The sequence below is a fragment of the Micromonospora coxensis genome, from assembly GCF_900090295.1.
Classification (GTDB): domain Bacteria; phylum Actinomycetota; class Actinomycetes; order Mycobacteriales; family Micromonosporaceae; genus Micromonospora; species Micromonospora coxensis.
In genome coordinates, this window is sequence record NZ_LT607753.1 from 4,991,832 (window position 1) to 5,897,396 (window position 905,565).

The 905,565-nt window shown below is 74.0% G+C and carries 807 protein-coding genes, 7 tRNA genes, 3 rRNA genes, 11 pseudogenes and 3 riboswitches (2 of these 831 running past the window's edge); of the genes and pseudogenes, 502 read left to right on the forward strand and 326 right to left on the reverse strand.

Annotated elements, in window-relative coordinates; all coding sequences use genetic code 11:
* A protein-coding gene (locus tag GA0070614_RS22825; RefSeq protein ID WP_231933361.1) for a S8 family serine peptidase crosses the window boundary here: on the reverse strand, nt 1-761 show its beginning. 2,815 nt of this gene lie to the left of the window's left edge; only the first 761 of its 3,576 coding nucleotides appear in the window; it begins with the start codon at nt 759-761; the stop codon falls past the left edge of the window.
* Nucleotides 762-974: 213 nt separating this feature from the next.
* Between GA0070614_RS22825 and GA0070614_RS22830 the strand changes: the two genes are divergently transcribed.
* On the forward strand, nt 975-2,054 hold the full coding sequence (locus GA0070614_RS22830) for an amidohydrolase family protein (protein WP_088977884.1): 1,080 nt from the start codon (nt 975-977) through the stop codon (nt 2,052-2,054).
* Between the two features lie 328 nt (nt 2,055-2,382).
* Here GA0070614_RS22830 and GA0070614_RS22835 read toward each other — a convergent pair whose 3' ends face one another.
* A complete protein-coding gene (locus tag GA0070614_RS22835; RefSeq protein ID WP_088977885.1) occupies nt 2,383-2,985 on the reverse strand; it encodes a TetR family transcriptional regulator in 603 nt (200 codons plus the stop codon).
* A gap of 268 nt (nt 2,986-3,253) precedes the next feature.
* Between GA0070614_RS22835 and proS the strand changes: the two genes are divergently transcribed.
* From proS to GA0070614_RS22895, 12 genes are all read left to right on the forward strand, one after another.
* Nucleotides 3,254-4,660, forward strand: a complete 1,407-nt coding sequence (proS, locus tag GA0070614_RS22840) for a proline--tRNA ligase (RefSeq protein ID WP_088977886.1) — start codon at nt 3,254-3,256, stop codon at nt 4,658-4,660.
* Between the two features lie 49 nt (nt 4,661-4,709).
* The gene (locus GA0070614_RS22845; protein WP_088979598.1) at nt 4,710-5,330 is read left to right on the forward strand and encodes a DUF402 domain-containing protein; all 621 of its coding nucleotides are present in this window, start codon (nt 4,710-4,712) and stop codon (nt 5,328-5,330) included.
* Between the two features lie 242 nt (nt 5,331-5,572).
* Nucleotides 5,573-6,028 (forward strand): 30S ribosomal protein S16, encoded by a 456-nt coding sequence (rpsP, locus tag GA0070614_RS22850; RefSeq protein WP_088977887.1) that lies wholly within the window; start codon nt 5,573-5,575, stop codon nt 6,026-6,028.
* On the forward strand, nt 6,003-6,263 hold the full coding sequence (locus GA0070614_RS22855; protein WP_088970263.1) for an RNA-binding protein: 261 nt from the start codon (nt 6,003-6,005) through the stop codon (nt 6,261-6,263). The genes rpsP and GA0070614_RS22855 overlap by 26 nt, the downstream gene beginning before the upstream one ends.
* Nucleotides 6,264-6,265: 2 nt before the next feature.
* Nucleotides 6,266-6,817, forward strand: a complete 552-nt coding sequence (gene rimM, locus GA0070614_RS22860) for a ribosome maturation factor RimM (RefSeq protein WP_172892615.1) — start codon at nt 6,266-6,268, stop codon at nt 6,815-6,817.
* Nucleotides 6,818-6,832: 15 nt separating this feature from the next.
* Nucleotides 6,833-7,621, forward strand: a complete 789-nt coding sequence (gene trmD / locus GA0070614_RS22865) for a tRNA (guanosine(37)-N1)-methyltransferase TrmD (protein ID WP_088977889.1) — start codon at nt 6,833-6,835, stop codon at nt 7,619-7,621.
* 143 nt (nt 7,622-7,764) lie between these two features.
* Nucleotides 7,765-8,124, forward strand: a complete 360-nt coding sequence (gene rplS / locus GA0070614_RS22870) for a 50S ribosomal protein L19 (protein ID WP_088977890.1) — start codon at nt 7,765-7,767, stop codon at nt 8,122-8,124.
* 189 nt (nt 8,125-8,313) lie between these two features.
* Nucleotides 8,314-9,198 carry a signal peptidase I gene (lepB, locus tag GA0070614_RS22875; protein WP_157745069.1) on the forward strand — a complete coding sequence of 295 codons (885 nt, stop codon included), beginning with the start codon at nt 8,314-8,316 and terminating at the stop codon, nt 9,196-9,198.
* Nucleotides 9,195-9,827: a signal peptidase I gene (gene lepB / locus GA0070614_RS22880; protein ID WP_088977891.1), complete on the forward strand. Its 633-nt coding sequence runs from the start codon at nt 9,195-9,197 to the stop codon at nt 9,825-9,827. The genes lepB (GA0070614_RS22875) and lepB (GA0070614_RS22880) overlap by 4 nt, the downstream gene beginning before the upstream one ends.
* Nucleotides 9,828-9,886: 59 nt before the next feature.
* On the forward strand, nt 9,887-10,381 hold the full coding sequence (locus tag GA0070614_RS22885; RefSeq protein WP_088977892.1) for an NUDIX hydrolase: 495 nt from the start codon (nt 9,887-9,889) through the stop codon (nt 10,379-10,381).
* Nucleotides 10,375-11,187 carry a ribonuclease HII gene (locus GA0070614_RS22890; protein WP_088977893.1) on the forward strand — a complete coding sequence of 271 codons (813 nt, stop codon included), beginning with the start codon at nt 10,375-10,377 and terminating at the stop codon, nt 11,185-11,187. Before GA0070614_RS22885 ends, GA0070614_RS22890 begins: the two co-directional genes overlap by 7 nt.
* Nucleotides 11,184-11,507: a DUF2469 domain-containing protein gene (locus GA0070614_RS22895; protein ID WP_007075222.1), complete on the forward strand. Its 324-nt coding sequence runs from the start codon at nt 11,184-11,186 to the stop codon at nt 11,505-11,507. The genes GA0070614_RS22890 and GA0070614_RS22895 overlap by 4 nt, the downstream gene beginning before the upstream one ends.
* A gap of 53 nt (nt 11,508-11,560) precedes the next feature.
* Here GA0070614_RS22895 and GA0070614_RS22900 read toward each other — a convergent pair whose 3' ends face one another.
* Entirely contained in the window at nt 11,561-12,667 is a 1,107-nt protein-coding gene (locus GA0070614_RS22900; RefSeq protein WP_088977894.1) for a sulfite oxidase, read from the reverse strand.
* Nucleotides 12,668-12,868: 201 nt separating this feature from the next.
* On the opposite strand from GA0070614_RS22900, the gene GA0070614_RS22905 reads away from it, so the two are divergent.
* The gene (locus tag GA0070614_RS22905; RefSeq protein WP_408630703.1) at nt 12,869-13,786 is read left to right on the forward strand and encodes a murein hydrolase activator EnvC family protein; all 918 of its coding nucleotides are present in this window, start codon (nt 12,869-12,871) and stop codon (nt 13,784-13,786) included.
* Here GA0070614_RS22905 and GA0070614_RS22910 read toward each other — a convergent pair.
* Nucleotides 13,700-14,881 carry an aminotransferase class V-fold PLP-dependent enzyme gene (locus GA0070614_RS22910; RefSeq protein ID WP_088977895.1) on the reverse strand — a complete coding sequence of 394 codons (1,182 nt, stop codon included), beginning with the start codon at nt 14,879-14,881 and terminating at the stop codon, nt 13,700-13,702. The two genes, GA0070614_RS22905 and GA0070614_RS22910, sit on opposite strands and share 87 nt — an antisense overlap.
* Before the next feature lie 54 nt (nt 14,882-14,935).
* Nucleotides 14,936-16,183: a tyrosine-type recombinase/integrase gene (locus GA0070614_RS22915; protein WP_088977896.1), complete on the reverse strand. Its 1,248-nt coding sequence runs from the start codon at nt 16,181-16,183 to the stop codon at nt 14,936-14,938.
* Between the two features lie 316 nt (nt 16,184-16,499).
* Between GA0070614_RS22915 and GA0070614_RS22920 the strand changes: the two genes are divergently transcribed.
* Nucleotides 16,500-16,835, forward strand: a complete 336-nt coding sequence (locus tag GA0070614_RS22920; RefSeq protein WP_088977897.1) for a hypothetical protein — start codon at nt 16,500-16,502, stop codon at nt 16,833-16,835.
* Between the two features lie 163 nt (nt 16,836-16,998).
* Here GA0070614_RS22920 and GA0070614_RS22925 read toward each other — a convergent pair.
* Nucleotides 16,999-17,532: pseudogene (locus GA0070614_RS22925) on the reverse strand (DNA-processing protein DprA); the annotation flags it as partial.
* Nucleotides 17,533-17,707: 175 nt separating this feature from the next.
* Here GA0070614_RS22925 and GA0070614_RS22930 point away from each other — a divergent pair.
* The gene (locus GA0070614_RS22930) at nt 17,708-18,286 is read left to right on the forward strand and encodes a class I SAM-dependent methyltransferase (RefSeq protein ID WP_225946204.1); all 579 of its coding nucleotides are present in this window, start codon (nt 17,708-17,710) and stop codon (nt 18,284-18,286) included.
* A gap of 133 nt (nt 18,287-18,419) precedes the next feature.
* On the opposite strand, the gene GA0070614_RS22935 is transcribed toward GA0070614_RS22930, so the two are convergent.
* The 6 genes and pseudogenes from GA0070614_RS22935 to GA0070614_RS31455 form a co-directional block, all read right to left on the reverse strand.
* On the reverse strand, nt 18,420-20,810 hold the full coding sequence (locus GA0070614_RS22935) for a tyrosine-type recombinase/integrase (RefSeq protein WP_088977898.1): 2,391 nt from the start codon (nt 20,808-20,810) through the stop codon (nt 18,420-18,422).
* Complete coding sequence (locus GA0070614_RS22940) at nt 20,807-22,057, reverse strand: tyrosine-type recombinase/integrase (RefSeq protein ID WP_197701349.1); 1,251 nt, start codon at nt 22,055-22,057, stop codon at nt 20,807-20,809. Before GA0070614_RS22940 ends, GA0070614_RS22935 begins: the two co-directional genes overlap by 4 nt.
* Before the next feature lie 102 nt (nt 22,058-22,159).
* A pseudogene (locus GA0070614_RS22945) lies at nt 22,160-22,876 on the reverse strand (DNA-processing protein DprA); the annotation flags it as partial.
* Nucleotides 22,873-24,393, reverse strand: coding sequence for a YifB family Mg chelatase-like AAA ATPase (locus GA0070614_RS22950; RefSeq protein WP_088977901.1), 1,521 nt, complete (start codon nt 24,391-24,393; stop codon nt 22,873-22,875). The pseudogene GA0070614_RS22945 and the gene GA0070614_RS22950, both read right to left, overlap by 4 nt.
* A 199-nt stretch (nt 24,394-24,592) precedes the next feature.
* The gene (locus GA0070614_RS22960) at nt 24,593-24,952 is read right to left on the reverse strand and encodes a YraN family protein (protein WP_088977903.1); all 360 of its coding nucleotides are present in this window, start codon (nt 24,950-24,952) and stop codon (nt 24,593-24,595) included.
* Between the two features lie 105 nt (nt 24,953-25,057).
* Nucleotides 25,058-25,189 (reverse strand): hypothetical protein, encoded by a 132-nt coding sequence (locus GA0070614_RS31455; protein ID WP_269459452.1) that lies wholly within the window; start codon nt 25,187-25,189, stop codon nt 25,058-25,060.
* A 19-nt stretch (nt 25,190-25,208) separates the two neighbouring features.
* Here GA0070614_RS31455 and GA0070614_RS22965 point away from each other — a divergent pair, with 19 nt between their 5' ends.
* From GA0070614_RS22965 to GA0070614_RS23005, 9 genes and pseudogenes are all read left to right on the forward strand, one after another.
* Nucleotides 25,209-25,691 carry a diadenosine tetraphosphate hydrolase gene (locus GA0070614_RS22965; RefSeq protein ID WP_088979600.1) on the forward strand — a complete coding sequence of 161 codons (483 nt, stop codon included), beginning with the start codon at nt 25,209-25,211 and terminating at the stop codon, nt 25,689-25,691.
* Between the two features lie 27 nt (nt 25,692-25,718).
* Nucleotides 25,719-26,721: pseudogene (locus GA0070614_RS22970) on the forward strand (hypothetical protein).
* Nucleotides 26,722-26,976: 255 nt separating this feature from the next.
* A complete protein-coding gene (gene rpsB / locus GA0070614_RS22975; RefSeq protein WP_088977905.1) occupies nt 26,977-27,834 on the forward strand; it encodes a 30S ribosomal protein S2 in 858 nt (285 codons plus the stop codon).
* Between the two features lie 139 nt (nt 27,835-27,973).
* Nucleotides 27,974-28,801 (forward strand): translation elongation factor Ts, encoded by an 828-nt coding sequence (gene tsf, locus GA0070614_RS22980; protein WP_088977906.1) that lies wholly within the window; start codon nt 27,974-27,976, stop codon nt 28,799-28,801.
* A gap of 164 nt (nt 28,802-28,965) precedes the next feature.
* On the forward strand, nt 28,966-29,733 hold the full coding sequence (gene pyrH / locus GA0070614_RS22985) for a UMP kinase (RefSeq protein WP_088977907.1): 768 nt from the start codon (nt 28,966-28,968) through the stop codon (nt 29,731-29,733).
* Between the two features lie 81 nt (nt 29,734-29,814).
* Complete coding sequence (gene frr / locus GA0070614_RS22990; protein ID WP_088977908.1) at nt 29,815-30,372, forward strand: ribosome recycling factor; 558 nt, start codon at nt 29,815-29,817, stop codon at nt 30,370-30,372.
* Nucleotides 30,373-30,980: 608 nt separating this feature from the next.
* Nucleotides 30,981-32,231: a phosphatidate cytidylyltransferase gene (locus tag GA0070614_RS22995; RefSeq protein WP_088977909.1), complete on the forward strand. Its 1,251-nt coding sequence runs from the start codon at nt 30,981-30,983 to the stop codon at nt 32,229-32,231.
* Between the two features lie 104 nt (nt 32,232-32,335).
* On the forward strand, nt 32,336-33,487 hold the full coding sequence (rlmN, locus tag GA0070614_RS23000) for a 23S rRNA (adenine(2503)-C(2))-methyltransferase RlmN (RefSeq protein WP_088977910.1): 1,152 nt from the start codon (nt 32,336-32,338) through the stop codon (nt 33,485-33,487).
* Nucleotides 33,488-33,509: 22 nt separating this feature from the next.
* Complete coding sequence (locus GA0070614_RS23005; RefSeq protein ID WP_088977911.1) at nt 33,510-34,613, forward strand: DivIVA domain-containing protein; 1,104 nt, start codon at nt 33,510-33,512, stop codon at nt 34,611-34,613.
* A gap of 67 nt (nt 34,614-34,680) precedes the next feature.
* Here GA0070614_RS23005 and GA0070614_RS23010 read toward each other — a convergent pair whose 3' ends face one another.
* The gene (locus GA0070614_RS23010; RefSeq protein WP_088977912.1) at nt 34,681-34,902 is read right to left on the reverse strand and encodes a DUF2631 domain-containing protein; all 222 of its coding nucleotides are present in this window, start codon (nt 34,900-34,902) and stop codon (nt 34,681-34,683) included.
* A 237-nt stretch (nt 34,903-35,139) separates the two neighbouring features.
* Between GA0070614_RS23010 and GA0070614_RS23015 the strand changes: the two genes are divergently transcribed.
* A complete protein-coding gene (locus tag GA0070614_RS23015; RefSeq protein WP_088977913.1) occupies nt 35,140-36,720 on the forward strand; it encodes a Rieske 2Fe-2S domain-containing protein in 1,581 nt (526 codons plus the stop codon).
* Between the two features lie 154 nt (nt 36,721-36,874).
* On the forward strand, nt 36,875-37,495 hold the full coding sequence (locus GA0070614_RS23020) for a TMEM175 family protein (RefSeq protein ID WP_172892617.1): 621 nt from the start codon (nt 36,875-36,877) through the stop codon (nt 37,493-37,495).
* 215 nt (nt 37,496-37,710) lie between these two features.
* Here GA0070614_RS23020 and GA0070614_RS23025 read toward each other — a convergent pair whose 3' ends face one another.
* Both GA0070614_RS23025 and GA0070614_RS23030 read right to left on the reverse strand, forming a co-directional pair.
* Nucleotides 37,711-39,312 carry a phytoene desaturase family protein gene (locus GA0070614_RS23025; RefSeq protein WP_088977915.1) on the reverse strand — a complete coding sequence of 534 codons (1,602 nt, stop codon included), beginning with the start codon at nt 39,310-39,312 and terminating at the stop codon, nt 37,711-37,713.
* Between the two features lie 11 nt (nt 39,313-39,323).
* Nucleotides 39,324-40,061 carry a TetR/AcrR family transcriptional regulator gene (locus tag GA0070614_RS23030; protein WP_172892487.1) on the reverse strand — a complete coding sequence of 246 codons (738 nt, stop codon included), beginning with the start codon at nt 40,059-40,061 and terminating at the stop codon, nt 39,324-39,326.
* A gap of 269 nt (nt 40,062-40,330) precedes the next feature.
* On the opposite strand from GA0070614_RS23030, the gene GA0070614_RS23035 reads away from it, so the two are divergent.
* The gene (locus tag GA0070614_RS23035) at nt 40,331-42,514 is read left to right on the forward strand and encodes an MMPL family transporter (RefSeq protein WP_088977917.1); all 2,184 of its coding nucleotides are present in this window, start codon (nt 40,331-40,333) and stop codon (nt 42,512-42,514) included.
* A 69-nt stretch (nt 42,515-42,583) separates the two neighbouring features.
* Nucleotides 42,584-43,747: an alkaline phosphatase PhoX gene (locus GA0070614_RS23040; protein WP_088977918.1), complete on the forward strand. Its 1,164-nt coding sequence runs from the start codon at nt 42,584-42,586 to the stop codon at nt 43,745-43,747.
* A gap of 158 nt (nt 43,748-43,905) precedes the next feature.
* Here GA0070614_RS23040 and GA0070614_RS23045 read toward each other — a convergent pair.
* Nucleotides 43,906-44,739: pseudogene (locus GA0070614_RS23045) on the reverse strand (YhjD/YihY/BrkB family envelope integrity protein); the annotation flags it as partial.
* 51 nt (nt 44,740-44,790) lie between these two features.
* On the opposite strand from GA0070614_RS23045, the gene GA0070614_RS23050 reads away from it, so the two are divergent.
* The 13 genes from GA0070614_RS23050 (at nt 44,791) to GA0070614_RS23110 (ending at nt 61,145) form a co-directional block, all read left to right on the forward strand.
* Nucleotides 44,791-45,336: a GNAT family N-acetyltransferase gene (locus tag GA0070614_RS23050; RefSeq protein WP_088977920.1), complete on the forward strand. Its 546-nt coding sequence runs from the start codon at nt 44,791-44,793 to the stop codon at nt 45,334-45,336.
* A gap of 47 nt (nt 45,337-45,383) precedes the next feature.
* Nucleotides 45,384-45,722: a GNAT family N-acetyltransferase gene (locus GA0070614_RS23055; RefSeq protein ID WP_088977921.1), complete on the forward strand. Its 339-nt coding sequence runs from the start codon at nt 45,384-45,386 to the stop codon at nt 45,720-45,722.
* A gap of 18 nt (nt 45,723-45,740) precedes the next feature.
* Nucleotides 45,741-46,121, forward strand: coding sequence for a hypothetical protein (locus tag GA0070614_RS23060; RefSeq protein WP_088977922.1), 381 nt, complete (start codon nt 45,741-45,743; stop codon nt 46,119-46,121).
* Between the two features lie 281 nt (nt 46,122-46,402).
* Nucleotides 46,403-47,044, forward strand: coding sequence for a Uma2 family endonuclease (locus GA0070614_RS23065; protein WP_088977923.1), 642 nt, complete (start codon nt 46,403-46,405; stop codon nt 47,042-47,044).
* Between the two features lie 43 nt (nt 47,045-47,087).
* Entirely contained in the window at nt 47,088-48,299 is a 1,212-nt protein-coding gene (gene dxr / locus GA0070614_RS23070) for a 1-deoxy-D-xylulose-5-phosphate reductoisomerase (protein WP_088977924.1), read from the forward strand.
* Entirely contained in the window at nt 48,299-49,540 is a 1,242-nt protein-coding gene (locus tag GA0070614_RS23075; protein WP_088977925.1) for a M50 family metallopeptidase, read from the forward strand. The genes dxr and GA0070614_RS23075 overlap by 1 nt, the downstream gene beginning before the upstream one ends.
* 9 nt (nt 49,541-49,549) lie before the next feature.
* A complete protein-coding gene (gene ispG / locus GA0070614_RS23080) occupies nt 49,550-50,722 on the forward strand; it encodes a flavodoxin-dependent (E)-4-hydroxy-3-methylbut-2-enyl-diphosphate synthase (protein ID WP_088977926.1) in 1,173 nt (390 codons plus the stop codon).
* 191 nt (nt 50,723-50,913) lie between these two features.
* Entirely contained in the window at nt 50,914-52,137 is a 1,224-nt protein-coding gene (locus GA0070614_RS23085) for an MFS transporter (RefSeq protein ID WP_088979601.1), read from the forward strand.
* 47 nt (nt 52,138-52,184) lie between these two features.
* A complete protein-coding gene (locus GA0070614_RS23090; RefSeq protein ID WP_088977927.1) occupies nt 52,185-53,024 on the forward strand; it encodes a GNAT family N-acetyltransferase in 840 nt (279 codons plus the stop codon).
* 492 nt (nt 53,025-53,516) lie between these two features.
* Nucleotides 53,517-54,656, forward strand: coding sequence for an ABC transporter ATP-binding protein (locus GA0070614_RS31240; RefSeq protein ID WP_231933364.1), 1,140 nt, complete (start codon nt 53,517-53,519; stop codon nt 54,654-54,656).
* Nucleotides 54,653-56,845: a YhgE/Pip domain-containing protein gene (locus GA0070614_RS23100; RefSeq protein ID WP_088977928.1), complete on the forward strand. Its 2,193-nt coding sequence runs from the start codon at nt 54,653-54,655 to the stop codon at nt 56,843-56,845. Before GA0070614_RS31240 ends, GA0070614_RS23100 begins: the two co-directional genes overlap by 4 nt.
* A gap of 92 nt (nt 56,846-56,937) precedes the next feature.
* A complete protein-coding gene (locus GA0070614_RS23105; protein ID WP_088977929.1) occupies nt 56,938-57,531 on the forward strand; it encodes a TetR/AcrR family transcriptional regulator in 594 nt (197 codons plus the stop codon).
* A 107-nt stretch (nt 57,532-57,638) separates the two neighbouring features.
* Complete coding sequence (locus tag GA0070614_RS23110; protein ID WP_088977930.1) at nt 57,639-61,145, forward strand: ATP-binding cassette domain-containing protein; 3,507 nt, start codon at nt 57,639-57,641, stop codon at nt 61,143-61,145.
* Between the two features lie 88 nt (nt 61,146-61,233).
* Here GA0070614_RS23110 and GA0070614_RS23115 read toward each other — a convergent pair whose 3' ends face one another.
* The 4 genes from GA0070614_RS23115 to GA0070614_RS23130 form a co-directional block, all read right to left on the reverse strand.
* On the reverse strand, nt 61,234-62,301 hold the full coding sequence (locus tag GA0070614_RS23115; RefSeq protein WP_088977931.1) for an NADH:flavin oxidoreductase/NADH oxidase: 1,068 nt from the start codon (nt 62,299-62,301) through the stop codon (nt 61,234-61,236).
* A 101-nt stretch (nt 62,302-62,402) separates the two neighbouring features.
* Nucleotides 62,403-63,701: a dicarboxylate/amino acid:cation symporter gene (locus GA0070614_RS23120; protein WP_172892618.1), complete on the reverse strand. Its 1,299-nt coding sequence runs from the start codon at nt 63,699-63,701 to the stop codon at nt 62,403-62,405.
* Between the two features lie 239 nt (nt 63,702-63,940).
* Nucleotides 63,941-64,633 carry a DUF998 domain-containing protein gene (locus GA0070614_RS23125; RefSeq protein ID WP_088977933.1) on the reverse strand — a complete coding sequence of 231 codons (693 nt, stop codon included), beginning with the start codon at nt 64,631-64,633 and terminating at the stop codon, nt 63,941-63,943.
* Nucleotides 64,626-65,591 (reverse strand): glutathione S-transferase family protein, encoded by a 966-nt coding sequence (locus GA0070614_RS23130; RefSeq protein WP_088977934.1) that lies wholly within the window; start codon nt 65,589-65,591, stop codon nt 64,626-64,628. Before GA0070614_RS23130 ends, GA0070614_RS23125 begins: the two co-directional genes overlap by 8 nt.
* 108 nt (nt 65,592-65,699) lie before the next feature.
* Here GA0070614_RS23130 and pcaF point away from each other — a divergent pair, with 108 nt between their 5' ends.
* Nucleotides 65,700-66,905 carry a 3-oxoadipyl-CoA thiolase gene (pcaF, locus tag GA0070614_RS23135; protein WP_088977935.1) on the forward strand — a complete coding sequence of 402 codons (1,206 nt, stop codon included), beginning with the start codon at nt 65,700-65,702 and terminating at the stop codon, nt 66,903-66,905.
* 78 nt (nt 66,906-66,983) lie between these two features.
* Here pcaF and GA0070614_RS23140 read toward each other — a convergent pair whose 3' ends face one another.
* Complete coding sequence (locus GA0070614_RS23140) at nt 66,984-67,535, reverse strand: tetratricopeptide repeat protein (protein ID WP_197701350.1); 552 nt, start codon at nt 67,533-67,535, stop codon at nt 66,984-66,986.
* A gap of 233 nt (nt 67,536-67,768) precedes the next feature.
* On the opposite strand from GA0070614_RS23140, the gene GA0070614_RS23145 reads away from it, so the two are divergent.
* From GA0070614_RS23145 to GA0070614_RS23155, 3 genes are all read left to right on the forward strand, one after another.
* The gene (locus tag GA0070614_RS23145; RefSeq protein ID WP_088977937.1) at nt 67,769-68,584 is read left to right on the forward strand and encodes an SAM-dependent methyltransferase; all 816 of its coding nucleotides are present in this window, start codon (nt 67,769-67,771) and stop codon (nt 68,582-68,584) included.
* A gap of 6 nt (nt 68,585-68,590) precedes the next feature.
* On the forward strand, nt 68,591-70,750 hold the full coding sequence (locus tag GA0070614_RS23150) for a putative bifunctional diguanylate cyclase/phosphodiesterase (protein WP_088977938.1): 2,160 nt from the start codon (nt 68,591-68,593) through the stop codon (nt 70,748-70,750).
* Between the two features lie 73 nt (nt 70,751-70,823).
* Entirely contained in the window at nt 70,824-71,324 is a 501-nt protein-coding gene (locus tag GA0070614_RS23155; RefSeq protein ID WP_088977939.1) for a DUF456 domain-containing protein, read from the forward strand.
* 29 nt (nt 71,325-71,353) lie between these two features.
* Here the strand turns inward: GA0070614_RS23155 and GA0070614_RS23160 are convergent, their stop codons facing one another.
* Nucleotides 71,354-72,334 (reverse strand): helix-turn-helix transcriptional regulator, encoded by a 981-nt coding sequence (locus GA0070614_RS23160; protein ID WP_088977940.1) that lies wholly within the window; start codon nt 72,332-72,334, stop codon nt 71,354-71,356.
* 119 nt (nt 72,335-72,453) lie between these two features.
* On the opposite strand from GA0070614_RS23160, the gene GA0070614_RS23165 reads away from it, so the two are divergent.
* Together GA0070614_RS23165 and GA0070614_RS23170 are read left to right on the forward strand one after the other, a co-directional pair.
* Entirely contained in the window at nt 72,454-72,849 is a 396-nt protein-coding gene (locus tag GA0070614_RS23165; RefSeq protein ID WP_088977941.1) for a RidA family protein, read from the forward strand.
* 116 nt (nt 72,850-72,965) lie between these two features.
* Nucleotides 72,966-73,712, forward strand: coding sequence for an MBL fold metallo-hydrolase (locus tag GA0070614_RS23170; RefSeq protein ID WP_088977942.1), 747 nt, complete (start codon nt 72,966-72,968; stop codon nt 73,710-73,712).
* 230 nt (nt 73,713-73,942) lie between these two features.
* On the opposite strand, the gene GA0070614_RS23175 is transcribed toward GA0070614_RS23170, so the two are convergent.
* Nucleotides 73,943-75,175, reverse strand: coding sequence for a PQQ-dependent sugar dehydrogenase (locus tag GA0070614_RS23175; RefSeq protein ID WP_088977943.1), 1,233 nt, complete (start codon nt 75,173-75,175; stop codon nt 73,943-73,945).
* A gap of 91 nt (nt 75,176-75,266) precedes the next feature.
* Between GA0070614_RS23175 and GA0070614_RS23180 the strand changes: the two genes are divergently transcribed.
* The 3 genes from GA0070614_RS23180 to GA0070614_RS23190 are packed head-to-tail and all read left to right on the forward strand — an operon-like array spanning nt 75,267 to nt 78,752.
* Nucleotides 75,267-76,631 carry a glutamine synthetase family protein gene (locus tag GA0070614_RS23180; RefSeq protein WP_088977944.1) on the forward strand — a complete coding sequence of 455 codons (1,365 nt, stop codon included), beginning with the start codon at nt 75,267-75,269 and terminating at the stop codon, nt 76,629-76,631.
* Nucleotides 76,612-77,979 (forward strand): aldehyde dehydrogenase family protein, encoded by a 1,368-nt coding sequence (locus GA0070614_RS23185; RefSeq protein ID WP_172892489.1) that lies wholly within the window; start codon nt 76,612-76,614, stop codon nt 77,977-77,979. Before GA0070614_RS23180 ends, GA0070614_RS23185 begins: the two co-directional genes overlap by 20 nt.
* Before the next feature lie 5 nt (nt 77,980-77,984).
* Entirely contained in the window at nt 77,985-78,752 is a 768-nt protein-coding gene (locus GA0070614_RS23190) for a 3-oxoacyl-ACP reductase (RefSeq protein ID WP_088979602.1), read from the forward strand.
* A gap of 5 nt (nt 78,753-78,757) precedes the next feature.
* Here the strand turns inward: GA0070614_RS23190 and GA0070614_RS23195 are convergent, their stop codons facing one another.
* Entirely contained in the window at nt 78,758-79,207 is a 450-nt protein-coding gene (locus GA0070614_RS23195) for a hypothetical protein (protein WP_088977946.1), read from the reverse strand.
* A gap of 277 nt (nt 79,208-79,484) precedes the next feature.
* Here GA0070614_RS23195 and GA0070614_RS23200 point away from each other — a divergent pair, with 277 nt between their 5' ends.
* Together GA0070614_RS23200 and GA0070614_RS23205 are read left to right on the forward strand one after the other, a co-directional pair.
* Entirely contained in the window at nt 79,485-80,033 is a 549-nt protein-coding gene (locus GA0070614_RS23200; RefSeq protein WP_088977947.1) for a pyridoxamine 5'-phosphate oxidase family protein, read from the forward strand.
* 180 nt (nt 80,034-80,213) lie between these two features.
* Nucleotides 80,214-83,873: a SpoIIE family protein phosphatase gene (locus tag GA0070614_RS23205; protein ID WP_088977948.1), complete on the forward strand. Its 3,660-nt coding sequence runs from the start codon at nt 80,214-80,216 to the stop codon at nt 83,871-83,873.
* A 52-nt stretch (nt 83,874-83,925) separates the two neighbouring features.
* On the opposite strand, the gene GA0070614_RS23210 is transcribed toward GA0070614_RS23205, so the two are convergent.
* On the reverse strand, nt 83,926-84,240 hold the full coding sequence (locus tag GA0070614_RS23210; RefSeq protein WP_172892490.1) for an STAS domain-containing protein: 315 nt from the start codon (nt 84,238-84,240) through the stop codon (nt 83,926-83,928).
* Between the two features lie 95 nt (nt 84,241-84,335).
* Between GA0070614_RS23210 and map the strand changes: the two genes are divergently transcribed.
* Nucleotides 84,336-85,193, forward strand: coding sequence for a type I methionyl aminopeptidase (gene map, locus GA0070614_RS23215; protein WP_088977950.1), 858 nt, complete (start codon nt 84,336-84,338; stop codon nt 85,191-85,193).
* On the forward strand, nt 85,190-85,906 hold the full coding sequence (locus tag GA0070614_RS23220; protein ID WP_088977951.1) for a VIT1/CCC1 transporter family protein: 717 nt from the start codon (nt 85,190-85,192) through the stop codon (nt 85,904-85,906). Before map ends, GA0070614_RS23220 begins: the two co-directional genes overlap by 4 nt.
* Before the next feature lie 131 nt (nt 85,907-86,037).
* On the opposite strand, the gene GA0070614_RS23225 is transcribed toward GA0070614_RS23220, so the two are convergent.
* From GA0070614_RS23225 to GA0070614_RS23255, 7 genes are all read right to left on the reverse strand, one after another.
* Entirely contained in the window at nt 86,038-86,775 is a 738-nt protein-coding gene (locus GA0070614_RS23225; RefSeq protein ID WP_088977952.1) for a hypothetical protein, read from the reverse strand.
* A 528-nt stretch (nt 86,776-87,303) separates the two neighbouring features.
* Nucleotides 87,304-87,783 (reverse strand): nitroreductase/quinone reductase family protein, encoded by a 480-nt coding sequence (locus GA0070614_RS23230; RefSeq protein WP_088977953.1) that lies wholly within the window; start codon nt 87,781-87,783, stop codon nt 87,304-87,306.
* A gap of 97 nt (nt 87,784-87,880) precedes the next feature.
* Nucleotides 87,881-90,628 carry an ABC transporter permease gene (locus tag GA0070614_RS23235; RefSeq protein ID WP_088977954.1) on the reverse strand — a complete coding sequence of 916 codons (2,748 nt, stop codon included), beginning with the start codon at nt 90,626-90,628 and terminating at the stop codon, nt 87,881-87,883.
* A complete protein-coding gene (locus tag GA0070614_RS23240) occupies nt 90,625-91,359 on the reverse strand; it encodes an ABC transporter ATP-binding protein (protein WP_088977955.1) in 735 nt (244 codons plus the stop codon). Before GA0070614_RS23240 ends, GA0070614_RS23235 begins: the two co-directional genes overlap by 4 nt.
* A complete protein-coding gene (locus GA0070614_RS23245) occupies nt 91,356-91,940 on the reverse strand; it encodes a PadR family transcriptional regulator (RefSeq protein ID WP_088977956.1) in 585 nt (194 codons plus the stop codon). Before GA0070614_RS23245 ends, GA0070614_RS23240 begins: the two co-directional genes overlap by 4 nt.
* Nucleotides 91,941-91,998: 58 nt before the next feature.
* Nucleotides 91,999-92,448 (reverse strand): ferritin-like domain-containing protein, encoded by a 450-nt coding sequence (locus GA0070614_RS23250; protein ID WP_088977957.1) that lies wholly within the window; start codon nt 92,446-92,448, stop codon nt 91,999-92,001.
* Entirely contained in the window at nt 92,445-92,888 is a 444-nt protein-coding gene (locus GA0070614_RS23255) for a hypothetical protein (RefSeq protein ID WP_172892620.1), read from the reverse strand. Before GA0070614_RS23255 ends, GA0070614_RS23250 begins: the two co-directional genes overlap by 4 nt.
* A 229-nt stretch (nt 92,889-93,117) precedes the next feature.
* On the opposite strand from GA0070614_RS23255, the gene rimP reads away from it, so the two are divergent.
* The 11 genes from rimP (at nt 93,118) to GA0070614_RS23310 (ending at nt 103,755) form a co-directional block, all read left to right on the forward strand.
* Complete coding sequence (gene rimP / locus GA0070614_RS23260) at nt 93,118-93,816, forward strand: ribosome maturation factor RimP (RefSeq protein WP_088979604.1); 699 nt, start codon at nt 93,118-93,120, stop codon at nt 93,814-93,816.
* Entirely contained in the window at nt 93,813-94,856 is a 1,044-nt protein-coding gene (gene nusA / locus GA0070614_RS23265; protein ID WP_088977958.1) for a transcription termination factor NusA, read from the forward strand. Before rimP ends, nusA begins: the two co-directional genes overlap by 4 nt.
* Before the next feature lie 16 nt (nt 94,857-94,872).
* Nucleotides 94,873-95,205, forward strand: coding sequence for a YlxR family protein (locus GA0070614_RS23270; protein WP_088977959.1), 333 nt, complete (start codon nt 94,873-94,875; stop codon nt 95,203-95,205).
* 93 nt (nt 95,206-95,298) lie between these two features.
* Nucleotides 95,299-98,295 carry a translation initiation factor IF-2 gene (gene infB / locus GA0070614_RS23275; RefSeq protein ID WP_088977960.1) on the forward strand — a complete coding sequence of 999 codons (2,997 nt, stop codon included), beginning with the start codon at nt 95,299-95,301 and terminating at the stop codon, nt 98,293-98,295.
* 88 nt (nt 98,296-98,383) lie between these two features.
* Nucleotides 98,384-98,677 carry a DUF503 domain-containing protein gene (locus tag GA0070614_RS23280; RefSeq protein ID WP_088977961.1) on the forward strand — a complete coding sequence of 98 codons (294 nt, stop codon included), beginning with the start codon at nt 98,384-98,386 and terminating at the stop codon, nt 98,675-98,677.
* A gap of 277 nt (nt 98,678-98,954) precedes the next feature.
* Nucleotides 98,955-99,428 carry a 30S ribosome-binding factor RbfA gene (gene rbfA / locus GA0070614_RS23285; RefSeq protein WP_088977962.1) on the forward strand — a complete coding sequence of 158 codons (474 nt, stop codon included), beginning with the start codon at nt 98,955-98,957 and terminating at the stop codon, nt 99,426-99,428.
* Nucleotides 99,425-100,486: a DHH family phosphoesterase gene (locus GA0070614_RS23290; protein ID WP_408630704.1), complete on the forward strand. Its 1,062-nt coding sequence runs from the start codon at nt 99,425-99,427 to the stop codon at nt 100,484-100,486. The genes rbfA and GA0070614_RS23290 overlap by 4 nt, the downstream gene beginning before the upstream one ends.
* 56 nt (nt 100,487-100,542) lie before the next feature.
* Entirely contained in the window at nt 100,543-100,950 is a 408-nt protein-coding gene (locus GA0070614_RS23295; RefSeq protein WP_088977963.1) for a hypothetical protein, read from the forward strand.
* Nucleotides 100,950-101,159, forward strand: a complete 210-nt coding sequence (locus tag GA0070614_RS23300) for a DUF6186 family protein (protein WP_172892621.1) — start codon at nt 100,950-100,952, stop codon at nt 101,157-101,159. Before GA0070614_RS23295 ends, GA0070614_RS23300 begins: the two co-directional genes overlap by 1 nt.
* Nucleotides 101,160-101,836: 677 nt before the next feature.
* The gene (locus GA0070614_RS23305; RefSeq protein ID WP_231933365.1) at nt 101,837-102,349 is read left to right on the forward strand and encodes an AAA family ATPase; all 513 of its coding nucleotides are present in this window, start codon (nt 101,837-101,839) and stop codon (nt 102,347-102,349) included.
* 89 nt (nt 102,350-102,438) lie between these two features.
* On the forward strand, nt 102,439-103,755 hold the full coding sequence (locus GA0070614_RS23310) for an MATE family efflux transporter (protein ID WP_088977965.1): 1,317 nt from the start codon (nt 102,439-102,441) through the stop codon (nt 103,753-103,755).
* Nucleotides 103,756-103,796: 41 nt separating this feature from the next.
* Here GA0070614_RS23310 and GA0070614_RS23315 read toward each other — a convergent pair whose 3' ends face one another.
* Together GA0070614_RS23315 and GA0070614_RS23320 are read right to left on the reverse strand one after the other, a co-directional pair.
* Nucleotides 103,797-104,075, reverse strand: a complete 279-nt coding sequence (locus GA0070614_RS23315; protein ID WP_088977966.1) for a hypothetical protein — start codon at nt 104,073-104,075, stop codon at nt 103,797-103,799.
* 116 nt (nt 104,076-104,191) lie between these two features.
* Nucleotides 104,192-104,488: a hypothetical protein gene (locus tag GA0070614_RS23320; protein ID WP_231933366.1), complete on the reverse strand. Its 297-nt coding sequence runs from the start codon at nt 104,486-104,488 to the stop codon at nt 104,192-104,194.
* A gap of 84 nt (nt 104,489-104,572) precedes the next feature.
* Between GA0070614_RS23320 and truB the strand changes: the two genes are divergently transcribed.
* From truB to GA0070614_RS23355, 7 genes are all read left to right on the forward strand, one after another.
* On the forward strand, nt 104,573-105,457 hold the full coding sequence (gene truB, locus GA0070614_RS23325) for a tRNA pseudouridine(55) synthase TruB (RefSeq protein WP_088977968.1): 885 nt from the start codon (nt 104,573-104,575) through the stop codon (nt 105,455-105,457).
* A gap of 49 nt (nt 105,458-105,506) precedes the next feature.
* Nucleotides 105,507-106,433 carry a bifunctional riboflavin kinase/FAD synthetase gene (locus tag GA0070614_RS23330; protein WP_088977969.1) on the forward strand — a complete coding sequence of 309 codons (927 nt, stop codon included), beginning with the start codon at nt 105,507-105,509 and terminating at the stop codon, nt 106,431-106,433.
* 195 nt (nt 106,434-106,628) lie between these two features.
* A complete protein-coding gene (gene rpsO / locus GA0070614_RS23335) occupies nt 106,629-106,898 on the forward strand; it encodes a 30S ribosomal protein S15 (protein ID WP_043962418.1) in 270 nt (89 codons plus the stop codon).
* A gap of 220 nt (nt 106,899-107,118) precedes the next feature.
* On the forward strand, nt 107,119-109,503 hold the full coding sequence (locus GA0070614_RS23340) for a polyribonucleotide nucleotidyltransferase (RefSeq protein WP_088977970.1): 2,385 nt from the start codon (nt 107,119-107,121) through the stop codon (nt 109,501-109,503).
* Between the two features lie 138 nt (nt 109,504-109,641).
* Entirely contained in the window at nt 109,642-111,012 is a 1,371-nt protein-coding gene (locus GA0070614_RS23345; RefSeq protein WP_088977971.1) for a M16 family metallopeptidase, read from the forward strand.
* A 156-nt stretch (nt 111,013-111,168) separates the two neighbouring features.
* Nucleotides 111,169-111,942: a 4-hydroxy-tetrahydrodipicolinate reductase gene (dapB, locus tag GA0070614_RS23350; RefSeq protein ID WP_088977972.1), complete on the forward strand. Its 774-nt coding sequence runs from the start codon at nt 111,169-111,171 to the stop codon at nt 111,940-111,942.
* Nucleotides 111,943-112,067: 125 nt separating this feature from the next.
* Nucleotides 112,068-112,541 (forward strand): GNAT family N-acetyltransferase, encoded by a 474-nt coding sequence (locus GA0070614_RS23355; protein WP_088977973.1) that lies wholly within the window; start codon nt 112,068-112,070, stop codon nt 112,539-112,541.
* 15 nt (nt 112,542-112,556) lie between these two features.
* Here GA0070614_RS23355 and GA0070614_RS23360 read toward each other — a convergent pair whose 3' ends face one another.
* From GA0070614_RS23360 to GA0070614_RS23375, 4 genes are all read right to left on the reverse strand, one after another.
* Nucleotides 112,557-112,937 (reverse strand): VOC family protein, encoded by a 381-nt coding sequence (locus GA0070614_RS23360; protein WP_088977974.1) that lies wholly within the window; start codon nt 112,935-112,937, stop codon nt 112,557-112,559.
* Nucleotides 112,938-112,972: 35 nt separating this feature from the next.
* Nucleotides 112,973-114,547: an MFS transporter gene (locus GA0070614_RS23365; protein WP_088977975.1), complete on the reverse strand. Its 1,575-nt coding sequence runs from the start codon at nt 114,545-114,547 to the stop codon at nt 112,973-112,975.
* A gap of 99 nt (nt 114,548-114,646) precedes the next feature.
* Complete coding sequence (locus tag GA0070614_RS23370; RefSeq protein WP_088977976.1) at nt 114,647-115,606, reverse strand: sigma-70 family RNA polymerase sigma factor; 960 nt, start codon at nt 115,604-115,606, stop codon at nt 114,647-114,649.
* Between the two features lie 60 nt (nt 115,607-115,666).
* Entirely contained in the window at nt 115,667-116,248 is a 582-nt protein-coding gene (locus GA0070614_RS23375; RefSeq protein ID WP_088977977.1) for a GNAT family N-acetyltransferase, read from the reverse strand.
* Nucleotides 116,249-116,283: 35 nt separating this feature from the next.
* Here GA0070614_RS23375 and GA0070614_RS23380 point away from each other — a divergent pair, with 35 nt between their 5' ends.
* On the forward strand, nt 116,284-117,594 hold the full coding sequence (locus GA0070614_RS23380; RefSeq protein ID WP_088979607.1) for a glycosyltransferase 87 family protein: 1,311 nt from the start codon (nt 116,284-116,286) through the stop codon (nt 117,592-117,594).
* Here GA0070614_RS23380 and GA0070614_RS23385 read toward each other — a convergent pair.
* Nucleotides 117,493-118,044, reverse strand: a complete 552-nt coding sequence (locus GA0070614_RS23385; RefSeq protein WP_088977978.1) for a GNAT family N-acetyltransferase — start codon at nt 118,042-118,044, stop codon at nt 117,493-117,495. The genes GA0070614_RS23380 and GA0070614_RS23385 overlap by 102 nt on opposite strands.
* Nucleotides 118,045-118,173: 129 nt before the next feature.
* Between GA0070614_RS23385 and GA0070614_RS23390 the strand changes: the two genes are divergently transcribed.
* The 6 genes from GA0070614_RS23390 (at nt 118,174) to GA0070614_RS23415 (ending at nt 125,387) form a co-directional block, all read left to right on the forward strand.
* Nucleotides 118,174-119,403 carry a winged helix-turn-helix domain-containing protein gene (locus GA0070614_RS23390; protein ID WP_088977979.1) on the forward strand — a complete coding sequence of 410 codons (1,230 nt, stop codon included), beginning with the start codon at nt 118,174-118,176 and terminating at the stop codon, nt 119,401-119,403.
* A gap of 58 nt (nt 119,404-119,461) precedes the next feature.
* The gene (locus GA0070614_RS23395) at nt 119,462-120,025 is read left to right on the forward strand and encodes a DUF2752 domain-containing protein (RefSeq protein WP_088977980.1); all 564 of its coding nucleotides are present in this window, start codon (nt 119,462-119,464) and stop codon (nt 120,023-120,025) included.
* 146 nt (nt 120,026-120,171) lie between these two features.
* Nucleotides 120,172-120,915 carry an FAD-dependent thymidylate synthase gene (gene thyX / locus GA0070614_RS23400; protein ID WP_088979608.1) on the forward strand — a complete coding sequence of 248 codons (744 nt, stop codon included), beginning with the start codon at nt 120,172-120,174 and terminating at the stop codon, nt 120,913-120,915.
* Between the two features lie 46 nt (nt 120,916-120,961).
* Entirely contained in the window at nt 120,962-121,885 is a 924-nt protein-coding gene (dapA, locus tag GA0070614_RS23405) for a 4-hydroxy-tetrahydrodipicolinate synthase (protein WP_088979609.1), read from the forward strand.
* A 52-nt stretch (nt 121,886-121,937) separates the two neighbouring features.
* Complete coding sequence (locus GA0070614_RS23410) at nt 121,938-123,626, forward strand: ribonuclease J (protein WP_088977981.1); 1,689 nt, start codon at nt 121,938-121,940, stop codon at nt 123,624-123,626.
* A gap of 180 nt (nt 123,627-123,806) precedes the next feature.
* Nucleotides 123,807-125,387 carry a S1 family peptidase gene (locus tag GA0070614_RS23415; RefSeq protein ID WP_088977982.1) on the forward strand — a complete coding sequence of 527 codons (1,581 nt, stop codon included), beginning with the start codon at nt 123,807-123,809 and terminating at the stop codon, nt 125,385-125,387.
* Nucleotides 125,388-125,526: 139 nt separating this feature from the next.
* Here GA0070614_RS23415 and GA0070614_RS23420 read toward each other — a convergent pair whose 3' ends face one another.
* Together GA0070614_RS23420 and GA0070614_RS23425 are read right to left on the reverse strand one after the other, a co-directional pair.
* Nucleotides 125,527-127,134 carry a type III secretion system chaperone family protein gene (locus tag GA0070614_RS23420; RefSeq protein WP_408630705.1) on the reverse strand — a complete coding sequence of 536 codons (1,608 nt, stop codon included), beginning with the start codon at nt 127,132-127,134 and terminating at the stop codon, nt 125,527-125,529.
* Nucleotides 127,131-127,607, reverse strand: coding sequence for a type III secretion system chaperone family protein (locus GA0070614_RS23425; RefSeq protein WP_088977983.1), 477 nt, complete (start codon nt 127,605-127,607; stop codon nt 127,131-127,133). The genes GA0070614_RS23420 and GA0070614_RS23425 overlap by 4 nt, the downstream gene beginning before the upstream one ends.
* A 114-nt stretch (nt 127,608-127,721) precedes the next feature.
* Here GA0070614_RS23425 and GA0070614_RS23430 point away from each other — a divergent pair, with 114 nt between their 5' ends.
* Entirely contained in the window at nt 127,722-130,175 is a 2,454-nt protein-coding gene (locus GA0070614_RS23430; RefSeq protein ID WP_088977984.1) for an FtsK/SpoIIIE family DNA translocase, read from the forward strand.
* Nucleotides 130,176-130,258: 83 nt separating this feature from the next.
* Here the strand turns inward: GA0070614_RS23430 and GA0070614_RS23435 are convergent, their stop codons facing one another.
* Nucleotides 130,259-130,501 carry a hypothetical protein gene (locus GA0070614_RS23435; protein ID WP_088977985.1) on the reverse strand — a complete coding sequence of 81 codons (243 nt, stop codon included), beginning with the start codon at nt 130,499-130,501 and terminating at the stop codon, nt 130,259-130,261.
* Nucleotides 130,502-130,603: 102 nt separating this feature from the next.
* Nucleotides 130,604-130,918: a quaternary ammonium compound efflux SMR transporter SugE gene (gene sugE / locus GA0070614_RS23440; protein WP_088979611.1), complete on the reverse strand. Its 315-nt coding sequence runs from the start codon at nt 130,916-130,918 to the stop codon at nt 130,604-130,606.
* A gap of 59 nt (nt 130,919-130,977) precedes the next feature.
* Nucleotides 130,978-131,040, reverse strand: a riboswitch (guanidine-III (ykkC-III) riboswitch).
* A 92-nt stretch (nt 131,041-131,132) separates the two neighbouring features.
* On the opposite strand from sugE, the gene GA0070614_RS23445 reads away from it, so the two are divergent.
* The 7 genes from GA0070614_RS23445 to pspM all read left to right on the forward strand — a co-directional run bounded on the left by GA0070614_RS23445 (nt 131,133) and on the right by pspM (nt 137,484).
* The gene (locus tag GA0070614_RS23445) at nt 131,133-132,056 is read left to right on the forward strand and encodes an ornithine cyclodeaminase family protein (protein WP_088977986.1); all 924 of its coding nucleotides are present in this window, start codon (nt 131,133-131,135) and stop codon (nt 132,054-132,056) included.
* 145 nt (nt 132,057-132,201) lie between these two features.
* Complete coding sequence (rimO, locus tag GA0070614_RS23450; protein ID WP_088977987.1) at nt 132,202-133,704, forward strand: 30S ribosomal protein S12 methylthiotransferase RimO; 1,503 nt, start codon at nt 132,202-132,204, stop codon at nt 133,702-133,704.
* Between the two features lie 77 nt (nt 133,705-133,781).
* Nucleotides 133,782-134,399, forward strand: a complete 618-nt coding sequence (gene pgsA, locus GA0070614_RS23455; protein ID WP_088977988.1) for a CDP-diacylglycerol--glycerol-3-phosphate 3-phosphatidyltransferase — start codon at nt 133,782-133,784, stop codon at nt 134,397-134,399.
* Nucleotides 134,400-134,433: 34 nt separating this feature from the next.
* On the forward strand, nt 134,434-134,997 hold the full coding sequence (locus tag GA0070614_RS23460; RefSeq protein ID WP_088977989.1) for a CinA family protein: 564 nt from the start codon (nt 134,434-134,436) through the stop codon (nt 134,995-134,997).
* A gap of 163 nt (nt 134,998-135,160) precedes the next feature.
* Nucleotides 135,161-135,604 carry a helix-turn-helix domain-containing protein gene (locus GA0070614_RS23465; protein WP_088977990.1) on the forward strand — a complete coding sequence of 148 codons (444 nt, stop codon included), beginning with the start codon at nt 135,161-135,163 and terminating at the stop codon, nt 135,602-135,604.
* A gap of 194 nt (nt 135,605-135,798) precedes the next feature.
* Nucleotides 135,799-136,674 carry a PspA/IM30 family protein gene (locus GA0070614_RS23470; protein ID WP_088977991.1) on the forward strand — a complete coding sequence of 292 codons (876 nt, stop codon included), beginning with the start codon at nt 135,799-135,801 and terminating at the stop codon, nt 136,672-136,674.
* A 24-nt stretch (nt 136,675-136,698) separates the two neighbouring features.
* Entirely contained in the window at nt 136,699-137,484 is a 786-nt protein-coding gene (gene pspM, locus GA0070614_RS23475) for a phage shock envelope stress response protein PspM (protein ID WP_088977992.1), read from the forward strand.
* Nucleotides 137,485-137,488: 4 nt separating this feature from the next.
* Here pspM and GA0070614_RS23480 read toward each other — a convergent pair whose 3' ends face one another.
* Both GA0070614_RS23480 and GA0070614_RS23485 read right to left on the reverse strand, forming a co-directional pair.
* On the reverse strand, nt 137,489-141,181 hold the full coding sequence (locus tag GA0070614_RS23480; RefSeq protein WP_408630706.1) for a hypothetical protein: 3,693 nt from the start codon (nt 141,179-141,181) through the stop codon (nt 137,489-137,491).
* 90 nt (nt 141,182-141,271) lie between these two features.
* Nucleotides 141,272-142,075: a zinc finger domain-containing protein gene (locus tag GA0070614_RS23485; RefSeq protein ID WP_088977994.1), complete on the reverse strand. Its 804-nt coding sequence runs from the start codon at nt 142,073-142,075 to the stop codon at nt 141,272-141,274.
* A gap of 109 nt (nt 142,076-142,184) precedes the next feature.
* On the opposite strand from GA0070614_RS23485, the gene GA0070614_RS23490 reads away from it, so the two are divergent.
* Nucleotides 142,185-143,453, forward strand: coding sequence for a hypothetical protein (locus tag GA0070614_RS23490; RefSeq protein ID WP_088977995.1), 1,269 nt, complete (start codon nt 142,185-142,187; stop codon nt 143,451-143,453).
* 139 nt (nt 143,454-143,592) lie between these two features.
* Here the strand turns inward: GA0070614_RS23490 and GA0070614_RS23495 are convergent, their stop codons facing one another.
* Together GA0070614_RS23495 and GA0070614_RS23500 are read right to left on the reverse strand one after the other, a co-directional pair.
* Nucleotides 143,593-143,835: a CPCC family cysteine-rich protein gene (locus GA0070614_RS23495; RefSeq protein WP_197701351.1), complete on the reverse strand. Its 243-nt coding sequence runs from the start codon at nt 143,833-143,835 to the stop codon at nt 143,593-143,595.
* Nucleotides 143,836-143,921: 86 nt separating this feature from the next.
* On the reverse strand, nt 143,922-144,713 hold the full coding sequence (locus tag GA0070614_RS23500; RefSeq protein WP_088977997.1) for an SAM hydrolase/SAM-dependent halogenase family protein: 792 nt from the start codon (nt 144,711-144,713) through the stop codon (nt 143,922-143,924).
* A gap of 100 nt (nt 144,714-144,813) precedes the next feature.
* Here GA0070614_RS23500 and GA0070614_RS23505 point away from each other — a divergent pair, with 100 nt between their 5' ends.
* A complete protein-coding gene (locus tag GA0070614_RS23505; RefSeq protein WP_088977998.1) occupies nt 144,814-145,359 on the forward strand; it encodes a hypothetical protein in 546 nt (181 codons plus the stop codon).
* A gap of 80 nt (nt 145,360-145,439) precedes the next feature.
* On the opposite strand, the gene GA0070614_RS23510 is transcribed toward GA0070614_RS23505, so the two are convergent.
* Nucleotides 145,440-150,233: an Lhr family helicase gene (locus GA0070614_RS23510; protein ID WP_231933368.1), complete on the reverse strand. Its 4,794-nt coding sequence runs from the start codon at nt 150,231-150,233 to the stop codon at nt 145,440-145,442.
* Between the two features lie 179 nt (nt 150,234-150,412).
* Between GA0070614_RS23510 and GA0070614_RS23515 the strand changes: the two genes are divergently transcribed.
* The 10 genes from GA0070614_RS23515 (at nt 150,413) to GA0070614_RS23560 (ending at nt 160,637) form a co-directional block, all read left to right on the forward strand.
* The gene (locus GA0070614_RS23515) at nt 150,413-150,790 is read left to right on the forward strand and encodes a hypothetical protein (protein WP_088977999.1); all 378 of its coding nucleotides are present in this window, start codon (nt 150,413-150,415) and stop codon (nt 150,788-150,790) included.
* A 165-nt stretch (nt 150,791-150,955) separates the two neighbouring features.
* On the forward strand, nt 150,956-153,787 hold the full coding sequence (locus GA0070614_RS23520) for a Na+/H+ antiporter subunit A (protein ID WP_088978000.1): 2,832 nt from the start codon (nt 150,956-150,958) through the stop codon (nt 153,785-153,787).
* Nucleotides 153,784-154,266, forward strand: a complete 483-nt coding sequence (locus GA0070614_RS23525; protein WP_088978001.1) for a Na(+)/H(+) antiporter subunit C — start codon at nt 153,784-153,786, stop codon at nt 154,264-154,266. The genes GA0070614_RS23520 and GA0070614_RS23525 overlap by 4 nt, the downstream gene beginning before the upstream one ends.
* A complete protein-coding gene (locus tag GA0070614_RS23530; RefSeq protein ID WP_088978002.1) occupies nt 154,263-155,768 on the forward strand; it encodes a Na+/H+ antiporter subunit D in 1,506 nt (501 codons plus the stop codon). Before GA0070614_RS23525 ends, GA0070614_RS23530 begins: the two co-directional genes overlap by 4 nt.
* Nucleotides 155,765-156,361 (forward strand): Na+/H+ antiporter subunit E, encoded by a 597-nt coding sequence (locus GA0070614_RS23535; RefSeq protein WP_088978003.1) that lies wholly within the window; start codon nt 155,765-155,767, stop codon nt 156,359-156,361. Before GA0070614_RS23530 ends, GA0070614_RS23535 begins: the two co-directional genes overlap by 4 nt.
* Nucleotides 156,358-156,621, forward strand: coding sequence for a monovalent cation/H+ antiporter complex subunit F (locus GA0070614_RS23540; protein WP_088978004.1), 264 nt, complete (start codon nt 156,358-156,360; stop codon nt 156,619-156,621). Before GA0070614_RS23535 ends, GA0070614_RS23540 begins: the two co-directional genes overlap by 4 nt.
* On the forward strand, nt 156,618-156,959 hold the full coding sequence (gene mnhG, locus GA0070614_RS23545) for a monovalent cation/H(+) antiporter subunit G (protein WP_088978005.1): 342 nt from the start codon (nt 156,618-156,620) through the stop codon (nt 156,957-156,959). The genes GA0070614_RS23540 and mnhG overlap by 4 nt, the downstream gene beginning before the upstream one ends.
* 160 nt (nt 156,960-157,119) lie before the next feature.
* Nucleotides 157,120-158,475 carry a hemolysin family protein gene (locus tag GA0070614_RS23550; protein ID WP_088978006.1) on the forward strand — a complete coding sequence of 452 codons (1,356 nt, stop codon included), beginning with the start codon at nt 157,120-157,122 and terminating at the stop codon, nt 158,473-158,475.
* Nucleotides 158,472-159,536, forward strand: a complete 1,065-nt coding sequence (locus GA0070614_RS23555; protein WP_088978007.1) for a hemolysin family protein — start codon at nt 158,472-158,474, stop codon at nt 159,534-159,536. The genes GA0070614_RS23550 and GA0070614_RS23555 overlap by 4 nt, the downstream gene beginning before the upstream one ends.
* A 171-nt stretch (nt 159,537-159,707) precedes the next feature.
* On the forward strand, nt 159,708-160,637 hold the full coding sequence (locus tag GA0070614_RS23560; protein WP_088978008.1) for a sporulation protein: 930 nt from the start codon (nt 159,708-159,710) through the stop codon (nt 160,635-160,637).
* Between the two features lie 201 nt (nt 160,638-160,838).
* Here the strand turns inward: GA0070614_RS23560 and leuE are convergent, their stop codons facing one another.
* Both leuE and GA0070614_RS23570 read right to left on the reverse strand, forming a co-directional pair.
* Nucleotides 160,839-161,504, reverse strand: a complete 666-nt coding sequence (leuE, locus tag GA0070614_RS23565) for a leucine efflux protein LeuE (RefSeq protein ID WP_088978009.1) — start codon at nt 161,502-161,504, stop codon at nt 160,839-160,841.
* Between the two features lie 2 nt (nt 161,505-161,506).
* Nucleotides 161,507-162,751 carry a bifunctional pyridoxamine 5'-phosphate oxidase family protein/GNAT family N-acetyltransferase gene (locus GA0070614_RS23570; protein ID WP_088978010.1) on the reverse strand — a complete coding sequence of 415 codons (1,245 nt, stop codon included), beginning with the start codon at nt 162,749-162,751 and terminating at the stop codon, nt 161,507-161,509.
* 38 nt (nt 162,752-162,789) lie between these two features.
* Between GA0070614_RS23570 and GA0070614_RS23575 the strand changes: the two genes are divergently transcribed.
* Both GA0070614_RS23575 and GA0070614_RS23580 read left to right on the forward strand, forming a co-directional pair.
* Nucleotides 162,790-164,130, forward strand: coding sequence for an aminotransferase class I/II-fold pyridoxal phosphate-dependent enzyme (locus tag GA0070614_RS23575; RefSeq protein ID WP_088978011.1), 1,341 nt, complete (start codon nt 162,790-162,792; stop codon nt 164,128-164,130).
* A gap of 107 nt (nt 164,131-164,237) precedes the next feature.
* Nucleotides 164,238-164,939, forward strand: coding sequence for a UdgX family uracil-DNA binding protein (locus GA0070614_RS23580; protein ID WP_088978012.1), 702 nt, complete (start codon nt 164,238-164,240; stop codon nt 164,937-164,939).
* Between the two features lie 29 nt (nt 164,940-164,968).
* Here GA0070614_RS23580 and GA0070614_RS23585 read toward each other — a convergent pair whose 3' ends face one another.
* On the reverse strand, nt 164,969-165,325 hold the full coding sequence (locus GA0070614_RS23585; RefSeq protein WP_088978013.1) for a nuclear transport factor 2 family protein: 357 nt from the start codon (nt 165,323-165,325) through the stop codon (nt 164,969-164,971).
* Nucleotides 165,326-165,544: 219 nt separating this feature from the next.
* On the opposite strand from GA0070614_RS23585, the gene GA0070614_RS23590 reads away from it, so the two are divergent.
* The 7 genes from GA0070614_RS23590 to rny all read left to right on the forward strand — a co-directional run bounded on the left by GA0070614_RS23590 (nt 165,545) and on the right by rny (nt 173,435).
* Nucleotides 165,545-166,297, forward strand: coding sequence for a GNAT family N-acetyltransferase (locus tag GA0070614_RS23590; RefSeq protein WP_088978014.1), 753 nt, complete (start codon nt 165,545-165,547; stop codon nt 166,295-166,297).
* A 357-nt stretch (nt 166,298-166,654) separates the two neighbouring features.
* On the forward strand, nt 166,655-167,962 hold the full coding sequence (locus GA0070614_RS23595; RefSeq protein ID WP_088978015.1) for an MFS transporter: 1,308 nt from the start codon (nt 166,655-166,657) through the stop codon (nt 167,960-167,962).
* A gap of 4 nt (nt 167,963-167,966) precedes the next feature.
* Nucleotides 167,967-168,167 carry a DUF3046 domain-containing protein gene (locus tag GA0070614_RS23600; RefSeq protein ID WP_088978016.1) on the forward strand — a complete coding sequence of 67 codons (201 nt, stop codon included), beginning with the start codon at nt 167,967-167,969 and terminating at the stop codon, nt 168,165-168,167.
* A gap of 185 nt (nt 168,168-168,352) precedes the next feature.
* Nucleotides 168,353-169,399 carry a recombinase RecA gene (gene recA / locus GA0070614_RS23605; protein ID WP_088978017.1) on the forward strand — a complete coding sequence of 349 codons (1,047 nt, stop codon included), beginning with the start codon at nt 168,353-168,355 and terminating at the stop codon, nt 169,397-169,399.
* Between the two features lie 14 nt (nt 169,400-169,413).
* Nucleotides 169,414-170,112 carry a regulatory protein RecX gene (locus tag GA0070614_RS23610; RefSeq protein WP_088978018.1) on the forward strand — a complete coding sequence of 233 codons (699 nt, stop codon included), beginning with the start codon at nt 169,414-169,416 and terminating at the stop codon, nt 170,110-170,112.
* A 194-nt stretch (nt 170,113-170,306) separates the two neighbouring features.
* A complete protein-coding gene (locus GA0070614_RS23615) occupies nt 170,307-171,011 on the forward strand; it encodes a 3-keto-5-aminohexanoate cleavage protein (RefSeq protein ID WP_088978019.1) in 705 nt (234 codons plus the stop codon).
* Between the two features lie 657 nt (nt 171,012-171,668).
* Nucleotides 171,669-173,435: a ribonuclease Y gene (rny, locus tag GA0070614_RS23620; RefSeq protein ID WP_088978020.1), complete on the forward strand. Its 1,767-nt coding sequence runs from the start codon at nt 171,669-171,671 to the stop codon at nt 173,433-173,435.
* A 51-nt stretch (nt 173,436-173,486) separates the two neighbouring features.
* Here the strand turns inward: rny and GA0070614_RS23625 are convergent, their stop codons facing one another.
* From GA0070614_RS23625 to GA0070614_RS23640, 4 genes are read right to left on the reverse strand one after another with little or no spacing between them, the layout of a single operon-like run.
* Nucleotides 173,487-174,455 carry an amino acid ABC transporter permease gene (locus GA0070614_RS23625; protein WP_088978021.1) on the reverse strand — a complete coding sequence of 323 codons (969 nt, stop codon included), beginning with the start codon at nt 174,453-174,455 and terminating at the stop codon, nt 173,487-173,489.
* The gene (locus tag GA0070614_RS23630; RefSeq protein WP_088978022.1) at nt 174,452-175,159 is read right to left on the reverse strand and encodes an amino acid ABC transporter permease; all 708 of its coding nucleotides are present in this window, start codon (nt 175,157-175,159) and stop codon (nt 174,452-174,454) included. The genes GA0070614_RS23625 and GA0070614_RS23630 overlap by 4 nt, the downstream gene beginning before the upstream one ends.
* 39 nt (nt 175,160-175,198) lie before the next feature.
* The gene (locus GA0070614_RS23635) at nt 175,199-176,074 is read right to left on the reverse strand and encodes a glutamate ABC transporter substrate-binding protein (RefSeq protein WP_088978023.1); all 876 of its coding nucleotides are present in this window, start codon (nt 176,072-176,074) and stop codon (nt 175,199-175,201) included.
* Nucleotides 176,075-176,131: 57 nt separating this feature from the next.
* Nucleotides 176,132-176,887 carry an amino acid ABC transporter ATP-binding protein gene (locus tag GA0070614_RS23640; RefSeq protein WP_088978024.1) on the reverse strand — a complete coding sequence of 252 codons (756 nt, stop codon included), beginning with the start codon at nt 176,885-176,887 and terminating at the stop codon, nt 176,132-176,134.
* Nucleotides 176,888-177,085: 198 nt separating this feature from the next.
* On the opposite strand from GA0070614_RS23640, the gene selD reads away from it, so the two are divergent.
* Both selD and GA0070614_RS23650 read left to right on the forward strand, forming a co-directional pair.
* Nucleotides 177,086-178,075, forward strand: coding sequence for a selenide, water dikinase SelD (selD, locus tag GA0070614_RS23645; RefSeq protein ID WP_088978025.1), 990 nt, complete (start codon nt 177,086-177,088; stop codon nt 178,073-178,075).
* A 283-nt stretch (nt 178,076-178,358) separates the two neighbouring features.
* Entirely contained in the window at nt 178,359-178,838 is a 480-nt protein-coding gene (locus GA0070614_RS23650) for a hypothetical protein (RefSeq protein WP_088978026.1), read from the forward strand.
* Nucleotides 178,839-178,911: 73 nt separating this feature from the next.
* Here GA0070614_RS23650 and GA0070614_RS23655 read toward each other — a convergent pair whose 3' ends face one another.
* Nucleotides 178,912-179,172, reverse strand: coding sequence for a DUF2277 family protein (locus GA0070614_RS23655; protein WP_231933369.1), 261 nt, complete (start codon nt 179,170-179,172; stop codon nt 178,912-178,914).
* A gap of 20 nt (nt 179,173-179,192) precedes the next feature.
* Here GA0070614_RS23655 and miaB point away from each other — a divergent pair, with 20 nt between their 5' ends.
* Nucleotides 179,193-180,692: a tRNA (N6-isopentenyl adenosine(37)-C2)-methylthiotransferase MiaB gene (gene miaB / locus GA0070614_RS23660; RefSeq protein ID WP_088979614.1), complete on the forward strand. Its 1,500-nt coding sequence runs from the start codon at nt 179,193-179,195 to the stop codon at nt 180,690-180,692.
* Nucleotides 180,693-181,002: 310 nt separating this feature from the next.
* On the opposite strand, the gene GA0070614_RS23665 is transcribed toward miaB, so the two are convergent.
* Entirely contained in the window at nt 181,003-182,640 is a 1,638-nt protein-coding gene (locus GA0070614_RS23665) for a cellulase family glycosylhydrolase (RefSeq protein WP_088978027.1), read from the reverse strand.
* Nucleotides 182,641-183,211: 571 nt separating this feature from the next.
* Nucleotides 183,212-184,420 (reverse strand): DUF349 domain-containing protein, encoded by a 1,209-nt coding sequence (locus GA0070614_RS23670; RefSeq protein ID WP_088978028.1) that lies wholly within the window; start codon nt 184,418-184,420, stop codon nt 183,212-183,214.
* 213 nt (nt 184,421-184,633) lie between these two features.
* Here GA0070614_RS23670 and GA0070614_RS23675 point away from each other — a divergent pair, with 213 nt between their 5' ends.
* The 4 genes from GA0070614_RS23675 to dapF all read left to right on the forward strand — a co-directional run bounded on the left by GA0070614_RS23675 (nt 184,634) and on the right by dapF (nt 187,694).
* A complete protein-coding gene (locus tag GA0070614_RS23675; protein ID WP_231933370.1) occupies nt 184,634-185,122 on the forward strand; it encodes a hypothetical protein in 489 nt (162 codons plus the stop codon).
* Between the two features lie 91 nt (nt 185,123-185,213).
* Entirely contained in the window at nt 185,214-185,933 is a 720-nt protein-coding gene (locus GA0070614_RS30315; protein WP_157745070.1) for a class III extradiol ring-cleavage dioxygenase family protein, read from the forward strand.
* The gene (gene miaA, locus GA0070614_RS23680; RefSeq protein WP_408630784.1) at nt 185,918-186,841 is read left to right on the forward strand and encodes a tRNA (adenosine(37)-N6)-dimethylallyltransferase MiaA; all 924 of its coding nucleotides are present in this window, start codon (nt 185,918-185,920) and stop codon (nt 186,839-186,841) included. Before GA0070614_RS30315 ends, miaA begins: the two co-directional genes overlap by 16 nt.
* Nucleotides 186,842-186,848: 7 nt before the next feature.
* The gene (dapF, locus tag GA0070614_RS23685) at nt 186,849-187,694 is read left to right on the forward strand and encodes a diaminopimelate epimerase (RefSeq protein ID WP_088978029.1); all 846 of its coding nucleotides are present in this window, start codon (nt 186,849-186,851) and stop codon (nt 187,692-187,694) included.
* A gap of 170 nt (nt 187,695-187,864) precedes the next feature.
* Here the strand turns inward: dapF and GA0070614_RS23690 are convergent, their stop codons facing one another.
* Nucleotides 187,865-189,337, reverse strand: coding sequence for an NAD-dependent malic enzyme (locus GA0070614_RS23690; protein WP_088978030.1), 1,473 nt, complete (start codon nt 189,335-189,337; stop codon nt 187,865-187,867).
* 175 nt (nt 189,338-189,512) lie between these two features.
* On the opposite strand from GA0070614_RS23690, the gene hflX reads away from it, so the two are divergent.
* Nucleotides 189,513-190,964: a GTPase HflX gene (gene hflX / locus GA0070614_RS23695; RefSeq protein ID WP_088978031.1), complete on the forward strand. Its 1,452-nt coding sequence runs from the start codon at nt 189,513-189,515 to the stop codon at nt 190,962-190,964.
* Nucleotides 190,965-191,013: 49 nt separating this feature from the next.
* On the forward strand, nt 191,014-192,831 hold the full coding sequence (locus GA0070614_RS23700; protein ID WP_088978032.1) for a hypothetical protein: 1,818 nt from the start codon (nt 191,014-191,016) through the stop codon (nt 192,829-192,831).
* A gap of 119 nt (nt 192,832-192,950) precedes the next feature.
* Here GA0070614_RS23700 and lexA read toward each other — a convergent pair whose 3' ends face one another.
* A complete protein-coding gene (gene lexA / locus GA0070614_RS23705; RefSeq protein WP_088978033.1) occupies nt 192,951-193,733 on the reverse strand; it encodes a transcriptional repressor LexA in 783 nt (260 codons plus the stop codon).
* Nucleotides 193,734-194,313: 580 nt separating this feature from the next.
* Here lexA and nrdR point away from each other — a divergent pair.
* The 10 genes from nrdR (at nt 194,314) to GA0070614_RS23760 (ending at nt 215,934) form a co-directional block, all read left to right on the forward strand.
* Entirely contained in the window at nt 194,314-194,805 is a 492-nt protein-coding gene (nrdR, locus tag GA0070614_RS23710; RefSeq protein ID WP_088978034.1) for a transcriptional regulator NrdR, read from the forward strand.
* Between the two features lie 66 nt (nt 194,806-194,871).
* Nucleotides 194,872-197,769 carry a vitamin B12-dependent ribonucleotide reductase gene (locus GA0070614_RS23715; RefSeq protein ID WP_088978035.1) on the forward strand — a complete coding sequence of 966 codons (2,898 nt, stop codon included), beginning with the start codon at nt 194,872-194,874 and terminating at the stop codon, nt 197,767-197,769.
* 131 nt (nt 197,770-197,900) lie between these two features.
* The gene (locus GA0070614_RS23720; RefSeq protein WP_088978036.1) at nt 197,901-198,836 is read left to right on the forward strand and encodes a DUF2332 domain-containing protein; all 936 of its coding nucleotides are present in this window, start codon (nt 197,901-197,903) and stop codon (nt 198,834-198,836) included.
* A 212-nt stretch (nt 198,837-199,048) separates the two neighbouring features.
* A complete protein-coding gene (locus GA0070614_RS23730; protein WP_231933371.1) occupies nt 199,049-200,683 on the forward strand; it encodes an alpha/beta fold hydrolase in 1,635 nt (544 codons plus the stop codon).
* A 114-nt stretch (nt 200,684-200,797) separates the two neighbouring features.
* A complete protein-coding gene (locus GA0070614_RS23735; protein ID WP_088978037.1) occupies nt 200,798-201,787 on the forward strand; it encodes an asparaginase in 990 nt (329 codons plus the stop codon).
* A gap of 81 nt (nt 201,788-201,868) precedes the next feature.
* Nucleotides 201,869-202,111: a DUF5522 domain-containing protein gene (locus GA0070614_RS23740; protein WP_088979618.1), complete on the forward strand. Its 243-nt coding sequence runs from the start codon at nt 201,869-201,871 to the stop codon at nt 202,109-202,111.
* A gap of 117 nt (nt 202,112-202,228) precedes the next feature.
* Nucleotides 202,229-203,521: an MFS transporter gene (locus GA0070614_RS23745; RefSeq protein WP_157745071.1), complete on the forward strand. Its 1,293-nt coding sequence runs from the start codon at nt 202,229-202,231 to the stop codon at nt 203,519-203,521.
* Between the two features lie 136 nt (nt 203,522-203,657).
* Nucleotides 203,658-207,260: a LamG domain-containing protein gene (locus GA0070614_RS23750; protein WP_088978039.1), complete on the forward strand. Its 3,603-nt coding sequence runs from the start codon at nt 203,658-203,660 to the stop codon at nt 207,258-207,260.
* A 643-nt stretch (nt 207,261-207,903) separates the two neighbouring features.
* Nucleotides 207,904-214,257 carry a polymorphic toxin-type HINT domain-containing protein gene (locus GA0070614_RS23755; RefSeq protein WP_157745073.1) on the forward strand — a complete coding sequence of 2,118 codons (6,354 nt, stop codon included), beginning with the start codon at nt 207,904-207,906 and terminating at the stop codon, nt 214,255-214,257.
* Nucleotides 214,258-215,388: 1,131 nt separating this feature from the next.
* The gene (locus GA0070614_RS23760) at nt 215,389-215,934 is read left to right on the forward strand and encodes a hypothetical protein (RefSeq protein ID WP_088978041.1); all 546 of its coding nucleotides are present in this window, start codon (nt 215,389-215,391) and stop codon (nt 215,932-215,934) included.
* Nucleotides 215,935-216,005: 71 nt separating this feature from the next.
* Here the strand turns inward: GA0070614_RS23760 and GA0070614_RS23765 are convergent, their stop codons facing one another.
* On the reverse strand, nt 216,006-216,695 hold the full coding sequence (locus GA0070614_RS23765) for a metal-dependent transcriptional regulator (RefSeq protein WP_408630707.1): 690 nt from the start codon (nt 216,693-216,695) through the stop codon (nt 216,006-216,008).
* 160 nt (nt 216,696-216,855) lie between these two features.
* Between GA0070614_RS23765 and GA0070614_RS23770 the strand changes: the two genes are divergently transcribed.
* The 3 genes from GA0070614_RS23770 to GA0070614_RS23780 are packed head-to-tail and all read left to right on the forward strand — an operon-like array spanning nt 216,856 to nt 221,529.
* Nucleotides 216,856-217,713, forward strand: a complete 858-nt coding sequence (locus GA0070614_RS23770; RefSeq protein ID WP_088978043.1) for a sulfurtransferase — start codon at nt 216,856-216,858, stop codon at nt 217,711-217,713.
* Between the two features lie 49 nt (nt 217,714-217,762).
* Entirely contained in the window at nt 217,763-218,944 is a 1,182-nt protein-coding gene (locus GA0070614_RS23775; RefSeq protein ID WP_088978044.1) for an acetoin utilization protein AcuC, read from the forward strand.
* A complete protein-coding gene (locus tag GA0070614_RS23780; RefSeq protein WP_172892623.1) occupies nt 218,941-221,529 on the forward strand; it encodes a bifunctional acetate--CoA ligase family protein/GNAT family N-acetyltransferase in 2,589 nt (862 codons plus the stop codon). The genes GA0070614_RS23775 and GA0070614_RS23780 overlap by 4 nt, the downstream gene beginning before the upstream one ends.
* Nucleotides 221,530-221,646: 117 nt before the next feature.
* Here the strand turns inward: GA0070614_RS23780 and GA0070614_RS23785 are convergent, their stop codons facing one another.
* A complete protein-coding gene (locus GA0070614_RS23785; protein ID WP_088978046.1) occupies nt 221,647-222,054 on the reverse strand; it encodes a VOC family protein in 408 nt (135 codons plus the stop codon).
* 93 nt (nt 222,055-222,147) lie between these two features.
* Complete coding sequence (gene sigB / locus GA0070614_RS23790) at nt 222,148-223,164, reverse strand: RNA polymerase sigma factor SigB (protein ID WP_408630708.1); 1,017 nt, start codon at nt 223,162-223,164, stop codon at nt 222,148-222,150.
* A gap of 213 nt (nt 223,165-223,377) precedes the next feature.
* Between sigB and GA0070614_RS23795 the strand changes: the two genes are divergently transcribed.
* Nucleotides 223,378-224,166 (forward strand): sporulation protein, encoded by a 789-nt coding sequence (locus tag GA0070614_RS23795; RefSeq protein ID WP_088979620.1) that lies wholly within the window; start codon nt 223,378-223,380, stop codon nt 224,164-224,166.
* 146 nt (nt 224,167-224,312) lie between these two features.
* Here the strand turns inward: GA0070614_RS23795 and dtd are convergent, their stop codons facing one another.
* Together dtd and GA0070614_RS23805 are read right to left on the reverse strand one after the other, a co-directional pair.
* Nucleotides 224,313-224,735 carry a D-aminoacyl-tRNA deacylase gene (dtd, locus tag GA0070614_RS23800; protein WP_088978047.1) on the reverse strand — a complete coding sequence of 141 codons (423 nt, stop codon included), beginning with the start codon at nt 224,733-224,735 and terminating at the stop codon, nt 224,313-224,315.
* Between the two features lie 163 nt (nt 224,736-224,898).
* Nucleotides 224,899-226,383, reverse strand: coding sequence for a DUF7782 domain-containing protein (locus tag GA0070614_RS23805; RefSeq protein ID WP_172892491.1), 1,485 nt, complete (start codon nt 226,381-226,383; stop codon nt 224,899-224,901).
* A 188-nt stretch (nt 226,384-226,571) separates the two neighbouring features.
* Here GA0070614_RS23805 and GA0070614_RS23810 point away from each other — a divergent pair, with 188 nt between their 5' ends.
* On the forward strand, nt 226,572-227,795 hold the full coding sequence (locus tag GA0070614_RS23810; RefSeq protein WP_088978049.1) for a S8 family peptidase: 1,224 nt from the start codon (nt 226,572-226,574) through the stop codon (nt 227,793-227,795).
* 150 nt (nt 227,796-227,945) lie between these two features.
* On the opposite strand, the gene GA0070614_RS23815 is transcribed toward GA0070614_RS23810, so the two are convergent.
* The 4 genes from GA0070614_RS23815 to GA0070614_RS31245 are packed head-to-tail and all read right to left on the reverse strand — an operon-like array spanning nt 227,946 to nt 232,450.
* Nucleotides 227,946-229,022 (reverse strand): ABC transporter ATP-binding protein, encoded by a 1,077-nt coding sequence (locus tag GA0070614_RS23815; protein WP_088978050.1) that lies wholly within the window; start codon nt 229,020-229,022, stop codon nt 227,946-227,948.
* Entirely contained in the window at nt 229,019-230,620 is a 1,602-nt protein-coding gene (locus GA0070614_RS23820) for an ABC transporter permease (protein WP_088978051.1), read from the reverse strand. Before GA0070614_RS23820 ends, GA0070614_RS23815 begins: the two co-directional genes overlap by 4 nt.
* A 1-nt stretch (nt 230,621) precedes the next feature.
* Nucleotides 230,622-231,680 (reverse strand): iron ABC transporter substrate-binding protein, encoded by a 1,059-nt coding sequence (locus tag GA0070614_RS23825; protein WP_088978052.1) that lies wholly within the window; start codon nt 231,678-231,680, stop codon nt 230,622-230,624.
* A 50-nt stretch (nt 231,681-231,730) separates the two neighbouring features.
* Nucleotides 231,731-232,450, reverse strand: coding sequence for a DUF5753 domain-containing protein (locus GA0070614_RS31245; RefSeq protein ID WP_331715116.1), 720 nt, complete (start codon nt 232,448-232,450; stop codon nt 231,731-231,733).
* A gap of 536 nt (nt 232,451-232,986) precedes the next feature.
* Here GA0070614_RS31245 and GA0070614_RS23835 point away from each other — a divergent pair.
* Nucleotides 232,987-233,571: an HhH-GPD-type base excision DNA repair protein gene (locus tag GA0070614_RS23835; protein WP_088978054.1), complete on the forward strand. Its 585-nt coding sequence runs from the start codon at nt 232,987-232,989 to the stop codon at nt 233,569-233,571.
* 55 nt (nt 233,572-233,626) lie between these two features.
* Entirely contained in the window at nt 233,627-234,823 is a 1,197-nt protein-coding gene (locus tag GA0070614_RS23840) for a low temperature requirement protein A (RefSeq protein ID WP_088978055.1), read from the forward strand.
* Between the two features lie 33 nt (nt 234,824-234,856).
* Here the strand turns inward: GA0070614_RS23840 and GA0070614_RS23845 are convergent, their stop codons facing one another.
* Nucleotides 234,857-235,162 (reverse strand): hypothetical protein, encoded by a 306-nt coding sequence (locus GA0070614_RS23845; RefSeq protein ID WP_088978056.1) that lies wholly within the window; start codon nt 235,160-235,162, stop codon nt 234,857-234,859.
* On the reverse strand, nt 235,152-235,463 hold the full coding sequence (locus GA0070614_RS23850) for a hypothetical protein (protein WP_231933372.1): 312 nt from the start codon (nt 235,461-235,463) through the stop codon (nt 235,152-235,154). The genes GA0070614_RS23845 and GA0070614_RS23850 overlap by 11 nt, the downstream gene beginning before the upstream one ends.
* A 104-nt stretch (nt 235,464-235,567) precedes the next feature.
* On the opposite strand from GA0070614_RS23850, the gene GA0070614_RS23855 reads away from it, so the two are divergent.
* Nucleotides 235,568-235,924 carry a DUF3099 domain-containing protein gene (locus GA0070614_RS23855; RefSeq protein WP_088978058.1) on the forward strand — a complete coding sequence of 119 codons (357 nt, stop codon included), beginning with the start codon at nt 235,568-235,570 and terminating at the stop codon, nt 235,922-235,924.
* A gap of 44 nt (nt 235,925-235,968) precedes the next feature.
* Here GA0070614_RS23855 and GA0070614_RS23860 read toward each other — a convergent pair whose 3' ends face one another.
* Entirely contained in the window at nt 235,969-236,868 is a 900-nt protein-coding gene (locus tag GA0070614_RS23860; protein ID WP_088978059.1) for a carbohydrate kinase family protein, read from the reverse strand.
* A complete protein-coding gene (locus GA0070614_RS23865) occupies nt 236,865-237,794 on the reverse strand; it encodes a pseudouridine-5'-phosphate glycosidase (protein ID WP_088978060.1) in 930 nt (309 codons plus the stop codon). Before GA0070614_RS23865 ends, GA0070614_RS23860 begins: the two co-directional genes overlap by 4 nt.
* 88 nt (nt 237,795-237,882) lie before the next feature.
* Here GA0070614_RS23865 and GA0070614_RS23870 point away from each other — a divergent pair, with 88 nt between their 5' ends.
* From GA0070614_RS23870 to GA0070614_RS23880, 3 genes are all read left to right on the forward strand, one after another.
* A complete protein-coding gene (locus tag GA0070614_RS23870; protein WP_088978061.1) occupies nt 237,883-238,101 on the forward strand; it encodes a DUF3039 domain-containing protein in 219 nt (72 codons plus the stop codon).
* A 40-nt stretch (nt 238,102-238,141) separates the two neighbouring features.
* Nucleotides 238,142-238,792 carry a trimeric intracellular cation channel family protein gene (locus GA0070614_RS23875; RefSeq protein WP_088978062.1) on the forward strand — a complete coding sequence of 217 codons (651 nt, stop codon included), beginning with the start codon at nt 238,142-238,144 and terminating at the stop codon, nt 238,790-238,792.
* A 293-nt stretch (nt 238,793-239,085) separates the two neighbouring features.
* The gene (locus GA0070614_RS23880; protein ID WP_088978063.1) at nt 239,086-240,819 is read left to right on the forward strand and encodes a DEAD/DEAH box helicase; all 1,734 of its coding nucleotides are present in this window, start codon (nt 239,086-239,088) and stop codon (nt 240,817-240,819) included.
* A 111-nt stretch (nt 240,820-240,930) separates the two neighbouring features.
* Here the strand turns inward: GA0070614_RS23880 and GA0070614_RS23885 are convergent, their stop codons facing one another.
* Together GA0070614_RS23885 and GA0070614_RS23890 are read right to left on the reverse strand one after the other, a co-directional pair.
* Complete coding sequence (locus tag GA0070614_RS23885; RefSeq protein ID WP_088964796.1) at nt 240,931-241,164, reverse strand: DUF7455 domain-containing protein; 234 nt, start codon at nt 241,162-241,164, stop codon at nt 240,931-240,933.
* Between the two features lie 247 nt (nt 241,165-241,411).
* Nucleotides 241,412-243,016 carry an RNA polymerase sigma factor gene (locus GA0070614_RS23890; protein ID WP_088978064.1) on the reverse strand — a complete coding sequence of 535 codons (1,605 nt, stop codon included), beginning with the start codon at nt 243,014-243,016 and terminating at the stop codon, nt 241,412-241,414.
* Between the two features lie 286 nt (nt 243,017-243,302).
* On the opposite strand from GA0070614_RS23890, the gene GA0070614_RS23895 reads away from it, so the two are divergent.
* Nucleotides 243,303-244,121 carry an inositol monophosphatase family protein gene (locus GA0070614_RS23895; RefSeq protein WP_088978065.1) on the forward strand — a complete coding sequence of 273 codons (819 nt, stop codon included), beginning with the start codon at nt 243,303-243,305 and terminating at the stop codon, nt 244,119-244,121.
* A 356-nt stretch (nt 244,122-244,477) separates the two neighbouring features.
* Here GA0070614_RS23895 and GA0070614_RS23900 read toward each other — a convergent pair whose 3' ends face one another.
* Nucleotides 244,478-244,993, reverse strand: a complete 516-nt coding sequence (locus GA0070614_RS23900; RefSeq protein ID WP_172892624.1) for a LytR C-terminal domain-containing protein — start codon at nt 244,991-244,993, stop codon at nt 244,478-244,480.
* A 433-nt stretch (nt 244,994-245,426) separates the two neighbouring features.
* On the opposite strand from GA0070614_RS23900, the gene GA0070614_RS23905 reads away from it, so the two are divergent.
* Both GA0070614_RS23905 and GA0070614_RS23910 read left to right on the forward strand, forming a co-directional pair.
* Nucleotides 245,427-245,723, forward strand: coding sequence for a DUF4193 domain-containing protein (locus tag GA0070614_RS23905; protein ID WP_088978067.1), 297 nt, complete (start codon nt 245,427-245,429; stop codon nt 245,721-245,723).
* A gap of 246 nt (nt 245,724-245,969) precedes the next feature.
* Nucleotides 245,970-246,815: a hypothetical protein gene (locus GA0070614_RS23910; RefSeq protein ID WP_231933373.1), complete on the forward strand. Its 846-nt coding sequence runs from the start codon at nt 245,970-245,972 to the stop codon at nt 246,813-246,815.
* Between the two features lie 4 nt (nt 246,816-246,819).
* Here the strand turns inward: GA0070614_RS23910 and GA0070614_RS23915 are convergent, their stop codons facing one another.
* Nucleotides 246,820-247,314, reverse strand: a complete 495-nt coding sequence (locus GA0070614_RS23915; protein ID WP_088979622.1) for a DUF3093 domain-containing protein — start codon at nt 247,312-247,314, stop codon at nt 246,820-246,822.
* A gap of 90 nt (nt 247,315-247,404) precedes the next feature.
* Here GA0070614_RS23915 and dut point away from each other — a divergent pair, with 90 nt between their 5' ends.
* The 4 genes from dut (at nt 247,405) to GA0070614_RS23935 (ending at nt 249,895) form a co-directional block, all read left to right on the forward strand.
* Nucleotides 247,405-247,938 carry a dUTP diphosphatase gene (dut, locus tag GA0070614_RS23920; protein WP_088978068.1) on the forward strand — a complete coding sequence of 178 codons (534 nt, stop codon included), beginning with the start codon at nt 247,405-247,407 and terminating at the stop codon, nt 247,936-247,938.
* A 25-nt stretch (nt 247,939-247,963) separates the two neighbouring features.
* The gene (locus GA0070614_RS23925; RefSeq protein ID WP_088978069.1) at nt 247,964-248,638 is read left to right on the forward strand and encodes a DUF3710 domain-containing protein; all 675 of its coding nucleotides are present in this window, start codon (nt 247,964-247,966) and stop codon (nt 248,636-248,638) included.
* Nucleotides 248,639-248,834: 196 nt separating this feature from the next.
* A complete protein-coding gene (locus tag GA0070614_RS23930) occupies nt 248,835-249,215 on the forward strand; it encodes an OB-fold nucleic acid binding domain-containing protein (RefSeq protein ID WP_088978070.1) in 381 nt (126 codons plus the stop codon).
* On the forward strand, nt 249,212-249,895 hold the full coding sequence (locus GA0070614_RS23935; RefSeq protein ID WP_088978071.1) for a DUF3159 domain-containing protein: 684 nt from the start codon (nt 249,212-249,214) through the stop codon (nt 249,893-249,895). Before GA0070614_RS23930 ends, GA0070614_RS23935 begins: the two co-directional genes overlap by 4 nt.
* Nucleotides 249,896-249,955: 60 nt before the next feature.
* Here the strand turns inward: GA0070614_RS23935 and GA0070614_RS23940 are convergent, their stop codons facing one another.
* Together GA0070614_RS23940 and GA0070614_RS23945 are read right to left on the reverse strand one after the other, a co-directional pair.
* Nucleotides 249,956-250,645, reverse strand: a complete 690-nt coding sequence (locus GA0070614_RS23940; RefSeq protein ID WP_088978072.1) for a potassium channel family protein — start codon at nt 250,643-250,645, stop codon at nt 249,956-249,958.
* Nucleotides 250,646-250,648: 3 nt separating this feature from the next.
* Complete coding sequence (locus tag GA0070614_RS23945) at nt 250,649-251,314, reverse strand: potassium channel family protein (RefSeq protein WP_088978073.1); 666 nt, start codon at nt 251,312-251,314, stop codon at nt 250,649-250,651.
* A gap of 162 nt (nt 251,315-251,476) precedes the next feature.
* Between GA0070614_RS23945 and GA0070614_RS23950 the strand changes: the two genes are divergently transcribed.
* The 4 genes from GA0070614_RS23950 to dxs all read left to right on the forward strand — a co-directional run bounded on the left by GA0070614_RS23950 (nt 251,477) and on the right by dxs (nt 258,034).
* Nucleotides 251,477-253,549 (forward strand): APC family permease, encoded by a 2,073-nt coding sequence (locus GA0070614_RS23950; RefSeq protein WP_088978074.1) that lies wholly within the window; start codon nt 251,477-251,479, stop codon nt 253,547-253,549.
* Between the two features lie 71 nt (nt 253,550-253,620).
* Complete coding sequence (locus GA0070614_RS23955; protein ID WP_088979623.1) at nt 253,621-254,838, forward strand: class I SAM-dependent RNA methyltransferase; 1,218 nt, start codon at nt 253,621-253,623, stop codon at nt 254,836-254,838.
* A 14-nt stretch (nt 254,839-254,852) separates the two neighbouring features.
* Entirely contained in the window at nt 254,853-256,073 is a 1,221-nt protein-coding gene (locus GA0070614_RS23960) for an anhydro-N-acetylmuramic acid kinase (protein ID WP_088978075.1), read from the forward strand.
* An 11-nt stretch (nt 256,074-256,084) separates the two neighbouring features.
* Entirely contained in the window at nt 256,085-258,034 is a 1,950-nt protein-coding gene (dxs, locus tag GA0070614_RS23965) for a 1-deoxy-D-xylulose-5-phosphate synthase (protein ID WP_088978076.1), read from the forward strand.
* A 986-nt stretch (nt 258,035-259,020) separates the two neighbouring features.
* Here dxs and GA0070614_RS23970 read toward each other — a convergent pair.
* The gene (locus tag GA0070614_RS23970; RefSeq protein WP_088979624.1) at nt 259,021-260,214 is read right to left on the reverse strand and encodes a hypothetical protein; all 1,194 of its coding nucleotides are present in this window, start codon (nt 260,212-260,214) and stop codon (nt 259,021-259,023) included.
* Between the two features lie 474 nt (nt 260,215-260,688).
* Here GA0070614_RS23970 and GA0070614_RS23975 point away from each other — a divergent pair, with 474 nt between their 5' ends.
* Entirely contained in the window at nt 260,689-262,584 is a 1,896-nt protein-coding gene (locus GA0070614_RS23975) for a glycosyltransferase family protein (RefSeq protein WP_408630709.1), read from the forward strand.
* A 104-nt stretch (nt 262,585-262,688) separates the two neighbouring features.
* On the opposite strand, the gene GA0070614_RS23980 is transcribed toward GA0070614_RS23975, so the two are convergent.
* On the reverse strand, nt 262,689-264,545 hold the full coding sequence (locus GA0070614_RS23980; protein ID WP_172892494.1) for a DUF6541 family protein: 1,857 nt from the start codon (nt 264,543-264,545) through the stop codon (nt 262,689-262,691).
* Nucleotides 264,546-264,658: 113 nt separating this feature from the next.
* Between GA0070614_RS23980 and GA0070614_RS23985 the strand changes: the two genes are divergently transcribed.
* On the forward strand, nt 264,659-265,951 hold the full coding sequence (locus tag GA0070614_RS23985; protein WP_172892495.1) for an outer membrane protein assembly factor BamB family protein: 1,293 nt from the start codon (nt 264,659-264,661) through the stop codon (nt 265,949-265,951).
* Here the strand turns inward: GA0070614_RS23985 and GA0070614_RS31460 are convergent, their stop codons facing one another.
* Nucleotides 265,952-267,244: a peptidase C39 family protein gene (locus GA0070614_RS31460; protein WP_088978079.1), complete on the reverse strand. Its 1,293-nt coding sequence runs from the start codon at nt 267,242-267,244 to the stop codon at nt 265,952-265,954.
* 132 nt (nt 267,245-267,376) lie between these two features.
* On the opposite strand from GA0070614_RS31460, the gene GA0070614_RS23995 reads away from it, so the two are divergent.
* The 3 genes from GA0070614_RS23995 (at nt 267,377) to GA0070614_RS24005 (ending at nt 269,747) form a co-directional block, all read left to right on the forward strand.
* A complete protein-coding gene (locus GA0070614_RS23995) occupies nt 267,377-268,045 on the forward strand; it encodes a response regulator transcription factor (RefSeq protein WP_088978080.1) in 669 nt (222 codons plus the stop codon).
* 2 nt (nt 268,046-268,047) lie between these two features.
* Nucleotides 268,048-269,190 (forward strand): sensor histidine kinase, encoded by a 1,143-nt coding sequence (locus GA0070614_RS24000; protein ID WP_088979626.1) that lies wholly within the window; start codon nt 268,048-268,050, stop codon nt 269,188-269,190.
* 170 nt (nt 269,191-269,360) lie between these two features.
* Nucleotides 269,361-269,747 carry a VOC family protein gene (locus tag GA0070614_RS24005; protein WP_088978081.1) on the forward strand — a complete coding sequence of 129 codons (387 nt, stop codon included), beginning with the start codon at nt 269,361-269,363 and terminating at the stop codon, nt 269,745-269,747.
* Between the two features lie 51 nt (nt 269,748-269,798).
* On the opposite strand, the gene GA0070614_RS24010 is transcribed toward GA0070614_RS24005, so the two are convergent.
* From GA0070614_RS24010 to GA0070614_RS24035, 6 genes are all read right to left on the reverse strand, one after another.
* Entirely contained in the window at nt 269,799-270,560 is a 762-nt protein-coding gene (locus GA0070614_RS24010) for a flagellar basal body-associated FliL family protein (RefSeq protein ID WP_088978082.1), read from the reverse strand.
* Between the two features lie 169 nt (nt 270,561-270,729).
* Complete coding sequence (locus GA0070614_RS24015; protein ID WP_088979627.1) at nt 270,730-271,542, reverse strand: DUF5336 domain-containing protein; 813 nt, start codon at nt 271,540-271,542, stop codon at nt 270,730-270,732.
* 442 nt (nt 271,543-271,984) lie between these two features.
* Nucleotides 271,985-274,054: a 3-hydroxyacyl-CoA dehydrogenase NAD-binding domain-containing protein gene (locus tag GA0070614_RS24020; RefSeq protein ID WP_088978083.1), complete on the reverse strand. Its 2,070-nt coding sequence runs from the start codon at nt 274,052-274,054 to the stop codon at nt 271,985-271,987.
* Nucleotides 274,051-275,244, reverse strand: coding sequence for a thiolase family protein (locus GA0070614_RS24025; RefSeq protein WP_088978084.1), 1,194 nt, complete (start codon nt 275,242-275,244; stop codon nt 274,051-274,053). The genes GA0070614_RS24020 and GA0070614_RS24025 overlap by 4 nt, the downstream gene beginning before the upstream one ends.
* Nucleotides 275,245-275,496: 252 nt before the next feature.
* Nucleotides 275,497-276,810 carry a ribonuclease D gene (locus tag GA0070614_RS24030; RefSeq protein ID WP_088978085.1) on the reverse strand — a complete coding sequence of 438 codons (1,314 nt, stop codon included), beginning with the start codon at nt 276,808-276,810 and terminating at the stop codon, nt 275,497-275,499.
* A gap of 128 nt (nt 276,811-276,938) precedes the next feature.
* Entirely contained in the window at nt 276,939-277,511 is a 573-nt protein-coding gene (locus GA0070614_RS24035) for a DUF3000 domain-containing protein (RefSeq protein ID WP_088978086.1), read from the reverse strand.
* 208 nt (nt 277,512-277,719) lie between these two features.
* On the opposite strand from GA0070614_RS24035, the gene hemE reads away from it, so the two are divergent.
* The 6 genes from hemE to GA0070614_RS24065 all read left to right on the forward strand — a co-directional run bounded on the left by hemE (nt 277,720) and on the right by GA0070614_RS24065 (nt 285,444).
* Nucleotides 277,720-278,811, forward strand: a complete 1,092-nt coding sequence (hemE, locus tag GA0070614_RS24040; RefSeq protein ID WP_088978087.1) for a uroporphyrinogen decarboxylase — start codon at nt 277,720-277,722, stop codon at nt 278,809-278,811.
* Between the two features lie 11 nt (nt 278,812-278,822).
* On the forward strand, nt 278,823-280,259 hold the full coding sequence (gene hemG / locus GA0070614_RS24045; RefSeq protein ID WP_088978088.1) for a protoporphyrinogen oxidase: 1,437 nt from the start codon (nt 278,823-278,825) through the stop codon (nt 280,257-280,259).
* A complete protein-coding gene (gene hemQ, locus GA0070614_RS24050; protein ID WP_088978089.1) occupies nt 280,256-280,957 on the forward strand; it encodes a hydrogen peroxide-dependent heme synthase in 702 nt (233 codons plus the stop codon). The genes hemG and hemQ overlap by 4 nt, the downstream gene beginning before the upstream one ends.
* A gap of 216 nt (nt 280,958-281,173) precedes the next feature.
* Nucleotides 281,174-281,500: a CU044_2847 family protein gene (locus GA0070614_RS24055; protein WP_197701352.1), complete on the forward strand. Its 327-nt coding sequence runs from the start codon at nt 281,174-281,176 to the stop codon at nt 281,498-281,500.
* Nucleotides 281,501-281,524: 24 nt separating this feature from the next.
* Nucleotides 281,525-284,074 carry a trypsin-like peptidase domain-containing protein gene (locus GA0070614_RS24060; protein WP_088978090.1) on the forward strand — a complete coding sequence of 850 codons (2,550 nt, stop codon included), beginning with the start codon at nt 281,525-281,527 and terminating at the stop codon, nt 284,072-284,074.
* Entirely contained in the window at nt 284,071-285,444 is a 1,374-nt protein-coding gene (locus tag GA0070614_RS24065) for an extracellular solute-binding protein (protein ID WP_157745074.1), read from the forward strand. Before GA0070614_RS24060 ends, GA0070614_RS24065 begins: the two co-directional genes overlap by 4 nt.
* Nucleotides 285,445-285,469: 25 nt before the next feature.
* Here GA0070614_RS24065 and GA0070614_RS24070 read toward each other — a convergent pair whose 3' ends face one another.
* The 4 genes from GA0070614_RS24070 to GA0070614_RS24085 all read right to left on the reverse strand — a co-directional run bounded on the left by GA0070614_RS24070 (nt 285,470) and on the right by GA0070614_RS24085 (nt 287,915).
* Entirely contained in the window at nt 285,470-285,913 is a 444-nt protein-coding gene (locus tag GA0070614_RS24070) for a GNAT family N-acetyltransferase (protein ID WP_088978092.1), read from the reverse strand.
* 9 nt (nt 285,914-285,922) lie between these two features.
* Nucleotides 285,923-286,819 (reverse strand): cytochrome c biogenesis CcdA family protein, encoded by an 897-nt coding sequence (locus GA0070614_RS24075; protein WP_088978093.1) that lies wholly within the window; start codon nt 286,817-286,819, stop codon nt 285,923-285,925.
* 1 nt (nt 286,820) lies between these two features.
* Nucleotides 286,821-287,417, reverse strand: coding sequence for a redoxin domain-containing protein (locus tag GA0070614_RS24080; RefSeq protein WP_088978094.1), 597 nt, complete (start codon nt 287,415-287,417; stop codon nt 286,821-286,823).
* Nucleotides 287,418-287,657: 240 nt separating this feature from the next.
* On the reverse strand, nt 287,658-287,915 hold the full coding sequence (locus GA0070614_RS24085) for a Prokaryotic metallothionein (RefSeq protein ID WP_088978095.1): 258 nt from the start codon (nt 287,913-287,915) through the stop codon (nt 287,658-287,660).
* A gap of 154 nt (nt 287,916-288,069) precedes the next feature.
* Between GA0070614_RS24085 and GA0070614_RS24090 the strand changes: the two genes are divergently transcribed.
* Entirely contained in the window at nt 288,070-288,345 is a 276-nt protein-coding gene (locus GA0070614_RS24090) for an isoamylase early set domain-containing protein (RefSeq protein ID WP_088979629.1), read from the forward strand.
* A 16-nt stretch (nt 288,346-288,361) separates the two neighbouring features.
* Here GA0070614_RS24090 and msrB read toward each other — a convergent pair whose 3' ends face one another.
* Nucleotides 288,362-288,772 (reverse strand): peptide-methionine (R)-S-oxide reductase MsrB, encoded by a 411-nt coding sequence (gene msrB, locus GA0070614_RS24095; RefSeq protein WP_088978096.1) that lies wholly within the window; start codon nt 288,770-288,772, stop codon nt 288,362-288,364.
* Between the two features lie 47 nt (nt 288,773-288,819).
* Here msrB and ligD point away from each other — a divergent pair, with 47 nt between their 5' ends.
* Entirely contained in the window at nt 288,820-289,848 is a 1,029-nt protein-coding gene (gene ligD / locus GA0070614_RS24100; protein ID WP_088978097.1) for a non-homologous end-joining DNA ligase, read from the forward strand.
* A gap of 55 nt (nt 289,849-289,903) precedes the next feature.
* On the opposite strand, the gene GA0070614_RS24105 is transcribed toward ligD, so the two are convergent.
* A complete protein-coding gene (locus GA0070614_RS24105) occupies nt 289,904-290,197 on the reverse strand; it encodes a hypothetical protein (RefSeq protein ID WP_088979630.1) in 294 nt (97 codons plus the stop codon).
* A 41-nt stretch (nt 290,198-290,238) separates the two neighbouring features.
* Here GA0070614_RS24105 and GA0070614_RS24110 point away from each other — a divergent pair, with 41 nt between their 5' ends.
* The 5 genes from GA0070614_RS24110 (at nt 290,239) to GA0070614_RS24130 (ending at nt 298,396) form a co-directional block, all read left to right on the forward strand.
* On the forward strand, nt 290,239-290,640 hold the full coding sequence (locus GA0070614_RS24110; protein ID WP_088978098.1) for a hypothetical protein: 402 nt from the start codon (nt 290,239-290,241) through the stop codon (nt 290,638-290,640).
* Between the two features lie 89 nt (nt 290,641-290,729).
* Nucleotides 290,730-293,930 (forward strand): FtsX-like permease family protein, encoded by a 3,201-nt coding sequence (locus tag GA0070614_RS24115; protein WP_088978099.1) that lies wholly within the window; start codon nt 290,730-290,732, stop codon nt 293,928-293,930.
* Complete coding sequence (locus GA0070614_RS24120; protein WP_088978100.1) at nt 293,927-296,680, forward strand: FtsX-like permease family protein; 2,754 nt, start codon at nt 293,927-293,929, stop codon at nt 296,678-296,680. The genes GA0070614_RS24115 and GA0070614_RS24120 overlap by 4 nt, the downstream gene beginning before the upstream one ends.
* A gap of 1 nt (nt 296,681) precedes the next feature.
* Entirely contained in the window at nt 296,682-297,680 is a 999-nt protein-coding gene (locus tag GA0070614_RS24125) for an ABC transporter ATP-binding protein (protein WP_088978101.1), read from the forward strand.
* Nucleotides 297,677-298,396: an ABC transporter ATP-binding protein gene (locus GA0070614_RS24130; RefSeq protein ID WP_088978102.1), complete on the forward strand. Its 720-nt coding sequence runs from the start codon at nt 297,677-297,679 to the stop codon at nt 298,394-298,396. The genes GA0070614_RS24125 and GA0070614_RS24130 overlap by 4 nt, the downstream gene beginning before the upstream one ends.
* A gap of 6 nt (nt 298,397-298,402) precedes the next feature.
* Here GA0070614_RS24130 and GA0070614_RS24135 read toward each other — a convergent pair whose 3' ends face one another.
* Nucleotides 298,403-298,855, reverse strand: coding sequence for a GNAT family N-acetyltransferase (locus tag GA0070614_RS24135; RefSeq protein WP_088978103.1), 453 nt, complete (start codon nt 298,853-298,855; stop codon nt 298,403-298,405).
* A gap of 73 nt (nt 298,856-298,928) precedes the next feature.
* On the opposite strand from GA0070614_RS24135, the gene GA0070614_RS24140 reads away from it, so the two are divergent.
* Entirely contained in the window at nt 298,929-299,621 is a 693-nt protein-coding gene (locus GA0070614_RS24140; protein WP_088978104.1) for a potassium channel family protein, read from the forward strand.
* Here the strand turns inward: GA0070614_RS24140 and GA0070614_RS24145 are convergent.
* Nucleotides 299,548-301,104: an alpha/beta hydrolase gene (locus GA0070614_RS24145; protein WP_231933749.1), complete on the reverse strand. Its 1,557-nt coding sequence runs from the start codon at nt 301,102-301,104 to the stop codon at nt 299,548-299,550. The genes GA0070614_RS24140 and GA0070614_RS24145 overlap by 74 nt on opposite strands.
* Before the next feature lie 54 nt (nt 301,105-301,158).
* The gene (locus GA0070614_RS24150) at nt 301,159-302,274 is read right to left on the reverse strand and encodes an ATP-dependent DNA ligase (RefSeq protein ID WP_088978106.1); all 1,116 of its coding nucleotides are present in this window, start codon (nt 302,272-302,274) and stop codon (nt 301,159-301,161) included.
* A gap of 136 nt (nt 302,275-302,410) precedes the next feature.
* Between GA0070614_RS24150 and GA0070614_RS24155 the strand changes: the two genes are divergently transcribed.
* Nucleotides 302,411-302,620, forward strand: a complete 210-nt coding sequence (locus GA0070614_RS24155) for a hypothetical protein (protein WP_088978107.1) — start codon at nt 302,411-302,413, stop codon at nt 302,618-302,620.
* A 161-nt stretch (nt 302,621-302,781) separates the two neighbouring features.
* Here GA0070614_RS24155 and GA0070614_RS24160 read toward each other — a convergent pair whose 3' ends face one another.
* On the reverse strand, nt 302,782-304,011 hold the full coding sequence (locus GA0070614_RS24160; RefSeq protein ID WP_088978108.1) for a trypsin-like serine peptidase: 1,230 nt from the start codon (nt 304,009-304,011) through the stop codon (nt 302,782-302,784).
* Nucleotides 304,012-304,196: 185 nt separating this feature from the next.
* Between GA0070614_RS24160 and GA0070614_RS24165 the strand changes: the two genes are divergently transcribed.
* On the forward strand, nt 304,197-304,700 hold the full coding sequence (locus GA0070614_RS24165; protein ID WP_088978109.1) for a DUF1990 family protein: 504 nt from the start codon (nt 304,197-304,199) through the stop codon (nt 304,698-304,700).
* A 108-nt stretch (nt 304,701-304,808) separates the two neighbouring features.
* On the opposite strand, the gene GA0070614_RS24170 is transcribed toward GA0070614_RS24165, so the two are convergent.
* The gene (locus tag GA0070614_RS24170) at nt 304,809-305,729 is read right to left on the reverse strand and encodes a DNA-3-methyladenine glycosylase family protein (protein WP_088979631.1); all 921 of its coding nucleotides are present in this window, start codon (nt 305,727-305,729) and stop codon (nt 304,809-304,811) included.
* Between the two features lie 27 nt (nt 305,730-305,756).
* Between GA0070614_RS24170 and GA0070614_RS31465 the strand changes: the two genes are divergently transcribed.
* Complete coding sequence (locus GA0070614_RS31465) at nt 305,757-305,882, forward strand: hypothetical protein (protein ID WP_269459454.1); 126 nt, start codon at nt 305,757-305,759, stop codon at nt 305,880-305,882.
* A gap of 201 nt (nt 305,883-306,083) precedes the next feature.
* On the opposite strand, the gene GA0070614_RS24175 is transcribed toward GA0070614_RS31465, so the two are convergent.
* The 9 genes and pseudogenes from GA0070614_RS24175 to GA0070614_RS24215 all read right to left on the reverse strand — a co-directional run bounded on the left by GA0070614_RS24175 (nt 306,084) and on the right by GA0070614_RS24215 (nt 316,934).
* Nucleotides 306,084-306,731, reverse strand: coding sequence for a COG4315 family predicted lipoprotein (locus GA0070614_RS24175; protein ID WP_088978110.1), 648 nt, complete (start codon nt 306,729-306,731; stop codon nt 306,084-306,086).
* A 206-nt stretch (nt 306,732-306,937) separates the two neighbouring features.
* Nucleotides 306,938-307,723 carry an anti-sigma factor family protein gene (locus GA0070614_RS24180; protein WP_088978111.1) on the reverse strand — a complete coding sequence of 262 codons (786 nt, stop codon included), beginning with the start codon at nt 307,721-307,723 and terminating at the stop codon, nt 306,938-306,940.
* Complete coding sequence (locus GA0070614_RS24185) at nt 307,720-308,418, reverse strand: sigma-70 family RNA polymerase sigma factor (protein WP_088978112.1); 699 nt, start codon at nt 308,416-308,418, stop codon at nt 307,720-307,722. The genes GA0070614_RS24180 and GA0070614_RS24185 overlap by 4 nt, the downstream gene beginning before the upstream one ends.
* 80 nt (nt 308,419-308,498) lie before the next feature.
* Complete coding sequence (locus GA0070614_RS24190) at nt 308,499-309,356, reverse strand: spermidine synthase (protein WP_088978113.1); 858 nt, start codon at nt 309,354-309,356, stop codon at nt 308,499-308,501.
* Nucleotides 309,356-310,324 (reverse strand): hypothetical protein, encoded by a 969-nt coding sequence (locus GA0070614_RS24195; protein WP_088979632.1) that lies wholly within the window; start codon nt 310,322-310,324, stop codon nt 309,356-309,358. The genes GA0070614_RS24190 and GA0070614_RS24195 overlap by 1 nt, the downstream gene beginning before the upstream one ends.
* A gap of 151 nt (nt 310,325-310,475) precedes the next feature.
* Complete coding sequence (locus GA0070614_RS24200; RefSeq protein ID WP_088978114.1) at nt 310,476-312,950, reverse strand: AAA family ATPase; 2,475 nt, start codon at nt 312,948-312,950, stop codon at nt 310,476-310,478.
* Nucleotides 312,950-314,098, reverse strand: coding sequence for an exonuclease SbcCD subunit D (locus GA0070614_RS24205; protein ID WP_088978115.1), 1,149 nt, complete (start codon nt 314,096-314,098; stop codon nt 312,950-312,952). Before GA0070614_RS24205 ends, GA0070614_RS24200 begins: the two co-directional genes overlap by 1 nt.
* Nucleotides 314,099-314,110: 12 nt before the next feature.
* Nucleotides 314,111-315,852: pseudogene (locus GA0070614_RS24210) on the reverse strand (ATP-binding protein).
* A gap of 296 nt (nt 315,853-316,148) precedes the next feature.
* Nucleotides 316,149-316,934 (reverse strand): pyrimidine reductase family protein, encoded by a 786-nt coding sequence (locus GA0070614_RS24215; RefSeq protein ID WP_088978116.1) that lies wholly within the window; start codon nt 316,932-316,934, stop codon nt 316,149-316,151.
* Nucleotides 316,935-317,084: 150 nt separating this feature from the next.
* Between GA0070614_RS24215 and GA0070614_RS24220 the strand changes: the two genes are divergently transcribed.
* From GA0070614_RS24220 to GA0070614_RS24245, 6 genes are all read left to right on the forward strand, one after another.
* Nucleotides 317,085-317,630, forward strand: a complete 546-nt coding sequence (locus GA0070614_RS24220) for a plasmid pRiA4b ORF-3 family protein (protein WP_088978117.1) — start codon at nt 317,085-317,087, stop codon at nt 317,628-317,630.
* Nucleotides 317,631-317,867: 237 nt separating this feature from the next.
* Nucleotides 317,868-319,160, forward strand: a complete 1,293-nt coding sequence (locus tag GA0070614_RS24225; RefSeq protein ID WP_088978118.1) for an ABC transporter substrate-binding protein — start codon at nt 317,868-317,870, stop codon at nt 319,158-319,160.
* A gap of 113 nt (nt 319,161-319,273) precedes the next feature.
* Complete coding sequence (locus GA0070614_RS24230; protein WP_088978119.1) at nt 319,274-320,242, forward strand: carbohydrate ABC transporter permease; 969 nt, start codon at nt 319,274-319,276, stop codon at nt 320,240-320,242.
* Nucleotides 320,243-320,252: 10 nt separating this feature from the next.
* Entirely contained in the window at nt 320,253-321,095 is an 843-nt protein-coding gene (locus GA0070614_RS24235) for a carbohydrate ABC transporter permease (protein ID WP_088978120.1), read from the forward strand.
* A complete protein-coding gene (locus GA0070614_RS24240) occupies nt 321,092-322,525 on the forward strand; it encodes a GH1 family beta-glucosidase (protein WP_088978121.1) in 1,434 nt (477 codons plus the stop codon). Before GA0070614_RS24235 ends, GA0070614_RS24240 begins: the two co-directional genes overlap by 4 nt.
* An 89-nt stretch (nt 322,526-322,614) precedes the next feature.
* Complete coding sequence (locus GA0070614_RS24245; RefSeq protein ID WP_088978122.1) at nt 322,615-323,661, forward strand: LacI family DNA-binding transcriptional regulator; 1,047 nt, start codon at nt 322,615-322,617, stop codon at nt 323,659-323,661.
* Nucleotides 323,662-323,757: 96 nt separating this feature from the next.
* On the opposite strand, the gene GA0070614_RS24250 is transcribed toward GA0070614_RS24245, so the two are convergent.
* Nucleotides 323,758-324,903, reverse strand: a complete 1,146-nt coding sequence (locus GA0070614_RS24250) for a phosphotransferase family protein (RefSeq protein WP_088978123.1) — start codon at nt 324,901-324,903, stop codon at nt 323,758-323,760.
* A gap of 149 nt (nt 324,904-325,052) precedes the next feature.
* Between GA0070614_RS24250 and GA0070614_RS24255 the strand changes: the two genes are divergently transcribed.
* Together GA0070614_RS24255 and GA0070614_RS24260 are read left to right on the forward strand one after the other, a co-directional pair.
* Nucleotides 325,053-325,754: an ACT domain-containing protein gene (locus tag GA0070614_RS24255; protein ID WP_088978124.1), complete on the forward strand. Its 702-nt coding sequence runs from the start codon at nt 325,053-325,055 to the stop codon at nt 325,752-325,754.
* An 88-nt stretch (nt 325,755-325,842) separates the two neighbouring features.
* Complete coding sequence (locus tag GA0070614_RS24260; protein ID WP_088978125.1) at nt 325,843-326,946, forward strand: GNAT family N-acetyltransferase; 1,104 nt, start codon at nt 325,843-325,845, stop codon at nt 326,944-326,946.
* A 178-nt stretch (nt 326,947-327,124) separates the two neighbouring features.
* Here GA0070614_RS24260 and GA0070614_RS24265 read toward each other — a convergent pair whose 3' ends face one another.
* The 3 genes from GA0070614_RS24265 to GA0070614_RS24275 form a co-directional block, all read right to left on the reverse strand.
* Nucleotides 327,125-327,529: a VOC family protein gene (locus tag GA0070614_RS24265; protein ID WP_088978126.1), complete on the reverse strand. Its 405-nt coding sequence runs from the start codon at nt 327,527-327,529 to the stop codon at nt 327,125-327,127.
* 24 nt (nt 327,530-327,553) lie between these two features.
* Entirely contained in the window at nt 327,554-329,119 is a 1,566-nt protein-coding gene (locus GA0070614_RS24270) for an aldehyde dehydrogenase family protein (protein ID WP_088978127.1), read from the reverse strand.
* Between the two features lie 354 nt (nt 329,120-329,473).
* Nucleotides 329,474-330,235 carry an LPXTG cell wall anchor domain-containing protein gene (locus GA0070614_RS24275; protein ID WP_088978128.1) on the reverse strand — a complete coding sequence of 254 codons (762 nt, stop codon included), beginning with the start codon at nt 330,233-330,235 and terminating at the stop codon, nt 329,474-329,476.
* A gap of 361 nt (nt 330,236-330,596) precedes the next feature.
* Here GA0070614_RS24275 and GA0070614_RS24280 point away from each other — a divergent pair, with 361 nt between their 5' ends.
* Nucleotides 330,597-333,491 carry a glycoside hydrolase family 9 protein gene (locus GA0070614_RS24280; RefSeq protein ID WP_088978129.1) on the forward strand — a complete coding sequence of 965 codons (2,895 nt, stop codon included), beginning with the start codon at nt 330,597-330,599 and terminating at the stop codon, nt 333,489-333,491.
* Between the two features lie 55 nt (nt 333,492-333,546).
* Here GA0070614_RS24280 and GA0070614_RS24285 read toward each other — a convergent pair whose 3' ends face one another.
* The gene (locus GA0070614_RS24285) at nt 333,547-334,503 is read right to left on the reverse strand and encodes a DUF559 domain-containing protein (RefSeq protein WP_231933376.1); all 957 of its coding nucleotides are present in this window, start codon (nt 334,501-334,503) and stop codon (nt 333,547-333,549) included.
* Between the two features lie 121 nt (nt 334,504-334,624).
* Between GA0070614_RS24285 and GA0070614_RS24290 the strand changes: the two genes are divergently transcribed.
* Nucleotides 334,625-335,146, forward strand: a complete 522-nt coding sequence (locus GA0070614_RS24290) for a DUF488 domain-containing protein (RefSeq protein WP_088978130.1) — start codon at nt 334,625-334,627, stop codon at nt 335,144-335,146.
* A 165-nt stretch (nt 335,147-335,311) separates the two neighbouring features.
* Here GA0070614_RS24290 and GA0070614_RS24295 read toward each other — a convergent pair whose 3' ends face one another.
* Genes GA0070614_RS24295 through bioB form a run of 3 tightly spaced genes read right to left on the reverse strand, consistent with a single transcriptional unit; the run spans nt 335,312 to nt 337,038 of the window.
* Entirely contained in the window at nt 335,312-335,818 is a 507-nt protein-coding gene (locus GA0070614_RS24295) for a GNAT family N-acetyltransferase (RefSeq protein ID WP_088978131.1), read from the reverse strand.
* Between the two features lie 4 nt (nt 335,819-335,822).
* On the reverse strand, nt 335,823-336,035 hold the full coding sequence (gene bsaP / locus GA0070614_RS24300) for a biotin synthase auxiliary protein BsaP (RefSeq protein WP_088978132.1): 213 nt from the start codon (nt 336,033-336,035) through the stop codon (nt 335,823-335,825).
* A gap of 7 nt (nt 336,036-336,042) precedes the next feature.
* On the reverse strand, nt 336,043-337,038 hold the full coding sequence (gene bioB, locus GA0070614_RS24305) for a biotin synthase BioB (protein ID WP_088978133.1): 996 nt from the start codon (nt 337,036-337,038) through the stop codon (nt 336,043-336,045).
* A gap of 195 nt (nt 337,039-337,233) precedes the next feature.
* Here bioB and GA0070614_RS24310 point away from each other — a divergent pair, with 195 nt between their 5' ends.
* From GA0070614_RS24310 to GA0070614_RS24325, 4 genes are read left to right on the forward strand one after another with little or no spacing between them, the layout of a single operon-like run.
* Nucleotides 337,234-338,370 (forward strand): 8-amino-7-oxononanoate synthase, encoded by a 1,137-nt coding sequence (locus GA0070614_RS24310; protein WP_088979634.1) that lies wholly within the window; start codon nt 337,234-337,236, stop codon nt 338,368-338,370.
* Nucleotides 338,371-338,422: 52 nt separating this feature from the next.
* Nucleotides 338,423-339,127 carry a dethiobiotin synthase gene (bioD, locus tag GA0070614_RS24315; protein ID WP_088979635.1) on the forward strand — a complete coding sequence of 235 codons (705 nt, stop codon included), beginning with the start codon at nt 338,423-338,425 and terminating at the stop codon, nt 339,125-339,127.
* Nucleotides 339,128-339,181: 54 nt separating this feature from the next.
* Nucleotides 339,182-340,840: a sensor histidine kinase gene (locus GA0070614_RS24320; RefSeq protein ID WP_231933377.1), complete on the forward strand. Its 1,659-nt coding sequence runs from the start codon at nt 339,182-339,184 to the stop codon at nt 340,838-340,840.
* A gap of 47 nt (nt 340,841-340,887) precedes the next feature.
* Nucleotides 340,888-341,502 (forward strand): response regulator, encoded by a 615-nt coding sequence (locus GA0070614_RS24325; RefSeq protein ID WP_088979636.1) that lies wholly within the window; start codon nt 340,888-340,890, stop codon nt 341,500-341,502.
* Here the strand turns inward: GA0070614_RS24325 and GA0070614_RS24330 are convergent.
* Complete coding sequence (locus GA0070614_RS24330) at nt 341,471-342,661, reverse strand: cytochrome P450 (RefSeq protein ID WP_088978135.1); 1,191 nt, start codon at nt 342,659-342,661, stop codon at nt 341,471-341,473. The two genes, GA0070614_RS24325 and GA0070614_RS24330, sit on opposite strands and share 32 nt — an antisense overlap.
* A 9-nt stretch (nt 342,662-342,670) precedes the next feature.
* Complete coding sequence (locus tag GA0070614_RS24335) at nt 342,671-343,339, reverse strand: class I SAM-dependent methyltransferase (RefSeq protein ID WP_088978136.1); 669 nt, start codon at nt 343,337-343,339, stop codon at nt 342,671-342,673.
* Nucleotides 343,340-343,518: 179 nt separating this feature from the next.
* On the opposite strand from GA0070614_RS24335, the gene GA0070614_RS24340 reads away from it, so the two are divergent.
* Entirely contained in the window at nt 343,519-344,346 is an 828-nt protein-coding gene (locus tag GA0070614_RS24340) for a hypothetical protein (RefSeq protein WP_231933378.1), read from the forward strand.
* A gap of 46 nt (nt 344,347-344,392) precedes the next feature.
* Here the strand turns inward: GA0070614_RS24340 and GA0070614_RS24345 are convergent, their stop codons facing one another.
* Complete coding sequence (locus tag GA0070614_RS24345; RefSeq protein WP_088978137.1) at nt 344,393-347,329, reverse strand: M36 family metallopeptidase; 2,937 nt, start codon at nt 347,327-347,329, stop codon at nt 344,393-344,395.
* Between the two features lie 223 nt (nt 347,330-347,552).
* On the opposite strand from GA0070614_RS24345, the gene GA0070614_RS24350 reads away from it, so the two are divergent.
* The gene (locus GA0070614_RS24350) at nt 347,553-348,725 is read left to right on the forward strand and encodes an alkane 1-monooxygenase (protein WP_088978138.1); all 1,173 of its coding nucleotides are present in this window, start codon (nt 347,553-347,555) and stop codon (nt 348,723-348,725) included.
* A gap of 33 nt (nt 348,726-348,758) precedes the next feature.
* Here the strand turns inward: GA0070614_RS24350 and GA0070614_RS24355 are convergent, their stop codons facing one another.
* Together GA0070614_RS24355 and GA0070614_RS24360 are read right to left on the reverse strand one after the other, a co-directional pair.
* Nucleotides 348,759-349,340, reverse strand: a complete 582-nt coding sequence (locus GA0070614_RS24355; RefSeq protein WP_088978139.1) for a TIGR03086 family metal-binding protein — start codon at nt 349,338-349,340, stop codon at nt 348,759-348,761.
* A gap of 136 nt (nt 349,341-349,476) precedes the next feature.
* Nucleotides 349,477-350,079, reverse strand: a complete 603-nt coding sequence (locus GA0070614_RS24360) for a TetR/AcrR family transcriptional regulator (RefSeq protein ID WP_088978140.1) — start codon at nt 350,077-350,079, stop codon at nt 349,477-349,479.
* Nucleotides 350,080-350,501: 422 nt separating this feature from the next.
* On the opposite strand from GA0070614_RS24360, the gene GA0070614_RS24365 reads away from it, so the two are divergent.
* The 3 genes from GA0070614_RS24365 (at nt 350,502) to GA0070614_RS24375 (ending at nt 350,766) form a co-directional block, all read left to right on the forward strand.
* Nucleotides 350,502-350,574, forward strand: a tRNA-Gly gene (locus GA0070614_RS24365).
* A gap of 34 nt (nt 350,575-350,608) precedes the next feature.
* Nucleotides 350,609-350,679, forward strand: a tRNA-Cys gene (locus GA0070614_RS24370).
* A 12-nt stretch (nt 350,680-350,691) separates the two neighbouring features.
* A tRNA-Val gene (locus tag GA0070614_RS24375) sits at nt 350,692-350,766 on the forward strand.
* A gap of 49 nt (nt 350,767-350,815) precedes the next feature.
* Here GA0070614_RS24375 and GA0070614_RS24380 read toward each other — a convergent pair.
* From GA0070614_RS24380 to GA0070614_RS24390, 3 genes are all read right to left on the reverse strand, one after another.
* Nucleotides 350,816-354,223, reverse strand: a complete 3,408-nt coding sequence (locus tag GA0070614_RS24380) for a M48 family metalloprotease (RefSeq protein WP_088978141.1) — start codon at nt 354,221-354,223, stop codon at nt 350,816-350,818.
* A gap of 2 nt (nt 354,224-354,225) precedes the next feature.
* A complete protein-coding gene (locus GA0070614_RS24385) occupies nt 354,226-354,882 on the reverse strand; it encodes a hypothetical protein (RefSeq protein WP_157745075.1) in 657 nt (218 codons plus the stop codon).
* Nucleotides 354,883-355,047: 165 nt separating this feature from the next.
* The gene (locus GA0070614_RS24390; protein WP_088978143.1) at nt 355,048-355,287 is read right to left on the reverse strand and encodes a DUF6458 family protein; all 240 of its coding nucleotides are present in this window, start codon (nt 355,285-355,287) and stop codon (nt 355,048-355,050) included.
* A gap of 162 nt (nt 355,288-355,449) precedes the next feature.
* Between GA0070614_RS24390 and GA0070614_RS24395 the strand changes: the two genes are divergently transcribed.
* Nucleotides 355,450-355,522, forward strand: a tRNA-Gly gene (locus GA0070614_RS24395).
* A 9-nt stretch (nt 355,523-355,531) separates the two neighbouring features.
* Nucleotides 355,532-355,606 (forward strand) — tRNA-Val (locus GA0070614_RS24400).
* Between the two features lie 52 nt (nt 355,607-355,658).
* On the opposite strand, the gene GA0070614_RS24405 is transcribed toward GA0070614_RS24400, so the two are convergent.
* Both GA0070614_RS24405 and GA0070614_RS24410 read right to left on the reverse strand, forming a co-directional pair.
* A complete protein-coding gene (locus GA0070614_RS24405) occupies nt 355,659-358,322 on the reverse strand; it encodes an MXAN_6230/SCO0854 family RING domain-containing protein (RefSeq protein WP_088978144.1) in 2,664 nt (887 codons plus the stop codon).
* Between the two features lie 262 nt (nt 358,323-358,584).
* A complete protein-coding gene (locus GA0070614_RS24410) occupies nt 358,585-359,181 on the reverse strand; it encodes a hypothetical protein (protein ID WP_088974259.1) in 597 nt (198 codons plus the stop codon).
* An 820-nt stretch (nt 359,182-360,001) separates the two neighbouring features.
* On the opposite strand from GA0070614_RS24410, the gene GA0070614_RS24415 reads away from it, so the two are divergent.
* Nucleotides 360,002-361,006: an NAD-dependent epimerase/dehydratase family protein gene (locus GA0070614_RS24415; RefSeq protein ID WP_088978145.1), complete on the forward strand. Its 1,005-nt coding sequence runs from the start codon at nt 360,002-360,004 to the stop codon at nt 361,004-361,006.
* Between the two features lie 116 nt (nt 361,007-361,122).
* Here GA0070614_RS24415 and GA0070614_RS24420 read toward each other — a convergent pair whose 3' ends face one another.
* The gene (locus tag GA0070614_RS24420; RefSeq protein ID WP_088978146.1) at nt 361,123-362,124 is read right to left on the reverse strand and encodes an Acg family FMN-binding oxidoreductase; all 1,002 of its coding nucleotides are present in this window, start codon (nt 362,122-362,124) and stop codon (nt 361,123-361,125) included.
* A gap of 187 nt (nt 362,125-362,311) precedes the next feature.
* Between GA0070614_RS24420 and GA0070614_RS24425 the strand changes: the two genes are divergently transcribed.
* The gene (locus tag GA0070614_RS24425) at nt 362,312-362,950 is read left to right on the forward strand and encodes a response regulator (RefSeq protein WP_088978147.1); all 639 of its coding nucleotides are present in this window, start codon (nt 362,312-362,314) and stop codon (nt 362,948-362,950) included.
* A gap of 59 nt (nt 362,951-363,009) precedes the next feature.
* Here GA0070614_RS24425 and GA0070614_RS24430 read toward each other — a convergent pair whose 3' ends face one another.
* A complete protein-coding gene (locus GA0070614_RS24430) occupies nt 363,010-364,680 on the reverse strand; it encodes a sensor histidine kinase (RefSeq protein ID WP_172892625.1) in 1,671 nt (556 codons plus the stop codon).
* Nucleotides 364,681-364,772: 92 nt separating this feature from the next.
* Nucleotides 364,773-365,783, reverse strand: a complete 1,011-nt coding sequence (locus GA0070614_RS24435) for an Acg family FMN-binding oxidoreductase (protein WP_088978149.1) — start codon at nt 365,781-365,783, stop codon at nt 364,773-364,775.
* 189 nt (nt 365,784-365,972) lie between these two features.
* Here GA0070614_RS24435 and GA0070614_RS24440 point away from each other — a divergent pair, with 189 nt between their 5' ends.
* A complete protein-coding gene (locus GA0070614_RS24440) occupies nt 365,973-368,327 on the forward strand; it encodes a heavy metal translocating P-type ATPase (protein ID WP_088978150.1) in 2,355 nt (784 codons plus the stop codon).
* A 48-nt stretch (nt 368,328-368,375) separates the two neighbouring features.
* Here the strand turns inward: GA0070614_RS24440 and GA0070614_RS24445 are convergent, their stop codons facing one another.
* The 6 genes from GA0070614_RS24445 to GA0070614_RS24470 all read right to left on the reverse strand — a co-directional run bounded on the left by GA0070614_RS24445 (nt 368,376) and on the right by GA0070614_RS24470 (nt 375,347).
* Nucleotides 368,376-369,236 (reverse strand): universal stress protein, encoded by an 861-nt coding sequence (locus GA0070614_RS24445; protein WP_088979638.1) that lies wholly within the window; start codon nt 369,234-369,236, stop codon nt 368,376-368,378.
* 31 nt (nt 369,237-369,267) lie between these two features.
* Nucleotides 369,268-371,670 (reverse strand): phosphoketolase family protein, encoded by a 2,403-nt coding sequence (locus tag GA0070614_RS24450; RefSeq protein WP_088978151.1) that lies wholly within the window; start codon nt 371,668-371,670, stop codon nt 369,268-369,270.
* Between the two features lie 126 nt (nt 371,671-371,796).
* Nucleotides 371,797-372,627 carry a universal stress protein gene (locus GA0070614_RS24455; protein ID WP_088978152.1) on the reverse strand — a complete coding sequence of 277 codons (831 nt, stop codon included), beginning with the start codon at nt 372,625-372,627 and terminating at the stop codon, nt 371,797-371,799.
* A gap of 150 nt (nt 372,628-372,777) precedes the next feature.
* On the reverse strand, nt 372,778-373,605 hold the full coding sequence (locus tag GA0070614_RS24460; RefSeq protein ID WP_088978153.1) for an oxidoreductase: 828 nt from the start codon (nt 373,603-373,605) through the stop codon (nt 372,778-372,780).
* Nucleotides 373,602-374,165: a TetR/AcrR family transcriptional regulator gene (locus GA0070614_RS24465; RefSeq protein ID WP_088978154.1), complete on the reverse strand. Its 564-nt coding sequence runs from the start codon at nt 374,163-374,165 to the stop codon at nt 373,602-373,604. The genes GA0070614_RS24460 and GA0070614_RS24465 overlap by 4 nt, the downstream gene beginning before the upstream one ends.
* A 396-nt stretch (nt 374,166-374,561) precedes the next feature.
* Nucleotides 374,562-375,347: a PP2C family protein-serine/threonine phosphatase gene (locus GA0070614_RS24470; RefSeq protein ID WP_088978155.1), complete on the reverse strand. Its 786-nt coding sequence runs from the start codon at nt 375,345-375,347 to the stop codon at nt 374,562-374,564.
* Nucleotides 375,348-375,583: 236 nt separating this feature from the next.
* On the opposite strand from GA0070614_RS24470, the gene GA0070614_RS24475 reads away from it, so the two are divergent.
* The 10 genes and pseudogenes from GA0070614_RS24475 (at nt 375,584) to GA0070614_RS24515 (ending at nt 383,695) form a co-directional block, all read left to right on the forward strand.
* Complete coding sequence (locus tag GA0070614_RS24475) at nt 375,584-375,820, forward strand: HTH domain-containing protein (protein WP_088978156.1); 237 nt, start codon at nt 375,584-375,586, stop codon at nt 375,818-375,820.
* A pseudogene (locus GA0070614_RS31760) lies at nt 375,820-376,002 on the forward strand (Clp protease N-terminal domain-containing protein); the annotation flags it as partial. The gene GA0070614_RS24475 and the pseudogene GA0070614_RS31760, both read left to right, overlap by 1 nt.
* A 192-nt stretch (nt 376,003-376,194) precedes the next feature.
* A pseudogene (locus GA0070614_RS31765) lies at nt 376,195-376,371 on the forward strand (Clp protease N-terminal domain-containing protein); the annotation flags it as partial.
* A 195-nt stretch (nt 376,372-376,566) separates the two neighbouring features.
* Nucleotides 376,567-377,574, forward strand: a complete 1,008-nt coding sequence (locus tag GA0070614_RS24485) for a diacylglycerol/lipid kinase family protein (RefSeq protein ID WP_088978158.1) — start codon at nt 376,567-376,569, stop codon at nt 377,572-377,574.
* On the forward strand, nt 377,567-378,568 hold the full coding sequence (locus tag GA0070614_RS24490; protein ID WP_088978159.1) for a YihY/virulence factor BrkB family protein: 1,002 nt from the start codon (nt 377,567-377,569) through the stop codon (nt 378,566-378,568). Before GA0070614_RS24485 ends, GA0070614_RS24490 begins: the two co-directional genes overlap by 8 nt.
* 77 nt (nt 378,569-378,645) lie before the next feature.
* Nucleotides 378,646-380,136, forward strand: a complete 1,491-nt coding sequence (locus tag GA0070614_RS24495) for a phosphatase PAP2 family protein (RefSeq protein ID WP_088978160.1) — start codon at nt 378,646-378,648, stop codon at nt 380,134-380,136.
* 10 nt (nt 380,137-380,146) lie between these two features.
* Nucleotides 380,147-380,950, forward strand: a complete 804-nt coding sequence (locus tag GA0070614_RS24500) for an endonuclease/exonuclease/phosphatase family protein (RefSeq protein WP_088978161.1) — start codon at nt 380,147-380,149, stop codon at nt 380,948-380,950.
* 223 nt (nt 380,951-381,173) lie between these two features.
* Nucleotides 381,174-382,040, forward strand: a complete 867-nt coding sequence (locus tag GA0070614_RS24505; protein ID WP_088978162.1) for a hypothetical protein — start codon at nt 381,174-381,176, stop codon at nt 382,038-382,040.
* 36 nt (nt 382,041-382,076) lie between these two features.
* Complete coding sequence (locus tag GA0070614_RS24510) at nt 382,077-382,601, forward strand: SigE family RNA polymerase sigma factor (RefSeq protein WP_088978163.1); 525 nt, start codon at nt 382,077-382,079, stop codon at nt 382,599-382,601.
* Complete coding sequence (locus GA0070614_RS24515) at nt 382,598-383,695, forward strand: hypothetical protein (RefSeq protein ID WP_088978164.1); 1,098 nt, start codon at nt 382,598-382,600, stop codon at nt 383,693-383,695. Before GA0070614_RS24510 ends, GA0070614_RS24515 begins: the two co-directional genes overlap by 4 nt.
* 142 nt (nt 383,696-383,837) lie before the next feature.
* Here GA0070614_RS24515 and GA0070614_RS24520 read toward each other — a convergent pair whose 3' ends face one another.
* Together GA0070614_RS24520 and GA0070614_RS24525 are read right to left on the reverse strand one after the other, a co-directional pair.
* The gene (locus GA0070614_RS24520) at nt 383,838-384,698 is read right to left on the reverse strand and encodes an alpha/beta fold hydrolase (RefSeq protein WP_088978165.1); all 861 of its coding nucleotides are present in this window, start codon (nt 384,696-384,698) and stop codon (nt 383,838-383,840) included.
* On the reverse strand, nt 384,695-385,657 hold the full coding sequence (locus GA0070614_RS24525) for a TIGR03557 family F420-dependent LLM class oxidoreductase (protein WP_088978166.1): 963 nt from the start codon (nt 385,655-385,657) through the stop codon (nt 384,695-384,697). Before GA0070614_RS24525 ends, GA0070614_RS24520 begins: the two co-directional genes overlap by 4 nt.
* Before the next feature lie 413 nt (nt 385,658-386,070).
* On the opposite strand from GA0070614_RS24525, the gene GA0070614_RS24530 reads away from it, so the two are divergent.
* Together GA0070614_RS24530 and GA0070614_RS24535 are read left to right on the forward strand one after the other, a co-directional pair.
* On the forward strand, nt 386,071-387,444 hold the full coding sequence (locus GA0070614_RS24530; protein WP_088978167.1) for a cellulase family glycosylhydrolase: 1,374 nt from the start codon (nt 386,071-386,073) through the stop codon (nt 387,442-387,444).
* A 162-nt stretch (nt 387,445-387,606) separates the two neighbouring features.
* Complete coding sequence (locus tag GA0070614_RS24535; RefSeq protein ID WP_157745076.1) at nt 387,607-389,448, forward strand: FG-GAP and VCBS repeat-containing protein; 1,842 nt, start codon at nt 387,607-387,609, stop codon at nt 389,446-389,448.
* 67 nt (nt 389,449-389,515) lie between these two features.
* Here GA0070614_RS24535 and GA0070614_RS24540 read toward each other — a convergent pair whose 3' ends face one another.
* The 4 genes from GA0070614_RS24540 to GA0070614_RS24555 are packed head-to-tail and all read right to left on the reverse strand — an operon-like array spanning nt 389,516 to nt 395,010.
* Nucleotides 389,516-391,789 carry an alpha-galactosidase gene (locus tag GA0070614_RS24540; RefSeq protein WP_088978169.1) on the reverse strand — a complete coding sequence of 758 codons (2,274 nt, stop codon included), beginning with the start codon at nt 391,787-391,789 and terminating at the stop codon, nt 389,516-389,518.
* Nucleotides 391,786-392,697: a carbohydrate ABC transporter permease gene (locus tag GA0070614_RS24545; RefSeq protein ID WP_088978170.1), complete on the reverse strand. Its 912-nt coding sequence runs from the start codon at nt 392,695-392,697 to the stop codon at nt 391,786-391,788. Before GA0070614_RS24545 ends, GA0070614_RS24540 begins: the two co-directional genes overlap by 4 nt.
* Entirely contained in the window at nt 392,694-393,656 is a 963-nt protein-coding gene (locus GA0070614_RS24550; protein ID WP_088978171.1) for a carbohydrate ABC transporter permease, read from the reverse strand. Before GA0070614_RS24550 ends, GA0070614_RS24545 begins: the two co-directional genes overlap by 4 nt.
* 22 nt (nt 393,657-393,678) lie before the next feature.
* Complete coding sequence (locus GA0070614_RS24555; RefSeq protein WP_088978172.1) at nt 393,679-395,010, reverse strand: ABC transporter substrate-binding protein; 1,332 nt, start codon at nt 395,008-395,010, stop codon at nt 393,679-393,681.
* 282 nt (nt 395,011-395,292) lie between these two features.
* Between GA0070614_RS24555 and GA0070614_RS24560 the strand changes: the two genes are divergently transcribed.
* From GA0070614_RS24560 to GA0070614_RS24570, 3 genes are all read left to right on the forward strand, one after another.
* Entirely contained in the window at nt 395,293-397,344 is a 2,052-nt protein-coding gene (locus tag GA0070614_RS24560) for a beta-galactosidase (RefSeq protein ID WP_088978173.1), read from the forward strand.
* A 40-nt stretch (nt 397,345-397,384) separates the two neighbouring features.
* Entirely contained in the window at nt 397,385-398,161 is a 777-nt protein-coding gene (locus tag GA0070614_RS24565; protein ID WP_088978174.1) for a DeoR/GlpR family DNA-binding transcription regulator, read from the forward strand.
* Nucleotides 398,162-398,270: 109 nt separating this feature from the next.
* A complete protein-coding gene (locus tag GA0070614_RS24570; protein WP_088978175.1) occupies nt 398,271-399,230 on the forward strand; it encodes a sporulation protein in 960 nt (319 codons plus the stop codon).
* Between the two features lie 64 nt (nt 399,231-399,294).
* Here GA0070614_RS24570 and GA0070614_RS24575 read toward each other — a convergent pair whose 3' ends face one another.
* Nucleotides 399,295-399,675: a hypothetical protein gene (locus GA0070614_RS24575; RefSeq protein WP_088978176.1), complete on the reverse strand. Its 381-nt coding sequence runs from the start codon at nt 399,673-399,675 to the stop codon at nt 399,295-399,297.
* A 367-nt stretch (nt 399,676-400,042) separates the two neighbouring features.
* Here GA0070614_RS24575 and GA0070614_RS24580 point away from each other — a divergent pair, with 367 nt between their 5' ends.
* Nucleotides 400,043-400,450: a hypothetical protein gene (locus tag GA0070614_RS24580; RefSeq protein WP_088979639.1), complete on the forward strand. Its 408-nt coding sequence runs from the start codon at nt 400,043-400,045 to the stop codon at nt 400,448-400,450.
* A 175-nt stretch (nt 400,451-400,625) separates the two neighbouring features.
* Here the strand turns inward: GA0070614_RS24580 and GA0070614_RS24585 are convergent, their stop codons facing one another.
* The 3 genes from GA0070614_RS24585 to GA0070614_RS24595 all read right to left on the reverse strand — a co-directional run bounded on the left by GA0070614_RS24585 (nt 400,626) and on the right by GA0070614_RS24595 (nt 405,111).
* Entirely contained in the window at nt 400,626-402,848 is a 2,223-nt protein-coding gene (locus tag GA0070614_RS24585) for a HelD family protein (protein WP_172892626.1), read from the reverse strand.
* Between the two features lie 232 nt (nt 402,849-403,080).
* Nucleotides 403,081-404,592, reverse strand: a complete 1,512-nt coding sequence (locus GA0070614_RS24590; RefSeq protein ID WP_088978178.1) for a tetratricopeptide repeat protein — start codon at nt 404,590-404,592, stop codon at nt 403,081-403,083.
* 60 nt (nt 404,593-404,652) lie between these two features.
* Nucleotides 404,653-405,111 (reverse strand): MarR family winged helix-turn-helix transcriptional regulator, encoded by a 459-nt coding sequence (locus GA0070614_RS24595; protein WP_088979640.1) that lies wholly within the window; start codon nt 405,109-405,111, stop codon nt 404,653-404,655.
* 50 nt (nt 405,112-405,161) lie between these two features.
* Here GA0070614_RS24595 and GA0070614_RS24600 point away from each other — a divergent pair, with 50 nt between their 5' ends.
* Both GA0070614_RS24600 and GA0070614_RS24605 read left to right on the forward strand, forming a co-directional pair.
* Nucleotides 405,162-405,683 (forward strand): VOC family protein, encoded by a 522-nt coding sequence (locus GA0070614_RS24600; protein ID WP_088978179.1) that lies wholly within the window; start codon nt 405,162-405,164, stop codon nt 405,681-405,683.
* Between the two features lie 24 nt (nt 405,684-405,707).
* Nucleotides 405,708-406,604, forward strand: a complete 897-nt coding sequence (locus GA0070614_RS24605) for a hypothetical protein (protein WP_088978180.1) — start codon at nt 405,708-405,710, stop codon at nt 406,602-406,604.
* On the opposite strand, the gene GA0070614_RS24610 is transcribed toward GA0070614_RS24605, so the two are convergent.
* The 5 genes from GA0070614_RS24610 to GA0070614_RS24630 all read right to left on the reverse strand — a co-directional run bounded on the left by GA0070614_RS24610 (nt 406,573) and on the right by GA0070614_RS24630 (nt 409,577).
* Nucleotides 406,573-407,091, reverse strand: a complete 519-nt coding sequence (locus GA0070614_RS24610; protein ID WP_088978181.1) for a potassium channel family protein — start codon at nt 407,089-407,091, stop codon at nt 406,573-406,575. The genes GA0070614_RS24605 and GA0070614_RS24610 overlap by 32 nt on opposite strands.
* A gap of 153 nt (nt 407,092-407,244) precedes the next feature.
* Nucleotides 407,245-407,424 carry a DUF4236 domain-containing protein gene (locus GA0070614_RS24615; protein WP_088978182.1) on the reverse strand — a complete coding sequence of 60 codons (180 nt, stop codon included), beginning with the start codon at nt 407,422-407,424 and terminating at the stop codon, nt 407,245-407,247.
* Nucleotides 407,425-407,711: 287 nt separating this feature from the next.
* A complete protein-coding gene (locus tag GA0070614_RS24620) occupies nt 407,712-408,218 on the reverse strand; it encodes a GNAT family N-acetyltransferase (RefSeq protein ID WP_088978183.1) in 507 nt (168 codons plus the stop codon).
* Nucleotides 408,218-408,673 (reverse strand): RrF2 family transcriptional regulator, encoded by a 456-nt coding sequence (locus tag GA0070614_RS24625; RefSeq protein ID WP_088978184.1) that lies wholly within the window; start codon nt 408,671-408,673, stop codon nt 408,218-408,220. The genes GA0070614_RS24620 and GA0070614_RS24625 overlap by 1 nt, the downstream gene beginning before the upstream one ends.
* A gap of 7 nt (nt 408,674-408,680) precedes the next feature.
* On the reverse strand, nt 408,681-409,577 hold the full coding sequence (locus tag GA0070614_RS24630) for a helix-turn-helix transcriptional regulator (protein WP_088978185.1): 897 nt from the start codon (nt 409,575-409,577) through the stop codon (nt 408,681-408,683).
* A gap of 136 nt (nt 409,578-409,713) precedes the next feature.
* Here GA0070614_RS24630 and GA0070614_RS24635 point away from each other — a divergent pair, with 136 nt between their 5' ends.
* Nucleotides 409,714-410,490, forward strand: coding sequence for an SDR family oxidoreductase (locus tag GA0070614_RS24635; RefSeq protein ID WP_088978186.1), 777 nt, complete (start codon nt 409,714-409,716; stop codon nt 410,488-410,490).
* A 94-nt stretch (nt 410,491-410,584) separates the two neighbouring features.
* Here the strand turns inward: GA0070614_RS24635 and GA0070614_RS24640 are convergent, their stop codons facing one another.
* A complete protein-coding gene (locus tag GA0070614_RS24640; RefSeq protein WP_007457244.1) occupies nt 410,585-411,016 on the reverse strand; it encodes an SsgA family sporulation/cell division regulator in 432 nt (143 codons plus the stop codon).
* Between the two features lie 294 nt (nt 411,017-411,310).
* Between GA0070614_RS24640 and GA0070614_RS24645 the strand changes: the two genes are divergently transcribed.
* The gene (locus tag GA0070614_RS24645; protein WP_231933380.1) at nt 411,311-411,925 is read left to right on the forward strand and encodes a TIGR02611 family protein; all 615 of its coding nucleotides are present in this window, start codon (nt 411,311-411,313) and stop codon (nt 411,923-411,925) included.
* 85 nt (nt 411,926-412,010) lie between these two features.
* Nucleotides 412,011-412,082: transfer RNA gene (locus GA0070614_RS24650), tRNA-Val, on the forward strand.
* 196 nt (nt 412,083-412,278) lie between these two features.
* Here GA0070614_RS24650 and GA0070614_RS24655 read toward each other — a convergent pair.
* Nucleotides 412,279-412,722, reverse strand: coding sequence for a hypothetical protein (locus GA0070614_RS24655; protein WP_088978188.1), 444 nt, complete (start codon nt 412,720-412,722; stop codon nt 412,279-412,281).
* A gap of 344 nt (nt 412,723-413,066) precedes the next feature.
* Here GA0070614_RS24655 and GA0070614_RS24660 point away from each other — a divergent pair, with 344 nt between their 5' ends.
* Together GA0070614_RS24660 and GA0070614_RS30320 are read left to right on the forward strand one after the other, a co-directional pair.
* Complete coding sequence (locus GA0070614_RS24660; RefSeq protein WP_197701353.1) at nt 413,067-414,575, forward strand: peptide deformylase; 1,509 nt, start codon at nt 413,067-413,069, stop codon at nt 414,573-414,575.
* A 903-nt stretch (nt 414,576-415,478) separates the two neighbouring features.
* The gene (locus GA0070614_RS30320) at nt 415,479-416,270 is read left to right on the forward strand and encodes a hypothetical protein (RefSeq protein WP_157745077.1); all 792 of its coding nucleotides are present in this window, start codon (nt 415,479-415,481) and stop codon (nt 416,268-416,270) included.
* 34 nt (nt 416,271-416,304) lie between these two features.
* On the opposite strand, the gene GA0070614_RS30325 is transcribed toward GA0070614_RS30320, so the two are convergent.
* Nucleotides 416,305-416,994: a hypothetical protein gene (locus GA0070614_RS30325; RefSeq protein ID WP_157745078.1), complete on the reverse strand. Its 690-nt coding sequence runs from the start codon at nt 416,992-416,994 to the stop codon at nt 416,305-416,307.
* A 1,302-nt stretch (nt 416,995-418,296) separates the two neighbouring features.
* On the opposite strand from GA0070614_RS30325, the gene GA0070614_RS24665 reads away from it, so the two are divergent.
* Nucleotides 418,297-420,969, forward strand: a complete 2,673-nt coding sequence (locus GA0070614_RS24665) for a tetratricopeptide repeat protein (protein ID WP_157745079.1) — start codon at nt 418,297-418,299, stop codon at nt 420,967-420,969.
* A 1,013-nt stretch (nt 420,970-421,982) separates the two neighbouring features.
* Here GA0070614_RS24665 and GA0070614_RS24670 read toward each other — a convergent pair.
* Together GA0070614_RS24670 and GA0070614_RS24675 are read right to left on the reverse strand one after the other, a co-directional pair.
* On the reverse strand, nt 421,983-422,564 hold the full coding sequence (locus tag GA0070614_RS24670) for an HD domain-containing protein (protein ID WP_088978190.1): 582 nt from the start codon (nt 422,562-422,564) through the stop codon (nt 421,983-421,985).
* On the reverse strand, nt 422,561-423,688 hold the full coding sequence (locus GA0070614_RS24675) for a helix-turn-helix domain-containing protein (protein WP_088978191.1): 1,128 nt from the start codon (nt 423,686-423,688) through the stop codon (nt 422,561-422,563). The genes GA0070614_RS24670 and GA0070614_RS24675 overlap by 4 nt, the downstream gene beginning before the upstream one ends.
* Before the next feature lie 405 nt (nt 423,689-424,093).
* On the opposite strand from GA0070614_RS24675, the gene GA0070614_RS30640 reads away from it, so the two are divergent.
* Genes GA0070614_RS30640 through GA0070614_RS30645 form a run of 3 tightly spaced genes read left to right on the forward strand, consistent with a single transcriptional unit; the run spans nt 424,094 to nt 424,658 of the window.
* On the forward strand, nt 424,094-424,273 hold the full coding sequence (locus GA0070614_RS30640; RefSeq protein ID WP_172892496.1) for a hypothetical protein: 180 nt from the start codon (nt 424,094-424,096) through the stop codon (nt 424,271-424,273).
* Complete coding sequence (locus GA0070614_RS24685) at nt 424,270-424,488, forward strand: hypothetical protein (protein WP_088978192.1); 219 nt, start codon at nt 424,270-424,272, stop codon at nt 424,486-424,488. The genes GA0070614_RS30640 and GA0070614_RS24685 overlap by 4 nt, the downstream gene beginning before the upstream one ends.
* The gene (locus GA0070614_RS30645) at nt 424,485-424,658 is read left to right on the forward strand and encodes a hypothetical protein (protein WP_165435871.1); all 174 of its coding nucleotides are present in this window, start codon (nt 424,485-424,487) and stop codon (nt 424,656-424,658) included. The genes GA0070614_RS24685 and GA0070614_RS30645 overlap by 4 nt, the downstream gene beginning before the upstream one ends.
* Nucleotides 424,659-425,208: 550 nt before the next feature.
* On the opposite strand, the gene GA0070614_RS24690 is transcribed toward GA0070614_RS30645, so the two are convergent.
* Both GA0070614_RS24690 and GA0070614_RS24695 read right to left on the reverse strand, forming a co-directional pair.
* Entirely contained in the window at nt 425,209-425,790 is a 582-nt protein-coding gene (locus GA0070614_RS24690; RefSeq protein WP_088978193.1) for a maleylpyruvate isomerase N-terminal domain-containing protein, read from the reverse strand.
* On the reverse strand, nt 425,787-426,674 hold the full coding sequence (locus GA0070614_RS24695) for an NAD(P)-dependent oxidoreductase (RefSeq protein ID WP_088978194.1): 888 nt from the start codon (nt 426,672-426,674) through the stop codon (nt 425,787-425,789). The genes GA0070614_RS24690 and GA0070614_RS24695 overlap by 4 nt, the downstream gene beginning before the upstream one ends.
* Before the next feature lie 189 nt (nt 426,675-426,863).
* On the opposite strand from GA0070614_RS24695, the gene GA0070614_RS24700 reads away from it, so the two are divergent.
* Nucleotides 426,864-427,820, forward strand: coding sequence for a helix-turn-helix domain-containing protein (locus GA0070614_RS24700; protein ID WP_456299218.1), 957 nt, complete (start codon nt 426,864-426,866; stop codon nt 427,818-427,820).
* A gap of 156 nt (nt 427,821-427,976) precedes the next feature.
* On the opposite strand, the gene GA0070614_RS24705 is transcribed toward GA0070614_RS24700, so the two are convergent.
* Nucleotides 427,977-428,219, reverse strand: coding sequence for a hypothetical protein (locus GA0070614_RS24705; protein WP_088978196.1), 243 nt, complete (start codon nt 428,217-428,219; stop codon nt 427,977-427,979).
* A 238-nt stretch (nt 428,220-428,457) separates the two neighbouring features.
* Here GA0070614_RS24705 and GA0070614_RS24710 point away from each other — a divergent pair, with 238 nt between their 5' ends.
* Together GA0070614_RS24710 and GA0070614_RS24715 are read left to right on the forward strand one after the other, a co-directional pair.
* Entirely contained in the window at nt 428,458-429,492 is a 1,035-nt protein-coding gene (locus GA0070614_RS24710) for a questin oxidase family protein (protein WP_088978197.1), read from the forward strand.
* Between the two features lie 122 nt (nt 429,493-429,614).
* A complete protein-coding gene (locus GA0070614_RS24715) occupies nt 429,615-430,247 on the forward strand; it encodes a hypothetical protein (protein ID WP_088978198.1) in 633 nt (210 codons plus the stop codon).
* Nucleotides 430,248-430,271: 24 nt separating this feature from the next.
* On the opposite strand, the gene GA0070614_RS24720 is transcribed toward GA0070614_RS24715, so the two are convergent.
* Entirely contained in the window at nt 430,272-430,643 is a 372-nt protein-coding gene (locus GA0070614_RS24720) for a YciI family protein (RefSeq protein ID WP_088978199.1), read from the reverse strand.
* A 603-nt stretch (nt 430,644-431,246) separates the two neighbouring features.
* Between GA0070614_RS24720 and GA0070614_RS30330 the strand changes: the two genes are divergently transcribed.
* Nucleotides 431,247-431,373: transfer RNA gene (locus GA0070614_RS30330), tRNA-OTHER, on the forward strand.
* Nucleotides 431,374-431,437: 64 nt separating this feature from the next.
* Here GA0070614_RS30330 and GA0070614_RS24725 read toward each other — a convergent pair.
* The 5 genes from GA0070614_RS24725 to GA0070614_RS24745 all read right to left on the reverse strand — a co-directional run bounded on the left by GA0070614_RS24725 (nt 431,438) and on the right by GA0070614_RS24745 (nt 435,594).
* Nucleotides 431,438-432,352, reverse strand: coding sequence for an RNA polymerase sigma-70 factor (locus GA0070614_RS24725; RefSeq protein WP_088979642.1), 915 nt, complete (start codon nt 432,350-432,352; stop codon nt 431,438-431,440).
* Entirely contained in the window at nt 432,349-433,509 is a 1,161-nt protein-coding gene (locus GA0070614_RS24730) for an NAD(P)/FAD-dependent oxidoreductase (protein ID WP_088978200.1), read from the reverse strand. The genes GA0070614_RS24725 and GA0070614_RS24730 overlap by 4 nt, the downstream gene beginning before the upstream one ends.
* 99 nt (nt 433,510-433,608) lie before the next feature.
* Nucleotides 433,609-434,013, reverse strand: coding sequence for an MmcQ/YjbR family DNA-binding protein (locus tag GA0070614_RS24735; protein WP_088978201.1), 405 nt, complete (start codon nt 434,011-434,013; stop codon nt 433,609-433,611).
* Nucleotides 434,014-434,264: 251 nt separating this feature from the next.
* The gene (locus tag GA0070614_RS24740; protein WP_088978202.1) at nt 434,265-434,693 is read right to left on the reverse strand and encodes a hypothetical protein; all 429 of its coding nucleotides are present in this window, start codon (nt 434,691-434,693) and stop codon (nt 434,265-434,267) included.
* 148 nt (nt 434,694-434,841) lie between these two features.
* Nucleotides 434,842-435,594 (reverse strand): GAF and ANTAR domain-containing protein, encoded by a 753-nt coding sequence (locus GA0070614_RS24745; protein WP_172892497.1) that lies wholly within the window; start codon nt 435,592-435,594, stop codon nt 434,842-434,844.
* A gap of 251 nt (nt 435,595-435,845) precedes the next feature.
* On the opposite strand from GA0070614_RS24745, the gene GA0070614_RS24750 reads away from it, so the two are divergent.
* From GA0070614_RS24750 to GA0070614_RS24775, 6 genes are all read left to right on the forward strand, one after another.
* Entirely contained in the window at nt 435,846-436,208 is a 363-nt protein-coding gene (locus GA0070614_RS24750; RefSeq protein WP_088978204.1) for an STAS domain-containing protein, read from the forward strand.
* A gap of 455 nt (nt 436,209-436,663) precedes the next feature.
* The gene (locus GA0070614_RS24755) at nt 436,664-437,101 is read left to right on the forward strand and encodes a YbaB/EbfC family nucleoid-associated protein (RefSeq protein ID WP_088978205.1); all 438 of its coding nucleotides are present in this window, start codon (nt 436,664-436,666) and stop codon (nt 437,099-437,101) included.
* A gap of 5 nt (nt 437,102-437,106) precedes the next feature.
* The gene (locus tag GA0070614_RS24760) at nt 437,107-437,427 is read left to right on the forward strand and encodes a hypothetical protein (RefSeq protein WP_088978206.1); all 321 of its coding nucleotides are present in this window, start codon (nt 437,107-437,109) and stop codon (nt 437,425-437,427) included.
* Entirely contained in the window at nt 437,424-438,125 is a 702-nt protein-coding gene (locus GA0070614_RS24765) for a WXG100 family type VII secretion target (RefSeq protein ID WP_088978207.1), read from the forward strand. Before GA0070614_RS24760 ends, GA0070614_RS24765 begins: the two co-directional genes overlap by 4 nt.
* 7 nt (nt 438,126-438,132) lie before the next feature.
* Nucleotides 438,133-438,888, forward strand: coding sequence for an EndoU domain-containing protein (locus GA0070614_RS24770; protein WP_088978208.1), 756 nt, complete (start codon nt 438,133-438,135; stop codon nt 438,886-438,888).
* Nucleotides 438,889-438,893: 5 nt separating this feature from the next.
* A complete protein-coding gene (locus GA0070614_RS24775; protein ID WP_088979643.1) occupies nt 438,894-439,487 on the forward strand; it encodes a hypothetical protein in 594 nt (197 codons plus the stop codon).
* 43 nt (nt 439,488-439,530) lie between these two features.
* On the opposite strand, the gene GA0070614_RS24780 is transcribed toward GA0070614_RS24775, so the two are convergent.
* Nucleotides 439,531-439,932 carry a hypothetical protein gene (locus GA0070614_RS24780; RefSeq protein ID WP_231933382.1) on the reverse strand — a complete coding sequence of 134 codons (402 nt, stop codon included), beginning with the start codon at nt 439,930-439,932 and terminating at the stop codon, nt 439,531-439,533.
* 37 nt (nt 439,933-439,969) lie between these two features.
* Nucleotides 439,970-440,926 carry a helix-turn-helix transcriptional regulator gene (locus GA0070614_RS24785; RefSeq protein WP_172892498.1) on the reverse strand — a complete coding sequence of 319 codons (957 nt, stop codon included), beginning with the start codon at nt 440,924-440,926 and terminating at the stop codon, nt 439,970-439,972.
* 99 nt (nt 440,927-441,025) lie between these two features.
* On the opposite strand from GA0070614_RS24785, the gene GA0070614_RS24790 reads away from it, so the two are divergent.
* Genes GA0070614_RS24790 through GA0070614_RS24800 form a run of 3 tightly spaced genes read left to right on the forward strand, consistent with a single transcriptional unit; the run spans nt 441,026 to nt 442,689 of the window.
* Nucleotides 441,026-441,757, forward strand: a complete 732-nt coding sequence (locus tag GA0070614_RS24790) for a VOC family protein (protein WP_088978210.1) — start codon at nt 441,026-441,028, stop codon at nt 441,755-441,757.
* A 54-nt stretch (nt 441,758-441,811) separates the two neighbouring features.
* Entirely contained in the window at nt 441,812-442,414 is a 603-nt protein-coding gene (locus GA0070614_RS24795) for a GNAT family N-acetyltransferase (RefSeq protein ID WP_088978211.1), read from the forward strand.
* Between the two features lie 41 nt (nt 442,415-442,455).
* On the forward strand, nt 442,456-442,689 hold the full coding sequence (locus GA0070614_RS24800; RefSeq protein ID WP_157745080.1) for a hypothetical protein: 234 nt from the start codon (nt 442,456-442,458) through the stop codon (nt 442,687-442,689).
* Nucleotides 442,690-442,712: 23 nt separating this feature from the next.
* Here GA0070614_RS24800 and GA0070614_RS24805 read toward each other — a convergent pair whose 3' ends face one another.
* Both GA0070614_RS24805 and GA0070614_RS24810 read right to left on the reverse strand, forming a co-directional pair.
* The gene (locus tag GA0070614_RS24805) at nt 442,713-443,105 is read right to left on the reverse strand and encodes an MmcQ/YjbR family DNA-binding protein (RefSeq protein ID WP_088978213.1); all 393 of its coding nucleotides are present in this window, start codon (nt 443,103-443,105) and stop codon (nt 442,713-442,715) included.
* A 56-nt stretch (nt 443,106-443,161) separates the two neighbouring features.
* Nucleotides 443,162-443,677: a 2'-5' RNA ligase family protein gene (locus tag GA0070614_RS24810; RefSeq protein ID WP_088978214.1), complete on the reverse strand. Its 516-nt coding sequence runs from the start codon at nt 443,675-443,677 to the stop codon at nt 443,162-443,164.
* An 80-nt stretch (nt 443,678-443,757) separates the two neighbouring features.
* On the opposite strand from GA0070614_RS24810, the gene GA0070614_RS24815 reads away from it, so the two are divergent.
* Entirely contained in the window at nt 443,758-444,267 is a 510-nt protein-coding gene (locus GA0070614_RS24815; protein WP_088978215.1) for a mycothiol transferase, read from the forward strand.
* Here the strand turns inward: GA0070614_RS24815 and GA0070614_RS24820 are convergent.
* The gene (locus GA0070614_RS24820) at nt 444,237-445,223 is read right to left on the reverse strand and encodes a glycoside hydrolase family 88 protein (protein ID WP_088978216.1); all 987 of its coding nucleotides are present in this window, start codon (nt 445,221-445,223) and stop codon (nt 444,237-444,239) included. The genes GA0070614_RS24815 and GA0070614_RS24820 overlap by 31 nt on opposite strands.
* Nucleotides 445,224-445,312: 89 nt before the next feature.
* The gene (locus GA0070614_RS24825) at nt 445,313-446,029 is read right to left on the reverse strand and encodes a Pr6Pr family membrane protein (protein WP_172892499.1); all 717 of its coding nucleotides are present in this window, start codon (nt 446,027-446,029) and stop codon (nt 445,313-445,315) included.
* A gap of 397 nt (nt 446,030-446,426) precedes the next feature.
* Between GA0070614_RS24825 and GA0070614_RS24830 the strand changes: the two genes are divergently transcribed.
* Complete coding sequence (locus GA0070614_RS24830; RefSeq protein ID WP_088978217.1) at nt 446,427-447,113, forward strand: molybdopterin-dependent oxidoreductase; 687 nt, start codon at nt 446,427-446,429, stop codon at nt 447,111-447,113.
* Nucleotides 447,114-447,206: 93 nt separating this feature from the next.
* Here GA0070614_RS24830 and GA0070614_RS24835 read toward each other — a convergent pair whose 3' ends face one another.
* Nucleotides 447,207-448,007, reverse strand: coding sequence for a hypothetical protein (locus tag GA0070614_RS24835; RefSeq protein WP_157745081.1), 801 nt, complete (start codon nt 448,005-448,007; stop codon nt 447,207-447,209).
* Between the two features lie 184 nt (nt 448,008-448,191).
* A complete protein-coding gene (locus tag GA0070614_RS24840; protein WP_088978219.1) occupies nt 448,192-448,698 on the reverse strand; it encodes a DinB family protein in 507 nt (168 codons plus the stop codon).
* 108 nt (nt 448,699-448,806) lie between these two features.
* Here GA0070614_RS24840 and GA0070614_RS24845 point away from each other — a divergent pair, with 108 nt between their 5' ends.
* Nucleotides 448,807-449,703 carry a DUF72 domain-containing protein gene (locus GA0070614_RS24845; RefSeq protein ID WP_088978220.1) on the forward strand — a complete coding sequence of 299 codons (897 nt, stop codon included), beginning with the start codon at nt 448,807-448,809 and terminating at the stop codon, nt 449,701-449,703.
* Nucleotides 449,704-449,765: 62 nt separating this feature from the next.
* Complete coding sequence (locus GA0070614_RS24850; RefSeq protein ID WP_088978221.1) at nt 449,766-449,942, forward strand: GTPase activator; 177 nt, start codon at nt 449,766-449,768, stop codon at nt 449,940-449,942.
* 135 nt (nt 449,943-450,077) lie between these two features.
* Here GA0070614_RS24850 and GA0070614_RS24855 read toward each other — a convergent pair whose 3' ends face one another.
* From GA0070614_RS24855 to GA0070614_RS24865, 3 genes are all read right to left on the reverse strand, one after another.
* The gene (locus GA0070614_RS24855; protein WP_088978222.1) at nt 450,078-450,872 is read right to left on the reverse strand and encodes an SGNH/GDSL hydrolase family protein; all 795 of its coding nucleotides are present in this window, start codon (nt 450,870-450,872) and stop codon (nt 450,078-450,080) included.
* Nucleotides 450,873-451,503: 631 nt separating this feature from the next.
* The gene (locus tag GA0070614_RS24860) at nt 451,504-451,893 is read right to left on the reverse strand and encodes a hypothetical protein (protein ID WP_088978223.1); all 390 of its coding nucleotides are present in this window, start codon (nt 451,891-451,893) and stop codon (nt 451,504-451,506) included.
* A gap of 104 nt (nt 451,894-451,997) precedes the next feature.
* A complete protein-coding gene (locus GA0070614_RS24865) occupies nt 451,998-452,624 on the reverse strand; it encodes a hypothetical protein (protein ID WP_088978224.1) in 627 nt (208 codons plus the stop codon).
* A 179-nt stretch (nt 452,625-452,803) separates the two neighbouring features.
* Between GA0070614_RS24865 and GA0070614_RS30335 the strand changes: the two genes are divergently transcribed.
* Both GA0070614_RS30335 and GA0070614_RS24870 read left to right on the forward strand, forming a co-directional pair.
* A complete protein-coding gene (locus tag GA0070614_RS30335; protein WP_157745082.1) occupies nt 452,804-452,974 on the forward strand; it encodes a hypothetical protein in 171 nt (56 codons plus the stop codon).
* A 103-nt stretch (nt 452,975-453,077) separates the two neighbouring features.
* The gene (locus GA0070614_RS24870; protein WP_088978225.1) at nt 453,078-454,862 is read left to right on the forward strand and encodes a SpoIIE family protein phosphatase; all 1,785 of its coding nucleotides are present in this window, start codon (nt 453,078-453,080) and stop codon (nt 454,860-454,862) included.
* A 24-nt stretch (nt 454,863-454,886) separates the two neighbouring features.
* Here GA0070614_RS24870 and GA0070614_RS24875 read toward each other — a convergent pair whose 3' ends face one another.
* The 11 genes from GA0070614_RS24875 to GA0070614_RS24925 form a co-directional block, all read right to left on the reverse strand.
* The gene (locus tag GA0070614_RS24875; RefSeq protein WP_088978226.1) at nt 454,887-455,750 is read right to left on the reverse strand and encodes an alpha/beta hydrolase family protein; all 864 of its coding nucleotides are present in this window, start codon (nt 455,748-455,750) and stop codon (nt 454,887-454,889) included.
* 21 nt (nt 455,751-455,771) lie between these two features.
* Nucleotides 455,772-456,728, reverse strand: coding sequence for a glycosyltransferase family 9 protein (locus tag GA0070614_RS24880; RefSeq protein ID WP_088978227.1), 957 nt, complete (start codon nt 456,726-456,728; stop codon nt 455,772-455,774).
* Nucleotides 456,725-457,420, reverse strand: coding sequence for an SDR family oxidoreductase (locus tag GA0070614_RS24885; protein WP_088978228.1), 696 nt, complete (start codon nt 457,418-457,420; stop codon nt 456,725-456,727). Before GA0070614_RS24885 ends, GA0070614_RS24880 begins: the two co-directional genes overlap by 4 nt.
* Nucleotides 457,417-458,832 carry a PfkB family carbohydrate kinase gene (locus GA0070614_RS24890; protein WP_088979644.1) on the reverse strand — a complete coding sequence of 472 codons (1,416 nt, stop codon included), beginning with the start codon at nt 458,830-458,832 and terminating at the stop codon, nt 457,417-457,419. Before GA0070614_RS24890 ends, GA0070614_RS24885 begins: the two co-directional genes overlap by 4 nt.
* Nucleotides 458,829-459,647, reverse strand: a complete 819-nt coding sequence (locus GA0070614_RS24895; RefSeq protein WP_088978229.1) for a D-sedoheptulose-7-phosphate isomerase — start codon at nt 459,645-459,647, stop codon at nt 458,829-458,831. The genes GA0070614_RS24890 and GA0070614_RS24895 overlap by 4 nt, the downstream gene beginning before the upstream one ends.
* Complete coding sequence (locus tag GA0070614_RS24900; protein ID WP_088978230.1) at nt 459,647-460,864, reverse strand: glycosyltransferase; 1,218 nt, start codon at nt 460,862-460,864, stop codon at nt 459,647-459,649. Before GA0070614_RS24900 ends, GA0070614_RS24895 begins: the two co-directional genes overlap by 1 nt.
* Nucleotides 460,849-461,823, reverse strand: a complete 975-nt coding sequence (locus GA0070614_RS24905) for a glycosyltransferase (RefSeq protein ID WP_088978231.1) — start codon at nt 461,821-461,823, stop codon at nt 460,849-460,851. The genes GA0070614_RS24900 and GA0070614_RS24905 overlap by 16 nt, the downstream gene beginning before the upstream one ends.
* Before the next feature lie 9 nt (nt 461,824-461,832).
* A complete protein-coding gene (locus GA0070614_RS24910; RefSeq protein ID WP_231933383.1) occupies nt 461,833-463,401 on the reverse strand; it encodes an HAD-IIIA family hydrolase in 1,569 nt (522 codons plus the stop codon).
* A 35-nt stretch (nt 463,402-463,436) separates the two neighbouring features.
* Nucleotides 463,437-464,459, reverse strand: coding sequence for a glycosyltransferase family 2 protein (locus tag GA0070614_RS24915; RefSeq protein ID WP_088978233.1), 1,023 nt, complete (start codon nt 464,457-464,459; stop codon nt 463,437-463,439).
* Nucleotides 464,456-466,108 carry a carbamoyltransferase family protein gene (locus GA0070614_RS24920; protein ID WP_088978234.1) on the reverse strand — a complete coding sequence of 551 codons (1,653 nt, stop codon included), beginning with the start codon at nt 466,106-466,108 and terminating at the stop codon, nt 464,456-464,458. Before GA0070614_RS24920 ends, GA0070614_RS24915 begins: the two co-directional genes overlap by 4 nt.
* A gap of 102 nt (nt 466,109-466,210) precedes the next feature.
* Entirely contained in the window at nt 466,211-467,431 is a 1,221-nt protein-coding gene (locus GA0070614_RS24925) for a globin domain-containing protein (RefSeq protein WP_088978235.1), read from the reverse strand.
* Nucleotides 467,432-467,577: 146 nt separating this feature from the next.
* On the opposite strand from GA0070614_RS24925, the gene GA0070614_RS24930 reads away from it, so the two are divergent.
* Nucleotides 467,578-468,006 (forward strand): RrF2 family transcriptional regulator, encoded by a 429-nt coding sequence (locus tag GA0070614_RS24930; RefSeq protein WP_088978236.1) that lies wholly within the window; start codon nt 467,578-467,580, stop codon nt 468,004-468,006.
* An 80-nt stretch (nt 468,007-468,086) separates the two neighbouring features.
* On the opposite strand, the gene GA0070614_RS24935 is transcribed toward GA0070614_RS24930, so the two are convergent.
* Nucleotides 468,087-469,343 carry an SGNH/GDSL hydrolase family protein gene (locus tag GA0070614_RS24935; RefSeq protein ID WP_088979645.1) on the reverse strand — a complete coding sequence of 419 codons (1,257 nt, stop codon included), beginning with the start codon at nt 469,341-469,343 and terminating at the stop codon, nt 468,087-468,089.
* A gap of 407 nt (nt 469,344-469,750) precedes the next feature.
* Here GA0070614_RS24935 and GA0070614_RS24940 point away from each other — a divergent pair, with 407 nt between their 5' ends.
* The gene (locus GA0070614_RS24940; protein ID WP_088978237.1) at nt 469,751-471,808 is read left to right on the forward strand and encodes a DNA gyrase/topoisomerase IV subunit B; all 2,058 of its coding nucleotides are present in this window, start codon (nt 469,751-469,753) and stop codon (nt 471,806-471,808) included.
* A 38-nt stretch (nt 471,809-471,846) separates the two neighbouring features.
* A complete protein-coding gene (locus tag GA0070614_RS24945) occupies nt 471,847-474,336 on the forward strand; it encodes a DNA gyrase/topoisomerase IV subunit A (RefSeq protein ID WP_088978238.1) in 2,490 nt (829 codons plus the stop codon).
* A gap of 215 nt (nt 474,337-474,551) precedes the next feature.
* Here GA0070614_RS24945 and GA0070614_RS24950 read toward each other — a convergent pair whose 3' ends face one another.
* The 8 genes from GA0070614_RS24950 to pseB all read right to left on the reverse strand — a co-directional run bounded on the left by GA0070614_RS24950 (nt 474,552) and on the right by pseB (nt 483,351).
* Nucleotides 474,552-475,889, reverse strand: a complete 1,338-nt coding sequence (locus tag GA0070614_RS24950) for a uracil-xanthine permease family protein (RefSeq protein ID WP_088978239.1) — start codon at nt 475,887-475,889, stop codon at nt 474,552-474,554.
* Nucleotides 475,890-475,965: 76 nt separating this feature from the next.
* Complete coding sequence (locus GA0070614_RS24955; RefSeq protein ID WP_088978240.1) at nt 475,966-476,601, reverse strand: alpha-ketoglutarate-dependent dioxygenase AlkB; 636 nt, start codon at nt 476,599-476,601, stop codon at nt 475,966-475,968.
* 12 nt (nt 476,602-476,613) lie between these two features.
* Nucleotides 476,614-477,720, reverse strand: a complete 1,107-nt coding sequence (locus GA0070614_RS24960) for a PseG/SpsG family protein (protein ID WP_088979646.1) — start codon at nt 477,718-477,720, stop codon at nt 476,614-476,616.
* Entirely contained in the window at nt 477,717-478,439 is a 723-nt protein-coding gene (locus tag GA0070614_RS24965; protein WP_088978241.1) for a cytidylyltransferase domain-containing protein, read from the reverse strand. Before GA0070614_RS24965 ends, GA0070614_RS24960 begins: the two co-directional genes overlap by 4 nt.
* 95 nt (nt 478,440-478,534) lie before the next feature.
* Nucleotides 478,535-480,325, reverse strand: coding sequence for a hypothetical protein (locus GA0070614_RS24970; protein WP_088979647.1), 1,791 nt, complete (start codon nt 480,323-480,325; stop codon nt 478,535-478,537).
* A gap of 34 nt (nt 480,326-480,359) precedes the next feature.
* Entirely contained in the window at nt 480,360-481,202 is an 843-nt protein-coding gene (locus tag GA0070614_RS24975; protein ID WP_088978242.1) for a hypothetical protein, read from the reverse strand.
* A gap of 11 nt (nt 481,203-481,213) precedes the next feature.
* A complete protein-coding gene (locus tag GA0070614_RS24980) occupies nt 481,214-482,371 on the reverse strand; it encodes a DegT/DnrJ/EryC1/StrS family aminotransferase (RefSeq protein ID WP_088978243.1) in 1,158 nt (385 codons plus the stop codon).
* The gene (gene pseB, locus GA0070614_RS24985; RefSeq protein ID WP_088978244.1) at nt 482,368-483,351 is read right to left on the reverse strand and encodes a UDP-N-acetylglucosamine 4,6-dehydratase (inverting); all 984 of its coding nucleotides are present in this window, start codon (nt 483,349-483,351) and stop codon (nt 482,368-482,370) included. Before pseB ends, GA0070614_RS24980 begins: the two co-directional genes overlap by 4 nt.
* A 571-nt stretch (nt 483,352-483,922) precedes the next feature.
* On the opposite strand from pseB, the gene GA0070614_RS24990 reads away from it, so the two are divergent.
* Entirely contained in the window at nt 483,923-485,653 is a 1,731-nt protein-coding gene (locus GA0070614_RS24990) for a glycosyltransferase family 39 protein (protein WP_088978245.1), read from the forward strand.
* Nucleotides 485,654-485,924: 271 nt separating this feature from the next.
* Here the strand turns inward: GA0070614_RS24990 and GA0070614_RS24995 are convergent, their stop codons facing one another.
* The gene (locus tag GA0070614_RS24995; RefSeq protein ID WP_088978246.1) at nt 485,925-486,434 is read right to left on the reverse strand and encodes a GNAT family N-acetyltransferase; all 510 of its coding nucleotides are present in this window, start codon (nt 486,432-486,434) and stop codon (nt 485,925-485,927) included.
* 89 nt (nt 486,435-486,523) lie between these two features.
* Here GA0070614_RS24995 and GA0070614_RS25000 point away from each other — a divergent pair, with 89 nt between their 5' ends.
* From GA0070614_RS25000 to GA0070614_RS31265, 4 genes are read left to right on the forward strand one after another with little or no spacing between them, the layout of a single operon-like run.
* Nucleotides 486,524-486,775, forward strand: a complete 252-nt coding sequence (locus GA0070614_RS25000) for an acyl carrier protein (protein ID WP_088978247.1) — start codon at nt 486,524-486,526, stop codon at nt 486,773-486,775.
* Nucleotides 486,772-488,028: an AMP-binding protein gene (locus GA0070614_RS25005; RefSeq protein ID WP_088978248.1), complete on the forward strand. Its 1,257-nt coding sequence runs from the start codon at nt 486,772-486,774 to the stop codon at nt 488,026-488,028. Before GA0070614_RS25000 ends, GA0070614_RS25005 begins: the two co-directional genes overlap by 4 nt.
* Entirely contained in the window at nt 488,021-488,767 is a 747-nt protein-coding gene (locus tag GA0070614_RS25010; RefSeq protein WP_088978249.1) for an SDR family NAD(P)-dependent oxidoreductase, read from the forward strand. Before GA0070614_RS25005 ends, GA0070614_RS25010 begins: the two co-directional genes overlap by 8 nt.
* The gene (locus GA0070614_RS31265; RefSeq protein ID WP_231933384.1) at nt 488,751-489,347 is read left to right on the forward strand and encodes a hypothetical protein; all 597 of its coding nucleotides are present in this window, start codon (nt 488,751-488,753) and stop codon (nt 489,345-489,347) included. Before GA0070614_RS25010 ends, GA0070614_RS31265 begins: the two co-directional genes overlap by 17 nt.
* A gap of 43 nt (nt 489,348-489,390) precedes the next feature.
* On the opposite strand, the gene pseI is transcribed toward GA0070614_RS31265, so the two are convergent.
* Complete coding sequence (gene pseI, locus GA0070614_RS25020) at nt 489,391-490,443, reverse strand: pseudaminic acid synthase (RefSeq protein WP_088978250.1); 1,053 nt, start codon at nt 490,441-490,443, stop codon at nt 489,391-489,393.
* A gap of 124 nt (nt 490,444-490,567) precedes the next feature.
* The gene (locus GA0070614_RS25025) at nt 490,568-491,689 is read right to left on the reverse strand and encodes a glycosyltransferase family 2 protein (protein ID WP_088979649.1); all 1,122 of its coding nucleotides are present in this window, start codon (nt 491,687-491,689) and stop codon (nt 490,568-490,570) included.
* Nucleotides 491,690-491,951: 262 nt separating this feature from the next.
* On the opposite strand from GA0070614_RS25025, the gene GA0070614_RS25030 reads away from it, so the two are divergent.
* The 5 genes from GA0070614_RS25030 (at nt 491,952) to GA0070614_RS25050 (ending at nt 497,403) form a co-directional block, all read left to right on the forward strand.
* Entirely contained in the window at nt 491,952-492,710 is a 759-nt protein-coding gene (locus tag GA0070614_RS25030) for a S1 family peptidase (protein ID WP_088978251.1), read from the forward strand.
* A 173-nt stretch (nt 492,711-492,883) separates the two neighbouring features.
* Nucleotides 492,884-494,266 (forward strand): acyltransferase family protein, encoded by a 1,383-nt coding sequence (locus GA0070614_RS25035; protein ID WP_231933385.1) that lies wholly within the window; start codon nt 492,884-492,886, stop codon nt 494,264-494,266.
* 281 nt (nt 494,267-494,547) lie between these two features.
* Nucleotides 494,548-495,009: a hypothetical protein gene (locus GA0070614_RS25040; RefSeq protein ID WP_088978252.1), complete on the forward strand. Its 462-nt coding sequence runs from the start codon at nt 494,548-494,550 to the stop codon at nt 495,007-495,009.
* 126 nt (nt 495,010-495,135) lie between these two features.
* Nucleotides 495,136-495,903, forward strand: a complete 768-nt coding sequence (locus tag GA0070614_RS31470; RefSeq protein WP_088978253.1) for a hypothetical protein — start codon at nt 495,136-495,138, stop codon at nt 495,901-495,903.
* 307 nt (nt 495,904-496,210) lie between these two features.
* Nucleotides 496,211-496,352, forward strand: a riboswitch (cyclic di-AMP (ydaO/yuaA leader).
* Nucleotides 496,353-496,569: 217 nt separating this feature from the next.
* The gene (locus tag GA0070614_RS25050) at nt 496,570-497,403 is read left to right on the forward strand and encodes a C39 family peptidase (RefSeq protein WP_088979651.1); all 834 of its coding nucleotides are present in this window, start codon (nt 496,570-496,572) and stop codon (nt 497,401-497,403) included.
* Between the two features lie 68 nt (nt 497,404-497,471).
* On the opposite strand, the gene GA0070614_RS25055 is transcribed toward GA0070614_RS25050, so the two are convergent.
* Nucleotides 497,472-498,476: a hypothetical protein gene (locus tag GA0070614_RS25055; RefSeq protein ID WP_088978254.1), complete on the reverse strand. Its 1,005-nt coding sequence runs from the start codon at nt 498,474-498,476 to the stop codon at nt 497,472-497,474.
* 195 nt (nt 498,477-498,671) lie between these two features.
* Here GA0070614_RS25055 and GA0070614_RS25060 point away from each other — a divergent pair, with 195 nt between their 5' ends.
* Together GA0070614_RS25060 and GA0070614_RS25065 are read left to right on the forward strand one after the other, a co-directional pair.
* Nucleotides 498,672-499,421, forward strand: coding sequence for an alpha/beta fold hydrolase (locus GA0070614_RS25060; RefSeq protein WP_088978255.1), 750 nt, complete (start codon nt 498,672-498,674; stop codon nt 499,419-499,421).
* Nucleotides 499,422-499,429: 8 nt separating this feature from the next.
* Entirely contained in the window at nt 499,430-500,275 is an 846-nt protein-coding gene (locus GA0070614_RS25065) for an arginase family protein (RefSeq protein ID WP_088978256.1), read from the forward strand.
* 29 nt (nt 500,276-500,304) lie between these two features.
* On the opposite strand, the gene GA0070614_RS25070 is transcribed toward GA0070614_RS25065, so the two are convergent.
* The 4 genes from GA0070614_RS25070 to GA0070614_RS25085 all read right to left on the reverse strand — a co-directional run bounded on the left by GA0070614_RS25070 (nt 500,305) and on the right by GA0070614_RS25085 (nt 505,419).
* Nucleotides 500,305-502,017, reverse strand: a complete 1,713-nt coding sequence (locus GA0070614_RS25070; RefSeq protein WP_088978257.1) for a CDP-glycerol glycerophosphotransferase family protein — start codon at nt 502,015-502,017, stop codon at nt 500,305-500,307.
* 26 nt (nt 502,018-502,043) lie between these two features.
* Nucleotides 502,044-503,552, reverse strand: a complete 1,509-nt coding sequence (locus tag GA0070614_RS25075; protein WP_088978258.1) for a bifunctional cytidylyltransferase/SDR family oxidoreductase — start codon at nt 503,550-503,552, stop codon at nt 502,044-502,046.
* Nucleotides 503,553-503,696: 144 nt separating this feature from the next.
* Nucleotides 503,697-504,497, reverse strand: coding sequence for an ABC transporter ATP-binding protein (locus GA0070614_RS25080; protein WP_088979652.1), 801 nt, complete (start codon nt 504,495-504,497; stop codon nt 503,697-503,699).
* 28 nt (nt 504,498-504,525) lie between these two features.
* Nucleotides 504,526-505,419, reverse strand: coding sequence for an ABC transporter permease (locus tag GA0070614_RS25085; protein WP_088978259.1), 894 nt, complete (start codon nt 505,417-505,419; stop codon nt 504,526-504,528).
* Between the two features lie 177 nt (nt 505,420-505,596).
* On the opposite strand from GA0070614_RS25085, the gene GA0070614_RS25090 reads away from it, so the two are divergent.
* The 3 genes from GA0070614_RS25090 to GA0070614_RS25100 all read left to right on the forward strand — a co-directional run bounded on the left by GA0070614_RS25090 (nt 505,597) and on the right by GA0070614_RS25100 (nt 510,713).
* Entirely contained in the window at nt 505,597-506,235 is a 639-nt protein-coding gene (locus tag GA0070614_RS25090) for a TetR/AcrR family transcriptional regulator (RefSeq protein ID WP_172892501.1), read from the forward strand.
* A gap of 146 nt (nt 506,236-506,381) precedes the next feature.
* Nucleotides 506,382-508,547: a DUF6077 domain-containing protein gene (locus GA0070614_RS25095; protein ID WP_088978260.1), complete on the forward strand. Its 2,166-nt coding sequence runs from the start codon at nt 506,382-506,384 to the stop codon at nt 508,545-508,547.
* Nucleotides 508,548-508,949: 402 nt separating this feature from the next.
* Nucleotides 508,950-510,713, forward strand: a complete 1,764-nt coding sequence (locus tag GA0070614_RS25100; RefSeq protein WP_088978261.1) for a CDP-glycerol glycerophosphotransferase family protein — start codon at nt 508,950-508,952, stop codon at nt 510,711-510,713.
* A gap of 64 nt (nt 510,714-510,777) precedes the next feature.
* Here GA0070614_RS25100 and GA0070614_RS25105 read toward each other — a convergent pair whose 3' ends face one another.
* Nucleotides 510,778-511,116 (reverse strand): DUF952 domain-containing protein, encoded by a 339-nt coding sequence (locus GA0070614_RS25105; RefSeq protein WP_088978262.1) that lies wholly within the window; start codon nt 511,114-511,116, stop codon nt 510,778-510,780.
* A gap of 146 nt (nt 511,117-511,262) precedes the next feature.
* On the opposite strand from GA0070614_RS25105, the gene GA0070614_RS25110 reads away from it, so the two are divergent.
* Both GA0070614_RS25110 and GA0070614_RS25115 read left to right on the forward strand, forming a co-directional pair.
* A complete protein-coding gene (locus GA0070614_RS25110; RefSeq protein ID WP_088978263.1) occupies nt 511,263-511,919 on the forward strand; it encodes a response regulator transcription factor in 657 nt (218 codons plus the stop codon).
* 10 nt (nt 511,920-511,929) lie between these two features.
* Nucleotides 511,930-513,333: pseudogene (locus tag GA0070614_RS25115) on the forward strand (sensor histidine kinase); the annotation flags it as partial.
* Between the two features lie 124 nt (nt 513,334-513,457).
* On the opposite strand, the gene GA0070614_RS25120 reads toward GA0070614_RS25115, so the two are convergent.
* The 4 genes from GA0070614_RS25120 to GA0070614_RS25135 form a co-directional block, all read right to left on the reverse strand.
* The gene (locus GA0070614_RS25120) at nt 513,458-514,420 is read right to left on the reverse strand and encodes a TAXI family TRAP transporter solute-binding subunit (RefSeq protein WP_408630710.1); all 963 of its coding nucleotides are present in this window, start codon (nt 514,418-514,420) and stop codon (nt 513,458-513,460) included.
* A 71-nt stretch (nt 514,421-514,491) separates the two neighbouring features.
* Nucleotides 514,492-515,151 (reverse strand): hypothetical protein, encoded by a 660-nt coding sequence (locus tag GA0070614_RS25125; protein WP_088978265.1) that lies wholly within the window; start codon nt 515,149-515,151, stop codon nt 514,492-514,494.
* A 99-nt stretch (nt 515,152-515,250) separates the two neighbouring features.
* On the reverse strand, nt 515,251-516,048 hold the full coding sequence (gene yaaA, locus GA0070614_RS25130; protein ID WP_088978266.1) for a peroxide stress protein YaaA: 798 nt from the start codon (nt 516,046-516,048) through the stop codon (nt 515,251-515,253).
* Between the two features lie 22 nt (nt 516,049-516,070).
* On the reverse strand, nt 516,071-517,678 hold the full coding sequence (locus GA0070614_RS25135; protein WP_088978267.1) for an ArnT family glycosyltransferase: 1,608 nt from the start codon (nt 517,676-517,678) through the stop codon (nt 516,071-516,073).
* Nucleotides 517,679-517,794: 116 nt separating this feature from the next.
* On the opposite strand from GA0070614_RS25135, the gene GA0070614_RS25140 reads away from it, so the two are divergent.
* Nucleotides 517,795-518,835: an App1 family protein gene (locus tag GA0070614_RS25140; protein ID WP_088978268.1), complete on the forward strand. Its 1,041-nt coding sequence runs from the start codon at nt 517,795-517,797 to the stop codon at nt 518,833-518,835.
* 34 nt (nt 518,836-518,869) lie between these two features.
* Here GA0070614_RS25140 and GA0070614_RS30800 read toward each other — a convergent pair whose 3' ends face one another.
* The 3 genes from GA0070614_RS30800 to GA0070614_RS25155 form a co-directional block, all read right to left on the reverse strand.
* Nucleotides 518,870-520,468, reverse strand: coding sequence for a hypothetical protein (locus GA0070614_RS30800; protein ID WP_157745084.1), 1,599 nt, complete (start codon nt 520,466-520,468; stop codon nt 518,870-518,872).
* A gap of 693 nt (nt 520,469-521,161) precedes the next feature.
* Nucleotides 521,162-523,264: a 1,4-alpha-glucan branching protein GlgB gene (gene glgB, locus GA0070614_RS25150; RefSeq protein ID WP_088978270.1), complete on the reverse strand. Its 2,103-nt coding sequence runs from the start codon at nt 523,262-523,264 to the stop codon at nt 521,162-521,164.
* The gene (locus GA0070614_RS25155; RefSeq protein ID WP_088978271.1) at nt 523,252-525,345 is read right to left on the reverse strand and encodes an alpha-1,4-glucan--maltose-1-phosphate maltosyltransferase; all 2,094 of its coding nucleotides are present in this window, start codon (nt 525,343-525,345) and stop codon (nt 523,252-523,254) included. The genes glgB and GA0070614_RS25155 overlap by 13 nt, the downstream gene beginning before the upstream one ends.
* Nucleotides 525,346-525,514: 169 nt before the next feature.
* Here GA0070614_RS25155 and GA0070614_RS25160 point away from each other — a divergent pair, with 169 nt between their 5' ends.
* The 3 genes from GA0070614_RS25160 to GA0070614_RS25170 are packed head-to-tail and all read left to right on the forward strand — an operon-like array spanning nt 525,515 to nt 526,715.
* Entirely contained in the window at nt 525,515-525,862 is a 348-nt protein-coding gene (locus tag GA0070614_RS25160; RefSeq protein ID WP_088978272.1) for an ArsR/SmtB family transcription factor, read from the forward strand.
* Complete coding sequence (locus tag GA0070614_RS25165) at nt 525,859-526,323, forward strand: SRPBCC family protein (protein WP_088978273.1); 465 nt, start codon at nt 525,859-525,861, stop codon at nt 526,321-526,323. Before GA0070614_RS25160 ends, GA0070614_RS25165 begins: the two co-directional genes overlap by 4 nt.
* Nucleotides 526,320-526,715: a nuclear transport factor 2 family protein gene (locus GA0070614_RS25170; protein ID WP_088978274.1), complete on the forward strand. Its 396-nt coding sequence runs from the start codon at nt 526,320-526,322 to the stop codon at nt 526,713-526,715. The genes GA0070614_RS25165 and GA0070614_RS25170 overlap by 4 nt, the downstream gene beginning before the upstream one ends.
* Nucleotides 526,716-526,761: 46 nt before the next feature.
* Here GA0070614_RS25170 and glgA read toward each other — a convergent pair whose 3' ends face one another.
* Nucleotides 526,762-527,970, reverse strand: a complete 1,209-nt coding sequence (gene glgA / locus GA0070614_RS25175; protein ID WP_088978275.1) for a glycogen synthase — start codon at nt 527,968-527,970, stop codon at nt 526,762-526,764.
* Nucleotides 527,971-528,066: 96 nt separating this feature from the next.
* Between glgA and glgC the strand changes: the two genes are divergently transcribed.
* Nucleotides 528,067-529,299, forward strand: coding sequence for a glucose-1-phosphate adenylyltransferase (gene glgC / locus GA0070614_RS25180; protein ID WP_088978276.1), 1,233 nt, complete (start codon nt 528,067-528,069; stop codon nt 529,297-529,299).
* Nucleotides 529,300-529,341: 42 nt separating this feature from the next.
* Nucleotides 529,342-530,985 (forward strand): phosphoglucomutase (alpha-D-glucose-1,6-bisphosphate-dependent), encoded by a 1,644-nt coding sequence (gene pgm / locus GA0070614_RS25185; RefSeq protein WP_088978277.1) that lies wholly within the window; start codon nt 529,342-529,344, stop codon nt 530,983-530,985.
* Nucleotides 530,986-531,005: 20 nt separating this feature from the next.
* Here pgm and GA0070614_RS25190 read toward each other — a convergent pair whose 3' ends face one another.
* Together GA0070614_RS25190 and GA0070614_RS25195 are read right to left on the reverse strand one after the other, a co-directional pair.
* On the reverse strand, nt 531,006-531,935 hold the full coding sequence (locus tag GA0070614_RS25190) for an NAD(+)/NADH kinase (RefSeq protein WP_088978278.1): 930 nt from the start codon (nt 531,933-531,935) through the stop codon (nt 531,006-531,008).
* An 89-nt stretch (nt 531,936-532,024) separates the two neighbouring features.
* Nucleotides 532,025-535,128: pseudogene (locus GA0070614_RS25195) on the reverse strand (M14 family zinc carboxypeptidase).
* A gap of 330 nt (nt 535,129-535,458) precedes the next feature.
* Here GA0070614_RS25195 and GA0070614_RS25200 point away from each other — a divergent pair.
* From GA0070614_RS25200 to GA0070614_RS25210, 3 genes are read left to right on the forward strand one after another with little or no spacing between them, the layout of a single operon-like run.
* Nucleotides 535,459-536,676 carry a glycosyltransferase family 4 protein gene (locus tag GA0070614_RS25200; protein WP_088978279.1) on the forward strand — a complete coding sequence of 406 codons (1,218 nt, stop codon included), beginning with the start codon at nt 535,459-535,461 and terminating at the stop codon, nt 536,674-536,676.
* Nucleotides 536,673-538,082 (forward strand): lipopolysaccharide biosynthesis protein, encoded by a 1,410-nt coding sequence (locus GA0070614_RS25205; protein WP_088978280.1) that lies wholly within the window; start codon nt 536,673-536,675, stop codon nt 538,080-538,082. The genes GA0070614_RS25200 and GA0070614_RS25205 overlap by 4 nt, the downstream gene beginning before the upstream one ends.
* Nucleotides 538,079-539,587, forward strand: a complete 1,509-nt coding sequence (locus GA0070614_RS25210; RefSeq protein ID WP_157745085.1) for a hypothetical protein — start codon at nt 538,079-538,081, stop codon at nt 539,585-539,587. Before GA0070614_RS25205 ends, GA0070614_RS25210 begins: the two co-directional genes overlap by 4 nt.
* Nucleotides 539,588-539,657: 70 nt before the next feature.
* Here GA0070614_RS25210 and GA0070614_RS25215 read toward each other — a convergent pair whose 3' ends face one another.
* A complete protein-coding gene (locus GA0070614_RS25215; protein ID WP_088978282.1) occupies nt 539,658-540,488 on the reverse strand; it encodes an FkbM family methyltransferase in 831 nt (276 codons plus the stop codon).
* Nucleotides 540,489-540,871: 383 nt separating this feature from the next.
* Here GA0070614_RS25215 and GA0070614_RS25220 point away from each other — a divergent pair, with 383 nt between their 5' ends.
* The 4 genes from GA0070614_RS25220 to GA0070614_RS25235 all read left to right on the forward strand — a co-directional run bounded on the left by GA0070614_RS25220 (nt 540,872) and on the right by GA0070614_RS25235 (nt 545,030).
* Nucleotides 540,872-541,996: a glycosyltransferase gene (locus GA0070614_RS25220; RefSeq protein ID WP_172892503.1), complete on the forward strand. Its 1,125-nt coding sequence runs from the start codon at nt 540,872-540,874 to the stop codon at nt 541,994-541,996.
* A 32-nt stretch (nt 541,997-542,028) separates the two neighbouring features.
* Nucleotides 542,029-542,796: a sugar transferase gene (locus GA0070614_RS25225; protein ID WP_088978284.1), complete on the forward strand. Its 768-nt coding sequence runs from the start codon at nt 542,029-542,031 to the stop codon at nt 542,794-542,796.
* On the forward strand, nt 542,793-543,707 hold the full coding sequence (locus tag GA0070614_RS25230) for an NAD-dependent epimerase/dehydratase family protein (protein ID WP_088978285.1): 915 nt from the start codon (nt 542,793-542,795) through the stop codon (nt 543,705-543,707). Before GA0070614_RS25225 ends, GA0070614_RS25230 begins: the two co-directional genes overlap by 4 nt.
* A 330-nt stretch (nt 543,708-544,037) precedes the next feature.
* A complete protein-coding gene (locus tag GA0070614_RS25235) occupies nt 544,038-545,030 on the forward strand; it encodes a DUF389 domain-containing protein (RefSeq protein WP_088978286.1) in 993 nt (330 codons plus the stop codon).
* Here the strand turns inward: GA0070614_RS25235 and GA0070614_RS25240 are convergent.
* Both GA0070614_RS25240 and GA0070614_RS25245 read right to left on the reverse strand, forming a co-directional pair.
* Complete coding sequence (locus GA0070614_RS25240) at nt 544,990-545,424, reverse strand: hypothetical protein (RefSeq protein ID WP_088978287.1); 435 nt, start codon at nt 545,422-545,424, stop codon at nt 544,990-544,992. The genes GA0070614_RS25235 and GA0070614_RS25240 overlap by 41 nt on opposite strands.
* Nucleotides 545,425-545,590: 166 nt before the next feature.
* Nucleotides 545,591-548,089 (reverse strand): Tex family protein, encoded by a 2,499-nt coding sequence (locus GA0070614_RS25245; protein WP_172892504.1) that lies wholly within the window; start codon nt 548,087-548,089, stop codon nt 545,591-545,593.
* A 200-nt stretch (nt 548,090-548,289) separates the two neighbouring features.
* Between GA0070614_RS25245 and GA0070614_RS25250 the strand changes: the two genes are divergently transcribed.
* Nucleotides 548,290-549,801 (forward strand): deoxyguanosinetriphosphate triphosphohydrolase family protein, encoded by a 1,512-nt coding sequence (locus GA0070614_RS25250; protein WP_088979656.1) that lies wholly within the window; start codon nt 548,290-548,292, stop codon nt 549,799-549,801.
* A gap of 72 nt (nt 549,802-549,873) precedes the next feature.
* On the opposite strand, the gene GA0070614_RS25255 is transcribed toward GA0070614_RS25250, so the two are convergent.
* The 7 genes from GA0070614_RS25255 to GA0070614_RS25285 all read right to left on the reverse strand — a co-directional run bounded on the left by GA0070614_RS25255 (nt 549,874) and on the right by GA0070614_RS25285 (nt 558,526).
* Entirely contained in the window at nt 549,874-550,683 is an 810-nt protein-coding gene (locus GA0070614_RS25255) for a hypothetical protein (protein WP_157745086.1), read from the reverse strand.
* 151 nt (nt 550,684-550,834) lie between these two features.
* Nucleotides 550,835-551,992, reverse strand: coding sequence for an MBL fold metallo-hydrolase (locus GA0070614_RS25260; protein ID WP_088978289.1), 1,158 nt, complete (start codon nt 551,990-551,992; stop codon nt 550,835-550,837).
* Nucleotides 551,993-552,209: 217 nt separating this feature from the next.
* Nucleotides 552,210-553,154 (reverse strand): SDR family NAD(P)-dependent oxidoreductase, encoded by a 945-nt coding sequence (locus tag GA0070614_RS25265; RefSeq protein WP_088978290.1) that lies wholly within the window; start codon nt 553,152-553,154, stop codon nt 552,210-552,212.
* The gene (locus GA0070614_RS25270) at nt 553,151-554,335 is read right to left on the reverse strand and encodes a zinc-dependent alcohol dehydrogenase (RefSeq protein WP_088978291.1); all 1,185 of its coding nucleotides are present in this window, start codon (nt 554,333-554,335) and stop codon (nt 553,151-553,153) included. Before GA0070614_RS25270 ends, GA0070614_RS25265 begins: the two co-directional genes overlap by 4 nt.
* A 761-nt stretch (nt 554,336-555,096) precedes the next feature.
* The gene (locus GA0070614_RS25275; protein WP_088978292.1) at nt 555,097-555,858 is read right to left on the reverse strand and encodes a succinate dehydrogenase/fumarate reductase iron-sulfur subunit; all 762 of its coding nucleotides are present in this window, start codon (nt 555,856-555,858) and stop codon (nt 555,097-555,099) included.
* Nucleotides 555,855-557,792: a fumarate reductase/succinate dehydrogenase flavoprotein subunit gene (locus GA0070614_RS25280; RefSeq protein ID WP_088978293.1), complete on the reverse strand. Its 1,938-nt coding sequence runs from the start codon at nt 557,790-557,792 to the stop codon at nt 555,855-555,857. Before GA0070614_RS25280 ends, GA0070614_RS25275 begins: the two co-directional genes overlap by 4 nt.
* A 2-nt stretch (nt 557,793-557,794) precedes the next feature.
* The gene (locus tag GA0070614_RS25285) at nt 557,795-558,526 is read right to left on the reverse strand and encodes a succinate dehydrogenase cytochrome b subunit (RefSeq protein WP_088978294.1); all 732 of its coding nucleotides are present in this window, start codon (nt 558,524-558,526) and stop codon (nt 557,795-557,797) included.
* Nucleotides 558,527-558,561: 35 nt separating this feature from the next.
* On the opposite strand from GA0070614_RS25285, the gene GA0070614_RS25290 reads away from it, so the two are divergent.
* Entirely contained in the window at nt 558,562-559,491 is a 930-nt protein-coding gene (locus GA0070614_RS25290; protein WP_088978295.1) for a LysR family transcriptional regulator, read from the forward strand.
* Nucleotides 559,492-559,552: 61 nt separating this feature from the next.
* Entirely contained in the window at nt 559,553-560,914 is a 1,362-nt protein-coding gene (locus GA0070614_RS25295; protein ID WP_088978296.1) for an FAD-dependent oxidoreductase, read from the forward strand.
* A 61-nt stretch (nt 560,915-560,975) separates the two neighbouring features.
* Here the strand turns inward: GA0070614_RS25295 and hrpA are convergent, their stop codons facing one another.
* Nucleotides 560,976-565,037 (reverse strand): ATP-dependent RNA helicase HrpA, encoded by a 4,062-nt coding sequence (gene hrpA, locus GA0070614_RS25300; protein ID WP_088978297.1) that lies wholly within the window; start codon nt 565,035-565,037, stop codon nt 560,976-560,978.
* A 208-nt stretch (nt 565,038-565,245) separates the two neighbouring features.
* Here hrpA and GA0070614_RS25305 point away from each other — a divergent pair, with 208 nt between their 5' ends.
* A complete protein-coding gene (locus GA0070614_RS25305; RefSeq protein ID WP_088978298.1) occupies nt 565,246-565,719 on the forward strand; it encodes a cytidine deaminase family protein in 474 nt (157 codons plus the stop codon).
* Between the two features lie 73 nt (nt 565,720-565,792).
* Here the strand turns inward: GA0070614_RS25305 and GA0070614_RS25310 are convergent, their stop codons facing one another.
* Nucleotides 565,793-566,152, reverse strand: a complete 360-nt coding sequence (locus GA0070614_RS25310) for a YciI family protein (RefSeq protein ID WP_088978299.1) — start codon at nt 566,150-566,152, stop codon at nt 565,793-565,795.
* 221 nt (nt 566,153-566,373) lie between these two features.
* Between GA0070614_RS25310 and GA0070614_RS25315 the strand changes: the two genes are divergently transcribed.
* From GA0070614_RS25315 to GA0070614_RS25330, 4 genes are all read left to right on the forward strand, one after another.
* Nucleotides 566,374-567,414 (forward strand): FecCD family ABC transporter permease, encoded by a 1,041-nt coding sequence (locus GA0070614_RS25315; RefSeq protein WP_088978300.1) that lies wholly within the window; start codon nt 566,374-566,376, stop codon nt 567,412-567,414.
* A gap of 230 nt (nt 567,415-567,644) precedes the next feature.
* Nucleotides 567,645-568,697, forward strand: a complete 1,053-nt coding sequence (locus GA0070614_RS25320; RefSeq protein WP_231933386.1) for a FecCD family ABC transporter permease — start codon at nt 567,645-567,647, stop codon at nt 568,695-568,697.
* A 26-nt stretch (nt 568,698-568,723) separates the two neighbouring features.
* Nucleotides 568,724-569,638 carry an ABC transporter ATP-binding protein gene (locus GA0070614_RS25325; RefSeq protein ID WP_088978301.1) on the forward strand — a complete coding sequence of 305 codons (915 nt, stop codon included), beginning with the start codon at nt 568,724-568,726 and terminating at the stop codon, nt 569,636-569,638.
* The gene (locus GA0070614_RS25330; protein WP_088978302.1) at nt 569,638-570,582 is read left to right on the forward strand and encodes an ABC transporter substrate-binding protein; all 945 of its coding nucleotides are present in this window, start codon (nt 569,638-569,640) and stop codon (nt 570,580-570,582) included. Before GA0070614_RS25325 ends, GA0070614_RS25330 begins: the two co-directional genes overlap by 1 nt.
* A 134-nt stretch (nt 570,583-570,716) precedes the next feature.
* Here GA0070614_RS25330 and GA0070614_RS25335 read toward each other — a convergent pair whose 3' ends face one another.
* The 3 genes from GA0070614_RS25335 to GA0070614_RS25345 all read right to left on the reverse strand — a co-directional run bounded on the left by GA0070614_RS25335 (nt 570,717) and on the right by GA0070614_RS25345 (nt 574,485).
* On the reverse strand, nt 570,717-571,619 hold the full coding sequence (locus tag GA0070614_RS25335) for an endonuclease domain-containing protein (protein WP_157745087.1): 903 nt from the start codon (nt 571,617-571,619) through the stop codon (nt 570,717-570,719).
* A 245-nt stretch (nt 571,620-571,864) separates the two neighbouring features.
* The gene (locus tag GA0070614_RS25340) at nt 571,865-572,422 is read right to left on the reverse strand and encodes a GNAT family N-acetyltransferase (RefSeq protein WP_088978304.1); all 558 of its coding nucleotides are present in this window, start codon (nt 572,420-572,422) and stop codon (nt 571,865-571,867) included.
* A complete protein-coding gene (locus GA0070614_RS25345; RefSeq protein WP_088979658.1) occupies nt 572,419-574,485 on the reverse strand; it encodes a penicillin acylase family protein in 2,067 nt (688 codons plus the stop codon). Before GA0070614_RS25345 ends, GA0070614_RS25340 begins: the two co-directional genes overlap by 4 nt.
* Nucleotides 574,486-574,584: 99 nt before the next feature.
* Between GA0070614_RS25345 and GA0070614_RS25350 the strand changes: the two genes are divergently transcribed.
* The 7 genes from GA0070614_RS25350 (at nt 574,585) to GA0070614_RS25380 (ending at nt 583,395) form a co-directional block, all read left to right on the forward strand.
* Entirely contained in the window at nt 574,585-575,295 is a 711-nt protein-coding gene (locus GA0070614_RS25350; protein ID WP_088978305.1) for a siderophore-interacting protein, read from the forward strand.
* Nucleotides 575,292-576,536, forward strand: coding sequence for an MFS transporter (locus GA0070614_RS25355; protein ID WP_088978306.1), 1,245 nt, complete (start codon nt 575,292-575,294; stop codon nt 576,534-576,536). The genes GA0070614_RS25350 and GA0070614_RS25355 overlap by 4 nt, the downstream gene beginning before the upstream one ends.
* Before the next feature lie 139 nt (nt 576,537-576,675).
* Nucleotides 576,676-578,235: a pyridoxal phosphate-dependent decarboxylase family protein gene (locus GA0070614_RS25360; RefSeq protein WP_088978307.1), complete on the forward strand. Its 1,560-nt coding sequence runs from the start codon at nt 576,676-576,678 to the stop codon at nt 578,233-578,235.
* A gap of 18 nt (nt 578,236-578,253) precedes the next feature.
* Nucleotides 578,254-579,546, forward strand: coding sequence for a lysine N(6)-hydroxylase/L-ornithine N(5)-oxygenase family protein (locus tag GA0070614_RS25365; protein WP_088978308.1), 1,293 nt, complete (start codon nt 578,254-578,256; stop codon nt 579,544-579,546).
* A complete protein-coding gene (locus GA0070614_RS25370; RefSeq protein ID WP_088978309.1) occupies nt 579,543-580,118 on the forward strand; it encodes a GNAT family N-acetyltransferase in 576 nt (191 codons plus the stop codon). The genes GA0070614_RS25365 and GA0070614_RS25370 overlap by 4 nt, the downstream gene beginning before the upstream one ends.
* Nucleotides 580,115-581,899: an IucA/IucC family protein gene (locus GA0070614_RS25375; protein ID WP_088978310.1), complete on the forward strand. Its 1,785-nt coding sequence runs from the start codon at nt 580,115-580,117 to the stop codon at nt 581,897-581,899. The genes GA0070614_RS25370 and GA0070614_RS25375 overlap by 4 nt, the downstream gene beginning before the upstream one ends.
* Entirely contained in the window at nt 581,896-583,395 is a 1,500-nt protein-coding gene (locus GA0070614_RS25380) for an MFS transporter (protein WP_088978311.1), read from the forward strand. Before GA0070614_RS25375 ends, GA0070614_RS25380 begins: the two co-directional genes overlap by 4 nt.
* Before the next feature lie 173 nt (nt 583,396-583,568).
* On the opposite strand, the gene GA0070614_RS25385 is transcribed toward GA0070614_RS25380, so the two are convergent.
* The 3 genes from GA0070614_RS25385 to trmB all read right to left on the reverse strand — a co-directional run bounded on the left by GA0070614_RS25385 (nt 583,569) and on the right by trmB (nt 587,681).
* Nucleotides 583,569-584,216 carry a hypothetical protein gene (locus GA0070614_RS25385; protein WP_088979659.1) on the reverse strand — a complete coding sequence of 216 codons (648 nt, stop codon included), beginning with the start codon at nt 584,214-584,216 and terminating at the stop codon, nt 583,569-583,571.
* Between the two features lie 119 nt (nt 584,217-584,335).
* Nucleotides 584,336-586,840, reverse strand: coding sequence for a DEAD/DEAH box helicase (locus GA0070614_RS25390; protein WP_088978312.1), 2,505 nt, complete (start codon nt 586,838-586,840; stop codon nt 584,336-584,338).
* Between the two features lie 127 nt (nt 586,841-586,967).
* Nucleotides 586,968-587,681, reverse strand: coding sequence for a tRNA (guanosine(46)-N7)-methyltransferase TrmB (gene trmB, locus GA0070614_RS25395; RefSeq protein ID WP_088978313.1), 714 nt, complete (start codon nt 587,679-587,681; stop codon nt 586,968-586,970).
* A gap of 133 nt (nt 587,682-587,814) precedes the next feature.
* Between trmB and GA0070614_RS25400 the strand changes: the two genes are divergently transcribed.
* Together GA0070614_RS25400 and GA0070614_RS25405 are read left to right on the forward strand one after the other, a co-directional pair.
* Nucleotides 587,815-588,420, forward strand: a complete 606-nt coding sequence (locus GA0070614_RS25400; protein WP_088978314.1) for a hypothetical protein — start codon at nt 587,815-587,817, stop codon at nt 588,418-588,420.
* Between the two features lie 5 nt (nt 588,421-588,425).
* Nucleotides 588,426-589,112: a class F sortase gene (locus GA0070614_RS25405; protein WP_088978315.1), complete on the forward strand. Its 687-nt coding sequence runs from the start codon at nt 588,426-588,428 to the stop codon at nt 589,110-589,112.
* A 194-nt stretch (nt 589,113-589,306) separates the two neighbouring features.
* Here GA0070614_RS25405 and GA0070614_RS25410 read toward each other — a convergent pair whose 3' ends face one another.
* The 3 genes from GA0070614_RS25410 to GA0070614_RS25420 all read right to left on the reverse strand — a co-directional run bounded on the left by GA0070614_RS25410 (nt 589,307) and on the right by GA0070614_RS25420 (nt 592,503).
* Nucleotides 589,307-589,618 carry an antibiotic biosynthesis monooxygenase family protein gene (locus GA0070614_RS25410; protein WP_088978316.1) on the reverse strand — a complete coding sequence of 104 codons (312 nt, stop codon included), beginning with the start codon at nt 589,616-589,618 and terminating at the stop codon, nt 589,307-589,309.
* Between the two features lie 38 nt (nt 589,619-589,656).
* Nucleotides 589,657-590,454: an exodeoxyribonuclease III gene (locus GA0070614_RS25415; protein WP_088979660.1), complete on the reverse strand. Its 798-nt coding sequence runs from the start codon at nt 590,452-590,454 to the stop codon at nt 589,657-589,659.
* A gap of 1,128 nt (nt 590,455-591,582) precedes the next feature.
* On the reverse strand, nt 591,583-592,503 hold the full coding sequence (locus tag GA0070614_RS25420; RefSeq protein WP_088978317.1) for a proteasome assembly chaperone family protein: 921 nt from the start codon (nt 592,501-592,503) through the stop codon (nt 591,583-591,585).
* Between the two features lie 422 nt (nt 592,504-592,925).
* Here GA0070614_RS25420 and GA0070614_RS25425 point away from each other — a divergent pair, with 422 nt between their 5' ends.
* The 3 genes from GA0070614_RS25425 (at nt 592,926) to GA0070614_RS25435 (ending at nt 594,848) form a co-directional block, all read left to right on the forward strand.
* Nucleotides 592,926-593,810: a peptidase M23 gene (locus tag GA0070614_RS25425; protein WP_088978318.1), complete on the forward strand. Its 885-nt coding sequence runs from the start codon at nt 592,926-592,928 to the stop codon at nt 593,808-593,810.
* Between the two features lie 73 nt (nt 593,811-593,883).
* Nucleotides 593,884-594,033 (forward strand): hypothetical protein, encoded by a 150-nt coding sequence (locus GA0070614_RS30655; protein ID WP_172892505.1) that lies wholly within the window; start codon nt 593,884-593,886, stop codon nt 594,031-594,033.
* 35 nt (nt 594,034-594,068) lie between these two features.
* Nucleotides 594,069-594,848 (forward strand): EcsC family protein, encoded by a 780-nt coding sequence (locus GA0070614_RS25435; RefSeq protein ID WP_231933387.1) that lies wholly within the window; start codon nt 594,069-594,071, stop codon nt 594,846-594,848.
* Between the two features lie 194 nt (nt 594,849-595,042).
* On the opposite strand, the gene GA0070614_RS25440 is transcribed toward GA0070614_RS25435, so the two are convergent.
* Together GA0070614_RS25440 and GA0070614_RS25445 are read right to left on the reverse strand one after the other, a co-directional pair.
* On the reverse strand, nt 595,043-595,894 hold the full coding sequence (locus GA0070614_RS25440) for a GDSL-type esterase/lipase family protein (RefSeq protein WP_088978320.1): 852 nt from the start codon (nt 595,892-595,894) through the stop codon (nt 595,043-595,045).
* Nucleotides 595,895-596,013: 119 nt separating this feature from the next.
* The gene (locus tag GA0070614_RS25445) at nt 596,014-596,634 is read right to left on the reverse strand and encodes an antibiotic biosynthesis monooxygenase (protein ID WP_088979662.1); all 621 of its coding nucleotides are present in this window, start codon (nt 596,632-596,634) and stop codon (nt 596,014-596,016) included.
* Nucleotides 596,635-596,927: 293 nt separating this feature from the next.
* Here GA0070614_RS25445 and GA0070614_RS25450 point away from each other — a divergent pair, with 293 nt between their 5' ends.
* From GA0070614_RS25450 to GA0070614_RS25470, 5 genes are read left to right on the forward strand one after another with little or no spacing between them, the layout of a single operon-like run.
* A complete protein-coding gene (locus GA0070614_RS25450) occupies nt 596,928-597,191 on the forward strand; it encodes a DUF6343 family protein (protein WP_088978321.1) in 264 nt (87 codons plus the stop codon).
* Between the two features lie 12 nt (nt 597,192-597,203).
* Nucleotides 597,204-598,616, forward strand: coding sequence for an NADP-dependent succinic semialdehyde dehydrogenase (locus GA0070614_RS25455; protein ID WP_088978322.1), 1,413 nt, complete (start codon nt 597,204-597,206; stop codon nt 598,614-598,616).
* Nucleotides 598,617-598,654: 38 nt separating this feature from the next.
* Nucleotides 598,655-599,617, forward strand: coding sequence for a TIGR03885 family FMN-dependent LLM class oxidoreductase (locus GA0070614_RS25460; RefSeq protein ID WP_088978323.1), 963 nt, complete (start codon nt 598,655-598,657; stop codon nt 599,615-599,617).
* Nucleotides 599,618-599,654: 37 nt separating this feature from the next.
* A complete protein-coding gene (locus tag GA0070614_RS25465; RefSeq protein WP_088978324.1) occupies nt 599,655-601,235 on the forward strand; it encodes a Na+/H+ antiporter in 1,581 nt (526 codons plus the stop codon).
* Nucleotides 601,232-601,489 carry a UBP-type zinc finger domain-containing protein gene (locus GA0070614_RS25470; RefSeq protein ID WP_088978325.1) on the forward strand — a complete coding sequence of 86 codons (258 nt, stop codon included), beginning with the start codon at nt 601,232-601,234 and terminating at the stop codon, nt 601,487-601,489. The genes GA0070614_RS25465 and GA0070614_RS25470 overlap by 4 nt, the downstream gene beginning before the upstream one ends.
* Nucleotides 601,490-601,493: 4 nt before the next feature.
* Here GA0070614_RS25470 and GA0070614_RS25475 read toward each other — a convergent pair whose 3' ends face one another.
* Nucleotides 601,494-602,027, reverse strand: coding sequence for a GNAT family N-acetyltransferase (locus GA0070614_RS25475; protein ID WP_088978326.1), 534 nt, complete (start codon nt 602,025-602,027; stop codon nt 601,494-601,496).
* Between the two features lie 224 nt (nt 602,028-602,251).
* Here GA0070614_RS25475 and GA0070614_RS31275 point away from each other — a divergent pair.
* The 4 genes and pseudogenes from GA0070614_RS31275 to GA0070614_RS30340 all read left to right on the forward strand — a co-directional run.
* A pseudogene (locus GA0070614_RS31275) lies at nt 602,252-602,659 on the forward strand (snapalysin family zinc-dependent metalloprotease); the annotation flags it as partial.
* Nucleotides 602,660-602,677: 18 nt separating this feature from the next.
* Nucleotides 602,678-603,370 carry a S1 family peptidase gene (locus tag GA0070614_RS31280; RefSeq protein ID WP_231933759.1) on the forward strand — a complete coding sequence of 231 codons (693 nt, stop codon included), beginning with the start codon at nt 602,678-602,680 and terminating at the stop codon, nt 603,368-603,370.
* 154 nt (nt 603,371-603,524) lie between these two features.
* On the forward strand, nt 603,525-604,034 hold the full coding sequence (locus tag GA0070614_RS25485) for a GNAT family N-acetyltransferase (protein WP_231933388.1): 510 nt from the start codon (nt 603,525-603,527) through the stop codon (nt 604,032-604,034).
* 54 nt (nt 604,035-604,088) lie between these two features.
* The gene (locus GA0070614_RS30340; protein WP_157745088.1) at nt 604,089-604,328 is read left to right on the forward strand and encodes a hypothetical protein; all 240 of its coding nucleotides are present in this window, start codon (nt 604,089-604,091) and stop codon (nt 604,326-604,328) included.
* A gap of 168 nt (nt 604,329-604,496) precedes the next feature.
* Here GA0070614_RS30340 and GA0070614_RS25490 read toward each other — a convergent pair whose 3' ends face one another.
* Both GA0070614_RS25490 and GA0070614_RS25495 read right to left on the reverse strand, forming a co-directional pair.
* Entirely contained in the window at nt 604,497-604,685 is a 189-nt protein-coding gene (locus GA0070614_RS25490) for a DUF397 domain-containing protein (protein ID WP_088978328.1), read from the reverse strand.
* On the reverse strand, nt 604,682-605,407 hold the full coding sequence (locus tag GA0070614_RS25495) for a Scr1 family TA system antitoxin-like transcriptional regulator (protein WP_408630785.1): 726 nt from the start codon (nt 605,405-605,407) through the stop codon (nt 604,682-604,684). The genes GA0070614_RS25490 and GA0070614_RS25495 overlap by 4 nt, the downstream gene beginning before the upstream one ends.
* A gap of 200 nt (nt 605,408-605,607) precedes the next feature.
* Here GA0070614_RS25495 and GA0070614_RS30345 point away from each other — a divergent pair, with 200 nt between their 5' ends.
* The 3 genes from GA0070614_RS30345 to GA0070614_RS25505 all read left to right on the forward strand — a co-directional run bounded on the left by GA0070614_RS30345 (nt 605,608) and on the right by GA0070614_RS25505 (nt 606,547).
* A complete protein-coding gene (locus GA0070614_RS30345; protein WP_157745089.1) occupies nt 605,608-605,826 on the forward strand; it encodes a hypothetical protein in 219 nt (72 codons plus the stop codon).
* 26 nt (nt 605,827-605,852) lie between these two features.
* Nucleotides 605,853-606,074, forward strand: a complete 222-nt coding sequence (locus GA0070614_RS25500) for a flavin reductase (protein ID WP_088978330.1) — start codon at nt 605,853-605,855, stop codon at nt 606,072-606,074.
* A 170-nt stretch (nt 606,075-606,244) separates the two neighbouring features.
* Complete coding sequence (locus GA0070614_RS25505; RefSeq protein ID WP_088978331.1) at nt 606,245-606,547, forward strand: hypothetical protein; 303 nt, start codon at nt 606,245-606,247, stop codon at nt 606,545-606,547.
* A 111-nt stretch (nt 606,548-606,658) separates the two neighbouring features.
* On the opposite strand, the gene GA0070614_RS25510 is transcribed toward GA0070614_RS25505, so the two are convergent.
* Entirely contained in the window at nt 606,659-609,256 is a 2,598-nt protein-coding gene (locus GA0070614_RS25510; RefSeq protein WP_088979664.1) for a glycoside hydrolase family 9 protein, read from the reverse strand.
* A 249-nt stretch (nt 609,257-609,505) separates the two neighbouring features.
* On the opposite strand from GA0070614_RS25510, the gene GA0070614_RS25515 reads away from it, so the two are divergent.
* Nucleotides 609,506-610,231 carry a PP2C family protein-serine/threonine phosphatase gene (locus GA0070614_RS25515; RefSeq protein ID WP_088978332.1) on the forward strand — a complete coding sequence of 242 codons (726 nt, stop codon included), beginning with the start codon at nt 609,506-609,508 and terminating at the stop codon, nt 610,229-610,231.
* A 7-nt stretch (nt 610,232-610,238) separates the two neighbouring features.
* Here the strand turns inward: GA0070614_RS25515 and GA0070614_RS25520 are convergent, their stop codons facing one another.
* From GA0070614_RS25520 to GA0070614_RS25530, 3 genes are read right to left on the reverse strand one after another with little or no spacing between them, the layout of a single operon-like run.
* On the reverse strand, nt 610,239-612,893 hold the full coding sequence (locus GA0070614_RS25520) for an ATP-dependent RNA helicase (protein ID WP_088979665.1): 2,655 nt from the start codon (nt 612,891-612,893) through the stop codon (nt 610,239-610,241).
* A 25-nt stretch (nt 612,894-612,918) separates the two neighbouring features.
* Complete coding sequence (locus GA0070614_RS25525) at nt 612,919-613,119, reverse strand: DUF397 domain-containing protein (RefSeq protein ID WP_088978333.1); 201 nt, start codon at nt 613,117-613,119, stop codon at nt 612,919-612,921.
* A gap of 42 nt (nt 613,120-613,161) precedes the next feature.
* Entirely contained in the window at nt 613,162-614,004 is an 843-nt protein-coding gene (locus tag GA0070614_RS25530) for a helix-turn-helix domain-containing protein (protein ID WP_088978334.1), read from the reverse strand.
* A 143-nt stretch (nt 614,005-614,147) separates the two neighbouring features.
* On the opposite strand from GA0070614_RS25530, the gene GA0070614_RS25535 reads away from it, so the two are divergent.
* The 4 genes from GA0070614_RS25535 (at nt 614,148) to GA0070614_RS25550 (ending at nt 617,791) form a co-directional block, all read left to right on the forward strand.
* Nucleotides 614,148-614,774: a GOLPH3/VPS74 family protein gene (locus GA0070614_RS25535; protein ID WP_088978335.1), complete on the forward strand. Its 627-nt coding sequence runs from the start codon at nt 614,148-614,150 to the stop codon at nt 614,772-614,774.
* A gap of 52 nt (nt 614,775-614,826) precedes the next feature.
* Nucleotides 614,827-616,350, forward strand: a complete 1,524-nt coding sequence (locus GA0070614_RS25540; RefSeq protein WP_088978336.1) for an APC family permease — start codon at nt 614,827-614,829, stop codon at nt 616,348-616,350.
* A complete protein-coding gene (locus GA0070614_RS25545; RefSeq protein WP_088978337.1) occupies nt 616,347-616,940 on the forward strand; it encodes a GNAT family N-acetyltransferase in 594 nt (197 codons plus the stop codon). The genes GA0070614_RS25540 and GA0070614_RS25545 overlap by 4 nt, the downstream gene beginning before the upstream one ends.
* 119 nt (nt 616,941-617,059) lie before the next feature.
* Nucleotides 617,060-617,791: a class I SAM-dependent methyltransferase gene (locus GA0070614_RS25550; RefSeq protein WP_088978338.1), complete on the forward strand. Its 732-nt coding sequence runs from the start codon at nt 617,060-617,062 to the stop codon at nt 617,789-617,791.
* Nucleotides 617,792-617,888: 97 nt separating this feature from the next.
* Here GA0070614_RS25550 and GA0070614_RS25555 read toward each other — a convergent pair whose 3' ends face one another.
* Nucleotides 617,889-618,713 carry a SigB/SigF/SigG family RNA polymerase sigma factor gene (locus GA0070614_RS25555; protein ID WP_088978339.1) on the reverse strand — a complete coding sequence of 275 codons (825 nt, stop codon included), beginning with the start codon at nt 618,711-618,713 and terminating at the stop codon, nt 617,889-617,891.
* A gap of 380 nt (nt 618,714-619,093) precedes the next feature.
* Here GA0070614_RS25555 and GA0070614_RS25560 point away from each other — a divergent pair, with 380 nt between their 5' ends.
* Complete coding sequence (locus GA0070614_RS25560) at nt 619,094-619,849, forward strand: acetoacetate decarboxylase family protein (RefSeq protein ID WP_088978340.1); 756 nt, start codon at nt 619,094-619,096, stop codon at nt 619,847-619,849.
* Here the strand turns inward: GA0070614_RS25560 and GA0070614_RS25565 are convergent.
* Nucleotides 619,798-621,387 (reverse strand): phospholipase D family protein, encoded by a 1,590-nt coding sequence (locus GA0070614_RS25565; protein ID WP_088978341.1) that lies wholly within the window; start codon nt 621,385-621,387, stop codon nt 619,798-619,800. The two genes, GA0070614_RS25560 and GA0070614_RS25565, sit on opposite strands and share 52 nt — an antisense overlap.
* 137 nt (nt 621,388-621,524) lie before the next feature.
* On the opposite strand from GA0070614_RS25565, the gene GA0070614_RS31475 reads away from it, so the two are divergent.
* The gene (locus GA0070614_RS31475; RefSeq protein WP_269459458.1) at nt 621,525-621,653 is read left to right on the forward strand and encodes a hypothetical protein; all 129 of its coding nucleotides are present in this window, start codon (nt 621,525-621,527) and stop codon (nt 621,651-621,653) included.
* 66 nt (nt 621,654-621,719) lie between these two features.
* On the opposite strand, the gene GA0070614_RS25570 is transcribed toward GA0070614_RS31475, so the two are convergent.
* Together GA0070614_RS25570 and GA0070614_RS25575 are read right to left on the reverse strand one after the other, a co-directional pair.
* Nucleotides 621,720-622,706, reverse strand: coding sequence for a pirin family protein (locus GA0070614_RS25570; RefSeq protein WP_088978342.1), 987 nt, complete (start codon nt 622,704-622,706; stop codon nt 621,720-621,722).
* 10 nt (nt 622,707-622,716) lie between these two features.
* Nucleotides 622,717-623,196, reverse strand: coding sequence for a MarR family winged helix-turn-helix transcriptional regulator (locus tag GA0070614_RS25575; RefSeq protein ID WP_088978343.1), 480 nt, complete (start codon nt 623,194-623,196; stop codon nt 622,717-622,719).
* Nucleotides 623,197-623,356: 160 nt separating this feature from the next.
* On the opposite strand from GA0070614_RS25575, the gene GA0070614_RS25580 reads away from it, so the two are divergent.
* The gene (locus GA0070614_RS25580) at nt 623,357-623,890 is read left to right on the forward strand and encodes a GNAT family N-acetyltransferase (protein WP_088979666.1); all 534 of its coding nucleotides are present in this window, start codon (nt 623,357-623,359) and stop codon (nt 623,888-623,890) included.
* Nucleotides 623,891-624,000: 110 nt separating this feature from the next.
* On the opposite strand, the gene GA0070614_RS25585 is transcribed toward GA0070614_RS25580, so the two are convergent.
* Entirely contained in the window at nt 624,001-624,588 is a 588-nt protein-coding gene (locus tag GA0070614_RS25585) for a general stress protein (RefSeq protein WP_088978344.1), read from the reverse strand.
* Nucleotides 624,589-624,686: 98 nt separating this feature from the next.
* Between GA0070614_RS25585 and GA0070614_RS25590 the strand changes: the two genes are divergently transcribed.
* Nucleotides 624,687-626,534 carry a glycoside hydrolase family 15 protein gene (locus tag GA0070614_RS25590; protein ID WP_088978345.1) on the forward strand — a complete coding sequence of 616 codons (1,848 nt, stop codon included), beginning with the start codon at nt 624,687-624,689 and terminating at the stop codon, nt 626,532-626,534.
* Nucleotides 626,531-627,310: an SDR family oxidoreductase gene (locus tag GA0070614_RS25595; RefSeq protein WP_088978346.1), complete on the forward strand. Its 780-nt coding sequence runs from the start codon at nt 626,531-626,533 to the stop codon at nt 627,308-627,310. The genes GA0070614_RS25590 and GA0070614_RS25595 overlap by 4 nt, the downstream gene beginning before the upstream one ends.
* Before the next feature lie 87 nt (nt 627,311-627,397).
* On the opposite strand, the gene GA0070614_RS25600 is transcribed toward GA0070614_RS25595, so the two are convergent.
* Nucleotides 627,398-628,792 (reverse strand): glycoside hydrolase family 6 protein, encoded by a 1,395-nt coding sequence (locus GA0070614_RS25600; RefSeq protein ID WP_088978347.1) that lies wholly within the window; start codon nt 628,790-628,792, stop codon nt 627,398-627,400.
* A 132-nt stretch (nt 628,793-628,924) separates the two neighbouring features.
* On the opposite strand from GA0070614_RS25600, the gene GA0070614_RS25605 reads away from it, so the two are divergent.
* Entirely contained in the window at nt 628,925-629,431 is a 507-nt protein-coding gene (locus tag GA0070614_RS25605; protein WP_088978348.1) for a metallophosphoesterase family protein, read from the forward strand.
* Nucleotides 629,432-629,440: 9 nt separating this feature from the next.
* On the opposite strand, the gene GA0070614_RS25610 is transcribed toward GA0070614_RS25605, so the two are convergent.
* The gene (locus GA0070614_RS25610) at nt 629,441-629,656 is read right to left on the reverse strand and encodes a DUF3072 domain-containing protein (RefSeq protein WP_088979667.1); all 216 of its coding nucleotides are present in this window, start codon (nt 629,654-629,656) and stop codon (nt 629,441-629,443) included.
* A 96-nt stretch (nt 629,657-629,752) separates the two neighbouring features.
* Here GA0070614_RS25610 and GA0070614_RS25615 point away from each other — a divergent pair, with 96 nt between their 5' ends.
* Entirely contained in the window at nt 629,753-630,694 is a 942-nt protein-coding gene (locus GA0070614_RS25615) for an NAD(P)/FAD-dependent oxidoreductase (protein WP_172892629.1), read from the forward strand.
* A 79-nt stretch (nt 630,695-630,773) separates the two neighbouring features.
* Here GA0070614_RS25615 and GA0070614_RS25620 read toward each other — a convergent pair whose 3' ends face one another.
* The 3 genes from GA0070614_RS25620 to GA0070614_RS25630 form a co-directional block, all read right to left on the reverse strand.
* A complete protein-coding gene (locus tag GA0070614_RS25620; RefSeq protein WP_088978350.1) occupies nt 630,774-632,060 on the reverse strand; it encodes a cation:proton antiporter in 1,287 nt (428 codons plus the stop codon).
* Nucleotides 632,061-632,130: 70 nt separating this feature from the next.
* Nucleotides 632,131-632,844, reverse strand: coding sequence for an HAD family hydrolase (locus GA0070614_RS25625; protein WP_088978351.1), 714 nt, complete (start codon nt 632,842-632,844; stop codon nt 632,131-632,133).
* Nucleotides 632,845-632,887: 43 nt separating this feature from the next.
* The gene (locus GA0070614_RS25630) at nt 632,888-635,014 is read right to left on the reverse strand and encodes a SpoIIE family protein phosphatase (protein WP_088978352.1); all 2,127 of its coding nucleotides are present in this window, start codon (nt 635,012-635,014) and stop codon (nt 632,888-632,890) included.
* Between the two features lie 201 nt (nt 635,015-635,215).
* Between GA0070614_RS25630 and GA0070614_RS25635 the strand changes: the two genes are divergently transcribed.
* A complete protein-coding gene (locus tag GA0070614_RS25635; protein WP_088978353.1) occupies nt 635,216-636,082 on the forward strand; it encodes a mechanosensitive ion channel family protein in 867 nt (288 codons plus the stop codon).
* 64 nt (nt 636,083-636,146) lie between these two features.
* Here GA0070614_RS25635 and GA0070614_RS25640 read toward each other — a convergent pair whose 3' ends face one another.
* A complete protein-coding gene (locus GA0070614_RS25640) occupies nt 636,147-636,515 on the reverse strand; it encodes a DUF6401 family natural product biosynthesis protein (protein ID WP_088978354.1) in 369 nt (122 codons plus the stop codon).
* Between the two features lie 165 nt (nt 636,516-636,680).
* Between GA0070614_RS25640 and GA0070614_RS25645 the strand changes: the two genes are divergently transcribed.
* On the forward strand, nt 636,681-637,130 hold the full coding sequence (locus GA0070614_RS25645) for a hypothetical protein (protein ID WP_088978355.1): 450 nt from the start codon (nt 636,681-636,683) through the stop codon (nt 637,128-637,130).
* Nucleotides 637,131-637,145: 15 nt separating this feature from the next.
* Here GA0070614_RS25645 and GA0070614_RS25650 read toward each other — a convergent pair whose 3' ends face one another.
* Nucleotides 637,146-637,355, reverse strand: a complete 210-nt coding sequence (locus GA0070614_RS25650; RefSeq protein WP_088978356.1) for a hypothetical protein — start codon at nt 637,353-637,355, stop codon at nt 637,146-637,148.
* A 162-nt stretch (nt 637,356-637,517) separates the two neighbouring features.
* On the opposite strand from GA0070614_RS25650, the gene GA0070614_RS25655 reads away from it, so the two are divergent.
* A complete protein-coding gene (locus GA0070614_RS25655) occupies nt 637,518-638,798 on the forward strand; it encodes an MFS transporter (protein WP_088978357.1) in 1,281 nt (426 codons plus the stop codon).
* Nucleotides 638,799-638,903: 105 nt separating this feature from the next.
* Here the strand turns inward: GA0070614_RS25655 and GA0070614_RS25660 are convergent, their stop codons facing one another.
* From GA0070614_RS25660 to GA0070614_RS25680, 5 genes are all read right to left on the reverse strand, one after another.
* Nucleotides 638,904-639,542 carry an HAD family hydrolase gene (locus tag GA0070614_RS25660; RefSeq protein ID WP_269459459.1) on the reverse strand — a complete coding sequence of 213 codons (639 nt, stop codon included), beginning with the start codon at nt 639,540-639,542 and terminating at the stop codon, nt 638,904-638,906.
* A 69-nt stretch (nt 639,543-639,611) separates the two neighbouring features.
* The gene (locus tag GA0070614_RS25665) at nt 639,612-639,875 is read right to left on the reverse strand and encodes a hypothetical protein (protein WP_088979668.1); all 264 of its coding nucleotides are present in this window, start codon (nt 639,873-639,875) and stop codon (nt 639,612-639,614) included.
* Between the two features lie 106 nt (nt 639,876-639,981).
* Entirely contained in the window at nt 639,982-640,443 is a 462-nt protein-coding gene (locus GA0070614_RS25670; RefSeq protein WP_088978359.1) for an SRPBCC family protein, read from the reverse strand.
* A gap of 55 nt (nt 640,444-640,498) precedes the next feature.
* Nucleotides 640,499-640,915 (reverse strand): DUF2795 domain-containing protein, encoded by a 417-nt coding sequence (locus GA0070614_RS25675; RefSeq protein WP_088978360.1) that lies wholly within the window; start codon nt 640,913-640,915, stop codon nt 640,499-640,501.
* A 54-nt stretch (nt 640,916-640,969) separates the two neighbouring features.
* Nucleotides 640,970-641,941 carry a YihY/virulence factor BrkB family protein gene (locus GA0070614_RS25680; RefSeq protein WP_088978361.1) on the reverse strand — a complete coding sequence of 324 codons (972 nt, stop codon included), beginning with the start codon at nt 641,939-641,941 and terminating at the stop codon, nt 640,970-640,972.
* 135 nt (nt 641,942-642,076) lie between these two features.
* Between GA0070614_RS25680 and GA0070614_RS25685 the strand changes: the two genes are divergently transcribed.
* A complete protein-coding gene (locus tag GA0070614_RS25685) occupies nt 642,077-642,496 on the forward strand; it encodes a ChaB family protein (protein WP_088978362.1) in 420 nt (139 codons plus the stop codon).
* A gap of 56 nt (nt 642,497-642,552) precedes the next feature.
* Here the strand turns inward: GA0070614_RS25685 and GA0070614_RS25690 are convergent, their stop codons facing one another.
* Nucleotides 642,553-643,986 carry an aldehyde dehydrogenase family protein gene (locus tag GA0070614_RS25690; protein WP_088978363.1) on the reverse strand — a complete coding sequence of 478 codons (1,434 nt, stop codon included), beginning with the start codon at nt 643,984-643,986 and terminating at the stop codon, nt 642,553-642,555.
* 72 nt (nt 643,987-644,058) lie between these two features.
* On the opposite strand from GA0070614_RS25690, the gene GA0070614_RS25695 reads away from it, so the two are divergent.
* The gene (locus tag GA0070614_RS25695) at nt 644,059-645,663 is read left to right on the forward strand and encodes a phytoene desaturase family protein (protein ID WP_088978364.1); all 1,605 of its coding nucleotides are present in this window, start codon (nt 644,059-644,061) and stop codon (nt 645,661-645,663) included.
* A gap of 43 nt (nt 645,664-645,706) precedes the next feature.
* On the opposite strand, the gene GA0070614_RS25700 is transcribed toward GA0070614_RS25695, so the two are convergent.
* Both GA0070614_RS25700 and GA0070614_RS25705 read right to left on the reverse strand, forming a co-directional pair.
* Nucleotides 645,707-646,474, reverse strand: a complete 768-nt coding sequence (locus tag GA0070614_RS25700; protein WP_088978365.1) for a polyprenol monophosphomannose synthase — start codon at nt 646,472-646,474, stop codon at nt 645,707-645,709.
* 115 nt (nt 646,475-646,589) lie between these two features.
* Complete coding sequence (locus tag GA0070614_RS25705; protein ID WP_088978366.1) at nt 646,590-647,051, reverse strand: SRPBCC family protein; 462 nt, start codon at nt 647,049-647,051, stop codon at nt 646,590-646,592.
* Nucleotides 647,052-647,234: 183 nt separating this feature from the next.
* Between GA0070614_RS25705 and GA0070614_RS25710 the strand changes: the two genes are divergently transcribed.
* The 8 genes from GA0070614_RS25710 to GA0070614_RS25745 are packed head-to-tail and all read left to right on the forward strand — an operon-like array spanning nt 647,235 to nt 655,941.
* Complete coding sequence (locus GA0070614_RS25710) at nt 647,235-648,953, forward strand: HAD-IIIA family hydrolase (protein ID WP_408630711.1); 1,719 nt, start codon at nt 647,235-647,237, stop codon at nt 648,951-648,953.
* Nucleotides 648,950-649,924, forward strand: a complete 975-nt coding sequence (locus tag GA0070614_RS25715) for a glycosyltransferase (RefSeq protein WP_088978367.1) — start codon at nt 648,950-648,952, stop codon at nt 649,922-649,924. Before GA0070614_RS25710 ends, GA0070614_RS25715 begins: the two co-directional genes overlap by 4 nt.
* Nucleotides 649,909-651,126: a glycosyltransferase gene (locus tag GA0070614_RS25720; protein WP_088978368.1), complete on the forward strand. Its 1,218-nt coding sequence runs from the start codon at nt 649,909-649,911 to the stop codon at nt 651,124-651,126. The genes GA0070614_RS25715 and GA0070614_RS25720 overlap by 16 nt, the downstream gene beginning before the upstream one ends.
* Complete coding sequence (locus GA0070614_RS25725) at nt 651,126-651,851, forward strand: D-sedoheptulose-7-phosphate isomerase (protein WP_088978369.1); 726 nt, start codon at nt 651,126-651,128, stop codon at nt 651,849-651,851. Before GA0070614_RS25720 ends, GA0070614_RS25725 begins: the two co-directional genes overlap by 1 nt.
* Complete coding sequence (locus GA0070614_RS25730) at nt 651,848-653,338, forward strand: PfkB family carbohydrate kinase (protein WP_408630712.1); 1,491 nt, start codon at nt 651,848-651,850, stop codon at nt 653,336-653,338. The genes GA0070614_RS25725 and GA0070614_RS25730 overlap by 4 nt, the downstream gene beginning before the upstream one ends.
* Nucleotides 653,335-654,036 (forward strand): SDR family oxidoreductase, encoded by a 702-nt coding sequence (locus GA0070614_RS25735; RefSeq protein WP_088978370.1) that lies wholly within the window; start codon nt 653,335-653,337, stop codon nt 654,034-654,036. Before GA0070614_RS25730 ends, GA0070614_RS25735 begins: the two co-directional genes overlap by 4 nt.
* Nucleotides 654,033-654,974, forward strand: a complete 942-nt coding sequence (locus GA0070614_RS25740; RefSeq protein ID WP_088978371.1) for a glycosyltransferase family 9 protein — start codon at nt 654,033-654,035, stop codon at nt 654,972-654,974. The genes GA0070614_RS25735 and GA0070614_RS25740 overlap by 4 nt, the downstream gene beginning before the upstream one ends.
* Entirely contained in the window at nt 654,958-655,941 is a 984-nt protein-coding gene (locus tag GA0070614_RS25745) for a DNA topoisomerase IB (RefSeq protein WP_088978372.1), read from the forward strand. The genes GA0070614_RS25740 and GA0070614_RS25745 overlap by 17 nt, the downstream gene beginning before the upstream one ends.
* A gap of 184 nt (nt 655,942-656,125) precedes the next feature.
* On the opposite strand, the gene GA0070614_RS25750 is transcribed toward GA0070614_RS25745, so the two are convergent.
* The 3 genes from GA0070614_RS25750 to GA0070614_RS25760 all read right to left on the reverse strand — a co-directional run bounded on the left by GA0070614_RS25750 (nt 656,126) and on the right by GA0070614_RS25760 (nt 659,474).
* On the reverse strand, nt 656,126-657,145 hold the full coding sequence (locus tag GA0070614_RS25750) for an AraC-like ligand-binding domain-containing protein (protein ID WP_088978373.1): 1,020 nt from the start codon (nt 657,143-657,145) through the stop codon (nt 656,126-656,128).
* A gap of 132 nt (nt 657,146-657,277) precedes the next feature.
* Nucleotides 657,278-657,781: a hypothetical protein gene (locus tag GA0070614_RS25755; RefSeq protein ID WP_088978374.1), complete on the reverse strand. Its 504-nt coding sequence runs from the start codon at nt 657,779-657,781 to the stop codon at nt 657,278-657,280.
* Between the two features lie 61 nt (nt 657,782-657,842).
* Nucleotides 657,843-659,474 carry a RecQ family ATP-dependent DNA helicase gene (locus GA0070614_RS25760; protein WP_088978375.1) on the reverse strand — a complete coding sequence of 544 codons (1,632 nt, stop codon included), beginning with the start codon at nt 659,472-659,474 and terminating at the stop codon, nt 657,843-657,845.
* 112 nt (nt 659,475-659,586) lie between these two features.
* Between GA0070614_RS25760 and GA0070614_RS25765 the strand changes: the two genes are divergently transcribed.
* Nucleotides 659,587-660,426: a class I SAM-dependent methyltransferase gene (locus GA0070614_RS25765; RefSeq protein WP_088978376.1), complete on the forward strand. Its 840-nt coding sequence runs from the start codon at nt 659,587-659,589 to the stop codon at nt 660,424-660,426.
* 264 nt (nt 660,427-660,690) lie between these two features.
* Nucleotides 660,691-661,323 (forward strand): TetR/AcrR family transcriptional regulator, encoded by a 633-nt coding sequence (locus tag GA0070614_RS25770; RefSeq protein ID WP_172892506.1) that lies wholly within the window; start codon nt 660,691-660,693, stop codon nt 661,321-661,323.
* 81 nt (nt 661,324-661,404) lie between these two features.
* On the opposite strand, the gene GA0070614_RS25775 is transcribed toward GA0070614_RS25770, so the two are convergent.
* Nucleotides 661,405-662,355 carry a TIGR03557 family F420-dependent LLM class oxidoreductase gene (locus tag GA0070614_RS25775; protein ID WP_088978378.1) on the reverse strand — a complete coding sequence of 317 codons (951 nt, stop codon included), beginning with the start codon at nt 662,353-662,355 and terminating at the stop codon, nt 661,405-661,407.
* 77 nt (nt 662,356-662,432) lie between these two features.
* Nucleotides 662,433-662,558, reverse strand: a complete 126-nt coding sequence (locus tag GA0070614_RS31480; RefSeq protein WP_269459460.1) for a hypothetical protein — start codon at nt 662,556-662,558, stop codon at nt 662,433-662,435.
* 140 nt (nt 662,559-662,698) lie between these two features.
* On the opposite strand from GA0070614_RS31480, the gene GA0070614_RS25780 reads away from it, so the two are divergent.
* Nucleotides 662,699-664,186: a glycoside hydrolase family 3 protein gene (locus GA0070614_RS25780; protein ID WP_088978379.1), complete on the forward strand. Its 1,488-nt coding sequence runs from the start codon at nt 662,699-662,701 to the stop codon at nt 664,184-664,186.
* 100 nt (nt 664,187-664,286) lie between these two features.
* On the opposite strand, the gene GA0070614_RS25785 is transcribed toward GA0070614_RS25780, so the two are convergent.
* Together GA0070614_RS25785 and GA0070614_RS25790 are read right to left on the reverse strand one after the other, a co-directional pair.
* Nucleotides 664,287-664,574 carry a GNAT family N-acetyltransferase gene (locus GA0070614_RS25785; protein ID WP_088978380.1) on the reverse strand — a complete coding sequence of 96 codons (288 nt, stop codon included), beginning with the start codon at nt 664,572-664,574 and terminating at the stop codon, nt 664,287-664,289.
* Nucleotides 664,571-665,797 carry a cysteine desulfurase-like protein gene (locus tag GA0070614_RS25790; RefSeq protein WP_088978381.1) on the reverse strand — a complete coding sequence of 409 codons (1,227 nt, stop codon included), beginning with the start codon at nt 665,795-665,797 and terminating at the stop codon, nt 664,571-664,573. Before GA0070614_RS25790 ends, GA0070614_RS25785 begins: the two co-directional genes overlap by 4 nt.
* An 86-nt stretch (nt 665,798-665,883) precedes the next feature.
* On the opposite strand from GA0070614_RS25790, the gene GA0070614_RS25795 reads away from it, so the two are divergent.
* The 7 genes and pseudogenes from GA0070614_RS25795 to GA0070614_RS25825 all read left to right on the forward strand — a co-directional run bounded on the left by GA0070614_RS25795 (nt 665,884) and on the right by GA0070614_RS25825 (nt 670,175).
* Nucleotides 665,884-666,249, forward strand: a complete 366-nt coding sequence (locus tag GA0070614_RS25795) for a hypothetical protein (RefSeq protein ID WP_088979671.1) — start codon at nt 665,884-665,886, stop codon at nt 666,247-666,249.
* Nucleotides 666,250-666,309: 60 nt separating this feature from the next.
* Nucleotides 666,310-667,131 carry a DUF1206 domain-containing protein gene (locus tag GA0070614_RS25800; RefSeq protein WP_088978382.1) on the forward strand — a complete coding sequence of 274 codons (822 nt, stop codon included), beginning with the start codon at nt 666,310-666,312 and terminating at the stop codon, nt 667,129-667,131.
* A gap of 78 nt (nt 667,132-667,209) precedes the next feature.
* Nucleotides 667,210-668,400 (forward strand): annotated as a pseudogene (locus GA0070614_RS25805) (mechanosensitive ion channel family protein); the annotation flags it as partial.
* 246 nt (nt 668,401-668,646) lie between these two features.
* Nucleotides 668,647-669,081: a phage holin family protein gene (locus tag GA0070614_RS25810; RefSeq protein ID WP_088978384.1), complete on the forward strand. Its 435-nt coding sequence runs from the start codon at nt 668,647-668,649 to the stop codon at nt 669,079-669,081.
* A complete protein-coding gene (locus tag GA0070614_RS25815) occupies nt 669,078-669,413 on the forward strand; it encodes a DUF3618 domain-containing protein (RefSeq protein WP_088978385.1) in 336 nt (111 codons plus the stop codon). The genes GA0070614_RS25810 and GA0070614_RS25815 overlap by 4 nt, the downstream gene beginning before the upstream one ends.
* On the forward strand, nt 669,410-669,682 hold the full coding sequence (locus tag GA0070614_RS25820; RefSeq protein WP_088978386.1) for a DUF4235 domain-containing protein: 273 nt from the start codon (nt 669,410-669,412) through the stop codon (nt 669,680-669,682). The genes GA0070614_RS25815 and GA0070614_RS25820 overlap by 4 nt, the downstream gene beginning before the upstream one ends.
* 289 nt (nt 669,683-669,971) lie before the next feature.
* Nucleotides 669,972-670,175 (forward strand): cold-shock protein, encoded by a 204-nt coding sequence (locus GA0070614_RS25825; RefSeq protein WP_007075740.1) that lies wholly within the window; start codon nt 669,972-669,974, stop codon nt 670,173-670,175.
* A gap of 224 nt (nt 670,176-670,399) precedes the next feature.
* Here the strand turns inward: GA0070614_RS25825 and GA0070614_RS25830 are convergent, their stop codons facing one another.
* Both GA0070614_RS25830 and GA0070614_RS25835 read right to left on the reverse strand, forming a co-directional pair.
* Nucleotides 670,400-670,594 (reverse strand): hypothetical protein, encoded by a 195-nt coding sequence (locus tag GA0070614_RS25830; RefSeq protein WP_088978387.1) that lies wholly within the window; start codon nt 670,592-670,594, stop codon nt 670,400-670,402.
* A gap of 181 nt (nt 670,595-670,775) precedes the next feature.
* Nucleotides 670,776-671,759, reverse strand: coding sequence for an aldo/keto reductase (locus GA0070614_RS25835; RefSeq protein WP_088978388.1), 984 nt, complete (start codon nt 671,757-671,759; stop codon nt 670,776-670,778).
* An 89-nt stretch (nt 671,760-671,848) separates the two neighbouring features.
* Here GA0070614_RS25835 and GA0070614_RS25840 point away from each other — a divergent pair, with 89 nt between their 5' ends.
* Together GA0070614_RS25840 and GA0070614_RS25845 are read left to right on the forward strand one after the other, a co-directional pair.
* Nucleotides 671,849-672,643, forward strand: coding sequence for a trans-aconitate 2-methyltransferase (locus GA0070614_RS25840; RefSeq protein WP_088978389.1), 795 nt, complete (start codon nt 671,849-671,851; stop codon nt 672,641-672,643).
* A complete protein-coding gene (locus GA0070614_RS25845; protein WP_088978390.1) occupies nt 672,640-673,665 on the forward strand; it encodes an adenosine deaminase in 1,026 nt (341 codons plus the stop codon). The genes GA0070614_RS25840 and GA0070614_RS25845 overlap by 4 nt, the downstream gene beginning before the upstream one ends.
* Here the strand turns inward: GA0070614_RS25845 and GA0070614_RS25850 are convergent.
* The 3 genes from GA0070614_RS25850 to GA0070614_RS25860 all read right to left on the reverse strand — a co-directional run bounded on the left by GA0070614_RS25850 (nt 673,622) and on the right by GA0070614_RS25860 (nt 676,395).
* The gene (locus tag GA0070614_RS25850; RefSeq protein ID WP_157745090.1) at nt 673,622-673,909 is read right to left on the reverse strand and encodes a hypothetical protein; all 288 of its coding nucleotides are present in this window, start codon (nt 673,907-673,909) and stop codon (nt 673,622-673,624) included. The genes GA0070614_RS25845 and GA0070614_RS25850 overlap by 44 nt on opposite strands.
* Nucleotides 673,910-674,281: 372 nt before the next feature.
* A complete protein-coding gene (locus GA0070614_RS25855) occupies nt 674,282-675,676 on the reverse strand; it encodes a HAMP domain-containing sensor histidine kinase (protein ID WP_088978392.1) in 1,395 nt (464 codons plus the stop codon).
* 29 nt (nt 675,677-675,705) lie between these two features.
* Nucleotides 675,706-676,395, reverse strand: coding sequence for a response regulator transcription factor (locus tag GA0070614_RS25860; protein ID WP_088978393.1), 690 nt, complete (start codon nt 676,393-676,395; stop codon nt 675,706-675,708).
* Nucleotides 676,396-676,468: 73 nt separating this feature from the next.
* On the opposite strand from GA0070614_RS25860, the gene GA0070614_RS25865 reads away from it, so the two are divergent.
* The gene (locus tag GA0070614_RS25865) at nt 676,469-677,389 is read left to right on the forward strand and encodes an ADP-ribosylglycohydrolase family protein (RefSeq protein ID WP_088978394.1); all 921 of its coding nucleotides are present in this window, start codon (nt 676,469-676,471) and stop codon (nt 677,387-677,389) included.
* A gap of 2 nt (nt 677,390-677,391) precedes the next feature.
* Here GA0070614_RS25865 and GA0070614_RS25870 read toward each other — a convergent pair whose 3' ends face one another.
* Nucleotides 677,392-678,213, reverse strand: a complete 822-nt coding sequence (locus GA0070614_RS25870; RefSeq protein WP_088978395.1) for a DUF1775 domain-containing protein — start codon at nt 678,211-678,213, stop codon at nt 677,392-677,394.
* 203 nt (nt 678,214-678,416) lie between these two features.
* On the opposite strand from GA0070614_RS25870, the gene thrS reads away from it, so the two are divergent.
* The 4 genes from thrS to GA0070614_RS25895 all read left to right on the forward strand — a co-directional run bounded on the left by thrS (nt 678,417) and on the right by GA0070614_RS25895 (nt 683,270).
* Complete coding sequence (gene thrS, locus GA0070614_RS25875) at nt 678,417-680,432, forward strand: threonine--tRNA ligase (RefSeq protein WP_088978396.1); 2,016 nt, start codon at nt 678,417-678,419, stop codon at nt 680,430-680,432.
* Nucleotides 680,433-680,764: 332 nt separating this feature from the next.
* Complete coding sequence (locus GA0070614_RS25885) at nt 680,765-681,322, forward strand: HIT family protein (protein ID WP_408630713.1); 558 nt, start codon at nt 680,765-680,767, stop codon at nt 681,320-681,322.
* 143 nt (nt 681,323-681,465) lie between these two features.
* Nucleotides 681,466-682,098: a CG0192-related protein gene (locus GA0070614_RS25890; protein ID WP_088979673.1), complete on the forward strand. Its 633-nt coding sequence runs from the start codon at nt 681,466-681,468 to the stop codon at nt 682,096-682,098.
* A 170-nt stretch (nt 682,099-682,268) separates the two neighbouring features.
* Nucleotides 682,269-683,270 (forward strand): aldo/keto reductase, encoded by a 1,002-nt coding sequence (locus GA0070614_RS25895; protein ID WP_088979674.1) that lies wholly within the window; start codon nt 682,269-682,271, stop codon nt 683,268-683,270.
* 249 nt (nt 683,271-683,519) lie between these two features.
* Here GA0070614_RS25895 and GA0070614_RS25900 read toward each other — a convergent pair whose 3' ends face one another.
* The gene (locus GA0070614_RS25900) at nt 683,520-685,682 is read right to left on the reverse strand and encodes an elongation factor G-like protein EF-G2 (RefSeq protein ID WP_088978398.1); all 2,163 of its coding nucleotides are present in this window, start codon (nt 685,680-685,682) and stop codon (nt 683,520-683,522) included.
* 254 nt (nt 685,683-685,936) lie between these two features.
* On the opposite strand from GA0070614_RS25900, the gene pgsA (GA0070614_RS25905) reads away from it, so the two are divergent.
* The 6 genes from pgsA (GA0070614_RS25905) (at nt 685,937) to pdxT (ending at nt 691,090) form a co-directional block, all read left to right on the forward strand.
* Nucleotides 685,937-686,557 (forward strand): phosphatidylinositol phosphate synthase, encoded by a 621-nt coding sequence (gene pgsA, locus GA0070614_RS25905; RefSeq protein WP_088978399.1) that lies wholly within the window; start codon nt 685,937-685,939, stop codon nt 686,555-686,557.
* On the forward strand, nt 686,554-687,504 hold the full coding sequence (locus tag GA0070614_RS25910; protein ID WP_088978400.1) for a phosphatidylinositol mannoside acyltransferase: 951 nt from the start codon (nt 686,554-686,556) through the stop codon (nt 687,502-687,504). Before pgsA (GA0070614_RS25905) ends, GA0070614_RS25910 begins: the two co-directional genes overlap by 4 nt.
* Before the next feature lie 13 nt (nt 687,505-687,517).
* Entirely contained in the window at nt 687,518-688,687 is a 1,170-nt protein-coding gene (locus tag GA0070614_RS25915) for a glycosyltransferase family 4 protein (RefSeq protein ID WP_088978401.1), read from the forward strand.
* Nucleotides 688,688-688,695: 8 nt separating this feature from the next.
* A complete protein-coding gene (locus GA0070614_RS25920) occupies nt 688,696-689,199 on the forward strand; it encodes a hypothetical protein (RefSeq protein WP_088979675.1) in 504 nt (167 codons plus the stop codon).
* 182 nt (nt 689,200-689,381) lie between these two features.
* Entirely contained in the window at nt 689,382-690,299 is a 918-nt protein-coding gene (gene pdxS / locus GA0070614_RS25925) for a pyridoxal 5'-phosphate synthase lyase subunit PdxS (protein WP_088978402.1), read from the forward strand.
* A 185-nt stretch (nt 690,300-690,484) separates the two neighbouring features.
* On the forward strand, nt 690,485-691,090 hold the full coding sequence (gene pdxT / locus GA0070614_RS25930; RefSeq protein ID WP_088978403.1) for a pyridoxal 5'-phosphate synthase glutaminase subunit PdxT: 606 nt from the start codon (nt 690,485-690,487) through the stop codon (nt 691,088-691,090).
* 189 nt (nt 691,091-691,279) lie between these two features.
* Here the strand turns inward: pdxT and GA0070614_RS25935 are convergent, their stop codons facing one another.
* On the reverse strand, nt 691,280-692,131 hold the full coding sequence (locus GA0070614_RS25935; protein WP_231933765.1) for a helix-turn-helix transcriptional regulator: 852 nt from the start codon (nt 692,129-692,131) through the stop codon (nt 691,280-691,282).
* A 104-nt stretch (nt 692,132-692,235) separates the two neighbouring features.
* On the opposite strand from GA0070614_RS25935, the gene GA0070614_RS25940 reads away from it, so the two are divergent.
* The 3 genes from GA0070614_RS25940 (at nt 692,236) to GA0070614_RS25950 (ending at nt 694,543) form a co-directional block, all read left to right on the forward strand.
* Nucleotides 692,236-692,877: an NADPH-dependent FMN reductase gene (locus GA0070614_RS25940; protein WP_088978405.1), complete on the forward strand. Its 642-nt coding sequence runs from the start codon at nt 692,236-692,238 to the stop codon at nt 692,875-692,877.
* Nucleotides 692,878-693,167: 290 nt separating this feature from the next.
* A complete protein-coding gene (locus GA0070614_RS25945; RefSeq protein ID WP_088978406.1) occupies nt 693,168-693,917 on the forward strand; it encodes a YebC/PmpR family DNA-binding transcriptional regulator in 750 nt (249 codons plus the stop codon).
* A gap of 8 nt (nt 693,918-693,925) precedes the next feature.
* Nucleotides 693,926-694,543 carry a DUF402 domain-containing protein gene (locus GA0070614_RS25950; RefSeq protein ID WP_088978407.1) on the forward strand — a complete coding sequence of 206 codons (618 nt, stop codon included), beginning with the start codon at nt 693,926-693,928 and terminating at the stop codon, nt 694,541-694,543.
* 51 nt (nt 694,544-694,594) lie between these two features.
* Here GA0070614_RS25950 and GA0070614_RS25955 read toward each other — a convergent pair whose 3' ends face one another.
* The 3 genes from GA0070614_RS25955 to GA0070614_RS25965 all read right to left on the reverse strand — a co-directional run bounded on the left by GA0070614_RS25955 (nt 694,595) and on the right by GA0070614_RS25965 (nt 696,705).
* A complete protein-coding gene (locus GA0070614_RS25955; RefSeq protein ID WP_088978408.1) occupies nt 694,595-695,542 on the reverse strand; it encodes a permease prefix domain 1-containing protein in 948 nt (315 codons plus the stop codon).
* Nucleotides 695,539-695,880 carry a PadR family transcriptional regulator gene (locus tag GA0070614_RS25960; RefSeq protein WP_088978409.1) on the reverse strand — a complete coding sequence of 114 codons (342 nt, stop codon included), beginning with the start codon at nt 695,878-695,880 and terminating at the stop codon, nt 695,539-695,541. The genes GA0070614_RS25955 and GA0070614_RS25960 overlap by 4 nt, the downstream gene beginning before the upstream one ends.
* Before the next feature lie 132 nt (nt 695,881-696,012).
* Nucleotides 696,013-696,705, reverse strand: coding sequence for a hypothetical protein (locus GA0070614_RS25965; RefSeq protein WP_088978410.1), 693 nt, complete (start codon nt 696,703-696,705; stop codon nt 696,013-696,015).
* A gap of 180 nt (nt 696,706-696,885) precedes the next feature.
* On the opposite strand from GA0070614_RS25965, the gene GA0070614_RS25970 reads away from it, so the two are divergent.
* The gene (locus tag GA0070614_RS25970; protein ID WP_088978411.1) at nt 696,886-698,244 is read left to right on the forward strand and encodes a serine/threonine-protein kinase; all 1,359 of its coding nucleotides are present in this window, start codon (nt 696,886-696,888) and stop codon (nt 698,242-698,244) included.
* A 43-nt stretch (nt 698,245-698,287) separates the two neighbouring features.
* Here the strand turns inward: GA0070614_RS25970 and GA0070614_RS25975 are convergent, their stop codons facing one another.
* Entirely contained in the window at nt 698,288-698,824 is a 537-nt protein-coding gene (locus GA0070614_RS25975; protein WP_088978412.1) for a hypothetical protein, read from the reverse strand.
* Nucleotides 698,817-699,356 (reverse strand): RNA polymerase sigma factor, encoded by a 540-nt coding sequence (locus tag GA0070614_RS25980; RefSeq protein WP_088978413.1) that lies wholly within the window; start codon nt 699,354-699,356, stop codon nt 698,817-698,819. Before GA0070614_RS25980 ends, GA0070614_RS25975 begins: the two co-directional genes overlap by 8 nt.
* A 362-nt stretch (nt 699,357-699,718) precedes the next feature.
* Between GA0070614_RS25980 and dnaE the strand changes: the two genes are divergently transcribed.
* The 8 genes from dnaE (at nt 699,719) to GA0070614_RS26020 (ending at nt 710,075) form a co-directional block, all read left to right on the forward strand.
* Nucleotides 699,719-703,252, forward strand: a complete 3,534-nt coding sequence (gene dnaE / locus GA0070614_RS25985; protein ID WP_088978414.1) for a DNA polymerase III subunit alpha — start codon at nt 699,719-699,721, stop codon at nt 703,250-703,252.
* A 71-nt stretch (nt 703,253-703,323) separates the two neighbouring features.
* Nucleotides 703,324-704,361 carry an aminotransferase class V-fold PLP-dependent enzyme gene (locus GA0070614_RS25990; RefSeq protein WP_088978415.1) on the forward strand — a complete coding sequence of 346 codons (1,038 nt, stop codon included), beginning with the start codon at nt 703,324-703,326 and terminating at the stop codon, nt 704,359-704,361.
* Nucleotides 704,362-704,706: 345 nt separating this feature from the next.
* Nucleotides 704,707-705,468 carry an ABC transporter ATP-binding protein gene (locus GA0070614_RS25995; RefSeq protein WP_088979676.1) on the forward strand — a complete coding sequence of 254 codons (762 nt, stop codon included), beginning with the start codon at nt 704,707-704,709 and terminating at the stop codon, nt 705,466-705,468.
* Nucleotides 705,455-706,147 (forward strand): ABC transporter ATP-binding protein, encoded by a 693-nt coding sequence (locus GA0070614_RS26000; protein WP_088978416.1) that lies wholly within the window; start codon nt 705,455-705,457, stop codon nt 706,145-706,147. The genes GA0070614_RS25995 and GA0070614_RS26000 overlap by 14 nt, the downstream gene beginning before the upstream one ends.
* Nucleotides 706,148-706,194: 47 nt before the next feature.
* The gene (locus tag GA0070614_RS26005) at nt 706,195-707,445 is read left to right on the forward strand and encodes an ABC transporter substrate-binding protein (RefSeq protein ID WP_088978417.1); all 1,251 of its coding nucleotides are present in this window, start codon (nt 706,195-706,197) and stop codon (nt 707,443-707,445) included.
* Between the two features lie 37 nt (nt 707,446-707,482).
* On the forward strand, nt 707,483-708,364 hold the full coding sequence (locus GA0070614_RS26010) for a branched-chain amino acid ABC transporter permease (protein ID WP_088978418.1): 882 nt from the start codon (nt 707,483-707,485) through the stop codon (nt 708,362-708,364).
* Nucleotides 708,361-709,377, forward strand: coding sequence for a branched-chain amino acid ABC transporter permease (locus GA0070614_RS26015; RefSeq protein WP_088978419.1), 1,017 nt, complete (start codon nt 708,361-708,363; stop codon nt 709,375-709,377). Before GA0070614_RS26010 ends, GA0070614_RS26015 begins: the two co-directional genes overlap by 4 nt.
* A gap of 77 nt (nt 709,378-709,454) precedes the next feature.
* Entirely contained in the window at nt 709,455-710,075 is a 621-nt protein-coding gene (locus GA0070614_RS26020) for a transcriptional regulator (protein WP_231933390.1), read from the forward strand.
* Nucleotides 710,076-710,146: 71 nt separating this feature from the next.
* Here GA0070614_RS26020 and GA0070614_RS26025 read toward each other — a convergent pair whose 3' ends face one another.
* Nucleotides 710,147-710,740 carry a hypothetical protein gene (locus GA0070614_RS26025; protein ID WP_088978421.1) on the reverse strand — a complete coding sequence of 198 codons (594 nt, stop codon included), beginning with the start codon at nt 710,738-710,740 and terminating at the stop codon, nt 710,147-710,149.
* Between the two features lie 804 nt (nt 710,741-711,544).
* Between GA0070614_RS26025 and GA0070614_RS26030 the strand changes: the two genes are divergently transcribed.
* Nucleotides 711,545-713,110, forward strand: coding sequence for an MFS transporter (locus GA0070614_RS26030; protein WP_088978422.1), 1,566 nt, complete (start codon nt 711,545-711,547; stop codon nt 713,108-713,110).
* 11 nt (nt 713,111-713,121) lie between these two features.
* Nucleotides 713,122-713,730, forward strand: coding sequence for a TetR/AcrR family transcriptional regulator (locus GA0070614_RS26035; protein ID WP_088978423.1), 609 nt, complete (start codon nt 713,122-713,124; stop codon nt 713,728-713,730).
* Nucleotides 713,731-713,733: 3 nt separating this feature from the next.
* Here GA0070614_RS26035 and GA0070614_RS26040 read toward each other — a convergent pair whose 3' ends face one another.
* Nucleotides 713,734-715,650 (reverse strand): helix-turn-helix domain-containing protein, encoded by a 1,917-nt coding sequence (locus tag GA0070614_RS26040; protein WP_088978424.1) that lies wholly within the window; start codon nt 715,648-715,650, stop codon nt 713,734-713,736.
* A gap of 14 nt (nt 715,651-715,664) precedes the next feature.
* Complete coding sequence (locus tag GA0070614_RS26045) at nt 715,665-716,447, reverse strand: 3-hydroxybutyrate dehydrogenase (protein WP_088978425.1); 783 nt, start codon at nt 716,445-716,447, stop codon at nt 715,665-715,667.
* Between the two features lie 264 nt (nt 716,448-716,711).
* Here GA0070614_RS26045 and ruvC point away from each other — a divergent pair, with 264 nt between their 5' ends.
* The 8 genes from ruvC to GA0070614_RS26085 all read left to right on the forward strand — a co-directional run bounded on the left by ruvC (nt 716,712) and on the right by GA0070614_RS26085 (nt 726,141).
* The gene (ruvC, locus tag GA0070614_RS26050) at nt 716,712-717,239 is read left to right on the forward strand and encodes a crossover junction endodeoxyribonuclease RuvC (protein ID WP_088978426.1); all 528 of its coding nucleotides are present in this window, start codon (nt 716,712-716,714) and stop codon (nt 717,237-717,239) included.
* Entirely contained in the window at nt 717,236-717,838 is a 603-nt protein-coding gene (gene ruvA, locus GA0070614_RS26055) for a Holliday junction branch migration protein RuvA (RefSeq protein ID WP_088978427.1), read from the forward strand. Before ruvC ends, ruvA begins: the two co-directional genes overlap by 4 nt.
* 58 nt (nt 717,839-717,896) lie before the next feature.
* Nucleotides 717,897-718,961 (forward strand): Holliday junction branch migration DNA helicase RuvB, encoded by a 1,065-nt coding sequence (gene ruvB / locus GA0070614_RS26060; protein ID WP_088979677.1) that lies wholly within the window; start codon nt 717,897-717,899, stop codon nt 718,959-718,961.
* A gap of 118 nt (nt 718,962-719,079) precedes the next feature.
* Nucleotides 719,080-719,445: a preprotein translocase subunit YajC gene (yajC, locus tag GA0070614_RS26065; protein WP_088978428.1), complete on the forward strand. Its 366-nt coding sequence runs from the start codon at nt 719,080-719,082 to the stop codon at nt 719,443-719,445.
* Nucleotides 719,446-719,675: 230 nt separating this feature from the next.
* Nucleotides 719,676-721,589, forward strand: coding sequence for a protein translocase subunit SecD (gene secD, locus GA0070614_RS26070; protein WP_172892508.1), 1,914 nt, complete (start codon nt 719,676-719,678; stop codon nt 721,587-721,589).
* Nucleotide 721,590: 1 nt separating this feature from the next.
* Nucleotides 721,591-722,787, forward strand: coding sequence for a protein translocase subunit SecF (gene secF, locus GA0070614_RS26075; RefSeq protein ID WP_088978430.1), 1,197 nt, complete (start codon nt 721,591-721,593; stop codon nt 722,785-722,787).
* 99 nt (nt 722,788-722,886) lie between these two features.
* A complete protein-coding gene (locus tag GA0070614_RS26080; RefSeq protein ID WP_088978431.1) occupies nt 722,887-723,453 on the forward strand; it encodes an adenine phosphoribosyltransferase in 567 nt (188 codons plus the stop codon).
* Nucleotides 723,454-723,678: 225 nt separating this feature from the next.
* Nucleotides 723,679-726,141 (forward strand): RelA/SpoT family protein, encoded by a 2,463-nt coding sequence (locus tag GA0070614_RS26085; RefSeq protein WP_088978432.1) that lies wholly within the window; start codon nt 723,679-723,681, stop codon nt 726,139-726,141.
* A 73-nt stretch (nt 726,142-726,214) separates the two neighbouring features.
* Here the strand turns inward: GA0070614_RS26085 and GA0070614_RS26090 are convergent, their stop codons facing one another.
* Nucleotides 726,215-727,054 (reverse strand): peptidylprolyl isomerase, encoded by an 840-nt coding sequence (locus tag GA0070614_RS26090; protein WP_088978433.1) that lies wholly within the window; start codon nt 727,052-727,054, stop codon nt 726,215-726,217.
* Between the two features lie 58 nt (nt 727,055-727,112).
* On the reverse strand, nt 727,113-728,000 hold the full coding sequence (locus GA0070614_RS26095; protein WP_088978434.1) for a peptidylprolyl isomerase: 888 nt from the start codon (nt 727,998-728,000) through the stop codon (nt 727,113-727,115).
* Nucleotides 728,001-728,259: 259 nt separating this feature from the next.
* On the opposite strand from GA0070614_RS26095, the gene GA0070614_RS26100 reads away from it, so the two are divergent.
* The 15 genes from GA0070614_RS26100 (at nt 728,260) to GA0070614_RS26165 (ending at nt 745,009) form a co-directional block, all read left to right on the forward strand.
* A complete protein-coding gene (locus GA0070614_RS26100) occupies nt 728,260-728,973 on the forward strand; it encodes an MBL fold metallo-hydrolase (protein WP_088978435.1) in 714 nt (237 codons plus the stop codon).
* A gap of 84 nt (nt 728,974-729,057) precedes the next feature.
* The gene (gene hisS / locus GA0070614_RS26105; RefSeq protein ID WP_088978436.1) at nt 729,058-730,380 is read left to right on the forward strand and encodes a histidine--tRNA ligase; all 1,323 of its coding nucleotides are present in this window, start codon (nt 729,058-729,060) and stop codon (nt 730,378-730,380) included.
* Nucleotides 730,381-730,608: 228 nt separating this feature from the next.
* Complete coding sequence (locus GA0070614_RS26110; protein WP_157745091.1) at nt 730,609-731,700, forward strand: sensor histidine kinase; 1,092 nt, start codon at nt 730,609-730,611, stop codon at nt 731,698-731,700.
* A complete protein-coding gene (locus tag GA0070614_RS26115; protein ID WP_269459461.1) occupies nt 731,688-732,326 on the forward strand; it encodes a response regulator in 639 nt (212 codons plus the stop codon). Before GA0070614_RS26110 ends, GA0070614_RS26115 begins: the two co-directional genes overlap by 13 nt.
* Nucleotides 732,327-733,049: 723 nt before the next feature.
* Nucleotides 733,050-734,372 (forward strand): aspartate aminotransferase family protein, encoded by a 1,323-nt coding sequence (locus GA0070614_RS31285; RefSeq protein ID WP_231933766.1) that lies wholly within the window; start codon nt 733,050-733,052, stop codon nt 734,370-734,372.
* Nucleotides 734,369-735,409: an NAD-dependent epimerase/dehydratase family protein gene (locus tag GA0070614_RS31290; RefSeq protein ID WP_408630714.1), complete on the forward strand. Its 1,041-nt coding sequence runs from the start codon at nt 734,369-734,371 to the stop codon at nt 735,407-735,409. Before GA0070614_RS31285 ends, GA0070614_RS31290 begins: the two co-directional genes overlap by 4 nt.
* Before the next feature lie 18 nt (nt 735,410-735,427).
* Nucleotides 735,428-736,411: a UbiA prenyltransferase family protein gene (locus tag GA0070614_RS26125; RefSeq protein WP_088978438.1), complete on the forward strand. Its 984-nt coding sequence runs from the start codon at nt 735,428-735,430 to the stop codon at nt 736,409-736,411.
* 24 nt (nt 736,412-736,435) lie between these two features.
* Nucleotides 736,436-737,464, forward strand: coding sequence for a glycosyltransferase family 2 protein (locus tag GA0070614_RS26130; RefSeq protein WP_088978439.1), 1,029 nt, complete (start codon nt 736,436-736,438; stop codon nt 737,462-737,464).
* Nucleotides 737,461-738,861 carry an endonuclease/exonuclease/phosphatase family protein gene (locus GA0070614_RS30350; protein ID WP_157745092.1) on the forward strand — a complete coding sequence of 467 codons (1,401 nt, stop codon included), beginning with the start codon at nt 737,461-737,463 and terminating at the stop codon, nt 738,859-738,861. Before GA0070614_RS26130 ends, GA0070614_RS30350 begins: the two co-directional genes overlap by 4 nt.
* The gene (locus GA0070614_RS26140; protein WP_088978441.1) at nt 738,858-739,886 is read left to right on the forward strand and encodes a glycosyltransferase family 2 protein; all 1,029 of its coding nucleotides are present in this window, start codon (nt 738,858-738,860) and stop codon (nt 739,884-739,886) included. Before GA0070614_RS30350 ends, GA0070614_RS26140 begins: the two co-directional genes overlap by 4 nt.
* Before the next feature lie 3 nt (nt 739,887-739,889).
* Nucleotides 739,890-740,900, forward strand: coding sequence for a glycosyltransferase family A protein (locus GA0070614_RS26145; RefSeq protein WP_088978442.1), 1,011 nt, complete (start codon nt 739,890-739,892; stop codon nt 740,898-740,900).
* On the forward strand, nt 740,897-742,006 hold the full coding sequence (locus GA0070614_RS26150; protein WP_088978443.1) for an endonuclease/exonuclease/phosphatase family protein: 1,110 nt from the start codon (nt 740,897-740,899) through the stop codon (nt 742,004-742,006). Before GA0070614_RS26145 ends, GA0070614_RS26150 begins: the two co-directional genes overlap by 4 nt.
* Nucleotides 742,003-742,974 carry a lysylphosphatidylglycerol synthase domain-containing protein gene (locus GA0070614_RS26155; protein WP_157745093.1) on the forward strand — a complete coding sequence of 324 codons (972 nt, stop codon included), beginning with the start codon at nt 742,003-742,005 and terminating at the stop codon, nt 742,972-742,974. Before GA0070614_RS26150 ends, GA0070614_RS26155 begins: the two co-directional genes overlap by 4 nt.
* The gene (locus GA0070614_RS26160) at nt 742,971-743,993 is read left to right on the forward strand and encodes a class I SAM-dependent methyltransferase (RefSeq protein ID WP_088978444.1); all 1,023 of its coding nucleotides are present in this window, start codon (nt 742,971-742,973) and stop codon (nt 743,991-743,993) included. Before GA0070614_RS26155 ends, GA0070614_RS26160 begins: the two co-directional genes overlap by 4 nt.
* Nucleotides 743,994-744,070: 77 nt before the next feature.
* On the forward strand, nt 744,071-745,009 hold the full coding sequence (locus GA0070614_RS26165; protein ID WP_088979681.1) for an acyl-ACP desaturase: 939 nt from the start codon (nt 744,071-744,073) through the stop codon (nt 745,007-745,009).
* A 265-nt stretch (nt 745,010-745,274) separates the two neighbouring features.
* Here GA0070614_RS26165 and GA0070614_RS26170 read toward each other — a convergent pair whose 3' ends face one another.
* Nucleotides 745,275-745,790, reverse strand: coding sequence for a PaaI family thioesterase (locus tag GA0070614_RS26170; RefSeq protein ID WP_088978445.1), 516 nt, complete (start codon nt 745,788-745,790; stop codon nt 745,275-745,277).
* A 56-nt stretch (nt 745,791-745,846) separates the two neighbouring features.
* Here GA0070614_RS26170 and GA0070614_RS26175 point away from each other — a divergent pair, with 56 nt between their 5' ends.
* Nucleotides 745,847-746,326: a winged helix-turn-helix transcriptional regulator gene (locus GA0070614_RS26175; RefSeq protein WP_088978446.1), complete on the forward strand. Its 480-nt coding sequence runs from the start codon at nt 745,847-745,849 to the stop codon at nt 746,324-746,326.
* A 76-nt stretch (nt 746,327-746,402) separates the two neighbouring features.
* Here the strand turns inward: GA0070614_RS26175 and GA0070614_RS26180 are convergent, their stop codons facing one another.
* Nucleotides 746,403-747,233, reverse strand: coding sequence for a GDSL-type esterase/lipase family protein (locus tag GA0070614_RS26180; protein ID WP_088978447.1), 831 nt, complete (start codon nt 747,231-747,233; stop codon nt 746,403-746,405).
* 247 nt (nt 747,234-747,480) lie between these two features.
* On the opposite strand from GA0070614_RS26180, the gene GA0070614_RS26185 reads away from it, so the two are divergent.
* Complete coding sequence (locus tag GA0070614_RS26185) at nt 747,481-748,539, forward strand: S1 family peptidase (RefSeq protein ID WP_088978448.1); 1,059 nt, start codon at nt 747,481-747,483, stop codon at nt 748,537-748,539.
* 184 nt (nt 748,540-748,723) lie between these two features.
* Here GA0070614_RS26185 and GA0070614_RS26190 read toward each other — a convergent pair whose 3' ends face one another.
* The gene (locus GA0070614_RS26190; protein WP_088978449.1) at nt 748,724-749,329 is read right to left on the reverse strand and encodes a DUF998 domain-containing protein; all 606 of its coding nucleotides are present in this window, start codon (nt 749,327-749,329) and stop codon (nt 748,724-748,726) included.
* 160 nt (nt 749,330-749,489) lie between these two features.
* Here GA0070614_RS26190 and aspS point away from each other — a divergent pair, with 160 nt between their 5' ends.
* The 4 genes from aspS (at nt 749,490) to GA0070614_RS26210 (ending at nt 754,366) form a co-directional block, all read left to right on the forward strand.
* Entirely contained in the window at nt 749,490-751,295 is a 1,806-nt protein-coding gene (gene aspS / locus GA0070614_RS26195) for an aspartate--tRNA ligase (RefSeq protein WP_088978450.1), read from the forward strand.
* 116 nt (nt 751,296-751,411) lie between these two features.
* Nucleotides 751,412-752,260 carry an SDR family oxidoreductase gene (locus tag GA0070614_RS26200; protein WP_088979682.1) on the forward strand — a complete coding sequence of 283 codons (849 nt, stop codon included), beginning with the start codon at nt 751,412-751,414 and terminating at the stop codon, nt 752,258-752,260.
* 40 nt (nt 752,261-752,300) lie between these two features.
* Complete coding sequence (locus GA0070614_RS26205; protein ID WP_088978451.1) at nt 752,301-752,894, forward strand: winged helix-turn-helix domain-containing protein; 594 nt, start codon at nt 752,301-752,303, stop codon at nt 752,892-752,894.
* Nucleotides 752,891-754,366, forward strand: a complete 1,476-nt coding sequence (locus GA0070614_RS26210; protein WP_088978452.1) for an MFS transporter — start codon at nt 752,891-752,893, stop codon at nt 754,364-754,366. The genes GA0070614_RS26205 and GA0070614_RS26210 overlap by 4 nt, the downstream gene beginning before the upstream one ends.
* Before the next feature lie 26 nt (nt 754,367-754,392).
* Here GA0070614_RS26210 and GA0070614_RS26215 read toward each other — a convergent pair whose 3' ends face one another.
* Nucleotides 754,393-755,133: a GNAT family N-acetyltransferase gene (locus GA0070614_RS26215; protein ID WP_088978453.1), complete on the reverse strand. Its 741-nt coding sequence runs from the start codon at nt 755,131-755,133 to the stop codon at nt 754,393-754,395.
* A 117-nt stretch (nt 755,134-755,250) separates the two neighbouring features.
* Between GA0070614_RS26215 and GA0070614_RS26220 the strand changes: the two genes are divergently transcribed.
* From GA0070614_RS26220 to GA0070614_RS26330, 22 genes are all read left to right on the forward strand, one after another.
* Nucleotides 755,251-755,463, forward strand: coding sequence for a hypothetical protein (locus GA0070614_RS26220; RefSeq protein WP_088978454.1), 213 nt, complete (start codon nt 755,251-755,253; stop codon nt 755,461-755,463).
* A gap of 75 nt (nt 755,464-755,538) precedes the next feature.
* The gene (locus tag GA0070614_RS26225) at nt 755,539-757,041 is read left to right on the forward strand and encodes a replication-associated recombination protein A (protein ID WP_088978455.1); all 1,503 of its coding nucleotides are present in this window, start codon (nt 755,539-755,541) and stop codon (nt 757,039-757,041) included.
* Between the two features lie 2,531 nt (nt 757,042-759,572).
* Nucleotides 759,573-760,229, forward strand: a complete 657-nt coding sequence (locus GA0070614_RS26235) for a hypothetical protein (RefSeq protein WP_088979683.1) — start codon at nt 759,573-759,575, stop codon at nt 760,227-760,229.
* Nucleotides 760,230-760,381: 152 nt separating this feature from the next.
* Nucleotides 760,382-760,843, forward strand: coding sequence for a DUF948 domain-containing protein (locus tag GA0070614_RS26240; protein WP_088979684.1), 462 nt, complete (start codon nt 760,382-760,384; stop codon nt 760,841-760,843).
* 25 nt (nt 760,844-760,868) lie between these two features.
* Nucleotides 760,869-761,174, forward strand: coding sequence for a hypothetical protein (locus tag GA0070614_RS26245; protein ID WP_088978457.1), 306 nt, complete (start codon nt 760,869-760,871; stop codon nt 761,172-761,174).
* Nucleotides 761,171-763,849: an alanine--tRNA ligase gene (gene alaS, locus GA0070614_RS26250; RefSeq protein WP_088978458.1), complete on the forward strand. Its 2,679-nt coding sequence runs from the start codon at nt 761,171-761,173 to the stop codon at nt 763,847-763,849. The genes GA0070614_RS26245 and alaS overlap by 4 nt, the downstream gene beginning before the upstream one ends.
* A 72-nt stretch (nt 763,850-763,921) precedes the next feature.
* Nucleotides 763,922-764,383: a Holliday junction resolvase RuvX gene (gene ruvX, locus GA0070614_RS26255; RefSeq protein WP_088978459.1), complete on the forward strand. Its 462-nt coding sequence runs from the start codon at nt 763,922-763,924 to the stop codon at nt 764,381-764,383.
* A complete protein-coding gene (mltG, locus tag GA0070614_RS26260; protein ID WP_088978460.1) occupies nt 764,380-765,576 on the forward strand; it encodes an endolytic transglycosylase MltG in 1,197 nt (398 codons plus the stop codon). The genes ruvX and mltG overlap by 4 nt, the downstream gene beginning before the upstream one ends.
* 108 nt (nt 765,577-765,684) lie before the next feature.
* Nucleotides 765,685-766,527, forward strand: coding sequence for a shikimate dehydrogenase (locus GA0070614_RS26265; protein WP_088978461.1), 843 nt, complete (start codon nt 765,685-765,687; stop codon nt 766,525-766,527).
* A gap of 91 nt (nt 766,528-766,618) precedes the next feature.
* Nucleotides 766,619-768,133, forward strand: coding sequence for a glycoside hydrolase family 16 protein (locus tag GA0070614_RS26270; RefSeq protein ID WP_157745094.1), 1,515 nt, complete (start codon nt 766,619-766,621; stop codon nt 768,131-768,133).
* Between the two features lie 72 nt (nt 768,134-768,205).
* Nucleotides 768,206-769,450 carry a hypothetical protein gene (locus GA0070614_RS26275; RefSeq protein ID WP_088978463.1) on the forward strand — a complete coding sequence of 415 codons (1,245 nt, stop codon included), beginning with the start codon at nt 768,206-768,208 and terminating at the stop codon, nt 769,448-769,450.
* A gap of 330 nt (nt 769,451-769,780) precedes the next feature.
* On the forward strand, nt 769,781-770,608 hold the full coding sequence (locus GA0070614_RS26280; RefSeq protein WP_088978464.1) for a phosphatase PAP2 family protein: 828 nt from the start codon (nt 769,781-769,783) through the stop codon (nt 770,606-770,608).
* A 77-nt stretch (nt 770,609-770,685) separates the two neighbouring features.
* On the forward strand, nt 770,686-771,627 hold the full coding sequence (locus GA0070614_RS26285) for a glycosyltransferase (protein ID WP_088978465.1): 942 nt from the start codon (nt 770,686-770,688) through the stop codon (nt 771,625-771,627).
* A 218-nt stretch (nt 771,628-771,845) separates the two neighbouring features.
* Nucleotides 771,846-773,831, forward strand: a complete 1,986-nt coding sequence (locus GA0070614_RS26290) for a delta-60 repeat domain-containing protein (RefSeq protein WP_331715094.1) — start codon at nt 771,846-771,848, stop codon at nt 773,829-773,831.
* A gap of 127 nt (nt 773,832-773,958) precedes the next feature.
* Complete coding sequence (locus GA0070614_RS26295; protein WP_088978467.1) at nt 773,959-775,623, forward strand: Wzz/FepE/Etk N-terminal domain-containing protein; 1,665 nt, start codon at nt 773,959-773,961, stop codon at nt 775,621-775,623.
* On the forward strand, nt 775,616-776,563 hold the full coding sequence (locus tag GA0070614_RS26300) for a glycosyltransferase family 2 protein (RefSeq protein ID WP_088978468.1): 948 nt from the start codon (nt 775,616-775,618) through the stop codon (nt 776,561-776,563). Before GA0070614_RS26295 ends, GA0070614_RS26300 begins: the two co-directional genes overlap by 8 nt.
* Before the next feature lie 115 nt (nt 776,564-776,678).
* On the forward strand, nt 776,679-778,100 hold the full coding sequence (locus tag GA0070614_RS26305) for an O-antigen ligase family protein (protein WP_088978469.1): 1,422 nt from the start codon (nt 776,679-776,681) through the stop codon (nt 778,098-778,100).
* The gene (locus tag GA0070614_RS26310) at nt 778,097-779,644 is read left to right on the forward strand and encodes a lipopolysaccharide biosynthesis protein (RefSeq protein WP_157745095.1); all 1,548 of its coding nucleotides are present in this window, start codon (nt 778,097-778,099) and stop codon (nt 779,642-779,644) included. The genes GA0070614_RS26305 and GA0070614_RS26310 overlap by 4 nt, the downstream gene beginning before the upstream one ends.
* A gap of 13 nt (nt 779,645-779,657) precedes the next feature.
* Entirely contained in the window at nt 779,658-780,551 is an 894-nt protein-coding gene (locus tag GA0070614_RS26315) for a sulfotransferase domain-containing protein (RefSeq protein ID WP_088978470.1), read from the forward strand.
* A 167-nt stretch (nt 780,552-780,718) separates the two neighbouring features.
* Nucleotides 780,719-781,261, forward strand: a complete 543-nt coding sequence (locus tag GA0070614_RS26320) for a class I SAM-dependent methyltransferase (protein WP_331715118.1) — start codon at nt 780,719-780,721, stop codon at nt 781,259-781,261.
* A 99-nt stretch (nt 781,262-781,360) separates the two neighbouring features.
* A complete protein-coding gene (gene aroC / locus GA0070614_RS26325) occupies nt 781,361-782,539 on the forward strand; it encodes a chorismate synthase (protein WP_088978471.1) in 1,179 nt (392 codons plus the stop codon).
* An 85-nt stretch (nt 782,540-782,624) separates the two neighbouring features.
* Nucleotides 782,625-783,131 (forward strand): shikimate kinase, encoded by a 507-nt coding sequence (locus GA0070614_RS26330; RefSeq protein ID WP_088978472.1) that lies wholly within the window; start codon nt 782,625-782,627, stop codon nt 783,129-783,131.
* A gap of 132 nt (nt 783,132-783,263) precedes the next feature.
* On the opposite strand, the gene GA0070614_RS26335 is transcribed toward GA0070614_RS26330, so the two are convergent.
* The gene (locus GA0070614_RS26335) at nt 783,264-783,992 is read right to left on the reverse strand and encodes an alpha/beta fold hydrolase (RefSeq protein ID WP_088979686.1); all 729 of its coding nucleotides are present in this window, start codon (nt 783,990-783,992) and stop codon (nt 783,264-783,266) included.
* Between the two features lie 81 nt (nt 783,993-784,073).
* Between GA0070614_RS26335 and GA0070614_RS26340 the strand changes: the two genes are divergently transcribed.
* Complete coding sequence (locus GA0070614_RS26340; protein ID WP_088978473.1) at nt 784,074-785,039, forward strand: helix-turn-helix transcriptional regulator; 966 nt, start codon at nt 784,074-784,076, stop codon at nt 785,037-785,039.
* A 176-nt stretch (nt 785,040-785,215) separates the two neighbouring features.
* Here GA0070614_RS26340 and GA0070614_RS26345 read toward each other — a convergent pair whose 3' ends face one another.
* Together GA0070614_RS26345 and GA0070614_RS26350 are read right to left on the reverse strand one after the other, a co-directional pair.
* Nucleotides 785,216-785,974 (reverse strand): cytochrome c oxidase assembly protein, encoded by a 759-nt coding sequence (locus tag GA0070614_RS26345; protein ID WP_088978474.1) that lies wholly within the window; start codon nt 785,972-785,974, stop codon nt 785,216-785,218.
* Nucleotides 785,971-786,492 carry a DUF2243 domain-containing protein gene (locus GA0070614_RS26350; RefSeq protein ID WP_088978475.1) on the reverse strand — a complete coding sequence of 174 codons (522 nt, stop codon included), beginning with the start codon at nt 786,490-786,492 and terminating at the stop codon, nt 785,971-785,973. The genes GA0070614_RS26345 and GA0070614_RS26350 overlap by 4 nt, the downstream gene beginning before the upstream one ends.
* Nucleotides 786,493-786,665: 173 nt before the next feature.
* On the opposite strand from GA0070614_RS26350, the gene aroB reads away from it, so the two are divergent.
* From aroB to nusB, 4 genes are all read left to right on the forward strand, one after another.
* Complete coding sequence (gene aroB / locus GA0070614_RS26355; protein ID WP_088978476.1) at nt 786,666-787,742, forward strand: 3-dehydroquinate synthase; 1,077 nt, start codon at nt 786,666-786,668, stop codon at nt 787,740-787,742.
* Entirely contained in the window at nt 787,739-788,179 is a 441-nt protein-coding gene (gene aroQ / locus GA0070614_RS26360) for a type II 3-dehydroquinate dehydratase (RefSeq protein ID WP_088978477.1), read from the forward strand. Before aroB ends, aroQ begins: the two co-directional genes overlap by 4 nt.
* A 160-nt stretch (nt 788,180-788,339) precedes the next feature.
* Complete coding sequence (gene efp, locus GA0070614_RS26365; RefSeq protein ID WP_088970950.1) at nt 788,340-788,897, forward strand: elongation factor P; 558 nt, start codon at nt 788,340-788,342, stop codon at nt 788,895-788,897.
* A gap of 23 nt (nt 788,898-788,920) precedes the next feature.
* On the forward strand, nt 788,921-789,331 hold the full coding sequence (nusB, locus tag GA0070614_RS26370) for a transcription antitermination factor NusB (protein WP_170839547.1): 411 nt from the start codon (nt 788,921-788,923) through the stop codon (nt 789,329-789,331).
* A 110-nt stretch (nt 789,332-789,441) separates the two neighbouring features.
* Here nusB and bldD read toward each other — a convergent pair whose 3' ends face one another.
* Entirely contained in the window at nt 789,442-789,930 is a 489-nt protein-coding gene (gene bldD / locus GA0070614_RS26375) for a transcriptional regulator BldD (protein ID WP_013285505.1), read from the reverse strand.
* 291 nt (nt 789,931-790,221) lie between these two features.
* Here bldD and pyrR point away from each other — a divergent pair, with 291 nt between their 5' ends.
* From pyrR to GA0070614_RS26475, 20 genes are all read left to right on the forward strand, one after another.
* Entirely contained in the window at nt 790,222-790,803 is a 582-nt protein-coding gene (pyrR, locus tag GA0070614_RS26380; protein ID WP_088978479.1) for a bifunctional pyr operon transcriptional regulator/uracil phosphoribosyltransferase PyrR, read from the forward strand.
* Nucleotides 790,800-791,726 (forward strand): aspartate carbamoyltransferase catalytic subunit, encoded by a 927-nt coding sequence (locus tag GA0070614_RS26385; protein ID WP_088978480.1) that lies wholly within the window; start codon nt 790,800-790,802, stop codon nt 791,724-791,726. Before pyrR ends, GA0070614_RS26385 begins: the two co-directional genes overlap by 4 nt.
* Nucleotides 791,723-793,000: a dihydroorotase gene (locus tag GA0070614_RS26390; RefSeq protein WP_088978481.1), complete on the forward strand. Its 1,278-nt coding sequence runs from the start codon at nt 791,723-791,725 to the stop codon at nt 792,998-793,000. The genes GA0070614_RS26385 and GA0070614_RS26390 overlap by 4 nt, the downstream gene beginning before the upstream one ends.
* Nucleotides 793,001-793,061: 61 nt before the next feature.
* On the forward strand, nt 793,062-794,204 hold the full coding sequence (gene carA / locus GA0070614_RS26395) for a glutamine-hydrolyzing carbamoyl-phosphate synthase small subunit (protein WP_172892631.1): 1,143 nt from the start codon (nt 793,062-793,064) through the stop codon (nt 794,202-794,204).
* Nucleotides 794,197-797,568 (forward strand): carbamoyl-phosphate synthase large subunit, encoded by a 3,372-nt coding sequence (carB, locus tag GA0070614_RS26400; RefSeq protein ID WP_088978483.1) that lies wholly within the window; start codon nt 794,197-794,199, stop codon nt 797,566-797,568. The genes carA and carB overlap by 8 nt, the downstream gene beginning before the upstream one ends.
* A gap of 124 nt (nt 797,569-797,692) precedes the next feature.
* A complete protein-coding gene (locus tag GA0070614_RS26405) occupies nt 797,693-798,724 on the forward strand; it encodes a quinone-dependent dihydroorotate dehydrogenase (RefSeq protein WP_088978484.1) in 1,032 nt (343 codons plus the stop codon).
* Between the two features lie 49 nt (nt 798,725-798,773).
* Nucleotides 798,774-800,048: an adenosylmethionine--8-amino-7-oxononanoate transaminase gene (locus GA0070614_RS26410; protein WP_088978485.1), complete on the forward strand. Its 1,275-nt coding sequence runs from the start codon at nt 798,774-798,776 to the stop codon at nt 800,046-800,048.
* 314 nt (nt 800,049-800,362) lie between these two features.
* Nucleotides 800,363-801,196 (forward strand): orotidine-5'-phosphate decarboxylase, encoded by an 834-nt coding sequence (gene pyrF, locus GA0070614_RS26415; RefSeq protein WP_088978486.1) that lies wholly within the window; start codon nt 800,363-800,365, stop codon nt 801,194-801,196.
* 170 nt (nt 801,197-801,366) lie between these two features.
* Nucleotides 801,367-801,684 carry an integration host factor, actinobacterial type gene (gene mihF, locus GA0070614_RS26420; RefSeq protein ID WP_088962722.1) on the forward strand — a complete coding sequence of 106 codons (318 nt, stop codon included), beginning with the start codon at nt 801,367-801,369 and terminating at the stop codon, nt 801,682-801,684.
* Between the two features lie 26 nt (nt 801,685-801,710).
* A complete protein-coding gene (locus GA0070614_RS26425) occupies nt 801,711-802,244 on the forward strand; it encodes a nucleoside/nucleotide kinase family protein (RefSeq protein ID WP_088978487.1) in 534 nt (177 codons plus the stop codon).
* A gap of 50 nt (nt 802,245-802,294) precedes the next feature.
* Complete coding sequence (rpoZ, locus tag GA0070614_RS26430; protein WP_088978488.1) at nt 802,295-802,558, forward strand: DNA-directed RNA polymerase subunit omega; 264 nt, start codon at nt 802,295-802,297, stop codon at nt 802,556-802,558.
* 15 nt (nt 802,559-802,573) lie between these two features.
* A complete protein-coding gene (gene coaBC / locus GA0070614_RS26435; RefSeq protein WP_088978489.1) occupies nt 802,574-803,782 on the forward strand; it encodes a bifunctional phosphopantothenoylcysteine decarboxylase/phosphopantothenate--cysteine ligase CoaBC in 1,209 nt (402 codons plus the stop codon).
* A 98-nt stretch (nt 803,783-803,880) separates the two neighbouring features.
* Nucleotides 803,881-805,071: a methionine adenosyltransferase gene (gene metK, locus GA0070614_RS26440; protein ID WP_088978490.1), complete on the forward strand. Its 1,191-nt coding sequence runs from the start codon at nt 803,881-803,883 to the stop codon at nt 805,069-805,071.
* A 59-nt stretch (nt 805,072-805,130) separates the two neighbouring features.
* Entirely contained in the window at nt 805,131-807,266 is a 2,136-nt protein-coding gene (locus GA0070614_RS26445; protein ID WP_088978491.1) for a primosomal protein N', read from the forward strand.
* 225 nt (nt 807,267-807,491) lie between these two features.
* Nucleotides 807,492-808,475 (forward strand): AAA family ATPase, encoded by a 984-nt coding sequence (locus GA0070614_RS26450; RefSeq protein WP_088978492.1) that lies wholly within the window; start codon nt 807,492-807,494, stop codon nt 808,473-808,475.
* A 76-nt stretch (nt 808,476-808,551) separates the two neighbouring features.
* On the forward strand, nt 808,552-809,823 hold the full coding sequence (locus tag GA0070614_RS26455) for a cytochrome P450 (protein WP_088978493.1): 1,272 nt from the start codon (nt 808,552-808,554) through the stop codon (nt 809,821-809,823).
* Between the two features lie 43 nt (nt 809,824-809,866).
* The gene (gene def, locus GA0070614_RS26460) at nt 809,867-810,427 is read left to right on the forward strand and encodes a peptide deformylase (RefSeq protein ID WP_088978494.1); all 561 of its coding nucleotides are present in this window, start codon (nt 809,867-809,869) and stop codon (nt 810,425-810,427) included.
* A gap of 5 nt (nt 810,428-810,432) precedes the next feature.
* Nucleotides 810,433-811,359, forward strand: a complete 927-nt coding sequence (gene fmt, locus GA0070614_RS26465; protein ID WP_088978495.1) for a methionyl-tRNA formyltransferase — start codon at nt 810,433-810,435, stop codon at nt 811,357-811,359.
* Complete coding sequence (locus GA0070614_RS26470) at nt 811,356-812,930, forward strand: transcription antitermination factor NusB (protein WP_231933391.1); 1,575 nt, start codon at nt 811,356-811,358, stop codon at nt 812,928-812,930. Before fmt ends, GA0070614_RS26470 begins: the two co-directional genes overlap by 4 nt.
* A 103-nt stretch (nt 812,931-813,033) precedes the next feature.
* Nucleotides 813,034-814,428 carry a helix-turn-helix domain-containing protein gene (locus GA0070614_RS26475; protein ID WP_088978496.1) on the forward strand — a complete coding sequence of 465 codons (1,395 nt, stop codon included), beginning with the start codon at nt 813,034-813,036 and terminating at the stop codon, nt 814,426-814,428.
* Between the two features lie 193 nt (nt 814,429-814,621).
* Here the strand turns inward: GA0070614_RS26475 and GA0070614_RS26480 are convergent, their stop codons facing one another.
* On the reverse strand, nt 814,622-815,512 hold the full coding sequence (locus GA0070614_RS26480) for a septum formation family protein (RefSeq protein ID WP_088978497.1): 891 nt from the start codon (nt 815,510-815,512) through the stop codon (nt 814,622-814,624).
* A 68-nt stretch (nt 815,513-815,580) separates the two neighbouring features.
* Nucleotides 815,581-816,465 (reverse strand): septum formation family protein, encoded by an 885-nt coding sequence (locus GA0070614_RS26485; RefSeq protein WP_088978498.1) that lies wholly within the window; start codon nt 816,463-816,465, stop codon nt 815,581-815,583.
* 259 nt (nt 816,466-816,724) lie between these two features.
* Between GA0070614_RS26485 and rpe the strand changes: the two genes are divergently transcribed.
* The 7 genes from rpe (at nt 816,725) to ribH (ending at nt 822,887) form a co-directional block, all read left to right on the forward strand.
* Entirely contained in the window at nt 816,725-817,405 is a 681-nt protein-coding gene (gene rpe / locus GA0070614_RS26490; protein WP_088978499.1) for a ribulose-phosphate 3-epimerase, read from the forward strand.
* A 1-nt stretch (nt 817,406) separates the two neighbouring features.
* Nucleotides 817,407-818,366 carry a response regulator gene (locus tag GA0070614_RS26495; protein ID WP_088978500.1) on the forward strand — a complete coding sequence of 320 codons (960 nt, stop codon included), beginning with the start codon at nt 817,407-817,409 and terminating at the stop codon, nt 818,364-818,366.
* A gap of 62 nt (nt 818,367-818,428) precedes the next feature.
* Nucleotides 818,429-818,602: riboswitch (FMN riboswitch) on the forward strand.
* Between the two features lie 150 nt (nt 818,603-818,752).
* Complete coding sequence (ribD, locus tag GA0070614_RS26500; protein ID WP_088978501.1) at nt 818,753-819,814, forward strand: bifunctional diaminohydroxyphosphoribosylaminopyrimidine deaminase/5-amino-6-(5-phosphoribosylamino)uracil reductase RibD; 1,062 nt, start codon at nt 818,753-818,755, stop codon at nt 819,812-819,814.
* Nucleotide 819,815: 1 nt separating this feature from the next.
* The gene (locus GA0070614_RS26505; RefSeq protein WP_088978502.1) at nt 819,816-820,427 is read left to right on the forward strand and encodes a riboflavin synthase; all 612 of its coding nucleotides are present in this window, start codon (nt 819,816-819,818) and stop codon (nt 820,425-820,427) included.
* Nucleotides 820,427-821,122 (forward strand): nicotinamide riboside transporter PnuC, encoded by a 696-nt coding sequence (gene pnuC, locus GA0070614_RS26510; protein ID WP_088978503.1) that lies wholly within the window; start codon nt 820,427-820,429, stop codon nt 821,120-821,122. Before GA0070614_RS26505 ends, pnuC begins: the two co-directional genes overlap by 1 nt.
* Complete coding sequence (locus GA0070614_RS26515; RefSeq protein WP_088978504.1) at nt 821,119-822,387, forward strand: bifunctional 3,4-dihydroxy-2-butanone-4-phosphate synthase/GTP cyclohydrolase II; 1,269 nt, start codon at nt 821,119-821,121, stop codon at nt 822,385-822,387. Before pnuC ends, GA0070614_RS26515 begins: the two co-directional genes overlap by 4 nt.
* Nucleotides 822,388-822,389: 2 nt before the next feature.
* Nucleotides 822,390-822,887, forward strand: coding sequence for a 6,7-dimethyl-8-ribityllumazine synthase (ribH, locus tag GA0070614_RS26520; RefSeq protein WP_088978505.1), 498 nt, complete (start codon nt 822,390-822,392; stop codon nt 822,885-822,887).
* Nucleotides 822,888-823,006: 119 nt separating this feature from the next.
* Here ribH and GA0070614_RS26525 read toward each other — a convergent pair whose 3' ends face one another.
* Genes GA0070614_RS26525 through GA0070614_RS26535 form a run of 3 tightly spaced genes read right to left on the reverse strand, consistent with a single transcriptional unit; the run spans nt 823,007 to nt 825,469 of the window.
* Nucleotides 823,007-823,750, reverse strand: coding sequence for an amino acid ABC transporter ATP-binding protein (locus GA0070614_RS26525; protein WP_088978506.1), 744 nt, complete (start codon nt 823,748-823,750; stop codon nt 823,007-823,009).
* Nucleotide 823,751: 1 nt separating this feature from the next.
* Nucleotides 823,752-824,597: an amino acid ABC transporter permease gene (locus GA0070614_RS26530; protein WP_088978507.1), complete on the reverse strand. Its 846-nt coding sequence runs from the start codon at nt 824,595-824,597 to the stop codon at nt 823,752-823,754.
* Complete coding sequence (locus GA0070614_RS26535) at nt 824,594-825,469, reverse strand: ABC transporter substrate-binding protein (protein WP_088978508.1); 876 nt, start codon at nt 825,467-825,469, stop codon at nt 824,594-824,596. Before GA0070614_RS26535 ends, GA0070614_RS26530 begins: the two co-directional genes overlap by 4 nt.
* Nucleotides 825,470-825,683: 214 nt before the next feature.
* Here GA0070614_RS26535 and GA0070614_RS26540 point away from each other — a divergent pair, with 214 nt between their 5' ends.
* From GA0070614_RS26540 to GA0070614_RS26585, 10 genes are all read left to right on the forward strand, one after another.
* On the forward strand, nt 825,684-825,947 hold the full coding sequence (locus GA0070614_RS26540) for a phosphoribosyl-ATP diphosphatase (RefSeq protein ID WP_088978509.1): 264 nt from the start codon (nt 825,684-825,686) through the stop codon (nt 825,945-825,947).
* Nucleotides 825,948-825,992: 45 nt separating this feature from the next.
* Nucleotides 825,993-826,838, forward strand: coding sequence for an ATP phosphoribosyltransferase (hisG, locus tag GA0070614_RS26545; protein WP_088978510.1), 846 nt, complete (start codon nt 825,993-825,995; stop codon nt 826,836-826,838).
* A 214-nt stretch (nt 826,839-827,052) separates the two neighbouring features.
* Nucleotides 827,053-827,526, forward strand: a complete 474-nt coding sequence (locus tag GA0070614_RS26550; protein ID WP_088978511.1) for a PH domain-containing protein — start codon at nt 827,053-827,055, stop codon at nt 827,524-827,526.
* Between the two features lie 423 nt (nt 827,527-827,949).
* Nucleotides 827,950-828,600 (forward strand): translation initiation factor IF-3, encoded by a 651-nt coding sequence (infC, locus tag GA0070614_RS26555; protein WP_088978512.1) that lies wholly within the window; start codon nt 827,950-827,952, stop codon nt 828,598-828,600.
* Nucleotides 828,601-828,619: 19 nt separating this feature from the next.
* On the forward strand, nt 828,620-828,814 hold the full coding sequence (rpmI, locus tag GA0070614_RS26560; RefSeq protein ID WP_026267805.1) for a 50S ribosomal protein L35: 195 nt from the start codon (nt 828,620-828,622) through the stop codon (nt 828,812-828,814).
* A gap of 32 nt (nt 828,815-828,846) precedes the next feature.
* Nucleotides 828,847-829,239, forward strand: a complete 393-nt coding sequence (gene rplT, locus GA0070614_RS26565) for a 50S ribosomal protein L20 (protein ID WP_030335718.1) — start codon at nt 828,847-828,849, stop codon at nt 829,237-829,239.
* A gap of 29 nt (nt 829,240-829,268) precedes the next feature.
* Entirely contained in the window at nt 829,269-830,108 is an 840-nt protein-coding gene (locus tag GA0070614_RS26570) for a TrmH family RNA methyltransferase (protein WP_088978513.1), read from the forward strand.
* A 215-nt stretch (nt 830,109-830,323) separates the two neighbouring features.
* Complete coding sequence (gene pheS, locus GA0070614_RS26575; RefSeq protein ID WP_088978514.1) at nt 830,324-831,424, forward strand: phenylalanine--tRNA ligase subunit alpha; 1,101 nt, start codon at nt 830,324-830,326, stop codon at nt 831,422-831,424.
* A 41-nt stretch (nt 831,425-831,465) separates the two neighbouring features.
* Nucleotides 831,466-834,012 carry a phenylalanine--tRNA ligase subunit beta gene (pheT, locus tag GA0070614_RS26580; RefSeq protein WP_088978515.1) on the forward strand — a complete coding sequence of 849 codons (2,547 nt, stop codon included), beginning with the start codon at nt 831,466-831,468 and terminating at the stop codon, nt 834,010-834,012.
* A gap of 3 nt (nt 834,013-834,015) precedes the next feature.
* Entirely contained in the window at nt 834,016-834,483 is a 468-nt protein-coding gene (locus tag GA0070614_RS26585; protein WP_231933392.1) for a S26 family signal peptidase, read from the forward strand.
* A gap of 49 nt (nt 834,484-834,532) precedes the next feature.
* Here the strand turns inward: GA0070614_RS26585 and GA0070614_RS26590 are convergent, their stop codons facing one another.
* Nucleotides 834,533-834,748 (reverse strand): hypothetical protein, encoded by a 216-nt coding sequence (locus GA0070614_RS26590; RefSeq protein ID WP_088978516.1) that lies wholly within the window; start codon nt 834,746-834,748, stop codon nt 834,533-834,535.
* A 144-nt stretch (nt 834,749-834,892) separates the two neighbouring features.
* Between GA0070614_RS26590 and GA0070614_RS26595 the strand changes: the two genes are divergently transcribed.
* From GA0070614_RS26595 to GA0070614_RS26605, 3 genes are read left to right on the forward strand one after another with little or no spacing between them, the layout of a single operon-like run.
* A complete protein-coding gene (locus GA0070614_RS26595) occupies nt 834,893-835,447 on the forward strand; it encodes a MauE/DoxX family redox-associated membrane protein (protein ID WP_172892509.1) in 555 nt (184 codons plus the stop codon).
* A gap of 27 nt (nt 835,448-835,474) precedes the next feature.
* On the forward strand, nt 835,475-836,014 hold the full coding sequence (locus GA0070614_RS26600; RefSeq protein ID WP_088978518.1) for a TlpA family protein disulfide reductase: 540 nt from the start codon (nt 835,475-835,477) through the stop codon (nt 836,012-836,014).
* The gene (locus GA0070614_RS26605) at nt 836,011-837,855 is read left to right on the forward strand and encodes an ABC transporter ATP-binding protein (RefSeq protein WP_088978519.1); all 1,845 of its coding nucleotides are present in this window, start codon (nt 836,011-836,013) and stop codon (nt 837,853-837,855) included. Before GA0070614_RS26600 ends, GA0070614_RS26605 begins: the two co-directional genes overlap by 4 nt.
* 43 nt (nt 837,856-837,898) lie before the next feature.
* Here the strand turns inward: GA0070614_RS26605 and GA0070614_RS26610 are convergent, their stop codons facing one another.
* Nucleotides 837,899-839,728 carry an AfsR/SARP family transcriptional regulator gene (locus GA0070614_RS26610; RefSeq protein WP_172892510.1) on the reverse strand — a complete coding sequence of 610 codons (1,830 nt, stop codon included), beginning with the start codon at nt 839,726-839,728 and terminating at the stop codon, nt 837,899-837,901.
* Nucleotides 839,729-839,907: 179 nt separating this feature from the next.
* Complete coding sequence (locus GA0070614_RS26615) at nt 839,908-840,792, reverse strand: Crp/Fnr family transcriptional regulator (protein WP_088978521.1); 885 nt, start codon at nt 840,790-840,792, stop codon at nt 839,908-839,910.
* Nucleotides 840,793-840,868: 76 nt separating this feature from the next.
* Here GA0070614_RS26615 and GA0070614_RS26620 point away from each other — a divergent pair, with 76 nt between their 5' ends.
* From GA0070614_RS26620 to GA0070614_RS26630, 3 genes are read left to right on the forward strand one after another with little or no spacing between them, the layout of a single operon-like run.
* Nucleotides 840,869-841,792: a hypothetical protein gene (locus GA0070614_RS26620; RefSeq protein ID WP_231933393.1), complete on the forward strand. Its 924-nt coding sequence runs from the start codon at nt 840,869-840,871 to the stop codon at nt 841,790-841,792.
* Nucleotides 841,789-844,077 carry a hypothetical protein gene (locus GA0070614_RS26625; protein ID WP_157745096.1) on the forward strand — a complete coding sequence of 763 codons (2,289 nt, stop codon included), beginning with the start codon at nt 841,789-841,791 and terminating at the stop codon, nt 844,075-844,077. The genes GA0070614_RS26620 and GA0070614_RS26625 overlap by 4 nt, the downstream gene beginning before the upstream one ends.
* Nucleotides 844,074-844,901: a hypothetical protein gene (locus tag GA0070614_RS26630; protein WP_088978523.1), complete on the forward strand. Its 828-nt coding sequence runs from the start codon at nt 844,074-844,076 to the stop codon at nt 844,899-844,901. Before GA0070614_RS26625 ends, GA0070614_RS26630 begins: the two co-directional genes overlap by 4 nt.
* A 164-nt stretch (nt 844,902-845,065) precedes the next feature.
* Here the strand turns inward: GA0070614_RS26630 and GA0070614_RS26635 are convergent, their stop codons facing one another.
* On the reverse strand, nt 845,066-846,862 hold the full coding sequence (locus GA0070614_RS26635) for a glycoside hydrolase family 64 protein (RefSeq protein WP_231933394.1): 1,797 nt from the start codon (nt 846,860-846,862) through the stop codon (nt 845,066-845,068).
* 307 nt (nt 846,863-847,169) lie between these two features.
* Between GA0070614_RS26635 and argC the strand changes: the two genes are divergently transcribed.
* The 8 genes from argC to argH are packed head-to-tail and all read left to right on the forward strand — an operon-like array spanning nt 847,170 to nt 855,576.
* Nucleotides 847,170-848,171 (forward strand): N-acetyl-gamma-glutamyl-phosphate reductase, encoded by a 1,002-nt coding sequence (gene argC, locus GA0070614_RS26640; RefSeq protein WP_088978524.1) that lies wholly within the window; start codon nt 847,170-847,172, stop codon nt 848,169-848,171.
* Nucleotides 848,168-849,340 carry a bifunctional glutamate N-acetyltransferase/amino-acid acetyltransferase ArgJ gene (argJ, locus tag GA0070614_RS26645; RefSeq protein ID WP_088978525.1) on the forward strand — a complete coding sequence of 391 codons (1,173 nt, stop codon included), beginning with the start codon at nt 848,168-848,170 and terminating at the stop codon, nt 849,338-849,340. The genes argC and argJ overlap by 4 nt, the downstream gene beginning before the upstream one ends.
* 28 nt (nt 849,341-849,368) lie before the next feature.
* Nucleotides 849,369-850,256: an acetylglutamate kinase gene (argB, locus tag GA0070614_RS26650; protein WP_088978526.1), complete on the forward strand. Its 888-nt coding sequence runs from the start codon at nt 849,369-849,371 to the stop codon at nt 850,254-850,256.
* Entirely contained in the window at nt 850,253-851,458 is a 1,206-nt protein-coding gene (locus GA0070614_RS26655) for an acetylornithine transaminase (RefSeq protein WP_088978527.1), read from the forward strand. Before argB ends, GA0070614_RS26655 begins: the two co-directional genes overlap by 4 nt.
* Nucleotides 851,455-852,384 (forward strand): ornithine carbamoyltransferase, encoded by a 930-nt coding sequence (argF, locus tag GA0070614_RS26660; protein ID WP_088978528.1) that lies wholly within the window; start codon nt 851,455-851,457, stop codon nt 852,382-852,384. The genes GA0070614_RS26655 and argF overlap by 4 nt, the downstream gene beginning before the upstream one ends.
* Nucleotides 852,381-852,896: an arginine repressor gene (locus tag GA0070614_RS26665; RefSeq protein WP_088978529.1), complete on the forward strand. Its 516-nt coding sequence runs from the start codon at nt 852,381-852,383 to the stop codon at nt 852,894-852,896. Before argF ends, GA0070614_RS26665 begins: the two co-directional genes overlap by 4 nt.
* Nucleotides 852,893-854,098: an argininosuccinate synthase gene (locus tag GA0070614_RS26670; protein WP_088978530.1), complete on the forward strand. Its 1,206-nt coding sequence runs from the start codon at nt 852,893-852,895 to the stop codon at nt 854,096-854,098. Before GA0070614_RS26665 ends, GA0070614_RS26670 begins: the two co-directional genes overlap by 4 nt.
* 14 nt (nt 854,099-854,112) lie before the next feature.
* Nucleotides 854,113-855,576, forward strand: coding sequence for an argininosuccinate lyase (gene argH, locus GA0070614_RS26675; RefSeq protein ID WP_088978531.1), 1,464 nt, complete (start codon nt 854,113-854,115; stop codon nt 855,574-855,576).
* A 54-nt stretch (nt 855,577-855,630) separates the two neighbouring features.
* On the opposite strand, the gene GA0070614_RS26680 is transcribed toward argH, so the two are convergent.
* From GA0070614_RS26680 to GA0070614_RS26705, 5 genes are all read right to left on the reverse strand, one after another.
* Nucleotides 855,631-857,829, reverse strand: coding sequence for an MMPL family transporter (locus GA0070614_RS26680; protein ID WP_088978532.1), 2,199 nt, complete (start codon nt 857,827-857,829; stop codon nt 855,631-855,633).
* A 110-nt stretch (nt 857,830-857,939) separates the two neighbouring features.
* On the reverse strand, nt 857,940-858,209 hold the full coding sequence (locus GA0070614_RS26685) for a hypothetical protein (protein WP_088978533.1): 270 nt from the start codon (nt 858,207-858,209) through the stop codon (nt 857,940-857,942).
* Nucleotides 858,196-858,555 (reverse strand): ArsR/SmtB family transcription factor, encoded by a 360-nt coding sequence (locus tag GA0070614_RS26690; protein ID WP_088978534.1) that lies wholly within the window; start codon nt 858,553-858,555, stop codon nt 858,196-858,198. Before GA0070614_RS26690 ends, GA0070614_RS26685 begins: the two co-directional genes overlap by 14 nt.
* An 89-nt stretch (nt 858,556-858,644) precedes the next feature.
* Nucleotides 858,645-858,995, reverse strand: coding sequence for an MmcQ/YjbR family DNA-binding protein (locus tag GA0070614_RS26695; RefSeq protein WP_088978535.1), 351 nt, complete (start codon nt 858,993-858,995; stop codon nt 858,645-858,647).
* Nucleotides 858,996-859,454: 459 nt separating this feature from the next.
* Nucleotides 859,455-861,974 (reverse strand): AMP-binding protein, encoded by a 2,520-nt coding sequence (locus tag GA0070614_RS26705; protein WP_088978536.1) that lies wholly within the window; start codon nt 861,972-861,974, stop codon nt 859,455-859,457.
* A 292-nt stretch (nt 861,975-862,266) separates the two neighbouring features.
* On the opposite strand from GA0070614_RS26705, the gene GA0070614_RS26710 reads away from it, so the two are divergent.
* From GA0070614_RS26710 to GA0070614_RS26735, 7 genes are all read left to right on the forward strand, one after another.
* On the forward strand, nt 862,267-862,677 hold the full coding sequence (locus tag GA0070614_RS26710) for a DUF2975 domain-containing protein (RefSeq protein WP_231933395.1): 411 nt from the start codon (nt 862,267-862,269) through the stop codon (nt 862,675-862,677).
* Nucleotides 862,677-862,883, forward strand: a complete 207-nt coding sequence (locus tag GA0070614_RS26715; RefSeq protein WP_026874506.1) for a helix-turn-helix domain-containing protein — start codon at nt 862,677-862,679, stop codon at nt 862,881-862,883. The genes GA0070614_RS26710 and GA0070614_RS26715 overlap by 1 nt, the downstream gene beginning before the upstream one ends.
* A 55-nt stretch (nt 862,884-862,938) precedes the next feature.
* Nucleotides 862,939-863,103, forward strand: a complete 165-nt coding sequence (locus tag GA0070614_RS30660) for a hypothetical protein (RefSeq protein WP_172892511.1) — start codon at nt 862,939-862,941, stop codon at nt 863,101-863,103.
* A gap of 474 nt (nt 863,104-863,577) precedes the next feature.
* Entirely contained in the window at nt 863,578-864,288 is a 711-nt protein-coding gene (locus GA0070614_RS26720) for a VOC family protein (protein WP_088978538.1), read from the forward strand.
* Between the two features lie 103 nt (nt 864,289-864,391).
* Nucleotides 864,392-865,003, forward strand: coding sequence for a DNA-3-methyladenine glycosylase (locus tag GA0070614_RS26725; RefSeq protein WP_088978539.1), 612 nt, complete (start codon nt 864,392-864,394; stop codon nt 865,001-865,003).
* A gap of 70 nt (nt 865,004-865,073) precedes the next feature.
* A complete protein-coding gene (locus GA0070614_RS26730) occupies nt 865,074-866,177 on the forward strand; it encodes an LLM class flavin-dependent oxidoreductase (RefSeq protein ID WP_088978540.1) in 1,104 nt (367 codons plus the stop codon).
* Complete coding sequence (locus GA0070614_RS26735; protein ID WP_088978541.1) at nt 866,174-866,797, forward strand: FMN reductase; 624 nt, start codon at nt 866,174-866,176, stop codon at nt 866,795-866,797. Before GA0070614_RS26730 ends, GA0070614_RS26735 begins: the two co-directional genes overlap by 4 nt.
* Before the next feature lie 3 nt (nt 866,798-866,800).
* Here the strand turns inward: GA0070614_RS26735 and GA0070614_RS26740 are convergent, their stop codons facing one another.
* The 3 genes from GA0070614_RS26740 to GA0070614_RS26750 all read right to left on the reverse strand — a co-directional run bounded on the left by GA0070614_RS26740 (nt 866,801) and on the right by GA0070614_RS26750 (nt 871,625).
* Complete coding sequence (locus tag GA0070614_RS26740; RefSeq protein ID WP_172892512.1) at nt 866,801-867,679, reverse strand: universal stress protein; 879 nt, start codon at nt 867,677-867,679, stop codon at nt 866,801-866,803.
* Between the two features lie 197 nt (nt 867,680-867,876).
* A complete protein-coding gene (locus GA0070614_RS26745; RefSeq protein ID WP_088978543.1) occupies nt 867,877-868,773 on the reverse strand; it encodes a universal stress protein in 897 nt (298 codons plus the stop codon).
* Nucleotides 868,774-869,006: 233 nt separating this feature from the next.
* The gene (locus GA0070614_RS26750; protein WP_088978544.1) at nt 869,007-871,625 is read right to left on the reverse strand and encodes a cation-translocating P-type ATPase; all 2,619 of its coding nucleotides are present in this window, start codon (nt 871,623-871,625) and stop codon (nt 869,007-869,009) included.
* Nucleotides 871,626-871,803: 178 nt separating this feature from the next.
* Between GA0070614_RS26750 and GA0070614_RS26755 the strand changes: the two genes are divergently transcribed.
* Both GA0070614_RS26755 and GA0070614_RS26760 read left to right on the forward strand, forming a co-directional pair.
* The gene (locus GA0070614_RS26755; RefSeq protein WP_088978545.1) at nt 871,804-872,220 is read left to right on the forward strand and encodes an Hsp20/alpha crystallin family protein; all 417 of its coding nucleotides are present in this window, start codon (nt 871,804-871,806) and stop codon (nt 872,218-872,220) included.
* A 59-nt stretch (nt 872,221-872,279) separates the two neighbouring features.
* A complete protein-coding gene (locus GA0070614_RS26760) occupies nt 872,280-872,750 on the forward strand; it encodes a cyclic nucleotide-binding domain-containing protein (RefSeq protein ID WP_088978546.1) in 471 nt (156 codons plus the stop codon).
* Here GA0070614_RS26760 and GA0070614_RS26765 read toward each other — a convergent pair.
* From GA0070614_RS26765 to ppdK, 6 genes are all read right to left on the reverse strand, one after another.
* Complete coding sequence (locus tag GA0070614_RS26765) at nt 872,726-873,040, reverse strand: hypothetical protein (RefSeq protein WP_088978547.1); 315 nt, start codon at nt 873,038-873,040, stop codon at nt 872,726-872,728. The genes GA0070614_RS26760 and GA0070614_RS26765 overlap by 25 nt on opposite strands.
* Before the next feature lie 76 nt (nt 873,041-873,116).
* The gene (pflA, locus tag GA0070614_RS26770) at nt 873,117-873,929 is read right to left on the reverse strand and encodes a pyruvate formate-lyase-activating protein (protein ID WP_088979691.1); all 813 of its coding nucleotides are present in this window, start codon (nt 873,927-873,929) and stop codon (nt 873,117-873,119) included.
* A 59-nt stretch (nt 873,930-873,988) separates the two neighbouring features.
* A complete protein-coding gene (gene pflB, locus GA0070614_RS26775; RefSeq protein ID WP_088978548.1) occupies nt 873,989-876,232 on the reverse strand; it encodes a formate C-acetyltransferase in 2,244 nt (747 codons plus the stop codon).
* Nucleotides 876,233-876,303: 71 nt separating this feature from the next.
* Nucleotides 876,304-877,314, reverse strand: coding sequence for a zinc-dependent alcohol dehydrogenase (locus GA0070614_RS26780; RefSeq protein WP_088978549.1), 1,011 nt, complete (start codon nt 877,312-877,314; stop codon nt 876,304-876,306).
* Nucleotides 877,315-877,833: 519 nt separating this feature from the next.
* Nucleotides 877,834-878,292, reverse strand: coding sequence for a hypothetical protein (locus tag GA0070614_RS26785; protein ID WP_088978550.1), 459 nt, complete (start codon nt 878,290-878,292; stop codon nt 877,834-877,836).
* A 12-nt stretch (nt 878,293-878,304) separates the two neighbouring features.
* Nucleotides 878,305-880,965: a pyruvate, phosphate dikinase gene (ppdK, locus tag GA0070614_RS26790; RefSeq protein ID WP_088978551.1), complete on the reverse strand. Its 2,661-nt coding sequence runs from the start codon at nt 880,963-880,965 to the stop codon at nt 878,305-878,307.
* Between the two features lie 142 nt (nt 880,966-881,107).
* On the opposite strand from ppdK, the gene GA0070614_RS26795 reads away from it, so the two are divergent.
* The 3 genes from GA0070614_RS26795 (at nt 881,108) to GA0070614_RS26805 (ending at nt 883,710) form a co-directional block, all read left to right on the forward strand.
* A complete protein-coding gene (locus tag GA0070614_RS26795) occupies nt 881,108-881,611 on the forward strand; it encodes a GNAT family N-acetyltransferase (protein WP_088978552.1) in 504 nt (167 codons plus the stop codon).
* Between the two features lie 10 nt (nt 881,612-881,621).
* Nucleotides 881,622-882,254: a hypothetical protein gene (locus tag GA0070614_RS26800; RefSeq protein ID WP_088978553.1), complete on the forward strand. Its 633-nt coding sequence runs from the start codon at nt 881,622-881,624 to the stop codon at nt 882,252-882,254.
* Between the two features lie 133 nt (nt 882,255-882,387).
* The gene (locus GA0070614_RS26805) at nt 882,388-883,710 is read left to right on the forward strand and encodes a hemolysin family protein (RefSeq protein ID WP_088978554.1); all 1,323 of its coding nucleotides are present in this window, start codon (nt 882,388-882,390) and stop codon (nt 883,708-883,710) included.
* A 185-nt stretch (nt 883,711-883,895) separates the two neighbouring features.
* Here GA0070614_RS26805 and GA0070614_RS26810 read toward each other — a convergent pair whose 3' ends face one another.
* The 4 genes from GA0070614_RS26810 to GA0070614_RS26825 all read right to left on the reverse strand — a co-directional run bounded on the left by GA0070614_RS26810 (nt 883,896) and on the right by GA0070614_RS26825 (nt 886,472).
* On the reverse strand, nt 883,896-884,225 hold the full coding sequence (locus GA0070614_RS26810) for a hypothetical protein (RefSeq protein ID WP_088978555.1): 330 nt from the start codon (nt 884,223-884,225) through the stop codon (nt 883,896-883,898).
* On the reverse strand, nt 884,212-884,592 hold the full coding sequence (locus tag GA0070614_RS26815; RefSeq protein ID WP_088978556.1) for a hypothetical protein: 381 nt from the start codon (nt 884,590-884,592) through the stop codon (nt 884,212-884,214). Before GA0070614_RS26815 ends, GA0070614_RS26810 begins: the two co-directional genes overlap by 14 nt.
* On the reverse strand, nt 884,589-885,815 hold the full coding sequence (locus GA0070614_RS26820; RefSeq protein WP_088978557.1) for an NRAMP family divalent metal transporter: 1,227 nt from the start codon (nt 885,813-885,815) through the stop codon (nt 884,589-884,591). Before GA0070614_RS26820 ends, GA0070614_RS26815 begins: the two co-directional genes overlap by 4 nt.
* A gap of 273 nt (nt 885,816-886,088) precedes the next feature.
* Nucleotides 886,089-886,472, reverse strand: coding sequence for a PaaI family thioesterase (locus GA0070614_RS26825; RefSeq protein WP_170839542.1), 384 nt, complete (start codon nt 886,470-886,472; stop codon nt 886,089-886,091).
* A gap of 106 nt (nt 886,473-886,578) precedes the next feature.
* Here GA0070614_RS26825 and tyrS point away from each other — a divergent pair, with 106 nt between their 5' ends.
* The 4 genes from tyrS to rrf all read left to right on the forward strand — a co-directional run bounded on the left by tyrS (nt 886,579) and on the right by rrf (nt 893,696).
* Nucleotides 886,579-887,862: a tyrosine--tRNA ligase gene (gene tyrS / locus GA0070614_RS26830; protein ID WP_088979692.1), complete on the forward strand. Its 1,284-nt coding sequence runs from the start codon at nt 886,579-886,581 to the stop codon at nt 887,860-887,862.
* Between the two features lie 644 nt (nt 887,863-888,506).
* A 16S ribosomal RNA gene (locus GA0070614_RS26835) occupies nt 888,507-890,023 on the forward strand.
* 370 nt (nt 890,024-890,393) lie between these two features.
* Nucleotides 890,394-893,505 (forward strand): 23S ribosomal RNA (locus GA0070614_RS26840).
* 74 nt (nt 893,506-893,579) lie between these two features.
* Nucleotides 893,580-893,696, forward strand: a 5S ribosomal RNA gene (gene rrf, locus GA0070614_RS26845).
* Together the 16S, 23S and 5S rRNA genes form the textbook arrangement of a ribosomal RNA operon.
* A 90-nt stretch (nt 893,697-893,786) precedes the next feature.
* Here rrf and GA0070614_RS31295 read toward each other — a convergent pair.
* Nucleotides 893,787-895,514, reverse strand: coding sequence for a hypothetical protein (locus GA0070614_RS31295; protein ID WP_231933396.1), 1,728 nt, complete (start codon nt 895,512-895,514; stop codon nt 893,787-893,789).
* Nucleotides 895,515-895,517: 3 nt separating this feature from the next.
* Between GA0070614_RS31295 and GA0070614_RS31300 the strand changes: the two genes are divergently transcribed.
* Entirely contained in the window at nt 895,518-896,462 is a 945-nt protein-coding gene (locus GA0070614_RS31300; protein ID WP_231933397.1) for a tetratricopeptide repeat protein, read from the forward strand.
* Entirely contained in the window at nt 896,459-897,478 is a 1,020-nt protein-coding gene (locus tag GA0070614_RS26855; protein ID WP_088978559.1) for an HAD-IIA family hydrolase, read from the forward strand. The genes GA0070614_RS31300 and GA0070614_RS26855 overlap by 4 nt, the downstream gene beginning before the upstream one ends.
* A gap of 4 nt (nt 897,479-897,482) precedes the next feature.
* On the opposite strand, the gene GA0070614_RS26860 is transcribed toward GA0070614_RS26855, so the two are convergent.
* Nucleotides 897,483-897,818, reverse strand: coding sequence for an SCP2 sterol-binding domain-containing protein (locus tag GA0070614_RS26860; RefSeq protein WP_088978560.1), 336 nt, complete (start codon nt 897,816-897,818; stop codon nt 897,483-897,485).
* Nucleotides 897,819-897,930: 112 nt separating this feature from the next.
* Here GA0070614_RS26860 and GA0070614_RS26865 point away from each other — a divergent pair, with 112 nt between their 5' ends.
* The 8 genes from GA0070614_RS26865 to GA0070614_RS26900 all read left to right on the forward strand — a co-directional run.
* Nucleotides 897,931-898,545 carry a phasin family protein gene (locus tag GA0070614_RS26865; protein WP_088978561.1) on the forward strand — a complete coding sequence of 205 codons (615 nt, stop codon included), beginning with the start codon at nt 897,931-897,933 and terminating at the stop codon, nt 898,543-898,545.
* Nucleotides 898,546-898,567: 22 nt separating this feature from the next.
* Nucleotides 898,568-898,828, forward strand: a complete 261-nt coding sequence (locus GA0070614_RS26870; protein ID WP_088978562.1) for a hypothetical protein — start codon at nt 898,568-898,570, stop codon at nt 898,826-898,828.
* A 19-nt stretch (nt 898,829-898,847) separates the two neighbouring features.
* The gene (locus GA0070614_RS26875; protein WP_088978563.1) at nt 898,848-899,708 is read left to right on the forward strand and encodes a TlyA family RNA methyltransferase; all 861 of its coding nucleotides are present in this window, start codon (nt 898,848-898,850) and stop codon (nt 899,706-899,708) included.
* 97 nt (nt 899,709-899,805) lie between these two features.
* Nucleotides 899,806-900,690 (forward strand): NAD kinase, encoded by an 885-nt coding sequence (locus tag GA0070614_RS26880; protein ID WP_088978564.1) that lies wholly within the window; start codon nt 899,806-899,808, stop codon nt 900,688-900,690.
* Between the two features lie 93 nt (nt 900,691-900,783).
* Nucleotides 900,784-902,541, forward strand: coding sequence for a DNA repair protein RecN (gene recN, locus GA0070614_RS26885; RefSeq protein ID WP_088978565.1), 1,758 nt, complete (start codon nt 900,784-900,786; stop codon nt 902,539-902,541).
* Between the two features lie 119 nt (nt 902,542-902,660).
* Complete coding sequence (gene steA / locus GA0070614_RS26890; protein ID WP_088979693.1) at nt 902,661-903,839, forward strand: putative cytokinetic ring protein SteA; 1,179 nt, start codon at nt 902,661-902,663, stop codon at nt 903,837-903,839.
* A 27-nt stretch (nt 903,840-903,866) separates the two neighbouring features.
* Nucleotides 903,867-904,805 (forward strand): copper transporter, encoded by a 939-nt coding sequence (locus GA0070614_RS26895; protein WP_088978566.1) that lies wholly within the window; start codon nt 903,867-903,869, stop codon nt 904,803-904,805.
* Between the two features lie 58 nt (nt 904,806-904,863).
* Nucleotides 904,864-905,565: the 5' portion of a hypothetical protein gene (locus GA0070614_RS26900; RefSeq protein WP_088978567.1), read on the forward strand. Its footprint extends 165 nt past the window's final position; 702 of the gene's 867 nt are visible here — the first part of the coding sequence; its start codon is at nt 904,864-904,866; the stop codon falls past the right edge of the window.

Here is a 905,565-nt window from a genome sequence, read left to right on the forward strand (position 1 = left end):
CCGACCATGGTGCCCATGGTGTGGGTGCCGTGGTCGTTGTTGTCGCAGGGCGCGGCGGTGCCGCAGACCCCGGCCGGGTCGTACCAGTGGTAGTTGTGGTCGTAGCTGCCGTCGGCCTGGCGGCCCCGGTAGCTCGCGGCGACCGCCGGGTGGGTGTAGTTGACCCCGCTGTCGATGTTGGCGACGACGATGCCCTCGCCCCGGACGCCCAGCTCGTTCCAGACCCGGGGGGCGTTGATCCGGTCGATGTTCCACTCGACCCCGTCGAGGTCCGGGACGGCCTGGCCGGGCAGCGGCTCGGGGATGTCCACCGGGTCGTCGGCGAGGATCTCGGCGACCTCGGGGCGTACCGCGATGTCGGCCAGCAGCGCCGCGTCCCCGGTGACCTGGACGGTGTTGGCGAGCCAGAACGGGGTGAAGTCGGCCTTCTTGCCGGCGAGCAGGGCGCGCAGCCCGGCCTGGCTGCGCTCGGCGTGGGCGGTCTTGGCCCTGAGCACGTAGGCGGCCTTGTCCGCCTTGCCGCGCAGCTTCGCCGCCCCGGCCAGGTCGGCCCGGCTGTCCAGGAAGACCCAGAAGGTGGTCTTGCCGTCCTTGCCGATCCGCTCGCGGACCTTCGGTTCGGCCTTGGCGGCGACCGCCGTGGCCCGGGCCGCCGCCGCGGTGTCGTCGGGGGCGGCGGAGGCTGGCCCGGCGGCGCCGAGCGGGAGGGCGAGGCCGACCGCGAGGCCGATCGTCGCCGTACGCCATCGTCGTGATGTCACTCTGGACGCTCCTTCGGTGAGGCGAGGGTGCGAAGAAGCCGGGATGAGCGGCTTCCCCGCATCCTGCGACCGAAGGATCCCTTCATCAAGACGTGCTTAAATAAATAAATCTGTCAATCAGGCGTTCCGGTGATCCGTGACGACTCGACCACGCAGCGTCGTTTCCGGTAGTGGGCCACGCGCGCCACCCGCCCATCCGGTAGGACTGTGCACATGGCTCTGCATGTGCGCGGTGTGCTCCTGCCGGACGACGAGGTCCGGGATCTCTGGCTGGTCGGCGACCGGGTCACCTTCGAACCGGTGCCCGGCGCGGAGACGGTCGTCGACGGCGGCTTCGTGCTGCCCGGCCTGATCGACGCGCACTGCCACATCGGCATCGCCCGCGGTGGCGCGCCGGTGACCTCGCACGACCAGGCCCGCGAACTGGCCCGCACCGACGTCGGCGCGGGCGTGCTCGCCATCCGCGACGCCGGCTCGCCGTACCCGTACCCCGAACTCGACGACGAACCGGACCTGCCGCGACTGGCCCGCGCCGGCCGCCACATCGCCCCGCCCAAGCGCTACCTGCGCGACATCGGCGTGGAGGTCGGCGCGGCCGAGGTGGCCGCGACGGTCGCCGCGCAGGCCGCGGCCGGCAACGGCTGGGTCAAGCTGGTCGGCGACTGGATCGACCGGGGCGTCGGCGACCTGGCCCCCGCCTGGGACGCCGACACCATGACCGCGGCCGTCGCCGCCGCGCACGCCGCCGGGGCGCGCGCCGCGGTGCACACCTTCAGCGAGTCGGCGGTGGAGATCATGGTGCGCGCCGGGGTGGACTCGGTCGAGCACGGCACCGGCCTGAGCCTCGACCTGATCGACCTGATGGCCCGGCAGGGCACCGCGCTGGTCCCTACGATGATCAACATCCGGACCTTCGGCGGCATCGCCGACCAGGCCCGCGCCAAGTTCCCCGGGTACGCCGACCACATGATCGCCCTGCGTGACCGCTTCCCCGAGGTGGTCCGGGCCGCGCACGAGGCGGGAGTGCCGATCTACGTGGGCACCGACGCCGGCGGCGGCATCGACCACGGCCTCGCCGCCGAGGAGATGCTGCTCCTGCACGAGCAGGCCGGCATGCCCGCGGTGGACGTGCTGGCCGCCGCGTCGTGGCGGGGACGCGAGTGGCTCGGCTTCCCCGGCCTGGTCGAGGGCGGCCTCGCCGACCTCACCGTCTACCCCGAGGACCCGCGCGCCGACCTGCGCGTCGTCCGCACCCCCTCGCGCATCGTCCTCCGCGGCCGCGTCCTGCGCTGACCCCCCACCACCACCCGCGTCCCTCGCGCCCGCGCCCCCGCGCCCGCGCCCCCCCGCGCCCGCGCCCCCCGCGCCCGCGCCCCCCGCGCTCGCGCCCGCCGCGCCGGGGTCCCTCGCGCTCGCGTTCCTCGCGCCGGGGTCCCTCGCGTCGGCGTTCCTCGCGCCCGCCCCCGCTGGGTCCCCGTGCCCGCGTTCCTCGCTCGCGTCCCCGCGTCCGCGTTCCTCGCGCGCGCACTTTCAGAATGAGTGGCTATTCCGCGTCGAATAGGCACTCATTCTCTGAAAGTGCGCGGATCCCGGGCGTGGGCGGGGGCGGGCGGGGCGCGGGTCAGGGGGTGGGGTGGGTGGCGGAGAGGAAGAGGTGCACGGCCAGGTCGGCGAGGGCCTCGGCGGTGTCGTCGACCGGGGCCTGCGGCAGCACGATGTGGCTGACCACCAGCCGGACGACCGTGTCGGCGGCGAACGTCAGCGCTGCCGGGTCGGCGTCGGGCAGGTGCCGGCCCGCCCAGTCCAGCAGCGCGCGGGTCGACTCGGTGAGCACCAGCTCGGCGCGGGTGGTCAGGTAGGGCAGCAACTCGTCCGAGCCACCCCGGGCGCTGGTGAGGATCGCCTTGACCAGCGGGTTGTCCGCCGCCGAGGCGAGCGTGTGCCGGATCGCGGCGTACGCGGCGGCGCGCACGTCGTCGCCGTGCGCGTCGAGCGCCCGGCGCACCTCGGCGACGAACCGGTCCACCTCGCGCCGGGCCAGCGCCTCGGCCAGCCCGGCCTTGCTGCCGAACTCGTTGTAGACGGTCTGCCGGCTCACCCCGGCCGCGGCGGCCACGCCGCCCATCCGTACCGCGTCCCAGCCGGCGGCCACGGTCCGGGCACGGGCCGCGTCCACGATCGCGTCGCGCGACCGCTGCCGCGCGGAGTCCCTCGGCTCACCCATGGTGGTCGAAGTCTACGGTCGCCCGTCGCCCGTCGCCCGTCGCCCGTCGCCCGTCGCCCTGCGCCCGTCGCCCGTCGCCCTGCGCCCTGCGCCCGTCGCCCTGCGCCCGTCGCCCGTCGCCCCGCGCCCGTCACCCGTCGCCCGACGCCCCGGTGCAGGTCCCACCGGGGCGACGGACCGGCGGCGGGTGGAATCCGTCGGTGACCGGACACGGCGGCGGGCCGCCCGGGCGCGGCGACGGCCGAAGCGCCGCATAGGATGTGCGGTCATGGCACGCGTGCTCACTCCCCGTGCGGAGGACTTCCCCCGCTGGTACCAGGACCTGATCGCCAAGGCGAAGCTGGCCGACAACGGCCCGGTCCGCGGGACCATGGTCATCCGACCGGCCGGCTACGCCATCTGGGAGCGGATGCAGGCCGAGATGGACGCCCGGATCAAGGCGGCCGGCGCGGAGAACGCGTACTTCCCGCTCTTCATCCCGGAGAGCTACCTCAAGCGGGAGGCCGAGCACGTCGAGGGCTTCTCGCCGGAGCTGGCCGTGGTCACCCACGGTGGCGGCAAGCAGCTCGCCGAGCCGGTGGTGGTGCGCCCCACCAGCGAGACCGTCATCGGCGAGTTCATGGCCAAGTGGATCGACTCGTACCGGGACCTGCCGCTGCTGCTCAACCAGTGGGCCAACGTGGTCCGCTGGGAGCTGCGCCCGCGGATCTTCCTGCGCACCAGCGAGTTCCTCTGGCAGGAGGGGCACACCGCGCACGCCACCCGGGAGGACGCCCGCGCCTACGCGCGGCGGATCCTGCACGAGGCGTACGAGGACCTGATGGTCAACGTGCTCGGCATCCCGGTGGTGGTCGGCCTGAAGACCGCCCGCGAGCGCTTCGCCGGCGCGACCGCCACCTACACCTGCGAAGGCATGATGGGCGACGGCAAGGCGCTGCAGCTCGGCACCAGCCACGAGCTGGGGCAGAACTTCGCCAAGGCGTTCGACATCAGCTACTCCTCCGCCGAGGGCGGCCGGGAGCACGCCTGGACCACCTCCTGGGGCACCTCGACCCGGATGCTCGGCGGCCTGATCATGTGCCACGGTGACGACAACGGCCTGCGGGTGCCGCCGAAGCTGGCGCCGATCCAGGCGTACGTGATGGTCGTCAAGGACGGCGAGGGCGTCGGCGAGGCGGCGGCCAAGCTGCGCGACGCGCTGCGCGACGCCGGCGTCCGGGTCGCGCTCGACGACCGCACCGACACCCCGTTCGGCCGCCGGGCCGTCGACGCCGAGCTGCGCGGCTATCCGGTACGCGTCGAGGTCGGCCCCCGCGACCTGGCCGCCGGCAACGCGGTCGTGGTCCGGCGTACGGACGGCTCGAAGTCCCCGACCCCGGTGGCGGACGTGGTCGGCGCGGTGCTCGCGGCGCTGGAGGCCGACCAGCGGGCGCTGCACGACCAGGCCCTGGCCCACCGCGAGTCGCGCACCGTCGAGGTCGCCACGCTGGCCGAGGCGATCGAGGCGGCGGCCACCGGCTGGGCGCGGGTGCCGTGGTCGGCGGTCGGCGTGGCCGGCGAGGCCGAGGCGAACGGGCAGGGCGTGACCGTGCGCTGCCTGCTGCGCGCCGACGGTTCGGTGCCGGACTCCGAGGACGAGCCGGACCTGGTCGCCATCCTGGCCCGCGCCTACTGAGGTGCGCCCGGACACCGCCGCCGACCGGTTCGCGCCGGGCCGGCTGATCATGCACCGGAACGTGCGGCGCGGCCGGATCGGCTGGGTCCGGCCGGGCCGGGTGGTCAGCGACGACGAGCGTGGCCTGCTGCTCTGGGTGGCCCGGGACAGCCCGGTGGCGCACGAGGTCACCGAGGCGGGCCTCGGCATGCGGGCGATGCCCTTCGCCGAGTGGATCACCTCGTCCTACCGCCTGGCGCAGGGCCGGTGGAGCGGCCCGCCGCTGCTGAAGTTCCTCCCCGCCGGGGCCGCCCACTCGGTCTGGTGGTTCCGCGACGCCGAGGGCCGGTTCGTCAACTGGTACGTCAACCTGGAGGAGCCCAGCGTCCGGTGGGACGACGGCCCGGTCGCCGGGGTGGACATGGTCGACCAGGACCTCGACGTGGTGGTCCACCCCGACCTGAGCTGGGAGTGGAAGGACGAGGACGAGTTCGCCGAGCGGATCGCCTTCCCCGAGCACTACTGGGTGACCGACGAGGCGGCGGTACGCGCCGAGGGGGAGCGGGTGATCGCGCTGGCCGAGAAGGGCGCCTTCCCGTTCGACGGCACCTGGTGCGACTTCACCCCGCCGGCGGACTGGGACGTGCCGGACGGGCTGCCGCCCGGCTGGGACCGGCCGCCGGTGCGCTGAGGGGTGTTCCCCGTCACGGCGGCGCCGGTCCCGGGCGTGGTGTCCGGGTCCGGTGTGAGCGACCGGCGACGGATCTGGCAGAATGGGGCGCTGGTATCCGGCGCGCGTCCGGCGCCCTCTAACCCGGGCGCGTCGCCAGTCCACCGAGCAGTCTCCGGCCCAAACCCCACTGTGCCGGTCGGCGCTCACCCGTGCACACCGCCCGTCCGGGCCGGTGAGATCGCAACAGGAGCGAAACAACTGTGGCCGTAAAGATCCGGCTCCTGCGGATGGGTAAGATCCGCAACCCGCAGTACCGCATCGTCATCGCCGACTCGCGTACCAAGCGTGACGGTCGTGCGATCGAGTTCGTCGGCGTGTACCAGCCGAAGGAAGACCCTTCGGTGATCGAGGTCAAGTCGGACCGGGTCCAGTACTGGCTCTCCGTCGGCGCGCAGCCGAGCGAGGCCGTGCAGCGTCTGCTGGAGCTGACCGGTGACTGGCAGAAGTTCAAGGGCCTGCCGGCCCCGCCGCCGCTGAAGGTCGCCCCGGAGCGGGCCGACCGCAAGGCGGCGTACGAGGCCGAGGCGAAGGCCGCCGCCGGCCTGGCCGAGGCTCCGGCCGCCAAGCCGGCCAAGAAGGCCGCCAAGGCCGAGGCCCCCGCCGAGGCTCCGGCCGAGGCTCCGGCCGCTACTGCCGACGCCGGTGAGCAGGCCTGACGTGGCACTGCGTCCCGCGCTGGAGCACCTGGTCAAGGGCATCGTCGACCACCCGGACGACGTGCGCGTCCGCATGGTCGACTCCCGTCGGGGCAAGCGGCTGGAAGTCCGCGTGCACCCCGAGGACCTCGGCACCGTGATCGGGCGGTCCGGCCGGACCGCCAAGGCGCTGCGCCAGGTGATCGGCTCCATCGGTGGACGCGGGGTACGCGTCGACATCGTCGACTCGTACTGATGCTGCTCATCGTCGGCAGGGTCGGCAAACCGCACGGCATCCGCGGTGAGGTCACCGTGGAGGTGCGGACCGACGAGCCCGAAGCGCGGTTCGCCCCGGGCATGGTGCTGCGCACCGTGCCCGGGGCCACCCCCGCCGCCCCGGCGTCCGGTCCGGGTGAACAGTTCCAGGTCCCGGCCGAGCTGGTGATCGAGTTCGCCCGCTTCCACCAGGGTCGGATGCTGGTCGCCTTCGAGGGCGTGTACGACCGTGACGTCGCCGAGGCGCTGCGCGGCACCCTGCTCGGGGTGGACAGCGCCGACGTCGCCCCGCCGGAGGACCCGGAGGAGTGGAACGACCACCAGCTGGTCGGTCTCGCCGTGGTCACCCGGGACGGCGAGCGGCTCGGCGAGGTGGCCCGGATCGACCACGCCCCCGCCTCGGATCTGCTCGTCCTGCGTCGTCCCGAGGGGCGCGACGCGCTCATCCCGTTCGTCAAGGCGATCGTCCCCGAGGTCGACGTCGCCGGCGGTCGCGTCGTGGTCGACCTGCCGGCCGGTCTGCTCGACCTCTAGACCGAAAGCCACCGCATGCGCGTCGACGTCGTGTCGATCTTCCCGGAGTACTTCGCCCCGCTGGACCTGTCGCTGATCGGCAAGGCCCGGGCGAACGGGACGCTCCGGCTGGCCGTACACGATCTGCGGACCTGGACCCACGACGTGCACCGCACGGTCGACGACACGCCCTACGGCGGCGGGCCGGGCATGGTGATGCGTCCGGAGCCCTGGGGTGAGGCCCTGGACGCCCTGGCCCCGGACGAACTCAGCCCGGACGGGCACACCCTGCCCCGGCTGCTGGTGCCCTCCCCGGCCGGCGTCCCGTTCACCCAGGCGATGGCGCACGAGCTGGCCGCCGAGTCGCACCTGCTCTTCGCCTGCGGCCGGTACGAGGGCATCGACCAGCGGGTGCTCGACCACGCCGCGCAGCGGATGCGGGTGACCGAGGTCTCCCTCGGCGACTACGTGCTCTTCGGCGGTGAGGTGGCGGTGCTGGTGATCCTGGAGGCGGTCACCCGGCTGCTGCCCGGGGTGCTCGGCAACGCCGGCTCGCTGGACGAGGAGTCGCACGCCCACGGGCTGCTGGAAGCGCCGATGTACACCAAGCCGGCGACCTGGCGCGGGCTGGAGGTGCCGGAGGTGCTCCGCTCCGGCGACCACGGCCGGATCGCCCGGTGGCGGCGGGACGAGGCGCTGACCCGCACGGCGGACCGGCGGCCCGACATGATCGCCGCGCTGCCCCAGGAGGGCCTGGACAAACGGGACGTCGCGACGTTGGACCGGGCCGGATTTCAACTGCCGCCGGGGGATGTGGCAAAGTAGGGGGGTTGCCGCATCCGCCCGCGCCGTGGGCGGCTGCGAGGACCCTCGACCGGGGTCGGCGTCGCCGGCTGCCGTCCGGGGGTCAGAATCACCCATCCGCGCATCGAGTGACGGTGCGCCGTGAGCCTCACGAGGACACAGCGATGAACATCCTGGACGCTCTTGACGCCCAGTCGAAGCGGGTCGACCTCCCCGACTTCCGTGCCGGTGACACCGTGAAGGTGCACGCGCGGGTCGTCGAGGGCAACCGGTCCCGTGTCCAGATCTTCCAGGGCGTCGTCATCCGCCGCCAGGGTGACGGTCTACGCGAGACCTTCTCGGTCCGCAAGGTCAGCTTCGGCGTGGGTGTGGAGCGGACCTACCCGCTCAACAGCCCGGCCATCGACCGGATCGAGATCGTGACCCGCGGTGACGTCCGTCGCGCCAAGCTCTACTACCTGCGTGAGCTGCGCGGCAAGAAGGCCAAGATCAAGGAGCTGCGCGAGAAGCAGCCGGCCAGCTGACTCCCGCTCGCCGCGCCGCCTGAACTGCGCACATGTCGTATCGACCGGATCGCATTACCCTGGTCGTACGGGCGCAGGAGGGCAACGACGCCGCGACGGTGGTCACGGCATGCGAATGTCCACTACCGCCCGTGGGGCCTCGACGAGGCCCCCGGGCGGTAGTGTCGTTTCTGCGGACCGGGGAGTGGCGTGGTGCAGGTGCTTGACTCGGACGGCACGGTCGATCCCTGGCGTCGGCGCACCCGGCGCACCCGCCGGCAGATGCCGCTCTGGCAGGAACTGCCGCTGCTGCTGGTCGTGGCGTTCTGCCTGGCCGTGCTGATCCGCACCTTCCTGCTCCAGGCCTTCTTCATCCCGTCGGGCTCCATGGAGGACACCCTCCTCATCGGCGACCGGGTGCTGGTCAACAAGGTCGTCTACGACGTCCGTGACCCGGTGCGCGGCGAGGTGGTCGTGTTCCGCGGCACCGACCGGTGGGTGGCGCAGGAGACGCCCGGCCCGCCACCGGGCTTCGCCGGCAAGCTCGGCCGTACCCTGGGCGACCTGGTCGGGGTCAGCCGCCCCGGCGAGAAGGACTTCATCAAGCGGGTCATCGGCGTCCCGGGCGACCGGGTGAAGTGCTGCGACGACCAGGGGCGGGTGCTGGTCAACGGCATCCCGCTCGACGAGCCGTACGTGATCCGCAACTCGCCGCTGGACGTGCCGCCCAACCCGCGCGAGTGCCGGTCGCGGCGCTTCGAGGAGGTCGTGGTCCCACCCGGCCAGATCTTCGTGATGGGCGACCACCGGCTGGTCTCCCAGGACGCCCGCTGCCAGGGCCCGGTGCCCATCGACAACGTGGTGGGTCGGGCGTTCATGGTGGTCTGGCCGTCGCAACGGTGGACGTCGCTGCCGGTGCCGTCGACCTTCGACACGATCTCCCGCCCGGCGGCGGCGCCGGCCGACCCGCCGGCGCCGGTCGAGCCGACCCCGGTGGGCGGTGTCGCCCTCGTCCTCCCGATGACGGGGCTGATGTCTGTTCTCGCGCGTTCCGGACGATCCCTCGGTGCCCGGCGACGTAGGCTCCACCCGTGATTGACGAGCAGACCGACAAGCCCCGCAGCTCCTTCTGGAAGGAGCTGCCCATCCTGCTGGGTGTCGCGATCCTGGTGGCGGTGCTGGTCCGCGCCTTCGTGCTGCAGACCTTCTTCATCCCCTCACCGTCGATGGAGAACACCCTCCAGATCGACGATCGGGTGCTGGTCAACAAGCTGGTCTACGACTTCCGCTCGCCCGAGCGCGGCGAGGTGGTGGTCTTCAAGGCGCCGACCACGTGGAGCGGCAACGCCGACGGTGAGGACTTCATCAAGCGGGTCATCGGCGTCGGCGGCGACCACGTGGTCTGCTGCGACGCCGGCAAGCTCGTGATCAACGGCAAGCAGCTCGACGAGCCGTACATCTACTCCGTCGACGGGGAGCAGGACAAGCCCGCCGACCAGGAGTTCGACATCCGGGTCCCGCAGGGGCGGCTCTGGGTGATGGGCGACCACCGCTCCGCCTCCGGCGACTCGCTGGAGCACTGGCAGCAGTCCGGCCAGGACATCACCGAGGCGACCATCCCCGAGGAGCAGGTGGTCGGCCGTGCGTTCACGGTGTTCTGGCCGGTGAGCCGGGCCACCTGGCTGAGCGTGCCGAAGCCGTTCGAGGCGATCCCGAACCCGTAGCGGTCACGAGCCCACCCCGGGCGTGGCCGACGGTCCCCGGTGTCTGGCAGGCTGGGCCCGTGACCGTCTACACCCCTCGTCGCGCGGCCCGGGTGCTGCTCGTCGACGCGGGCGGCCGGACGCTGCTCTTCAGCGGCCGGGACCCGGCCCGCCCCGACCACCGGTACTGGTTCACCCCCGGCGGCGGGCTCGAGGAGGGGGAGAGCCCGGCCGAGGGGGCGGCCCGCGAGCTGGCCGAGGAGACCGGGCTGCGGCTCGACCCGGCCGAACTGGGCGACCCGGTCGGGTCGGAGACGGTCGAGTTCCCCTTCGACGGGGTCTGGTTCCGCCAGGAGCAGGAGTTCTTCCTGGTCCGGGTGGCGTCCTGGGAGGTGGACACGGCGGGCTTCGACGCGATCGAGCGGGCCAGCGTCTTCGACCACCGGTGGTGGACGGCCGACGAGCTGCTCGCCACCGACGAGCGGTACTACCCGGCCGACCTGCCCGCGCTGCTGACCCGGGCCCTCGCCGCGGCGCCGTCCGCCGACGCCCTGCGCGGAGGTGCGCCGTGCTGACGCCCCCGCGCACCGTGGTACGCCGCGACGGCGGGCTCTACGCGCTGGAGCGGGCCCTGCAACGGCGCGGCTTCCGGCACGTCGCCGGGGCCGACGAGGCCGGCCGGGGCGCGTGCGCCGGTCCGCTGGTCGCCGCCGCCGCGATCCTGCCCGAGGGGCGGCGGGGCGAGATCGAGGGGCTGGCCGACTCCAAGCTGCTCACCGCGGCGAGCAGGGAGCGGGTCTACGACGAGGTCGTCGCCCGGGCGCTGGCGTACGCGGTGGTGGTCATCCCGGCCGAGGAGGTCGACGCGCGGGGCCTGCACGTGTGCAACCTGGCCGCCATGCGCCGGGCGCTCGCCTCGCTGGCCACCCGCCCGGAGTACGTGCTGACCGACGGCTTCGGGGTGGACGGCCTGGACGTCCCGGGCCTCGCGGTGTGGAAGGGCGACCGGGTGGCGGCGTGCGTGGCGGCGGCCAGCGTGCTCGCCAAGGTCACCCGGGACCGGATCATGGTGGAGCTGGACGGGCGGTACCCGGGCTACGGCTTCGCCGAGCACAAGGGGTACATCACGGCGGAGCACACCGAGGCGCTGCGCGGGCTCGGTCCGTGCGTCGAGCACCGCTTCTCGTACGTCAACGTGGCCGCCGTCTCCGGCCGGGACGGGGCCCCGCCCCGCGCCCGGCGGCCGGTCGGCCGGCCCGCACCCGAGCCGATGGAGCGCTCGGGGGCGTCAGGGGGTACCGTCGGCGTGGCGTTGGGCGAGCAGCCTCGGCCTCTCGCGCCGGTGGGGGAAGATGTGGTCATGGAAGGCGGAGTGCGATGAGCGCGGAAGATCTCGAGAAGTACGAGACCGAGATGGAGCTGCAGCTCTACCGGGAGTACCGCGACATTGTCCGCCAGTTCTCCTACGTGGTGGAGACGGAGCGCCGTTTCTACCTCGCCAACCAGGTGGACCTGCACGTGCGCAACTCCGACGGCGAGGTCTACTTCGAGGTCGAGATGCACGACGCCTGGGTGTGGGACATGTACCGCCCTGCCCGATTCGTCAAGAATGTCCGGGTAATGACGTTCAAGGACGTCAACGTCGAGGAGCTGGAGAAGCCCGACATCTCCCTCCCCGCCGACTCCGGCTTCGGCGGCTGACCCTCGCCCCACCCGCGCCACCGGCGTCCCCCACCCGCCGGTGACCGGCCCGGTCACTCCGCGACGACCGCGACCTCCACCCGCTGCACCAGGTTGTTGGCGAAGCCACCCCGGTTCCACGGCTGCTCGACCGGCTGGACCCGCCCCGACGCGTCGGCGGCCCGCGCCCCCAGGACGTACCGGCCCGGCTCGGGCGACCAGTCGAACCGCCAGCGCCGCCACGACCAGTCGCCGCCGGAGGCAGGGTCCAGGATGGCCGGTGCCCAGTTCGCCCCGCCGTCGGTGGTCACCTCCACCGAGGTGACCGGCGCGTGCCCGGACCAGGCCCGACCGTCCACGGTGCACGGTCCGGGGCGCAGCACCCGGGTACGCGACATGAAGTCCGGGAAACCCGGCGGGCGGACCAGCGCCCGGGGCTCGATCCGGGTCACCGGCTCGCCCGGGTCGTCGGCGTCGCGGCGCAGCCGGTAGGCCACCGCGTTCTGGTAACCGGTGAACTCCTCGGTCGACACGGTGATGCCGCGCAGCCACTTCACGTGCGCCATGCCGTACCAGCCGGGCACGATCAGCCGCAGTGGCGCGCCGTGCTGCGGCAGCAGCGGAGCGCCGTTCATCTCGTACGCCAGCAGCACCTCCTCGCGCAGCGCGTCGGCGACCGGCAGGGCGCGCTGGTAGTCCTGCTCGACACCGCGCTCGACGCCGTGGTCCGCGCCGGTGAAGACCACGTCCACCGCCTCCTTGGCGATGCCGGCCTCGCGCAGCAGCGGCGCCAGTGGGGTGCCCGTCCACTCCGCGTTGCCGACCGCCTCCACCAGCCAGGGCTGGCTCACCGGACGCGGGTGCAGCAGCGCCCGCCCGTTGCCCGCGCACTCCAACGTCACCCGGTGGGTCACCCTCGGCCGCTCCCGCAGCGCCGCCAGGTCGAGGGTGAGCGGACGCGCGACGGCGCCGTCCACGGTCAGCGTGTGCGCCACCGGGTCGACGTCCGGGATGTCGTAGTGGATGAGCAGGTAGTGCAGGCCGGCCGGGGTCACGTCGTAGCGCAGCGCCTCCAGCGGGATGCCGTGGTTGCGCGCCGCGAGCTGGAGTTCCTCGGCGCTGATCGCCTCGTCCGGGTCGGCCACCCGGGAGGGGTGGCTCACCTCGCCCACCGTGGTCATGACGGCCTCCCGGTCCTGCCCTCGACACCCGCGTCCAGCAGCCTAGTCCGTCACCGGCGCCCCGACCCGCCTCCGGTGACCGTCATCCGGTGCCCATAGCAGGTCGACGGCCGCCCTGGGGGTCGTCCACAGGCGCTGTCGTCGTCCACAGCGGACGGCTTGTCCGTGTCGGGGACGCGCGCTCGCCGGCATGCTGACGGCATGCGACGACAGCTGTGGCGGACGACGGTGTGGTGGGCGTCCCTGCTGGTCCTCGGGACGATCGGCACCCCGGCCCTGGCCGGCGGCGAAGCGCCCGTGGCGACGACCCAGACGGCGGCCCGGGCCGCCGGGGCAGCGACACCCGGGGTCGCGTCGGCCGTCAGCCTGCCCGGGGTCACGGCCACGACCGGGTCACCGGCCGGCGCGGGGCTCCCGCAGTTCCGGTGGCCGCTCGACGGCACACCCCGCCCGGTGCGGCGCTTCGACCCGCCGCCGCAGCCGTGGCTGCCCGGCCACCGCGGGGTGGACCTGGCCGCCGCTCCCGGGGCCACCGTGCGCGCCGCCGGTCCCGGCACGGTGCTCTTCGCCGGGATGGTCGCCGGCCGGCCGGTGGTCACCGTGGGCCACGCGGCCGGCCTGCGCACCACCTACGAGCCGGTCCGTCCCGACGTACGCCCCGGCGACCGGGTCCCGGCTGGCGCGCCGCTGGGCGTGCTGCTGAGCGGGCATCCGGCCTGCCCGGCGGCGGGCTGCCTGCACTGGGGGCTGCGGCGCGGCCCGGAGTACCTCGACCCACTGGCGCTGCTGGGGCTCGGCCGGGTCCGGCTGCTGCCGGTCGCCCACGGCTCCGCCACGCCCTCGCCGGCCGGTCCCGGCACCGGTGGCCTCGTCGCGCCGGTGCCCATCCTCACCCCGTCGTCCGGTGGCCCCGGCGTCGGTGGGCCCGCCGCGCCCGCCCCACCCACGGTCAGCCCGGACCCGTGGGCCGGCGTCGCCCAGCGACGCGTGGGGTCGGCCTGCCGGTGCGGGCACCGAGGTGAGCGCGCCGGATCAGCCCCGGTCGAGCAGCCCCGGCAGTCGGACCGCCAGCCGCTCGTACTCGTCGGGGGAGTTGTAGACCTGTCCGCAGAGCCGTAGCCAGCCCCGACCGTTCCAGCCGGCCACCGACACCTCGGCGGCGAGCCGTTCGGCGATGCGGGCCCGCAGGTCGCGGGCGGCGTCGAGGGTGGTGGCGACCCCCGGCGGCAGCGGGACGAGCCGCATGGCGACCGCCGGCCCGCCCGGGTCCGGCAGATCGGCCGGCGCGACCCCGAGCGCCTCCCCGAGCACCCGCTGCCCGTACGCGGCCAGCTCGGCGTTGTGCGCGCGGACCCGGTCGAGCCCGAGACTGCGCAGGGTGAACAGCCCGGCCGGCGCGCTCAGCCAACTCGTGTAGTCGAGGGTGCCCTGCCACTCCACGTTGCCCGGGAAGCCGGCGCCCTGCTCCCAGGAGACCACCAGCGGCTCGATCCGCTCCCGCCACGGCGGCGCGACCACCAGCACGGCGGTGCCCCGGGGGGCGTACCCCCACTTGTGCAGGTTGCCCACCCAGAAGTCGGCGCCGACGGCGGTCACGTCGACCGGCAGCATGCCGGGCGCGTGGGCCCCGTCCACCAGCACCGGCACGCCCCGCTCCCGGGCCACGCCGACGATGGCCGCGACCGGGAAGAGCCGCGCGGTGGGCGAGGTGAGCTGGTCGACCACGAGCAGCCGGGTCCGGCCGGGCCGCAGGCCGTCCCGCACGATCTGCACGATCTCCTCGTCGGTCGCGGCCAGCGGTACCCGCAACGCCCGGGTGACCGCCCCGGTGCGGTGGCACTCGCGGGCGATGGAGAAGTCGACCGCGCCGTACCCGTGGTCGGTGGTGAGCACCTCGTCGCCGGGGCGCAGACCGATCGACTGGAGCACCACCGCCGCGCCGGTGGTGGCGTTGCCGATCAGCGCGGTGCCGTCCGGGTCGGCGCCGAGGAAGGCGGCCAGGTGTCGCCGGGTGTGCGTGATCCGGTCGACCAGCCCCTGGGTGAAGAAGCGCAGCGGGTTGGCCTCCATCTCGTCGCGGAGCCGCTGCTGGGTGCGCTGCACGTTCACCGGCACCGCGCCGAACGCGCCGTGGTTGAGGTAGCTGACCGCCGGGTCGAGCGAGAAGAGCAGTCGGGCCCCGGGGATCGGCTCGGGCGGCCGGGCGACGGTCACCCCGTGATCGTATCCGCCGACGGATCAACCCTCATCGGTTCACGGGGCTCGGTGTCAGGCGCGGGGGTGGGCCTGGCGGTACGCCGCCCGCAGCCGTTCCACCGAGACATGGGTGTAGATCTGGGTGCTGCCCAGCGACGAGTGCCCCAGCAGCTCCTGTACGGCCCGCAGGTCCGCCCCGCCCTCCAGCAGATGCGTCGCCGCCGAGTGGCGCAGCCCGTGCGGGCTGACCCGGGGCAGCCCGAGGTCGTCGACGTAGCCCCGGACGATACGGCGCGCGGTGGTCGGGTTCAGCCGCCCGCCCTTCGCGCCGAGCAGCAGCGCGCCGCCGGAGTCCGATCCCGCCAGGGCGGGCCGGCCATGGCGCAGCCAGTCGTCGATCGCCCGCTGCGCCGGCACCCCGTACGGCACGGACCGCTCCCGGCCGCCCTTGCCGAGGACGCGCACCACCCGCCGGCCGTGGTCGACGTCGGCGACGTCCAACCCGCACGCCTCGCCGACCCGTACCCCGGTGCCGTAGAGCAGTTCGAGCAGGACCCGGTCGCGCAGCCGTACCGCCTCGTCGGTGCCGTCCACAGGCGACGGACCGGGCTCGTCGCCCGGTGCCGGGCTGTTGGGCGGCACCGACGGCGGGACGGCTGTGGTGGACGACGTCGGTGTCCCCTCGGCCGCTGCGGCTCGGGTCTCGGCCGTGGTGGCTCGGGCGCCGGCCGTGGCGGCTCGGGCGCCCGCAGCTCGGCCTGGGGCGTCCGTCGCTGCGGCCTGGGCGCCCGCAGCTCGGCCTGGGGCCTCCGCCGCTGGAGCCTGGGCCTCCGCTGCCGGGGCCAGGGACTCGACCGCAGGGGCCGAGGCCCCCGCCGCGGGTCTCACCGCTCGGGTCGGAGCCTCGACCAGGGCGGCGGCCTGGTCGGCGCGGAGCACGGTGGGCAGCTCCCGGTGCGCCCGGGGACTGGCCAGCGCGGCGGCCACGTCCGTGGCGAACAGGCCGTTGCGGTGCGCCCAGGCGCTGAAGGTGCGGGCCGCCGCCGCTCGGCGGGCCAGCGACGTCCGGGCCGCCCCCATGGTGCGCTGCTTCGCCAGCCAGCTCCGGACGACCGACAGGTCGACCTCGGCCGGCCCGGCGCACCCCGACCGTACGGCGTGGTCGAGGAGCGAGACGACGTCGGCGACGTACGCCCGGACGGTGTGCGCGGAACGACTGCGTACCCGGGCCAGGTGGTCGGCGAAGTCGTCCACCGCCTCCCGCATCGCCGGTGGCAGTGCCGCGTGCCGGGCACGGGTGTCCCGTCCGCCGGCCGTCATCGCCCGCCCCACGGCCTCGGTGACCGGACGGTCGGGCCGCGCCCCGGCGTGTGACTCCCGCCTCGCATCCGCTCAGCCTAGGCGCGCCGGCCCGCCCCGGCAGGACACCGGGCCCGGGGCGTCGGGGAACCGGGTGGGTGGGGACCCCGCCCGCGTCGGCAGCCGGCGTGGGGGCACCGGCCGCCACGGCGTCCTGTCGTACGGGATCGACCCTGGCCTGGGCCGGCGCGGGCGGGGAGACTGGGGGCAGGGACGGTGATCTCGCTCCGGCGTCGCGATGCTGGAGCGTGCCGTCGACGGGAGGAGGGGGACTCTCATGGGCCTGGACGTCGTCCTCTACCGGTTGGTGCGCGGCCACGGTCGCCGGCCGTCCCCGGTCGCGGCGCAGGTGGTGGCAGACCCCGACGACCTCCTGCTCGACCTGGTGAAGCGGGGCCGGGGCGGTGGACGCACCCCCACCCTGGACCGGATCGACCCGCTCGGTGAACTGGTGGTCGGCGCGGACCGGGCCGCAGACCTGCTCGCCGAGCTGGGCGGCCTGGTCGAGGTGGCCCGCAACCCGGCCGAGGTCGCCCAGCTCAGCCGGGTGGCGGCGCTGGTGCGGCGGTGCGCACACGAGCGCGACCTGGAGATCCGCTTCGAGGCGGACTGAGCCGAAGCTGGCCTGGCCGCCTCGCCGCCTCGCCGCCTCGCCGCCTCGCCGCCTTGCGGCCTAGCCGCCTCGCCGCAACCGACCGGGCTACGGTTGCCGTCCCGCAGCCCCGCCGCAACCGACCGGCTTCGGCCCGCCCGGTGGGCGGCCGTCCGGCCGGGCCTCATCCCGGCGCTCCGCCCGGCGGAGCGGCCGGGGCGGCGGCCGGCTTCGCGGGCGGTGTCAGGGCGTACCCGCCGTCCCGGCGGATCACCATCGCCAACTCCTCCAGCAGGCTGAGCTTGCGCATCGCCGTACGCAGGTCCACCCCGGCGCGGGCGGCGAGCGCGTCGACGCCGAGCACTCCACGCCGGGGCAGTGACTCCAGCACCAGCGTGGCCTCGTCGTCGAGCAGGTCGGCCGGGCGGTCGGGGCCGCGTGCCGGTGGCGCCAGGTCGTAGCCGATCCGGCCCACCTCCTCCAACACGTGCGCCACCCCGGTCACCAACCGTGCCGACGAGTGCTCCCGCAGCAACTCGTGCGCGCCGACCGACATCGCCGAGGTCACCGGTCCCGGCACGATCATGGCGGGGCGGCCCATCGCGAGCGCCCGGTTCAGCGTCTGCGTCGCGCCGCTGCGGGCTGCCGCCTCGACCAGCACCGTGCCCCGGGTGGCAGCGGCGATGACCCGGTTGCGGATCAGGAACCTTTTCCGAACCACTAAGATCATCGATTGATGGGACCCGGGATGACGGAGAGTTATTGCTCGCGGTTCGGGTTCTAGGCTTTGTCAGTGCTGATGTTCCGCTCGCCGGGGGGGTGCCTGGGGACCAGACGCCTGACGCTAGAGTCTCGCCGTGGTGAACCAGTCGGTCCGTGACGCCTACTCATACATGTCTGAGCAATACATCGCCTTGTTCAAGGGTGACTCGCAGGCTGACGTGGACGACGCGGCCCTCGTCCGGGACCACCTGGTCGGCTTGGACGGTAGGGTGCTCGATCTCGGGTGCGGCCCCGGGCACTGGAGCGCCTACCTGCATTCGTTCGGCGCCGACGTGACCGGCGTGGACCTGGTCCCTGAGTTCATCGACCATGCGCAGACGAACTTTCCGGGGCCGGAGTTCAGGCTCGGATCGATGACCGACCTGAACCTTCCCGACCACTCGGTGGCGGGCATCCTCTCCTGGTATTCGACCATCCACCTGCCGCCGCCAGAGCTGGACGGTGTACTTACCGAGTTCCGCCGGATGTTAGCTCCCTCCGGGAAGCTGGTGATCGGCTTCTTCGACAGTGCCGACGGCGTAGCCGCGTTCGACCACAAGGTTCACACGGCATACCGCTGGCCCGTAGATACGTTCTCCGCCCGCCTGGCAAAAGCCGGTTTCACCGAGGTTCAGCGCTTGAGGAAACAGATTCCGGACCGTCCGGACCGCATGTGTGCGGCCATCGCAGCGACAGCCGCTGCGTCATAGTGATCACCTCACCGCTGGACCAGCCCTTCCGGCAACGTACTGGCCTTGATAGATCGATCAACTGACGGTTCAAGGGAAGCCACCTCCGCAGTGAGGCGCCAAACGGTCCGGCGTCCGGCTGAGCAAGGGCGGCTCATCGGCCGCGGATTACTGGAAGGCCCAGGTCCACCGTCGTTGCGGGGGTCGCCCGGCGGTCGAGGTTAGCCAGCTTGCCGCGGGCTGCCTCCAGCGACACCTGCAGGCCTTGGACCTCGCCGAGCCATCCGTTGGCCTGTGCCTCGTCGAGGCGCTCCTGCAGGTTGGTGGCAATCTCTTCGAGGCGGGGTCGCTGCGCTGGGTCGACGCGCAGCATGGGGCAGCGGATGCAGGCGTGCTCGTGGTTGCAGGGGGTTCCGTAGGGCCGGCCGCAGGTGCCGAGTTCGAGCTTGCGCAGCAGGAAGTGTTCCTGGAACTCCTCCCACTCGGCGTCGGTGGGCTCGCGGTACTCGGTCGTGGGGCGCATGGCCCGCCGCTCGGCGAGGAATGCGCGGTAGGCCTGGACGAGGTCGTCCTGGAAGACCGCGAGGTAGGCCTGCGTGGTGTTGAGGTTTTCGTGACCAAGTAGACGTGCGGCGATGTGGACGGGCAGGCCGCCGGAGACCGCCTCGGTGGCGAAGATGCGCCGGAAGTCGTGCGGTGTGTAGCGCAGCGGCTTGCCTGCGGCGTCGGTGAGGCCGGCCAGCTTGAGAATGTCAGCGAGATGGTTCTGGACCAACTTCTGGCTGATCACCTCGCGGCGCCAGCCGAGGATGTGCTGAAACAGGTGCGGCAGCATCGGGCCGGTCGTGCGCTCGTGCGGGTCGTAGCGGGCGACCAGCGGGATCTGGCCTGTCTCCGGGTCGCGAATCCGCTTGATGATCGTGGCAAGGACACTGGCGAGTTCCGGGCTGACCAGCAGTAGCCGCTCGCTGTTGGACTTCGAGGGGACGATCTGCAGCAGCGGGACGATCTCGTTGGTGTCGCGCAGCTTGTAGGACGTCAACGCCAGATGGGTGATCTCCAGCAACTCTTCGAGTCGGACGCCGGTGTGCCGCAGCGTCTCAACGATCGACCAGCCCCAGAACGCGGAGTTCTCGATGATCGTGAGGTTGAGCAGGTCGCCGGTCTCGAGGTGGACGGCCCAGATGTGTTCCGGGCCGCGCTGCCGGTGGCTGCGATGCGTGGCGGTCTTGGGTGCGCTGCGCTGATAGCTCACACCGTCGTGAATGAACGTCTCACCGAGCGCGGTGCCCTTCGCCGCCTCCAGAATCGCCTGGTGGTGGGCGCGGTTGCGTTCGGCTGCATGGATCAGCAGCGGCAACTGTGGAAGGCGCTCCCGGACGCGCTGGTGCATAGCCGCTGTGGCCTTTTTGCGCGCCTTGCCTTGCCCGTCGGTGTCAGCCTTGCGGACCGGGCTGGGTGCGGCGAACGGCGCCCAAGACGGGTCCTCCAGAGCCCACTCCTGGATGTCGAGGTAGAACGCCCGAACTCGAACCAGCAACCCCAGCCTGTCGCGGCGCTCTCGTCCCGGATAGCGAGGGTCGGTGACGAACTTGGTGCGCTCCTTCCAGGCTGGGGCGATGTCCGGTGGCAGGTTGATCGAGTCGGCATCAGGATGATGCTGTTCGATGTCATGCCAGAAGGCGCCGACCAGGTGCCCGACAAGCCCTCTGAAGGAGCCGTAGTCCATTGCCGGTCGCCGTTCTTCGCAGTAGCGGACCAGCAGATCACGGACCGGTTTGCATCGCAGCTCGAACGCGTCGACCAGCTCGGCGGTCGGTCGCTGCCCGACACGGATAGCAGCGCGCAGCGTCTTGTCTTCCTTGATGATCCCGACGCCGCGCGCCAGCTCCCAGGCGGCGTGCAGGCCGGGCAGTTGACGGCCGATGGCGCGAACACTCCATGCTCGGGCCACGAAGAAGTCCTCGGGTTCGAGCTGTTCGAGGTCCTTGCCGGTGTGCAAGACGATCTTGGTCAGCGCGACAAGCGGCTGGTTCTCCTGTCGTCCGATCATGCCGAGCCTCGTCGCTTCGGCGGCTGCCCGCGCGAACAGGTCCGGGCTGACGGTCTGCCGCAGTTGGTCGAACAGGGCGTATGCCTTGTAGCGGTGTAGGAAGGCGTAGCTGGGCCGCAGGACTCTCAGCAGGAGCAGGCCTCGCATTCCGCACTGCAACTGCTCGTCGGAAGCCGCATCGGTGGCATCCCTGGCCTCGGCGACCTGCTCGCGCCAAGACCGGTCATGGACGTCCGCGGCGAGCCACCGCGCTTGCCAGCCGTCTCCCGGGAAGGTCTGCAGCCACTCCAGGATCAGGCGAGCACCTCGCAGCCAGGTGAGGCGCTCGTGGCCGCCGGCAGGCCATGACGGTAGCCGCGGCAGCGCGTCGAGGACCACGTTGATGTCGCGCCGGTCTAGCCGGCCCAGGGGGTGTTCTTGTGGGACCAGGTTGTCGGCAACGGTCAGCTGCCGCCAACGCGGTGGCCTCTTGGCCAGGGCGGTGAGCGTCATTGCAGGCCCCCTGCTCCGAACAGAACCGACATGTCGCCGGGGTCGTAGCCGGGCCCGATGGCAGGCTGCGGCGGCCCGGCGGCCCGGCGTTCCTGCTCGGCGTGGTGTTGCCTTACGCGCTTGATCACCTCGTCCTGGTCGTCTTCCAGATAGATCTGGGTGGTGGTCAGGTGGGCATGACCCAGCAGGGTCTGAACGTCGCGCAGCGATAGGTTCTCGTCGCGGGCCATGCGCAGGGCACACGTGTGTCGCAGGTCGTGCATCGACCAGTTTGCGCCCAGCAGCTTGTTAGCGCGAAGCAGAACGGCTCTCAGTGCGTCGTACTCCAGGGGGACACGTTGCAGTCGGCCCTCGACTCGTTGGCGCCGCAATGTCCACCACAGCGGCTGCTCAGGGCGCAGCCGGCGTAGTTCCACCAGGTAGAGGCGCAACCAGACGAAGGCCTCAGGACTGGCCGGCAACCACTGTTCCGCGCCGGAGCCCTTACGTGCCACCCGAATGAGCTGGTCACCCCAGTCGACGTCGCAGACTCGCACACCGAGAAGCTCGTTAGCGCGGGCCGCGGTGCTGACCGCCAGGGTGAGGATGGCACGGTCGCGGTGCGAGTCCATCGCCTTGAACAGGTCGAGCCAGGCGTCGTCGGGCATGGCCCGGGGCTTGCGCTTGGGGACCTTGGGGTTGTAGCGCAGCCGCCCCTCCGGCCGGAACGGTTCGAGGGGGTTATGGTGTGCGTTCGGCCTGCTCCCGCGCCGGTCACGAGGGACCGGATTGCGCAGCGGACCTTGCCCTTCCTCGATCCAATATTCATAGAAGGCGCGCAGCACCGCGTTGGAGTGTCGGACAGTTCGGGGCTTGTACTGGTCGCTCTGGTACTCCTTGCGAGTGATCGGGTTGACCGTACCGGCCGTGGATGCTGAGGCCTTGCGGCGCTTCGCGACGGGCTTCTCAGTGTGCTGCAGCCACAGCACGAGGTCCTTGGTCTCGGTCGACGTAGCCCGCTCCCACGGCACGTCAACGGCCCGCAGGAACCGCCACCACCGCAGCAACGTATAGGCGTAGCTGCGCACCGAGCCGGGACGGTTGCCGCGGGCAACGAAGTCACGCAGGAACCGGTGGATCGGCTCGACGGGCTCGCCGGCGTCGTCATACACGGTGAACGGCACCGGCGCGACGGCTGGCCCGACCCGCCCCCACTCGGGCAACTTGATGGCCGCGATGTCCCGTTCCGGGCGTTCCGGTAGATCCACGCGGGTTGCCTCCCCAGGCCAAAGATGGGTATCTCTGGGTAAGCAACTTCGGGATCATGTCAATGGATACGCTGCGTATACCGAAAGAGTGGGGCAGAACTACAGCAGGGTAGTCCGGTCAACACATCGTGGCCGCAGCGGATCGGCCCCGGGCATCCACTCGCTCACCAGCAGACCGGTGTCGGCGATCCGGTCGAACAGCGCCGCGTTGCCCATCGGATAGGGGCGGTCGACCCCGCAGGCGAGCACGGCGACCGTCACCCCACCGGCGGTCAACGCGCCCCGGTGCGCCGCCGCGTCGATGCCGAACGCGCCGCCGGAGACCACCGCCCAGTCCCGCTCGGCCAGCCCGTACCCGATCTCGGTGGCGACGTGCACGCCGTACCCGGTGGCGGCTCGCGCGCCGACCACCGCGACGGAGCGGTCCAGCGTCTCGCCGAGCGGCCAGCCGCCGCGTACCCAGAAGCAGAGCGGCGGGGCGGTCTCCAGGTCGACCCGCCGGCTGGCCCCGGGAAGGACCAGTCGACTCAGGTCGTCGAGCCGGGCCGGCCACTCGTCGTCCTCCGGGGTCAGCAGCCGGGCGCCCACCCGCTCGGTACGGGCGAGCGCCTCCACGGCGGCCGACCGCGCGTCGCCCGCCCCGCTGCGGGCGGCCACCACGTCGCGCAGCCGCCGCTCCGGAGCACCGCCGTCGAGCAGCAGGTCCAGCGTGGCCACCGGGCCGAGCTGCTGCACCAGCCGGTACACCGACCAGGTGCCCGGCTCGGTGAGCCAGGTCAGCGCCACTCGGGCCAGCCGGCGCTCGTCTCGGGTGCTCATGTCCCTTCCCCCGTCCTGAGTTGGATGGCCTCCAGCACGTCCTCGCGCCCCGGCCGGTCCCGGCCGTCCAGGTCGGCGATCGTCCAGGCCAGGCGGATGATCCGGTCGAAGCCGCGGGCGGAGATCGCGCCGGAGTCGAGCCGGCCGCGCAGTTCTGCGGTGTCGCGCACCGGCAGCCGCCAGGGCGGCCGGCGCAGGTGCGGGCCGGGGATCTCGGCGTTGAGCTTGCGGCCGACCGGGGCCCACCGGGCGGCCGCCGCCCGCCGGGCGAGCGAGACCCGGGCCGCGACGCCGGCCGACGACTCGCCCGCCCGGGCCGCCTCCATCAGCTCCGCCGCCCGCACCGGCAGCAGCTTCACCTGTACGTCGATCCGGTCCAGCAGCGGCCCGGAGAGCCGCCCGAGGTAGCGCCGCCGGGCCAGCGGGCTGCACTCGCAGTACGCGTCACCGGCGGGCTTGGCGCACGGGCACGGGTTGGCCGCCAGCACCAGCTGGGTCCGGGCCGGGTACTCCGTCCCGCCCCCGCTGCGGGCGAGTTGGATGCGGCCGTGCTCCAGGGGCTGGCGCAGCGCCTCGAGCGCGCCCTTGCTGAACTCGGGGGCCTCGTCGAGGAAGAGCACGCCCCGGTGGGCCAGCGACACCGCGCCCGGTCGGGCCAGCCCCGACCCGCCACCGACCAGCGACGGCACCGTCGCGGTGTGGTGCGGTGCCTGGAACGGCGGGCGGCGCAGCAGGCGCCCGCCCGGCGGGAGCAGCCCGGCGATCGAGTGCAGCGCGGTGACCTCCAGCGCCGCGTCGTCGTCCAGCTCGGGCAGGATCGACGGCAGTCGCTCGGCCAGCATGGTCTTGCCCGCGCCGGGCGGCCCCAGCAGCGCCAGGTGGTGCCCGCCGGCGGCGGCCACCTCCAGCGCCCGCCGGCCCAGCCCCTGCCCGGCCACGTCGGCCAGGTCCGGCCCGTCCGGGTCGGGTGCCGGCGGGTCGGCGGGCGGGTCCAGCAGCGGGCTGCCGTCTCTGACGTACGCGACCAGGCGGTGCAGTGTGTCCACCGCGCGTACCCGGATGCCCGGGATGACCGCCGCCTCGGCGGCGTTGCCCACCGGGACGACGATCCGGTCCCGCCCGGCCCGTGCCGCCGCCGCGACCATCGGCAGCACCCCGCGCACCGGCCGGACGGCCCCGTCCAGGCCCAGCTCGCCGAGGATCACCACGCCGTCGAGCGGGGCGAGGGGAAGCTCTCCGGAGCCGCCGAGCACGGCGGTCGCGATGGCCAGGTCGAACGCGGAGCCGTACTTGGGCATGGTCGCGGGCAGCAGGTTGAGGGTGATCCGCCGGTTGGGCCAGCGCTGCCCGGAGTTGACGATCGCCGCCCGTACCCGGTCCCGCGCCTCGTGCAGGGCGGTGTCGGGCAGCCCGGAGATGACCACCGCCGGCAGGCCGGGCGCCAGGTCGGCCTCCACCTCGACGAGGTGGCCGGTGACGCCGACCAGCCCGACGCAGAGCACCTTCGCGTAGCTCACCGGGCCACCCCGGACCCGCTCCGGCCCTCGCCCAGCCCCACCGCCCCGGACCCGGTCCAGCCCGTGGACCACCCCGCCATCCCGGACCGGGCCCGGCCCGTTACGCGCGCCGCCACCCCGGACCAGGTTCGGCCCGTGAACCGCCCCGCCACCCCGTCGGCGCGACGGCCCGTCGCCCGGCGGATCACCGCCCCGCCCATCAGAACGCGCCCTTGAGATGCTCGACCAGCGCGGGGCCCGCCGCGGGCAGCCGAACGGCCAGCACGTCGAAGCGGACCTCGTCGGCGTCGACCCCGGATTCGGCCAGCCACCGGGCGGCGAGACCCCGAAGCCGCCGGGCCTTGCGCGGCACGACCGCCTCCGCCGGGGTGCCGTAGTCGCCGGTGCGCCGGGTCTTCACCTCGCAGAAGGCGAGCACCGCACCGTCCCAGGCGATGATGTCGATCTCGCCGTCCGGGCAGCGCCAGTTGCGGGCGACCGGACGCAGCCCCGCCCCGATGAGGTGGCGCAGGGCGCACCGCTCGCCGTACGCGCCGACCGCCTGGTTCCGCTTCGTCATGGCGTCGAGGGTGCGGTGGCGGAGACGGACGGCGCCGCGACGATCGTGCCGGCTGTGGACGGCGGGGCGGCCTGTGGACAGCAACCCGATCATGCCCTCGGTGTGCTACGCGTACCGTCCCCCGGAGGTGCCGGCGTGCGGCCTGCCGCAGGTCGGCCAGGACTGCGGCACGCGGTGGTTGACGTCGAAGCTGACGAGCGCGCCGCGCCCGCCGTGGGTCGGCCGGGAATCCGGCACGCGCTCTAGCCTGGCCGGCATGACGGGCGACTGGCGGGACGACCGGGTCGGGGCGGCGCTGCGTGGCGAGAACCCGACCGTGCTGCGGCGCCTCACCGCCGGGTTCGCGGTGCTCGGCGACGTCCAGTTCCTGCCCGGCTACTGCGTCCTGATCAGCGACGATCCGGCCGCCGACCGGCTGGCCGACCTGCCCCGGGAGCGCCGGCTGGCCTTCCTCGCCGACCTGGATCTGCTGGGCGAGGCGGTCCACCGGGTCTGCGCGCGCCGCGACCCGGCCTTCCGCCGGGTCAACTACGAGATCCTCGGCAACCTCGACGCCTTCCTGCACGCCCACGTGCGCCCCCGCTACGACTGGGAGCCGGCCGAGCTGCGCCGGGGCCCGGCCACCGCGTACCCGGTCGAGGTGTGGCGCGACCCGGCGCACGCGCTCGGGCCCCGCCACCGGGAGCTGCGCGCCCTGCTCACCGCCGAGCTGGACGCGCTGACGGCCGATCACCACTGACCGGGCGGACGAGGGCGCAGGGGGCGAATGGCGGCACGGGGGACGGTCGCATACCGTGCCGGACGTGGACGCACGACGGAGCTACCCCGAAGACCAGGAGTCGCGCTGGTACCCCGCCGGCCGCGAACGCGGGTACGACGAGCAGGACTGGCGTGGCGGCGGCGAGGCACGCCCGCGCGACGAGCAGTTCCGTACCCCGGACCAGCGCGTCGCCGAGGAGGGTCGCTACGCCGACGCCGGCCGTTACGACGGGACCGGACGCTTCGGCGCCGTCGACCCGTTCGGTGACGGCCGCCCCGAGTCGGACGGATACCGCCCGACCCGCGCACGGCGGGCCGAACGGGACGACCCGGAGGTCTCCGGCGAGCTGCCCGGGGATCGCCCCGGCCGCCGCGCCGCCCGGGAGGCCGGGCCGGACCCGCTCTCCACGAGTGGCGCCGGCCCGCTGACCGCGGACCGGCTCGCCACGACGGGAGCGGGGCCGCTGACCGGTGGCGCGTCGGAGCACGCCGATCGGCTCGCCACCACCGGGGCCGGCCCGCTCGCCGGTGGCCCCGCCGACCGGCCCGCCCCGCTGGCCGGGTACCCGATCATCGGGGCGAACCGGCCCGGTGAGCCGGCGAACCCGCTGGAGATGCCGACCGGCCCGATGCCCCCGGTGCTGCCCCGGCCGGACGTGACGGCGGGCCCGGACGGCGCGTACCGGCCGGCGGGCGCGCCCTCCGACGGCGTCTACCGGACCCGGCGCCCGGCGCTGGCGGCGCTGCTCGGCCTGCTGGTCCTGGTCTTCGAACTCCCGGCGCTGCGGGTGCTGCTGCACGGCCTGACCGGCGATCCGGTCTCCACGTCGCACGTGGTCGTGGGCACGTTCCTGGTCGTCGGGCTGCCGATCTTCGCCGGCGGCCTGTACGGGCTGCGCACCGGCGGACTGGCGATGGCCGACGGCGCGCGGGGCTGGCTGCGCCCGCCGACCGCCTACCTGACCGTCGGGCTGGCCCTCTTCCTCGCCGCCGCCCTGGCGGCCGGCTGACCCGCCGCGCTGACCCCGCCGGCTGACCCGCCGGGCGGGTTCGCGCACCCGGCGGCCCGGCGGCGGGACAGGGGCGTACACTGGTCGACTGGCGACCGCCTCGCGCGGTCGACCTCGCGCGCCCTCTCCACGGTTCCGTGGGGCGACGGCCTCCCTGGTCCCGATCGTTCGGGCCCACCATGGCCGGCGACCGGGCGCCAGGACGCCCGGCCGCCGGCCGGGCGGGACAACCAGGGACCAAGGGAGTACCCCACCATGGCCGTCGTGACCATGCGCCAGCTGCTGGAGAGCGGTGTCCACTTCGGGCACCAGACCCGGCGCTGGAACCCGAAGATGAAGCGCTTCATCTTCACCGAGCGCAACGGTATCTACATCATCGACCTGCGCCAGACCCTCGACTACATCGAGAAGGCGTACGACTTCGTGCGCAACACGGTGGCCGAGGGCGGCAGCATCCTCTTCGTCGGCACCAAGAAGCAGGCCCAGGAGGCCATCGCCGAGCAGGCGACCCGGGTCGGCCAGCCGTACGTCAACCACCGCTGGCTCGGCGGCATGCTGACCAACTTCCAGACGGTGTACAAGCGGCTGCAGCGCATGAAGGAGCTGGAGGCCCTGGGTGACCTGAGCGGCACCGCCGCCGGTTACACCAAGAAGGAGACCCTGCAGCTGTTCCGCGAGAAGACCAAGCTCACCAAGACCCTTGGTGGCCTGCGGGACATGCAGAAGCTCCCGGCCGCGATCTGGGTGGTCGACACCAAGAAGGAGCACATCGCCGTCGACGAGGCCCGCAAGCTGGGCATCCCGGTGATCGCCGTGCTCGACACCAACTGCGACCCGGACGAGGTCGACTTCCCGATCCCGGGCAACGACGACGCGATCCGCTCGGCCGAGCTGCTGACCAAGGTCGTCGCCGCCGCCGTCGCCGATGGTCTGATCGCCCGCTCCGGTCGCCGCCGTGGCGGCGACGAGAAGCCCGAGGCGGGTCAGGTCGGCGCCGACGAGCCGCTGGCCGAGTGGGAGCGCGAGCTGCTCGAGGAGCCGAAGAAGGCCGACGAGCAGCCGGCGGCCGAGCAGCAGCCGGCCGAGCAGCCGGCGACCGCCGCCGCGGAGTGATCGCACCGTCGCTTCCCCGCCGTCCGTTTTCGCGGACGGCGGGGAGCGGCGGGTACGCCGGACACATCCGGCCCGGATCCGGGTAACCGGCACCCAGACCATCCCACCGCAGTTCCGACACGACACCGAAGAGAGAGTCATGTCCAACTTCACCGCCGCGGACGTCAAGAAGCTCCGCGACCTCACCGGCGCCGGCATGATGGACTGCAAGAAGGCGCTGACCGAGGCCGAGGGCGACTTCGACAAGGCCGTCGAGATCCTGCGCGTCAAGGGCGCCAAGGACGTCGGCAAGCGGGCCGGCCGCACCGCCGCCAACGGTCTCGTCGCGCACTCCGGCCAGGCGCTGCTCGAGCTCAACTGCGAGACGGACTTCGTCGCCAAGAACGACGCCTTCATCGCGCTGGCCCAGCAGCTGGTCGAGCACGGCGAGCGCAGCGGCGTGAGCAACGCCGAGGAGCTGCTCGCCTCCGAGCTGGACGGCCGGACGGTCGCCGACCTGATCCAGGAGCAGTCGGCCAAGATCGGTGAGAAGCTGGTGCTCAACCGCTTCGCCAAGCTCGAGGGCAGCACCGCCGTCTACCTGCACCGCAAGAGCCAGGACCTGCCCCCGGCGGTCGGCGTGCTGGTGCAGTACAGCGGCAAGACCGACGAGGCCGGCGACGCCGACGCCCGCGCGGTCGCGATGCAGATCGCCGCGATGCGGCCGAAGTACCTCACCCGGGACGAGGTGCCGGCCGAGGTCGTCGAGTCCGAGCGGCGCATCGCCGAGCAGACCGCCCGCGAGGAGAACAAGCCCGAGGCGGCGCTGCCGAAGATCGTCGAGGGTCGGGTCAACGCCTTCTTCAAGGACTACGTCCTGGTCGAGCAGGCGTCGGTCGCCGACAACAAGAAGACCGTGAAGCAGGTGCTGGCCGAGGCCGGCATCGAGGTGACCCGCTTCCTGCGGTTCGAGGTCGGCCAGGCCTGATCCGCCGGCACGGGCGCATGCCGCGCCCGTGGGCAGGGAAACGTCGACGAGGAGGCCGCCGGTGTACGTGACAGGCACCGCGGCCTCCTCGTCACATAGGGTCGGCAACGGCAGTCGAGCGGTACGCGGCGCGCGGGACGTGCGCCCGGGGAAGGGCGGGGCGGATGACGCAGGTTGTGAGTGACCGGAGCCTGGAGGCTGACGACCCGACGGCGCCGCCGCCCGGGCGGGCCCGCCGGGTGGTGCTGAAGCTCTCCGGTGAGGTCTTCGGCGGCGGCGCGATCGGCGTCGACCCGGACGTCGTACAGGCCATCGCCCGGCAGATCGCCACCGTCGTCCGGCGCGGGGTGCAGGTCTCCGTCGTGGTCGGCGGCGGCAACTTCTTCCGCGGCGCCGAACTGCAGAAGCGCGGCATGGACCGGGCCCGGGCCGACTACATGGGCATGCTCGGCACCGTGATGAACTGCCTCGCCCTGCAGGACTTCCTGGAGAAGGAGGGCATCGAGACGCGCGTGCAGAGCGCGATCACGATGGCCCAGGTCGCGGAGCCGTACATCCCGCTGCGCGCCATCCGGCACCTGGAGAAGGGCCGCGTGGTCATCTTCGGGGCGGGCGCCGGCATGCCGTACTTCTCCACCGACACGGTCGCCGCGCAGCGGGCGCTGGAGATCCGCGCCGACGTGGTGCTGATGAGCAAGAACGGGGTGGACGGCGTCTACACCGCCGATCCCCGGGTCGACCCGACCGCCAGCAAGTTCGACTCGATCACCTTCTCCGAGGTGCTGCGCCGCAACCTCCGGGTGGCCGACGCCGCCGCGTTCAGCCTCTGCATGGAGAACGGGCTGCCGATGCTGGTCTTCGGCGCACAGGGCGACGACACGATCATCCGCGCGGTCGGCGGCGACAAGATCGGTACGCTGATCACCGCCTGAACGGCCCCCGCCACCGCGGCGGTCCTCCGACAGACAGCAGCATCAGCCCACGACGAGCAACAGAAGGAGGCGAGGAGACCGGTGATCGACGACACCCTCCTCGAGGCCGAGGAGAAGATGGAGCGTGCCATCGAGCACGCCAAGGAGGAGTTCGGCGCCATCCGCACCGGTCGCGCCAACGCCGCCATGTTCTCCAAGGTCATCATCGACTACTACGGCAGCCCGACCCCGCTGCCGCAGATGGCGTCCATCGGTGTGCCCGAGCCGCGGATGGTCATCATCAAGCCGTACGACAACTCGCAGATCAACGCCATGGAGAAGGCGATCCGCGACTCCGACCTCGGCGTGAACCCGAACAACGAGGGCAACCAGCTGCGCATCCTGCTCCCGCAGATGACCGAGGAGCGCCGCCGCGAGATGATCAAGGTGGCCCGGCACAAGGGCGAGGAGGCCAAGGTGGCCGTCCGCAACGTCCGCCGCAAGGGCAAGGAGGAGCTGGACCGCCTCGTCAAGGACGGGGAGGTCGGCGAGGACGAGGGCCGTCGCGCCGAGAAGGAGCTCGACGACCTGACCCAGCGCTACGTCGCCACCGTCGACGAGCTCGTCAAGCACAAGGAAGCCGAGCTGCTCGAGGTCTGAGCGACCGGCTCCGCGGCACCGGCGTCCCGCCCCCTCGGGCGGTGGGACGCCGGTGCCGCTGTCGTCGGGCCCCGGACGTCACCCGTCCGTCCCGCGCCCGGCGACACCGACGTACGGGATGGCGGCGCGGTGCGGCAGTGCTCGCCGCGGCCCGGCTCACCTGCGCGGCCCGGCTCGCCCGCGCGGCCCGGCTCGCCCGCGCGGCCCGGCTCGCCCGCGCGACCAGGCTCGCCCGCGCGACCAGGCTCGCCTGCGCGGCCCGGCCCCGGGGCCGGGCGCCCCCGGGGCCGGGCGCCCCCGGGGCCGGGCGCCCCCGGGGCCGGGCGCCCCCGGGGCCGGGCGCCCCCGGGGCCGGGCGCCCCCGGGGCCGGGCGCCCCCGGGGCCGGGCTCACCCGCGCGGCCCGGGCGAGGTCCCGGCGGCCCTCGTCCGCCCTGCCGGGGCGGGGAGTGCAGTAGGCTCGGCACGATTCCCGGGCCACCACGCGGTGAACGACGGGAATCGACCGGTCGAAGGGCCGGGCAATCGGACGGAACAGTCGCGCGTGTAGGGGATGGCCTTGGTCTTGCGTCATGTGGTGGAACTCGTACCGTCGCCGTTCGGTGCGTGATGTCCCACCTCGACCCCTACGGCGGCGCCGAGCCTCGCGGCTGGGACCGGCCGGAGCGCCCCGCCGCGCTGCCCTGGCCCGAGCGTGACGTCGAGCCGTGGAACCGACAGGCCGGCCCCGAGCTGCACGCCGGCCCGCAGGCCCCGCCGCGTCCGCACGCGCACCGTCCCGACGAGCCCGTCGGCGACCCGTACCCCCTGCCCGGCGAGGGTCCCGGTGGGCCCCGCGGCCCCGGCCGTGCCCCCGGCCGCCCGCCGGTCGACGACGACGCGCCCACCTCGCAGCTCGCCCCCGTGCGCGACGACGACGCGCCCACCTCGCAGATCCCGGTGGTGCGCGCCGAGGCCGACGACGAGCCGCAGCGGCCGTCCGGCCGGCAACGCGGCCGGCGTCGGGCCAGCGCGCAGCGGCCGCCGACGCAGCAGCGGGCGCCCGGCCGGGCCGGCCGGAACCTGCCGGCCGCGATCGGGGTCGGCGTCGCGCTCGGCGCGCTGATCCTCGTACCCCTCTTCTTCTACCTCCAGGCGTTCCTGGTCGTGCTGGCCGCCGCGGTCGCCGTGGGCATCTGGGAGATGGCCCGCGCGGTACGGCGCAGCGGCGCCCATCCGCCGGTGGTGCCGCTGATCGCCGGTGGCGTGCTGACGGTCGGGCTGGCCTGGTTCGCCGGGCCGGACGCGCTCAGTCTCGGCCTGCTGGTCACGGTGCTCGGCACGATGATCTGGCGGCTCGGCGACGGTCCGGCCGGCTTCCAGCGCGACCTCACGGCCGCCACCCTGATCGCGGTCTACGTGCCGTTCCTCGCCGGGTTCGCGGCGCTGCTCGCGGCGGCCCCCGACGACGGGCACCTGCGGGTGCTGGTGACCCTGGTCGCGGTGGTGCTCTCCGACACCGGCGGGTACGCCGCCGGGGTGTCCTTCGGCAAGCACCCGATGGCCCCGTCGATCAGCCCGAAGAAGTCCTGGGAGGGGTTCGCCGGCTCGGTCGCCGCGGCGGCGGCCGGCAGCGCCCTGCTGATCTGGCTGCTCCTGGACGTCGCGCCGTGGTGGGGCGCGCTGTTCGGGATCGCGGTCTCCGGCGCGGCGGTCCTCGGCGACCTGGCCGAGTCCATGATCAAGCGTGACCTGGGCGTGAAGGACATGAGCAATCTCCTGCCCGGGCACGGCGGCCTGATGGACCGGCTGGACTCGATCCTCTTCGCCGTTCCCACCGCCTACCTGCTGCTGGCGGTCTTCGTGCCGGTGGTGGGCTGAGGCATGAATCACGCCCGGTCGCCCGTCCGCCCCGCTCGGCCAGGGCGGAATCGGCACCTCCGGACGGCGGCGTCGGCCGAACGGCGTGACAGACTGGACGCGCCATGACGAGCCTGCCTGTGATCCCCGTAGACCCCGACGCCCCCGGGCGGCGGCCCGCGATGCCTCCCCGCCACCTCGCCGACCTGGACCTGTCCGGGCGGCAGGCGCTGGTGACCGAACTGGGCGAGCCGGCGTTCCGCGCCAAGCAGGTCTCCCACCACTACTTCGGTCGGCTGGTGCGCGACCCGGAGCAGATGACCGACCTGCCGGCGACCACCCGGGAGCGGATCGCCGGGTCGCTGCTGCCCACCCTGCTCAACCCGGTACGCGAACTGGCCTGCGACGACGGGGCCACCCGCAAGGCGCTCTGGCGGCTGCACGACGGCTCGCTGGTGGAGAGCGTGCTGATGGGCTACCCGGACCGGGTGACCGTCTGCATCTCCAGCCAGGCCGGCTGCGGCATGGCGTGCCCGTTCTGCGCGACCGGCCAGGCCGGGCTGACCCGTAACCTCTCCACCGCCGAGATCGTCGACCAGGCCGTCTACCTGGCCGGCGTCGCCGCCTCCGGCAAGGTGGCGGGGTCGCCGCCGCGGCTGTCGCACGTCGTCTTCATGGGCATGGGCGAGCCGCTGGCTAACTACTCGCGGGTGGTCGCGGCGATCCGCCGGCTGGTCGCGCCGGCCCCGGAGGGGCTCGGCCTGTCCCAGCGGCACATCACCGTTTCCACGGTCGGGCTGGTCCCGGCCATCCGCCGACTGGCCAGCGAAGACCTCTCAGTGACCCTTGCGCTGTCGCTGCATGCGCCCGATGATGATCTGCGCGACGAACTCGTGCCGGTCAACCAGCGCTGGAAGGTAGCCGAAGTGCTGGACTCAGCGTGGGACTACGCGGCCCGGACAGGGCGCCGCGTGTCGATCGAGTACGCGATGATCAAGGACGTGAACGACCAGCCGTGGCGGGCGGACCTGCTCGGGCGGCTGCTGGCCGGCAAGTTGGCCCACGTGAACCTCATCCCGCTCAACCCGACACCCGGCAGCCGGTGGGACGCGAGCCCGAAGCCGGTCGAGCGGGAGTTCGTCCGACGGTTGCGCGAGGCCGGGGTGTCCACGACGGTGCGGGACACCCGGGGGCGCGAGATCGACGGCGCGTGCGGGCAGTTGGCGGCGGCCGAGGACAGCAACACCGACGCGCCGCGCGGGCGTGACCGGGCGTAGCGGTACGAGACCAGGAGACATAGTGGCGAGTCAGGGTCAGCGTTTCCGGCGTAAGGCGCTCCGCCGGGGCTACAAGGTCGACGAGGTGGACGCCTTCCTGGACCGGGTCGAGGCGACACTCGCCGGCCAGCCGGTCGGCGCGCCCGTGGCCTCCCAGGAGGTCCACGACGTCGTCTTCCGGGTCCGCTTCAACGGCTACGACGAGTGGCAGGTCGACCTGCACCTCGACCGGGTCGAGCGGCAGCTGGCCGAGCTGGAGGAGCGCGGTGGCCTGGCCGGCGGGCGCAGCGGTGACCTGCGCGCCTCCGCCGACCGCCTCGGCCCGCCGATGCGCGACGACCACCGGGGGCTCTCGCCCGTCCCGCAGCCGCTGCCGCCGCGCGGGATGCCGGCGCAGCCGGGCCCGCCGGACCGCTACGGCAACCGGTACGACGAGCCGACCGGCGCCTTCGCCGGCGGGTACGACGCCCCCCGGGGCGGCTACGACGCGCCGCGCGGCCCGGGTGGGCCCGGCGCGGGTGGCCCGATGGGCCCGGGCGGGCAGCTGGGCCACGGCGGTCCGCCGCAGCGTGGCCTGCCCGCCGGGCCGGGCCGGTACGGCCAGGAGGAGCCGGGTCGCTACGCCCCGGAGGAGCCGGGCCGCTACGGCCAGGACGAGCCGGGCCGGTTCGACGGTTTCGAGGCCGGCCGGCACGGCCGGGCCGACATGACCGCCGAGATCCGGATGCCGGAGCGCGACCTGCGCGACATGCGGGGCCCCGGTCCGGCCGGCCCGCCGCCCATGCCGCCGCAGGGGCACGGCGGCCCACCGCCGATGGCCGGCCCGCCCATGGGTGGCCCGCCGATGGTGGGGCCGCCGATGGCCGGCCCGCCCGGCAGCGACCTCTACCGGGTGGACCAGATCCGGCGCAGCTTCCAGGTGCGTCGCTTCGGCAGCGGGTACGACCCGGACCAGGTCGACCGCTTCTTCGAGACGCTGCTCGGCGGCATGCAGGGCCGCAACCCGATGCCGGTGAACCCGCGTGACCTGGACACCCTGCGGTTCGGGCTGGTCCAGGGCGGCTACTTCGAGGCCGAGGTCGACGCCGCCCTCAAGGACGTGCAGGACATCCTGCTCGGCCGCTGACCGACGCGACGAGGGCCCGCTCCCCGATGGGGGCGGGCCCTCGTGTCGTCCGGCGCGGTGGCGCGGTTCAGGACCGCAGGCCGTTGCGGCGCAGCACCGCGTCGCCGACGACGATCGCCAGCAGCAGCACGGCGAGGCCGACCAGCCAGATGTCCTCGACCCTGCCCTCGTGGTTGCCGCAGAGCATCGCCAGCAGCGCCAGCGCGGAGAGCACCGCGCCGATCCGTCCGGACTTGCGGTGCCCGGGCTTGTGCTGATCTGGCGCGGTTACCGGCTCGCTTCCTGCCACTGTCGGTCCTTCCCTCGCGATCGGATCTCCGAGTAGTCTGGCACGCCCCCTGCCGGGCCCGGTGCGGGGTCCGGCCCGACCGGGGCACGCGAACGGGGGACACGCCCCCGCGACCCGGGCCGTTGGACCCCTTCCGGTCCGGGCGGGTCGGCTCTACCGGCGTCGCGGGACGGCGAGGACACTGCCTCCGGTAGCGTCGGGACGTACACCTTGATTGTCGTTTTGAGGGGGACTGCGGTGCGAGTGACCGGTACGGGACATGCCAGCATGCGGATCGACACGGCCGCGGGCAGCATCCTGTGCGACCCGTGGGTCAATCCCGCCTACTTCGCCTCCTGGTTCCCCTTCCCCGACAACTCCCTGCTCGACTGGGAGACGCTGGGCCAGGTCGACTACCTGTACGTCTCGCACCTGCACCGGGACCACTTCGACGCGAAGCACCTGCGGGACTTCGTGTCGAAGGACGCCACCGTGCTGCTGCCCGAGTTCCCCACCTCCGAGATGGAGGACGAGCTGCGGGAGTTGGGCTTCACGAAGTTTCTCAAGGCGCCGAACGAGCAGGTCGTGGAGCTGCCCGGCGGCCTGAAGATCATGATCCAGGCGTTGACCAGCCCGACCGACGGCCCGATCGGCGACTCCTCGCTCTGGGTGGAGTACGACGGCGTCCGGCTGCTCAACCAGAACGACGCCCGCCCGACCGACCTGAGCGTCTTCGCCGAGCTGGGCCACGTGCACGCGCACATGCTCCAGTTCTCCGGGGCGATCTGGTACCCGATGGTCTACGAGCTGCCGCAGGCGGCGAAGACCGCGTTCGGCAAGCAGAAGCGGGAGCGGCAGTTCGACCGCACCTGGCGCTACATCGACGACCTGAAGGCCGACCACGTCTTCCCGATCGCCGGTCCGCCCTGCTTCCTCGACGACGCGCTGTGGCAGTTCAACGACATCCACGGCGACGAGGGCAACATCTTCCCCGACCAGTCCGTCTTCCTCGCCGAGTACGCCAAGGTCGGCGGCACCAACGGCATCGTGCTGCTGCCGGGCAGCGTCACCGAGGTCACCACCGAGGGCGCGACGACCACCCACCCGGTGCCGGTGGAGGAGTTCTTCGCGAACAAGGCCGCCCACCTCGAGGAGATGCGGGAGCGCAAGCGGCCGGTCATCGAGGCGGAGAAGGCGTCCTGGCGGCACCCCGAGGTGGACGTGCTCGGCGAGATGAAGCGCCGCATCGAGCCGCTGCTCGACGAGTCGATCTACCTGGCCAAGGGGGTTGGCGGCCCGGTCCGCTTCGACCTCGTCGGCTACGACGGGGAGAGCGTCGAGTCGATCGTGGTGGACTTCCCCGGCAAGGAGGTCCGCCCGTACGCCGACGAGAAGGTGCGCTACCGGTTCCGTACCGAGCGGGCGCTGATCGAGCACCTGCTGCACATCGGCGAGGTGGACTGGGTCAACTCGCTCTTCCTCTCCTGCCGTTTCTCGGCCGCCCGGATCGGCCAGTACAACGAGTTCGTCTACGCCTTCTTCAAGTGCCTCTCCACCGAGCGGCTCCAGTACGCCGAGGGCTGGTACGACGAGCACGAGCGCACCAGCGACGCCGAGGACATCACCCTCGGCGACTGGGTGGTGCAGCGCCGCTGCCCGCACCTGAAGGCCGACCTGACCCGCTTCGGCATCGTCGACGGTGACCAGCTCACCTGCCAGCTGCACGGCTGGAAGTTCGACCTGCCCAGCGGGCGCTGCCTGACCAGCGTGGGGCACAAGGTCCGGGCGCACCGCGCCGACGCGAACACCCCGGCCCCGGCCGGCGAGGCGGTCAGCTAGGGCTCGTCCCGGCGCGGGCGGGCCGGGGACGTCCCCGCAAGCCCCGGTTCCGCCTGCACCGACGCCCCCGGCGCGCGACGATCCCCTCATGGGGGCGGCCGGGGGCGGGACGGGGACCGACGATCCGGGGTACCGGTTCGGTCGGCGCAGCGAGATGGCCCGGGACGCCTCGCGGGTGGAGGCGTTCAGCGACGCGGTGATCGCCATCGTGCTCACCCTGATGGCGGTGGAGCTGCTCCAGTTCACCCCGGAGCGGGAGGCCGACGGACTGGCTGCCGCGCTCGGTCACGAGTGGCCCGCCTACCTGGCGTACGTGATCACCTTCGCGATCGTCGGTCAGGTCTGGCTCACCCACCACAACATGTGGCGGTACGTGGTCCGGGTCGACCAGCTGCTGCTCGTGTTGAACCTGACGCTGCTGATGTTCGTGGCGGCGATCCCGGTCACCGCGAACCTGCTCGCCGACAACCTGCGCGGCTCGGTGGCCGACCAGCGGCTGACCGCCGGCCTGTACGTCGGCACGGTGCTGGGCGAGGCCCTCTTCTTCAACCTGAGCTGGTGGTGGGCGCGCCGCCGCTGCCTGCTGCACCCCGGTCTCGACCCCCGCCTGGCGAAGGCGGTGGCCCGACGGTTCCTGCTCGGTCCGCTGCTCTACCTGGTCGCCTTCGCCATCGTCCTCGTCGACCCGGTTCTCAGCCTGCTGGCCTACCTGCTACTGGTGGCCCCCTACCTCATCCGGGGCCCGGGCGACCTCCCCCCGTCCCACCCCACCTGACCACGCCCCCCACGCCCCACGCCCCGCGCCCGCCCCACGCCCCGCGCCCGCGCCGCGCGCCGCGCCCGCCCCGCGCCCTGACCGTCCGTGGGGCGCTCTTTCAGAGAAAGAGTGGCTATCCCTCGCGGAATAGCCACTCTTTCCGTGAAAGTGCGCGGATGCCGGAGCGTGCGGGCGGGGGAGGGGTGGGTGGGAGGGAGGGAGGGTGGGAGGGGTCAGCGGGCGAGGTCGGTGAGGATGCGGTGGGCGGCGTTGTGGCCGGCGGCGCCGATGACGCTGCCGGCGGGGTGGCAGCCGGCGCTGCCGGCGTACACGCCGTCGACGCCGGTGGCGTACGGCATCCGGTCGGTGAACGAGACGGTGTTGTCGACGTGGTGGATGTGCCCGCCGGTGATGCCGAAGTGCGCCTCGATCCCGGGCGGAGCCAGCGGCACCGCGTCGGCGATCAGGTCGCCGGTGCCGGGGGCGTACCGCTCGCAGATGTCGACCAGCCGGCTGACGTAGCCGGGCAGCGCCTCGTCCCAGGTGGTGCCGGCCAGCTCGTAGGGGACCGACTGGACGAAGAGCGCCGACGAGTGGTGCCCGGCGTCGTCGGACAGCGACGGGTCGACGGTGGTGTGCAGGTACCACTCGATGGTCGGCTCGTCGGGCAGCCGGCCGGCCTGCACGTCCGCCCACATCGCGCGCAGCGCCGCCATCGGCGACGCGCCGCCGTCGTCGACCAGCGACGCGGAGCCGGGCAGCAGGTGGATGGTGGAGCCGAACGGGCTGGGCGCGCCCTCGGGCAGGCAGGAGAAGCGGGGCAGCCCGGTCAGCGCCAGGTTGAGCTTGAGGGTGGTGCCGGGGCGGCGGACCGCGGCCATCCGCTCGCCGAGCGGCGCCGGCAGCGCGCCGTCGGGCAACAGCTCCATCAACCGGTACGGGTCACAGGCGCCGAGCACCACGGAGGCGGCGACGGACCGCCCGTCGGCGAGCACCACCCCGGAGGCCGCCCCGCCGTCGAGGGTGATTGCGGTGACCGGCGTACCGGTGCGGATGCGGGCCCCGGCGGCGCGGGCGGCCTCGGCGAAGGTCCGGGACACGGTGCCCATGCCGCCCTCGGCGATCATCCAGGTGCCGCCGGCCCCGGGGAGCCGGCACATGTTGTGTACCAGGAAGTTGTGCCCGGTGCCCGGGTCGTCCGGGCCGGCGTTGAGCCCGGAGAGGCCGTCGGTGACGGCGTACATGCTGACCAGCAGTTCGGAGCGGAAGTCGAACCGGGCCAGGTAATCGGCGACCGAGCCGCGGACCAGGTCGACGAAGACCTGCCGCAGGGCGGGCCGGACGTACCGTTCGGCGGTCTCCTCCACCGGCAGCGGCTCGGCCAGCCAGGCGGGGGCCAGGTCGTCGCGGAGCTGGGCCAGCTCGGCCTGGAGCGCGTCGTCGGCGGCCACGTCGGCGGGGGAGAAGAACTCGGCGAGCTGCCGGCGGGTGGCCGCGGTGTCGCTGCCGAACAGCAGGTACGGCGAGCCGAGCCCGCCCGGGGTGGGCAGGAAGTAGTGCGGGTCGCGGCGCAGCACCGGGATGCGCACGTCGAGCGTGGCGAGCAGCTCCGGCGGCATCAGCCCGAGCAGGTACGAGCCGGTGGAGTGGCGCAGCCCGGGCACCTTGGGGAACGGGTTCTCGGTGCGGGTGGCCCCGCCGATCACGTCGGCGGCCTCCAGCACCAGCACGTCCAGCCCGGCGCGGGCCAGCAGGATCGCCGAGACCAGCCCGTTGTGCCCGGACCCGACGACCACGACGTCGGCGCGGGCCGGCAGCTCACTCGCTTCGCTCATGCCCGGGCAGCCTAGTGCCGGGCGGCCCCCGGCGTCAGGCCGTCACCGGCATCGTCGGGGCGCAACTGGGTGAGCAGGGCGACCAGTTCGGTCTCGAAGAGCGCCTCGGGTTCGTCGACCGCCCAGGAGAGGTGGCCGAAGACCTCCATCGCGACCAGGCCGTAGAGCCGGGTCCAGGCGGAGAGGAAGGCGTACGCGACCTCGATCGGCAGTTCGCCGTGCTTGACGGCGAGCGGGGTGAGGTGCCCGTCGAGCAGGCGTCGCAGGTCGGCGGCGGGCGGGCCGGGCAGTCGGCTGCCCCGGGTCAGCTCGACGAACGGGCCGAGGAAGACCGCGCCGAAGCGGGCCCCGGGGTGGTCGGGGTCGACGCAGCTGTCGGTGAACTCGGCCAGCCCCGGCACCGGGTTGCCGAAGATCAGTGTGAACTCGGCGGGGTGGCCGACCGCCCAGCGGCGCATCGCCCGGCACATCTGGGCGAGCTGCTCCGTCGGCTCCGGCCCGGCGGCGTCGCGGGCCGCCTCGATGTGCTGGCGCAGCTCGTCGTACAGGTCGCCGGCGAGGCCCCCGACCAGCGCCTCCAGGCTCGGGAAGTAGCGGTAGATGGCGGGGGCGGTCATGCCCATGTCGCGGGCGATGGCGCGCAGTGAGACGGCCTCGATCCCACCGGTCACCAGCAGCCGACGCGCTCCCTCCTTGATCTCGGAGAGGGTCGCCGTCCGCAGCCGCTCCCGCCGGGTCGGCGCGCTCATGCCGGCCCCTCCCTGCGGTCGGGACCGGCATGAGGCCGGACCGCGCCGAGCCGGCCGATTCGCTCGCTGCGCCAGCTCATGCCGCTCCCTCCCTGCGGTCGGGACCGGCATGAGGCCGATGCGCGCTGAGCAGGCCGATTCGCTCGCTGCGTTCGCTCATGCGTCAACTCCCTTGACTGGAGCGAACGCCGTTGCGATAGTTAACGGCGTTCACCTCAATGATCCGTGCTTACAGCCTACGACCTTAACGGTCGACGAGGGGAGATGCGATGTTCGCCTGGTGGGGTCGGGTGGTGGTGCGCGCCCGGTGGGCCGTGCTGGCCGCCGCGGCGGTGCTCATGGCGGTCGGCGCCACCTGGGGCGCCGGGGTGTTCGGGGAGCTGACCGGCGGCGGCTTCGACGATCCGGCCAGCGAGTCGAGCCGGGCCGCCGAGCGGGCCACCGCCGAACTCGGCCGGCAGGGCGCCGACGTGATCGTGCTCTGGTCGAGCGACACCGCCACGGTGGACCAGCCGGCCTTCCGGGACCCGGTCGCCGGGACCGTCACCACGCTGCGCCAGCGCTCCGAGGTCGCCACCGTGACCACCTGGTACGACACCTCCGCGCCCGCGCTGGTCGCCACCGACCGCAAGGCCACGTACGCGGTGGTCAAGCTCGCCGGCGCCGACGAGGACACCCGGATCGCGCAGTACGAGCGGCTGCGCCCGGCCCTCGACGCGCCCGGCCTGCGGACCGAGATCGGCGGCACGGTCGCCTTCCAGTACGAGGCGAACACCCGGACCACCGAGGACATCACCCGCGCCGAACTGCTCTCCATGCCGGTGCTGCTGGTGCTGCTGGTGCTCATCTTCGGTGGGCTGGTCGCGGCCACCACCCCGCTGGTCATCGGCGGCCTGGCCGTCCTCGGCGCGTTCGTCGCGGTACGCCTGCTCAATCTGGTCACCGACGTGTCGATCTTCGCGATCAACGTGATCACCCTGATCGGCCTCGGCCTGGCCGTCGACTACGCCCTCTTCGTGGTCAGCCGGTTCCGCGAGGAGCTGGCCGCCGGCCGCTCCACCGCCGAGGCGGTCCGCCGCACCATGCTCACCGCCGGCCGCACCGTGCTCGTCTCCGGGCTCACCGTCGCGCTCGCCATGGCCAGCCTGCTGATCTTCCCGCAGGCGTTCCTGCGCTCCATGGGTCTCGGCGGGATGGCCGCCGTCCTGATCGCCATGCTGGCGGCGCTGACCGTGCTGCCGGCCCTGCTGGCGGTGCTCGGCCACCGCATCGACGCGGTGCGCGTACCCCTGCCGTGGCGGCGGGGGACGCGGCGCGGGCGGCCGGCGGAGGCTGCCGGCGGCGGCGCCTGGGCCCGGATCGCGCGCAGCGTGATGCGCCGTCCGGTGCCCTACCTGATCGGGGTCGCGGTGCTGCTGGTGGTCCTGGCGACGCCGTTCACCCGGATCACCTTCGGCGGCTTCGACGAGCGGGTGCTGCCCGCCGACGCCGCGCCCCGGGTGGTCTCCGAGCGGATCGCCGAGGAGTTCCCCGGCGGCTCGGTCGCCCCCATCGACGTGCTGGTCTCCGGCGTGCCGGCCGAGGCGGTCCGCCCCTTCACCGAGCGGGTGTCGACGGTGGCCGGGGTGACCGCGGTCCAGGTCGCGGCGAGCCGGGGTGAGACGACCCTGCTCTCGGTGACCTACCGCGGCGAACCGACCGGCGACATCGCCCAGGACGTGGTCCGCGAGCTGCGCGACCTGCCTGCCCCGACCGGGGCCGAGGTGCTGGTGGGCGGACGCTCCGCCGCCGACCGGGACCTGCTGGACAGCCTCACCGACCGGCTGCCCTGGATGGCGCTGCTGATGGCCGGGGCGACCCTGCTGCTGCTCTTCCTCGCCTTCGGCTCGGTGGTGCTGCCGCTCAAGGCGGTGCTGATGAACCTGCTGTCCATCGGCGCGTCCTTCGGCGTGGTGGTCTGGATCTTCCAGGACGGCCACCTGTCCGACCTGCTCGGCTTCACCCCCACCGGGTTCATCGACCCGAGCAACCCGATCCTCATGCTCGCCATGCTCTTCGGGCTGGCCACCGACTACGAGGTGTTCCTGCTCTCCCGGGTCCGCGAGGAGTGGGACCGCACCGGCGACAACACCGCCTCGGTCGCCCTCGGCCTGCAACGCACCGGCCGGATCATCACCGCCGCCGCGCTGCTGCTGATCGTCGTGGTGGCCGGCTTCACCACCGGCGGGATGTCCTACATCAAGCTGATCGGGGTCGGCATGATCGTCGCGATCGTGGTCGACGCGACCCTGGTGCGGGCGCTGCTCGTCCCGGCCACCATGCGGCTGCTGGGCCGCTGGAACTGGTGGGCGCCCGGCCCGCTGGCCCGGGTCTACCGCCGCTACGGCATCCGGGAGACCGACGAGCCCGCGCCGGCCGTCCCGGAGACCCGTCACCCCGCGTTCACCGGATAGTGGCTTCCGTCGATGTCCCGTCGGCTCTACCGTCGACGGGACATCGACCATCTTCCGGGAGGACCCCCGATGGACCGTCGTACCGTCCTGCGCGCCACCGTGGTCGGCGCCGCCGCCTTCTCCGGCAGCCTCTGGGCCGGCGCCGCCCTCGCCGCCCCCGCCCAGCCCGGCCCCGGCCCGTACGGCGACCTGCTCCCCGCCGACGGCAACGGCATCCAGTTGCCCGCCGGGTTCACCAGCCGGGTGATCGCCCGCTCCGGGCAGCGCGTCCCCGGCACCTCCTACCTGTGGCACTGGGCGCCCGACGGGGGCGCCTGCTTCCCGGCCGGCACCGGCTGGATCTACGTGTCGAACTCGGAGATCCCGCTGGCCGGTGGCGCGTCGGCGGTGCGCTTCCACGCCGACGGGTCGATCGCGGCGGCGTACCGGATCCTCGGCGGCACCAACGTCAACTGCGCCGGCGGGGCCACCCCGTGGGGCACCTGGCTGTCCTGCGAGGAGGTCCCGCTCGGGCGGGTCTTCGAGACCTGGCCGGACGGCAGCCGCGCCGCCGAGGAGCGGACCAGGATGGGCCGGTTCACCCACGAGGCGGCGGCCTGCGACCCGGACCGCAAGGTGGTCTACCTGACCGAGGACGAGGACGACGGCTGCTTCTACCGCTTCGTCCCGGACACCTGGGGCGACCTGCGCAGCGGCCGGGTGCAGGTGCTCTGCGCCCCGGCCGACCAGGTCACCGGCCCGGTCACCTGGCGCGACGTGCCCGACCGGGACGGCTTCCCGATCCCCACCCGGCACCAGGTCGGCGCGGCGAAGCACTTCGACGGCGGGGAGGGCTGCTGGTACGACCGGGGCACCTGCTGGTTCACCACCAAGGGCGACAACCGGGTCTGGGCGTACGACGCGGTCGGCCAACGGCTCGACCTGGCGTACGACGACTCGCTGGTGCCGGCCGGGGCGGCCCCGCTGACCGGGGTGGACAACATCACCGGCACCGCCGGCGGCGACCTCTACGTGGCCGAGGACGGCGGCAACATGGAGATCAACATGATCACGCCGGCCGGCGTGGTGACCCCGTTCCTGCGCCTGCTCGGGCACGGCTCCTCGGAGATCACCGGCCCGGCGTTCACCCCCGACGGCAGCCGGCTCTACTTCTCCTCCCAGCGCGGCACCAGCGGCAGCGCCACCGGCAGCGGCGGCGTCACCTACGAGGTGACCGGCCCGTTCCGGCGCTGACCGTCCGGTCCGGCGATCCCGTCGCCGGGCTCGCCGCCGTCGCTGCCGCCGGGCTCGCCGCTCTCATCGCCGCCGCTGTCGCCGGGCTCGTCGTCGCCGCCGGGCTCGTCGCCGTCGCTGTCGCCGGGCTCGTCGCCGTCGTCGTCGCTGCCGCCGGGCGCGGCGGCGCGGCGGGCGCGCCAGCGGGACAGCGCCAGGGTGGCGGAGTAGCCGGCCAGCACGATCACGTGGAACAGGTAGAGCCAGAGCAGCACCGCCACCCCGCCACCGATCGCGTCGAACCCGCCGAAGGGCACCCCCAGGTCCAGCGGCAGCGAGGCGAAGAGCACGAAGCCGTGCAGGAAGCCGGAGAGGTTCGCCGCCGTGAACGAGCCCACCGCCAGCGTCGACAGCCAGTCCGGCGAGGCCGGCCCGACCACCCGGAACACCCACATCAGCACCGGGGTGAGCACCAGCCACACCCCCAGGAACGACAGCACCACGCCGAGCGCGCCGATCCAGCCGCCCTGGCGCACCAGCCGGGTGGTGGTGGGCAACGCGATCAGGATCGACAGCAGCAGGGCCGGGGCCGGCGCGAGCAGCGGGAGCAGCAGCAGTCGGCCCCGCCAGCCCACCAGCGACTCGTCCGGGTTGGGCGGGGTGGCCACCGACACGAACGCCCGGCGCAGCCCCTCGCCGTAGAGGGACGCCGGCAGCAACGACGCCAACGCCAGCAGCGGGGTCAACTCCACCCCGGCCGCGACCAGCGCGTCCACCGCCCGTGGCGCGCCGATCGCGTCCGGCAGCGTCTGCACCGCGTACGACGTCAGTCGGCGCACCCGGTCGCCGCCGGCCAGCAGCGCGGTCAGCCAGATCGCCAGCAGCGCGACGGGCACCACGGCGATCGCCCCGTAGAACGTGATCGCGGCGGCGTGCAGCGAGAGGTCCCGGCCGCGTACCGGCCGGAACGCGGCGCTGGTGATCCGCTTCGTCCGCTGCCATGCGTCACCCATCGCGACCTTCTTCCCCGTGCGACGGCCGGGCACGCATTACGATCGCCGGCCATGACGGTGCTCACCACCGAGCGGCTGATCCTGCGGGACTGGACCGACTCCCCGGCGGACCTGGACCGGATCTTCGCCATCTACTCCTCCGACGAGGTGACCCGCCTGCTGTTCGCGCCCGGCCTGCCGCTGACCGAACCCGGACAGGCCCGCGAACGGCTCGGCATCTGGCGGGACCGGCACGCCCACCAGGCCGGCCGGTACGGCACCTGGGCGATCGAGGTACGCGACAGCGGGCTCGTCGCCGGCACCCTGCTCCTCAAGCCGCTGCCCGGCCGGGACGGGGTGACCGCCACCGCCGACATCGAGGTCGGCTGGCACCTGCACCCCGACTCGTGGGGTCACGGGTACGCCACCGAGGCCGCCCGCGCCGTGCTGGCCCGCGAGTTCGCCGCCGGCGCCCCCGAGGTGTACGCGGTGGTCTCGCCCGGCAACCAGGCGTCGATGGCGGTGGCCCGGCGGCTCGGCATGACCCACGTCGGGCAGCGCACCGACTGGTACGGCGGCGAGGTGCTGGAGACCTTCGTCCGCCGCGCGGACGACTGACCCGCCGCCGTTGCCGTTGCCGTTGCCGTTGCCGAGGAGAGTTGGTCATGTCGCCGCACGCCGTCGAGGTCCTCGTCGAGGGCCGGGACGTCCACTTCCGGGTCGCGCACGGCACCCTCACCCTCCGGCCGACCATGGCCGGTCACCAGCTGAGCGACGCGCTGGTCGACGAAGGGCACCGCCGGCAGGGCCGGGGCGGCGCGCTCGTGGCGGCCGCCTGCCGGTGGGCCGACGACAACCGCGCGGTCCTGCTGTGCACCACACCTACCGGACCGACGCAGCGGCTGCTGCGCCGACACGGGTTCTTCGAGGACCGGGGCATCTGGTGGCGGTATCCCGCACCACCGGACCCGGCCTCCTCACCCGAGCTGCCGCCGCCGTTCTGAGCCCACGGGGAGACGACGATGAGCCACGACCCGGACCCGTGGCACCCGCCGAGCCGGCCGGACCCGGCGGCCGGGACGCTCGGCGGGCACGGACAGCGGGTCGACAGCCCGCCCATCCGCGACGACCAGTTCACGATCACCCTCCGCGTCACCGCCGACCGGCAGGTGTGGCAGGTACGCGTCGCGGACGGCCACCGGGTGCAGTGCCTGGCGGTGGAGCACCACGACACCGAGGCGGTGCTGGTGGAGCGGATCCTCGACGCCGTACGGCACGGCAAGCTGGAGCTGGCCGGCATCCGGCACCTGGTCGCCGCCGACGACCCGTGGGCGGACCCCGTCCCGTCCGCCGTCGACAGCATCCGGGCCTTCGTCACCCCCGTCATCGCCACCGCAGAGTGAGCCCTCCCCACGAGGCCGTGCGCACGGGAGAGTCGCCGTCGGTGGAACAGCACGGCTGGCTCCGGACCCGGGTGACGCCCATGGTGTTCCACCGACGAACGGTGGTCGGTGGGGGAGGTGGGCGGCTGGCGCGTCCGGGGCGTTCGCCGCTGACGATGTACCCGCCTGGGGGGCGGGTCCGCGCTCGGCGTCGACGCACAGGCGGTGCGACGTGCTCCTGGGCGGGGCTGCGCGACTAGGCTGGTCGGCAGCGCGATGTTCCGCTGAGGGGGTGAGCCCGGATGGCCCAGGCCGCTTTCGCGCCCGAGCCGGCGCAGCCGACCGAACCGTCGTTCGACGTGCTGCGCTGGCACGACGAGCCGTGGACCGCCCAGCTCGCCCTCGACCTGTTGCCGGAGACCAACGGTCCCAAGGTCGAGGTCCTGAGCGGAAGCGTGATCGTGACACCACATGCCGGAATCGACCACCAGTCGGTCGAGCGTGAACTGCCCTATCTCCTGCACCGAGCGGCGCGCCGAGCGGGTCTCTGGGTGTATCCGGAGATCAACCTGATCTCCGGCAAGGACCTCTTCATTCCGGACATCGCCGTGCTGCGGGTCTCCGGCGGTGGACGAGCGGCGATCGACATCCGGCAGGCGGTTCTGCTGGGCGAGATCGTCTCGCCCGGCAACCGGCGCAAGGACGTGATCGACCGTCCGCGTGAGTACGCCGCCGCCGGCGTCCCGTTCTTCCTCCGGGTGGACCTGCGCAACCGCGTGCCCACCATCGCCCTCTACGAGCTGACCGACGGCGAGCACCGGCCCGTGTCGGCGGCCGCCGCCGGGAGCACGTTCGTCATGCGGGAGCCGTTCGAGTTCTCGATCGATCCGGCCGACCTGCTCGACGAGGAAGCGCCGCCGGAGGACCCGGACACCGAGGGCTGAGGCTCCCAGCGGGCCCACAGCGACGGCGGGGCAGAATGGCCCGGTGACAACTCGCCGCGACCTCGTCCTGCTCGGCTCCACCGGCTCGATCGGCACCCAGGCCATCGACATCGTGCAGCGCAACCCGGACCGGTTCCGGGTGGTGGCGCTCGGCGCCGGTGGCGGCAACGTCGCGCTGCTCGCCGCGCAGGCCCTGGAGCTGGGCGTCGAGGTGGTCGGGGTGGCGAAGGCGACCGCCGCGCAGGACCTCCAGCTCGCCTTCTACGCCGAGGCGAGCCGGCGCGGCTGGGCCACCGGGGACTTCAAGCTGCCGAAGATCGTCGCCGGTCCGGACGCGATGACCGAGCTGGCGCAGTGGCCCTGTGACGTCGTCCTCAACGGGGTGGTGGGATCGCTCGGGCTCGCGCCGACGCTGGCCGCGCTGCGCGCCGGTCGTACCCTCGCCCTGGCGAACAAGGAGTCGCTGGTGGCCGGCGGCCCGCTGGTGAAGGCCGCGGTGACGCGGCCGGGGCAGATCGTGCCGGTCGACTCGGAGCACTCGGCGCTGGCGCAGTGCCTGCGCGGCGGCACCCGCGGCGAGGTGCGCCGGCTGGTGGTCACCGCCAGCGGCGGGCCGTTCCGGGGCCGGCGGCGCGACGAGTTGACCCGGGTCACGCCGGAGCAGGCGCTGGCCCACCCCACCTGGAACATGGGCCCGGTGGTCACGATCAACTCGGCCACCATGGTCAACAAGGCGTTGGAGGTGATCGAGGCGCACGAACTCTTCGACATCCCCTACGCCGACATCACGGTGATGGTGCACCCGCAGTCGGTGATCCACTCGATGGTCGAGTTCACCGACGGCTCCACCCTCGCCCAGGCCAGTCCGCCGGACATGCGGCTGCCGATCGCGCTCGGCCTCGGCTGGCCCGACCGGGTGCCGGACGCCGCGTCGGCCGTCGACTGGACCACGGCGCACACCTGGGAGTTCGCGCCGCTGGACGACGAGGCGTTCCCGGCGGTGGCGCTGGCCAAGGCCGCCGGCGAGACCGGCCGCTGCCGTCCGGCGATCTACAACGCCGCCAACGAGGAGTGCGTCGCGGCGTTCGTCGCCGGCCGGCTGCCCTTCCTCGGCATCGTCGACACCCTCCGACGGGTGCTGGACGAGGCACCCGATTTCGACGAACCAGGTACCGTCGAGGACGTGCTCGCGGCCGAGTCGTGGGCCCGCGCACACGCGCAGGAGATCATCTCGGGATCGGGGAAGGAAGCCTGATGCTGTATCTGCTCGGGGTGGTGGTGATCGCCCTGGCAATCCTCATCTCGGTGAGCCTGCACGAGGCCGGTCACATGCTGACCGCCAAGGCGTTCGGGATGAAGGTCACCCGGTACTTCGTCGGCTTCGGCCCGACCATCTTCTCGTTCCGGCGCGGCGAGACCGAGTACGGCCTGAAGGCCATCCCGCTCGGCGGCTTCTGCAAGATCGTCGGCATGACGCCGCAGGACGACGACGTCGAGCCGGGCGACGAGCACCGCGCCATGTGGCGCTACCCGGTCTGGAAGCGGACGATCGTGATGTCCGCCGGCTCGGTCGTGCACTTCGCACTGGCCGCGATCGCGATCTGGCTCGCCGCGATGTTCATGGGCATGCCGAACAAGGACATTCCGAACCCGCTGCCGGCGCACGTCAAGGTCGTCGACTGCATCCTGCCCGACGGCGCGCAGCGCGAGTGCGCCCCGGGTGACCCGGCAAGCCCCGCCAAGCAGGCCGGCCTGCGCGACGACGACAAGATCCTCGCGGTGAACGGTGTCCCGGTCGCGGACTACGCCGCGCTGACCAAGACGGCCCGGGAGCTGCCCCCGGGACAGCCGGCCACCATCCGGTACGAGCGCGACGGCGTGACCGGCGAACTGCAGGTCACCCCGGCCGCCGTGCAGCGCAAGCCGCTGGACGACCCGGACGGGCCCGCGAAGACCGTCTCCGTGGTCGGTGTGGTCGGCCCGTCGCTGCCGCCGGGCGTCCCGGCCAACGTCACGTACGGCCCGGTCGAGGCGATCCCGGCCACCGCCGGCTACACCAAGGACCTGGCCGTCGGCACGTACGAGGCGATGAAGCGGATCCCGGAGAAGGTGCCCGCCCTCTGGGAGGCGATCACCGGTGGCGAGCGGGACAAGGACACCCCGATCAGCGTGGTCGGCGCCAGCCGGCTCGGCGGCGAGGCGTTGGAGAACGGCGTCTGGCAGATGCTGGTCCTGCTGTTCATCTCGCTGAACTTCTTCGTCGGGGTGTTCAACCTGCTGCCGCTGCTGCCCCTGGACGGCGGTCACATCGCGATCGCCTGGTTCGAACGGGCCCGCTCCTGGCTGTACGGTCTGATCGGCCGCCGGGACCCGGGCCGGGTCGACTACATGAAGCTCATGCCCGTCACGTACGTGGTGATCCTGGTCGGTGGCGCCTTCACGCTGCTCACCGCCACCGCGGACATCATCAACCCGATCACGCTCTTCTCAAGGTGAGTGCCTGAAGTGACCGCTGTCAGTCTCGGTATGCCCGCCGTGCCGCCCCCGCCGCTCGCCCCGCGCCGGGCCAGCCGCCAGATCATGGTCGGCTCGGTGCCGGTCGGTGGGGGTGCGCCGGTCTCGGTGCAGTCGATGACCACCACCCTCACCTCCGACGTCAACGCCACCCTCCAGCAGATCGCCGAGCTGACCGCGTCCGGCTGCCAGATCGTCCGGGTCGCCGTGCCGAGCCAGGACGACGTGGAGGCGCTGCCGGCGATCGCGAAGAAGTCGCAGATCCCGGTGATCGCCGACATCCACTTCCAGCCGAAGTACGTCTTCGCCGCGATCGACGCGGGCTGCGCCGCGGTACGCGTCAACCCGGGCAACATCCGGCAGTTCGACGACAAGGTCAAGGAGATCGCCAAGGCGGCCGGTGACGCGGGCGTGCCGATCCGGATCGGCGTCAACGCCGGTTCGCTGGACAAGCGCCTGCTCGCCAAGTACGGCAAGGCCACCGCCGAGGCGCTGGTCGAGTCGGCGCTCTGGGAGTGCTCGCTCTTCGAGGAGCACGGCTTCCGCGACATCAAGATCTCCGTCAAGCACAACGACCCGGTGGTCATGATCCGGGCGTACCGGCAGCTCGCCGAGCAGTGCGACTACCCGCTGCACCTGGGCGTGACCGAGGCCGGTCCGGCGTTCCAGGGCACCATCAAGTCGGCGGTCGCCTTCGGCGCGCTGCTGGCCGAGGGGATCGGCGACACGATCCGGGTCTCGCTGTCGGCCCCGCCGGTGGAGGAGATCAAGGTCGGCAACCAGATCCTGGAGTCGCTGGGCCTGCGGGAGCGGGGTCTGGAGATCGTCTCCTGCCCGTCCTGCGGCCGGGCCCAGGTGGACGTCTACAAGCTCGCCGAGGAGGTCACCGCCGGCCTGGAGGGGCTGCCGGTGCCGCTGCGGGTGGCCGTGATGGGCTGCGTGGTGAACGGTCCGGGCGAGGCCCGCGAGGCCGACCTCGGGGTGGCGTCCGGCAACGGCAAGGGCCAGATCTTCGTCAAGGGCCAGGTCATCAAGACCGTGCCCGAGGCGCAGATCGTGGAGACGCTGATCGAGGAGGCGCTCCGCCTCGCCGACGAGATGGGCGCCGAGATCCCCGAGGAGTTGCGCGACCTCGTCCCCGGCGCCACCGTCACCGTCCACTGACCCACCCACCCACCCGCCCCCACCCACCCCGCGCCCCGGGGCGCGCGGCGGCTCGGAGCGCGCACTTTCAGAGAAAGAGTGGCTATTCCGCAAGGAATAGCCACTCTTTCTCTGTTTTTGCGGGCGTGGGGGGAGTGGTGTGGGCTGGGGCGGGGCAGCAAACCGTACGTACGTCTTGTTAGGGTGTGGGGGTGTTACTGCTTCCTGAACCGGGGCCGGCCCGGACGCTCGCCCTGTCCACCCTGGTCAACACCGTCGGGCGGGGCACCTGGCTGACCGTCAGCGCGCTCTTCCTGACCCGCTCGGTCGGGCTGACGGTGGCCCAGGTCGGCCTCGGCCTCACCGTCACCGCGCTGGTCGCCCTGGTGGCCAGCACACCGATGGGCTACCTCGCCGACCGGCACGGCCCGCGCGGCATGCAGATCGGCGCGCTGTTCGCCTCTGCCGCGTGCACCGCCGCCCTGGTGGCCGTCCGGTCGTTCGCCACCTTCCTGGTGGTCGGGGTGCTGATGGCGGTCGCCGACGCCGCCACCCGGGGCGCCCGGGGCGCGCTCATCGCCGGGGCCGTCCCCGCCGACCAACGGGTACGCACCCGGGCGTACCTGCGGGCGGTCACCAACGTGGGGATCTCCGTCGGCGCCGTGGTCGCCGGGGTCGGGCTCGCGGCCGACACCCGGGCCGGGTACGTCGCGCTGATCCTGCTCGACTGCGCCACGTACCTGCTCGCGGCGGCGATCCTGTTCCGGCTGACGCCGCTGCCGCCGGTGCCGGCTCCCACCCACGGGCCGCGGCTGGTCGCGCTGCGGGACCGCCCGTTCCTCGCCTTCACCGTCCTCGACGGGCTGATGTCGATGCACTTCGGGCTGCTCAACATCGCCCTGCCGCTCTGGATCGCCGAGCACACCACCGCGCCACGCTGGATCGTCTCGGCCTGCATGCTGGTCAACACGGTGATCGTGGTGCTCTTCCAGGTCCGCGCCTCGCGTGGCACCGAGGAACTGGCCGGGGCCGGACGGGCCGCCCGGCGGGCCGGTGTGGTGATCGCGGTCGCCTGCGCGCTCTTCGCCGCCAGCGGGGACGTGTCCACTCCGGCGGCGGTGGCGCTGCTGCTGGCCGGGTCGCTGGTGCACGTCCTGGGCGAGCTGTGGCACGCCGCGGCCGGGTGGGGGATCTCGTTCGGTCTCGCCCCGGCTCACGCGCAGGGCCAGTACCAAGGGGCGTACGGAATGGGCATGCAGCTCGGCGGGATGATCGCGCCGGTGGTGGTCACCAGCCTCGCGGTCGGCTGGGGGGTGCCGGGCTGGCTCCTGCTGGGCGGACTGTTCCTGCTGCTGGGAGCACTGGTGCCCCCGGTCGTCCGGTGGGCCGCCCGGAGCCGCCCGGTCGACGCCGCGCCGGAGCCCGCCGCCGTCTGACCCGGTCGGCCCGCGCGCCCCCGCTCCCATCTGGCAGGCTGGTAACCGTGCTGACGGTGCCGGTACGCCAACTGGGGGAGTCGGAGCGCCGGGCGGTCGAGCGGCTGCTCGACCTCGATCCGATCGCGGGCGCGCAGGTCGCCGAGCGGGTCGCCGCCCGGGGCCTGGCGTGGTGGCGTGCCGAGGGGCGGGTGCTCGGCTACGGGCCCCGGCGCAGTCTGGAGTCGATCTGTTGGCTGGGCGGCAACCTCACCCCGGTGCTCGCCTCCGAGCCGGCCGTCGCCGCCTTCGCCGAGCAGCTCGCCACCGAGGAGCGGATCTGCTCCTCGATCGTCGGGCGGGCCGACGCGGTGCTCGGTCTCTGGGACCGGCTCTCCGCGTACTGGGGGCCGGCCCGGGACGTCCGTCCGAACCAGCCGCTGCTGGCCACCGACACGCTGCCCCAGGTGCCGGCCGACCCCGAGGTGCGCCGGGTGCGCGCCGGTGAGGTCGACCGGCTCTTCCCGGCGGCCGTCGCCATGTACACCGAGGAGGTCGGCGTCTCGCCGCTGGCCGAGGACGGCGGGCGGGCCTACCGCCGTCGGGTCACCGACCTGGTCCGCTCCGGCCGGGCGTACGCCCGGGTGGTGGACGGCGCGGTGGTCTTCAAGGCCGAGCTGGCGGTGGTGACCCGGCGCACCGCCCAGGTCCAGGGGGTCTGGGTGGCCCCCGAATGGCGAGGGCGGGGGATCGCCACGGCGGCGATGGCCGCGGTGGTGCGCGACGCCCTGCTCCGGGTCGCCCCGACCGTGAGCCTCTACGTCAACGACTTCAACCTGCCCGCCCGCCGGGTCTACGAGCGCTGCGGCTTCCGCCCGGTCGGCACCCTGGCCACCGTGCTCTTCTGACCCCGGGTCCCGTCCCGACGAGCCGTGCGCCAGCGCCGGCGCTGAACGCGGCAGGACGTGGCCCGTCTGCCCGCGTGGCTCCTCTGCCCGCGCGGCCCGTCTGCCCGCATGGCTCCTCTGCCCGCGCGGCCCGTCTACCCGCGTGGCCCGTCTGCCCGCGCGGCACGTCTGCCCGCGTGGCCCGTCTGCCCGCGTGGCCCGTCTGCTCGGCGCGGCCGGAGCAGCGGGGGTGGGGCGCGCGGCGCGAGGTGCGTGCGCGGCCCGACGCGCCTGCTCGCCATGGGCGACTCGGCTGCCTGCACGGCATGGCTGGCCTGCCCGGAATGCGGTGACTCGCCTGCCCGCACGGCCTGCATCGCCTACCCGCACGGCGTGGATCGCCTGCGCGGCATGGCCTGGATCACCCGTGTCCGGGGCTGCGAACCGGACGCTCGGCGCTATGCTGGACATGTTTTTGTACTGACCAGTCAGTTCAACGGCGGCGGGATGTGGATGAAGATCGTCGAGGCGCACGGGCTGGGTCTGCGTACCCGCCGGGGTTGGGTGTTCCGGGACGTCGACCTGACCGTCGAGGCGGGTGAGCTGCACGCGGTCACCGGGCCGCCCGGCAGCGGCCGAACCTCCCTGCTGCTCGCCCTCGCCGGTCGCTTCCCGCACAACGCCGGCACCCTGCGCACCCACGGCCCGGCCGCGCTCGGGCAGGTCGCCGGGGTGCACGAGCCGGATCCCGCGCTCACCGTCGCCGAGCACATCCAGGAGCGCCTGCTGCTGCTCGGGCCGGTGCCGCGCCGACGCCGGCGGCTGGTGCCCGTCGCCGCGGTGCGCGCCCGTCGCGCCTACCGGCGGGACGCCCTGGCCACCGCCCTGTCCGGGGCGGGGTTCACCGGCGACGTGCCGTTGGACCCGGACGTGCCCGGCCGTGACCTGACCCCGGTGCAGCGGCAGGTCCTCGGCCTGGTGCTGGCCACCCTGAGCGGGCCGAGCCTGATCGTCGCCGACGACGTCGACGCCGGCTCGGACGCCCCCGAGCGGGCCTGGCTCTGGGCGGCGCTGACCCGCCTCGCCGACCAGGGGTACGCCGTCGTCGCCAGCGCCCGCGCCGTCGAGCCGGGGACGCGGGCGCACGTGCACCGCCTCGGCGACCCCAGCCTGCCGGCCCGCCCCGACCTGACCCTCCCGCCGCCGCCCGCCACCGCCCCGGCGCCCCGGGCCGCGCCGCCGGTCGATCAGCCGAGCCGATCCACCGCTCTGGACGACCCACCCGCCGACCCCGCGGAGACCGAGACCGGCCCGTCCGCCGGACCGGCGAAAACCGAGATCGAACCGCCCGCCGCTCCGGCGCGCACCGAGACTGGCCCGTTTGTCGGTCCAGCGGTAACCGAGACCGGGCCGTCCGCCGCCCCGGCGGGAGCCGAGACCGGCCGGCCCGCCGGTGCGACGGCGATCGAGACCGGTCGGCCCGCCGCCCCGACGGTAGCCGAGACCGACCGGCCCGCCGGTCCGGCGGCGACCGAAACCGCCGACACAGCCGAGACCGCCGCCGGGACCGCCGGTACCGCCCGGACTGCCGCCGGTACCGCCCGGACTGCCGCCGGTACTGCCCAGACCACCGACACCGAGGTGATCCGATGAGCGTCTTCCGCCTCGCCCGGTTCGAGCTGCGCCGGATGACCCGGGGCCGGCTGCCCCGCGCCGCGCTGGCCGTGCTCACCGTCATCCCGCTGCTCTACGGCGCGCTCTACCTCTACGCGTTCTGGGACCCGTACGGGCACATGGACCGGATCCCGGTGGCGCTGGTCAACGCCGACCGGCCCGCCACCACCGGCGACGGCGAGGTGGTGCACGCCGGGCAGGACCTCACCGAGGAACTGCTCGACCGGAAGGTCTTCGGCTGGACGGTGACCGACGCCGAGGACGCCACCGCCGGCCTGCGTGCCGGCCGCTACCACCTGGTCTTCTCCATCCCGGCGGACTTCTCGGCCACCCTCGTGGCCGCCCCCGAGCCGGACCAGCCGGCCCGGCGCGGCGAACTGCGGGTGGTCAACGACGACGCCACCAACTACCTGTCCGGCCTGCTCGCCCGCTCGGCGTTCAGCGAGATCCGGGCCGCCGCCGCGCAGAGCACCGCCGCCGGTTACTTCGACCGGATGCTGGTCGGCTTCAGCGACATGAAGGCCGAGACCGGCCGGGCCGCCGACGGGGCCGGGCAGCTCGCCGACGGGCTGACCACGTCGCAGGACGGCGCCGACAAGCTCGCCGAGGGCCTCGACGACGCCGAGGCCGGCGCCGGGCGGCTGGCCGGCGGGCTGCGCCAGAGCGCCCAGGGCGCCGACAAGCTCGCCGAGGGCGTCGGCCGGCTGCGCACCGGGGCGACCCAGTTGGCCGACGGCAGCGCCCGGGTCGCCACCCAGACCAGGGCCGCCGCCGACCGGGTGAACGCCGCCGTCGGCACGGTCGACTCCGTCACCGGCCGGGTCGAACCGGTCCTGCGGGAGAACGCCGAGACCATCGCGAAGGCGGCCACCACCGTCGCCGAGGGGGCGGACGCGCTGGCGAAGGGGATCGACGCGCTGCCCCGGCAGGCCGACGACGCCCTCGCCCAGGCCCGCACCGTGCGCGCCCGGCTCGACGCGCTCGTCGCGGAGCACCCCGAGCTGGCCGACGACCCGAACATCGTGGCGGCCCGGGCGGCCGCCACCCGGCTCGTCGCCACCGCCGAGGACATGGTCGCCACCCTCGACCGGCTCGACCTGGCCACGCTGAAGAAGGACCTGCGGCAGGTCGCCGCCAGCGCGCGGAAGGTGGCCGCCACCGCGCCGCGCCTCGCCGACGACGTCGCCGGCGTACGCGGCAAGGTGCACCAGCTCGCCGACGGCCTCGGCCAGCTCGCGGACGCCACCGACAAGGTCGCCAAGGGCAACGCCGAGCTGCGTGACGGCCTCGGCGGGGCCGCCACCGGGGCCGGCGAGCTGCGCGGCGGGCTGGTCAAGCTCTCCACCGGCGCGCGCCAGCTCGACGGCGGCCTGACCCAGCTCGGCGGCGGCAGCGACAGCCTGGCCGCCGGGCTGACCACGTTGGAGGGCGGCGCCGGCCGGCTCGCCGACGGGCTGCTCGCCGGGGAGCGGAAGATCCCCGGGTACGACGACGCGGCCGGCCGCGCCGACGTCCTCGGCGACCCGGTCTCGCTGGACCGGCGCAGCGAGCACGCCGCCGCCTCGTACGGGGTCGGCTTCGCCCCGTACTTCCTCGGGCTGGCGCTCTGGGTCGGCGCGATGATCACGTACCTGCTGCTGCGGCCGGTCAACCGGCGGCACGTGATGTCCGACGCGCCCGCCTGGCGGGTGGCGCTCGCCGGCTGGCTGCCCGCCGCGGCCATCGGGCTGGCCCAGGCCGGGGTGCTCTTCACCGTGGTCACCGTGGTGCTCGACCTCGGCCCGGCCCACCCGGGCGCCACCCTCGGGCTGCTGGCGCTGACCTCGCTCGCGTTCACCGCGATCATGCAGTGGCTCGGCGCCGCGCTCGGCCCGGCCGGCCGGCTGGCCTCGCTCGCCCTGCTGATGCTCCAGCTCACCTCCTCCGGCGGCACCTATCCGGTCGAGACCTCGCCCGGGTTCTTCCGGGCGATCCACCCCTACCTGCCGATGACGTACGTGGTGCAGGGGCTGCGGCACACGGTCAACGGCGGGTCCACCACGACCGTGGTCACCGCGGCGGTGCTCCTCGCCGCGTTCGGTGCGGCGGCGCTGCTGCTCACCGTCGGGGCGGCCCGCCGCGCCCGCCGGCTGACCCCGGCCCGCCTGCACCCCGAACTGACCATGTGAGGATGCTGATGGGCCCGACGGCGGTACGACGACAGGCGGCCCCCGGCCCGCGCCGGTCCCCGGCGGGCCGGCCGGGCGGACGGGGAGGGCCTGTGACGGACGGACGGTCCCGGCGACGGGAGGACACCCGCCAGCGCCTCTTCGTGGCGGCGGTGGAACTCATCGCCGAGCAGGGCTTCTCGGCCACCACCGTGGACGACATCGCGGCCCGCGCCGGGGTGGCCAAGGGCACGGTCTACTACAACTTCGAGTCCAAGACCGTCCTCTTCGAGGAGTTGCTGCGCCACGGCATCGGGCTGCTCACCGCCGACTTCCGTACGGCGGTGGCGGGGCTGCCGCCCCGCGAGGCGCTCGCCGCGCTGGTCCGGGCCGAACTGGAGTACATCCAGCGCTACCGGGCCTTCGCCCAGCTGCTGCTGTCGGAGATGTGGCGGACCAACCGGGAGTGGCAGCAGACGCTGCGGCTGCTGCGCGGCGAGGCGATCGAGGTGATCGCGCAGACCGTGCGCGCCGGGGTGGACAGCGGCGACCTCCCCGCCGACCTGGACGTGCGGACCGCCTCCTCGGCGCTCTTCGGCGTCGGGCTGGTGGTGGCCGTGGACTGGCTGGTGTTCCAGCCCGACCGGCCGATCTCCGACGTCGAGGAGTCGCTGCTCGGCATCGTCCGGCGAGTCGCCCGCACCTGAGCCGGCGGTCCTCTGCCCGGGGCGTAAATGCGTTGAACCGTGGTGGCCGGACGGCCAGGCTGGGGTCACCGCCTTTTCACCACCCCGAGTCCGGAGGGACCGAAACCGTGCGCCTGCTCCGTGATCTCTGGGCCACCGCGCCGCGCCGAATGGCCGCCGTGGTGCTGCTGGTCGTCCTCGGCGCCGCCGGGCAGGCCGCCGGCGCCGCGCTGGCCGGCCCCGTCCTGGTGCAACGCTCGTCCGGCTGGTTCGTCGGGCTGGCCGTCGCGCTGGTCGCCGCCGTCGTCAGCGAGCTGGTGATCGGCCTGGTCATGGCCCGGCTGACCGCCGACTGGTCGGCCGACGTACGCCGCCGGCTCTGCCGGGTCGCGCTCGGGCAGGACCTGCCCACCCTGGAGACCACCCCGGTCGGCGAGCTGCTCGACCGCATCGACAACGACGTCTACCAGGTCGCCTCCGAGGTGCGGGGCACCGGCGTCCGGCTGGTGCAGGGCCTGGCCGTCTGCCTGCTCGCCACGGTGACCGCCCTCGTCGTCTGGTGGCCGGCCGGTGTCGCCATGGTGCTGCTGACGGCGCTGCTCGTCGTGGCGCTGCGCCGCCCCACCGCGCGCATCGGCCCGGCCCGGATGGCCGAGGAGGAGGCCTGGTCGGACCTCGCCGCCGTGATGGAGGAGGCGGTGCACGGCCAGGACGACGTCCGGACCAGCCTGGCCCGGCCGTACGTGCTGCGGCTCTACGCCCGGCGGGCCGCCGAGGTGCTCGCCCGGGCCCGGCAGGTGTTCCGGATGACGGCCTGGGTCACCGCCATCGCCGGTGGCGCCGTCCGGGTGGGCATCGTCGCCGTGGTGCTCGGCGGGGCGTGGGCGCTGACCACCGGCCGGGTCGACGGCAGCCGGCTCACCGCCATCTGGCTGCTCGCCATCGCCTTCGGGGCCACCAGCGAGCACCTCGCCCGCTGGGTGCCGCAGGTGCAGTACGCGCTCGGCGCGTGGGCCCGGGTGCAGCTGCTCGCCGGCTCCCGGCAGGAGCCCGAGGGCGGGGCCGCCCCGGTCGACGGCGACCTGACCGTGCGTGGGCTCACCTTCCGCTACCCGGCGACCGAGGACGCCGAACGCGGGCCGGCGCTGCGCGACGTCCGGCTCACCTTCGCCCGGGGCCGGTCGTACGCGCTGGTCGGGCGGACCGGGTCGGGCAAGTCGACGCTGGCGAAGGTGCTCACCCGCGCGGTGGACGTGCCCCGTGGCACGGTCTACCTCGGCGACACCGACCTGGTCGACCTCGACGTCGAGCAGCTGCGCCGGTGGATCGCCGTGGTGCCGCAGCGCACCGAGATCCTCGCCGGGACGCTGGCCGAGAACGTCGCGCTGTTCGACCCGGACCTGGTCGACGACGCCGGCCGGGCGCTGGAGGAGCTGGGGCTGGCCGGCTGGATCGCCGAGCTGCCCGACGGGCTGCACACCCGGCTGGGTGACGGTGGGCACGTGCTCTCCGCCGGCCAGGAGCAGCTCGTGGCGTTCGCCCGGATCCTGGTGCGCGACCCCCGCGTGGTGATCCTCGACGAGGCGACCGCCCGGCTCGACCCGGTCACCGAGCACCGGGTGCGCCGGGCCACCGAGCGGCTGCTCACCGACCGGATCGGCATCGTCATCGCGCACCGGCTCTCCTCGGTGCGGCGGTGCGACGAGGTGGTGGTGATGGCCGACGGCAGGGTGCGGGAGGCCGGCCCGCTGCGCGAGTCGGCCCACTTCGCCGAGCTGCTGGCCACCAGCCACGCCGGCGCGTACGCCGCCAGGGGGGCGAGCCGGGGCGGGGTGGACCTGCTGCCGGCCCCCGGCGGGGAGTGGGACACCGAGCCGGAGAGCGCCGGGTCACAGAGCGCCGCGACGGCGCCGCCGCCGGTGGCCGTACCCCGGGCGGACCCGCCGCCGCTGCCACCGCAACCGCCCGCGCGGACCATGCGGGAGATCCTGCGTCTGGGTATGAACGACCCGCGCTACGGCCTGGTGTCGGTCGGCCTGTTCTGCGTCGGGCTGCTGCTCGGCCTGGACGGCGCGGTGCTGCCCTGGCTCTGGGCGGACGTCGTCGACGGCGGCAGCCCGTGGCTGCCGGCGCTGGGCATCAGCGCGGCCCTGCTTGTGGTGCTGCCGGTGCCCTTCCTCACCAGCGCGTGGTTCCCGCAGTGGTGGGTGCGGCAGATGCTGCGGATCAGCCTGCGCCTGGTGCACGGGCAGACCGGGCCGCGCCGGGTCAGCGGGCACACCCCGGCCGAGGTCGTCGCCCAGGGCGGCGACACCGAGCGGGTGGTGGAGCTGGCCGACAACCTGGTCGACCAGTTCATCGCGCTGACGCTGCTGATCAGCATGACCGTGGTGACCGGCAGCATCGTGCCGGGCCTGTTCTTCGTCGGCACGATGATCGTCTCCGGGCTGACCGCGACCCTCTTCGGGCCGCGCCTGGAACGCTCCGCCCGGGGCACGGTGAAGGCGCGGGCCGCGTTCGCCACCGCCCTGGTGTCGTCGCTGTCGGCCGCGCGGACGGTCAAGCTGGCCGGCGCCACCGGTCCGGTGCTGGCCCACCTCGCCCGGCTGGACACCGTGCGCAGCGACCGGCAGCGCCGGGAGATCGCCATGCAGGTGTGGGCGCGGTCCACACCGGCCATGGCCAGCGGACTGCTGCCGATCGGCGCGTGGGCGCTCTACCTGTCCGGTGGACTGTCGGCGGGGGGCGTGCTGGTGGCCGTCTCCACCCTCGGGGCGGCCCGCTGGTTCGCCTGGACGACGGCGTCGCTGGTGTCGCACTACCCGTCGGCCCGGGTGTGGACCCGGCGGACCGTGTCGATGTGCGGGGTCGCGGCGTACTCGGCGCCGGTGCCCGGGGTGGACATCGTGGCGGGCACCGCGCCCGCGCCCGAACCGCCCGCCCGCCGGCCGTTGCGGCGGCTGGAGCTGGCCGGCTTCGGCGCGCTGCACACCGACGGGACGCTCGCCGTGCGCGACGTCGACCTGACCGTCGAGCGGGGGCAGCTCGTGCTGGTCGTCGGGCCGGTCGGCTCCGGCAAGTCGTCGCTGCTGCGGGCGCTCGCCGGGATCGTGCACCACACCGGCGAGCTGCGCTGGAACGGTGACCCGGTCACCGAGCCGGAGCTGTTCCTGCGCCCGCAGCAGGTGGGCTACGTGGGGCAGCTGCCCCGGGTGCTCTCCGGCACGGTCGCCGAGAACATCGCCCTGGGCCACGACGTGGACGCGGCCGGCGCGGTCACCACCGCCCAGCTCGACCACGACCTGGCCGCGGCCGGGGGCGGGCTCGGCCTGCTCATCGGCCACAAGGGGACCCGGCTCTCCGGCGGGCAGTTGCAGCGGCTGGCGCTGGCCCGGGCGCTCGCGCCCCGTACCGAGCTGCTGGTGGCCGACGACGTGTCGTCCGCGCTGGACGTCACCACGGAGCTGGCGCTCTGGGCGGCGCTGCGCGAGCACGGGGTGACCGTGGTGGGCTCGACGTCCAAGCGGGCCGCGCTGGTCCGCGCCGACCACGTGGTGGTGCTGCGCGACGGCCAGGTGGCCGCCCAGGGCCCCTGGCGCGACCTGGAACCCCGCTGGTCCCACCTGGCGGGTTGACCCCGCCCGGCTGCTCGACCGTTCGCGGCGTGTCGCGGTGTCCCGGCACGGTGACACCGCGACACGTCGCAAACGGAGTGGAGCCCGGTCAGGAGGCGCGGGCGTACTGGTCGGGCCAGTGGGGTACGGCGCCCAGCTTGGCGGCGGCGCGGCGGGGCCAGTACGGGTCGCGGAGCAGTTCCCGGCCGAGGAGCACCAGGTCCGCGTCGCCGCCGGCCACGATCTGCTCGGCCTGCTCCGGCTCGACGATGAGGCCCACCGCGCCGGTCGGCACGCCCGCCTCGCGTCGGATCCGGGCCGCCAGGGGCACCTGGTAGCCGGGGCCGACCGGGATCGTCGCCCCGGCGGAGGCGCCGCCGGAGGAGGCGTCGATCAGGTCCACCCCGGCGGCGGCCAGCTCGCCGGCGAGCACCACGCTGTCCTCGACGGTCCAGCCGCCGTCGACCCAGTCGGTGGCCGAGATCCGGGTCAGCACCGGCACCTGCTCGCCGACGGCGGCCCGGACGGCGCGAGCCACCTCCAGGGTGAGGCGCATCCGCGCCGGCCGGTCGCCGCCGTAGCCGTCGGTGCGGTGGTTGGTCAGCGGGGAGAGGAACTCGTGCAGCAGGTAGCCGTGCGCGGCGTGGATCTCCACCACGCGGAAGCCGGCCTCCACCGCCCGGGCGGCGGCGACGGCGAACGCCTCGACCACCGCGGCGATCCCGGCCTCGTCCAGCGCGGCCGGGCGTCGGTGGTCGGGCAGGAACGGTTCGGCGCCGGGGCCGACCGGGGTCCAGCCGCCCTCGGCGTCCGGCACGCCGCCGCGCCGCGCGGCCCACGGCCGGTACGTCGACGCCTTGACGCCCGCGTGCGCGAGCTGCACGCCCGGCACCGCCCCCTGGGCGGCGACGAACGCGGTGACCGGACGCCAGGCGTCGACGTGCGCGCCCGACCAGAGCCCGGTGTCCTGCGGGCTGATCCGTCCCTCGGGGACGACCGCGGTGGCCTCGGTGAGGACCAGGCCGACCCCGCCCACGGCCCGGGAGCCGAGGTGGACGTGGTGCCAGTCGGTGGGCAGCCCGTCGGGCCCGGCGCTGTACTGGCACATCGGGGCGAGGGCGACCCGGTTGGGCAGGGTGACCGCGCGCAGGGCGAGCGGGGTGAACAGGGCACTCATGGGGTGATCCTCCGGTACGTCGGCCGGCTCGGGTCGGTCGGGGCGCGGGACGCCTCCGGGCGCGTCCCCGGTCGGGGGAGACGCACCCGCAGGGGCGGAACTCAGGCGGGCGCCGGGACCGGCTGGTCCTGCCGGACCGGCCGGTCGGCCTCGTCGGCGTCGGTCAGCTCGCGGCTGCCGGCGCTGTCGTACGCGGCCCGGTCGAGGGTGCCCTCGCGGGCGGCGACGATCGTCGGGACGAGGGCCTGCCCGGCCACGTTCGTGGCGGTGCGGACCATGTCCAGGATCGGGTCGATCGCCAGCAGCAGGCCCGCACCGGCCAGCGGCAGGCCCAGCGTGCTCAGGGTCAGGGTGAGCATCACGATCGCGCCGGTCAGGCCGGCGGTGGCGGCCGAGCCGACCACCGAGACGAAGGCGATCAGCAGGTAGTCGGTGACGCCCAGGTCCACCCCGAAGACCTGCGCGACGAAGATCGCCGCCAGGGCCGGGTAGACGGCCGCGCAGCCGTCCATCTTCGTGGTCGCGCCGAACGGCACGGCGAACGCGGCGTACTCGCGGGGGACGCCGAGGCGCTCCACGGAACGCTGGGTCACCGGCATGGTGCCCACCGAGGAGCGGGAGACGAAGGCCAGTTCGATGGCGGGCCAGGCGCCGGCGAAGAAGCGCAGCGGGTTGAGCCGGCCGGCGGCCACCAGCAGCAGCGGGTAGACGACGAAGAGCACGATCGCGCAGCCGACGTAGACGGCGGTGGTGAACTTCGCCAGCGGGGCCAGCAGGTCCCAGCCGTACGAGGCGACGGCGTTGCCGATCAGGCCGAGGGTGCCGATCGGGGCGAGCCGGATCACCCACCACAGCGCCTTCTGCACGATCGCCAGCAGCGACCGGTTGAGCGTCACGAACGGCTCGGCGGCCTCGCCGACCAGCAGCGCGGCGGCGCCGACCACCAGGGCGAGGAAGACGATCTGGAGCACGTTGCCCTCGACGAACGCGCCGACCGGGTTGGTCGGCACGATGCCGGTGAGGAAGTCGGTCCAGGAGCCGGCCTTCTTGGGCGCGGTCGCGGCGGCGGTGTCCAGCGAGACGCCGCGGCCCGGGTCGGTGAGCAGGCCGACGCCGATGCCGACGCTCACCGCGATCAGCGCGGTGACGCCGAACCAGAGCAGCGTCCTCAGCGCCAGCCGGGCGGCGTTGGCCACGCCGCGCAGGCTGACCACGCTGACCACGATGGCGGTGAAGACCAGCGGCGGGACGGCCAGCTTGAGCAGCTGGACGAAGAGGCCGCCGACGGTGTCGAGGGTGGTGGCGAGCCAGCTCAGGTCGTTGGCGCGGGCGAGGAAGCCGAGCGCCACGCCGAGGACGAGGCCGAGCAGGATCTGCACGGAGAAGGGGATCTTGCGCAGGGCGGAAGGCATGTGGGGTCCAGGGTCTGTCAGCGGGCGGAACGGGGCAGCGGTCAGGAGAGCGGCTGCGCCGGACAGATGCCGCTGGCCTGCCGTCGGAGGTCGACGTACAGGCGCACGGTGAGGTGCCAGACGTTGGTCATCGCCTGCCGACGCTACTCCCGGCCCGTCGCCAGGTGGAAGGAGTGATCGGCGTGAGGCTCCTTACGTCGACCGTTCGCGACCCGTCGGCCCGTCCGTCACGTCGGCCCGTCCGTCACGTCGGCCCGTCCGTCACGTCGGCCCGTCCCGCGCGCGTCGGTCCGGCGGGCCAGCCCGAGGACCGAGGCCGTCGCCAGCCCCCAGCCGACCCCGGCCGCCAGCAGCACCCGCTCCAGGCCGCCCACCAGGCTGCCCCGCCCCACCGTCACCAGCCCCACCGCGACCGCGCCGGCCAGCGGCAGGGCCACCGCCGCGCCGCAGCGCGCCACCCGGCGCAGGCCCGGCCCGGCGGACGGGGAACAGGAGATCACCAGCATCGCCAGCACCGTCGCCCCCATCGCCGCGATGCTCGCGCCGCCGTGCACCAGGTCCGCCACGGTCGGCGTCTCGAACGGCGGCAGCGGGCAGCCGTCGCTGCACGTCACCGCCCCCGACAGCGCCGTGCACACCGCGCCGGCGGCGAGCAGCCCGGCCGCCGTCCGCAACGCCGCCGGCAGCGCCACGGCGAGCAGCAGCAGCGCCGCGGCCAGGGCGAAGACCCCGATCCGGTACGTCGGGGCGTACGCGCTGCCGGCGATGCCCGCCTCGCTGACGTACCCGGTCAACCCCGGGCCGGGACCGGCGACCACGGCGACCGTCACCGCGACCGTGCCGGCCAGCACGCAGCCGGCGGCGGCCGACGCGGCGGCGGCCCGGGCGGGCGTCGTGCCGGCGCGGTCGGGCTCAGCCACGTCCGTGCGGCGTGGTCCAGCCGGACAGGTCCGGGCCCAGCGGCACGATCCGGGTCGGGTTGATCGCCTCGTGCGTGCCGTAGTAGTGCCGCTTGATGTGGTCGAAGTCCACCGTCTCACCGAAGCCGGGGGTCTGGAACAGGTCCCGGGCGTACGCCCACAGCACCGGCATCTCGGTCAGCTTCTGCCGGTTGCACTTGAAGTGCCCGTGGTACGCCACGTCGAAGCGGACCAGGGTGGTGAACAGCCGCACGTCCGCCTCGGTGAGGTGCTCGCCCAGCAGGTAACGCTGCCCGGCCAACCGCTGCGACAGCGCGTCCAGCCGCGCGAACAGCGCCGTGTACGCCTCGTCGTACGCCGCCTGGGAGGTGGCGAAGCCGCACCGGTAGACCCCGTTGTTCACGTCGCGGTGGATCTCGGCCATCAGCGCGTCCAGCTCCGGGCGCAGCGCGACCGGGTACAGGTCCGGCGCGTCCGGGGCGTGGAACCGCCGCCACTCGGTGGACAGGTCCAGGGTGAGCTGCGGGTAGTCGTTGGTCACCACCCGCCCGGTCACGGTGTCCACCAGCGCCGGCACGGTCACCCGGCCGGTGTAGTCCGGGTCGGTGGCCAGGTACGCCTCGGAGAGGAAGCCGATGCCGAGCACCGGGTCGAAGCCGTCCGGGTCGAGGGCGAACCGCCAGCCCCGCTCGTCGCGGATCGGGTCGACCGTGCCCAGCGAGATCACCTCCTGCAACCCGAGCAGGTCGCGCACGATCCGCGCCCGGTGCGCCCACGGGCACGCCCGGCACCAGATCAGCCGGTACCGGCCGGCCTCCAGCGGCCAGCGGCCCTGCGCGTCCGGGCCACCGCCCTCCGGCGAGGTGGAGTGCGGGGTGACCCGACCGGTGAAGCGGTTGGGCTGGCGGACGAACTCGCCACCGCCGGCGGTCTCTGCGCTGAACTGGGGCCGGGCCATGCCGCCAACCTATCCGGTCGTCCCGTGGATATCCTGGCGCCGGGCGTCCCCGTGACCCGGACGACGCCGCCACCTCCAGCCCCTTCCCACCCCCGAAGGACAGCGCCGATGACCGTGGCATACCTCGTGGCCGGAGTCCGCACCCCGATCGGCCGGTACGCCGGCGCCCTCGCCGGGGTACGCCCCGACGACCTCGCCGCGCACGTGATCCGGGAACTGGTCGCCCGCCACCCGTCCGTGGACTGGGCCCGCGTCGACGACGTCGTCCTCGGCTGCGCCAACCAGGCCGGGGAGGACAACCGCAACGTGGCCCGGATGGCGGCCCTGCTGGCCGGCCTCCCCGAGGAGGTCCCCGGCAGCACGGTCAACCGGCTCTGCGGCTCCGGCCTGGACGCCCTCGCCAGCGCCGCGCGCGCGGTGGGCGCCGGCGAGGCGGAGCTGATGGTGGCCGGTGGCGTGGAGAGCATGAGCCGGGCGCCGTTCGTGCTGCCGAAGGCCACGTCCGCCTTCTCCCGCGCCGCCGAGGTGTACGACACCACCATCGGCTGGCGGCTGGTCAACCCGCTGATGGAGCAGGGGTGGGGCATCGACTCGATGCCCGAGACGGCCGAGAACGTGGCCGCCGAGTTCGGCGTCGACCGGGCCGCCCAGGACGAGTTCGCCCTGCGCTCCCAGCAGCGGGCCGCCAAGGCGCAGGCCGACGGCCGGCTCGCCGAGGAGATCGTACCGGTGACCGTGCCCGCCGGCCGCCGCGAGACGAAGCTGGTCGAGGTCGACGAGCACCCCCGGGAGACCTCGCTGGAGAAGCTGGCCGCCCTGCCCACCCCGTTCCGCGCGGGCGGGACGGTCACCGCGGGCAACTCCTCCGGCGTCAACGACGGCGCGGTCGCGCTGCTGGTCGCCTCCGAGGCGGCGGTGTCCCGGTACGGGCTCACCCCGCTCGCCCGGATCAGCGGCGCGGCGGCGGCCGGCGTGCCGCCCCGGATCATGGGGATCGGGCCGGTGCCGGCCACTCGCAAGCTGCTCGACCGGCTCGGTGTCGCCCTCGGCGACGTCGACGTGGTCGAGCTGAACGAGGCGTTCGCCGCGCAGGGCATCGCCGTGCTGCGCGAACTGGGCCTGCCGGAGGACGCCGAGCACGTCAACCCCAACGGCGGCGCCATCGCCCTCGGCCACCCGCTCGGCGCCAGCGGCGCCCGGCTGGCGCTCACCGCCGCTCTGGAGCTGCGCCGTCGGGGTGGCCGGCGGGCGCTGGCCACCATGTGCGTCGGCGTCGGGCAGGGCATCTCGCTGATGCTGGAGTCCGCCGGCTGAGGTCGCCGAACCGGGCGCGCGGGTGACCGGCCGACGGCTGAGCCGCCCGCGCGGCCCGGGTGTCGCCGGCCCGCCCGCTCAGGTGGGCCGGCGGGCCAGGTGGCGGTGGCCCCGCGCCGCCCCTTCCGCCAGGAGGAAGGTGTCCTCGACGGTGGCGATGCGCTCCCGCTCGGCGTCCAGCTCCGCGTCGCGCCCCTCGACCACCAGCAACTGCCCGAGCGTCCGGTACGCGTTCGTCCGGTCGCCGGGATCGGCGGGGTCGTCGATGGCCTCGCGCACCACCCGGATCGCCTCATCGATGCGCCGCTGCTCGTACAGCAGCCGGCCCAGGTGGCGGCGGACGTGCCTCTCACCCGCCGCCACCGCCTCCCGGTAGACCTCGATCGCCTCGTCGACGCGCCCGTGCCGGGCCAGCAGCCGACCCAGCGGCGCCAGCGGCCCGCCGGCCGCCCGGTGGACGGCGACCGCCTCGTCGAGCCGTCCGTGCTCGGCCAGCACGTCGGCCAGTCGCATCGTCCGGTAGTGCTCGTCCACACCGCGCGCCGCGCGCAGCAGGGCGACGGCCTCGTCCGGCCGGCCCTGCGCGACGAGCCGATCGACGCGCTCGTCGTCGAAGGCCACGTATTGCATGGCGCAGACCATAGGGCACGGCGGCGAGCCGTCCGCACCGCCGACGGCGGCGGGGAGCCGGTCGATGTCCGCGCGGGGGTGCAAAGTGGATCTCCCATACCGTGGCGGACGCGCATAGAGTGGGCAGCACCACACGATCCGCGGGTCGGCCGGTGTCGCGTCCGCGTGCCGGCGCGCGTCCGGGCACACCGCTGCCCTCCCGCACCGCGGCGACGAAAACTGGGGCGAGGCAGATGCAGATGCCGGACGGACTTCCCGCCGAGATCGACCTGAGCCGGCCGAGCGCGGCCCGGGTCTACGACTACTTCCTCGGCGGCGCGCACAACTTCGAGATCGACCGGCAGTTGGCCGAGCAGATCGCGAGCATGACGCCGAACCTGGCCGCCACCATGCGCGCCGGCCGGGAGTTCCTGCGCCGGGCCGTACGGGTGCTGCTCGACGCCGGCATCGACCAGTTCCTCGACATCGGCTCGGGCATCCCCACCGTCGGCAACGTGCACGAGGTGGCCCAGGCGGCCAACCCCGAGGCGCGGATCGTCTACGTCGACATCGACCCGGTGGCGGTGGCGCACAGCCGGGAACTGCTCGCCGGCAACGAGCGGGCCACCGCGATCCGGGCCGACCTGCGCGAACCGAAGCTGATCCTGGAGCTGGCCCGCTCCAGCGGCCTGATCGACTTCGACCGGCCGGTCGGCATCCTGCTCGCCGGGGTGGTCCACTTCATCCCCGACGTCGACCGCCCGGGCGACATCCTGGCCGCCCTGCGGGCCGCCGCCGTGCCCGGCAGCTTCCTGGTGGTCTCCCACTCCACCTTCGAGGACCAGCCGCAGGAGATGCTCGACGCGCAGCGGCTCTCGGCGCGTACCGACACCGAGATCACGCTCCGCTCGCGGGCCGAGATCACCGGCTTCTTCGGTGACTGGACGCTGCTGGAGCCGGGCGTGGTGCACATGCCGCTGTGGCGGCCGGACTCGCCCGCCGACGTGGACGAGCGCCCCGAGCGGTTCGGGGCGTTCGGCGGCGTCGCCCGGTACGACCACGCCGGCTGAGCCGACATGTCCGCCGTCCCGGATCCCGGCGGGGGCGACTTCAGCCGGCCGGGCGCCCAGGGTTACGCCGCCGAGTGGGCCCGGGCGGCACGCCGGCTCGGTTTCGTGCCGCTGAGCGCGGACGAGACCGAGCGGCTGCTGCTCGTGCACACCGTACGGCTGGCCCGGGCCCTGCTGGCCGAGGAGTTCTCCGCCGCCCCGGCGGAGGACGTGGGCCGGGCCCTGGTCGAGGCGCACCTCACCGAGCCGCGGATGCTGGACTGGTCGCTGCGCGCCCTCGGCGACCGGTTCCTGGCCCGGGTGCTGCCGGCCCGGGCCGACCTGCCCGACGCCGCCGCCCGGGTGGCGGCGATGCAGGGGGCGCTGGCCGCCGGTTTCGCCCGGGCCCTGCGCGACCGGACGTTCACCCAGCAGGAGCGGATCGCCCGCTCGGCCTGGCAGGCCCGCGACGCCGTGGAGCGGGCGTTGCGCGACAGCGAGGCCCGGTTCCGGGCGGTCTTCACCGGCGCGGCCATCGGGATCGGCATCGCCGGCATCGACGGGCGGATCATCGACGTCAACCAGTCCTTCGCCGACATGCTCGGCTACTCCATCGAGGAGCTGCGGCAGACCAACGTGGCGTCGCTGTTCCACGCCGACGACGCCGCCGGCATGTGGGAGCTGTACCAGGAACTGATCGAGGGCAAGCACGACAGCGCCCGGGTGGAGAAGCGCTACTACCGCAAGGACGGCAGCGTCGTCTGGACCGACCTGGCCGTCTCGCTGATCCGGCACGACGACGGCCGGCCCCGGTTCACCGTCGCGATGATCGAGGACATCACCGAGCGGTACGAACTCCAGCAGCGGCTGCGCTTCCAGGCGTTGCACGACCCGCTGACCGGCCTGCCCAACCGCACGCTCTTCTTCGAGACGCTGGGTCGGTTGTTCCACGAGGCCGGCCCCGACCAGCGGATCGGGGTCTGCTTCCTCGACCTGGACGGCTTCAAGGCGGTCAACGACAGCCTCGGGCACGACCTGGGGGACCGGCTGCTGGTCACCATCGCCCGCCGGCTGGCCGACTGCGTCGCCGGGCAGGGCCACCTGGTCGCCCGGATGGGCGGCGACGAGTTCGTCATCCTGGTCGACTCGGCGGAGGGGATCGACGACGCCGTCGGGGTGGCCGAGCTGGCCCTGGCGGCCGTCTCCGCGCCGGTGCTCATCGGTGAACAGCAGCTCGCCGTCTCGGCCAGCGTCGGCGTGGTGGACTGCCCGGCGGCGGAGACCAGCCCCTCCGAGCTGATGAAGGCCGCCGACACCACCCTCTACTGGGCCAAGGCGGAGGGCCGCGGCCGCTGGGCGGTGTACGACCCGGAGCGCAGCGCCGCCGACATCGCCCGCTCGGCGCTCGCCGCCGGCCTGCCGGCCGCCCTGGACCGGGGCGAGTTCGTGCTGCACTACCAGCCCATCGTCGCGCTGCTCGACGGGCGGATGCAGGCCGTGGAGGCGCTGGTCCGCTGGCGGCACCCCGAACTCGGCCTGGTCGGCCCGGACCGGTTCATCGGGCTGGCCGAGGAGACCGGGCTGATCGTCCGGCTCGGCGAGTGGGTGCTCGGCCAGGCCTGCCGGGACGCCCGCGCCTGGCACCGGGAGTTCCCCGAGCAGCGGCTGGTGGTCAGCGTGAACCTGGCCGCCCGGCAGGCCGACGACCCGGCCATCGTGGACACCGTGGCGGACGTGCTGCGGCGGACCGGTCTCCCCGCCGAGCTGCTGCAACTGGAGCTGACCGAGAGCGCGGTGATGGGCACCGCCGGGGAGCCGCTGCGCTCGCTGCACCGGCTGGCCGACCTCGGCGTACGGCTGGCCATCGACGACTTCGGCACCGGGTACTCGAACCTGGCGTACCTGCGCCGGCTGCCGATCCACTGCCTGAAGCTGGCCGGGCCGTTCGTGGAGGGGATCCGGACCGACGGCGACGACACCGCCGACCACCGCGACGAGCGGATCGTCGACGCGCTGGTGCGGCTGGCGCACGCGCTGGAGCTGTGGGTCACCGCCGAGGCGGTGGAGACCGGCGCGCAGGCCGAGCGGCTGCGGTCGCTGCGCTGCGACACCGGCCAGGGACGCTGGTTCGGCCCACCCGTGCCGGCCGAGCAGATCACCGCCCGGCTGCGCGGCGGGGCGGCGTGACCGGGGTACGGTTCGCGCTGGGCGGGCGACGGACGGCGTACCCCCGCGGCGCGCGACGGGCGGAGGTGGCCGGGTGGACCTGACGGACTCGCAGGCCGTGGTGTCGGTGGTGGCGGCCCTGGCGATCCTGGCCGGGCTGGCCGGGGTGGTGGTGCCCGGCCTGCCGGCGCTGCCGCTGTGCTGGGGCGGGGTGCTGATCTGGGCGGTCTTCGGCGACGCCGGACCCGGCCGCTGGGCGGTGCTGGCGGCGGCGACCGTGGTGGTGGCCGGCGGCACCGTGGTCAAGTACGCCTGGCCGGGGCGGAACCTGAAGCGCACCGGGGTGCCGACGTCGTCGCTGCTCGCCGGTGGGCTGCTGGGGCTGGTCGGGTTCTTCGTGATCCCGGTGGTCGGCCTGGTGCTCGGCTTCGTCGGCGGGGTGTGGGGCGCCGAGCGGCTGCGGCTGGGCAGCAACCAGCTCGCCTGGCCGGCGACCGTGCAGGCGCTCAAGGCCGCCGGCCTGTCCATGCTGGTCGAGCTGCTGGCCGGCCTGGTCGTCGCCGCGCTCTGGGTGGCCGGGCTGCTGTTCGCCTGACCCCTGCCGCCGCCCGCCACCGTCGGTGGCTAGTGCTCCGACGTCACGTCGTAGCGGGCGGCGATCGCGGCGGCGCGGTCGTGCAGGGCGGTGCGCAACCACTGCGGGGTCAGGGCTTCCGCGTTCGTGGCGAGCTGCCACAGCGCCCACTCGGCATGTCGTGGATCCTGGAAGGTCACCTCCAGCCGTAGCCAGCCGTCGGCGTCGGGTTCTTCGGCGTGGACGGCCACCGCGGTGGCCACCAGGTCCTCCCGCCGTGCCGGGTGCACCCGTACCACCACGGTGACCAGGTCGCCGCCGGTCCGGAACCGTGTGCTGCGTTCCTGCCAGGCCCGGTCCAGGTCGACCCGGTCCGGTCGCTGCGCGGGTTCGGCGAGTTCGTCGGCGGCCAGGATCCGGGACAGCCGGTAGGTGCGGTCCGCGCCGGACCTGGTGGCCAGCAGGTAGCCCTGCTCGCGTACGGTGACCAGGCCGATCGGGTCCACCGTGCGCCACCTCGGGGGCTGGCCCGCCGCCGCGTAGTGGATGCGCAGCCTGTGTCCGGCGAACACCGCGCGCCGAACCTCGGCGACGATGCTGTCGGGAACCTCGTCCGTGACCAGCCGGCGTGACAGCAGGTCGGTCTCCGGGTCGATGAGCAGCCGTTGGGTCGCGCCGGTCGCGGTGTCCCGATAGCTCTCGGGGAGCGCGTCGACCACCTTGAGCATGGCCGAGGCGAGCGCCGAGCCGAGACCGAACACCTGCGCGCCGCGCCGCGATCCGGCGACCAGCAGGGCGAGCGCCTCGTCGTGGTTCAGTCCGGTGAGCTCGGTCTGGAAACCGGGCAACAACGCGAAGCCGCCGTGCCGGCCGCGTTCGGCGTACACCGGGACGCCGGCCGCGGACAGCGCCTCGATGTCGCGCAGCACGGTGCGGGTGGACACCTCCAGTTCGCGGGCCAACGTGGCCGCGGACAACCGACCGCGCTGGCGCAGCAACAGCACCAGCGAGACCAACCGGTCGGCCCGCATGCGAGAACTATGCCAGCCGATACACGACACAGGGTGTCGTGTATCGGCTGAGAGGCTCACCGGCGCGTGGGTGCGCGTCCGGCGTGCCCACACCCTCGACGATTGGAGTGGACGTGGCAATGGAGCGATCGGCGGTCAACCCGTGGACGTGGTCGGTGGAGTTGGGCTACAACCAGGGTGAGGTCGTCTCCGGGCACACCCGGACGCTGTACTGCGCCGGACAGACCGCGATGGGCGGCGACGGCAAGCCCCGGCATGCCGGTGACATGGCGGCGCAGGTGGCGTTGAGCCTCGACAACCTGGAGGCCGTGCTCGACGAGGCCGGCATGTCCCTCGCGAACCTCGTCCGGCTCACCGTCTACACCACCGACGTCGACCGGCTCTTCGAGCACTACGGCGTGCTGGCGTCGAGGCTGGGCGCGGCCGGGGTGGCCCCGGCCACCACGATGCTCGGGGTGACCCGGCTGGCGATCCCCACCCTGATGGTCGAACTCGAGGGGACCGCCGTCGCGTGATGCGGCCCCGCCGCCCCCTGCTCGGCGCGCCGGCGGCGACGTCCGCGGAGCCGACTGCCCGGGTGCGGAACCCGGCGCGGCTGCGGCGCGCGTTCGCGCGGCACTAGGGTCGGCCCATGCGGATCACCGTCCTGGGTGGACTCGGTGCGTGGCCCACCGCCGGGCAGGGGTGCGGCGGCTTCCTCGTGGAGCACGACGGCTTCCGCCTGCTGGTCGACCCCGGTTACGCGACGCTCCCGCCGCTGCTGTCCCGGCTGCCCGCCGCCGCGGTCGACGCGGCCTACGTCAGTCACGGCCATCCCGACCACTGCGCCGACCTGCAACCACTGCTGCGCGCCCGGATCCTGGCCGACCGCTCGGGCCCGGCCCTGCCGGTGCACGCGCCGGCCGGCAGCCTCGACCGGCTGCTCGCGATCGACGAGCCGGGCCTGCTCGACGGCGCGTACCTGCTGCGCGAGTTCACCCCCGGGGACCGGTTCGCGCTGGGCCCGTTCACGGTGCGCACCTGGGCGCTGCCGCACTGGGTGGCGAACGCCGGGGCCCGGTTCGAGACCGGTGGGGCGACGCTCGCCTACACCGGGGACACCGGCGCCAGCCCGGACCTGGTGGACCTGGCCCGCGACGCCGACCTGCTGATCGCCGACGCCACCTACGTCGACGCGATCCCGGAACGGCACGCCGGCAACCTGTCCAGCGCCGCCGAGGTCGGCCGGTACGCCGCCGTGGCGTCCGTCCGGCGGGTGCTGCTGACCCACCTGTGGCCCGGCACCGAGGCGTCGTCGGCCGTCGCGGCGGCCCGCCGGGCGTACGACGGTCGGGTCGAGGTGGCGGAGCCGGGCCTGGTCGTCGACTGCCCGTCCTGACCCGGGGGCGGCACGGCGGAGGAGGCGGCGGCGAGGGGCGTCCGTCGGGCACGGCGGGTCGCCGTACGTGAGAGAGAGGTGGACGCCCCGCGCCGCCGCGCGGACCGGACGTTGCCGAGCGCCCGGTCCTCAGTCCCGTCGCGATCGGGCCTGGTCACAGGCTCAAGCATGCGGTCGGGGCGGGTCCGGCGGCAACGCGATTTCGGTCCGTGCCCGGTGGGGCGCGCCGGTCACGGCCGGGTGGGGCGGGTGGCCGGCGTCGGCTGCCCCGCGCCGGTGAAGCGGAGGATCCGGTCGTCGTCGGGCGCCGGGGTGCCGCGACCGTCGCGGTTGCTGGTGGCCACCCAGAGTGCGCCGTCCGGGGCCCGCTCGACGGTCCGCAGACGGCCGTAGCGTCCCAGCAGTTCGGCGACGGGGGTGCCGGGCCGGCCGGCGGCGTCGAGCGGCACGGCCCACAGCCGCGCGCCGCGCAGGGCCGCGACGAAGAGGGTGCCGCCGGCGATGGTGGCACCGCTCGGTGACGCCTCCGCCGGGCGCCACACGAGCACCGGGTCGCGGAACCGGGGATCGCCGCCGGGACCCTCGACGACCGGCCAGCCGTAGTTGCCGCCCGGGACGATCAGGTTCACCTCGTCCCAGGTGCTCTGGCCGAACTCGGTGGCGAACAGCCGCCCCCACCCGTCCCAGGCGAGACCCTGCACGTTGCGGTGGCCGGAGCTGTAGACCGGCGACCCGGGGAACGGGTTGTCCGCCGGCACGGCGCCGTCCGGCCGGATCCGCAGGATCTTGCCGTTGCGGCTGGCCGGATCCTGCGCGGCGGCGGGCACACCCACGTCGCCGATGCCGGCGTAGAGCATCCCGTCGGGGCCGAACGCGATCCGGCCACCGGCGTGGAAGGCCGCCCGGGGCACGCCGCTGAGGACGACCTGCGCCGCGTGCGGCGCGTGCAGCGGGAAGCGGACGATCCGGATGTCGGCGGCGGTGGTGAAGCAGACGTAGACCAGCCGGTCCCGGCGGAACGTGGGGGAGACGGCCAGGCCGAGCAGCCCCGCCTCCCCGCCGGCGACCACTCCGGCGATCCGGGCGACCTGCCGTGGCGGTCGGCCCGGCCGGACCCGCAGCACCGTGCCCCGGTCGCGCTGGGCGACCAGCGCGCTGCCGTCGGGGAGGAAGCCGAGCCCCCAGGGGGCCGCCAGGCCGGTGGCGACGACCTGTGGCCGGGTGAAGTCGAACCCGGCGGCGGCCGGCGGCCCGACCGGCGGCGGCTGCCCGACGTCGGCGGCCGGCGGCGCGAGCGGCGTGGTCGCCGGTGGCGCGAGCGGTGCGGCGGCCGGCTGCCCGACCAGTGTGGTCGCCGGTGGCGCGAGCGGTCGGCCCCGGGGCTGCTCACCCGCCACCGCCTCGGCGGTGCCCGGCAGGAGGGCGAGAACGGTGACGACGACCGGGACGACACGACGACGCATCTGGACTCCTCCGCTGCGGTTGCCGCCGCCCCCGGCGGGGCATTGACGGTGATCCGGTTTGCCAGTAGACCTTGGTGATGGAGACCCGCTGATGAGCAGAACGCCGTTGACGCTGGAACAGTTGCGGGTCGCCGTCGCCGAGGGCGAGATCGACACCGTGGTGCTCGCCCTGGTCGACATGCAGGGCCGCCTGCAGGGCAAGCGGTTCCACGCCCCCTACTTCCTCGACCAGGTGGTCGCGCACGGCAGCGAGGGCTGCAACTACCTGCTCGCCGTCGACGTGGACATGAACACCGTCGACGGGTACGCGATGTCGAGCTGGGAACGCGGGTACGGCGACTTCGCGATGCGCCCCGACCTGACCACCCTGCGCCGGGTGCCCTGGCAGCCGGGGACGGCCCTGCTCCTGGCCGACCTGGAGTGGCTGGACGAATCCGGGCCGGTGGTCGCCTCGCCCCGGCAGATCCTGCGCCGGCAGCTCGACCGGCTGGCCGCCCACGGGCTGACCGCGTACGCCGGCACGGAGCTGGAGTTCGTCCTCTACCGCGACTCGTACGAGGACGCCTGGCGGCGCGGCTACCGCGATCTCACCCCGGCCAACCAGTACAACGTCGACTACTCGCTGCTCGGCACGGCCCGGGTGGAGCCGCTGCTGCGCCGCATCCGCACCGAGATGGCCGGCGCCGGGCTCACCCCGGAGAGCGCCAAGGGGGAGTGCAACCTCGGCCAGCACGAGATCGCCTTCCGCTACGACGCGGCGGTCACCTGCGCCGACCACCACGTCATCTACAAGAACGGGGCCAAGGAGATCGCCGCCCAGGAGGGCATGTCGATCACCTTCATGGCCAAGCCGAACGCCCGCGAGGGCAACTCCTGCCACATCCACTTCTCGCTGCGGGACGCCTCCGGGTCCTCGGCGATGCTCGGCGACGGGCCAGCGCACCTGTCGGTCACCGGGCAGCGGGTGCTCGCCGGGCTGCTGGACACGATGCGCGAGCTGAGCCTCTTCTTCGCCCCGAACGTCAACTCCTACAAGCGCTACCAGCCCGGCTCGTTCGCCCCGACGGCGCTGCGCTGGGGCGTGGACAACCGCACCTGCGCGCTGCGGGTGGTCGGGCACGGACAGGGCATGCGGGTGGAGAACCGGGTGCCCGGGGCGGACGTCAACCCGTACCTGGCGATCGCCGCGCTGGTGGCGGGCGCGGTGCACGGCATCGAGCGGGAGCTGGAGCTGGGCCCGGAGTGCACCGGCAACGCGTACGACGACGCGTCGGCGCAGCGGGTGCCGGGCACCCTGCGCGACGCCCTCACCCTCTGGGAGGGCTCCGCCGTGGCCCGCGACGCCTTCGGTGACGAGGTGGTCGCCCACTACGCCAACCAGGCGCGGGTCGAGCTGGCCGCCTTCGACGCCGCCGTGACGGACTGGGAGCTGATCCGTGGCTTCGAACGTCTCTGAGGTGGTCGACCCGTCGACCGGCACGGTCGTCGCCCAGGTGCCGGCGAGCAGCGAGGCCGACACCGACGCCGCGATCGCGCGGGCCGCCGCCGCGTACGAGTCGTGGCGGGCCGTCGCGCCGGGGGACCGGGCGCGACTGCTGCGGCGGTTCGCCGCCGTGGTGGACGCCCACGTCGAGGAGCTGGCCCGGCTGGAGGTGCGCAACGCCGGACACACCATCGGCAACGCCCGCTGGGAGGCGGGCAACGTCCGCGACGTGCTCGACTACTACGCGGGCGCCCCCGAGCGGCTGACCGGCCGGCAGATCCCCGTCCCCGGTGGCCTGGACGTCACCTTCCACGAGCCGCTCGGCGTGGTCGGGGTGATCGTGCCGTGGAACTTCCCGATGCCCATCGCCGGCTGGGGGTTCGCCCCGGCCCTCGCCGCCGGCAACACGGTGGTCCTCAAGCCCGCCGAGCTGACCCCGCTGACCGCGCTGCGCCTGGCCGAGCTGGCGCGGGAGGCGGGCCTGCCGGAAGGCGTGTTCACCGTGCTGCCCGGCCGGGGCGACGTGGTGGGGGAGCGGTTCGTCACCCATCCCGCCGTACGCAAGGTCTGCTTCACCGGCTCCACCGAGGTCGGCACCCGGATCATGGCCGGCTGCGCGGCGCAGGTGAAGCGGGTCACCCTGGAGCTGGGCGGCAAGTCCGCCAACCTGGTCTTCGCCGACGCCGACCTGGAGCGGGCGGCGGCCACCGCGCCGTCCGCCGTCTTCGACAACGCCGGCCAGGACTGCTGCGCCCGCTCCCGGATCCTGGTCCAGCGCCCGGTGTACGACCGCTTCCTGGAACTGCTCGAACCGGCGGTGCGCGGCTTCCGGGTGGAGGACCCGGCCGCCGAGAGCGCCGAGATGGGCCCGCTGATCTCCGCCGCCCACCGGGACCGGGTCGCCGGGTACGTCGACGGCGCGCGGGTCGCGTTCACCGGCGCCCGCCCCGACGGCCCCGGCTTCTGGCACGCCCCGACGGTGCTGCTCGCCGACTCGCCGGCGGACCGGCACTGGCGTGAGGAGATCTTCGGCCCGGTGGTGTCGGTGCTGCCGTTCGACGACGAGGCCGACGCGATCCGGCTGGCCAACGACACCGAGTACGGGCTCTCCGGCTCGATCTGGACCCGGGACGTCGGCCGGGCGGTGCGGGTGGCCCGGGCGGTCGAGTCGGGCAACCTCAGCGTCAACTCGCACTCCTCGGTGCGCTACTGGACGCCCTTCGGCGGCATGAAGCGTTCCGGACTCGGCCGCGAGCTGGGCCCGGACGCCCTGCACGCCTTCACCGACGTCAAGAACGTCTTCATCGGCACCGAGGAGTGAGCGTCATGCAGGGTCGTCTGACGGACCGGGTCGCCGTGGTGACCGGGGCGGGCAGCGGGATCGGGCTGGCCACCGTGCGGCGCTTCGCCGCCGAGGGGGCGCGGGTGGTCTGCGTCGACATCGACGCCGAGGCCGGCGAGCGGGCCGCCGCGGAGGTCGGCGGCGACTTCGTCGCCTGCGACGTGGCGGACGAGACCTCCGTGCGCGACCTCTTCGACGGGGTGGTCGAGCGGCACGGCCGGGTCGACGTGTCGTTCCACAACGCCGGCATCTCCCCGCCGGAGGACGACTCCATCCTGGAGACCGGCCTGGACGCCTGGGAGCGGGTGCTGCGGGTCAACACCACGAGCGTCTACCTCTGCTGCAAGCACGTCATCCCGCACATGCGCCGGCAGGGGAAGGGCTCGATCGTCAACACCGCGTCGTTCGTGGCGCTGATGGGCGCGGCGACGTCGCAGATCGCGTACACGGCGAGCAAGGGCGGGGTGCTGGCGATGACCCGGGAGCTGGGCGTGCAGTTCGCCCGGGAGGGGATCCGGGTCAACGCGCTCTGTCCCGGCCCGGTCGCCACCCCGCTGCTGCTGGAGCTCTTCGCCGCCGACCCGGAGCGGGCGGCCCGCCGGCTGGTGCACGTGCCGATGGGGCGGTTCGGGGAGCCGGCGGAGATCGCCGCCGCGGTGGCCTTCCTGGCCAGCGACGACTCGTCCTTCATGACCGCCGCGCAGTTCGTGGTGGACGGCGGCATCACCGGCGCGTACGTCACCCCGCTGTGAGTCGCTCAGCCCTTCGGGAAGACCCGCTGGGTGGTGGTCCAGCAGGCAAAGCCGACGGGTTGGCGACCCGTCTTCTCCTCGACCACCCGGTCGTCCGCGACGATCCGGCAGGTGGCGGTGGCGCCGTCGACGGGTTGGACGTACAGCCAGAGCTGGCCGTCGCCGGGCTGGAGGGTCACCTCCGTGCTCCAGGGGGCGGCGACTCCGTCGGTGAGGGTGCCGCCCAGGGTGTGGGTGCGATGGTCGTCGTTCGGTGTCCTCCAGCTGACGGCCTGCACCCGGCCGGAGTCGGCGGTCACCTCCAGGCGCACCCGCCGCGCCGGCGTTGCCGCGTCGTCGTCGGCGGTGGCGCGCAGGGCCAGCCAGGCGCCGCCGCCCGCGAGGACGAGAGCGACCACGAGGGTCGGGAGCAGCCAGCGCCGGCGGCGGGTTCGGGTGTCGTCGACAACGATCACGGCGGCAGCGTAGGGCAGCGCGCCGCGTCCGTCCGCCCCGTGCGGCGGGTACGGCGGTGCCGGTGACGCTGGTGGCCGTGCGGCGCCGGGCGGACGCGTCGGAGGCGGGGGTGGCCCGGCGCCGTCCGGGTGGGTCGAGGACCGGGACGGCGTCTCCCGCCTGAGTGCGCGGCGGCACCCGGGGTGGGCCGGAGTCGGGCCGCCCCGTCCCCACCGCTTGTCCCGCCTGACGGAAAGGGGTGTCCCACTCTTCGGTGTTCGGTGCGAGGATCCGGACATGAAGGTCCATCCCCAGATCGACGATCGGCTGCGCGAGTGGATCGAGGAGCAGCCGGTCTTCTTCGTGGCCTCCGCCCCCTCCGGGCCGCACGGGCACGTCAACGTCTCGCCCCGGGGCATGCGGGGCACCTTCGCCGTCCTCGGCCCGCTGCGGGTCGCCTGGCTGGACTACCACGGCAGCGGCGCGGAGACCATCGCCCACCTGCGGGACAACGGCCGGGTCACGGTGATGTTCTGCGCCTTCACCGGCCCGCCCACGGTGGTCCGCCTGCACGGGCGGGGAGTCGCCACGCCGCTCACCGACCCCGGCTTCCGGCCCCTGCTCGCCCACTTCCCCGACCCGCCGGACCTGCACGGGGTCCGCGCGGTGATCACCGTCGAGGTCGAGCGGGTCAGCGACTCCTGTGGCTACTCGGTGCCGCTGATGGACTACCGCGGTGACCGCGACCTGCTGCTGCGGTGGGGCGCCCGCAAGACCGACGAGGACCTGGCCGAGTACCGCGCCCGCAAGAACGCCACCAGCATCGACGGCCTGCCCGCTTTCTGACCGATCCCCCGGCACGCCCCTCCCGACGAGCGTCGACGCGCCGGTGACGGCAGGATGAGACGCAGGTAACCAGCGATCGCCGCGGGGCATGCGTTACGTTGCTGGTCCGTCTGGGTAGAAGGCGGGGCGCGGCCGGCATGACGCCAGGCGTCACGGGGCACGGCCGGAGCGGGAGGGTACATGAGCGCGGCCCAGGTGGGCGAGGAGGGACGGTTCCACGCGCGTCCCGCCGACGGGACGCTCCCCGCGCAGCTCGCCGAGGCCTTCGCGGCCGGTGGCGAGATGGGACGTCGGCTGGGCGCGTACGACTGGTCCCGCACCCCGCTCGGCACCCCCGACACCTGGCCGCCGGCGCTCTGCCACGCGGTCAGCATGATGCTCGCCTCCCGCGCCCAGATCGCGATGTTCTGGGGCCCGGACCACCGGGCCTTCTACAACGACGCCTACCGGCCGACCATCGGCACCAAGCACCCGGCCGTCATCGGCCAGCCGGCCAGCCGGCACTGGGTGGAGACCTGGGACGTGCTCGGGCCGGTCCTCGACGACGTGCTGCGTACCGGTGAGCCGTACCACGGCACGGACCACCCGTTCCTGATCGACCGGCACGGCTTCGTCGAGCAGGTCTACTTCGACGTCTCCTACGACCCGATCCGCGGCACCGACGGCAGCGTCCAGGGCATCTTCTGCTTCGTCAACGAGACCACCGGCCGGGTGCTCGGCGAGCGGCGGCTGCGGGCGCTGGCCGACCTCGGTTCCCGCCTCGGCGAGGCGCGCAGCGTGGCGGAGGTCGCCCGCCTCGCCGCCGAGGTGCTCGACGGGTACCGCTCCGACGTCCCGTTCGCCCGGGTCCGCCTCTACGACGACCAGGGCTGCCTCGCCCTCGCGGGGACCGGTGGCGACACGCCGGACGGCGTCCCCACCGACGCGCCGCCCGTGCTCGCCCGGGTCGCCGCGGGCGGCGTCCCCGCCGAGGTCGACGTGGCCGAGCTGCCCGGCGTGGTGCCGCCGGAGGCCGCCGACCGGGCCCTGGTGCTGCCGCTGACCGCCACCAACGAGCCGGCCGGGGTGCTCGTCGTCGGCGTCTCCCGCCGGCTGCACCTCAACGAGGAGTACCGCACCTTCTTCGACCTGGTCACCGCCCAGATCTCCCAGGCCCTGGGCCAGCAGCGGGCGTACGAGCAGGAGCGGGCCCGCGCCGCCGAGCTGGCCGCCCTCGACCGGGCCAAGACGAACTTCTTCGCCAACGTCAGCCACGAGTTCCGCACCCCGCTGACGCTGGTCCTCGGGCCGCTGGAGGACCTGCTCGCCGATCCGGCGCTGCCACCGGCGTACACCGAGCGGCTGACCGTCATGCACCGCAACGCGCTGCGCCTGCTCAAGCTGGTCAACACGGTGCTCGACTTCTCCCGCCTGGAGTCCGGCCGGCTGGCCGCCCACTTCGAGCCCACCGACCTGGCCGACTACACCTCCCGGCTGAGCAGCACCTTCCGCTCCGCCACGGCCCGCGCCGGCCTGCGCCTGGTGGTCGACTGCCCGCCGCTGCCCGCGCCGGTCTTCGTGGACCGGGACATGTGGGAGAAGATCGTCCTCAACCTGGTCTCCAACGCGCTGAAGTTCACCTTCGACGGCGAGATCCGGGTCCGGGTGCACGTCGTCGCGGGCGCGGCCCGGCTGGAGGTCAGCGACACCGGCGTCGGCATCGTCGCCGACGAGCTGCCGCACGTCTTCGAGCGGTTCCACCGGGTGCCCGGGGTCCGGTCGCGTACCCACGAGGGCACCGGCATCGGCCTCGCGCTGGTGCGCGAGCTGGTCGAGATGCACGGTGGCAAGGTCGAGGTCAGCAGCCGGGTGGACGAGGGCAGCACCTTCGCGGTGACCCTGCCGTTCGGCTCGGCGCACCTGCCCGCCGACCGGGTGGCCAGCGGCAGCCCGGCGCCGCTCGCCGAGCCCCAGCAGGCCGCCCTGTACGTCGCGGAGACCGCGATCTGGTCCGACGACCGCAACGCCCTGGTTCCGGCGCCGGTGGCGGAGGAGCCGGCCGGCGCCGGCCGCATCCTGCTCGCCGACGACAACGCCGACCTGCGCGAGCACGTCACCCGGCTGCTCGGCCCGTCGTACGAGGTGGTCGCGGTGCCCGACGGCGTGGCGGCCCTGGAACAGGCCGTCGACGGCACCTTCGATCTGGTGCTGACCGACGTGATGATGCCCCGGCTGGACGGCTTCGGGCTGGTCACCGCGCTGCGGGCGAACCCGCGTACCCGGCACGTGCCGATCGTGCTGCTCTCCGCCCGGGCCGGCTCCGCCGAGGCGGTCGCCGGGCTGTCGGTCGGCGCCGACGACTACCTCACCAAGCCGTTCTCCGGTCAGGAGCTGATCGCCCGGGTCCGGGCCAACGTCGAGCTGGGCCAGCTGCGCGGGCAGATCATCCGCCGGCTGCGGGCGCTGGCCGACGCCGCGGTGGCGATCAACACCGCCCGCTCCACCGCCGACGTGGTCCAGGTCGCCGCGCGGCACGCGCTCAGCCTCGCCGAGGCGGCCCGGGTGCTGGTCACCACCAGCGGCGCACGGTACGAGGCCGACGCCGGCGGGACGACGCCGCAGGAGCCGTCGGACGTGCTGGCGCTGACCGGCACCGCCGGCACGCAGCTCGGCGAGCTGCGGGTGTGGCGCACCGACGGCGACGGACCCGAGCGGGCGGCGCTGACCCAGCTGGCCCGCCTGGTCGGGGTACGCCTGGAGAACGCCCAGCTCTACGAGGCCGAGCACCACATCGCCACCACCCTGCAGCACAGCCTGCTGCCGACCACCCTGCCGCAGCTCCCCGGCGCGGTGGTGGCCAGCCGCTACCTGCCCGGCAGCGCCGACGTGGAGGTCGGCGGCGACTGGTACGACGTGATCGGGGTCGGCGACGACGAGGTCGTGCTGGTCATCGGCGACGTGGTCGGCAAGGGCGTCCGCGCCGCGGCGGCGATGGGCCAGCTGCGCAACGGGCTGCGGGCGTACCTGCTGGAGGGCTACGACCCCGGGCAGTCACTGACCCGGCTCAACCGGCTGGTCGGCTCCACCGAGCGGCAGTCCTTCGCCACCGTGGTCTGCCTCTCGTACTGCCCCCGCACCGGCCTCCTGCGGTACGCCAGCGCCGGCCATCCGTCCCCGCTGTTGATCCGAGGAGACGACGTGGCGTTCCTGCACGATCGGGCACTCGGTCCACCCATCGGCGCGATCGCCGGCACCAGCTACCGGACGGTCGAGGGCGACCTCACCCCCGGCGACCGGCTGCTGCTGTACACCGACGGGCTGATCGAGGACCGGCACGCGGGCATCGACGCCGCCCTGCTCCAGCTGCGCCAGGACGCCTCGGTGTCGGGCGAGCACGTCGCCGACCTGGTCGACGCGGTGGTGGAGCGGGTCGCCGGGCGCAACCGGCACGACGACGTGGCGGTGCTGGCGCTGGAGGCGGCCGAACTGCACCGGTTCGCGCTCCGGCTGCCGGCCGACCCGACCCGGCTCAGCGTGCTGCGCAAGCGGCTGGAGAACTTCCTCCTCGCCCACCGGGTCGGCGAGAACGACCTCTTCGACCTCACCGTGGCCGTCTCCGAGGCCGCCGCCAACGCCATCGAGCATCCGGTGGACCCGCGTGAGGAGACGATCCACGTCGAGGTGGGCATCGACGGCCGGACGGTGACGGCGACCGTGCGCGACAGCGGGCGGTGGCGGGAGTCGACCGGGTCCGGCTTCCGCGGCCGGGGCCTGTCGCTGATCGAGGCGTTGGGGGAGTTGTCGGTGACCCGTACCCCGGACGGGACGGAAGTGACGCTGCGCCGGCGGTTGCAGGACTGAGCCCGCCCGGCGCGGACGCGACGCCCCGCCGCCCACGGTGACGGGGGGCCGGTCAGTCCCGGTGCAGCCAGCCCTGCTCGCCCAGGCCGGAGATCTCCAGCACCCGGACGACCTGGCGGGAGGGGAGCACGGTGAGCCGGTCGGGGAGCCGGTCGGCGAGCCGGACCACCGCGTGGATGGCGGCCGAGTCGAAGAAGGTGACCCCGCGCAGGTCGAGGGTGACCCGCTCGGCGGGCTCGCGGAGGGCGGTCTGGAGCATCGTGTCGGCGGTGGCCATGTCGACCTCGCCGGTCACCACCACGCGGAGGTGCTCTCCGTCGAGCTCCGCGCTCGCGGAGAACACGGGAGGTGCGCCCCCTTGATCCACGCAGCAACTTTGGCACAGCACGGTTGCCACGGCAACAACCTCGGCGGGCGGGTGCGTGGCGGGAGTCACCGTGGGCGCGGCGATAGGCTGTGGCCATGAACGTCCGTGCGCCGCTGACCCCCGGCACGCTGTCCCCGTGGCGAGCGGTGCCCGCCCACATCGCCCGACCGGAGTACGTGGGCAAGAAGCGCCCGCAGGAGTGGCGCGGCTCGCACGTGCAGACGCCGGAGACCATCGAGAAGATGCGGATCGCCGGCCGGCTCGCCGCCCGGGCGACCCGGCTCGCGGGCGAGCACTGCAAGCCGGGCGTGACCACCGACGAGATCGACCGGGTGGTGCACGAGTTCCTCTGCGACCACGGGGCGTACCCCTCGACGCTGGGCTACAAGGGCTTCCCGAAGTCCTGCTGCACCAGCCTCAACGAGGTCATCTGCCACGGCATCCCGGACAGCACGGTCCTGCGGGACGGCGACATCATCAACGTCGACGTCACCGCGTACATCGGTGGGGTGCACGGGGACACCGACGCGACCTTCTGCGTGGGCGAGGTGAGCGAGGAGGCCCGGCTGCTGGTCGAGCGGACCCACGAGGCGATGATGCGCGGCATCAAGGCCGTCGCCCCGGGCCGCCAGATCAACGTGGTCGGCCGGGTCATCGAGTCGTACGCCAAGCGGTTCGGCTACGGCGTGGTCCGCGACTTCACCGGCCACGGCATCGGCGAGGCGTTCCACAGCGGCCTCTACGTGCCGCACTACGACAGCCCGCGCCCCACCGACGTGATGGAGCCCGGGATGACCTTCACCATCGAGCCGATGATCACCCTCGGCACCCACCAGTACGACATGTGGGACGACGGCTGGACGGTGGTCACCAAGGACCGGAAGTGGACGGCGCAGTTCGAGCACACGATCGTCGTGACCGACGACGGCCACGAGATCCTGACCCTGCCGTGACCGAGACCCCTGCCGCGCTGCGCGAGGCACACCACGCGGACGTCTCCGGCGGCTGGCTGCGGCCGGCCGTCTTCGGCGCGATGGACGGCCTGGTCACCAACATCGCCCTGATCGCGGGCGTCGGCGGTGGCGGCGTCTCGCCCCGCAGCATCGTTCTCACCGGCACCGCCGGCCTGGTCGCCGGGGCCATCTCGATGGGGCTGGGGGAGTACACCAGCGTCCGCTCCGCCAACGAGCAGGTCGCCGCCGAGGTGGCCAAGGAGCGCCGCGAGCTGGAACGGCACCCCGAGGCGGAGGCCCGCGAGCTGGCCGACGCGTGGGTCGCCCGCGGCCTGCCCCGTGACCTGGCCATGCAGGTGGCGAACGAGATCCGGCGCAACCCGGAGGAGGCGCTGCGGATGCACGTCCGGGAGGAGTTGGGCATCGACCCCGACGAGCAGCCCAGCCCGTGGGCGGCGGCGATCTCGTCGTTCCTCTTCTTCTCGGTGGGCGCCCTGATCCCGCTGCTGACCTACCTGCTCGGCTCCACCGACCTCTGGCTGGCGCTCGGCGTCGGCGGGGTGGGGCTCTTCGCCGCCGGGGCGGTCGTCGCCCGGTTCACCAGCCGCCCCTGGTGGTCCGGCGGCCTGCGCCAACTCCTGCTCGGCGCCCTCGCCGCCGCCGCCACCTACGGCATCGGCGCCCTGATCGGCGTCCAAGGCGGCCTCGGCTGACCCCCTCCCCGTCCCCACCCCCACCCCCACCCGAGCACACGCGCTCTTTCAGAGAAAGAGTGGCTATTCCGCGTCGAATAGCCACTCTTTCTCTGAAAGTGCGGGCGGGTGGGTTCGGGGGTGTGGGGGTGTCAGGGGGTGAGGAGGTCGTCGACGGTGCCGTCGACGGGGCGACCCCGGGCGGCCAGTTCGTCGGCCTGTCGGCCCAGCACCGTCCCCACCTCGGTCATGTCCGCCCCGGCCAGCCCGGTACGCCGGACCGCGTCGCCCGGATCCCGGAAGTAGGTGCGGGTGAGCAGCCCGGTCACCGTGGCCGCCGCCAGCCGGGCCTCGCCGAGCATCAGCAGCGCCTGGTCGGTCTCGTACCACTCGGCGAGCCGCGCCGCGCGGGCGTGCGCCGCCCAGCCCCGGTACCACGCCTGCCGGGCCGCCGCGGTGAACTCGGCCGGGCGGGCCCGGGCGAGCCGCCCGAGGTGCTCGTCGCGCAGGGTGCGCAGCCAGCCGGTCGGGTCGTACAGGGCGGTGGTGGTGACGTACCGGTCGGCGGTCAGCGGCCAGAGCGGGGTCAACGTCCGCGCCTGCCGCAGGTACTCCTGCGCGCCGGCCACGGTCAGGTCGACCAGCACCCCGTCCACCCGCCGGGTCGACGGCTCCGGCCCCGCGCCCGCCCGGTAGGTCGCCAGCAGCAGGCCCACCTCGGCGTTCCCACCCCCGTCGTCGTCGCCGTGCGCGAGCGGCCCGTGCACCGCCACCACGAGGATGTCCGCCGGGAACCGCCGCCGGGCCGCCTCGGCCACCCGCTCGGCGACCCGCCACCGCCGGTCGTCCAGGTGCGGGTCGGTGCCCAGCCCGGCGCCGCTGCCGTCCACGGACGTCACCTCCGTCCCACGCCGGGTCCCACGCCTGGCCGGCGGCGCTCGACCCGCCACGTCGGCGGGCGGCGGCCGTGACCCGGAGCCGACCGGTCCGGGCCGGTCGGGCACCGTCCCCACCCTAGCCAGACCGGCGTCGCCCGCCCGCTACGCCGCGCCCGTCCGCCGATGCGCGGCGCTCGCCCACAGGCCCGCCACGCTCGCCACGCCGCACCTGCCTCCGGGTCCGCCGCGTCCGGTCTGCCGGTCCGCCGTGCCCGGGGACGCCGTGTCCGGTCCGCTGGGACGCCGTGTCCGGTCCGCTGGGAGGCCGCGTCGGGTCCGCTGGGAGGCCGCGTCGGGTCCGCTGGGACGCCCCGTCCGGTCCGCCGGGACGCCGTGTCCGGTGCCGGGACGCCGTGCCCGATTCGCCGGGACGTCGTTGCTTGCCTGCCGGCATGCCGCGCCCGTCCGCCGATGCGCGGCCCCTGCACGGTCCGCCGGCATGCGGCCCGTGCAGGGTCCGTCGGCGCGAGCGGCGCGCGGTCAGGCGGTCGGCCGGTCGGCCGGGACCAGTCGGAAGATGCGGATCTCCCGATCACCGGCCCGCTCGACGTACGTCTGGTACGCCGGCCACTCGGTCACCAGCAGCCGCCAGAGCCGGTCGCGTTCCGCGCCGGTGGCGACCTCGGCGCGGACGGGGAGGCGGCGCCCCTTCACGTCCACCTCGGCGGCGGGGTCGGCCAGCAGGTTCATCGCCCAGCCGGGCTGGTGCCGCTGCCCCCAGTTCGACCCGATCACCACGTACGCGTCGCCGTCCGGCACGAACAGCAGCGGGTTGCTGCGGGGCAGGCCCGAGCGGCGGCCGGTGGTGGTGAGGACCAGGGACGGGACCAGCCCGAGCGCGACCACCCGGCCCCGGGTGAGCCGCCCGACCAGCCGGTCGGCGGGGACGAGCAGGCGCATGGTGGCGCCGAACCAGCGGTGGTGGCCGAGGCGGCGGGTGAGGGATCCCAGAACGGACACGTTGACAGTCTGCCAATTCGACGGCCCGTGCGGCACCCCTCCGGGCGGCCCCCGACGGCGCGCGGCCCCCGACGGCGCGCGGCCCCCGACGGCGCGGTCAGTCCAGCCGGCGTTCCACGGCCAGCCGGGACCGGGTGAACAGGCCCGCGCCGAGCATCGCCACCAGTGGCACGAACACCAGCACGCCCAGGGTCAGCCAGGGCACCACGAGCGGGTACGGCGCCTGGACCGGCCAGGAGTCGGCGTACTGCCGGTTGACGGAGGTCAGGATCACCACCGTCGAGCCGAGGCCGGCCAGGATGCCCAGCACCGAGCCGAGTCCGGCGATCACCCCGGCCTGACAGAGCGAGAGCACCCGGCGCATCCGGGGACTGGCCCCCACGGCGGCCAGGGTGGACAGGTCCCGACGGCCCTCCGCGGCGGCGAGCCCGGTGGCGACCCCGGCGGCCCCCAGGGTGATGATCCCGGCGCCGGCGGCCAGCAGCAACAGCAGTGGGCGCTGGCCGGAATCGGTCGGACCGGTGTCCACCTCGACCCAGAACGAGCCCAGTGGGCGCAGGTCGGCGGTGAGCCGCCGCTGCTGCGACGCCGTCGGCACGGCGTGGGTCTCGACGGCGTACCCCAACGGCTCGACGGCCAGGCCGAGCCGGGTGGCGGCGGGGGTGGAGAGCACCAGCCGGTCCACCGGCAGGCCACCGCGCAGCACGTACCCGGGTAGCGCGACGGTGGTCGTGGCCGGCGGTTCGGGGCCCTCGCCGACCCGGCTCATCGCCACCGTCACCGTGCCGTCGCGGACCCGGCGCGGGTCGGTCACCACCGCGCCGCCGGCCCGCAGCACGGCGCTCGCCCGGGCCACCTCCTCCGGCGGCGCGTCGGTGAGCGCGGGCAGGACGGACCCGTCGTCCACCAGGACCGGCAGGGAGACGCCGGTGGGTTCCGGCATCGAGCGGCAGCGCGGGTCGGCCTGCGCCCGTCGGCGGACCTCGGCCGTCCGGAGCGCCTCGACCTCGAACGGGCAGACCTGTTCGGGCGGCAGCACCGCGTGGACCGTGCACTGCTCGTCCCGGTGCGGCCGGGCGCAGACCGGCACGTCGATCCGGGCGACCGAGTCGGCCGCCAGCACGCCGCGGACCCGGTCGGCGACCGACGGCAGCGCCGGCAGGTCATCCGCCTCGGCCGAGCCGGCCCGGTACAGCACCACGTGGCCGGGCGGCACGCCGGGCTGCCAGGCCGCCCGGCTCCGGGCGTCGTCGCTGGCCACCCAGACGCCGACGGCCACGCTGCCGGCGACCGCCGCCATCACCGCCGAGATCGCCGGGGCGGCGGAGGAGCGGTTGCGGCTGGCGTCACGCAGCGCGATCCGGGGCGCCAATGGCAGCAGCCGTCCCGTCCGGGCCAGCAGGCCGACCAGGGTGGGCGTGGTGAAGACCAGGCCCAGCTCACCGAGGACCAGCCCGGTGAGGATCACGAGCGGCGTGCCGCGATGCGCGCCCAGGGCGGCGGTCGCGGTGCCCAGGACGGTCAGCGTCACGCCGAGGACCAGCCAGCGCCGGCGGTGCGGCGGCACCGTCCGTCGCCCGGCCAGCCCGGCCACCACGTCCTGCCGGGCGGCCGTCCAGGCGGGGGCGAGCGCGGCCAGCACCCCGGCCAGCACCGCGACCGCCGCGATCGTCGCCAGCGCCGCCGGGAAGACCCGGTACCCGCCGAACCGGGCCTGCATGACGTACTCCTCGACCAGCGGCCGGGCGGCGAGGGCCAGGGCGACACCGAGCAGCACGCCGAGGGCCGCCCCGACGCCGCCCAGCACCACTCCGTCGGCGAGCACGATCCGGCGCAGGTGCACCGCGTCGCCGCCGGCGACCGCGACCAGCGCGAGGTCGCGGCGTCGCCGCCGTACGCCGACCGCGAAGGCCGGCCCGACCAGGAGCACCACCTCCAGCAGGCCGAGCCCGCCGACCAGCAGCGCGCTGCCCGTCCCCTCGGCGTCGGAGACCAGGGCGCCGGGGAGGTGGCCCTCCGGGACCGCCGTCGCGCCGGGCACCGGGGTACGCGCGGAGACGGTGATCCCCCGCGCGTTGAGCCGGGCCGCCAGCGCGGCGTCCACCGGGCCGGGCAGGTCCACCAGCCAGCTCCCGTCGTAGGCGCCGGCCGGTGGCGCGGGGGTCGCGCCGGGGGGCAGCGCGGCGGTCGCGCCCAGGTCGTCCGGGAACTCCACCATCCCGACCACGCGGTACGCCCGTGACCCGTCGGCCAGGGTGACCACCCCGCCCAGGTCGACGTCGAGTTCGCGCAGCGCCGCCGCGCTGACGGCGATCTCGTCCGGCCGGTCCGGTGTGCGGCCGGCGCGTAGCCGGGCCGTGCTGCCCGCGACGGGGTCGGTGAGGTCCAGCGCCCGGCCGGTGAGCGCGACGAGCCCGTCGCCGACGCGCACCTCGAAGGGGATCCACCAGCGCACCGGGGCGATCCGGCTGCCGGGCGGTAGCAGGGCGGTGATTTCCCCGGCCGTCACCGGGCGGGTCCGGGGCCGCTCCTCGCCGCCGGCCGGGTACACGCCCTCGCCCCAGGCGTCCTGCACGACCGGGGTCTCCGAGATCCAGCGCAGCTCCACGTCGGCGGCGCCGATGCGCTGGTCGAGCCGTTCCGCCCGGGTGAGGGTGGACATGTCGTAGGTGGCCGCGACGAAGCTCAGGGCCAGCACCGGCAGGGCGATCATCGCCAGCACCAGGGCGGTGCGTCGGCGTGCCCGGCGCGCCTCCCGTCGGGCGATGCGCAGCGCGGCCCGCCAGGAGCCGACCGCCTCGGCGATCCGTCCGGTGCGCCGGACCCCGGCCGGGTGCGGCCTCACCTGCCGCTGCCGGAGAGCAGCTGCTCGACGCCGGGCAGCGGCGCGGTCGAGTCGACCATGACCCCGTCGCGGAGGAAGACCACCCGGTCGGCCCAGCCGGCGTGCCGTGCCTCGTGGGTGACCAGCACCCCGGCCGCGCCCGCGTCGACCCGGCGGCGCAGCAGGTGCAGCACCGCCTCGCCGGTCTGCGAGTCCAGCGCCCCGGTCGGCTCGTCGGCCAGCACCAGCCGCCGCTCGCCGACCAGCGCGCGGGCGATCGCCACCCGTTGCTGCTGGCCGCCGGACATCTGGTCGGGGAAGCGCTCGCCCAGCCCGGTCAGGCCGACCTCCGCCAGGGCGGCGAGCGCCGCCCGACGGGCCGGGCGCACGCCCACCCCGTCGAGTTCGAGGGGGAGGGCCACGTTCTCCGCGGCGGTGAGGCTGGCCAGCAGGTTGAGGTCCTGGAAGACGTAGCCGATCCGCCGGCGGCGCAGCCGGGCGAGGCCGCGGTGGTCGAGCGTGCCCAGCGGCTGCCCCTCGACCACCACCTCGCCGGCGGTGGGACTGTCCAGCCCGCCGGCCAGGGTGAGCAGGGTGGACTTGCCGGAGCCCGAGGGACCCATCACGGCGACCAGCTCGCCGGCCCGGACGGTGAGGCTGACCCCGCGCAGCGCGTGCACGGCGGCCTCGCCGCTGCCGTGGGTGCGGTGGACGTCCCGCAGGTCGAGCACCGGGACGTCGGACCCGCTCACCGGCGGGCCTCCTCGTCGGCCCGGTCCACCGCCCCCGGGTGGACGGCGCGGCCGGGTGGCACGGCGGGACGGTAGCGGACCAGGCTCGTCTCGCAGTGGTCCAGCCAGCGGATCTCCGCCTCGGCCTGGAACACCATCGCGTCCAGCACCAGCCGCCAGGGCAGGTCCTCCGGCTTGTCGCTGGCGTACTTCAGCCGGGTCAGCTCCTGCAGGGTGCGCATGGTCGCGCTGCGCTGGGTCTGCACCACCGCCCGGACGTCGACGCCGGGCGTGGTCAGCGCCAGGGCCAACTTGATCGACAGCTCGTCGCGGGGACGGTCGGCGCGGCTGATCGGGGTGGCGAACCACAGCGCCAGGTCCGCCCGCCCGGCGTCGGTGATCTCGTACGGCCGCTGCCCGCCCTCGTTCTCGGGCAGCGGACGGACCAGCCCGTCGCGTTCGAGCCGGTTGAGGGTGGTGTAGACCTGCCCGATGTTCAGCGGCCAGGTCGAGCCGGTCGACTCCTCGAACGCGGCGCGCAGCTGGTAGCCGTACATCTGGCCACGCTCGAGCAGGGCGAGCAGGCCGTGGCGGATGGACATGGCAACGGAGTATGCATACCCCGTATGCGGACCGCAACCGCAGGGGCGTCCGCGCCGCTCAGGCCGGCCGGCCGGGGAAGGCCACGGTGACCGGGGCGACACCCGCCGTCCGCCGCCACCGGGCGGCCCGGACCGCACAGTCGGTCAACGCGTTCAACGCGCGGGTACGGTCCGCGCCGGTGGTCACCGGCAGCACCGCCCGCCAGTACGCGGCCGTGCGCTCCTCGATCTCGACCGCCAGCCGCAGCGCGGCGGCCCGGTCGCCGACCGGGAAGGGCAGCGCGTAGCCGGCCTTGTCCGCCGGGACCCGACCGCCGCCGGTGGTGAGCTGGAGCACCAGCGCGTCCCGGCGGGCGCGGTGGGCCGCCTCGGCCGCGCGGGCGTCGCGCCGGGCGGCGTCGGTCAGCCGTACCCCGATCGGGCCGTAGGCGAAGATCGCCGCGTACTCGGCGGCCAGCGCGTCGGCGAGCGCCTGGCCGGCGTCGGCCGGCGCCTGTCGTCGGGTCACTTCAGCGCCTCCAGGTGGGTGGCCCGGGCGGCGGTGATCGAGCCGAGCAGGGCGGCCCGCTCGCCGGGCGCCTCCGCGCACGCCTGCGCGGCGGCCTTGCGGCCCCGCTGCTCCGCCTCCCGGAGCCCGGCCAGCAGCCCGTCGCGGTCCCCGCCCGACGGCTGCGGCCCGGGCGACCCGGTCGGGGCCGGCCGGCCGATCAGCCGGTGGATCTCGTCGGCGTGCGCCGCGTGCGCGTCGGCGATCGGGGTGAGCCGGTCGGCCAGCCCCGGGTCGGCGGCGATCGCGGCCCGGTGCCGGGCGGCCAGCTCACGGGCCTCGGCGGCGAGCGGCTCCAGCGGATCGGGCGGCGGCGGGGGCTCGTCGCCGTCGAAAAGATCACAGCCGGTCAGCGGCGCGGTCGCGCCCCCTGCCGCCAGCAGCGCCCCGGTACGCAGCAGGGCGCGCCGGGTTCGTCCCGGTCCACCGTCGTTCGCGGTCCATCTGCCCGTCGCCACCGGACAAGTCAACACCATCGGCGCGGTCAGGTGGGTGACCGCCGTCGGTGCGCCGCTCGGTCCACCACCCCGGTGGCGCGTTACGCTCTGCGCAGCCACCGGCGCGACCGCCCCGGTGGCGTGCCGGCGTGGCGGCCGTCCGACCGCCGCCGAACAGCAGAAGGGTGCGCAGATGACGCAGCGTGGCCGTGCCACCAGGCCGACGGGACCGGCGGGGCGGACCCGTCGCACCGACGGCTCCCGGGGCGGGGACCGCGCGGGCGCACCCCGGACGGACCTCGCCGCGCGGCGCGCCCGGCTGCGCGAGGTCATCGAGCCCGTGGTCACCCGGGAGGGGTACGACCTGGAGGACCTGTCGGTCTCCCGGGCCGGCCGCCGGCACGTGGTCCGCGTGATCGTGGACGCCGACGGCGGGATCAACCTGGACGCCGTCGCGGACGTCTCCCGCGCGGTGTCGGCGGCGCTGGACGCGGCCGAGGAGGCCGGCGGCGACATCGTGGCGGGGGAGTACCAGCTCGAGGTCAGCTCACCCGGCGTGGACCGGCCGCTCACCCTGCCCCGGCACTGGCGACGCAACGTCGGCCGGCTGGTCAAGGTAACCGTGCGGGGTACGGCGGCGCCGGAGCAGCCCGCCGGGGACCGTCAGGTCACCGGCCGGGTGGTGGCGGCCGACGGCGAACGGGTGGCGCTGGAGACCGACTCCGGCCGCACCGAGCACACGTACGACGAGCTGGGCCCCGGCCGGGTGCAGGTCGAGTTCAACCGCCTCGACGAGATCGACGAGGCGGACGAGTTCGACGGCGCCGACGAGGACGGCGAGGACATCGACGACATCGACGACGAAGATGATGTGGAGGACGAGGAGAGGTGAACATCGACCTCGCGGCGCTGCGCGCACTCGAGCGCGAGCGGGAGATCCCGTTCGACACGATCCTCGCGGCGATCGAGACCGCGCTGCTGACCGCCTACCGGCACACCGAGGGCGCCGAATCGCACGCCCGGGTGGAGATCGACCGTAAGAACGGGGCCGCCCTGGTCTACGCCCAGGAGCTGGACGAGGACGGCACCGTGGTGCGGGAGTGGGACGACACCCCGCACGACTTCGGCCGGATCGCCGCGATGACCGCCAAGCAGGTGATCCTGCAGCGGCTGCGGGAGGCCACCGACGAGGTGCACTTCGGCGAGTACGTCGGTCGCGACGGTGACCTGGTCACCGGGGTGGTGCAGGCGCACGAGACCCGCCGGGAGAAGGGCATCATCAGCGTCGACCTGGGCAAGCTGGAGGGCGTCCTGCCCCAGTCCGAGCAGGTCCCGGGTGAGAACCCCCAGCACGGCGAGCGGATCCGCTGCGTGGTGGTGCACGTGGCCAAGGGGATGCGTGGCCCGCAGGTGACGCTGTCCCGCTCACACCCCGCCCTGGTGAAGAAGCTCTTCGCGCTGGAGGTGCCGGAGATCGCCGACGGCACCGTCGAGATCGCCGCGATCGCGCGTGAGGCGGGTCACCGTACGAAGATCGCGGTCCGCTCCACCGCCCAGGGCGTGAACGCCAAGGGCGCCTGCATCGGGCCGATGGGCCAGCGGGTGCGCGCGGTGATGAGCGAGCTGCACGGTGAGAAGATCGACATCATCGACTGGTCGGACGACCCGGCGACCTTCGTCGGCAACGCGTTGTCGCCGGCCAAGGCCCTGCGCGTCGAGGTGGTCGACCTGGCCACCCGGACCGCCCGGGTGACCGTCCCGGACTTCCAGCTCTCGCTCGCGATCGGGCGGGAGGGGCAGAATGCCCGGCTTGCTGCCCGACTGACCGGTTGGCGGATCGACATCCGCTCCGACGCCGAGCAGGCCGGGGCGGGCGGCCGGGGCGGAGCCGATCACGTCCCGGAGCCGGGCGGCGCGATCTCGGCAAGCTAGGGGTAGACTTCTTCCAGTGGTACGACGCGCGCAGCCGGAGCGCACCTGTGTGGGTTGCCGGCGACGTGCGCCGGCCAGCGAATTGCTGCGGATCGTCGCGGTCGGCGACGGGGCTGATCTCAGTCTCCGGCCCGATCCGGCTCGCAGGCTGCCGGGTCGGGGAGCGAACATGCACCCGGATCCGGCCTGCTTCGCGCAGGCGGTGCGGCGTCGCGCCTTCGGGCGTGCGCTGCGCCTCACCGGGGTCCCTGACCACGGCGCCGTCGCGGAGTACATCGATGCGCCAACCACTACGTCCGGTCAACCCGACCGGGCGAGGGTCGCTAGCAGGGTAGGACGACCGACATGAGCACACGATGAAGTCCCTGAAATGACCAGGCTTCAAGTGCACGAGTGAGGTCGCTGCGGGTGCTGCCCGCACGACCTCGGAGTGAGGAGTGCAGTGGCAGGTAAGGCCCGCGTACACGAGCTGGCAAAAGAGCTCGGGGTCGAAAGCAAGACCGTTCTCGCCAAACTCAAGGAGATGGGCGAGTTCGTGAAGTCCGCGTCCAGCACCGTCGAGGCGCCCGTCGCCCGACGGCTGCGTGGCGCATTCGTCGCGTCCGCCGGCACCTCGGCGCCGTCCGCCCCTCCGGCGGCCGCCCCGAGCCCGGCACCGACCCCGACGCCGTCCCCGGCCCCGGGCGCCCCCCGGGTCTCGGCCAAGCCGATGCCGCCCCGGCGGCCGGCCGCGCCGACCCCCGGGCCGAAGCCCAAGGGCCCGGTTCCCGGCCCGCCGCAGCCGGTGACCCCGGTCGCCAAGCCGGCGAGCGCACACGACATCGAGGTGGCGGCCGCCGAGGCGCGCGCCGCCGCGCTGAAGGCTGAGCAGGAGGCCGCGGTCAAGGCCGCGCAGGCCGCCCGCCAGCAGCAGCGGGAGAACGTCCGGCGCGAGCCCCCGACCGAGGGTGGCCCGCGTCCCGGCCCGCGTCCGGGTCCGGGCGCGATGCCGCCCCGCCCGGGTTCCCCGGCCGCCGGTCGTCCCGGCGCACCGGCCCCGGGCCCGAACGCCCGTCCGGGTGGTCGTCCGCCGGCGCGCGGCGCCGGCAACAACCCGTTCGGCATCCAGGGCGGCCAGCAGCAGCGGCCCCCGGCCGCCGGCGGTCCCCGTCCCAGCCCGGCGGGCATGCCGCCGCGGCCCAGCCCGGCCTCCATGCCGCCGCGGCCCAGCCCGGCCTCGATGCCGAGCCAGCGGCCCACCACGGGTCGCCCCGGCGGCCCCGGTGGCGGTCGTGGTGGACCCGGTGGCGGCGCCGGTCGTCCCGGCGGCGGTGGCGGTGGCTTCCGCGGCGGTCCCGGTGGCGGCGGCGGTGGCGGTGGCTTCCGCGGCGGTCCCGGTGGCGGTGCCGGTGGCGGTGGCTACCGTGGCGGCCCCGGTGGCGGCGGCGGTGCTCCGGGCGGCGGGTTCCGTCCGGGCGCTCCGGCCGGTGGCGGTGGTCGTCCCGGTGGTGGCGGTCGTGGCCGTGGCGGCGGCGCCGCGGGTGCCTTCGGGCGTCCGGGTGGTCGGCCGACCCGTGGCCGCAAGTCCAAGAAGCAGCGCAGACAGGAGTTCGACAACCTGTCGGCTCCGACCATGAGCTCGGGTGCTCCCCGGGGTCAGGGTCAGGTCGTCCGGTTGTCCCGTGGCGCCTCGCTGTCGGACTTCGCCGACAAGATCAACGCCAACCCGGGTTCGCTGGTCCAGGAGATGTTCAACCTGGGCGAGATGGTCACCGCGACCCAGTCCTGCTCCGACGAGACCCTGCTGCTGCTGGGTGAGCACCTCGGCTTCGACGTGCAGATCGTCAGCCCGGAGGACGAGGACCGCGAGCTGCTCGCGCAGTTCAACATCGACCTCGACGCCGAGGTCGCGGAGGACCGCCTGGTCAGCCGTGCGCCGGTGGTGACCGTCATGGGTCACGTCGACCACGGTAAGACCAAGCTGCTCGACGCGATCCGCAAGGCGAACGTGGTGGCCGGCGAGGCCGGTGGCATCACCCAGCACATCGGTGCCTACCAGGTCCACGTGCCGCACGAGGGCGAGGACCGCGCGGTGACCTTCATCGACACCCCGGGTCACGAGGCGTTCACCGCCATGCGTGCCCGTGGTGCCCAGGTGACGGACATCGTGGTGCTGGTGGTCGCGGCCGACGACGGCGTCATGCCGCAGACGATCGAGGCGTTGAACCACGCCAAGGCGGCCGAGGTGCCGATCGTGGTGGCGGTCAACAAGGTCGACAAGCCGGAGGCCAACCCGGACAAGGTCCGCCAGCAGCTGACCGAGTACGGCCTGGTTGCCGAGGAGTACGGCGGCGACACCATGTTCGTCAACGTGGCGGCGAAGCCGGGCATCGGCATCGACGACCTGCTCGAGGCGGTCCTGCTCACCGCCGACGCGTCGCTGGAGCTCACCGCTCCGATCGACGGGCCGGCGCAGGGTGTGGCCATCGAGGCGCACCTGGACAAGGGCCGTGGTGCGGTGGCGACCGTGCTGGTGCAGAAGGGCACCCTGCGGGCCGGCGACTCGATCGTCGCCGGTGGGGCGCACGGCCGGGTCCGGGCGATGCTCGACGAGAACGGCAACCAGGTCGCCGAGGCCGGTCCGGCCCGTCCGGTCCTGGTGCTCGGTCTGACCGCGGTGCCGGGTGCGGGTGACACCTTCCTGGCCGCCGCGGACGACCGCACGGTGCGCCAGATCGCCGAGCAGCGGCAGGCACGGCGGCGGGCGGCGGCATTCGCCAACTCCCGTGGCCGGGCGACTCTCGAGACGCTCATGGAGCAGCTCAAGGAGGGCGAGAAGACCTCGCTCAACCTGGTGCTCAAGGGCGACGTCTCCGGTTCGGTGGAGGCCCTCGAGGACGCGCTGTTCAACCTCGACATCCCGGAGGAGGTCCAGCTTCGGATCATCCACCGGGGCGTGGGTGCGATCACCGAGAGCGACGTCATGCTCGCGAGCGCCTCGTCCGAGGCGGTCACGATCATCGGCTTCAACGTGCGGGCCGCCAACAAGGTCCGCGAGATCGCCGACCGCGAGGGCGTGGAGATCCGGTACTACACCGTCATCTACCAGGCCATCGAGGAGATCGACGCCGCGCTCAAGGGTCTGCTCAAGCCGGAGTACGAGGAGGTCGAGCTGGGCAGCGCGGAGATCCGCGACGTCTTCCGCTCGTCCAAGGTCGGCAACATCTCCGGCTGTATCGTCCGGTCCGGCATCATCCGCCGCAACGCCAAGGCGCGGCTGCTGCGGGACGGCTCGGTCGTGGCGGACAACCTCACGATCAGCTCCCTCAAGCGGTTCAAGGACGACGCGACGGAGGTCCGCGAGGGCTTCGAGTGTGGTCTGACGCTGGGCGGTTACAACAACGTCCAGGTCGGCGACATCATCGAGACCTTCGAGATGCGGGAGAAGCCGCGCGCCTGATCCGGTGCTGACACAGTGATCAAGGGGTTTACGCCGTTCGGCGTAAACCCCTTGATCGTGTCTGGGGGCGACCGTAATGTCCGGGGCGATGTTCACCGGAACCGCAGTCTTCGACCTGCTGCTGCCGGGCGACAGCAGGTCGCTCAAGGCCAAGAGATCGTACGTACGGCCGATCGTGGCGGCGTTGCGCCGCTTCGAGGTGTCGGCTGCCGAGGTGGGAGCGCTCGACCTGCACGGTCGGGCCCAGATCGGGGTGGCCGTGGTGGCCGCCGAGGCGTCGCACGTGCGCGAGGTGCTGGACTCCTGCGAGCGCCTGGTGGCCGGCCGCCCCGAGGCCGAGCTGCTGTCGGTGCGCCGCCGCCTGCACGGCGAGGACGACTGACCCCGCCGTCCCGCCGCTCCGCTCCTCACACCGCCCGCCCCCACGTCGGTGATCAAGAAGTTCGCGTACGGGACACGCCGTGCGGCGTACCCGAACTTCTTGATCATCGCAAGGGGGCGGGTCGGGGTGGGTGGGTGCGCGGGTGGCCGCCGCCCCGGGCGGCGGCGCGCGACCGCACCGGGCGCGCGGGTAGTGTTCGAGGTGTTGGGCGGTCGGGCCCGGCGGTGCCCGGCGCCGTCGTGCCGGCCGGGAGCAGGATGCCCTGGAGGTGGGGGAGATGACGGATCCGGCCAAGGTTCGCCGGCACGCGGAGCGCATCCGTGAACTGGTCGCGTCGGTGGTGCGGAGCCAGATCAAGGACCCCCGGCTCGGGATGATCACCATCACCGACGCCCGGATCACCGCCGACCTGCGCGACGCCACGGTCTTCTACACCGTGCTCGGCGACGCGGCGGCCCAGGCCAGCACCGCCGCCGCGCTGGAGAGCGCCAAGGGCATGCTGCGCAGCACCGTCGGCAAGGCGCTCGGGCTGCGGCACTCGCCGACCCTGACCTTCGTCCTCGACGACGTGCAGGACCAGGTCAAGCACATCGACGACCTGCTCGCCCAGGCCCGCCACGCCGACGCCGAGGTGCAGCGGCTCGCCGCCAACGCCCGGTACGCCGGTGAGGCCCAGCCGTACCGGGTCGACGAGGACGACGACGAGGTCGACGACGACGAGGACACCCGGCCCGCCACGGACCGGCGGTGACCGCCCCGGGCGCGGCCGGCGGGCTGCTCCCCGCGGCGACGTCCACCGGCCCGACCGAGGACGACTGGGCCGCCGCGGTCGCGGCGGTACGCCGGTTGCCGGCCGACGCCCGGGTGCTGCTGATCTGTCACGTCAACCCCGACGGCGACGCGCTGGGCAGCATGCTCGGCTTCGCGCTCGGGCTGCGCCGGTTGGGCGTACGACGGCTCCAGGCGACCTTCCCCGGCCCGCCGGAGGTGCCCGAGCCGCTCCGCTGGCTGCCCGGCCTCGCCGACCTGCTGGTGCCGGCGGTCGACGCGTACCCCGATCCGGACCTGGTGGTGTGCTTCGACGCGGCGAGCGAGTCGCGCCTGGGTGAGCTGGTGGACCGGCTCGACACCGCAGGCGAGGCGCTGGTGCTGGACCATCACGCCTCGAACACCGGGTTCGGGCGCATCCATCTGGTGGACCCGCGGGCCGCGGCCACCTCGGTCGTCGCCGAGGAACTGCTGGCCCGACTCGACGTGCCGTTGGACGCGGACACCGCCACCTGCCTCTACGTCGCGCTGACCACCGACACCGGGTCGTTCCGCTTCGAGGCGACCACCCCCGCCGTGCACCAGCTCGCCGCCCGGCTGCTGGCCACCGGCATCCGGCCGGGCGACATCTCCCGGCGGGTCTTCGACACCCGGCCGTTCGGGGCGGTGCGGCTCTTCGGCGAGGCGCTGGGCCGGGCCCGTATCGACCCTGCGGCCGCCGCCGGGCACGGGCTGGTCTGGACGTACGCGACCCTGGACGATCTGGCCCGACACGAGCAGCAGCCGTACGTGCTGGAGTCCCTGATCGACTCCGTCCGGTGCACCGCCGAGGCCGACGTGGCCTGTGTGCTCAAGCAGGTCGGCCTCGACGAGTGGGCGGTCTCCATGCGGAGCAAGGGCGCGGTAGACGTCAGCCGGGTGGCGATCGCGCTGGGCGGCGGCGGTCACCGGTTCGCCGCCGGGTTCACCGGGCGCGGGAGCGCGGAGGAGGTGCTCGGCCGGATCCGGGCCGAGCTGGACGGCGCGCTGACCGGTTCCTGATCTCCGGCGGGGGTGTCGGCCTTTCCGTGCCGGGTGAGCGCGGGCAGAATCGGAGGATGGAGCAGCCCCACGACCTCACCGTCGAGGCGCCCCGCGCCTGGGACCGTCCGGTGGTCACCGTGCCGGTGCTGGCCTGCCTCTCCCTGGTCGGCGGGCAACTGCCCTCCTTCTCGACGCAGGCCAACCTGTGGACCCTGGGCACCGGTGGCGCGTTGATCTGGCTGGGGCTCGGCAACCGGGTGCCCCGGCGCCCCGCCCCGGCCCGGCTCGGCCGGGGCGCCGTCTGGTGGGTGCTGCCGGTGGCCGTCTTCGGGGTGCTGGAGGGCGCGACGTTCGTGCTGTCGGCCGGCGACGAGTTCCCCACCTTCTCCCGGCTGGCCGACCCGTTCCTGGAGGACGAGCTGGTGCGCTCTGCCGCCTGGTTCGGCTGGCTGGCCGCCTTCTGGGGACTGGTGCGGCGATGATGCGGGCGGTCGCCATCGTCGGTTTCCTGGCCGCGCTGCTGCTGCTGGCCGTGCTGGAGGTGCTGGCCCGCCGTCCGGGTTCCCGGGTGCCGTCGCTCGCCGACATCTGCGCCTACGTCATGCGGTACGAGGTCGGCCCGGTGCCGGTGGGGCGGATCGGCGTCTTCGGTTTCTGGTGGTGGCTGGGCTGGCACTTCCTGGCCCGCTGACCGGTCCCGCCCCGCCGTCCCGCCCGTCCACGCTCGCCTGACCGACCCGGCCCACGGCGGACGGGGATCCCTGCGCCGTCGTCACGCGTCGTCGCGGTCGTCGCTGCCGGCGGGTGCCGTCGTGTCCGGCCGATACCGATCACACGCAGGTAAATCCGTGCTGTCCAGATGACGGGAACAGTGGGCAGCATGTGGAAAGTGAACGTTAATTTGGGAGCGGGCCGGCGCTTCGCGGCGCTGGTCATGGGCGGTGGGGCCACACCCGGCGCCGCCTCCCCCCAGGGTCGATCGACCCGGGCTCACGCTGCCAGGCGAGCCGCTCCGGTGACCCCGGACCGCTGCCCGGCGCTCAGCAGGACCGCCCGTAGGGCCGTCGCCGTGACGGCCCGCACCCTGGAAGGGACACTCCCATGGCCGGCAAGCCCAAGACCGAGACCACCGACGAGGCGCGCGAGCAGATGCGGCGCGCCCTGCAGACCTCGATGGACACCCGTCAGTGACCCTGGCCGACCGGCGGTGACGCCGCCGACGTCCGCGTCGACGACGTCACCGCCCCTCGTCCGGCCCGCCTTCGCCCGGCCCGCCCTCGTCCGGCGCGGCAGGTCGGCCTGACGACAGTCGCCCCCGGCGGGCCTCGCCCGGTGCGCCGGAGCCGTCCCCGGCAGTACCGTCGGCCGGTGCGCAGGATCCTGATCGTCGGCAACTCCGGAGCCGGCAAGAGCACGCTCGCGCGATCCGTCGCCCGCCGGCTCGACCTCCCGTTGATCCACCTCGACCGGCACTACTGGCGACCCGGCTGGACCGCTGCCCACCCCGCGGACTTCCGCGCCGAGGTGGCCGCGCTGGCCGCCCGCGAGCGCTGGGTGATGGACGGCAACTACGCCGGCACCCTCGACCTCCGACTGCCCAGGGCCGACCTGCTCGTCCTGGTCGACCCGCCCTGGCCGCTCTGCCTCGCCCGGGTCGTCCGTCGCCGTGCCGACCCCCGTGCCGCCGGTCGCCCCGACCTCCCGGACGGCTGCCCCGAGCGGCTCGACCTGGACTTCATCCGCTACGTCTCGCAGTATCCCCGGCGGTCCCGTCCCCGGGTCCTCGCGGCGGTCTCCGCGCACGCCCCGGCACTGCCGGTGGTACGACTGCGCAGCCGGCGGCAGGTCGGCCGCTGGCTCGAATCCCTGCCCGTCGCCTGACCCCGGCCCCGCCCGCCCTCCGGGGCCGCTGACTGTAAGCATCGGCCGTGCTTGCGGGCCTTACTGCGGGTGTGCCAGGATCGGCGGCGATGAGTCAGTCCGCCACCGCCATGGCGCCCCCGCGCCGGATCGCCGCCCTCGCCCTGCCCGCCCTGGTGGTGCTCGCCGCCGAACCGCTCTACGTGCTGGTCGACACCGCCGTGATCGGGCACCTCGGCCGGGTGCCGCTGGCCGCGCTCGCGGTGGGCGGCACCGTCATGACCCTGACCGCGTGGCTCGGCACCGTGCTGGCGTACGGGATAACCGGACGGGCGGCCCGGCGCTTCGGCTCCGGCGACCGGGCGGCGGCGGTGGCCGAGGGGGTCCAGGCGTCCTGGCTCGCCCTCGCGGTCGGCGTGCTGGTGGCGCTCGGCATGCAGGTCGGCGGTGGGGCGCTGGCGCGTACCCTCGCCGGTGGTGGGGACGACGTGGCCGGCGCGGCCGCGCAGTGGCTGCGGATCGCGGCCCTCGGCGCCCCCGGCCTGCTGGTCGCCGCCGCCGGCAACGGCTGGCTGCGCGGCATCCAGGACACCCGCCGCCCGCTGCTCTTCGTGCTCGCGCCGAACCTGCTCTCCGCGCTGCTCTGCCCGCTGCTGGTCTACCCGGCCGGGCTCGGCCTGGTCGGCTCGGCGGTGGCCAACGCGGTCGCCCAGACCATCTCCGGCGGGCTGTTCGCCGCGGCGCTGGTCCGCGAGCGGGTGTCGCTGCGGCCCCGGCCCCGGCTGATCCGCCAGCAACTGGTGCTCAGCCGCGACCTGCTGGTCCGGGGCCTGGCGTTCCAGGCGAGTTTCCTCTCCGCCACCGCCGTGGCGGCCCGGTTCGGGGCCGCCGCCGTCGGCGCGCACCAGATCGCGCTGCAACTGTGGTTCTTCACCGCCCTGGTCCTCGACGCCCTCGCCATCGCCGCCCAGGCGCTGATCGGCGCCGCGCTCGGCGCCGGCGACGCCGCCGGGGCGCGTGCCCTGGCCCGCCGCTTCGCGCTGCTCGGCGGCGTCTGCGGTGTCGGCTTCGCCGTGCTGATCGCCGCCGGCGCCGGCGTGGTGCCGTCGGTGTTCAGCTCCGACCCACAGGTACGGGAGCAGGCGATGGTCGCCTGGCCCTGGTTCGTGGCGATGCAGCCCCTCGCGGGAGTGGTGTTCGCCCTCGACGGCGTGCTGATCGGCGCAGGGGACGTGCGCTACCTGCGCAACCTGACCATCGTGGCCGCGCTCGGCGGCTTCCTGCCGGCGATCTGGCTCGCCTACGGGCTGGACCTCGGGCTCGGTGGCATCTGGGCCGGGCTCACCCTGTTCGTGGTGCTCCGGCTGGCCGCCCTGTTGCTGCGGCTGCGCTCCGGCGGGTGGGCGGTGGTCGGCGCGGTCCGCTGACACTCGGTGTCGACGTGGCGGCGGCCGGCGGCGGCGTCGCCTCAGCGGATCTGCCGGACCACGTCGGCGCCGACGACGATCACCAGCACGACCAGGAGCAGGGCGACCGCCGCGAGGAACGCGACGACGAGCTTGCCTCGGTGCCGCGCCCAGGTCAGCCGTCGGTGCTCCGCACCGGTCAGCTCCTGCTCCGTCCCGGTCGCGCCCATCCAGGACGGCAGCCGGACCGGCTCGTCGGCAGCGGCGACACGGAGCCGGTCGGGGGTGTCGGTGGGGACGGCCGGGGCGTCGGCGGGAGTGGGGCTCGTGTCGTCGGTCATCGGACGCTTCCTGACGAGGGGTGTGGCGCTCGATCGTCGCATCGCCGACTCCGCCGCGCTGTCCCGTTCTCCGGGCCTGCCGCCGTCCGTCCCGCCGTTCGTGACGTCACAACAGCTCAGAGGGTCCCCTCGCGCATCCGGCCGAACAGGTACATCGCCCCCGCGATCAGGACCGTCGCCGTCGCCGCCACGAACGCGAACGACACGAGCGCGGACAGCACCGGGTGCCGCTCGCTGAACCGCCGGTGCGCCTGCCACCGCCACACCGTCCGCCGCAGCTCCCGCAGCCCCGGAGTGCGGTCGACCAGGTCCGAGGCCAGCCGGCCCGGGGTGCGGCGCGGCGGCTCCGGGTTGCGCATCCACTCGGGCAGGTCGACCCGGGCGCGGTGCTCGTGGGACGGCGGGTTGGTCACGCGGACTCCTGGGTCGAAGAGGGACGCGCGCATTGTGCCGTGCGGTGGCGGCCGCCGCGACCCCGTCTGGCAGGCTTGGCGGTCGTGAGCACTGACGGTCTGATCGTGGTGGACAAGCCCGGCGGCATGACGTCGCACGACGTGGTGGCGCGCATCCGTCGGCTGGCGAGGACCCGGCGGGTGGGGCACGGCGGCACCCTCGACCCGATGGCCACCGGGGTGCTGGTGATCGGGGTGGGCCGGGCGACGCGGCTGCTCACGTACGTCATCGGCGCCGGCAAGAGCTACACGGCCACGGTCCGGCTCGGGCAGGCCACGGTCACCGACGACGCCGAGGGCGACGTGATCGCCACCACCCCGGCCGGGCAGCTCACCGACGAGGCGGTCTCCCGGGCGTTCGTCGCGCTGCGGGGCGAGATCGACCAGGTGCCCAGCGCGGTCAGCGCCATCAAGGTCGACGGGCAGCGGGCGTACAAGCGGGTGCGCGAGGGGGAGAGCGTGGAGCTGCCCGCCCGTCGGGTCACCGTCTCCCGCCTCGACGTGCGCGCCGTCCGCCGGGACACCCCCGACGTGGTCGACGTCGACATCGAGGTGACCTGCTCGTCCGGGACGTACATCCGGGCCATCGCCCGCGACGCCGGCCTGGCCCTCGGGGTGGGTGGGCACCTCACCGCGCTGCGCCGCACCGCGGTCGGGAACTTCACCCTGGCCGAGGCCGCCACCCTCGACGAGCTGGAACAGCGCGCGCCCGACGTGGTCAACCTGCCGCTCGACGCCGCCGCCGACCGGTACTTCCCGCGTCGGGACGCCGGCGCCGACGAGGCGAAGGTGCTCTCCCACGGCGGGCCCCTCGACGCGGTCGGCATCGCCGGGCCGTACGCCGTGTTCGGTCCCGACGGGGGCGTGATCGCTATCGTCAGCGAGCGGGACGGCCGGGCCCGCGCGGAGATCGTGCTCGCCCCGGCCTGACAGCCACGGGTGGTCGCCGGCCGGTCGTCGGCCGGCGGGGAGGAGAGACATGCAGCGGTGGCGGGGCTACGACGCGGTGCCCGGTGGGTGGGGGCGTTCGGTCGTCACCATCGGCGTCTTCGACGGCGTGCACAAGGGGCACCAGGCGACCATCGGGCACGCCGTCGCCCGGGCCCGGGAGCTGGGCGTACGGTCGGTGGTGGTCACCTTCGACCCGCACCCCGCCGAGGTGGTGCGTCCCGGCTCGCACCCCGCGGTGCTGACCGAGCCCGCCCGCAAGGCCGAGCTGATCGAGACGCTCGGCGTCGACGCGCTCTGTGTGGTGCCGTTCACCCCGGAGTTCTCCCGGCTGCCCGCCGAGGCGTTCGTGCACGACATCCTGGTCGAGCACCTGCACGCCACGCTGGTCGTGGTCGGGGACAACTTCCGCTTCGGGCACCGGGCGGCCGGCGACGTGGCCCTGCTGGAGCGGCTGGGCCGGGCCTTCGGCTTCGCCGTGGAGGGGGCGCCGCTGGTCGCCGAGGCGGGGACCGTCTTCTCCTCGACGTACATCCGCGCCTGCGTCGCGGCGGGTGACGTGGCCGCCGCGGCCGCGGCCCTCGGCCGCCCGCACCGGGTCGAGGGGGTGGTGGTCCGCGGCGACCAGCGCGGACGTGAGCTGGGTTACCCCACCGCCAACCTGCTGACCCACCGGTACACCGCGGTCCCCGCCGACGGCGTGTACGCCGCCCGGCTGATCCGCCGCGGCCACCCGCCGCTGGCGGCGGCCGTGTCGGTCGGCACCAACCCGACCTTCTCCGGCCGGGAGCGCCGGGTCGAGGCGTACGCGCTGGACTTCTCCGGCGACCTGTACGGCGAGCGACTCGCCCTGGACTTCGTCGCCCACCTGCGCGAACAGCGCAGGTACGACGCGATCGAGCCGCTGCTGGCGCAGATCGCCGAGGACGTCGAGCGGACCCGCCGGGTGCTCGGCTGAGCGCGCTCCCACGACCGCCGCGCCGCCCTTGACCGGGTACGCCCGCCGTGGGCTGGTAGTCTGGCGGGGACGTCGGCTGACCGACGTGGGGCCTCGCGTGCCTGCACGACGCCGCGGGTGCGAGGAACCGGTCCGTCTCCCGGTCCCCGACCGGTCCGACGGACATCATCGAACAACCCACGAAACAGGGAGAACATGGCGCTCGACCAGGAAGCCAAGGCCAAGATCCGCGCGGAGTACGCGACCGCCGAGGGCGACACCGGTTCGCCGGAGGTGCAGGTCGCGGTCCTCACCAAGCGGATCGCCGAGCTGACCGAGCACCTGAAGGTGCACAAGCACGACCACCACAGCCGCCGTGGGCTGCTGCTGCTGGTCGGCCGTCGCCGTCGGCTGCTCAACTACGTCCAGAAGAAGGACATCAACCGCTACCGGTCGCTCATCGAGCGGCTCGGCCTGCGCCGATGACGTGACGGGGGAGTGGCCTGCGGCCGCTCCCCCGTTCCGGTATGAAGAAGAAAAGGGCCGCGCGACCACCCGACAGGGAGCCGGTCAGCGTACCGGTCTCCGGTAGTGGCCCCCGGGCACCCCGGCATCACGCCGGCCACCCGGGCGCTTCGATCGAAGACCGGCCGTCTGAGCAGCTCCCGTTGTCGTGGGCCCACGACGCGAAGGAGCACCACAGCACATGACCGAGACCAACCTCGGCACCGAATCCCGCACCGCCGTGATCGACAACGGGTCCTTCGGCACCCGCGAGATCACGTTCTCCACCGGCCGGCTGGCCCGCCAGGCCGCCGGCTCCGTCGTCGCCCAGCTCGGCGAGACGGTCGTCCTCTCCGCCACCACCGCCGGTAAGCACCCGAAGGAGCAGTTCGACTTCTTCCCGCTCACCGTTGACGTCGAGGAGCGGATGTACGCCGCGGGCCGCATCCCCGGCTCGTTCTTCCGCCGCGAGGGTCGTCCCAGCGAGGACGCCATCCTCACCTGCCGGCTGATCGACCGGCCGCTGCGCCCGTCGTTCGTCAAGGGCCTGCGCAACGAGGTCCAGGTCGTCGAGACCATCCTCGCGCTCGACCCGCAGCACCCGTACGACGTCGTGGCGATCAACGCCGCCTCGATGTCGACCAAGCTCTCCGGCCTGCCGTTCTCCGGCCCGATCGGGGCCACCCGGATGGCGCACGTCGACGGCCAGTGGATCGCCTTCCCGACCCACGAGGAGCTGGCCCGGGCCACCTTCGACATGGTCGTGGCCGGCCGCGCGCTGCCGGACGGCGACGTCGCGATCATGATGGTCGAGGCCGAGGCCACCGAGCACACCGTCAAGCTGGTCGCCGACGGCGCCCCGGCCCCGACGGAGGAGGTCGTCGCCAGCGGCCTGGAGGCCGCCAAGCCGGCCATCCGTGAGCTGTGCCGGGCGCAGAGCGAGCTGGCCGAGGTGGCCGCCAAGCCGGTCGCCGAGTTCCCGGTCTTCCTGGACTACCAGGACGACGCGTACGACGCGGTGGCCGAGCTGGCCCGCGCCGACGTCGCCGAGGCCCTCAAGATCGCCGGCAAGGCGGACCGTGAGGAGGCCCTGGACCGGGTCAAGGCCAAGGTCGCCGAGGAGCTCGGTGGCCGCTTCGAGGGCCGGGAGAAGGAGCTCAGCGCCGCCTTCCGCTCGCTGACCAAGTCCGAGGTCCGCAACCGGGTGCTGCGCGAGCAGGTCCGCATCGACGGCCGCGGCCCGCGGGACATCCGTCCGCTGAGCGCCGAGGTCGGCGTGCTGCCGCGGGTGCACGGCTCGGCGCTGTTCGAGCGGGGCGAGACCCAGATCCTGGGCGTCACCACGCTGAACATGCTGCGCATGGAGCAGTCGCTGGACACCCTCTCCCCGGAGAAGTCCAAGCGGTACATGCACAACTACAACTTCCCGCCGTACTCGACCGGTGAGACCGGCCGGGTCGGCTCGCCGAAGCGGCGCGAGATCGGCCACGGCGCGCTCGCCGAGCGGGCCCTGATCCCGGTGCTGCCGGCGCGCGAGGAGTTCCCGTACGCCATCCGGCAGGTCTCCGAGGCGCTCGGCTCCAACGGCTCCACCTCGATGGGCTCGGTCTGCGCCTCGACGCTGGGCCTGCTCTCGGCCGGTGTGCCGCTGAAGGCGCCGGTCGCCGGCATCGCCATGGGCCTCATCTCCGACGAGGTCGAGGGCAAGACCGAGTACGTGACGCTGACCGACATCCTCGGCGCCGAGGACGCGTTCGGCGACATGGACTTCAAGGTCGCCGGCACCCGGGAGTTCGTCACCGCCCTGCAGCTCGACACCAAGCTCGACGGCATCCCGTCGGACGTGCTGGCCGCCGCGCTCCAGCAGGCGCACGAGGCCCGGCAGACCATCCTCGACGTGATGCAGTCGGCGATCGAGGGTCCGGCCACCATGTCGGACTACGCGCCGCGGGTCACCACCGTCAAGATCCCGGTCGACAAGATCGGCATGGTGATCGGCCCGAAGGGCCAGACCATCAACGCCATCCAGGACGAGACCGGCGCCGAGATCTCCATCGAGGACGACGGCACGATCTACGTCGGCGCGACCAACGGCCCGTCGGCCCAGGCCGCGGTCGACCGGATCAACGCGATCGCCAACCCGACCCTGCCGAAGGTCGGCGACAAGTTCCTCGGCACGGTGGTCAAGACCGCCGCGTTCGGTGCCTTCATCTCGCTGCTGCCCGGCCGTGACGGCCTGCTGCACATCTCCAAGGTGGGCGACGGCAAGCGGGTCGAGAAGGTCGAGGACTTCCTCAACGTCGGCGACAAGGTCGAGGTGGAGATCGCGGACGTCGACGCCCGCGGCAAGATCTACCTGGACAAGGTCCGCCCGGAGGGCGCCGAGGCGCCGGCCGCCGGCGAGGCCGCCGGTGGCGAGCGTCCGGCCGGCCGTGACCGTGGCGGCGACCGGGGTCCGCGTGACCGGGGCGAGCGCGGCGGCGACCGGGGTGCCCGGTCCCCGGAGCGTGGCGAGCGCAGCCAGGGTGGCGGCGAGGGTGGCGAGGGCGGCGAGCAGCGCCCGCGTCGCCGGACCCGGCACAGCTGATCGGTGACCGGCCGGGTGACGACGTGGTCGTCACCCGGCCGGTTCGTATCCCCGTACCACTTCATCCCCTCGTCGTATGGAGAGCAGGTCTTCGTGAGTCGGGCCCGGCGTTCGTCCTTTCCCACGGCTCGACGGGGGGTGGGACCGTCCGGCCCCGTCCGGCACGCCGCCGAGGCGCAGCCTGCCAGGTCCGGCGCGCCCGCCCGGGCGGTCACCCGTACGCTCAGTGACGATCCGCTCGGCGGCACGGTGCGCCGTACCGTGCTGCCCAGCGGGTTGCGCGTGCTGACCGAGGCGATCCCGGCGATGCGCAGCGTCTCGTTCGGCATCTGGGTGGCGGTCGGCTCCCGCGACGAGACCGGCCCGCAGGCGGGCGCCGCGCACTTCCTGGAGCACCTGCTCTTCAAGGGCACGCACAAGCGCAGCGCGCTGGAGATCTCCTCCGAGATCGAGGCGGTGGGCGGCGAGACCAACGCCTTCACCACCAAGGAATACACCTGCTACTACGCCCGCGTGCTGGACGAGGACCTGCCGCTGGCCATCGACGTCATGTGCGATCTGGTCGCCGACTCGGTGCTGGAGGCCGCCGACGTGGAGACCGAGCGCGGCGTCATCCTCGAAGAGATCGCCATGCACGACGACGAGCCCGGCGACGAGGTGCACGACCTCTTCGCCCGCGCCGTCTACGGCGACCACCCCCTCGGCCGGCTGATCTCCGGCACCGAGGAGACGGTCACCCCGATGACCCGGCGGCAGATCCAGAGCTTCTACCGCCGCCGCTACACCGCGCCGCAGATCGTCGTCGCGGCCGCCGGCAACCTCGACCACGCCGCCGTGGTCAAGCTGGTCCGCCAGGCCCTGCGCGGCACCCCGCTGGACACCGACCCGGCCGCGCCGGCCGCGCACCGTCCGGCCACCCCGACGGTACGCACGAAGCCGGCCACCACCCTGGTCGAGCCGAAGGAGACCGAGCAGGCGCACGTCATCCTGGGCTGCCCCGGCATCGACCGCACCGACGACCGGCGCTTCGCCCTCGGTGTGCTCAACAACGTCCTCGGCGGCGGCATGTCCAGCCGGCTGTTCCAGGAGATCCGCGAGCAGCGCGGCCTGGCCTACTCGGTCTACTCCTACGCCAGCCAGTACGCCGACAGCGGCCTGTTCGCCGTCTACGCCGGCTGCGCGCCGGGCAAGGTGGACGAGGTGCTGAGCCTGACCCGCGCGGAGCTGGCCCGGGTGGCCGCCGACGGGATCACCGAGGCGGAGCTGGCCCGGGGCAAGGGGATGAGCAAGGGCTCGTTCGTGCTCGGGCTGGAGGACACCGGCTCGCGGATGAGCCGGCTGGCCAAGGGCGAGCTGCTCTACGGCGACCTGATGCCGGTGGACGAACTGCTCGCCCGGGTCGACGCGGTCACCCTCGACGACGTCAACGCCCTCGCCGCCGAGCTGCTCAGCCGGCCGATGTCCCTCGCGGTGGTCGGCCCGTTCGGCGAGCGGGACTTCGCCGCCTGACCCCGACCGCCTTGCCCCCGGTCACCGGCTGCGGCGAGTCGCGGGGTCCGGATCCCGTGACACCGCGACTCGCCGCATTCCGTGTCTCACCGGGACGGTGGGACGGTGGGCGGTCCCGGCGGATGAGGGCGTCCCGATTGGGATAGGTTGTGCCCCGTGACTGACGAGCAGGAGAAGGGCCTGGACGAGCCGATCCGGGTCGGCGTGCTGGGTGCCCGGGGCCGGATGGGCGTCGAGGTGTGCAAGGCGGTCGACGCGGCCGGGGACATGGACCTGGTGGCGATGGTCGACCAGGGCGACTGGCTGTTCAACGCCTCCGATGCCGGTGCCGAGGTGGTCGTCGACTTCACCACGCCGGACGTCGTCATGGACAACCTGCACTGGTGCATCGACCAGGGCATCAGCGCGGTGGTCGGGACGACCGGCTTCACCGAGCAGCGGATCGAGCGGGTGCGCGGCTGGCTGGAGCGCAAGCCCGGCGTCGGCGTGGTGATCGCCCCCAACTTCGGCATCGGCGCGGTGCTGATGATGCAGTTCGCCGCGAAGGCCGCCCGGCACTTCGAGAGCGTCGAGATCATCGAGCAGCACCACCCGCGCAAGCTGGACGCCCCCAGCGGCACCGCCACCCACACGGCCCGCCGCATCGCCGCCGCCCGCGCCGCCGCCGGCCTCGGGCCCGTCCCGGACGCGACCGCGGACGAGGTGCCGGGCGCGCGGGGCGCCGACATCGACGGGGTACGCGTGCACGCCGTCCGCGCCGCCGGCCTGGTCGCCCACCAGGAGGTGCTCTTCGGCACCACCGGCGAGACGCTGACCATCCGGCACGACTCGCTCGACCGGTCCTCGTTCATGCCCGGCGTGCTGCTGGCCGTGCGCGCGGTACGGCACCGGCCGGGCCTCACCATCGGCATCGACGAACTGCTGGACTAGCCGCCGCTCGCCCGGTTCGCACTGGCCGGGCCGCACTCCGGCCGGTGGGGGCCGCCGGTGTGGTCGGTGTCGCAAGCGGCGGAAGTGGTCGCCGTGGGGCGGGGTCGGGAGCCTAGGCTCGTCTGGTGATCGATTCTGGGCTGCGCGACCGGGCCGGCCGACACGTCACCCTGCGGCCGGTGGACGACGACAACTGGCGCGCCGTCGCCGACGTCGCCCCCCGCGACGACCAGCGGACCCACGTGCCCGCCCTGGCGGCCCGCTACCTGGTGCTGACCATGCGCTCCGACGTGTGGACCTCGCTCGCGGTGTACGCCGACGAGACGGTGGTCGGCCACGTCATGTGGGGCGTGGACGACGACGACTCGCGCTGGATCGGCGGCATGGTGATCGACGCGGGCGAGCAGGACCGGGGCGTCGGCCGGGCGGCCGTGCGTACCCTCACCGACTGGCTCGCCGCGCAGGACGGCGGCCACCCGGTCCGGCTGTCGTACCACCCGGACAACGTGCCGGCCGCCGCCCTGTACCGCTCGATCGGCTTCGCCCCCACCGGGGCGGTGGAGGACGACGAGGTGGTCGCCGAACTGCGCCGCGACTGACCGGTCCGGCCGCGGTCAGTCCTGGGCGAGCACCGACAGGACGTTGCCGGCGGGGTCGGTGAACCAGGCGATGTCCGGGCCGTTGCCGCGCATGATCCCCTTGTCGTCCTGCGGCATCCCCTCGTAGCGGGTGAACCGCACCCCCCGCGCGGTCAGCTCGTCCACCGCCCGTTCGACGTCCTCGACCGGGAAGTTGAGCACGGTGTACGTCGCCGGCACGTGGTCGGCCTTCGGATAGACCAGCACCGGCCGGTCACCGGCGAGGTGCAGGGTCAGCATTCCGCCCATCGCGTCGTCCCGCGACACCCGCAGGCCGAGCGTCTCGGCGTAGAACTGCTGCGCGCGGTCGGTGTCGTCCACCGAGAACCCGCTGAACGCCTTCGTGTCCCTGAACATCCGTTTCTCCTCGTGTCGTACGTCGTCGGACAGGGTCAGTGCGGGACGGCCGCGGTCGGTTGCGGCTCGCCGGTCGGTGCCGCGTCGGCCGGCGCGTACGGCGGCACGGACCGGAAGGCGACCACGGCGACCACGCCCAGCCCGCCCACCAGGACCGCCGCGGCCGTGGCGGTCAGGATCAACCCGTCGGTGTACGCGGCCCGGGCCGCGTCGAGCAGCGCGGCGCCGCCGGGCAGCCCACCGGCGACCTCGACCGCCCGGGCCAGCCCGTCGCGGGCCCGCCCGGTCGCCTCGGCGGTCAGGCCGGCGGGGAGGGTGCGGTCCAGTTCGCCCCGGTAGACGGCGGCGCTCAGGCTGCCCAGGGTGGCCACCCCCAGCGCGATGCCGAACTCCCCGAAGGTCTCCGACGTCGACGCGGCCGAGCCGGCCCGCTCGGGCGGGACGGACCCGACGATCAGGTCGGTGATCAGGGCGGACGGCAGGGCCATCCCGGCCGAGGCGAGGACCAGGGCGACCAGCACGACCAGTTGCGCGCCGGGGTCGTCCGCCCCGTTGAGCAGCAGGAAACCGGCGGCGGTCACCAGCTGCCCGACGGCCATCACGTGACCGGGCCGGAACCGGCGGGCCAGCAGCGGGGCGAGCATGGTGGCCCCGATCATCACCACCGCCTGCGGTACGAGCAGCAGCCCGGCGCGCAGCGGGGAGAGCCCCTCGACCAGTTGCAGCCACTGGTTGACCAGCAGGAAGATCCCGCCCATCACCATCCCGTTGAGCAGGAAGATGAGCAGCGCGACGGTGAAGGAACGGGTGGCGAAGAGGCGGACGTCCAGCAGCGGGTCGGCCAGCCGGCGCTGCCGCCGGACGAAGAGCGCGCCGACGAGCGCGCCGCCCACGATGGCCAGGGCGGGCAGCGGGCGGCCGCCGTGCCGGGCCAGCTCCTTGAGGCCGTAGATCACCGGCAGGATCGCGCCCAGCGACAGCGCGACGCTGACCGGGTCGAGCCGGCCCGGCTGCGGGGCGCGGTACTCCGGGAGCAGGATCGGCGCGACGACCAGCAGCAGCACCATCACCGGCACGCCCAGCAGGAAGGCCGAGCCCCACCAGAAGTGCGCCAGCAGCACCCCGCCGATCACCGGTCCGACCGCCATGCCGCCCATGAAGCACGACATCCACACGCCGATCGCCATCGCCCGCTGGGCCGGCACCCGGAACATGTTGCTGATCAGCGCGAGGGTGGAGGGCATCAGGGTGGCCCCGGCGACGCCGAGCAGCGCCCGGGCGAGGATCAGCGTCTCGGGGTTCGGCGCGTACGCGGCGGCCACCGAGACCACGGCGAAGGCGGTGGCCCCGATCAGGAGCAGTCGTCGCCGGCCCACCCGGTCGCCGAGGGTGCCCATGGTGACCAGGAACCCGGCGATGAGGAAGCCGTAGGAGTCGGTGATCCAGAGCTGCTGGGTGCTGTCCGCGCCGAGCTCGGTGCTCAGCCGCGGCAGGGCCAGGTAGAGCACGCTGAGGTCGAGGGCGAGCAGCAGGGTGGGCAGCGCCAGCACGGCGAGCCCGATCCACTCCCGTCGCCCGGCGCCGGCGCGCGGCATGGTCTGGGCGGTCATCTCACTCCTCAACGACGTCTACCGGGGTGGACGACACGGGGAGCCCGAAATCATCGGCGTCGGCGCGGCGGGAATCCGCTTCGGTGGCGGCGGGGCCGATCAGGCGGCGAGCCGGGCCGGCAGGCCGAACAGGGGGAAGAGCCGGGGTTCGAGGAAGTGGACGAACCCGGTGATCCGCCCGTCGGCGATCGTCAGCACCTGGACGGAGAACGCCCGGTGCCCGCCGGCCGGGTCGGGCCGGTACTGCGCCAGCGCCGGGCCGCCGTTGGCCGTCACCTCCACCAGCCGGGAGCCCCGGCAGCCGGCCCCGGGCCCGCGCAGCCACCGGCCGATGTCGGCCGCGCCGCGCAGCCACATCGCGTACGGCGGCATGCTGTGCACGGCGTCCTCGTGCAGCAGGCCCACCAGGGCGTCGATGTCGTAGCGCTCGAAGACCCGCACGTAGCGGTCGAGCAGGTCGAGGTGCGCGCGGTCCAGCGCCGGGGCCGGTGCGGTGGCGTCCCGCCCGCCCATGGTGGCCCGGGCCCGTTGCAGCGCGCTGTTGACCGCCGCGACGGTGGTGTCGAGCAGCGCGGCGATCTCGCCGGCGTGCCAGCCCAGCACGTCGCGCAGGATCAGCACCGCCCGCTGCCGGGGCGGCAGGTGTTGCAGCGCGGCGACGAAGGCCAGCCGGACCGACTCGCGGGCCACCGCCACCTCGGCCGGATCACCGGGGGTGGGCAGCACGGCGGTGTCCGGAGCGGGCTCCAGCCACTGACCGGCCGGCACGCCGAGCGTCGCGGCCACCGGGGCGGACGGGTCACCGAGGTCCGTCGGCAGGGGCCGCCGCTCCCGCCCGCGCAGCGCGTCCAGGCAGACGTTCGTGGCGATCCGGTAGAGCCAGGTGCGCACGCTGGCCCGCCCGTCGAACCGGTCCAGCCCGCGCCAGGCCCGCAGCATGGTCTCCTGCACCGCGTCCTCGGCGTCGAAGATGGAGCCGAGCATCCGGTACGCGTAGCCGGTCAACTCGACGCGGAACTGCTCCAGGTCGGTGGCCGTGCTCGCCGTGGCCGTGGTCATGGGGCCACCGTAGGCCCCACCTGTGACACCGCGCACCGAGCGACGCGCGTTCCGGCGTCCTCAGTCGGTGGTGACCGGCTCGGTCGGGACCGCGACGTGCAGCCGCAGCTGGGGGACCAGCATGTCGTCGACGTCCAGCGCGCGGGCCGCGCCGTCCGGCTCCCAGCCGGTGCTGGTGAGGAACTTCCGGATCGCCTCGTCGCCGTCGAACGCCCAGGCCACGGCCCGGGAGAAGCCGTCGGCGCGCCAGTGCTCCACCAGCGCCGAGAGCAGCCGGCTGCCGTGCCCGCGCCGGCCCCAGCGCGGCTCGACCAGCAGGTCGGTCACCGCCACCACGCCCTCGCCCAGGGACTCGGCCGGCTCCTGCGGCGCGAGCGCCTCGGCGTCCGCCGGACCGGAGGCGGCGAACCCCACCAGATAGGATTGCTCGGCCTGTTCGACGGCGACCAGCACCCGGTGCGCGCCCGAGGGCGGCTCCTGCACCGCCGCGCTCCACCGCCGGGCCAGGTACGCCTCGTCCAGGTTGTCGAGCACGTGCCGGGGCAGGATGCGGCGATAGGCGACCCGCCAGGTCGCGAGCTGGATTCGTGCGATCTCGCCGGCGTCCTCGGGACGCGCCGGGCGGACGTACCCCAGAGCCATGGGACGCAAGCCTACGCAGGGCGGGGGAGATGACGGTGGCGCAGGGTGCCAGGAGGACGGCCGCCCAGGTCGTCGGGGTGGTCGTGCTCGCCGTCGCGGTGGCCGCCTTCCTCTCCGTGGCCGCCGTGCGGCACGGCTTCTTCGACCTGAAGGTCTACTACGGCGCGCTGGACTTCTGGGTCCACGACGACGGCGAGATCTACGACTACCTCAAGCCCGGCACCCAGTACGGCTTCACCTACCCGCCGTTCGCGGCGCTGGTCATGCTGCCGATGGCGTACCTGCCGTGGCCGGCGGCGATCACCGTGAGCGTGGCCGCCAGCGTGGTGGTCAGCACGGTGCTGATCTGGTGGCTGCTCGACCCGGTCTCCCGCCGGGCCGGCTGGACCCGCTGGTTCGCCCTGGCGGTGGCGCTCTGCCTGGCCGCCGCCTACGAGCCGATGCGCGAGACGGTGAACTTCGGCCAGGTCAACATGCTGCTGCTCTTCCTGGTCGCGGTGGACCTGCTGCGGCTGCTGCCGGCGGGCAACCGGTGGGCCGGGGTGGGTATCGGCCTGGCCACCGCGATCAAGCTGACCCCGGGCGTCTTCATCGTCTACCTGCTGGTCACCCGGCGGTGGCGGGCCGCGTTCACCTCGATGGCCGCCGCCGCGCTGGCCACCCTGGTCGCCGCCGCGCTCTTCCCGGACGCCTCGCGCGAGTTCTGGACCTCGGCGCTGTGGAACACCGGCCGGGTCGGCGAGCTGGCCTTCGTCTCCAACCAGTCGCTGCGCGGCGTGGTGGCCCGGCTGGACCCTGAGCACCCGAGCACCCTGGCCTGGCTGGTGCTGGTCCTGGCCACCCTGGCCCTCTGGGCGTGGCGCTGCCGGGCGGCGGCGGCCGTCGGCGACCACGCCACCGGGCTGGCGCTGACCGGCGCCCTGATGTGCCTGGTCAGCCCGGTGACCTGGGTGCACCACCTGGTCTGGCTGATCCCCGGGCTGATCCTGCTGGTCGACAACGCCGTGGCCGCGCCGGCGGGCAGCCGGCGGCGCCGCGCGCTGGCCGGGTTCGCGGTGGTCGCGTACGGGCTGCTGTGCAGCCGGATCGTGTGGGCCTGGGAGAAGGACTTCACCGGCCTCGACGGCTTCCTGGGCAGCAACACCTACGTCTGGATCAGCCTGGCGCTGCTGGTGCTGCTGCCGATCCGGCGTACCGCCTCGCCGGCCGGGCACCCGGGCGCCGGGCCGGCCGGGCCGGCCGGGTCAGCCGTCGAGCCGGCCGACGTACCGGACCTCGTCGAGGTGCACCGGGGGACGCCCGCCGGCGAGCGGCACCGGGTAGGTGGAGCGCTGCCCGTCGGCTGACAGGCCGGCCCGCTCGTAGAAGCGGCGGGCCCGCGCGTTGTCCTCCAGCACCCAGAGCCGGTACTCCCGCCAGCCCCGGGCCGCCAGGCCGTCGCGGGCGGCGGCGAGCAGGGCCCGCGCGGTGCCGTCGCCCCAGTGCGCCGGCTCCACGTACATCGCCAGCATCTCGCCGTACGCCGGGTCCAGGTCGTCGCGGTCCTGCTCGTTGCGGTACGGCCCGAACGTGGTGAACCCCGCCGGCACCCCGTCGACCTCGGCCAGCAGGGTGGTGAACGGGTGCTCCGGGTCGGCCGTGCCGAGGTCCCGCCGGCGCTGCGCCCACGCCAGCGGGTTGAGTCGGCGCAGCACCTCGTCCGGCATGATGCCGGCGTAGCCGGCCTGCCAGCCGTGGATGTGCACCCGGGCGATCGCCTCGGCGTCCTCCGGCTCCTCGCGGCGGATGGTCAGCATGTGTCCGTTGTATGCCCCGATGGGGGGCCGGTCCAGTGTCCGCTCCGTACGACGTCCTCAGCTCGGCGCGTCCGACGCCGCGCGGCGGCCCGGAGCCGTCCGTCGTACCCGTCGTCTAGGGTCCCGACGATGGCCGCACCGGAATCGCTCTCCCTCGCCCAGGCCCGGCGGGTGGCGCTCGCCGCCCAGGGCTTCGCCGACCCGGCGCCCGCCGGCGTGCCCACCCGGCGGCACCTGCGCCGGGTGCTGGACCGGGTCGGCCTGATCCAGATGGACTCGGTGAACGTCCTCCAGCGGGCGCACTACCTGCCCCTCTACAGCCGGCTCGGGCCCTATCCGACGGCCCTGCTGGACACCGCCGCCTACCGCCGCCCCCGCGAGCTGTTCGAGTACTGGGGCCACGAGGCGTCGCTGGTGCCGGTCGGGCTGCACGCGGCGCTGCGCTGGCGGATGGCCCGGGCCCGCACCCACGCCTGGGGCGGCATGCGGCGGATCGCCGAGGAACAGCCGGAGCTGGTCGCCTGGGTACGCGACGAGGTGGCCGCCCGGGGGCCGCTCACCGCCGCCGAGATCGAGCACGACGCGCCCCGGGAGACCGGCAACTGGGGCTGGAACTGGTCGGCGGTCAAGCGGGCGCTGGAGTTCCTCTTCTGGGCCGGCGAGGTGGCCGCCGCCGAGCGGACCACCTCCTTCGCCCGCCGCTACGACCTGCCCGAGCGGGTGCTGCCGGCGGCGGCTCTGGCCGCGCCCACGCCCACCGACGCCGAGGCGTACCGCACGTTGGTGTCGGTGGCCGCCCGCTGCCTCGGGGTGGCCGCCGAGGCGGAGCTGCGCGACTACTTCCGGCTGCCGCTGGCCGGGGCCCGGCAGGCGATCGCCGAGCTGGTCGAGGCGGGGGAGCTGCGGCCGGTCGCCGTGCAGGGCTGGCGGCAGCCGGCCTGGCTGCACGCCGCCGCGCGGCTGCCCCGGCGGGTCCGGGTCGCCACCCTGGTCAGCCCCTTCGACCCGCTGGTCTGGGAGCGGGCCCGCACCGAGCGGCTCTTCGACTTCACCTACCGGATCGAGATCTACGTGCCCGCCCCGCAGCGGGTGCACGGCTACTACGTGCTGCCGTTCCTGCACGGCGAGCGGTTCGCCGCGCGGGTCGACCTCAAGGCCGACCGCCGGGCCGGGGTGCTGCTGGTGCCGGCGGCCTGGCGGGAGCCGGGCGTGGACGAGGGGGAGACGGCTGTCGCGCTCGCCGCCGAGCTGCACCGGCTCGCCGGCTGGCTCGGCCTCGACGCGGTGGCCCCGCCGGCCGCCGGGGACCTCGCCGCCCCGCTGGCCGCCGCGCTGAAGGGCGTGGCCGGTGTACCGTGAGCGCGTGACGAGCGTGGACGGGCCGGCCGGGGCGGGCCGGCAGGCGCAGGATGCCGACATGTCACCGCTTCCCGGTGGCACCCCCGCGGGCGGGCCGACGACCGCCGAGGCCGCTCCGGGCCCCGGGCCGGCCGAGGCGCCCTGGCCGCCACCGGGGGCGTACCCCCAGGTCGAGCCGGACCGGCTCACCCGGTTCGTGCTGCGGGTGCACGAGCGGGCCCCCCGCTGGGCGGTGCCGCTGGCCGCCCTCGGCTGCGTCGGCATGGGCGTGGCGTACGCGCTGGTCAGCGACCCGACCCGGAGCGCGCCGGATGCCGCCCCGAGCTGCCTGCTCAAGCTCACCACCGGGCTGGACTGCCCGGGCTGCGGTGGCACCCGCGCCCTCTGGTACGTGCTGCACGCCGACCTGCCGGCCGCCGCCCGGCACCACTTCGTCTTCGTCTTCGCGCTGCCCTTCCTGGCGTACCTCTTCGTCGCCTGGGCGGGTAAGCAGGCGTTCGGCTGGCGTCTGCCCGAGCTGCGGATCAGCTCCCCGGTGATCGCCGGGTTCCTCGCCGTCTGGTTCGCCTTCTCGGTGGCCCGCAACCTGCCCTGGGCACCCTTCACGTCGCTCTACGTCTGACCTGGTGCCGCTGCGAGATCTTGGACACGTGCCGGCCCCGGGCGACGGCAACTGTCCACGATTCGCAGCTCCTGCACCCTTTCCGCCCCGCGAGCCCAAGTTTCGCGGCAGGCACCGTGGCCACTACAGTCCCAGGAATGCCGGAGATGGTGCAGCCCCAGGTCAAGCTGATCGCGTGGACCCAGTTCCAGGCCCCGGACGACGTGCCGTGGCAGACCGACGCCGAGGGCGGCCAGGCCCTGGCGGAGTTCGCCGGCCGGGCCTGCTACCAGAGCTGGAAGAAGCCGAACCCGGCGACCGCCACCAACGCCGGCTACCTGGCGCACATCCTGGAGGTCGGGCACCTGTCGGTGCTGGAGCACGGCTCGGTGAGCTTCTACTTCACCGGAGTCTCCCGCTCCTTCACCCACGAGCTGATCCGGCACCGGCACTTCTCGTACTCGCAGCTCTCCCAGCGCTACGTCCCCGAGCGGGACGCGGCCATGGTCGAGCCCGCCGTGATCGCCGAGGACCCGGAGCTGCACAAGAAGTTCGTCGAGGCCGCCGAGGCCAGCGTCCGGGCGTACACCGAGCTGCTGGAGGGGCTGGAGCAGCGCTTCACCGACGAGCCCAACCCGACGCTGCGGCGCAAGCAGGCCCGGCAGGCGGCCCGGGCGGTGCTGCCCAACGCCACCGAGACCCGGATCGTGGTCACCGGCAACTACCGCGCCTGGCGGCACTTCATCGCCATGCGCGCCACCGAGCACGCCGACGTGGAGATCCGCGAGCTGGCGGTGGAGTGCCTGCGCCAGCTCCAGCAGGTCGCCCCGAACGTCTTCACCGACTTCGTGATCTCCACCCTGCCCGACGGCACCGAGGTGGCGAGCAGCCCGCACGCCGAGTGGTCCTGAGCCCTTCCCCACCGGCCCTCCGGTGGTCGTCCGCTAGGTTGTGAACATGACGCACGACCACCCTGCCGCCCCCGACCGGGGCGTGTCGCGCCCGTTCGGCCGACTGATCACGGCCATGGTGACCCCGTTCGCCGCCGACGGGTCCCTCGACCTCGACGGCGCGGTACGCCTCGCCGCCCACCTCGTCGACGAGCAGGGCAACGACGCGCTGGTGCTCAACGGCACCACCGGCGAGTCGCCGACCACCACGGACGCGGAGAAGGAGGCCCTGATCCGGGCCGTCGCGGAGGCGGTCGGCGACCGGGCCAGGATCCTCGCCGGGGTGGGCACCAACGACACCCGGCACACCATCGAGCTGGCCGTGTCGGCCGAGAAGGCCGGCGCGCACGGCCTGCTGGTGGTCACCCCGTACTACAACAAGCCGCCGCAGAGCGGCCTGCTGCGCCACTTCACCGCGGTCGCCGACGCCACCGGCCTGCCGGTCATGCTCTACGACATCCCGCACCGGGCCGGCACGGAGATCGCCACCGAGACCCTGGTGCGGCTCGCCGAGCACGGCCGGATCGTCGCGGTGAAGGACGCCAAGGGCGACCTGACCGCGACCAGTTGGGTGACCAGCCGCAGCGGCCTGGCCTTCTACAGCGGCGAGGACTCGCTCACCCTGCCCGCCCTGGCGGTGGGCTCGGTCGGCGTGGTCGGCACCTCGACGCACTTCACCGGCGTGGGCACCAAGCAGCTGATCGAGGCGTACGAGGCGGGCGACCACGCCACCGCGCTGGCCCTGCACCGGCGGCTGCTGCCGCTGTACACCGGCATCTTCCGTACCCAGGGCGTGATCCTGGTGAAGGCGGGCCTGGCGGCCAAGGGCCTGCCGGCCGGACCGGTACGCCCGCCGCTGGTGGAGGCCACCGCCGACGAGATCGCCCAGCTGCGCGCCGACTGCGCCGCGGCGGGCGTGGACCTTCCCTGATGACCGCACGACACGACGGACGCCCGACGGCGTCGCAGAATGAGGTGGACGCGTGACCGAGGCGCACTTCGAGGGTGAGCTGCCCCCGCCGCTGCCGGAGGGCGGCCTGCGGATCATCCCGCTCGGCGGGCTCGGCGCCATCGGTCGGAACATGACCGTCTTCGAGTACGACGGCAAGCTGCTCGTCGTCGACTGCGGGGTGCTCTTCCCCGACGTCGAGCAGCCCGGCGTGGACCTGATCCTGCCCGACTTCGGCCCGATCCTGGACCGGCTGGGCGACGTGCAGGCGATCGTGCTCACCCACGGCCACGAGGACCACATCGGCGCGGTGCCGTACCTGCTCGCCCACAAGCCCGACATCCCGCTGGTCGGATCCCAGTTCACCCTGGCGCTGGTCGAGGCGAAGCTGGCCGAGCGGCGGATCCAGCCGTACACGCTGACCGTGCGGGAGGGCGGCCGGGAGCGGCTCGGCCCGTTCGAGTGCGAGTTCTTCGCGGTGAACCACTCGATCCCGGACGCCCTCGCGGTGGCCATCCGCACCCCGGCCGGCCTGGTGCTGCACACCGGCGACTTCAAGATGGACCAGCTCCCGCTGGACGGCCGGATCACCGACCTGGCCGGTTTCGCCCGGCTCGGCGCCGAGGGCGTGGACCTGCTGCTGTCGGACTCCACCAACGCGGAGATCCCCGGCTTCGTCACCCCGGAGCGGGAGATCGGGCCGGTCCTCGACTCGATCTTCGCGAAGGCCAAGGGGCGGATCATCGTCGCCTCGTTCGCCTCGCACGTGCACCGGGTGCAGCAGGTCTTCGACTCGGCGATCGAGCACGGCCGCAAGGTGGCGCTGATCGGCCGGTCGATGGTCCGCAACATGGGCATCGCCCGCGACCTCGGCCTGCTCAACATCCCGCCCGGCCTGGTCGTCGGGCTGGAGGAGGCCACCACCCTGCCGCCCGAGCAGATCGTGCTGATGTCCACCGGCTCGCAGGGCGAGCCGATGAGCGCCCTGGGCCGGATGGCCAGCGGCGACCACCGGCACATCACCATCGCGCCCGGCGACACCGTGGTGCTGGCCAGCTCGCTGGTGCCCGGCAACGAGACCTCCGTCTACCGGGTGATCAACCGGCTGGCCCGGGCCGGCGCGGTGGTCGTGCACAAGGACGTGGCCAAGGTGCACGTCTCCGGCCACGCCCCCGCCGGTGAGCTGCTCTACCTGCTCAACGTGGTCCGCCCGAGCAACCTGATGCCGGTGCACGGCGAGTGGCGGCACCTGCGCGCCCACGCCCGGCTCGGCATCGAGTCCGGCGTCGCGCCGGACCGGGTGGTGCTCTGCGAGGACGGCGACGTGGTCGACCTGGTCGAGGGGCGCGCCAGCCTGGTCGGGCACGTGAAGAGCCGCTACGTCTACGTCGACGGCCTCGCCGTCGGTGACGTCAGCGAGTCGCTGCTCACCGAGCGGCGCATCCTCGGCGACGGCGGCTTCATCGCCACCACCGTGGTGGTCGACTCGGTCACCGGCAAGGTGGTCGGCGGGCCGACCGTCTCGGCGAAGGGCTTCTCCGAGGACCCGGAGGCGTTCAACCCGGTGGTCCCGCTGGTCACCGAGGCGCTCAACCGGGCCGCCGCGGACGGCATCACCGACCCGCACCAGCTCCAGCAGATCGTCCGGCGCACCGTCGGGCGCTGGGTCAACGACGCGTACCGCCGGCGTCCGATGATCGTCCCCACGGTCGTCGAGGTCTGATCCCACCGGCTCCGCGACGCCGGTCCGCCGTCCTCGGTGGACCGGCGTCGTCGTGTCCGTTACGTGATCACTCGGACACGCTGCGCTGAAAAGTCCGGTTCGGGTTCAACCGATCGGTCATCGTCTCCGTACTCCGTTCCGGCAGGCGCACCCAGGTGCCGGCCGGGAGGAGCATGGCGGATGGACCGCAGACGGATGACAGCCATCGGCGTCGTGGTGGCGGCGGCGGGATTGACGGCGGCAGTGACCCTGCCGTCGTTCGCCGGCGAGAACGCCACCCCGACGGCCGGCGGACCGGCCGGGACGAAGGCCACCGGCGGGGTGGCCCCCGAGGTGGTGGACGCGATGAGCCGTGACCTGCGGCTCAGCCGTGAGCAGGCGGTGCGGCGGCTGACCGCCGAGCGGCAGGCCACCGGTACCCTCGGCCGGCTCCGCGCGCAGCTCGGCGCGGACTACGCCGGCGCCTGGCTGAGCGCCGACGGCGCGACGCTGACCGTGGCGGTGGCCGACCCGGCCGAGGCGGCGAAGGTCGAGGCGGCCGGCGCGGTGCCGAAGCAGGTGCAGCGCGGCGTCAGCGAGCTGGACGCGGTGAAGAGCCGCCTCGACTCCGCCGGCCGACAGGCCACCCCGGACATCGCCGGCTGGTACGTCGACGTGGCCACCAACTCGGTGGTGGTGCTCGCCCGGCCCGGCGCGGAGGAGGCCGGCCGCCGCTTCGCCGCGGCGTCCGGGGCCCCGGCCGGGGCGGTCCGGGTCACCACGTCCCGGGAGCAGCCGCGCCCGCTGTTCGACGTGCGCGGCGGCGACGCCTACTTCATCAACGACGCCGGCCGTTGCTCGGTCGGCTTCTCGGTGGTCGGCGGGTTCGTGACCGCCGGGCACTGCGGCCGGCAGGGCGACCGCACCACCGGCGCCAACCGGGTCGCCCAGGGCACCTTCGCCGCGTCCTCGTTCCCCGGCGACGACTGGGCGTTCGTGCGGACCAACGACCAGTGGACCCCGCAGGGCGTGGTGAACGACTTCAACGGCGGTGTCGTGCCGGTCAACGGCGCCACCGAGGCCCCGGTCGGCGCGTCCATCTGCCGCTCCGGCTCCACCACGGGCGCCCGCTGCGGCGTGATCCAGGCCAAGAACGCCACCGTCAACTACCCGGAGGGGACGGTCACCGGGCTGACCCGGACCAACGTCTGCGCCGAGCCCGGTGACTCGGGCGGCGCGTGGCTCTCCGGCGACCAGGCGCAGGGTGTCACCTCCGGCGGGTCGGGCGACTGCACCGTCGGCGGCGTGACCTTCTTCCAGCCGGTCAACGAGATCCTCCAGCGCAACAACCTGACCCTGGTCACCGCGAACGGCCAGTCCGCCCCGGCCGACCCGCCGGCCGGCGGCGACGCCACCGCCCCGCCGGCCACCACCGCCCCGACCGCACCGCCGGCCGGCGGCGGCGCGGAGACCTCGGTCTGCACCGGTGACGCCAGCCGGACCGGGACCATCTCCGCCGGCCGCTCCCAGGCCCAGCCGGACGGTCGCTGGTACGTGACCCAGGCCGGCGCGCAGCGCGCCTGCCTGGACGCCCCCGACGGCGCCCAGCTGGTGCTGGAACTCCAGCGCTGGACCGGCGTCGGCTTCCGCACCGTGGCCCGCGCCACCACCGTCGACGGCATCGCCCGGCTGGAGTCCGACGGCGCCGCCGGGGCGTACCGCTATCGGGTCATTGCCCAGAGCGGCTCCGGCGAGTACACCCTGGCGTTCTCCGCGAACTGAACCGGCGGACCCGCGGACCGCGGCCCCCCGACCACCACCGCCCGGTGGCCGGGGGGCCGCTCCGCGTCCGGAGGTCACCGCGGCAGCAGCGGGTTTCCGCCGCTGTCGTCCGGCGGGTTCCGACCCCACCGTCGGCCGGTCAGGGCAGGGCGGCGACCGCCTCGGCGTACGCGACGCCGGTGGCGACCGTCGCGTCGACCAGCACGCCGAGCTGCACCGGGGCCACCCCGTGCTCCAGGTCGGTGGTCACGTCACCGGCCAGCACCAGCTCGCCACCGCCCAGGTCGTGCACGTACGCCTTGGGCAGCAACCGGTCGTGGTTCCAGGCGTTGCAGAAGGCGTACGCCTCGCTCAGCCGCGCCGCCGGCAACCGGCGGGCCGCCACCACCCGGGCGTGCAGGATCTCCCCCCGCGTGCCCACCTGCCGGAACTGGATCACCGCCTCGTTCCAGCGGCCGACCACCACGCCACCGGCGTCCACCGCGTAGACGTCGCCCCGGCGGTCCAGCACCGAGGTGATCATGGTCAGGCTCAGCGGGGCCGGCTCGTCGGCCGCCGGCACGAAGGGCGGGTCGTCGTCGGCCGCCGGCTCGCCGTCGTCGTCGGGCAGCGGCACCGGCGGGCCGACCGGCCGCTCGGCCAGCCAGGAGGCGATCCGGCCGGACTGGTGCCCGGTGCCGTTGCGGGCGTCGAAGCTGCCGGCCAGCCCGGTGGCCAGGGTCAGCAGGTCGGTGCCGAGGGTGTCCACGTCCACCTCGGCGGCCGGACGGCTGCCGTGCGCCGATCGGTGGATCCGCCGCCCGCCCAGCCCCGCCTCGGCGGCCAGGACGCACACCAGCGCCCCGGCGGCGGCGAACTCCATCGCGGCGAGGTCGTCGTACGGGTGGTCCAGCCGGGGCAGCTGCTCGGCGAGCACGTCCAGGCCCCGCTCGGGATGCCCGGCCAGGGCGCAGAAGCGCAGGTGCGCGGCGAGGTACCCGAAGGCCGCCCACTCCCGCCGGTGCCGCCGGTACGCCCGCACGTGCGCCTGCCCGGCCCGCTCCGCCTCCCCGGCGCGCAACCAGGGCAGCAGCCCCACCGCGAGGGCCCGCTCCGGCTGGTCGGTGCAGTCCACCGCGCCGTCGAGGACCGGACGCAGCGTCTCCCGCGCCGCCGCGTCGTCGCCCCACCCGGCGAGCAGTTCCGCCCGGCGGGCCGGCAGGCAGCCGGGGCAGCCGGCCGCCGGGTCGGGCTCGGCGGCGGCCCAGGCGTCGTGCCAGCGGCGGGCGGCCGGCTCGTCGCCGAGGTGGTCGGCGAGCCGGCACCGCAGCTGGGCGACCAGCCCGCTGCTCTCGCCGGCCCGGCGGGCCAGGTCGTCGAGGAGGGCGCGGGCGGTGTCCAGGCCCACCCGCGGGGTGCCGATCGCCGCCTCCACCGCGTGCCGCTGGTGCCGGCGCAGCAGCTCCGCGTCGCCGGGCCGCTCCGCCAGCAACTCCGGGCAGCGGTCGACGGTGGCGAGGCAGCGGCGCACCGGCTCGGCCAGCCGCCACCGTTCCCCGTGCAGCAGGTACGCCTCGACCAGCGCGAGCCGGGCGTCCAGTGCGGACCGCGCGTCGCCGAGCGCGTCGGCCCGGGCGGCGATCCGCTCCAGCTCGGCGAAGCGGGCCTCGCCGTCGGGCAGGTCCCGCGCGTCGGCCAGCGCCGCCGCCAACTCCGGCGCCGGGGCGCCCCGCAGCCGGCGGTCGGCGTCCCCGGCGTGGCCGGTCACCGGGTCGTCCCGCCGGGGAGCCGGCCGACGGCGGCGGCGAGCTGGCAGCCGGTGGAGATGCCGCAGTCGATGAGCTGGTCGAGCTGGTGCGGGGTGACGCCGCGCTCCAGGTCGGTGATGACCTCGCCGCAGACCCGGGCCACCCCCTCGTCGTCGACGTGCACGAACGCCTTCGGCCAGAGGCGGTCGTGGTTCCAGGAGTTGCAGAAGGCGTAGAGCGCGGGGACGTACTCGATGCCGAAGGCCGGGGCCGCCATGGTGCGGACCTGGAGCAGCTCCCCGGCCTCGCCGGGACGCAGGAACCAGATCAGGTTGTCGTCCCAGCGGCCCACCAGGTCGCCGTCGTCGTCGGTCGAGTAGGCGTAGCCCCGGTTGCCCAGCACGGCGGCGACCAGATCGCGGGTCAACGGCCGCAGGGCCTGCGGGTGTCCGGCCAGGGGGTCCGAACCGTCCTCGAAAGCAGGCGACGCCATCGGGCATCCCTTCCTGAGGCGAATAACACGTCTGCGGGCGCGGTCCGTGCTGCGACACACGGACACGACCCGGAAAAGCGGCGATCTCCCGGGTGACGCCGTTACGGTGACTCTATGGCGGGCCGTACCTCTCAGGCGAGCCGGCGACGCGGCGCGTCGCCGCGCGGGACCACGAACAGCCGTGCCCGCCAGCCGGCGAAGAAGGCCGCGAAGGCCGCGCCCCGGCGGCGGACCACGACCCGGCCGACCCCGGCGGCGTACGTCGGGCGGGCGATCGGTGCACTGTGGATGGGTCTGGCGCACGGCGTCGGCTGGGCGGTGCGCGGCGCCGGCCGGCAGGTCGCCTCCGCCGGTGACCTGGACCCGGAGCACCGCCGGGACGGGGCGGGACTGCTGCTGTTCGGGCTGGCCATCCTCAGCGGAGTGGGGATCTGGTTCTCCGGGGCCGGTCCGCTCGGCGCGCGGCTCGCCGACACGGTGCGTCTCTTCCTCGGCGCGATCGCGATCGTGGTGCCCGTGCTGCTGATGATCGGCGCCTGGCGGTTGATGCGTACCCCGCCGGACCCGGAGCACCGCGGCCGGGGCCTGGTCGGCTGGGGTTCGATGCTCGTCGCCACCGCCGCCATGCTGCACATCGGACAGGACCCGGTCGACCCGGTGCAGCGCGACTACGCGGGCGGCCTGATCGGTGCCGGGATCGGTGACCTGCTGGAGGCGGCGGTCACCGCCTGGGTGGCCGTGCCGCTGCTGATCCTGCTGCTCGTCTTCGGTCTGCTGGTGGTCACCGCCACCCCGATCAACAAGATCCCCGAGCGGCTCGGCCTGCTCGCCGGCACGCTGGTCGCGCCGCCGCCCACCGGCGAGACCGAGGCGCCGGTCGAGAAGCCGGCCCGCCGGCCGCGCAAGAAGGCCGTGCCGCCGCCGCTGGACCCGGACGACCTGGACGACGATCCCGACGCGGTGGACCTCCAGGAGACCCTGGTGCTGCCCCGCAGGCCACCGGCGAAGGTGCCCGCCAGCCGCAAGCCGGTCGAACCGCCGGAGCACTCGCCGCCGCCGACGCGGGCCGAGCAGCTCGCGCTCACCGCGATGGACGGGGACTACACCCTCCCGCCGGCCAACATGCTCAGCGGTGGCGCTGCGCCGAAGACCCGCAGCCGGGCCAACGACGAGGTGATCGCCGCGCTGACCGGCGTCTTCGACCAGTTCGGGGTGGACGCGGAGGTCACCGGCTTCACCCGGGGCCCGACCGTCACCCGGTACGAGGTCGAGCTGGGCCCGGGCGTCAAGGTCGAGCGGATCACCCAACTCTCCCGCAACATCGCGTACGCGGTGAAGTCGCCGGACGTGCGCATCCTCAGCCCGATCCCGGGCAAGAGCGCGGTCGGCGTGGAGATCCCGAACACCGACCCGGAGAACGTCGCCCTCGGTGACGTGCTGCGCTCGCGGGCCGCCACCAGCGACCACCACCCGATGGTGGTGGCGCTCGGCAAGGACATCGAGGGCGGCTACGTGGTGGCCAACCTCGCGAAGATGCCGCACATCCTGATCGCCGGCGCGACCGGCGCGGGCAAGTCCTCCTGCCTGAACTCGCTGCTGGTGTCGATCCTGACCCGGGCCACCCCGGACGAGGTGCGGCTGCTGCTGATCGACCCGAAGCGGGTCGAGATGACCGGCTACGAGGGGATCCCGCACCTGGTCACACCGATCGTGACCAACGCGAAGAAGGCGGCCGACTCGCTGGAGTGGGTCGTGCGCGAGATGGACATGCGCTACGACGACCTCGCCGCCAACGGGGTCCGGCACATCGACGACTTCAACCGCAAGGTGCGCAGCGGCGAGATCAAGGCCCCGCCGGGCAGCGAGCGGGAGATGCGTCCGTACCCCTACCTGCTGGTGATCGTCGACGAGCTGGCCGACCTGATGATGGTGGCCCCGCGCGACGTGGAGGACTCCGTCGTCCGGATCACCCAGCTGGCCCGCGCCGCCGGCATCCACCTGGTGCTGGCCACCCAGCGTCCCTCGGTCGACGTGGTCACCGGCCTGATCAAGGCGAACGTGCCGTCCCGGCTCGCCTTCGCCACCTCGTCGCTGGCCGACTCGCGGGTCATCCTCGACCAGCCGGGCGCGGAGAAGCTGCTCGGCCGGGGCGACGGCCTCTTCCTGCCGATGGGCGCGTCGAAGCCGATCCGGATCCAGGGCGCGTGGGTGACCGAGCGCGAGATCGCCGACGTGGTCAAGTTCTGCAAGGACCAGCGGGAGCCGGAGTTCCGCCCCGACGTGCTGGCCCCGGCGCAGGACAGCAAGAAGAAGATCGACGAGGACATCGGCGACGACCTGGACCTGCTGGTGCAGGCGGTGGAGCTGGTGGTCACCTCGCAGTTCGGCTCGACCTCGATGCTCCAGCGCAAGCTGCGGGTCGGTTTCGCCAAGGCGGGCCGGCTGATGGACCTGATGGAGACCCGGGGTGTGGTCGGCCCCTCCGAGGGCTCCAAGGCCCGTGACGTGCTGGTCAAGCCGGACGAGTTGGAGGAGGTCCTGGTCGGCCTGCGCGGCGACGAGGGCTGACCACACCACCGCACCGGTCGCGGCGCGGGCGCGACGAGGCCCGCCGGATTCCGGCGGGCCTCGTGCGGTGGTGGTCCGGGACGTCAGTTGAGCAGGGCGGCGACCAGCGCGACACCGATGATCGCGCCGACCACGCTCGCGGCCGCGGCGTACCAGCCGAGCGGCTTGTCGCCCAGCACCGCGCCGACGATGCCGAGCACCAGGCCGGCGATACCGAAGATCACCGGCGCCACGAAGATCGCGACGACGGCGAAGACGAAGGCCAGGATCGTGCAGATCCGGGCGGCGTTGCTGCGCGGGCGGGCGGTCGCGTGCATGTCGGCCATGACGTCCTCCGTGATGAGAGCCTTCAGTCCTGTGGTCGGGCGGTGCTTACCCACTCCGGCCTCGAAGTACGCATCCGGGCGGATAGGGCGCAGCGGCCGGGGTCAGTGGAAGAGCTTCAGCCCGACCACACCCGCGACCACCAGCAGCAGGCAGAGGATCCGGGGCAGGCTGGCCGACTCGCCCAGCGCGACCATCCCGACCAGGGCGGTGCCGACCGCGCCGATGCCGACCCAGACCGCGTAGCCGGTGCCGACCGGGATGTCGCGCAGCGCGTACGCCAGGCCGGCCATGCTCGCCACCAGCGTCACCACGAAGACGATCGAGGGGAGCGGGCGACTGAAACCGGCGCTGCGGTCGAGGGAGACCGCCCACGCGGTCTCCAGCAGTCCGGAGAGCACCAGCACGATCCAGGCCACGGCGATCACCTCGTCGCAAACGGGCCCCGGGCCACCAGGGAGCCGGGACGAGTCGGGTTCGCGGGGCGTCTTGTCCTGACCGGGTACGCCCACCACTCGTCCGGGGTGGCCACGGCCACCGGAGCCGACGCTAACACCGGCGGGACGGCCCCGGGGGTGATCTCTCCCACCAACGGTTGAGTTCACGTCAACTTCAGGTTGCATCCTGAACCGCATGACGTTGCTTGTCTCCGACCGGGAGGTCGCCGCCACGCTGGACGCCGCCACCACCGTGGCGGCGATGCGGGACGCCCTGCTGGCCGCCCACGCCGGACGGCTCGTCGCCCCGCCCCGGGCGTCCGCCCCGCTGGGCGGCGGCCGGATGGTGCTCACCGCCGGCCACCTCACCGGCGAGTGGTACGGCTTCCGCTCGTACGACACCTTCGGGCTGCCGGAATCCGCGCAACTGGTGGTGCTGCACGACGCCCGTACCGGCGCGGTGCGGGCGGTGGCGGTCGGCGAGGAGCTGGGCTCGCGGCGTACCGGTGGGCTGGGCGGGGTGGCCGTCGACGCGCTCGCCCGCCCCGACGCGGCCACCCTCGGCGTGGTCGGCTCCGGCCGGCAGGCGTGGACGCAGGTCTGGGCAACCGCGGCGGTGCGCCCGCTGCGCGAGGTGACCGTGCACAGCCGCTCGGCGGCCCGCCGAACCGCGTTCGCCGCCCGGGTCCGCGTCGAGCTGGGCGTGCCGGCCCGCGCCGTCGACACCGCCCGGGAGGCCGTCACCGACCGGGACGTCGTGGTGCTCGCCACCACCAGCGTCACGCCGGTGATCGACGCCGCCGACCTCGCCCCCGGCACCCACGTGAGCACCGTCGGCTTCAAGCAGACCGACCGGCACGAGTTCGGCACCGACCTGCTCGACGTCGCCGACGTGCTGGTCACCGACTCCCCGGCCCAGGCGGGCGCGTACTCCCCGCCGATGCTGGCCGCCGTCGAGCCGTACGCGGGGCGGCTGCGCGACCTGGGCGCGGTGCTCGCCGGATCCGTCGCCGGCCGGACCGGCGCGGACCAGATCTCGGTCTTCTGCTCCACCGGCCTGGCCGGGACGGAGGTCTTCCTCCTCGACCGGCTGGTCCTGCTCGGCGCGGCGGCCGTCTGACCGCGGACCCGCGCCGGCCCGCCCTCTCGGCTGCCCCGGCCCCGAAGCGGGCCCGGCCGGCGTGGGGAGCGGGCGGGGGGATGTGAGCCGCCCGATGGGGCGGCCCGCCGTTGCCGGGTCCCGCCGGAGCGCCCGGTACCCTCGGATGGTGTCTGCCACCTCCCCCACGCATGCCGCCGACGGCCGCCGCGTCGCCCTGCTGACCCTGGGCTGCGCCCGTAACGAGGTCGACTCGGAGGAGTTGGCCGCCCGGCTGCACGCCGACGGCTGGCAGGTCACCACGGACGGCGAGGGCGCCGACGTGGTGGTCGTCAACACCTGCGGCTTCGTGGAGAAGGCCAAGCAGGACTCGATCCAGACCCTGCTCGCCGCCGCCGACACCGGCGCCAAGGTGGTCGCGGCCGGCTGCATGGCCGAGCGGTACGGCCGTGAGCTGGCCGACAGCCTGCCGGAGGCGCAGGCCGTGCTGAGCTTCGACGACTACCCGGACATCGCCGCCCGGCTGGACGCGGTCGTCGCCGGTGAGGCGATCGACGCGCACGTCCCGCGCGACCGGCGCGAGCTGCTGCCGCTCACCCCGGTCAAGCGGCGGGAGTCGGCCGTCTCGCTGCCCGGCCACGGCACGCCCGTGCGGGGCACGGTGGAGACCGACGAGCACACCCCCGCCCACCTGCGGCCGGTGCTGCGCCGCCGGCTCGACACCGGCCCGGTCGCCTCGCTGAAGCTGGCCAGCGGCTGCGACCGGCGCTGCGCGTTCTGCGCCATCCCCGCCTTCCGCGGCGCCTTCGTCTCGCGTACCCCGGACGAGTTGCTCGCCGAGGCGGAGTGGCTGGCCAAGACCGGTGTACGGGAGCTGGTGCTGGTCAGCGAGAACTCCACCTCGTACGGCAAGGACCTGGGGGACCCGCGCGCCCTGGAGAAGCTGCTGCCGCAGCTGGCCGCGATCGACGGCATCGTCCGGGTGCGGGCCAGCTACCTCCAGCCCGCCGAGACCCGGCCCGGCCTGGTCGAGGCGATCGCCACCACGCCGGGGGTGGCCGCCTACTTCGACCTGTCGTTCCAGCACTCCAGCGAGCCGGTGCTGCGCCGGATGCGCCGTTTCGGCTCCACCGACCGGTTCCTTGAGCTGCTGGCCGGTGCCCGCGCCCTGGCCCCCGAGGCCGGCGCGCGGAGCAACTTCATCGTCGGCTTCCCCGGCGAGACCCGGGCCGACTACGAGGAGTTGGTCCGCTTCCTGACCGAGGCGCGGCTCGACGCCATCGGGGTCTTCGACTACAGCGACGAGGACGGCACCGAGGCCGCCGGACTGTCCGGCAAGGTGTCCACCGCCACGATCAAGCGCCGCTACGACAGGCTCGCCGCGCTCGCCGACGAGCTCTGCTCGCAGCGGGCCGAGGAGCGGCTCGGCTCCCGGGTCGAGGTGCTCGTCGACTCGATCACCGACAACGTCGTCGAGGGTCGGGCCGCCCACCAGGCCCCCGAGGTCGACGGCTCCACCACGCTGGTGGCCCCCGAGGGCGCCGGCGTCGACCTCGCCGCGCTGCGCCCCGGCGACCTGGTCCGGGCCACGGTGACCGCGACCGAGGGTGTCGACCTGGTGGCCGTACCGGATGAGATGATCTCGGCGGCGCCCGGCGCGGAACGGTGACGGCGGGCCCGGAGGGAGCGGGGGAGCCACGTGGTGCGGTGCCAGGTACGCCACGGCGGCCGGAGCGGGGTGCGGCGGTGACCGGGGCGACGGAGTCCGCGCCGGTGGTCGCCCGGGTGCCGGTGCTCAACGCGGCGAACGGGTTGACCCTGCTGCGGTTGCTGCTGGTGCCGGTCTTCGCCGGGTCGGTGGTCGCCTCGGGGATGAGCCATGCCGGCTGGCGTACCGCCGCCTGCCTGATCTTCGTGGTCGCCTCGGTGACCGACCTGGTCGACGGCTGGATCGCCCGCCGCTTCGGCCTGGTCACCTCGGTCGGCAAGGTGGCCGACCCGATCGCGGACAAGGCGCTCACCGGCGCGGCGCTGCTGCTGCTCTCCTGGTACGACCGGCTGCCCTGGTGGGTGACCGCGGTGATCCTCGCCCGCGAGCTGGGCATCACCGCGCTGCGCTTCTGGGTGATCCGGCACGGGGTGATCGCGGCCAGTCGCGGGGGCAAGGCCAAGACCGCGCTGCAGATCCTGGCGATCACCTGGTACCTGTGGCCGATGCCGGCCGCCCTGGCCGTGGTCGGTCCGTGGATCATGGCCGCCGCCGTGCTGGTCACCGTGGTGACCGGCTTCGACTACGTCGCCCAGGCGCTGCGCCTGCGTCGCCCGACCGGTCGACCGGACGGGCCCGATCCGTCGACCGGATGAGTAGGTGACGGGACAGGGGGAAGGGACAGCTGCCATGGCGACGGATGCGAATCACGAGCGACCCGCGGGGAGCCCGGCGGCGGGTGTGGTGCACCGGCTGCACGAGCGGCGCGAGACCCTGGCCACCGTCGAGTCCCTGACCGGTGGGCTGCTCTCCGCCGCGATCGTCGAGATCGCCGGGGTGAGCGGCATCTACCGGGGCGGCCTGGTCACCTACGCCACCGAACTGAAGTCGCAGCTGGCCGGCGTACCGGAGGAGCTGCTGGCCGAGCGCGGGCCGGTCGACCCGGACGTGGCCGTCGCCCTCGCCGAGGGCGGGCGGCGGCGCTGCGGGGCCGACTGGGGGCTGGCCACCACCGGCGTGGCCGGGCCGGAGCCGCAGGACGGCAAGCCGGTCGGGCTGGTCTACGTCGCGGCGGCCGGGCCGACCGGGGCGGTCGTCCGCCGGCTCGACCTCGACGGCGGCCGTGACCACATCCGCGCGGCCGCGGTGATCGAGGCGTTACGGCTGCTCACCGAGCAGATCCAGGACGCCGGGGACGCCGCCGGGCCGGCCGCCGGGGACGACGGCACGCGCACCCCGGCCGGCCGGCGGTGAGCCGCGTGATCGGATTTGACCGCCGGGGTGGGATGTCGCCGGGCCGGTCAACGGGTACGGTTGCGGGAAGGCTCCGGCGCGCGACGTCGGCGTCGGCGCGGGACACCGCGCGCGGCGCGGGCGAACGCCCGGACGAGAGGTGTTCCCGTCAGGGGGAGGTGCGATGGTCCTGCTCCGCCGCGTGATCGGCGACGCACTGCGGGCGCGCCGGCAGGGTCAGCACCGCACCCTGCGCGAGGTCTCCACCGCCGCCAACGTCAGCCTCGGCTACCTGTCCGAGATCGAGCGCGGCCAGAAGGAGCCCTCCAGCGAGCTGCTGGCCGCGATCTGCGACGCGCTCGGCGCCCGCCTGTCCGAGCTGCTGCGTGAGGTGAGCGACACCGTCGCCCTCGCCGAGCAGATGCCGGGCGTGCTCGTGCCGGTGCAGGACGAGCCGGCGTCCGTGCCGGCCGCCGCCCCGGTGCGCAAGGCCACCAACCGGGGTGTCCGGCAGGTCACCTCGGACGGCAAGGTCGCCGTGCAGGTCCGCCAGGACTCGCCGCTCAAGGCCACCCTGCGCAGCACCCGGGTCCGTCCCTCGGACCGGGACGTGGTCTGCGCCGCCTGACGGCTGTTCGCGTCGCGTGGCCGGGTCCGTCCCCGCCGCGTAGGGTTGATCGTGGGCCGCGTGGCGCTCTCCCGCGGTACGGATGCCCCGCTGGCACCCGGCTGCGACGATGGGGACACGCCGCGCGGCCGGCGGGTCGGCCCCGTCCGGCACCGGCCGAGGCGCAGCGACGCTACTGAGGGGATACCGCGGAGATGGCGAACCCGTTCGTCAAGGGCTGGCACTACCTGATGGCGCTCTTCGGGGCCAAGATCGACGAGCACGCCGATCCGAAGGTGCAGATCCAGCAGGCCGTCGAGGAGGCGCAGCGCCAGCACCAGGCGCTGGTCCAGCAGGCCGCCGCGGTGATCGGCAACCAGCGGCAGCTGGAGATGAAGCTCTCCCGGCAGATGTCCGAGGTCGAGCGCCTCCAGGCCAACGCCCGCCAGGCGCTCGTCCTCGCCGACCAGGCCCGGGCCCGGGGGGACGAGGCCGAGGCCGGCCGCTACGAGCAGTCCGCCCAGGTGCTCGCCACCCAGCTGGTCTCCGCCGAGCAGGCCACCGAGGACCTGAAGACCCTGCACGACCAGGCGCTCGGCGCCGCCGCCCAGGCCCGGCGCGCGGTGGAGAACAACTCGATGATCCTCCAGCAGAAGCTGGCCGAGCGCACCAAGCTGCTCAGCCAGCTGGAGCAGGCCAAGATGCAGGAGAGCGTGGCCCGCTCGCTGGAGTCGATGTCGGCGATCACCGCCGGCGGCAACGTGCCCACCCTGGACGAGGTGCGCGACCGCATCGAGCGGCGCTACGCCACCGCGATGGGCCGGGCCGAACTGGCCGGCAACTCCGTCGAGGGACGGATGCTGGAGATCCAGAAGTCGACGCTGGACGCCGCCGGCTCCTCCCGGCTGGAGCAGATCCGCTCCAGCATGGCCGGCGAGCAGCTCTCCGGCCAGCAGGACCGTCCGGGCGTGCAGCAGCAGGCGAAGCCGGCCGAGCCGGTGGCCGACCCGGCCGCCGCCGCCCGGCTCGACGAGATCCGGGCCAGCATGGGCCGCGAACGCGGCACGGGTGACACCAGCGCCGCCGGCTGAGCGGCGGCTCACGAGGAGGTAGCGGTGGCGGACGAGCGAGCGCGACACTTCCGTCGGCTGCGCCGGCTGCGGCGCTCCGCCCGACGGTGGAGCGTCCTGGCCGGTGGGCTCGGTGGCGCGGCCGCCGTGCTGACCCCGTACGCCGGGATCGGGCTGCCCGACGCGGCCTGGGCCGCCGGCGCGGGCGGCGCGGTGGCGCTGGCCGCCTGGCGCTGGGTCGACCTGCGGGCCCTCGCGGCCCGTCCCGTCCCACCCGCCCTCGACCCGGCCGAGGCCGCCGCCCGGTCCCGGGCCCGGCTCGTCGCCGCCGTCGAGCGGCTCCCCGTCGGTCCCGGCGTGCTCGCCGAGGCCCGGCGGCTGCGCTCCCGGCTCGCGCTGCGCGGCACCGCCGCCGCGGCGCCGTGGGCCCGGCTGGACCGGGCCGCGCTGACCCTCGCCGGCATGACGCCCCGGCTCACCGGGCTGGCCGAGCCGGCCGTCCTGGAGGCCGCCGCGGCCGACCGCTCCCTGCGGGACCTCGCCGGGCGGGTGGCGAGCGTCGACCGCGCCCTGCGGGTCGCCCCGCCGGAGGCCCGGCCCCGGCTGGTCGAGGCGCGGCGGGACCTGGTCGGCCAGTTGGAGAGCGGGGTGGCCGCGTACGAGGCGCTGGTGGCGGCGGCGGCCGGGTACGTCGCCGAGGACGCCCGCCCGAGCACCGAGCACCCGGCCGCCTCCCGGCTGACCGAGGCGACCGACCTGCTGCACGGGGTGGCCTCGGCCTTGGCCGAGCTGCGCGCCGCCGGCGACCCGATGCGCGCCCCCACCCGCTGAGGGCTCACGGCGGGGTGGTCACCGACACCGGTCCGGTCCAGGGCGAGCCGCCCACCACGTTGAACGACCGGATCCGGTAGTGGTACCTCACGCCCCGGGCCAGCCCGGTGTTGGTGAAGCCCCGGCCGGTGACGGTGAAGGTGGCGACCTGCCGGGTGAAGGCCGGGTCGACGGCCCGCTGCACGGTGAAGCCCGCCCCCGGCCCGTTCGGGGTGCTCGACGCCCAGCTCAGCACCACCGTGGCGGTGTCCGGTGCCGGGACGGTCACGGTGGCGGCCACCCGGGTCGGGGTGCCGGGCACGGGTGGGGTGGTCACCGTCGCCACCGTCGACCACGGTGACGCCGCGCCCAGGTACGTCGTGCGCACCCGGTAGTAGTACGTGGTGTCCGGGGCGACCGCCGCGTCGAGGTGGTTCTCCGCCACCCCGATCGCGGTGGTGCCCGGGCCGCTGGTGAAGGTCGGGTTGGTGGCCCGCTGCACGTCGATCCCGGTGGCGAAGGAGCGGTTGGTCCAGCGCAGCGCGATCCGCAGCGGCGCGGCCGGCGGCACCGCCGCGGACACCCCGCTCGGCGCGGCCAGCCCCACCGACGCGGGGACGCTGTTCGACCAGGCCGAGCAGCTCGCCGCGTTCTCGGCGCGGATCCGGTAGTGGTACGTGACGCCGGGGGTGACCGTGGCGTCGGTGTACCGGGTGGCGGTGGCGGCCACGGTCAACGTGGTGAGCCCCTGGGTGAAGGCCGCGTCGGTGGCGCGTTGCAGCAGGTGGCTGGTCGCCGGCGGGCGGCTGCCGTTGCCGGTCCAGGCCAGCGCGATCGCCGGTAGCGCGGTCGCCGAGCCGGGCGCCGGGGTGGCGGTCAACCCGGTCGGTGCCTTGGGGGAGACCCGCAGCACCAGCGGCCGGCTCATGCCCAGGTCGCGCAGGCCGGCGGCGGCGCTGGACCAGCGGTACTCCCAGCCCAGGTTGACCAGTTGGTTCACCACCGTGGCGGGGCGCCCGTCCAGCGGGCTGACCGGGGTGGAGCCGACCCGCGTGCCGGCCGGCCGGGTGGGGTCGAGGAGCCGGAGGCTGTCGCCGATCTTGAACGGCAGCGGGGGCACCACCGGCCGCAGCGCCACCACCACGTCCTCGCCCGGGTTCACCCGGACGGTCTCCTTCCAGCCCATCTCGCCGGGGCCGGGACGGCGCACCGTGCCGTCCCGGCCGACCCGGTTGACCACCTGCACGTCGCAGCCGCCGACGTGCACGGCGTGGGTCTGCCGGCCGGTGCCGCTGATCCGCCACAGCTGGGTGCCGTCGGTCGTCGGGCCGGACGCGACGGCCGGGTCGGCGGCGACGACCACCTCGGTCGCCGGGTCGGCGGGGCCGAGCGGCAGCGCGGTCGCGCCGAGCGGGCCGGCGTACGGGTGGACGACACCGAGCCGGCCGGCCTGTCGTCCGTGCCCCGGCTCGAAGACGGGCCCGACGGTCTTCACCTCGATCGGCAGGGTCACCGGGGTGGTCGCCCCGGCCGGGGTGAAGCTCACCGTGGTGGCGTGCGCCGACACCACCGTGCGCCGGGCGGTCCGGGTGCCGAAGGCGGCGTCGTACTCGGGCTGCGGCACGATCGGCGGCCGCTGGCCGGCCGCGTACGCCCCGGGCAGGCGGGCGGTGAGCCGGTCCAGGTCGTACCGGGCGGCCGGGGCGCCGGTGACCCGGAACTGGAGCAGGGTGCGGGTGTTCGGGCCGTACCCGGGCCGGGTGCCGGGAGGCCCGCCCTCCGCCGTCCGGTCCGGGGCGTCGGTGTGCTGGTCGTAGCGGGCGTCGAAGCAGGGCAGCGGGGCCGGGGCGTCGTTGTAGAGGATCAGGGTGGTGCCGGGCGCGACGGTGGAGAAGTCGACCACCACGTCGGCCCGTTCGCCGGGGGCCAGCAGCAGCGCGTGGGTGTCCACGTTGAGCACGGTCGGGTCGCGCCGGTCGTACCGGTAGCCGATCGGGCGGTTCGGCACCACCACCGGCGCGGGCAGCAGCCCGCACTCGTTGCCGATCTGCACCATGCGGGGTCCGCCGGCCCGGGGGTCGGGCACCCCGCCGTCGCGGCCGTCGACGGGCCAGTCCGCCGGCCGTCCGGGGGCGCGCACCGCCTCCACCATCGGCACCTCGCCGGCCCCCGCGTCGGCCAGCGAGCCGTCGGGTCGCCACATCGGCGCGTCCGAGCGGGCCCGGTAGAGGGCGAGGTTGAGGCTGCGGTCGGCGCAGGCGTTGAGGATCCGGAACCGGTACGCCTTCGGCGCCACCGTCAGGTACGGGTAGGCGACGCCGTTGACCAGCGGGGTGTCCCCGTACGCCTCGCCGACCGCGCTCGGGTGCGGCACCCCGGGCGCCTGCGGCGGCTCCTCCGGCGCGGCGACCGGATCGTGGTGCGGGTTGGGCACGGTGCCCGTCGCGACCCCGTCGCCACCGTCGCCCGTCCACGGGCCGTAGTCCCAGCGGCCGGTCGGGTTGCGCCCCGACTCCCGGTACGGGTCCTGCCGGGGCTGGTAGACGTGCGGGTGCCACAGGTCGCCCCGGGCGCCCCACCGGTCCCGGTCCCAGGTCGGGTCCTGGGCGGCGAGCTGGGCGTCGTCGGGGACGAAGGTCTTGTCCTGGATCACCAGTGGGAGCTGGTCGGCGGGGAGCACCCCGTCGGCCACCAGCCGGTCCTCGGCCGGGTCGCTGAGCAGGTAGAGCGCGAGCTGCCCGGAGTAGACGGTCAGCCGGGACAGGCCGAGGGTGTTGTCGTGCAGCCACATCAGCCGGCCGCTCTGCTCGTTCGGGAAGTGCAGTGTGGTGGCCCCGGCCCCGGGGTGCGGCATGTCCGGCACGTGGACCAGCCCCGGCCCGGTCGGGTACGGGGTGATCTCGGCCGCCGGGGTCACCCACTGCCACGGGTTCCCGGCGCTGATCCAACCGGTCTGCGCCCCGGCCAGGTGCGGCACGGCCCGGTTCTGCGGGTACGGGGCCGGGCCGTCGAGCGGCCCGGTGCCGGCCCCGTCGAGGCTGGGGTCGACGGGCAGGAAGAGGTCGCCGGCCCGGCCGGTGGGGAGCTGGTTGATGAACTTGATCCGTACCGGCCGGCCCCGCCGCGCGAGGATCATCGGGCCCAGGTGGTACGGCCGCTCCGGCGGGGCGACGGTGTTGTGCCCGTCCGGGTCGGTGCCGAGGTTGAGCTGGCGGTAGCCGCGCAGCCGGGTGGTGGGCAGGTCACGGTGCAGCCGTTGGCGGTACTCGCGCAGCCCGATCTCGTAGTAGTCGCAGCCCGGGTAGGTGATGGTGTCCGGGGTGGCGACGGGCAGGTGCGCGCCCAGCCCGTTGCGGCCGGCCACGCCGGGCAGCGGCAGCGCGTCGACGAACTTGCGGATGCCGGTGCCCGGCACCACCCGCCCGTCGGCGTCGAGCACCGGCAGCGGGCTGTACGCGAAGTTCGGCACCGTGCCGAAGCGGCGGGGTACGGCGGCGGGGTCCAGGCTGGCCGGGGCGTCCTGCTGCGCGGCGGCGCGGGCGGCGGGCACGGTCGGTGTGTGCGGCGCGACGGTCCGGACGGCGCGGCCGGCCCAGCCCGGCCGGAACATGCGGAACAGGGCCATGGCTCTCCCCCGGGATCGGGGCGGGCACGTCCGCCACCCCGGCGTGGTGGCCGTGTCCGCCGCTGACGGTCGGTGAGCGGTCCACCGCAGCATGCGACGCCGGGGGCAGGGGAGGGAAGTACCTGTTCGTCCGTGTCTCGGCGGTAACTTGCCGATTCGTGGAAGTTCCACGGTCCGGTGGGGTCAGGGTCGGCCGGGCTGGCAGCGGGGGCACCAGTAGGTGACCCGTTCGCCCAGCTCCTCCTTGCGGATGGCGGTGCCGCAGCGCCGGCAGGGCTGCGCCCGACGGCCGTACACGTAACTGGTCGATCCCCGGTGCAGCGAGCCGGTGGTGCTCTGCGTCCAGCGGCCCCGGTTGGCGGCGAGCAGCTTCTGCGCCAGGGTCACCGTGCCGGCCAGGTCGGGCACCGCGCCGACCGGCGTCCACGGGGACAGTCCCCGCAGGAAGAGCACCTCGCACTTGTAGAGGTTGCCCACCCCGGCCAGGTTGCGCTGGTCCAGCAGGGCCTCGCCGATGGTGGCGTCCGGGTGCGCGGCGAGCCGGCGGACCGCCTCGGCCGGGTCCCAGTCGTCGCCGAGCAGGTCCGGGCCGAGGTACCCGACCAGCGTCTCCTCCTGCGCCGTGGGCAGCAGGGCCAGCTCGTGCAGGTGGTAGCCGACGGCGACCGCGTCGGCGGCGCGCAGCACCACCCGGATCAGGTGCGCGGGCCGGGCGGTCCACCGCTCGCCCGGGGCGTACGCCCGCCAGACGCCGTCCATCCGCAGGTGCGAGTGCAGCGTCCAGTGCGGGTCCCCGGCATGGTCCGCCGGCGCGGCGAGCCGCAGCAGCAGGTGCTTGCCCCGGCTGGCGGACTCGCGGACCGTCCACCCGGTCAGGTCGGTGGCGGCGAGCTGCGGCACCCGGAAGTCGCTGCCGGTGAGCCGGGCCCCGGCCAGCGCGCGGTGCAGGACGCGGGCGGTGTTCCAGACGGTGTCGCCTTCGGGCACCCCGCCATTCTCCCTCGGCCGAGCGGAATTCGCATGTGTCGCTATTTGTACCTCTATTCCCTCGGAAGGGGCGACGAACGCACTATCAGTGGGTTCTGAGGAGAATGACATGACCCGTACCCGTCGTACCCGATCGGTGGTCCTCGCCGGCTTCCTGGGCGCCGCCCTCGTCGTCAGCCTCGTCCCCGCCGCCGCGCCCGCCGCGCCGCGCGCCGTTCCCGCCGCCCGGCCCGCGACCACCACGGCGGCCCCGGCCGCCGAACGGTGGTCCGTCGACCTCGCCGTCACCGGCGGCGACGACGTCAACGTCCGCTGGCGTGACGGCCGGCTCCGGCTCGCCGACAGCCGGCCCGCCGGCCGCCACCGCGCCGCCGCGGGTGGTCCGGTCGCCGAGGGGACGCTGCTCACCCCGGCGCGCACCCTCGACCGTCCGGCGACCCGGGTCCGGGCCGCGCTCACCGCCCAGGTCGCCCGGGGCGGCACGGCGCAGGTCCAGGTGCGCGGCTGGCGGGCCACCGGCTGGACCGAGTGGCGCGACGCCGCCGCCGGCGCGTTCTTCGACCGGCCGGTCACCCGGGTCCAGGCCCGCGTGCTGCTCACCGCCCGCGACGCGCGGGCCACCACCGTGGTACGCGCCCTCGCGCTCACCGCCGACCGCGCCGGGACCCGGATCGCGCCGCTGGCGACCGTGCCGCTCAGCTACCGGGTCTACGCCACCCGGATCGGCCTGGTCGGCGAGCAGACCGCCAACGGCCACATCGTCCAGCCCCGGGACCACTTCGTGGCACTGCCCAGCCGGCGCGGGCTCGCCCCGCTCAACACCGGCGACTACTCCGTCCGGGTCTGCACCACCGGCGGCGCCCGCTGCGAGTACGCCCCGGTGTGGGACGTCGGGCCGTGGAACACCCGCGACGACTACTGGAACCCCAGCTCGGTACGGGAGAACTGGAAGGACCTGCCGCAGGGGCGCCCCGAGGCCCAGGCCGCCCACCAGTACGGCTACCACGGCGGGCGGGACCAGTTCGGCCGGGTGGTGCTCAACCCGGCCGGTGTGGACCTGGCCGACGGCACGTTCTGGGACGGGTTGCGGCTGACCGACAACGCCTGGGTCGACGTGACGTACCTGTGGACGGCCGGTGGGCTGCGCGGCATGGTCGGGTCCGGCCCGCTCAACGTCCGCGCCGGCGCCGGCACCGGCTACGCCGTGCGCGGGCTCGCCGCCACGTACGCGCACGTGCCGATCCAGTGCTACGTGATCGGGCAGACCGTCAGCGGGCCGTACCGGACCACCAACCGGTGGAACCGGCTCGCCGCCGGCCAGTACGTCAGCCACGCCTACATCTCCGCCGTCTACGGCGGCACCGTCCCACCCTGCTGACCCCACCCGGTCCCGCCCGCCCCGCCGCCCGCCCGCTGTCGATCACGACGTCGACGGCGATGTGGATCTCCATCGCTGCCGCCGGCCTCACGATCGACGGGCGGGGGGTGGGCGGGGCCGGGCCCGGTGCGGGGTGGGGTCAGGGACGCTCGTCCGGGTGGGGCGGGCGGACCATGTCCTGGTAGCGGGGGTGGCTGGCGCCGTACACGGCGAAGTTCAGCCGGGCGTGGGTGAGGCTGAGGTCGCCGTTCGGGCCGCCGCGCACCTCGTCGGCGTCGGCGTCACCCTGGCCGTCGTCGGTCCAGAAGCAGACCGGGCAGGTGCCGCCACCGGTCCGGGACGCGCAGCACGGACAGGCGACGGGAACCCAGAGCTCACCCACCGGAGCAGCATTCCACATCGGATCATGTGGCGGCAGGGGCCGCGGCGACCGTCCACGTACCGGTCGTGGTCACCCGGGCGGTGCGCTCAGCCGTCCGCGCCGGTCACCCGGACGAGGTCGCCCGGGGCGACGCCGAGCAGGTCCGCCGCGCGCCCGCCGTTCACCGCCACCGCCAGCAGGCCGGCGGAGTCCACCAGCACCACCAGCGCGCCGTCGGGCGCGTCACCGAAGGTGCGCCCCCGCAGCGCGGGGTGGCCCGCGACGCGCGGCCGGGCGGGCAACGCGTCGTGCAGGTCGGCCCCGGCGGCGAGCTGGACGTTGCCGAAGTGGTCGACGGTGAGCACCTCGGCCACGAACCCGCCGGGCTCGGTGCGGACGACCGGCTCCGGCAGGCGTACCAGGGTCGCCGGGTCGACGGCCGGGCCCGCCTCGGCCGGCGACGCGCCCAGGGCGAGCCGGGCGGCCACCGGCGCGAAGACGTCCCGGCCGTGGAAGGTGCGCGACACCTGCGGGGCCAGCCAGGCCGGATTGGCCAGCTCCACCGACGCGGTCACCCCGCCCAGCGCCGTGGCGGCCGGCAGCAGCAGGCCGTTGTCCGGCCCGACCAGCATCCCGCCCGGGGTGACCAGGGCGACGCCGCGCCGTGCCGTGCCGACACCGGGGTCGACCACGCCGACGTGCACCCCGTACGGCAGGGACGGCACGGTCTGGGCGAGCACCGCCGCGCCCCGACGGACGTCGGCCGGCGGCACCAGATGGGTCACGTCGATCACCCGTACCGCCGGGGCCAGTCGGGCGATCACCCCGTGACAGGCGGCCACGAAACCGTCGGCGAGACCGTAGTCGGTGGTCAGCGAGATCCAGGCGGTCGGGGTCATGCCCCGAGGCTAGCCGGGGCACCCGTCGCGCCTTCCGGTGAACGCCGTCGGCCCGACCGGACGGTGACGGGCCGCCCCGCCGGTGCGGCAGACTGCCGGGGTGACGAAACGTGCTCGTGTCCTGCCGATCGCCGCGACGCTCCTCATCGCCCTCGGGCTCTCCGCCTGCAGCGACGACCCCGAACCCGGTGACCCGTCGTGGGCCGACGGCTCCCCGAGGCCCGCCTCCGCCGAGGCCGCCCCGCCGGAGGCGCCGCAGGAGGCCCCGCCGAGCGGCACGCCGCCCCGGACCCCGTCGGAGAGCCCCTCGACCCCGCCCTTCACCATGCCGACCAAGGCATCCGGCGCCCCCGGCGCCCGCAAGGTGGTCGACGCCTTCTCCGCCGCCGGACTGAAGGTGGCCAACGCGCGCAACCGGACGGTCGACTGTGGACCGGACGGCGCCGGCATCGGCTGTGCGGAGCTGCTGGTCACCGACGCCGTCAAGGTGTACGTCTTCCCCACCGAGGCCAACGCCATCAACCAGACCGACGTCTGGGGCGCCGACGCGTACCGCAAGGGCGCGGTGGTGCTCAGCTACCTCGGCACGAAGACGGCCGAGGCGGAGCGCAAGCGCTACAACGACGTCCTCGCCCGGCTCGGCTGAGCGTCGCCGTCCCGCGCCGGTCCGCCGCCCGACGGCTTCCTCGCCGGCGTCTGCGCGCCCGTCGCGCCATGCCCGGCGGGTCAGCCGCGCAGCCGCAGTCCACGCGGGGTGGCCCGGAAGCCGGCGGCGGTGAGCGCGTCACGCAGCGGCGACGCCTGCACCGCCTCGCCGTCGGCGCGTTCCACCGACATCGCCCCGAGCGCCCCGGAGTGCACCGCGTCGGCCAGCGCCTTGCCGGCGGCGGCGAGCGTGTCGGTGTCGTCGGTGAAGGAGAGGATGGTCCGCCCGCCCCGCTCCACGTAGAGCACCAGGTCGCCGCCGACCAGCACCACCAGCGCGCCGGCCTTGCGTCCGGCCCGGTGCCCGGTCGCCGGCGCGGCCCCGTCGCCGGAGTCGACCACCCGCTCCGGCCAGGGCAGCGCCGCCCCGTACGGGTTGGCCGGGTCGGTCGCGGCGAGCACCAGGGTCGGGCCGCCCCGCCCCCGTGCCCCGTCGGCGGGGTCGGCGAGCGCGCGGATCCGGTCCACCGCCCCGGGCACCGCGAACTGGGCCGCGCCCAGCCCTTCGACGAAGTAGCCGCGCCGGGCCGCGCCCCGCTCCTCCAGCGCGGAGAGCACCGGGTAGACCGCGGCGAACCCGCCGGTCACCTGCTCCGCCAGTACCGCGCCCCGGGTCACCACCCCGTGCCGTTCCAGCAGCAGGTCGGCCAGGGCGGCGGCCCGGCGGGTCGGGTCGAGGTCCCGGTCGGGCAGCCGGGACCACCGGCCGGCGACGGTGGGCGGGCCGGTGCGGCTGGGCAGCGCGACCCGGCCGGGACGGCGGTACCGGGTGCGCGGGGCGGCCGGCCGGGACCGGTGCGACCCGCCCGCGCCGAGCACCGCCCGCAGCGGGGCGAGCGTGTCGTTGGTGAGGTGACCGGCCCAGACCAGATCCCACACGACGGCGGTCAGCGCGGCGTCGTCGGTGGCGCCCACCCGGTCGGAGAGCGCGCGGAAGAACAGCGCCTGCCCGTCGGCGAGCGCGTCGAGCACCGCCTGGTGCAGCGGGGTGAGGCTCACCGCCTCGTCCGGCGGGGGCAGCAGCAGCGGCGCGGCGTCCGCGTACGCCAGGGTGACCCAGCCGTCCCCGCCGGAGATCGCCCCGGCGCCGGCCCAGAGCACCTCGCCGCTGGCGCACAGCTCGTCGAGCTGGGCGGGGGAGTAGTCGGCGACCCGGGCGGGCAGGACGAGGCGTTCCAGCGCGGACGCCGGCACCGCCACCCCCTGCACCTGCTCGACGGCGGCGGCGAGCGCCTCCACGCCCCGGGCCGACGAGCCGACCTGCTGCCAGCGGGGCAGGAACGCCGCCAGGGCCCGGGGCGGGACCGGCTCGATCTCCCGGCGCAGCGCGGCCAGGCTGCGCCGGCGCAGCAGCCGCAGCACCTCGGCGTCGCACCACTGGGTGCCGACGGTGTCCGGGGCGAACTCGCCGGAGACGACCCGCCCGGTGGCGGCGAGCCGGCGCAGCGCCTGCTCCACCACGAAGACGCCGAGGCCGAAGCGGGCGGCGCAGGTCGTCGCGGCGAACGGGCCGTGGGTGCGGGCGTACCGGGCGACCAGGTCGCCGAGCGGGTCGGCCACCGGCGCCAGGTACGCCTCGGCGACCCCGACCGGCAGCGCCACGCCGAGCGCGTCGCGCAGCCGGGCGGCGTCCTCGACGCCGACCCAGCGCTCCTCGCCGGCGATGCGGACCCGCAGCACCCGCCGGGCCGCCGCCAGCTCGGTCAGCCAGCCGACCGGCACCCCCCGCTCGGCCAGCTCCGCCTCGGAGAGGTCGCCGACCACCCGGAGCAGCTCGACCACGTCCTCGGCGTCACGGGGGCGGCGCTGCTCGGTGCGCCAGCGCAACTGCCGTTCGGTCTCGGTGAGCACCACCGGGTCGAGCAGCTCGCGCAGGTCCACCCGGCCGAGCAGCTCGCCGAGCAGGGCCGAGTCCAGCGCCAGGGCGGCGGCCCGCCGCTCCGCCAGCGGGGCGTCGCCCTCGTAGAGGAACGCGCCGACGTACCCGAAGAGCAGCGAGCGGGCGAACGGTGAGGGCCGGTCGGTCTCCACCTCGACCAGGCGCACCTTGCGGGCGGCGAGGTCACGCATCAGGCCGGCCAGGGCCGGCTGGTCGAAGACGTCCTGCAGGCACTCCCGGGCGGCCTCCAGGGTGACCGGGAAGTCGGCGTACTCGCGGGCGACGTCGAGCAGTTGGGCGGCGCGCTGGCGCTGCTGCCACAGCGGCTGGCGGCGACGCGGATCGCGGCGGGGCAGCAGCAGCGACCGGGCCGCGCACTCGCGGAACCGGGACGCGAACAGCGCGGAGGTGCCGACCGACTCCTCCACGAGCTGGGCGATCTCGTCCGGCTCGAAGACCACCACGTCCGCGCCGGGCGGGGTGTCGGCGGTGTCGGGCAGCCGGACCACGATCCCGTCGTCGGCGGGCATCACCTGGGCGTCCACCCCGTACCGTTCGGCGAGCCGGCGGCCGATGGCCAGCGCCCACGGCCCGTTGACCCGGGCGCCGAGGACGCTGTGCACAGCGAGCCGCCAGTCGCCCAGCTCGTCACGGAACCGTTCCACCACCACGGTCCGGTCGTCGGGCAGGGACCGGGTGGCGGCCCGCTGCTCCCGCAGGTACGCCATCAGGTTGCCGGCCGCCCAGTCGTCCAGCCCGCCGGCGCGCAGCGCGGCGACCGCCTCGTCGTCGCCCTGGCGCAGCAGGGCGCGGACCCGGGCGCCGATGGCCCGGCCCAGCTCGACCGGGCGGCCGAGCTGGTCGCCCTTCCAGAACGGCATCCGGGCGGCCTGGCCGGGGGCGGGGGAGACCAGCACCCGGTCGGGGGTGATCTCCTCGATCCGCCAGGAGGAGGAGCCGAGCAGGAACACGTCGCCGACGCGGGACTCGTAGACCATCTCCTCGTCCAGCTCGCCGACCCGGGCGGCGCGCTGCGCGCCGGCCAGGAAGACCCCGAAGAGCCCCCGGTCCGGGATGGTGCCGCCGCTGGTGACGGCGAGGCGCTGGGCGCCGGGCCGGCCGGTGAGCACGTCGGTGGCGCGGTCCCAGACCAGCCGGGGCCGCAGTTCGGCGAAGGCGGTCGACGGGTAGCGCCCGGAGAGCATGTCGAGCACGGCGTGCAGCGCCGAGTCGGGCAGCTCGGCGAAGGGCGCCGCCCGGCGGACCAGCACCGCGAGGTCACCGACGCGCCACGGCTCCAGGGCCACCATCGCCACGACCTGCTGCGCCAGCACGTCGAGCGGGTTGCGGGGGTAGTGCAGCTCCTCGATGGCGCCGGTGGCCATCCGCTCGGCGACGACCGTGCAGGAGAGCAGGTCGCCCCGATGCTTGGGGAAGACCACGCCCCGCGACACCGCGCCGACCTGGTGCCCGGCCCGGCCGACGCGTTGCAGGCCGGCGGCGACGCTGGGCGGCGCCTCGATCTGCACCACCAGGTCGACCGCGCCCATGTCGATGCCGAGCTCCAGGCTGGAGGTGGCCACCACGGCGGGGAGCTGGCCGGACTTGAGCGCCTCCTCGATGTGCTTGCGCTCCTCCCGGGAGACGCTGCCGTGGTGCGCGCGGGCGATCACCGGGCTCGCGCCGGCCGCCGCGCCGGACTGCGCCATCACCGCGGCCGGCGGCCGGTCCACCCGTACCGGCCCGACCGGCCCACCCCACGCGTCCGCCCCGCGGGCCGGGCCGTCCGCCCTGTCCGCCGGGCCGTCCGCCAGGTCCCCGCCACCGTCCGCCCCGTCGGCCGGCCCGTCCGCCGGGCCGCCGTCGCCGGCCGCCGGCTCACCGTCCGGCGCCGACCCGTCGGATACGCCCACCGGCCGGCCGCCCCGGGCGGTGAGCCCGGTCGGGGGCGGGCCGCCGGGCCCGCCCACGGCGGTGGTGGCCGGCTCCTCGGCGGCCAGCTCGTTGAGGCGGGCGCAGAGCCGCTCGGCGCTGCGCCGCGAGTTGGTGAAGACGATGGTCGACCGGTGCGCCCGGATCAACGCGAAGACCCGCTCCTCGACGGCCGGCCAGATCGAGGCACGGCGCGGGCCCGGACCGCCGAGGTCGTCCTCGGGTGGCTCCTGCTCGTCGAGGCGGGTCATGTCCTCCACCGGGACCTGGACGCTCACCTCGATGGTCTTCGGGGTGGCCGGCTGCACCACGTCGACCGGGCGGGCCCCGCCGAGGAACCGGGCGCAGGCGTCGATCGGCCGGACCGTGGCGGAGAGCCCGATCCGCTGGGCGGGCCGCTCCAGCAGCTCGTCGAGGCGTTCCAGGGAGAGCGCCAGGTGGGCGCCGCGTTTGGTGCCGGCGACCGCGTGCACCTCGTCGACGATCACCGTCTCGACGCCGCGCAGGGAGTCCCGGGCGGCGGAGGTGAGCAGCAGGAACAGCGATTCCGGCGTGGTGATGAGGATGTCCGGCGGGGTCCGGGCGAAGGCACGGCGCTCGTCGGCGGGGGTGTCGCCGGTGCGCATGCCGACGGTGATCTCCGGCGGTGCGACGCCCAGCCGGCCGGCGGCCTGCCGGATCCCGGCCAGCGGGGCGCGCAGGTTGCGCTCGACGTCCACGGCGAGCGCCTTGAGCGGGCTGACGTAGAGCACCCGGCAGCGCTGCCGCGCCTCGGCCGGGGGCGGTTCCTTGGCCAGCCGGTCCATTGACCAGAGGAAGGCGGCGAGGGTCTTGCCGGAGCCGGTCGGGGCGACGACCAGCGCGTTGCGCCCGGCGGCCACCGAACGCCAGGCGCCGGCCTGGGCGGCGGTGGGCGCGGCGAAGGCGGCGCGGAACCACTCCCGGGTCGCCGGCCCGAAGTCGGCCAGCACCGCGTGCTGCGCGCCGTCCACCTGCTCCGTCACGACTCCATCCTGCCCCGCCGGTGTGACATCCACTCCGGCCCGGACGCTGTTCTGTCCGGCTGCGGCTCTTACGTCGCGGATCAGGCGCTTGAGGTGTTAAGTCTTACTTAACTGCTTGCTTGTGGCCCGCAACATAAAGTAACTTCACCCGCAACGCAGCGTCGGGTGGAGGGGGCCGGATGACCGTCGAGGAGCACGGCTTCGCGCCCGGCACCGACGTGCTCATCCGCAAGGTCGACAGTCATCTCGCCGCGGTCCGGGGCAGCCTGCGCGGCCCCGAGTGGGAACTCGCCGAACGCCTCGCCGCCTCGCTGCGCGAGCTGGTCGTCTCCACCGCCCAGGCCAGCGCCGCCGACCGGGCCCAGGTGCGCGCCGCCGTGCACTACTTCGTGCTGCGCCGGGAGAGCCGGGGCAACCTGCTCTCGGTGCGCTCCCTCGCCGCCGCCCAGCGGGTGGTCAACAAGGTGGCCCGGCAGCTCGACCGGCCGGATCTGCTGGTCGAGGTCCGACGCGAGCGTGAGCCCGCCGTCCCGGCCGGCGACATCGCCCTGCGCTGACGCCCCGAGCCCCGCCGGCCGGCCCCCCCGCCGAGCGACCGACCACCTCGTCGGGCCGGGCGATTTCCGGCAAAACCGCCCGTGGGGCGGCGATCTGGCGTGTGATCGGTGCTGGCCGGGACAAACCGACCCGGCGCGCGCCGCCAGCCCGACCGGGGAGGACGCGTGCTCGTACTGCTGCTCCTCCACCTGGTGGCGGCGCTCGCCGCGCCGCTGCTCGTCCGCCGGTGGGGACCGCGTGCCTGCTACCCGCTGGCGCTCGCCCCGGCCGCCGCCGTCGGCTGGGCGCTGGCCCGTACGCCCACCGTGCACGACGGCGGCGCGGTCGTCGAGACGTACGCCTGGATCAGCCAGCTCCACCTCGACGTGGCCCTGCGGATGACGACCCTGTCCTGGCTGATGACCCTGCTGGTCGGCGGCGTCGGCGCCCTGGTGCTGGTCTACTGCGGCCGGTACTTCGCGCGCGACGCGGTCGGGCTGACCCGCTTCGTCGCGGTGCTGGTCGCCTTCGCCGGGGCGATGCTCGGCCTGGTCCTTGCCGACGACCTGCTGCTGCTCTACGTCTTCTGGGAGCTGACCACGGTCTTCTCCTACCTGTTGATCGGGCACAGCACCGAGCGGCGGTCCAGCCGGTGGGCCGCCGCCCAGGCGCTGACCGTCACCACTCTCGGCGGGCTGGCCATGCTCGTCGGGTTCCTCATCCTCGGGGACCACGCCGGCAGCTACCGCTGGTCGGTGATCGCCGGGGCGCCGCTGCCCGGCGGCGCCGCCCTCGGCGTCGCGGTGGCGCTGATCCTCACCGGGGCGCTGGCCAAGTCGGCGATCGTGCCGTTCAACGCCTGGCTGCCGGTGGCGATGGCCGCGCCCACCCCGGTCAGCGCGTACCTGCACGCGGCCGCCATGGTCAAGGCCGGCGTCTACCTGATCGGGCTGCTCGCCCCGGTGCTCGCCGACGCCGGCCCGTGGCGGCCGGTGGTGCTCACCCTCGGCGTGGTCACCATGATCGCCGGCGGCTGGGCCGCGCTGCGCCAGTGCGACCTGAAGCTGCTGCTGGCGTACGGCACGGTCAGCCAGCTCGGTCTGCTGGCGGTGGTGCTCGGCGCCGGCACCGCCGACGCCGCGCTCGCCGGGGTCGCGATGCTGCTGGCGCACGCCCTGTTCAAGGCGGCGCTCTTCCTCGTCGTCGGCATCATCGACCACGACGTCGGCACCCGTGACCTGCGGGAACTCAGCGGACTCGGCCGGCGCGCGCCGGTGCTCGCCGGGGTCGCCACGCTGGCCGCGGCGTCCATGGCCGGGGTCCCGCCGCTGCTCGGCTTCGTCGCCAAGGAGGCGGTCCTCGCCGCGCTCACCGAGCGGCCGCTGCTGCTCGCCGGGCTGGTGGCGGGGACCGCGCTCACCGTCGCGTACAGCGTCCGGTTCCTCTGGGGCGCCTTCGGCACCCGGCCGGGCGCCCCGCCCACCGAGGCGGCCCCGGTGCCGGTGGCGATGCTGGCGCCGCCGGCGCTGCTCGCCCTCGCCGGGCTGGTCGCCGGGCCCGCCGCCACCGGGCTGGACGGGCTGCTGCGCCCGTACGCCGGACTCTTCGGCGAGCCGCACGAGAAGCTGGCCCTCTGGCACGGCCTCACCCCGGCGCTCGGCCTGTCGGCGCTGGCGCTGGCCGGCGGGGTGGCGCTGCACGCGGTGCGCGGCCCGCTCGCCCCGGCGCTGGCCCGGCTCCGCTCGCCGGTCGGCGGCAACCAGGGGTACGAGTGGGTCACTGACCGCTTCGACCGGCTGGCCATCGAGGTCACCGGCGCGACCCAGCGCGGTTCCCTGCCGCAGTACCTGGGTACCGTGCTGCTCGCGCTGGTGCTGGTGCCCGGCGGCACGCTGCTGGCCACCCGGCCCTGGGCGGAGCGGGTCGCCCTGTGGGACAGCCCGGTGCAGCTGATGGTGACCCTGGTGATCTCCATCGCCGCGCTGTTCGCGGTGGCCGCCCGCCGCCGGCTCACCGCGATGCTGCTGGTCGGGGTGACCGGCTACGGCACCGCCATGCTCTTCGTGCTGCACGGCGCGCCCGACCTGGCGCTGACCCAGTTCCTGGTGGAGACCGCCACCATCGCGGTCTTCGTGCTGGTGCTGCGCCGCCTGCCGGAGCGGTTCTCCGCCCGTCCGCTGCGCCGCAGCCGCTGGACCCGGCGACTGATCGGCCTCGCCGTCGGAGTGGTGCTCGCCGGGCTCGCCCTGACCGCCGCCACCGCCCGCACCGCCGAACCGATCTCCGTGGCCTTCCCCGACCTCGCGGTCCTGCAGGGGTACGGCCGCAACGTGGTCAACGTGACACTCGTCGACCTGCGGGCCTGGGACACCATGGGCGAGATCTCGGTGCTGGTGGTGGCCGCCACCGGGGTGGCCAGCCTGATCTTCGAGCGGTCCCGCACCGGGCCCCGGCCCCGCCGCCGGGAGCCGTCCGAGCCGCACCGCGACCGGCGCACGGTCTGGCTGCGCGGTGGCCCCACCCTCCACGAGTGGCATCGCTCGATCGTCTTCGAGGTGGTCACCCGGCTGGTGTTCCACACCCTCGTGCTCTTCTCGCTCTTCCTGCTCTTCTCCGGCCACAACGCCCCGGGCGGCGGCTTCTCCGGCGGTCTGGTCGCGAGCCTGGCCCTGGCCCTGCGCTACCTCGCCGGCGGCCGGTACGAGCTCGCCGAGAGCGCCCCGGTCGGGGCCGGGCCGGTGCTCGGCGCCGGACTGGCGATCTCCGTCGGCAGCGGCGTGGTGGGACTGCTCGCCACCGGCACGGTGCTGGAGAGCACCAAGGTCGACCTGCCGCTGCCCGGGCTCGGCGGGCCCTACCTGGTGACCTCGCTCTTCTTCGACGTCGGCGTCTACCTCGTCGTGGTCGGGCTGATGCTGGACATCCTGCGCAGCCTCGGCGCCGAGGTGGACCGGCACATCGAGGCGGCCGGCAGGTCCGAGCGCGGCCTGGTCGTCCGGGACGGGGAGTCGACGTGAACAGCGGCGGCACGGGGCCGACCATCGTGCTGGTGCTCGCCGTGGGCGTGCTCGCCGGCACCGGGGTGACGCTGCTGCTGGAGCGGAGCCTGACCCGGATCCTGCTCGGCGTCATCCTGCTCGGCAACGGCGTGAACCTGCTCATCCTGCTCGGCGGCCGGTCCGGCGGCGCCCCCGTGGTGGGCGCCGGCCCGCCCGGTGACTTCAGCGACCCGCTGCCCCAGGCGATGATCCTCACCGCCATCGTGATCACCTTCGGGCTGACCGCCTTCCTGGCCGCCGTGGCGTACCGCAGCTGGTACCTCAGCGGCGACGACGAGGTGCAGGACGACCTGGAGGACCGGCAGATCGTCCGGCTCGCCGAGCGCAACGAGATCGCCAGCCGCGACCTCGGCGGCGAGGGGTCGGGCGAGGACCCGGAGCAGGTCGACCCCGGGCCGGCCCACCGCCGGCTGCGCCGATCCGGGGGCGAGCAGTGACCGCCCTCGTCCCGCTGCCGGTGGTGGTGCCGCTGCTCGGGGCGGCCCTCACCCTGATCCTGGCGCCCTGGCCCCGGGCGCAGCGGACGGTCAGCGTGGTGGCGCTCGCCGCCAACCTGCTCGTCGCGTCGCTGCTGCTGGTCGAGGCGTACCGGAACGGCCCGGTGGTGGTGCAGGTGGGTGGCTGGCCGGCGCCGGTGGGGATCGTGCTCATCGCTGACCAGTTGGCCGCGCTGATGCTGGTGGTCTCCTCGGCGGTGACCCTGTGCGTGCTGCTCTACTCCATCGGGCAGGGCCGCAGCGAGACCAGCGAGTCGGCGCCGGTGAGCATCTTCCACCCGACCTACCTGGTGCTGACCGCCGGCATCACCAACGCCTTCCTCGCGGGTGACCTGTTCAACCTCTTCGTCGGCTTCGAGATGCTGCTCGCCGCGAGCTTCGTGCTGATCACGCTGGGCGGGACCGAGACCCGGATCCGCACCGGCTCGACGTACGTCGTGGTCAGCGTCCTGTCCTCGCTGATCTTCCTGGCCGCGACGGGCCTGGTGTACGCGGCCACCGGCACCCTCAACATGGCGCAGCTCGCCGCCCGGCTCGACGCGCTGCCCGACGGCGTACGGCTGGGGTTGCAACTGACGCTGCTGCTCGCCTTCGGGATCAAGGCGGCGGTCTTCCCGCTCTCCGCCTGGTTGCCGGACAGCTACCCGACCGCGCCGGCCCCGGTGACCGCCGTCTTCGCCGGCCTGCTCACCAAGGTCGGCGTGTACGCCATCATCCGCACCGAGACGCTGCTCTTCCCCGGCGGGGACGTCTCCGGGCTGCTCATGGTGGTCGCCGGGCTGACCATGGTGATCGGTGTGCTGGGCGCGGTGGCCCAGTCGGACCTGAAGCGGCTCTTCTCGTTCACCCTGGTCAGCCACATCGGTTACATGATCTTCGGGGTGGCGCTGAGCACCGCCGCCGCGCTCTCCGGCGCGATCTTCTACGTGGTGCACCACATCACCGTCCAGACCACCCTCTTCCTGGTCGCCGGTCTGGTCGAGGAGCGGGCCGGCAGCACCGACCTGCGTCGGCTCGGCGGTCTGGCGCGGATCACCCCGCTGCTGGCGGTGCTCTTCTTCGTCCCCGCGATGAACCTCGCCGGCATCCCGCCCTTCTCCGGCTTCCTCGGCAAGCTGGGCCTGCTCCAGGCCGGCGTGGCCGTCGGCGGCCCGCTGCCCTGGGTGCTGGTGGCCGCCGGCACCCTGACCAGCCTGCTCACCCTCTACGCGGCGTCGCGGGTGTGGAACATCGCCTTCTGGCGGGCGCCCCGGCTGGCCACCGCCGAACCGGTGGTGCGGCTGCCGCAGCTCATGGTCGGGGCCACCGTCGCCCTGGTGGCGCTCGGACTGGTGCTCACCCTCGCCGCCGGTCCGCTCTTCCGCGTCACCGCCGACGCCGCGGCCGACCTGCGGCTGCGCACCCCGTACGTGGAGGCCGTCCTGCCGGGCGGCGCGCGGTGACCCCGCCCCCGCCGCCCGGCCGGTTCGGCCGCTGGCGGGACCAGGCGATCGCGCTGGGCTGGCTGATCGCCGTGTGGAACCTGCTCTGGGGCGAGGTCACCTGGGCCAACCTGGTGGGCGGGACGCTGGTCGGCGCGGCGGTGCTGCTCTTCTTCCCGCTCCCGCCGGTCTCCTTCGGCGGCCGGCTGCGGCCCAGGGCGCTGCTGGTCCTGGCCGGCACGTTCGTCGTCGAACTGGTCAGCGCCAGCGTCCACGTCGCCGCGATCGCGGTCCGCCCCGGCTACCGGCCCCGGGGCGCGATCATCGGGGTACGGCTGCGGGTGCGCAGCGACCTCAACCTGGCGCTCACCGCCGAACTGCTCTCCCTGGTCCCCGGCACCCTGATCGTCGAGGTGGACCGCGACGCCGGGGTGCTCTACGTGCACGTGCTCGACGTGCGGGGGCCGCAGGACCTGACCGGCAGCCGCGACCGGGTCCTCGCCGTCGAGCAGCGTGTCGTCCGGGCGATCGGCTCCGACGCGGAGCTGCGCCAGCTCTGCACCGATCCCGCCGCCCCCTCCACCGATCCCGCCGACCGGAGGTCCGAGACATGACCGTCGTCCTCGCCGTCGTGCTGACCGTGCTGCTGTCGGTCACCGCGCTGCTGGCCCTGGCCCGGATCTACCGGGGCCCGTCCCTGCTCGACCGGGTGATCGCCGCCGACCTGCTGCTCGCCACCATGCTCGGCGCGGTGGGCGCCGAGGCGGCCGTCAACCGGCACGCCACCACACTGCCCGTGCTGGTGGTGCTCGCCATGCTCGGCTTCGTCGGCTCGGTGGCGCTGGTCCGCTTCGCCGTCCGGGAGGAGGCGTGAGCGCGGGCGCCGTCCTCGACTGGCTCGGCGCGGCGGCCCTGGTGGCGGGCGCCCTGCTCAGCCTCGCCGCCGGCATCGGGGTGCTGCGCTTCCCGGACGTGCTGGACCGGATGCACGCGGCCACCAAACCGCAGGTGCTCGGCGTGCTGCTGCTGCTGGTCGGGCTGGCGTTGCGGCTGCGTACCCCGACCGACCTGGGCATGATCCTGCTGGTGGGGATCTTCCAGCTGGCCACCGCGCCGGTCGCCGCGCAGATGATCGGCCGGGCCGCCTACCGGTCCGGCCGGGTCGACCGGGACCTGCTCGACGTCGACGAGCTGGCGGACCGGGGCAGATAGGGGACGAGCAGCGCCATTGTCCCCACCTTCAGCGGGCCTTCAGCGACCGCCGATAGAATTGCCGCATGATCGACTCCTCTGCCCAGGAGGGCAGCAGTAGCCAGCCGGGTCGTGCCCGGCATCCCTTCGGCCCGACGACCCCGGGAGCCCTGAGCGACCCGTGTTGATCGTCGTCGGTCTCGTACTCATCATCGTCCTCACCGCCGCCACCGGGTACTTCGTGGCGCAGGAGTTCGGCTACGTCGCGGTGGACCGCGGCAAGCTCAAGCAACGCGCCGACGACGGTGACCCGGCGTCCGCCCGGGCGCTGGAGGTCACCGCCCGGCTCTCCTTCATGCTCTCCGGCGCCCAGCTCGGCATCACCGTCACCGCCCTGCTCGTCGGTTACGTCGCCGAGCCGTACCTGGGCGCCGGGCTGGCCGAGCTGCTCGGCGGCGCCGGGGTCTCCACGACGGTCAGCCTGCCGCTCTCGGTCGCGCTGGCCCTGACCATCGCCACCGTGGTGCAGATGGTCCTCGGTGAGCTGGCCCCGAAGAACCTGGCCATCGCCCGCGCCGAGGGCCTGGCCCGGGCGCTGAGCCGCTCCACCCTGATCTACCTGAAGGTCGCCGGCCCGCTGATCACGCTGTTCGACCGGGCCGCGGTGCGACTGCTGCGCCGGATCGGCATCGAGCCGATCGAGGAGCTGCCCAGCGGCGCCACCCCGGAGGACCTGGAACAGATCATCGCCGAGTCCCGCGAGGAGGGGCACCTCGACGCCGAGATGTCCGACCTGCTCGACCGGGGGCTCGACTTCCGGGAGCTGACCGCCGGGGAGGCCATGGTCCCCCGGGTCCACGTGCACACCGTACGGGCCCACGAGCCGGTCAGCCGGATCGTCGAGCTGCTCGACACCGGTCACTCCCGGTTCCCGGTGCGCGGCGCCGAGGGGGTGGACGACCTGGTCGGTGTGGTCGGCATCGCCGACGTGCTGGGCGTACCCCCGGCGCGGCGGGGCAGCACCCCGGTCAGCGCGGTGGCCGTACCCCCGTTGCTGGTGCCGGAGACCCTGCCGCTGCCGACGGTGCTGGACCGGCTGCGGTCCGGACACCGGCAGCTCGCCTGCGTGGTCGACGAGTACGGCGGCTTCGCCGGCGTGATCACGCTGGAGGACCTCGCCGAGGAGCTGGTCGGCCCGATCCGCGACGAGGACGACCCGCCGGAGCGGTCGCCCGCGCGGCAGGCCGACGGCTCCTGGATCGTGCCGGCCCGCTGGCGGATCGACGAGGTGGCCGACAGCACCGGCATCGCGCTGCCCGAGGCCCCCGAGTACGACACCCTCTCCGGCCTGGTGATGCGTGAGCTGGGACGGGTGCCCGAGGTCGGTGACCGGCTGGAGATCACCCTGCCCGCCGACGGCGAGGAGCCGGCCGAACGGCCGAAGGCCCTCGTCGAGGTGCTCGCGGTGGACCGGCACGTCGCCGACTCGGTCCGGCTGCGGATGGCCGGCGGCACGGGGACGGAGGAGGCCCGATGAGCCCCACCGTCGCCCTGCTGGTCTCCGTGCTGCTGCTCGCGCTCAACGGCTTCTTCGTGGCCGCCGAGTTCGCGCTGGTGGCCGCGAAGCGCTACCGGCTGGAGCAGTCCGCCGCCGGCGGTGGCCGGGCTGCCCGCGCCGCCCTGGACGGGGTCCGCGAGCTGTCGCTGATGCTGGCCGGCGCCCAGCTCGGCATCACCCTGTGCACCCTGGGCCTCGGCGCCCTGGCCGAACCGGCGATCGAGCACCTGCTCAGCCCGCTGCTGCACGCGGTCGGGCTGCCGGACGCGGCCAGCCACGTGATCGCCCTGGTCCTCGCCCTCGGCTTGGTGACCTTCCTGCACCTGGTGGTCGGCGAGATGGCCCCGAAGTCGTGGGCGATCACCGACGCCGAGCGGTCGGCGCTGCTGCTGGCCCTGCCGTTCCGGGCCTTCGCCCGGATCGCCCGCCCGGTGCTGTCGGCGCTCAACGCGCTGGCGAACGCGATGCTGCGGCTGGTCGGCGTGCAGCAGCAGGACCAGCTCGCCCAGGTGCACGGCCCGGACGAGCTGCGCATCCTGCTGGAACAGTCCCGTGAGCACGGCATGCTCGGCGCCGAGCAGCACCAGCTGCTGACCAGCATGCTGGAGTTGCAGGGCACCACCGTCGCCGACGTGATGGAGCCCTTCGACCGGATCGTCACGGTCCGCCGGGACGACTCCGCCGAGCGCATCGAGCAGGTCAGCCGCGACAGCGGCCGGTCCCGGCTCGCCGTGCTCGACCCGTCCGGCGAGGTCTGCGGCCTGGTCCACGTACGGGAGGCGGTGCGGGCCGTCACCACCGGCCGGCCGGCGACCGCGGGTGAGCTGATGACCCGCGCGTTCACCCTGCCGGCGGCCTCGTCGGTCACCGAGGCGGTGGCCGCGATGCGGGCCGACCAGGCCCAGTTGGCGCTGGTCCGCAACGGCGGCGGCCCGACCCGGCCGATCGGGTTCGTGGCGCTGGAGGACCTGCTGGAAGAGGTCATCGGCGAGTTCGACGACGAAACCGACCCGGTGCCGCGCGGGCGGCGCATGCGCTGACCCGCCCCCGTCCCTGTCCCCGACCGGCCGCCGGATCCCCGTGATCCGGCGGCCGGTCCGTGTCCCGGGGTCGGTCGGCGTCCCGGGGTCGGGCGGCGGGTCGATCCGGTGGCGTGCCCGGCCGGAGAGCGGGAAGACGGCCCCGTGCGGTGACGACGGGGGAGCGGCGCGATGCGGTTGACCGGGGTGGCGCGGGAGTCCGGGTGGAGCGGGCTGTCGGTGAGCACCACCCTGACCAACCCGAGCACCCGGCCCGGACTGCGCCTGCCCGGGCGGGTGACGCTCACCGCAGGTCGGGACGACGTGCCCGTCCGGCGCATCCGGCTCGGGCTGGTGGCCACCGCCGAACCGGAGGATCCGGACGCCGCTCGTCGACTGGTGCAGTACCACCAGCTGTCGATCGCCGGCCGGTTCGTGGTGCCGGCCGGGCGGCGGCGGGCGGTCGACTTCGCGCTGCCGCTGCCGTGGGAGACCCCGGTGACGGTCCTCGGCGGGGTGCCGCTGATGAGCCTGCGCACGGGACTGCGTACCGAGGTCTCCGTCGACCTGGACCGGGACGTGGGCGCGATGGTGCCGGTCCTCGTCCACCCGCTCCCCCTGCAGCAGCACATCCTGGCCGCGTTGGACACGCTCGGCTTCATGCTGCGGCAGGCGGGCCTGGTGCAGGGCCGGCTGCCCGGGGTCGAGCAGGCCCTGCCGCTGCACCAACGCCTCGGGTACTGGGTGGCGCCCCTCTACGCGGGTCCCCTCACCGAGCTGGAACTGATCTTCGTGGCCAACTCGGCCGGCCTGGAGGTGCTGCTCTGGCTGGACCGCCGGCTCTCCCTGACCGGGATCAGCCACCAGAGCATCAGCCGGTTCCGAATCTGGCACGCCGACGCGGAGCGACGGGACTGGGTCGCCACCGTGGACGGCTGGCTACGGGCGGCCATCAACCGGCACGCGGCGGCGGCCGCCCACTCCGACTGGTCCGCCCGGGTCACCGAGTCCGCGCACGTCAGCCGCCCACCGGATCAGCCGGTCGCCCCCGGCTACGGGCTGGGTGGCACCGCCGGCGGCCCGGGCATCGGCGGCGGTGGCGGTGGCGGTGACGGCACCTGACGCCGGACGCGCCGCCACCGGCTCACAGGGCTGCCCGGCCGGGCCGCCCTGACCGGCCCGGCGCCCACCGTCGCACCGTGGGCGTGGGCAGTGACCGGCCCGCGCGGCCTTCCGCCGAGTGGTGGTCGGAGGCTCCCCTGCCCGGCCTGTGGTCGTGCCCGGCCTGTGGTCGTGACCGGCCTGTGGTCGTGAGCGGCCGGGTCAGACCGAGGCGGTGGCGAGCTTGAGGCCGAAGCCGAGGAAGAGCACCCCCACCCCGGTGGTGGCGCCCGCGGCCAGCCGCCGCCGACGCCGGAACTGGGCGGCGAGGAAGGTGCCCGCGAAGATCAGCATGGTCAGGTAGAGCGCGCTGGTCACCTGGGCGATCAGCCCGAGCAGCAGGAACGACAGCGCCGGCCAGGCGTAGCCCGGGTCGACGAACTGGATGAAGAACGAGATGAAGAAGAGGATCGCCTTCGGGTTGAGCAGGCTGATCACCAGCGCCTTGCGGAACGGGCTGCGCATCGCCGCCGGCTCCGCCGCGTCGATCAGGCGGGGCGCCGTCGGGTCGTTGCGGTCGCGCCAGCGCCGCCAGGCGCCGCGCAGCATCGTCAACCCGACGTAGCCGAGGTACGCCGCGCCCGCGTACTTGATCACCAGGAAGAGCGGCGGGTACGCCTTGAGCAGCGACGCCACCCCGGCGGCGGAGAGGAACATCAGCACCCCGTCGCCGACGAACACCCCGCCGGCGGCGCGGTAACCGGCCCCCACCCCCCGCTTCGCGGCGGTGGAGAGCACGAAGAGCGAATTGGGACCCGGCAGCAGGATGATCGCCACGGTCCCCAGCACGTACGTCCAGATGTCGGTGATGCCCAGCACGCCCGCCATCCTCACCCCACCGGTGCCGTGCGGTGAAGTCGTTCCCGCAGCGCGACCTGTGCGTTCGGCCACTCGTCGACGGTCATCGCGTACTGCACGGTGTCCCGCCAGGAGCCGTCGGGGCGCTGCCGGTGCATCCGCAGCACGCCCTCCCGGGTCGCACCGAGCCGCGCGATAGCCGCCTGCGAGCGGGTGTTGCGGATGTCGGTGTGCCAGGCCACCCGGACCGCGCCCAGCTCGTCGAAGGCGCGGGTGAGCAGCAGCAGCTTGGCCTCGGTGTTGATCCCGCTTCGCCACCACGGCCGGCCCAGCCAGGTGTGCCCGATGGCCACCGACCGCCGTTCCGGGTCGACGTCGTAGTAGGAGGTGGTGCCGACCACCGCTCCGGTGCGCGCGCAGCGCTGCACCCACGGCACCCGCTCGCCGCGCTGCCCGGCGGCGAGCGCGGCGGCGACGATCGCCCGCATGTCGGCCGGGGTCACCGGCTGCGGGTGGCCCAGGTGCGCCCAGACCTCCGGCTGCGCGGTGGCGGTGAAGAGCTCGTCGGCGTGCGCCAGGTCCAGCGGCTCCAGCAGCACGTGCGTGCCGCGCAGGGTGGCCGCCTCCCGCCACGGCGAGCCGGCGGTCCGCAGGTACGCCGGCACCGGCGCGGTCACCCCCGCGTCCGGCTCGGGCAGCCCGGCGGTCAGCCGCAGCGGCACCACCCCGGCCCAGTACGGCAGCGCGTAGTCGCCCGACTCGTCGCGGACACCGCCGCTGCGGGAGCGCACCGACACCTCGTGCAGTGGCAGCGCCAGCACGGCCGTCTCGGCCAGCTCCCGGCGGCTCGGCGGCCGGCTGTCGGCGCTGCGACCCGCGCCCACCTTCTCGACCAGGGCGGTCAGCATCTCGCGCTTCTCGGCCTCGTCGCCGACCAGGCGGGCGACGCCGTGCGCCACCACGGAGCGGTAGTTGGCGCTGTGGTGGAACTGCGAGCGGCCGTAGACCAGCCCGTCGAGCAGCGTGACGGTGACACAGATCCGCAGCCCGGCGTCGCCCCGGGCGGCCAGCAGCGGCCGGCTGCCGGTGGAGCCGTGCAGGTAGAGGGTGTCGCCGATGCGTACGTGCAGGGTGGGCAGCAGTCGGGGCTCGCCGTCGACGGTGAACCCCAGCACGCAGTGGTACGCCTCGTCGAGCACCGCGTGCGCCGCCGCCCGGTCGTAGCTCATCCGGTCCCGGGAGCGGCTGGCGGTCGTCCGCGCGGTCGGGGCGTACATGTGACATCCCACCTTCGTGCTAGTACAATCCTGGAACTGTGGCAGTACGTTATCAGATCACCGGCGGCAGCTCCGCCGCCATCTCGGCCAGCGTGGAAACCGGCATCCGCACCGGTGCGCTGGCGGCCGGCAGCGCGCTGCCCGCCGTCCGGGCGCTCGCCGCCGAGCTGGCGGTCAGCCCGGCCACCGTCGCGAAGGCGTACCAGGAACTGCGCCGGCGGGGCCTGGTGGTCACCGCCGGCCGGCACGGCACCCGGGTCCGGCCCCGCCCGCCGGTCGCCACCCGCCGTGCCGCGTTGCGCCCCGCGCCCGCCCCCGGCGCCCGCGACCTCTCCCAGGGCCAGCCGGATCCCCGGCTGCTGCCCCCGCTCGGCCCGCACCTGGCCGCGCTCGCCGCCGAGATCGGCCCACCCGTCGGGTACGCGTCGACCGCCGTGCTCCCCGAGCTGGCCGAGGCGGCCCGCGCTCGCCTCGTGGCCGACGGGGTGCCGGCGGAGGAGATCACCGTCACCGGGGGAGCGTTGGACGGCATCGAGCGGCTGCTCGCCGCGCACCTGAGTCCCGGTGACGCGGTGGCGGTGGAGGACCCGGGCTGGGCCAACCTGCTCGACCTGGTCGCCGCGGCGGGGCTGCGCCCGATCGGCGTACCGGTGGACTCCGCCGGCCCCACCGTGGCCGGCGTGCGCGACGCCCTGGCCCTCGGCGCGCGGGCCCTGGTGGTGACCAGCCGCGCGCAGAACCCGACCGGCGCCGCCGTCGGCGCCGACCGCGCCGCCACGCTGCGTGACCTGCTCGCCGGCCGTCCCGACCTGCTGCTGATCGAGGACGACCACGCCGCCGAACTGGCCCACCTGCCGCTGCACCCCCTCGCCGGGGCGACCCCGGCGTGGGCCTTCGTCCGGTCGGTGAGCAAACCCTTCGGGCCCGACCTGCGGCTGGCCGTGCTGACCGGCGACGAGACGACGGTGGCCCGGGTCGCCGGCCGGGCCCGGGTCGGCGCCGGCTGGGTCTCCACCGTGCTGCAACGTCTCGTGCTGTCGCTCTGGCGTGACCCGGCCACCGCCGGGCTGGTCCGCCGGGCGGGGCAGGAGTACGAGCGGCGTCGCGGCGACCTGCTCGCCGCCCTCGCCGCCCGGGGGCTGACCGCCTACGGCCGTAGCGGCATCAACGTCTGGCTCCCGGTGCCGGACGAGACCGTCGCGGTGACCGCGCTGCGGGACGCCGGCTGGTCGGTGGCCCCGGGCGCGCTGTTCCGGATCGGGGCCGAGCCGGGCATCCGGATCACCGTCAGCTCCCTCGACGACGCCGAGGTCGGGCCCCTGGCCGACGCGGTCGCGGCCGCGCTGCGCCCCACCGGCCCGGGCGGCTTCAGCGCCTGAGCGCCGCAGCGCGGGCGGACGGCGGGCGCGGGTGGCGGCGAAGGCCGCTCCGCCACGCCGGGCGGGTGCACCGCGTGACCGCCGCGGCGCGGGGTAGAACAGTCGGCATGGCCGAGCAGACCGACGCCCCCGGTGCCCAGCAGTTCATCCCGCCACAGGCCGACACCCTGGACCAGTTGCGCGCCGCCGCCGCCGGCTGCCAGGGCTGCGAGCTGTACCGGGACGCCTCGCAGACGGTCTTCGGCCGGGGCGACGAGAGCGCCCGGGTGGTCTTCGTCGGCGAGCAGCCCGGCGACATGGAGGACCAGAAGGGGCTGCCCTTCGTCGGCCCCGCCGGACGGCTGCTGCGCAAGGCGGTCGACGACGCCGGCATCGACCCGGGGCACATCTACCTGACCAACGCGGTCAAGCACTTCCGCTTCGAGCTGCGCGGCAGGCGGCGCATCCACCAGACCCCGGACCGGGTGCACATCACCGCCTGCCGGCCGTGGCTGGTGGCCGAGTTCTCCCGCCTGCGCCCGGAGCTGGTGGTGGTGCTCGGCGCGACCGCCGCGAAGGCGTTGCTCGGCCCGTCGTTCCGGGTCACCCGGCAGCGCGGCGAACTGCTGCCGTGGCCCGCGTCCGCGCAGCGCCCCGAGGACTTCACCCGGGTGCCGGTGGACAGCGCCGGGAAGGTCGCCGACGCGCCCGCCGCGCGGCTGCTGGCCACCATCCACCCGTCCGCCGTGCTGCGCGCCGACGACCAGGACGCGGCGTACGAGGGACTGGTCGCCGACCTCACCGTCGCCGCCCGGGCGCTGGCGGCCTGAAGCCGCGCCGTCCCCGCCCCGCCAGGGCCTCAGCCGGATCGGGTGATCTTGCCGTAGACGTCCTTGGCGACGATCCGGCCGTCCCGGACCCGGTAGACGTCCAGGCCGCGCAGCACCGTCCCGTCCCCGGCCGGCGCCCAGGCCCATTCGCAGACCACCCGATCGCCGTCCGCCCACACCGGACCGAGCAGCGGCCCCTCGTCGGGACCGAGCTGGTCGGCGAACGCGGCGGTCACCGCCGCCCGCCCCCGGACGGTGGCGGCCGGCCCGTCCCACGCGTTCGGGCAGTAGGACACGTCCTCGGCCAGGCACGCCGACACCGTGGCCAGGTCACCCCGCTCCCAGGCGTCGTTGAACCGCTCCACCACCGCACGGGCCTGCGTCACGCGGGAACGGTAGCGCCGAGGTCCGCTTCCCCGCTCCCCCTTTCCGCTCCATGCTGGACGGCCGGCCCTCACGCGGGCCTCGGGCCGGACACGCTGCGCCGCCCGGGCGTCCGCCGACCGCACACCGGACGGCCCCCCGACGGTGCCCGGCGGCGGACCAGCCCGGGGACGCCGTATTGGACCTGCGTCGGGGGCGGCGGGCCGCCTAGCGTGGCCGGCATGGGTACCGCTCCGATCACCGCCCGGTCCGACGGGGCCGTCGACGACCTGCACCTGGCCACCCGCAACGCCGCCGCGCTCTGGACCGCGCTCGCCGAGGCCCGGGGACACGCCCTGAGCCGGCTGCCCGGTCTGCTCGCCGTCCACGGTGACGACCGCGCCGGCCTGCGGGTCCTGCTGCTGACCTCCGCGCCGTCGGCATCCGACGTGGCGGCGCTGACCGACCTGGTACGGCGGCGGCTGCCGGGCCGGGTCGTCGTCGAGGACCCGTTCGGCGGCGTGGACCTCACCGGGGCCGGCCTCACCCGACGATCCCTGCCGATCATGATCCGCCGGCCGGCGCCGGTCCCGCCGCCCGCCCTGGAGGTCACGCTCGCCACGACCCCGGCGCAGCTCGCCGTCGCCGAGGGCCTGGTGGTGCACGGCTTCCCGCTGGAGCCGTGGCAGCCGCACCGGCCGGGCGAGGCGTTCCCGCCCGCGCTGCTCGACCGGCCACGGGTCCGCTTCCTGGTCGCCCACCGGGGCGGGACGCCGGCCGGCGCCTGCCTGACCGTGGCCGACGACGGCGCCGGGGTCTACTGGATGACCACGCTGCCCGCGCACCGTTCCCGGGGCGTCGGCCGGGCGCTGCTGCACGCGGCGCTGACGCACCTCGGCGACCGGCCGGTGACGCTGACCGCCGCCCGGGCCGGCCGGCCGCTCTACGACTCGCTCGGGTTCGTCCCCGTCACCGACGCCATCTGGTGGAGCTGAGCGGCCGCCGCGCCACCGCTCCGCCAGGTTGCGTGCCGCCGCCCGCCAGGTCGCGTGCCACGGCTCCGCCGGGTCGTGTGCCGCGGCTCCGCCAGGTCGCGTGCCACGGCAGGGCAGGTCGCGTGCCGCCGCGGGCCGGTGACCTGCGTGCTGCCGCACGGGCACGTCACGCGCCGGCGCGGGCCGTACCGTCGCACGGGCCCGGCGCGGGCCGGCGACGGGTGTGCCACGTGGCCCGGTGCGGGTGCGCCCCGCCCTGGCCGGGGCGGATGCGGCTCGGGGGAGAACACCCGTGCGCCGCCGCGGCCGGGTGCGCAAGGATGGGGCAGCCCGTCACCCCTTACCCAGGAGCATCCGATGGCCACCGACCTGACCGCGCCGGCGTTCACCCGGTCGGACGTCGCCCCGATCCAGCGGCGCACGCTGCGGCTGCTCTTCGGGACCCAGATCATCGGCGGCATCGGCGTCACCATCGGGCTGTCCGTCGGGGCGCTGCTCGCCGCCCGGGTCGCCGGGACGGCGGTGGCCGGGCTCGCGCAGAGCGCCGGGGTGGTCGGCGCGGCGTTGCTCGCGATCCCGGTCACCCGGGTGATGACCGGGCACGGCCGCCGGCCGGGGCTGGTGCTGGCGTACCTCGTCGGCGCGGTCGGCGGAGTGCTGGTGGTGCTCGCCGCGGTCACCGGCTGGGTGCCCCTGCTCTTCCTCGGCATGCTGCTCTTCGGCGGCGGCACCGCCGCCAACCTCCAGGCCCGCTACACCGCGGTGGATCTCGCCGAGCCGGCCCGGCGCGCCCGCCAGTTGTCGCTGATCGTCTGGGCCACCACCATCGGCGCGGTGGCCGCGCCGAACTTCGCCGCGCTCGCCGACCGCGTCACCCACGGCTGGGGGCTCCCAGCGCTGTCCGGGCCGTTCGCGTTCAGCGCGGCGGCCTTCGTGCTGGCGGCGGTCGTCCTGTTGGTGCTGCTGCGGCCCGACCCGCTGCTCACCGCGCGCCGGCTCGCGCCGGCCGGGTCGGTGGCCACCGGGTCCCCGGCGACCGCCGGGCCGCGTGCGGCCGGCATGCGCGCGGCCTGGCGGGTGGTCGCCGCCCGTCCGGCCGCCCGGCTCGGCATCGCCGCCGTCGCGGTCGGCCACCTGGTGATGGTCGCGGTGATGACGATGACCCCGGTACGCCTCGGCGAGTCGCACGCCGACGTGGACGTGCTGCGCGTGGTCGGCATCGTGCTGAGCCTGCACATCGCCGGCATGTACGCGCTCTCCCCGGTGGTGGGCTGGCTCACCGACCGGGTCGGCCGGCGCGCGGTGATCCTCGGCGGGGTGGGCACCCTGCTGGCCGCCTGCGCGGTCGCCGGGACGGCCGGGCACCACACGCCGCTGCTCTCGGTCGGCCTGGTCCTGCTCGGGCTGGGCTGGTCGGGCACCATGGTCGCCGGCTCGACCCTGCTGTCGGAGTCGGTGCCGACCGGGGTCCGGCCGAGCGTGCAGGGGTTGTCGGACCTGACCATGGGACTGGCCGGGGCCGGTGCGGCGGCGGCCAGCGGGTTTGTCGTGCGGTTGGCCGGTTATCCGACGCTCACCCTGCTGGCCGCGATCGCGGTGGTGCCCCTGGTGGCGCTAGCGTTGCGTCCGGCGCCGCCGTCCGGGGCGTCCGACGAGGAGGACTGATCACGTGCGGCTGACCGACTTCTGGACCCGGCTGGAGGAGGCCTTCGGGCCGGGTTACGCGGCCAGCATCGCCAGCGACCAGGTGCTCTCCGAGTTGGGTGGGCGGACCATCACGCAGGCGCTCGCCGAGGGTGAGCAGACGCACGTGGTGTGGCGGGCGGTCGTCGCCGCCTATCCCGACCGGGTTCCCGCCCGGCTACGCTGAGCAGCCCTTTCGTCACTTCCGCGTGTCGCTTGCCGAGTCGTACACCTGTTCGGCTATTGTCCACAGCGGGGCGCTCGTCCACAGCTCACGGCCGGTCGGCTGGTTTTCTGTCGGACCCAGCGCCTAGCGTGTCCCGCGTGACGCGAAGCTCAGGAAAGACGCCGGCGAAGGCAGGGGTGGCAAACATGGCCGCAGGGCCCGACCGGGAGAAGGCACTCGACCTTGCTCTCGCTCAGATCGACAAGCAGTTCGGCAAGGGTTCGGTGATGCGGCTGGGGGAGCGGCCGGTCATCCAGACCTCGGTGATCCCCACCGGCTCGATCGCGCTCGACGTGGCGCTCGGCGTGGGCGGTCTGCCCCGGGGCCGGGTCGTCGAGATCTACGGTCCCGAGTCCAGCGGTAAGACCACGGTCGCCCTGCACGCGGTGGCCAACGCCCAGCGGGCCGGCGGCATCGCCGCCTTCGTCGACGCCGAGCACGCGCTCGACCCGGAGTACGCGAAGGCCCTCGGCGTCGACACGGACGCCCTGCTGGTCTCCCAGCCGGACACCGGCGAGCAGGCGCTGGAGATCGCCGACATGCTGGTCCGCTCCGGCGCGATCGACATCATCGTGATCGACTCGGTGGCCGCGCTGGTGCCGCGCGCCGAGATCGAGGGCGAGATGGGCGACAGCCACGTGGGCCTCCAGGCCCGGCTGATGAGCCAGGCGCTGCGGAAGATCACCGGTGTGCTCAACAACACCGGCACCACGGCGATCTTCATCAACCAGCTCCGCGAGAAGATCGGCGTGATGTTCGGCAGCCCGGAGACCACCACCGGTGGTCGGGCGCTGAAGTTCTACGCCTCGGTCCGGCTCGACGTGCGCCGCATCGAGAGCCTCAAGGACGGCACCGACGTGGTCGGTAACCGCACCCGGGTCAAGGTCGTGAAGAACAAGGTCGCCGCGCCGTTCAAGCAGGCCGAGTTCGACATCATGTACGGCAAGGGCATCTCCCGCGAAGGCTCGCTGATCGACGTCGGCGTCGAGCAGGCGATCATCCGCAAGTCCGGCGCCTGGTACACCTACGACGGCGACCAGCTCGGCCAGGGCAAGGAGAAGGCCCGGGAGTTCCTCAAGGAGAACCCGGACGTGGCCGCCGAGATCGAGAAGAAGATCCTGGAGAAGCTCGGCGTCGGGGTCGGCGCGGGCGACGCCGCCGGTGGCCCGGAGCTGCCGCCGGTCGACTTCTGACCGGTCGCTGAGTCGTGGCAGGACGACGCGCTCGCACGGGGCGCGGCTGGGACGCCAGTCCGCCCCGTGCGGGTGACGCCACCAGCCCGCCCCGCCCTCGCCGAGGTCGCCGGTCGCGGGCCGACGACACCGATCCGGAGGCACCCGCCGCCCCGCCGCGCGACGAGGCCGAGGAGGCCCGGGAGATCTGCCTGCGGCAGCTCGCGGTGCGTCCCCGTACCCGGGCGGAGCTGGCCGGGGCGCTGGCCAGGCGAGGCATCTCCGACGAGGTGTCGGCCCAGGTGCTCGACCGGTACGACGAGGTCGGCATCATCGACGACGCCGCCTTCGCCCGCGCCTGGGTCTCCAGCCGTCACGCCGGTCGTGGGCTGGCCCGACGCGCCCTCGCCAACGAGCTGCGCCAGCGTGGCGTGGACGGTGAGGTGGCGAGCGAGGCCCTCGGCGAGTTGGACGAGGAGACCGAGGCGGAGACCGCCCGCGCGCTGGTGGAGCGGAAGCTGCGGACGGCCCGGGGTGAGCCCGACGCGGTCTTCCGCCGGCTGGTCGGCATGCTGGCCCGCAAGGGCTACCCGCCGGGGGTGGCGATCCGTGCGGTGAAGGACGCCCTGGCCGCCCAGAGCGCCGAGGCGGCCGAGTTCGCCGACCAGATCGACGCGGACGCCCTCGCCGAGGCCGAGGGTGAACTCGACCGGGACACCCGCCCCCTCGACTGACGCGGTACCGCGACGACGCCCTGAGGAAGCGGCCCGACGACCCAGGCGGGTGCCGCGACGTCCAGAGTGGCTACGGCGATGACCGGGCAGGTTGGTACGACGACCACCCCTTTGCGGTACCGAACCGCCATGTCTGGTGCCAACGGCACCGGACCGGGCCGGCCCCGGTCTGCCGCAGCGGTGATGATGGTGCGGTGTTGAAGGCGTGTCTCAACGGTGGCCGGCGTCGTGACGTCCATCCCGCCGTACCGGTCAGCCCCGCCGAACTCGCCGCCGCCGCGGCGCGCTGTGCCGACCTCGGGGTCACCGCCGTGCACGTGCACCCGCGCGACGCCACCGGTGCCGAGTCGCTGACCGCGTCGGCGGTCGCCGGGGCGGTGACCGCCCTGCGGGCCGTCCGGCCGAGGCTGGCCGTCGGGGTGACCACGGGCGCCTGGGTCGAGCCCGATCCGGCGGCCCGGGTCGCCGCCGTCCGCGCCTGGACGGTGCTGCCCGACTTCGCCTCGGTGAACGTGCACGAGCCGGGGGCCGAGCAGGTCGCCACCGTCCTGCACGAGCGGGGCGTCATGGTGGAGGCGGGTGTCTGGGCCCCCGGGGACGTGCCCGCGTACCGGCGGTGGCGGGTGCCGGCCGGGCGGATCCTCGTCGAGTGCACCCCGGACGACCCGGCCGAGGCGCTGGTCGACGCGGCCGCGATGCTCACCCTGCTCACCCCGGCCGACCCGCCGCTACTGCTGCACGGTGAGGGCGCCGCCACCTGGCCGGTGCTCGCCGAGGCGGTCCGCCGTGGCCTGGACACCCGGATCGGCCTGGAGGACACCCTCCACCTGCCGGACGGGACACCGGCGCCCGACAACGCCGCCCTGGTGCTGGCCGCGCGCGCCCTCGGCGCCGCCTGACCCCGGAGCCGCCTGACCTCAGGGCCGCCTCACCCCGGCGCCGCGCGCCCTCGGGGCCGCCTGCCCTCGGGGCCGCCTGACCCCGGGGCCGCGCCCTCGCGGCCGCCTGCCCCCGGGGCTGCCTGACCCGGACGCGGCCGACGGACGGCGAGGTTTGTCCCCTGGTGTCCGGCCTGACATCACCATCGGGTGACGGCTCAACTTCTCTCCGTTCGGGGGGTTTGATCATGAGTCCTTGACCGAACGGCCGTCCGCGACCTAGCCTCGCCATACAGGCTCACAGTGCCCGACCAGCGCAGGCTAAGCGCACAACATAGATCGCGTAACAGAACAGCATCACTTTGGCCAGCTCCACCGGCCTGTGACGGCGACTCCGGACGGCCGGTCCGGAGTGGTCCGACAACTGCAACCGGCTGTCGACGGTGCCGCCGGCACCGCCGACGGAGAGCTGTACCCACGGCCAGCCGCTCGGTCGGGCGTCCAGGGCCGCGGCGGTTCGTGCCCGAGGCACGGTTCGCCGCGGCGTCGACGTTCAGGGGAGGCGGCCATGGCGGGGCGGCACAGGGACCACGGGTCCCGAGGGGGTGTCGGCGGGCGCGGACCAGCCGGCGAAGCGCGACGCCCCCGTTCCGCGGTGCGGTGCGACGGGGCGCGGTCATGAGTGCCGTCGAGGTGGTGCTGCTCGTCGCGGTGGTGCTCCTCTCCGTGATCGTCGTCGGCGCCGTCCTGTTCGGGGTGCGGGTGGTGCGGCAGCTCGGCGCGGCGCCCCGGCCGGAGGATCCGGCGTTCATCGCCGAGAAGGACCGCCAGGAGCAGTCCCTGGCCGCGCTGCGCACCGCGGCCGACGAGGCCAACAGCACCATCGACGTGGCGAAGTCCGCCGCGGCGGCGGCCCGCGCCGAGGCGGCTGCCGCGAAGGCCGAGGCGAAGGCGGCCCGGGCCGAGGCCAGGCGGGTGCTCGACGACGCCCGGGCCGAGGCCGACACCATCCTGGAGCGGGCCCACAAGCAGGCCGAGGTGGACGCCGAGCAGTTGCGCACCACCGCCCGGCGCAGCGGCGAGCGGGAGGTCGCGGTCCTCGCCGCCACCACCCGTGAGCAGGCCGCCGAGGTGGAGCGCCGGGCGGCCCGGATGGACGAGCGCGAGCGGTTGCACACCGAGGAGGTGGAGCGCCTCGCCGAACGGGAGCGGCAGCTCACCGCGGCCAGCGCCGCCCTGGCCGAACGCGAGGGCGCCCTGGTCGAGCGGGAGGCCGCGCTGGCCGCCGCCGAGGAGCAGCGCCGCCGCGAGCTGGAGCGGATCGCCGGGCTGACCGCCGAGTCCGCCCGCGCCGAGCTGATCGAGGTGATCGAGACGCAGGCCAAGCGGGAGGCCGCGCTGCTGGTCCGGGACATCGAGTCGGACGCCCGGAACACCGCCGAGCAGCGGGCCCGGCACATCGTGGTGGACGCGATCCAACGGGTGGCCAGCGAGCAGACCGCGGAGAGCGTGGTCAGCGTCCTGCACCTGCCCGGGGACGAGATGAAGGGGCGGATCATCGGCCGGGAGGGGCGCAACATCCGCGCCTTCGAGTCGGTGACCGGGGTCAACCTGATCATCGACGACACCCCCGAGGCGGTGCTGCTCTCCTGCTTCGACCCGGTACGCCGGGAGGTCGGCCGGCTCACCCTGGAGAAGCTGGTCCTCGACGGCCGGATCCACCCGCACCGGATCGAGGAGGTGCACGAGCTGGCCCGGCAGGAGGTGGAGGAGCTCTGCCACCGGGCGGCCGAGGACGCCCTGGTCGAGGTCGGCATCACCGAGATCCACCCCGAGCTGGTCACCCTGCTCGGCCGGCTGCGCTACCGCACCTCGTACGGGCAGAACGTGCTCAAGCACCTGGTGGAGACCGCGCACATCGCCGGCATCATGGCCGCCGAGCTGCGGCTGGACGTGCCGACCATCAAGCGCTGCGCGTTCCTGCACGACATCGGCAAGGCGCTCACCCACGAGGTGGAGGGCAGCCACGCCATCATCGGTGCGGACCTGGCCCGCAAGTACGGCGAGAACGAGGACGTGGTGCACGCCATCGAGGCGCACCACAACGAGGTGCCGCCGCAGACCATCGAGGCGGTGCTCACCCAGGCCTCCGACGCCTGCTCGGGCGGGCGGCCGGGGGCCCGGCGGGAGAGCCTGGAGGCGTACGTCAAGCGGCTGGAGCGGATCGAGGAGATCGCGGCCGGCAAGCTCGGCGTGGAGAAGGTCTTCGCCATGCAGGCGGGCCGGGAGATCCGGGTGATGGTCAAGCCGGACGACGTCGACGACATCGGCGCGGCGGTGCTCGCGCGGGACGTGGCGAAGCAGATCGAGGAGGAGCTGACCTACCCCGGCCAGATCCGGGTGACCGTGGTCCGGGAGTCCCGGGTCACCGAGATCGCCCGCTGACGGACACGACGAAGGGCCGGCCGCGATGGCCGGCCCTTCGTCGTACGAGGATCAGACGCCGTGGCCGGTGGACTCGGACTGGGAGGCCAGCGCGGCGGGTGGGGTCTGGGCCGGGACGCCGGTCGACTTGCGGCCCTGGGAGAGCCGGCGCTGCACGTACTGCGCCAGCTTGGACAGCGAGTAGTTCACCACGATGAACAGCACGCCGATCACCACGTACACCTGGATCGGGTTGCCGAGCACGCCGATGATCTGCTTGCCGATGTTCAGGGTCTCCTCGTAGCTGATGATGAAGCCCAGCGAGGTGTCCTTGAGCACCACGACGAGCTGGCTGATCAGCGCCGGGAGCATGATCCGGAAGGCCTGCGGCAGCAGGATCATCCGGGTGGTCTGCATCGGCGAGAGGCCGATCGCGGCGGCGGCCTCCGCCTGTCCGCCGGGCAGCCCCTCCATGCCGGAGCGCAGGATCTCGGCGATGACCACCGCGTTGTAGATGGTCAGGCCGATGACCAGGTACCAGAGGGTGTCGAAGGTGATGCCGAACTCGGGGAAGCCGCGGGCCACGAAGAAGATCGTGATGACCACCGGCAGGCCCCGGAACACCTCGACGCAGACCCGGGTGACCGCGGACAGCGTCAGGCTCAGCCCGCGCAGCAGGTACGCCACCGGCGTGGCGAGCCCGGTGAACCGTCGCTGGGTCAGGCTCTTGAGCTGGATCCGCAGCACGGCGAGCAGGGTGCCGACGACCAGGGACGCGACGATGGCCAGCGCCGCCGCGATCAGGGTGTTCTTCAGGCCGATGCCGATCCGGTCCCAGACCAGCGGGAAGTTCTCGTTGGCGGGGTCGACCAGCGGCCCCCACAGCTCCATCGAGAACTGGCCCTTGTCGTCCAGCGGTCGGTAGATCAGGAAGTACGCCCCGACGGCCAGCACCACCGTGGCGACGATGCTGCTGATCAGGGTGATCCGCCGCTGGCGGGGGCCGGGGACGTCGTAGAGGACGCTGGTCTGCTGACTCATCGGGCCACCGCCTGTCGCTTCTCCAGCCGGTCCAGCAGGGCGCCGAGCGGCACGGTCATGATCAGGTAGCCGATCGAGATGCCGATGGCGACCGGGATGAAGGCGTAGCCCTCGGCTCCGGTGAGCTGGTCGGCCGTGGCCGACAGGTCCCCGACGACGCCGAAAAAGCCGATCAGCGCGGAGTTCTTGATCATCGCGATGATGACCGAGCCGAGCGGGACCACCGACGCCTTCCAGGACTGCGGCAGCACCACGTACCGCAGGTTCTGGCCGAAGGTGAGGCCGAGCGACCGGGCGGCCTCGGCCTGCCCGGCCGGCACCGCGTTCACGCCGGAGCGCAGCGCCTCGCAGACGAACGCCGCGGTGTAGAGCACCAGGGCGATCAGCGCGAACCGGAAGTACGGCAGGTCCGTGTCGAGCCGGCTGAAGATCGCGTCCAGCCCGGGGACGCGCAGGAAGTCGGCGTTGGAGCCGAGCGCCGGCAGGCCGAACGCGGCGAAGAACATCACCACCGTCAGCGGCATGTTCCGGAAGACGTTCACGTAGCCGGTGCCGAGCGCGCGCAGCGGCGGCACCGGAGAGATGCGCAGCACCGCCACGACGGCGCCCAGGATCAGGGCGCCGATCGCGGCGAGCACGCAGATCTGGAGGGTGAGCCAGAAGCCACCCGCAAAGACGTCGAACTTGTCGATGAGCACGTTCACGGGTCGGTGTTCCTCCCCACCCTCCAGATCAGCGGTCGGTCAGTAGCGGTTGACGGTCGGAGCGGCGCCCAGCTCCGCGCCGAACTTGCCGGCGGTGTCGTCCCACGCCTTCTTCCAGCTGCCGTCGGCGAACGCCTTCTCCAGCGTGTCGTTGATGAAGGTGCGGAAGGCCGCGTCCTCCTTCTTGACCCCGATGCCGTACGGCTCCTTGGTGAAGTTGTCGCCGGCCAGCTTGAAGGACGCCTCGTCCTTGGCGATGTAGCCGAGCAGGATCACGTTGTCCGTGGTGACCGCGTCCACCTGGCCGCCCTTGAGGGCGTCGCGGCACTTGTCGTACGTGTCGAAGAGGACCACCTGGGTGGCGACGTCCTTGACGTACTTCTTGATCTCCTCGGCCGGGGTCGAGCCGGTCACCGAGCAGACCTTCTTGGTGCCGTCCTTGAACGAGTCCGGACCGGTGATCGTGGTGTCGTCCTTCTTGACCAGGATGTTCTGGCCGGCCTCGTAGTACGGGCCCGCGAAGGCGATGCGCTCCTTGCGCTTGTCGTTGATCGTGTAGGTCGCCGCGACCAGGTCGACGGTGCCGTTGACGATGACGTCCTCACGGACCTTCGACGGCGTCTCGACGTACTCGATCTTGTCCTCGGGGATGCCGAGCTCCTTGACGATGATCTTCGCGATCTCGACGTCGAAGCCCTCGGGCTTACCCGACAGGCCCTTCTGGCCGAAGCCCGGCTGGTCGAACTTGGTGCCGACCTTGATCTTCTGGGCCTTGTTGAGCTTCTCCATGGTGCTGCCGGCCGGGAAGGACTTGCTGCCGGCGCCGGTGCCCTCTTCGGCGTCGCCACCGCAGGCGGCCAGGCCGAGCGCCAGGGTCGCCGCTGCGGCGACCGCCGCCACGCGCTTGAAACGCATACTCATCTCCTTCTTGGACGGAACCCACCGGGGGACGGCGCGGTCCACTACGGACGCCTAGTGCGTGAGGATCTTGGAAAGGAAGTCCCGGGCCCGCTCGCTGCGCGGGTTGGCGAAGAACTCCGCCGGCGGGGCGTCCTCGACGAGCTGCCCGTCGGCCATGAAGATGACCCGGTTGGCGGCGTGCCGGGCGAAGCCCATCTCGTGGGTCACCACGACCATGGTCATGCCGTCGCGCGCCAGCGAGGTCATCACGTCGAGCACCTCGCCGACCATCTCCGGGTCCAGCGCGCTGGTCGGCTCGTCGAAGAGCATCGCCTTGGGCTGCATGGCCAGCGCGCGGGCGATCGCGGCCCGCTGCTGCTGGCCGCCGGAGAGCTGGGCCGGGTACTTGTCGGCCTGGTTGGCGATGCCGACCCGGTCGAGCAGGGCCAGGCCGCGCTCGCGGGCGACGGACGCCTTCTCCTTGCGGACCTTCACCGGGCCGAGGGTGACGTTCTCCAGGATGGTCTTGTGCGCGAAGAGGTTGAACGACTGGAAGACCATCCCGACCTCGCTGCGCAGCTTCGCCAGCGCCTTGCCCTCGGCCGGCAGTGGCTGCCCGTCGAAGGTGATGGTCCCGGAGTTGATCGGCTCCAGCCGGTTGATCGTCCGGCACAGCGTCGACTTGCCGGAGCCGGAGGGCCCGATCACCACGACGACCTCACCCTTGCCGACGGAGAGTGACACGTCGTCGAGCACGTGCAGGGGGCCGAACCACTTGTTGACCCCGTCCAGCACGATGAGCGGTTCGCCCGTCGCCACGTCGTCCACCGTCCCTGTCGTCGTCCCGGAAAGCGGGGTCGGTCGACCCCCGGTTTGGGCAACTGTAGGCGGGGTGACGTGGCGGAACGCAACTCAGATGGTCACGGAGCGGTAACACCGGGGCGCGCCGTCCCGGGGCGTCCGAATTCCGCCATTCGGCGGCGCGCTCCGGTGGCGGGCGGCACGTCCGACGGAGATCATGTGGGGATGACCGAGCGGCTCCGCCTGACCGATTACGCCCGGGGTGGCGGCTGCGCCTGCAAGATCCCTCCCGGCGAGCTGGAGACGATGGTCGCCGGGCTCGCCCCGGCCGTCGGCGCCGCCGAGCTGCTGGTCGGGCTGGAGCACGGCGACGACGCGGCCGTGGTCCGGCTGGACGAGCGCACCGGTCTGGTCAGCACCGCCGACTTCTTCACCCCGGTCGTCGACGACCCGTACGACTGGGGCCGGATCGCCGCGGCCAACGCGCTCTCCGACGTGTACGCCATGGGCGGCACCCCGCTGGTCGCGCTCAACCTGCTCTGCTGGCCGCGCGAGGTGCTCCCGCTGGAGTTGGCGCGGGAGGTGCTGCGCGGCGGTCAGGACGTCGCCCGGGAGGCCGGCTGCCACCTGGCCGGTGGGCACAGCGTCGACGACGACGGCCCGAAGTACGGCCTCGCCGTCACCGGCGTGGTCCGCCCGGACGAGCTGATCACCCTGGACGCGGGCCGGGCCGGCCTGCCGCTGTCGCTGACCAAGCCGCTCGGCGTCGGCGTGCTCAACACCCGCCACAAGCGCACCGGCGAGCGGTTCGACGCGGCGGTCGCCACGATGACCACGCTGAACCGGGACGCGGCCCGCGCGGCGGTCGCCGCCGGGGTGCGCTGCGGCACCGACGTGACCGGCTTCGGGCTGCTCGGGCACGCCGCGAAGCTGGCCCGGGCGAGCCGGCTGACGGTCGCTATCGACATCGCCCGGGTGCCGTACCTGCCGGGGGCGCGCGAGGCGGTCCGGGACGGGTACGTCAGCGGCGGCACCCGCCGCAACCTGGACTGGGTGTCCCCGTGGACCGACGCCGGCCCGGCCGACGAGGCGGAGCGGCTGCTGCTGGCCGACGCCCAGACCTCCGGCGGGCTGCTGGTGGCCGCGGAGGTGCCGGGCGGCACCGTGATCGGCGAGCTGCTGCCCCGGGGCGAGCACCTGGTCGTGCTGCGCTGACCGTCGCCGCCGGGCCCCGCCGAGTCGCCGGTGCGGCACCCGGTGCACGAGGCCCGCCGGTGAGGTGACCGGTGCGCCACGCGCGGGCGGGGGTCCGCCGGAGTGGGCACCATACCCGATAAACTGTCACCTTCCCGCTACTCGGAGCAATGGCGCTCCAGGAAATTTTGCCCGGAATGGTCACAGACCGGTAACTTGCCCCCGGCTGAGGTCATATGCACCCCACCATCGTCTGTAAGGCCCGATCCGGAGGCCGGTGGGACGAACGCAGCGAGGAGGCGGCGTGACCGAGCTGTGGAACTGGAGAATCGACCGGGCGGCACCCGTGGAGGTGTACCCGGCGCTGGCCGAGGCGCTCGGCCGGGTGGTGATGCCCCTCGCCATCGCCGACCCGGCGCGGCTGCCCACGTACGCGGTGGTCTGCGACGTGTGGGAGGCGCCGGGGGAGTTCGGCACGGTGGTGGACTGCTACGGGGTGCCGGAGTCGCTGAACGAGCAGCGCGCGATCGCGGCGCTGGCCCGGCTGCTCGACCGCAACTGCCTGATGGCCGACGACACCCTCGACGCGGGCCGGCACCTGCTGGTCGCGCCGGACGGCACGATCCGCCCGGTGCACTTCGACGTGACCGAGACCGACGACGGCGAGGTGCTGACCGGCCGGCGGCTCTGCACGCTGACCCACCCCGGCTGCCGGGGCTGGTCCCGCTGCCACCGGTCGAGGTGGGCCCCCGACTCGGTCAACCCGGCCCTCGCCGCCGCCTGACCCGGGCCGCCCCTGACCCGGCGTCGGCCCTGACCCGGGGTCGGCCCGGAGGCGGGCCGCCGAACCCCGACGGTCAGCGGGTGGCGGCGGGGCGGGAGCCCCGGACCTGCAACTGCTCCAGCAGGGTGGCGGTGGCGGCGGCCACGGCGCGTACCGCGGCGTCGAAGGCCTCGGCGTTGTGGGCGGCAGGGGCGCGGAACCCGGAGATCTTCCGGACGTACTGCAACGCCGCCGCCTCGACGTCGGCCTGGGTCACCTGCGGCACGTACGGTTCGCGCAGGGTCTTGATGCTCCGGCACATGGGCTGCTCCTCGTTCGGGGGATCCCGGTCCATCCGGATACGCTGTGCACGTCATGACTACCGCAGCCGAGCGCAGCCCGCGCACCTATCAGGTGCGCACCTACGGCTGCCAGATGAACGTGCACGACTCCGAGCGCATCTCCGGCCTGCTGGAGCAGGCAGGTTACGTCCGCGCCGGCGAGGTCGACGACAACCCGGACGTGGTGGTGTTCAACACCTGCGCCGTCCGGGAGAACGCCGACAACCGGCTCTACGGCAACCTCGGTCATCTGCGCCCCGTGAAGGACAAGCACCCCGGGATGCAGATCGCCGTGGGCGGCTGCCTGGCCCAGAAGGACCGCGGCGACATCGTCCGCAAGGCCCCCTGGGTGGACGTGGTCTTCGGCACGCACAACATCGGCTCACTGCCGGTGCTGCTGGAGCGGGCCCGGCACAACGCCGCCGCCGAGGTGGAGATCCTGGAGTCCCTCGACGTCTTCCCCTCCACGCTGCCGACCCGGCGCGAGTCCACGTACGCCGGCTGGGTGTCGATCTCGGTCGGCTGCAACAACACCTGCACGTTCTGCATCGTGCCCTCCCTGCGCGGCAAGGAGAAGGACCGCCGCCCCGGCGACATCCTCTCCGAGGTGCGCGCCCTGGTCGACGAGGGCGTGCTGGAGGTGACCCTGCTCGGGCAGAACGTCAACTCCTACGGCGTCGAGTTCGGCGACCGGTACGCCTTCGGCAAGCTGCTGCGTGCCTGCGGCGACATCGACGGGCTGGAGCGGGTCCGGTTCACCAGCCCGCACCCGAAGGACTTCACCGACGACGTGATCGCCGCGATGGCCGAGACGCCGAACGTCTGCCACTCGCTGCACATGCCGTTGCAGTCCGGCTCCGACGACGTGCTCAAGGCGATGCGCCGGTCGTACCGGTCGGAGCGCTACCTGGGGATCATCGAGAAGGTCCGGGCGGCGATGCCGGACGCGGCGATCACCACCGACATCATCGTCGGCTTCCCCGGCGAGACCGAGGCCGACTTCCAGCGCACCCTGGACGTGGTGCGCGAGGCCCGGTTCTCCTCGGCGTTCACCTTCCAGTACTCCAAGCGCCCCGGCACCCCGGCCGCCACCATGGACGGCCAACTCCCCAAGCAGGTCGTGCAGGAGCGCTACGAGCGGCTGATCGCCTGCGTGGAGGAGATCACCTGGGCGGAGAACAAGCGCCTGGTGGGGGAGACCGTCGAGGTGCTGGTCGCCGTCGGCGAGGGACGCAAGGACGAGCGCACCGGCCGGATGTCCGGCCGGGCCCGCGACGGCCGCCTGGTGCACTTCGACGCGGGCAGCCTGGTCGGGCAGATCCGCCCCGGCGACATCGTGCACACCACGGTCACCTACGCCGCGCCGCACCACCTCAACGCCGACGGCGAGCCGCTGTCGCACCGGCGTACCCGGGCCGGTGACGCGGCCGAGGCGGGGCGCTCCCCGCGTACCCCCGGGGTGCTGCTCGGGCTGCCCACGGTCGGTGCGCCGGCCGCGACGCCCGCGCCGACGACCGGCTGCGCCGCCCACTGACGCGAGGTCGGGGCTCGCCACGCCGGCGGGCCCCGACCGCTTCCTCCCCCGGACGCTCAGACCGAGATCCGGCCCGCGCGTGGAGGCCACGCCGTAGCCGCCGTTGTTGCGGTAGTAGTTGTTGAACACGTGCACCGGGTTGCCGAAGCGGACCGTCGAACCAGTTGTGGTGGTCGATCCAGATGTTGGTCGCCGACTCCTGCACGTTGATCGCGTCGTCGTTCCAGTTCCGCACCCCGTTCCCACCTGGACAGAGATCGGCGGCCGCCACCCTCCTGGTGACGGCCGCCGATCACGGAGACGGTGGTGCTCAGCAGGCGACGCCGCCCAGCTTCACCGAGCCCGGCGCGGACGCCGCGCCGTTGGCGGTGAAGCCGATCGTCACCGACGCGCCCGCCGCGAGCGACGGCGACCAGGTCGGCGCGGCGGCCGTCACCGTCGTGCCGGACTGGGTCACCGTGGCGTTCCAGCCGCTGGCCAGCGTCACCCCCGACGGCCAGGACCAGGTCACCGACCACGGGTTCACCGCCGCCGTGCCGGTGTTCTTCACGGTCAGCTCACCCTGGAAGCCGCCCTGCCACGCGTTGACCTGCTTGTAGGTCGCCGTGCAGGCGCCCGCCGGCGGCGGCGTGGTCGGGCTGCCGGTCGGCGTCGCGGTCGGGCTGCCGGTCGGGCTGCCGGTCGGGCTCGCGGTGGGCGAGCCGGTGCCGCCACCCACCGGTGGGATCAGGTACGGCTGGAGGATCGCCTGCTTCGCGGTGTTGATGGTGGTCCAGTCGTCCAGCGCGATGCCGCCGGTGTCACCCGAGTTCGGGTTCCACGACCAGTAGGTGAAGGACATCCCGTTGACCCCGGTGCCGGTGTAGGCCATCAGGTTCTCCAGCCAGACCTTGTCCCGCGGATCCTGCAACGTGGTGCCGAACTCGCCCATCATGATCGGCGCGATGTTCTGCTTGTGCAGGTAACCCCAGTACTTGTCCCAGATCGCCGGCATGTTCGCCGGGTAGTCCGGGGCCTTGAACCAGGACTGCTCGTAGACGCTGGTGGCGTACTCGTGCGGCGAGTAGACCAGCCGGTTCGCCACGTTCAGCCGGACCGGGAAGTCCTTGGCCTTCGACAGGTTGCCGCCCCACCAGCCGCAGTCCTCGTCGTTGCTGGGGTCGTTGTCCCAGACGTTCGACAGGCCGCCGCTGGGGCAGCTCACCCCCTCCACGAAGATCAGCCAGTTGGGCTGCACCCCGAGGATCGCGTTGCCGGCCCGCTCGGCGGCCAGCCGCCAGTCGCGGGCGGTGTCCCCGCAGCCCCAGCAGGCCCCGGTCGCCGCCGGGTTGGTGCCCTCGGCGTGCGGCTCGTTGTGCAGGTCCGCGCCGATCACCGTGGGGTTGCCCGCGTACCGCTGGGCGAGCATCTTCCAGTCGTTGATCCAGGTCGCCTCGGAGACCGTCGAGGTGTACCAGAGCGGCGACTGCCCGGCCGAGGTGGGCCGGTGCCGGTCCAGGATGACCCGCATCCCCTTGCTGCCGGCGTAGTCGATGACCTTGTCGAGGATCTGCAACGGGGAGAGCCCGACCAGATCCGGGTTGACGAAGTCGTTGATCCCGCTGGCCGTCGCCCCCGGCTTCAGCGCGTCGTTCGAGTACGGGATCCGCAGGGTGTTGTAGCCGAGGCCGGCCATCTTGTCGAGCTGGCCGCGCCACGGGTTGTTCGACCAGAGACCGTGGAAGGTCTTGTTGTCGGTCTCCATGCCGAACCAGTTGATGCCGGTCAGGCGTACCGTCGCGCCGGTGCTGTCGACGATCTTGTTGCCGTTGGTGCGCAGGTAGCCGGTGCCGGTGCCGCCGACGGCGGCGGCAGCCGGTGAGGTGCTGACGGCGGCGGCGACGAGCACGCCGGCCGCGGCGGTGGCGAGCGCGGTCAGCGCGCCACCGAGGGCGGTGGGTCGGTGCATCAGGGCTCCACTTCGGATGCCCGCGCCGCGCGAGCGCCGCGGGCGGAAGGACCAAGGGAGACGGCCCGCTCGTCATCGGGTACGCGGACGAGCGTCAACGGGCCGTGTCACGTGGACGGCCACTCGCGGACAGTGCCGGCGACCTCCGACGGCGCCCCGCGCCGCCGGTGCCCTCGCGCCGGTGATCGACCTGACTCTGCGCCCATTCTGATCAGCGCACCTCGATGCGTCAACCGGCCCGACCAGCCTCGACCCAGGACGACGCTTTCCTGCCCACGCGGCCCGGCACCGCACCGCTCGCCTCACGCGGCCCGGCACCGCACCGCTCGCCGCCCCCGCCCACCCGTGCTCCCCGCTCCGCCGCCCCGCGCCCGTGCTCCTCCGCGCCGCCGCCCCTCACGGTGAGCGCCGCGCACTTTCAGAGAATGAGTGCCTATTCCACGTCGAATAGGCACTCGTTCTCTGAAAGTGCACGCGCGAGGGGGGTGGGGGGCGGGGTGCGGGGGTGGGGTGGGGGAAGGGGCGAGCCCTCGGTCCCGGGTGGGGCCGAGGGCTCGCGGGAGTGGTCGGGTCAGCCGGCCTGCTCGGCCAGCTGGAGGAACTGCCGCTTGGAGGCGAGGGCCTGCTCGGCCTCCTTGATCCGGCGGGCGTCCCCGGCGGCCTGGGCGCGGGCCAGCCGCTCCTCCGCCTCGGCGACCTGCGCCCGCATCTGGGCGAGCAGCGGGTTGTCCTGCGGGGTGGTGCGCCGCCAGGCCGAGTCCATGACCTCGCGGACCTTGTCGTCGACGGCGCGCAGCCGCCGCTCCAGCCCGGCGGCGGCCTCGCGCGGCACCCGGCCGGCCTCGTGCCACTGCGCCTGGATCTCCCGCAGCTTGGCCTGCGCGCCCTTCGGGTCACCCTCGACGTCGAGCGCCTCGGCCTCGGCGAGCAGCGCCTGCTTGCGCTCCAGGTTGGCCCGCTGCTCGTTGTCCCGGGCGGAGAAGACCTCACTGCGCCGGCTGAAGAACGCGTCCTGCGCGGCGCGGAACCGTTCCCAGAGCTTCTGCTCGGCCTCCTTGGAGGCGCGCGGGGCGGCCTTCCACTGGTTCATCAGGTCCTTGAGCTGGTTGGCGGTGGCCGCCCACTCGGTGGAGTCCTTCAGCTTCTCCGCCTCGGCGACCAGCTCCTCCTTGACCGTCTGCGCCTGCTTGCGCTGCTGGTCGAGGGAGGCGAAGTGGGCGCCCCGGCGGCGGGTGAAGCCGTCCCGGGCGGCGGCGAACCGCTTCCACAGCTCACCGTCGATCTTCTTGTCGACCCCGCGGATGGTCTTCCACTCGTCGAGGATCTCCTTGAGCCGGTCCCCGGCGGTCTTCCAGCCGGTCGACTCGGCGGCGAGCTTCTCCGCCTCCTCGACCAGGGCGGTCTTGCGGGCGAGCGCCTCGACCCGGGCCGCGTCCTTGGCGGCGCGTGCCTCGCCGGCCTTCTCCTCGGCGACGGCGGCGAGCTTGTCCAGCCGCGCGGCCAGCGCGTCGATGTCGCCGACGACGTGCGCCTCGGCCAGTGAGGCGCGGATCCGGCGGATCGTGGTCAGCGAGTGGCCGGCGTCCGCCGCGCCCGAGTTGAGCCGGGCCTCGGTGAGGTCCACCTCGGTCACCAGGTCGGCGAAGCGCCGGGCGAAGTGGGCCAGCCCTTCCTCCGGGGCTCCCGCCTGCCAGGATCCGACCACCCGCTCGCCCTCGGCGGTCTTGACGTACACGGTGCCGTCCGCGTCCACCCGTCCGAAGGCAGTCCAGTCGCTCATGTGCCCATCCTCGTTCTCCCGGCGTCGACGGGACAGCCCCCTCGATCGCCGCCACGGCGCAGCCAAGTTGCTCTCGGCATTGTCACAGGTCCGACCCCGTCCGCGTCGAGCGCCTGTCTCTGACCGTGACCATACGGTGTCCTAGCACCCACAGACAGGCTTCCTGGGGGGAGTGTCGCAATCGGACGTACGATGTACGGTACAACGTACGAGGTGCCGGACGCACGGATCCGGCCCGCCGAGGAGGAGCAGATGACGCAGTCCCGCAGCCGGATGACGCCCCCGGTCGACGAGGGGTTCGTGCCCGACGCGGCCGACCTGGCCGCGCTCGACGAGTGGTTCCGCCGGTACGACGCGCTCGCCGAGGCGGGCGACGTGGCCGGCACCGCCGAGCTGGCGATGTTCCCGCTCAACACGGTCACCGACGACGCGGCCGGGGAGGGCTCCGCCCGCCAGCTCGACCGCGCGGCGTACCTGGAGATGATGGGCGGAGTGCTCGGTGGCGGGGGCGACCTGCGGATGGAGTCGCGGCGGACGCCGTACTTCCTCACCCGCAGCCTCGCCGTCGTCCTCACCGAGGCCGAGTTCACCGTCGACGGCGAGCGGCAGCGGGTGCGCTACGCCGACCTGCTGGTCAAGGTCGACGGCCAGTGGCGGTTCCAGACCATGGTGCAGGGCGGCTGGGGCGGCCAGGCGGGCTGACCATCGGCGGCGACCCGGCGACCCGGCGCCCCGCCGGCCCGGACCGCCGGGCCAGGGGCGCCGGGCGCCACCGGGCCGATACGGTTGCCGGGTGCCCCTGGTCGCCGCCGCCGTCTGCCCCCACCCGCCGCTGATCGTCCCCGAGCTGGCCGGCGCCGCCGCGCCGGAGCTGGACGACCTGCGTACCGCCTGCGACGCCGCCGTCGCCGGGCTCCTGGACTCGGGCGCCCGCCGGATCGTGGTGGTCGGTGACGGGCCGGCGACCCGCTCCTACGGCCTGCCCTTCCACGGTTCGCTCGCCCCGTGGGGGGCCGACGTCGAGGTCTGTCTCGGCAGCCCGCGCCCGGACCGGCCGGACCTGCTGCCGCTGAGCCTGACCATCGGGGCGTGGCTGCTGCGCCGCAGCCCGACCGGGCCGTCCTCGGTGGCCCGGATGCACGCCCTGGCCGCCGACGCCGACCCGGCCGACTGCGCCGCGCTGGGCGGCGGCTTCCGCGCCGACGTCGACTGGGGGCTGCTGGTGATGGGCGACGGGTCGGCCTGTCGCGGCCCGAAGTCGCCCGGCTACGACGACCCGCGCGCCGAGGCGTACGACGACGGGGTCGCCCGGGCCCTGGCCGACGCGGACGCCGCGGCCCTGCTCGACCTGGACCCGGCGCTCTCGGCGGAGCTGAAGGCCGCCGGGCGGGCGCCCTGGCAGGTGCTGGCCGGCGCGGCCCGCGCGGCGGGCGGCGAGTGGCGCGGCGAGCTGCGCCACTACTCGGCCCCCTACGGCGTTGCCTACTTCGTGGCGTCCTGGGAGCGGGTGTGAGCGGCACCGTCGTGGCCGTGGTCGGGCCGACCGCGGCCGGGAAGTCGGCGCTGAGCATCGCCCTCGCGCACGCCCTCGACGGCGAGGTGGTCAACGCCGACTCGATGCAGCTCTACCGGGGCATGGACATCGGCACGGCGAAGCTGACCCCGGCCGAGCGGGAGGGCGTGCCGCACCACCTGCTCGACATCTGGGAGGTGACCGAGCCGGCCAGCGTCGCCGAGTACCAGAAGCTGGCCCGCGCCGCGGTCGACGACATCCTGGCCCGGGGCAAGGTGCCGCTGCTGGTCGGCGGCTCGGGGCTCTACGTGCGGGCGGTGCTGGAGCAGTTCGAGTTCCCCGGCACCGACCCGGCGGTGCGGGAGCGGCTGGAGGGGGAGTTGGCGGCCGTCGGCCCCGCCCCGCTGTACGAGCGGCTGCGCGAGGCCGACCCGGCCGCGGCGGCGAGCATCCTGCCCGGCAACGGCCGGCGGATCGTGCGGGCCCTGGAGGTGATCGAGCTGACCGGCGCGCCGTTCACCGCCTCCCTGCCGCAGCCCACGCCGTACTACCCGGCGGTGCAGCTCGGCGTCGACCTGGACACCGCGCTGCTGGACGAGCGGATCGCGCTGCGGGTGGACCGGATGTGGACCGACGGGCTGGTCGACGAGACGCGGGCGCTGCTCGGGCGCGGCCTGGCCGAGGGACGTACCGCCAGCCGGGCGCTCGGCTACCAGCAGGTGCTGCGCTTCCTCGCCGGCGAGACGACCGAGGCCGAGGCGCACGACGAGACGGTCCGGGCCACCCGCCGGTTCGTCCGCCGGCAGCGCTCCTGGTTCCGCCGCGACCCGCGCGTCCACTGGCTGGACTCGGCCGCGCCGTCGTTCACCGACACTGCCCTGCGAACGGTGGCCGCGCATCGGGGATGATGGGGGCGTGGAGTTCACCAAGGGCCACGGCACCGGCAACGACTTCGTCATCCTGCCCGACCCGGACGGCACGCTGGACCTGACGCCGGGGCTGGTCGCCGCGATCTGCGACCGGCGGCGCGGCGTCGGCGGCGACGGCGTGCTGCGCGTCGTCCGGGCCGGTAAGCATCCCGAGGGCGCCGGCCTGGCCGGCGAGGCCGAGTGGTTCATGGACTACTGGAACTCCGACGGCTCGTTCGCCGAGATGTGCGGCAACGGGGCCCGGGTCTTCGTCCGCTACCTGCTGGAGACCGGGCTGGCCACGCCGTCCGGCGCGGCGCTGCCGGTGGCCACCCGGGCCGGCGTCGTGCGCGCGCGGGTCGGGGCCGACGCCATCGCCGTCGAGATGCGCCGCCCCCGGGTGTACGACGCGTCGACCGCGACCCTGGGCGGGCTGACCCTGCCCGGCGCGGCGGTGGACGTCGGCAACCCGCACCTGGTCTGCGCGCTCCCCGCCGGGCTGGACCTGGCCGGCCTCGACCTCACCCGCGCGCCCGAGTTCGATCCGACGGTCTTCCCGGCCGGGGTGAACGTCGAGTTCACCGCCCCGGGCGAGCCGGTCGCCGGCGCCGACGGGCACGTGCTCATGCGGGTGTACGAGCGCGGCTCCGCCGAGACGCTCTCCTGCGGCACCGGGGCGTGCGCGGTCGGCGCGGTGGCGCTGCGCGACGCCGGCCTCGACACCGGCACCGTGGCGGTGGACGTCCCCGGTGGCCGCCTCACCGTCACCGTGACCGACGACTCCTGCTGGCTCTCGGGCCCGGCCGTCCTGGTAGCCACCGGCGAACTGGTCCCGGCGGCGCTGCACCCCTGAACTCCGGCCCCGGCCACCCGGCCGGACCGCCCGCCCCGGTCGCCCGCTGTGCGGTGATCAAGAAGTTTGCGTCCCTCCCGCCGCCGATCGCGTCCCCAAACCTCTTGATCACCGGAGCGAGGCCGCGGTGCGGCGGGCGGTGCAGGCGGGGAGGGGGCGCGGTGGGGCGGTCAGGGGGTGGCGGAGGCGTTGGCGGCGATCTCGGGGAGGTCGGCAGGGCCCGGGTCGGCCGCGGGGGGCGGGGTGGACGCCGGGTTCTGGGCCGCCGCGCGGACGGCCGCCGCGACCGCCGGGGCGACCCGGGAGTCGAAGACGCTCGGCACGATCACCGTCGGATTGATCTTGTCCTCGCCGACCACGTCCGCGATCGCCCGGGCGGCGGCGATCGCCATCTCCTCGGTGAACTCCTCGGCGTGCGCGTCCAGCATGCCCCGGAACACGCCGGGGAAGGCGAGCACGTTGTTGATCTGGTTCGGCTGGTCCGAGCGGCCGGTGGCGACCACGGCGGCGTGCTTGCGCGCCTCCCGGGGGTCGACCTCCGGGTCGGGGTTGGCCAGCGCGAAGACGATCGCGTCCTTGGCCATGGTGGCGATGTCGTCACCGGTGAGCAGGTTCGGCGCGCTCACCCCGATGAAGACGTCCGCGTCCCGGACCGCCCCGGGCAGGTCACCGGAGTAGTTGTCCCTGTTGGTGTTCTCCGCCAGCCACTGCCAGGCCGGGTTGAGCCCGCTCTGGCCGCGGTGCAGGGCGCCCTGCCGGTCGTACGCGATGATGTCGCCCACGCCCTGGCGCAGCAGCAGCTTCATGATCGCGGTGCCGGCCGCGCCGGCCCCGGAGACCACCACCCGGACGTCGGCGAGCTGCTTGCCCACGACGCGCAGCGCGTTGGTCAGCGCGGCGAGCACGCAGATCGCGGTGCCGTGCTGGTCGTCGTGGAAGACCGGGATGTCCAGCGCCTCGCGCAGCCGGGCCTCGATCTCGAAGCAGCGCGGCGCGGCGATGTCCTCCAGGTTGATCCCGCCGTACGCGGGGGCGATCGCCTTGACGATCTGCACGATCTCGTCGGTGTCCTGGGTGTCCAGGACCACCGGCCAGGCGTCCACCCCGCCGAAGCGCTTGAACAGCGCCGCCTTGCCCTCCATCACCGGCAGCGACGCCGCCGGCCCGAGGTTGCCCAGGCCCAGCACCGCCGAGCCGTCGCTGACCACGGCGACGGTGTTGCGCTTGATGGTCAGCCGCCGGGCGTCCGCCGGGTTCTCCGCGATCGCCATGCAGACCCGGGCCACCCCGGGGGTGTACGCCCGCGACAGCTCGTCCCGGGTGCGCAGGGACACCTTCGAGTGCACCTCGATCTTGCCGCCGAGGTGCAGCAGGAAGGTGCGGTCGGAGACCTTGCGCACGTCCACCCCGTCGAGCGCGGTCAGCGCGTCGACCACCTGGTCGGCGTGGCCGGTGTCGGCGGTGTCACAGGTGAGGTCGACGATCACGTGGGTCGGGTCGGAGTCGACCACGTCCAGCGCGGTGACGATCGCGCCGGCCTCGCCGACGGAGGTGGTCAACCGGCCGATGGAGGAGGCGTCCGCGGGCACCGCGATCCGGATCGTGATCGAGAATCCGGCACTCGGAAGTCGGGTGATGGCCACGCGGTTCCCTCCGTCGACGCTGAGCGGCTCGCCAGCATTTCTACTCGCCCACCCGGGCCGACGGGCAGCCGGCCCCGTATTTGCGGGGGTCCGTCACGGGCATATAGCGGGTGCGCCGGGCGTTGGCACATGTCAGGATTGCTTCCTACGTGACCAAACGGACAGGAGACTCAGTTTGCGAGACCAGGAGACCTACGTCCCCTTCGAGGACGACGAGCTCGACACCACCACCGGTGAGTTCGAGCTGTCGGAGCGGCAGGCGCTACGGCGGGTCCCCGGCCTCTCCACCGAGCTCACCGACATCACCGAGGTCGAGTACCGCCAGCTGCGGCTGGAGCGGGTCGTCCTGGTCGGTGTCTGGACCGAGGGCACCCAGGACGACGCCGACAACTCCCTCACCGAGCTGGCGGCGCTGGCCGAGACGGCCGGCTCGCAGGTGCTCGAAGGGCTGATCCAGCGTCGCAACCGGCCCGACCCGGCCACCTACATCGGCCGGGGCAAGGTCGACGACCTCGGTGCGGTGGTCCTGCACACCGGCGCCGACACGGTGATCTGCGACGGTGAGCTGTCCCCGTCGCAGCTGCGGAACCTGGAGCAGCGCACCAAGGTCAAGGTGGTCGACCGCACCGCGCTGATCCTCGACATCTTCGCCCAGCACGCCAAGAGCAAGGAAGGTAAGGCGCAGGTCGAGCTGGCCCAGCTCGAGTACCTGCTGCCGCGCCTGCGCGGTTGGGGTGAGACGCTGTCCCGGCAGACCGGTGGTTCCGGTCGAGGCGGCGGCGCCGGCGGCGGCGTGGGCCTGCGCGGTCCCGGTGAGACCAAGCTGGAGACCGACCGGCGCCGGATCCGCACCCGGATCTCCCGGCTGCGCCGCGAGATCAAGGGCATGAAGACGGTACGCCAGACCAAGCGCGCCCGTCGCTCCCGCAACGCCGTCCCGGCGGTGGCGATCGCCGGTTACACCAACGCCGGCAAGTCGAGCCTGCTCAACCGGCTGACCGGGGCGGGTGTGCTGGTCGAGAACGCGCTCTTCGCCACCCTGGACCCGACCACCCGCAAGGCCACCACCTCCGACGGCCGGCTCTACACCCTGTCCGACACCGTCGGCTTCGTCCGGCACCTGCCGCACCAGATCGTCGAGGCGTTCCGCTCGACGCTGGAGGAGGTCGCCGAGTCCGACCTGGTGGTGCACGTGGTGGACGGCACCCACCCCGATCCGGAGGAGCAGGTCCGCGCGGTCCGCGAGGTCCTCTCCGAGGTCGGCGCCGACCGGCTGCCGGAGCTGCTGGTGGTCAACAAGACCGACGCCACCGACGAGGAGACGCTGCTGCGGCTCAAGCGGCTCTGGCCGGAGGCGGTCTTCGTCTCCGCGCACAGCGGGCGCGGGATCGACGGGCTGCGTCAGGCCATCGAGGAGCGGCTGCCCCGCCCGGCGGTGGAGATCCGCGTGGTGCTCCCGTACGACCGGGGCGACCTGGTCGCCCGGGTGCACCGGCAGGGTGAGGTGCTTAGCACCTCCCACCTGCCCGAGGGCACCCTGCTGCACGTACGCGTCGGTGAGGCGCTCGCCGCCGAGCTGGCCCCGTACGCGGCGGCGGCGGAGCATGCGGTCGCCGGGGCGCGATAGCGCTCCCGGCGTCATCCGGACGCAACACGAGGCATGCGACACTGGCGCAATGCGCCGCGCTGTTTCCTCGGCCACGGTTGCCCTCAGCCTGCTGGGGGCGATCGTGGCGTGTCCCGGTGCCGCCACGGCGGCGCAGGCCGCCCCCGCGCCCAAGAAGCGTTGCACCGTCGAGGACCCGCGGCTGGACGAGTTGTCCGGGCTGGTCGCCACGAAGACCGGCTACATCGTGATCAACGACGGCTCGTTGCAGGAGAACCGCAAGCGGGTCTTCTACCTCGACAGCAAGTGCAAGATCGACAAGGAGCCGGTCCGCTACTCGGGGGCCGGCCCTTTCGACACCGAGGACCTCGCCCTCTCACCGGACGGCAAGACCCTCTGGATCGCCGACATCGGTGACAACCCGGGCAAGGAGCGGCGCAGCCGGATCGCGGTCTGGACCATGCCGGTCGGCGGCGGCAAGCAGCCGGTGCTGCACCGGTTGACGTACCCGGAGCAGAAGCCGCACGACGCCGAGGCGCTGCTCGTCGGCGCCGACAACCTGCCCCTGGTGATCACCAAGGTGCCCAGCGGCAAGGCGGAGATCTACACCCCGACCGCGAAGCTGAAGAGCGGCGGCGACACCGAGCCGGTGCCGATGAAGAAGGTCGGCGAGATCGCGCTGCCGGAGACCAACACCGACAACCCGCTGAACATCTTCGGCCGGGTGGCGATCACCGGCGCGGCCCGGTCGCCCGACGGCACGAAGGTGGTGGTGCGCACCTACGCCGACGCCTTCGAGTACGACGTCACCGGTGACGACCTCGTCGGGGCGCTGACCACCGGCAAGCCCCGGGTGACCCCGCTGGCCGACCCGTTCGGCGAGGCCATCGCGTACAGCCCGGACGGCAAGACCTTCCTCACCGTCTCCGACGCCGGGGAACTGGCCGCCGACGACCCGATCGACATCCTGGCGTACACGCCGTCGACCTCCGGGGCGGAGGCGTTGGCCGGGGCCGGCGACGCAGAGAAGCCGGCGGCGGAGAAGTCCTGGTTCGACACGCTCAGCCTGGACCAGATCACGTACCTGATCGCCGCGGTCGGTGTGCTCGGCGCGCTCCTGGTCGGCGCGGGCATCGTCGGGATCCTGCGGGCCCGCCGCCGGCCCGCCCCGGCCGACACCGGACGCGACGCCGACGATCCGGAGCGCGACGACCCGTTCTCGTCCGGCGCGATCGACCGGGGCGACGACGGCGCCGGCGGCGCGCGGGGCGGTGTCTACGGCGGTGCGCCCGCCGCCGGTGTCTACGGCGCCCCACCGGCAGCCGGTGGGCCCGTCCGCGCGCCGGCCGGTGGCGGTGTCTACGGCGGCGGCGCCCGTCCCGGTGGCCCGGCTCCCGGCGGCGCGCGACCCGCGGCGGCCGGCGCGCCCGGCGGCGGCGCCCCGGGTGGCCGTCCCGGTGGCGGCGTGTACGGCGGCGCCCGTCCGGCCGGTGGTGGCGTCTACGGCGGCGCGGCGGGTGGCCCGCCTCCGGGCGGTGGTGCTCCGCGTGGTGGCGCTCCGGCCGGTCCGCCCGGTCCGCCCGGTGCCGGCCCGCGTGGTGGCGTCCCGGCCGGTCCGCCCGGCGCCGCCCCGCGTGGTGGCGTCCCGGCCGGTCCGCCCGGCGCCGGCCCGCGTGGTGGTGGCCCCGCCGGTCCGCGCGGTGGCGCGCCGAACGGGGCCGCGCCCCGGGGCGGTGGCGTGTACGGCGGGGGTGGCCGGGCCGAGCCGCCGCGCCGTGAGCCCGGCCCGCGCGATCCCCGAGCCGCCCAACGCCGCGACGAGGGGTACGACGACCGGCACGGCTACGGCCAGCCGCCCGGCCGGGAGCACCGGGGCGAGCGGTACTAGGGCGTGTGTCGGAGTCCTCGGCCGGCCAGGGACTTCGACGCACGCCTGGCCCTGCGGGCACGGACACGACGACGGGGTGGTCGCTTCGGCAGCGGCCACCCCGTCGTGTCGGGTACGGGTCAGATCCGGCGCAGCACCGCGACGACCCGCCCCATGATGGTGGCGTCGTCGCCGGGGATCGGGTCGAAGGCCGGGTTCTGCGGCATCAGCCAGACGTGCCCGTCGCGCCGGCGGTACGTCTTGACCGTCGCCTCGCCGTCGAGCATGGCGGCCACGATGTCGCCGGCCTCGGCGGTCGGCTGCTGGCGGACCACCACCCAGTCGCCGTCGCAGATCGCCGCGTCGAGCATCGAGTCGCCCTTGACCTGGAGCATGAAGACCTCGCCCTCACCCACCAGCTCGCGGGGGAGCGGGAAGACGTCCTCCACCGCCTGCTCGGCGAGGATCGGCCCACCGGCGGCGATCCGGCCCAGCATCGGCACGTACGCCGGGGTGGGGCGCTGCGAGCGGCTCAGCTCGTCGTCGGCGTCGCTGGGGGCACGGACGTCCACCGCGCGCGGCCGGTTGGGGTCGCGGCGCAGGAAGCCCTTCTTCTCCAGCTCCTTGAGCTGGTAGGCGACGCTGGACGGGGAGACCAGGCCGACGGCCTCGCCGATCTCGCGCACGCTCGGCGGGTAGCCCTGGCGCTCGACCCAACTGCGGATGAACTCCAGGATCCGCCGCTGACGGGCGGTCAGGTCGACGGTGGCCGGGTCGGGGAAGCTGCTGACCACCGGGGTGACCGGGCGCACCGCCGGCTGCGCGGCGCGGCTGCGCGTGGTGCGGGGACGCCGAGTGGCCGGCGGACCCGCCTCGGCGATCGGCTGCGGGTTCTTCTGCCGGCTGGCCCGGTCCTCGGTCACGTCCGTCCTCCCTGGTCGGCGCTGGGTGCCTTGGCGGCTCGTGGTGCGTGCGGGGGTGTCGCGGGTCCGGGCCCGACGTCGTGCGACGCGCCCGGTCGTTCATGACCGTATAGGTGAGATCGGTCATTTTCAAACATCTGTACGACCTGCCGTCGGCGTGTCGGTGCGGAAATCCTGGAAACTCGAACGCGCGTTCTGATAAATGGTACGTCCTCGTCGAACTCGTGTTCGACCGGTAGGCCCTTTCGGCTCCGCCGTCCGTTTTCCGGGTCCGGACCGGACGGGCGGTAACCTCCGGCGCGCCCCGGCGGTTGGGTCTGTCGGCGGCGCGGCGGAGTGATCATCGAGGTGACGCGCCGGACACGCCGCCCAACTTGACCGCGCTCGGTCGGCCGCCTACGGTCAACCCCTAGATGTAGTAGTCACATGGGCGTAAGTCGCCTACAGGTTGGGTTCGACTACCGACCGCACTCCCGTACCGTCGACGACGGCGACGGTCACCGAAGGTGGCCCCGCCGGGTCGACGCGTGCCCGGAGGCGGGCGGCCCGGACCCGTGGTCGATCAAAGGAGGTCAGGCGAATGCGGTGTCCGTACTGCCGACACGCCGACTCCCGGGTGGTCGACTCCCGCGAGGCCGACGACGGTCAGCTGATCCGCCGCCGCCGGTCCTGCCCGGAGTGCGGTAAGCGGTTCACCACCGTCGAGGAGGCGGTGCTGGCCGTGGTCAAGCGCAGCGGGGTGACCGAGCCGTTCAGCCGGACGAAGATCGTCGGCGGGGTGCGCAAGGCGTGCCAGGGCCGGCCGGTCGACGAGGACTCGATCGCGCTGCTCGCGCAGAAGGTCGAGGAGACGGTGCGGGCCAAGGGGGCGGCCGAGATCCCGAGCCACGAGGTGGGGCTGGCGATCCTGGGCCCGCTGCGGGACCTGGACGAGGTCGCCTACCTCCGCTTCGCCAGCGTCTACCGGTCCTTCGACTCGCTCGCCGACTTCGAGCGCGAGATCGAGACGCTGCGGGCCGCCGCGCGGGCCCGGGCGGCCGACGCGGTCGAGGCCGCCGGCCGTACCAGTTGATTTTTTCTGATTTCTGACAAGTGACGACGCGCGGCGGGTGACCGCGCAGACGAGGGGGCGGATGAGATGGCGGGGGACGGCGTGACAACGAGCCGGTCGCGGGCGGCCAGGAACGGCGCGGCGGTGACGGGGTTGAAGGTGCAGCGGGTCTGGACGACCGAGGGCGTGCACCCGTACGACGAGGTGGCGTGGGAGCGCCGCGACGTCGTGATGACGAACTGGCGGGACGGCTCGATCAACTTCGAGCAGCGCGGGGTCGAGTTCCCCGAGTCCTGGAGCGTCAACGCGGCGAACATCGTGACCACCAAGTACTTCCGGGGCGCGGTGGGGACCCCGCAGCGGGAGTGGTCGCTCAAGCAGCTCATCGACCGGGTGGTCAGCACCTACCGCAAGGCCGGTGAGGAGCACGGCTACTTCGCCTCCCCGGCGGACGCGGAGGTCTTCGCCCACGAGCTGACCTGGATGCTGCTGCACCAGGTGTTCAGCTTCAACTCGCCGGTCTGGTTCAACGTCGGCACGCCGTCGCCGCAGCAGGTCAGCGCCTGCTTCATCCTGGCGGTCGACGACTCGATGGACTCCATCCTGGACTGGTACAAGGAGGAGGGGCGGATCTTCCAGGGCGGCTCCGGCGCCGGGGTCAACCTCTCCCGCATCCGCTCCTCGAAGGAACTGCTCTCCTCCGGCGGCACCGCCTCCGGCCCGGTCAGCTTCATGCGCGGCGCGGACGCCTCCGCCGGCACCATCAAGTCCGGTGGCGCCACCCGGCGGGCGGCCAAGATGGTCATCCTCGACGTGGACCACCCGGACATCGAGGAGTTCGTGGCGACCAAGGCGCGCGAGGAGGACAAGATCCGCGCGCTGCGGGACGCCGGCTTCGACATGGACCTGGGCGGCGCGGACATCGTCAGCGTGCAGTACCAGAACGCCAACAACTCGGTGCGGGTCTCCGACGAGTTCATGACGGCGGTGGAGAACGGCGGCGGCTTCGACCTGCGCGGCCGGCTCGACGGGCAGACCATCGAGACGATCGACGCCAAGAACCTGTTCCGCACCATCGCCCAGGCCGCCTGGGAGTGCGCCGACCCGGGCCTGCAGTACGACGACACCATCAACGACTGGCACACCTGCCCGGAGACCGGGCGGATCACCGCGTCGAACCCGTGCTCGGAGTACCTGCACCTGGACAACTCCTCGTGCAACCTGGCCTCGCTGAACCTGATGAAGTTCCTCCGCGCCGACGGCGGCTTCGAGGTGGAGAAGTTCGTCAAGTCGGTCGAGTTCGTCATCACCGCGATGGACATCTCGATCTGCTTCGCCGACTTCCCGACCGAGAAGATCGGCGAGACCACCCGCGCCTACCGGCAGCTCGGCATCGGGTACGCCAACCTGGGCGCGCTGCTGATGGCCTCCGGCCTGCCGTACGACTCGGAGCAGGGCCGCTCGGTCGCCGCGGCGATCACCTCGCTGATGACCGGCACCGCGTACCGCCGCTCGGCCGAGCTGGCCGGCATCGTCGGCGCGTACGAGGGCTACGCCCGCAACGCCGAGCCGCACAAGCGGGTCATGCGCAAGCACGCCGCCGCCAACGACGCGATCAAGCCGGCCGGCACCGTCGCCACCGCCATCCAGCGGGAGGCGACCAAGCAGTGGACCGAGGGCAACAAGGTCGGTGACAAGCACGGCTGGCGCAACTCGCAGGCCAGCGTGCTCGCCCCGACCGGCACCATCGGCCTGATGATGGACTGCGACACCACCGGCGTCGAGCCGGACCTGGCGCTGGTCAAGTTCAAGAAGCTGGTCGGCGGCGGCTCGATGCAGATCGTCAACCAGACCGTGCCGCGCGCCCTGCGCAGCCTCGGCTACCCCGAGGAGCAGGTCGAGGCGATCGTCGAGCACATCGCCGACCACGGCCACGTGGTGGACGCCCCCGGCCTGAAGCCCGAGCACTACCCGGTCTTCGACTGCGCCATGGGCGAGCGGTCCATCGCCCCGATGGGTCACGTGCGGATGATGGCGGCGGTGCAGCCGTTCATCTCCGGCGCCATCTCCAAGACGGTCAACATGCCGGAGCAGGCCACCGTCGAGGACGTCGAGAAGATCTACTTCGAGGGCTGGAAGCTCGGCCTCAAGGCGCTGGCGATCTACCGGGACAACTGCAAGGTCGGCCAGCCGCTCTCGGTCGCCAAGCCGAACAAGGCCGCCACCTCCGTCGAGGCCCCGGCCGAGGCGGAGAAGGTGGTCGAGAAGGTCGTCGAGTACCGCCCGGTGCGCAAGCGGCTGCCGAAGAAGCGCCCGTCGCAGACGGTCAGCTTCTCCGTCGGCGGCGCCGAGGGTTACCTCACCGCCTCGTCCTACCCGGACGACGGCCTCGGCGAGGTCTTCCTCAAGATGTCGAAGCAGGGCTCCACCCTGGCCGGCGTGATGGACGCCTTCTCGGTGGCCATCTCCATCGGCCTGCAGTACGGCGTCCCGCTGGAGACGTACGTCAGCAAGTTCACCAACATGCGCTTCGAGCCGGCCGGCATGACCGACGACCCGGACGTGCGGATGGCGGCCTCGGTGATGGACTACATCTTCCGTCGCCTGGCGCTGGACTTCCTGCCGTACGAGCGTCGCGCCGAGCTGGGCATCTTCACCGCCAAGGAGCGGGCCGCCCAGCTGCGGGCCGAGGCCGAGGCGGAGGCCGGCACGGTCAGCGGTGCGGACCTCACCGCGATGGCCTCCTCGGCCCCGGTCGAGACCCCGGAGCCGAAGACCGGCCCGGTCGCCCAGCCGGCCCAGGAGGTCGCCGACGTCGCCGCCGTCAAGCCGGCGCCGGCCGTGGGCTCCTCCACCGAGCTGCTGGAGGCCGTGATCGGCAAGGCCGCCGACGCGCCGCTCTGCTTCACCTGCGGCACGAAGATGCGCCCCGCCGGCAGCTGCTACGTCTGCGAGGGCTGCGGCTCGACCAGCGGCTGCAGCTGACGTACGACGACAAGGCGCCCCGCACCCGTCCGGTGCGGGGCGCCTCGCTGTCCGCCTGCTCCCGACCACGCCCGCCGTGAGGTGCGTGACAGAGCGGACCCGCTCGGCTCGCGCACTGCCAGCATCAGGAGATGACGACCTCAGCCGCGTACGCGGACTTCGCCGCCCGGGAGGCCCACGGCGTGTCCCCGACGTACGAGCGGCTCGCCCTGGCCGTGTCCCGGGACGACGCGCTGCTCGCTCTGCTCGACACGCTGCCACCGGCGAAACGGCAGCCCAACCTGCTGTTCGGTGTCGTCCGGCTGCTCGGCGGGCCGGTCCACGACCCGGCCGCGTTCCGGGACTTCACGGAGTCGAACTGGCCGGCGGTCGCCGCCGGCTGCCGTTCCCGGGCCACCCAGACGAACGAGGCCGGCCGGTGCGCGGTCCTGCTGCCGGTGCTCGCCGCGCTGCCGCAGCCGCTGGCACTGCTGGAGGTGGGCGCGTCCGCCGGCCTGAACCTCTACCCCGACCGGTACGCCTACCGGTACGGCGAGCACCGGCTCGGCGCGGGCGGGCCGGTGCTCGACTGCGACCTCACCGGTACCGCCCCACCGGCCCGCCGGCCCGAGGTGGTGTGGCGGGCGGGCCTCGACCTGAACCCCCTCGACGTGACGGACCCCGCCGACGTCAGGTGGCTGGACGCGCTCATCTGGCCCGAGCACGCCCGGCGCCGCGAACGGCTGCGCGCCGCCGCGGCCGTCGCCGCCGCCGACCCGCCGTCACTGGTCCGCGGTGACCTGGTGGACGACCTCCCGGCGCTGGCCGCCCAGGCCCCACCCGACGCGACGCTGGTGGTGTTCCACACCTCCGTGCTGTACCAGGTGCCGCAACCGCGGCGGGAGGCGTTCGCGCAGGTGGTGCGGGGACTGCCCGGACACTGGGTCGCGAACGAGGCCCCGCAGGTGCTGCGCTACGAGGGGCTGCCCGAGCCGCCGGACGCCGCGCTGCGCAACGTGCTCGCGCTGGACGGCAGGCCGCTGGCCTGGACCTGGCCGCACGGTCAGGCGGCCACCTGGTTCGCGTGACGCCCCCGCGTCAGCCGGAGCCCGCCGCCCGCCCGGCCGCCCCGTGGCCCGGCCGTGCCGTCGTCTGGCCGCCTGGCCGCCCCGCCGTCCCGTCGGGCTGACGGGTGCGCGCCGGCCCGCCTCGTCGCCGCTCTCCGTCACCGCCTCGGGGCAGCGGGTGAGATCGATCTTCACTAGGCTGACGGTCCAGACGACTCCCCGGTGAGGTGTCCATGGCGAAGCCGTCCCGTCGTGCCCTGCTGCTCCTCGCGGCGCTCATCCCGGCCGGCTGGGGTCTGGTCGTCGGCTGGTGGACACCGCGCGGCCCCGGCGGCAACCTCGACGCCGTCGTCTCGGTCCTGGCCAGCCTCGCCGTCGGGCTGCTCGCCGGCCGGCTGGGCCGGTCCCGTTGGGCGATGCTGGCCGCGCCGGTGCTCTTCGCGCTCGCCGTGGAACTGGCTCGGATTCCGCTGCGCGGGCCGACCGTGGACGCCCCGCACCTGAGCGGCTTCGGCGTCGCCGCCCTGGTGCTCGGCCGAGGGCTGCACGGCCTGTTCACCCTGCTGCCGCTGCTGGTCGGGGCCGCGTACGGCGCGGGGCTGGCCCGCCGTGCCACCCGGCGGGCAGCCGCCGTGCCGCCGGTGACGGGCGCGGCGGGCGACGGCCGACAGACGCCCGAGCCGGCGACGGGCGCAGCGGACGGCAGTCGGCACACGCCCGAGCCGGCGACGTCGACCGGTGACGCCCGTGCGGCCACCGACGTGCGGACCGGTGGGCCCGCTGTCGGCGGCGCGCCAATGCGTCGCCGTCCCGGGTGGACCTGGGCGGGCCGGGTGGTGGTGGGCCTGCTCGCCGCCGTCGTCGCCCTGGTCACCGTCGCGGCGGCGGTGCCGGCGCGCACCGCCCCCGTCCCGGGCGGGATCGCCGAGCTGACCAGCGTCCGCAGCGGCGATCGCGAACTCGGGCTGACGTTGCGCGGCGCCGACCGGAACGCCCCGGTGCTGCTCTTCCTGCCCGGCGGGCCCGGCTCCTCGGAGGTCGGCTCGGTCCGCCGGCACCTCGTCGGCCTGGAACGGCACGTCGTCCTGGCCACCCTGGACCGGCGCGGCGGGGCGAGGTCCTGGGCCGCCTTCGCGCCGTCGTCGTCGTTCACCCTGGACAGCGAGGTCGCCGACGTGATCGCGGTGGTGGAGCACCTGCGGCAGCGGTTCCGGCAGGACCGGGTGTACCTGATGGGCCACTCCGGCGGCTCGCTGGTCGGGGTGACCGCCGTGCAGCGCCGCCCCGAGCTGTTCCACGCGTACGTCGGGGTCGGGCAGGCCGTCGACCTGCGGGCGGCCGACATCAGCCAGTACGCCGACACCGTCGCCTGGGCCCGCCGCACCGGCCGTGCCGACCTGGCGGACCAGCTCACCCGCCTGGGTCCGCCGCCGTACCCGGACCTGTACACCTACGAGCCGCTGCTGGCCAACGAGGCCGGGGCGTTCGACTTCGACCGCACCGGCAACGCCGAGGGCCGCGACGGGGTGGCGGAGAACCTGGACGTGCCGGAGTACACCCTGCTGGAGAAGGCGCACGCGCTCAGCGGCAACCTCGACGGCTGGGACGTGCTCTACCCGCAGCTCCAGCAACTCGACCTGCGCCGGGATGTGCGCCGGCTCGACGTGCCGGTGTACCTCGTGGACGGGGCCCACGAGGTGCCCGGCCGGCTCGCCCTGACCCGCGAGTGGTACGCAAGGCTGGAGGCGCCCCGCAAGGAGCACGTCGTCCTCGACGGGGCCGGGCACCGATCCCTGTTCCAGCGGCCCGGCCCCGTCACCGACCTGCTGACCCGGATGCTCACCGAGACCCGCGGCCCCGGCGTCTGACCGCGCCGGCGGCGGTGACCGTCGCCGCCGGCGGCGAGTCGGGCCGGATCACCGCAGGCGATCACGGTTCGACGGGACGGCGGTGGCCGGATCGTCTCGCGTAGGGTCGCCGGCGTGAGCATCGCCCTCTTCACCCTCGGCGGGACCATCGCGATGGCCGGGGTCGGCCCGGGGGAGCGGCCGGTGGTCACCCGGCTGACCGGGGCGGACCTGCTCGCCGCCGTACCCGGGCTCGACAGCGTCGGCGAGGAGCTGGACGTGCGCGACGCGCTCGCCGTACCCAGCGCCGACCTGACGTACCGGCGGCTGCTGGATGTGGTCGACGCCGCGTCGCAGGCGGTGGCCGGCGGCGCGACCGGCGTCGTCGTCACCCAGGGCACCGACACCCTGGAGGAGACCGCGTACCTGGCCGACCTGGTCTGGCCGCACGCCGCGCCGCTGGTCGTCACCGGCGCCATGCGCAACGCCACCCTGGCCGGGGCCGACGGCCCGGCCAACCTGCTCGCGGCGGTCCGGGTCGCCGCGTCCGCCGAGGCCCGCGACCTGGGGGTGCTGGTCGTCGCCAACGACGAGATCCACGCCGCCCGCTGGGTCCGCAAGACCCACAGCACCAGTACGGCCACCTTCGCCTCCCCGAACGCCGGGCCGCTCGGCCACGTCGCGGAGGGACGGGTACGCCTGCTCACCCGGCCGCCCCGGCACGCGCCGCTGCCGCCGGTGGATCCGGCGCGGCTGGACGCCACCCGGGTCGCCCTGCACACCGTCACCCTCGACGACGACGGCTGGCTGCTCGACGGGCTGGCCGACCGCCGGCACGGCCTGGTCGTCGCCGGGTACGGGGTGGGGCACGTGCCGTCCGCGCTCGCCCCGGTGCTCGGCGCGCTCACCGATCGGATGCCGGTGGTGCTGACCTCCCGCACCGGCGCCGGCCCGGTGCTGCGGCACACCTACGGCGCGGTCGGCTCGGAGACCGACCTGCAACGGCGGGGCCTGGTCAACGGCGGGCTGCTCGACCCGTACAAGGCGGTGGTGCTGCTGCGGACGCTGCTCGCCGCCGGCGCGGGACGCGACGAGGTGGCCGCCGCCTTTGCCCGGCACGGCTGACCGGCGGCGACGCCCACCGGGACGGTGGAGCGCCCGCCCGGCGACCGGGCCAGCGCGGCCGGCTCCGTAGACTCGCCGCCGATGAGTGGCGAGCGACGACCCCTGGCGGACCGGCCGTTGACCGAGCCGCACCCGTCGCGGCTGCCGCCCGAGCACCCCGACCGGGCGCGGATCCTCGCCGCGCACGCCGCCGCGCTGGCCGCCGGGGAGGCCGGCTACCTCGACCCGTCCACCGGGCTCTTCGTGCTCAGCGCCGCCTTCCTCGCCCGCCGGGGCACCTGCTGCGGCCGGGGCTGCCGGCACTGCCCGTACGTCGACGACTGACGGGCGGGGTCGGTTAACCGGGTGACCGACCGGGGCCTGTCCACCTAGGTTGGCGCTGCCGGGCCGTCGGCCCGGTGACGGTCGTGGCGGCCGTCCGACCGGCGGCAGGTGGCGTCCGTGACCGAGCAACTCGCCTCCCCACCGCCCGCGGCGCGCGTGCCGTTGTGGCGGCACCGGGACTTCGCCCTCTTCTGGGGCGGCCAGACGGCCGGTGAACTCGGCATCCGCGTCAGCGGGGTGGCGCTGCCACTGATCGCCGCCGACACCCTCGGCGCCGGTGTCCTCCAGGTCTCCCTGCTGACTTCCCTGGCCTGGCTGCCGTACCTGCTCCTCTCGCTGCCCGCGGGGCTGCTCGTCGACCGGGTAAATCCGCGGCGGCTGATGGTCGGGTGCGACCTGGGGCGGGCCGCGCTGATGCTCGCGGTGCCGGTGGCCGCCCTGCTCGGCCACCTCACCCTGCCCCTCCTGTACGCCGTGGTCGGGCTATCCGGGGCGCTGACCGTGCTGTTCACCGTGGCGTACAAGACCGTCCTGCCGCGCCTGGTGGCGCCGGAGCAGCTGGTGGCGGGCAACGCCCGGCTCTCCGTCAGCCAGGACGCCGCCCAGCTCGTGGGACCGACCGTCGGCGGGGCGCTGACCGGGCTGGTCGGCGGGGCCCGGACCGTCGTCGGCACCGCGCTCACCTTCGTGGTCAGCGCGGTGACGCTGCTGCTCGTCCGGCTGCCGGCGCAGGCGGAGCCCGCCGCGTCGGCGCGCGTCCCGGCGCGGGCCGCGCTGACCGAGGGGCTGGGATTCGTCCGGCGGCACCCGATCCTGCTGCGGATCCTGGCCTGCGTCACCACGTCCAACTTCTTCGCCGTCGCCACGCAGTCGCTGGAGGTCGTCTACCTCGTCCGCGAGCTGGACGCCTCCCCGGCGGTGGTCGGTGCGGTGTTCTCCCTCGGCGCGGTCGGGGGACTGGTCACCGGCGCGCTCGCCGACCGGATCTCCCGCCGGATCGGCTCGGCCCGGGTGATCTGGGTGGCGATGGCCGTACCCGGTCCGCTCTACCTGCTCGTCCCGCTGGCCCGGCCTGGCTGGGGGCTGCTGCTCTACGCCGTCGGCCTCGCCGCGTTCTCCGCCAACGCGGTGCTGTTCAACATCGCCATCCTGTCGTACCGGCAGCGGGTGACCCCGCCGGAGCTGCTCGGCCGGGTCACCGCCGCGTTTCTGTGGATCTGCTTCGGGGCGGTCCCGCTGGGCGCGCTGTTCGGCGGCACGCTGGGCAGCGGGTGGGGGCTGCGGCCGGCGCTGGTGGTCTGCGCGCTGGGGACGTGGAGCGCCGCGCTCTGGGTGGTGTGCTCTCCACTGCGGAGGATGCGCGACCTCCCGATCGATGACCAGGCAGGGACGAGAAGCTGGGAGCGGTGACCTACCGCAATACACGACGCGCGTTTGTCCGGATCGATGCCTGTACGTGCTGACAGTTTGTACACGAGCCTTTACGCAGCGACCTGTCGATCTCTACAGTTCCCTGGCTGTCCATGGACGAACACGGGGGACCGTCATGACTGTGTCGTGGAGACGTCATGCCTTCATCTGGCTGACGTCGATCAGTGCTGTCGTCTCCGGCACCGGATTCGTGGCCGAGGTGCCCGCCGCCAGTGCCGCCCCAGGACCGTCCGAGCAGGCTGCCTGCGTCACCGAGGCGCCGGACGAGGCGGCGGCGGCCAGGCTTGCCGCGCGGTGCGGCCGTGCCGTCGAGGTGCTCAGCGAGCGCACCGAGTACGCGCAGGTCACCGTCGGCCCGGACGGTGTCCGGAAGTTGGTGGCCTCCGTCGCACCGCAGCGGGTACGCCGCGCCAACGGCACGTGGGCTGCCATCGATCCGAGCCTGCGGCCCAAGGACGGCAGGCTGGTCCCCGCCGCGTCCCTCGCCGACGTGTCGTTCTCCACGGGCGGCACCGGGCCACTGGTCACCTGGCGGGAAGCCGGCTCCAGCTTCACCCTCGAATGGCCGCTGGGTCCGCTGCCGGCGCCCCGGGTGGACGGCGCCACCGCGGTGTACCCGTCCGTCCTCAAGGACGTCAACCTGCACGTGACCGCGACTGCTGAGGGCTATACCCACGTGGTGGAGGTGCTCACCCCGGAGGCGGCGGCGCAGCCGGCGATCCGCGCGCTCCGCTTCCGCACCGGTGGGGACATGAAGGTCACCCGGGACGCGACCGGAACCGTGCGGCTCGCCACTGCCGGCGGCGTGCCGGTGGCCAACTCCGCGCCGGCCAGGATGTGGGACTCGTCCACGGACCCGTCCCGGGCCGGCGAGGTGCTGGCCTCGGCAGAGGCACGCGGCCTCGCCGTCCCGGCCGGCGAGCGGGCCACTGCCGAGGAGGCGGCGGTCACCTCCCGCAGCGCCCGCGTCGGTGTGGCGCTCTCCGGAGCGGAGCTCACCATCACGCCCGATGCGAAGTTGATGGCCGATCCCGGCCTCACATACCCGATCTTCATCGACCCGGAGTTCGAGAAGCAGCGGTCGAAGTGGGCGTACGCGACCAGCAACGGGGAGAACAACGACACCACTGTGGCCCGGGTCGGGCGGCAGCCGTACCCCGAGGGTGGGAACGGGGAGCGGTACCACTCCTTCTACGACTTCCCGATCAGTGGGCTCAAGGGCAAGCAGATCCTCGGCAGCACGGTGCGGATCACCCTCGACCACTCGTGGTCCTGCACGCCGACCTGGGTCCACGCGTACCGGACGAGCGCCATCACGGTGGCCAGTGGCGGCCGGATGGGCTGGACCACTCGCCCACTGCCGTCGAACCACCTGGACGCATGGGAGGGCAGCGCCAACGAGGCGGGCGGCTGCGGCAGTGTCCAACCCGACGTCGATGCCGAGTTCGCCAGCGAGGCGTTCCGCAACGACCTTCAGTACGCGGTCAACAAGGCGTGGCCCACCTACACCGTTGGCCTGTGTGCCTGCAACGACGCCGGGGAGGGGGAGGACCTCGAGAGCCGATGGAAGAAGTTCTACACCGACAAGGCGTGGATCGAGGTCACGTACAACTCGAAGCCGAGCGTGCCGACCAAACTCACCACGTCCGACCAGGCGTGCGGGGCGACGATCGGCACCGCGTCCCCGGTGTTCGAGGCCTTCTACGGGGACGCGGACGGCACCGGGGACAGCCTGACCGGCTACTTCGAGTACATGTTCATCGGTTACAGCGGCGTCGGTACCAAGACCGGGCAGACCAAGCCGGGCAACAGCTTCGGCGACTCCGGCATCGTCAGTCTGGGGAGCCTGGCCGAGGGCAGAACCTACCAGTGGCGGGTCCAGACCCGGGACAAGGCCGGCTCCTACTCCGACTGGTCCGGTTGGTGCAGCTTCACCGTCGACCTGGACAAGCCGCTGCCGCCGGCCGTCAGCTCCACCGACTACCCGGCCGACGGAGTCGCCCACGGCGGCCCAGGTATCGCGGGTACGTTCACCTTCGCCCCCAGGTCCACGGACGTGGCCAAGCACGTCTACGGATGGAGCGGTCAGGCCGGTCCCCTCACCACCATCGTCGCGGGTTCCCGGAATACGGTGACGTTGACGCCGCCGCGGTTCGGATTCAACGTGCTCGAGGTCTACAGCATCGACGGCGCCAACAAGCAGAGTGACACCACCCGCTACAAGTTCCTGGTCGAGGCGCCGTCTGCGCCGATCGCCCACTGGCCGCTCGACAGGGTCGACTCCCATGACCTCAAGGAGGCGTCCGGCGGGCCCAGCCTCACTGTGAACGGCACCGAGGCATGGGCCGAGAACAGCCGGATCTACGGTGACGCCACGCCCTCCTTCAACCTGGACACTCATCTGGCCGCGAACGTGCCGTTGGACACGGCGAAGTCTTTCGGTGTAGCGGTGTGGGTCAATCTCGGTGATGCCACCCGTGAAGACCCCGAGCCGGTTCTGTCGCCGGGAAACTGGACGGCCGTGAGCAAGTTCGGCACGAAGGTGAGTGGGTTCTATCTCGGCTACCGTCTGTCCAACGGGCCCCGATGGAGCTTCATGATGCCGGGGGCTGACGCCGCAAGCAGCGTCAATACTTTTGTCGCGGTGGAGTCACCGATCACCTTGACCACAAAGGACGTGGGCAAGTGGGCACATCTCGCCGCCTCCTATGATGCGGCGACCCGCGAAATGGTCCTCTACGTGAACGGGAAGCGCGTCGCCTCCGGCGTCCGTCCAGCCGCCGGTTGGAATGCCGGCGGTCCGGTGGTCATCAGTGGGGCACAGTGGTCGGAGAACCCGACGGATCCGACTCAGATCGCGGACCACTGGCTCGGTCATATCACCGACGTCCGACTCTGGAACCGGGCGCTCACCCAGGACGACCTGACCGGCACCGACGTGAACCCGGAAATGGGGACCGAGGCGGTTCCCGGCATCATCCAGCCGATCCAGGTGGCGAACTGGGACTTCAGCGGTGGGCTCGATTCCGCCTGCGGCTCGGCGGCGAGTTACGACTACTGGGGGCGCTCCCTCGACCTCTACGGCTGCACCGATCCCTACTCGGAGAGCCAGACCGTCGGGTACACCGGTGACGGCTACGACGACAGTGAGGCGCTGTGGTTCAACACTGCCCAGCCGGATGGCTGGGGCGGCACGTCGACCAGAACCGGGTACGCCGCCACCACCGATCCGGTGGTCAACACCGGGCAGTCGTTGACGGTCTCCGCCGCCGTCCGCGTCCGTGAACTCAACGGACAGGAGCAGGTCTTCGTCCGACAAGGCGCAGGCAACGCCCAGGAGGGGGCCGTCAAGCTGTACATGGAACAGAACGGCAACCTGAGGTTCGCGGTGCTCACCCCTGACGGTGCGGGTGGCGTGAGTTGGGCGGCGGCCGTGTCGGACAGCCCCGTGACCGCAGCTACCGTTCAGGCGAAGGAATGGGTCCACCTCACCGGTGTATTCGACGTCGGAACAGGCGAGGTGCGCCTGTACGTCGACGGTCGACCCCAAGCCGCTCGAGGCGTCGGCGCCGTCGGCAAGGCATCGTCTCACCCACTGTTCGTCGGAAGCGTCTCCGGCGTGAACAGCTTCCTCCTGGGCGACATCGACCAGATCAAGGTCTACGCCGGCGCGATGAACGATCGCGAAGCGGCGGCCCTCTACCGCGATTCTCGGTGAGCGGACGGGCTCACGCGCCCTGAGGCCGCGTGAGCCGATTCGCCTCTTCCTTCCATCATCCCGCCCACCCCCTCGACGGCGGAGGTTGTCGATGTCCGTAGGTATGCCGCCGGTCTCTCCGACCCGGCACGATCCGCGATCCCGATTCTGGCTCCCCGGCAGCCGCCTGCGACTCGGCCTGTCAGCCGCGTTGACACCTGTCGTACTGGCGTCCCTGCTGGCCGCCACGCCGCAACCGGCCAAGGCCGCCGACCCGACCCACCTGACGCTCAGCCAACCGAAGGCCGTGACGACCAAGGACGTGCTGGCGAAGCCCCGACCGGCTGACATGTCGCAGGGCGCGGACAGCGTCACCGCCACGACGCTGAGTTGGCCCGCCGCCGGCACGGCGGAGGCGTCCGTCCCGGCGGAGATCGCGCGGAGGGCGGCCGCCGCCAAGGCGCCCGCGACGAGCACCAGGGTCGGCAAGCTTCCCGTGTGGGTCGGTCCAGCGGACGGTGCCGGAGCTCGGGTTGCCGCCTCCACCGCTCCCGTGGGGCGAGCCAAGGTCGAGGTGCTCGACCGGGCGAAGGTGGCACCGGGTTGGCGCAACGGGCTCGTCCTCCGAGTCGCACGCGCCGATGGTGTGGCGCGCGGTGGGCGGATGAGTGTCGGTGTCGGCTACGCGGGCTTCGAGTCGGCGTTCGGTGCGGACTGGTCGACCCGTCTGCGCCTGGTCGCGCTGCCGGAGTGCGCGCTCACCACGCCGGACCTGCCCCAGTGCAGCGGCCGTCCGCTGCCCTCGCACAACGATCCTGCCTCGAAGCGGGTCTCGGCGGAGATCGACGTACAGCCCGGTGCCACCGGTGCCAAGGCGCTGTCGGCGGGCGGAGCCACGCTGGTCGCCCTCACGGCCGCCCCCTCCGGCTCGGCCGGCGACTACTCCGCGACCCCACTCCAGGCGTCCTCCAGCTGGACCGCGGGCGGATCGAGCGGTGACTTCTCCTGGTCGTATCCCATCCGGGTTCCCCAGGCCACCGGGCCGGCGCCGAAGGTGAGCCTCGCCTACTCGTCGAGTGCCGTCGACGGACGCAGCGACGCCTCGAACAACCAGCCCTCGTGGGTCGGCGAAGGCTTCGAATACCACCCGGGTTTCATCGAGCGGCGGTACGTGCCGTGCTTCGACGACACCGCGAACGGCGCGACCAACAACGACCAGATCGGTGACCAGTGCTGGGGCACCGACAACGCCGTCCTGTCGCTCAACGGCCGTTCGACCGAGTTGGTCAAGGACGGGACCACCGGTGAGTGGCGGCCGAAGAGCGACGACGCGTCCAAGGTCGAGAAGCTGACCGGCGGCTCGAACGGCGACGACAACGGTGAGTACTGGAAGGTCACCACCGCCGACGGCACCCAGTACTTCTTCGGCCGCGACGACCTGCCGGGGCAGACCAGCGACACGGCCTCCACCGACACCGTCCGGGTCTACGGCAACCACCAGGACGAGCCCTGCTACAACGCCTCCTTCGCCTCGGCCCACTGCAACCAGGCGTGGCGGTGGAACCTCGACTACGTCGTCGACACCCACGGCGGCACGATGTCGTTCTGGTACAGCCAGGAGACCAACAAGTACGCGGCCAACGTCACCGACAGCAACGAGGTTTCCTACGTCCGGGCGTCGAACCTGACCCGGATCGACTACGGCACCTGGGACCGGGGGGACACCGACCGGTCCGTGACCCCGACGGCACAGGTATTCTTCACCACCTCGGACCGGTGCAAGTCGGACTGCGCCACGCACGACGAGGCCCACTGGCCCGACACGCCGTGGGACCAGGAGTGCACCGGCACGACCTGCGAGGGCAAGTACTCACCGACCTTCTGGTCGACGCGCCGGCTCACGGCGATCACGACGAAGGTCGCCGGAGTCGCCGGTGACGTGGAGAGGTGGAGCCTCGACCACAACTTCCCCAAGAACGGCGACGGTTCGCGGGACGGCATGTGGCTGGAGTCGATCCGGCACACCGGCTACATCGGCGAGAGGGTGGACCTGCCGGAGGTCAACTTCGACTGGGTGCAGCGCCCCAACCGGGTCGACAAGACCGACGACGGCAAGCCTCCGATGCACTGGATGCGGCTGAACACGATCTGGACCGAGACCGGCGGAAGGATCGTGGTCGAGTACTCCGACCCGGAATGCGACACCGACGGGCCGATGCCGGCCTCTCCGGAGACCAACACCCTCCGCTGCTACCCGGTGCTGACGGAGAACCCCTTCACCAAGGCCATCGAGACCGACTACTTCCACAAGTACGTGGTGAAGCAGGTCTTCGAGTCCGACTGGACCGGTGGCGGGACCGACGTCATCACCGCCTACGAGTACCTCGACGGCGCCGCCTGGCACCACGCCGACGACGACGGCATGACCAAGGACAAGTTCCGCACCTGGTCGGACTACCGGGGCTACGGTCGAATCAGGGTCCGGAAGGGCACCGACGGTCAGGAAACCCTGTCCGAGACCCGCTACTACCGCGGCATGCACGGCGACAAGGCCGCGCCCAGCGGGGGCACCCGTACCGTCACCCTGCGCGGGGTGGACCTGAACGGGGACGGTGACGTGGTCGACGTGGCCGACGCCGGCCAGGTCAACGACCACGACGCGCTGGCCGGGCAGGTGCGGGAGCAGATCACCTACAACGGTGTCGACACCGACATCGTGTCGCGCTCCGTCAACCAGGGCTGGCAGTCGCCGCACACCGCGATGCGGGACATGGGGACCACCACCACGTACGCCCGCTACACCGGCGTGGACACGTCCTGGAACGCGGTGAAGCTGGACGCCGGTCGCGGATGGCGGGTCGTCAAGAGTTCCAGCACCTTCGACTCGTACGGCATGGAGACCACCTCCACCGGCCTGGGTGACGTCGCGGCCGGCGGTGACGAGAAGTGCATCCGCACCACCTACGCCCGCAACACCGGGCTGAACATCCTGTCCACGGCAGTGCGGGTGGAGACCTTCGCCCTGCCGTGCGGCACAGCGCCGAAGACCACAGATGACGTCATCAGCGACGTGCGGACCTCGTACGACGGTGAGGCGTACGGCGTCGCGCCCACGGAGGGCGACCCCACCAGGGTGGAGACCCTGAAGGGGTGGTCGGAGTCCGGGGGCACCGACTGGCTGACGACCGGGACGACTGTCTACGACGACCACGGCCGGGTCGTCGAGTCCACCGACGTCCGTAACAACAAGACCATCACGACGTACACCCCGACGGTGGGCGGTCCGGTCACGAAGGTGGAGACCACCAACCACCTGAGTTGGAAATCGACCCAGGAGATGGACCCGGCCTGGGGGCTGCCGAAGCGCACGGTCGATGCCAACGGCAAGATCACCGATCTGCGGTACGACGGCCTCGGCCGGCTGCGGAAGGTGTGGCTGCCGAACCGCTCGATCGGGCTGGATCCCGCCAACCCGACGAGCACCCCCTCCACCGAGTACACGTACACGCTGCGCCACAGCGGCGGCGTCAACGCGGTCACGACGCGGTCCTTGAGCGCCGAGGGCAGCTACCTCACCAGCTACGCGCTCTACGACGGGTTGCTCCGACCCCGGCAGACCCAGGTGTCGGCAGCGTCCGGCGGCGGAACCGTGTTCAGCGAGTCGGTGTACGACGCCGCCGGGCGGGTCGCCTACGCCAACGCCAGTCACCGTGACCCCAACGTCGCGCCCGGCACGACACTCAGGTCGATCGCGGCGTGGGAAGCGAACATCCAGACGGTCAACCACTACGACCGGACTGGCCGGGTGACCGCGAGCATCCAGACCACCAGCGGCCAGGAGAAGTGGCGAACCACCACGGCCTACGGCGGTGACCGGGTGTACGTCACCCCGCCGGAGGGCGGCACCGCGACCACCTCGATCAGCGACGCCCGCGGCAACACCGTGGAGGTCCGTCAGCACGCCGGCCGCACCATCACCGGCCCCTACGACGCCAGCACGTACACCTACAACCGCAAGAACCAGTTGACCTCCGTCAAGGATCCTGCCGGTAACCAGTGGTCCTACGAGTACGACATCCGGGGCCGGCAGCGGATTGCCGTCGATCCCGACAAGGGCAGCACGGAGTCCAAGTACGCCGACAACGGTGACCTCGAATTCACGGTGGACGGTCGCCAGCAGAAGCTGGTCTACCACTACGACAGCCTGGGCCGTAAGGACGCGGTCTACCAGGGGTCGATTGCTACGGCGAACCTACGGGCCAGTTGGACGTACGACCCGACGGGCGCGAAGGGGATGCCCGCCTCCAGCAGCCGGTGGACCGACAACGGCACCACCGAGTACAAGGTGCGGGTCCGGGGCTACAGCCCGCTCTACCGGTCCTTGGGCGAGGACTTCGTCATTCCGGCCACCGAGACAGGGCTGAGCGGCACCTACAGCTTCACCCGGAGCTACAAGGCCGACGGCGTCTCGCTCGGCTCCGCGACGTACCCGAGCACCGGCGGTCTCGGCGCCGAGCAGCTCACCTTCACCTACGACTCGACGACCGGCCTGGCGGAGCAGGTCAAGACCAACTGGCCCAACGCAGGGCAGTACGTCACCGACACCAGCTACAACGCGTTCGGTCAGGTCGGTCTGGTCCAGTACCAGCAGACGGCACAGAACTTCCTCGAGCGCGCCTGGAACTACGAGGACACCACGGGCCGGCTGGCGAATGCCGTGACGAGCCGGCAGATCGCCCCGCAGATGGTGGCAGACGTCAACTACACGTACGACCCCGCCGGCAACATCCTCCGAATCGCGGACACTCCGGCGGGCGGCACCGTCGACGTACAGTGCTTCGGCCACGACTACGCCAGGCGTCTCACCCAGGCATGGACGCCGACGTCGGGGAACTGCGGCCCGGCGCCGACGGTGACGGACCTCGGTGGCCCGGCACCCTACTGGCACTCCTGGGCCTTCGAGCCGGTCGGCAAGTCGTCCGGTAACCGGGTCACGGAGACCAAGCACGGCACGGCGAACACCGAATCCACCTACAAGTACCCGAACCTCGGCAGCGCCCAGCCGCACGGCGTCCAGCAGGTGATCACCACCGGAAACGGCGCGGGCACCCGCAACTACCAGTACGACGCCGCGGGCAACATGACGTGCCGTCCGACGGCGACCGCGGTGAACAACACCTGCCCCGGCGGCACAGGCAGCCAGACCCTGACCTGGGACAGCGAGAACAAGCTCGTCGGCCTCACCGACGGCGGCAAGACCCACTCCTACCTGTACGACCCCGAGGGCAACCGCCTCATCGCGCGGGATCCCACCGGCAAGACGCTGTACCTGCCCGGAATGGAGATCCGGTACACGAGCAACGGCGGCTCCAAGGCGGCGACCCGGTACTACAGCCACCTCGGCCAGTTGATCGGCATGCGGATGCCGGGGACCGGGATCACCTGGCTGGTCACCGACCACCAGGGCACCCAGGAACTGAGCATCGCCTCCGGCAACCAGGCGATCACCCAGCGGCGGCAGACCCCGTACGGCGGCTCCCGCAGCACGCCCCCGCCGGCCTGGCCCAACCAGCTCGGCTTCGTCGGCGGCACGATCGACGGCGGTGCCGACGTCACGGGCCTGACCAACATCGGTGCCCGGCCGTACGACTCCGCGATCGGCAAGTTCATCGCGGTCGACCCGATCATGGACATGGCCGACCCGGAGCAGTGGAACGGCTACGCGTACGCGGGCAACTCCCCGATCACGAGCAGCGATCCGACCGGGTTGATCGAGGAAGACTGCGCGATCCACGACTGCGACTATCGCCCAGGGGATGAAGAGGGAAACAAAGACGCCAAGAAGAACAACAGTTGTTGGCCGGCGTCCTGCGGCGGAAACGGCGAGGAGAGCTCCGACGACCCTAGAACCTGGACGGGCAAGCACAAGGACGACGGCCGCCCGATGCCGGGCCCCGGCCATCTGACCCTTGAGCAGGATGCGCAGTTCCGATACTACACTCACACGACGAATCTCGATATTTTTCAGCGCGAGGTCGTCGAGGACGAGGTTTTCTGTTACAACAACTCGGAAGTGTGCGCTGCCCTAGCGAAGGCCAAGGTCAAGCAGTCACGCAAGGCCCTTTTGGATCTGCTCGGGGTCACCGATTTTCAGGAGTGCACGAAGGGCAAGGCAACGGGATGTATCTGGACGGCCGTTGGCCTGATTCCCGCTGGCAAACTAGTAGGACCGGTTGGGAAATCCCTCCTTCGGAAGGGTATTAAGACCGCGTGTAGCTTCAGCGGTGACACCGAGGTCCTGATGGCTGACGGCAGTACCACGCCAATGAGTCAGATTAATGCGGGTGACGAGGTGTTAGCCACCGACCCCGCGACTGGTGAATCAGGGCGCCGGAAGGTTACAAAGCTGTGGGTGCACGAGGACCAACTCTACGTGCTGGAAACCGAAAGTGGCGAGGTGGCCACCACGGAGGATCATCCGTTCTGGAATGAGTCCGACCTGGCCTGGCAGGGTGCTGAGACCCTCGATCCTGGCGACTTGCTGCGTACGCCCACCGGCGTGACCGCCGTCATCTCCTTCGATATTGAAGCTGCCACGGTTGCTGCGGCATACAACCTCACCGTCGATGACCTCCACACGTACTATGTGATGGTCGGAAACACGCCGGTTCTGGTACACAATGCTAACGATTGCTCGATCTCCGGCTCTGCCGGTGGGCAGAAGTTGGCTGACCAACTCCGTGCGGCATCGGCGAAGTCGATGTTCACGCCGGGTGGAGGCCTTACGCGCCAAGCTATTGATGAATCCCAACTGATTATTCGTGGCAGTGACCTGGGCAACCAGCAGTTGCGGGCTCACCTGACCCGCGATGGCAGCGATATTGCGGACTGGGGTAAATACACGACGAGGACGCATCAGAGCTCCTACGGGGACTTTCAGGTCCATTACTACTATAATTCGAGAACTGGAAATGTTGCCTACGACTACGACTACAAAGTTGTGATGAACGCGAGGTAGGGATGAGAGTGAAGTATGCGGCCCGATGGCTGGAGGGTGTGTCCCGGCAAGGGGTTGCAGCTCTTTCCGAGGGGCGTGAGTATGTGGTCCTTGAGATCTCGTCGCTTGCCGATCGGCCCTCTTACTTTCGAATTGAGGCTGTTAGTGGTGAGCCGCCGGCGCTATTCGATGTACGCCTCTTTAAAATTGCCTCGCCAATAATTCCCCCAAACTGGACGGGCTCGCTTGACGATTCCGGGCTGCTGACGATCGGGCCAAAAGCGTGGAGAGAGCGCGACTTTTGGGAGGCATATCTAGGGCGACAGGAGTGGGCGGTTGCTGCATACGAGAGGGAGCTCAAGGTGATACTGTCGGCCGGAATGGAATGAGGTCGTGAGGATCGGTCGCTTGGTCGCATCTGGCGTAACACTTCCTGCGCTGCCTGAGCGGTCTTGGTTACCGAGGTGGCCGTGAGGCCTGCGGTTGGTAGTCGTTATCTCGGCTACCGTCACGATCTCCGCCGGAGATCGATAATGCGTGGTAATCGCTGTGTCTCTCTGTCTCGCAATCGTGGCGGGCAAGTTAGCTGCGCGACAACTGACACCGACTCTCATTGCGCTAAAATATCGGCATTGTCAGGCGTTGTGGGCGGTGGCGAATATGCCGATGCCTGAGGCGGGAGCCCCTACTCGGAATTCTGTTGCGGGCTACGGAGACGACATCAATGCGGGCGTAGTCGGGAGCACCATGATCGCGGCCACTCTGGCGCCTGCTTGCCCTTAAGGGAAGTGGGTGGCGCAGTGATAGAGGTAATGGGCGACCGAATAGGACACGAGGTCGGTTTGCGGTGCGATGTGCTCGACGTAGGGAGACGGTTGGTTGGATGATCCGGCCCTACTTTCACGGGTGAGTACAGGTGTAGCTGCTGCCGCTGGACAGCGGCGGCGAGCTGGTCTCTGGTTTTCGTACGCCGTTGGTCGACGTCGGCCCTCGCTTGGCTGTACTCCTCAGAGAGCGTTCTGCTCTGAGGCTTGGCCGGTACGCCGCCACGATTCTCGGTGGTCATGGCGTCTTCCATAAGACCTGATACACCCCGTACGGTGTCCGACGGACAACCGGCGGGCGCGCTCGCCGACGATCGCGGAGGTTCCCGTGCGTGTGCGGATTTGGCTGGGCGCCGCAGCAACCCTGCTGACCGCCGGCTGCGCCGGTGATCCCGCGCCGGTGGCCGTACCACCCGTGGAGCCGGTGACCGTCGAGGTGGCCGCCGCCTCCTCCGGCGGGGCGTGCACAATCCTCGACTTCGGCGTGATCGAGGAGCACACCGGCGTCCGCTTCGACGTGGCGGCGGCGAGCGACCGCAAGGACACCCGCACCTGCGTGGTCCGCGCCGAGGGCGCCACCCTGCCCGAGCTGACCCTGACCGTCACCGACACCTCGATCGACGTGGCGACCTTCACCGCCGACGTGCAGCCGGAGGGCGCGGCGAAGGTGTCGAAGCTGGGCCGGGCCGCCTACCGCCGGACGGTGGCGAAGACGGCCAAGCAGGGGCCGGCCGCCGAGGTGGGCTGGCTCGTCGAGGGTCGGCTGGCCACCCTGCGCTGGACGTGTGAGCGCGGCGCGGCGAAGGCCGACGCCGAGGAGTTGACCGGCAAGCTGGTCGACCTGGCCAGGAAGCTCGACACCCGGGCCGGGTGAGGCCCGGCGGTCGGTCACGCCGGGAGGCGGCCGGCTGCACCGGGCGAGCGTGACGGCCGAGCCGCCACCCGTCAGTGCGCGGCGACGAAGACCCGGGACGCGACCTCGCGGGGCAGCCGGATCCGCTCACCGGAGCGGTCGATCGACACCCCGTCCCGCTCCTGGGCGACGGTGACCGTGGCGCCCGGGTCGATGCCGGCGGCGTGCAGCTGGCGCAGCACGTCCGAGTCGGTCTGCACGCTCTCGCAGATCCGCTGGACCACGACCTGGCCGGAGAGGCCGGGGAAAGCGAGGTTGCGTTCGGCCTCGACGGTGTCGGCGGCTGCGGGCTCGGGCGAGCCCAGCTCCTCCAGCCCCGGGATCGGGTTGCCGTACGGCGAGCGGGTCGGCCGGTTGAGCAGGTCGTAGACCCGCTTCTCGACGGCGTCGCTCATCACGTGCTCCCAGCGGCAGGCCTCCTCGTGGGCCTCCTCGTAGGGCATCCCGATGACGTTGACCAGCAGCAGCTCGGCGAGGCGGTGCTTGCGCATCACGGAGACGGCGCTGCTGCGGCCCAGCGGGGTCAGCGCCAGGTGCCGGTCGCCCTCGACGGTGAGCAGGCCGTCGCGCTCCATCCGGGCGACGGTCTGGCTGACGGTGGGCCCGCTCTGCCGCAGCCGCTCGGCGATCCGCGCGCGCAGCGGCGGCACACCCTCCTCCTCCAGTTCGAGGATGGTGCGAAGGTACATCTCGGTCGTGTCGACAAGATCATGTCGGGCCATCGTTACCACCTCTCCTCGGAGGTGACTACGCCCTCAATCGTGTCGATCAGATCGTGTTCCACGTCAGCGGCCCTCCGGTGCACGATGCTACCCCGGCCGTCCGACGGACCGTCGGTGCCGAACCGCGAGGTCGCTGCCCGGATGGTGTTGACTGGACGCCATGTCCGGAACCGAGACGCCGCTGATCGAGTCCGGACAGCTCGCCGCCGAGCTGTCCGGGCCCGAGCCGCCCACCCTGCTCGACGTACGCTGGCGGCTCGCCGGCCCGCCCGGGCGTGACGACTACGCCGCCGGCCACCTGCCCGGCGCGGTCTTCGTCGACCTGGACACCGCGCTCTGCGGCCCGCCCGGCGCCGCTGGCCGGCACCCGCTGCCCGACCCGGCCGCACTGCAGGCCGCGCTGCGGGCCGCCGGCGTGCGCGCCGGTCACCCCGTCGTCGTGTACGACGGCGGCGACGGCATGGCCGCCGCCCGCGCCTGGTGGACCCTGCGCTGGGCCGGCCACCGGCAGGTACGCCTGCTGCACGGCGGCTGGCCGGCCTGGCTCGCCGCCGGGCTGCCTACCTCCACCGAGGTGCCGACCCCGGCCCCGGGCGACGTGGCCGTCCGCCCCGGTGCCCTGCCGGTGCTGGACACCGCCGCCGCGGCGGCTCTGGCGGCGGCCGACGAGGGGGTGCTGCTGGACGTGCGGGCCGCGCCCCGCTACCGGGGTGAGATGGAGCCGATCGACCCGGTCGCCGGGCACGTGCCCGGCGCGGTGAACCTCCCCGCGCCGCAGTACGTCACCGACGGTCGTTTCCCGTCCGCCGAGGCGCTGCGCGAGCGGTTCGCCGCCGTCGGGGTGACCGGGGACGCCCCGGTCGGGGCGTACTGCGGGTCGGGGGTGACCGCCGCGCAGGCGGTGCTCGCCCTGCACCTGGCCGGCCGGCCGGACGCCGCGCTCTACGTCGGCTCGTGGAGTGAGTGGGTGGCCGACCCGTCCCGTCCGGTGGCGACGGGGGAGACGCCACGGCCGTGAGCCCGCGCGTGCCGTCGGCGGCCGACGGCGCTCGTGCGACGATGACCTCATGTCGGACGACACGGTGGTGGTGTGGGACGAGTCCCTGCTCGCCTACGACATGGGCGAGCACCCGCTGGATCCGGTCCGGGTCGAGCTGACCGTCGCGCTCGCCCGCGAGCTGGGCGTGCTCGACCGGCCGGGGGTCCGGCTGGTCCGGCCCGAGCCGGCCGCCGACGCGCTGCTCACCCGGGTGCACCTGCCCGACTACCTGGACGCGGTCCGGGTCGCCCCGCACGACCCGCTCTTCGCCGGGTACGGGCTGGGCACCTCGGACAACCCGGTCTTCGCCGGGATGCACGAGTCCAGCGCCTTGATCACCGGGGCCAGCGTGGCCGCCGCCGAGGCGGTCTGGCGGGGCGAGGCCCGTCGCGCGGTCAACGTCGCCGGTGGGCTGCACCACGCCATGCCCGACCGGGCCGCCGGGTTTTGCGTCTACAACGACCCGGCCGTGGCCATCGCCCGGCTGCTCGACCTCGGCGCGGAGCGGGTCGCGTACGTGGACGTGGACGTGCACCACGGCGACGGCGTGCAGGAGATCTTCTACCACGACCCCCGGGTGCTCACGGTCAGCGTGCACGAGACCCCGCTGGCGCTCTTCCCCGGCACCGGGTTCCCCGACGAGACCGGCGGCCCCGGCGCGGAGGGCACCGCGGTCAACCTGCCCCTGCCGCCCGGGGTGAGCGACGCCGGCTGGCAGCGCGCCTTCCACGCGGTCGTGCCCTCGGTGCTGCGGGCGTTCCGGCCGCAGATCCTCGTCACCCAGTGCGGCGCCGACGGGCACCGCCTCGACCCGCTGGCCGACCTGCACCTGTCCGTGGACGGGCAGCGCGCCACCTACCTGGCGCTGCGGGCGCTGGCCGACGAACTCTGCGAGGGCCGGTGGGTGGCCACCGGCGGCGGCGGGTACGCCCTGGCCGAGGTGGTGCCCCGGGCCTGGACGCACCTGCTCGCGGTGGCCACCGGCGCGCCGATCGAGCCGGCCACGCTGACTCCGCCGAGCTGGCGCGAGCTGGCCGCCCGGCGGCTGCCCGGCAGCCGGATCCCGCTGCGGATGACCGACGACGTCGACCCGTCGTACGAGCCGTGGCAGCCCACCGGCGAGCCGAACTCGGTGGACCGGGCCGTCGCGGCCACCCGCAAGGCGGTCTTCCCGCTGCTCGGGCTCGATCCGCACGACCCGCGCGACTGAGCGGTGACCTGGGAGGAGACCGACCGGTGACCACCACCGTGGACCAGCCGGTGGACGTGCTGCTCAGCGACGGGACGACCGTCCAGCTGCGCCCGATCCGCCCGGACGACGCCCCGGAGATCGTGGCGATGCACTCGCGCTTCTCCGAGCGCACCCGCTACCTGCGGTACTTCTCGCCGTACCCGCGCATCCCGGAGCGGGACCTGCAACGGTTCGTCAACGTCGACCACCGCGACCGGGAGGCGTTCGTGGTGCTCGCCGGTGGCCGGATCGTCGCCGTCGGCCGGTACGAGCGGCTCGGCCCGCAGGCGCCGGAGGCGGAGGTCGCGTTCGTCGTCGAGGACGCCTACCAGGGCCGGGGGATCGGCTCGGTGCTGCTGGAGCACCTGGCCGCCGCCGCCAGCCGCTACGGCATCGTCCACTTCGTCGCCGAGGTGCTGCCCGCCAACGGTGCGATGCTGCGGGTCTTCGCCGACTTCGGCTACCAGGTGCAGCGCCAGTACGCCGACGGCGTGGTGCACCTGACCTTCCCGATCGCCCCCACCGAGGCGACCCTGGAGGTGCAGCGCGGCCGGGAGCACCGCACCGAGGCGCGGTCGATCGCCCGGCTGCTCGCCCCGCGCGGCATCGCCGTCTACGGGGCCAGCGCCACCGGGCAGGGGGTGGGCGCGGCCGTCCTCGGTCACCTGCGCGACGGTGGCTACACCGGCGCGATCGTCCCGGTGCACCCGAGCGCGACCACCGTGGCCGGGCTGCCCGCGTACCCCTCGGCGGCCGACGCCGGGCACGAGATCGACCTGGCGGTCGTCGCGGTGTCCCCGGAGGCGGCGCCCACGGTGGTCGCCGACGCGGCCGCCGCCGGGGTGCACGGCCTGGTGGTCATCTCCGCCGGCTTCGCCGAGGCCGGCGCCGAGGGCGCGGCGGCGCAGCGGGCGCTGGTGCGGGCCGCGCACGCCGCCGGCATGCGGGTCGTCGGCCCGAACTGCCTGGGCGTGGCGAACACCGACGAGAAGGTACGCCTCAACGCCACCCTCGCCCCGGCCCTGCCCGCGCCCGGCCGGGTCGGCCTGTTCAGCCAGTCCGGCGTGTTCGGGGTGGCGCTGCTCGCCGAGGCGCACCGGCGTGGGCTGGGGCTGTCCAGCTTCGTCTCCGCCGGCAACCGGGCCGACGTCTCCGGCAACGACCTGTTGCAGTACTGGCAGGACGACCCGGGCACCGACGTGATCCTGCTCTACCTGGAGACCTTCGGCAATCCGCGCAAGTTCGCCCGGCTGGCCCGGCGGATCGGCCGGGACAAGCCGGTGGTGGCGCTCGCCTCGCTGGCCCGCCCGGTCGGGCTGGGCGACGGGCCGGCGCTGGACGAGGCCGCGGTGAGCGCGCTCTTCGCCCAGTCCGGGGTGATCCGGGTGGACACGGTCGCCGAGTTGCTCGACGTCGGCGTGCTCCTGGCCCACCAGCCGCTGCCCGCCGGCCCCCGGGTCGCCGTGGTGGGCAACTCCTCGGCGCTGACCGGGCTCGCCGCCACCGCCTGCGCCGCCCAGGGGCTGGTCCTCGCCGACGGGTACCCGCGCGACGTCGGCCCGCACGCCGGGGCGGCCGAGTTCACCACGGCGCTGGCCGAGTCGGCCGCCGACGAGGGCGTCGACGCCCTGGTCGCCGTATTCGCCCCGCCGTTGCCGGGGCAGCTCACCGCCGAGGAGGCGGACTTCACCGCCGCGCTGCCGGCCGCGCTCGCCGCCGGCAAGCCCACCGTGGCGACGTTCCTCGCCGGCCGGGTGCCGGCCGGGGTGCCGGCGTACCCGAGTGTCGAGGAGGCGGTCCGGGCGCTGGGCCGGGTCACCTCGTACGCCGGCTGGCTGCGCCGGGATCCGGGGACGCCGCCCGAGCTGTCCCGGGTGGACCCGGACGCCGGGCAGGCCGCGCTGCGCGCCGACCCGTCCGACCCGGCCGGGCTGCTCGCCGCGTACGGGATCGACCTGGTCGGGTCGGCCCCGGCGATGACGGCCGACGAGGCGGTCGCGGCGGCGGGGCGGCTGGGCTGGCCGGTCGCGCTCAAGGCCGCCGCCCCCGGCCTGCGGCACCGCCTCGACCTCGGCGCGGTCCGTCTCGACCTGGCCGACGAGGCCGCGCTGCGACGCGCGTACGCCGAGATGGCCCCGGTGTTCGGCCCGGAGGTGCTGGTCCAGCCGATGGTCCCGCCCGGGGTGGCCTGCGTGGTCGAGCTGATGGAGGATCCGGCGTTCGGTCCGGTGGTCGGCTTCGGTCTCGGCGGTGTGGCCACCGAGCTGCTCGGCGACCGGGCCTGGCGGGCGGTGCCGCTGACCGACCGGGACGCCGCCGAGCTGGTCGACGAGCCGCGGGCCGCGCCGCTGCTGCGCGGGCACCGGGGTGCTGCCCCGGTCGACCGGGCCGCCCTGGCCGACCTGCTGCTGCGGGTGGGGCGGCTCGCCGACGAGCAGCCCCGGGTGCGCTCGCTGACCCTCAACCCGGTGCTGGCCCGGCCGGACGGCATCTCGGTGCTGCACGCCACCGTCCGGGTCGGTACGGCCGGCGCCCGCCCGGACACCGGCCCCCGCCGACTCTGAGCCGCCCGGCCTGGTCGACGGTCCCTGCCCGCTGCCGACTCTGCGCGCTCCGCCCGGTCGACGGAACCCGGCCGCCGTCACCGTCCGGGGCGGCGGCGGCCGGGTGGCGGCGCGGGATCAGGCGCGGTCGGAGATCTGCTGCACGGACCAGGAGTTGCCGTCCGGGTCGTCGAAGAAGAGGAAGCCGACGTTGTCCAGCGGGTGCGGCGTCGGGCGGGGGTTGTCCCCCATCTTCGTGATCTCGCTGACCTCGACCCCCCGCTCGACCAGCTCCGCGCGGGCCTCCTCCAGGTCGGGCACGACCAGTTGGATGCCCTTGAGCGAGCCGGGCTCCATCGTCGGCAGCGGCCCGTTGCCGATCACGATGGAGCAGCCCGACCCGGGGGGTGTGAGCTGCACTATCCGCCCGTCGTCGCCCATCTTGGTGTCGTGGTCGACGGCGAAGCCGAGCCGCTCGGCGTAGAACTCCTTGGCCCGGTCCACGTCGGAGACCGGCACCACCACCACTTCCAGTGTCCAGTTCATACGTCCGACCCTGCCCGATCCGTACGCCGTTGCGAAGCCGGCACACCGTGAAGGCCCCGGCGAACCGCCGGGGCCTTCCGTTCCGGGGTGGGGTCAGCAGGCGTACGCCTCCAGCCGCTGCGCCCGCTCCGGGGCGCGCAGCTTCAGCAGGGTCACCTTCTCGATCTGCCGGATCCGCTCCCGGGACAGGCCGAACTCCCGGCCCACCTCGTCCAGGGTGCGCTGCCGGCCGTCGTCCAGGCCGAACCGGAGCCGGATCACGGCCTGCTCCCGCTGGGAGAGGGTGGCCAGCACGATCCGCACCTCGTTGCGCAGCTCGCCGTCGGCGGCGGCGTCGGCCGGCTCCGCGTTCGGGTCCACGGCGGCGACGAAGTCGCCGAGCGCGCTCTCGCCGTCCTCGCCGACGGCCTGGTCCAGGCTGACCGGCTCCCGGTCGTACGAGATCAGCTCGATCACCTGGAACTCGGGGATCTCCAGCGCCCGCGCCACCTCGGCGACGGTGGGCTCCCGGCCCAGCGTGACCGACAGCTCGCGGCGTACCCGGACCATCCGGTTGACCTGCTCGACCATGTGCACCGGGATCCGGATGGTGCGGGCCTGGTCGGCCATGGCGCGGGTGATCGCCTGGCGGATCCACCAGGTGGCGTACGTGGAGAACTTGTAGCCCTTGGCGTAGTCGAACTTCTCCACCGCGCGGATGAGGCCCAGGTTGCCCTCCTGGATCAGGTCCAGGAACGCCATCCCGCGTCCGGTGTAGCGCTTGGCGATGCTCACCACCAGCCGCAGGTTCGCCTCCAGCAGGTGGTCCTTGGCGGCGCGGCCCTGCGCGACGATCAGCTCCAGGTCGGCCCGCAGCTCCGAGGAGACCGGGGTGCACGTGGAGAGCTTCTCCTCGGCGAACAGCCCCGCCTCGATCCGCTTGGCCAGCTCCACCTCCTGCGCCGCGGTGAGCAGCTTGGTGCGGCCGATGCCGTTGAGGTACGCCCGGACCAGGTCCGTGGAGACGCCGCGCTCGTCGGTGGCGTCGAGGTCGGTGAGGGACTCCGTGCCGAGGCCGGCGTCGATGGTGGCGGCCGGGCGCGTCTGGTGTTCGATCATCTGCAGGGCCATCTCAGTCTCTCCCCGTGTCCGCTTCTGTGCCGCGTCACCGGCCCAGTGGTGCCGGTGATGAACAGCTCTCCAACCGGGGCGTGAAACGGGAGTGAGGCGATCGGGGACCCGACAGCGTTACGTCAGGGTGTCCTGCGTCACGTCTGTTGCCGGGGGCGGTTACCGTGCCAGCGGTCGGCCATCGGGGCCGGCGACGAAGCGATGGAGGACGTGGTGGTCTTCAAGCGGCTCATGCAGGCGATGGGTGTCGGTGGCCCCTCCGTGGAGACGGTGCTGGCCAACCCGCACTGCCGGCCGGGCGGCCAGCTGGAGGGGCGGATCCAGGTGGCCGGCGGCGACCACGGCGTCGACATCTCCTACGTGGCGCTCGGCCTGGTCACCCGGGTCGAGGTGGAGGGCGCCGACTCCGAGTACAACACCACCCAGGAGTTCGCCCGGCAGCAGGTGACCGGCCCGTTCCGGCTGGAGGCGGGGCAGCGCTACGACGTCCCGTTCCGCTTCCCGGTGCCCTGGGAGACCCCACTGACCGACCTGTACGGCCAGCGCCTGCACGGCATGACGATGGGGCTGCGCACCGAGCTGGAGGTGGCCCGGTCGGTCGACTCCGGTGACCTGGACGCGGTGTCGGTGCACCCGCTGCCGGCGCAGGAGCGGCTGCTGGAGGCGTTGCTGCGGCTGGGCTTCCGGTTCGCCCGCGCCGACGTCGAGCGGGGGCACATCTACGGCGTACGGCAGAGCCTGCCGTTCTACCAGGAGATCGAGTTCTTCCCCGCCCCGCAGTACGCCCGCGCGATCAACCAGCTGGAGCTGACCTTCGTCACCGAGCCGCGGCAGACCCAGGTGGTGCTGGAGATCGACAAGCGGGGCGGTGTCCTCGCCGAGGGCCGCGACGCCTTCGGCCGCTTCACCGTCGACCACGCCACCGTGGACACCATCGACTGGGCCGCCCAGCTCGACGCCTGGATCCGCCAGTCAGTCCAACGCCGCGGCCTCTTCTTCTAACCCCCACCCCGCCCCCCGGGTCCGCCCCGGCGCACCTCGTTGATCATGAAGTTATTGCCGCGACACGCCGGAGCGGCGGGCAACAACTTCATGATCGACAGGGGTCGGGTCTGGTTGGGTCGGGGGAGGGGGCGGGAGGGGGAGGGTTAGAGGTCGAGGAGGATGGTGCGGGGGCCGACGTTGACGCTCTCGACGAGCATGTGGGCGCGGAAGCGGCCGGTCTCGACCTTCGCGCCGCGCTCGCGCAGCGCCTCGACGACGGCGGTCACCAGGGGCTCGGCCAGCTCGGCCGGGGCGGCGGCGGTCCAGGTCGGACGTCTGCCCTTGCGGGCGTCGCCGTAGAGGGTGAACTGGCTGACCACCAGCACCGGGGCGCCGGTGTCGGCGGCGCTGCGCTCCTCGTCCAGGATCCGCAGCTCGTGGATCTTGCGGGCCATGGTCTGCGCCACCTGCGGGGTGTCCGCGTGGGTCACCCCGAGCAGCACCAGCAGGCCGTCGGCGATCTCGCCGACCACCTCGCCGTCGACCGTCACGCTGGCCCGGCTCACCGTCTGCACCACCGCCCGCATCAGCGGATCCCCCTTCGACCGCCCGACGCCACCGTCACCGTCGCCGCCCGGACCTCGGGCCCGTCGGGCAGGGCCACCGGAGCCGCCCGCGTCACCGACGCCACCGTCACCGTCGCCGTCCGGACCTCGGGCCCGTCGGGCAGGGCCACCGGAGCCGCCCGCGTCACGGCGTCACCGGTTCGATGATGCCGCGCTCCACGAGGTGCGCCACGATCGGGCCGGCGGCCTCGGCCAGCTCCTCCGGGGCGACGTCGTGGGCGGCGGCCAGCAGGGCGAGCTGGTCGCGCAGCGGCAGCCGGCCGTCCGCCCCGCCGACCAGGGCCAGCACCAGCGGGTCGACCTCCTCGGTCCAGCGCAGCCCGTGCGGCATCGCGAGGACCTGCCGGTCCACCGCCCAGCCCTCGTCGCCCATGGTGGCCTCCTGCCGGAGCTGGAGCCCGTCGGCGGCCCGGTAGCGCTCGGCGAGCAGCGCGTCGGTGTCGCGTACCCGCAGGAAGTCCTGGCGGTCGAACCAGGCGGCGATCCGCTCGCCCATCGGCGGCTCCACCCGCTGGCGCAGGTCCTCCACCCGGACCACCGGGTCGTCGTGGCCGGCTCGGCGCAGCGAGACGATGCCGAAGCCGATCGCCTCCACCTTGTGCGCGTCGAACCAGTCCAGCCAGGCGGCCATCCGCTGCGGGTCGGCGGCCTCGCCCACGTCGGTGAGCCAGAGGTTGACGTACGCCATCGGGTCGGCCACCTCGCGCTGGATCACCCACGCGTCCAGCCCGGTGCCGGCGAACCAGCCGGCCACCCGCTCGTCCCACTCCTCGCCGGCCACGTGCACCCAGTTCGCCAGGTACTGCATGGTGCCGCCCTCGGTGAGCAGGTCCGGCGCGGCGGCGGCCAGCTCGGCGCCGATCGCGTCCCCGACCCGGCCCGAGTCGCGGTAGACGTGCGTGGTGGTGCCGGGGCCGACCACGAACGGCGGGTTGCTCACCACCAGGTCGAAGCGGCGTCCGGCGACCGGGGCGACCATGTCGCCGCGCAGCAGCTCCCAGTCCTGGCCGTTGAGGGCGGCGGTGGTGGCGGCGAAGCGCAGCGCCCGCTCGGAGACGTCGGTCGCGGTGACGGCCTCGGCGTGGGTGGCCAGGTGCAGGGCCTGTACGCCGGAGCCGGTGCCCAGGTCCAGCGCGGTGCGCACCGGCCGGCGCACGGTGGCCCCGATCAGCGTCTGGGTGGCCCCGCCGATGCCGAGCACGTGCTCGGCGTGCAGTGGTCGGCCCGGCCTGGCACTGGCCGGCACGTCGGCGAGTACCCACCAGTCGTCCCCGTACGGCTCCAGGTCGACCCCGGCGCGCAGGCCGTCGCCGTGCCGCTCGACCAGCCCGCCGGCGAGCGCCTCCTCGATCGCCAGGGGAGCGAGGGCGGCGGCCACCGTCGCCTCGGACTCGGTCTGGTCGCAGATGAACACCCGGATCAGGGTGGCGAGCGGGTCGCGGTCCTCGGTGGCGCGCAGCGCGGCCCGGAAGTCGTTGCGGGCCACCCCGCCGGTGGCCTGCGGGCCGAGCCGGCCGGCGATGCCGTTGGAGGTGAAGCCGGCCCGGTCCAGCGCGGTCCGCAGCGCCTCGACGCCGGCCGGGGAGAGCAGCATGTCGTGTCGTTCCACGGGGTCATCCTGCCCTCCCGTGGTCCCTCGTCGACCGTCACCCGCGACATCCATACCGCTACCTTGATTGATAGACTGGTATCTCTTTCATGTTCCTCGATGCGTGACTAGCATCTGCTCCAACATCCGTCGATGGGCGTCCCGGCGGTCATCAGCCCGCCCGGACGCACCGGATAGGGAGTCAGACGATGTCAGCTGTGCCCGTTGCCCGGCGCCGCGTGATCCGCGCGTTCGCCGTGACGGCCGCCGCGACGGCCCTCGCCGCCGCCGCCTCCACCCCTGCCCTCGCCGCCCCCACCGGCCAGATCCGCTACGCCGGCGCGGCGGACGCGATCAGCGGCAGCTACCTGGTCGTGCTCAAGAGCGACGCGGTCGGGGCCGCCAACAGCCTCGCCGCCCGCACGGCCGTGCCGGACCGCGCCACCGGCCTGGTCAAGCGGTACGGCGGCAGCGTCGGCGACGTGTACGACGCCGCGCTGACCGGCTTCAGCGCCAAGATGAGCGTCGGTCAGGCCCGCCGGCTCGCCGCCGACCCGTCGGTCGCGTACGTCGAGCAGGACCGGGTGGTGACCGCCCAGGCCACCCAGTCGAACCCGCCGTCCTGGGGGCTGGACCGCATCGACCAGCGCAGCCTGCCGCTGAGCCGCAGCTACACGTACCCGAACACGGCCTCGAACGTGCGGGCGTACATCATCGACACCGGCATCCGGACCACGCACACCGACTTCGGCGGCCGGGCGAGCTGGGGCACCAACACCGTCGACAGCAACAACACCGACTGCAACGGCCACGGCACCCACGTCGCCGGCACCGTCGGCGGCACCCGGTACGGCGTGGCCAAGGGCGTGCGCCTGGTCGCGGTCAAGGTGCTCAACTGCTCCGGCAGCGGCAGCACCACCGGCGTGGTCAACGGCATCAACTGGGTGACCCGCAACGCGGTCAGGCCGGCGGTGGCCAACATGAGCCTCGGCGGCGGCGCCAGCACCTCGATCGACAGCGCGGTGAACAGCTCCATCAGCGCCGGGATCAGCTACGTCGTCGCGGCCGGCAACTCCAACGCCAACGCGTGCAGCTACTCCCCGGCCCGGGTCGCCGCGGCGATCACCGTCGGCTCCACCACCAGCACCGACGCCCGCTCGTCCTTCTCGAACTACGGCTCCTGCGTGGACATCTTCGCCCCCGGATCGAGCATCGTGTCGGCGTACCGGACCAGTGACACCGCCACCAGCACGCTGAGCGGCACCTCGATGGCCTCGCCGCACGTGGCCGGCGCCGCCGCCCTCGTGCTCTCGGCCAACCCGTCGTACAGCCCGGCGCAGGTGGCCAGCTCGCTGACCACCAACGCCACCACCGGCAAGGTGACCAGCCCCGGCTCGGGCTCGCCGAACCGGCTGCTCTTCGTCGTGAACTGACGACCGCACCGACGCGGCCCGGTGGACCCCACCCCTGTCCACCGGGCCGCGTCCCGTCGTGTGCCGGCGACCGACCCGGATTGCGGCGTGTCGCGGTGTCCCGAGCCCGGGACACCGCGACACGCCGCAACCGGAGTGGAGCCGGGTCGGTCAGCCGACCGGGAGGGCCGGCGCGTCCACCGGGGCGGGGCTGGGCGGGGCCGGCCAGGCCCGGGCCCGGCCCTCGACGTGCACCGCCACCTCGGCGCCCACCGGGGCCGGGTCGGCGCAGTCCCAGGTCCGGGCGGTGACCCGGGTGCCGTCGGCCAGCCGCAGGGCGATCAGCGCGTCGTGGCCGTGGAAGTCGTGGCGCAGCACCGTCGCGGTCACCGCCGCCTCCGCCGTCACCGGGGTGAGGCGCAACTGCTCGGGACGGACCAGGACGGTCACCGGCCCGTCCGCCGTGGCCCCCGCGATCGGCAGGAGGCCCAGCGGGGTACGGGCGGCGCCGTCGGTGGCTACCGCCGGCAGCAGCACCGCGTCGCCGACGAACCCGGCGACCCACTGGTCGGCCGGCTCCCGGTAGAGGACGGTGGGGGAGCCGCTCTGCACGACCCGACCCGAGCGGAGCACCACCACCCGGTCGGCCACCGACAGGGCCTCGCCCTGGTCGTGGGTGACCAGCACGGCGGTCGCCCCGTCGGCCCGCAGCGCCTCGCGGATGTCGTGCCGCAGCCCGGCCCGCAGCCCCGCGTCGAGCGCGCTGAACGGCTCGTCGAGCAGCACCAGCGACGGCCGTGGGGCGAGCGCCCGGGCCACCGCGACCCGCTGCTGCTGGCCGCCGGAGAGCTGGTGCGGCATCCGGTCGCCGTACCCGGCCAGCCCGACCAGGGCCAGCACCTCGTCCACCCGGTCACCGTGCCGGGCCGCGCGGTCCAGGCCGTACGCGACGTTGGCGGCCACCGTCAGGTGCGGGAAGAGCGCACCCTCCTGGGGCACCACGGCGATCCGGCGGCGGTGCGCCGGCAGGTGCCGGCCCGGGCCGGCCACCAGGTCCCCGTGCACCCGGATGGTGCCGGCGTCCAGCCGCTCGAAGCCGGCCAGGCAGCGCAGCAGGGTGGTCTTGCCGCAGCCGGACGGGCCCAGCACGGCGGTCAGCGCGCCGGCCGGGACGGTGAGGTCCACCCCGTCCAGCGCGGTCACCGGGCCGTACCGCTTGACCACCCCGGTCAGTACGACCTCGCTCATCGGTCCTCCTTGTCGAGCAGGCCGCCGCGGGCGACCAGCCACCAGGTGGGCAGCGCCGAGATGGCCACCAGCAGCGCCGCGTACGGGGCGGCGGCCGCGTACGCCCCGACGGAGGTGGCCGTCCACAGCTCGGTGGCGAGCGTGTCCGTGCCGGTCGGGCGCAGCAGCAGGGTGGCCGGGAGTTCCTTCATGCCGGTGAGGAAGACCAGCGCCGCGCCGGCCCCGATGCCGGGCAGGGTCAGCGGCAGGGTGACCGTGCGCAGCACGGCCAGCGGCCCCCGGCCCAGCGATCGGGCCACCTCCTCCAGGCCGGGCGGGGCCTGGGCGGCGGCGCCGGCGACCGAGCCCACCGCCAGCGGCAGGAAGAGGGCGGCGTAGGCGAGCGCCAGCAGCCACGACGTCTGGTACAGCGGGCGGGCCACGGTGATGCCGAAGAAGATCAGCGACAGCCCGATCACCACGCCGGGCAGCGCGTGGGCCAGGTAGGCGAGCCGGTCCAGCACGGTGGCGACCGGGCCGGGGGCGCGGGCGGTGAGCAGCCCCAGCGGCAGGGCCAGCAGCATGGTCAGGGCCGCTCCGGCCAGCGAGATCCACAGCGAGTTGCCGGCGGCGGTGGCGACCTCGGTCAGCGCCCCCGGGCGGGACACGCCGCTGACCAGCCGGCGGGCCAGGCTCACCGCCGGCACGCCGAGCGCCAGCGCGGCGACCGCGACCAGCGCCGCGAGGGCCGGCCAGCGGGCCGCGCCGAGCCGCAGCCGGGTGGCCGGGCGACGGGCGCCGCCGAGTCGGGCGTACCGGGCGCCGCGTCGGCGGGTGGCCGTCTCGCCGGCCAGCAGCAGCACGGTCAGCGCCACCAGCACGCAGGAGAGCACCAGCGCGCCGGTGCGGTCGAAGCCCAGGTCGAAGGCGACGAAGATGGCCCGGGTGAAGGTGTCCGCCCGCAGGATCGACACCGCGCCGAAGTCGGCCAGCACGTAGAGCGCGACCAGCAGCGCCCCGGCGGCGGTCGCCGGGCGGATCTGGCGCAGCGTGACGTCGGTGAAGGTGCGCCAGTCGCCCCGGCCGAGCGAGCGGGAGACCTCCTCCTGCGCCGGGTCCGCGCCGCGCAGGGCGGCCGCGACGGGCAGGAAGACGTACGGGTAGGAGCAGAGGGTCAGCACCAGCGCCGCCGGCCAGAACCCCTCCAGGCGGTCGACGGTGGAGACCCAGGCGAAGGCGGCGATGTAGGTGGGCACGGCCAGCGGCAGCGCGGCGAGCACCGCGAAGAACCGCCGGCCGGGCAGGTCGGTGCGGGTGACCAGCCAGGCGGTGCCCACCCCGAGCACCACGCAGGCGGTGGTGACCACGGCGGCCAGCCCGAGGCTGCGGGCCGCGAGCAGCCCGACCCGCTCGGTCCACAGTTCCGCGCCGATCCGCGTGGCGCCGGCCTCGGCGGTGCGTACCGCGAGGTAGACCAGCGGGACCAGGGCCACGGCGACCGCGGCGGTCGAGGCCACCAGCAGCGCCGGGCGCGGGGCGAGCCGCCGCCACCGCCCGGGTACGCCGAAACGGGCCGGCCCGGGTCGGGCCGGCCCCGCGTCGGGGGTGGTGACGGTCATGTCAGGGGACGAGCCCGGAGTCCTTGATCAGGGTGATCGTGGCATCCAGGGTGTCCAGGTCGTTGAGGTCGATGTCGGGGCTGTCCAGGTCGGCCAGCGGCGGCACGCCGGCCGGGGCGGCGACGCCGCTCACCACCGGGTACTCGAACGTCTGCTCGGCGAAGTACTTCTGCGACTCCGGGTTGAGCAGGAAGTCGATGAAGGCCCGGGTGTCCGGGTCCTCGGCGGAGCGCTTGAGCACGCCCACGCCCGCGACGTTGACCAGCGCACCGGTGTCGCCGCCGGGGAAGAAATGCAGCTTCGCCTTGAGACCGTCCGGCGTGGTGCCCTTCTCCTTGGCGATCTCGCCGACGTAGTAGTGGTTGACCAGGCCGACCGGGATGGTGCCCTTGTCGACGTCCTCGACGATCTTGACGTTGTTGTCGCGGATCTGCGGCTCGTTGGCCTTCAGGCCGGCGAGGAAGTCCTTGGCCTTCTGGTCGCCGTGCTGCACCCGGATCGCGGTGACGAACGCCTGGAACGAGGCGTTGGTCGGGGCGATGCCGACCTTGCCCTTCCACTTCGGGTCGGTCAGCTCGAAGACCGACTTCGGCAGCTCGGCGGCGGGCACCTGGTCGACGTTGTAGGCCAGCGTCCGGGAGCGGGCGCTGACGCCGACCCACTGGCCGTTGCGCGCCCGGTACGCCTGCGGCACCTTCTCCAGGTCGGCGGCGGGCAGCGGGGCGAACAGGTCGCGCTTGGCGACCGCGCCGAGGGCTCCGGCGTCCTGGGCGAAGAAGGCGTCGGCGGGCGACTTGTCGCCCTCCTCGAGCAGCTGCGCCGCGAGCTGGGCGGTGGTGGCGTACCGGGTCTTGACGGTGATGCCGGTCTGCTGGGTGAACCTGTCCAGCAGCGGCTTGACCAGGTTCTCGTTGCGGCCGCTGTACACCGTGATGGTCTTGTCGCCGGGCTTGCCCGGGTCCCCGGCGTCGTCCTCGCCGGAGCCGCAGGCGACCAGGCCGAACGAGAGCAGGCCGGCGGCGGTGAGGGCCGCGAGAGACCTGCGGGCGGGGACGGGCACGACGTACTCCTTCGCTCGGTCGACGGGCGGCCCCGTCGACGCTCACGAAGTTAGCACAGCCTAACCTCAGACTCGATCGGCCCTGGTGGCAGGTGGGGCGGCCCACACGGCCCCTGCGGTCCGCGTTGCCGGCCGCCCGCGACCGGTGGGGCGGCTGGCACTGGCCCGCGGTGCGGGTTGCCGGCTGCCTGCGACGGGCGGGGCGGCTGGCACTGGCCCGCGGTGCGGGTTGCCGGCTGCCTGCGACGGGCGGGGCGGCCGGCACCGGCCCTGCGATGCGGGTTGCCGGCCGCTTGCGAGTGATCCGGGGGTGGCGGCTGCCGCCGTAGCCGGGCAAAATCTGCCGAAGGGCAGGAAGCAGCCCGAATAGGATGATCTGGGCCGGCCCTCCCGCCTCCGAGGCACATCCCGGCGTCGGTCGGCACCACGTGCACCTGGATGTGCTCTCGCTGGGCCAGCTCCGCGAGGTGGTCGAGTTGCTCCGCCATGAGGCCCGGCTGGTCGAGCACCGGCCGGCGGAGCACCGTCTCGTCCACGACGGCGATGAGTTGGGGCGGCTGCTCGCGGTGCAGCACGGCCTGTCGCTCCAACCTGGCCGTGACGAGCCGGTCGACCTCCTCCGTCGTGAACCGGCCGCCGGCGAGGGTGGCCCGGGCGTACCCGGGGTGGTCGTCCGTCCGGGGCGTCCGGAGCGGGCGGGCGTCCGGGCGGGGGCGTCCGGGCGGGCGGCCGTCCGGGGCGAGCGGGCGCCTGGGCAGGCGGGCGTCCAGGGCGGGCGGGTGCCTGGGGCGACGTCCGGGCGAGGGCCGGGCCCTGCCGCCGGGAGCAGTGGGAGGGGCCTGCGGCCACTACAGACTTGAGCACATGGATGAATCGCCCGCCGTGATTCATCCATGTGCTCAAGTCTGTAGCGTCTCGAACCCCTACCCGCTGCCGGCTGCACACCGCCGTGCGGTGCCGGGCCGGGCTGTGCCGGGCCGGGCTGTTTCGGGCTGGGTCGCGCTGGGCTGGGCTGGCCGCGCCGGGCTGGGGGCCGCGCCGGGCTGGGGGCCGCGCCGGGCCGGGGGCCGCGCCGGGCCGGGCCGGGCCGGGCCCGGCTGGGCTGGGCAGGGTCGCGCCGGGCTTTGGGCCGCGCCGGGCTATGCCGCGCCGGGCTGGCTGGGCCGGGCTGGGCTGGGTCGCGCCGGGCCGGGGCCGCGCCGAGCTGGGTCGCGCCGGGCCGGGGCCGACCGGGGCACCGGCGGTGGCAGCTCGTCACCGCGTGTCGGGCGGCTACCCGGGCAGCCGCGCGGACCGGTGCGGAAACATGACTGCCATGGCACTCTCGCTTCCGATCGACCCCGCGGCCAACGACCTGCTCAACCGCAACCCCCTGGCCCTGCTGACCGGGATGCTGCTGGACCAGCAGATCCCGATGGAGAAGGCGTTCTCCTCCCCGTACGTGCTCAGCGAGCGCCTCGGCCACGACCCGGACGCCCACGAGCTGGCCGGGTACGACCCGGAGGCGCTGGTGCAGATCTTCGCCCGGCCGCCCGCGCTGCACCGCTTCCCGAAGGCGATGGCCGCCCGGGTGCAGGAGATGTGCCGGGCGCTGGTCGACCGGTACGACGGCGACGTCACGCGGCTCTGGTCGGACGTCGCCGACGGCCGGGAGCTGCTGCGCCGGGTCGGTGAGCTGCCCGGGTTCGGCCGGCAGAAGGCGCAGATCTTCGTCGCCCTGCTCGGCAAGCGCTACGACGTGCGTCCGGCCGGCTGGCGGGAGGCGGCCGGCGGCTACGGCGAGGAGGGTGCCCACCGGTCGGTGGCCGACATCACCGACGCGGAGTCGCTGCGCCGGGTTCGCGAGTTCAAGCAGGCGGCCAAGGCGGAGGCGAAGGCCGCCAAGGGCTGACGCAACCGCTCGCGTGCCCCGCTCGTTGAGAACCCGACGGTGGGGGCGGTGGACGATGGCGCACGGGCGGGGCGAGGCGCTGCTGCGCGGCGGGATGAGTTCGGCCCGGGCCACCTTCCTGGAGCTCTTCTTCGACCTGGTCTTCGTCTTCGCCCTGACCCGGATCAGCAAGCGGCTGATCGACGACGTGACGGCCGGCGGCCCGGACGTGCTCCGGCAGGTCGCGCAGACCGTGATCCTCTTCCTCGCGCTGTGGATCGTCTGGTCACTGACCGCCTGGGTGACCAGCCGGTACGAGCCGGACAACAGCGCCATCCAGTTCGTGGTGGTGGCCTCCATGTTCGGCAGCATGGTGATGGCCGTCGCGACACCGCGCGCGTTCGCCGAGCGGGCGGTGCCGTTCGCGCTGGCGTACCTCGCCGTGCAGGTCGGTCGTCCGCTCTTCCTCACCCTGGCCCTGCGCGGACATCCGCGCCGGACGGTCACCGGACGGATCCTGATCTGGTCCGCGGTCGGGGCGGTGCCCTGGCTGATCGGCGCGCTGGTGCCGTCGGCCCGGGCGGTGCTCTGGACCCTCGCCCTGGCCTGGGACTACGCCGGGCTGGCGCTGGGTTGGCCGATCCCCGGGCGCGGATCGGTGCGGGCCTCGGGCTGGGTGGTGATGGGCGAGCACCTGGTCGAGCGGTACCAGCAGTTCTTCCTGATCGCGCTCGGGGAGACCGTCCTGGTGATCGGGATGACGTTCAGCGGCGCGGCCTTCTCGGCGGCCCACGCCTCGGCCTTCACCCTGTCGTTCCTGATCACGGCACTGCTCTGGTGGATCTACTTCCACCGGGCCGGGCACGTGCTCGCGGCGGCGATCAGGGCGGCCCGCTCCCCAGGGCTGCTCGGGGAGTCGGCGAGCTGGACCCACCTGGTCATCGTGGCCGGCGTGCTGCTCACCGGAGTCGGGTACGAGCTGGTCATCGTCGACCCCTACGAGCGGACCGCCCTGTCCTGGGCGCTGTTCGTCCTCGGCGGGCCGGCGCTCTTCCTGGCCGCCCGGGCCCGCTTCGAGTACGAGATCTTCGGGCGGGTGTCCCGCAACCGGGTGGTCGGGGTGGTGCTGCTGCTCGGGCTCGTCCCGGTGGTGCTGCGCCTGCCGTCGATCGGCACGCTGGCACTGAGCGCCGTGGTGCTGGCCGGGATCGCCGTCGCCGACGCCGCGCGGGCCCACGGGCGTCCGCTGGAGCAGCCGGCATCGCCGCTGTAGTCAGCGGGGCCGGCGGGGCGGGCCCGGCGGCGGTCAGGCGGCGGTGGGACGGGAGAGCGAGGCCAGGGCGCGCCGCACGTCGGCCAGGGAGACGGTGGCCGAGTCGTCCAGGTCGGCCAGGCCGGCCTCGATCCACTGCCGCATCAGCGTGGTCACGCCGATGCCCCGGGCCTCGGCCGCCGCTCGCACCCGCTCGTACGTCTCCACGGGCAGGCGTACCGACCTACTGACCATCGGCACGTCGGTGTCGGGGGTGGGCAGCTCCACCGGCTGGCTCTCGTCGATCAGCTCGGCGAGCGCCTCGCCGTGGAACCGCTTGGTCGCCTCGTCACGGTTCATCGTGACCGCCTCCTCGTCGGCGATCCCTCCGCACGGCCTCGTCGTAGCGCTTGGCCTCGACGTCGCTCAGTTCGCGGGCGGAGAGGATGTCCCAGTCGTTGTCGGTGCCGTCGGCCTCGGCGAGCAGCACGGCCAGTCGTCGGCCGCGGCGGGTGGCCGCGTAGACGACCATCACGTCGTCGCCCAGGTGCCGGATCACCCGGCGGGTGCTGTGCAGGGCCTCCCAGACTTCCCCGGGCGCGACGTCGTAGACCCGCAGGTTGGCCAACGCCTCGTCGGTGAAGCTGTACCGGCTGCCCACGGGCGGAGCGTACCACGGGCGTAACACGCATGCGATCGCGTCGATTGTCGCTGATCACGGCAGGGGAGTGACAGGATGGGGCGTACCCCTCGAGGAGGTCCGTGGTGAAGCGTCAGGCGTACCAGCCGATCCTGATCACCGACGCCGCACGCAGTCAGGACGATCAACTCACCAGTCGGCAGAAGCGGTACGTGCTGATGATGGGCGTCCGGGTGGCCTGCGTGATCGCCGGCGCGATCCTGGTCGGCGTGAAGGCCCCACTGCTCTGGCTCTGGCTGCCCCTGGTCGGTCTGGGCATGATCCTCATCCCCTGGCTGGCCGTGCTGCTGGCCAACGACCGCCCGCCGAAGGAGCAGCACCGGCTCGCCGGGAAGTTCCAGCCCCGCCGCCGGGACGACACCCCGCCGATGAGCCTGGCCGCCGAGGAACGGCCGCACAAGGTCATCGACGCCGAACCGTGACCGGTGGCCGGACGCGCCCCGCCGCGCCCGGACACCCGTGACGGTCAGCCCGCCGGCCGGGCCCCGACCGTCGACACCGCCAGCGCGCCGAGGTCGCCGGCGCGCGTCAGTGCCGCCCTCGGGGTCGCCCCGTCGAGCCAGGCGGCCAGTAGGCCCGCCGCGAACGCGTCCCCGGCGCCGGTGACGTCGACCACCGCCACCCGCCGCGACGGCGCGACGCTCACCGTCGCGCTCCGGTCGAACCAGACCGCGCCGGCGCCACCCCGCTTCACCACCACCCGCCGCGCCGAGGCCGACAGCACCCGCGCCTGCGCCCCCGGGTCCAGCCCGCCGGCCAGCACGCCGGCCTCGTCCGCGTTGACCAGCAGCAGGTCGACGTCGCGGACCCAGGACAGGAACGCCGCCGCGCCGACCCGCCGCAGCGGCGCCGCGGAGGCCGCGTCGACGCTGGTGGTGAGCCCACGCTCGCGCGCCACGGCCAGCGCGGCCAGCCCGGCCGGTCGCGACGCGGCGTCCAGCAGGCAGTACGCGGACAGGTGCAGGTGGGCGGCGTCGGGCGCCGCCGCCAGGGCCCGCTCGACGTGCCCGGCGGTCAACCGCAGGTTCGCGCCCCGCTCGGTGACCATCGTGCGCTCGTCGCCGGTGGCCAGCACGATCACCGTGCCGGTGGTCGCGCCCGGATGCACCTCGATCGCGCAGTCCACCCCGACCCGCTCCAGCTCGGCCACCCGGTCCCGGCCGGCGCCGTCGTCGCCGACCGCGCCCACCAGCGTCACCGGCACCGCCAGCGCGGCCAGCCAGGCCGCGGTGTTCGCCGCCTGGCCGCCCCCGCTGACCTGGATGGTCGCCGGGGTGTCCGAGCCGGTGGCGAGCGGGCCGGCCAGCACCGCCACCACGTCGGTGATCAGGTCACCGACCACCACCACCCGGGCGGGGCGGGTCATGCCGCGCGTCGGCGGGCCGCCGCGGCGACGGCGATCCGGGCGGCCAGGTCGGCGTTGCGCAGGATGATCCGCACGTTGACCGCCAGGCTGGCGCCCTCGGTGGCCGAGTGGAAGTGGGCCAGCAGGAACGGGGTCACCGCCTTGCCGGTCACCCCGTCGCGCTCCAGCAGGGCCAGGCCCTCGGCGAGGGTGCGGTCGTGCAGCGCCGGGTCGAGCTGCTCGTCGACCGGCAGGGGGTTGGCCACGATCAGTCCGCCGTCGTGCACGCACTGCTGCTCCCGGGCGACGAGCACGTCCGCCACCTGCTCCGGGGAATCGACCGACCAGTCCAGGTCGAAGCCGGCGTCGGTGAGGTAGAAGCCGGGGAAACGCCGGGTCCGGTAGCCGACGACGCCGACCCCGAGGGTCTCCAGCCGCTCCAGGGTGGCCCCGACGTCGAGGATCGACTTGACCCCGGCGCAGACCACCGTGATCGGCGTCCGGGCCAGGGTGACCAGGTCGGCCGACTCGTCGAAGCTCTGCGCCGCCTCCCGGTGCACCCCGCCGAGCCCACCGGTGGCGAACACCCCGATCCCCGTCGCCGCGGCCACCGCGCTGGTCGCGGCCACCGTGGTGGCGCCGTCCGCGCCGGTCGCGGCGGCCACCGCGAGATCGCGTACGGACAGCTTGCTCACCCCGTCGGTGGTGGCGAGCCGGGTCAGCTCGGCGTCGTCGAGGCCGACGACGAGTTCGCCGCGGACCATGCCGATGGTGGCCGGGACCGCCCCGGCGGCGCGGACGGCGTGCTCGATCTCACGGGCCACGCGCAGGTTGTCCGGTCGAGGCAGACCGTGCGAGACGATGGTGCTCTCCAGGGCGACGACGGGGTGACCGTCGCGCAGGGCGTCGGCGACCTCGGCGCCGAGACGGGTGTGAAAGTTGGTCACCTCGGTTACCGTACGGGCCGCCGCCGGGTGGGGCTGAGGTGGACCCGGCCCCTGCGACCTGCCAAACTGGAAAGTTGGAGGTGTAGACGTGAGCACACAGATTCTTGAGCGTCCCGAGCTGAAGGACGCCGACACCGGTCCCGAGATGTTCCACTACGTCCGTAAGGAGAAGATCGCCGAAAGTGCCGTCATGGGCACCTACGTCGTGGCGCTCTGTGGCGAGACGTTCCCGGTGACCAAGGCGGCCAAGCCCGGCTCTCCGGTCTGCCCGAAGTGCAAGGAGATCTACGACTCGTACGCCGAGTGATCCTCCGACGGCCGCTCCGGCGCCCACGTAACCTTCGGCGGTGACCACCTCCACCGCCCTGCTCTTCGCCGACCTCACCGGAGTGGCCGTCTTCGCCGCCTCCGGGGCCTCCGCGGCGGTGGCCAAGCGCCTCGACCTCTTCGGAGTCGTCTTCGTCGGCTTCGTCGCCGCCCTCGGCGGAGGGATCTTCCGGGACCTGGCCATCGACGAGGTGCCCCCGCTGGCCTTCGCCGACTGGCGGTACGCCACCACCGCCGCGGTCACCGCCGCCGCCGTGTTCTGGCTGCACCCCCAGTTCGCCCGGCTCCGGACCACGGTGCTCGTGCTGGACGCCGCCGGACTGGCCCTGTTCACCGTCACCGGCACGCTCAAGGCCCTCGACGCGCAGGTGCCGGCCGTCGGCGCCTGCGTCATCGGCATGCTCACCGCGATCGGCGGCGGGCTCGGCCGGGACCTGCTCACCGCCGAGATCCCGGTGGTGCTGCGCCGGGAGATCTACGCGGTCGCCGCCCTCGTCGGGGCGATCGCCGTGGCGCTGCTGGACTCGCTGGGGCGCGCCGACACCCTCTGGCTGACCGCGGCGGCGGTGCTGGTCTTCGTCCTCCGGCTGGTGGCCCTGCGGCGACGCTGGTCCGCGCCGATCGCGACGCTGCGCCCCCCGAAGACCGGCGTCCGAGGCCCCCAACCCTGACCCCCCACGTCCCCGCCCGCCCCGCCCCCCGATCTGCCCGCGATTTGCGGCGTGTCGCGGTGTCGCTGGCGTCGGATGCCGCGACGCGCCGCAAACGGCGTCGGCCTGAGGGTGCCGGCGGTGGGCGGGGGTGGCGGATGTGACCAGCGTGGCGTCGAGTGGGGAGACGGGCCGCCGCTGGTTATGCTGAGTCGGCCTTCGCGGCACCCGATGCGCGAGGGCCTTTTCATGGGCGGCGGTACCCGTGGCCCTCGGCCGGGGCCCGCCGTCGTGCGGTCGGAGAGGAGCTACGCGTGGCACCCCGGTTGCCGGCGCTCGAGTCGTTCCCACCCCTGCGTGCCTGGCAACGCAAGGCGATGGTGGAGTACCTGCGCCGCCGGACCGAGGACTTCACCGCGGTCGCCACCCCCGGCGCGGGCAAGACCACCTTCGCCCTGCGGATCGCCGCCGAACTGCTCGTCGACGGCACCGTCGAGGCGGTCACCGTGGTCGCCCCGACCGAGCACCTGAAGACCCAGTGGGCCGAGGCCGCGGCCCGGGTCGGCATCCACCTCGACTCCGCGTTCCGCAACGCCGACGTGCACTCCTCCACCGACTTCCACGGCGCGGTCGTCACGTACGCCCAGGTCGGCATGGCCCCGCACGTGCACAAACGGCGCACCCTGACCCGGCGCACCCTGGTCATCCTCGACGAGATCCACCACGCCGGCGACTCCCGTACCTGGGGCGACGGCGTCAAGGCGGCCTTCGAGCCCGCGGTACGCCGGCTGATGCTCACCGGCACCCCGTTCCGCTCCGACGACAACCCCATCCCGTTCGTGGAGTACGAGCGCGGCGGCGACGGGCTGCTGCGCTCGCGCGCCGACTCGGTCTACGGCTACTCCGACGCGCTGCGCGACGGCGTCGTGCGGCCGGTGCTCTTCCTGGCGTACTCGGGGGAGACCCGGTGGCGCACCAACGCTGGCGACGAACTGGCCGCGCGACTGGGCGAGCCGATGACCCAGGACCTCGTCGCGCAGGCCTGGCGCACCGCCCTCGACCCGGCCGGGGACTGGATGCCGCAGGTGCTGCGGGCCGCCGACGCCCGGCTCACCGTGCTGCGCAACGCCGGCATGCCCGACGCGGGCGGCCTGGTGATCGCCAGCGACCAGCAGAACGCCCGCTCGTACGCCAAGCTGATCGAGCAGGTCACCGGGGAGAAGGCCGCGGTGGTGCTCTCCGACGACGTGGGCGCCTCCGCCCGGATCGCGACGTTCGCGGCGTCCGAGCAGCGGTGGCTGGTCGCCGTCCGGATGGTCTCCGAGGGCGTCGACATCCCCCGGCTCGCCGTCGGCGTGTACGCCACCAGCGCCAGCACCCCGCTCTACTTCGCCCAGGCGATCGGACGCTTCGTGCGGGCCCGCCGCCCCGGGGAGACCGCCTCGGTCTTCCTGCCCAGCGTGCCGCACCTGCTCGGGCTGGCCAGCGAGATGGAGGCCGCCCGGGACCACGTGCTGGGCAAGCCCAAGGACCGGGAGGGCTTCGACGACGACCTGCTGGAGCGCGCCCAGCGCGACGAGCAGGCCAGCGGTGAGCTGGAGAAGCGGTTCACCGCCCTCTCCGCGACCGCCGAGCTGGATCAGGTGATCTTCGACGGGGCGTCGTTCGGCACCGCCGCCCAGGCGGGAACCCCGGAGGAGGAGGAGTACCTGGGCCTGCCCGGGCTGCTCACCGCCGACCAGGTCTCGATGCTGCTCACCAAGCGGCAGGCCGAACAGCTCGCCGCCCAGCGCCGCCGGACCGCCACCCGGGCCGCTGAGCCGGCCGCTGAGGCGTCCGCCCCGCCGGCCGCGCCGATGAGTGCCGCCCAGCGTCGGGTGGCGCTGCGTCGCCAACTCAACGCCCTGGTGGCCGCCCGCCACCACCGGACCGGCCAGCCGCACGGCAAGATCCACGCCGAGCTGCGCCGGCTCTGCGGTGGCCCGCCCAGCGCCCAGGCGACCATCGAGCAGCTCGAAGAGCGCATCGCGACCGTGCAGACCCTCTGACCGGTTCGCCCTTCGCCGTCGGCGCGGGGCGCGGGGGATGCGAAAAGCCGACCGGAGGTGCCCTTTCGGGTCACCTCCGGTCGGCTATGTCGTCGCCCTGCGGTTGCGGATTCAGTTCGCCATCAGATCGGCGCCACGCCAGCTGAACTCCGGGTCCGTCGCGTACTTCACGGTGATCTTCACGAGATCCTCCGCGTACTTGTTCGCGTGGTGCCCACAGAACACCAGCTCGCTCCCACCCGCCAGAGTGATCCGGAGCTTGCCGGCAGCATTGCAGCGGTCGCACCGTTCATCGGCGGCTGGGGGAGCCACCGTCTCGGGCGGCGGCGTGAGGGTCGGGGTCATCGCCTTCCTCCTCTGGTCGTCACCGATGAACACTCTCTTCGGTCGTTGCTCACCCATCGTGCAACACCCTTGCCGGGCCCTGCCTTCCCTGTGTGCCCGCGGGCGACCGAGGTCACACATGACGGGAAGACAGTGTGCCGTGTGCCAAGGGTGCCACGTCAACGATCACAAACGGGCAACCGACCGATCACCTTTGAGTGTTCTACGGCTGGTGATCAAACCGACACGGTTGGTTGACGTGATGGGGTCAGTCCAGGTAATCCCGGAGCACCTGCGAGCGGGACGGGTGCCGCAGCTTGGACATCGTCTTGGACTCGATCTGCCGGATCCGCTCCCGGGTCACCCCGTACACCTGGCCGATCTCGTCCAGGGTGCGCGGCTGGCCGTCGGTCAGGCCGAAGCGCAGGCGTACCACGCCCGCCTCACGCTCGGAGAGCGTCTGCAGCACCTGCTGGAGCTGGTCCTGCAGCAGCGAGAACGAGACGGCGTCGACCGCGACCACGGCCTCCGAGTCCTCGATGAAGTCACCGAGCTGGCTGTCACCCTCGTCACCGATGGTCTGGTCCAGCGAGATGGGCTCCCGGGCGTACTGCTGGATCTCCAGCACCTTCTCCGGTGTGATGTCCATCTCCTTCGCCAGCTCCTCCGGGGTGGGCTCGCGGCCCAGGTCCTGGAGCAGCTCACGCTGGATCCGGCCCAGCTTGTTGATCACTTCGACCATGTGCACCGGGATCCGGATGGTGCGGGCCTGGTCGGCCATGGCGCGGGTGATCGCCTGGCGGATCCACCAGGTGGCGTACGTGGAGAACTTGTAGCCCTTGGTGTAGTCGAACTTCTCGACCGCGCGGATCAGACCGAGGTTGCCCTCCTGGATCAGGTCCAGGAACGCCATGCCACGGCCGGTGTAGCGCTTGGCCAGCGAGACGACCAGCCGGAGGTTCGCCTCCAGTAGGTGGTTCTTGGCGCGCTCGCCGTCGCGGGAGATCCAGCCCAGGTCCCGCTGCATCTCGCGGGTGAGCTTCTCCTCGCCCTCCTCGGCCGCCCGCAGCCGCTCGGCGGCGTAGAGCCCGGCCTCGATCCGCTTGGCCAGCTCCACCTCCTGCTCCGCGTTGAGCAGCGGAACCTTGCCGATCTGCTTCAGGTACGCCCGGACGGAGTCGGCCGACGCGGTCAGCTCGGCGTCGCGACGCGCCTGCTTGAGCGCCTCGGACTCCTCGTCGTCCCACTCGAAGTCGTTGTCGCTGGCCGACGCGGCGGCGTCGGTCGCGGCGGCCTGGGCCAGCTCGGCCGGCTCCTCGACCACGACGTCCTCGATCTCGGCCGCGAGCTCCTCGGGGTCGATCTCGCCCTCGGCGCCCTCGCCCTTGGCCTTGCCGGCGGCCTTGGTGGCGCCGGCGGCGGCCACGGTCGCCTTGGTGGCGCGGGTGGACTTGGTCGCCTTCGCGGCCGGCGCGGCGGCCTTGGCGGCCACCCCGGCGGTGGTGGCGGCCTTGCGGGCCGTCGCCTTGCGCGGGGCGGGAGCCGGGGCCTCGTCGGCGGCGGGCGCCTGCTTCGGGGCGGGCGCGGCGGCCTTCTTGGTGGTCTTGGCGGTGGTGGCCCGGGAGGCGGGGGTGGCGGACCGGGCCGCGGCGACCCGGCGACGGGTGCTGGCCGAACCGTCCACGACCACGGTCACTCCCGCCTCGGAGAGCGCCCGCAGGATCTTCTTGGCCTGGGCCGGGGTCACCTCGGCGGACTCGACGGTGCGCGCGAGCTGGGCCGACGTCAACTGGCCGCCGGCGCTCTGCGCGTGGGCGATCAGGGTGTCGGTGAGCGAGCGAACGTCGGCGCCGGTCTGGCGGGGTTCTGTCACGAATGACCTTCCGGAGGCGAAGAGCGAGCACGGCCGGGTCGTCCGGCGCAGCGTGGGGCACCGTGCCGGGCGATGTCGTTGAGAGACCCCCGTGTCCCGGGCCGGCCGGTGGCTGGCGGTCCGTGGCGCGTGGGCAGGGTGAATTGTAACGCCGTCTGCGGCGATCATCCTGCGGCGCACGGCGTACCGGCGGTGGGACCGCCGATTGGGCGCAGTTGTGGACTTTGTAAGGATGATAACCACGCGTGCGGCGGGACGTCCCGATCGTGCGGGAAGGGGACGAATCATGACTCGTTCGGTGCCGCCGCCGGCGGAGCTGTTGGAGATCGCTGTCGAGGTCGCCCGGGACGCGGCCGCCACCGCGTACCGGATGCGCGCCGAGGGGGTGTCGGTCGCCGCGACCAAGAGCACCGTCACCGACGTGGTGACCGCCGCCGACCGGGCGGTGGAACGGCAGGTCCTCGACGCCCTGGCCAAGCAGCGCCCGGACGACGCGGTGCTCGGGGAGGAGTACGGCGCGGCGGAGGCCGCCGCCGCGCCGAGCGGGGTCCGCTGGGTCGTCGACCCGATCGACGGCACCGTGAACTACCTCTACGCGATCCCGTACTGCGCCGTCTCGCTCGCCGCCGAGGTCGACGGCGAGGTGGTCGCCGGGGTGGTCCGCAACATCTTCACCGGCGAGGAGTGGACCGCCACCGCCGGCGGCGGCGCCTGGCGGGACGGTCGGCGGCTGCGCTGCTCCACCGAGACCGACCCGGGGCAGGCGCTGGTCGCCACCGGCTTCGGCTACGACCCCGGACGCCGCTCGCACCAGGCCCGGGTGGTCGCCGAGCTGATTCCGCACGTTCGCGACATCCGCCGGCTCGGCGCCGCCGCGCTGGACCTCTGCCTCGCCGCCGAGGGACGGGTGGACGCGTACTACGAGAAGGGACTGGCCGCCTGGGACCTGGCCGCCGGCGGGCTGGTCGCCGCCGAGGCCGGGTTGCGGGTCACCGGGCTGCGCGGCCGGCCGCCCGGGCCGGACCTGGTGATCGCCGCGCCGCCGGCACTGTTCCAGCCCCTGCACGACCGCCTCGCCGACCTGGACGCCTCCGGCGGCCCCTGAACCGCCACGGATGCCTCTCCGTCCGCCCGGCGGGCTCCGGCCGGGCCGCGTATCCGTGCGGCGGGGCTCCGGCCGGGCGGCGGATCGAGGCGGCGGGCTCCGGCCGGGCCGCGGATCGAGGCGGCGGGCTCCGGCCCGGCCGCGCCGTGTCCGCCGCGCGGACACGCCGCCGGGCCCGGCGTGCGGGTGGTGGGCGGACCCGTCGACCGGCCCGCGAGGCACCCGCACCGTGATCCGCCGCCTGCTGCCCGACGTCGAGGACGACGGCCCGGTGCGCGCCCGGTGACGACAGGACGGCGGCGTCCGGCACGGGGACGCCGCCGTCGCGGCCTGTGGCGGGTGGCCCCGCCGGGTGGTTACTTGTCGACCGGCATCGGGCAGGTACCGGGCGGCGCCTCCGGCGAGCCCAGGTCGCCGAGGGACTGGTTGACCTCGGTGGTGGTGGCGAGCTGCTGGAATCCGCTGCCGAGCACCACGTCGACCGTGTCGTCCTTGCGCGTGGCGTCGTACTTGGTGTCGGCGTTGTTCAGGAAGTAGGCGCGCAGCAGGTGCGCGGAGCCGACGCCCTTCGGGCCGAAGCGCAGGACGGCGACGCCGTCGACGTCCTTCGGGGCGTTGCCCACCTTCTTCACCTGGAACTTGCGGTTCTTGAAGTCGTCCGCGACCGCGCCGGCCCGGCCGATCTCCTCCGAGGCGTTGAAGACGTTGATCTTGACGTCCTTGGGCTCGCGCAGGGTCACGTCGGCCCGCGGCCAGTCCTCGGGGCAGCCGCCGGCCAGCCCGGCCTCGCCCTGGCTGTCCTTCACGACGGCGACGACCACGAAGACCAGGGCGACGACCGCCAGCAGACCGACGACAACGAGTGCTCGCACTCGCGCAAAGCTCATCAGGGCGCTCCCCGGACAGTGGTGGGTGGCGGCGGCCGCCGGCGGTCGGACCGCCCCGCCGGCCGTCGAGTACGCCGCTGAGGTTAACGGTTGTCCGACCGTGGCGTGGAAACAGTCCGACATGCCGGCGCGCCATCCGGGAAGCGGGTAGTACTACCCCTATCTTCGTGTCGCCTGAGTCACATTGGGAACAACTCGGGGTGCGGGGGCGTACATCTCAGCCGCGAGGGCGGTATACATGCCTCGCCCGGAGGGGGGTAAGGTTCCGCGCTCGCCGGGGGAGTCCCCTGGCGGCTCCGGCCCGAACGGCCGTCGGGTCGGGTGACCGACACAAATGGTGGCCGGCCATGGGAACCGAAACAGCGTCGCCCGGCGTTACAACCGGCAGCGACAATATCGATATGGGAGAGTGAAACCGATGGCCACCGACTACGACGCCCCGCGTCGCGACGAGGTCGACCTCGGCGAGGACAGCCTGGAAGAGCTCAAGGCCCGGCGGGTCGACTCACAGTCGGGCGCCGTGGACGTCGACGAGGCCGAGGTGGCCGAGAGCTTCGAGCTGCCCGGTGCCGACCTCGCCGACGAGGAGCTGACCGTCAAGGTCCTGCCGATGCAGGAGGACGAGTTCCGTTGCGGCCGCTGCTTCCTGGTCCACCACCGCAGCCAGCTGGCGGTCGAGCGCAACGGCGACCTGATCTGCCGCGAGTGCGTCTGACCCCGACCGCGTACACCGGCGGCGGCCTCCTCGACGGGGCCGCCGCTGTCCGAGCTGCCGTGCGCCGGCGGCGGGGAGCTGCTTGACTCGTAACGGGCGGGCAGCACGCCGGCGGAGCCTCGGGAGGTCGGACGGATGAGTGAGCGGACGGGTCGGTCCGGCATGGACGGTGCCTCCGGTGGCGACGCGCGTCCGGACGGCCCCGGCGCCGCCGGGGACCCGGGTGCCGTCCGACCGGACGACGCAATGACGTCCGCCGCCGCACGACCGGACACCGACGCCCGCCGGGACGCGGGTGCCATCCCGGGCGCCGGTGGGGACCGGACCGGCACGACGGACCCGGCCCGCGACGAGCTGGGCGCGACGGTGGCAGCGCTCACCGCCGACGACATCGAGCCGGCCCGCCGCCGCCAACTGCTCACCCGGCTGGTCGCCCAGGCCCGGACGCGAGGGCTGGCCGACCTGTTCAAGCCGAAGGCCGCGCTGCGCTGGATGACCGACACGATCGCCGACGTCGCGCCGCACGTGCCGATCCGGGACCTGGCGACGCTGCGCGCCCACTTCCCCGGACTCGACGACGAGGCCGTCGCGGAGCGGCTGGTCCGCAACGCCGCCCGGGTCACCGCCGGGGTCGGCGCGGCGGGCGGGGGAGTCGCCGCGGTCGAGTGGACGGTCACCCCGACCCTGCTCTCCGCCCCCGTGCTGCTGGCCGCCGAGACGGTCGCGGTGGTGGCCGTCGAGCTGAAGCTGATCGGCGAGCTGCACGAGGTGTACGGCGCGCCGCTGCCCGCCGGTGGCACCCAGCGCACGGTCGCCCTGGTGCAGTCGTGGGCCAGCCAGCGGGGGATCAACCCGATGATGCCCGGGGTGGGGGTCGGCGCCGTCCTCGGCACCGCCGCCCGCAAGGAGCTGCGGGACACCCTGCTCAAGCGGTTCGGGCGCAACCTGACCACGCTCGGCCCGTTCCTCACCGGCGCCGCCGTCGCCAGCTACCTCAACCGGCGGGCCACCCGGGCCCTCGGCGACCAGCTCCGCACCGACCTGCGCAAGCAGCGCCGGGCGCTGCCCGGCGGGCGTACCGCGCTGCCCTGACGGCTCAGCCGGCGTCCCGCGCGGCCAGGATCGCCCCGGCCAGCTCGACCGGGTGCCGGGTGCTCACCACCCAGAACGGGGTCGGATCGGCCGGGTCGTCCAGCACCACCTGCACCGCGCCGGAGACCCAGGGCCGCTGCACCACGAAGGCGAGCGGGTCGGATCCGACGCCGAGCACCTCACGCCGTCCGGCCGCGTCCAGCGGGATCGCGTCGGCCACGTACCGCACCGGCAGGCGGGCGTCGTCGACCCGCAGCTCGCCGTCGCGCACCTCGACCCGGACCCGGCCCAGCCACCACAGCCCGGCGGCGGTCGCCGGGGGCAGCAGCACGAAGGGCAGCCAGGCCCGGACGCCGGACGCGCCCATCCACACCTCGACCGCGAGCAGCGTGGCCAGGGCCAGGCCGGCCAGCCAGAACCACCACGGCAGCCCGAGCCGCTCGGAGTGCTGCCCGGCCGCCGCGGTGCGCGGCGGCGGTGACGACGCAGAAGACGACAGGCTCACTCCTGCCAGGGTACGGCGCACGACGGCCCTCCGACCCGGCAGGATGGCAGGGTCACCCCGCGAAACGGACGGAAGAGGGGAACCGTGACCCACGTCGTGCCCGTGCCCGTACGGCAGCTCGACCCGGAGCTGCCACTGCCCGCGTACGCCCATCCCGGCGACGCCGGCGCCGACCTGGTGGCCGCCGCGGACGTCGAGCTCCCGCCCGGCGGCCGGGCCCTGGTCCCCACCGGAGTGGCGCTGGCGCTGCCGGAGGGGTACGTCGGCCTGGTCCACCCGCGCTCCGGTCTGGCCGCCAGACTCGGTGTGACGGTGCTCAACGCGCCCGGTACGGTCGACGCCGGCTACCGGGGTGAGATCCTGGTCAACCTGATCAACCATGATCGGGTCACACCGGCGAAGATCTCCCGTGGCGATCGCATCGCGCAGCTCGTTGTGCAGCGGGTGGAGCGGGTCGATTTCCAGCCGGTGGCCGAGCTGCCCGGGTCCCGGCGTGGCGCCGGCGGGCACGGCTCGACCGGCGGGCACGCCGGTCTGGTGCCGCCACCCGGTGGCCCGGCCGGACGGCCGGAACTCGCCGGCCGGGCGGGCGGGCGGACGGAAGAGGTGGCAGGGTGAGTGCGAACAGCGGAGGGTGGGCGAAGTGATCTTCAGCCGTAAGCGGGCCGATGCCGGGCGGCACGCCCGCGACGAGCGGGCCGCCGAGGTCCTCGACTCGTACGACGCCGAGGGGACGACGGCGGGCACGTCGCGCGGCCCCTACGACATCTCGGAGGCGCCGGACGACGTGCAGCGGCTCGATCTGGGCAGCCTGCACATCCCGGCGGTGCCGGGTGTCGAGGTGCGGGTGCAGGCCGACCCGCAGGGCGTCATCCAGCAGGTCGTGCTGGTGCACGGGGAGAACGCGCTCCAGCTCGGGGTGTTCGCCGCGCCGCGCTCGGAGGGCATCTGGGACGAGGTGCGCGAGGAGATCCGCCAGTCGCTCTTCGCCGACGGCGCCGCCGCCCAGGAGGTCCAGGGCGAGTACGGCCCCGAGCTGCACGCCCGGGTGCGTACCCCGGACGGCCTGACCGACCTGCGCTTCGTCGGCGTGGACGGGCCGCGCTGGATGGTCCGCGGCGTCTACCAGGGCGCCGCCGCCACCGACCCGGCCGCCGCGGGTCCGCTCGCGGTGTGCCTGGAGGGGCTGGTGGTCGACCGCGGGCATGAGGCGAAGCCGGTGCGCGAGCCGCTGCCGCTGCGGCTGCCCCGCGAGGTCGCCGAACAGGAGCAGGCCGCCGCGAACGGCGCGCCGGCGCCCGCCCCGCGCGAGGCCTGACCAGCCGCACGATCGTCACCGGGCCCGGCGTCGTCCACCGACGTCGGGCCCGGACGCGTTCCGGCCCGCCCCTGCGCGCCGGACGCCCGACCCGCCGACGGGCCGAACCGGCGTACGCTGGCGGGACGGTCCCGGCATCCCGGGCCGGACAGCGCCGGGGCGTCCCGGCCGGTGTGGAGAGGGTGACGCGGAGGTCATGTCGACCGACGAGGGCCGAGGGTCGCTCCGGCGGATCCTGCGCCGGCTCACCGCGAGCGAGGCCGAGATCGAGGCGCAGGAACTCCAACGGGAGAGCGCCGAGTCCGGCGGCACGCCGGCCCGGCAGTGCTGCCGGGGTGAGGTGGTGTCGGTCGCCGGGCGGCTGCGCACCGTGGTCTACACCCCACGGACCAACCTGCCCACGCTGGAGGCGGACCTCTACGACGGCAGCGACGTGGTGACCCTGGTCTGGCTGGGGCGGCGGCACATCGCCGGAATCGAACCCGGCCGGCACCTGACCGCCCGGGGCCGGATGGCCGTCCGCGACGACCGCAAGGTCATCTACAACCCGTACTACGAGCTGGAGTCGCCGAAGTGACGACCGGACAGCATCCCGGCGCCGAGCCGCGCACCGACGCGATGGAGGACGAGCGGCTGCCCAGCATCGCCGAGCAGATGGCCGACCAGCTCGGCGGCTGGCGGGGGCTGGTCGAGTCCAGCATCCCCGTGGTCGTCTTCGTGCTCGCCAACATCATCGGGGAGCTGCGCCCGGCGGTGATCGCCTCGGTGGCGGTGGCGGTGGCGATCGCCGTCGTCCGGCTGGCCCAGCGCCGCCCGATCCGGCACGCGGTCAACGGGCTCTTCGGCGTCGCCGTCGGCGCCGCCATCGCCTGGCGCACCGGCGACGAGCGGGACTTCTACCTCCCCGGCATCCTCTACGGCATCGCGTACGGGGTGGCGCTGCTGGTCTCGGCGGCGATCCGGCAGCCGATCGTCGGCTGGATCTGGTCGGTGCTGGTCGCCAAGGGGCGCTCGGAGTGGCGCGACGATCCGGTGCTGGTCCGCACCTTCACCCGGCTCACCGTGCTCTGGGGCGTGGTCTGGCTGGCCAAGGTGGGCGTGCAGGCCGGGCTCTACCTGGCCCACCAGGACACCGCGCTGGGCGTGGCCCGGCTGGCGCTGGGCTACCCGCCGTACGCGCTGCTGCTGCTGATCACGGTGTGGACCGTCCGCCGGGTGACCCGGCAGACCGCGCCGCAGCCGCTGCCCGGCGCCTGAGCCGGCCGGACGCCGGCGGCGCCTCCGGCGAGGGGGCGGAACCCCACCGGGCGCGCCGGCTCACCTGCTGTTGCGGGTCCGCTCGACGCTGTCCGGCCCGAGGATGACCGCGCGGACGTCGTCCTCCACCTCGGCGGTGCACACGAAGATCAGCTCGTCGCCGGCCTCGATCGGGTCGTCCGGGCTGGGCACCAGCACCCGCTTGCCGCGCAGGATCGCCACCAGGGCCGCGTCCCGGGGGATCGGCACGGCGTGGATCGGCTGCCCGACGTAGGGCGCGGTCGGCGGCAGGGTGATCTCGACCAGGTTCGCCTCACCCTGGCGGAAGGTCATCAGCCGGACCAGGTCGCCGACGGTGACCGCCTCCTCGACCAGGGCGGCCATCACCCGTGGCTTGCTGACCGCCACGTCGACGCCCCACTGCTCGGTGAAGAGCCACTCGTTCTCCGCGCGGTTGACCCGGGCGACCACCCGGGGCACCGCGAACTCGGTCTTGGCCAGCAGCGACACCACCAGGTTGACCTTGTCGTCGCCGGTGGCCGCGACCACCACGTCGCAGCCGGCGACGTCGGCCTCCTCCAGGCTGGCCAGCTCGCAGGCGTCGGCCAGCACCCAGTCGGCGGCGGGCACCCGGTCCGGGCGGAGCATCCGGGGCTGGCGCTCGATCAGCATCACCTGGTGGCCGTTCTCGATCAGTTCCTGGGCGATCGAGCGGCCCACGTTGCCGGCGCCGGCGATGGCGATCCGCATGACTCAGTGCCCTCCTTCGGGCGGCGTCGCGGCCACCGCGGTGACCGAGGCGGCGATGTCGTCGGTGACCAGCATGTACAGCTGGTCGCCCTCCTGCACGACGGTGGACCCGTTGGGCAGGGTGCCGATGCCGAAGCGGGTGAGGTACGCCACCCGCGCCCCGGCCGCCGCCTCCAACTGGCGCAGCGGTCGCCCCACCCAGTCCTTGTGCACCGGCACCTCGATGATCGAGACGGTGCTGGTCGGGTCGCGGAAGATCTCCACGTTGCCCTCGGGGACGAGGTGCCGCACCATCCGGTCGGCCGTCCAGCGCACGGTGGCCACGGTGGGGATGCCCAGCCGCTCGTAGACCTGCGCGCGACGCTGGTCGTAGATCCGTGCCGCCACCCGGGAGACGCCGAACGTCTCACGGGCCAGCCGGGCGGAGATGATGTTGGAGTTGTCGCCGCTGGAGACGGCGGCGAAGGCGTCCGCCCGCTCGATGCCGGCCTGGCGCAGCACCTCGCCGTCGAAGCCGGCCCCGGTCACGGTGATGCCGGCGAAGTCGGGGCCGAGGCGGCGGAACGCGTCGGCGTCCTGGTCGATCACCGCCACCGAGTGCCCCCGGGACTCCAGGCTGTGCGCGAGGGTCGAGCCGACCCGACCACAGCCCATGATCACGACATGCACGGTGTCCCTCCCTGGTGCCGCCCGTCGACGGCGGGCGGCGTCGATTGCGAGCCTGCCACGTCCGGCGCGCCGGCGGGGGATCGAACGGTACCGCGCGGACCCCGGTCGCTGTGATCAGGCACCCCCGGCCCCTCGACCGTGATGGTCGTACCCTTAGCGCTTGTGGCCAGTCCCACCTCGCTGCTGAAGCGACTCCTCGTCGGTCGACCGTTCCGGTCCGACCGGCTGCGGCACACCCTCCTGCCCAAGCGCATCGCCCTGCCGGTGTTCGCCTCCGACGCCCTCTCCAGCGTCGCGTACGCGCCCGACGAGATCCTGCTGACGCTCTCCATCGCCGGGGCGTCGGCGTACCTCTTCTCCCCGTGGATCGCGCTCGCGGTCGTCGTGGTGATGCTCACCGTGGTGGCCAGCTACCGGCAGAACGTGCACGCGTACCCCTCCGGCGGTGGCGACTACGAGGTGGCCACGGTCAACCTGGGTCCCCGGGCCGGGCTGGCGGTGGGCAGCGCGCTGCTCGTCGACTACGTGCTGACCGTCGCGGTGTCGGTCTCCTCCGGGGTGGCGAACCTGGGCTCGGTGGTGCCCTTCGTGGCCACCCACAAGGTGCTCATCGCGGTGATCGCGGTGAGCTTGCTGACCGCGATGAACCTGCGCGGGCTGCGCGAGTCCGGCACCGCCTTCGCGATCCCCACCTACGGCTTCATCATCGTCATGGGCGGGATGATCCTCACCGGGCTGATCCGGGTCCTCGTGCTCGGCCACGACCTGCGCGCCCCGAGCGCCGGGCTGGAGATCCAGGCCGAGCACAGCGTGACCGGCCTGGCGCTGGTCTTCCTGCTGCTGCGCACCTTCTCCTCCGGCTGCGCCGCGCTCACCGGCGTGGAGGCCATCTCCAACGGCGTGCCCGCGTTCAAGGCGCCCAAGAGCCGCAACGCGGCGACCACCCTGCTGCTGCTCGGCACCATCTCGGTGAGCATGCTGGTCGGCATCATCTGGCTGTCCCGGCTGACCGGCCTGCAGTTCGTCGAGGACCCCGGGCTGCAGATCGTCTCCGGCCCCGAGGGGTACGTGCAGAAGACCGTCACCACCCAGCTCGGCGAGACCGTCTTCGGCTCCGGCTCGCTGCTGCTGTTCGTGGTGGCCGGGGCGACCGCGCTGATCCTCTTCCTGGCCGCGAACACCGCGTTCAACGGCTTCCCGGTGCTCGGCTCGATCCTGGCCCAGGACCGCTACCTGCCCCGCCAGCTGCACACCCGGGGCGACCGGCTGGCCTTTTCCAACGGCATCGTCTTCCTCGCCGTCTTCGCGATCGTGCTGATCGTCGGCTTCCAGGCCGAGGTCACCAAGCTCATCCAGCTCTACATCGTCGGGGTGTTCGTCTCCTTCACGCTCTCCCAGGCCGGCATGATCCGGCACTGGAACCGGCACCTGCGCACCGAGCGCAACCACGAGGCGCGGCGGCGGATGATGCGCTCCCGGGCGATCAACACGTTCGGCATGGCGATGACCGGCGCGGTGCTCGTCGTCGTGCTGGTCACCAAGTTCCTGCTCGGCGCGTGGATCGCGATCGCCGCGATGGCGGTGATCTACCTGCTCATGCTGGCCATCCGGCGGCACTACGACCGGGTCGCCGAGGAGCTGGAGCCGACCGAGATGCGCGGCGTGCTGCCCGCCCGCAACCACGCGATCGTGCTGGTCAGCAAGCTGCACCAGCCGACCCTGCGGGCCATCGCGTACGCCCGGGCCACCCGGCCGGACACGCTGACCGCGGTCACCGTCAACGTCGACGACAAGGACACCCGCCAGCTCCAGGAGGAGTGGGAGCGGCGTGAGCTGCCGGTCCCGCTGACCGTGGTCGACTCGCCGTACCGGGAGATCACCCGGCCGATCCTCAACTTCGTCGCCAACACCCGGCGCGAGTCGCCGCGCGACGTGGTCACCGTCTTCATCCCCGAGTACGTCGTCGGACACTGGTGGGAGAACCTGTTGCACAACCAGAGCGCGCTGCGGCTCAAGGGACGACTGCTCTTCGAGCCCGGCGTCATGGTCACCAGCGTCCCGTGGCAGCTCGCCTCCACCGCCAACAAGAACCTCGACCGGCTGGACGAGACGCTGAGCCGTACCCCGGCCCGGGGTCCCCGGGTGGCGCCGCGCAGCACCCTGCCGCCGAGCGTCCCGCCGGTGACCTCCGCCCCGCCCGGCGAGAGCGGCCCGAGCGCCGGGGACCGCCCGTGACCGCCGGACGCGACGCGGACCGTCCCGGAGCCGGCGGCGCGGCGACGACGGCCGAGCAGGAGCGGCGGACGCTGGAGGAGGCCGAGCGGGTCGAGCTGACCGTCGGCGCGGTCGCCCCCGGCGGGCACTGCGTGGCCCGGGTCGACGGGCAGGTGGTCTTCGTCCGGCACGCGCTGCCCGGTGAGCGGGTGCGCGCCGAGGTCACCGAGCTGCACAAGGGCTTCGCCCGCGCCGACGCCGTGGAGATCCTCCAGGCGTCCCCGGACCGGGTCGAGCCGCCCTGCCCGTACGCGAAGCCGGGCCGCTGCGGTGGCTGCGACCTGCAACACGTCGCCCCCGCCGCCCAGCTCGCCTGGAAGACCGACGTGGTGCGCGAGCAGCTCGTCCGCCTCGGCCGGCTCACCGACGCCGAGGTGGACGCGCTCGGCATGAGCGTCGAGGCGCTGCCCGGCGGGCCGCTCGGCTGGCGCTCCCGGGTCCGCTACGCGGTCGACGCCGCCGGCCGGGCCGGGCTGCTCAAGCACCGCTCGCACGAGGTCGTCCCGATCGACCGCTGCCTGATCGCCCACCCGGCCATCCAGGAACTGCCGGTGCTCACCGGCTCGGGCGCGCGCTGGCCGGACGCCGAGGCGGTGGAGACCGTCGCCAGCACCGGCGGGGACGTCAGCGTCGCCACCGTCACCGACGGGGTGGCCACCCCGGTCAGCGGGCCGCAGAGCGTCCGCGAGGTCGCCGCCGGCCGGGACTGGGAGCTGCCCGCCGCCGGCTTCTGGCAGGTCCACCCCGCCGCCGCCGACACCCTGGTGACGGCCGTCCTCGATCTGCTCGACCCCCGTGCCGGCGAGTCGGCCTGGGACCTCTACGGCGGGGCCGGGCTGTTCGCCGCCGCGCTCGCCGGACGGGTCGGCCCGGACGCCCGGGTCACCCTGGTCGAGTCGTCCGCGCAGGGCGTGGCCGCCGCCCGGGAGAACCTGGCCGACCTGCCCCGGGTGGAGGTGGTCGCGGCCCGGGTGGAGACCGCGCTGGCCCGCCGCCGGATCACCGGCCCGGTCGACCTGGTGGTGCTCGACCCGCCCCGCTCGGGCGCGGGCGCGGCGGTGGTGCGGGACGTGGTGGCCGCCGGGCCGCGCGCCGTGGCGTACGTGGCCTGCGACCCGGCCGCCTTCGCCCGCGACGTGCGCACCTTCGCCGCGGCGGGCTGGCGGCTCACCGCGCTGCGCGGGTACGACCTGTTTCCGATGACCCAGCACGTCGAGCTGGTCGGGCTGTTCCGGCCACCGTCGGACTGACCTAGCCTGGCCCGATGAAGATCGTCGGGTTGATGTCCGGGACGTCGTACGACGGGGTGGACGTGGTCGCCGCCGAGTTCACCGCCGACGGGGACACCCTGCGGATGCGTCCGCTGGGGCACCGGGAGCGCAGCTACGACGACGCCCTGCGCGAGCGGATCGGGGCGCTGTTGCCCCCGGCGGCCACCACGATCGAGGCGGTCTGCCGGCTGGACAACGCCCTCGGCGAGGTCTTCGCCGACGCCGCCGCGCTCGGCGTCGACCTGGCCGGTGGGCGGGTCGACCTGGTCGTCTCGCCCGGGCAGACGGTCTTCCACTGGGTCGAGTCGGGTGTCGTGAAGGGCACCCTCCAGCTGGGCGCGCCGGCCCGGGTGGCCGCCCGGGTGGGCGTACCGGTGCTGTCGGACCTGCGCTCGGCGGACGTCGCCGCCGGCGGGCAGGGCGCGCCGCTGGTCCCCGCCTTCGACGCGCTGCTGCTCGACCCGGCCGCCGGGCCGCGGGCCGCGCTCAACCTGGGCGGCATCGCCAACCTCACCGTGGTCGCGCCGGGCGCGCCCGTGCTCGGGTACGACGTGGGCCCGGCCAACGCGCTGCTGGACGCGGCGGCCCGGCGCTTCCTCGGCCGCCCCTGCGACGTCGACGGGGCCCGGGCGGCGGCCGGCCGGGTGCACCCCGGGCTGCTGGAGTCGCTGCTCGCCGAGGCGTACTACGCCGCGCCGGCGCCCAAGTCGACCGGGAAGGAGCTGTTCCACGCCGGCTACCTCGACGACCGGCTGGCCGCCCTGGGCGAGCCGGTGGCCCCGGACGACGTGCTGGCCACGCTCACCGAGCTGACCGCCCGGACGGTGGCCGCCGAGTGCGACCGGCACCGGGTGACCGAGGTGGTCGCCGCGGGCGGCGGGGTGCGCAATCCCACCCTGCTGGGCCGGCTGGCCGCGCTCGGGCGGGACCGGTGGCGGCTGCGGGTCACCGACGAGCTGGGCGTGCCGGCCCAGGCCAAGGAGGCGTACGCGTTCGCCCTGCTCGGCTGGCTCTCCTGGCACGGGCTGCCCGGAGCGGTCCCGTCGGTGACCGGCGCCCGGCACGCCGCCGTGCTGGGCTCGTGGACCCCGGCCGGTCCGCCGTACGGGGCGACCCCGGCGACGCCGCCGCGCCGGCTGCTCGTCGAGAGCGGAATCCTGGGAGCAGCCTGTGATGATCCACGGCCGAGCTGCGGAGTGTCGGGGGGCCGATAGACTCTTCCGTCATGAGTGTTGAAGAGGGCACGGCCAACCACGGTCGGCTGCTGGGTGCGGTGCGCGGTCCGCAGGACGTGAAGCGGATGACCACCGAGCAGCTGGACATCCTCGCCGCCGAGATCCGTGACTTCCTGATCGCCAAGGTCTCCCGCACCGGTGGGCACGTCGGCCCCAACCTCGGTGTGGTGGAGCTGACCCTGGCGATGCACCGGGTCTTCGACTCTCCCCGGGACCGGCTCCTGTTCGACACCGGCCACCAGGCGTACGTGCACAAGATCCTCACCGGCCGGCAGGACGGCTTCGACAAGCTCCGCCAGCGCGGTGGCCTCTCCGGCTACCCCAGCCAGGCCGAGAGCGAGCACGACCTGATCGAGAACTCGCACGCCTCCACCGCCCTGTCGTACGCCGACGGGCTGGCCAAGGCGTACGCGCTGCGCGGCGAGCAGCGCAGCGTGGTCGCCGTGGTCGGCGACGGCGCGCTGACCGGCGGCATGTGCTGGGAGGCGCTGAACAACATCGCCACCGCCGGCAACCCGCTGGTCATCGTGGTCAACGACAACGGCCGGTCGTACTCGCCGACCATCGGCGGGCTCGCCGACCACCTCTCCTCGCTGCGGCTGAACCCCGGCTACGAGAAGGTCCTCGACACCGTCAAGGACGCCCTCGGCAACACGCCGTTCGTCGGCAAGCCGATGTACGAGGTGCTGCACGCGGTCAAGAAGGGCATCAAGGACGCGGTCGCCCCGCAGGCGATGTTCGAGGACCTCGGCATCAAGTACGTCGGCCCGGTCGACGGGCACGACATCGCCGCTGTCGAGTCGTCGCTGCGGGCCGCGAAGAACTTCGGCGGCCCGGTGATCGTGCACGCGGTCACCCGCAAGGGCTACGGCTACCGCCCGGCCGAGGAGGACGAGGCGGACTGCCTGCACGGCCCGGGCGCCTTCGACGTCGAGACCGGCAAGCTGCTCGCCGCCCCATCGGTGAAGTGGACCCAGGTCTTCGCCGACGAGCTGGTCGCCATCGCCGACGAGCGGCCCGACGTGGTGGGCATCACCGCCGCGATGGCCGAGCCCACCGGCATCGCCACCCTGGCCCGCAAGCACCCCGACCGGGTGTACGACGTCGGCATCGCCGAGCAGCACGCCGCCACCTCCGCCGCCGGCCTGGCCATGGGCGGCCTGCACCCGGTGGTGGCGGTGTACGCCACCTTCCTCAACCGGGCCTTCGACCAGGTCCTGCTGGACGTGGCGATGCACAAGCTGCCGGTCACCTTCGTGCTCGACCGCGCCGGCATCACCGGCCCGGACGGGCCGAGCCACTACGGCATCTGGGACATGTCCGTCTTCGGCGTGGTGCCCGGGCTGCGGATCGCCGCGCCCCGCGACGCCGGCAGCCTCCGCGAGGAGCTGCGCGAGGCGGTGGCGGTCGACGACGGCCCGACGATCGTCCGCTTCCCGACCGGCACCGTCGCCGCCGACCTGCCGGCCGTGCGCCGGGTCGGCACCGTGGACGTGCTGGCCGAGTCGGCGCGTACCGATGTGCTGCTGGTCGCGGTCGGCTCCTTCGGCCATCTCGGCATGGAGGTCGCCGCCCGCCTCGCCGAGCAGGGCTACGGCGTGACCGTGGTCGACCCGCGCTGGGTCCGCCCGGTCCCGGCCGAACTGGTCGAGCTGGCCACCGCGCACCGGCTCGTGGTCACCGTCGAGGACGGCGTCCGGGTCGGCGGCGTCGGCGACGCGCTCGCCCAGGCGATGCGGGACGCCGACGTGCGGGTCCCGCTGCGCGACCTCGGCGTGCCCGCCGACTGGCACCCGCACGGCACCCGGGCGCAGATCCTGGCCGACCTGCGGCTCACCGCGCAGGACGTGGCCCGCGACGTCACCGGCTGGATCTCCGGCCTGGACGCCGAGCCGGTCGAGCCGGTCCGCCTGCCCGCCCGCGACGCCAGCCCCAACTGAGCACGGTCGCCGGTCCACGCACCGGCGATGCCCCATGCGTGACGACCCACCCCGACGGGCGGTCCTGGTGCCTCCAGGGCCGCCCGTCGGTCGTGACCGGCCCACCGGTCAAGGGCCGGGTCTGCCGCAGGTGCGGTGGTCGCGGGCGGTGCTGGCCCGCTGTCCTGGGCCTGGCGTGAGCACCTGTCCGTCAGCGGGTTCGTCGCCGTGCCGGCGACATCCGTGCGGGCGACATCCGTGCCGGCGACACCCGTGCCGGCGACACCCGTGCCGGGCATCGACTCCCGGCCGGCCGGTACTGGCTTCCGGCCGGCCGGTACTGGCTCCTGGTTGGCGGGCAATGGCTCCTGGTTGGCGGGCACTGGCTCCTGGTTGGCGGGCACTGGCTCCCGGCCGGCGGGCATCGGGTCCCGGCCGGCGGGCATCGGCTCCCGGCCGGCGGGCACCGGGTCCCGGCCGGCGGGTGCCGGAGGTGCCCCGCGCGGACTCCGGCCGGACGGCGGCGCCTCACCGCTGCCCTCGAAGTCCCTCTGCGCCCGACGTGTGCCTGCTCCGGCCGCTACAGACTTGAGTACAAAAATGAATCGCGCGATGAGTACGAGGATGACTCGCCGTGGGTCCGGACGGGCAGCTTCCGGCTGTGAGTCACATCTGTACTCAAGTCTGTAGCGTCCCCGGAGGTGTGTTTCGCCGCCGAACTCCGCAACCTGCCGCGCCGGGGAAACGTCGCGCCCCGCCGCTACCGAGGATGAGCCACGCCGCCCGTCCCGCCCGAGCCGCCGCGCCGCCCGTCCCGCCGCGCCGCCCGTCCCGCCGTGCCGCCCGTCCCGCCGCGCCGAGCCGCCGCGCCGAGCCGCCCCGCCGCGCCGAGCCGCCCGTCCCGCCGCTCATCCCGCCGGTGTCGTCCGCGCCGCCCCGCCCCGCCGCCCCGTCCGCGCCGGGGTGCCCTGCCCTTGCCCCCAGAAGGAGCCGGTAGGGCAGGCTGGTCAGCGGCCGCCGACGGAGCGGTAGTAGGTCTTCTCGGCGGTGGCCAGGCTGAAGGTCTGCTTCGCCTCCGGCATCGGCACCACCACCAGGCCGGGGCGGTCCACCAGCCGGGGCGTGCCGGGCGGCACCGACAGGGCCGAGTCCCGGTTGCCCCGCCAGGTCAGCACCACCAGCGGCTGCCCCGGCACCGGCAGCACGTACGTCTGCAGCGGGTTGGCGCGGTCGGCGGGGGAGACCACCGGCGCGCCGTCGCCGGCCGGGCGGTAGACCACGGCGGTCACCGTGCCGGCGGCCGTCTCCCAGCTGAGCTGCTCCAGGTCGCCCGGGTCGCCGCCACCCAGCGCCATCTCGCCGATGCCCCGCACGGCCACCTTCTCCACCGGCCAGGACTCGGGCACCGACGCGGGCGCGTCCCGGTCGCCGATCCGGCGTGGGATGCTGCCGAACGGCCCCTGCTCACCGGCGAGGACGCAGGTGTCCAACCCGTCCAGGGCCCGCCGGCCGGAGCCGGTCTCGTCCCGGACCAGCGGGTAGCGCGGGTCGGTGGTGGCGGTGCCCAGGTCGAGCAGCCGGTCGGCGGCCCGGCCACGCGGCAGCGACTCGGTGGCGCGCAGTGTCGCCGTCACCGGCACCGCCGCGCACCGCGGCACCGGCACCCGGCCGGTCAGTCCGTCGGTGACCATCAGCGCCCGGCCGTCCGGGCCGAGCAGCCGCTCCACCCGCCCGGAGACCAGGTACCGGCGGCCGTCGGCCAACTGCACCGGGAGCACGTCGGCATAGGCGAGATAACCGGGGTCGGTGTACTCGGTGGCCCGGTCGACCGTGTACCGGCCGTCCGTGCCGCTGAGCTGGAGCAGCCAGGACGCCGCCTCGCCGGGCACGTCGGCGGCGACCAGGGCCAGCCGGGCGTCGTCCACCTCGCCGGACCAGAGGATGCCGGAGGAGGGCAGGTGGGCCCGGTCGTCGATCGGGGACCGCCAGGCGCGTACCGCCTCGGTCACCGCCTCGGTGGCGGCGGCGTCACCGGCGAGCGAGCCGCGCGGCGGCCACACCCGCAGCGTGCCGTCCAGGCTGTCGTAGCCGACCCGCAGCTCCCGGGCCTGGCGCTCGGCGACCGGACCGCAGGCGGTCACGGCCAGCGCCAGGGTGAGCAGTGCGGTGACCGTCGTGCCGCGGCGGCGGACTGAAGCCACCTGTACGCCCCCGATCGCCTCGCCGATGTCGGAAGCCCACATGGTACGCAACGGCCGGCGGCCGGTCGGCGCTGGTCTGCCCTGCCGGGCTCCGGCCACAAGGGACTCCCGCGTGGATTTCGTCTGATTTTTCGGCTCCGGTAGACTCCGCCGACTGTGACGTCTGTCGAGCCCCGTGGCGCATCCGCACCGGACCCCGACGCCTCCGGCGGCCCCGGCCGCGGCGCGACGGCCACTGCCACCGCACCGCCCCCACCGGCGACGGACGCCCCCGGTCCGAGCCCCGTCGGCCGCACCCCGGCCGGCGACGCCGCAGGTCCCGCGCCCTCCGCCGCCCCCGGCCGCGCACCCGCCGCAGGTCCCGCGCCCTCCGCCGCCCCCGGCCGCGTACCCACCGCAGGTCCCGCGCCCTCCGCCGCCGCCCCCGGCCGCGCACCCGCCGCCGGCCCTGCGCCGCCGGCCGGGGCGGCACCCGTGCAGGCGCCTCCCGGGCCCACCCGCCCCGGGACGGAGCCGACGACCGACGCGCCGGCCGGTGGCGGCCGGACGGTGGTCGTACCCGGGAAGGGACCGGCGGGAGCGGAGCGGGACGGCGCGACGGCGGCCGGGCGGTCCCGGCGCTGGCGCTGGACGGCCCGGCGCAAGGACCTCGCGGTCTACGCGGTGTTCCTGCTGGCCGCGTTCTGGGTGACCAGCCAGATCTGGGTGGACCCGGCCGGTCGGGTCGCCTCGCTCTACAGCAGCGACCCGGCGCAGGTGCAGTTCTTCCTCGCCCACTCGGTGCGGGTGGTGCTGCACGGGGACTTCCCGTTCTACACCGACCAGTTCAACTACCCCGACGGCGTCAATCTGATGGCCAACACGGCGGTGCTGGCGCTGGGCATCCCGATGGTGCCGATCACCCTGCTCTTCGGGCCGGCCGTCTCCTTCGTGGTGCTGGTCACCCTCGGCCTGGCCGGCACCGCCGCGACCTGGTACCACGTGTTCTCGCGACACCTCGTGCGCCGCCGGCTGGCCGCCGCGGTCGGCGCCTGGTTCTGCGGGTTCTCACCGGCGATGCTGTCGCACGCCAACTGGCACCCCAACATCATCTCCCAGTGGCTGCTGCCGTTCATCGTCTGGCGGGTCATGGTGCTGACCCGGTCGGCCCGCCCGGTGCGCGACGGCGTGCTGCTCGCCCTGCTGGTCACCGCGCAGGCGTTCATCAACGAGGAGATCCTGCTCTTCACCGCGCTGGCCTGCGGCGTCTTCCTCATCGCGATGGTGGCGCAGCGGCGGGCGCTCTGGTCGGCGGCCTGGCGTCCGCTGGCGATCGGGCTGCCGGTCTGCACGCTGGTCGCCGGCTCGCTGCTGGCGTACCCGCTCTACATCCAGTTCGCCGGGCCGATGGCTTACCACGGGCTCAGCGACGCGGTCCGCGACTACGGCAACGACATCGCCGCCTTCTTCGCCCCCGGCTCGCCCACCTTCGGCGGCCACGAGCGGGCCAACGTCAACCTGGCGCCGAACTACTCCGAGGAGAACGCCTTCTTCGGTTGGAGCCTGTCGCTGCTCGCCGTCGGCATCGTGATCTGGCTGCGCCGGGAGGTGCTGGTCCGGGCGCTCGCCGCCACCGGGCTCTTCTTCGCGGTGCTCTCCCTCGGCGAGCGGGTGTCGTGGTGGGACCGGGAACTCGTCACCGGCCCCTGGGACCTGCTGGTCCGGCTGCCGCTGCTCGACGCGGTGGTGCCGACCCGGTTCGCCATGATCACCAGCGTGGTGATCGGGATGCTGCTGGCGCTCGCCGTCCAGCGGGCCTGGACGCTGCGCGGCCCCGAGTGGCGGCACGCGAAGACGGTGACGGTCGCCGCGCTGGTCCTCGCCCTGCTGCCGATCGTGCCGATGCCGCTGAAGGTGACCACCCGCCCGCCGGTGCCGGACTTCATCACCGCCGGCCGCTGGCGGGAGTACGTCGGCCCCGGGCAGACCCTGGTGCCGGTGCCCGTGCCGAGCATGGGCAACACCCACGGCATGCGTTGGGCCGCCTCCACCAACCTCGACTTCAAGATCCCCGGTGGCTACTTCCTCGCCCCGCGCAACGGCAACACCGGCGACCCGGGACGCTTCGGCGGCCGGCCCAGCGGGATCGGGGAACTGCTCGACGAGGTCGCCACCACCGGCCGCACCCCGAAGCTCAACGACCGGCAACGCCGCCGCAGCCTGGACGAACTGCGGCACTGGAACGCCGCGGTGCTGGTCCTGCCGCTGCGTCAGCACAACGCCGAGCCGCTGCGGCGCACCGTCGAGCAGCTCGTCGGGCCGGCCCGCAAGGACCGGGACGTGTGGGTGTGGGACGTCCGGCCGCTCTCGGCCCGGACCACCGCTTCCTGACGCCCTGACGCCCTGACGCCCTGACGCCCTGACGCCCTGACGCCCTCCCGGGCCCGGGGCAGCGCCGGGCCGGCCGGTGAGCGCGCCGGCCCGGCGGGGCGGGCTCAGCCGACCAGCGGGCGCACGTCCCACAGCCACACGTCGTCGACCCGCTGCGCCGGCCCGAGCAGCCCGGTCATCAGGTCGCGCAGCACCGCCTCGCGCGGGTGGGCGCCGAGCACCACCACCGACGCCTTCCAGAACCGCAGGTCCGCCACCGCCTGGCGGCGGTTCTCCTCGGTCAGCGCCGGGACCGCGCCGGCGTCCATGGTGGCGTAGATCAGGGTGCTGGTCGGCCGGTTCGGTGCGCCGAAGACGCCCTCACCGTTCTCGTTCGGGCCGATGAAGTAGCCCCCCGGTACGGGGAACTCGTGCCCGGTCAGCGCGCTCCAGCGCAGCGTGGGCAGGCCGTGCACGTTGCTCGGGATCGGCACCGGCACCAGCGTGCGCCCCTGCGGCACGTACGGCCGCCAGCCGCCGGCGGTGATGAAGCGCGGCGGCGGGTCCACGTGCTGCGCCGGCAGCGGGCGCGGGAAGAGCGGCAGCACGGCGAGCGCGACCGCCGCGTACCCGACCGGCCGGACCCAGCGGCGGCGGACCGGCGCCCCGGCGTCGCCGGCCGGGGCGGCGTCGTCGCCCGGGGCGCGCGGGGCCGGGGCCGGGCGGCGGCCGTGCCGCGCCGCCGCGTCCCAGGCCAGCGCGAGCAGGACGCCGACCGCCGCGGTCACCACCAGGGCGAGCCGGGTCGGCATCATCATCTCCACCAGCGGCACGTCGTCCGGGATGTACGCCCACGGGCCGTCGACGGTGGTCTCCACGCCGTCGAAGCGCACCTTCGGGCCGATCGACGCGACGGTGAAGACCACCACCAGCACGCCGGCGATCCGGGCGGCCAGCGACCGCCGCCACAGCAGCACCAGGGCGGCGAGCGCCACCAGCACCAGCGGCCAGCCGAACCAGGTGTTCTGCTCGGTCAGGCCGATGGTCTTCTCCACCGCCTCGTCACCGGCGACCGTGTCCCGGGCGAAGGTGACGAAGGCCATCAGGTCCTCGCCCCAGTTGTGGAAGACACCGCCCTGCAGGCCGCGGTAGGACTGCGGGCCGTTGAACTGCCACCAGATCGGGTACGCGGTCAGCGCCAGGGCGATCCCGCCGCCGAGGCCGAGCGCGGCCAGGAAGCCGCCGGCCCGCTCCCGCGCCGCGCGCGGTCGCTGCGCCACGTACGCCAGCACGATGACCAGGCAGGCCAGCGCGGTGAGCAGCAGCATCTCCTCGTTGATGAAGATCTGGTACGCCACCAGCAGCCCCAGCACCACCCCGTCACGCCGCCACCGGCCGGGCCGGCCCAGGCGCAGCACCCGCGCCACGATCACCGGCAGCAGGAAGTTGGAGACGAAGTTGGGCTGCCCGTTGGCGTGGTGCACGATGCCCGGGGCGAAGCCGAGGAACGCGCCGCCGACGAACGCCGCCGCCCGCGAGCGCACCAGGTGCCGGGAGAGCATCCAGTACGACGTGGCCGCGGTCGCGGCGAGCGCGCCGCCCAGGTAGAGCGCGTACGTCACCTGGGGTCCGAAGAGGAGGGTGATCGGGGCCAGCGGGATGGTCATGCCCAGCAGCGAGGTGTTGGCCATCATGTTCACCCCGTCCGGGGCGTTCTGCCGGGTGCTGAACAGCGGGTTCTCCAGGTGACGCACCGAGTACGCGCCGTGGGAGAAGAGCCACTCGAACCAGCTGTGGTCGGTCGGCAGGTGCGAGGAGACCCGGTGCTGCACGTCCACCCAGTAGTTCAGGCACACGAGAACGCCGAGCAGCACATAGGCTCCGATGGCCAGGACGTCGGCCCGGCGAGGCCGCCGACGCGGCCACCGTGTCGGGTCGGCCGCCGAGGGCGCGACCGCGTCCGTCGCGGACGTCGGGTTCAACGAGGGATCTACCACCGGCACAGCCACGACGGGCCATCGTACAGGCGGTGACGGGTCGTCCCCGCCGGCCGGTGGGGCGACGGCGTGGGGCACGGAGGCGGGGAGGGCTGGGCGTGGCACTCATCGACCTGGGCGACGTGCGCGAGGAGCCGGTGACCGACCCGGGTGAGCGCCCGCCCCGCGCCGTCGGGCGGCCGGCCCGGATCGTCGCGGTGCTGGTGACCGCGTTGCTGACGCTGGCCGGGGCCGCGCCACCGGACCGGCCGGCCTTCTTCACCGTGCCGGCCACCCCCACCACGGCGGCCTTCGTCCACGGTGACCGGCTCTTCGTCGTCGCGCCGGCCGAGCAGTCGGCGGAACGGACGGGGGAGCTGACCGCGTACGCGGTGCCGGCGCGGGGGCGCGGCACGCTCACCCCGCTGTGGCGGGCGTCCCTGCCGCTGCCGCTCGGCGGCGCCTCCGCGTCGGCGTTCGTCGTCGGCGACGTGGTGCTGGTCACCGCCGACGTGGCCGCGGAGGGGGCGGCCCGCAGCCACGCCTTCGACGCGGCCACCGGCCGGCCGCGCTGGAACCTGCCGGGCAGCCCCGCCAGCACCGGCGACCCGCTGCTGCTCTACACCGGCGGGCAGGGGCCGGACGCGGTCAGCGCCGTCGACCCCGCCACCGGCCGGGTCCGCTGGTCGGTGCCGACGCTGCCGGACGCCACCAGCTTCCGCTTCCGCCCCGACGGCCTCGACCGGATCGTGCTCAGCCCCTCCACCGGCCCGGTGGAGGTCTGGGACGCCCGCAGCGGGCAGCGGCTGGTCAGCCGGGACCTGCGCCCCGACGGGCTGTCCGTCTGGCAACGCGCCCAGCCGGTCGGCGACCTGCTGCTCGTGGTCCGGCACCACGCGGCGCTGGTCACCGCGTACGGGCTGGGTGAGCTGGACCGGCGCTGGGAGGTCCGACTCGGCCTGGTCGGGTACTTCGAGCCCTGCGGCGCGCTGATCTGCGCGCACGGCCAGACCGGCGGGATCACCGCGCTGGACCCGGCGACCGGCGCGACCCGGTGGCGGGTCGACCGGTGGGCCGGGGTGCTGACCGAGCAGGGCGGCCGGCTGCTGGTCAGCGGGCCGGGCAGCGGCAGCCAGGAGTCCTTCGCGATCCTCGACGCGGCGACCGGCCGGCTCGTCGCCGACCTCGGCACCTGGGACCTGATCGGCTGGGATCCCGTCGACGGCCGGCTGACCGCCGTGCGTCCGGCCGGCACCGGGCGGCTGGTGCTCGGTGAACTCGACGTCGCCGGGGCCCGGGCCCACCGCCGCGACCTGCTCACCGGTGTCACCGGCAACTGCCGGACCGGGCGGACGGTGCTGCTGTGCCGGATGACCGGCGGCGAGTACGGCGTGTGGCGGCTCGCCCGCTGATCACCAGTTGGCCTGCGCGGGCGGCGGCGGCAGCGCCACCGACGCCGGGTGGATCACGTACGCGGCCCCGCCGCTGCCGCCCTGCCAGGCGGCCTCGAACCGGCGCCGGTCGACCGTCCGGCGCACCGACTCGTCGTCCGGGGCGTACGGGTCGTTGAGCACCGGGTCGCCGGCGTCGGTGAAGCCGACCAGCACCATCAGGTGCCCCCGGGTGTCGTAGTCCAGCCCGGGCACCTGGCCGGCCCGGAACGCGGCGGAGAGCACCAGCGGGATCCCGGCGGCCACGAACGCCTCCGCCTCGGCCAGCGAGCGCAGCCGGGTGACGAACGCTTCCACCCCGTGCAGTCCGGCGTACGCGGTGTTGAAGGACCAGTTGCCGCACCCCTGGTACGCGTCGTCGTAGCAGTGCCGGGCGGCGTGCACCACGACGGGCCGGGGGCCGGGCGGGTCGACCCAGGCGTAGCGCTGCGGTGGCGGCCCGGCGCCCCACCAGGCGAGCACCATGGAGGTGCAGGTGGGGCTGCACCAGGAGTCCCCACCGCCGCCCCAGCGCGTCTCGTCGCCGGTGTGCCGGCGCTGGGAGAAGCGCGGCACGTCCAGCACCCTGCCCCGGGCCCCCGCGCCGGCCCACCCCGCCACCGACCCGGCTCCGCCGCCGCCCGCCGACCCTGCCTGCCCTGCCGGCAGGCCGGCCGCCGGGCCGTCCGTCGGGCCGGCGGTGAGGCTGTCCGTCACACCGCCTGTCACATCGCCTGTCGCACCGCCCCCCGGCCCGGCTGTCGGGCCGGGGGGCGGCGCGCCGGTGGCGACCGCGCCGATGGTGTGCAGCGTGGGGCCGGCGGACGCGCCGCGCGGGCGCAGCAGGGTCACCCGGACCTGCCAGCCGGTCACCGTGGCCGCGTCCACCACCAGGGTGTCGGTGTCGACGTGGGCGTCGGGGTCCCGCTGGCCCGGCACCGAGCAGCGGTGGGCCGGCTCCTCGCCCTCGGCCCACCGGGCCAGGCGGTACCAGCCGGTGCCGGGGGCGTCGTCGTGCCAGCCGCGCACCTCCACCTCGATCCAGCAGCCCGGCGGCGTCCGCGCGGTCCAGGACGGCACGATCTCGCGTACGCCGAAGCCGGCGGAGACCGGGGGAGAGGTCCAGCTGCCGGACTCGTGCGGGCCGTCCGGGTCGGGTGGTCGCGGGTCGGCCAGCGCCAAGCCGTGCGCGGTGGCCCGCACCCCGTCGGCGGTGCCCGGGCACGCCCCGGTGGTCAGCCGGAATCCCCGGTAGAAGACGTCCCGCCCCGTCATGGCCCCTCCGGTCCTCGACGATCGACGACGGCAGCATCGCGTACCCGGGCGGCGCCGGCAACGGCGGCGGTCCGTGACGGGTGGTTTGGCGGCCGGCGCTAGGTTGTCGGACAGGTCGGCGAGGAGGTCGGGATGCGGGTGCTGGTGGTCGAGGACGAGCGGAACCTCGCCGACGCGATCGCGCGCGGGTTGCGTAAGCGCGGCATGGCGGTCGACGTGGCGTACGACGGCGACGCCGGCCACGAGGCGGCCTTCGTCACCCGGTACGACGTGGTGGTGCTGGACCGGGACCTGCCCGGCATGCACGGCGACCAGATCTGCGCCGAGCTGGCCGCCTCCGGCACGCTGACCCGGGTGCTGATGCTGACCGCCAGCGACAGCGTGGCCGACCGGGTGCAGGGTCTGGGGCTCGGCGCCGACGACTACCTGCCCAAGCCGTTCGCCTTCGACGAGCTGGTCGCCCGGGTGCAGGCGCTGGGCCGGCGGGCCACCCCGGCCGCGCCGCCGGTGCTGGAGGTCGCCGACGTGGTGATCGACCCGGCCCGTCGGGTGGTCACCCGGGCCGGCGTGCCGGTCGACCTGACCAACAAGGAGTTCGGGGTCCTCTGCGAGCTGGTCAAGGCGCGGGGCGCGGTGGTCTCCAGCGAGGAGCTGCTGGAGCGGGTCTGGGACGCCAACACCGACCCGTTCACCACCATCGTCCGGGTGACCGTGATGACCCTGCGCAAGAAGCTCGGCGACCCGCAGCTGATCGAGACGGTGGTCGGCGCCGGCTACCGCACGGCGGAGGTGGTGGCGTGAGCGTGCGTCCCACGTTGCGGTTGCGGCTGACCCTGCTGAACGGGGTGCTGCTGGTCGGCGCGGGCGCGATCCTGATGGTGCTGGCCTGGCTGCTGGTCCGTGACGCGTTGCGCCCCAGCGACGAGCTGCGCCCGGGCACCACGGTGCTGCTGGCCGACGGCCGGTCCCTCGACGCCGCCGTGTGGCAGCGTCAACTGGTCGACGCCGCCTCGCAGGAGCTGCTGGTCAAGGGGTTGATCGCGCTGCTGGCGATCAGCGTGGTCGGGGTCGCCGGGGCGTACCTGGTGGCCGGGCGGGCGCTGCGTCCGCTGCACCAGGTCACCGCCACCGCCCGCCGGCTCGGCGAGGCCACCCTCGACCAGCGGATCGGCTGGTCCGGGGCGGACGACGAGGTCGCCGAGCTGGCCCGCACCTTCGACGCGATGCTGGACCGGATCACCGCCGCCTTCGAGGCGCAGAAACGCTTCGTGGCCAACGCCTCGCACGAGCTGCGTACCCCGCTGGCGGTGATGCGGACCGAGATCGACGTGACGCTCAGCGACGGCGAGGCGGACACCGCCGAGTACCGCCGGATGGCCACCGTGGTCCGCGACGCCTCCGAGCGGGCCAACGGCCTGGTCGACGCGCTGCTGGTGCTGGCCCGCAGCGAGGCCCAGGCCGGGCGCGGGCTGGCCCGCCGTACCGAGTGCGACCTGGCCACCGGGACGGCCAACGCGCTGTCGGCGATGTCCCGGGAGGTGGAGCGGATCGGGCTGCGGGTGCAGACCTCGCTCAAACCGGCCCCGGTGGTCGGCGACCCGGGCCTGCTCGACCGGCTGGCCGGCAACCTGATCGAGAACGCGGTGCGTTACAACCACCTGCACGGCCGGCTCTGGGTGCGTACCGGCACCGACGGGCGGACGTCCTGGCTGGTGGTCCGCAACACCGGGTTCGAGGTGGACCAGGCCGACGTGCCGGGGCTGTTCGAGCCGTTCCGGCGCGGTGGCCGGGAGCGGACCGGCGCGCGCGGCTCCGGGCTGGGGCTCTCCATCGTCCGGGCGGTCTGCGACGCGCACGGTGGCAACGTGCAGGTCTCCGCCCAGCGCGGCGGGGGTCTGGAGGTGACCGTCACGCTGCCGGCGGCGGACACCGGCGCCGCGACGTGAGCGGACCTCTTGTGCGGTGGACCGAAGGCTGACATGATCATCGGAGTCAGCCCGACGGGTGAGAGGAGGTGCGGTCCCATGTCCACCATGTCGATCACCGCGCCCCGCCCGGTCCGCCGCTGACATCCCACGCACGCGGGGCGCTTCCATCCATCTGCGGAGGAACCACCGTGAGTGCACGGATCCACAACATCGGCATCGACTGCCGCGACACGTACGCCCTGGCCGGCTTCTGGGCCCAGGTCTTCGAGTGCCCCCGCCAGCCGGACGACTTCCCGGGGGACCCGGAGGCGATGCTGCTGCCGCCGGGCGGGCCGGAGGTGCTCTTCCTGGCCGTGCCGGAGGGCAAGACGGTGAAGAACCGCCTGCACCTGGACCTCGAACCCGCCGACCGGAGCCGGGACGAGGAGGTCGAGCGGCTGCTCGGCATCGGCGCCGTCCTGGTGGCCGACCAGCGCCGGGCCGACGGCACCGGCTGGGTGGTGCTGGCCGACCCGGAGGGCAACGAGTTCTGCGTGCTGCGCAGCGCCGCCGAGCGGGCGGCCACCACCGGCTGACGGACGGGGCCGGCGTCCAGGTGGACGCCGGCCCCGGTCACGCCGTACGGGTCAGTTCTTCTGCTCGATCGCCGCGCGCATGGCGGGCAGCTCGGCCGCCGCCTCCTGGCCGCTCTTGAAGTAGACGATGATCATGCCGAGGCTGCCCTTGTCGCTCCACACGCAGACGCCCAGCGGCACGTTCGCGGCCTCGGCGTCGCCGCACTTGGCCACCCCGCCGAGCGGGCCGGCGTCGACGGTCTTCATCTGTGCGATCTTCACCTCGCTCTGGCCCGCGCCGGCGATGGTGTCCTCGAGGGTCTTCTCCGGGTCCGCGTTCAGGCCGGAGGCCGCCGCGATCATGACCAGGTCCTTCTTGGCGGGCGTGCCGTAGAACGCGCCGGCGGTGCTGGTCGCGTCCGGAAGGGACTTGTTCAGCTGCGCCTCGAGCTCCTTGGCACCCTCGGTGAGCGCCGGGTCGGTGGACTTGGCCCGGCCGGCGAGGGTGTCCGGCGCGACGACTCGGGTGTTGATGGCCTCGACACCCTCCTTGACCTCGTCCTTCACGGCGAAGAACGCGATCGCGGCGCCGCCCAGGCAGAGCACCAGCACCACGGCGAGCGAGATCAGCACGATCTTGCCGACGTTGGACTTCTTCTTCTGCGGCGCGCCGCTGGGGTCGCCGAACGGCTGGCCGGGCTGCGCCGGGAACACCGTCGGCTGCGACGGGGCCGGGTAACCACCCGGCTGCTCCTGCTGCGGCGGCGGGTACGAGCCGTGGGGCGCGCCGTTGTCCGGCTGCGAGGGATAGGGATTGGCCGGCGGCTGGGACATCAGGTCAGCTCCAGATCATCAGGTGAGGACGGGTGATCTTAGGCCGGGCCACCGCCCGCCCGCTGTCCCGTCCGACTCCGGGTCGGGCCGGCCCAGGAGCTGTTCCGACCCGGTGGCCGTGGTCGTCCACAGGGGACGCCACGGCCACCGTGACCTGCGGATCCTGCCGTCAGGACCGCTTCTCGACCTGGCCCCGGATGGTGGCGAACTCGGCCTTGGCCTTGGACGCGGAGGAGAAGAACATCACGATCATGCCGACGCTGCCCTCGTCGGCCCAGACGCAGACGCCGAGCGCGATGCCGGAGCTCTTGCCGTCGCCGCACTTGGCCACCCCGCCCAGCGGCCCGGGGTTGATCGAGGCGACCTTGCGCACCGACAGGGAGGTGGAGAGGCTCTTGATCGCGTCGTCGAGTTCCTTCTCCGGCAGCAGGACCGGGCCGGAGACGCCGGAGATCATCACCATGTTCCGCTTGGCGGCGCTGCCGTAGAAGGCGCCCACCGCGCCGGTCTCGTTGGTGACGTCGCTCTTCATGTCCCGGACCATCTCGTCGGCGATCCGGCGCAGCTGCGGCTCGGTGTTCTTCGCCCGGCCGGCGAGGGTCGTCGGGGTGACCAGACGGATCTCCGGGGCCGGTTCCGGTTCCACCTCCTCCTCGGACTCCGACGGGGTCGGCTCCGGCGCGGCGCCGGTCGTGGCGCCCAGCGACGGCGACGGGGTGGGGGTCGGCTTCTCGTCGTCGCCGGAGAGGGCCACGTACGCCAGCCCGCCCCCGCCGAAGCAGAGCACCAGCAGCCCGACCAGGGCCAGCGAGAGGATCAGCCCCAGCCCGGACTTCTTCGGCGGCGGGGCGGGCGGCAGCCCGTACGCCGGGGCGCCGGCGAAGCCGTCCGGCGGCACCGCCGGGTACCCGGCCGGCTGCGCGCCCGGGTAGCCGACCGGCGACCCCGGCGGCTGGACGCCCGCCTGCCCAGGCTGGTACATCGGGTACGGCGCGGTGGGCTGCGGGGCGGGCGGGTACCCGTACGCCTGGGTGGGCTCGTGGTGGCCGCCCTGCTGCGGGACCTGCGGCCACGCCTGCGCCGGCGGTTGGGCGCCCGGATGGCTGCCCGGCGGCCAGTCGCCGGGCGGCGGGGGCGGGAACGATCCGGGCTCCGGCTGCGTGGACCAGGGGTCGACCGGCGGTGTGGACATGATCAGCTCCAGGCGAAGATGAGAACGCGTGATGGTAGCGAGCCGCGGGCCGGCTCCGCTGCCCCGCACCGAGTCTGCCCCGCTGCCGCAAGCCGGCGCTCCGTGGCGGTCACCGCCTCGGCCAGCTCCACGACGGCCCGGTGCCGGTGGCCGACCGTCGGGAAAGACGACCGCGGTGGCCGGCGACCCCGGCAGGGGACGCCGACCACCGCGGTCGCGGGGGAGCGGAGGATCAGCCGCGCAGGCTGGCGAGGCCGCGCGGCAGGAACCGCTGGCCGGTGACCTGCTCGGAGGTGCCGGTCCGGTCCAGGTACGGCGTCACGCCGCCCAGGTGGAACGGCCAGCCGGCGCCGAGGATCATGCACAGGTCGATGTCCTGCGCCTCGGCGACGACGCCCTCGTCGAGCATGAGCCGGATCTCCTGCGCCAGCGCGTCGAGCGCGTTCTGGCGCACCTGCTCCTCGGTGAGCGGCTGGTCGCCGACCACGAGCAGCTTGGCGACCTCGTCGTTGATCTGGTCGTCGACCACGATCGGCTGGCCCGAGTCGGCGATCCGCTTGAGGTTCTCGCTGACGTCGAACCGGTCCGGGAAGGCCGCGTGCAGGGTGCCGCCCACGTGGTACGCCACGGCCGGGCCGACCAGCTGGAGCAGGGCGAGCGGCCGCATCGGCAGGCCCAGCGGGTCCAGCGCGCGGTTCGCCACCTCCAGCGGGGTGCCCTGGTCGACGGCCGCGAAGACCGTGCCGAGGAAGCGGGTGAGCAGCCGGTTGACCACGAACGCCGGGGCGTCCTTCACCAGCACGCTCGACTTCTTCAGCTGCTTGCCGACCGCGAACGCGGTGGCCAGCGTGGCGTCGTCGGTCCGCTCGCCGCGGACGATCTCCAGCAGCGGCAGCACGGCGACCGGGTTGAAGAAGTGGAAGCCGACGACCCGCTCCGGGTGCTCCAGCTCCTCGGCCATCGCGGTGATCGACAGGCTGGAGGTGTTGGTGGCGAGCACCGCCTCCGGCTTGACGATCTTCTCCAGCTCGGCCCAGACCTGCTTCTTGACGTTCAGGTCCTCGAAGACGGCCTCGATGACGAAGTCGGCGTCGGCGAAGACGCCCTTGTCGACCGAGCCGCTGACCAGGCCGTACAGCTTGGCGGCGGTGCCCTTGTCCATCCGGCCCTTGCTGACGGCCTTCTCGATCTGGGCGTGCACGTAGCCGACGCCCTTGTCGACGCGGGCCTGGTCCAGGTCGGTCATCACGACCGGCACCTGCAGGCGGCGGGCGAAGAGCAGGGCGAGCTGGCTGGCCATCAGGCCGGCGCCGACGATGCCCACCTTGGTGACCGGGCGGGCCAGGCCCTTGTCCGGCGCGCCGGCCGGCCGCTTGGCCCGCCGCTGCACCAGGTCGAAGGCGTACAGGCCGCTGCGCAGCTCCTCGGAGAAGACCAGGTCGGCCAGGGCCTCGTCCTCGGCGGCGGTGCCGGTGGCGAAGTCGGCGTCCTTCGCCGTCTCCAGCAGGTCCAGCGCCTTGTACGCGGCCGGGACCGCGCCGTGCAGCCGCTGGTCGAGGGTCTGCCGGGCGAAGTAGAGCACGCCCGCCCACATGTCCTTGTCGACCTCGGGACGGGTCACGGTGACCTCGCCCCGGACCACGCCGGCGGCCCACTCCAGGGACCGCTCCAGGAAGTCCGCCGGCTCCAGCAGCACGTCCGCGATGCCCATCTCGGCGGCCTGCTTCGGCTTGAGCATCTTGTTCTGCATCAGCGGGTTCTGGATGATCACCTGGGTCGCCGCCGGGATGCCGATCAGGTTCGGCAGCAGCTGGGTGCCGCCCCAGCCGGGGACCAGGCCCAGGGAGACCTCGGGCAGCGCGAGCGCCGCCGCGCCGGCCGACAGCGTCCGGTAGTGGCAGTGCAGCGCCAGCTCCAGGCCGCCACCCATGGCCGCGCCGTTGACGAACGCGAAGGTCGGCACCTCGCTGTCCTTCAGGCGGGCGAAGACCCGGTGGCCCAGCCGCCCGACCTCCAGCGCCTGGTCCCGGTCGGCGAGCTGCGGCAGGCTGGTGATGTCCGCGCCGACGCAGAAGATGTACGGCTTGCCGGTGACCGCGATGAACGCCGGGTTCGCCGCCAGCGCGGCGGTGATCGCCTCGTCCAGGCTGGTCAGGCCGCCCGGGCCGAAGCTGTTCGGCTTGGTGTGGTCGAAGCCGTTGTCGAGCGTGATCAGGGCGGCCGGACGGTCCAGCCCCGGTACGTTCACCTGGCGCAGCAGCGCCTTGGTGACGACCTCGTTCGGTGCGGCGAGCGCGCTCACTTGTTGCCCTCCCAGTGCGGGTTCTCCCAGATCACGGTGCCGCCCATGCCGATGCCGATGCACATGGCGGTGAGGCCGTAGCGGACCTCGGGGTGCTCGGCGAACTGCCGGGCGAGCTGGGTCATCAGCCGCACGCCCGAGGAGGCCAGCGGGTGGCCGATGGCGATCGCGCCGCCCCACGGGTTGACCCGCGGGTCGTCGTCGGCGATGCCGAAGTGGTCGAGGAAGGCGAGCACCTGCACGGCGAAGGCCTCGTTCAGCTCGAACAGGCCGATGTCGTCGATGGTCAGCCCGGCGATGCGCAGCGCCTTCTCGGTCGACGGGATCGGGCCGACGCCCATCACCTCGGGCTCGACGCCGACGAAGCCGTACGACACCAGCCGCATGGCGATCGGGAGGCCCAGCTCGCGGGCGGTCTCCTCGGCGGCGAGCAGGCTGGCGGTGGCGCCGTCGTTCAGGCCGGCCGCGTTGCCCGCGGTGACCCGGCCGTGCGGGCGGAACGGGGTCTTGAGGGTGGCGAGCTTCTCCAGGGAGGTCTCCCGGGGCGCCTCGTCCACGGTCGCCAGGCCCCAGCCGGCCTCCGGGTCGCGGATCGCGACCGGCACCAGGTCGCCCTGGAGCTTGCCGTTGGCGTACGCCTTGGCGGTCTTCTGCTGGGAGGCGAGCGCGAACGCGTCGGTGCGCTCCTTGGTGATCTGCGGGACCCGGTCGTGCAGGTTCTCCGCGGTGGCCCCCATCACCAGGGCGGACGGGTCGACCAGCTTCTCCGCGATGATCCGCGGGTTGGGGTCGACGCCCTCGCCCATCGGGTGCCGGCCCATGTGCTCGACACCGCCGGCGATGGCGATGTCGTACGCCCCCATGGCGATGCCGCCGGCGACGGTGGTGACGGCGGTCATCGCGCCGGCGCACATCCGGTCGATGGCGAAGCCGGGCACGGTCTTGGGCAGGCCGGACAGCAGGGCGGCGGTGCGGCCGATGGTGAGGCCCTGGTCGCCGATCTGGGTCGTCGCCGCGATGGCGACCTCCTCCACCCGCTCCGGCGGCAGCTGCGGGTTACGGCGCAGCAGCTCGCGGATGCAGCGGATCACCAGGTCGTCGGCGCGGGTGTTGGCGTACATGCCACCCGCCTTGCCGAACGGGGTGCGGACGCCGTCGACGAAGACGACATCCCTAACTTCACGGGGCACTTGGAGCCTCCTCTTCGACCATGATTCGCCCTGCGCGCCGCCGGGCGGCGCTACGGACCGAACGAAGGTCGGCCGGCGCTGGCGTTTCCCCGGATGCTACTCGTCAGTAACCAACCCCGACACCACCCCCCGTGTGGCCCACCCCACACTCTCGCCTCCCGCCCTGACCCCTCGCTGTCGATCACGAAGTTCGCGTCCACGGCACGGCGTGTCGCGGACGCGAACTTCGTGATCGAGCGGGTATGGGCGGGGTCAGGGAGTGGGGGTGGGGAGGGCCTCGGTGAGGGCGGCCACGAGCAGGTGCAGCTGCCACTCGCGGGCGCCGAAGCCGCGCAGCACCTCGGCGACGGTCTCCTCGGTGATCTCGTCCGGGGGTTGCCAGGCCAGCCGACGGATCGAGTCGGGGGCGATCAGGTTCTCCGGCGGGAGGTCGTGCTCACCCGCAACCCGGACCACGATCTCCCGGCAGCGGGCCAGCCGGCCGGCCGCCACCGGATCGCGCTCCGCCCAGCGGTGCGGCGGGGGCGGCCCCTCCACCGCCGGCGCCACCGGCAGGGCGTCCTCCGGCAGCTGACGGGCGTCGTCCAGCGCCGCGAGCCAGGTACGGGCCAGCCGGCGCACCGAGCGGCCACCGAACCCGGGCAGGGTGAGCAGGGTCTTCTCGTCCTTGGGGTCCAGTTCGGCCGCGGCGACGATCGCCGAGTCGGGCAGCACCCGCCCCGGGGCGGCGTCCCGCCGGGCGGCGATCTGGTCCCGGGCGTACCAGAGGGAGCGGACCCGGGCCTGCGCCCGCGCCCCGCGTACCCGGTGGATGCCGGAGGTGCGTCGCCACGGCTCCGCGCGCGCCCGCGGCGGCCGTGCCCCGTTGCGGACCAGCGCGGCGAACTCCTCGGCCGCCCACTCCGACTTGCCCTGGCGGGTCAGCTCCTCGTCCAGCGCGTCGCGGAGGTCGACCAGCATCTCCACGTCGAGGGCGGCGTAGGTCAGCCAGGACTCCGGCAGCGGCCGGCTCGACCAGTCCGCCGCCGAGTGGTGCTTCTCCAGGGTGTAGCCGAGCAGTTGCTCGGTGAGGGCCGCCAGCCCGACCCGCTCGAAGCCGGCCAGCCGGGCGGCCAGCTCGGTGTCGAAGAGCCGGCGCGGGCGCAGCCCCACCTCGGCCAGGCAGGCGAGGTCCTGGCTGGCGGCGTGCAGCACCCACTCCGCCCCGCCGATCGCCTCGTCGAGCACGGTCAGGTCGGGCAGCGGCAGCGGGTCGATCAACGCGGTTCCCGCGCCCTCCCGGCGTAGCTGCACCAGGTAGGCGCGTTGGCTGTAGCGGTAGCCGGAGGCACGCTCGGCGTCCAGGGCCACCGGGCCGGTGCCCGCGGCGAAGCGGGCCACGATCTCGTCGAGTTCCGCCGGGGTCGCCACCGGCTGGGGGGTGCCGTCACGCGGCGCGGTGAGCGGGACGGGGCCACCGTCGGGCTGGTCGGTCCCCGCGTCCTCCGGCTCCGGCACGGCCGAGGGCGAGGCTTCTCCCGTACGGCTTTCGGCGGCCCGACGGCGCAGGGGTGGTTCGTCGGTCACCTGACAACCCTAGTGCGCCGCGCCATCGGGTGTGCGCAGCCGGTCCGACGTGTGTCGGTGAGGTGTCCGGCGGATGGCCGGACGGCGCGGGACGACCGGGTCGACACCACGCGACCGGGCGCGGCGGATCAGGCGGCGCCGGCCGGCCGGCGCTCGGAGAGCGCGGTCACCCCGGGCGGCGGCAGCCCCGCCGTCGAGGCGAGCAGCGCGCACCAGGCCTCCAGGTGGGGGGCCAGGTCGTCGCCGAGCGGCGTCCAGGACGCCCGGATCTCGATGTCCCCGGCGGCGGGCGGGCCGGCCAGCTCGCCGAACTTCGTCGACAGGGTCTGGGTGATCGTCCCCCCCGCCGCGCGGTACCGGGCGTCGTGCGCCTCCAGGGCGTCGACCAGCCAGGTCCAACCCACCCCGGGCAGCAGCGGGTCGGCGGCGAGGTCGACCTCCAGTTCGGCGGTGACGTAGGTGACCAGCCGCAGGGTGCCCCGCCACGCCTCGTGCCCGGCCGGGTCGTGCAGCAGGATCAGTCGTCCGGTGGCCACCTCGTCGTCGTCGCGCAGCACGGTGGCCGAGAGGGCGAAGGCGTACGGGGCGAGCCGCTGCGGCGCGCCGACCTCCTCCAGGACGATCTCGGCCCGGGGAGTCACCGACCGCAGCCCGGCGACCGCGCGGACGAAGGTCTCCGGGAGCGCGATCGGGGGGGCCATGTCGGCAGCCTATGCCGCGTGCGGGCCGCCTGCCCGGACGGCACGCCGAAGGTGGGCGCGGTCCCACCCCGCCCGGCGCGCCGGGACGCCCCCACGGCGGGGGCGCCGCCGCGCCCGCCGCGCCAGGGCCGTACGGCCCTGCGGACGAGGGTCACAAAAGGCGGCGCTGCCCGCTGCCGCCACCCGCCCGCGTGGCACGATTGCCGCGATGAGCACCGACACCACGGGCACTGCCGCCCGAGACGGAGAGCCCCGCCGCGGCGGGCCGGCCGACTCAGCCTTCGTCCGGGCCTGCCGCCGCGAGCCGGGCCCGCACACCCCGGTCTGGTTCATGCGCCAGGCCGGCCGCTCGCTCCCCGAGTACCGGGAGATCCGGGCCAACGTGGGGATGCTGGACTCCTGCCGCCGCCCCGAACTGGTCGCCGAGATCACCCTCCAGCCGGTGCGCCGGCACGGGGTCGACGCCGCGATCCTGTTCAGCGACATCGTGGTGCCGGTCGCCGCGGCCGGCGTCGACCTGGACATCGTGGCCGGCACCGGCCCGGTGGTGGCCGAGCCGGTGCGTACCCGCGAGGACGTCGAGCGGATCCGCCCGATCACCCGCGACGACGTGTCCTACGTGGACGAGGCGGTGCGGCTGCTCGTCGCCGAGCTGGGCGACACCCCGCTGATCGGCTTCGCCGGCGCCCCGTTCACCCTGGCCAGCTACCTGGTCGAGGGTGGGCCGTCGCGCACCCACGCCAAGACCAAGGCGCTGATGTACGGCCAGCCGGAGCTGTGGCACGCGCTCTGCGCCCGCCTGGCCGAGGTGACGCTGGCCTTCCTGAAGGTGCAGGTCGACGCCGGGGTCTCCGCGGTGCAGCTCTTCGACTCGTGGGCCGGCGCGCTCTCCGAGGCCGACTACCGGCGCTACGTGCTGCCGCACTCGGCGGCGGTGCTGGCCGGGCTGGCCGACGCGGGCGTGCCGCGGATCCACTTCGGGGTGGGCACCGGCGAACTGCTCACCGCGATGGGCGAGGCCGGCGCCGACGTGGTCGGCGTGGACTGGCGCACCCCGCTGGACCAGGCCACCCGCCGGATCGGCCCGGACCGGGCGGTGCAGGGCAACCTCGACCCGTGCGTGCTGCTCGCCCCCTGGCCGGTGGTGGAGACCGAGGTGCGACGGATCGTGGAGCAGGGCCGCGCCGCGCCCGGCCACGTGTTCAACCTCGGTCACGGCGTCCTGCCGGAGACCGATCCCGACGTGCTGACCCGGGTGGTCGCGCTGGTGCACGAGGTGTCCGCGCGACCGACCGACTAGGGAGGACGACGATGCGGCAGCCCTGGCGGATCGCGGTGATCGGAGGCGGGATCACCGGGCTGGCCGCCGCCGTCCGGTTGCGCGACCGCGCCCCCGCCGGCACCGAGATCACCGTGTACGAGCGCTCCGGCGCGCTCGGCGGGAAGCTGCGCACCGGCGAGCTGGCCGGCTCGACGGTCGAGCTGGGCGCCGAGTCGTTCCTGATGCGCGACCCGGCCACCGGGGGCGACTCCGCCGCGGTGGCCCTGGTCCGCCGGCTCGGACTGGCCGACGAGCTCGTCCACCCGAGCGTCGGGCAGGCCGCGCTGGTGGTCGACGCCGGGCTGCGCCCGATCCCCGGCGGCACGCTGATGGGCGTACCCGGTGACCTGGCGAAGGTGGCCGAGGTCGCCGACCCGGGGGCGGCGGCCGACCACGACGGCGGCCGCCCGCTGCTCGGCCCCGACGAGGACGTCAGCGTCGGCGCGCTGGTCCGGCCCAGGTTCGGCGACCAGGTGGTGGACCGCCTGGTCGACCCGCTGCTGGGCGGCGTCTACGCCGGTCGCGCCGACGACCTGTCGCTGGTGACGACCATGCCCGCGCTGGCCCGCGCGGCGCGCGCCGAACACACCCTGACCGCGGCGGTACGGGCGGCGCAGGCCGCCTCGGCCCGGACCGCGCAGGCCGCCGCGACGCCCGGCCCGCCCCGGCCGATCTTCGGCACCCTGGCCGGCGGGATGAGCCGGCTGGTGGAGGCGGCGGCGACGGCCAGCGGCGCGAAGATCCGGCTGGACGCGACGGTGCGCGACCTCACCCGCACCCCGGACGGTTGGCGGCTGACCGTCGGCCCGACCCGGGACCCGGAGCACGTCGAGGCGGACGCGGTCGTGCTCACCGTGCCGGCCCGCCCCGCCGCCCGGCTGCTCGCCGGCGTCGCCGGCGAGGTCGCCGCCACGGTCGGCGCCCTGGACTACGCCAGCGTCGCGCTGGTCACCCTCGCCCTGCCCCGACCGGAGCTGCCGGCGCTCTCCGGCTTCCTGGTGCCGGCCACCGAAGGGCTGCTGATCAAGGCGTCGACCTTCTTCACCACCAAGTGGGGGCACCTGGCCCGGCCGGACGGTGTCGCCCTGGTCCGCGCCTCCGTCGGCCGGTACGGCGACGAGGCGCAGCTCCAGCTCACCGACGAGGACCTGCTGGCCACCGTGCACCGGGAGCTGTCGCAGGTGCTCGGGGTGGCGCTGCCCGCGCCGCTGGCCGGTCACGTGCAGCGCTGGGGCGGGGCGCTGCCCCAGTACACCCCGGGTCACCTCGACCGACTCGCCGCCGCCCGGGCGGCGCTGCGCACGGCCCACCCGACGCTGGTCCTGGCCGGCGCCGGTCACGACGGGGTCGGCATCCCGGTCTGCGTCCGCTCCGGCGAGACGGCGGCCGGGGAGATCATCGAAGCACTGGGAGGATCGGGTCAATGACCGAGCAGACCAACGCGGCCCGGCTCAAGGAGCTCAACGCCAGCATCCGCTACACCATGTGGTCGGTGTTCCGGGCCACCAGCCCGCTGCCGTCGCTGCGGGAGAACGTCACCGGCGAGGTCGAGTCCCTCTTCGAGGAGCTGGCCGGCAAGGACGTGGTGGTCCGTGGCCTGTACGACGTGGCCGGCCTGCGCGCCGACGCCGACCTGATGGTCTGGTGGCACTCCGCCTCCAGCGACGCGCTGCAGGACGCGTACCTGCGGCTGCGGCGGACCACGCTGGGGCGGGCGTTGACCCCGGTCTGGTCGCAGATGGCGCTGCACCGGCCGGCCGAGTTCAACAAGAGCCACATCCCGGCGTTCCTGGCCGGTGAGGAGGCCCGCCCCTACCTCTGCGTCTACCCGTTCGTCCGCTCGTACGAGTGGTACCTGCTGCCGGACGCCGAGCGGCGCGAGCTGCTCGCCGAGCACGGCCGGATGGCCCGTGGCTACCCGGACGTGCGGGCCAACACGGTCGCCTCGTTCGCCCTCGGCGACTACGAGTGGATGCTCGCCTTCGAGGCCGACGAGCTGCACCGGATCGTCGACCTGATGCGGGACCTGCGCGCCTCCGGTGCCCGCCGGCACGTGCGCGAGGAGATCCCGTTCTACACCGGCCGGCGTCGCTCGGTCGCCGACATCGTCAACTGCCTGGTCTGACCGGCGTGCCCGGTGGCCTGCCGCACGGCGGGAGGCCACCGGCGCCCCGACCGCGCCGACGACCGGTCGGGCGAGGGCGAGGGCAAGCCTTCTGTCGGATGTCGGACGGAGGGTTGTCCTGATCGTCCGCGGGACGGCCCGGCATGAGCGCCGACGGTAACGTGACAGATCCATCGCGGTAACTGTTCGTGCCGTCGGATCCGTCGGGAGGCCAGGTTGTCCCAGCTCGTCGAGTTCCCGTTGGAGGGCGGTGGCGCCATCCGGGTGGAGGTCTCCGACGAGGAGGGCGTGACCCCGGTCGGCCGCGCCGGGGACGCGGTGACCCGCGCGCACGAGACCTGGGAGTCGGTCCTGGACCGGCTCCGCCCGCTGACCGCCGGCGTCCTGCGCACCGTGCGCGACGCCGCCGAACCGCCGGACCGGGTCTGCGTGGAGTTCGGCGTGAAGCTCACCGCCAAGGCCGGGCTCGTCGTCGCCAGCGGCACCTCCGAGGCCAACCTCAAGGTGCAGCTCGAATGGAACCGGCCCGGCGACACCGCCTGAGCCGGCGGCGCCGGGCGACGACTCATGCACGCAGCGAGAGGGCAGCCGGTGCCCGACGACGCCCAGCTCGCGGTGGCCGCCGTGCTGGACGACGCCGGGGTCGTCCACGGCGCGGCCTTCCTGATCGACTCCACCCGGCTGCTGACCTGCGCCCACGTGGTGCAGGCGGCGCTCGGCCCGGATCACCCGACGCCCGGCGGGACCGGCCTCACCCTGGTGACGCTGGCCTTCCCACTGGTCGCGCCCGACCGGCACGTGGCCGCGGTGGTGCTCCCGCAGCACTGGCAGCCGGCCGGCCCGGACGGCTCGGGCGACGTCGCCGTCCTGCAACTGCTCGGGCCGGCGCCCGCCGACGCCCGGCCGGTCCGGCTCGCCCGCCCCGGCCAGGCCGGCACCCGCGACCGGGTCTGCCGCGTCTTCGGCTTCCCCCGGTCCCTGGCCGAGGGACGGTGGTTCGAGGGACGGGTCGTCGGGCCGGTCGGCGGTGGCTGGATCCAGCTCGCCAACCGCACCGACGCCGGATACCGGATCGAGCCGGGCTTCTCCGGGGCGCCGGTGTGGGACAGCCGGATGCGGTGCGTCATCGGCATGGTCGTCGCGGTCGACAAGTGGCTCCGGCCGCAGCTGGACTACCCGGCCGCCTTCATGATTCCGATCCGCCGGCTGCCGGTGCCCGACCAGTTCGGCCGGCCCCGGGTGCTGGCCCGCTGGCGGCAGCCGCTCAGCCGGTGGCGTACCGACCCGTCGACGCGCCGGCGGGAACCGCGACGCCGGGTCGCGGCCGTGCTGGCCGCCCTGCTGGTGGCCGCCCTCGTCGTCGCGCCCGAGCCGCTCACCGGCTGCGCGGCCCCGGTGGAGCTGCGGGTGGCGGCCACGCCGGACGACCTGACCACCTACGAGTCGGTGGCCGCCGCGTACGAGTCGTGGGCCACCGCCCGGGCCGGCGGCTGCCGCCCGACGAACGTCTTCGTCTATCCCGCCGCCGCCTCGGACGTGGCGCAGGGGCTCAGGCTCGGCTGGTCGGCGGCCCCCGGTCGGCCGGCCACCGACCGGGACCCGGGGACGCCGGGCTGGTACCCGGCCGACGTCGGGCCGCGCCCGGACGTCTGGTTCCCCGGGGCGGAGCTGCCGGCGGCGCAGGTGCTGAGCCTGACCACGGTGCGCGAGTACCGGGTCGTCGCCCGCTCCCCGCTGGTCCTCGCGGTGCCCCGGGGCCGGGTGGAGTCCGGGCGCGACGACCCGGACCGGCAACGCGCGCTCTCCTGGCCGGAGCTGTTCGCCAAGGCCAGCCGCGCGCCGAGGGAGGAGCCGTTGCCCACCGACTCGGGTCGGCGGGTGGCCGGCACCGGGTGGCAGGTGGTCCGCCCCGACCCCACGGTGTCGCCGGAGGCCCGGATGGTCGACGTGGCGCTCTACGACGGCGCGCCCGACGCGACCCGGATCCGGCAGCTGGAGCGCCGGCTGGCGGCGGCCCAGGACGCACACGGGTTCCCGCTCGGGAGCCTGGCCGCCGTGCTGTGCCGGCAGCGGCAGCTCGCCCTGGACCCGGCCGCGCCGCCGCTGCCCGCGCTGGTCACCACCGAGCAGGCCCTGGTCCAGTTCAACCTCGGCGAGCGGCTCGGCGCCGGCTGCGTGGAGCGGGGCCGCCCGGCCTGGGACCGGTCGCTGCTGGCGTTCTACCCGGAGGTCACCCCGGGAGCCGAGCACCGGATGGTCCTGCTGGACTGGCCGGCCCCGGTGCAGAGCGCCACCGCCCGGGTCGCGGCGGAGGACTTCCTGCGCTGGCTGACCGGGTCCGGCCGGGACGCGCTGCTGGCCCGGGGCTTCCGGGTGCCGGACCTCGACCGGGCCGGCCCGGTGCTCAGCGAGATCAACGGGGTGCTGCCCGGCTGGCTGCTGGACAACCCCCAGTGGCAGCTCACCGACGCCGGTGACCCGATGGCCCTCGCCGCCGCCGACCGGCGGTACCAGGAGGCCCGCCGACCGGCCCGGGTGCTGCTGGCGCTGGACACCTCCGGGTCGATGCTGGCGGAGGCGGGCCGGGGCACCCGCTTCGACGTCGCCGTGGACGGCGTCGCCGGCTCGCTCGACCAGCTCGGCGGCCGGGACGAGGTCGGCGTGTGGGCGTTCTCGACGGCGCACCGGGGGTCGGTGGCCCGGCTGCGGGAGGTGGGCCGGGCCGACCCGGCGCGGGACGCCGCCCTGCTCGACCGGCTCCGTCGTACCGTGCCGGCGGGGGACACCCCGCTGTACCGGGCCATCGACGCGGCGGTCCGGGAGGTGCGCCGGCGCGGTGACCCGCGTGACGAGCACCTCCGGGCCGTGGTGGTGCTCACCGACGGCCGGGACACCGCCAGCGGGGAGCTGACGCCGCAGCTCGACGGCGACCCACCGGTACGCCTCTACGTGATCGCCGTCGGCGAGGCGAGCTGCGACGACCGGCTCCGGGGCCGCACCCTCCGGCAGACCACCCTGGCCACCGGCGGCGCATGCGTGCCGGCGGCGGCCGGGACGGTGGACCGCGCCCTCGCCGGGCTCTTCCGTCAACTGTGGGAGAAGGGAGCCGAGCAGTGACCGATCCGGGACCGACCGGCCCGCCCGTCGTCCGTCCCCGCCGGTGGCGGGTCCCGTCCGGGTTCCTGCTCGGGGTGGCCCTCGGCACGGCCGTCGGCGTCGTCGCCACCGTCGGCTGGTACGCGGCGACCGGCGAGCAGCCGTTGGAGCGCGGGCAACTGGTGATCCTCAGCGGCAAGGACACCAGCCCCGGCAGCCAGCGCGACGAGCTGGTCAAGCTCTGGAACGAGCTGCACCCGGAGAGCCCGGCCCGGATCCGACCGGCGCCGGTCACCACCGACCAGCAGCACAGCGAGATGGCCGCCGTCGCCCAGGCACAGGCCACCGACCCGGGGCAGGACCCGGAGAACGACGTCGACATCTACAACCTGGACGTGACCTTCACGGCGGAGTTCGCGGCCGCCGGGTACCTGCGTCCCATCGACGAGTCGCGGCTCGGCGCGGGCCATCTCGACGCGTTCGTCCCGCCGGCGCTCGACGGCTGCCGGTACCAGGGCTCGCTCTGGGCGCTGCCGTTCAACACCGACGCCGGCCTGCTCTTCTACCGCTCCGACCTGCTCGGCGCGGCCGGGCCGGGCGCGGCGCACCCGCGCTTCGACTGGGACGCCGTCATCGACCGTGGCCGCGTCCTCGCCGGGCCGGGCCGGGGCGGTCAGCCGGCGATGGCCGGCTACGTCGGGCAGTTCGGGCCGTACGAGGGGCTGACCGTCAACGGCATGGAGCTGATCTGGTCCGCCGGGGTGGACCGGCTGGTCGACGAGACGCAGAACCGGGTCGTCTTCCAGCGGGAGCGGTGGGAGCGGCGGCTGCGTGACGTCGCCGCGGCCCGGCCGGCCGGGCTGCTCGTGGGCGACGCCTTCGCCGTCCCCGGCGACGAGGGCCGCAGCCTGCGGGACTTCCGGGAGGGCCGGGCCCTGTTCATGCGCAACTGGCCGCTCAACTACCGGTCGCTGACCGCACCGGACGCGGCCCCGGCCGCCCCGGTGCCGTTCGAGGTCACCCTGCTGCCCGGCCCGTCGGCGCTGGGCGGGCAGAATCTGGCGGTCGCCAAGCACACCCGTCAGCCGAGGGCGGCCCAGGCGCTGATCGAGTTCCTGACCAGGAAGGAGGCGCAGCGCAAGCTCTTCGCGCTGGGCGGCTTCGCGCCGACCCGGGCCGACGTCTACGCCGACCCCCAGTTGCGCGAGCAGTTCCCGTACCTGCCGCTGCTGGCCGACGCGGTGGGCCAGGCCCGGATCCGGCCCCGGGTGCCGCACTACTTCCAGTTCAGCCGGGTGTTCCGGGAGGGTGTCCGGCGGGCCCTGGAAGGCGACGGGAGCCTGCCGGAGAACTTCGAGGCGCAACTCAACCAGGCGTTGCAGGGCGGTTGAGCGTCCGGTTCACCGCGTGGCGCGGTCAGCCGTCCCGGCGCATCGGCAGGTGCGGGATGCCGTCCTCGACGTACTCGGGGCCGGTGACGGTGAAGCCGTGCCGGGCGTAGAAGTCGGCCAGGTAGGACTGCGCCTCCAGCACGCAGGGCCGGTCGCCCACCAGCCGCAGCGCCTCGGTCATCAGCCGGCCGGCGTGGCCGGCGCCGCGCGCCGAGGGCGCCACCACGACCCGGCCGATGCGCGCCACGCCGCCCGGGTCGGCCAGGATCCGCAGGTACGCCACCGGGACGCCACCGGACTCCAGCCACAGGTGCCGGGTGCCGGGCTCGACGTCGCGGCCGTCCAGCTCCGGGTACGGGCACGCCTGCTCCACGACGAACACGTCGATGCGGAGCCGGAGCAGGTCGTGCAGGGTGCGGGCGTCCAGTTCGGCGAAGGTGGCGACGTGGAGGGCGACGGTCTGCGGCACCCTGCGATGTTAGGCCGCGTCCACCCGCTCGGGTGTCGGGGCCGGGTCGGCACCCCGGCGCCGGCGGCGTACCAGCGTGCTGCCGGCGGCCACCGCGAGCAGGGCGACGGCGACGGCCGCCACCACCCACGGGCCGACACCGTCCAGCCAGCCGCTGACCGCGGCCTGCACCCGGCCGGCGGCGTCGATCACCGGGTCGTCGGCGGATCCGCCGGAGAAGACCCGGATCTCGTACCGGCCGTACCAGGCGACGTACGCCCCGGTCAGCACGAGCAGCAGCCCGGCGATCCGCCCGAGCAGCGGGGCGGCCCGGCGGGTGCGGCGGACCAGCGACTCCCGGGCCAGCGCCACGGCCAGGGCGGCCGCCCCGACCACCAGCCCCATGCCCAGGGCGTAGGTCACGAACAGGCCGATGCCGGCGGCCGGGCTGCCGGCCCGGAAGCCGGCCACCACCACCGCCAGGAACGGGCCGATCGTGCAGCCGAGCGAGGCGACCGCGTAGGCCGCGCCGAACAGCGCCATCGAGGTGAACCGCAGCCGGACCGCCGGCCCGGCGGCCACCTTCGGCGTGATCGTGGGCAACTCCCGGCCGGCGAGCAGCCACCCGCCGGCGGCCACCAGCGCCAGGCCGATCAGCACCGACACCCAGGGCAGCCGGCTCGCGACGGCGTCGGCGGCCGGCCCGGCGAGCAGCCCGAAGAGGCCGAACACGGCGACGAACCCGACGGTCATCGCGCCGGTGAGGGCGAGCGCCCGGCCCACCGGTCGCAGCGGCCCGCGGTCGGCCGCCGGGCCGTCGCCGAGGACCAGCACCGACAGGTACGCGGGCAGCAGCGCGAAGCCGCACGGGTTCACCGCGGCGAGCAGGCCGGCGCCGAGGGCGAGTCCGTAGGACGCCTCCGGCATGTCAGGTCAGCTCCGCGATCCGGCGGCGCAGCTCGTCCTGGGCCAGCGGCCCGGAGTGGACGACCTTCCCGGTCGAGTCGAGCAGGACGTACTGCTCCTGGCCGGTGATCCCGAACCGGCGCCACACCGCGCCGTCGTCGTCGGCGAGGTGGGGGAACCCGGCGATGCCGGTGTCCTTGGCGAAGCGGCGCATCGCCTCGGCGCCGCTGCCCAGCCCCGCCACACCGAGCACGGTGACCCGGGCGGCGTTGTCCCGCTGCACGGCGGCCACGTCGTCGGCGACCCCCCGGCAGCGGGTGCACCACGCCGCCCAGAACCACAGCACCGCCGGCCTGCCGGCGAGGCTGCTCCCGGCGAAGGGCCGGTCGTCGATGGTGCGCGCGGTGAAGTCCAGGGTGGCCGGTGTGGCCGGGCGGGCGGCGTCGCCGGAGGCGCCCGGCGTGACGCTCACCGGGGCGGCGGCGGTCGTGCCCGGCGTGGCGGTGGCGGTGTCCGGCGTGGCGGCGGGGGTGGCCGGCTCGGCGCCGCCGCAGGCGGTGAGGCCCAGGACGGCCACGGTCAGGACGGTCGGGAGGATTCGGCGGGTGACGGCGGGCATGTCCGGATGCTAGCCGGCACGGTGGCCGTCGAGCCCTTACCGCTCGCTTACGCCCGCGTCCGTTCCCTCGCGCCCGGCATCGGCCCGTTGCGGTCGGCGCCCGTGCGGTGCGGTCCCCGCCTGCGGGCCGCCGTCCGTGCCCGCCTGCGGGTCGTTCGGTCCGCGCCCGCCTGCGGGCCGCCGTCCGTCTCCCCCTGCGCCCGCCCGTCATACCCCGGCGACGGTGTTCCCCGGTGGTGGTCAGGCCGGGCGGGCGCCGACCGCGTCGCGGATCTCCGCGCCCTGGGTCTCCTCGTGGCGGGCGCAGTGCGCACAGCAGAAGAACCGGCCGGCGACCTCCACCCCGTGACCGAGGATCTTGACGTCGCAGTGTTCGCAGATCGGCGCCAGCTTGTGCGCCGCGCACTCGAAGCAGTCGAAGGTGTGCACGTCGCCGCTGACCGTACGCACCTCGAACGCCATCCAGTAGTCGTTGCCGCAGACCTCGCAGGTAGCCACCCTCGAAACCCCCAAATCAGGACATGTGCCTCCAGGGTGCGCCAGGTTCGGGCGGCCGGGGGCGAAATGCCGTGAGTCGATCGGGTCGGGCGGCGTTTCGCCCCCGGCGCGTCGTGCGTTGGTCCCGGTGTACGCCTCGACCCCGGAGGACCTCGTGATCAAGCGGAACAAGCTCTTCGGCAACCAGACCCGGGTCACCTTCTGCCTGCCCCGGGACACCCCGCCCGGCACCGTCAGCGTGGTCGGCAGCTTCAACGACTGGGAGCCCGGCCGGCACGAGCTCGTCGCCCGCCGCGACGGCACCCGGACGGTGACCGTCCGGCTCGCCCCGGGCCGCCACCGGTTCCGCTACCTGGCCACCGGCGGCGTCTGGCTCGACGACGACTCGGCCGACCAGGTCGACGACAAGGGCAGCCTGCTGGTGCTCTGACCGCACCCGGGCCGGGTCAGCCCTGCTTCGGCTCCAGCCGGATCGACAGCGAGTTCACGCAGTGCCGGGTGTCCTTCGGGGTGAAGCCCTCGCCCTCGAAGACGTGCCCCAGGTGGCTGTCGCAGCGCGCGCAGCGGATCTCGACACGCGTCATGCCGAGGGTGTGGTCGGGGATCTCCTTGACCGCGCCCGGGACGGCGTCGTCGAAGCTCGGCCAGCCGCAGTGCGAGTCGAACTTGTCGTCGCTGCGGAACAGCTCCGCCCCGCACGCCCGGCAGTGGTAGACGCCGGGGGTCTTGGTGTCCACGTACTCGCCGGTCCACGGCCGCTCGGTGCCGGCCTCCCGCAGCACCCGGAACTCCTCGGGGGTCAGCCGGACCCGCCACTCGTCCTCGGTGCGGGGCAGTTCGTTCTCGTCGAGACTCACCCGTCAACGGTACGCCGGACGTCGGAGGTGTCGCATAGGGTCGCGGGATGGGTGGCACCACGAAGGCGACGGTGACCGAGATCGAGGTGGCCGGGCACACCGTCCGGCTCAGCAGCCCGGACCGGCTCATCTTCCCGCAGCGCGGCTTCACCAAGGCCGACGTCTTCCACTACTACCTGGCGGTGGGCGACGGCATCGTGCGCGCCCTGCGCGACCGTCCCACCACGCTCCAGCGCTTCCCCGAGGGCGTGGAGGGGGAGGCGTTCTACCAGAAGCGGGTGCCCACCCGGGGCGTGCCGCCGTGGGTGCGTACCGCGCGGATCAGCTTCCCCAGCGGGCGCAGCGCCGACGAGCTGTGCCCCGCCGACCTCGCCCACGTCGCCTGGGCCGCCCAGATGGGCACCATCGTGTTCCACCCGTGGCCGGTGCGCGCCGCCGACGTCGACCGCCCCGACGAGCTGCGCATCGACCTCGACCCGCAGCCCGGCACCGACTTCGCCGACGCGGTGGCCGCCGCCGGTGAGGTCCGGGCGCTGCTGGCCGAGCTGGGCGCGGTCGGCTGGCCGAAGACCTCCGGCGGTCGGGGTGTGCACGTCTACCTGCGTATCCCGCCGCGCTGGACGTTCACCGAGGTGCGCCGGGCCACCATCGCGCTGGCCCGCGAGCTGGAACGCCGTCGCCCCGACCTGATCACCACCGCCTGGTGGAAGGAGGAGCGCGGGGCCCGGGTCTTCGTCGACTACAACCAGATGGCCCGGGACCGGACGATCGCCTGCGCGTACTCGCTGCGCGCCAACGCCCGGGCCACCGTCTCCACCCCGGTCGAGTGGGACGAGCTGCCCGACGTCGACCCGGACGACTTCGACCTGCGTACCGTGCCGGCGCGGCTGGCCGAGCGGGGTGACCCGCACGCCGGAATCGACGACACCCCGTACGACATCACCACGCTGCTGGAGTGGGCCGACCGGGACGCCACCGGCGGGCAGGGCGATCTGCCGTACCCGCCGGACCACCCGAAGATGCCGGGCGAGCCGAAGCGGGTCCAGCCCTCCCGGGACCGCGACCGCCCGCGCTGACCGGCCCAACGAACCCGGCCCGGCGGACCCCATCGGCCGGCCCACCGGCGTCGGCTCAGCGGCCCTCGGCCATCGCCTCCACCGCCTCCTTGGCGGTCCTGAGGTCCGCACCGGTCGCCTCCCGGTACGCCTTGATCGCCTGGATCTTCTCGCCCCGGGCCAGGTGCGCGCGGACCCCCGGCAGGGCGGGCCCCGGGTCCACCACGCCGAGATGCCGCATCACCAGGTCGAGGCGGCGTTCGATCTCGGCCAGCCGCAGGGCGGTGGCGTCCCGGCGACCGGGCCGGGCCGTCTGCGCGAGGAGCAGCGTCAGCGCGAGCACGAGCAGGATGGCGAGGGTGGATTCCATCAGCCGATCGAAGCAGACCGGTGCCAGGCACACTTGCCCGCATGACCGACCCGAGTGTGATCCGGCGGCTGATCGGCGTCTACCACGCCGACGGCGGCCTGCGCGGCGAGCTGGCCTACGTCGTCGGCAAGGTGCGCGGGACCGCCTCCTGCGCGCTGTGCGACATCACCCACGGCGCGTTCGGCCGCCGTCGCCAGTGGCGCGACCTCCTGCCCGAGCTGGGCGTCCCGGTCGAGCTGGTGCACCTCAACGAGCGCTCCGCACCGGTCCGGGCGGCCAGCGAGGGGCGTACCCCGTGCGTGCTGGCGGTGACCGACGGCGGGCACCTGCCCCTGCTCGGTCCGGACGAGCTGACCGGCCTCGACGGCGACGTGGCCCGGTTCGCCGAGGCGCTGCGCGCGGCGGCCGGGCGGGCCGGCCTGCGGTGGGAGAGCGCCGACTGATAACGATCACGTAAAGGGCGCGAACCTTTTCCGGCCCCACCCGCTCTGTCTGGTCGTCGGCCCGACGGGGGCGGAGGGGGAGGCGTCGGATGATGCTGGTGTGGAGGCGGGCCCGCGAGGCGCGGGGTCTGCTGCTGGCGGCGGCGGCCGCGGCGTTGGTCGCGGTCGCCCTGGTCACCGGGCTCTCCGACTACAGCCGCCGCGCGGTCGACGCCGGCCAGCGGGCCATGCTCGCCGCCGCGCCGGCCGCCGAACGCAGCCTGCTGATCAGTGGCTCCGGCGGCCGGGACGCGGCCGAGGCCGCCGCCCGCGACCGGACGGTGCGGGACCGGTTCGCCCACGGCCTGGGCGGCGCGTCGGTCACCGTGTCCGCCGCCCGGCACGGCACCGGTCGGGAACTCACCGGTGACCTCGGCGGCGCGCGGGTCGACGACGACCCGGTCTTCGCCGACCTGGCCACCCTCGACGACCTGCCCGCCCGCGCCGACCTCGTCACCGGGGCCTGGCCCACCGCCGGGGCGCCGCAGACCCAGGTCGCCGTGCCGGAGCGGGTGGCGGGCGCGCTGCGGCTGACCGCCGGCAGCCGGGTGCCGATGACCGACCGCAGCACCGGCCGGGCCGCCGACGTGGTGGTCGCCGGGGTGTTCCGCCCCCGCGACCCGGCCGCCGCCTACTGGCAGCTCGCGCCGGGGGCGGTCGGCACCGCCGAGAGCGACGGCGGCTCGTACGGGCCGTTCGTCCTCGACCCGGCGGACTTCGTCCGCACCTTCCCCGGCTCCACCTCGATCTCCTGGGTGGTCGAGCCGGACCTCGCCGGCGTCGCGCCGAGCCGGCTGCCCGACGTCGGGCAGGCGGTGGCCGTCGCCCTGCGCGACGTGCCGGAGGAGGCGGGCCTCGGCTCGTCGGCGCAGAGCGTCAGCGGGCTGGACCGGCTGATCGACCGGCTCGGCCGGGCCGACCTGGTGGGGCGCTCGGCGCTGCTCACCCCGCTGCTGCTGATCGTGGTGCTCGGCGGGTACGCGCTGGTGCTCGTCGCCGCGCTGCTCAACGAGGACCGCCGGGGCCAGACCGCGCTGCTGCGGGCCCGGGGGGCCGCGCGCGGCCAGCTCGCCGGGCTGGCCGTCCGGGAGGCGACCCTGGTGGTGCTGCCGGCGGCGCTGCTCGCGCCCCCGCTGGCCGGGCTGGTGCTGCGCCGCGTCGGCGGCGCGGACGGGCTGACCGACCTGCGGCTGGGCGGCGGTGGCGCCGGCGCCGTCTGGACGGTGGCGCTCGCCGCGGCGGTCGGCTGCCTGCTCGCCATGGTGCTGCCGGCGCTGCGCCGGGCCGGCAGCTACGTCGCCGACATGGCCGCCCGCTCCCGCCCCACCCGGGCCGCCACCGTGCAGCGCGCCGGCGCGGACCTGGCCCTGGTGCTGCTCGCCCTGCTCGCCTGGACGCAGCTGCGGCAGTACTCGTCGCCGCTGGCCGGCGCGGGCGGGCGGCTCGGCATCGACCCGCTGCTCGCCGTCGCCCCGACCCTGGGGGTCCTGGCCGGGGCGGTGCTGGCGCTGCGGCTGCTGCCGCCGGTCACCCGGGTCGCCGAGCGGTTCGTCGACCGCCGGCCGTGGACGGCCACCATGCTCGGCATGTGGCAGGCCGGCCGCCGCCCGCACGCCGGACCGGTGCTGCTGCTCGCCCTCGCCGTCGGCGCCAGCACCCTGGCCTGGACGCTGGTCAGCACCTGGGAGCGGTCGCAGACCGACCAGGCCGACCACCGCGTCGGCGCCGACCTGCGGGTGGTCGAACGCGGTGGCGCCGCCCCGGTGGACCGCGCCGCCTCTCTGGCCGGCACGCCGGGGGTACGGCAGGTGCTGCCGGGCTGGCGCGACGAGATCCGGCTGGGCCGCACCAGCCTGCCGACCACGGTGCTGGCCCTGGACACGGCCGCCGCCGGTGACGTGGCCCGGATCGCCGACCGGCTGGGCGACCGGCCGCCGCGCGAGCTGCTCGACCGGATGGCGCGCGAGCGCGACGAGGCCGCCGGGGTCGCGCTGCCGGCCGACGCGCGGCGGCTCACCGGCACCGTCCGCACCCCGGTACGCGAGCCGGTCGTGCCGCAGTCCATCGAGGTGACGGTGCTGCTCACCCGCGCCGACGGGCTGGCCCTGCGGCTGCCGCTGGCCACCACGAACTCCGCCGACGACCGGGCCGCGCCGTTCGCCCTCGACCTGCCCGCCGGGCCGCCGTGGCGGGTGGCCGGCTTCCAGGCCGACGCCGGTGACGCCGCCGCCCGCGGGTACGGCCTCCAGGTCGACGGCCTGCGCGTCGAGGACGCCGCCGGGACCGCCCGAGCGGTGGAGCTGACCGGCGACTGGTCCCTGGTGGACGCCCTGCGCGACAAGCCGGTCCGGACGACCGGGGTCTCCGCGGCCGGGGTGGACGTGGACTACCCGGTCGTGCTGACCGAGGGCGGACGCTTCGCCAGCCAGCCGACGATCCGTTACGCGGTCGTCCCGGCCGGCGAGAGCGCCCCGGTGCCGGCGCTGGTCACCCCGCAGGTGCTGGCCGCCCTCGACGCCCGCCCCGGCGACGTGGTGCCGCTCGCCCTGTCCGGCGCGTCGGTGCCGGTGCGGGTGGTCGGCGAGCTGAGCGCGGTGCCGGGCGCCGGGGACACCGGGGGAGCGATGCTGATCGACCTGCCCGCCGCGACCCAGTGGCTGGTCCGGCAGCGGGCCACCGTCCGGCCGGTGCCGGAGTGGTGGCTGCGCGTCGACCCGGGTGGGCACGCCGCCGCCGCGGCGGCGCTGCGGGACCTGCCCGACGTGACCGTCCTCGACCGGCGGGAGGCCGCCGAGGCGGCGGCCGGTGACCCGTACTGGCGGGGGGCCCGGACCGGGCTGCTCGCCGCCGCGCTCGGGTCGGTGCTGCTCGCCCTGGTCGGTCTCGCCGTGGACGTCTGGGCCACCGGGCGACGCCGGATGGCCGAGCTGGCGGTGCTGCACACCCTGGGCGCCGGGCCCCCCGTGCTGGCCCGGGCGCTGCTCGCCGAACAGACCTTCCTGGCCGGCATCGGCGTGACCGTCGGCCTGCTGGTCGGCGCGGGCGTCGGCGCCACCATGGCCCCGCTGGTGATCCTCACCCCCGGCGCGGGGCGGCCCGTGCCGGAGGCCGCGTTCACCGTGCCGTGGACGCCGATCGGCCTCACCGCGCTGGGGCTGCTGGTGGCCGCCCTCGCCTTCAGCGCGGTGCTCACCACCGGCCTGCGGCAGCGCGTCGCGGCGGTCCAGCTCCGGATCGGGGGAGAACGATGAGCGTCCTGGCGGTGGCGCGCAGGGTCCGCGCGTACGGGGGCCACTTCCTGCTGCTGATGGTGCTGACGCTGGTGACGGCGGTGCTGGTCACCGGGGTGCCCCGGCTGGCCGAGCGGCTGGCCGGCCAGGGACTGCGCGAGCAGCTGGCCGAGGTGCCGGGCCAGGGGCGGGACCTGCTCTACCGGCGGACGCCGGAGATCCAGCCGCCCGGCACCGCGGGCTGGACCGCCGCGCACCGGGGCCCGCTCGACGACCTGGCCGCCGGCATGCCCCCGGTGGTGCGCGACGTGATCGGCGAGCGGTGGTACGCGGCCGACACCGGCTTCGCCCGGCTGAAGGGCCCGGAACTCACCCGCGACAAGGGCCTGTTCGACCTGGCCCTGCGCACCACGACCGGGCTGGCGGAGGCGGCCACCCTGGTCGAGGGGCGCTGGGCGGGGCAGGGGACCCGCCGGGAGGCGGCGGTGGAGATCGCGCTCGCCGAGCCGGTGGCCCGCGCCCTCGGCGTCCGCGCCGGCAGCCGGCTGCGGGCGGCCCTGTACCGGCCGGACGGCAGCGAGTACGGCGCCGCCCCCGTGGTGGTGGTCGGTGTGTTCCGTCCCCGCGACCCGGCCGACGGCGTCTGGGACGGGTTGCCGTCCGCGCTGCGGCTGACCCCGCCGGTCGGTGACGGGCAGCCGTTCCAGCTCGTCGGGCTGACCGACGCGGTCGGCCTGGACGACCGGGCGGCGGACGGCTGGGCCGCCGGGGTCAGCTACCGGTACCGGGTCGACCCCGACCGGCTCGCCCCGGGGCGGCTCGACGCGCTGATCGCCGGCCTGTCCCAGGTGGACCGCGAGCGACCGGCCGAGCTGCACTTCTCCCAGGGCGTCGACATCCCGCTGCGGCAGTACGCGGACGCGCTCGCCGCCGCCCGGACCCTGCTCACCGTCATCGCCACCGGGGTGCTCGCCACCCTCGCCGGGCTGACCGCGCTGGCGGCCGGGCTGGCGGTGCGCCGCCGCCGCGACGAGTACGTCCTGCTGCGCGCCCGGGGCGGTTCGGCGTTCGGGGTGGTGCGGCGGGGCCTGGCCGAGTCGGCACTGGTGGTGCCGGCCGCCGCCGGGGTGGGCTGGCTGCTCGGTGGTCTCCTCCCGACCGACCCGCTGGCCGGCGGCACGCCCGGCGCGGCGCTCCGGCTGGCCCTGGCCGCCGCGCTGCTGGCCACCGTGGCGCTGCCGGTGGCGGTGCTGGCCGCCCAGCGCGGCGGCGTGGGCGGGCGTCGCGACCTGCTCCGGCTGCGGGGCGGGGCGGGCCGGCTGACCGTCGAGGTCACCCTGGTCGGGCTGGCCGCGCTCGCCGCGTTCCTGCTGCGCCGGCGGGGCCTGACGCTCGGCGGACAGGTGGATCCGCTGCTGGTGTCGGTGCCGGTGCTGCTGGCGGTCGCCGCCGCGCTGCTGGCGCTGCGCGCGTACCCGTGGCCGTTGCGGCTGGCCAGCCGGCTGGCCGCCCGGGCGCGCGGGGCGGTGGCCTTCCTCGGCACCGCCCGCGCCGGCCGGGCCGGGGTGGCCGCGCCGTTGGTGGTGGTGGTGCTGGCGATCGCGACGGCGGCGTTCTGCGGGGTGGTGGCCGTCGGCATCTCCGACGGCCGGGACCGGGCGGTCACCCGGACGGTGCCGGCCGACGCGCTGGTCGCCGGTGACCGGTTCGCCCCGGACACCGCGGCGGCGCTGGCCGGGCTGCCCGGGGTCCGGGCGGTCACCCCGGTGCTCGCCCAGCCGGGCCAGCGGCTGTACGCCGACGCCGACGGCCGCCCCGCCGGGGCGGGGGAGGCGTACGTGCTGCTGGTGGAGCCGGCCGGCTTCGCGGACGTGGCCCGCCGGTCGGGGCTCGACGTGGCGGTGCCGGGGACGCTGCGCGGCGACCGGGCGAGTGCGCTGCCGGCGCTGGTGTCGCCGGACTTCGCCGCCGCGCTGGCCGAGGCGGAACTCGCCGACCGGGCCGGCCGGCGTCCCGGCTGGGTCGACGTGCAGGGCAACAAGCTGCCGTTCCGCCTCGCCGGCACGACCGCACGGTTCCCGCTGGTGCCGGCGGAGATCACCCGGTTCGTGGTGCTGCCCTGGCCGGACCTGCCCGCCGACGGGCCGTACCCGCTCGCCCCGACCGGTTTCCTGCTCGCCGCCGGTGACCGCCCGGTCGACCCGGCCGCCCTGGCCCGGGTCGCCGAGGAGGGCCAGACCCGCTACCAGACCGACGGGACGGTGACCGGCGGCAAGCGCCCGCTGCCGCCGCGGGTGACGACGTGGGCGGCGGAGCGGGAACGGCTCGGCGGCAGCGGCGTCAACGGGCTGCTCGTCTTCGGCTTCGCCGTGGGCGCGGCCGGAGGCGCCCTGCTCGGGCTGCTCGCCCTGGCGTTCGCCGTGCTGGCCGGGGCCCGGGGCCGCGGTCAGGTGCTGTCCCGGCTGCGCACCATGGGGCTGTCCCGCCGGCAGTGGCAGGGCCTGCTGCTGATCGAGCTGGCCCCGCTGGTGGTGGTCTCGGTGCTGACCGGGGCGGTGGTCGGCGCCCTGCTGCCGGTGCTGCTCAATCCGGTGCTGGGGCTGTCCGCGTTCACCGGCGGGGTGCCGGTGACCGTCCGCTTCGAACCCGGCCTGGTCGCCGGGGTGCTCGGGCTGGCCGTGCTGGCCCTGGCCTTCGCCGTCGCGGTGGAGGCCGTGAACAACCGTCGGCTGCGCCTCGGCGAGGTGCTCCGGCTCGGAGAGGAGAGCTGAGATGACCGCTACCGCCGAGAGCACCGCCGTACCGGACCTGGCCGAGTTGCAGCGGCGGGCCGCGCACCGCGCGGCCGAGCGGGCCGGCGGGCGGGACCGCCTGCGCGGGCACATCGTCTGCGACGGGCTGGTCCGCATCTTCAAGACCGAGGGCGTCGAGGTGGTCGCCCTGCAGGGGCTGGACCTGGTCATCGACCGGGGTGAGCTGGTGGCGATCGTCGGCGCGTCCGGCTCGGGCAAGTCGACGCTGCTCAACATCCTCTCCGGGCTGGACACCCCGACCGCCGGGATCGCCCGGGTCGCCGACTACGACCTGCTCGCGCTGTCGAACCGGCGGCGGTTGAGCTACCGGCGGGACGTGGTCGGCTTCGTCTGGCAGCAGACCGGCCGGAACCTGCTGCCGTACCTGACCGCGCGGGAGAACGTCGAGCTGCCGATGCGGCTGGCCGGGCGTTCCGGGGGCCGACGGGCCCGGCGGGCGCGGGCGCAGGAGCTGCTGGAGCTGGTGGGCGTCGGCCACTGCGCCGACCGCCGGCCGGGCCAGCTCAGCGGCGGCGAGCAGCAGCGCTGCGCGGTCGCCGTGGCGGTGGCGAACGACCCGGAGGTGCTCTTCGCCGACGAGCCGACCGGCGAGCTGGACGAGGCCACCGGCGCGGAGGTCTTCGCGGCGCTGCGCACCATCAACGCCGAGCTGGGCGTGACGATCGTGGTGGTCACCCACGACCAGGCCGTGGCCACCCAGGTCCGCCGGACCGTCGCGATCCGCGACGGCCGGACCTCCTCCGAGGTACGCCGCACGGCACGGGTCACCGCCGACGGCAGCACCGAGCTGGTCAGCGAGGAGTACGCCGTGCTGGACCGCTCCGGCCGGATGCAGCTGCCGGCGCCCTTCGTGGACGCCCTGTCGCTGCGTGACCGGGTCCGCCTGAACCTCGAACCGGACCACGTCCAGGTCCGTCCCGGCGACGTGGCCGCCGGCACCGAACGGAGTGACGCATGAGCGAGCAGGTTTCCACCCTCGGGGTCGGCGACGCGGTCGCCGACGAGGTCGTCCGGGTCGAGGGGGTGAGCCGGACCTTCGGCCGGGGAGCACACGCCGTGCACGCCGTGCGGGACGTCTCGTTCCGGGCCGGGCGGAGCGAGCTGGTGGCGGTGCGGGGCCGCTCGGGCGCCGGCAAGACCACCCTGCTCAACCTGGTCGGCGGGCTGGACCGGCCGGACAGCGGCCGGGTGCACGTGGCCGGGCACGACGTGACCGCCGCCGGGGAGGCGGAGCTGCTGCGGCTGCGCCGGGGCACGGTCGGGTTCGTGTTCCAGACCTTCGGGCTGGTGCCGATCCTCTCCGCGGCGGAGAACGTGGGGGTGCCGCTGCGGCTGGCCCGGGTGCCGGCGGCGCAGCGGGAGGAGCGGGTGGCGGTGCTGCTGGAGTTGGTGGGGCTGGGTGGGCACGCGGCGCAGCGGCCGTACGAGCTGTCCGGTGGGCAGCAGCAGCGGGTGGCGGTGGCCCGGGCGCTGGCCAACGAGCCGGACCTGCTGATCGCCGACGAGCCGACCGGCCAGCTCGACTCGGAGACCGGCCGGTCGATCATGGACCTGCTGCGCGCCGTGGTGCACGCCCGGGGGATGACCGCGCTGGTCGCCACGCACGATCCCGCCCTGATCGAGCTGGCCGACCGCACCCTCACCCTGCGCGACGGCCACCTCGTCGACGACTGACGTCCGTCAGAGCGGGAGCTTCATGCCCTCGTGGCTGGCGACGAAGCCCAGGGTGCGGTAGAAGCGGTGGGCGTCGTCACGGGACTTGTCGGTGGTGAGCTGCACGAGCGCGCAGCCCCGCTGCCGGGCCTGGTCGATCGCCCACCGCATCATCAGCCGGCCCAGCCCCTGCCCGCGCAGGTCGGAGCGGACCCGCACCGACTCGATCAGGGCCCGCTCGGCGCCGTGCCGGCCCAGCCCCGGGATGTAGGTGAGCTGCATGCAGCCGACCACCTCGCCGCCCCGGTCGGCGACGACCTGCTGGTTGCGCGGGTCGGCGGTGATGTCGGCGAACGCCCGCTCGTACGCCTCGTCCACCTCGGCGACGTCCCGGGCCTTGCCGAGCACATCGTCGGCGAGCAGGGCGACGAGGGTGGGCAGGTCCGCCCGGACCGCCTCCCGGAAGATCACGTCGGTCATGGCCGCAGCCTGCCACAACGACACCGACCGATGTGCGCGCCGGGGTTGCCCGCAGCGGGCAGCATGGTGCGGCATGGAGCTCCTGCTGTTGCCGTTCCGCTGGGTCTACCGCGGGTTGGTCTGGTTCGCGAACTCGCCGGGCACCCTGATCGCCTCGTACCTGCTGATGATCGTGGTGGCGGGCGTGATCTACGGCCAGGTGGAGAACCGCAGCGCCGCCGACGCGGTCTGGTGGGCGGTGGTCACCGCGTCCACCGTCGGCTACGGCGACATCTCCCCGACCACCTGGCAGGGGCGTACCCTCGCCGCGCTGCTCATCTCCACCATGGTGCTGCTGGTCATCCCCCTGATCACCGCGCACTTCGCCAGCCGGCTCATCGTCGACGACGACGCGTTCGAGCACGACGAGCAGGAGGAGCTCAAGCGCGACGTGCGCCGGATGCGGGCGCTGCTGGAGGAGTTGGCCGCCCGGCAGGGCATCGAGCTGCCGAACTCGAACCGCTGCGGCCCGCCGAGCCGATCAGGCCGGTCTGGGAGCGGTCCAGGAGGCGGCGCCCACCGCAGTGGTGACCCTCGTCAACCCCGCTCCAGCCCGGTCCGCAGCGCCCACCACCGGCGGACGCTCTGCGGTGCGAGCGATCCGCACCGCGCCCGTCGGGCACCGGTCCGCCGGCCCGGCCATCCTGCCCCGGTCAGCGGGCCGGGCAACGCAGCCCTTCCCGGGGCACCGTCAGCGAGATCAGGTACGCGTCCACCGCGTCGGTGACGCAGGCCGTCTGCGGGTAGGCGGTGTGCCCCTCGCCCTCCCAGGTCAGCACCCGGCCCACCCCCAGCATGGCGGCCAGCTTCGCGGTCTGCTCGTACGGGGTGGCCGGGTCGCCGGTGGTGCCGACCACCACGATCGGCGGGGCGCCCTCGGCCCGGCCGGTCGGGTACGGGTCCCGCCCGCCCGGCCACTCCACGCAGCCGAGCATCCCCACCGCCAGGGACGGGCCGAAGAGCGGGTACCTGTCCCGCCACTGCGACTGGAGTTCCCGGATCCGGGCGATGCTCGGCTTCTCCGTCTCGTCGGCGCAGTTGACGGCGAGGTTGGCGTCGAACAGGTTGGAGTAGTTGCCCGCCTCGTCCCGGCCCGCGTACGCGTCGGCCAGGTCGAACACCCCGCTCGGGTCGCCGCCCTCCAGCTCGTCCACCGCCCGGGCCAGCTCCTCCCAGCCCGACTCGGTGTACAGCGACGAGATGACCGCGTAGAAGACCCAGCCCGAGGTGGCCTCCCGCCCGTCGGCGGCACGTACCGGGGAGACCCGCGCCTTGTCGATCGCCGTGGTCACCGCGGCCCGGGCGTCCGGGGCGATCGGGCAGCGCCCGGCGTTGGCCGCGCACCACCGGGTGAAGTTGCCGAACGCCCGCTCGAAGCCCTTGGCCTGGCTCTCCGAGCCGGCGATCAGCTGCTGGCGCGGGTCGACCGCACCGTCGAGCACCATGGCCCGCACGTTGCGCGGGTAGAGCTGGGCGTACGTGGCGCCGAGCAGGGTGCCGTAGGAGTAGCCGAGGTAGGTCAGCTTCTCGTCGCCCACCGCCGCGCGCACCGCGTCCACGTCCCGGGCGGCCTGCTCCGTGCCGTAGAGGGGGAGCTGGTCGCCGTACTTGTCGCCGCAGCCGCGCCCGACCCGCTGGTTGAGCGTGCGGTAGGCGTCGAACGACTCCTGGCTGCGCGGGTCGGGGTCGGCACCGAAACTGGCGTCCAGGTCGGCGTCGGAGATGCACTTGACCGGGCTGGACCGGGACACCCCGCGCGGGTCGAAACCGACGATGTCGAAGCGGTCGGTGATCGACGCCGGCAACCCGCCGAAGGCCTGGCCGAAGGAGAGGTAGACCGCGGTGTCCACCCCGGACCCGCCCGGCCCGCCGGGGTTGATCACCAGCGAGCCGATCCGGTCCCGCTGCTTCGACGAGCGGGCCCGCAGCAACGCGATCTCGAAGGTCTCCCCGGCGCCCGGCCCGGCGGTCGCCCCGGCCCCGGCGCCCCAGTTGCGCGGCACGGCGATCTTCGCGCAGTCGTACCGCATGCCGGGCGCGCCGCGACCGACCAGCTCCTCCGCGACCTCCGGGCAGGCCCGCCAGGTCGGCGCGGTGCCCGGCGCCGCCGCCTTCTCGGCGCTGCCCGGCACGAACGCCGGCAGCGTGCAGCCGGCGGCGAGCAGCGCGCCCGAGACGAGTCCGGCCAGGGTGAGCCGGACCCGGCGGATCCGGTGGGATGTGCGGGTCACCAGCGAGCCTCCGTGATCGTTTTCCGGCCCAGGCTACGCCGGACCGGTCGCCGCCGGCTCGACGGTCGCCGCCGGGTCACCCCGCAGCACCTGGTCCACGTCGAAGCGGACCGGACGGTCGAGCTGGTCGTAGCGGCAGGACCGGGGATCACGGTCGGGCCGCCAGCGGACGAACCGGGCGGTGTGCCGGAACCGGTCGCCCTCCATCGCGTCGTACGCCACCTCGACCACCAGTTCGGGACGCAGCGGCTCCCACTCCAGGTTCTTGGTGCCCGTCCACCGGCTCACCCCGCCGGGGATGCGCTGGCCGCGCTCGTGGTCGCCGTGCACCCACGGGTGGTCGCCGTCGACGTCCCGGTAGGGGGCCAGCTCCTCCAGCAGCTCCTGGCGGCGGGCCATGGTGAACGACGCGCTCACCCCCACGTGGTGCAGCACCCCGTCGTCGTCGTGGAGGCCGAGCAGCAGGGAGCCGACCACCGGCCCCGACTTGTGCCACCGGAAGCCGGCCACCACCACGTCGGCGGTGCGGGCGTGCTTGACCTTGGACATCAGCCGCTTGCCCGGCTCGTACGGCAGGTCGGCCGGCTTGACGATCAACCCGTCCAGCCCGGCGCCCTCGAACACCTCGAACCAGCGGCGGGCCGTCTCGGGATCGGTGGTGACCTGGGTGACGTGCACCGGCGGACGAACCCCGGCCAGCGCCGCCGCCAACCGGGCCCGACGCTGCGGATAGGGCGCGCCGGTCAGCAGCTCGTCGTCGAGGGCGAGCAGGTCGAAGGCGACGAAGTCGGCGGGGGTCGTCTCGGCGAGCAGCTTCACCCGGGAGGCGGCCGGGTGGATGCGCTGGGCGAGCAGTTCGAAGTCGAGCCGGGGCTGCCCGCCCGGGCCGTCCCGGCGGATCACGATCAGCTCGCCGTCGACCGCGCAGCGCGCGGGCAACTGCCGGCGGGCCTGCTCGACCACCTCGGGGAAGTAGCGGGTCATCGACTTGCCGCCCCGGCTGGCCAGCTCGACCTCGTCGCCGTCGCGGAACACGATGCACCGGAAGCCGTCCCACTTCGGCTCGTACGTCAGGCCGGGATCGGTGGGCAACCGGGCCACGCTCTTCGCCAGCATCGGTTCGACCGGCGGATTGATCGGCAGGTCCACGGCGACCAGTCAACCAGACGGCACCGACAGTCGTGAGGCAGATCACCGTCGGCAGTGGTACGGCGTGTCCGGGGTCGGTCCCGTTCGTCCCTGCCGTACGGATGGTGTCCGCGCAGCTCGGAGCTAGCGTCGCCGGGTGAGGTTGGTGTGCTGCTGCTGCGGGCGCTACCAGGTCACCGTGGAGCTGGTCCGGGGCCGGCACCGGTACCGCCTGACCCACCGCTATCCGGCCCGTTTCGGCGGCGGCAAGAACGTCCTCGGTGAGGTGGGCACCGTGGTCGAGTTGGAGGAGCTGCTGCGCCGGCGTACCCCGCTCGGCCTGGCCGACCTGCGCGAGGCCGCCTGATCCCGACGCCGGTCGGATGGTGGACGCCCCCCGTCTCGCGCGACCACGTGGACCCGTCCCGTGCTGTTCCTGCTGGCCCCGGCGCGCGCCCGGCCCGGCGCTCGACCGTCGCCCTGGGTGGGGTGCCGGAGCGCGCGGGGCGCGCTCCGGCACCCGCGCCGTCAGCTGTTGACGATCAGGCTGGCGATCTGGTTGTAGATCAGGTGGGCCTTGGCGCCCTGGTTCGACGGGCAACCGCCGAGGTGGTGCAGGGCGATGACCCGGTGGTTGGCGTCCAGCACCGGCGAGCCCGAGTTGCCGCCGGAGGTGTCGCAGCTGTAGCTGATGTTCCAGGTGTTGTAGTTCGCGTTCTTGACGGTGCACCGGGTGCCGTTCTGGGTGTCCTCGAAGATCGACAGCCGCTTCGGCCTGCCGTCGCCGTGGCCCGGGATGTACATCCGGGTGCCGGTGGTGGTGGCGGTGGTCGCCAGGAACAGCGTGCCGAAGCCCTGGATGGCGGTGAAGTTGTTCACCGAGTACAGGGCGTAGTCCAGCTCGCCGGAGCCGCCGCTGCTCACCTTGTACAGCGTGGCGCCGCTGACCTTGGTGCCCGGGCCGGGGTTGTTGCCCCCGCAGGTGGCGCACTGGTAGTTGAACTGCATCTCGCTGCCGCTGACCGCGGCCTGCGTCGAGAAGCAGTGCTTGTTGGTCAGCATCCGGTTGGTGCTGCCCACCCGCCAGGTGGTGCACAGCCCACCGCCGCTGATCAGCAGCCGCGCCACGGCGGTGCTGCGGGCAAACTCGCTGGGGTGGCTGCTCTGGTAGCAGACCACGTCACGACGGGCGTCGGTGCTGCAGACGGACTGCAGGGAGATGTTGTGCTGGCTGATCTCCGCGCGGTCGTAGCCGCGCCAGAACCGGTCGATGGTCGCGGCGCTGCCCCGGGAGGGACGGCTGCTGTGCAGCGTCACCACCGCGGTGTCGCCGTCCACCGACATCGCCCAGAAGCCCGGCCGGCCGTCGGTGGTGTAGTCCGAGCCGGTCGCCCGGTTCAGGTGACGGTCGTAGCGGTAGCTCTCCCGGCCGTCGGGGCTGGCGACGGTGACGTACTCGCCGTCGGCCAGCCGCAGCGAGCTGAAGTGCACCTTGACGTACGTCGCGCCGGGGTGCCGGATGATCTGGGTCCGACCGTCGCGGGCGCGGGACAGCGCGCCGTCGACGGTGCGCAGCTCGCCGACCGTGGTGACGCCCTCCGCCGAGAACTGTTCCGACTCCGGCGCCCGCTCGGAGTGCGGGGCCGACGGCGTTGCCGAGGACGCCTCGGCGGCGGGTGCCGACACCAGGCTCAGCCCCAGCGTGAGGGCGCTGAGCGTGACCGCCGCCGTCCGCAGGCGGCGCAGGGCAAGTTTCATGGTCGCTCCTTCCCAGGAACCAGCACCTCGTCGTGCTTTCGGTCTTCCTACCGGACATTGATAGATCAATGCAAATGTCTCTATGGGTAGGAGCATGACGGCGCCCGTCGTCCCGGCGGGCCACCCGCCGCCCGCCCCGGTGGGCGACCCTGCGGCGACCGACCCGCCGCCCTAGGCTGGACGGCGTGTCCGAGCTGACGTACCCGCAGGTGGGATCCACCCGGCAGGGGGCGCTGCCGGCCGGCTGGCACCACCTGCGCCACCGGCGCCGGCTGCCCGACGGCAGCTTCGCCGTCGCGGCCGAGGCCGTGCTGACCTGGCGGCTGCACCGGGCCGCCGGGGTACGCATGCGCACCGACGCCCCACGCGCCGCCCCCGGCGTCCGGGTCACCCCCGGCCTCGGCGTCGGCCCGCTGCGGATCTGGGGCCCGTGCGAGGTGGTCTGGGTGGCCTCCGACAGCCGCCGGGCCGGCTTCGGCTACGGCACCCTGCCCGGGCACCCCGAGCACGGCGAGGAGGCGTTCCTGGTCACCCGGGACGACACCGGCGCGGTCTGGTTCGAGGTGGTCGCGTTCAGTCGTCCGGCGGTGTGGTTCATGCGGGCCGCCGGCCCGCTCGGCCGGGCCGTGCAGCACGCCTACGCCCACTGGCTGGCCCGCACCCTGCGCCGCCTCTGCGCCCGGGGCTGACCCGGCGTCGGCGCGGTCCGCCCCGACCGACCACGGTGACCGTCACGGCGGCCGGGCGACCCGGTCGCGGAGGCCGGTGACGACGGCGCAGGCAGCGCCGCCGCAGCGTCAGAAGCGGGCGAAGGAGCGGATCGGCATCCGTGGCCCGAACCTCGGCGCCTGGACGCCGGCCGCCGCGAGCAGCAGGCAGACCCGGCCCCGGTGACCCCGGAACGGCTCCAGCAGGGCCAGCATCCGCGCGTCGTCGCCGCGCGCCTCACCGGCCAGCGCCCAGGCGACGGTGTTCGGCACGTGGTAGTCGCCGACACTGACCGCGTCCGGGTCGCCGTACGCGACGCGCACCACCTCGGCGGCCGTCCACGGGCCGATGCCGGGCACCGCGGTCAACCGGCGGGTGGCCTCGGCGCTGTCCGCGCAGCGTTCCAGCCGCCCGGCCAGCGCGGCGGCCCGGCGCAACGTGTCGGCCCGGCGCTGCTCCACCCCGAACGGGTGGAAGACCCAGTACGGCGCGGCGGCGACCGCCTCCGGGGTGGGCGGCAGCAGCAGCGGCTGCATCGGCCCGGGCGCCGGCTCGCCGAAGTGCCGCACCGTCGCCGCGTACGCCCGGTACGCCTCCTTGCCGGTGACCTTCTGCTCCAGGACCGCCCGCAGCACCCGGGGGAAGACCTGTCCGGTGGCCGGCATCCGCAGTCCCCGGTGCGCCCCGGCCAGCCGCGCCACCAGCGGATGGGCGGCGGCCAGCTCGGCGAACCCGGTGAGGTCGTCGCGGAGCCCGGCGATCGCGTCGGCCCGCTCCACCAGCCACCCGGCGCCCGGGCCGTACGCCTCGGCGAGCAGGTCACTCCCGGCGGGGCGCAGCGCCAGCGTGGCCGGGCCGGCCGGGGTGCGGGTGGCGTACCAGAAGGTGCCGGCGGCGATCCGCGCGCACGGGTCGTACGGGCTGAAGGTGAGGGACCGGACGGTGGCGGCCAGCCGGTACTCGGCCGGCGGTCGCAGCGTCCGCCGTGCGGCGGGCTCGGTCCAGGTCACCCGCACACTCTGCCACGGCCCGCCGCCGTGACGGACGACACCGCCGACGCCCTGCACGTCGGCGGTGTCTCCATCCCGCCGAACGGACCGGCCGCGTGGCGGCCGTGGGTGCGGGGTTGGGGGGACCTCGGCGCGCGCGCCGGCTGGCGTTGACACGCGCGCCGCCCTCGTCCGCTGGCGGGGTTCCGTGGGGGAGGGCTCCGGCGGGGGAACCGTGGCGCCGGCCCTCGACGGGCCGGCGCCACCACCGGGGCGCACGACGCTGCCGGTACGTCGGCGTCCGGATCCGTGACGGTGGCCGGCCGCGCCCTCCCCGGCTGCGGCCGACCACCGTGTCTCACACCGGGCGGGCGGTCAGTAGGTGTACTCGCCGCCGCCGCTGTTCGCGCCGCTCTCGGCCGGCGGGGCGACCGCCTTCGGGGTGCCGGTCGGCAGGCACTCCAGGTTCTTCTTGCCGTCCGGCTGGACGACGAACCAGGTGCCGCCGACACCCTGGCCCTTCCACTGGCCCGCCTTCTTGTCACCGATGTAGCGGTAGACCGGCCAGCCGCCGATGGTGATCTGGCGGGTGCCGTCCTGGCGGGTGACGGTGCCGACCTTGTCGTCGGAGACGCCCTGCAGCTGCGGGTTGCCGTCGGTCAGCGCGGGCGGCCACACCTGGGCGCACTTGTCCACGCAGTTCGACGACGGCGGGTCGTCCGAGTCCTTGTCGAAGCGGTAGAGGACGAAGCCGTCCTGGTCGGTGACGACCTTGCCCATCCGGGCGACGTTCTTGCCGACGAGCTGGTCGGTCAGCTGCACATCGGCGGGAGGCGGCGCCTGGTCGGCGGCGGGCGCCTCGGGGGTCGCGGAGGCCTCCGGCTCCACCGCCGCGGTGGGCTCGGCCGCGGCGACGGCGACCGGCTCGGCCGCGCCGCTGTTCGCGTCGTAACCCGCGGGAGCGCAGGCCGTAAGTGCGACCATCGCGCTCGCCACGATGACGGTCCGCTTCATCTGTGCCACGTGCCCTCCTCATTCTTGGCAGTTCACCGAGTAGTACGGAGGGTCCACTGTCAAGGTTGAACGATCGACCGTGGGCAATTTCACTAAAATCCGTTGAACCGAACCGGGCACCGCTACGTGTACCGGCACATCCGGCCCCGTACCGGCGGGAACGCCGAAACGGCGCCGGCCCACGCGGGGCCGACGCCGATCGGTGCGTCGCGGGATCAGGGGACGACGGTCACCAGCGGGCTGGCCACCCCGTTCGCGTCCACCGACTGCACCTGCAACTTCGCGATGTCGTTCTTCGGCGCCGAGGTGGCCGCCTCCAACTGGAGGTCCTGCGGGTTGCTGTTGGTGCCGTACCCGCCACCCGGCACCGACCAGGTGGAGACCACCTCGGTGGTGGCGTTCTTGCGGATCACCACCAGCCGGCAGGTGCGCGGGCCGGGCAGCCGGGTCAGGTTGAACCCGATCCAGGTGCCGTACTCCTTGTTGGCCAGCCACATGGTGGCCTTCACCCCGGTGCTGCCGTCGGTGGCGTCGTGCTGCTCTCCCGGGATCTCGTTCGGGCCGCCCGCGCCGGGCCCGGACCGGGTCGGCTGCGGGGTCGGCGGCCCGTCCACCGCCGGCGCGGAGACCGTCGGCTCGGCGATCACCTGGTCGCCGCCCTCACCGACGCCGAGGACCGCCACGCCGATGCCGCTGAGCGCGCCGACCGCCACCACCGCGGCGGCCATCGACAGCACCTGACGGAACCGGGCGCGCCGCCGGTGGGCGCGCACCGCGACCAGCGTACGGTCCAGCAGCGCCGGATCCGTCGCCGTGTGCTCCATCGCCATCATCGTCTCGCCGTCGATGTCGGAGAGCAGCCCCACCACGGGCACCATCGTCTCCAGCTCGGCGGCGCAGGCCCAGCACGTGGCGAGGTGCTCCTCGAACCGTTCGGTGTCCTGCTGGTCCAGCACGCCGAGCGCGTACGCGGCGACGTCCATGTGTTCGGCCCGGCTCATTCCGTCACCCCCCTCTCCTGCAGAGCCGTGCGCAGGGCGCGCAGCGCGTAGTAGACCCGCGACTTGGCGGTGCCGAGCGGAAGGCCCAGCTCCTCGGCCGCCTCCGGCACCGTGCGGCCCCGGAAGTACGTCGCCACCAGGATCTCCCGGTGGGACTGGCTCAGCGTACGCAGCGCGTCCGCCACCGTCATGGTGCGCAGCACCCGGTCGGTGCTGTCCGCCTCCGCGAACGCGGTCAGGTCCCGGTCGTACGTCTCGGCCGGGCGGGCCTGTTCGCTGCGGTGCTCGTCGATGGCGATCCGCCGGGCCACCGTCACCAGCCACGGGCGCAGCGAGCCCTGGCCCTGGGCGCCCAGCCGGTGCGCGTTGCGCCAGGCCCGCAGCAGGGTCTCCTGCACGATGTCCTCGGCGCGCTGCCGGTCACCGCCGGTCAGCCGCATCACGAACATCAGCAGCGGCCCGGCGTGCTCGGCGTAGAGCAGCCGGATCAGCTGGTCGGAGTGACTGGCCTCAGGGGACACCGCCTGGTGGCGTCCGGGCGCCGGTCGCGGCGTCACCGGGCCATTCTGGCGAGCGGTGGGTCCGGCGTCGACCCCCCGGGCCGACCTGGAGGCACGGGGCTGGGGCTGGGCCCGGGCGAACATCCACCCTGGCCTGGCCATCTCGCCGTGCAAGCCGGCCGCGACCGCACTCATGCAGACCTCCTGCTGTCCTATGACATCAGCGGGCCCACGGGGAGGGCCGCCCCAAGGTACGTGCGGGTCGGCCCGGCGGATCAACGGCGTACCGAAAAAATTCCGGGCGGCGGTGGGGTGGAGTCGACGGCGTCCACGTCGTGGACCACCGGCGCACCGCCGGCGAACCGGTCCAGCTCCGCGCCGGCCAGCACCCGCCCGGGGAACCAGTCACCGGCAGCGCGCCGGGTCAGCTCCGGCACCGGCGGCGACACCCGGCCCGCGACGAGCACCAGGTTGCCGTAGCGCCGCCCGCGCAGCACCGCCGCGTCACCGACCAGGCAGGCGTGCGGCAGCACCTGGCGCACCGTGGCGACCTGGGCGCGGGCGTGCCGCAGCGGCGGGCCGTCGGCGAGGTTCGCCAGGTACCAGCCGGACGGGGCGAGCACCCGGGCCACCTCGGCGGCGTACTCGACGCTGGTCAGGTGGGCGGGCGTGCGCGCGCCGGCGAAGACGTCGGCGACCACCACGTCGTACGCGCCGTCGCGGGTGGCGGCCAGGGTGGCGCGGGCGTCGGCGATCCGCACCTTCAGCCGGGGATCGGCCGCCCAGGGCAGCTCCCGGCGGACCAGCTCGACCAGCGCGCCGTCCAGCTCGGACACCCGCTGGGTGGACCCCGGGCGGGTGGCCTGCACGTACCGGGGCAGGGTCAGCGCGCCACCGCCCAGGTGCAGCACCCGCAGCGGTGCGCCGGCCGGGGCGAGCAGGTCGAGCGCCGCGCCGAGCCGGCGGACGTACTCGAACTCCAGGTGGGTCGGGTCGTCGAGGTCCACGTGGGACTGCGGCGCGCCGTCCAGCAGCAGCGTCCACGAGCGCGGGCGGTCCGGATCGGGCACCAGCTCGGCCCGGCCGGTGTCGACCGGCGCGACGACCCGGTCGTCGCCACGGCGGCGGCCCATCAGCGTCGCGCCCCGCGACCCCGGGTCGCCATGGTCAGCGCCCGGTGCAGCAGCCGGGCGTCGCCCAGCAGCGCGCGCAGCCGCCGCTCCAGCCCGGCGATCGGCACCAGGTTCTGCGGGGCGCGCGGGTCCTTGTACGGCGAGGAGGCGAACCGGGGCAGGGTGACCAGCGACAGGTCGGCCAGCGCGATCGCCTCCGGCGGCGGCAGCTCCGCCGAGCACTCCATCCGCACGATGCCGGCCCACGGCGCGCCGGCCGCGACCGGCAGGCGCAGGTACCACGACCAGCCGCCCCAGGCGGTGCCGAGGCGGAACACCGGGGACCGTTCGCCCGGACGCAGCGCGGTCACCACGGCGGTCAGCCGGGCGTCGAGGTACTGGCTGTGCTGGGTCTTGATGTAGCCGAGGGTGCGGGGCAGCTGCCGGCGGGCGCGCAGCGGACCGTCCACGACGAGCAGGTCCCCGTCGGTGCGGGCGGCGTCGGAGACCTCCACCTCCAGGGCGGTCAGCGGCCCCTGCACGGCGGCGGGCAGCTTGCTCAGCTCACCCGCCCCGCCGACCCGGTGCACCGGGTAGCGCACCCGCCCGCAGACCACCTCCTCGGCCGACGGGCTGGCGGTGAACAGGCCCCGCCCGACCTTCGCCCCGGCCAGCTCCGCCGCGCCGCGCTCCAGGTCGCAGCGGACCACCCCGGCCGCGTACGAGGCGGCGACGCCGGGGAACGAGGCGCCGTCGTCCTCGGCGGTCCAGACGCTGGCGTCGATCCGGCGTACCCCGTCGACGAGCAGCACCACGTCCGGGGCGCGCAGGCCCGGCCGGGGACCGATCGCCCGCCAGTCCACCACCGGCAGCTCGACGTCCGCGTCGACCTGGGCGCTGCTCGGCGCGGCCGGCCCGCCCGGGGCCGCCTCGAAGGACGCGCCGTAGGACGGGTCCCAGGCGTCCACGAAGAGCTTCGGCCCGCTCACGCCGCCCCCGCCCCCGCCCGCACCGGCCACCGACCCGCCGGTCGGCCGCGGCCCGCCGGCCCGACGCGGCCCGCCGGTCGCACGTCGCGGGCCGCTCGGCCGCGGCCCGCCGCGCGGAGGTCGCCCGCCACGGCGCGGTCCCGCCGCGCCGTCACAGGCCGGTCCGCTCGACACGGGCCGTGCGGGCGTCCTTGCGGACCTCGTAGCGGACCGGGATCCGCTCGGCCAGCGCCGGCACGTGGGTGACCACGCCGACCATCCGGTCACCCCGGGCGGCCAGGCTCTCCAGGGTGGCCGCCACGGTGTCCAGGGTGGCCGCGTCCAGCGTGCCGAAGCCCTCGTCCAGCACGATCGACTCCAGGCTCGCCGCGGTGGTGGACATCCCGGCGAGCTGCTCGGACAGCGCCAGCGCCAGGGCCAGCGACGCCTGAAACGTCTCACCGCCGGAGAGGGTGCGCACCGCTCGCCGCAGCCCCGCGTCGTGGTGGTCGACCACGAAGAACTCGCCCTTGTCGTGCACCAGGTCGTACTGGCCCTGGGACAGCTCGCGCAGGATCCGGGACGCGCCGTCGACCAGCAGGTCCAGCGCCTCGGCCAGCAGCCACCGTTCGAAGTTGTTGGCCCGCAGGTGCCCGGCCAGCGCCCGGGCGGTACGCGCCCGTCGCTCGTGCTCGGCCCGCTGCTCCCGCAGCTCTCCGGCCTGCTCGCGGCGCTCCTGCAACCGCCGCCGCTCCGCCTCCGCACGCTCCGAGGCCACCGCGACGGCCCGGGCCGGGTCGTCCTCGGGCGGCAGCCCGGCGTCGGCGAGCAGCCCGGCGATCCGGTCCTCGACCGCGCCGGCGGCGGCCTCCGCCTCGGCCACCGACGCGGCCAGCCCGACCCGCTCGGCACGGCGCTGCCGCACCTGCTCGCCGGCCCACTCCGCCAGGGTGGTCCAGGCGCCCGCCACGTCGTCGCGGTCCGCGGCCGGCGGACCGAACCGGGCCAACCCGTCGCGGGCGGCGTCGAAGCCCCGCCAGGCGGCGCGCAGCCGGTCCTCCGCCGCGTCGACCGCGCCCCGGGCCCGGCGCGCGGCGTCACGGCCGGCGCGCACCGCCGTCGCCGCCTCGTCGAGGGCCCAGCGCAGCCGGGCGTGCTCGTCCAGCGCGGCGCGCAGCGCGGCCGGCGCGGCGGCCCCGGCGAGCTGGCCGTCCAGCTCGGACAGCCGGGCCGCGAGCTGGTCGGCGCGGGCGCGGGCGTGGACCAGCACCCGTTCCAGGTCCCGCGCGGCCGCGTCGCGCTCCTGCACCAGCGCCTGCGCGCGGGTCGTGGCGGCCCGGGCGGCCTTGCCGGCGGCGGTCGCCGCGGCCACCGCCGAGCCCGCCGGCACCGCCGGCACCCGGGCCACGGTCTGCTCGCAGACCGGGCAGGTCCCGCCGTCGGACAGGTGCGCCCGCAGGGCGACCGCCTGGTCGGTGGCCTTCGCCTCCTCGTGGGCGCGGAACGCCGCCTCCAGGTCGGCCTCGGCCCGGGCCGCCGCCTCCCGGGCCGCCGCCAGCGCCGCCACCGCCGCGTCGTGCTCGGCCTGCGCCGCGCCGACCGCCGCGCGGACCGTCTCGGCCTCGCCGGCCAGCTTCTCCCGGTCGCCGTGCGCCCGCAGCAGCAGCCGCAGGGTGCTCTCGTCCCCGGCGGCGGCGAGTTCGCCGCGCAGCTTCTCCTCGCGCTCCTCGGCCAGCGCCACCGCGGCCGACGCCGCCTCGGCCGCCGCCCGCGCGGTGAGCACCGCGCGGGCCACCTCGGCCACCCCGTCCGGCGCGCGCACCCCGGCCAGCCCGGCCAGGTCGGCGTCGAGGGCGGCCAGCGCCGCCGCCGCCTCGCGCGCCGCCGCCCGCGCCCGCTCCCGTTCGGGTACGGCGGCGGCGACCGCCCCGGACAGCTCCCGCATCCGCTCCACCTGCGCGGTGGCCGCCGCCAGCGTCGCGTCGTCGACGTCGGTCAGCCCGGCGAGCATCCGGTCGACCGCCTCCAGCTTCGCCTCGGCCTGCCCGGCCCGCTCGGTGGCGCGTTTCTGCACCTCCTCGTAGACGCCGAGGCCGAGCAGGTTGACCAGGATCTGCTGCCGGGTCGCCGGCTTGGCGTGCAGGAAGTCGGCGAACTGCCCCTGCGGCAGCACCACGCAGGAGGTGAACTGCTCGTACGGCAGCCCGACCGCCTCCAGCACCGCCTGCTCCATCTCGGCCGGGGTGCCGGCGACCACCTCGCCCAGATCCTCCGGGCTCAGCCCGGTGTCGAGCTTGGTGACGTCGAAGCCGGGCGGCATGAGCTGCAACCCGGCATTGGCGGTCTTGACGTTGCCCCGGCCGTCGCGGCGGACCACCCGGGTGGCGACGTAGCGGTCGCCGGCGGACTCGAAGACCAGCCGGACGCGGGCCTCGGTGGCCGACGGCGCGAGCGCGTTGGCCAACCCCCGGGTCCCGCCCCAGCGGGGCACCGTGCCGTACAGGGCGAAGCAGATCGCGTCCAGCACGGTGGACTTGCCGGAGCCGGTCGGGCCGACCAGGACGAAGAAGTCGGCGTCGGTGAAGTCGACGGTGGTCTCGTCACGGAAGACGGTGAAGCCCGCCATGTCCAGCCGCATCGGCCGCATCAGCGCTCCACCTCCTCGAACAGCTCGTCGAAGAGGTCCCGCACCCCGTCGTCGTCGTGGCCCCGGCTGTCCAGGTAGTCGGCGAACAGCTCGCGCGGGGAGCGGCCGGCCCGCTGCGCCATCCGGGTGCCGCTGCCCGGCGCGGGCACCAGATCCGGGTCGATCCGGATCTCCAGCGCGCGGGGCAGCAGCTCCTGCACCTCCTCGCGCAACCCGGCCCGGGGCTGCTCGCGGACGAAGACCCGCAGCCAGCCCTCCGGCGGGGTCGCCTCGGCGAGCTGGGCCAGCGTGCCCCGGACGGTGCGCAGCGGCACCGCCGCCGGCACCGGCACCTCGCGTACCTGGGCGGCGGTGCGGGCGGTGACCTCGACCAGCGTCACCGAGGGGACGTTCTCCTGCTCGCCGAAGTCCACCGCGATCGGGCTGCCGCTGTAGCGCACCGGGCAGGGCCCGATCACCCGCTGCGAGCGGTGCAGGTGGCCCAGCGCCACGTAGTGCGCGGTGGTCGGGAAGACCGTCGCCGGGACCGCGTAGCCGAGCACCGTGTGCGCGTCCCGCTCGCCGCCGCCGGTGCTCGCCCCGACCACGGTGAGGTGGGCGGTGACCAGGTGCACCCGGTCCGGCTCGGTGAAGCCCTCGGTGAGCCGGGTCAGCACCCGGCCCAGGTGGTCGGCGTACGTCTGGGTCGCCTCGGCGGCGGTCAGCTCGTACATCTCCACCGCGCGCACGGCGTAGCGCTGGGACAGGAACGGCAGCGCGGCGAGCTGCCAGCGTTCGCCGTCGCGGGTCACCCCGTCGACGACGTGCTCGGCCGGGTTGGCCAGTACGCTGCCGCGCAGGGTGATGCCGGCGGCCTCGGCCCAGGGGCGCAGCGCGTCGAGGGCCTGGCCGTTGTCGTGGTTGCCGCCGATCGCCACCACGTCCGCCCCGGTACGCCGCAACGCGGTCAACGCCCGGGTGACCAGCCGGGTCGCCTCCGGTGTCGGGGCGGCGGTGTCGTACAGGTCGCCGGCGACGATGACCAGGTCGGGACGTTCGGCCACGGCGATCTCGATGACGTTGGCGAGCACCTGCTTGTGCTCGTCGACGCGGGACTGCCCCTTGAGCACCTTGCCGACGTGCCAGTCCGAGGTGTGCAGGATCTTCATGGTGGCCGGCCCCTAGAACGGGATGTCGTCGTCGGAGGAGCCCGAACCGACCACCGCGAACGGGTCGGCCGACTGGGTGATCGAGCGCAGCGTCTGCGACGGCGGCCGGCCCGCCTCGGAGACCCGGGTCGCCCAGGCCGGGAAGGGGAACTCCAGGCAGAGCGGGACCGGGATGTCCGGCTGGTTGACGAACATGGTGCCCGGCTTGGCCAGCAGCGCCCGCTGGCGCTGGGCCGGCGGGAGGAAGCCGTACTCGGGACGGGACGCCTCGGCCGGGTCGAGTCGGCCGACCACCCGGATCGCCGAGTTGGTCACGATGCGCCGCTCCACCTCGCTCGCCGTCTGCTGCGCGCCGACCAGGATCACCCCGAGGGAGCGGCCCCGCTCGGCGATGTCGAGCAGCACCTCCTTGATGGGGGAGGAGCCCTCGCGGGGGGCGTACTTGTTCAGCTCGTCCAGGACGACGAAGAGCAGCGGCTTGGCGGTGCCGGACTTCTCCTTGCGCTCGAACTCGCTCTTGAGCGTCACGCCGACCACGAAGCGCTGCGCGCGGTCCGGCAGGTTGTGCAGGTCGACCACGGTGACCTGGGCGCTCTCCGCGGTGTTGATCGAGTGCGGGCGGCGGGTGGCCAGGTCGCCGCGGATCAGCCGGCCCAGGTCCTTCTTGCTGCCGATCAGCCGGCGGGCGAAGGCGTTGACCGTGCCCAGGCCGACCGCGCTGCCCGCCCAGTCGCCCCGGGTCTCGTCGTCGTTGAGCTGCTCGACGATGTGGTCGACCAGGTCGGCGTACGACCCCAGCCGGACCCCGTCGACGCTCACCCCGCCGTCGGCGGGCTGGGCGTAGCGGGCCAGGTGGGCGGCGACCGAGTGGACCACCATCGTGTACTGCTGGCGCTCGTCGTCGGCGTCGGCGAAGACGTACGGCAGGAGCCGGTCGGCGCAGAACTCGCTCAGCGTCCAGTAGAAGCTGTCCACGCCGGTGAGCCGGCTGCTCACGTCGGGGGTGCCGGAGGAGTCGCCGACCCGGGGCGGGGCGTGGACCCGTACGTCGGGGAAGGCCCCGGCGTCCAGCCCGAGCTTCGCGTACGCCGCCCGTCGTCGAGGCGGGCGTTGGGGTGGTCGAGGAAGAGCAGGTCCTCGCCCTTGACGTTGAAGATCAGCGCCTTGGCGTTGACCGCGTCGCCACCGAGCACCCCGGAGCGGAAGACCGAGTAGAGCAGGAAGGTGGCGAAGCTGGTCTTGGTGGCCACGCCGGAGATGCCGGAGATGGAGACGTGCGCGCCCCGGCTGCCGTCGAGGAAGTCGGCGTTGAGGTAGACCGGGACGCCGTCGCGCCCCATGCCCATCGGGATCCGCCGTTCCATCCGGTCGAAGTGCAGCGCCCGGGCCCGGGCGTCGCCCTCGGCCCGGAACACCGCCGCGCCCGGCGCGGGCGGCACGTAGAGCTCCGGGTCCACCCGGGTGGTGGTGACCTCGGCCGCCTCCTGCACCTGGGCGGGGAGGGTGCCGTCGGCGATGGCGAAGACGTCCGAGTCGAACTGGGCGCCCTCGTGCCGCGCCCGGACCTGGGTGACCACCCCGGCGATGGTCACCGGCTCCCGGTCGGGCAGCTCGCGGCGGGTGACCACCACGTCGTCGAGCTGGAGGTAGCTGTCGGGGGAGACGGCCGTCCAGAAGGTCAGCGGGGTGGCGTCGGCGGTGCCCAGCACGCGGCCGACCGCCTCGCCCGGGCCGTCGAGCAGGTCGTCGGTCATCGGGGGGCTCCGGTCAGCTGCTCGTCTCGGTCAGGGCGCACGCCCTGCATCCTGCCCGAGGTGTACGACAGGTCGCCACGCGACGCGGCGGACGCCACGCCGGCTCGTCCGGGGTCCTCGCGGCCGGTCACCGGCGGGTGACGGCGTGTGCCCCGGTGCGGCCGGTCGGGCGGCGTGCGTCCTGCGCCACCGGAGACGCCCGGCCGGACCGGCGTGGGCGGGGACCAGGGCGGCGCGCACCGGGACGGCCGGGCGGCGCCGATCGGGGCGGGCAGGCCGGGCCGGGGCGGGCGGTGTCAGGCGGCCGGCGCGGAGCCGGCGGGTGGGGCGGCGGCCTGGTCGCGGGCGTGGCGCAGCATCAGCGTCCCGTCGTCGGCGGCCAGCACGTGCCGCAGCGGCAGGGGCCGGGCCGCCCCGGCCTCACCGGCGGTGATCCGCCCCGGACCGGCCCCGGCCAGCAGCGGCGCGACGGTCAGGCAGAGTTCGTCGACCAGGTCCGCGGCGGTGAGCGCGCCGAACAGGTGCGGGCCGCCCTCGCAGAGCAGCTGTCCGAGCCCTCGGCGGCGCAGCTCGGCCAGCCCGGCGGCGAGGTCGACCGTCTCCGCGCCGACGCGGACCAGGTCGGCCACGTCGGTGAGCCCGGCCGGCGGGGTGGCCGCCTCGGTGGTCAGCACGACCGGCCGCACCGGCGCGTCGGCGAACGCGGCCTGGGCCGGGTCGAGCGCCAGGGAGCCGGAGACCACGACCAGGGTGGGGTACTCGGCCAGGCCGTGCTCCCGCCGCCAGTCCCGGCGCGGCGCGCTCAGCCGCACCGCCCGGTAGCCCTCGTGCCGCAGCGTGCCGGCGGCCACCACCAGCCCGTCGCAGAGCATCCGGAGCAGGCCGAAGACCCGCTTGTCCGGCTCGCCGGAGAGCCCGGCGGAGTAGCCGTCGAGGGTCACCGCGCCGTCCAGGCTGGCCACGAAGTTCACCCGCAGGTGGGGGCCCTCGGCGCGGCCGTAGAGCGCGGTCAGCTCGGCGTCGTCCAACGGGGGCGACGCGGGCGCCGGCCAGATCCGGCGGATCGGCATTCCGACGCTCATTCGCCGGCCGGACCGGTGACCGGAGGGGTGGGTCCGGGGGTACGGTGCTGGCAGTCGCACCACTTCCGGCCGGGGCAGCGGTCGTGCCGCCGGTCCCGGCAGGCTCGGCAGATCATGCCGGCAGCCTATGCGGTGGGAGGAGGGGACAGCATGCCACGTCAGATCTTCCAGCTGAAGATGTCCCTCGCCGGGGTGCGCCCGCCGGTCTGGCGGCGGGTGCTGGTCCCCGGCGGCTACACCCTGGACCGGCTGCACCGGGTGGTGCAGCACGCCATGGGGTGGCGGGACTGCCACCTGCACTCGTTCGAGATCGACGGCACCCAGTACGGCGAACCGGACCCGGACGGCGAGCTGTCGCTCCGCGACGAGCTGGACAGCCGCCTCGACGCGGTGCTCGGCAAGGGCAGCCGGCTGCGCTACACGTACGACTTCGGCGACTGGTGGGAGCACGACCTGGTGGTCGAGGACGCCTTCACCGCCGAGGAGGGCGAGCGTTACCCGGTCTGTCTGGACGGGGCGCGGGCCTGCCCGCCGGAGGACGTCGGCGGTCCGTCCGGCTACGCCGTGCTGCTGAGCGCGCTCGCCGACCCGGCGCATCCGGAGCACGAGGCGATGCGGGAGTGGGTCCCGCCCGGCTTCGACCCGGAGTTCTTCGACCCGGGTCGCGCCAGCACGCTGCTGCGTCGCTTCTGCTGATCCCTCCGCACCACACCGGGCGCGGGAAACGCCATCGGCGGTAACGATCTGGGAACGCTCCCAATGGTCTATTGACACCCCTGTCATGCCCCGGCAATCTCATGGGAGCGTTCCCACGGCGTGGTGCGGGTCACCCCGCAGTCGCCCGCCGACCGGTCCCTGCCGGCCGGCGCGGGAGCGCGAAGAGCACCCCCCACCACACCCAAACCCAGCCTCACCACTGAAAGAGGGGTCAGGATGAGCGTCACCACGCGGCGTACCCGCCTTGCGGCCGCCGCCCTGGCCGCAGTGACCGCAATCGGCGGTCTCGCGGCCTGCGGCAACGACGACGACGCCACGGAGTCCGGCGGCAAGCCCGCCAAGCTGGTCGTGGACACCTTCGGCGAGTTCGGATACGACGAGATCGTCAAGCAGTACGAGAAGGACACCGGCATCAAGGTCGAGCTGCGCAAGACCGCGCAGCTCAACGAGTACCGCCCGAAGATCGTGCGGGCGCTCGCCACCGGCAAGGGCGCGGCCGACGTCGTCGCCCTGGAGGAGGGCATCCTCAACGAGTTCAAGGCCAACCCGGCCAACTGGGCCGACCTCGGCCCGCTGGTGTCCGACCACAGCAAGGACTACCTGCCCTGGAAGTGGGAGCTCGGCAAGGCGCCGGACGGCCGGCTGATCGGCCTGCCGACCGACGTGGGCTCGCTGGCGGTCTGCTACCGCCGTGACCTCTTCCAGGCGGCGAAGCTGCCGACCGAGCGGGACCAGGTCGCGGCCCTCTGGCCGGACTGGAACGCCTTCATCGAGACCGGCAAGAAGTACCGCGCCGCGACCGGCAAGGGCATGCTCGACTCGGTCACCACCGCCTCCAGCGCGGTGATGTTCCAGCAGGGCGGCGACCTGTTCTACGACAAGCAGGACAACGTCGTCGCCGACACCAGCGCCTCGGTGAAGGCCGCCTGGGACACCGCGATCGCGATGGCCGACGCCAACATCACCGCCGAGACGGCCACCTGGTCGCCGGAGTGGTCGGCCGGCTTCAAGCAGGGCACCTTCGCGGCGACCTTCTGCCCGTCCTGGATGCTCGGCATCGTCCAGGAGAACTCCGGGCCGGAGAACAAGGGCAAGTGGGACGTGGCACCGGTCCCCGGCGGCGCGGGCAACTGGGGCGGCTCCTGGCTCGCCGTGCCGACCCAGAGCAAGCACCCCAAGGAGGCGGCGAAGCTCGCCGAGTACCTGACCAACGCGCAGAGCCAGGTGGCGGCGTTCAAGGCCAAGGGCCCGCTGCCGACCAACCTGGAGGCGCTGAAGAACCCGGAGTTCCTCGCCTACACCAACGAGTACTTCAACAACGCGCCGACCGGCAAGATCTTCGGTGACAGCGTCGCCAAGATCCAGCCGCTGCACCTCGGCCCGAAGCACCAGGCGGTGAAGGAGAACGCCTTCGAGCCGGCGCTGCGGTCGTACGAGAACGGGCAGTCGCCCAAGGACAAGGCCTGGGAGCAGTTCACCAAGGACGCCAAGACCCAGGGCGCCTTCTGATCACTGACCCACCACCGGCGGTGGCGTCCGGGTCTCCCGGACGCCACCGGCGGCGTCCCGTTCCACGTACCGCCCGCCTCACCGGCCCCGCCGGCGCCGGGAAAGGACACCGCATGAGCCTGTCGGCCACGAGCGCGCCGCCGTCACCGGCCGCGCCGCCGCCCCCTCCCACCCGGCGCCGGAGCCGGGCGTTGACGCTCAACCGCCTCGACCTCAAGGTCTCCCCGTACCTCTACATCGCCCCGTTCTTCGTGCTGTTCTCGATCTTCGGGCTCTACCCGATGCTGCGCACCGCCTGGATGTCGCTGCACGACTGGAACCTCATCGGCGAGCACAGCTTCATCGGGTTCGACAACTACACCCGGCTCTTCACCGACGAGTACTTCTGGAACGCCACGGTCAACACGTTCGGCATCTTCCTGCTGTCGACCGTCCCGCAGCTGCTGCTGGCGCTCTTCCTGGCGACCCTGCTCAACCGGACGTTGCTGCGCGCCCGCACGTTCTTCCGGATGGCCATCTTCATGCCGAACGTGGTCTCCGTCGCGGCCGTGGCGATCGTCTTCGGCATGCTCTTCCAGCGCGACTTCGGCCTGTTCAACTGGCTGCTCGGCCTGGTCGGCGTCGACCCGGTCGACTGGGACGCGCAGAAGTGGAGCTCCTGGACCGCCATCTCGTCCATGGTCAACTGGCGCTGGACCGGCTACAACACGCTGATCCTGCTCGCCGGCATGCAGGCGATCCCGAAGGACCTCTACGAGGCGGCGGCGATCGACGGGGCCAGCCAGTGGAAGCAGTTCTGGCGGATCACCCTGCCGATGCTCACCCCGACCTTCGTCTTCGTGGTCACCCTCTCCACCATCGGTGGACTCCAGCTCTTCACCGAGCCGCTGGTCTTCGCCAACGGCAACATCATCGGTGGCGACCAGCGCGAGTTCCAGACGCTCGCGATGTACATGTACGAACTGGGCATCGAGAACCTGAACACCGCCGGGTACGGCGCCGCGGTGGCCTGGGCGATGTTCGTGATGATCGCCCTGGTCTCACTGGTGAACTTCCTGCTCGTCCGCCGTACGGTCAAGTGAGGAGCGACCCGTGAACTCGGCTTCCCAGCGCCTGTGGCGCACCAGCCCGCTGATGTACGTGGCCCTCGTGCTGGCGGTGCTCTTCTCGATCTATCCCTTCTACTACATGGTGGTCATCGCCACCCGCAGCCTGGACTCGATCAACGACGTGCCCCCGCCGTTCACCCCGGCCGGCTCGTTCGGCGACAACTTCGGCCGGGCGCTGGACAACGAGGCGGCGAACTTCGTCACCGGCCTGGTCAACTCGCTGATCGTCTCCACGGTGGTGACCGTCTCCGTGGTGATCACCGGCTCGCTGGCCGGCTTCGCCTTCGCCAAGCTGCGCTTCCGGGGCCGCAACATCCTGCTGCTGGCGATCATCGTGACCATGATGATCCCGACCCAGCTCGGCCTCATCCCGCTCTGGGGCATGATCCAGGACTTCGGCTGGTACGACACCCTCTACGCGGTGACCGTGCCCTTCCTGGTCAGCGCGTTCGGCGTGTTCATGATGCGGCAGTACGCCACCCAGGCCATCTCCGACGAGCTGATCGAGGCGGGCCGGGTGGACGGGGCCAGCACCTTCCGGATCTTCTGGAACATCGTGCTGCCCGCGCTGCGCCCGGCCGCCGCCGTGCTCGGCCTGCTCACCTTCATGGAGACCTGGAACTCCTACCTGTGGCCGTACGCCGTGCTCACCCCCGAGAACCCGACCCTGCAGGTGTCGCTGGCGTTCCTGTCGTACGCCTACTACACCGACTACTCGCAGGTGTTCGCCGCGACCGCCGTCGGCACCGTGCCGTTGGTGCTCGTGTTCATCCTGTTCGGCCGCCAGATCATCGGCGGGATCATGGAAGGTGCCGTCAAGTCGTGAGCAACCCGAGTCATCCGCCCGCCGTCGGCGTACTCGACCAGGGGCCGGAACTGACCTTCCCGCCCGGCTTCCTGTGGGGCGCGGCGACCGCCGCGTACCAGATCGAGGGGGCGGCCACCGAGGGTGGCCGTGCCCCGTCGATCTGGGACACGTTCAGCCACACCGAAGGGCGGGTGGTCGCCGGGCACACCGGGGACGTGGCCTGCGACCACTACCACCGGATGCCCGACGACGTGCGGCTGATGGCCGACCTGGGCCTGAAGTCGTACCGGTTCTCGGTGTCCTGGCCGCGGGTGCAGCCGGGTGGCTCGGGCCCGGCCAACGCCGAGGGCCTGGACTTCTACCGGCGGCTCGTCGACGAGCTGCTGGCGAACGGGATCGAGCCCTGGCTGACCCTCTACCACTGGGACCTGCCCCAGCCGCTGGAGGACGCCGGGGGCTGGCCGGCCCGGGACACCGCCGGCCGGTTCGCCGACTACGCCCAGCTCGTCGCCGACGCCCTCGGCGACCGGGTGAAGTACTGGACCACGCTCAACGAGCCGTGGTGCTCGGCGTTCCTCGGCTACGGCTCGGGCGTGCACGCCCCCGGCCGCTCGGACGGGGCGGACGCGGTCCGCGCCGGGCACCACCTGATGCTCGGCCACGGCCTCGCGGTGCAGGCGCTGCGCGCCAGCCGGCCGCAGGCGCAGCTCGGCATCACGGTCAACCTGTACCCGGTCACCCCGGCCAGCGACGCCCCCGGCGACGTCGACGCCGCCCGCCGCATCGACGCGCTGGCGAACCGGTTCTTCCTCGACCCGGTGCTGCGCGGGTCGTACCCGGCCGACCTCGCCGCCGACCTGCGGGAGGTCACCGACTTCGGGCACGTCCGCGAGGGCGACCTGACGGTCATCTCCACCCCGCTGGACCTGGTCGGCGTCAACTACTACAGCCGGCACGTGGTGGCCGCCCCGGTCGAGGGGGCGGAGCCGGAGAAGTACTGGCGGGCCCCGTCGTGCTGGCCGGGCAGCGAGGACGTCCGGTTCGTCACCCGGGGCGTCCCGGTCACCGACATGGACTGGGAGATCGACGCCCCGGGCCTGGTGGAGACGCTGCGCCGGGTGCACGAGGAGTACACCGACCTCCCGCTGTACGTCACCGAGAACGGCTCCGCCTTCGTCGACGCGGTGGTGGACGGGCGGGTCGACGACGTCGACCGGCTCGCCTACTTCGACGCCCACCTGCGGGCGGCGCACGAGGCGATCGAGGCCGGGGTGCCCCTGCGGGGATACTTCGCCTGGTCGCTGATGGATAATTTCGAATGGGCCTGGGGTTACACCAAGCGGTTCGGGATGGTCTGGGTCGACTACGACACCCAGGCCCGTATCCCCAAGTCCAGCGCCAGGTGGTACGCCGAGGTGATCCGACGCAACGGTCTGGCCGCACAATAGGCGAAGGCCAGCAGCTTTCCGGGCGGTCCCGCCCCCGTACCCCCTCCCCGGGGTGGTGGCGGGCCCGCCCGACGTCGGAGGAGCAGACGATGACAACGCAGCGCACCCGGTCGCTCGGGCGCCCGACACTCGACGCGGTCGCCGCCCGCGCGGGTGTCGGCCGCGGCACGGTCTCCCGGGTGGTCAACGGCTCACCCCAGGTCAGCCCCGAGGCCCGGGCCGCCGTGCAACAGGCGATCGCCGAGCTGGGGTACGTCCCGAACCGCGCCGCCCGGGCTCTGGTCACCCAGCGGACCGACTCGGTCGCCCTGGTGGTCTCCGAGTCGGGCGAGCGGGTCTTCACCGAGCCGTTCTTCGCCGGCATCGTGCGGGGTGTCAGCTCCGGGCTGCTGGAGACGCCCCTGCAGCTCTGGCTCGCCATGGTGCAGTCCCCGATCGAGCGGGAACGGGTCGAGCACCACCTGACCAACCAGCACGTCGACGGGGTCCTGCTGCTCTCGCTGCACGACTCCGACCCGCTGCCCACGCTGCTGGAGGAGCGGGACCTGCCCACCGTGCTCGGCGGCCGGCCGGCGCGCATGCTCCAGCCCGGGGCCCGGCCCTCGTGGTTCGTCGACGTGGACAACGTCGGCGGCGCCCGGCAGGCGGTCGAGCACCTGGCCCGCCGGGGGCGGCGGCGGATCGCCACCATCGCCGGCCCGCAGGACATGGGCGCCGGCCTGGCCCGCCTCGCCGGTTACCGCGACGCCGTGCGGGCCGCCGGGGCCGAGGTCGACCCCCGCATGATCGTGTACGGCGACTTCAGCGAGGGCAGCGGCGCGGCCGGGATGCGTCGGCTGCTGGAGGTCTGCCCCGATCTGGACGCCGTCTTCGTCGCCTCCGACCTGATGGCGTTCGGCGCGTTGAAGACGCTGCGCGAGGCGGGCCGCCGGGTGCCGGAGGACGTGGCGGTCATCGGCTTCGACGACGCGCCGGTCGCCCGGCAGGCCGACCCGCCCCTGACCACGGTCTTCCAGCCGGTGGAGGAGATGGGCCGGCAGATGGCGCGGCTGCTGGTGGCCCGCATCCGGGGCGAGGAGATCCCCAGCCCACACATCCTGCTCGACACCCAGCTCATCCACCGCGCCTCCGCCTGACCCGCAGCCCGGGGCGGGCGGGGCAGGAGCCGCGGCGACGGTCTCAGCCGGTGGCGGACCGGCGGCGCGGCCCGGGCACGGCGTACCCGGGGGCCGTCACGACGTGCGGACCGCGCGCAGGCCGTGCGCGACCAGCGGCGCGACCATGTCGCCGATCCGGTCGAAGCCGGCACCGAGGGTCTGCCCGAGGGTGTGCCGGTAGTGGATGCCCTCGCAGATCACCGCGAGCTTGAAGCAGCCGAGCGCCACGTGCCAGTGCAGCGGCCCGACGTCGACGTCGCTGCGCCCGGCGTAGCGCTCGATCAGCTCCGCCCCGGTGGGGAACCCGGCGCGCGGGCCGATCCCGTCGGCGACCGGGTTGCCGGCGGCGAGGTCGCTGTCGCCGAGCACGTCCCAGTAGGTCAGCAGCAGCCCCAGGTCGGCCAGCGGGTCGCCCAGGGTGGCCATCTCCCAGTCGAGCACCGCGCGCACCGAGACCGGGTCGACGGTGGCGAGGAGGTTGTCCAGCCGGTAGTCGCCGTGCACGATCCGCCCGGCGTTCGCCCCCTCCGGGACGCTGCCGGCCAGCAGGTCGCGCAGCTCGTCGATGCCGGGCAGCGGGCGGCTGCGGGACCGGTCGAGCTGTCCGGCCCAGCGGCGCACCTGCCGGCCGAGGTACCCCTCGGGGCGGCCGAAGTCCGCCAGCCCGACCTCGGCCGGGTCGACGCTGTGCAGCGCGGCGAGGGTGTCCATCATCGCCAGGGCCAGCTCGCGCCGCCGCGCCTCGCCGAGCGGGTCGGTCTGGGCGCGGCTGCGGAACACCTCGCCGGGCACCCGCTGCATCAGGTAGAAGGGCGCGCCGACGACGTCCGGGTCGTCGCAGAGCAGCAGGGCGGCGGGGACCGGCACCGCGGTCGGGGTCAGCGCCGAGATCACCCGGAACTCGCGGGCCATGTCGTGCGCGGTGGCCAGCACGTGGCCCAGCGGCGGGCGGCGCAGCACCACCTCGTGCCCGCCGGAGCGCAGCAGGTACGTCAGGTTGGACTTGCCGCCGGCGATCAGGGTGGCGGTCAGCGGTGCGGCGGCCAGCTCGGGCCGGTGCGCGGCCAGGTAGCCGGCGAGCCGGTCGAGGTCCAGCCCCTTCGGGGAGCCGTCGCGCGCGCCGGCGGCGTCCGTCCCGGCGGCCGGGCGATCGGTGGGGGACGCGGCGGGGGAGGCCGGAGAACTCCCAGGCCGGAGCGCGTCGACGGCCGGATCGGTCATCCGAATAGTTGATGGCAGCTCAGCTTTGTTGTCAAGGTCGGATTTTCCGCTCGGGACATGCCAGCGAAACGGGGGCGAAATGGTCAACCGGCAGGCTGGTGCCCAGCCTGCCGGCCGCCACGGCCGGCCCGCCGAGCGGAGGGACTGACATGTTGCTGAGAGTTCGGGTGACCCTGCCGGACCGACCCGGCACGCTCGGCCAGGTGGCCCGCACGCTCGGCGTCTCCGGCGCCGACATCGTCCAGGTCGTCGTCCTGGAACGGCTCGGCGGGCGGGCGGTGGACGACTTCACCGTGGTCTGGCCGGGCGCCGCCCGGGTGGAGCGGCTGCTGGCCGGACTGGCCGCCATCCCCGGGGTACGCGTCGACGGGGTGTGGCGGGCGATCGGCGCGCCGACCACCACCGGGCAGGACGCCGAACTGCTCGCCCAGGTCGCCGCGAACCCCACCGACGGGGTCGCCACCCTGGTCGACGCGGTGCCCGGCCTGCTCGGCGCCGACTGGGCGGTGGCCGCGGTGGTGCCGCTGGACTGGGCCTCGCGCGGCGGCGGCGGGACGCCGACCGTCGGGCAGGCCAGCTGGCGGGCGCCCGAACCGCCCCGGCTGCCCGAGGTGACCCCGTTGCGGGCCCGGGCGCTGACCGGCGCCGACGGCACCCACTACGCGGTCGCGCCGTTCGGGCGGGCCGGTCTGGTGCTGGTCGTCGCCCGCGACCACACCGAGCCGCTGACCGCCGCCGCGTTCCACGCCACCGAGGTGGACCGGTTGGCCCAGCTCGTCCGGGCCGGCGCGGTGATCCTCGGCGACCGGCTCGACCTGGTCGGCCCGGCGGCGGTGACCAGCGTCACCTGAGCTTGGCCGCCGGTTCCCGGGGTGTCACCGCCGGGCAACGACGTGGCAACAGCCGCCCGGCAGTGTCGTAGCGGGGAAGGGAGTGGACATGGCGTTGTGGCGGATCCGAGCGACGGTGGACGACCGGCCGGGCTACCTGTCGGTGCTCACGGCGAGCCTCGCCCTGCGCGGGGTCAACATCCTCACCGTGCAGGTGCACACCACCGAGGCCGGGGCGGTCGACGACTTCCTCGTCGACGCGCCGGACGCGCTCGGCGAGGCGGACCTGGTCGCCGCCGTGGAGCGGGGCCGGGGGCGGGACTGCTGGGTGGCGCGCAGCGAGGCGCGCGGCCTGGTGGACCAGCCGACCCGGGTGCTGGGCCTGGCGACCCGGCTGGTGCGGGACCCGGAGGCGACCGGGGAGGCGCTGCGCGTCCTGCTCGGCGCGGACGAGGTGAGCTGGCGGCCGACGCCGGCCGGCCCGGGCGGCGGGGTCGGCGCGTCGACCATGCTGCTGGCCGACCCGACCGGTGGGGCGTACGAGCTGCGCCGGCTCCAACCGAGCTTCACCCCGGCCGAGTACGCCCGGGCGCAGGCGCTCCTCGAACTGGCGGGCGGCCTCGCCCGGCGGGACGCCGACCGGGTGACCCTGGTGCTGCCCGACTCGTCCGAGACGGTCGTCCGCCCGGCGACCGTGGACGACCTGGCCGGCGTGGTGGAACTGCACGAGGCGTGCTCGGCGCGCAGCCGGCAGCGGCGCTACCTGAGCGGGGCGGGGTGCCCGTCGCCGGGGCGGCTGCGTCGGCTGCTGGACCCGGTCCGGGGGGTCAGCCTGGTCGCTACGGTCCCAGGCTCCGGGGCGGCGGCGGAGTCGGTGGTCGCGATGGCGAACCTCCTCGGCGAGGGGGACGAGGCCGAGGCGGCCCTGCTGGTCCGGGACGACTGGCAGCGGCGCGGTCTCGGCTCGGCGCTGCTGCGCCGGCTGCTCGGTCACGCCGACCGGGCCGGGTACGCCGCCGTGCTGCTGCACGTGCACGCGGAGAACGCCCCGATGCTGCGCACCGTACGCCGGCTGGGCCGGCCGACCCCGATCGAGCGGGACGGCGCCCTGCTGACCGTGACGGTGCCGCTGACCACCCGCGCGGCGTCGGCGGGCCGGATCGGGCCGCCCCGGCAGGCCGACGCGACCGCTCGGGCGCGGCGGCGGGGGTGACGGGAAGGGGCGGGCGGGGCGCGACCACCCGCGTCGGGGACGGTGCCCACGTCACCCGACGCATCCCGGCCGGCCTCCGGTGCGGAGGACGGCGCGACGGCAGGGCCCCCGGTGCGGGGGCCCTGCCCGGCTGCGGGCCGGGGGGCGGGTGTCGAAGGCCAGGGACTCCGACGCCGACCTAACCGAAGTGGGTGCCGGCCCGCCGGTGCCCGGAGACGCAGAACCGGTTCCCCTCCGGGTCGGCCAGCACGACGTACGGCCGCTGGCCGGGCTCCGGCTCGTCGGGGTAGTGCCGCCAGTCGACCCGTCGCGCGCCCAGCCCCAGCAGCCGCTCGACCTCCTCGTCGAGGTCCCGGTCCCCCGCGTCCAGATCCAGGTGGACGCGGGGGAACTCCTCCGGCGGGCTCTGGCTGACGTCCATCGCGATCGCCGCGCCGGGCACGCCGGGCGGCGGTTCGAGGACGATCCACTCGTCGCCGTCGTAGCGGGGCGGCCGTCGTACGTAGCCGAGGGCGGCGGCCCAGAAGCGGCCGGCGCGACGGTCGTCGGCCACCCCCAGGGAGATCTGCTCGATCATCGACATGGGCGGATGCTAGCCGCCCGGGGCTCAGGTCGCCGGGTAGCTGCTGTAGTCCGGGAAGTTGCCGTAGAGCCGGCCGTCGCCGCCCTGGGTGACCGCCTGCACCAGCAGGTCGCCGCCGACGAAGGCGCCCTTCCAGGACGCGCCACGGCCGCCGAACGGCTCGTCCCGGTCTCCGCGCGAGCGGGGCTTGTTGATGCCCACCTTGAACGCCTGGAGGTCGACCGCGAGCTTGCCGGCCAGTTCCTCGTCGTCGCAGGCGAGCGAGGCCACCAGCGCGCCGTTGGAGGCGTTCATCGCGGCCAGCAGCTCGTCGGTGGTGTCCACCACGACGATGGTGTCGACCGGGCCGAACGGCTCGGCGTGCATCAGCCGGGACCGGCCGGGCGGGGCCAGCAGCACCGCCGGCGCCACGTACGCGGAGGTGTCCTGCCCGTCGAGGAAGGGCGCCCCGTCGAGCTTGCCGCGGTGCAGCGGGACCGCGCCGTGACGGACCGCGTCCTCGACCTTGCGGCGCAGCTCGTCGGCCTTGGCGGCGCTGATCAGCGGGCCGAAGTCCAGCTCGGGCAGCGGGTCCCCGGCCGACCAGGCATCGTCGACCGCGAGCGGGTGTCCGAACCGGACGGAGCGCACCACCGGCAGGTACATGTCCAGGAACTCGTCGACCAGGTCGCGCTGGACGACGAAGCGCGGGTACGCGGTGCAGCGCTGCTTGCCGTACTCGAAGCCCTTCTTCAGGTGCGCGGCGAGCGTGTCCCACTGGGAGAAGTTCCACACGCCCCAGGCGTTGAGCCCCTCCTGCTCGATGAAGTGCCGCTTGTCGGTGTCGAGCAGCGCCGCGGCCACCTTGCCGCCGTTGGAGCGCCCGCCGACGAACGCCACCGCGCCGATCTCGGGCGCCCGGACCAGGACCTCGGAGAGCTCCTCGCCGCTGCCGGAGAGCAGCGTGGCGGGCAGCCCGGCGCGGCGCATCAGCGCGTGCGCCACGGTGAGGCAGACCGCGCCGCCCTGCGACGGGGTCTTGGCGATCACCGCGTTGCCGGCGAGCAGCTGCACCAGTTCGGCGTGGACCAGCACGCTCATCGGGTAGTTCCAGGAGGCGATGTTGCTGACCGGGCCCGGCAGCGGCTCCCGCCCGTCGGCGAGCATCCGGTCGATCTCCTCGACGTACCAGCGGACGCCGTCCAGGGCGCGGTCCACGTCGGCGCAGGCCAGCCGCCACGGCTTGCCGATCTCCCAGACCAGCAGCAGGGCGAGCAGGTCGCGGTGCGCGGTGAGGGCGTCCAGGGCGTCGGTGACGCGGGCCTTGCGCTCGGCGAGCGGGGTGGCGGCCCAGTCGCGGTGTGCGGTGGCGGCGTGGCCGACCGCGGCGCGGGCGGTGTCGGCGTCGAGCCGGGCGATGTTGACCAGGACGGTGTTGTCGACCGGGGTGCGTACCGGGCTCGGCGTGCCGGCCGCGCGCCACTCGCCGGAGAGCAGGTTGTGCAGCGTGGTGACGCCGTCCGCCTCGGGCCCGAAGGCCTCCGGCGTGGCGGCCACCGCGCGGGCGAGGGTGTCGGACCAGGCGGTGCCGTCGGCGAGTCGTAGAGCCATCGCGTTCTCCTCAGTCGACCGGGGGGAGCGGCGGCGTCGATGGCACCGCTGGTGTGGCGTACTGTCGCCCGCGGCCGAGCGGGGCGGCAACAGTACGTTCGTATGTCAGGACGCGAACGGGGCCGCCGGCCCCTCGTCGCCCTCCTCGCCGAGCCGGTGGCAGCGGTCCTGAGCTGCGCAGACGTACGCCAACAATTGACAGCTATCGATGGTGTGATGAATGCCCGTCTGGCGTCCACACCGGTTACCGGTCGGTACGGCAGGGTGTCGGCGGCGGTCGGCGGGGTGCCCCGCCCGGGACGCGAACCGGCCGCCGGAGCGAACTCCGACGGCCGGTGGTGTCGCGGTCTGCGATCAGCTGGTGAAGGTGATCCGGTCCCGACGACGCCGCAGCGCGGTCAGCGCGACGCCGCCACCGATCAGCACCAGGCCGGTCACGGCGATGCCGGTGGTCGCCACGCCGGTCAGCGGCAGCTCGCCGTCGCCGCCGCCGGAGCCGCCGGTGCCCTCGGACGGGGAGGTCGACCCGGTCGGGGTGCCGGACTCGCTCGGGGTGTTCGACTCACCCGGGGTGGGGGAGGTCGAGGTCGACGGGCTCGGCGACGCGGTGGTCGACGGCGTCGGGCTCGGGCTCTGCGACGACGGGGTGCCGGGGCAGGTGTGGCTCAGGTTGAACTTGGCCGCCTCGCCGCTGATCACGGCGCTGCCGTCGACCAGGGTCCAGCCCGCCGGGGTGAAGACGTAGGCGTGGATGACGCGCGGGTTCTTGCCGCCGGTGGAGTAGAAGTAGTCGGGGTAGGCGTCCGAGGCGTCCGGGACCTTGATCTCGACCTCGGTGGTGCCGTCGGTGAAGGTCAGGCTGAGCGTCTCGAAGCTGCCGGACTCCTTGCCGCCGGGCAGCACGAAGTGCCAGCCGTCCTGGTTCTCGGCGAGGTCGTTGTCTTCGAAGCGCTCGTCCTCGCAGTCCTGCGTGGGGAAGCCCGCCGCCGTCGAACCCTTGTGGGCGGTGTGCAGCGGGATGGTGCTCGACGCCCACGCCGGTGCGGCGAAGGCGAGGAGGGCCGTGGCGGCAGCCGCGCTGAAGGCCGCGCGCGCCACGTGCCGACGCTGTGGCATGAGGAATCCTCCGAGATCGGTAGAGGGGACGGCACATGATCCCATGAACGGTCTTCGTGTACGGCATCGGGCGAACGGCCTGAGCTGGGACGACGTGCCGGAGGGAATCCCCGGAACCGGTCGATTGAGGCGTCGACGACGGCGTGTCGGTGTAACGCATCCGGTACGCCTGACGCTGCGCCGGCCGTGGCGCGGCCTTCCCAAACCGGCGAGGTCCAGATTACATTGTCGACCATCCATGGGAGCGCTCCCGCGCCTCCTCTGGACCCCCCACCACCACAGCCTCCGGCGGCGGTCACACCTCCGACACCCGTCCCCGTCCGGTGACCACCGCCGGAGGCGTCAGCCACAGGAGCCCGCCATGCGCCAACCCGTCCGGCCGCCGTTGCGCGGCAGACCCTGGCTGCGCCGCGTCCTCGCCGCCGGCGCCGCACTGACCAGCGGCCTGGCCCTGGTCGTCGCCGCCCCGACCGCCGCGACCGCCGCCCCGGTCGACGACGCCGCCGCCGCGCCCGCCTTCAACTACGCCGAGGCGTTGCAGAAGTCGCTGCTCTTCTACGAGGCGCAGCAGTCCGGGAGGAAGCCGGCCTGGAACCGGGTCTCCTGGCGCGGCGACTCCGCGCTCACCGACGGCGCGGACGTCGGGCTCGACCTGACCGGTGGCTGGTACGACGCCGGCGACCACGTGAAGTTCGGCTTCCCGATGGCGTTCAGCACCACCATGCTGGCCTGGGGCGCGGTGGAGTACCGCGACGGCTACGTCGCCTCCGGCCAGCTCCCGCACCTGCTCAACAACCTGCGCTTCGTCAACGACTGGTTCGTCAAGGCGCACCCCGCGCCGAACGTGCTCTACGGCCAGGTCGGCAAGGGCGACGACGACCACAAGTGGTGGGGGCCGGCCGAGGTCATGCCGATGGCGCGGCCCGCGTACAAGATCGACGCGAGCTGTGGCGGCGCGGACCTGGCGGGGGAGACGGCGGCCGCGATGGCCGCGTCGTCGATGGTCTTCCGGCCCACCGACGCCGCGTACGCCGACAAGCTGCTCGGGCACGCCAAGCAGCTCTACACCTTCGCCGACACGGTGCGGAAGAACTACCACGAGTGCATCACCGACGCGACCAGCTTCTACCGCTCCTGGAGCGGGTACCAGGACGAGCTGGTGTGGGGTGCGATCTGGCTGCACCGGGCCACCGGCGATCCGGCCTACCTCGCCAAGGCCGAGAGCGAGTACGACCGGCTCGGCAACGAGAACCAGACCAGCACCAAGTCGTACCGGTGGACCATCGCCTGGGACAACAAGCAGTACGGCGCCTACGTGCTGCTGCACAAGCTCACCGGTAAGCAGAAGTACCTCGACGACGCCAACCGGTGGCTGGACTACTGGACCGTCGGCGTCAACGGGGCGCGCGTGCCCTACTCGCCCGGTGGCATGGCCGTCCTCGACTCCTGGGGCGCGCTCCGGTACGCCGCCAACACCAGTTTCGTCGCGCTGGTGCACAGCGACCACATCACCGACGCCACCCGCAAGGCGCGCTACCACGACTTCGCCGTCCGGCAGATCAACTACGCGCTCGGTGACAACCCGCGCAACTCCAGCTACGTCATCGGCTTCGGGACCAACCCGCCGCGCAACCCGCACCACCGCACCGCCCACGGCTCCTGGTGGGACAGCCAGACCGTGCCCGCCGAGACCCGGCACGTGCTCTACGGCGCGCTGGTCGGTGGCCCGTCCGCGGCCAACGACGCCTACACCGACAGCCGGTCCGACTACGTGATGAACGAGGTCGCCACCGACTACAACGCCGGCTTCACCTCCGCCCTGGTCCGGCTCACCAAGGAGTACGGCGGCAGCCCGCTCACCGGCTTCCCGACCGCCGAGACGCCGGACATCGACGAGTTGACCGTGGAGACCACGGTGATGCAGGCCGAGCCCCGGGCCACCGGGCTCAAGGCCATCGTCTACAACAGGTCCGCCTTCCCGGCGCGGGCGCTGACCACCGCGAAGTTCCGCTACTACTTCCGCCCCGACGGCACCGGACCGGTGCAGGTCACCCCCGGCTACACCCAGGGCTGCCCGTCGCCGTCGACGGCTCGCCAACTGTCCGGCGACATCTGGTACGTCGAGGTCGACTGCACGGGACACACCATCGCCCCGGCGGGTCAGTCGCAGCACCGGATGGAGGTCCAGTTCAAGATCGGTGTGCCCGAGGGGGGCACCTGGGACCCGACCAACGACCCGTCGTACCAGACGACCGCCGGGCCGAACCGGGCGGTGCCGCTCTACCACGACGGCACCCGGGTCTGGGGCGTCGAGCCCGGCCCGGCCACCCCGGACACCACCGCCCCGACCGCGCCCGGCACGCCCGTCGCCTCGGCGGTCACCGCCACCGGTCTCACCCTGACCTGGCCCGCCTCCACCGACACCGGTGGCAGCGGCCTGGCCGGCTACGAGGTCACCCAGGCGCAGGTGGGCAGCGACGCGCTGCTGCTGCTCCCGGCGTCGGGCAACACCCTCGCGGTGACCGGGCTGACGCCGGAGCGGACGTACCAGTTCTCGGTGCGGGCCCGCGACGGGGCCGGCAACCGGTCCACCGCCTCGCCGACGGTGTCGGTGACCACCCCGGCCGCGCCCGCGCCGGACACCACCGCGCCCACCGCGCCCGGCACGCCCGTCGCCTCGGCGGTCACCGCCACCGGGCTGACCCTGAGCTGGCCGGCGGCCACCGACAACGTCCGGGTCACCGGCTACCGGGTCTACCGGGAGGCCGGCGCGACGGACACGCTGGTCGGCTCGCCCACCACGACCACGCTGGCGCTGACCGGCCTGACCCCCGCGACCACCTACACCTACTACGTCGTCGCGGTGGACGCCGCCGGCAACACCTCGGTGGCCTCCGCACCGGTCACCGTGACCACCGCCGACCCGCCGACCGGCGGCACCTGCAAGGTCGCCTGGACGAGCAGCGACTGGAACACCGGCTTCACCGCGAACATCACCGTCACCAACACCGGCACCAGCACGATCAACGGCTGGACGCTGGCGTTCACCTTCCCGAACGCCGGCCAGAAGGTCGGCCAGGGCTGGTCGGCGACGTACACCCAGACCGGCACGGCGGTGACCGCCACGAACGTCTCCTACAACGGGACGCTCGCACCGGGCGCGTCCACCAGCTTCGGCTTCAACGGCACCCACACCGGCACCAACCCGAAGCCGACCGCCTTCACCCTCAACGGCGTCGCCTGCACCGTCGCCTGACCCGTCCCTGATCTTGGCGAGTTGTCGTTCGACGCGAACGGCAACTCGCCAAGATTCATGTTCCGGGGCGCCAGCCGGCGGCGGCGAGGGCGCGGTGGAGGGTGTCCGCCACCTCCTCGGGGCGGGTGCGGACCAGCCAGGCGGGGAAGCGCAGGATGCGGTCCCCGGTGGTCCACACGTCGTTCTGTCGTCGCATGTCGGCCGCCCAGTGCCGGACGTCCATGTGGTGCGCGCCGTCGACCTCCACGTGCAACCGCCACTCCCGCCAGTACGCGTCGAGGAACCGGATCCGGCCGGTGGCGTCGGCGCGCCGGTGCTGCAGGTCCGGCCGGGGCAGGCCGTACCGCCGACACACCGTCAGGAGATCCAGCTCGGACAGGGCCTCCGCCCCGCCGGCGACATCCGCCGTGGTTCGCGCGATCAGCTTCCGCCGCCGGGCCCGGGATAGCGTGTCGAGCACCGCGCTGATCTCCTCCGGCAGCACCCGACGCTGCTGGCAGGCCGACGCGAGCAGCGACCGGGCCTCCTCGTCGCTCCGGGCCCACCCGGCTCCGTCCACCACGGCGCGAGCCGTCGTCGTCCGGGGTGGCCGGGCCGGTTGGAGGTGGTCGTCGGGCAGCACCGTCGTGCGGTGCACCACGACGGCGGGCATGTCGATCGGCAACCGGCGCAGCAGCGTCGCCACGTGTCGGCCGGCCGGGACCAGCACGTGCAGCGGCTCGGCCCGGAGCCCTCGTACGCCCGCCTCGACGGCGGCGGTCACCCCGGCCAGCACCGCCCGTCGCCCGGCGGCGAGGACCGCCACCCACAGCTGTTGGTCCCGGCTCAGCCGCCCGTTGCCGGTGAGGACGACTCCGCGGCAGATCGACCGCCAGCGTTCCGACCGGACCAGGCCCCGGACGACACCTTCGGTGAGCAGCCGGGTGACCTGGGCGGTGGTCACGACACCGGACTGCTCGAACGCCAGCCAGTCCAGGGCGTCGGCCTCGTCGGCGGGAAGCGTGGGCAGCACGGCCCCCAGTGTGGCCACCACGCCGCCCGCGCGCTGCCCTGTCCACAGCCGGCCCGAGATCTTGGCGAGTTGTCGTTCGACGCGAACGGCAACTCGCCAAGATCTGCGGGACCATGGACGGATGCTGCTGACGGTGGGGCACGGGGCGGCCGGCCGGGAGCGGCTGGGGGAGGTGCTGACCGGGGCGGGGGTGGGGTTGGTGGTGGACGTGCGGCGGTACCCGGCCAGCCGGACCAACCCGGACGTGCGCCGGGAAGCCCTCGAACGCTGGCTGCCGGAGGTGGGCGTCGACTACCGCTGGGAGCCTCGGCTCGGCGGCCGTCGACACACCCCGGCCGGCGCCCCGGAGCCGGACACCTGGTGGACGGTCGCGGCGTTCCGGGCGTACGCGGCGTACACCCGTACCGCTGACTTCGGGGCGGCGCTGGACGAGGTGCTGGCCGACGCGGCGACCCGGACCACGGCGGTGATGTGCAGCGAGAGCGTGTGGTGGCGCTGCCACCGCCGGCTCATCGCCGACGTCGCCGTGGTCGGCCACGGTGTGCCGGTGCAGCACCTGATGCCCGACGGCCGGCTCGCCCCGCACCGACCGGCGGAGGGCGCCCGCCGTGGAGACGACGCCACCGTCCACTGGGACGCCTGACCCCGGCCCCGAGGCCCGGACGGTGCCGGCCCCCCTGCGGTCCGGTCGGAGTTGGCCCCTGCGGCCCGGTCCGGTGCCGGCCCCTGCGGCCCGGTCGGACCCGGCCCCTGCGGTCCGGTGCCGGCCCCTGCGGTCCGGTGCCGGCCCCGATGGGCCGGACGGGTGTCAGTCCGCGAGGTCGCCGGCGAGCAGGTCCATCAGCAGGCCGTCGTGCCAGGTGCCGTCCTCGGCCCGCTCGTAGCGGCGCATCACCCCGACCGGGCGGAAACCGACTTTCGCGTACGCCCGGATCGCGGCGGTGTTCGCCGCCGCCGGATCGATGACGAGCCGGTGGTGCCCGTGGTCGTCGAAGAGGTGGCGGGCCAGGGTGCGGATCGCGTCCCCGCCCAGGCCCGTCCCGCGCACCTCCGGGTCGAGGAAGACGTCCAACCCGGCGTGCCGGTAGTCGGGGTCGGTCTCGGCGTACCACTGGATCGCGCCGACCACCCGGCCGTCGTGCTCGATCGCGTACACGGTCAGGTCGTCGTCGGCGAGGTCGGCGCGGACCGCGGCGACCTGGTCGTCACCGCCGCGCCACCACCGGCGTACCTCCGGGGTGGCCCGGATGGCGGCGAGGGCGGGCACGTCCGCGTCCGTCACCGGACGCAGCGTCACCGACCGCCCCCGCAGCACCGGCTCAGCCCCGGATCTCGCCGTGCTCGACGCAGGTGGCCGACCAGCCGACCGGCAGCACCTGCACCTTCATCCGGCGGCGGCAGTGCGCGCAGTAGCGCGGCGGCTCCAGGACGCGGGCCGCCGCGCACGCCGCGTGCCCGCCGGTCGCCGCCGCCTCGCCGCACCGGTCGCACCAGCCGGCGCGGTCGGCCACAGACTCGACAAGCTCGGTCACCGTCGCCTCACAGGGTCGCCGACAGCGCCTTCACCGGCATCTTCAGGTCCTCGAGCAGGTCGAGGTCCGCGGTCGCCGGTCGACCCAGGGTGGTCAGGTAGTTGCCGACGATCACCGCGTTGATGCCGCCGAGCAGCCCCTCCCGGGTGCCCAGGTCACCGAGGGTGATCTCGCGGCCGCCCGCGTACCGGAGGATGGTGCGCGGCATGGCCAGCCGGAACGCGGCGATGGCGCGCAGCGCGTCCTTGCCCTCCACCACCGGACGGTCGCCGAGCGGGGTGCCCGGCCGCGGGTTGAGGAAGTTCAGCGGCACCTCGTGCGGGTCCAGCTCGGCGAGCTGCGCGGCGAACTCGGCGCGCTGCTCCACCGACTCGCCCAGGCCGAGGATGCCGCCGCAGCAGACCTCCATGCCGGACTCGCGGACCATCCGCAGCGTCTCCCAGCGCTCCTCCCAGGAGTGCGTGGTGACCACGTTGGGGAAGTAGGAGCGGCAGGTCTCCAGGTTGTGGTTGTAGCGGTGCACGCCCATGTCGACCAGCTCGTCGACCTGCTCCTGGCTGAGCATGCCCAGCGACGCGGCGACCTGGATGTCGACCTCGGCCTTGATGGCGGCGACACCCTCGCGCATCTGCTTCATCAGCCGGGCGTCCGGGCCCCGCACGGCGGCCACGATGCAGAACTCGGTCGCCCCCGTCTTCGCGGTCTGCTTCGCCGCCTCGACCAGCGAGGGGATGTCCAGCCAGACCGAGCGGACCGGGGAGGTGAACAGCCCCGACTGCGAGCAGAAGTGGCAGTCCTCCGGGCAGCCGCCGGTCTTCAGGGACACGATGCCCTCGACCTCGACCTCCGGGCCGCACCAGCGCATCCGTACCTCGTGGGCGAGCTGGAGGGCGGCGGGCAGGTGCTCGTCGGGCAGGTTGAGCACGGCGAGGACACCGGCCTCGTCGAGGCCGACGCCGTTCTCCAGCACCTGGGTGCGGGCCTGGTCGAGGATCTCTGGCATGGCTCGTACCCTACAAGGCCCCCGGTGGCCGGGAAACGCCCACGTGGCACCCGCGCCGGGGCCGCCGGGGGACCCGCGCCGCCACCGCCGGGGTGGGCCGCGCCACGCCGCGCGGCGCCGGCCGGGTGGTAATTTCGCCCGGCGGCGCGCCGATCCCTCGGCCCGCCGGCGACCGGGCGGAGGGAGGCGGTGACGGTGGCGGACTGGTTGGCGGCGCTGCACCGTCGGGCCGAGCTGCGCGGCAAGGCCGGGCTCACCCGCACGCTGCGTCCCCGGGCCGCCGACGACGCCGTGGTCGACCTCGCCGGCAACGACTACCTCGGCCTGGCCACCCACCCGGAGGTCACCGCCGCCGCCGCGCGGGCGCTGAGCGCGTACGGGCTGGGGGCCACCGGGTCCCGGCTGGTCCGCGGCTCCACCGACGTCCACCACGCGCTGGAGGACGCCCTCGCCGACTGGCTCGCCGTCGACCGGGCGCTCGTCTTCTCCTCCGGCTACCTGGCCAACCTCGCCGCCGTCCGGGGCCTGACCCAGCCGCGTACCCTGCTGGTCTCCGACGCCCACAACCACGCCTCGCTGATCGACGGCTGCCGGATCTCCGGCGCGGAGACCGTGGTCACCGCGCACGCCGACGTCGACGCGGTGGCCGCCGCGCTCGCCGCCGCCCCCGGCCGCCCGGCCGTGGTGGTGACCGAGTCGGTCTTCTCCGTCGACGGCGACCTCGCCCCGCTGGCCGACCTGCACGCCGTGGCCCGCCGGCACGGCGCGCCGCTGCTGGTCGACGACGCGCACGCGCTGGGCGTCACCGGGCCGGGCGGCGCCGGCGGGGTGGCCGCGGCCGGGCTGGCCGGCGAGCCCGACGTGGTGGTCACCGCGACCCTCTCCAAGGCGCTCGGCGGCGCGGGCGGGGTGGTCGCCGGTCCGGCGGAGTTCGTCCGGCACCTGGTCGAGACGGGCCGCACGTTCATCTTCGACACCGCGCCGCCCCCGGCCGTCGCGGCCGGCGTGCACGCCGCCGTCGCGCTGGCCCGGGCCGGCGACGACCTGCGCGCGGAACTGGCCGACCGGGCCGCCCTGGCGGTCCGCCGGCTCGGCGCGGCGGGGCTGAGGGTGTCCGCCCCGGACGCGGCCGTGGTGTCGGTGACCGCCCCCGGTCCGGAGGCCGCCACCGCCTGGGCCGCCGACTGCCGGGACCGGGGGGTCGCGGTGGGCTGCTTCCGCCCGCCGTCCACTCCGGACAGCCGCTCCCGGCTGCGGCTGACCATCTCCGCCGGGGTCCCCCGGGCGGACTTCGCGCGGGCGTTGGACGTGATCGTGGAGTGCGCGCCGTGAGCGCGCCGGCTGGGGCGGAGGTGTTGCGGTGACCACGCCGTGGAAGGGAGCGGTGCTGGTCACCGGCACCGACACCGAGGTCGGCAAGACGGTGGTGACGGCCGCGATCACGGCGGCCGCGCAGGCCGCCGGCATGCGGGTCGCGGTGGTCAAGCCGGGCCAGACGGGTACGGCCACCGGGGAGCCCGGCGACGTGGACTCGGTGACCCGGCTCGCCGCCCCGCTCACCGGGCGGACCCTGGCCAGCTACCCCGACCCGCTCGCCCCGCTCGCCGCGGCCCGGGTCGCCGAACTTCCGCCGCTGGAGCTCTACACCGCCGTCGACGCGATCCGCGCCGAGGTCGACAAGCACGACCTGGTCCTGGTCGAGGGGGCCGGCGGGCTGCTCGTGCCGATGGGGCTGCGCCCCTCCGGCGAGCCGTGGACCGTCGCCGACCTGGCCGTCTCCCTCGGCGCTCCGGCGGTGGTGGTGGCCCGCGCCGGTCTCGGCACGCTCAACCACACCGCGCTCACCCTGGAGGCGTTGGAGCGCCGGGCGATCCCCGCCGGTGTGGTGATCGGCGCCTGGCCGACGGAGCCGGAGCTGGTGCACTGGGCCAACCTGACCGAGCTGGTGCCGAACCTGCTCGGTGCGCTGCCGGCCGGCGCCGGGGCGATGGACCCGGGGGTGTTCCGCCGCTCCGCGCCCGGCTGGCTCACCCCCGCCCTGTACGGGGTGCTCGACGACTGGCGGGCCTGGGCCGAGGACGCCGGCTGAGCACCTGACCTTCGTCGGTGTCCGGCCGGTACGGGCCTCGGTAGCCTGGCCGACGTGCGGGATCTGCGCCGGTGGACCGGCGACCTGGGACTCTGGGCGGTGCTCGCCGCCCCGGTGGCGTACGCCCGGCTCACCCCGCCGCACGAGCGGTGGATCGTACCGCTGCTGGGCGGCTCGCTGCTGCTGCTCGCCGTGGCGGTCGTGGTGGGTCGGCGGCTGCCCGCCGTGGCGGTGCTGCTGGTGCTCGGCGGCTCGGTCGTCGACGGCAACTTCGTCTTCGCCCTGCTGGCCTTCAGCTACCTGGCCGGGTGGCGCGGTGAGCGGGCGACCCCGGCCGCCGCGTTGTACGCGGCCGTCGCGGGTGTCGGCACGGTGCTGCACCTGGCGGTGCTGGACACCGGCATGGCGACCTGGTTCCTGCTCAGCTGCGTGCTGCTCGGCGCGGGGGTGCTGCCCTGGCTGGTCGGCCGGTACCGGCGCCAGCACCAGGCGTTGACGCTGGCCGGCTGGGAGCACGCCGAGGCGGTGGAGCGCGAGCAGCAGGGCGCCGCCGAGCGGATCCGGCTGCGGGAGCGGGCCCGGATCGCCCAGGACATGCACGACTCGCTCGGTCACGAGCTGAGTCTGATCGCGCTGCGCGCGGCGGCCCTGGAGGTCGCCGGAGACCTCGACGACCGTCACCGGGTGGCGGCGGGGGAGCTGCGGGCCAGCGTCGCCGCGGCCACCGAGCGGCTGCACCGGATCATCGGGGTGCTCCGCGAGGCGGACGCCCCGGCGACCACCCGGCCGGTCGGGGAGAGCGTCGCCGACCTGGTGGACGGGGCCCGCGAGGCGGGCATGGCGGTGCGGACCCGGCTCTGCCCCGAGGCAGCCGACCTGCCGGAGCCGGCCGGGCAGCTCGCCCACCGGGTGGTCCGGGAGGCGCTGACCAACGCCGCCCGGTACGCCCCCGGCGCCCCGGTCACCGTCACGCTCGACGCCGACGCCGACGCCGACGACGACGGGATACGGGTCCGGGTGGTCAACGCGCCCCCGCCGGCCGGGCCGCTGCCGGGACCGGCCTCGCACGGCTCCGGGCTGCTCGCCCTGACCGAGGGGGTACGGCTGGTCGGCGGCGCGCTGCACGCCGGTCCGACCGACGACGGCGGCTTCGCCGTGTCGGCCCGGCTGCCCCGGACGGCCGGATTCGCGGCGACACCGGACGAGCCCACCGCCGCCGGTGGCCCGGCCGACGTCGGCGGCTGCGCCGTGTCGGCCCGCCCGCCCCGACCGGCCGGGATCGTGGCGACGCCGGACGGACCGACCGTCGTCGGCGGTCCCACCGGACCGGCCGTCGTCCGTCCCGGCCGGCCGGCGCTCGCGGCCCGGCAGCGGATGCACGCCGCCCGGCGCGACGTGCGGCGCAGCCTGCTCGCCGCGCTCGGCGCGCCGCCCGCGGTGGCGCTGCTGCTCTGCCTCGTCTACTACCCGGTCGCCACCGCCGACGCGGTGCTCGACGCGTCCTCGTTCGCGCAGATGCGCATCGGCGCGCCCCGCGCGGAGCTGTCCGGGCTGCCCCGCCGCCAGGTCGAGCCGCCACCGGACGAGCCCGCCCCGGCGCCCGGCACCCGCTGCGAGTACTACACCGACGGGAACTTCCCGCTCGCCCAGCCCACCTGGCGGCTCTGCTTCGCCGACGGCCGCCTCACCAGCAAGGGACGGACCACCACGTGACCATCGACGCCGCGCCGGTGACGGTGCTGCTCGCCGACGACGAGGCGATGATCCGGGCGGGGGTGCGGGCCATCCTCGCCGCCGACCCCGGCATCGAGGTGGTCGCCGAGGCCGGTGACGGCCGGGCCGCGGTCGAGGCGGTGCGGGCGTACCGGCCCCGGGTCGCGCTGCTGGACATCCGGATGCCGAAGGTGGACGGGCTGGCCGCCGCCGCGGAGATCCGCCGCCTGGCGCCCGGCACGGCCACCGTCATGCTCACCACCTTCGGTGAGGACGAGCACGTGGCCCGGGCGCTCGGGCACGGGGCCAGCGGCTTCCTGCTCAAGGCGGGTGACCCCCGGGAGTTGATCACCGGGGTGCGGGCGGTCGCCGACGGCGGGGCGTACCTGTCGCCCCGGGTGGCCCGCCGGGTGATCGAACTCAACGGCGACCGGATGGCCCGGGTACCGGCGGCCCGGGACCGCACCGCCGGGCTGACCGACCGGGAGCGCGAGGTGCTCGGCCTGGTCGGGGCGGGACTGTCCAACGCCGAGATCGCCCGTCGGCTGTACCTCACCGAGGGGACCGTCAAGGGGTACCTGACCAGCATCTTCACCCGGCTGGACGTGCGCAACCGGGTGCAGGCGGCGATCATCGCGTACGAGGCGGGTCTGGCCGGCTGAGCCGGCGGACGACGAACGTGTCCGGCATCCGGAAGGTGAGGTTGTCCGGGCACCAGGGCGGACGGACCACCCGCACCCCGTCGAGCAGCGCCGCCGCCTCGGCCACCACGACGGCCGCCTCCATCCGGGCCAGCTGCGCGCCCACGCAGCGGTGCGCCCCGGCGCCGAAGGCCAGGTGCCGGCGCGACCCGCGCTGCCCGGGCCGGAACCGTCCCGGCGCGGCGACCACCTCGGGGTCGCGTCCGGCGCGGGCCAGCCAGAGCACCACGCTGGTCCCCGCCGCGACCGCCGTCCCGCCCAGCGTGGCGTCGACGGCGGCCACCCGCCGCCAGGTCACGATCGGCGGCTCCAGCCGCAGCCCCTCCTCGACCACGTCGGCGACCGCCACCGAGCCGTCCCGCAGCCCGGCGCGGACCGCCGGCTCGGCGGTGAGCCGGTGCAGCAGCAGGGTGAGGAACTGCGAGGTGGTCTCCTGGCCGGCCACCAGCAGGAAGAACAACGCGCCGACCACCACGTCGGGGGAGTGCCCGTCGGCGCGCAGCGCGGCGGCCAGCCCGCCCCCGGTGGCGGCGAAGTCCCGCAGCACCGTGTGGAAGCGTCCCACCTCGGCGGCGAGGGCGAGCTGCCGGTCGGCGTCCAGCGGGGCCCAGAACAGCTCCAGCGCGGCCCGGGCGAAGTCCTTCACCGCGCCGACCGGCGCGTCGGGCAGCTCGACCAGCCGGGCCAGCACCAGCAGCGGCAGGTCGGCGGCGAGGTCGGCGTACAGGTCGACCGGCTCCCCGGCGTCGAGGGCGGCGGCGAGCCGGGCCACCCGCTGCCGGACCAGGCCGGTCAGCCAGGGCTGCTGGGCGGCCACCCGGGTGGGGTGCAGCGCCTCGGCGACGAGCGCCCGGATCGCCGGGTGGCTGGCCGAGGAGTTGTTGGCCAGGGTCGGCGGCAGCCGGAACCGGTGCCCGGCGAGCACCCGCAGCGCGGCCACCGGCAGCGGGGTCACCGCGTCCAGGGCGTTGTCGGGCCGCCAGGTCACCGGGTCGGCGAGGACCTGCCGGACGAGCGCGTGCCGGGTGACCACCAGATGGTCGACCCCGACGTGGTCGGCGACGACGGCCACGTCGGGCCACCGCTCGTCGACGGACTCCCCCCAGCCCCGGAACAGCACGCCGTCACGCTAGCGGGCGGCTCCCGGCAGGGCGGCGTCCAGCTCCCAGACGGTGGTGCGCTTCACCCGTACGCTCTCCAACGCCTCCGGCACCGGCACGTCGTACGACGCCAGCTCGCGGAACCGCTCGCGGGGCAGGAACGCCCGCCCCGGGTCGCCGACCAGCACCCGGGCCCCGGAGCGGGCGGCCCGGAGCAGGAAGCGCAGCATCCGCCGCGCCATCGCCTCGCTGTAGAAGACGTCCCCGGCGAGCACCACCTCGGCGTCGCCGGCGTCACCGTCGAGGATGTCGCCGAACTCGGCGTCGACGCGTACCCCGTTGGCCTCCGCGTTGAGCGCGACGGCGGCCACCGCCCGCTCGTCGACCTCGACGGCCCGTACCGACGCCGCGCCGGCCCGGGCGGCGGCGATGGCCACCAGGCCGGAGCCGGAGGCCAGGTCGAGCACCCGGCGGCCGGCCACCAGGTCGGGGTGGTCGGTGACGTACCGGGCCAGCCCCTGCCCGCCGGCCCAGGCGAACGCCCAGAACGGCGGCGGCTGGGCGCTGCGGAACTCGCCCTCGGTCAACTCCCAGAGCCCGATCGGCTCGTCGGCCTGGTGCAGCCGCACCTCGGGGACGAAGGCCACCGGGGCGAGACGGGCGTGCAGCCGGACGAAGGCGGTGGCGAGATCGGACACCCGTGGATTGTCCCCCGGCGTCGTTCCCGGGCGTGTCGCGGGTCGGAGGTGACCGGTTCACCACTGTGCGTGACAACCCGGCCCAGGATTCACGGCTCGTGCGAACACGCCCGTCTACCCGCTTCCCCGTAGCGCTCCTAGCGTGGCGGTTGGACGGGACCGACAGAAGGAGGACGACGGTGGCGACGGTGTGGCGCAACGCGATGCGACTCGGGGTGGTGCTGGCCTGCCTGTCGGCGACAGGGCTCGTGGCCCCCGCACCGGCGTTCGCCGCCTTCGCCACCGAGCTGAGCGGCCTGCCCGACGAGTTCACCGCCGGCGACGAGGTGCGGACGCTCTCCGCGGTGGTCTCCCGCACCGATCCCGGGGAGTGCGTGAAGGTCCGCTGGTCGATGGTGCTCACCGTCGAGGGCCTGCGGCTGGACCAGGTGAAGATGGACCGGGTCGAGGACTCCGGCATCTTCCCCCTGCAGATCCAGACCGAGGGGGCCGTGGCCCGGTTGACCGACCGCCAGCTCGACCCGGGCACCCTCTGCCCGGACCGGACGGTCACCGCCCGCTACCGGGTGGCCTTCGACGCCGACGTCACCCAGGGGCGGGTCACCCTCGCCGCCGAGGCGTACGACCCGAACCTGCGCCTGCTCGCCCGGCGGTCCGCCACCCGCGACGTGGTCGGCCCGGACGCGACCGTGCCGCCGAGCACCCGCGCGCCGGAACCGGCGGAGTCGGAGGCGGGCGTCGAGGCGTCCGAGCCGGCCGACGAGGCGGCCGAGCAGACCGAGGAGGCGGTGGCCGAGGTGCCGCCCGCCGCCGGCCGCCCGACCTCCGGCAGCGCGACCGGCGGGTTCGGCGTGGTGCAGGCGGCCTTCCTCCTCGGCGGGCTGCTGCTCTTCCTCGGCGCCGGGCTGCTGCTGCGGCTGCGGCAGTTGACCCGCGAGTCCCGCCGGGGCGAGGAGGGCGGCCTGCCGTTCGAACGTCCCCGCCGCTGGACGCCGGCGCGCCGCTGATCGGGGGCCGCCGGGGTCGGGTGGGGCCACCCGACCCCGGCGGGGTTCACTTCGAGAACACCTGGAACTCGGCGATGCGGACCTGGTCGCGCGCCGGGCTGGCGGTCGCGCAGTCGGTCGTCGTCGCCGGGTCGTCGTCCTGCTCACCGGCGTACGCCGGACCGCCGGTGCACTGGCTGGCCAGCACCTCCAGCTTGACGTGGGTGGCGAGCGTGGTCGGCACCGGGAACGAGCGCAGGTTCAGGTCCCGGGTGTACGCCCGGTACCTGCCCCCGGGGAACGCGTCGTCGGCGCTGGTGAAGATCCGGGTCCAGCGGGCCGGGTCGGCGCAGTCGGTCTTCGTCGCGTCGCAGGTCGACACGGCGAACGAGCGCAGGGCGCTGAGCGCGTTCTGCCCGCCGGTGTCGGCGTCACCGGTGATCGCCGGCCGGAGCAGGGCGCTGACGTTGACCCGCTTGACCACCTGCGCGGCGTCGCCGGGCAGCGCCACGGTGACGCCGCGGCCGGCCACCCCGGTCAGCGAGGCCCAGTTGGTGGCCTCGGTGTCGTCGCCGATCCGGTCCAGGTTGACCCCGTCCCCGGTGATCACGGCCCCGGACGCGGTGGACGCCAGGTTGCGGCTCAGCCGCAGGTCGACGTAGCCCTGCTGGCCCGCCCGGGCGACCACCTCGAGCCGCTGGTGCCCGAAGCCGGGCGCCACCGCGAGCAGCCGGTACGTCCCGGCGACCGCCTCGAAGGTGTCCGGCAGCGGGGTGGCCGGGTCGGTGTCGGCCACCGGGGTGGCCCGCGCCTCGTAGTCGCCGACGTAGAGCCGGATCGGCGCCTCGGCGCTGTCGCCCTTGGGGCGCAGGGTCAGCGTCGCGTTGCCGCCCGCCGGGCTGGCGAAGCTCGGCGTCGGGTCGGAGTCGGTGGCGCCGTTGGTGGCGGCGTCCCGGCCCATCCCGGACCGGGCGAACTCGGTCCAGATCAGCTCCTGGTTGGCCCCGCCGAAGCGCAGCCGGTCGGCGGTGAGCAGGTTGTCGCGCATGTCGAGCATGCTGACCTGGCTCGCGGCCTGGAGCAGGAACGAGTCGAAGACCAGCTGGATCCAGCGCCGGTTGCCCGGGCACTGCTCGGCGCCGAGCTTGCCCAGCGCGCAGTCGAGCTGCCGCTGCGGGGTGCCCAGGCCGTACTTCTTCACCAGGGCCGAGCGGATCCGGAAGTTGGTCGCGCTCCAGATCTCCCCGTCGGCGTGCACGCCGGGGCCGGCGGTGTTGTAGCCGACGTCGGAGTAGTTCAGCGGGCTGCGGCTGAAGTCGTGGTTGCGGATGCCGCTGACCAGGTTGCCGGTGACGTACCCGCCGGTGACCCAGGGCGTCTCGCCGGGGGCGCGCAGGCCGTGTTCGTAGAGGTACTCGGCGGCGAGCAGGTCGCTCCACGACTCGCCCATCGCCCCGCCCTGCAGGCCGCCGATGCCGCTGTCCGGGCCGGCGATCATGCGGTTGGTGATGGCGTGGGTGTACTCGTGCCCGATCACCGTCATGTCGTAGTCGCCGTCCACGCACGGCGGGTACGGGCCGCCGGCCTGCGGCTGCCACAGGTACATGTTGGTGGTCGGCGGCAGGCCGTCGCGCGGAGTGCCCTGGTTGGCGTTGTTCCGGTTGCCGCTCAGCGCGCCCTGCTGGGCGCGGCCCTGCTCGGCGTCCCCGCCGAGGCCGGCCCCACTGACGTTGACCGCCTGGAGGTTCCAGGTGGCCTCGGTGAAGCCGAGGTGCCAGGCCCAGTCGTGCATCCGGTTGTGCATGGCGAAGAGGTTGGCGATCGCGGCGTCGGCGTCGTTGCGCTGCGCGGAGGTGAAGACCGCCGGGTTGCAGCGCGCCTGGTGCCACTGGTCGGTGAACGGGTACTCGTAGCGCCGCTCCGGGCTGGCCGTGGCGGGCAGCATCGGACTGCCGGCGCCCCAGGAGACGACGGTGTTGGCGGAGTTGCCGCGCGACGTGCCGGTGGGCGTGCCGGTGGCCAGGTCGACGTCCCAGTGCCTGCCGCCGGCCGGGTCGTGGAACGCCGCCGCGCAGCCCGGCCCGGGCTCGCCGCACCAGCGCACCCGCGGGTCCTGTCCGGGCGCGAGGTCGCTCGGCGGGGTGGCCGGGTAGACCGCCCAGCTCGGATTGTCCGAGTCGAAGTCGACCAGGTCCTCGCGGACGAGCACCTGACCGGTGATGCCGTCGACGTAGCTGGTGAAGGCCGCCGGGTGGTCGCTCTCCGCGCCGATCAGGGTCACCTCGTACGCGGCCCGGTTGCCGTCGCGCGGGGTGGGCACGGCGACCGGGCGGACGCTGTGCCGGGCCACCGCGCCGGCCTCCAGGCCGGCGTCGGCGAGCGCGGCGGCGTACGCCTGCTCCCCGGTGAGGGTGGCCGGGGCGGGCGCCGAGGCGTCGCGGGCGAGCGAGGAGCTGACCGAGATCACCGCGCCGTCGACGACCGCGACGGTGACCAGGCCGTCGTGGCCGGCGGGCAGGTCGCCGAAGCGCTGCCGCAGGGTGACCACCGCCCCGTCGCCGATCGGCCGGACCAGGATCCGGTCCATCGCGGCGACCGCGCCGGCGTCCAGCCCGAACAGTGCGCTGTTGTCGGCGAGGTAGCGCCGGGCGGCGGCCTCCGGGTCGGCGGGCAGCCCGGTGGCGAGCGGGGCGCGGGCCGGGCCGAGCGCGTGCGGGGTGCCGAGCCGGTTCCACCGCACGTCGGCGTCGACCTGCCGGGCGAGTCCGCGCTGACGCGCGTCGGGCGCCGCCGTACCGGGGCGGTTGTCGACGTCGGCGGCCTGGTGGCTGTCGTCGGCGAACGAGCCGGAGCGGCCCGGGGCCGCGGCCGAGGCGTCGCCCGGGGCCGCCGTGGCGCCGGTGCCGCCGGGCAGCAGGGCGGCGACCACGGCGGCGGTCGCCAGTACGGGGACGAGCCGGCGTCGCCGCCGGCCCGTCCATGATGTCCACTCCGGTCTGGGCACGTGACCTCCTCGTGGGAGCGGGGGGCGGCGTGGCGCCGACCCCGGGGCAGGCGCGGTTACGCATGCGCATCTGTGGATACCAGGCCGGACCGGCCCGGGCAAGGTCACCGGTGACGGTAAGTGTCGTCAGGGTCACCCTCGCGCTTTACAAAAAAGCACCTCTTGTAAATCTGCGTGACCGGTGCCACAGTCGGGGAACAGCCCGACAGATCGGAGGTTGGCGATGACCCACGGCACCGCCGCGACGGTCGGACCCGTCGCCTGGCGCGACACCCGCAAGCCGCTCTGGCCGCTTGCCCTGCTCGTCCCGGTCCTGCCCTTCCTGGGCTTCCTCATCTGGCGGGGCGGTGGCGACGCCTGGGGCTGGTGGCTCACCCCACTGGTCGTCTTCGTGCTCATCCCGGTGGTCGACCTGCTCATCGGCGACGACCGGCGCAACCCGCCCGACGAGGCGATGGCCCGGCTGTCGGCCGACGGCTACTACCGCTGGCTCACCTATCTCTGGCTGCCCGCCCAGTACGCCGCCCTGGTGCTCTGCTGCGCCGTCTGGGCCGGTGGCGAACTGTCCTGGATCGGCGCCGCCGGACTGGTCGCCACCGTCGGCGTGGTCGACGGCATCGCCATCAACACCGCCCACGAGCTGGGGCACAAGCGGGAGACGGCCGAGCGCTGGCTCTCCAAGGTGGCGCTCGCGCCCACCGGGTACGGGCACTTCTACGTCGAGCACAACCGGGGCCACCACACCCGGGTCGCCACCCCGGAGGACCCGGCCAGCTCCCGGCTGGGGGAGAGCTTCTGGGCGTTCTGGCCGCGTACCGTCGTCGGCGGCCTGCGGTCGGCCTGGCGGCTGGAGGCGAGCCGGTTCCGACTGCGCGGCCGCAGCCCCTGGACGTGGCGCAACGACGTGCTCAACGCCTGGGCGATGACCGTCGTGCTCTACGCCGTGCTGGCGGTCGTCTTCGGCCCCGGGGTGCTGGTGTTCCTCGCGCTCCAGGCGGTGGTCGGCTTCTCCCTGCTGGAGGTGGTCAACTACCTGGAGCACTACGGGCTGGCCCGGCAGCGCACCGCCGCCGGCCGCTACGAGAAGGTCGATCCCCGGCACAGCTGGAACAGCGACCGGACGGTCACCAACGTCTTCCTCTTCCAGCTCCAGCGGCACAGCGACCACCACGCCAACCCGCTGCGCCGCTACCAGACCCTGCGCAGCTTCGACTCCTCGCCGCAACTGCCCGCCGGCTACGCCACCATGGTCGTCGCCGCGCTGGTCCCCCCGCTGTGGCGACGGGTGATGGACCACCGGGTGCTCGCCCACTACGGCGGCGACCTCGCGCTGGCCAACGTCCATCCGCCGGCCCTGCGCCGCCTGCGCGGCCGTCTCCCCGCCACCTCCTCCTGATCCCGATCGGAGCAGCGCCCCGGCGGGGGCGGGTCAGGCCGGTGGGGTCCAGTCCGGGTCGCGGCCGAAGGCGGCGATGAGCCGGTCCTGCCGGTCGGCGTCGGCGGGCACGTCGACCCCCGGCTGCACCAGGTCGCCACGGCGGTAGTCCGCCGCCCGGGCGGCGAACCAGCGGGCGCAGGCGGCGACCGCCTCGTCGTCCAGGCGCGGATCCGCGCCGATCGCCACCGCCAGGTCCCACCCGTGTACGAGGTGCTCGGCGACGAGCTGGTGCAGGTACTCGCCGGCCGCCGTCTCGCCGGCCGACAGGTGCACCGTCGTGTCCAGCGCGCCGGGGTGCGTCGCGGCCACCTCGGCCTGGGACGCCGCCTGCCGGGCGGCGGTCACCGGGTCGTCGCCGAGCTGGTCGCCGTCGAAGCGGTCGCCGATCTCGGTGACCGTCCGGCCGGCGAGCAGCGGCACCGTCCACCGGTCCTCGGCCACCACGTGGTTGACCAGGGTGCGTACGTCCCAGCCCGGGCAGGGCGTCGGGTCCGACCACTGCGCCGGGGCAACCTGCTCCACCCGGTCGATGAACTCGGCCAGACTCCGCCGGTACGTCTCGAGCAGGTCCATGCCGTCGATTGTCCGGCTGTTCGTCCCGGTCCGGGCGGTTTTGCCGGCCGGCCGTCAGATTGCCCGGGCGCCCGTCGGGCGGCGGCACGGAGCCGGTCAACCGGAACGGGCCGAGGTCGGGCGCCGGCCTGCCCGGTCAGTCGAGCTGGCTCGGGTCGAGGCCCAGCTCGCGGGCGGCGACCAGGCGGATCCACTCGCCGACCTGGCGGCGGGTGATCACCCGCTCGTGCACCGCCAACTGGACGGCCAGGCCGTCCATCACCGCGTTGATCCGCCAGGCGGCGCCGGCCGGGTCGGCGCAGACGAAGGTGCCGGCGGCGACCCCGTCGGAGATCACCGCGGCCAGGTCCTGGCGCCAGCGCAGGTCGAGCCGGCGGCAGACCTTCTCCAGTTCCGGGGTACGCAGCGACTCCGCCCACCCGTCGATCCACATCGACCAGGAGATCGACCGGCCGGCGGGGGTGTAGAGCCGCAGGAGCCGGCGCAGCTTGGTCAGTGGCGGGGCGGAGGACCGGACCACCGCGTCGAGCCGGGCCAAGTCCTGCTCGACGGCGTACGCGAACGCCTGGGCGAGCAGCCGCTCCTTGGTGGCGAAGTGGTAGAACACCAGGGCCTGGCTGACCCCGGCGGCCTGCGCCACGTCGGCCGTCCGGGTGTTGGCGAGTCCACGCTCGACGATCACGTCGCAGGCCGTGCGCAGCAGGGAATCCAGGCGGACATCGGCGGCACGTCTCGTCACGCCGGTTACGGTAACCCATCGACGTGAGCACAGCGCGTCACCGAACCGGCCGGTCGCGCTCTCGACAGTCGGAAGCCGGACAGGATCCTCCCGGCGCGCCCGTCGGCCTCGCGCTGCGCCTCGCCGCTGCTCCGGCCACCCGACGGCGGCGGGTCGCCGGCCGGGCCCGACGCCGAGCGGTGTCCCGGGGGAGTTGCGGACGCTCGGACCTGTCGTACCGCTGGCGCGGCCCTCCCCGCGGCCCTCCCCGCGGTGGTCCCGGCCGGTGGTAGGGCCTCGCCACCCAGGCTCCTAGGACGCTCCAGGGGGTGCGAGAGGGATAGTGACCCCCCGGGTGACGCGCCGGAGTCACCCCCCGAGTTGGCACTTGTCCGACGGCTCGGCTAGAGTTCTCATCCGTCACCGGGAACGCCCGGAGACAAGCGGACGTAGCGCAGCTGGTAGCGCATCACCTTGCCAAGGTGAGGGTCGCGGGTTCGAATCCCGTCGTCCGCTCGGAGATGCCGCCACGCATGACGGGGGCAACCTCGGTGGGGTGGCCGAGAGGCGAGGCAACGGCCTGCAAAGCCGTGTACGCGGGTTCAAATCCCGTCCCCACCTCGGTACGAGCACGGGCGATTGGCGCAGTGGGAGCGCGCTTCCTTGACACGGAAGAGGTCACTGGTTCAAACCCAGTATCGCCCACCAGCAACGAAGGGTCGGTCCTCCGGGACCGGCCCTTCGTCGTGTGTCGTGGTCACCTCGGCAGGGCGGCCACCGCCCGGCGCAGCGAGGCGGTCAGGAGCGCCTCGTCGAGCGGCTCCCCGACCGCGACCATCGAGACCGTCACCAGGCTGTGGTCCACCCGTACGGTGACCTCGGCCAGGCGGCCCCGTATCGGAGGGCCGGACACGGTCGAGATGTCGTAGTCCATCCGCCATGCCTGGCCGCCGAGGTCCGGGGCGCTGGCCGGATGCACCTCGTAGGCCAACTGGAAGCCGGTGGCCGAGGTGACCGTGAAGCGGGGGCAGCCGATCTGCTGCCGCTCGGCGTCGCGCAGCACCGACTCCGGCACCGGCGCGGCGTACGAGGTGACGCCGACGTACAGGGTGGTCGATGCCAGGTTGCCGCCGTTGGTCAAGTTCGCCCCCGCTGACGCCCGCTTCTGCGGTTCGAGCTTCTCCTGATACGCCCCGATGCCCAGGGACCGGCACCCCGGCGGGTCATAGCGGTCGTCGTCGGAGGGGTCGTCCTCGTCCGGCTCGTCCTCCGCCTTGCGCTGCCACAGGGCCGGTAGCCCCCGCTCGGCGGCCTCGACGACGGCGGTCGCCTCGGCACTGGTCAGCGGGCGTCCCGGACCGGCCGGTCCGGGTGGCACCGGAGCGGGCTCGGACGACCGGGGCGCGGCGGTCGGCACGGTCGTCGGCTCCTCGAACGCGTACGCGCCCCGCGCCGCCAGCCCGCCGACGCCCAGCAAGAGCACCAGCAGTGTGGCCGACCAGGCCCGGCGGCCCGTCGCGCCGGTCACCCCGACCAGTGCCGGCAGCCGCCGGGCCACCGCGGAGGCGACGACGACCGCCGCGCCCGCCAGCAAAGCGGCGAGCGCACCCTCGACGGCCAGGGTCCTCAGCAGCCCGAGGGCCCAGGGCAGGTCGTCGGGCGGAGCGCACGTCGACCTGCTGAGCCGGAACGCCGCCACGCAGCCGCCGAGGGTCTGCGCCCCGACGACCGCCACCGTCGCCAGCACCGCGACGATCATCGCCGCGAACTGCCCGAGGACCAGCCCGAGGGGGCGCCGCCGGGCGGCCAGCACGCCGCCCACCACGGCCTGCACGAGCGTGACCGCGGCGATCTCGCAGTAGTAGAAGTAGCCGGAGAAATCGGCCGCGCCGGCTCGCTCAGGGGCGAACAGCCGGATCGCCGCGCGGGCGGCGAGCAGCGCGACGGCGAACCCGGCGGCCCCGAGCAGCGCCACCCGCAGCGCCGCCCGGACGCCCTCGCCGAGGCGGGGGTCGTCGGACGCCGGATCCTGGTGGACCGGTCCGGGTCCGGACGGGGCGGCGGCGACCGGCACAGCACCGGCCGGCCGGCCGTCTACCGCTGCGGCGGTCCCGGTCGGCCGGTCGTCTACCGACCTGGCGGTCGCGGCCGGTGGTTCGTGCGCAGGGGTGGCGATTCCGGTGGCCCGATCGGCCGCCGGGGCAGCGGTCCCGGTCGCCCGGCCGTCCACTGCGGTCCCGGTCGCCTGATCGGCCGCCGGGGTGGCGACGGTCAAGAGACTCTCCGGCATGCTGTCGGGAGTGCCGCCGCGCGGTGGCGACGCGGGGCTCGGCATCCGCCACCACTGCGGCCGCAGTCCGGCGGCGAGCGGGTACAACCAGGCCACCGCCAGCGCGGGCACCGCCAGGGACCGGCCGCCGAAGATCTCGAGCGGCGCGTAGAAGAGGGTCAGCAGGGCGAAACCCGGCCCCTGCCAGATGTCGACACCGACGCGGGCAAGGTCGGTGCTGCCGATGCTGTAGAGATGACCGACCAGGGAGGGCACCGTCCGGGTGTCGAACCAAGTCGTGATCCACAGGGCGAACGGCACGGCGGTCACGGCGGCCCCGGCGCCCCACGCCCACCGGCCGGTCGCGCCCCGCGCCGACCAGGTCCGGGCGGCGGCGGCGAGGACGCCCGCCTGGGCCAGCATCCCCCCGGTCAGCAGTACCGCCGCGACCAGGGCCGAGTCCACGCCGTAGCCGTCCATCACAGGCGCCGCGCCGAGCGGGGCCCGTCCGCCGGTCGACGAGGTGCCGAAGAACCCCCAGTCGCCGGCGGGGGTGGTGAGCGACACCAGGTCGCCGACCAGCCAGCCCAGGCTGAAGCCGAGGGTCGCGGTGACCAGCCTGCCGATTCGGTCCGCCGATGAGCCGGGCGACTGCCACGCCCGCCAGGCAACCGCGCCCAGGATCGCGGTGACCACGGGCGCGATGACCCACGCGGCGACCCGCGAGCCCGTCGGGCCGGCGTGAGGCAGGGCGATCCCGGCGTAGTGGGACAGCCCGGTGAAGGCGATCATCGTGGTCAGGCCGGCGACGAACAGCTCACCGAAGCGGGGCCGGTGCACGTGCGGCGGGTCGTCGATGGCGGCCATCCGGGCGGCGGTGGTGGGATGCACGCCGAACCGGCCGAGCCGCCGTCGCCACCCCGGGGCCGGCTGCCCGGTCGCGGTCGCGACGACTCGCCGCAGGTCGGTCCCGGCGCCGAAGTCGGCGGCCCGGGCGTCGGCGTACGTCTCACGGGCGCGTAACACCGCGTTGCGGGCGAGGTACACCACGGCGACGAAGAGCAACGCGCGTACGCTGCCCTGCACCATTCTCGTTCCGTAGTCGACGAAGTCCCACGGCCAGTAGTCGTCGACGACGTCGTCCCAGGCCCACGGCACCCGGCCGGGGTCGGCCAGGACGGGCGGGTACACCGTCAGCACGACCAGCGGGACGAGCGCCACCGCGACGAACGCGCGCCAGAGCGCCACCACCGCATAGGTCAGGTCGACGTCCCGGTTGCGCAGGTGGGCCAGCTCGTGCAGCACCACCGCCCGGAACGCGCCCGGGTCGGTCACCGCCAGCGGCACCAGCCCCGCGTTGATCCGCACCGCGTACCGGCCGACGCGGCCGAAGGCCAACCCGCCCGGCGCGCCCGCCGCCGGGTCGAGCAGGAATGCCGGCGGCCGGTCCAGTCCGGCGACGGTGCTGAGCCGGATCAGTTCGGCGTGCAGCCGGGGGAACCCGTCGGCGGTGATCTCGACCAGCCGGCCCCGGCGGCGGATCCACCACGGCGTCGCGAGGTGCAGCGCCGCCGCGACAGTCAGGAGCAGGAGGAGGCCGACGAGCACCCAGGCCGCCCGGGGCCGATCGATGGGGGCCATGCAGGCGATGGCCCCCTGCCGAGCCCGCTCGGCGGCGGCGACGTACGTGTCGACGTCCGCGTCGGGGGCGGGCAGGGCATGCCGGTACGCCTCCGCGCACCGGAGGAACGTGACGAGGCCGGTGGCGCTGTGCTCGGGCAGCAGGAAGTACAAGCTGCCGAAGGCGTACACGCTGGTGCCGAGCACGGCGGCGACGAGCGAGACGAAGCGCAGCGTCGTGCCGGAGACCACCGGGCGGGGCGTCGCCGCGCGCATGTTCACCCGTCGACGTGCAGGGCGCCGACGACGGCGTCCGCGATCAGGTGCGCCCGGTCCTCCTCCACCCCGGCCTGCCGGCACCGGGTCAGCACCAGCTCCCGGATCCGGTGTACGTCCACGGGCGGGGCGGGGGGCGCGGCGTCTGCACCGCGAGGCGCGGGCGCGGCCGGCCCGGCCGTGTCGGCGGGGGCCACCTCGGCGTCGTCGGCTCCGGTCGGCGGGGCGGTCCTCGGGGCGGTGGCCTGCTCGGCTCCGGCCCGGGGAGCGGCCTCCGGCTCGATGGCGAGGGCGTCGTCGACCGTGGCGGTGAGCGCGTCCGGCGCGTCGCCGCGCCGCCTGCCGAGGAGGCGGCGCAACCGGTCGCGGACCTCGATCGCGCCGACCGCCTCCAGGGCGAGGTGGCGGACCACCTCCGCGCTGATCCCCAGCACCAGCGGGGTGAGCAGGGCGGCGGCGGCCTCGATGCCGAAGCCGAGCATCCGGTCGCGGCCGTCACCCGGCCCGGTCAGCCGCTCCGGATCCCGCCGGTACGCGTCGCGGACGACGGCGAAGATCTCCGTCTCCTCGGGGGCGACCCGTCCGATCACGCGGCGGGCCAGTTCCTCCGCCGCCTCGTCCTCGGCTGTCAGTAGTTCCGTTTCCCGGCGTCCGTCCACGAGCGGGATCGTACCGACGGTCAGCAAGTGGTGACTGTCAGGTTTCCATCGTGGACCGAGGGTGAGCACGCACGCCGGCCACCGGGGTTCCGGTGGCCGGCGTGGAGTCGACCGATGTGCGGGGCGGCGGACCGTTCAGCTCCGGCGGCCCGGCCCCTGGCCGGGTCAGAGCGGCGGGGCGACGTCCCGTCGCTCCTCGACCCGCCGGTACTCCGCCGGCTCGCTGGTGGTGACCACCGACCGGCGGCGGCCCCAGACCAGCGTGGTCATGATCAGGCCGAGGAGGCCGGCCGCCATGAGGATCCAACCGACGACGTCGAGGTTGACGCCGCCGACGTTCGCGTCCAGCGCGAAGGTCAGGATCGCGCCGACCGCGAGCAGGAAGATGCTCGTTCCGATTCCCACGACAGCCTCCTTCAGGGGGATGTGGTGTGCTGTCGAGGAGAGTCAGTACCCCGTCGGTGACCAGCGCAATCACATCGGCCGGACGGAAACGGCGGGGCGCGCGCAGAGGCGATCTTGGCATCGGGTAGAGTTCTGTCCGTCGCCGGGGGAACCGGGCGGCACGCGGACGTAGCGCAGCTGGTAGCGCATCACCTTGCCAAGGTGAGGGTCGCGGGTTCGAATCCCGTCGTCCGCTCTCGACCACGGGCGATTGGCGCAGTGGGAGCGCGCTTCCTTGACACGGAAGAGGTCACTGGTTCAAACCCAGTATCGCCCACCAGACCGCGAGGCCCCGGCTCACGATGAGCCGGGGCTTCTGTCGTACCCGGGGGTCAGTCCACCGGCGCGAGCTGCGCGACCAGGTCCGCGGCGGTGTGCCGGCGGACCCGGGCGGTGTCCAGGCCGTCGGGGTGCAGCGCGTAGACCCGGGCCGCGTCGCGCACCGGGGCGTCACCGCGCACCAGCGCCGCGAACGTCGCCGGCTGCGGCTGCCCGGCGGACGTCTCCTCCGCCGGACCGAGGTGGGTGAGCCGGGCGGCGAAGTCCCGCAGGCTCTCGCCCGGCTGGCGGTGGTAGGCGCGCACCCCGTCGGCGCGGACCTGCACCAGGTCGGCGCGGGCGGCGGCGTGCCAGCACGCCACCTCCCACAGGCTGGGCCGGAACCCGCCGTCGAAGTACCCGTCGGCGGCGATCGCGAGCTGACCGAGCCGGTGCGAGTAGTCGGCGACGCTGTGCGTGGCGCCGCTGCCGGCGAGCGTCACGTCGAGCCAGCGCATCCGGTACCGCTCCAGGTCCACCAGGAGTGGGGTGGCGACCTTCTCCGCGCCGGTCAGGTCGAAACGCTGCTCGACGCGCTGCGGCTGGAACGGCGCGCCGCCCCGCCGGAAGGGGCCCCGACGGGTGCCGTCCGCGCCGGGCGGCTCGCCCATGAACCCGGCGAACGCGTCGGTCATCTCCTCGAACGCCACGTCGTTGTAGCTGAACACGACCATGACCAGGTAGCGGACGCCCGCGGCGCGCAGCCGGGCCACGTCCAGGTCGACGAACTCGCTGGCGCCGAGGGGCGCCGGCGCCGAGGTGAGGTCCCCGGAGTGCACCGCGGCCTGCCCGGCGAACCGCAGCCGGGTGTAGTCGCAGAGCCCGACGAACCGGCCGGTGTCGTCGTACAGGGCCACCGACAGGTCCAGGTCGACGCGGGTGCCGGCGGGTTCGGTCCAGTGCAGGAAGAGCCGGACCACCGCCCCGGACGGCAGCGGCTGGACGCTGCCCCGGGGCAGCGCGACCAGGGTCGCCGAGGCGGTCCGCTCGGCGAACGGCGCGACCAGGTCGGCCAGGCCCGCGTCCAGGACCGCCACCGGGGTACGCGGCCGCGCGGCGGCCCGGCGCAGCAGCTCGTCGGTGAGCAGCGCCTCCAGTTCCCCGCCCAGCGCGGCGGGGAGACGCTCCCGCCGGTCCGGCTCGGTCCACAGCCGCGCGCCGCCGGCCGCCGGGAAGTACAGGCGCGGTCGCGGGCCGTGGGTCGCCGCCCGTACCGCCGACAGCGCCGCCAGCAGCACGCCGGGCGCGACCCGGCTGGCGGCGTCGGCGACGGTGAGCAGGAAGGCGGTCTCCTCGCCGGGCCGGGCGGCGAACCGGGCGGCCAGCATCACGGTACGGCGCAGCAGCTCCCCGGGACGCCGGGCGAGCAGGGCGAGGGCCCGTTCGTGGTCACCGCCGCGCAGCGCGGTCTCGGTGTGTGCGCGCCAGCCCCGCAGCCGCAGTCGGCCGTCGGGGGTGCGCGTGAGGTCGGGGTGGGCGTCGGCGAGCGGGCCGAGCGCCACGCCCAGCTTCGAGGCCGGGTCGACCACCGTACGGCGGAGCACGGCGAAGCCGAGCGCGGCGTGCGGGTGGCGGGCCGGTTCCTCGAACGGGTGCAGGTTCTCCGCCGTGCGCAGCCAGGCGTCGCGGTGCCGGTGCAGGTCCTCGACCAGGGTGGTGAGGGGCAGCGCGTCCAGCCGGGCGAGCACCAGCCGGCGTAGCCGGCGCGGCAGCGAGGTACGCCGCCGGGGCGCGCGGGTCAGGTGGACGTCGCCGCCGTCGCGCAGGTACAGCAGGCGCAGCAGGTCGGTGGCGGTGGTGACGTGCCGGGCCAGCAGGTCGGGCAGCCGCTCGGCCAGGCCCGGGTCGGCGAGCAGCCGGTGCAGGACGTGGGCGCGGGTGGCGCGCACCTCGATGGTGTCGGGCAGCCAGCCGAGGTCGGCGTGGCCGATCCGGTCGAGCAGCGCGTCCAGGTCCGCCGTCTCCTGCGCGGTGAGCGGGGTACGGCGGGCCAGCAGGGCGGCGACGGCGTCGTGCAGGTCGTCGTCGAGGTGCTCGGAGAGTTCCAGCAGCACCCACCGCCGGGGCAGGGCGGCGGTGTCGACCGGCTCGCCACGCGGCACGGTGCGCCCCGGACGCCAGGTGGCCTCGTCCAGGTGGGCCAGGGCGTGACCGGTGCGGCGGTGGCAGATCGGGCAGGCGGTCCAGGTCTGCAGGTCCCAGCAGGCGGCGCAGACCGGGTGCGCGCACGGGTCCACCGGATGCACGGTGCCGGCCTGGCCGCAGAGTACGCAGGTGGCCTGCAGCGGCTGGGTGAGCAGGGCGAACATCCGCAGCACGTACAGGTCGTCGGTGCTGGCGGGCACCCGGCTCGGGAAGTTCCTGAACAGCGGCAGGTGCGGCACGTGCGCGCCGACCAGGGAGGCGAGGCCGGTGAGCAGGGCGGAGCCGAGGGCGGCGAGCCGGTTCGGCTCCTGCCGGCACAGGTACGCGCGCAGCCGCGCCCCGACGACGTAGCCGAGGCTCAGCGCGTCGGCCTCCAGTGCCCGTACGCCCGTCTCGGCGGGGAGGGGAGCGCCGCGCTCACGCCGCTTCGGCCCGGCCAGCAGTCCTGGCGCGACCAGGCCACGGCGCAGCAACGCCAGGGCGGCGGGGTCGGTGGCCGGGTGGGCGGGGCGGGTGAAGCGGACGAGGCGCACGGTTGACTCCGGCGTGGGCGAGGGGCGGTCCGGCCCGACCCGTCGGTGGACGCGGGCCGGTGGATGAGGGCGGGGACGGAGAGCGGACGGGCTAGACCATCCAGAGTGGGAAGAGAAGGAAGCACGCCCTGGAGCCGCCCCCGCCGTCCGCAATCTAGAGATCACCGGGTGGCGCGGACAAGTGGTTATCCCGGTTCTGCCGGTGGATACGCCGCTGGCCGGCACCCCGGTTCGGGGTGCCGGCCAGCGTTGTGTGGGTGGGTCAGCTGTTCCAGTGTTCGGCGACGAGGTCGGCGGCCTGCTGCTCCCACTGGGCGTAGTGGTCGGGGTAGGCCGAGACCTGCACGGTCTGGGCGGCCTCGGTCAGCGGCATGTCCTGCCAGCCGTCGACCTGCTTCAGACCCTTCAGGAACGCCAGGGTGGAGTACTCGGGGTCGGTGATCTGCTCGACCGTGCCCCAACCCGAGCTCGGGCGCTGCTGGAACAGGCCCTGCGAGTCGTGATCGTTACGCTCACCCAGGTGGCCGAGGTTCTCCAGCTTCGACTCCTGCAGCGCCGTGGCGATCGACACCACCGCAGCCCGCTCGTCCATGCCCGCCTTCTTGGTGGCGGCGATGATCGCCTTGACGTTGCCGACCTGCTCATCGGACAGGTCGATACGCGACTGCGCACCCTGCACACCGTGCGGAATCAGCTTGCCCTTGTCCACGGCCGGCTTGTCAGCGGCCATGACAGCGACGGTCTTCACATCGGCAGCCGGGGCGGCGTGCGCCTCGGTCACCGGACCGGCGAACACACCACCGGCGAAAGCCAGACCAGCAATACCCAGAACGCTCTTACGAATGATCATGGTGTTCATAGCAAAGCTCCATCCGGGGGTCGACACACACGCGTCGCCGGGGGACGACACCGCATGCGGGGCACCTCGACAGGCGCTCACACAACAAAGGGGGAAAGTCGATGTCCGGCTCCTCGCGAACCCGAGGGGTTCGCGGTCACGCCAAGCCCGGGGGGGCTTGCGGCGCCGGGACCATGTGTAACGACCGGCGGGCCACCAACATTCCGGGCCCCGCACCCCCGGGCCAGGCCCCGGGATCAGGGCCGTGCAGCCGGGTGTGCTGCTGCGATCGTCCAGAGAATGTAACGACCCCGCCCCCGCCACCATTCCGCCACCCGAGTGCCCCCGACCACAGGACCCCGCACACCAACCAGGCACCAACCGGACACGCGGGCCACCACCCCGGCACCCCTGAACCGGACAACCAGCCCCAAACTGACCGACCCGCACACCACCCTCGGGTGCAGTCGATGTCGCCAGGACAGCAACAACCGCACCCGAAACCGGCCAACCAACCGCGTGACCCGAGGCGAACAGCCCGGCCCGCGTACCCGAAACGGACACCACGGACCTCCGCACGCGCGGACGACGGCCGACCACCGACGCGCGGCGGACGTCGGGCGCGTGACCCGGGGCGAGCACCCCGGCCCCCGTACCCGAAACGGACACCACGGACCTCGCACGCGCGGACGACGGCCGCCCACCGACGCGCGGCGGACGTCGGGTGCCTGGTCCGAGGCGCACACCCGCGCCCGGCGCCCCCGGGTCTTCTGCCGAGGGCAGATCCGCTGCCGGTGAACACGGGTGCCGCAGCGGCCCCGGGCGGGACAGGCTGGGACGCATGAGACTCCTGGTACTCGGCGGCACGGGCTTCGTCGGCGGCGCGGTGGTGACCGAGGCGGTGCGACGGAACTGGTCGGTGACGGTGTTCAACCGTGGGTTGCACGGGGCGGTCCCGGAGGGCGTACACCGGTTGCGGGGCGACCGGACGGCGCGCGACGGCCTGGCCACGCTCTCCGGCGGCGAATGGGACCTGGTGGTCGACACCTGGGACGGCGCGCCGCGCGGCGTCGGCGACGCGGCCCGCGCGCTGGTCGACCGGGTCCGGCACTACGCCTACGTCTCCAGCGGCTCCGTCTACGCCCACCCGCTGCCCCCGGGCGCGGGGGAGGAGGCGCCGGTGGTGGACGCGGCCCCGGACGCCGACGACGGGGACTACCCGCACAACAAGGCGGGTGGGGAACGGGCGGCGGTGCAGGTCTTCGGCGACCGGGCGCTGCTGGTGCGGGCCGGGCTGATCCTCGGCCCCGGGGAGGACATCGGCCGCCTGCCGTGGTGGCTGCACCGCGTCGCCCGGGGTGGGGACGTGCTGGCGCCCGGCCCGGCCGACCTGCCGGTGCAGTACGTCGACGTGCGGGACCTCGCGGCGTGGACCCTGGACCGGGCCGTTGCCGGCGTCGGCGGGGCGTTCAACGTGATCAGCCGCACCGGGCACACCACCATGGGTGAGCTGCTGGCCGCCGCCGTCGCGGTGACCGGGTCGGACGCCCGGCTGCGCTGGACCGACCCGGAGCCGATCCTCGCCGCCGGGGTGGTGCCCTGGAACGACCTGCCGATCTGGGTGCCGCCGGGGCACGAGTACCGCTGGTTGCAGGAGCGCGGTGTCGACAAGGCGTACGCGGCGGGGCTGACCTGCCGGCCGGCGGCCGAGACGGTCGCCGACACCTGGGGCTGGCTGCGCCGGGTGGGGTCGGTGCCGCCGCGGGCCGGCCGGCCCGCGCGGGTGCCGGTCGGGCTCGATCCCGAGCGGGAGGCGGCGCTGCTCGCCGCCCACCACCCGGCCTGACTCGGGCGGTGGTGCGCCGGTCCCGCGACGGACGGGGGCGCGGGACCGGCGCACCACGAGCGGCACGACGAACAGCGCCACGGGTCGCAGCGACGCCGACCGTGCGGCCCGTCCGGTCAGCTCGGCGTGGGCAGCCCCGCGGCCGGCGCGACGGAGACCGGCAGGTCCAGCACGTCGTCGATGTCGCGCCGGGGGGTGGCCACCCCGGGCTGGCCGTACCCGATCCGCATCACCATCTGCGGGGTGCCGAAGCGCCCCAGCGACAGCCGCAGCGCCTCCCGCGCGCCGGGCACCTCGATCGGCTGGGAGAGCATCGAGACGCTCAGCCCGGCGTCGGTCGCGGTGAGCAGCACCCGTTGCAGGGCCTGCCCGGCGAGGATCTGGTCGGTGGTGGTGTTGCCGGCCGACCCGAGCACGGCGACCAGGGGCTCCGGCTCGAAGTCGCGGCCGGGGGCCCGGTTGCGCCCACCGAAGCCACGCATCGGCAGCAGGTCCTGCGGTTCGCTCTGCGGGCCGCCGGCCGCCGTCGGCACCCCGTCGGGCGAGGGCTCACGGCGGATCCACTCGGCCCGCTCCTGCCGGTAGCCGGGGTCGCGCTCCAGCACCCGGTGGGCGCTGCGGGCGATCTCGGCGAAGGCGTTGACCGCGGTGGTCCCGATCACCAGCTCCAGCCAGCACTGTTCGGCGCGGGCCGCCTCCCCGAGACGCCACCGGGCCTCCGCCGGCACCGGGTCGGGCCAGAACGGGGCCCGGTTGCTGAACCGGCGGGGAATGGCCGCGTACAGGCTCCGCTCGGCGGGGGTCGGCGGTCGCGGTGTGTCGGGCACGAGCCGGGCCACCACGTCCGGCTCCGCCGGGTACGGCCGCAGCCGCACCGTCGCCGGCGTGCCGGCCACGGCGAGGGACAGCCGCAGGTTGAACAGCGCCGCCCCGCACGCGATCCGGGCGCCCCAGCCGCTCGGATCGGTGGCGGGCAGCTGCCGCGTCCGGTCGACCGACAGCTCGATCCCGCCGTCGCGGAGCCGCAGCCGCCACGGCTGCGTGTTGTGCAGGGAAGGCGCGCGGACAGCGTCCGCGGCGGCAGCGCGAAGCTGCGCGACGGTGTAGCCGGCGTCCATGGCGATGCTCCTTCCGTGGCGGTCGTGCCGCCCCCCGGTGGTTCATCTCCACACTCCGTCACCAGGAGGTACGTCGGGCAGGGCCGGAGGGCCCGACCGCCCGGGCACCCCTTCCCGATGGCCGGCGCGTCGAGGTAGGGACCTTCGGCCCGTGCATGAGCCACCCCCCGACGGGTAGAAACGAGGGATGATCCGGGTGTTCCTCCTCGACGACCACGAGGTCGTCCGTCGTGGCCTTGCCGACCTGCTGCAGAGCAGCGGTGACATCGAAGTGGTCGGCGAGTCCGGCTCCGCGCAGGAGGCCGCCCGACGCATCCCGGCGCTGCGGCCCGACGTGGCGATCCTCGACGCCCGGCTGCCCGACGGCAACGGCATCGACGTCTGCCGGGACGTCCGGGCCGTGGACTCCTCCATCAAGGGCCTGATCCTCACCTCGTACGAGGACGACGAGGCGCTCTTCGCCGCGATCATGGCGGGGGCGGCCGGGTACGTGCTCAAGCAGATCCGCGGCACCGACCTGGTGGACGCGGTGCGCCGGGTGGCGGCCGGCCAGTCGCTGCTCGACCCGGCGATCACCACCCGGGTGCTGGAGCGCATCCGCAGCGGCGTGGAGCAGCCGCGTGAGCTGAAGACGCTCACCGAGCAGGAGCGCCGGATCCTGGAGTACGTGGCCGAGGGGCTCACCAACCGGGAGATCGCCGGCAAGATGTTCCTGGCCGAGAAGACGGTGAAGAACTACGTCTCCAGCGTGCTGGCCAAGCTGGGGCTGGAGCGGCGCACCCAGGCGGCGGTGCTGGCCACCCGGCTGCTCGGCAAGAACCACTGAGCACCCGCCACCACTGATCGTCCGACGCGCCGGGGGAGGCCCCCGGCGCGTCGCCGTGCTCAGTCGCGCAGGGGCACGCACCAGAACAGTTCGGTGCCGTGCGGCTCGACCGGGCGCACCTCGAACTCGCCGCCGTGCCGCTCGGCGCGCTCGCGCAGGTTGACCAGCCCACCCCGGGCGGCGGCCGGATCGCAGCCCACCCCGTCGTCGCTGACCGTCACCGCGACCCGGCCGGCGTCCACCCGTACGGCGACGGCGACCCGGCTGGCCTCGGCGTGCCGGACGGCGTTGGAGAGCGCCTCGCGCAGCACGGCCGCCAGGTCGGGGCGGACCGCGTCGGGCACCGCGCTGTCGATCGGCCCGTCCAGGTCGAGGGTGGGGCGGAAGCCCAGCGACTCGGCGGCCACGTCGACCGCCTCGCGGATCTCGGTGCGCAGCGCCGCGCTCATCGGGGTACGCAGCTCGAAGATGGTGCGCCGGATGTCCCGGATGGTGGCGTCGAGGTCGTCGACGGCCGCGTTGATCCGCTTGGCGACCTCGGGGCGGGCGTTCATCGCGCCGCTCTGCAGTTGCAGGCCGGTGGCGAAGAGCCGCTGGATGACCACGTCGTGCAGGTCGCGGGCGATCCGCTCGCGGTCCTCCAGGACGACCAGCAACTCCCGTTCCTCCTGGCCCCGGGCCCGCTCCATGGCCAGCGCCGCCTGCCCGGCGAAGCTGCCCAGCAGCTTCACGTCGTCCTCCGACGCCCGGGCGGCGTCCGGACGATGGGCGATCACCAGCACACCGTGCAGGGTGTCCGCCGCGGCGAGCGGGGAGACCACGGCCGGCCCGCCCACCACCGGCGTCGGCCACGGGGCGGATTCGGCCAGGTTCTCCACCAGCTCGTGGCGGCGTTCGGTCACCGAGCCGGCGAAGGTGGTCTCGGTGGCCGGCAGCACCGCGCCCACCAGTCCCCGGGCCGCGCCGTCGGCGTCGTCGACCACCTCGACGGTGAACTGGCCGGCGTCCTCGTCGTAGAGCAGCACCACGGCCAGCTCCGCCTCGGCGACCTCCCGGGCCCGGCGGGCCACCAGGGTCAGCGCGTCGGTGCGGCGGACCTCGCCCAGCAGCACCGAGGTGATCTCGGCGGTGGCGGCCAGCCACCGCTCCCGCCGGTGGGCCAGCGCGTACAGGCGGGCGTTCTCGATGGCCACGCCGGCCGCCGCGGCGAGGGCGACGACGATCTCCTCGTCGTCCTCGGTGAACTCGGGGGCACCCTGCTTCTCGGCGAGGTAGAGGTTGCCGAACACCTGGTCGCGGATGCGGACCGGGACGCCGAGGAAGCTGTGCATCGGCGGGTGGTGCGGCGGGAACCCGTACGACTTCGGGTGCTGGGTGATGTCCGGCATGCGTACCGGGCGCGGGTCGTCGATGAGCAGACCGAGCACGCCCCGCCCGTGCGGCAGGTCGCCGATCTTCGCGTGCAGCTCCTCGTCGATGCCGTGGATGATGAAGTCGTGCAGCATGCGGTCCGGCCCGATCACGCCGAGCGCGCCGTAGCGGGCGCCGACCAGCTCGCAGGCCGACCGCACGATCCGCTGCAGGGTGCTGCGCAGGTCGAGGTCCGACCCGATGCCGACCACCGCGTCGAGCAGGGCGCGCAGCCGCTCCCGGCTGGTCACCACCTCGCCGACCCGGTCCAGCATCTCCTGGAGCAGTTCGTCGAGGCGGACCCGCGACAGTGGGCTCAGGCCCAGCGACGGGGTGGGGTGCTCGTAACGGGGATTCGGTGCGGCGGCCACCGGGCGATGTTACCGCCCGGTGACCGGCCGGCACGAGATCGTCAGGACGGCTGCTCGCGTACCGCGCTGGTGTCCACCACCTGCTCCACCGGCAGCCGCGGGGTGTGCGGCGGGCCCGCGTGCGCCGGGTCGGCGATCCCCAGCCGCAGCACGATGTACGGGTGCCCCAGGCCGCTGAGCAGCTGACGCAGCGTCTGCCGGGTGCCCGCCACTTCCACCACGCCCGACAGCGGCACCACGGAGACGCCGAGCCGGGTGGCGGTCAGCCAGAGCGCGGAGAGCGCCTCGCCGGCGCGCAGCCAGCTGTCCGGCTCGTCCTCGTCGCCGTAGAGCAGCGCGTACACGGCGGCCTTGTCGTGGCCGGGGCCGACCGGGAGGGTGCCGGCGCGACCGAAGTCCCGGCCGGGCACGGTGGTCTGCGCCTGCTGCGCGGGCAGCACCTCCGGCGGCAGGCCGGTGCCGGTGCCGGCCCGGCTGGTCCAGTACAGCAGCTCCTCGCGCAGCTGCGGGTCGTCGGCCTCGACCGCGCCGGCGTGCCCGGCCGCCGCGGCCAGCTCCATCACCTGGTCGGAGTCGAGGATCTGCAACTGCGCGCCCTCGTCGGTGGCGGCCCGGGTGATCTCACCGAGCGCGCTGGTGGAGACCGGCTCGTCGCTGACCGGACGCCGGTCGGTGTGCCGGACCTGCATGCACTGCACCATGCGCATGGCCTCCGGCTCGGCGGCGGCGCGGGCCAGCCCGGTCAACCGGGCCAGCAGGTCCGGCTGCGCCGGGTCGGGCAGCCGCTCCACGACGGCCGTCCAGCCCTCGGCGGTCAGCGCCAGGCGGGCGTGGTGCAGCGCCGCGCCGCAGCTGAGCGCGAGCAGCCGGCCCTCCGGGTCGGTGGCGGTGAGCTGGCGGTCGCGGACCACCCGCAGCTCCAGGGCGTCGGGCAGCACCCGCCACCGCCAGGGCTGGGTGTTGTGCACCGACGGGGCGTAGCCGGCGGTCGCGGCGGCCTCCGCGAGCGCGGTGGTCAGCGGACGGTCCTGTCCCGGCGTCTCGTGGCTCATCGTCACGACCTTTCCGTTTCTCCCCATCGTGCCCCAGCCCGACGGTGCCGCGGGCGGGGTTGTCGCTCCATCCTGCGTGTTGCCCGGATGCGTCGCAGAGTACGCAGCCGAGGCGTCGTCGGATGTGTCGGCCCGCCCGTTTCCTCCGGATCGCTCCGGGCCGGCCGGCAAGCCTGCGACGATCCACGGGTGGGTGCCGATCCGCGTGGCTGCGTACCGGAGAAGCCGGTCGCGCGGCACCGGGTGGACTGGCGCGAGTGGCTGCCGCTGACCCTGCTCACCGTGGCGGTGCTGGTCGGCGCCGCGCTGCGGGTCGCCGGCCTGCGCGGCGCCGCCGACCTGGTCTGGGCCGGGGTGACCCTGGTGGCGCTGCTGCCGGCGGCCTGGGCGGTGCTGCGCCAGCTGGCGCGCCGGCAGTTCGGGGTGGACGTGATCGCCGTGCTGGCCCTGGGCGGCGCGCTGCTGGTCCGCGAGTACCTGGCCGGGGCGGTGATCGCCGTCATGGTCGCCACCGGCCGGGCCCTGGAGGAGTACGCCCAGCGACGGGCGACGCGCGACCTGCGGGCGCTGCTGGAACGGGCGCCCCGGCAGGCGCGCCGGCGTACCGCCGACGGTGGCATCGAGGTGGTCCCGCTGGACCGGATCGCGGTCGGCGACCGGCTGCTGGTCGGCCCCGGCGACGTCACGCCCGTCGACGGGGCGCTGGAGGACGCGGCGACCCTCGACGAGTCGGTGGTCACCGGCGAGGCGCAACTGGTGCAGCGGTCGGCGGGGGAGCAGGTGGCCAGCGGCGTGGTCAACGCCGGAGCGGCCGTCGGGCTGCGCGCCGTGCGCAGCGCCGCGGAGAGCACGTACGCCGGCATCGTCCGGCTGGCCGAGGAGGCGACCGCGCGCAAGGCCCCGATGGTCCGCCTCGCGGACCGGTACGCGGCGGCGTTCGTGCCGTTCACCCTGGTGCTGGCCGGCGCGGCGTGGCTGTGGTCCGGGCAGTTCGTCCGGGCGGTCGCGGTGCTGGTGGTGGCCACCCCCTGCCCGCTGCTGCTGGCCACCCCGATCGCGATCGTGTCCGGGCTGTCCCGGGTGGCCCGGCGCGGGGTACTGGTCCGCGACGGCGGGTCGCTGGAACTGCTCGGCCGCGCCCGTACCCTGCTGGTGGACAAGACCGGCACGCTCACCGCCGGCCGGCCCCGGGCCACCGAGACGGTCGTCGCCCCCGGCGGGGACCGCGACGAGGTGCTGCGGCTGGCCGCCTCGGTCGAACAGCTCTCCCCGCACGTGCTGGCCGCAGCGCTGGTGCGCCAGGCCCGGGACCGGGGTCTGCCGCTGGCCGAGCCGACCGAGGTGACCGAGGAGCCCGGCCGGGGCGTCACCGGGCGGGTCGACGGCCGGCTGGTGCGGGTCGGCCAGCTCGCCGGGGCGCCGCCGCCGTGGGCGGCCTCGGCCCGCGAGCGGGCGGAGATCGCCGGCCGGTCCACGGTCTGGGTGAGCGACGAGCACGGCCCGCTCGGCGCGGTCGTGCTGGAGGACCCGGTACGCCCCGACGCCCGCCGCACCGTCCGTCGGCTGCGCGAGGCGGGGCTGACCCGCCTGGTGATGGTCACCGGGGACCGGCCCCGCACGGCCGAGCAGGTGGCCCAGGCGGTCGGGGTGGACGAGACGCTGGCGCAGTGCACGCCGGAGGAGAAGGTCGCCCGGGTCCGGCAGGAGTCGCAGCGGGCGGTGACGGTGATGGTCGGCGACGGCGTCAACGACGCCCCGGCGCTCGCCGCGGCGCACGTGGGCGTGGCGATGGGCGCGACCGGGGCGACCGCCTCGGCGGACGTGGCCGACGCGGTGCTCACCGTCGACCGGCTGGACCGGCTCGCCGACGCCGTGGAGATCGCCCGGTACGCCCGCCGGATCGCGGTGCAGAGCGCCACGGTCGGGATGGGGCTGGCGGTCGCGGCGATGCTGTTCGCGGCGGCCGGCCGGTTGCCCCCGGTGGGCGGCGCGTTCCTCCAGGAGGGCATCGACGTGCTGGTGATCCTCAACGCGCTGCGGGCCCTGGGCGGTGGGCTGCGCCGCCGCGAGGTGCCGCCGGCCACCCGCGCGCTGCTCGACCGGTACGCCGGCGAGCACACCGGGGTACGCGACGTGCTGGCCGGGTTGCGCGACACCGCCGACCTGGTGGCCGTCCGCCCGGACGCCCCCGAGTGCCTGCCGGCGCTGCGCGCGACGCACCGGCGGCTGACCGAGGAGGTGCTGCCGCACGAGTCGGCCGAGGAGCAGCACCTCTACCCGGCGCTGGCCGGGCCGCTGGGCAGCGCCGAGGCGACGTCCACGATGAGCCGGGGGCACCTGGAGATCCGCCGGCTGGTGGACCGCGTCGGCGCTCACCTGGCCCAGGCCGGCGCCGGGCCGCTGCGCCGCGACCAGGTGCCGGACCTGCTCGCCGCCCTCTACGGGCTGGACGCGGTGCTGCGCCTGCACCTGGCCCAGGAGGAGGAGGACTACTTCACCCTCGACCCCGCCGGCCCCGGCGAAGGCGGGACCGCCCGGGCGTGACCGTGCCCGGCCCCGACGACGGCGGGACCGGGCACGGCAGGCGACGGCTCAGCGTTCCCGGGCCACCACCACCGGGCAGTGCGCGTGCTGGACGAGCTGCTGGCTGACGCTGCCCAGCAGCATGCCCCGCAGCCCGCCCCGGCCCCGGCTGCCCACCACCACGAGCTGGGCGTCCCGGCTCGCCTCGACCAGCGTGGCCGCCGGGTTGCCGGGCCGGACGTCCACCTCGACCGCCAGGTCGGGGAAGGTCTGCCGCCACCGGGCCAGCGCCTGCTCCACGGCGGCGCGTTCCTCGTCGGCGGTGGCCCCCTCGTCGTGCTCCGACGGCCGCCGCTCACCCCCGACGACCCGGACGACCCGCAGCGGCGCCTCCCGCTGCACGGCGCGTTCCACCGCGAAGCCGAGCGCCACCCGGGACGACTCGGAGCCGTCGACGCCCACCACCACCGGCCCGGTCGCGGCGTCGGCCTGCCCGTCGCGGACCACCACCACCGGGCAGTGCGCGTGGGCGGTCACCGACACGGCGGTGGAGCCGGCGAGCAGGCCGCCGAAGCCGCCGTGGCCCCGACTGCCCAGCACCAGCAGCCCCGCGTCGGCGGAACGCTCCTGGAGCACCAGGGCCGGCGGGCCGTCGAGGACGTCGCCGTGCACGGTCACGTCCGGCCGCAGGGTGGCGGCGTCCGCCGCCGCCTTGCGGACCAGTTCCTCGACCTGCCGGCGGGCGGTCTCGTCCGGCCAGATCCCCGGGGCCACCCCGGGACCGATCCAGCCGGCCACGGTCAGCCACTCGAAGACGTACAGCAGGCGGACCGGTCGGCCGCTGTGCCGCGCCTCGTCCAGCGCCCAGTTCAGCGCGAGGGTGGCGTCGGTCGACCCGTCGTAGCCGACCAGGATCTCGTCTCCGCTCACCGCGCTCACCTCCTGTCGGGTGTCGGTGGGGTCACTGATCGCCGCGCAGCGCCTGGTCCGTCTCGCGGATCCAGCGCCACTCGGCGACCCGGGGGTCGTCCTCGCCGTAGGTGCGGGTGTGGTCGCGGCACGCCTGCCGGGCGTCGACCATCTCCTGGCGCAGGTGGGCGGCGCGCGAGGCGAGCCCCGGCACCCGGTCGATCACGTCGATCACCAGGTGGAACCGGTCCAGGTCGTTGAGCATCACCATGTCGAACGGCGTGGTGGTGGTGCCCTCCTCCTTGTACCCGCGCACGTGCAGGTTGTCGTGGTTGGCCCGGCGGTAGGTGAGCCGGTGGATCAGCCACGGGTAACCGTGGTACGCGAAGATGATCGGCTTGTCGCGGGTGAAGATGGTGTCGAACTCGTTGTCCGGCAGGCCGTGCGGGTGCTCCGACGGCGGTTGCAGGCGCATCAGGTCCACCACGTTGACCACCCGCACCTTCAACTCGGGCAGGTGCTGCCGGAGCAGGTCGGCCGCGGCGAGGGTCTCCAGGGTCGGCACGTCGCCGGCGCAGGCGAGCACCACGTCCGGCTCGGCGCCCTCGTCGGTGCTGGCCCAGTCCCAGATGCCCAGGCCGCGCCGGCAGTGCTGGACCGCCTCGTCCATGCTCAGCCAGTTCGGCGCGGGCTGCTTGCCGGCGACCACCACGTTGATGTAGTGCCGGCTGCGCAGGCAGTGGTCCATCGTGGAGAGCAGGGTGTTGGCGTCCGGCGGCAGGTACACCCGCACCACTTCGGCCTTCTTGTTGACCACGTGGTCGATGAAGCCCGGGTCCTGGTGCGAGAAGCCGTTGTGGTCCTGCCGCCACACGTGGCTGGAGAGCAGGTAGTTCAGCGAGGCGACCGGCTCGCGCCAGGGGATGCCCCGGGTCACCTTCAGCCACTTGGCGTGCTGGTTGACCATCGAGTCGACGATGTGGATGAACGCCTCGTAGCTGGTGAAGATGCCGTGCCGTCCGGTGAGCAGGTAGCCCTCCAGCCAGCCCTCGCAAAGGTGCTCGGAGAGCACCTCCATCACCCGGCCGTCGGCGGAGAGGTGGTCGTCGCCCTCGACGGTGTCGGCCACGAACGCCCGGTCGGTGACCTCGAAGGCCGCGCCGAGCCGGTTCGAGGCGACCTCGTCCGGGCCGAACAGGCGGAACGTCTGCGGGTTACGGGTGATCACGTCCCGGACCCAGGTGCCGAGCACACCGGTGGCGCCGACCGCCGGCTCGCCCGGGGTCTTCACCTCGACCCCGTACTCGCGGAAGTCCGGCAGGTCCAGGTCGCGCAGCAGCCGCCCGCCGTTGGCGACCGGGTTGGCGCTCATCCGCCGGTCACCGATGGGCGGCAGCGCGGCCAGTTCGCCGACCGGCGCGCCGGTGGCGTCGAAGAGCTCCTCCGGCCGGTAGCTGCGCAGCCAGCGCTCCAGCTCGGCCAGGTGCTCCGGGTTCTTCCGGACCTCCGAGATCGGCACCTGGTGGGCCCGGTAGGTCCCCTCGACCTGCTTGCCGTCGACCCGCGCCGGCCCGGTCCAGCCCTTCGGCGTCCGCAGGATGATCATCGGCCAGCGGGGGCGTTCGACGGTCCCGCCGGAGCGGGCCCGGCGCTGGATCTCGGCGATCTCGTCGCAGGCCCGGTCGAGGGTGGCCGCGAGCAGTTGGTGCACCTTCGTCGGGTCGTCGCCCTCGACGATGTACGGCTGGTGCCCGTAGCCGCGCATCAGGTCGAGCAGGTCCTCGGTGGAGATCCGGTCCAGCACCGTCGGGTTGGCGATCTTGTAGCCGTTGAGGTGCAGGATCGGCAGCACCGCGCCGTCACGGGCCGGGTTGAGGAAGACGTTGGACAGCCAGCTGCCGGCCAGCGGACCGGTCTCGGCCTCGCCGTCGCCGATGACACAGGCAACCAGCAGGTCGGGGTTGTCGAAGGCCGCGCCGTAGGCGTGGCTGAGCGCGTACCCCAGCTCGCCGCCCTCGTGGATCGAACCCGGCACCTCCGGCGCCACGTGGCTCGGGATGCCGCCGGGGAAGGAGAACTGCCGGAACAGCCGCTGCATGCCGGTCTCGTCGCGGCTGACCGAGTGGTACAGCTCGCTGTAGGTGCCCTCCAGCCAGGTGTTCGCCACCAGGGCCGGACCGCCGTGGCCGGGGCCGGTGACGAAGATCGCCGAGAGGTCCCGGTCGACGATGACCCGGTTGAGGTGCGCGTAGAGCAGGTTGAGCCCCGGGCTGGTGCCCCAGTGGCCCAGCAGCCGGGGCTTGACGTGCTCGGGCTTCAGCGGCTCACGCAGCAGCGGGTTGTCCAGCAGGTAGATCTGGCCGACGGTCAGGTAGTTGGCCGCCCGCCAGTAGGCGTCCAGCCGGCGCAGCTCGTCTTCGGTCAGTGGGCCGTGCAGGTCGAGAGCGGTGTCCATGCTGCAATAGCCTCTCGCGGGTCGCGGACTTCTGCACCCGGAAGCCTGATTTCCTCCCCGGGCAGCTCCAGCTTCGCCCAGTCGGGCGAAGTGGATCAGGGTCGTTGGTCCCTGGAGCCAGGGGCGTCATGTCCCGTCCTGCGCCGACCCGGTCAATCCACGCACGACGATGACCGGGGTCGGCGCGTGGTAGAGCAGGGTCTGGCTCACGGCGCCCAACATCCCGCGCCACGGCTCGTCGCCCCGGGCGCCGACCACGGCGACCTGCGCGGAGCGCGACTGTTCCACCAGGACGGTGCCCGGGTCGCCGCGGACCGTGTGACACTCGGTGGGGACCGTGGGATGGCCCCGGCCGGCCCGGGCCACCGCCTCGGCGAGCACCTCCTCGCCGACGTCGGGCCGTCCCGGCTCGACCACCCGCACCGCGATCAGCCGGGCCTGCCGCCGGGACGCGCAGTCGACGGCGAAGCCGAGGGCGGTCAGGGCGCTCTCCGACCCGTCCACCCCGACCAGGACCGGTCCGTTCGGCGGTGGCTCACGTCGGGCCACCAGCACCGGGCAGCCGGCCCGGGCGGCGAGTTGGACGGCGGGGGCGTCGGCCGGCACGCAGGCCGCGCAGCCGGCCATGCCGCCGTCGCCGATGGCCACCAGGAACGCCGTCTCGGAGCGGCGTACCAGGGTCTCGACCGGGGAGCCCTCGACGATCTCCGCGCTGACCGACACCGCCGGTTCGACCTCGTTGGCGACCGCCGCGGCCCGGGCGATCAGGTTCTCGGCCTCGGCCCGGGGGCCGACGACCGAGGGCGCCTGGAGGGCGGCCTCCCAGTTGAAGGCGTGCAGCAGGGCCAGGTCGCGGCCGTGCGCGGCGGCCTCCCGCGCGGCCAGCCGGACGACCTGCATGTCCTGCGCGGACGGGCCGACGCCGGCCACCACCGGCGCGCCGGCGGATCCGGTCATCCGGCTCACCTCCCGGGCGTCCCGCGGGGCACGGCCACGCCGTCCCCACCGACGCTAGTCCGGCCGCCGGGCCGGCGGGCGGGGATCGGCACACCCGCCCGCCGGCCCGGCGCGGACGGCCCGGCCGGCTGTCCTGCCGATCGCCCGGGATCAGCGGAACTGGAGCCGGGCCACCGCGTCGAAGACCCGCGCGCCGAACAGCCGGCGGGTGTGCACCATCGCCCAGGCGGCGGCGGTGACCAGGTAGCGGGTGCGCGGACGGCGGGCGGTGACCGCCCGCTCGATCACCCGGGCCACCGTGTCCGGCGTCGCGGCCAGCTTCGGGTCGGCGTAGCCGCGCGCCATCGCCGCGTCGACCGCCGCGGTCATCTTCCGGTACGGCCCGTTCGGGTCGGCGCCGGATCCGAGCGACTCGGCGGCCACCGTGCCGAAGCCGGTGCGGATCAGACCGGGCTCGACGAGCACGACGTCGACGCCGAACGGGCGCACCTCCTGGCGCAGCGCGTCGGAGATCGCCTCCACGGCGTACTTGCTGGCGTGGTAGTAGCCGCCTCCGGGGAAGACCAGCCGGCCGCCCATCGAGCTGATGTTGACGATCCGGCCCCGGCCGGCCCGGCGCATGCCGGGCAGCACCAGCTGGGTGAGCCGGCTGAGCCCGAACACGTTGGTCTCGAACTGGGCGCGGACCCGGTCCATCGACGCTTCCTCGATCGGGCCGTACTCGCCGTAGCCGGCGTTGTTGATCAGCACGTCGATGTGCCCGTGCGCGGCCTCGACGGTGGCGACGGCGGCTCGCATGGACTCCTCGTCGGTGACGTCGAGGGGGAGCAGCCGGGCGCCGGCGTCGGCCAGGTCGGCGATGGCGTCGACCTTGCGGGCGGTGGCGTAGACGATGAAGTCGGGACGGCCGGCGAGCCGGCGGGCGGTGGCCCGGCCGATGCCGGAGGAGGTGCCGGTGATCAGGACGGTGGTGGTCATGCGGGGGCTCCCGGATGGGTGAGGCCGGCAACGAGCAGCGCGACGCCGTCGCGCAGTCGCCGCCGGGGCAGGTCGGGGTCGGTGAGGTCGGCCTCCAGGCCGCGGGTGAGCGCCACCAGGACGTCGGCGACGGAGCGGGCGCGGGGCCCGGCGGCGTCGGCGAGGGCGGCGGTCACCAGGTCGGTCAGCTCCCGGGTGTACGCCTCGGCGAGGTCTCCGGTGAGCTTGGTGCTGGTGTCCAGGAGTTCGGCGGCGTGCCGGCTCTCCCGGTGCAGTCTGAGGGTCAGTTCGAGCTTGGCCGCGAGCACGTCGTGCAGCCGCTGCTCCAGCGGGACGCCCTCGGTGGCGGCAGCCCGCCGGGCCTCGTCGAGCGAGCCGGCGAAGAGCCGTTCGGCCAGCCGCCGGAACGCGTCGTCCTTGTTGCGGACGTACTGGTAGACGGCGGGACGCGACATTCCGGCCGTCGTGGCGATGTCGTCCATCGTCGTGCGCCGCACCCCGTGCCGGGTGAAGCATTCGTACGCGGCGGCGAGGATCGTCTCCAACCGTTCGTTCGACATGCTGACAATACTTGCACACTTTGTCAGAACGTCGAGCGTGTCTCCGGTCACTCCCGAGGCCGGCCCTCTCCCACCTGCGCGGAAGGCCCGGCCAGGGGGAGGGGCGCGCAGGCCAGCCGGACGCGGAGCGTGACTGGCGCGTCGGGGGCAGCAGAGCGAAGGCGGGACTGGCGGCGGACGGGGTGGCCGCGCGCCTCACGGAGTGTGACCGGGGGTGACGGATCCTGACGGCTGGAGCCGGGCGGCTGATCGTCTGCAACTGCCGGGGTGTGGCGCCGGCGGCCTCACCTCGGGTGAGGCCGGATCGGACAGGAGGTGCGCACGGCAGCCCGGGCGTGAGCGGATCGGACCCCGGGCACGGGGGAGGCCGACAGCGCCGGGCGCGGCTACCGGAGGTCAGGGGGCGGGGTGGACCCGCAGGACGGCAGCCGTGGCGTTGTCGTCGCCGCCCTCGGCGAGGGTGGCCGCGAGCAGGGCCCGCACCGCCTGCGCCGGGTCCGGTTCGGCGAGCAGCTCCCGCAGCCGGTGGTAGTCGAGCTGGTCGCTCACCCCGTCGGTGCAGAGCAACCAGGTGTCGCCGGGGCGCAGCGGGACGGCCAGCAGGTCCGCCTCGGGGCGGTCCGGGTGGCCGACGTAGCGCAGGAGCTGGTAGCGGGCCCGGGCCGCCTCCGGGGAGTTCGCCGGCCACCAGCCGTGCAGCAACCCCAGCCACGCCATGGTGTGGTCGACGGTCACCAACTCCAGGACGCCGTCGCGCAGCCGGTACGCCCGCGAGTCGCCGAGCTGGACGATCCAGCCCTGCTCGCCGTCCGGCTCGGCGATCAGGGCGGTCAGCGTGCAGCCGGTCAGCTCGTCCAGCGCCGCGCCGGCCCGGCGTACCCGGGTCTGGGCCTCGGCCACCGCGGCGCGCAGCTCGCGCGCCCCGACGGCCGGCCAGCCGGCGCGGACCCGCTCGACCAGGGTGGCCGTGGCGGTGGTGCCGGCGGTCCGGCTGCCCTCGCCGTCGCCCATGCCGTCGGCGACCACCACGAGGGGCAGTTCCGCATCGAGGTGCAGCACGTCGAAGTTGGCCCGGTAGCGGTTGCCGACCACGGTGCCGCCGGCGAGTTCCAGGCAGATCCGGCCCACGGTCGACCGGCGCGCGGCCTCGACGGGTGCGGCGGCGGAGCGGCGACGGAACACCAGCGGACGGTAGCACCGGTCAGGTCGCCCGCCGGGTGACCGTCGATCGTGTCGGCGGACGCCCGGCCGTGCGGGGCGTGCCGGCGAGCGGGAGGGACGGCAGTCGGCGCCACCGCAGCTCGGCGGCGGGTCTCGGTGGACCGTCCGGCCGGGGGCACCGGGCAGCCGTCGCCGGCAGGACGACCGAATGTCAACCGGGGTTGACAACTGAGGGGTTGTCAACGTAGGTTGACGGCATGAGTCAGGCGACGGAACTCGCGGCGGCAGCCGGCAGCACCGACCCCCGGGTCGGGCTGCGCGCGGTGCTCGCCCTGCGCCGGCTCCTCGAACGGCTGGAGGTGGTCCAGGTGGACAACGCCCGTCGACAGGGCTGGTCCTGGCAGGAGATCGCCGACGCGCTCGAGGTCAGCCGGCAGGCGGTCCACAAGAAGCACGCCGGGCGACCGGCGGTCCGAAGCAGTGGGGAGGCGTGATGTTCGAACGGTTCACCGACCGGGCCCGCACGGTGGTCCACCGGGCCCTCGACGAGGCCCGCGCCGACGGGCGGGGCCCGGTCGGCACGGAGCACCTGCTGCTGGCCGTCCTGGCCGACGGCGACGCGCTCGCCACCCGGGTGCTGGCCCAGGCCGGGGCGGACGCCGCCGACCTGCGCGCCCGGGTCGCCCGGCACACCGCGGCCGGCGCCAGCGGGCTCGGCGAGGCCGACGCGGCGGCGCTGCGGCAGATCGGCATCGACCTCTCCGCGATCGTCGCGCGGATCGAGGAGTCCTTCGGCCCGGACGCGCTGCGCGAGGCCGTGCCGACGCCCCGCCGCCGCTGGGGCCTGCGCCGGCACGACGGGGGACGCTTCTCGCCCCGGGCCCGCAAGGTGCTGGAACTGTCCCTGCGCGAGGCGATGCGGCTGCGCCACCGTCACATCGGCACCGAACACCTCCTGCTCGGGCTGCTCCGCGAGGGTGGCGGGCTGGCCGCGCTGGTGCTCCACGAGGCCGGGCTGGACCTGGACGACCTGCGCCGCCGGGTGGAGACGGCGCTGCGGACGGCGGCCTGAACCCCGGCCCCCGTCGACGCGGAGCGCTCCACCCCGGTGCGGCGGACCGGGCCGCCCCCCGGGGTGGAGCGCCGACCGGTCCTGCCCGTTCCGAAACCTGATTGCGGCGTTTGCAACGTCGGTCACCGTCGGCTCGCTGACCGGGCGGAGTTGCTGCACACTTGCGCCGTGGATGGTGGAGACGACAAGCGCCCGGTGACCGCTGACGACCGTGCGCCGCGCTCGGCGGTGGTGGTGAATCCCACCAAGGTGACCGATCTCGACGAGTTCCGCCGGACGGTGAACGACGCCCTGTCCGCCGCCGGCTGGCCGGCGCCGGTCTGGTACGAGACCACGGCCGAGGACCCGGGCCGGGGGCAGACCGAGGAGGCCGTCCGCGACGGGGCCCAGGTCGTCTTCGCCTGCGGCGGCGACGGCACCGTGATGGCCTGCGTGAGCGGGCTGGTCGGCACCGACGCGGCACTGGCCGTGCTGCCCCAGGGCACCGGCAACCTGCTCGCCGCCAACCTCGGCCTCTCCAACGACCTGGCCGCCGGCCTGGAGGTCGCCGTCGAGCGCGGGATGCGCCGGCTCGACGTCGGCGCGGTCGGCGACCAGTACTTCGCCGTGATGGCCGGAATGGGCTTCGACGCCCAGATGCTCGAGGACACCTCGGAGACCACCAAGGCGCGGATCGGCTGGCCGGCGTACGTCGTCGGGGCCGCCAAGCACCTGCGGGACCGGCCGATGCGGGTCACCGTCGCCATCGACGACAAGCCGCCGCTGCGCCGCCGCGCCCGTTCGGTGCTGATCGCCAACGTCGGCCGGCTCCAGGGCGGGGTACGCCTGCTCACCGACGCCGAGCCGGACGACGGCTGGCTCGACGTGGCCGTGCTCACCCCCCGTACGCTGCGGCACTGGCTCGCGATGGGGTGGGCGCTGGTGCGTCGCCGCGGCAGCGTGCCCCGGATGGAGGTCTTCCGCGCCCGCCGGGTGGAGATCACCAGCAACCGGCCCCAGCCCCGCCAGCTCGACGGCGACCTGATCGAGCCCGGGCGCTCGCTCAAGGCCGAGGTCCGTCCCGAGTCGCTCTGGCTCTGCGTGCCGCGACCCGAGCGCGCCCCGGACCTCGCCGAGGACGCCGACGCGGCGGCGAAGCGCGGCGAGAAGCTGGTCGAGGAGGCGCGCCGTGAGTAGCACCAAGCTCGTCCCCGAGACCCGGCTGATGTCGGAGGAGGAACTCTCCGCCGACGACGCCTGGCACACCCTGCGCCGCCACGGTGGCTGGTGCCTGCTGCGCGACGCGTTCATCCGGTTCCGCTACGGCGACGGGTTCAGCCATTCGCGGGCCTTCGCGTTGCAGCTCTGCCTCGCCGTGGTGCCCTTCATGATCGCGCTGACCGGCCTGATCACCGAGCTGGGCGTCGAGGAGGGCGGCCAGGTCGTGGCGGACACCGTGCTGGCCCTCACCCCGGGCCAGAGCGAGGAGGTGGTCCGCGAACTGCTCGGTGAGGGCGACCGGGTCGAGCGGGCCGGTGAGGTGGCGCTGAGCCTCGGTCTGCTCACCGGACTGGTCACGCTGACCACCACCATGGCCCAGATCGAACGCGGCGCCAACCGGATCTACGGCGTGGAGCGCGACCGGCCCGCGCTGTGGAAGTACGTCCGGGCCGCGATCCTCGCCGTGACCGCCGGCCTGCCGGCGCTGGCCGGCTTCCTCATCCTGGTCGGCGGCGGGGCGATGGGCGACTCCGTCGCGCGGCACTACGAGTGGGGCGACCTGGCCGCCGGCGCGTGGGACGTCGTCCGCTGGCCGTTGAGCCTCGGGTTGACCGTGCTCGCCGTGGCGGTGATCTTCCGGCACGCGCCCCGGCGCAACCAGCCCGGCCTGTCCTGGCTCTTCTTCGGCGCCGGCATCGCCACCGCCCTGTGGTGGGTGGCCAGCCTGCTGCTCGCCGCCTACGTGAAGTTCGGCGGCGGATTCGGCCAGACCTACGGCGCGCTGGCCGGCATGATGGCCCTGCTGCTCTGGGCCAACCTGACCGGCATGGCGCTCTTCGGTGGCCTGGCCTTCGCGGCCCAGCTGGAGGCCATGCGGATCGGGGTGCGGGAGCCGGCCCAACCCGACCTCTGGGAGCCGGAGACCGAGCGCGAGGAGCTCTACGACACCGGCGACATGACCTCGCTCTGACCCGGCGCGCGGCGCCCGAGTGTACGCGGAACGCCGATCGGGTACAGCGCCTCGCCAGAGGCGAGAGGGAGGCTGCCGTGAGCGCGGTCAAAGAGGTGTTGCGACGACCCCTTGGTCATTTCACCGAGCGGACGCTCGCCGGTCTGGCGTTGGTGCTCGGCGCCGGAGTCGGATTCGGTCTGCTGCTCGTGCTGGTCCGGGTCCGGTGGACCCCGCTCTACGACGTCGACCACGGCGTCGCCGCCTGGCTCAACGACCTGGTCGCCCCGCACGGGCCGCTGGTCACGGTGCTCAACGCGCTCACCGACCTGGGCGGCCGGGCGGTGATCATCTGGCTGGTGTCGGTCGCCGTGATCGGCCTGCTGATCCGCCGGCAGGGCCGCCTCGCGGTCTTCCTGATCGTCACCGGCCTCGGCGCGCTGATCCTCGACCCGGCGCTCAAGACCCTGGTCGACCGGCTGCGCCCCGAGGTGGAGGTGCCGATCGGCGCGTACGCCGGCAACAGCTTCCCGAGTGGGCACGCCCTGGGCTCCTTCGTCGCGTACGGGGCGCTGCTGCTGGTCTTCCTGCCGGCGATGTCCCGTCGCTGGCGCAAGCCGGCCATCGCCCTGGTCGCCACGCTGGTGGTCCTGATCGGACTGACCCGCATCGCGCTGGGCGTGCACTTCGTCTCCGACGTGCTGGGGGCCTGGCTGCTCGGCGCGGCCTGGCTCGGCGTCACCGCATACGCGTTCCGGCTGTGGCGGCTGGAGCGCGGCCGGCGGGTGCCGTCGCTGACCGAGGGGCTGGAGCCGGAGGCGGCGCACGAGGTGGCGCCCGCCCCCGACGAGGCGCACCTGCTGCCGCACCCCCGCGCCGCCGTCTTCGAGCTGCTGGTCGGCTGGGTGCTGGTGCTGGGGGCGCTGTACGGCTTCGGCATGTTCGTCAGCTACCACGCCGGCGGCACCTTCTTCGCCACCCTCGACACCGACGTGCCGCGCTGGTTCGCCGAGCACCGCACCCCCGGCCGGGACGACTTCAGCTACTGGTGGAGCAAGGCCGGCGACACCCACGCCATCCTGCTCATCTCGCTGGTCTTCTGCCCGCTGGTGCTCGCGGTGTGGCGGCGCTGGCGTCCGGTGCTCTTCGTGGCGCTGGCCATGTTCGGCGAGTTGAGCCTCTTCCTCGCCTCTGCCGCGGCGGTGGACCGGCCGCGCCCGCCGGTCGGCAACCTCGACGGACCGATGCCGACCTCGTCGTTCCCGTCCGGGCACATCGCCGCCACGATCTGCGTCTGGCTCGCCGTCACGCTGATCGTCTTCCCGCGTACCGACCGGTGGTGGCGGTGGATCTTCGTGGCGCTCGCGGTGATCATGCCGGTCGGGGTGGCGGTCTCCCGGATGTACCGGGGCATGCACCACCCGACCGACTTCATGGGCGCGATCCTGCTCAGCGCCCTCTGGATCGGGCTGCTCTACTGGGTGGTCCGCCCCAACGAGGACCTGCGCGAGGGCAACCGGCCGGCCATCGAGTCGGAGCAGGTCGGCGAGCTGGACGACGAGCTGGCCAAGGCCGGCCGGGTGGACTGACGGGTCGACCGTGCTGCGGGTGATGACCTGGAACATCAGGACCGGCGGTCGGGACCGGGGCGGTCCCGACCGGCTGGGCCTGGTGACCGGCGTGATCGCCGCCGAGCGTCCGGACCTGCTGGCGTTGCAGGAGCTGCGCGACTTCGACCGGGGCGGGCTGCTCGCCGACGTCGCGGGCCGGGTGGGGATGCGTCCCCACCTGGCCCGCTCCTGCTTCGGGCAGCCCGTCGCCGTGCTGGTCCGCCCACCGCTGCGGGTACGCCGTGCCGGCCCGGTGCGCCGCCCCTTCCACCACGCCGCCGCCCGCGTCGTCGTGGACACCTCGGCCGGGCCGCTGACCGTGTTCAGCGCCCACCTGAGCCCGTACTCCGGCGGCCGGCGGCGGATGGAGGCCGACTGGCTCGCGGCGGCCGTCCGGCGTGCCGCCGGGGAGCTGACGCTGCTCGCCGGTGACCTCAACACCCTCGACCCGACCGTCGACCACACCGCCCGGCTGGCCGGGCTGCCGGCCCTCTACCGCCGCCGGCACCTGCGCCGCGACGGCCGTACCGTCGACACCCGCGCGGTGTCCCGGCTGCTGGCGGCCGGCCTGGTCGACCTCTGGCCGCTGCGGGCCGAGGACGACGCCGACGGGCTGACCGTGCCGACCCGGCACGGCGGGGCCGAGTTCGCCGGGATGCGGCTGGACTACCTGCTCGCCGGCGCGCGGCTCGCCGCCTGCGCCCGGCGGGTGCGGGTGGTGCGGGGCGGGGACGCCGACCACGCCTCCGACCACTACCCGGTCGTCGCGGAGCTGGAGCTGGAGCCGGCCTGACCGGTCGTCGCCGACCACCGCCAGGGCTCACCGTGCATCCACGGCGCCGGCCCACCGTCGCCGATCGCGCTTTCGCGCCGCTGGTCACCACGTCGATCGTGTCACTGCGGCGTCTGCCCGCCGGCGTCGCGACCCGAGCCAAGGCTGCCCCCCGAACCGTGCAACCGATCCCGCCCCGGCGGCATCTCTACGGTGACAGGACCGGCAACCCGGGGAGGGGCCGATGCGGGCGAGGCGGAACCAGGAGTTCGATCCGGCACGGCGATCGTTCCGGGTGAGCTGGTTGCCGGAAGGGCTGATCGACCGGACGTGGTCGGGTGGGCGGGACGCGCACAGCCTGGTCGCCGTCGCGCCGCCGCGTCGGTCGCCCGGTCCGGTGCGAGGGACGGCGGTGGGCGAACCGATGGTCGGCAGGCCGGTGGTCACCGTACGGCTCGGCACCGGTGCCGAGGAGGTGTCGATCCGGTGGCGGGCCCGCCGGCCGGCTCGGGTGCACGGCCTGCCGGCCGTTCTGCGGTCCAGTGCGGACGGCCGGCACAGCGCGCTCTGCTGGGAGCACGTCCCCGGCGTCGGGGTGAGGGTCATGGCCACCGGGCTGCCCGCCGCCGACGTCGCGCTGCTCCGGGTCGCCGAAGGGCTGGTGTGGACGGACGAGCCGGTCCGGGTGCCGCTCCGACCCGTCCCGCCACCGCTGGACGCGCCGCTGCACCGCACGCTGATCGAGCGACGCGACGGGCGGTGGCACCGGGTCCTGTTCAGCCACCGCGTCCCCGGCTCGGCGCTGCCGTACGAGGACCTGACCGTCGGAGTGGTCCGGGACGACGGCCCGCCGGGCGCGGACACCACCACGGTCGCCGGCCGGGTGGCCCGAGCGGCGAGCGGGCTCGGGGCGTTCCGGGTGGGCGGTGCGGGGTGGGGCGTCGCCGCCGAGGTCGTGGCCGTCACCTTCCGGGGGCTGGCCGCGCTGGGCGGCCCCGACGGGGCGTTGGCCCTCGCCGCCGCCGTCCGGCTGGTCGACGACCACGAGGACGAGTCCGGCTGGTCGTCGGTACGCGGTGTGCAACCGTTCCCGCCGCGCACGCATCCGTAGGGTGAGGGCGCCGGCAGCCGGAACGGGGAGTGGTCGATGCATGCCGCGGATCGGCAGGAGTACGTCGAGTTCGTCACGGCGGTGACCCCGAAGCTGCGGCGGACGGCGTACCTGCTGACCGGTGACGCGCACCGCGCCGACGACGTGGTGCAGCAGACCCTGACCCGGCTGTACGTGAAGTGGGGCCGTGCGCGGGGCGCCGACGACGTCGGGGCGTACGTGCACCGGATGCTGGTCAACGCGTTCCGGCAGGAGCGCCGCTCCCGCTGGTTCGGCGTGCAGCTGTTCGACCGGGCGCCGGAGCCCACACCCCGCGGTGGGCCACCGCCGGGCCCCGGTGAATCCGTGGTGGACGCGGTGGCGGTGCGCGCCGCGCTGGCGGAGGTGCCGCCGGGCCAGCGGGTGGTGCTGGTGCTGCGGTTCTACGCCGATCTGAGCGTCGAGCAGACCGCAGAAGTGCTCGGCTGTTCGACCGGCAACGTCAAGAGCCAGACCGCGCGCGGGCTGGCCGCGCTGCGCCGACGGTTGCCGCTGGACGACGTGACGGAGGTGAACAGGTGAGCGGGCACGAGGAACGGCTGGTCCGTACCCTGCTGGCCCGGGCGGTCGAGGACCTGCCGCCCGGCAACGTGCCGGCGGAGACGCCGCTGGTCGCGGGTGAGCGGGTCGTCCGGCGTCGCCGGCTCGCCGCGGCGTCCGTCGCGGCGGTCACGGTCGTGGCGCTGCTCGGCCTTTCCGCCCTGCTGGGGGTACGTTCGGCGACCACCCCGGCCGACGGGGAGGGCATGCCGACGGCGCGCGACTTCACTCCGGCGCGGCGGCTCTTCCGCCTGGACTGGCTGCCGGAAGGGCTGTCCGACCGGACGTACTCCGCGCAGCACGGGCGGCACTGGCTGACCGCCCTCGCAACCGACGGAGGTGACCGGCGAGGGATCACTCGGGTGAGCCGGGGGGTGAGCGTCCAGGTCGGTGCTCCTGGCGTGGACCTTTTCCAGGACCCGCAGTTGCAGACGGTGCCCAGCGGACCGCCGTCGGCCGAGGCCCTGTCGTCGCTTGTCGCACCCGGCTCTCCGGTGGCGGACGTGCGAGGCGCCCCGGCCTACCTGGACCTCAGTGGCGACGCGGCGCGGTTGTCCTGGCGGTACGCCCCCGGTGGCTGGGCGACCATCACGTCGTCGAAGTTGCCACAGCCGGCCGAGAACCTGCGGCGCATCGCCGAGGGGCTGGTGTGGGACGTACGGCCGTTCACCGCGCCCTTCCTGCCTGTGTCGCCGCCGGCCGGTGCGGAGATCGATCGTGCCGTGGTCGCCTGGTGGGAAGGTCGGTGGGAGGCGGTGCAGGTGGGTTACCGGGCTCGCGGCTCGTCCACCCGGCACGAGGACCTGACGGTCGGGGTGCTGCGGGACACCGTCGGGGACACGGGACGTACCACGGTGGACGGGCGGCCCGCCTGGGTGGCCGCGGCGGCCGGCGACATCGGTGCGTACCGGGTGGGTCAGGTGCCGGGAGTGTGCTCGACCTGCACGGCGCAGGTCACGGCGCTGACCCGTGCCGGCGGTGCCGCGCTGGGCGGGCGGGACGGCGCACTGGCACTGGCCGCCCGGGTTCGCCTGGTCGACGCCCCCGACGACGAAGCCGCCTGGCGGCCATTGTGACGCGGACCTGAGGAACGGTCAGAGCACGAGGTTGAGCAGGACGGTCAGCACCACCGAGGCGAGGACCGAGAAGAGGATCATCAGGAGGCAGCCGAGGCCACCACCGGCGGGCCGGATCTCCGTGTTGCCGATGCGCATGGGGTCACCTTGTCAGGGTCGGGGCGAGCAGGGTGCGGATCACGGCGGCCACCTCGCGGGGCGCGGTGGTCGCGACGTTGTGCGCGGCGCCGGGCACGACCAGCGGGCGGGCGTGGGGGACCAGCCGGGCCACCTGGGAGCGCCAGGCCGGCGGTACGACGGGGTCGCGGGACCCGGTCACCACGAGGGTCGGCGCGGTGACCCGGAGCAGGTCCTCCTCGACGGCGTTGCGGACCGAGTGGGCGAGGGTGGCGTACACCCGCCAGGGGCGGGCGTCCCACACGTCGCGCAGCAGGATCGGCGCCTGCAACGGCGCCTCCCGTACGGTGTCGACCAGCCAGCGGCCGACCAGCCCGCGGCGGGACCGGGCGGCCGGGTCGCTGGTCGGGCCGGCGAGCACCAGGGCGCGTACCGCCTCGGGCCGGCGGGCGGCCAGCGCGGCGGCGACCTCCGCGCCGAACGAGTGGCCGACCAGGCAGACCGGCGGCAGCCGGTACGCGGCCAGCCAGGACGCCAGGAACGCGGCGTGCTGCCGGGCGTCGTACGCCCGACCGGGCCGCTCGGTCAGCCCGAAGCCGGGCAGGTCCGGCACGTACACCGGATGGGTGGCCGACAGCGCGACGGCCAGCGGGGTGAGGTAGCGGTGCGAGACGGCCAGCCCGTGCACCAGCACCACCGGGGCGGCCTCACCACCCGGGTCGGCCGTCCGGCGGGTGTGCACGCGCAGCCCGTCGACCAGCCGCCACTCGCTGGTCAGGCCGGCGGCGGGCCGGGGCGCGGCCAGCGCGAGCCGCAGCTCGGCGGGCCCGAAGCGCCCCGGCGGGCTGGGCCGGCTCGCGGCTCGTCCCGGCGCGACCGCCCTCACAGGTCGCGCAGTCGGGGCAGCAGCTCCTCCTGCGCCCAGTCCAGGAACATCGGCTGGCTGTCGCCGCCCACCTGCACGATCGCCACGTGGGTGAAGCCCGCGTCGACGAACTTCTTGAACGCCTCGACGTGGGTGTCCACGTCCGGGCCGCAGGAGATGCCCTCGGCGACGTCCTCCTCGCGCACGTACTGGGTGGCGGCGGCGAACGCCTCCGGAGCGGGCAGGTCGGCGTTGACCTTCCAGCCCATCCCGAACCAGCGGAACTGGTCGTGCACGATCTTGCGGCACTCGGCCTCGTCGGGGCCGTAGCAGATGGCGACCTGGCCGTAGCGGGGCTGGCCCACGCCACCGGCGTCGTCGTAGAGCTGGATGATCCGGGGGTCGGGCTCGGTGGCGACGATGCCGTCGGCGTACTCGGCGGCGAGCGCGGCCGACGACGGCCCGGACGCGGCGACGGCCATCGGCACGGGCCGCTCGGGCCGGTCCCAGACGTACGCCTCCGGCACGTCGTAGTGGTTGCCCGAGAAGCTGAGCGTCTCGCCGTTGAGCAGCGGCCGGATGATCTGCAACGCCTCCTCGAACATCTCGTGCCGCTGCTGCACGTGCGGCCACGCGCCGACGACGTGCTCGTTGAGGTTCTCCCCGGCGCCCAGGCCGAGGGTGAACCGGCCGTCGGAGAGCGCCCCGACGGTGCTGGCCTTCTGGGCGACGACGGCCGGGTGGTAGCGGCGGATCGGGCAGGTCACGAAGGACATCAGCTCGGCCCGGCTGGTGGCGTGCGCGACCGCGCCGAGCACCGACCAGGCGTACGGGGAGTGCCCCTGCGAGTCCAGCCACGGGTAGTAGTGATCGGAGATCACCAGCTGGTCGAAGCCGGCCGCCTCCGCCCGTACCGCGTAGTCGACCAGCTGTTTCGGACCGGCCTGCTCGCACATCAGGGTGTAGCCGACGTTGACCATGCTGGTTGTCTCCTTCCGCCCGGCGATCGTCAACGGATACCCCGGGCGGCGGTGGCCAACCCTGCTGTCCGGTTCCCGCGTCCGGCCGCGCCGACGGTGGCGCGCCGGTGTCGATCCTTGACGCGGGGTCGGGCCCGGTCTAGGGTCCGGCTTAACCGGTTCAGACCGGCGGCGTCACATCCTGTGGTGGGGATGACCGCCCCTGTGGCGGCCCACGGTCGGCGTGGGCCGCCACAGGACATCTCGCGTGAACAGGTCGTTAACTTAACCGGTTGCTTTCCTCGACCCATCGTCCTACGCTGATCCCTGCGCGACCGGGGAGTCGAGCGGCGGCTGCCGGGCTACAGCCGTCCGCCACCGTCACCACCACTCACCCCACCAGGGCACGGGGTCGACACTTCCTGAGGAAAACCATGAGAAAGCGACTCTGGGTCGCCGGCGTTGCCCTGCTCACCGCCCTCGCGGCCGTCTTCGCCTTCGGCCAGCCGGCGCACGCCGCGGCCGGGTTCACCGTCTCCGGCGGCAAGCTCTACGACGCCAACGGGACCGAGTTCGTCATGCGCGGCGTCAACCACGCGCACACCTGGTACCCGCAGCAGACCAGCTCCTTCGCCAACATCAAGGCCCTCGGCGCGAACACCGTCCGGGTGGTGCTGGCCAGCGGCGACCGCTGGACGAAGAACAGCGCCGCCGACGTCGGCAACGTGATCTCCCTGTGCAAGGCCAACCGGCTGATCTGCGTGCTGGAGGTGCACGACACCACCGGCTACGGCGAGCAGAGCGGCGCGATCACCCTGGACCGCGCGGTCGACTACTGGCTCAGCATCGCCAGCGCCCTGCAGGGCCAGGAGAAGTACGTCATCGTCAACATCGGCAACGAGCCGTACGGCAACCAGGGCTACGGCACCTGGGCCACCGACACCGCCAACGCGATCAAGCGGCTGCGCGCCAACGGCATCTCCCACACGATCATGGTGGACGCGCCCAACTGGGGCCAGGACTGGTCCTTCACCATGCGCGACAACGCCGCCTCGGTGTTCAACGCCGACCCGCAGAAGAACACCGTCTTCTCGATCCACATGTACGGCGTCTTCGACACCGCCGCCGAGGTCAGCGACTACCTGGGCCGGTTCCGCAGCGCCGGGCTGCCCATCGTGGTCGGCGAGTTCGGCCACAACCACTCCGACGGCAACCCCGACGAGGACGCCATCCTGTCGTACAGCCAGGCCAACGGGATCGGCTACCTGGGCTGGTCGTGGAGCGGCAACGGCGGCGGCGTCGAGTACCTCGACATGGCCGTCAACTTCGACCCGAACAATCTGAGCAGCTGGGGCCAGCGGATCTTCAACGGCCCGAACGGGATCAAGCAGACCGCCCGGGAGGCGTCGGTCTACGGCGGCACCCCGCCGACCAGCCCCGCCCCCACCTCGCCCGCGCCGACCAGCCCGGCGCCCACCTCGCCCGCGCCGACCACGCCGCCGCCCGGCGGTGGCTGCACGGCCACCTACACCATCGTCAACTCGTGGCAGGGCGGCTTCCAGGGTGAGGTCAAGGTGACCGCCGGCAGTTCCGCCATCACCGGCTGGACGACGAGGTGGACCTTCGCCAACGGCCAGACGGTCAGCCAGTCCTGGAACGCCACGGTCAGCGGCAGCGGGTCGTCGTACACCGCCCGCAACGTCGACTACAACGGCCGGCTCGGCGCCGGCGCCAGCACCAGCTTCGGCTTCATCGGCAGCTGGAACGGCACCAACTCCGTCCCCGCGGTGACCTGCGCCGCGAGCTGAGCACCCCGACGGTGGCCGGGTCCGCGCGGACCCGGCCACCACCTTTTCCGGGTACGGCCACCACCCGACCCGGATCCGTCGGTCGGGTACGCCGGCGCAGGGGCCACCGACAGCCCGGGCAGCGTGGCATCATGTCGCCGGACACCGGGTGGAGGAGGGGCCGTGCGTGCGTATCGATGGGTGGGCACCGCGGTGGTCCTGACCGGACTGATCGGGGCCGGCACGGTGGCGAGTTCGCCCGTCTCCGAGCCCACCGTCCCCGCGTCCTACCTCGACCTGGTGGTCCCCGGCGCCGGTCCGTCCGCTCGTCCCGGCGACGGGCGTCTCCCGACCGCCGGGCCGAGCGCCCGCCAGGTCTCCACCCCGGGCGCGACCGGCCGGGGCGTCACGACGACCGGCCCCGTGGCCCCCGTGGCCCCCGTGCCCACGACGCGCGCCCGGTCGCTGCGCGAGCCGCTGCGACCTCGCCCGGCGACCCCCGTGCCCAGCCGGACCCGGACCATGGGCGCGCTCAACGAACTGCGCAGCGACTTCAACGGTGACGGCTGGCCGGACCTCGCCGTGGCGGAGCTGCGCAGGGTGGTGGACGGCATGCAGTCCGGGGCGGTGCACGTGCTTCCCGGCGTGGCCCAGGGCGGGTTCACCACCGTCGGCAGCCAGTACTTCGACCACACGACGCCCGGCATGCCCGGCGACGCCGGCTCGCCCGACCCGCACCGCGAGATCAACGACTTCGGCTACACGCTCGCGTCCGGCGACTTCGACCACGACGGCTTCGCCGACCTCGCGATCGGCGGCGTGCACGACCGGATCCGCGTCCTCTACGGTGGCCGGTCCGGGCTCACCACGACCGACGCCCGCATGATCCGGCTCGCGGACGTCGCGCCGGCGGCGGACGTGCCGGGGGAGGGCGTCGCCGGGGAGAACCAGTTCGGCATGGCGTTGACCGTGGGCGACTTCGACGGCGACGGCACCGACGACCTGGTGGTCGGCGCGCCGCGCGCCGGCAGCCCGTGGGTCGGCGGGGTCGCCCTGCTGCGGGGCACCCCCGACGGTCTGGACCCGACCGCCGCCCAGTACGTGCCCGGCAACGCGCCCGGTCTGCCCGTCAGCCCGGAGACCGACGGCTTCGGCCGGGTGCTGGCCGCGGCGGACTTCGACAGCGACGGCCGCGACGACCTCGCGGTCGGCTTCGACCGGGACCGGATCGGCGACGCGTCGTTCGCCGGTTCGGTGGTCGTCCTGCCCGGCACCGCCGACGGTCTCGGGATCACCGGCGCCCGGACGTTCCACCAGGACACCGAGGGCATGCCCGACGTGGCCGAGTACGGCGACAGCTTCGGCTTCGCCCTCGCCGCGGGCGACCTCACCGGTGACGGCTACGCGGACCTGGTGGTGAACGCGCAGACCGAGGGCCGTCGCGACGCTCCGACCCGGGGGTCCTCCCTCACCGTCCTGCGAGGCTCGTTCGACGGCCTGACCGTCGAGGGTGTCCAGTACTGGACGCAGCAGAGTCCGGGCGTCCCGGGCAGCGACGACCCGGCGGCGTTCTTCGGCACGGAGCTGGCGTTCGGCGACTTCGACCGGGACGGCCGGGGCGACCTCGCGGTCGGGAGCCCGCAGGAGACCGTGGGCGGGGTCGCCGGGGCGGGCGCGATCACGATCTTCCGGGGCAGCTCCCAGGGGCTCACCGTCACCGGGCTGCGCCGGCTGGACCGGACCGCACCCGGCATGCCGGCGGGCGTGCACCGGCCCTGGGCCTACCTGGGCGAGGAGTTGCACACCGTGCGCCGGCCGGACGGCACCGCCGGTCTGGTCGTGGGCGTGGGCAGCGCGTGGGTCGGGGACCTGCAACGCGCGGGGGTGGTGCTGGTCGTGCCGAGCACGCCGGCGACCGCCGACCTGCCCGGCGGCGTCACCACGGAGGGCCTGCGGGCCTTCTCGGGGGCCGACCTGCCGACGGGCCCCGAGGCGTTCTCCGACTTCGCTTCCGAGGTCGGCTGACCGGAGCGCCGGCCTGACGGTGGCGGGTGGCCGCCGGCCCGTGCGTCGCCGCACGGGCCGGGGCCCGTCAGTCGACCGCGACGGCCTCCAGCAGCAGGGCCTGTTCCGGGTGCAGGGCCGGCAGTTGCAGCCCCACCGAGGAGAGCACCGCCCCGGCGAGCGTCACGCCCGCCGGCAGCCAGCCCGGCTCGGCCAGTTGGAGCACCGCCGGCTCCGGCGCGTCCTCGGGCAGGCGCACGGCGTACCGGCGGGACGGGTCGAGCCCGGGCAGCCGGACCGCCCCGGGGACCTGCGCGGCGGAGGTGGCCAGCCGGGACACGGCGTACACCGCGTGGGAGCGGTCGTGGGCGACGACGCCGTGTGCCTGCACGGCCGGATCCGGGTGGTCGACCCGGACCACCCGGCCGGCGTGCAGCAGCGGCCGGAGCCGCTTGTGCAGCGCCACCCAGGCGGCCAGCTCGGCCCGGTCGGCGGCGCTGATCGACCCGATGTCCCACTCGATGCCGTGGTGGCCGAAGAGCGCGGTGACCGCGCGGAAGCCCAGGTCGTGCACCCGGTGGGTGGTGTGCGAGCGCTCCGGTCCGATGTGGGTGCCGACCAGCTCCGGCGGGAGCAGCAACCCGGTCCAGCGCTGGATCGACAGCCGCTCCAGGGCGTCGTTGCAGTCGCTGGCCCAGACCCGGTCGGTGCGGCGCAGGATCTCCAGGTCGACCCGGGCCCCGCCGGAGGAGCAGCTCTCGATCTCCACGCCCGGGTGCCGGCGGCGCAGCTCGTCCAGCAGCCGGTACACGGCGACCGTCTGCGCGTGCACGCCGGGCCGGCCGGCATGCCCCGCCTCGGTGAGGTCCCGGTTGTGGTCCCACTTCAGGTACGCGATCCCCGGGTGTCCGGCCAGCAGCGCGTCGAGGCGGTCGAGCACGTGCGCGTACGCCTGCGGGTGGGCCAGGTCGAGCACCTGCTGGTGCCGCCACGGCGGCGGCAGCCGCCCGGGGGCCTGGAGCACCCAGTCCGGGTGGGCGCGGAACAGGTCCGAGTCGGGGTTGACCATCTCCGGTTCGACCCAGAGCCCGAACTGCATCCCGTGCCCACGCACGTGGTCGATCAGCGGTCGCAGCCCGTCCGGCCAGACCTCGTCGTCGACGTGCCAGTCGCCGAGCCCGGCCCGGTCGTGCCGCCGGCCGCGGAACCAGCCGTCGTCGAGCACGAACCGTTCCACTCCCACTTCGGCGGCCCGGTCGGCCAGGGCCGTCAGCCGGTCCAGGTCGTGGTCGAAGTAGACCGCCTCCCAGACGTTGAGGGTGACCGGCCGGGGTGTGCGGGGGTGTCCGGGGCGGGCCCGCAGGTGGGTGTGGAGCACGTCGCTGAGCCCGTCCAGCCCGGCGGTCGAGTGCACCGCGTGGAGCAGGGGAGTGGCGTACTCCTCGCCGGGGGCGAGCACGATCTCGCCGGGGGTGAGCAGCTCGCCGCCGCCCAGGGTGGACTCCCCGGTCGGGCGGCGCTCGGCGACGGTCACGTGGTCGCCGCTCCACGCGGTGTGCACCGCCCACAGCTCGCCGTGGCCGAAGCCGAAGCCGGCGGTGCCCGCCACCAGCAGCAGCGTCGCGTCGTGTCCGGTCCGCCCGTGCCGGCCCTCGCGGACCCAGGCGCCCATCGGCCACGGGTGCCGCTGCGGCGCGCGTTCGCGGCACCAGCGGCCGGTCAGGTCGAGCAGTTCGGTGGCCACCGCCGGCACCGGCAGCACCGGGGTCAGCTCGCGCAGCTCGTAGGGGTGCTCGCCGGCGTTGCGCAGCCGGTGCCGCAGCGTCAGCAGGCCCGCCGGGTCCAGCGTGATCTCGACGGTCAGGGTCAGCCCGGCGGCCGGGTCCGACGCCCGCACCGTCACCCGCGCCGCGCCGGGCCCGCCCCGGGCGCCGTCGGCATCGGATACGACCACCGCGTCACCGCCGGTGGCCGGGCGGCCCGACGCCGGGGCGGCCGACCCACCGTCACCCGGGCCTGTGGCGTCCACGCCCGACGCCTCGACCGGCGCCGGCGTGTCGTCGTCGACCACGTCGATCCCGTCGAGGCGGAAGGCGGTGGACCAGTCCCGCCCGTCGCGGTGCCCGGCCAGTCCGGGCCGGCCGCTCCAGCCGGCGCTCGCCTCGGGCAGCAGCGACAGCACGGTCGGCGCGTCGAAGCTGCTCGGCACCACCGGCGGGACGGTCGCCGCGACCAGGGCGGGCAGGTCGTCGGCGGGCAGCGGCCCCAGGTCGGCGCCCCAGTGCACGACCCGGGGCAGGCCCTCGCCGCGCGCGTCGAGCACCAGGCTGGTCCGCGCGCGGCGCAGGTGGACGATCGTCATCCCTTGGACGCTCCCAGGGTCAGGCCCCGGACGAACTGCTTCTGCAGCAGGAAGAAGATCACCAGGGTGGGGATCGCGACCAGCACCGAGCCGGCCGAGACGAGGTTGTTGTCGGTGAAGAACTCGCCGCGCAGGTTGTTCAGCGAGCTGGTCACCGGGAACTTGTCGCCGGTGCGCATCAGCACGGTGGCCCAGAAGAACTCGTTGTAGATCCAGGTCACCTCCAGGGTGGCCAGCGCCGCCAGGGCCGGCCGGCACAGCGGCATGGTGACCTGCCAGTACTGCCGCCAGATGCTCGCCCCGTCGACCATCGCCGCCTCGTACAGGTCGCGGGGCAGCGCCTTCATGTAGTTGCTCAGCACGAAGACGCAGAAGCCGCACTGGAAGGCCACGTTGACCAGGATCAGCCCCCAGTAGCTGTCGTAGAGCAGCTCCGAGTCGCTCATGAACGCCGGCAGCGGCACCTCGGTGAAGATCCGGAACAGCGGGATCAGCAGCGCCTGCTGGGGCAGCAGGTTCGCCGCGGTGAAGAGGCCGAGCAGGACGATGTTGAGCTTCCAGCTGAACCGGGCGATCACGAACGCCACGCAGGAGGCGAGGAAGAGGGTGAGCAGCACCGCCGGGACGGTGATGTACACCGAGTTGAGGAAGTGCTGGCCGAACTCCGCGGTCTGCCAGGCGGTCACGTAGTTGTCGAACGTCCAGCCGCCGAGCGAGACGTACCCGTTGGCGGCGGTGTAGTCGTACGACCGCAGCGAGGTGAGCACCGCCCAGACGATCGGGAAGAGCCAGCCGAGCGCCATCGCGCCGAGGAACACGTGCAGCACCACCCGGGCCGGGCGCAGCGGCGCACGGCGGGGGGCCGGCGTGCCGGCCGCCGGCTCGCGGGTCACGGTCGCGGCGCTCATCGCCGGTCCTCCCTCATGACGACGGCCAGGTAGACGGTGATGAAGATCAGCGAGATGGCCAACATGATGGTCGCCAGGGCCGATCCGAAGCCGATCCGGCTGGCCTCACCGACCACGTTCGAGGTGACCAGGGCGGAGATCAGCTCCAACCCGTTGCGTCCCTTGTTGATCACCCAGACCAGGTCGAACGCCCGCAGCGACTCGATCACCGTCACCACCAGCACGATGATGTTGATGGGCCGCATCACCGGGAAGACCACCCGGAAGAACGTGCTGGTCTCCGAGGCGCCGTCGACCGAGGCGGCCTCCCGCAGCGACGGGTCGACCCCCTTCAGCCCGGCCAGGTAGAGCAGCATGATGTAGCCGACGTGCCGCCAGCCGGCGGCGAAGAGCACCGCCCAGATGTTCACGTCCGGGTCGCCGTACCAGTCGGTCTGGGTGCCCAGGACGGCGTTGAGCAGGCCCTGGTCGCGGGAGTAGATCAGCTGCCAGACGAAGCCGATCAGCGCCAGCGAGAGCACCACCGGCAGGTAGAGCGCGGTCTGGTAGAAGCGGCTGCCCCGGATCTCCTTGTCGAGCAGGACGGCCAGGAACATGCCGATCGGGGTGGCGACCACGAAGAGCGCCGCCAGCCACAGCAGGTTGTTCTGGATCGCCGGCACGAAGGGCGGGTAGATGTTGACCACGTCGGAGTAGTTGCGGCCGCCCACCCACTCGATCTCGCTCAGCGGGCCGATGCCGTCCCAGTTGGTGCCGGACAGCGCCACGGTGGCCAGTGCCGGCAGCCAGACCAGGCCGACCACCAGCAGCAGTGGTACGAGCACCATCAGCGTGATCACCACGCGGTCGGTGCGGGACAGGAGCCGTAGCCGGCGGCCGCGACCACCACCCGTGGAGGTGGTGGTCGCAGCCGGCGACGGCACGGCGCGATCCGCTTGGATCAGGGGCAGGTCGGACACGGCGGTCCTCCCCCTCTCGCCGTCAGCTGGTGAAGATCGACTTCTTCTGGTTCTCGATGCTGTTGACCAGCCCGTCGACGTCGTTCGGGTTCTTGATGAACTGCTGGAGCGCCGGGATGATCACAGTGGAGGCGAAGTCCGGGCGGGTGTCCCGGTCCAGGAACTGGGCGATCTCGGTGGCCGAGCCGACCAGTTCGGCGGCCTTCTTCTGCAGCGCGGTGTAGCCGCTGGTGTCGGCCTGGCTGTTGGCGACCAGGGTGGCCGGGTCGATCTTCACGCCGATCTCCGCGGCCTCCTTCGACCCGACGAACTCCAGCAGCTTCTTGGCGTTCGCCTCGGACTTCGGCTTGCGGGCCATCATGTACCCGTCGATCGGGGCGTCCAGGGCCTTCGCCCCGATCGCCGGGTCGATCTCCGGGAAGGTGAAGAAGTCCAGGTCGTCCTGCTCGTCGTTGCTGAACTGCTGGGCGACGAAGAGGCCGAGCAGGTACATGCCGGACTTCTTCTGCTGCAGCGACTGTGCGGCCTCCTGCCAGGTCCGGCCCAGGCTGTCGGGCTGGTGCAGCGGCAGCAGCCCCCGCCAGGTGTCGAAGACCTTCTTCACCTTGTCGGAGGTCCAGGACTCCTTGCCGGCCATCAGGTCCACGTGGAACTGGTAACCGTTGACCCGCAGGTTGAGGATGTCGAAGGTACCCATCGCCGGCCAGCCGTCCTTGTCGGCGAAGGCGATCGGGCTGAGGCCGTCCTTCTTCATCTGCGCGCCGAGGGCGTTGAACTGGTCCAGTGTGGTCGGCACCTCGTAGCCGTACTGCTTCCACACCGACTTGCGGTAGAAGACCGCCCACGGGTAGTAGGAGGACGGCACGAAGTACTGCTTGCCGTCGTCGCCCGTGGACGCCTTCTTGAAGGCGTCCGAGAGGCCGGACAGCTTGCCCCACACGTCGCTGACGTCGCCCGCGAGACCCTTGGCGGCGAAGAACCGCATCCGGTAGCCGGCGAACCACATGAACACGTCGTCCGGCTTGCCCTGCAGGTAGTTGTTGATGTTCTCCTGGTACGTGTTGTGGTCGACCGTGTTGATCTTCGCCTCGATGCCGGACGAGGTCTTGAACCCGTCCATGATCTTGGCGATGACGTTCTTCGGCGTCGGGTCGGACTGGTTGGAGCCGAGCGAGACGGTCTTCGACTCCGAGCCGCCCGACTCGGAGTCGGAGCCGCAGCCGGCCAGCAGGCCGGTGCCGAGCAGCGCGCCCGCGCCGGCCGTGCCGGCGAGCAGGCGACGGCGCCCGATGCCGGCGACGGACGGCGGAACGAGTCGGGCCAGGTACTCGGCCTCGGTACGGGGACGGGACATGGTGCCTCCTGCGGATGAAGAGGTGCTGCGCCCAAGGGTCGTCAGAGGTGGCGGGGGGCCGGTGGTCGCGAATGCCAACACGGATCTCACCGAGATCCAACATTGCCAAACACAAAGTGCCGGTTGGCGGTTGAAGCTACCCGCCCCCGCCGCCGTGTCAAGAGGGCAGGTCAGGATTGATACCGACGCTCCACAAATTTCGCCGGCGGCTGGGCGTCAAAATTCCTGGCTGACGTTCGAACGTGTTGACTTTGGTGCAGGTGGAGGGCACGCTCTGCTCTCATGCGACAGCAGGGCACCTGGCAGGGCGACGGCATCTTCTACGGCGCGGACTACAACCCCGAGCAGTGGCCCGAGGAAGTGTGGGCCGAGGACGTGGCGCTGATGCGCCGGGCCGGCGTGGACCTGGTCTCGGTCGGGATCTTCTCCTGGGCGTTGCTCGAACCGGCCCCCGGCCGGTACGAGTTCGGCTGGCTGGACCGCGCCCTCGACGTCCTGCACGACGGCGGCGTCCACGTCGACCTGGCCACCGCCACCGCCAGCCCGCCGCCGTGGCTGGCCCACCGGCACCCCGAGACGCTGCCCCGCACCGCCGACGGGACGGTGCTGTGGCCCGGCGGCCGGCAGGCGTACTGCCCCAGCTCGCCGGTCTTCCGGGAGCGCTCGCTCGCCCTGGTCGAGGCGGTCGCCGACCGGTACGCCGCCCACCCCGCCGTGGTGATGTGGCACGTCTCCAACGAACTGGGCTGCCACAACGTGCACTGCTACTGCGACGTCAGCGCCCAGGCGTTCCGCGGCTGGCTGCGCGAGCGCTACGGCGACCTGGACCGGCTCAACGACGCCTGGGGCACCACGTTCTGGAGCCAGCGGTACCACGACTGGGACGAGATCAACCCGCCGCGCACCGCGCCGACCTTCGCCAACCCGACGCAGCAGCTGGACTTCCTGCGCTTCTCCTCCGACGAGCAGCGCGCCCAGCTGCGCGCCGAGCGGGACGTGCTGAAGCGGCGGGTCCACCAGCCGGTCACCACGAACTTCATGATCGGCACCGGGATCAAGTACATGGACTACCACTCCTGGGCCGCCGACGTGGACGTGGTCTCCAACGACCACTACCTGACCGCCGCCGACCCGCAGTCGCACCTCGGGCTGGCGCTGGCCGCCGACCACACCCGAGGCGTCGCCGGCGGCGACCCGTGGCTGCTCATGGAGCACTCCACCAGCGCGGTGAACTGGCAGCCCCGCAACGTCGCCAAGACCCCCGGCCAGCTGCGCCGCAACAGCCTCGCCCACGTCGCGCGCGGCGCCGACGGAGTGCTCTTCTTCCAGTGGCGGGCCTCCCGGGCCGGGGCGGAGAAGTTCCACTCCGCACTGGTGCCGCACGCCGGCCCGGACACCAAGGTCTTCCGCGAGGTCTGCCGGCTCGGCGCCGACCTGAAGGCCCTCGCCGAGGTGCGGGGCAGCCGGGTCGAGTCCGAGGTGGCGATCCTGTTCGACTGGGAGGCCTGGTGGGGCGTCGAGCTGGACTCGCACCCCAGCGTCGACGTCACCTACGCCGACCGGGTCGAGGCGCTGTACCGCGCGCTGTGGCGGGCCGGCGTCACCACCGACGTCGTGCACCCGTCGACCGACCTCAGCGGCTACAAGCTGGTCCTGGCGCCCACCCTCTACCTGGTGCGCGACGCCGACGCCGCGGCCCTGCACCGGTACGTCGAGGCCGGCGGCACGGCGCTGGTGACGTACTTCAGCGGGATCGTGGACGAGCACGACCACATCCGGCTCGGCGGGTACCCGGGGGCGTTCCGTGAGCTGCTGGGCATCCGGACCGAGGAGTTCTTCCCGCTGCGCCAGGGTGAGACGGTACGTCTCGACGACGGCGCCACCGCCGACGTCTGGACGGAGTGGCTGCACCCGGAGGGTGCCGAGGTGCTCGCCTCGTACGTCGACGGGCCGCTGCCCGGCGTGCCGGCCCTGACCCGGCACCGGGTCGGCGCGGGCGCGGCCTGGTACGTCGGCACCCGGCTGGACGAGGCGGCCACCGACCGGCTGGTGTCCCGGCTGCTCGCCGAGTCCGGGGCACGTCCCCCGGTGGCCGGGGCGCCGTCCGGGGTGGAGGTGGTGCGCCGCCGGGCCGGGGACCGCTCCTGGCTCTTCGTGGTCAACCACACCGACGCGGAGGTCCGCCTCGACGTCACCGGCGCCGAGCTGCTCACCGGAGCGTCGTGCGCCGGCGAGCTGCGGGTGCCGGCCGGCGAGGTGGCCGTCGTCCGGGAGGAGCGGGCCGTCGTGGGAGCGATCCCGGCGACTGGGCCGCGCCCGTCCACGGCGGCCTGAGCTGCGTACTGTTCCCTCGTCCGCCCGGTTAGGAGGTTCGATGCTCGCCCAGCAACGGCAGAGCGCCATCCTGGAGCTGATCCGGCAGCGCGGCGGCGTGCGCGTCAGCCACCTGGTCAGCCGGTTCGGGGTCTCCGACATGACGATCCGGCGGGACCTGGAGGTGCTGGCCGAGCGGGGGCTGGTCGACAAGGTGCACGGCGGCGCCACCCTCGTCGGCCCCGGCTCCGCCGAGGAGCCCGGCTTCGCGGCCAAGTCGATCCGCCAGCAGGCGGAGAAGCGGGCCATCGTGGAACGGGCCGCGGATCTGGTCGAGCCGGGGATGGCGGTCGCCCTCTCCGCCGGTACGACCACCGCCGCCCTGGCCACCCGGCTCGCCGAGGTCCGGGGCCTGACCGTGGTGACCAACTCGATCCCGGTCGCCGACGCGCTCTACCAGAACCCGCGCGCCGATCAGACGGTCGTGCTGACCGGCGGCATCCGCACCCCGTCGGACGCGCTGACCGGGCCGGTGGCCGAGGCGGCGATCGGCACGCTCAACGTCGACCTGCTCTTCCTCGGCGTGCACGGGATGAGCCCGCGCACCGGCTTCACCACCCCCAACCTGCTGGAGGCGGCGGTCAACCGGCGGCTGATCGGCGCCGCCCGCCGGCTGGTCGTGCTCGCCGACCACACCAAGTGGGAGACCATCGGCATCGCCACCATCGCCCCCCTGGAGGCGGCGGACGTGCTCGTCACCGACAGTCGGCTGCCGGCGGAGGGACGCCGCCAGATCGGCGAGCAGGTCGGTGAGCTGATCGTCGTCGACGTGGACTGACCGGCCCGGCCGCGCCTCCCAGGCAGTTCCCAGCGGGTCCGGCTAGGGTGCCCGGGGAAACCGTGCGTGTTCCACGGTGGAGCACGCCCACCGTGAAACGGGAGTTCCGATGGTCTTCAAGAAGATGCTGAGCGCGTTCGGCGTGGGTGGGCCCAGCGTCGACACGGTCCTGGCCAACCCGAACACCCGCCCGGGTCTGACCCTGGACGGCCAGGTGAACCTGGTCGGCGGGGACGCGGCGGCGCAGATCGAGCAGGTCAGCGTGGCCCTGGTGACCCGGGTCGAGATCGAGGGCGGCGACACCGAGTACGCCGGCATCATGGAGTTCCAGCGCACGGTGGTCAGCGGTGCGCTCCAGCTCGCGCCGAAGCAGCAGCTGTCGATCCCGTTCCAGCTGTCGGTGCCGTGGGAGGCCCCGATCACCGACGTCTACGGCCAGCGCCTGCACGGCATGACGATGGGGCTGCGGACCGAGCTGGCCATCGCCCGGGCGGTCGACAAGAGCGACCTGGACCAGGTCAACATCCACCCGCTGCCGGTGCACGAACGGATCCTGGAGGCGTTCCAGCGGCTCGGCTTCCGGTTCAAGGTCGCCGACCTGGAGCGCGGCCACATCCGTGGCACCCAGCAGACGCTGCCGTTCTACCAGGAGATCGAGTTCTTCGCCGCGCCGCAGTACGCGCAGACCATCACCGAGGTGGAGCTGACCTTCGTGACCACCCCGCACGGCGTCGAGGTGGTCCTGGAGTGCGACAAGCGCGGCGGCTTCCTCAGCGCCGGGCACGACACCTTCGGCCGGTACCAGGTCTCGCACGCCGACGCCGACCGGCTCGACTGGACCCAGGTCGTCGACGGCTGGCTGCGGGAGACCACCTCCCGCTACGGCAGCCTGCGCGCCTCCGGCTTCGGCGCCGGGCACGGCCACGGCCACGGCCACCGGGGGCACGGCATGGGCGGCATGGTCGCCGGCGCGGCGCTCGGGATGGTCGGCGGCATGGTCGCCGGTGAGATGATCGAGGACGCCGTCGAGGGCGACTTCGCCGAGGACTGGGGCGGCGACTTCGAGTGACGCGACGATGGCCCCCGGGACGCATCCCGGGGGCCACCGTTGCTCACTGTGGTGATCTCGTCGGTCAGTGGCGGGCCTTGCGCTCCTCGCCGCTGCGGAAGTTGCTGCCGGCCTTGGCCAGACCCCGGCTGCCCAGGTAGCCGATGGTCAGCAGCGTGATGAAGAACCAGGCCTGCGGGGCGCGGAAGATGTCCACCCCGACCGAGTTCTTGCCGACCAGGTACGACGCCGCCAGCACACCGATCACACCCGCGACGTAGACCCAGAATTCGGTCGTCGCGAACGACGGCTTGGTTTCCGTGCCCGGTGCCTGCATCGCCTGTTCCCGGTGCCCGTCGTGCATCATCGGCATCGGACGGGTCGGCGCCTCGTTCATGGCGGCGCGGTTGGGCATGTCCTGCATCGGCCGGTTGGCGGCCCTGGTGGATGCAGCCTGCGTGCTCATCTGGTCCTCCTCAGGATTTGATGAGTACCTGCACTCCCTCGCCCCGCTACCGCGTATCGGCCACGGCACGGTTCGCGTTCTGTGGCGGGGGCACCCTGGGTCTACCCGAGGGGTCGCGAGAGGTAACACCCACGGCAGCCCGGATAGTTGGCGGATCCCCTGGCCCGGCCATCGCCCCGCGCGGCGTGCGTCTGCCGTGCCCCGCGTGTCGTGCGTCTGCCGCCCCGCACGGCGTGCGTCTGCCGTGCCCCGCGCGCCGTACCCCGGCCGGGGTACGGCCGTCCCACCCCGCCGAGGGGCCGCCGGTTTGGCCCGCCGGACGTCGGGCACGCAGGAAGATCCGCGATATCTCTGCGAGGTGATGGACGTGCGTGACGACGACAGGATGCGGGAGTCCGCCCGCCGTGCCGAGGATCGACTCACCGCCGGTGTGTACGGCGAGGGCGCCCTGGACGAGGTGACGACGCCGCAGACCGATGTGAACCGGGTGATCCAGGACGAGGATCCGGACGACCCGGCCCACGTGCGGGTCGATCCGCAGGTGCTGCGCGACGGTGGCCCCACCCGGGGTCAGGGCGCGATCACCACCACCGGCGGCACCGCCGGCCCGGCCAGCGTGCGCCGGCTGGCCCGGCAGCCCGAGCGGCACCCGGGCGTGGTGGCCCCGACCACCACCGGCGACGCCACGACGGGTGGCATGAGCACCCCGGCCGGCGGCTCCACCAGCGACGCCTCCGCCACCGGCGCCCAGGTCGGCAACTTCACCGAGGACTGACCCGCCACCCTCGCGGGTGGGGCGGTGTCCCTCCGGGACACCGCCCCACCCGCGCGCCCCGGGCTCCCCCCGGCTCCCGCCACGCTCGTCGATCATGAAGTTGTTGTCGCGACACGCCGATGTGGACGACAACAAATTCATGATCAACGGGTGGGGGTGGGGGAGGGAGGAGGGGTTAGCGGGTGGGGCGGAGGATGCCGAGGCGTTGGGTGGCGCGGGTGAGGGCGACGTAGAGGTCGCTGCGGCCGCGCGGGGACTCGGCGACGATGCCGTCCGGGTCGACCACCAGCACGCTGTCGAACTCCAGGCCCTTGGCCTGGTCGACGGTGAGCACCACCACCCGGCTCTCCAGCTCCGGCTGCTCGCCGACGGCCGCCTCGGGCAGCGCGGCCACCACGGCGGCGGCCAGCTCGTCGGCGCGTCCCTGCGGCACGATCACGCCGAGCCGACCGTCGGCCAGCCCGGCGGCCTCCCGCGCCGTCGCCGCGACCAGCTCGTCGGCGAGCGCGCCGGCCGCGACCGCGCGGTCCCACGGCGGTACGCCGGTGGCGCGTACCGAGCGGGGCGGGCGCAGCGCCGGGTCGATCCCGGTGAGCACGTCGGCGGCGACCGCCATGATCTCGGCGGGGGTGCGGTAGCTGACGGTCAGCTCCTCCAGCCGCCAGCGCTGGGCCACGTACGGCTCCAGCGCGTCGGCCCAGGAGGGTGTGCCGGCGAGCGCGCCGGTCTGCGCCACGTCGCCCACGATGGTCATCGACCGGCTCGGGCAGCGGCGCATCAGCAGTCGCCAGGCCATCGGCGACAACTCCTGCGCCTCGTCGACGATGACGTGCCCGAACGCCCAGCTCCGGTCGGCGGCGGCCCGCTGGGCGGTGGTCAGCCGGTCGGCCTCCTCCTGCCGCTCCAGCAGCCGGTCGGCGTCGAGCAGGTCGGTGACGCCGAGGATCTCACCGCCGTCGGCCTCGTCCTCGACGTCGATCGAGCGGGAACCCCGCCAGATCTCCAGCACGCCCTCGGCGTACTCGCGTTGGGAGGCGCGGATCCGCTCGCGGCGCGCGGCGGCGGCCCGCTCGTCCTCGCCGAGCAGTTCGGCGGCCTCGTCCAGCAGCGGCACGTCGGCCGGCGTCCAGCCGCCACCGGGCTCGCGGTGCAGCAGCGCCCGCTCGTCGTCGGTGAGCATCGGCGCCGCGACGGCGATCCGGTCGGTGCAGGCGTACAGGTCGGCGAGCAGGCGCTGCGGGGTGAGCACCGGCCACAGCTCGTCCAGCGCGGCCCGGACCCCGGGCTCCTCGCGCAGCTCCCGGCGGATCTCGGCGCGGTCGGCCTCGGAGAGCAGGTTCTCCCCGCCCAGCGGGTCCGCGCCGATCTGCTCGGCGACCTGGTCGGCGAGGGCGTGCACGATCTCGACGTCGAAGAGCGCGCGGGCCAGGTTGTGCGGGCGGCCGGTGCGCCGGACCCGTTCCCGGGCCTCGCGGACGGTCGCCGGGTCCAGCAGCAGCGTCTCCCGCTCGACCTCGATCTCCAGCGGCTCGTCCGGCACCCACTGCCGGTCGCGTACGGCGGCGGCGAGCACCTCGGTCATCACCGTGCGGCCCTTGAGCGCCGCGGTGCGCGCCGGCTCCGCGCGCCGCGCGCTCACCCCGGGGAAGAGGTCGCCGGGGGTACGCAGCAGCACGCCGGTCTCGGCCAGCGTCGGCAGCACCTGCGAGATGTAGCGCAGGAAGGTGGCGTTCGGGCCGACCAGCAGCACGCCCCGGGTGGAGAGTTCCCGCCGGTGGGTGTAGAGCAGGTACGCCGCCCGGTGCAGCGCCACCGCCGTCTTGCCGGTGCCCGGGCCGCCCTGCACCACCAGCACGCCCGGCAGGTCGGCCCGGATGATCCGGTCCTGCTCGACCTGGATGGTCTCCACGATGTCGCGCATCCGCCCGGTGCGTCCGGCGTTGAGCGCGGCGAGCAGCGACGCCTCGCCGGTCAGCTCCTCGTGGGCGGTGGGGGAGGCGGTGGCGATGTCCAGCACCTCGTCGTTGAGCCCGGTGACCTTGCGCTGGCGGGTCCGCAGGTGCCGCCGGCGTCGCATCCCCTGCGGGTTGGCGGCGGTGGCGAGGTAGAACGGCCGGGCGGCGGGGGCGCGCCAGTCCATCAGCAGCGGGTCGAAGTCGCCGCCGGTGTCGAAGATGCCGATCCGGCCGATGTAGTGCCGGGCGCCGTCGGCGCCGTCGAGTCGGCCGAAGCACAGGCCGTTCTCCACGGCCGAGAACTGCTCGACCTGCTCGGCGTACATCCGCACGGAGCTGTCCCGCTGGGAGCGGGCCTGCAACGTGCCGCCGGTGGTGCGCAGCTGCTCGGTGAGCCGCTGGGCGGCCTGCTCGCGCATGTCGTCGAGCCGGCCGTAGAGCATCGAGACGTACTCCTGCTCGCGGCCGATCTCGTCGTCGTCCGGCTGCTGTCCGGCGGAACCGTCGGAGTGCGTTGACAAGCCGTCTCCTCGTCAATTAAAATCGCTTCAGGAATGGCATTCGACGCCATTCCTTTTTTGTGTCTGAACTGAGAAACATACCGCGCGGCGAGTCGTCCCACCAAGCGTGCCGGGCCCCCGCGCGACCACGTCACACCGGTGCCGGGCGGCGGGGTCAGCGGCGCTTCGTGCAGACCTCGCGGGAGCGGCCCACGCTGTCGGTGGACCAGACCACCGCGACGGTGAAGCAGTAGTCGTTGGTGCGGTCCAGGCCGTACACGACGAAGCTCTCCGTCCCGGCGGGCAGTTCCTGGAAGGCGCGCGGCTGCTGGCCGGCCCGGCCGCCGGAGACGACCACCGGGCCCTCCGCGCCGGCCGGATACCGCCACGACAGGGCGATGTCGCCGCGCCGGTCGTCCAGGGCCACCCGGTCCGGGGGCGTGCCGGGCGCGGCGAGCGCCCCGCTGCTCGGCGACGCCGTGCCGGGGCCGGTGGACGCGACGCCGGTCGGCCCGGTCGGCGGGGCGGCCGGGGGATCGCCGCCGTCGACGCCGGACACCCCGGCGATCACCGCGACGGTGCCGAGCAGCACCACGGCCACCCCGGCCACCACGGCCGGCAGCGCCAGGTTGCGGCGCGGGGGCGGCGCGACGTGCCGCGGCACCACGACCGGCAGCAGCCGGGACGGATCGGCCCGCTGCTCCACCCGGTGCACCCCGTCGGCCTCCTCGGCGTACCCGGCCGGCGCGGACGCGGCCACCGGGTCGTACGCGGGGTCGGGCGTGGGCCACCGGTCGGCGTCCGGGTCGTACGGGTACGCCCCGTCGACGTCCTCGGTGGGCAGGCGCTGGCCGGGCACCGTCGGCGGGTACGTCTCGTCGCTCGCGGCCGGCCCGACCGGCCAGGACGGCGGTTCGGGCGGCCCCTCGTCCGGTGGGGCGGTACGCGCCGCGGGCACCACCGGCGTCTGGGGCTCCGGTGGCGGCTCGTCGTCGCAGACGTGGTCCGGGTCGGCGGCGGAGCGGGCCAGCGTGGCGACCTGGCGGGCCAACGGGTCCTCGGCGTCCAGGTGCTGGCGGGCCAGTTCACGGGCGAGCGCGAGGTTGTCCTGCGCCTCGGTGAACCGGCCGCAGTCGCGCTGCATCGCCCCGAGCCGGGCGAGCATCTTGATGCCGCTGGGGTGCCCGTCGCCGTAGACCTCGCGGTGCAGCTCCCAGGCGTCCTGCAGGCGCTCCCGGGCCTGCGCGCACTGGCCCCGGGCGTACTCGACGGTGGCCAGGTCGGCGTGCGCGGCGAGCACCCGCAGCGACTCGGGGCCGTCGCGGGCGGTCAGCTCCAGGATGACCTCGGAGTAGAGCCGGGCGGCGCGGGCGTCGCTGCCGACCCGGTGCAGCACCGCCGCCAGGGTGGCCGCGGCGGAGACGGTGCGCTCGTCGGAGCGCCCGTGCAGGCGGGCCGCCGCGGCGTACGCGAAGGCCGCCCACCCCCGCGCGGAGTGCGGCTCGCCGAGCGCCACCAGCACCCGGGCCTGGAGGCCGGCCGCGTCGGCCAGTTCGGGCGAGGCGTGGTCGGGGCGCGGGTCGGCGTCGGTCAGCGCGTCGGCGAGCAGCCGCTGGGCGCCGGCCAGGTCACCGGCGGACACCAGCTGGTGCGCCTGGAGGGTCAGTTCACCGAAGCCGGAGGGCACGCCCCATCGTGCTGGTCCGGCGACGGAATGTACAAGACCCGGAAGTGATCTGATCCGTCGTCAACGCGTCAGGTGCGCCACCAGGGTCTCGCTGATCCGGCGCAGCTGGTCGACCTGGGCGGGGCTGAGCGCGTCGAAGAGGTGCCGGCGCACACCCTCGACGTGGCCGGGCGCGGCGGCGGCGAGCGTGGCGAACCCGTCGTCGGTGAGCACGGCGATCTGGCCGCGCCGGTCGGTGGGGCACTCCTCGCGCCGGATCCAGCCGGCGGCCTCCAGCCGGGCGGCGGCGTGCGAGAGCCGGCTGCGCGACGAGCCGGTGCTCTCGGCCAGCTCGCTCATCCGCAGCCGCCGCTGCGGGGCCTCGGAGAGCCGGACCAGGATCTCGTAGTACGCGTGCGGCATGCCGGCGTCGCGTTGCAGCTCGCGGTCGAGGGTCTCCATCAGCGCCCGGGAGGCGGTCAGGAAGGCCCGCCAGGTCTGCTGCTCGTCGTGGTCCAGCCACCGGGTCATGACGGCCATCATAGCGTAGGTAGTTGAAGGCTCAATCAATTCGCGCTACCGTGGAGCCCATGGGAATCCACCGCCTCAACCACGCCGTCCTCTACGTCAGCGACCTGGAGCGCAGCGTCGCCTTCTACCGTGACGTGCTGGGCTTCCGCCCGGTCGCGATGACCCCGGACGGGTTCTCCGGCGCCGCCTTCCTCCAGGCCCCCGACTCCACCAACGACCACGACCTCGGCCTCTTCGAGATCGGCGCCTCCGCCGGCCGCTCTCAGGCCGGCCGCGCCACCGTCGGCCTCTACCACCTCGCCTGGGAGCTGGACACCCTCGACGAACTGGCCCGCACCGCCGAGCGGCTGGCCGCCGCGGGCGCCCTGGTCGGCACCTCCGACCACGGCACCACGAAGAGCCTCTACGGCCAGGACCCGGACGGGCTGGAGTTCGAGATCGTCTGGATCGTCCCGGCCGACCTGCTCGACGACGCCGCGCTGGCCGCCCGCAAGCGCATCGGCCGGCTCGACATCGACCGCGAGCGGCAGCGCTACGGCGGCCAGACCCGCGGCGGGGTGGGGATCTCCGTCCCGGCCTGAGCGCCCGTACGGTACAACGGCAGGATGTCCACCGACGCCGTCCTGCGTGAACTGCTCGTCCGGCAGCTCGACCACTGGTTGCCGGGGGCGATGCACCGCTCCCGGCGGGCCACCCTCGCCCTGGCGTACGCCGGCGACCCCGGCACCGCCGAAGCGGCGCTGCGGGTGGTGGCCGAGTTCGCCGACCGGTTCCGGGGTCGGCGGCTGACCGTCCTGGTGCTGGCCGGCGGCGGGCCCGACCTGCCCGCCCGGCTGGGCGCGGTCGAGGCGACCCTGCCGGCCGACGTCGCCGTGCACGTGGTGCCCGGCGACCCCGCCCGGCTGCCGGTCACCCTCAAGGCGGCCGGCGCGGCCGGCGCGCCGCTGCTGGCCCTCGTCGACGGCGCCGTCCCCGAGGCGGCGCTGCGCGCCGTCGCGGCCGGTGGTCGCCCGGCCGAGCTGCTGCTCACCGCCGCGACGCCGGGCAGCCTCCGGCCGGCGCTGGAGGGCGCCGGATTCCCGCTGGTCAGCGAGGTCGAGCTGGTCCCCGCCGACGGCTCGGCGACCCGGACGGTCGCCTTCGGCACCGGGCTGGACAAGAGCCTGGAGGCGTTCAAGGACACGCTCTGGGCCGTGGACGAGTTCGCCGGGGTCCGCTACCGCGACCCCGCCGACCCGGCCGGCGCGCTGCTCGACATCGCACTGCACCCCGACCCGGCGCCACTGCGCCGTGAGCTGCTGGCCGAGCTGACCCGCTCCGGCCCGCGCACGGTCACCGAGCTGCGCCGGCACACCGTCACCGCGACCGCGTACCGGGGCGCCGACACGGTCGTCGCGCTGACCGGCCTGCTGCACTCCGGCGCGGTCGCCCGGGACCCGGCCGAGGGTCGCCTCGGCGGCGACGTGGTGATCAGCGCCGGTTCCGACCGGCCAACTGCCTGACCACGATGGACGCCCCGGTCGTGATCACCCCGATGCTGAACAGCATCTGCGCGCAGACCACCACCCGGGCGATCTGCCCCTGCGCGTGCACGTCGCCGTAGCCGATGGTGGTGAGGGTGGCCAGGGCGAAGTAGAGCGCGTCGACCCGGGTCTCCATGTTGACGAACTGCCCAGGCCTGGTGTTCGCCACCACGTAGTCGGCGAGCGCGAAGGTCAGCACCCCGGCCACCAGGGCGACGGCGAGCCGGATCAGTGCCCGGACCTCCGCGTCCCCGGTCGGGGCGTGCCCGGTGAGCTGCCGGCGGACCTGACCGGTGACCAGCAGGGCGACGGTGACCACGAGGGCCAGGGTCCCCGCCGAGCGCAGGGCCAGCCGCAGCCCGTTCGGGTCCGGCTCGACCGGCACGAGGAAGTAGGCGAGCACCAGCAGCACGCAGGTCGCCACCGCGAACCGCTGCTCCCGCCGGTACGACCCGTCCCCACCCATGCGGCGATTCTCCTGGTCGGACGGCGGACGTACCCCGGGAACGCCGAACCCGGCCCCCGCACGTCGGCGGGGACCGGGTTCGGGGCCGTCACCGGCCCGGGGGGCCGAGCGGGACGCCGGTGAACCACCGGCGCCCCGCTCGGCCTCCGGACGTCACGCCCGGGTCTTGTCCTGCTTCCAGGAGAGCGGGCCCGGCAGGTCGACACGGTGCGCCTTGGCGCGGGAGTTCCAGGACCAGCGACCGATCTTGATGCTCCACGACGAGAAGCCGTTCTCGGTGAAGTTCAGGATGATCGGCCCGTACTTCTTGCGCTTGCGGAACATCAGACCCATCGTGGGCTCCCTTCGCCTTCCCTGTATTTCCCTGCCGTCTCGGCCCTGAACATGCCCGGATGCCGGAAATTCGAAACCCGCTCTCGAATCCGGTCTGGACGGTCCGGGATCCCGATCGAGCCGACGAGCGCTGCGACGTACGCACGCTCGCATGTGGGCGGGAGCGGCACGGACGACGATTGCGGGTGCACGGGTGGCCGCCGGGGCGCCAACACCTGCGCCCGAACGTGGCGGCGCGCCGGCCGAGCCTCGCGACGGGTGACGGTGCGCGTCGGGACCTGGGGCGGTCAGGCGCGGTCGACGGCGAGGACCCGGGTGAGGCTGCCGTCGTCCTCGGTGACGTCCCGCTCGTGGACGAAGCCGAGCTTGGCCAGCAACGCCAGCGAGGCGTGGTTCTCGGCCGCGACGGTGGCGTACACCCGGGGCAGGTCGAGGGTGTCGAAGCCGTACCGGACCAGGGCGCGGGCCAGTTCGGTGCCGAGGCCACCGCCCCAGGCCGGCTTCGCCAGGGCGTAGATGATCTCGTGGCCGTCCACCTGGTCGGTCCGCTTGATCTCGGCGTGCCCGACGTACCGGCCGTCGCGGCGCACCGCCCACACGTCGAAGAGGTCGTTCGCGTAGACCGTGTCGAACAGCCGCCCGAACAGGGCCGCCGCCTCGGCCGGGCTGAGCGGCCCGTCGCCCATGAACCGGCCCACCTCGGGGTCGGTGAGCAGGGCGACGGAGTCCTCCGCGTCGTCCGGACGGTAGGGCTGCAGCAGCAGCCGGTCGGTGTGCAGCACGGGGGTGGGCATCAGCGCGGCTCCCAGGCGTCGGGCAGGGCCGTCAACCTACGGACGTGCGCCGGGAGGCGGCCACTGATTATCTCCGCGAGGCTGACCTCGTCGAGGACCTGCCGCACGGCCGCCCGGACGGCCACCCAGAGCCGGGGCAGGTTCTCCGCCGCGCCCTCGTACCTCGTCTGTTCGGGGCGCAGCCCGCGTACCCCCGCCAGGGGACCCTCGACGGCCCGCAGGATCGCGCCGACGGTGACCTCACGCGGCGGCCGGGCCAGGGTGTAGCCGCCCTCCGCACCGCGCTGGGCCCGGACGATGCCGGCCCGGCGCAGGTCCGCCAGGACCGCCTCCAGGAACTTGCGCGGCATGTCCTGCTCGGTGGCGATCGCCTGGGTGGAGAGCAGCGAAGGGTACGCGGTGGCGAGGCTCAGTGCCGCCCGGACCGCGTAGTCGCCGCGCGCGGAGATCTGCACCCTGTCATCATGCCCGCCCGTTGCCGGTGGACGGCTCGGCGGGCGGGCGCGGCCGGACGATCCGCGGCGGCGGCTCGGCGCGCGCCGCCCGGAAGGCCCCCGGGCTCACCCCGACCTCCCGGGTGAAGAAGCGGCCGAAGTTGGTCGGCTCGGGGAAGCCGAGCCGGCGACCGATCCGGGCCACCGGCTCGTCGGTGGCGGCGAGCAGCCGGCTGGCCTGCAACGCCACCCGCTCGTCGACGACCTGCTTGGCGCTGCGTCCGGTCACCGCCAGGCAGGCCCGGGTGAGGGTACGCACCGAGCAGCCCAGGCGGGCCGCGTAGTCCTCCACCCGGCGGGTGTGCTGGTAGCCGCGCTCGATCTCGCGGCAGAGCCGGCGGAAGGTGGCCACCTCCGAGCGGTGCGCGCCGTGCGCCTCCGGCCCGCCCTTCGCCGGCAGCAGGCCCAGGCGCAGCAGCAGCACCGCGAGCTGGTGGCGCAGCAGCGCGCGGGCGGCCGGGTCTCCCCGGTGCCGGCGGACGTCGACCGTCAACTGGCTGACCTCGTTGATGACCGCGTCCTCGTCCTCACCGGCGAGCTGGTGGTGGGTGGGTACCGCGTCGACCTCGACGTCCAGCCCGTGCAGCGCCTCGTCGCGCCAGCGCACCACCGTCGCGTCGAGGCCGGGGGAGCAGCGCAGCACCTGCCCGGGGCGGGCCCGCAGCAGCGTGCCGGGACGGCAGGGCAGGACGCGGAAGTCCAGCTCGGCGGTGCCGTGACCGCCGGTGACCAGCACGAGCAGGTCGGCGTCGAGCAGGACCGGGCGGCGCCAGGCGGGCTCGGGCGCCAGGTCGCCGAGGTCGAGCAGGTCGATCTCGGACAGGTCGGGACGGGTTGATGGGGAGAGCTGACCGGAAGGGACCATCACCTCGACCGTAGCCCGAGCCCGCCGTGGTCGCATCCCGGCGACGGGACTGCTGTCGCGTACGCGGGGTTGTCCGGCGGCCGGGGCGGGGCTACGTTACCGATCGGTAGGTCCACCGACTCGGGATGGGACGGGCATGACGGAACTGTTCTCGGTCACCGGCAAGACGGTCCTGGTCACGGGCGGCTCACGCGGGATCGGGCTGATGATCGCCCGAGGCTTCGTGCAGGCCGGCGCCCACGTGATCATCTCGTCCCGCAAGGCCGACGTCTGCCGGGCGGTGGCCGAGGAACTCTCCGCCCAGGGCCGCTGCGAGGCCATCCCGGCCGACCTCGGCCACGACGCGGGCGCCGAAGGGCTCGCCGCCGCCGTCCGGGAGCGCACCGACCGGCTCGACGTGCTGGTCAACAACGCCGGCGCCACCTGGGGCGCGCCGCTGGAGGCGTACCCGGAGGCCGCGTTCGACAAGCTCTGGGCGGTCAACGTCAAGGCCGTCTTCCGGCTCACCACCGCGCTGCTGCCGGCGCTGCGCGCCGCTGCCAGCGCCGACGACCCCGCCCGCGTGATCACCATCGGCTCGGTCGACGGCCTGCGCGTGCCGTCCATGGAGGTGTACGCGTACTCGGCCACCAAGGCGGCCGTGCACATGCTCACCCGCAGCCTCGCCCACCAGCTCGCCGGCGAGCACATCACGGTCAACGCGATCGCGCCCGGGCCGTTCGAGAGCAAGATGATGGCCTTCGCCCTGGACGACCCGCAGTCGCGCGCGGCGATCGCGCAGCAGGTGCCGCTGGGGCGGATCGGCCGGCCGGAGGACATGGCCGGGACCGCGATCTACCTGTCGTCGCGGGCCGGGGCGTACCTCACCGGTGCGGTGATCCCGGTCGACGGCGGCATCACCACCCACGGCTGAACCCGGCCGTCCCGGGCCGGGCGGTGGCCGTACCCGGGGACGGGAGCCGGAGCCGCGCGGACTCGGCAGATCCGCGCGGCTCCGATCGGGTGGTTCAGCGACCGGCGAGCAGCCGGTTCACCGCGGTGTCGACGTCCAGGTGCTCGGCCTCGCGACCGCGCGGGACGACGACGTACGTCCGCCGCAGGAAGCGCACCAGGACGCTGCGCGGCACCTCGAACAGGGCGTTGCCGTCGGGCGACGACAGCGCCAGCGCGACGAAGTCGCCGCGCGGTGTGGCCCACGGCCAGACCCGGACGTCCCCGATCCCGGCCGGCTCGTCGAGGCCGGTGACCAGCAGCTCTCGGGCGAAGGACCAGCTCACGGCCTCGCCACCGGCGGATTCGGCGTGGAACAGGACATGGACCGCATACGGGTCAGCAGGGTCGTAGCGCAGGCTGGCACGCACCGGCAATGCGGTGGCGTCAGGCGCGACGAGCCTTAGCGACGTCTCGACCTCTACGGTCGTCGGTCGGATGACACTCATGGACGTTCTCCCCCCGGCACCGCTGCGGAACGCGCGTGTCCCGCTTTTCCCATACTCAGGTGCTACCTCTGGCTACGCTCCGCCATACGCTGACTTCACCCAGTGGTGGGAAGGGGGTCGGAAACGCCTCCAGAATGCGAAAATTCTTGTAGGATTTCCGGCTCTGCCCAGTGCGGGAGCCCGTCCGAAGTCGGGTGGTTCAGTCGTCGACTTACTCCGGTAACGTCCAGTGGTCTGCGCAAGTGACGGGCCGGGGCGACACTGAGGGGTGAAATGGTCACGAACCGATCCTCAATGGATGTCCGCGCCGCGACCGGCTCACCAGAAGTAGGGGTCCGAGCAGCCGAAAGGCGGGGGAACGCGGTGCCGATGGATCAGCCCGACCGGGACGGACGGACGGTCGCCGACGGTCGTTCCGGCGCTTCGCGCTCCCGCCGTCCGGCCCGAGGTGGCGCCCCCGGTCGTCCCGCCGTCAGGGGTGGCTCCGGCACCGCCCTGGCCGAGCGGCCGCGCGCCGGCTGGCGGCAGCGGGTCCGCACCACCCTCGAACTGATCCGGTCCAACCCCACCGGCAGGGTCACCCTCAAGATCTTCATCGCGGTGGCCGGGGCGCTGGTGGTGACCGTCGGCATCGCCCTCATCCCGCTGCCCGGCCCGGGCTGGCTGATCGTGATCGCCGGCCTCGCCATCTGGGCGGTCGAGTTCCACTGGGCGCGACGACTGCTCGGCTTCACCCGGCGGCACGTGCACAACTGGACGCGATGGGTGACCTCACGATCACTGCCGGTCCGCTTCGTGCTCGGCTCGATCGGCCTGGTCTTCGTGGCGACCGTGGTCTGGCTGTCGCTCAAGTACAGCCTCGGGATCGACCTGGTGGCGCGGCTGCTGCACTACCTGGCGACGCACTGACCCCGTCGTGATCCACTCGGCGGGGACGCGCGGGACCCCGGGTTTTTGGTCCGGTCCCTCGATCAGGTAGAGTCAACGGCGCTGAGGGCGATTAGCTCAGCGGGAGAGCGCTTCGTTCACACCGAAGAGGTCACTGGTTCGATCCCAGTATCGCCCACGCAGGTCAAAGGCCACTTCCCGGCTTCGGGAGGTGGCCTTTGTATTGCCGGACGGCGGCCGTGATCGGCGCTGCGGACTCGGGTGATGGGCTCATCACGAACCACTACCACCTCATCCCTCGACCCTGTGCCCTGGATGCCCTTGCTGATCTCGTTGAGGAATCGGGGCGACGGGCACGAAGAGCGGATCGCCGGTCAGTGGTTGCAGGTTGAGCATCGGGATCTCGCAGAGGCGGCCTTGCCCGGCGCGAGCAGGAGGGCCAGCAGCACGAGGACGAAGCCCGCGACCACCGGAAGGCCCGAGTGGAGGGCATCGGTGACAACGAGGTGGGCTGCGAGACAGCCCATCGCGAACAGCGCACCGACGACAACGACGGCCACGGCAACGATGAGGCGACTCCGGCGGGATCGCCGCATCGCCAGCGGGGCCGCGGTCGAGGTGTCGAGGAAGCGGACTGTCACCGTGACGTGTCCGGTGCCGGGGACATCGCGAGGCGGAGTCGACGAGAGCAGCCGACCTGAGTTACGCACCAGGGCGATGGTCGCGGCAACCTCCGCCGGGGTGCCGACCACGCGACGGACCAGCACTGCAGAGCGGTGACCGGCGGGCGTGGGCGGGGTGGATCGGGTAGGGGTCATCGGGTCACCTCTGAGGGGGAAGACGTGAGTGCTCGTACGAGAGGCCGGTCGGGCCGGTCCGTTGCTGACGTTCACAGGCGGGTGTCGATAAGCTGCGCCCGTGGGAGAGGTGCGTCCCGGGCTGTTGGCCTGTGGCGGGATGAGAGACAGGCGGCGGCCTGGCCGAGGTGAGAGTTCCTCTTTGCTGAGTCGGAGGCGGAAGGTGGCGACCGCGTCGGGAAAGGCGAAGCTCCTGCTCTTTTCGGCATGTCGCCATGACAGCCGGTGAGAACGGGTTGCCGACAGGGTGACCAGCGATCAACCGCCGTTCATTCCATTCACAGGGGCTACGGGGAGGACCACCGGTGAATCAGGACCGGGAGCAGCTGTCCGAGGAGCACGCCGCGTTCGTCGCTGAGCTGCGCCACTGGCGCGAGGTCGCCGGCTACTCCCAGAAGGCCCTCGCGGGATTGGTCGGTTACACGCCCTCGTACATCAGCAAGGTCGAAGGCGGCACCATCGTCCCGAGCCGGGACTTCGCAGAGAGCGCCGACCGAGGATTGAAAGCGGGGCAGGCACTCATCCGGCGTTGGCGCGACCTGCACGCCGCGACCCAGGCTCACCCGGCGCCCACTCAGCGCCGGCCCGAGGCAGCGGTACCCGACCCTCAGACCGCACCCGGTACCGCCCTGGTCGTGGAACACGAGCACGCCGAACTCACACTGGCCGACGGTGTCTACCGCACACGGGTGCGGCGGTTGCTCCGCAACATCGGGACCGAGCCCGTCACCCGCTACCTGGTGCGCATCGCGGTCGACCGATACCCCGGCGACCCCGAGCGGTCGAACCAGCTCTACCGCAACAACCCGCTCACCTGGGAGGAAGTCAACCTCACCGCACAGTGCGCCGGCGAGCCGATGGCTTGGACGATCATGCACGACCGGGACGCCTTCAAAGAGGTCTGGTTGCAATTCGAGAACCAGGACGGCCGGTTCCCGCTCTACCCGGGCGAAGAGCGCTGGATCGAGTACGTCTACACCGTCCCGGCGCACAAGTGGGGGCCATGGTGGCAGCGCGCCATTCGACTGCCCACCCGCCGGCTGAGCCTGTCCCTCACCCTGCCCGCAGACCTCGATCCGGTTGCGTGGGGAACCGAGACGTCGATGACCGCTGAGCCGTCTGCCTTCCGTACGCCGATCGCGAGGGAGTCTGACGGGGAGAACGTCACGTTCACCTGGGCGACGAGTGAGCCGCCCCTGCACACGCGGTTCCGCATCGCGTGGCGTTTCAAGGCAGCAACCGCGAAGGAGGACCAGGTGGACACGCTCACCCCGAGCGATCAGATGCAGCAGATCGGGATCGTGCAGGAGGGCGACCCGATCCTCACGACAGAAGCCCGCCGCTTCGACCTTCCCGCCGAATCAGAGGATGCCCGCCGGGTCATCGCGCAGATGTCCTCGATGATGGAGCGGGCCGCGCAGGTGCACGAGTTCGCCAAGGGCATGGGGATCGCGGCGCCCCAGATCGGCATCAGCCGCAACGCCAGCCTGGTACGGACGCCGGACGGGCAGATCATCGTGCTGCTCAACGCGAGGGTGATCGCAGAGACTGCCGACACCGACGAGCAGTACGAGGGATGTCTGAGCTTCTTCGATGTCCGAGGGATGGTGCCCAGGCCCCACGGCATCGAGGTCGAGCACCAGGACGTCGACGGCACCACCCGGATCACCGCGTTCACCGGGGGAGTGGCCCGTCTGGTCCAGCACGAGATCGACCATGTGTACGGCCTCCTCTACCGAGCCAGGATGCGCGACAGTGTGTCTCCCATCCCCGTGTCGCAGTACAAGGGCACTGGTAAGCCCTGGTCTCAGTAGGGGAGTAGCAGGGAAGAGGGCGGAGTCGGCTGCCGAGGAGCGGAGAGCGCGCGGACCGATGACGTACCAGGACAGCGGGAGGAATCCGTAGCGGGCTGACGGGGCCGCGTGAGGCAGCTCGTGTCGTACGGACGCCGATGCGGTGCCGGAGTTCCCGTGCCTCTGCGGGTGGAAGGTGCCGCAGCGGTTGGTGGTGTCGTGCTCGGTCTTGGTCGGCTCGGAGCTGCCTGTGATCTGTTGCCGAATTGGCCTGTACTTGGATCAAGGCGCTCCGCGCGGCGCGGGCCGGGGCGCGGCAACCGGCTCCTACGGAGCCGCCGCCCCGGCGCAAGGGCGCCGGGGCGGAAGAGTCAGCCGGCCCGAACCCCACGCCCCGCCCCGCGCGTCACCCCTGGGTCAGTGAAGTGACCCGGTGACGAGTCCCGGAGTACGACCGGGACCAGGACGACAACGTCTCCCTACCGTCTCTTCCCACCTCGTGACGTCTCACCGCGGACCGGTCTGCGGTGGGCGTGGCGAGTTGCCGAACGGTATCCGCCGGCCGCTTTCGGGTCCGAGGTGGGGAAGGGGTGAAGGTGAGGGAGGGACGGTGGGTTGGGGCGGGGTTGGGGTTAGGGCTGCCTCCGGCGGGGGCCAGACGACTCCAGGATGGAGTTGCCGAATGGTTCCGGGTTCGTGGGTGGTGGGGGTGGGATGCCATCCCGTCCACCGCCGACCCAGGCAAGCCGAGCAGACCAGGGCCAGGGCGACAAGGTCGTACGTCCAGTAGGGCGCTCCACCTTGTCGCCCTGGCCCTGGCCCGCTCCACGGAGTGTGGGTCGGCGGCAGACGGGATGCCAAGTGCTTCCGCTGTAGCGCAAGCCCGGGCGGCGCCGGGCTTAGGGCAACCGGCATTCTGTGTGGGTGACAATGCTTTCGCGGACGACGTTGGTGATCGTGCCAACGCCGTCGGAAACTGAAGTGACCGCCACCCCCTCGACTGCCGCTACCGCCACAGTCGCTCCGACCCCGTCAACCACTCCGGCGGGGTCAAGCAATCAAGATCCGACTCTTAGCCTTGTTGTCGGCATTGTCGGTATTGTCGGCACGCTTTCCGCAGCGCTGGTCACGCAATGGCTCACCGCTCGCCGCGAGGACAAGAAGTGGCAGAGAGACCGAGAGCAGGACGAAATTAGATGGCGACGTGAAGCCGAAAAAGAGGATTTACGCTGGGAGCGAGAGCGGGCTGAGCGCCGAGAGCAATGGCAGAGAGAAGATGAATCTCGGTGGCACAAAGATCGCATGTCTACCTACTCCCACCTCCTCGGTATAATTCATCAGTGGATTTATCTGGCGCGGGACGCCTCTCCAAATTCTAATGAGCCAGACGAGAGATTCAAGTTGGATGACGTGGATCGGAAGAATCTCGCGGACGGGTGTCATGCGATCGGGCAAGCGATTGCTCCTGTCGAGTTCCTTGCCCCGGTTGATGTCCGTTGGCAGGCATGGAGAATCTACAGCGAGAGTATGCGTTACCTAGGTCTGCTGATGGAAAGCGTCATTGATGAGCGAACCAACGCGACAACCGCTGGCGAGAGCGTGCCACTACTCGATGAGATTCAAGAGTGGTATGACCAGATGACAAGAACGGTTCGCAAAGATTTGGGCATCAAGGAAGCGCTAGTGTCAAGGACCCAGATGGAGCAGAAGGCTTGAGGTGGCTCGCCTCTCCATGGGAGCGGCGTGGTCATCAGTCCTTCCAGCGCCTCTCAATACGCGCTTCTAGGCGTTTCACGATGCGGCGCCGTCGCACCTGCGAGTGACGCCTGATCCAGCGGACTGGCTCTCTGGCCCAAAAGGGCACGCCATAAGCCTCCGCAGCTAATTGAAGGATTGATGGCGTTCTCGTGTCATTGAAGGACGATCTGACTGGCTGCCCGCTTCCAGTCCTAAGCCAGCCGACGCCAGCGGCGTCAAGAAACAACATCTCCATCTCGAAGGGGCGAGGTTCCTTCGATTCCCAACTTCGCCAAGGTCTTGGGTCATCGAATTCCCATAATCCCGTGACTCGTGAGTCCGCCGTAAGGATTTGCAGGCTCTTGTGAACCTTGCCACGGCCTGCGAACAGCTCATATTCCAAGTCATCCGACTGCCGAGGAGAGACGATGAGATTCGAGATTGGAGCGGCGCTTTCATTTCGCACAAACCAAAAAGCCCCGGTCCACCCCTCGTCCTCGTTTCCCATGTATCGCTCCACGCCTAGAACAATTAGTTGGGCCTGGGCCGATTCCGAGCTTTCCTTTTCGTCGCGTCGTACGCGGATCTCGTGACGGAACAAAAGGCCGGTCAGCAGCACTGCCAGCGTCGACATCGCTAAGCCGGCAATGCTGCCCCACGCCTGCATCCAGTCGGTGATCTTTGGATCTTCGGCTGCCAGCACTGCGTCAGGGTAAACGACTCCCGCCATGTCCCGAAGGCGCTGATCTGGGCCGAAGAGGTTGGCTTGCCTGTACAGCCATCCGAGCAGCCAAGCCCTCCCGCCTGTCCCGACGAGACCCGACAGCAGACGACGTTCTCACCAGGGACGCAGCCCGCAGACCAGCCATTCGTGATCCTCTTCTAACCTCGCGCTCAGGATCGACCGCTCGGGGTAGGAGACGCACGTCACATTGGCTCGTGTAGGGACGATTCCCGCCAACGTTTGCCCAGTTCAACGGGGCTCTTGTTCAGTCTGTGGGACTACAGCGGGGGACCGATCACACAAGCGGTCCGATCGCCGCCAAGGGGTGGTGCGTTTGATCGACCGACCAGGCAGCCCCTGCCTGGTCGGGGCCAAGTAGGGGCGGTGCGCCGATGGCAGCGGGCACCGCCCCGGCCTCTGCTCTAGTTGGAGGGCACAGGCATGTCGGTAACGAGAAAGGGCGGCGGTCGGGAACGGCGGCTGCGAGGTCTGCGCTGGTGGGCTCGACTGCGAAGCTGCAGTCGACGCATCAACTACCAGTTGGTCGGTCTGGTCCTGGGTGTGGCGACCATCGTATTGACCTTCGGTCAACTCGTCGTGGCCTGCCGGGGGTGACGCGGCTGGGCGGCCTGTAGAAACGCTCTCTGCGGGCCGCCCCCGAATGTGCGCCGATCGGGGCTCGGTCCCTCCGGTGATGTCGTGTCACCGGCACCGCATCGTGCGGTCCGTGCTACCCGCTCGTCTAGACAGCCCCAGAGTGGGATGGCGCGGACCGGGGCGTTGGCTAGCGGTACAGCAACGAAGTACAGCAACCGAGCGGACTGCAGGAGTCACCACGGAGCGATCAGACGTTCCTCGGCTCCGGTGCTAACCGTAAGACCTCGAACCGCCCGGAGCTACGGATCAGACGGTGGCTGTATAGCCGCCGGTACGGCTAAGCGTGTCTGGAAAGCCGCGGCGTTCTGTGCTGGTGGTAAATGTGTGGCGCGTTGGCGGATGTCCGCCCGAGCGGCACGGCCGCAGTGTAGTGGCTGTCGGATTGCCCGTTGGGAGGCTGTTGTGGCTGTTGATCGGGGCGCGGATCGGCTGGGACGGCGGGACCTGGTAATGGTGGGTGCCGGGTTGCTGGTCGCAGCTGGCGTGACCGCCGCGTTGGCGAACTTTGTGACGTGGTTTGTGGCTGCGGCCCTAGGCGCTTTCTCTGGTGCAGCTGGCTTGTATGGGGGCGTGTTGTGGCAGCGTCGGGGTGAGGTCCTGGCGCGGGAGGCTGCGTGGCGGGCTGTGACGCTGGCCGGCGTCAAGGGCGCAGATCGAGCCGACGTCGAGGACGGCGGTGTGCTCACGATGGTGTCTGCCGGCCGGGCATTGGTTCCCTACAGCGTGTTGCACGATCCGCTGGCGCGGCGGGTGTTGCGCTGGGCGGGCGGGCAGGGTGACATGGTGGAGAGAGTGCTGTACGTCGATGGGTCAGCGGGGGTGGGCAAGACGAGGCTGCTGGTGGAGGCGGCAGGGCGCAGCTCTGTTCGGTGGGGCTGGGCTCGGCCGGGGTGTGGAGCGGCAGCGGTAACGGCGGCAGCGGGCCTGGGCGGTTCGGTGGTGGTGGTGTTGGAAGATGCCGAGACACGCGATGACGTGGCGGCGGCGGTAACGGCATGGGCGGCGCTCGGCGCGTCAGAGGTCCGTCTGGTGCTGGCCGGCCGGGTCGATGCAGTGTGGTGGCAGGCAATCCGGCGCGGGCTGCCCAGCGAGGTGGTGTCGGAACTACCGTTCCGGGCTCAGATAACCGTGCCGCCCATCGTGGGTGACGAAAAGGCGCAACGCCAGATGTTTGCGCAGGCGTTGCGATCCTTCACGCCGGAGGGGGAGCCGGTGCCGTCGGTGGTCTGGGTGCCGGTGCTGCCGTCGCCATCAATCGCGTTGTTGCATGCGGGCGCGGCGTGGGCCGCGGTGACGACCGCGAGCGGGCGGGTCGATGCCGCCGAGACCGTGGCCGGTGTGTTTGCGGTGGAGCAGGAATGGTGGCTGGCGACGGCCGAGCGGGCGGGACTCAAGGCGTTGCCGCTGGAAGTGCTCGGGCAGGCGGTGGCGCTGGCAGCGCTAGTCGGTGCGCCGGATCCGGCGACGGCGCGGCAGATGCTGATGCGGCTGCCGGGGCTTGCCCGCGCAGGTGAACCAGATCGGGAGGCGGGGCGGCTGGCTGAGTGGCTGCGTGGGCTATACCGACAGCAGGAGCCGGACTGGCTGGCGCCGCGCCTACCCGCGGTGTTGTTGGAGCGCTACGTCGCCGACCTGCTCACCGGTACGCCGGTCATGGCCGCGGTCGTGAGCGAAGCCACGAGTGGCGACCAGAGCCGCGTTAGGCGGGCCCTGACCCTACTTAGTCGAGCGTCGGCCCATACGAGTGCCGCACTGCCGGCTGTTGCCATGCTGCTGCGCCATGACCCGGTACCGATGCTCAGCGCGGCGATCGGGGTAGCGAGCGAGATGCAAACACCCTTCGACGCGTTAATCACGGAACACCTGACCGGCGATGGCAAACCCGCGCTGACCGCCGCGCAGATTCAGCAGCTGTACGACCTGATTCCCAGCGATGCGAAGCAACACGTCCTGGCTGCCACCACCAGACGTTTGCTGTGCCTGTACCTGGATCATCCAGACGTTGATGCCAACGATTTGCAAACTCTGCAGATGCGCCAAGACCTCGCGATCGTCTTGCACAGCCAGGGCCGTTACGACGAGGCGGAGACTGAGTTGCGCGAGTTGCTCGCCACCCAGACCCGGGTCCTCGGCGCGGAGCACCCCGACACCCTGACCACCCGCCACAACCTCGCGATCGCCGCGAAAGAGCAGGGCCGTCACGACGAGGCGGAGACCGAGTACCGCGAGGTGCTGGCCATCCAGACCCGGGTCCTCGGCGCGGAGCACCCGGACACCCTGCGCACCCGCCACAACCTCGCCAACGTCTTGAACAGCCAGGGCCGTTACGACGAGGCGGAGACCGAGTTCCGCGAGTTGCTCGCCACCCAGACCCGGGTCCTCGGCGCGGAGCACCCTCACACCTTGGGCGCCCGCCGCAACCTCGGCATCGTCTTGGACAGCCAGGGCCGTCACGACGAGGCGGAGACCGAGTACCGTGATGTGCTGGCCACCCAGACCTGGGTCCTCGGCGCGGAGCACCTCGACACCCTGGGCACTCGCCACAACCTCGCGATCGTCATGAAAGAGCAGGGCCGTTACGACGAGGCGGAGACCGAGTTCCGCGAGGTGCTGGCCACCCGGACCCGGGTCCTCGGCGCGGACCACCCCGACACCCTGGGCACTCGCCACAACCTCGCGATCGTCATGAAAGTGCAGGGCCGTCACGATGAGGCGGAGACCGAGTACCGCGAGGTGCTGGCCATCCAAACCCGGGTCCTCGGCGCGGACCACCCCGACACCCTGGGCACTCGCCACAACCTCGCGATCGTCATGAAAGAGCGGGGCCGTCACGACGAGGCGGAGACCGAGTACCGCGAGGTGCTGGCCATCCAGACCCGGGTCCTCGGCGCGGAGCACCCGGACACCCTGCGCACCCGCCACAACCTCGCCAACGTCTTGGACAGCCAGGGCCGTCACGACGAGGCGGAGACCGAGTACCGCGAGGTGCTGGCCACCCGGACCCGGGTCCTCGGCGCGGAGCACCCGGACACCCTGCGCACCCGCCACAACCTCGCCAACGTCTTGGACAGCCAGGGCCGTTACAGCGAGGCGGAGACCGAGTACCGCGAGGTGCTGGCCACCCGGACCCGGGTCCTCGGTACGGAGCACCCGGACACCCTGCGCACCCGCCACAACCTCGCCAACGTCTTGGACAGCCAGGGCCGTTACGACGAGGCTGAGACCGAGTACCGCCAAGTGCTGGACCCGGACCCGGCCCTCGGTGCGACCGCTGACCAGCCGTGGCGTCGACCCTGACCACGCAGGCCCTCCGAGCTACTGCCCACGACGACTTCCACTGGCTAGGGCAGCAAGGAGGCAGCGGATGGGTCGCCTAAGAGCGACAAATCCCGCCAGCGGGCGGCGTAGTGGCTGAGCCGAACGGCACGGAATGACAGCAGATGGCAGCGGACGGTGCGCCGTAGCGGCGTTCACACCGAAGAGGTTTGGCGTGGCTGTCGCTGCCAACGTCAGTGCTCCCGCGCCGCTCGGAGGACATGACCTGGCTCTACGTCAGACCCTGCTACGTCAGGCAGTACGAGGGACGCGGTGCCGGGACGCGAGTGCAGCTCAACGAAGGCGCGGGTTGTGGCCACGACGTTGCCGTCACACAGCACCTCCACCATGTCGCCTTGGCGCAGCCCGGTCGGACTACAAGATCCGAACACGATCACTGGGCGGCCCGTGACGTTGAAAACCTGGGAGATCACCATCTCGAAGCTCGGTTCCGGCACGAGCCGAGTGTAGGAACGGCTGGGGCACAGATGGGGCACAAGACAACGTGAAACGTCGGCGACCAGCCACCAATGACGTGAGCCCAGGACGGGGCGTGACCAGTGTGTCGACCAGGCCGATGCAGGTCACGGAAGGCCCCATCTAAGTTCCGCTTCAACGTCTGAGTTGAGCGTTGCCGTCCGCGTGCGTCGCTTGGTTGAATCCGTCTGTCCTCGCCCAAGGCGTGGTGGCTCCGGATGACCACGCCCGCAAGATGGAGAGGGTGGCAGCCCGTTCGAGTCGGGCCGAGTCCGGGGAGCCCCGCTGGTTGCGGGGCTCCCAAGCCTCCCGCACCGTCTGCGGCGACAGCCCTGACAGCAATGCTGACAGAAACGAGCCAGGACGAGGGCAGCGGCCGGCAGTCGAGCGCGAACCATCGCCCGAGGCCGCGTACATGGATGGATGCTGCTGGACGGAGCGCCCAGAACTTACAAGCGAGGGGTCGAGGTCGGTGAGGGCCATGAGCCCCTAGGTAGATCTACGGATGTTCTTGGGGCTTACTCCTGAAGCGGGGGAGGAGTGAGCCAGGCGAGGGGTTGTCCGCTGAGGGCGGCGTCGGCGAGGCGATGGGCGCTGGCGGTCTTGAGCGCCGCCCGTGAGCTGTCAATCCAGCGCTGGACGTTGTCGGCGCCCTGGTGGCGGTATTCGACGGCTTGGACCAGGCATTCCAGCTTGTCGGCGTCGCGGGCCACGACGGCTTCCAGCGTCTCGCCGGCTTCGTACTCGGCGACGGCGGCGGTGATGACGTCGGCGACGGCTGGGGGACAGGTGGCGACCTGGTCGGCGGTGACGGCGGTGTTCGGTACGGCGGTGAGGTAACGCTTGGCGATGTGCGGGATGTCGGTGATCCGGGTTTCCTGGGTGTCGTGCAGCACGCACAGCATCGACACCTGGGCCGGGTCGGCGCCTTCCATGGCAGCGAGCACCATTCCGATGAGCGCCGTGCGGAAGGAGTGTTCGGCGATGGACTCGGGGTGCTTCACGCCGGCGAACCACCAGCCGGTACGCGCCGCCCGCTTGAGGACGCCGGCTTCGAAGATGAAGCTCATCGCTCCGGCGGCGTCGTGGTCGTCGGTCATCTGCCCGTCCCTGTGCCGGTGAGTCCGTCCGCCCGCAGGCTGTAGACGATTGAGGTTAGTTCCTGCCGCGACTGCGCGGAGATCCGGTCACTGTCCAGGAGCGGGACACTGCGGTCGAGGAGTGCCCGAGTCGCGGCGGGGTTGTCGAGAGCGAGACCGCGTCGTGCGGCCAGGAGAGCCCAGACGTTGTGGATGTTGAGATCCACGAAGGGATGTCCAGGTTCTAGGCGTTGGACCAAGTGCCGAAGAAGTACCGAGCCATGCCAGTCAGCGAGCGTCCCGGGCATGAAGGAGTCGTCGCGGTGGCGGTAAGGGATCTCGCCCACCCAGTAGGCCGAGTAATTGAGGGCTGCTCGCTCGCAGGCGTCGTCCGGATGTGCGCGAGCGATGAAGTCCCGCAACGGTTCCGGGTCGCCCTGGTTTGCGAGGGACGTGACAACGGAGCGTGCGTCGGGCCACAGCGGCGACCAGGTGCTGAAGGTGGTCACTCGGCGGGCTCGGGCGGTGGTCTGGGTGAGCCATCCCGCCGCTGTCTTGGTGGGGTCCATGCCGGCGAGGAAGCAGGCTTGCCGGTGCAGCAGCACGTTCCGATGCCGTCCGGCTGCGGCGCGATCGGCGAGCACATGAAGGTGAGCGAAGAACGCGCGTTGCTCGTCGACGGTCAGGGTCGGCCCGGACGCGACCGGACCTCGCCGGGGAGGGGCGATGGGTAGCTCTCTGGCGAAGGTCGGTGTCTGCCCGAGGACGGCCCAGAGGATCAAGTCGGTCAGACGGTGGGTGAGTACGGACCAGCCGAGCGGCTGTTCGGCGATGTCGCAGCGGTCGACCTGGCCTTCGAGGACAGCGGCGAGGATGAGATCCGCTTCGGCGGCGTCGTCGAGTGCGGCGAGCAGAACTGTGTTCGCGCCGAGCCGTCCGAGCCTGTGCCGGACGGCGATCACGTGTCCGAGCGGCACCGCAGTGAATGGCCGGCGCCCGGATTCCCAGCTCTGCACGGTCACGCGGTCGACGTCCAGGTCGACGGCGAGTTGCTCCTGCGTGAGCGGGATGGACTCCCGGATCAGCTTGAACAGGTAGCCGGTTACCTCGCCGCGATGTGGTGCTGATCGTCCGCGACCTGTCATCCGTCATCCCTACGTTGACCGGTAGTCGACGTTTCCGCCGTGAACCAGTGCTGCGGCAGCACATCTGGCCTGCTCACTCGTACCACGGGTGAGTCCAACCGCCGTCGTCGTGATCGTAGCGTCGCAGTTACCGAACGTTCCAGATCCGGTCCCGTGGTTCGGGGTCGGCCATGCAGTGCTGCCCGGCGGAGGGAGCCAGTGATGCGGGACAGGACACCACCGTGGCGACGAGTGTCCTACGACCAGTACCTGATCGCCGTCGCGATGACCCTGGCACGGCGACACCGCCCGACATGGTCGTGGCGGAAGTGGAACTGGGTCTGCCGCTGTGGGGCGGAGCTGCCCCTGTCGTAGCCGGCACCGCATCCCGATCAACCGGGGGCACTGGCCCGCCGAGGAGGAGCAATGAGCAACGAGGCGGAGCGGCGGGTCCTGGTCGTGCATCTGCCGGGCGGGGACGGCCTGTGCATCGGTTGCCGGGCGTGGTGGTCGCGGCTGACGCCGTACCCGTGCTGGCAGGTGGATTGGGCGATCAGCCGGCAGGCGCGGTCCCTGACGGCGGCGGTGCTCGGAGGTCGCGCATGACCACGCACGGCCCGGTGCTGCCGATCTGGAGCTGTGGTGGCTGCGATGCGCCGTGGCCCTGCCGTACCCGGCAGCGCGAGCTGCGCGCGGAATTCGACGGCGCTCCCATTTCCCTGGCCCTCTACCTGAGTGCCCAGCTGGTGCGTGCCTCCGAGGACCTGACCTGGGTGCCGGCGGGGGCACTGCACCGGCGCTTCCTCGGCTGGCTGCGGTGAGCATCCTGCGACCCGGCGACGAGAAGTTCCATTACAGCGACGGCTCCCACAAGTGGATCCCACCGGACCCGGACTACGACCAGGAGGTCTGGGACGAGCAGGTCCGCCAGCACAAGCAGGGCCACCTCAAGAACGAACGCCCGAAGATCCGCATCCAGCGCCTCGTCTGATGCCTGCAGTACAGCAGCGAAGTACAGCAACCGAACCAGCCGAACCGGGCCGAGAAGCGCACCACCAGGCCGTCTGACCTCGCATCGAGCCCGATCCGGCCCGCTCGCCGAGAGTTCACACCGAAGAGGTCACTGGTTTGATCCCAGTGTTGCCCACCATGATCGGCATAGCCGTCCGGGTCGGTGCTCACCGTGACTCGGGCCAACACTGCGCCGGTGCGGGTATCCAGCATCGCGGCGGTGAGTGTCTTGATGCGTGTCGACGCCGATGGCGACCTCGACCAGTTCTGCCAGCACGGACATGCGTTCCCTCCTCACCGTGGAGACGCAAGGCCAGGTCCGGTGCGGAGATGGCAGGACTGATGAGACACGCCAGCCGCCACCTGGCGGTCATGCTCCTGATCAGGCCACACGTCTCTCGCCGGGTCGGCGCCGGCAGCAGCAGGCGGGACAGACTCAAAGGCACGAAGGCCGGTTCAGAGCAGGAGTCACGCCGACCGCTGCCGGCCATCAGCTCACCACCGCTGAACCGACCGCACCAGACTCACGGTCAGCGCACCGTCCCGTCCCACTGCCATTGGCGCCGGCGGCCGAGTCCGGGCAACGGTTCGCGGCCGGTGCACCACAACAGAGTGTCGGCGGGGCTGTGGCCGGCGGGACGATCCGGGAACAGCCGTTCGAGCGCAGCCCGGCACAGCGTGTCCGGCGGCCGCCAGCCCAGCTCGAACGTGCGGGCGATGTCGTACGTGTGCACGGCCAGCTCGACGATCCCCATCGCGGCGAAGCCGGGCCCGTCGGAGTGCCCCCAGGGATGCCAGGCCTGGACCTCCGGAGTCGCCTCCCGTACGGCGGACGCGAGGATGCTCGCGGCGATCCGGATGCCCTCCAGACAGGCCGGTATCGGCGCGTGCTCGTCGAGTGAGGCGAAGAGCGTGACGTACCGGTCGGCCGGACGGGCGATCAGCAGCCCGGCGTAGCCGACGATGCCGAGGGCGAGATGATCCAGCGTCTGCCGGCAGGTCCAGTCCAGATCAGCGGCGCCGGTGTTCCAGTCCTGGTCGGCTGCTTTCTCCAGGACGAGCACGCTCTCGTCGGCCGCTGAGGTGACCAGGCCGGGCCAGAAGTCGCTCACGCCCGCGCCGCCGGAGCGCCGAAGTACTCGACGATCCGAGCGTAACTGTCCCGGGCGTGACCGTCGGACACCGCCTTCTCGACGAGCGTCCTGGTGTACTCGGCGATCGACGCGTCGACGCCCCGCGCCCGGCTCTCCTCGATGAGGTGCCCGATCGGCGAGAGATGGGTCTCCAAGGTCGCGTCGCTCGCCGCGTAGTCGCCGCTGTCGATCTGCTCGGCGTACAGGCTGAGGAACGAGGAGACCCCCAACAGCCAGTCCTTCACCAGCGGGAGAAAGGTGCTCGCGGCGATCCCCTCCGTGCCGACCAGCGCCACGGCATGCATGAAGCTGTTGAGGGTGCCCCACATGACCCCGAGCAGTGCCACGTCGTACACCGACGGCAGGCCGGGGTCGGCACCCAGGAACGTGGTGCCGCCACCGAGGACGCGCAGTGCCGGTTCATTGGCGGTGAAGTCCTCCGGCGCTCCGCCGTAGAGGATGACGGCCTCAGGGGTACCGATGCCCGGCGGCGTCATCATGATCGCCCCGTCGAGGTATCCGGCTCCTCGCCCGGCGACCCGGCCGGCCATCTCCCGGGCCTCCGCCGAGGTGCCGGACGTCAGGTTCACCAGCACCCGGCCGGCGAGCGCGTCGCGCGCCGTGCCGAGGATCTCCTCCGCAGCCGGGTAGTCGCGCACACAGACCACGACCAGAGGACTCGCCGCGATCGCGGCGGCGGCGGTGTCCACGGCGACCGCTCCGGCCGCCACCAGCTCGTCGGCCCGCCCGGGCGTGCGGTTCCACACCGTCGTCGGATGGCCGGCGGCCAGGAAAGCCCGGGCCAGGGCCCTGCCCATCATCCCCAGACCGAGCACCGTCACCGGCACACGCGCATCGTTCATCGTCGTCCCCCTCGTTCATCAGGCCCCGCCTCGGGTCCGTGCGGGGACAACGCTCGCACCAGGGCAGGGGCACCGAACAGTGGCAGGCCTGACGACATTCACCAGTTTCCTGCCACTAGCATGGAGGCCGTGGGCAGGCACATCGTCGCCGTCGCGGTGATCGACGACGTGACCCTCAGCCCTTGGGACATGTACGAGCTCGGCATCGCCTGCGCGGTCTTCGGCGGCGCGCACACCGACCTGGCCGACCCCTGGTACGAGTTGCGCCTGTGCGGCATCCGGCGAGGCGCCCCGCCCCGTACGCCGGGCTTCGTGGTGAACACCGGCTACGGGATGGCGGACCTGGCCGGAGCCGACACCGTGGTCGTTCCCTCGGTGCCCGACGATTGCGTCCTGGGTGACCGCCCGCTCCCGCCCGAGCTGCTCGACGGGCTGCGCCAAGCACACGCCGCCGGCGCCCGCATCGTCTCGCTCTGCAACGGCGCGTTCGCCCTCGCCGCCGCCGGGCTGCTCGACGGCCGGCGAGTCACCGCCCACTGGTCGCACACCAGCCTGCTGGCGAAACGCCATCCGGACGTCGACGTCGACGACTCGGTGCTGTACGTCGACGAGGGTCAGGTGCTCACCAGCGCCGGGCTCAGCGCCGGACTGGACCTGTGCCTGCACGTGGTCCGCTGCGACTTCGGCGCGCACGTCGCGAACCAGCTGGCCCGCCGGATGGTGGTGCCCGCTCACCGGCCCGGCGGGCAGGCGCAGTTCGTCGAGCGCCCGGTCGCGCCGGCCGACGACGACAGCCTCGGCCCGGTCCTGCACTGGGCACTGGAGAACCTCGACCGTCCGTTGTCGGTGGACACCCTGGCGGCGCGAGCGCGGATGAGCCCGCGCACGTTCCACCGGCGGCTGCTCGCCGCGACCGGGCTCACGCCGATGAAGTGGCTGCTCAGCCAGCGCATCGCCCGAGCGCAGGCGCTCCTGGAGTCCACCGAGCTGCCGATCGACAAGGTCAGCGAGCACAGCGGGCTCGGCACCGCGAACAACCTGCGCCGGCATTTCGCCGCGCAGGTGGGCGTCTCACCGACCGGCTACCGGCTGGCATTCAGCGTTGGTGGGCAGCCGGGGGTCCGTCCCCGAGATCGGCGTAGCTGAGAAGCATGACGGCGAGAACAGCGTGGACGCCGATGCGCGGCGAGCCCTACAGGCGCCCAACCGCAGCCAGACGCGCTGTCGACGTGCGGGTCAGCAGGAGGTGGTTGCCGTCCTGGATCAGAGCCGCGTCCTCGTCCCGACGGGCACGCGGTCCGGTCATGAACCCTCATCCCGCAACCGGGCTCGTGCCTGCTGGACCCGCTCGCCGTACTGCGGCGAGAACGGCTCGACCAGCTCCCGTTCCAGTAGGCACGTGAGATTCCACAGCGCCCGTTGCTCCGCCTGATCCTCGGCCAGGTCGGCAAAGTCGTTGGTCAGCTCGTCGGTGCGATACAGCCACTCGAACAGAACCAGCGCCTCATCGCGACTGAGCCGCACGACCACCTCGTCCTCCGCCACGCCCAGCAGCGTACGGACACCTCTTCGGTAGCACGAAGATCACGACCGACACGGCCCGAACGGGTCCGGTCAGGGCAGCGGGCGTGACCGTTCGTGCCCCCTGGCGACCGTCCGGGGTACTCGATACTGGCACCTGGATGGGCGCGACGGCCGCCGTCTGCCTCGCAAATGTCCTCGTGGTCGACCCGAGCCACTCTCGCTTGACTTCAACCGAACTTCAGCTTGAAGACTCGAGCGCATGACGGGTTCCGTCCTCGACGAGGCATACGAACGGGTGCGCCACACTGGCCCGGAGCGGGACGGTTGGCTGTCCAACCACGCCCCCATGGCGGTGGAGGCCCTGGTCCACCACGGCCACGAGCGGGCAGTTCACCGCTGGATCGACGGCTACGCGGACAAGTTGGAGGAGCGGCCACGGGGTATCCGACCCATCCCGAGTGATGAGTGGCGCGACCCGCTCGGCGACCCGGTTCGTACCGGAGACTGGCTCAACCATTTCGACCGCGAGTTGGCCGGCGAACCCTGGCGGGAGGTGCTGGTCCGGTGGTGGCCGCGCCTGCTACCTGGCATAGCCGCCGGCGCGACCCACGGAGTCATCCGGGTCGGCCACGCCGTACGCGCACTGCTCGACGAGGAGACCCAGCCGCGCGTCGCCGAACTCGGTCAGGGGCTGGCCTACTGGGCCGCCCGGTGGCAGCCCCTCGCACCACCCGGCGCCGGACCGTACCCGACGACCGACGCCCGGTCCGCGCTCGACGCGGTACCCCGCGTACCCGACCAGCGGTCCGGCATCCGAGCCCGCCTCGCTCAACTGGCCGACCTGCCCCGGTGGCCCTCAGTAGCCGGCGCAGTGCCCGGCACCAACGAGGACGACGTGCCGACACGGCTCGGCGGCATCGTCGACGCCGCGGTCGTCCGGCACGGCACCCACGGGTACGCCAGCCCCGTCATGCTCGTCCACGCCGCCACCGCGCCGAACGCGGTCCTGCGGGCCTTGCCGGCGCTACCGCCAACGCTCTGGGCGCCGAGCCTTGCGGCCGCCTGGGCGGCGTCGGCTGCGGTCACCGCGGCCTACGCCCCGGCCGAGGCCCGGCCCGTCCCGCCCGCTGGCACCGACCTGAGCCTCGATGAGGTCATGCGCCGGGCGGCAGACTCCGGAGATGCGCACGCGATCAAGTTCATCGATACGGTGAGTGACACGTACACCCGCTCCGGTGATCCCGCCCTGCTCGCCATCGCCGCGCAATCCACCGAGCAGATCGCCGCCGACTGACGACTGTGTGCCGTCTGCCCTGACAGGCGGCCGCCCATGCAGGTCAAAGGGCCACTTTCCGGCTTCGCCGGTGGCCTTTCGTGCAGCAGTGGTCAGCGGGCGGGCGACGACGGGGCGGGTGGATGTCCGCCGGTGCTGTTACCTTGCCGGCCGTGGACGATCAGCTGACGTGGATCGACCGGATCATCGACGTGACCGGATGGCACCAGGAACCCGAGGACGGCGCCGGCTGGGAGGCGACGGAGGCCGAGCTGGGCGTGGCGCTGCCGACGGACTTCAAGGAACTGTGCCGGCGGTTCGTGCCCGGGTCGTTCTACGCGTACCTGGACCTGCTGCGGCCGACTGACGAGCACATGTCGCGGGAACTGATCGCGGCATGGGCGTTCTGCCGGAGCGAGTCCTTCGCGAGTGGGTACGCCCCGTGCAGGATCTATGGGCCAGGGAAGGGGCCAGGGCTGATCCAATGGGGTGACGACGAGGTCGAGGGGCAGTACTACTGGCTGGCGGATCCCTCGGTGGAGCCCGACCGGTGGCCGGTGGTCGCCCGGAGGTGCGGCGATCCATGGCATCGGTTCGACATGCCGACGACGGAATTCATCCACCGGATGATCGCGGACCCCGAGTTCGCACCGTTCACGGTGGCCGACCCCGGGCGGCGGGCCTTCTACCTGCCTCACTGGCAGACGATCTCCACCGCAGAGGAGTGGAAGGCTCTCACCGACCCGAAGCGGGAGAGCCGGACGGCGCATCCCTGAGTTGCGCGACCAGTCGTCGGGAGGTCAGCGCCGGTCAGCCTGGCGGAGCATCGCGTCCGTCTCGGGATCGGGCATGAGCTGCCGGACCTCCTGCGCGCAGCGGCACGCGGCAGCGATCCTGGTGGCCCACGCCAGCGCCTCCCCGCGGGAGGCCACGTCGACGATCGTGAAGCCGCCGACGACCGCCTTGGTCTCCGGGTAGGGGCCGTCGGTGACCGTCCCGTCCGTGGCCACGACGCTCGCCCGCTGCCTCTCCAGTCCGGCGCCGAACACGAACACGCCGGCGTCGACGGCCTCCTGGACGACCGCGTGCGCGGCCTTGCCCACGTCGGGCATCTCCTCGTCGGGGATGTGGTCCATCGCGCCGGCGTCGAACGAGATCAAGTAACGCGTCATCCCATCGCTCCCTTGTCCCGGCGGCCTTCTCCGGCCGCCTCTCACCTGTTCCGCGAACGACTCGCCCGGATCGACGCTATGCCAGGAGGACCTCTCACGTGACCCCGTCGCTCGGCGTCTGCCTGGGAGTGTCGCCCCTGTTCGCGGAGGACCTCGCCGGCGGCAGCACACCGACCGCTCCGTGCTCGTCGACCGACCAGCACGGCCGCTCGTCGCGGATGTCCGCGAGGAGATCACGTGGCCGAACAGGCACTGGCGCGGCCATCGGCGACAGGTGAGCATGCCCGCACGGATCGTGCTGCGGCGGCCGTCGCTGCCGGGCCACTACGGCCCGCCGTACCTGGTACCTGGTCGCGGCGCTGATCGCCGTCCAAGGCGGTGGCGGTGCTGGCCGCCGCCGGGCTGGCATCCCTCGGCATGCTGGCCGGCACCGTGTCGGCGGTGGTCGTCGCGGTCCGGCGGCGGCGCTCCTCGCAGGCGTCGTGGGCGACCCCCGCTTGACCCCGACCGGGAGCAGGGACAGCTGGGCGAGCCACGCCAGGAGCACCGGTGGGTCGAACAACGCGATTCCCGAACCGACCGGGTCAGGGGCAGACTGTCGGTGGACCGGTGGCAGAGCCGGGTCATCGCAGCGCCGAGACGCCGACTGCTGCGCACCCGTGGCGGCTCACGGCGCATGGGGCCACTGGCGTGCCATGCCCCATCGGGGGTTCGAATCCCCTCCGGTCCGCTCATGCTCCCCGCACCGCCGACCGTGGGGACGTCGACGGCGTCCGATCCGGGCGCGCGGTGGGTCAGCGGCCGGTCTCGATGCGGTGGACGGTCCGGGCGCCGACGGCGTGGAGCTTGTCGGGGTTGGCGACGTTGTGGATGCCCGCGATGCGGCCGTCCTCGGCGAGGTCGAGGGTGAGCGTGGCGATGACACGGCCAGCGCCGCTGAACACGATGCCCGCCTGGCCGTTCAGCTCGACCAGCTCGACCGTCATGTCGGCGGGCTCGACGCCCTGGTAGGGGCGGGTGGCGATGCCCGCGAACCAGGCGCCGACCCGGTCCGCGCCGGTGACCGGGCGCATCGCCTGGCGGACCTTGCCGCCACCGTCGGTCCACAGCGTCACGTCCGGTGCGAGCAACTGCATCAGCAGGTTGATGTCGCCGCCGGTGGCGGCGGTGACGAAGCGCTCGGTGACCTCCCGCTGGCGTACCCGATCGGCGGGGAAGCGGGGCCGCCGGGCCCGCACGTGCCCCCGCGCGCGGTGCGCGGCCTGCCGTACGGCGTCCTCCGAGCGGTCGACGGCCTCGGCGATCTCGGCGTGGCTGAAGCCGAAGGCCTCCTTCAGGACGAACACCGCGCGCTCCAGCGGGGTCAACGTCTCCAGCACCACGAGCAGGGCCATCGACACCGCGTCCGTGGCGGCCACGTCGTCGGCGGTGTCGGTGCTGGTCAGGATCGGCTCGGGCAGCCACGGGCCGACGTACGTCTCGCGCCGGACCCGGGCCGAGCGGAGCCGGTCGAGCGCCAGGTTCGACACGATCCGCGCCAGGTAACCCTTGGGGTCGGCCACCCGGGACCGGTCGGCCGCCGACCAGCGCAACCAGGCGTCCTGCACCGCGTCCTCGGCGTCGGCCGCGCTGCCGAGGATGCGGTACGCCACGGAGAACAGCAGGTGCCGGTACTCGTCGAACACCTGCCCGCGCGGGTCGGGGGTCATCGGGTGTACCGGCCGCCGCGACGCCACGCGAGCAGGCCCACCGACGGGAACCGCTTCAGCCGCGCGAACGACGGCCACGGCGACGAACTCACCGTCTCCTTGTACCAGGCGGCGGGACGGCCGGTCAGACAGAGCCGCCGGGGGCTGTCGTCGGGGTGGGTGAACTGGACGACCGCGTCGCGCCGGCCCAGGCTTACCGGGGCGTGCAGGTACCCGAACCGGAACCGACCGGGCTGTCGGCCGGTCAGCTCACGCGCGATCGACTGCGCGGCGTGCACACCGGTCGGCATGCCGCTCTGGCAGGTGCCGTGCACGATCCCGTAGCCCTGCCGGACGGCGGCGGCGTCACCGACGGCGTACACCTGCGGGTGCGACACCGAGCGCAGCGTGGGGTCGGTGACGACCCGGCCGCGCTCGTCGACCCGCAGACCCGCCGCGGCCGCCAGCGGCGACACCCGTACCCCGCTGGTCCACAGCACCAGGTCGGCGGGGACGCTGTCGCCGCCGGCGAGGTCCACCGCCCCGGGCCGCACCGTGACGATCTCCGCGCCGCTCACCACCCGCACCCCCAGCAGGGCGAGCGCGCCGTGCAGGTACGCCCTGGCCTTCGGCCCCATCGTCGATCCCGGCTCCTGCCGGCCGATGAGCACCACGTCCAGGGCGGGGTGCCGTTCGGCCAGCTCGGCCGCCGCCTCGACCCCGGTCAGCCCGCTGCCGCAGACGGCCACGGTGCCGCTGCCCAGGCCGGCCAGCCGCCGCGCCAGCAGCTCGGCGTCGGGGGCGCTGTTCAGCGTGTACGCGTGGTCGTCCACCCCGGGTACGGCGGCGGTGTCGGTGACCGAGCCGAGCGCGTAGACCAGCCGGTCGTACTCCAGCGACCGCTCGTCGTCGACGCGGACGGTACGCGCGGCGGCGTCCACGCCGGTGACCCAGCCGCGTACGAAGTCCACCCCGGTGCCGTCGAGCAGGTGCGGGATGCGCAGCTCGGCCAGTTGCTGCCCGGACGCGGTCTGGTGCAGCCGCAGCCGCTCGGTGAACCGCTCGTCCGCGTTGACGAGGGTGATGTGCACGTCGTCGCGGCGCGTGGTGCGGGCGGCCAGGCTCACCGTCGCGGCCATGCCCGCGTACCCCGCGCCGAGGATCACGATCCTGTTCATGTGCCTGCTCCTTCTCGCGTGGAGGACGACCTCGGAACGAGAGGGAGGGGACGGATCGTGAGGTGCGGTGACCGGGGTCACACGCTTCCGGTGGCCGGCCTACTGCTCGGCGCCGCTGAGGCCCGGGCTCACCGGATCGGCGCCGTCGGGCTCGCCGACGAGGGTGTCCGGGACGCGCATGTGCCACGCGTCGGTGACGAGTTCCTCCAGGCGCGCGACGTCCACCTGGGCCAGCCGCAGCATGACCAGGGGCAGCCCGTCGTACCCGGACGTGGTGAAGAAGAGCTCGGGCTCGCCGAGGAGCAGCGCCTGCTTCTCCGCCTCGTCGCCGACGTACAGCACGGCGATGTCGGTACGGATGCGGCGTGGCGTGCCGGGGGTGCGCTCGGGATAGGACCAGACGAAGCCCTTGCCGCCGACCCGGAAGTCGAAGCCCTCGCTGTCGATCTCGACCACGTCGGGCAGCGCCAGCGCCAGGCGGCGGACGTCGTCGGCGTCAGCCATCGAGGTTGCTCCGGGACACCGCCTCCTGCATGCGCACAGGCTAGCCGCTACGGCCGACATCGCCGCCGCGGGCTCGCGGGATCCGACGGTGGGTCGGCCCGCCGGGTGGCCGAGCGGCGGCGTACCGGCTCACCCGGCGCGCCGCCGGCGGCCCGCGCGGGACCGGTGCCCCACCCCGACGCGACGCCGCCCTCCCTCGCCGCGCTGCTCCGGCCCGGGCCGCGCGGCGAGGGAGGGCGGCGGGGCGTCCGTCACCGGCAGACCGTCTGCAGGTACGTGCCCCCGGGGTTGCTCGGGTCGAAGGGCAGGTCGACGGCGACCGCCTTGCCCGTCACGCAGGTGCCGGTCGGCAGGTCGGCCCACGACCCGGGCGTCCACTCCTGGTTGGGGTTGAGGGTCTGGACGCCGAAGTCGCCGCTCTGTCCCCGGGTGCTCTCCCAGCTCAGCTGTACCCGCACCTGGTGGCCGGTCGACGAGTAGTGCTGGTAGCGCACGTCCAGGCCGGTCCACCAGCCGAGGAACTGGTTCATCTTGACGCAGAGCACGTCGGCGCCCTGGGCCCGGGTGCAGTGCCACTGGTCAGGGGCGAGGGCGGCCTGGGCCACGCCCGGCGTGAGCGCCAGCACGGTGAGGCCCACCGTCGTCGCCGCCACCGCCCGGTACCACCGTCGGCTCGTCATGTCCGTCTCCCGTCGTCGTCGGGTCCTGCCGCGAGGGTAGGAATCCGCGGGCGGCCGGGATGACGTCGATCGGTCACGCGGCGCGCGAACATCGGACAGCGTGCTGACGGTGGGGCGGTGCCGGCCGGCTCCCGGCGGCGCCGCCCGGTCAGGGCTGCTGGCGGGGCGCGACGAATCCGGGGGCGGGTTGCGGGGACTGGCCGCTGACCTGCGTGACGATCTCCGTGGCGACGTCACGCAGCTTGCGGTTGCGGTGCTGTGACGCCTGCCGGAGCAGGGCGAACGCCTCCGTGGCGGTGCACCGTTGCTGGCCCATCAGCACCCCGAGGGCCTGGTCGATGACGCTGCGGGAGGCCATCGCGTCGGTGAGTTGCCGGTGCAGGAGCGCCTGGTCGGCCTGGCGGATGATGACGGTCAGCGCCGCCGTCGCCTGGGCGGTGAACGCCTCGGCGTGCCGGCGCGCGGGTCCGTCGAAGGCGGCCGGGTGGGTGGCGTAGAGGTTCAACGCGCCGACGGTCTCGTGGTCGACCGTCATCGGCAGCGACAGCGAGCTGACGATGCCGAGCCGCAGCGCGTGTTCCCGGTAGCGGCGCCACCGTTCGTCGTCGCGCAGGTCGGCGACCTCGACGACGTGCCCCCGACGCAGGGCGTCGAGGCAGGGCCCCTCGTCGGTGCCGTACTGGATCTCGTCGCCCTTCGCGGCGAGTTCGCCGCTGCCGGCGACGGTGAAGACGCCGCCGTCCCGCCGTACGGTCAGCCCGCAGGCCGCCGCCGGGGCCACGACGTCCGCGGCGACCCGGACGACCTGGTCGAGGAACTGGTCGACGTGCAGCGAATCCGCCAGCAGGGTCAACAGTCGGCCGTACGCCGAGGCCAGATGCGATTCCGCAGCATCGGACACCACCGCTACCTCCCGAGAACCACGTGTCGTCGTTGCACCGCTGGTGAGGGCAGCGCCCCGGCCCACGCTCGGGGGCCGACGGCGGGCGCGGTCGCGCACCGATCTGCGGCCTCGCCGACGGGCAGGGTGCGGATCGGGCGCGAGGCGGCTACTGTCGGTGTGGGTTCGGACATGAGCCCAGGACCAGTGCCGCCCGCCGACGGCGGGCCGAGCGCCGACCCGGTCCCGACTCCCTCACCGAGGAGCAGCTCATGTCCGTCCATCAGGCACCGCCCGTGACGACGCCGGAGACCACCCGCCCGCCGACCCTGTCCCTCGCGGTCGCCCGGGACGGCCCGGCGACGGTGGTGACGGTGCGTGGGCCACTCGACATGGACACCGTCGACTCGCTGGTGGACCTCGTCGACGGCGTGATGTCCGGCCTACCACCGCCGGTGCTGGTGCTCGACCTCAGTGGGGTGGACTTCTTCTGCGCCGCCGGGGTGACGGCCCTGCTGACGGTGCGCCGGCGGGTCGCCTCCGACGGATCCGCGCTGGTCGTACGCGAGCCGTCGCGGATCACCGTCGCCGTCCTGGACATGGTCGGCCTGCGGCACGAGTTCACCACTGACTGACCTGCCTTCCTCCACGTCTGTCGGGTCGTACCCGGTGCTGACCCGGTGGGACGTACCCACCTGTTGATCAACTCAAACCCGCCGCGCGCGCCCGGAGTGCCGGGCTGCTCCGCCGGGCCGCGTCGCGCGCCGGTGAGCCGGTGCGGCTGCGGAAAAGCGGTGGAGGTTGGGCGAGGGGCGGTGCGAGGATCTGGGGCGTTCCGACGACGGGCGCCGCGGGGCGCCGAGGCCGGCGACGGTCGAAACCGGTGGAGGGTCACGAGGCGACCTTCGGGACGGGTCGCACGGCGTGGCGCGCGATCGGCAGTCCAAAGTGGTCCCCACCGGACCCGCACCGAGGAATCCCGCCGGCCCACGTCCCGCCCTCGGGTGCGGGGGCGAGCACATCACGGGAACCTCCCGACGGCTGGTGGTTGTTAGACTCCGCCCTCCACGATCATCACGGGGGAGGGATCATGGACGCCGGCGTTGCGGGCGGGGGCGGTGTGCTGGACCCGGACGGCGCCAGGGAGCGGCTGTCGGCCTGGAAGGGCCGTATCGACAAGATGGCGGCCGACACCAGGGCCATGAGCGACCGTCTCCAGCAGCTGCGGGTGACCGCGACCGACGACAACGGGCTGGTCGAGGTCACGATCGATTCCGCCGGCGCGGTGGTGGACCTGCGGTTGGGCCGCCAGATCCAGCGGGTCGCGCCCGAGGTCGTCGCCAGGACGATCATGGACACGATCCGGGACGCCAAGGGGCAGGTGGCCGACCGGTCGCAGGAGATCATCGCCGAGACCGTGGGGACCGGGTCGGCGGCGGCGCGCGCGATCGCCGAACGGGTCGGGCAGCAGTTGCGGGGCCCGGACCCGGTCGCGGGGACCGCCGACGAGCACCGCGGCTGGCGGTGAGTCCGATGGGTGACGGATTCGCGGCCGACGCGGAGGAGATCCGCAGGCACGCGCACCAGATCGAGGCGCTGACGGCGCGCTTCGACGCGGTGAAGGCCGCCAGCGCGCACATCACCCGGGACGACGCGGCGTACGGGCTGCTCTGCGGCTGGATCTCCGGGGTCCTCGAGGGCCGGCACGCGCGGCAGGACGAGCTGATCGCCGCCGTCGAGGAGAACCTGTCGCTGGCCGTGAGCGGGCTGCGCCGCACCGCCGACAGCTACGACTCCGCCGACTCCGACAACGCCACCCTGATCAACAGGGTGGGAAGTCAGTTGGCCCGATGACCGACACGTCGCTGGTCGCCGACGTCCGCTCTTCCCGGGAGGTCTGGACCGGCGCTTCCCTCGCCGACGGTGTCGAGGGCCTGGTCGACGCGATCAGGAGTGAGGGCTGGGTCGACGACCTGCTCGCCGGCGCCGGGCTCGGGATCGAGGTGGTGGCCTCGGCGCTGGACCCGTTCAGCGCGTTGCTGGCCAACGGGCTCGGCTGGGCGATGGAGTACTTCGAGCCGCTGCGCCAGATCCTCGACGACCTCACCGGGATGCCCGACGTCGTCGCCGCGCACGCGGCCACCTGGGACAACATGGCCGCCGAGTTGCACGGCACGGCCGGCGAGCTGCGGTCACGCCTGGACGGGGACCTGCCCGAGTGGCGGGGCCGGGCCGCCGAGGCGTACCACGGGTTGATGGCCCACAACGTCGAGGCGATCGGCGGTCTCGGCGCGGTCTCCGCCGCGATGGCGGCGGCCACCCAGGCCGCCGGGAACCTGGTGGCCTTCACCCGCGACATCGTGCGCGACCTCATCGCCGACCTCGTGGCGCGCGTGGTCGTCTGGGCGGTCGAGGCCATCTTCGTCGTCACGATCCCGGTGATCGCCGCGCAGATCGCCGCGGCCGTCGTCAAGTGGGCCGGGCGCATCCTCACCTACGTCGGCGCCCTGATCACCAGCCTGACCAACCTCTCCCGGCTCCTCAACGGATAGGGCAGCCATGGCGACCCCCAAGAAGCCCGACGGCCCGGACGGTGGTGACGGCACCGCCGGCACGCCCTCGAAGTACGGCGGCATCGACGCGGGCAGCGGCATCTCCAGCGCCCAGGCCGCCATCGCCCAGGCCGTGCAGAAGGGTCACCCCGGGGGCGCCGGACAGGGCCCGACGCCTCCGTCGAAGCCGCCCACGCTGGACCCGTCGACCAGGCCGACCGCGCCGCCGGACATGGACGACATCCACCACAGCGAGGCGTCGCGGCAGCACATCATCGAGGGCGACGGCGGCCGGCAGGGCGGTCATCTCGCCGGCACCGGCTTCTCGAAGAAGACGGAGTTCCCGAAGGACTGGGACGAGGCGAAGATCCTCGACGCGGCGCACCGGGTGACGCAGCAGGGGCCGCCGGCGAAGGGGCCGTACCTGACCAAGGACGCCGACGGCAAGCCGGCGTGGGCCTACGACTACCAGGGCACGGTCGACGGGGTCGAGGTCAAGACGACGGTGCTCGCCAACGGCGAGATCCGGACCGCCTATCCGCCCAACGGCGCCGACCCGGGCGTCATCACCAACCCGCCCGCCCCGAACCCCGCTCCGAAGGGCGTGCCGATGAGCAACCCGCCCCGTTACAGTCACCCTGACGTCGGCGGCGACGGCAGTTGGACGTGGGAGGGCCCGAAGGGCAACAAGATCATCAGAGTGGTCCAGGACGCCCAGGGCAACGTCACCACGACAGTGCTCGGCGACTACAAGAAGAAATGAACGTCATGGATGCGAAGACCTACGCGGCGGTCGCCGACGTGTGCGCGCGGCTCGCGGGCCGGCTGTCCGACGACACCCTGGGCACCGTGCGCGAGCACTACGCCGCGGGTGAGTGGGACCTGGCCGACGCGACGCTCCTGCTCAACCTGGCGTTCGAGAACGTCGGCATCACCCCCGGGGAGCAGGAGCTGATCCGCTCCATCCTCGGCGATCCGGACAGTCCCGAGCTGCGCGACGTGCCGGTCGTCGCCGAGGCGCCGCCGCCCGCGTACCGGTTCGGCCCGACCGGCCCGGCGGACGCGCCGGACCCGACCCGGGCGGACGCCCTGCTCTCCGCCGACGCCCCCCGCCACGGCGGTCACCGGCTGTTCCGCACGTGGCGGCAGCCCCACGACGGCGCGCGCGACGCGGCGGGCTGGGTGTACGTGCTGCTGGTCGCCGAGGGCGCCGACCCGCTCTCGGCGTACTCGGGCCTGTCGTCACGGCTGTGGACGGCGCTGCGGGAGAAGTGGCCGCTGGAGGTGGTCGTCGACGGTGCGTCGCCGCCGCCGTACCAGGCCGCCGCGCTGGCCGCCGCCCAGCCGGTCCCGGTCGGCTGACGTACCGGGTCGAGGGGGCGGACCCGCGCCGGGTCAGGCGTCGTCAGCCCGGGGCGGCGGGCCCGCCCCGACCCGGCCGCGCGGTGCCCGCGTCCGTCGTCGTGACCGCGGGCAACTCCTCGACGACGCTGACGCCGCTGCCCGGCCGCGACTCCCACCACCAGGTCTCGCGCAGCCGGAGCCGGCCGTCGGGCAGCATGGACACCTCCGAGACGCAGTGTCCCGAGGAGGTCTGTCCGTCGGCGTTGAGCTGGACGTACCGGAAGTCCAGCCGGTCGCCGTGCCGGGTGCCGACGAGATGGCCGCGCCGGATGGAACCGCCGGCGTAGTCGGCCCACACCTCGCCGTCGGCCTCGCGGTACGTGAAGACGGTCTCGGTGCCGACCTCGCCCGCGACGACATCCGCCACGGCGGCGAAGCGGCGCCCGTCCAGTGAAGGCGTCATGGTCCGGACCCTATCCGTGCGGCGGACGGCCGCCGCGTCACGCCGGCTCGTAGCGGGCGGCGGCGGCCCGCAGTTCCCGCGCCACCCGCTCGCGCATCCCGGCGGGCCGGAGCACCTCCACGGCGGCGCCCAGGCTCAGCAGGGCCTCACCCGCCCAGGCGTCGCTCTCGAACGGGACCGTCACCTCGACCCATCCGGTCGCGGTGACCGGCACCTCGGCCTGCCCGTGCACCGGCACCAGGCGCCGCAGGCGCGGCAACGCCCCCGGCGCCACCCGGACGGTCACCTCGACGGCCGTCCGCTCCCGCTCCCACTCGCGGCGCGACTCGGCCCAGGACCGGGCCAGGTCGAACCCGGCCGGGCGGCGGACCGGCTCGTCGAGGGGCTGCGCGGTGCGCACCCGGGACACCCGGTAGGTGCGTCGCCGGCCGTCGCGCAGGGCCATCAGGTACCAGTCCCCGGCGGCGAGGACGAGCCCGAGCGGGTCGACCTCCCGGGTGGTCTCCCGCCCGTCGCGCACGTACCCCAGCCGCACCCGGCGGTCGCGCCACACGGCGTCGGCGAGCGCGGTCAGGCACGGCACCGGCTCGGGCGTGCCGAACCAGCGCCACGGGTCGAGGTGGAACCGCTCGGCGGTCCGGCCGGCCCGTTCCCGGGCCTCGCCGGTGAGGCTGGCCCAGACCTTGATCCGGGCGCCCTCCAGCATCTCGCCGAGCCCCAACTGCTGCGCCGGGCCGGCGAGGCCGAGGAAGGTCAACGCGCCCGCCTCGTCGAGGCCGACCCCGGTCAGCCGGGTGCGGTAGCCACGGTCCAGCCGGTAGCCGCCCGCCGGTCCCCGGGTCGAGCGCACCGGTATCCCGGCGGCGACCAGCGCCTCGACGTCGCGTTGCACGGTGCGTTCGCTGACCTCCAGCAGCCGGGCCAGCTCCGGGCCGGTGGCCCGGCCACGGACCTGGAGCTGCAACAGCAGGGTCATCATCCGGGAGGCGCGCACGCCCTCATGGTGGCGCACGTACCCGACAGCAGGTGTCGGGAACTCGGGTGAGACTCGGGCGGCGGCACGATCGCGCGCCGCGCGACGGGAGGAGGAGCCATGACCGAGGGGGCGACGCAGGTGACCGGACGGGTCACGCCCCGGCAGTTCCACGAGAGCGCCGGTGTGCGGGACTGGCGGGTGCTGGGGGACGGGGTGAGCACGTACTTCCGTACCGGCTCGTTCGCCGCCGGCGCCCGGCTGGTGCGGGCGATCGGCGAGCTGGCCGGCCTGGACGAGCACCACCCCGACGTCGACGTGCGGCACGCGGGCGTGACCGTGCGGCTGGTCACGATCACCGACGACCACTTCGGGCTGACCGGACGCGACGTCGAGCTGGCCCGGCGGATCTCGGCGGTCGCCCGCGACCTGGGCCTCGTCGCCGACCCGTCGGCCGTGCAGCACGTCCAGGTCACCGTCGACGCGCTCGTCGGCCCCGAGGTGACGCCGTTCTGGCGCGCCCTGCTCGGGTACGTCGACCGCGCCGGCAGCCCCGAGGACCTGATCGACCCGGGCGGCCGGGGGCCGTCGTTCTGGTTCCAGCGGATGGACGCGCCCCGCCCGCAGCGCAACCGGGTCCACGTCGACGTCTGGGTGCCGTACGACCGGGCCGAGGAGCGGGTCGCGGCGGCGCTCGCGGCGGGCGGCCGGTTGGTGACCGACGCGTACGCGCCGTCGTACTGGGTGCTGGCCGACGCCGAGGGCAACGAGGCGTGCGTCGGCGCGGCGGGTGGGACCGGACCCGACCCCGCACCGGTCGACGGTGACACCCACGGGCAGGCGGTAGCGTGACCGCGGGTGGCATCCGGCGGCCGGGCCGGAGGAGAGCGGGCGGGGGCGGTGCCGATGGCTGAGACGATCACCGTGCTCCCCGCCAACGAGGTGAGCTGGGACGACCTGCAGACCGTCTTCGGCCGTCGTGGCGACGCCGCCCACTGCCAGTGCCAGCGGTACAAGATCCGGGAGTGGCTGCCGTCGGTGCCGCCCGAGGTCCTCGCCGGGCGGCTGCGCGAGCAGACCGACTGCGGTCAGCCCGGAGCGGACCGGACCACCGGGATCGTCGCGTACCTGGACGGGGAGCCGGTCGGCTGGTGCGCCGTCGAGCCGCGCACCGCGTACGAGCGCCTGGTGAGCGGGCGTACCCCCGTCCCCTGGCGCGGCCGGGACGAGGACCGCGCCGACCCGGGCGTCTGGGCGGTGACCTGCTTCGTCACCCGGGTGGGATTCCGGCGTCGCGGCGTCAGCCGTGCCCTGGCCCGCGCGGCGGTGGACTTCGCCCGGGAGCGCGGCGCGCGCGCCGTCGAGGGCTACCCGATGATCACGCAGCCGGGACGGGAGGTGGTCTGGGGGGAGCTGCACGTCGGCAGCCGGAGCATCTTCGCCGACGCCGGCTTCGTCGAGGTCAGCCACCCGACCCCACGGCGCGTCGTGATGCGGATCGACTTCTGAGCACCGGCCGGGCCGGCCGGGTCGGCGAGAGGAGACGGTGGGTGGCGAGCGACAGCGAACAGCCACGGTTGTGGAAGGTGGTGGTCGCCCTGTCCGCCACCGAGCGCCGCAAGGACGAGATCTGCGACCGGATCGTCGACCTCATCTGCGCGGACCCGAACCACGAGGGGCCCTGCGACACCCCGTGGGCGTTGCACGTCGTGGACGGGGACTCGCTCGGCCGGGGCGAGCGGAGGCGGCTGCAGGCCGAGATCGACGACACCATGGCGGGCTGATCCCCGACGGGGTGACGGCGGCGTCAGGCCGTGGCGGCGCGGTGCGCGGCGGCGAGCCGCTTCGGCGCGCGGGCGTACCAGGCGTCGAGGATCAGCTCCGCCAGCTCCGACTCGCTGATCCGGTCCAGCCGGACCAGCACCGACGGGTGGCCGTCGAAGTGCGGCGTGGTGAAGTGGACCGTGGGGTCGTCGGCGAGCAGGGCCTCCTTGACGCCGAGGTCCGCGACCAGCACGCCGAGGACGGGCCCGTCCGGGGCGGCGTCGCCCAGGGCCTCACGGTCCGCCCGGCGCAGCGGCCGTTCCCAGACGAACGACTTGTCCCGCACCCGCCAGGCCGGCAGACCGTCGTACGACGGCCGCTCCGTCGTCTCCGGCAGGGCGAGCGCGAGCCGGCGTACGTCGTCCCAGGTGGCCATGGTCCGACGATACGACGGCCGGGCCCGGCGCAGGGGGCGCGCGGGTGCGGCGCGTGTCAGGGCAGGGGGTGGGCGATGTGGCGGGCGTGGTCGGCGACGGCGGCGGCGGTGACGGTCGCCTCCAGCGGGAGCATCTCCAGGCAGCGGCGTACGGCGGCGGCCATCAGCGTGTTCGGCACCCGCATCGACAGGGTGCAGTGCGGCACCCACCGCCCCGGCAGGTACTGCTCCGACAGGGCGATGCCGGCCCGGGCCAGCCGGTCGTGCACCCGGGCGTGGTGGGCGAGCAGGTCGGCGGTGGGGGTGACGCCGAGCCACAGCACCCGGCCGACGAACTGGCCGGCGTACTGGAAGCTCAGCCGCAGCGGGGCGGCCACCGGGGTGCCGTGCAGCGCCTCGGCGACCCGGTCCGGGTCGAAGCGGGGCGCCACCGCCAGCGACACGTGCGGCCGGTGCCGCTGCTCCAGCAGCGAGCGCATGCTCTGCACCCCCTCGGCCTCCAGCGCGTCCCAGAGCACCCGGATGCGCCGGGTGGCGTCGGTGTCCAGATACAGCTCGAGCGCCGCGACCACGTGATCACCCTAGAGGTCGGGGTTTGTCCGCCCCCGGCGGCGGTACTGAGCCGGGGACCGGACGGCGTGAGGAGCATCCCGTGGACGTGAGCGACCTGCTGACCGAGACCTACGACCGGCTGCCGGACCTGGTGCGCGCGGCGGTGGACGGGCTGAGCCCCGACCAGCTGCGTCGGGCCCCGGGGCCCGGGGCCAACCCGGTCGGCTGGCTGGTCTGGCACCTGACCCGGATCCAGGACCACCACGTCGCGGACCTGCGCGGCGAGGAGCAGGTCTGGGTCTCCGGCGACTGGGCGGGCCGGTTCGGGCTGCCCGCCGACCCGGACGACACCGGCTACGGGCACACCCCGCAGCAGGTCGCGGCCGTACGCCCGGAGAGCGCGCAGGCCCTCGTCGACTACCACCTGGCGGTGGCCGCGCGGACCCGGACGTTCCTGGCCACGCTGACCCCGGCGGACCTGGACCGGGTGGTCGACGAGGCGTGGGATCCGCCGGTGACCCTCGGCGTACGGCTGGTCAGCGTGGCCGAGGACGACCTCCAGCACGTCGGGCAGGCCGCCTACGTGCGGGGACTGCTCGCCCCGGACTGACCCGCGCGGCGCAGGGCGGCGTGGGCGAGCAGGTGGAACGCCTGCGCCTCGGCGGAGGTGCCCGGGCGGTCGAAGTGCGGGGCGCCGCTGACCGGCCGCACCAGCCCGTGCCGGTCGACCTGACGGTCGGCGGTGGCGAGCAGGTCCCGCCCGGCGTCGGCGTACGACGGCGGCAGCCAGCCGTCGGCCGCGCCGGTCAGGGCCGCGTACGCCAGCATCTGCGCGAGGTTCGTCTCCACGTGGCTGCCCCGGTCGTCGAGCACGTCGTGGAAGAGCCCGTCCGCACGCCGGTGCGCCAGGCAGGCGTCGAGCACCTGCCGGGCGTGCCCGGCCAGCTCGGCACGCAGGCCGTCCGGCCAGTGCGGCAGCAGCCGCAGCGCCCGGGTGATCCCGGCGACCACCCAGCCGTTGCCGGTGCCCCAGAGCTGAGGCTGCACCAGGGCACCGGTGTCGGCGTCCCAGCGGGCGGCGTAGAGGCCGGCGTCCGGGTCGTACAGCCGGCGGCGGTGCCCGTCCACCTGGGCCGCCGCCCGCTCCGGGTGCCCGCAGACGGCGAGCAGCGGCACCACCATGTACACGGTGTCCGCCCACACCTGGCGGTTGCCGAGCAGGTGGAACAGGGTGCCGTCGGCGGCCCGGGGCGCGTCGGCCAGCAGCCAGTCGAGCTGCCGCCGCAGCGCCACGGTCCACCGCCGGTCGGGGTGCAGACGGGCCGCGAGCCGGACCGCCTCACCGCAGGCCGCGCCGTTGACCGCGCCCTGCTCGCCGGAGACGTCACCGAGCCGGCCGTCCGGGTGCTGCCGGGTCACCGCGGCGTCGGCGAGCAGCACGACCTCCTCGTCCCACCCCAGGTCGAGCAGGGCGTGGGCGGTCACGCCCTGCTCCCAGGACTGCCGCTGCATGGTCAGCAGCGCCGTGAGCGCCCGGTCCAGCCGGGGGTCGTCCAGTGCGCGCATCCTGCCTGTCGTACCACGGAACCGGGCGGTTCACCCGCCGCGGGTGATCCGGACCCACCCCCGCCAGCGGCGTGTCGGCACGACCCCGGTCAGCGCCGGCCGGCGGGGCGGCCCTGCACGACCTCGTCCGCGTCGCCGCGTGGGGCGGGCACGGCCGGGTCGACCGCCGGCCCCCGGCCCGGACGCCGGGACAGCCCCCGGTCGATGCCGACGAAGAGGAGCCCGAGCAGCCAGAACGCGAAGGCGAAGAAGACCGCGCTGAGCGAGACGCCGGCGTAGCCGAGTTCTCCGGCATCGATGAACGGGTACGGATACCGGTGGACGACCAGCCCGCGCACCAGGGCGAAACCGAGGTACGCCAGCGGGAACGCCAGCCACCAGGCGGCGTAGCGGAGCCGCAGCCGACCGCGCTGGTCGAACAGCGCCCAGTCGGCGATGGCCAGCAGCGGCACGACGGTGTGCAGGAACTGGTTGCCCAGCGCCTCGCCGAGCGCCCGGTCCGGCTGGGGCATCGCGAACGGGCTGGCCGGGTTGGCCAGGACCAGGTGGTAGACCACGCCGGTGATGGTGATGTAGAGCGTCACCGCGCCCTTGAGTGCCGACGGCGGCTCCGGCAGTTCCTGCCAGGCCCGCCAGGCCGCGTAGCCGGCGAAGAGGCCCACCGCCACGTTGCTCTGGATGGTGAAGTACGGCAACAGGCCGGTGACCGTGGCCGGACCGAGCGCGGTGAGCACGATCCCGGCCAGCACACTGATGACGATCGCCAGGCGGAAGAGCACCGCCAGACGTCGACGCCGCAGACTCATCGGGGCAAGCTACCAGCCCACCGGCCCGCGTCGATCGACGGTGCCCGGCCACCCCGGACCGGGCCGCCGCCGTGCTCCCGCCGGTGCGGGCGTGGACCGGGCCCGGACCTCCGGAGCCGGTGGCGCGCGCCGCACCGGGTGCCGGAGCACCCGGCTCGGTCACGGGTGGTCCATGTCGACGTCCACCCATGTCATCCGCTGGCGACGCCGGCCCCGCGCCGGGTCGTCGACCGGCGGATCGGGTACGCCCGCGCCGCCCGGCGGGACACATCGGCGGCCGTGGCCGGCGTACCGTACCCGCGTCGGCCACCCTTCTCCGGTCACCGGAGGCGCCGCCCGGTGACCGGGCCGCCGGCCCGGGGTGCCGTGCCCGGCCTGACCACGACGGGAGCCGACCGTGCCGCTGACCGATGGGTCCTCCGCCGGGGCCGCCCGGCCGTTGCCGCCGGGGCAGCGCGTCGCGCCGCTGCGCCGCTTCGGGCTGCCCTGGTTCGCCGGCCGGGTCCCGGCCCCGCCCGTCGCACCGGTGATCACCATCGGTGGGGTGGTCCGCCGGCCGACCCAGGTCCCGGTCGCCGAGTTGACGTCCCTGGGCCCGCGCCGCGACCTCGTCGCCGACCTGCACTGCGTCACCACCTGGACGGCGACCGGCCTGCGCTGGGGCGGGACGCCGTTCGCCATCGTGCACCTGCACCTCGCCGACCTGGTGCACCCGCACCCCCGGGCCCGCTGGATCGGGGTGACCGGTCTCGACGGCTACCGGGCCTGCCTGCGGCTCGACGACGCGCTCGCCGACGACGTGCTGCTCGCCGACACCTTCGACGGCGCGCCGCTGACCGGCCCGGTCGGCGCCCCGGTACGTCTCGTCGCCCCGCGCCAGTACGGCTACAAGAGCGTCCGGCACGTCTGCGCGATCGACTACCTGCTCGACCACGAGGGCGGCTCGGCCGGCTGGCTCGGGCACCCCCGGGCCCGGGTGGGACGGGAGGAGCGCAGCCGCTTCCTGCCCGGACGGGTGTGGCGGCCCATCTGGCGGCGGGCCCAGCCCCGGGTGCGCCGCGCCTACCATGCCGTCGACGGCTGACCGGCTGCGGGCGATCCGGGCCCGGGGTGTGCGTCGGAGTCGTCGGTCGAGCCCGGGTTCGACGCAGGCCGGCCGGGGACGTCGACAGCCGCCCTAGTCGGGGCGGGGCGGGTCCGTCCGGTCCGGCGCGGGCAGGGTCGGCTTGCCGGCCGGGACGGGTGGCTCGGTCGGGACCGGCGGCGCCGAGGTGGGCGGGGCCGTCGGAGCGCCGGTGGCATGCTGCGTAGGGCGCCTGCTCGACCCGGCGGTGGGCGTGGCGTCGCCCCGGTCGGTCGCCGCGCCCGGGCTCTGTGCGTCCCTGATCGCCCGCTCGCAGTAGGCGGCGACCTTGTTGCGACCCCCGGCCGTGGTGATGAGGTCCGTGAAGACCGGGTTCTCCAAGGTCCGCCCGGGGTTGTCGCCGGCATCGGCCCGGTAGGCGCGGCACAGGCCGAGGATCGACGCCGTGGGGGAGGAGGGCGGCGCGTCGGTCGCCGCGGGGCTGCCCGACGGGTCGGCGCCGGCCGTGGCGGACGCGGTGGGCACCGGGGCGGCGGACGGCCGTGTGCCGGGATCGTCCCGCTCCGGCTGGCCGGGCAGCGTGCCGGTGACGGCGGCGAGCGCGACGCCACCGGTCGCCGCCACGGCGAGGGCGGCCAGCGCGACCTTCAACCCGGCCAGTCCGGCCAGGACACCGGTTCGGGTGGAGGGGGCACGGACGGGGAGCGGCGCTCCCGCGCGTGCCCGCTGGAACGCCTGCATGGCGGCGGCCTCCCCGCGCAGTTCGGCGGGGTGGGGCGCGGCGCGGACCGCTGCCAGGAGTCGTACCAGCGACGCCGGGCCGTCCTGGGGGTCGACGGCCGGACCGACGAGCAGGCGCTCGACGGTTTCCTGGTCCATGCGATGTGCGTTCATCTCGTGTCCCTCAGCGCCGCCGGGCGGCGGGGCGTCACATCCACCGGGATCGGGGTGGTGTCGATCACGCCGAGGGTCGGGGAGGCGTCGGACCGTGGCCGGCCCGGGCGCGGACTCGCGGGCGAAGGACGGGCGGTGGGCCGTTCCCGGCGGGCCGTTCCCGGGCCCGCCGGGGCTGCCCGGGTCAGCCCATCGTCTTGGCCCCGTCGATGCTCTCGCGCAGGATGTCGGCGTGCCCGGCGTGCTGCGCGGTCTCGGCGATCAGGTGCAGCAGCACCCGGCGCGCCGACCAGGTCGCGCCCGCCTCGAACCAGGGTGCCTGCGGCAGCGGCCAGGCGGTGTCGAGGTCGAGGGTGCCGATCAGCTCGTCGGTGCGGGCGGCGACCTCGGCGTACCGGTCGAGGAGGCCGGACAAGGTCTCACCCTCGGTCATCCGGAACGCGTTCTGCCAGTCGAGCGGCTCGGCCTGCATCGCCTCCTCGCCCCCGACCATGAACCGCGCCCACCGCTCCTCCACGGTCGCGACGTGCTTGACGAGCCCGCCGAGGCAGAGCTCGCTGACCGTGCTGCGGGTCGCGGCCTGCTCGTCGGTCAGCCCCTGCACGGTCTGCCGCAGGAAGCCGCGGTGCAGGGTGAGGGTCTGTGCCAGATCGGCCCGCTCACCGGTCAGAACCCGCTCCGAAGTGGTCATCCGTCCGCCCTCCGTCGATGTCGTCGAGGTTCACCGTAGGCGGGACCACCGACAGTTTTCCGCCGTCGCGGGTTGTCGTGGCGGCCGTGGCGGGTAGCACTGAACGACATGGGTGAGATTCGAGTGGGCACCTCCTCCTGGGCGGACCGGACGCTGCTGCGCGCGGGCTGGTACCCGCGATCGGTGCGGACCCCCGCCGACCGGCTCGCCCACTACTCCCGCCACTTCGGACTGGTCGAGGTGGACACCTCCTACTACGCGGTGCCGGTGCCGGAGACCACCGCCGGTTGGGTGGCCGCCACCCCGCCCGGGTTCACCTTCGACGTCAAGGCGTTCAGCCTCTTCACCGGGCACCCGACCCCGGCGGCGATGCTGCCCCGGGACCTGCGTCCGGCCACCGGCGGAACCCGGGTCCGCCGCCGGGACCTGCCGGAGGAGTCGTACGAGGAGTTGTGGCGCCGGTTCCGGGCGGCGCTGCAGCCGCTGGCGGCGGCCGACCGGCTCGGCGTGGTGCTGTTGCAGTTCCCGCCGTGGCTGGTGTGCGGCGCGGCCGCCCGGCGGCGCATCGTCGAGCTGGCCCGCCGGTGCCGGCCCTGGCGGGTGGCGGTCGAGCTGCGGCACGGATCCTGGTTCGAGGGCGCGGCGGCGGCCGAGACGGTGACCTTCCTGGCCGACCACGACCTGAGCATGGTCTGCGTGGACATGCCGCAGGGGCATCCCTCCTCGGTCCCGCCGATCATGGTGGCCACCGCCGAGCCGGGGCTGGTCCGGTTCCACGGGCACAGCCCGCACTGGACCGACGGCGGCAAGGAGGACCGCTTCCGGTACGCGTACTCCGACGGAGAGCTGCGCCGCTGGGCGGACCTGCTGACCGACCTGGCCGGCACCACCGACGAGCTGCACGTGCTGTTCAACAACTGCTGCGAGGGGCAGGCCCAGCGGGACGCCGGCCGGCTGGCCGGGCTGCTCGGCGTGACCCCCGCGACGGAGCCCGCCGAGGTCTGATCATGGCCGTTTGCGCCCCGGCGGGACGGGTACCGCGGCAGGGACGACAGGGAGGTGCGGTGATGACGCACGAGCAGCAGCGGCCGGGCGTGCCGGACGACGCGGAGGCCCGCCGGGTCCGCGAGGCCGAGGAGGCGCACGGCGGCAGCATGGCCCCGGGCGTGGTGGACGAGACCGGCCGGCCGGTGGCCGAGCCGCCGCCGGCGCCGGCCGGCGACGAGGACGGCACCGGCTCCTGACCGGGTACGACGACGCCCGGGACCGCCACCTCGCGGTCCCGGGCGTCGTCGTGCGCGCGTCCGGTGTGGACCCCGGTGCCCGGACGCGACGCGTGCCGGCGACGGGGACGCGTCGCCGGCACGGCGCGCCGCCGGTCAGCCGGTGGTGGCGCTCAGCGCCGGCAGGTAGCCGGCGGAGTGCCCACTGGCGTTCGGGTGGTACGACTCGACGATCGGCCAGGTGGTCCCGTTGATCCACGGGCTGGACGCGCACACCCCGTGCCCGGCGAACCGGCTCCGGACGTCGACGTAGCTGAAGCCGGCCGCCCCGGCGCGCGCGGAGATCACGCCGGACATCGTGTCCGAGCCGCCGTTGAGCAGGCTGCGCTTGTACTCGCTGATGCTGCCGAAGCCGCAGGAGCCCAGCTCGAACAGGCGCGGGTAGCCGAGCACCACGACCCGGGCCCCCGGCGCCCGGCTGCGGATCGCCCGGTACGTCTCGTCGAGGCGTCCCGGCAGCGTGTTGGTGATGTACGACTTGGCGGTGTTGACCGCGCCGGCGCAGCTGCTGTCGCTGCCGAGCCGGCAGGTGGTGACCACGTCGGCGAAGCCGGCGTCGTTGCCGCCGATGGAGATGGTCACCAGGTCGGTGCCGGAGTTCAGCGCGCCCAGCTGGTTGTTCAGCACCTCCCGGGTGGTGGCCCCGGAACAGGCGACGAAGCGGAAGGTGGCCACGGTGTGGCTGTTGGCCCACAGTTGCGGGTAAGCCTTGGGGCTGCGCAGGCAGGAGCCGCTGGTCCCGTCGTAGCTGTTGATGCCGACGCCGGAGGAGTACGAGTCGCCGAGCGCGGCGTAGTCGGTGCCGGCGGCGGCGGCCGGGGTGGCGAGCCCGAGGGTGAGGAGCAGACCGGCGACGAGGGAGCCGACCGCGGGGGTGGGGCGGAGACGCATTCAGGGACCTCCGTGGTGAGGGGGGCCCACTTCGTAACATGGCGTCTACTCGCTGGTAACATTTCGACGGGTCGATCCCGCGCCTGGCGAAAAGCTGGCGGATCGGGGTTGCCGATCGCACGTTGATCGAAGACCATGGATGTGTTTGTGCCCGTGGTCCCCGGTGACGCCGGGCGATCGGCTGCGCACGCCGCGCTCCGCCGGCTCCCGAGGCACGCACGACGCGGCGGCCCGGACGAATCCGGACCGCCGCGTACGAAGACGGCTCAGGTCGGTGCGGCGAGCGCCCGCCGGGCGCGGACGTGCCGTCACCGGGTGACGCGTCGACGCGGTGGTTCGTCAGCCGGCCGGTGCGAGCGCCATGCCGGGCACCCTCCACCGCCGAGGGTGCGGAGCGCGCGGTGGCCGGACCGGGGCGCCGGTTCCGGGGCTGCGGGCCGTGCGTCGGGTCAGCGGCGGGGGCGGGTGACGTACGGCGGCGCGAGCCGCCCGCCCGGCGGCCTGCTCCCCGCCCTCGACGGCCCGCTCACGACCCTGCGTGCCCGATCCGGCGCGCCGGTGGGGTCCGGACGCGCGTGGGCCGTGCCCCAGGGCTCCTCGCCCCGGGCACGGCCCGCTCGTCGTCGTCGTGTCAGTCCCGGCTGACCCCCTCCGGGTGCATCCCGGTGGCCTCCTCCAGGGCGTTGTCCGGCAGGTCGCCGCCCGCCGTGTCGTCCGGGAAGGTGCGGCGGGCCGGCGCCGGATCGGGTGGGGCGCCGGGGCCCGCCTCGGGGACCCGGGTCGGCTCGACCGGGCCGAAGCCGTGCCGCCCGGCCGGTCCGGTGGGCGCCGCCGGTTCTCCGGCCCGCCGGTCGCCGCGCCGTCCCGGCGGCACCGCGGTCTCCTCGCTCCCCTCGCCCATCGGGTCGTCCTCGCCGGCGCCCCAGGGCGGGCCCGCGTCGAAGCCACCCGTGGTGCCCCAGGGAGCGGCGGACTCCGGTCCGCGCTGCCCGCCGCCCGTCGGTCCCTCGTTCGCCGTCATGGTCACCTCGCTGCTCGTCGTGGCGTCCGGCCTCGACCTCCGGCGTGGCGGCCGCCGTCGCCACTGCGACGCGCGGCCGCCGACCGGCCCGGTCGGGTACGACCTCAGCCCGCCATCGCCATCCGGCGCTTCGCCGTACCCATCGCGGCGATCTTGCCCATCGTCTTCGGCGCGCTCATCATCCCGCCCGCGCGCCCGAGCATGCCCCGGAACACCTGACCGGGCTTCTGCTGCTCGCTCATGTACGAGGTGACCACCACCAACGCCCCGGTCAACGCCGGGATCGTCCACTGGAGCACCTTCATCTTCCGCTGGCACGACGCCACGTCGCTGGGCGTCTGGTAGTTCGGCTCGGTGGTCCCCTCGACCGGCTGGTTGCCGGCCTTCTCCAGCCGCATCCCGAGCAGCCGGCTGTACCCGGTCACCGCGAGCGCGCCCACGGTGAGCGCCGTCTTGACCGCGCTCATCCGGCCCACGCCCCGCTGGGTGAGCACCCGGGGGCTCTCGGTGACCAGTTCACCGGCCGCGCCGGCCAGGTGGGCCCCGATCGCCGCCGCGTTCACCGGCGTCCATCGGGACCACCCCGCCGAGGCGACCGGCAGCCGCTGGGTCGAGTCGCTGATCCGTGCCGCCGCCCCGTTCACGCCGAGCGCTCCCATCAGGGAGCCGCCGAACCAGGCCGCCAGACCCAGGTCGTGCATGGAGCGCAGTGCGGTGTGCCGTTCGGACATCTGATCCCCCTCCACCGTATTCGGGCGCAGCGGCTTACCCATCGTCGACGGGGCTACGCACCCGGGCCCGGTCCGTCCGCCGTTGCGTCGCTCGTCCGGTCCGCGCCGGTGGGCAGGGGGAGTCGCGGGGCGGACGGCGGGTAGGCCGTCGTCGACCGGACGACAGGGAGGAGATCGCGATGTCGCAGCCGGACGAGAGCCGGGAGAAGACCCGCTCGACCGACGCGGTGCTGATGCACCCGGGCAACGATCCGCGCCGGGAGGCCGCGCAGGAGAAGCCGCCGCCCGAACGGGGACGGACCCTCGTCGAGCGGAACGGCCGGATGGTCCCCGTCGACCAGGACGGGTGACCGGGCGCGCGGTCGGGTGACGGGCGTCGCCCGACCGCGCCACCCGGTCGCGATTGGCGCGACCGGGATCCGGGCATGATCGCGGGTCGTGGACGGGAGGACGATGAGCGGGGGACGGAGCCCGGCGGGGGAGCCGGGGCGGCTGGACCACGCCCGCCTGTTCCGGGCCACCCCGACGCCGTACCTGGTGCTCGACCCGGACCTGGTGATCGTCGAGGTGAACGACGCCTACCTGCGGGCCACCGGGCGCTCCCGTGCGGAGCTGCTCGGCTGCTACCTCTTCGACGCGTTCCCGACCAACCCGCAGGGGCCCGACGTCAGCGGGGTGCCGAACCTGCGGGCCTCGCTGGAGCGGGTCCGGGACACCGGCCGACCCGACACCATGGCGCTGCAACGCTACGACATCCCGGACGGCGCCGGCACCTTCGCCGTGCGGTACTGGAGCCCGGTGAACGTGCCGGTGCGGGACGACGACGGCCGCACCGTGCTGCTGCTGCATCGGGTGGAGGACGTCACCGACTTCGTCCGGGAGCGGGAGCAGGGGCGGGCGGAACGGGCCCGCGGCGAGGACTACCGGCGCCGCGTGGTCGAGGCCGAGGCCGACCTCTACGCGCGGGCCCGTGAGCTGCGTACCGCCCTGGAGTCGGAGGCGCTGGCCACCCGGCGGTTGACCACCCTGGTCGACCTGGCCGGCCAGCTCGCCGGATGCGAGACCGTCGCCGCGCTGACCGAGGTGGTGATCGACCGGGGGCTGGCCGCGCTGGGCGCCGACGGGGGAGCGGTCGCCGTCCGGGACGGCGACCGGATGCGTCTGACGCTCACCGACAGCCTCGGCGGGCACACCCGGGAGCGGTACGCCGACCTGCCGTCGCACGGCCCGCTGCCGGCCTCGGTCGCGGCCCTGCGCGGCGAGAACGTGCTGCTGCCCGACCGCGACGCCGCGCTGGCCTGGTCCGACGCGATGGCGGACGTGCTCGCCGACACCGGCCTGCACCGCTGGGCCTCGCTGCCGCTGCGGGTGGGTGACCGGCTGCTCGGCTCGCTGACGGTGGGCTGGCGCGACGGCCACCCCTTCGCGCCCCGTGAGGTGGAACTGCTGGGCGCGTTCGCCGCCCAGTGCGCGCAGACCCTGGACCGGATCCGGGTGCACCAGGCGCAGCGGCAGACCTCGGAGACGCTGCAACGCAGCCTGCTCACCGAGCCGCCGCACACCCCGGGGCTGGCCGTCGCGGTGCGGTACCACCCGGCGACGGCACACGACCAGGTCGGCGGGGACTGGTACGACGCCTTCCCGGCCGCCGACGGCGCGACGACCCTGGTGATCGGCGACGTGACCGGGCACGACCGGCGGGCGCTCGCCGCGATGGCGCAGATCCGCAACACGTTGCGCGGCGTCGCGTACCTGATGGGGGCGCCCCCGGCGGCGATCCTGGCCGGCCTGGAACGGGTGCTGGCCGGCCTGCGGGTGCCGAGCCTGGCCACGGCGGTGCTGGCGCACGTGTGGGCGCCCGGCCAGCCGGGCGGGGCGCCGGACGGGGCCCGCATGCTCTGGTGCAACGCCGGCCACCCGCCGCCGGTGCTGATCGGCCCGGACGGCGACGCGCGGCTGCTGGAGGCGCCCGTCGACCCGCTGCTCGGGCTGCGGCCACCCCGGGAGCGCCACGACCACGAACTGCTGCTGGCGGCCGGCTCGACCGTGCTGTTCTACACCGACGGGCTGGTCGAGCGCCCTGGCTGCCCGCTGGACGAGGGGCTGCACCGGCTGCGGGTGACCGCCGGCCGGTTGGCCCACCTGCCGGTCGAGCGGCTCTGCGACGCGGTGCTGGCCGACCTGGTCGACGCGCCCCGCGACGACATCGCCCTGCTGGCGCTGCGCGTCACCGGCTGACCCGTCGCCGGCCGTGCCGGTGGGTCAGCGTGGCGGCAGGCCGGCGGCGAAGTCGGCCACCCGCCGGGCCAGCGGCGCGCCGGCCCGGACCCAGGTGAAGTGGTCCAGCGGGGCGCCCGCCTCGGCGACGGTGTACCGGTCCCGGGTCACCGGCGCGGCGGTGAGCTTCGCGCAGAGGTGGTCCAGCGTGGCGTGCGGGGTGTACTGGTCGTCGTCCACGCCGACCGCGAGCACCGGCGTGGTCAGCCGCCGCACGGCCGCCTCGGCGTCCACCCCGTCCAGCACCGGGAACCGCCCGGTCCGGGCGGTGTACGCCCAGTCCCGGATCACCCCGCGCGCCTGGCGTCCGCCGAAACCCCACCCGGGCCAGACCCCGAGCGTGCGCGCCACCGCCGCGATCCCCTGGGTGTACGGCAGCACGCCGTACCCGCGCAGGCCCGGGTAGCTGCGCCAGTACGGCACGCCGACGGTGAGCAGGGCCAGCCCGTCGACGGCGTCCGCGCCGTGCACGGCCAGGTGCAGCAGGGCCGCCTGCCCGCCGAGGGAGTGCCCGAGCAGCAGCCGGGTGCGCCCGTCCAGCCGGGGCTTGAGCGCGTCGAGGACCGCGCCGACGTCGGTGGCCAGCTCGGCGTAGCCGTACCGGCAGGCGCGCCCGGGCGGGGGAGTGCTGGCTCCGGTGCCGCGCAGGTCGGCCACGGCCACCGCGAGGCCCGCGTCGCGCAGCGCGGCGGCGAACGGACGGTAGTAGCGGGCCCGGACCCCCATCGCGGGCCAGATCACCACCATCGGCGCGCCGGGCGGGCCGTCCGGCTCCGGGTACACCTGCACGCCGATGCGTGCCCCGTCGACCTCGACGTGTTCCTGCGTGTACTCCGGCTCCCCGCTCATCCGTCCAGCGTACGACGGAAGCTACCGGCCGGTAACCAAGGGGGTGCGGCGGACCGTCGCGCCCTGTTCGACCCGGTCGACGGCGGCCAGCACCGCCGGCACGTCCAGCGCCGCCAGCGCCGGGTGCACCGCCTCGGCGTCGGCCGGGGCGCGCGGGCCGACCCAGAGCGCCTGGTGCCAGGGGCGGTCCGGCGGCGGACCCCACTGCGCGGGCGGAACCGGCCCGAACAGCAGCACGGACGGGGTGGCGTACGCGGTGGCCAGGTGCCCGATGCCGGTGTCCCCACCGACCACCAGCCGGGCGTGGGCCACCAGCGCGGCCAGCTCCCCGAGGTCGGTCTCCCCGGCCAGCACCGCCCGGGCCGGCAGCCCGGCCAGGACGCGGACCTGCTCGGCGATGCTCCGCTCGCCGGGGCTGCCGGTCACCACCACCCGGTGACCCCGGGCGGTGAGCGCCCGGGCCACCCGGGCGAACCGGGCCGGTGGCCAGCGGCGTTGCGCCGCCTTGGCGCCCGGGTGCACGATGCTCACTCCGGTCGGCAGCCGCCCCGGCGCCGGCCGGCGCAGCGCCAGGTCGGTGCGGTCGGCGGGCACGCCGTACCAGGCCAGCAGCCGGCACCAGCGGTCGATCTCGTGCTCCTCGGCGTACCACGCCGGACCGTCGTGGTGGCCGGCCTCGGCGTTGGCGAAGGCCAGCAGCCGGCGCGGACGGGCGCCGGCGAGCATCCGGTGCGACTGCGGGCCCCGCCCGTGCAGGTTCACCGCCAGCCGCGGCGGCGGGCCGGACCAGGCCAGTTCGCCGAGCCCGTCGGCCTCGACCAGCCGGTCGACGCCGCCGATCAGGTCGACCAGCGGCGCCGTCCAGCGCGGCGCGACCAGCGCCAGCTCCTCGTCCGGGTACGCCGCGCGCAGCGCGCGCAGCGCGGGGACCCCGGTGGCGAGGTCCCCGACGCCCAGCGCCCGCAACACCAGGATCACGGGTACGACGACTCCTGCTCGGCGCAGACCACCAGCTCCCGTACCGCACAGCCGGGCGGCTGGGAGAGCGCGAACATGACCGCGGCGGCGGTGTCGGCCGGGTCGTTGAGGATCGCGTCCGGACCGGGCTTGTACTGCGCGTCGCGGTCGTCGAAGAACGCCGTGCGCATGCCGCCGGGGATCAGCAGGGTGACCCCCACCGTCCCGGCCAGCTCGGCGGCGAGCGCCCGGGTGAAGCCGACCACCCCGAACTTCGCCGCGCAGTACGCGGTGGCGTCGCTGACCGCCTTGATCCCGAGCGTGGACGCGACCGTCACCACCGTGCCGTGCGAGCGCTCCAGGTGCGGCAGCGCGGCCCGCACCACCGCGGCGGTGCCGAGCAGGTTGACCGCCACGATCCGGTCCCAGGTGGCCCCGTCGACGTCGGCCAGCCGCCCCGGCACGTCCATCCCGGCGGCGGTGACCAGGCCGGTCAGCCCGCCGGCCTGCTCGGCGACGCGCCGGGTGGCCTCCTCGGCGGCCCGGGTGTCGGCCAGGTCGCACTCCACCCACTCCACCCCGTCGGCCGGCGCCTGCCGGTCCAGCACGTACGGCCGTCCACCGGCCTTGGTCACCGCGGTCACCACCGCCGCGCCGAGGCCGCTCGACCCGCCCGTGACGAGTACCGCCGAACCGTTCAGATCCCTGCTCATCGTGCTCCCTTGACCAGTCGGGCGCCGCGCGAGCGCGCGGCGGTGATCGTGGCGGTGGTGGAGCGGCCCGCCAGGTACGGCACCGTCACCACCCGGCCGCCCCAGCCGCGGACGAGGTCGGCCTCGGGCAGCTCCGGGGCGCCGTCGCCGGAGTAGTCGCCGCCCTTGACCCAGACGTCGGGGCGCAGCCGGGCCAGCGCGGTGGACGGCGTGGACTCGTCGAAGACCACCACCGCGTCCACGCAGTCCAGCGCCGCCAGCAGCCGGGCCCGGTCCGCCTCGCCGTTGACCGGGCGCTCCGGACCCTTGAGGGCGCGGACGCTGCGGTCGGAGTTGAGGCAGACCACCAGGCAGTCGCCGAGCCGGCGGGCGGCCTGCAGGGTGGCGACGTGCCCGGCGTGCAGGATGTCGAAGCAGCCGCCGGTGGCGACCACCGTGCCGCCGTCGGCGCGTACCCGGGACACCAGCTCCTCGACGGCGGAGGCCGGCGGGCGCGGTGCGGCCGACACGCGGTCGGCCCGGGCCAGTCCGGCGGCCCCACCGGCGGCGACGTACGCCGACGCGGCGGCGACCGCCTCCCGCACCGCCTCGGAGGTGACCGCCCCGGCGGCGAGCGCGGTGGCGGCGGTGGCGGCGAAGCGGTCGCCGGCGCCGCAGGTGTCCTCGACGTGGTCCACGCCGGACGGTGGCGGCACCACCAGCGGGGTGCCGCCGGAGTGGCAGAGCACCGCGCCGTCCGGGCCCATGGTCACCGCGACCGCCCCGACCCGCCAGCGCTGCCGCAGCTCGTGCCCGGCGCGGGTGGCCGTGGACAGCGCCGTGCCGGCCCCGGCGTCGCCGGTGAGCCGGCGCAGCTCGCCGAGGTTCGGGGTGACCAGCCGGGCGCCGGGCACCGCCACCGGCCCGTTCGGGTGCGGGTCCCAGACCAGCGGGGCGCCCGCCCCGGCGAGCGCGGCGCGCAGCGCCGGCTGCCGGAGCAGCCCTCGGCCGTAGTCGCTGACCAGGATCGCGCCGGCGGCGGCGAGCACCTCCAGCGCCGCCTCCGGCGGCTCGCCGGCGGCCTGCGGGTCGCCGCCCCGGTCCAGCCGCAGCAGCGTCTGCCCGCCGGAGCGGAGCCGGATCTTCTCCGGCGTCGCCCCGGGCAGCCGCAGCGGGTAGAGGCGCACCCCGGCGGTGGTGAGCAGTTCGGCGATGCGGGCCCCGGCGGCGTCGTCGGCGAGCGCGGTGACCAGCGCCACCTCGACGCCCTGGGCGGCGGCGAGCAGCGCGGCCAGGCCGGCCCCGCCGGGCCGGTCGGTGGCCCCGCGCTCGTCGAGCACCGGCACCGGCGCGTCCGGGCAGACCCGGGAGACGGTGCCGTCGACGTCCCGGTCGAGCAGGGCGTCGCCGACGACGACCAGCGGCCCGCTCACGACGGACACCCCCGCCGGTCGGGGCGGTGCCCGTTCGTGTCGTGTCCGTTGACGCCGTGTCCGTTGCTGCCGTGCCCGTTCGCGCCGTGGCCGTTGAGGCCGTGGCCGTTCGCGCCGTGGCCGTTGAGCGGGTAGCCGTTGACCACGGCCAGCGCCCGGTCACCCCGGCCGGCCGGCAGCCGGCCGGCGACCGCGACGCCGCGCTGCCGCGGCACGGTCGTCGTCCGGGGGAGCCGGCGGACCAGCGGCAGCGCCTCGTCGACGTACTCGCAGAGCAGGTGCAGCGAGACCAGGTGCAGCTCCTGCACCACCTGGCTGTCCGGGGACGGGACGGCAAGCACCTCGTCACAGACCTCCGCGAGGGGGTTGGGGGCGGGGCCGGTGAACGCCCAGCAGCGCACCCCGGTCTCCCGGGCCGCCTCGACCGCCCGCAGCAGGTTGACGCTGCTGCCGCTGGTCGACAGCAGCAGCAGCACGTCGCCGTCCCGCCCGTGGGCGCGCACCTGCCGGGCGAAGACCTCGTCGTAGCCGTAGTCGTTGCCGATCGCGGTCATCGAGGAGGTCTCCGCGTGCAGGGCGATCGCCGAGTACGGCTCCCGGTCGTCGCGCAGCTTGCCGACCAGTTCGGCGGTGAGGTGCTGGGCCTCGGCGGCGCTGCCGCCGTTGCCGGCGGCCAGCAACCGGCCGCCACCCGCGAGGGTCCAGGCCAGCTCGGTGCCCCAGTCGGCGAGGCGTCCGGCGGCCTGCCGGTACGGCAGCAGCGCGGCGGCGAGCCCGGCCAGATGCGTGTCCAGGGTGGACAGCGGAGCGCTCATCAAGCCACCGCCGGGGCGACGCGGCCGACCTGGGCGACGCTGGCGTAGACCGCGCCGAGCTGCTGGGCGCACCGCTTCCAGGAGTACCGGCTGCGGATGCGGTCCAGCGCCGCCGTGGCGTACGCGAAGCGGCGGACCTTGTCGGCGAACAGCCGGCGCAGCGCGGTGCCCAGCGCGCGGGGGTCGCGCGGCGGCACGAGGTCACCGGTGAGCCCGTCCACGACGGTGTCGGCGATCCCGCCGACGTTCGTGCCGATCACCGGGACGCCGCAGGCCATGCCCTCCAGCGGGGTGAGCCCGAACGGCTCGTACCAGGGGGCGGCGACCAGCACGTCGGCCGAGCGGTACCAGGCGCCCATCTCCTCGCGCGGCACCGCGCCGACGAGCTTGACCCGGTCGGCGACGCCGCAGGACTCGGCGAGCGCGGTGAGCCGGCGGGCGAAGCCGTCGGCCGGCAGCAGCTCGGCGGGCGGCCCACCGACCACCACGCACTCGGCGTCCGGCACGGCGGGCAGCGCGCGGATGACGTCCTGGAAGCCCTTGCGCTCGACCATCCGGCCGACGGTGAGGATCCGGTGCCGGGCCGGGTCGCGCGGGGCGACCGGCCCCTCCGGGCGGAACATCTGCTCGTTGACCCCGGACGGGACCAGCGCCATCTTCGCGCGGGGCACGCCGAGCCGGACCAGCTCGCCGACCTCGTCCTGGCACTGCACGATCACCCGGTCGGCGGCGCGTCCCAGCGCCCGCTCGTAGCCGATCCGGCCCGGTGGGCTGGTGTCCTTCGTCCCCTGGTGCCGCCGCTTCACCGCGCCGAGCGCGTGGTACGTCAGCACCACCGGCGTGTTGGTGCGCCGACCCGCGTGCAGGGTGGCCAGGCCGCTCATCCAGAAGTGGGCGTGCGCCACGTCGGGACGCCAGCCCCCGTGCCGCCACTGGTCGGCCAACCAACGGCCGAACTCGCCCATGTACGGCAGCAGCTCGTCCTTCGGCACCCGCAGCGCCGGCCCGGCCGGCACGTGCAGCACCTGGTACCCGGCGGAGGCGTCCACCACATCGGGCAGCTCCGACGAGTCACGGCGGGTGTAGACCCGCACGTCGTGGCCTTCGCCGACCAACGCCGCCGCCAGTTCGGCGACGTGCGTGTTCTGACCACCGGCGTCCTCCTCGCCGAGGACGGCGAGCGGGCTGGCGTGCTCCGAGATCATCGCGATGCGCATGTTTCCTCCTCCAAGATCCGGTCCCAGTCGGCGAGGAACCGGTCGAGCCCGAAGCGTTCTTTCGACACCTCCCGCGCCCGCGCACCGAGCCGGTACGCGGCGTCGCGGTCCTCCGCGAGCCACCGGGCCGCCTCGACGAGCGTGTCGACCCGGGTGGAGAGCACGCCGGCGTCGGGCGGCACCGCGTCGACGGCCTCGGTGGTGGCCAGCGCGACGACGGGCATGCCGATCGTCATCGCCTCGATCAGGCTCAGCCCGAGCGAGGTCCACCGGCACAGGTGCAGGTACGCCCGCCGCCGGGCCATCTCGGTGTGCATGACGTCCTGCGGCAGGTCCTCGTGGGCGGTCAGCCGCTCCGACGGCAGGCCCAGGTGGTCGGCCAGCCCGGTCACCCCCATCCCGAACACGTCCAGCGGGGCGACGGCCGCGAAGCGGGGCATCAGGTCGGTGCCGGTGACCCGGGCCCGCCGTACCGGCTCGTTGGTCACCACGGCGAGCCGGTCCAGCTCGCCGGTCCACTCCACCCGGGGCGGCACGATGCCGTGCTCGACGACGGCGGTGCGGGTGCCGCCGTTGTCGTAGAACAGCTCGTTGAAGTGGGTGACGTGGGTGAGCAGCAGGTCGTCACGGTCGGCCATCGGGTGGCGGGTGTTCGGCACGTCGCCCTTGGGGGTGTTGTGCTCGACGTAGACGGCCGGTACGTCCCGGCCGGGGCGGCGGCGCGACCAGCGCTCGGCCAGCTCCAGCTCCTCGGGACGTTGCAGCACGACCACGTCGACGTCCGCGTCGGCGAGCTGCTCGGGGGTCACCTCGACCACGGTCTCCGGCCATGGGTAGGTACGCGCCCGGCCCCGCCCGTACGGGCCGCGGTCGGGCGTGACGGGCACCAGGTAGCGGTGCCGTCCGTGCACGAAGGACGTGGTCCAGGAGCCGTGCACGTGCCAGAGCAGGACGTTCATGACCCTCCTTCAGCTGTCGGATCTGGTGGTGAGCAGGCGCACCGCCGCGACGACCTCGGCCGGGTCGATCCCGGCGGTCAGGCAGGGGTGCTCGGGCACCGGGCAGCGGGTGGCGCGGCTGTCCCGGCAGGCGGCGGTGGCGTCGCCGAGGCGGACCAGCGGCACCCGGTAGGGCGCCCACTGGCCGAACGAAACGGTGGGCGCGAAGAGGCTGACGACCGGGGTGCCGACGGCGGCGGCGAGGTGGGCCGGTCCGGTGTTGCCGACCACCACGCACTGCGCCCCGGCGATGACTCCGGCCAGGCCCGCGAGGTCGGTGCGTCCGCCGAGGTCGGTGCCACCGGCTGCGGCGACCCGGGAGGTCAGCGCGGTCTCGACCGGCCCCCCGGTCACCACTACCCGATGGCCGGCCGCGGCAATCGCGGCGACGATCTCCGCGCACCGCCACGGCGGGCAGGCCCGCGCCGGCACCGACGCGCCGGGGTGCACCACGACGTACGGCTCGGCGTCCGGGACGACGGCGGGGCGGGTGGCGCGCACCCGCAACGTCGGCTCGTCCCCGGCGGGCAGGCCGAACCCGGCCGCGGCGGCCAGGGAGAGGGCCCGCTCCGGCTCGGGGACGCCGACCGGCACGCGGTGCCGGACGTCGAGCAGGGCGCCGGGGTAGTCGTCGCTGATCGCGCTGATCCGCGCCACGCCGGCCATCCGCAGCAGCAGCGCGAGGGGGAGGGCGGACTGGTGGAAGGAGGTGAAGACGACCGCCTCGTCGGCGCCGACGGCGGCGAGCCGGTCGGTGAGGCGGCGCATGTCGTCCGGGTCGACCGGGGCGGGCTCGCCGTCGATCCACGGCAGCGGCCACTCGATCAGCTCGTCGACGCCGGGCAGCAGGCCGGCCGCGGCGCGTCCCCGGGGGCCGCAGAGCAGCACCACCCGGTCGGCGTTGGCCGCCACGGCCCGGATCGCCGGGCCGGTCACCAGCACGTCCCCGGCCGAGTCGCTGCGGACCACCAGCACGGTGCCGGCCCGCCTGGTCGCGGCCGGGCGGACGGCCGCCTGCCGGCGCAGGATCTCGTCGACAGCGGTGGGCAGGTCACGGGCGACGTGCGGGGCGGCGGCGATCTCCTCGGGCCGGGTGACCGGGGTGGGCACCAGGAAGCCGGTGGCGCCGGCGGCCAGGGCGGCGGTCATGTCCCGGCCGATGTCGCCGACCATGACGCAGCGGGCGGGCCGGGTGCCGAGCGCGGCGGCGCCGGCGTGGACCATGCCGGGGGCCGGCTTGCGGCAGCCGCAGCCGTCGCCGTCGTCGTGCGGGCAGATCTGCCAGGTGTCGAAGGGACCGAGCAGCTCCTCGACCCGGGCGTGCACCGCCCGCATCGCCTCGGCGGTGAACAGCCCCTTCGCCAGCCCGGACTGGTTGGTCACCACGCCCAGGCGCAGCCCGGCCGCGCGCAGCCGGTCCAGCGCCTCCCGGGCGCCCGGCATCGGGCGCACCTTGTCCGGATCGCCGTTGTACGGCACGTCCTCGATCAGGGTGCCGTCGCGGTCCAGCAGCACGGCGTCGAAGAGGCCCCCGTTCATGGGCAAGCAGTTGCCCCGGGCAAGAGGAGTAAACATCACCTCTGCGCCCCGGCGACGTCACCGTCCGTCGTGGAACTGCGGGTGCGCCACCAGCCGCGTACCCAGTGGGTGACCGCGACCGGGGGGATCAGCGCGCTGGTGGCCAGCATGGTGAGCACCTCGTCGCGGGTCCGGGGCCCGGGGGCGATGCGGGCCCGGGCGAACTCGGCGGTGCCCGCCGCCCAGCCCAGCGCGCCGGTCGCGGCGAGCGCGCCGAGCACCCGGCGCGACGCCGCGTCGCGCGGCAGCCCGGCCCGCAGCGCGACGGCCGTCAGGGCGAGCGCGCCGGCGGTGGTGACCGCGACGTGCCGGGGGCGGCGGCCCGGTGGCAGCCGCAGCTCCTGCCGCCAGTTCGGGCCGTAGCGGCGGCGCAGCAGCGCGTCGTCGGCGTTGCCGCGCTGCACCAGCAGGCTGACCCAGCGGCCCTCGGGACGCACCGGGTGGGCGACCACGCGACGGCCGCGCACCAGCTCCCAGCCGGCGAGCCGGACCCGGTGGGCCAGTTCGGCGTCCTCCCGGTAGGCGCGGGGGAACCGCTCGTCGAAGCCGCCGACCTGCTCCAGCGCGGCCCGCCGGTAGGCCATGTCGGCGGTGATCCACTCACCCTCGGCCAGGCCGGCGGTGCTCCGCTCCCAGTCGGTCGGGCGGCGGTCGGCCGGCAGCGGCACCTCGACCACGCCCTGCACCCCGCCGACCCGGTCGCCGACCGTGAGGTCGTCGCGCAGCCGTCGGGCCCAGTCCGGCGCCGGCACCACGTCGTCGTCGAGGAAGACCACCCACGGCTGCCGGGCCGCCCGCCAGCCGACGTTGCGGGCCGCCGCCGGGCCCGCGCCGCGCCCGGTGAGCACCTTCGCGTACCCGGACGACGTCGCCGGCACGGCCGGCTCGCCGGTCGGGTCCCGGCGGTCGTCGACCAGCAGGATCTCCGCGTCGGGCAGCTCGGCGAGCTGCCGGGCGAGGGCGTCGAGCAGCACGGTGAGGCTGGGCCGGCCGACGGTCGGCACCACGATGCTGATCACCGGTCACCGCCGAGCGCGTCGCGGCGCACCGCGAACGGGCCGAGGGCCAGCAGGTCCACCGGCGCCGAGCCGAACAGCTCCATCGCCTCGCGCGGGGTGTCCACCATCGGCCGGCCGGCGGTGTTCAGCGACGTGTTCACCACCACCGGCAGCCCGGTGAGCCGCTCGAACTCGGCCAGCATCTCGGCCACCAGCGGTTCGGTGTCGGTGTGCACCGTCTGCACCCGGGCGGTGCCGTCGACGTGGGTGACCGCGGGGATCCGCTCGCGCCACTGCGGCCGGACCCGGTGCACGAAGAGCATGTACCGGCTGGGGTACACGCCGTCGAAGATGTCGGCGAAGCGCTCGGCGCGCACCATCGGCGCGATCGGGCGGAACTGCTCGCGGCCCTTCACGTCGTTCATCCGGCGGGTGGTGTCCGGGTCGCCGGGGTGGGCCAGCAGCGAGCGGTGGCCCAGGGCGCGCGGGCCGTACTCGCTGCGGCCCTGGTACCAGGCGACGATGCCGTTGCCGGCGAGCACCCGGGCGGCCTCGGCGGCGATCGAGTCGGGCCGGGAGTACGGCAGCGCCGCGCGGCGCAGCTCCGCCTCCAACTCCTCGTCGGACCAGCCGCGCCCGAGGTCCGCCCCGGTCATCGGGGTGCTCCGGTCGCCCAGCTCGCCGGCCACGTGCAGGGCCGCGCCGAGCGCGGTGCCGGAGTCGCCGGCCGCCGGCTGCACCCAGACGTCGCGGTACGGCCCCTCGGCGGCGATCCGGGCGTTGGCCACGCAGTTCAGCGCCACCCCGCCGGCCATGGCCAGCGTCGAGGCCCCGCCGGAGGCGTCGTACAGCCAGCGGGACAGGTCGAGGACGACCTCCTCCAGCCGCTGCTGCACGCTGGCGGCCAGGTCGGCGTGCTCGTCGGTCGGCTCGCCACCCGCGCCGACCGCCTTGGCCATGCCGGCCCAGTCGATCCGGTCGACGTGGAAGCCGCCGTCGTCGGTGACCCGTACCAGCTCACGCAGCAGGCCGAGGTGCTTCGGCTCGCCGTACGAGGCCAGCGCCATCACCTTGTACTCGTCGCTGGAGTGCATGAACCCGAGGTGTCGGGTGAGGTCCTCGTAGAGCAGGCCGAGCGAGTGCGGCAACTGCTGCGAGAACAGCGGGGTGAGCGCGCCGTCGCGGTAGACACCGGCCAGGTGGCTGGCGACCTCGCCGCGGCCGTCGAGGACCAGCACGGCGGTGTCGTCGCCGGCCGGCGGGGCGGCCAACCCGGCCGAGGCGGCATGCGCCACGTGGTGCGGGACGAAGCGCACCTTGTCCGGGTCCAGGCCGGGCAGCGCGGCGGCGAGGAACTGCGGGGCGCGGCGGGCGTAGTCGACGCGCAGCCAGTCCCAGGGATCGCTGAGTCCCAGGTCGGCGACGTCCCGGCAGAGACCCGGATCGAAGGAGTAGGCCACCGCGTCGAGGCTGTCGACGTCGATGCCGGCGCTGCTCAGGCACCAGGCGGCGGAGAGTTCGGGCAGCTCCCAGGCGGAGAACGGGACGGGCCGCTTGCCGTGTTTCCGACGGCTGAACCGTTCCTCCTCGGCGGCGGCCACCACCTGTCCGTCGACCACCAGGGCGGCGGCCGGGTCGTGGAAGATGGCATTGATTCCGAGGACGCGCATGAGTCGTCCCTACCCTGGCCCTCTCCTCCTAACCTGTAGATCATCGACTTCTCGACGGGGCCGCGGATCTCCACCGTGGAGATTCGCGGCCCCGGATCCGGCTCAGACGCCGCCGCGCAGCATCCCCGGACCGAACACCTCGTAGGCGATCCGCTCCACCGGCACGCCCCGGCGCAGCAGCCCGCCGCGGATCTGGTTCATGAACGGCAGCGGCCCGCACAGGTGCACGTGGGCGTCGGGGGAGAGCGGGATCAGCTCCGGGTCGACCCGACCGCGGGACACCTCGGCGGTGAGCGCGTCCAGCTCGTCACCGTCGGTGTTCTGCTCGTACCAGAGCTTGAGGCGCAGGTTGGGCAGCCGGGCGTGCAGCCGGGGCAGCGCGTCGCGGTGCGCGTGCGCGGCGCCGTCCCGGTCGGCGTGCACCAGCACCACCGGACGCTCCGGCGCGGTCTCCGCCAGGTGCTCCAGCGCGGACATCGCCGGGGTGAGCCCGATGCCGGCGCTGACCAGCAGCAACGGCCCGTCGCCGGCGATCGCGCTGACCTCGCCGAAGGGCGGGCTGAGCCGCAGCGTGTCGCCGACCGCGACCCGCTCGTGCAGGACGGTGGAGACCGTGCCGTCGGGCGCGCCGTCCTCGCCGCGGACCCGCTTCACGGTGATCCGCCACTGCGGGGCGCCCGGGCGGCCGGAGAGGCTGTACTGCCGGATCTGCTGACCGAGGTCGCCGTCGAGGTCCACGGCCACCGAGACGTACTGGCCGGGGACGAAGTCGGGCACGACGCCGCCGTCGACCGGGACGAGGGTGAACGACCGCACGTCGGTGGCCTCCGTGGTCACCTCGGTGACCCGCCAGTCGCGCCAGATCGACTCGCCCTCGGCGAGCCCGGCCTCGGTGTAGAGGCGGGCCTCCCGGGCGATCAGCTCGCAGGCCAGCAGCCAGTACACCTCGTCCCAGGCGGCGGCGACCTCGGGCGTCACGGCGTCGCCGAGCACCTCGCCGATCGCCCCCATCAGGTGTCGGCCGACGATCGTGTACGAGGTGGCGGTGATGCCGAGCGAGGCGTGCTTGTGGGCGATCCGGTCGAGGATCGGCCCCCAGGGCGTGTCGCCGGCGCCGGTCAGGTGCTCCGCGTACGCGACCACGGCGGCGGCGAGGGCGGCCTTCTGCTGGCCGGTGGCCTGGTTGCCCCGGTTGAACAGGTTGAGCAGCTCCGGGTGGGCGGCGAACATCCGCGGATAGAACCGGCCGGTGATCTCCTCCCCGTGCGCCCGTACCACGGGCAGGGTCGCGGCGACGACGGCGGCTGACGATTCCGAGAGCACAGCTCCTCCTTGTGTGTTGCCTACGTCCGCCACTCAAACAGGAATTTTCGATTCCACTTCAGGGCCGAAAGTCCCGGGTGAGTGTCGTCCAGGTCACGGTCCGTCGGCCCCTGTGCCGCTTCCGCCGCGCTGGCTAGGGTCGGTGCGTGAAGCTCAACCGGTCCACCGACATGGCGCTGCGGATCGCCATGCAGACCGCCACGGCGTCGACCCGCAGCACCGTCGAGGAGTTGGCCGAGCGGCTGGACCTGCCCCGCAGCCACGTCGCCAAGGTGGTGCAGCGGCTGCAACGCGTCGGCGTGCTGGTCACCATCCGGGGACGCTCCGGGGGCGTCGCCTTCGCCGAGGGTGCCGAGGAGTTGACCGTCGGCCAGGTGGTGCGCGCGTTCGAGGGCGAGGAGGAGGTCGTCGCCTGCGAGGAGTCCGGTTGCACGCTGCGCGCCGGCTGCCGGTTGCGCGGCCACCTCCGCCGCGCCCAGGCCGCGTTCCTCGCCGTCCTCGACGACGTACGCCTCGGCGACCTCGTCGACGACCCGGCCGCGCCCCTGCTGCTCAGCCTCACCCGTCGCCCCTGACGGGGGGTGGCTGGGTCCGGTGAACGGTCGGTGGGGGCGTCCGGCCCGGGCCGGACGCCCCCACCGGGGTGCCTGGGTCGTCAGCTCACCGTGACGGTGCCGTCCGGGGCACGGACGCAGGCCACCGTGCGGTTCGCCGTGCCGGCCGCCCCGCTCAGGCAGCGGCCGAGCACGCGGTGCCCCGCCGCATTCGGGTGCCAGGACTCCTGGCAGGTCTGGAAGTACGTCCCGCAGGCGTTCGCGATGCGCTGGATGTCCAGCTTGTCGTAGCCGGAGAGGCTGGTGACGAAGACGCCCGAGGGGCCGTCCTGGAGCCGGATCGGGGTGGCCAGCGCGCCGGTGGGGCTGGCGGACTGCTCGCAGAGCCGGGCGCCGTCGAAGGCCCGCTGCACGTTGAGCCCGACCAGGTCGGCGGTGGGGAACTCGGCGGCGAGCGTGGTGCGTACGGAGGTCACCAGCGTGCCCAGGCCCTGGGAGAAACGGTGGCCGGGGGCCAGGCTGGCCCGGTGGATGGGGCAGCCGCCGGCGTACCGCTCGGCGCCCAGCGCGCGGAACTTGTCCCGGGTGTCGTCGCGGCTGTCCTCGGTCCAGAAGTTCGACGCCAGCTCCGGCGGCAGCGGGTTGGTGTAGTCCTGGAGCACGACCCGGTGCTGGCCGTCGGCGTCGATCTGGGCGAGCGTGGCGAGGATCTGCCGGACCGCCGCCGTGGTCTCCGCGGTGGCGGCGTTCAACTGCGCGGCCGTGGCCAGGTCGGCGTCCGAGCAGGGCTCCTGCGGCACCGGCCCGCCCAGGTACGCCCAGAACTCCCACCAGCCGGTCCAGGCGTCGGCGATGAACCGGTTGGCGCACTTCTCGGCCACGCTGCCGAAGGTGAAGGAGCTGTTGTTCGAGCCGAGGCCGACCAGCACCAGGTCGATGTCGTGGGTCTGCCCGACCGCCCGGAGCTGGTCGAGCTGCGCGGCCACCTGCCGTCCCTTGGCCCGGCTCGCGGAGGCGTTGGCGATGTCGTACGGCTGGCCGCCGGAGCAGGCGAGGTTGAACCGGGCCTGGATGCCGGGCAGGTCCGCCTGGAACAGCGAGGCGTTCGACGAGCGGTGGCAGAAGTAGGCGTTGGCGTTCGGGGCGGACCAGCCGGGGAAGGACTGCGCGACGCCGTTGAGGTCGACCACCGGCGCGTACGCCCCGGCGCCCTCGCCGCTGATGAAGCTGTCGCCGAGCGCGACGGCGGCGGTGGGTGGCGCCGCCGTGGCCGGAGCGGCGGATCCGACGGCGGCCGACAGGGCGGCGGTGGCGACGGTCAGCGCCGCCGCGAGAGCGGTACGACGGAACCTGGACATGACGTCCCCCATCTGTCCATGCAAATGCGAAAGATCCTCTGGAGGCGCGATCAGATCATCTGCTGCGATGAACGTCAATGGCTCGTAACCTGATCGTTCGAGGGGTGAAACATCCGCCCGATAGGGGTCGCCGCGACCCTCGGTGGCCCCGTACGGCCCGCCGTGGCGGGTCCGGCGACCCGCCCGGGCCGACTGTGGTGGCCCTCCGGCGGGGCGGGCGGGGAAGACGGCGGCGACCTGCGGCGTTGCCTCCCACTGACACCCGCCCGACCATCGCCGCGCGGCGGGTCGCGCGGGGGTTCATGGTCGTGTCGGGCCGTCCGGCTAGGCTCGCTGCGGCGCGCCGCGCGTGGAGATCGAGACGGTGAGCGGCACCACCACCGCCGAGACCGGGGGAGTACGACCAGTTGACCGCACAGCCTGAGACCCTCTACGGGGCCGACGACCTCACCCACCTCGAGGGCCTGGACGCCGTCCGCAAGCGTCCCGGCATGTACATCGGCTCCACCGACAGCCGTGGCGTGGGTCACCTCGTCAACGAGATCCTCGACAACTCGACCGACGAGGGTGTCGCCGGTCACGCCACGAAGATCACCGTCGTGCTGCACGCCGACGGCTCGGTGCAGGTCGACGACGACGGCCGGGGCATCCCCACCGACGTGCACGCCAAGTCCGGCATCTCCGGCGTCGAGCTGGTGCTGACCCGGCTGCACGCCGGCGGCAAGTTCGGCGGCTCGGGCTACAAGACCTCCGGCGGCCTGCACGGCGTCGGCGCGTCGGCGGTCAACGCGCTGTCCCGGCGGTTCGACGTCACCGTCCGGCGCGCCGGCAAGATCCACGCGATGTCGTTCCGGCACGGCGTGCCCGGCGTCTTCGACGGCGACGGCCCGGACGCCCCCTTCACTCCCGGCCCCGGCCTGCAGATCGTCGGGGCGATGAAGCGCGGCCAGCGCACCGGCACCTCGATCCGCTACTGGCACGACGCCCGCTACTTCGAGACCGGCGCGACGCTCGACGTCGAGGCCGTCCGGATGAAGCTGCGCAACACCGCCTTCCTGGTGCCCGGCGTCGACTACCGGCTGCGCGACGAGACCGGTGAGCAGCCCGCCGAGGAGCGCTTCCACTTCCCGAACGGCCTCACCGACATGGTGGAGTTCCTGGCCCCGCCCGGCGACCGCCCCGTCTCCGGCACCCTGCTGGTCACCGGCGAGGGGACGTACCGGGAGAACGCCGCCGACGCCAACGGCGTGATGCAGTCCAACGTGCAGCGCCGCGCCGAGGTCGAGGTGGCCTTCCGCTGGGGCACCGGCTACGAGCGCACCGTCGAGTGCTTCACCAACACCATCCGCAACGCCCACGGCGGCACCCACCGCAAGGGCTTCGAGCGGGCGCTGGCCCGTACCCTCGCCGACGCCGTGCGCAACACCCGCGGCCTGCTCAAGGCGAAGGAGGAGCCGCCCACCCTGGACGACGTGCTGGAGGGCATGACGGCGGTGGTGCACGTGCGGATCCCCGAGCCGCAGTTCACCTCGCAGACCAAGGACGAGCTCTCCACCGCCGGCATCACCAAGGTCATCCAGTCGCTGACCGAGCAGCACGTCAAGGCGTGGCTGGAGGACCGGCGGACGAAGGCCGAGGCGCGCACCGTCCTGCAGAAGATCGTCGACGCGGCCCGGGTACGGCTGACCCAGAAGCAGCAGAAGGACGCGGCCCGGCGCAAGACCGCCCTGGAGGGCGCGGCGATGCCGGCCAAGCTGGTGGACTGCCGTGCGGCCGGGATCGAGCGCAGCGAGCTGTTCATCGTGGAGGGCGACAGCGCCCTGGGCACCGGGCGGCTGGCCCGGTCCGCCGAGTACCAGGCGCTGCTGCCGATCCGCGGCAAGATCCTCAACGTGCAGAAGGCCAACCTCCAGCAGGTGCTGGACAACGCCGAGTGCGCCGCGATCGTGCAGGTGCTCGGCGCCGGCTCGGGGCGGACCTTCGACCTGTCGGCGATGCGCTACGGCCGCGTGCTGATCATGGCGGACGCCGACGTGGACGGCGCGCACATCCGTACCCTGCTGATCACGCTCTTCGCCCGGTACATGCGGCCGCTGATCGAGGCCGGCCGGCTCTACGCCGCGATGCCGCCCCTGCACAAGATCACCACGAAGGGGCGCAACCCGCAGACCGTCTACACCTACACCCAGGCCGAGATGGAGGCGACGGTCCGCAAGTTGGAGAAGGCCGGCAAGCAGATCGTCACCCCGATCCCGCGCTTCAAGGGTCTCGGTGAGATGGACGCCGACGAGCTGTGGGAGACCACCATGAACCCGGCCACCCGGGCGGTGCGCCGGATCACCCTCGACGACGTCGACGCCGCCGAACGGATCCTCGAACTGCTGATGGGGGAGAAGGTCGAGCCCCGCCGCAACTGGCTGATCGAGTCCTCCGACCGGGTCGACCGGGAAGCGATCGACGCATGAGCCCGCTGACCGCCGCGCACGCAGAAGGAAGCTGAACGATGGCACGCCGCAAGGACGACCGCGCCAAGGTGGACCTGTCCGCCTTCGACCAGGCCGGCGCGCGGGTGTTCGACAACCCGCTGGTCACCGAGGTCTCCGACTCCTACCTGGAGTACGCCTTCTCGGTCATCCACTCCCGCGCCCTGCCCGACGCCCGCGACGGCCTCAAGCCGGTGCACCGGCGCATCCTCTGGTCGATGCACGAGGCCGGCCACCGCCCCGACCGGGGCCACGTGAAGTCCGCCCGGGTCGTCGGCGACGTGATGGGCAAGTACCACCCGCACGGCGACACCGCGATCTACGACGCGATGGTCCGCCTCGCCCAGGACTTCTCGCTCAACGTGCCGTTGATCGACGGGCACGGCAACTTCGGCTCCCCGGACGACGGCCCCGCCGCGGCGCGCTACACCGAGGCCCGGCTCTCCCGCGAGGCGATGCTGCTCGTCGGCGAGCTGGGCGAGGACACCGTCGACGTCGAGCCGAACTACGACGGCTCGCTGACCCAGCCCACCGTGCTGCCCGCCGCCTTCCCGAACCTGCTGGTCAACGGCGCGTCCGGGATCGCGGTCGGGATGGCGACCAACATGATCCCGCACAACCTCGGCGAGGTGGTCTCCGCCGCCCGCTGGCTGATCAACCACCCGGACGCCACCCTCGACAAGCTGATGGAGTTCGTCCCCGGCCCGGACCTGCCCACCGGCGGTCTGCTGCTCGGCCTGGACGAGGTGCGCCGGGCGTACGAGACCGGGCGCGGCGTGGTGCGGATGCGCGGCCGGGTCGAGATCGGCCCGCTGGAGGGCAGCCGCGGCCGGCAGGCGATCACCGTGGTCGAGCTGCCGTACGGCGTCGGCGCGGAGAAGGTCATCGCGGCGATCACCAACGAGGTCACCAAGACCAAGCGGCTCACCGGCATCGCCGACGTCAAGGACCTCACCGACCGGGAGAGCGGCACCCGCCTGGTCATCGAGTGCAAGGTCGGGGTGAACCCGCAGGCCCTGCTGGCCGACCTCTACCGGCTCACCCCGCTGGAGCAGTCCTTCGGCGTCAACAACCTCGTCCTGGTCGACGGCCAGCCGCGCACCCTGGGGCTGAAGGCGCTGCTGGACGTCTTCCTGGCCCACCGGTACGAGGTGGTCACCCGGCGCAGCGCGTACCGGCGGCGCAAGCGCGAGGAGCGGCTGCACCTGGTCGACGGTCTGCTGATCGCCCTGCTCGACATCGACAAGGTGGTCAAGCTGATCCGGGCCAGCGAGGACGCGCAGGCCGCCAAGGACGGCCTGATGCAGAAGTTCAAGCTCTCCGAGATCCAGGCCACCTACATCCTGGACACCCCGCTGCGCCGGCTGACCAAGTACGACCGGATCGAGCTGGAGGCCGAGCAGGAGAAGCTGCGCGGCGAGATCGCCGAGCTGTCGAAGATCCTCGACGACGACAAGGTGCTCAAGAAGGTCGTCTCCGACGAGCTGGCGGCGGTGGTGAAGCAGTTCGGCGCGCCGCGCCGCACCACCCTGGTCGACGGTGACCTCAAGGAGGTGCTGGCCGCGTCGGTGCCGGCCGGCCCGCTGGAGGTCGCCGACGACCCCTGCCAGGTGATCCTCTCCGCGACGGGGCTGGTCGCCCGGACCGCGGCCGAGTCGGAGGAGGCCGCCGAGGGGCGCCGGCGCAACGGCCGGGTCAAGCACGACACCGTCCGCGCGGTGGTGCACACCACGGCCCGGGGGCGGGTGCTCCTGGTGACCAGCGCCGGCCGGGCCTTCAAGATCGACGTGCTGCCGCTGCCGGTGCTGCCCGAGCAGGCCGGCACGGTGTCGCTGCGCGGCGGCATGTCCGCCGCCGAGCTGGTGCCGCTGGAGCCGGGGGAGACGGTGGTCGGCCTGGCCCCGCTCGGCGCGACCGCGCAGGGCTCGCCCGGTCTGGCGCTCGGCACCCGGCAGGGCGTGGTCAAGGTCTGCTCCCCGGAGTGGCCGGTGCGCTCGGACGAGTTCGAGGTCATCTCGCTGCGCGACGGCGACGAGGTGGTCGGGGCGACCTGGCTGACCGACGGCGCGGAGACGCTGGCGTTCATCACCAGCGAGGCGTCGCTGCTGCGCTTCGCCGCGTCACTGGTCCGTCCGCAGGGGCTCAAGGGCGGCGGCATGGCCGGCGTCAACCTGCCGGGGCAGGCCAGGGTGGTCTTCTTCGGTGCGGTGCGTACCGACGACCCGGTGCACGGTGAGCCGATGGTGGTCACCTCCACCGGCGCGACGGTGAAGGTGACGCCGTTCGGGGCGTACCCGGCGAAGGGCCGGGCGACCGGCGGCGTGCGCGCACAGCGGTTCCTCAAGGGCGAGGAGGACCTGGTGGTGGCCTGGGTCGGGCCGCGACCGGTCGGCGCGACGGCGACCGGCGACCCGGTCGAGCTGCCCCCGGCGGACCCGCGCCGCGACGGCAGCGGCTTCGCCGTGATGCTCGGCCCCACCGTCGTCGGCCACCTCATCGAACGCGACTGACCGTCGACGGCGCAGGGCCCGGGAGCATCCGCTCCCGGGCCCTGCGCCGTCCGCCCATCCCTCGCCCAGGGCCCGAAGCCGTCGATCATGAAGTTGTTGCCCTCCCCATCGGCGTGTCGCGGCAACAACTTCATGATCACCGGGCCGGGCCGGGGCGGGCCGGGGCGGGGCGGGCCGGGGCGGGGCGGGGCGGGGCGGGGCGGGGTGAGGGTGGGTCAGAGTTCGGGTTCGGGGCCTCGGCGGGTGTCGGCGGTGGTGCCGCGCAGGCGGGCGACGAGGCGCATGCCGTGGTAGATGACCAGGGCGGCGGCGGTGCCGAGGGCGATGCCGTTGAACGACAGGTCACCGGTGGTGAGGGTGTAGTTGGCCGCGCCGACGATCACCGCGACGGCGGCGGTCAACAGGTTGACCGGGTCGTGGAAGTCCACCCGGGCCTCGATCCAGATCCGCGCGCCGAGGATGGCGATCAGGCCGTAGAGCGCGGTGGTCGCGCCGCCGAGCACCCCCGCCGGCACGGTGAGGATCAGCGCGCCGAACTTCGGGCTGAGCCCGAGCAGCACCGCCGCCAGCCCGGCCACCCAGTACGCGGCGGTCGAGTAGACCCGGGTCGCCGCCATCACGCCGATGTTCTCCGCGTACGTGGTGGTGCCGGAGCCGCCGCCGGAGCCGGCGAGCACGGTGGCCAGGCCGTCGCCCAGGAACGCCCGGCCCATGTCCTTGTCCAGGTTGCGTCCGGTCATCGCGGCGACCGCCTTGACGTGCCCGGCGTTCTCCGCCACCAGCACCAGGATCACCGGGATGACCAGCACCACCGCGCGCAGGCTGAAGCTCGGCGCGTGGAACTCGGGCAGCCCCACCCAGGCCGCGTCGCGCAGCCCGTCGACGGCCTTCGGGTCGAGGTCACCGAGGAGCGCGGCGAGCACCCAGCCGACCACCACGCCGAGCAGGATGGACAGCCGGGCCAGGAAGCCCCGGAACGCGACGGTGGCCAGCAGGATCGCGGCCAGGGTGACCATGGCGATCAGCGGCTGGGCCTGCACCCCGGTGCCGCTGCCCCCGCCGTCCCAGGCCACCGGGGCGAGGTTGAGCCCGATCAGCGCGACGATCGCGCCGGTGACCACCGGTGGCATCAGCGCGTCGATCCAGCGTGCCCCGGCCCGCTGCACCACCAGGCCGACCAGGGCGAGCGCCACGCCGGCCACCACGATCCCGCCGAGCGCCGGGCCGATGTCACCGCCGGCCTTCGCCGCCAGCACCGGCGCGATGAAGGCGAACGACGAGCCGAGGTACGACGGCAGCCGGTTGCCGGTGACGACCAGGAACAGCAGGGTGCCGAGGCCGGAGAAGAAGAGCGTGGTGGCCGGCGGGAACCCGGTGATCAGCGGGACGGTGAACGTGGCGCCGAACATCGCCACCACGTGCTGCACGCCGACGCCGACCGTACGCGGCCAGGAGAGCCGCTCGCCCGGGTGCACCACGTCGCCCGGGGTGACCGAGCGGCCGTCGCCGTGCACGGTCCACGGGGACCGGCGGAAGGAGGGGGACTGGGTCATGAGGCGCCCTTCGCGTCGTCAGGTGACGGGGGCGTGGTCGACCCTGAGAGTTGTTTGTAGCACGCGACGGGTGGGGTCAGGCGACGCCGGTCGGGCGGAACTGGACGCTGACCCGGGGGCCGACCGGGCGGGCGGTCTTCGGGATCGCGTGCTCCCAGGTGCGCTGGCAGGAGCCGCCCATCACCACCAGGTCGCCGTGGCCGAGCGGGAAGCGCAGGCTGTCGCCGCCACCGCGCGGGCGCAGCAGCAGCGCCCGGGGCGAGCCGAACGAGACGATGGCGACCATGGTGTCGACGTGCGCGGAGCGGCCGAGGGTGTCGCCGTGCCAGGCGACGCTGTCCCGGCCGTCCCGGTAGAGACACATGCCGGCGGTCACGAACGGCTCGCCCAGCTCGGGGGCGTAGTGCCGGGTCAGCGCCGCCCGCGCCTCGGTCAGCACCGGGTGCGGCAGCGGCCGACCCTCGCCGTACCAGCAGAGCAGCCGGGGGACGTCGACCTCGGTGTCGTACATGGTGCGGCGTTCGGCCCGCCAGGGCACCTCGGTCAGCAGGGTGTCGAGCACGGCGTCGGAGCCGCGTACCCAACCGGGGAGATGGTCGACCCAGGCGCCCCGGGTGAGCACGTGCCGGCGCAGCGCGCCCGGCAGCGCGGCCGGCGCCGGCCCGGCGTCGGCGAGGTCGAACATCGACGGCTGGTAGGCGGCCCGCGTCATGCCGCCACCCTATCAGCGGTTTAGCACACCCGTACGAGACAGGACGGCGTCGGCGACGCGGGCCCGGCCCTGCCCGTCGACGGTGGCCCAGCCGCGGGCGGAGAGCGCGGCCCGCCGCCGGGGAGAGGTGAGCAGCCCGCGCAGGGTCCCCGCCGCCGCCGCGCGGGCCGCCCGCCCGGCCACCCCGGCCGCCGCCAGCTCCGGCAGCTCGCCGAGGCCGGCGGCGAGCCCGTGGGCCACCACCCGGTGGTACGACTCGCGTTGGTTGTCCACCACGCAGACCAGTGCGGACGGCGCCCCCAGGCAGCAGAGTTCCCAGGTGGAGGTGCCGGCGGCGCTGACCACCAGGTCCGCCGCGCCGATCAGCGCGGGCAGCGCGTCGGTGGGCGGCACCGGGCGCAGCGTCTGCCCGCGCCCCGGGGTGACCTCCTCCAGGTCCGCCTCGATCTCCGGCCGCCCGACCACCACGGTCAGCTCCATCGGGTGCCCGGTGCCGAGCAGCACCCGGGTCAGCACCGGGGCCGCGCCGACGGCGTCGGTGCCGCCGAAGAAGGCGAGCACCCGGGGCCGCCCCACCGCCGTCGCCATGCGGGGCGCGGCGGGCCGGGCCGCGATCACGGAGTCGCGCAGCAGCGCGTACCGGGTGCCGGCGAGCAGCCGCCCGGCCGCCGTGCCCGTGCCCGTGCCGGCTACCGTGCCGCCGGACGTGTCCGGGCCGGTCGCCGTGTCCGTGTCGGCGCCGAAGTTCTGGTCGAGGTAGAGGTCGGCGTCCTGACCCCGGGTGTCCCCGTCGACGACGGCCAGGGTGGTCACTCCGGCCGCGCGCAGCGCCCCCGCCCCGGCCGGGTCCAGGTCGTACGAGTCGAGCACCATCGCGTCCAGCCGGTGCGCGCGGGCCGCCTCGACCAACCCGCGCGGGGTGTCCGGCCCGGGGTGCAGGGGGATGCCCCGGGCGGTGAGCTGCGCCGCCGCCCAACCGACCCGCTCGACGGTGCCGAACAGCTCGACGGTGGCGCCCCGGGCCAGGAACTCCTCGCCGAGGGCCAGGCAGCGCACCAGGTGCCCGACGCCGCGCCGGGGCCCGGCGTCGCAGCGCAGCCCGATCCGTGGCGTGCTCAGGACTCCTCCAACCGTTTCTGTCGTACGCCGGCGTTGAGGGCGCGCAGCGCGGGCTGCCCGTCGAGCCAGTCGGCGAGCTCGGCCAGCGGCACGCTGACGTCGCCGAAATGGTCGGTCACCGCGCGGACCAGCGCCCAGTCCTGTTCGGTGTCCAGGGTCAGCCGCAGGTCGGAACGGTCCGGGGTGAGGGTCACCCCGAGCACCCGGAACAGCTCCGGGTGGGTGTACGCGTACGAGGTCACGTGCACCCGGTGGTGCCCGGTGGCGAGCCGGTCCAGGGTCCGCAGCACGTCCGCCCGGACGATCTCCACGTCCAGCCCCCGGGGCAGCGTACGGGCGATCGAGGTGCTGGCGTAGTCGAGTCCGGGCACCGCCCGGTACACCGCCGCGACCAGCGCGACGATCTCCGGGTCGAGCAGGGGGCAGTCGGCGGTGAAACGCAGGACCGCGTCGCCGGGGTGGGCGTCGAGCGCGCCGACGAACCGGGCCAGCACGTCGTCGACCGGGCCCCGGTGCCACGGCACGTCCAGCCGGCGGCACTCGTCCACCACCGCGTCGTCCACCGGGTCGGTGCTGGTCGCCACGACCAGCTCGGCCAGCGCCCCGCTGTCCCGGGCGGCCCGGACCACCCGGCCGAGCACGCTGCGCCCGGCCAACGGACGCAGCACCTTGCCGGGCAGCCGGGACGAGCCCATCCGGGCCTGCACGATCCCCACCATCCGCGGATCGCTCGTGCCACCACCGCCCGCCGCCGGACCGTCCCACCCGGGTCCCGGCCCCGCCGCCCCGGCAGCGGTGCCGGCCGTACCCTCGCTCACTGCTGTTCCTCCCTGGGCCGGCGCTGGCTCAGCGCGGCGGTGGCCCGGCGCTTGGCGGCGCGGGCGCCGCGCTTGGCCAGCCGGGCCGGGGTGATCGCGAGCCGGCCCACCCGGTAGCTGAGCGAGCCGCTGAGCAGGTTGATGGTGGCGTCGGCCCGGCGCAGCGCCCGCTCCCGGGAGGTCAGCAGGTCCTCGGTCCACTTCAGCAGCGCGGCGAGTCGGGTCATCTCCTCGCGCTGGCGCACCCACGCCTCGCGCAGCTGCTGGTAGCTGCGGGGCCCGGCCGGCGGGTCGGTGGGGGTGACCCCGCGCAGCTCGTCGGCGAGGCGGACCCGTCCGTCGGCGTCGAGGCCGCGCAGCGCGGCGGTGACCGCCGCCTCGGCCTCGACCGCCTCGTCGACCGTGGCCCGGGACAGGTCCCGGCCGGCGAGGCCGCCGAGCACCACGGTCAGCCCGGCCACGTCCAGGGTGGACGTCCAGGGGTGGGCGTATCCGGCGGTCAGCAGCGCGGCGGCGAAGCGCCACAGGCTGCGGGCCAGCGCCACGTCCAGGTCCAGCGGGGTGCTGGCCCGCCAGCTCGGGTCGAGCACGGCGAACGCGGGTGCGCCGTCCGGCGTCCCGGCGTCGGTCACCACCACGTTGTCGGTGCCGGCGAGCGCGGTCGCGCCGGCCAGCCGGCCGTCGGCGTCGGCCCGGCCGGCGAGCCAGCCCGCGTACCCGCGCAGCAGGTGGCGCAGGGTGTCCCGGTCGCGGCGCAGGCAGGCGTCGAGCAGCAGGGTGCGCAGCAGCCGCCCCTCGGGCACCGGCCCGTCCAGCGCGGCGGCGTCCCGGTGGGCCACCTCCCGGGTGGCGAAGGGCGCCGGCGCGGGCCGGGCGCTCCCGCCGGTCGCCCGCCACCGCCAGCCGTCCGGCCCGTCCACCACCTCGACCACGCCGACTCCCGGCGGCCCGGTCTGCACCAGCGCCACCGGCAGCGCGCCCGCCTCGGCCAGGGGGGACGGCTGCGGGTCGGGGCGGTGGGCGAGCAGCAGCCAGCCCGGGGCCAGGGCCGAGCCGAGCCCGGCGTGCAGCGCGTCGACGGCCAGCCGGGCCGGGTCCTGGAGCACCGCCGTGCCGGCGAAGCCGCCCGCGCAGGCGCCGTGCAGCACCGCGTCGAACAGCGCCGAGGTGGGCCGCCGGTCCAGCTCGTCGGCGGCCACCAGCACCGTCGGGGCGTTCGGGTCGGGGTACGCGGCGAAGCACGCCCCCGCCCGCAGCCCGACGCCGGTGAGCCGGACCCGCGCCTGCTCCGGGTTGGCCGGGCGGCCGGTGTCCAGCACCCCGCCGACCGACCACGCCGAGTCGGCCCGGTCGGCGTACCACGGGGTGGTGGCGACGAGCCGGTGCACGCCGAGCGGGTTGCCCACCCGCAGCAGCAGCGTCCCGCCCGGGGCGACCGCGTCGGCGAGCCGGGCCAGCACCCCCTCCCAGCCCAGCCGGGGTCCCTCCACCGACTCGATGGCGTCCGGGCCGGCGGCGGCCACCACCACGTCCCAGTGCTCGCCGGTGGGCAGGCCGGTCGGGCCGCCCACCACCACCCGGGCGCCCCGCTCGGCCAGCGCCACCCCGTCCGGGTGGCTGCGCAGCAGGCAGGTCACCTCGGCGTGCGCCAGCCGGTCCAGCAGCGCCGGGTCGTGCGGGCCGGCGAGCAGCACCCGGGCCCCGGCCGGCACGACCCGGGCCAGCAGCGCGCCCAGCGGACCGCCCTCGGCCCGCCGCTGCTCCGGCAGGTCGGACCAGGCGAGCATCTCCCCGCCGGGCAGCGCGATCCGGGGCGCGGTCTCAGTCGTCAACGTCGTCCTCCTGGAGGTTCGCCCATCCGAGCAGCTCGCGCAGCTCGGCCGGCGTACAGCGGTGGTCGGTGCCCAGTTCGGCGCGGGCGATCTCGACGGCGGTGGCCAGGTCGACCTGCTCGCCGTGCAGTTCCGGCCACTGGCGGCGGATGCGCGCGGTGCCGCCGAAGGTGGGGTCCTCGTCGGAGAGGATCATCGGGTCGCCGTAGACGGCCGGTTCGCAGCCGGCGGCGATGCCGTAGAAGATGGCGCTGGTCAGCCGGTTGGAGGCGACCCGGGCGTGCCGGCGCAGCTCGGTGAGCTGCTTGTCGAGGAAGAGCGGGTCGGTGTCCTTCCACCAGTGCCCCCGGTAGCCGTGGCAGATCACCCGGAAGCCGGCGTTCTCGTAGAGCCGGCGCACCCGGCGCATGCCGTACTCGTGCCAGTAGAGGCAGACCGTGACCGGGCCGGGTTCGGTGTCCCGGATCCGGGCGATCAGCTCCTTGTGGTCGCCCTTGACGTGCTGGCCCTCCCAGCCGTGGAACGGGTACCAGATGGTGCCCTCCCGCTGCGGCTGCGGCGGGTCGTCGGCGCGCAGGTCCAGCAGGTACGCGAAGGGCGCACCGATGGTGACGACGTTGCGCCGCCCCACCGACCAGGCCCGCCGCCGGGTCTGCTCGGACCAGAGCAGGCTCGGGGTGAACTCCGCGTACGGGTGGCCGGGCGCCAGCCCGTCGCCGATGTTCCAGCCGTGCTGGACGTACCCGTTGATCCGGGGCGGGTGCCCGTCGGCCAGCCCGCAGTAGCGGGCCAGCACGTGGGCGTGGCCGTAGAAGTGGTTCGCGTGGTGCATCGGTCCCCCGGTCAGGCGGCGGGACGCACGGGAGCGCCGCGCAGGGCGGCGCGGAGCGCGTCGATCACGCGGTCCTGGTCGGCGTCGGTCAGGGTGGGGAAGAGCGGCAGGGAGAGCTGCTCGGCGTAGAACGCCTCGGCGACCGGGCAGGACCCGCGCCGGTAGCCCAGGTCGGCGAAGGCCGGGTGCCAGTGCGCCGGCAGGTAGTTGACCTGCACCCCGATGCCGGCGGCACGCATCCGGTCGTACACCTCGCGGCGGCGGCCGTCGCGAACCCGGATCGGGTAGAGGTGCCAGGCCGGCGCGGCCCAGGAGCGGCGGCCCGGGATCGCCACGCCGTCGACGTCGGCCAGCGCCTCGTCGTAGCGGGCGACCAGCCGGGCCCGGGCGGCGAGGAAGTCGCCGAGCCGGCGCAGCTGGCTGCGGCCCAGCGCGCAGAGCACGTCGGGCAGCCGGTAGTTCAGCCCGAACTCGTGCACCTCCTGGTGCCAGCCGCCCTCGTCGGGCGCGCGCAGCTCGTCGCGGTCCCGGACCAGCCCGATGTTGCGGAACCGGCGGGCCCGCTCCAGCAGCTCCGGGTCGGTGGTGGCGACCGCGCCGCCCTCGGCGGTGGTCAGGTTCTTGGTGGGGAAGAACGAGAAGGTGGTCAGGTCGGCCAGCGACCCGACCGGCCGCCCCCGGTAGGTCGCGCCGATCGAGTGCGCGGCGTCGGCGAGCAGCAGCGTGTCGCGTCCGGCCAGCGCCGCGCGCAGGGCGTCGTAGTCGGCCGGGTGGCCGGCGTAGTCGACCGCCGCCACCACCCGGGTCCGGGCGGTCGTCGCGGCGGCGGCCGCCGCCGGGTCGAGGGTGTACGTCTCCTCCTCGACGTCGGCGAAGACCACCCGCGCGCCGAGGGCGACCGCGCTGCTCGCCGTCGCCACGAAGGTCATCGGCGGGACGACCACCTCGTCGCCGGGACCGACGCCGGCCGCCGCGTACGCCACGTGCAGCGCGGCGGTGCCGTTGGAGACCGCCGCGCAGCCGGCCCCGCCGGTCCACCCGGCCAGGTCGGCCTCGAAGCCGTCCACCTGCGGGCCGGTGGTGAGCCAGTCGCTGCGCAGCGCCGCGACCACGGCGGCGACGTCGTCCTCGGTGACCGACTGCCGCCCGTACGGGAGCATCGCCATCACGCGGTGATGCCGAGCATGTCGCGCAACTGCTCGACGCTCAGCCACTCGTCGTTGGTGTCCGACTGGTACGCGAACCCGTCCGGCACCGGCTCGCAGCCGACCGGCGGCTGGTAGCCCCAGGTGGCGATGGTGGGCTGGACGATGAACCGGTCCGCGGCGCGCAGCGTCCGCCGGCTGTCGTCCGGCGCGATCATCTCCTCGTGCAGCTTCTCGCCGGGGCGGATGCCGATCTCGTGGGTGGTGGCGTCCGGGGCGACCGCCTCGACCAGGTCGAGGATGCGCATGCTGGGGATGCGCGGCACGAACAGCTCGCCGCCCTGCATCTGGTCGAACGAGTCCATGACGAACTGGACGGCCTGCTCCAGGGTGATCCAGAAACGGGTCATCCGCTTGTCGGTGATGGGCAGGCTCCTGCCCTCGGCGGCAAGCCGGCGGAACAGCGGGACGACCGAGCCGCGGCTGCCCACCACGTTGCCGTAGCGCACCACGGCGAAGCGGGTGGGGTGCTGGGCGGCGTAGTGGTTGGCGGAGACGAAGAGCTTGTCGCCGACGAGCTTGGTCGCGCCGTACAGGTTGATCGGGCTGGACGCCTTGTCGGTGGAGAGGGCGATGACCTTCTTCACCCCGGCCTCGATCGCGGCGTCCACCACGTGCTGCGAGCCGGTGATGTTGGTGGCGATGAACTCCGACGGGTTGTACTCGGCGGTGTCCACCTGCTTCAGCGCGGCGGCGTGCACCACGTGGTCGACGCCGTGCATCGCCCGGGTGAGCCGGTGCCGGTCCCGGATGTCGCCGATGAACCAGCGCAGCCGGGGGTCGTCGCCCAGGTGCTGGCGCAGCTCGTACTGCTTCAGCTCGTCGCGGGAGAACACCACCACCCGGGCCGGGTCGGCCTCGGCGAGGATGTGCCGGAGGAAGGTCTTCCCGAAGGAACCGGTGCCGCCGGTGACCAGGATGGAGGATCCCGTCAGCTCACTCAATGTGGTGCTCCCATGATCGCAGGTTCTGCGCCGGCGGCCCGGGGCCACGCGACCGGACGGACGCTAGCCACGGCGGGTTAACGCACCGACGCCTGCGGGTGAACCGCCCGCGCTGCTCGCGTGAATGCCGAACGCCCGGCAGGCGAACACTTCCACCGTGCCCGTCAGGCGGCTGACCTGCGCGGATCCGTCCGACTACAGTGGCCCGCGCGGTGCTCGGCACGGCCGTACGTCGCACCCGTGCGACCCGCTCGTGCGCGGGGCTCGTGCGGCGTGTCGCCGAGCGTCTCGCGGTGGCGACGTCGCCGTCCGAGCCCTCCCGACAGGTGCCACCGCAGGCCCGACCCACCCGTGACCGGGTCCCGGATCCACCCGCCACCCGGCGGCCCCACGTCCCACCGGCCCTGCTGCCGGCCGGTCACCGTCGCCACCTCGCGGGGTGAGCCGGAGATCTTGGCGAGTTTCCGTTCCGTCCGAACGGAAACTCGCCAAGATCTTGCGCCGGTTGCCGGGCCGGGACACGACACCCGTCCCCGGCGACCGCCGGGGGCCCAGCGAGCAGGAGGCGACGATGGCGTCCGGCACCGACGTGAGAGCACCGGCCGCCGAGGCGGCCCGGCCGCCGGCCACCCCGAGGCGGCGCTGGCTGGTGCCGGCGCTGCTGGTGACGGGCTGGCTGGCCGGGGTGGCCTGGCGGATGTGGCTGGCCCGGCACGTCGCGCTGCCGATCGCGCACACCGACGAGGACAGCTACCTCAACACCGCCCGCGCACTGGCCGGTGGCCCGGGCGGCTTCAGCAGCGAGAACGGTCCGCTGCGCCGGGTCGGCTACCCGATGCTGATCTCGCCGGCGTTCCTCGGCGAGCGGGACTTCACCGACAGCTACCGGCTGGTGCAGCTGATCAACGCGGTGGTGAACGCCGCCGCGCTGCCGCTGGCGTACCTGCTCGGCCGTCGGCTGCTCGGGTTGCGCCGGTCGTACGCCCTGGTCGCCGCCGCCGTCGCGGCGACCCTGCCGGCCACCGCCTTCTACGCCCAGGTCGCGATGATCGACGCGGTGCTGGCCCCGCTGGTGCTGGCCTGGCTGCTCGCCGTGCACCGCTGGGTGTCCCGCCCCGGCCCGCTGGCCGCCGTGGCGGTCGGGACGCTGGTCGGCGCGTTCCACCTGCTGCACTCGCGTGGTCTGGTGATCGTGGCGGTGCACGCCGGGCTGGTCCTGCTGCTGTTCGCCCGCCGCCGGGCCGACGCCGGGCAGGTGCTCGCCGCGGTGCTGCCGGTGCTGGCCCTGGCGTTGGTGAACGAGGCCGGCATCCGCTGGCTCGGCGACCGGGTCTACCTGCTCGGGAACCCGCCGGGCGGCGGCACGGTACGGGCGGTCGCCTCCGGGCCGGGCCTGCTGCGACTCGGCGCGGCGGTCGCCACCCAGCTCTGGTACCTGGTGGTGATCACGTTCGGGCTGGCCGGGATCGCCTGGGCGACCGCCGTGCGCGAGCTGCGCCACCCGCAGCGCGACGCGGCCGTGCGCTGGACGCTCGGCGTCGCGCTGGTCACCAGCGTCGGGGTGGCCGGCGGGGCGTCGGTGATCCTCGCCGGCATCACCGCGAAGCCGTTGGACGCCATCTACGGCCGGTACGTGCAGATGCTCGCCCCGTTCTGGCTGCTGGTGGGGGCGGGGGTGCTGCTCACCGCGACCGCGCGGGTGCTGCTGCGCCGCGCCGCCGTCGCGGTGGGGCTGCTGGCGGCGGGCGCGGCGCTGATCGCGGCCCGGTTGGCGTACGTGGCGAGCCGGGGCCACGAACTGCGCTACGGCGGGTTCGGCGCGCCCGACCTGATGGCGCTGACCGGCGGGTGGCGGGAGTTCCGCCCGTTCACCGGTGCGGCGGTGGGCGTCGCCGGCTGCCTGCTGCTGGTCGCCGCGGCCCGCCGGCCCCGCCTCGGCGCGCCGTTCCTCGCCGCGCTGGTGCTGGTGAACGTCGCCACCATGGCGGTGATCACCGACCGGCTGGTCCGGCCGATGTCGGCGGCCACCGCCCCCACGCCGCGCGTCGCCGACCTCGGCGTCCGTCCCGGTGAGCGGGTGTACGCCGCCCTCGGCGTGCACTACGTCCTGCGCTTCAACCTCAGCCACCAGGTGACCTGGACCGACGTGCGGTGGTTCACCGACCGGCCGCCGGCCGCCGCCGACGTGGTCTTCACCCGGTGGGCACCCGGCGAGCCGGACGACTGGGACGGCACCCGGTACGGCTTCGTCCGCCTCGGCGGCAACCCGGAGCAGCACTGGGCCGCCTGGCGGCGCGGCTGAACCGCCGGCCTCGGCGTGGCTGAGCCGACCGCACCGCCGGCCCGGCCCGGCTGAGCCGACCGCACCGCCGGCCCGGCCCGGCTGAGCCGACCGCGCCGCCGGCCCCGGCGTGGCTGAGCCGACCGCGCGCCCTGGCGTGGCTGAGCCGAGCGCAACGCGGGCCACGGCGCGGCTGGATCGACCGCGCCGCCGGCCCGGCGCGGCCGGGCCGCAGGAAGTGGGTGAACGGCGGATGACAATTCGGTGGCCGCCCGGCGGACAATTGTCGAAATCAACGCCGACGACGATTGCCCCGGTCCAGGGAAATGGGGAGGATCTCGATTTGCCGGCCGTCGACCTCCTCCCGTCGCGGCGTTCCCTCGACGAATCGGAACCGCCGGTTCATCTGCCGTACGACGGTGTTGTGCGCCAGCACCTCACCGTCGAGCCGGTCGAGGGCGAGCACGTCGAAGGCGTGGTCGACCGCCTCGCGCATCACCTCCAGCCAGGCGGGCAGCGTCTCGCCCCGCGCGGCCAGCCCCTCGGCGTCGAGGTAGAACCCCCACCCGGCGGTACGCGGGCCGTCCAGCCGCAGGTCGAAGAAGGTCACCACACCGCAGGGCACCTGCTCGCGGACGTACACCAGGACCTGCCGGGCCGGGTCGTCGCGGACCTGTGCCCACCAGGCGGCGTGCTCGGCGGGGGTGATCTCGTGACTGGTCCTGCTGACCTGCCGGTTGACGTCCTGATTACGCCAGGACAACATCAGGTGAACGTCGTCGTCGGTCGCTTCGCGGAGCATGCCGGCTCCCTTTCCGTTCGATTCCGGGTGGCCCCGGAACCCTACCCGGGAAATGTCGTGGACAATTTCCGGGCGCTACACTCCGCGGCATGGACGAATTGAGTCGCGCGCAGATCCGCGACCTCATGGCGCAGGTGCTGGCCAACCAGGGCAAGGCGCTGCCCGACGACGACGCCACCGACCTGCGCGAGATCGGCTTCCGGTCGTTGGACTTCTCGGAGCTGGCCCTGCGGGTGGAGGACGAGACGGGGGAGGAGCTCAACTTCGACGCCCCCGGGCTGCGCCGCATCGCCACGGTCGGGGACGTCCTCGATTTCCTCGTGACCCTGCAGCGCCAGTGACCGTCGCGACCAACGGTCCGGCCGCCCCCGGCGCGCGTCTCGCCGGGCGGGACAACCGGCTCGTCGTCGCCGGGACGGCGCTGACCTGGCGGGAGCTGGCCGAGCCGGTGCTGCCGTCGCCGGGCGCGGTGCTCGCGCACGGCGCCGCCGACGCCCTGGCCGCCGCCCGGCACCACGCCACGTACGGCACCGAGCTGCTGCTCACCTCCGCCGGCCGGGTGGACCCGGCGATGCGCGACGAGCTGCGCGGGGCCGGCTTCACGGTGGCCGAGCTGGCGGCGGGGGAGGCCCGCGCCACCGCGCCGGAGCGGGCGCGTCCCGCCGAGCCGGGCCGGCTCTGGCTGCTCACCTCCGGCTCCACCGGGCGGCCCAAGCGGGTCGGGCACACCCTCGACTCGCTGACCACCGTGCGCGGCGGGCAGCCGGCACGCACCTGGCTCTGCCCGTACGCCCCCGGCACGTACGCCTGGTGGCAGGTGGTGACGCTGTCGCTGACCCAGCCGGGGCAGCACCTGGTGGTCGTCGACCCCGAGGAGCTGGACGACTGGCCGGCGCTCGCCGCCGCGCACGGGGTGGACGCCGTCTCCGGCACGCCGACGTTCTGGCGTCGCACCCTGCACCGCGACGGCGCGGCGCTGGCCCGGGTGCCGCTGCGTCAGCTCACCCTCGGCGGTGAGCCGGTCGACCAGGCCGTCCTCGACCGGCTCCGGGAGGTCTTCCCGACCGCCCGGATCTCCTGGATCTACGCCTCCTCCGAGGTCGGGGCGTCCATCGTGGTGCACGACGGCCGGGCCGGCTTCCCGGTCGAGTGGCTCGACCGGGCCACGCCCGGCCGGCCGACGCTCGCCGTGGACGGCGAGGAGCTGGTGGTCACCTCGCCGCACCACGGCGCCGGGCTCGACGGCCCGGTCCGCACCGGCGACCGGGTGCAGGTCGTCGACGGCCGGGTGCTGATCACCGGCCGGCTCGACTCCGACGAGATCAACGTCGGCGGCAGCAAGGTCTCCGCCGGCCTGGTCCGCGACGTGCTGTCCGCCCACCCGCAGGTGGCCTGGGCGCGGGTCACCGGCCGTCGTGCCCCGCTCCTCGGCCGGATGGTGGTCGCCGAGGTGGTGCCTACCGCCGGCTCGACGCCCGACGAGGCCACCCTGGTCCGCTGGTGCGCCGACCGGCTCCCCGAGCACGCGGTGCCCCGCCGGGTCCGCCTGCTGCCCGAGATCCCCGTCAAGGAGACGTTGAAGAGCGATGTCTGACACCCCTGTCGTCGCACCCAGCACCGTGGTCCTCGTCTCCGGCGGGTCCCGGGGGCTGGGGCTGGCCATCGTCACCGACCTGCTCGCCGCCGGCGTGAAGGTGGCGGCGTTCGCCCGTACCGTCACGCCGGAGCTGGAGAAGCTGGCCGTCGAGCACCCCGACCGGGTGCACGTCGGCGCGGTCGACGTCACCGACCTGCCCGCCGTCCAGACGTTCGTACGGGAGGTGGAGCGGCGGCTCGGCCCGGTCGACGGGCTGGTCAACAACGCCGCCGTCGGGCAGGACTCGATGCACACGCACACCTCCACGACGGACGTCGCCCGGATCGTGGAGACCAACCTGACCGCGCCGTTGCAGCTCACCCGCCTGGTCGTGCGGCGGATGCTGGCGCAGGGGCGGCGCGGGCGGATCGTCAACGTCACCTCGATCTGCGCGCAGCGCGGCTTCCCCGGGCTGGTCGCGTACTCGGCCACCAAGGGGGGCATGGACGCGGCCACCCGCTCGCTGGCCCGGGAGCTGGGCGGCCGGATGCTGGTCAACGCGGTCGCGCCGGGCTTCTTCGCCTCGGAGATGTCGGCCGTGCTGGGCAGCACCCAGCTCGACCAGATCGTCCGGCGCACGCCGACCGGCCACCTGACCGAGCCGGAGGAGGTGGTGCCGGTGGTGCGGATGCTGCTGCGCGAGCAGACCAACATCAACGGCCAGGTGATCGTGGTGGACGGTGCGGCCTCCGTCTGAGCCGGCGCTCGCCGCGCGCCGGCCGGGTGCCGTCCCCGGGCCGGGGTCGGGAGTCGACATCGGCCCGGGTGCCATCGGCCCGGGGCCCATCGCGGAGCCGGGGCCGGGCGCCGCCGCCGGCCCCGCCGGGCCCATCGACCCCGCCACCGCCGGCCCGGCGTCGACGGCCGCCGCCGGCCGCCTGGCCGTCTCCGGTACGCGTCCGGTGCCGGCCCTGCTGGGCGCCGCCGAACGGCACCTGCGCGTCGGCACGCCGGCCGAGCTGGCGTACGCGGTGACCCGCAGCCACCTCGACGACGGACGCTGCGTCGGCTGGTACGGCCCGGCCGCGCCGGGCTGGCGGGTGGCGATCGACGCCGAGCGGGCGGACGCGGAGATCCCGCCGGCGCTGGCCCGGCGCTTCGGGCCGGCCGACTTCTGGGCCCGGTGGACCCGTGCGGAGAGCCTCTGCAAGTTGGCCGCCGTGCCGGTGGCGGCCTGGTGGCGGCGGCACGGGTTGGCCGTACCCCCGGACACCCCGGCGGTGTGGCGGACGCTGCGCGTCGACGACCTGGTGGTGACGGTGGCCTTCGCCCCGTGAGGCGCCGTCGGGCCCGCGGTGCGAGCGGGCCCGACGGCGCTGTTCAGATCAGGTCCCAGCCCAGCGGGGTGCCGCGCGGGACGTCGACGGTGAAGGTACGACCGAGCACCGTGTCGATCTGCGCCGGCGGCAGGCCACCGGCCGGGCGGATCGAGCGGACGTTGCGCGCGGTCACCGGGTCGCCGGCCCGGACGTCCTCGACGACCCAGAGCGACCGGCGGAAGCGCAGTCCCTCCCGCTCGGCCGGGGTCGGGCCGACCCGGGTGCCGCCGAGCGCCGCGTGCGCCCGCTCCGACTCCACGACCAGGGCGGCCAGCTCCGCCGGGTCCAGTGAGAAGTCCGAGTCCACCCCGCCGTCGGCGCGGTCCAGCGTCACGTGCTTCTCGATGAAGCAGGCGCCCAGCGCCACCGAGGCGACCGGCACCCCGATCCCCGGGGTGTGGTCGGACAGGCCCACCGGCACGCCGAACAGGTCGGCCAGCACCGGGATCCGGCGCAGGTTGCTGTCCGCCGGCGGCGCCGGGTAGGAGGCGGTGCAGGCCAGCAGGACGATGCCACCCGCGCCGGCCTCCCGCGCGGTGCGCACCGCCGCGTCGATCTCGGCGACCGTCGCCATCCCGGTGGAGATCACCAGCGGCTTGCCGGTGCCGGCCACCAGCCGGATCAGCGGCAGGTCGACCAGCTCCGACGAGGCGATCTTGTACGCCGGCGCGTCCAGCTCCTCCAGCAGGTCGACGGCCGTCGGGTCGAACGGCGACGAGAAGACGGTCAACCCGCGCTCGCGGGCCCGCGCGAAGATCGGCCCGTGCCACTCGTACGGGGTGTGCGCCTTCTCGTAGAGGCGGTACAGGTTCTGCCCGCCCCACAGCTCGTGCCCGCCGGAGATGCGGAAGGCGGGCGTGTCGACGTCGATGGTGATCGTGTCCGGCCGGTACGTCTGCAGCTTCAGCGCGTGGGCGCCGCTGGCGGCGACGGCGTCCACGATCGCCAGCGCCCGGTCCAGGTCCCCGTTGTGGTTGCCGGACATCTCGGCGACCACGAACGGTCGCTCCCCGCCTCCGACGAGGTGTGGTCCGATCTTCACTGTCGACGTCATGCCCGACCTCTGTTCGCTGTGCGTCCGCGCCGGGGCGCGGTCCTACCGGTGCCGTCCGGGGACGACGGGAAAACCAGGGCGTCGGGAGCCGGTCCGGCTCCCGGCGTCGGGGTGCGCCGACGGGTCACCGCGTGGGGCGGGTGGCCGGTGCGTCCGGCCGGGTCGCCGGGGTGGCTTCCGGGGTGGGCGGCTGCGCCGTGCTCGCGGGGGCGGCGGCGCTCGCCCGCCGGGCCGCGCCGGCCAGCCGGTGGGCCCGCCGCAGCGCCGCGTACGCGAGGTAGCTGTTCCGGCCGACCAGCCGGTGCTTGAGCCCCGCCACCCCGCCCGGGAGCGGGTAGCCGCCCTCCGGCAGGTGCTTACGGTACTGCTCGGCCACCCGGCGGAAGAAGTCCCGGCGCAGGTGCGGGTGCAGCCGGTCGTCGTTGCCCACCACGACCAGCATGTGGTTGACCATCAGCCCGAACAGCTCGGCGTGCAGCCGCGGGTCCGGGTGCCGCCGCCGGACCCAGTCGAGCAGCCGGTCGTACTGGTCGAAGGCGTCGAAGTGCCGGCCGCTGCGGGTGGAGGTGATCGCGCCCTGCCGACCCTGCCGGTAGAGGTAGCAGACCCGGTCCAGCACGGAGATCTTCTCCGCGCCGATCAGCAGTGGGTGGCTGAACGGGATGTCCTCGTACCAGCCCGGGTGGAAGCGCAGCTCCAGCTCGTCCAGGAAGGCCCGGCGGACCACCTTGTTCCACGCGGTGTGCTGCACCCGCAGCAGTTGCGGCCGGTCGGCCAGCCGCACCACGTCCGGCGTCCCGCGCAGCAGCGGGCTGCTCGCGTCGACCTCCCGCCGGCCGTCCTCGTGCACCCGCAGGTGATCCAGGAGCAGCACGTCGGGGTGGTGCGCGCGCAGCCGGTCCAGCACGGCGGGCAGCGTGCCGGAGGGCAGCCAGTCGTCACTGTCGACGAACCAGACGTACTCCCCGGCGGCCACCTCCAGGCCGGCGTTGCGGGCGGGGCCGAGGCCGACGTTGCTGCTCAGGTGCACCGTGCGGACCCCGGGGTGGGTGGCGGCGTACGCGCGCAGCAGCTCACCGCAGCGGTCCGGCGAGGCGTCGTCGACGGCGACGATCTCGACCGCGTCCCGCTCACCCGCCGGGACGTCCGTGCGGATCGAGTCGAGGCACTGGTGCAGGTACGCCTCGACCCCGTGGACGGGCACGACGACGCTGAGCAGCGGGACGGGCGCGGGCTGGTTGACCACGCCGCCACCCTGGTGCACCCGGGTGGACGGGCACGGAACCTGACGTATCCGGCAGAGATGGCTTCACTGAACAGCGTCCGGCCGGCAGGTTAACGACCCGTCCGCACGGCGTGTCCCGGCATGTGGGAAGTGGCGGATCCGACCATCCCGGCGATCAGCAGGGCGAACACGGCTGGTGACCCACCGTCGACGGGATGGGGCGGCGGGACGATCGTCAAACATGGATGATCGTGAAAATTGTCGACCTCGATGGAGGTAGCACATGGCACGGGGGATCTCCTTGCACCGCACCCGGGGGCGGTGGGCGCGCGCGCTCGTCGCGCTGCTCGCCGGGCTGTCGCTCACCGCGGGGCTCACCGGGCCGGCCTCGGCCGCGCCGCAGCCCATCGTCGGCGGCGAGCTCCAGTCCGACGCGGACGGCCTGGCCGCCCTGATGGTGGACGGCCGCTACCAGTGCAGCGGCTCGATCGTCAGCAACTACTGGGTGCTGACCGCGAAGCACTGCCTGTACGACGGCAACGGCCGGATCGCGGACTCCCGCCTCTCGGTCCGGGTCAAGAGCATCTACTGGAACAGCGGGGGCGGCGTCGTCTACATCTCCACCTCGCGGGTGCGGACCAGCCACGACATCGCCATGCTCAAGCTGAACCGGTCGGCCAACGCCCAGCCGGTGCGGCTGCCCACCGCCACCACCAAGGTCGGCGCCACCACCTACGTCTTCGGCTGGGGTCGTACCTGCGCCGGCTGCGCCCCGTCGACCACCCTTCGACGGGCGACCCAGTACGTGCAGTCGATCGACGACACCGACTACTACGGCGGCCGGGGCATCCGGACCACGGGCCTCAACGGTGACGTCTGCTTCGGTGACTCGGGCGGCCCGCTGTTCAAGCTGGTCGACGGGCTGCGCTACCAGGTGGGCGTGCTGTCGGCGGTCAACAGTGCCAACTGCGACAACCAGGCCTTCTACGCGACCGTCCCGGAGAGCCGGGACTGGATCCTCAACGTGATGGCCACCGTCTGATCCGCACCGCCGTACGCGGGTCGGCCTCCGAGCGCGGGGGCCGGCCCGTCGGCGTACCGGAGCGATGTGCCCGCCCGTGACGAGCGGGTAGGGTGCCCGGCGGCGGTCCCCACCCGGGACCGTGGTGGACGTCGTCCTGGCCGTGGCGACGACGCGGCCGAGGAGGGACGTAGGTGTTGTTGATCCGTGCCGACGGCGGCGCCCCCGCCGCCACCGTGCCGGCGAGCCGGTTGCCGTCGCTGACCGGGCTGCGCTGGGTGGCCGCGATGCTGGTCTTCGGCTACCACGCCGGCACCATGCGGATCGTCGGCGACCCCGACGCCAAGGCGGTGGTCGACGGGCTGTTCACCCTCGGGCTGTCCGGGGTGCAGTTCTTCTTCATCCTCAGCGGCTTCGTGCTGGTCTGGTCGGCCCGCGACGGCGAGCGGCGGCGCGACTTCTGGCGGCGGCGGCTCGCCAAGATCTACCCGAACCATGTGCTGACCTGGGCGGCGGCCCTGCTGGTGATGTGGTGGTTCGCCGACCCGGTGGTGCCCCGCGCGGCCCTGGAGAACCTCTTCCTCGTGCAGGCGTGGGACCCGACGCCGGGCTACTTCTACAGCATCAACTCGGTGAGCTGGTCGCTCTCCTGCGAGCTGTTCTTCTACCTCTGCCTGCCGCTGGTGCTGCCGGCGCTGCGCCGGGCCCCCGCCGGCCTGCTCTGGGCGGTGGTGGTGGCGGTGCCGCTGGTGATCGTGGCGCTCTGGCCGGGGCAGCTCCTGGTGCCGAAGGAGAGCACCTGGTGGTTCACCCAGATCTTCCCGCTGGTCCGCTCGACCGAGTTCTGGCTGGGCGTGGCCGCCGCCGAGCTGCTGCGGCGCGGCCGGTGGCGCGGGCCGGCGCTGCCGCTGGCCAGCGTCATCTTCGTGGCCACCTGGGTGGTCGCGGGGCAGTGGATCCGGGCCGAACTGTGGGCGGCCATCCTCTCCGCCGCGTACGTCCTGGTGATCGCCGCCGCCGCGGACGCCGACGTGCGCGGCCGGCGCTCGCCGTGGCGGCATCCCCGGCTGGTCTGGCTCGGTGAGGTGTCCTTCGCCTTCTACCTGGTGCACGTGCTGGTGATGGTCACCGTGCTGCGGGCCGCCGGGTACCTCGGGGTCGGGCTGCCCGGCTGGTGGGGGCCGCTGGTGGTGCTCGGCTTCCTGGCGGTCAACCTGCTGCTCGCCGGGCTGATGCACCGCTGGGTCGAGACGCCGATGATGCGCCGCCTCGCGCCCCGCCGCCGCCCGGCTCCCGCCGGCCCGCCGGCCACTGTCGCCCCCGCCGGGTCGCCGGACGGGGTCGTCTCCGCCGGGTCGCCGGACCCGGTCGTCTCCGCCGGGTCGCCGGCCACCGTCGCTCTCGGTGGTCCGTCGCCCGCCGCCGTCGCCGGTCCGGGCGGCGCCGCGATGCCGGCCGCGCGGGAGGACGCCACCGCCCGGCCCCGGTCCGTGCCCGCCCCGTCGCCGCGTCCGGCCGCCGGCGAGTCGTCCGCCGGCCGACCCGTCGAGTACGCGCACCGGCGCGACCCGGCCTGAACGGTGTCCACGGTGGCCGGTGCGGCCGCCGTGGCCCACCGTCACCCGCAGCGCCCGCCGCGCGGCCCGCGCGCCGCGACCGCCCGCCGGGGGCCGACCGACGGGCACCGTCCGGACTGCTCGCCGTCGGCATCCGCCCGGTCGGCAACCGCTTGGCGCGCCGACCGCGCCCGGTGGCTCCCCACGCCCGTGCCACGCCGGCCGCCGCGCCAGGGTCGTCGAGGTGCCACGACACGCCCGGCGGCGCTGCGCGCCGGTGGCATCGGCGGTAGCGTGGGGCCGTGCTCCCGGTCGCGCTCACCAGTCCTCTGTGGTGGGTCGCGTGCTGGAGTTCCCGCCTGCTGACCGGCCTCGCCGTGGCCGTCGCGCTCTCCCTCGGCGGCTCCGTCGTACCGGACGAGGTGCCCCAGCGGTCCGCCGTGGTCCCGTCCGCCCCCGCGTTCCTCGCCGGCCCGCCGTCGTCCGCGTCCGGCTTCCGTGCCGGCCCGCCGCCGTCCGCCGACCGGGTGGTTCCCGCCCGGCCCGCCGTCGTGACCGCCGGGTGCGCGTCGCCGGTCGTCGCGCCCGCCGGGAGCGTCCCGGGTGCGCCGGAGGCCCTCGCCGACGCCCCGCCGGCCGCGCCCTGCGCCGCCGAGGCGGCCGTCGCGCCGGACGCCCTGCCCGCCCCGCGGCCCGACGCGCCGCCCGTCCCGAGCGGGCCGACCCCGTCCGGGGCCGGCCCGCGCGCCCCGCCCGCCGGCTGACCGCCGCGCGGGGGCGACCCGCGACCACGCTCTCCGACCTCACCCCCCGTACGCGCCCCTGGCCCTCTCGTCCGTGGCGCGTGCGGGCTCCTCTTCCGCGTCCCGCTCCCCGGGAGGTGCCGCACCGTGAACACCGTCCTCTACCAGTTCCTGATCGAGGTCCCGACCGCCGCCGCCATCTGGTCGGCGCTGCTCGTGCTCGCCCTGACCGTGCTCACCGTGCTGGTGGCCCGCCCCGAGCGGGACCGCCCGGCCGAGGAGGCGACGCCCGGCGGGCCGACCCCGGCCGAGGCCGCCGTCGACGCGGCCGACCTGCGCCGGTACGCCGAGGAGGTCGCCGTCGCCGCGTCCGGCGCGGCGCAGACCGCCCGCCGCCGGCGCGAGGTGTGGCTGGCCGCCCAGGAGGAGGTGGACCGGGCCTGGTCGGCGTACGACGAGGCGGAGGCCGCCGCCCGCCGGTTCGCCGTCGCCAACGCGCTGCCCACCCCGCGCACCCCGCGTACCCCGGCCGAGTACGCCGCCCGGGAGCGCTGGCTGCACCAGGCGGCGGTGGCCGCCCACTGGCGGGGCGAACTGCCGGTGGAGCGGCTGCGGGACGTCTTCGCCCACCGCGACGGCTGGGATCCCCGGCGGCACCCGGTCGAGCAGGAGGTGCTGCTCGCCCGGGCGGTACGCGACAGCCGGCGGGACGCCTACCGGCGGGCGGCCGCCCGGGAGCGGTCGGCCTGGCGCGACGCCGAACTGGCGGCCGACGCCGCCCGTGCCCTCGCCGTCGAGGCGTACGCGGCGGCGCAGCGGTCGCGCCCCGGCCGGGCGCCCGCCGCGTCCCGGGCCGCCGCGACGGCGCCGCGCGCGGCCTCGGCGGCACGGTGGCGACCGGCCCGGGTCGGGTGAGCGGCGGACCGCGCCGAAATCGTTACCGGGATTTCGGTGAGCCCGGTCACGGCCGGCGGGAACCGGACGTGCGTGACAGGGCGTGACAGTGGTGGCGGCGAATCGGGGACGTGTCGCCACGGCTGTCCGGTTGTCGCCCGTCGGTTCCCGGAAAACCGCTCGTCCCATTGAGTGACGTCAGTGTGCGACTGCCCCGGAAATTGCTCGCCTTGATCACGTTTACGCAGCTCGCAGCGCTTGGCGCGGCGCATACCGGCCAGTAGTGTCACCTCGGTCCGGCGCGGTTCCCGATCGCACAAGGCGACGCCGTGTCGACCCGCTCAATCGTGGATTCCACGAACCGGGGACCCATGCACCACTGGGGTGAATCCGCGGGCCACGGCCCGTGGTAGGGCGATCTTCCCGCCCGAATCCGTCAGCTAACCCGGTCGGCGGCATCGGAAGGAGTTCCATCCTCGTGCAGCACCACGCCATCCCTGCCTCGGTACCGGGGTGCATCCGCCGATAGGTCGCGCCGTCGCGTCCTGACATCCGGCATCCGCCCCGACGCCCGGCCACGCCCGGGCGCTCCCCCCGCCGAGCGGCCCGAGATCCCGTTCCGCGCGTGACGTCCCGTCACGCGCCGGTCCGGCGTGCCGCTCCCGCCCTCGTACCGTGGAGGACACGTTGAATCACCACCTGAAGCGGCAGTTGCGGCGCCTGGCCACCGAGCGCCCGTACCAGGTCGTCGCCGGCTCCGCCGCCGCCCTCCTGCTGGCCACCGGCACCGGTGCGCTGTTCGTCGGCGCCGACGAGTCGCCGGCCCGCCAGCAGACCCCGGCCGCCGTCGCCGAGGCCGCTCCGCGCCTGGCCGACGTGGCCACCCGCGCCCAGGCCCGCGTCGCCACCACCCCGGCGGCCAGCCCCTCGCCCTCGGCGAGCGCCACCCCGGCGGCCAGCCCCACGAAGGCCAAGGCCGACCCGGACGTGACCCGCAAGGCGGCCCCGAAGCCCCCGTCGTCGAAGATCCTCGACTACGACTACGAGGCCCAGTTCACCTACTACACCTGCGGCCCGGCGGCGGTGCGCAACGCGCTCAGCGCGGCCGGCATCGAGCGGACCCAGGACGAGCTGGCCGGGCCGCTGGGCACCACCGAGATGGGCACCAACTCAGCGCAGGACACCACCCGGGTGCTGAACCAGGTCGTCAAGGGCGACCCGTACCGGACCCGGATGTTCGCCGGCACCCCGAGCGCGGCCCAGATCGACCGGCTCCGGGCCGACATCGTCGCCGCGGTCACCGCCGAGCGGGGCGTGGTGGCCAACGTGGCCGGCACGGTCACCGACACCGACGGCGGCTGGCACTCCTTCCCGGGCGGCCACTACGTGGCGGTGGTCGGCTACCGCGACGGCGGTGAGCTGGTCCGGATCGCCGACTCGGCGGACCCGAACCTGCCGGAGTACTGGCTGAGCACGACCGACCTCGCGAACTGGATCGCCACCCGCGGTTACTCCGCCTGATCCCCGCACGTACGCCACGGGCGCCGGCCCCCGGAAGGGGACCGGCGCCCGGTGCGCGTGCGACGGCGTCAGTACGTGACGAAGGCGTACAGGGCCCGGTGGTTGGACTTCGTCCCGGTCACCGTGTGGTCGACGGGGGACGACTGCACGCTGCCCCGGACGAAGAGGTAGTCGATCTTGCTGGAGCCGTGCGTGGCCGTCGCGCCGTAGCCGGTCATGCCGTACCCGCCCAGCGTGCCCGCCGCGATGCCGGTCCGGTTGGCGTCGATCCCCACCACCCGGATCGTCGAGGCGTTCATCAGGCTGGTGGCGTCCGCGCCGAGGTGGATGCCGGTGCCGGCGATCCCGGTGTAGCCGTCGCCCGCGCAGGCGTTCTGCCGGTTCTCCTGCGGCAGGTGCATGGTGGCCGCGAACACCGAGGTGCCGGTCGCCTTGATGGTGAAGCGGGCCGCGATGGCGCTGGTGCGCTTCCACTTGTAGTAGTTGGTGGTGCCGGTGTCGTTGTTCGGCGGCTTGTAGAGGGTGCAGCCGGCGCCGCCGGCGTACGCCGTGCCCGGCTTCAACCAGCCCGCGCTCCAGTACTTGGAGATGTCGCCGTCGGCGAGGCTGAGCGTGCGGGTGTTCCAGATGATGGCGTTGGTCTGCTTCTTCTTCAGGTCACCGAGGCTCTGGTCGCTGCAGTGGTGGCTGGACCCCCACGGCTCGGGGTCGCTCCACGCCACGATCGCCCCGTAGGTGCCGGCCGGGTAGCCGAACTTGGCCGACAACTGGTCGGCGTACGCCTCGGCCTGCCCGGTCCCGCGCACCTGCTGCACGATCAGGATGTCCGGCGCGGCCACCCCCGCGGTGGCCGGCCGGCCGGCGTCGTCCACCAGCATCGAGGTCAGGTGGTCCGGCCCGGAGACCCGGGTGCAGGTGCCGTCCGGGTTGTTGATCACGAGGTTCTCGATGTTGTTGTTGTAGACCCGCAGGACGCCGCCCGCCGCCGCCACGCCGCTGTCCGGGGCGGTGGCCTTCGCCATGACCGACCCGCCCGTGAGTGCGGTGGACGCGACCACCGCGAGTGCTGCCATCGACGCTGTCCAGTGCCTCGAACGCACGGCACGCTCCCGTCCGGTTCGCGGGGGTGGCCGCCCCACCCCACGGAAGATCGAACTCTATCGTCATCTTCGTGCACGGGTGGTCCCTGCGGGGCGACGGCCGGGCGTGCGGGGTCGGGCGTCTGCGGCACTCGCGCCGGCTGTCCCGGCGATGGCACACTGCGGCGCATGGACGACGACGCGGGATCCGGACGGGTCCTCGTGCTGCTGCACGGCATGGGCGCGACCGGCGAGGTGTGGCTGCCCTGGGCGCCGCTGCTCCAGCAGCGCTGGGCCGGTCGCTGGCTGGCGCCCGACCTGGCCGGCCACGGGTACGCCCCACCGCTGCCGCGGTACTCCTTCACCGGCCTGGCCGACCGGGTCGCCGACGGGCTCGCCCGGCTCGGCGACCGGTCGCCACGGCGGCTGGTGCTGCTCGGTCACTCCCTCGGCGGCGTGGTCGCGCTGGCGCTGGCCGCCCGCGCCGGTGGGCTGCCGGTCGACGCGGTCGTCGGGCTCGGCATCAAGGCGGTGTGGTCCCCGGCCGAGCTGGACAAGGCCGGTGAGCTGGCCCGACGCCCGGTGACCTGGTTCGCCACCCGGGACGAGGCGGCCCGCCGCTACCTGCGGGTGGCCGGGCTGACCGGCCTGTTCGCACCCGACCACCCGGTCGTCGAGGCGGGACTGCGGCGGGAGGACGGGCGGTGGTGCCTGGCCATGGACCCGGGGGCGTTCGCGGTCGGCGCCCCCGACCTGCCGGCGCTGCTGTCGGGCACCGACGTGCCGGTGCTGCTGGCCCGGGGCGAGCACGACCCGATGGTCACCGACGCTCAACTCGCCACGCTCGGTGTGCCGGTGGCGACCCTGCCCGGCCTGGGCCACAACGCGCACGTCGAGGACCCGGCGGCGGTGCTCGCGCTGCTCGACGCGTACCGGTGAGCGGGCCGATGCGCCTGACCGTCCTGGAGGTGCCGCAGTGGCAGGGCTCCAGCTCCCGCACCGCCCACCGGCTCCGACGTGGCAGCGCCGCCCTCGCCCGGATGCTCCCGGCGGACGAGCGTGTGGTGGCGGCGGTCGACCAGCGGCCGGGCCGGCCGTCCGGCGGGGTGGCGGCGCTGGACGTCCTGGCCGACAACCTGGCCGCCTGTCGCGCGGCGCTCGCCCGGGTCGCCGGGGGACTGGTGGTCACCGTCGGTGGTGACTGCGGCGTGGAGTTGGCCCCGGTCGAGGCCGCGCTCGCCGGGCACGGCGACGACCTCGCGCTGGTCTGGTTCGACGCCCACGCCGATCTGAACACGGCGACCTCGTCGCCGTCCCACGCGTTCCACGGCATGGTCCTGCGGGCCCTGCTCGGCGAGGGGCCGGCCGCGCTGACGCCGGCCCGGACGCTGTCCGCGGCACGGCTGGTCCTGGCCGGCGTACGGGCCCTCGACCCGGGCGAGCGCGCCTACGTCCGGGACAACGCGGTCACCCTGCTCGACGCCGGACGGCTCGCCGAACCCGCCGAACTGGTCGCCGCCGTGGCCGCCACCGGCGCCCGCACCGTCTACGTGCACATCGACCTCGACGTGCTCGACCCCGGGGAGTTCGCCGCCGTCGGTTGCCCCGAGCCGGGCGGGCTCACCCCGCAGCGGCTGGTCGCCGCCGTGGCGGCCCTGGCCGGCCGGTTCCGGCTCGCCGGCGTCGGGATGACCGAGTACGAACCCGACCATCCGCACGACGAGGAGGTGCTCGCCCGGCTCGCCGCCGCGCTCGGCCCCGTCCTGTGCGCCGGGCCCGACGAGGCCGACTGACCCGGGCCGTGCCGGGCGGGCGCGACCGGTCAGGCGGTGGGGGAGAGCGGCGAGGCGTCCGGCAGCGCGTCCGCGCCGCGCGGCGACGGTGGCGTCCAGTCGCCGTCCAGCTCGCGCCGGGCCGCCTCCAGGAAGCCCTCGGCGTACGAGGCGGCCGGGAAGTCGCCGAGGTACCGGCGGCGGGTCTCCCAGCGGGCCTCGGCCAGCGGGTCGGTGTCCAGCAGCCGGGTCAGCACGTCGTCCACGTCGGACATGTCCCGGCGCAGCACGTAGCCCGAGCCGGCCAGCGGGAACCGGGCCACGAAGTCGTCGCCGTCCACCCCCATGTCGGTCACCGCGTACGGCTTGCCGGAGTAGAGGAAGTCGGAGATCACCCCGGACACGTCGGAGACCAGCGCGTCGGCGCGGTTGACGCAGTCGGTCAGGGTCAGCTCCCGGCTGGCCGCCGCACCCCACAGGTGCGCCCGACCGGTGCGGGCGCGGTCGGCGGCGAGCAGTTCGGTCAGCCGGGCGAGCTGTCGCGCCGACGCCGGGTTCTGCGTGGTGTACGGGTGCGCCCGCAGGATCACCGTGGCGCCCCGGTCGAGCAGGCGGCGCAGCAGCGTCTCGGCCACCGGCAGCGAGCAGTAGTTGGCGTCGGCGTGGTGCCCCGTCCAGGTCGGCGTGTACAGCACGGTCGGGGCGGTCAGGCCGCGCGCCGGCGTGGTGCGTACCTCGATCGCCTCGACCTGGGGCCGGCCGACCACGACGAACTTCTCCGCCGGGATCTCCACGCCGGCCCGGGCGTACCGCTCGATGGCGGCCGGGCCGGCCACGAAGATCCGGTCGAAGATCGCCGAGACCGGGTTGGCGCTGGGCGCCTTGTCACTGTCGCCGTGGTGCAACTGCACGTGGGTGAGCTGGTGGAACCGGATGCAGTGGCTGTTCTTCGCGCCGTGGTTGACGTAGAACGCCACCCGCAGGCTCGGCGCCAGCGCCTCGTCCATCGCCTTCAGGGTGGGGCAGTAGACCACCGGGGCGGAGGTCGCCGCGGCGATGGTCGGCAGGAACTCCGGCTCGCGCAGCATCACCAGGAACGGTCGGCCGAGCCGCTCCAGGTACGGCAGCCACATGGTCACCTGGTACTCCGACCCGGGCGGGGCGGAGAAGTACAGCAGGAACTCCGGCCGGTGCGCCCGCAGCGCCCGGGCCACCGGCCCGCCCCCGGCGCTCGGGCGGAACCGCCGCCGGGCCAGGTCGAGGCCGACCGCCGCGCACCCGCCGGCCACCAGCAGCGCGGCGGCCAGCGCGACGACGGCGGGCAGCGCGAGGGCGGCGGCGACCGCCACCGCCCCGAGCAGGGCCAGCAGCCCGCCGCCGAGCCGCGCGGCCAGCACCGGCGTCCAGGTGCGCACCGGCAGGTTCGCCGCCCGGATCTCCAGGTTGCCGGCCTCGCGCAGCGGACCGACGAGCAGCACCAGCCCGAGCAGCACCAGCGCGGTCGCCGCCAGCACCGGGTCGAAGCCGTCGTCGAGCCGGCGGGCGTACCCGATCAGGATGCCGGCCGCGAGCAGCACCGTCTCGGCGGTGATGTCGGCGTTGGCCCGGACCCGGCGCTCCACGGCCGCCGCCGCCAGCGCGGCCACCGCCAGCGCCAGGCCGGCGACGGTCGCGCCGGTGAGCGCCACCACCAGGAACGCGACCACGGCCAGGCCGGTGGTCAGGCCCCGTGCGATCAGCTTCCTGACCAGGTCACCACGCATGTCGCTCGCCCGTTTCGCCGCAGGGGTCAGCCGGCCGCGACGCCGCCGGCCAGCCGGTCGGCCTCGGCGGCGGTGGGCTGCGCCGGCACCGGGGCCGGCTCGCCCGGCGCCCGGCGTACGTCGATGACCTGGCCGGTGAGGTCGGAGATCAGCACGTCGAGCGAGGACTGGGCGACCGTCTCGGCCGCCAGCAGGGTGTGCTCCGGCTCCTCGCCGAACGCCTTGGTGCGCATCGGGGTGGCGGTGCGCTCCGGGTTGATGCAGTTGACCCGGACGCCGAACTCGGCCCACTCGTCGGCCAGCGCCTGGGTCAGGTTGACCAGGGCGGCCTTGGTGGAGGAGTAGAGGGCGTACTGGGCCCGGCCCCGGGTGTAGGAGCTGGAGGTGTAGAGCAGCAGCTGGCCCTTGGTCTGCTGCAGGTACGGCAGCGACTGCCGGGCGGCGATGACCGGCCCGACGAAGTTGACCTGGAGCACCCGGTCCATGGTCTCCTGGTCCATGTCGGTCAGCGCGCCCTTCTCCAGGATGCCGGCGGTGACCACCACGTGGTCGATCCGGCCGGTGGCCTCGAAGGCGGTCTTCAGCGCGGCCTCGACGTCCTCGGCGCGCTCGACGTGGGTGCCGGTGCTGGAGCGGCTGAACGGGAAGACCTGTGCGCCGTAGCGGCGGGCCAGCTCGGCCAGGTCGTGGCCGATGCCGTAGCTGCCGCCGAAGATGACGACGGTCCGACCGGCCAGCTCCTCGGCGTAGCCGCGGTCGGTCAGGCGCGGGGCCTGGGCGGCGGCGAGCTGGAAGAGCTTGTCGGCCAGGTGCACGTCGACCGGGTGGGTGACCTTGATGTTCTCGTCCGAGCCGTCGATCACCTTGATCGGCGTGCCGGGCAGGTAGCGCAGCACCACGCCGCAGTCGTCGGTGGCGGCGAAGTGGGGGTCGCCCTCGGCGCGCCGGTACGCCTCGCGGATGGTGCCGGAGCGGAACGCCTGCGGGGTCTGGCCGCGGCGCAGGGTGGCGCGGACCGGGATGTCGGTGATGCACTCGTTCTCGTCGACCTGGATGATCGTGTCGGCCGACGGGATCGCCACGTCCACCGCGGAGTAGGTCCAGAGGGCGTTGACGCACTCGCGCACGATCCGGGCGCTGACCAGCGGCCGGACGGCGTCGTGGAAGAGGATGTTGACGTCGCCCTCGCCGACGGCGTCCAGCGCGATCCGGGTGGTGGCGTTACGGGTGTCGCCGCCCTCGATCACCTTGCTGACCTTGCGGAAGCCGGCCTTGTCGACGATCTGCTGGGCCTGGTCGACGTGACCGGTGGCCATCAGCACGATGATCTCGTCGATCTCCGGGGCGGCCTCGAAGACGGCCAGGGTGTGTTCGATGATCGGCTTGCCGGCGATCTTCAGCAGCTGCTTCGGGATGCCCAGGCCGAGCCGGGTCCCGGTGCCGCCGGCCAGTACCACCGCCACCGTCCGCGAGGGCCGCCACGGCGCCGGGGTCTCCGGTGCGGCGTCCGGGCCAGTGGTGTGGTCCTGCGTCATTGCCGATCCTCACTCTCAGGGATACCTGAACGAAAGATTGCGCCAGCCTGGCGACGGGATGAACCTTAACGCGCGGACCGCGTCGCCCCAACGGGGCGACGCGGTCTCCGGCGCCGTGTCGGTGCCGTGGCGTTCACGGCAATTCTACTTGCTGTTCGAGAATGCCTCGTATGCCCGAATGACCTCGTCCGTCGGTCCGTCCATGCGCAGGACGCCCGATTCCAGCCAGATCGTCCGTTCGCAGGTGTCCCGGATCGAGGAGAGCTGGTGGCTCACCAGGAACACCGTGCCGGCGCCCTCGCGCAGTTCCCGCACCCGCTTCTCGCTGCGCTTGCGGAAGCCCTTGTCACCGGTGGCGAGCGCCTCGTCGATCAGCAGCACGTCGTGCTTCTTGGCCGCGGCGATGGAGAACCGCAGCCGGGCCGCCATGCCGGAGGAGTAGGTGCGCATCGGCAGGCTGGCGAAGTCGCCCCGGTCGTTGATCCCGGAGAACTCGATGATCTCCGGGGCGATCCGGGCCACGTGGTCCGGGTGCATGCCCATGGCCAGGCAGCCCAGGGTGACGTTCCGCTCGCCGGACAGGTCGTTGAGCAGGGCCGCGTTCACGCCGAGCAGCGAGGGCTGGCCCTGGGTGTAGACCGCGCCCCGGTTCACCGGCAACAGGCCGGCGATGGCCCGCAGGATGGTCGACTTGCCCGAGCCGTTGCTGCCGATCAGCCCGATCGCCTCGCCCCGGTACGCGGTGAAGGTGACCCCCTTCACCGCGTGCACCTCCCGCACGTTCGGCGCGGAGGTGCGCTTGATCAGCCGCCGCAGCGCGGCCACCGGGGTGGTCCCGCCGCCGGCGCCCTTGTGCACCCGGTAGATGACGTGCGCGTCGTCCACCACCACGGTGGGGATCCGCTCCTCGGCGGGGCTCCGCTCCTCGATCCGGGGCAGGGTGATCGTCGCGTCGTTGGACGCCTCGTAGTGCTCAACCACGGCCGTACTCCTGTTCGCCGCGCCAGAAGTAGATGAAGCCACCGATCCCGGTCACCAGCGCCCAGGCCAGGGCGACCAGCCAGAGCTGGACCAGCGATCCGTTGAGCACCGGCGCCTGCTCCAGCAGCGCGTGCCGGGCCAGCTCGATGTAGACCAGCATGGGGTTGTACTGGATGATCGTCGCCGCCCACTCCGGCAGGCGGGTGAACAGGGTCACGCTGTACAGCACGCCGGAGCCGTACATCCAGGTGCGCAGGATGAAGGGCATGACCTGCTTCAGGTCGCCGGCCTTGGCGCCCATCCGGGCGCACGCCATCACCACCCCGGCGTTGAACACCGCCTGGAGCAGCAGCGCCGGCGCCAGCATCAGCCAGTCCAGGGTGATCGGCTCGCCGGTCACCAGCACGATGGCGATCAGCACCACCATCGACGCCAGCAGCTGCTGGAACTGGGTCAGCGTGGCGGCCAGCGGCAGGCTGGCCCGGGGGAAGTGCAGCGCCCGGATCAGCCCCAGGTTGCCGCTGATCGACTGGGTGCCGGCCAGTACCGCGCTCTGCGTGAAGTTGAAGATGAACAGCCCGGTGGTCAGGTACGCGATGAAGTTCGGGATCTCGTTCTGCTCCAGCACCACGCCGAAGATCAGGTAGTAGACCGCGGCGTTGGTGAGCGGGGTCAGCACCTGCCAGATCTGACCCAGCTTCGCGTTGCTGTACGAGGCGACGAGCTTGGCGTTGGCGTACGCGGCGATGAAGTGCCGGTAGGCCCACAGCCGGCGGCTGTATTCGGCCAGGGAGGGACGCTCGCCGGCGACCCGTAGTCCGTGCCGGGCGGCCAGCTGCGCCTGGGTCAGGCCCGTTGCGGGGTCGACCAGCGCGGTGTCGGCCATGGAAGGGCGCTCCGATCTTTCGTGCCAAAGGGATGCGCGCGACGATGGAATCTTAGAGGGAGCTGTACGCGGAGGGCCGCCTCGTCGCTGCGTGGACGGTAGTGCAAAACACGTCGGGACGCAACCGTACCGTCGTTGCGCTACCCTGGCCTGCGTGACAGGTGCGGAGATACCCCGATGACCAGCGAGAAGAGGCGTACGCCGGCCGGCGCCGCGGTGCTGCGGGGCGACATCACCAGGGCCATCCGGCGGGCGCTCATGCAGGAGCTCGCCGCGGTCGGGTACGGCCGGCTCTCGATCGAGGCGGTCGCCCGCCGGGCCGGGGTCAGCAAGACGGCCATCTACCGGCGGTGGAGCTCGAAGCTGGAGCTGGTCCTGGAGACCGTGGTGGCCGCCGCCGGCAGCAAGCTGCCCGCGTTGGACACCGGCACCCTCCGCGGTGACCTGGCGCTGCTGTTCCAGGTCGTGGCGCACGCGCTGAGCCACCCGCTGGCCTCGCAGATCATCCCGGACCTGCTCGCCGAGGCGGCCCGGAACCCCACCATCGACCAGACCCTGCAGCAGGTGCTGCGCGCCAAGCAGCAGGAGATCGGTGGCCGGCTGATCGCCCGGGCGGTGGAGCGCGGCGAGCTGCCCGCCGGCACCGACCCGGACGCCGCCGTCGACCTGATCGTCGGCCCTCTCTACTGGCGGCTCGCCATCGCCCGCACCCCGCTGACCGACACCTACCTCGACACCCTGGCCGGCGCGGTCGCGGCCGGCCTCGGCGCGGGCGGCGAGCTGCCCCACCAGCGCGTGGCGCCGGTCGTCGGCTGAGTGCCGTGCGTGTCACCTTCGGCGGGGACGTGGCCTCCTGCCCGGTTCCGTTAGGCTGGCCCCGCCGCGCGGGAGCCACCGTCTCGACACCTGGCCGCGCAGCACAATTCCCTGCATCTTCATCCGTACGACGACAAGGACGTTCCGTGCCCCACGTCGAACACGTCGCCGTCGCGCCCCCCGGCTCGGGTCCTCGGGACAGCCGGCCGACGGCCGGGCGCAGCGACACCACCGGGCCGAGGTCGATCGCGGCACGGCTGCGGTCCCTGCTGGCCGCGATCCCCGTGCTGGTGACCGACGCCGGGGTGGTCGCGTTCGCGCTCTGGACACTGCTGTACCACCTCAACCTCGTCCTCGACCTGCGGCCGTCCGTGGTCTTCGCCGCCTGGGTCGTCACGTCGGTGATCGCGGCGGGCGTGGCGTGGTGGCTCGGCGTACGTCGTGCCGGCGGAGCGCCGCACCCCGACGCCGCCGACACCGCCGACGCCGCCGACGCGGACCCGGCCGGGGAGTCGAGCACCACCGGCTGGGGACCGCTGCTGCGCCGCTACGCCCTCCCGGTCGGCGCGGGGCTCGCCGGGGTGCTGCTCGCCGCGTACGGCAGCGGCACGGCGCGCTGGGCGGCGGCGATCGTCCTCGGGCTGGTCGCGATCGTCTCGGCGTGGCCGTCGATCCGGCTCCGGGGCGGCTCGCGTACGCCGTCGGCCCCGGCCGTCCCGACCGACACGCCCGGGCCGGCGACCACCCCGGTGCAGGCGCTGGTGGTCATCGCCGCCGCGCTGGCCGCGGCCTACTACTCGACCCGGATCGCCCGGGTCTCCCTCGACGACGTCTTCTACGTCGGCAAGTCGGTCTGGGTGGCCGAGCGCGACGAGATCCCCTACCGGGACTTCCTGCTCACCGAGGGGGTCCTGCCGGCCGGCTCGGCGAACCCGCCGATCCCCTCGTTCGAGGTGTTCATCGGGGCGCTGGCCCGCGCCCTGGGCGTGCACGCCGCGTCGGCGACGTGGTACCTGATGCTCCCGCTGCTGGCCGTCGGCGTGGCCTTCGCGCTGTGGCGGATCTGCCAACGCTGGGCGCCGCGCCGGGCGCTGCTCGTCTTCGCCGTGGCGGCGACGTACATCGTGTTCGTGGCCGGGCACCCGGACGCCTACAACACCTACCACCTGCCCCGGCTGACCCAGGGCAAGAGCGTCTTCCTGCACGCGCTGGTGCCGCTGGCCTGGGTGTACCTGACCGACTACCTGGAGACCCGTTCCCGACGCGCCCTGGTGCTGCTCGCGCTGCTCTCCGTCGGCGCCGTCGGGTTGACCACCACCGCGGTCATCCTGCTGCCGCTGCTGGCGGCCGCCGCGGCCTTCGCGATCCTCGTCGTCACCCGGCGGCTCCGCGACGCGCTGCTCTGCTTCGCCGCCGCGTCGGTCTACCCGCTGGGCTCCGGCATCGTCACCCGGCTCACCACCAGCGGGATCGACCAGGCCGTCGCCACGTACGCCGAGTGGCGCGAGCCGCAGCTCGTCTGGATGCTCTCGCTGTGGCTGGGCATCCTCGGCGTCGTCGGTGGCCTGGCCCTGTGGTGGTCGCCCCTGCTGCTGCGTCGTGGCGCGCCCCGGCTGCTGGCCGCCGGCGCCGCGCTGGCGGTGACCGTCCTGCTGCTGCCGGGGGTGATCTCGGTCGCCAGCGACCTGACCGGGCTGGGGGCCGTGCTGTGGCGGGTGCCCTGGATCGTGCCGCTGCCGGTGCTCGTCGGCGTCCTGGCCACGCTCTGCCTGCCCCGGCTGAAGTGGCCGAACCGGGCCCTCGCCGTCGCCCTCCCCGGCGCGCTGGTCGCCGTCTTCGTCACGGCGGGCACCCCGATGTGGTCGGCCGACGTGTACCAGCCCGAGCCGAGCTGGCGGATGCCGGAGGTGCGCAAGAACGTCACCTTCTGGATCGTCCGGCAGGACCGTCCCGAAGGGCTGGTCCTCGCCCCCTCGTCGGTCATGCGGGCCATGCCGCAGGTCACCAGCCGGGTCCGCGTGGTGCTGGCCCGCGACCTCTACCTGACCGACTACGGCCTGGACACCCAGTTCGCCAAGGACCGGCTGCTGCTGGCCACGTTCGCCGACGGCCAGGAGCCGGTCCCGGTGGACGAGGTGGCGGCCGCCATGCGTCGGGTGGGCGTGGGCACGGTCTGCCTGTGGCGGGTCAACAAGCTCACCGCGGCGGCCGTACCGGAGTTGAAGCTGGAGCGGTTCGCCTCCCGCAAGTCGCCCGGCGGCATGATCTGCTACCGCGCCCCCACCGCCGGTCAGGCGACGGGCGGCAACTGACGGCCACGGCGGCACGGCCCGGGCGCGCCCACCGCGCCCGGCCGTGCCCGGCCCGGGTCCGCGCGACGCGACGTGTCGTCGTCGATGGTGGACCCGCGCGGTTTGGCCCGTAAACGACGCCGATACCCACCCGTCGCCTCGATGTCCACTCACGTTAAGGTCGCAGGTGCTGCGGGTGGCCGGTAGGGCTCGGGCCGCCGCCGTGACAGACTGTGATGTGGGAGTTCAACCATGGGACGAGTCCGTCCGGTCGGCCTACGGCGCCGGCGGATCCGCCCGCTCCCGCGACGGTCACTGGGCGTGATGGCCGGGCGGACCGGCCGCCACGCGTGCACACGCGTCGGGTGATGACGTGAGGACCACGGGCCCGGCCCGTCATCGATCTCGTAGGGAGCGTACTCGTTGTTCGGCACGTTGACTGGACGCATCGGCACGGCCGCCCGCGGCGCGCTGCTGGTGCTGTCCTACCTGGTCATGCTCCTCGCGGGCACCTTCGGCTGGGTGCCCGTCTTCGCCGTGGCCGGGCTGGCCGCCGTCGTCGGCGAGTACGCCCTCACCCGGTGGTCGCCGCAGTCGGACCTGCTGCTGGAGAAGGTCGGCCTCAACAGCGGCTACCGGCAGCTCAGCCGCGACCTCGCCACCGTGCTGCTGGTCGCCGCCACGGTGCCGCTCACCTCGGTCGAGCTGACCTGGCTGCTGCTCCTGCCCGCGGCGGTCTGGGTGGCCGCGGTCTTCGGCGGCGCGCTGAACACGATGATCGACCGGCGTAACCCGCTCTCCGCGCTGGTGCGCAACATCGAGCTGGGCCCGGTCCGGTCCGCCCCGCGCCCCCCGCGGTGGGCGTCGGAGAACGCCGGTGTGCGGATGGCCGTGATCAACGTGCTGCTCATCCCGGCCGCCGTGGTGTCGGCCGTCCAGGAGGACGTCGCCCCGGTCCTGGCCGTCGGTGCGGTCGCGGTCGCCGTCGCGGCGGTGGTCGGCGCGATCATCGTGCTGACCTGGCTGCGCGGCCGGGGCACCGGCGCCGACAAGGACCAGCTGCTGACCCAGGTGCAGCGCTGGCTCGACAGCTACCGCCCCGAGGTGGCGCTCTACTTCGCCGGCCCCGCCAAGGACGTCTACCAGGCCAACATGTGGCTCGCTCCGACGGAGGCGCTCCAGCAGCGGGCCGTCGTGCTGATGCGCAGCAAGGAGGCGTTCCTGGAGCTGGCCGACACCCGGCTGCCGGTCATCTGCGTACCGGCCGGCGTGGACTTCATGAACCTGGAGCTGGGCAGCGTCCGCACCGCCCTCTACGCCGCCAACGTCGGGGCGAACATCCACATGCTGCGCGAGCCGGGCATGAAGCACGTCTTCGTCGGCCACGGCGACAGCGACAAGCAGGCCAGCGTCAACCCGTACAGCAAGGTCTACGACGAGGTGTGGGTCGCCGGCCTGGCCGGGCGGGAGCGCTACGCCCGCGCCGGGGTGGGCGTCCGCGACGAGGACATCGTCGAGATCGGACGCCCGCAGCTCGCCGGCGTGCACACCTTCGGCGCGGAGTCCGTCCAGCGGCCGTTCACCGTCCTGTACGCCCCCACCTGGGAGGGCTGGCTGGACGACGACCCGTACCACACCTCGCTGGTGCTGATGGGGGAGCGGATCGTCAAGGGCCTGCTCACCACCTCGCCGGCGATACGGCTGATCTACAAGCCGCACCCGCTGACCGGCTCCCGGTCCAAGCAGGCCAAGGCCGTGCACGAGCGGCTGGTGGCGCTGATCCGGGCGGCCGGCGGCGATACCGAGGCGACCACCCTCGACGGGCCCGGCCACCGGGTGGTCACCGGCCGCGTCCCGGCCCTGTTCGACTGCTTCAACCAGACCGACCTGCTGATCAGCGACGTCTCCAGCGTCGTGTCCGACTTCGTGCAGAGCCAGCGGCCGTACGTGGTGGCCAACCCGAGCGGCCTGCCGGAGGACGAGTTCCGGCGGGACTTCCCCACCTCGCGGGCGGCGTACCTGCTCTCGGTGGACTGCGGCGAGCTGGAGAAGATCCTCGCGCTGACCCGGGCCGGCGACGACCCGATGACCGAGGCCCGGCGCGAGCTGAAGACGTACCTGCTCGGCCCGGCCGAGGCGAACCCGATGGAACGCTTCCAGGAGGAGATCGCGCGGCTCTGCCGCTGACCCACGGCACCGTGGCGGGCCCGGGACGACACCGCGTCGTCCCGGGCCCGCGCGCGTCGGCCGGTCAGCCGAGCAGGTCGGCGACCGCGTCCGCGACCGGCACGTCGGCCGGCAGCTCGTGCGCCCCGACGACCGCCTCGACCGGCAGCGACCCGTACAGGTGGGGAAAGAGCGCGCCGCCCCGGGACGGCTCCCAGCGCAGGTCGTCACCGAGACGCTCGGGGTCGACGGCGAGCAGGACCAGCCCGGTGGCGCCCGCGTAGTGCCGTCGCGCGGTCTCCACGATCTGGTCGCGCGCCGACAGGTGGACGAACCCGTCCTGGCGGTCCAGGGCCGACGGCGGCACCTCGTGCCCGGTCGCCACCCGGGCCCAGTCCGCGATCGGCACCAGCTTGTAGATCATGACGGCAGCCTACGATCCGTCCCCGACGTCCGGGCCGGCTCGCCCGATCCGCCCCCGCCGGGCGTCCGCGCCGGGCCGGGCCTCCCGCCGCTCGCGCTCTTCTGCCACCATTCGCACGTCATCCGTACGACGAAAGGGAGTCACCGGTGCGCATCCTGCTGGTCGAGGACGACCGACGGGTGGCCGCCGCCCTCTCCTCGGCGCTGACCCGGCGCGGGTACGAGGTCGAGCACGCCGCCACCGTCGCCGCCGCCCTCTCCGCCGCCCCGTGCGACCTGGTGCTGCTGGACCTGACCCTGCCCGACGGCGACGGCACCGACGTCTGCCGGGAGCTGCGCCGGCGCAGTCCACAGCTCGGCATCATCGCGGTGACCGCCCGGGGCGAGGAACGGGACCGCGTCCTCGGGCTGCGCCTCGGCGCCGACGACTACGTGGTGAAGCCGTTCTCCATGGTCGAGCTGCAGGCGCGGATAGAGGCGGTGCTGCGCCGGGCGGCGCACACCGTGCCGGCGCGGAGCCTGATCGAGGCCGGGCCGGTGCGCATCGACGCCGCCGCCCGTACGGTCACCGTCGACGGACGGGCGGTGGCGCTGACCCGCAAGGAGTTCGACATCCTGCTCTCCCTGGCCCGCCAACCCGGCGTCGCGGTGCCCCGCGACCGGATCCTGCTCGACGTCTGGGGGACGACCTGGGCCGACCGGCACACCGTCGAGGTGCACGTCGGCTCGCTGCGCGGCAAGCTGGGCGACCCGCGCCTGGTGGAGACGGTCCGCGGGGTCGGCTACCGGCTCCGCGGCGAGTGAGGGGCCCCCGGTGCGCCGTCGACTGGTCATCAGCTACCTGCTGCTGATGGTGCTGGTGCTCATGGCGTTGGAGACGCCGCTCGCGGCGACCCTCGCCTCGCGGGAGACCGACCGGGTCCGCGCCGACCGGCTCGCCGACGCGACCCGGTTCGCCTCGTTGGCCGGTCCGGCGCTGCGCGGCAACGTGCCCGGCCCGCTCAGCGGTGAACTCGCCGCCTACGACGAGCTGTACGGCATCGGCGCGGCCGTGGTCGACCGGGACGGGCGCACCGTCGTGGTGTCGCCGGCCTGGCGGACCGGCCCGGGCACCGAGGCGGCGTTGGAGACCGCCCTGGCCGGCCAGCAGTTCAGCGCCCCCGAGTCGGTCTGGCCGTGGGTGGACGGGCCGTTGGTGGTGGCGGTGCCGATCAACGACGGCGGTGAGGTGCTCGGCGCGGTGGTCACCGCCACCCCGGCGGACAAGGTCCGGCGCACCGTCACGGCCTGGTGGCTGCTGCTGGCCGTCATCGGGCTGATCGCCGTGCTGGCCTGCGTCTCCACCGCGTTCGGGCTGGCCGGCTGGGTGCTGCGCCCGGTGACCGAGCTGGACGCGGTCACCCACGAGATCGCCGAGGGGGACCGGGGCGCGCGGGTGCAGCACCAGCTCGGCCCGCCCGAGCTGCGCCGGCTCGCGGCCAGCTTCAACCACATGGCCGACGTGGTCTCCGACGTGATGGACCGGCAGCGCGCCTTCGTGGCGCACGCCAGCCACCAGCTGCGCAACCCGCTGACCGCGCTGCGGCTGCGGGTGGAGGAGCTGGGGTTGAGCCTGACCGACCCGGAGGGCCGGGCCGAGCACCGGCTGGCGTTGGAGGAGACCGACCGGCTGGCCCTGGTGCTCGACGCGCTGCTCACCCTGGCCCGCGCCGAGCGGGAGGAGAACGAACGGGTCACCGTCGACGCGGCGGCGCTCGCCGCCTCCCGGGTCGCCGCGTGGCAGCCACTGGCCCGGCACCGCGCGGTGACGCTCCGGCTGCACGCCGACGGCCCGGCGTACGCCCGGACCGTGCCCACCGCCGTCGACCAGGCCCTCGACGCGCTGATCGACAACGCGGTCAAGTTCAGCGGCGACCAGGGCGAGGTGACGGTGACCGTCCGGCAGGTCGACGGCGGCACCGCCCTCCAGGTGCGCGACACCGGCCCCGGCATGACCCCGGACCAGCTCGACCAGGCCACCGAGCGGTTCTGGCGGGCGCCGGACGCGCAGAACGTCGAGGGGGCCGGGCTGGGGCTGACCATCGTGGCGGTGCTGGTCGACGCCTCGGACGGGCGGCTCACCATGCGCGCGGGCGACCCGCGTGGCCTGGTCGCCGAGGTGTGGTTCCCGGCCCCCGGCGCCGGCACGGCGGACGCCGGACCGGCCGTCTCCGCCGGCCCGCCGCCGTCCGACGCCGCCCCGGTCGGTACGACGCCGGCCGACGGCGACGATCCGGACCGGACGGGGACGGCGGCGGCCGGGGTGGTCGTCCCGGCCACGCGAGCGGGCGGGGACGGCGCCGTCAGGGCTTGACCGAGCGGTACCACTGCGCGGCACCCGGGTGCAGCGGCAGCGGCGCGGTGGCGATCGCCGAGCGGGGGCTCATCCGCCCGGCGGCGGGGTGCGCCGCCGCCAGCTCCGCCCGGCGTTCCATCAGCAGCCGGGTCACCTCCCGCACCAACCGGTCCGGCAGGTCGGCGCGGACGGTCAGGTAGTTCGGGTTCGCCACCGTGGTCACCGGGTCCACCTCGTACACCGAGCGGGGGATGTCCCGCGACACGTACACCTCGCGGTAGCTGCGCCGCAGCGGCTCGGTCCACTCGCCGAGGTCGACGATCCGGGTGGCCGAGTCGTCGGCCAGCCCGTCCACCGCGCCCACCGGCAGGCCGCCGGAGAAGAAGAACGCGTCGATGCGGCCCTCGCGCAGCGCCGCGACCGAGTCGTCGAGGCCGAGGTGCTGCTGGCGCACCCGGTCGCCGCCGAGCCGGGCCACCTCCAGCAGCCGGGTCGCGGTGACCTCGGTGCCGGAGCCGGGCGCGCCCACCGAGACCCGACGACCGCGCAGGTCGGCGACCGTCCGCACGGGTCCGCCGGCGGTGGTGACCAGGTGCAGCAGGTCGTCGTAGACCCGGGCCACCGCGAGGACCGACGGCCGCGACGCCGGGCCGGTGGGCAGCACGTCGGCCTGGGTGAAGCCCAGCTCGGCCTGACCGGCGCCGACCAGGCGCATGTTCTCCGCCGAGGCCGCGGTGACCACCACGCTGGCCCGCACGCCGGGCAGCTCACGGTTGAGGATGGCGGCCAGCGACTGCCCGAACGCGTGGTACACCGCGGTCGGGCTGCCGGTGGCGATCCGGATCACCACCGGCTCGGCGGGGGACTCGCGGCAGCCGGCGAGCCCGGCCGCCGCCAGGACCAGCAGCATCAACAGCGCGGACGGGGCGGCGACGCGCCGCCGGCCGGGGGCGGACCAGCATCGGCTCACGGGCAGCACTCTGCGCCGTGCACCGCCCCCGGCGCAACCTCGGACCGGCTCCGGGGCCGTGGAGTGCCGGCTCAGGCGATCGGGCGGGCGGGGGCCAGGGCGGCGCGATCCATGATCTTGCGGCGGTCCGGGCCGTCGGCGACGCTCACCACGAAGCAGCCGGCCCCCGGGCGCAGCAGGGCGGGCACCTCCAGCAGCGCGGCCCCGCGCACCAGCACGGCGGCCAGTTCCCGGTCGGTGAGCCGGACGCCGAGGATGTGCCGGCGTACGTGCCGCCCACCGGCGAGCAGCGCGGAACGCCAGGCCGCCGCGGCGAGCCGGCACCGCCAGGCCGCCCGGGCGCTCGACGCGCCGGGCACCGGGCCGCCCAGCAGCTCGCGGCGGCCCCGCCGCCACCCCGACTCGCACAGCTCGGCGTACGTCGCCCGGTGCTCGCCGGGCACGTGCAGCCGGTGCAGCTCGTAGCGGCGACGCAGGCCACCACTGACCACCTCGTGCTCCACCGGCACGTCGAGCCGGGTCAGCAACTGCCGCAGCCGCAGCGCGGCCTCCGGCCGGTTGAACTCCGCCACCGGCCGGTACGGCTCGGCCGGGCCGTGACCGGCGGCGGGCGGGGGCGTGCAGCGGACCAGACAGGCCACCTCGAACGCGTCGCCCAGGGTCAGCCAGTCCATCGGCGGCGGGGGCGACGACAGGCGGGGCCGGTCGAGCAGGGTGGTGTGCGGGGGCATCGACCGCTCCTTCGTCGGCTCGGGGTCCCCATACCGTCACCCGCCGGCCGGCCCGGTTCCACTGATCCGGCCGAGCCTTGAGGAAATCTTGCGGCTGGCCTACAGCGCGGTCACCACCACGTCGAGCTGCCGGGGCCGGCCGGGCGTCGCCGGCTGCTCCTCGACCGTGTACGTGAGGTCACGCAGCGCGGTGACCAGTCCGGCGGCGCTGCGCGGCCGAGCCCCGGCCAGCAGCAGGTCGCGCACCAGCCGGCCCTTGGTGGCCTTGTTGAAGTGGCTGACCACGGTCCGGGTCACCCGGCCGTCACTCTCCCGCTCGTGCAGCACCCGCACGGTCACCGTCCGCCCGGCCCGCTCGCCCCGGGGCGTCCAGGTGGCGGCGTACGCGCCGGAGCGCAGGTCCAGCACCAGGCCGTCGCCGGCCGCCGCGTCCATCGCCGGGGCAAGCGCCCGCCGCCAGTACGCCGACAGCGCGCCCACCCGCGGCAGCCGCGCCCCGATCGGGCAGCGGTACGGCGGGATGCGGTCGGCGAGGCGTACCGCGCCCCACAGGCCGGAGCTGATCAGCACCGAGCGGCGGGCCGCCCGCAGCGCCGGGGCGGGCAGCGTGGCCAGGTCCAGCGCCTCGTAGAGCACCCCGGTGTAGACCTGCCCGGCCGGTGCGGTGGCGGCCCGGTCCAGCCGCGCGTTGCGGGCCAGCTCGCCCCGCTGGCCGGCGCTGAGCCCGAGCGCGTCCAGCGCCGCCGCCTCGTCACCGCCGGCGCTGAGCGCCATCAGCGCGGCCAGCACCTCCTCCCGGGCGGGGTTCAGCTCGGGCAGGGAGAGCCTGGCGAGGTCGAGCCGACGGCCGGCGCCGGCGTCGGCCTTGCCCTCGGAGGGTGGCAGCAGGATGAGCACGAGGGCAGCGTACGGGCCGGTCTCAGCGCCACGGCCGCACGGCGCTCGGCGGGTGGTACACGCGATACCCGGCCACCTCGACCAGCCGGGCGGCGTCCGCGCCGGCACCGAGCAACCGGCGCAGCCGGCGCTCCGCCGGGGAGCCCACCGGCAGCACGTACCCGGGGCGCTCCGCCCGCCCCACCTGCTGCCAGTACGGCCGGTAGCGGTTCTGCCCGGGGGTGAGGGCGTCGTCGAGCACCGCGCAGATCACCCGCTCGCCGGTGTCGAAGGTGAGCCGGTTGCAGGTCCAGTAGTCCCCGTACACCTCGCGCAGGCCGGTGGCCCGGACGGCGGCGGCCAGCTCCACGGCCCGGCGCTGGTCGGCGCGGGTCGCGTCGAGGCCGGTGACGAAGAGCCCGGTGGCCACCACGGCGGTGGCGGCGAGCCCGGCGAGCACGGCGGTGGCGGCCGCCCCGGCCAGCCGCCCGAGGGCCCCGACCGTGCCCCGCCAGCAGGCCACGGCCGCCACCCAGAGCGGCCAGAGCACCGCCGGCAGCGAGATCTGCAGCACCGACAGGTAGCGGGCGTTGCCCAGCGGGTCGGTCGCGGCGAGCGGGCTGCGCACGTACGCGATCAGGGTCAGCGCCGCGCCGGCGACCAGGGTGAGCTGCGCGACCGGCCGGACCCGCTCGGCGGTCGGCCGGCCCGCCGCGCGGCGGTACGCGAGCAGCGCGAGCAGCGCGGCGGCCACCAGCAGCACCGGGTACAGCAGGCCGAACCACTCCTGCCAGCGGGCGCAGCCGGTCACCGGGCAGAGCCCGGAGGCCAGCGGCACCCCCTCCAGCAGCCCACCGCCGAGGCGCTGCGACCACGGCGGCGCCGGACCGGCCCCGGCGCTGATCTCCCGCAGCACCGACAGCGAGTCCTCGCCGGGCGGCGCGCGCAGATTGTCCCAGATCATCGGCGCGGCCCCCACCACGAAGCCGGCCACCAGCAGCAGCCCGGACCAGCCGAGCAGCTCCCGCCGGGTCGCGTAGAGCAGCAGCAGCCCCGCCACCGCCAGGTACGGCACGATCAGCCAGTCCGACCAGAGGGCGAACCCGGCGAGCAGCCCGGCCAGGCCGATCGCGGCCCGGCGGTGGGCCACCCGGCGCTCGGCCAACCCCACCGCGATCAGCAGCATCGCCAGCACCGCCGGTTTCACCTCGGGCCGCCCGCCGACCACGGTGAGCTGGTCGCGCACCACCCGCTCGGTGCCCAGGGCGAGCAGGCCCACCACGAAGGCGGCGAGCCACGGTGAGAAGAGCCGGCGGGTCAGCCGGTACGACAGCCAGAGGAACAGGGCGTAGAGCGCCAGCAGGGGCAGCCGCAGCACCGGCCAGCTCGGCCCGGCCAGCGCCACCAGCGGGGCGGCCAGGTACGACTCCGCCATCCCCATGTAGTGCTGCCCGTACAGGAAGACCGGCCGTTCCCGGCCGTCGGCGATGTGCAACGCGGCCAGCCCGAAGGTGGCCTCGTCGCTGTTGCCGTTGGGGACGGTGAGCAGGGTCAGGACCAGCCGGTAGCCCACCCCGGCCAGGCCGAGCAGCAGCGCGACCAGCGCGGGCGGGTCGAGCCGCGCGCGGTGCTGCGGTGCAGGTGTCGACACGACCAACGCCCCCGTCGCCGTCTGGACCGGAGTGTTTCACGCCGCACCGGGCACCCGTGGTCGATCCCACGACTCCTCGCGTGGCCGGTTCCGCCGGGGTGTGGCAGGGTTGCTCTGTGCCACCCACTCCCGCAGGCCAGCTGGCCGTACCGAACCTGCACCGGGCAGCGCGGATCGAGGACGCCGTGCACCAGCTGGTGGAGCGCCGGCTGCGGCGCACCGGGTGGCAGATGAACATCATCGCGTACGCCGGATACGGCGCGCCCGGTTGGGCCCGGGTGCTGTGCCGGGTGCTGCTCGGCCGCCCGGACACCCGGCAGCGCGGCCGGCTGGAGAAGGTACGCGGCTGGCGCAGCTTCACCACCCTGCCGGCCAAGCACGTCACCGTGACGATCGAGGCGGGCGGCGTGGTCCACGAGGCCCAGGCCGACCGCAGCGGCTTCGTCGACACCGTCATCGAGGGCGACTTCACCCCCGGCTGGTCCTCGGTACGCCTCAGCGTCGCCGACGCCGAACCGGCGGAGGCCCTGGTCCGCGTCCTCGACCCGGACGTCCGGTTCGGCATCCTCTCCGACATCGACGACACGGTCATGGTGACCGCGCTGCCCCGGCCCCTGCTGGCCGCGTGGAACACGTTCGTCCTCGACGAGCACGCCCGCGCGGCGGTGCCCGGCATGGCGGTGCTCTACGAGCGGCTGGCCACCGCCCATCCGGGCGCCCCGGTCTTCTACCTGTCCACCGGCGCGTGGAACGTCGCGCCGACGCTGACCCGGTTCCTGTCCCGGCACCTCTACCCGGCCGGTCCGCTGCTGCTCACCGACTGGGGGCCGACGGCCGACCGGTGGTTCCGCAGCGGCCGGGAGCACAAGCGGGCCACCCTGGCCCGGCTGGCGAAGGAGTTCCCGGAGGTCCGCTGGCTGCTGATCGGCGACGACGGGCAGCACGACCAGGAGATCTACCGCGAGTTCGCCGCCGCCCACCCGGAGAACGTCGCCGGGGTGGCGATCCGCCGCCTCTCGCCCACCCAGTCGGTGCTCGCGGGTGGCCTGCCCGCCCCGGCCGGGCAGTCCTCGACCGGGCCGGTGGGGCAGAAGTGGCTCTCCGCGCCGGACGGCGCCGGACTGTGGAAGCTGATGCGGGACGCGGGCCTGGTCTGAGGTACGACCCGACCCGCGCCCCACTCCCGTCGGGTCAGCCGGTCCGCGAACCGGTCAGCGCGCCGTCGCCGGTGTCCGTTTCCGCGCCGTCCGCTCCTGTGCCGGCCCTGTTCGCGCCGGACCCGTTCGCGCCCGCGCCGTTCGCTCCTGCGTCGTCCCCGTTCGCACCCGCGCCGTTCGCTCCTGCGTCGTCCCCGTTCGCGTCCGCGCCGGGGGCCTTCGCGCCCGCGCCGGCGGCGTCGCCGCAGCCCGGGACCCTCGGGTCGGCGACCCGGTAGACCGAGCCGTCCCCGGCTCCGCTGCCCTCCGCTCCGGCCATGCCCGCCCCGCCCGGTGCCGTTTCCGCTCCGGGGGCGACATCGTCCTGACCCTGCTGCCCGCTCTGGCCCGGTGCCGCATCCTGACCCGGCGCGCCGTCGTGACCCGGCCCGGCGGTCGGATCCTGTCCGGCGTCCTGGCCCTGTCCGGCGTCCTGTCCTTGCCCGGCGTCTTGGCCCTGTCCGGCGTCCTGGCCCTGTCCGGCATCCTGTCCTTGCCCGGCGTCCTGTCCTTGCCCGGCTTCCTGGCCCTGGGCGGGGTCCGGCTCCTGGGTGGCGTTCCTGTCCTGCGCGCGCTGGTCGCGGGCAGCCTGGCGGGCCTCGCGCACCTGCTGGGCGATCGCCCGGAGCTGCTGGATCCGCGCCCGGATCTGCTGGAGCCGCTCCGCGAGTCGGCCGTTGGCCCCGCCGACCTGGCCCTGGTCCGCGCCGCCTGCCTGCGCCCCACCCGCCTGGTCCGCACCGCCCGGCTGACCCGCCGCGTCCTGCTGCCCCGCGCCCGCCTGGTCGGAACCTTGATCCGCGCCGCCCTGCTGGCCTGCGCCCGCCTGGTCTGCGCCCTGCTGGCCTGCGCCCACCTGCTCCGCGCCTGCCTGCGCTGCGCCGGATCCATCGGCCCCGGCCTGGTCGGCCTGCTGCTGGCCTGTGCCCTGCTGCTGGCTCGCCCCCCGCTGGCGGGCCGCCTCGACGATGCCGGCGATCTGCCCGATCAGGCCACCGACGGCGGCGATGATGCCGGCCGCCCGACCCGCGCCACCACCGGCTGCCGCGCCACCACCCGCGGCCGCGCCGCCGTTCGCGCCGCCGGCGTTGGCCGCGCCGCCCCCGGCGGCCGCTGCGCCCTGGGCCTGGCGCGCACCCTGGACGATGTCGCGGATCCCGCCGAAGATCCCACCGAGCCGCTTCACCCGGGCCTCGGTCAGTTGCGGATCGGTGAGCCGGCCGTTGCGCTCGCCGCGCATCTGCTCGGTGACCGCCCAGGCCTGGTCGAGCCGGGCCGCCATGGCGTCCTCCCACGGCACCGTCGGGCACAACGCGCCGGCGACGTCGACCCGCCCGGAGCAGCCGGCCGCCGCCCGGCGCTGCTGGATCTGGTCGACCACGGCCTGCCGGTTGGCGATCCGGGCCGGCGAGTTGGCGTCCGGGTCCTGCCGCTGGCCGGCGATGAAGGTCAGGTTGTTGCGCAGGGCGGCGTCCAGGCCCTGGCAGTTCTCCGATGCCTGACCGGTCCCGGTCGCGACCGCGAACGCCGCCGCGGCGGTGACCGCGAGCGCGACCCCGCCGGCGACTCTGCGCTGACGGGACGACCCCGTCACCCTGCGACTCCTGGTTGTGCCCCTGCTCCACGCCATCGAAGCTCCTCCGCCTCGTACGTCACGGGTGTCCGGCATCCGGTCGGGGGTACGCGCGGACGTCGGACAGGGTTCACACCGGTGCGCGGTGAGGGCACCCATGTCACCGGAGAGTGACCAGTGGCGGGCATTTCAGCTACGGTGCGCAGCACGCCTCCGGCGGCCGTCGGGTCGACGGAGTGGGCCGCCGATGGTGGGGAGCGCTGAACGGCGTCGCTCGCTGTGGCCGTTGGACGCCGCCGGCTGGCCCATCCGGAGCCGTCTCGTCTGCCGTTCCGTGACGCACGGTATCGATGGACGTGTGTCACCGTGCGTTACGGCCACGATTCGGCGCGGTGGGGTGTGCCGTTCCCTTTGCTCTGCTGCCACGGACGCGACACCGCGCTGAGCTGCGGCTTCGCTTCGTGCGCGTTGGTGTGGGTCGGACAGGTCGGCTACTTCGTGCGACCGGTGCGTCCGTGGCAGCAGAGCAAAGGCGGCGAACAGCAGAGTGGGGGTGTCCGGCGGAAACTACTGCTGGTGACGGGCTCACCGCCGCCCGAGCTGTCCCGTCGATCGGCGGGCTGCGCCGTCGAGGCGGCCACATGCCGGGCGTGCTCCGACAGGTGCACGTGCAGCGACGCGCGACGTGAGCGCCACGCGGGCCGGTGAGCGGCGTCAGTCGCGGCGGAGCCAGAGCACACCGAGCGGCGGCACCCGCAGCGAGGCCGACGCGGGCAGCCCGTGCCACGGCACGTCCTGCGCGTGCACCGCGCCCAGGTTCCCCACCCCGGATCCGCCGTAGTGGTGCGCGTCGGTGTTGATCACCTCGGTCCAGGTGCCGCCGGCCGGCAGCCCCACCCGGTAGTCCTCCAAGGGGCGGGCGGAGAAGTTCGCCACGCAGACCAGGGTCGCCCCGTCAGGGGCGATCCGGACGAACGAGACGGAGTTGTTGGTGACGTCGTCCCCGGCGATCCACCGGAACCCGGCCGGCTCGGTGTCCTGCGCCCAGAGGGCGGGCGTGGCCCGGTAGGCGGCGTTGAGGTCGGCCACCAGCCGCTGCACCCCGGCCCGGGCAGGATCGTGCAGCAGGTACCAGTCCAGGCCCCGCTCCTCGCTCCACTCCCGGTCGTCGGCCAGCTCGCAGCCCATGAAGAGCAACTGCTTGCCCGGGTGCGCCCACATGTACGCCAGCAACGCCCGTACGTTGGCCAGCCGCTGCCAGGTGTCCCCGGGCATCTTGCCGGCGAGGGAGCCCTTGCCGTGCACCACCTCGTCGTGGCTGATCGGCAGCACGTAGTTCTCGCTCCAGGCGTACGCCAGGGAGAAGGTGAGCTGGTGGTGATGGTGCTGGCGGTAGATCGGGTCCTTCGAGGTGTAGAGCAGGGTGTCGTGCATCCAGCCCATGTTCCACTTGAACCCGAAGCCGAGCCCGCCGTCGGCGGTGGCGCGGGTCACCCCGGGCCAGGCGGTGGACTCCTCGGCGATCATCACCACCCCGGCGTGGTGCTTGTAGACGGTGGCGTTGACCTCCTGCATGAAGGCGATCGCCTCCATGTTCTCCCGGCCACCGTGCACGTTGGGCAGCCACTGCCCCTCCTGCCGGGAGTAGTCCAGGTAGAGCATCGAGGCCACCGCGTCGACCCGCAGGCCGTCGACGTGGAACTCCTCGCACCAGTAGAGCGCGTTGGCGACCAGGAAGTTGCGCACCTCCCGGCGACCGAAGTCGAAGACGTAGGTGCCCCAGTCGGGGTGTTCGCCCCGGCGCGGGTCGGGGTGCTCGTAGAGCGGGGTGCCGTCGAAGCGGGCCAGCGCCCACTCGTCCTTGGGGAAGTGCGCCGGCACCCAGTCGAGGATCACCCCGATCCCGGCGGCGTGCAGCCGGTCGACCAGGTGGCGGAACTCGTCCGGGTCGCCGAAGCGGGCGGTGGGCGCGTAGTAGCCGGTGACCTGGTAGCCCCAGGAGCCGCCGAACGGGTGCTCCATCACCGGCAGGAACTCCACGTGGGTGAAGCCCAGCTCGGTGACGTAGGCGGTGAGCTGCTCGGCCAGTTCGCGGTAGCCGAGGCCGGGCCGCCACGAGCCGAGGTGCACCTCGTAGACGCTCATCGGCTCCTGGTGCGGCTGCCGATTGGCCCGCCGCGCCAGCCAGTCGGCGTCGTGCCACTCGTACGTGGAATGGTGCACCACCGACGCGGTGGCCGGCGGCACCTCCGCGTACCCGGCCATGGGATCGGCCTTGTCCCGCCACCGCCCGTCGGCGCCCAGGATCCGGTACTTGTACCGGGCCCCGACCGGCACGTCCGGCACGAAGATCTCCCAGACCCCGGTGGAGCCCAGGCAGCGCATCGGCCAGCCGTCGTCCGCACCCCAGCCGGTGAAGTCGCCCACCACCCGCACCCCGCGCGCGTTGGGCGCCCACACCGAGAAGGCCACGCCCTCGTCGAAGACCCGCGCGCCGAGCGCCTCCCAGAGCCGTTCGTGGCGCCCCTCGCCGATCAGGTGCAGGTCGAGGTCCCCGAGGGTGGGCGGGTAGCGGTACGGATCGTCGGCGAGCCGGCCGTCGGCCTCGATCCGGTAGTCGAGGGCCTCGCCCGGCACCACCGCCTCGAAGACGCCGACGTCGTGCACCCGCTTCATCGGGTGCCGCTCGCCGTCGACGACCACGGCCACGTCGCCGGCGCCCCGCCGCATCGCGCGGATCGTCGTACGCCCGTCGGCGGGGTGCGCGCCGAGCAGGGCGTGCGGGTCGTACGTCTCGCCGGCGATCAGCTGGTCCATCGGTCCTCGTCCTTCGGGGCGGGAGCGGTCGGGGCGGTGCCGCCGGAGAGGTCTGCCGGCACGTCGGTCACGGTCAGCTCCGCCGGGGCGTTCCCGGCCGGCCCCGGCTCGCCCGCCGTCGGCCGGCGCAGGGTGAACACGTGCGCGGGCTGCAGATACGGGTCGAGGCGGACGGCGTTGCGCTGGCCCCACTCGTAGTTCGCGCCGGTCAGCTCGTCGTGCACGGTGAACCGGTCGTGCCAGTCGAGACCCAGCGCCGGCATGTCCAGGGTGGTGTTGCCCCACTGGACGGTGTGCGAGTCGAACGAGCAGACCACCAGGACCGTGTTGCCGGTGTCCGGGTCGTGCTTGGACCAGCACAGCAGCGCCGGGTTGTCGATGTCGTGGAAGCGCAGGTTGCGCAGTTGGTGCAGAGCGAGATTCTCCCGGCGGACCCGGTTGAGGGTGGCGATGAACGGGGCCAGGGAACGGCCCTGCTCCTGTGCGCCGGCCCAGTCGCGGGGACGCAGCTCGTACTTCTCGTTGTCCAGGTACTCCTCCGCGCCGGGGCGGGCGACGTGCTCGAAGAGCTCGTAGCCGGCGTACATGCCCCAGGAGGGGGAGAGCAGGGCGGCCAGCACCGCCCGGATCTTGAACATCGGCGGGCCGCCGTGCTGCAACGACTCGTGCAGGATGTCCGGCGTGTTCGGCCAGAAGTTCGGCCGCATGTAGTCCGCCGCCGCGACCAGCTCCTCGCAGTACGCCCGCATCTCCGCCGCCGACGTGCGCCAGGTGAAGTACGTGTACGACTGGGTGAAGCCGATCTTGCCGAGTCCGTGCATGATCGCCGGACGGGTGAACGCCTCGGCGAGGAAGAGCACGTCCGGGTCGACCTTCTTGACCTCGGAGATCAGCCAGTGCCAGAAGTCGAACGGCTTGGTGTGCGGGTTGTCCACCCGGAAGATCCGGATCCCCTCGCCCACCCAGTGCAGCACCACCCGCAGGACCTCGGCCCGGATGCCCTCGGGGTCGTTGTCGAAGTTCAGCGGGTAGATGTCCTGGTACTTCTTCGGCGGGTTCTCCGCGTACGCGATGCTGCCGTCGGCGCGGGTGGTGAACCACTCCGGGTGCTCGGTCACCCACGGGTGGTCCGGCGCGCACTGCAACGCCAGGTCCATCGCCACCTCCAGGCCCTGCTCGGCGGCGGCGGCGATGAAGTCGCGGAAGTCCTCCGGCGTACCCAGGTCGGGGTGGATGGCGTCGTGGCCGCCCTCGGCGGCGCCGATCGCCCACGGCGAGCCCACGTCGTCCGGCCCGGCGGTCAGCGAGTTGTTGCGGCCCTTGCGGTTGACCCGGCCGATCGGGTGGATCGGCGGCAGGTACAGCACGTCGAAGCCCATCGCGGCCACCCCGGGCAGCCGGTCCATGGCGGTGACGAAGGTGCCCGACTGCGCCGGGGCGTCGACCGTGGCCGGGATCGCGCCCTCGGAGCGGGGGAAGAACTCGTACCAGGCGGAGAAGAGCGCCCGGGGGCGGTCCACCCAGAGCCGGTGCTCCGCGCCGGTGGTGACCAGCTCCCGCACCGGGTGCGCCCAGAGCAGCCCGGCCAGCTCCAGCGCCGGGGCGACCCGCGCGGGCAGCGCCCGCCCGGTGTCGCGCAGCGCGGCCACCGCCGCCCGCACCCGCGCCACGTCGGCCGCCGGCACCAGCTCCAGGGCCTCGGTGAGCACCCGTGCGCCCTCGGCCAGGTCGTTGGCGAGGTCCTCCACACCCTGCCCGGCGGCGAGCTTCTTCGTCACCGCGTTCTGCCAGGTCAGGTACGGGTCTCCGAACGCCTCGACGGTGAAGACCCACTCGCCGACGGCGTCCGGGCGGATGGTGGCGTGCCAGCGGTCCTGGCCCGGCTCACCGGGGCGCATCCGGGTGAACGGGCGCGCCACGCCGTCCGGGCCCAGCCAGACCACGTTGCAGCCCAGCGCGTCGTGTCCCTCCCGGTACGCGCGGGCCGACACCGGGACCACCTCGCCGACCACCGCCTTGGCCGGGTAGCGACCGCAGGCGACGACGGGGGAGACGTCTTCGATCGGGAACCGTCCGCTCACGTCTGTCAACCTACTGCCAGAGATCGGCACGCGCTCGGCCAAGTACCCCTTAGGGCGGCGCCGGGCACGGTCTCGTCGAGGTGCGCCGGCGTCGGGCGACGAGCGCCGACACCCGGAACATTCGCAAACAGTTGCTTGCGCAAGTCGACGTTTTAATTATGCTGGCGCCATGTCCTCGTCCCTCCTGGCGCCCGGCCCGGACCTCGACTCGGCCTTCGCCGCGCTCGGCGACCCCGTCCGTCGGGCCCTGGTGGCTCGTCTCGCGCGGGGCGACGCCACGGTGGGCGAACTCGCCGAGCCGTTCGACCTGACCCCGCAGGCGATCTCCCACCACGTCGGCGTGCTGCGCCGGTGCGGCCTGGTCGAGCAGCGACGCGAGGGCACCCGACGTCCCTGTCGGCTGAGCGTCGACCGACTGGCGCTGCTGGGCACCTGGATCGAGGCGCAGCGCCGCACTTGGAACGACCGGCTCGACGCCCTGGAGCGGCACCTCGCCGACGACGGAGCGGCCCGGTGAGCGCCGGAGCGGAGTTGCGCGGTGACGAACTGATCGCCCGGCGCCATCTCCCGGCGACGCCCGAACGCGTCTGGGCCGCCTTCACCGCACCGGCGAGCATCGCGGCGTTCTGGGGCGGCTCGCACGCCACCGTGCCGGCCGGGTCCGTCACCGTCGACCTGCGACCCGGCGGTGAGTTCGCGCTCGACACCCGCGCGCCGAACGGCGCGACCCGCCGGCTCCGCTTCGTGTACGTGCGCGTCACCGCACCGCACGAACTCGTGTTCGACGAGCCCGTCACCGGCCTCCGCACGACCGTCACCGTCCGCCCGGCCGGTGACGGCACGGAACTCACCGTCCACCAGCGCCGGCTCCCACCGGAGCTCCGGACGGCCCAGGCTGCCGACGGACTCGCCTCGATCCTCGACGCCCTCGCCGCGCACCTGCGGCAGCAACCCACACCGGCACGGAGGACACCATGACCCAGCCGACCCAGCGTGACCTCGTCGCGGAGTACTTCGACGGATTCCGGACCAGCGACCACCCACGCATCCTCGCGACCCTCACCGACGACGTCGAGTGGGTCATCCACGGCCACCGGACCACCCGGGGCAAGGCGCAGTTCGACGACGAGATCGAGAACCCGGCGTTCACCGGCAGCCCCGAACTCGACGTCCAGCGGGTCTACGAGGACGGCCCGGTCGTCATCACCGTCGGCGAGGGCCGGGGCGTCAGCCTCGTCCACGGCCCGTTCCGGTTCGCCTTCAACGACCTGTTCACCTTCCGCGACGGGCGCATCGCCCGGGTCGACTCCTATCTGGTCCCGCTGTCGTCGGCCGCAGCAGACCCCACCGGCGGGGACTCCGCGCCCTGAGCGGACTCCGCTCCTCAGGGCCCGTCGCCCCCGGCGGGGCGACGGATCAGCCCGCCGCTCCCACCGACCGGTACACCTCGACCGTGCGGGCCGCGATCGCGTCCCAGGAGAAGTGCTCCACCGCCCGCCGACGGCCGGCGAGACCGAACGCCTCGACCCGCTTCGGGTCGGCCAGCAGATCGTTGATCGTCGCGGCCAGGTCGGCCACGAAACGCCCCGGGTCCAGCGGCCGGCCGCTGCCGTCGGCGGCCTGCTCGATGCCGACGAGCAGCCCGGTGTCGCCGTCCGCCACCACCTCGGGGATGCCGCCGGTCGCGGTCGCCACCACCGCCGTCTCGCAGGCCATCGCCTCCAGGTTCACGATGCCCATTGGCTCGTACACCGACGGGCAGACGAAGATCGTCGCGTGGGTGAGCACCTGGATCACCTCGTGCTTGGGCAGCATCTCGGCCACCCAGACCACCCCGGAGCGGTTCGCCCGCAGCTCGGCCACCAGGCCCTCCACCTCGGCGGCGATCTCCGGGGTGTCCGGCGCGCCGGCCAGCAGCACCAGCTGGGTGTCGGCGGGCAGTTCCCGGGCCGCGCGCAGCAGGTACGGCAGGCCCTTCTGCCGGGTGATCCGCCCGACGTACACCACGCTGGGACGGGACGGGTCGATGCCGAGCCGGTCCACCACGTCGGTGCCGGTGTCGGGGGTGTACTGCGCGGTGTCGATGCCGTTGTAGACCACCCGCACCCGGTCCGGGTCGACCGTCGGGTACGCGGTCAGCACGTCGCGCCGCATCCCCTCGCTGACCGCGATGATCGCGTCGGCCGCCTCGAACGCGGTCCGCTCGCACCAGGAGGAGAGCGCGTACCCGCCGCCGAGCTGCTCGGCCTTCCACGGCCGCAGCGGCTCCAGGCTGTGCGCGGTCGCCACGTGCGGCACCCCGTGCAACAGCTTGGCGGTGTGACCGGCGAGGTTGGCGTACCAGGTGTGGCTGTGCACCACGTCGGTGCCGGCGCAGCCCGCCGCCATCTCCAGGTCCACGCCCATGGTCCGCAGCGCGGCGTTCGCGCCGGCCAGGCCGGCCGGCTCGGCGTACGCGGTGACGCCCGGCTCGGTGCGTGGCGCGCCGAAGCAGTGCACCCGTACGTCGGCGAGTCGGCGCAGCTCCCGGGCCAGGTACTCGACGTGCACCCCGGCCCCGCCGTACACCTCCGGCGGGTACTCCCGGGTCAGCAGGTCGACGCGAAGCGGTGCGGAGTCCGTCATGTCCGGCACCCTAGTGCAGAAACACGGCCCGCACGCCGGTGCGGAACTGTGCCCGTACGAGTGGTGAAGTCGCGGCGGGATGGATAGCGTCGGGACATGGCTGCCAAGGTGCTCGCGATCGTCCTGGCCGGCGGAGAGGGCAAGCGCCTCATGCCGCTCACCACGGACCGGGCCAAGCCGGCCGTCCCGTTCGGCGGGATGTACCGCATGGTCGACTTCGTCCTGTCCAACCTGGCGAACGCCGGCTTTCTGAAGATCGTCGTGCTGACCCAGTACAAGTCCCACTCGCTGGACCGGCACATCACCAAGACGTGGCGGATGTCGACGCTGCTCGGCAACTACGTCACGCCGGTGCCGGCGCAGCAGCGCCGCGGCCCGTGGTGGTTCGCCGGCTCCGCCGACGCGATCTACCAGAGCTTCAACCTGATCAACGACGAGCAGCCGGACTACGTGATCGTCTTCGGCGCCGACCACATCTACCGGATGGACCCCCGGCAGATGGTGGAGGACCACATCGCCTCCGGCGCGGCGGTGACCGTCGCCGGCATCCGGCAGCCGCTGTCGATGGCCGACCAGTTCGGGGTGATCGAGGTCGGCGAGGACGGCCGGCGGATCCGGGCCTTCCGCGAGAAGCCCACCGACGCGGTCGGCCTGCCCGACGCCCCCGACCAGATCTACGCCTCGATGGGCAACTACGTGTTCAGCACCCGGGCGCTCTGCGAGGCCGTCGAGCGCGACGCGGAGGACAAGACCAGCAAGCACGACATGGGCGGCAGCATCATCCCGATGCTGGTCGAGCGGGGCGAGGCCAACGTCTACGACTTCAAGGACAACGAGGTGCCCGGCAGCACCGACCGGGACCGCGGCTACTGGCGTGACGTGGGGACGCTCGACTCCTTCTACGACGCCCACATGGACCTGATCAACGTGCACCCGGTGTTCAACCTCTACAACTTCGACTGGCCGATCTACACCGAGCAGCCGCCGTGGCCGCCGGCCAAGTTCGTGCACCAGTGGGGCGAGCGGGTCGGCCGGGCGGTCGGGTCGATGGTCTCGCCCGGCGCGGTGATCTCCGGCTCCCTGGTGGAGAACTCGGTCGTCTCGCCGAAGGTCAAGGTCCACTCCTGGGCGCACGTGGACGGCGCGGTGCTGATGGAGGGTGTCGAGATCGGCCGGCACGCCGTGGTCCGCCGGGCCATCCTGGACAAGAACGTCTTCGTCCCCGAGGGGGCGGAGATCGGCGTCGACCTGGAGAAGGACCGGCAGCGCTACACCGTCTCCGACAACGGCATCGTGGTGATCGGCAAGGGGCAGCGCGTCGAGCCGTAGTCACGTCCCGCAGCAGCACACGAACCACAGGAGGATCCCGCAGTGGCCCACCCCCGCGCCGGACAGCCCGCCGAACCCGCCGACCTGGTGGACGTGCCCCGGCTGGTCACCGCCTACTACGCCGAGCACCCGGACCCGGACGACCCGGCGCAGCAGGTCTCCTTCGGCACCTCCGGCCACCGCGGGTCCTCGTTGCGTACCGCGTTCAACTCCGACCACATCCTCGCGGTGACCCAGGCGCTCTGCGACTACCGGCGGGAGCAGGGCGTCGACGGGCCGCTCTTCCTCGCCCGGGACACCCATGCGCTCTCCGCCCCGGCCGCCGTGGACGCCCTGGAGGTGCTCGCCGCCAACGACGTCACCGTGCTGGTGGACAGCCGCGACGGCTACACCCCGACCCCGGCGCTGTCGCACGCGGTGCTCACCCACAACCGGGGGCGCACCAGCGGCCTCGCCGACGGCATCGTGATCACCCCGTCGCACAACCCGCCCGACGACGGCGGCTTCAAGTACAACCCCACCCACGGCGGCCCCGCCGACTCCGACGTCACGACGTGGATCCAGGACCGGGCCAACGCGATCCTCGCCGCCGGGCTCAAGGAGGTGCGGCGGATCCCGTACGCCCGCGCCCGCGCCGCCGACACCACCGGCACGTACGACTTCCTCGCCCGCTACGTCGACGACCTGCCCGCCGCGATCGACATCGACGCGATCCGGGACGCCGGGGTACGCATCGGCGCCGACCCGCTCGGCGGGGCCAGCGTGGCGTACTGGGGCGAGATCGCCGAGCGGCACCGCCTCGACCTCACCGTGCTCAACCCGACGGTCGACCCGACCTGGCGGTTCATGACCCTCGACGGCGACGGCAAGATCCGGATGGACTGCTCCTCGCCGAACGCGATGGCCTCGCTGATCGCCGCCCGCGCCGACTACCAGGTCTCCACCGGCAACGACGCCGACGCCGACCGGCACGGCATCGTCACCCCCGACGGGGGCCTGATGAACCCCAACCACTACCTGGCGGTCGCGATCGGCCACCTGTTCCGTACCCGGGAGCAGTGGGGCCCGGCCGCGGCGGTCGGCAAGACGCTGGTCTCCTCCTCCATGATCGACCGGATCGCGGCCGACCTGGAACGGCCGCTGCTGGAGGTGCCCGTCGGGTTCAAGTGGTTCGTGCCCGGCCTGCTCGACGGCGCGGTCGGCTTCGGCGGCGAGGAGAGCGCCGGGGCGTCCTTCCTGCGCCGCGACGGGAGCACCTGGACCACCGACAAGGACGGCATCCTGCTCTGCCTGCTCGCCTCGGAGATCATCGCCACCACCGGGCGCACCCCCAGCCAGCACTACGCCGAGCTGACCGAGCGCTTCGGCGCCCCCGCGTACGCCCGGATCGACGCCCCGGCCGACCGGCGGCAGAAGGCCGTGCTCGGCAAGCTCTCCCCGGAACAGGTCGGCGCCACCGAACTGGCCGGGGAGCCGATCACCGCCACCCTCACCGCCGCCCCCGGCAACGGCGCGGCGATCGGCGGACTCAAGGTCACCACCGCCTCCGGCTGGTTCGCCGCCCGCCCCTCCGGCACCGAGGACGTCTACAAGATCTACGCCGAGTCGTTCCAGGGCCCGGAGCACCTCGCCCGGATCCAGGAGGAGGCCAAGGCGCTCGTCGACGGGGTGCTGGCCAAGGCCTGAGCACCCCGGCGCACGGCCGCTCACCGGGGCGGGGGCAGCTCCCTGCGGTGCAGCTGCTCCCGCAGCCCGTCCGGCAGCAGCTCCCGTAGCTGCTCGGGCAGCAGCGGCAGGTCCAGCAGGCTGAGCTTGAGCTGGTTGCGCTCCTGGTAGCGGCGCGGGTCGAGGCGGACCACCAGCCCGGCGTCACGCTGGTAGCGCACGTGCACCGCGCCCTCGGTCGCCGCGTCCCGGATCACCAGGCCGTCCATCTCCACGGTCACCGGCGCGGAGTCCGGACGCAGCTCGAGGTGGATGGTCTCCCCCGGGGAGAGCACCACCGAGCGGGAGATGCCGGCCATCGGCGCCGACGGCGTCACCACCACCGCCTGCGTCGCCGGGGAGACCAGCGGCCCGCCAGCGGCGTAGCTGTACGCCGTCGAGCCGGTCGGCGTGCTCACGATCAACGCGTCACAGCGGTAGTAGCCGTACCGCTGCCCGTCCACCGCGAGGGTGGCGGTGACGAAACCGGCGCCGGGCTGGCGGACCAGCGCCACGTCGTTGAAGGCCACCACGTCGTCGCCGCAGACGTCACAGGCCAGGCAGGCGTGCGACTCGACGGTGAAGTCGTGCGCCACCAGCCGGTCCAGCGCGCGCGGCAGGTCCGGCGGCTCCACCTCGACCAGGAACCCGACCCGCCCCAGGTGCACCCCGAGCACCGGCTTCGGGGTGCGTACCGCCGAGCGCAGGGCGCCCAGCATGGTGCCGTCCCCGCCGATGCTGATCAACGCGTCCGCGTGGGCGGCCAGCTCCGCCGCCGGGACCGCCTGCACCGAGGCGGGCACCCGGTGCCGGTCCTCGACCCGGACGGCGAGGGTCTTGCCGTGCCGGACCGCCCACCGCTCGATGATCCCGACCACCTCGGTGACGTCCCGGGTGGGATGCAGCACCAGACCGAACACGTACCCCGCCACCGGTACAGCTCACCACACCGCGCCACCGCCCGGCGGGCGTACGGCCCAGGTGCGGCGGCGGTGGGCCCCCACCGCCGCCGCACCGGTGCTCACCGTCGGGCGAACAGGTGCCGCAGCGACCGGGCGACCAGGTCGTCCCGGGCCGCTGGGGCCAGCCCCTCCAGGCCGAAGCCGAGGTAGACGGTGTCGTCGGTGACCACCGCCGCCCCCTCCTCGAACGCCTGCTGGCTGCGGCTCCAGTCGTTGGCGCCCGTCGCGGAGCCGGCCGGCGGCCCGCTCACCGTCCAGCCGCCCAGGTCGGCGGACTCGAAGGAGGTCTCCGAGACCACCGTGCCGTCGACGAACACCCGGGCGTCGTCCAGGAAGACACCCAGGCCCTGGGTGCCCCAGTCGGAGACGTACGAGATGGAGACCTCGACCTGCTTGCCGGCGTACGCCGACAGGTCGACCGAGAACTCCTGCCAGCCGCCGGACGCGCCGGTGGCCGCGTTCCAGGCGCCCGTGCTGCCGGTGGGGGAGCAGTCCGCGCCCTGGTAGTGGGTGAGGAACGGGTGCAGCGTCTCCGCCCAGCCCGAGGCGCAGCTCTCCCCGGTCGCCGTGCCGGTGCGGCCGTTGCGGTCCGGCAGCGTCGTCCAGGCGTCGCTGCCCACCTCGTGCGCCTCGACGATCAGGTAGTCCCAGTCCTGCTCGATGTCGTACGAGGTGAAGAAGCGCAGCTCACCGCTGGTGGCCGAGGTCAGGTCGACGGTCCGGGTGAGCCGCTTGTACGACTCGTCGGCCCGCCCGCTGTACAGGTACCAGTCCCCGGTGCGCGGGTCGAACGGGGCGGCGCCCGGCCGGCCCCAGTCCACCGTCGCCGAGCTGGCGAACTGCGGGAACTGCTCCGGCGGCAGGAAGCTCGACGTGGACAGGAACGACGCCGTGTGGTCCTGGTTGCCGGCGGAGCCCTCCGCGTTGAGCTGACCGGAGAACCCGGCGAACGCCCCGTCCGCGCCCCGCACCGGGTACGGCTCGCCCTCCGGGGCGCTACCGCCGTCGCTGACGTAGTTGTACGCCCCCAGGTAGTACTGCTGGAAGTCGTTGAACAGCGCCAGGCAGGTCACGTCGTCGGGGTCGGTGCACTCCGCAGGCCCGTTCGGCTGGTACACGTACGTGCCGTTCGCGGCCTGGGCGAAGAGCGCGTACTTGCCGCTGACCAGGAGCTTGCCGCCCTCGTTGAGGTAGTCGCGGACGGCCAGTTCGGTCTCCAGCGCGGCGCGGGCGGCGGTGCCGCCCACCTGGCCGGGGGAGCGCAGGATGATGTCGTCGCCGGTCTCCCAGACCACCGCCCGGTAGTGCGACAGGACGCCCAGGTGGTGCGGCGCCTTGCGGCCCATGACGTCGAAGTCGTACACGTCGCTGCTGCGGCCGGCCTTCGTCAGCGAGCGGCGATCTCGTCGGCGTACTTCGCGGTGGTGCCGGTCTGTGCCGGGCTCAGCCCGGTCACGTCCTCCATCGCCAGCACCAGCACGTCCCCGCCGACGTCGTCGTGCACCCGGTAGGTGAAGCGTTCGCTGGCCACCGGGCCCTTGCGGGGCTTGACCCCGGTGAACCACACCTCGACCCGGTCACCCGGCTTCGTACCGGTCACCGTGCCGCGCAGCTCGGCGTAGTAGTCCGAGTGCGTGTCGCCGTACCGCTCACCGCCGCGCCACTCGCGGACCTTGACGGTCTTCGGCCGGCCGCCGTTGACCACGTAGTGCATCCGGACGTCCTTCAGCGCCCGCCGGCTGATCGACGCGACCTGCTGGGTGCGCCCGTACGAGGTGTCGAAGGCGTCCACCACGAAGTCCGGGGTGCTGCGGCCGACCACCGACACCGGGTCGTCCGGGTCGGCCGCCGACTTCGCCACCGCCAGGGCGAACGGCAGGTTCTTCGCCACCTCCGCCGAGATCAGCTTCTCGTCGTCGGGGAAGATGAAGCCGCTGACGCAGTCCTCCGGCCGCCACTGGTCGTCCGGGTCGGACGCCGCCGCCGACTGGCAGGTGGACATCTCCGGGGTGAAGCCGAGGGTGCCGTAGCGGACCGTGGCGTGCGAGTCGGTGTCGCCGTTGGTGGTGTACAGCTCGGCGGAGATGTCCGGGTCGTAGCCGGGCACCGCCGGGTGGTCGTCGTCGCCGACCATCGTCTCGTAGATGACGTCGTCCGGGGTCGGCGTGCTCACCTGCCAGCCGACGCCGTAGAGCAGCAGTTGGGCGGCGGAGTGGTAGTTGACGAAGAACTCGAAGCCCACCCGCTTGAAGAGGCGGTCCAGCGCCTTCGTCTCCGGCTCCGAGTTCGGGCCGGGGCCCCGGTAGGTGTCGCTGTTCGGCTCCGGCGACGAGCCCTCGTCGTCGTACCCCCACTTGTAGCTGAAGTTGCGGTTGAGGTCGACGCCGTCGGCGGCGCTGATCTGCCCGTCGCCGTCGTTGTCCCGCAGGTTCTTGCGCCACAGCCGGTTGCCGGGGGTGAAGGTGTGGTCGTAGCCGTCCGGGTTCGCCACCGGCAGGAACCACAGCTCGGTGCTGTCCACCACCCGGGTGATCTCCGGGTCGGTGCCGTAGTTGTCCAGCACGTGGTGCAGCAGCCGGCGGGTCATCTCCGGGGTGATCCACTCACGGGCGTGCTGGGCGCTGCCGTAGAGCACCGCCGGGCGCCGCCCGTCCGGCACGGTCCGCGCGTTCTTGGTGACCTTCACCGCGAGGATCGGCTTGCCCTGCACCGTCCGGCCGATGGTCTCCAACTTCGCCAGCTTCGGGTGCCGGGCCACGGTCGCGGTGATCTCGTCGCGCAGGCCGCCCGGCTCGCTGTACGACCGGAACGCCGTCCAGCCCGCCGCCGCCTGCTCCCGCAGCGCCTGCGACGCTGCCTTGCCGCGCACCTTCTTGACGTCGAGCTTCACGCCCTGACCGGCCAGGCGGCGTGCCTGGCGCTCACTGAGCACGGTCTCCACGCGGGTCGCCCCGTCGCTGTCCGTGCCCCGGTGATCGTGGCCGAGGTCGACACCCACCGCGCGCAGCTTCTCCAGCTGCTGCGCGTCGAGGGTGCCGACGTACACCTCCAAGCTGTCGCGGCCGTCCGGGTCGGACGATGGCCGCGCGGTCGCTGGTGCGGTCAGCGCCAGCGCGCCGACCAGCGTGAACACGCCGGCGATCGCCAGCCGTGTCGGTCTCATGCGCATCCCCTTCGGTGGAAGGACCTGTGTCGCGAGCCTTCCGTCCGACGGAGATGGATGTCAATGGGCGAGATGGGCGGGGTGCTGCTCCGCCATGTGGGTCCATCGCTGCGGTGACAGTGCCGGTCCGGGCCGGGACACCTGCCGGCGTCACTGCTGGTGGAGCAGGTCGTTCACCAGATGACGACAGTGGACGCGGGCAGATCGAGGCTGCCGTGACGGGCCGCCGGGACCGATGTGAGGCGAGCCCTGGGCACTCGAGAAGCCAGAGCGGAAGTGCTACGGGGGTAAGGTCGTGCTCCACCACCAGCTTCGTCTCGGGACGCGGACATGACCCGCCTTGTGGTGACGGTCGAAGCGCGTTTCGTCCGGACACCGGACGGGGCGACATGGACCTGCGGTCCACCGGACCGAGGATTCTGGGACCGGTACCTCACCGTGTTCAGCGGGGTGCGGGTGGTCGCCCGCGTGACGGAGGCGCAGCGACGACCACCATCGGCTACCCGGGTGGACGGGGACCGCGTCGAGGTGTGGCCTGTTCCCTACTACGTCGGCAGCTACCAGTACCTCCTGCGGTCCAGGGCGGTCTCGCGGGCCGTGGTGGCGAGCGTGGGCGAGCGGGACGCCGTGCTGCTGCGGGTGCCGTCGTTGCTGGGCACCCTGCTGGCCTCTCGGTTGAGCCGGGTCGGACACCCGTACGCCCTGGAGGTGATCGGCGATCCGCACGGCGTGCTCGCGCCCGGCGTGGTGCGGCATCCGCTGCGCCCACTGCTGCGTCAGTGGTTCACCAGCAGGCTGCGCCAGCAGTGCAGATCCGCCTACGGGGTCGCCTACATCACGGAGCGCTACCTGCAGGAGAGCTATCCACCCGGTGCCGACTCCCTGACGACCACGTACTCCAGCGTGGACCTGCCGGCCGGCGCCTTCCGTGCTGAGCCGAGATCGGGAAAGGTGGAGGGAGAGGTGCCGACGCTGATCTCCATCGGCTCCCTGGAACAGATGTACAAGGGTATCGACACCCTCATCGAGGCCGTGGCACTCCTCACCGACAGCGGTATGCCCGTGCGGCTCGTGCATGTGGGCGATGGTCGTTTCCGACCCCATCTGCTGGACCTCGCCACCCGACTGGGTGTCGCCGGCCAGATCACCTTCCGCGGTCTGCTGCCGCCCGGTGAGCCGATCCTGGCCGCCCTCGATGCGGCCGATCTGTTCGTCATGCCGTCCCGCACCGAAGGTCAGGGTCGGGCCATGATCGAGGCGATGGCGCGCGGCCTGCCCGCGATCGGCTCGACCGCCGGCGGTATCCCCGAGCTTCTACCGCCCGAGTACCTGGTTCCGCCGGACAACCCGGCGGGCCTCGCAGCCAGCATCAGGCAGCTCGTCACGAACCCGGATCGGATGGCTCAGGCATCGGCCCGCAACCTGAACCGTGCACACGACTTCTCCGCCAGCCTTCTGGCCGAGCGGCGTACCGCTTTCTACCAGGCGATCCGGATGGCCACGGAAGACCGAGCCCCGACGTCCGTCCGGCGCAGGGTCCGTCGGTGACGCGAGGCCTGACCGGTGGCTCGCGGCTCACGAGCGGCACCGGGCTGGTCAGCCCGGCAACGGCAGGCACGGCCGTAGGACGGCCGACCGATGCCGAGGTCGACGTCGAGCGGGTGGAGCCGGAGTCGAAGGCCGCCGTCTGGCGCCTGCTGGGCTTGGCCGTATCCGCGCTCACGCAGGGTGCGGTGATGGTCGTCCTTGCTCGTCGCGGCAGTGCGGAGATGGTCGGCCAGTACGCGCTCGGTCTGGCGGTCAGCGCGCCCGTGGTGCTGCTGGCCGGACTCGGGCTTCCCACTGTACTGATGACCGACGTGGTGCAGCGGTTCAGCTTCCGCGAGTATCTGCGTCTCCGGTGTGCCGCGATGACCGTCGCGGTGGTGGTCATCGGCGCCCTCGCGGCCGGCCGAGGCGCGACCGCCGGCATGGTGATCATGCTTGTCGGGATTGCCAAGGCACTCGACGGTGTCGGGGAGATCTACTTCGCCCACTTCCAGCGGCGGTGGCGTACGCGAGCCATCTGCGTGGCGATGGTCATCAACAACCTGTGCACCCTGGTGCTGATGACCGCCCTCCTGGTGTGGACCGGGAACATCGTCATCACCGTTGTCGGATCGGTAGCCGGTTCCGCGCTCGGCTCGGGCCTCTTCTGCTGGTCGGTCGGTCGCAACATCGACGCAGACGCGAGCAGGCGCACAGAGTCCGCGAGCGTGGGTCGGTCCCTCGGCCGGGCGGGAGCGCTGGCGGTCATCGCCTTGCCGGTTGGTCTCGCCTCGGCCCTCAACTCGTTCAACTTCAACGTGTCGAGGTACGCGTTGGAGCAGACGCACGGGACGGACGCGTTGGGCGTTTTCGCCGCTCTCAGCTACGTGCTGCTCGCGGCCAACACGGTCTTCTCCGCAGTCGCTCAGGCAGTCCTGCCGAAGATGACCAGACTGTACGCAGCCGGTAGCCTGCGGCCTCTGGCGAGCCTGACCATGCGGCTCGTTCTGGGCTGTGCTGCCGTCGGTGGCGTGGTGACGGGCGTGGCAGTCCTTGCCGGCGGGAACCTCTTGAACGTTGTGTACGGTCCGGCATTCGCGCCATACGACGAGACGTTGACGGTGCTCACCCTCGGCGTCGCAATCGGCGGCGCTGTATTCATTCTCAACAGCGCATTGCTGGCAACTCGTCGCTTCGGCCGCCAATTCGTCGCCTCTGTGGTACTTCTGTTTCTGAGTCTCGTGGCCAGCATGGCGCTCGTGCCAGCCCGTGGAATCACGGGGGCTGCGTGGGCGCTCGTGCTGATTCTTGGTGCCGAGCTTCTTCTCAAGACTGTGATGCTCTGCCGTGCCATTGCGGTGGACGGTCGGCCCGCACGGCTGCTCGTCGAGGCTGGCGGACGACGACGGAAGGCAGATGTGACGTGACGCTCATCGACGTGGCGAGGCGACCTCATGAGGCCGTCGTCGCTCCTGGCGGGGAAACCCCTGCCCGTCATCCGTCGGGCTCGACGCTGAACTGGGTCATCTCATGTTCGGTGGTGCCCATGACGAGCTTGGTGCTCGCAGGCTTCGATCCACGGCTGCGGCACTGGATGCTGATTCCGGTGACCCTGTGCGGACTGCTCATCGGGGTGGACGCCATAGAGTGGTTCCGGCGGCGCTCGGACGTCTTCGACCCGCAGGCGATCGTGGGTCTCTGCGGATTCCACTTCTTCTATTTGGCGCCGATCCTCCACGTCATGCTCGACTATTGGGCCTTTGACGGCCTTGCGCCGGCGGACTGGCGCAAGGCGCTCGGCTCGTTCGCCGTGTTGAACGCCGTGGGGCTGCTGGTCTACCGCATGATCCTTCCGGTGGCGCGCCCGGCTGCCGCGCTTCGACGGAAGCGGACGCGGACCGAACTGTCGGAGGAGGCGTTCTGCCGTACGGGTGTGGTCGCGTGCGGTCTGGGGATCATGGCGTTCCTCGCCGAGGTCTACCTGTTCGGCGGCCTCGACGGCTTTCTTTCGGTGATGACCGAGAACCGGGAGACGCTGACCGGCATGGGGTGGCTCCTGGTCGTCGGTGAGTCATTTCCGCTCATCGCCACACTGGTGGTGCTCGTGCGCTGGCGGCACGTGCTGCGTAGGCGGAGAGCGCTCCTGGTGTTGATCATGGCTGCTCTCTTCGCCACTCAGTTTTTCGTCGCCGGGATGCGGGGCAGCCGTATCGGGACGCTCTGGCCCATGATCGCCGCATTGATGGTCATACACCTGCTGGTCGTTCGCATCACCCAGCGGACGGTCGCCGTTCTCGCCCTCGTCTTCGTGGTCTTCATGTACTCCTACGGGCTCTACAAGGGGTCGGGCGTGGAGGCGTTGGGCGCGCTGAAGGGACAGCGCAGCGTCAGCGAGCTCGCCAAGGAGAATCGCCGTGACCTGCCGTACGTCCTGTTGAGCGATCTGGGTAGGAGCGACGTCCAGGCACGAATCCTGCACAGCATCGGGTCCGGATCGGTCCGCCCCGCGTACGGGTCGACGTACCTCCACGGGTCGGCGTTCCTCGTGCCGCGGTATCTACTGCCGGAGCGCCCGGAGGGGACGAAGGTCGCTGTCGGCACCGACATCACCTACGGCTCGGGTGCCTACCAGGCCGGATACCGATCGTCCCGGGTCTACGGGGTCGCCGGTGAAGGGGTGATGAACTTCGGCGCGCTGGGCGGCATCACCGCTCTCGTGGTCTTCGGCTTCCTTGTCCGCTTCGCCCGTCGCTTCTGGTCCGATGCCATAGACAACGCCGGCCTGGCCGTGAAGATCCTGGCTCCGTCGGTGGTTCTGGTGGTCGTGAACATGCTGATGTGGGACTTCGACAACACGTTGTGGTTCATTGTGAAGCACGTGGTCCCGACGTTCGTGGTGCTCTGGGTGGCATCCCTGTCAAGGGCGGAATGAAGGGCGGATCGGCCGCGTGGCCCGCTGGCCGACTCGGCCGATCCGCCCTGCTGGTGCGACTCCACGCCCCTCACAGGGGGCGCAGCACGACGTCCTTGGTATAGCGCGACCAGCCATCCGCGTTCCCCTCCGCCACGGCCTCCCTCAGTCGTCGCGCGTCGACCTCGGTCTCGCTGTGGCCTTGGACGAGATACACGCGAAAGTTGCCGCACAGGAAGTCGAAGAACCGGGCGTCGCCGTTCTGGACCTCGCAGAGTCCCGCGAACGGCCGCCCCTTGAGCAGTCCCGACATGCCGTCGAGCACCGCCTGCTCGTGGCCCTCCACGTCTACCTTGAACAGGACCGTGTCGTTCTGATCGAGTTCGATGTGCTCATCGAGCCGAAAGGTTTCCACCGTGACCCCTCGCTCGCCCTCGGTCGCCAGTGACGAGGTGCCGGAGTGGTGTCCGGTCAGGTGGAGGCGTGCCGACCCTGCTCGGTCGCTGGCGGCTCCGGCATGCAGACGGACGCTCGGATACCGGTCACGGCAGCCGTCGATGGTACGCCTGAGCCAGGGCAGGACGGCGGGGTTCGCCTCGACCAGATGGAGTCGGGCTCCGTTCGGATACGTGGTGCAGAAGGCTACTTCACCGTAGTTGGCCCCTACGTCTATGACCACTGACGGTCTGAGTTGTGTGGCGAGGTGTCGCCAGACACGCACGGCCGCTCGGTCCAGCGCGCCGCCTTTCCGCGAGAGAAGGGCGGCGCGGTCGTCGGAGGGGTCGCCGTAAAGGACGATGCCGATGTCGTTTCTGATGCGTCCCGATCTCAGTCGTAGGGACGTCTTGATGGTGACGATATGTGCGCGTCGAATTCCTGACGCGCGATAAACGCGGCGCAGTGCGCCTTGTGCTGAGGTCATAGGTCCTGAATATACGGCACCGCTGGTCGAGTTTCGGGAGCTCGCCGCGTGAAAGGCATTTCTCTTTGCGATGACGTGAATCAGGCTCGGTGAAGTGGCGAATACTCAGAACCGAGTGTCCGGCGCGCCGCGCCGTGCGATCGGGGTGAGCGTGTCTCCGGCGTGGCTCGTGTCGTTGACCGTATGGCCGTCAACCATGTCGGGCGGTCAACTGGATTGCACGGAGAACGTGGTGCCCGGTCTGGCAGAAAATGCCCGCCGGACGGCAGTGAGGAGAGTTGCGCATGCCGCTGTTCCGGGCCAGGGCTCGTCCCGATGCTGACAGTCCTCCTTGGCGAGCGGTGGCGGTCGGAGGATCACCGGTCCCCACCTCGCCCGGTCCGATGGTGGACAACGCGACGGTCGCCTTCGTGGCGGGAATCGGCATGACCCTGCAGAACATCGTCGCCCCGGTGGCTCGTGCGCTGTCCGCGTATCCGGTTCGCCGGATCGCCGTGGTGGGGCGAGGCAGTGTCGTGCCTGACCTGTATCGGGACTTCGACGAGGTCTACGAGATCGCCCCGTTCCGGCGAGCCGGCGCTGCATCCATGGCGGCGGCGTTCGCCGGCCTTCGGCGTATCGTCCGCCGTGAGCGTGTCGACCTGCTGCACCTGCACTCGCCGTTCGGCATCGCGCTCGGGCGCGCCGTCGCCACCGTGACAGGAACTCCGCACGTGGCGGTCGTCAGCGGGACGTTGTTCGGCAGCCCGACGTGGGCCGGGCGCCTGTTCAGCACGATAGAGGCGGCCTCGGCCCGTCTGACGCCGGCCTACATCACCCTCAACCCCGAGGACCGGGAGACCTATCGTCGCCTTGCTCCGCGCAGCCGCATCAACACGGCACCGTGCGGGGCTGCCGGGATCGATCCGGAGCGCTTTGCGGTGACCCGCTCCCTGTCTGCCGCCTCGGATCGGCCGCCACGGCTGCTGTTGATGGGGCGCCTGACCACCGACAAGAACCTCGACCTGGCAGTGGCGGCGTGGCGGCTGGCACGGCGAGTGCTGCCGAACATCGAACTGCGGATCGTCGGATCCACGGCGCCCGGGGAGCCGGCGTGGGCGCCGCCGGTGGAAAGCGGGCTGACGGTGGAGGCGTGGACGCGGCAACCGGCGGCGGAGTTCGCGGCCGCGGACGTCGTGCTCTCCGCCAGTTCCCGAGAGGGCTTCCCGATGGTCCTGGTCGAGGCCCTGACCGTTGGAACGCCTGTCGTGGCGGTGTCCAACAGGGGTACCCGGGCCCTGGCACAGCAGGTGGAGGAGGGATTGACGCTCGTGCCGCCCGATGCGGAGTCGATGGCAGAGGCGTTGCTCGCCCGCTTGGACGGGCCGCCCGTCCGAGTCGCCCGCTCGGTGTTGGACTCGTGGAGCCTGGCTTCGGTCTCTGCCTTCCACGTCGAACAGATCCTCGGGAATCTCGCGAAAGCTCCCACGACGGAACTATTAGGGCAATACGCTTATAAGGCGCGGTAGCGGCAATATCTCAAAGGAGACCGAGTTCGATCATGACTCTTCGCGAAGCTCCTGAGCGGGCTGCAGCGGCGACGCCCGATGCCCTTCGCCTCAGTGCGAGCCGACGTCACGATCTCGCGAAACGCCTGTTCGACGTCGTCATCGCCGGACTGGCACTTGTCCTGCTGGCACCGCTCATGGCGGCAGTGGCGCTCCTTGTGCTGGTGGCGTTCGGTCGCCCGGTGCTGTTCCGGCACACCCGGCCGGGTCTGCATGGAGAGCTCTTCGAACTGGTCAAGTTCCGGACGATGCATCACGTGGACCCGTCCCGGGGGCGGGTCACCGACGCAGAACGGCTCACCCCGGTCGGTCGTTGGTTACGGGCGACCAGTCTCGACGAACTGCCGGAGTTGTGGAACGTCCTGCGGGGTGACATGAGTCTGGTCGGCCCGCGACCGCATCTTGTGCGGTACCTGGACCTCTACACCGAGGAGCAGGCGCGTCGCCATGACGTGCGTCCAGGAATCACCGGTCTCGCCCAGGTGCGTGGTCGTAACACCCTGTCCTGGGAAGACAAGTTCGCCTATGACGTCGAGTACGTCGACTCTCGTTCTTTCGCCCTCGATTTGCGGATCCTGGCCGAGACGATTCGGGTGGTCCTACGCCGTGAGGGCATCACGGCCCCGGGCTCGGACACCTGGCACGAGTGGCAGGGGCCGACGCGATCGGTGCTGACGACCGGCGACGGCGACTCTTCGCGCGCAGTCGTCTCCGAGATCGCGCCGCCCGGCGGACGCTGGCGCCCGTGCCACGAGAAATGAACGTCCTTCTGTTCGGTGCGTCCGGCTTTCTCGGACGGCACATCCGCCAGCGCCTCGCCGAGGAGATGACCGTCCACTCGCCCACGCGGCAGGAGTGCGACCTGGTCACTGTCGACGTTCGCGCTCTCACGGCGTTGCTGACGAAGACACGACCGGACGCGGTGGTCGTCGCGGCCGGGCGGATCGTGGGTTCCGGGCACGAATTCGTGTTGGCCCACACCGTCGTCGTCGCCAAGCTCGTCGAGGCGATGGCCCTCTCCACGCCCGGGGCGCGGCTGGTACGGATCGGCTCCGCCGCGGAGTACGGCGTGGTCCCGCACGGCCATGCCGTCCGCGAGGACGATGCGGCCGATCCGGTCGGGGAGTACGGAATCAGTCACCTCGCGGCCACCCGACTGGTCGAACGTGCCGTCACGGCGGGCCAGCTGGACGCGGTGGTGCTGCGGGTGTTCAACCCGGTCGGACCGGGAATGCCCGCCGGCAATCTGCTCGGCCGTACCGCGACGAGGTTGCGCGAGGCGATGGCCCACGGCGTCGCGCGGCTGCCCTTGGGTCTGCACGACACGTGGCGCGATTACGTCGACGTACGGGACATCGCCGCGGCGGTCAGCGCCGCATTGCGGCCGGCGTCGCCCGGAGCCGTCGTGTTCAACGTCGGCAGCGGCCGGGCGGTGGGCACGCCGGAGGTGGTACGGCTGCTCGCCGATGCCGCGGGCTTCCGCGGCGAGATCACCGAGGGCGATTTCGCGCCGGACGCCGCCCGCTCGGCGGCGGTGTCATGGATGTGCGCCGACCTCACCCGCACCGCCGATCTGCTCGGCTGGTCACCCCGGCACGCGTTGGCGGACTCCCTCGCGACGGTCTGGGCCGACGTCGACGGCTGTCCGCGCACCAGACCCGTCACCGTCTGAGACGCCTTCGTCGCGCCGGTACCCAGGTGGGTCGTGCGGGACGGCCAATCCCAAATCCCGCCAACGCTCCTCCGGCGGCGTCCGGACGCGAGGCACCGGCCTTGACATCCGGCACGGCGTCGATGCCACGCCGGGATCGTGACGGGTGCCGTCACGAACGTGCGACGGGTTGCCGCTACCTCCGTACGACATCGCCGGCCACCCTCGGTCGGTCGACATCGAGACCCGTCCCGACGAGACCCGGCACACCGCGGTCGGCTCCGCCCGCCGGTAGAGTTCTGCCGGCCGTGTCACCCCCGGCGCGGCACCCCTCCCCGGGAGGAGCCCCCGGTGTTGCACCTCAGGGTCATTGCGCCGTCCGACCAGTCGGACGCGGTGGCCGCCATGCTGGCCGCCGATCCCGGCGTGACCCATCTGGTGGTGCTGCCCGGCACGGCCCGCCAGCCGGCCGGGGACTACATCGTCTGCGACGTGGTCCGGGAGAGCGCCGACGCCGTGCTGCACCGGCTGCGCGAACTGGGCGTGGAGGCGCACGGCGGCATCGCCGCGGACGACGTGGAACTGGCCCTGTCCGCAGCGGCCGAGCAGGCCGCCGAGGCGGCGCCGGGGCACGGCGAGGACGCCGTGGTCTGGGACGAGATCGCGGCGAAGACGGGTGAGCAGACGGTGCTCTCCGGCACCTTCCTGGTGCTGATCGTGGTGGCCACGATGATCGCCGGGATCGGCGTCCTGCTGGACCAGCCGATCCTGATCGTCGGCGCGATGGTGGTCGGGCCGGAGTTCGGCCCGCTCGCCGCGCTCTGCGTCGCCCTGTTGCGCCGCGAGCCGGCGGTCGTCCTGCGGTCGGTGCAGGCGCTGGTGGTGGGGTTCCTGGTGGCGATGCTCGCCACCGTGCTCAGCACCTGGGCGCTGACCGCGGCGGACCTGGTCAGCCGGGACATGCTGCTGGCCGAGCGGCCGCTGACCGACTTCATCTGGCGTCCGGACGCGCTGTCGTGGGTGGTGGGCCTCCTGGCCGGCGTCGCCGGCATGCTCTCGCTGACCTCGAAGAAGTCCGGATCCCTGGTGGGCGTGCTGATCTCGGTGACCACCGTGCCGGCGGCGGCGAACGTGGCCGTGGCCGCCGCGTACGGGGTGTGGCACGAGGCGGCCGGCTCCGCCCTCCAACTGGTGATCAACCTGGTCGCGATCGTGGTGGCGGGCCTGCTCACCCTGGCCGTGCAGCACTGGTGGTGGCGGCGGGTGGAGCGCCGGGAGAGCCGGCAGGCACGCGCGGGCGTGGTCAGCGCCGGTCGTCGTCGCCGTCCGCCAGCCGCCGGTTGAGCAGGGTCTGCAGCGGGATCGACTCGCCGTCCCGGCCGCCCTCGCCGACCACCAGCGGCGCCGCCGACGGCGCCGGCTCCGCGCCGAGCAGCCGCGCACGCAGGCCGGACGGCACAGCCAGCAGGTAGAAGCGGCCGTCGACGCCGACCGCACGGGTGCGGGCCCGGTCGAGGTACCAGCCGCGCAGCCGGGTGCGGTAGCGGCTACGGCCGTCGTACCCGAGGGCGGTCAGCCGGTCCGCGGGCAGGCCGCGCCGGGTCGCCTCGGCGACGAACGCCGCGACCAGCTCGGCGGCCTCGGCGTGCTCGGCGGCGCGGCGCGCGTCGGCCGCCGCCGCGTGCGCCCGCACTGCCCGCTGCCGCTGTTCCCGCCAGGTCCCGTCCGGGTCGTCCACACCGAGACGGTACGCCCGTGCGCCCGCCCCGCCCCCGGTCGGGTCCCGCGCACGGGCGGGATCAGGGCGCACCGGCGTGGCGATACCGGGGTGCTCGTCGGCGGGCGACGAGGTGGTGGCCCGGGCGCTCGCCGCGCCAGGGCCACCCGTCACGGCCGCTGCCGGCTCAGGCCAGGCCGGCCCGGCGCAGCGCCTCGGCCATCGCGTCGTTCACCGGCGCGGGCGCGCCCCGGCCCTGCCGCTGCTGCGGCCCGCCGCGCTGTCCGCCCCGGTCACCCCGGGCGCCACCGCGTCCACCCTGGTCGCCGCGCTGCCCACCGGCGCCGCCCCGGGCCGCGCCGCGTCCGCCCTGGTCCCCGCCCTGACCGCCGGAGCCGCCGCGGGCGCCGGAGCCGCCGCGCTGTCCGCCCTGCTCGCCGCGCGGGCCTCCGCGCTCCCGACGCCCGCCCTCGCCGGCCGGGCGACCCGCCCCGGCCGGGGCCTCGTCGTCCAGCCGCAGGGTCAGCGAGATCCGCTTGCGGGGCACGTCCACGTCGAGCACCCGGACCTTGACCACGTCACCGGACTTCACCACGTCGCGCGGGTCCTTCACGAAGGTGTGCGACATCGCCGAGACGTGCACCAGTCCGTCCTGGTGCACACCCACGTCGACGAACGCGCCGAAGGCGGCCACGTTGGTGACCACGCCCTCCAGCACCATGCCGGGGGTCAGGTCGCTGATCTTCTCCACCCCCTCGACGAAGGTCGCCGTCTTGAACTCCGGCCGGGGGTCACGGCCCGGCTTCTCCAGCTCGGCGATGATGTCGGTGACGGTGGGCAGGCCGAACGTGTCGTCGACGAAGTCGGTGGCCCGCAGTCCGCGCAGGATCGCCGACCTGCCGATCAGGGAGCGCAGGTCCTGCCCGGTGGTGGCGAGGATCCGCCGCACCACCGGGTACGCCTCCGGGTGCACGCTGGAGGAGTCGAGCGGGTCGTCGCCGCCGGGGATGCGCAGGAAGCCGGCGCACTGCTCGAACGCCTTCGGGCCGAGCCGCGCCACCTTCTTCAGCTCCGAGCGGGTACGGAACGGCCCGTTGGCGTCGCGGTGCAGGACGATGTTCTCGGCGAGCCCCGCGCCGATGCCGGAGACCCGGGTGAGCAGCGGCGCGGAGGCGGTGTTGACGTCCACGCCGACGGCGTTGACGCAGTCCTCGACGACCGCGTCGAGCGAGCGGGAGAGCTTCACCTCGGACAGGTCGTGCTGGTACTGCCCGACACCGATCGAGCGGGGGTCGATCTTGACCAGTTCGGCGAGCGGGTCCTGCAGGCGGCGGGCGATGGAGACCGCCCCGCGCAGCGACACGTCCAGCCCGGGCAGCTCCTGCGAGGCGTACGCGGAGGCGGAGTAGACCGACGCGCCGGCCTCGGAGACCACCACCTTGGTCAGCTTCAGCTCCGGGTGCCGCTTGATCAGGTCACCGGCGAGCTTGTCGGTCTCCCGGCTGGCGGTGCCGTTGCCGATCGCGACCAGTTCGACGCCGTGTGCCCCGGCCAGCCTGGCCAGCGTGTCGACGGAGGCGTCCCACTGCCGGCGCGGCTCGTGCGGGTAGATCGTGTCGGTGGCGACCACCTTGCCGGTGGCGTCGACCACCGCCACCTTGACGCCGGTGCGCAGCCCCGGGTCCAGCCCCATCGTGGGCCGGGCTCCGGCGGGCGCGGCGAGCAGCAGGTCGCGCAGGTTGGTGGCGAAGACCCGCACCGCCTCCTCCTCGGCCGCCTGCCACAGTCGCATCCGCAGGTCCGCGCCGAGGTGGATGAGGATCCGGGTACGCCAGGCCCAGCGCACCGTGTCGGTCAGCCAGCGGTCCGCCGGGCGGCCGGCGTCGCTGACCCCGAAGCGGCCGGCGATCGCCGCCTCGTACCGGGTCGGGCCGGTGACCGGGGCGTCGACGTCACCGTCGGACTCCGGGTCCATGGTGAGGTCGAGCACGCCCTCCTTCTCGCCCCGGAACATCGCGAGGATCCGGTGCGAGGGCAGCCGGGTGTACGGCTCGGCGAAGTCGAAGTAGTCGGCGAACTTCGCGCCGGCGCTCTCCTGGCCGTCGCGTACCCGGGAGACCAGCCGGCCCCGCGACCACATCTGCTCGCGCAGGGTGCCGATCAGGTCGGCGTCCTCGGCGAAGCGCTCGACGAGGATGGCCCGCGCCCCTTCCAGCGCGGCGGCGGCATCGGCGACGCCCTTGTCGGCGTCCACGAAACCGGTCGCCGTCTGACGAGGGTCCTGCGTCGGGTCGGCCAGCAGCGTGTCGGCGAGGGGCTCCAGCCCGGCCTCGCGGGCGATCTGCGCCCGGGTCCGCCGCTTCGGCTTGTACGGCAGGTAGATGTCCTCCAGCCGGGACTTCGAGTCGGCCGCCATGATCTGCGCTTCCAGGGCCTCGTCGAGCTTGCCCTGGTTGCGGATGGACTCCAGCACCGCGGCCCGCCGCTCGTCCAGCTCCCGCAGGTAGCGCAGCCGCTCCTCCAGGGTGCGCAGCTGCGCGTCGTCGAGCAGGCCGGTGGCCTCCTTGCGGTAGCGCGCGATGAACGGCACGGTGGCGCCGCCGTCGAGCAGTTCCACGGCCGCCCGCACCTGGCGTTCGGCGACGCCGAGCTCGTCGGCGATCCGCTGATGAACAGACTGGGTCACGATCTTGATCCGCCTTCGCTGTGGGTTCCGTGCTGCATTCTGCCGCCCGCCCCCGACGCCGCCCACCACCCCCGCCGCCCCGCGCGGCGGCCCGCCCCCCGGGCTGTCCAGACCGGGACGTGCCGGGTCCGGGGACGCGGAACCGGCGGGCGGGACGGACCCGTCGCTGGCCGGGCGTCCGCTGCGCTAGCGTGGCGATCATGGACCAACCTGCGGATCCGCGGGCCCGTCGGCTCTTCGGTGGCAGCGCCCGCGCGCTCGGTGACCTGGCCGCCAGCCCGTTCCGGGCCGACCGGGACCGGATCGTCGCCTCGCCCTTCTTCTCGCGGCTGGGCGGCGTCACCCAGGTGATCAGCCCGGGCGGATCCGGCCTGCTGGTGCACAACCGGCTCACCCACAGCCTCAAGGTCGCCCAGGTGGCCCGGGCCGTCGCCGAGCGGCTCACCGCCGACGACCGGCACAGCGACCTGCTGGAGAAGCTGGGCGGCTGCGACCCGGACGTGGTGGAGGCCGCCGCGCTCGCCCACGACCTGGGTCACCCGCCCTTCGGGCACCTGGGGGAGCGGGTGCTGGACCGGCTGGCCCGGCAGCGGCTCGGGCTGGCCGACGGCTTCGAGGGCAATGCCCAGTCGTACCGGATCGTCACCAGCACCGAGATCCGGGGAGCGGCCACCACCGGCCTCGACCTGACCGCGGCGGTCCGCGCCGCGATGTTGAAGTACCCGTGGACCCGGCTGGACCATCCCGACCCGCACCCCCGACACCTCGACCCCACGCCCCGGGGCGCCGCCGCCCCACCCGACGACCCGGAGAGCGGCTCGGCGAAGTTCGGGGCGTACCGCACCGAGCTGGCCGACCTGCGGCAGGCCCGGGAGCCGTTCGTCGGGCGCATCCCGGACTGGCAGCAGACCGTCGAGGCGTCGGTGATGGACACCGCCGACGACATCGCGTACGCCATCCACGACGTGGAGGACTTCTACCGGGTCGGGGTGCTCCAGCAGGGGGCGGTGGCCGCCGAGCTGATGGCCTGGCAGCGCGAGGGCGGGCACCTGCGGGCGGTCACCGACGCGGCGCTGACCGGCGCGGCCCGCCGGCCCGGCTCGGCGATCGAACGGCTGCGCCGCCAGCTGCACCGCAAGGACTCGTGGATCGCCGACGACGAGGCGTTCGCCGCTGCCGTCGAACACGTCCGCCAGGAGTTGGTCGAAGGGTTGCTCGCGCTGCCCTTCGACGGCTCGATCGAGGCGGAGCAGTACGTGGCCCGCTTCTCCGCCCGCTGGACCACCCGCTTCGTCGACGCGATCGGGGTGACCGCCGAGCCGGACGTCCGCTCCGGCCACGTGCAGTTGGCCAAGGCGCAGTGGCACGAGGTGCAGGTGCTCAAGTTCGTCCACCACCGGTTCGTGCTGGCCCGCCCCGACCTGGCCCTGCACCAGCGCGGCCAGGCCCGGCTGCTGGGCACCCTGGTCGAGGCGCTCTGGGAGTGGCTGCTCGACCCGGAGGAGGAGTCCCGGCTGCCCCGCCGGCTGCACGATCTGGTCGAGCTGGCCGAGGCGGAGCTGCACCCGCGTACCCCGGACCGGATCGGCCGGGCCCGGGGCCGGGCCATCGTCGACTTCGTCGCCCAGCTCACCGACTCGCAGGCGGTGGCGATGCTGGACTCGCTCTCCGGCCGCTCCGGCGCCCTCTGGACGGACGCCTTCGTGCTCTGACCGCCCGTCGCGTCGTCCGGACCGCGCGGCGGGGTGTTCCTGCTGACCGACGCCGCCCGGATCCGCCGCAGGTCACCAGGGCTCCGGGATGGTGATCGCCGCGCAGCGCCGGGCGCCGGGGACCGGCTGGTAGCAGGCGGACGCCTCCAGGTTGTTGGTCAGGTCGAACCGGTGGAAGGACGTGCTGCCCCCGTTGACGCAGGTGCCGCCGCTGGTGGTCACCCCGCCGGTGACGGATGCCGTGGCGCAGCCGACCGTGGTGGCCGTCTTCTGCACCGTGTTCAACGAGGAACGCTCGTCGGTCCCGTTGTGGGTGCCGTACCCGGTCAGCCGGACGCCGGGGCGGGTCACCGTGTACTGGAACGCCGTGGGGGTGTAGTACGACCAGCTGCCGCCGGTGCCGACGGTGCGCAGCTCCGGATCCGCCGACGAGCCGGGGATGTACATGGCGAAGCCCTTGTCCTGGGTGTTCGTGCCGGGGAGCATCCGGTAGACGATCACCAGCAGGCCCTGGCCGAAACTGCCGGTCGAGTACGTCAGGTAGCTGCCGTTGACGCAGGTGGTCCGGTCGGCGACGTAGCCGACACCGTAGGCGTAGAGCAGGACGCGGGCGCAGCGGCCGTCGTCGGCGGTGTCCTCGATGGTGCCGACCGTGGTGCTGGTGCCTGCGGTGTCGGTGGCGTAGCCGGTCAGCCGGACGCCGGGCAGGGTGCCGGCGTACTGGTAGGCGGTGGGGTGGTAGTAGCTCCACGAGCCCGACCAGCCGGTGCCGGAGGGCAACGCGAGCGCGGGCGAGGCGGGCAGCAGGACGGTGACCAGTGCGGTGACCATGGCCGCGGCGAGCAGCGCGCCGGTCGACCGCCATCGGGGGTGGGTCCTCATCGGCTCTCCGATCTCCACGACGGGCGGACGCCCGGCGTCACGGATCAGACTGGCCGAGAGGACCGCCGGCCACGACCGCTCAGTCCCGAAGTGGACAGCCGGCGCGATGTCCGTCGGGCCGGCACGGGCCGCGGTCTCCCTCCGAGGTACGTCAGGCGACCGCCTGCCACCAGCCGTCCACCGGCGGCGGGTCGTCGACCACCACCCGCTCGCCGGGTCGGGGCACCGCCAGGCGGACGTCACGGGCCTTCGCCTCGGCCCAGAGCCGGTCCACCGGTTCGGCCCAGTCGTGCAGGGCCAGGTTGAACGTCGCCCAGTGCACCGGGAGGAACAGGCCGCCCCGCAGGTCGAGGTGGGCGGCGACGGCCTCCTCCGGGAACATGTGGATCGCCGGCCACGCCCGGTCGTACGCGCCGATCTGCATCAGCGTCACGTCGAACGGCCCGTGCTCGGCGCCGATCTCGGCGTACCCGTCGAAGTAGCCGGAGTCACCGGTGTAGAAGACCCTCCGGTGCGCCCCGGCGATCACCCAGGAGCTCCAGAGCGTGCCGTCGCGGCGCAGCCCTCGGCCGGAGAAGTGCTGGGCGGCGGTGGCGATGATCTCCAGCCCGCCCACCCGGTGGCTCTCCGACCAGTCCAGCTCGACGATCCGCTCCGCCGGTACGCCCCAGCGGTCGAGGTGGGCGCCGACGCCGAGCGGCACCAGGAACGGCGCGGACTGCCGCCGGGTCAACTCCTGCACGGTGGCCATGTCGAGGTGGTCGTAGTGGTCGTGCGAGATCAGGATCGCGTCGAGCGGGGGCAGTTCGTCCAGGCGGACCGGGGGTTCGTGCAGCCGCCTCGGCCCCACCGACGCCGACGGCGAACAGCGGTCGCTCCACACCGGGTCGAGCAGCACCCGGTGTCCCTCGATCTCGATCAGGGTCGAGGCATGGCCGTACCAGACGACGTCGAGCTGGCGCTCGGTGGCGGTCGACGCCGTGGGCGCGGGGCGCAGCAGCGGCACCGGTGCGGTCGGGCGGCGGCGCTGCTTGCCGAAGATCAGCTCCCGGACCAGGTTGCGGCCGGGTTCGCCGGTGGTCATCGTCCGGATCGGCTCCCGGTTGTGGAAGGTGCCGTCGCGGAACTGCGGGGAGCGGGCGGCCCGTTCCGCCCGGGCGCCGGTGAGCCGACCGCCGAGCGCCGCCGGCACGTCCCGCGCCGCCCACGCCAGCCCGGCCACCGCGGCCAGTCCCGCCATCCGCCACAGCCGCCCGCCGGCCGCCCGGCTCTGCGCCCGGTCCTGTGCCGGGTCCGCTGGTGCCCCCATCGCCTTCGTCCCCTCCCGCCGTCCTCCGCCGTACACGGTATCCACCGCGTCACCCCGGCCGCCGGGCTCCGCCCCCACCACCCACGCACCCGTGTCACCCCGCTCCACACTTTCAGAGAATGAGGGCGTGTTCCGCGCGGAATGGGCCCTCATTCTCTGAATCTGCGCGCAGAGGAGGGCGGGAGGGGCGGGCGGGCGGACGGGCGCGGTCGGGTGGTCAGCGGAGGCGGCGCAGGACCGCCGCGCCGGCCGAGGCGGCCGTGTCGCCGACGGTGCGGACCAGCGCCGGCAGGTCGGGCAGCCAGCCGCCCCGGACCGCCTCACCGGCCGGGTTCGGTCGGAAGACCACCCCCTCGGTCGGCGGGGTCGGCCGGTTCGTCAGCCCGCCGAGCCGCATCAGCGGCCCGACCAGCACGTCGTAGAACGCCGGTAGCGCGGTGAAGCCGACCCGCATGACCACGTTGAGCCGGCCCACCGAGATCTCCCGGCGGGGGCGGTCGGCGCAGTCGACGATGGCCCGGGCCACCCGCTGTGGCGTGGTGATCGGCAGCGGCGGCCGGCCGATCCGGCCGAGGTAGTTCGCCGCCTGCTGGTAGACCGGGGTGTCCACGCTGCCCGGGGTGATCAGGCAGACGTGCGTCCCGGGCAGGTCCCGGGACTCCTGCCGCAACGCCCGGGCCAGCCCGTGCAGCCCCCACTTGCTGGTGACGTAGCCGCTCATGTAGGGCGCGGTGATGTGCCCGAGCACCGAACCGGTGAGGATCAGCGTGCCGCCGCCGGCGGTCCGGAAGTGCCGCAGCGCGACCCGGGCGGCCCCGGCGGCGGCCAGCAGGTCGGTCCGGACCACCTGCTCGAAGACCTCCGCCGGGATCTCCTCGAAGCGCCCGTACGCCATGACCGCCGCGGTGTGCACCCAGACGTCGATCCGGCCGAACCGGGCGAGCGCGGCGTCGGCCAGCGCGTCGAGCGCGCCGGGCGCGGTGACGTCGCTCGGCACGTCGTGTGCCTCGGCGCCCGCCTCCTCGCACTCCCGGCGCACCTGCGCCAGGGTCCCGGGGGAGCGGGCCGCGAGGACCAGCCGGTCCCCGCGACCGGCGAACTCCCGGGCGGCCGCGCGGCCGATGCCGCTGGTGGCCCCGGTGATCACCACCACCCGACTCACGGGGCGAGCACGACCTTCACGCAGCCGTCCTCCTTCTTCTGGAACATCTCGTACGCCTTCGGCGCGTCGCCCAACGGCACCCGGTGCGTCCGCAGGTCCGCCACGCCCAGCGGGTCGTCGTCGCCGGAGAGCAGCGGCATGATCTCGTCGGTCCAGCGGCGCACGTGGCACTGCCCCATCCGCAGCTGGATGCCCCGGTCGAACATCTCCATCAGCGGCATCGGGTCCACCTCGCCGCCGTACACGCCGGAGATGGAGACGGTGCCGCCCCGGCGGACCGCCTTGAGCGCGGCCTTGAGCACCACGAGGCGGTCCACGCCGACCCGGTCGGTCATCGCCTGGGCCAGCTTGTCCGGCAGCAGCCCGGCAGCGGTCTGCGCGACCTTGCCGAGCGGGGCGCCGTGCGCCTCCATGCCCACCGCGTCGATCACCGCGTCGGGCCCGCGCCCGTCGACGAGGTCGATCAGCGTGCCCGGCACGTCGTCGAGTTGGCTGACGTCCAGCGTCTCGATGCCGTGCCGGCGGGCCATCTCCAACCGCTCCGGCACCAGGTCCAGCCCGATCACCCGGTCGGCGCCGAGGTGGCGGCCGATGCGGGCGCAGAACTGGCCGACCGGGCCGAGGCCGAAGACGGCCAGCGTGCCGCCGCGCGGGGTGTCGGCGTACTTCACCGCCTGCCAGGCGGTGGGCAGGATGTCACTGAGGTAGAGGTAACGCTCGTCGGGGCCGGTCTCCGGGACCTTGATCGGGCCGAACTGGGCCTGCGGGACCCGCAGGTACTCGGCCTGACCGCCGGGCACCGAGCCGTAGAGCGAGGTGTAGCCGAACAGCGCCGCGCCCTTGCCCTCGGCGGTGACCTGGGTGGTCTCGCACTGGGCGTAGAGCTGCCGCCGGCACATCCAGCAGTCGCCGCAGGAGATGTTGAACGGGACGACCACCCGGTCGCCGGGCTTGAGCCGGGTCACCCCGGAGCCGACCTCCTCGACGATCCCCATCGGCTCGTGACCGAGGATGTCGCCCGGCCTCAGGTACGGGCCGAGCACCTCGTACAGGTGCAGGTCGGAGCCGCAGATCGCGGTCGAGGTGATCCGGACGATCGCGTCCGTCGGCTGCTCGATGCGGGGGTCCGGTACGTCCTCCACCCGGACGTCCCGCTTGCCGTGCCAGGTCAGTGCCTTCATGCCGGAATGTCCCCTCCTCGGTGTCCTTCATCGGACTGCTACCCGCGAGGGGGCGGTTGAACCGGCCACCGGCGCCCGTGCCCGGGCCGCCCGTGTCCGGCTGCCGTGCCTCGGGGATGCTGTCTGGTCGCTACAGACTTGATGACACAAATGGCTCAGGACCGCTGCCGCTGGCCACTGGCCACTGGCCACTGGTCACTGCCGCTGGCCGCTGGCCGCTGCCGTTGGCCGCTGGCCGCTGGCGCTGCCGTTGGCCGCTGGCCGCTGGCGCTGCCGTTGGCCGCTGGCCGCTGGCGCTGCCGTTGGCCGTTGCCGTTGGCCGTTGGCGCTGGCCGTTGCCGCTGGCCGTTGGCGCTGGCCGTTGGCGCTGGCCGTTGCCGCTGGCCGTTGCCGCTGGCCGTTGCCGCTGGCCGCTGCTACTGGCCACTGGTCGCTGCCGTTGCCGCCGGTCGTTGCCGCCGGTCGTTGCCGCCGGTCGTTGCCGCCGGTCGTTGCCAATGGCCGTTGCCGCTGGCCGCTGCCGCTGCCGTTGCCGCTGGCCGCTGCCGCTGCCGTTGCCGCTGGCCGCTGGCCGCTGGCGCTGCATCGGCGTTCAGCGCTGCCATGGTGAGTCATTTTTGTCGTCAAGTCTGTAGCGACCCAACAAGGTACGAGTCGGCCCTGGCGCCGGCGGTGCGCGTACCTCTGGAAAAGGGCGACCGCCGCGCCCCGGGAGTGGGGCGCGGCGGTCGTGGGCCGACGGCGGGTGGTCCGCCGTGGGATCAGGAGCCCGGGGTGTTGCCCCGCTTCGTCGTCGCCAGCAGGTAGTCGCGGTTGAGCCGGCCGATGGTGTCCAGCGGGATGCCCTTCGGGCAGACCGCGGTGCACTCACCGGCGTTGGTGCAGCCGCCGAACCCGGCCTCGTCGTGCGCGTCCACCATCCCGATCACCCGGGTGTAGCGCTCGGGCTGGCCCTGCGGCAGCAGCGAGAGCTGGGTGATCTTGGCGGCGGTGAACAGCATGCCGGAGCCGTTCGGGCAGGCCGCCACGCAGGCGCCGCAGCCGATGCAGGCGGCCGACTCGAAGGCGGCGTCGGCGTCGGCCTTGGGCACCGGGGTGGAGTGCGCCTCGGGGGCGCTGCCGGTCGGGGCGGTGATGTAGCCACCGGCGGCGATGATCCGGTCGAAGGCGTTGCGGTTGACCACCAGGTCCTTGATGACCGGGAAGGCCCGGGCCCGCCACGGCTCGATGTCGATCGTCTCGCCGTCGGAGAACTGCCGCATGTGCAGCTGGCAGGCGGTGGTGCCGCGCTGCGGCCCGTGCGCGTCCCCGTTGATCATGAGGCCGCACATGCCGCAGATGCCCTCACGGCAGTCGTGGTCGAACGCGATCGGCTCCTCCCCCTGGAGGATGAGCCGCTCGTTGAGCACGTCGAGCATCTCCAGGAACGACATGTCCGGGGAGACGTCGTCGACCTGGTAGGTCACCATCCGACCCTTGTCCTCAGGGCCCTTCTGGCGCCAGATGCGCAGGGTCAGATTCACTTGTAGCTCCGCTGCGTGGGGTGGACGTATTCGAACTTCAGGTCTTCCTTGTGCAGCACGGCCGGCTCACCGGTGCCGGTGTACTCCCAGGCGGCCACGTAGGCGAACCGGTCGTCGTCGCGCTGCGCCTCGCCGTCCGGCGTCTGGTGCTCGGCCCGGAAGTGGCCGCCGCAGGACTCCTCGCGGTGCAGGGCGTCGATGCACATCAGCTCGGCCAGCTCGAAGAAGTCGGCCACCCGGCCGGCCTTCTCCAGCGACTGGTTGAGTCCCTCGCCGTCGCCCGGGACGCGCACCCGCCGCCAGAACTCCTCGCGCAGCGTGCGGATCTCGTCGATGGCCTTGCGCAGACCGGCCTCACTGCGCTCCATGCCGCAGTGCTCCCACATGATCTGGCCCAGCTCGCGGTGGAACGAGTCCACCGTCCGGTCGCCGTCGACGGCGAGCAGCCGGGTGATCCGCTCCTCCACCTCGCGGCGGGCCGCGACCGCCTCCGGGTGGCCGGCGTCGACCTTCTCCAGCGGCCCGGACGCCAGGTAGTTGGCGATGGTGCTGGGCAGCACGAAGTAGCCGTCGGCCAGGCCCTGCATCAGCGCCGAGGCGCCGAGCCGGTTCGCGCCGTGGTCGGAGAAGTTCGCCTCACCGATGACGAACAGGCCCGGGATGGTCGACTGCAGGTCGTAGTCGACCCAGAGGCCGCCCATCGTGTAGTGCACGGCGGGGTAGATCCGCATCGGGACCTGGTACGGGTCCTCGCCGGTGATCCGCTCGTACATCTCGAAGAGGTTGCCGTACTTGGCCTCGATGGCCTTGTGGCCGAGCCGGTCGATCGCGTCGGCGAAGTCGAGGTAGACGCCGAGCTTGGTGGGCCCGACACCCCGACCCTCGTCGCACACGTTCTTCGCCGCGCGGGAGGCGATGTCCCGGGGGACCAGGTTGCCGAAGGACGGGTAGATCCGCTCCAGGTAGTAGTCCCGCTCGTCCTCCGGGATGTCCCGGGGGGCACGCTCGTCGCCCTTGGCCTTCGGCACCCACACCCGGCCGTCGTTGCGCAGCGACTCGCTCATCAGGGTCAGCTTCGACTGGTGGTCGCCGGAGACCGGGATGCAGGTCGGGTGGATCTGCGTGTAGCAGGGGTTGGCGAAGTACGCCCCCTTGCGGTGCGCCCGCCAGGTCGCCGTGACGTTGCAGCCCTTGGCGTTGGTGGAGAGGTAGAAGACGTTGCCGTAGCCCCCGGAGGCGAGCACGACGGCGTCCGCCATCTCGGTGCTGATCTCGCCGGTGACCAGGTCCCGGACGACGATGCCCCGGGCCTTGCCGTCGACGACGACCAGCTCCAGCATCTCGTGCCGGGCGTTCATCTCCACGTTGCCCAGGCCGATCTGCCGCTCCAGCGCCTGGTACGCCCCGAGCAGCAGCTGCTGGCCCGTCTGGCCCCGGGCGTAGAAGGTGCGCTGCACCTGCGCGCCGCCGAAGGAGCGGGTGTCGAGCAGGCCGCCGTACTCGCGGGCGAACGGCACGCCCTGCGCCACGCACTGGTCGATGATGTTGACCGACACCTCGGCCAGCCGGTGCACGTTCGACTCCCGGGAGCGGAAGTCGCCGCCCTTGACGGTGTCGTAGAAGAGCCGGTGGATCGAGTCACCGTCGTTGCGGTAGTTCTTGGCCGCGTTGATGCCGCCCTGCGCGGCGATCGAGTGGGCCCGGCGCGGGCTGTCCTGGTAGCAGTAGGACTTGACCCGGTAGCCCTGCTCGGCCAGGGTCGCCGCGGCGGAGCCGCCGGCCAGGCCGGTGCCGACCACGATCACGGTCATCTTGCGGCGGTTGGCCGGGTTGACCAGCTTGGCCTCGAAGCGGCGGCGTTCCCAGCGGGTCTCGATCGGACCCTCGGGAGCCTTGGTGTCGGCGATCGGGTCGCCCTCGGTGAAGAGATCCATGGTCAGCGCACCAATCCGATGAGTACGGCGAACGGGACCACCAGGTAGCCGACGGTCAACGCGACGGCGAAGACCAGCGCGAGGCTGCGCGCCCGGCGCTCACCCTTCGGCGTCTGCTGGCCCAGGCTGCGGAACGCGCTGAAGGCGCCGTGCCGCAGGTGGAAACCGAGCGCGACCACCGCGAGGGTGTAGAAGAGGGTCACGTACCAGCGTTCCGGGGCGAAGTCCGCCACCACGTTGGCCTGCGGCCGGGTCGGGTCGCCGACCGGGTTCAGGTGACCCGTGGTCAGGTCGAGGATGTGGTAGATCACGAAGAGCCCGATGATCACACCACCCCACCGCATGGTGCGCGCGGCGTAGCTGCCCTGGACCTTCTTGCGGTGGGCGTACTTCACCGGGCGGGCGGCCCGGGCGCGCATCGCCAGCACCGTGGCGGCGGCGATGTGGCCGATCAGGGCGACCAGCAGGACACCGCGCTGCAGCCACAGGTACCAGCCCGGGGCCAGCAGTGGCGTGCCCAGGTCGCGCAGCCAGTGCGCGTAGTGGTTGAAGGCCTCGGCGCCCGTGAAGATCTTCAGGTTGCCGAGCATGTGCGCGATGAGGAAGAGCACCAGGAGAATGCCCGTCACCGCCATGACGGCCTTGAGGCCGACGTTCGAGCGGATGGGCGACCGAGTTTTCGTGATTACCACCCGATCGACGCTAGGAGGACTTTGATCAGTCGTCCAATGCATCGACCTCGCAGTCTTGATAGCCGTAAGCTATGTAGATGCAGCTCCATCAGCTGAAGTACTTCGTCGCGGTCGCTGAAGTACGACATTTCACCCAAGCCGCCGACATCGTCGGCATAACCCAGCCGTCGCTGAGTAAGCAAATTCACGCCCTGGAGACCGACCTCGGGGCCCCGCTCTTCGAACGGGTAAGGGGCAACATCACCCTCACCGCGGCGGGCGAGGTGCTGCTGCCGCTGGCCAAGCGGATCCTCGCCGACGTGGACACCGCCACCCGGGAGGTGCAGGAGCTGGTCGGCCTGCGCCGGGGACGGGTACGCCTCGGCGCCACCCCCAGCCTCGCCACCTCCCTGGCCCCGCCGGTGCTGCGCCGGTTCCGCGACGCCCATCCGACCGTCGACCTGCGGGTGGAGGAGGGCGGCTCGCAGGACCTGGTCCGCGACCTGCTCCGCGGCGACCTCGACCTCGCGTTGATCATCATGCCGGCCCAGGGCGCCGACCCGGGGCTGCGCCTGGACCCGATCCTGCGCGAGAGCCTGGTGCTCGCCTCCGTCGACCCGTTGCCCGCCGCCGCCCCGAACGGCCAACTGCGCATCACCGACCTGCGCGGGCAGCCGCTGGTCATGTTCCGCGAGGGCTACGACCTGCGCGACGCCACCCTCCAGGCCTGCCGGGACGCCGGCTTCGAGCCGACCGTCTCGGTCGACGGCGGCGAGATGGACGCCGTGCTCAGCTTCGTCGAGGCGGGACTGGGCATCGCCCTGGTGCCCGGCATCGTGGTCGCCCGCCGGCCCGGGGTGCGGGTCACCCGACTCGCCCCGCCCGGCGTACGGCGGACCATCGCGGTGGCCCGGCGGCGCGACGTGGTGCCCACCCACGCCGGCCGGGAGCTGCGCCGGATACTGCTCGACTACGTCGGCGACGCCACCGCCAGCGACGACCTGCCCCCGGGCGTGGAGCCGCTCTGAGCCCGCCGGTCGCGCACTCTGGAAGACGCGCCGCCGCCCCCGCCCTGCCTACGCTGCCGACATGGCAGCAAGCGGACGCGCCGTGGTGGTCGGCGCCAGTATGGGCGGCCTGCTCGCCGCCCGCGCCCTGAGCGACGCGTACGACGAGGTGCTGCTGCTCGACCGGGACGCCCTGCCGGCGACCCCGACCAGTCGCCGCGGCGTGCCCCAGGGCCGCCAACTGCACGTGCTGCTGGACCGGGGACGGCAGGTGCTCGCCGAACTGTTCCCCGGCATCGGGGAGGAGTTGACCGCCCGGGGCGCCTGCCCGGTCGACCTGCACGGCGAGGTGCACTGGTACAACGACGGGCACCGGATGCGCCGGGCCCCCTCCGACCTGATCGCGTACGGCATGAGCCGGCCGCTGCTGGAGCAGGTGGTACGGGAGCGGGTCGCCGCCCTGCCCGGCGTACGGGTGCTGGCCGGGCACGAGGTCACCGGCCTGCTCACCGTCGGAGACGGGTCCCGCGTCACCGGCGTGCGGGTGGTCCCCGGCGGGGACGACCGCACCGAGATCGCCATCGACGCCGACCTGGTGGTCGACGCCGGCGGGCGGGGCAGCCGCAGCCCGGTCTGGCTCGCCGAGCTGGGCTACCCGACCGCCCCCGAGGAGCGGGTCGAGATCAACGTCACCTACGTCACCCGCATCTACCGGCGGGAGCCGGGCCAGCTGGAGGGGCTGCTCGGCGCGCTGGCCAACGCGATGCCGGGCCAGCCGCGCGCCGGCATCGTCGCCCCGCACGAGGACGGCCGGTTCGCCGTGGTGCTCAGCGGCGTGCTGGGGGAGCAGCCGCCCACCGACGACGAGGGCATGGCCGCGTTCGCCGGCTCGCTGTTCGCCCCGCAGATCGGTGAGCTGCTGCGTACCGCGCTGCCGGCGAGCGAGCCGGTCCGGATGCGCTACCCGGCCAGCGTCCGTCGCCGCTACGAGCGGCTGCGCCGGCTGCCCGAGGGGTACCTGGTCTTCGCCGACGCGCTGTGCAGCTTCAACCCGATCTACGGGCAGGGCATCACGGTGGCCTCGCTGGAGGCGCTGCTGCTGCGCCGGCTGCTCGCCGAGGCCGGCACCGGGCTGGCCCGGCGCTTCTACCGGGGCGCGGCCCGGCTGATCGACGCGCCGTGGCAGATCTCGGTCGGCACCGACCTGCGCTTCTCCGAGATCCCCGGCCGGCGCACCCTCAAGGTGCGGCTGGTCAACGCCTACATCGCCCGGCTGCACGCGGCGGCCACCACCGACGCGGGACTCGGCGCGGCCTTCCTACGGGTGATCAACCTGGTCGACCCGCCGACCCGGCTGCTCACCCCCGGCCGGATGCTGCGCGTGCTGCGCGGCCCGCGCCCGGCCCCGACGCCGGTCCGGCAGGTGCAGCGTCACCCGGCCTGACCGACCCCCACCCCAGCTCCGGCCCGGCCCTCCCGACCGGCGGTCGGGACCGGCAGGCGGGTCAGCGCCCCTCGGCGTCGTCCATGGCCCGGTAGATCCGCTGCTCCGACACCGGGTACGGGGTGCCCAGCGCCTGGGCGAAGACGTTCACCCGCAGCTCCTCGATCATCCAGCGGATCTGCCGTACCGCCGCCGACTGCCGCTTCGACGGTGGCAGCGCGGCGAGCAGGTCGGCGTACTCCTTCTGCACCACCGCGATCCGGTCCTGCTGCTGCTTGTCGCGCTGCGGGTTGCCGGGGAGCCGGTCCAGCCGCCGGTCGACCGCGGTGAGGTAGCGCAGCAGGTCGGGCAGGCGGGCGTACCCGGTCTCGGTGATGAAACCGGCGTGCACCAGGCCGGTGAGCTGGGCCCGGATGTCGGCCAGGGCGGCCACCACGGCCAGGTTCCTCGTCGCGCCGAGCCGCTGCTCGACGGCGTACGCGGCGGCGAGCACCTTGCGGACCCGGTCCATCACCTCGACGACGGTGTCGACCAGGTCGGCGCGGACCCGGTCGCGCAGCGCGGCGAAGCCCTCGGCGTCCCAGGCCGGGCCACCCGCGTCGCCGATCAGCTTGTCGATCGCCGCGCCGGCGGCGTCCTCGATGAGCTGCTGCACCCCGCCGTGCGGGTTGCGGCTGAGCGCCAGCTTCGCCTCGTTGCTCAGCCGCCCCTGAAGGAACTTCGCCGGGGACGGCACGGTCAGCCGCAACAGTCGCCGGGTGCCCGCCCAGTGCGCGGCGGCCTGCTCGGCCTCGGAGTCGAAGACCTTCACCCCGACGGTCGCGCCCTCGTCCACCAGCGCCGGGTACGCGGTCACCGCGTACCCGGCCCGGACCTGCTCGATGGTGCGGGGGAGGGAGCCGATGCTCCACTCACGGAGGCCAGTCCGGGCGACGTCCGGCGCGGCGGCGGCGACGACCTGGCGTACCTCCTGGCGGAGTTGGCGTTGCAGGGCGGTGAGGTCCTTGCCCTCGGCGACCGGCTTGTTCTCCTCGTCGAGCACCCGGAAGCCGACCCGCAGGTGCGGCGGGAGCTTGCCCGGGTCCCACGCCTCGCGCGGCACGGTGACCCCGGTCATCCGGCGCAGCTGCCGGGTCAGCGCGTCGAGCAGCGGCTCCTCGCCCGGGGTGATCGCGGCGAGCGCCGCGCGGGCGTAGTCCGGGACCGGGACGAAGTTGCGCCGGACCGCCTTGGGCAGGGACCGGATCAGCGCGACGACCAACTCCTCGCGCAGCCCCGGCACCTGCCAGTCGAAGCTCTCCGCCGGCACCTGGTTGAGCAGCGGCAGCGGGATGTCCACGGTGACGCCGTCGGTGGGCGCGGTCGGGTCGAAGGTGTACGTCAGTGGCAGGGTGACCCCGTCGGCGCGCCACTCGTCCGGGTAGTCGGACTCGTCGACCCCACCGCGTCCGGCGTTGACCAGCAGATCCCGGGTGAAGGTGAGCAGGTCGGGCCGCTCCCGGCGGGTCGTCTTCCACCAGGCGTCGAAGTGCCGCCCGGAGACCACGTCGGCGGGGATCCGCTCGTCGTAGAACTGGAAGATCGTCTCGTCGTCGACCAGGATGTCCCGCCGCCGGGCCCGGTTCTCCAGCTCCTCGATCTCGGCGAGCAGCCGCTGGTTGTCCTTCCAGAACTGGTGGTGGGTGGACCAGTCGCCCTCGACCAGGGCGTGCCGGATGAACAGCTCCCGGCTCAGCGCGGGGTCGATCCGGCCGAAGTTGACCTTGCGGGAGGTGACGATCGGGATGCCGTACAGGGTGACCTTCTCGTAGGCCAGCACCGCGGCCTGCTTCTTCTCCCAGTGCGGCTCGCTGTAGCTGCGTTTGACCAGGTGCTGGGCCAGCGGCTCGACCCACTCCGGCTCGACCCGGCCGGCCACCCGGCCCCAGAGCCGGGAGGTCTCCACCAGTTCGGCGGCCATCACCCAGCGCGGCGGCTTCTTGAACAGCGCCGACCCGGGGAAGATCGCGAACTTCGCGCCGCGCGCGCCCAGGTACTCGTGCTTCTGCGCGTCCTTGAGCCCGATGTGCGACAGCAGCCCGGGCAGCAGCGACTGGTGCACCTTCGGGGTGTCGATCTCCTCCGGCAGGTCCGCGCCGGCGCCGCGCCGGCCACCGCCGTCGGGTCCGGGCTGCGCCGTCGGTCGCCGGCCGCGTCGCCCGTCACCCGGTTCCGGGGTACGCAGCACCTGGCGCAACTGGCTGACGATGTCCTGCCATTCGCGGACCCGCAGGTAGTTCAGGTACTCCGCCTTGCACATCCGGCGGAACGCGCTGGACGACAGCGTCCGCTGCTGCTCGCGCAGGTACCGCCACAGGTTCAGGTACGCGACGAAGTCCGACTCCTTGTCGGCGAAGCGGGCGTGCGCCTGGTCGGCCTGGGCCTGCTTCTCCGCCGGCCGCTCCCGGGGATCCTGGATGGAGAGCGCGGCGGCGATCACGATCACCTCGGTGGCGCAGCCGTTGCGCTCGCCCTCCAGCACCATCCGGGCCAGCCGGGGGTCGACCGGGAGCTGGGCCAGCCGCCGGCCGAGCGCGGTGAGCCGCTTCGCCGGGTCGGTCTGCGTCGGGTCCAGCGCCCCCAGCTCGTGCAGCAGGTTGACGCCGTCGGTGACGTTGCGCCGGTCCGGCGGGTCGATGAACGGGAACGCGGCGATGTCGCCGAGCCCGATCGAGGTCATCTGGAGGATGACCGAGGCCAGGTTGGTGCGCAGGATCTCCGGGTCGGTGAACTCGGGCCGCGAGGCGAAGTCCTGCTCGTCGTAGAGGCGGATGCAGATGCCGTCCGAGGTACGACCGCAGCGCCCCTTGCGCTGGTTGGCCGACGCCTGCGAGACCGGCTCGATGGGCAGCCGCTGCACCTTGAGCCGGCTGGAGTAGCGGGAGATCCGGGCCGTGCCCGGGTCCACCACGTACTTGATGCCGGGCACGGTCAGCGAGGTCTCCGCGACGTTGGTGGCCAGCACGACCCGGCGGCCGGAGTGCGGGGCGAAGACCCGGTGCTGCTCGGCGGTGGAGAGCCGGGCGTACAGCGGCAGGATCTCGGTGCCGAGCAGGGAGCGTTTCTTCTCCACCAGCCGGCCCAGCGCCTCGGCGGTGTCCCGGATCTCCCGCTCGCCGCTGAGGAAGACCAGGATGTCGCCGGGCCCCTCGGCGGCCAGCTCCTCGACCGCGTCGCCGATGGCCTGGATCTGGTCCCGGACGTTCTCCTCGTCGGCCTCGTCCTCCTCGTCGGCCTCGCCGACCTCGACCAGCGGCCGGTACCGCACCTCGACCGGGTACGTCCGCCCGGACACCTCGACGATCGGCGCCGGCTTCCCCTCGGGCGCGTCCTCGGTCGGCGGCCCGGCGAAGTGCCGGGCGAACCGGTCGGTCTCGATGGTCGCCGAGGTGATGATCACCTTCAGGTCGGGGCGGCGGGGCAGGAGCTGCTTGAGGTAGCCGAGGATGAAGTCGATGTTGAGGCTGCGTTCGTGCGCCTCGTCGATGATCAACGTGTCGTACTGGCGCAGCATCCGGTCGGTCTGCAACTCGGCCAGCAGGATGCCGTCGGTCATCAGCTTGACCAGGCTGTTCTCGCCCACCTGATCGGTGAAGCGCACCTTGTAGCCGACCACGTCGCCCAGCTCGGTGCCGAGTTCCTCGGCGATCCGGTCGGCGACCGTCCGGGCGGCCAGCCGGCGGGGCTGGGTGTGCCCGATCAGACCGGTGATCCCGCGCCCCAGCTCCAGGCAGATCTTCGGCAGCTGGGTGGTCTTGCCGGAGCCGGTCTCACCCGCCACGATCACCACCTGGTGGTCGCGGATGGCGGCGGCGATGTCGTCGCGGCGCTCGCTGACCGGCAGTTGCGGCGGGTAGGTGATCGTCGGCACGGCGGCCCGCCGGCTCTCCAGCCGCGCCTCGGCCCGCGTCACCTCGGTGGCGATCTCGGTCAACGCGTCGTCGCGGCGCTGCGGGTCCCGGAGCCTGCGGACACCGTCCAGCCGTCGTTGCAGGCGGCGCTGGTCGCGGAACATCAGGGGGTCGAGGCGGCGGAGCAGCTCGCGGACGGTCACGGCCTCGGCGGGTGCGGCTGGATTCTGCATGTCGTCGCCAAGGATAGGCAGCCCGACGACGGACCGCCCCCGGGTTACGCCGCCCGCCGCCTGCTGCCTGCTGCCTGCCCCGTCACCCGCTGCCTGCTGCCCGACGCCCATCTCCGCCGCCCGCCGGGCACGCCACACCCCGTGGCTGCCGGGGGTGGCGCGCCGGTCGGGCTAGAGTTTCGCCCACCGACACGACCGGGGGGCCGACATGACGATGCTGGACACCGACCGCGCTCTGGTGCAGGCCGCCACCGCGGTCGCCAAGCTGCGCTGCCGCAGTGACAACCACACCGTCGCCGCCGCCGCCCGCACCGCCGACGGCCGGGTCTTCACCGGGGTGAACGTCTACCACTTCACCGGTGGCCCGTGCGCCGAGGTGGTGGCGATCGGCGCCGCCGCGACCCAGGGCGTCGGTGAGCTGGAGGCCATCGTCGCGGTGGGGGACCGGGGCCGGGGGGTGATCCCGCCCTGCGGCCGGTGCCGCCAGGTGCTGCTCGACTACTTCCCGTCGATCAAGGTCATCCTCGGGCCGATGGACGCCCTGCGGCCGGTGCCGGTGCGGGAGCTGCTGCCCGAGACGTACGTCTGGGCCGACCAGCAGCTCGACCCGTCGGCGATCGTCCGGACCGGGCAGTGGCCGATGCCGACCGTGCCGAGCAGCCGTCCGGCCTCGGAGGACTGAGCCGCTCGGTCGCCGGCCGTCGTTCAGTCGTCGGCCGTCAGTCGCCGGCCGGCCGTCGCTCGGTTGCCGGCCGTCAGTCGCCGGCCGCCGCCTCCAGCATCGAGCGGGGCACGGCGACCTCGCCGTAGCGCACGTTGCCCTCGGGCACCAGCCAACTCGTCACGTGGGCGACCAGTTGGCCGGAGCGCACCGCCGGGTCGTTCGCGTACAGCTCGCGGGCCTCGGCCGGGCTGATCGGCAGCACGGCGAGGCCGCGCAGCGTCTCGTCGTCCGGGTCCAGGAACGGCCCGGCGGCCAGCACGAGCCCCTGCTCCACCAGTCCCTTCTGGTGCGCCAGGTGGGCGTCGTGCAGCAGGTCGGCGGCGTCGCGCGGCAGCTCCGGCGCGTCCGCCGGGCGGACCAGGAGGACGAGGGTGTGCTGGTCGAATCGCATACCTGGAGCCTAGGCACTGCGGCGCGTGCTTCGTCCCGCTCTCACTGGACAGGTGCCTTTCATCCTGCTTCCCGGCCGGTCGCCGCCCGGCCCGGCGGGTCGGCCCTGCTCACGGCCCGGGCGGGCGGCCGATGCGCGGGCGTCTATCGAGCGGGGCCGGTTAGGTAAGCCTAAGCTCATCCGCTAAGGTAAGGCGAACCTTAGCCCAGCTCAGGAGCATCGTGACCACCCTCGCCGTACGCCCCGTGGCCGCCCCGCGCGGCGGGCACCGGGGTCGCCGCACGGCGATCGCCGTCGCTGCCGGGCTCGCGCTGGCGCTCGTCGTGCTGGCCAGCCTCGCCCTCGGCAGCCGCCCGCTCGCCCCCGGCCAGGTGTGGGCCGCGCTCATCGCCCCGGACGGGGGCACCGCCAGCACCATCGTGCGGGAGCTGCGACTGCCGCGTACCGCGCTCGGCCTGGTCGTCGGCCTGGCCCTGGCCGTCGCCGGCGTGCTGTTCCAGGCGCTCACCCGCAATCCGCTCGCCGAGCCCCGCATCCTCGGCATCAGCGCCGGCGCGTCGTTCGGCGTCGTGCTGGCCATCGCCGTCCTGGGCGTCAGCAGCCTCGCCGGGTACGTCTGGTTCGGCGTCGCCGGCGCCCTCGGCGCCGGGCTGCTCGTCTTCGCCGTGGCCAACCGCACCCGCGAGGGCGCCAGCCCGGTCACCCTCGCCCTGATCGGCGCGGCGCTCGACGCCAGCCTCGCCTCCGCCGTGTACGCGCTGCTCAGCATCGACGCCCGCACCTTCGAGGAGTACCGGTTCTGGGTCGTCGGCGGGCTCACCGGCCGGGACCTGACGGTCACCGGGCAGGTGCTGCCCATCGTCCTCGCCGGCCTGGTGCTGGCCGTACTGGTCGCCCGTGGCCTCGACGCGCTCGCCCTCGGCGACGACGTGGCCCGGGGACTCGGCCACCGCATCGGTCTGGTCCGCCTCGGCGGCGGCGCGGCGGCCGTGCTGCTCACCGGCGCCGCGGTCGCCGCCGCCGGGCCGGTCGCCTTCGTCGGGCTCGCCGTGCCGCACCTGGCCCGGGCCCTGGTCGGCGCCGACCACCGCTGGACGTTGGCCGTCTCCGCCCTGCTCGGGCCCGCCCTGCTGCTCGGCGCGGACATCGTCGGACGGCTGATCGCCCCGCCCGGCGAGGTGCCCGCCGGGATCATCACCGCGCTGATCGGCGCGCCGCTGCTGGCGTACCTGGTGCGCCGGGCGAAGGTCGTGACGGCGTGAGCGCGGGACACGAGCCGGGACTGCGCGCCGTCCGGGCGCAGGACGAGGTGGCGCCGGTGACCCCGGGGAACGGGCCGGATGCGCCGGCCCCCCAGCCGCGCGCCGCGGTCGCGCAGCCCGACGCGGACAGTACGCCGGGTGCCGCGCGGTCCGAATCCGAGTCGGCGCCGCCCGGCGCGGGCGGTGCGCCTCACGGGCGCGTCGCGCGGTCGCGGACCGAGGTGTCGCCGGTGCGCGCGACCGGCCGCCGCGCCGGGCTGCCCGGGCGGTCGTTGCTGCGGGTCGGGCCGGTCAGCCTCCAGATCCGCCGTCGCGCCGTGCTGGTGGCGCTCGCCTCCACCGGGCTGCTCGCCGCCGCCGCGGTGCTCAGCCTCTCGCTCGGCACCCCGTACGTCGCCCCGGCCGACGTGCTGCGCGCGCTCTCCGGCGCCGGCACCCCGTACGACCTGGTCGTGCTCGACCTGCGGCTGCCCCGCCTGGTGCTCGCGGCGGTGGCCGGCGCGGCCTTCGGCCTCGCCGGCACGCTGATCCAGAGCGTCGCCCGCAACCCGATCGCCAGCCCGGACGTCGTCGGCATCACCCAGGGCGCGGGACTGGCCGCCACGGTGGCCATCACCACCGGGGCCGCCGCCGTCCTGGTCGCCCCGGCGGCGCTGCTCGGCGGGCTGGCCGCCGCCCTGCTGCTGCTCGCCCTGGGCGCCCGGCACGGGCTGGCCGCCCAACGGTTCGTGCTGGCCGGTGTCGCCGTCGCCTTCGCCCTGCGGGCGCTGACCGAGGTGGTCATGCTCTCCGCCGACCCGATCGACGGGCTGCGGGCGCAGGTCTGGCTCATCGGCACGCTGGCCGGCAAGGGCTGGACCGAGAGCCTCTGGATCGCGTTCACCCTGGCCGCGCTCCTGCCGGTGCTGGCCTGGGCCGGCTGGGCGCTCAACAGCGCCGCGCTCGACGACGACACCGCCCGGGGCGTCGGGCTGCGCCCGGTGGCCCGCCGGATCGGGCTGGCCGCCACCGGTGTGGTGCTCGCCGCGACGGTCACCGCCCAGGTCGGCGCGGTGGACTTCGTCGCCCTGGTCGCCCCGCAACTGGCCCGCCGGCTGGTCCGGGCCGAGCGGCCCCCGCTGGTCTGCGCCGCGCTGCTCGGCGCGCTGCTGCTGGTGCTGGCCGACCTCGCCGGCCGGCGGCTGCTCGCCCCCACCCAACTGCCGGCCGGCGTGCTGACCGCCGCCATCGGCGGGCCGTACCTGATGTTCCTGCTCGTCCGTGGCCGACGGCGGTCCGCGTGACGACCATCCCCGCCCGAGGAGACGCCATGCTCGCCACCCGCGACCTGGTCGTCGGCTACGACGAACGGACCGTGCTCGACGGGCTCGACCTGGCGCTGCCCGCCGACGCGTTCACCGTCATCGTCGGGCCGAACGCCTGCGGCAAGTCCACCCTGCTACGGACCATGGCCCGGCTGCTCACCCCCCGGCGCGGCGCGGTGCTGCTCGACGGCACCGCGATCCGGGACCTGCCCACCCGCGAGGTGGCCCGACGGCTCGGCGTGCTGCCGCAGAGCCCCCTGGTGCCCGAGGGGGTCACCGTCGCCGACCTGGTCGGTCGCGGACGGCAGCCGTACCAACGGTGGTGGCGGCAGTGGTCCGAGCAGGACGCCGAGGCGGTGGACCGGGCGATGGCGCTCGCCGACGTCGCGGGGCTGGCCGACCGGCCGGTCGACACCCTCTCCGGCGGGCAGCGGCAGCGGGTCTGGATCGCGATGACCCTCGCCCAGGACACCGAGGCGCTGCTGCTGGACGAGCCGACCACGTTCCTGGACCTGGCGCACCAGGTGGAGGTGCTGGACCTGCTGCACCGGCTGCGCGCCGAGCGGGGTCGCACCGTGGTGGCGGTGCTGCACGACCTCAACCAGGCCGCCCGGTACGCCGACCACCTCATCGCCATGCGGGCCGGGCAGGTGGTCGCCACCGGGGCGCCGCGCGACATCCTCACCGCCGATCTGGTGCGGGACGTCTTCGGCCTGGACTGCGTGGTGGTGCCCTGCCCGGTGACCGGCGCGCCGCTGGTGGTGCCCGCCCTCACCTGCCCGTCCCTGGCCCCGGCGGCTCCCACCGGCTCCGCCCCGGCCGACCTCGACCCGGTGGGCCCGACCGCTCCGGCGGCCCGCCCCTCCGCCGATGACGCGACAGACCCGCGCTTCGGCACGTACCCCTCGAAAGGACTCTGATGCGTCGTCTCGCCGCCACCCTCACCGCGGCCCTCGCCCTCGGCGTGGGCCTGACCGCCTGCGGGGAGAGCGACCCGGTCGCCGGCACCTCCGCCGGTGAGACCCGGGAGATCACCCATGCCATGGGCACCACCAAGGTGCCGGCCGCCCCCGAGCGGGTCGTGGTGCTCGACACCGATAAGATCGACACCGCGCTCTCGCTCGGCGTCACGCCGGTCGGCGCCGCCACCGCCGGTGAGGCGCGGAGCTGGCCGACCTACTTCGGCGCGGAGAAGCTCGCCGGCATCACGGAGGTCGGCGTGCTCACCGAGCCCGACCTCGAGGCGATCACCGCGCTGAAGCCGGACCTGATCCTCGGCAGCAAGTTCCGCCAGGAGAAGTTCTACGACGAGCTCAGCGCCATCGCCCCGACCGTCTTCACCGAGAAGGTCGGCATCACCTGGAAGGAGAACCTCCTCCTCGACGGTGCGGCGCTGGGCAAGGAGCAGCAGGCCAAGGACCTGCTCGCGGCCTACGAGAAGCGGGCGAGGGACTTCGGCGCGAAGCTGGGCGACGCCGCGTCGCGGGAGATCTCCATCGTGCGCTTCATCCCGGGCAACATCCGGGTGTACGGCCCGGACTCCTTCTCCGGCATCGTCATCGGCGACACCGGGCTGGGCCGCCCCGAGCGGCAGCGCCTGGAGGGCAAGGAGGACAGGCGCTTCGACCTGGTCAGCGCCGAGCGGATCAACGAGGTCGACGGTGACGTGATCTTCGTGACCGCGTACGGCGAGAAGGCCGCCGCCGAGCAGGCCAAGGTCACCGCGGGCAGCCTCTGGCAGGGCCTGTCCGCCGTCAAGGCCGGCAAGGCGCACGTGGTCTCCGACGAGGTCTGGATGACCGGCATCGGCGTCGGCGCCGCCAACAAGATCCTCGACGACCTCGAAAAGCACCTCGCCCCCTAACCCACCCCCCGCACGCCGCGCCGCCCCCCCGCACGCCGCGCCGCCCCCCGCCGCCGGCCGGCGCACTTTCAGAGAAAGAGTGGCTATTCCTCGTCGAATAGCCACTCTTTCTCTGAAGGAGGGTGCTACAGGGGTCAGGAAGGGCGACGGGAGCGGGAGCGAAGGGCGGCGTGGACCTCGGCGAGGAAGCCGTCGAAGTCCTCGCGCATGCGTTGGCTCGTGACGTGGAGGACGATCCACTCGTCGCCGAGGAGCTTGTTGAGGCGTTGGCGGTCACGGTGCAGTTGGGCGGGGTCGTGGTGCCAGAGCCCGTCGTACTCGATGGCGATCTTGAGTTCCGGCCAGGCCAGGTCCACCCGGGCGATGAAGCGGCCAGCCCGCTCGACGACATGCTGGGTGGCCGGGCGGGGTAGGCCCGCCCGGACGAGACGGACGCGAAGCCGTGACTCGGGCAGCGACTCGGCGCCGCCGTCGCTCAGGGCGACCGCTTCGGCGAACTTGCGCCAGCCTCGTTCGCCACGGTGCTGCGAGAGGTAGTGCTCCAGTTCGGGCAGGGTGACCGCATGGACGTGGCGGAGCGAGTCGATCAGGGCCACCGCGTCGACGAGGTCGAGCCAGTTCGCGAGGTCCCAGCAGGTGCGGACAGGTGTGGTGACGGCGCACCCGTCCCGGCGCTGCACCTCACCCTCGCGCCACGCGGCGACATGGATGAGGAATCCCGCCAATGGCCCGAACCGTGACTCCGGCCGGACGACCACCTCGACCGGGTCGTCCGGATGAGGAGCCACGCCGCCGTGCAGAGCCACCGCCGACCTGCCGGCGATCGCACAGCCGGGTGGGAACAGCCACGACGCGGCGGCCCGGCACCGCGCCCGATGTGTCAACGTCAGGCGGGCGTCCGCGTACACGTTGTGGAAGATTCGTCGCCAGGCGCTGGTACGGAGGTCGTTCTTCGTCAACAAGCCGCGATGAATCGCCTCGCGTGCGAAGAAGACCCGCCCGACCAGTTCCGCCGGCCGTCGAGGTGTCCGAGCCACCCCTACACCCTGGCACCCCCACCCCCCACCCATAACCCCCTGTGGACAACGCCCGCCCCTCCCCACCGACGGGCCGCTCCCTGGCTGCACTTTCAGAGAAAGAGTGGCTGTCCGACGAGAAATGGCCACTCTTTCTCTGAAAGTGCAGCCGCGGCGCGGCGCGGCGCGCCGCGGGGCGGCGCGGCGGGGGCGGGGCGGGCGGGGGCGGGGCGGGCGGGGGCGGGCGGTGGGGGCGGGGGAGGGGGTTACGGGTGGGTGGGGCGGGAGTCGAAGTGGGAGCGGGTGAGGAAGGCGAGTTGGGCGCGCTTGTCGGGCATGTCGATCTCCTCGTCGAAGGTGAAGCCCTCCCGGCGCAGCCGGCGCAGCGCGATCTCGTTGCGCACGTCCGGTTCCACCACGATCCGCTGCCGGGTCGGGTCGGTGAACAGGAAGCGGGCCAGGGCGGGGCCGACGGCGGTGGTGAGCCCGCGCGGTGGGCGCCGCCCCGGGGCGAGCAGCAGGTGCATGCCGATGTCGCCGGGGCGTACCCGGTAGCGCTCGCCCACCGGGTCGGCCTCGGGCCGGTACGTCTGGAACAGCCCGATCGGCGTGCCGTCCAGCGTGATCAGGTACGCGTGGTGGGTGGTCAGGCCGTCGAGGTACGCGTACACCTCGCGCACCTCGTCCACGGTGTACGAACCCATGCCCCAGAACCTGGCCCGGGGCTCGGTCACCCAGCCGTGCAGCAGGTCGGCGTGGACGGCCGGGTCCACCGGGACGAGCCGCAGCTCGCCGAGGCCGGGGATCGTCTCCTGGTAGGTCACGGGTGCCTCGTCTCGTACGGGTCGGGGGTGAGGTGGCGCCAGTCGGTGGTCACCGGGATCAGCTCGCCGGTGGCCCACCGGGGCAGCTGGTCGTCGAAGTGCGGGTCGCCGGGGCGTCCGGAGGCGCCGAACGGGACGATCCAGCGGCTGCGGTCGCGGTCGCCGAGGTCGAAGACGTACCGGGCGACCGGCCCCCGCCGGCAGGCGTCGGAGGTCCCGGGGACGCTGGAGGTGGCGAGCACGCAGTCGGTGTCCCCGGCGAGGGCGGTCCGCCGGCGCATGGCGGCGACCGCCTCGTCGACGGCCGGCGCGACGCCGAGGTGCACCGGGTGCAGCGCGTGCCGCTGTCCCCACGCCTGCGGCGGCGCGGTCGCGGCGTCCTCCAGCGCCGCCGCCGCGACCGGCGCCACGTCCGCGCCGAGCCGGTGCAGCCCGGCGACGACGCCGTCGAGGGCGTGGCCGATGCGGGCCAGCGGGTCCGTCCACGGCCGGAACAACCCGTCGTACGCGCTCGGGGCGCGCAGCGGGCGCAGCCGGGGGTGCTCGTGCAGCCGGCGGGCCAGCGCGGCACGCCACGCGGCGAAGGCGCCGGCGTCGAGGCTGTCGGCCCGCATCCGCCCGTCCCAGGCGGTGAGTCGCTCCCGCAGCGCCCGGGCGGGCGGGGTGAGGACGGCGGGGTCGAGCCGGTGCAGGGCGTCGCGCAGCGGTGTCCGGGCGAGCCGGGTGTCCATGTGGACGGTCTCCGGCGAGACGCCCTCGGCCAGCAGGGCGCGGATGCGGGCGGCGCGGTACGGCGGGGCGAAGTCGTCGCCGAGGTCGGCCACGTCGTCGCGGCGGTCGTTGGCGCAGACCGCGAACCCGTCCGCCGCGACGGGCTTGGACTCGGCGTAGCCGCCCTGCCAGCGGTAGCGGGGGTCCCAGCCGGGCACCGGTTCACGCCGGCACCGCTCGTCGCGGGTGGGGACCAGGCCGGCGACCAGGCGGTGCACGGCTCCGCTGGTGTCGGCCACCAGGACGCTGTTCACCGGCTCCACCCAGGCCCGCAGCGCGTCGGCGACGTCGTCGACGGTACGGGCGCGCAGCAGGGGCAGCAGCGCGTCGAAGCCCAGGCTCCCCTCGACCCGGGCCGGCGTGCGCAGGCTGATCGCCTCGCCGGTGCGGCGGTCGTGGTCGATGACCGGTCCCCGGGGGGTCTCGACGACCTCCACGGTTTCGGTGGCGCCGCCGCGGACCGGGATCCGCTCGACGTGGCGGTGGGCCGGCGTCCAGCCGTCGGCGTCACGGACCAGCACCCGGTCGCCGTCGTGGCGCAACTGCTCCCGGTAGAGGTCCTGGTAGTCGGCCATGGCGTTGGTGACGGCCCAGGCGACCTCGCCGGCGTGGCCGAAGTGGGGCAGTCCCGGCACGCCCGGGAAGGCGAGGCCGACCACGTCGAACTCGTCGCAGGCGAGGCGGACCTGCTGGTAGATGCCGGGCAGTTCGAGCAGGCGGTGCGGGTCCCCGGCGATGACCGGGGCACGCCCGGTCACCGGGTCGGCGGGCACCGCCCAGGCGTTGCTGCCGGCGCCACCCGGCCCTTCGACGGCGAACAGGTCGACCGCCTCGGGGCCGAGGGTGGCCGTGACGTGGGCCCGCCACAGCTTGTTCGGGAAGGTGGCGAAGAGGATGTGTTGCACGAGGAACACGCCCAGCGGCGACCACGGCCGCCACCGGCCGGGCGCGCAGCCGGCGGCGGCGAACTCGGGCGCGCCGGCCGCGCCCTCGGCGAGGGCGTCGTTGACCCCGTCGGTGTACGCGGTGACCCAGCGCCGGGTGGCGGGGGAGAGCCGGTGGAAGCTGCGCCGCGCGGTGTCGTCGAGGCGGGCGCGGCGGGCGAACCGGTCCCAGTCGAGGGCTTCGGGGCCGAGGTGCGCGGCGAGCCGGCCCTCGGAGCGCCAGCGTTCGGTCTCGATCTGCCAGGCCCGGTCGAGGGCGGCCACCCGCCCCTGCCACCGGGCCAGCTCGTCGACGCTGTCGGCGCGCAGGTGCGGCACGCCCCAGGCGTCGCGATGGATGCCGGTCACGGTGCGGTCCCGCCGGGACACGCCCGAGTCGGGCACGGTACGAATATCAACTTAGGTTACCCTCCCCTAACTAAGGTGAACCTTACTGGAGGGGGTCGCGTGAAGCGCAACTGGGAAGCCCTGGTGCTCAAGGCGATGGGTGGCCGGGACTTCCGGCTCACCGTGCTCGACGCCGAGTCGGTGGGTGGGGCGTACCGGCGGCTGCTGGTGGACGGCGGTGGGCTGTTGGAGTCCTGCGGAGTGCACCCCACCATGTGGATCCGGCTGTGGTTCGACGACGGCGGCCGGGCGCACCAGCGCGCGTACACGCTGGTCGACCCGGACCCGGCGACCGGACGGTTCCACCTGGAGTTCGCCCTGCACGACGGGTGCGCCGCCCGGTGGGCCGTCGCCGCCCGGGCCGGTGACACCATCGACGCCACCGTGCAGGGCAGCGCCTTCCACCTGCCGGACCCCGCGCCACGGCACCTCTACCTGATCGGCGACGCCGCCTCGCTGCCGGCGGTCAACAGCCTGCTCGACGCGGCCGCCGACATCCCGGCGACGGTCTGGCTGGAGTACGCGAACGAGGACGAGCAGGCGCTGCCGGCGCGCGCCCGGGCGCACCACGAGGTCACCTGGGTGCCGCGCAAGGACGAGGGGCGGTACCTGGTCGAGACGGTGTGCGCCGCCCTGCCCGCCGCCGCCGACGCGCACTACTGGATCGCCTGCGAGGCGGCCAGCACCCGCGCCGTCACCCGGCACGTCCGCCGTACGCTGGGCGTCGGCAAGCACCAGGTGACCTCGCTGGGCTACTGGAGCGCCCGGTGAGGGGTCCCCTCGGCGCGCTCGGCGCGCTCTACGTCACCCAGTACCTCGGCATCGGCTTCATCACCGTCGGCCTGACCGCGATCCTGCGCGACGGCGGCACCTCCCTGGACACCCTGGCGCTGTTGCAGGTCGTCGGCCTGATCTGGCCGGTGAAGTTCCTCTGGGCGCCGATCCTCGACCGGTACGGCTCCCGCCACCGCGGCCACTACCGCTCCTGGCTGCTGGTGCTGCAGGGTGGCCTGGTGCTGGCCCTGCTGGCCCTCGTCCCGTTCGACGACCCGGGCGGCCGGCTCGGCCCGCTCGTCGCGATCTGCGCCGGGTACGTGTTCCTCTCCGCCACCCAGGACATCGCCGTCGACGCGGTCGCGGTGCGGTTGCTCGCCGAGCGGGCGAGGGGCGCCGGCAACGGCATCCAGGTCGCCGCCGGCTACCTCGGCAACCTGATCGGCGGCGGCGCGTGCGTGCTGGTCTACGACCGGTACGGCTGGCGGGCGGCGATCCTGCTGCTGGCCGCGTCGACGTCGCTCGGTCTGCTGGTGGTGTGGCGGCTGCGCGAGCCGGTCCGCACCGACCGGGTGGAGTCGACGCGGGCGGCGTACCGGGCGTTGCTGTCGGTGTTCGGCCAGCCCGGGTGCCGGTGGTGGACGTTCGTGGTGGTGCCGCTGGTCTACGTCGGTGCCGGCGCGGCGTACGCGCTGGTGACCCCGGCGCTGGTGGACGCGGGCTGGTCGCTGGCCCGCATCGGCGTGGTGACCGGGGTGGTGACCAGCGCCCCGGCGATCGTGGCCGGCCTGCTCGCCGGGGTGGCGATCGGACGGTTCGGGCGTGGCCCGGTGCTCGTCGCGGCGGGCGTCGCTCTCGCGGTCGCCACGGCGATGCTGCTGCCGTTGCTGACCGGACGGGCCCCGCTGGGCGCGACGGTCACCGCGCTGTGCGGCTTCATGGCCGCCTACACGGCCGCCAACGTGGTGCTCTACACGGTCGACATGGACTACTCCCGGCCGGGCACCGGCGGCACCGACTTCACGGTGCTCTCCTCGTTCGGACTGGTCTGCTCCTTCGTGGCGGCCTCGGTCGGGCTGGCCGTCGCCGACCGGGTGGGCTACCCCGCCGTCGCGGTGGCCGCCGTCGTGCTGGTCGTGGCCGGTGTCGTGGCGGGCGTCGCACACCAGCGGCGGTTCCGGCCAGCCTCTCGGTTCGGCCAGGTCCGCCCGGCCGAACCGGTGACCGTGTCGCGCTGACCGCGACACGCCGGGCCCGGTGACGCCGCCCGGAAGTTAGGTTAGGGTAACCTAACTTCGCGATCACCGCCGGAGCTCCGGTGGGCGGCGCCCGCTCCGTCGTCCCCTCATCTCCACTCTCCGACCACTGAGGACCAACATGAGTCTGTCCGGACCACCTGCCGCGGCCCTGGCGCCCGCGGCGGTCCGCGCCCCGGCGGCCAGCGGCCGGGCCCACCTGTTCCACGCCGGCTCGGTGGAGCACTACCGCCGGGTGCTGGCCGACGGGATCGACCGGGTCGCCGGCCGGGTGGCCGCCGCCGCGACGCCGTTCACCGGCGTGACCCCCGAGCAGCTCGCGCCCCGGATCGACGGCATCGACCTGGACCGGCCGCTGGGCGACACCGGGGCGGCCCTGGACGAACTCCAGGACGTCTACCTGCGCGACGCGGTCTACTTCCACCACCCGCGCTACCTGGCCCACCTGAACTGCCCGGTGGTCATCCCCGCCCTGCTCGGCGAGGCGGTGCTCAGCGCCGTCAACTCCTCGATGGACACCTGGGACCAGAGCGCCGGCGGCACCCTGATCGAGCGCCGGCTGATCGACTGGACGGCGCAGCGGATCGGGCTCGGGCCCGCCGCCGACGGCGTGTTCACCAGCGGCGGGACCCAGTCCAACCTGCAGGCGATGCTGCTGGCCCGCGAGGAGGCCTGCGCCCGCGCCGGGGGCTTCCCGGGACCGCGCCCGTCCCGTCCCGAGCTGCTGTCCCGGCTGCGCGTCGTCACCTCGGTGGCCGGGCACTTCAGCGTGCAGAAGGCGGCGAAGCTGCTCGGCCTCGGCGCGGACGCGGTCATCACCGTCGCCACCGACGCCGACCGCCGGATGCGTACCGACGAACTGGCCCGCGCGATCGAACGGTGCCGGCGCGACGGGCTCGTCGTGATGGCCGTGGTGGCCACGGCCGGCACCACCGACTTCGGCAGCATCGACCCGCTGCCGGCGATCGCCGACGTCTGCGCGGCGGCCGGCGTGTGGCTGCACGTCGACGCCGCGTACGGCTGCGGCCTGCTGGTCTCGCCGACCCGGCGGCACCTGCTCGACGGCGTCGAGCGGGCCGACTCGGTCACCGTCGACTACCACAAGTCGTTCTTCCAGCCGGTCAGCTCCAGCGCCCTGCTGGTGCGCGAGGCCCGGGTGCTGCGGCACGCCACCTGGCACGCCGACTACCTCAACCCGGCCCGGGCCGTCGCGCAGCGCATCCCCAACCAGGTCGACAAGAGCATCCAGACCACCCGTCGGTTCGACGCCCTGAAGCTCTGGCTGACCCTGCGCATCATGGGTCCCGAGTCGATCGGCGCGCTCTTCGACGAGGTCGTCGACCGCGCCGACGCCGCCTGGCGGCTGCTCACCGAGGACCCCCGCTTCGAGGTGGTGACCCGCTCGCAGTTGAGCACCGTGGTCTTCCGCTACCTGCCGACCGGCGTCGGCCGGCGGCTCGTCGACGACGCCAACCTGTACGCCCGCGAGGCCCTCGCGGCGTCCGGGGCCGCCCTCGTCGCCGGCACCACCGTCGACGGCGCGCACTACCTCAAGTTCACCCTGCTCAACCCCGAGACCACCGTGGACGACGTCGCCCACGTGCGCGATCTCGTCGCCGAACACGCCGGCTGGTACGTGCGGACCCGCACGGCCGGCGAACTGTCCTGTCCCGTCGGCTGACCGCACCTGGAGATCCCCGTGTCGACCCACGACTTCATCGCCGTCGGGCTGGGCCCGTACAACCTCGGCCTGGCCTGCCTCACCGAGCCGATCGGCGACCTCGACGGCCTGTTCCTGGAGGCGCGCGACGCCTTCGACTGGCACCCCGGCATGCTGCTGGAGTCGACCCACCTGCAGACGCCGTTCATCGCCGACCTGGTCACGCTGGCCGACCCGACCTCCCCGTACTCCTTCCTGAACTACCTCAAGGAGTCCGGCCGGCTCTACCCGTTCTACATCCGGGAGAACTTCTTCCCGCTGCGCGCCGAGTACAACGACTACTGCCGCTGGGCCGCCGCGAAACTGCCCGGCGTGCGCTTCGGCCACCAGGTCACCGCCATCGAGTACGACCCCGGCGACGAGCGGTACGTCGTGCACGCCACGGTGGCCGGCGACCGGGTGACCCACCGTGCCCGGCACCTGGTGCTCGGCACCGGCACCCCGCCGCACCTGCCCGAGGCGTGCCGGGGGCTGGGCGGCGACCTGATCCACAACTCGCGGTACCGGGAACACCGGGCGGCGCTGCGGGCCAAGCGCCGTATCACCGTGGTCGGCAGCGGGCAGAGCGCGGCCGAGATCTACCACGACCTGCTCGCCGACATCGACACGTACGGCTACCAGCTCACCTGGGTGACCCGCTCGCCGCGGTTCTTCCCGCTGGAGTACACCAAGCTCACCCTGGAGATGACCTCCCCGGACTACGTGGACTACTTCCACGCCCTGCCCGAGCCGACCCGCTACCGGCTGGAGTCGGCGCAGAAGGGCCTGTTCAAGGGGATCAACGCCGACCTGATCAACGCGATCTACGACCTGCTGTACGCCAAGAACGTGGCCGGTCCGGTGCCGACCCGGCTGATGACCAACACCACGCTGCGCACCGCCGCGTACGACGCGTCGACCGGGACGTACACCCTCGGGCTGCGGCACGAGGAGCAGGGCCGCGACTTCACCCTGGACACCGAGGGGCTGATCCTGGCGACCGGCTACCACTACCAGGCGCCCGAGTTCCTGACCCCGATCCGGGACCGGCTCCGCTGGGACTCCCACGGCCGCTTCGACGTCGCCCGCAACTACAGCGTCGACCACACCGGCCGGGGCGTCTTCCTCCAGAACGCCGCCACCCACGCGCACAGCGTCACCTCGCCCGACCTGGGCATGGGCCCGTACCGCAACTCGTGGATCATCCGGGAGCTGACCGGACGGGAGCACTACCCGATCGAGACGCGCATCGCCTTCCAGGAGTTCGGTGTGCCGGCCGGGACGGCCTCGTGACCGCGCCGACCTTCCGTCGCGTCGACGAGCGGCTCGGGGAGTTCACCCTGCGTCCGCTCGACCCGGACGGCGACGCGGCGCTGCTGCACCGCTGGGTCACCCACCCCAAGGCCGCGTTCTGGATGATGCAGGACGCCGACGTGGCCCGGGTCGCCGAGGCGTACCGGCGCATCGCCGCGCACCCGCACCACGACGCCTTCCTCGGCGCCTGGCGCGGCCGGCCGACGTTCCTCGCCGAGCGGTACGACCCCGCCCACGTCGAACTCGTCGGCCGGTACGCCCACGCCGACGGCGACGTCGGCATGCACTTCCTGTGCGCGCCGACCGACACGCCCGTGCCCGGCTTCACCCGCGCGGTCATCACCACCGTGCTGGCCTGGCTCTTCGCCGACCCCGCCACTCGCCGGGTCGTGGTGGAGCCGGACGTGCGCAACACCGCCGTGCACGCGCTCAACGCGGCCGTCGGCTTCACCGTCGTCGGCCCGATCCGCAAGCCGGAGAAGGACGCCCTGCTCAGCGTCTGCACCCGCGACCAGTTCCGGACCGCCACCCGAGGAGCCGTGCCCGCGTGAACGCGACCGCATCCGTGGACCACCTGAACCCGCCGCGCTGGGACGCGGCCAACCGGCTGCTGGTCCGCAAGGCGCTGGCGGAGTTCGCCCACGAGCGCCTGATCGTCCCCGAGCCGCTGGGCGCCGACCGCTACCGGGTCCGCAGCGACGACGGCACGGTCGAGTACCGGTTCAGCGCCCGCCGCTTCGCCCTCGACCACTGGCAGGTCGACGCCGCCGGCATCACCCGGCACGCCGGGGGACGCGAGCTGCCCCTCGACGCCGTCGACCTCTGCCTGGAGCTGCGCGGCGCGCTCGGCCTCTCCGACGAGGTGCTGCCGGTCTACCTGGAGGAGATCAGCTCGACCCTGGCCGGGACCGCGTACAAGCTCGGCAAGCCGGAGGTGGCCGCCGCCGACCTGGTCAAGGCGGAGTTCCAGGAGATCGAGACGCAGATGACCGAGGGCCACCCCTGCTTCGTGGCCAACAACGGCCGGATCGGCTTCGGGGTGCACGAGTACCACCGGTACGCCCCGGAGGCCGCCCGGCCGGTACGGCTGCTCTGGCTGGCCGCGCACCGCGACCACGCCACCTTCAGCAGCTCCGCCGACCTGGACCACGACACGCTGCTGGGGGCCGAACTGGGCGCGGACACCCTCGCCGGCTTCGCGCGCACCCTCACCGGCCTCGGCCTCGACCCGGCCGACTACCTGCTTATCCCGGTGCACCCCTGGCAGTGGTGGAACAAGCTCGCGGTCAGCTTCGCCGGCGAGATCGCCCGGCGCCGGCTGGTGTGCCTCGGCGAGGGGCCGGACGAGTACCTCGCCCAGCAGTCGATCCGCACCTTCTTCAACGTCACCGACCCGACCCGGCACTACGTCAAGACCGCCCTGTCGGTGCTGAACATGGGCTTCATGCGGGGCTTGTCCGCCGCGTACATGGAGAACACCCCGGCCATCAACGACTGGCTCGCCGACCTCGTCGCCACCGACCCGGTGTTCCGGCGCACCCGGCTGTCGATCATCCGGGAGCGGGCCGCCGTCGGGTACCGCCACCGCCAGTACGAGGCGGCGACCGACCGGTACTCCCCGTACCGCAAGATGCTGGCGGCGTTGTGGCGGGAGAGCCCGGTCCCCGGTCTGGAGCCGGGCCGGCGGCTGGCGACCATGGCGTCGCTGCTGCACGTCGACCGGGCCGGCCGCTCGTTCGCCGGCGCGCTGGTCGCCCGGTCCGGGCTGGCCCCGCAGGTGTGGTTGCGCCGCTACCTCGACGCCTACCTGGTCCCCCTGCTGCACAGCCTCTACGCCCACGACCTGGCCTTCATGCCGCACGGGGAGAACGTCATCCTCGTCCTGCACGACGGGGTGGTCGAGCGGGTGATCTTCAAGGACATCGCCGAGGAGATCGCGGTGCTGGACCCGGAGGCCGACCTGCCCGAGCCGGTACGCCGGATCCGGGTCGCCGTGCCCGAGGACGAGAAGATCCTGTCGATCTTCACCGACGTCGTCGACTGCTTCCTGCGCCACCTCAACGCCATCCTGGTCACTGAGGGCGTCCTCGACGAGGACACGTTCTGGCGCACCGTCGCCGCGACCGCCTCCGACTACGCCGACAGCGTCCCGCACCTGGCCGACCGGCTGCGCCGCTACGACCTGTTCGCCGCCGAGTTCCCGCTGTCGTGCCTCAACCGGCTGCAACTGCGCAACAACCGGCAGATGGTCGACCTCGCCGACCCGTCGGCCGCGCTCCAGTTCGTCGGCACGCTGGCCAACCCGCTCGCCCGCTTCGCCCCGCAGCGGTGAGCGCCACCGCCCCGCCGGCCGTACGGGCGAACGGGCCGGCGGCGCCGGTGCGGCACCGCTGGCTGATCCTGGCGGTGCTCTGCCTCGCCCAGGTGACCGTGGTGCTGGACAACACCGTGCTGACCGTGGCGATCCCGGTGCTCACCACCGAACTCGACGCCACCACCGCCGACGTCCAGTGGATGATCAACGCGTACGCCCTGGTGCTCTGCGGCCTGCTGCTCAGCGCCGGCAGCGCCGCCGACCGGTACGGCCGCCGCCGGATGCTGCTGGCCGGGCTGGTCCTGTTCGGGGCCGGCTCGCTCGCCGCCGGGCTGGCCCGCACCGGCGGCCAGTTGATCGCGGCCCGGGCCGGCATGGGCGTCGGCGGGGCGCTGCTGGTCACCGCCACCCTCGCGGTGGCGATGCAGGTCTTCCACGGGGCGGACCGACAGCGGGCGATCGGCCTCTGGGCGGCGACCAGCGCACTGGGGTTCGCCGCCGGCCCGCCGGTCGGCGGGGCCATCCTGGCCCACCTGCCGTGGCAGGCCGTCTTCCTGGTCAACCTGCCGGTGGTGCTGGTCTGCCTGCTGGCGGTCCGGGCGCTGGTCCCGGAGTCGCGCGAGGAGCGCGCTGGCCGTCCGGACCTCGGCGGCGTGCTGCTCTCCACGGCCGGGCTGACCGGGATCGTCTGGGCGATCATCGCCGGGCCGGACCTGGGGTGGCGCGCTCCGGCGGTGCTCGGCGCGGCCGGCGGCGGGATCGTGCTGCTGGCGGGCTTCGTGCTGTGGGAGCGGCGGATCCCCGATCCGATGCTGGACATGGACCTGTTCCGGCACCGGCGGTTCGTCGGCGCGGTCAGCGGGGTCGTGCTGATCACCTTCGGGGCCACCGGGGCGCTGTTCCTGCTCACCCAGCACCTGCAGTTCGTCCGCGGCTACACCGCCTGGGAGGCCGGCCTGCGGATGGTGCCCTTCGCGCTCTCCATCGTGCTGCTCAACGTCGCCGGCGTCGCCGCCGCGCTGATCCGCCGGCTGGGGGTGCCGGCCGCGATCGCGGTCGGCATGGTGCTGCTGGCCGCCGGGCTCACGTTGGTCACCCACGCGCCGGGGGACGGCTATCCGGTGCTGCTCGCCGGGCTGCTGGTGATGGGCGCCGGCTGTGCGCTGGCCAATCCGGCGATCGTGGAGGCGGTGCTGAGCGCGATCCCGGCGGAGAAGGCCGGCGCCGGGGCCGGGGTGGACGGCACCATGACCGAACTCGGCGGCAGCCTCGGTATCGCCGTGCTGGGCGCGGTGCTCAACGCCCGGTTCGGCGCGCTGCTGCCGGCCGCGCTGGCCGGCGCCGGGTCGTTCCCGGCGGCGCTGGCCGCCGCCCGCACCGAGGAGGAACGCGGGCTCGTCTCCGACGCCTTCCGGGTGGCGCTGGAGACCGGGCAGACGGTCGGCGCGGTCGCCGTCCTCGTCGGCGGACTCGTCGCGGCCGGACTGATCCACCGCGCCGAGCGCGCCGCCTGATCCGCCGCCCGCGCCTGCGCGCCGAGCCCCTCGAACGGCCGTGCGTGCCCGCTGGGCCGGTCCGCGGTGTGCGGCATGTCGCGGTGTCCCGAGCGGAGGACACCGCGACATGCCGCAAACGGAGATGAGAATGTCCGGTCCGGTCCGACCGGGCGGGGACGGGGGTCGGTGGGTCAGGCGGCGGTGGACCAGATGGCGCGGAAGGCGGCGGCCTCCCCGGCCAGCCAGCGCTCCACCTGGTCGGGCTTGGCGTCGGTCGGCATCCGGTGGGCCGTGCCGCGCCGCACGTCGACCAGGACCGGTTCGGCGTGCGGCAGCACCGCGTCCATGTGGCGGGCCATCAGGTGCAGGGTCGCCAGCGTCGCCTCCTCGCTCGGCGGCGTCTCGTCGAAGTGCAGGCGGACCGCCTCGGCGCGGCCGTCGGCGTACCGGACGCCGAAGTGCGGGTTGATCTTGACGGGCAGGTCGCCCAGCATGGCGAGCGCGTCGCGGGTCTGGGCCAGCTCGACCGAGCGCGGGTCGCCGAGGGACTCCAGCCAGGCGGTCGCCCCGGGGACCAGCGCCTGGTAGAGCGGACGCCAGCGCGGCTTGACCAGATCGGCCACCTGCGCGAGGTGGGTGCCGCCGGTGTGGAAGGCGACGTCGGCCTTGAGCGCCTTGACGAACTGGCCGTGCGGGTTGAAGCCCGAGCGGCTGGCCCGCTGCTTGCGCAGCCCGCCGACGAAGGTGGCCTTGGTGGGGCCGGTGCGGTCGACGTACCGGGTGAAACCGAGGAGGGTGGCGTAGGGGGTGAGCGGGGTCGCGGAGGTGGGCGCGGTCACGAGCATCCTCCCAGGTCAGGAACTCGATTAGTACATACATTCTAATCGACGGGCCTGACATCGCCCAGGGAACGAAAAGGGCCGACCGGGCATCCCGGACGGCCCTTTCCGAGAAGGTCCTACAGCTGTCCCACGTCCGTGATCCGGACGACCGCGGCACCCGTCTCGTCGGAGGCGGCCAGGTCCACCTCGGCGCTGATGCCCCAGTCGTGGTCGCCGTCGGGGTCGTCGAGGATCTGCCGGACGGTCCACCGCTCCCGGCCCTGCTCGATCATCAGCAGCGCCGGCCCGCGCGCGTCCGGCCCCACCCCGATCGCGTCGTACGACTCGAAGTACGGCTCCAGCGCGTCGGCCCAGGCGTCGGCGTCCCAGCCGTCGGCGGCGTCCAGCTCGCCGAGCAGGTCCCAGCGGCGCAGCGCGGCCAGCTCGACCCGACGGAACAGCGCGTTGCGCACCAGCACCCGGAAGGCCCGGGCGTTGCGGGTCACCGCCGGCGGCCGGTCGTCCAGGCTGGCGGCGACCTCCGCCACGTCGGACGGGTTGCGCAGCCGCTCCCACTCGTCGATCAGGCTGGAGTCGACCTGGCGCACCAGTTCGCCCAGCCACTCGATGAGGTCGACCAGTTCCTCGGTCTTGGCGTCCTCGGGCACGGTCTGCCGCAGCGTCTTGTACGCGTCGGCGAGGTAGCGCAGGACGAGGCCCTCCGAGCGGGACAGCCCGTAGAACTGCACGTACTCGCCGAAGGTCATCGCCCGCTCGTACATGTCCCGGACCACGGACTTGGGGGAGAGCTGGTGGTCGGCGACCCACGGGTGCCCCTGCCGGTACATCTCGTACGCGTTCTCCAGCAGCTCCGCCAGCGGCTTGGGCCAGGTCACCTCGTCGAGCAGTTCCAGCCGGGCCTCGTACTCGATGCCCTCGGCCTTCATCGCGGCGACCGCCTCGCCGCGGGCCTTGAACTGCTGTGCGGAGAGCACCTGGCGCGGGTCGTCCAGGATCGACTCGATCACCGAGAGCACGTCCAGGGCGTACGACGGCGACGCCGTGTCCAGCAGCTCGATCGTGGCCAGCGCGAGGGGGGAGAGCGGCTGGTTGAGCGCGAAGTCGAGCTGGAGGTCGACGGTGAGCCGGACCCGCCGGCCCTCCTCGTCCGGCTGGTCGAGCTGCTCGACCACGCCACCGGCCTTGAGCGCCCGGTAGATGGCGATGGCCCGGCGGATGTGCCGGCGCTGGGCGGCGCGCTCCTCGTGGTTGTCGGTGAGCAGGTGCCGCATGGCGGCGAACGCGTCGCCCGGCCGGCCGATGACGTTGAGCAGCATCGAGTGGCTGACCTGGAAGCTGGAGGTCAACGGCTCCGGCTCGGCCTCGACCAGCCGCTGGAAGGTCGGCTCGCCCCAGCCGATCGAGCCCTCCGGCGGCTTCTTCTTGACCACCTTGCGACGCTTCTTCGGGTCGTCACCGGCCTTGGCGAGCGCCTTCTCGTTCTCGATGACGTGCTCGGGGGCCTGCACGACGACCCGGCCGAGGGTGTCGAAGCCGGCCCGGCCGGCCCGGCCGGCGATCTGGTGGAACTCACGGGCCTTGAGCAGTCGGGTCCGGACACCGTCGTACTTGCTCAGGCCGGTGAAGAGCACGGTGCGGATCGGCACGTTGATGCCGACGCCGAGGGTGTCGGTGCCGCAGATGACCTTGAGCAGGCCGGCCTGGGCCAGCGTCTCCACCAGCCGGCGGTACTTGGGCAGCATGCCGGCGTGGTGCACGCCGATGCCGTGCCGCACCAGCCGGGACAGCGTCCTGCCGAAGCCGGAGGTGAACCGGAAGTTCCCGATCGCCTCGGCGATCAGGTCCTTCTCCGCCCGGGTGCAGACGTTGACGCTCATCAGGGCCTGGGCGCGTTCCAGCGCGGCGGCCTGGGTGAAGTGCACGACGTACACCGGGGCCTGCTTGGTGGCCAGCAGCTCCTCCAGCGTCTCGTGCAGCGGCGTCATCGCGTACGAGAAGAGCAGCGGAACCGGCCGCTCGGCCGAGCGGACGACGGCGGTCGGCCGCCCGGTGCGCCGGGTCAGGTCGTCGACGAACCGGGTGGTGTCGCCGAGCGTGGCGGACATCAGGACGAACTGCGCCTGCGGCAGCTCGATCAGCGGCACCTGCCAGGCCCAGCCCCGGTCCGGCTCGGCGTAGAAGTGGAACTCGTCCATGATCACCTGACCGACGTCGGCCCGGGTGCCCTCGCGCAGGGCGAGGTTGGCCAGGATCTCCGCGGTGCAGCAGATGATCGGGGCGTCGGCGTTGACGCTGGCGTCGCCGGTGAGCATGCCGACGTTCTCCGCGCCGAAGACCTCGCAGAGGGCGAAGAACTTCTCCGACACCAGGGCCTTGATCGGGGCGGTGTAGAAGGTCGTCCGGTCGTCGGCCAGGGCCGCGAAGTGCGCCGCGATGGCGACCAGGCTCTTGCCGGACCCGGTCGGGGTGTTCATGATCACGTTCGCGCCGGAGACGATCTCGATGACCGCCTCCTCCTGGTGGGGGTAGAGGTCGAGGCCGCGCTCCTTCGCCCAGCCGGCGAACGCGTCGAAGAGGGTGTCGGGGTCGGCGCTTCGAGGCAGCGCGGCAGTGAGAGTCATGGCGCTCCCATCGTGCCCGCCCCGGGGCCCCGCGCGCCAACCGGCCCCGCCCACCCCGGGCCCCCGCGCGCCGACCTTCCCGACGCGCAGGAGCGCCCGCCCACCGCGCGGGGCGGTCGGCGGGGCGTCAGGGACGGCGGACGTGGACCAGGTCGACGACCGGGCGGCCCGCGGTGAGGGCGCGGCGCTCGAACTTCGTCACCGGGCGGTGCGCCGGGCGGGGCGCGTACCCGCCGTGCACGTCGACCAGCTCCGGGTCGGCGGTGAGCGTCTCGCGCATCGACTCGGCGTACTCGGCCCAGTCCGTGGCGCAGTGCAGCGTGCCGCCCGGGCGCAGCCGGGAGCGCAGCAGCGCCACGTGCCGGGGCTGGATGATCCGCCGCTTGTGGTGGCGGGCCTTCGGCCACGGGTCGGGGAAGTAGACGTGCACCGCGTCCAGGCAGCCCTCCGGCATCGCCCGGACCAGGTCGAGCGCGTCACCCCGGGCCACCCGGACGTTGCCCAGCCCGTGCCGCTCCACCAGCTCCAGCAGGTTGCCGATTCCGGGCGTGTGCACCTCGACCGCCAGATAGTCTCGGTCCGGGTCGGCGGCGGCCATCGAGGCCGTGGCGTCGCCCATGCCGGAGCCGATCTCCAGCACCACCGGAGCGCCGCGACCGAAGAACGCGCCCGGGTCGAACGGCCCGTCCAGCCCGGCCACGTCGAGGCCGTACGCGGGCCAGAGCCGCTCCAGCGCGTCGGTCTGCCGGCTGCTCATCCGGCCACGGCGGGGGTGGAAGGTACGGATCCCGGCGGGGTGCGTCGCCGCCGGGTCGGCGGGGGTCTGGTCGGTGGAGGTCACAGCGACCCGAGCGTACGCGACGGTTCCGGCGTATCGGATGTGATGTACGCCCGGGGGTGAGACGATTCATCCCGTACGGCAGGCCGGTGCTCCACCGCCCCGGCGCTGCCCGAGGGCGCCGAGAGGGGGCAGGGTGTCGGTCACGCTCCAGCGCACCGCCGTGGCGGTCGCCTTCGGTGCGCTCGCCCCGGCGCTGCTCGCCGCCGCGCCGGCCGAGGCCACCCGTCCCGTCACCGCCCCGCCGCCCGTGCTCGCGCCGGCCCCGGGTGACCCGTCGGGGGGCTGGCCGGACCAGGGCGGCAACCCGCAGCCACCGCCCGGCAACCTCGTCTTCGTCGAGGTGCGCCCGAGCGTCGTGAGCCCCGGCTATCTGGTCGGCCTGCGGGCCAGTTGCAAGGACAACTCGATCCCGGCGACCGTCGTCTCGGACGCCTTCGGCCGGGTCCAGGTGCATCCGCAGTACGGGCTGCTGACCGCCTCGGCGATGGTCAGGGAGCGCACCCGGCCCGGCAACTACCGGGTCAAGCTGGAGTGCCGCGACGGGGCCACCGCGTCGACGATGCTCCAGGTGGTCAAGCACGTGAAGCCCAGCCCCGGCCCGCACACCGGCTTCGGCGGGGCGGCCGGCGGTCTCGGTCTCGGTGGGCTGCTGGTCCCCGGTGGTCTGGCGCTGACCATCGTCGGGGCGATCGTCGGCATCGTCGCCGCCCGCCGGCCGCGCGGCGCGGCCAGGGGCTGAGCGACGTGCCGGCCCCGCAGCCCTCCGCCGCGCCGGCCGCTCGGCGTGACCGGCGGCAGTCCCGCAGCCCGTGGTCGACGCCACTGGCCGTGCTGCTGGTGCTGATCGGCGTCTTCGCCACCGGCGCCGGGCTGGGCCGGACGGCCGGGCCGTTCGACTGGGCCGCCGGCCCCGGTACGACGGCGAGCGCCGAGCCGCAGGCCGCCCGGGGCGGTGCCGGCGGGTTGCCGGCGAGCCGGCCGGTCAGCCTCGCCGTCCCGGCGATCCGGGTGGACGCCCCGGTGGCGCCGGTCGGTCAGGCCCGGGACGGGTCGATCGACGTGCCGCCGCTGAACCGGCACCACGAGACCGGCTGGTACGACCGCGGCCCGACCCCGGGGGAGCCGGGCCGGGCGATCATCGTCGGGCACGTCGACTCCAAGAGCGGCCCGGCCGTCTTCTACGACCTGCGCAAGCTCAAGGCCGGCGACCGGATCGAGGTGACCCGCGACGACCGGCGGGTCGTCGTCTTCACGGTCGACTCGGTGGAGTACTTCGACAAGGCGAACCTGCCGGCCGACCGGGTGTACGGCCACGACGGACCGCCCGCGCTGCGGCTGATCACCTGCGGCGGCGCCTGGGTCGGCGGGAACACCGGCTACGAGGACAACGTCATCGCCTTCGCCTCGCTGGCCGACACCCGGGAGCCCTGAGCCGGCGGCGCGTCGTCGTGCCGCCGGTGCGGCACTCACCGGCCGACACCCGTCCCGCCGTCAGCCCGTCGAGGCCGGCCGGGTCACGCCGCCCGACGCCGGCCAGGTCACGCCGCCCGACGCCGGCCCGCCCGACGCCGGCCCGCCCGACGCCGGCCCGCCCGACCCGCTCGGCGCGGCCCGGGTGGCGCGGGTCAGCCCTTGCCGGGGACGTGCTGGACGACCTCGAACTCCAGCAGGGTCGCGCCGGAGGCCACCGGCCGACGCTGCTCGCCGCCGGCGTGCGCGGCCCGCGACGGGCCGGCCGCCCACGCCTGGTACGCCTCTTCGCTCTCCCAGCGCGTGTACACGAAGTAGCGCTGCTCCCCGGCCACCGGCCGGAGCAGTTCGAAGCCGAGGAAGCCGGGGGAGTTCTCCACCGCGCCGGCCCGGGCGGCGAACCGCTTCTCCAGCTCCTCGCCGGCGCCGGGCGGGACGTCGATCGCGTTGATCTTCACGACTGCCATGGCTCCACCCTAGTCACCCGCCGGCGCCGGTGGCCCGGTCAGAACGACTCGACGGCCGGCACCAGGTCGGCGTCCACCACGATCGGGGCGTGGTCGGAGGGGCCCTTGCCCTTGCGCGCCTCCCGGTCGACGTACGCCGAGCGGACCGCGCGGGCGAACGCCGCCGAGGCGTACACCAGGTCGATGCGCATGCCCTTGTTCTGGTGGAACATGCCGGCCCGGTAGTCCCAGTAGGTGTAGGGGTGCGGGCCCTTCATCGGGGTCGGCACCACGTCGCTGAGCCCGAGGTCGCGCAGCGCCGCGAGGGCGGCCCGCTCGGCCGGCGTGACGTGGGTGGAGGTGACGAAGAGCGCCGGGTCCCAGACGTCGTCGTCGGTCGGCGCGACGTTGAAGTCCCCGCAGACCGCCACCGGCCCGCCGGAGTCCAGCTCCGGCTCCAGCGCGTCGCGCAGGGCGGCGAACCAGGACAGCTTGTACGCGTAGTGCGGGTCGTCGGGGGCCCGGCCGTTCGGCACGTACACCGACCAGACCCGTACCCCGTCACAGGTGGCCGAGATGGCCCGCGCCTCCGGCTCGGGGAACCCGGGCTCGCCGGGAAACCCGACCGTCACGTCGGCCAGCCCGACCCGGGACAGGATCGCCACCCCGTTCCACCGGCCGTCGCTGTGGCTGGCCACCTCGTAGCCCAGCTCGCCCACCTCGGCGACCGGGAAGGCGCCGTCGGGGCACTTGGTCTCCTGCAGGCAGACCACGTCGGGTCCGGTGCCGGCCAGCCAGTCCAGCAGCCGGGGGAGTCGGGCCTTCACCGAGTTCACGTTCCAGGTCGCCAGGCGCATGTCTCCAGCCTGCCGCATCCGGACCCGGCCCGCCGTCTCAGCGGTCCCGCGACGCGCCGCCCGGTCCGGTCGACGGCGCGGGGCCGTCCACCGGGGCGGCCCCGGCCGGCGATGCCGGTCGGGTCGACGTGACCGGCCGGGAGTCCGGGCGGGGTGGCGGCGCCCCGGCGGCGTCCGGCGCGGTCGCCAGCAGGCGCCGGATCGCCTCACCGAGTACCGGGTGCACCGGGAACCGCGCCGACAGCCAGTCGAACGTCGCCCGGGCGGCGTCCCGGTTGGCCCGGTAACCGGGGACCATCTCCGCCAGCGGCAGCTCCTCCGGCGGGTACGCCTGCTCCACCCGCCGGGTCGGGTCGAACGGATCGCGCCGGTGCGCCGGTGCGCCGTACCGGGGGAGGTGAGTCGGGCCAGCGCCAGCACCCGGTCCACCGCGTACGACTGGATGAACCGCGACGCGGTGAGCCGTTCGCCGCGCGCCTCGCGGTGCAGGCCCACGTACAGGTTGGTCAGCGCCTCGCCGAGGTGGAACTCCACCGTGTCGTACGGCGTCGCCGGTGGCGGGGGCGCGCCGGACTCCGCCAGCCCGGTGGGCGCGTCGGGCCGTTGCCACACCACCCGTGCGCCGGTGAACGACAGGCCGGCCAGCTCGCCGACGGTGAAGACCGCGTACTCGACGAAGATCCCGTCGGCGTAGAGCGCCTTGCGGCCGTGGCGCTCGTTGGCGAAGCTGTACGCCACCGGGCAGGGGGCGGCGAGCCAGTCCACCGAGTCGACGTACCGGGCCACCGCGTCGTCCGCGACGACGAGGAAGAAGTCCAGGTCGGAGTGGGCGTCGAGCCGGTCGTGCGCGGCTCCCGCCGAGCCGAGGCCGAGCAGGGCCACCGTGTCGGGTCGGGTGGCGAGGTGCGCGGCCAGCTCGTCCAGACGCCGGAGCATGGGATGCATGCCGTCGTCCCTTCGATGAAGAGTCGACGTTTCATCCCGTACGGCCCTGCGCCGCCGGGGTCGCGACACCGGTGCCGCCATTGTCGCCGTCCGGGCCCGGACGTACAACCGGCCGTCGCGCTCGGGCCGGGCGGCGCCGCGGACCGGGGAGGTCCGCGGCGTCCCGACGGTCGGCGAGGTGCGTCAGGTGTTCGGGGTGTCGCCGGGGCGGCTCTGTTCGGCCAGGAAGCGCTCCAGCTCCGCGCCGAGTTCGTCGGCGGTCGGCAGCGGCCCGGCCTCGGTGGCGAGCAGGTTCTTCTCGCCGCGTCCGCGGGCGAAGGCGTCGTACTGCTCCTCCAGGGCCTGGACCAGGGCGGCGGCCTCGTCGGTCTGCGCGACCTGACGGTCGATCTCCACCCGGACCACCTCGGCGGCGCTGCGCAGGCTGTCGCTCGGCAGCAGCAGCCCGGTGGTGCGCGAGACGGAGGAGAGCAGCACCTCGGCGGCGGCCGGGTACTCGGTCTGGGCGACGTAGTGCGGCACGTGCGCGGCGAAGCCGGCCGCGTCCCGGCCCTGCTCGCCGAGGCGGTACTCCAGCAGGTGCCCGACGCTGCCGGGGACCTGCACGCGCTGCAACCAGGGCTCGTAGCCGGCGATCAGCTCACGTCGGGTGGCGTGCGCGGTCACCCCGGTCGGACGGGTGTGCGGCACGGCCATCGGGATCGAGTTGAGCCCGACGGTGAGCCGGACGTCGAGCCGGGCGGCCAGGGCGGCGACCGCCGCCACGAACCGCTCCCACTGCAGGTCCGGCTCGGGGCCGGTGAGCAGCAGGAACGGGGTCTCGTCGTCGTCGTGCAGCAGGTGCAGCGCCAGCTCGGGCGCGTCGTAGTGCTCCCAGTGGTCCTCGACGAAGGTCATCACCGGACGCCGGGAGCGGTAGTCGAAGAGCTGGTCGACGTCGAAGGTGGCGATCCGACGCGACTCCAGCGAGGTCAGCAGCTGCTCGCGGGCCAGGCGGCTGGCGCTGCCGGCGTCGACGAAGCCGGTGAGCGCCTGGATCAGCACCGGCTGGCCGAGGTCGGGCAGGTCGTCGGTGAGCTGGTACAGCTCGTGTGGGTCGAGCACCGGTTCGGACCTCCTGAGGAAGCGCGCGTACGCGGGGGCCGTGCGCGCACGGCACCCGGTTCGGGGAACGTACCCGCCGTAGGTATCCATTCCAGCAGCGGGCGGGTCGCCGCCGATTCGGTGATCAAAGCCGGGCGAAGCACCGCATTTTGGCGATCATCCGTGTCCGGCCTACCCGTACCGGCGGGCGAGGGTCGTCCGAACGGTGGATGATACCGATCATGCGCACGGGGCAGGGGGAGTCCGCCCCGCCGTCCCGGGACGACGCGAGCCGTGCCGCCTTCCCGGGTTGCCGGGTCTGGCGCTTTCGTCTCCTGCCCGCACGGGGCGGGCGGGGGTGTCCGGTTGCCATCGGCCGGATTGTGGCCAGCGCCACTGCGTGACGGTGGGTGACCGCCGGTGGGCCTGCCTAGCCTCGTCGAATGCGTGACGACGACACCATCGACGACCAGTACGCCCCCGAGGGCACGACTGGCCGTTCGGACGATACCCCCTCGTCCGTTCAGGTCGGCGTTCTCCGTGGCACCGCGGCGACCCGTCTCCTCCGTACCCGCCTCGGCGCCCTCGTTAACCCCCGCCGCCCGGCCCGGGTGGTCCTCGCCACCGGCGTGGTCTCCTGCCTGGGGCTGGCCACCTTCGCCGGCTTCCAGGCGTTCCCCGCCGACCCGGTGACGCCGGTCGGCGCCGAGGCCGCCCTCGCCGAGCGGGCGCAGCAGGACGTCGCCTCCCGTGGGCACGACCGCACCCCGGCCACCACGTCCCCCGCGCCCGTCCCCGCCTCCCCGACCGCATCCCCGACCGCCTCCGCGTCCCCCACCGCCACCAAGAAGGCCAAGCCGAAGCCGAAGCCCAAGCCGAAGCCGAAGCGGATCGCCCCGGTGGCCGGCCTGGACCGCATGCAGATGGACAACGCGGTGAAGATCGTCAAGGCCGGCCGCGAGATGGGCGCCCCCCGGCAGGCGCTGGTCATCGCCGTCGCCACCGCCATGCAGGAGAGCAAGCTCTACAACTACGCCAGCGGCGTGCTGCCCGAGTCGCAGAACTACCCGCACCAGGCCATCGGATGGGACCACGACTCGGTCGGGCTGTTCCAGCAGCGGCCGAGCAGCGGCTGGGGCACGGTCGCCGACCTGATGGACCCGGCGTACGCCACCCGGGCGTTTCTGGCCGTGCTGCTGGAGATCCCGGGCTGGCAGAACCTGCCGCTGACCGTCGCCGCCCAGGCCGTGCAGGTCTCCGCGTTCCCGGACGCGTACGCCCAGCACGAGTGGCTCGCCACCGAGGTGGTCGAGGCCGTCCTGGGGTGACCTGACGCGGGGACCGTTCACCGTTTGCCGGTTCGGGGTACACATGATGCAGGACCACCGATCGGAGGACGACATGTCACTGGTGCAGCGAATCACCGCGTTCCTGCGGTCCCCGAAGGGGCAGCAGTTGGTCGACCGGGGTCGGCGCGAGTTGGCCAAGCCGGAGAACCAGGCCAAGCTCAAGCAGGTGGCGAGCCGGTTCTCCGCCGGTCGCCGTCGCTGACCGCCCCTCCCACGCCCTCGACACCGGGAGCCCCCGTGACCGACGCCGTGCCCGTCGACGACGAACCGACCGTCCCCACGCCACCGCCGGCCACCCCCGCCGCCGCGACCACCCCGGTCACCACCCCGAGCGGGGAGCCGGACGCCCCCGAGGCGCCGCCGGCGACGCTCTGGGACCGGATGCGGGAGGACCCGCAGTACGCTCCGGAGCACCTCGCCCTGGAGGCGGTCCGCCGGCTCGGTCCGGAGGCCGCCGCGTGGGCGGCCCGGGCCCGCGCCGAGCGGCCCCACGCCTCCGCCGACGAGCTGGCCGAGCAGGCGGTCCGCCGGTTCGTCAACCGGGCACGCCTCTCCGGGGCGGTCTCCGGAGCGGCCGGCCTGCCCGGTGCGGTCATCGACGTCGGCGTGCTGGCCTGGACCCAGGCCCGGCTGGTGCTGCACGTCGCCGCCGCGTACGGGGCGGACCCGTTGCACCCGGACCGGGCCACCGACCTGTTGGTGCTGCAGAAGGTGCACAAGGCCGCCGAGGCGGCACGGCTGGCCCTCGGGGTCGCCGCGGGGCGGGAACGGGCCGGCGCGCTCTTCGGTCACGCGGCGCAGAGCCCGCTGGGCAAGGTGATGCTGCAACTCGGCATCCGGTTGGCCCGGATGGCCGGGGTCCGGGCGGCCAAGCGGATGTTCGCCAAGGTCGTCCCCGGCGCCGCGATCATCCTCGGCACCTGGGCCAACTCCTCGGCCACCAAGGACCTCGCCGAGCGGGCCCGGGCGCTCTACCGGGCCGGCCGGCCCGGCGTCCCCCAGCCTCGCCGACCCTGACCCGACGTCCCGACGCCGCCGTCCCCGAACCGGGGTACGGCGGCGTCGTCGTCTCCCCGCGCCGGCGGCCGTCCCGCGCCGTCGTCCGTCGGTCACCGGCTTCCCGGCCGCCCGATCGGGGTGCCGGCGACCGGTCGGTCCGACTCTCGACGACGGCCCGGACCGGTGCACCCGCTCGTGGGCCGGTGGCGCGGTCAGAGCCGCCACCCGGCGGCCGGGAAGGTGACGTCGGCGAGCCGGTTCTGCCCGGAGACGTTGGGGTGGAACCAGTCCAGCGCGTTGACGTCGTCGAGGGTGAACCGGGCCCGGTGCGCCGCGCCGCCGTCGTGCCGGCAGCGTGACCCGTACGCCCGGCAGGCCGCCTTCAGTTGCGCGTTGTAGGCGTCGATCCGCTGCCGGAAGGTGGCCCGGCGGGCCCGGTCGGCCGGCGCGGTGGAGGTCGGGTTCGCCAGCAGCGCCGGGCAGACACCGGCCCGCCAGGCCCGGGTGGCGCGTGGCTCGGTGTGCCCGATCTCCCAGAGCCGGTGCAGGTCGGGGATGCTCACCACCAGCACCCGCGCCTTGGGCCGGCCCTCCCGCAGCACCCGCAGGCCCCGGTCGACCTGGCTGCGGAACGTCGCCACCGGCGTCATCTGGTCGACGTCCGTGCGGCAGGCGTCGTTGGCGCCGATCAGCACGGTCACGTAGTCCGCCTTGTCACGGACGGCGGCCTCGGCCTGACCGGCGAGCGCGCCGGCGCGGGCTCCGGGCGCGGCGTGGTTGCGGGCCCGGCCGCGCAGGCCCGGGTCGGCGTCGAGCAGCCGGCGGTAGTGGCTCTCCACCCGGATGCCGTCGCCGGTGGACCACGAGTTGCGCTGGCAGGAGGTGAGCACCAGGCAGGAGCCGAAGCCGGTGCTGATCGAGTCGCCCAGCGCGGCCATCGTGGCGGGAAGGCCGGGCTGCCCGGGTTTCGGCGTCGGGCGGGGCGAGCCGGACCCGCCCTCCTCGCAGGCGAGGGCGACCAGGGCCAGGAGGCAGGCGGCGGCGGCGACCCAGCGGCGTGGCATGTCTTCCCCCGGTCCGGCGGCACGCGGTGACGGCACGGTGACTGTATGGGGGAGCCCGCCCGGCGCGGTCCGCTCCTGTCGACTTTCAGGCAGGAGCGATATTCAGAAACATTGATCTGCTAGGACGGGTGGCGCGGTGTCCGCCACGGCGCGGGCTGCCCGTGCAGCCACCAGTGCAGCGCCCGGGTGATCCGGGGCAGCACCAGGTACGTCATCAGCGGGGTCAGGCAGAGCGTCATGATCAGCGTACGCAGGGCCAGCGGGGTGTCACCGATGAACCGGGCGGTGAGCAGGGTCGCGGTCAGGCTCAACGGGAAGAACGCCAGCCAGATCGTCACGGCCTGCTTCCAGCGCGGCGGGGTGGCCGGCGCGACCGGCTCCCCGGCGGCCGGCGCCGCCAGCTCCACCACGTGGTCCACCGGCGGGTCGAACCAGCCCTCGATGCCGGTGCGCCGCTCGGTACGGGTGTGCTCGACGATGCCCTGCGCCGAGGTGAGCCACCAGTGCCGCTGCGGCGACTCCTCCCAACGGCGCAGCGTGTCACCGTCGGCGAAGCGGTAGAGCATGTGCCACTCGGCCGAGCCGGGGGCGCTCTGCACCCAGCCGGCGCCGAGGAACCCCGGGAAGCTCTCGGCCAGCGCGGTGCCGGCACGCATCCAGGCGACCATCTCGTGGGCACGCGCGGGGTCGGCGCGCCGGGCGATCGCGACGGTCACCGGCACCGCGTGGGTCATGGTCATGCCCTCATCCTTCCCGCCGCCCCCGGTGTCGGTCCGGTCGCGGCGCACGGTTGTAACGCAACCCACCGGGCCGTCGCATCCGCCGGATACCCGTTCCGTGGCCGGCATCACCGCCGGTGGGCCCGCGCGGGCGGCGGCCCGCCGGTCGGGGCCGGACCCACCAGGGCGGCGCCGGCGTCACCCGGCGCGGCGGCGGCCCCCGGTGGGGCCGGACCCTCGATGGCGGTGGGCCGCCGCCACCCCGGGCGGCGGCCCGCTGGTTAGGCCGATGCCTGCCGGGGTAGCCCGAAGGGATGACGAGATCGCAGCCCCGGCGTGCCCGTGGCACGGTCGGGCACGCCTACAGCGCGCTGAACCTCCGCCTGGTGCTGGCCCTGTTCGGCCTGGTCAGCATGACCGTCTTCGCGGTGCTCGCCTTCCGGGCCGACGTGGCCTGGCTGGGCGTGGCGTGTGCGGTCCTCGCCGTGGTCGCCGCGGTCGACCTGGTCGTCATCCAGCGCCGCCGCGCCGCCCGCCGCCGCGAGGAGCCGGGCACGCGGCACTCACTCTTCGAGTGACAGGAGTACGAGATGCCCATCGCCACCACCAACCCCGCCACCGGCCAGGTGCTCAAGTCGTACGACGCGATGTCGGACGAGCAGGTCGACGCCGCGATCGAGCGGGCCGACCTGGCCTTCCAGCAGTTGCGGGGCACCACGATCGCGCAGCGGGGACGGTGGCTCGTCGCCGCCGCCGACCGGCTGGAGGCGGAGCGGGACGAGACCGCCCGGCTGATGACCACGGAGATGGGCAAGACGTACGCCGCGGCGAAGGCCGAGGTGACCAAGTGCGCCACGGCCTGCCGGTTCTACGCGGCACACGCGCCGGAGATGCTCGCCGACGAACCCGCCGACGCCGAGGCGGTCACCGCCAGGCGCGCCTTCGTGCGTTACCAGCCGATCGGGCCGGTGCTCGCGGTGATGCCGTGGAACTTCCCGCTCTGGCAGGTGATGCGGTTCGCCGCGCCGGCGCTGATGGCCGGCAACACCGGCCTGCTCAAGCACGCCTCCAACGTGCCGCAGACCGCCCTCTACCTGGAGGACCTGTTCCGCCGGGCCGGCTTCGGCGAGGGCGCGTTCAGCACCCTGCTGGTCGGCTCGGAGGCCGTGGACCGGATCCTCAGCGATCCCCGGGTCCGCGCCGCCACCCTCACCGGCAGCGAGAGGGCGGGCCGATCGATCGCACAGATCGCCGGGCGGGAGCTGAAGAAGACGGTGCTGGAACTCGGCGGCAGCGACCCGTTCGTGGTGATGCCCTCGGCCGACCTGGACCGGGCCGCCGAGGTGGCGACCACCGCCCGGTGCCAGAACAACGGCCAGTCCTGCATCGCCGCGAAGCGGTTCATCGTGCACACCGACGTCTTCGACGCCTTCGCCGAGCGGTTCGCCGCGAACATGGCCGCGCTGCGGGTCGGTGACCCGATGGACGAGCGCACCGACGTCGGCCCGCTGGCCAGCGCCGGCGGCCGGGACGAGGTCCACGCCCAGGTGCAGGACGCGGTGGACCACGGCGCGACCGTGCTCTGCGGCGGTGAGCTGCCCGCCGGGGAGGGCTGGTTCTACCCGCCGACCGTGGTCACCGACCTGACCCCGCAGATGCGGATGTGGTCCGAGGAGGTGTTCGGGCCGGTCGCCGGCCTCTACCGGGTGTCGTCGTACGACGAGGCGATCGAGGTCGCCAACGGCACCTCCTTCGGCCTCGGCTCGAACGCGTGGACCACCGACCCGGCCGAGCAGGAGCGCTTCGCCACCGACCTGGACGCCGGCAACGTCTTCATCAACGGGATGACCACGTCGTACCCGGAACTGCCCTTCGGCGGGGTGAAGAACTCCGGCTACGGCCGCGAGCTGTCGGCGATCGGCATGCGGGAGTTCTGCAACACCAAGACCGTCTGGGTGGGGGAGGGCGCCGCCTCGGCCGGCGCCGGCGCCCACGCCGAGTAGCGATTGGCCGGACACCGTCATGGGTAGGAACGCTGCCCATGACGGTGTTCGGCTTCCACGCCTCCCACGAGCAGATCCACCCGAGCAAGCTGCTGGAATCGGTGATCCACGCCGAGCGGGCCGGCTTCGGCGCCGCCATGTCCTCGGACCACTTCTCGCCGTGGAGCGCCCGGCAGGGGCAGTCCGCATTCGCCTGGTCCTGGCTCGGCGCCGCCCTCCAGGCCACCGCCCTGCCGTTCGGCGTGGTCAACGCCCCCGGCCAGCGGTACCACCCGGCGATCATCGCGCAGGCGATCGGCACCCTCGGGGCGATGTACCCGGGCCGGTTCTGGGCCGCCCTCGGCTCCGGCGAGGCGAGCAACGAGCACATCACCGGCGACGGCTGGCCGCGCAAGGACGTCCGCAACGCGCGGCTGCGCGAGTGCGTCGACGTCATCCGGGCGCTGCTCGCCGGTGAGGAGGTCAGCCACGACGGGCTCGTCCGGGTGGACCGGGCGAAGCTGTGGACCCGGCCGGAGCAGCCGCCGGCCCTGATCGGCGCGGCGGTCAGCGTCGAGACGGCGCGCTGGTGCGCCGAGTGGGCCGACGGCCTGATCACCGTCAACGCCCCGACCGAGCACCTGCGCCGGATGATCGACGCGTACCGGGACGCGGGCGGGCGGGGGCCGCTGCATCTGCAGGTGCACGTGAGCTGGGCGTCCGAGCAGGCCGAGGCCGAGGCGATCGCGTACGACCAGTGGCGCAGCAACGTCTTCGCCCCGCCGGTCTGCTGGGACCTGGACACCGCCGAGCACTTCGACGTGGTCAGCGAGCAGGTGCCGATGGAGAAGGTCGCCGAGGTGGTCAACGTCTCGGCCGACCCCGGCCGGCACGTCGGCTGGCTCACCGAGTACGTCGAGCTGGGCTTCGACCAGATCGCCCTGCACCACGTGGGGCAGGAGCAGCGGGCCTTCATCGACACCTTCGGCGCGGAGGTGCTACCGAAACTGCGCGCCGCCTGATCACCGCAGGTCGCCGCGCCGCCTAGGCTCGTAGCCCATGGAGGCGCTGTTCGAGGTCGTGGTCTTCCTGGCGGTCGCCACGTTCGGCGCGGCGCTGGCCCGGCGGCTGGGGCTGCTCGCGCCGATCCTGCTGGTCGTGATCGGTCTCGGGCTCTCCTTCCTGCCCGGCTTCCCGCTGGTGCGCCTCGATCCGGACCTGGTCCTGGTCGGCATCCTGCCGCCGCTGCTGTACGTGGCCGCCCTGGACACGTCGGTGCCGGCGTTCCGGCTCAACCTGCGGCCGATCCTGCTGCTCGCGGTGGGACTGGTGATCTTCACCGCGTTCGTGGTGGGCACCGTCGTGCACCTGTTCCTGCCCCAGCTGCCGTACGCGATCTGCCTGGCCCTCGGCGCGGTGGTGGCGCCGCCCGACGCGGTCGCCGCCACCGCGGTGGCCCGCCGGGTCGGTCTGCCCCGGCGGATCGTGACCATCCTGGAGGGCGAGAGCCTGCTCAACGACGCCACCGCGCTGGTGCTGCTGCGGGTCGCGGTGGCCGCCGCCACCGCGAGCACCGGCGGTGTCGGCTTCGGGTACGTCGCCGAGGAGGTGCTGGTCGCCACCGGCGGTGGCGTCCTGGTCGGCCTGCTCGGCGTGCTGGTCTTCGGCTACCTGCACCGGCGGACCACCGACGCGCTGCTGGACAACGCGCTGTCGCTGATCGTGCCGTTCGCGGTGGTCTTCGCCGCCGAGGAGATCCACGCCTCCGGGGTGGTCGCGGTGGTGGTCACCGGGCTGGGCATCGGGCACAGGATGCCGCTGCTGATGTCGGCCGCCTCCCGGTTGCAGATCGGCGCGTTCTGGCGGCTGGCCCGGTTTCTCCTGGAAGGGCTGGTCTTCCTGCTGGTCGGCCTCCAACTGCCCGAGGTCGTCCGGGACCTGGACGAGCCGGTGGGCTTCCTGGCCGGCATCACCGCCGCGGTGCTGGCCGCGGTCTTCCTGGCCCGGTTCGCCTGGATCTTCCCGGCCACCTACCTGGCCCGGCTGGTGCCCCGGGTGCGCCGCCGGGACCCGTCACCGGCGGCGCGGGTGCCGATCGTCCTCGGCTGGGCCGGGATGCGCGGGGTGGTGACGCTCGCCGCGGCGCTCGGCCTGCCGCTGACCCTGGCCGGCGGCCGGCCGTACGAGCGGGGGCTGTTCATCTGGCTGGCGTTCGCGGTGATCGTGGCGACCCTGGTGGTGCAGGGCGCGACACTGCCGGCGGTGGCCCGGCGGCTGAAGCTGCCGCCGGACGACCCGGTGCGCGACGCGCTCTCCGCCGCCGCGGTGCAGCAGCAGGCCAGCCGGGCGGCCCGGGAGCGGCTCGACGCGCTCGCCGACACCGTGCCGGCGGCGGTGGCCGAGCGGGCCCGCCAGGTGTTGCAGAGCCGCACGAACCTGGCCTGGGAGCGGCTCGGCGGCGGGGAGCGGGAAACCCCGTCGCAGGCGTACGCCCGGCTGCGGCAGGAGATGATCGACGCCGAGCGGGAGGTGTTCCGGGCCGCGCGCGACGACGGGCGGATCCCGGAGGAGGCGCTGGTGCGGGCCTACCGCGACCTGGACCTGGAGGAGTCGTTGCTGCGACGGGAGACCGAGGAATGAGCTGCCCGCACCTGACCGAGGCCGGCGACGCCGAGCCGGCGACCACCAGCGAGTGCCCGGACTGCGTGGCGATCGGCAACGACGACTGGGTGCACCTGCGGTCCTGCCTGACCTGCGGGCACGTCGGCTGCTGCGACTCCTCGGCGTACCAGCACGCGACGCGGCACTTCGAGGCCACCGGGCACCCGGTGATGCGTTCGGTGCAGCCGGGGGAGTCCTGGCGGTGGTGCTTCGTGGACGAGGAGATCGGCTGAGCCGTCAGGTGAGCCGGCGTTGCAGCACCTGCCCCGGCCACGGCGCGCGGCCCGGCCGGGGGACGGTGAACGGGTCGGTGGCGGTGAAGCCGCAGCTCTCGTAGAAGCGGACCAGCGCCCGGTCGTCGCCGCCGTAGCAGTCCACCCGCAGTAGCCCCACGCCGCGCTCACGGGCCAGCTGCGCCGCGTACGCCAGCAGCCGCGCCCCGATCCCGTGGCCCGCGTACGCCCGATCGGTGACCAGCAGGTTCACGTACAGCTCCGGCTCGTCGGCCGGGGGTACGTACGCGGTCGCCCCGCCCACCACCAGCGCGCCCACGGTCGCGTCACCGGCCTCGGCCAGGTACAGGCCACCACCGGTGCTCCACGCCTCGGCCTGGGCGATCCGGCGGGGATCGGTCGACGCCGGCTCGGTGCCCCACTGGCCGGTCCGTCCGCGCGCCACCAGCCAGGCGGTGGCGTCGTCGAGCAGGCGCAGCACGGTGCCGGCGTCGTCCCGGCCGCCGGGGCGGATGGTGATCGTCTGCCGGTCGGTCATGCCGCCATGCTGCTACGGGCGGGCAACCGGCCCGCCTCCGGGTCGGGCGGTCGACCGGGCCGGGCTGTCGGTCGTGGTATGAGGAATGCGTTATTGGACCGATCATCATCGATATGAGTAGCATCCATCATCATCTATCGATGGGAGGTCGGATGATCCGACGAGGACATCTCGCGCGTACCGCCGGAGCCCTGCTCGCGGCGGTGCTCAGCGCCACCGGGCTGATGGCGGTCGAGACCACGGCGGCCTCCGCCGCGGTGCGCACCGTCTACTACGACGCCAGCCGGGCCGGCGAGTTCCGCACCAACTTCGACCAGGCCGCCACCATCTGGAACAGCTCCGTCACCAACGTCCGGCTCGCCCCCCGCACGCCGGGCAACATCACCATCTACGTCGACACCGGCTGGCCGCGCGCCCAGACGACGAGCCTGGGCAACGGCCGGGTGTGGATGGGCTGGCAGGCCGTCAACATGGGGTACGACCGCACCCGGATCGCCACCCACGAGATCGGCCACATCCTCGGCCTGCCCGACCGGCGCACCGGGCTCTGCTCCGACCTGATGTCGGGCAGCAGCGCCCCGGTCTCCTGCAGGAACGCGTACCCGAGCGCGGCCGAGGCGTCCCGGGTCAACCAGCTCTTCGCCGGCGCCCTGGCGGCGCCGGCCTCGGCCAGCTACAGCTGGTCCGACGACGGCGACGTCGGCCCGATGGTGGTCGGCGGCCGCCCGGCCACCGAGAACTACCCGTGGATGGTCTACACCTCGGGCTGCACCGGCACCCTGATCAAGGCGAACTGGGCGGTCACCGCCCGGCACTGCCCGACGCCCACGTCGGTGCGGGTGGGCAGCATCAACCGCACCAGCGGTGGCACGGTGGTCCGGGTGACCCGTGGGGTCAACCACCCGACCATCGACGTGAAGCTGCTCCAGCTCGCCAGCTCGGTCGGCTACGCCCCGGCCCCGATCCCGACCACCTCCGGCGCCGTCGGCACGGCGACCCGGATCATCGGCTGGGGGCAGACCTGCCCGCAGCGGGGTTGCGGCTCCGCGCCGACGGTGGCCCACGAGCTGGACACCTCGATCGTCTCGGACAGCCGGTGCCTCGGCATCAACGGTCCGTACGAGATCTGCACCAACAACACCAACGGCAACTCCGGCGCCTGCTACGGCGACTCGGGCGGCCCGCAGGTGCGCAAGATCAACGGAGTCTGGAACCTGATCGGCGCCACCAGCCGCGCCGGCAACAACAACTCCACCTGTGCCACCGGCCCGTCCATCTACGGGGACCTGCCGTCGATCCGCACCTGGATCAACACCCAGGTCGGCGGCCTGCCCGTCGCCTGAGCGCCGGCCGGCGCCGGCCTCGGCCGGACCCGATCGGACACACGCACCACCGGGGCGTCCGTACCAGCCGCAACGTGGCACGGGCGCCCCGCCCGCGTGTCCCGGCGACGAAATCCGCTGGGCGTCCGGCGGTCGTCGTGGTGAGGTCGGGACCGTGGAGCGGATCAGGGCGGTGCGGGTGGACGAACTCGGCGAGCTGCAACGGATCGAGGTGGCCTCCGGCACGCCGTTCCGCGAGATCGGCATGGCCGACATCGCCGACGCCCCGCCGCTCGACCTCGACACCCTCGGAGCCTGCCAACGCGACGGCCGGGCCTGGGTGGCGGTGGACGCCGACGACCGGCCGATCGCCTTCGCCGTGGTCCGCCTCGTCGACGGCTGCGCCCACGTGCAGCAGCTCAGCGTCCACCCCGGGCACGCCCGCCGGGGAGTGGGCCGGCGGCTGCTCGACCACGTCGCCGGTTGGGCCGCCGGTCGGGGACTGCCGGCGCTGACGTTGACCACCTTCCGCAGCGTGCCGTGGAACGCGCCCTACTACGCCCGGTGCGGCTTCCTGGCGCTTCCGTCGACCCTGATCGGGCCGGGCCTGGCGCAGGTGCTGGCGGCCGAGGCGGCGCTGGGCCTGGACCCGGCCGACCGGGTCGCCATGCGCCGGCCGGTCTGACGGCCCATCCGCCGGCCGATTGCGACTCCCGTGCACTCCGGGCAGCATCGACCCGTGGAGATCCTCTTCGACCCGGTGACCGGTGCGGTCGACCTGTCGGCATCCGCCGCCGGGTACCGGCTGCTCACCTGCACATCGAGTACCACCCCGGGCACGGGTACCTGGCCGAAGGGAGGCGCCCCTGATCGTCAACAGCCCGCACGGCGGCATGCCGCGCCGCTGACCTGTGACGACCCGGCCGCCGACGGACCGCGCTCAGGCCGCGCACATCACGATTTCCTGGTCCCGGCGTAGATCAGCCACGGGAGCAGAGCAGTCGAGCCGATGAACAGGCTGGTGTCCAGAGGAAGGCTCCCAGCCATCCACAAGAGCGGAGAAAGCGCCCAGAGCAGAAAGCCTGCTATGGCCAGAACCCAGCCCGCCTTGCTGACCATTACCTGCTCCGTGCGACGTCTGACACGGTCACCGGGTCGACCGGGCGCTCCCACGGACGAACGCGCGCCACGCGTCGGGGGTGAAGGTGAGCGTGCCCCCGTCGCGGTCCTTGGAGTCGCGGACCAGTACGACGCCGGGGAGGTTGTCGGCGACCTCGACGCAGTCGCCGCCGTTGGAGCTGCTGCGGGTGCTGGTGCGCCAGCGGGCGCCGGTCATCTCAGCCATTCTCGCGCCTTCAGGAGCTGGATCGACTGGTCGCGCGGCAGCGCCACCGACCTGACAGTGTCCCAGACCCGCCACAGGGGAGCAACGTCGTTGGTGAGGCGGCCGGCCGCCTGGTCGTCGATATAGCCGACGTCCTCGGTGTCGTCGAGGCTGGCGATGACGAAGGCCCCGGCCTGGCCGGGATGGAAGCCGGCGCGCAGCGGCACCACGTGCAGCAGCACGTGGGAGCGCCGGGCCATCGCCTCCAGGTGGTCGAGCTGCGGGTGCATGATCTCCGGCTCGCCCCGGCGCAGCGCCGCCTCGTCGATGACGAAGACGGTCAGCGGCGGGCGGGGCCGGTCGAGGACCGCCGCCTGCCGAGCCAGCCGCGCGACGACGTACCCCTCGATCTCGTCGTCGGCGAGCGGGCCGCTGCTGAGCACCGCGTGCGCGTACTCCGGGGTCTGGAGCAGGCCGGGGATCACCGACGGCTGGAAGGACCGCAGCGAGGTGGCGTCCTGCTCGACGTCGGCCCATGGCCGGAACCAGGCCGGCTCGCGGCGGCGGACCACCTCCGGCCACAGCTCGCCGACCTGCCGGCCCAGCGCCTTCGCGACCGCCGCCCGGTGCCGGGGATGCGGCAGCCGTCCCGGCGTCACCCACCGGGCGGCGGTCTTCGGATCCACCCCGGCCTGTTCGGCGAGGGACTCGGCGGTCGCGCCGACCTCGGCCATCGCCACCCGCAACGCGTCGTTCACGCCAGCCTCCACGAAGGACGTCCGGAACGTCTGTGCACGCTACCGATACGCAGTGTGGCCGTCCCGCGACGCGCGGAAGGCTTCCGGTAACGGAACCGCCGCCGTGGCCCGAACCGTCGGCGGGACCGTCGGGCCGCCCCGCCGACGACGCCGGGGCGGCCCGGTCCATCCACGACGTGAGGAGCATCCCCGTGCGCTTCCGGTTCTGGCGCAGCCGCCACCAGTCCACCCCGCTGCCGACACCCCGGGAGTCCATCCCGGTGCCGAGGCCCCGCCCGTCGTGGGAGAACGCGCCCACACGGCTCTTTCCCACCATGGGTCCGGGGCGTACCGGCAACCTGACCCCCGCGCAGCGCTGGTGGGCCGGCGGCTGGCGGCACCCGGGCGAGCGGTGAGCCGCCCGCCCCGGCCGCACGAGCCGATGCGTCCGTTGTGGCGCTGCCGGGCCTGCGGCGCGGTATGGCCCTGCCAGCCGGCCCGATTGTCGCTGCTGGTGCAGTACCGCCACGACCGGGCCGGGCTGCTGGTCTACCTGGCGACGGTGATGAGCGAGGCGGCCGCGCAGCTCGCCCAGCTCGGCGGAGAGGTACCTCCGGCGGAGCTGACCGAACGCTTCCTCACCTGGGCGAGAGCGCGGGACTGAGCCGGCCGCTCGGGCTCGGGACTGGTTCGGGTTCGGGTGCGGGACTCGGCCGCGCTCGGGCTCGTGACTGAGCCGGGCGAGGTCGCGGGACGCAGAGTGCATCCGGCGACGGAGTCGGAGACGAAGACCTGATCAGGAAGACCTGTGTCCTGATCGGAAAGGGGAACACCATGAGGAAGTCCATCGCCCTCGCGGGCGTCACCGCCGCCGTCGCCGCCGGGCTCGCCGTCGCCGCCCCCGCGCAGGCGGCCCCGGCCAACGCGGGCGGGTCCTGCGTCCAGGCCGGACTCGGCACCCTCGACAGCCTCGGCCTGCTCCAGGCCGCCGCGCAGCGGAAGGTCGACTACTCGACGCTGGCAGACCCGGTGAACGGGCCGATCTTCGCCGAGCTGCCGGCCGGGTCGTACCTGTCGCTCGGGCAGGTGGTGAAGCTGCACACCAGCAGCCCGGAGCTGTTCGCCTGGTGCCGCTGACCGCGAGACCGGCCGCCGGGAGCTGACGGCCGGTCACCGTACGGCGCAGGGCCGCCCCGGATTCCGGGGCGGCCCCTGGTCGTGCTGGCCGACGGCGACGCGCCGCAGCGGTCAGGACAGGGCGCAGGAGGCACCGTTGACGGTGATCAGGTTCGGCGCCGGGTTGGCCAGCGCGCCGGGCTTGGCGAGCAGCCCGAAGGTCACGCTGCCGCCGGGCGCGATCTTCGCGTTCCAGGACAGGTTCTTCGCGGTGACCGTGGCCCCGCTCTGGCTCACCTGGGCCGACCAGCCCTGGGTGACCTTCTGGTCGCCGGTGTAGGCGTACCGCAGCGTCCAGCCGTTGACCGGCGTCGTGCCGGTGTTGCGGATGGTGACCTGGGTGTTGGAGCCGTCCGGCCAGACACCGTGGACCTGGTACGCGACGGCGCAGCTCTGCGCCGGCACGGCCTTGGCGTCACCCTGGTCGGCCAGGAACGAGGCCAGCCAGGCCAGCGCCGAGTTCCAGTTGATCGCCACCTCGTTGGTCGCGTACGAGTTGATGTCGTCGACGTAGCAGAACATCGGCTTGCAACCCTTGAGCAGCTGGGCGGCGTACGGGTCCTGCAGGTCGGCGTTCGGACCACCGGCCAGCGAGCCGGCCGGCGGGTTCGGCATGGACGGGTCGAGCTGGTGGCCGAAGATCCGGCTGTGCTGGTTGCGGGCGTGCTGCTCGCCCCAGCCCGTCACGTACGACATGTTCAGCGCGTTGCGGCCGAACAGATAGTCCGCCGCCTGCACCGCCCCGTCGCGGTACTTCGCGTCCCGGCTCAGGTCGAACGCGGTGGCCAGCACGATCGCGTTGTTCACGACGTTGCTGTTGCTGCCCCAGACGTAGCCGTTCGCGGGGAACGGCAGCCCGTACGCCTGGGCGTTCAGCGCCGCCAGGTACGTGTCGGCGGCCTCGGTCACCGAGGCGCGGATGCGGGCCTTCTCGGCGGCCGGCAGCCCGTTGGGCACGGTGGCGAGCTCCAGCCGGCCGAGTGCGCCGACGGCCTGCCAGCCGAACGCGCCGCCGGCGGCGAAGACGTCGCCGGTGTGGTGCTTCGACGCGGTCACGTCGTCCCGGTACGCCTTGCTGCCGTAGGTCAGGTACAGCTCGACGGCAGCCCAGTAGAACTCGTCGCTGACGTCGGTGTCGTCGTACGGGCCGCCGCCGACGCCGCCGCTCGGGGCGTACACCGCGGGGTGGGCCTTCGCCGCCGCGTAGGCGGTCTTCGCGGCGGTGCCGCAGCGGGCCGCGAAGGCGGCGTCGTACGGGGCGAACAGGCGGGCGCACTGCGCGGCGACGGCGGCCAGGTTGAGGGTGGCCGCGGTCGACGGCGGGTGCAGCTCGCGCGGCTGCGGGTCGGCCTCGGGCGCGAGCGGCAGCCCGGTCCACGCCTTGTCGTGGATCTTGTGGTGGGCCATCCCGGCGAGCGGCTCGCCGGCCGGCACCTGCATGCGCAGCAGGAACTCGATCTCCCAGCGGGCCTCGTCGAGCACGTCGGGGACGCTGTTGCCCCGCTCGGGCAGCCGCAGGGTGGAGTCGCCCAGTTCCGCGCCGCCGCCGGCGGTCTCCGCGGTCTTCGTCCGCTCGAACGTGCTCAGCAGCTGGTACGCGGCGATACCGCCGTTGACCACGTACTTGCCGTGGTCGCCGGCGTCGTACCAGCCGCCGCGCACGTCGAGGGAGTAGTCGCAGGTGCCGGGGACGCAGGGCACCTCGGTGTCACCCTGGTTGGGGGCCACGCCGAGGTGTCCGGCCGGGCGGGCGTACTCCTCGCCGATCAGGTCGCCGTCGATGGCGATGCCGCTGCGCTGGGCGTAGAAGAACTGCATCGAGTCGGCGCGCAGCCGGTCGTAGAGGTCGCCGGAGATGTCGAACGGGTGGCTGGTCTCGCCGTCGGCGACCAGCGTGTAGCCGGCGCCGGGGGTCTTCACGGCGGAGAAGTCGATGGTCTGCACGTTCTGCCCGGACGCCTCGTCCACCCCGCGCGGGGTGCTCTCGCCGCTGGCCACCACGGCCCCGGCGGCGGAGCGCAGCTCCCAGCGCAGCGGGTCGGTCGCCTCGGTCACCACGGTGGCGTTCTTCGGGCCGCCGGGCAGGTAGCCGACCTGGTTGACCCGGACCCGCGGCCCGGTGTCCGGCACGTACGGCGGGGCGGCCTCGCCGCCGCGCAGCGACACGTTGTCCAGGCAGAGCCGCTGCTCGGCGGCGGCCCCACCGACCTGGAAGACGAGCTGGGCGTTGGGGTTGTCGTCCGGCACGACGACGGTCTGCTCGACCCGGACGGTCTGTGGCCCGGCGGTGGCGGGCACCGACGCGTACGTGGTGTAGGGGGCGCTGCCGAGCTGGAGGATGGCCTTGACCGTCATGCCGGGGGTGGCGGAGATGTCGAAGCCCAGCACGTACTCCGCGCCGGCGTTGAGCTTGACCCCGTCGTGGCCGATGCCGGCGTCCCACGGGTTGGCCAGGCCGCCGGGCACGGTGGCGCAGAGCCGGCCGTCGGAGACGTCGGCGGCGCCGGTGCCGTAGGTGAACCAGGGGGCGAGGCCCTCGCTGAAGTCGCCGTTGCTGATCTGTTCGGGTGCGTCCGGTGGCACCTCGGCGTACGCCACGCCGGCGCCTGCGGCGGAGAGCGCGAGAGTGGTCGCTGCCAGCAGCGCGAGGCGCCGGCGGCGTCGGATCAGGATCACGGGGATTCCTTTCCGGGGACGGAGGAGCGGTGGGGGCGGGCGGCACCCGCTGGGAGCGCTCCCAATATCAGCCAGATGTTTCCAGCGTGTCTCGCCGCTGTCAATCGATTCGACTGGATGAGTTGGGCCGCCCGTCGCCGGTGCGCCGCCGGAACGCGAACGACAGTGAGATTCACCGCGCCACGCCCCGTCCTCCTGATCTCCTAGAGACAACACCGGCCTTCGCCTGGCAGGCTGCCTCCCATGACCCTGAAGCTTCGTTCCGTCGGGACGAGCGACCGTGGGCTGATCCGCAGCGGAAACCAGGACGCCCTGCACGCCGGTTCCTGGCTCGTCGCCGTCGCCGACGGCATGGGCGGGATGGCGGCCGGTGACCTGGCCAGCCGGATCGCCATGGACGCGATCGCTCCCCTGGACGTCGAGACCCCCGAGGACGCCCTGGTGGCCGCGTTGCAGAGTGGCATCGAGCTGGCCACCGAGCGGATCCGCCAGGCGGTCGCCGAGGATCCGGAACGGCAGGGCATGGGCACCACACTGACCGCCCTGCTCTTCGCCCGGACCGGCAGCTGCCTGGCCCTGGCGCACGTGGGGGACTCCCGGGCCTACCTGTTCCGGGAGGGCACGCTCAAGCAGATCACCCGGGACGACACCTTCGTGCAGATGCTCGTCGACCAGGGACTGATCAGCCCCGAGGAGGCGGCCAGCCACCCCCGGCGGGCCGTGGTCACCCAGGCGTTGCAGGGCGAGGAGGTCTCCCCGTCGTACGCGACGATGGTGCCCTGGGCCGGCGACCGCTGGCTGCTGTGCAGCGACGGGCTCTCCAACGTCGTCCGCCCGGACACCCTGGCCGAGGTGCTCGCCGAGACCCCGGACCGGGAACTGTGCGCCCGCCGCCTGATCGACCTGGCGCTGCGGGCCGGCGGCCCGGACAACGTCACCGTGCTGATCGCCGACATCGTCGAGGAGTGAGCCCGGCTCAACGCCGCCGGGGCGTGGCGTGCCGGGTCGGCGCGGCGGTGGTCGGGTCCTCCGGCCAGGGATGGCGCGGGTAGCGGCCGCGCAGCTCGGCCCGCACCTGCCGGTACCCGCCGGACCAGAACGAGGCCAGGTCGGCGGTGACCGCCACCGGGCGACCGGCCGGCGAGAGCAGGTGCAGCAGCACCGGCACCCGGCCGTCGGCGATCCTCGGCGCGTCCCGCCAGCCGAAGGTCTCCTGGAGCTTCACCGCCAGCACCGGCGCGGCCGGGTCGGCGTAGTCCACCCGGATCCGCGAGCCGCTGGGCACCTCGATGCGCTCCGGGGCCAGCTCGTCCAGCCGGGCCGCCTCCCGCCACGGCAGCAGCCGGCGCAGCGCCGCCGTCACGTCGACGCGCGCCAGGTCGGCCCGGCGGCGGGCGGCGGCCAGCTCCGGGCCGAGCCAGTCGTCGGCGGCGGCGAGCAGCGCGGCGTCGCCGACGTCGGGCCAGTCCCCGCCGAGCGCGTGGTGGCAGAACGCCAGTCGCTGCCGCAGCGCCCGCGCCGACGGCGTCCAGTCCAGCAGCGCCAGCCCCTCCCGGCGCAACCCGTCGCGCAGCGCGGCGGCCAGCAGCTCCGGCCCCGGCCGGGTCAACGGGCGGCTGACCAGCTCGATCGCGCCGAGCCGGACGACCTCCCGGGCCACCACGTCGCCGTCGGCCCAGCGGACCTCCCGCTCCTCGCGCAGCAACGGGCCGCCCGCCTCCCGGGCGGTGGGCTCGTCGACGGCCGCGGCGAGCCGGATCCGCGCGGCCGGCGCGCCGGGGGAGCGGTCGGCCACCGCCACGGCCAGCCAGTCGACGCCCGCCAGCGCCGTCCCCGCCGCCAGCTCCGCCTCGGTCCCACCCGCCATCAGGTACGACGTCCCGCCGGCCCGGCGGACCCGGGCGAGCCGTTCGGGGTACGCCAGGCCGACCAGCAGCCCCGCGGCCAGATCGTCCGGGACCCCCGCTCCCGCACCGACCCCGGCGTCGCTGCGAGGGCGCTCCGCGCCGCTCGCGGGGGTGCGCTCCGCAGATCTTGGCGACTTGGCGTTCGCCACGGACGGCAACTCGCCAAGATCTGGATGTGTTCGCGCCGCAGGCCGCGTCGCGGGAACGGTGGTGGGGGGCGGGGTGGGCAGGGCGGCGCGCAGCCGGCGGGTCTCGGCCCGCCAGCGGGCGGTGGCCTGCGGGTCGACCCCGCCGCGCAGCCGCCGCCAGGCGGCGGTCAGGTCGTCGCCCCGGCCGGTCAGTCCCTCCTCGGCCAGCAGCGCGACCAGCGCGGCGGCCCGGTCCGCGCCGACCCGTGGCGCGCCGTCGAGCAGGGCACGGGCCAGCCGGGGGTGCGCGCCGGCGGCGGCGATCGCCCGGCCGCGCGGAGTGATCCGGCCGTCGGCGTCGACCGCGCCGAGGGTGGTCAGGGTCTCCCGGGCCACGGTCAGCGCCGCCGGTGGCGGCGGGTCGGGCAGGGCCAGCCCGACGCCGTCCGGGCTGCCCCAGGCGGCCAGTTCCAGGGCGAAGCCGGTCAGGTCGGCGGTGGCGATCTCCGGCTCCGGCTGCGCGGCCAGCCGCTCGTGGACGCCGGCGGACCAGCACCGGTAGACCGCGCCCGGGGCCTCCCGGCCGGCCCGGCCGGCCCGCTGGGTGGCCGCCGCCCGGGAGACCGGCACGGTGACCAGCGCGCCGAGCCCACGCGACAGGTCGGTACGGGCCACCCGGCTCAGCCCGGCGTCCACCACCACCCGGACACCGGGCACGGTCAGGCTGCTCTCCGCCACCGCCGTGGCCAGCACCACCCGGCGGCGCGGTCCCGGCCGCAGCGCGGCGTCCTGCGCGGCGCCGGGCAGCCGCCCGTGCAGCGGCAGCACGGCCACCCGGTCGGCCAGCCCGGCCAACCGGCGGGCCACCGCGCTGATCTCGCCCGCCCCCGGCAGGAAGACCAGCAGGTCCCCGTCCCGCTCGTCGAGCGCCCGGCGGACGGTCGCCGCGACGTGGTCGAGCAGGACCGGGTCGACCCGGCCGGCGCCGGGCGGCGCGACCGGCCGGGGCGGGGGCGCCCAGACCCGGGTCACCGGGTGCAGCGCCGCCTCGGCCCGCACCACCGGGGCCGGCCGGTCCCCGCCGAGCAGCGCGGCGAACCGGTCCGCCTCCGGCGTCGCCGACATCGCCAGCAGCCACAGGTCGGGGCGGAGCGTGGCGCGGGCCTCCACCGCGAAGGCCAGCGCCAGGTCGGCGTCGAGCTGTCGCTCGTGGACCTCGTCGAGCAGCACCGCGCCCACCCCGGGCAGCTCCGGGTCGTGGTGCAGACGGCGGACCAGCAACCCGGTGGTGACCACCTCGACCCGGGTGTCCGGGCCGACCCGCCGGTCGCCGCGCACGGCGTACCCGACCCGGCCGCCGACCCGCTCGCCGAGCAGGTCCGCCATCCGGCGGGCCGCCGCGCGGGCGGCCACCCGGCGGGGCTGGGCGATCACCACCCGCCCGTCGACCCGGTCGGCCACCGCGAGCGGGGCCAGCGTGGTCTTACCGGTGCCCGGAGGCGCCACCAGGACGGCGCAGCCGTCGGCGGCCAGGGCCGAGACCAGCGTCGGGAGCACCGGGCTGACCGGCAGTTCGAGGGAGACGTCGCGGAGCACGGTGCCCACTGTGGCACCCCGGCGGTCAGCCGGGGCGCACCACGTCGATCCCGGTGACGAAGGCGGCCCACGCCGGGGCCGGGAAGAGCAGCACCGGCCCCGGCCGGTCCTTGCTGTCGCGTACGGCGACCCGACCGTCGACGGCGGCCACCTCGACGCAGTTGCCGTTGCCGATACTGCGGGTGCTCGTGCGCCACCGCGCACCGGACAGGTCGAGCATGGTCATCCCCGTACCTCACGTTCTCCCGGTGAGCGCGCCGCGATGCGGTCACGCAAAGTGACGAGATGCCTCCTCCAGGCAGGCCGCGGAGGCCGCTGGAGGCAGTGCCAGACGGCACAGCTCGTCGTGCACCAGGCTATACCCGCGGACGTGCGCGGCCTCCTCCAGAGCCAGCCCCATCGTGAGATTGTCCAGGTAGACAACGGATGCGTCGGCGGCGTCGGCGAAGTTGAGGATGACGTACGGCGCGCTCATCGCCGGGTGCCCGCCGGCCGAGAAGGGAAGTACGTGGATGGTTACGTTGGGTGATCGGGCGACCTGGGCCATGTGCGCCAGCTGTTCCGCCATCACCGCCCGTCCGCCCACCGGCCGGCGCAGCACCGCCTCGTTCAGCACCACCGACAGCTCGACCGGCGGCTCGCGGCGCAGCACCTCCTGCCGGCGCAGCCGGGCGGCCACCTTGCGCTCCAGGCCCTCCTCCCCGGCGGTGCGCCGGTAGACCTCGCGGGCGTACGCCTCGGTCTGCAACAGCCCGGGCACCGCCTCCGCCTCGTACGTCCGCAGCCGGGCGGCCTCGGCCTCCAGCCCGACGTAGAACTCGAACCACTCCGGCAGCACGTCGCTGTAGGTCTGCCACCAGCCGCGCTGCTGCGCGCCCCGGGCGATCTCGATCAGCGCCTCCGCGTCCGCGCCGGTCACCTCGTAGAGGGCGAGCGCGGCCCGCACGTCACGGGGCTTGATGCCGATCTGGGCGTTCTCGATGCGGGAGAGGTTGCTCTTGGACATGTCGAGCTGGCGGGCCGCCACGTCGAGGGTCATGCCGGCGCGCTCGCGTAGCTGGCGCAGTTCCCGGGCGATACGACGGCGGCGCACGGTGGGGCTGGCGGTCACCCTCCGAGTCTGTCACGGCAAGATCCGCAGGTCGCCCGTACACGGAGTGCAACCGTCGAATCCGGGAGTTGCAATGGCGCAGGGGTGCGGGCATCCTGTCACCCGGCGTCGATCACTTGTGGACTTACCGCGTTGGAGGCTCGTTGCTCATCGCCGACGAGTTCTTCCTCATCGCCCACAACGACAGTCGGGGCAAGGCGAAACTGCACCCCACCGCGACCGGGCTGGGGCTCGCCGGCGCACTCCTCGGTGAGCTCGTCCTCTTCGGACACGTGACCGTGGCCAACGGCCTGGTCACCGTCCTCGACCGGCGGCCACCGGCCGACGCGCTGTCGCACACCGTGCTCGACCAGTTGATCGGGGAGCCCCAGCACCAGGAGATCCGGACCTGGCTGGCCTTCCTGGCGCGGTCGTCGACGACGAGTGTGGGGGAGCGGCTGGCCCGGGCCGGCGTGCTGCGCCGCCAGGAGAGCCGGCGGTTGCTGCGCACCACCGTCAGCTACGTCCCGATCGACCTCAACGCGGTCGCCTGGCCGGCCACCCGGCTGCGCGCCCTGCTCGAACGGCCGGAGCCACCCGCCGTTCCGGACGCCGTCCTGCTCGGGCTGGTCTCCGCCGCCGGGCTCTCCCGCGAAGTGCTGTGGAGCGCCGGTCCCCGTGCCCATCACCGCCTCGGCGTGCTCGTCCCCGCGCTGCCACCCCCGCTGCGGGAGCTGGTGGCGCACACCGAGGCGGCCGTGGGCGCGGCCGTGCTGCGCGGCATCCCCTGATCCCCGCCACCACCCGCGACCCCTCTTCCCCCATCGAACCGGAGCAGCCCCCATGCCCCCGACAAGTGGACCGGCCCGACCCAGCAACGTCTCCGACGCCCTGGCCAGCGGCCGGCTCGGCGTCCCCTCGGTCATCTTCTTCGTCCTCTCCGCCGCCGCGCCGCTGACCGTGGTCGCCGGCGTGGTCACCACCGGGTACGCCGTCACCGGCGTCACCGGGATGCCACTGGCCTTCCTGGCGGTGGCCGCCGTCCTGGCGCTCTTCTCCGTCGGCTACGTCGCGATGGCCCGGCGGGTCGAGAACGCCGGCGCCTTCTACGCCTACGTCTCCCGAGGACTCGGCCGACCGGCCGGAGTCGGCGCGGCCTGGGTCGCCCTGATCGCCTACAACGCCCTCCAGGTGGGCCTGTACGGCGCGATCGGCGCGGCGGCGGCCCCGGTCTTCGGCACGCTGTTCGGCGTCGAGCCGCACTGGGCCCTGGTCGCCCTGGTGGCCTGGGCGCTGGTCGGCCTGCTCGGCCTGCTCCGGGTCGACGTCAACGGCCTGGTGCTGGCGGTGCTGCTGATCGCCGAGATCGTGGTGATCGTCGTGTTCGACCTGGGCCAGCTCACCCACCCGGCCGGCGGCTCGGTCAGCCTCGACGCGCTGTCGCCGGCCAACCTGGTGGCGCCGGGGGCGGGGGCGCTGCTCGTGCTCGCCATGACCGGCTTCGTCGGCTTCGAGTCCGCGGTCGTCTTCAGCGAGGAGAGCAAGGACCCGAAGCGGACCGTGCCGATGGCGACGTACCTCTCCGTCGTGATCATCGCGGGCCTCTACGCGCTGTCGTCCTGGACGATGACCGTCGCCACCGGCCCGGAGAACGTGTCGCAGCAGGCCGGCGAGCAGAGCGTCGCGCTCATCTTCAACCTGGCCGCCGCGCACTTCGGCGACACCGTCGTCACCATCGGCCAGGCGCTCTTCATGACCTCGGTGCTGGCCGCGATGATCTCGTTCCACAACACCACGGCCCGGTACGCGTTCGCCCTCGGCCGGGAGCGGGTGCTGCCGGCCGCGTTCGGGCAGACCTCGCCGCGCACCGGCTCGCCCCGGGTCGCGTCGCTGGCGCAGAGCGCGCTCGGGCTGCTGGTGATCGTGCTCTACGCGGTGAACGGCTGGGACCCGGTGCTCCAGCTCTTCTACTGGGCGGGCGCGGGTGGCGGCTTCGGGGTGTTGCTGCTGATCGCCACCACCAGCGTCGCCGTGATCGCCTTCTTCGCCCGTACCGCCGCGCCGGAGAACCTGTGGCGGCGCGCGGTCGCGCCCGGCCTGGCGTCCGTCGCGCTGGTCGCGGTCATCGTGGTGGCGGTGGCCAACTTCGCCACCCTGCTCGGGGTCGCGCCGGACTCCCCGCTGCGCTGGGCCGTGCCGGCGGTCTACCCGGTCGCCGCGCTGCTCGGCGTGCTGTGGGGCGTCGTGCTGCGCAGCAGCCGACCCGAGGTGTACGCCCGCATCGGCCTCGGCGCGGAGAGCGCGGCGGCGGCCGTGCTGCCGGCCCCCGGTCAGCCGGCCCCGGTCCGGGCGGGGGTGGGCCGGTGAGCGCCCCGGCCGTCGAGCGGCTCGGCGCGGCGCAGACCCGGGCGGTCGCCGAGCGGATCGCCAACTCGTTCCTGGTGCTGGCGGCGACCCGGTGGCTGGTGCCGGACGCCGAGCGGCGCGAGGCGGTGCTCGCCGACCACTTCGAGATCATGGTGGACCACGCGATGCGCCACGGCCTGGTCTACGGCACCACGGACCGCTCCGGGGTGGCCGTCTGGCTGCCGCAGGTGGGTGAGCCGGGTCCCGAACCGGCCGACTACGACGCGCGGCTGGCCGGGGCCTGCGGCGAGTGGACCGACCGGTTCCGCCACCTCGACGACCTCTTCGCGGCCAGCCACCCGCACGACGACCACCACCACCTGGCGTTCCTCGCGGTGGCGCCGCAGCGGCAGGGGCAGGGGATCGGCACGGCGCTGCTGCGGCACCACCACGCGGTGCTCGACGCCGAGGGCGTGCCGGCGTACCTGGAGGCGAGCAGCGAGAGCAGCCGCGACCTGTACGCCCGGCACGGCTACCGGGGCGGTGAGCCGTTCCGGCTGCCGGACGGCACCCCGTTCTATCCGATGTGGCGGGAGCCGGCCGGGCACTGACCGGGCGGTGACGGCCCCGGACGACGCGTCCGGGGCCGTCACGCTGCGCGAACCGGCGGTCACCTGTCTGTCGGTGGGATCACATTGACGCTGGTCGGCCGATCGCGTGGGGTGTACCCATGGCGCGCATCGCGTACGACGAGCGGGCGGCGGCGGCCTTCGCCGCGACCCGGCACCTGGACGAGGGCGACATCGCGCGGTGGCGGGCGGCGGTCGGCCGGCACCTGCGACCCCGCCCCGACCTGCGGCTGCTCGACCTCGGCGCCGGCACCGGCACCTGGTCGGTCGCCTTCGGCGACTGGTACGGCGCGCAGGTGGTGGCCGTCGAGCCGTCGGCGGCCATGCGGGCGCGGGCGGTGTGTCCGGGGGTGGTGGCCGGTCGGGCCGAGGCCCTGCCGTTCGCGCCGGGCAGCCTGGACGGGGCGTGGCTCTCCACGGTGATCCACCACCTGCCGGACCTGCCCGCGGTGGCCGAGGGGCTGCGCCGGGTGCTGCGTCCCGGCGCGCCGGTGCTCATCCGTTCGGTCTTCGCCGGGCGCGGCGACGGGATCAGCCTGTTCCGGTGGTTCCCCGAGGCGGCCCGGGTGCTGGACAGCTACCCGTCGGTGACCCAGGTCCGCGCGGCGTTCGCGGCGGCCGGCTTCCCGACGGCGAGCCTGGAGCGGGTGTCGCAGGTGAGCGCGGCCCGCCTGGCCGAGGCTGCGGCCGGGCTGCGCCGGGAGGCGCACACCCCGCTGCTGCTGCTCGACGACGACGCCTTCGCGCGCGGGCTGGAGCGGTTGCGGCGGGCGGCGGCGCGTACCCCGGACGCCCCGGTGGTGGACCGGATGGACCTGCTGGTGCTGCGCTGACCCGGGAACGGCGGCGGCCCGGCCGGCGAACCGCCGACCGGGCCTGCGAGGACGTGACGGCGACCGGGCCCGCCGACCCGGCCGCCCTCTGCGTCCTCTAGTACGTGCCGTCGAGCTGACCCCGCAGCTTGGTCAACGCCCGGGCCAGCAGCCGCGAGACGTGCATCTGCGAGACGCCGATCTGCTCGGCGATCTGCGACTGGGTCAGGTTGCCGTAGAAGCGCAGGGTGAGGATCTTCTGCTCGCGCTCGTCGAGGGTGGCGAGCGCCGGGCCGAGGGCGACCCGCAGCTCGGCCAGCTCGAACTCGTTGTCCTCGCCGCCGAGCATGTCGCCCAGCTCGGTCGCCCGGTCGCCGTCGCCGGTCGGGGTGGACAGCGAGACCGCGTTGTACGCGCGGGCGCCTTCCAGGCCCTCCAGGACCTCTTCCTCGGTGAGCTTGAGGTGGGCGGCGATGTCCGCGACCGTCGGCGAGCGGCCGAGGGTCTGCAACAGCGAGCTGTTGGCGTCCGAGATGGCCAGCCGCAGCTCCTGGAGCCGGCGGGGGACCCGGATGTCCCAGGTGCGGTCCCGGAAGTGCCGCTTCAGCTCGCCGATGATGGTCGGGATGGCGTAGCCGGCGAAGTCGACGCCGCGGGACGGGTCGAACTTGTCGATCGCCTTGATGAGGCCGACGGCGGCGGTCTGGGCCAGGTCGTCGGTGGGCTCGCCCCGCCCGCTGTAGCGGTGGGCGAGGTGGTTGGCCAGGGGCAGCCAGGCCTCGATCGCCCGGTCCCGCATGGCGGCGCGGGACGGGTGGTTGGCCGGCAGCGCGGCCATGGCGTTGAGCAGGTCCGCGGCGCTGTCGGTGAGCGCCCGCGGGTCCAGCTTCTCGGTGGTGGTCGGCGTTGTCGCCGTCTGTTCGGTGGTCGCTGGCGCGGTCATGGGTGGTCCTCCCTGCACCTCGTCCGCGGAAATAAAGACGTGACGCTTCGGTTTAGCTTCAGATGGTCCGTTCGGGACTCACCTTAGCCCGATGGTCCCGATCAAATCTAGCCGAAAGTACGATGTACTTAAGGGATTCGCGGTCCTTAAACATCATGGAACGGACAAAAGGCCGACCCTTAGTGATCACCCTTACCGGGTCCCGGGTCCGGCTGTTGTCCGAACAGCCACCCCGCCCGCCCCTCCGGACAGCCGTGCGGGCTGACCGACCGGTCAATCGGCCATGCGACATACGGCGCGGACTGTCGGCTTTCCGTCGTTGTCCCGCCGACGGGACTGGCCGTAGCGTCGCGGTGTAATCCCCCAGGTACGGAGGCACCGTGCTCGATCCCGCCGATCCGCAGCTCGTGGTCGACAGCCGTACGCTGCACTTCAGCTGGCTGCCGGCGGACCCGGACGGCGTCGCCGCGCTCGTGCCCCCGGGCCTGCGCCCCCGGGCGGACCGGCAGGTCTTCATGAACCAGTACGTGGTCGACGACGCCGCGCAGACCTCCGGCTTCGGCGCCTACTCCCTGACCTACCTCGGCGTGTCCCTGGTCGGCACGGACGCCCCCGACGGCGTGACCCCGGGCGGCTGGTGGACCCACTACATCGCCTCCAGCCCCCGGGTGCGCGGGTACGCCGCGGCCCGGGGCGCCCCCGCCGTGCTCGGCCGCACCAGGATCGACGTGCAGGGCGACGTGCTCGTCGCCGAGACGGTGGCCGACGGGGTGCCGGTGATCCGCGCCCGGGCCCGGGTCGGGGCCACCGGCCACGAGGTGCGCCGGGGACACCACCGCTACCTGACGATGCGCGACGGCGAACTGATCAGCGGGGTCTACCCGTTCATCTCCGAGCCGGTCTCCCCGTTCGAGGTCGAATCGGTGGAGTTCCTCGCCCCCGACCACCCGACCTACGTGCTGCGCCCGGAGAACCCGCTGCTGATCCCCTGGGGTTTCTACGCCCCCCGCACCTCGTTCGCCTACCCCGGCGGCCTGACCCGGTACCCGGTCGAGACGCCGGCGCACGCCGACGCCGCGCCGGGTCACCAGGTGCCGGCGCGCCGGTCCCGCAGTGGCCTGCCGTCCGGGTCGTAGACCAGCCGGTACGCCGGCAGGGCCCAGAGCCGGGTCAGCCACGGCAGCCGCTCCGGGCGGTGCGGACGCAGCCGGCCCGGGGGCCGGGGGCCCCGGCAGCCCGAGTCGTACCAGCGCTGGAGGGCGTCCGCCGACGCCGTGATCGCCCGCACCGCCGAGGCCGGGTCGAGCAGGTCGTCGTCCTGCGTGCCGTCCGGGTCGCGGTCCAGGTGTTCGCGCCACAGCCGCAGCCGCAGCTCCCGGGCGAAGACCCGTGCCCCGTCACCCCGGCCGGCCGGGTCGGTGGGCGGGCGCGGATCGCGGGTGTCGTCCAGCACCGCGCAGGACAGCTCGCTGTCGTGCGTCCAGGAGCGCCGGTTGAAGTTGTCGCTGCCCACGCTCGCCCAGACGTCGTCGACCACGCAGACCTTCGCGTGCACGTAGACCGGCTGGCCCTGCGGGTTCTCCACGTCGAAGACGTGCACCCGGTCCGGGGCGGCCCGCCCGCACAGCGACAGCGCCTGTTCCCGGCCCACCGTGTTCGGCGGCAGCGCCAGCCGGCCGTCCACGTCCGGGTACCGGGGGACCACCGCCACCAGGTGCAGGTCCGGGTTGTCGCCCAGCGCCCCGGCGAACAGCTCGGCCACCTCGGTCGACCAGAGGTACTGGTCCTCCAGGTAGATCAGCCGGCGGGCCCGGCGTACCGCCTTGGTGTAGCCCCGGGCCACCGTGCGCTCGCCGTCCGGGGCGAAGGAGTAGCGGGGGCGTACGGCGGGGTAGGTGCGCAGCACCTGGATCTGGTGCGGCCCGCAGGGCGGCGGGTCCGGTGGCTGCGCCGGCAGCGGGTCGGGGCTGAGGTCGGAGCCGCGCAACCGGTCGCGCAGGTACGCCATCGGGTTCTCCGAGTCCAGCGGCATCGGGTCCGTCCAGCGCTCCCGGAACGTGGTGTCCAGCGCGCCGACCGCCGGCCCGCGCACCGCGAGCTGCACGTCGTGCCAGGGCGGGTGGGGGCCGTACTTCGGCGACATCTGCACGGCCTGCGGGTCGCCACCGTGGTCGGCGTCGTCGCGCCGGCTGTGGCACAGGTCGATCCCGCCGGCGAAGGCGACGTCCCGCTCCGGCGCGTCCGGATGCCGCAGCACCACCAGCTTCTGGTGGTGCGAGCCGCCCCGGCGGACCCGCTGGTCGAGCAGGACCTCGCCGCCGGCCGCGCAGATCGCCTCGCTGAGGCTGCGGTTCTCCTCCTCGCTGTAGGCGAGGGCGTCGAGGTGGGAGCGCCAGAGCAGGCCCTTGACCACCACCCCGCGCTGGGCGGCCCGGGCGAAGAGCTGCACCACCGTCGGGCCGTCCGGGCGCATCCGCTCGTCCGGGTCGCCCCGCCAGTCGGTGAAGAACAGATGGTCACCCGGGCCCAGCGCCTCCACCTCGGTGACCAGCCGGTCGAAGTACGCCGCTCCGTGAATCAACGGCTCGGCGAGGTTTCCCGTCGTCCAGACGGGTAATTCCGAGACCGGGTTGGCGCGTTCGGCAGCGGTCAGGAACCAGTCCTCGATCGCCATGCTCCAGCCCCCCGAGGTCGACAACGTCCTCACCGTAGGTCCCCCGCCGGGGACCCGCACGCCGGACGACCCGGTCGTGCCCCCCGGTGGTGACCTGCCACACCCCTGACGACGACGAACACCGAGGAGGCCGCAGCATGCCCGCCGAGACCACGAACTCCGTGACCGAGTACTCGCCGCAGGCGGTGGAGAGTGAACGGGGCGCGATCCTGGCGGTGTTGCTGATGGTGATCCTCGGGGTCGCCGGGATCTTCGCCGTCTCCTGAGGCGCGGCCCGCGCCCGGGCCCGGGCACCCCGGCGGACCGGGGTGCCCGGGGCGCCCGTCATCGGGTCAGGGCCGCTCGCCCTGGCCGCCGGTGTGCGGCAGCCGCTCGGCGGGGACCACCCCGAGCTTGCCGGCCTGGAAGTCCTCGAAGGCCTGGATCAGCTCGGCCCGGGTGTTCATCACGAACGGCCCGTAGTGCGCCACCGGCTCCCGGATGGGCCGGCCGCCCATGATGTAGAGGTCCAGCGCCGGGGTGCGCGACTCCTGCCGCTCGTCGGCGGTGACCCGCAGCGCGTCGCCCGGGCCGTGCACCGCCAGCTGGCCGGTGTGCACCGGCCGCCGATCGGTGCCGACCGTGCCCCGGCCGCCCAGCACGTAGACCAGCGCGTTGAAGTCCGACCGCCAGGGCAGGCTCAGCTCGGCGCCGGGCTGCACCGTCAGGTGCGCGATGGTGATCGGGGTGTGGGTCGAGCCCGGCCCCTGGTGCCCGGCGACCTCACCGGCGATCACCCGGATCAGCGCCCCGCCGTCCGGCGTGGTGAGCAGCGCCGCCTCCCGGCCCCGGATGTCCTGGTAGCGCGGGGGCTTCATCTTCGCCACCCGGGGCAGGTTGACCCAGAGCTGGAGGCCGTGGAAGAGGCCGCCGCTCATCACCAGGTGCTCCGGCGGCGCCTCGATGTGCAGCAGGCCGCTGCCGGCCGTCATCCACTGGGTGTCGCCGTTGGTGATGGTGCCGCCACCGCCCTGCGAGTCCTGGTGGTCCATGATCCCGTCGATCATGTAGGTGACCGTCTCGAAGCCGCGGTGCGGGTGCCAGGAGGTGCCCTTCGGCTCGCCCGGGGCGTAGTCCACCTCGCCCATCTGGTCCAGGTGGATGAACGGGTCCAGCTCGGTCGTCGGCACCCCGGCGAAGGCGCGGCGGACCGGGAAGCCCTCGCCCTCGTACCCGCTGGGGGCGGTGACCAGGCGGCGCACCGGGCGGTAGGCGGTGGTCTCGTCGAGCCGGGGCAGGCGCGGCAGGACGAGGACGTCGTCGACGGTGATGGCGGGCATCGCGAACTCCTTAGTCGCTGTGGGTGGACGACGCGTCGCGGTCGGCGCGCAGGCGCCGGCCGAGCCGTGCGAAGACCCGGGTCAGGGTGGCCACCTCGACGTCGTCGAGGTCGTCCATCAGGTGCCGGCGCACCGAGGCGAGGTGCCCCGGCGCGGCCTCACGCAGGGCGAGCAGCCCGGCGGCGGTGAGCACCGCCTCGCTGCCGCGGCGGTCGGCCGGGCAGGACTCCCGGGCCACCAGGCCGCGCCGCTGCATGGAGGAGACCTGGTACGTCAGCCGGCTGGGCGAGAAGACCAGCCGGTCGGCCAGCTCGCCCATCCGCAGCCGTTGCCCCGGCGCCTCGGAGAGCAGGACCAGCACGTGGTAGTCGGCGAAGCTCAGCCCGCTGTCGGCGCGCAGGTCGTCCTCCAGCTGGGTGAACAGCCGCTGGCTGGCCTCGATGTACGCGCGCCAGCCGGCCATCCGCGCGCTGTCCAGACTCTCGGTCACGTCCCCGAGAGTAGCACTACTTAAAATTTCAACAACCATCGTCGCCGCTCGGTGACCGAGGCCACGTGGTGTCATGGTGGCTCGATGGTTGGACTTTGAAGCACCTCTCGCCGGAAATCCGGTGGGCGTCGCCGGGCCGGTGCTGGCACACTGCCGCGTCGTGGAACATGCCGAGATCACCGCCCCTGGCCTGCTGCTGCGTCCCTGGCGGGTCGAGGACGCGCCGGCCGTCCTCGACGCCCTGCGGGAGCCCGCCATCGCCCGATGGAATCCCCGCCGCCGGGTCACCGACGACCTGGCCGGCGCCCGGGACTGGATCCGGTACCGGGCGGACTGGTCCGGCGGCGACCACGTCAGTCTGGCGGTGACCTCGGCGGCCGACGGCGTCCTGCTCGGCTCGGTCTCGCTGCACCAGATCCACGGCGAGGACGCCTCGATCGGCTACTGGACGGTTCCCGCCGCCCGTGGCGCGGGAGTCGCCTCCCGGGCCGTCGTCGCGCTCACCACCTGGGCCTTCGCCGAGCTGCGGCTGCACCGCGTCGAGCTCTGCCACGCCGTGGACAACCCCGCCTCCTGCCGGGTCGCCGAACGCGCCGGCTACCGGGCCGAGGGCACCCTGCGCGAGGCGTTCCGGTACGGCGACGGCCTGCGCCACGACGAGCACCTGCACGCCCGGCTGGCCACCGACGCCTGAGCCCGCCGAGCGGGCCGGGGCGACGACCGGATCCGCGACACCCCGGCGGGGCGGACGACCGGACGCGCGACACCCCGGCGCACGGGGCGCCGGGGTGTCGTCGGGACCGCTCAGCGGGCGGTCGCGCCGGTCGGTGTCAGGTGCATCCGGCCCAGCAGCTGCCGGGCCTGGTCGGCCAGGTTGGCGTCCACGGTCACCGCGTACTGGCCGGCCCGCAGCGAGCTGGCCGAGGTGAAGTCGCGCTGGCCGCCGGACATTGCGTGCGCCACCGCGCCGAAGACGGCGCCCCAGATCGCGCCGATGACCAGCCCGACCAGGATCACCGCCAGCCAGTTGCCGACGGTGAAGATGCCGAACAGCAGGCCGATGAAGAGTCCGAACCAGGCTCCGGTGCCCGCGCCGAGCAACGCGGCGCGTCCGGTGGTGAGCCGGCCGAGCACCGTCTCCACAAGCGTCAGGTTGGTGCCCACGATCGCGGTGTGTTCCACCGGGAACCGGTTGTCCGCCAGATAGTCCACCACCCGCTGGGCGGACGGATAGTCCGGGTACGACCCGATCGTGACGGTGGGCGCCCCCGCCTGCGGTCCGTGTCCGTCCCCGCTCGGCGTGGTCGGCCGCCCGGCCGGACCGGACGGGAGGTTGTCGCCGCCCGGCATCCCGGGACGCCAGGTGGCGCTCGGGGTCGAGGGTCTGGTCATAGCATCCTCCTTCGTCAACGTCGCGGGTTCCCGGCGAGGCGGTGCGCTAACGCCCGCCGGTCAGGATTGGCGCCGCACCGCCCCGGGTAGACCCCGCCGTGCGCAGCGGACGGATCAGCGACCACGGTTTCCTCGCCGACGGCCGGAGCGCCGCCCTGGTGGACCGGGCCGGCTCGGTCAACTGGTGGTGCCCGTCCCGGTTCGACGGGCCGGCGGTCTTCGGGCGGCTGCTCGACGACGGGGCGGGTCACTGGTCGATCGCCCCGGAGGGCGGGCACACCGTCGAGCGGTCCTACCTGGAGGACACCCTCGTGCTGCGGACCGTCTTCACCACGCCCGACGGGGCGGTGGCGCTCACCGACGCCCTGGCCCTGGAGCCGGGGGCGCGGGGGCACGACATCGGCCTGCGCTCGCCGCGCGCGCTGGGCCGGGTGGTCGAGGGCCTGCACGGGCAGGTGCCGGTCCGCGTCCACTACCGGCCCCGCTTCGAGTACGGGCAGGTGAGCCCGTACCTGATGGACTCCGGCGGGGTCGTCGACGCCCGGGCCGGCGGCTGCCGGCTGAGCCTGCGCACCGACGTGCCGATGGCGTGCGGGCGCGGCGACGCCACCGCCCGGATCACCGTCCGGGCCGGGGAGACCTACCGCTTCACCCTCGGGTACGCCCCGATCTACGACGGCGGCGAGCCGGCGCTGCCCGACGCCGACCGGGTGGTGGCCGACGCGGTCGCCGGCTGGCGGTCCTGGGCCGGACTGCACGAGTACCGGGGCCTGCACCCCGAGGCGGTACGGCGCAGCGCGATGGTGGTGCAGGGCATGACGTACCAGCCCAGCGGCGCGATCGTGGCGGCGGCGACCACCTCGTTGCCGGAGCGCCTCGGCGGCGACCGCAACTACGACTACCGCTTCGTCTGGCTGCGCGACTTCAGCCTCACCCTCCAGGCGCTCTGGCTGGCCGCCTGCCCGGACGAGGCGGACCGGCAGTTCTCCTGGGTGGCCCGGGCGATGGGGCGCATCGACGACGACCGGGTGCCGATCATGTACGGCGTGGAGGGCGAGCGGGACCTCACCGAGCACACCCTCGACCACCTCGCCGGGTACGCCGGCAGTCGCCCCGTCTACGTCGGCAACGACGCCTGGAGGCAGCGGCAGACCGACGTGCTCGGGGAGATCCTCGACGCCGCCTGGCTGATGCGCCACTACCTCGACCCGATGTCGCCGGACGTCCGGCACCTGCTGCACGGCCTGGCCGACCAGGCGGTGCGGGACTGGCGCCGCCCGGACTCCGGCATGTGGGAGGCCCGCGACGCCGAGCGCCACTACGTCTCGTCCAAGGTGCAGTGCTGGACGGCGCTGGACCGGGCGGTGCGCTTCGGCGACCGGATCGGCGACCCGGCCGACGTGGCCCGCTGGGCGGCGGCCCGGGACGCCGTCCGCGCGGCGGTGCTCACCCGGGGCTGGAACGACCGGCTCGGCGCGTACACCGGGGCGTTCGACTCCGACGAGCTGGACGCCTCGGTGCTGATCATGCCGCTGGTCGGCTTCCTGCCCGCCGACGACCCGCGGATGCGCTCCACGATGGACGTGGTGGAGCGCGGGCTGTCCCGCGACGGCCTGCTGCGCCGCTGGGGCGACGACCCGGCCGGCTTCGTCATCTGCTCGTTCTGGCTGGTCGGCTGCCTCGCCCAGGCCGGCGAGCTGGACCGGGCGAACCGGCTGTTCGGTCAGCTCGCCGCCCGGGTCAACGACCTCGGCCTGTACGCCGAGCAGATCGACGAGGCCACCGGCGAGCAGCTGGGCAACTTCCCGCAGGCCTTCTCGCACATCGGCCTGATCAACGCCGCCGGCTGCCTGACCGAGGCCGCCGAGCGGGCCCGCGACACCGCCGACCGCCAGCGACAGCCTGTGCCGACCGGTGCGGGACGCACGGAGGGAGCACGCGCATGACCGGACGACTCACCGGCCGCAAGACCATGATCACCGGCTCGGACTCGGGCATCGGCCAGGCCACCGCGATCGAGTTCGCCCGGGAGGGCGCGGACGTGGTGGTGCACTACCTGCACGACCACGCCGGGGCGAACCACACCAAGGCCGAGGTCGAGAAGGCCGGCCGGCGGGCCGTGGTGGTGCAGGGCGACATCAGCGTCGAACACCAGGTCGAGGCGATGTTCGACGAGGCCCTCGCGGAGTTCGGCACCCTCGACGTGCTGATGAACGACGCCGGCGTGGACGCCTCCGGCATCCCGGTCGCGGACCTGGACACCGAGACCTGGGACCGGGCCATCCGCACCAACCTCTACGGGATGTTCTTCTGCGCCCGGCGGTTCATCCGGCACCGCCGGGAGCAGGGCGGGCACGGCAAGATGATCAACGTCACCTCGATCCACCAGGAGGTGGCCCGGGCCGGCGGGGCGGACTACGACGCCAGCAAGGGCGGCATGCTGGAGCTGGCCAAGAGCATCGCGCTGGAGGTCGCCCCGATGCACATGAACGTCAACAACATCGGGCCCGGGATGGTGCTCACCCCGTTCAACCAGCGGGCCATCGACGACCCGGCGTACCTGGAGGAGCAGGTGCAGTCGATCCCGTGGAAGCGGGCCGCCGAGCCGCAGGAGATCGCCAGGCTCGCCGTCTTCCTGGCCAGCGACGACGCCGACTACGTGACCGGGTCGACGTACTTCATGGACGGCGGGCTGATGCAGAACCAGGGTCAGGGCGCCTGACGGCGCGTCGCCCGGCCACCGCAACGGCCGGCCGGCAGTGGACCGGACCCGGTGCGGGCCCGGTCCACCGCCGGCCGGTGACGCCGGTCAGGAGCAGGTGGCGCCGTTGAGCTGGAAGCCACCGGGGGTGGGCAGCGACGAGCCGCTGAAGGTGCCCTGCCAGCCGATGCTCACCGTGCCGCCGGTGGGCAGGCTGCCGTTCCAGGCCGCGTTGCGGACGGTGACCACCTCGCCGCTCTGGCTCCACTCACCGTTCCAGCCGTTGGTCAGCCGGACGCCCGTCCCGGGCCGGAAGGTCAGCGTCCAGCCGTTGACCGCGGCGCCGGAGTTGGTGATCCGCACCTCGGCGGTGAAGCCGCCGGACCAGGAGTTCGGGGTGTAGGTGACCGCGCAGCCGCCGGCCGGCGGGGTGGTGGGCGGCGTGGTCGTCGGCGGAGTGGTGGTCGGCGGCGCGGTGGTGGGGGGCGCGGTGGTGGGCGGCGCGGTGGTCGGGGGAGCGGTGGTCGGCAGCGGGCCGGCGGCGACGGCGAGGTCGTACGCGCGCTGCGGGACGAACTGTCCGGCCGCGGCGATGCACCCGTCGGCCTCACCGGGCAGCTTCACCCAGAGCAGCGCGTCGATCATCGAGTCCCCGGTGTTGGTGGTGCTCGGCGTCCCGATCGCCCGGCCGGCCGGGTCGCACCACTCCGAGCCGGCCGGCCCGTTGCCGTTGCGGCTGGTGTCGACGACCGCCCGCAGCCGGGACACCCCGGTGGCGGCGATGACCTGCTTGGCGTACGGGACGGCCTCGGCGGTGCTGCGGTAGTTCGACACGTTGACCGAGATGCCGTCGGCGCTGTTGGCGATGTCCGCGCCGACCAGCCGGGAGGCGATCTCGGCGGGGGAGAGCCAGGCCGAGTGGCCGGCGTCGAAGTAGACCTTCGCCGCGGCCGAGCCCGCCTTGAGCTTCTTGCCGGCGTACGCCATGGAAGCCTTCGTCTCGGCCTGCTGGCCGGCGTTCTGGCAACTGGTCATCAGGGGCAGCACGTCGGGTTCGAGCACGATGGTGGCCGGTCGGCCGTTCAGCCCGGCGGCGACCTGGTCGACCCAGGCCCGGTAGCTGGCGTGGTCCGGGGCGCCGCCGCTGCTGGCGCCGGCGCAGTCGCGGTTGGGGATGTTGTAGACCACCAGGATCGGCGTCTTGCCGGCCGCCGCGGCGGCGCCCACCAGGGCGTCCACCTCGGCGCGTACGGTCGAGGTGTTGGTCCGGGTGAACCAACGGGCCTGCGGCACGGCGGCGATCCGGTCGCGGATGACCGCGGCGCGCGGGTCCTGCGGGTTCGCCGCGACCCAGGCCGCCGCCGCGGTCTGCGGGTCGACGTAGAAGGTGGAGTCGGCCGCCGCGGCCGGTGCCGGCCGGAGCGCCCCCACGCCCACCGTGGCGGCGACGGCGAACGCGGTGGCCGCCGCGCCGACCGCGGCGATGGTCCTGCTGTCTCTCATGACCAGCCCCTCACAAAGTATCGACAAAGGTGCGTGGAAGCGCTCCCATATGCAGCACAAAATACGGCCATGTTGCCGGGATGTGAAGACCTCGAAAGTTACGGAGCCGGCGGAGCGGAGAAGAATGGGACCATGCGCCTGGTGATCCTCGCCGACACCCACGTGCCGAAACGCGCCCGGGACCTGCCCGCGTCCCTGTGGTCGGCGGTCGAGTCCGCCGACGTGGTGCTGCACGCCGGCGACTGGGTCGACGTGGCACTGCTCGACGCGCTCGAGGCCCGCTCCCGTCGGCTCGTCGGGGTGTACGGCAACAACGACGGCCCCGAGCTGCGGGCCCGGCTGCCCGAGGTGGCCCGGGTGGAACTCGGCGGGCTCCGGGTGGCCGTCGTGCACGAGACCGGGCCGAAGGACCGGCGGGAGGAACGCTGCGCCGCCCGCTTCCCCGACTGCGACCTGCTGGTCTTCGGCCACTCGCACATCCCGTGGGACAGCGTGGCCCCCGGCGGGCTGCGGCTGCTCAACCCCGGCTCGCCGACCGACCGGCGGTCGCAGCCGTACGCGACCTACCTGACCGCGCGAGTGGCGGCGGGGCGACTCGACGCCGTCGAGCTGCACCGCCTGCCCCCGCGTCGGGGCTGACCGCCCCGGTCACCGGCCCCGGCCGGTCTCCTCCTGCAACTCGTCGATCCGGCGGGACGCCTCGGCCTTGGTCAGGTCGTCCGGCACCTCCTCGCCGGCCTCCCGGGCCAGCGTGTGCAGGTACGACTCCTGGGCGGCGGTCGGCGGCTCGTCGCCGGTGACCCACTCCTGCGGGTCCTTGATCGCGCCCTGCGGGTCCGGCGTGCGCCGATTGCGGTCGGTCATGGTGTCCACCTCTCTTCGAACAGGTGTACCCCTACCCCGGTCGTCGGCCGTTCATGCCGGCGCCGCGCCACCTACGATCATCGGATGGAGTCGGACGTGATCGTGGTGGGAGCCGGCATCGCCGGGGTGGCCTGCGCCACCGAGCTGGTCCGGGCGGGTGTCCCGGTACGCATCCGCGAGCGCGGGCGGGTGCCCGGCGGCCGGATGGCCAGCCGACGCTTCGACGGCCGGCCCGCCGACACCGGCGCGGCGTACCTCACCGTCGACGACCCGGACTTCGCCGCCGTGGTCGACCGGTGGCGGGCCGCCGGCCTGGTCCGCGAGTGGACCGACACCTTCGTCGCGTACGACCGGACGGGCCGGCGGGAGGTCACCGGGCCGCTGCGCTGGGCCGCCCCGCACGGGCTGCGCTCGCTGGTCGAGGAGCTGGCCCGGGATCTGCCGGTGACCGTCGACCGGCTGGTGATGGCGGTCGAGCCCGGCCCGGCGGTGGACGGCACCCGGTGCGCCGCGGTGGCGCTGTGCATGCCCGGGCCGCAGGCGGCCCTGCTGCTCGACCCGGCGCTGGCCGCGGCGACCCGCGCCGCCCAGGAGCAGCGTTGGGCGCCGACCCTCACCGCCGTGCTGCGGTTCCCGGCCCGCCGCTGGCCGGACTTCCACGGCGCGTTCGTCAACGACGACCCGTTGCTCGCGCTGGTCTGCGACGACGGCGACCGGCGCGGCGACGGCGCCCCGGTGCTCGTCGCGCACACCACCGCCGAGTTCGCCGCCGGGCACCTGGCCCAGCCCACCGCCGCCGGCCCGGCGATCGAGCAGGCGGTCCGCGACCTGTTCGGGCTGCCGGAGCCGGCCGAGCTGGTGCACGTGCACCGGTGGACCTACGCCAAGCCGCGCACCGCCACGGAGAGCGCGTACCACCTCGACGACGACGGGATCGGGCTGGCCGGCGACGCCTTCGGCCGGCCCCGGGTGCAGAGCGCCTGGCGCTCCGGGCGGGACCTGGGCCGCGCCCTGGCCGCGCGGCTGTCCGGGTCCTGAGCGGCTGCCGGTCGGCCGGGCCGGCTGCCCGTCGAGCGGCGCGGCCGGACGGGTCGGCGGTGACCGGCGCCGGCCCGGGTCAGCCCCGGGCGCCGTCCAGCGCCGGCTCGCCCCGCTCGGACGCCTCCCGGGTCCGCTGGCCCTCGCGGTCCAGCAACTGCATGACCGGGGTCGCGGCGATGCCGTGCACCACCACCGAGACGATCACCACCAGGCCGACCGTGGCCCAGATCAGGTCCGCCTGCGGGAAGTCGGCCTTGGTGGTGGCGTACGCCAGGTAGTAGAACGAGCCGACGCCCCGGATGCCGAACATCGCGATCACCCAGTGCTCGGCCGGGCGCCCCGGCGCCCCGCGCAGCGACAGCCAGCCGACCAGTGGACGGACCACGAAGACCAGGGCCAGGCCGACCACCGCCGCCTGCCAGGTCAGCGGGGCGAGCAGACCGCCGATCACCGCGCCGCCGAAGAGCAGCAGCAGCAGCACGGTGAGCAGCCGCTCGACCTGCTCGGCGAAGTCGTGCAGCACCGAGTGGAACTCGTGGGTCCGCTCGGCGGCCCGGATCGCCCGGGCGGCCACGAACACCGCCAGGAAGCCGTAGCCGCCCACCACCTCCACCAGCCCGTACGCGAGGAAGGTGGCGGCGATCGCGAGGAAGCCCTCGGCGTGCCGGGCCAGCCGCAGCTCGCTCGGGGCCCGGAAGAACAGCTTGCCGAGCAGCCAGCCGATCAGCAGCCCGCCGCCGACGCCCACGGCCAGCTTGTAGAGCACGTCGACGGTGAACCAGTCGGCGAACCACGACGACGGGGCGAGGCCGGTGGTGGCGATGGCGATGGCGGCGTACACGAAGGGGAAGGCCAGCCCGTCGTTGAGGCCGGCCTCCGAGGTGAGCGCGAAGCGCACCTCGTCCTCCGAGTCCTCCACGTCGGTCGGCTCGCCCACCTGCACGTCGGCGGCGAGCACCGGGTCGGTCGGGGCCAGGGCCGCGCCGAGCAGCAGCGCCGCGGCCGGCACCAGACCGGCCCACCACCAACCCAGCAGCGCCACCGCCGCGATGCAGAGCGGCATGGCGATCGCCAGCAGACGCCAGGTCGACGACCAGCTCTTCCAGCTCAACGGCCGATCGATCTTGAGCCCGGCGCCCATCAGGGCGACGATCACCCCGACCTCGGTCAGGTGGGTGGTGATGTCCGGCCAGCGCAGCGGATCCGGTGAGGGCAGGCCGGTGGGCAGCAGGAAGACCAGCATGCCCAGGCCGAGGAACGCGATCGGCATGGACAGCGGGCGGCGTTCGAGCACCCGGGGGAGGATCCCGGCCAGCAGGGCTCCGACACCCACCAGCGCGAACGCGACATCGACCGGCTCCACGGCACCACCTCTCGCCCACCCGCCCCCACGGCGGGTCGGCGGGTGGGACTGTGCCCCACCACCCCGGGGGCTAAGCGTGGGTGTCCGTCTTGTCTCTCGGTGACTTTCGCCCGCGCTGCACGAGCGGGGAGTCGGCGAGACCGCCGAGCAGCGCCGCAGGGTCGTCGTAGACCGCTACCGCCCCGGCCCCGGCCAGCTCGCCCCGGCCGGTGCCGCCGCAGGTCAGCCCGACGCAGGGGATGTCCAACTCGGCCGCCGCCGCGACGTCCCACACCGAGTCGCCGACGAAGACGACCCGCCCGGCCTCCAGGCCGGACTGCTCCAGGGCGGCGACCAGGATGTCCGGGGCCGGCTTGCTCTCCTCGGCGTCGGCGGAGCAGGTCACCGTGTGCACCACGTCGTCGGCGTCCAGCGCGGCGCGCAGCGCGGCGACCTCGTGCGCCGCGGCGGAGGTGGCCAGCACCACCCGCAGGCCCCGGGCGGCGCAGGCCCGCAGCAACTCGGCGGCGCCCGGGAGCGGGACGAGCCGCTCCCAGTACTCGCCGAAGAACCCGTCGTGGGCGGCGCGCAGCTTGCCGTCCTCGGCGCGGTCGCGCTCCGGGCCGAGCAGGTGGTCCAGCAGCTTGTCCGCGCCCATCCCGATGGACCGGTGGATGGCCGCCATCGGCACCCGGTGCTCCGCCTGCCGCAGCGCCTCCCACCAGCTCACCGTGTGGAGGTAGGTGGTGTCGACCAGGGTGCCGTCGACGTCGAAGAGGACCCCGTCGGGCCGGTCCGTGCTCATGCGAGTCCTCCTACCCCGGCCGGGTCGCGCCGACGCGCCCGGATCACTGCGACGGGACGAGGATCTCGAACCAGACCGTCGACCCACGTACCGTCGGGTCGGTCCCCCAGGCGTCGCTGAGCTGCTCGATCAGCCCGAGCCCCCGGCCCCGACTGCTCAACGTGTCGGTCTGCGTACGGGTCACCGCCCCCCGGGTGCCGGAATCGGCCACCGACACCAGCAGCCGTTCGGCGCTGAGGTCGATCACCACCCGGGCGGCCGTGCCGGCGTGCAGCAGGGCGTTGGTGGTCAGTTCACTGGTGCACAGCACCGCCGCCCCGATCACCGCCTCCGGCACCTGCCAGTCGGTCAGCTGCGCGGTCATCCAGTGCCGCACCCGGCTCGGCGCGGTCGGCTCCGCCGGCATCTCCATGCTCGCCGAGCGGCTCGGCTTCAGCGCGTGCTCCACCGCCAGCACCGCCACGTCGTCCTCGGTCGCGCCGGCGACCGCCCCGGTGGCGACCGCGCAGAGCGCCCGGGGGTCACCGCTGGCCGCCCCGGCCACCGCCACCGCCAGCCCGTCCAGCCCCGCGGTCAGGCTCTGCCGCCGCCGCTCCACCACCCCGTCGCTGTAGAGCAGCAGGGTGTCACCGGGCGGGAACGCCACCGTGGCGGTACGCGGCCGACAGCCCAGCCCCAGTGGGGCGCCGGCCGGCAGCTCCACGTACTCGGCGGTGGCCGAGCCGTCGGGGGCGCAGTGGCGGATCAGCGGCGGCGGGTGCCCCGCGCTGGCCAGGGTGATCTGCCCGCGCGTGGCGTCCACCACGCCGAAGGCCACGGTGACGAAGAGCTCCTGGGTGCCGGTCTCGGTGCCGAGGCTGGCGACCAGCCGGTCCAGCCCGGTGAGGACGGCGTCCGGGCGCGGGTCGGCCAGCGCCAGGGCGCGCAGCGCCGCGCGGACCTGCCCCATCCGGGCGGCCGCCTGCACGTCGTGGCCGGCGACGTCGCCGAGCACCACGCCCAGCTCGCCGGTGGGCAGCAGGAACGCGTCGTAGAAGTCCCCACCGGCGGCGTTGCCGTCGACGCCGGGGTCGTAGCGGGCGGCGATGCGCAGCCGGGGCAGCGTCGGCAGCTGCTCCGGCAGCATGCTGCGCTGCAACAGCTGGGCGGTGCCGTGCTGGGTCTCGAACCGGCGGGCCCGCTCGGCCGCCTGCCCGACCAGCTCGGCCGAGGCGGCGAGCAGTGCCCGTTCCGCCGCCGACCAGCCGTGCGGGGCCTGGTAGGCGACGCTGAGGCCGCCCCGGATCACCGAGGAGCGCAGCGGCAGCGCGGCGAGCGAACGGATCTTCTGGTCGTGCCGGTCCACCGCGTGGTCGCGCAGCGGCTGCCCGTCGCCGACGAAGTACGGCACTCCGCTGCGGGCGGCCGTCACCACCGGGGCGGGGGAGTCCGCGCCGGTGGGCCGCCACAGCGGCGGCAGTCGCTCGTCGGCCTCGTCGAGCAGTTCACCGCGCAGCCGGCGGACCGTCCGCCAGGCCGGCCCGTCGTCGACCGCGAGGACCACCCGGTCGGCGTCGAACGAGTGCAGCATGTACCGCAGGGTGACCCGGGCCACGTCGTCCAGGGTGAGGGTGCCGGAGAGCGCGGCGGCGAAGTCGCTGAGGCTCTGCAACTGCTGGGTGAACTGGGTGGTCTGCGCGGCGACGGTGAGCACCCCGACGATCCGCCCGGCGCTGTCGCGGGCCGGGGAGTGCCCCCGGGTGAAGACGGCCTGGTCGCCGGTGGCGGCCAGGTGCCGGTCGACCGGCAGCACCGACTCCCGCTGGAGGAAGGACTCCCCGCGCCGGTAGACCCGCTCGATCACGTCCCCTACGCCGGGGGTGTGCCACAGGTCGGCGAAGACCTCGGGCGCGGGCCGGCCGATCGCGTCCGGGTGCCGGTCGCCGATCAGCTCGGAGTAGCCCTGGTTGTAGAGCATCACGAACCGGTCGCCGTAGTAGAGCGCCATCGGCACCGGGGAGGAGAGCACCACGTCGACCAGCGCGCGCACCGCCGGGTCCCACTGCTGCGGCGGCCCCAGCGCCGTGGCGGCCCACGGGTGGCCGAGCACCGCCGCCGCCACCTGCGAGACCGGGGCCGGTCCGGGGGCGGCGGGGGGTGACGTGGGGACTCGCCCGACCGTGCCTGGCATGTCTCGCAGCCTAACCGGCCGGTGCCGGACGCGTTTCGATCATGTCGCCGGGGTGCCGCGCGACGTCCCGACGGCACCACGTTGATGCAGGTCACGGCCGGTTTCGGAAGACATGTCGGGAAATTGATGCGGGGTTGTTCGGCGTGCTGCCGGAGCGACCGGGTATGCGCCCGGCGCAGTCCATGCGACAGGAGGGACATCATGCCGGAAACCCTCGCGGTCAGGCAGGTCGACATCGGCGACGCCGTGGCCGACATGTGGAGGTCGGTGCTGCTCTTCATCCCGAGGGCGATCGCGTTCATCGCGATCCTCGTGGTGGGCTGGCTCATCGCCCGAGCGGTTCTCAAGATCGTGGACGCGGCACTGGAACGGGTGGGCTTCGACCGGGCGGTCGAACGCGGCGGGATCAGACGCGCGCTCGAACGCACCAAGTACGACGCCAGCGACATCCTGGCGAAGCTCGCGTACTACGCGGTCCTGCTGTTCACCCTGCAGTTCGCCTTCGGAGTGTGGGGGCCCAACGCGATCAGTGACCTGATCCGGGGCGTGGTGGCCTGGCTGCCGCGCGCGTTCGTGGCGATCGTCATCGTGGTCGTGGCCGCCGCCATCGCCAACGCCGTCCGGGACCTGGTCAGTGGGGCGCTGGGCGGTCTCTCGTACGGCAAGATCCTGGCCGATCTGGTCGCGGTCTTCATCCTGGCGCTCGGTGTGATCGCCGCGCTCAACCAGGTGGGCATCGCCACCACGGTCACCACGCCGGTGCTGATCGCGGTCCTGGCCACGGTGGCCGGCATCCTGATCGTCGGTGTCGGTGGTGGTCTGGTGAAGCCGATGCAGAGCCGCTGGGACGGCTGGCTGGACCGGGCGGCCCAGGAGTCGCGCGCCATCCAGGAGAGCCGTCGCGCGCAGGAGGCCGGGCGGGGCGACATGAACCGCCAGATGGCCGACCGGGGCGGCACCCGCACCATGCCGGCCGCGCAGGAGGCGGGGACGATGTCCGGCCGCGGGACGTACCAGTCCGGCGCCATGGGCGACGAGACCCAGCAGTTCCGGCGTCCGGGCGGCTGAGCCGAGCCGGGGACGTACCGGGGGAGGGTGTCCGCGTGTGGCGCGGACGCCCTCCCGCCGTCGCTCAGGCCGGTTCGAGGTGGCGCGGGTCCAGCGTGCGGACGAGCGCGCAGACCGCCAGCAGGCGGGTGAGCAGCCAGCTCGGCGCCGACCAGTCGACCGGCCCGGTGGGCGGGACCAGCCCGTGCTCCAGGGCCGCCGCGCGTACCCCCTCGGCGTAGCCGGCGAGCGCGGCCGGGGTCAGCGGCCGGCGGTCGCCGTCGAGGCTGTCCCGCACCGCTGCGGCGTGCTGGTCGACCATCGCGAGCAGGCCGGGGTCGGCGGCGGCCGCGGCGAGGCCGGTGGCCCCGACGGAGGCGGAGAGCAGGGCGAGGGTGGACCGCGCCGAGCTCACGGCGGTCCGGGTCGCGACCTGGCGGTACGGCACACGCATGGGGACCGAGGTTAACCACCCGGTAACCGGGATGGTCTCGGCCGGTCGGCCGGTCCCGGGTCCCCCTCCGGTCGGCGCGGCTCCCCCGCGGGGATTGAGCCGGCCCAGGCCGGGCAGAGGGAGAACGGCGCGCGATCGGGCGCAGCCGGCACCGTGGAGGGACGGATGGGACAGCACGACGACGGCCCGGACCAGGCGCACCGCCGGCCCGCCGGGATGAGCGACGAGACGGTGGCGGCGCTGGGCAAGCTCAGCGAGGCCCTGGAGACGGTGGAGCGGGCCCGGGGCCGCCTGTACGACCTGCACCAGCTGATCGGTCACGCCGATCTGATGCTGGACGACGCGGTCGCGCAGTTCCGCGCCGCCGGGCACCACGAGATCGCCGACCGCATCGCCACCGACCTGCTCGGCCGCAACGTCATCGCCGGCCGGTGGACGTTCCAGATCGTCGAGGACTTCGACGACGGGTACTACGCGCTCTTCCGCGAGCTGGACCGGCGCGCGCGTGACGACCTGGCCGGCGGGCGACGCCACCTGTACGAGGCGGAGATGAAGGAGCGTCGGCGCAGCCGGGGCCGGCCCGGGCACGAGGCGCGCCCGGGTGGCGACGGCTAGTCGGCCGGGCGGCGGCTACTCGACCGGCGCGTCGGCCGGACGGCGGCGGCTGGCGTCGTCGGCGATGATCACTGTGGCGACCATCAGGGCGACGCAGAGGCTGAACAGCCAGGAGTCGTCGGCGACCAGCTTGGCCGAGACGGGGGCCTGGACAGCGGCGAGCAGGAAGCCGAGCCAGGCCAGACGACGCTGACGTGGGGTGAGGAAGCCGGAGCCCTGTTGCATCCCGAAAGTCTTGCGCGGCGAGCCCCGAATGCCGTCACCCGATCGGCCGATTCTGGACGGGCTGTCCACATTCCTGCCCGTCCGGGCGTTGCATTCTGCCGATTCGGGGGAGGACGACGCCGCCGCCAGGTGTTCCCGTCGGGTGCGGCAGGATGGACCTCCGTGTCCGCCGTCCCGCCCCGCGCCTCCCTGCTCCTGCTGGCCTACCTCGCCTTCGTCAGCCTCGGCCTGCCGGACGGTCTGATCGGGGTCGGCTGGCCGTCCATCCGGGTCGACTTCGGCGTACCCACCGAGGCGGTCGGCCTGGTGCTGACCGCCGGCACCGCCGGCTACCTCACCTCCAGCGTGCTCGCCGGCTTCACCCTGGCCCGCCTCGGCGTCGGCCGGCTGCTGGCCGTCAGCACCCTGCTGGCCAGCCTGGCCCTCACCGGGTACGCCGCCTCGCCCGCGCTGGCGCTGATGGTCGGCTGCGCGCTGGTGCTCGGGCTCGGCTCCGGCGCCATCGACTCCGGGCTCAACGCCTACGCCGCCGGCGCGTTCGGGCCCCGGCACATGAACTGGATGCACGCCTTCTTCGGCCTCGGGGTGGCGATCGGCCCGCTGATCATGACCGCCGTGCTCGGCGCCGGGCTGGGCTGGCGCTGGGGGTACGGGATCGTCGCCGTCGCGCAGCTGGCCCTGGCCACCGCCTTCGCGCTGACCGTACGGGCCTGGCGCGACCGGTCCGCCGCCGTGGCCGGGCCGTCCGCCGCCGTGGCCGGGCCGGTGGGGCCGGCCGGCGGCCCGGCCTCGGCCGACCTGACCGCCGGTGGGCCCGTGACGGCGGGCACCGCCGCCGGCCCGGCGCCCGGCCGCGCCGCCGCAGTGCCGGTACGCGAGACGCTGCGGCTGCCGGCGGTCTGGCTCGGCGCGGCGGCCTTCGCCGCGTACGTGGCCATCGAGGTGGCGGCCGGGCTGTGGGCGTTCCTGCTGCTCACCGAGGGCCGCGGGCTGGCCGCCGCGCCGGCCGGGCTCTGCGTCTCCGGCTACTGGGGCAGCCTCTTCCTCGGCCGGGTGGTGCAGGGCCTGGTGGCCGAGCGGTTGGGCACCGGCCGGGTGCTGCGCGCCAGCCTCGTCGGGATGGCCGTCGGCGCCGCGCTCGTGGCGTTGCCCGCGCCGGCCCCGGTCACCGTGGCCGGGCTGTTCCTGCTCGGCTTCGCCGCCGCGCCGGTGTTCCCGCTGCTCACCCTCACCACCGCCGAGCGGGTCGGCGCCGCGCACGCCGACCGGGTCATCGGCGTGCAGATCGGCGCCGCCGGGCTCGGCGCGGCGCTGGTCCCGGCCGGGCTGGGCGTGCTCCTGGGCAACACCTCGGTGACGCTGCTGGGCCCGGCGCTGACCGTCCTCGCCCTGGTGCTGCTCGCCCTGCACGCGGCGGCGGGCCGTCGCCCGGTGGTCGCCTGAGCGCCGCCGCGCGCGGGGGGCAGCGGCGCGCGCGGGCCGATGGGAGCCGACGGTCGACGGTCGGCGGGCGGCCGAGGGCGACGCCCTCCGCAACCAGCGGGCCGGTCAGGAGACCGCCGGCTCCGCCCCGGCCGGCCCCGACCGCGGGGCGGGCACGGCGCGCTGCCAGGGCGGCGGGACGCGGACCGCGGCCATGCCCGCCGCGGTCGCCGCCGCGATGCCCAGGTCGGTGTCCTCGAAGACCAGGCAGGACTCCGGGGGTACGCCGAGCAGCCGGGCGGCCAGCAGGAAACACTCCGGGTCCGGCTTGGCCCGGACGTAGTCACCGGCGCAGACCAGGAGGTCGAACCGGTCGAGCAGGCCCAGGGTGGCCAGGGAGGCGGTCACCGCCTCCCGGTTGCCGCCGGAGACCACGGCGAACGGGACGCTGCCGTACGCCTGCTCGATGTGCCAGCCCACCTCGGGCACCGCGGCGAGGGTGGGCAGCAACTCCCGGTACAGCGCCTCCTGACGGCGGATGACGTCCTGCACCGGCAGGACGACGCCGTGCCGTTCGCCCAGGTCGGCGACGATGTCGACGAGCGTCCGGCCGCCCCAGGCGTAGAAGAGCTCCTCGGAGATGTCGCAGTCCCACTCGGCCAGCGCCTGTCGCCAGGCGACGAGGTGCAGGGGCATGGAGTCGACGACGGTGCCGTCGCAGTCGAAGAGGTAGGCCCGGAACTCGCCGGGCGGCAGGGGCAGCACCCGTCCCAGGGTAGGGCCGCCGACGCCCGCTCGTACGCCCCGGACGGCGACCGCCCGGGGCGTGCCGCGTCACATCGTGTCGGGGCCGGTCCGTCCCGTCGTGGACGGGCGGTACGCCCGCTCCGAGTCGGTCATCTCGCGCCGCTCCGCCTCCGGGCCGGCGCCCCGGTCCGCCGCCGCCGGTCCGTGCCCGAAGGCGGCCTCCTCGCCGGCGTCGTTGCCGGTGACGTCGTCGGCCTGCCCGTCGAGGGTCGACCGGGCGATCGCCTTGTCCAACTCCTCCAACGGGGTCTTCTGCTCGTCCCGCCATGCCCTGTCGTCGTTCTGCGTCATCCCATCGCGGTACCCGGGGCCGGTGATCGCAAACGGTCCGGGCCCGGACACGGCGATGGCCGCCGGGTCACCGGCGGCCATCGGACGTCGTGTCGCGGGGGAGGGATCAGGGCTGGGGGCGGTCGACCTGACCGCGCCAGGCGCCGGTCTCCTGACCGCGCCGCTCGATGAACTGCTTGAACCGCGCCAGGTCGCCCTTGACCCGACGGTCCACCACGCCGAGCTTGTCGCCGGCCTGCTCGACCACGCCGTGCGGCTCGAAGTCCATCTGCAGGGTCACCCGGGTCTTGCCCTCGTCGAGACGGTGGAAGGTCACCACGCCGGCGTGCTGGGTGCCGCCGGTGGACTTCCAGGCCACCCGCTCGTCGGGGAGCTGCTCGGTGATCTCGGCGTCGAACTCGCGCTTGACGCCGGCGATCTCCACCGTCCAGTGGGTCATCGTGTCCGACAGCTGCCGGACCTCCTCGACCCCCTCCATGAAGTGGGGGAACTCCTCGAACTGGGTCCACTGGTCGTACGCCGTCCGGATCGGGACGGTCACCTCGACGTGCTCGATAACGCCGCTCATGAAAGCGTTCCTCCTCTTCCGCTGGCGCGTTCGGCGGACCGTGGGCGGGTCCGTCTCACCAGCGCGTCGTCTCGTTCCTGTGCCCGAGCGCCGCCCACACCTCGGAAACCGTCTGGTACCGCGTGCCGTCGGGCAGCCCCTCCAACGCGGCGACGACGTCGGCCGGCGCGTCGTTGTCCCGGGCGTTGGCCACCAGCGCCTCACGGTCGCCGGGCAGGGCGGACATCGTGATGAACCGCCCGAGCCGGCTGCGCGCCTCCACGTCCTCGGAGCTCATCCCCTGCGGGGCGCCGGTGCGCAGCTCACCCGCCGGGGCCGTGGTGACCCCCGGCTGGTCCTCGCCGGCCGGCTCCGCCTCGCGGAACTCGTCGACGCGCGAGCCTCCGGTGCCCGGCCCCTGCACGAGGCCGGAGACCTCCTGGCTCATCTGCTCGTCGATCCTCGGTCCGTGCTTGCTGCTGCCACGTTCCATGTCGTGTGTGCTACCCCGGGGGGCCGGTGGGAAACGCCGAACCCCGGCACGGGGTCAGGAATCGGCGGCGGCCTTGGGCGGCAGCACCGGCTCGCCCGGGTCCTCCGCGCCGGCCTGCAACACCCGCCCCCGCTGGAGTTCGGCGTTGATCTGCACCCCGAACATCAGCGCGCAGTTGGACAGGTAGAGCCAGACGAGGAAGGCGATGACGGCGCCGAGGCTGCCGTACGTGACGTCGTAGGAGCCGAAGTTGGCGACGTACAGGCCGAAACCGAAGGAGGCGAGCACCCAGGCGAGCAGGGCCACCGCCCCGCCCGGGGTGAGCCACCGGAACCGCGGCTGCCGGACGTTCGGGGCGATCCAGAACAGCAGCGACAGCAGGGTCATCGTCACCAGCGCCAGCACCGGCCACTTGACCACGCTCCACACCGTGCGGGCCAGCCCACCCGCGCCGACCAGGTCGCCGACCGCGTCGGTCACCGGCCCGCTCACGATCAGGCCGAGCGCCACCACCGCGAGCAGCACCAGCGAGAGCCCGGCCAGCCCGATCTGCATCGGGCGCAGCCGCCAGAACGGCCGGCCCTCCTCGACGCCGTAGATGGCGTTGGAGGCCCGGGTGAACGCGCCGATGAAGCCGGAGGCCGACCAGAGCGCGCCGAGCAGACCGAAACTCAGCAGCACCTTCGCCCCGCTCTGCTGGTCGACCACGGTGCGCACCACCGACACGAAGCCGTCGTTGCCGACCACCGCGCCGGCCCCGATGTCGCGAGCCAGGTCGAGCACCGTGTCGACGGTCCGCTCCCCGTCGGAGACCAGCCCCACCAGGGCGACCACCACGACCGTGGACGGGAAGAGCGCCAGCACGCCGTAGTAGGTGAGCGCCGCCGCCCAGTCCGCGCAGTTGTCCTTGACGAAGTTGCGGCCGCTGCGGACCAGCGCGCCGCGCCAGGTGGTCCAGCTCAGCTGGCGTACCCGGCGGGGGACCGGTCGTCCGGCGACCGCGGTCGGCTCCGTCGTCGCTGCCATGCCCGCTCCCTGTCGCCGCACCGGTTGGCCCCGCCGGTACCCCGGGGCGGAAGCCGACAAACCCGACGCCGGCGTTTGCCCCTGGAGCCCGGGGGAACCGTCAACCGGAGGGAAACCGACGCGGAGGAGGACGAGATGCCCGGGCGCGAGGTACTGCCCAGCACGCTGCGGCGCTCCCCGGAGAAGGCGCAGCGCACCTGGGAGAAGACGCACGACTCGGCGGTCGAGACGTACGGCGAGGGGGAGCGGGCGCACCGCACCGCCTTCGCCGCGGTCAAGCACGAGTTCGAGAAGGTCGGCGACCACTGGGAGCCGAAGGGGCGCAAGGGCCCCAGCGACCGGCAGGCGGCCGGTGGCGGCCCCGCCCGACGCGCGCCCACCGCCGGCGGGGTGGACGCCAACGCCACCAAGGACCACCTGATGGAGGTGGCGAAGAAGCTCGACGTGCCGGGCCGGTCCCGGATGACCAAGCCGGAACTGGTCGAGGCGATCGAGAAGGCGAACACCCGACAGACCACGAAGACCCGGGAGAAGGCCAAGGCCCGCGGTCGCTGACCGGCGACACCACGGGAGCCCGGGACCCGCACGGTCCCGGGCTCCCGCCTCCGTGCTCACCAGTGGCCGCCGCCCGGGGCCTCGATGTGCACGGTCTTGACCGTGCTGAACTCGTCGAGCAGCTCCGGGCCGTACCCGAAGCCCTGGCCGCTGCCGCGGCGTGGCTGCGCGGCGCCGCCCGGCGCGCCGCCGAAGACCGCGTTGACCTTGACGGTGCCCACCGGCAGCTCCCGCCAGGCCCGCTGGGCGTGGCTCATCGACGGGGTCAGCACCGTGGCGGCCAGCCCGTACGGCGAGTCGGCCGCACACTTCAGCGCCTCGCTGAACGAGTCGACCACGACCACCGCGGCGACCGGGCCGAACGTCTCCTCGCGGATCAGCGTCATCTCCTGCCGGCAGTCGCTGACCACCGTGGCCGGGTAGAACGCCCCCGGCCCGTCCGGCAGCGTGCCGCCCACCCGCAGCGTGGCGCCCTCCGCGACCGCCGCGGTGACCTGGCCGTGCACGTGGTCGCGGTGCCGCCGGTCCACCAGCGGCCCCAGCTCGGTGTCCGGGTCCCGGCCCGGTCCGACCCGCAGCGAACGCGCCCGCTCGACCAGCGCGTCGACGAAGTCCTCGGCGACGTCGCGGTGCGCGTAGATCCGCTCGACCGCCACGCAGATCTGGCCGGCGTTGGCGAACGAGCCCATCGCGGCCTGCTGTGCCGCCCAGACCGGATCCACCCCGGCGTCGACGATCAACGGGTCGCTGCCGCCGTTCTCCAGCAGCGCCTTCGCGCCGGTGCGGGCGCAGGCCGCCGCGATGGCCCGGCCGGTCGCCGTCGAACCGACGTGGGCGACCACGTCGACCTCCTGCGCCGAGAGGGCCGCACCCACCTCGGCGCCGCCGGTGAGCAGGGAGAGCACCCCGGCCGGCAGGCCGCTGTCCAGGACCTTCGCCAGCAGCCAGCCGGTGGCCGGGGTGCGCTCGCTGGGCTTGTACAGCACCACGTTGCCGGTGACCAGGGCCGCGCCGAGCAGCCCGCAGGAGACCGCCACCGGGTCGTTCCACGGGGTGATGGCGGCGACCACGCCGCGCGGCTCCGGCGCCATGAAGTCGATCGCGGCGGCGCCGCCGTGCAGGGTGCGGCCCCCGCGCACCGGGCCGAGTTCGGCGTACTGTCGCAGCGTGCCGATGCCCGCCTCGACGCCGCCCCGCGCGTCGCCCAGCGGCTTGCCCATCTCCGCCGTGGTCGCCGCGGCCAGCTCGTCGGCCGCCGCCGTCAGGGCGTCCGCCGCCCGGTGCAGCGCCGCCGCCCGCTCCGCCGGAGGCGTCGCCGCCCACTCCGCCGCCGCGCCCCGGGCCGCCTCGACCGCCTTGGCCACCTCGTCCGCCGTCGCCACCGGCACGGTGCTGACCGGGGCGCCGTCGGCCGGATCGTGGACCGTCAGCTCACCACCCTCGCCGCCCGCGCCCCACACTCCACCGATGAGCTGTTCAACCCTGTACATGCGGCAGGGGATGCCCCGCTCCCGGCGAGGCAAACGCGTTTCGCCCGGTTGCTGGCCGGGTAGGCGGATCGGATGATCGACAGCGGGACGGAGACCGCCGACGCCGTCGTCATCGGCGCCGGACACAACGGGCTGGTGGCCGCGAACCTGCTCGCCGACGCCGGCTGGGACGTGCTGGTGCTGGAGGCCACCGCCGCCCCCGGCGGGGCGGTCCGTTCCGCCGAGGTGACCGCCCCCGGCTACCTCAGCGACCTCTACAGCTCCTTCTACCCCCTCGGGTACGCCTCCCCGGTGCTGCGCCGGCTCGGCCTCGACGCCCACGGCCTGACCTGGACCCACGCCCCGGACGTCCTGGCGCACGTCATGCCCGACGGGCGGGCGGCGGTGCTGAACCGCGACCCGGCGCGCAGCGCCGCCTCGATGGAGGCGTTCGCCCCCGGCGACGGGCAGCGCTGGCTGGACACGTACGACGACTGGCGCGCCATCTCGCGTCCGCTGCTGGACGCCCTGTTCACCCCGTTCCCGCCGGTCCGCAACGGCCTGGAGCTGCTCGGCCGGCTGCGGACGGCCGGCGCCCTGCGGCTGGCCCGCCGGCTGGTGCTGCCGAGCCGCCAACTCGGCCGCGAGCTGTTCCGGGGCGAGGGCGCGCCGGCGCTGATGGCCAGCTGCGCCCTGCACACCGACCTCTCCCCGGACGACGCCGGCTCGGGCATCTACGGCTGGCTGCTGGCCATGCTCGGCCAGGAGGTCGGCTGGCCGGTCCCGGTCGGCGGGGCACAGAGGATCACCGACGCGCTGGTGGGCCGGCTGCTGGCCCGGGGCGGCCGGATCAGCTACTCCGCGCCGGTCGACCGGGTGCTGGTGGCCCGGGGCCGGGCGATGGGCGTGCGCACCGTCGGCGGCTCGCTCTGGCGGGCCCGCCGGGCGGTGCTGGCCGACGTGCCCGCCCCCGCGCTCTACCTGGACCTGGTCGGCGCGGCGGCGCTGCCGCCCCGGCTGGTGGAGGACCTGGCGCACTTCCGCTGGGACGGCTCGACCGTCAAGGTCGACTGGGCGCTGGACGGGCCGATGCCGTGGACCAACCCGCAGGTGCGCGGCGCCGGCACGGTGCACCTGGCCACCGACGTCGACGGCCTCACCCGGTACGCCGCCGACCTGGCCTGCGGCCAGGCGCCCGAGGAGCCGTTCCTGCTGGTCGGCCAGATGACCACCGCCGACCCGGGGCGCTCACCGGCGGGGACCGAGTCGCTCTGGTCGTATACCCACCTGCCGTTCCGGCGGGACTGGCGGGCCGAGGACGTCAGCCGGCACGTGGACCGGATGGAGGCGGTGCTCGAGCGGTACGCCCCCGGCTTCCAGGACCTCGTCCGGGGCCGGTTCGTGGCCGGTCCGGCGGAGCTGGAGGAACGCAACCCGGGACTGGTCGGCGGGGCGGTCGGCGCCGGCACCGCCGCCGCGTACCAGCAGCTCTTCCTGCGGCCGGTGCCCGGGCTGGGCCGGCCGGACACCCCGGTCGACCGGCTCTACCTGGCCAACGCCTCGGCGAACCCGGGCGGCGGTGTGCACGGCGCGCCCGGCGCGAACGCGGCCCGGGCGGCGCTGCACCGCGACCGCGCCCTGACCGGCGGACTGTACGCCCGGGTCGTCGGCGCGGCGCACCGCGCCGTCTACCGCTGACGGCCCGGCCGGCAGGCCGGGCCGGGGGACGGCTCCGAGCGGGTCAGCGCTCCAGGTTCCGGTGCCGGGTCCGCAGCTTGAACGGCATCAGGGCGCTCTCCACCTTGGTGGCGGTGGTCATCTTGGAGTCGCCGTCGCGCCGCTCCTCGAAGCGGATCGGCACCTCCAGGATGGTGTGCCCGAGCTTGGTGGCCAGGTAGTGCATCTCGACCTGGAAGCTGTAGCCGTTCGACTGCACCCGCTCCAGCCCGATGTCGCGCAGCGCGTCGGCCCGCCAGATCTTGAAGCCGGCGGTGAGGTCGCGGATGCGCACCCGCAGCAGGGTGTGCACGTACAGGTTGGCCCAGCCGCTGAGCGCGCGACGGTAGAGCGGCCAGTTCTCGTCCAGTTCGCCGCCGGGGACGTAGCGGGAGCCGATCACCACGCTGGCCTGCGTGGAGAGCAGCGCGCCGAGCATGCCGGGCAGCGCCTCCGGCGGGTGCGACAGGTCGGCGTCCATCTGCGCCACGTACTCCGCGCCGCCGTCGAGGGCCCGGCCGATCCCGTCGACGTACGCCCGGCCCAGCCCCTCCTTGCCGGCGCGGTGCACGACCTGGACCCGGTCCGGGTGCTCGATGGCGAGCTTGTCGGCGACCTCGCCGGTGCCGTCCGGGGAGTTGTCGTCGGCGACCAGCACCTTCAGGCCCGGCAGCGGCAGGCTGAGGAGTCGCTCGACCAGTACCGGGAGGTTGCCCGCCTCGTTGTAGGTGGGGACCACGACGGTCAGGCGTGCGTCCCGCCAGGGCGAGGGCAGCTCCACGGGTTCGATCATGACGGACATCCTCTGGTTGCCGACGGTTTTCCCCCAAAGGGTAGCCAGTGCCGTACCGGCCCCCGTCGAGGCTCCCCGCCCCCGCCGTCGACACCGCCGGGAGCGGGGCCGACCGTCAGCGCTGGGCGCGTTCGTCCGCCTTCTGCCGGGTGGCGATGTCGGAGAGCCGCCGCAGCGTCTCCTTGTTGCGCTGGTGCAGCACCAGGTCGTTGAGCTTGTTGCGGACCCAGCGCAGCGGCCCGGCGGCGAAGTCCTCGCCGATGCGCACCCGGGTGCCGAAGCCGTCACCGACCGGTTGCAGGGTGAACACCACGATCGCCTCGCCGGCCGGCCAGAGCCCGGCCTTGATGACCAGCTTGTGCGGCGGCTCGCAGACCAGCACCGTCGAGGAGTCCTCCAGGGAGAACGGCCACGGGCCGGCCCGGTGGTGCAGTTGCGTCCCCGCCCGGGGCCAGTCGGCGTCCACGTCGCGCACGTGCGCGGTGCCGACCACCCAGTCGCTGTACGTCCACCCGTCGGCGAGCACGTCGAAGACCTGCTGCGGGGGAGCGTCGATCACTTTCTCCACAATCGCCACCGCGACTCTGTACCCGGGCTCCGTCGGGATCTAACGGGGGCGGCGTTAGCTTCTCCGGGGCGGCGGGTAAGGCCCGGTCGGCGACCGTGCGGGCTCCGGCGACGGCGACGAGGCCGTGCCGCCGGGTAGATGATGTTTACTCCCCGGGGCTCCGGGAACCCGCCGCCCGTGCGACGGGACCGGATGGAGTCGGATCAGCGCAGGTCAGGCCGGGTGGAACCGGCCGGGCGGGGCGCGCCGCAGCCGGTCCTGTTCGACGCGGTGCTGCTGGACCGCGACGGCACCCTGATCGAGGACGTGCCGTACAACGGCGACCCGGACAAGGTGCGGCCGGTGCCGGGCGCCCGGGAGGCGCTGGACCGGCTGCGCGCGGCCGGGCTGCGCCTGGGCGTGGTCACCAACCAGTCCGGCCTGGCCCGGGGGTTGTTCACCGCCGGGCAGATGCGGGCGGTGCACGCGCGGGTCGAGGAGCTGCTCGGCCCGTTCGACACCTGGCAGGTCTGCCCGCACGACGAGCGGGCCGGCTGCGACTGCCGCAAGCCGGCCCCCGGCATGGTCCGGGCCGCCGCCCACGCCCTCGGCACCGTCCCGCAGCGCTGTGTGATGGTCGGCGACATCGGCGCCGACATGACCGCGGCCGGCGCGGCCGGCGCCGCCGGCATCCTGGTGCCCACCGCCACCACCCGCCCGGCCGAGGTGGCCGCCGCGCCCGCCGTGGTGGCCGACCTGCCGGCGGCGGTCGCCGCCATCCTGGCCCGGGCCGCCCTGGTCACCGGCGGGTCGCCGGGCCCGCGCCGGGGGACGGTGCTGGTGGCGCGCAGCGACTCCGCCGGGGACGTGCTGGTCACCGGCCCGGCCGTGCGGGCCGTCGCCGCCGGTGCCGAGCGGGTCGTGCTGCTCTGCGGCACGCGCGGGCGGGACGCCGCCGCCCTGCTGCCCGGCGTCGACGAGCTGATCGAGTGGCCGCTGCCGTGGATCGACGGCGACCCGGCCCCGGTCGACCCCGACGACCTGCGCGCGCTGACCGCCCGGCTGGCCGCCGTCGGCGCGGACGAGGCGGTCGTCTTCACCTCCTTCCACCAGTCGCCGCTGCCCCTGGCGCTGCTGCTGCGGATGGCCGGGGTGCCGAGGATCAGCGCGATCAGCGAGGACTACCCGGGCAGCCTGCTCGACGTCCGGCACCGGGTGCCGGCGGGCGTGCCGGAACCCGAACGCGCCCTGTCGCTGGCCGCCGCCGCCGGCTTCGCGCTGGCCCCGGGGGACCAACCGACCCTGCGGGTACGCACCGCCGGGCTGCCCCCGCCGCCGGAGGGGCTCGGCCGGCCCGGTTACGTGGTGGTGCACCCCGGCTCCGCGGTGCCGACCCGGGCCTGCCCGCCCGAGCTGGCGGCCCGGATCGTGCGGGTGCTCGCCGCCGCCGGGCACCGGGTCGTGGTCACCGGCGGCCCGCACGAGGCGACGCTGACCGCGCAGGTGGCCGGGGACGCCGGGCTGGACCTGGGCGGACGGACCGGGCTGGCCGAGCTGGCCGCCGTGCTCGCCGGGGCCGGGGCGCTCGTCGTCGGCAACACCGGCCCCGCCCACCTCGCCGCCGCGCTGGGCGTGCCGGTGGTGAGCCTCTTCGCCCCCACCGTCCCGTACGGACAGTGGGGGCCGTACCGGGTGCCGGCCGTGCGCCTCGGCGACGCCGCCGCGCCGTGCCGGGACACCCGGGCCACCCGCTGCCCGGTGCCCGGGCACCCCTGCCTGGCCGCGGTCGAGCCGGGCCGGGTCCTGGAGGCCGTCCGCCTGCTCGGCGTGCCGGCCGACGCGCCCGCCCCGGCGGGGCCGACCGGGACGGTCACCGTCGCCCCGGCCGCCGGCGCGGCGGCGGTGGTCACCGGCGGCGGGAGCACCCGATGAACATCCTGGTGTGGCACGTGCACGGCTCCTGGACCACGTCCTTCGTGCACGGCAAGCACCGCTACCTGGTGCCGGTCACCCCCGACCGTGGCCCGTACGGGCTGGGGAGGGCGCGCACCTACCCGTGGCCGGACAGCGCCGTCGAGGTCACCCCGCAGCAGTTGCGCCGCGAGGAGGTCGACGTGGTGCTGCTGCAACGCCCCGAGGAGTTCGACCTGGCCTGCGACTGGCTCGGCCGGCGGGTCGGCCGGGACGTGCCGGCGATCTACGTCGAGCACAACACCCCCAAGGGCGACGTGCCGAACACCCGCCACCCGATGGCCGACCGTGACGACCTGCTGCTCACCCACGTCACCCACTTCAACGAGCTGTTCTACGACAACGGCGGCACCCGCACCGCCGTCGTCGAGCACGGCGTGGTGCCGCCCGCCGTCGGGTGGACCGGGGAGCTGGACCGGCTGGCCGTGGTCATCAACGAGCCGGTGCGCCGGTGGCGGGTCACCGGCACCGACCTGCTGGCCCCCTTCGCCGAGATCGCCCCGCTGGACGTGTTCGGCATGAGGGTGGCCGGGCTCGCCGACCACCTGGGCCTGCCCGCCGACCGGCTGACCAGCCACGACGACGTGCCGCAGCACCGGATGCACGCCGAGTTGGCCCGGCGGCGGGCGTACCTGCACCTGTGCCGGTGGACCTCGCTCGGGCTGAGCCTGATCGAGGCGATGACCATGGGCATGCCGGTGGTCGCGCTGGCCACCACCGAGGCCGTCGAAGCCGTGCCGCCGGCCGCCGGCGCGCTCTCCACCCGGGTGGACGTGCTGGTGGAGGCCGCCCGGCGGTTCGTCGCCGAGCCCGCCGAGGCCCGCCGGGCGGGCGAGCAGGCCCGCGCCGCCGCCCGGGGCCGCTACGGCCTGGACCGTTTCCTCGCCGACTGGGACCGCCTGCTGGAGGAGGAAGTATGCGCATCGCGATGATCTCCGAGCACGCCAGCCCGCTCGCCGTGCTGGGCGGTGAGGACGCCGGCGGGCAGAACACGCATGTCGCGGAGCTCTCCGCCGCGCTGGCGGCCGCCGGGCACGACGTGCGGGTCTACACCCGCCGCGACGCCGTCGACCTGCCGGTCACCGTCCGCGCCCCGGACGGGTACGACGTGGTGCACGTGCCGGCCGGCCCGGCCGAGCCGGTGGCCAAGGACGCCCTGCTGCCGCACATGAAGGAGTTCAGCGGCTGGCTGGTGGCGCGGTGGCGGGGCGGGGACTGGACGCCGGAGGTGATCCACGCGCACTTCTGGATGAGCGGGCTCGCCGCGCTGGCCGCCAGCCGGCAGACCGGGGTGCCGGTGGTGCAGACGTACCACGCGCTGGGCACGGTCAAGAAGCGTCACCAGGGCGTGCAGGACACCAGCCCGGCCCGCCGGATCTCCTACGAGCGGGAACTGGGCCGGTCGGTGGACCGGGTGGTCGCCCAGTGCCAGGACGAGGTGGGCGAGCTGGTCCGCCTCGGCGTCCCCCGTTCCCGGATGACGGTGGTCCCCTCCGGGGTCAACCTGACCACCTTCGCCCCGCTCGGCCCCGCCGCCGACCGGGAGCCCGACCGGCCCCGGGTGCTCACCGTCGGCCGGCTGGTGGAGCGCAAGGGCTTCCAGACCGTGGTACGGGCCATGGAGCTGGTGCCGCGGGCGGAGTGCGTCATCGTCGGCGGGCCGCCCGCCGGCCTGCTGGAGACCGACCCGTACGCCCGCCGGCTGCGGGCGCTGGCCGAGACGTGCGGGGTGGCCGACCGGGTGCGGCTGGTCGGCGCGGTGCCCCGCGAGGAGATGGGCCGCTGGTACCGCTCGGCCGACCTGCTGGTCGCCGCCCCCTGGTACGAGCCGTTCGGGCTGACCCCGCTGGAGGCGATGGCCTGCGGCGTGCCGGTGGTCGGCACCGCCGTCGGCGGGATCAAGGACACCGTCGTGGACGGGGTCACCGGTGACCTGGTGCCGGCCCGTGACCCGCAGGCGCTGGGCACCGCGATCCAACGCCTGCTCGACGACCGGATCCGCCGGTTCGGCTACGCCACCGCCGCCCTGCAACGAGCGAGGCGCAGCTACTCCTGGGCCACCGCCGCCGAGCGGCTGGCGGAGCTGTACGGCGAGGTGGCCGCGGTGCGCCGGCCCACCCGGGTGGTCGCCTGATGACGGCCGGGCTGCTCGACGCGCACCTGACGCTGCTGGCCGAGGCGCTGCTGCCGTACCGCGAGTCGGAGGGGCTGCTGTCGCGGTGGGGGGCCGAGCTGGCCGTGACCCTGGCCGGCGGGGGCCGGCTGCTCGTGGCCGGCAACGGCGGCAGCGCGGCCGAGGCCCAGCACCTCACCGCCGAACTGGTGGGCAAGCTGCGCGACGACCGGCAGCCGCTGTCGGCCATCGCGCTGCACGCGGAGACCTCGGCGATGACCGCGATCGGCAACGACTACGGCTACGACGAGGTCTTCGCCCGGCAGGTGCGCGCGCACGGCCGCCCCGGCGACGTGCTGCTGCTGCTGTCCACCAGCGGCGCCAGCGCCAACCTGCTGGCCGCCGCCCGCGCCGGGCGGGACACCGGGCTGCGCTGCTGGGCGTTCACCGGCCCGGCTCCGAACCCGCTCGCCGACGCCTGCGACGAGGTGCTCGCGGTGGCGTCGGCGGACAGCCAGGTGGTGCAGGAACTGCACCTGGTCTCCACCCACGTGCTCTGCGAGTACGTCGACCGGGAACTGCCGGCCGCGCTGGCGACGGCCGGGCCCGCGACGGCGGTGGGCGCGGCGGCGGTGGACGTGGCGGCGGTGGACGTGGCGCTGGCGGGTGCGCCGGACGTCGAGCCGGTGCGCACCGGCGTCGAGGTGGTGGTCGACGACCGTCACCGGCAGGTCGAGGCGGGATGAGGGAGGCGAGCGTGCCCGGACCGTTGGTGGTCGTCGGCGACACCCTGCTGGACCGCGACGTCGAGGGCGTGGTGAACCGGCTCTGCCCGGACTCCCCGGTCCCGGTGCTGGACGAGACGGCGCACGCCGACCGGCCGGGCGGGGCGGGCCTGGCCGCGCTCTTCGCCGCCGCGCAGGGCGCCGAGGTGGCGCTGGTGACCGCGCTGGCCGACGACGCCGCCGGGGCCCGGCTCAGCTCGCTGCTCACCGCCGCTGGCGTACGGGTGTACGCGCTGCCGCTGCCCGGTTCCACCCCGGAGAAGATCCGGCTGCGGGCGCGCGGCCGGGTGCTGCTGCGCCACGACCGGGGTGGCGCCGGCGCGGAACCGGGGGAGCCGCACGAGGCGGTGCTGCGGCTGATCGCCGAGGCGTCCGCGGTGCTGGTCAGCGACTACGGCCGGGGGGTGGCCCGGCAGCCGGCGCTGCGTGCCGCGCTGGCCGCCACCCGCGCCCCGGTGGTCTGGGACCCGCACCCGCGCGGGCCGGCGGCGGTGCCCGGGGTCACCCTGGCCACCCCGAACGAGCCGGAGGCGCGCGAGCTGACCAAGGTGCCGCCCGGCGAGTCCCGGCTGGCCACCGCCGCCCGGGGCGCGCAGGGGCTGCGCGAGCGGTGGCGCGCCGGCGCGGTGGCGGTGACCCTCGGCGGCGACGGCGCGCTGCTCTGCCACGCCGGGTCCACCCCGCTGGTCGTCGCGGCCCCGGTCAACGCCGAGGGGGACACCTGCGGGGCCGGGGACCGGTTCGCCTCCGCCGCGACCCTCGCCCTCGCCCGGGGGGCACTGGTCTCCGAGGCGGTGCAGGAGGCGGTGGCGGAGGCGTCGGCGTACGTGGCCCGCGGGGGAGTCGCCGCCGCGCTGCCGGTGGAGGTGCGGGCCGCCCCGCCGGTGGTGCTCAGCGGTGGCGGGGAACGGATCGGGGCCGCGGCGGCCGGCGCGGTGGTGGCCGAGGTACGCGCCGCCGGCGGCACCGTGGTCGCCACCGGCGGCTGCTTCGACCTGCTGCACGCCGGGCACGTGGCGACGTTGCAGGCCGCCCGGCAGCTCGGCGACTGCCTGATCGTCTGCCTCAACTCCGACGCCAGCGTCACCGGGCTGAAGGGACCGGAGCGCCCGGTGATGTCCCAGGGCGACCGCAGCCGGTTGCTCGCCGCGTTGAGCTGCGTCGACGCGGTGATGGTCTTCGACGAGCCGACTCCGCACGCGGCGTTGAGCTGGCTGCGCCCGGACATCTGGGTCAAGGGTGGCGACTACGCCACCGGTGGCGGCGACGCCGCCACCCTGCCGGAGGCCGAGGTGCTGCGCCGCTGGGGCGGGCAGACCGTGGTGGTGCCGTACCTGGACGGGCGGTCCACCACCGACATGATCGCGGCGGCCCGTGGCGAGCGGCGGGCCGTCGCCCCCACCGGCGCGGCCCGCGCCGGGCGTCGTACGGCGGAGGGAGCACGATGACCAGCAGCGCACCCGGTGCCGGTCCGACCGTCCTGGTCACCGGCGGATCGAGCGGCCTCGGCGCGGCCGTGGTGACCGCCGTGGCCCGGGCGGGCGGGCGGCCGCTCGTGCTCGACCGGCACCGTCCCGCCGACGGGGTGCCCTGGGTCGAGTGCGACCTCGCCGACACCCGGGCGGCGGAGCGGGCCACCCGGGAGCTGGCCGAGCGCAACGGCGGCCTGGACGCGGTGGTGACCGCGGCCGGCACCGACGTGCCCGGCAAGCTCGCCGACCTGCCCGGGGAGAGTTGGGAGCGGATCGTCGCGGTCGACCTGCTCGCCACGGTCGCGGTGGTCCGCGCGGCGTTGCCGTACCTGGAGGCGGCCCGGGGCAACGTGGTCACGGTCGCCTCGACGCTGGGGATCAAGGCGGTCAGCGACGCCACCGCGTACTGCGCGGCGAAGTTCGGGGTGGTCGGCTTCACCCGCGCGCTCGCCGCCGAACTCGCCGGCCGGATCGGGGTGACCCTGCTGATCCCGGGCGGCATGCGCACCGCCTTCTTCGACGAGCGTGACCCGCAGTACAAGCCAGGACCGGACGCCAACCTCAACGACCCGGCCGACACCGCCGCCGCGATCATGTTCGCGCTGTCCCAGCCGCCCGGCTGCGCGGTACGGGAGATGGTGGTCTGCGCCGAGCGGGAGACGTCCTGGCCGTGATCCTGGTGCTGCGTGCCCTGGGCGTCGGTGACCTGGCCACGGCGGTGCCGGCGCTGCGCGCGCTGCGGGCCGCGTACCCGGGCGAGGAGCTGGCGCTGGCCGCGCCGGCCTGGCTGGCGCCCCTGGTCGACCTGGTCGGCGCGGTGGACCGGCTGCTGCCCACCGACGGGCTCGGCCCGCCGCCGTGGCCGTCCCCGCCCGTGGCGGTGAACCTGCACGGGCGGGGCCCGCAGTCGCACCGGATGCTGGCCGGGGCGGGGCGGTTGCTCGCCTTCCGCTGCCCGCGGGCCGGGCACCTCGACGGCCCGCCGTGGCGGCCGGGGGAGCACGAGGTGGCCCGCTGGTGCCGCCTGCTCGCCTGGTACGGCATCCCGGCCGACCGGGCCGACCTGGCGCTGCGCCGGCCCGCGCCGGGTGGGTCGCCGGCCGGTGTGACGATCGTGCACCCCGGCAGCAAGGTCCCGGAGAAGCGCTGGCCGGCCGGGCGGTTCGCCGCGCTGGCCCGGGAACTGGCCGGCCGGGGTCACCGGGTCGTGGTGACCGGCTCGGCGGACGAACGCGACCTGGCCGGCCGGGTCGCCGCCGGGGCGGGGCTGCCCGCCGAGGCGGTGCTGGCCGGCGGCACCGATCTCGGTGAGCTGGCCGCCCTGGTCGCCGGGGCCCGGCTGGTGGTCAGCGGCGACACCGGCGTCGGCCACCTGGCCACCGCGTACGGGACCCCGTCGGTGCTGCTCTTCGGCCCCGTCCCGCCGGCCGAGTGGGGGCCACCGCCGGACCGCCCCCGGCACCGGGTGCTCTGGGCCGGTGCCCGGGATTGGCCCGGTTCGCCCGGGGTAGGAACCCACCCGACATTGGCGGCCCTGCCGGTGGACCCGGTGCTGGCCGCCGTGGACGAGGCCGAAGAGGCGGTGCGGATCCCCGGTGCGGTTGCGGCGTAGTGATCCGGGTCGGGCGGGCTACGGGCGCCGCCGGGCCGGCAAGGGTTGGGTGTTCCTCGCCCCGGACGGCGAGCCGGTCCGCGATCCGGAGCAGCTGAGCCGGCTGCGGGAGCTGGTCGTCCCGCCCGCCTGGCAGGACGTCTGGATCTCGCCGTACCCGAACGGGCACATCCAGGCCGTCGGCGTGGACGCGGCCGGACGCCGGCAGTACCTGTACCACCCGGAGTGGCGGCGCAAGCGGGACGAGGCGAAGTTCGACCACGTGCTGGAGGTGGCCCACCGGCTGCCGACGCTGCGCGAGCGGATCGCCCGGGACCTGGACGGGCGCGGGCTCGGCCGGGACCGGGTGCTGGCCACCGTGGCCCGGCTGCTGGACATGGGGATGTTCCGGGTCGGCAACGACCAGTACGCCGTCGGCGAGGACGCCACCTTCGGCGTGTCCACCCTGCGCCCCGAGCACGCCCGGTCCCGGGCCGGCTGCGTGGTCTTCGAGTTCCCCGCCAAGGGCGGCATCGACCAGGTGCGCCGGATCGAGGACCCGGAGCTGTGCCGGGTGCTGACCAACCTGCGCCGCCGGCGGCGCAGCGAGGAGCGGCTGTTCGGCTACTGGGACGGCCGGACCTGGCGCGACGTGCGCAGCGACGAGGTCAACGGCTACCTGCGCGACGCCAGCGGCGGGGAGATGACGGCGAAGGACTTCCGGACCTGGCACGCCACCGTGCTCGCCGCCACCGAGCTGGCCACGGTGGGCGTGCCGCGCTCCGTCACGGCCCGGCGCAAGGCGGTCGCCGCGGTGATGAAGGACGTCGCGGAGCTGCTCGGCAACACCCCGACGGTGGCCCGGACGTCCTACGTGGACCCCCGGGTGGTGGACCTGTACCACGACGGGGTGGTGGCGCCGGTGCGCGCCGACTCCCCGCAGGACGAGGCCGAGCGGTCGGTGCTGGAGCTGCTGGAGGAGGCGTGACCGGCCCCGCCGTCGGTCCTGGGGGGAAGAGCGACGGGGCCGGAACCCGACGCGGCCGGAGGCGGCCGGACGGCGCTGCCCGCCGCTCGGCACCGGGCGCCGTCCGTGACCGGATGTCACGGACGCCACGCCGCGGTCCCCCGTTACCGTCGGGCCGCGGCGGTCGGTGACCGGCGGCCCGCGATCAGTATTCCGGTTCCGGGTTGACGACGGACGCCGTGCTGTTGACGATCCGTGCCTGTTCCCGCCAGGCCTGCGGGGTCACGTCGTACGCGGCCCGGAAGGCGCGGCTGAAGTGCGCCTTGTCGCGGAACCCCCACCGGGCGCCGATGGTCTGCACCGGCAGGTGGGCCAGCATCGGGTCGGCGAGGTCGCGCCGGCACCGTTGCAGGCGCAGGTCGCGCACGTACGACGCCAGGGTGGTCTCCTCCGACTCGAAGAGCCGGTGCAGGGTGCGTACCGAGACGTGGTGCGCGTCGGCGACCGCCTGCGGGGTGAGCGTGCCGTCGCCGAGGTGCCGCTGGACGTAGCCGCGCACCTGGGTCAGCAGCGCCCGGTGCCGGACCTCGCGGGGTACCGCGTCCTCGGCCACCAGGTGCCGGCCCAGCATGGTGCTGGCGAGGTCCAGCCCGACCGTGCCGAGCCGGTCGGCGTCCGCCGCGTGGTACTGCTCGGGGTGCTCGACGATCTGGGTGAGGTACTGGGCCAGCAGCGCCCCCACCCCCTCGCTGCCGGACATCCGCCCCGCCATCAGCGGGGCGAGCCGGTCCGGTGACAGCGGCAGCACGCCGTGCGGGATCAGCGCCACCACCGACCCGGCGGGCGGGCCGCCGTCCCGCCCGTGGTGGCTGACCTCGTGCGGGCGGGAGCCGTCGTAGAAGGTGAACTCGCGGGGCAGGATCACGCTGCGCCGGTCGCCCTGACCGGACGCGCCGGTGCCGCCCAGGGTCAGGGCGAGCAGGAAGTAGTCCACCTCGGTCCGCCGGGCCAGCCGCTCGGTGCGCACGGCGTCCATGGACGGGTACCGGTAGCGCACGACCTGGATCGGCCCGAGCGGGATGAACTCGGCGCGGGCCGGGAAGTCGTGGGCGTGGTCGGTGCGCACCCGCAGCGGCGCCGAGGTCCGGGCCACCAGGTCCAGCCACATGCCGAAGCGTTCGGCCGGCGGCAGGTGCGTGGTGTCGACGACGGTGCGTTCCAGCATCTGGCCACCTCCCCCTCGCCCGGTGCGTCCCCTCCATTGTCGAGCAGCCCGCTCGGCCGGGCGCGACGAGGGCTGCCGGACGCGAGAGGTCCGCGTGTCCCGGTCGGGACGCGCGGACCCGGCGCGGCGCGGTCAGTCGTTGAGCACGTGCGAGAGCCGGTCGCGGAAGCGCCGCTCGGAGTCGCTGACCTGGTCGCCGCCGAGGCCGAGCAGACCGCCGGTCGAGGCCGCGCCGACCACCTGCTCGGCGATCTCCACCAGCCAGTGCCGGTACGCCCCGGCCTCGCCCTCGTCCACCTTGGCGGCGAGCAGGGCGGACGCCTGCCCGGCCCGGGCCAGCACGTCGTCGATCATGCCCTGCGGGTCGGCCGGCTCGATGACCGGCAGTTCCTCGCCGGCCTCCGGGTCGCCGACGCGGGACACGATCTCCCCGGCGACCGCCGCGACCAGCGGGCTGGCCGACTCCCGGCCGGTGGAGATGGTCTCCAGGCCGGCGGCGTTCTCCGCGCGGGTGCGTCGGGTGCCGTCGGACTCGGCGGCGCTGGCCGCGGTGAGGACCGCCTGCGGCAGGCCGACCAGCAGCCCCCACTCCTCGTCGGAGAACCCGAACCCGGTGTACGCCGGCTGTTCGATCACGACTGAGCCCCTCTCGCTCGTTGGGTGTTGCGCATCGTGCGCCGCGGCTGCCCGGGTCAGGCTAGTCGAGGGTCAGCAGACCCTGTTCGGACACCACGGGCACGGAGAGCGTCTTGTAGCCGACCTCGTCGAAGAGCACGGTCATCCGGTCCTCCTCGTAGTTGAGCACCAGACCCGAGCCCCACTCGGGGTGGCGGACCTGGCTGTGCACCGGGAACGGCCCGACCGCGCCGTCGTCGGCGGTGCTGGTGCCGGCGTGGCAGTTGTCGCAGTGCCCGCAGACCTCGGACATCTGCTCGCCGAAGTAGGCCAGCAGGGTCTGGCCCCGGCAGGCGGTGGTCTCGGCGAAGGCGCGCATCATGTCGGTGCGGGACCGGGTGACGGCCTGCTGGCGTTCCGCCTCGGCCACCGCCGCGCCGGCGGCGTCGACCGGGGTGGGGGAGTAGCGCGGCGCGCCGATCTTCTGCTTCGCCCGGGGCTGCGCCGCCCCGACCTGCTCCAGCAGCGCCAGGTACTGCCCGAGCTTGCGCGCGCCGAGGCCGGTCAGCTCGCGCAGCTCCTTCTTGGTCCGGGCCTGCTTGCGCAGCAGCGCGGCCAGGTCCCGCAGTTCGGTGGCGTCGGGCAGGCCGCCGCTGAAGTAGCGCTGCAGCCCGACGTCCTCGGCGCGCCAGAGCAGCAGCACCCGGGCCGGTTCGCCGTCGCGGCCGGCGCGGCCGATCTCCTGGAAGTAGCTGTCCGGGGAGTCCGGCAGCGCCATGTGCACGACCCAGGCGATGTTCGGCTTGTCGATGCCCATGCCGAACGCGGAGGTGGCCACCATGATCGGCACCTGGTCGGCGAGGAACGCCTCGTGCAGCTCGTTGCGGGCGCCGGTGGGCATCCCGCCGTGGTAGTACTGCGACGGGAAGCCGGCGTCGGTCAGCCGGGCGGCCAGCTCCTCGGCGGCGCGCCGGGTGGGCACGTAGATGATGCCGGGGCGCTCGTCGTCGCGCAGCAGCGCGACCAGCCGCCGCCACCGGTAGTCGTCGGTGGGGCAGTGGGCGACCTCGAGGAAGAGGTTGGGCCGGTCCAGCCCGGAGACCACCACCTCCGGGTCGCGCAGCCGCAGCCGGGCGATGATGTCGTCGCGTACCGGGGGTGAGGCGGTGGCGGTCAGGGCGACCACCGGCGGACGGCCGATGCCGTCGATGAGGTGCCCGAGCGCCAGGTAGTCGGGGCGGAAGTCGTGGCCCCAGGCGGAGATGCAGTGCGCCTCGTCGATCGCGACCAGGGCCGGCTTCAGCGACTTCACCTCGGCCATCCGGTCGGGGTTGCTGAGCTGCTCCGGGGTGATGAACAGGAACTCCGCCCGCCCCTCCCGGATCTCGGTGATCGCCTGGGCCTGCTGGGCGGGACTCTCGTCGGAGCTGATCCGCACCGCCCGCAGCTCCGGGCGTTGCCGCTCGTTGAGCGCGGCGATCTGGTCCTGCTGTAGCGCCAGCAGGGGAGAGATCACCACCGTCGGGCCGGGGATCAGGCTCGCCGGGATCTGGTAGATCGCCGACTTGCCGGCGCCGGTGGGCAGCACCACCAGGGCGTCGCGTCGCTTCATCACCGCGCGCATGGCGGCGAGCTGGTTGGGCCTCAGCGCGGTCCAGCCGAAGAGGCTGCGCGCCGCGCGGCGCAACGTCATGGAGTTCGTGGACAGCTTCATCGAGGGCCGGAGGTACCCGTGGCGATCACCGGCGAAACCGTTGACGGGAGGCGGTCTCCGGGATCATTATGAATGAGCGTTCATGAACAAGCGTTCTTTATCGGAGGGGCGAATGGGGACCATCGTCAACACCCACCAGGAACAGGCGTGGAACGGCTACGAGGGGCAGCACTGGGCCGACCACCACGACCGCTACGACGCCGTCAACGCCGGCTTCAACGCCCCGCTGCTGGCGTACGTGGGCCCGGGCGACCGGGTGCTCGACGTCGGCTGCGGCAACGGGCAGCTCACCCGGCTGGCCGCCCGCCGGGCCGGCGCCGGGCACGCCGTCGGCCTCGACCTGTCCGCGCCGATGCTCGACCGGGCCCGGGCGCGCGCCGCCGAGGAGCAGGTGGCCAACGTCCACTTCGTCCGGGGCGACGCCCAGGTGCACCCGCTGCCCGAGGCCGGCTTCGACGTGGTGCTCAGCCGCTTCGGGGTGATGTTCTTCGCCGATCCGGTCGTCGCCTTCGGCAACCTCGCCCGGGCCCTGCGTCCCGGCGGCCGGCTCGCCTTCGTCTGCCTCGACGACCTGCGCGACAGCGACCTCGGTCGGGCGTTCGGCGCGCTCGCCGCCCACCTGCCCGACCCGGGCACCGACTACGCCGGGACCGCCGAACCGCTCTCCCTGGCCGACCCGGCCACGGTGCGGCGGGTGCTCACCGACGCCGGTCTGGCCGAGGTGGAGTGCGTCCCGGCCGAGGCGCCCCAGATCTGGGGCGTCGACGCCGCCGACGCGGCCGGGTTCCTGGCCGGCTGGGGGCCGGTCCGTCACCAGTTCGACCGGGTCGACCCGGCCACCGTCGCGCGGGCGCGCGCCGCGCTGACCGAGACGCTGCGCGCCCACGAGAGCCCCGAGGGGGTACGCCTGCGCGGCACCGCCTGGCTGGTCACCGCCCGTCGCCCGGGCTGAATCGCGACGATCCGGCCCGGACAGGACCCACGGCGGGACGGGGCACGGGGCCCGTCCCGCCGTGGGTCCTGTCCGGGCCGGCGCGGCGACGGACCCGGGGCGTGTGTCGAAGTCCCTGGCCGGGCCTGCGGCGGGCCCGGACGACGCCCGGCGGCGTGGGAGATCGGACACCGGCATCCGGACCGATCTCCGCCTTGCCGGACGCCGTCCGGACTCCGCCTCGGCTCGACCGAGGACTTCGACACACGCCCTAGGATGCTGGTGATGTCACCGAGGAGAGCCGCGGCGCTGCGCGGCGGCGACCGGAGCCTGCGCGAGCACCTGATCGCCGCGGCGGAGCGGCTGGTGGCCCGGCGCGGCACGGTCGGGCTGACCGTCCGCGACATCGCCCGCGAGGCGCAGGTCGCCGACGGCGTGCTCTACAACCACTTCGCCGACAAGGAGGAGCTGCTCGCGTACGCGGTGCACGCCCACCTGCGGGACGCCGAGGCGGCGCTGGAGGGGCAGCCGCCCCGGCCGGGCGAGGCGAGCGTGGCGGCGAACCTGCGGGCGTACCTGACCCGGGCGCTGGCGCTGCACACGGCGATCCTGCCGGCGATGACCGGCGTGTTCACCCAGCCCGGGCTGCTGGCCCGGCTCGCCGAGCTGCCCGACCCGCTGGCCGGCGGCCAGGGGCTGCGCGCCGAGCTGACCGGCTACCTGCGCGGCGAGCAGGAGCGGGGCCGGGTGGCCCCGGACGCCGCCGTCGAGGCGGTCGCCGCCCTGGTCGTCGGGGTCTGCCACGACCTGGTCCTGCGCCACCTGCTCGACCCCGCCACGCCGGCGCCCGCGCCGGCGATGATCGACGACCTGGTCCGCACCCTGCTGCACGGCGTCACCCCGGCCGAGGCCCGCTGACCGCCGGTCCGCCCCACCCGCCGGGTGATCGTCCGCGTGGCTCGGGCGCGCCGGGCGGCGGGTCGCGCCGGGGGAGCGCGGTCACCGCAGCCGGGGCAGCACCTCCCGCTGGTACAGGTCGAACAGGCCCGGCCAGTTCGGGCCGGTGTTGGCGACGTAGACCTCGTCGAAGCCCGCCTCGGCGTACCGGCCGATCATCGCCAGGTGGGCGTCGGCGCTGTCGCCGCAGACGAACGACTCCTTCATCATCTCCGGCCGCACCAGCTGCGCGGCCTGCTCGAAGTGGCGCGGCGACGGGAGCACCTGGGACAGCTCGCCCGGCACCCCGGCGTTGGGCCACTTCTCGTACGCGATCCGCATCCCGGCCTCCTCGCTCTCGGCGTACGCCGCCTTGAAGCCGGCCTGGCACGGCTTGTCGCCGCCGCCGTTGTCCCGGAACCGGCGCACCAGGTCGCCGTCGGGCATGGTGCTGACGTAACCGTCGCCGATGCGTGCGGCCAGGTCGACGGCCTTCGGGCCGAAGCCGGAGACGTGGACCGGGACCGGCTGCTCCGGCAGCGTGTAGAGCCGCGCGTGCTCGACGGTGTAGTGCCGGCCGTGGTGGTTGACGAACCCGCCCTGCCACAGCTCGCGCATCACCTCGACCGCCTCCGCCAGCATCTCCAGCCGGACGTCGGTCTGCGGCCACACGTCACCGAGGATGTGCTCGTTGAGCGCCTCCCCGGAGCCGACGCCGAGCACGAACCGGCCCTGGTGCAGCACCGCGCTGGTGGCCGCCGCCTGGGCGATCACGGCGGGGTGGATGCGGACCGTCGGGCAGGTGACCGCGGTGGTGACCGGCAGCGCGCAGACCTGGCTGAGCGCGCCGATGGTCGACCAGACGAACGGGCTCTGGCCCTGCGCGTCCACCCAGGGGTGGTAGTGGTCGGAGATCCACAGCGCCTCGAACCCGGCCCGCTCCGCGCCGCGCGCCTGCGCCAGCAGCTCCGCCGGGGTGTACTCCTCGCTGGACAGGAAGTAGCCGATCCTCATGGGTCCCCCTCGCCGTCGTCCGGCTCGGGCTGGCCGAGTCGACGTGGGACAGCGGTACCCCGGCGGCGGGGGATCAGTCAGCGTCGCCGGAACATCGCCCGGATGGCGGCGAGCAGCAGCAGGCCGCCGACCACCACGCCGAGCAGGCGTACGCCGGGGATGTCGGCCGGTGAGGTGGCGTCGGCGAGCAGCGTGGCGTCCATTCCGGAACTGTCGCACGACGCCGGGAAGGCCGCCAGGCCCTAACAGTAAGGTTTATTGACTATTTCGTCGCTGGGTGTGACCATGGCAGCACCGCGACGGTGAGGGACCGTCCGAGACCACACGGGGGTAGTGCGGCGGCATGAACGAGCGCAACCTGGCCGGCCTGGCGGCCGCCGTCCTGCAGCCCGGCTTCGTCGGCACCACCCCGCCCGACTGGGTGTGCCGGTGGCTGGGCGACGGACTCGGCGCGGTGGTCCTCTTCGCCCGCAACGTCGCCGACCCGGGGCAGCTCGCCGCGCTGACCGCCACCCTGCGCGCCGAACGGCCCGACGTGCTCGTCGCCATCGACGAGGAGGCCGGTGACGTCACCCGGATCGAGTCGGTGGCCGGCAGCTCCCGCCCGGGCAACCTCGCCCTCGGCGCGGTCGACGACCCGGCGCTGACCGAGGAGGTGGCCCGCGACCTCGGCGCCGACCTCGCCGCGCTCGGCGTCACGCTGAACTACGCCCCGGACGCCGACGTCAACGACAACCCGGCGAACCCGGTGATCGGGGTGCGCGCCTTCGGCGCCGAACCGGACCTGGTCGCCCGGCACACCGCCGCCTGGGTCCGCGGCCTGCAGTCCGCCGGCGTGGCGGCCTGCGCCAAGCACTTCCCCGGCCACGGCGACACCCGGGTCGACTCGCACCACGACCTGCCCCGCATCGGCGCCAGCCGGGCCCGCCTCGACGCCGTCGAGCTGGTCCCGTTCCGGGCCGCCGTGGCGGCCGGGGTGCAGGCGGTGATGACCGGCCACCTGCTCGTGCCCGCCCTCGACGCCGAGCTGCCGGCCACCCTCAGCCCTCGCGTCCTCGGCGACCTGCTCCGCGACGAGCTGGGCTTCTCCGGCGTGGTGGTCACCGACGCGGTGGAGATGCGCGCGGTCGCCGACCGGTACGGCTTCGCCGGCGCGGCCGTGCGGGCCCTGGCCGCCGGCGCCGACGCGGTCTGCGTGGGCGGCGAACACGCCGACGAGGCCGCCGCCCGGCACCTGCGCGACGCCATCGTCACCGCCGTGGTCTCCGGCGAGCTGCCGGAGGAGCGGCTCGCCGAGGCCGCCAAGCGGGTCGGCCAGCTCGCCGCCTGGACCGTCGCCGCCCGGGCCGGGCGTCCCGCCCGGGACCTGCCGGACGCCGACGGCTCCCCGATCGGGCTGGCCGCCGCCCGCCGCGCGCTGCGGGTCAGCGGCGCACCGGCCGGCCGGCTGCCGCTGACCACCCCCGCGCACGTGGTGGAGTTCGTGCCGCCCCGCAACATCGCCATCGGCCCGGAGACCCCGTGGGGGATCGGCGAGCCGCTCGCCGCGCTGCTGCCCGGCACGACCACCGTCCGGCTCGCCGAGACGGACCTGCCCGCCGACCCGGTCGCCGGCGTCGACGACCGGCCGGTGGTGCTGGTCGTCCGTGACCTGCACCGGCACGACTGGATGCGGGCCGCCGTCGACCGGGTCCTCGCCGACCGGCCGGACGCCGTGGTGGTCGAGCTGGGCGTGCCCGCGCTCACCGCCGGCCGGGTGCACCTGGCCACCCACGGCGCCACCCGGGCGGGCGCCCGGGCCGCCGCCGAACTGCTCGCCGGCCTCGGCTGACCCGAGCCGGGCGACCCCGGCCCGCGGCGGGTCGCGGTGTCCAGTGAGGCGGACACCGCGATCCGCCGCCCGCCGTGCCCCGGTGGCCGGACCGGGCCGGTCAGACCGGGGTGACGACCAGATCGGCGTACTCGGGGTGCCGCTCGATGAAGGCCCGCATGAACGGGCACTGCGGCACCACCCGGCCGCCCTGCTCGCGCACCTGGTCCAGGGTGGCCCGGACCAGGGCCGCGCCGACCCCCATGTCCTGGTACTCCGGGCGGACCTCGGTGTGCGTGAACACCCGCACCTCTCCCCGGGGCAGGTACGCGGTGAAGCCGGCCAGCGCGCCGTCGACCAGGATCTCGAAGCGGTGCGCGGCGGGGTTCTCCTCGACCAGGAAGCTCACCCGGCCATTGTCTCCCGCCGCCGGGCCAGCCGGTCCAGTTCGGCGAGCAACCGGTCCACCTCGTCGGCGGTGTTGTAGTGGTAGACGCTGGCCCGTACCGCCCCGCCGCTGTCGCGCAGCCCCATCGTGCGGAAGTACTCGTAGGCGTAGTAGTCGCCGGAGGAGAGGCAGAGCCCGGCCTCGCCCAGCGCCGCGGCGAGCCCGGCCGGCGACCAGCCGGCGAGGCGGAACGACACCGTCGGGCAGCGGCGGGCCGCCGCGCCGTACACGGTGACCGCCGGGTGGGCGGCCAGCCCGGCGAGCAGCCGGTCGAAGAGCGCCTCCTCGTACGCCTGCGCGGCGGCCAGGCCCGCGCGGACCCGCTGCCGCCGGTCGCCGGTGGCGGTCGGGTCCAGCCCGGCCAGGTGGTCCACGGCCGCGACCACCCCGGCCAGCAGCGGGAAGCTCGGGGTACCGGCCTCGAACCGGTCCGGCACGGCGTCGGAGGAGGGCAGCAGCTTCGCCGGGCGCAGCGGCTCCCACCGGGCCGGGTCGGCCACCATCGCCGCCAGGTGCGGGCCGGACCACTTGTAGGCGCTGGTGACCAGGAAGTCCGCGCCCAGCGAGGCGAGGTCGGTCGGGCCGTGCGGCACCGAGTGCACGCCGTCGACGCAGACCAGCGCCCCCGCCGCGTGGGCGGTCTTGGCGATCGTGGCGACGTCCGGCACGGTGCCGATCGCGTTGCTGCCGGCGGTCACCGCGACCAGCCGGGTCCGCTCGCCGACCAGATCGGCGTACTGGCCGGCGGGCAGCTCGCCGGTGGCCGGGTCGAACTCCGCCCAGCGCACGGTCGCGCCGGCCGCCTCGGCCGCCTGCACCCAGGGCCGCACGTTCGCGTCGTGGTCGAGCCGGGAGAGCACCACCTCGTCGCCGGGACGCCAGGTGCCGCCCAGCGCCCGGGCCAGGGTGTACGTCAACGCCGTCGCGCTGGGCCCGAGCACCACGCCCCGTGCCGTCGCGCCCAGCAGGTCGGCCACCGCCGTCCGGGCGGCGGCGACCAGCTCCAGCGACCGCCGGCCGGGCACGAAGGCGGTGCTGCGGTTGCCGAGCGCGGTGCGCATGGCCTCGGCGACCGCGTCGACCACCGACTGCGGGGTCTGGGTGCCGCCGGCACCGTCGAAGTGGGCGAAACCCTCGGTCAGGGCGGGGTAGGCGGCCCGGGTCCGGGCGATGTCGAACGGCATGACGGGACCCTAACGCGAGCGCCCGACGCCGCTTCGACGATCATCGGACGGTGCCGGGGTGGCCTGCGTCTCGTACCCTGGTGCGGGTGACGACCCGAACCGGTTCCTCCCCGCTTCCCCCCACCCGTCGGGCCGCCGGCCTGTTCGCCGCCCTGGCGCTCGGCGCGGCCCTGCTCGCCGGCTGCAGCTCCGAGGGCGCCAGCACCGACTGCGGCCTGGACGCCTGCACGGTCACCTTCGACCGGGGCGTCGACGCCAAGGCCAACATCCTCGGCATCGAGGCGAAGCTGATCGGCGCCCAGGGCGACCAGGTGACCGTCGAGGTCGCCGGTGAGCAGGTCTCCCTCACGATGGGCCAGCAGGCCGCCGAGGTGGGCGGCTTCGCCGTGACGCTGGACAGCGTCACCGACCAGGAGGTCAAGATCCGCGTCGCCCGCAACGCCGGCGGCTGACCGTCCGGGCCGGCGGTGGCCCACGTTTGAGGATCTCGACATTCGGCAATAGACGGCGCCATGTCACTCACCCGGAACGCCGAAGCCACCGCCGCCCGCACCGCGGACAGCCGTTGGCTGGAACTCCTCGCCCGGGCCGGCTTCATCGGCTACGGGGTCGTGCACCTGCTCTTCGCCTGGCTCATCCTCCAGGTCGCCTTCGACAGCTCCGGCGAAGAGGCGAACCAGAACGGTGCGCTGCGTACCCTGGGCGCCCAGCCCATGGGCAAGTTCCTGTTGATCGCGATCGCCGTCGGCCTGATCGCCATGGCCATCTGGCAGGCGCTGGAGGCCGCCGTCGGCCACCACGCCAAGCAGGGCAAGGAACGACTCTTCGAACGCATCGCCTCGGTCGTGCGCACCGTGGTCTTCCTCTGGCTGGCCTGGACAGCGATCAAGGTCGTCCAGGACGCCAGCGGCAACAGCGCCGACCAGCAGCAGGCCTTCAGCGAGAAGCTGATGTCCTCCGGGGGTGGCCGGTTCCTGGTCGGCCTCGCCGGTCTGGTGCTCGCCGCCGTCGGTGTCGGCATGGTGATCTACGGCTTGAAGAAGAAGTTCGAGCGCAACCTGAAGATCGGCGAGATGAGCCCGAAGACGCGGACGCTGGCCCGGCGGCTCGGCATGGCCGGCTACATCGCCCGCGGCGCCGTCTTCGCCGTCGCCGGCCTGCTGATCGTGGTGGCCGCCGTCAACTACGACCCGGAGAAGGCGCGCGGTCTGGACGGTGCCCTGCGGACGCTGCGCGACCAGCCCTACGGCCAGGTCCTGCTGGCGCTGATGGCCCTCGGTATCGCCGCCTTCGGCGTCTACTGCTTCCTCCAGTCCCGGTACCGGAAGGTCTGAGCTGGTCGATTCCGGAATCGCCGGGCACCATAGGGCCTTTGCCCGGAAGTGACCCGCCCGGCCGGAGGGAGAACACCAGTGCGGAACTACCTCGAAACGATCGCCGCCGCGACCATCGCGGCGGCGATCGCGTTGCTCGTGGTCGAGGTGGTCCACCGGGTGGTCCGCCGGCTCGGCCGGCGCTCGCTGCTGATGACCGAGCTGACCGAGCACGTGCACCGGCCGTTGCAGGTCGCCGCCACCGTGCTCGCCGTGCAGTTCGCGGTCCGCTTCAGCTCCGGGTACGCCGTCGGCACCCCGTGGCGGCAGGTGGTGCTGCACACCCTGGTGCTGGGGGTGGTCGCCGCGGTGGCCTGGCTGGTCGCCTCGCTGCTGGTGGTCACGGAGGACACCGCGCTGGCCCGGTTCCGGGTGGACGTGCCCGACAACCGGCACGCCCGTCGGGTGCGTACCCAGGTGGTGCTGCTGCGCCGGCTGACCATCGCGGTGATCGTGGTGCTCGCCATCGGCGTGATGCTGATGACCTTCCCCGCCGTACGCGGCATCGGCGCCGGTGTGCTGACCAGCGCCGGTGTGGTCGGCGTGGTCGCCGCGCTGGCCGCGCAGAGCCTGCTCGGCAACGTCATCGCCGGCCTCCAGCTCGCCTTCAGCGACGCGGTGCGCCTCGACGACGTGGTGGTCGTCGAGGGGGAGTGGGGTCGCATCGAGGAACTGACCCTCAGCTACGTGGTGGTGCAGATCTGGGACGACCGCCGGCTGATCCTGCCCACCTCCTACTTCACCAGCACCCCGTTCCAGAACTGGACCCGCACCGAGGCGGCGGTGCTGGGCACCGCCGAGTTCGACGTCGACTGGTCCGTCCCGGTGCAGGCGATGCGGGAGGAGCTGCGCCGGCTGGTCGAGGGCACCGACCTGTGGGACGGTCGGGTCTGCGTGCTCCAGGTGACCGACGCGACCGGCGGGCTGATCAAGGTCCGGGCGCTGGTGAGCGCCGCCGATGCGGGCAGCCTCTGGGACCTGCGCTGCCTGGTCCGGGAGCACCTGGTCGGCTGGATCCGCGACCACCGCCCCACCGCGCTGCCCCGCTCCCGTACCGAGATCGGCGACGCCTCCGGCGCCCTGCCCTGGCAGTGGGTGCAGCCGCGCCGGCCGGTGCGCCGACGGTCGGAGACCGACGTGCCCGACGACGCGCGGGTCTTCGGCGGCAGCGACGACGGCGACGCGCGCAGCGAGGCGTTCGTCGGCCCCACCGACGACGCCGACTCCCGCGCCGACGGGCGCGGCGAGCACCGCGACGACATTCTCGTCGGTGCCGAGCAGCCGCGCGACGACCGCCGCTGACGGTCCCCCCGACGGCCCCCGCGACCTCGTGCGCGGGGGCTTCGTCGTACCCGCTTCCGCGTTTCGCCGGACGGTACGGCCCCACCTGCGGTCAGATGTGGTTGGTCACTGCGCGCAGGATTGACGGGCGGCGACTCCGGGCATACAGCGCGGTGTTGATGAAAGGAGGACAGCATGGCTGACGTCGCGAACCACCGCACGTCCCGGACCGGGAGCGAGCCGTCCACCGCCGAGTTGGTGCAGCGGGCCACCGAGCAGGTCTCCCGACTGGTGCGGGACGAGCTGGCGCTGGCCCGGGCGGAGTTGACCCAGAAGGGCAAGCACGCCGGGATCGGCATCGGCCTGTTCGGCGGCGGCGGGGCGCTCGCCCTCTACGGGCTGGGCGCGCTGGTCGCCACGGCGATCCTGCTGCTGGACCTGGTGCTGCCCGCCTGGGCGGCCGCCCTGATCGTGGCGGTGGTGCTGTTCCTGATCGCGGGCATCTTCGCCCTGGTCGGCAAGAAGCAGGTCAGCCGTGCCGTCCCCCCGGTTCCGGAGTCGACGGTCCGCAGCGTCCGGGCGGACGTGGACGTCGTCACCGCGGCGGTGAAGGACAGGGGACGGGCATGACGGGCAACGGGACCGGCGACACCGACGCGCTCCGCGAGGAGATCCGGCGGACCCGGGTGGAGTTGGGCGAGACGATGGAGCTGTTGGCCGCCAAGGCCGATGTCAAGGCCCGGCTGCGGTCCTCCGCTGGCCAGGCGAAGGAGCGGATGCGCGAGCAGGCCGCGGTCACCGTGGCCCGGGTGCGCGGGCAGGCGGCGCAGAAGGCCGGCCAGGTGCGGTCGCAGGGCCCCGGGGAGACGCTCGGGCGCAGCCCGGCCCCGTGGGCGGCGGTCGCGGCCGGCGCCGTGGCGACGATGATCGTGCTGCTGATCGTGCGGGGGAGGCGTAGGTGAGCAAGGGGATCGGTAGGGCGGCGTACAAGCCGGTCGGGGTGCTGCTCGGTCTGGCCGCCGGTACGGTCGCCGGGGCGATCTTCCGGCAGGTCTGGAAGATGACCGCCGGGGACGGCGAGGCGCCCAGCGCCACCGACGAGGACCGGGGCTGGGGCGAGGTGCTCGCCGCGGCGGCGTTGCAGGGCGCCATCTTCGCGGTGGTCCGGGCGGCCGTCGACCGTGGCGGCGCGGTCGGCGTACGACGGGTCACCGGCCGCTGGCCGGACTGAACGAACGCACGCGCAGGCCCCTCTCCCGCATCGACGGGAGGGGGGCCTTTCGCACGTCCGCAAGCCGCCGCCCAGCGGACGTCGGGCATCCGTCAGGTCACATGTCGGAGAATTTCGTCGGGTAGGCTGTGCAGAGTTTTTGCGTACGTGGTTTGCTGATCCCCGCTGTTGCGAGATGGCGTGGGTTGAGAGAAGTCTCCTTCGTGGGGGCCGCCTCAGGCGCCGCTGCTCGAAAACGGCCAACCGGCCGCACGGCGTGCTCGGCCGCCAGTTTTAGAAGGAGATACACATGGCGCAGGGAACCGTGAAGTGGTTCAACGCTGACAAGGGCTTCGGCTTCATCACCGTCGACGGCGGGGGTGCTGACGTGTTCGTCCACTTCTCGGCCATCCAGACCAGCGGCTACCGCACGCTGGAGGAGAACCAGCGGGTGGAGTTCGAGATCGCCCAGGGTCAGAAGGGTCCGCAGGCCGAGCAGGTCCGCCCCATCTGAGCAGTGCCGGTCGGCAGCCGCCGGCCCGGGTGATCCGGCCAGCCGGATCGACGAGAAGCCCCGTGTCCCCCCGGACGCGGGGCTTTCCGCGTCGACGGGGCTGTCGCCGACGGCTCCCGGCCGCCGACCGCTCTCGACGCCATGATCGCCACCGTTCGCGGCGGGTCGCGGTGTCCCCGTCGCCGGAGCGCACCACTCGGGGAGGCGGTGCCGCCGACGACGGGTCAGGTACGGCGGCGGGCGCGCATCCCGCGCCAGAGCAGCCCGAGCCCGGCCGCCGCGAGCACCGGTCCGGCCACCACCCAGAAGCGCTGGTCGGTCATCACGCTGCCACTGACGTAGCCGAGCCCCTGCACCGTCCAGACGGCGCCGACCACCACGGCCAGCAGGCCGAGGGTGAGCGTCAGCCAGCCCCTCATCGCATCTCCCTCCACCGGGCCGGCGGTGCCGGCCGCACCGTCGGCGTCCGCACCGTCAGTATCCGTGCCGTCGCACCGTCTTCGTCCGCACCGTCAGTATCCGTGCCGTCGCACCGTCGGCGTCCGCGCCGACGGGATCCGTACCGTCGGCGTCGGGGGCGAGCACCGTTGCCGGCGCGGCTCACCACCGGCCGTGCACGCGCGGGCGGACCAGGTCGTCGTAGACGGCCCGGACGGTGTCGTGCTCCTCGGCGGTCAGCGGCGGCAGCGCGGCGGCCGAGGCGTTGCCGCGGGCCTGCTCCGGGTTGCGGGCGCCCGGGATGACGACGGTGAGGCCGGGCTGGTCGATGATCCAGCGCAGCGCGAACTGCGCCATGGTCCGGTCGGGGCCGACCAGTGGCGCGAGCCGGCGGACGACCTCCAGGCCGAGGTCGTAGTCGACACCGGAGAAGGTCTCGCCGACGTCGAAGCTCTCCCCGTGCCGGTTGAAGGTGCGGTGGTCGTCGGGGGCGAACGTGGTGTGCTCGTCGTAGCGGCCGGAGAGCAGGCCGCTGGCCAGCGGCACCCGGGCGATGATCCCCACCCCGGCGGACGCGGCGGCGGGCAGCACCCGCTCCAGGGGCTTGAGCCGCACGGCGTTGAGGATGATCTGCACGCTCGCCACGCCGGGGCGGGCGATCGCGGTCAGCGCCTGGTCGCAGGTCTCGACGCTGACCCCGTACCCGGCGATCCGCTTCTCGGACACCAGGGTGTCCAGCGCGTCGAAGACCCGGTCGTCGCCGAACACCGCCGTCGGCGGGCAGTGCAGCTGGACCAGGTCCAGGGTGTCCACGCCGAGGTTGGCCCGGGACCGGTCGGTCCAGGCCCGGAAGTTGTCCAGCGTGTACGCCTGCGGCGTCTGCTCCACCCGGCGGCCCATCTTGGTCGCCACGGTCAGCCCGTGCCCGGGCCGCTCGCGCAGGAACCGGCCGATGAGCTGTTCGCTGCGCCCGTCGCCGTAGACGTCGGCGGTGTCCAGGAAGGTGACTCCGGAGTCCACGGCGGCGGCGAGGACGGCCAGGGCGTCGGCCTCGTCGACCCGGCCCCAGTCCGCGCCGAGCTGCCACGCGCCGAGACCGACCACACCCACCTGCCGGCCGAGCCGGTCGAAGCTGCGCTGTTCCATTGGACCGAGCCTAGTGACCGCGTTGCCGAGCCGCAGCGCGGGCCGTAGGGTCGAGCCAAGAAAGACGTACGTACGGTTTGGAGGACGCGATGTGGGACCCGACCGCCTACCTGCGCTACGGCGACGAACGGTCCCGGCCGTTCCACGACCTGCTCGCCCGGATCCCGGCCGACCGGCCCCGTGCCGTGGTCGACCTCGGCTGCGGGCCGGGCACCCTGACCGCCACCCTGGCCCGGCGCTGGCCCGACGCGCGGGTGGTCGGCCTCGACTCCGCCACCGAGATGATCGACCGGGCCCGGACGCTGGACGCCCCGGTCGACTTCGCCGTCGGTGACGTCGCCGACTGGCGTCCGGGCCCGGACGTCGACGTGGTGGTCGCCAACGCCGTGCTCCAGTGGGTGCCCGGCCACCGGGAACTGCTCACCCGGTGGGCCGGTGAGCTGCCCGCCGGCGCCTGGCTGGCCTTCCAGGTCCCCGGCAACTTCGACGCCCCGTCGCACCGGGCGCTGCGCGAGGTCGCCCGCCGGGAGCGGTGGGCCGGCGCGCTGGCGGCGCTGCTGCGCGAGGCGCCGGTCGACGACGCCGTCGGCTACGCCGCGTCGCTGGTCGACGCCGGCTGCGCGGTCGACGCCTGGGAGACTGTCTACGTGCACCTGCTCCCGGCCCGACCCGACGCCGACCATCCGGTGCTGGCCTGGATGGAGGGGACCGCGCTGCGCCCGGTCCGCGCCGCGCTGGATCCCGCCGGCTGGGCGGACTTCCGCGCCGAGCTGGGCGTACGACTCGCGCAGGCGTACCCGGTGCGGCAGGGTCAGGTGCACTTCCCGTTCCGCCGGATCTTCGTGGTCGCCCGCACCGGCGCCCGTGCAGAGGAGAACCTGTGACCGACCTGCCCGCCTTCATCGCCGGACTGCCCAAGGTGGAGCTGCACGTGCACCACGTCGGCTCCGCCTCACCCCGGATCGTGGCCGAGCTGGCCGCCCGGCACGAGGGGCGCAGCCCGGTCCCGGCGGACCCGGACGCGCTCGTCGACTACTTCGCCTTCCGCGACTTCGCTCACTTCGTCGAGGTCTACCTGAGCGTGGTGGACCTGATCCGGGACCCGGAGGACGTCTGGATCCTCACCCACGAGGTCGCCCGCGAGCTGGCCCGTCAGCAGGTCCGCTACGCCGAGCTGACCGTCACCCCGTACTCGCACGTGCACCGGGGCATCCCCGCCCCGGCGTTCTGCGAGGCGATCGAGGACGCCCGCAAGCGGGCCGAGGCCGACTTCGGCATCGCCCTGCGCTGGTGCTTCGACATCCCGGGCGAGGCCGGGTTGCCGGCCGCCGAGGAGACCCTGCGTATCGCCCTGGAGCAGCGGCCGGACGGGCTGGTCAGCTTCGGCCTCGGCGGCCCGGAGATCGGCGTGCCCCGGCCGCAGTTCAAGCCGTACTTCGACCAGGCCCGGGCGGCCGGGCTGCGCTCGGTGCCGCACGCCGGGGAGACCACCGGCCCGCAGACGGTCTGGGACGCGCTGCGCGACCTCGGCGCCGAGCGGATCGGCCACGGCATCGCCGCCGCCGAGGATCCGGAGCTGCTGGCGTACCTGGCCGAGCACCGGATCGCGCTGGAGGTCTGCCCGACCTCCAACGTGCGCACCCGGGCCGTCGCCCACATCTCCGAGCACCCGCTCGCCCGGCTGGTCGACGCGGGCGTGCTGGTCACCATCAACTCCGACGACCCGCCGATGTTCGGCACCACGCTCAACGACGAGTACGCGGTGGCCGCCCGACTGCTCGACGCCGGCCCCGACCGGCTGGCGGCGCTGGCGAAGGACGCGGTGACCGCCTCGTTCCTCGCACCGGCGGAGAAGACCCGGATCAGCGCCGAGATCGACGCCTGGTCGGTGGCCGGGACGCGCTGACCCGGCGCGGCGCGCCGGGCGGCCTCGCCACGCTCACCGGGCGGGGCCGCCGGGCGGCCAGCGCGAGCCCGCGCCGCAGGGCGTGCGTCGCCAGGTCGGGCAGCCAGGACAGCCGGGCCGGCAGTCCCGGTCCGGCCGCCCGCGCGAGACCGGGCACGAGCGTGGCGGTGAGGACCAGCGCGACGAGGGCCACGGCCCCGGGGACCGGCCCGGCGGCGGAGGACGCGACCCCGGCGTACGCCACCACCGGGTCCTGCCAGACGGCGAGCGGACGGCGATCCCGATCCCGATCACGGTGGCCCAGCGGAGCAACCGGCTGACGGTCGGGCTCATCGGGCACCTCACGACGGGCGGTGGGAGGTGGACGCGCGGCGGGAGCGGGTGTGGGGGGACCGTACTCCCGCCGCGCGTACGGCTCCACCGGCCGGCAGTTGTCAGGGGCGACAAGACCGGTGGAACTGATGGGTTCGCCGTCGATCCTGGCAGCGCCGGACCCGATCGCCGCCGCCGTTAATCCGGATCTAAGGAAGACTTGCGGCACCGCACAACCGGCCGGCGCGCCCGCGGTGGCGCGAGGCGCCCGCCGGCGCCGGCCGGCCCGGTGGGAGTGCCCTGCTCAGGACCGGCGGCCCGGCCAGCGCCGGCCGCCGGTCTTCTGCTCGCGGGCCTCCCGGGTCATCCGGCCGACCAGCCCGAACCGGTTGACCTGCCGGGGTGTCGCCTCCGGGTCGGCCAGCAGCATCACCACGCTCGCCCCGCCGAGCCGGGCCCGGTCGATGCTGACCGAGCCGTTGGCCTGCAACGCCACCCGCTTGGCGATGTCCAGCCCCAGCCCGGTGGAGCCCTGGTCGCTGGCGCCGCGGCGCAACGCCCGGTCCGGGTTGGCGATGCCCGGTCCGGCGTCGTCGATGCGGATCGCCACGTACCCGTCCCGCCGGGAGACCGCCACCTCGAAGGCGGTGCCCTGCGGGGTGTAGCGGAAGACGTTGCCGATGACCGCGTCCAGCGCGGCGGCCAGCTCGGCCCGGGGGACCGGCGCGGGGATCCGCAGCTGGGCCCCGATCACCCGGTGCGGGCGGTTCTGGTCGCCGGCCAGGGCCGCCCAGAAGACCATCCGGTCCCGGACCACCTCGCTGACGTCGCACTCCGCCGGCCCGGCCTCGTGGGTGATCGCCTTGCGGGTGGTCTTGATCAGCACGTCGATCTCACCCTCCAGGGTGACGATCGCCTGCCGGATCCGCCGGATCGTCCGCCGCCGGTCCAGCTCCGCCGGGGTGAACGAGCCGACGCTGGTGTCGTCGGAGTCCAGCCCTTCGGCGTCCAGCCGCAGCACGGTCAGCGGGGTGCGCAGCCGGTGCGACAGGTCCGCCACCAGCTCCCGCTCGTCGGTACGGGCGGTGACCAGCCGGTCCGCCATCCGGTTGAACGCGTACCCGGCCTCGGCCAGCTCCCGTGGCCCGCTGGGCTCCACCCGCACGCCCAGGTCGCCGTCGCCGACGGCCAGCGCGGCCCGGACCAGCCCCCGGGTCGAGTCGACCGCGCGGGCCGCCACCCGGTCCACCACGATCACCGCCGCGCCGACCAGCGCCACGGCCACCGCGGCCAGCAGCAACCACGTCCCGCCGGCGCCGTCGTCCAGCTCGTCGGCGGGGACGAACGTCTCCACCACGGCGACCCGGTCGTCGAGCACCACCGGGTCCAGCCGCAGCACTCCGCCGTTCACGTCGACGAGCACCGACCGCTTCCCGTCACGGGCCCGCTCCAGGTCCGCGTCGGCGGCCCGCCCGGCGGGCTCCGCGCCGCCCAGCCCGTGCACGACCGGCCGGGTCGCCGGGTCGTCGCCGCTGGCCTCCACGGCCCGGCGGACCGCCGCCGGCTCGGTGCTGACCGCGAGCGCCCCGGTGACCAGCGCGCCCCGCCGCGCCGCGTCGGCCAGCGCCTCGTCGCGCACCTCGTCGCGCAGGCTCAGCCCGAGGGGGACCAGGAAGGCGAGCGCGACAAGCGCGCACATGCCGGCGGTGAGGTACGCCAGCGCCGGCCTCAGTCCGGGGCCACCAGCCGGAAGCCCACCCCCCGCACGGTGCGCAGGTAGCGCGGCTTCGCCGCGGACTCGCCCATCTTTCGGCGCAGCCAGTACAGGTGAACGTCGATGGTCTGGTCCTCGCCGACCGACGGCTGCCGCCATACCTCCTCCAAGAGCTCCCGCCGGGACACTACCCGGCCGGGTCGTGCGGCGAGATACGCCAGCAGGTCGAATTCCTTGCGGGTCAGCGCCAGCGGCTCCCCGTCGAGCAGCGCGCTGCGCTCGCCCACGTCCACCCGCAGCCCGCCGACGGTGTGCACGGCCGGCTGCACGGTGCGGCTGGCCCGGCCGACCCGGCGCAGCACGGTGGTGATCCGGGCGTCGAGGTGCGCGCCGGTGAACGGCTTGACCATGTAGTCGTCGGCGCCGGCGCGCAGCAGCCGGACCACCGACTGCTCGTCGTCGCGGGCGGTGGCGATGATGATCGGCACGTCGGTGATGCCGCGCAGCATCCGCAGCGCGTCGGAGCCGTCCAGGTCGGGCAGGCCCAGGTCCAGCACGACGAGGTCCGGGGTCTCGGCGGCGACCCGGCGCAGCGCGTCCAGCGCCGTGCCGACGGCGTGCACGGCGTGCCCCCGCTCGGTGAGGGACCGCAGCATCGCGCCGCGTACGACGTGATCGTCTTCGACCAGGAGCACGGTGGCCACGTCAGCACCGTACTGCCCGTGGCAAGTTGATCGCGTTGCGGCGTCCGGGCCGACCGGGCAAGCTGGCACGACGATGACGTTCACGCTGTTTCCCGACGCCCGCGCGGCCCTGGCTCGCGACAGCCTCGCCGGTCTGTCGGTCGGCGACGCCCTGGGATCGCAGTTCTTCGTGCCGGGCCGGCACCCCGGCGACATCGCGGCCGGGCGGCTGCCCCCGCCGCCCTGGCAGTGGACCGACGACACGGAGATGGCCTGCTCCGTGCTGGCGGAGCTGGCCGAGCACGGCGACGTCGACCGGGACCGCCTCGCGCTGGCCTTCGCCCGGCGCTGCGAGCCGTACCGGGGGTACGGGCCGGGCGCGGTGACGATCCTGCGGCTCATCCGCGCCGGCACGCCGTGGCCGGTCGCCGCCGCGTCGGCCTTCGACGGGCAGGGCTCCTGCGGCAACGGCGCGGCGATGCGGGTCGGCCCGCTCGGCGCCTGGCACGCCGACTCCACCACGAGGGCGGCGGCCCGTGCCCGGGCCTCGGCCGAGATCACCCACGCCCACCCGGAGGGGATCGCCGGGGCGGTCGCGGTGGCCGTCGCCGCCTCGCTCGCCGCCCGGGCCCGGCTCGACGGCGACCGGCCGGACCCGGCCCGGCTGCTGGCCGCGGTCGCCGCCGCGCTGGACCCCGCCGCCGAGGTGGCCCGGGGGGTACGCCGCGCCGCCGCCCTGCTCGGCCGGTCGCTCGCCGAGGCGGTCGACGGACTCGGCAACGGCTCCCGGGTCACCGCCCAGGACACCGTCGCCTTCACGCTCTGGGTGGCCGCCACCCACCTCGCCGACTACCCGGCGGCGGTGCGCGCCTGCGTCGAGGCGGGCGGGGACGTCGACACCACCGCCGCGATCGTCGGCTCGGTGGTGGCCGCGCACACCGGGGTGGGCACCCCGGGTGGCGTGCCGGACGGCTGGCTGGCGGCCCGGGAGCCGCTGCCCGAGTGGGTGCGCTGAGGTCAGCGGGACCCCACCGGTTCGGCCGCCGGACGCAACTCGTCGGTCGACGGCTCGCTCTCCGGTTGCTCGTCGTCCGGCTCGGCCCGGTGCCGCGCCCGGCTGACCGCCCAGCCGATCAGCGCGCCCCCGCCGAGGCCGATCAGCAGGCCGCCGCCGAGCAGGACGTCCGCGCTCGGCCCGCCGCCGTCGCCGTCGGCCGTCGCCGGCTCGGCCGCCCGTGCCGGCTCGCCGCCCGGCTCCCCGGCCGCGCCGCCGTGCGGGTGCCCGGCCGGCGCCCCGGCCGCCGCCGGCAGCAGGGTCAGCGTCGGCGCCGGGTGCGCCCCGCCGTCGCGGTCGGCCCAGCGGACCACCGTGCCGTCCGAGTACGTCTGCACCACTTCGAACTCCATCCGGTCGGTCTGCGGCAGCGGGCCCATGGCGACGGAGAGCCGGGCCGGGCCGGGTGTCGGCGCGCCGGCGGCCCGGGTCCACACCACCGAGGCGGTCACCGTGGTGACCCCGGGGGCGTGGATGCCGGCCACCGGCCGGTCCAGGGTGCGGGAGGTCATCAGCGGCGCCCAGCCGTCCACCGACAGCGGGTAGACCTCGCCGACCGGGGCGTCCTCCGGCAATTTGAACTCGATCTTCTCGGTCCGTGCGCCGGGCCGCTGCTCGGGCACCACCAGGCGCAGGGTCACCGCCTCGCCCTGCGTCGCCTGCGTCGGCGTGGTCGTCACGCCCGCCGCCGACGCGGCCCCCGGCCAGCCGAGCACGCCGGCCACGGCCGTGGCCAGCACGAGTACGGTCCGGCCCCGCCGGCTGCCGCTGCGGGTCGTCGTCATCCGTGCCCCCATCCGTCTTCACGCGGCCGGCACCGGCTCCGGCCACACCCGGTAGTTCGGACGCGGGGCCGGAAAGGTTCAACGGTCGGCGGGACGACATCCCGGCCCTTCCTTTCCCGACGACCGGGCGGAAACGGGCGACCGATAGCATCGCAGGAGCCGGACCCCGGCACATCCGTACCGTCTGCAGCTGAGGAGTCACCGTGTCCGCACCCCGTACCCCCGCAGTGGCCGACCCCGTCGTCGTCGCCGCCGGGACCACGGCGGCCGACGCGGTGGCCGCGGCCGGGCTGCCCGCCGCCGGCCCGAAGGCGATCGTGGTGGTCCGTGATCCGCAGGGCCAGCTGCGCGACCTGGACTGGGCGCCGGCCGAGGACACCACGGTCGAGCCGGTCGCGATGGACACCCCGGACGGGCTGAACGTGCTGCGTCACTCGTGCGCGCACGTGCTCGCCCAGGCCGTGCAGGACGTCTTCCCCGAGGCGAAGCTCGGCATCGGCCCGCCGATCGAGAACGGCTTCTACTACGACTTCGCCGTCGACAAGCCGTTCCAGCCGGACGACCTGGCCAGGCTCGAGAAGCGGATGCAGGAGATCGTCAAGTCCGGGCAGCGCTTCCGCCGCCGGCGCTTCGACAGCCTGGAGCAGGCGAAGGCCGAGCTGGCCGCCGAGCCGTTCAAGCTGGAGCTGATCGAGGTCAAGGGGGAAGGGCTCGACTCCTCCGAGGTGATGGAGGTGGGCGGCGGCGAGCTGACCATCTACGACAACCTCGCCGCGACCGAGGAGAAGGTCTGCTGGTCGGACCTCTGCCGGGGCCCGCACCTGCCGAACACCCGGCTGATCGGCGCGTTCAAGCTGATGCGCTCGGCCGCCGCCTACTGGCGCGGCTCGGAGAAGAACCCGCAGTTGCAGCGGGTGTACGGCACCGCGTGGCCGACCCGGGACGAGCTCAAGGCGTACCTGAAGCTGCTGGAGGAGGCCGCCCGGCGCGACCACCGCAAGCTCGGCGCGGACCTGGACCTGTTCAGCTTCCCCGACGAGATCGGCTCCGGCCTGCCGGTGTTCCACCCCAAGGGCGGTGTGATCAAGCGGGAGATGGAGGACTACGTCCGGGCCCGCCACATCGAGGAGGGCTTCCAGTACGTCGGCACCCCGCACATCTCCAAGGAAGGTCTCTTCCACACGTCGGGCCACCTGCCGTACTACGCCGACGGGATGTTCCCGCCCATCGAGTTCGAGGGCGCGGACTACTACCTCAAGGCGATGAACTGCCCGATGCACAACCTGATCTACCGCTCGCGCGGGCGGTCCTACCGCGAGCTGCCGATGCGGCTGTTCGAGTTCGGCTCGGTGTACCGCTACGAGAAGTCCGGCGTCATCCACGGGCTGACCCGGGTGCGCGGCTTCACCCAGGACGACTCGCACTCCTACTGCACCAGGGAACAGGCGCCGGCCGAGGTCAAGCACCTGCTGAACTTCGTGCTCGGCCTGCTGAAGGACTTCGGCATCGACGACTTCTACCTGGAGCTGTCGACCCGCGACGAGTCCAAGCCGGAGAAGTTCGTCGGCACCGAGGAGGACTGGGCGACGGCGACGGCGGTGCTGGAGCAGTGCGCCCGCGAGACCGGGCTGGACCTGGTGCCCGACCCGGGCGGCGCGGCCTTCTACGGCCCGAAGATCTCGGTGCAGGCCAAGGACGCGATCGGCCGTACCTGGCAGATGTCGACGATCCAGTACGACTTCAACCAGCCCAAGGGCTTCGGCCTGGAGTACCAGGCGGCCGACGGCACCCGGCAGCAGCCCGTCATGATCCACTGCGCCAAGTTCGGGTCCATCGAGCGGTTCGTCGGTGTGCTCACCGAGCACTACGCGGGCGCGTTCCCGGCCTGGCTGGCCCCGGTGCAGGTGGTCGGCATCCCGATCCGTGAGGACCACACCGAGTACCTGCACGAGTTCGTGGCCACGCTGCGCGCCGAGGGCATCCGCGCCCAGGTGGACAGCGGCGACGACCGGATGCAGAAGAAGATCCGCACCGCCCAGCAGCAGAAGATCCCGTTCATGGTGATCGCCGGCGACGACGACGTGGCGGCCGGCACGGTCTCCTTCCGCTACCGCGACGGCTCGCAGCGCAACGGCGTGCCGGTGGCCGAGGCGGTGGCGCACGTGCGGGACGTGGTCTCCTCCCGCGCCAACTCCGGCCCGTCCGCCGTGGAGAACTGAGCCGCGATCCGCCTCCGGTGGCGGTGTCCGAGGTCGGACACCGCCACCGCTGTGTCCGGCCCCGGTTCGCGCGTGGTGTCCGGCGCCGGTACACGCGCGGCGTCCGGCGCCGGTCCGCGCGTGGTGTCCGGCGCCGGTACACGCGCGGCGTCCGGCACTTGGTCCTGGCGCGACGCCCGCCGCGCCGAGTACGCCAACACCGGCCCCGGCGCCGCGATCAACCCGGGTGGTCCGTAGCTCACCGCCGAGGAGGCCGCCCGGCTCACCCCGGCGGACCTGGCTGGCCGGTGCGGACGGGTGGGACCCGCTGCGGTGACCGTAGGATCGGCGATGTGACTGGGGCGGAGCGGCACTTCGACGGCGGAACGGACAACGGCCTGGCCGACGGGCTGGAACGGCTCTGGACGCCGCACCGGATGACGTACATCTCGGGGGAGGACCGCCCCGAGGGCGGGTACGAGAAACCCACCGGCTGCCCGTTCTGCCTGGCCCCCGGCCTGCCCCCGGAGCAGAGCCTGGTCGTGGCCCGGGGCGAGCACGTCTTCGCGGTGCTCAACCTCTACCCGTACAACCCGGGCCACCTGCTGGTCTGCCCGTACCGGCACGTCGCCGACTACACCGACCTCGACGCCGAGGAGACGGGCGAGCTGGCGGTGTTCACCCAGACCGCGATGCGGGTGGTCCGCAAGGTCAGCAACGCGCACGGCTTCAACCTGGGCATGAACCAGGGCGGCGTGGCCGGCGCCGGCATCGCCGCGCACCTGCACCAGCACGTGGTGCCGCGCTGGGGCGGCGACGCCAACTTCATGCCGGTGATCGGGCGGACGAAGGTGCTGCCGCAGGTGCTCGGCGACACTCGCGACCTCTTCGCCCGGGCCTGGCCCAGCTGAGCCGGCCGGTCCAGCGCTCGTCGGCCCGGTCCTCGCCGGGCGCCACCCGGCTCCGGGCGGCCGGCCTCGACGTGGCGGTCGACGGGCGGGTGGCGGCGCGCGCGGCCCCCACGGTGGTCGGGTCCACCATTACGATCTTGTGCATGGCCCTGCTGCACCGCGCGGAACTGCGCCCCTCCAAGCTCGACCTCCTGGCGGCCTGGCTGCCCGGCCGTGACTGGTTCCACGGGCCGGCCGACGGCGAGGTCACCCGGGTCGCGGCGTACCGCTTCGACGACCCGGCCGGCGCGGTCGGCATCGAGACGATGCTGGTCCGGGTCGGTGACGGGCCGGTGCACCAGGTCCCACTCAGCTACCGCGGCGCACCGCTGCCCGGCGGCGACGACCGGCTGATCGGCACCACGCACCACTCGGTGCTGGGGCAGCGCTGGGTGTACGACGCCTGCGCGGACCCGGTCTACGTCGCGGCGCTGGCCTCGGCCGTCCTGGCCGGCACCGGTCAGGCGGAGGAGTACTTCGAGGTCGACGGGGTGCGCGAGCGTCGCGCCCCGAGCATGAGCATCGCCACCACCGGCCCCGCGGTGGCCGCCCCGCCGGCCGTGGGCGCGCTGCGCGAGGTGGTGGACGCCGACCCGACGGTGATCGTCACCGACACGGTCGAGCTGGTCGTGCCGCGCCGCCTGGTGACCCGTGACCGGTCGGACGCCGCCACGCTCACCGGCGCCTGGGACGGCCAGCCCGACCCGTTGCCGCTGGCCCACGCCACCCTCCGCTAGGCCCCGCTTAACGACGGCCGGCAGCGGCGACAGCCACGCCCCACCGTCTCATGTGGTAGGTCCTGCACCGTCGGTGACGTTCCCGCCCGTCCCGGCGCGGGAGATGACAGGATGCGGCGGTGACGACACGGACGTTGGGTCGCAGCGGCATCGAGGTCAGCGCCCTCGGCATGGGGTGCTGGGCGATCGGTGGTCCCTGGGCCGAGGGGACCCGGCCGCTGGGCTGGGGCAGGGTCGACGACGAGGAGTCGGTCCGCGCCGTCCGCCGGGCGCTCGACCTCGGCGTGACCCTCTTCGACACCGCCGACACGTACGGGGCGGGGCACGGCGAGCGCATCCTCGGCCGGGCCCTGGCCGGCCGCCGGGACGAGGCGGTGATCGCCACCAAGTGGGGCTACACGTTCGACGAGCGCACCCGGCAGGCCACCGGCGAGGACGCCTCCCCGGCGTACCTGCGCCGGGCGGTCGTCGACTCGTTGCGCCGGCTGGACACCGACCGGATCGACCTCTACCAACTGCACCTGGGCGACCTGCCGCTGCCTCGGGTGCAGGCGCTGCTCGGCACCCTGGAGGACCTGGTCGCCGACGGACTGATCCGCGCGTACGGCTGGAGCACCGACCGGGCCGACCGGATCGCCGCGTTCGCCGAGGCGGCGCCGCGCGCCACCGCCGTGCAGCACACCCTGTCGGTGCTGCGCGACACCCCGGCCATGCTGGCCGCCTGCGACAAGCACGACCTGGCCAGCGTCAACCGGGGCCCGCTCGGCATGGGGTTGCTCACCGGCAAGTACACGACGGAGTCGACGCTGCCCCGCGACGACGTGCGCGGCCTCGCCCCGACCTGGCTGGAGTGGTTCCGGGGCGGCCGCCCCGCGCCGGAGTGGCTGCGCCGGGTCGCCGCGGTGCGCGGCGCGCTGACCGCCGACGGCCGGACCCTCGCCCAGGGCGCGCTGGGCTGGCTCTGGGCACGCAGCGAGCGGACCGTGCCGATCCCCGGCTGCCGCACCGTCGCCCAGGTCGAGGAGAACGCGGCGGCGCTGCGCCTCGGCCCGCTCACCCCGGACCACTTCGCCGAGGTGGAACGGCAGCTCGCCGGGCTGCGCGCCGCCGCCCTGCGTGACGCCGACCGCCCGCACTGGCCGATGCCCCCGATCCCCGCCATCCGCCCCTGACCCACCCACCCCCACCCCCTCCACCCCCACCCCCCACCCCGCACCCCCCACCCCGCGCCCCGCTCCGCCCCGGCATCCGCGCTCTTTCAGAGAAAGAGTGGCTATCCGACGCGGAATAGCCACTCTTTCTCTGAAAGTGCAGGGGCAAGGGCGCGGCGCGCGCTCCTTCGCGCCGCGCCGCGCGGCGCCCAGGAGCGCGTCGCACGCACACGCGCGGGCGCGACAGCGCGGGGTGTGGGGTGGGAGGGGTCAGGGGCGGGTGGTGTGCTCCTTGCGGACCTGCTCGGCGAGGTGGGCGGGCATCGGCTCGTACCGGGCGAACTCGCGGCGGAAGGTGCCGGTGCCGGAGGTCATCGAGCGCAGCTCGACGGCGTACCGGAGCAGTTCGGTGGCGGGCACCTCGGCGCGGACCAGGGTGCGTCCCTCGGCATCGGGGTCCGGTTCGGTGCCGAGCACCCGGCCGCGTCGGCCGGACAGGTCACCCATCACCGCGCCGACCGAGCCGTCGGGCACCCGGACGGTCACCTCGTCCACCGGCTCCAGCAGCGTCGGCTGCCCCTTCTCGGCGGCGTCGCGCAGCGCCAGGGCCCCGGCGGTCTGGAACGCCGCGTCGGAGGAGTCGACGCTGTGCGCCTTGCCGTCGACCAGGGTGACCCGCAGGTCCACCACCGGGTGGCCGGCGACCAGGCCACGCTCCATCTGCGCCCGCACGCCCTTCTCCACCGAGGGGATGTAGTTGTGCGGGACGGCCCCGCCGACCACCTTGTCGACGAACTCGAAGCCGGTGCCCCGGGGCAGCGGCTCCACCTCGATGTCGCAGACGGCGTACTGGCCGTGGCCGCCGGACTGCTTGACGTGCCGGCCGTGCCCCCGGGCGGGCGCGGTGAGCGTCTCGCGCAGCGACACCCGGACCGGCTCGGTCTCCAGCTCCACGCCGCCGGTGCGCAGCCGGTCGAGCACGACGTCGGCGTGCGCCTCGCCCATGCACCAGAGCACCAGCTGGTGGGTCTCCGGGTTGCGCTCCAGCCGTAGGGTCGGGTCACCGGCGACCAGCCGGCCCAGGTTGCGGGCCAGGGCGTCCTCGTCGGCCCGGCTCTTCGCCACGATCGCCACCGGCAGCAGCGGCTCGGGCATCTCCCACGGGGCGATCAGCAGCGGGTCGTCCTTGGCCGAGACGGTGTCGCCGGTCTCCGCGGTGCCCGACTTGGTGATCGCGCAGATGTCACCGGCGATGGCGGCGGGCACCTCGCGCAGCGTCGCGCCCAGCGGGCTGTAGACGTGCCCGACCCGTTCGTCGGCGTCGTGGTCGGGGTGTCCGCGTTCGGCCATGCCGTGCCCGGAGACGTGCACCACCAGATCGGGGCGGAGGGTGCCGGAGAAGACCCGGACCAGGGACACCCGGCCGACGTGCCGGTCCACGGTCGTCTTGACCACCTCGGCGACCAGCGGGCCGTCCGGGTCGCAGCTCAGCGGCGGGCGGGGGGAGCCGTCCACCCCGGTGACCGCGGGCAGCTCGTGCTCCAGCGGTGACGGGAACGCGGCGACCAGGCCGTCGAGCAGCACGTCCAGGCCCACGCCGGTCTCCGCGCAGACCGGCACCACCGGGTAGAAGTGGCCCCGGGCCACCGCCTTCTCCAGGTCGGTGACGAGCACCTCGGTGTCGATCTCCTCGCCGCCGAGGTAGCGGTCCATCAGGGTCTCGTCCTCGCTCTCGGCGATGATCCCCTCGATCAGCTCGTTGCGGGCCTCCAGGATCGCCGGCAGGTGCTCCGGGTCCGGCTCGCGCACCGTCGCGGGCAGGCCCGCCGAGTAGTCGAAGACCCGCCGGGTGATCAGGCCCATCAGCCCGGCCACCGACTCGCCGTCGTCGCCGAGCATCGGCAGGTAGAGCGGGAGCACGTTGTCGCCGAAGACCCGCTGGCAGAGCGCCACCGCCTCGTCGAAGTCGCCGCGCGGGTGGTCCAGTCGGGAGACCGCCACGGCGCGCGGCATGTCCACCGCGGCGCACTCCTCCCAGAGGGCGGCGGTGGCCATGTCCATCCCGTCGACGGCGGAGACCACGAACAGCGCGGCGTCGGCGGCGCGCAGCCCGGCCCGCAGCTCACCGACGAAGTCGCCGTACCCGGGGGTGTCCAGGAGGTTGACCTTGACGCCGGAGTGCACGAGCGGCGCGCACGCCAGGCTCACCGAGCGCTGCTGGCGTACCGCCGCGGGGTCGTGGTCGCAGACGGTGGTGCCGTCGCTGACCGTGCCGGCCCGGCCGATCGTGCCGCTGGCCGCGAGCAGCGCCTCGACCAGGGTCGTCTTGCCCGCCCCGGAGTGCCCCACGAGCACCACGTTGCGAACCCTGCCGGGCTCGGTCACCACCGGCGCGCCGCCGGTGACACCCTTCTCCTGGTTCTTCTGCGCCATCGCGGCGCACCTCCCTCAGCCGTGGTTGGTGGCGACCGCCGCGCGCGACGGGAAGCGGGCCCGGGGCGGGTGCCGCGGCGATATCCTCCGGTGCTCTCCTGGACGACGGGTAGTCCGGCCGTTCGGTCGGTGAACTGGCTCACCTCCCACACTCGATCTCACACCCGTTGCCGACGCGGCACAAGCCTCCGCCACGCGGGTCGGACGAGGTGGCCGTATCGCCGCCGGGTGCCGGCCGTTATCGTGGGACCGCCATGGCGAAGATCTTCCAAGTGACGGCCCGCGCGGGGATGACCCGCGTCGTGGAGCCGGTCGCGCGCGGCCTGCTCCGCGCGGGCGTGTCCCCCAACGCGGTCACCGTGACCGGCACCCTCGGCGTGCTCGTCGGCGCCCTCGGCTTCGGCGCCCGCGGCCACCTGGTCGCCGGCGCCCTGATCGTGACCGTCTTCGCGCTCACCGACCTGCTCGACGGGACGATGGCCCGGATGAGCGGCGGCTCCACCCGGTTCGGGGCCTTCCTCGACTCGAGCATGGACCGGATCGCCGACAGCGCCGTCTTCGGCGCGGTCGCGTACTGGCTGGCCACCGAGGGCAACCACTCGGGGGTGGCCGCCGCGCTGCTCTGCCTCGCCGCCGGCGGGCTGGTCTCCTACGTCAAGGCCCGGGCCGAGGGGCTCGGCATGAGCGGCGACGTGGGCATCGCCGAGCGCACCGAGCGGCTGCTCATCGTCGGGGTGGGCGGTCTGCTCACCGGCCTCGGCGTCGACCCGGCCCTGGAGATCGCGCTCTGGCTGCTCGCCGCCGTCTCGATCTTCACGGTGGGGCAGCGGATGGCCTTCGTGTACCGGCAGGCCCAGCGGGTCGGCCGGGAGTGAACCTCACCGAGCTCGGCTACGTCGCCGGGTGGCGCGTGGTCCGGGCGCTGCCCCGGCCCGTCGTGGCCGCGGCGTTCCGGGCGGGCGCCGACCGCGCGCACCGCGCCGGCGGCGGGGGTACGGCCCGACTGCGCGCCAACCTGCGCCGGGTGGTCGGCCCCGACCTGCCCGAGGCCGAGCTGGACGACCTCGTCCGGCGGGGGCTGCGCTCGTACGCCCGGTACTGGATGGAGGCGTTCCGGCTGCCCGCGTTGAGCCGCGCCGAGATCCTGGCCGGGTTCCGGCTGGCCCCGGCGGGGGTCGACCAGCTCTCCGCCGACGTGGCCTCCGGGCGGGGCGCGGTGGTGGCGCTGCCGCACGCCGGCAACTGGGACGCGGCCGGCGCCTGGGTGGCGGCCACCGGCTGGCCGATCACCACGGTCGCCGAGCGGCTCAGGCCCGAGGGCCTCTACGAGCGGTTCCTCGCCTTCCGGCAGGGGCTGGGCATGGAGATCCTGCCCACCCACGGTGGTCCGCGTCCCGCCTTCGACGTGCTGGTGGACCGGCTGCGCGCCGGCACGGTGGTGCCGCTGCTGGCCGACCGGGACCTCTCCTCCCGGGGCATCGAGGTCGACTTCTTCGGCGGCCGGACCCGGATGCCGGCCGGGCCGGCGCTGCTGGCCCTGCGCACCGGCGCGCCCCTCTACGTCGCCTCGATGTGGTACGAGCCGGACGCCGCGTGCGCCTCGATCTCCGGTCCGCTGCCGCTGCCCGACCCGGACTCCGCCCCGCTGGACGCGCGGGTGCGTACGGTCACCCAGCGGATTGCCGACGGTCTGGCGGCCGGGATCGCCCGCCATCCGGAAGACTGGCACATGTTGCAGCGGATGTGGCTGGATCAGCGCGCGGCGACCGACGGCGGCTCCCGCCCCTCGGCGCAGCCGCCGACCACCACCGGGACGAACTGAGGGAGCGGGCGCAATGCGGATCGGCATCGTGTGCCCGTACTCCTTCGACGTCCCCGGTGGGGTGCAGAACCACGTCATGGACCTCGCCGAGGCGCTGATCGGGCTCGGCCACGAGGTGAGCGTGCTCGCCCCGGCCGACGAGGACTCGCCGCTGCCGCCGTACGTGGTGTCGGCGGGGCGGGCGGTGCCGCTGCCGTACAACGGCTCGGTGGCCCGTATCGCGTTCGGGCCGGTCTCCACGGCGCGGGTCCGCCGGTGGATCATCCGGGGCGACTTCGACGTGCTGCACGTGCACGAGCCGCTCACGCTGAGCCTGTCGATGCTCGCCGTGCTCTCCGCCCGGGGCCCGGTGGTGGCGACCTTCCACACCGCGATGACCCGGTCCCGGGTGCTCGCCGCCGCCCAGGGCGTGCTGCAGATCGTGCTGGAGCGGATCACCGCCCGGATCGCGGTCAGCGCGCTGGCCCGCAAGGTGCAGGTCGAGCACATGGACGGTGGCGCGGTGGAGATCCCCAACGGGGTCGCCGTGGCGAAGTTCGCCGGGGTGGAGCCGCTGCCCGGCTGGCCGGGGGAGTGCGGGCCGGGCACGGGCGGCACGATCGGCTTCCTCGGCCGGTTCACCGAGGCCCGCAAGGGCTTCCCGATCCTGCGGGACGCCTTCGTCGCGCTGGCCCCGCACCGGCCCGGGCTGCGCCTGCTGGTGGCCGGCCCGGGCGACCCGGACGACCTGTACGGCCGGTTCCCGGCCGAGCTGCGCGACCGGGTGACCTTCCTCGGCATGGTGCCCGAGCCGGAGAAGGCGCGGATGCTGCGCAGCCTGCACCTCTACGTCGCCCCGAACACCGGCGGTGAGTCCTTCGGGATGATCCTCACCGAGGCGCTGGCGGCGGGCGCGACCGTGGTCGCCAGCGACCTGGACGCGTTCCGGCGGGTGCTCGACGGCGGGCGGGCCGGGCGGCTCTTCCCCACCGGCGACGCCACGGCCCTGCGGGCCGTCCTGGCCGAGCTGCTCGACGACGCGGAGCAGCGGGCCGCGCTGACCGCCTGCGGCGACCAGGTGGTGGCGCACTACGACTGGCCCGTGGTGGCCCGCCGGGTGCTGGAGGTGTACGCGGCGGCGATCGAGGCCACCGACGGCCGGGTCATCGACCAGGAGTGGGCGGGACTGGGCGGGGCGGTGTGAACACGACCATGCCGCACCTGTGGTGGGCGCTGGGCGCCACCGTCGTGGTGGCCCTGGTCGTCGTGTACCTGGTCTGGACGGCCGGGCGGGTCGCCCGGTTGCAGGCCCGGGCGGAGTCGGCGGCCCGGGCGCTCGACGCGCACCTGCTGCGCCGCGCGGCGGCCGCCGCGGTGCTGGCCGAGAAGCGCTACGGCGTCGAGCTGTACGCGGCGGCGCGGATCGCCCTGGACGCCGCCCCGGAGGAGCGCGAGGCCGCCGAGAACGACCTCACCCGCCAGCTGCGCGCGATCACCCTGGACCCGACCGACCCGGCCTGCGAGGCGGTGATCGCGGCGAGCCGGCGGCTGGCCCTGGCCCGCCAGGTGCACACCGACCTCGTCCGGGACGCCCGGGCCGCCCGCAGCCGCCCCGTGGTGCGGCTGTTCCGGATGGGGCGCGGGCAGCAGTGGCCGCGCTACTTCGACGTCGACGACCCCACCCTCACGGTCCCCGCCGAGGCCGCGGCGAGCTGACCGGTCCGGTTCGTGCCGAGCCGTCCCCGTCGACCGGTTCCGGCATCCGGATTGGCCTGCGACAGGCCGGTGACGACGGCCACAGAGCAGGCCACCGTGGGTCTGATTGGCTGTCGGAGTGGCGTTGAGGCCGTCGTAGCATCGCACTAGCCAGCCCCCGAACGTCCGAGGAGCGATAACCCGTGCCCGAATCCACCTCCCCGAGCGCCACCGCCACCCCGGTCGTCGGCACCGCCCGCGTCAAGCGCGGCATGGCCGAGATGCTCAAGGGCGGCGTGATCATGGACGTGGTCACCCCCGAGCAGGCCAAGATCGCCGAGGACGCCGGCGCGGTCGCCGTGATGGCCCTGGAGCGCGTGCCCGCCGACATCCGCGCGCAGGGCGGCGTCTCCCGGATGAGCGACCCGGACATGATCGACGGCATCATCGCCGCCGTCTCCATCCCGGTCATGGCCAAGGTCCGCATCGGCCACTTCGTCGAGGCCCAGATCCTCCAGTCGCTCGGCGTCGACTACATCGACGAGTCCGAGGTGCTGACCCCGGCCGACTACGCCAACCACATCGACAAGTGGGCGTACACCGTCCCCTTCGTCTGCGGGGCCACCAACCTCGGCGAGGCGCTGCGCCGGATCACCGAGGGCGCGGCCATGATCCGCTCGAAGGGCGAGGCCGGCACCGGCGACGTCTCCAACGCCACCACCCACATGCGCAAGATCCGCCAGGAGATCCGCCGGCTGCAGTCCCTGCCGGAGGACGAGCTCTTCGTCGCCGCCAAGGAACTGCAGGCGCCGTACGAGCTGGTCAAGGAGGTCGCCCAGACCGGCAAGCTGCCGGTGGTGCTCTTCACCGCGGGCGGCATCGCCACCCCGGCCGACGCCGCCATGATGATGCAGCTCGGCGCCGAGGGCGTCTTCGTCGGCTCCGGCATCTTCAAGTCCGGCAACCCGGCGCAGCGGGCCGCCGCGATCGTCAAGGCCACCACCTTCCACGACGACCCGGACGTGCTGGCCAAGGTCTCCCGCGGCCTGGGCGAGGCGATGGTCGGCATCAACGTCGACGAGATCCCGCAGCCGCACCGCCTGGCCGAGCGGGGCTGGTGAGCGAGGAGTGAGCCGGTCCTGCGAGCCCCGCAGTCGCGAACGGACGAGGGGCTGGTGAGCGCGAGGAGTGAGCCGGTCCTGCGAGCCCCGCAGTCGCGAACGGTGGAGGCAACGGTGACCGTGCGGCCGGCGCCGGGCGGTCGACGCCCGGCACCGGCCCGGTCGACGACGAGAGGACGACGCGCATGAGCGACGCGCCGACCATCGGTGTGCTCGCCCTTCAGGGTGACGTCCGGGAGCATGTGGCGGCCCTGGCCGGCGCCGGTGCGGACGCCCGCCCGGTCCGCCGCCCGACCGAGCTGGACGCGGTCGACGGGCTGGTCATCCCCGGCGGCGAGTCGACCACCATCAGCAAGCTCGTCGACATCTTCGAGATGCGCGAGCCGATCGACAAGCGGATCGCCGGCGGGATGCCGGTCTACGGCTCCTGCGCCGGCATGATCATGCTGGCCGGCGAGGTCCTGGACGGCCGGCCGGACCAGCGCGGCTTCGCCGGCATCGAGATGACCGTGCGGCGCAACGCGTTCGGCCGGCAGGTCGACTCGTTCGAGGCGCCGGTGCGCATCACCGGGGTCGAGGGCGAGCCGTTCCACGCCGTGTTCATCCGGGCCCCGTGGGTCGAGCGGGTCGGCGCGGGCGTGCAGGTGCTGGGTCGGGTCGGCGACGGGCCGGCCGCCGACCGGATCGTCGCGGTCCGGCAGGGCAACCTGCTGGCCACCTCGTTCCACCCCGAGCTCACCGGCGACCTGCGGCTGCACCGGTACTTCGTGGACCTGGTCCGCGCGGCCTGAGCGACGGTGGGGTCCTGCTCGGCAGGGCCCCACCGATCCGGCTGCGGCCACGGCCGGCCGCCCCACCGGGCGTCGGCACCGGCGCCGGCGGCCCTACTGGTGCCGCGCGGCCACACACGTGCCGGACGGCCACCCCGGTGCGGGCGGTTCAGCCCGTGACGTGACCCGGCCGGTGACCGGTGACCTGGCTCAGCCGGTGACGGCGCGCAGTCGGCCGGGCCGCCGGTCGAGCAGCCGGTCCAGCCGGGCCGCCGTCGCGGCGTCCGCGGGCAGGTGCACGACCAGCCACTGGTGGGCGGCGTCGGCGAGTTCCAGGGTCTCGTACGCCAGCCGCAGCGCGCCGACCTCCGGGTGGCGCAGCTCGCGTTCCCCGGCCCCCGGGGCGGCCACCGGCCGGCGCTGCCAGCGGTCGGTGAACGGCGCGCCGACCGTCCGGGCCAGCCGCTCGGCGAACGCGTCGGTGGCCGGGTCGCCCCGGCGCAGCCGGTGCAGCTCGGCGATCTGGTGGTCGGCCACCCCCGCCCAGTCGTCGAAGGCGTCCCGGGCCCGCTCGTCGGTGAGGACGTACCAGGTCAGGTTGGGGCGTGCCCCGTCGAGCATCCCCAGCGGGCGGGCCAGCCGGTCGAACGGGTCGTTCCAGGCCAGCACGTCGGCGAGCTGGTTGACCACGTACGCCGGGGTGTCCCGGACAGCGTCGAGCAGCGCGCGGACGGTGGGGCGCACGGTGCGCGAGACCGACGGCCGCCAGCCCGCGCAGAGCTGCCGGTTGTGGTTGACCGAGGCGAGCTGCCGCAGGTGCTCGCGGTCGGCGTCGTCCAGCCGCAGCGCGTCGGCGAGCGCGGCGAGGATCTCCGGCGAGGGCCGGGTGTCGCGGCCCTGCTCCAGGCGGGTCAGGTACTCCACGCTGACCTGCGCCAGCGTCGCCAGCTCGGCCCGGCGCAACCCGGGGGTACGCCGCCGGGCGCCCCCGGGCAGGCCGACCCGGGCCGGCGGGGTCGCCTCCCGGCGGCTGCGCAGGAACGCCCCCAGCTCTCCGTCCATCACCGGCCCAGTCTGGCAGCGTCGCCGTGCCGGTGGGTGGCCCTGCGGGGGCCAGGCTCACCGCGGCCTCCCCACCGGCGGTGGCCCGCCCCGACGATCGGGTCATGCAGAACGCACAGACAACAGGGCCGGTCCGGATCGGCCTGATCGTGGGCAGCACCCGTCCCGGCCGGCGCGGCGCGGCCGTGGCCGGCTGGGTCACCGAGGTGGCGTCGCGGCACCCCGCCGTACGCGGCGGCGACGCCGTCGTCGAGCTGGTCGACCTGGCCGAGCAGGAGCTGCCGCTGCTCGACGAGCCGGTGCCGGCGCTGTTCGGCGACTACCGACACCCGCACACCCGGCGCTGGTCGACCGTGGTCGGCGGCTGTGACGCCTTCGTGTTCGTCACGCCGGACTACAACCGGTCGATCCCGGCGGCGCTGAAGAACGCCGTCGACTACCTGTACGCCGAGTGGAACGACAAGGCCGCCGGGGTGGTGAACTACGGCGTGCAGGGCGGCAACCGGGCCGGCGACCACCTGCAGGCGGTCCTCGGTGAGGTGCGGGTGGCGGTGGTGCCGACCCGGGTGTCGTTGTCGCTCTTCACCGACTTCGACTTCTCCCAGGCGCAGCCGGGCGACCCGACGGCAGGCCGGATCGCCCCGGCCGGCGAGCGGGAGGAGGCGCTGGTGACGATGCTGGCCGAGGTCGTGAGCTGGTCACGGGCGTTGCGTGCGACGGCCGGCGAGCCGGCGCGGGTGGGGTGAGCACGCCGGGCCGCCCGGCCCGTCGCGGGCGCCGGTCGCGGCCCGGAGCCGCGCGCTGACCCGATCGCGGTTTCGCCCCGTCTGTCCTGGTAAGGGCGGGCGGGGCGGCACCGCGACGCGCGGCGGATGACACCGGCCGGCCGGACGTCGGTAGGATTGCCGAGATTCGGCAGGGCCATCTGCCCGCCACGGCTTCCCGCAGGGCTGACCGGCACCGTCCGCGTGCGCCGGCGGGAACCGGGCGTGCGCGGTGCGGTCGATGCGGACGACGGTAGCAACGGAGGTAACAGATGTCCGGCCACTCAAAGTGGGCGACCACCAAGCACAAGAAGGCCGTCATCGACGCCAAGCGCGGCAAGATGTTCGCCAAGCTGATCAAGAACGTCGAGGTCGCGGCGCGCACCGGCGGCGGCGACCCGGCGGGCAACCCGACGCTGTACGACGCCATCCAGAAGGCCAAGAAGAACTCGGTCCCCAACGACAACATCGACCGCGCGGTCAAGCGCGGCTCCGGTCTGGAGGCCGGCGGCGCCGACTACCAGACGATCATGTACGAGGGGTACGGCCCGAACGGCGTCGCGCTGCTGATCGAGTGCCTCACCGACAACCGCAACCGCGCCGCGACCGAGGTGCGGACCGCGCTGACCCGCAACGGCGGCTCGTTCGCCGACGCCGGCTCGGTGTCGTACATGTTCTCCCGCAAGGGCGTGGTGATCGTCCCCAAGGCCGGCACGACCGAGGACGACGTGATGATGGCGGTCCTCGACGCCGGCGCGGAGGAGGTCAACGACCTCGGTGAGGCGTACGAGGTGGTCTCCGAGCCGGGTGACCTGATCGCCGTCCGCACCGCCCTGCAGGACGCCGGCATCGAGTACGAGTCGGCCGAGTCGTCCCTGATCCCCAGCGTGAACGTGCCGCTGGACGAGGAGGGCGCCCGCAAGATCTTCAAGCTGATCGACGTGCTGGAGGACTGCGACGACGTGCAGAACGTCTACGCCAACTTCGACGTCTCCGACGAGATCATGGCGGCGGTCGGCTGAGCGTCCCGGTGACCGGCACGCGGTTCGCGCCGGGCGACGTGGTCGTCCGGCGCGAGGTGCTGCGCGGGGAGGTGTGGTTCGGCTGCCCGACGATCTGCGTCGAGGACTCCGCCGACCTGTTCGCGCTCTACCTGCCGCCGGGCGCCGAGTTCGGCTTTCCCGAGCACGGCTCCTTCCCGTGCGGCCGGCATCCCTGGCAGATCGCCGGGCACACCGCCTGGTCGGGCCACGGCAAGCTGATGCTCCAGCGCCCGGGCGAGGCGCACTCGGTCGACGTCTTCTGGACCGGCGAGCAGCGCGCCTTCGCCGGCTGGTACTTCAACCTCCAGGACCCGCTGCGGCGTACCCCGATCGGGGTGGACACCCTCGACCACGAACTCGACCTGTGGTGGCCCGCGGACGCCGACCGGTACGTCTGGAAGGACGTCGAGATGTTCGCACAGCGCCTGGTGGAGGGGCGGTACCCGGGCATGGAGGCCGCCATCCGGGCCGAGGGCGACCGGATCGCCGCCCTGCTCGACGCGGGGGAGCGCTGGTGGGACGCGGGCTGGGCCGACTGGCGGCCCGACCCGTCCTGGCCGGTGCCGGCGCTGCCGGCGGGCTGGGACCACGTCCCCGTCCGGTGACCCGCCGACCCGGCCCGCCGCGTACGCGGGCCGGGCCGGGTGGCGAGCCGGTCAGCGGGTGTGCCGGCGGGCCTTGACCACGCTCTCGACGACGTCCCAGACGGTGATGACCACGACGACCACGATCGTCACCCGGCCGACCGTCTCCAGCCCGCCCTCGCGCAGCCACGCGAACCGGTCGACCAGGTCCGGGTTGAGCAGCCGCTCGGTGGCCAGCAGCCAGATCAGCGGCACGGCGAACGCCAGGTCGAGCAGGAGGTTGAGGCCGACCAGCCGCCAGGTCCAGCCGCCGAGGCGGTACTTCACCAGCTCCAGGCCGATGGACAGGACCAGCACGGCGGCGAGCACCGGCAGCCAGGACGTCCACAGTGCCGGGTCGAGCAGCGGCAGGCTCCGGCCGTCGGCGTCGGAGACCCAGGAGCGCAGGTGCTGCCAGGGCAGGAACGCCAGGGTGATCAGCAGGAAGGCGATCGAGGCGCAGGTGTCGCTCAGTTTCACGTCCCGTTCCGCCGGCGTCTCGGCCAGCTGGTCGGGGCTCCACTCGGGCAGCGTGAGCGGGGTGCGGGTGCGTTCCAGCACGGCGAAGCTGAGCGTCACCCAGAAGGCGATCTGCACACCGGTCTGCAGGGCCGCGACGATGCCGGCCCCGACCGCCGCCTCCGGCTCGTCGCCGACGGTCGCCTTGAGCACCCCGACCACCACGCCGACCAGGGCCGGGATCACGGTGAGCAGCCGGCGCAGCAGGCTCTGCCAGACCAGGTAGTACGCCGGACCGATGAGCTGCAACGGCCGGTCGACGTAGCGGGCGGCGAGCCGGTCCGGGTGGCCCAGCTCGGTGAGCACCTCCCGTTCGGCGAGGTCGGCGTCCTGCCCGGCGGCGGTGCGCCCCTCGATCATGTCCCCGATGGAGGCACGCAGCTCGTCGGCGATCTCGGCGCGGCGCGGCGCGGGCACCGTCCGCAGGGTCGCGGCGACGTAGCGGTCGGTCAGGGAGGTCATCGCTCCACTCCTTCGATAAGCCCGGTGACGGAGGTCTGCACGGCGGCGAGGTCGTCGAGCAGGCGTGCCAGGACCGCCTCGCCGTCGGCGCTGGTCCGGTAGAACTTGCGCGGCCGGCTCTCCTCGGTGTTCCACTCGCTGGTCAGCAACCCCTGCTCCTCCAGCCGGCGCAGCAGCGGGTACAGCGTGTTGGCGTCGACCGGGAAGCCGTGTGCGCTCAGGCGCTGGAGCAGCGCGTAGCCGTAGTCGGGGTGCCGCAGGGCGACCAGGCTCGCCACCACGACGGTGCCGCGGCGCAACTCCTGGAGGTGGGTCCGCAGGATCTCGTCGCTAACCATGCTTCACACCATAGTGTGCGCTACACAGCATTTTCCACCGCTGCATCATTGTGGCCGGGGAGGGGAGTCCGGACCCTGGGCGCGACGGACCGGGGGCGCCGGCGGCGAGCCGGCGCCCCCGGTCCGCGCGGTTCAGCAGGAGCAGCCCTGCCGGAACCGGCGCTCGACGAAGTCCGCCGGTCCGACCTGGAAGTAGCCGACCCCGGGACGGATCGGGTGCCCGGTGAACAGCTCCACCCGGGTGCCGAACCGCACCAGGTACGCCGAGGCGGTGCCGGCGTCGTTGCGGATCATCGACCCCCGGCGGCCGTAGATCGCCTCCAGGTCGGCGAAGGACATGCCGACGCCCGCCCCCGCCGGTGAACGCGGCGGCGCGGTGGCCGTGCCCACCTCCACCAGCCGTCCGTGCCGGAAGGCGAGCAGCACCACACCCGCCCACTCGCCGGTGACGCCGGCGCGGACCACGCCGTCGCACTCGACGACAGTCCAGTCGATCAGGCCGGCCGCCGACAGTCGGGACAGCCGCGCGCCGATCCGGAACGGGCCGGCGCCCCGGACGCTGAGCACCTCGGTCCCGGTGGCGGCACGGGCCGCGGCACCCCCCGGCGACGCGGTCCGGCCGGCGGTGGCCACGGGGGTCCGGAGGTCGACGCCGGCGGTCCCGGGACGCGGCGCGGTGACGCCGACCGGCGCGACGACGCACCGGCTCGCGGTGGCGGCGCCGGGCCGCGCGTCGACTGCGGCGGCGGCCGGGCCGGCGGCGGTCGGCACGACGGCGCCGAGGACCAGCGCGCCGGCGAGGACAGTGCGGGGAAGACGGTTCATGACGGCACTCCATTCGGTGACACGGGTCGGTCATCCTGTTGGTCTCCGCGCCGGCCGGATCGGTTCGTCGGGTCTCCGACAGCTCGTCGATCCGCCGCGGGCCGGCCCGCTCCGCGGCGGCTGCCGTGACCCGGGCCCGCCGGTTACCGTCGCAGCGGGAACTGCCGACGGGGGTGGGCGATGGGCGCTCCGGAGTGGATCGGGCCCTACCGGATCGAACGACTGCTCGGCACGGGCTCCTTCGCGACCGTCTGGCTCGGCCACGATCCCGTCCTCGACGCCCGGGTGGCGATCAAGGTGCTGGCCGAGAACTGGAGCCACGACGTACGGGTGCGGGAACGGTTCCTGGACGAGGCCCGGCTGCTGCGGCGGCTCGACCACCCCCGACTGGTCCGGGTGCACGCCGTCGGTGAGCTGGCCGACGGCCGGCCGTACGCGGTGCTGGCCTGGGCCGACGGCGGCAGCCTGCGGGACCGGCTGGCCGCCGGGCCGCTCCCGGCGGCGGACGCGCTGGAACTGCTCGGCGAGATCGCCGCCGGGGTCGCGGTCCTGCACCGGCAGCGGGTGGTCCACCGCGACCTGACGCCGGGCAACATCCTCTTCGCCACCGCACCGGACGGTGTGCGGGTGCTCGTGGCCGACCTGGGGTTGGCCAAGGCCCTCGCCGCCGCGTCCGGACTGACCGCCCGCGCCGGGACACCCGGGTACATGGCCCCGGAGCAGGACGACGCGCTCGCCGTCGTCGACCCCCGCAGCGACGTGTTCGGGCTCGGCCGGCTCGGGCTGCGGCTGCTCGACCGGCACCCCGACCACGCCCCCGCCGCGGCGTGGCCCGACGGCGTACCGGTGGCGGTGTCGGCGGTGCTGCGCCGGGCCACGGCCCCGCGCCCGGCCGACCGCTACCCGGACGCCGACGCCTTCCGGGCGGCGCTGGGGCGCGCCGCGACCACCGTCGACGGAGTCACCGGCAGCCCGGTCCCCACCGGACGCCGGCCGGCCCGCCGGTTCGGCCTGGCCGGTGCCGTGCTGCTCGGCACGCTGGCAGTCGTCGCCGGGGACGCCGGCTCCGGCCGCCCGGAGGGCGCCCGAGGCGTCAGCGGGCCGCTCAGCGTCGCGCTGCCGGCGGGTTGGCGGGCCGCCGGCAGCGGCTGGGCCGGGCAGTACGGCGCGGACGGGAAGCTCGAACCGGCGCTGGTCCTCGCGGCCGATCCGGACCGGTGGGCGGCCGACCCGGACGTGCCGGGGGCCTTCGTCGGCCTCTCCACCGGCGCCGCCCGGCGCACCACTCCCGAGGGGTTCGTGGCCGAGCGCCCGCACGCGGACTGCGTGGCCGCGCCGCTACGGCGTACCCGCCGGGCCGGGGTCGACTGGGTGGTGGCCCGGTACGCCTGCCCGGCCGGGCGGCCGGTGCTCGTCGAGGCGGCCGGGCTGGCCGTGGATGGCGACGCCCTGCTCTACGTGCAGGTCGCCCCGCCGTCGGGCAGCGGGACGGACTTCGTCGACGCGCTGCTGGCCGGGATCCGGGTGCGCCCGACGTAGCCGGCTTGCCACCCGTCCCGTGGCGGCCGGCCCGGCGGGGCGGTCAGGCCGGGACCGCCACCACGGTGACGGTGTGCGGCACCCCGTCGCGCGGGATGCGCACCGCGACCGTGCCGGCCCGGACGAACCGGATGTCCACCACCCCCGCCTCGTAGTGCTGGGAGACCAGTTCCTCCCGGTCCACCGTGACCTCGCCCGGGCCGATGCCCTGGATGCGCAGCACCCCACCGACGGTCAGGCAGAGCGACCGGAACTGCGACAGTTCGGTGTCGGCGAGGACCAGGTCGTAGCGGACCGGGCCGAGACAGGCGCTCGGTCGGGGGGTCGGCGAGGGCGTGGGGGTGCCGCGGCCGGTGGGGCCGGGACGGACCGGCGCGGGCGGCCGACGCGTCGCCGCGAGGGTGGCCGGGGTCTCCGGACCGGACGCCGACGCGGTGACCGGGGTCGCCGGGCCGGTGGCCGCGGCGGTCGGCGGGAGCACCGGCAACGGGGCGACCGGCTGCTGGCCGCAGGCCGCCAGCGGCACCAGCAGGACCAGCACCGCCGCCAGGCGGGCCCGTCGGCGGCCGGGCTCAGTCATCGGACAACCGCTGCCGGACCTGCCGGCGGGCCAGGTGTACGCGGGACTTCGCGGTCCCCTCCGGCACGTCCGCCAGGGCGGCGATCTCCCGGTAGGTCAGCCCGAGCACGTCGCGCAGGGTGAGCGCCTCGGCCAGTTCCGGGCGTACCGAGTCGAGCGCGTCGAGCAGGTCCAGCCGGGTGCCGGCGACCACACTGGTCCGCCGGGGATCGGGTGGATCGGGCAACGGCGCCCCGCCCGACTCGACCAGCCAGCGCCGGCGCAGCCCCCGGTACGTCGAGCGGGCCCGGTTGGCGGTGAGCCGGTAGAGCCAGGTGTGGAACGACGAGCGCCCCTCGAAGCCGCCGATGCCCCGCGCGAGCGCGAGCAGGGCGTCCTGGCAGGCCTCCTCGGCGTCCTCCCGGTGCGGCAACAGCCGGGCGCAGAGTCGGAGCACCTCGGGGCGTACCGCCGTGAGCAGGGCGTCGACCGCGCCCGGCTCGCCCCGCGCGGCAGCCCGGGCCAGCTCGTCGATGTCGTCCGCGAGGAGCATGTCGGGTCCCCGTCCGCCGGTGGGTGGTCCCGTCGAGGGTAGGGCGCTCGCCCCGGCCCGAGCGGCGCCGAGTCGGCGAACCGACCCTGCGTGCAGGGGACGCGCCGGCCGGACGGTGTCCGCGACGGCCTCGCCGACCGTGCGGATCGTGGCGCACCTCGGCGGCCCGTGGGCGGTGTCGCACGCGGGGCCGGGCGGGCCGGAAGGTCATCGCCGGACGGGGTCGACACACTGCCTCCCGGCCGCCGGCGGGTGGCGTTCGTCTCCACCGGCGTGGTCGGTGGAGACGGTCGGGCGTGATCGGTAGGGTGGGCGGGCCGGCTCCGACGCGGCCTTGATCCACACCCCGGGGGGCGCCACGCATGGGCGATTCGTTCGCGCATCTGCACGTACACACCGAGTACTCGATGCTCGACGGGGCGGCCCGGCTCAAGGATCTCTTCGCCGAGGCCAACCGGCTCGGCATGCCGGCGGTGGCGATCACCGACCACGGCAACATGCACGGCGCGAACGACTTCTACAACCAGGCGATGGCCGCCGGGATCACCCCGATCCTGGGCGTCGAGGCGTACGTGGCGCCGGAGTCGCGCTACCACAAGGCGCGGGTCAAGTGGGGCCGGCCGGAGCAGAAGAGCGACGACGTCTCCGGTAACGGCGCGATCACCCACAAGACCATGTGGGCCCGCAACGCCACGGGCCTGAAGAACCTGTTCACCCTCAACTCGCGCGCCTCCATGGAGGGCCACTACGTCAAGTGGCCCCGGATGGACATGGAGCTGATCGCCGAGCACGCCGAGGGGATCATGGCCACCACCGGGTGTCCGTCCGGGGCGGTGCAGACCCGGCTGCGGCTGGGCCAGTTCGACGAGGCGCTGAAGGTCGCCGCGAGCTACCAGGACATCTTCGGCAAGGAGAACTACTTCCTGGAGATCATGGACCACGGCCTCGAGATCGAGCGCCGGGTCCGCGACGGGCTCGTCGAGATCGCCCGCAAGCTGGACATCCCGCCGGTGGTCACCAACGACTCGCACTACACCCACGAGGCCCAGGCCACCGCGCACGACGTGCTGCTCTGCGTGCAGACCGGCAGCAACATCGACGACCCCAACCGGTTCCGCTTCGAGGGCGGCGGCTACTTCGTCAAGTCCGCCGAGCAGATGCGCGCGGTCGACTCGTCCGAGCTGTGGCAGCAGGGCTGCCGCAACACCCTGCTGGTCGCCGAGAAGGTCGACCCGAAGGGGATGTTCGAGTTCCGCAACCTGATGCCCCGCTTCCCGATCCCCGAGGGGGAGACCGAGGAGTCGTGGTTCCGCAAGGAGACCTTCGCCGGGCTGGCCCGCCGCTTCCCGAACGGCATCCCCGAGGGCCACGTCGTGCAGGCCGAGTACGAGCTGGGCGTCATCAACCAGATGGGTTTCCCGTCGTACTTCCTCGTGGTCGCCGACTTCATCCAGTGGGCGAAGAGCCAGGGCATCGCGGTGGGCCCGGGTCGTGGCTCGGCCGCCGGGTCGCTGGTCGCGTACGCCCTGGGCATCACCGACCTGGACCCCATCCCGCACGGGCTGATCTTCGAGCGGTTCCTCAACCCCGAGCGTGTCTCGATGCCGGATGTCGACATCGACTTCGACGAGCGTCGGCGCGGTGAGGTGATCAAGTACGTCACCGAGAAGTGGGGCGAGGACAAGGTCGCGCAGATCGCGACGTTCGGCACGATCAAGGCGAAGGCGGCGATCAAGGACTCGGCGCGGGTGCTGGGCTACCCGTACGCGGTGGGGGACCGGATCACCAAGGCGATGCCGCCGGCGGTGATGGGCAAGGACATCCCGCTGACCGGCATCTTCGACCCGAAGCACCCGCGCTACGCCGAGGCCGGTGAGATCCGCGGCCTGTACGAGTCGGACCCGGACGTGCGCAAGGTGATCGACACCGCCAAGGGCATCGAGGGGCTGATCCGGCAGACCGGCGTGCACGCCGCCGGCGTCATCATGTCCGCCGAGCCGATCATCGAGCACATCCCGCTGATGCGCCGGGACGCCGACGGGGCGATCATCACCCAGTTCGACTACCCGACGTGCGAGTCGCTCGGGCTGTTGAAGATGGACTTCCTCGGCCTGCGCAACCTGACGATCATCGACGACGCGGTCAAGAACATCGAGCTCAACCACGGCGAGAAGCTCGACCTGCTGGCGCTGCCGCTGGACGACAAGGCCGCCTACGAGCTGCTGGCCCGGGGCGACACCCTCGGGGTGTTCCAGCTCGACGGTGGGCCGATGCGCTCGCTGCTGCGGATGATGAAGCCGGACAACTTCGAGGACATCTCCGCCGTCCTGGCCCTGTACCGGCCCGGCCCGATGGGTGTCGACTCGCACACCAACTACGCGCTGCGCAAGAACGGCCTGCAGGAGATCACCCCGATCCACCCGGAGCTGGAGGAGCCGCTGCGGGAGATCCTGGCGCCGACCTACGGCCTGATCGTCTACCAGGAGCAGGTGCAGCGCGCCGCGCAGATCCTCGCCGGCTACACCCTGGGTCAGGCGGACCTGCTGCGCCGGGCGATGGGCAAGAAGAAGAAGGAGATCCTCGACAAGGAGTTCATCCCGTTCCGCGACGGCTGCCGCGAGCGGGGCTACTCCGACGAGGCCATCCAGGCGGTGTGGGACGTGCTGGTCCCGTTCGCCGGCTACGCCTTCAACAAGGCGCACTCCGCCGCGTACGGGCTGGTGTCGTACTGGACGGCGTACCTGAAGGCGCACTACCCGGCCGAGTACATGGCCGGGCTGCTCACCTCGGTGGGCGACGACAAGGACAAGATGGCGCTCTACCTGTCCGAGTGCCGCCGGATGCGCATCCAGGTCCTCCCGCCGGACGTCAACACCTCGGCCGGGCCGTTCACCCCGGTCGGCAAGGACATCCGCTTCGGCCTGGCCGCGGTGCGCAACGTCGGCGCGAACGTGGTCGCCTCGATCATGCGGTGCCGGCAGGAGAAGGGCGAGTACGCCGACTTCTACGACTTCCTGTCCAAGGTCGACGCGGTGGTCTGCAACAAGAAGACCATCGAATCGCTGATCAAGGCCGGCGCGTTCGACTCCCTCGGGCACCCCCGCAAGGGCCTGCTCGCGGTGCACGCCGACGCCATCGACGCGTACGCCGACGTCAAGCGCAAGGAGGCCGTCGGCCAGTACGACCTCTTCGGCGCCGGCTTCGGCGACGCCGACACCGGCGGCAGCACCACCGTCATGCCCACCATCGGCGACAGCGAGTGGGACAAGCGCGACAAGCTCGCCTTCGAACGCGAGATGCTCGGCCTGTACGTCTCCGACCACCCGCTCTTCGGCCTGGAGCACGTGCTGGGCGCGGCGGCGGACTGCACCATCGCCGCGCTGTCGGAGGAGGGCACCGTCCCCGACGGCGCGGTGGTCACCCTCGCCGGCATCCTCTCCGGCGTGCAGCGGCGGGTCACCAAGCAGGGCCGGGCCTGGGCCTCGGCCACCCTGGAGGACCTGGCCGGCGGCGTCGAGACGCTGTTCTTCCCCAACACCTACGAGGTCATCGGCCAGTACATCGCCGAGGACGCCATCGTGGTGGTCAAGGGCCGCGTCGACCGCCGTGACGACACCCCGCGCATCATGGCGATGGACATGTCCATGCCCGACATCAGCAGCAACCCGGCCAACAAGCCGGTCACCCTCACCATCCCGGTGCACCGCTGCACCCCGCCGCTGGTCGAACGGCTCAAGGAGACCCTGGTGCTGCACCCCGGCGACACCGAGGTGCACGTCAAGCTGCTCAACGGCGGCAAGACCACCACGCTGCGGCTCGGGCCGTTCCGGGTGGCGCCCACCACCGCGCTGATGGGTGACCTGAAGAGCGTGCTCGGCCCGGCCAACGTGAGCTGACCCGGTCCCCGGGCCACCACCACCGGATTGGCGCTGACGGTCGTACCCGGGCCGTCGGTAGCGTCGGCGGCATGGAGCTGGAGCAGGCGCAGAAGCTGTGGCAGCCGGAGCCCGGGTGGCTCAACACCGCCAGCTACGGGCTGCCCCCGGAGCCGGCCTGGACGGCGGTGCAGGAGGCGATGGCCGACTGGCGGGTGGGGCGTACCTCCTGGGAGGCGTGGGGGGAGGCGGCCGAACGGTCCCGCGCCGCCTTCGCCGGCCTGGTCGGGGTGCCCGTGACCGACGTGGTCATCGGCAGCGTCGTCTCGCAGCTGCTCGCGCCGGTCGCCGCGGCGCTGCCCACCGGGGCGCGGGTGGTCGTCCCGGAGGTCGAGTTCACCTCCAACCTCTTCCCCTGGCTGGTGCAGGCCGAGCGCGGTGTCGAGGTCCGCACGGTGCCGCTCGCCGGGCTGGTCGACGCGATCGACGCCGGCACCGACCTGGTGGCGTTCAGCCTGGTGCAGTCCGCCGACGGCACGGTCGCCGAGTACGAGAAGGTGGTTGCCGCGGCCCGCGCGCACGGCGCCCTGGTGGTGGTGGACGCCACCCAGGCGTGCGGCTGGCTGCCGTTCGACGCGGGCCTGGCCGACGCGGTGGTCGTCGGGGCGTACAAGTGGTTGATGGCGCCGCGCGGGGCGGCCTTCGGCTACCTCGCGCCGGCGCTGCGCGAGCGGCTGCGGCCCGACGCGGCGGGCTGGTACGCGGCCGTGGACCCGCACTCCTCCTACTACGGCCCGCCGCTGCGGCTGGCCGACGACGCCCGCCGCTTCGACATCTCCCCGGCCTGGTTCTGCTACGTCGGAGCCGCGCCCGCCCTGGAACTGCTCGCCGAGGTCGGCCTGCCGGCGGTCCGCGACCACGACGTGGCGCTGGCCAACCGGTTCCTCGCCGGCCTGGGCCGCCCGCCCGGCGACAGCGCGATCGTCACCGTCGAGGTGCCCGGGGCGCAGGAGCGGCTGGCGCGGGCCGGGGTGCGGGCGGCGGTGCGCGCCGGTCGGGTCCGTGCCTCCTTCCACCTCTACTCGACCGTCGACGACGTCGACCTCGCGCTCGACGCGCTCACCGGCTGAGGCGTCGATCCGGCGGCTGACGCCGCGATGAGTTTCCGGCCGCCGATCGGTCCACCCTCGTGGCGCGTGGCTGCGGCCGGCATCGACCGGCCGGTGGACCGTGCGCCACGGGTGGCGGCGCCACATGTCGCCACCCATCGGTGGCCGTCGACCCCTTGCGCCGGCCGCCAACGGGGGCTGACGGGCCCGTCCCTGTGGGGGACGGGCCCGTCCGTGCCGGTCCGAATGTGTGTCCGATCGACATGGCTCGACTCCCGGCGCGCGCCGTAGGTTTCCTGCACGCGACGGCCCTGTGACCCCGGTCACCGACCCGGCCGTCGCGGTGGACCTGCGGAGGTGGCGGCCATGGCCGGGCAAGCGCTGCTGGCGGCGCGCGGACTGACCCGAGACTTCCGGGGCTTCCGCGCGGTCGACCACGTCGACCTCGACATCGCCCCGGAGAGCGTGCACGCGCTGGTCGGCCCGAACGGCGCCGGCAAGACCACGCTGTTCAACCTGCTCACCGGCTTCCTGCCGCCGACGGCCGGGACGATCACGCTGGCCGGCCGGGACGTCACCGGCCTGCCGCCGGAGCGGGTGGCCCGGCTCGGCGTCGCCCGGTCGTTCCAGATCACCAGCCTCTTCCCGCAGCTGTCCGCGCGGGAGCACGTCGAGTTGGCGTTGCAGAGCCCGAGCGGGCTCGGCTGGCGGTTCTGGCGCTCGGCGACGCTGATGCGCCGCTACCGGGACCGCGCCGACGAGCTGCTGGACATGGTCGGCCTCGCCGGGCTCGCCGAGGCCCCGTCCGAGGCGCTGGCCTACGGCCGCAAGCGCGCCCTGGAGCTGGCCATCGCGCTCGCCCTCGACCCGAAGGTGCTGCTGCTCGACGAGCCCACCGCCGGTATGGGGCTGGAGGACGTCGACCGCACCGTCGAGCTGATCGCCACGGTCCGGCAGGGACGCACGGTGGTGATGGTCGAGCACAACATGAGCGTGGTCGGCCGGCTCGCCGACACCGTCACCGTCCTGCAGGCCGGCACGGTCCTCGTCGAGGGCCCGTACGAGCAGGTCCGCGCCGACGAGCGGGTCATCACCGCCTACCTGGGAGCCGCTGATGCTGCGCATTGACACCCTCTCCGCCTTCTACGGCGAGGCACAGGTGCTGCGGGAGGTGAGCCTGGACGTGGCCGCCGGTGAGGTGGTCACCCTGGTCGGGCGCAACGGCGCCGGCAAGTCCACCCTGCTGCGCTGCGTGATGGGGCTGCACCCCGGCCAGCGCGGCACGATCGAGCTGGACGGGCGGGACATCAGCCGGCTGCCGGCGTACAAGCGGGCGCGGGCCGGCCTCGGCTGGGTCCCCGACGACCGTGGCGCGTACGCCACCCTCAGCGTCACCGAGCACCTGACGCTGCCGCCCCGGGTCGGCCCCGACCCGTGGCCCCTGGACCGGGTCTACGAGGCGTTCCCCGCCCTGTACCAGCGGCGCGACTCGGCGGCGACCATGCTCTCCGGCGGCGAGCAGCAGATGCTCGCCCTGGCCCGGGTGCTGCGGATGGGTGCCCGGCTGCTGCTCTGCGACGAGCCCACCGAGGGGCTGTCGCCGCTGCTCGTGCAGCAGGTCGGCGACCTGCTGCGGGAGGCCAAGCAGCACGGCGTGACCGTGCTGCTGGTCGAGCAGAACCTGCACTTCGCCACCGGCGTCGCCGACCGGCACTACCTGCTGGCCGAGGGACGTGTCGTGGAGGCGTTGGCCAACTCCGAGGTGCGCTCGCGGGAACGCGAGCTGTTGGCGTACCTCGGCATCTGAATCGACGGCTGACCCGCGCCGATTGCGCGCGGTACGAAGGGGATGACATGCGTCAGAGCGTGGGTGTGGCCGCCGCCTCGGCGGCGGTGCTGCTGGTGGCCGGCTGCGGCGGCGGTGGCCCGCAGTCCGGCGGCGACCAGAAGCTGACCGGCGACAAGATCGTGCTGGGGGTGCTCAACGACCAGTCCGGGGCCTACTCGGAGCTGTCCGGGCGCAACTCGGTGACGGCGGTGGAGATGGCCATCGCCGACTTCAAGGCCCGGCACGGCGACAAGGCGGTGACCACGAACATCAGCGTCGAGACCGCCGACCACCAGAACAAGCCGGACGTGGCCAACGCCAAGGCCCAGGAGATGTACGACCGCAAGGGCGTCGACCTGATCCTCGACGTGCCCACCTCGTCGGCGGCGCTGAAGGTCGCCGACGTGGCGAAGGAGAAGAAGAAGCTCTACTTCAACATCGGCGCGGCGACCACCGAGCTGACCGGCAAGAGCTGCAACCGGTACACGTTCCACTGGGCGTACGACACGTACATGCTGGCCAACGGCACCGGCAAGACCACCACCGAGCAGATCGGCAAGAACTGGTACATCCTCTACCCGAACTACGCCTTCGGCCAGGACATGGAGAAGAGCTTCTCCGCCGCCATCACCTCGGCCGGCGGCACGGTCGTCGGCAAGGACGGCGCGCCCTTCCCGAACACCAGCGGCGACTACTCGACGTTCCTGCTCAAGGCCCCGACGCTGAACCCGAAGCCGCAGGTGCTCGGCACCATGCAGGCCGGCGCCGAGCTGGTCAACGTGGTCAAGCAGTACAACGAGTTCAAGCTGCGGGACAAGGGCGTCGGGCTGGCCGTCGGGCTGATGTTCCTCACCGACATCCACTCGCTCACCCCGACGGCGCTGGCCGGCACCACGTACACCGACGCCTGGTACTGGAACTTCGACCAGCGCAACCGGGAGTTCGCCGACCGGTTCCAGAAGGAGACCGGCACCCGGCCCACCTTCGCCCACGCGGCCAACTACTCCGCCGCCACCCAGTACCTGGAGGCGGCGCAGGCCGCCGGCACCGACGACGCCGACGCCGTCGTCGAGGGCCTGGAGGGCAAGACCGTTGACGACGTCTTCCTGCGCAACGGCAAGATCCGCGCCGAGGACCACCGGGTCGTGCACGACGCGTACCTGGCCCAGGTGAAGCCGCAGGCCGAGGTCAGCGAGCCGTGGGACTACGTGAAGGTGCTCAAGACCATCCCCGCCGCGGAGGCGTTCCGCGCGCCGTCGCCGGACTGCAAGCTGTGAACGCGAGGAGTGAGCCGGTCCGAGCGAGGGTGACACCGTGACCGGATTTCTGCAGAACACGTTCAACGGGTTGGTGAGCGGGGCGTTCTACGCCCTGCTCGCCCTCGGGCTCGCGGTCATCTTCGGCATGCTGCGGGTGGTCAACTTCGCCCACGGCGCGTTCTACATGCTCGGCGCGTTCGGGGCGTACGTGCTGCTCAGCGAGGCCGGCGTGCCGTTCTGGGCGGCGCTGGTGATCATGCCGCTCGGCCTCGCCCTGGTCGGCATGGCGCTGGAGCGGGCGGTCATCCACCGGCTCACCCGACTCGATCCGCTCTACAACTTCCTGCTCACCTTCGGCCTGACGCTGATCCTGCAGGACCTGGTCAAGACCCGGTACGGCGTGCAGTCCAGCCCGTACGCCACCCCGGCCGAACTCGCCGGCTCGGTCGACTTCGGGCTCTTCGACTTCCCGACCTACCGGGTCTTCATCCTCGGCTTCGCCCTGCTGCTCTGCGTCGCCGTCTGGTGGGTGCTGACCCGTACCCGGATCGGCATGGTGGTCCGGGCCGCCACCGAACGGCCGGAGCTGACCCGCGCGTTCGGCATCGACGTCGGGCGGTGGGTGACCCCGGTCTTCGGCTTCGGCATCGGCCTGGCCGGTCTCGCCGGGGTGCTCGCCGCGCCGATGCGGGCGGTCAACCCACTGATGGGCGCCGACCTGATCATCGTGGTCTTCGCGGTCGTGGTGATCGGCGGGCTGGGCTCCATCTTCGGCTCGGTCGCCGCCGGCTTCGGCATCGGCCTGGTCCAGGCGTGGGGCGAGGCGTACCTGTCCGAGTTCCCGATCGTGTCCCAGACGATCGTCTTCGTCGTGATGGCCGCCGTGCTGCTCTGGCGGCCGGCCGGGCTGTTCGGCCGTGAGGAGGCACCGGCATGACCAGCACCGTCGACACTCCGGCCGAGGCGGGCCGGCCGGCGCCGCCGTCGGGGCTGCTCGCCGTCGCCCGGGCGCCGGGCTGGGTCCGGTACGCGCTGCTCGCCGCCGGTCTGGCGGTGGCCCTCTGGCTGCCCAACGGGCTCTACCCGGCGGTGGCGGTGGACATCCTCTGCTGGGCGCTCTTCGCCGTCTCGGTGGACCTGCTGCTCGGCTTCACCGGGTTGATGTCGTTCGGGCATGCGGCCTTCTGGGGCAGCTCGGCGTACCTCACCGGGCTGGTGGCCGTCCACGCCGGCCTGCCGTTCCCGGTCGCGGTGCTGGCCGGCGCGTGCGGCGCGGCGGCGCTGGCGCTGCCGATCGGCTACCTGGCGGTGAAGCGGACCGGCATCTACTTCGCGATGGTCACGCTGGCCTTCGCGCAGATGGTCTACTACGTCGCCAACGAGTGGCGCTCGGTCACCGGTGGCGAGAACGGCCTGCAGGGCGTGCCCCGGTCGCTGTTCGGCCTCGACCTGACCGACGACTACTACTTCTACTACGCGATCCTGCCGATCGTGCTGCTCGGCCTGGCCGCCGCCTGGCGGATCGTGCACTCGCCGTTCGGCCGGGTGCTGGTCGGCATCCGCGACAACCCGGCCCGGGCCCGCGCCCTCGGCTACCCGGTGCACCGCTACAAGTTGACCGCGTTCGTCCTCTCCGGCTTCATCGCCGGGCTCGGCGGCGGACTCTTCGCCGTCGGGCACCGCTTCGTCTCGCTCGACGTGCTGCACTGGACCACCTCCGGCAAGGCGGTCATCGTGGTGGTGCTCGGCGGCATCGGCACCCTCTGGGGCGGCGTGCTCGGCGCGGCGGTGGTGGTCCGGCTGGAGGACTGGCTGTCGTTCTCCGGATTCGAGGCCATCGGCCTGGTCACCGGAGGTATCTTCGTCCTCGTCGTGCTGCTGTTCCGGCGCGGGATCTGGGGCAGCGTCGCCGCGTTGGTCCTGAGGTGGTCGGCCGCCCGGCGCAGATAATCCCGCCCCGGCGCATCCGAACCGGGCCGCCCCGACGAACCCCCTGGTAGTGACCACTCACCCGGGGGGTACGTCTGGTGTTGACACGTCCGATGCCGGCCGACGCGGTGCAGGAGGCGCGCAAGCGGCTCGCCGCCGCCGCGGAGGACCTCGACGCCAACCGGGTCGCCGCGCTGGTCCTGGAGTTCGTCGCCGCGTCGGGCGTCGCCGCGGTGTGGGAGCAGTTGTGCGTGCCGCTGCTGGCGACGCTGCACGGGCAGACCCCGGGCGAGATCGCCGTCGAACACGCGCTCTCCGAGGGGGTACGCATCGGCCTGGACGTGCACCGGCGCGATCCGGGCCGGCCGTTGCGGCAGGACGGGGTGCTGCTGGCGGGGGCCGAGCACGAGGCGCACTGCCTCGGGCTGCACGCCCTCGCCGCGGCGCTGCGTGAGCAGGGCAGGGGTTGCCTGCTGCTCGGGCCGTCGCTGCCCTGGGCGGCGCTGGCCTCCGCCGTGGTCCGGGCCCGCCCGCGCGCCGTGCTGGTCTGGTCGCAGACCCCGCTCACCGGCCGCGCGTACCGCCTGGTCCGCTTCGGCCGCGACTTCCCCGGGGTACGCGTGCACGCAGCGGGTCCGGGCTGGATCGAGCCCTTCCCGCCGCCCTCGATCCGCCTGACCACCTTCTCCGCCGCCCTCAGCGCCTGCGCCGCCCCCTGACCCGTCGCCGGATACGCCGCTGGCCGGCACCCCCTGCTCGGGGTGCCGGCCGGCGTGCGTGTGTATGTGGGTCAGCTGTTCCAGTGTTCGGCGACGAGGTCGGCGGCCTGCTGCTCCCACTGGGCGTAGTGGAAGGGGTAGGCCGAGACCTGCACGGTCTGGGCGGCCTTGGTCAGCGGCATGTCCTGCCAGCCGTCGACCTGCTTGAGGCCCTTGAGGAAGGCGAGGGTGGAGTACTCGGGGTCGGTGATCTGCTCGACCGTGCCCCAACCCGAGCTCGGGCGCTGCTGGAACAGGCCCTGCGAGTCGTGGTCGTTGCGCTCACCCAGGTGGCCGAGGTTCTCCAGCTTGGACTCCTGCAGGGCGGTGGCGATGGCGACCACGGCGGCGCGTTCGTCCATGCCGGCCTTCTTCGTGGCGGCGATGATGGCCTTGGTGTTGGCGATCTGCTCGTCGGACAGCTCGATGCGCGACTGCTGGCCCTGCACGCCGTGCGGGATCAGCGTGCTCTTGTCCACGGCCGGCTTGTCGGCCTGCACTGCCACCGCGGCCGGCGTCGTCTCGACCGGAGTACCGGTGTCGTGGTTCAGCGGGCCGGCGGCGAGGCCACCGGCGACGGCGAGACCAGCGATACCCAGAACGCTCTTCCGCATGATGGTGTTCATCAGACAAGCTCCATTCGGGGGGTCGACACACACGCGCGTCGTGGGGGACGACATCGCGTGCGGGCACCTCGACAGGCGCTCAAAGTCCTTGGGGGCCCGGCAGCACAGGCGACACAGGTTCGCGGCGCCGGGACCATGTGCAACGACCGCCCACCGGCCGGCATTCCGACCCACGCGATCCGCCTCGGGCCTGGCAGCGGGGGGTGCTGCTGCGGTCGTACAGAGGGTGTAACGACCCCGCCCCGGCCACCATTCCCCGGTCACGCCCGGCTCCCGGTCGGGGGTGGAAGCCGTGTCCGGAGTAGCCATCGGTGTCCGGATCCGGGTGACCCGCGTCCGGGTCGGGGTGACGCGTCGTGGGGGTCGGTCGCCGGTGGCGGATTCGGCGGTCGTCGCCGCGCGGTGACGGTCGTTCGCCGGACAGGTGTCGGTGGCGACCGAGCCCGGGGACCGTGCGGACGCTACGGACCTGACCGCACGGATGGATCAGGCTCCCGCCGGCGGATCCGGGCCTGAGCCACATGTGCGATCAAGTCCGTAGCGGTCGGACAAGGGTCGGCGGCGGGGCGGGCGCGCTTCGGGCACTCCGGGAGATGCCCCGGGACCAGCCGGCTGCCGAGCATGAGGTCGACGGGCGGGCGATCGGCGAGGGGCGCCGTACCGCTCGGGGAGGGACGGTGACGCCCACCACATCAGATACGGAACGGTTCCGTATCGGAAAGGTGGGACCTATGCTCAGGCGCATTACGAGTCAGACCCGTATCGTATTTGGCGCGTGCGGGTGCACCGGGGGGAGAACCGGACATGGAACCGCACGGGAACACCGGACATCCGAGACGATGGGCGATCCTCGGGGTGCTGGTCATCAGCCTGCTCGTCGTCGTCCTCGACAACACCATCCTCAACGTCGCGCTGCGCACCCTCGCCGACCCGGTGCACGGCCTCGGCGCGAGCCAGGGCGAGCTGGAGTGGTCGATCAACTCGTACACGCTGGTCTTCGCCGGGCTGCTGTTCACCTTCGGCGTGCTCGGCGACCGCAACGGGCGACGCCGCTTCCTGCTGATCGGCCTCGCGCTCTTCGGCCTGGCGTCGCTGCTGTCGGCGTACGCCCAGAACCCCGCGCAACTGATCGCGGCGCGCGCGCTGATGGGCGTCGGCGGCGCGGCGATCATGCCGGTGACCCTGTCGATCATCTCCAACGTCTTCGACCCCCGGGAGCGGGCCCGGGCGATCGGCATCTGGGCCGGCGCGGTCGGCCTGGCGGTGGCGATCGGACCCATCCTCGGCGGCGCGCTGCTGGAGAACTTCTGGTGGGGCTCGGTCTTCCTGATCAACCTGCCGGTGGTGGCGATCGGCCTCGTGCTGGTCGCGGTGCTGGTGCCCGAGTCGCGTGACCCCCACCCGGGGCGCGTGGACCTGCTCGGCGTGCTGCTCTCGGTGGTCGGCCTGGTCGCCCTGACCTACGGCATCATCGACGGCGGCGAGCACGGCTTCGGCCGTCCGGTCGTCTGGGCGGCCATCGTCGGCGGCCTGGCGGTGCTGGCCTGGTTCGTCGCCCACGAGCGGCGCAGCGACCACCCGTCGCTGGACGTCCGGCTGTTCCGGGTGCCCCGCTTCGCCGCCCCGGTGGCGATCGTCGGACTGGTCTTCTTCGCCGCGATGGGCGTGCTCTTCTTCAGCTCCTTCTACCTGCAACTGGTCCGTGGCTACAGCCCGCTGGAGACCGGCCTGCTCTTCCTCCCCTTCGCCGGCGCCCAGCTGGTCTTCGCGCCGCGCAGCGCGGCGATGGTCCGCCGCTACGGCGGCCGGGCCGTCGCGGTGGTCGGGCTGGCGTTGACCACGGTGGCCCTCGGCGCGCTCGCCGTCGTCGGCGAGACCACGCCGATCTGGGTCGTCCTGCTCTTCTTCTTCCTCCAGGGCGCCGGGATGGCCAACATCATGCCGCCGGCCACCGAGTCGATCATGTCGGCGCTGCCCCGGGAGAAGGCCGGCGTCGGCTCCGCGGTCAGCAACACCATCCGTCAGGTCGGCGGCGCGCTCGGCGTGGCCGTGCTCGGCTCGGTGCTCTCCGCGCTCTACCGCGCGGACATCGCCACCGCCGTCGACGCCCTGCCCGCCCCGGCCCGGGAGGCCGCCACCGAATCCATCGCCGGGGCGTACGCGACGGCCGCGCAGCTCGGCCCGGCCGGGCCGGCGCTGATCGCGGCGGCCAACGAGTCGTACGTCTCGGCGATGCACTGGGCGGCGGGGCTCGCCGCGGCGGTGGCCGCCCTGGGCATCCTCGTGGTGCTGCGCTGGATCCCCGGCCGGGCGGCCGAACCGGCCGCCACGTCGGTGCTCGGCGAACGGGAGTTGGCCGGAACCGCGTAGGTTCGGGGACAATGTCTGACATGACTTCCACTGCCGATGCTCCGCGGTCGCCCGGCCGGCCGCGGAGCGTCCGCGCGGACGAGGCCATCGTCGAGGCCACCCTCGACCTGCTCGCCGAGGGCAGCACCGTCGAGGCGCTGTCCATCGAGGCGATCGCCGCCCGCGCCGGCGTCGGCAAGGCCACCATCTACCGGCGCTGGCCGGGCAAGGACGCCCTGCTGCTGGACGCGCTGCGCCGGCTCAAGGGGATCGTGCCGCAGCCCGCGGGCCACTCCGTCCGCGACGACCTGGTGCTGCTGGTCGGCGCCGTCGGGCACCACATCGACCCGCGCGCCCGGAAGATCATGCCGTGCCTGGTGCCCGAGGTGAACCGGAGCCCGGACCACTTCCAGCTCTACCAGAACATCATCGAGCCCCGCCGGCAGCTCATGCGTGAGGTGCTGCGACGTGGCGTGCGCGACGGCGACCTGCGTGCCGATCTGGACATCGAGCTGACCATGGCACTGCTCACCGGGCCGATGCTGATCCAGCGGATGCTGCGCTGGCACCCGGAGCTGGACGACCGGATCCTGCCCGAGAAGATCGTCGACGGGGTGCTGGAGGGCATCCGCGCCCGCTGAGGATCAGCCCGGCGACCGCAACCGGTGCAGCCGCAGCGCGAGCTGCACCTCCAGCGCCCGCTCCGGCTTCTGCCAGTCCGCGCCGAGCAACTGGCCGACCCGCTCCAACCGCTGGGTGACCGTGTTGACGTGCACGTGCAGCTGCTCGGCCGCCCGGGCCAGGCTGCCGCCCACCCCGAAGTACGCCTCCAGCGTCCGCACCAGCGCGGTGCCCCGCCGCGCGTCGTAGTCCACGACGGGCCCGACCGTGGCGGTGAGGAACCGGGCCACGTCCTGCTCGCCCTGGTCGCCGACGGTGCCCAGCAGCAGCCCGACGAAGCCCAGCTCGGCGGTGCTCGCCCCCTCACCGGTGCGCCCCAGCGCCCCGAGCGCGGTCAGGCAGCGGTCCGCCTCGGTGAACGTGGTGGCCAGCGCCGCCGGCCCCGAGGTCGGCCCGCTCGCCCCGGCGGTCACCGGACGGCCGGTCACCCGGGACAGGTCCCGGGCCACCGCGCGGGCGCTGCCGCCCGCGTCCCGACCGGGCAGCATCAGCACCACCCGGCCGTCGCGGGCCGCGGCCAGGCCACCCCGGGTCGAGGCGTACGTGGTGGCCCAGGAGAGCACCCGCTGCCGGGCGGAACCGGTCGCGGCGATCGCGTCGTCGCCGACCGCCACCAGCACGTGCGGCGCGTCCAGGTCGACGCCGAGGCGGCGGGCCCGACTGCGCAGCGCGTCGGTGTCCCGCAGCGGCCGGGCGATCAGGTCGTCGAGCAGCTCGCCCCGGACCCGCCCCTCGGCCTCGGCCACGGTACGGCGGAACAGCAGCAGCAGCGCCGTCACCAGCGACGCCCGCTCCAGGATCCGCTGGTCGGCGTCGACCAGCTCGCCGTCGGGGCGCAGCACCAGCGCCCCCAGGTTCTCCGCGCCGGCGACCACGGCGGCGTACCAGAGGGTGCCCCGGCGCACGCTGCGCCCCTCCGTACGCGAGGCGGCCACCGCCTCCACCAGGTCGGCCCGGTCCGGCTCGCCGATCTCGCCGACCCGGGCCAGCAGCCGGCCCTCGGCGTCCAGCGCCAGCAGCGCCCCGCCGAGCACCTCGGTGACCGCCGCCGCCACGTCCTCCATGCCGCCGCCACGCAGCACCAGCGCGGTCATCCGGTCGTGCGCGGCGGCGGCCCGCTCCACCGACGTGCTGTGCGCCCGGATGGTGGTGTTCGCCGCCGACAGCTCCGCCAGCGCCGAGCGGGTCTCGGCCAGCAGCCGCGCCGTGTCGATCGCCACCGCGGCGTGCGCCGCGAGGGAGACCAGCAGCGACACCTCCTCGCGGGCGAACGGCCGGGCCGACCGGTTCGCCGCGTAGAGCACCCCGATCACGCTCGACCCGAGCCGCAGCGGCACCCCGAGGATCGCCACCAGGCCCTCCTCACCGACCCCGGCGTCGATCTCGCCGGTGTGCCGGAACCGCTCGTCCTCCTGGTAGTTCGCGGTCACGTACGGGGTGCCGGACTGCGCCACCAGGCCGCCCAGCCCGTCGCCCATCTCCAGCCGCAGCCGCTGGAACTTCGCCGAGATCGAGCCGTCGGTGACCCGCATGTACGTGTCGCCGCGCTCCTCGTCGTTGAGCGTCATGTACGCGACGTCGGCGCCGAGCAGGTGCCGGGCCCGGTGCACGATCGCCCGCAGCACGTCGTCCAGGTCGCGCAGGCCGGCCAGGTCGCTGGCGGTGTCGTACAGGCCGGAGAGTTCGCTCTCCCGGCGGCGGCGGCGCTCCAGCAGGCCGCGTACCCGCAACGCGACCACCTTGGCGTGCTCCAGTTCGGCCAGCCGCTCCGGCGGCAGCCCGGCGGCCCGGGCGGCCACCAGCGGTCCCTCGAACTCGACCGCCGCGGCCTCCCGGGCGAGCAGTTCCAGGAACTCCACCGGCGACGACATGACGCTCATTGTGCGGGCAGCCACTAGTTCGCCGTCCAGCCCCCGTCGAGGGCGATCGACGAGCCGGTGATGAACGCCGCGGGCGGCGAGCAGAGGTACGCCACCAGTTCGGCGACCTCCTCCGGTTCGATCAGCCGCTTGATCGCCGCCCGGGCCAGCATGATCTTCTCGACCACCTCGTCCTCGCCGATGCCGTGGGTGGCCGCCTGGTCGGCGATCTGGCTCTCCACCAGCGGGGTGCGCACGTACGCCGGGTTGACGCAGTTGGCGGTGACGCCGTGCGCGGCGCCCTCCAGGGCCACCACCTTCGACAACCCCTCCAGGGCGTGCTTGGCGGAGACGTACGCCGACTTGTACGGCGACGCGCGCAGCCCGTGCACCGAGGAGATGTTGACGATCCGGCCCCAGCCCCGGGCGTACATGTGCGGCAGTGCGCGGCGGATCAGCCGGAACGGCGCCTCCACCATCACCCGGTGCAGGTGGGTGAAGCGTTCGGCGGGGAACTCCTGCACCGGCGCGACGTGCTGCAGGCCGGCGTTGTTGACGACGATGTCCACGTCGGCGTCGATCCGGTCCACCGCCGCCGGGTCGGCCAGATCGACCCCCTCGGCCCGGCCCCCGGCCTCGGCGGCCACCGCCTTGGCCGCCTCGACGTTGCGGTCCACCACCAGCACCGCCGCGCCGGCCGCCGCCAGCCGCAGGGCGCAGGCGCGTCCGATGCCGCTGCCACCACCGGTCACCAGGGCGCTACGACCGGACAGGTCGACGCGTACGACGTGGGGGACCGCCACGGGTTCTGCCGTCATGGCGCAAGAAGTTACGAGCTGTGTGGCCGGCGGCACATGGGGCGGCGACACATACTCCGCCCCGGGTCTGTGTGGACCTCGGCCCGGCGACCGGCGTCGGCCCGGCTCCACCGGCCGGAACGGCACCGTCACAGGGGCGTGCCATGCTGCCGGCACGCGCCGCCGGCCTCTCGGCCCGCGCGGCGTGTCCCGGACGGCGGCCGTCGGCGGGCACCAGTAGGGTGTCGAACACACGTACTGCTGGCGGCTGGGGGAGGAGGCGGCGTGCGCGTGCTCGGCGTCGACCCGGGGCTGACCCGGTGCGGAGTCGGCGTGGTCGAGGGCGTGCCGGGGCGGCCCTGCACCCTCATCGCCTACTACGTCGTCTACACCGACCCCGGCGACGACCTGCCGCTGCGCCTGCTGCACCTGGACCGCTCCCTGACCGACCTGGTCGCCGAGCACCGGCCGGACGCCGTCGCCGTGGAGCGGGTCTTCAGCCAGCACAACGTCCGCACGGTGATGGGCACCGCCCAGGCCAGCGGGATCGCCGTGCTCGCCGGGGCACGCGCCGGCCTGCCCGTGCAGACGTACACGCCCAGCGAGGTCAAGGCGGCGGTGACCGGTTCCGGCCAGGCCGACAAGAAGCAGATGACCACCATGGTGACCCGGCTGCTGCGGCTGCCCGAGCCGCCGAAGCCCGCCGACGCGGCCGACGCCCTGGCCCTGGCCATCTGCCACGTGTGGCGTGGCGGCACGCGGTCCAAGATCGCCGCCGCCGCCGACCGGGTACGACGAGGAGGAGCGCGATGATCGCCAGCGTGCGCGGCACGGTGACCGCGACCGGTCCCGACCACGCGGTGGTGGAGGTCGGCGGGATCGGCCTGGCGGTGCAGTGCGCCCCCGGCACCCTCGCCGAGCTGCGGGTGGGCCAGCCGGCCCGGCTCGCCACCAGCCTGGTCGTCCGGGAGGACTCGCTCACCCTCTACGGCTTCGCCGACGACGACGCCAAGCAGCTGTTCGAGCTGCTCCAGACGGCGAGCGGGGTCGGTCCCCGGCTGGCCCAGGCGGTGCTCGCCGTGCACACCCCCGACGCGGTCCGCAAGGCGATCGCCAACGCCGACACCGCCGCCCTGACCCGGGTGCCGGGCATCGGCAAGAAGGGCGCCGAGCGCCTGGTGCTGGAGCTGCGCGACCGGATCGGTCCGGTGCCGGTCGGCGCCGACGGCGCGGCCGGGGTCACCGGTGGGGCGTGGCCCGAGCAGGTCCGTCAGGCCCTGGTCGGGCTCGGCTGGACGGCCGCCCAGGCCGACCAGGCGGTGGCGGCGGTCGCCGAGACCGTCGACGGGGAGACCCCGCCGGTGCCGGTCCTGCTCAAGCAGGCCATCCGGCTGCTGGGCCGGACCCGATGACCGGCGTGCGGACCGAGTCGGTGCGGTGGGCCCGGCGGCCGCGGACGCGGGGCGCCTCATGACCGGCGACGGTCTGGTCTCGGCGTACGCGGACGACGCGGAGCGGGACGCCGAGGCCAGCGTCCGGCCGAAGCGGCTCGACGAGTTCATCGCCCAGCACCGGGTCCGCGACCAGCTCGACCTGCTGCTCCAGGGCGCGATGCGGCGGGGGTCGCCACCCGACCACATCCTCCTCTCGGGCCCGCCAGGCTTGGGGAAGACGACGTTGGCCAACATCGTCGCCGCCGAGCTGGGCGCCGGCATCCGGGTGACCAGCGGCCCGGCGATCGAGCGCTCCGGCGACCTGGCGGCGATCCTGACCAGTCTCGCCGAGGGCGACGTGCTCTTCATCGACGAGATCCACCGGATCGCCAAGCCGGCGGAGGAACTGCTCTACAGCGCGATGGAGGACTTCCGGGTCGACGTGGTGGTCGGCAAGGGGCCGGGGGCCACCGCCATCCCGCTGGACGTCGAGCCGTTCACCCTGGTCGGCGCGACCACCCGCTCCGGGCTGCTCACCGGGCCGATGCGGGACCGGTTCGGCTTCGTCGCGCACCTGGACTTCTACTCCCCGGCCGACCTGGAGGCGCTGCTGCACCGCTCGGCCCGGATCCTCGGCGTGCCGATCACCGACGAGGGCGCGACCGAGATCGCCGGCCGCTCCCGGGGCACGCCCCGGATCGCCAACCGGCTGCTGCGCCGGGTCCGCGACTACGCCGAGGTCCGGGCCGAGGGCGTGGTCACCCTGGAGACCGCCCGGGCCGCGCTGACCGTGTACGACGTCGACGCGCTCGGCCTGGACCGGCTGGACCGGGCGGTGCTGACCGCGCTGGTGGACTCGTTCCGGGGCGGGCCGGTCGGGCTCTCCACCCTGGCCGTGGCGGTGGGGGAGCAGCCGGACACCGTGGAGGAGGTCTGCGAGCCCTTCCTGGTCCGGGCCGGCCTGCTGGCCCGTACGCCCCGGGGCCGGGTCGCCACCGAGGCGGCCTGGCGTCACCTGGGTCGTACGCCGCCAAATGGTACATTTGGCGCTGATGCCTCGCCCGTGCCCGATCTGTTCTCCGCCGCGCCCGATCAGCCGTGATCCGAACGTGATCTGCACCGCATTCGGCGTTCTCAGGCGCAGGGATTAGACTCGCCGCGGTCTGTACAGGATGTGAGAATCCGCCTCCGCTCCGGCGCTTCGTGCCGGTCGGGGGCCAATGGGAAGGTCGCACACCGTGCTTTACGCAGCACAGTCCGGCGGAGGCGCCGGTGGTCTGACGCCGATCATCATGATCGCCCTGCTCTTCGGGGTCATGTACTTCATGATGATCCGGCCGCAGCAGAAGCGCCGCCGCGAGGCCGAGGCCATGCAGAAGGCGCTCGCCCCCGGTGACGAGGTCGTCACCATCGGCGGGCTCTACGGCACGGTCACCGGGGTGGACGACGACACCGTGCTGCTCGAGGTGGCCCCCGGCGTCCAGACCCGCTACGCCCGGCCGGCGATCGCCCGGGTGGTCAAGCAGGCCGAGCGCGCCGAGACGACCGAGCCGGTCGCCGAGGACGCGGACGCCGTCAAGGAGTGAACGCCGCGCCCGCCCTCCCGTGCGGAGGGCGGGCGTGACGTGACAACTGGATAGGTGGGCCGGCGTCCGACGCCGGCACGCGCGACCGTCCGTACGACGCCCCCGCGTCGGCGGTGGGCCGCCGTGCCGACCGCGGGTTCCGGCCCCGGAGAGCACGTCGGCCGGGGCCCCCGGTCCGACCTCGCCGCCGCCGCACCGGCGGCGCGACCGTTACAGGGAGACAGACAGCCGTGGCACCACCTCAGGGACAGATGCGCCCCGGACGGCAACTCGCCGTACTCGGGCTCATCTTCGTCGTCCTCTATCTTCTGGTGTTCTTCTCGGGCGGGGCGAGCGGCGGCTGGAAGGACCGGCTGGAGCCCCGGCTCGGCCTGGACCTGATCGGCGGCACCCGGCTCACCCTGGAGGCCACCAACAGCATCGACGGCAAGCCGCCGACCTCGGAGAACCTGGAGGAGGCCCGGCGGATCATCGAGAACCGGGTCAACGCCTACGGTGTGGCCGAGGCCGAGGTGGTCACCGAGGGCGACCGGAACATCGTCGTCTCCCTGCCCGGTCAGAACCGCGAGCTGAACGACGTCGGTAGCGCCGCGGAGCTGCGGTTCCGCAAGGTGCTCAAGGCCACCGACGGCAGCGGCGCGGTGACCGCCCCGGCGGCGACCCCGACCCCGGCGCCGTCCGGCAGCGCCTCCCCGGCCCCGTCCGGCAGCGCGTCGGCCTCGCCGAAGGCGTCCGCGTCGGCCAAGGCCACCGCCTCGCCGAGCGCCGGCGGCCAGGGCGGCGGCGCCCCCGCGCCGAGCGCCAGCGCCAGCCCGTCCGCGTCGGCCTCGCCGAGCGCGCCGGCCGCCTCGCCGAGCGCCAGCGCCGCGCCCGTGTCGCAGAGCGTCGAGGAGCAGCGCAAGGCCGTCGAGCAGAAGGTCGGCGCCGCCGCCTGGGCCGCGGCGAGCGCGCTGCAGGCCCCGGCCGACTTCACCGCCGACCCGTCCCTGGCGGAGAAGCTCAAGCCGTTCGGCACGCTCTCCCCGGCCGAGGTCGCGGTGCTGACGCCGCAGATGCAGTTCAACGTCCCCACCATCACCTGCGCCCAGCTCGACAAGCGTCCGGCGGCGTCGATCAAGGACGAGAAGCAGCAGGCGGTGGCCTGTGAGGGCGGCGCGGCCAAGTACCTGCTCGACGTGGCCAAGGTCGTCGGCACCGACGTCGACGACGCCGACGCGGTGCTCGACCAGACCAGCCAGTGGGTGGTCAGCCTCAACTTCACCGGCACCGGCCAGGACAAGTGGACCGCGCTGACCCGCGAGGCGTTCAACAACGAGGGCGGCGCCTGCGACCAGAGCGCGCTCGGCCAGGACGGCAAGTGCCGGGTGGCGGTCGTGCTGGACAACGAGATCGTCTCCTCGCCGGAGATCCAGGGCGTGCTGACCGGCGACTCGCAGATCACCGGCAGCTTCACCCAGAAGGACGCCGGCGAACTCGCCGGCAACCTGCGCTACGGCGCGCTGCCGGTGACCTTCGTGCCGCAGGAGCAGCAGAACGTCACGGCCACCCTGGGTGAGAGCCACCTGCGGGCCGGTCTGCTGGCCGCCGGCATCGGCATGCTGCTGGTCATCATCTACTCGTTCTTCTACTACCGGCTGCTCGGCTCGGTCATCTTCCTGAGCCTGGTGCTCTCCGCGCTGCTGGTCTTCGGCGCGCTGGTGGTCCTCGGCCGGCAGATCGGCTTCACCCTCACCCTCGCCGGCATCGCCGGCATGATCGTCTCGCTCGGTGTGGCGGCGGACTCCTTCGTCATCTACTTCGAGCGACTCAAGGACGAGATCCGGGAGGGGCGCAGCCCGCGCAGCGCGGTGCCGCGCGCCTGGATCCGGGCCCGCCGGACGATCATCTCGGCGAACGCGATCACCCTGATGTCCGCCGTGGTGCTCTACGTCGTCTCGGTCGGCGCGGTGAAGGGCTTCGCCTTCGCCCTGGGCCTCGCGACGATCCTCGACCTGGTCGTGGTCTTCCTCTTCCGGCACCCGATCATGACGATGTTCGCCCGTACCCGGGCGTTCCTCTCCCCACGGGTCAGCGGTCTCGGCCGGGCCCTGCCGGCGCGGACCGAGCAGGCCAACCCCCGCAACCCGCGTGTCAAGGAGGCCTGAGATGGCTGGAAGTGGTCTCGCGAGCCGGCTCTACCGCGGTGAGGCCGGACTCGACATCGTCGGCCGGCGCAAGCTCTGGTTCGCCGTCGCCGGCCTGCTGGTGCTGGTCTCCGTGCTCAGCTTCACGGTGCTCAAGTTCAGCCTCGGCATCGAGTTCGCCGGCGGCAACTCGTTCCAGGTGCCGGCGAGCGTCGGCACCCTGGAGCAGACCGAGGAGGAGGTCGACAAGGCGCTGGCGGCCACCGGCAGCGGCGCCGAGGTGGTGACCGCCCAGAAGGTCGGCAGCACCAGTGGCGAGTACTACGAGGTGCGCACCTCGCAGCTCAACCAGGAGCAGGCGACCGACGTCAAGAACGAGCTGGCCGGCGCGTTCGGCATCAACGCCGACCAGATCAGCGGCAACCAGGTCAGCGAGGCCTGGGGCGACCAGGTCACCTCCCGGGCCCTGCTCGGCCTGGTCATCTTCGTGCTCGTCGTGGCGGTCTACCTGATCCTGCGCTTCGAGTGGCGGATGGCCGCCGCGGCGATCGCCTCGCTGTTCATGAACCTGATCCTCACCGCCGGCATCTACTCGCTGGTCGGCTTCGAGGTCACCCCGTCGACGGTCATCGGCTTCCTCACCATCCTGGGCTTCGCGCTCTACGACGTGGTGGTGGTCTTCGACAAGGTGCAGGAGAACACCCGGGGCATCACCGCCAACAACAACCAGACGTACGGTGAGGCCGCGAACCTGGCGTTGAACCAGAGCCTGATGCGGTCGCTGAACACCTCGGTGGTCGCCCTGCTCCCGGTCGGCGGTCTGCTCTTCATCGGCGCCGGCCTGCTCGGCGCGGGCACCCTGAAGGACCTGGGTCTGGTGCTCTTCGTCGGTATGGCGGTGGCGTTCCTGACCTCGATCCTGCTGGCCACCCCGCTGCTGGTGCTGCTGAAGAACCAGGAGCCGCGGATCCAGGCCCACAACAAGCGGGTGCTGGCCCGGCGGGGCGCGCTCGCCCGGGGCGAGATCACCCCGAAGGGCGCCCCCCGGCCGGCCGCCGAGGCCGACGCCGAGGCGATCGACCCGGAGGCGGCGGCCCTGGCCGGCAGCGCGCCGAAGGTCGGCGCCCGCCCCGCCGGCAAGCGTGCCGGCGGCGGCGCGCGGGGCGGCCGTCCCAGCGGTGGCGGGGGCAACCGGCCCGGTGGCGCCAAGCGGCGCTGACCGGCCCGGCCGGACCCGGTAGGAGACGAACCGGCGGCGTCCTTCATGCTGTGCGAGCGGCATGGAGGACGCCGTCGTCGCTTGAGAGGGAGCACCACCGTGACGGAGACGCACAGCGCCGGGGTACGGGGAGACAGCGGCCCGGAGGTCGCCCGGCTGGTGGCCAGCCGGGTGCTGGACGTGCCGGACTTCCCGAAGCCCGGCGTCATGTTCAAGGACCTGATGCCGCTCTTCGCCGACGGCGAGGTGTTCCGCGAGGTGATCGACGGGATCGTCGAGTACCACGGGCGTGACTCGTTCGACATCGTGGTGGGCATCGAGGCGCGCGGCTTCGTGATCGCCGCCGCGATCGCGTACGCCACCGGGGTGGGCGTGGTGCCGGTGCGCAAGGCCGGCAAGCTGCCCCGGGCCGCCTACTCCGCGTCGTACGCCCTGGAGTACGGCGAGGCGACCCTGGAGGTGCACCAGGACGCCTTCACCGCCGGGCACCGGGTGCTGGTGGTGGACGACGTGCTGGCCACCGGGGGCACCGCCGAGGCGACCCTGGACCTGGTGGAACGGGCCGGCGGCACGGTCGCCGGGTTCACCGTCCTGCTCGAGTTGGGCTTCCTGGAGGGCCGCAAGAAGCTCGCCGGCCGCCCGGTCCATGCCCTGCTGACCGTTTGACCCGGGCGCCGTCGGAGGGAGCCGGCACGGACCGTCCGGCGGAGCGGCGCGGCACCCACCGTGCGGGTAGCATTGCCCTTTGCTGACGGGGCGGGTCCACCGCCCCTCGGACGCGAGGACCGGCCGGCGCACCCTGCCGGCGCGGAACAACACCGGCCCGGTGGCCGGTTGAAGAAGGCGTCGACCGCACGGTCGACGTGTTCCCGGCGAGCGGTGAGGAGGCCGGTGTCCCACGATGTCGTCCCTCCGGTGGAGGGCACGGTGCACCCGACAGGCGATGCTGACGGCTCGGTGACCGAGCGCAAGGGCACCCCGCCGGCCCGGGTGGCGGGTGACGGCGCGACTCCCGAGGCGGCCGGTCCGGCCGGCGCCGGGACGGTGGCGCTGCCGGCCGACGGCGACCCCTCGCCGAGCGGCGGTTTCGCGCTCTCCAACGCGCCGACCGGCCGCCGGGTGCGCGCCCGGCTGGCCCGGTTCAACGCGCCCTGGCAGAGTTCCCAGGTCAGCGAGGTGCTGGAACCGCTGATCGCCACCCACCGCGAGAACCACCCCAAGGCGGACGCGCGGCTGTTGCAGCGCGCGTTCGACACCGCGGCACGCTGGCACTCCGGGCAGTACCGCAAGTCCGGCGACCCGTACATCACCCACCCGCTGGCGGTGGCCACCATCCTGGCCAACCTCGGGATGGACACCACCACCCTGGTCGCCGCGCTGCTGCACGACACGATCGAGGACACCGAGTACACCCTCGACCAGATGCGCGCCGACTTCGGCCCGGAGGTGACCCTCCTGGTCGACGGTGTGACGAAGCTGGACAAGGTCAAGCTGGGCGACGCGGCCAAGGCCGAGACGATCCGCAAGATGGTCGTCGCGATGGCCAAGGACCCGCGGGTGCTGGTGATCAAGCTGGCCGACCGGCTGCACAACATGCGGACCCTGACCTTCCTGCCCCGCCCGAAGCAGGAGCAGAAGGCGAAGGAGACGCTGGAGATCCTGGCCCCGCTGGCGCACCGGCTGGGTATGAACACCATCAAGTGGGAGCTGGAGGACCTCGCCTTCGGCACCCTGTTCCCCAAGCGGTTCGAGGAGATCAACCGGCTGATCGGGGAGCACCAGCCGCAGCGCGAGGCGCTGCTGCGCCAGGTCACCCAGAAGGTGTCGACCGACCTGAAGGCCGCCAAGATCAAGGCGGAGACGACCGGGCGGCCGAAGCACCTCTACTCGATCTACCAGAAGATGATCGTGCGGGGTCGCGACTTCAACGACATCTACGACCTGGTCGGGGTGCGGATCCTGGTCGACACGGTGCGTGACTGCTACGCGGCGCTGGGCGTCATCCACGCCAACTGGCAGCCGGTGCCGGGGCGGTTCAAGGACTACATCGCCATGCCCAAGTTCAACATGTACCAGTCGTTGCACACGACGGTCATCGGGCCCACCGGCAAGCCGGTGGAGATGCAGATCCGCACGTACGCCATGCACCGCACCGCCGAGTTCGGCATCGCCGCGCACTGGAAGTACAAGGAGCACAAGGGCACCCAGATCGTCGGCCCGCCGGCGCACATCGACGAGATGACCTGGCTGCGCCAGCTGCTGGACTGGCAGCGGGAGGCGGCGGACCCGAGCGAGTTCCTGGACGCGCTGCGCTTCGACCTGTCCAGCCAGGAGGTGTACGTCTTCACCCCCAAGGGTGACGTCATCCCGCTGCCCACCGGGTCGACGCCGGTGGACTTCGCGTACGCGGTGCACACCGAGGTGGGGCACAAGTGCATCGGCGCGCGGGTCAACGGCAAGCTGGTGCCGCTGGAGTCGACGCTGTCCAACGGCGACGTGATCGAGATCTTCACCTCGAAGTCCGACACGGCCGGCCCGACGCAGGACTGGTTGGGCTTCGTCAAGAGCCCGCGCGCCCGTACCAAGATCCGCCAGTACTTCAACAAGGAGCGGCGCGAGGAGGCGATCGAGGCCGGCAAGGACGCGATCGTCAAGGCGATGCGCAAGCAGGGCATGCCGTTGCAGCGGATGCTCACCTCGGACGCGCTGATGGCGATCGCCCGGGACCTGCACCTGGCCGACGTCGCCTCGCTCTACGCGGCGGTCGGTGACAGCCAGGTCTCCGCCCAGTCCGTGGTGCAGAAGCTGATGGCCACGTACGGCGGCGAGGAGGGCGCGGCGGAGGACATCGCCGAGACCGCCGTCGCCACCCGTCCGCCGCGCAGCCGGGCCAGCAGCCACGACCCCGGTGTGGTGGTCCGCGGCGTCAGCGACGTCTGGATCAAGCTGGCCCGCTGCTGCACCCCGGTGCCGCCGGACGCGGTCTTCGGGTTCGTCACCCGCTCCGGCGGGGTGAGCGTGCACCGCGACGACTGCGCCAACGCCGAGGACCTGAAGGCGCAGAGCGAGCGGGTGGTCGAGGTGAGCTGGAAGCTCACCTCCGCCTCGACGTTCCTGGTCGCCATCCAGGTGGAGGCGTTGGACCGGCACAAGCTGCTCGCCGACGTCACCCGGGTGCTCTCCGACGAGCGGGTCAACATCCTCTCCGCCACCGTCACCACCACCCGGGACCGGGTCGCGGTGAGTCGGTTCAGCTTCGAGATGGCCGACCCGAAGCACCTCGGCCATCTGCTGGCCGCGGTCCGCAAGGTCGACGGCGTCTTCGACGCCTACCGGGTCACCTCGGGGGCCTGACCGGCCGCCCGACAGGGGCAGGACGAGAAAGCGCCCGCCGGCTCCAGCCGGCGGGCGCTTCGTCGTACGGGGATCAGCTCTGGATCTCGCTCATGGTCAGCTTGGTGATGACGACCTCCTTCTTGGGGTGGCCGCCGCCGGCCTGCTGCGCGAAGGCCTTGTCGTCGCCGGCCGCCGCTACCTGCTTGACCAGGTCCATGCCGCCGGTGATGGTGCCCACGACGGTGTAGTTCGGGTCGAGCTGCGAGTCGCCGTAGACGATGAAGAACTGGCTGCCCGTGCTGCCCGGCTGACCCGAGTTGGCCATCGCGATGACGCCCTCCGGGTACGCGGGGCGCTTGTCGGTGGGCAGGTTCTCCTCGGCGAGGTTGTAGCTCGGGCCGCCGGTGCCGTCGGTCTCGCGCCAGCCCTTGCCGGTGGCGCTCGGGTCGCCGCACTGCAGGACCTTGATGCCCTCGGTCACCAGCCGGTGGCACTTGGTGTTGTCGAAGAAGCCCTTGCTGGCCAGGTGGGTGAAGCTGCCGGCGGTGCAGGGGACCGCCGACCGGTCGAGCTTGGCGGTGATCGGGCCCAGGTTGGTGTCGATCGTCATGGTCTGGGTGCCCTTGTTGGCCTGCTGGTTGGTCGGCAGGCCGACGTCCTTGATCTGCTTGGACCGGGCGTCGGCGGGCACCTCGTTGTACACGCACTGGGAGAAGCCCGCGGCGGTGGTGGTGCCGCCCTGCTCGTCGTCGTCACCGCCGAGGGTGGTGGCCAGCCAGACGGAGCCGGCGACCACGAGCACCAGGACCGCGGCGGCCCCGACGATGGCCTGCGTCTGCCGGCGCTTGCGGGCCCTGGCCGCGCGCTCGGCCATCTCCCGCTCGAGTCGGGCCCGCGCCGCCGCGCGCTGCCGCTCTCTCGTGGACGTCACGGTGACTCCTCCTGGACTATCTGCGCGGTCGCTGCCGCGTACGGGTGGTCTGTCCGGTTCAGCCGGCGCTGGGGCTGGCCGACGGGGCGCCGGAGGCCGGGCCCGTCGGAGCCGGGGCGGCCTGGGTCGTCGGCTCGCCGACGGTGAGCTTCTGCAGCACCACGTCGGTCTTGGGCTTGACCTTGGCCCCGGTCCCATTGTCCACGGTCGGGAGCGCGCCGATCTTCTCGATCACGTCGAGCCCGCCGGTGATCCGCCCGATGACCGGGTACGTCGGCTTTGCCGGGTTGAAGTCCTTGAAGAAGATCAGGAACTGGCTGCCGTTGGCGCCCGGCGGGTTGGCGATCATGGCGACCGTGCCCTTCGGGTACGCCGGCGCCTGGCCCGGCGCGGGGCTGGCCGACGGGCTCGGCTCGGACGCCGCCGGGACGTTCTCGTCGTAGAAGGAGTACGACGGGCCGCCCAGGCCCGTGCCGCTCGGGTCGCCGCAGCGCAGCGCGCCCTCGGTGGTGATCTCGTGGCACTTGGTGTTGTCGTAGAACGACTGGCCCGCGAGGTGGGCGATGCTGGCCGCGGCGCAGGGCGCGCCGGCGAGGTCCAGCTCGGCGGTGACCGGGCCGCCCTGACCGAGGTTGATCGTCATGGGTCGGGTGCCGGTGGTGGGCAGGCCGGTGGTGGCCGGGGTGCCCACGTCACGGAGGTTGGTGTTCGCGGCGGCGTCCTGCGGGGTCCAGAGGCAGACGTCCTGGGCGGTGTTCTTTGCCGGGTCCCGGTCGAACGCGCCGAGGCCCCACGCCGCACCGACCACGATCAGCGCCAGCACGACCGCGGCGCCCACACCGGCCTGGATCTGCCGGCGGCGACGCGCGCTCGCGGCCCGGCGGGCCAACTGCCGGTCGAGCTTGGCGCGCGCCAGTTTGCGCTGCCGGTCCCTGCTGGAAGCCACCCGTGCTCCCCTTCCTCTACCCTGGTCGTCACCGGCGCCTCGCGGCCCCTCGGCCGCCGTGGGGCGGGTGCGCCACGCCACACGCCCGCCAGAGTGTACGGGTAGCCGCTGGGAAAGTGGTGTACGAGGTCCGGACCGGTTTATCAAAGCGCGTCACTGTGGCCGGTGGGGTCGACGCGACGGGTGGGCCGGGAATATCGGATCGCCGCGGCGACTAGGCTGGCCGTGGGTACGACGACTCGACGGAAGGGGAGCCACCGTGCTCGTGGCCGGCTTTCCCGCGGACGCCTTCGGCACCAACTGCTACGTGGTGGCGACCGCGCCGGGGGAGCAGTGCGTGGTGGTCGACCCCGGCATCGGGGTGCTCGACCGGCTCGACGCCGTGCTCGCCGAGCACCGCCTGCACCCGGCCGCCGTGCTGCTCACCCACGGCCACCTCGACCACACCTTCTCCGTCGCGCCGGTCTGCGGCGCCCGGGGCATCCCCGCGTACGTCCACCCGGACGACCGGGAGCTGCTCGCCGACCCGGCCAAGGGGCTCTCGGCGGACCTCGCCCAGCTCTTCGGTGGCCGGCTGCCGTACACCGAGCCGGACGACGTGGCCGAGCTGACCGACGGCGCGACCCTGGCGCTGGCCGGGTTGGAGATCACCGTCGACCACGCCCCGGGCCATACCGGCGGGTCGGTGCTGTTCCGGATGCCCGGCGCCGGCTCGCCCTGGGAGGCGGAGCAGATCTGTCTCTCCGGCGACGTCCTGTTCGCCGGCTCGATCGGCCGCACCGACCTGCCGGGCGGCAGCATGCCCCGGATGCTGTCCAGCCTGCGGGAGAAGGTCCTCCCGCTGGCCGACGACACCGTCGTCCTGCCCGGCCACGGCCCCGCGACCACCATCGGCCGCGAGCGCGCCACCAACCCGTACCTCGTCGAGGTGGCGGGGACCGCGCGCCCGGCCGCGCCCACCCGCGGCCTGTAGCCGCCGCGACCCACGACCTGCCCGCGCGCGTCCGCGCGCACGGAGACTCTGCCGCGCAGCGCGCGGCCGCCAAGGGAGTACGCCATGAGCAAGCCCACGCCCATCTCCGGCTTCCCGGAGTGGACGCCCGCGCAGCGGATGATCGAGCAGTTCGTCCTCGACCGGATCCGCGCCACCTTCGAGCTGTACGGCTTCGCGCCGCTGGAGACCCGTTCCGTCGAGCCCCTGGACCAGCTGCTGCGCAAGGGGGAGACCTCCAAGGAGGTCTACGTGCTGCGCCGGTTGCAGGCCGACACCGACGGCCCGGCCGGTGACGACTCGCTCGGCCTGCACTTCGACCTGACCGTGCCGTTCGCCCGGTACGTGCTGGAGAACGCCGGAAAGTTGCAGTTCCCGTTCCGCCGCTACCAGATCCAGAAGGTGTGGCGGGGCGAGCGCCCGCAGGAGGGGCGCTACCGGGAGTTCCTCCAGGCCGACATCGACATCGTCGACCGGGACACCCTGCCGGCGCACTACGAGGCGGAGATGCCGCTGGTGATCGGCGACGCGCTGCGGTCGCTGCCGATCCCGCCGGTGCGCATCCAGGTCAACAACCGCAAGATCTGCGAGGGCTTCTACCGGGGCGTCGGGATCACCGACCCGGAGGCGGCGCTGCGCGCGGTCGACAAGCTCGACAAGATCGGCCCGGCCAAGGTCGCCGAACTGCTCGCCGAGACCGCCGGGGCGAGCGAGGCGCAGGCCAAGGCCGCCCTGGCGCTGGCCGAGATCTCCGCGCCGGACGCCTCCTTCGCCGACGCGGTGCGCGCCCTCGGGGTGAGCGACCCGCTGCTCGACGAGGGCGTCGAGGAGTTGACCGCGGTGGTGGAGACCGCCGCCGCGCACTCCCCGGGCCTCTGCGTCGCCGACCTGCGCATCGCCCGGGGGCTGGACTACTACACCGGCACCGTCTACGAGACGCAGCTGCTCGGCTACGAGCGCTTCGGCTCGATCTGCTCCGGCGGCCGGTACGACAACCTGGCCAGCGCCGGCGCGGTCCGCTTCCCGGGCGTCGGCATCTCGATCGGGGTGACCCGCCTGCTCGGCCTGCTCTTCGGGGCGAACGCGCTGTCGGTCTCGCGCAGCGTGCCGACCTGCGTGCTGGTCGCGGTCACCGCCGAGGAGGAACGCCCGGCGAGCAACCGGGTGGCCGAGGCGCTGCGTTCCCGGGGCATCCCCACCGAGGTGTCGCCGAGCGCGGCGAAGTTCGGCAAGCAGATCCGTTACGCCGAGCGACGGGGTATCCCGTACGTGTGGTTCCCCGGCGTCGAGGGCGACGAGGTGAAGGACATCCGCTCCGGCGAGCAGGTGGCCGCCGCGGCGGGGGAGTGGACGCCGCCCCGGGAGGACCTGAAGCCGCTGGTCAGCTGAACCATCGTTCGGTCGGGCCTGACCAGCCGTCAACCGGCGGAGCGGTTGGTCGGCCCGGCCACCCGTCGGCCAGGGATGACCGAAAGGTGATCACGGGATCGACGTACAGTGATGGCGGTCGTTGATCCACGTGCCAGAATGACCATCGTGTCATGGGTCGGTCACTGTCCGCTCTCGGTAGCTCATCTGGGCGGCGAGAGACGCGCCGACCGGCTCATGGTGATCCTGTTGGCACTGCACCGCGTCGGGTGCTTCGTCCCCGCCCTGGCGAGCGGTGCCCAGGGCCTCTACCACGACCGGCCGACCGAGCTGCTGCTGCTCGTCGTGGTGCTGGCGTGGAACGTGCTGCTGTTCCGCACCGCCTGCCGGTGGGGCTGGTTCCCCACGCCGATGGTCCACGTCGACCTCGCCCTCGCGGTGCTGGTGCTGGTGCTGGTCGCCGGCAGCCTGTCGACCGGCGGGGTGCTGTCCAACTGGGGCAACGGGGCGACCCAGGCCGCCGCGTCGCTCGCCGCCGCGGCGATCGTCCGGCCGTTGGCCGTCGTGGCCGTCGTCGCGGGGCTCGTCGTCGTCCGTACGGCCGTGGGCCTCGAGTTCGCCACCGACCCGTCGATGGTGGAGCTGCTGTACGCCGCCAACGGCATCGCCTGCTTCGCGTTGGCCGCCGGCTTCGGCATCCGCTACCTGCGGCGCGAGGGCCGTCACCTGGACCGGGTCAACGCCCAGCGGCTGGCGGCCGAGGCGGAGCGGGCCGCCGACCACGCCCGGTACGTCACCCGGATGGCCCACCACCGTGCCCTGCACGACACCGTGCTGACCACGCTGACGCTTATCGCGCGCGGCGGCGTGGACCACCGCGCGGCGCCGGTGCGGCAGCGGTGCGCCCGGGACGCCGACTACATCCGGGGCCTGCTCGCCGACCGGGGCGACGCCGGCTTCGGCACCCTCGGCGCGGCGCTGCGGGAGGTGGTGGGCGCGGTGTCGCTGCTCGGCCTGCGGGTGTGCTTCCGCGGTGACCTGATCCCGCCGGAGCTGCCGCCCCCGGTGGTGGACGCGCTGCGCGACGCGGTGCGGGAGGCGCTGAACAACGTGGTCAAGCACGCCGGTGTCGACGAGGCCTGGCTGACGGCGACCCACGAGGGGGGTGTGCTGCGGGTGACGGTGGTCGACCGGGGCCGCGGCTTCGAGGTGCGGACGGTGCCGCCCGGCTTCGGCTTCCGCCACTCGGTCGTCGACCGGGTCGCCGAGGTCGGCGGTCGGGTGCGCGTCTCCAGCGAGCCGGGCGCCGGCACCTGCGTGGAGCTGTCGTGGCCGCGGTGATCCGGGTGGCCGCGGTCGACGACGACCGGATGCTCCTCGACGGTCTCGCCAACTGGGTGGCCGGCGTGCCCGACCTGCGCCTCGTCGGCACCGGCGCCACGGTCGGCGAGCTGCTGCGGCAGGTGGTCGTACCGGTCGACGTGGTGCTGCTGGATCTGGTGCTGCGCGACCGCAGCGACGCGGCGGAGAACGTCCGCCGGCTCACCGCGCTCGGGTGCCGGGTGCTGGTGCTCAGCGTCTGGGCGCAGCCCGACCAGGTGGTCGCCACCTTCGCGGCGGGCGCCGGCGGGTACGTCACCAAGGACCACGACCTGGCGGCGCTCGCCGTGGCGATCCGCCAGGTGCACGCCGGGCAGCCGGTCTTCTCGACCGAGCTGGCCTTCGCCTGTTTGCGGGACACCCGCCCGGTGCGCCCCCAGCTCTCGCCCCGCGAGCGGGCCGTGCTGCTCGCCTACGCCTCCGGCATGACGCTCAAGCAGGCGGCCCGGCACCTGGGGATCAGGCCGGAGACCGCCCGGACCTACCTCGACCGGGTCAAGGCCAAGTACCACGACCTGGGCCGGCCCACCCGGACCAAGCTCGACCTGGCCGAGCGGGTCCGGGAGGACCAGCTGGAGGCCGGCTGACCGTCGGTCCGACCCCGCCCGCCGTGCGGCCCGGTGGGGACGGCGACCGGGGGCGGGGGCCGGCGGGACGGCACCCGGCACGGCCCCTGCTCCGCGGCGGCCGGCCGTGCCGGTCGCGCCGTGGCCCGGGCGCTGCGCCCGGTGGGGTTCCGGCCGGAGGTCGGCACGACGTCGATCCGCGTGGCCCGTTCCGGGCCGGTGTCGCGCCCCCTCCGCGGTGCGGCGTGCGGCCGTCGCCGAGGCCCGCACGCCGGCCGGGCGCGCCCGTGTCGCCGACCCCGACTGGCAGTCGGTCAACGTCGACGGGCTCTACTTCCGGTACGTCGTCACCACCTGTCCAGATGCCGGACGCCGGGCGCCGTCCCGGCGAGTCGCGCGTGCCGTGCCGGCACCCCGCCGAGGTCCGTGGACGCCGTCGTCGCCGCAGCTCGACGCGGTGCTGTCCCCCGCGACGGGGACACCCCGGCCGCGGCGCCGTCCCCACAAGGAGCGGCATGACCCGACCCCTGTCGATGGCTAGTTTGGGAGCGCCCCCATGGGGCGTGATCAATGCCTTGCGCGGGTCGGGCGCAGCCCGGCGCGTGAGGCCGGCCCACCGGTCGTCGCGTGGAAAGGCGAGCCCCGATGCCCCGATTGATCGACCTCGACGAGGCCGAGCAGCTCAGCACCGGACAGGTGCACGAGCTCTACCGTGCCCACGTCAGCCGCAGCCAGGTCTCCCTGATGACCACCTTCGGGTTCGGTCGGGAACTCGTCGAGCAGGCCGAGGGGGTGTGGATCCAGCTCCGGGACGGGCGGCGCATCCTCGACTTCTCCGGCGGCGTGGGGGTGCTCAACCACGGGCACAACCATCCCCGCATCCTGGCCGCCCGGCGCCGCTTCGCCGAGCGCCGCCGGATGGAGGTGCACAAGGCGTTCTTCTCGCCGTACCTGGCCGCGCTGAGCCACAACGTGGCGGCGCTGCTCCCCGGCGACCTGTCCGTGTCGTACTTTCCCAACTCCGGGGCCGAGGCCAACGAGGGCGCGGTCAAGATGGCGTACAAGTACCACGGCGGCCGGCGCAACACGATCCTGCGCGCCGACATCAGCTTCCACGGCAAGACCCTCGGGGCGGGCAGCCTCACCGGCTCCTCGGAGAACGCGTTCCGCTTCCCCGGCCTGCCCGGCATCGTCGTGCACCCGTACGGCGACCTGGCCGGCGTACGCGCCGCCGTCGACGCCGCCCGCACCGCCGACGGCGGCTGCGACGTGTACGCCATCCTCGTCGAGCCGTTCAGCGCCTCCACCATGCGGCACTGGTCCGGCGAGGACCTGCTCGCCCTGCAACGGCTCTGCCGCGAACAGGACATCATCCTGATCTTCGACGAGATCTACACCGGCTGGGGCAAGACCGGCAGCCTCTTCTACTTCATGCGGCACGAGGGGCTGCTGCCGGACATCCTCACCTACTCCAAGTCGCTCGGCGGGGGCAAGGCGTCCATCTCCGGCTACACCGCCCGGGAACCCGTCTTCCGCCGCGCGTACGACCGGCTCGCCGACGTGATCCTGCACAGCACCACCTACTACGGCTTCGGCGAGGAGACCGCCACCGCCGTCGAGGCGATCGACATCGTGGTCGGCGACGACTACCCCGCCCGCGCCCGGGCCCTGGAGGCGGTCCTGCGCCCCGGACTGGAACGGATCGCCAAGGAGCACCCGGACGTGGTCGGCCGGGTGGCCGGCGCCGGCGCGCTCTGGGGCGTCTTCCTCGGCGGCGGGCCGGCGGTCCTCGACCTCGCCGGCCGGCTGGTCCCCGGGTTCTCCCACGACCCGCAGTTCCGCACCAAGCTGATCACCCTCTCGGTGATCGCCCACCTGTTCCGCGAGCACCGGATCATGACCTACTACAGCCCGAACGCGGACAACCCGCTGATGGTCGCGCCCAGCCTGGTCGCCACCCCCGACGACGTCGAGCGCTTCCTGACCGGCCTGGACGCCACCCTGTCCCGGGGGCTGCCGAGACTGCTCGCCTCCTTCGTGCGGGAGCGGGTGACGTCCCGGTGGTGAGCGACGCCCACGTGGTGGTGACCGGCGCGTCCGGCATGCTCGGCGCGCACCTGGTCCGCCGGCTGCTCGACGACGGCCACCGGGTGCACGGCGTGGACCTGCTGCCGGCGGCGCACCGGCACCCGCGGCTGACCCACAGCCAGGGCGACATCCGCGACAGCGCGCTGCTGGCCCGGGCGTGCGCCGGCGCCGACGCGCTGGTGCACACCGCCGCCGCGCTGCCCAGCTACCCCGCCGAGATGATCCGCTCGATCATCGTCGACGGCACCGCGACGGTCCTCGGCGCGGCCCACCGGGTCGGGGTGCCCCGGGTGGTGCACATCTCCTCGACCGCCGTGTACGGGCTGCCCCGCCTCGTGCCCACGCCCGAGGAGCACCCCCGGGAGCCGGTGGACGCGTACACCCGGGCCAAGGTGGAGGCGGAGCTGCTGGCCGAGCGGTACCGCGCGGACGGCCTGTGCGTGCCGGTGCTGCGGCCGAAGACCTTCCTCGGCCCCGGGCGGATGGGCCTGTTCGCGATGCTCTTCGAGTGGGCCGAGGAGGGCCGGCACTTCCCGGTCCTCGGCCGCGGCGACGTCCGGGTGCAGATGTTCGCGATCGAGGACCTGGTCGACGCGGTGCTGACCGTGCTGCACGCCCCCGACGAGATCGCCGACGACACCTACAACCTGGGCGCCGCCGAGTTCGGCACGCTGCGCGAGGACTTCCAGGCGGTGCTGGACGCCGCCGGGCACGGCAAGCGGGTGATCGGCCTGCCGGCCGCGCCGGCCCTGGCCGCGCTGCGCGGCCTGGAACGCAGCGGGCTCTCCCCGGTGTACGGGCGGCTGCTGCACAAGCTGCGCGCCGACTCGTACGTCAGCATCGACAAGGCCCGCCGGCGGCTCGGCTTCGCGCCCCGACTGTCCAACCGGGACGCGATCCTCGCCACCTACCGCTGGTGGCGGGCGAACCGGGGCGCGGCGGTGACCGGCGACGGCCGGACCAGCCGGGAGCCGTGGCGGCAGGGCGCCCTCTCCCTCGCGAAGATCTTCTTCTGAGTCGGCCGGAGGTCCCCGATGCCCGTCGTCGACTCGGTACCCGCCCCATCCGCGGCCACCGGCGCCCCGGCCACCGTCGGCCCCGTCCGGCACCGCGACCTGCCCCGCCTGGCCGGCGACCTGGTCCGGCTGGTGCGCCCCACCCACTGGGTCAAGAGCCTGCTGGTGGTGCCGATCGCCCTGGTCGAGGTCACCGCCTGGAGCCCCGCGGTGCTGGTCCGCCTCGGCGGGGCGGTGCTGGCGTTCATGCTGGCCGCCGCCGCGGTCTACGTCGGCAACGACGTCGCCGACCGGCACCGCGACCGGCACCACCCGGTCAAGCGACACCGGCCGGTCGCCGCCGGCCGGGTCCCGGTGCCGCTGGCGTACGCCTGGTGCCTGGCGCTGCTCACCCTGCTGGCGCTGCTGCTGTACGCGGGCGCGGCCGGGCCGGCCTGGCCGGTGCTGGTCTACCTGGTGCTCAACGTCTGCTACAGCCGGGGGCTCAAGCACGTGCCGCTGGTCGAGGTCGGGGTGGTCGCCGCGGGCTTCGTGCTGCGGGTGGTCCAGGGGCACCTGGCCCTCGGCGTCGCGGCGTCCGGCTGGCTGCTGGTCACCGTCTTCGCCGGCTGCCTGCTGCTCACCGTCGGCAAGCGCCGGCAGGAGCTGCTGGACAGCGGGACGGCCCACCGCCCCGCGCTGCGCGGCTACTCCGTCGAGCTGGCCGGGCACCTGTTGCAACTCACCAGCGTCCTGGCGGTCACCGCCGGGCTGGTCTGGCTGCGCACCGAGGCTCCGTTCCACCCGTACGGGGAGGTGGCGATGCTGCTGTCCACCCCGTTCGTGCTCTACCTGATGTCCCGCTACCTGCAACTCGCCCTGGTCCGGCGCGCCGGCGGGGACCCGGTGCGCCTGCTGCTGCGCGACCGGGCCGTGCTGGTCGCCGGACTGCTCTGGGGCGCCACCCTCGCCACCCTGCTCGCCGTCGCCCAGTTCCCCGCGGTCGCCGCCCTGCTGTCCTGACCCGCCGTCCCATCGAGGAGAACCATGACGTCGCCCGGTCCGACGGTCTCCGTCATCGTGCCCAACTACAACCACGCCGACTCGCTGCCGCTGACGCTGCCGGCGCTGCTCGCCCAGACGCACGCCGCGACGGAGATCATCTTCGTGGACGACCACAGCACCGACGACTCGCTGCGGGTGGCCCGGTCCCTCGGGGTGCCGGTGCTGTCCACCCCGCGCAACAGCGGCCCGTCGGTGGCCCGCAACATCGGCGCGGCCCGGGCCCGGGGCGAGATCCTGCTCTTCGTCGACTCGGACGTGCAGGTGCCGCCGGACACCGTCGAGCGGGTGGTGCGGCTGCTGCGCGACGACCCGGACGCCGGCGCGATCTGCGGCACCCTCGACGACACCCCGCTGGTGCGCGACAGCCTGGTGCAGGAGTGTCGCTGCCTCCAGGCGCACTACTGGCGGATCAGCGCGCTGGGCGACGTCAGCTTCCTGTTCAGCGCGTTGTGCGCGATGCCGGCGCGGGTCTTCGCCGAGCTGGGACCGTTCCACGAGGGACTGCGCCAGACCGAGGAGGTCGAGTACGGCGAGCGGCTCAGCGCCCGCTACCCGATCCGGCTCACCGACGCCATCCACGGCCGGCACCGCGACGACCACCTCCTCTGGCCGTTGCTGCGCAAGGTCTTCCACCGCTGCCGGCTGCGGATGCCGTTGTACGCCCGACGCCGCCGGGCCGCGCAGGGATTCGAGACCGCCGCCCGGATGTGGGGCAGCGTCACCGCCTTCCTCGCCACCCTGGCCCTGCCCCTGCCGCTGCTGCTCGGGCCGGTCGGCCTGGCGCCGTCGCTGGCCCTCGCCGTGGCCTTCGTGGCCAGCGACGCCGGCATGTACCGGTTCGTGCTGCGCCGCCGGGGCCCCGGCCTGCTGCTGGTCTTCCTCGGGGTGCAGTGGCTGCTCAACCTCGCCATCGCCGGCGGCGCGGCGGCCGGCGCCGTCCAGTGGCTGACCTCCCGCTCGTTCCGGGGCCTCTACGACGGCGGGCCGCAGCCGCGGCGGGTGCCGGCGTGAGCGCAGCGCACCCGACCCCGCCCGGGGCCGCCGATCCGGCCGTGTCCGACGGCCCCGCCCCGCCCGACGCTCTCGGTCCGGTCGCGTCCGGCGCCGTCGGTCCGGCGGTGCCCGGGGTCGTCGGTCCGGTCGCGTCCGGCGCTGTCGGTCCGGCGGTGCCCGGGGTCGTCGGCCCGACCCCCTCCGGCGCTGTCGGTCCGGCGGTGCCCGAGGTCGTCGCCGCCGCGTCCGGTGCCGTCGGGCCGGCCGCGCCCCCGGTCGTCGGCGCTGTCGGGTCGGCGGCGGGCGGCCGGGCGACCGCGCCGACGGCCCGGACCCGGTGGTGCCCGGGCACCCGGCTGCTCGTCGCCGTCGCCCTCGGCTGGCTGCTGCTCACCGCGCTGCACCGGCTGCTCACCGGGCGCTGGTGGTTCTGGCTGCTGCCCGACCTGCTGCCCCCGGTGGCCTACGTCCTGGTGCCGGTGCTGCTGGCGCTCGCCGTCCCGGCCGCCCGGCTGCTGCGCCGGCCGGTGCCGTCGCGCCCCCGCACGGTGGTGCTGACCGCGGCCGCTCTCGCGCTCGGCCTCGGCCTGCCGGATGCCGGGCTCAACCGGTACGCCCTCACCGGCGGGCGGGTCGCACCGCCCGCCGACGCGCTCCGCGTGCTGGTGTGGAACACCGGGTACTGGGACCAGGACGACGACCCGGACGCCTTCCTGCGCTTCCTGGTCGCGCAGCGGGCCGACGTCTACCTGCTCCAGGAGCACCTGTACTGGGACGCCACGGCGGGGCTGCGCGGGGCGCGTCCGGCACCCGATCCGTCCCGGCTACGGGCGGTGTTCCCCGGGTACACCGTGGTGGCCCGGGGCGAGCTGCTGACGCTGTCGCGGTACCCGGTGCTCGCCCGACCACCGGTCGGCCCGGACGCCGTCCTGCCCGCCGAGGCCGACTCCGGCCGGGTGTTCGCCGCCGCCAAGGTGCTGCGGACCGACCTGGCCGTCGGCGACCGGGTGCTCTCGGCGTACAACGTGCACCTGCCGGTGCAGCTCAACCTGGCCCCGCGGCGGTTCCTCGGCTTCGTCGCCGAGCGGGACGCCGCCCGCCGCGCCCAGCTGCGGGCGTTGGAGGCGGACGTGGCCGCCAACCCCCATCCGGTGCTCGTCGGCGGCGACTTCAACACCACCCCGGCGATGGGCGACCTGCGGCCGCTGCGGGACCGGCTGCGCGACGCCGCCGACGCCTCCGCCGCCGGCTACCCGGCCACCTGGCCGGACGGCCGGCTGCCCGCGCTCTGGCGACTGGACTGGACCCTCACCTCACCGGCGGTCCGGGTGCACCGGTACGAGCTGCGCGCCCCGGCCGGGCTCTCCGACCACCGTGCCCAACAGGCCCTGATCTCCCTGCCGGAGGTGTCGTGAACGCCGCACCGAGCGTCGCGGTCGTCGTCCCCGTCTACAACGCGGCGAAGACCCTGCGCCGCTGCCTGGCGTCGGTCCACGCGCAGACCCACCGCCCAGTCGAGGTGATCGTCGTCGACGACGGCAGCACCGACGACTCCCGCGCCATCGCCGTCGAGTCCGGCTGCCGCCTCGTCGTCCTGCCGACCAACGGCGGGGTGTCGGCGGCCCGCAACGCCGGGGTGGCCGCCGGCACGGCCGAGGTGGTCTTCTTCCTCGACTCCGACGTCGCGCTCGCCCCGGACGCGATCGCCGCCGCCCTGGCCGAACTGGCCGCCCACCCGGACTGCGGCTGCGTCTACGGGGTGTACGCCCCCGAGCCGCTGATCGACGACGGCCCGGTCGAGCGCTACCGGGTGCTGCACCTGCACGCCGCGCTGACCCGGGCCGCCGGACCGGTGGACAGCGCGATCTTCGCCCTCGCGGCGGTGCCCCGTCGGGTCCTGGACGACCTGGGCGGCTTCGACGAGACGCTGCGCAGCGCCGAGGACGACGAGTACAGCGAGCGGCTGCTCACCCGCTACGGGATCCGGCTCAGCGACGCCGTACGCGGTTGGCACGACGAGGCGGACCGGCTGGCGCCGCTGCTCGACGAGCAGTACCGCCGGGCCCAGCTGATCCCGTTCTCGCTGCGCAACCGGTACCGCCCCCGAGGACTCGTGCTCAACCCCACCGCCGGGGTGGCCGCCGCCGGGCTGACCGCGCTCACCCTGCCCGCCGGGCTCCTGCACCCGGGCCTGGCGGTGCTGCCGCTGCTCTGCCTCGCCGGTTTCGTCGCCGCCGACCGGCCGCTGTTCGCCCTGCTGCGCCGCCGGGGCGGTTGGCGGCTGCTCGGCCTCGGCGTCGGCGCGCACCTGCTGGTCAACCTCGCGCTGATCGCCGGCGCGCTGGTCGGGTCCGCCCGCGCCGTGGTGGACCCGTCGTTCGGCCCGTCCCGTCGCCGCACCCGCCCGGCCGTCCGGCCGGTCGAGACGAAAGGTTGGTGAAACGTGCGCTCCGCGCCGCTGGTCTCCGTGATCGTGCCCAACTACAACTACGCGCCCACGCTGCGGCTCTGCCTGGCCGCCCTCGACGCGCAGACCCACCGGCCGCTGGAGGTGATCGTGGTCGACGACGGCAGCACCGACGACTCGGTGGCGGTGGCCGAGTCCTTCGACGTGCGGGTGCTGCGTACCCCGGTCAACAGCGGACCGTCGGTGGCGCGCAACATCGGCGCGCAGGCCGCGCGCGGCGAGGTGCTCATGTTCGTCGACTCGGACGTGGCGCTCGCCCCCGACGCCGTCGCCACCGCCGTGGCGATCCTCGACCGCGAACCGGGCGTCGGCGCGGTCTGCGGCAACTACGACACCGTCCCGCTGCTGCCCGGCGGGCTGGTCAAGGACTACCGCAACCTCTACCGGCACTGGTGGTACCGGCTCGCCGAGGGCAACATCACCGGCTTCCTCGCCACCGCGATCCTGGCCGTGCCGGCCCGGGTCTGGGCCGAGGTCGGCCCGTGGAACCCGAGGCTCACCCAGAGCGAGGGCGCCGACGTGGGCCAGCGGCTGACCGACCGGTACGAGGTGCGGATGACCTCGACCGTGATCGGCCGGCACGACGACGACGCCACCCTGCGCATCGCCCTGTCCAAGGTGTTCACCCGCACCCGGGTGCACATCCCGTTCTTCCTGGACCGGCGGCGGGTGGCCGGGGTGGTCACCTCGGCCGAGTCGGGCACCGGACTGGCCGCCTGGCTGGCCGCGGCCACCACCCCGCTGCCGCTGCTCGCCGGCCCGGCATGGGCCGCGTTGCCCCTGCTCCTGCTGGTGCTCTGGCTGGCCAGCGACGCCCGCATGTACCGGTTCGTCCGGAGCACCCGAGGGTTGCCCTACACCGTCGCGTACGCGGCGATGCACCTGCTGGTCAACCTGACCATCGGGGTCGGGGTGGCGGTCGGGCTGGTCCAGTGGCTGGTCTCCCGCCGCTTCCGCCGCCTCTACGACACCACGGCCGCCGCGTGAGCGCCGTCGTGGCGCCCCACCCCGCCGCCGCGCCCCCGGCCGCCACCCCGGACCCGCCGGCGTCCCCGACCCGTCGCCGCATCGGCGCCGCCCTGCTGTTCCTGGCCGGGGCCTGGGTGGCCTTCGTGGTGGCGCACCGGCTGCTCAGCGGCCGCTGGTGGCGCTGGCTGCTGCCGGAGCTGGTGCCGCCGCCGGCGTTCGTGCTCGTGCCCGCGCTGCTGCTCCTGCTCGCCCTGGCGGCCGGGCCGGCCCGGCGGCGGGTGGCGCTGCTGGCCGTCGCGGCGCTGCTGCTCGGCGCCGACCTGTCCGGGTTCAATCCCGCCGTGCTGCGCACCCCGCCGCCCGCGCCCGCCGACGCGCTGCGGCTGGTCTCCTGGAACACCACCGTCTGGAACCACGACGACGACCCCGACCGGTTCTACGCCCTGCTGACCGCCCGCCGGGCCGACGTCTACCTGTTGCAGGAGTACAAGCCGGCCGACGACCCGGCGGCGCGCGACGCCGACCTGGCCCGGCTGCGCCGGGAGTTCCCCGGCTACCAGGTGGCCGCCCGGGGCGAGCTGGTCACGCTGACCCGGTTCCCGATCGTCGGGGTCACCGCGCTGCCGGCCGACCCGCCGCCCGGCTCCGACTGGCGCACCGACTACTGGGAGGTCAAGTCGCTCCGCACCGACCTGCGGATCGGGACCCGGACCGTCTCGGTCTACAACACCCACATCCTGGTGCCGCTGGACCTGAGCAGCCCGCTGCGGGCGACGTTCCACCGCCGCCGGCACGAGTTCTTCCAGCGCCGCCAGGTCCAGTACGACGCGATCGCCGCAGACCTGGACCGCAACCCGCTGCCCGCCGTGGTGGCCGGCGACCTGAACACCAGCCCGGCCATGGCCGACCTGGACCGGCTCACCGACCGGCTGACCGACGCCGGCCGGGCCAGCGGGTCGGCGTACCCGCGGTCCTGGGCGATCGGGGGACAGCGGTGGTGGCGGCTGGACTGGACGTTCGTCTCCGCCGACTGGACGGTGCACCGCTACTGGCTGCGCGACGTGGACGGCATGTCCGACCACCGGATGCAGGAGAGCACCCTCTCCCTCGGCGGCGACCGGTGACCCGGGCGCGGTTCTGGGCCGTCCTGCGGGTGGTCGGGTACGCCGCCGTGCTGGCCTTCCTCGGCTGGCAGGTCTGGCGGGTACGGCACGGCATGGGGGAGAGCCTGCGTACGGTCGGCTGGCCGACCGCGCTCGCCGCCGGTGTGCTGGCCGCCGTCGGTGGCGTACCCGGGTTCTTCGGCTGGCGGCTGCTCCTGGCCGGGCTCGGCAGCCGGCTGTCGCTGCGGGACGCGACCTGGGTCTTCTTCCTCGCCGGTCTGACCCGGTACCTGCCCGGCGGCGTCTGGCCCGCGGTGGCCCACGCCGCGATGGCCCGTCCGCTGCGCCAGCCACCGGCCCGGCTCGCCGCCGCGTTCCTGGTCACCCAGGGGCTGGCGGCGGTCTCCGGGGTCCTGGTCGGCATCCTGGCGCTGCCCTGGCTGGTCGCGCAGAGCCGCTGGTGGTGGCTGCTGCTGCCGGCCGGCGCCGCCGCGCTGGCGCCGGTGCTGGCGCCCCGCCTGTTGACCCGGCTGCTGGGCCTCGCGGCCCGCCTGCTGCGCCGTGGCGGCGAGGGCACCGGGCCGCTGCTGCCGGCCCGCGCGACGCTGCTCGGCGCGACCGCGCTGATGCTGCTCGGCTGGCTGATCAGCGGGCTGCACATCACGGTGCTGGCCGTCGCGCTCGGCGCGGACCCGGGACGGGCCCTCGGGGTCGGGGTCGGCGGGTTCGCCCTCTCCGTGGTGGCCGGCCTGTTCGCCGTGGTCATGCCCACCGGGCTGGGCGTGCGCGAGGTCGTCCTCGCGGTCACCCTGGCCACCCTGGTCGCCGGCCCCGACCTGGTCACCCTCGTCGCGTTGAGCCGGGTGCTGCTGACCGTCGGCGACATCGGCTCGACCGGCGTCGTGCTCGGCCTGCTCGGCGTCACCGGCCGACGCCGCCCCGTCCCCGCCCCGGTCCCCGTCGACGAACTCGAAGGAGCCCCGTCATGAGCGTCTCCGAAACCCCCACCAGCCGGCTGCGCGCCCCGCGACGGGTCACCGGCGGCGGCGTACGCGGCTTCACCCGCCGGCTGCGCAGCGCGGTGCGTACCGCCTCCGGGCTGGAGGTGCTGGCCGCGTGGCCGTTCCTCGCCGGGCCGCTGGCCCGGCTGGAACGCCGGCCGCTGCTGCACGGCCTGGTGCTCTCCGCGTTCGGGCTGCGCCGGCCGATCTTCGTGGACTTCCCGGTCCGGCCGGAGCCGCGCTTCGGCCACGGCCGCCCCGACCATCCGGCGCTCACCGCGCTCCTGGACCGCGGACGGGACCGGTACGCCGAGCGGCTGCGGGGGTTCCTGACCTACGCCGACCACCTGGCCGCCGTCCCGCTGCGCGACGATCTCGACTCCGGCGCGCCGTACTGGGTCAACGGGTGGCTGCCACCGCTGGACGCGCTGGCCCTGTACGGCTTCCTCGCCGACGGCGACCCCCGCCGCTACGTCGAGATCGGCTCGGGCAACTCCACCAAGTTCGCCCGCCGGGCGATCCGCGACCACGGGCTGCGGACCCGGATCACCTCGATCGACCCGGCGCCACGGGCCAGCGTGGACGTGCTCTGCGACGAGGTGGTGCGCTCCCCGCTGGAGCGGACCGACCTGGCCGTCTTCGACACGCTGGAGGCGGGCGACGTGGTGTTCTTCGACGGCTCGCACCGCAGCTTCATGGGCTCCGACGTGACGGTGTTCTTCTTCGAGGTGCTGCCCCGGCTCCGGCCCGGTGTGCTGGTGCAGGTGCACGACATCATGCTGCCGCGCGACTACCCGCCCGAGTGGCGTCACCGGCACTACAACGAGCAGTACCTGCTGGCCGCGTTCCTGCTCGCCGGGGGCGATCGCTGGCAGGTCGAGCTGCCGAACGCGTTCGTCGCCGGTGACCCGGCACTGCGGGAGGTGGCCGCGCCGCTGTGGCGGCGGCTGGGGCTGACCGAGCACCACCTGCCGGCCTCGTTCTGGCTGCGTATCGCCGGGGGGTGAACAGGGCCGTTGCTACTGGCGCGTACGCCGACGGCGACCTACGGTGGCGTAAGCTACGCCACCGTAGGGAGATGCCGATGACCGCGCCGCTGAGCCAGACCGCCCTGCTCCTCGAACTCGAACCCGTGGTCGCCAAGAACCTCGACCGGCACCTGTCCATGGCCAAGGAGTGGTTCCCGCACGAGTACGTGCCGTGGAGCGACGGGCGCACCTTCGACGGGCCGCTCGGCGGCGAGCCCTGGTCGGAGACGGACTCCACGATCCCCGACGTCGCCCGTACGGCGCTGATCGTCAACCTGCTCACCGAGGACAACCTGCCCTCGTACCACCACGAGATCGCCACCCTGTTCGGGCGTGACGGCGCGTGGGGCACCTGGGTGCACCGGTGGACCGCCGAGGAGGGGCGGCACGGCACCGCGATCCGCGACTACCTGACGGTGACCCGGGCGGTCGACCCGGTGGCCCTGGAACGGGCCCGGATGACGCACATGTCCGCCGGCTACGAGAACGTGCACGGCGACGAGGTGCTGCACTCGCTGGCGTACGTGTCGTTCCAGGAGCTGGCCACCCGGATCTCGCACCGCAACACCGGGCGGGCCACCGCCGACCCGGCCTGCGAGGCGCTGCTGGCCCGGGTCGCCGCCGACGAGAACCTGCACATGGTCTTCTACCGCAACCTGCTGGGCGCCGCGTTCGAGCTGGCTCCCGGCCAGGCGATGCGGGCGGTGGCCGACGTGCTGGCCGACTTCCAGATGCCCGGCGTCGGGATCGAGGGTTTCGCCCGCAAGTCGGTGGCGATCGCCCTCGCCGGCATCTACGACCTGCGCCAGCACCGGGACGAGGTGGTCGTGCCCGTGCTGCGGCAGTGGGACGTCTTCAACGTCACCGGCCTGGACGCCGACGGCGAGGTCGCCCGCGACGAGATCGCCGCCCACCTCGACGGCCTGGAGCGCTCGGCCGCCCGCTTCGAGGAGAAGCGGGCCGCCCGCGAGGCCCGCCTCGCCACCCGCGCCTAACCACCCACCCACCCCCCACAGACCACCGCGCCCACCACCCCTCGTCGGGCCACCGCGCGCCGCAGGAATAGCCGCTCTTTCAGAGAAAGAGTGGCTATTCCGCGTCTCATAGCCACTCTTTCTCTGAAAGAGCGTGCTCGCGGGTGCCTGCGGGGCGAGCGTTGCTCGCATGTGCGGCGGCGGCGCGGGACGGTGCGGACTTCGGCGCGGTGCGCCTGTGCGGCGTGAGGACGGGCGGTGCGGGGTGGTGGGGGAGGGTGGGGGGTCAGGCGGGTTGGTCGAGGGGGAAGAGGAGACAGCTCGACGTGGCGTGGGCGATCAGCCGGCCCCGGGCGTCGGTGAGTCGTGCCTCGGCGAGGGCGGTGCGGCGGCCGCGTTGCAGCACCGTCCCCTCGCAGCGCAGGGTGCCGCTGGCGACGGTGACCGGGCGGAGGAACTTCACGTTCAGGTCGAGCGAGGTGTAGCCGACCCCGGCCGGCAGGGTGGTGTGCACCGCGCAGGCGGCGGCGGTGTCCAGCAGGGTGGAGATCACCCCGCCGTGGACGGTGCCGAGCGGGTTGTAGTGGAACTCCTGGGGGACCAGCTCGACGGCGACGCGGCCCTCGTCGGCCTCCATCCGGGCCATGTCGATCAGGTGCATGATCGGCGGCGCGGCCAGCTCGCCGGCGATCATCGCGCGAAGCAGCTCCAGGCCGCCGCGCCGGCCGACGTGCGCCGCGCCGGCCGTCGGGTCGGACCACGAGAAGGTACGGCTGCGCGCCGCGTCCTGCGTCTGAGTCATGGACCCAGCCTGGCAGCGCGTTGCTGAGTCTGTCAATCAGACCTAGCCTGGTCGGTATGAGACCCGAGGCACTGGACTGGTCGGTGGAGAACTGCACCATCGCCCGGGCGATGGCGATCCTCGGCGAACGGTGGACCCTGGTGGTGCTCCGCGAGGTCTTCAACGGCGTACGCCGCTTCGACGACATGCGGGTGCGCACCGGCGTCCCCCGGCAGGTGCTGACCAACCGGCTGGCCACCCTGGTCGAGCAGGGCGTGCTGCGCCGCGAGCCGTACCGGGAGCCGGGCAGCCGGGTGCGGCACGAGTACCGGCTCACCGACAAGGGGCTCGACCTGTGGCCGGTGCTGGTGGCGGTGCTCGGCTGGGGGGACCGCTACCTGGCCGACCCGGAGGGCTCGCCGCTCTCGGTGGGGCACCGCGACTGCGGGGCGGAGGTCCACGTCGAGCTGCGCTGCGCCGAGGGGCACGAGGTGGACCGGCCGCGCGACGTGGTGCCGCGCCCCGGCCCGGGGGCGCGCCGCCGGGCCGACCGGTAGCGCGACCGGTCCCGGGTACGCCGAGGGACGCGCGCCGACGCGCGGACGGTGACCGCCCGCGCGTCGGACCCGTCGCTCACCAGCCGAAGCCGTTGGCGTACGAGACGCTGGCCAGCACCGCCTGGCCGCTGGTGTTGGGGTGGAAGTAGTCCCAGGTGGAGACCTGGCTCAGCGCGAACGGGTAGTTGAACACCGCGTTGTCGTCGAAGTCGCAGTTCGGGCCGTACGCGGCGCAGGCCTGGGCGAGCTGGGTGTTGAAGTCGATCACCCGCTGCCGGACCCGGTTGCGCCGGTCGACGTCGGCCTGCTGGGTGGAGGTCGGGTTCGCCAGCATCGACTGGCAGATGCCGAAGAGCGACCAGGCGCTGCGGGCGCTGCCGCTGCCCTTGCCGACGTACCAGAGCCGGTGGATGTCGGGCACGCTGACGACCAGCACCCGGGCGTTGGGCAGGCCGGCCTTGAGCCGGTTCAGCGCGGCGTCGATGTTGGCCCGGAAGGTGCCCACCGGGGTCATCGTCGACTCGGAGCTGGTGCAGGCGTCGTTGGCGCCGATCAGCATCGTGACGTAGCCGACGCCCTGGCTGACCGCGGTGCCGGCCTGGCCGTACATGTCGGCGGACTTGGCCCCGCTGCGGGCGTCGTTGTGGTTGCGCCCGCCGATGGTCGGGTTGACCGCGCGGATGCGCAGGTAGTGACTGTTCACGCTGGAGTGGTCACCGGTGCTGAACGACCGCGAGGTGCAGTCGACGTACCAGCCGCAGGCGTTGAAGCCGCGGGTGATCGAGTCGCCGAGGCTGGCCATCGAGCTCGGTGGCGGGCCGGCGTCGGCGACGGCGGGGGTGGTGGCGAGCAGGACGAGGGCGGTGGCGCCGGCGAGGGTGGCCAGCGCGCGTCGGACGAGGGTCATGGGTGGCCTCCGGTTCACGGGTGCCTGCGTGCTGCGGTGGCCAGATGGTATAGACGACTCTCTGTGTCCACAATGTTGCTTCACGGTTACATGGGGCGGCGGGGTGAATTCGGGCAAAGGGATGCCTTGCGCACGATCTTAAATATGTGAATACTTGCCTCACTCGGTCGATTTCCCCAGGTCGGCCGGGATGTCATCGGGCGCGTTGACGTGACGCCGCCCGTCGCCCCCTTCCGGAGGTTGTTACATGCGACCCACGAGGTCATCGCTCCGCCACGCCGCAGCCGTCGCCATGGCCGGCACCCTGGTCGCCGGCGCGCTGCTCGGTGCTCCCGCCCAGGCCGCCCCCGCCTCGCCGGCGTCCCCCGACGCCGCCGCCGGCCTGGCCGACCGGCTCGGCGACCGCGCCGCCGGCACGTACGCCGACGCCAGCGGCAAGATGGTCGTCGCCGTGACCGACGCCGCCGCCGCCCGCCAGGTGCGCGCCGCCGGCGCCACCCCGAAGATCGTCACCCGGGGCGCCGACGTGCTGAACGCCGCCACCGCGGAGCTGGAGCGCTCGGCGAAGATCCCGGGCACCGCGTGGTGGACCGACCCGGCGACCAACCAGGTCGTGGTCTCCGTCGACAGCACCGTCACCGGCGCCAAGCTGGAGCGGGTCAAGGCCGCCGCCGCCCGCACCGGCGGCGCGGTCCGGATCGAGGCCGAGGCCGGCACCCTGAGCACCCGCATCTCCGGCGGCCAGGCGATCTACGCCGGCGGCGGCGGACGCTGCTCGCTGGGCTTCAACGTCCGCAGCAGCAGTGGTGTCAAGTACTTCATCACCGCCGGGCACTGCACCAACATCTCGTCGAGCTGGTACAGCAACTCCGCCCAGACCTCGCTGCTGGGCAGCCGGTCCGGCACCAGCTTCCCGGGCAACGACTACGGCATCGTCCGGTACAGCAACCAGACCACCACCCAGCCGGGCAACGTCTACCTCTACAACGGCAGCTACCGGGACATCACCGGTTCGGGTAACGCCTACGTCGGCCAGAGCGTGCAGCGCTCCGGCAGCACCACCGGGCTGCGCAGCGGCTCGGTGACCGCTCTCAACGCCACGGTGAACTACGCCGAGGGCTCCGTCTCCGGCCTGATCCGCACCAACGTCTGCGCCGAGCCGGGCGACAGCGGCGGTTCGCTGTTCAGCGGTGGCACCGCGCTGGGCCTCACCTCCGGCGGCAGCGGCAACTGCTCCTTCGGCGGCACCACCTACTTCCAGCCGGTCACCGAGGTGCTGAGCCGCTACGGCGTCAGCGTCTACTGATCGTCACACCGCGAGCGGGCCGCCGGGTCACCCGGCGGCCCGCTCCGCGTCCGGCGCCCGGTCACGGCCGAGTGCGCCGGGACACGGCCACGTCGCGTCCACACCGACCGGAGCGAGCAGCGCCGCCGGCACGGTGGCGGTGCTCACGGCGGTGCTCACCGACCATGACGCGGGCGGGCGGCGCTCACCCCCGGTCCGGCACGGGTGCGCCCGCCGCTGCCCGCCGTCCGAGCGCCACCGCCAGCAGCAGTGGGCAGAGCGCCTGCGCCCCGGCCGCGACCCGCTCGGACAGCCCGATCCGCGGCCCACCCGCGAGAAGTTCCAGCACGAACCAGCCGACCAGCGCCAGCAGCAGCGCGGCGCAGGCCGTACCCGCCGCGGTGCTGAGGCCGGAGGCGCGCCGGCCGGCGGCGAGCGCCGGCCACAGCGCGAGCGCGCCGAACGCGACGGCGGCGGCCAGCCCGTGCGGGGTGGACGAGCCGCGCCCGGAGGGCAGCGGGAAGGCGGCCACCGCCATGGTGGCGACACCGCCGAGGGCCAGCACCAGCCGGCCGGCCGGGCGCGCCGGACGCAGCCCGGCGGCCGTGACGCAGTGGCACAGGCCCAGGCCGAGCAGCGCGACCGTCATGACCCAGCGGTCGGCGGCGTCCCGCGCCGCGAGCGCGCTGATCGTCCCGGCCACCGGGTCGAAACCGCCCGGCTGGCGGGCCGCCGCGAGGGTCCAGCCACCGATCAGGAGCACGGGGGCGAGGGCGGCGGAGAGCAGGGCCCAGCGGGGTACGACACGCACCCGGCACACCGTACGCGCCGAGGCCCGTCGCGTCGCCGTACCCGGGTTCGCCGGCCCCCCCGTCCTCCGGGTGGCGTGACCGCCCGGTGCCAGCCGGTCCGGGGCGTCCCTGACAGAATGCGGGGATCAGACGTGGACCGCAGATGAGGAGACGCAAGTCGTGATCCGTACCCATGACGCCGGCAGCCTGCGCGCGACGGACGCCGGCACCACGGTGACGCTCGCCGGGTGGGTGGCCCGCCGGCGCGACCACGGCGGTGTCATCTTCGTCGACCTGCGCGACGGTTCCGGCGTGGTCCAGGTGGTCTTCCGCGAGGAGGACGCGCACGCGCTGCGCAACGAGTTCTGCGTCAAGGTCACCGGCGAGGTGACCCGCCGGCCGGAGGGCAACGACAACCCCGAGCTGCCCACCGGTGAGATCGAGGTGACCGCCAGCGAGCTGGAGGTGCTCTCCGAGGCGGCCCCGCTGCCGCTGCCGGTGGACGACCAGGTCGAGGCCGGCGACGACATTCGGCTCAAGTACCGCTACCTCGACCTGCGTCGCGGCGGCCCGGCGAAGGCGATGCGGCTGCGGTCGCGGGCCAACCAGCTCGCCCGGGGCGTGCTGCACGAGCGGGACTTCCTGGAGATCGAGACCCCGACGCTGACCCGCTCCACCCCGGAGGGCGCCCGCGACTTCCTGGTCCCGGTCCGGCTCCAGCCCGGCAGCTGGTACGCCCTGCCGCAGTCGCCCCAGCTGTTCAAGCAGCTGCTCATGGTCGGCGGCATGGAGCGGTACTACCAGATCGCCCGCTGTTACCGGGACGAGGACTTCCGCGCCGACCGGCAGCCGGAGTTCACCCAGCTCGACATCGAGATGTCCTTCGTCACCGAGGACGACGTGATCGACCTCGGCGAGGCCATCGTCTCGGCGCTCTGGAAGGACCTGGCCGGGTACGAGATCTCCCGGCCGATCCCGCGGATCACCTGGCACGACGCGATGGCCCGGTACGGCTCGGACAAGCCGGACCTGCGCTACGGCGTGGAGCTGACCGAGCTGACCGACTACCTGCGCGGCACCGAGTTCCGGGTCTTCGCCGGCGCGATCGACGCCGGTGGGTACGTCGGCGCGGTGGTCATGCCCGGCGGCGCGGCGCAGACCCGCAAGGAGCTGGACGGCTGGCAGGACTGGGCCAAGGCGCGCGGCGCCAGGGGCCTGGCGTACGTGGTGCTCGACGCCGAGACCGGCGCGCCGCGCGGCCCGGTGGCGAAGAACCTCTCCGAGGCGCACCTGTCCGGGCTGGCCGACGCGGTCGGCGCCAAGCCGGGCGACGCGGTCTTCTTCGCCGCGAGCACGAACACCCGCGAGGCGCAGGAGTTGCTCGGCGCGGCCCGGATCGAGATCGCCAAGCGGGCCAAGCTGGTCGACGAGAGCGCCTGGGCGTTCTGCTGGGTGGTCGACGCGCCGATGTTCGAGCGCACCGACGAGGGCGGCTGGACGGCCGTGCACCACCCGTTCACCTCGCCGAACGCCGAGTGGGTGGACCGCTTCGAGGAGGCGCCGGACCGTGCGCTGGCGTACGCGTACGACATCGTCTGCAACGGCAACGAGATCGGCGGCGGCTCCATCCGTATCCACCGGGGCGACGTGCAGCAGCGGGTCTTCGACCTGCTGGGCATCACCCCGGAGGAGGCCCAGGACAAGTTCGGCTTCCTGCTGGAGGCGTTCAAGTACGGCGCCCCGCCGCACGGCGGCATCGCGTTCGGCTGGGACCGGGTCTGCATGCTGCTGGCCGGCGCGGACTCGATCCGCGAGGTGATCGCCTTCCCGAAGACCCGGGGTGGCTTCGACCCGCTGACCGGCGCGCCGACGCCGATCACCGCCCAGCAGCGCGCCGAGGCCGGCATCGACGCCAAGCCGAAGGCCCCGACCGGCGTGCACGCCGGCACGGCGGGCCCGGCGGCCCCGGTGGCCGACCCGGTCTGACCCGCCCGGGCGCCCCGCCGCCCGATCCTGTTCGATCGAGAGGTCCGCGTCGTGCGCCGCCCCGGCGGAGTGACGCGGACCTCTCGATCGTTCGGGGAGGACGGATGGACGGTGGGATGAGGGCGCTCGTGGTGGGCGCCGGTGGGTTCCTCGGCGGTGAGGTGTGCCGGCGGGCGGTCGCGGCTGGCTGGTCGGTGGTGGGGACGTGGCACGCCACCCCGGTGTCGCTGCCCGGCGTGGCGCTGCGCCGGCTCGACGTGACCGACCGCGCGGCGGTGCGCCGGCTCGTGGCCGCCGTACGCCCGGACGTCGTGGTCGGCACGCCGTACCGGGTCGACGACTGGCGGGTCACCGCCGACGGGGCGGGGCACGTGGCGGCCGCGGCCGTCGAGGTCGGGGCGCGGCTGGTGCACCTGTCCAGCGACGCCCTGCACGGTGGGCGGGCCACGCCCTACCGCGACGACGAGCCGCCCACGCCGGTGTACTTCTACGGGGCGGCGAAGGCGGCGGCGGAGACGGCGGTCCGGGCGGTGGACCCGGGCGCCGTGCTGGTGCGGACCTCGCTGATCGTGGGGGAGGGGAGTAAGCAGATCCAGCTCTGCCGGGACGCGCTGGTCGGCCGGGCCACCCTCTTCACCGACGAGTTCCGCTGCCCGGTCGACGTGACCGACCTGGCCGACGCCGTACTCGAACTGGCCGTCTCCTCCGACGCGGGCCCGCTCAACGTGGCCGGCCCGGACGCGGTCAGCCGCGCCGAACTGGGGTTGCTGGTGGCCCGCCGGTTCGGGTTGGACCCGACCGGGCTGAAGACCTCGACCGTCGCGGCGACCGGCCTGGTCCGCCCCGCCGACGTACGCCTCGACTCGTCCCGCGCGGCCGGTCTGCTCCGGACCCGGTTGCGCGCGGCGTGCGCGAACTCCTCGAACCCTGAGCTGACCCACTTCATGCACAGAGATTGTGCATAGCTCTTGTGCATAGAAAGTGTGCACAGATATTGTGCATCGTATGGAGAAGCGTCCGGCGGCCCGCAGGCCGCCCCGTGAGGTGCGCATCGACCACCGGCAGGTGCGGGTGCTGGCGCACCCGCTGCGTTTGCGGCTGCTCGGCGCGCTGCGGGTCGACGGCCCGGCGACCGCCACCCGGTTGGCCGAGCTGCTCGGCACCAACACCGGCGCCACCAGCTACCACCTGCGTCAGCTCGCCGAGGTGGGGCTGGTCACCGAGGCGCCGGAGCTGGCCAGCGGGCGACAGCGCTGGTGGCGGGCCGCGCACGACGTCACCAACTTCGAGCCCACCGACTTCGACGACGACCCGGACGCCCGGGCCGCGATCGAGTGGATCCAGGGTGACCAGGTGCGGCTGCTGGTCGAGCACGCCGAGCGGTGGTTCGCGGTGCAGCACGACTGGTCGCCCGCCTGGCGCGACGCCCTCGGCATGGGCGACGCCTTCATGACCATCTCGCCGGAGCGGCTCACGGCGCTCAACGCCGAGCTGTGGCAGGTCCTCCAGCGGTACCACGACGAGGTCGACCCCGCCGAGGCCGACGCCGAGCCGGTCCAGGTCTTCGTGGCCGCCTACCCCCTGCTGGGGGGACGATGAACGCCCTGTCCGTACGCCAGGCCCGGCGGCGCTTCCTGCTGCTGCACGGTCTGCGGTGGCTGCCCAGCGGCCTGATGATCCCCGTGATGATCCTGCTGATGCAGGAGCGCGGTCTGTCGCTGTCGGAGATCGGGCTGGTCTCCGTCGCCCAGGGGCTGGTGGTGCTGGCGCTGGAGTTGCCCACCGGCGGGCTCGCCGACGCGCTGGGCCGCCGTCCGGTGCTGCTGACCGCCTGGAGCCTCGGCCTGGCCTCCCTGGTCCTGTTCGCCGTCGCCGACTCGTTCGCCCTCTTCTTCGTGGTCTGGGCGTTGCAGGGGGTCTTCCGGGCACTGGACAGCGGACCGCTGGAGTCCTGGTACGTCGACGCCACCCTGGCCGCCGACCCGGACGCCCGCTACGAGCCCGGCCTCGGCCACGCGGGCACCGTCATCGGCCTGTCCATCAGCGCCGGCGCGCTGCTCAGCGGCGGCCTGGTCGCCCTCGGACCGATCGGGCCGGTGAGCGCGCTGACCGTGCCCGTGCTGGTCGCCGTCGCGCTGCAGGCGCTGGGCCTGGTCGCCCTGCTCGTGCTGCTGGTCGAGGTCCACCCGCGCCGGGACGTCGGGGCGTTGCGGGCGTCGGTCGTCGAGGCGCCCCGGATGGTGGGCCAGGCGCTCGGCCTGCTGCGCCGCTCCCGGGTGCTGCTCGCCCTGGTCGCCGTCGAGCTGTTCTGGGGCTTCGGCATGGTGACCTTCGAGTCGCTGTTGCCGGTCCGCCTCGCCGAGGTGGTGGGCGACGCCGACGCGGCGGCGGCGCTGCTCGGGCCGGCCAGCTCGGCGGCCTGGCTCGCCTCGGCAGCCGGCGCGGCGCTGACCCCGCTGCTGCTGCGCTGGCCCGGCGGCGCGGCCAGCGCCGCGCTGCTGCGCGTCGTGCAGGGCGCCACCGTGGTCGGGATGGGGCTGTTCGCCGGGCCGGTCGGGGTGCTGGTCGCCTACCTGACCTGCTACGCCGTGCACGGCGCCTCGAACCCGCTGCACATGGGCCTGCTGCACCGCCAGGTCGACGGGCCGTACCGGACCAGCGTGATCTCGCTGAACTCGATGATGGGACAGCCCGGGTTCGCCGTCGGCGCGGTGCTGCTCACCGCGATCGCCGACACCAGCGGGGTCAGCACGGCGATGCTGGTCGGCGCGGTGGTGCTCGCCGTGGCCGCCCCGCTCTACCTGCCCGCGTGGCGGGCCGAGCGGATGGCCGGCGCGGCGGCGGACGCGAACCCCGGTGCGCCGTCCGGCGGCCCCGGCACGCTCCCGCCGAGCACCGACCCGGGCGTCGCCCCGCCGATCACCGACCCCGACACGGCCCGGCCGGCCGCAGATCTCCGGGCGGACGGCCCGACCGTGGCGCCGGCAACGGCGGACCACCTCACCGGCCAGCCGGGGCTGCCCGCCCCGGACGGCCCTCCGGTGGTCGGCGAGGCGTCACCCGCCCGCTGAGCGGCGGGCGGTTCCGGCGGCGCGGCTCAGGCCAGTCGCAGCGAGCTGCGGGCGAGCGTGCCGGTGAAGCCGAGCCGCCGGTAGAGCCGGATCGCCCCCACGTTGTCGGTGTAGACGCCGAGCGCCACCTGGTCGTAGCGGGCGCGCAGGGCACGGGTCATCCCGGCGGTCAGGGCCGCCCCGAGCCCTCGGCCACGCCGGTCCGGGGCCACCGTCAGCCCGGCGAGGAAGCCGACGTCGCCCCGGCTGCGGTCGGCGCCGCAGGCGACGATCCGGTCACCGTCGCGGATGCCGTACCAGTCGACGATCCCCGGGTCGCCGGGGCGGGACGTGGTGCTCGGGAACGCCTCGTCGATCAGCGTCGCCAGCGCCGGGTGGTCGGCGGCGGTGAGGCGTACCACCCGCTCCTCGTCGGCCTGCCGCGGCGGCGCGGTGTCGGTCCAGAGGAAGTCCCACGCGTCGAGGCGGGCGATCTCGAACCGCCCGGCCAGCGTCTCCGGGTCGGTCCGGGGCAGCTGCACCCACTGCCCGGGGCGCAGCGCGCCCTCGGCGACCAGCGCGGCGAACAGCTCCACCGCCGGGGCGCAGGCGCCGATGGCGCCGCCCACCGGGCCGGCGTCGGCGGGGAGCAGCCACGCCACCATGTCGTCGCGTCGCCAACCACGCGGTCGGTCGCCGGGGCGGATCACGTGCCGGGCGAACGGGTGGTGGCCGGTGGCGGCGAGGAGCGCGGCCCGGCCCACCAGCTCCTGATCGGCGATGATCATGGAAACAGCCTAGAACGCGTCCACCCGACCCGCCCGGTCCAGGGTGGAGATTGACGGCTCGTCCGATTGGGTACATCCCGGCCGACCTACTGGGAACCCCCACCGGAGGACACTGACATGTTCGCCATCCTCGCGGCCATCGTGTTCGGCTTCGCGCTCCTGATCGACCTGCTGAACACCAACTTCGGCGCACCCGACCTGTTCAACTGGAACACCCTCGTGCTGATCGGTCTGCTGCTGCTGTCGCTCTACCTCGCCGGGGTCGGCAGCGGCCCGCGCGGTGGTGGCGGCGGCCGCTGGTACCGGGGCCGGCGTCCCGGCCGTGGCTGACCGCTAGCGATCAGGGCGGGCGCGGTCAGCGGCGCGACTCGGGCGTTGCTGACCGCGCCCGGTACTGTCTTCGTGATGGAATCCGACGCCCTCTTCTCCCTCGGTGGACCCGCCGCGGCGCCCAGCGCCCCCGCGGGTCCGGGTGGCGTCGACGGCTTCGGCCCGGTCGGGCAGGATTCGCCCCTGCCCGTCCGGATGCGTCCGGCGAGCATCGACGAACTGGTCGGCCAGGACCACCTGCTCGCCCCCGGCGCGCCGCTGCGCCAGCTGGTCGGCGGCGGCGCGCCGATGTCGGTCATCCTCTGGGGCCCGCCGGGCAGCGGCAAGACCACCATCGCGCACCTGGTCGCCGGGGCCACCGATCGCCGGTTCGTCGCCATGTCGGCCCTCAACGCCGGCGTCAAGGACGTGCGGGCGGTCATCGACACGGCCCGCCGGCAGCGCCGCGCGGGAGGCCCGCAGACCGTGCTCTTCATCGACGAGGTGCACCGGTTCAGCAAGACCCAGCAGGACTCGCTGCTGGCCGCGGTGGAGGACCGGACGGTCACCCTGCTCGCGGCGACCACCGAGAACCCGTACTTCTCGGTCATCTCTCCGCTGCTGTCGCGGTGCGTGCTGCTCACCCTCCAACCGCTCGACGAGGCGGCCGTGCGCGGCCTGCTGCGCCGCGCGGTCACCGACGCGCGCGGCCTCGCCGGCGCGCTCACCCTGGAGACCGAGGCCGAGGACCATCTGGTACGCCTCGCCGGCGGCGACGTGCGCAAGGCGCTGACCGCGCTGGAGGCTGCGGCGGCCTCGGCGACGGCGCTGGGCACCGGCCGGATCGACCTGGCCACCGCCGAGCAGGCGGTCGACGTGGCCGCCGTGCGCTACGACCGCGACGGTGACGCCCACTACGACGTGACCAGCGCGTTCATCAAGAGCATGCGCGGCTCGGACGTGGACGCCGCGCTGCACTGGCTGGCCCGGATGCTGGTGGCCGGCGAGGACGCCCGGTTCATCGCCCGCCGGTTGGTGATCTTCGCCAGCGAGGATGTCGGCATGGCCGACCCGACCGCGCTGGGGGTGGCCACCGCCGCCGCCCACGCCGTCGAGTACGTCGGCCTGCCGGAGGCCCAGCTCAACCTGGCCCAGGCCGTGATCCACCTGGCCACCGCCCCGAAGTCGAACTCGGCCACCAGCGCGATCGGCGCGGCGATCGCCGACGTGCGGGCCGGCCGGGGCGGCCCGGTGCCGCGCGGGCTGCGCGACGCGCACTACGCCGGCGCGCGCGGCCTGGGGCACGGCACGGGGTACCGCTACCCGCACGACGACCAGCGCGGGGTGGTCACCCAGCAGTACGCTCCCGACGATCTCGTCGGGATCGACTACTACCGGCCCAGCGGGCACGGCGCGGAGCGGTCGGTGGCCGCCCGCCTGCCCCTGCTGCGCCGGATCGTCCGGGGGCTGCCCGCCCCGGCGTCGCGTCCCGAGGGACCGGCGCCGGTGGCGGTGAACGGCCGTCACCCGTCGGGCACGGGGCACGCCGGTGGGGCGGATGAGGGCGGCGTCGACGCCGTCGAGGAGGGTCAGCAGTGACATCGCGTGGTGGGGAGCGACCGCAGGACGGTCCCGACGAGCGGCGCGACCCTCGCGCCAAGGGGCGGCGCTGGGGACGGGGCCGGGCCGGGGAGGCTCCCGAGGAGCCGGTCGGCGAGGAGTTCGGCTGGATCGACGACCTGCGTACCGCCAAGCAGCAGCGCACCGAGCTGGGCCCGGACGGCGAGCCGCCCCGCCCGGTCCCGCCGCCGCCCGCCGGCCGTGGCCCGACGCCGCCCGCCGGACCACGCCCCGCGCCGGCCGGTCCACGTCCCGAGGCCGCGCCGCCCGTGCTGCGTCCGGGGCAGGCCGCGCCACGGCCCGAGGTCGCGCCGCCGGGTGGGCGTCCCGGTCAGGCCGCGCCGCGTCCGGACGTCGCGCCGCCGGGTGGGCGTCCCGGTCAGGCGGGGCCGCGTCCGGCGGCCGCGCCGCCCGTGCGTCCGGCCCAGGCCGGTCCGGGGCCACAGGCCGCGCCGCCGGGGGTTCGCCCCGGTCAGCCGGCTGCCCGACCCGACGTTGCGCCGCCCGCCGCGCGCCCGGGTCAGGCGAATCCGCGTGCCGAGGCACCCGGCGCGCCGCGCCCCGGCGCGGCCCGCCCGGACGGCCCGCCCGTGCGGCCCGGCGTCGCCGGTGGCCCCGGCCCCGAAGCGCCTCGTCGACCCCGGCCCGACGTGCCCGGCCGGCCCGCCGGCCCGCAGGCGTCCCCACCCGTGCGCGAGGGTTGGCCGGCCGCCCCGGAGCAGCGCCCCCGGCCCGGCGAGGGCCCGTGGCCGGGCACCGCCGCCGCCGTGCGTCCCGGTCACCGTGGCCCCGACCGTCCGCAGGGCGGCCCCCGCCCCGACGGGCCGGCCGCTCCCGTCTCCGGCGGGGCACCCGTCCCGCCGCCCGGTCCCGCCGCCCCCGGCGTCCGGCCCGGTTGGGACGGCCCCTCGCAGAGCCAGCCCGGCCGACCGGGACGCCGTCCCGCGCCCGCCCGGGAGAGCGGCCCCCGCCCCGCCGAGGGCGCCGAGCCCGCCCGGCGCGGTGGCCCCGCCCCCGCCGAGCCGGCGTACCCGAACCCGGTCAGCGGTGCGCCCCGACCGGTCAGTGGGGTCCCGCGCCCCGGCCCCGCCGTACCTCCGGTCGGTGGTCCCCGTCCCGACCAGGCCGCCCCCGAGCCGCGTACCGGATCCGGCCGGCGCGGCGCGGCCGTCCCCGCGTCCGGCGACACCACCGGCCGGCACACCGGCGGCCCGGCCGCCCCGGGCCGTTCCGCCGGCCGTCGCCGCGCCGCCGAACCGGAGCAGCCCGCGGTGCCGGTGAGCGGCAACGCCCCGCCGGTGCCGCCGGCCGGACCCGGCGTCGCCCGTCCCGGCCCCGCCGGTCACGACCCGGAGGCGCGGCACGGTCTGCGCGCCGACGGTGACCAGCCCGGCGCTCCCCGCCGGGCGACCCCGCCCGCAGGCAAGGCCCGCGCCGACCGCCCCGACCGGCCGGCCGACTGGCTGCGTCAGGCCGGCCGCACCTCGCACACCGACCCCGCGCTCCCGGTCGTCGACCGGTCCGCGCCCAGTGGGCCCGTCGTCCCGTCCGGCCCGGACGCGACCGGCCGGCGCGCCGGCCCCGCCGGCCGGGCCCGCCCCGCCGGCCCGCCGCCCACTCCGGGGAGGGAGGGTCCGGCCCGAGCGGCCGCCCGCCCGGTCCCCGCTCCGGACGCCGACCGCGCCCCGCGCCCCGACGGCGGCGCCCCCCGCCCCGACGGACCCCGGCCGCCGCACGGCGCCCGGCCCGACGGACCCGACGCCGGCCCCCGCCCGCAGAGCCCGGCTCCGACCGGCCAGGTCCCCGGCGGTCGTGCGGGTGTCGCCGTCCCGCCGCAGGGCGCGCGTCCCGGTGGCCCCGCCCCGGCCGGCCGGCCGGGCGGGCCGGGCCGCCGCCCCGCCGCCGAGCCCACACCCGAGCAGGGCCCGGGCCGCCGCCCCGGCGGCCCGGCGCAGGGTCCGGCCGCGCGACCCGGCGGTCCCGTCCCGGGCGGGCGTCCCGGCGAGCCCGATCCGACGGGTGCCCCAGGCCCCGGCGGCCCCGCGGCGCGACCCGGCGGTCCGGTCCCGGGCAGGCGTCCGGGCGAGGCCGACCCGACCGCTGCCCCACGCCCCGGCGTCCCGGCCCGGGGCGCGGCCCGCCCGGACGGGCCCGCCACCGGGGCGGCCCGTCCGCCCGCGCCGGGCGAGGACCCGCGTCGGGACGGCCCGCCGCCGGCCGTAGCGCGTCCCGGTGGTCCCGGACAGCCGGTCGCCGCCCGGGCCGCCGCGCCGGTCGCCCGCCCCGACGAGCACCCCGGCCGGGCCACGCCGCCGCAGCGGCAGCCGGCCCGACCCGACGCCACCGGCGCCGCGCCGGTCCCACCGCCGTCCCGGCCCGAGCAACCGGTCGTCGCCGCGCGGGCGGCGGCCTCGGTGCCGCCGGCCGGAGCCGCACCGGTGGAGCCGGTGAGCGGCCCGCCGCTGCGCCGGGCCGCCGACGAGGAGCCCTCCGGCGACACCGTCGGCGGGCTGCGCGGCGCGCGCTCCGAACTGCGCCGCCAGGTGCGCGAGCGGCGCCGTCTGCGGCTGGGCATCCTGATCCTGGTCAGCGTGGTGCTGCTCGGCGCGATCCCGCTCTACTTCGGCGTCCGTACGCTCAGCCGCGACCCGGTCTTCGACACCCTCGACACGCTGGACGTGCCGAGCTGGGCGGCGTCGGAGACGGTCGACAACGTCAGCGGCAGCCGGTGGTGCCTGCGGGACTGCCGACTGCGGGAACGCACCGTCGAGTCGGAGCGACCGCCGGACGAGACCGCCCGGGTGTACGAGACCGCCCTGCGCGAGGACGGCTGGGAGCCCTGGAAGGTCAGCCTCTGCCCGGAGCAGCCGGCCAAGGGCAGCTACACCTGCTGGCGGCGCGACGAACTCACCCTCGACCTGTGGGTACGGGAGCCGACCTGCCTGCCGCCGCCGGTGAGCGGGGAGCCGGCGGTCCCGCCGTCCCCGGCGGCGACCCCCGCGGCGGGGGAGTGCGCAGGATCGTTGGTGTCGGTGAAGGTGCGCAACGCCATCGACGACGAGCGGACCCGGCCGCAGCCGAGCACGGATCCGTCGCTGACCGGCGAGGACCCGTTCCCGACCGTCTCCGACGATCCGCTCGGCGAACTGACACCCTCACCGTCCTGAGCCGGTTTCCATCACGGACGGTAGGGTCTGGGGCTGGCGGGCCCGTCCGCGCCCGTTGACCGTGCGTGGGTCGGCAGGTGCCGGTGTGGGCAGGTGGGTCGCGCGTTCCGGGGCAGAGGGCCCCGGGACGCCTGCGTGAGGAGGACATGCGCGTGGATGGTGGACAGATCGCTGCGCTGATCGCGGCCGGCGCGTTCCTGATGCTGGTGCTCGTGCTGGCCGTGCCGATCCTGCGGCTGCGGCACACCGTGGATGCCACGACCCGGATGATCAACGACGTCAACGAGCGGACCACGCCGCTGCTGGGCGACGTCAACACCACCGTGAAGAACGTCAACACCGCGCTGGAGCAGGTGCAGACCTCGCTCGACGGGGTGAACCTCCAGCTCGCCAAGGTCGACACCATGACCACCCACGCGCAGAACGTCACCGCCAACGTGGCGAACCTGGCCACCGTCGTCTCCGCCGCCGCGGCCAACCCGCTGGTCAAGGTCGCCGCCTTCGGGTACGGCGTGCGTCGGGCCGCCTCGGCCCGCCGGCACGCCGAGACCGAACGCGAGGTGCGCGACACCATCAAGCAGCAGCGTCGCGCCGCCAAGCGCGGCAACCGCTGATCCGACCGCGCGGGAGGATGAGAGCATGAGACGACTGTTCTGGCTGGGCATCGGGCTGGCCGTCGGCGTGGTGGTGGTTCGCAAGGCGACCCGCACCGCGCAGGCGTACACCCCGGCCGGCATCGCGGGTGGGCTGTCCCAGTCGGCCGGCAGCCTGGTCGAGTCGCTGCGGGGCTTCGTGGAGGACGTCCGGATCGGGATGGCCGAGCGTGAGCAGGAGATCCACGAGGCGTTCGCCCGCGGCGAGGCGTTCGACGACCAGTTCGCCGAGCTGCGGGAGGACCCGCGCATCGGCGACCGAGAGATCTTTCCGGAGGAACACCAGCGATGAAGACGGCGGAGATCAAGCGGCGGTACCTCGCCCACTTCGAGGCGAACGGCCACGCCGTGGTGCCGTCCGCTCCGCTGCCCGCCATCAGCGACCCGAACCTGCTGTTCGTCAACGCCGGCATGGTGCAGTTCGTCCCCTACTTCCTGGGCCAGCAGACCCCGCCGTACACCCGCGCGGTCAGCGTCCAGAAGTGCATCCGCACGCCGGACATCGACGAGGTCGGCAAGACCAGTCGGCACGGCACGTTCTTCCAGATGAACGGCAACTTCTCCTTCGGTGACTACTTCAAGGAAGGGGCGATCCCGCTCGCCTGGGACCTGGTCACCAAGCCGGTGGAGTCCGGCGGTTTCGGGCTGGACCCGGAGCGGGTCTGGCCGACGGTCTACCTGGACGACGACGAGGCGTTCGAGATCTGGCGCTCGGTCGGCGTGCCGTCCGAGCGGATCGTCCGTCGGGGCAAGGCGGACAACTTCTGGTCGATGGGCATCCCCGGCCCGTGCGGCCCGTGCTCCGAGCTGTTCTACGACCGTGGCCCCGAGTACGGCCGCGAGGGCGGCCCGGCGGTCGACGAGGACCGCTACATGGAGTTCTGGAACCTCGTCTTCATGCAGTACGAGCGGGGCCCGGGCACCGGCAAGGAGAACTTCCCGATCCTGGGCGACCTGCCGGCCAAGAACATCGACACCGGCATGGGCCTGGAGCGGATGGCCTCCATCCTCCAGGGCGTCGACAACCTCTACGAGATCGACGAGGTCCGGCCGATCCTGGACCGGGCGGCGGAGCTGACCGGCAAGCGGTACGGCGCCCAGTCCGGCCACGTGGCCAGTGAGTCGCACCCCGACGACGTGCGGCTGCGGGTGGTCGCCGACCACGTCCGGACCGCGCTGATGCTGATCGGCGACGGGGTGACCCCGAGCAACGAGGGGCGCGGCTACGTGCTGCGCCGGATCATGCGTCGGGCCATCCGGGCGGTGCGCCTGCTGGGCTGGCAGGACCGGGCGCTGCCCGAGCTGCTGCCGGTGGCCCGTGACTGCATGGCCCCGTCGTACCCGGAGCTGGCCGAGGAGTTCGACCGGATCTCGCAGTACGCGTACGCCGAGGAGGACGCCTTCCTGACGACGCTGCGCGCCGGGACGACGATCCTGGACACCGCGATCGCCGAGACCAAGTCGGCCGGGAAGCCGGCGCTCTCCGGCGACAAGGCGTTCCAGCTGCACGACACCTACGGCTTCCCGATCGACCTGACCCTGGAGATCGCGGCCGAGCAGGGGCTCCAGGTCGACGCCGAGGGCTTCCGCCGGCTGATGGCCGATCAGCGCAACCGGGCCAAGGCCGACGCGCAGGCCCGCAAGACCGGGCACACCGACGTGTCGGCGTACCGGTCGGTGCTGGACGACGGCGGCGCGGTCGAGTTCACCGGCTACACCGAGCTGAACCGGGAGTCCCGGGTCCGCGCGCTGCTCGCCGGGGGCGCGGCGGTCGGCGCGGCGGTCGAGGGTGACACCGTCGAGCTGGTCCTGGACACCACCCCGTTCTACGCCGAGGGCGGTGGCCAGCAGCCCGACCAGGGGCTCATCACCGTCGGCGGCGGCCAGGTCGAGGTCTTCGACGTGCAGCAGCCGCTGCCGGGCCTGATCGTGCACCGGGCCAAGGTCGTCCGGGGCGAGGTGCGCGCCGGGGAGACCGGCTACGCCGAGATCGACGTGACCCGGCGTCGGGCGATCTCCCGCTCGCACACCGCCACCCACCTGGTGCACCAGACGATGCGCAACTTCCTGGGCGAGTCGGCGACCCAGGCGGGTTCGCTGAACGCGCCGGGCCGGCTGCGCTTCGACTTCAACACCCCGACCGGGGTGGCGCCGAGCGTGCTGCACGACGTGGAGCAGCAGGTCAACGAGGTGCTCCTGGCGGACCTGGAGGTGCACGCCTTCATCACCACCCAGGATGAGGCCCGCCGGATCGGCGCGATGGCGCTGTTCGGGGAGAAGTACGGCGAGCGGGTCCGGGTCGTCGAGGTCGGCGACTACGCCCGGGAGCTGTGTGGCGGCACCCACGTGGCCCGCTCGGCCCAGCTCGGCCTGGTCAAGATCCTCTCCGAGGCGTCGGTGGGTTCGGGCGTACGGCGCATCGAGGCCCTGGTCGGCATGGACGCGTTCGGCTTCCTGGCCCGGGAGCACCTGCTGGTGTCCCGGCTGGCGGAGCTGTTCCGGGTGCCGGGCGACCAGGTCGCCGACCGGGTCGAGCAGACCGTGACCCAGCTGCGCGACGCCGAGAAGGAGCTGGAGAAGCTGCGCGCCCAGCTCGTGCTGGGTGGGGCGGCGGCGCTGGCCGGGCAGGCGAAGGACGTCCGGGGTGTGGCGTACGTCGGCGCCGAGGCACCGGAGGGGGCGGCCGGCAACGACGTGCGGACCCTGGCCCAGGAGATCCGCGGCAAGATCGACCCATCGCGGCCGGCGGTCGTCGCGGTGGCGGCCCGGGCGAACGGCAAGGCGTCCCTGGTGGTGGCGGTCAACGCGGCGGCCCGTAGCCGGGGTCTGGCCGCGAACGACCTGGTGAAGGCGGCCTTCTCCGGTCGCGGCGGCGGCAGCCCGGACCTGGCCCAGGGCGGCGGCCTGCCGGCCGCCGAGGCGCCCAAGCTGCTGGCCACCGTCGAGCAGGCCATCGCCGACGCGTGATGTCGCGATTCGTGAGCCAGGGCGGACCGGGTCGGTCCGCCCTGGCTCGTTCTCTCCGAGGAGTGACCCACCGTGGGTGAGATGTCCCGAGGTGTCCGGCTGGGCGTGGACGTCGGGCAGGTCCGGGTCGGGGTCTCCCGCTCCGACCCGCACGGCATCCTGGCCACCCCGCTGGTCACCCTCAGTCGTGACCTGACCGCGGAGCCGGACGCGGTGCCCAGCGACATGACGGAACTGGCACATCTCGTCACGGAGCACGATGCCGTCGAGGTCGTCGTCGGCCTTCCGGTCAATCTCGCGGGTAAGCTCGGCCCGGCGGCGCAGCACGTGACGGCGTACGCGACCCGTTTGGCCGATGTAATAGCACCGGTTCCGGTGGCGCTCACCGACGAGAGGATGTCGACCGTCGTGGCGTCTCGTAGGCTGGCGGAGCGGGGCGTCCGGGGAAAGCGCCAACGCGCGGTGGTCGACCAGGCCGCCGCGGTCGAGATCCTGCAGAGCTGGCTAGACGCGCAGCGGAGGCGGACGGAATGATCGACGATCTGGACCTCGGGTTCGACGAGCCGGAGAGGGGGGAGAAGGGCCGGCACCGACGCGGCTTCCGCAAGCGCGACGGCAAGTCCGGCGGGCGGGGCAAGACCATCTTCGCCCTGCTGATGGCGCTGGTGCTGCTGGGCGGCATCGGCGGTGGCGCCTTCTACGGTTTCGACCGGATCCAGAACTTCCTCGTCACCCCCGACTACGACGGCGCCGGGACCGGTGAGGCGCTGGTCGAGGTGAAGCAGGGCGCCCTGATCGCCGACATCGGCGACGCGCTGGTCGCCGCCGATGTGGTGAAGAGCACCAAGGCCTTCATCGAGGCGGCCGAGGAGAACGCGCTCAGCAAGAACATCCAGCCGGGCCTCTACAAGGTGCGCAAGCAGATGAGCGCGGAGAACGCGCTGACCATGCTGCTCGACCGGAAGAACAAGGTCACCAACCAGGTGACGATCCCGGAGGGGCGCACCGCCAAGAACACCTACAAGCTGCTCTCCGAGAAGACCAAGATCCCGGTCAAGGAGTTCGAGGCTGCGGCGAAGGACCCGGAGGCGCTCGGCGTCCCGGACTGGTGGTTCGTCCGCAAGGACGGCAAGAAGGTCACCAAGTCGATCGAGGGGTTCCTCTACCCGGACACCTACGAGATCGCGCCGAACGCGACCGCCGAGTCGATCCTCAAGGACATGGTCGGCACCTTCCTCACCGTCACCGGTGAGATGAAGTTCGCCGAGACGGTCGAGGGCGGCCTGGGCGGGGTCTCCCCGTACGAGGCGCTGATCGTGGCGTCGCTGTCCCAGGCGGAGGCCGGCAACAAGGACGACCTCGGCAAGGTCGCCCGGGTGGCCTACAACCGGGTGTACAAGGGCAACTTCCCCTGCGGGTGCCTGGAGATGGACGTCACGGTCAACTACTACTACGAGTTGATCGGCAAGAAGACGCTCAGCTCCAAGGAGATGGGGCCGGCGGAGATGGACAACCCGAAGAACCCGTACAACCGCAAGCTGCGCGGCATGCTCCCCACCCCGATCAACAACCCGGGCAAGGAGGCGCTGGCGGGGGCGGCGAACCCGCCCAAGGGCGGCTGGCTCTTCTTCGTCGCCATCGACAAGGAGGGGCACTCCGCGTTCGCCGAGACGTACGAGGAGCAGAAGCGCAACGAGGCCAAGGCCCGCGAGGCCGGCATCATCTGACCTGACACTCCGGCTCCGGTGGTGGCGCTCGCCACCACCGGAGTTGCCGTGTCGTCGGCCGGGAGCCGCCCCGGTTGCTAGGGTTCCGCTGCGCGGAAGGGGAGCGACGTGACGGGACGCAGGGCGGCGGTGGTCGGTAGACCCATCGCGCACTCGCTCTCCCCGGTGATCCACGAGGCCGGCTACGCCGCCGCCGGGCTCGCCGGGTGGTCGTACACCCGGATCGAGTGCGGGGCCGCGGAGCTGCCGGCCCTGGTCGCCGGCCTGGGCCCGGAGTGGGCGGGGCTGTCGGTGACCATGCCCGGCAAGGAGGCGGCGCTCGCGCTGGCCGACGACGTGTCGCCGGTCGCGGCCGCCGCCGGCGCCGCCAACACGCTGGTACGCCGTACCGACGGCACCTGGTACGCCGACAACACCGACGTCACCGGCATGGTCGAGGTGCTCACCGCGGCCGGGGTGTCGACCGGCGCCACGGTCACCGTGCTCGGCGCCGGCGGCACCGCCCGGGCGGCGCTGGTGGCGGCGGCCCGGCTCACCGCGTCCGGGGTGATCGTGGTGGCCCGGCGGGAGTCCGCGATCGCCGAGCTGCGGCCGGTCGCCGAGGCGCTCGGGATCCCGCTCACCGGCGCGGGCTGGCCGGACGCCGCCGGGTACGCCGCCGGCGCCGACGTCGTCGTCGCCACCGTGCCGAAGGGGGTCGCCGACCCGCTCGCCGCCGAGGTGCGCTGGCGGCCCTCGACGGTGCTCTTCGACGCCCTCTACGACCCGTGGCCCACCCCGCTGGCCGCCTCGGCGTCGGCGGCCGGCTGCCGGGTGGTCTCCGGGCTGGACCTGCTGCTGGCCCAGGCAGTCGGGCAGTTCGAGCACTTCACCGGGGTGCCGGCGCCCCGCGCGGCGATGGCCCACGCGCTCGCCGGGCACCGCCGTCCGGCTTCATTAGGGCGAGGTTAATTCCGGCCGACACCCGAATGGACGACGGACGACGGTGGGCGCCCGTCGTTACGCTGCTGCGGGTAATCGTCTCCGACACGGGGAGTGTCCTGTGAGTAGGCACGGACTGCACCGGGCGGCGTCCCGCCTCGGTGGTCGCCGCAAGGCCGTCGTGCTCAGCGTCCTCAGCGCCGGTGTGGTGGCCGGTGTGGTGGCCACCATGATGCCGCTGGTGGCGGCCGAGGTGCCCCCGGTCGTGGTCGCCGCGACCGCCGACACCACCGCCACCCAGGTGCCGCAGGACGGCGACAACGGGGTGAAGACGACGCTGGCCAGCTGCCCCCGCCTCTGCGACGGCAACCGCCACGGCCGCCGGGACGCCCTGGTCGAGTTCGCGGTCCAGGGCCTGCCCGCCGACGCGACACGCATCCGCGCCACCCTGCGGGTCTACGCCTGGCAGCCGTTCACCTCCCGGGTCCACGCGCACCGGGCGTGGGGCAGCGCCAGCGGCCCGGGCGCCTGGGAGCGGCGGCCGGCGCTCGGCCCGGCCCTGGCCGCGGTGGACCGGGTCGGCGCGGGCTTCAACGAGTGGGACGTCTCCGCCTCCGTCACCGGCAACGGCCGGATCGCCTTCGCGCTGGCCCAGGAGACCTGGAACACCCGGATCTACTGGGCCTCCCGGGAGAACACCCGCTCGGCGCTGCGCCCGCACCTGGTGCTGCGCTACGAGCGGGGCGGGCACGTCGCGCCGACCCGGACCACCGCCGCCCCCGAGCCCAGCGTGCCGAGCACCGTCGCGCCCCGGCCCTCGCCGAGCCGTACCGTGACGCCCGCGCCGTCGCCGAGCCGGACGACCGCGCCGCCCACCACGAGCCCGCCCGCCCCGTCGCCGACCGTCCGCCCCGGCACCCAGGTGCCCGGCTGGCGGCTGGTCTGGTCCGACGAGTTCGACGGCCCGACGCTCGACCGCTCGAAGTGGAACCTGCGCGACGGCGAGGGGCGGGACATCGACCGGGGCTGCAACGTCGACGACCCGGACAACACGTTCGTCTCCGGCGGGGTGCTCACCCTGCGCGCGCAGCGGGAGAGCGCGGTGTGCAGCTCGCAGACCCGGCAGTACACGCAGAGCTACCTGGACACCATCGGTCGGACGTCGTTCCGGTACGGCCGCTTCGAGGTGCGCGCGCAGTCGCCCAACGGGCCGGACGGCTCGCGGGGCCTGTGGCCGGCGTTCTGGCTGCGTCCCGAGGACGGCGGCCGGGGGGAGATCGACGTCGTCGAGCTGCCCGGCGGCCGGGACTGGTACCGGGCCGCGACGCTGGGCATCTTCTACGACTACACCCCGGTCAAGCAGGACACCCGCTACGCCTTCCCGACCGGGCACCCGGGCGACGGCTTCCACACGTACACCACCGAGTGGGAGCCGGACGCGATCCGCTGGTACGTCGACGGCCGGCTGGTCTGGCAGCGCGACCGCGCCACCACGCCCTGGTTCGACGAGGTGTTCCACAAGCCGTACAACCTGCGGTTGAACTTCCAGGTCGGCGGCTGGCTCGGCGACCCGGACGCGACGACCCGCTTCCCGGCCGACTTCCGGGTCGACCACGTACGGGTCTGGCAGCGCTGACCCCAGGGCCGGCAGGTTGCCCGCGCGCCCTATCGTGTCCGCCAGCGTGGTCCAGGGGCGGACGGAGACGGCATGACGGTGCACCGGGCGGACGATCCGCGTGGTCGTGAGGACGGCCTGGGCTGGGTGAGCCGGGCCATCTTCGGTGACCCGAGGCTGTGGCTGGGCCTGTCCACCGGCCCGTCCCCGCTGCCGTCCGGGCACCGGGTCGCCGCCCGGTACGCGGTGGTGCCGTCGGTCGAGCGGGCGAAGTTCCTGCTGCCGCTGGCCTCCCGCCGGGTCGGGGCGGCCTCGACCCTGGCGTACAACGCGCTGCGGCCGCCCCGGGTGCGGGCCAACCGGCTCGCGGTGGGGGCGCTGGCCGGTCTCGGGGCCACCGGCCTGGCCCGGATGCCGGTGCTCACCGTCGCCGTGCCGGACGGCGTCGACCCGGCGGAGCTGCTGCTCGCCGAGCACCTGGGCCGGTCGGCCGGGCGTCGGCTGCACGCCGCGATCGGCGTCCGGCCGCCGGACCCGCACCACAAGCCGACGTTGCAGCTCTTCGACGACCGGGGCGCGCCCCGCGGGTACGCGAAGATCGGGTGGAACGACGCGACCCGGGCGATGGTGGCGGCGGAGGCCGCGGCGCTGCGTGAGCTGCCCCGCGACGGCGGTGACTTCCCCGACGTGCCGCGCCTGGAGCGTGAGCTGCGCTGGGTGGACCTGGCGGTGACCCTGGTCGCGCCGATGCCGCCCCGGGTCCGGCGGCTGCCGAGGCCCGAGCGGCCCCGGGTGGCCGCGATGCTGGCCGTGGCGCGCCGGGGCGGCCCACCCGCCGCGCCCCGACCGCTGGCCGGCTCGCCCTTCCTGGCCGACCTGGCCGCCCGCGCGCAGCGCGCCGGTGGCCCGGTCCGTGACGCGGTGGCGGCGCTGGCCCGCCGCGACGGCGCGGTCGCGTTGGAGTTCGGCCACTGGCACGGTGACTGGGTGCCGTGGAACCTGGGTGTCCACCGTGGCCGGCTGACCGTCTGGGACTGGGAGAACAGCGGAGCCCACCGCCCGGTCGGGTTCGACCTCGCCCACCAGGGGTTCCAGAGCGCGCTGTCGCTGCGGGACCGGCCGGTGCCGGCGGCGACGGCCGAGATGGTCGAGGTGCTCGGGCGGCACGGCGGGGCGTTCGGCCTCGACGCGACCCGGCGCCGGCTGGTCGCCGACGCCTACCTCGTCGAGCTGTGGCTGCGGACGGCGGAGCTGGCGGCCGGCGGGGGCGGGTGGAGTCGCCGGCTGCATCCCGCGCTGCTGGACGTGCTGGCCGAGCGGCTGCCACCGTCGTCGTGAGCACGCTGCGTCCCGGCGAGCGGGACGCGCTGTCCGGTCGGCGACGGGCAAAACGGGGAAAGGCCGCAGGGGTGACATCGTCGCTACCGTTCGGCCGGCAGGGTCCACTAGGGTGGCACCACTCGATCACCGTCCGCCGGGGGGCGGGGTGTGGTCGGTCCTGTCCGGACGGCGTGGGGGCGTCACCGGGCGCAGGGGCGTGGGGAGGTCCGGCCGGTGGCCGGCAGGGCAGGGAGACCCGATGACAGTGGCACACAGCGCCGGGCGAGGGGCCGCCCGGCGGACGGACGTCGGCGCGTGCGCCGGCAAGCCCGGCGGCGGTGACCGCCGGTGATCCTCATCTACGCGCTCGGGGCGCTGTCGGTGCTGCTGCCCGTGCTGCTGGTGCCGGCGCTCGCCCGACGGGTGCCCGGCGTCCGCGCCGGCCGGACGGCGCAGCGCCTCCGGGTCGCCGTCGCCGGGCTCACCGCCGCGTTCGGCCGGGTCGGCGCGGCGCTGGTCGTGCTGCTCGCCGGCTGTGCCGCGGTGGTGGCGATCTGCTGGCCCCTCGGCGAGGCGCTGGCCAGCCTCGAACCCCAGGTCGACCATCCGGTCTTCGACTACGTGCACGCCCGCCGGGTCGACGCCTGGGCGGACGTCAACTCCTTCTACACCGCTCTCGGCGACCGGTACCCGCTCAAGTGGGTCACCGGGGTCGCCGCGGTGGTCTTCGCCGTGCTGTGGCGTCACCGGCGCTGGTGGATCCCGCTGGTCGTGCTGCCCCTGCAGTTCGGGGTGGAGCAGTACGTCCAGGCGATCCTGGCCACCATGGTCGACCGGGGGCACCCGCCGACCGACCTGGGCACCTACCCCTCCGGCGGGTGCGCCCGGATCATGATGACCTTCGGCACCATCGCCGTGCTCGCCATGCTGACCTGGCGGGTGCCGCGCGGCGGCCGGGTGGCCCTGATGACCGGGGTGGTGACCCTGGTCAGCATGGAGGGCTACACCCGCATCTACGCCGAGAAGCACTGGTTCACCGACGTGATCGGCGGCTGGATCTTCGCCGTCCTGCTGTTCGGGGTGACGGCACTGGCGTTGCTCGTCGCCGAGGGCCGGATCCGGCCGCCGGTCGAGCGGGACACCCCGGCCCCGCACCGCGTCACCACCGGCACCTGAACACCCCGGGCCCGGCGTCGCCACCCCTTTCCCGCGGCGCCCGGCCCACCACCCCTCGACACGGAAGCTGGCACGACGTGACCACCCTTCTCGTCGCCTCCACCGGTGGACACCTCGCGGAGCTGCACGACCTCGCTCCGCGGCTCGGTGTGCAGGACGACTGCGTCTGGGCGACGTTCGACTCGCCGCAGAGCCGGTCGCTGCTCGACGGCCAGGAGGTCATCCACGTCCCGCCGGCCACCACCCGGGACGCCGCCGGCGCGCTGCGCGACTTCCTGGCCGCCCGCCGGGTGCTGCGCGGCGGTCGGTTCCGCCAGGTCGTCAGCACCGGCGCCAGCGTCGCGCTCTCCTTCTTCCTGCCGGCCGCCCGGCACGGCCTGGCCTGCCACTACATCGAGAGCGCCACCCGCACCGAGGGGCCCTCGCTGACCGGACGGCTGGTCGCCCGGGTGCCCCGCACCCGGCTCTACACCCAGTACCCGGGCTGGGCCGGTGGACGGTGGCGCTACGGTGGCTCCATCTTCGACGGACACCTCGCCACCCTCCGCCCCGAGCCGCGGCCGGTGTCGCGGATCGTGGTGGCGCTCGGCACCCACGAGCGGTTCGGCTTCCCTCGGCTGCTGGCCCGCCTGGCGCAGGTGCTGCCCCCGGAGGCGGAGGTCCTCTGGCAGGTCGGGTCGACCGTGATCCCCCGGATGCCGGCCGGCGCCCGCCGTCAGGTGCCGCACGCGCAGATGCAGCAGGCCCTGCGGGAGGCGGACGTGGTCGTCACCCACGCCGGGGTGGGCTCGGCGCTGGCCGCGATGCGCGCCGGGCACCGCGCGATCTACGTGCCCCGGCGTCGGGCGCACGGCGAACACGTCGACGACCACCAGGTCGAGATGGCCCGGGAGCTGGACCGGCGCGGACTGGTGCTGGCCCGCGAGGCCGACGCCGTCACCGCCGAGGACCTGGCGGAGGCGGCACGGTGGACGGTCGGCACGGCCGGCGCCCTCACCCCGTTCCGGTGGGCGGCGTGAGCCCCCGGCCCGGCCGTCCCGTCCACCGGTCGAGCCGGTGGGTTCGTCCGGCGCGGGTGCTCGGGCAGCGACCCGTACGGACAGACCGGACCGAGCCGCCGCCCGAGCGGCCCGGTCGGTTGATGGTGCGAAATGTCCGGGCACAGCAAGCTACGCAGGATCTCACTTCATCATTGGGGGCGCCAGTGCTGCTCAGAACGTCGTCTCGATCGGGCCGGGTGCGGGCCCCGCGGCGGTGGCTCGCCGCGCTCGCCGCCCCGGTGCTGGCCGCCGGCCTGCTCGTCGCCGCGCCGGCCCGGGCCGAGGTGCCCACCCCGGTCGCCATGACCCTCACCTCGCCGAACCCGGCCGACAACATCCCGCACGCGCAGAACGGCGACGTCAAGGCGTTCGCCGAGATCGGGTCGACGGTCTACGTGGGTGGCTCGTTCACCTCGGTCAAGGCCGCCGGTGACGCGAGCTGGACGACCCGCAACTACCTCTTCGCGTACGACCGGGCGAGCGGGGCGCTGAAGGCCGACTTCACCCCGGCGCTGGACGGCGCGGTGCACGCCCTGGCCGTCAGCCCCACCGGCAAGCTGATCGTCGGCGGCGCGTTCAAGACCGTCAACGGGGTGGACCGCAAGAACCTGGTGCAGCTCGACCCGGCCACCGGCGCCACCATCGCGTCGTGGGTCGGCCGCAGCGACGGCGGCCTGGTCCGGCGGACCATCGTGGTCGGCAACAAGCTCTACATCGCCGGCGCGTTCCACTGGGTCAACGGCACCGCGCACTCGCTGCTGGCCCGGCTCGACGCCACGACCGGCGCGATCGACCCGGCCTTCCAGATCGACGCGAGCGTGGCCCGGTCCAGCAGCGAGCTGGTCTGGGGCCTCGCCGTCGCGCCCGACGGCGGGACGCTGGTGGCGGTCGGCAACTTCACGCAGGTCAACGGCGTGGCCCGGAACCAGGTCGTGGTGGTGGAGAACCTGACCGGCACGCCGGCCGTCGCCGACTGGAGCACCCAGCGCTACGTCGCGCCCTGCTACGCCGGCTTCCCGTTCTACGCCCGGGACGTCGACTTCTCCGACGACGGCAGCTACTTCGTGATCATCGCGGACGGCGGGCGGGCCGACGGGGCGTACTGCGACGCGATCGCGCGCTTCGAGACCGCGACCCGTGGCTCGGCCATCGACGGCACCTGGGTGAACTACACCGGCACCGACTCGGTCACCTCGGTCGAGGTGGCGGACAACGTGGTCTACGTCGGCGGGCACTTCCGCTGGCTGAACAACGCCAACGGCAACGACTCCGCCGGCGCCGGCGCCATCAACCGCTTCGGCCTGGGCGCGCTCGACCCGGTCAACGGCATGCCGCTGGTGTGGAACCCGACCCGCTCCGGCGCCCCGGCGGGCACCACCGCCTGGGGCGCGATCCTGTGGGAGCTGTGGCGCGGCAGCAACGGCGTCTACGCCGGCTTCGACAACGACGGCCTCGGCAACGAGTACCACGGCCGGATGGGCCTGTTCCCGCTCGCCGGCGGCCGGACGATCCCGGCCGTCAACGCCCCGTCGGCCGCCTCCGGCCACCTCTACGTCGGCACCGGCGACGGGCAGACCACCAAGGTGCCGTTCGACGGCACCACGCTCGGCACCCCGGAGGCCAGCCCGCAGCCGAACCTGACCTCGGCCGGCGCGTCGTTCTCGGTCGGCAACAAGCTCTACTGGTCCAAGACCGACGCGACCGCCCCGAACGGCAGCTACCTCGACGTGTCGATGTTCACCGGCGGCTCGGTGGGCGCGCCGTGGATCAGCAGCGGCTACAACAACTGGTTCAAGGCCGCCACCATGAGCGGGGCGTTCTACCTCAACGGTCGGATGTACTACACCAAGGCCGGCACCAACAAGCTCTTCTACCGCTACCTGGAGCCGGACGGCCACATCGTCGGCTGCACCGAGTTCACGCTGCCCAGCGTGGGCCTGGCCTGGGGCAGCGTACGGGGCATGGCCTGGGTCAACGGCAAGATCGTGTACGGCCACACCGACGGTGGCCTGCGGGCCGTGCCGTTCGACGAGGCGGCCGTCGACGGCGCCGCGTCGGTGCTGGTCGCGCCGGCCTCGGCCGGGGTGAACTGGTCCAGCCGGACGCTCTTCTTCGCCGGCGCCACGTCCCTGTCGGGCGACCGCGCCCGTCCGGCGCCGATTCCGAAGTCCCGGCGGTCCTGACAGCGGGTGGGGGCCGGTGGGAGTGTCGACCACCGGTGAACGGTCGGCGACAATGAGACGACCACCGGTCCCCACCCCCCGCCCGGCCCGGTCGGCCGCCCACCCCTCATCGCGCAAGGACTGACTGATGGACGTGACCGACGTCGCTTCCGCCCGGCAACGCCCGGTCGGCCTCGTCGAGCTGGCCCGCATACCGTTGCGGCGGTGGCGGATGGTGCTCGCCACCGCGACGCTGGTGCTGTTGGCCGTGCTCGGCTATCTGTTCGTCCTGCCCGCGACGTACACCGCGACCACCGCGGTGGTGGTGCGGCCGGTGGTCACCGACCCGTTCTCGGTGCAGTCCGTGGCGGCCGACCGGGCGGTGAACATGACCGCCGAGAGCGGCATCGCCACCAGCAACGACGTCATCGACAAGGTCGCCGGCATCACCGGCCGCGACCCGGAGGCGGTGGCCGACGCCCTGGAGGTCGAGACGCCGGTCGGCGGGCAGGTGATGCGCTTCAGCTACTCCGGGCGTGGTGAGCAGGAGGCCGTCGACGGCGCGAACGGCGCGGCCGAGGCGTACCTGGAACTGCGCAAGGGCATGTACGAGAACCAGCGCGCGGCGGTGCTCAAGTCGTACGACGACACGATCGCCGTGGTCACCGCCCAGCGCACCACCACGCAGAAGTCGCTGCCGGCCAACCAGCCGTCGAGCAACCCGTCGCCGCGCACCAGCGCCCTGCTGGACCAGCTCCGGGCGCTCAACGACCAGCTCGCCACGCTGGCCGAGCAGCGGTCCAAGGTCGCCTCCGCCGACCTGAGCCCCGGCTCGGTGACCAGCGCCGCGCGTACCCCCGTGCCGTCCAGCCGGGACGCCGCGCCGCTGATCCTGGTCGCCGGCCTGCTCGGCGGTCTGCTCCTGGGCGGCCTGGTGGCCTTCGTCCGGGAGTCGCTGGACCGCCGGGTGCGTACCGCCGGCGAGGCCGCGAGCGCGATCGGCGCGCCGCTGCTCGGCACGGTCCGCCGGGACCGGTCCGGCCAGCCCGACGAGGCCGACCTGCGCTACCTGGTGCTCGCCCTCGGCCGGTGGGTGGACGGGCCGCAACGCACCCCGCTGGTGGTGCTCTCCTCGTCGGCCGACGAGGGGCGCGAGCAGGTCACCGCCGGGCTGGCCGTCGTGCTCGCCGCCGCCGGCCACGAGGTGCGCCTCGGAGTCACCCCGGAGAGCCTGGACCGGATCCGGCCGCTGATGCTGGACGCGCAGCGCCGCAACCCGCCGGTGGAGCCGGCCCGCAGCAAGCTGCCCCGGCCCCGGCCGGCGCCCGCGTCCACCGCGGTGCCGGCGGCCACGCCGGCCCCGGCTCCCACGCCGGCTGCCGGCGGCGGTCCGGAGGACACCATGGTGATCCCCGCCGTCCGCAAGCCCCGGCCGTTCCCCACCCCGGAGGCGAAGAACGGCGCGGTGTACCGGTCCACCACGACCGACGACAAGACCGAGGTCATTCCGACCACACCCCGGCCCGGCCCGGCCACCGGCACCGCGGCCGACGGGCAGGAGCTGCGCATCGGCTCCGGACGGGTGCGTCTGGTCGACCTCGACGCCGCGCCCGGCGACGGCCTCACCGTGCTCGACGCCCCGCCCGCGCTGCACGACGAGCGCGGGGTCCGGGCCGCCCGGGAGGGCCGGGCGGTGCTGGTCGCGGCCCGGGACCGCACCCGCACCAACCAGCTCCAGCAGCTCGTGGAGCGGCTGCGTTCGGTCGGGGTGGAGCCGTTCGGGTTCGTGGTGACGGGAGAGGGCCGTGACTGACCGCGACCGGCCGGCGGGCGGAGCCCCGGGGGCGTACCCGCCGGTGACCGTGGTGGTGGCCACCCGGGACCGTCCGGGGCTGCTGGAACGGGCCGTGCGGGCGGTGCTCGACCAGGACCATCCCGGCCCGGTCGAGTGCGTGGTCGTGTACGACCACACCGACATCCGCCCGCTCGACCTGCCCGTGCCGGACGGCCGCGCGCTGCGCTACGTCAACAACACCCACTCCCGGGGCCTGCCCGGTGGCCGCAACACCGGGGTGGACACCGCCTCGCACGACCTGATCGCCTTCTGCGACGACGACGACTTCTGGCTGCCGGGCAAGCTGCGCCGGCAGGTGGAGCTGCTCGCCGAGCGTCCCGACGCGGCCGCCGCGAGCTGCGGCATCCGGCTGGAGGGCCCGGGAATCGCCAAGGAGCGCCGGCTCGACGTCGCCGAGGTGAGGCTGGCGGACTTCGTCGAGGACCGGATCATGGAGGTGCACTCCAGCACCATCCTGATCCGCCGGTCCACCTGGGACGCCGTCGGCCCGGTCGACGAGGAGCTGCCCGGCGGCTACGGCGAGGACTACGAGTGGCTGCTGCGCATCGCCGCGCACGGCCCGGTGGTGATCGTGCCGGAGGTCCTGGTGGTGGTGGACTGGCACGGCGGCTCCTTCTTCTTCGGCCGCTGGGCGATGATCGTCGAGGCCACCCGCTACCTGATCGACAAGCATCCCGAGCTGGCCGGCAGCCGTACCGGCCTGGCCCGGCTGCACGGGCAGATCGCCTTCGCGCTCGCCTCCGGCCGGCGGCGCCGGGAGGCGGTGCGGGAGCTGGGTCGGGTGCTGCGGCTGAACCCGCGCGAGAAGCGGGTGCTGGTGACCGTGCCCGTGGTGCTCGGGCTGCTCTCCGGGGAGCGGGTGCTGCGGCTGGCCCAGCGGACGGGGCGGGGTGTCTGACCGACGGCCCGGGACCGCCGCGCCGCCGACACCCGGGAGCCCCGCGCCGACCTCCGGCAGCCCGGCGCGGCCTACGCCCGGGCCGCCGCCGCTGCCGGTCTGGCCGCTGACGGTCATGTTCGCGCTGGTGCCGCTCTGGTGGGCGCTGGGCGCGTTCTACCTCGGCTGGTCGGTGTTCGGCGTCGTCCTGCTCGCCCTGCTGGTCACCCGGGGCCGGGTGCCGCTGCCCGCCGGCGCCGCCTGCTGGCTGGTCTTCCTCGTCGTGGTGCTGCTCAGCGCCACCCGGCTGGACCGGGTCACCGCGTACTTCACCTTCGGGCTGCGCTACGGCTTCCTGGTGACCGCCCTGGTGGTCTGCGTGTACGTCCACACCCTCGTCCGGGAGGGCACCTCCTGGGAGCGGGTGCTGCGCCCGCTCGGCTGGTACTGGCTGGGCATCGTGGCGCTGGGCTGGCTGGCCGTGCTGGCGCCGACCTTCGCGCTGACCACGCCGGTGGAGCTGGCGCTGCCGGGCGGCATCGCCGGTGAGCGGTACATCCAGGCGCTGACCCACGTGCGCGCCAACGAGTTCAACCCGGTGTCCCGTACGCCGATCTACCGCACCGCCGCGCCGTACCCGTACACCAACAACTGGGGCACCGCGTACGCGCTGCTGGTGCCGTGCGTGCTGGCGTACCTGACCTCGGTGCGCACCGGGCGGTTCCGGGTGGCGCTGTGGGTGTCGCTGCCGCTGTCGGTGGTGCCGGCGTTCATGACGCTCAACCGGGGCATGTTCCTCGGCCTCGGCGCCGGCCTGCTCTACCTCGGCCTGCGGGCGCTGGTGCGCGGCAACGCCCGGCTGATCGTCTCGATCGCCGGCCTGGTGGTGCTGGTCTGGATCGTCAGCCTGGTCGTCCCGGTACAGGAGATGATCAACGCGCGGGTCAGCACCACCGACACCAACGTCGACCGGATGGACCTGTACCTGCGCACCTGGCAGGCGGTGGAGCGCTCGCCGCTGCTCGGCTACGGCGCGCCGAAGAGCGTCGACACCACCCTGGCCGAGGAGCCGCTGGGCACCCAGGGGCTGATCTGGCAGATCCTCTACAGCCACGGCATCCCGGCGCTGGTGCTCTTCCTGTCCTGGCTGGTCCTGGTGGCCCGGCGGCTGGCCGCCGCGGTCTCGCCGGCCGGGCACTGGCTGAGCACCGTCCCGGTGATCGCGCTGGTGGTGATCCCCGTCTACGCCTACATCGACCCGAACCTGTCGGTGATCTTCTTCGCCGTCGGGGCCGGGCTCGCCGCGGTCAGCGGGCCGGTCAACCGGGCCTCGCTCGGCCCGTCCAGCATGTCCCGGCCGGCGCCGCTGACGCCGTGGCGTACCCGGGGCTTCGGCCGGGCCGCCGTGCCGCAGGGCCCGGACGCCCCGGCAGGGGCGACCGGGGTCGCGGCCGTGCCGCTGCGCACCGCCGACCCGGCCCCGGCGGACCGTCCGCCGACCGGGTCCGCGCCGCAGCCGCCGGTGGGTCAGCGGCCGGGAACGGGACGGCCGGCATGACCGACCCGGGTACGCGGGCCACCGCCGTCACCGCCACGCCGGAGTCCGGCGAGCGGGAGGTACGGCGCGGCACGCGCAACGGCATGGTCGGGCTGGCCGGCGCGGCCGTCAACGGCCTGCTCGGCTTCGCCCTGACCGTGGTGATCGTCCGGGGTCTCGGCCCGGCGGGCTCCGGCGCGATGTTCACCGCCATCGGCGTGGTGGCCATCATGGGCGTGCTCTGCTGCGCGGGCGCGGACACCGCGCTGGTCTGGGCGCTGCCCCGGCGTACCCCCGGCCGGCACGGGGACGCCGCCCGGCTGCTGCCGGTGGCGCTGGCGCCGACGCTGCTGCTCACCGTGGCGGTGGCCGGGGCCGGTGTGGCCGCCGCCGGGGCGCTCGCGCCGGTGCTGTTCGACCCGGGCGCCACCGAGGGTCCGGGCCTGCTCCGGCTGGCCTTCGCCGGCCTGCCGTTCGTGGTGGCGATGACCGTGCTGCTCGCCGCCGTCCGGGCGGTCCGTCCGGTCGCCGCCCTGGTCGCCGTGCAGTACGTCCTGGTGCCGGCGGCCCGCCCCGCGCTGGTGCTGGCCGCGCTGGCCGCCGGGGCGGGGGTGACCGTCGCCTTCGCCGGCTGGCTCGCCCCGGTGGCGCTGGCCGTGCTGGTCTGCGCGGCGCTGCTGGTGCGTCCGCTCGCGCTGACCTCCGGGGCGACGCTGCGGCCGGTGCGCGAGGACTGGCGGACGCTGTGGGGCTTCGCCCTGCCCCGGGCCGCGTCGGCGACCATCGACGCCAGCAGCATGTGGCTGACCGTGCTGCTCACCGCCGCCCTGGCCGACCAGGCCGAGGCCGGCGTCATCGGCGCCGTCGGCCGGTACGCGCTGGCCGGGCTGCTGATCATGCAGGGCCTGCGGGTGGCCGTCGCGCCGCAGTTGTCCCGCCTGCTCGGGCAGGGGCGCACCGCCGAGGCGGCGGCGGTGTACCGGCGGATCACCGCCTGGATCATCGCGCTGTCCTGGCCCGGGTACCTGCTGCTGGCCGTCTTCGCCCCGGGATTCCTGCGGCTGTTCGGCGCGGAGTTCACCACCGGCGCCACCGCGATGGTCGTGCTCGCCGGGGCCATGCTGGTCAACTCCGGCACCGGCATCGTGCAGACGCTGCTGCTGATGAGCGGCAGCAGCGGCCGGCACCTGGTCGCCGCCGCCACCGGGCTGCTGCTCAACGTCGGGCTCGCGGTGGTGCTGATCCCGCCGCACGGCGCGCTCGGCGCGGCCCTGGCCTGGACCGTCGGCATCGTGGTGGAGAACGTGCTCGCCACCCTCGCCGCCCGCCGGGTGGTCGGCGAGCCGCTGCTCACCCGGGCGGTGCTGGCGGCCGCGCTGGCCGCCGCCACGGCCACCGCCGTCCTGGCCGGCGCGGGCGCGGCGGTCGCCGGCCGCGGGGTGGCCGGGCTGTTCCTCACCCTCGGGGTGGCGGTGCTGCTCGCCGGCGCGCTGCTGCTGCACCCCGGGGTACGCCGACGGGTGCGGGCGACGGCGCCCACCCTGCTGGGCCGGGGGCCGCGATGACGAGGAGGACGCGATGACGACGATGCGGGACCGGGTCAAGCAGTTGGTGCCCACCCCGCTGGTGACCGGGGTGCGCAGCTCACTGGTCCGGTACGGGGAACGCACCAGCGACCGGCGTCCGCTGCCGGACTTCCTGATCATCGGCACCAAGCGCGGCGGCACCACCTCGCTCTGGCGCTACCTGCTGGAGCACCCGCTGGTGCCGCGCCTCTTCCCGGCCTGGAACACCAAGACCTCGCACTACTTCGAGGACACCTACTCCCGGGGCGAGGCGTGGTACCGCTCGCACTTCCCGACCCGGCGGCAGCGGCAGGCGCTGGAGCGCCGGCACGGCGGGCCGACCCGGGTGGGGGAGGCCGCGCCGCTGTACATGTTCCACCCGCTCGCCGCGCAGCGGGTGGCCGGGCTGATCCCGTCGGTGAAGCTCATCGTGCTGCTGCGTGACCCGGTCCAGCGGGCGTACTCGCACTGGAAGGAGCGGCGCACCGAGGGGGTGGAGCCGCTGGACTTCGCCGAGGCCCTCGCGGCCGAGGAGGAGCGTACGGCGGGAGAGCGGGAGAAGCTGATCGCCGACCCGACGTACGTCAGCAACGCCTACGACTGGTACAGCTACCGGGCCCGGGGGCGCTACCTGGAGCACCTGGAGCCCTGGCTGGACCGCTTCGACCCGGCGCAGCTGCTGATCCTGCCCAGCGAGACGCTCTACCGCGAGCCGGCGGCCACCCACGCCCGGGTGCTCGACTTCCTCGGCCTGCCGCCGTACCGGCTCGACCGGTACGAGGTCTTCAACGACCGGCGCAGCAACGCCATGGACCCGGCCGTGCGCGCCGAGCTGACCCGGTACTACGCGCCGTACGACGAGGCCCTCGCCAGCCGGCTGGGCATGACCTTCGACTGGGGGAGCTGACCGTGGTGAGCGGGACCCGAACGAACGACGAGAGCCCGGCGGCGCCCCGCCGCAGCTCGCTCAACGCGCTGCGGTTCCGGTTGGTCGACTCGCCCGACTCGTACGGGGCGAAGCGCCGGGCGAAGCGGGCGCTCTGGCTGTCGGAGACCTTCCCGGACCTGGCGGAGATGTCCGTGCTGGACCTGGGCGGCCGGGTGGGCAGCTGGTCGACGGTGCCGGTGCGGCCGAGGCACGTGCACGTGGTCAACCTGGAGCCGCTGCCGGCGGAGCTGCCCGAGGGGATGGAGGCCGACCACGCGGACGCCTGCGAGCTGCCGCCGTCGATCATGAGCCGCCGTTACGACCTGGTGTTCAGCAACAGCGTGCTGGAGCACGTGGGCGGGCACGAGCGCCGCCGCCGGATGGCCGAGGCGATCCGTGAGCTGGCCCCCCGGCACTGGGTGCAGACGCCGTACCGGTACTTCCCGGTCGAGCCGCACTGGGTGGCGCCCGGCATGCAGTTCCTGCCGGTGCCGGCCCGGGTCGCGGTGGCCCGCAAGTGGCCGCTGGCCTACACCCCCGGCAAGTCCTGGGAGCAGGCGATGAAGCAGGTGCTCACCACCGAGCTGATCGGTCGGGCCGAGATGCGCTACCTCTTCCCCGACTCGACCATCCGGGCCGAGCGGCTGCTCGGCATGACCAAGTCGATCATCGCGGTCCGGACGGCCTGACCGGCCCCGGTGACCTGCCCTGCGGACGCGCGTGTCCGTAGGGCGGGACGCCCCGGGCAGCGCGTCGGGCGGGTGCTCCGGCGTGACAGACTGAGCGTCGTGTTGCGCTGGCTGACTGCAGGTGAATCCCATGGTCCCGCCCTCGTGGCCCTCCTGGAGGGTGTGCCCGCCGGGGTGGCGGTGACCTCCGGCGACATCGCCGGCGAGTTGGCCCGCCGCCGGCTCGGCTACGGCCGGGGCGCGCGGATGTCGTTCGAGCAGGACGAGGTCGAGATCATCGGCGGGCTGCGGCACGGCGTCACGCTGGGCAGCCCGGTGGCGATCCGGGTCGGCAACTCCGAGTGGCCGAAGTGGCGCACCGTCATGGCCGCCGACCCGGTCGACCCCGACGAGCTGGCCCGGCAGGCCCGCAACGCGCCGCTGACCCGGCCCCGGCCGGGCCACGCCGACCTCGCCGGCATGCAGAAGTACGGCCACACCGACGCCCGGCCGATCCTGGAGCGGGCCAGCGCGCGGGAGACCGCCGCCCGGGTGGCCGTGGGCACGGTGGCGAAGGCCCTGGTGAAGCAGGCCCTCGGCATCGAGATCGTCTCGCACGTGGTGGAGTTGGGGCCGGTCGCCGTCAAGCCGGGCCTGCGGCCCCGGCCGGAGGACGCCGAGCGGATCGACGCCGACCCGCTGCGCTGCCTCGACCCGGAGGCCAGCGCCCGGATGGTCGCCGAGGTCGACGCCGCGAAGAAGGCCGCCGACACCCTCGGCGGCGTGGTCGAGGTGCTGGCGTACGGGGTGCCGCCGGGCCTGGGCAGCCACGTGCAGTGGGACCGCAAGCTCGACGCCCGGCTCGCCACCGCGCTGATGTCCATCCAGGCCATCAAGGGCGTGGAGATCGGCGACGGCTGGCAGCAGGCCCGCTCCCGCGGCTCCGAGGCGCACGACGAGATCATGCCCACCGCCACCGGCGTGCGGCGGGTCACCGACCGGGCCGGCGGCCTGGAGGGCGGCATCACCACCGGCGAGCCGCTGCGGGTCAAGGCCGCGATGAAGCCGATCTCCTCGCTGAACCGGGCCCTCGCGACGGTGGACGTGACCACCGGCGAGCCGGCCACCGCGATCAACCAGCGGTCCGACGTCTGCGCGGTGCCCGCCGCGGCGGTGGTCGCCGAGGCGATGGTGGCGCTGGTCCTCGCCGAGGCGGCCACCGAGAAGTTCGGCGGCGACTCGGTGGCGGAGATCCGCCGCAACCTGGCCGGCTACCTCGACGCGCTGGTGATCCGGTGAACGCGGGAACTGCGGCGCGGCGGAGCCGCGCAGTCGCGAGCGACGGCGTGGCCCCGGTGGGCGCGGCGCGGCGGGGCGTGACGCGATGACGAAGCCGGTCTGTGTGCTGGTCGGTGCGCCGGGCTCCGGCAAGACCACCGTCGGCGAGGAGTTGGCGGCTCGGCTCGGGGTGGACTTCCGCGACACCGACGCCGACATCGAGGCGCTGGCCGGCAAGCCGATCCCGGAGATCTTCATCGACGAGGGGGAGGCGCACTTCCGTACCCTCGAACGGGCGGCGGTGGCGGCGGCGCTGGCCTCGCACGGCGGCGTGCTGGCCCTCGGCGGCGGCGCGGTCCTCGCCGAGGAGAACCGGGCCGCGCTGGTCGGGCACACCGTGGTGTACCTGTCGGTGGAGCTGCCGGACGCGGTGAAGCGGGTCGGGCTCAGCACCGGCCGTCCGCTGCTCGCGGTCAACCCGCGAGCCACCCTCAAGCACCTGATGGACCAGCGCCGTCCGCTCTACGCCGAGGTCGCGACCGCGACCGTGGTCACCGACGGGCGTGCCCCGGAGGAGATCGCCACCGAGATCGTCGGCCTGCTCAAGCCCTGACGCCTCCGACCGACCGGCACCTGTCGGTAGCCGGCCCGGCCACCGCCACCGCTCGGTCGGCGGCCCGGCGGTGACTGCCGGCGATCGTGGGCGTCGCCGGCCCGGATGGACCGGCGACGCCCGTGCGGTCCGTCAGCCGCGCGCGATGGTGTCCAGCACGTCGGCGAGCGCCTTCGGCTCGCTCAGCATCGGCCAGTGGCCGGTGGGCAGCCCGTGCAGCGCGGCGTCGGCGAGCCCGGCGAAGAACGGGTGCCCCTCGGCGATCATCGCCCGGGCCACCTCCACCGGAAACGTGCAGGCGACCAGCGCGGTCGGCACCGGCCGCCCGCCGGTGCGCCGGACCGGGTCGGTGGCCGCCCGCAGCGGCTGCCCGGTGGCGCGCCGGCGCAGCAGCGCCAGCGCCGTGTCGTCCAGGCCGGCCAGGTTCTCCGGGTCCTCGGCGGGATCCCAGGCCGGCGGCGGCAGCAGGTGGCCGTCGCCGATCAGCTCCCGCAGCCGCTGCTGCTCCTCGGGCGGGTTGGTGTCGAACTGCGACGTCCCGTCGGGCAGCGGGCCGCTGTCGACGTAGACCACGGTGGCGATCCGGTCCGGGATCCGGTCCGCCGCCTGGATGACCGGCATGCCGCCGCCGGAGTGCCCGACCAGCACCACGTCGCGCAGCTCCTCCGTCTCGATCAGCGCGGTGATGTCGGTGGTGTGCGTCTCCAGGCCGACCTGCGGCCCGGCCAGGTGGGCCCGCTCGGCCACCCCGGTCAGGGTCAGCGGGTACACCTCGTGACCACGTCGGCGCAGCTCACCGGTCACCTCCCGCCACGCCCAGCCGCCCAGCCAGAACCCCGGCACCAGCACGAACGTCGCCATCTCGATCTCCCTCGTCTCGTCGTACACCAACACCGTAGGATCAATACCGGACAGCTTCCGCCCGGTATAGAAGGGTGACCCGTGTCACATCCCGCCGGCCGGGTGCTCGGCATGCTCGAACTGCTCCAGAGCCACCACCGGCTCACCGGGGCCGAACTCGCCGCGCGCCTGGGCGTCGACGAGCGCACCGTGCGCCGCTACGCCACCACCCTCGCCGACCTCGGCATCCCGGTCACCGCCGAGCGCGGCCGGTACGGCGGCTACCGGTTGCGCCCCGGCTACAAGCTGCCGCCGCTGATGCTCACCGACGACGAGGCGGTCGCGGTGCTGCTCGGCCTGCTCGCCGCGGACCGGCTCGGGCTGGGCACCGAGGAGCCGGCCACCGCCACCGCGCTCGCCAAGGTCCGCCGGGTGCTGCCCGCCCCGCTCGCGGAACGCCTCGCCGCCGTACGGGAACACCTCGGCTTCACCCTGCGCGAGACCGACCCGTCGACCCGGCCGGCCAGCGGCACGCTGCTCGCCCTCGGCGCGGCCACCCGGCGACGCCAGCGGGTCACCCTCGACTACCGGTCCCACTCCGGCGGCGCGTCCCGCCGGCAGCTCGACCCGTACGGGCTGGTGTTCCACGCCGGCCGTTGGTACGTCACCGGCCACGACCACCTCCGCGACGAGGTGCGCGTGTTCCGGCTGGACCGGATCGGCGGCGTCACCACCGGGACGCAGACCTTCACCCCGCCGGCGGACTTCGACCCGGTGGCCCAGGTGACCCGCTCACTGGCCGCCGTCCCGTACGCCCACACCGTCGAGGTGCTGCTGGAGACCGACCTGGCCACCGCCCGACGACGGGTGCCGCCCAGCGTGGCGGAGCTGACCGAGGCCCCCGGCGGCGTACTGCTGCGCGCCCGGGCCGAGCGGCTCGACGGGATGGCGCAGCTGCTCGCCGGGCTGGGCTGGCCGTTCACCGTCCACCATCCGGCCGCGCTGCGCGACGCCGTCCACGCCCACGCCACCCGCCTCGCCACCTGGGCCACCCGCCCCCCCACCTGACCCCGCCCACCCGCCCCACCCACCCACCCCAAGATCCGCGCACTTTCACGGAAAGAGTGGCTGTCGGCGGCCGGATAGCCACTCTTTCCGTGAAAGTGCGTGCGGGGAGGGACTGCGGCGTGCGGGGGAGGGCGTGTGGGGAGGGACTGCGGCGGGCGGGGAGGGCGTGTGGGCGGTCAGGCCGGGGCGGGGTGTGGGCGGGTGGGTCTGGCGGGGCTCGGGCGCCAGGTCACCAGCAGGGCCAGGGCGAGCAGGATCTCGGCGAGGTCGCCGACGTAGTACATCAGGGTGGCCGCCGCCCGCACCTGCGCCGCCGGCGCGGCGGCGTCGACCAGGCCGGCGTACATCAGTTGGGCCAGGGTGGCGTGGGCGGCCACCGACAGCCCCAGCACGACGAGGCGGAGCGGCACCCCGGGCCGGTGCGGCCCCGGGTCCGGACCGGCGATCGCCCAGGTGAAGAGGTACCCGCTGAGCAGGAAGTGCGCCAGCACCAGCGTGTGCAGCGCCGGGCTGGCCAGGGTGGTCCGGTACAACGGGGTCAGGTGCAGCAGGTACAGCCCACCGGCGGTGAGCAGCAGCCCGGTGACCGGGTGGGCGAGCACGCCGAGGGCCGGGCGCCGCAGCAGCCGGACCAGCGCCCGCCCTCGCCGCCGACTCACCACGCGCAGCACGAGGGTGCCGGGCGCGCCGAGCACCAGCCCGAGCGGGGCCAGCATGCCGATCAGCAGGTGCCGCCACATGTGCCCGACCAGGTCGTGGCCGGGGACCACCACGGCCACCGCGAGCAGCGCCGCGCCCGCGCCGAAGCTCGCGGTACGCCAGTGGCTCCACCCGCCGCGGTCCCGCTCCCGCAGCGCGGCGGCCAGGTAGACCCAGAACAGCAGCGCCGGTACGAGCAGCAGCGGCCCGACGCCGCTCGCATGGTGGCCGGTCATCGCCGGTCGGCGCAGGTGTCGACCGTGCCGGCCCGGCGCTGCACCGCCCAGCCCAGCGCGATCAGCGCCACGCCGAGCAGCAGGAAACCGACGTCCCAGGCGGTCTGGTGCGGGCCGGTGCGGACGTGGTGGATGCCGAGCAGGTGGTGGTCGACGATCCCCTCGACCAGGTTGAACAGCCCCCAGCCGATCAGCGCCCAGCCCCACAGGGCTCCGGAGCGCCACAGCCGGCCCCGCGAGCGGGTGACCCGGGCGTACAGCAGGGCCAGGCCGGTGAGCACCGCGACCCAGGTGACCACGTGGAACAGCCCGTCCCACAGGGTGTTCATCTGCAACCCGGCGACGGTGTCCACCGGGTACTCCCGCACCCCGATGTTGTCGCTGCCGGTGCTGCTGAGCAGGTGGTGCCACTGGAGCACCTGGTGCAGGACGATGCCGTCGACGAAGCCGCCGAGACCGACGCCGAGGATGGTCGCGGGCAGCCGGATGTCGGCGCCGTCGATGGTCGTGGTGGTCATCGGGTACCTCCGCTGCCGGTGAGCTGTCGGTGAGCTGTCCCGTTCGCCCTGCCCGCGCCCCGCAGGGCCAAACGTCCGGATCGTCGTCGGCGTCACGGGCCCGGGCGCGCCGACGCGCCACCAGGTGGACAACCGGCCGTTCCGGCGTCCGCGCTGGACTAGGCTCCCGGGCGATGGACGAGGTGACCCGGATCCCGGTCGGCGGCGAGCGACCGTACGACGTGCTGGTGGGACGCGATCTGCTGGATCCGCCGCCGCGGCTGCTGCCCGGCGCCGAGCGGGTGGCGGTGCTGTTCGCGCCGCCGCTCAAGGACCTGGCCGACAGATTGGCCGAACGGCTCCGCGCGCTCGGCGTGGCCCCGCTGCCGATCGAGGTGCCCGACGCCGAGGCGGGCAAGCGGATCGAGGTGGCCGCCGAGTGCTGGGACCGGCTCGGCGCGGCGGGCTTCACCCGTACCGATGCCGTCGTCGGGATCGGCGGCGGCGCGGTCACCGACCTGGCCGGCTACGTGGCGGCCTGCTGGCTGCGCGGGGTGCGCTGGGTGCCGGTGGCGACCTCCCTGCTCGGTATGGTCGACGCCGCGGTGGGCGGCAAGACCGGCGTGAACACCGCCGCCGGCAAGAACCTGGTCGGCGCGTTCCACCCGCCGGCCGGCGTGATCTGCGACCTGTCGACGTTGGACAGTCTGCCCCCGGCCGACCTGGCCGCCGGGCTGGCCGAGGTGGTCAAGTGCGGCTTCATCGCCGACCCGGTCATCCTCGACCTGGTGGAGGCCGACCCGTCCGCCGCCACCGACCCGCGCGGGCCGGTGGTGCGCGAGCTGATCGAGCGGGCGATCCGGGTCAAGGCCGACGTGGTCTCCGGGGACCTGCGCGAGTCCGGGGTACGGGAGGTGCTCAACTACGGGCACACCCTGGCGCACGCGATCGAGAAGGTGGAGGACTACCGCTGGCGGCACGGGCACGCCGTCGCGGTCGGCACCGTATACGCCGGCGCCCTGGCCCGGCTGGCGGGGCGGCTCGACGCGGCCACCGCCGAGCGGCACCGTACCGTGCTGGCCGCGCTCGGCCTGCCCACCAGCTACCGGGCCGACGCCTGGCCGCAGCTGCTGGCCGCGATGCGGGTGGACAAGAAGACCCGGGGCAGCCGGCTGCGCTTCGTGGTGCTCGACGGCCTGGCCCGGCCGGCGATGCTGGAGGGCCCGGACGACGAGCTGCTGCACGCCGCGTACCGGGAGATCAGCCGGTGAGCGCGCCGCGGGTGTACGTGCTCAACGGGCCCAACCTGGGCCGGCTGGGCACCCGCCAGGTCGACGTGTACGGCGTGACCAGCTACGCCGATCTGGTGACCCTCTGCGTGGACACCGGCCGGGAACTGGGGCTGGACGTGACGGTGCGGCAGACCGACGCCGAGCACGAGCTGATCGGCTGGCTGCACGAGGCCGCCGACGAGGGCGCCGCGGTGGTGCTCAACCCGGCCGCCTGGTCGCACTACTCGATCGCGGTGCGCGACGCCTGCGCCCTGCTGCGCGGCCCCCTGGTCGAGGTGCACATCTCCAACATCCACGCCCGGGAGGAGTTCCGGCACCACTCGGTGGTCTCGGCCGTGGCGACCGGGGTGATCTGCGGCCTCGGCGTGGACGGCTACCGGCTGGCCCTGCGGCACCTGGCGACCCGCTCCGGGTGACCCGCGCCCGGGTGCCACGTCACCGGCTGTGACGCTCGTCGCCCGTTCGGGGTGACCGGAACGTGGGACGGTGGTCCGCCTCCGACACGTGGGGGTCGCCGATTGGACGCAGCGAGTAGACTTCCTGGGTCTGTCCGCCACTTGATGATCAAGGCAGGAAATGGCCTCCACCAACGACCTGAAGAACGGCCTGGTGCTCAACCTCGACGGGGAGCTCTGGTCCGTCGTCGAGTTCCAGCACGTCAAGCCCGGTAAGGGTGGCGCCTTCGTGCGTACCACGCTGAAGAACGTGCTGTCCGGCAAGGTGGTCGACAAGACCTTCAACGCGGGCACCAAGGTCGAGACCGCCACCGTCGACAAGCGCACCATGCAGTACCTCTACGCCGACGGCGAGGACTACGTCTTCATGGACCTGGAGACGTTCGACCAGATCACCGTTCCCGGCGGCACCGTCGGCGAGGCGGCGAACTACCTCCTCCCCGAGGCCGAGGCGACCGTCGCCACGCACGAGGGCGTGCCGCTCTACATCGAGCTGCCCACCTCCGTCGTGCTGGAGGTCACCTACACCGAGCCGGGCCTGCAGGGCGACCGCTCGACCGGCGGCAACAAGCCGGCCACCGTGGAGACCGGCGCGACCGTGCAGGTGCCGCTCTTCATCACCACCGGCGAGAAGATCAAGGTCGACACCCGCGACGGCCGTTACCTCGGCCGAGCCTGATGGCCGAGGGTCCCAAGCAGCAGATGCCGTCGCGCCGCAAGGCGCGTAAGCGGGCGCTGGACGTGCTCTTCGAGGCCGACCTGCGGGACCGGCCCCCGGTCGAGGTGCTCGCCGGCTACGTCGAGCGGATCGAGAAGCCACGGCCGGAGCACCTGGGGTACGCGGTCAGCCTGGTCGAGGGGGTGGCCGCGCACCTCGACCGGATCGACGAGGTGATCGCCAGCTACGCCGAGGGCTGGACGCTGGACCGGATGCCGGTGGTCGACCGCAACCTCGCCCGGATCGCCGTCTACGAGCTGCTCTACGTCGACGAGATCGACGACGCGGTGGCGATCAGCGAGGCGGTCGAGCTGGCCCGGCAGATGTCGACCGACGACTCGCCGCGCTTCCTCAACGGCGTGCTGGGCCGGATCGCCGAGTACACCACCCGCTGACCGGCGGCGCCGGGCAGCCCCGGCCGGCCCGGCACGTCGAGGACGGCGTGGCGGCACCGACGACGAGAAGGGCCCGTGCCGACCGGCACGGGCCCTTCTCGGTGCACAGCTCAGGACGCGAAGAACGCCCGCGGGTCGGCGACCAGCACACCGTGCTCGGTGAGCCGCTCGATCAGGCCGGACGGCGAGGCGTCGTAGACGATCGCCAGGGCGCGCAGGTCGTCGGCGCGGATGGAGAGCACCCGGCCGTTGTAGTCACCACGCTGCTGCTGGATGGCGCGGGCGTACCGGGCGACGTAGGCGAGGTCCTCGGACGCCTCGTCGTAGAGCCGCTCCAGGTCCAGCACGATCTTGCTGGTGGGCTCGTGGCGTACCCCGCTGCCGTCGGGCAGCAGCTCCGAGACGGGAACGCGGTAGAAGTCGGCCAGCTCCGCCAGGCGGGACACGGTGACGGCCCGGTCGCCGCGCTCGTACGAGCCGACCACCACGGCCTTCCACCGCCCGTTCGACTTCTCCTCCACCCCCTGCAGGGACAGGCCCTGCTGCTGACGGATGGAGCGCAGGCGGGCGCCCAGCGACTTGGCGTATTCAGAGGGCATTCGGACACTCCCAGTGCTGTGCTTTGGGGTTCTCCCAGCGATCGCTACGGAGCGTGACGGTACGGGGATTGCGACACGTGGTCAAGTGCTCGTGACCTGACCGTTGGCGAGCCCGGACGGAGTTGTCCGTATTTGGTCGCCCTGATCCGGGGATCAGTGGGTGCCGGCGGCCGGTCCGGTGACCGCTGGTAACGTGGCGTGAAGCCCCGGCGCGGCTCGCCCGCGATCCGCCCCGGTGGTGCCAGACGTCCTTTAACGACCCGTCCCGTGAGGCGGGGAAGGAGGTCCGCCGTGGCCTGCCCACCGGCTGCCCCACTGTCGCCGCAGCGACAACCCTCGGTGAAGGTGATCCTCGCCAGCGCCGACGTCCAGCGCGTCGTCGACCGGATCGCCCACCAGATCCTGGAGAAGACCCAGGGCGCCGCCGACACCGTGCTGCTCGGCATACCGACCCGGGGTGCCCCGCTGGCGAAGCGGCTCGCCGCCCGGATCAGCACCTTCGAGGACGTCGACGTCCCGGTCGGGGTGCTCGACATCACCCTCTACCGCGACGATCTGCGCCGGCACGCCACCCGCGCGATCGGCCCCACCCAGCTGCCGCCGGGCGGCATCGACGGCAAGCGGGTCGTCCTCGTCGACGACGTGCTCTTCTCCGGGCGGACCGTGCGCGCCGCCCTCGACGCCCTCAACGACGTGGGCCGCCCCGCCTCGGTGCAGCTCGCCGTCCTGGTCGACCGGGGCCACCGCCAGTTGCCGATCCGCGCCGACTACGTCGGCAAGAACATCCCCACCTCGCTGGCCGAGAGCGTGAAGGTCACCCTCGCCGAGACCGACGGCACGGACGAGGTCAAGCTGTACGGGGGGCCCGCATGATCCGCCACCTGCTCTCCGGGGCCGACCCGGACCTGACCACCGCCACCCAGATCCTCGACACCGCCGCCGAGATGGCCACCGTCGCCGGCCGGGAGGTCAAGAAGCTGCCCGCGTTGCGCGGCCGGACCGTGGTCAACCTCTTCTACGAGGACTCCACCCGGACCCGGATCTCCTTCGAGGCCGCCGCCAAGCGGCTCTCCGCCGACGTGATCAACTTCTCGGCCAAGGGCTCCAGCGTGGCCAAGGGCGAGAGCCTGAAGGACACCGCGCTCACCCTCCAGGCGATGGGGGCCGACGCGGTGGTCGTCCGGCACCCCGCCTCCGGGGCCCCGCACCGGCTGGCGAACTGGGTGGACGGCTCGGTGGTCAACGCCGGCGACGGCACCCACGAGCACCCCACCCAGGCGCTGCTCGACGCGTACACCATGCGCTCCCGGCTGGGCCGGCTGGCCGGCCTGCACGTGGCGATCGTCGGCGACGTGCTGCACTCCCGGGTGGCCCGCTCCAACGTGCTGCTGCTGTCCACCCTCGGCGCGAAGGTCACCCTGGTCGGCCCGCCCACCCTCATCCCGGTGGACATCTCGGCCGCGCTCGCCCCCGGCACCGACGTCTCCTACGACCTCGACGCCGTTCTCCCGAACGTGGACGTGGTGATGATGCTGCGGGTGCAGCGGGAGCGGATGAACGACTCCTACTTCCCCTCCGCCCGCGAGTACTCGCGCCGCTTCGGGCTGGACGGCCCGCGCATGCGCCGGCTGCCCGAGCACGCCATCGTCATGCACCCCGGCCCGATGAACCGGGGCATGGAGATCACGCCCGAGGTGGCCGACTCACCCCGCTCCACCATCGTCGAACAGGTCGCCAACGGGGTCTCCGTGCGGATGGCCGTCCTCTACCTGCTGCTCGGAGGGAACAACCTGTGACCCCGTACCTGATCAGGAACGTGAGCGTCGTCGGCGCCGCGCCGACCGACCTGCTGATCCGCGACGGCGTCGTCGCCGCCACCGGCGCCGGGCTCACCGCGCCGGACGCCGCCGTGATCGACGGCACCGGGCTGGTCGCCCTGCCCGGCCTGGTCGACCTGCACACCCACCTGCGCGAGCCCGGCCGGGAGGACGCCGAGACCGTCGAGTCCGGCTCCCGGGCGGCGGCGCTCGGCGGCTACACCGCCGTCTGCGCGATGGCGAACACCTCCCCGGTCGCCGACACCGCCGGCGTGGTCGAGCAGGTCTGGCGCCTCGGCCGGGAGGCCGGGCTGGTCGACGTGCAGCCGATCGGCGCGGTCACCGTCGGCCTGGCCGGCGAGCGGCTGGCCGAGCTGGGCGCGATGGCCGACTCCGCGGCCCGGGTGCGGATCTTCTCCGACGACGGGCACTGCGTCGCCGACCCGAAGCTGATGCGCCGGGCGCTGGAGTACGTCAAGGCGTTCGACGGGATCATCGCCCAGCACGCCGAGGAGCCCCGGCTCACCGAGGGCGCGCAGATGCACGAGGGTGAGGTCTCCACCCGGCTCGGGCTGACCGGCTGGCCGGCGGTCGCCGAGGAGGCGATCATCGCCCGGGACGTGCTGCTGGCCGAGCACGTCGGCAGCCGGCTGCACGTCTGCCACGTCTCCACCGCCGGCAGCGTCGAGGTGCTGCGCCAGGCCAAGGCGCGCGGGGTCCGGGTCACCGCCGAGGTCACCCCGCACCACCTGCTGCTCACCGACGCCAAGGCCGAGACGTACGACCCGGTCTACAAGGTCAACCCCCCGCTGCGCACCGACACCGACATCGCCGCGCTGCGCGCCGCGCTGGCCGAGGGCGTCATCGACATCGTCGCCACCGACCACGCGCCGCACGCGGTGGAGGACAAGGAGTGCGAGTGGGCGTACGCCCGGCCGGGCATGCTCGGCCTGGAGACGGCGCTCTCCATCGCCCTCGACGTGCTCGGCCCCGAGTGGGACCTGATCGCCGAGCGGATGTCCCGCGCCCCGGCCCGGATCGCCGGGCTGGAGGGCCACGGCGTGGACCCGGCACCCGGCGTGCCGGCCAACCTCACCCTGGTCGACCCGGCCGCCCGCCGCACCATCGAACCGGCGGAGCTGGCCAGCCGCAGTCGCAACACCCCGTACGCCCGCATGACGCTGCCGGGTCGCATCGTGGCGACCTTCCTGCGCGGCGAGCCGACGGTCCTGGACGGAAAGGCTGTCAAGTGATCCGAGCGAGGAATGTAGCGGAGCGGAGTCCCGCAGTCCGGATCGAAGGAGGGACGGCATGGTGAAGCGCAGGCCTGCGATCCTCGTGCTCGAGGACGGGCGCACGTTCCCCGGCGAGGCGTACGGCAGCGTCGGGGAGACCTTCGGCGAGGCGGTCTTCAACACCGGCATGACCGGCTACCAGGAGACCCTGACCGACCCCTCCTACCACCGGCAGGTGGTGGTGCAGACCGCGCCGCACATCGGCAACACCGGCGTCAACGGCGAGGACGACGAGTCCGGCCGGATCTGGGTCGCCGGCTACGTGGTGCGCGACCCGGCCCGCATCGGCTCCAACTGGCGCGCCACCGGCGGTCTGGAGGACCGGCTCGCCGCCGAGGGCGTGGTCGGCATCAGCGGGGTTGACACCCGGGCGCTGACCCGGCACCTGCGTGAGCGCGGCGCGATGCGGGTCGGCATCTCCAGCGTCGACGACGACCCGCGCGCCCTGCTGGCCCGGGTCCGCCAGTCCCCGCAGATGGTGGGCGCGGACCTCTCGGCCGAGGTGACCACCGCCAAGCCGTACGTGGTCGAGGCGGAGGGTGAGCACCGGTTCACCGTCGCCGCGCTGGACCTGGGCATCAAGCGCAACGTCCCGCGCCGGCTCGCCGCGCGCGGGGTCACCACCCACGTGCTGCCCGCCGGCTCGACCATCGACGACCTGCTCGCCACCGGCGCGGACGCGGTCTTCTTCTCGCCCGGCCCGGGTGACCCGGCCACCGCCGACGGCCCGGTGGCGCTGGCCCGTGAGGTGCTCGGCCGGCGGATCCCGCTGTTCGGCATCTGCTTCGGCAGCCAGATCCTCGGCCGGGCGCTCGGCTTCGGCACCTACAAGCTGGGCTACGGCCACCGCGGCATCAACCAGCCGGTGCTCGACCGGGCCACCGGCAAGGTCGAGGTGACCAGCCACAACCACGGCTTCGCCGTCCAGGTGCCGGGCGCGCGGGCCGGGGCGGTCGTCCCCGACCAGGTGATCGAGACCGAGTTCGGCGGCGTCCAGGTGTCACACGTCTGCCTCAATGACAACGTGGTCGAGGGGCTGCGGGCCAAGGACGTGCCCGCCTTCACCGTCCAGTACCACCCGGAGGCGGCGGCCGGCCCGCACGACGCGGACTACCTCTTCGACCGCTTCGCCGAGCTCATCGAAGGCGGAAAGAATGCCTAAGCGCACCGATCTCAAGCACATCCTGGTCATCGGCTCCGGGCCGATCGTCATCGGGCAGGCCTGCGAGTTCGACTACTCCGGCACCCAGGCGTGCCGGGTGCTGCGCGCCGAGGGGATCCGGGTCAGCCTGGTGAACTCCAACCCGGCGACGATCATGACCGACCCGGAGTTCGCCGACGCCACGTACGTCGAGCCGATCACCCCGGAGTTCGTCGAGCTGGTCATCGCCAAGGAGCGCCCCGACGCGCTGCTGCCGACCCTCGGCGGGCAGACCGCGCTGAACACCGCGGTCGCCCTGCACGAGGCGGGCGTGCTCGACAAGTACGGCGTGGAGTTGATCGGCGCGAACATCGAGGCGATCCACCGCGGCGAGGACCGGCAGCTGTTCAAGGACATCGTCGCCAAGGCCGGCGCCCGGCTCGGCATCGACGACCCCGCCACGCTGGTGCCGCGCTCGCGGGTCTGCCACTCCATGGCCGAGGTCGAGGCGACCGTGGCCGAGCTGGGCCTGCCGGTGGTCATCCGCCCGTCGTTCACCATGGGCGGCCTGGGCTCCGGCATGGCGCACACCGACGAGGACCTGGCGCGCATCGCCGGCGCCGGCCTGGCCGCCAGCCCGGTGCACGAGGTGCTCATCGAGGAGAGCGTGCTCGGCTGGAAGGAGTACGAGCTCGAACTGATGCGCGACCGCCACGACAACGTGGTGGTGGTCTGCTCGATCGAGAACGTCGACCCGATGGGCGTGCACACCGGCGACAGCGTGACCGTCGCCCCGGCGATGACGCTCACCGACCGGGAGTACCAGCGCCTGCGCGACCTGGGCATCGCGGTGCTGCGCGAGGTCGGGGTGGACACCGGCGGCTGCAACATCCAGTTCGCGGTCAACCCGGCCGACGGCCGGATCGTCGTGATCGAGATGAACCCCCGGGTGTCCCGCTCCTCGGCGCTGGCCTCCAAGGCGACCGGCTTCCCGATCGCCAAGATCGCCGCCAAGCTGGCCATCGGCTACACCCTGGACGAGATCCCCAACGACATCACCCTGAAGACCCCGGCGGCGTTCGAGCCGACCCTGGACTACGTGGTGGTGAAGATCCCCCGGTTCGCGTTCGAGAAGTTCCCCGGCGCCGACCCGGAGCTGACCACCACGATGAAGTCGGTCGGCGAGGCGATGAGCCTCGGGCGCAACTTCACCGAGGCGCTCAACAAGGCGATGCGCTCGATGGAAACCCAATCATCGGGTTTCTGGACCACTCCAGATCCGCAGGGCGCCACCAGGGAGAACACCCTCGCCGCGCTGCGGATGCCGCACGACGGCCGGCTGTACACCGTCGAGCGGGCGCTGCGCCTGGGCGCCTCCATCGCCGAGGTGGCCGCCGCCTCCGGCGGGATGGACCCGTGGTTCCTGGACCAGATCGCCGCGCTCGTCGAACTGCGCGCCGAGATCGTGGACGCCCCGGTGCTCGACGCCGACCTGCTGCGCCGGGCCAAGCGGGCCGGCCTGTCCGACCGGCAGCTCGCCGCGCTCCGCCCCGAGCTGGCCGCCGAGGACGGGGTGCGCACCCTGCGGCACCGGCTCGGCGTCCGGCCGGTCTACAAGACGGTGGACACCTGCGCCGCCGAGTTCGAGGCGACCACGCCGTACCACTACTCCACCTACGACCAGGAGACCGAGGTCGTCCCGTCGGCCCGGCCGAAGGTGCTCATCCTGGGCTCCGGGCCGAACCGGATCGGCCAGGGCATCGAGTTCGACTACTCCTGCGTGCACGCCGTCCAGGCGCTGCGCAGCGCGCCCGTCGGCGGAGCCGCCGAGGCCGGTTTCGAGACGGTCATGGTCAACTGCAACCCGGAGACCGTCTCCACCGACTACGACACCGCCGACCGGCTCTACTTCGAGCCGCTGACCTTCGAGGACGTGCTGGAGGTCTGGCACGCCGAGGACTCCTCCGGCAAGGCGGCCGGCGGGCCCGGCGTGGTCGGGGTGATCGTCCAACTCGGCGGGCAGACCCCGCTGGGGCTGGCGCAGCGGCTCAAGGACGCCGGGGTGCCGGTGGTCGGCACCTCGCCGGAGTCGATCCACCTGGCCGAGGAGCGGGGCGCCTTCGGTGCGGTGCTCGCCCGCGCCGGGCTGCGCGCCCCGGCGCACGGCATGGCCACCTCGTACGACGAGGCGAAGGCGATCGCCGACGAGATCGGGTACCCGGTGCTGGTCCGGCCGTCGTACGTGCTCGGCGGGCGGGGCATGGAGATCGTCTACGACGACGCCACCCTGCGCGACTACATCGGGCGGGCCACCGACATCTCCCCGGACCACCCGGTGCTGGTGGACCGGTTCCTCGACGACGCCATCGAGATCGACGTGGACGCGCTCTGCGACGCCGACGGCGAGGTCTACCTCGGCGGCGTGATGGAGCACATCGAGGAGGCCGGCATCCACTCCGGCGACTCGTCCTGCGCGCTGCCGCCGATCACCCTGGCCGGCTCGCACCTGACCCAGGTGCGCCGCTACACCGAGGCGATCGCCCGGGGGGTGGGCGTCAAGGGCCTGCTCAACGTCCAGTACGCCCTCAAGGACGACATGCTCTACGTGCTGGAGGCCAACCCGCGTGCCTCCCGTACCGTCCCGTTCGTCTCCAAGGCCACGGCGGTGCCGCTGGCCAAGGCGGCGGCCCGGATCGCGCTCGGCGCCACCATCGCCGAGCTGCGCGCCGAGGGCATGCTCCCGGCCACCGGGGACGGCGGCAGCATGCCCGCCGACGCCCCGATCGCGGTGAAGGAGGCGGTGCTGCCGTTCAAGCGGTTCCGCACCCCGTCCGGCAAGGGCATCGACTCGCTGCTCGGCCCGGAGATGAAGTCCACCGGTGAGGTGATGGGCATCGACACCAACTTCGGGCACGCCTTCGCCAAGTCGCAGTCGGCCGCGTACGGCTCGCTGCCCACCGGCGGCAAGATCTTCGTCTCGGTCGCCAACCGGGACAAGCGGGGCATGATCTTTCCGATCAAGCGCCTGGCCGACCTGGGCTTCGAGATCGTCGCCACCACCGGCACGGCGGAGGTGCTGCGCCGGCACGGCATCGCCTGCGAGCAGATCCGCAAGCACTACGAGTCGGGCGAGGGCGAGGACGCGGTGTCGCTGATCCTCGGCGGCGACGTGGCCCTGGTGGTGAACACCCCGCAGGGCTCCGGCGCGAGCGCCCGTTCGGACGGCTACGAGATCCGCAGCGCCGCCGTGACCGCCGACATCCCCTGCATCACCACCGTCCCCGGCGCGGCGGCGGCGGTCATGGGCATCGAGGCCCGCATCCGCGGCGACATGCGGGTGCGCCCCCTCCAGGAGCTCCACGCGGCCCTGCGGGCCGCCCAGTGACCGGCGCGCCCGCCCGGCCCGCTGCCTCCTCCGCCGCGTCGATCGAGACGTTGCGGTCCGCCCCGGGCCCGTCTCCGGACGCGAACGTCGTGATCGACGCGGCAGGCGCGCGGGGGAGCGCGCGGTGATCTTCGAGAAGGTGGTGCGGCCGCAGCTGTTCCGCATCGGGGGTGGGGACGCCGAGGCGGCGCACGAGTGGACGCTGCGGCGGCTGGCCGTGCTCTCCCGGCGGCCCGGGGCGCTCGCGGCGCTGCGGGCGCGGTACCTGGTGCGCGCGCCGCGGACGGTGTTCGGGGTGGAGTTCCCCAACCCGGTCGGGCTCGCGGCGGGGATGGACAAGAACGGGGTCGCGCTGCCCGCCTGGCCGGCGCTCGGCTTCGGCTTCGTCGAGGTCGGCACGGTCACCGCGCACGCCCAGCCGGGCAACCCCCGACCCCGGCTGTTCCGGCTGCGCGACAGCGACGCCGTGATCAACCGGATGGGCTTCAACAACGCCGGCGCCGAGGCGCTGGCGGCCCGGCTGGCGGCGCTGCCCCGCCCGCTCGGGGTGCCGCTGGGCATCTCGCTGGGCAAGTCCAAGGTGACCCCGCTGGACGAGGCGGTCGAGGACTACCTCGCCTCGTACCGGGCGCTGCGCGAGCACGGCGACTACTTCGCGGTCAACGTCTCCTCGCCGAACACCCCCGGCCTGCGCAGCCTGCAGGACAAGAGCCACCTGGACGCCCTGCTGGCGGCGCTGGTGGGGGAGAAGCCGGTGCTGGTGAAGATCGCCCCGGACCTCACCGAGCCGGCCATCGCCGAGCTGCTGGAGGTCTGCCTGGCCCGGGGCGCGGCCGGTGTGATCGCCACCAACACCACGCTGGCCCGCGACGGCCTCGCCCCGGCCGACCGGGCACGCGGCGGTGAGACCGGCGGCCTCTCCGGCCGGCCGCTGCGCGGGCGGGCCCGGGAGGTGGTCGCCTTCGTGCACGCCGAGACCGGCGGCCGGCTGCCGGTGATCGGGGTCGGCGGCATCCTCGACCCGGACGACGCCGCCCGGATGTTCGACGCCGGGGCCAGCCTGGTGCAGCTCTACACCGGCTTCATCTACCGCGGCCCGGGCCTGGTCCGGGCCGCCGCCCGGGTCGCGGCCGCCGCGCCGACGCCGGCGGGGTGAGGCGGCCGGTGGCCGGGGCGGCGACCGACGAGGGTACGGAGGAGAGCGCGTGACGCCCGAGGAGATCCTGGCCGCCGACCGGGCCCACGTCTGGCACCCGTACGCGGCGCTGCCACCGGCCGTCGCGCCGTACGTGGTGCACAGCGCCGAGGGCGTACGGCTGCGGCTGGCCGACGGCCGGGAGCTGGTCGACGGGATGTCGTCCTGGTGGGCGGCGATCCACGGCTACCGGCACCCGGTGCTCGACGCGGCCGTCACCGACCAGCTCGGCCGGATGAGCCACGTGATGTTCGGCGGGCTCACCCACGAGCCGGCCGTCCGGCTGGCGCGCACGCTGGTGGAGCTGACCCCCGACGGCCTGGAGCACGTCTTCCTGGCCGACTCCGGCTCGGTCTCCGTCGAGGTGGCCGTGAAGATGTGCCTGCAGTACCAGCGGGCCACCGGCCGGCCGGAGCGGCGGCGGCTGGGCACCTGGCGGGGTGGTTACCACGGCGACACGTTCCACCCGATGAGCGTCTGCGACCCGGAGGGGGGCATGCACCACCTGTGGGGCGACGTGTTGCCCCGGCAGGTCTTCGCCCCCGCCCCGCCGGGTGGCTTCGACGACGGGCCCGACCCGGCGTACGCGGCGGCGCTGACCGACGCGGTGCAGCGGCACGCCCACGAGCTGGCCGCGGTGATCGTGGAGCCGGTGGTGCAGGGCGCGGGTGGGATGCGCTTCCACCACCCCGGCTACCTGCGGGTGCTGCGCGAGGTGACCCGGGCCCACGGGGTGCTGCTGATCTTCGACGAGATCGCCACCGGCTTCGGCCGCACCGGGACCATGTTCGCCGCCGAGCACGCCGGGGTGGTTCCGGACGTGCTCTGCGTCGGCAAGGCGCTCACCGGCGGCTACCTGACCCTGGCCGCCGCGCTCTGCACCCCGGAGGTGGCCCGGGGCATCTCGGCGGGCGGGGTGCTGGCGCACGGGCCGACCTTCATGGGCAACCCGCTCGCCTGCGCGGTCGCCAACGCCTCCCTGGGGCTGCTGCGGGCCGGTGACTGGGCCGGGCAGGTGTCCAGGGTGGGCGCCGGGCTGCGGGCCGGTCTGGAGCCGCTGCGCGGCGCCGCCGGGGTGCGCGACGTGCGGGTGCTGGGGGCCATCGGGGTGGTGCAGTTGGACCACGAGGTGGACCTCGCGGCGGCGACGGCCGCGGCGGCGGCGCAGGGGGTCTGGCTGCGCCCGTTCCGCGACCTGGTCTACACCATGCCGCCGTACGTCACCGACGACGCCGACGTGGCCCGGATCGCGGCCGGGATCGCCGCGGCGGTGAAGGCGGGCTGACCCGCCGGCGGCACGGCGGTCGGCGAACCGAGGGACCGGTCGGCCTCGACCGGCCCGTGCGGCGGGCCTGCCGGCCGGTGGGGGACGCCGGGGAGAGCGGGGCCGGCCCGGGACGCCGGCCGGAGGACGGGCCGGTGCGGGTACGCCGGCCCGGAGTACGGGGCCGGGGACGCCGGCCCGGAGTACGGGGCCGGGGCCGGGGGGACGCCGGTCCGAGGACGGGGCCGGAGCGGGGCCGGTGCGGGGACGCCGGCCCGATGAGGGGACGGGCCGGCGGACGCCGGCGCGCACGAGCGTGTGGAGGAGAGGGACGGATGGAGACCTTCGGTGTCCGGCTGCACCGGGCCGTGACCGAGCGGGGACCGCTCTGCGTGGGCATCGACCCGCATCCCGGGCTGCTGGCCCGCTGGGGGCTGCCCGACGACGTCGACGGGTTGGACCGGTTCGCCCGGACGGTCGTCGAGGCGATCGGTGACCAGGTCGCGGTCGTCAAGCCCCAGTCGGCCTTTTTCGAGCGTTTCGGTGCCCGGGGTGTCGGGATTCTAGAGTCAACTATCCGACAGTTGCGAGAATCGGGCGCGCTCGTTCTGCTTGACGTCAAGCGCGGCGACATCGGCTCCACCGTCGCGGCGTACGCCTCGGCGTACCTCGATCCGGCCGCTCCGCTGTATGTCGACGCGGTGACCGCCAGTCCTTACCTGGGCGTCGGATCGTTGGCGCCGATGTTCGAGCTGGCGGCCACGCACGGTGGCGGCGTCTTCGTGCTGGCGCTCACCTCGAACCCCGAGGGGGCGCAGGTGCAGCGGGCGCACGGCGCCGACGGACGCACCGTCGCGCAGACCGTCATCGACGAGATTTCCCAGCTCAACGCGGGTGCGCAGCCGCTCGGCAGCTTCGGGCTGGTGGTCGGGGCGACGATCGGCGACACCGGCCACGACCTCTCCCGGGTCAACGGTCCGCTGCTCGCCCCGGGCCTCGGCGCGCAGGGCGCGACGGCCGCCGACCTGCGTACCGTGTTCGGGTCGAGCCTGCCGTCGGTGCTCCCGTCGTACTCGCGCGAGGTGCTGGGCGCCGGCCCGGATCCGGCCGCCCTGCGGGCCGCCGCGGAGCGTGTCCTGGCCGACTGCCGGGGCGTTCTGGCTGACTGACGGCTCGGTCACTTTACGTTGATCTTCGCGTGCCCACGTTGCCGAAAGCGCCGTCGACCGCTAGTTTTCCCCGCGCTGGTAACCACGGACCCCTTTGGTTGCCAGCGACACCACGTTTCACAGAGCGGCGGCGCGTTCCGCCCGTCGCGATAGGGACCTGAGGAGAACTGGTGCCGCTCCCGTCACTGACCCCCGAGCAGCGCGCTGCCGCGCTGGAGAAGGCTGCGGAGATCCGCAAGGCCCGTGCTGAGCTGAAGGAGCAGCTCAAGCAGGGCAAGACCACCCTCGCCGCCGTCCTTGAGCGGGCCGAGTCCGACGACGTCGTCGGCAAGCTGAAGGTCTCGGCCGTCCTGCAGGCGATGCCGGGCATCGGCAAGATCCGGGCCACCCAGATCATGGAGAAGCTCAAGATCGCCGACAGCCGTCGCCTGCGTGGCCTGGGCGAGCAGCAGCGCAAGGCGCTGCTTGGAGAGTTCGCCGCGAACTGATCGCCGCCACCGTGTAGAAACAAGCGGTGAGCACGGATGACGAGACGCGCCCGGCGGCTCGGCTCACCGTCCTGACCGGACCTTCGGGTGCCGGCCGGGACGGTGTCGTCGAGTTGGTCCGGGCGCGTTCTCCGTCCGTGTGGGTGCCGGTGCCGGTCACCACCAGGCCGTGCCGCCCCGGCGAGGCCGACGGCGTGGACCGGCTCTTCGTCACGCCCGCCGAGTTCGACCGGATGGTCGCCGCCGGCGAGCTGCTGGAGTGGTTCCGGCTGGGACCGCACCTGCGCGGCACGCCCCGCGAGCCGCTGCGGGCCCGGCTGGCGCAGGGGTGGCCGGTGCTGCTCCCGCTCGACCTGCCCGGCGCGCTCGCCGTCCGGGAGGCCCTGCCGGACGTCCGACTGGTGCTGCTGACGCCGCCGGGACGCGGTCCGGACCCGGCGCTCGCCGCAGCCGTCGGACACACCGTCGTGCACGACCGCACCGAGCGGGCCGTGGGTGAGCTGGTAGGCTTGCTCGGTTCTTCCTGTCCGGCTCCCGCCCGGCCGCGACTGCGCGGTTGAGCGACCCGCCGCGCTCGCGCGGACACAACAGACGCAGAGGGTTAATTTTCGTGGGATCCATCGCCAACCCCGAGGGCATCACCAACCCGCCGATCGACGAGCTGCTCGAGAAGACCACCTCGAAGTACGCGCTGGTGATCTTCGCCGCCAAGCGGGCCCGCCAGGTCAACGCCTACTACAGCCAGCTCGGCGAGGGTCTGCTGGAGTACGTCGGCCCGCTCGTGGAGACCACCCCGCAGGAGAAGGCGCTCTCCATCGCCATGCGCGAGATCAACGCGGGCCTGCTCACCGCCGAGCCGACCGACCAGCCGTAACACCCCCGCGCGCCGATGTCCGCCGAGATCGTCCTGGGGGTCGGTGGCGGCATCGCCGCCTACAAGGCGTGTGAGCTGCTGCGGCTGTTCACCGAGTCGGGTCACCGGGTCCGCGTCGTGCCGACCGCGTCGGCGCTCCGGTTCGTCGGGGCGCCGACCTGGGCGGCGCTCTCCGGCCGTCCGGTGGCCGACGACGTCTGGTCCGACGTGCACGAGGTGCCGCACGTCCGGCTCGGCCAGCGGGCGGACCTGGTGGTGGTCGCGCCGGCCACGGCGGACCTGCTCGCCAAGGCGGCCCACGGCCTCGCCGACGACCTGCTCACCAACACGCTGCTCACCGCCCGGTGCCCGGTGGTGCTCGCCCCGGCGATGCACACCGAGATGTGGGAGCACCCGGCCACCGTCGCCAACGTCGCCACGCTGCGGTCCCGGGGCGTACGGGTGATCGAGCCCGCCGTCGGCCGGCTCACCGGCGCCGACACCGGCAAGGGGCGGCTGCCCGACCCGGCGGAGATCTTCGCGGTGGCCCGCCGCGCCCTCGCCCGCGGCGTCGACGCCCCGGCCGACCTCGCCGGCCGGCACGTGGTGGTGACCGCCGGGGGCACCCGCGAGCCGCTGGACCCGGTCCGGTTCCTCGGCAACCGCTCCTCCGGCAAACAGGGGTACGCCTTCGCCCGCGCGGCGGTCGCCCGGGGCGCCCGGGTCACCCTGGTCTCGGCGAACGTCGCCCTGCCCGACCCGGCCGGCGTCGATCTGGTCCGCGTCGGCACCACCGAGGAGTTGCGCAAGGCCACCCTGGAGGCCGCCGCCGACGCCGACGTGGTGGTGATGGCCGCCGCCCCGGCGGACTTCCGGCCGGCGACGTACGCCCCCGGCAAGATCAAGAAGTCGGACGACGGCAGCGCGCCCACCATCGAACTGGTCACCAACCCCGACATCGCCGCCGAGCTGGGCCGACGCCGCCGCCCCGAGCAGGTGCTGGTGGTCTTCGCCGCCGAGACCGGCGACGCCGAGGCCAACGGCCGGGCCAAGCTCGTCCGCAAACGTGCGGACCTCGTCGTGGTCAACGAGGTCGGCGTCGACAAGGTCTTCGGCGCCGAGACCAACGCGGCCACCGTCATCGGCGCGGACGGTTCCCTGCACACGCTGCCGGAGCAGGCGAAGGAGGAGCTGGCCGACAGCGTCTGGGACCTCGTGGTCGCGCGGCTGGCCGACCGATCCTGAACACTGGTCACATCCGTGTTCCCAAGTCACCCTGGAACCGGGATGGCTAAACTGCCGCGAGCGAACTGTTCCACCGAGATCAAGTGATTAGGAGTACCGTGACACGTCTCTTCACGTCCGAATCGGTCACGGAAGGCCACCCGGACAAGATCGCCGACCAGATCAGCGACGGCATCCTCGACGCCCTGCTCGCCAAGGATCCGCACAGCCGTGTCGCGGTGGAGACCCTGATCACGACGGGTCAGGTGCACGTCGCCGGCGAGGTGACCACCAAGGCGTACGCGGACATCCCGACCATCGTCCGGGAGACCATCCTGGAGATCGGGTACGACTCGTCGAAGAAGGGCTTCGACGGCGCGTCCTGCGGCGTCAGCGTCTCCATCGGCCAGCAGTCCGCCGACATCGCCCAGGGCGTCGACAACGCCTTCGAGCTGCGTACCGGCGCGTCGGAGAGCGCGCTGGACGCGCAGGGCGCCGGTGACCAGGGCATGATGTTCGGTTTCGCCTGCTCGGAGACGCCCGAGTTGATGCCGCTGCCGATCGCGTTGGCGCACCGGTTGGCGCGTCGGCTGGCGGCGGTGCGCAAGGACGGCACGGTGCCGTACCTGCGTCCGGACGGCAAGACCCAGGTCACCATCGAGTACGACGGTCTGCGTCCGGTTCGGCTGGACACGGTGGTCGTCTCCAGCCAGCACGCCGCGGACATCTCCCTGGAGTCGTTGCTGACCCCGGACGTGCGCGAGCACGTCATCGCGCCGGAACTGGAGAGCCTCGGTCTGGACACCGAGGGCTACCGGCTGCTGGTGAACCCGACCGGCCGGTTCGAGATCGGTGGCCCGATGGGTGACGCGGGTCTGACCGGGCGGAAGATCATCGTCGACACCTACGGCGGGTACGCGCGGCACGGTGGTGGCGCGTTCTCCGGCAAGGACCCGTCGAAGGTGGACCGGTCGGCGGCGTACGCGATGCGCTGGGTGGCCAAGAACGTGGTGGCCGCCGGGCTGGCCGAGCGCTGCGAGGCGCAGGTCGCGTACGCGATCGGCAAGGCGCACCCGGTGAGCCTGTTCATCGAGACGTTCGGCACCGAGAACGTGCCGGTCGCCGCGATCGAGAAGGCCGTCGCCGAGGTGTTCGACCTGCGTCCGGCCGCGATCATCCGGGACCTGCACCTGCTGCGCCCGATCTACCAGCAGACCGCCGCGTACGGCCACTTCGGCCGTGAGCTGCCGGACCTGACCTGGGAGAACACCGACCGGGCCGCCGACCTCAAGTCGGCCGCGGGAGCCTGACCGGCACCAGGCGCAGCGACCGGCGACCCGCTGACGGGTCGCCGGTCGCTCGCGTCTGCGTGGACGTGCCGCTGCCGCACCTGGACCGCCCCTTCGACTACCTGGTCCCCGCCGAGCTGGACGCCGAGGCGCGCCCCGGGGTCCGGGTGAAAGTCCGCTTCGCCGGTCAGCTCGTGGACGGCTGGCTGCTGGACCGGGTCGCGGAGTCCGCCCACCCCCGGCTGGCGTACCTGGAGAAGGTCGTCTCCCCGGAGCCGGTGCTCGCGCCGGAGGTCGCCCGGCTGGCCCGGGCGGTCGCCGACCGGTACGCCGGCAGCCTCGCCGACGTGCTCCGCCTCGCCGTCCCGCCCCGGCACGCCCGGGTCGAGAAGGAGCCCCGCGACACCCCGGACACCCACGACGCCGCCCCGGGCGTGGCCCCGACCGCCGGCGGCACCGCCCGAGGTGTGGCCCTGACCGGCGACGACACCGCCCGGAGCGTGGCCCTGACCGGCGACGGCACCGCCCGGAGCATGGCCCCGACCGGCGGCGGCACCGTCCCGGCCGGCGGCGGGACCCGAGCGGCCGGCGCGTCCGCCGCCACCGGTCCCGGCACACCGTCCGCCGGTCACCCGACACCCGACCCCGGCGCCGCCCCGGCCGTCGATCCGCGCGGGTGGCGGGACTACCCGGCCGGCCCGGCGTACCTGCGGGCGCTCGCCGAGGGACGGGCCCCCCGCGCGGTCTGGTCGGCCCTGGCCGGTGAGGACTGGGCGGCGCGGTACGCCGACGCGGTCGCCGCCACCGTCGCCGGTGGCCGGGGCGCGGTCGTGGTGGTGGCCGACGCCCGGGACCTCGACCGCCTGGACACCGCGCTCACCGCGACGCTCGGGCCCGGCCGGCACGCCTGCCTCTCCGCCGCCCTCGGCCCGGCCCGCCGGTACCGCGCCTTCCTCGCCGCGCGGCGCGGCGACGTGCCCGTGGTGATCGGCACCCGGGCGGCCATGTTCGCCCCGGTCGACCGGCTCGGCCTGGTGGCGATCTGGGACGACGGCGACGACCTGCACGCCGAGCCCCGGGCCCCGTACCCGCACGCCCGGGACGTGCTGCTGACCCGCGCCCGGCTCGCCGAGGCCGCCACCCTGGTCGGCGGGTTCACCCGTACCGCCGAGGCGCAGTTGCTGGTGGAGACCGGCTGGGCCCGCGAGGTGGTCGCCGACCGGGCGACCGTGCGGGCGCGTACCCCGGCCATCGCCCCCACCGGCGACGACCCGCAACTGGCCCGCGACCCCGGCGCGGCCACCGCCCGGCTGCCCAGCCTGGCCTGGACCACCGCCCGCGACGCCCTGCGTGCGGACGCCCCGGTGCTGGTCCAGGTGCCCCGCCGCGGTTACCTCCCGGCGGTCGCCTGCGCGCACTGCCGTACCCCGGCCCGCTGCCCGCACTGCGCCGGTCCGCTGGCGCTGCCCTCGGCCGACGGCACGCCCGCCTGCCGCTGGTGCGGCCGGGTCGCCGCCGCGTACGCCTGCCCGGAGTGCGGTGGGCGGCGGCTGCGCGCCTCGGTCACCGGGGCCCGGCGCACCGCCGAGGAGCTGGGCCGGGCCTTCCCCGGCGTGCCGGTGCGCACCTCGGGCCGGGAGGAGGTGCTGGGCGCGGTGCCCGGCGGCGCGGGCCTGGTGATCGCCACCCCGGGCGCGGAGCCGCCCGCCGAGGGCGGCTACGGGGCGGTGCTGCTGCTCGACTCGTGGGCCCTGCTCACCCGGGCCGACCTGCGCGCCGGTGAGGAGGCGCTGCGTCGCTGGCTGAGCGCCGCCGCGCTGGCCCGGCCCGGCCCGGCCGGCGGTCGGGTGGTCGTGGTCGCCGACGGGGCGCTCGCCCCGGTGCAGGCGCTGCTGCGCTGGGACCCGGCCTGGTTCGCCGCCCGGGAACTGGCCGAGCGGCGGGAGCTGGGCTTCCCGCCGGCGATGAAGATGGCCAGCGTCACCGGCACGGCGGAGGCGGTGGCCGGCCTGCTCGCCGAGGCCCGGCTGCCCGACGACGCCGAGGTGCTCGGCCCGGTGCCGGCCGACGAGGGCCGCGAGCGGATGCTGGTCCGGGTGCCCCGGGCCCGGGCCGCCGCCCTGGCCGAGGCGCTGCACATCGCGGCCGGGGTGCGCAGCGCCCGCAAGGCCGCCGAACCGGTCCGGCTCCAGGTCGACCCGTTGAGCCTGTTCTGAGGGCCGCCCGCCGCCGTCCCGGCGGGTGACCCCGGGCACTCCGACGGGTCGGCCGGCCGTTGCGGAGCGTCACCGTCGCACACCGCGTCCGGCAAATGGCTGGCAGGTGCGTGATAGCATCGCCCGTCATGCCCGGGCGCACGAATGGCGCGACGATGGCGGAAGGCGCCGGTCCGGTGCCGAATCGATGATGTCAATCAGCCGGTGATCAGGGGTGGACCAGTCGTGACCGTCCGTAAATCGATCGTCTTCAACGGTGACCTCGGCAGCGGCAAGAGCACCGTCTCCGTCGAGATCGCCGAGCGGCTCGGGATGCGCCGGGTCAGCGTCGGCGACCTCTACCGCCAGATGGCCCAGGAGCGGCAGATGACCGCGCTCCAGCTCAACCTGCACGCCGAGCTGGACCAGGCCGTCGACGGCTACGTCGACCAGTTGCAGCGCGACATCGCCGCCTCCGGCGAGTCGCTGGTGATGGACTCCCGGCTGGCCTGGCACTTCTTCACCGACGCGCTCAAGGTGCACATGATCACCGAACCGGGCGAGGCGGCCCGCCGGGTGCTGCTGCGCCCCTCCGGCCCGGCCGAGAGCTACACCTCGCTGGAGGAGGCGAAGGCCAAGCTCCGGGAGCGCAGCGAGAGCGAGCGCAGCCGGTTCATCGTCCGCTACGGCGTCGACAAGGCCCGGCTGCGCAACTACGACCTGATCTGCGACAGCACCCGGGCCACCGCGGCCGAGGTGATCGCGCACATCATCGACGTGTACGAGGGACGGCTCGGCGCCGACGTGCTCGACCAGGCCCCGCCGCTGCTGCTGCTCGACCCGGCCCGGGTCTTCCCCACCGAGGACATCGCCACCCTGCGCGGGCTCTGGGACTCGGAGTTCGTCGGGGAGGTGGCCGAGGCCGGCGACGAGGCCCTGGAGCCGCTGCGGATCGGCTACACCGGCGAGTACTACTTCGTCGTCGACGGCCACCGTCGGCTCAGCGCCGCCCTGCAGAACGGCTTCCACCTGGTGCCGGCCCAGCTCGTGGCGGAGGTCGACGAGCCGGTCGTCGGCGGCATGAGCGCGATCGACTACTTCGCCGCCCACGCCCGCCCGTCGACGATCCACGACTGGGAGGCCGCGCACGGCATCACCCTGCCGCTGCCCGAGCACGCCCTGCTCGGCGGCGACGCTGTCCTGGCGGGGGAGCCGGGCGCCGGCGCCTGACCGGTCCGGGGTCGCCCCGGCGGCGCCCGGGCGCGCATGATGGAGCCTTCCGACGCATCGACGCGGGAGGCCGGTCATGGACCCAGCCGAGGCGCTCGCCCTGCTCATGTCGCCGCCGGGGCGCATCGACCCGTACCCCACCTACGAGCTGCTGCGCGCCCACGGGCCGGTGGCCCGGGCCGGGCCGGTCTTCTTCGCGGTCACCGGCTACGCCGAGGCCGACGAGATCCTGCGTGACCCCCGCTTCGGGGTGATGGACGACGCGCTGCGCGACCAGTTCCTGCCCGGCTGGCGCGACAGCCCCGCCGTCGCCGCCATCTCCCGCTCCATGCTGCGCACCAACCCGCCCGACCACAGCCGGATGCGGCGGCTCGCGGCCGGGGCGTTCACCCCGCGCCGGATCGCCGCCATGCGGGACGTGGTGGCCGCCCAGGCCGACGAGCTGGTCGACACGATGCTGGGGCGGGCCCGCGCCGGGGAGCCGGTCGACTTCCTGGCCGACTTCGCGTACCCGCTGCCGGTCGGGGTGATCTGCGCGCTGCTCGGCGTTCCGGCGGCCGACCGGCCGCTGTTCCGTCGCTGGGCGGCCGACCTGACCGGGGTGCTGGAGCCGGAGATCACCCTCGACGAGCTGGCCGTCGCCGACCGGGGCGCCGCCGAGCTGACCGGCTACTTCGCCGCGCTGGTCGAGGACCGCCGCCGCGCGCCCGCCGACGACCTGACCACCGCCCTGGTGCAGGTGCACGACGCCGACGGCGGCCGGCTCTCCGGCGACGAGCTGCTGGCGAACCTGGTGGTGCTGCTGGTCGCCGGCTTCGAGACCACCACCAACCTGCTCGGCAACGGCCTGGTCGTGCTGCTCGACCACCCCCGCGCCGCGCAGGCGCTGCGCGCGCACCCCGACCTCGCCGCCGACCACGTGGAGGAGCTGCTGCGCTACGACTCGCCGGTGCAGCTCACCACCCGGGTCAACACCGCCCCGGCGACCGTGGGCGGGATCGACCTGCCCGCCAGCAGCTGGACGCTGCTGCTGCTCGGCGCGGCCAACCGGGACCCGCGGCGCTACCCGCGACCGGCGCGGTTCGACCCGTGGCGGCCCCCGTCGCACCCGCTGTCGTTCGGGGCCGGGCCGCACTACTGCCTCGGCGCCGGGCTGGCCCGGCTGGAGGCGCAGGTCGCCTTCCCGCTGCTGCTGCGCCGGCTGCCCGGCCTCGCGCTCGCCGGCCGGCCCCGGCACCGGACCCGGCTCACCCTGCGCGGCTACGAGACCCTGCCGGTGACCATCGACACGGCGTCGGCGGCGGCGCATCGCGGTACGCCGGCCGGGACCGCCCCCGGCACTCCGTAGACTGGTACGGCATCCGTCCGTCCCGCCGAAGGAGCCACACCGAGTGACCGTCCAGCCCATCCGTCTGTTCGGGGATCCGGTGCTGCGCACGCCGGCCGATCCGGTCGTCGACTTCGACGTCGAGCTGCGTAGGCTCATCGCCGACCTCACCGACACGATGCGCGAGCAGGGCGGGGCCGGCCTGGCCGCACCGCAGCTCGGGGTGGGCCTGCGGGTGTTCACCTTCGACGTCGACGACGTCCTCGGCCACCTGGTCAACCCGGTGCTGGAGTTCCCCGACGAGGAGGAACAGGACGGCCCCGAGGGCTGCCTCTCCATCCCCGGGCTCTACTTCGACACCAGGCGCCGGCAGAACGTCGTCGCCAAGGGCTTCAACGGCTACGGCGACCCGTTGCAGATCGTCGGCACCGGGCTGATGGCGCGCTGTGTGCAGCACGAGACCGACCACCTCGACGGGGTGCTCTTCGTCGACCGGCTGGACCCGGCCGGGCGCAAGCAGGCGATGAAGGCCATCCGCCAGGCCGACTGGTACGACCCGGGCGCCCCGCCCACGGTCAAGCTGAGCCCGCACGCCGCCGGCAACCCCTTCGGCCTGGGGCGGTGACCCGGATGCGCCTGGTCTTCGCCGGTACGCCGGCCGTCGCCGTGCCCGCCCTGGCCGCCGTGCACGCCTCCGGGCACGAGCTGCTGGCCGTGGTCACCCGGCCCGACGCCCCCGCCGGCCGTGGTCGTAACCTGGTCCGCTCGCCCGTCGGCGCCTGGGCCGACGAGCACGGCGTCGAGGTGCTCACCCCGGCCCGGCCCCGGGAGCCGGAGTTCCTCGACCGGCTGCGCGAGCTGGCCCCGGACTGCGTCCCCGTGGTCGCCTACGGCGCGCTGGTGCCGCCGGTCGCCCTGGAGATCCCCCGGCACGGCTGGATCAACCTGCACTTCTCGCTGCTGCCCGCCTGGCGGGGCGCGGCCCCGGTGCAGCACGCCGTGCTGCACGGCGACGAGCTGACCGGCGCCAGCGTCTTCCAGCTGGAGCAGGGGCTGGACACCGGCCCGGTGTACGGCACCCTCACCGACGAGATCCGCCCCACCGACACCTCCGGCGACCTGCTGGAGCGGCTGGCCCACTCCGGGGCCGGTCTGCTGGTGGCCGTCCTCGACGCGATCGAGGCGGGCACGGCCCGCGCCGAGCCGCAGCCGGCCGACGGGGTGTCGCTGGCGCCGAAGCTGACGGTGGAGGACGCCCGGGTGCGCTGGAGCGACCCGGCGTTCGCGGTGGACCGGCGCATCCGCGCCTGCACCCCCGCCCCCGGCCCGTGGACGACCTTCCGCGACGAGCGGGTCAAGCTCGGCCCGGTCACCCCGGTGTCGGACGGCCCCGAGCTGAAGCCGGGCGAGCTGCTCACGGAGAAGTCCCGGGTGCTGGTCGGCACCGCGACGGCGCCGGTGCGGCTCGGCGAGGTCCGGGCGGCCGGCAAGAAGGCCATGTCGGCGAGCGACTGGGCACGTGGCGCCCGGGTCGCCGCCGGCGAGGTGTTCGCGTGAGCGCCCCCTCGGACCGTCCCGACAGCTTCCGCTCCGACAACCCCCGCGGGGACCGGTCCGCCGGTCGCGGCGCCGCCCCCCGTGGTGACCGGTACGACCGGTCCGCGCCCCGCCGTGCCGACGCGCCGCGCGGCGACCGTCCGGGCGGCTTCCGTGGCGACCGGTCCGGTGGCGGCCGGGCCGGCGCCGACCGGCGTGGTGGCCGTCCAGGCCCGGCCGTCGACCTGCCCCGGTACGCCGCCTACCAGGCGGTCGCCGCGGTGCACCGGGACGACGCGTACGCCAACCTGGTGCTGCCGTCGATCCTGCGCGAGGAGGGGCTGACCGGTCGGGACGCCGCCTTCGCCACCGAGCTGACCTACGGCACGCTGCGCCACCTCGGCACCCTGGACGCGATCCTCACCGACGCGGCCGGCCGCGACGTCGAGCGGATCGACCCGCCGGTACGCGACGCGCTGCGGCTCGGGGCGTACCAGCTCCTGCACACCCGGGTGCCGGCGCACGCGGCGGTGTCGTCCACCGTCGACCTGGTCCGCGCCGTCGGGCCCGGCGCCACCGGTTTCGCCAACGCGGTGCTGCGCGAGGTGTCCGGCCGCGACGCCGACGCCTGGGTGGCGAAGCTCGCCCCGCCGATGGAGACCGACCCGATCGGGCACCTCGCCCTGGCGTACAGCCATCCGCAGTGGATCGTGCGGGCCTTCAACGAGGCGCTCGGCGGTGACCTGGGCGAGACCACCCGGCTGCTGATCGAGGACAACGAGCGGCCCCCGGTGCACCTGTGCGCCCGACCCGGCCTGGCCGACCCGGTGGAGCTGGCCGACGAGGTGGGCGGCGCGCCCGGCGCGTTCTCGCCGTACGCGGTCTACCTCTCCGGCGGCGCGCCGGGCGACCTGCCGGCGCTGGCCCAGGGGCGGGTGCACGTGCAGGACGAGGGCTCCCAACTCGTGGCCCACGCCCTGGCCCACGCCCCGCTGGACGGCCCGGACGGGCGGTGGCTCGACCTGTGCGCCGGTCCCGGCGGCAAGTCCGGCCTGCTCGGCGCGCTCGCCGCGCAGCGCGGCGCGCGGCTGACCGCCGTCGAGGTCTCCGAGCACCGGGCCCGGCTGGTCGAGCAGGCCACCCGGGGCCTGCCGGTGAACGTGCTGCACACCGACGGGCGGACCGTCGGCGCCGACCCGAAGCTGCCGGAGGGGCACTTCGACCGGGTGCTGGTGGACGCGCCCTGCACCGGGCTGGGGTCGCTGCGCCGTCGGCCGGAGTCCCGGTGGCGGCGTCAGCCGTCCGACCTGCCGCCGCTGACCCGGTTGCAGCGGGAGCTGCTCACCGCCGCGCTGCGCGCCACGCGCCCCGGTGGCCTGGTCGCGTACGTGACCTGCTCGCCGCACACGGTGGAGACGCACGTGACGGTGACCGAGGCGGCCCGCCGCGCCGCGGTGCCGGCCGACTTCGTCGATGCCCGTACCCTGCTGCCGGCCGGCATGCCGGGGCTGGGCGACGGCCCGACGGTGCAGCTCTGGCCGCACCGGCACGGCACCGACGCGATGTTCCTGGCGGTGCTGCGCCGGGGCTGAGCCCGAGCGGGCCTCCACAGCCCCATTGACCTGCCCCGATCGGCTGCTATAGTCCACCACCACTCGACCCGGACCGGTCGGACCCGGGCGATCGGGAGGGGCGATGGAGGGCCGTGGGGCCGAACGGTGGGTGGAGTTCGGTCGGGAGCTGCGCTCGTGGCGGCGCCGGGCCGGGCTGACCCAGGGTCAGCTCGGCCTGCGGGTCGGCTACCACCACAGCGTGATCAGCAAGGTGGAGGGCGGCCTGCGGGAGCCACCGATGGGGCTGCCCGCGCGCCTGGACGAGCTGCTGCGCACGGGCGGCGCGTTGACCGCGCTGGCCGGGCCGACCACCGGACGGCGCGGCGCCCACCTGGCGGCGAGCGACCCGACCCTGTTCGCGGTGCTGCCGGGCGCGGACACCGCCGACCGGGTCACGCCTCCCGGTGTGCCGGGGTGGCCGCTGCGGCTGCCGGACCGGGGTTTCTCCTGCCCGTTGCACGGCGACGACGGCTGCCCGGTGCCGCCGGCCGGGGACGTGCTGGCGGCGCTGGCCCGGCTCGACCGGCGCGACCCGGCGACGCTGCCGACCGAGCCGGTGCCCGACCTGGTGCACGGATTGACCGCGCTGCTGCCGGGTTACACGCGGGCGACCGTCGAGAGTGTCTCGACCGAGGTCGTCGGCGCCATCGAGCACGTGCTGCACCTGCTGGTGCGCTGGGCCGAGGTGGTCGACACCGCCGGGCGGTCCCCGCACAGCCTGCTGCGCCTCGCCGCCCACTACGCCCAGCTCGCCGGCCGGCTGCGGATGCAGCGGGGGCAGAGCGCGGTCGGGATGGCCTGGGTCGGGCACGGCCTGCGGTGGGCCGGCGTCTGCGCCGACCGGGTCGCCCAGGCCATGCTCTTCACCGACTACTGCACGTTGACCCGGCTGGACCGCGACGGCGCGTCGTCGCTGGCGTACGCCCGGGCGCTCGGGGCGGTGGACCCGAACCGGGGCTGGATGTCGACGCTGTCGCACCTGTACCAGGCCCGGGCGTACGCCGTCGACGGTGGGGTGGCCGAGTGTCGGCGGCAGGTCGGGCTGGCCCGTCGGGGACTGTCCCGGCTCGACGAACGGGACCGCACGGAGGTGCCGTGGCTGACCGGCGACGAGGGCGAGGTGCGGGTCGAGTCGTCCGTCGGCGGGGCGTTGCGTGACCTGGCCGCCCACACCGGGGACCGGCCCACGGCCCGGCGGGCGGTGCACGCCACCCAACGGTCGCTGGCCCACCTGCCGGCGCGGATGCGCCCGACGTACCTGCTGCTCACCCTGCGGCTGGCGGACAGCTACGCCTGCGCGGGGATGCCGGACGCGGCGGTGGAGGTGGCGACGCCCGTCGCGCAGGAGGCGCTGCGGACCGGGCGGACCACCATCGTGCACGAGCTGCGCGGCCTGCACACCCGGCTGTGTGCCGGCTGGGGCGACCTGCCGGAGGTCCGTGAGCTGACGGAACGGCTGCGCGTCGCGCACCGGTGAGCCGCGCCGGGCCGCCTGATGTGCCGGATTGTGACAGTCCGGCCGTGCCCGGCCGGGGTCTGGTTGACCGCCCGGCCGGTGAATGTGAGGGTCTCCTGGTCCGGGTGCGGACGGGGCGTTCCGCCACGAGTCCCAGCTCGCCCCAGCCGCGGGCCGCCGTCCGTGCCCGGGCGTTCCCGACCCGTCCGGCGCCTCAGCGCAGCGGCAGCCCACGGGTGCCGGCGCCCTTGAGGGAGCGGGTCGGCGCGCGGTCGTCGAGCCACAGGAAGCACTGCACGCCGCGATTGCCGTCGCGCCACTGGCGTTCCCGGGGGTGGTAGAAGATCGAGCCGGCGCGGAAGCGCACCGCGTCGTCGTCCGGCACCCCGGTGTACCTCGCGATCAGCCGGAGGCATCCCCGGTGCACCCGCTCGTCGCCCCGGCCGAGCTGGGCGTGGCTGACGCCCTCGGCCTGCCAGACGCCGACGAACTCGGCGTGGTGCCGGGCGGTGCAGGCGACCGGGACCATCGCCTCGACGGCGCCGTCGGCCACCCTCGGGTCGAAGCAGCGCAGCCGCAGGTCGCCGTCGCCCTTCAACGCGCCGCGCAGGCTGCCGGTGCGGGGGACCGCCCCCGGCTCGTCGAGGCCACGGATCTCGCTGACGTCGCAACGGAACCAGCGGGCCCCGCCGGTCCAGGCCTCGGGGGAGGGCAGCACGACCACCAGATCGAGTCGGCCGGCGCGCCAGTCGCCGCCGAGGGCCCGGTGGACCTCCCGGTCGCACTCGGCGTGGGCCGCGCGCCGTGCCGCGCTGCCGCTCGCCGGCGGGGCCGCCGGGCTCGCGTGGGCCCCGGTGAGGGTGCCGACGTGCAGGGTCTCGCCGTGGTGCGGCAGCGCGCAGTCGACCGGCTGGTAGCCGCCGAGGTAACCGATGTGCTGCGTGCCCCGCTGGCAGACCCCGGCGGCCGGGACGAAGCGCTGCGGGGCGGCGAGCGCCGGCCAGTCGTCGACGAGGTCCGCGTCCAGCCCGGCCGGGGTGCGGCAGCCGGTGGACGCGAGGAGCGCGAGCAGGCCCACGAGGAGTGCCGTGCCGTACCGCCGCATCGCATCCGTTCCCTCGGCGCCGTCCGTCCTCGCGGCGGTGCCGCCACGGAGCGGCAGCATACCCGGCCTCAGATGGCGGGCAGCCCCTGCGGGCCGACGCCGCGCATCGACCGGGTCAGCTTCCGGTCGTCGCTCCACAGGAAGCAGCGGATGCCCCGGTCGCCCTCCTGCCACTCCCGCTGCGACGGCGGGTAGAAGATCGACCCGGCCCGGTACGGCAGGTCGGCGTTGTTGGGCACCTCGGCGAAGCTGGCGATCAGCGCCATGCAGCGCCGGTGCACCTGCTGGTTGGCCTTGATGAACTGCTCCCAGGTCAGGTCGCGTTCGAGGTACACGCCGACGAACTCGGCCCGGTGCGGCTCGGAGCAGAGCACCGGGGCCATGTAGTTCAGGTTGTTGCCGATGAGCTTCGGGTCGAAGCAGCGGTGGGAGAGCGGGTTGTCGCCGATCATCGCGCCGCGCAGGCTCCCGGTCCGGTTCACCGGGCGGGTGTTGTCGATGCTGTCGGTCTCGCTCAGGTCGCAGCGGAACCAGCGGGCGCCGCCGTTCCAGGCCGAGACGGTGGGCAGCGCGATGTTCAACGTCAGCCGCGCGGAGTGCCAGTCACCGCCGAGCACCTCGCGGGCGCGCTGGTCGCACTCGGCGCGCGCCGGGCGCAGCGCCGGCGACCCCGGCTCGGGCCGGGGGCCACGCTCGGCGGCGCCGGTGAACGCGCCCACGTGGATCGCCTCGGCCAGGTGGCTGCGGGCGCAGTCCACCGTGTCGTAGGTGCTGGCCTGCACCACCGCCGTGATCCGCGGCAGGCAGGCGTCCGTGGCGGGCACGAACAACTGGGGCACGGGCAGCGCCGGCCAGTCGTCGGTCAGGTCGCCGTCGCCCCGGTGCTGCTGGACGCAGCCGCTCATCGCCACCGTCGCGCCGGCCAGCGCCAGCGCCACGAGCCACCGTCGCATCGTCCGCCCTTTCCGGGAGATGACGGCCGATCATCGCGGCCCGCACGGCAGTGCCCCGCCGTCGGCCGTGCAGCATATGTGACCGTCCCCGATGGAGTGTTCCCGCGTTTCCGTCGATCGGCCAGTCACGGATGGCCTTTCGTTCGCCTTCCGGTCCTGCGGGGTCCAATCTTGCACCACCGGTCACCCCTGGGTCACAGGGTGTTCCCGATGGAGGCGCGCCGACCGCGGGGGGTGGCCGCGTTCGTACACTGGCCCGGTGACCGTACCGCCGCCGATCGTCGCGCCCAGCATCCTCGCCGCCGATTTCGCCCGCCTCGCCGAAGAGGTCCGCGCCGTGGAGGGCGCCGCGGACTGGTTGCACGTCGATGTGATGGACAACCACTTCGTGCCCAACCTGACGATCGGACTGCCGGTGGTGCAGAGCCTGCGGGCAGCCACCCAGATCCCGTTCGACGTGCACCTCATGATCACCGACCCCCGTCGCTGGGCCCCGGGTTACGCCGACGCCGGCGCCTACAACGTCACCTTCCACGCCGAGGCCTGTGACGACCCGGTGGCGCTGGCCAAGGACCTGCGCTCCGCCGGGGCGAAGGCCGGGCTGGCCATCGACCGGGACACCCCGATCGAGCCGTACCTGGAGCTGCTGCCGAGCTTCGACACCCTGCTGATCATGACGATCAAGGCGGGCTTCGGCGGCCAGCGGTTCATCCCGCAGCTGCTGGAGAAGGTGCGCGCCGCCCGCCGGCACGTCGACAGCGGCCACCTGGAGCTGCGGATCGAGGTCGACGGCGGGATCGCCGCCGACACCATCGAGCAGGCCGCCGCGGCGGGCGCCGACGCGTTCGTCGCCGGCACCGCGGTGTACGGGGCGGCCGACCCCGCCGAGGCGGTCCGCCGCCTGCGGGGGCTCGCGGAGCGCGCGGTCGCCGGGGCCTGACGTGGAGCCGGCCGGCGACCGACCCGACGTCATCCTCGTCGTCGACGACGACGAGGACATCGCCCGGTTCGTCGAGTTCAACCTGCGGCTGCACGGCTTCGAGGTGCTGCACGCCTCGGACGGGCAGGAGGCGCTGGAGGTCATCGAGCGGCAACGCCCCGACCTGGCCGTGGTGGACCTGATGATGCCGCGCATCGACGGCCTGGAGCTGACCCGCCGGCTGCGCGCCGACCCGATGACCTCCGCCCTCCCGGTGATCATGCTGACCGCCAAGGGGATGACCCAGGACAAGGTCAACGGCCTCAGCGTCGGCGCGGACGACTACCTGGTCAAGCCCTTCGACACGCTGGAGCTGGTGGCCCGGGTCAACTCCACGCTGCGCCGCAACAAGGAGTTCCGGGAGGTCTCCCCGCTGACCGGGCTGCCCGGCAACAGCCGGATCCGCCGGGAGATCAGCGACCGGGTGCGCAGCGGCGTCGACTACGCGGTCGGCTACATCGACATCGACCGGTTCAAGAGCGTCAACGACCGGTACGGCTTCGTGCGTGGCGACGAGTTCATCTCCGCGCTCGCCCGCAGCCTGCACCGGGCGGTGGTGTCGATCGGGCTGCCGCCGGCCTTCCTCGGCCACGTCGGCGGGGACGACTTCGTCATCGTCTGCACCCCGGAGCAGGTCCGGCCGCTCACCTCCCGGGCCGTGGTGGACTTCGAACGGGCCGCCGACAAGCTCTACGACCCCACCGACGCCGAGCGCGGCTACGTCGAGCTCAAGGACCGTCGGGGCAACGTGCGCCGGGCGCACCTGGTGACCCTCTCCATCGGCGTCTCGCTGTCGGACTCCCGCAAGCGCTTCACCGACCCGCTCGCCGCGATCGCGGTCGCCTCCGAGATGAAGACGGTCGCCAAGAGCCAACCGGGGTCGTACGTCGCGGTGGACCGCCGTCGCGCGGACGGTGTGTGAGGTAGCACGCCGGGAGTGGCGTACCCCCCGGCCCGACGTGTAAGACTTTCCGTGTACCCACCACGCGCTGGCGGGGCTCGGTGAAATTCCGAACCGGCGGTGATCCACGGTCCGACCGTGGTAAGCCCGCGACCCGGACGGCTCAGGCCGCCCGGTGGACCTGGTGAGAATCCGGGGCCGACGGTTGGCGGCGGGATCGTTCCGCTGCCAGACAGTCCGGATGGGAGACAGCGCGCGGGACGGGGCGGGCCTGCGTGGGCTGTCATCCAGCCGCCGCGTGGGCTCCCCGGGGCCGGCTGTGCCGTTCCCGGATCCGCCGCCGCCTGCCCGCGGCACCTCCCGTCGACCGCCCAGCGCGCGGACCGGCGAGTGAGAGGGCATGGGCCATGGCCGGCGTCTCCGTCGACGAGGCGATGCGTCGTGCCGTCGCGCTCGCCGCCCGTGGCCTCGGCACCACCAGCCCCAACCCGGTCGTCGGCTGCGTCCTGCTCGATCCGGACGGCACGGTCGTCGGCGAGGGATTCCACGCGTACGCGGGCGGACCGCACGCCGAGATCGTCGCGCTCGCCCAGGCCGGTGAGCGCGCCCGGGGCGGCACCGCCGTGGTCACCCTGGAACCCTGCGACCACACCGGCCGCACCGGCCCCTGCAGCCTCGCGCTGATCCGGGCCGGCGTCGCCCGGGTGGTCATCGCCGTGCCCGACCCCAACCCGGTCGCCTCCGGCGGCGCCGCCACGTTGCGCGCCGCGGGCGTCCAGGTGCAGTTCGGGGTACGCGCCGCCGAGGCCGAGGCCGGCAACGTCGCCTGGCTCACCTCGATGCGCCGCGGCTGGCCGTACGTGATCTGGAAGTACGCCGCCACCCTCGACGGCCGGTCCGCGGCGGCCGACGGCACCAGCATGTGGATCACCTCCGAGGCGGCCCGGATCGACGTGCACGCGCTGCGCGGCACGGTCGACGCGGTGATCGCCGGGGTGGGCACCGTGCTCGCCGACGACCCCCGGCTGACCGCCCGTAACCTGCGCGACGGCACCCTGGCCATCCGGCAGCCGCTGCGGGTGGTGGTGGACAGCGCGGGGCGTACCCCCGTCGGGGCCCGGGTGCGCGACGGCGCCGCGCGGACCTGGATCGCCACCGCCGCGGAGGTCGGCGCCGACCCGGACGGCCGGGTCGACCTGCCCGCGCTGCTGGCCGAGCTGCACCACCGCGGCGTGCGGGCCGCGCTGCTGGAGGGCGGCCCGCGACTGGCCGGCGCGTTCCTCGCCGCCGGCCTGGTCGACCGGATCGTCGGGTACGTCGCGCCGAAGCTGCTCGGCGCCGGCCCGACCGCGCTGCTCGACGCCGGCGTGACGACCATCGCCGACGCCATCGACCTGGAGATCACCGACGTTACGCAGGTCGGCCCCGACCTGCGGATCACCGCGCTGCCCCGGAAGAGGGAGGCCTGACATGTTCACCGGCATCGTCGAGGAGCTGGGCGAGGTCGTTCGGATCGCCGACACCGGAGGTGACTCCGCCCTGGTCGCCGTCCGGGGCCCGCTGGTCACCTCGGACGCCCGGCACGGCGACTCCATCGCGGTCAACGGCGTCTGTCTCACCGTCGTCGACGTCGACGGCGGAGTCTTCACCGCCGACGTGATGGGGGAGACCCTGCGCCGCACCGCGCTGGGCGGGCTGCGCCCCGGCGACCCGGTCAACCTGGAGCGGGCCGCGGCGCTCAACAGCCGCCTCGGCGGGCACATCGTGCAGGGCCACGTCGACGGCGTCGGCGAGCTGCTGCACCGGGAGCCGGCCGAGCAGTGGGAGACGCTGCGCTTCCGGCTCCCCGCCGCCCTGGCCCGGTACGTGGTGGAGAAGGGCTCGATCACCGTCGACGGGGTGTCGCTCACCGTGGCCGGGGTCGGCGACGACTGGTTCGCCGTCGGGCTCATCCCGACCACCCTCAAGCTGACCACCCTCGGCGTTCGGCGCGTCGGCGACCCGGTCAACCTGGAGGTCGACGTGCTCGCCAAGTACGTCGAGCGGCTGCTCGGCGACCGCGTGCCGGGGGGTGCGGCCTGATGGGCCCGCTCGGCTGGCTGCTCGACGCCCAGGTCCAGATCGCCGGTTCGCCGGTGCTGGTCCGGGAGATCGTCGGCAACGTCTTCGGTCTCGCCTCGGCCCTGCTCGGGCTGCGCCGGCTGGTCTGGGCCTGGCCGGTCGGCATCGTCGGCAACGCGCTGCTGTTCACCGTCTTCCTCGGCGGGGTCTTCGCCACCCCGCAGGAGCACGACCTCTACGGCCAGGCCGGCCGGCAGGTCTTCTTCTTCGCGGTCAGCCTCTACGGCTGGTGGCGCTGGTCGCGCAACCGGCGCGTCGGGGCCGGTGACGCGCCGGCCGTCACGCCGCGCTGGGCCACCGGCCGGGAACGTCTCGGCCTGCTCGCCGCCGCGGCGCTCGGCACCGCCGTGGCGTACCCGGTGCTCGCCGCGCTGGGCTCCTGGGGCCCGCTGCCGGACGCCTGGATCCTCACCGGCAGCCTGCTGGCCACGTACGGCATGGCGCGCGGCTGGGTGGACTTCTGGCTGATCTGGATCGCCGTCGACGCGGTCGGCGTGCCCCTGCTGCTGCGCGGCGGCTTCTACCCGTCGGCCGCCATGTACCTGGTCTACGGCGCGCTCTGCGTCTGGGGCCTCGCCGCCTGGTGGCGCAGCTCGCGGGCCACCCGGGCCGCGGCGCGACCGATCCCGTCCACCTACTCGGAGGCCGTCGCATGACCACCCTCTTCGCCAGCATCGAGCAGGCGGTGGCGGACATCGCCGCCGGCCGACCCGTCGTCGTGGTCGACGACGAGAACCGGGAGAACGAGGGCGACCTGATCTTCGCCGCCGAACTGGCGACGCCGGAGCTGGTCGCGTTCATGGTCCGGTACACCTCCGGCTACATCTGCGTGCCGCTGACCGAGTCGGAGTGCGACCGCCTCGACCTGCCGCCGATGCACCACACCAACCAGGACCGGCGCGGCACCGCGTACACGGTGACCGTGGACGCCCGGGAGGGGGTCAGCACCGGCATCTCCGCCGCCGACCGGGCGCACACCATCCGGCTGCTGGCCGACCCGGCGACCGACCCGACCGACCTGGCCCGCCCGGGGCACGTGGTGCCGCTGCGGGCCCGCGAGGGTGGCGTGCTGCGCCGCGCCGGGCACACCGAGGCGGCCGTCGACCTGACCCGGCTGGCCGGGCTGCGCCCGGCCGGCGTGCTCTGCGAGCTGGTCAACGACGACGGCACCATGATGCGGCTGCCGGACCTGGAGAAGTTCTGCGCCGAGCACTCGCTGACCCTGGTCACCATCGCCGACCTGGTGGCGTACCGGCGGCGGCACGAGAGGCAGGTCGAGCAGGTCGCCGACGCGCGGATGCCCACCCCGTACGGGGTGTTCCGGGCGCTGGGCTACCGGGCCGAGCACGACCCGGCCGAGCACGTCGCGATGGTCTACGGCGACCTCGGCGACGGGCAGGACGTGCTGGTCCGGGTGCACTCGGAGTGCCTGACCGGGGACGTGTTCGGCTCGCTGCGCTGCGACTGCGGGCCGCAGCTGCAGGCGGCGCTGGCCCGGGTCGCCCGGGAGGGGCGTGGCGTGGTGCTCTACGTGCGCGGGCACGAGGGGCGGGGTATCGGCCTGCTGCACAAGCTGCAGGCGTACCAGTTGCAGGACCAGGGCCGCGACACCGTGGACGCCAACCTCGACCTGGGCCTGCCGGCCGACGCCCGGGACTACGGCACCGGCGCGCAGATCCTCTACGACCTGGGCGTGCGGTCGATGCGGCTGCTCACCAACAACCCGGCCAAGCGGGCCGGGCTGGAGGGGTACGGCCTGACCGTCACCGGCCGCGAGGGGTTGCCGATCCGGCCGCACCCGGAGAACGTGCGCTACCTGCGGACCAAGCGGGACCGGATGGGTCACCTGCTGGACGAGCTGGACGAGGTGACCGAGGCCCCGATGGGCCGCCCGGTCCCCGGCGACGAGATCGGAGCGTAGAGATGGCGGGATTCGGCGAGCCCGGGGTGAGCACGGTGGACGCGGCCGGGATGACCGTGGGCGTGGTCGCGGCGCGGTGGCACGGCGACCTGACCGACCACATGCTCGACCGGGCGGTCGCGGCGGCCGAGGCGTGCGGCGCGCGCGCCGTGGTCGCCCGGGTCGCCGGCTCGGTGGAGCTGCCGGTGGTGGCGCAGGCCCTGGCCCGCCGCTGCGACGTGGTGGTCGCCCTCGGCGTGGTGGTGCGCGGCGCGACCGCCCACTTCGACTACGTGTGCCGGTCGGTGACCGACGGGCTCACCCGGGTGGCCCTGGACGAGGGGAAGCCGGTGGCGCACGGGGTGCTCACCGTCGACACCATCGAGCAGGCCCGGGACCGGGCCGGGCTGCCCGGCTCGGCGGAGGACAAGGGTTGGGCGGCGACCGTGGCGGCCCTCGACGCCGCCCTGGCCGTGCGCGGCCTGGCCGCCAACGCCCACCGGGTCGGCTTCGGCGGCTGACCACCGGCGGGGCCGGCCGGGTCACCGTCGGCCCGACCTGCGGGGCGGGCCGGTTCACCGTCGGCCGGACCGGTGGACGGGCCGGGTCACCGCCGGCCCCATCCGCGAGGCCGGCCGGGTCACAGCCGGCCGGCCTCGATGATCCGCCGGAGGAACTGCCGGGTCCGCGGCTGTGTCGGCTCGCCCAGCACCTGCCCCGGCGGCCCGGCCTCGACCACCCGGCCGGAGTCGAGGAAGCAGACCTGGTCGGCGACCTCGCGGGCGAACCCCATCTCGTGGGTGGCCAGCACCATCGTCATCCCGTCGGCCTTCAGGTCGCGGATCATGGCCAGCACCTCCCCGACCAGCTCCGGGTCGAGCGCGGAGGTGACCTCGTCCAGCAGCATCAGCCGGGGCTGGTTGGCCAACGCCCGGACGATCGCCACCCGCTGCTGCTGCCCGCCGGAGAGCCGGTCCGGGTAGGCGTCGGCCTTCGCGCCCAACCCGACCCGGTCGAGCAGGTCCCGCGCCTGGGCCTCGGCGTCGGCCCGGGACCGCCGGTGCACCCGGCGCGGGGCCAGCGTGACGTTCTCAAGCACGGTCAGGTGCGGGAAGAGGTTGTACGACTGGAAGACCATCCCGATCCGGCGGCGGACGAGGTCCGGGTCGACCCGGGGGTCGGAGATCTCCTCCCCGTCCAGCTCGATGGTCCCGTCGTCCAGCTCCTCCAGCAGGTTGACGCAGCGCAGCAGGGTCGACTTGCCCGACCCGGACGCCCCGATCAGCGCCACCACCTGATGCTCGTCGACGCTCAGGTCGAGACCGTCGAGCACCGGTTGGCCGCCGAACTCCTTGCGCAACCCGCGACAGGTCAGCACCGCCACCTCAGCCTCCCGACTGGCGTCGGGCCGCGCGCAGCGTCACCCAGTCGGTGACGGCGATCAGCGGGATCGCCAGCAGCACGAACAGCACCCCGGCCAGGATGTACGGGGTGTAGTTGAAGGTCTGCGCGGTGGCGATCTGCGCGGCGCGCACCGCGTCGATCGGCCCGGCGAGGGAGACCAGCCCGACGTCCTTCTGCAAGGCCACCACGTCGTTGAGCAGTGGCGGGGCGACCCGCCGTACGGCCTGCGGCAGGACGACGTGCCGCATCGTCTGCCGGTAGGTCAGGCCCAGCGACCGGGCCGCGGCGAGCTGGCTGGGGTGGATCGACTCGATGCCGGCCCGGAACACCTCCGCCAGGTAGCCGCCGTAGGTGAGCACCAGCGCGAGCCCGCCGAGCACCAGCACCGGCGGCATGCCCTGCAGCCGCAGCCCGGGCACGCCCAGGGTCAGCACGTAGAGCACGATGATCAGCGGCAGCCCGCGGAAGGTGTACGTGTAGCCGGCGGCCAGCGCCCGGACCGGGAAGAAGACCGGGCCGCGCAGCGTACGCAGGAGCGCGACCAGCAGCCCCAGCAGCAGCGCGCCGGCCGCGCAGCAGACCAGCAGGCGGACGTTCAGCCACAGCCCGGAGAGCACCGCCGGCAGGGCGTCGCGGGCGATCGCCGGGTCCAGGAACGACGCGCGTACCCGGTCCCAGCCGGGCGCGCCGGTGACGGCGAGCACCAGCAGCGTGCCGAGCGCCGCCGTGGAGGCGGCGGCGACCAGCACGCTGCGCACCGTCTGCCGGCGCCGGTACGCGGCCCGCCGCCGTTGTGCCGCCGAGGGGGTGTACGCGAGCAGGCTCACGTCAACTCGGCCGCTCCCGCCACCTGGGCGAGCCACTTCTGCTCCAGCTGCCGCAGCGTGCCGGCCGCGCCGAGCTGGCTGATCGCCGCGTTGACGCACGGGGTGAGCGGGGATCCCTTGTCGAGCAGCAACCCGAACGTCTCCGGCGCGCCCACCTGCGGCACCTGCCCGACGATGGTGGCGTCGGTGATCTCGGCGGAGGTGATGTAGAAGGCGGTCGGCAGGTCCACCACGAGGCCGTCGAGCTGGCCGTTCTGCAGCGCCTTCTTGGCGTCGTCGTTGCTGTTGTAGACCTGCGGCTGCACGGTCGGCCGGATCAGGTCGGTGATCGCCTGGTAGCTGGTGGTCCCGACCTGGGCGCCGAGCTTGGCGTCGCGCAGCTCGGCCAGGCTCCGCTTCCCGGCGATCTTCGAGGACTTGAGCGCGATCACGGTCTGCCGCACCAGGTAGTAGGGCGCGGAGAAGTCGACCGCCCGCTTGCGTTCCTCGGTGACGGAGAACTGGTTGATGTCGAAGTCGAAGTTCTTCGGGCCGGGGGCGATGGCCGCGTCGAACTTCACCCGGGTCCAGGTGACGTCCGCGCGGGCGTACCCGAGCTTCTCGGCCACCGCGTACGCGACGGCGGCCTCGAAGCCCTCGCCGTTCTCCGGCGCGTCGCCCCTGAACCACGGCTCGTACGCCGGCTGGTCGGTGGCGATGGTGAGTCTGCCCGGGGTGCGGGTGCGCAGGCTCTCCTTCGCGCAGGAGGCGCTGGCGGCGCCGGTGGGGGTGGCGGTGGTCGTCCTGTCGTCCTGCGGGGCGCACCCGGTCACCGCGACGACGGCGGCGGTGGCGGCGGTGAGCGCGAGGACGCGGATGCGGGTGCGGGCCATGGCGGACAGCGTAGGGCCGGCCGCGACGACCTTGAAGGCTGTCCCACCACTCAGATAGGAAATCGATGCCTGATCGTGCCCGACGGTGCCCCGTCGCGCCCGCCGCACCGGCCGACCGGCCGCGCCGTCCCGAGGTACGGGAGGCGTGGGCAAGATGACCCGGCCGGACCCCGGAGCGCGCGTCGGCGTCGGGTGACTGGAAGAATCGCCTCCCGTGAAGACGTTCGAGGAGTTGTTCGCCGAGCTGCAGGCCAAGGCCGCCGCCGGCACCCCGGGCTCGGGCACGGTCGCCGCCCTGGAGAAGGGGGTGCACTTCGTCGGCAAGAAGGTCGTCGAGGAGGCGGCCGAGTCGTGGATGGCCGCCGAGCACGAGGGGCCGGAGCGCACCGCCGAGGAGATCTCGCAGCTGCTCTACCAGGTCCAGGTGCTGATGCTCGCCAGCGGTCTCGAGCTCGAGGACGTCTACCGACATCTGTGAGTGCGCCCCGTCGTTGATCTCATCCGATCGAAGGAGCACTCCGCCATGCTGCGTGTCGCCGTACCCAACAAGGGCGCCCTGGCCGAGAAGGCCGCCCAGATGCTGCGCGAGGCGGGCTACCGCCAGCGCACCGACGCCAAGGACCTCGTCTGCCGCGACGAGCCCAACGACATCGAGTTCTTCTACCTGCGCCCGAAGGACATCGCCACCTACGTCGGCTCCGGCGACCTGGACGTCGGGATCACCGGCCGGGACCTGCTGATCGACTCGGGCGCGCCCGCCGAGGAGGTGGTGGACCTCGACTTCGGCCGGGCCACCTTCCGCTTCGCGGCCCGCCCGGAGGACGTCGACGACGTCCGGGAGCTGGGCGGTCACCGGATCGCCACCGCGTACCCGGGGCTGGTCGAGCGGCACCTCGCCGTGCTGGGCGTCAAGGCCGACGTGATCCGCCTCGACGGCGCGGTGGAGAACGCCATCCGGCTCGGGGTGGCCGACGTGGTCGCCGACGTGGTGGAGACCGGCACCACGCTGCGCCAGGCCGGCCTGGTGGTCTTCGGCGAGCCGCTGCTGCGCTCCTCGGCGGTGCTGGTCCGGCGTACCGATGCGCCGGCGCACCCGCAGTCGGAGCAGCTGCTGCGCCGGCTGCACGGGGTGCTGGTGGCCCGCCGCTACGTCATGCTCGCCTACGACGTGCCGGCCGGGCTGCTGGACCGGGCCAGCTCGCTCACCCCGGGCATCGAGTCGCCGACGGTCTCCCCGCTGCACCGGGAGGGCTGGGTCGCGGTGCAGGCGATGGTGCTCAGCGACGACGTGCACCGGATCATGGACGAGCTGTACGACCTGGGCGCCCGCGCCATCCTGGTCACCAACATCCACGCCTGCCGGCTCTGAGGCCACCGGCCGCCGCCGTGGCGGGCGTGCGGGATCCGTCGGGGCGGCGTGATCGACCCCCAGGTCGCCGAGCTGGCGGTGTCCGGTGCGTCGGACACCGCCACCTCGGTGTCACCGAGGGCGCCCGTCCGGCCGCGACCGGACGGAGGGTGATCCGGCCGGCGGCCGTCGTGGCTGCCGGCCGGCGCCGCGGGGCGGATGGCAGACTGGTGGGGTGAGCGATTCCGCGCAGATCCACCTGAAGCCCCGCCGTATCCGGGTGGTGTGCTGGGCCTCGGCCATCGCGCTGGTGGTGGTCTTCGGGCTGGTGGCCACCTCGCTGACCGGCCCCACCGGCAACGGCTACGGCACCTTCCAGCGCGGCGACCAGTTCGCCATGGTCGGGCTGGGCGTCTTCGGCGCGCTGGCCGTCCTGCTCTTCACCCGCCCCCGGGTCGAGGCGGACGCCCGGGGCGTGCGGGTCCGCAACGTGATCGGCTCGTACGAGCTGCCCTGGGAGGTCGTCCGGGGCGTCCGCTTCGACCGGGGCGCGCCCTGGGCCAGCCTGGAGCTGCACGACGACGACCTGCTGCCGATGGTCGCCCTGCAGGCCGCCGACAAGGAGTTCGCGGTCGAGGGGGTCCGGGCGCTGCGCCGGCTGCACCAGGAACACCTGGCCGCCCTGGCCGGCGGCGCCGGCCCCCGCTGACCCGGGCGGTCCGCGCCCGAGGCGCTGGCCAAGGCCCGCGCCCGACCCACCCGACCCGCCCGACCCGTCCGTGGCGGGGCCGGCTGCACCCGCGCTGACCTGCGGGCCCGGTTTGGGGGTGGCTGGGGTGAGGGTGTAGTGTTGCGGAGTCGACCAGGCTGCCCCCGTTGCGACGTGCGGGCGGTCTTGAAGCGGAGCGCCTGCTCCCACCCGAGTCGCCCCAGTAGGTGGCCGGGTCCGGTCCCCGGTTCCGGGCACGTCCCGGCTCCGGATGCGCGATCATGTGATCGTGCCGACCGGTCGAGCGGGCCCTGGCATGCGCCAGGGCCTTCTGCTTTCCGGGCGGCCCCCACCCGGGGGCCCGCGGGGTCGCCACACGCAGGAAACTCGACTCGAGGAGGCCCCATCAGCGTCGAACCACGCGTGAACGAGCAGATCCGGGCACGTGAGGTCCGACTGGTCGGCCCTGAGGGTGAGCAGGTGGGCATCGTCCCGCTGGAGCGCGCCCTGCAGCTGGCCGCGGACGTCGACCTGGACCTGGTCGAGGTTGCGCCGATGGCGCGCCCGCCGGTGTGCAAGCTCATGGACTTCGGCAAGTTCAAGTACGAGAGCGCACTGAAGGCGCGCGAAGCGCGGCGTAACCAGCAGCAGACCGTCATCAAGGAGATGAAGCTCCGGCCGAAGATCGACCCGCACGACTACGAGACCAAGAAGGGTCACGTGGTGCGGTTCCTCAAGGCCGGCGACAAGGTCAAGGTCACGATCATGTTCCGCGGTCGCGAGCAGAGCCGCCCGGAGCTGGGTTACCGGCTCCTGCGTCGACTCGAGTCCGAGATCACGGACCTGGGTTACGTCGAGGCCGCTCCGAAGCAGGACGGTCGAAACATGATCATGGTTCTCGCTCCGCACCGGGCCGTGAAGGCCTCCGCGGTCGCCGCCACGGCGTCGCGCGGCGCACCCCGGGACCGGGCCGCGGAGGAGTCCGCCGCCCCGGCAGGTGGCGAGACCCCGGCGGCCGGCGAGACCGCAGCAGCCGGCGAGACCGGCACGACCGCTGAGACCAGCGGCCAGTAACAGGGGAGAGACGTTCCACATGCCGAAGATGAAGAGCCACACGGGTATGGGCAAGCGGGTCAAGGTGACCGGCAAGGGCAAGATCGTCGCCCAGCAGGCCGGGCTGCGCCACAACCTGGAGAAGAAGCCCTCCACCCAGACCCGCCGGCTGACCGGCACGGTCGAGCTGGCCAAGGCTGACGTCAAGCGAATCAAGAAGCTGCTCGGCCGCTGACGCGCGCCACCTGAACCGAAAGAGGAGTTGAGATGGCACGCGTCAAGCGGGCTGTGAACGCCCAGAAGAAGCGTCGTACCCTGCTGGAGACCGCGAGCGGCTACCGCGGTCAGCGCTCCCGGCTGTACCGCAAGGCCAAGGAGCAGGTGCTGCACTCGATGCAGTACGCCTACCGGGACCGTCGCGACCGCAAGGGCGACTTCCGGCAGCTCTGGATCCAGCGGATCAACGCCGGCGCCCGCGCCAACGGCATGACCTACAACCGGCTGATCCAGGGCCTGCGCCTGGCCGGCATCGAGGTCGACCGCAAGATCCTGGCCGACCTGGCCGTCAACGACGCCGCGGCGTTCGCCGCGATCGTCGAGCTGGCCCGGGCCGCCGTGGCGGCCGAGGGCACCGGTGGCGCCGCGGCCCAGGCCGCCTGATCCACCCGCAGCAGATCGAGGCGTCTCCCATGCAGTCACCATCGCGCGGGAGGCGCCTCGACGCTGTCCCCGGCCCGTTCACCCCGCGTACCCCCCGGGTGGTCGCCGCCCGCCGGCTCCAGCGCCGCCGGGACCGCGAGGCGACCGGCCGGTTCCTGGCCGAGGGGCCGCAGGCGGTCCGCGAGGCCCTGGCCCGCGCCGGGACGGTCACCGAACTCTTCGGCACCCCGGCCGCCCTGGACCGGTACGCCGACCTCGCGGCCGCCGCCGCCCGCGCCGACGTGCCCGTCTCCGAGGTCACCGACGAGGCCCTGGCCGCGCTCGCCGAGACCGTCGCCCCGCAGGGCCTGGTCGCCGTCTGCCGCCACCTCGACGTGCCGCTCGACGCGGCCCTCGCCGCCCGGCCGAAGCTGGTCGCGGTGCTCGCCGGGATCCGTGACCCGGGCAACGCCGGCACCGTGCTGCGCACCGCCGACGCCGCCGGCGCGGGCGCGGTCGTCTTCGCCGGTGACGCCGTCGACCCGTACAACGGCAAGTGCGTGCGGGCGTCCGCCGGCAGCCTGTTCCACGTCGACGTGGTCCGCGCCGCCGACCCGCGCGCGGCGGTAGACGCGCTACGTACCGCCGGGCTCTCGATCTTCGCGACCACCGGGTACGGCGACAGCGACCTCGACGACCTCGCCGACGCCGGCCGGCTGGCCGCCCCCACCGCCTGGCTCTTCGGCTCGGAGGCGCACGGCCTGCCCGAGGAGCTGACCGCCGCCGCCGACGCCCGGGTCCGGGTGCCGCTGCACGGGCGCGCCGAGAGCCTCAACCTGGCTGCGGCCGCGGCCGTCTGCCTGTACTCTTCAGCCAGAGCACTGCGCTGACCGTGTCACGCAGTCAGACAGCACAGGGGAGTCGTCCGCATGACGATCGCGCCACGGCGTTCGTTTAGCCAGCCCGCCGGTGTCGGCGGGCGGCGGGCCTGACCCCTCCTCCTGCGCGTATCTCCCACCGGCGGGCTGCGGCACAGCCGCGCGTCCGTAGACTCGCCTAGCCGCCCGTGAGGGCCGGCGCCGCCGTGAGGGAGTGCCCGTACGCCATGAGCTACCGCAACGATCCGTACGACCCGAAGCAGGTCGCCCTGCTGGACCCGGCCGCCCTGGCCGAGGCCGTCGCCGACGCCGAGAAGGCGTTCGCCGGGGCCACCGACCCCGACGCGCTGACCGCGCTGCGCCCCGCCCACCTCGGCGACCGCGCACCGGTCTCGCTGGCGCGCCGGGAGATCGGCGCGCTGCCGCCGGCCGCCAAGTCCGACGCGGGCAAGCGGGTCAACGAGGCCCGCCGGGCGATCGAGTCCGCGTACGTGGCCCGCGCCGAGATCCTGGAGCGCGAGCAGGCCGCCCGGGTGCTGGTCGAGGAGCGGGTCGACGTGACCCTGCCGTACGACCGGCGGCCCCGGGGCGCCCGTCACCCGCTGAGCACCCTGATGGAGCAGATCAGCGACCTGTTCGTCGGGATGGGCTACGAGGTGGCCGAGGGTCCCGAGGTCGAGCTGGAGTGGACCAACTTCGACGCGCTGAACATCCCCGCCGACCACCCGGCGCGCGGGCTGATGGACACCTTCCACATCGCACCCGCCGACGGCTCCGCCGTGGCTTCTGGCGAATCAGCGGGCTCGGGCCTTGTTCTCCGGACCCACACCTCGCCGGTGCAGGCGCGCACCATGCTCAGCCGCAAGCCCCCGATCTACGTGATCTGCCCCGGCCGGGTCTACCGCACCGACGAGCTGGACGCCACCCACGCGCCGGTGTTCCACCAGGTCGAGGGCCTGGTGGTGGACAAGGGCATCACCATGGCCCACCTGCGCGGCACCCTGGACCACTTCGCCCGGGCGATGTTCGGCGAGGGCGCGAAGACCCGCTTCCGCCCGCACTACTTCCCGTTCACCGAGCCGTCGGCCGAGTTCGACGTCTGGTTCCCGGAGCACCGCGACGGCCCGCGCTGGGTCGAGTGGGGCGGGTGCGGCATGGTCAACCCGCGGGTGCTGCGCGCCTGCGGCATCGACCCGGAGGTCTACTCCGGATTCGCGTTCGGCATGGGCATCGACCGGACCGTGATGTTCCGGCACGGGGTCAGCGACATGCGGGACATGGCCGAGGGCGACGTGCGGTTCACCCGCGCGTTCGGGATCGGCGCGTAGGGCGATGCGGGTACGAGTCACGGGAACGGTGGTCTGAAGTCATGCGAGTTTCTGTCAGTTGGCTGCGGGAGTACGTCGACCTCCCCGCCGACCTGCCCACCGGCGACCTGGAGCAGGCCCTGGTCGACCTCGGCATCGAGGTCGACTCCGTCGTGGACCTGCGCACCACCGTCACCGGCGCGCTGGTGGTCGGTGAGGTGCTCGAGATCGAGGAGTTGACCGGCTTCAAGAAGCCGATCCGGTTCTGCCGGGTGGACGTCGGCGCCGCGAACGGCACCGGCGAGCCGCAGGAGATCGTCTGCGGGGCGCGCAACTTCGCCCCGGGCGACAAGGTCGTGGTGATCCTCCCCGGCGGGGTGCTGCCCGGCGACTTCACCATCGGCGCGCGCAAGACCTACGGGCGCAACTCCGCCGGCATGATCTGCTCCGCCAAGGAGCTGGGTCTGGGCGACGACCACTCCGGCATCATCGTGCTGCCCGCCGACACTCCGGCCAAGCCGGGCGACGACGCGCGGCCCGTGGTGGGGCTCGACGACGTCGTGCTCGAGCTGGAGATCACCCCGGACCGGGGGTACGCGCTGAGCGTGCGCGGCCTGGCCCGCGAGCTGGCGCACGCGCTCGGCGTGCCGTTCCGTGACCCGGGCCTGGCGCCCGCGCCGGGCGGCACCGCCGAGCCGGCGTACCCGGTCGAGGTGCGCGACCCGGTCGGCTGCGACCGGTTCGCCGCCCGGATGGTGCGCGGCGTCGACCCGACCGCGGAGACGCCCGGCTGGATGCGCCAGCGGCTCACCGTCGCCGGCATCCGCAGCATCTCGCTGCCGGTGGACATCACCAACTACGTGATGCTGGAACTGGGCCAGCCGATGCACGCCTTCGACGCCGCGCGGATCAGCGGCCCGTTGGTGGTCCGCCGCGCCGAGGCGGGGGAGAAGCTGACCACCCTGGACGGTGTCGCCCGGACCCTCACCGCCGAGGACATGGTCATCTGCGACGACACCGGCCCGATCTCGCTCGCCGCGGTGATGGGCGGGGAGACCAGCGAGGTCGTCGCCGGCACCACCGACGTGCTCTTCGAGGCCGCCCACTGGGACCCGGTGATGGTCGGGCGCACCGCCCGCCGGCACAAGCTGTTCAGCGAGGCGGCGAAGCGCTGGGAGCGGGGCGTCGACCCGGCGCTGCCGCTGGTCGCCCTGGAACGGGCGGTGCGGCTGCTCACCGCGCACGCCGGTGGCACCGTCGGCGCGGCGATCCTCGACATCGACCACGTCCGGCCGATGCCGCCGGTCACCCTCCCGGCCGATCTGCCGAGCCGGCGGGTCGGGGTGGCGTACTCCGCCGAGCGGGTGGTCGCCCTGCTGGAGCAGGTCGGCTGCACCGTGGTGCGGGGCACCGACCGGCTGGCCGAGGACCCGGGTGAGGTGGGTGTCGCGGCGGGCGGCGCCGAGGTGCTCAGCGTGACCCCGCCGACCTGGCGGCCCGACCTCACCGACCCGGCCGACCTGGTCGAGGAGGTGGTCCGCCTCGACGGGTACGACCGGGTGCCGTCGGTGCTGCCGACCGCGCCGCCCGGGCGCGGCCTGACCTGGCAGCAGCGCCGCCGCCGGGCGGTGGCCCGCTCGCTCGCCGAGCGCGGTCTGGTCGAGGTGGTCGCCCACCCGTTCACCTCGCCGGAGCTGCCCGACCAGCTCGGGCTGCCCGCCGACGACCCGCGTCGCCCGGCGGTGCGCCTGGCCAACCCGCTGTCGGAGGAGGAGCCGCTGCTGCGTACCACGCTGCTCGGCCCGCTGCTCGGCATCCTCAAGCGCAACCTCGGACGCGGTCACCGCGACCTGGCGCTGTACGAGATCGGCACGGTCTTCCACCCGCGTCCCGACGCCGGCCGCCCGCCCGCCATGGGCGTCGACCGGCGACCGACCGACGCCGAGTTCGCCGCCGCCGACGCGGTGGTGCCGCACCAGCCCCGGCACGTCGCGGCCGTCCTCACCGGCGACCTCGACCCGGCCGGCTGGTGGGGCGCGGGCCGGGCCGCCGGCTGGGCGGACGCGATCGAGGCCGGCCGGGCGGTGCTCGCCGCCGCCGACATCCCCGCCGACCGGGTCGAGGTGCGCGCCGCCGAGCACGCCCCCTGGCACCCCGGCCGGTGCGCCGCGCTGCTGGTCGACGGCGAGGTCGTCGGGTACGCCGGTGAGCTGCACCCGGCGGTCCTGGCGACCCTGGAGCTGCCGAAGCGGGCCAGCGCGATGGAGCTGGACCTGGACGCGCTGCCGGCGGCCCCGCTGGCGCCCGCGCCCACCGTGTCGACCTTCCCGCCCGCGCTGATCGACGTGGCGCTGGTGCTGGACGCCTCGGTGCCCGCCGCCGAGGTGCGCAGGGCCCTCGTCGAGGGGGCCGGTGAGCTGCTGGAGAGCGTCCGCCTCTTCGACGTGTACGCCTCCGAGCAGCTCGGTGCGGGCCGGCGGTCGCTGGCGTACAAGCTCACCTTCCGGGCCCCGGACCGGACGCTGACCGTCGAGGAGGCGGTGGCGGCCCGGGACGCGGCGGTGGCCGTGGCGGCGGAGCGCTTCGGCGCGACCCTGCGCGGCGCCTGAGCGGTGCCGCTCCTCGGCTGGCTGGCGGTGGCCGGCGCGCTCGCGTCGGTCGCCGTCGGGCTGTTCTGGGCGCGTCGGCGCCTGCTGCTGGTCGCGGTGGTGGGCCGGAGCATGGAGCCGACGCTGCGCGCCGGCGACCGGGTGCTGGCCCGCCGGGTGCCGTTGGCCCGGGTACGCCCCGGCGATCTGGTCGTGGTCCGCGCCCCGGCGGCGATGACGGCCGGCCGGCCGGTCCTGCCGGGCGAGGGCCCGGGGCTGCTCATCAAACGGGCGCACGCGGTGCCGGGCGACCCGGTGCCGGTGCAGCGGGTGCCGTTGCTGCGCCGCCACGGCGAGGCGGTCGTCCCGGCGGACCGGCTGGTCGTGCTGGGCGACAACCCGCCGTTCAGCTACGACTCCCGCGAGTGCGGCTACATCCCGGGCGGGGACCTGCTCGGCGTGGTGGTCCGGCCCCGCCGGGTCGCGCGCTGACCGAGGGCGTGCCGCGCGGACGCAGCCGCGCGGCACGCCGGAGCCGGCCTCAGCAGAGGCTGGTCATCGTGGTCGCGCCCGCGCTGCAGTAGTACCCGCAGGACCCGCAGCTCGTCTTGCACGTCGGCGTGATGTAGCACCGCTTGAAGTAGCAGGTGCCGCACAACGCGCACCACGGGTCCGGCGGACAGCCGGCCGCGGCCGTCACCTTCGGCACGAACACGCCGAGCATCCGCTCGCCCAGGCTCTCGAGTCGACGAAACATTCGTTCACCTCCTCCCGTCATTCGGTGCCCGGACGCTACGGCCGGCGCGCACACCGGCCCGTACAGTCGGCCGCCGCGCGATGTACGTCCGATGTATCCGCCACCCCTAGCGTGGGCCTCCCGATCCGCGAGGAGGCGTACCGGATGCGACACCTGGAGCTGACCGCCCGCCTGCTGCTGGCGCTGGTCTTCCTCGCGGCGGTCGTCGGCAAGCTGCGCACCCGGTCCGACTTCGCCGACTTCGTCGCCACGGTGGGCCGCTTCGGCGTGCCGGCGCGGTGGACCCGCCCGGTCGGCGCGACGGCGGTGGCCGCGGAGGCGGCGGTGGTCGTCCTGCTCGTCACGCCGGGCGCCGCACCGGCCGGGCTGGTGCTCGCCGTCGTCCTGCTCGCGGCGCTCACCGCCGCGCTGGTGGCCACGCTGCGCCGCGGCGAGCGGCCGGCCTGCCGCTGCTTCGGCGCCGGTGACACCCCGATCGGCCGGCGGCACGTGCTGCGCAACCTGGCGCTCGGCGCGGTCGCGCTGCTCGGGCTGGCCGCCGCCCTCACCGCCGACGGCGGGCCACCCCCGGCGGCGGCGGTCCTGCTCGCCGCCGGAGTGGCGCTGCCACTGGCCGCCGTGGTGATCCGCCTCGACGACCTCGTCGCCCTCTTCGCCTCCGCGCCGACCCGGCCGACCCGCCCGGCCGGCCGCCCCTGACCTGCACCCCTACCGAAGGAGCCGTCCATGGCGCTGCTGACCGCCGCCGTCGTCCTCGTCGCCGCTCTCGGCCTGCTCAACCTGGTGCTGCTGCTCGGCGTGATCCGCCGGTTGCGGGAGCACACCGAGCTGCTCAGCGAGCGGCAGTCCGCGCCTCCCGAGGTGATGCTGGAGGTCGGGTCGATCCCCGGCGACTTCGTCTCCACCACGGTGGACGGCCGGGTCCGCGCCCGCGCCGACATCCCGCCGATGACCCTGGTGGCGTTCCTCTCCCCGGGCTGCGACCACTGCGAGGAGCAGTTGCCGGAGCTGGAGCAGCGGGCCGCGGAGATGCCCGGCGGCCCGGAGCACGTCTGGGTCGTCGTGGTCGGCAAGGGCCCCGAGACCCAGGAGTACGCCGACCGGTTCGCCGCACTGGCCACGGTCTTCGTCGAACCGGGCACCGGCCCGCTGCCGAAGGCGTTCGCGATCAAGGGCTTCCCCGCCTTCGGCCTGCTGGACCAGCACGGGGTCGTGGCCTCCACCGCGTTCGGCCTGGCCCGCCTCGACCTGCCGGTGGCGCGGTGACCGCACCGCGCCTCACCGCCCGTCGGGCCGCCCGGCACGCCCGGGTGGCCCTCGGGCTCACCTGGCGGGCCGCGCCCGTGGGCACCGGCGTCGACCTGCTGCTCGCCGTCCTGGCCGGGGCCACGCCGGTGGCGGTGGCCGGGTTGACCAAGCTCGTCCTGGACCGGCTCACCGGCCGGGGTGGCCCGGCCGTGCCGGTGGCGGCGCTCGGGGTGGGGCTGGCCGTCGCCGCCGCCGTCGCGGCGGTCCTGCCGCACCTGCGCCGCTACGTCGAGGACGAACGCCGCCGGGCCGTCACCCGCCTGGTCCGCCGACGCCTGCACGAGGCGGTGTCCCGCCTGGTGGGGCTGGTCCGGTTGGAGGACCCGCTCTTCCAGGACCGGTTGCAGGCCGCGCAACAGACCGGGCACCTCGGGCCGACCCAGCTCACCGGCAACACGCTCGGCGCGGTGCAGAGCGTCATCGCGATCGCCGGCTTCCTCGGCGTGCTGCTGGCCCTGAGCCCGGTCATCGGGCTGCTCGTGCTGGTGGCGGCGCTGCCGACGCTCGGGATGCAGCTGCGCCTCAACCGGGCCCGGATGGCGATGGTGCTGCGCCTGGAGCACTTCCAGCGGCGCGACCTGTTCTTCGCCCACCTGCTGACCGGGGTGCCGGCCGCCAAGGAGGTGCGCCTGTTCGGCCTCGGCCGGTTCTTCGGCGACCGGATGCTCGACGAGCTGCACGGCATGCACCGGGTGGAGCGCGGGCTGGACCGCCGGGAGATGCGGGCGCAGGCGCTGCTGGGCCTGCTCGGCGCGGGGGTGGCGGGCGTCGGCGTGGTGTGGACCGTCAACGCGGCCGCCAGCGGACGGCTCAGCCTGGGCGACGTCGCCGTCTACCTGGCGGCCGTGCCGGGCGTGCAGGGCGCGCTGGGCGCCCTGGTCGGCCAGGTCGGCGCCATCCACCAGGCGCTGCTGCTCTTCGACCACTACGACCAGGTGGTCCGCGCCGAGCCCGACCTGCCGGTGCCGGCTGCGCCCCGCCCGGTGCCACCACTGCGGCGCGGGATCGAGCTGCGGGACGTCTGGTTCCGGTACTCGCCGGAGCACCCCTGGGTGCTGCGCGGGGTCGACCTGTGGCTGCCGCACGGCGCCACCACGGCGCTGGTCGGCCTCAACGGCGCCGGAAAGAGCACCCTGGTCAAGCTGCTGTGCCGGTTCTACGACCCGGAGCGCGGTGCGATCCTCTGGGACGGTGTGGACCTGCGCGAGTTCGACCCACAGGCGTTGCGGGAGCGGCTCGGCGCGGTGTTCCAGGACTTCGTGCCGTACGACCTCACCGCCGGCGAGAACATCGCCGTCGGTGACCTGTCGGCGCTCGGGGACGCCGACCGGCTGCGGCAGGCCGCCCGGCACGCCGGCGTCGACGACACCCTGACCGCCCTGCCGCGCGGCTACGACACCCTGCTGACCCGGGTCTTCTTCGACGGACCGGACCGTGACGACCCGCAGGCCGGGGTGGTCCTCTCCGGCGGCCAGTGGCAGCGGGTCGCGCTGGCCCGGGGGTTCCTGCGGGCCGAGGTGGACCTGCTCGTCCTGGACGAACCGAGTTCGGGCCTCGACGCCGAGGCCGAGCACGACCTGCACACCCGGCTGCGCCGGCTGCGGCGGGGCCGGACCAGCCTGCTCATCTCGCACCGGCTCAACGCCGTGCGCGAGGCGGACCTCATCGTGGTGCTCGCCGACGGCCGGGTGACCGAGCGCGGCGACCACCAGCAGCTGCTCGCCGCCGCCGGTGACTACGCCCGGTTGTTCACCCTCCAGGCGCACGGCTACCGGGAGGACACCCCGGCGCCGGTGTGACCGCGCGTCGCCGGGTCGCGGTCGCTGTCGTGCCGGTCACCGGTCAGCTCGCGGTCGCCTCGGCGCCGGCCCCGGTGGCGGCTCCGGCGCTCGCCTCGGTGGCGGCCAGCTCGGCGGCGTAGAGCCGGACCAGCTCGCCGAGGCGGAAGTGGCCCCGCCCGACGGGCTCGGCGAGTTGCGCCGCCACCAGCCGGTCCAGCGCCCAAGCCGCCTCCTCGCGCGGCACACCGGTCAGCGCGGCCACCTGGTCGGCGGTGACCGGTCCCGGGCGGGCCCGGCCGAGCAGCCGGAAGACCACGGCCGCCGAGCCGAGCCGGTGGTAGCTGGCGCTCAGCCGGGGCCGCAGCCCGGTCTCGGCGAGCCGGAACCGCTCGTCGCGCAGCAGCCGGGCCAGCCGGGCCATGGACCAGTGCGACCCCTCCGCCAGCCGGCGGGCGGCGGTCCGCAGGGCCAGCGGCAGCCCTTCGCAGAAGGCGACCACCGCGACGGCGGACTCCGGCTCCTCGTCCACCGGGCGGTCGCCGACGGTCGCCCGCAGCAGGGCGAGCCCGTCCTCCTGCGGCAACGGCTCCAGCCGGATCCGGCCGGCCACGTCGAGCACCGGCGTGCGGCTGGTCACCACCACCGCGCACCCGCCGCGTACCGGCAGCAGCTCCTCGACCTGCGCCGGATCGGTGGCGTTGTCCAGCACCAGCAGCACCCGCCGGTCGAACAGCAGGGAGCGGACCCGGGCGCGCGCCTCCGCCAGGCTGGTGGCGGGCCCGGCCGCGGGGTCGAGGGACCGCAGCACCCGGTTGGCCACCTGCAACGGCGGCAGCCGCGCGCCGGCGATCGAGCCACCGAGGTCCAGGTGCAGCTGCCCGTCGGGGAAGGTGTCGACCGTCTCGGCGGCGGCCCGCAGCGCCAGGGCGGACTTTCCGGCACCGGCCATGCCGTACACCGACAGCGTCGTCGGCCGCCGCCCGGCCCGGGTCAGCCCGGTGGTGAGCCGGGCCAGCTCCGCTCGCCGGCCGACGAAGGGCGCCGCGGCACAGGGCAGCTCATGGGGTACGGGCGTGAGGCGCAGCGGTGACGCTCCGCGCGGCGACCGCCCGGGTACCCGCAGCGTGGTCCGGACCGGCGGGCCGTCGCCCCGGCGGACGGTGCGGTACAGCTCGGTCAGCTCGGGCCCGGGTGGCACGCCCAGCTCACCGGCGAGCGCCCGGCAGGCGGCCCGGTAGGTCTGCAGGGCCGCCGACCGGTCGCCGGCGCGGTGCTGTGCCCGCATCAGCAGGCTCCAGGCCGACTCGCGCAGCGGGTGCTCGACCACGTGCCGCCGCAGCAGGGCGGTCAGCGCGGGTGAGCCGGGATCGCCCAGCTCCAGCCGGGCCTGCGCGTACGTCTCGCGCACCTCGGCCCGGCGCTCGCGCAGCCGGTCGAAGGTGGCCGCGGTGATCGGCCCGTACGCGGGCGGCGGCTCGGTGGGCGACCACAGCGCCAGGGCCTGCTCGCACCGGGCGGCGGCGAGGTCCGTCGCGCCGTGCGCCCGTGCGGCCCGCCCCTCGTCGGCCAGCCGTTCGAACTCCGCGGCGTCCAGCTCACCCGGCTCGACCCGGAGCAGGTAGCCGCCGCACTCGGCGCGCAGCCGTACCGGCTCGCCGGGCGAGGTGAGCAGGTGCCGCAGCTGGGAGACGTGACTGCGCAGGTTCGCCACCGCCGACGCGGGTGGGCGCGCGCCCCACAACTCCCGGCAGAGCCGCTCGACGGGCACCGCCGACCCGGCGTGCAGCAGGAGGGTGACCAGCGCGGCGGTGGGACGGCCGGCGGGAAGTCTCAGCGTCCGGCCGTCGCGGTACGCCCGCACCGGACCGAGGATCTCGTAGGCCAGGCCCATCTGCCCTCCGCGTGTGCCCCCCGTGGTCGTCATCGACCCCACACCTCCGCCAGGGAGTCATAGTAGTCGATGTAAACGCGCTGTGGTGGAACTTGCACGCACCGTATGGCACCGATGGGTGGGACGTGGACGGGCCGGCGGCCGCCGTCCGCGCGCCAACGGTTTCCGTCCCGACGCGGCTACTCCGGTTCCACCTCCCCGCAGCGTGCGAGTGCCTCGAGGTCGGGGACGGTGATCCGCCGATAGTCCGTCTCGACCAGCCCGTCGGAGCGCAGCTCGCGTAGCGCCTTCTGCACCGATGTCTCTGCGGCGCCGCAGATCGTGGCCAGCTCCGGTTGCGTCAGCCGGACGTCGATGACGACGCCGTGCCTGTCCTGTCGGCCATGTGATCGGCACAGTTCCGCGATCACCCGGGCCACCCGGAGCTTGACCGGGTACGAGGTGAAGTCGATGCGTCGCCGGTTCGACCAGCGCAGCCGGTCCGAGACCATCGCCGCGAGTTCGAGGGCGGCGTCCGGATGCCGGGTGAGGAAGTTCTTGAAGCGGTCTGGCGCGATGACGCTGTAACGGGTGGGGCCGCAGGTGGTGATGGTCGCCGAGCGGGGGCGGTCGTTGAGCGCCGACATCTCGCCCACCAGGTCGCCCCCGACGCGCAGAGCCAGCAGGGCGGTGCGACCGTCGGGAAGAATGGCGGTGACCTTGGTCAGGCCCTCCTCCAGCAGGATCAGGTGCGACTCGCGGACGCCCTCGTGGATGACGATCTGCCCGGCCGGCACGCGCCGTCGGACGCCGAGATCCAACAACGCCGCGCGCACCGCGGGGGTCAGCCGTTGCAGGAAGGTCCCGTACGGCCATTCCACGGCGGGTTGAGCATGCTCTCGCCGCATCGACACCCTCACTCTTCTCCACCGACGAAGGTCGTCGAAGCGTAGCCGGATCCACTCGGAGCGCGACGCCCCGAGGCGGGCCATCGCCGCCGCCGCGACCTGGACGACGAGCAGAGCCAGGATCGTCAGCGGTTCCACCCCGACCGTCAGGAGCAGGTCGATCACAGCCGTTCGCATGGTTCCAGCACAGCCTGCGCGGACCTCCCTGATCCCTGACCAGGATGGGATGACCGCTGCCCGACAGTTTCGGCCGATGCCCTACTTCTACGGGTTCTCGACCGGCCGGTGTCGCTTCGATGTCCCTGCGGTGCCCGTGCGTACGGCGGGCCTGGTGACGAAGGGTGCAAAGACGATGCGACATCCCGAGCGGCGACTCCTGGTGGCCGTGGACATGGAGCGGTACAGCCGGCGCAGCAACCTCCAGCAGTACGAGGCGCAGCAGGACTTCAAGCAGTTGCTGCAGATGGCGGCGCGTGACGTCGGGCTGGACCGCGTCACCTGGACGACCCAGCAGGCGGGCGACGGCGAACTGGCGATCTTGCCCAGGGACGTTCCCGAGGCGCGGGTCATCGGCCGCTTCGTACCCGAGCTGGACCGCCGGTTGCGACACCACAACAGCAGCCGCCTACCGGCTGCGCGGATCCGCCTCAGGGTGGCTGTCCACCAGGGAATGGTCCACCTCGACGGGGCGAACGGCTTCCCCGGCAACGCCGTCGTGCACGTCTGCCGCCTGTGTGAGGCCGACCCCGTGCGGAAGGCCTTGGCCGCCTTCCCCGGCGCCGGGGTCGCGCTGGTGGTCTCCACGGAGATCTACCGGGACATCGTCACCGAGTATCCCGAGCAGATGCGCCCGGAGCGATTCCGCCGTGTCGAGATCGCGCACCCGGACAAGGACTTCCGGGAGCACGCCTGGCTCTGCGTCGTCGACGAGGACATCTCGTCCTGGGAGCCGTCGGACGCCTCGCCGGTGCCGCCCTCCCCCCGCCCCGCCGAACGGGGGACGGAGGAGAGACGACGATCGCCCGCGGAGCGGGACAGGGGAGCCCCGTCGACCGGGGCGCAGATCAGCACCGGTGACGTCCACGTCCGTGGCCAGAACGCGATCGGACCGAACGCGACGGCGATTGGCTCGGTCGGTCGCGATGTCACCTTCGGCGCCGACGGTGGTGGCCGATGACCGGGACGACGTGGGCAGGTGAACCGCTGGCTGACCCCGCCGACGCGTCGTCCGGCCCGGTGCCCGTGCCATTGGCCGGCGTCGACGAAGAGCTGACACGCGACGACGGTGAGCGGCCGGGCGGGCCGGAGGAGGGGCCGCCCGACCCGTCGGCGCGGTCTGCGGAGGACGAGAACCCCGACGAGCGGGATCTCGCCGACGAGCCCGAGGAGGCGGTCGACGCCGGTCAGGTCCTGGCCCGGCTCGCGTCCCTGCTCGGCGCCCCGTCCCTGATCGATGTCGGCGACGTACGGGTGCGCGGCCAGAACGCAACCGGACCGGGGGCGACCGCGATCGGCACTGTGAACATCACCACGACGGGCGTGGACTCCGGCGGTCGCACCTGGTCCGAGACGCTCAGTGGGGCCTGGGTCCGGCAACTGGCCGACGGCTACGCGCCCACCCCGAGCGACCAGCAGCTCGATCGGCTGCTCGAACAGCGTCATCTGCTCTGCCTGTCGGGTCCGGAGGGGACGGGGCGGCAGAGCGCGGCATGCCTGGCCTCCGCCCGCCGGCATGGCCTCGACCAGGTCGCGGTCCTCGACGCGGAGCAGCTGACCGACCTGTTGCGTCCGGACGGGCCGTTGCGCCCGGGTTACGGCCACGTGCTGCGACTGACCGACGGTGCGGTTCGCGAGCTGGACGGGATGACGCTCGTCGCGCTGGCCGCCCGCGCCGAGATGCTCGGCAGTACCCTGCTGCTGGTCGGGGACTTCGGACGACGTGACCATGCGCTCGCCGGGCATCTGGTGTCGCACCGCCCGGCGGCTCCGGGGGACGTGTTCCGGGCGCAGCTACGCCGCCTGCTGCGGGGACACTGCGTCGGGTGGTGCTCGGACAGCTGCGTGGGTGACTGCCTCGACCCGTACGTCGACGAGTGTGTGGCACACCCACTCCTCGCGGCCCACCTGTCCGGTGGCCCCCGGGTGGGCGAGGTCGTACGGCTCGCGGAGCTGATGGCGCAGTCGCCGCCACGGACCGCCGACCTCACCGATCGGCTGGAGCGGTTGCTGCCGCGTCAGCTGCACGAGCGGGCGACCAGCATCCTGGCCGTCGGGGACACGTCGTCCGCCGCCGGTCCCTGGAGCGCCCAGCACTGCCGGGCGTTCCGGGTGTCGTGCGCCGTCCTGGCGGGGCTACCGGTGACCGAGATCCACGCTGCCGGGCGGCTGCTGGCGGCGTCCGGGTCGATCGCTGAGTTCCCCGCGCCTGCGCCGGCGAGCCTGGCCGGCGGAACGGTCGAGGCGCTGGTCGGCCCCGTGCTACGGCAGGCGGTCCTGCTGGTCGACGACGATCGACCGACGGGCGGGCGACGGCTCGAGTTCTCCGCCGGCAACGACCAGTTGCGGACCAGTCTGTTGGACGTGGCCTGGTCGGACTGGTGGCCCCCGGAGCAGCTGCTCGGCTGGCTGGCCGAGCTGGTGCGGACCGGTTCCCCCGGCGTGCGGGAGGCGGCTGCGGGTTCGATCGGCTGGGCCGGCCGGCACGGTGTGCGGGCGGCGCTGCACACGGTCGACCTTCTCGCCAGGGAGCGCCGGGCGGGCGTGCGGCAGGCGGCCGCCGTCGCACTGGTGGCCATGGCCATGCAGCCGCAGTTGCGGCAGCCGGTCCGCGTGGAGCTGGACCGCTGGGCGACGGGCGGTCCGGCGCATCTTCGGGACACGGTGGCCAGGGCGTACGCGTCAGGGCTGGCTCGCCTGTGGCCGGACGCGGCGCTGGTCCAGCTGCGCCGGATCGCCGAGGCGCGGATGCAGCGGTGGCACAACTCGGTGGTGCGCGGCCTGGTCGAGGTGCACGCCGCCGGCCATGCCGAGCGCGTGCTGCCGGCCCTGGCGGAGTGGAGCACCTCGCCCGATCCGGAGGTCCGGTTGCACGCCGGCCGTGCCCTCCGGGTGCTCGCCGACCGGTGGGCGCCTGCTCCCCGGGAGCACTGGCCGGAGCTTCTCGACCTGGTGCGTGGCGGCACGGTCGCCATGACGGACCTGGTCACCTGCTGGGCCGCCGCCCTCAGCCTCCCCGGCACCGCCTACCGCGCGTGGCGGACGCTCGGCTTCTGGCTGAACCGCGCCGACCGCCAGCCCGAGGTCGCGGCCTACTGCCTGGAACTGCTCGCCCGGCTGGTGGCGGGTCGGGAACCGCTGCGCCGCCGCCTGGAGCATCAGCTCCGACATGTCTGGGCTCCGCTGATGCCCCGCAACACCCTGCTCGACGACGTACGACGACTCACCATCGAGGAGCCCCGATGAGCACTCATACCGACGCCAACGCCGGAGCCCGACCGTCCGTCCCTCCGCAGCCGGACCGCCGCCGCTGGTGGCACGCGCTGTTCCCGCCGACTACGCCCGTCCCGGCGGCTCCGCTCCCGCCGCTGGTGCCTCCGACGGTGTCGTTCCGTCAGGATGCGCCGCAGCCGATCCTGGTCCCGGCGAGGGGGGACGCCTTCGACTTCCACCTGCACGCCGTCTACGTGTGGACCGCGCGGCACATGACGTTCGAGGAGTTGCGCTTCCGTGCCGAGCGCTACCTGAGCTGGGCCGGTGGAATCATCCGGGACCGGGCGGTCGATCTCGCCCGCGAGTATGAGCCGCACCGTTCGCACGATCTCGAGCGGGCTCTCAACGAACGGTTGGCGGGCCAGCGCTGGCCCCGGGACGAGAGCGCACCCCAGTTCTCCGCCCAGGTGCGGGTCCGTCCCGATGACCGGGTCCGGGAGCGGCTACGGCCCTACTGGGAGGAGCGGATCAAGCTGGAGTGCGACCACGAACTGCAGAAGATCAGAGCACGCCAGGTCGATGAGCTGACCCGGCGGTGGTGTGCGGTCCTGCAGGCGCTGGAGGACGACCCCGTCACCGCCCACGCCGCCCGGCTGACCGGGGAGCAGTTCGCCGAGGTCTTCCGCCGGTACGTCGAGGAGCGCCGGGAGACGGTTCCCGACCTGGTCGGCCTGCTCCGGGAGGCGGTGCGGGGGCACAACGACCTCAATCTGGGACCGTCGGAGTACACGCAGGCGTGGGACGCGGCGCTGCGGACGTACGAGCGGCAGCACGGGCTCGCGGAGCGGGTCAACTGATCGTGCGGCGGCTCTCCCCGGCACCGGGAGGGCCGCCGCACCCGGTTCCGGCCGGTGCTTCCCGGTTGGACAGGTGGGGGCGCCGCACCGCAGCAGGGGCGCGGCGGACCCCACCCGCCGTACCGCGTCCGGGCGGTGGCAGCCGTCCCGGACGCGGCGGTGGATCAGCCGGTGAACGGCAGGCTGATCCGGGAGGAGTCGCCGATGCCGAGGGTGGTCGGCGTGCCGCCGATGGCGTTCCAGACCTCGATCGTGACGGTCCCGTTGGAGAGGTCGCCGAGAGTCCCGGCAGCGGCGAGCAGCCCCTGCTGCGCTCCGTAGGACTCCCAGCCGGGGATCGGGTCGGTGGCGAAGTAGCGGTAGGTCTCCACCCGTTCGACGGTCCCGTCGCCGGTCAGGTCGTACGACACCCGGACCTGCACGCCGTTGCCCACCGCGGTGCCGGCGTCGACGGCCAGCTGGAACGCGGTGGCGCCACCCCGGTAGGCGCCGTCCAGTCCGCAGGTGGTGAAGACCAGCGGGTCGGTCGGGGTGCCGTCGTGGTTGCCGTTCGCCGCCGGCACCGTGGCGCCGCCCGCCGGGCCCTGCTCGGCGCCGAGCGCACCGCCGGCCAGCAGGTACTCGACGGGCTGCACCTGGTGCCGGCCGGTCGGGCAGGTCGGCGTCGGGCCGGCCGTCGCGCTGGGCGACGGGCTCGTGCTGGGTGAAGGACTGTTGCTCGGGCTGGTCGGCGCGGTCGGCGTGGGGCTGGGCGGTGGGGTGCCGCCCGCGCCGAACGGGCTCAGCTCGATGCCGGCGGCGCGCGGGTCGCCGTCGTGCACCAGGGACTCCTGCGCCTGCACGTCGTCGAAGGCGAAGCCGTACGCCTTGCCGTCGACCATGTTCGCGTGCACGATCCGCGAGTAGTGGTTGGTCAGCTCACCCCGGTAGAAGTCGGCCGGCCCGCCGCCGGGCTGGGTGTGCAGGGTGCCCAGGGTGGAGCGGTGCAGCGCCGCGCAGAGGGTCCGGGCGATCGGCCCGACCACCAGGTCGTTCGGCGCGGCGAGCGCCCCGTCGCAGTCCCAGACGTCGGAGCTGGACGGCTTGGTGAAGCTGGCGACCTGCCGGCCGGCGGTGTCGGTGAAGGTCATCGTGCTGCCGCTGGTGCGCCCGAGGTACTTCACCTCGGGCTGCGCGGCGAAGGGCGCCACGGTCAGCGTCCGGGTGGTGTAGGCGTTCCACGCCTCGGTGATGTACGGGTCCAGGTAGGTGGCGCTGAACAGGCCGGCGTCGGCGGCCTTGCCGGGGGAGAGCACCCGCAGCACGGTGCCGTCGGCGCGGGTCTGCACCGAGCCGCCCCAGCCGGGCTGGGCCCGGACGGCGTCGATGACGGCCTGCCGCCCGCCGTCGATGACCTCGCCGGTGCGGCGGGTGGCCCCGTCGGCGCCGGTCACGGTGACCGCGTGCGGGACGGCGAACATGTCGACCTGGGAGCTGTTGAGCCAGAGCCCGGCGTCGTTGTAGGTGAACTCGGACCAGTCGAAGAGGATGTCCCGGTTGGGGTCGCCGGCCGCCCACGGGGCCGGCTGCACCAGGCCGTCCGGGGTGAGGGCGAAGCGCAGCTTCTCCCCGAAGGAGAAGTAGACCCGGCCGGAGAGGTTGCGCGGGATGCGCAGCGTGGTGCTGCCGCCCGGCGCGGGGCCGGCGATGGCGACGTCCGGGGCGGGGGTGGGCGGCAGGCCGCCGGCGGGCCAGGGGGTGAAGGTTCCGGCCGCGTCGACGTACCCGAGCCGCCCGGAGCCGAGGTCGACGCCGAGCACGTAGAGGTGGACGCTCTCCGCGCGGCCGGTGTGGTTGGTGACGGTCATCGGGAGCAGGGTGGGGCCGACGGCGCGGGCGAGCGACGCCGCCGTCACGACGGAGGTGGCGCTGGCCAGGACGAGCGCCAGCAGGACGCGCGTCAGCCTGGTGGGGGTACGCAAGGACGACTCCTTCGGCCCGGGCGGGCCCGGCTCGGCCGGCTGCCGCGCCGTCGATGGTGGCGGTGGCCGGGGTGGGGGACGGGGGCTCCCACAGGAGCAGGGACGACGCCTGTGAGAGCGCTCTCTGAGAGAGCGCTCTCACAGCATCGGGCGGATATGCGCTCCTGTCAATGCGGAGGTCCCCCGCCTGGCCGGCCCGGGCGCGGTGAGCGGCGTCACCACCACATGTCCATGCGGCGGAAAGTATGAACTTGCACCGCGCCCGCCGCCGCACTAGCCTTCATTGCATAGTCATGCGGAGGTGAGTATGGGTATTCGAGTAGCGGTCGCGGGCGCGAGTGGGTACGCCGGAGGCGAACTGCTGCGCCTGATCGCCGGTCACCCGGAGTTCGACCTGGTCGCCGCCACCGCGCACAGCCAGGCCGGTCAACCCGTCACCGCCGTACACCCGCAGCTCGCCGGCCTGGACCTGGTGTTCGGGCCGACCGACCCGGCGACCCTGGCCGACGCGGACCTGGTCTTCCTCGCCCTGCCGCACGGCCAGTCGGCGGCCCTCGCCGCGGCCCTGCCGGAGACGGTCCGGGTGGTCGACCTCGGCGCCGACCACCGGCTCACCGACGCCGACGCCTGGGCCCGCTACTACGGCGGGCCGCACGCCGGGGCGTGGACCTACGGCCTGCCCGAGCTGCCCGGCCAGCGGGCGGCGATCGCCGCCGCCACCCGGGTCGCCAGCACCGGCTGCTACGCCGTCGCCACCACCCTGGCGCTGGCCCCGCTGATCGCCGCCGGCGCGGTCTTCCCCGCCGACGTGGTGGTCGTCGCCGCCTCCGGCACCTCCGGCGCGGGCCGGGCCGCCAAGGCCCACCTGCTCGGCAGCGAGGTGATGGGCGACCTGTCGCCCTACAAGGTCGGCGCCCACCAGCACGTGCCGGAGATCAAGCAGGCCACCGGGGCGACCAGCCTCTCCTTCACCCCGGTCCTCGCGCCCATGCCGCGCGGCATCCTGGCCACCGTCACCGCCGTGCCCACCGGCGACGCCGACCCGCGCGACGTGCTGGCGCAGGCGTACGCGGACGCGCCCTTTGTGCACGTGCTGCCCGAGGGCGTCTGGCCGCACACCGCCGCCACCGCCGGCGCGAACTCCTGCCACCTGCAGGCGGCCGTGGACGTCGACTCCGGCCGGGTGATCGTGGTCAGCGCCATCGACAACCTGGGCAAGGGCGCGGCCGGCCAGGCCGTGCAGAACGCCAACCTCATGCTCGGTCTCCCCGAGACCACCGGACTGCCCGTCTTCGGAGTCGCGCCATGACCGTCACCGCTCCCCGTGGCTTCCGGGCCGCCGGCGTCGCCGCCGGGCTGAAGGCCAGCGGCGCCGCCGACGTCGCCCTCGTCGTCAACGACGGCCCCGACGCCGGGGTCGCCGGCGTCTTCACCGCCAACCGGGTCAAGGCCGCGCCGGTGCTCTGGACCCAGCAGGTCGTCCGGGGCGGCGTGGTCCGCGCCGTGGTGCTCAACTCCGGCGGCGCGAACGCCTGCACCGGCCCCGGCGGCTTCCAGGACACCCACGCCACCGCCGAGCACACCGCCGCCGCGCTGACCTCGGTCAGCCCCCGGCTGATGCTCGGCGCCGGCGAGGTCGCGGTCTGCTCCACCGGGCTGATCGGTGAGCGGCTGCCGATGGACAAGCTCCTGCCCGGCGTGCGCGGCGCCATCCGGGGCCTGGCCCGCGACGGCGGCCCGGCCGCCGCCGAGGCGATCATGACCACCGACACCCGGCCCAAGACCACCGTGGCCCGGGGCGCCGGCTGGACCGTCGGCGGCATGGCCAAGGGCGCCGGCATGCTCGCCCCCGCCATGGCCACCATGCTCTGCGTGCTCACCACCGACGCGGTGGCCGGGCCGGAGAGCCTGGACGCCGCGCTGCGGGCCGCCACCCGGGTCACCTTCGACCGGATCGACTCCGACGGCTGCATGTCCACCAACGACACCGTGCTGCTGCTCTCCAGCGGCGCGTCCGGCATCGAGCCCACCGAGGCCGAGCTGACCGCCGCGGTCACCGCCGCCTGCCACGACCTGGCCCAGCAGCTCATCGCCGACGCCGAGGGCGCCACCAAGCAGATCGCCATCGACGTCGTCGGCGCGGCGAGCGAGGACGACGCGGTCGAGGTGGGCCGCTCGGTGGCCCGCAACAACCTGGTCAAGACCGCCCTGTTCGGCAACGACCCGAACTGGGGCCGGATCCTCGCCGCCGTCGGCACCACCGCCGCCGCGTTCGAGCCGGACGGGGTGGACGTCGCGGTGAACGGGATCTGGGTGTGCCGCTCCGGCGCCGCCGCCGAGGACCGCTCCGCGGTGGACCTCACCGGCCGGGACGTCACCATCCGGATCGACCTGCACGCCGGGGACGCGGCGGCGACGGTCTGGACCAACGACCTGTCGCACGCGTACGTGCACGAGAACTCGGCGTACTCGACGTGAGCGCGCCGAACGGACCGGAGGTACGGGCATGAGCCTCTCCGTCGACCTCACCCGGGCCCAGGCCAAGGCCGAGACGCTGATCGAGGCGCTGCCCTGGCTGGCCCGCTTCTCCGGGGCCACCGTTGTGATCAAGTACGGCGGCAACGCCATGATCGACCCCGAACTCCAGCGGGCCTTCGCCGCCGACATGGTCTTCCTCCGGTACGCCGGGCTGCGGCCGGTCGTGGTGCACGGCGGTGGCCCGCAGATCTCCGCCATGCTCGGCCGGCTCGGCATCGCCAGCGAGTTCAAGGGCGGCCTGCGGGTCACCACCCCGGAGGCGATGGACGTCGTCCGGATGGTGCTCGTCGGGCAGGTCGGCCGGGAACTGGTCGGGCTGATCAACGCGTACGGCCCGTTCGCCGTCGGCCTCTCCGGCGAGGACGCCGGCCTGTTCACCGCCGTGCGGCGACCCGCGTACGTCGACGGGGAACCGGTCGACGTCGGGCAGGTCGGCGACGTGGAGTCGGTCGACGTCTCCGCGGTGGCCGACCTGATCGCCGCCGGCCGGATCCCGGTGATCTCCACCGTCGCGCCGGACGCCGACGGGGTGCTGCACAACCTGAACGCCGACACCGCCGCCGCCGCGCTCGCCGTCGCTCTGGCGGCGCGCAAGCTGGTCGTCCTCACCGACGTCCCCGGCCTGTACGCCGACTGGCCCGACCGCGGCAGCCTGGTCAGCGAGATCAGCGCCGACGACCTGGCGAAGCTGCTGCCGTCCCTGGAATCGGGGATGGTGCCGAAGATGGAGGCCTGCCTGCGGGCGGTGCGCGGGGGAGTGCCCGCCGCGCACGTCGTCGACGGCCGGGTCGCGCACTCCACGCTGCTTGAGGTCTTCACCTCGGAAGGATTCGGAACCATGGTGACCGACTCATGAGCACGCTGGTCGAACGCTGGGGCCAGGCCCTGATGGACAACTACGGCACCCCGCCGCTGGCGCTGGTCTCCGGCTCCGGCGCGGTGGTGGTCGACGAGGCCGGCCGGGAGTACGTCGACCTGCTCGGCGGCATCGCGGTCAACGCCCTCGGCCACGCCCACCCGGCCGTGGTGGCCGCCGTCTCCAAGCAGGTCGCCACCCTCGGGCACGTCTCGAACCTCTTCGTCGCCGAGCCTCCGGTGGCCCTGGCCGAGTTGCTGCTGGCCCTGGCCGGCCGCCCCGGCCGGGTCTTCTTCGCCAACTCCGGCGCGGAGGCCAACGAGGCGGCCTTCAAGCTGTCCCGGCTCACCGGCCGCTCGCACGTGGTCGCCACGAAGGGCGGCTTCCACGGTCGCACCATGGGGGCGCTGGCGCTCACCGGCCAGCCCGCCAAGGCCGACCCGTTCCGCCCGCTGCCCGGCGACGTCACCCACGTCGAGTACGGCGACGTCGCCGCCCTGGAGTCGGCCGTCACCGACGCCACCGCCATGGTGATCCTGGAACCGATCCAGGGCGAGAACGGGGTGGTCGTACCCCCGGCCGGCTACCTGGCCGCGGCCCGGCGGATCACCGCCCGGCACGGCGCGCTGCTCGTCCTCGACGAGGTGCAGACCGGCATCGGCCGCACCGGGCACTGGTTCGCCCACCAGGCCGAAGGCGTCGAGCCGGACGTGGTGACCCTGGCCAAGGGGCTCGGCGGCGGGCTGCCGATCGGCGCCTGCCTCGCCTTCGGCCGGGCCGCCGAGCTGCTCGCCCCCGGCTCGCACGGGACCACCTTCGGCGGCAACCCGGTCAGCTGCGCCGCCGCGCTCGCGGTCGTCGCCACCATCGCCAGCGAGGGACTGCTCGACCACGTCAAGCGGACCGGGGAGCGGCTGCGCCGGGGCGTCGAGGCGCTCGGCCACCCGCTGGTCGCCCAGGTGCGCGGCGCCGGGCTGCTGCTCGGCATCGTGCTGACCGAGCCGGTCTCCGGCCCGGTGTCCGCCGCCCTGCGCGACGCGGGCTTCCTGGTCAATCCGGTGCAGCCCGGGGTGGTCCGGCTCGCCCCGCCGCTGATCCTCACCGCCGGGCAGGTCGACGCCTTCCTGGCCGCCCTGCCCGCCGCCCTGGACGCGGCGGCCCCCGCCCCTACCCTCACGACCGGCACGGAGGCCAACGCATGATCCGGCACTTCCTGCGCGACGACGACCTGACCCCCGCCGAGCAGTCGGCCGTGCTCGACATCGCCGCGCGGATGAAGACCGACCGGTTCGCGTACCAGCCGCTGGCCGGGCCGCGCTCGGTGGCCGTGCTGTTCGACAAGCAGAGCCTGCGCACCCGGATCTCCTTCGACGTCGGCATCGCCGAACTGGGCGGGCACCCGCTCGTGGTGGACACCCAGGTCACCCACTTCGGGCGGGGCGAGACCCTGGGCGACGCCGGCCGGGTGCTCTCCCGCTACGTCGCCGCGATCGTGCTGCGCACCCACGGTGACGACCGGATCGCCGAGGTCGCCGCGCACGCGGGCGTGCCGGTGGTCAACGCGCTCACCGACGACTACCACCCCTGCCAGCTCCTGGCCGACCTGCTCACCGTTCGCGAGCGCTTCGGCGACACGCGGGGACGGACCCTGGCGTACGTCGGGGACGCGGCGAACAACATGGCGCACTCGTACCTGTTGGCCGGGGCGACCGCCGGGATGCACGTGCGGATCGCCGGGCCGGCCGGCTTCCAGCCCGACCCGGAGATCGTGGCCCGGGCCGAGAAGATCGCCACCGGCACCGGCGCCTCGGTGCGGGTGCTCGTCGACCCGGTCGAGGCGGTACGCGGCGCGGACGTGGTCGCCACCGACACCTGGACCTCGATGGGCCAGGAGGACGACGGGCTCGACCGGATCACCCCGTTCCTGCCGTACCAGGTCAACGACGCGCTGCTCGCCCACGCCGGGCCCGAGGCGATCGTGCTGCACTGCCTGCCCGCCCACCGGGGCGAGGAGATCACCGACGAGGTGCTGGACGGGCCGCGCAGCGCCGTGTTCGACCAGGCGGAGAATCGCCTGCACGCCCAGAAGGCGCTGCTGACGTTTCTCCTGGAGGCTTCGACACCATGACCGCCCCGCTGACCCGCGCCGCCCGGCACGCCCGCATCGTCGAGCTGATCCGGGAGAAGGCGATCCGCTCGCAGACCGAACTGGCCGACCTGCTCGCCGCCGACGGCATCCAGGTCACCCAGGCCACCCTGTCGCGGGACCTGAAGGAACTGGGCGCGGTCACCGCCCGTGGCGGCGACGGACGGGCCGTCTACGTCATCCCCGAGGACGGCCACCGGCCGCTGCGCGACGCCGAGGCGGCCCCCGCCCGACTGGTGCGGCTGCTGCGCGAACTGCTCAACGGGGTCGACGCCAGCGGCAACATCGCCGTGCTGCGCACCCCGCCGGGCGCAGCGCAGTACCTGGCCAGCGCGTTGGACCGGGCGGGCCTGTCCGAGGTCGTCGGCACCATCGCCGGCGACGACACCATCCTCGTCGTGGCCCGCGAGGCCGACGGCGGGGCCGCGCTCGGCGACAAGCTCGCCGGCTGGGCCCGCCGCGAAGAGAACGTTGAAGGGGGCACCACACCATGACCGAGCGGGTCGTCCTGGCGTACTCGGGGGGTCTCGACACCTCCGTCGCCATTCCCTACCTGGCCGAGCAGACCGGCGCCGAGGTGATCGCGGTGGCGGTCGACGTCGGGCAGGGCGGCGAGGACCTCGACGCCATCCGGCAGCGTGCCCTCGACTGCGGGGCCGTCGAGTCGGAGGTGGTCGACGCGCGCGACGAGTTCGCCGCCGACTACTGCCTGCCGGCGATCCGGGCCAACGCCCTCTACATGGACCGCTACCCGCTGGTCTCCGCGTTGTCCCGGCCGCTGATCGTCAAGCATTTGGTCGCCGCGGCGCGCAAGCACGGGGGCACCATCGTGTCGCACGGCTGCACCGGCAAGGGCAACGACCAGGTTCGCTTCGAGGTCGGCCTGGGCGCGCTCGCTCCCGACCTGAAGATCGTCGCCCCGGCCCGGGACTTCGCCTGGACCCGGGACAAGGCCATCGCCTTCGCCGAGGAGAAGGGCCTGCCGATCGACGTGTCGGCGAAGTCGCCGTACTCCATCGACCAGAACCTGTGGGGCCGCGCCGTCGAGACGGGCTTCCTGGAGGACATCTGGAACGCACCCGTCGAGGACCTGTACTCGTATACGTCCGACCCGGCCGAGCCGCGCGACGCCGACGAGGTCGTCATCACCTTCGACGCCGGCGTCCCGGTCGCCGTCGACGGCGAGACGGTCACCGCGTACCAGGCGATCCTGGAGCTGAACCGGCGCGCCGGCGCGCAGGGCGTCGGCCGGCTCGACATGGTCGAGGACCGCCTCGTCGGCATCAAGAGCCGCGAGGTGTACGAGGCTCCCGGCGCGATCGCGCTGATCACCGCCCACCAGGAGCTGGAGGCGGTCACCGTGGAGCGGGACCTGGCCCGGTTCAAGAAGAGCGTCGACCAGCGCTGGGGTGAACTCGTCTACGACGGGCTCTGGTTCTCCCCGCTCAAGGGCAGCCTCGACGCGTTCATCGACGACGCGCAGCGGCACGTCACCGGCGAGGTGCGGCTCACCCTGCACGGCGGCCGGGCGACCGTCACCGGCCGGCGCTCCGAGGCCAGCCTCTACGACTTCGGCCTGGCCACCTACGACACCGGCGACACCTTCGACCAGTCGCTGGCGAAGGGCTTCGTGCAGCTCTGGGGCCTGCCCAGCAAGATGGCCGCCGCGCGGGACGCCCGGCTGGGCGGTGCCTGATCGTGGGAACCACAATGGGCGGCGTGGACGACAAGAGCCTGACCGAGAACAGCGCCGCCACCAACCGGACCAGCCTGTGGGGTGGCCGGTTCGCCGGCGGACCCGCCGAGGCCCTCGCCCGGCTGTCGGTGAGCGTCCAGTTCGACTGGCGTCTCGCCCCGTACGACATCGCCGGCTCCCGGGCGCATGCCCGGGTCCTGGCGGGCGCGGGCCTGCTCGACCCGGAGGAACTGGGCCGCATCCTGGCCGCGCTGGACGACCTGGAGGCGGCCTGCGCCTCCGGTCAGTTCCGCCCGACCATCGACGACGAGGACGTGCACACCGCCCTGGAGCGCGGTCTGCTGGAGCGGCTGGGCAGCCTCGGTGGCAAGCTGCGCGCCGGCCGGTCCCGTAACGATCAGGTCGCCACCGACCTGCGCCTCTACCTGCGCGACCACGCCCGGGGCGTGGCCGCCCGGCTGGTCGAGCTGGCCGAGGCCCTGGTGGAGCAGGCCGAGCGGCACGTCGAGACGGCCGCGCCCGGCATGACCCACCTCCAGCACGCCCAGCCGGTCACCTTCGGGCACTGGCTGCTGGCGCACGTGCAGCCGCTGCTGCGCGACCTGGAACGGCTGCGCGACTGGGACCACCGCACGGCGGTCAGCCCGCTGGGCGCGGGCGCGCTGGCCGGCTCCGGCCTGCCGCTGGACCCGGTGGCCGTGGCCAAGGAGCTGGGCTTCCGCACGTCCTTCGCCAACTCGATGGACGCGGTCGCCGACCGGGACTTCGTCGCCGAGTTCCTCTTCGTCACCGCGATGATCGGGGTGCACCTGTCCCGCCTCGGCGAGGAGGTGGTCCTCTGGACGTCGCAGGAGTTCGGCTGGGTGGAGCTGGACGACGCCTTCGCCACCGGCTCGTCGATCATGCCGCAGAAGAAGAACGCGGACATCGCCGAGCTGGCCCGGGGCAAGTCCGGCCGACTCGTCGGCGGGCTGATGAGCGTGCTCACCATGCTCAAGGGCCTGCCCATGACGTACGACCGGGACATGCAGGAGGACAAGGAGCCGGCCTTCGACGCGGTCGACACCCTGGAGCTGCTGCTGCCCGCGCTCGCCGGGATGATCTCCACCATGACGGTGCGGGTCGACCGGCTGGTCGCCGCCGCGCCGGTGGGCTTCTCGCTCGCCACCGAGGTGGCCGACTGGCTGGTCCGCAGGGGCGTGCCGTTCCGCGACGCCCACGAGATCACCGGCAAGCTGGTGGCGCTCTGCGTGGCCCGGGAGTGCGCCCTCGACGAGGTCTCCGACGCCGACCTGGTCGCGGTCAGCGCGCACCTCGATCCGAGCGTGCGCGACGTACTCTCGGTCCGTTCGGCGCTGGCCGCCCGGGTCACTCCCGGTTCCACCGGCCCCGGCCCGGTCGCCGACCAGCTCGCCGCCGCGGCGGACAAGCTGGCCGGCTGGCGGGAGTGGGCCGCCGAGCGGGTCGTACCCCGCTGAGGTCGTGACGGCCGGTCGCGGCGCGCGGGGTCGTCCCCGCGCGCCGCGTCGCCGTCAGGGGCGGCGTGAACCCCAGGCCCGCTCGCCGCAGAGCGCCAGCGCCGCCGGGAGCAGCACGCCGCGCACCAGCGTGGCGTCCACGAGGACGGCCACCGCCATGCCGAGGCCGAGCATCTTGTACTCCACTGCGCTGAGCGTCACGAACACCGCGAAGACGGCCACCATGATGGTCGCGGCGCTGGTGACCACGCCCGCGCTGCGCCCGACGCCCTCGACGATCGCGCGCCCGGGGGCGGTGCCGGCCGCCCACCGTTCCCGGATCCGGCTGAGGACGAACAGGTGGTAGTCCATGCTGAGCCCGAACAGCAGGACGAACATGAACAGCGGCAGCCAGCCGACCACCCCGCCGTACGGGGTGAAGCCCAGCGGTCCGGCGAGGTGGCCGTCCTGGAACGCCCAGGTGAGCACCCCGTACGCGGCGCCGATCGACAGCAGGTTCAGCGCGATCGACACCAGCGGCACCGCCAGGCTGCGGAACGTCACCGTGAGCAGGACGAAGGCCAGCAGCAGCACCGCCCCGACGACCAGGGGCGCCCGGCTGGTCATCCGTTCGGTGAAGTCGTGGGCGAACGCGGTGCGACCCATGACCGCGTGCCCCACGCCGTCGACCCGGCCGAGGGTCGCCGGCAGCACGTCGCCGCGCAGCGTCGCCAACGCCCGCTCCGACGCCGGGTCGGTGCCCGAGCCGGCCAACGGCACCCGGACCACCAGCGCCCGGTCGACGGCGGCGACGGTGACCGGGCCGTCCAGCCCGTCGCCGTCGACGGCGATCCGGTCCCGCAGCGCCGCCACGGCGGCGTCGATGTCGGCCCGCCCGGCGACCGGTGACCCGTCGCGGCTCCACACCACCACCCGGGCCGGCGCGGCGGCGCCCGGGAAGTCCTGCTGCATCCGCACCGCCGCGTCCACGGTGGGAACGCTGCGGGGCAGGCTGTCGGTCACGGCGGCGTCCTGCGGGTGCATCCGTAGCGCGGGCAGCGCCAGGACGACGAGCAGCAGGGTGCCCACCGCGCCCCAGAGCAGCGGACGCTGGGTCACGCCGGCGGCGACGACGGTCCAGAACCGCGACGGGGCGGACCCGGTGCGCCGCCGGCCGAGCCACGGCACGCGGATCCGGTCCACCCGGTCGCCGAGCACGGCCAGCATCGCCGGCAGGGCGGTCACCGACGCGAGCATCGCCGCGCCGACGACGAGCACCGTGCCGACGGCGGCACCCCGGAACGCCCCGATTCCGGTGAGCAGCAGACCGCTCAGACAGAGCACGACGGTGACGCCGGAGACCACCACGACCCGCCCGGAGGTGCCGGCGGTGATCGCCAGGGCGGTCGGCAGGTCGTGTCCGGCGGCCCGTTCCTCCCGCTGGCGGCGCAGATAGAACAGGCAGTAGTCGACGCCCACCGCCATGCCGATCAGCAGCACCATCGGCGCGGTCACGCTGTTGATCGGCAGCCAGTGGTCGACCACCTGGAGCAGGCTCAGCGTGGCGAGAACGGCGGTCAGGGTCAGCAGCAGCGGCACCGCCGCCGCGACGAGGGAGCCGAACACCACGAGCAGGATCAGCAGGGTCAGCGGCAGCGACACGTGGTGGGCGAGCGCGAAGTCGCCCTGGACGCCCTGGTCGACGGCGCGGGAGAGGCTGCGGTCGCCGGCCTGGGCGAGGCGGACCTGCGGGTGCCGCTCGCCGACCTCGGCGACGGCGGCGGTGGCCGCCTCCCACCCGGTCCGGCGTTGGTCGAGGTCGCCGTCGACCTCGAAGGTGACCAGCACCGCGCGTCCGTCGGCGGAGATCCGGTCGACCTGGCCGGCGGCGTACGGGTCGTGGACGGCGGCGCCGCCGACCGGCAGCGCCCGCAGCGTCGCGGTCAGATCGGCGACCGCCGCCCGCAGCAGGGGATCGGTGGTCGCCGGTGGCCCGTCGGCGGCCAGGCGTCGCACCAGCACGTGCTCCTGGATCGGCTCGTACCCGCGCTGGGCGTCCAGCGCGTGCCGGGCCCGGCCGGCCTCGCCGGGGTCGGTGACGGGGGCTCGCTCCCCGGTGACCAGTACGCCGGCGAGGACGGCCACCGCCACCAGGGCCAGCCAGCCGGTGATCGCCAGGGTGCGGTGGCGCACCGACCAGGCGACCACGCGTTCGGTCAGCGGCCGTGGGCGGGGTGGGGGTCGGTGGGTGGGTGATTTGCGTTCGCGCAGCATGAACTGCTGTCCTTTCCCTGGATGGGTGTCGCGCGTGAGAGCTCGCCGTCGGCGAGGTGATGCTCGTCCCGCCGGGTCGTCGAGTTGCAGCTCGACGACCCGGCACCTGCCTACTCGACGTCCTTGAGGACCCGCTCCACCGAGGACATCCGGCCCTCGACCTCGGTGAGGCGACCGCTGATCACCGCGAGTTGCCGGGACAGCTCCTCCTGGGTACGCGCCGATTGCTCGGCCAGCGCCCGGTACTCCTGGTCGCGGGCCACCTGCGCGCGGGCCCGCCAGGTCGGCGCGATCCGGGCCACGACCGTGACCACGACGACCGTGATCAGGGTGAAGATGCCGATCGCCCCGACGACCTCCGCCAGTTCATGTCCGTCCATCCCGTGCGCCTTCCTGTCGGTTGCTGTCCTCGGTGTCGGTGCTGAGCGTGTCGGCCGCGTCCGCGATGACGGCCGGCGTCAACCGGTACGCGAACGGGCGGACCTCGTAGAACTTCATGGCCTTGCCGTCGGGGGAGAGTTCGAGCTGGGCCGAGACCAGCCCGGCGGCTTCGAGCTTGCGCAGGTGCAGTTGGAGCAGCGCCCGGCTGATGCCCAGGTCACGGGCGAGCCGGCTGACGTAGGTGCGCTCCCGGCTGAGGGCGGCGATCACCCGCAGCCGGTGCGGGTTCGCCAGCGTGGCCAGCACCGCGAGCAGCTCGTCCCCGGTCGGCTCCGACGCGCTCATAGCGAAAACCTGCACATGCCAAAAAAACTTAGCAGGTGTGGGTGCGTCGCGCTGTCCCGGCGATGAGGATCAGGGATTTCTCGGGGTCGTCAGGCGGGGCGCTCGCGCTTCGGCAGTCTCGCCACCACCGCCTCGTACGAGGCGTCGACCGCCTCGAACAGTTCGTCGTCGGCGATGCCGCCGTCGAGCCGCAGCGCGTTCCAGCCGTACCGGCCTAGGTAGGGGGCCACCGCCGCGTCGGAGGGGTGTCGGTGCAGCCACTCGTCGGCCAGCACCCGGTCCGGGCCGCACTTCACCCACACCCGGGGCGGATCGTGCGGGGCGCCGAGGAAGGCGAAGATGCGGCTGCCCACCTTGGCCACCTCGGTCTCCTCCCAAGGGCGGTCCAGCCAGGCCGCCGGCAGGCCCAGGCAGTACGCCACCATCTCGTCGCGGGTCATCGCGTCCTCCGTCCCGGTCGGGCCTCAGTCTGACAACCCCGCCCGCCGCCGTGTCCGCTCGCCGCCGTGCCGGCCCACCTGCCGAGCGGCAGCGCGCTGGCGGGCGGCGCTTGCTGGCGGGCGGCGGCCCCCGGCGGGCAGTGGCCGACCTGGCGGGCGGCTCACTGGCGGGCGGTGGCTCAACGATGGGTGGGGGCGGCACACCGGCGGGCAGCAGGTTCGGTGGACCGGGGGTGATGCGGCGGCTGCTGTCGTCGCGGGTCATCCGGTGCACCATCGCGGGACCCGGCCTGCTTGGCGGCCTGCGCGCTGCCGAGCCCGAGAGCGATCGCCTGCCAGGTGAGCCCACGGTCCCGGGCCAGGGTCAGCAGCCCCGCCTCCAGGGTGTCCAGCTCGGCGCGTAGGTGTGGCAGCAGGGTCAGCGCGGCGGTGAGGTCGTCGCGGTCGAACGAGGCGTTGTCAACGTCTTGTTGAAGTCCGTTGGCCCGCGAACCAGCGGCCGGCCCGGTTGACCAGCGTCGCGTACCCGATGCCCAGCGCCAGTGAGGCGACCAGGGCGACCAGCGGCAGGTCCCGCAGGTGCGGGTAGACCTGCCAGTGGGTCAGGTAGATGTACAGCGAGCTGCCCGCCAGGACGCTCGCCACCCGGTTCACCGGCCCGAGGCTCGGCACGGTCGGCAGCCAGATCAGCAGCGCGAACCCGGCCACGATCAGCGCCTCCCGGCCGGGCTGGCCGAAGAAGCCCGGCACGGTCGCCGCCGCGGCAGCGGTCACCAGCAGCCGCTGCCGGACGCCGTCGGCGCGGGCGGCTGCCCAGCCGAGCGCGAAGAGCCAGAACGCCACCAGCGCGGTGGGCAGGTCGTAGCGGGCGTCCAGGCCGAACACGTCGTACCGGCTGAGCAGCCCCAGCCCCACGAGGGTCATCGGCAGGGCGAACGGGTGCCGGCGTTCCAGCCGGTCGACGCGGGGCACGGCCAGCAGGGCGGCCACCCCGATCAGGATGTAGACCAGCGCCTCGATGAACCAGAAGTGCCACTCGGTCTTCGCGTCGTCCGGGCCGAGAAGGCTGTGCGCCAGGAACAGCGTGCTCAGCCGGTACTGGTCGGTGACCACCAGCATCGCCGCGATCCAGGCCATGGTGGGCAGTACGATCCGGGCCAGTCCGGCGCGGACCTGCCGCAGCCGGTCGGTCCGGCCCGCGTCGGTGAGCTGGAACCGGGCGAAGTTGAAGCCGGCCACCCCGAGCAGCAGGTGCGCGCCGCCGGTGAGGGTGAACAGCGGGATGTGCGAGCCGACGATCAGCACGATGGCGATCGCGCGCAACGCGACGCTCGTCTCCAGCGCCCGGCGGCGGCGCGGCCGGCCGGCCCTGGGCGCGGGGAGCGCGCCGATGGGCACGGTGTGCCAGTTCGGCGGGAGCTGACCGAGCACCTGCTCCAGCCGCACCGACATCTCGACGTACGACAGCGAGTCGCCGCCGAGGTCGACGAAGCTGTGCTCCGGGGTCACGTCGGTGCGGTCGAGCACCTCGGCGTAGAGCCGGCACAGGTCGTCGCCGGGCGGCGCGGCCGGCGGGGTCACCGGCGGGGGAGTCGCGGCGAGGGCGCGCAGCGCCGGATAGTCCACCTTGCCGGTGCCCAGCCGGGGCAGCGCGTCCACCGGCAGCACCCGGACCGCGCGCGGCGGCAGCCCGACCTCGTCGGCGACCAGCCGGCGGACCCGCTGCGGGTCGGCGTCCCCGGCCACCGCGACCAGCAGTTCGTCGTCCGCGCCGAGGCAGGCCGCGTCGACGTCGTGCGCGGCGAGCAGCGCCTCCACCTGCTGCGGGTCCACCCGCAGGCCGAGGATCTTGGCGAACCGGCTGCGCCGGCCGACGATCTCGTACAGGCCGTCCGGGCCGCGCCGGGCCAGGTCGCCGGTGTGCAGCTCGTCGACGGTACGCCCCGCGGCCAGGTCGGCCGGGCGCTCGGCGTAGCCGAGCATGACGTTCGGGCCGGCGTACACCAGCTCGCCGGTGCCGTCGGGCTGGTCGGCCGTCGGGGCGAGGCGGAACTGCCCGCCCGGCACCGGCACGCCGATCGCCTCCGGCCGGCTCACCGCGAGGTCCGGCGGCAGGTACGCCATCCGGGCGGTCGCCTCGGTCTGGCCGTACATGACGAACAGGTCCCAGCCGCTGCGCCGGCCCAGCTCGGCGTGGCGGACCACCTTCTCCGGCGCGAGCCGGCCGCCGGCCACGGTGACGTAGCGCAGGTGCGGCAGGTCCATCGCGGCGAAGCCGACCCGGTCGAGCAGGTCGAAGGTGTACGGCACGCCGGCGAAGGTGGTCGCCCGCGCCTGCCGGAACAGGTCCCAGAAGCAGGCGTCGGCGACCGAGCGGTCGGTGAGCACCAGCGCGGCGCCCCGGGCCAGGTGGCTGTGCACCACCGACAGGCCGTAGCAGTAGTGCAGCGGCAGGCTGGTCATCGCCCGGTCGGTGTCGCGGATGCCCAGGTAGTCGGCGATCGCCTCGGCGTTGGCCTGGAGGTTGTCGTGGGAGAGCCGGACCAGCTTCGGCGAGCCGGTCGACCCGGAGGTGCTCAGCAGCAGCGCCAGGTCGGGGTGCAGGTCGTGGGCGGTGCCGTCCCGCCGCTCCCGCAGCGTCCACCCGCCGTCGGCCGGGCCGATCACCACGTCCGGGTCGTACGCCTCGGTCAGCGTCCCGGCTGCCGGGCCGTCGCCGGGAACCAGCAGCACCGGGTGTCCGCCGTGCAGGGCGCCGAGGTACGCCACCAGCGCGTCGACCGTGTTCGCCCCGGTCACCAGGACCAGCCGTCGGCGAGGACCGAGCCGTCGCGCGGTCCGCGCGACCCGGGCGGCCAGGTCGGCGTACGACAGGACCCCGGCGTCGGTCACGACGGCGGGGCGGTCACCGTGGCGGGCCAGATCGCGGACGAACGGCACCGCGCGTACGGCCGGGAGCAGGTCGGACAGGGGCGTCACGGTGGCAACTCTAAGGGTAGGCAAACCTAAATGACGAGGGCGGGTGGCGAGTCACACGCCGGTCGGCGTCGACCCCCGTGAGCAGCGGCGACCCGGGTGGGGCCCGCCCGTCGCCCGGACCGGCCCCGTCGGGTGCTCCTGGCCGGACCCGCCGACCGCCCGGGTGACCCCCAGGATTGGCGAACCGATTGACTTTCGATAGGTAGCGAGCGAGACTCGATACATGTTGGCCGAGCATCGAGTGGTAGCGCCGCTCAGAGTCTTTCTCGTACTGCTGTTCGGGGTCCTGCTCATGTTGCAGACCTTCTCGCTGCCCGGGCAGTTCGCGCACATGGCCGAGGAGTCCCCGGATCTCGCCTACCTGAGGTGGCCGTTGACCGCCGTCGCGGTCTTCTGGGTGCTGTGCGTCCAGGTGGTGATCGTGTCCACCTGGAAGCTGCTCACCCTGGTCAAGAACGACCGCATCTTCACCGAGAGCTCCCTGGCCTGGGTGGACGCGATCGTGTGGGCCATCGTCGCCGCCTGGGTGGTGCTCCTGGGGGTGTTCCTCTACGTCGGGTTCCGCGCGGACGACCCCGGGCTGCCGTTGCTGCTGTTCCTGATGGTGGTCGGCGTCGCCGTGCTGGGGCTGCTGATGGTGGTCATGCGGGCGCTGTTGCGCCAGGCCACGACGCTGCGCACCGACATGGAGGCGGTGATCTGATGCCCATCGTCGTCCGTATCGACGTCGAGCTGGCCAAGCGCAAGATGAGCGTCGGCGAGTTCGCCGAGCGTGTCGGGCTCACCCCGGCGAACGTGGCGGTGCTCAAGAACGGTCGGGCCAAGGCGGTCCGGTTCAGCACCCTGGAGGCCATGTGCCGGGTGCTCGACTGCCAGCCCGGTGACCTCCTCGAGTGGGTCGACGAATGAACCAGGAACCTCGACCGGTCGCCGACGGTGCGACCGGTCCCCGAAGGGAGACCCCATGAAGTACGTCCTCGCCCTCGTCGCCCTCCTCGGCGTCGCGATCGGTGTCGCCGGAGTCGTGTACGGGGAGGCCGACGACTCCCCGGGGCTGCAACTCCTGGGCGTCGTGCTCGTCGTCGGCGCGGCGGTGTTCGGCGTGCGGGCCGTGCGCCGTGGCAGGTGAGCGTCTGCCGCCGGAGTCCGTCGGCTCACGTCGCTCGCGGTGGCTCGTCCGTCCGGTCCCGGTCGGCGGGTACGACGAAGGCTTGCGTCCGGGGCGGGCGGGCGTCCGGGCGAGGGCCGGGCCCTGCCGCCGGGAGGAGCGGGAGGGTTCTGCGGTCGCTACAGACCTGAGCACATGGATGAATCGCCCGCCGTGATTCATCCATGTGCTCAAGTCTGTAGCGTCTCGAACCCCTACCCGCTGCCGGCTGCACACCGCCCGGGTCGAGCGCGACGGATGGCTCCGGCTCTCTCGCGCTGGTCTCGGCGAAACTGCGCCCGCCAGCCCGCCAGCCCGCCAGCCCGCCAGCCCGCCAGCCCGCCAGCCCGCCCGCCAGCCCGCCCGCCAGCCCGCCAGCCCGCCAGCCCGCTAGCTCGCCCCGGCCGCCGCCGAAACTCGGGTGCGGAGCACATCGCACAGCCGTAGAACACGGGGATGACGTCTCACCTCTTCGCGATCTCGTTCGCCGCGAGTGAACCGCCACGGCTCGCGCGGTTCTGGTCCGGGCTGCTGGGCTGGGAGCCGGCCGACGACGACACGCTCCTACCCGCCGACGACACCGGGTTCCGGCTCCGCTTCGTGGCGACCGGGGAGCCGAAGACCGGCCAGAACCGGGCGCACTTCGACCTGACCAGCGACTCCCTCGAGGACCAGCGGCGGACGGTGGCCAGGGCGCTGGAGTGGGGCGCCCGGCACGTCGACGTGGGCCAGGGCCCCGACGACGCCCACGTGGTGCTCGCCGACCCCGAGGGCAACGAGTTCTGCGTCATCGAGCCGGGCAACAACTTCCTGGCCGACTGCGGGTTCATCGGGGCGCTGGCCTGCGACGGTTCGCAGGAGGTCGGCTACTTCTGGAGCGCGGCGCTGGGGTGGCCGCTGGTCTGGGACCAGGACCAGGAGACGGCGATCCGTTCGCCGCACGGCGGCCCGAAGATCACCTGGGGTGGCCCGCCGCTGATGCCGAGGACCGGCCGGGACCGGGTGCGCTTCGACCTCGCCCCGGCCGCCGACGGTGACCAGCGGGCGGAGGTCGACCGACTGCTCTCCCTGGGGGCGACGCGCATCGACACCGGCCGGGCCGGGCCCGGCTGCGTGGCGCTGGCCGATCCCGACGGCAACGAGTTCTGTCTGCTGCCGCCCCGCTGACCCGGCCACCAGAGGCCACGGCCGGACCGCTCCGCGACGCGGAGCGTGGTCGGTCACACCGCGTACGGTTGCTGATCTCCGCCGCGCGACGTTTCCTGGACCGGTGGACTACTCATGGCTCGGCGCGCCCGCCGCTCAGGTCCCCGAGACGGCACGGACGATGCTGGGCTGGGAGATCTCGGCCGGCGGCGTCCGGATCAGGCTGACCGAGGTCGAGGCGTACGCCGGGACCGGCGAGGATCCGGCCTCGCACGCCCATCGGGGTCCCACCCCCAGGACCAGGGTCATGTTCGGGCCGGCCGGACGCGCCTACACCTACTTCGTGTTCGGGGTGCACTGGTGCGTGAACATCGTCTGTGGTCGCGAGGGAGAGGCCGCGGCGGTCCTGCTGCGCGCGGGTGAGGTCGTCGACGGGCGGGACATCGCCCGCAAGCGTCGTGGCGAGGTGGCCGACCGTGACCTCGCCCGCGGGCCGGCTCGGCTGGTGGTCGCGCTGGGGATCTCCGCCGAGGCGAACGGCACCTCGGTGATCGACGGCACCGGCCCGCTGCTGTTGACGCCGCCGGAGCGTCCGGTCGCGCCGTCGGAGATCTCCGCCGGCCCGCGCGTCGGGGTCGCCGCCGCGCACGACGTGCCCTGGCGCTTCTGGGTCACCGGCGACCCCACCGTCAGCAGCTACCGCCGGCACGTCCCGCGCCGCCCGCGGAATAGTTGACTCGTCAAGTATGTTGTGCGCGACGTCCGGGACGCCACCTCGGCCCCGGTCGAGACGCGAGGAGCTGGTCATGCAGTTCGGAGTCTTCACCGTCGGCGACGTCACGGTCGACCCGACCAACGGTCGGGAGCCGACCGAGCGTGAGCGGATCAAGGCGATGGTCGCCATCGCGCTCAAGGCCGAGGAGGTCGGCCTGGACGTCTTCGCCACCGGCGAGCACCACAACCCGCCGTTCGTGCCGTCGTCGCCCACCACCATGCTGGGCTACATCGCGGCCCGCACCGAGCGGCTGCTGCTCTCCACCTCGACCACCCTGATCACCACCAACGACCCGGTGAAGATCGCCGAGGACTACGCCATGCTCCAGCACCTGGCCGACGGCCGGGTGGACCTGATGATGGGACGCGGCAACACCGGCCCGGTCTACCCGTGGTTCGGGCAGGACATCCGCAACGGCATCCCGCTCGCCATCGAGAACTACGACCTGCTCCACCGGCTGTGGCGCGAGGACGTCGTCGACTGGAAGGGGCGCTTCCGCACCCCGTTGCAGTCGTTCACCTCGACCCCGCGCCCGCTCGACGGCGTCCCGCCGTTCGTCTGGCACGGCTCCATCCGCAGCCCGGAGATCGCCGAGCAGGCCGCGTACTACGGCGACGGGTTCTTCGCCAACCACATCTTCTGGCCCAAGGAGCACACCCAGCGGATGGTCGGGCTCTACCGGCAGCGCTTCGCCCACTACGGCCACGGCTCCCCGGAGCAGGCCATCGTCGGGCTCGGCGGGCAGGTCTTCGTCCGGAAGAACTCCCAGGACGCCGTCCGGGAGTTCCGGCCGTACTTCGACAACGCCCCGGTCTACGGGCACGGGCCGTCGCTGGAGGACTTCAGCCGGGAGACGCCGCTGACCGTGGGCAGCCCGCAGCAGGTCATCGACCGCACCCTCGGCTTCCGGGAGTACGTCGGCGACTACCAGCGCCAGCTCTTCCTGATCGACCACGCCGGCCTGCCGCTGAAGACCGTGCTGGAGCAGCTCGACATCCTCGGTGCGGAGGTGGTCCCGGTGCTGCGCAAGGAGTTCGACTCGCTGCGCCCCGCGCACGTCCCCGAGGCGCCCACCCACGCCGCGCTGGTCGCGGCCCGCGACGCCGCACCGGCGGGAGCGGAGGCCACCCGATGAGCCGGCGCACCCTGGCCGTGGTCTCGGCCGGGCTCAGCCGGCCCTCGTCCACCCGGCTGCTCGCCGACCAGCTCGCCGCGGCCGCCCGCGACGAGCTGGTCCGGCGCGGCCACGAGGTGGAGCTGCACGTCGTCGAGCTGCGCGACCACGCGCACGACGTGGTCGACAACCTGCTCACCGGCTTCCCGTCGACCGCGCTGCGCCAGGCCGTCGACACGGTGGCCGGCGCGGACGGCGTGATCGCCGTGACGCCGATCTTCAGCGGGTCGTACAACGGGCTGTTCAAGTCCTTCTTCGACGTGCTGGAGTCCGGGGCGCTGGTCGACACCCCGGTGCTGATCGGCGCCACCGGCGGCACGGCGCGGCACTCGCTCGCCCTGGAACACGCGGTCCGCCCGCTCTTCAGCTACCTGCGGGCGGTGGTGGTGCCGACCGCGGTCTACGCCGCGCCGGAGGACTGGTCCGGCGGGTCCGCCGACGGCGCGCTGCGCGCCCGGGTGGTGCGCGCCGGCGCGGAACTGGCCGAGCAGGTCGACCGTCGGCCGCCGTTGGGTGGCCCCGCCGACCCGTTCGCCCTCACCACCGACTTCGCGCAGCTGCTCGGCCGCCGCGAGGACTGAGCCTCAGTCGTACGGGTGGGCGACGAGCACCGGGCAGTGCGCGTGCTGCACCAGGGCCTGGCTGACCGAGCCGAGCAGCAGGCCGGTGAACCCGCCCCGGCCCCGGGTGCCCACCGCCACCATCGACGCCGACCCGCTCGCCTCCACCAGCCCCTGCACCGCGCCGGCCGCCCGTACCGGGTGCTCCCGCACCACCAGCTCCGGGTGGTCGGCGCGGACCGCCGCGGACGCCTCGGCGAGCAACCGCACCGCCTCCGCCTGGTACGCGGCCTGCGACTCCGCCACCTCCTCCGGCACCGGACGGTCCCCGTCCGGCGGACCGACGTGCACCAGCACCAGCGGCACGTCGCGCAGCGTCGCCTCCTCGGCGGCGTACCCGGCGGCCCGCCGTGCCCCGTCCGAGCCGTCCACCCCGGCCAGCACCGGACCGTCGACCGGGATCGGCTGCTCCTCGGGCCGCACCACCAGCACCGGGCAGTGCGCGTGCGCCGCCACCTGGCTGCCCACCGAGCCGAGCAGCAGTCCGGCGAAGCCACCCAGCCCGCGACTGCCGACCACCACGAGCGCGGCGTGGCGGGACGCCTCGACCAACGACGCGCCCGGCCCCCCGGCGACCTGGCGCACCTGCACGGTCAGTCCGGGCCAGCGGTCGACCAGCTCGGCCGCCACCTTCTCCAGCATCTGCCGCGACTCCTCGGTGGGCGCCGGCAGCCCCAGGTCGTACGGGTTGAGCGGCACGCCGTAGCCGAGCGGGTGCAGGTACCCGTGCACCAGGTGCAGCGGCAGCCGCCGCAGCACGGCGGCACGGGCCGCGTGTTCGGCGGCGACCAGGCTGGACGGCGATCCGTCGACGCCCACCACGACAGGTCGGTTCATCGGCACTCCCCGGGGTCGGTCCGATCATTGTCGACGTACCCGTCCCGTGTCGCCGGCATTCGGCTCGGACGCGCCGTCGGGTGCGGCCCGCACCTCGCCCGGGGGAGGGGCCGGCGGTCGACGACGCGTCGGCGGGCGGGGTGCGGGCCGGGGGACGCACGTCCGCGCCGGCCGGGACAGCGGCCGGCGCGGACGGCGCCGGATCAGGACCTGTCGTCCTGCTTGTGGTGGCGCAGGATCGCCAGCGGACTGTGCGAGTGGTGCAGGACCGCGTGGCTCACCGAGCCGAGCAGCAGCCCGGTGAAGGCGCCCCGGCCGTGCGCGCCGACCACGGTCAGCTGCGCGGTGGCGGACTGCTCCACCAGCACCCGAGCCGCCGACCCGTGCGCGACGAGCTGACGCACCGGCACGTCCGGGAACTTCTCCGTCCAACCGGCCACGGCCTCGGCCAGCACCCGCTTCTCCTCGGCGGCGACCGCGTCCACGTCGTACACCAGGGGGAGCATGTCGCCGGGGCCGAGCGGCGTCGGAGCCAGCCAGGCGTGCACCGCCACCACCGAGGTGCCGCGCAGCGACGCCTCCTCGAACGCGAAGCCGAGCGCCTCGGTGGACAGCGCCGAGCCGTCCACGCCGACCAGCACCGGCCCGTCGGCGCGCGGCTCGCCCTTGACCACCAGCACCGGGCAGTCGGCCCGGGCGGAGACCTGCACGGCCGACGAGCCGATCAGCAGCCCGGCGAAGCCGCCCAGGCCCCGGTTGCCGAGCACGATCAGCGCCGCGTCGCGGGACTCGCGCAGCAGCACCGGCGTGGGCGCGCCGTCGACCAGCTCACCGGTCACGGCGACCTCGGGCGCGGTCTTGCCGGCCTCGGCGACCGCGTCCGTGACGTACCGCTCGGCCTGCGCGCGCAGGCCCGCGTCGGACGGGGCGCCGGGCACCGGCCCGAGCGGCTGGCCCATGAGCGGCCAGATGAACGCGTGCACCACCCGCAGTGGACGGTGCCGCAGCGCGGCCTCCCGGGCGGCGAACCGTACGGCGTCCAGGGCGGCGGCGGAACCGTCCACACCCACCACGACGGGAGCACCGGATCTGATGGTCATCACGTCCTCCTTCCTCCGCCCTCAGCATCCTCCCGAGCGGTGGCGACGGTCAGAGGCCTCGGACACCCGGACCCGGGTCCTTCGTCCCGCCCGGAGCGCCGTCCCGGAGCGTCGACCGTCGTCTCCGGAGCGTCGTTCCGGAGCGCCGTCCATGAGCGCCGTCCCCGGACCGCCGTCCCCGGACCGCCGTCTCCCCGGGCCGTCGTCTGCGGCCCGGGGAGCGGGGGCGGTGGTCAGCCGGTGGCGCGACGCGGGCCCGGCACGACGGTGGGCGCGTCCCCGTCGGGCCGGGGCCGACGGCGGGCGAGCCGCAGCGCGAGACCGGGCAGCGCGCTGACCGCCGCGCAGGCCAGTAGCACGTCCGCGCCCAGCGGGTCGGTGCCCAGCAGGTCCCGCAGTGGTCCGACGAGCACCCCGGCGACCTGCAACACCGCCGACACGGCGACCGCGACCAGCAGACCCGGGTTGGCCCGCCGCGCGCCCACCGGACGTGGCGCCCGCACCGCCAGCGCCACGCCGAGCTGCGCCAGCCCGAGGACCACGAACACCACCGACTGCCAGGGCAGCTCACGGGCGGCGGCGACCACCCCGGCGCCGAGCACCACGGCCGCGATCAGCGCGCCGGTGACCAGCACGTCGCGGCCCAGCCCGGCGCCGAGCACCGACTCCTGCGGGGAGCGGGGCGGGCGGCGCAGAATGCCCGGCTCGGCCGGCTCCGCGCCGAGCGCCACCCCCGGCACCCCGTGGGTGAGCAGGTTGACCCAGAGGATCTGCGCCGGCAGCAGCGGCACGGCCAGCCCGAACAGCGGGCCGATCAGCATCACCAGGATCTCCGCGACGCCGCCGGAGAGCCCGTAGCGCAGGAACCGGCGGATGTTGTCGTAGATCCGGCGTCCCTCACCGATCGCGGTGGCCACGCTGGACAGGTCGTCGTCGACCAGCACCAGGTCGGCGGCCTGCCGGGCGACCTCGGTGCCGCCGCCCATCGCCACCCCGATGTCGGCGCGGCGCAGCGCCGGGGCGTCGTTGACCCCGTCACCGGTCATCGCCACCACGTGCCCCCGCGACTGGAGCCCGGCGATGATGTCGAGCTTCTGCTCCGGTTGGGTACGGGCGAAGACCCGGGTCTCCGGGTGGGCGGCGGCCGGATCCTCGTCGTCGCCCCGGGCCAGCGGGTCACCGTCGCGCCACAGCCCCAGCTGACCGCCGATCGCGGCGGCGGTGGCCGGGTGGTCGCCGGTGATCAGCAGCAGCCGCACCCCGGCGGCGCCGAAGCTCTCGGCGATCTCCGGGGCGCCGGCACGCAGCGGGTCGCCGACGGCGACCAGGCCCACCGGTCGCAGCCCGGTCGGCGTGGCCGGGTCGGGCGGCGTGTCCACCAGGGCGGCGGCCACCGCGAGGACCCGGAGCCCCTCGCCGGCGAGCCGGTGCGCGGCGGCGGTCAGCTCGGCGATCTCCTCGTCGCCGGCGTCGAGCAGGGGCGCGGCCAGCACGCTCTCCGGCGCGCCCTTGCAGACCACCAGGTACCGCCGGTCGCAGGACCGGTGCACCGTGACCATCCGTCGGGTGGCCTGGTCGAACGGGTGCTCGGCGACGCGGGGCCAGGCGGCGCGGGTGCGTTGCGGGTCGAGGCCGGCGCGCGCCGCGAAGGCGACCAGCGCCGCCTCCAGCGGGTCGCCCACCGCGCCCCAGTCGGGTCGATCGTCGTCCGGTGGCGACAGCGCGGCGTCGTTGCAGAGCAGCCCGGCGCGCGCCAACCGGCGCAGCTCCTCCGGTACGGCCACCGCCGTGCCGTCCCGGTGCACCGTGCCGTGCGGGGCGTAGCCGGCGCCGGTCACCCCGTACGTCACGCCGTCGGCGGTGACGGCCGCCTGCACCGCCATCCGCCCCTCGGTGAGGGTGCCGGTCTTGTCGGAGGCGATCACGGTCACCGAACCGAGCGTCTCCACCGCGTGCAGCCGGCGCGGGATGGCGTGCGCGCCGGCCATCCGGCGGGCGCCCAGGGCCAACGCGAGGGTCACCACCGCCGGCAGCGACTCGGGCACCGCCGCCACCACCAGGCTGACCGCCGTGATCGCCATGTCCACCACCGGCCGCCCGCCGAGCACCCCGACGGCGAAGACCAGCCCGGACAGCGCCACCACCACCAGCCCGAGCACCCGCCCGAGCGCGGACAGTCGGCGCTGCAACGGCGTGGCGGTGGGGCGGGTGCCGGCGACCAGCGCGCTGATCCGGCCCAGGGCGCTCGCGCCGGCGGTGCGGACCACGGTGCCCGCACCCCTGCCGGTGGTGACCACCGTCCCGGCCAGGACCTCCTGCCCGACCTCCCGCCCGACCGGCACCGCCTCGCCGGTCAGCGCCGACTCGTCCAGGTGCAGCCGGCTCGCCTCGACCAGCGACAGGTCGGCCGGCACGACGTCGCCGGCCTCGACGCGGACCAGGTCGCCACGGACCACGTCGGCGGCGGGCACCACCATGTCGACGCCGTCGCGCACCACCCGGGCGGTCGGCGCGGCGAGCCGGTCCAGGGCGGCGATGGCGTGGTCGGCGCGGACCTCCTGCACCACCCCGATCACCGTGTTCACCACGACGACCAGGACGATCACCACGGTGTCCGGCAGGTCGCCGAGCAGGGTGGTGACCACGGCGGCGGCGAGCAGCAGTGCGACCAGGGGGTCGGTGAGCTGGCGCAGGACCCGGACCGCGAGGTGCCGGCGCGGCGGCGGGAGCACCGAGTTCGGCCCGTCGGCGCGCAACCGGGCGGCGGCCTCGTCGGCGCGCAGCCCGGCCGGGGCGGCCGTGCGCTGCACGGTGCCCTCCAGCGTCCCGCCTCGTCCGCCGGTCGTCGTCACCGGTGCCCTCCCCGCCTCGCGCGGCGCGTCGCGGGCACGCCGTCCCGTTCCACCCTCCCGCCGGGGCGGCGCCGCGGGCAGAGGCGTTGCGCCCGCCGGGCCCGGGACCAACGGCCCTGACGCCGTCACCTCGCGCAGGAGTCCGATGGAGGCAGGACCAGCGACAAGGAGGTCGACGATGTCCACCGTCACGAAGTTCCGGGGCGGCGCGCTCGCGCCGTTCGACTGGACGAATCTCTCCTGGTTCCCGCTGCTGGCGCCGACGATCCGCGTCGAGGACTACCTCGACGGGGACCGGTACGTCATCCGCGCCGAGCTGCCGGGGATCGACCCGGCCAAGGACGTCCGCGTCACCCGTACCGGCGACACGTTGCGGCTGGACGTGGTACGCCGGGAGGGCCACGCGGACAAGGTCCGCTCCGAGTTCCACTACGGATCCTTCTCCCGCCTGATCCCGCTGCCGGCGGGCGTCAAGCCGGAGACCATCGCCGCCCGCTACGCCGACGGCATCCTCCAGATCACCGCGACGGTCGGCGAGAGCGAGCCGACCGCCCAGGAGATCCCGGTGACCGTGGAGCACGGCGGGAAGCGGTGAGCCCGACCCCAGGGGCCCGGCCGTCCGCCGGGCCCCACCCGTTACCGGAGGGACCTCGCATGACGCCACTGGAGATGCTGCGTGAACACCCCTTCCTGGCCGGCCTGCCGCAGGAGTGGTTGCCCCGGCTGACCGGGTACGCCCGGCCGGTGGTCTGGCACCCCGGCCATCGCCTGTTCCGGGCCGGGCAGCCGGCGGAACGGTTCTGGCTCGTCCGGGGCGGCGAGGTGGCGCTGGACTTCCCGGTGCCCGGACGCGGCGACGTGGGCATCGAGTCGATCGGGCCGGGCGGCGTGCTGGGCTGGTCCTGGCTCTTCCCGCCGTACCGCTGGCAGTTCGGGGCGGTCGCCGTGCGGCGTACCCCGACGGTGGAGTTCACCGCCGAGGGGGTGCGCCGGCTGATGGCCTCCGACGACCGTCTCGGCCGGGAGTTGACCACCCGGTTCATGGCCGTGGTGGTGGACCGGCTCCAGGCGTCCCGGGTGCGGCTGCTGGACCTGTACGGCTACCCGACGTCGTCGGCGAGCTGACCGGCCCGCCGCCGGTCCTCTCCGCTCCCCGCGACGTACCGGCGCACGACCAGCTCGTCGACCTCCAGCCGGCCGATGCGCAGCTCCCGGATCACCGCGCGGCGCACGGCGAGCCGGCCGACCGCCAGCACGCCCAGCGCCGCCGCCCCGCCGGCCAGCGCGGACACCGCCAGCGCGCCGGTCGCGGCGGCGCCGACGGCACGGGCGCCCGCGGCCAGCGCGCCGGTCGCGGTCGCGGCGACGGCACGGGGTCCGGAGTGGGCCGGGTCGTGACGGCGGTACGGGCGCATCCTCCGATCCTGCGCCCGCACCGGCCCGGGCGGGGCGCGGCGCGACGCCGGTCCACCGCCCGGGTGACGCCTGCGCTCAGTAGACGGTGAGGCCCCGCTCGGCGAACTGGCCCCGGACCCGGTCCAGCAGCTCGGGGGTGGGTGGCGCGGTGTCGGCGAGCGGGAAGGTCAGCCCCAGGTCGGCGTACTTGTGCGCGCCGAGGCGGTGGAACGGCAGCACCTCCACCCGCTGCACGGTGGCCAGTCCGGCGGCGAAGTCGGCCACCCCGGCCACGTTCTCCTCCGCGTCGGTCAGCCCCGGCACCAGCACGAAGCGGATCCAGATCGGGGTGCCCCGCTCGGCCAGCCGCCGGCCGAACCGCAACGTCGGCGCGACCGACCCGGTGCGGGTCACCCGCCGGTACGTCGCCGGGTCCCACGACTTCACGTCCAGCAGCACCAGGTCGGTGGCGTCGAGTAGGGCGTCGTCGGCGCGGACGCCGAGGAAACCGGAGGTGTCCAGCGCGGTGTGCAGGCCCATCTCGTGGCAGCGGCGCAGCACCTCGCCGGTGAACCGGGGCTGCAGCAGCGGCTCGCCGCCGCTGAGCGTCACCCCGCCCCCGGCGACCTGGATGAACCGCTGGTACCGGGTGATCTCGGCCATCAGCTCGTCGACCGTGCGGTGCCGGCCGCTGCGCCGGTACCAGGTGTCCGGGCTGTGGCAGTAGCGGCAGCGCAGCGGGCAGCCGGCGAGGAACGCCACGAACCGGGTGCCCGGCCCGTCCACCCCGACCGAGACGTCCCAGGAGTGCACCGCCCCGGTCAGCTCGCCCCCGGTGCGTCCCGGCCCGACCGCGACGCCGGGGACGGGGCCCGGCCCCGCCGGGGCGTCGCCGGTCGGGGCGGGCATCCCGGGCGGGCCCGCGCGCCCGGGCTCGGCGAGCCCGGGCGGCGAGGGCGGCCGGACGGTCACAGCGACCCGTGGAACGTCCGGGACACCACGTCCCGCTGCTGTTCCGGGGTGAGCTGGACGAAGTTCACCGCGTACCCGGAGACCCGCACGGTCAGCTGCGGGTAGCGCTCCGGGTGCGCCATCGCGTCGACCAGGGTGGCCCGGTCCAGCACGTTGACGTTGAGGTGGAAGCCGCCGGAGTCGGTGTACGCGTCGAGCACGCCGGCCAGGTTGTCGATCCGCTCGGACCGGGTCCGGCCCAACCCGTCCGGGGTGACCGTGCCGGTCAGCGAGATGCCGTCGCGGGCGGCGTCGTACGGCAGCTTCGCCACCGACAGCGCGGCCGCGACCAGGCCGTGGGTGTCCCGCCCGTTCATCGGGTTCGCCCCCGGCGCGAACGGCTCACCGGCGCGCCGGCCGTCCGGGGTGTTGCCGGTGTGCTTGCCGTAGACCACGTTGGAGGTGATGGTCAGCACCGACATGGTCAGCTCGGCGTCGCGGTAGGTGCGCTGCCGGCGCAGCTTCTCGGCGAACGTCTCCACCAGCCACACCGCGATGTCGTCGGCCCGGTCGTCGTTGTTGCCGAAGGTCGGCGCCTCGCCCTCGACCGCGTAGTCGATCGCCAGTCCGGTCTCGTCGCGCAGCACCTTGACCGTGCCGTACCGGATCGCGGCGAGGCTGTCCACGGCGACGGAGAGCCCGGCGATGCCGGTGGCCATGAACCGGCGCACCGGGTGGTCGTGCAGCGCCATCTCCAGCCGCTCGTAGGCGTACCGGTCGTGCTGGTGGTGGATGACGTTGAGCGCGTCCACGTACGTCTCGGCCAGCCAGTCCAGCGTCCTGTCGTACGCGGCCAGCACCTCGGCGTAGTCGAGGGTCTCGCCGCCGACCGGCGGGGCCGCCGGGGCCACCTGCTCGCCGGTGATCTCGTCCCGACCGCCGTTGATCGCGTACAGCAGCGCCTTGGCCAGGTTGGCCCGGGCCCCGAAGAACTGCATGTCCCGGCCCACCCGCATCGCCGAGACGCAGCAGGCGATCGCGGTGTCGTCGTCGTACGCGGGGCGGATCAGCTCGTCGTTCTCGTACTGGATGGCGCTGGTGTCCAGCGAGACCTGGGCGCAGAACCGCTTGAACCCGACGGGCAGCCGCGGCGACCAGAGCACGGTCAGGTTCGGCTCCGGCGCCGGGCCGAGGTTGTAGAGGGTCTGCAGGTAGCGGAAGCTGGTCCGGCTGACCAGCGGCCGGCCGTCGACACCCATCCCGCCGAGCGACTCGGTGACCCAGGTGGGGTCGCCGGAGAAGAGCTGGTCGTACTCGGGGGTACGCAGGAACCGGACGATCCGCAGCTTGATCACGAAGTCGTCGACCAACTCCTGGGCGTCGCTCTCGGTCAGCCGCCCCTCGGCCAGGTCCCGGCGCAGGTAGACGTCGACGAAGTTCGCCGTGCGGCCCAGCGACATCGCCGCGCCGTTCTGCTCCTTCGTCGCGGCCAGGTACGCGAAGTACAGCCACTGGATCGCCTCGCGGCCGGTCGTCGCCGGGGCGGAGATGTCGTGGCCGTAGCTCGCCGCCATCCGCTTCAGCTCACCCAGCGCGCGGATCTGCTCGGCCAGCTCCTCGCGGTCGCGGATCACCTCGTCGGTGGAGGGTCGGTCGTCCAGCGCCGCCTTGAGCGCGGCGCGTTCGGCGACGAGGCGGTCCACGCCGTAGAGCGCCACCCGCCGGTAGTCGCCGATGATCCGGCCCCGGCCGTAGGCGTCGGGCAGGCCGGTGATGACGTGCGAGCGCCGGGCGGCGAGCACGTCGGCCGGGTACGCGTCGAAGACCGCGTCGTTGTGCGTCTTGCGGTAGCTGGTGAAGATCCGGTGGACCTCCGGGTCGGGCGCGAAGCCGTACGCCTTCAGCGCGGTCTCCACCATCCGCAGCCCACCGGCCGGCATGATCGCCCGGCGCAGCGGCGCGTCGGTCTGCAACCCGACGATCAACTCCCTGTCCCGGTCGATCCAGCCGGGTCCGTGCGCGGTGATGGTCGACGGGGTGGCGGCGTCGACGTCGAGGATCCCGCGTCGGCGCTCCTCGACGAAGAGCGCCTTCAGCGCGTCCCAGACCGCCAGGGTCCGCGCGGTCGGCCCGGTCAGGAACGCGGCGTCCCCGGTGTACGGCTCGTGGTTGGCGCGCACGAAGTCGGCGACGTCGACGGTGTCGCGCCACGTCGTGCCGGTGAAGCCGCGCCACGGGTCGAGGTGTGCGTTGCCGGTCATGACTGGTCCCTCCAGGGGGTGTGCCGGCGGGTCTGCGGGCCGCCGGACGGTCGTCGGGGGCCGGACGGCGGTCACGGCCGCAGCACCAGGCGGGCGGTGACCCGGCCGGCCAGCACGTCCTGCACCGCCTCGTTGATCTCGTCGAGCTTGCGCACCTCGTACGCGACCCGGGTGCGGCCGGCGGCGTGCAGCCGGAACACCTCGGCCAGGTCGGCGCGGGTGCCGACGATCGAACCGATCACGGTGATGCCCTTGAGCACGGTCTCGAAGATCGGCAGGGTGAAGCCGTTCTCCTTCGGCAGCGACACCAGCACCAGCCGTCCGCCCCGGCGCAGGCTGCGGTGGGCCTGCGCGATCACGGTGGGGCTGGCCGCCAGGACGATCGCCACGTCCGCCCCGCCGAGCGCGGTGACCGCCTCGACCGGGTCGACCTCGGCCGCGTTCACGGTGTGCGTGGCGCCGAGGTCGCGGGCCAGGCGCAGCTTCTCGTCCGTCACGTCCACGGCGACGGTCTCGCCGCCGAACAGCTGCGCGTACTGCTGGGCGAGGTGGCCCAGCCCGCCGATGCCGAAGACCGCCACCCGGTCGCCGGGGCGCACCGCGGCCACCTTCACCGCCTTGTACGTGGTGACGCCCGCGCAGGTCAGCGGGGCCGCCTCGAACGGGTCGACCCCGTCCGGCACACGGACGGCGTAGCGGGCCGAGGCGACCGCGTACTCGGCGTGCGCGCCGTCGACGGAGTAGCCGGTGTTGCGCTGCGCCTCGCAGAGCGTCTCCCAGCCGGAGACGCAGTGCGCGCAGGTGCCGCAGGCCCAGCCGAGCCAGGGCAGGGCGACCCGGTGGCCGACGGCGTGCTCGGTGACGCCCTCGCCGACCCGCTCCACGATGCCGACGCCCTCGTGACCCGGCACGAACGGCGGGTTCGGCTTGACCGGCCAGTCGCCGCGCGCGGCGTGGATGTCGGTGTGGCAGAGCCCGCTCGCCTCGATCCGGACCAGGATCTCGCCGGGGCCGGGCTCGGGCACCGGCACGTCGAAGATCTCCAGCGGCTGGTCGAACGAGGTGACGACGGTCGCGCGCATCGGGAGCCTCCCAGGTCTGCTTGTCGCTTCCAGGACCAGCCTGCGCCGCAGGTGCCGCAGCGGGCAGGGGCGCAGGACCACCACCCCCCGGGACCAAAGACCCCACCCCCACCGCCGCCCCTTCCCGCTCCGCCCGCACCCCTCCACGCCGTCCCCCCGTCGCGCCGTCCCCCCGCCGGGCTGTCAACCCGTCGCGCCGTCACCCGTGGGGCTGTCACCCCTCCGCGTCGTCGGCCCGCGCCGTCACCAGGCGGACCGCCGCGACGGCCCGCGCACTTTCAGAGAAAGAGGGCCTATCCCACCGGAAATGAGCCCTCATTCCGTGAAAGTGCCGCTGCCGCTGCCGCTGCCGCTGCCGCTGCCGCTGCCGCTTCCGCTGGGTGGGTGAGGTCGGTGGGGTGGCTGCGGGTGGGCGGAGTGCGGGGCCGTGGCGGTGGGCGTCGTGGCGTACCGGAAGGGCGTGTCGGTGGGGTGGCGGCGGCGCCGCCGGGGCCGTGGGCCGGCCCCGGCGGACCGGGGTCAGTGCTCGACGACCAGCCGGTGGGCCCGCAGCACGCGGGCCCACCAGGGCCGGGGCGCCGCCGGGCGCAGCGCCGGGGCGCGGGTCCCGCGCAGGCTGACCCAGCCGCCGGGGCCCATCGTCACCGCGCCGATCGCCGGTGGCCGGCGGCGCCCCACCACCGCCACCGCGCCGGCCAGCAGCGCCACGGCGACCGCGCCGGCCGCGGCGGCGAGCACCTGGTCCGGGTCGGGCACCGACCGGTAGCGGACCCGGCCGTCGGCCAGCACGAACGCGCCGACGGCGCGCCCGTCACGGGTCACCGGCACCAGCGCCGCCGCCGGCGTGCCGGGTAGTTCCAGCACCGGTCCGACGGGCCCCACCGGTACGACCGGCGCGGGCGTCGCCGCCGGCTCCGGGGACCGCCGGGGCGGCGGGGCCAGCGGGGCGGGGCCGGTGGGGTTGAAGATCGCGGTCATCGCGCTGCCCTCCTATCGGGAGTCGGACGTGCCGGTGGTGGGGTCGACGGCGGCCCGCCCGGCCGCCAGCCGGGCGATCGGCACCCGGTACGGCGAGCAGGAGACGTAGTCCAGCCCGGCGTCGGCGAAGAACGCCACCGACTCGGGGTCGCCGCCGTGCTCGCCGCAGACCCCGACGGTCAGCTCCGGCCGGGCGGCCCGGCCCTCCGCCACGGCCAGCCGGACCAGCCGCCCCACGCCCTTGACGTCGATGCTCTCGAACGGGGAGGTGGTGAAGATCCCCCGCTCCAGGTACGCGCCGAAGAACGAGCCCTCCACGTCGTCGCGGGAGAACGCCCAGGCGGTCTGGGTCAGGTCGTTGGTGCCGAAGGAGAAGAAGTGCGCCTCGGCGGCGATCTCCCCGGCGGTCAGCGCCGCCCGGGGCACCTCGATCATCGTGCCGATCGGGATCTCCGGCGCCCCCGGCACCCCGGCGAGGACCTGCTCGGCCTCCACCCGGACGGCGGCCAACTCCTTGACGTCGCCGACCAGCGGCACCATGATCTCCGGCCGCGGGTCGCCACCCTCGCGGACCCGTTGGGCCGCCGCCTCGGCGACCGCGCGGACCTGCATGGCGAACAGTCCCGGGATCACCAGCCCGAGGCGCACCCCGCGCAGGCCGAGCATCGGGTTCGACTCGTGCATCCGGCGGACCGCGACCAGCAGCCGGCCGTCGCGGCCCGGGTCCTCGCCGAGCGCCTCGGCGCGGGCCACCCGGGCGGTCAGCTCGTGCAGCGGAGGCAGGAACTCGTGCAGCGGCGGGTCGATCAGCCGGATGGTCACCGGCAGACCGTCCATCGCCGCGAGGATGTCCACGAAGTCGGCCCGCTGCAACGGCAGCAGCGCGTCCAGCGCGGCGGCCACCTCGTCCGGTCCGTCGGCCAGGATCAGCCGCTCCACCAGCTCCCGGCGCTCACCCAGGAACATGTGCTCGGTCCGGCACAGCCCGATCCCGGTGGCGCCGAACCGGCGGGCCCGGCGGGCGTCCGGCCCGGTGTCGGCGTTCGCCCGCACACCCAGCCGGCGCACCGCATCGGCGTGGCCGAGCAGCCGGTGCACCGCCGCGACCAGCGGGTCGGCCTGCGGCGCCAGCTCGCCGGCCAGGTAACGGGCGACGGGGGAGGGCTGCACCGGGACCTCACCGGCGTAGATCCGGCCGGTCGTGCCGTCGATGGAGATGACGTCCCCGGCCCGGACCACCCGGTCGCCGACGGCGAACTCGCCGCGCTCCGGGGCGATCCGCAGGGCGTCCGCCCCGCAGACGCAGGTGCGGCCCATGCCCCGGGCCACCACGGCGGCGTGCGAGGTCTTGCCGCCGCGCGAGGTCAGCACCCCGGCCGCGGCGATCATGCCGGGCAGGTCGTCCGGGTTGGTCTCCCGACGGACCAGGATCACCGGTTCGGTGGCCGCCGCCGCGGCGGCGGAGTCGAACACCACCCGGCCCACCGCGGCCCCCGGGGAGGCCCCCACCCCGACCGCGAGCGGGGCCGGCGCGCCCGACAGGTCGAAGGCCGGAAACATCAGCTGGCCGAGCTGCGCGCCGTTGACCCGCAGCAGCGCCTCGTCCAGGCTGATCAGCCCCTCCTGCACCAGCTGTGCGGCGATCACGAACGCGGCGGCGGCGGTGCGCTTGCCGACCCGGGTCTGCAACATCCACAGCCGGCCACGCTCGATGGTGAACTCGATGTCGCACAGGTCGCGGTAGTGCCGCTCCAGCGTCGCCATGATCGTCATCAGCCGGCGGAAGCTCGCCGGGTCGATCCGCTCCAGCTCCGGCAGGGGGATCGTGTTGCGGATCCCGGCGACCACGTCCTCGCCCTGCGCGTCGGGCAGGTAGTCGCCGTACACGCCGGGCGCGCCGGTGGCCGGGTCGCGGGTGAACGCCACCCCGGTGCCCGAGTCCGGGCCCAGGTTGCCGAAGACCATCGCCATCACGTTCACCGCGGTGCCCAGGTCGTCCGGGATGCGCTCCTGCCGCCGGTAGATCCGGGCCCGCTCCGAGTTCCACGACTCGAACACCGAACGGACCGCCAGGTACAGCTGCTCGTGCGGGGCCTGCGGGAAGTCGTGCCCGACGTGCGCGGCGAAGACCTTCTTGTACGTCTCCACCAGGTCGCGCAGCTGCTCGGCGCTCGGGCCGGCCGGCCCGGCCGAGGCGCGCAGCGCCTCCAGCTCCCGCTCGAACTCCTCGGCCGGCACCCCGTACACGGTCCGGCCGTACATCTGGATCAGCCGGCGGTACGAGTCCCAGGCGAACCGCGCGTCGCCGGCGCGCGCGGCCAACCCGTGCACGGTCGTGTCGTTGAGCCCGATGTCGAGGATCGTCTCCATCATCCCCGGCATCGAGTACCGGCCGCCGGAGCGGACCGCCAGCAGCAGCGGGTCGTGCCGGTCGCCGAGCCACCGGTCCAGCCGGGCCTCGACCTCCCGCAGATGGGCGTTGATCTCGGCGAAGAGCCCCTCCGGGGGTTCCCCGGTGCGCAGGTACACCCGGCAGGCGTCGGTGCTGACGGTGAAGCCGGGCGGGACGGGCAGCCCCAGCCGGGTCATCTCGGCCAGGTTCGCGCCCTTGCCACCCAGCAGATCGGCTCTGCTGCGGTCACCCTCGATGAAGTCGTAGACGAACTTGGCCATGGTCCCGGCCTCCCACTCCGCTACCGCACGGATCCTCTTCCTCGTTGGTAGCAATGCGCGGGCCCGCACCGGCAGGGCCGGACGGTACGGGCTCAGGGCCGGAGGTCCCGGGATCGTCACACCCGGTGCGTATCCTCCGGCGGTGACCGCTGACCTGCGACTGCGCCCGGTGCGCGACGCCGACGTGCCCCACTTCTTCGCCCACGAGCAGGATCCGCAGGCCGTCTGGATGGCGGCCTTCGGCCCGGCCGACCCGACCGACCGGGCCGCCTTCGACGCGCACTGGGCCCGCATCCGCGCCGACCCGCGCATCGTCAACCGCACCGTCGTGGTCGGCGAGGACGTGGTCGGCCACGTGGCCGCCTTCCCGGTGGACGAGCGCACCGAGGTCAGCTACTGGATCGACCCGCGGCGCTGGGGCCGGGGGTACGCCACCGCCGCGCTCGCCGCGCTGCTGCGCGAACTGCCGCAGCGGCCGGTGCACGCGCGCGCCGCCAAGGACAACCGGGCCTCCCTGGCGGTGCTGCGCAAGTGCGGCTTCGTCGTCGTCGGCGAGGACGCGGGCTTCGCCCACGGCCGTGGCGTCGAGGTCGAGGAGTGGGTGCTGGAGCTGCCCGCCGAGGCGGCTGAGCAGGGCGACCACTAGTCTCCCGGGGGTGAACTGGCTGGAACTCGTCGGCTGGGCCGGCTCCGCGCTGCTGGTCTGGTCCCTGCTGCAGACGCGCATCCTGCGGCTGCGCGCGCTCAACCTGCTCGGCTGCCTGATCCTGATCGGCTACAACGCCGCCGTGGCCGTCTGGCCCATGGTCGGCCTCAACGTGGTGCTCACCGTGATCAACGTGTGGTATCTGCGCAAGCTGCTGGCCACCCGGCACGACGAGCAGACCTACCAGGCGGTGGAGGTGGGCGTCGACGACCGGTTCCTGGCCCACACCCTGCGGGTGCACGCGGCCGACATCAGCCGGTTCAACCCGGACTTCCGGTGGGAGTCGCACGCCGCCGAGCGCTCGGCGTTCCTGGTGCTCAAGGCCGACGAGGTGGTGGGCGTGGTGCTGTCGCACGCCGAACCGGGCGGGATCGCCCAGATCGACCTGGACTACGTCACCCCGAGGTTCCGGGACCTCACCCCCGGGGAGTTCGTCTACCGGCGCAGCAGCCTCTTCACCGACCGGGGCTTCCGCCGGGTGGTCAGCCCGCCCGGCATGGTCGCCCCCTACTACCACCGGCTCGGCTTCCGCCCCGAGGACGGCACGTACGTGCTCGACCTGCCCGCCCCCGCGACGGCCTGAGCTCGGCGTACGCCCCGGCATGATTCACCCGGGCCCCGACGGGGCACAGAGGGGCCTACGCCGGGCGGGTCCTCCGTCCGGCGGCGCCGGGGCGTGACGCCGGCGTCCGTCGCGGTGAGGGAGAGAACCGGGCGTGCAGAGCTACTGGAGCCAACTGGCCCTGGTCGGAGTCCTGGTCGTCCTGAACGCGATCTTCGCGGGCAGCGAGATGGCGCTGGTGTCGTTGCGCGACAGCCAGTTGCAGCGCCTGGAGCGCACCAGCCGGGCCGGGCGGGTGCTGGCCCGGCTCGCCAAGGATCCGAACCGGTTCCTCGCCACCATCCAGATCGGCATCACCCTGGCCGGCTTCCTGGCCTCGGCCGCCGCGGCGGTCTCCCTGGCCAAGCCCCTGGTGCCGCTGCTCGGCTTCGTCGGCGGCGCCGCCGAGACGGTCGCCATCGTGGTGGTCACCCTCGCGCTGACCTTCGTCACCCTGGTCTTCGGCGAGCTGGCCCCGAAGCGGATCGCCATGCAGTCCGCCGAGCGCTGGGCGCTGCTGGTGGCCCGCCCGCTGGACCTGCTGGCCACCGTTACCCGCCCCGCCGTCTGGGCCCTCGGCGCCACCAGCGACCTCGTCGTACGACTGGTCGGGCTCAACCCGAAGCACGAGCCCGAGGAGATCGGCCCCGACGAACTGCGCGACATCGTCGCCGGCAACCACGGCTTCACCAAGGAACAGCGGATGATCATCGCCGGCGCGGTGGAGATCGCCGACCGGCAGCTCAAGGCGGTGCTCGTACCCCGGTTGCAGGTCTTCACGCTCGACAGCGGCACCACCGCGGAGGCCGCCCGGCTGGTGCTGGCCGCCACCGGCCACTCCCGGGCCCCGGTGGTGCGCCACGGCGGCCTGGACGACGCGGCCGGGGTCATCCACCTGCGCGACCTGGTCGGCGTGCCCGACGACCGCCCGGTCGACGAGATCGCCCGCCCGCCCATGCTGCTGCCCGACTCGCTGCCGGTGGTCGACGCGCTGCGGCAGTTCAAGGCCGAACGCCAGCACATCGCCCTGGTGGTGGACGAGCGCGGCGCCGTCGACGGGATCGTCACCCTGGAGGACATCCTGGAGGAGATCGTCGGCGAGATCTACGACGAGACCGACCGGGACGTGCGCGCCGTGCGCACCGAGGCCGACGGCGTGCTGCTGCTGCCCGGCACCTTTCCCGTGCACGACCTGGTCGACATCGGCGTCGAGGTGCCCGGCCGACCGTCCGGCGACTACACCACGGTCGCCGGGATGCTGCTGAGCTGCCTCGGGCACATCCCCACCGTGGCCGGGGAGAGCGTCACCGTGGACGGCTGGGAGATCGAGGTGGCCGCCATCGACCAGCGGGCCATCAGCCAGGTACGGCTGCGCCGCCACGCCGCCGTCGAGGAGGCCGCCGAGGGCGAGCCGGTCCTCGACCGGGCACGCGGCTGACCCGTCCGCGTCACCCGCCGTGCGTCGGCCCGAGCCGCCGTGCGTCGGCCCGACCCGCCCTGCGCCGGCCCAGCCCGCCGTGCCTCGGCCGGACCCGCCCCGCGCCGGCCCGGTCCGCCGTGCCTCGGCCGGTCCGGCCGGCGCCCCCACCGCGCCCGCCGGCGCGTCACCTGCCCGGCGCGGCGTCACCCGCCCGGTGGGGCGTCCCCGCCCGGCCGGCCGAACGGGAAGTCCGGCACCGGCGGCAGGAGCTGCACCTGGTCGGCGGGGAGCTGACGGGTGCTGCGGCTCAACGCCCGGGCCACCACCCGGATCGCCCACGGGCCGGAGGGATGACGTTCCGCCCCGATCAGCCGCCCCACCAGGCGGCCCCACCAGTGCCGGGTGACGATCACGTCGGTCAACCGCAGCCGCCCGGCCGGGAAGCCGCCGCGCACCACCACGTCGACCACCCGGCCGAGCCGCCGCCCGTGCAGGTCGTACGCGGTGCGGCCGAGCAGCTCACCCGCTCGCACGGTCGGCCCCCGGGATCCGGTCGATCAGGTGCCGGCGCAGCCACGCCTCCACCGGCGGACGCGGCAGCTCCTCGCCCCGGCAACGCAGCCGCACCGCGCTGTCCATCCGGGTGACCAGGGTGATCGGGATGCGCACCGGCGGCGTCGGCGGGTCCTCGGTGAACCGGTCCGCCACCGCCACCAGCAGCCGACCGATCCGCCCGCCGATCCGCTGCCCGAGCGCCCCCTGCCCGCTGAGCAGGAACGCCACGTACGGGTAGCCGCCGTCGTCGACGGCGAACTCGACGTCGTCGACCTTGCCGACCAGCCGTCCGGCGGAGTCGACGATCTGCCGGTCGAGCAGCTGCCGGCCGAGCTGGACCCTCATCGCCCCATCCCCGTCGACACCGCCAGCGGGATCGCCGCCACCGACGCCGCCACGATCACCACCAGGAAGACCGCCCCGAGCAGGTTCGACATCCGCCCGTTGACCCGGTCGCCCAGGTACGTCCGGTCGTTCGCCACGATCAGGATCGGCAGGTACGTCAACGGCAACGCCACCGCGCTGACGATCAGCATGTGCTCGGTGAGCCGTACCGGGTCGACGGTGGTGCCCAGCACCAGCACCCCGAGCAGGACGCTGAGCAGCAGCACGCTGTGGAACCGGGCCGCCTCCCGGGGGCTGACCCGCTTGCCCCACTGCCAGCCGAAGTACTGCGCGGCGGCGTACGCGGCGGAGAGCCCGGTCTCCAGCGCGGCGCCGAAGGTCACCGCGAAGAACGCCAACGCGACGATCGCCAGGCCCACCGAGCCGAAGGCGAGGACCACCGGCAGGGCCACCTCGTCGAGGCTCGACAGCGAGGCGCCGTACGGGTGGAAGACCACCGTCGCGGTGGCCACCAGCGACAGCGCGAGGAAGCCGCCGACGGGGAACCCGACCAGGACGCTCGTGCGGGCGTCGGCGAGGTCCGCGGCGGTCCAGTTCTCCTCGACCCCGCCCGAGGAGAAGAAGAACACCTCGTACGGGCTGACGGTGGAGGCGAACAGCGCCACCGCCACGAACCAGTACGCCCCCCACCCCTGCCCGTACTCCTGCGGGTGCAGCGCCCCACGGGCCAGCTCCGGCCAGTCGGTCGGCAGCCAGAACAGCGCGACCGCGAAGACCGCCAGGGTCAGGCCGGTCAAGCCGAAGACCCGTTCCATCAGCTGGAACCGCATCCGCCACAGCACCAGCCACACCGCGAACGCCGCCACCGGGGCCCAGAGCAGGTAGCTGACCCGCGACGCCAGTTGCAGCGCCAGCGCCAGCCCACCCAGCTCGGCCGCCAGGGTGAGCACCGTGACCAGGTAGGAGGCGACCAGGTTGAGCAGCGCCACCCGGGGCCCGAGCCGCTCCCGGACCAGGTCGAACACCGCCCGGCCGCTCACCGCCGCGATCCGGCCGGCCATGTCGGCGTACGCGCAGATGCCCACCACCCCGAGCACCAGCACCCAGGCGTGCCCCATGCCGAACCGGGCCCCGGCCTGGCTCGCCGCCACCAGGTCGCCGATGTCGACGAAGCCCCCGATGGCCGAGAGCACGCCGAGCGTGGCGGCGAGGAGCTTCCTCACGTCGGGTACGGGGTGGCCGGTCTCATCGACGCGACGATATCGGCGTAAGCGGCAGCTTTTCCGGCGAACAGGACAGGCGGCGCCGGTTCACCACCCGGCCTGCCGCCTGCGCGTCCCCGCCCGTGCGGCCTACCGCCGGTACATCGCCTGCGCGTCCCCGTCCGCCTGCCGTCGGCACGCCGCCTGCCGTCGGTATGCCGCCTGCCCGGCGGCGCGTCCGTGCCGGTGCCGGATCGGGCGGACCGACCTACGCGCCGGCCGCCGTGGTCCGGCTCAGGGGTGGGCGAGGTTCTGCAGCCGCACCTGACCGCGGGAGACCAGCCGCCCGTCGGCGTCGGTGATCTCCACCTGCCAGAGCTGCTGGCTGCGTCCCCGGTGCACGGGCGTGCCGACGGCGGTCAGCTCGCCGTCGCGCACCGCCCGGAGGAAGTCCGTCTGGTTCGACACGCCGACCACCGTGCCGCGCCCGCCGAGCCAGATCGACCCACCGACGCTGGCGGCGGTCTCCACCACCGCGCAGTACACCCCGCCGTGCTGGATGCCGAACGGCTGGTGCAGCTCGGGGCGCACCTGCCAGCGGATCACCACCCGGTCGGCGCCGATCTCGTCGAACTTCAGCCCGAGCAGCCCGACCAGGCCACCCGTCATGTCCGGCATCTCCACGACCCGTACCTCCTCGCCTCGGCCAGGCGCAGCCTAGTCGGCGCTCAGGTCGGCAAACCCGGTACGGCCCGGTGCCCGGCATGGGGGAGAATCGGTGACCGTGACCGACAGCAACCTCCCGCACGGGCGGGACTCCCTGACCGAAGACCTGCGGTGGCGGGGCCTGATCCAGGACTCGACCGGCCTCGACGAGCTGCGCGACCTGCTCGACGGCGGGAGCGCCACCTTCTATGTGGGCTTCGATCCGACCGCGCCCAGCCTGCACGTCGGCCACCTGATGCAGGTCACCACCGCCCGCCGGCTCCAGCTCGCCGGGCACCGGCCGCTGCTGCTGGTCGGCGGCGCGACCGGGCAGATCGGTGACCCGAAGGAGAGCGCCGAGCGGACGCTCAACCCGCCGGAGGTCGTCGCGAGCTGGGTGCAGCGCATCCGCGACCAGCTCGCGCCCTTCGTGTCGTACACCGGTGAGAACGCGGCGCAACTGGTCAACAACCTGGACTGGACCGGCCAGATGTCGGTGGTCGAGTTCCTCCGCGACGTCGGCAAGCACTTCCCGGTGAACAAGATGCTGGCCCGCGAGGTGGTCAAGGCCCGGCTGGAGACCGGCATCAGCTTCACCGAGTTCAGCTACCAGCTGCTCCAGGCCAACGACTTCTTCGAGTTGCACCGTCGGCACGGCTGCCAGCTCCAGTACGGCGGCTCCGACCAGTGGGGCAACATCACCGCCGGGGTCGACTACGTGCGCCGTCGCGGCGCGGGGCCGGTGGAGGCGTTCACCACCCCGCTGGTGACCCGGTCCGACGGCACGAAGTTCGGCAAGACCGAGGGCGGGGCCGTCTGGCTCGACCCCGAGATGACCAGCCCGTACGCCTTCTACCAGTTCTGGGTCAACGCCGACGACCGGGACGTCACCCGCTACCTGCGGTACTTCAGCTTCCGGTCCCGCGAGGAGATCGAGGCGCTGGAGAAGGAGGCGGCCGAGCGGCCGGCGGCCCGCGCCGCCCAGCGGGCGCTCGCCGAGGAGCTGACCACCCTGGTGCACGGCGAGCGGGAGATGGCCCAGGCGGTCGCCGCGAGCCAGGCGCTGTTCGGTCGCGGCTCGCTGGAGGAGTTGACGCCGGAGACCCTGCGGGCGGCGCTGACCGAGGCCGGCCTGGTCCACCTCGACGAGCTGCCGGACGTGGCCGGGCTGCTCAAGGAGTCGGGCCTGGTGCCGAGCATGAAGGAGGCGCGCCGGGTGATCGCCGAGGGCGGCGCGTACGTCAACAACATCCGGGTCACCGAGGTCGACGCGGTGGTCGCCCCGGAGGACCTGCTGCACGGCCGATACCTCGTCCTGCGCCGCGGCAAGCGGTCCTTCGCCGGGGTTGAGCTGCGGAAATAGCCGTACGACGAGAGTGTGACGCGGGACGCCCCCGGCTGATTTGACGATCAACTCGCCGGGGGCGTACCTTTTTCTCTGCCAGCGCGGAACGGACGAAACAGGGCGAAAGACCTGGGCGGCCGGGCGCGGGAACGGACCGAGGACCTCGGAAGTTCTGTCTTCCGGAGTTCGATCCGGGCGGCGCCCCGGATTCGCCCCAGGGCGGATTTGGTGAGGCGGAGCCGACCGGGTATGGTTCATCGCCGGTAGGGCACCGGGCGAGCGTGCGGGAAACCGCAGCGGCCGGCCTACCGACAGCCAGGAGACGAGCGGTGAGAGCCGGTTGTTTTGTGGTGCCCGGAATTGTGGTGGAAGTGGTGTGGATCGCGACAGAGCGGTTTGACACGGCGGATATCACCGGGTAACGTAGTAAAAGTGCCCGGCGCGAGAGCGGCGGGCATGGTGGACGGAATGCCCCGGGTCGGGGCTCCACGGTTGTGGGGTTCTGGGCGGTGTGTGGTTGTTCTTTGAGAACTCAACAGGGTGCTTGATAAGCCAGTGCCAATTTGATTTATACCCCGTGCTGGCGACCTTCTTCGGGGGGTTGTTGGTGGGGATTCCTTTGGCAACACTTTTGTTGTCAGGGTTTGCTGTTCGACAAGTTTTTGTTGGAGAGTTTGATCCTGGCTCAGGACGAACGCTGGCGGCGTGCTTAACACATGCAAGTCGAGCGGAAAGGCCCTTCGGGGTACTCGAGCGGCGAACGGGTGAGTAACACGTGAGCAACCTGCCCTAGGCTTTGGGATAACCCCGGGAAACCGGGGCTAATACCGAATATGACCTCCGATCGCATGGTTGGTGGTGGAAAGTTTTTCGGCCTGGGATGGGCTCGCGGCCTATCAGCTTGTTGGTGGGGTGATGGCCTACCAAGGCGACGACGGGTAGCCGGCCTGAGAGGGCGACCGGCCACACTGGGACTGAGACACGGCCCAGACTCCTACGGGAGGCAGCAGTGGGGAATATTGCACAATGGGCGGAAGCCTGATGCAGCGACGCCGCGTGAGGGATGACGGCCTTCGGGTTGTAAACCTCTTTCAGCAGGGACGAAGCGTAAGTGACGGTACCTGCAGAAGAAGCGCCGGCCAACTACGTGCCAGCAGCCGCGGTAAGACGTAGGGCGCGAGCGTTGTCCGGATTTATTGGGCGTAAAGAGCTCGTAGGCGGCTTGTCGCGTCGACCGTGAAAACTTGGGGCTCAACCCCAAGCCTGCGGTCGATACGGGCAGGCTAGAGTTCGGTAGGGGAGACTGGAATTCCTGGTGTAGCGGTGAAATGCGCAGATATCAGGAGGAACACCGGTGGCGAAGGCGGGTCTCTGGGCCGATACTGACGCTGAGGAGCGAAAGCGTGGGGAGCGAACAGGATTAGATACCCTGGTAGTCCACGCTGTAAACGTTGGGCGCTAGGTGTGGGGGGCCTCTCCGGTTCCCTGTGCCGCAGCTAACGCATTAAGCGCCCCGCCTGGGGAGTACGGCCGCAAGGCTAAAACTCAAAGGAATTGACGGGGGCCCGCACAAGCGGCGGAGCATGCGGATTAATTCGATGCAACGCGAAGAACCTTACCTGGGTTTGACATGGCCGCAAAACTCGCAGAGATGTGAGGTCCTTCGGGGGCGGTCACAGGTGGTGCATGGCTGTCGTCAGCTCGTGTCGTGAGATGTTGGGTTAAGTCCCGCAACGAGCGCAACCCTCGTTCGATGTTGCCAGCGCGTTATGGCGGGGACTCATCGAAGACTGCCGGGGTCAACTCGGAGGAAGGTGGGGATGACGTCAAGTCATCATGCCCCTTATGTCCAGGGCTTCACGCATGCTACAATGGCCGGTACAATGGGCTGCGATACCGTGAGGTGGAGCGAATCCCAAAAAGCCGGTCTCAGTTCGGATCGGGGTCTGCAACTCGACCCCGTGAAGTCGGAGTCGCTAGTAATCGCAGATCAGCAACGCTGCGGTGAATACGTTCCCGGGCCTTGTACACACCGCCCGTCACGTCACGAAAGTCGGCAACACCCGAAGCCGGTGGCCCAACCCCTTGTGGGAGGGAGCCGTCGAAGGTGGGGCTGGCGATTGGGACGAAGTCGTAACAAGGTAGCCGTACCGGAAGGTGCGGCTGGATCACCTCCTTTCTAAGGAGCACCATCCGTCGAAAGACGGTATGGAGCCCACGCCATCCGAACGTGATGGTGGGGTGCTCAATGGCGGAGACACTGGCCAGTTTTTCCTCGGCAACGGTCGGGGGCGCCTAGTACAGCCACTTCGGTGGTGGGAACGGTTGGCTCCTGATGCGGCTGGGAAGAGGCGCTAAGCACCCTGTTGGGTCCTGAAGGAACAACCCGAGGGTTGTCTTTCAGAACCATGACCCCACTGTGGTGGGGGACGGTTGCCAGGCATGACCTGGTGTGGCATACCGCCGGCGGTGGTCGGGTTTGGTGTCGCGCTGTGGGTTGTGGGTTGGTTGTTTGTTGAGAATTGCACAGTGGACGCGAGCATCTTTGTGGTCAAGTTGTCAAGGGCGAACGGTGGATGCCTTGGCACCAGGAGCCGATGAAGGACGTGGGAGGCCGCGATAGGCCTGGGGGAGCTGTCAACCAAGCTGTGATCCCAGGGTGTCCGAATGGGGAAACCCGGCACCAGTCATGTGGTGTCACCCGCACCTGAACACATAGGGTGTGTGGGGGGAACGCGGGGAAGTGAAACATCTCAGTACCCGTAGGAAGAGAAAACAAATTTAGTGATTCCGTGAGTAGTGGCGAGCGAAAGCGGATTGAGGCTAAACCGGCTGCGTGTGATACCTGTCAGGGGTTGCGTGGTCGGGGTTGTGGGACCCCGCTGAACAAGCTGACACTTGTTCGAGGAGTTATAAAGTCAGTGGCTAGCCGAACAGTCTGGAATGGCTGACCGTAGGCGGTGAGAGTCCGGTAGGTGAAAGTTGCTGACCTTCTGTGGGTGTTCCCGAGTAGCGGCGGACCCCTGAAATCTGCCGTGAATCTGCCAGGACCACCTGGTAAGCCTAAATACTTCCTGGTGACCGATAGCGGACGAGTACCGTGAGGGAATGGTGAAAAGTACCCCGGGAGGGGAGTGAAATAGTACCTGAAACCGTTCGCCTACAATCCGTCGGAGCCTTGCGGGGTGACGGCGTGCCTTTTGAAGAATGAGCCTGCGAGTTAGTGGCATGTGGCGAGGTTAACCCGTGTGGGGGAGCCGTAGCGAAAGCGAGTCTGAATAGGGCGATCGAGTCGCATGTCCTAGACCCGAAGCGGAGTGATCTAGCCATGGGCAGGCTGAAGCGCGGGTAAGACCGCGTGGAGGGCCGAACCCACCAACGTTGAAAAGTTGGGGGATGACCTGTGGTTAGGGGTGAAAGGCCAATCAAACTCCGTGATAGCTGGTTCTCCCCGAAATGCATTTAGGTGCAGCGTCGCGTGTTTCTTGCCGGAGGTAGAGCACTGGATGGTCTAGGGGGCCCACAAGCTTACCGAAATCAGCCAAACTCCGAATGCCGGTAAGTGAGAGCGCGGCAGTGAGACTGCGGGGGATAAGCTTCGTAGTCGAGAGGGAAACAGCCCAGATCACCAGCTAAGGCCCCTAAGCGTGTGCTAAGTGGAAAAGGATGTGGGGTCGCATAGACAACCAGGAGGTTGGCTTAGAAGCAGCCACCCTTTAAAGAGTGCGTAATAGCTCACTGGTCAAGTGGTTCCGCGCCGACAATGTAGCGGGGCTCAAGCACACCGCCGAAGCTGTGGCATTCACATTTCAACCTCGCTTGGACTTGATTCCTTGTGCAGGTGTGTGGATGGGTAGGGGAGCGTCGTGCCGGGGGTGAAGCAACGGGGTGACCTAGTTGTGGACGCGGCACGAGTGAGAATGCAGGCATGAGTAGCGAAAGAAGGGTGAGAAACCCTTCCGCCGGATGACCAAGGGTTCCAGGGCCAGGCTAATCCGCCCTGGGTGAGTCGGGACCTAAGGCGAGGCCGAGAGGCGTAGTCGATGGACAACGGGTTGATATTCCCGTACCCGCGAAAGAGCGACCCTGATGAACCTCGTTGTGCTAACCACCCGAACCAGCCGAGACCTTCGGGTCGAGGTTGGGGAGCGTGGGAACCTGGCGGGTAGTAGTCAAGCGATGGGGTGACGCAGGAAGGTAGCTGATCCCGGCCGGTGGTTGTGCCGGGGTAAGCGTGTAGGCCGCACCATAGGCAAATCCGTGGTGCATGGAGGCTGAGACGTGATGCCGAGCCGATTCAGGTGAAGTCAGTGATCCTATGCTGCCGAGAAAAGCCTCTAGCGAGTTCTGAGCGGCCCGTACCCCAAACCGACACAGGTGGTCAGGTAGAGAATACCGAGGCGATCGGGCGAACTGTGGTTAAGGAACTCGGCAAATTGCCCCCGTAACTTAGGGAGAAGGGGGGCCGGAGACGTGAAGCCCCGCGCGGGTGGAGCGTTGTATGGCCGCAGAGAGCAGGGGGAAGCGACTGTTTACTAAAAACACAGGTCCATGCGAAGAAGTAATTCGATGTATATGGACTGACGCCTGCCCGGTGCTGGAACGTTAAGGGGACCTGTTAGCTCTTCGGGGCGAAGCGGAGAACTTAAGCGCCAGTAAACGGCGGTGGTAACTATAACCATCCTAAGGTAGCGAAATTCCTTGTCGGGTAAGTTCCGACCTGCACGAATGGCGTAACGACTTCCCCACTGTCTCAACCACAGGCCCGGCGAAATTGCAGTACGAGTAAAGATGCTCGTTACGCGCGGCAGGACGGAAAGACCCCGGGACCTTTACTATAGCTTGACATTGGTATCCGAATTAGCTTGTGTAGGATAGGTGGGAGCCGGTGAAGTCCATACGCCAGTATGGGTGGAGGCAATCTTGAAATACCACTCTGGTTGATTTGGGTATCTAACTTCGGACCGTTATCCGGTTCAGGGACAGTGTCTGGTGGGTAGTTTAACTGGGGCGGTTGCCTCCTAAAGGGTAACGGAGGCGCCCAAAGGTTCCCTCAGCCTGGTTGGCAATCAGGTGTTGAGTGCAAGTACACAAGGGAGCTTGACTGTGAGACTGACAGGTCGAGCAGGGACGAAAGTCGGGACTAGTGATCCGGCACTTGCGAGTGGAAGCGGTGTCGCTCAACGGATAAAAGGTACCCCGGGGATAACAGGCTGATCTTCCCCAAGAGTCCATATCGACGGGATGGTTTGGCACCTCGATGTCGGCTCGTCGCATCCTGGGGCTGTAGCAGGTCCCAAGGGTTGGGCTGTTCGCCCATTAAAGCGGTACGCGAGCTGGGTTTAGAACGTCGTGAGACAGTTCGGTCCCTATCCGCCGTGCGCGTAGGATACTTGAGAAGGGCTGTCCCTAGTACGAGAGGACCGGGACGGACGAACCTCTGGTGTGCCAGTTGTCCCGCCAGGGGCACGGCTGGTTAGCTACGTTCGGAAGGGATAACCGCTGAAAGCATCTAAGCGGGAAGCTCGCTTCAAGATGAGGTATCCCACCACTCTTTGAGTGGGTAAGGCCCCCAGCTAGACGACTGGGTTGATAGGCCGGAAATGTAAGCCCGGTAACGGGTTCAGTTGACCGGTACTAATAGGCCGAGGACTTGACTACGAAGCTGCTACGCGTCCACTGTGCAACTCTGAACACGCAAACACCCACGGGTTGTTTTGACATGTTCATAGAGTTACGGCGGTCATGGCGGAGGGGAAACGCCCGGTAACATTCCGAACCCGGAAGCTAAGCCCTCCAGCGCCGATGGTACTGCACTCGGGAGGGTGTGGGAGAGTAGGACACCGCCGGACAATCTTCCAGTCGAGGGCCGCCCCATCCGGGTCGGCCCTCGACTGCGTAGCGCCGTTGGTGGCGCAATGAGGAAGGATGTACCTGTGAGTTCAGAACCGCAGGGCGGAGATCGTCCGCGCCGTTACGAGGACCGTTCGGACCGCCCGCAGGGGCGGGGTGTCGGCCCGCGTCGGGACGACCGTCCCCCGTACCGGGGAGACCGTGACGACCGGGGCGGCCAGCGCGGTGGCAACGGCGCCGAGCGTGGCCGCGACGGCGGTGGTTTCCGCGGCGGTGACCGCCGTGAGGGTGGCTTCCGTTCCGGCTCCCGCGACGGTGACTCCCGGGCCGGCGGTTTCCGCCGGGACGGTGACGCGCCGCGCGAGGGTGGTTTCCGTGGTGGTGAGCGTCGCGAGGGTGGCTTCCGATCCGGCCCCCGCGAGGGTGGCTTCCGGCGGGACAACGATGGCGGCTTTCGCGGCGGCGACCGTCGCGAGGGTGGCTTCCGTGGCGGTGAGCGTCGTGAGGGTGGCTTCCGTGGTGGCGACTCCCGTGAGGGTGGCTTCCGTGGTGGCGACCGCCGCGAGGGCGGTTTCCGTGGTGGCGACCGTCGGGAGCACGGCGGGAGCGACCGTGGTTTCCGCCGCGACGGTGACAGCGGTCCCCGGGGCGGCGACCGCCGCGAAGGCGGCTTCCGGGGTGGTGACCGTCGTGAGGGCGGCTTCCGTCGCGACGGCGAGGCGCCGCGCGAGGGTGGCTTCCGTGGCGGTGAGCGTCGCGAGGGTGGCTTCCGTGGTGGCGACTCCCGTGAGGGTGGCTTCCGTGGTGGTGAGCGTCGTGAGGGTGGCTTCCGCGGTGGTGAGCGTCGTGAGGGTGGCTTCCGTGGTGGCGACTCCCGTGAGGGTGGCTTCCGCGGCGGCGACCGTCGCGAGGGCGGCTTCCGCTCCGGCCCCCGCGACGGTGACTCCCGCCCCGGCGGTTTCCGCCGGGACGGTGACGCGCCGCGCGAGGGTGGCTTCCGTGGTGGCGACCGCCGCGAGGGCGGTTTCCGTGGTGGCGACCGTCGGGAGCACGGCGGGAGCGACCGTGGTTTCCGCCGCGACGGTGACAGCGGTCCCCGGGGCGGCGACCGCCGCGAAGGCGGCTTCCGGGGTGGTGACCGTCGTGAGGGCGGCTTCCGTCGCGACGGCGAGGCGCCGCGCGAGGGTGGCTTCCGTGGCGGTGACCGTCGTGAAGGTGGCTTCCGCGGTGGAGAGCGTCGTGAGGGCGGTTTCCGTGGCGGGGACTCCCGTGAGGGCGGCTTCCGTTCCGGCCCGCGTGAGGGTGGCTTCGGTGGCGGTGACCGTCGTGAGGGCGGCTTCCGTTCCGGCCCGCGCGAAGGTGGCTTCCGGGGCGGCGAGCGTCGTGAGGGCGGCTTCCGGGGCGGCGACCGCCGTGAGGGCGGCTTCCGCAGAGACGGTGACGCGCCGCGCGAGGGCGGCTTCCGCCGGGAGGGCGACCGTCGTGAGGGCGGTTTCCGGGGCGGCGACCGACCGCGCCCGGAGCGGGGCGGCGAGCGCGGCGGCTACGGTGACCGGCCGCGTCGTGACGACCGGCGCGGCTTCGAGGATCGGCGTCCGGAGGGTGGCTTCGGCCCCGACCGGGAGCGCCGGGACGAGGCCGAGGGGGCCCGGGGCGCCGCACCGGCGCTGCCGGACGAGATCTCCGCGAGCGACCTGGACACGGCGGTCCGCGCCGAGCTGCTCTCGCTGAACAAGCCGGTCGCCGAGACCGTCGCCCGGCACCTCGTCGCCACCGGCCAGCTGATCGACGAGGACCCAGCCGAGGCGCTCGCCCACGCGATGGCGGCCCGGCGGCTGGCCTCACGGATCTCCGCGGTGCGGGAGGCGGTCGGGCTGGCCGCGTACCACGCGGGGGAGTGGCAGACGGCGATCGCCGAGCTGCGCACGTACCACCGGATGACCGGGTTGCAGAGTCACCTGGCGGTGCTGGCCGACTGCGAGCGGGCCCTGGGGCGTCCGGAGCGGGCGATCGACCTGTTCCGGGGCGCCGACCGGGAGAAGCTCGACCAGGCCGTCGCCGTCGAGCTGCTGATCGTGGCCGCCGGTGCACGTGGCGATCTCGGGCAGAAGGACGCGGCCGTGGCGATGCTCCAGGTCCCGGAGCTGACCGCCGACCCGGCCGAGCCGTGGACCGGCCGGCTGCGTTACGCGTACGCGGACGCGCTGCTGGCGGTGGGCCGGCGCGAGGAGGCCCGAGAGTGGTTCTCCCGCGCCGCCGACGTCGACACCGACGGCGAGACCGACGCCGCGGAGCGACTGCTGGAGCTCGACGGCGTGCTGATCGAGGGGGACGACTCCGACGAGGAGCCGGCCGAGGAGATCGCCTCCGGTCCCGGCACGCCGGGCGCCGTGCCGGCCCGGCCGGACGCCGACCTGACCGCCGACGACGACCGCGCCGACGAGGACGATGACCTCGCCGACGAGGACGACCTCGACGACGACGAGGACGACCTCGACGACGACGAGGACGATGACGACGACCTCGATGATGAGGACGACGACGACCTCGACGGCGACGAGGACGACGACCTCGACGGCGACGAGGACGACGACCTCGACGACGAGGACGACGAGGACGAGGACGACGACCTCGACGGCGACGGGCTGACCGACGACGCCCGCACCGGCGACGCGCGCACCGACGGGCGGGCCACCGCGGCCGCCGACCGTGCCGCCGGCGACCGGCCGGTGGGCACCGACGGGTCGGAGCCGGGTCAGCGATGACCGGATTCGCCGGGGACCGGCTGGTCGACGGGTACTCGCTGGTCGTCTTCGACCTGGACGGGGTGATCTACCTGATCGACCGGCCGATCCCCGGCGCGGTCGAGGCGGTCGGCCGGCTGCACGCCGACGGCCGGGCGGTGGCGTACGCGACGAACAACGCCTCGCGCCGCTCCAGCGAGGTCGCCGACCTGCTCACCGGGATGGGTGTGCCGGCCGAGCCGGCCGAGGTGCTGACCTCCGCCGCGGCCGCCGCCGAACTGCTGCGGGACCGGTTCCCCGCTGGCGCCCCGGTGCTCGTGGTCGGCGCGGAGGCGTTGCGCGCCGAGATCCGCGCCGTCGGGCTCACCCCGGTCGCCCGGGCCGACGAGTCGCCGGTCGCGGTCGTGCAGGGGTACGGCCCGCAGGTGGGCTGGGTGGACCTGGCCGAGGCGTCGGTCGCCATCCGGGCCGGGGCGACCTGGATCGCCACCAACACCGACCGGACCCTGCCCAGCGGGCGGGGCCCGCTGCCGGGCAACGGCTCCCTGGTGGCCGCCCTGCGGCACGCGCTGGACCGCGCGCCGGACGTGGTCGTCGGCAAGCCCGAGCCGGCCCTGTTCGCCACCGCCGCCCGCCGGGCGGGGCAGGGGCGGACGCTGGTGGTCGGCGACCGGCTGGACACCGACATCGAGGGCGCCCGGCGTGCCGGGCTGGACAGTCTGCTGGTGCTGACCGGCGTCAGCGACGTACCCGAACTGCTGGCCGCCCCCGAGGCGCGGCGCCCGACGTACGTCGCCGAGGACCTGGCGGGGCTCTTCGACCCGGCGGCCGTGGTCGCCGTACCCGGGAAGCCGGAGGTCGCGGGGTGGTCCGCCGCCCTGGTCGACGGCGCGGTGGAGCTGGGCGGCGCGGGCCGGCCGTTGGACGCCCTGGCGGCGCTCTGCGCGGCCGCCTGGTCCGGCGAGGCGGTGTCGCGGGTGCGGCCCGTCACCCCGGAGGCGGAGCGGGCGCTGGAGGCGCTCGGCCTGCCCGCCTGAGCGCTCAGAGCAGCTTGCGCAGCTTCATCAGGTCGAACGGGTTGGCCTTGATGGACACCCGGCGGGCGGCGACCGCCTTGGTGATGTCGAGCTGACCGTGCACCAGGGCGACCAGGTCGTCGCTGCCGGTGACCAGAGCGATCTTGGCCTTCGGGTCGTCGCCGTCGCTCAGGTCGACCAACCGGCCGCCGACGAGGCGCCCGTGGAACGCGGTGTCGAGGTCGGTGATCCGGCAGGCCAGGGTGCGATCCAGGTCGATCTTCCCCGGCATCTCGGCGTGCCGGTCCAGCCGGGTCGCCAGATCCCGCAACGCCTGCCGGCACTCGTCCACGCTGGCCACATCGTCTCCTCACCGCACGCCACGCCGTTTCCCGGCACCGTACCGCAATGGGTCGTCGGGAGCGCCCGGTAGCGTGAGACCCGCACACCTCGCCCCGCGGAAGGACTCAGGCATGCAGGACGCGTGGCGCGCCTACCTCGAGTTGGCCATGGGCCTGACGGAGGCGCCCCGGAAGAAGGCCCAGGACGCCGTGCGCCGGGTGGTCGGCACGGGCGGCGCGACGGCCGTCCAGCTCCAGGCACTCGCCGAGGAGCTCCTCGCCACCGGCGCGGCCAATCGGGAGGCGCTGACCAAGCTGGTCCGCTTCGAGGTGGACCGGGCGTTGGGCGCGGTCGGGCTCGCCACCGCCGACGAGGTCGCCGAGCTGACCCGCCGGGTGCACGAGCTGGAACGCGAGCTGCGCGAGGCCAAGGGCGCGCCGGGGGCGCACCTCGCCGCCGCCGCGCCGGACACCACCGTGCCGCCGGTCGGCGCGCCGGCGTCCGCCACCCGGGGTGGCCCGAGCGGCGCGCCGCAGGCCGGGCCGTCCGGAGCCGCGCCGACGAAGGCGGTGGCGAAGAAGGCGGTGGCCAAGAAGGCGGTCGCGAAGAAGGCCGTGGCGAAGAAGGCCATCGCCCGCAAGCCGCCGGCCGCGGTCTCGACCACGCCGGGCGAGCCGGCCGCCCCCGCCGCCCGGCCGGCGAAGAAGGCCGCGCCCCGTCGGCCCGCCACGGGCGGCGAGCAGTGACCGCCGGCGCCGGGAGCCGGTCGTGACCGGCCCGTTCCGTCCCGGCCCGCCGCCGGGCGGGGTCCGTCCCGGCCCGCCGCCGGGCGTCCGTCCGGGGCCGCGTCCCGGGCCGCCGCCGGCCGGGTCGGACGACGAGGTCGGTGAGGCGCGCCATCCGGCGGTGGACGCCGCCGTGCAGGCGATGATCAACGCCGAGGGGCTGCCCCCGGCCGACCAGATCGCCCAGTACGAGGCGGCGTACCAGACGCTGCGGGAGACCCTCGCCACCATCGACCAGACCTGAACGACCGGAGAACCACCCCATGGCACGTCGTACCCGCCTCGACGCCGAACTCGTCCGTCGCGGGCTGGCCCGCTCCCGGGAACAGGCCGCCGCGCTGGTCGAGGCCGGCCGGGTCCAGCTGCGGGGGGTGCCGGCCCGCAAGCCGGCCGCGATGGTCGACCCCGCCGACCCGCTGCGGGTCACCGGCGAGGACCCGTCGACCGAGTACGTCTCGCGCGGCGGGCACAAGCTCGCCGGCGCGCTCGCCGCGTTCGCCCCGGGCGGACTGACCGTCGCCGGCCGGCGCTGCCTGGACGCGGGCGCCTCCACCGGCGGCTTCACCGACGTGCTGCTGCGCGCCGACGCGGCCGAGGTGGTCGCGGTGGACGTCGGCTACGGCCAGCTGGCCTGGCCGCTGCGTACCGACGAGCGGGTGCGGGTCTTCGAGCGCACCAACGTCCGTACGCTGACCGCCGAACTCATCGGCGGCGAGGTCGACCTCACGGTGGCGGATCTCTCCTTCATCTCGTTGCGCCTGGTGCTACCGGCGCTGGCCGGCTGCACCCGGGCCGACGGCGACCTGGCGCTGATGGTCAAGCCGCAGTTCGAGGTGGGCAAGGAACGCGTCGGCGCCGGTGGCGTGGTCCGGGATCCGGCGCTGCGCGCGGAGGCGGTGCTCGACGTCGCGGCGGCCGCCGCCGATCTCGGGCTGGGTCTGGCGGACGTGGCCGCCAGCCCGTTGCCGGGGCCGAGCGGCAACGTCGAGTTCTTCGTATGGTTACGCCGGGGCGCGCCCGCGGCCGACCCCGAGCGGGTGCGTGCCGTCGTGGCGGCCGGGCCCGAGGGCCTGGCGGCCTCCGGCGCGCTGCCGGAGGCGGAATCCGGGGAGGTGTCAGGGTGAGCGACGAGCGGAGCCCGGTGATCGGGTACGGGAGGCTGGTCGGCGTGAGCGTCAGCGACGGGGTGCGTCCGAGCGGCGCACGCGTGGAGGCCGACCGGTGAGCCGTACCGCGTTGCTGGTGACGCACACCGGTCGCCGGCGCAGCACCGAGCACGCCCGGGCGGTCGCCGCCGACCTGATCGCCGCCGGCTTCGAGGTGCGGGTGGTCGCCGAGGAGGCCGAAGACCTCGACCTGCCGGGTGTGGTGCCGGTCACCGGCCCGGAGGCGGCCGAGGGCGCCGAGATCGTCTTCGCCCTCGGCGGCGACGGCACCTTCCTGCGCGCGGCCGAGCTGGCCCGCCCGGCGAAGGTCCCGCTGCTCGGCATCAACCTCGGCAAGGTCGGTTTCCTCGCCGAGGCGGAGATCGACGACCTGGACCTGGCCGTGCGCGACGTGGTCGGGCGCAACTACACCGTGGACGAACGGCTCACCCTCGACGTGACCGCCGAGTTCGACGGCGGGCCGACCATCGAGTCCTGGGCGCTCAACGAGATCAGCGTCGAGAAGGGCGAGCGGGCCCAGATGCTGGAGCTGCTCGTCGACGTGGACGGCCGGCCGCTGTCCCGGTACGGCTGCGACGGCGTGGTCTGCGCGACCCCGACCGGCTCCACCGCGTACGCCTTCTCCGGCGGCGGGCCGGTGGTCTGGCCGGAGGTGGAGGCGCTGCTGCTGGTGCCGATCAGCGCGCACGCGCTGTTCAGCCGTCCGCTGGTGACGGCGCCCACGTCGAGCATCGCCATCACCGTGGACCCGTTCACCACCCTGGCGGTGCTCTGCTGCGACGGCCGGCGGGTGTTCGACCTCCCGCCGGGGGCCAGGGTGACGGTGCGTCGCGGCGCGTTGCCGGTGCGGGTGGTGCGGCTGCGGGACCGGCCGTTCACCGACCGCCTGGTCGCCAAGTTCGACCTGCCCGTGCAGGGCTGGCGGGGCAGCCGCAGGTGACCGGGCGGCCGGCGGGGTGAGCCGGGCCGGCTGTCCACAGCCGGGCCGCGCCGGCTGGTCAAGTGTCGGGGGCCGCGTCTACTGTCGGTTGCTGTGCTGGAAGAGCTGCGCATCACCGGACTGGGCGTCATCGAGGACACCACGCTGCCGTTGACCGGCGGGATGAACGTCATCACCGGCGAGACCGGTGCCGGCAAGACGATGGTGGTGACCGGCCTCGGCCTGCTCTTCGGTGGCCGGGCCGACGCCGGGCGGGTCCGCGCCCAACCGGGCCGGGCGCTGGTCGAGGGGCGGCTGCGCCTCGACGGCCGGGTCGCCGACGCGGTGCACGCCCGGATCGTCGACGCCGGCGGGGAGCCCGACGAGGACGGCTCGCTGTTGATGAGCCGTACGGTCACCGTGGAGGGTCGGTCCCGGGCCCACCTGGGCGGGCGCAGCATGCCGGTGTCGATGCTCGGCGAGGTCGGCGAGCAGGTGGTGGCGGTGCACGGCCAGTCCGACCAGCTGCGCCTGCTGCGTCCGGCCGAGCAGCGGGCCGCGCTGGACCGGTTCGCCGGCCCGGCGCACGAGAAGCTGCTCGACGCGCTGCGCGAGGCGTACGCGCGGTGGCGGCACGTCGTCGACGACCTGGCCGACCGGCGGCGCAACGCCCGCGAGCGCAACCAGGAGGCCGACCTGCTGCGGCTGGGACTGGACGAGATCACCCGGGTCGACCCGCAGCCGGGCGAGGACGACGAGCTGAAGGCCGAGGCGCAGCGGCTGGAGCACGCCGAAGGGCTGCGCACCGCGGCCCAGCTGGCCCAGCAGTGCGTGGCCGGCGGGGTGGAGACGGCCGACGACACCCCCGACGCGACCACCCTGCTCGGCACCGCCCGGCGCACCCTGGAGGCGCAGGCCGGCACCGATGCGGCCCTCGGCGAGCTGGCGGCCCGCCTGGAGGAGGCGGCGACCCTGGTCGCGGACGTCTCCGCCGAGCTGTCGGCGTACCTGGCGGCGCTGGACGCCGACCCCGCCCGGTTGCAGACCGTCTACGAGCGGCGGGCCGCGCTGCGCGCGTTGACCCGCAAGTACGCCGACGACGTCGACGGCGTGGTGGCCTGGGCCGAACGGGCCCGCACCCGGCTGTCCGACCTGGACACCTCCGACGAGCTGCTCGACGAGCTGGACAAGGAGGCCCAGCGCCTGGCCGGCGAGGTGGCCGACCTGGCCGGCCGGGTCTCGGCCTCGCGGCGCGAGGCGGCCACCCGCTTCGCCGAGCAGGTCACCGTGGAGCTGGCCGGCCTGGCCATGCCGCACGCCCGCATCGAGGTGGCCGTCCTGCCGCGCCCGGCGGGCCGGAGCGAGCCCACGCTGACGGTGGACGGCGCGCCGGTGGGCGTCGGCCCGGACGGGGTCGACGAGGTGGAGCTGCGGCTGCTGGCCCACCCGGGCGCGCCCTCGCTGCCGTTGCAGCGCGGCGCCTCCGGCGGTGAGCTGTCCCGGGTGATGCTCGCCATCGAGGTGGTCTTCGCCGGTTCGGGCGGCCCGCCCACCCTGGTCTTCGACGAGGTCGACGCCGGGGTCGGCGGGCAGGCGGCGGTGGAGATCGGCCGCCGGCTGGCCCGGCTGGCGCGCAGCCACCAGGTGTTGGTCGTCACCCACCTGCCGCAGGTCGCCGCGTTCGCCGACCGGCACCTGGTGGTGGCGAAGGACACGGGGGGAGCGGTGACCACCAGCGGGGTGCGGGTGGTGGAGGACACCGAGCGGGCCCGGGAGCTGGCCCGGATGCTCGCCGGTTTGCCCGACTCGGACCTGGGTATCGCTCACGCGGAGGAGCTTCTGGCCGTGGCGGCCAAGGAAAGGCGGCCCTGACCGCCACGATTGTGAGCGGAGGCACACCGGCCTGCGCTCCGGTGTGCTTCCCTGGGTAGGCGGCCCTGCTCAGGCATGTCGCGACAGAAAAGCCTGCCTCACATGCCAGGATGGTCACGATGCGTCTACCCACGTTGCGCCGGACCCGGAACGCGGACCCGGGCTCAGTCCTCGGCACCGCCCGCCTCGACCGTCGTACCAAGCGGCTGGTCGGCCGGCTCCGCCCCGGCGACATCGCGATCATCGACCACGTCGACCTGGACCGGGTGGCGGCCGACTCGCTGGTCGCCGTCGGCGTCGCCGCGGTGCTCAACGCCAAGCCGTCGGTCTCCGGCCGCTACCCCAACCTCGGCCCCGAAGTGCTGGTGGCCGCCGGGATCCCGCTCCTGGACGACCTCGGCGAGGGGATCTTCGAGCGGGTCCGCGAGGGCGACACCGTCCGGATCGAGGGCAACACCGTCTACGTCGGCGACGAGCCGGTGGCGCACGGTGAACTCCAGGACGCCGAGACGGTGGCCAAGGCGATGGCCGACGCCCGGGAAGGGCTGTCGGTCCAGCTGGAGGCGTTCGCCGCCAACACCATGGACTACCTCCGGCAGGAGCGCGACCTGCTGCTGGACGGGGTGGGCGTACCGGACATCCAGACCCAGGTCCAGGGCCGGCACTGCCTGATCGTGGTCCGCGGCTACGACTACAAGGACGACCTGGACGTGCTGCGCCCGTACATCCGGGAGTTCAAGCCGGTGCTGATCGGCGTGGACGGCGGCGCGGACGCCCTGGTCGAGGCGGGCTACACCCCCGACATGATCATCGGTGACATGGACTCGGTCACCGACGACGTGCTGCGCTGCGGGGCCGAGGTCATCGTGCACGCGTACCCGGACGGGCGGGCCCCGGGCCTGGCCCGGGTCACCGGGCTGGGGGTGCCGGCGATCACCTTCCCGGCCGCCGCCACCAGCGAGGACCTGGCCATGCTGCTGGCCGACGAGAAGGGCGCCTCGCTGCTGGTCGCCGTCGGCACCCACGCCACGCTCGTGGAGTTCCTGGACAAGGGGCGCGGCGGCATGGCGTCCACCTTCCTCACCCGGCTCAAGGTCGGCGGCAAGCTGGTCGACGCCAAGGGGGTGAGCCGGCTGTACCGGCAGAGCATCTCCGGCTCGTCACTGCTGCTGCTGGTCCTCTCGGCGGTCGCCGCGATGGCGTCCGCGGTGGCGGTCTCCACCGTCGGGAAGGCGTATTTGGGCGTGGTCTCCGAGTGGTGGGACAATTTCGTGTTCCAGCTCGGCCAGCTCTTCTAGCTCCCGACCGATCAAGAGGCTGCAAGCGTGATCAACTTCCGGTACCACGTGGTGTCCCTGACCGCGGTCTTCCTGGCGTTGGCCATCGGCCTGGTGGTCGGCACGGCCGCCCTCAACGGCCCGGTGGCCGACTCGCTCAAGGAGAACGTCAACGCGCTGCGCAAGGACAACCAGCAGATGCGCCAGTCGGTCAACAGCATGCAGAAGGAGCTGGAGCTCGAGGAGGAGTTCGCCGCGCAGATCGCGCAGGTGGTCCTGCCGGGCAAGCTCGCCGGCAAGCGGGTGCTGCTGCTCAGCACCCCGAGCGGGCGCGAGCACACCGAGGGCGTGCTGAAGATGCTGGAGCTGGCCGGCGCCGACGTCACCGGCCGGGTCGACGTCCAGGACAAGTTCATCAACCCGGACAACAACACCAACCTGATGGAGCTGGCGGTCACCGCCGCCCGCCCCAGCGCCCCCGCCTCCGCGCTGCCCGGCAACGGCAACGGCGTGGAGACCTCCAGCGCGCTGCTGGCCAGCGTCCTGCTCGACCGTCCCCAGGGCACCCCGGCGGTGACCGAGGCCGACCGCAAGGCGGTGCTGACCGCGTACTCCAACGGTGGCTACCTGACCGCCGAGGAGCCGGTCAGCGGCACGGCCGAGGCGGTCGTCGTGGTCAGCGGGCAGCCGTACGTGGACAAGGACTCCGCGAAGAAGGACGAGTCGGTGGTGAAGATCGCCGAGCAGTTCGACCGGACCGGCGCGATCGTGGTCGGCGGCAACGGCTCCGCCGGCGGCAACCTGGTGGCCATCGTGCGCGGCGACCCGGTCCTCGCGCAGACCATCTCCACCGTCGACAACGCCAACACCGTGCAGGGGCAGTTGGTCACCGCGCTCGCCCTGGTGCAGCAGCTCACCGAGAAGAAGGCCGGCCAGTACGGCGTGGGCGACAACGCCGCCGATCTGCTGCCTAGACTGCCCCAGTGAGCGAACGACGTACCCCGGTGACCGGATCCCGTCCGCCCGTGCCGTCCGGGAGCCTCGCGTGAGCGGGCTCGGGCGGCTGCTGGCCGCCGCCGCCGGCGCCGCCGCCGCCCGTTACGCGCTGCGGGAGATCCGCACCGCCCCGGTCGGCCCGGCGCTGGAACGGACCAACTTCCGCGGCCGTACGGTCACCCTGGCCGCCGGGCCGGCCCTCGCCGTCGGCGCGGCCGGCGCCGGGGCGCTCGGCTCGGGCAGCGTCCCCTCCGGGGCGGCGGCCCTGGTCGCCGGGCTCGGCGCCGGCGCGGTCGGGCTCTACGACGACGTGGTGGGCGCCCGCCCCGAGCAGAAGGCCGCCAAGGGCTTCACCGGGCACCTCGCCGCGCTGCGCGAGGGCCGGGTCACCGCCGGCACGGTCAAGGTGCTCGGCGTCGGCGCCGCCGGCCTGGGCGCGGCCGCGCTGCTCGCCGCCGACCCCCGGGTCGCCGCGCACCGCCGCCGGCAGCGGCAGGGCACCCTCGGCCGGGCGGCCGACGTGCTGCTCGGCGCCGGCGTGGTGGCCGGCACCGCCAACCTGCTCAACCTGCTCGACCTGCGCCCCGGCCGGGCGCTGAAGTCCGGCCTGCTGCTCGGCGCCCCGCTCACCCGCGGCCCGCACGGTGGCATCGCCGCCGGGGCGGTCGGCGCGGCGTCCGGGCTGCTCGGCGAAGACCTCGACGAGCAGGTGATGGTCGGCGACAGCGGCGCCAACGCGCTCGGCGCGCTG

Excerpts from the sequence above, each read along its gene's own strand:
- GA0070614_RS23340 (WP_088977970.1), top strand. The coding sequence starts at position 107,119 with ATGACCGAGACCAACCTCGGCACCGAATCCCGCACCGCCGTGATCGAC.
- dnaE (WP_088978414.1), top strand. The coding sequence starts at position 699,719 with ATGGGCGATTCGTTCGCGCATCTGCACGTACACACCGAGTACTCGATG.
- mltG (WP_088978460.1), top strand. The coding sequence starts at position 764,380 with ATGATCGACGATCTGGACCTCGGGTTCGACGAGCCGGAGAGGGGGGAG.
- GA0070614_RS25290 (WP_088978295.1), top strand. The coding sequence starts at position 558,562 with ATGCAGCTCCATCAGCTGAAGTACTTCGTCGCGGTCGCTGAAGTACGA.
- GA0070614_RS24935 (WP_088979645.1), bottom strand. The coding sequence starts at position 469,343 with ATGTCCAGGTTCCGTCGTACCGCTCTCGCGGCGGCGCTGACCGTCGCC.
- GA0070614_RS24955 (WP_088978240.1), bottom strand. The coding sequence starts at position 476,601 with ATGACGCGGGCCGCCTACCAGCCGTCGATGTTCGACCTCGCCGACGCC.
- GA0070614_RS24600 (WP_088978179.1), top strand. The coding sequence starts at position 405,162 with ATGGGAATCCACCGCCTCAACCACGCCGTCCTCTACGTCAGCGACCTG.
- GA0070614_RS26655 (WP_088978527.1), top strand. The coding sequence starts at position 850,253 with ATGAGCACGCTGGTCGAACGCTGGGGCCAGGCCCTGATGGACAACTAC.
- GA0070614_RS25565 (WP_088978341.1), bottom strand. The coding sequence starts at position 621,387 with ATGGCGATCGAGGACTGGTTCCTGACCGCTGCCGAACGCGCCAACCCG.
- GA0070614_RS26815 (WP_088978556.1), bottom strand. The coding sequence starts at position 884,592 with ATGAGGGTCCAGCTCGGCCGGCAGCTGCTCGACCGGCAGATCGTCGAC.
- GA0070614_RS24595 (WP_088979640.1), bottom strand. The coding sequence starts at position 405,111 with ATGGCCGTCATGACCCGGTGGCTGGACCACGACGAGCAGCAGACCTGG.
- GA0070614_RS25410 (WP_088978316.1), bottom strand. The coding sequence starts at position 589,618 with ATGGCAGTCGTGAAGATCAACGCGATCGACGTCCCGCCCGGCGCCGGC.
- GA0070614_RS24975 (WP_088978242.1), bottom strand. The coding sequence starts at position 481,202 with ATGCACCACGCGAACCACTTCTACGGCCACGCCCACGTGCTGGCCCGC.
- GA0070614_RS26455 (WP_088978493.1), top strand. The coding sequence starts at position 808,552 with ATGGACCCAGCCGAGGCGCTCGCCCTGCTCATGTCGCCGCCGGGGCGC.
- GA0070614_RS25935 (WP_231933765.1), bottom strand. The coding sequence starts at position 692,131 with ATGGACGGAGAGCTGGGGGCGTTCCTGCGCAGCCGCCGGGAGGCGACC.
- GA0070614_RS24700 (WP_456299218.1), top strand. The coding sequence starts at position 426,864 with ATGTACGAGCTCGGCATCGCCTGCGCGGTCTTCGGCGGCGCGCACACC.
- GA0070614_RS24685 (WP_088978192.1), top strand. The coding sequence starts at position 424,270 with ATGACCACGCACGGCCCGGTGCTGCCGATCTGGAGCTGTGGTGGCTGC.
- GA0070614_RS24760 (WP_088978206.1), top strand. The coding sequence starts at position 437,107 with ATGGGTGACGGATTCGCGGCCGACGCGGAGGAGATCCGCAGGCACGCG.
- GA0070614_RS25915 (WP_088978401.1), top strand. The coding sequence starts at position 687,518 with ATGCGGATCGGCATCGTGTGCCCGTACTCCTTCGACGTCCCCGGTGGG.
- GA0070614_RS26205 (WP_088978451.1), top strand. The coding sequence starts at position 752,301 with ATGGAGAAGCGTCCGGCGGCCCGCAGGCCGCCCCGTGAGGTGCGCATC.
- GA0070614_RS24220 (WP_088978117.1), top strand. The coding sequence starts at position 317,085 with ATGCCACGTCAGATCTTCCAGCTGAAGATGTCCCTCGCCGGGGTGCGC.
- GA0070614_RS25490 (WP_088978328.1), bottom strand. The coding sequence starts at position 604,685 with ATGACCGGCGCCCGCTGGCGCACCAGCACCCGCAGCAGCTCCAACGGC.
- GA0070614_RS25325 (WP_088978301.1), top strand. The coding sequence starts at position 568,724 with ATGCTCGCCACCCGCGACCTGGTCGTCGGCTACGACGAACGGACCGTG.
- GA0070614_RS25840 (WP_088978389.1), top strand. The coding sequence starts at position 671,849 with ATGTGGGACCCGACCGCCTACCTGCGCTACGGCGACGAACGGTCCCGG.
- pheT (WP_088978515.1), top strand. The coding sequence starts at position 831,466 with ATGCGAGTTTCTGTCAGTTGGCTGCGGGAGTACGTCGACCTCCCCGCC.
- GA0070614_RS24525 (WP_088978166.1), bottom strand. The coding sequence starts at position 385,657 with ATGGTCAACGTCGGCTACACCCTGATGTGCGAGCAGGCCGGTCCGAAA.
- GA0070614_RS23280 (WP_088977961.1), top strand. The coding sequence starts at position 98,384 with ATGTTCACCGGAACCGCAGTCTTCGACCTGCTGCTGCCGGGCGACAGC.
- GA0070614_RS24125 (WP_088978101.1), top strand. The coding sequence starts at position 296,682 with ATGACCGCTACCGCCGAGAGCACCGCCGTACCGGACCTGGCCGAGTTG.
- GA0070614_RS26625 (WP_157745096.1), top strand. The coding sequence starts at position 841,789 with ATGACCGGGACGACGTGGGCAGGTGAACCGCTGGCTGACCCCGCCGAC.
- GA0070614_RS26245 (WP_088978457.1), top strand. The coding sequence starts at position 760,869 with ATGAGACGACTGTTCTGGCTGGGCATCGGGCTGGCCGTCGGCGTGGTG.
- GA0070614_RS24630 (WP_088978185.1), bottom strand. The coding sequence starts at position 409,577 with ATGGTCCCTTCCGGTCAGCTCTCCCCATCAACCCGTCCCGACCTGTCC.
- GA0070614_RS26875 (WP_088978563.1), top strand. The coding sequence starts at position 898,848 with ATGGCACGTCGTACCCGCCTCGACGCCGAACTCGTCCGTCGCGGGCTG.
- GA0070614_RS24565 (WP_088978174.1), top strand. The coding sequence starts at position 397,385 with ATGCTCGCCCAGCAACGGCAGAGCGCCATCCTGGAGCTGATCCGGCAG.
- GA0070614_RS25760 (WP_088978375.1), bottom strand. The coding sequence starts at position 659,474 with ATGAAGCTGTCCACGAACTCCATGACGTTGCGCCGCGCGGCGCGCAGC.
- GA0070614_RS23200 (WP_088977947.1), top strand. The coding sequence starts at position 79,485 with ATGAAGGTCCATCCCCAGATCGACGATCGGCTGCGCGAGTGGATCGAG.
- GA0070614_RS23845 (WP_088978056.1), bottom strand. The coding sequence starts at position 235,162 with ATGAACCGTGACGAGGCGACCAAGCGGTTCCACGGCGAGGCGCTCGCC.
- GA0070614_RS23445 (WP_088977986.1), top strand. The coding sequence starts at position 131,133 with ATGACGTTGCTTGTCTCCGACCGGGAGGTCGCCGCCACGCTGGACGCC.
- GA0070614_RS26780 (WP_088978549.1), bottom strand. The coding sequence starts at position 877,314 with ATGCGCGCGACCGTCGTCACCTCGTTCGACCAGCCGCTGGAGATCTTC.
- hemQ (WP_088978089.1), top strand. The coding sequence starts at position 280,256 with ATGACCGAGCAGACCAACGCGGCCCGGCTCAAGGAGCTCAACGCCAGC.
- GA0070614_RS26855 (WP_088978559.1), top strand. The coding sequence starts at position 896,459 with ATGACCGGATTCGCCGGGGACCGGCTGGTCGACGGGTACTCGCTGGTC.
- GA0070614_RS23330 (WP_088977969.1), top strand. The coding sequence starts at position 105,507 with ATGCAGCGGTGGCGGGGCTACGACGCGGTGCCCGGTGGGTGGGGGCGT.
- GA0070614_RS25610 (WP_088979667.1), bottom strand. The coding sequence starts at position 629,656 with ATGACCGACCGCAATCGGCGCACGCCGGACCCGCAGGGCGCGATCAAG.
- GA0070614_RS25630 (WP_088978352.1), bottom strand. The coding sequence starts at position 635,014 with ATGCCAGGCACGGTCGGGCGAGTCCCCACGTCACCCCCCGCCGCCCCC.
- GA0070614_RS23055 (WP_088977921.1), top strand. The coding sequence starts at position 45,384 with ATGTCGCCGCACGCCGTCGAGGTCCTCGTCGAGGGCCGGGACGTCCAC.
- GA0070614_RS23075 (WP_088977925.1), top strand. The coding sequence starts at position 48,299 with ATGCTGTATCTGCTCGGGGTGGTGGTGATCGCCCTGGCAATCCTCATC.
- GA0070614_RS24905 (WP_088978231.1), bottom strand. The coding sequence starts at position 461,823 with ATGAACGTCCTGCTCTGGCACGTGCACGGCTCCTGGACCACGTCCTTC.
- pflA (WP_088979691.1), bottom strand. The coding sequence starts at position 873,929 with ATGCCCGCCCCGACCGGCGACGCCCCGGCGGGGCCGGGCCCCGTCCCC.
- GA0070614_RS24140 (WP_088978104.1), top strand. The coding sequence starts at position 298,929 with ATGGAGCTCCTGCTGTTGCCGTTCCGCTGGGTCTACCGCGGGTTGGTC.
- GA0070614_RS23060 (WP_088977922.1), top strand. The coding sequence starts at position 45,741 with ATGAGCCACGACCCGGACCCGTGGCACCCGCCGAGCCGGCCGGACCCG.
- GA0070614_RS30660 (WP_172892511.1), top strand. The coding sequence starts at position 862,939 with ATGAAGTACGTCCTCGCCCTCGTCGCCCTCCTCGGCGTCGCGATCGGT.
- GA0070614_RS24130 (WP_088978102.1), top strand. The coding sequence starts at position 297,677 with ATGAGCGAGCAGGTTTCCACCCTCGGGGTCGGCGACGCGGTCGCCGAC.
- GA0070614_RS23895 (WP_088978065.1), top strand. The coding sequence starts at position 243,303 with ATGACTCGTTCGGTGCCGCCGCCGGCGGAGCTGTTGGAGATCGCTGTC.
- GA0070614_RS23310 (WP_088977965.1), top strand. The coding sequence starts at position 102,439 with ATGAGTCAGTCCGCCACCGCCATGGCGCCCCCGCGCCGGATCGCCGCC.
- GA0070614_RS23555 (WP_088978007.1), top strand. The coding sequence starts at position 158,472 with ATGAGCCCCACCGTCGCCCTGCTGGTCTCCGTGCTGCTGCTCGCGCTC.
- GA0070614_RS25125 (WP_088978265.1), bottom strand. The coding sequence starts at position 515,151 with ATGCCCCCGCACACCACCCTGCTCGACCGGCCCCGCCTGTCGTCGCCC.
- GA0070614_RS23840 (WP_088978055.1), top strand. The coding sequence starts at position 233,627 with ATGGCGCACGGGCGGGGCGAGGCGCTGCTGCGCGGCGGGATGAGTTCG.
- GA0070614_RS23570 (WP_088978010.1), bottom strand. The coding sequence starts at position 162,751 with ATGTACGCCCCGACCGCGCGGACGACCGCCAGCCGCTCCCGGGACCGG.
- GA0070614_RS23755 (WP_157745073.1), top strand. The coding sequence starts at position 207,904 with ATGAGTGTCGGTGTCGGCTACGCGGGCTTCGAGTCGGCGTTCGGTGCG.
- argF (WP_088978528.1), top strand. The coding sequence starts at position 851,455 with ATGATCCGGCACTTCCTGCGCGACGACGACCTGACCCCCGCCGAGCAG.
- rlmN (WP_088977910.1), top strand. The coding sequence starts at position 32,336 with ATGACGAGCCTGCCTGTGATCCCCGTAGACCCCGACGCCCCCGGGCGG.
- GA0070614_RS22995 (WP_088977909.1), top strand. The coding sequence starts at position 30,981 with ATGTCCCACCTCGACCCCTACGGCGGCGCCGAGCCTCGCGGCTGGGAC.
- sigB (WP_408630708.1), bottom strand. The coding sequence starts at position 223,164 with ATGGCCCTGCAGATGATCGAACACCAGACGCGCCCGGCCGCCACCATC.
- GA0070614_RS25255 (WP_157745086.1), bottom strand. The coding sequence starts at position 550,683 with ATGAGGACCCACCCCCGATGGCGGTCGACCGGCGCGCTGCTCGCCGCG.
- GA0070614_RS25055 (WP_088978254.1), bottom strand. The coding sequence starts at position 498,476 with ATGGCAGCACTCGCGGTGGTCGCGTCCACCGCACTCACGGGCGGGTCG.
- GA0070614_RS25990 (WP_088978415.1), top strand. The coding sequence starts at position 703,324 with ATGGAGCTGGAGCAGGCGCAGAAGCTGTGGCAGCCGGAGCCCGGGTGG.
- GA0070614_RS24820 (WP_088978216.1), bottom strand. The coding sequence starts at position 445,223 with ATGCGCGCACTGGACGACCCCCGGCTGGACCGGGCGCTCACGGCGCTG.
- GA0070614_RS23145 (WP_088977937.1), top strand. The coding sequence starts at position 67,769 with ATGCAGATGCCGGACGGACTTCCCGCCGAGATCGACCTGAGCCGGCCG.
- rpmI (WP_026267805.1), top strand. The coding sequence starts at position 828,620 with ATGCCGAAGATGAAGAGCCACACGGGTATGGGCAAGCGGGTCAAGGTG.
- GA0070614_RS25415 (WP_088979660.1), bottom strand. The coding sequence starts at position 590,454 with ATGCGCCTGGCGACCTGGAACGTGAACTCGGTGAAGGCCCGACTCCCC.
- GA0070614_RS26350 (WP_088978475.1), bottom strand. The coding sequence starts at position 786,492 with ATGACCACCACGACCATCGACGGCGCCGACATCCGGCTGCCCGCGACC.
- rplT (WP_030335718.1), top strand. The coding sequence starts at position 828,847 with ATGGCACGCGTCAAGCGGGCTGTGAACGCCCAGAAGAAGCGTCGTACC.
- coaBC (WP_088978489.1), top strand. The coding sequence starts at position 802,574 with ATGTCCGCCGAGATCGTCCTGGGGGTCGGTGGCGGCATCGCCGCCTAC.
- GA0070614_RS23160 (WP_088977940.1), bottom strand. The coding sequence starts at position 72,334 with ATGCGGGCCGACCGGTTGGTCTCGCTGGTGCTGTTGCTGCGCCAGCGC.
- GA0070614_RS23470 (WP_088977991.1), top strand. The coding sequence starts at position 135,799 with ATGGCGAACCCGTTCGTCAAGGGCTGGCACTACCTGATGGCGCTCTTC.
- GA0070614_RS24410 (WP_088974259.1), bottom strand. The coding sequence starts at position 359,181 with ATGAACACCATGATCATTCGTAAGAGCGTTCTGGGTATTGCTGGTCTG.
- GA0070614_RS26475 (WP_088978496.1), top strand. The coding sequence starts at position 813,034 with ATGGAGGGCCGTGGGGCCGAACGGTGGGTGGAGTTCGGTCGGGAGCTG.
- GA0070614_RS26025 (WP_088978421.1), bottom strand. The coding sequence starts at position 710,740 with ATGAACACCATCATGCGGAAGAGCGTTCTGGGTATCGCTGGTCTCGCC.
- pnuC (WP_088978503.1), top strand. The coding sequence starts at position 820,427 with ATGGGCCCGCTCGGCTGGCTGCTCGACGCCCAGGTCCAGATCGCCGGT.
- GA0070614_RS25505 (WP_088978331.1), top strand. The coding sequence starts at position 606,245 with ATGAGGAAGTCCATCGCCCTCGCGGGCGTCACCGCCGCCGTCGCCGCC.
- GA0070614_RS26170 (WP_088978445.1), bottom strand. The coding sequence starts at position 745,790 with ATGACTCAGACGCAGGACGCGGCGCGCAGCCGTACCTTCTCGTGGTCC.
- GA0070614_RS23360 (WP_088977974.1), bottom strand. The coding sequence starts at position 112,937 with ATGTTCAGGGACACGAAGGCGTTCAGCGGGTTCTCGGTGGACGACACC.
- GA0070614_RS22915 (WP_088977896.1), bottom strand. The coding sequence starts at position 16,183 with ATGACGGCCGGCGGACGGGACACCCGTGCCCGGCACGCGGCACTGCCA.
- GA0070614_RS24380 (WP_088978141.1), bottom strand. The coding sequence starts at position 354,223 with ATGCGCGCGGCGACGCCCCGCCCGGTGGTCTCCGGCACGACGCTGCGC.
- GA0070614_RS22905 (WP_408630703.1), top strand. The coding sequence starts at position 12,869 with ATGCGACGACAGCTGTGGCGGACGACGGTGTGGTGGGCGTCCCTGCTG.
- GA0070614_RS23700 (WP_088978032.1), top strand. The coding sequence starts at position 191,014 with ATGCGCCGCGCTGTTTCCTCGGCCACGGTTGCCCTCAGCCTGCTGGGG.
- GA0070614_RS25800 (WP_088978382.1), top strand. The coding sequence starts at position 666,310 with ATGTCACTCACCCGGAACGCCGAAGCCACCGCCGCCCGCACCGCGGAC.
- GA0070614_RS26480 (WP_088978497.1), bottom strand. The coding sequence starts at position 815,512 with ATGCGGCGGTACGGCACGGCACTCCTCGTGGGCCTGCTCGCGCTCCTC.
- GA0070614_RS24460 (WP_088978153.1), bottom strand. The coding sequence starts at position 373,605 with ATGACCACCACCGTCCTGATCACCGGCACCTCCTCCGGCATCGGCCGG.
- GA0070614_RS23430 (WP_088977984.1), top strand. The coding sequence starts at position 127,722 with ATGGCGGGCCGTACCTCTCAGGCGAGCCGGCGACGCGGCGCGTCGCCG.
- GA0070614_RS26590 (WP_088978516.1), bottom strand. The coding sequence starts at position 834,748 with ATGTTTCGTCGACTCGAGAGCCTGGGCGAGCGGATGCTCGGCGTGTTC.
- GA0070614_RS25310 (WP_088978299.1), bottom strand. The coding sequence starts at position 566,152 with ATGCGATTCGACCAGCACACCCTCGTCCTCCTGGTCCGCCCGGCGGAC.
- pgsA (WP_088978399.1), top strand. The coding sequence starts at position 685,937 with ATGGCGAAGATCTTCCAAGTGACGGCCCGCGCGGGGATGACCCGCGTC.
- GA0070614_RS25670 (WP_088978359.1), bottom strand. The coding sequence starts at position 640,443 with ATGAGCGGCGTTATCGAGCACGTCGAGGTGACCGTCCCGATCCGGACG.
- GA0070614_RS23100 (WP_088977928.1), top strand. The coding sequence starts at position 54,653 with ATGAGCGTCTTCCGCCTCGCCCGGTTCGAGCTGCGCCGGATGACCCGG.
- GA0070614_RS25625 (WP_088978351.1), bottom strand. The coding sequence starts at position 632,844 with ATGAGCACGGACCGGCCCGACGGGGTCCTCTTCGACGTCGACGGCACC.
- GA0070614_RS24605 (WP_088978180.1), top strand. The coding sequence starts at position 405,708 with ATGTCCACCGACGCCGTCCTGCGTGAACTGCTCGTCCGGCAGCTCGAC.
- GA0070614_RS24945 (WP_088978238.1), top strand. The coding sequence starts at position 471,847 with ATGGCACGCCGCAAGGACGACCGCGCCAAGGTGGACCTGTCCGCCTTC.
- ligD (WP_088978097.1), top strand. The coding sequence starts at position 288,820 with ATGGGTGGCACCACGAAGGCGACGGTGACCGAGATCGAGGTGGCCGGG.
- GA0070614_RS23665 (WP_088978027.1), bottom strand. The coding sequence starts at position 182,640 with ATGCACCGACCCACCGCCCTCGGTGGCGCGCTGACCGCGCTCGCCACC.
- GA0070614_RS24265 (WP_088978126.1), bottom strand. The coding sequence starts at position 327,529 with ATGTCGATGATCGAGCAGATCTCCCTGGGGGTGGCCGACGACCGTCGC.
- GA0070614_RS23025 (WP_088977915.1), bottom strand. The coding sequence starts at position 39,312 with ATGAGCGAAGCGAGTGAGCTGCCGGCCCGCGCCGACGTCGTGGTCGTC.
- GA0070614_RS23465 (WP_088977990.1), top strand. The coding sequence starts at position 135,161 with ATGGTCCTGCTCCGCCGCGTGATCGGCGACGCACTGCGGGCGCGCCGG.
- pcaF (WP_088977935.1), top strand. The coding sequence starts at position 65,700 with ATGACCGTGGCATACCTCGTGGCCGGAGTCCGCACCCCGATCGGCCGG.
- GA0070614_RS24455 (WP_088978152.1), bottom strand. The coding sequence starts at position 372,627 with ATGACCGGATCCGCCGGCGCGCCGGTGGTGGCCGGCGTCGGCCCGTCC.
- GA0070614_RS23030 (WP_172892487.1), bottom strand. The coding sequence starts at position 40,061 with ATGAGCGCGCCGACCCGGCGGGAGCGGCTGCGGACGGCGACCCTCTCC.
- GA0070614_RS25030 (WP_088978251.1), top strand. The coding sequence starts at position 491,952 with ATGGCACGGGGGATCTCCTTGCACCGCACCCGGGGGCGGTGGGCGCGC.
- GA0070614_RS24770 (WP_088978208.1), top strand. The coding sequence starts at position 438,133 with ATGGCGACCCCCAAGAAGCCCGACGGCCCGGACGGTGGTGACGGCACC.
- GA0070614_RS25685 (WP_088978362.1), top strand. The coding sequence starts at position 642,077 with ATGCCCGGGCGCGAGGTACTGCCCAGCACGCTGCGGCGCTCCCCGGAG.
- GA0070614_RS25540 (WP_088978336.1), top strand. The coding sequence starts at position 614,827 with ATGCCCCCGACAAGTGGACCGGCCCGACCCAGCAACGTCTCCGACGCC.
- GA0070614_RS26710 (WP_231933395.1), top strand. The coding sequence starts at position 862,267 with ATGTTGCAGACCTTCTCGCTGCCCGGGCAGTTCGCGCACATGGCCGAG.
- GA0070614_RS25260 (WP_088978289.1), bottom strand. The coding sequence starts at position 551,992 with ATGGGGGCACCAGCGGACCCGGCACAGGACCGGGCGCAGAGCCGGGCG.
- GA0070614_RS24475 (WP_088978156.1), top strand. The coding sequence starts at position 375,584 with ATGAGTCAGGCGACGGAACTCGCGGCGGCAGCCGGCAGCACCGACCCC.
- GA0070614_RS24730 (WP_088978200.1), bottom strand. The coding sequence starts at position 433,509 with ATGAACAGGATCGTGATCCTCGGCGCGGGGTACGCGGGCATGGCCGCG.
- GA0070614_RS23415 (WP_088977982.1), top strand. The coding sequence starts at position 123,807 with ATGGACCGCAGACGGATGACAGCCATCGGCGTCGTGGTGGCGGCGGCG.
- GA0070614_RS24245 (WP_088978122.1), top strand. The coding sequence starts at position 322,615 with ATGACAACGCAGCGCACCCGGTCGCTCGGGCGCCCGACACTCGACGCG.
- GA0070614_RS24420 (WP_088978146.1), bottom strand. The coding sequence starts at position 362,124 with ATGGACGCCGGCTACACCGTCGCGCAGCTTCGCGCTGCCGCCGCGGAC.
- GA0070614_RS25675 (WP_088978360.1), bottom strand. The coding sequence starts at position 640,915 with ATGGAACGTGGCAGCAGCAAGCACGGACCGAGGATCGACGAGCAGATG.
- GA0070614_RS25810 (WP_088978384.1), top strand. The coding sequence starts at position 668,647 with ATGGCTGACGTCGCGAACCACCGCACGTCCCGGACCGGGAGCGAGCCG.
- GA0070614_RS23435 (WP_088977985.1), bottom strand. The coding sequence starts at position 130,501 with ATGGCCGACATGCACGCGACCGCCCGCCCGCGCAGCAACGCCGCCCGG.
- GA0070614_RS24555 (WP_088978172.1), bottom strand. The coding sequence starts at position 395,010 with ATGTCCCGTCCCCGTACCGAGGCCGAGTACCTGGCCCGACTCGTTCCG.
- GA0070614_RS26345 (WP_088978474.1), bottom strand. The coding sequence starts at position 785,974 with ATGACCGGCCACCATGCGAGCGGCGTCGGGCCGCTGCTGCTCGTACCG.
- GA0070614_RS25525 (WP_088978333.1), bottom strand. The coding sequence starts at position 613,119 with ATGACCATGCTCGACCTGTCCGGTGCGCGGTGGCGCACGAGCACCCGC.
- glgB (WP_088978270.1), bottom strand. The coding sequence starts at position 523,264 with ATGGACCAGCTGATCGCCGGCGAGACGTACGACCCGCACGCCCTGCTC.
- GA0070614_RS25455 (WP_088978322.1), top strand. The coding sequence starts at position 597,204 with ATGCCCATCGCCACCACCAACCCCGCCACCGGCCAGGTGCTCAAGTCG.
- GA0070614_RS24860 (WP_088978223.1), bottom strand. The coding sequence starts at position 451,893 with ATGACGGCGAACGAGGGACCGACGGGCGGCGGGCAGCGCGGACCGGAG.
- GA0070614_RS25890 (WP_088979673.1), top strand. The coding sequence starts at position 681,466 with ATGGCCCTGCTGCACCGCGCGGAACTGCGCCCCTCCAAGCTCGACCTC.
- GA0070614_RS25075 (WP_088978258.1), bottom strand. The coding sequence starts at position 503,552 with ATGACGCAGGACCACACCACTGGCCCGGACGCCGCACCGGAGACCCCG.
- GA0070614_RS24510 (WP_088978163.1), top strand. The coding sequence starts at position 382,077 with ATGCATGCCGCGGATCGGCAGGAGTACGTCGAGTTCGTCACGGCGGTG.
- GA0070614_RS25460 (WP_088978323.1), top strand. The coding sequence starts at position 598,655 with ATGACGGTGTTCGGCTTCCACGCCTCCCACGAGCAGATCCACCCGAGC.
- GA0070614_RS23115 (WP_088977931.1), bottom strand. The coding sequence starts at position 62,301 with ATGAGTGCCCTGTTCACCCCGCTCGCCCTGCGCGCGGTCACCCTGCCC.
- GA0070614_RS24505 (WP_088978162.1), top strand. The coding sequence starts at position 381,174 with ATGCGGGCGAGGCGGAACCAGGAGTTCGATCCGGCACGGCGATCGTTC.
- GA0070614_RS25830 (WP_088978387.1), bottom strand. The coding sequence starts at position 670,594 with ATGAGGGGCTGGCTGACGCTCACCCTCGGCCTGCTGGCCGTGGTGGTC.
- GA0070614_RS24895 (WP_088978229.1), bottom strand. The coding sequence starts at position 459,647 with ATGAGCGCTCCGCTGTCCACCCTGGACACGCATCTGGCCGGGCTCGCC.
- GA0070614_RS24990 (WP_088978245.1), top strand. The coding sequence starts at position 483,923 with ATGGCGTCCGGCACCGACGTGAGAGCACCGGCCGCCGAGGCGGCCCGG.
- GA0070614_RS25780 (WP_088978379.1), top strand. The coding sequence starts at position 662,699 with ATGAACGAGCGCAACCTGGCCGGCCTGGCGGCCGCCGTCCTGCAGCCC.
- GA0070614_RS26620 (WP_231933393.1), top strand. The coding sequence starts at position 840,869 with ATGCCCTACTTCTACGGGTTCTCGACCGGCCGGTGTCGCTTCGATGTC.
- GA0070614_RS26535 (WP_088978508.1), bottom strand. The coding sequence starts at position 825,469 with ATGGCCCGCACCCGCATCCGCGTCCTCGCGCTCACCGCCGCCACCGCC.
- GA0070614_RS26005 (WP_088978417.1), top strand. The coding sequence starts at position 706,195 with ATGCGTCAGAGCGTGGGTGTGGCCGCCGCCTCGGCGGCGGTGCTGCTG.
- GA0070614_RS25790 (WP_088978381.1), bottom strand. The coding sequence starts at position 665,797 with ATGCCGTTCGACATCGCCCGGACCCGGGCCGCCTACCCCGCCCTGACC.
- GA0070614_RS25550 (WP_088978338.1), top strand. The coding sequence starts at position 617,060 with ATGGCGCGCATCGCGTACGACGAGCGGGCGGCGGCGGCCTTCGCCGCG.
- GA0070614_RS23375 (WP_088977977.1), bottom strand. The coding sequence starts at position 116,248 with ATGGCTCTGGGGTACGTCCGCCCGGCGCGTCCCGAGGACGCCGGCGAG.
- GA0070614_RS25725 (WP_088978369.1), top strand. The coding sequence starts at position 651,126 with ATGACGGCCGGGCTGCTCGACGCGCACCTGACGCTGCTGGCCGAGGCG.
- GA0070614_RS23740 (WP_088979618.1), top strand. The coding sequence starts at position 201,869 with ATGAGTGGCGAGCGACGACCCCTGGCGGACCGGCCGTTGACCGAGCCG.
- GA0070614_RS26615 (WP_088978521.1), bottom strand. The coding sequence starts at position 840,792 with ATGCGAACGGCTGTGATCGACCTGCTCCTGACGGTCGGGGTGGAACCG.
- GA0070614_RS26485 (WP_088978498.1), bottom strand. The coding sequence starts at position 816,465 with ATGCGACGGTGGCTCGTGGCGCTGGCGCTGGCCGGCGCGACGGTGGCG.
- GA0070614_RS31475 (WP_269459458.1), top strand. The coding sequence starts at position 621,525 with ATGCCCGCCGAGACCACGAACTCCGTGACCGAGTACTCGCCGCAGGCG.
- GA0070614_RS24995 (WP_088978246.1), bottom strand. The coding sequence starts at position 486,434 with ATGCTCCGCGAAGCGACCGACGACGACGTTCACCTGATGTTGTCCTGG.
- dtd (WP_088978047.1), bottom strand. The coding sequence starts at position 224,735 with ATGCGGGCGGTGGTGCAGACGGTGAGCCGGGCCAGCGTGACGGTCGAC.
- GA0070614_RS24105 (WP_088979630.1), bottom strand. The coding sequence starts at position 290,197 with ATGGAATCCACCCTCGCCATCCTGCTCGTGCTCGCGCTGACGCTGCTC.
- GA0070614_RS26310 (WP_157745095.1), top strand. The coding sequence starts at position 778,097 with ATGACCGACCCGGGTACGCGGGCCACCGCCGTCACCGCCACGCCGGAG.
- GA0070614_RS24695 (WP_088978194.1), bottom strand. The coding sequence starts at position 426,674 with ATGAACGATGCGCGTGTGCCGGTGACGGTGCTCGGTCTGGGGATGATG.
- GA0070614_RS24160 (WP_088978108.1), bottom strand. The coding sequence starts at position 304,011 with ATGAAACTTGCCCTGCGCCGCCTGCGGACGGCGGCGGTCACGCTCAGC.
- GA0070614_RS26695 (WP_088978535.1), bottom strand. The coding sequence starts at position 858,995 with ATGACCCGCGACGAGATGGTGGCGTACTGCCTGGGCCTGCCGGCGGCC.
- GA0070614_RS25815 (WP_088978385.1), top strand. The coding sequence starts at position 669,078 with ATGACGGGCAACGGGACCGGCGACACCGACGCGCTCCGCGAGGAGATC.
- GA0070614_RS24110 (WP_088978098.1), top strand. The coding sequence starts at position 290,239 with ATGACCGACCCGAGTGTGATCCGGCGGCTGATCGGCGTCTACCACGCC.
- GA0070614_RS25650 (WP_088978356.1), bottom strand. The coding sequence starts at position 637,355 with ATGCAACAGGGCTCCGGCTTCCTCACCCCACGTCAGCGTCGTCTGGCC.
- dxs (WP_088978076.1), top strand. The coding sequence starts at position 256,085 with ATGAGTGTTGAAGAGGGCACGGCCAACCACGGTCGGCTGCTGGGTGCG.
- GA0070614_RS23820 (WP_088978051.1), bottom strand. The coding sequence starts at position 230,620 with ATGACCGTCACCACCCCCGACGCGGGGCCGGCCCGACCCGGGCCGGCC.
- GA0070614_RS24865 (WP_088978224.1), bottom strand. The coding sequence starts at position 452,624 with ATGTCCGAACGGCACACCGCACTGCGCTCCATGCACGACCTGGGTCTG.
- GA0070614_RS24215 (WP_088978116.1), bottom strand. The coding sequence starts at position 316,934 with ATGAGCGTCGGAATGCCGATCCGCCGGATCTGGCCGGCGCCCGCGTCG.
- GA0070614_RS26305 (WP_088978469.1), top strand. The coding sequence starts at position 776,679 with ATGTTCGCGCTGGTGCCGCTCTGGTGGGCGCTGGGCGCGTTCTACCTC.
- GA0070614_RS26210 (WP_088978452.1), top strand. The coding sequence starts at position 752,891 with ATGAACGCCCTGTCCGTACGCCAGGCCCGGCGGCGCTTCCTGCTGCTG.
- GA0070614_RS26735 (WP_088978541.1), top strand. The coding sequence starts at position 866,174 with ATGAGCCGGCGCACCCTGGCCGTGGTCTCGGCCGGGCTCAGCCGGCCC.
- GA0070614_RS22965 (WP_088979600.1), top strand. The coding sequence starts at position 25,209 with ATGACGGGCGACTGGCGGGACGACCGGGTCGGGGCGGCGCTGCGTGGC.
- steA (WP_088979693.1), top strand. The coding sequence starts at position 902,661 with ATGCGTCTACCCACGTTGCGCCGGACCCGGAACGCGGACCCGGGCTCA.
- GA0070614_RS24355 (WP_088978139.1), bottom strand. The coding sequence starts at position 349,340 with ATGGACCTGCTCGAGACGTACCGGCGGAGTCTGGCCGAGTTCATCGAC.
- GA0070614_RS25720 (WP_088978368.1), top strand. The coding sequence starts at position 649,909 with ATGCGCATCGCGATGATCTCCGAGCACGCCAGCCCGCTCGCCGTGCTG.
- GA0070614_RS26220 (WP_088978454.1), top strand. The coding sequence starts at position 755,251 with ATGTTCGCCATCCTCGCGGCCATCGTGTTCGGCTTCGCGCTCCTGATC.
- GA0070614_RS24435 (WP_088978149.1), bottom strand. The coding sequence starts at position 365,783 with ATGAGCCACGAGACGCCGGGACAGGACCGTCCGCTGACCACCGCGCTC.
- GA0070614_RS25940 (WP_088978405.1), top strand. The coding sequence starts at position 692,236 with ATGCAGAACGCACAGACAACAGGGCCGGTCCGGATCGGCCTGATCGTG.
- GA0070614_RS25645 (WP_088978355.1), top strand. The coding sequence starts at position 636,681 with ATGGGACAGCACGACGACGGCCCGGACCAGGCGCACCGCCGGCCCGCC.
- hemE (WP_088978087.1), top strand. The coding sequence starts at position 277,720 with ATGAGCACCGACACCACGGGCACTGCCGCCCGAGACGGAGAGCCCCGC.
- GA0070614_RS26865 (WP_088978561.1), top strand. The coding sequence starts at position 897,931 with ATGCAGGACGCGTGGCGCGCCTACCTCGAGTTGGCCATGGGCCTGACG.
- GA0070614_RS31480 (WP_269459460.1), bottom strand. The coding sequence starts at position 662,558 with ATGGACGCCACGCTGCTCGCCGACGCCACCTCACCGGCCGACATCCCC.
- GA0070614_RS23655 (WP_231933369.1), bottom strand. The coding sequence starts at position 179,172 with ATGGACCGGGATCCCCCGAACGAGGAGCAGCCCATGTGCCGGAGCATC.
- GA0070614_RS25960 (WP_088978409.1), bottom strand. The coding sequence starts at position 695,880 with ATGGTTAGCGACGAGATCCTGCGGACCCACCTCCAGGAGTTGCGCCGC.
- GA0070614_RS23170 (WP_088977942.1), top strand. The coding sequence starts at position 72,966 with ATGCGGATCACCGTCCTGGGTGGACTCGGTGCGTGGCCCACCGCCGGG.
- GA0070614_RS25425 (WP_088978318.1), top strand. The coding sequence starts at position 592,926 with ATGCGTGACGACGACACCATCGACGACCAGTACGCCCCCGAGGGCACG.
- GA0070614_RS26275 (WP_088978463.1), top strand. The coding sequence starts at position 768,206 with ATGACGGTGCACCGGGCGGACGATCCGCGTGGTCGTGAGGACGGCCTG.
- GA0070614_RS26760 (WP_088978546.1), top strand. The coding sequence starts at position 872,280 with ATGACGCCACTGGAGATGCTGCGTGAACACCCCTTCCTGGCCGGCCTG.
- GA0070614_RS22895 (WP_007075222.1), top strand. The coding sequence starts at position 11,184 with ATGAGCGCGGAAGATCTCGAGAAGTACGAGACCGAGATGGAGCTGCAG.
- GA0070614_RS24200 (WP_088978114.1), bottom strand. The coding sequence starts at position 312,950 with ATGCGGCCGATGCGGCTGGACATGGCGGGCTTCACCGTCTTCCGTGAC.
- GA0070614_RS24640 (WP_007457244.1), bottom strand. The coding sequence starts at position 411,016 with ATGAGTGTCATCCGACCGACGACCGTAGAGGTCGAGACGTCGCTAAGG.
- GA0070614_RS25900 (WP_088978398.1), bottom strand. The coding sequence starts at position 685,682 with ATGGCGCAGAAGAACCAGGAGAAGGGTGTCACCGGCGGCGCGCCGGTG.
- GA0070614_RS26670 (WP_088978530.1), top strand. The coding sequence starts at position 852,893 with ATGACCGAGCGGGTCGTCCTGGCGTACTCGGGGGGTCTCGACACCTCC.
- GA0070614_RS24570 (WP_088978175.1), top strand. The coding sequence starts at position 398,271 with ATGGTCTTCAAGAAGATGCTGAGCGCGTTCGGCGTGGGTGGGCCCAGC.
- GA0070614_RS26185 (WP_088978448.1), top strand. The coding sequence starts at position 747,481 with ATGCGACCCACGAGGTCATCGCTCCGCCACGCCGCAGCCGTCGCCATG.
- GA0070614_RS23835 (WP_088978054.1), top strand. The coding sequence starts at position 232,987 with ATGACTGCCATGGCACTCTCGCTTCCGATCGACCCCGCGGCCAACGAC.
- bioB (WP_088978133.1), bottom strand. The coding sequence starts at position 337,038 with ATGCCAGAGATCCTCGACCAGGCCCGCACCCAGGTGCTGGAGAACGGC.
- GA0070614_RS25450 (WP_088978321.1), top strand. The coding sequence starts at position 596,928 with ATGACGAGATCGCAGCCCCGGCGTGCCCGTGGCACGGTCGGGCACGCC.
- GA0070614_RS24840 (WP_088978219.1), bottom strand. The coding sequence starts at position 448,698 with ATGACCACTTCGGAGCGGGTTCTGACCGGTGAGCGGGCCGATCTGGCA.
- GA0070614_RS23190 (WP_088979602.1), top strand. The coding sequence starts at position 77,985 with ATGCAGGGTCGTCTGACGGACCGGGTCGCCGTGGTGACCGGGGCGGGC.
- GA0070614_RS24875 (WP_088978226.1), bottom strand. The coding sequence starts at position 455,750 with ATGAGCGGGGAGCCGGAGTACACGCAGGAACACGTCGAGGTCGACGGG.
- GA0070614_RS25225 (WP_088978284.1), top strand. The coding sequence starts at position 542,029 with ATGACTCTTCGCGAAGCTCCTGAGCGGGCTGCAGCGGCGACGCCCGAT.
- GA0070614_RS24920 (WP_088978234.1), bottom strand. The coding sequence starts at position 466,108 with ATGCGCGTCCTCGGAATCAATGCCATCTTCCACGACCCGGCCGCCGCC.
- GA0070614_RS31300 (WP_231933397.1), top strand. The coding sequence starts at position 895,518 with ATGGCGGCCCGGCGGCTGGCCTCACGGATCTCCGCGGTGCGGGAGGCG.
- GA0070614_RS23815 (WP_088978050.1), bottom strand. The coding sequence starts at position 229,022 with ATGAGCGAGGTCGTACTGACCGGGGTGGTCAAGCGGTACGGCCCGGTG.
- GA0070614_RS26040 (WP_088978424.1), bottom strand. The coding sequence starts at position 715,650 with ATGAGCGTCATGTCGTCGCCGGTGGAGTTCCTGGAACTGCTCGCCCGG.
- GA0070614_RS25735 (WP_088978370.1), top strand. The coding sequence starts at position 653,335 with ATGACCAGCAGCGCACCCGGTGCCGGTCCGACCGTCCTGGTCACCGGC.
- GA0070614_RS23300 (WP_172892621.1), top strand. The coding sequence starts at position 100,950 with ATGCGGGCGGTCGCCATCGTCGGTTTCCTGGCCGCGCTGCTGCTGCTG.
- GA0070614_RS24010 (WP_088978082.1), bottom strand. The coding sequence starts at position 270,560 with ATGTCCCAGCCGCCGGCCAATCCCTATCCCTCGCAGCCGGACAACGGC.
- GA0070614_RS23040 (WP_088977918.1), top strand. The coding sequence starts at position 42,584 with ATGGACCGTCGTACCGTCCTGCGCGCCACCGTGGTCGGCGCCGCCGCC.
- GA0070614_RS25440 (WP_088978320.1), bottom strand. The coding sequence starts at position 595,894 with ATGCCACGCCGCTGGGTCGCCGCCGCCGCCTGCCTCCTGGCCCTGGTC.
- GA0070614_RS24655 (WP_088978188.1), bottom strand. The coding sequence starts at position 412,722 with ATGACCCCTACCCGATCCACCCCGCCCACGCCCGCCGGTCACCGCTCT.
- GA0070614_RS25200 (WP_088978279.1), top strand. The coding sequence starts at position 535,459 with ATGACCCGCCTTGTGGTGACGGTCGAAGCGCGTTTCGTCCGGACACCG.
- GA0070614_RS24205 (WP_088978115.1), bottom strand. The coding sequence starts at position 314,098 with ATGAAGATCCTGCACACCTCGGACTGGCACGTCGGCAAGGTGCTCAAG.
- GA0070614_RS25835 (WP_088978388.1), bottom strand. The coding sequence starts at position 671,759 with ATGGAACAGCGCAGCTTCGACCGGCTCGGCCGGCAGGTGGGTGTGGTC.
- GA0070614_RS25475 (WP_088978326.1), bottom strand. The coding sequence starts at position 602,027 with ATGACCGACCGGCAGACGATCACCATCCGCCCCGGCGGCCGGGACGAC.
- GA0070614_RS24015 (WP_088979627.1), bottom strand. The coding sequence starts at position 271,542 with ATGTACCAGCCTGGGCAGGCGGGCGTCCAGCCGCCGGGGTCGCCGGTC.
- GA0070614_RS22935 (WP_088977898.1), bottom strand. The coding sequence starts at position 20,810 with ATGACGCTCACCGCCCTGGCCAAGAGGCCACCGCGTTGGCGGCAGCTG.
- GA0070614_RS25160 (WP_088978272.1), top strand. The coding sequence starts at position 525,515 with ATGTCCTCGTCCCTCCTGGCGCCCGGCCCGGACCTCGACTCGGCCTTC.
- GA0070614_RS31460 (WP_088978079.1), bottom strand. The coding sequence starts at position 267,244 with ATGACGGGGCGGGACGTCTTCTACCGGGGATTCCGGCTGACCACCGGG.
- GA0070614_RS25730 (WP_408630712.1), top strand. The coding sequence starts at position 651,848 with ATGAGGGAGGCGAGCGTGCCCGGACCGTTGGTGGTCGTCGGCGACACC.
- GA0070614_RS23580 (WP_088978012.1), top strand. The coding sequence starts at position 164,238 with ATGGCCGAGCAGACCGACGCCCCCGGTGCCCAGCAGTTCATCCCGCCA.
- GA0070614_RS24260 (WP_088978125.1), top strand. The coding sequence starts at position 325,843 with ATGGCGTTGTGGCGGATCCGAGCGACGGTGGACGACCGGCCGGGCTAC.
- GA0070614_RS25570 (WP_088978342.1), bottom strand. The coding sequence starts at position 622,706 with ATGCCCGCCATCACCGTCGACGACGTCCTCGTCCTGCCGCGCCTGCCC.
- GA0070614_RS26225 (WP_088978455.1), top strand. The coding sequence starts at position 755,539 with ATGGAATCCGACGCCCTCTTCTCCCTCGGTGGACCCGCCGCGGCGCCC.
- GA0070614_RS23150 (WP_088977938.1), top strand. The coding sequence starts at position 68,591 with ATGTCCGCCGTCCCGGATCCCGGCGGGGGCGACTTCAGCCGGCCGGGC.
- GA0070614_RS23810 (WP_088978049.1), top strand. The coding sequence starts at position 226,572 with ATGTCAGCTGTGCCCGTTGCCCGGCGCCGCGTGATCCGCGCGTTCGCC.
- GA0070614_RS26515 (WP_088978504.1), top strand. The coding sequence starts at position 821,119 with ATGACCACCCTCTTCGCCAGCATCGAGCAGGCGGTGGCGGACATCGCC.
- GA0070614_RS26720 (WP_088978538.1), top strand. The coding sequence starts at position 863,578 with ATGACGTCTCACCTCTTCGCGATCTCGTTCGCCGCGAGTGAACCGCCA.
- GA0070614_RS24415 (WP_088978145.1), top strand. The coding sequence starts at position 360,002 with ATGAGACTCCTGGTACTCGGCGGCACGGGCTTCGTCGGCGGCGCGGTG.
- GA0070614_RS26200 (WP_088979682.1), top strand. The coding sequence starts at position 751,412 with ATGAGGGCGCTCGTGGTGGGCGCCGGTGGGTTCCTCGGCGGTGAGGTG.
- GA0070614_RS23960 (WP_088978075.1), top strand. The coding sequence starts at position 254,853 with ATGAAGATCGTCGGGTTGATGTCCGGGACGTCGTACGACGGGGTGGAC.
- GA0070614_RS26730 (WP_088978540.1), top strand. The coding sequence starts at position 865,074 with ATGCAGTTCGGAGTCTTCACCGTCGGCGACGTCACGGTCGACCCGACC.
- GA0070614_RS24870 (WP_088978225.1), top strand. The coding sequence starts at position 453,078 with ATGAGCGGGGGACGGAGCCCGGCGGGGGAGCCGGGGCGGCTGGACCAC.
- GA0070614_RS24835 (WP_157745081.1), bottom strand. The coding sequence starts at position 448,007 with ATGAACGCACATCGCATGGACCAGGAAACCGTCGAGCGCCTGCTCGTC.
- GA0070614_RS24885 (WP_088978228.1), bottom strand. The coding sequence starts at position 457,420 with ATGAGCAGGGATCTGAACGGTTCGGCGGTACTCGTCACGGGCGGGTCG.
- GA0070614_RS24610 (WP_088978181.1), bottom strand. The coding sequence starts at position 407,091 with ATGGGTGGGGACGGGTCGTACCGGCGGGAGCAGCGGTTCGCGGTGGCG.
- ruvB (WP_088979677.1), top strand. The coding sequence starts at position 717,897 with ATGACCGGCGACGGTCTGGTCTCGGCGTACGCGGACGACGCGGAGCGG.
- GA0070614_RS25390 (WP_088978312.1), bottom strand. The coding sequence starts at position 586,840 with ATGACTCTCACTGCCGCGCTGCCTCGAAGCGCCGACCCCGACACCCTC.
- GA0070614_RS25285 (WP_088978294.1), bottom strand. The coding sequence starts at position 558,526 with ATGCATTGGACGACTGATCAAAGTCCTCCTAGCGTCGATCGGGTGGTA.
- argC (WP_088978524.1), top strand. The coding sequence starts at position 847,170 with ATGGGTATTCGAGTAGCGGTCGCGGGCGCGAGTGGGTACGCCGGAGGC.
- GA0070614_RS26045 (WP_088978425.1), bottom strand. The coding sequence starts at position 716,447 with ATGACGGCAGAACCCGTGGCGGTCCCCCACGTCGTACGCGTCGACCTG.
- GA0070614_RS26630 (WP_088978523.1), top strand. The coding sequence starts at position 844,074 with ATGAGCACTCATACCGACGCCAACGCCGGAGCCCGACCGTCCGTCCCT.
- GA0070614_RS26685 (WP_088978533.1), bottom strand. The coding sequence starts at position 858,209 with ATGGACGGACATGAACTGGCGGAGGTCGTCGGGGCGATCGGCATCTTC.
- GA0070614_RS24350 (WP_088978138.1), top strand. The coding sequence starts at position 347,553 with ATGACCCACGGCACCGCCGCGACGGTCGGACCCGTCGCCTGGCGCGAC.
- GA0070614_RS26595 (WP_172892509.1), top strand. The coding sequence starts at position 834,893 with ATGCGACACCTGGAGCTGACCGCCCGCCTGCTGCTGGCGCTGGTCTTC.
- GA0070614_RS25695 (WP_088978364.1), top strand. The coding sequence starts at position 644,059 with ATGATCGACAGCGGGACGGAGACCGCCGACGCCGTCGTCATCGGCGCC.
- GA0070614_RS25600 (WP_088978347.1), bottom strand. The coding sequence starts at position 628,792 with ATGAGAGACAGCAGGACCATCGCCGCGGTCGGCGCGGCGGCCACCGCG.
- GA0070614_RS24135 (WP_088978103.1), bottom strand. The coding sequence starts at position 298,855 with ATGACCGACGTGATCTTCCGGGAGGCGGTCCGGGCGGACCTGCCCACC.
- GA0070614_RS23775 (WP_088978044.1), top strand. The coding sequence starts at position 217,763 with ATGTCGGACGACACGGTGGTGGTGTGGGACGAGTCCCTGCTCGCCTAC.
- GA0070614_RS23370 (WP_088977976.1), bottom strand. The coding sequence starts at position 115,606 with ATGACCACGGCCACGGCGAGCACGGCCACCGACCTGGAGCAGTTCCGC.
- GA0070614_RS24795 (WP_088978211.1), top strand. The coding sequence starts at position 441,812 with ATGGCTGAGACGATCACCGTGCTCCCCGCCAACGAGGTGAGCTGGGAC.
- recA (WP_088978017.1), top strand. The coding sequence starts at position 168,353 with ATGGCCGCAGGGCCCGACCGGGAGAAGGCACTCGACCTTGCTCTCGCT.
- GA0070614_RS25920 (WP_088979675.1), top strand. The coding sequence starts at position 688,696 with ATGCCGCACCTGTGGTGGGCGCTGGGCGCCACCGTCGTGGTGGCCCTG.
- carB (WP_088978483.1), top strand. The coding sequence starts at position 794,197 with ATGCCTAAGCGCACCGATCTCAAGCACATCCTGGTCATCGGCTCCGGG.
- GA0070614_RS24620 (WP_088978183.1), bottom strand. The coding sequence starts at position 408,218 with ATGCCCACCCCCGTGCTGCACACCGACCGGCTGCTGCTGCAGCCCTAC.
- GA0070614_RS24755 (WP_088978205.1), top strand. The coding sequence starts at position 436,664 with ATGGACGCCGGCGTTGCGGGCGGGGGCGGTGTGCTGGACCCGGACGGC.
- GA0070614_RS23785 (WP_088978046.1), bottom strand. The coding sequence starts at position 222,054 with ATGAACTGGACACTGGAAGTGGTGGTGGTGCCGGTCTCCGACGTGGAC.
- GA0070614_RS24670 (WP_088978190.1), bottom strand. The coding sequence starts at position 422,564 with ATGACCGACGACCACGACGCCGCCGGAGCGATGAGCTTCATCTTCGAA.
- pdxT (WP_088978403.1), top strand. The coding sequence starts at position 690,485 with ATGAGCGACGCGCCGACCATCGGTGTGCTCGCCCTTCAGGGTGACGTC.
- GA0070614_RS25765 (WP_088978376.1), top strand. The coding sequence starts at position 659,587 with ATGGGGACCATCGTCAACACCCACCAGGAACAGGCGTGGAACGGCTAC.
- pyrF (WP_088978486.1), top strand. The coding sequence starts at position 800,363 with ATGGAGACCTTCGGTGTCCGGCTGCACCGGGCCGTGACCGAGCGGGGA.
- GA0070614_RS25250 (WP_088979656.1), top strand. The coding sequence starts at position 548,290 with ATGGACCAACCTGCGGATCCGCGGGCCCGTCGGCTCTTCGGTGGCAGC.
- GA0070614_RS25750 (WP_088978373.1), bottom strand. The coding sequence starts at position 657,145 with ATGCTGGAACGCACCGTCGTCGACACCACGCACCTGCCGCCGGCCGAA.
- GA0070614_RS23730 (WP_231933371.1), top strand. The coding sequence starts at position 199,049 with ATGGCGAAGCCGTCCCGTCGTGCCCTGCTGCTCCTCGCGGCGCTCATC.
- GA0070614_RS26295 (WP_088978467.1), top strand. The coding sequence starts at position 773,959 with ATGGACGTGACCGACGTCGCTTCCGCCCGGCAACGCCCGGTCGGCCTC.
- GA0070614_RS23670 (WP_088978028.1), bottom strand. The coding sequence starts at position 184,420 with ATGAGCGACTGGACTGCCTTCGGACGGGTGGACGCGGACGGCACCGTG.
- aroB (WP_088978476.1), top strand. The coding sequence starts at position 786,666 with ATGGACGAGGTGACCCGGATCCCGGTCGGCGGCGAGCGACCGTACGAC.
- GA0070614_RS23940 (WP_088978072.1), bottom strand. The coding sequence starts at position 250,645 with ATGCGGATCGCCATCGCCGGCGCCGGCAACGTGGGCCGCTCGATCGCC.
- GA0070614_RS26600 (WP_088978518.1), top strand. The coding sequence starts at position 835,475 with ATGGCGCTGCTGACCGCCGCCGTCGTCCTCGTCGCCGCTCTCGGCCTG.
- GA0070614_RS25945 (WP_088978406.1), top strand. The coding sequence starts at position 693,168 with ATGTCCGGCCACTCAAAGTGGGCGACCACCAAGCACAAGAAGGCCGTC.
- GA0070614_RS26165 (WP_088979681.1), top strand. The coding sequence starts at position 744,071 with ATGACCGCGCCGCTGAGCCAGACCGCCCTGCTCCTCGAACTCGAACCC.
- GA0070614_RS23930 (WP_088978070.1), top strand. The coding sequence starts at position 248,835 with ATGTCGACCGACGAGGGCCGAGGGTCGCTCCGGCGGATCCTGCGCCGG.
- ruvA (WP_088978427.1), top strand. The coding sequence starts at position 717,236 with ATGATCGCCAGCGTGCGCGGCACGGTGACCGCGACCGGTCCCGACCAC.
- GA0070614_RS23500 (WP_088977997.1), bottom strand. The coding sequence starts at position 144,713 with ATGACCCCGACCGCCTGGATCTCGCTGACCACCGACTACGGTCTCGCC.
- GA0070614_RS23860 (WP_088978059.1), bottom strand. The coding sequence starts at position 236,868 with ATGACCCGCCCCGCCCGGGTGGTGGTGGTCGGTGACCTGATCACCGAC.
- bldD (WP_013285505.1), bottom strand. The coding sequence starts at position 789,930 with ATGCCCTCTGAATACGCCAAGTCGCTGGGCGCCCGCCTGCGCTCCATC.
- yajC (WP_088978428.1), top strand. The coding sequence starts at position 719,080 with ATGGGAAGGTCGCACACCGTGCTTTACGCAGCACAGTCCGGCGGAGGC.
- hrpA (WP_088978297.1), bottom strand. The coding sequence starts at position 565,037 with ATGCAGAATCCAGCCGCACCCGCCGAGGCCGTGACCGTCCGCGAGCTG.
- GA0070614_RS25360 (WP_088978307.1), top strand. The coding sequence starts at position 576,676 with ATGAGTCTGTCCGGACCACCTGCCGCGGCCCTGGCGCCCGCGGCGGTC.
- GA0070614_RS24450 (WP_088978151.1), bottom strand. The coding sequence starts at position 371,670 with ATGGACACCGCTCTCGACCTGCACGGCCCACTGACCGAAGACGAGCTG.
- rbfA (WP_088977962.1), top strand. The coding sequence starts at position 98,955 with ATGACGGATCCGGCCAAGGTTCGCCGGCACGCGGAGCGCATCCGTGAA.
- GA0070614_RS26030 (WP_088978422.1), top strand. The coding sequence starts at position 711,545 with ATGGAACCGCACGGGAACACCGGACATCCGAGACGATGGGCGATCCTC.
- GA0070614_RS25680 (WP_088978361.1), bottom strand. The coding sequence starts at position 641,941 with ATGGCAGCGACGACGGAGCCGACCGCGGTCGCCGGACGACCGGTCCCC.
- GA0070614_RS23020 (WP_172892617.1), top strand. The coding sequence starts at position 36,875 with ATGGCCCGGGACGCCTCGCGGGTGGAGGCGTTCAGCGACGCGGTGATC.
- GA0070614_RS26505 (WP_088978502.1), top strand. The coding sequence starts at position 819,816 with ATGTTCACCGGCATCGTCGAGGAGCTGGGCGAGGTCGTTCGGATCGCC.
- GA0070614_RS24735 (WP_088978201.1), bottom strand. The coding sequence starts at position 434,013 with ATGGCTGACGCCGACGACGTCCGCCGCCTGGCGCTGGCGCTGCCCGAC.
- GA0070614_RS24635 (WP_088978186.1), top strand. The coding sequence starts at position 409,714 with ATGACGGAACTGTTCTCGGTCACCGGCAAGACGGTCCTGGTCACGGGC.
- GA0070614_RS24575 (WP_088978176.1), bottom strand. The coding sequence starts at position 399,675 with ATGAGCACGCAGGCTGCATCCACCAGGGCCGCCAACCGGCCGATGCAG.
- GA0070614_RS26035 (WP_088978423.1), top strand. The coding sequence starts at position 713,122 with ATGTCTGACATGACTTCCACTGCCGATGCTCCGCGGTCGCCCGGCCGG.
- GA0070614_RS25700 (WP_088978365.1), bottom strand. The coding sequence starts at position 646,474 with ATGATCGAACCCGTGGAGCTGCCCTCGCCCTGGCGGGACGCACGCCTG.
- GA0070614_RS25555 (WP_088978339.1), bottom strand. The coding sequence starts at position 618,713 with ATGACCGCGCCAGCGACCACCGAACAGACGGCGACAACGCCGACCACC.
- GA0070614_RS25775 (WP_088978378.1), bottom strand. The coding sequence starts at position 662,355 with ATGAGGATCGGCTACTTCCTGTCCAGCGAGGAGTACACCCCGGCGGAG.
- GA0070614_RS25605 (WP_088978348.1), top strand. The coding sequence starts at position 628,925 with ATGCGCCTGGTGATCCTCGCCGACACCCACGTGCCGAAACGCGCCCGG.
- GA0070614_RS25495 (WP_408630785.1), bottom strand. The coding sequence starts at position 605,407 with ATGGCCGAGGTCGGCGCGACCGCCGAGTCCCTCGCCGAACAGGCCGGG.
- thyX (WP_088979608.1), top strand. The coding sequence starts at position 120,172 with ATGGTGCAGCCCCAGGTCAAGCTGATCGCGTGGACCCAGTTCCAGGCC.
- GA0070614_RS25105 (WP_088978262.1), bottom strand. The coding sequence starts at position 511,116 with ATGATCTACAAGCTGGTGCCGATCGCGGACTGGGCCCGGGTGGCGACC.
- GA0070614_RS25855 (WP_088978392.1), bottom strand. The coding sequence starts at position 675,676 with ATGTGCGCGCTTGTCGCGCTCGCCTTCCTGGTCCCCCTCGGGCTGAGC.
- GA0070614_RS25230 (WP_088978285.1), top strand. The coding sequence starts at position 542,793 with ATGAACGTCCTTCTGTTCGGTGCGTCCGGCTTTCTCGGACGGCACATC.
- GA0070614_RS26715 (WP_026874506.1), top strand. The coding sequence starts at position 862,677 with ATGCCCATCGTCGTCCGTATCGACGTCGAGCTGGCCAAGCGCAAGATG.
- hemG (WP_088978088.1), top strand. The coding sequence starts at position 278,823 with ATGCGGCAGCCCTGGCGGATCGCGGTGATCGGAGGCGGGATCACCGGG.
- GA0070614_RS26745 (WP_088978543.1), bottom strand. The coding sequence starts at position 868,773 with ATGACCATCAGATCCGGTGCTCCCGTCGTGGTGGGTGTGGACGGTTCC.
- GA0070614_RS25470 (WP_088978325.1), top strand. The coding sequence starts at position 601,232 with ATGAGCTGCCCGCACCTGACCGAGGCCGGCGACGCCGAGCCGGCGACC.
- GA0070614_RS23175 (WP_088977943.1), bottom strand. The coding sequence starts at position 75,175 with ATGCGTCGTCGTGTCGTCCCGGTCGTCGTCACCGTTCTCGCCCTCCTG.
- GA0070614_RS23715 (WP_088978035.1), top strand. The coding sequence starts at position 194,872 with ATGGCGGGGGACGGCGTGACAACGAGCCGGTCGCGGGCGGCCAGGAAC.
- GA0070614_RS24425 (WP_088978147.1), top strand. The coding sequence starts at position 362,312 with ATGATCCGGGTGTTCCTCCTCGACGACCACGAGGTCGTCCGTCGTGGC.
- GA0070614_RS25515 (WP_088978332.1), top strand. The coding sequence starts at position 609,506 with ATGACCCTGAAGCTTCGTTCCGTCGGGACGAGCGACCGTGGGCTGATC.
- GA0070614_RS25465 (WP_088978324.1), top strand. The coding sequence starts at position 599,655 with ATGGAGGCGCTGTTCGAGGTCGTGGTCTTCCTGGCGGTCGCCACGTTC.
- GA0070614_RS26825 (WP_170839542.1), bottom strand. The coding sequence starts at position 886,472 with ATGCCGGACATGACGGGTGGCCTGGTCGGGCTGCTCGGGCTGAAGTTC.
- GA0070614_RS25895 (WP_088979674.1), top strand. The coding sequence starts at position 682,269 with ATGGGGTGCTGGGCGATCGGTGGTCCCTGGGCCGAGGGGACCCGGCCG.
- GA0070614_RS26215 (WP_088978453.1), bottom strand. The coding sequence starts at position 755,133 with ATGATCATCGCCGATCAGGAGCTGGTGGGCCGGGCCGCGCTCCTCGCC.
- GA0070614_RS23035 (WP_088977917.1), top strand. The coding sequence starts at position 40,331 with ATGTTCGCCTGGTGGGGTCGGGTGGTGGTGCGCGCCCGGTGGGCCGTG.
- GA0070614_RS26130 (WP_088978439.1), top strand. The coding sequence starts at position 736,436 with ATGACGTCGCCCGGTCCGACGGTCTCCGTCATCGTGCCCAACTACAAC.
- GA0070614_RS24645 (WP_231933380.1), top strand. The coding sequence starts at position 411,311 with ATGGATGTCCGCGCCGCGACCGGCTCACCAGAAGTAGGGGTCCGAGCA.
- hisG (WP_088978510.1), top strand. The coding sequence starts at position 825,993 with ATGCTGCGTGTCGCCGTACCCAACAAGGGCGCCCTGGCCGAGAAGGCC.
- GA0070614_RS25280 (WP_088978293.1), bottom strand. The coding sequence starts at position 557,792 with ATGGATCTCTTCACCGAGGGCGACCCGATCGCCGACACCAAGGCTCCC.
- rplS (WP_088977890.1), top strand. The coding sequence starts at position 7,765 with ATGAACATCCTGGACGCTCTTGACGCCCAGTCGAAGCGGGTCGACCTC.
- GA0070614_RS24225 (WP_088978118.1), top strand. The coding sequence starts at position 317,868 with ATGAGCGTCACCACGCGGCGTACCCGCCTTGCGGCCGCCGCCCTGGCC.
- GA0070614_RS24115 (WP_088978099.1), top strand. The coding sequence starts at position 290,730 with ATGATGCTGGTGTGGAGGCGGGCCCGCGAGGCGCGGGGTCTGCTGCTG.
- GA0070614_RS24750 (WP_088978204.1), top strand. The coding sequence starts at position 435,846 with ATGTCCGTCCATCAGGCACCGCCCGTGACGACGCCGGAGACCACCCGC.
- GA0070614_RS23625 (WP_088978021.1), bottom strand. The coding sequence starts at position 174,455 with ATGAGTCAGCAGACCAGCGTCCTCTACGACGTCCCCGGCCCCCGCCAG.
- GA0070614_RS26330 (WP_088978472.1), top strand. The coding sequence starts at position 782,625 with ATGACGAAGCCGGTCTGTGTGCTGGTCGGTGCGCCGGGCTCCGGCAAG.
- GA0070614_RS26180 (WP_088978447.1), bottom strand. The coding sequence starts at position 747,233 with ATGACCCTCGTCCGACGCGCGCTGGCCACCCTCGCCGGCGCCACCGCC.
- GA0070614_RS25215 (WP_088978282.1), bottom strand. The coding sequence starts at position 540,488 with ATGACCTCAGCACAAGGCGCACTGCGCCGCGTTTATCGCGCGTCAGGA.
- GA0070614_RS25090 (WP_172892501.1), top strand. The coding sequence starts at position 505,597 with ATGACCAGCGAGAAGAGGCGTACGCCGGCCGGCGCCGCGGTGCTGCGG.
- rpsO (WP_043962418.1), top strand. The coding sequence starts at position 106,629 with ATGGCGCTCGACCAGGAAGCCAAGGCCAAGATCCGCGCGGAGTACGCG.
- GA0070614_RS24790 (WP_088978210.1), top strand. The coding sequence starts at position 441,026 with ATGACCGAGGGGGCGACGCAGGTGACCGGACGGGTCACGCCCCGGCAG.
- GA0070614_RS25010 (WP_088978249.1), top strand. The coding sequence starts at position 488,021 with ATGTCTGACACCCCTGTCGTCGCACCCAGCACCGTGGTCCTCGTCTCC.
- GA0070614_RS24270 (WP_088978127.1), bottom strand. The coding sequence starts at position 329,119 with ATGGCTCTACGACTCGCCGACGGCACCGCCTGGTCCGACACCCTCGCC.
- trmD (WP_088977889.1), top strand. The coding sequence starts at position 6,833 with ATGCGCGTCGACGTCGTGTCGATCTTCCCGGAGTACTTCGCCCCGCTG.
- GA0070614_RS24805 (WP_088978213.1), bottom strand. The coding sequence starts at position 443,105 with ATGGCCACCTGGGACGACGTACGCCGGCTCGCGCTCGCCCTGCCGGAG.
- glgA (WP_088978275.1), bottom strand. The coding sequence starts at position 527,970 with ATGACGGACTCCGCACCGCTTCGCGTCGACCTGCTGACCCGGGAGTAC.
- GA0070614_RS24180 (WP_088978111.1), bottom strand. The coding sequence starts at position 307,723 with ATGAGCCGGGCCGAACACATGGACGTCGCCGCGTACGCGCTCGGCGTG.
- pseI (WP_088978250.1), bottom strand. The coding sequence starts at position 490,443 with ATGACGTCGACAGTGAAGATCGGACCACACCTCGTCGGAGGCGGGGAG.
- GA0070614_RS24230 (WP_088978119.1), top strand. The coding sequence starts at position 319,274 with ATGAGCCTGTCGGCCACGAGCGCGCCGCCGTCACCGGCCGCGCCGCCG.
- GA0070614_RS26610 (WP_172892510.1), bottom strand. The coding sequence starts at position 839,728 with ATGGGCCTGGCCTACGAGATCCTCGGTCCGGTGCGGGCGTACCGCGAC.
- GA0070614_RS24950 (WP_088978239.1), bottom strand. The coding sequence starts at position 475,889 with ATGACCCAGTCCCCCTCCTTCCGCCGGTCCCCGTGGACCGTGCACGGC.
- rpsB (WP_088977905.1), top strand. The coding sequence starts at position 26,977 with ATGGCCGTCGTGACCATGCGCCAGCTGCTGGAGAGCGGTGTCCACTTC.
- GA0070614_RS22920 (WP_088977897.1), top strand. The coding sequence starts at position 16,500 with ATGGGCCTGGACGTCGTCCTCTACCGGTTGGTGCGCGGCCACGGTCGC.
- GA0070614_RS23180 (WP_088977944.1), top strand. The coding sequence starts at position 75,267 with ATGAGCAGAACGCCGTTGACGCTGGAACAGTTGCGGGTCGCCGTCGCC.
- GA0070614_RS25295 (WP_088978296.1), top strand. The coding sequence starts at position 559,553 with ATGGCAGCAAGCGGACGCGCCGTGGTGGTCGGCGCCAGTATGGGCGGC.
- GA0070614_RS26765 (WP_088978547.1), bottom strand. The coding sequence starts at position 873,040 with ATGCGCCCGTACCGCCGTCACGACCCGGCCCACTCCGGACCCCGTGCC.
- GA0070614_RS24035 (WP_088978086.1), bottom strand. The coding sequence starts at position 277,511 with ATGGCCCCCCCGATCGCGCTCCCGGAGACCTTCGTCCGCGCGGTCGCC.
- GA0070614_RS24250 (WP_088978123.1), bottom strand. The coding sequence starts at position 324,903 with ATGACCGATCCGGCCGTCGACGCGCTCCGGCCTGGGAGTTCTCCGGCC.
- GA0070614_RS25825 (WP_007075740.1), top strand. The coding sequence starts at position 669,972 with ATGGCGCAGGGAACCGTGAAGTGGTTCAACGCTGACAAGGGCTTCGGC.
- GA0070614_RS26690 (WP_088978534.1), bottom strand. The coding sequence starts at position 858,555 with ATGAGCGCGTCGGAGCCGACCGGGGACGAGCTGCTCGCGGTGCTGGCC.
- GA0070614_RS22835 (WP_088977885.1), bottom strand. The coding sequence starts at position 2,985 with ATGGGTGAGCCGAGGGACTCCGCGCGGCAGCGGTCGCGCGACGCGATC.
- GA0070614_RS23460 (WP_088977989.1), top strand. The coding sequence starts at position 134,434 with ATGGCGACGGATGCGAATCACGAGCGACCCGCGGGGAGCCCGGCGGCG.
- rimO (WP_088977987.1), top strand. The coding sequence starts at position 132,202 with ATGGTGTCTGCCACCTCCCCCACGCATGCCGCCGACGGCCGCCGCGTC.
- nusB (WP_170839547.1), top strand. The coding sequence starts at position 788,921 with ATGCCGTCGCGCCGCAAGGCGCGTAAGCGGGCGCTGGACGTGCTCTTC.
- GA0070614_RS23295 (WP_088977963.1), top strand. The coding sequence starts at position 100,543 with ATGGAGCAGCCCCACGACCTCACCGTCGAGGCGCCCCGCGCCTGGGAC.
- GA0070614_RS25710 (WP_408630711.1), top strand. The coding sequence starts at position 647,235 with ATGGAGTCGGATCAGCGCAGGTCAGGCCGGGTGGAACCGGCCGGGCGG.
- GA0070614_RS26160 (WP_088978444.1), top strand. The coding sequence starts at position 742,971 with ATGAGCGTCTCCGAAACCCCCACCAGCCGGCTGCGCGCCCCGCGACGG.
- GA0070614_RS23770 (WP_088978043.1), top strand. The coding sequence starts at position 216,856 with ATGTCCGGAACCGAGACGCCGCTGATCGAGTCCGGACAGCTCGCCGCC.
- GA0070614_RS24080 (WP_088978094.1), bottom strand. The coding sequence starts at position 287,417 with ATGCCCGCCGTCACCCGCCGAATCCTCCCGACCGTCCTGACCGTGGCC.
- GA0070614_RS24775 (WP_088979643.1), top strand. The coding sequence starts at position 438,894 with ATGGATGCGAAGACCTACGCGGCGGTCGCCGACGTGTGCGCGCGGCTC.
- GA0070614_RS25595 (WP_088978346.1), top strand. The coding sequence starts at position 626,531 with ATGACCGGACGACTCACCGGCCGCAAGACCATGATCACCGGCTCGGAC.
- GA0070614_RS25330 (WP_088978302.1), top strand. The coding sequence starts at position 569,638 with ATGCGTCGTCTCGCCGCCACCCTCACCGCGGCCCTCGCCCTCGGCGTG.
- GA0070614_RS23050 (WP_088977920.1), top strand. The coding sequence starts at position 44,791 with ATGACGGTGCTCACCACCGAGCGGCTGATCCTGCGGGACTGGACCGAC.
- GA0070614_RS25060 (WP_088978255.1), top strand. The coding sequence starts at position 498,672 with ATGGACGACGACGCGGGATCCGGACGGGTCCTCGTGCTGCTGCACGGC.
- GA0070614_RS23385 (WP_088977978.1), bottom strand. The coding sequence starts at position 118,044 with ATGCTGACCATCCGCCGCGAGGAGCCGGAGGACGCCGAGGCGATCGCC.
- GA0070614_RS24585 (WP_172892626.1), bottom strand. The coding sequence starts at position 402,848 with ATGCTCTACGGCCGGCTCGACGACATGCGCGAGCAGGCCGCCCAGCGG.
- GA0070614_RS24290 (WP_088978130.1), top strand. The coding sequence starts at position 334,625 with ATGCTGCTGACGGTGGGGCACGGGGCGGCCGGCCGGGAGCGGCTGGGG.
- GA0070614_RS26320 (WP_331715118.1), top strand. The coding sequence starts at position 780,719 with ATGTCCGTGCTGGACCTGGGCGGCCGGGTGGGCAGCTGGTCGACGGTG.
- GA0070614_RS23910 (WP_231933373.1), top strand. The coding sequence starts at position 245,970 with ATGACGTCCGCCGCCGCACGACCGGACACCGACGCCCGCCGGGACGCG.
- GA0070614_RS23750 (WP_088978039.1), top strand. The coding sequence starts at position 203,658 with ATGACTGTGTCGTGGAGACGTCATGCCTTCATCTGGCTGACGTCGATC.
- GA0070614_RS26680 (WP_088978532.1), bottom strand. The coding sequence starts at position 857,829 with ATGCTGCGCGAACGCAAATCACCCACCCACCGACCCCCACCCCGCCCA.
- GA0070614_RS23140 (WP_197701350.1), bottom strand. The coding sequence starts at position 67,535 with ATGCAATACGTGGCCTTCGACGACGAGCGCGTCGATCGGCTCGTCGCG.
- GA0070614_RS24910 (WP_231933383.1), bottom strand. The coding sequence starts at position 463,401 with ATGAACGGGGGCCTCTTCGACGCCGTGCTGCTGGACCGCGACGGCACC.
- GA0070614_RS23635 (WP_088978023.1), bottom strand. The coding sequence starts at position 176,074 with ATGCGTTTCAAGCGCGTGGCGGCGGTCGCCGCAGCGGCGACCCTGGCG.
- GA0070614_RS24725 (WP_088979642.1), bottom strand. The coding sequence starts at position 432,352 with ATGACCCCCGACCCGCGCGGGCAGGTGTTCGACGAGTACCGGCACCTG.
- GA0070614_RS23480 (WP_408630706.1), bottom strand. The coding sequence starts at position 141,181 with ATGCTGCGGTGGACCGCTCACCGACCGTCAGCGGCGGACACGGCCACC.
- GA0070614_RS23595 (WP_088978015.1), top strand. The coding sequence starts at position 166,655 with ATGGCCACCGACCTGACCGCGCCGGCGTTCACCCGGTCGGACGTCGCC.
- GA0070614_RS25965 (WP_088978410.1), bottom strand. The coding sequence starts at position 696,705 with ATGAACCGTCTTCCCCGCACTGTCCTCGCCGGCGCGCTGGTCCTCGGC.
- ribH (WP_088978505.1), top strand. The coding sequence starts at position 822,390 with ATGGCGGGATTCGGCGAGCCCGGGGTGAGCACGGTGGACGCGGCCGGG.
- GA0070614_RS24900 (WP_088978230.1), bottom strand. The coding sequence starts at position 460,864 with ATGCGCATCGCGATGATCTCGGAGCACGCCAGCCCGCTCGCCGTCCTC.
- GA0070614_RS30655 (WP_172892505.1), top strand. The coding sequence starts at position 593,884 with ATGTCACTGGTGCAGCGAATCACCGCGTTCCTGCGGTCCCCGAAGGGG.
- dapA (WP_088979609.1), top strand. The coding sequence starts at position 120,962 with ATGACGCACGACCACCCTGCCGCCCCCGACCGGGGCGTGTCGCGCCCG.
- GA0070614_RS25715 (WP_088978367.1), top strand. The coding sequence starts at position 648,950 with ATGAACATCCTGGTGTGGCACGTGCACGGCTCCTGGACCACGTCCTTC.
- argB (WP_088978526.1), top strand. The coding sequence starts at position 849,369 with ATGAGCCTCTCCGTCGACCTCACCCGGGCCCAGGCCAAGGCCGAGACG.
- ribD (WP_088978501.1), top strand. The coding sequence starts at position 818,753 with ATGGCCGGCGTCTCCGTCGACGAGGCGATGCGTCGTGCCGTCGCGCTC.
- GA0070614_RS25085 (WP_088978259.1), bottom strand. The coding sequence starts at position 505,419 with ATGGCCGACACCGCGCTGGTCGACCCCGCAACGGGCCTGACCCAGGCG.
- GA0070614_RS24615 (WP_088978182.1), bottom strand. The coding sequence starts at position 407,424 with ATGGGTCTGATGTTCCGCAAGCGCAAGAAGTACGGGCCGATCATCCTG.
- GA0070614_RS31285 (WP_231933766.1), top strand. The coding sequence starts at position 733,050 with ATGACCACCTTCGGGTTCGGTCGGGAACTCGTCGAGCAGGCCGAGGGG.
- ppdK (WP_088978551.1), bottom strand. The coding sequence starts at position 880,965 with ATGGCCAAGTTCGTCTACGACTTCATCGAGGGTGACCGCAGCAGAGCC.
- pyrH (WP_088977907.1), top strand. The coding sequence starts at position 28,966 with ATGACGCAGGTTGTGAGTGACCGGAGCCTGGAGGCTGACGACCCGACG.
- GA0070614_RS25870 (WP_088978395.1), bottom strand. The coding sequence starts at position 678,213 with ATGACGACGACCCGCAGCGGCAGCCGGCGGGGCCGGACCGTACTCGTG.
- GA0070614_RS25955 (WP_088978408.1), bottom strand. The coding sequence starts at position 695,542 with ATGACCTCCCTGACCGACCGCTACGTCGCCGCGACCCTGCGGACGGTG.
- GA0070614_RS23560 (WP_088978008.1), top strand. The coding sequence starts at position 159,708 with ATGCGGTTGACCGGGGTGGCGCGGGAGTCCGGGTGGAGCGGGCTGTCG.
- GA0070614_RS23995 (WP_088978080.1), top strand. The coding sequence starts at position 267,377 with ATGCGGGTGCTGGTGGTCGAGGACGAGCGGAACCTCGCCGACGCGATC.
- GA0070614_RS25585 (WP_088978344.1), bottom strand. The coding sequence starts at position 624,588 with ATGACCAGACCCTCGACCCCGAGCGCCACCTGGCGTCCCGGGATGCCG.
- proS (WP_088977886.1), top strand. The coding sequence starts at position 3,254 with ATGGCACGCGTGCTCACTCCCCGTGCGGAGGACTTCCCCCGCTGGTAC.
- GA0070614_RS24825 (WP_172892499.1), bottom strand. The coding sequence starts at position 446,029 with ATGAGTCTGCGGCGTCGACGTCTGGCGGTGCTCTTCCGCCTGGCGATC.
- GA0070614_RS30335 (WP_157745082.1), top strand. The coding sequence starts at position 452,804 with ATGTCGCAGCCGGACGAGAGCCGGGAGAAGACCCGCTCGACCGACGCG.
- secF (WP_088978430.1), top strand. The coding sequence starts at position 721,591 with ATGGCTGGAAGTGGTCTCGCGAGCCGGCTCTACCGCGGTGAGGCCGGA.
- GA0070614_RS22845 (WP_088979598.1), top strand. The coding sequence starts at position 4,710 with ATGCACCGGAACGTGCGGCGCGGCCGGATCGGCTGGGTCCGGCCGGGC.
- GA0070614_RS24255 (WP_088978124.1), top strand. The coding sequence starts at position 325,053 with ATGTTGCTGAGAGTTCGGGTGACCCTGCCGGACCGACCCGGCACGCTC.
- miaB (WP_088979614.1), top strand. The coding sequence starts at position 179,193 with ATGACTACCGCAGCCGAGCGCAGCCCGCGCACCTATCAGGTGCGCACC.
- GA0070614_RS23130 (WP_088977934.1), bottom strand. The coding sequence starts at position 65,591 with ATGGCCCGGCCCCAGTTCAGCGCAGAGACCGCCGGCGGTGGCGAGTTC.
- GA0070614_RS22830 (WP_088977884.1), top strand. The coding sequence starts at position 975 with ATGGCTCTGCATGTGCGCGGTGTGCTCCTGCCGGACGACGAGGTCCGG.
- leuE (WP_088978009.1), bottom strand. The coding sequence starts at position 161,504 with ATGGCGGGCGTGCTGGGCATCACCGACATCTGGACGTACGTGCTGGGG.
- GA0070614_RS26335 (WP_088979686.1), bottom strand. The coding sequence starts at position 783,992 with ATGGCGACGTTCGTGCTGGTGCCGGGGTTCTGGCTGGGCGGCTGGGCG.
- GA0070614_RS23515 (WP_088977999.1), top strand. The coding sequence starts at position 150,413 with ATGACCGTCGAGGAGCACGGCTTCGCGCCCGGCACCGACGTGCTCATC.
- GA0070614_RS26665 (WP_088978529.1), top strand. The coding sequence starts at position 852,381 with ATGACCGCCCCGCTGACCCGCGCCGCCCGGCACGCCCGCATCGTCGAG.
- GA0070614_RS25065 (WP_088978256.1), top strand. The coding sequence starts at position 499,430 with ATGCGCCTGACCGTCCTGGAGGTGCCGCAGTGGCAGGGCTCCAGCTCC.
- GA0070614_RS25975 (WP_088978412.1), bottom strand. The coding sequence starts at position 698,824 with ATGACTGAGCCCGGCCGCCGACGGGCCCGCCTGGCGGCGGTGCTGGTC.
- GA0070614_RS25640 (WP_088978354.1), bottom strand. The coding sequence starts at position 636,515 with ATGCGTGTGCCGTACCGCCAGGTCGCGACCCGGACCGCCGTGAGCTCG.
- GA0070614_RS24710 (WP_088978197.1), top strand. The coding sequence starts at position 428,458 with ATGACGGGTTCCGTCCTCGACGAGGCATACGAACGGGTGCGCCACACT.
- GA0070614_RS22960 (WP_088977903.1), bottom strand. The coding sequence starts at position 24,952 with ATGACGAAGCGGAACCAGGCGGTCGGCGCGTACGGCGAGCGGTGCGCC.
- GA0070614_RS23365 (WP_088977975.1), bottom strand. The coding sequence starts at position 114,547 with ATGACCGCCCAGACCATGCCGCGCGCCGGCGCCGGGCGACGGGAGTGG.
- GA0070614_RS25665 (WP_088979668.1), bottom strand. The coding sequence starts at position 639,875 with ATGACGCAGAACGACGACAGGGCATGGCGGGACGAGCAGAAGACCCCG.
- tsf (WP_088977906.1), top strand. The coding sequence starts at position 27,974 with ATGTCCAACTTCACCGCCGCGGACGTCAAGAAGCTCCGCGACCTCACC.
- glgC (WP_088978276.1), top strand. The coding sequence starts at position 528,067 with ATGGCTGCCAAGGTGCTCGCGATCGTCCTGGCCGGCGGAGAGGGCAAG.
- GA0070614_RS22930 (WP_225946204.1), top strand. The coding sequence starts at position 17,708 with ATGTCTGAGCAATACATCGCCTTGTTCAAGGGTGACTCGCAGGCTGAC.
- GA0070614_RS25500 (WP_088978330.1), top strand. The coding sequence starts at position 605,853 with ATGCGTCCGTTGTGGCGCTGCCGGGCCTGCGGCGCGGTATGGCCCTGC.
- GA0070614_RS23425 (WP_088977983.1), bottom strand. The coding sequence starts at position 127,607 with ATGGCGTCGCCTGCTTTCGAGGACGGTTCGGACCCCCTGGCCGGACAC.
- GA0070614_RS23165 (WP_088977941.1), top strand. The coding sequence starts at position 72,454 with ATGGAGCGATCGGCGGTCAACCCGTGGACGTGGTCGGTGGAGTTGGGC.
- argH (WP_088978531.1), top strand. The coding sequence starts at position 854,113 with ATGGGCGGCGTGGACGACAAGAGCCTGACCGAGAACAGCGCCGCCACC.
- GA0070614_RS23065 (WP_088977923.1), top strand. The coding sequence starts at position 46,403 with ATGGCCCAGGCCGCTTTCGCGCCCGAGCCGGCGCAGCCGACCGAACCG.
- rny (WP_088978020.1), top strand. The coding sequence starts at position 171,669 with ATGAGTGCCGTCGAGGTGGTGCTGCTCGTCGCGGTGGTGCTCCTCTCC.
- efp (WP_088970950.1), top strand. The coding sequence starts at position 788,340 with ATGGCCTCCACCAACGACCTGAAGAACGGCCTGGTGCTCAACCTCGAC.
- GA0070614_RS25000 (WP_088978247.1), top strand. The coding sequence starts at position 486,524 with ATGGACGAATTGAGTCGCGCGCAGATCCGCGACCTCATGGCGCAGGTG.
- GA0070614_RS24280 (WP_088978129.1), top strand. The coding sequence starts at position 330,597 with ATGCGCCAACCCGTCCGGCCGCCGTTGCGCGGCAGACCCTGGCTGCGC.
- GA0070614_RS25170 (WP_088978274.1), top strand. The coding sequence starts at position 526,320 with ATGACCCAGCCGACCCAGCGTGACCTCGTCGCGGAGTACTTCGACGGA.
- GA0070614_RS23905 (WP_088978067.1), top strand. The coding sequence starts at position 245,427 with ATGGCCACCGACTACGACGCCCCGCGTCGCGACGAGGTCGACCTCGGC.
- GA0070614_RS24675 (WP_088978191.1), bottom strand. The coding sequence starts at position 423,688 with ATGACAGGTCGCGGACGATCAGCACCACATCGCGGCGAGGTAACCGGC.
- GA0070614_RS24845 (WP_088978220.1), top strand. The coding sequence starts at position 448,807 with ATGGGTGAGATTCGAGTGGGCACCTCCTCCTGGGCGGACCGGACGCTG.
- GA0070614_RS24545 (WP_088978170.1), bottom strand. The coding sequence starts at position 392,697 with ATGAGCGCCGCGACCGTGACCCGCGAGCCGGCGGCCGGCACGCCGGCC.
- GA0070614_RS24185 (WP_088978112.1), bottom strand. The coding sequence starts at position 308,418 with ATGAGTGCGGTCGCGGCCGGCTTGCACGGCGAGATGGCCAGGCCAGGG.
- GA0070614_RS24540 (WP_088978169.1), bottom strand. The coding sequence starts at position 391,789 with ATGACGATCGTCCACCTGCGCCGCGCGCGGACCAGCCTGGTGCTCGAC.
- rimP (WP_088979604.1), top strand. The coding sequence starts at position 93,118 with ATGACGCAGCGTGGCCGTGCCACCAGGCCGACGGGACCGGCGGGGCGG.
- GA0070614_RS24720 (WP_088978199.1), bottom strand. The coding sequence starts at position 430,643 with ATGACGCGTTACTTGATCTCGTTCGACGCCGGCGCGATGGACCACATC.
- GA0070614_RS24970 (WP_088979647.1), bottom strand. The coding sequence starts at position 480,325 with ATGCTCGCCTGGTCCGACCTGCCGGAGCAGCGGCGGGCCGAGGGCGGT.
- GA0070614_RS24765 (WP_088978207.1), top strand. The coding sequence starts at position 437,424 with ATGACCGACACGTCGCTGGTCGCCGACGTCCGCTCTTCCCGGGAGGTC.
- GA0070614_RS25445 (WP_088979662.1), bottom strand. The coding sequence starts at position 596,634 with ATGACCATGACCCACGCGGTGCCGGTGACCGTCGCGATCGCCCGGCGC.
- GA0070614_RS24060 (WP_088978090.1), top strand. The coding sequence starts at position 281,525 with ATGCACGCAGCGAGAGGGCAGCCGGTGCCCGACGACGCCCAGCTCGCG.
- GA0070614_RS25690 (WP_088978363.1), bottom strand. The coding sequence starts at position 643,986 with ATGTACAGGGTTGAACAGCTCATCGGTGGAGTGTGGGGCGCGGGCGGC.
- GA0070614_RS24075 (WP_088978093.1), bottom strand. The coding sequence starts at position 286,819 with ATGCCGGAGGCGTCCTACGGACTCGCCCTCGGCGCCGGCCTGCTCGCC.
- GA0070614_RS26000 (WP_088978416.1), top strand. The coding sequence starts at position 705,455 with ATGCTGCGCATTGACACCCTCTCCGCCTTCTACGGCGAGGCACAGGTG.
- GA0070614_RS23540 (WP_088978004.1), top strand. The coding sequence starts at position 156,358 with ATGACCGTCGTCCTCGCCGTCGTGCTGACCGTGCTGCTGTCGGTCACC.
- GA0070614_RS24780 (WP_231933382.1), bottom strand. The coding sequence starts at position 439,932 with ATGACGCCTTCACTGGACGGGCGCCGCTTCGCCGCCGTGGCGGATGTC.
- GA0070614_RS26315 (WP_088978470.1), top strand. The coding sequence starts at position 779,658 with ATGACGACGATGCGGGACCGGGTCAAGCAGTTGGTGCCCACCCCGCTG.
- map (WP_088977950.1), top strand. The coding sequence starts at position 84,336 with ATGAACGTCCGTGCGCCGCTGACCCCCGGCACGCTGTCCCCGTGGCGA.
- GA0070614_RS26755 (WP_088978545.1), top strand. The coding sequence starts at position 871,804 with ATGTCCACCGTCACGAAGTTCCGGGGCGGCGCGCTCGCGCCGTTCGAC.
- fmt (WP_088978495.1), top strand. The coding sequence starts at position 810,433 with ATGCGCCTGGTCTTCGCCGGTACGCCGGCCGTCGCCGTGCCCGCCCTG.
- GA0070614_RS26015 (WP_088978419.1), top strand. The coding sequence starts at position 708,361 with ATGACCAGCACCGTCGACACTCCGGCCGAGGCGGGCCGGCCGGCGCCG.
- GA0070614_RS26385 (WP_088978480.1), top strand. The coding sequence starts at position 790,800 with ATGATCCGCCACCTGCTCTCCGGGGCCGACCCGGACCTGACCACCGCC.
- GA0070614_RS25270 (WP_088978291.1), bottom strand. The coding sequence starts at position 554,335 with ATGAAGGCACTGACCTGGCACGGCAAGCGGGACGTCCGGGTGGAGGAC.
- GA0070614_RS23720 (WP_088978036.1), top strand. The coding sequence starts at position 197,901 with ATGACGACCTCAGCCGCGTACGCGGACTTCGCCGCCCGGGAGGCCCAC.
- GA0070614_RS24965 (WP_088978241.1), bottom strand. The coding sequence starts at position 478,439 with ATGGTGGGGATCGTGCAGGCCCGGATGGGCTCGTCCCGGCTGCCCGGC.
- GA0070614_RS25070 (WP_088978257.1), bottom strand. The coding sequence starts at position 502,017 with ATGCGTGGTGACCTGGTCAGGAAGCTGATCGCACGGGGCCTGACCACC.
- GA0070614_RS26570 (WP_088978513.1), top strand. The coding sequence starts at position 829,269 with ATGCAGTCACCATCGCGCGGGAGGCGCCTCGACGCTGTCCCCGGCCCG.
- GA0070614_RS26125 (WP_088978438.1), top strand. The coding sequence starts at position 735,428 with ATGCCCGTCGTCGACTCGGTACCCGCCCCATCCGCGGCCACCGGCGCC.
- GA0070614_RS23245 (WP_088977956.1), bottom strand. The coding sequence starts at position 91,940 with ATGTCCATCCGCCACGGCCTGCTCGCCCTGCTCGAGCGTGGCCAGATG.
- GA0070614_RS24740 (WP_088978202.1), bottom strand. The coding sequence starts at position 434,693 with ATGACGAGCCGACGGTGGTACCGGGCGGTGGCGGCGACGACGGTGGGC.
- GA0070614_RS25970 (WP_088978411.1), top strand. The coding sequence starts at position 696,886 with ATGGGCGCTCCGGAGTGGATCGGGCCCTACCGGATCGAACGACTGCTC.
- GA0070614_RS31240 (WP_231933364.1), top strand. The coding sequence starts at position 53,517 with ATGAAGATCGTCGAGGCGCACGGGCTGGGTCTGCGTACCCGCCGGGGT.
- argJ (WP_088978525.1), top strand. The coding sequence starts at position 848,168 with ATGACCGTCACCGCTCCCCGTGGCTTCCGGGCCGCCGGCGTCGCCGCC.
- GA0070614_RS26175 (WP_088978446.1), top strand. The coding sequence starts at position 745,847 with ATGAGACCCGAGGCACTGGACTGGTCGGTGGAGAACTGCACCATCGCC.
- GA0070614_RS25635 (WP_088978353.1), top strand. The coding sequence starts at position 635,216 with ATGCCGGAAACCCTCGCGGTCAGGCAGGTCGACATCGGCGACGCCGTG.
- GA0070614_RS25220 (WP_172892503.1), top strand. The coding sequence starts at position 540,872 with ATGGTGGACAACGCGACGGTCGCCTTCGTGGCGGGAATCGGCATGACC.
- GA0070614_RS24855 (WP_088978222.1), bottom strand. The coding sequence starts at position 450,872 with ATGCGTCTCCGCCCCACCCCCGCGGTCGGCTCCCTCGTCGCCGGTCTG.
- GA0070614_RS23885 (WP_088964796.1), bottom strand. The coding sequence starts at position 241,164 with ATGACCCCGACCCTCACGCCGCCGCCCGAGACGGTGGCTCCCCCAGCC.
- GA0070614_RS25865 (WP_088978394.1), top strand. The coding sequence starts at position 676,469 with ATGACGTTCACGCTGTTTCCCGACGCCCGCGCGGCCCTGGCTCGCGAC.
- GA0070614_RS24715 (WP_088978198.1), top strand. The coding sequence starts at position 429,615 with ATGTCCGCCGGTGCTGTTACCTTGCCGGCCGTGGACGATCAGCTGACG.
- GA0070614_RS25770 (WP_172892506.1), top strand. The coding sequence starts at position 660,691 with ATGTCACCGAGGAGAGCCGCGGCGCTGCGCGGCGGCGACCGGAGCCTG.
- GA0070614_RS24275 (WP_088978128.1), bottom strand. The coding sequence starts at position 330,235 with ATGCCACAGCGTCGGCACGTGGCGCGCGCGGCCTTCAGCGCGGCTGCC.
- GA0070614_RS24465 (WP_088978154.1), bottom strand. The coding sequence starts at position 374,165 with ATGTCGAACGAACGGTTGGAGACGATCCTCGCCGCCGCGTACGAATGC.
- GA0070614_RS23490 (WP_088977995.1), top strand. The coding sequence starts at position 142,185 with ATGACCCGTACCCGTCGTACCCGATCGGTGGTCCTCGCCGGCTTCCTG.
- GA0070614_RS23205 (WP_088977948.1), top strand. The coding sequence starts at position 80,214 with ATGAGCGCGGCCCAGGTGGGCGAGGAGGGACGGTTCCACGCGCGTCCC.
- GA0070614_RS23390 (WP_088977979.1), top strand. The coding sequence starts at position 118,174 with ATGGCCGCACCGGAATCGCTCTCCCTCGCCCAGGCCCGGCGGGTGGCG.
- GA0070614_RS24530 (WP_088978167.1), top strand. The coding sequence starts at position 386,071 with ATGAGAAAGCGACTCTGGGTCGCCGGCGTTGCCCTGCTCACCGCCCTC.
- GA0070614_RS24560 (WP_088978173.1), top strand. The coding sequence starts at position 395,293 with ATGCGACAGCAGGGCACCTGGCAGGGCGACGGCATCTTCTACGGCGCG.
- GA0070614_RS30640 (WP_172892496.1), top strand. The coding sequence starts at position 424,094 with ATGAGCAACGAGGCGGAGCGGCGGGTCCTGGTCGTGCATCTGCCGGGC.
- GA0070614_RS25305 (WP_088978298.1), top strand. The coding sequence starts at position 565,246 with ATGACGATGCTGGACACCGACCGCGCTCTGGTGCAGGCCGCCACCGCG.
- GA0070614_RS23395 (WP_088977980.1), top strand. The coding sequence starts at position 119,462 with ATGTCACCGCTTCCCGGTGGCACCCCCGCGGGCGGGCCGACGACCGCC.
- hisS (WP_088978436.1), top strand. The coding sequence starts at position 729,058 with ATGAGCAAGCCCACGCCCATCTCCGGCTTCCCGGAGTGGACGCCCGCG.
- GA0070614_RS25980 (WP_088978413.1), bottom strand. The coding sequence starts at position 699,356 with ATGCTCCTCGCGGACGACATCGACGAGCTGGCCCGGGCTGCCGCGCGG.
- nrdR (WP_088978034.1), top strand. The coding sequence starts at position 194,314 with ATGCGGTGTCCGTACTGCCGACACGCCGACTCCCGGGTGGTCGACTCC.
- GA0070614_RS25995 (WP_088979676.1), top strand. The coding sequence starts at position 704,707 with ATGGCCGGGCAAGCGCTGCTGGCGGCGCGCGGACTGACCCGAGACTTC.
- GA0070614_RS24325 (WP_088979636.1), top strand. The coding sequence starts at position 340,888 with ATGATCCGGGCGGGGGTGCGGGCCATCCTCGCCGCCGACCCCGGCATC.
- GA0070614_RS24120 (WP_088978100.1), top strand. The coding sequence starts at position 293,927 with ATGAGCGTCCTGGCGGTGGCGCGCAGGGTCCGCGCGTACGGGGGCCAC.
- GA0070614_RS24850 (WP_088978221.1), top strand. The coding sequence starts at position 449,766 with ATGACGCACGAGCAGCAGCGGCCGGGCGTGCCGGACGACGCGGAGGCC.
- pflB (WP_088978548.1), bottom strand. The coding sequence starts at position 876,232 with ATGACCGGCAACGCACACCTCGACCCGTGGCGCGGCTTCACCGGCACG.
- GA0070614_RS23765 (WP_408630707.1), bottom strand. The coding sequence starts at position 216,695 with ATGGCCCGACATGATCTTGTCGACACGACCGAGATGTACCTTCGCACC.
- GA0070614_RS24190 (WP_088978113.1), bottom strand. The coding sequence starts at position 309,356 with ATGGGCCGCCGCCGTGGCGACGACCGGGTCGTCGCGCCGGTCGACACC.
- GA0070614_RS23590 (WP_088978014.1), top strand. The coding sequence starts at position 165,545 with ATGGGTACCGCTCCGATCACCGCCCGGTCCGACGGGGCCGTCGACGAC.
- GA0070614_RS23315 (WP_088977966.1), bottom strand. The coding sequence starts at position 104,075 with ATGACCGACGACACGAGCCCCACTCCCGCCGACGCCCCGGCCGTCCCC.
- pheS (WP_088978514.1), top strand. The coding sequence starts at position 830,324 with ATGAGCTACCGCAACGATCCGTACGACCCGAAGCAGGTCGCCCTGCTG.
- alaS (WP_088978458.1), top strand. The coding sequence starts at position 761,171 with ATGAAGACGGCGGAGATCAAGCGGCGGTACCTCGCCCACTTCGAGGCG.
- GA0070614_RS22900 (WP_088977894.1), bottom strand. The coding sequence starts at position 12,667 with ATGACCACGGTGGGCGAGGTGAGCCACCCCTCCCGGGTGGCCGACCCG.
- GA0070614_RS26785 (WP_088978550.1), bottom strand. The coding sequence starts at position 878,292 with ATGACCGCGATCTTCAACCCCACCGGCCCCGCCCCGCTGGCCCCGCCG.
- selD (WP_088978025.1), top strand. The coding sequence starts at position 177,086 with ATGACCGAGCGGCTCCGCCTGACCGATTACGCCCGGGGTGGCGGCTGC.